This is a genomic window from Enterobacter sp. SA187 (assembly GCF_001888805.2).
GTDB lineage: Bacteria > Pseudomonadota > Gammaproteobacteria > Enterobacterales > Enterobacteriaceae > Enterobacter_D.
Genome location: NZ_CP019113.1, coordinates 1,087,583 through 2,010,328, shown reverse-complemented (window position 1 = coordinate 2,010,328; position 922,746 = coordinate 1,087,583). Strand labels below are relative to the sequence as shown.

The window sequence follows — 922,746 nt, the reverse complement described above, 5'->3', positions numbered from 1 at the left end:
AATGGGTATTGCCGGTGTTCGATGCCGTGGGGTTAGCGGTCTTCGTGGGGATTGGCGTGAATAAGGCGTTTCTGGCCGGAACCGGGCCGCTGGTGGCGATTTGTATGGGCGTGGTCACCGGCGTGGGCGGCGGTATTATCCGCGATATGCTGGCGCGGGAAATCCCAATGATCCTGCGCACCGAAATCTATGCCACAGCCTGTATTATCGGCGGCATCGTGCATGCGACGGCGTTTTATACTTTCGGCGTACCGCTGGAAACGGCGAGTATGATCGGGATGGTGGTGACGCTCGCCATTCGTCTGGCGGCGATCCGCTGGCATCTGAAACTGCCGACCTTTGCGCTGGATGATAATCCGCGATAAGACATGATATTGCCCGGTGGCGCTTCGCTTACCGGGCCTGGAACTGTCATGATTCGCCCGGTGGCGCTACGCTTACCGGGCCTACAAAATAATGTGATGATGTTTTGCAGGCCGGGCGAGACGGCGTCGCCGCCCGACAACAGAGCAGAGAATTAAATGCTGAAGGACGATCCGCAACCGCAGGTGCTTTTGGCGTTCGGGTTGGTCACGACAAAGCGCGATCCTTCCAGACCTTCGGTATAATCCACCGCGCCGCCCACCAGATATTGCAGGCTCATCGGATCCACCACCAGCGCGACGCCGGATTTTTCAATGGTCATGTCGCCATCGTTAACCTGATCGTCAAAGGTGAAACCGTACTGGAAGCCGCTGCAACCGCCGCCGGTAATGTAGACGCGCAGCTTCAGGTTCGGGTTGTCTTCGTCTGCGATCAGATCTTTTACTTTAATGGCTGCGGCTTCGGTAAACTGCAGCGGCAGGGCTACTTCATCACTCATTTTTTGCTCCCAATGATACGGCGATGCGGGCAAAAATTAACCCGATCTTTAAATTATTATCTAATACCCTGGTGAATCGTTCAAGTATTCTCCCTGAATGCCTGCGCGTGGGTCTTAGCCTCAAGGTCAGCTTCCTGACGCGCCAGCGTACGGGCAAGGATGGTCGAGTATAACGGTTTGCCGCCTAAAAATTGTGCCAGTAGTGTTGCGCCAAGACAGGTAATAATCATTGGCAAAATGAGCTGATAATTATCAGTCATCTCCAGAACCAGCACGATGCCGGTGAGCGGCGCACGCACGGAAGCCGCCAGCAGCGCGCCCATCCCGGCAATAGCGAAGGTGCCCGCCTCCAGATGATAAGCCGGAAACAGCCCGGCGCAGGCCATACCAAACGCCGTGCCTAACAGCGTTCCCAGCGCCAGCATAGGCGCGAATATCCCGCCCGGCGCGCCGGATGAAAAGCACAATAAGGTGGTGATCACCCTGGCAACAAAGATGAACAGCAGCATGCCCACCGCGTAATTTCCGGCGGCGGCAATAGGGATCAGCATAAAGCCGCCCCCGGAAATTTCCGGAACAATCAGCCCCAGCACACCGCACAGCCCGCCGATAATCCCGCCGATCAACACCCATTTTTTAATATTGCCGCCGTGCAGACGGGCGAACATATCCTGCGTGCGCAGCACCAGCGTATTAAACAGCGGCCCGACGCAGCCGAAGACCATGCCGAGCACCAGATACAGCCACAGCGTATTCACCGGCGCATTCGCCAGCTTGCCCACTTCGATCACCGCCCCTTCGCCGTTAAAAATGCGAAACACAATGCTCGACATGATCACGCCGGTAAACACGGCTTTTATGGAAATCAGGTTATAGCGAAACTGCGGGCGCATCTCTTCGAGGATAAACAAAATGCCTGCCAGCGGCGCGTTAAACGCTGCCGACAGCCCCGCCGCCGCACCGGTAGCCAGCAGCGTGTGGCGGGCTTCGGCGCTGCGCATGCGGAAAATATCCAGCACCATGCGCCCGACGTTGCCGCCAAGCTGTACCGTCGGCCCTTCGCGCCCCAGCACCATACCCGCGCCCAGCGTACCCATACCGCCGATGAATTTAACCGGTAATACGCGCCACCAGCGCACCGGGCGAAGCTCCTCCAGCGCGCCCTCGATTTCCGGAATACCCGAGCCGCCCGCCTCCGGCGCGAAGCGTCGCACCAGAAAATAGCCGACCATCGCCAGCAGTGCCGACAGCACAAAGGCCAGCGGCCATACCAGCCAGGCGCGATCCGCCACCTGCGCCAGCGTGCCGATGCGCAGGTTTGACACGCCGTTCACCGCTTTCTCGAACGCCACGCCCACCAGTCCCGCCAGGGTGCCGACCAGCGCCGCCATCAGCAGTATCGCCAGCGGCGTTTTGTCGCGCTGCAACAGACGGCGGATCAGATCGCCGCGCCGCAAACGCACCAGTTGCTGTGTGCGGAAGGAAGAATTTTCTGCTTTCATATTGGCTTAATTAATTCGTCACACAAATGAGTTGGCCTATTTTACCCATGCGCACCGCCATGGTGGCAATAAAAATACCCACAAAAGTGCCCTTTCAATCGGGGGAAACTTTTATAACCTCCGGCGAATACTTTAGAATGGCCCATAAACCCTTTTTCCACGAACCAGGAACTCACTTATGAGTAAGTCTCAAGACCTCTATAGCGCCGCACGTAAACTCATCCCCGGCGGCGTGAACTCGCCGGTACGCGCGTTTACCGGCGTCGGCGGTACGCCGCTGTTTATTGAGCGTGCGGATGGTGCTTACCTGTACGACGCCGACGGCAAAGCCTATGTGGATTATGTCGGCTCCTGGGGACCGATGGTGCTGGGGCATAACCACCCGGCGATCCGTAACGCGGTTATCGAAGCGGCGGAGCGCGGCCTGAGCTTTGGCGCACCGACCGAAATGGAAGTAAAAATGGCGGCGCTGGTAACTGAACTGGTGCCGACCATGGACATGGTGCGGATGGTGAACTCCGGTACCGAAGCCACCATGAGCGCCATCCGCCTGGCGCGCGGCTTCACCGGTCGTGACAAAATCATCAAATTCGAAGGCTGCTACCACGGTCACGCTGACTGCCTGCTGGTAAAAGCCGGCTCCGGCGCGCTGACCCTCGGCCAGCCGAATTCACCGGGCGTACCGGCGGATTTTGCGAAGCATACCCTGACCTGCACCTATAACGATCTGGCGTCTGTGCGTCAGGCGTTCGAGGAGTTCCCGCAGGAGATCGCCTGCATTATCGTGGAGCCTGTCGCGGGCAACATGAACTGCATTCCGCCGCAGCCGGACTTCCTGCCGGGCCTGCGCGCGCTGTGCGATGAGTTTGGCGCGCTGCTGATCATCGACGAAGTGATGACCGGGTTCCGCGTGGCGCTGGCGGGCGCGCAGGCTTACTACGATGTGGTGCCGGATCTGACCTGCCTCGGCAAAATCATCGGCGGCGGCATGCCGGTGGGCGCCTTTGGCGGGCGTCGTGAGGTGATGGATGCGCTGGCCCCGACCGGCCCGGTGTATCAGGCGGGTACGCTGTCCGGCAACCCGATTGCCATGGCGGCAGGCTACGCCTGTTTAACGGAAGTCGCCCAGCCTGGTATCCACGAAACCCTGACCGATCTGACCACCCGCCTGGCGAATGGTCTGCTGGACGCGGCGCAGGAAGCAGGCGTACCGCTGGTGGTGAATCACGTCGGCGGCATGTTCGGGATCTTCTTCACCGATGCCGCCGAAGTGACCTGCTATCAGGATGTGCTGAAGTGCGACGTGGAGCGCTTTAAGCGTTTCTTCCATCTGATGCTGGACGAAGGCGTTTACCTGGCGCCGTCAGCGTTCGAAGCGGGCTTTATGTCGGTGGCGCACAGCGAAGAAGATATCAATAAGACGATTGATGCGGCGCGTAAGGTGTTTGCACAGCTTTAGTTGTTGTTGTGCCCGGCGGCGCTTCGCTTGCCGGGCCTACAGAATCGCAGTACCGTAGGTCGGGTAAGCGTAGCGCCACCCGACAAAACCATCGTCAGGTAAGGCGCTGCCGCCACCCGGCACGTCTCACCGGCTCTGCTTCCTCAGCAAATAAATAAAGTACGGCGCACCGATAAAGGTCGACAGCAGCCCCGCCGGGATCTGGTACGGGAACATGATCATCCTGCCGCACCAGTCCGCAAACACCAGCAGTAATCCCCCCGTTAAGGCAGACATCACCATATGCGGCATTGTACGGCGGAAGCCCATCATGCGCGCAATATGCGGCGCCATCAGGCCGACAAAACTCAGCGGACCGATGGTCATGGTCGCGGCGGCGGTCAGACAGGACGCCAGCAACAGCAGCCCGACGCGCGACGGCGTGAGCGCCACGCCAACCGCGCGGGCTGTTTCACCGCCGAGCGGCAGAATGGTCAGCCAGCGGCGGCACAGCGGTGCGATCGCCAGCAGTACAACGGTCGCTGCCATCGCCCACATCACCTGCGTGGCGGTGGCGCTGTAGGTCGAGCCGGAGATCCACGTCAGGATCTGCGCCATACGCGGATCGCCGCTCGCCTGCAACATCATCAGCAGCATGGTAAAGGCGGTACTGAGCGCCATCCCCGCCAGCAGCATCCGGTGCGGCGAGAATCCCCCGCGCCCGGCGGCCAGCATAATGATCATAAGCGTCACTGCCGCCCCCAGACTGCCCGCCGGCAGCAGCCAGCCAAAGGCGTTGCCCGGCACAAAGAACAGCATCACCACCACGCCGAAGGCCGCGCCGGAGCTGATGCCCAGCACTTCGGGGCTGGCCATCGGGTTACCCGTCAGGCGCTGGATAATGCAGCCCGCCACCGCCAGCATCACGCCCGCCGTCAGCGCCGCCAGAATTCGCGGCGCGCGCCACTGCATCAGTTCATTGAGCAGCGAACCGCTCGCCCAGTGCCACCCTTCTGCATCCCGCCCCAGCGACAGCGCTGCCGCCATACCGAGCAGCAGCACGATGAGGCCCGCCAGCGCAAACCAGGGCACATGCTGACGCTCAGTAAACACGCGATCGCCCCCTTCCATTGAGGGCGCGTTCATACTCTTAAGACGCGGCAGCAGCCACAGCAGCAGCGGCGCACCCACCAGCGCCGTCACCGATCCGGTGGAGATTTCCATCCACACCCGCATCAGCCAGATCACGATTTGATCAGAGAGCCAGAGGATCAGCGCGCCAATCAGCGGGGCTAGCAGCAGCCGCGACAGCAGCCGCCGCGCGCCGAGCATTTTTGCCAGCAGCGGCGCGAACAGGCCGATAAAACCGATGATACCCACCGCGTTCACCAGCAGCGCGCTGAGCACAATCGCCAGCATCAGCGCGCCAAGTCTGGCCAGCGACAGCGCCAGGCCCAGGTTACGCGCCACGCCGTCATCCAGCCCCATCAGCGTCAGCGGACGCAGCAGCAGCAGCGTGAGCAGCGCGCCGCCAAGCAACTGCGGCCACAGGCGTTGCACGACGCTCCAGTCGGTCTGCGTCAGCGTGCCGGTGCTCCACAGGAACATGCTTTGCAGCTGGTCGTGGTGAAAAAGCACCAGCAGCTGATTGATCGCCCCGCAATACAGACTGACCACCAGCCCGGCGAGGATCAGCGTCACCGGCGAGAGGCGTTTTCCCCAGGCGACGCCAAATACCAGCGCGCCCACCATGCAGGCCCCGGCCAGCGCGGCAAACTGCGAGGTCATCACCCCCGGCATCGCCCACAGCGTGGTGATGGTGATCCCCAACTGCGCGCCGGTAGCGACGCCCAGCGTCGTCGGCTCCGCCAGCGGATTACGCAGCACCTGCTGGAACAGTACGCCCACCAGTCCCAGTCCTGCGCCCACCAGCAATGAAATCGCCAGCCGCGGCAGCAGGCTGTAATGGAACAGCATCTGCTCAATGGAATTACTATCCGGTTGCCAGACACCCTGCTGCCACTGCGCACGGGGCAGCGCCACGTTGAGGTTATTCCACGTCAGGCCAAGGCCGACGATAAACAGCACGGCAAGCAGCGCCGCCGGGAAAGGCGCGATACGACGGCTCATGCCTGGCCTCCCATCACCTTATCCAGCACGCGGACAAAGTGCATTGCCGACAGGGTGGCGCCGTAGAACCACACCGCAGGCGCACGATAAAAGCGTCCGGCGCGCACAAAAGGCATCGACTGCCATAGCGGGGTCGCCATCAGCGCCTGCATATCCCGCTCGTTACCGTGATCGAAACAGAGCACATCCACATCTTTAAATTCGCCCAGCCGGTCGATACCCACCGCCGTACTGCCCCAGAAGGTGGTTTCCCCCTGCCAGGCATTAGGAATACCAAAGGCGTCAAGCGGCTCCTGGAACAGGCAGTTCGGGCAGAACACCAGCATATGGCGCGCATCCAGCAGCGTGACCATCAGTAATGGCCTGTCGCCACGCTTCGCAAAGCGCGGTTTCATCGAATCGATAAAAGCATCGAATTCATTGAGATGCGCCCGCGCGGCTGGCTCCCGGCCAATCAGCTGCGCCATTTCCTGGAGCGACTGACGCGCCATGGTGAGCGGCTTTTTGCCGTCGCTGAAGGTGAATCCACGGCCAGGGGCGATACGCGCCAGCACATCCGCCGACGGGCCATAGCCGGCAGACCAGACCATATACGAGGGTTTCATCTGGGTGAGCAGTTCGAGATTCGGCTCGGTGCGCAGGCCAATGTCGATCACCGAGTCGGGCAGCGCCGGTTCGTTGACCCATAGGTTGTAGTTGGGCACATCGGCAACGCCATAGGGGGTGATGCCGAGCGCCAGCAGCAGTTCCACCGGCAGCCATTCCAGGGCGACGATGCGATGCGGATCGACAGCCGCCGCGCGGGCGCTGCCCATTTTCAGCAGCAGCGGCGACAGGGCCATCGCCGTCAGCAGGCGGCGACGGCTAAAGAGGTTTACGTCAGTCATCAGAGAACAAAGCTCACCGGTGCAGCCCCTGTCGGGTGAGGCAGAATGCCCATCGGGATACCGTAGATTTTTTCCAGCGTATCGGCGCGCATCAGCGATTCCGGCGTGCCTTCGGCGATCTTCTCCCCGCCGCGCAGCGCCACCAGAAAATCGCAGTAACGCGCCGCCATATTAATATCGTGCAGCACGGCGATCACCGTCAGGCCGCGCTGCTGGCTGAGGCGGTGTACCAGCGCCAGCACATCCACCTGATGGGCGATGTCGAGCGCCGAGGTCGGTTCGTCGAGCAGCAGGCAGCGGCTGTCCTGCGCTACCAGCATGGCGATCCACGCCCGCTGACGCTCGCCGCCGGAGAGGCTGTCCACCAGACGGTGCGCCAGCGGTTTTAATCCCACCAGCGCAATGGCTTCGTCGACTTTTTCCCTGTCGGCGACACCAAAACGCCCCAGCGCGCCATGCCAGGGATAACGCCCTATCGCCACCAGTTCGCGCACCGTCATGCCTTCCGCCTGCGGCAACTGCTGCGGCAGATAGGCCACTTTGCGGGCAAAGGCTTTGCTGTTCCAGCTGTCCAGCGGTTGTCCGTCCAGCAAAATATCGCCGTCCGACGGCGGCTGGTGGCGGCCAAGCATTTTCAGCAGGGTGGATTTACCGGAACCGTTATGACCAATAAGACCGGTCACTTTGCCCACCGGGAAGGTTAACGACAGCGGGTGCAGCAGCGTGCGGCCAGGCACCCGGAAGGCGACATCGGTAAGACGAAACGTGGTATCGGGATGGGAGTTGTTTTCCTGCATAGCGCCAACTTGTAAAAAGGGCACGGCAAGCCGTGCCCAAAAGGAGATTAGAAGCGGAAGGTTGCGGTACCGACAATCTGGCGTTCCGCGCCCCAGTAACAGGCGTGATCGCGGTAGCAGCTGGAGACGTATTCGCGGTCAAACAGGTTGTTGACGTTCACGCCAATGGACGACCCCGGCAGGCCAAAGCGCGCCAGATCGTATTTCACCATCGCATCAGCCACCGTGTAGCTCGCTACGTTAAAGGTCTGGTTTGTCTTCGGACCGCTGCCGTAGAAACTGGTGGTGTTGCCAACATAACGCGCGCCTGCGCCAACGGTCAGGCCGCTGAGCGCCGTTTCATGGAAGGTGTAGTCTGCCCACAGCGAAGCCATGTTGCGTGGGATTTCCGCCGGACGTTTGCCTTCAAACAGGGTGTCGTGGGTGTATTCCGCATCGGTAAAGGTGTAGGACGCCGTGATATCGATATTTTGCGTCGCTGCGGCTTTCGCTTCTAACTCGAAACCACGCGAGCGGATCTCGCCGCCCTGCACGCTGAAGGCGGTATTTGCCGGATCCGCCGTCAGGTTTTTGTCCTTGGTCAGCTGATAAACCGCCGCCGTCACCGTCACCGGCAGATCTTTAGGCACGTATTTCACGCCCGCTTCATACTGCTTGCCGCGGGACGGATCGAATGGTTTACCGCCCTGGGTCGAACCGGAAATCGGCTCGAAGGATTCGCTGTAGCTGATGTAAGGCGCAATGCCGTTATCAAACACATAGTTCAGGCCACCACGCCAGGTGAACTGCTCATCGTTGATTTCAGCCAGCGTACCGGAAGAGCGGGTAAAGGTGGAGGTCTTCGCAAAGTCGTAGCGACCGCCTAAGGTCAGGATCCATTTGTTCCATTCCGCCTGATCCTGCACGTACAGGCCCGTCTGTTCCTGACGGTTGATCACCGCATACGGGAAGTTGATATTGACGTTCGCATTGCCGTACTGCGGGTTGGTCATGCTGATCGGATTGGCGGTGCCATAATCCGCATCAATATCGTTACGCATCCGCAGGTAATCGACACCGGTCAGCAGAGTATGATCAACCGCGCCGGTGGCGAAATCAGACTGCAGCTGCGTATCCACGGTGAAGGAGTTCAGATCTTCATCGGAGCGCACAAAGGCGCGATTGATTTGCGCCGGTGCCTGATAGCCGTTGCCGTATGTCGAGGTATAAAGCGTATGGACACGGGTGTAACGCAGGTTCTGACGCACCGTGAAGGTATCGTCAAAGCCATGGGCAAAACTGTAGCCAATCAGCTGCTGACGACGGGACAGGCGGTTATCTTTCTCACCTTCGTTGAAGTCGGTCGGCAGCTTGTGCGCGTTACCGGCGGCATCGTAATACGGCACCACCGTCCCTTCACGCGGCAACCAGCCATAGTAGCCTGCATCCGGATCGCTCTGGAAATTGCTCAGCAAGGTGAAGTCGGTTTTGTCATCCGGACGCCAGCTGAAGGCAGGCGCAACGGCATAACGTGTGGATTTAATATTCTCCTGCTGCGCGTTCTGGCTACGGCCCAGACCGGTTAAGCGGTAAGAGAATTCGCCGTTATCATCAATGGCATCGCTGAAATCAAATCCCGTCTGCCACAGGTTGTGGGTGCCCATTTTGAACTGCACTTCTTTCAGCGGTTCCGTCGTCGGGCGTTTAGTCACCATACTGACCACGCCGCCCGGATGGCTTTTGCCGTACAGCACAGAAACCGGGCCGCGCAGCAATTCCACACGCTCAAGGAAATAGGGATCGATGGACGCTTCAGAGTAGTTATCACCCTGCAGCTTCATGCCGTCGAGATACTGGTTGGTGTTCACCGTCGTGGAAGTGGTGAAACCACGGATAGACACCACATCAAAAGTGGTGGAGCTGCCGCGCGTGGCGAATACGCCCGGCGTATAGCTCAGCGCGTCTTTTACCGTGCCGGGTTGTTTAAGATCCATCTCTTCACGCGTTACCACCGAAATCGACTGCGGCGTCTTTTCAATCGGCGTATCGGTTTTGGTTGCTGTTGCCGTGTGTTTGGCAGCAATTGTCGCCGCCGGGCCCCACGCGCTTTCCTGCGGGGCGGCGGAGGTGGTGACAGTAATAGTGTCTTCAGCTGCATGGGCATAAAAAGACATGCCGCTGATTGCGGTAGCGACCACGACTGCGATTTTACGCAGTGAAGAATTGACCGGCAGAGCCGTTTCAGGACGCGCCATTGTGTGTCTCTCTGGAATGGGATGAATGATAACGTAAACGATAATTATTATTATGACCGCAGCATATTATGCGAGCATCCGGCTTGAAAGCAAGGGATATGCGGCCCTACAAGAATTGAGGGTTTAAGAAATAATCAGATGATCAGAAAGGGTAAAAAAGATGTGCCCGAATGTTTAATAACCCATGCAAAGTTCACATTTCAGCGATAGTAAACCTCAAAAGTCGCCGCCGCGTTGACATGCCCGCCTTTGACGGTGCCGGTTTTGATATAGCGCGCTTTTAGCGGGATAGTGACCGACTGCCCGGCGCTGGTTTGTGACACCGCCGTATACTCCTGGTCAAACTGCAACACCGCATTATTACTGTTCAGGATCTGGATACCCACACCCTGAGCGGCCCCTTCTTCTGCCGCAATATTCAGGATATTGCCGTTTGTCACGCCAGTCGAACCTGCGGTAGTGAAGCGGTAATCGATTTTTCTTCCGGCGTCGCAGTTATCAATCTGGAGCTTAAACCTGTCATCGGATACCACCCTTGAGACATTATTTGTAAACTCACTCGCATTAATCTCCTCTAAAGGCACGGTGATGTTTTTTTCCACCAGATTACAGGTCGTGTGCTGCACTTCAACGAGGCTGGAGCTGTAGCTCAGGTAGCCGACGACGGTGTTATCGTACTTCCATTCGGCATTAAATTTACCGATGTACACCATCCCCGAACTCACCGGCCCGGTCACGACAAACTGCGCCGCGCCGTTGAGCGTTAAGGTGTAATAGCCATTCTCTTTGATAACAGGCGACATATCTCTGTGCCAGGGCCTGACGATATCGTCGGCTTCGAATGTTGGCGTAGTCGCGTTTGTCCAGGCGGCGCGAAAGCCGATACCCGGCACATTGGTTTGATAGACGCCCTGCAGGGGATTGTCCGCCCGCTCGTCAGTTGCGTTGACATTGGTATAACCCTGCCAGATGTCCGCAACGGCAGTACATTCAACTCTGATCGTATAGCTGGACTGACGCTCGCTATAAATGATCGTACCAGGTTCAGCATCGCTGTTGACGATTAATGTCGGCGGCGCGAATCCAATCCTTGCAGCAGGTTTTCTGTCAAGAATGGTGCACGACGCCCGCGCGGCCGTACTCAATAACGCCGAACCGATCAGCAGCAACCCAAGACCGCAGCGCCCTGCCATTAACAACATTTTATTTTTCATCTCAACGTCCTGTTTATTCGCAGCTGACGGTTCTCATCAGAAACCTGGCATCCATTTTTTTCGGCACGGTGATCCTGCCTGCGCAGCGCGTCTCCGGCGTATCGCCCCATTGCACGGTGAACGCTTGCGTACCCTTTAATCCCGTCACGTAGACCTCACCGCCATCACCCACAATCGCCGTCATGCCTTCGATACTGAACACCGCGCCGAATGGCACTACGCCCTCACGGTGCGTCAGGGTTAACAGCGCGCGTTTACCCGAGCGGGCGGAAAAATCGGCTGCCAGAACGGCCCCTTTTGTCGGAATGGCTTCGACCGCGGCATCCTGAATATCAATATCATCCCGCCCCTGCGTGTTCACCGTAATGGTATTGCGCCGGTAAGGGGTCAGCGTGGGAACGATGGCGTTGCCCCAGGCGTCGGTATAAATGCCCTGTGAACTCTGCACTTTCACATGATCGCCATCGGTAATATGCACCACGGCAAAAGCGTCCTGCACCGTACGCCCCAGGGTTACGCCATGGGAATGCGCCACCACTGAACCCTGTGCGCTATATCCCCACTGTTTACTGTTTTTCTGGTAGCTGTAGTTGGTGCTGAAATCGCCCATAGAGGCGCGATAGCGGGAGGAGAGATAAGCGCCATTGCCAGCCTGGTCGCTGGTGTAGGTCTGCTGGAGGTTATAGGTCAAGTTATTGTCTTCCAGCAACGAGCCGTTAAGACCCACCTGGTGCGACGCGGGGCCATTTTTCGCCCTGTTTAGACTGTAAGTGGCCCAGGCTTCCGGCAAAAAGCGTGACAGCGGAATATTCAGTGACAGAGCGAGTTGCCGGTCGTCACGGGTCGTGGGCGTTTTGGTCAGGCTGTAATTCACTGACCAGTTCGCCCCGTGCCAGCTGCTGCTGTAGCCAAAGCTGACGCTGCGCTCGCGCCCCGCCATTCCCCAGTAGTTTTGCTGCCAGGTGTTAGCATAGACGGAACCCCATCCCCGTAGTGACTGGGAAAGATTGAGTTGCAAGCGGCTGCGTCTGTTGTAGACGTTGCGATAGCTGTACATATCGCTGCTGTCATAGCCGCCATTGCGCTGATCCAGGGCTTCCTGAAAAGTGTAGAAGCCAGACGTGGAATAGCGGTAGCTGGCCAGCGTCAGCGTAGTATCGGTTGCCGGAAAGTCTTTCGCGTACTGCGCACGCCATGACTGCCCCTTCTTATCGCCACGTTCATCTGTAAAAGAAGTGTGTGCCTGCGTCAGATCCAGCGACAGGGAGCCCAGACGGCGCAAATCGGCTCCCACACCAACCAAACCGGCGCGATACATAGAGGCGCCAAGTACGCCGCCGTAAACCGTTGTGCCGAATGGCAGACCATAAATCACCGTCGCCTGACCAAAGCCCGGCTCTGCGCCATGATTAACATCGCGGTATTTACCCGCTGAAAGGCTGTATTTCAGCGCGCCTTCACGCTGCATGATGGGAACGGACGAACTGGCCTGGATAAAGCTTCGCTGTGTACCATCGGCTTCCTCAACCGTCACTTCGAGATCGGCGCCTGCCGTCACCTGCGTGAGATCGCGCAGCTCAAAAGGCCCTGCCGAGACGTTGGTCTGATAAATGATGTAACCATTTTGCTTAACGGTCACCTTCGCGTCGCTGTTAGCGATACCCCGAACTACCGGGGCAAATCCCTGTAATCCGCCTGGCAACATAGCGGTGTCCGTTTCCAGGGTTACGCCTGTCATCTGCACGCTGTCGAACAGCTCGCCGTTAGTCGAGGTCTGTCCGGCGCGAAACTGGCCGCGTAAGCGTTTAATATCGCGCTCAAGGGTGCTGCTGATGGACTGCCAGCCAGTGTCACTCGCCCAGCTACTGGTATTACGTACGCGCCAGGGCCCCATGTTCAGACCGGAGTTCAGGCTTGCCCAGTTTGCCACGCTGCTGGTGGATTCAGATTGCTGACGCGCGCCAGAAACATAATAACTGGACCAGATTGCGGGCATACCGTCATCCCAGTTTGCCGGATTAGTTTCGCCTGAGATCCGCGTATTGCGATACATCTGGGGGATATGCAGTTGCAACACCTGGGTGTCCGGACTGAAATCATAACGTGCCCCAGGAATGTACTCACTGATGTCGCCTACCGTCGCATTATCCGCAAGCTCATGTAATGCCGGAACGGTATCGACCTTTACGCCCAGTTCAGCCAGTTCGGCTTTGGTAAATTGCGGAATGAGTTGTTTATTGTCTTTCGACAGGAGGTAATTGAGGTTTCTTTTATCAAGGCGATCCTCATTCCAGACGATAGACGTCAGATACTGGCCAGGCGTCAAGCCGTTATTACGCAGCCAGGCTTCAATAGCCCCGGTATTTTCCAGGGGTGTCTCTGTTTCCAGTGCGCCGAGGTTGAAATAGTCTTCAGCATACACGGCGCTGGTCACCGTTGATATTGCCAGTGCCAGCGCGCTCAGCCCAAAAATCCGGCCATTACGCCAGGAAGACATAAACGCCACCCACGATAAATTCACAGCCAGGTTATAACGCTTGCTGACGCGGTTCGGTCTCGGCGCCAAAATCGTTGATCGCGGTCCACATCACTGACCCCTGCGCCGCCGTCGGCAGGGCAAAAACCTGCTCGCCATAAGGGGCGATCATCATGGATAGCGCGGAAGGGGTATCCTGCTTGCCGAGCGGTTTTACCTCTTTCTGCGCCACCTTAAGCTGGCCCAGGGTAACGTAAAACGGCGTGGGGTTTTTGATCGTCAACTGATTATTGCGGCGGCTGAACTGTAACGACTGCCATGCCGTTTTCGCGGCGGCATCGCTTAATGCCGATGGGCGATAAAACAGTTTGATTTTCGTCTTGATCGCAAATTGCAGAGTATTTTTATCGCGCAGTTCTTCAGGCACAGAAGACACCGATTTGATATTTGCCATAAACAAGGATTCGCGATCCTGGGGTAAATGTGTTTTATCGCCGGTATAGACGACATGCAGCAGCGTTTGACGATTTTCATCGAGCTTGTAAATGGGCGGCGTGATGACAAAGGGCGCTTTGCTGTCATCAATATTGCTGACCCAGCTATGCACCAGATAACGCTTAGCATCATCTTTATTTTTTAACGTGACCTGGACTTCAGCCTGGTCTGAGGGATAAATAATTCGCGTTCCGCCAATGACGACGCCCGCCTGCGCCAGGGTAGCGCCCAGCAGAAAGAAGATCCCGAGTATGGCATTATAAATTCGCATTTCCTTCATTCCATTGAAAATACTGGCCCGCCCTGGGCCAGTTTATCTTGATAAATTAACGATAAACCAGGGTGTATGTAGCTTGCGCGGAATAATCACCCGCAGTCGGTAAATCCGCACCAACCTGAATAACTTCAGCGGTGTAGTTAAATACGACGTCCATCCCCTGCACATTTTGTTTTGCGGCAGAGGGTGGTTCTGTCCCGTCAAATTTAATAAAGGTGTTACTGCTGTATTCCGGGTACATGCGGATCCCTACATTATTGGCAACACCGGTGGTTCCCAGAACTTCATCGTCATAACCTGCGATGCGATCGCCGGAGAACTTGATGTTAATAAAAGAGATGCTGGTATCGCAGTTGCGTACGGTAATCTTAAAAGGCTGGCTATCACCCACTTTTTTATCCTCGCCAAATGAAGTTTGCGTCAGGTTCCTGAACGTCACAATGCCGTTAGTGACTGCGCCGTTCACGTTAACGTTGCAACTGTCGGCGACGATTTTCCCGTTAAAGCTAATAGTACCGGTATCGGTCGCCTGAACTGGCGAAACGGAGGTAGTAAACAGCGCGCCAGCAAGCAGTGGCAGAAAATATTTTTTATACATAACGTGTTCCTTACATATGTCTATAAAAAAATTTACATCACAAAAATGATAAACCGGGGAGTTAATATTTTAACCAACCATAAGAATGAGCTTATGAAGTGAAAAGATATCCATATACACCTCACGTTCATTCGATCTTATTTACTAATATTACCTTCACCTGAAAGTTAACGCAACCACCAGGAATTTCCTGAAGCCAGCAAATATTTAAGACCCTGACAAGGAAGACTCATATTAAAAATGCTTTTGATTAGTCTTATACAAGATTTAATTAATTATTAAATTTTATTCCATATATTCACCAGAAAAATAGTAATGTCCCACTACACCCGGGATCAGAGAGTTAATACATGAAAGCTATGGTTGAATGAATATAACTCCCGTTTAATCACCGGGATTGTGACGTCATAAGGAAGTGGCATACATTAGGAAATGGAAAGCATGACCGGGAGGAATAAGCAGGGAACAATCTTAAAAAAAACGCCCCAGAGCGACGTTAATCGACTCTGAGGCGGTGATACAGGCGGGTAACGCTTAGTTACCGCCGAACATATCCTTGATCCAGCCCGCTACGCCGTCGCTTTTTTCTTCCTGCTGCGGCGGTTGTTGTTGCTGTTGCTGAGGCTGCTGTTGCGGCTGCTGCGGCGCAGACTGATCGAACGGATTATTCGACTGCTGCAACGCCTGGCTCTGCTGGCACAGGCTGTCCGGGTTGGTGGTCCACACCGGGATAGTACGGGAACTTCCGCCAGCGCACATGAAGTTGCCTGCGTCATCAATGCCCATATCGACGATGTCTTCCGGCGCGGTCAGCTCCAGCGGGAACGGCGACTGGTTCGCCAGATAGCGCTGATAGATGGCCATCGCCCCGCTCGCCCCGTAGAGTTTGGTCGGCTGGTTATTGTCGCGGCCTACCCAGGTGATGGTCACTTCACGCCCGTCGATCCCGGCAAACCAGGTGTCGACGTTATTGTTGGTGGTGCCGGTTTTACCCGCCAGATGCAGACCCGGATATTTCGCGCCAAGCTGACGCCCGGTGCCGCGCTGGATCACCTGCTGCATGGTCCACAGCGTCATATAGGCCGCCTGAGCAGGCACTGCGCGCTCCGCCTGCGGGAAGCTCTGGTAGAGCACCGTACCGTCTTCCGCAATCACCGAACGCAGCGAAGAGAGCGTCGCGCGGTTACCGCCGCTGGCGATAGTCTGGAACGCCTGCGCCACTTCCACCGGCGTCAGGTTCAGCGCCCCTAACAGCATGGATGGCACCGCATGCAGCTGATCTTTCGGCGCGCCCAGTTTCAGCCAGGTATCGGTGACCGCCGGCAGGCCAAGCGCCATCCCGAGGTTTACCGTCGGCACGTTCATTGAACGGGTCAGCGCATCCACCAGCAGCACCTGGCCGCTGAAGCGTTTGTCATCGTTCTGCGGCGACCACACCTGGCCATTTGGCTGGCGCAGGGAGATAGGCGCATCGGCGATCACCGTATTCAGACGGTACTGATTCGGCTGGCTCAGCGCGGTCAGATAGGTCGCCGGTTTCGCCAGCGAGCCAATGGAACGACGTGCCTGCATCGCACGGTTATAACCGGCGAACTGCGGCGTCGCTCCGCCGACCATGGCGCGCACTTCGCCGCTGAAGCGGTCGACCACCACCATCGCGGTTTCCAGATCGCTCAGCTTACGCTGCTTGATCAGCGCCGGAATACCTTCCACCGCCGCTTTCTCGGCGGCGTCCTGCGCCACCGAGTCAAAGGTGGTGAAGATCTTCACGCCGGAGAGATCTTTCACTTTATCGCCCAGCTTCGCCTGCAACTCCTGACGCACCATCTGCATAAAGGCAGGCTGCGGGGAAATAACGCCGCCGCGCGGCTGCACGCCCAGCGGACGGGCGCTCAGCATGTCGTAAAGCTCCTGATCGATAACCTGCTGCTGTTGCAGCAGACGCAGGACCAGGTTACGACGCTCCAGCGCCAGTTTCGGGTTACGCCACGGGTTATAAATGGACGCGCCTTTTACCATGCCCACCAGCAGCGCCTGCTGGTCAAGGCTCAGCTCTTCCACCGGACGCCCGAAGTAGTACAGGCTCGCCAGCGGGAAGCCGCGGATCTCGTTGTCGCCGCTCTGACCGAGGTACACCTCGTTCATATAGAGCTCAAGGATACGGTCTTTGCTGTAGCGCGCATCCATGATCAGCGCCATATAAGCTTCGTTCGCTTTACGGCCATACGAGCGTTCGCTGGAGAGGAACAGGTTTTTCACCAGCTGCTGGGTAAGCGTACTCGCCCCCTGCACCGTGCGCCCTGCCGTCAGGTTCGCCAGCACCGCACGCCCGATGGAGTAGAAGCTGATACCGTCATGCTCATAGAAATGGCGGTCTTCGGTCGCCAGCAGGGTATCCACCAGCAGATCCGGGAAACCACTGCGCGGCACAAACAGGCGCTGCTCGCCGTTCGGCGAGGAGAGCATGGTGATCAGCCGCGGATCGAGACGGAAGAAACCGAACTGGCGGTTGTTCTCCATGTTCTCAATGGTTTCCAGACGGTCGCCGCTGAAGGTCAGACGCGCGCGCACCTGCCCCTCTTTGCTGTCCGGGAAATCGAACGGACGGCGGATCATCTCGATGCTGTTAGCCTGCACGGTAAACTCGCCGGGGCGGGTCATCGCCGTCACCTTGCGGTACTGCGTGGCTTCCAGCAGCTTCACCATCTCGTTTTTGCTGACCGCCATGTCCGGCTCAAGGTTAACCATGCGGCCATACACGGCGGCAGGCAATTGCCAGACTTTGCCGTCAATGCGGCTGCGGATCTTCTGGTCGAGATACAGGCCGTATATCGCCAGCAGTACAAGAATAACAATGCCGATTTTTACCAGCAGCCAGAACCAGCCGCGTTTGCCGCGAGGTTTTTTGCCTTTGCCTTTACCTTTAGTCCGGCGCGGCATCGGTTCGTCGTCCTCATCATCATAATCATCCGCGTCTTCATCTCTGAGTCGACGACGGCTTACTTTTTCTTTTACCGGACGCGCAGGTCGGCCTTTGCGTCCAATAGGTTCGCGGTCATTCCCCGCCATGTTTACTCTCCGCTACATTTTTCAGGCGCAAGGCCCGATCCTCATTGCTTCCGCAAAATGGCGGAAGAAGAAATCTCTCAAAGTTCATTGCACTCGTGCCGGATGGCGCTGACGCTTATCCGGCCTACAGGATGTGATTATGCCTGTGAATACTTTTTAGTACGCCGGGTGGGCGCTGCCGTTGCCGGGTCATCCGGCCAGACATGTTTGGGATAGCGCCCTTTCATCTCTTTCTGCACTTCACGGTACGCGCCCTGCCAGAACGCGCTGAGATCGCGCGTGATCTGTAAGGGACGGCGGGCGGGAGACAGCAGCTCCAGCACCAGCGGCACGCGCCCGTCGGCAATGGCGGGCGTGGTCGCCTCGCCAAACATCTCCTGCATCCGCACCGCCAGCACCGGGTCGTTATCCTCGTGATAACGAATGGCTATCCGGCTTTCCGTCGGCACAGTGTAATGCGACGGCAGCGCACTATCCAGCCGTTGACGCATCGGCCAGCTCAGCAAATTTTCCAGCGCCCGGCACACATCCAGCGCTTTCAGGGCGCGCAGGGAGTGAACGCCCTGCATGCCGGGAAGTAACCATAGCTCAAGCGTTGCCAAAAGCGAGTCATCATCCACGGCGGGCCATGCCGTTTCCGGCAGCCATTTTGCAGCGCAGTGCAGACGCAATCGCAGTTGCTGCGCTTCCGGCGTCCAGTTCAGCACCTGCAAGCCCTTCTCGCGGATGCCGTTGAGCATCGCCAGATGCAGCTCTTCTTCCGACGGTTTCGCCAGCGGCCTGACGTTTAATGTTAGCTGTCCAATCTGACTGCGGCGAAAGGCTTTCAGCGTGCCCTGCACGTCATCCCATTCCACCGTATCAGACTGGCGTAATAATTCCGGGTGCGCGGTGACCAGCGCATTAATGTCCAGCGCCAGCGCCTGCAAAATGCGCGCGTCCGGCGTATGGCTGCCCTGCAACAGCAAGGGCGCGATCAGCCACTCATGACGCCCCAGCGCATCGTCGCTGTCGAGCATCACGCCCATGCCATTCGCCAACTGGTAGCGTCCTTCCTGCCCGCGACGGCGGGCGATACGGTCAGCAAAACCACAGGCCAGCAGACCGGGGAGCAGATCGCTGTCCTCCGCGCCTGCCCGCGCGTTGAGGCGTTTAATCAACTGCTGGCTGCGGCGCTGCCAGTGCGGCTGACTGCGTGAGAAGGCGACGCTTAAATCGCTATTCCCGCCACGCGGCGGCTCTTCAAGAATGGCGACCAGTTTCGCGGCGGTGGCGATCTTATCCGGCGTGTTCGCGGCGATAAGCATCGCCCCGTGACGCGGATCGGTGCCGAGCTGCGCGATTTTCTGCCCGCGCGGGGTCAGGCGATCGTCCGCCAGCGCCTGGAGCTGCGTCAGTAATGTTCTTGCTGCGGCCAGATTCGCGGCGGGCGGCGCATCCAGAAAACACAGCTGCGCCGGATCCGGGCATCCCCATTGCAGCAACTCCAGCAGCAGACCGGAGAGATCGCTTTGCAGGATCTCCGCCTCGCTCTGCCCGGCGGCGCGTTCCGCCTGATCTTTTGCCAGCAGATGCACGCAGATCCCCGCCTCCAGTCGCCCGGCGCGGCCTGCGCGCTGGGTCATCGACGCCTGGCTGATACGCTGGGTCACCAGCCGCGTCAGCCCGGTACGGGGATCGAAACGCGCCACCCGCTCCTGGGCGCTGTCCACCACTAAGCGAATGCCTTCGATGGTCAGACTGGTTTCCGCAATGTTGGTCGCCAGCACCACTTTGCGCAGCCCCTCCGGTGCGGGAAGAATGGCTTTACGCTGTTCGGCCAGCGGCAGCGCGCCGTATAACGGACAGAGCTGGACATCCGCACCCACGCGCGAGGCGAGGTGTTCCTGCACGCGCTGGATCTCGCCGACGCCCGGCAGAAACAGCAGCAGCGAGCCGCGCTCCGCCCGCAGCAGTTCGGCGGTGGCAATGGCGATAGCTTCATCGGTACGCTGATGCGCGGGCAGCGGCTGGTAGCGCCGTTCCACGGGAAACGCGCGGCCTTCGGACGCAATCACCGGCGCATCGGGCAGTAGCCCGCGCAGCCGTTCGTTATCCAGCGTCGCCGACATAATCAATAATTTGAGATCGTCCCGCAGCCCTTGTTGCACATCCAGCAGCAGCGCCAGCGCCAGATCTGCCTGTACGCTGCGTTCGTGGAATTCATCGAGGATCACCAGCCCCACGCCGGTCAGTTCCGGATCCTGCTGGATCATGCGCGTGAGGATCCCTTCAGTGACCACTTCGAGGCGGGTCTGCGGCCCGACGCAGGTTTCGGCACGCATTCGGTAGCCGACGGTGTCGCCGGGCTTTTCATTCAGGCTTTCCGCCAGCCGCTGCGCGACGTTACGCGCCGCCAGTCGGCGCGGCTCAAGGAGTAAAATGCGGCCTGCAATCTCGCCCTGTTGCAGAATTTGCAACGGCAGCCAGGTGGATTTCCCGGCCCCGGTGGGCGCATTAAGCAGCACGCAGGAGGCGCTTTTCAGCGCGGCAAGCAATTCAGGCAGTACGGCGGCAACCGGCAAAGAGGACACGCAGGGCTCCAGTGGGTTAACTTTCATTTCATCGGCGTGCATTGTAGCATCGCCGTAAATCATTACCGAGTATCCCTTATGCCAGATACCAGACGGCTGTTTTTCGGCCTTGAACTGCCCGCTGACGTACAGCAGCAGGTGATCCACTGGCGCGCCGCGCACTTTGCTCCGGACGCCGGTCGCCCGATCGCGGCGGCTAATCTGCACCTGACGCTGGCGTTTTTAGGCGATGTGAGCGCTGACAAACAGCGGGCGTTGTGCGAGCTGGCCGGGCGTATCCGCCAGCCAGGCTTTACGCTGACGCTCGATGATGCCGGACAGTGGCTGCGCTCGCGGGTCGTCTGGCTCGGTACCCGTCAGCCGCCGCGGGGCCTGCTGCAACTGGCGAGTATGCTGCGCGCGCAGGCCGCCCGCAGTGGATGCTATCAAAGCCCGCAGCCGTTTCACCCGCACGTTACGCTGCTGCGCGACGCCAGCCATGCGGTCACTATACCGCCGCCGGGCTTTCGCTGGTCGTTTCCGGTGAATGAATTTGTGCTGTATGAATCGCAGTTTATTAAGGGACGTACGCGTTACACGGCGCTCAGCCGCTGGACGCTCAGCCAAAAGGAATGACCTATGCAGTTTTCTCCGCCGCTTCAGTCCGCCACCCTGATCCAGCGTTATAAACGCTTTCTGGCGGATGTGGTGACGCCCACAGGTGAAACCCTGACCCTGCACTGCCCGAATACCGGCGCGATGACCGGTTGCGCGACGCCTGGCGACACCGTCTGGTATTCCACTTCAGAAAATACTAAACGGAAATATGCACACACCTGGGAATTAACTCAAACGCAAGCGGGCGCGTGGATTTGCGTCAATACTTTGCGCGCCAATATGTTAGTGAAAGAGGCATTAATGGCAGATCGTTTGCCAACACTAACGGGCTATAGCACTTTGAAAAGTGAAGTGAAATATGGTTCTGAGCAGAGCCGTATTGATTTCATGTTACAGGCAGAAGACCGCCGCAACTGCTATATTGAAGTGAAATCAGTCACGCTGGCCGATAAGGCGCAGGGCTATTTCCCCGATGCGGTCACGCTGCGGGGGCAGAAGCATCTGCGTGAGTTGATGAGCGTGGCGGCCGCAGGGGATCGGGCAGTGCTGTTGTTTGCCGTGCTGCATTCAGCCATTGACCGATTTTCACCGGCTCGCCACATTGATCCTAAATACGCACAGCTTCTCAGTGAAGCGCAGCGGCAGGGGGTAGAAATTCTGATTTATAAAGCGGAACTTTCTGCCGAAATTATGAGTCTGACAATGCCGCTATCTGCCGAATTTTAAAGGTATAGTGGCTGAGTAAATAGTGTGCTGGCCTACGTGCGCAAATACGCTTTTCCTCACAGGGTTGTCAAGTGTAACGTTTAGATAATTGCTATCCTGAAAAGCATCTGCTATTTATAGCGGCCTGATTTTTCCCCAACACGGGGATCGATAGTGCGTGTTAAGGAGAAACAACATGCAAGAAGGGCAAAACCGTAAAACATCGTCCCTGAGTATTCTCGCCATCGCTGGGGTGGAGCCATACCAGGAGAAGCCGGGCGAAGAGTATATGAACGAAGCCCAGCTCACGCATTTCAAACGCATTCTGGAAGCGTGGCGTAATCAACTTAGGGACGAAGTCGATCGCACTGTCACACATATGCAGGACGAAGCCGCTAACTTCCCTGATCCGGTAGACCGTGCCGCACAGGAAGAAGAGTTCAGCCTTGAACTGCGTAACCGTGACCGCGAACGTAAACTGATCAAAAAGATCGAGAAAACGCTTAAGAAAGTGGAAGACGAAGACTTCGGCTTCTGCGAGTCCTGCGGTGTTGAAATCGGCATTCGCCGCCTGGAAGCCCGTCCTACGGCTGACCTGTGCATCGACTGCAAAACACTGGCAGAAATCCGCGAAAAACAAATGGCGGGTTAACCTGCGGCGCTTTCGTAATGTTCTCTCAGGCGGGAGTCTCTCCCGCCCTCTTAGCTTTACCCAACCATGCCTGACGCTGATTATATCGGGCGCTTTGCGCCATCCCCTTCTGGTGAACTCCATTTCGGTTCGCTGATCGCCGCCCTTGGCAGCTATTTACAGGCGCGCGCCCATGCCGGTCGCTGGCTGGTACGTATCGAAGATATTGATCCCCCGCGTGAAGTCCCCGGCGCCGCTAACACTATTCTGCGCCAGCTCGAACACTATGGTTTGCACTGGGATGGCGACGTGCTGTGGCAGTCCCGGCGTCATGACGCCTACCGCGACATTCTGCAACAGCTGCACCAACAAGAGCGCTGCTATTACTGCACCTGCACCAGGGCGCGTATTCAGAGCATTGGCGGCGTCTATGACGGCTACTGCCGGACGCGGGGCAATGGCCCGGAAAACGCTGCGCTGCGGCTTATTCAGCATCAACCGGTGACCCGTTTTCACGATCGGCTGCGCGGCGAGATCGTCGCCGATGCGGCGCTGGCGCATGAAGATTTTATTATTCATCGCCGTGATGGGTTATTTGCATATAATCTGGCGGTGGTGGTGGACGATCATTTCCAGGGCGTGACGGAAATTGTGCGCGGCGCGGATTTGATTGAACCGACGGTACGCCAGATTTCGCTCTATCAACTGCTTGGCTGGGCGGTGCCGGAGTATATCCACCTGCCGCTGGCGCTCAATGCCGCCGGCGATAAGCTGTCGAAGCAGAATCACGCTCCGGCGCTGCCGCAGGGGGACCCGCGCCCCATACTTATCAGCGCGTTAGCGTTTTTAAATCAGGATGTAACAGAAGAATGGCAGGATCTGTCCGTGGACGCCCTGCTACAACGAGCGGTGCAAAACTGGTCCCTGTCACGGGTGCCGGAGCAAGCCTGCGTGAATCCGGCATTCTCAAATGCCCCACGCTGAGCTATGATAAGCCGCAATTTTTTTGTCCAGAAGACTGACACAACCGAGGTGCACTATTTTTACCCGAGTCGCTAATTTTTGCCGCAAGGTGCTAAGCCGCGAGGAGAGCATGGCCGAAGACGTCGCCATCGCCGAACCAAAGATGACGGTTATCCCGCGTGAGCAGCACACGATTTCCCGCAAAGATATCAGTGAAAATGCCCTCAAGGTCCTCTATCGCCTGAATAAAGCCGGCTATGAGTCATACCTGGTCGGCGGCGGGGTGCGTGACCTGTTGCTGGGCAAAAAGCCAAAAGATTTCGACGTCACCACCAACGCCACGCCGGATCAGGTGCGTAAGCTGTTCCGCAACTGCCGTCTGGTCGGTCGTCGTTTTCGTCTTGCGCACGTGATGTTTGGCCCGGAGATTATCGAGGTCGCCACTTTCCGCGGGCATCATGAAGAGCAGGCTGCCGATCGCACCACTTCCCAGCGTGGCCAGAATGGCATGCTGCTGCGCGATAACATTTTCGGCTCCATCGAAGATGATGCGCAGCGCCGCGATTTCACCATCAACAGCCTCTATTACAGCGTCGCCGATTTTACCGTGCGCGATTATGTGGGCGGGATGCGCGATCTGGAAGACGGCGTGATCCGTCTGATCGGCAATCCGGAAACCCGCTATCGGGAAGATCCGGTGCGTATGCTGCGCGCGGTGCGCTTTGCCGCCAAACTGCATATGCGTATCAGCGACGAAACCGCCGAGCCGATCCCGCGCCTGGCGACGCTCATCAACGACGTGCCGCCGGCGCGCCTGTTTGAAGAGTCCCTCAAGCTTTTGCAGGCGGGCTACGGTTACGAAACCTATAAGCTGCTGCGCGAATACAGCCTTTTCCAGCCGCTGTTCCCGACCATTACCCGCTACTTTACCGAGAGCGGCGATACGCCGATGGAACGCATCATCGATCAGGTGCTGAAGAATACCGATAACCGCATTCATAACGATATGCGCGTCAATCCAGCCTTCCTGTTCGCCGCCATGCTGTGGTATCCGCAGCTGGAAACCGCGCAGCGCATCGCCCAGGAAAGCGGGCTGACCTATCACGACGCCTTTGCGCTGGCGATGAACGATGTGCTCGACGAAGCCTGCCGCACGCTGGCTATTCCGAAACGCATTACCACGCTGGTGCGCGATATCTGGCAGCTACAGCTGCGCATGTCCCGTCGTCAGGGTAAACGCGCCTGGAAGCTGATGGAGCATCCGAAATTCCGCGCCGCCTACGATTTGATGGCGCTGCGTGCCGAAGCGGAAAACAACCACGAACTGCAACGTCTGACGCAGTGGTGGGGTGAATTCCAGGTATCCGCGCCACCGGCGCAAAAAGGCATGCTCGACGTGCTGGACGACGAACCGCAGGAACGTCGCCGTCACCGCCGTCCGCGCAAACGCGCGCCGCGCCGCGAAGGCAGCGCATGACGCTGGCGTATATCGCTATCGGCAGCAATCTGGCCTCACCTCTTGAGCAGGTGAACGCGGCCATCACGGCGCTGGGAGAGATCCCGCACAGCCAGATTGTTGCGCTTTCACCGTTTTACCGCACGCCGCCCCTTGGCCCGCAGGATCAACCCGATTACCTGAACGCCGCCGTCGCGCTTGAAACCACGCTTGATGCCGAAGCCCTGCTCGATCATACCCAGCGTATTGAGCTGGCGCAGGGTCGGGTACGCAAAGCCGAGCGCTGGGGGCCGCGCACCCTCGATCTGGACATCATGCTGTTTGGCGATGAGGTGATTAACACGTCCCGCCTGACGGTTCCCCATTACGACATGCATAACCGTGGCTTTATGCTGTGGCCGCTGTTTGAAATTGCCCCGGAAGCGCTCTTCCCGGACGGCACGCCCCTCGCCTGCGTACTGACGCAGTGCGGCGCGCCAAAACCCGCCCTCTGGTAAATCTCCCCTTGCTTTCGCCTGGCGAAAGCCTGGCTAAAATCATTGTTCGCATCAATGTTACTGATAGAATGCCGGAAGTCTGAAGGCTCCATCAGGAAACGTTATGAAACCAACCACCATCTCCTCGCTACTGAAATGTAAAGAGGAAAAAAAGCGCTTCGCCACCATCACTGCCTATGATTTCAGCTTCGCCAAACTCTTTGCCGAAGAAGGGATCAACGTCATGCTGGTGGGTGATTCGTTAGGGATGACGGTACAAGGACATGATTCCACGCTGCCGGTAACGGTAGAAGATATTGCCTACCACACGCGCGCCGTTCGCCGTGGCGCGCCGCATTGCCTGCTGCTCGCCGACCTGCCGTTTATGGCGTACGCCACGCCTGAACAGGCGTTTGCCAGTTCCGCAGAAGTGATGCGCGCCGGGGCCAACATGGTCAAAATTGAAGGTGGACGCTGGCTGGCGGAGACGGTAAAAATGTTGACCGACCGCGCGGTGCCGGTGTGCGGTCATCTGGGCTTAACCCCGCAGTCGGTGAATATTTTCGGCGGCTATAAAGTGCAGGGCCGGGGCGATGCCGCGCAAACGCTGTTTGACGATGCGCTGGCGTTAGAAGCCGCAGGCGCGCAACTGCTGGTGCTGGAGTGCGTGCCGGTTGAACTGGCGAAACGCATTACCGACGCGCTGCGCATTCCGGTCATCGGTATTGGCGCGGGCAATGTTACCGACGGGCAGATCCTGGTGATGCACGACGCCTTTGGCATTACCGGCGGACATATTCCAAAATTTGCTAAAAACTTCCTCACCGGTACCGGCGATATGCGCGCTGCGGTGCGTCAGTACGTGGAAGAGGTGGAAGCGGGAGTTTATCCCGGCGAAGAGCACAGTTTCCATTAAGGAGTCTTATTGTGTTGATTATCGAAACCCTGCCGCTGCTGCGCCAGCATATCCGCCGTCTGCGTCAGGAAGGTAAACGCATTGCGCTGGTCCCCACTATGGGTAACCTGCACGACGGCCATATGAAGCTGGTGGATGAAGCGCGAAACGCCGCCGATGTGGTGGTGGCGAGCATTTTTGTCAATCCGATGCAGTTTGACCGTGCCGACGATCTGGCGCGTTATCCGCGTACCCTGCAGGACGACTGTGAAAAGCTGAACAAGCGTAAAGTGGACATTGTGTTCGCCCCTGCGCCGGATCAGATTTACCCGCAGGGCACGGAGTCGCAAACCTGGGTGGAAGTGCCGGGCCTGTCGGCGATGCTGGAAGGCGCGAGCCGTCCGGGGCATTTCCGTGGCGTTGCCACTATCGTCAGCAAACTCTTTAACCTGGTGCAGCCGGATGTCGCCTGCTTCGGGGAAAAGGATTATCAGCAGCTGGCGGTGATCCGCAAAATGGTCGCTGACATGGGTTATGACATTGAGATCATCGGCGTGCCGACGGTACGCGCGAAAGATGGACTCGCGCTGAGTTCCCGCAACGGCTATCTCACCAGCGATCAGCGCAAAATCGCGCCGGGTCTGAGCAAGGTGATGAACGCGATGGCGGAAAAACTGCTCGCGGGCGATAACGACATCCATGAGATCGTTGCCGTGGCGGAGCAGGAGCTGAATAACAGCGGTTTTCGCGCCGATGATATTCAGATCCGGGATGCCGATACGCTGCTGGAGGTTTCCCCCGCCAGTAAACGTGCGGTGATCCTGATGGCCGCCTGGCTTGGTCAGGCCCGCCTGATCGATAATAAAGTCGTGGAATTACCTCGCTAGTGCAGGTAAAACCCCCTATCAAACACAGCAACGAAGGTTAACTTTATGATCCGCACTATGCTGCAAGGCAAGCTCCACCGCGTCAAAGTGACGCAGGCTGACCTGCATTACGAAGGCTCCTGCGCCATCGACCAGGATTTCCTTGAGGCGGCTGGTATTCTGGAATACGAAGCCATTGATATTTACAACGTGACTAACGGTAAGCGCTTTTCCACCTATGCGATTGCCGGTGAGCGCGGTTCACGCATCATTTCCGTGAATGGCGCTGCGGCGCACTGCGCGGATGTGGGCGACATTCTGATCATCGCCAGCTACGTCACCATGCCTGATGAGCAGGCGCGCAGCTGGCAGCCGAAAGTGGCCTATTTTGACGGCGACAACGAGATGAAACGCACCGCGAAAGCCGTGCCGGTGCAGGTTGCCTGAGTTAACCCTGTGGCCGGTTAACAATTAACCGCGCCATGGTCTCCAGAGGATCCGTTCTTAGAATATAGAGTCGTTTTAATAAGAACGGATTATCCCCCGGTTTTACCTTTCCCTTCACCGTCGTCACCGCCAGATGAAAGCCCGCGTCCTGGGCCGCTTTCACCGCCTTGCTGTCATAGCCGCCAAACGGGTAGGACAGATACAGGGCATGGGGATTAAACTGCGCCAGCGCGCGGCGGGAGCGCTCAAAATCGAACAATACCACGTGGTAGCTGCGGCTCAGTAAAATGGGATGGCGGCTATTATCCACCCGGTGCAGAAAATGCGTGTGCGACTGGAAATCAAACACATCGCGGATCTGCTGCATTTCTGAAATGCTCATAAACTGTAGCGATTTCGGATCCCACTTTTCTGGCTTACGCTTGATGCGCGAGGTGATGGTAAAGGAGGTGGCTTTAAAACCGTACTGCTTAAGGATCGGGTACGCATAGCGGCTCACCGACTTGAGGCCGTCGTCAAAGGTGATCACCACCGCCCGCGCCGGCAGGTTCATCCGGTTGTGCACGTAGCCTTCCAGCTGAGACATGGTCAGCGTGGTGTATCCCTGATCGCGCAACCACGTCATCTGGTTACTGAAGGCGCGAACGGACGTAGTGGTGGAGGTATGCCGGAAACGGGTATTTTCCTCGTCACGCAGAATGTGGTGATAGGTCAGGATCGGCAGCCCTTCATCCTGCTGGGCGTCCAGCGCGCTGACGTACGCCAGCCGGTTGCCAATGCGGATCTGATACCAGGTCTGGTTCAGACCGTCTTTCAGCTTGCCGATTACCGGATAGCGCAGGTTTTCCACCAGCATGCCAAAGGGCGCGCTGCCGGTGTTGGGGCCGTTATAGACCGGCGTCGGTTTCCAGGTGATCAGGTTCTGATTGCTGAGCGGCTTGTTCAGATCGCCAAGGCTGTCCTCGACCCGCTGTTTTCCCTGCACCGCTTCCAGATGCTGTTTATCAATAAAGCCAGTGCCAAACCCGAAGCGGAATTCGTAATAGTCGGCGGCTGTGGGCGCTACGGCGATGATCTGTCCGGCATTCAGATGCCCGACGGTAATGACTTCATTGCCCACCTGCGCCCAGACGGCGGCATCTTCGGTGGTTTGCATATAACGTTCGGTGGCGGTCGGCTGGCCCAACAGGCTGGCGGAAGCGCTGCCGGAGAGCAGAATCAGCAGAGTAAAAGCGAAACGGATCAGCATGGCTTAACTGTGGTGAGGAAATTCTGCGCGCATTGTAACAAAAGCATTCGTAATACCAATGGATTTCAGCGCCCCCTCTCCGTTAAGAGAGGGGGAACCGGTTAGCTGCGCAGACCGCGCCCGCGCTGTATCAGATACCAGCACAAGGCATAAAACGCCACGATAAACACCACCAGCACGGCAATGGTAGTGATGAGCGGCACATCACTGATGCCGAGGAAACCGAAGCGGAAACCGCTGATCATGTAGACGATCGGGTTTAAGTGCGACAGCGCCTGCCAGAACGGCGGCAGCAGCGTCAGGGAGTAGAACACCCCGCCAAGGTAGGTCAGCGGCGTCAGCACAAAGGTCGGGATCAGGCTGATGTCATCAAAGGTCTTGGCGAATACGGCGTTAAGCAGTCCGGCGAGCGAGAACAGCACCGCCGTCAGCAGCAGCGTCAGGCCGACGAACAGCCAGGAGTGCACCTGGAAGGGCACGAAGAACAGCGAAATCGCCGTCACCAGCACGCCGACGCACAGCCCACGCGCCACGCCGCCGCCCACATAGCCGACAATAATCACATGCGTCGGCACCGGCGCGACCAGCAGTTCTTCAATATTGCGCTGGAACTTGGCGCTGAAGAACGACGAGGCGACGTTGGCGTAAGCATTGGTGATCACCGCCATCATGATTAGACCCGGCACGATAAACTGCATGTAGGTAAAGCCGTGCATTTCGCCAATGCGCGAGCCGATCAGGTTACCGAAGATGATGAAATAGAGCGTCATGGTGATGACCGGCGGCACCAGCGTCTGGATCCAGATACGCATAAAACGCTGAATTTCTTTATGCCAGATGCTTTTCAGCGCGACCCAATAAAGCTGCATCATGCCTGGTCTCCTGTTTTTTCGTTTACCAGCGTGACAAACAGCTCTTCAAGACGGTTCGCTTTGTTACGCATACTTAATACCTGAATACCCTGCGCGCTCAGCTGGCTGAACACGCTATTGATGCCCTGCTCGCGCAGCACTTCGACCTCCAGCGTCGAGGTGTCCACCAGACGATACTGATAGCCTTCCAGCTTCGGCAACGGGCTTTTCGTCGCCAGATCGAGAATAAAGGTTTCGGATTTGAGCTTCGCCAGCAGGGATTTCATGGAGGTGTTTTCCACCAGTTGCCCGTGCTGAATAATGCCGATATTACGGCACAGCATCTCCGCTTCTTCCAGATAGTGGGTGGTCAGAATGATGGTGGTGCCTTTGTCATTCAGATCCTTCAGAAAGCCCCACATGGAGCGACGCAGTTCGATGTCAACGCCCGCGGTCGGCTCGTCAAGGATTAGCAGTTTAGGTTCATGCATCAGGGCGCGGGCAATCATCAGACGACGCTTCATGCCGCCGGAGAGCATACGCGCACGTTCGCCGCGTTTTTCCCACAAATCCAGCTGCTTTAAGTATTTTTCGCTGCGCGCTACCGCTTCGGCACGCTCAACGCCATAGTAACCGGCCTGGTTCACCACAATCTGCTGCACGGTTTCAAACGGGTTAAAGTTGAACTCCTGCGGCACCAGACCGAGCTGGCGTTTGGCGTTGACGACATCTTTTTCAAGGTCGTAACCAAAGACGCTGACCCGTCCGGAAGATTTATTTACCAGCGAACTGATAATGCCGATGGTGGTTGACTTACCGGCGCCGTTTGGCCCGAGTAGCGCATAGAAATCCCCTGCTTCTACTTGTAAATCAATACCCCGCAGCGCCTGAACGCCGCCCGGGTAGGTTTTTTTAAGCTGCTCAAGCTCCAGTGCAATGGTCATGACTGCTTTCTTACCTTTTTTCTTACACTCTATGTGTGGTTTAAAAAAAAATGGAGTTGACCTATATTAGCTCAACGCTATTACTTGGTTACAGGTCGTTAACCTCAATGAAAGACATAGATACACTCATTAGTAACAATGCACTATGGTCAAAAATGCTGGTCGAAGAGGATCCGGGATTTTTTGAGACATTAGCACAGGCACAGAAACCGCGCTTTTTATGGATTGGCTGTTCAGACAGCCGCGTTCCGGCTGAGCGCCTGACCGGTCTTGAACCCGGTGAGTTATTTGTTCACCGAAACGTTGCCAACCTGGTGATCCACACCGATCTGAACTGCCTGTCGGTCGTCCAGTACGCGGTGGATGTGCTGGAAGTTGAGCACATCATCATCTGCGGTCACTACGGCTGCGGCGGTGTGCAGGCGGCGGTGGAAAACCCGGAACTGGGCCTGATCAACAACTGGCTGCTGCACATCCGTGACATCTGGTTTAAACATAGCGCACTGCTTAACGAAATGCCGGAAGAGCGTCGTCTGGATACCCTGTGTGAGCTGAACGTGATGGAGCAGGTGTATAACCTGGGCCACTCAACCATCATGCAGTCAGCGTGGAAGCGCGGCCAGAACGTGACCATTCACGGCTGGGCGTACGGTATTCACGACGGTCTGCTGCGCGATCTGGAAGTAACCGCCACCAACCGCGACACGCTGGAATCGCGTTACCGCCAGGGGCTGTCCAACATTAGCCAGAAGCACATTAATCACAAATAAGATTCGTTATGTTTTTATGCCGGGTGGCGGCTTCGCCTTACCCGGCCTACGTAACGACGAACTGACATGTAGGCCCGGTAAGCGTAGCGCCACCGGGCTTTTTTACGCTTACTCGTCCTGCATCACCACTTTGCCGATGTACGGCAGATGACGATAGCGCTGGGCGTAATCAATGCCGTAACCCACCACGAACTCATCCGGGATCGAGAAACCGACAAATTCCACCGGCACCGTCACTTCACGGCGGGACGGTTTATCCAGCAGGGTACAAATCGCCAGGGATTTTGGCTCGCGCAGGCTCAGGATCTCGCGCACTTTCGACAGCGTGTTGCCGGAGTCGATAATGTCTTCGACGATCAGCACGTCTTTACCGCGGATATCTTCATCCAGGTCTTTGAGAATTTTTACGTCGCGCGTGGTGGACATGCCGCTGCCGTAGCTGGAGGCGGTCATAAAATCGACTTCATGAGGCACCTGCACTTCACGACACAGATCCGCCATAAACATAAACGAGCCGCGTAACAGGCCCACCAGCACCATCTCGCTGCCGCTGTCCTTATAGTGCTCAGTGATTTGACGACCCAGTTCGGTAATGCGCGCTTTGATCTCGGCTTCCGGGATCATCACTTCAACAGTATGTTTCATTTCTCTAACCGTATGATTTAAAAAACAATCACTCAATGCGGATAGCGTATCGTCCGGCATCAATTCATAAGCGCGTCAGTATACCAGTAAATGCCCCCGGCCGGGGGACGAGATAATAAAAGCCAGAATTGTGATGACTGTCACACTTGTTAAATCCTATAATTAATTGCTTCCAAAATATTAACAAAATGAGATGAGTGTCTTTTATGGCAGAAAATAAACCGCATCCGTCACGCACACTCGTGACGATCACCGCGCTGTTCGCCGCTTTCTGCGGACTATACCTGCTTATCGGGGGCGCCTGGCTGGTCGCGATTGGCGGCTCCTGGTACTACCCTGTCGCCGGGCTGGTGATGCTCGCCGTCACCTGGCTGCTGTGGCGCAGCAAGCGCTCAGCGCTGTGGGTCTACGCCGCGCTGTTACTGGGTACGATGATTTGGGGCGTATGGGAAGTCGGCTTTGACTTCTGGGCCTTAACCCCACGCAGCGATATTCTGGTCTTCTTCGGTATCTGGCTGATCCTGCCGTTCGTCTGGCGTCGTCTGCTGGTGCCTTCCCGCGGCGCAGTAGCGGCGCTGGTTGTGGCGCTGCTGGTTAGCGGCGCGATGCTGACCTGGGCAGGCTTTAACGATCCGCAGGAAGTGAACGGCACCCTGAGCGCCGACGCCACGCCGGCAGAGCCGATTTCCCAGGTGGCCGACGCCGACTGGCCAGCCTATGGCCGTAATCAGGAAGGCCAGCGTTACTCCCCGCTGAAGCAGATCAACGTCGATAACGTTAAGGATCTGAAAGAAGCCTGGGTGTTCCGCACCGGCGATCTGAAACAGCCTAACGATCCGGGTGAATTGACCAACGAAGTGACGCCGATTAAAGTCGGCAACATGCTTTATCTCTGCACCGCGCACCAGCGTCTGTTTGCGCTGGACGCAGCGACCGGTAAAGAGAAGTGGCACTTTGATCCGCAGCTGAATACTAATACCTCGTTCCAGCACGTTACCTGCCGTGGTGTTTCTTACCACGAAGCGCGCGCCGACAATGCCAGCCCGGAAGTGATCGCAGACTGTCCGCGCCGCATCATGTTACCGGTGAACGATGGCCGTCTGTTCGCCATCAACGCCGATAACGGTAAGCTGTGCGAAACCTTTGCCAACAAAGGTATTCTGAACCTGCAAACCAACATGCCGGATACCACGCCGGGTCTGTACGAACCGACTTCGCCGCCGATCATTACCGATAAAACTATCGTGATTGCCGGTTCCGTCACCGATAACTTCTCCACCCGCGAAACGTCCGGCGTGATCCGTGGTTTTGATGTGAACACCGGTAAACTGCTGTGGGCCTTCGATCCGGGCGCGAAAGATCCGAACGCTATCCCGTCTGACGAACATAGCTTCACCTTTAACTCGCCGAACTCCTGGGCCCCGGCGGCCTATGACGCCAAGCTGGATCTGGTCTATCTGCCGATGGGCGTGAGCACCCCGGACATCTGGGGCGGCAACCGTACGCCGGAGCAGGAGCGTTATGCCAGTTCCGTGCTGGCGCTGAACGCCACCACCGGTAAACTGGCCTGGAGCTATCAGACCGTTCACCACGATCTGTGGGATATGGATTTACCGGCCCAGCCGACGCTGGCGGATATTACCGTTAACGGTAAAACCGTACCGGTGATCTACGCGCCGGCGAAAACCGGTAACATCTTCGTGCTGGATCGTCGTAATGGCGAGCCGGTTGTCCCGGCACCGGAAAAACCGGTTCCGCAGGGCGCGGCGAAAGGCGATTACGTTACCAAAACCCAGCCGTTCTCTGAGCTGAGCTTCCGTCCGAAGAAAGATCTGACCGGTGCGGATATGTGGGGCGCGACCATGTTTGACCAGCTGGTCTGTCGCGTTATGTTCCATCAGCTGCGCTATGAAGGCATCTTCACCCCGCCGTCCGAGCAGGGCACGCTGGTGTTCCCGGGTAACCTCGGTATGTTCGAGTGGGGCGGTATTTCCGTCGATCCGAACCGTCAGGTGGCGATTGCTAACCCGATGGCGCTGCCGTTTGTTTCCAAACTGATGCCGCGCGGTCCGGGCAATCCGATGGAACAGCCGAAAGACGCGAAAGGCAGCGGTACCGAAGCCGGGATCCAGCCGCAGTACGGCGTGCCGTATGGCGTGACGCTGAACCCGTTCCTGTCGCCGTTTGGTCTGCCGTGTAAACAGCCTGCCTGGGGTTATATCTCCGCGCTGGATCTGAAAACCAACGACGTAGTGTGGAAAAAACGTATTGGTACGCCGCAGGACAGCCTGCCGTTCCCGATGCCGATCCCGGTGCCGTTCAATATGGGTATGCCGATGCTGGGCGGTCCGATTTCCACCGCCGGTAACGTGCTGTTTATCGCCGCTACCGCCGATAACTACCTGCGCGCTTACAACATGAGCAACGGTGAGAAACTGTGGCAGGGCCGTCTGCCGGCGGGTGGTCAGGCGACGCCGATGACCTATGAAGTGAATGGCAAACAGTATGTAGTCATTTCCGCCGGTGGTCACGGTTCGTTTGGCACCAAAATGGGCGACTATATTGTGGCCTATGCGCTGCCGGATGAGGCGAAGTAATAGTAAAAAATGCCCGGTTCGCTAAGCGTTCCGGGCAGCCCTGTTAAGCATACCGGGTGAGGCGACGCCGCCACCCGGTTTTTTTATACCGTAAACCCAAGCATCATCCCCGTATCTTCATGCTCGAGCAGATGACAGTGCGCCATATAGGCCTGCGCTTTCGGAGCGTCATAGTCAAACTTCACCAGCACTTCGCTGCGCGCGCCAAATACGTTGACGATATCTTTCCAGCCTGCGCGATGCGCCGCGGGCGGCTTGCCGTTCTCTGACAGAATGCGGAACTGCGTGCCGTGGATATGGAACGGATGCAGCATCATGTCCCCCTCCCCGGAAATCACCCAGCGCTCGTACTGCCCTTTGGTCGCGGCAAAGGCCGGGGTGTTCATGTCGAAGGCTTTACCGTTAATCATATTGCCATGGCGGAAATCAACGCCCTGCCCGCCATGGTTCATGCCGCCGTGATCCATACTGCCGTGATCCATCCCGCCATGACTCATGTGCCCCGCCATGCCGGTCATCGCCTGATCGCCATATTTTTTCTGTAGCGCCTGCATTCCCATCATGTCGAGCATTGGATCCATCGACAGCTGGAGCGTGCGCTGCGTCAGGCCATCCAGCGGCGGCAGCGATGGCATGGTCGCGAGGGTATCAGGCAGCTCGCCGGACGCCACAACGGTCAGCGGCTGAATATGCAGCACCGGCTGCGGCTTGTCGAAAGGCGCAACCGCCATGCCCATCTGGCTGACCGGCAGGGTGATCAGGTCGAAGTCTTTCCCGTCGCGGGTCTCCACCAGCACTTCAAAACGCTCCCCCGGCAGCATCGGCAGCTCGGCAACTTTCACCGGCTCCGCCAGCAGGCCGCCATCGCTGGCAATCACATAGAGCGGGCGCTTGTCGCTGGTGGCGAAGTTAAGCGAGCGGGCGTTGCAGCCGTTCAGCAGACGCAGGCGCAGCAAGCCGCGCGGGGCGGCATGCCGGGGATAGATCGCACCATTGGCGAGCAGCGTATCGCCAAACCAGCCGACCGCCGCGCTCATGATGTCCAGCTGATAGTCGATCTGCCCGTCGGCGTTAAAACGCTTGTCCTGTACGATCACCGGAACGTCATCAATACCCCACTGTTGCGGCAGACGCAGCATGCGGCTCTCGTCATCTTCGATCAGCACCAGCCCGGCCAGCCCCATCGCCACCTGATGACCGGTTTTTGCGTGCTGATGAGGATGGAACCAGCAGGTGGCCGCGCGCTGGCTGGGGGTAAAGCTGACGGTACGCTGGCCGCCGGGCTTGATAATGCCCTGCGGTCCGCCATCCACCTCGCCCGGCACTTCCAGGCCATGCCAGTGAACCGTCGTTTCTTCCGCCAGCCGGTTGTTGATCTCAATGGTCACCGCCTTACCCTGGCGCAGTTTGATCGCCGGACCTAGCAGATTACCGTTATAGCCCCAGGTGGCGGCGTTTTTCCCGGCGAAGGCGGTGGTGCCAGCCTGCGCCCGTAACTGAATGCGGCTCTGCGCGTCCGGCGTCAGCAGCGCCGGGATTGGCAGAGCTTGCGGCGCGGCGGCAAAGGCCGCTTTCGTCCATCCCGGTAGCGCGCTCATCGCGCCCAGCGCAGCGGAGTATTTTATAAAATCACGACGTTGCATCTTTATTCCCTTTTTAAAGCCTGGCGAGCTTTTGAGCATAAACCCTGCCCTTGCGGTAAGGTCAAGCGAACCTCTAATAATAAAGATCGTCGCCCTGCCCCCAAGTATGCTAACGTTAAATTTCCTCGATGTTCCGGTAGAAATAATGAAGACGTTTTTCAGAACAATTACGTTCGCCAGCCTGCTGGCTGTATCAGCAAATAGTTATGCACTCAGTGAGTCAGAAGCCGAAGACATGGCCGATTTAACGGCGGTGTTTGTATTCCTGAAAAACGACTGTGGCTACCAGAATTTACCGAACGGTCAGATCCGTCGCGCGCTGGTGTTTTTCGCCCAGCAGAATCAGTGGGATCTGAGCAACTACGAGAGCTTTGACATGAAAGCGCTGGGGGAAGACAGCTACCGCGACCTCAGCGGCATTGGCATCGCCACGGATAAAAAATGCAAAGCGCTGGCGCGTGATTCCCTGAGCCTGCTTGCCTACGTGAAATAACCCTTCCTCTGCCCCTTCTGCGGGGCAGGGATTTATAGCCGTGCATCCCCGTCACTAGTTAGCTATCATGTTACGCCCGTTTTATATGGGTGTTAACGAAGGAGCGAGCAATGACTGATAGCAAACTGTGGCACGAAACGCTGCATGACCAGTTCGGGCAGTACTTCGCCGTGGACAAGGTGCTGTACCACGAAAAAACCGATCATCAGGATCTGATTATCTTTGAAAACGCCGCATTCGGGCGCGTAATGGCGCTGGATGGCGTGGTGCAAACCACCGAGCGGGATGAGTTCATTTATCATGAAATGATGACCCACGTACCGCTGCTGGCGCACGGTCATGCGAAGCATGTGCTGATCATCGGCGGCGGCGACGGCGCGATGCTGCGCGAAGTGAGCCGTCATAAGAGTATCGAAACCATCACCATGGTGGAGATCGACGCGGGCGTCGTGTCATTCTGCCGCCAGTATTTGCCGAATCATAATGCCGGGGCTTATGACGATCCGCGCTTTACGCTGGTGATTGACGACGGCGTCAATTTTGTTAACCAGACCGCGCAAACCTTTGATGTGATCATCTCTGACTGCACCGATCCCATCGGGCCTGGCGAAAGTCTGTTTACCTCGGCATTTTACGAAGGCTGCAAGCGTTGCCTGAATCCTGGCGGTATTTTCGTCGCGCAAAACGGCGTGAGCTTTTTGCAGCAGGATGAAGCCATCGACAGTCACCGTAAACTCAGCCATTACTTTGACGATGTGAGTTTTTATCAGGCCGCCATTCCCACCTATTACGGTGGTGTGATGACCTTCGCCTGGGCGACGGACAACGGCGCGCTGCGTCATCTTTCTACCGGCATTATTCAGGCGCGTTTCCACAGCGCAAACCTGACGTGTCGTTATTACAATCCGGCAGTACACACGGCGGCGTTCGCGTTACCACAATATTTGCACGATGCACTGTTTGCGCAGTGATCCTAAGGGGGTGATAAAAATTGAAAAAGCTTAAACTACATGGCTTTAATAACCTGACCAAAAGCCTGAGTTTTTGTATTTACGATATCTGTTATGCCAATACGGCTGAAGAGCGCGATGGTTATATCGCCTATATCGATGAACTCTATAACGCCAATCGACTGACGGAGATCCTGACGGAAACCTGTTCGATTATTGGCGCGAATATCCTGAATATCGCCCGTCAGGATTATGAGCCGCAGGGCGCCAGCGTGACGATCCTCGTCAGCGAAGAGCCCGTTGAACCGCATCTGATCGACAACACTGAACATCCTGGCCCGCTGCCGGAAACCGTGGTAGCTCACCTCGACAAGAGCCATATCTGCGTTCACACCTACCCGGAAAGCCATCCGGAGGGCGGACTGTGCACCTTCCGCGCGGATATTGAAGTCTCGACCTGTGGGGTGATTTCACCGCTGAAAGCCCTGAATTATTTAATCCACCAGCTTGAGTCCGATATTGTGACCGTTGACTATCGCGTGCGCGGCTTTACCCGCGACGTGTCGGGTAAAAAACACTTTATCGATCATGAAATCAATTCGATTCAGAACTTCCTGTCCGATGACATGAAAGCGCTGTATGACATGGTGGATGTAAACGTTTATCAGGAAAATATCTTCCACACCAAGATGTTGCTGAAAGAATTCGACCTGAAACACTATATGTTCCACACCCGCCCGGAAGATCTCACCGCCGACGAGCGTAAAGTGATCACCGAAGCGCTGTGGAAAGAGATGCGCGAAATCTATTACGGCCGCAATATTCCCGCCGTGTAAGACCGGTTTACGGAGCAGGGACGCTCCGTGATGATTATTTCTGCTGCAGGAATTCGCGGTACGCTTTTACCACCTGCAGGAAATCCTCAACGCCGCACAGCGACAGGCTCTCCTCGTCGTAGTAATTCATCCCCTCCTCCATCTCGTCGCCGGAAAACTCCAGCTGGTTGGCGCGCACGATGATCTCTTCGCCGTCCATCCACAGGGTGTATTCGTGTCCGACGCGCTGCCACTGACGCTCGCTGCCTTTCACTGTCCGCGCCGCCGCTTCCACTTCATCAAGCAGGGCGAGGTTCTCTTTCACTTCTTCATTAAACCAGTGACCGACCACCTCGTGGCCCATCGACATGCGTACCTTCACCACGCCGGTGATATCACGCAAAAATTCGTAATCCATGATGCATTCCTCTGATCCAGCAATGGGGTAATTATCGCAGCAGCGGGAAAGAAAAACAGCGGGACGGGCGGAGGATATAGAAATAAAAAGGGTGAGCGCGGATCACCGCCCTCACCCTTGTTTTCTCACCAGTGGAGAATGCTCACTTATACGGCAGTCTGGAAGATCACCGCGTCAGCTTTTTCGGTGTACTGACCGAGTTTGTCGAAGTTCAGATAGCGATAGGTGTCTACCGCGGTCTTATCGACCTGCGCCATATAGGTCTGGTACTCCTCCGGCGTCGGCAGTTTGCCGAGCAGGGAAGAGACCGCCGCCAGCTCTGCGGACGCCAGGAACACGTTCGCGCCGGTGCCCAGACGGTTCGGGAAGTTACGCGTCGAAGTGGACACTACCGTTGAGCCGTCTGCCACACGCGCCTGGTTACCCATGCACAGTGAACAGCCCGGGATCTCAACGCGCGCGCCACTCTTACCAAACACGCTGTAGTAGCCCTCTTCGGTGAGCTGCGCGGCATCCATACGGGTTGGCGGCGCGACCCACAGACGGGTCGGCAGCTGGCCTTTATGGTTGTCCAGCAGCTTACCGGCCGCGCGGAAGTGACCGATGTTGGTCATGCACGAACCGATAAACACTTCGTCAATCTTCTCACCCGCCACGTCAGACAGCAGACGCGCATCATCCGGATCGTTCGGTGCACACAGGATCGGCTCTTTGATATCTGCCAGATCGATGTCGATCACTGCCGCGTATTCGGCGTCAGCATCGGCTTCCATCAGCTGCGGATCCGCCAGCCATTTTTCCATGCCCTGAATACGACGCTCCAGCGTACGGCGGTCGCCGTAGCCTTCCGCAATCATCCACTTCAGCAGGACGATGTTGGAGGTCAGGTATTCTTCAATCGGCGCTTTATCAAGCTTGATAGTACAGCCCGCCGCAGAACGTTCCGCTGACGCATCCGCCAGTTCAAACGCCTGCTCTACTTTCAGCTCCGGCAGCCCTTCGATTTCCAGGATGCGACCAGAGAAGATGTTTTTCTTCCCTTTCTTCTCAACGGTCAGCAGACCCTGGCGAATGGCATACAGCGGGATGGCGTGCACCAGATCGCGCAGGGTGATACCCGGCTGCATCTGGCCTTTAAAGCGCACCAGCACAGATTCCGGCATATCCAGCGGCATCACGCCGGTCGCGGCGGCGAAGGCCACCAGACCAGAGCCTGCCGGGAAGGAGATGCCAATCGGGAAACGGGTATGGGAGTCACCGCCGGTACCCACGGTATCCGGCAGCAGCATACGGTTCAGCCATGAGTGGATGATGCCGTCGCCCGGACGCAGCGAGACGCCGCCGCGGTTCATAATAAAGTCCGGCAGCGTGTGGTGTGTGGTGACGTCCACTGGCTTCGGATAGGCCGCGGTGTGGCAGAAGGACTGCATCACCAGATCGGCAGAGAAGCCCAGACAGGCCAGGTCTTTCAGTTCATCACGGGTCATCGGCCCGGTGGTGTCCTGCGAGCCCACCGAGGTCATTTTCGGTTCGCAGTATTCGCCAGGGCGAACGCCCTTCACGCCACAGGCGCGGCCCACCATTTTCTGCGCCAGTGAGAAACCTTTATCGCTCGCCGCAACCGGCTTAGCAATACGGAAGACTTCACTGTGCGGCAGACCCAGCGCTTCACGCGCTTTGGTGGTCAGGCCACGGCCGATGATCAGCGGGATGCGGCCACCGGCGCGCACTTCGTCGATCAGCACGTCGGTTTTCAGTTCAAAGTTCGCCAGCAGTTCGCCAGTTTCGTGGTTACGCACTTCGCCTTTGAACGGGTAGACGTCAATCACGTCGCCCATGTTCAGCGCGTTCACGTCCACTTCAATCGGCAGCGCGCCGGCATCTTCCATGGTGTTGAAGAAGATTGGCGCGATTTTGCCGCCCAGCACCAGACCGCCGCCGCGCTTGTTCGGCACGTTCGGAATGTCGTCGCCCATAAACCAGAGTACGGAGTTGGTGGCGGATTTACGGGATGAACCGGTACCGACCACGTCGCCCACGTAGGCCAGCGGGAAGCCTTTTTTGTTCAGCTCTTCGATCTGTTTGATCGGGCCAACGCTACCCGGCTGATCCGGCACAATGCCTTCACGGGCGTTTTTCAGCATCGCCAGCGCGTGCAGCGGAATATCCGGGCGCGACCAGGCATCCGGCGCCGGAGAGAGATCGTCGGTGTTGGTTTCGCCGGTCACTTTAAAGACGGTGACGGTAATTTTTTCAGCCAGCGGTGGACGGCTCAGGAACCATTCTGCCTCGGCCCAGGAGTGCATCACCTGCTGTGCGTAAGCGTTGCCCGCTTTGGCTTTCTCTTCCACGTCGTAGAAGTTGTCGAACATCAGCAGCGTGTGGGACAGCGCTTTGGCGGCACCCGGCGCCAGCTTAGCATCGTCCAGCGCGTCAATCAGCGGATGGATGTTGTAACCACCCTGCATGGTGCCCAGCAGTTCAATGGCTTTTTCCGGAGTGACCAGCGGAGAGGCGGTTTCGCCTTTGGCGACGGCTGCAAGGAAACCGGCTTTAACGTAGGCGGCTTCATCAACGCCCGGCGGGACACGGTTGGCTAACAGATCTAACAGGAATTCTTCTTCGCCCACTGGCGGGGACTTCAGCAGCTCGACCAGCGCAGCCATTTGCGTGGCATCTAAGGGTTTTGGTGCAATCCCTTCAGCGGCACGTTCAGCTACGTGCTTACGGTATTCTTCTAGCACGACGGTTCTCCTCGCTCTCATTGTCATAGTGCGGCCGGCAGTTTCTTCACGCTCCTGTGAGACAGCAGTTTGTAGGGTAAAAGCCCGGTACCGCGACGGGCAGCATAGCAGGATTTAAAGGGGGTGTTAATCTGTTTACAAAAAAGCAACATTAAAAATTAGCTGAATCGTTACGGGCGATACACCTCTCTTTCACAGGGCTTCTCCGGCAGACGAAAATACCTTTTTATCCCCCACGGCTGACTCTGCAAAAGGGCTTATCCCTACGCTTTGCAATGTTTACTAACACTCTTGTTGTCCGGTTATGGACGGGGCACGGTGCGATGCCTGTTTTAATCAAAAAATAAACAATCAGCGCTTTATACTCGCGGGCATTTACCGCCATCTGGCCTGTGTTTTATTCGCGTGTATCCCACCGGATACCGGGAGAACCTCATGAAGTTGCCATTCAAACCTCAGATCCTGATGCTGCTGTGCAGCGCCGGGGTTTTAGCCGCCTCGGGCGTGCTCTATGTCAAAAGCAGGACGCCGGAAACACCGCCGCCTGCCGTTGTCGCCCAGCCGGTTACGCCCGCCCCGCCGCCCGCCCCGCCGGTCGCCACCTCAACCTTTACCACGGCGCAAATCGATCAGTGGGTGGCACCAATCGCGCTCTACCCGGACGCGCTGCTCTCGCAGGTGCTGATGGCCGCCACCTACCCCGCAAACGTCGTGCAGGCGGCGCAGTGGTCGCAGGATAATCCCACGCTCCAGGGCGACGCGGCGATCCAGGCGGTGATTAACCAGCCCTGGGATCCGAGCGTCAGATCGCTGGTGGCCTTTCCGTCGCTGATGGCATTGATGGGGGAAAACCCACAGTGGGTGCAAAACCTCGGCGATGCCTTTCTGGCGCAGCCGAAAGAGGTAATGGATTCAGTGCAGAAGCTGCGCGCGCTGGCGCAGCAGACGGGCGCGCTCACCTCCACGCCGCAGCAGAAAGTCAGCACCGTACCGGCGAAAAGCAGTACCGCGCCGCAATCCGCGTCCGGCAGCACTACCGTGGTGAGTACGCCAGCCCCGACGGTGATCAAAATCGAACCCGCCGATCCGGAGGTGGTGTATGTCCCGAGCTATAACCCGACCGTAGTGTACGGCAGCTGGCCGACGCCCGCCTATCCGCCGGTGTATCTGCCGCCGCCTCCCGGCCAGCAGTTCACCGACAGCCTGGTGCGGGGCTTAGGTTTCAGTCTCGGCGTCGCCACCACTTATGCGCTGTTCAGCGATATTGACTGGGATGACGATCATTACCATCGCGGCTACGACCATAACGGCGATAACATCAATATCAACGTCAATAACTTCAACCGCATTTCCGGCGGCAGGCTGGTCACCAGAAATGACACTGTGGTGTGGCAGCACAATCCCGTCTTCCGTAATAACCTGCCCTCCCGCGATGCGCAGCGTCAGACGGCAGCAAAGCAGTTAAACCAGATCGCGCAGCGCAATAATTATCGCGGTTACGATACTCCCACCACTACCGCCCGTCGCGAGGCGGCAAAAACTCAGTTCAATCAGTCCACGACGCAGCAGAAACGCGAGGCGATACAGGCCCGCCGGGACAATCCCACCGCGCAGCAGCAACAGCGCCGCGATGCCATCAAAGCCCGCCACGATAACCCGACGCCGCAACAGCAACAGCGGCGGGAAAAGCTGCAGCAGCGCCAGAGCGCTTCCCGCGCCACGGCGTTGAGCGGCAATGACAGCCGTTCACCGTCCTGGCAGGCGCAGCGTCAGCGCGGCGAACAGAGCCGCCAGCGTCTGAACCGCGAACAGCGCAGCTCGTTACGTGAACATGCGGCCGAACGCCGTGAACTTAACCGTCGTTAATCAGGCAGGGATCATGAAACTACAGAAAATTATCGCCGGATTGCTGCTGCTGTTACCGGTGATGGGTCAGGCGCAGCAGGCGTTCAGCACGCCGGAGCAGGCCGCCAGTACGCTAGTCAGCGCCATCCAGGATCAAAATGACAGCGTGCTGACGCAACTGCTCGGCGATGACTGGCAGCAGATCCTGCCGCCGGACGGGGCAGATGCGCAAGCCGTGGCGCGTTTTCTGCGCGACTGGCAGATAAGCCATCAGATTGATGAGCAGAACGGCGTGGCGCACCTGAGTGTCGGGCGCAGTCAGTGGCAGCTCCCCATCCCGATGGTGAAAACCGCCGCGGGCTGGCAGTTTGATACCGCACGCGCCGCCGACGAAATCCTCACCCGTACCCTCGGGCGCAATGAGCTGTCAGCTATTAACGCGCTCCAGGCTTATTTGGACGCGCAGCGGGATTACTTCGCCCTTAACCACCATTACGCGCAGAAGCTTATCAGCAGCGAGGGTAAAAAAGATGGCCTCTACTGGCCGGTGTCACCGGGGGAAGCGCACAGCCCGCTTGGCCCGGCGTTCAGCCCGACCGCGCCCGGCGAGGGTTATCACGGCTATCGTTTCCGGCTGCTGACGGGTAAGGGGCAAGGTAATGATGCGCCTGCCGCGCTGCTGGCGTGGCCGCTGGACTACGGCAAAACCGGCGTCGCCACCTTTGTGGTTGACGGTCAGGATCGGGTATATCAGCGGGATTTCGGCGCGCAGACGGCGCAGCAGATTGCGGGGATAACGCAGTTTACGCCGGACGAGCAGTGGCAACCGGTGCAGCCCTGAAGGTAAAACGCGGGCATAAAAAAAGCGGCTATTAAGCCGCTTTAATGTCCGGTCCTGTTTGCCCGGCGGCGCAAGCTTGCCGGGCCTACATCTTTTAAATTTGCAGGCCGGGTAAGGCGAAGCCGCCACCCGGCAACACAAACTCAGACGCTTATTTCTTTTTCGCTTTCGGGTTCGGCAGGTCGGTGATGCTACCTTCGAACACTTCAGCAGCCAGGCCCACGGACTCATGCAGAGTCGGGTGCGCATGGATAGTCAGCGCCAGATCTTCCGCGTCACAGCCCATTTCGATAGCCAGACCGATTTCGCCCAACAGCTCGCCGCCGTTAGTACCGACAATAGCGCCACCGATCACACGGTGAGTCTCTTTGTCGAAAATCAGTTTGGTCATACCGTCTGCGCAGTCGGACGCGATAGCACGGCCAGAAGCAGCCCACGGGAAGGTGGCGGTTTCGTAGCTGATGCCTTTCTCTTTCGCTTCTTTCTCGGTCAGACCAACCCAGGCAACTTCCGGCTCGGTGTACGCGATGGACGGGATCACTTTCGGATCGAAGTAGTGCTTCATGCCGGCGATAACTTCAGCGGCAACGTGACCTTCGTGAACGCCTTTGTGCGCCAGCATCGGCTGACCGACGATATCGCCGATAGCGAAGATGTGCGGTACGTTGGTACGCAGCTGTTTGTCGACACGGATAAAGCCACGGTCGTCCACTTCCACGCCAGCTTTGCCTGCGTCGAGGTTTTTACCGTTCGGCACACGGCCGATAGCCACCAGCACGGCGTCATAACGCTGCGCTTCAGCAGGGGCTTTTTTGCCTTCCATGGAAACGTAAATACCGTCTTCTTTAGCTTCAACGGCAGTCACTTTGGTTTCCAGCATCAGGTTGAATTTCTTGCTGATACGCTTGGTGAAGACTTTAACGATATCTTTGTCAGCCGCCGGGATCACCTGGTCGAACATTTCAACCACGTCGATCTCTGAACCCAGCGCATGGTACACGGTGCCCATTTCCAGACCAATGATACCGCCACCCATAACCAGCAGGCGCTTAGGTACTTCTTTCAGCTCCAGAGCGTCGGTGGAATCCCATACGCGCGGATCTTCATGCGGAATGAACGGTAGTTCGATCGGACGGGAACCCGCCGCGATGATCGCGTTGTCGAAGTTGATTACGGTTTTGCCGTTTTCGCCTTCCACTTCCAGGGTGTTAGCCCCGGTGAATTTACCCAGACCGTTCACCACTTTTACTTTACGGCCTTTCGCCATACCGGCCAGACCGCCAGTCAGTTGGGTGATGACTTTTTCTTTCCAGGTACGAATCTTGTCGATATCGGTTTTCGGTTCGCCGAAGACGATACCGTGCTCAGCCAGCGCTTTGGCTTCTTCGATAACTTTAGCAACATGCAGCAGCGCTTTAGAAGGGATACAGCCGACGTTCAGACAAACACCGCCGAGGGTGTTGTAACGTTCAACAATGACGGTTTCCAGACCTAAATCAGCGCAACGGAAGGCAGCAGAGTAACCTGCCGGGCCTGCCCCAAGTACCACGACCTGAGTTTTGATTTCAGTACTCATCATGACCTCTTATTGATTTCCGGCAGTCCAGGGGACGTATCGCCCTTCTTCGCCGGGACGTTCTATCCGCCCGCATAGTACAAAATTGTTAACAATTTTGAAACAACAAACGGTAAACGAGTTGTCCTTTGTCCCAATAACCCCAGTAACATAATGAGATTACCAGAAAAAAGCCGACCGTCAGGCCGGCTTTCTTATTTACATCACCAGACGGCGAATATCAGACAGCATGTTATTGATGATAGTGATGAAACGCGCACCATCAGCACCGTCGATCACGCGGTGGTCGAAGGACAGAGAGATCGGCATCATCAGACGCGGCACGAACTCTTTACCATTCCAGACCGGCTCCATCGCGGATTTGGACACACCGAGGATAGCCACTTCCGGCGCGTTAACGATCGGCGCGAAGTGCGTAGTACCCAGGCCACCGATGCTGGAGATGGTGAAGCAACCGCCCTGCATTTCGCCAGCCGTCAGCTTACCGTCACGTGCTTTTTTGGAGATCACGGTCAGTTCACGGGACAGCTCGGTGATGCTCTTCTTGTTCACGTCTTTGAACACCGGAACCACCAGGCCATTCGGGGTATCAACAGCCACACCGATGTTGATGTATTTCTTCAGCGTCAGACGCTGCGCGTCTTCAGACAGGGAGCTGTTGAAGCGAGGCATCTGCTCGAGCGCTGCGGCAACGGCTTTCATGATGAAGACAACCGGGGTGAATTTCACGTCCAGTTTGCGCTTCTCAGCTTCGGCGTTCTGCTGCTTACGGAAGGCTTCCAGATCGGTGATGTCGGTTTTGTCGAAGTGCGTAACGTGCGGGATCATCACCCAGTTACGGCTCAGGTTAGCACCAGAGATTTTCTGGATACGGCCCAGTTCAACTTCTTCCACTTCACCAAACTTGCTGAAGTCCACTTTCGGCCATGGCAGCATGCCCGGCAGACCGCCGCCGGTAGCAGCAGCAGGTGCCGCTTCAGCGCGTTTAACCGCGTCTTTCACGTAAGCCTGAACGTCTTCGCGCAGGATACGGCCTTTACGACCTGTACCTTTCACTTTCGCCAGGTTCACACCGAATTCGCGCGCCAGGCGGCGGATCAGCGGGGTCGCGTGGACGTAAGCGTCGTTTTCAGCAAACTCAGATTTGCCTTCCGCTTTCGCCGGTGCAGCGGCGGCCGGTGCTTTCGCCGCCGGTGCTGGTGCTGCTTCCTGTTTGGCCGCAGCCGGAGCCGCAGCCGGGGCTGCGCCTTCCACTTCGAAGACCATGATCAGGGAGCCGGTAGACACTTTGTCGCCGGTGCTGATTTTGATCTCTTTCACGGTGCCCGCGAACGGTGCCGGAACTTCCATGGAGGCTTTGTCGCCTTCCACGGTGATCAGTGACTGCTCAGCGGCAACTTTGTCGCCCACTTTCACCATCACTTCGGTCACTTCAACTTCGTCACCGCCGATGTCCGGTACGTTGACGTCTTTCGCGCCCGCCGCTGCTGCCGGAGCAGAAGCCGCTTCTTCTTTAACCTGCGGTTTCGCGTCGCTGGCAGCCGGAGCGGCGCCTTCCACTTCGAAGACCATGATCAGGGAGCCGGTGGACACTTTGTCACCGGTGCTGATTTTGATCTCTTTCACGGTGCCCGCGAACGGAGCCGGGACTTCCATGGAGGCTTTGTCGCCTTCCACGGTGATCAGCGACTGCTCAGCAGCCACTTTGTCGCCGACTTTAACCATGATCTCGGTGACTTCAACTTCGTCGCCGCCGATATCCGGTACGTTGACGTCTTTGGCAGCCGCCGCAGCCGGTGCAGAGGCTGCTGCCGGTGCTGCTTCTTTCTTCTCTTCTGCTTTCGCAGGTGCTGCATCAGCAGCACCGTCAGCGGAATCGAAAATCATGATCAGTTTGCCAGTCTCGGTTTTGTCGCCAACAGAGACTTTGATCTCTTTAACAACGCCAGCCTGAGGTGACGGGACTTCCATAGAAGCTTTGTCGCCTTCTACGGTGATCAGCGACTGTTCAGCTTCAACTTTGTCGCCCACTTTGACCAGGATCTCGGTGATTTCAACTTCATCAGCCCCGATGTCCGGTACATTGATTTCGATAGCCATTCTTCTTTTACCTCTTACGCCAGACGCGGGTTAACTTTATCTGCATCGATGTTGAATTTGGTAATTGCTTCTGCAACTACTTTCTTGTCGATGTCGCCACGTTTAGCCAGTTCGCCCAGTGCTGCCACAACCACATAAGAAGCATCAACTTCGAAGTGGTGACGCAGGTTTTCACGGCTGTCAGAGCGACCGAAGCCATCAGTACCCAGTACGCGGTAATCGCTTGCCGGGATGAAGTTACGGATCTGCTCAGCGAACAGTTTCATATAGTCAGTTGATGCCACTGCCGGTGCGTCGCTCAGAACCTGTGCAACGTACGGTACGCGCGGCTCGTCGGTCGGGTGCAGCATGTTCCAGCGCTCACAATCCTGGCCATCGCGCGCCAGTTCGGTGAAGGAGGTCACGCTGAACACGTCAGAACCGATACCGTAGTCTTTCGCCAGGATCTGCGCTGCTTCACGTACGTGACGCAGGATAGAACCGGAGCCCAGCAGCTGAACTTTACCTTTCGCGCCTTCGACAGTTTCGAGTTTGTAGATACCTTTACGGATCCCTTCCTCGGCGCCTTCCGGCATCGCTGGCATGTGATAGTTTTCGTTCAGCGTGGTGATGTAGTAGTACACGTTCTCTTGCGCTTCACCGTACATACGATGCAGACCGTCATGCATGATGACAGCAACTTCGTAGGCGTAAGCCGGATCGTAAGAGATACAGTTCGGGATGGTCAGCGACTGAATGTGGCTGTGACCATCTTCGTGCTGCAGACCTTCGCCGTTAAGCGTAGTACGACCAGAAGTCCCGCCAATCAGGAAGCCACGAGCTTGCTGATCGCCTGCTGCCCAGCACAGGTCGCCGATACGCTGGAAACCGAACATGGAGTAGTAGATGTAGAACGGGATCATCGGCAGATCGTTGGTGCTGTAAGAGGTCGCAGCGGCCAGCCAGGAAGAACCTGCGCCCAGCTCGTTGATACCTTCCTGCAGGATCTGACCTTTCTCGTCCTCTTTATAGTAAGCAACCTGCTCACGGTCCTGCGGGGTATACTGCTGGCCGTTCGGGCTGTAAATACCAATCTGACGGAACAGACCTTCCATACCGAAAGTACGCGCTTCGTCGGCGATGATCGGTACGAGGCGATCTTTGATCGACTTGTTCTTCAGCATCACGTTCAGGGCACGCACGAAGGCGATAGTGGTGGAGATCTCTTTGTTCTGCTCTTCCAGCAGCTGGTTGAAGTCAGCCAGGGTCGGCAGCTCAAGCTTCTCAGAGAATTTCGGCTGACGAGACGGCAGGTAGCCGTTCAGCTTCTGACGCTGGGCGTGCAGGTAGGTGTGCTCTTCAGAACCTTCCGGGAAGGTAATGTAGGACAGCTTCTCAACCTGCTCATCGGTCACCGGCACATTGAAACGATCACGGATGTAACGTACACCGTCCATGTTCATTTTCTTCACCTGGTGGGCGATGTTTTTACCTTCAGCGGTGTCGCCCATGCCGTAACCTTTGATGGTATGGGCCAGGATAACAGTCGCTTTGCCTTTGGTTTCCTGCGCTTTCTTGAATGCAGCGTAGACTTTCTTCGGATCGTGGCCACCACGGTTCAGTGCCCAGATCTCATCGTCAGACCAGTCGGCAACCAGCGCGGCAGTTTCCGGGTATTTACCGAAGAAGTGCTCACGAACGTACGCGCCGTTTTTGGATTTGAAGGTCTGATAGTCGCCGTCAACGGTTTCGTTCATCAGCTGGATCAGTTTACCGCTGGTGTCTTTACGCAGCAGCTCATCCCAACGACCGCCCCACATCACCTTGATTACGTTCCAGCCAGCGCCTTCGAAGATGCCTTCCAGTTCGTTGATGATTTTGCCGTTACCGGTTACCGGGCCGTCCAGACGTTGCAGGTTACAGTTGATAACGAAGACCAGGTTATCCAGTTTTTCACGGGTCGCGATGGTGATCGCGCCTTTGGATTCCGGCTCATCCATCTCGCCGTCGCCAAGGAAGGCGTAAACGGTTTGCTGGGAAGTATCTTTCAGACCACGGTGTTCCAGATATTTCAGGAATTTAGCCTGGTAGATCGCACCAATCGGACCCAGACCCATAGAGACGGTCGGGAACTGCCAGAATTCCGGCATCAGTTTCGGGTGCGGGTAGGAAGACAGGCCATTGCCGTGAACTTCCTGACGGAAGTTGTTCATCTGCTCTTCAGTCAGACGACCTTCCAGGAATGCGCGAGCGTAAACGCCCGGAGAGATGTGGCCCTGGAAGTACACCAGATCGCCACCGTCTTTCTCGCTGCGTGCGCGGAAGAAGTGGTTGAAGCAAACTTCATACACAGTCGCAGAAGACTGGAAAGACGCCATGTGGCCGCCCAGCTCGAGGTCTTTTTTAGACGCACGCAGCACGGTCATGATGGCGTTCCAGCGGATAGCAGAACGAATGCGACGTTCCAGCTCCAGATTACCCGGGTATTCCGGCTCATCTTCAACGGCAATAGTATTTACATAGTTGCGAGCGTTTGAACCAGCTGCCACGTTAACGCCGCCTTTGCGGGCCTGAGACAGTAACTGGTCAATCAGATACTGAGCGCGCTCAACACCTTCTTCACGGATGACCGATTCGATCGCCTGTTGCCAGTCGCGAGTTTCGATCGGATCCACGTCATTGATTAAACGATCTGACATGGGTTTTTCCTTATCTATCTAATTTTCGTTGATTAATCTGGAACCTGTCCCATTGTATTTTCGGCAGAAAACACAATAAGACAGGTTCTGCGTTTAGTTGCCGCGCTCTAAATTATGGCGCTTAATCCTTTCTTTGCTGTAGGCGGCGCATGGAGCGTTCACGACGGCTCTGCTCACGGCTGCGGTCCAGCAATATTTCCTCAATAAACGCCAGATGCCGGTGAGACGCTTCACGCGCCTGCTCCGGCTCTCTGGCGATAATCGCCTCAAAAATTCTGGAGCGATGGTTGCTTACCAGCGGGAGCATTTCCCGGCGGGCATACAGCAATTCAAAATTCTGACGAACGTTCTGCGCCATCATTGGTTCCATGCAGCGTAGCAAATGCAGCAAAACCACATTGTGCGCCGCTTCGGTGACGGCAATCTGATACAGGACGACGGCATCGGCTTCGGCATCGAGATCCCCGGATTCCTGCGCGCGCTCGATCGCCTGATGCAGCTCGCGGATGCGCGCGCGATCGTCGTCGGTGCCACGCAAGGCCGCGTAATAGGCGGCAATGCCTTCAAGCGCGTGGCGCGTCTCAAGGAGGTCAAACTGGGATTCGGGGTGATCGGACAAAAGCTCTACCAGCGGATCGCTGAAGCTCTGCCACAGGTTACTCTGGACAAAGGTACCACCGCCCTGGCGACGCAGTAGCAGGCCCTTGGCTTCAAGGCGTTGGATCGCCTCGCGCAGCGAAGGACGGGAAACGTCGAACTGTTTAGCCAGCTCACGTTCCGGAGGAAGTTTTTCACCGGGGCGCAATGTCCCTTCAAGGATCAAAAACTCCAGTTGCTGCTCTATCACATCGGATAATTTAGGTTGGCGGATTTTACTGTAGGCCATTGTTCCCTGTCCTAAGCCGTTTTCCCGGAGTGCCATTTAACCGGAGTCAATTGGTCTGACCAATTTCATGTTCTTGACGCTAAAGTAACAAAGTATTCACCTTCTGTCCATACAGGTTTTGATTGAAATCAGGGAACCACGCACATTTTAACAACATTACAGAAATAACGTTTCAGAAATGTAACTTCGCACAAATGAGCCCGCTACTCATAAAGAGGCATATTTAACTTATGTGAAACGCCTGACCGGTAAAGTGAACCGATTCAGTCGCACGAAAAACGAGTAAATACCCATTTCTGGAGTGGAATTATGCATTTGGGGTAATGAAGAGGAGGAATGGCTACCATTTACAATTGGTTTCTTTTTATTCAGTCGTCATGCGCCCCTAATAAAGCAGGTGCATTCGCATGCGCTTACCACTATTCTGATGCAGACGAAAGACTCAGCGCCATATTTAAGAAAGACCTTTCGTAAACATATAAATACAACAAATGGAATTTCATCCGTACACGCACACAACAGCGTACTAATAATAACCACACACGAGGTTTCATGATGGAAGGTCAACAGCACGGTGAACTGCTGAAGCGCGGGCTTAAAAACCGCCACATTCAGCTTATTGCGCTGGGTGGAGCTATCGGGACTGGCCTGTTTCTGGGCAGCGCGTCAGTCATCCAGTCCGCCGGGCCGGGAATTATTCTCGGCTATGCGATTGCAGGTTTTATCGCTTTTCTGATCATGCGCCAGTTGGGCGAGATGGTGGTTGAAGAGCCGGTAGCCGGTTCGTTCAGCCATTTTGCCTATAAATACTGGGGCGGTTTCGCGGGCTTCGCGTCCGGCTGGAACTACTGGGTGCTGTACGTACTGGTCGCCATGGCGGAACTGACCGCCGTCGGTAAATACATCCAATTCTGGTGGCCGGAGATCCCGACCTGGGCGTCGGCCGCCGTGTTCTTCGTGGTGATCAACGCTATCAACCTCACCAACGTAAAAGTGTTTGGCGAGATGGAGTTCTGGTTTGCCATTATCAAAGTGATCGCGGTCGTGGCGATGATCCTGTTCGGCGGCTGGCTGCTGTTCAGCGACAGCGCCGGCCCGCAGGCCACCGTGCGCAACCTCTGGGAACAGGGCGGATTCCTGCCTAACGGCTTTACCGGGCTGGTGATGATGATGGCGATCATCATGTTCTCCTTCGGCGGGCTGGAGCTGGTGGGCATTACCGCCGCCGAAGCCGATAACCCGCAGGTCAGCATCCCGAAAGCCACCAACCAGGTGATCTACCGCATTCTGATCTTCTATGTGGGCTCGCTGGCGGTGCTGCTGTCACTGCTGCCGTGGACGCGCGTGACCGCCGACACCAGCCCCTTCGTGTTGATCTTCCATGAGCTGGGCGACACCTTCGTGGCTAACGCCCTGAACATTGTAGTGCTGACCGCCGCGCTGTCGGTGTACAACAGCTGCGTGTACTGCAACAGCCGTATGCTGTTCGGTCTGGCGCAACAGGGCAACGCGCCGAAAGTGCTGGCGAAAGTGGATAAACGCGGCGTGCCGGTGGGCACCATCCTCATCTCTGCGCTCTTTACCGCGCTGTGCGTGCTGATCAACTACCTGGCACCGGGCGAAGCCTTCGGCCTGCTGATGGCGCTGGTGGTTTCGGCCCTGGTGATCAACTGGGCGATGATAAGCCTGGCGCACATGAAGTTCCGCCGCGCGAAAGATTTGCAGGGTGTGAAAACCCGCTTCCCGGCCCTGTTCTATCCGCTGGGTAACTGGATCTGCCTGCTCTTTATGGCGGCAGTGCTGGTGATTATGGCGATGACCCCGGGCATGGCGATCTCCGTCTGGCTGATCCCGGTGTGGATGCTCATCCTTGCCGTCGGTTACTTCTTCAAACAGAAGAACCTCAAAACCGCAAAAGCCCATTAATCTTGTTGCTTTCCCCCCTCTCCTTCGGGCGAGGGGGACCCGCCCCTGTTACCTGGTTCACACTTTCCCCTGCATAGCCATTTTGTCCATCTCTTTAACTTAAACCTGCTACGCAAAAAAGTCATAGCGTGCGAATAATTCTCTCCATATCTCAACGGGAGAATTGTCGATGGACAACGCTAAACTGTCAGTCAAAGAAAAGATCGGCTACGGAATGGGAGACGCCGGATGTAATATTATCTTTGGCGCTATCATGTTGTTTGTGAATTATTTCTATACGGACATATTTGGTCTGGCTCCGGCGCTGGTGGGCGTATTACTGCTTTCCATCCGCGTAATTGACGCCGTAACCGACCCGATTATGGGCGCGCTGGCAGACAGAACGAAGAGCAAATATGGGCGATTTCGTCCATGGCTGTTATGGATCGCCGTGCCTTACGCGGTGTTCAGCGTGCTGATGTTTACCACGCCGGACTGGACATATAACAGCAAGGTTATCTATGCGTTTGTCACCTACTTCCTGCTGTCGCTGACCTATACCGCCATCAACATTCCTTACTGCTCGCTGGGCAGCGTGATCACCAACGATCCAAAAGAGCGCGTCGCCTGTCAGTCTTACCGTTTTGTGATGGTGGGGATCGCCACCCTGCTGTTGTCGCTGACGCTGCTGCCGATGGCGGAGTGGTTTGGCGGCGAAGATAAAGCCAAAGGCTACCAGATGGCGATGACGGTGCTGGCGTTTATCGGCATGTGCATGTTCCTCTACTGCTTTGCGACGGTACGCGAGCGCGTCAAACCCGCCGTCCCGACCAATGACGATCTGAAAAAAGACTTCAAAGACGTCTGGAAAAACGACCAGTGGGTACGCATTCTGCTGCTCACCCTGTGCAATGTCTGCCCGGGCTTCATCCGCATGGCGGCCACCATGTACTACGTCACCTGGGTCATGGGACAAAGCACCCATTTCGCCACCCTGTTTATCAGCCTCGGCGTGGTGGGCATGATGATTGGCAGTATGCTGGCGAAAGTGCTGACCGACCGCTGGTGTAAATTGCAGGTCTTCTTCTGGACCAACATTGTGCTGGCGATTTTCTCCGGCGGCTTTTACTTCCTGGATCCGCAGGCGACGACGCTTATCGTGATGCTCTATTTCCTGCTTAACGTTATTCATCAAATCCCCTCCCCGCTGCACTGGTCGCTGATGGCGGACGTGGATGACTACGGCGAGTGGAAAACCGGTAAACGCATCACCGGCATCAGCTTCTCCGGCAACCTGTTCTTCCTGAAAGTGGGTCTGGCGGTTGCCGGGGCGATGGTCGGCTTCCTGCTCTCCTGGTATGGTTACGACGCGGGTGCGAAAGCGCAAAGCGCAAGCGCCATTAACGGTATCGTACTGCTGTTCAGCGTCATTCCGGGCGTGGGCTATTTGATCACCGCGGGCGTGGTACGCCTGTTGAAAGTCGACCGTGAAACCATGAAACAGATCCAGAGCGATCTGGAGAAACGTCGCACTAATTATCGCGAGCTGAATGAGACTGCTTCCCATCAGCCGGTTAAACCATAAGGAAAGCCTGATGAACCCGTGGCCCAATCCCTTTATCGAACAACGCGCCGATCCCTTTATTCTGCGCCACGACAACGCCTACTATTTTGTCGCCTCAGTGCCGGAATACGATCGGCTGGAGATCCGCCGCGCCGCCACTATCGAAGGATTGCGCGATGCGCCTGCCAGCGTGGTCTGGCGTAAACCCGCCAGCGGCCCGATGAGCCAGCTTATCTGGGCGCCGGAGCTGCATCATCTTAACGGCAAGTGGTATCTCTATTTTGCCGCCACGCACACCCACGATCTGGATGCGCTGAATATGTTCCAGCACCGTATGTTTGTGCTGGAGTGCGCCGACACCGATCCGCTGACCGGTCGCTGGACGGAAAAAGGGCAGATCAAAACACAGTTCGACTCTTTCTGCCTGGATGCCACTACCTTTAAGCATCAGGGTAAACAGTGGTACCTGTGGGCGCAAAAAGATCCGGCCATTGAAGGCAACTCAAACCTGTACCTGGCAGAGCTGGAAAATCCCTGGACGATTAAGGGTCAGCCGGTGATGTTAAGCAAACCCGAATTTGACTGGGAGTGCCGGGGCTTTAAGGTCAATGAAGGCCCGGCGGTGCTGTTCCATGGCGATCGGTTATTTATCAGCTATTCCGCCAGCGCCACCGATGAAAATTACTGCCTGGGCCTGCTGTGGATCGCTATTGACGCCGACCCGCAGCAGCCGGAAAACTGGCATAAATCCCCGCAGCCGGTCTTTGTGACCAGCTATGAGAATCGCCAGTACGGGCCGGGTCACAACAGCTTTACGCAAACGCCGGACGGCCAGGACGTGCTGGTTTACCACGCGCGCAACTACACCGAGATCGAAGGCGATCCGCTGTACGATCCGAACCGTCATACGCGGCTGAAAGTGATCCACTGGAAAGAGGACGGGATGCCGGACTTTGGGGTGCCACCGGCGGATAACAATTAAGAAGATTGCCCGGCGGCGCTTCGCTTGCCGGGCCTACATATGCTTGTAAGCGCAGGATCTGTAGGCCGGATAAGCGCAGGATATGTAGGCCGGGTAAGCGCAGGATCTTGTAGGCCGGGTAAGCACAGCGCCACCCGGCATCGTCTCAAAAATTACACCAGCGTCCCGTAAATCGTCAGCAGCGCCACCACAACCACCACCACAAAGGACGTTTTCTTCGCCATTGAAACCGCCACTTTTGGCGTTTCAACGCGGTCCAGATGCGGCTCACGCGCCAGCGAATACTGCGCCAGCCGTGTCAACACCTGATACTGCGACGTATGACGATCGTAAAGTGACGCAAACCAGGCCGGAAGCGCCTTTTCACCGTGACCAATCAGCGCATACACCACGCCCACCAGCCGTACCGGGATCCAGTCCAGCACATGCAGAATGGCATCAATCCCGGACTGATGGCGCTGCGGCGGCGTCATATAACGTGCCAGCCACGACTGCCAGGCGCGTAAAAACGCATAGCCTACCAGCGTCACCGGTCCCCATGTCCCGCCGACGATAAACCAGAACAGCGGCGCGAGGTAAAAGCGGAAGTTAATCCACAACAGCGCATTTTGCAGCTCGCGTAAAAACTCACGCTCATCGCAGTCCGGCGGCACGCCGTGGATCATCGTCAGTTCACTGGCCATTGCGCCGCGCGCATGGGCATCATCCCGCGCTGCGGCCTTCAGATAAGCATGGTAGTGCAGCCGTACTTTGCCCGCGCCGATACACAACAGCCCGAGCAGGATCCACACCACCAGCAGCGGCACGTTGTAAAACAGGCCATAAAGCGCGCGTAACACGAGAAAGGTCGCCAGCATCGCCAGCGCGGTCATACCCAGCGTATGGAACATCGAAAAATGGCGGATGCGGCGGAACAGCACTTCAAGGCGGTGATCAAGCTGCCAGTGCTCGCCGAGTTTAAACAGGCGCTCGGCAATCAGAACTAACAGCATAGTAAACAACGTCATGTCATCTCCTTATCTGACGAGGGGGTGACCAGAGCACGAAATGTCGCCCAGTCAAAAGCCGGGCCGGGATCGGTTTTACGCTCAGGTGCGATATCGCTGTGCCCGGTTATATTGTCAGCAATTGCCGGATAAAGCCCGATCAATGTTTGCGTCACCGCGGCTAACTGCTGATATTGCGCCGGGGTGTAGGGCGTGGTGTCCGTTCCCTCAAGCTCTATGCCGATGGAAAAATCATTGCACCGCTGGCGGCCCGCATAACAAGACACACCCGCATGCCAGGCGCGTTTATCGAAAGGAACGTACTGCACGATTTCGCCATCACGACGGATCAGGCAATGTGCTGACACGCGCAGATGGGCAATCTCAGCGAAGAAGGGATCGGCTTGCGGATCCAGCGTACCGGTGAACAGCGCATCAATCCACGGCCCGCCAAATTGTCCGGGCGGCAGGCTTATATTATGCACAACCAGTAACGAGGGGGTCTCATCGTCCGGGCGGCAGTCATGGTGCGGCGAAGGCACATGGCGAGCATCCACCAACCAGCCCTTGTTTAACAGCATGCAGGATCTCCTAAGATATGGTGCTGATACACGGTTCAGAGTAGCATGTTTCAATCTTTTGATTCGTTACCCTTTTTGGAGTTTATCATGCCGCCTCGCCGCTATAACCCCGACCATCGACGTGACGCGCTTTTAGAACGTATTAACCTCGACATTCCTGCCGCTGTGGCGCGCGCGCTGCAGGAAGATCTCGGTGGAGAGGTGGATGCGAACAATGATATTACCGCCCAATTATTGCCCGCAGACGACCGCGCACACGCCGTGGTGATCACCCGCGAAGACGGTATTTTCTGCGGCAAACGCTGGGTGGAAGAAGTCTTTATTCAGCTGGCTGGCGATGATGTCGCCCTGACGTGGCATGTCGCCGATGGCGATGCCATCACCGCGAATCAAACGCTGTTTGAACTCGACGGCCCGTCCCGCGTGCTGCTGACCGGCGAGCGTACGGCGCTGAACTTTGTGCAAACGCTCTCCGGCGTCGCCAGCGTGGTCAGCCGCTACGTCGCGCTGCTGGCGGGCACCAAAACGCAGCTGCTGGATACGCGCAAAACCCTGCCGGGGCTGCGTACCGCGCTGAAATATGCCGTGCTGTGCGGCGGCGGGGCGAATCATCGCCTCGGGCTGTCGGATGCCTTCCTGATCAAAGAGAACCACATTATCGCCGCGGGCAGCGTCCGTCAGGCAGTGGAAAAAGCCTTCTGGCTGCACCCCGACGTGCCGGTGGAAGTGGAAGTGGAAACCCTGGATGAGCTGGATGATGCGCTGAAAGCCGGGGCCGACATCATCATGCTCGACAACTTCGACACTGACCAAATGCGCGAAGCGGTGAAGCGCGCCAGCGGCCAGGCGCGGCTGGAAGTGTCCGGCAATGTCACCGCAGAAACGATCCGCGAATTTGCCGACACCGGCGTGGATTACATTTCCGTGGGCGCGCTGACCAAGCATGTGCAGGCGCTGGATCTGTCGATGCGTTTTCGCTGATAGCGTGCGTTGCCCGGCGGGAGTCGTCGGGCAATTTTTCGTAGCCGCTCGCAATAATCGTGCTGAATATTGCAACACGCGTAAAATCTTCTGAAGCCGCCTTCGCGGATACGTTTTATCCCCTCGCACCGCCCCGCCGTTACTGCCAGAGTCGCTCCAGGTCAACAAGGAGCACATTATGGACACGCAAAAAGGATTTACCTTAATTGAGCTAATGGTGGTTATCGGCATTATTTCCATCCTCAGCGCCATCAGCATTCCCGCCTATCAGAACTACCTGCGCAAAGCGGCGCTGACGGACATGCTGCAAACCTTCATCCCCTACCGGACAGCCATTGAACTGTGCGCCCTCGATCATGGCGGCGTGGCGGTCTGCGATGCGGGCAGCAACGGCATTCCGTCGCCCACCACCACCCGCTATGTCTCCGCCATGAGCGTGGTGAAAGGCGTCGTGGCGCTTACCGGACAGGAAAGCCTGACCGGGCTTGGCGTTACCCTCACGCCACAGTGGAATAACAGCAATGGCATGACGGGCTGGGATCGGCTGTGCACGGTGCAGGACGATGGCGCGCTGAAACAGGCCTGTGAAGAGGTGTTTCGCTTCAGCGGTCAACAGGAGGCGAAATGAAACAGGAACAGTTGATCGCGTTATGTCAGCGTCATAACGCCCTGCTGCTGGAGAGTAACGATCGGCGCATCGCTATCGCGGTTATAAACGAGCCGTCTGACGATCTGATGGCTGCGCTGCGCTTTGCTACCCAAAAGCGTATCGACATTGAGTGCTGGACGGCAGAGGAGATGGAAAAACACCGGCAGCGTCTCTCTGCGCCGCAGCTATCTGTTGTGACGCAGGACAGCGCCACCACAACGGCGTTTCTCGATCATACCCTGCAACAGGCGCTGACGCTGCGGGCATCGGATATTCACTTTGAGCCGGGCGAGGCTGATTTTCGAATTCGTCTGCGGGTGGACGGCGTACTGCACACCTTGCCGCCGGTGGCGCCAGCCATGGCGAAAACCCTGGTGGCGCGTCTTAAGGTACTGGGCAATCTTGACATTGCCGAGCGCCGCCTGCCGCAGGACGGGCAGTTTACCGTAACACTCAACGGTAAAGCCATTTCGTTTCGCATTGCCACCCTGCCCTGCCGCTACGGTGAAAAAGTTGTTCTGCGTCTGCTGCATCAGGTCAATCAGACGCTGGAGCTGACGCAACTGGGCATGCTGCCGGAACAGCTGGCGCAGTTTCAGACCGCGCTCAGCAAACCCCAGGGCCTGCTGCTGGTGACCGGGCCTACCGGCAGCGGTAAAACGGTGACGCTCTACAGCGCCTTACAGTCGCGTAACAGCGATGAGGTGAATATTTGCAGCGTGGAAGATCCTGTTGAAATCCCGCTGGCGGGACTTAATCAGACGCAAATCAATCCACGTGCGGGCCTGAGCTTTCAGAGCGTACTGCGCGCGCTGCTGCGTCAGGATCCGGATATCGTCATGGTTGGTGAGATCCGCGATGGCGAAACGGCGGAAATCGCTATTAAAGCCTCGCAGACCGGGCATCTGGTGCTGTCGACGCTGCACACCAACTCCACCAGCGAAACCCTGACGCGCATCCAGCAAATGGGCGTTGCGCCATGGATGCTCGCCTCGGCGCTTTCGCTGGTGGTGGCGCAACGGCTGGTGCGCAAACTCTGCCCGCACTGCCGGTCAAAAATCCAGAGCGACACGCTGATCCCGCCAGCGCTGTGGCCGCGCCCGTTACCACGATGGCAGTCCACTGGCTGCGACCAGTGCTATCACGGTTTTTACGGCAGGATCGCGCTGTTTGAGGTGCTGCCGGTAAACAAGCCGCTGCGGCATGCCATCGCCGCGGGGGATACGGCCAGCGACATTCATCGCAAAGCGCGGCAGGCCGGAATGACCACGCTGTTCGAGAGCGGCTGTCTGGCCGTCGAGCGCGGACTGACCACGCAGGAAGAGCTGCTGCGCGTACTGGGTATTCCCCATGCCGACTAATACCCTGTGGCAGTGGCGCGGGCTGGATCAGGCGGGACATCCACGCGAGGGGCTGCTGTGGGGTGAGGACCGGGTCAGCGTGGCGATGGCCTTACAGCACCGCGCTGTGCACCTCTTACAGCTTAAACGCTGTCCGGTGCATGCGCGCGCCTGGCGGGGAACGCACAGCGAGGAGGTGATCCGCCAGCTGGCGACCCTGTTGCAGGCGGGGCTGGCGTTGCCGGATGGGTTACGGCTTTTAGCCGGACAGCATCCGCGCCCCCAGTGGCAGGCGCTGCTGCAACACCTGGCGGAGGAGCTGGAACAGGGCACGCCGTTTTCGGCGGCGATCCAGCAGTGGCCGCAGGCCTTTCCCCCGCTGTATGTTGCCCTGATCCACACCGGTGAACTGACGGGTAAACTCGATAGCTGTTGTTTTGAACTGGCGGCCCGGCAAAAGGCGCAGCGGCTGCTGGCGGCGAAGGTTAAAAAGGCACTGCGCTATCCGCTGATCGTCTTATCGCTGGCGGTGCTGATTGTGCTGGCAATGGTTTACCTGGTGCTGCCGGAGTTCGCCGCCATCTACCGCACCTTTAACGCGCCGCTGCCGGCGTTAACGCGCGGCGTGATGGCGCTGGCGGACGGTATACACCAGTGGGGCGCGGCGGTGCTGGTACTGTTTATCGCGCTGATTCTTACCCTGTATAAGCTGCGTAAAAAGCCGCGCTGGTTGCGCTATCGTCAGCGCCTGTTGCTGCGGTGTCCGGTGGTGGGCGCACTCCTGCGCGGGCAAAAGCTCAGCCAGATTTTTACCGTGCTGATGCTTACGCAAAACGCCGGTATCGCCTTTTTGCAGGGGCTGGAGAGTGTGGAAAATACGCTGCCCTGCCCGTACTGGCGTGACCTGCTGCATCAGGCGCATCATGAGATCACCCATGGCGCACCTATCTGGCAGGCGCTGAAGAACAGCGGTGAATTTACCCCGCTCTGCGTACAGCTGGTCAGAACCGGCGAAGCGTCGGGGGCGCTGGATACCATGCTCGGCGATCTGGCGCGCTATCACAGCGAAAAGACGCAGCAGCTGGCGGATAACCTGGCCGCACTGCTGGAGCCGATCATGCTGATAGTGACGGGGTTAATTATTGGTACGCTGGTGGTGGCCATGTATCTGCCGGTGTTTCATCTGGGGGATGCAATGAGCGGAATGGGATAGATAAGGCTGGCGCAGCGAACCGCGCCAGCAAAGGCATCAGAGACTGTTGAACACGCGGTTCTCTTGCTCCGCCACGCGGATGAAGGTGGTGCGTTTGGTCAGCTCTTTCAGACGGGACGCGCCCACATAGGTGCAGGCAGAACGCAGACCGCCGAGGATATCGCGGGCGGTATTTTCAACCGGGCCACGCAGCGGCAGCTTCACGGTTTTACCTTCGGCTGCACGGTAACCCGCTACGCCGCCGACATGACGATTCATGGCGGATTCAGAGCTCATGCCGTAGAACAGCATGAATTTGTCACCGTCTTCTTCAACAACGGTACCGCCGCTTTCATCGTGTCCCGCCAGCATACCGCCGAGCATCACGAAATCTGCGCCGCCGCCGAAAGCTTTCGCCACATCGCCCGGTACGGTGCAGCCGCCATCGCTGACGATTTGCCCGCCCAGACCGTGCGCCGCATCGGCACATTCGATCACTGCGGAAAGTTGCGGGTAGCCAACGCCGGTTTTCACTCGGGTGGTACACACGGAGCCGGGGCCAATGCCTACTTTGACAATATCCGCGCCGCAAAGGATCAGCTCTTCACACATTTCGCCGGTCACCACGTTGCCCGCGCAGATGGTTTTATTGGGCCAGGCTTCACGCGCTTTGGTCACAAACTGCGAGAAGTGTTCGGAGTAACCATTTGCCACGTCAATGCAAATAAAGTTCAGGGCCGGATTCAGGGCAAGGATCTGGCGGGTTTTGTCGAAATCCGCATCAGAAGTGCCGGTGGACACCATCACGTGTTTTAACACCGCGTCGGATTCACGCGCAACGAACGCCTGCCAGTCGGCTACGGAATAGTGTTTATGTACTGCCGTCAGGATGTCGAATGAAGCCAGTGCTTTTGCCATCGCGAAGGTGCCGACGGTATCCATATTGGCGGCAATAATCGGCACCCCTGACCAGGCCATACCTGAATGCTTAAAGGTGAATTCGCGTCCCAGTTCAACGTCGGAACGGCTTTTGAGGGTAGAACGTTTAGGGCGGATAAGGACGTCTTTGAAACCTAACTTCAAATCTTCTTCGATACGCATGTAGGGGTCCTGGGGTTAATGGCGATAAAAGCATACTGTCAAACACACAACTCCAGTGACGCTATCATACGCACTAAATAGGTCTGCGCAAGACTGCGAAATTCTCTTTTTTTACGCTACAATCCTATAAATTTACCTGGAAAACGGCTCAGTTTCGCCGCATCTGACGCCCCGTTTTCTGTACGAATTATAACCGATTGATTTACGAAACAAATAAATTGACCGGTCGTCGTCTGGCTGACCATTTTGGGATTTTGTTTTATGGGGTATACGGTCGCCTTAACCGGGGGTATTGGCAGTGGCAAAACCACTGTCGCAAACGCTTTCTCCCGCTGTGGGGTTAACGTAGTAGACGCTGATGTTATCGCCCGCCAGGTGGTGGAACCGGGTACGCCCGCGCTGGCTGCCATCGGCGAGCACTTCGGCGATACGGTGATTAACGCAGACGGGACGTTAAATCGTCGCGTGCTGCGCGAACGCATTTTTTCCTCCCCGGCAGAAAAAGCCTGGCTTAACGCCTTACTGCATCCTTTAATTCATCAGGAAACCCAGCGCCAGATTGCCCAGGCGACATCCCCTTATGTCTTATGGGTCGTTCCGTTACTGGTGGAAAACCAGTTACATACCAAAGCCGATCGGGTGCTGGTGGTGGACGTCTCGCCTGAAATACAACTCTCTCGCACCATGCAGCGCGATGGCGTAACACGCGAACATGCCGAACATATACTCGCCGCGCAGGCGACGCGGGAAGCTCGCCTGGCCATCGCTGACGATATTATTGACAATAATGGCGCACCAGATGCCGTGGCATCGGATGTTGCCCGCCTGCATGCCGCGTACCTTAGCTACGCCGCCCGGGCCGTTTCACAGGAAAAAGCGTAATGCACACCCATGTCCTCTTTGAACATCCGCTTAATGAAAAAATGCGCACCTGGTTGCGCATTGAATTTTTGGTCCAGCAGCTGTCATGCCGTTTACCCATCGCTGATTCCACCGACGCGCTGCATTTTTTCCGTAATATCGGCGACCTGCTGGATGTGTTCGAACGCGGGGAAGTACGCACAGAATTGTTAAAAGAGCTGGAGCGCCAGCAGCGTAAACTTAAAGCCTGGGTCGAAGTGCCGGGCGTGGATCAGGAGCGGATCGCCGCTCTCAGCGATCAGCTCAGACAGTGCAGCACGACGCTGATGTCGGCCCCGCGCATCGGCCAGTTATTGCGTGAAGATAAACTCATTGGCCTGGTTCGCCAGCGTCTGAGCATTCCCGGCGGCTGCTGTAGCTTTGATTTGCCGACGCTGCACCTGTGGCTGCATTTACCCCAGGCGCAACGGGATGAGCAGGTCAGCGTCTGGCTTAACAGCCTGCAGCCCCTGACCCAGACGTTAACCCTGATCCTCGAATTAGTGCGTAATTCCGCGCCATTCCGTAAGCAGACCAGCCTGCATGGTTTTTACCAGGATAACGGCGAGGATGCCGATTTACTGCGTCTGCAACTTGCGCTGTCGGATGCGCTCTATCCGCAAATTTCCGGCCATAAAAGCCGCTTCGCCATTCGCTTCCTGCCGCTGGACAGTGAAAATGGCGTGATCCCTGAGCGTCTGGATTTTGAACTGGCCTGCTGTTAAGGAACTGATATGTCTGAAGTTATGATCGTAAACTGCCCGACCTGCGGGAAAAAAGTTGTCTGGGGCGACGTCAGCCCGTTTCGCCCGTTTTGTTCTAAACGCTGCCAGCTGATCGATCTCGGCGAGTGGGCCGCAGAAGAAAAACGCATCCCGAGCTCCGGCGAGCTTAATGACAGCGACGACTGGAGCGAAGAGAAGCCCTAAAGTTCCTGGTGTAACCGGGTGACGATAGGCGCGTTCGCGGGCGGGAAATCGTCCGCATTCAGCGCCTGCTGCGCTATCCAGCCGCCCGGTTGACCTTCCCTGCCCCAGGGTTCGCCTTCCCAGCTTTCCACCAGATAGAACCACAGCGTAATATGCAGTTCCGGGTAGCTGTACTCCAGCCGCTCGTACAGCTGCGCGCTGGTGACGACAATCCCCACCTCTTCTTCCAGCTCGCGCACCAGCGCCTGCTCCGGGGTTTCACCCGCTTCGATTTTGCCGCCGGGAAACTCTTTTTTGTTTGCCATATGCGCGTCGGCAGCGCGCTGGGTAATAAAGATTTCACCCTGCGCATTGCGGATGATGCCGGCAGAAATATGCAGTACTTTCATTCATTTCGCTCCATAAAAAAGGCGCAGATATCTGCGCCTTTTGTGGTGGTCGTGACAGGATCAGTTCAGACGGCCATGACACTGTTTGAATTTCTTACCGGAACCGCACGGGCAGGGATCGTTACGACCCACTTTGCGTTCGCCGGTCTGTGCGGCCAGCGCTTCTGCGGCTTCAGCTTCGTCGGTCTGGTGGCTGAGCTGTTGCATCTGCGCCAGACGTTCAGCTTCCTGACGACGCTGCTGCTCCATCTCTTCCACTTCTTCCGGTTCGCGCACCTGCACCTTGCTCAGGGTGCTGATCACTTCGTACTTCAGGGATTCGAGCATCGCCGCGAACATGGCGAAGGATTCACGCTTGTATTCCTGCTTCGGATCTTTCTGCGCATAACCGCGCAGGTGAATACCCTGACGCAGATAATCCATGGCCGCAAGGTGCTCTTTCCACAGGGAATCCAGCGTTTGCAGCATCACGCCTTTTTCGAAGTGGCGCATCATCTCCGCGCCCACGATCTCTTCTTTGCGTTTGTAGACTTCAACCGCCTGAGTCAGAATACGCTCGCGCAGGGTTTCTTCGTGCAGCTCTGGCTCTTTATCCAGCCACTCGGCAATCGGCAGTTCCAGATCGAAATCGTTTTTCAGACGTTCCTGCAGACCAGGGATGTCCCACATTTCTTCCAGCGACTGCGGCGGAATGTGCGCATCGATGGTTGCCTTGAAGACATCTTCGCGGATGCTGTTGATGGTTTCGCTTACGTCGGACACGTCCAGCAGTTCGTTACGCTGGGTGTAAATCGCACGACGCTGATCGTTCGCCACATCATCATATTCCAGCAGCTGCTTACGAATATCGAAGTTACGGCTTTCCACTTTACGCTGAGCGTTGGCAATAGCTTTGGTCACCCACGGGTGTTCGATAGCTTCGCCCGGCTTCATACCCAGTTTACGCATCATGCCCGACACACGGTCAGAGGCAAAAATACGCATCAGCGCATCTTCCATCGACAGGTAGAAGCGTGAAGAACCTGCATCGCCCTGACGACCAGAACGGCCACGCAGCTGGTTATCGATACGACGGGATTCGTGACGTTCGGTACCGATGATGTGCAGACCGCCGGACGCCAGCACGGCATCGTGACGCGCCTGCCAGTCGGCTTTAATCTGCGCGATCTGCTCCGGGGTTGGATCTTCAAGTTCAGCAAGCTCTGCCTGCCAGCTACCGCCCAGCACGATATCCGTACCACGACCCGCCATGTTGGTGGCGATGGTCACCGCTGACGGATAACCCGCCTGTGCGACGATGGCCGCTTCGTTGGCGTGGAACTTGGCGTTCAGCACGTTGTGCTTGATACCCGCTTTTTCCAGTTCCTGAGACACCACTTCTGATTTCTCAATGGAGATAGTACCCACCAGCACCGGCTGGCCTTTGGCGGTACGCTCTTTAATATCTTCGATAATGGCCTGAATTTTTTCCGCTTCGGTCATGTAGACCAGATCCGGCATATCTTTACGGATCATCGGACGGTTGGTCGGCACCACCACCGTATCCAGCTTATAGATAGAGCTGAATTCGAAGGCTTCGGTGTCCGCGGTACCGGTCATACCGGCCAGTTTTTCATACAGGCGGAAATAGTTCTGGAAGGTGATGGACGCCAGCGTCTGGTTCTCGTTCTGGATTTGCACGCCTTCTTTGGCTTCAACCGCCTGGTGCAGACCATCAGACCAGCGACGGCCCTGCATGGTACGCCCGGTGTGCTCATCAACGATGATGACTTCGCCGTCTTTCACGATGTAGTCAACGTCACGGGTAAAGAGCACGTGCGCACGCAGCGCAGCGGTAACGTGGTGCATCAGCATGATGTTGGCCGGAGAGTACAGTGACTCGCCCTCTTCCATAATGCCTTCTTTGACCAGCAGCTCTTCCACCAGCACCAGACCGCGCTCGGTGATGTTCACCTGGCGGGATTTTTCGTCCACCGAGAAGTGACCTTCACCCTGGAAGGTGTCGGAGTCTTCTTTTTCCTGACGGATCAGGTTAGGAATGATTTTGTTGACGCGCATGTACATTTCAGAGCTGTCTTCAGCCGGGCCGGAAATGATCAGCGGCGTACGGGCTTCATCGATAAGGATGGAGTCCACCTCATCCACCAGCGCGTAGTGAAGCTTACGCTGCACTCGCTCTTCAGGGCTGAAGGCCATATTATCGCGCAGGTAGTCAAAGCCGTATTCGTTGTTGGTACCGTAGGTGATGTCAGCGGCATAAGCTTCGCGCTTCGCCGGAGCGGGCATATTAGGCAGGTTGATGCCCACCGTCAGGCCGAGGAACTCAAACAGTGGACGGTTGTTTTCGGCGTCACGCTGCGCCAGATAGTCGTTGACGGTAACCACGTGCACGCCTTTACCGCTCAGGGCGTTCAGGTAAGCGGGCAGGGTTGCGGTCAGAGTTTTACCTTCACCGGTACGCATCTCGGCGATGCAGCGTTCGTTCAGCACCATGCCGCCCAGCAGCTGTACGTCAAAGTGACGCATACCGAACACGCGTTTACTGGCTTCGCGCACCACCGCAAAGGCTTCCGGGATCAGGCTTTCAACGGTTTCGCCCTTTTCCAGACGCGCACGGAATTCACCGGTTTTCGCTTTCAGCTCATCGTCGGTGAGCTTTTCCATCGCCGGTTCCATGCTGTTAATGACACCCACCACTTTACGCATACGGCGCAGGGTACGGTCGTTACGACTACCAAAAACTTTTGTTAATAATTTGATTAGCATAATAAAAATCTCAAACGCCCCGCTTCGCGGAGTCTAATAAAAAGGAAAACACCAGAAAAGATCAGCTGAGGCGTTGAGGTCCGGCGCGGATCCCCTGCACCTGGCTCAGCCAGGCAGAGACGTTAAACGCCGTCGGGGAGAACGATGAGGCAGTGATGTACTGACGAACAATGACCGGAGGTTTTCTCTCCAGCGTCAGTAAGGCATTGAGCGTATCCAGCAGCGCGCGGTGGTGCGCCTCGCCAGGCAATGGCGCTTCCGCGACGGACAGCGTCTGCGGCGCCATAGCAAAAGAGAGATGGCGGATAACCGTGCGGATCGCGTGCTGATGCCAGTAATCCACGGTAAAACTGGGTCGGCGGTTTGCTTCCAGCAGCGCAAGGCTGGTGAAGTTAACCGGAGTGATGCGATCGTGATTACTGGCAGCGGTTCTGGCGGGTTGCGCGGCGTCAGCGTTGTTATTGAGCGTGGGGAGGCCGAGACTCGCCGCGACCATCCCTAACAAGAGATGCGGCCAGAAGTAGCGTCTGCCAAATTGTCGCCAGCGCGTCAGTAATCCGCTCACTTACCTCACCTGAATGATGCAAACCTGCACAGGTTTATTTGTGTATTCGTTTTTGTGCGCCCAAATATTACCACTAATGGCGTGACAGGACAGCAGTAATGAAGGCGTGGAAGAGGTAAAACTGCTTAAGAAAACACCGAACGCACCAGGAAAAATGCTGAAAACCGTAAGAGGAGTAACGGGCGGGCAGAAGAAGCGGAATACCGTGATTTAAAAACAAAAACGGCTGACACCCCTGACCGGAGAGAGTGCCAGGTTTGCCAGCCGAATTTTAATAATGGTATGGACTGTTACGCCAGAACCATTGTCGGTGCTTTGAACGCCAGCGGCATTTCTGCCTCGTCCTGGAACGTAACATATTCCCAGGCTTCCTGTTTTGCCAGGACTGCCTGCAACAGTTTGTTGTTCAGTGCGTGACCGGATTTGTACGCGGTAAATGCGCCGATGATATTGTGACCACACATAAACAGGTCGCCAATCGCATCCAGCATTTTGTGACGTACGAATTCGTCTTCAAAACGCAGACCGTCTTCGTTCAGTACGCGATAATCGTCAACGACGATGGCACAATCGAAACTACCGCCCAGGCACAAACCACGGGATTGCAGATATTCGATATCACGCATGAAGCCGAAAGTACGCGCACGGCTGATCTGACGCATGAACGCATCGGCAGAGAAGTTCATTGCATAGCGCTGGTTGCTGGAGTCAATCGCCGGATGGTTGAAGTCGATGGTAAAGTCCAACGAGAAACCATTGTACGGTTTAAATTCAGCCCATTTATCGCCATCTTCAACGCGAACTGTCTCTTTAATGCGAACGAATTTCTTCGCGCAGTTAAGCTCTTCGATACCAGCATCAAGTAGCAGGTAAACGAACGGCGCGGCACTACCGTCCATGATCGGGATTTCTGGCGCGTCGACTTCAATCATGATGTTGTCGATACCCAGACCCGCCAGAGCGGCGTTAAGGTGCTCTACGGTAGAAATTCGTACGTCATGCTCATTGACCAGGCAAGTACAGAGCATGGTATCACGCACAGATTTGGCATCAGCCGGGAAATCTACCGGTGGATTCAAGTCGGTGCGACGATAGATGACCCCGGTGTTTGCCGGCGCAGGGCGTAGCGTCAGTGTGACTTTCTTGCCGGTATGTAAACCGACGCCAGTCGCCTGAACGATACGTTTAAGAGTCCTTTGTTTGATCATCGTATTATCTCGCCTAATTACCTATCCAACCAGATTGTACTACACAACCGGTGGGCCAGTTTAGCACAAAGAGCGGAGATGCCCAACTTCCAGCCAATTCTTAATCAGCCTGTTTACGCAAAAATGCCGGGATATCCAGATAATCCGGCTCTTTGGTGGTCTGCGGCGTATTGTCGTTAACCACTTTTGCTGCCGGTTTTTGTTCCTGCGTCAACGGCGCCATGCCGTGCTGCTGGTAACGATCCAGGGCCGGTTGCTGCGTCTGCTTGTTGGTCACCAGCGTAATTTCCGGACGTTTGTCCATGCCGATACCGGTCGCCACCACAGTCACGCGCAGTTCGTCGTTCATTTCCGGATCCAGCGACGTACCAATTACCACGGTCGCGTTATCGGAAGCGAAGGCACGAATGGTGTTACCCACGGTTTCGAACTCATCCAGACGCAGGTCGAAGCCGGCGGTGATGTTAACCAGCACGCCGCGCGCACCGGACAGATCGATATCTTCCAGCAGTGGGGAGGAGATCGCCATTTCTGCCGCTTCTTCCGCACGGTCTTCACCGCTGGCTACGCCGGAGCCCATCATCGCATAGCCCATTTCGGACATTACGGTGCGCACGTCAGCAAAGTCGACGTTCATCAGGCCCGGACGGGTGATCAGCTCAGCGATACCCTGCACTGCGCCTTTTAACACGTCATTCGCCGCGCCAAACGCATCCAGCAGGGAGATACCGCGCCCCAGCACTTTCAGCAGTTTGTCGTTAGGAATGGTGATCAGCGAATCCACATGCTTGGACAGCTCAGTGATACCCTGCTCCGCAAACGCCATACGCTTCTTGCCTTCGAAATTGAAAGGCTTGGTCACGACAGCAACGGTCAGAATACCCAAATCTTTTGCTACTTCAGCGACGACTGGCGCTGCACCGGTACCGGTACCGCCGCCCATGCCCGCTGCGATAAACACCATGTCTGCGCCATCCAGCGCCGCACGCAGTGCTTCACGATCTTCTTCTGCCGCATTGCGACCGACTTCCGGGTTAGCGCCTGCTCCCAGACCTTTGGTGATGCCGCCGCCAATCTGAATGGTTTGACCCACCGCAGTTTTACGCAACGCCTGAGCGTCAGTATTCACCGCGAAGAATTCCACACCTTCGATGCGTTCGCGCACCATGTGTTCGACGGCGTTACCGCCGCCACCACCGACGCCGATGACTTTAATCACCGCGTCGTTGGTCAGTTCCATAGGTTCAAACATAATTTCTCTCCGTTTTGTGCCTGTCGCCTGAGACCGCTAATATTCTCCGGTCTCTGAAAAATTAAAACTCTTTTCGCAGCCAGCTGTTGAGTCGTTTGATCCACGAGCCGACTGACACACGTTTTTCCACTTCTGCTTCACCACTCAAATGGGACTCTTTCCCGTAGTGAAGCAACCCAACCGCCGTGGAATAATACGGCTCCTGGGCGTAATCCGTAAGTCCGGTAATATTGAGCGGCGCACCAATACGCACCTGCGTATGGAACACTCGCTGTGCGCAGGCGGCTAAGCCTTCAATCTGCGCGGCACCGCCTGTTAACACAATCCCCGCCGCCAGATGATGTTTCACACCCTGCTGACGAAGCTGCTCCTGCAACTGTAAAATCTCTTCGTTTACCAGATTGAGCAGTTCGGTATACCGCGGCTCAATCACTTCCGCCAGCGTCTGACGCTGGAGGCTGCGCGGCGGACGACCGCCCACGCTCGGTACTTCTACGCTCTCGTCTTTACCGACGATAGAGCCGAGTGCGCAGCCATGGCGCACTTTGATGGCTTCGGCATCGCTCGGCGGCGTACCGAAGGCATAGGCGATATCGCTGGTGACGACGTTCCCCGCATAAGGGATCACTTTTGTGTGACGTAACGCCCCACCGGTATAGACGGCAATATCCATTGTACCACCGCCGACGTCTACAACGCAGACACCCAGCTCACGTTCGTCTTCTGTCAGCACAGAATAACTGGACGCCAGTCCGGCAAAGATCAGTTGGTCAACTTTCAGGCCACAACGTTCAACGGCTTTGACAATGTTTTTCGCCATATCGTTGTGACATGTGATCAAGTGCACTTTTGCCTGCATACGCACGCCCGACAGACCCACCGGGTTCTTGATCCCTTCCTGGTAATCAATGGCGTACTCCTGCGGAATTACATGCAGGACGCGATGCTCATCGCGCACACGCACGGATTTGGCGGTATGCACCACGTTTTCAACGTCTTCCTGCGTCACTTCTTCTTCTGAAATCGGCACCATACCAATTTCATTCTGGCAGCTGATGTGTTTACCTGAAAGCGCCAGATACACTGACGAAATCTGGCAGTCTGCCATTAATTCGGCCTGGTCAATGGCGCGCTGTACGCATTTAACCACGGACTCCAGGTCATTAACCCCACCTTTATCCATACCACGGGACGGGCAGCTGCCCACGCCAATGATATTGATCATACCGTCGGGCAGAACTTCCCCTACTAAAGCGGCGACCTTCGCGGTGCCAATCTCCAGTCCAACTACCAGTTTTCTGTCCGTCGCCTTGATCATTGTTGCTCTGCCTGTGCCTGATTCTGTTGCTGATTAGGATCCTCAATGGGAGCCGGTTTCCATCCGACCGCCGCGCCTGAGTCATAGCGCAAGTCAACGTAGCTAATCTCTTTGCCATCGGTCTGCGCCTGCTGCAAAAGCACCGGGTACAGTTCAACAAAGCGGGACAGGCGTTTCATCGTATCGCCCCGCCCAAGATTGAGCTTAATATCGTTGTTCAACGTTAATTGCCAGGAGCGCCGCGCGGTCATGGCCGCCTCTTTCAACGTGAACTTATCCTTAGCCAGCTCTTTACCCATATCACGGTAGCCCTGCAAAACTTCGTTTTCGCTGCCTTCGGGACCGTACAGCAGAGGTAATCCCTCTTTACTGACGCGATCCGCAGGTACGCTGAACGAATTGCCGTCGGCATCCACCATGTGCTGATCATTCCACCGCGCTATAGGCACATATTCAACCAGATGAATCTTCAATTCATCGGGCCATTGCTTACGAACGCTCGCCTGTTTGATCCACGGCAGGCGCTCGATCTGGCTCTGAATGATGTTGACGTCCTGCGTCATAAAGGTGCCGGGCGATCCCAGCGCCAGTATGGACTGACGAATATCATCATTACGCGTGTAATGCCGTTCGCCCGTGACTACCAGTCTGGAAAGGGGTAAACGTTGCGCGTCATCCATCCAGCCCAGCACCATCCAGCCGCTCACCAGCACGGTACACACTACCGTAAGCAGGAAAATAATCCCTGCCAGACGCGTTCCATTATTCCGTCGTGAGGAGCTAACGTCTTCCTCACTCTGGTTGCGCGTGTTCAGTGCCGCCTGCGACATATCAGTCCGCCAATGCCAAAATTCTTACAACCAGCTGCGAGAAGCTCATTCCCGCCTGGCGCGCCGCCATCGGCACCAGACTATGGCTGGTCATGCCCGGCGAGGTATTCGCTTCCAGGAGATAAAACTGGCCATCGCTGTCCTGCATGGCGTCAATGCGACCCCAGCCCTGACAGCCTAACGCGGTCCATGCTTTTTGCACCAGATCGCGTAAATGCGATTCATCGCCTGCTTCTAAACCGGAAGGACAGAAATATTGTGTCTCATCAGAGAGATACTTCGCCTCATAATCATAGAAGGTTCCAGCGGGTTGGATGCGAATTGACGGTAAAATTTCTTCACCGAGCACGGCCAGCGTAAATTCCGGGCCACTGAGCCATTTTTCAATAAGAACATCTTCATCATGTTGAAAAGCCATTGTCAATGCATCCTGTAATGCACTGGCTTCGGTGACTTTTGACATGCCCACGCTGGAGCCCTCGCGGCTCGGCTTCACAATCAGCGGTAAGCCCAGCGCGGAAATCTGTGCCGTAACGGCGTCATCAAGACCCGCTTCGAAGGCCTTACGGGTTAGCGCCACCCAGGGCGCGACCGGTAAACCCGCGCCCTGCCACAACAATTTGCTGCGCAGTTTGTCCATGGAGATCGCCGACGCCATCACGCCGCTGCCGGTATAAGGCAGCCCGATCAGCTCCAGCAATCCCTGTAACGTGCCATCTTCTCCCCCGCGACCGTGCAGGGCAATAAACACTTTCTGATAGCCGAGCGCTTTTAACTGCGTGACATCGGTATCGCGCGGATCAACAGGATGGGCATCAACGCCCCCTTCGCGCAGACCGGCCAGCACTGCCGCGCCGGAATTCAGCGATACGTCACGTTCCGCAGAGGTTCCGCCAAAGAGGACGGCAACTTTCTCAGCCATGATGTTCTTCCTCCTGGGTTTGCGGTTTCAGTTTACTTTCAGCAAGGCTGCGGGCAATTTTGCCGATATTGCCTGCGCCCTGCACCAGAATCAGATCGTTGCCGGTTAATACCGGCGCCAGCATCGCCGCCACCTGCGCGTGATCCGGCACAAGGATCGGGTCGATTTTACCGCGACCACGAATGGTACGGCAAAGCGAACGGCTGTCTGCGCCCGGGATCGGCGTTTCGCCGGCGGAATACACATCCAGCATCAGCAGGGTATCCACCTGCGTCAGCACGTTGGCGAAATCGTCATACAGATCGCGGGTACGGGTATAGCGGTGCGGCTGGAAGATCATGATCAGATTTTTTTCCGGCCAGCCCGCGCGCGCCGCTTTGATCGTGGCGTCCACTTCCGTCGGGTGATGACCGTAATCATCAACCAGCATCGCGGTGCCTGCTTTCCCGTTCACCGTTTCTAACGGGAATTCACCGAGGAAATCGAAACGACGGCCGGTGCCCTGGAAACTTTCCAGCGCGCGCAGGATCGCCGCATCGTCGATACCCTCTTCTGTAGCGACCGCTACCGCCGCCGCTGCGTTCAGTGCGTTATGGCGACCCGGCGCGTTCAGCGTTACGTGCAGCGCAGGCTTGTCCTGACGCAGCAGCGTAAAGTGACCCTGCGGCCCGGTCTGGCGATAATTTTCGATGCGTACATCCGCATCATCGCTGAAGCCATAAGTGGTCGTCTGACGTCCCACACGCGGCAGCAGTTCACGGATCACGCCATCGTCCACGCACATCACCGCACGGCCATAAAACGGCAGGTTGTGCAGAAAATTAATGAACGTCTGCTTTAAATTTTCGAAGTCGCCCTGGTAGGTATCCATATGATCGGCTTCGATATTGGTGACAATCGCCACCATCGGCTGCAAATGCAGGAAAGAGGCATCGCTCTCATCCGCCTCGGCGATGAGATAACGGCTGTGACCCAGACGCGCATGCACGCCCGCCGCTTTCACCAGACCGCCGTTAACGAAGGTCGGATCCAGCCCTGCTTCCGCATAAATACTGGCCACCATCGCCGTGGTGGTGGTTTTACCGTGCGTACCGGCGATGGCGATACCGTGACGAAAACGCATTAACTCCGCCAGCATTTCAGCGCGGCGGATCACCGGAATGCGCGCTTCATGAGCGGCGACGATCTCCGGGTTATCCGCGGTAATGGCGCTCGACACCACCACCACGCTGGCATCCAGCACGTTTTCCGGACGGTGATTGAAATAAATGGTCGCGCCGAGGGAAGACAACTGCTGCGTCACCGGATTGGGCGCCAGATCGGAGCCGCTGATCTGATAGCCTTCGTTGGCCAGCACTTCAGCGATACCGCCCATACCGGCACCGCCAATGCCAACAAAGTGAATGTGCCGGACGCGACGCATCTCGGGCACGATAGAACGCAGTTTCGCCAGTTGTTGTGTATTCATTCTCTAAACGCCATCGACTTCAAAAATTCGTGCGACGCAAAAGGCGTCGCGATCTTTATGCCTGTGCTGCAAGGCATACTGCTCTGGCAACCCGATCGGTTGCATCCGGTATGGCGGCGGCACGTGCGCGCTCTGCCATCATTAATAATGTTCTGCGATCCCAGCCCGCCAGCGTCTCTGCCACGGCATCGACGGTAAACTGCGGCTGTTCGAGGATCTTTGCCGCGCTCGCTTTTTCAAGCGGCAGGGCATTCCAGTACTGCTGCCGATCTTTGTGCTGGAAGGGTACAAACAACGCCGGTAAACCGGCGGCGGCAATTTCGCTTACGGTCAACGCGCCGGAACGGCAGACCACGACATCGGCCCAGGCGTAAGCGGCGGCCATGTCGTCAATAAATTCGGTCACTTTGTGCTGCGGTTGACCGTTTTCCGCATACGCCTGTTCGACGGTCTGCTGCGCGCCTTTGCCGCTCTGATGCCAGATGGTGACGCGGTCAGCGAGCTTCGCGGCGACCTGCGGCATGGTCTGGTTCAGAATGCGCGCGCCCTGGGAGCCGCCCACCACCAGCACGCGCACCGGCCCTTCACGGCCTGCAAGGCGATCCTGCGGCAGCGGCAGCGCCAGGACATCAGTACGCACCGGGTTGCCGACCACCTCTGCATTGGCAAAGGCACCGGGAAACGCCTGCATCACCGTTCTGGCGATTTTCGCCAGCCACTTGTTGGTCAGGCCAGCGATGCCGTTCTGCTCATGCAGCACCACGGGAATGCCCAGCGACCACGCCGCCAGCCCACCAGGGCCTGACACATAACCGCCCATCCCCAGCACCACGTCCGGGCGAAAGCGCTTCATGATTGCGCGCGCCTGACGCCAGGCGTTGAAAATTCGCAGCGGCGCCAGCAGCAGGGCTTTCACGCCTTTCCCGCGCAGGCCGGAAATACGGATAAAATCGATCTCAATGCCGTGTTTCGGCACTAAATCCGCTTCCATTCGGTCGGCGGTGCCCAGCCAGCGAACCTGCCAGCCCTCAGCCATTAAATGATGCGCAACCGCCAGCCCGGGGAACACGTGTCCACCGGTACCGCCAGCCATCACCATTAATCGCTTCGCCTGAACACTCATCGAACACCTCGTGTAAACGCCTGGGCTTTTTCCAGACGAGTTTCATAATCAATACGTAACAGCAGCATGATCGCCGTCGACATAATCAACAGACTGGAACCACCGTAACTGATCAGCGGTAGCGTCAGACCCTTGGTTGGCAGCATACCCGCCGCCGCACCGACGTTAACCAGCGCCTGGAAGCTAAACCAGACGCCGATCGAACAGGCCAGAAAGCCGGAAAAACGCTGATCGATCTCCAGCGCCTTGCGACCGATGGACATGGCGCGGAAAGCGACGAAGAATACCATCAAAAGCGCCAGTACCACACCGATATAACCCAGTTCCTCACCAATAATGGCGAAGATAAAGTCAGTATGCGCTTCGGGCAGATATTCCAGTTTCTGTACCGAATTCCCCAGCCCCTGCCCCCACAATTCGCCGCGACCAAACGCCATCAGCGACTGCGTAAGCTGGTAACCGCTGCCGAACGGATCGTCCCACGGACGCCAGAAAGAGGTCACGCGGCGGATACGATAGGGTTCGGCGAGGATCAGCAGCACCACCGCGGAGATGCCCATGCCGATAATGGCGATGAACTGCCACAGCTTGGCGCCCGCCAGAAACAGCATCGCCAGCGTGGTGACAAAGAGCACCACCACCGTACCGAGGTCAGGCTGCGCCAGCAGTAACACCGCCAGCACGAGGATCACGCCCATCGGTTTTAAGAAGCCGCGCAGGTTATTTCGCACCTCATCAACCTTACGCACCAGGTAGTTCGCCAGATAGCAGAACAGCGATAGCTTGGTAAATTCCGCGGGCTGGAAACGCATCAGCCCTAAATCGATCCAGCGCGATGCCCCGTTGATCGAGCTGCCCACCACCAGAACCAGCAGCAGCATGATAATGGCGAGGATCAGCATCGCCGAGCTGTAGCGCTGCCAGAAGGTCATCGGCAGACGCAGGGTGATCACCGCCAGACAAAACGCGAGGAACAGGTACAGCGCGTCACGTTTGGCGAAGAAGAACGGATCGTTAGTCAGGCGCTGGCCGACCGGCATCGACGCCGAGGTCACCATGATAAAACCTACCGCACCCAGGCCAAGCGTCAGCCACAGCAGCATGCGGTCATACATGATCAGACTGTCGGTGTCTTTCTCACGGGATCCCATGACCCAGCCACGAAGTGCCGAGCCAGCCCAGCCAAGGATACCCATCCCCGGCAGGCGCGGCAGTCGAAGGCGCGGTAGCGATAAACGCATCAGCCTAACTCCCTCGCCAGACGGGTAAAGAGATCGCCCCGTTGTTCGAAATTCTTAAACTGATCGAGACTGGCGCAGGCGGGCGACAGCAACACCATGTCCCCGGCTTTTACCTGCGGCGCGATCAGGCGCATCGCCTGTTCCATGGTTTCCGTTTGCACGGCAATGTCCGGACGCAGCGCGGCAAGTTCAGCGCCGTCGCGGCCAAAGCAGTACAGGCGAACACGATCGCCGGTCAGATAACGCGCCAGCGGCGAGAAATCGGCGGATTTGCCGTCGCCGCCGAGCAGTAAATGTAAGGTGCCGTCCACCTGCAGGCCGTTCAGCGCCGCTTCGGTGCTGCCGACGTTGGTGGCTTTGGAGTCGTTGATCCAGCGCACGCCGTTATGCTCAAGGGCCAGCTGGAAACGGTGCGCGAGACCGGTGAAGGTGGTTAGCGCTTTCAGGCTGCTGGCGCGCGGTATACCGGCGGCATCCGCCAGCGCCAGCGCCGCCAGCGCATTGGTGTAGTTATGCTGCCCCGTAAGCTTCATCTCTTTTACGTTCAGCACCTTTTCGCCCTTCACGCGCAGCCAGGTTTCCCCCTGCTGGCGGTTCAGGTGATAGTCGCCCACATCCACGCCGAAGCTGATGCAGCGTTCATCAGCGCCGCGCACCGGCATGGTCAGCGCATCATCGGCATTCACCACGCAGACTTTGGCGTTTTCATAGACGCGCAATTTCGCCGCACGATACTGCTGGAGGCCAAACGGATAGCGATCCATATGATCTTCAGTGACGTTCAGGATCGTCGCCGCCACGCTGCGCAGGCTGGTGGTAGTTTCCAGCTGGAAGCTCGACAGTTCCAGTACATACAGTTCACAGGCGCTGTCCAGCAGCATCAGCGCAGGCAGGCCGATATTGCCGCCGACGCCAACGTTCATACCCGCAGCTTTCGCCATTTCGCCCACCAGGGTGGTGACGGTGCTTTTTCCGTTTGAACCGGTAATGGCGACGATCGGTGCCTGGGCTTCACGGCAAAACAGTTCGATGTCGCCGATAATCTCCACGCCTTCATCGGCGGCGGCGCTGAGGGACGGATGCGCCAGCGCCATACCCGGACTGGCGACAATCAGATCGGCGGCCAGCAGCCAGTCGTCATTCAGACTACCAAGATGGCGCTCCACCGTTTCCGGCAGCTTGTCCAGCCCCGGCGGCGCAACGCGCGTGTCCATTACCCGCGGGTTAACGCCGCGCGCAAGGAAAAAGTCCACGCAGGACAGGCCGGTTAAACCTAACCCGATGATGACGACTTTTTTGCCCTGGTAATCTGCCATGATTAACGCACCTTCAGCGTTGCCAGTCCGATGAGGACCAGCATCAGCGAAATAATCCAGAAGCGCACAATCACGCGCGGCTCCGGCCAGCCTTTCAGTTCGTAATGGTGATGGATCGGCGCCATGCGGAAGATCCGCTGGCCGCGCAGTTTAAACGAGCCGACCTGGAGGATCACCGACAGGGTTTCCACCACAAAGACGCCGCCCATGATCACCAGCAGGAATTCCTGACGCAGCAGCACGGCGATAATGCCCAGCGCGCCGCCCAGCGCCAGCGAGCCGACGTCGCCCATAAAGACCTGCGCCGGATAGGTGTTGAACCATAAGAAACCGAGTCCTGCGCCGACGATGGCCGTACAGACGATCACCAGTTCACCCGCATGACGCAGGTAAGGGATGTGCAGATAGTTGGCGAAATTCATGTTACCGGACGCCCAGGCCACCAGCGCAAAGCCCCCGGCGACAAACACCGTCGGCATAATGGCAAGGCCATCCAGACCGTCAGTCAGGTTGACCGCGTTGCCGGTACCGACAATCACGAAGTAGGCCAGCAGCACGTAGAACAGCCCCAGCTGCGGCATCACGTCCTTAAAGAACGGCACTACCAGCTGCGTGGCTGGCGTATCGTTACCGGCGAGATAGAGCGCGAACGCCACGCCCAGCGCGATCACCGACATCCAGAAATACTTCCAGCGGGCAATCAGCCCTTTGGTGTCTTTACGCACCACTTTGCGGTAATCATCCACAAAGCCGATGATGCCGTAGCCGACCAGCACCACCAGTACGCACCAGACGTAAGGGTTGGAGGGATAGGCCCACAGCAGGACGGAAATGACAATCGCGGTCAGGATCATGATCCCGCCCATGGTTGGCGTACCGCGTTTACTGAAGTGCGATTCCGGACCGTCGTTACGGACGACCTGGCCAAAAGCGAGTTTTTGCAGACGGGCAATCATGCGCGGGCCCATCCACAGCGAGATGAACAGCGCGGTCAGCAGGCTGACAATGGCGCGAAACGTCAGATAAGAAAAGACGTTAAAGCCAGAATAATATTTGACCAGATGCTCGGCCAGCCACACTAACATGTCCCGTTCTCCTGTAATGCGTGTACTACCTCTTCCATGGCAGCACTACGTGAACCTTTCACCAGAATGGTGATAATTTGATGTTCTGCGATCAGCGCTTTCAGACGCGTCACGACGGCAGACTTATCGTTAAAATGCTCGCCCACACCGCTGGCGTCGCTAAGGGTTTTACTTGCTGTGCCTACGCTCAGTACCCGATCCAGGCCTGCGGCTTTCGCGGCGGCGCCGACCTGCGCATGACATTCTTCGCTTTCTGCGCCCAGTTCCGCCATATCGCCCACCACCATCACGCGGTAGCCCGGCATTTCAGACAGCACCTGCGCGGCGGCGGTCATGGAACCGACGTTGGCGTTATAGGAGTCATCCAGCAGCAGCTGGTTTTCCCCCAGCGCAATCGGGAACAAACGCCCCGGTACGGCTTTCAGCTGCGCCAGCCCGGTTTTCACCGCGTCCAGGGTTGCGCCCACTGCCATAGACAATGCCGTCGCGGCCAGCGCGTTAGCGATGTTATGACGGCCAGGCAGCGGCAGCAGCACCTCGACATTGCCGGTCGGCGTTTGCAGGGTGAATTCCGTGCCGTGGGAGGTCACATGGATATTGGTGGCGGTAAAATCGCTGTTGGCGGCATTCGGGGAAAAACGCCAGGTTTTACGATCGCCAATCACGCTCTGCCAGTTAAGCCAGTCGTTATTATCCGCGTTCATGATCGCTATGCCGTTTTGCGGCAGGCCGGTGAAGATCTCACCTTTAGCCTTCGCCACCCCGGCCAGCGATCCGAAACCTTCCAGATGTGCCGCCGCGAGGTTGTTCACCAGCGCCGCTTCCGGGCGGGTCAGACTCACGGTCCAGGCGATTTCGCCCTGGTGGTTGGCACCCAGTTCGATCACCGCAAATTCATGCTCCGGCGTCAGACGCAGCAATGTCATCGGCACGCCGATGTCATTATTTAGGTTGCCGGCGGTATAAAGTGTGTTTCCGCACTGGCTGAGGATCGCCGCGGTCATCTCTTTGACCGAGGTTTTGCCGGAGGAACCGGTCAGCGCCACGACGCGCGTCGGCACCTGCTGACGCACCCAGGCCGCCAGTTCGCCAAAGGCTAAACGGGTGTCTTTCACCAGCAGCTGCGGTAAATCGCACTCCACTTTGCGGCTGACCAGCAGCGCGCCCGCGCCGCCTTCTTTAGCGGTCGCGGCAAAATCGTGAGCGTCGAAACGTTCGCCTTTCAGGGCCACAAACAGGCAGCCGGGCGTCAGTTTACGCGTATCGGTCGTCACCGCATCGATAGTCAGATCCGAACCGATCAGTTCGCCTTTCAGGATCCCGGCAAGCTGGCTTAAATTCACGCTGATCATGCGACCACTCCCAGCAGACGAGCGGCGGTCACGCGATCCGAGTAATCCAGACGGTTGGTGCCGATAATCTGATAATCTTCATGTCCTTTGCCCGCCAGCAGCACCACGTCATTCTCTTTGGCCTGCATAATGGCGTTGGTCACTGCTTCCGCACGGCCTTCCACTACGCGGGCATGGCCTGCGTCCAGCATACCGGCCAGAATATCGTTGATAATGGCGCGCGGCTCTTCGGTACGCGGGTTGTCGTCGGTCACTACGGCGATGTCGGCGAACTCTTCGGCAATGGCCCCCATGAGTGGACGTTTACCTTTATCGCGATCGCCGCCGCAGCCAAACACGCACCATAGTTTGCCGGTGCAGTGCAGGCGCGCCGCCTGTAAGGCTTTTTCCAGCGCATCCGGTGTGTGCGCGTAATCCACCACCACCGTCGGTTTACCCGGCGCGCTGAACACTTCCATACGGCCGCAAACCGGTTGCAGGCGCGCGGCGGTTTTCAGCAGATCGCTTAACGGGAAATCCAGCGCCAGCAGGGTGGCCAGCGCCAGCAGTAAATTGCTGACGTTAAAGGCGCCCATCAGACGGCTCTCGATCTCGCCTTCGCCCCAGGAGGAGTCAAAACGGATGGTCGCGCCGCTGTCGTGATAGTTGACGTCGGTCGCTTTTAACCAGCGACCATGGCAGTCCGGGTTGATGTGATCTTCCATCGAAACGGCAACCGCGTCCGGCAGTTTTGCCAGCCAGCGGCGGCCCACTTCATCATCGGCGTTCACAATGGCTTCGCCATAATGATGCGCGGAAAACAGCAGCCATTTTGCCGCTTCGTAGTTTTCCATATCACCATGATAATCAAGGTGATCGCGGCTTAAATTGGTAAAGACACTGGCGCGGAATTTGAGCGCCGCCACGCGGTGCTGGATCAGACCGTGGGAAGAGACTTCCATTGCCGCCAGGGTCGCGCCCTGCTCTGCCAGTCCGGCAATCACATGCTGCACATCAACGGCGGAGCCGGTGGTGTTTTCAGTAGGAATAACGTTGCCCAGTAAACCGTTACCGACGGTGCCCATCACGGCGCTGGTTTCGCCGAGCAGCTGGCCCCACTGCGCAATAAGCTGCGTGGTGGTGGTTTTGCCATTGGTGCCGGTCACGCCAATCAGGCGTAAACGATCTGACGGCTCATTGTAAAAACGGCCCGCCAGCGCAGAGAGGCGCTCGTTAAGCTGGCTCAGGTAGATGACCGGCACGCCGTGCATCTCGCGGATCTCACCGTCGGTGGCTTCACCCTGCGCTTCGGCGATGATGGCGGCAACACCCTGGGCAATCGCCTGCGGGATATAACGACGCCCGTCCGTCTGATGACCAACAACGGCCACAAAGAGATCGCCCGACGCCGCCACGCGGCTGTCGAGTGTCATTTCCCGAAGTGCTCTCGCAGGCAGTGCTGGTACCCACGGAGCGAGTAGGTCGCGCAAATTACGATCTGCCACCTGTTGCCTCGCCTTGATTAATCACAAATTCACTTTTCTCGCCCGTCGCCAGCGCATCCGGTTCGATGTTCATGGTGCGCAGAACGCCGCCCATGATGGCACCGAACACCGGCGCGGAAACGGCGCCACCGTAATATTTACCCGCCTGCGGATCGTTAATCACCACCACCAGCGCGAAACGCGGCTGACTGGCGGGCGCAACGCCTGCGGTGTAAGCAATGTATTTATTGATGTATTTTCCGTCCGGGCCGACCTTTTTCGCTGTACCGGTTTTGATGGCAATGCGATAGCCTTTGATCGCCGCTTTCACGCCGCCGCCGCCAGGCAGCGCCACGCTTTCCATCATGTGCACCACGGTACGCACAATGGATTCCGGGAAGATACGTTCGCCCGGCACCGGGGGATCAACTTTGGTGATCGACAGCGGGCGATAAACGCCATAGCTGCCGATCGTTGCGTAGACTCGCGCTAACTGTAACGGCGTTACCATTAGCCCGTAGCCGAAAGAGAAGGTGGCCCTCTCTATGTCAGACCACCGTTGTTTTTGAGGATATAAGCCACTGCGTTCTCCGACCAACCCCAAATTGGTCGCTTTTCCCAGCCCAAAGTGCGAGTAAGTTTCTACCAGCGCTGAGGACGGCATCGCTAACGCCAGCTTTGAAACACCGACGTTACTCGACTTCTGCAATACCCCGGTGAGGGTTAATTCACTGTAACGCGCCACGTCTTTGATTTCGTGACCGTTGATCCGGTAAGGCACGGTGTTGAGCACCGTATTTTCCCGCACCACGCCGCGCTGTAGCGCCGTCATCACCACCATGGGTTTGACGGTCGAACCGGGTTCGAAGACGTCGGTGATGGTACGGTTACGCATGACATCTTTCTGCGTGCCGGTGAGGTTATTCGGGTTATAGGAGGGGCTGTTCGCCATCGCCAGCACTTCGCCGGTGTTCACATCCACCAGCACCGCGCTGCCTGATTCCGCTTTGTTAAAGGCGACGGCGTTGTTCAGTTCTCGGTACACCAGCGCCTGTAGGCGCTCGTCAATACTCAGCGCCAGGTTGTGCGCCGCCTGGCTGTCGGTGGAAGAGATGTCTTCGATCACGCGACCGTAGCGGTCTTTACGCACGATGCGCTCCCCCGGCTGACCGGTGAGCCATTTATCAAAGCTTTTCTCGACGCCTTCAATGCCCTGGCTGTCAACGTTGGTAAAGCCGATGAGGTGAGCGGTAACTTCGCCTGAAGGGTAGTAACGGCGAGACTCTTCACGTAAGTGAATGCCGGGCAGTTTGAGTTTTTTGATGTAATCGCCCAGATCCGGGTTAACCTGGCGCGCCAGATAGATAAAGCGCCCTTTCGGGTTGGCATTGACGCGCGCCGCAAGCTGATCCAGCGGCATATTCAGCGCGTCGGAAAGGGCTTTCCAGCGGTTATCCAGCGAAATGCCGCCTGCGTCATGCAGCTCTTTCGGATCGGCCCAGATCGCTTTTACCGGCACGCTTACCGCCAGCGGGCGGCCAGAGCGATCGGTGATCATACCGCGCGAGGTGGACACTTCCTGCACGCGCAGCGAGCGTAAGTCGCCCTGCCGCACCAGCATATCCGGGTTGATGATCTGCAACCATGCTACGCGACCCAGCAAAAATGCCAGCGCCAGTAGAATGCAACCGCAAAGCAACGCAAAACGCCAACTAATAAAGTTGGCCTGTTCTTCCTGGCGTTTCGGTTTTAGCGCCTTCGCCGCTGCTTTCATGCGTCGGGTAAGTCCTTATTTTTGTACGACAATATTTTCTTGCGAAGGATCGACATGCTGCATTTGCAGCTTCTCGGTGGCGATCCGCTCAACCCGGCTGTGATCGCCGAGCGCGTTCTCTTCAAGGATCAGGTTGCGCCATTCGATGTCCAGCGCATCGCGCTCCACCACCAGCTGTTCGCGCTGGGCGGTAAGTAAGCGCGTGTGGTGCGCGGTAGTGACCACCGTCACCGCTGTGGCAATGATGCAAATGAACAGACAGAGTGGCAGTTTCCCAAATCGCAAAAGATCGTCGCCGATCACGCCAGGCAAGGCATGGCGCTCGTTGCTTCCTAACGATTCTTTAACCTTGCTGAAGGTCTCTGTCACTCTGCTGATCATGCGTTAGTCCTCTCTGCGATGCGCAGAACTGAACTACGGGCGCGTGGGTTCTCTGCCACTTCTTCATCGCCCGGCATCAACTTGCCTAATGCCCGCAGATAACGGCCACCCAGCTTGCTGAGTTGTGCTTCCGTCATCGGTAATCCCGCCGGAACCTGCGGACCACGGCTGTTTTCACGCATAAAGCGCTTCACAATGCGGTCTTCAAGGGAGTGGAAACTGATGATGGAAAGCCGACCTCCCGGGGCCAGCACGTTGAGCGAGTTTTTTAGCGCCAGCTCAATTTCTTCCAGTTCACTGTTAACCCAGATGCGCACCGCCTGGAAGGTACGGGTCGCGGGGTGTTTGAACTTATCTTTAATCGGCGTGGCCGCAGCGACCACTTCCGCCAGTTCTTTGGTGCGGGTCATCGGATCGAGACGATTACGCTCGACAATGGCGCGCGCAATACGTTTTGCGAAACGCTCTTCGCCGAAGGTTTTCAGCACCCAGGCGATGTCAGCTTCGTCCGCGTTTTGCAGCCATTCGGCGGCAGACTGGCCGCGCGTTGGATCCATACGCATATCCAGCGGGCCATCGCGCATAAAGGAAAAGCCGCGCTCAGGATCGTCAAGTTGCGGAGAAGAAACGCCCAGATCGAGGAGAATGCCGTTGATTTTGCCGGTCAGCCCGCGCTCAGCAACGTAATCTGCCAGCGCCGAGAAAGGCCCGTGCACAATAGAAAAGCGGGGATCATCAATGGTATTAGCAATGGCAATGGCTTCTGGATCGCGATCGATAGCCAGTAAGCGACCTTCCACTCCCAACTGAGAGAGGATCAAACGTGAATGTCCACCGCGGCCAAAGGTGCCGTCAATGTAAATGCCGTCCGGCTGGATGTTAAGGCCGTTAACCGCTTCATCCAGCAGAACCGTAGTATGTTTAAAATTATCCATCATCGTTATAGAGACAAATCCTGCAATCGATCTGAAAGCTGTTCAGCACCAGATTGCTCAGCGTCGATATCTTCCCTGACCTGTTGATACCAGGTCGTTTCATCCCACAGTTCAAATTTATTAAACTGCCCGACCAGCATCACTTCTTTGTTTAGTCCGGCGTGCTGCCGTAAAACGGGCGGTATCAGTAAACGGCCCGCGCTGTCCATCTGACATTCACTGGCATGGCCCAGCAGTAAACGCTGCACGCGTCGCTCCAGCGGGTTCATGCTCGACAGACGCGATAATTTTTGCTCAATAATTTCCCATTCCGGGAGAGGATAAAGCAGCAGACAGGCGTGGTGGATGTCGATGGTGCAAACCAGTTGACCAGAAGCGTGCCCGACCAGATATTCCCGATGACGGGTAGGCACAGCGAGCCGGCCTTTACTGTCGAGATTAACTAATGTTGCTCCACGGAACATGCCAGTTTCACCTCACCATGACCCTTTTCACCACTTTATCCCACAAATCTCCACTGGAGGAGTTTACGGAGCGGAGGAAAAGCTTGTCAAGCCAGCACTGACGCTAAGCGATTTAAAAGCCAGCCAGCATCAGACAGCGATCGGCACCGGGGAAATTTTGCCCTACCTGCACTGCGAATTAACGTCATGAATATTTGTAAGAAAATAAACCGAATTTCTTCATGAGCGCTCCCTCACACTTCTTAGCAGTGCTGAAATATAAAGTGTCAGTTTGCGACGCGGGCGGCATTTTAAGCCATATTGCATTCAGATGACAGCGCCCGTTAAAGCTGCGCATGCCGCGGCTGCGCGGCCATAAGCGCAATTTATAAAAGCCGCCGGGAAAAGTGATGGTTAATTCGGCAAATCAGATGAGGATGTAACAAAACAATTCAAAATATACGAATGCTTACTTCTTATAATGATGAAAAACAGGCCACAGATAATTAATCGCCTTCGTTATTAACGCCCCTGGATTTTTTAAGGATTAATCTGATTCTTAAGCAGGCGTGATAATTTAAAACCAGCAGAAAAGAAAAAGGCAGCTATGGCTGCCTTTCGGGTGGAACTCAAATACGGTTAAGTATGCCGCGGCGGTACAGATTACGCCGGATACGGCTCAGGCCTGGCTTCGGTTTGCGCGGTTCATCGAGGCTTGCCAGGACGATCTCCAGCACGCGCTCCGCCACATCACGGTGACGCTGCGCGACGGCCAGCACCGGGCATTGCAGGAAGTCCAGCAGTTCGTGGTCGCCAAAGGTGGCAATAGCCAGATTCGATGGCAGCTTGCCATCGCGTCGCAGCGTGACGTCCATTACGCCCTGCAACAGCGCAAAAGAGGTGGTGAACAGCGCCTGCGGCATCGGGTGTGTTTCCAGCCACTTTTCGAATAGCTGCGCGGCGGCTTCCCGTTCATAACTGTTCGCGTAGAGATACTGCACTTCGCGCGGATCGTCTTTCCAGGCGGTGCGGAATCCCTGCTCGCGCAGGAAGCTTACCGACAGCTCCGGCAGCGCGCCTAAATACAGAACCGTTTCAGCGGGGAAGGTGCGCAATTCGGCGGCCAGCATTTCGGCGTCGTCCTGATCGGCACCGACCACGCTGGTGAAGTGCTCACGATCCAGCGCGCGATCGAGGGCGACGATGGGGAACGCGTCATTAGCCCAGCGCTGATAAAATGGATGCTCTGGCGGTAACGAGGTGGAGACGATAATGGCATCCACCTGTCGTTGCAGCAGATGTTCAATGCAGCGCATTTCGTTATCCGGCTGATCTTCCGAGCAGGCAATCAGTAACTGATAGCCGCGTTGCCGCGCCTGGCGCTCCAGATAGTTTGCAATCCGCGTATAACTGGTGTTCTCCAGATCGGGAATAACCAGTCCAATCGATCGCGTACGTCCTGCACGCAGCCCGGCCGCTACCGCATTCGGATGGTAGTTATGCTCACGGACCACGGCCATGACTTTTTCAACGGTTTTATCGCTGACACGATACTGCTTTGCTTTACCGTTGATGACATAGCTGGCTGTGGTACGTGAGACGCCGGCTAGCCGGGCGATTTCATCCAGTTTCACAATTGCCTCTCAAGAAAAAAAGATACTCCATAACCTTTTTGAGGATATAGGTTAAATTCCATAACATCTAAACGCAGAATAGTCACTGCGGCAACCGCTTTCGCGCATGCTTTCAATTGAATTCGCAAAAAAAAGCCCGACAGGGAGTGTCGGGCCGGGATTTAGGCTGGCGCTATCGTCTTAACGCATGATCTTATCGCCGCGCGACAGACCCACCACGCCGGAGCGTGCCACTTCGACAATTTTGGCGACATCGCGGATCGTCGCCAGAAAAGCGTCCAGCTTATCGCTGGTGCCGGCAAGCTGAACCGTGTAAATCGACGGCGTCACGTCGATGATCTGTCCACGGAAGATTTCGGCGTTGCGCTTCACTTCTTCACGCCCGTATCCGCTAGCCTGGATTTTCACCAGCATGATCTCACGCTCAACGTGCGCCCCCTGCCCCAGTTCATTGACGCGCAGCACGTCCACCAGCTTGTGCAGCTGCTTTTCGATCTGCTCAAGCACTTTCGCATCGCCCACCGTCTGAATGGTCATGCGCGAAAGCGTGGGATCGTCAGTGGGCGCTACGGTCAGGCTTTCAATGTTATAGCCGCGCTGGGAAAACAGACCGATCACGCGGGACAAGGCCCCGGACTCGTTTTCCAGTAACACAGATAATATCCGGCGCATAATCAGGTCCTCTCCGTTTTGCTTAACCACATCTCATCCATGCCGCCGCCGCGAATATGCATCGGATAAACGTGTTCACTGCCATCCACGCAGACATCGACAAACACCAGACGATTGTTGCGTACCTGCGCAAGGGCTTCTGCCAGCTGACTTTCCAGTTCGGCAGGATGGGTAATGCGCATGCCCACATGCCCGTAGGCTTCCGCCAGACGCACAAAATCAGGCAGGGAGTTCATATAGGACTGGGAGTGGCGGCCGGAATAGATCATGTCCTGCCACTGCTTCACCATACCCAGATAACCGTTATTCAGGTTGAGCACCAGCACCGGCAGCTCGTATTGCAACGCGGTGGAGAGTTCCTGAATGTTCATCTGGATGCTGCCGTCACCGGTTACGCAGATCACCGTTTCCTCCGGCAGCGCCATTTTTACGCCCAGCGCCGCGGGCAGGCCGAAGCCCATGGTGCCGAGGCCGCCGGAGTTGATCCAGCGACGCGGCTTATCAAAGGGATAATAGAGCGCGGCAAACATCTGATGCTGACCGACATCGGAAGTCACATAGGCGTCGCCCTGGGTTAAGCGCCAGATGGTTTCGATCACCGCCTGCGGCTTAATGCTTTCACTGCTGGTGTCATATTTCAGACACTGCCGGGCGCGCCACTGGTCGATCTTAAGCCACCAGTCGCGGATATCGTCCAGCGGCTGACTGGAGGTTTCCTGTCCCAGCAGTTCCAGCATCTGCTCCAGCACCTGACGCGCATCGCCGACAATAGGCACATCCGCCGCCACGGTTTTTGAAATGGACGTGGGATCGATGTCGATATGCAGCACGGAGGCATTCGGACAGTACTTCATCAGATTATTGGTGGTGCGATCGTCGAAACGCACGCCAACGGCGAAGATCACATCGGAATGGTGCATCGTCATGTTGGCTTCGTAAGTGCCGTGCATCCCGAGCATGCCGAGCGCCTGACGGTGCGTGGCCGGAAACGCCCCCAGCCCCATTAATGATGACGCCACCGGCAGATTGAGTTTTTCAATAAGCTCGCGCAGCTGTGCTTCGCAGCCCGCGTTCACCGCTCCACCGCCGACGTAAACCACCGGATTTTTCGCCGCGATCAGCGTTTGCAGCGCGCGTTTGATCTGGCCTTTATGACCCTGGGTGGTTGGATTATAAGAACGCATGCTGACCGACTCGGGCCATACATAAGGGAATTTGTTCGCCGGGTTCATAATGTCTTTCGGCAAATCGACCACCACCGGGCCGGGACGGCCGCTCGCCGCCAGCCAGAAGGCCTTTTTCAGCACGCCGGGAATGTCTTCTGTCTGTTTGACGAGGAAACTGTGTTTCACCACCGGGCGGGAGATGCCCACCATGTCGCACTCCTGGAAGGCATCGTAGCCAATCAGCGAGGTCGCCACCTGGCCGGAGAGCACTACCAGCGGAATAGAGTCCATATACGCGGTAGCGATACCGGTAATGGCGTTGGTGGCGCCCGGTCCTGAAGTCACCAGCACGACGCCGACTTCACCGGTCGCGCGTGCCAGCCCGTCTGCCATATGCACCGCCGCCTGCTCATGGCGCACCAGCACATGATCGATGCCCCCTACCGTATGTAAGGCGTCATATATATCAAGGACGGCGCCTCCGGGATAACCGAATACTTGCTTTACGCCCTGATCGATAAGCGATCGGACGACCATCTCGGCTCCAGACAACATCTCCATGGTTTGCCTCCAGGCGTTATTTTGTTATTTGAGGATCACCTTAACCGCTCAAAATCAGGCAGGCAATTGGCAAAGGTTTAGCCCGACAGTCATCAGGAAGAAGAAATAAGAGGTCGGCGAAGCTCAGAAAGAAGAATACACCATGATAAGTAAAGACGATGACCAATCGTCACGGTAAAAGGGAATGAGACAGGTAATCATGCATTTTTAACGTCGCGCGAAGGCTGACGTTAAAAATGCATTAGTAGAAAATATTGCATTATAAATGATTAACAGAATAAATAAGACGCTGCGCGTCTGTTAAGATTTAACGACGGCAGACGGAAACCAGCAACTCCTCCATCCATTGATGGCCCTTATCGCGCCCTGCCGCTTCGTGCCAGGAAAGGAAACAGGTGCGGCTATTCAATTTCAGCGGTAACGGCAGAATTTGTAATTCTAATTTCTCGGCATATTCATCCGCTAACCAGCGCGGCGCAATAGCGACCAGATGCGTTTGCGATACGACATTCAGAACGCTAATTAATGCCATGCCCTGATAAGCGATACAGCGCTGTTTTTCCGGCGTGTCATACCATGCCTGGCTAAAAGAGGCATAACGATCCAGCGCCACCACCGCGTGCTCTTCATTATAAACATCGCTTTCCCGTAATGGACCCGTCAGGCGCGGATGTTTTTTACTGGCCACCAGCACCATTTCATCTTTAAACAGAGGAATACAGGAAAACTCCGGACGACGAAATTCTTCATAACCAATCACAAACTCAATCTCCTGATAACGCAGTTGATGTTCAGTATTGTGATTGAGGGAAGATTTAAAGACTAAATGAATATTGGGGGCCATTTCTTCGACGCGATTATAAATCACCGACGTCAGATAATTATCCAGCGGACTACAGACGCATAAATTAAATACCCGTGCGCTGTTAATCGGCTCGAAACCCGCTCCCGGCAGTTCATTCTGAATAAGCTGCAACGCCTGGCGAACAGATCCGTACAGCTGGAAAGCACGCGCAGTGGGCTGGATGCCGCGGCCATAGCGGACAAACAGCTCATCATCGAACATCACTTTCAGACGGGCGACCGCGTTGCTGACGGCGGGTTGCGACATCTGTAAATGCATCGCGGCGCGGGTGATGTTTTGCTCCTGCATCACCACATCAAATACCGTCAGTAAATTAAGGTCGACCATTCGCAGCTTGGGTTTCGTCGCTTCGGATGGATTAATATTGGTAATGTTTTCTTCTGGCATATTGAACTCCACTGTCACGCCAACCTCCCTTTACTTATGCAGTAATAATTTCGTGAAATATTATTTACCATGCATATGAAACAAGCAAAAGAAGATTTTTACAAAATAGGAATATATAAAGATCTCTTGATGAGTAAAGCGATTAAATTTGGTAATCAATGCGGCGGATTAGTGATCAACACATTCACCGTATAACTTGACGCAAATAAAAACATAAACACCATGAATATACATAATCACTTTTATTTAATCGCCATTTCAGTTTCTCTTAACTCAAAACAATAAAGCACCAGAGAATTAACATGATAAGTACAATACTTAACAATATATTCCTGAGACAAAACCAGTATCTGAAACAAGTAATGGAAAATCATAGCGATACAGACAGGAAAATCGTCATTGCGGCTTGCGAACAAAAATAAGCAGTCATGTGTATTTGTCACAAAATGCAAGCGCGTCATTTTTTGAAAAAGGATGTCACTGCCTTTGCTGTCAGATACAGCACAATTACCTCATCACGCCATACGGCTGACGCGCTTAAAAAAGTGCATTTCCGGGATCGGGGGTTGACATCAGATTACGTATCCAGTACCACTAGAAGCATATTGTATTCATCTGGAGCATGACACATGATTCGCCACGTTCGTTTCGCCGGTCTACTACTACTAAACGCATCTTCCTTGCGCGGTGGACTGGTGGGCGACACGCAGAATTAAGTCATCTCCCGGTAGAATAACGAACCCGCGCTATTGCGCGGGTTTTTTTATGCTCGTAGCAAAGCGCCCTCAGACAGAAAAGGACCTAAACCATGAGCCAGCAACAAGTCATTATTTTCGATACGACCTTACGTGACGGTGAACAGGCATTACAGGCAAGCCTGAGCGTGAAAGAAAAACTGCAAATCGCGCTGGCGCTGGAACGTATGGGTGTTGACGTCATGGAAGTCGGGTTCCCTGTCTCCTCCCCTGGCGATTTTGAATCCGTGCAGACCATCGCCCGTCAGGTTAAAAACAGCCGCGTCTGTGCTTTAGCGCGCTGTGTGGAGAAAGATATTGATGTGGCGGCGGAGTCGCTGAAAGTCGCGGAAGCCTTCCGTATTCACACCTTTATTGCCACCTCCCCGATGCACATCGCCACCAAACTGCGCAGTACGCTGGATGAAGTGATTGAGCGCGCGGTCTACATGGTCAAACGCGCCCGTAACTATACCGACGATGTGGAGTTCTCCTGTGAAGACGCAGGCCGCACGCCGATTGAAGACCTGGCGCGCGTGGTCGAAGCGGCGATCAACGCCGGGGCCAGAACCATTAATATTCCTGATACCGTCGGCTACACCATGCCGTTCGAATTCGCCAGTATCATTAGCGGCCTGTATGAGCGCGTGCCGAACATTGATAAAGCCATTATATCTGTGCATACCCATGACGATCTGGGGCTGGCCGTCGGCAACGCCATGGCCGCCGTTAACGCCGGCGCGCGTCAGGTCGAAGGTGCGATGAACGGTATCGGCGAGCGTGCCGGTAACTGCTCGCTGGAAGAAGTGATCATGGCGATCAAAGTACGCCAGGACATCATGAAGGTGCACACCCGTATCAACCATCAGGAAATCTGGCGCACCAGCCAGATGGTCAGCCAGATCTGCAACATGCCGATCCCGGCCAACAAAGCGATTGTCGGCACCGGCGCTTTCGCCCACTCCTCCGGTATTCACCAGGACGGCGTACTGAAAAACCGCTCCAACTACGAAATCATGACCCCGGAATCCATCGGTCTGAACCAGGTGCAGCTGAACCTGACCTCCCGCTCTGGCCGCGCCGCTGTGAAACACCGCATGGACGAGATGGGTTATAAAGAAAGCGACTACAACCTGGACAACCTGTACGACGCCTTCCTGAAGCTGGCGGATAAAAAAGGCCAGGTCTTTGATTACGATCTGGAAGCCTTAGCCTTCATTAATAAGCAGCAGGAAGAGCCGGAGCATTTCCGTCTGGATTACTTCAGCGTGCAGTCAGGCTCTAACGACATCGCCACCGCCTCCGTGAAGCTGGCATGCGGTGATGACGTGAAAGCCGAAGCCGCCAACGGCAACGGCCCGGTCGACGCCGTATACCAGGCGATCAACCGCATCACCGACTACAACATTGAGCTGGTGAAATACCAGTTAACCGCCAAAGGCCACGGCAAAGACGCGCTGGGCCAGGTGGACATCGTGGCGAACTATAACGGGCGTCGCTTCCATGGCGTGGGTCTGGCCACCGATATCGTGGAATCCTCCGCCAAAGCCATGGTGCACGTGCTGAACAATATCTGGCGTGCTAACGAAGTCGAAAAAGAACTGCAACGCAAAGCTATTAAAGAAAACAATCAGGAAACCGTGTAATGTCTAAAAATTATCATATTGCAGTTTTGCCGGGCGACGGCATTGGCCCGGAAGTGATGGCGCAAGCCCTGAAAGTACTGGACGCGATCCGTAACCGTTTTGACATGCGTATTTCCACCAGCCACTACGATGTGGGTGGTATCGCCATTGACCGCCACGGCAACCCGCTGCCGCAGGCCACCGTTGAAGGCTGCGAACAGGCCGATGCGGTGCTGTTCGGCTCCGTCGGCGGCCCGAAATGGGAAAAGCTGCCGCCCGATCAGCAGCCCGAGCGCGGCGCGCTGCTGCCGCTGCGTAAACACTTTAAGCTGTTCAGCAACCTGCGTCCGGCGAAGCTGTACCAGGGGCTGGAAGCCTTTTGCCCGCTGCGTGCCGATATCGCCGCGAACGGCTTCGACATTCTGTGCGTGCGGGAACTGACCGGCGGTATCTACTTTGGTCAGCCGAAGGGCCGCGAAGGCAGCGGTCAGCACGAAAAAGCGTTCGACACCGAGGTGTATCACCGTTTTGAGATCGAACGCATCGCGCGTATCGCCTTTGAATCGGCGCGTAAACGCCGCCACAAAGTGACCTCCATCGATAAAGCGAACGTATTACAGTCGTCGATCCTGTGGCGCGAAATCGTGAACGAAATCGCGCAGGAATACCCGGACGTTGAGCTGGCGCATATGTATATCGACAACGCCACTATGCAGCTGATTAAAGATCCGTCGCAGTTTGACGTGCTGCTGTGCTCCAACCTGTTCGGCGACATCCTGTCTGACGAATGCGCGATGATCACCGGTTCCATGGGTATGCTGCCGTCCGCCAGCCTGAACGAGCAGGGCTTTGGTCTGTACGAACCCGCCGGCGGCTCCGCGCCGGATATCGCCGGGAAAAATATCGCCAACCCGATCGCGCAGATCCTGTCGCTGGCGCTGCTGCTGCGCTACAGCCTGGACGCGAACGAGGCCGCCACGGCCATTGAAGTCGCCATTAACCGCGCGCTGGAAGAAGGCGTGCGTACCGGTGACCTGGCCCACGGCGGCGCGGCCGTCAGTACTGATGAAATGGGCGACATTATTGCCCGTTATGTTTCCGAAGGGGTGTGATCATGGCTAAGAGCTTGTATGAAAAATTGTTTGATGCGCACGTCGTCTATGAAGCGCCAGACGAAACCCCGTTGCTGTATATCGACCGCCATCTGGTGCACGAAGTGACCTCGCCGCAGGCGTTTGATGGCCTGCGCGCCCACAAGCGCCCGGTACGTCAGCCGGGTAAAACCTTCGCCACCATGGATCACAACGTCTCGACGCAGACCAAAGACATCAACGCCTCCGGCGAAATGGCGCGCATCCAGATGCAGGAGCTGATCAAGAACTGTAACGAATTCGGCGTCGAACTTTACGATCTGAACCACCCGTATCAGGGGATCGTGCACGTGATGGGGCCGGAACAGGGCATCACCCTGCCGGGCATGACCATCGTCTGCGGCGACTCCCACACCGCCACCCACGGCGCATTTGGCGCGCTGGCGTTCGGCATCGGCACGTCGGAAGTGGAACACGTGCTGGCGACGCAGACCCTGAAACAGGGCCGCGCGAAAACCATGAAGATTGAAGTCACCGGCCAGGCAGCGCCGGGGATCACCGCGAAAGACATCGTGCTGGCGATCATCGGCAAAACCGGCAGCGCCGGCGGTACCGGCTATGTGGTGGAGTTTTGCGGCGACGCGATCCGCGCCCTGAGCATGGAAGGCCGCATGACGCTGTGCAACATGGCGATTGAGATGGGCGCGAAAGCGGGCCTGGTCGCGCCGGATGAAACCACCTTCAACTATGTGAAAGGCCGTCTGCACGCGCCGAAAGACCACGATTTTGACGAGGCGGTGGCGTACTGGTCCACCCTCAAAAGCGACGAAGATGCAGAGTTTGACAGCGTGGTGACGCTGCGCGCCGAAGAGATCGCCCCGCAGGTGACCTGGGGCACCAACCCCGGCCAGGTGATCTCGGTGAACGATATTATTCCCGATCCGGCTTCTTTTGCCGATCCGGTCGAACGCGCCTCCGCGGAAAAAGCGCTGGCCTACATGGGCCTGAAACCGGGCGTGCCGCTGACCGAGGTGGCTATCGATAAAGTATTTATCGGCTCCTGCACCAACTCGCGTATTGAAGATCTGCGCGCGGCGGCTGACATCGCCCGCGGGCGCAAAGTCGCGCCGGGCGTACAGGCGCTGGTGGTGCCGGGTTCCGGGCCGGTGAAAGCTCAGGCGGAAGCGGAAGGGCTGGACAAGATTTTCATCGAAGCCGGTTTTGAATGGCGTCTGCCGGGCTGCTCCATGTGTCTGGCAATGAACAATGACCGCCTGAACCCCGGCGAGCGTTGCGCCTCCACCAGCAACCGTAACTTTGAAGGACGTCAGGGCCGCGGCGGACGCACGCACCTGCTGAGCCCGGCCATGGCAGCGGCTGCCGCCGTCACCGGTCACTTCGCTGATATTCGCAACCTGAAATAAGGACACCATCATGGCAGAGAAATTTATTCAACATACCGGCCTGGTGGTTCCGCTGGATGCCGCCAACGTCGATACCGACGCGATCATCCCGAAGCAGTTTTTGCAGAAAGTGACCCGTACCGGTTTTGGCGCGCATCTGTTTAATGACTGGCGTTTCCTGGACGACAAAGGCCAGCAGCCGGATCCGGACTTCGTGCTTAATTTCCCGATCTACAAAGGCGCGTCCATTTTGCTGGCGCGGGAAAACTTTGGCTGCGGTTCATCCCGCGAGCACGCCCCCTGGGCGCTGACCGATTACGGTTTCAAAGTGGTGATCGCTCCGAGCTTCGCCGACATTTTCTACGGCAACAGCTTCAACAACCAGTTGCTGCCGGTGAAGCTGAGCGACGCCGAAGTGGATGAACTGTTTGAACTGGTGAAGTCCAATCCGGGGATCCGCTTTGAAGTGGATCTGGAAGCGCAGGAGGTGAAGGCCGGGGATAAAACCTACCGCTTTAACATCGACGCCTTCCGCCGCCACTGTATGCTGAACGGGCTGGACAGTATCGGCCTGACCTTGCAGCACGACGACGCCATCGCGTCTTACGAAGCAAAACAACCGGCGTTTATGCGCTAAGCCCGTTGCCGGATGGCGCTTCGCTTATCCGGCCTACAATGTCACTCGTAGGCCGGGTAAGGCGTAGCCACCATCCGGCACATACCACCACATCTTGTAGGCCGGATAAAGCGCAGCCGCCATCCGGCACATACCACCAGACCTTGTAGGCCGGGTAAGGCGCAGCCGCCATCCGGCACATACCACCACATCTTGTAGGCCGGGTAAGGCGCAGCCGCCACCCGGCACATACCACGCATCTACACGTCCTTCACCCGGCTGGTGATGCCAAGCGTGACCAGCGAAATCCCGGCAATCACCCAGTACACCACCCCGTGACCGTAACTTTGCGCCAGCGCGCCCTGGATCACCCCGGCTAAAATCACGCCGGTGGAGATACTGTTGGTGAACAGCGTGGTCGCCGATCCTGCCCGGCCCGGCATCAGATCCTGGAACCACAGCATGCCGATCCCGGCGACAATGCCAATAAAAATGGCGTTAAACAGTTGCAGGATGAGCAGCGCCACATGGCTGTGGAAGAAAATCAGGCCGATATAAAACAGCACGCCCGCCGCCACCGCGAGAGTCATCATGCGGCGTTTGCCGAAGCGCTTAACGTAGAAGCCTGCGAGGATCATCGCCGGGATTTCCAGCCCTGCCGCCGTACCCATCAGGATCCCCGCCAGCTTATCCGGCAGCCCCAGATCGGCACTGATCCACAGCGGCATATCGATGATGTACATGGTGTTGCAGGTCCACATCAGCGTGGAGGCGATAAACAGCAGACGCACGTTTTTGTCGCCCCAGCCGCTGACGCGGGTGACCGGCACATCGGCCGCCTGCTCCACCCTCGCCACCGACGGCAGGATCAGCGCAATCAGCGCCAGGCTGATGGCGAAGATCCCGGCGGCGATGCAGAACATGGCGGTGAAGCCGTAATTCAGCGCGATCATAAAGGCCAGCGGCGGGCCGATCACCCACGCCAGCGACAGCTGCGCACGCATCACCGAGCTGAACATCACCACTTCACGCGCCGAGTTATCGGCATATTCCCGCGCAAGGGCAAACAGCTGCGGCATGGCGGTATTGGCGATAGAGGCCAGCAGCACGCCGCAGGTAATGAGCGTCAGATAGTGGCGGTTGAAGGCAAACAAAAGCGCATTGCCGATGGCCATGGCGCAACAGAGCATGATCAGTTTGCGGCGATCGCCCCGGCTGTCGGATCGTTTCGCCAGCCACAGGCTCACCAGGATCCCGGCGATGGCGTTGACGGTATAAAACAGGCCCACCCAGAAGGGTTGCGCGCCCACCTCACGGCTGAGAAACAGACTGAGCGTCGGCGCCTGCAATGCGCCGGCGATCCCCATCATAAAGGCAACGATCATAAACGCGGCATAGACCCCGTTCAGACGTCTGCCCATCGTCATAAGCCACAGCATAATTCGTCCTTTTGCGCGCGCAAACAATGAAAAAAGCCAGCAGATGATACCTGCTGGCGTGGCGATAAGCACCAATACTCAGTCACACATGGTGGAAGCGAATGCTGTAGCAGCCCTCCCCGCTTCCATCGACGTTCAGTATTGGCTTAATATAGGGATTAATAAATTGATGAGTTTTCGTCAGGAGTTCCCCTTTTATGTCGTCGGGCCGTCTGCAACAACAATTCATCCGCCTGTGGCAGTGTTGCGACGGCGCTTCCAGGGAAACCACGCTGAGCGAACTGGCGGAACTGCTGAGCTGTTCGCGCCGCCATATGCGTACCCTGCTCAACACCATGCAGGCGCGCGGCTGGCTGACATGGGAAGCGGAAGCCGGACGGGGTAAGCGCTCACGTCTCACCTTCCTTTATACCGGGCTGGCGTTGCAACAGCAGCGGGCAGAAGATCTGCTGGAGCAGGATCGTATCGATCAGCTGGTGCAGCTGGTGGGCGACAAAACCGCCGTGCGCCAGATGCTGGTGTCGCATCTGGGGCGCAGTTTTCGCCAGGGCCGCCATATTTTGCGTGTGCTCTATTACCGCCCGCTGCGCAACCTGCTGCCCGGCACGGCGTTAAGACGCTCTGAAACCCATATCGCCCGCCAGATCTTCAGCGCCCTGACGCGGGTAAATGAGGAAAACGGGGAACTGGAAGCGGATATCGCCCATCACTGGCAACAGCTTTCGCCGCTGCACTGGCGATTTTATCTGCGGCCCGGCATTCATTTTCACCACGGCCGCGAACTGGAGATGCGCGACGTCATCACCTCCCTTGAGCGTATCAACGCCTTTCCGCTCTATTCGCACATCACGCAGATCGTCTCTCCCACGCCCTGGACGCTGGACATTCACCTCTCTGAGCCGGACAGCTGGTTGCCCTGGCTGCTGGGCCATGTGCAGTCGATGATCCTGCCCTATGAATGGGAGTCGATGAGCAACTTCGCCAGCCTGCCGGTCGGCACCGGCCCCTATGCCGTCACCCGTAACAACAGCAGCCAGCTGAAGATCCAGGCTTTTGACGACTACTTTGGCTTTCGCGCGCTGATTGATGAGGTGAACGTCTGGGTGCTGCCGGAAGTGAACGACGATCCCAGCGGCGGCCTGACGCTGGAAGGCCCCGGCGAGGGCGAAAAAGCCATTGAGAGCCGTCTTGAAGAGGGCTGCTACTACCTGCTGTTCGATGCCCGTACGCCAAAGGGCAACAATGCGGCGGTGCGGGACTGGATCAGCCATGTGCTCTCCCCTGCTAGCCTGCTGTATCACGGCGACGAGCACTATCAGCGCTTCTGGTTTCCGGCATATGGCCTGCTGCCGCGCTGGCATCACGCGCGACCCGGCGGTAGCGAGATCGAAAAACCCGCCGGTCTGGAATCCCTCACCCTTACCTACTACCGGGAACATCAGGAGCACAAAGTCATCGCCCGCTCAATGATCGCCCTGCTGGCACAGCACCATGTGCGGCTGGAGATCCAGGAGGTGGAGTACGAGGAGTGGCACAGCGGCGAGGTGACAAGCGATATCTGGCTGAACAGCGCCAACTTCACGCTGCCGCTCGATTTTTCGCTGTTCACGCATTTATACGAAGTGCCGCTACTCCAGCGGTGCATTCCCCGCGACTGGCAGCAGGATGCCGCGCACTGGCGCGCAGGCGAAATGAATCTGGCGAACTGGTGCCAGCAGCTGATGGCGAACCGCGCGATAGTGCCGCTGATCCATCACTGGCTGACCATCAACGGTCAGCGCAGTATGCGCGGCCTGCGCATGAATACGCTGGGGTGGTTTGACTTTAAATCGGCGTGGTTTGCGCCGCCGGAGCCATAAAGGAAAAGTCGGTGGGCCCTGTGCCCACCGAACGACCAGCTTACTTAGTCATCTGCTCGGCTGATTTCAGATGCTGCTCAACGACCGGCGTATGTGCGTCAGCCAGCGCCTTCACATCCGGATCTTTGATCATCTTCGCATCGCTTTGCAGTTTCGTCAGCACCATCTTGTGGTCTTTAGTACCGGCGTTTTCCATATACATTTTGTCAAAGTCATCACCGCTCGCTTTTTCCAGCTTCGCTGCCATAGCCTTATGCTCAGCGTCCGGCTCCGTCGGCAGCGTTACACCTTTTTGCTGGGCGACCGTCTGGACTTTGGTCAGAGCTGCACCATGATCGTCGACCATCTTCTGCGCGAAGGCTTTCACGTCGCTGCTTTGCGCTTTGCTCAGCGCAATCTTGGCGGCGGCGATTTCATTGATATTGGCCTGCGCCATATCCTTCACCGCTTTTTCGTCCCCGGAACTGAGCTTAGCGCCCGATGCGGTCTGGCTGGTGGCGTCACTCGTTGCAGTGCTGGATTGTGTCTGGGCTTGCACGCCGAGCGTGGTGAACATCGCAGCCACTGCCGATACGGCCAGCAGTCCTTTCAAGGTTTTGCTCTTTTGCATGTGATTCTCCAGATGGTCATCGGTAAGGTAAATATGAGGTAATTATCTGCACGCAGTATCCTGCGTAAATAACAACGGCACTATTCAGTATAGTTGAACGCTCAGAGACAGCAGTTTTAGTTAGAGATCTTACAAAGGGCAGCAGGAAATGGCGGGCGTGAAGGTATGGGAAGGATGCAGCGTGCCCGGCGGCGCAGGCTTGCCGGGCCTACAGGTGGCACCCGGCAAGATGTTGCGGCTGGCTACGCTTCTGTCCCTTTCACCCAGCGCGGCGCTTTCATTATGTCGGTGAAATACCATACCAGTTCACACAGCAGCCCGGTCAGGGTTTTCTCCATATCCGACGGCAGCGACTGGCTGTTCAACAGGCGTGTTAAGGTCAGGCAGTATTCACACAGCAGATCAGATTCCGGTTCGAAACACGGCGGTTCCGCAGGCGGGGTATCCACCGTGAGTTGCGGGATCAGATGCGGTGGAATAACGTCATTCAGTGTGGGTTGTAGCAGCATCAGGCAGGCGTTCAGACGCCCGCACATCGCGAGGCGCAGCGCCGGATCGTCGCTTTCGATCAGCGCTTCAGCAAAATGCTCGCAGTGATCCGCCAGCACGGTGAAATCCGTGTCTGCGGTAAAGGGAACGGTAAGTAACAGGTGAGTCTGGTTGAGGGTCGTAGCCATAAGGGCAGCCTCCGGTATGTGAATGTATATTCCACCACCGAAGAGACCAATCTTACGGGTGGCGGACTGAACGGAGTTGGTCTTACCGGCCATACCGACACCGGCGCGCCTTGCGGCGCCCCCGTCCAGCCCACCATTGAGATGTAGCCAAACGCACGACATAAGAAAGACGCTTACGCGTCATATGTCGCAGGTATGATATGCAGGAGACCAATCCCGGCACCTGATTTTGCAGGTGCGGGAAGATGCTACTGTCAGACGCGATCAACGGCAAGCGGATTTGGCAGTACGGTTTGCGGCGCGCCTCGCAAAGACGTTTAAAACCTGCTCTTAACTATAGGTGGCAATTCCAGGAGCATGTGGTTCGATGTTAAATCAGTACAGCGGGAGTAATATGCACCAGCGTATAGCGTTTGCTATACGTTAAGAGTAAAATTTGTATATCACTTGCTATACAACGGAGCCAACATGAAATCAGATGTCCAGCTCAATATCAGGGCTAAAGAAGCGCAGAGAGCACTTATCGATACTGCCGCCAGTATTCTTCATAAATCACGGACTGATTTTATACTTGAGACAGCCTGTCAGGCCGCTGAAAACGTCATCCTTGATCGTCGAATGTACAATCTCAATGATGAGCAGTATGCCGAATTTATCACTATGCTGGACGCCCCGGTTACCGCTAATCCGGCGCTGGATACACTGCTGGCGAGAAAACCGCAGTGGGAAAAGTAACAGCTCCGCAACCGCTTAACTCTTCACATATTCTTTCTGAGTTTCATTGTGGGGAAGCAGTACTGGATGAATGGATCAGGCACCGGGGATTAAAAAATCACTCCACCGGTGCGGCCAGAACATTTGTGGTATGCAGGGGAAAGACGTCACAGGTGGTTGGATTTTACTCCCTGGCTACCGGCAGCGTGACTCACGCCATTGCACCCGGCAGTTTACGACGAAACATGCCTGAGCCTATTCCTGTCATTATCCTGGCACGTCTTGCAGTCGATGCGAGTTACCACGGCAAAGGTCTGGGCGCGGATTTACTTCATGATGCCGTTTTACGCATTTATCGTGTGGCTGAGAATATAGGTGTGCGCGCAATTATGGTTCATGCCCTCTCTGACGCGGCGAAAAACTTCTACCTGCATCATGGCTTTGTAGTTTCGAATACGCAGGAAAATACACTTTTCCTACGCTTACCCGAAATCCTGTAGGCCAGCACAAGCCCCTGCGCCAGATTTGCTCAGCTCCGCAACAGTAAATCATCAGCAACGTACAGCGTGTTTCTGCGCGGGCCTCGCCCCCAACCATCCCTCATTGCTGCCCGGCAACAAAATCATTACACTAGCGCCGTGCTCAACGGGGTGCTGCGCGGAACGCGTGTGCTGAGAAAATACCCGTCGAACCTGATCCGGATAACGCCGGCGAAGGGATTTGAGGCTACCGCTCAAGTCCTTTGCCACTCTCTTTTATTGAGGTGCAAAGTGTTAAAAAAATGTCTGCCGTTCCTGCTGCTGATTGCCGCGCCCGCCTTTGCCAAACCCGTTCTTACCGTTTACACCTACGACTCCTTTGCCGCTGACTGGGGCCCTGGCCCGAAAGTCAAAAAGGCCTTTGAAGCGGACTGCAACTGCGAGCTGAAGCTGGTGGCGCTGGAAGATGGCGTCTCGCTGCTCAACCGTCTGCGCATGGAAGGCAAAAACAGCAAAGCCGACGTGGTGCTGGGGCTGGATAACAACCTGCTGGAAGCGGCCACGCAAACTAAACTGTTTGCGAAAAGCGGCATCCCGAATGATGCAGTGAACGTGCCGGGCGGCTGGAAAAACGACACCTTCGTACCGTTCGATTACGGCTATTTCGCCTTTGTCTATGACAAAAACAAACTGAAAAACCCGCCGAAAAGCCTGAAAGAACTGGTGGAAAGCGACCAGAAATGGCGTGTGATCTACCAGGATCCGCGCACCAGCACGCCAGGCCTCGGCCTGCTGCTGTGGATGCAAAAAGTCTATGGCGATAAGACGCCGGACGCCTGGCAAAAACTCGCCGCGAAAACCGTCACCGTCACCAAAGGCTGGAGCGAGGCTTACGGCCTGTTCCTGAAAGGTGAAAGCGACCTGGTGCTGAGCTACACCACCTCCCCGGCGTATCACGCCATTGAAGAGAAGAAAGACAACTACGCCGCCGCGGGCTTCAGCGAAGGTCACTATTTGCAGGTGGAAGTTGCCGCCCGCACCGCCGCCAGCAAGCAGCCGGAACTGGCGAAGAAGTTCCTGAAATTTATGGTGACCCCGGCGTTCCAGAACACTATCGCCACCGGCAACTGGATGTATCCGGTGACCAGCGTGGCGCTGCCCGCGGGCTTTGACCAGCTGGTGAAACCGGCCACCACGCTGGAATACTCCCCGCAGGATGTCGCCGCGAAGCGTGCCGACTGGATCAGTGCATGGCAACGCGCCGTCAGCCGTTAATTCCCGGCTGGCTGCTGCCCGGTGCCGCCGCGGCCACACTGATGGTGGCGGTGGCGCTGGCGGCCTTTTTTGCGCTGTGGCTGAATGCGCCGGTAACGGACGTCGCCGCGCTGTGGCAGGACAGTTACCTGTGGCACGTGGTGCGCTTCTCGTTCTGGCAGGCGTTTTTATCCGCCCTGCTGTCGGTGGCTCCGGCGATTTCCCTGGCCCGCGCGCTGTATCGCCGTCGCTTTCCGGGGCGGCAAATGCTGTTGCGCCTGTGCGCCATGACGCTGATTTTGCCGGTGCTGGTGGCGGTGTTCGGCATTCTCAGCGTCTATGGCCGTCAGGGCTGGCTGGCGCAGATTTTCGGATCGCACTGGACGTTTTCGCCTTATGGCCTGCAGGGGATCCTGCTGGCCCACGTCTTCTTTAACCTGCCGATGGCGACCCGCCTGCTGTTACAGGCGCTGGAGCAGATCCCCGGCGAGCAGCGCCAGCTTGCCGCCCAGCTCGGGATGCGCGGCTGGGCGTTTTTCCGCTTTGTGGAATGGCCCTGGCTGCGGCGGCAAATCCCGCCGGTGGCCGCGCTGATCTTTATGCTCTGCTTCGCCAGCTTTGCCACCGTGCTGTCGCTGGGCGGTGGACCACAGGCCACCACCATTGAGCTGGCGATTTATCAGGCGCTGAGTTACGACTTTGAACCAGGCCGCGCGGCGTTGCTGGCGCTGGTGCAGATGATCTGCTGTCTCGGGCTGGTGCTGTTAAGCCAGCGGCTGAGCAAAGCCATTGCCGTCGGCACAAATCACCTCACCGGCTGGCGCGATCCGCAGGACAGTCTGTTGCGCCGCCTCGCCGATGGCACGCTGATTGTGCTGGCCCTGTTGCTGTTGCTGCCGCCGCTGATTGCCGTGATGGTCGAAGGCCTGAATCGCAGCCTGCTGGACGTGCTGGCGCAGCCGGTGCTGTGGCAGGCGACCTGGACCTCGCTGCGCATCGCACTGTGCGCCGGGGTGCTGTGTGTGATCCTGACCATGATGCTGCTGTGGAGCAGCCGCGAACTGCGCGCCCGCCAGCAACCCTTCGCCGGGCAGGCGCTGGAGCTGTCCGGCATGTTGATCCTCGCAATGCCCGGCATCGTGCTGGCGACCGGCTTCTTTTTACTGCTTAACAACGCCACCGGCCTGCCGGACTCTGCCGACGGCATTGTGATTTTTACTAACGCGCTGATGGCCATCCCCTACGCGCTGAAAGTGCTGGAAAACCCGATGCGCGATGTCGCCGCCCGTTATACGCTGCTGTGCCAGTCTCTCGGCATGGCAGGGCTGCAACGGCTGCGCGTGGTGGAGCTGCGCGCGCTGAAACGTCCGCTGGCGCAGGCGCTGGCGTTTGCCTGTGTGCTGTCGATCGGCGATTTTGGCGTCGTGGCGCTGTTCGGCAATGACGATTTCCGCACGCTGCCGTTTTACCTTTATCAGCAAATAGGCTCTTATCGCAGCCAGGACGGGGCCGTAACGGCGCTGCTGCTGCTGGCGCTGTGCTTTATCCTGTTCACCGTGATTGAAAAACTTCCGGGTCGCCATGCTAAAACTGACTGATACCACCTGGCTTTACCATCACCTGCCCATGCGCTTTACGCTGAATATCGAGCGGGGTGAACAGGTGGCGATCCTCGGGCCGAGCGGCGCGGGGAAAAGCACGCTGCTGAATCTGATCGCCGGGTTTTTACAGCCGGACAGCGGCTCGATCATGCTGGAAAACGAGGATCACACGCGTACGCCACCGTCGAGCCGCCCGGTGTCGATGCTGTTCCAGGAAAACAATTTGTTCACCCATCTGACGGTGCGGCAGAACATTGGTCTGGGGCTGCATCCCGGCTTAAAACTTAACGACACCCAGCGCGCCACTCTCGCGGTCATTGCCGCGCAGATGGGGCTGGGATCGCTGCTCGATCGTCTGCCAGATCAGCTCTCCGGCGGGCAACGTCAGCGCGTGGCGCTGGCGCGCTGTCTGGTACGCGAACAGCCGGTATTGCTGCTTGATGAGCCGTTTTCCGCCCTGGATCCGGCGCTGCGTCAGGAGATGCTGGCGCTGGTTAACGAGGTGTGTCAGCGCCAGAACCTGACGCTGCTGATGGTGTCGCACAGTGTGGAAGATGCGCTGCGCATCGCCCCGCGCTCGCTGGTGATCGCCGACGGGCGCATTGCCTGGGACGGCAGCACCCAGGCGCTGGTGAGCGGGCAGTCGCCCGCCTCGGCATTACTGGGGATCGCCGCACCGTAACTCTGCCATGAGCCACGACGCAACATTTTTTATTCATAAGTGAAGAATTAACTCCATTTTATTTAAAAAACTGGAGTTAAAAATTCATTGCGTGATCGCCTTCATGCTTTTCTTCCGCGCCCTTTTCCATAATGCCGCCGCCGCACTTGTGGAGCCAAACACTCAGGAGGAAAAATGATAAAGGGATTTAACGCCAGCGCGGCACTCGACAGGCTGGCTTACTGGGCAGGCAGAATGGCGGCGCAGCGCCATCTCACGGCGATCAGGGAAGGATTTATTTTTCTGATGCCGCTGATCATAGCCGCCTCGTTTTTTGTACTCATCAATAATGTGGTACTGAATGAAAAAGCCGGGCTGATGGGACTGCTCGGTATAAAAGCCGACTGGCTTGTTCCCGCCAGAGAAATTGGTATACGCATTTACAATGGCACGCTCAATATTCTGACGCTACTCGCAACAGCGATGATAGCGTGGCGCATGGCGCTCGCGCGTGAACAGGCGGGAGCTATTCATGCGGTCTTCGCGCTGGCCTGTCTGGTGATCTTTTTCCCCCTTGAGCAGACGTTGCAGATGGCGGATCAAATCGTTCGGGTTCCCGGCCTTATCGCCGCCAGCGAAACCGCCGCCAGCGGCCTGTTTGTCGGCATTATCATCGCCCTGATAAGCAGCGAACTGTTGACGCTGGCGCAGCGCAGTCGCTATCTGGCGATCCGCATGCCTGACAGCGTTCCACCCGCTGTAGCCAGCTCTTTTAACGTTATTCTTCCCATGTTGTTGCTGCTCACCCTGTTTGGCCTGCTGGCAGTGTTAATTGAAGTATGTTTCGGCACTAACCTGCACCATCTGGTGAACGAGGTTGTGCAGGCGCCGCTGCAAAACGCATTACAAAGTCTGCATGGCGTGCTCGGCCTGCTGTTCAGCATGAATATGCTGTGGTTTTTCGGCATCCATGGCGTATCGATCATGATGCCGATCACCGAGCCAACGCTGCTGGTGGCGATCCAGGAAAACGCCGCCGCGCTTCAGCAGGGCGCTGTTCCGCCACACATTGTCACCAAACCTTTTATTGACGCTTTCGGATATATGGGCGGCGGCGGGCAGACCATCGGATTGGTTATCGCCATGCTCATCGCCTCGCGCCGGGAAGATCACCGGACCATCACCCGGCTTTCCGGCGTGCCGTCGTTGTTCAACATCAATGAGCCGATGATTTTTGGCATCCCGCTTATCTTTAATCCGCTGCTGCTGGTGCCCTTTATTCTGACGCCGCTCCTGAGCGTCGGCATCGCCTGGTTCGCCACCGCGCTTGAGCTGATCGATAAAACCACCGTGCTGATCCCCTGGACCACGCCGCCAGTGCTCTCCGCATTTCTCGCCACGGGCGGGGACTGGCGCGCCGCGCTGCTGGCCCTGCTGTTGCTGATACTTTCGGTGTTGATCTATCTGCCTTTCGTGCTGGCGCTGAATCGCCAGAAACAAGCGGAACAAGGAGCATAACGGATGAAAATTGTCTGTCTGCCGCTGGATGCCCGCCCCTATAACTACGATTTTCTACAGTCGCTGGCGGCGATGGATAGCCAGCTGACGCTAGTGATGCCGCCGCGTGATTTGCTCGGTTTCCGCAAAACACCCGCCCACTTTGCCGCGCTCACCGCGTTTATCGAGGCGCATATGGCTGGTGCCGATGCGCTGATCCTGTCGCTGGATATGCTGATTTACGGCGGCCTGCTGCCTGCGCGTACGCATCATTTAACGCCAGAGGCGCTGCACGCGCGCCTTGACTGGCTGCGTCAGCTCCATCAGCGTTATCCGGCAGTAGAAATCTCCGCCTCCTCGCTGATCCTGCGTACCCCCGCCTATGATTCCGCCGAAGAAGAGCCGGATTATTATGCGCACTGTGGCCGGGCCATCTGGCAGTACGGCATTTACCGCGACCGCGACGCACAGGGTCTGCTGACGGCGGAAGAACAGCTGGAGTATCAGCGTCTGGCGGCAGAGCTGGACAGCGCAGCAAGAACGGATTTCGAACAGCGTCGGCAGCACAATATCGCCGTCACGCAGGCCGCGTTGGAGCTGGTTACTGATGGTGTGCTGGCGTGTCTGCTGATCCCACAGGATGACGCCTCGCCCTTTGGCTATACCGCCATGGATCAGCGCCAGCTTTACCGGGCTATCGCCGCGAATCGCCTGCAGGATCGCGTCTGGCTGCACCCCGGCACCGACGAATCAGGTTGTACCTTACTGACCCGGGCCTGGCTTACACGGCAACCAACGCGGCTGAAATTTGCGGTCTGCTGGTCGAATCAGGCTTTTCGGCAATTTGTGCCTGAGTATGAAGATCGACCTTTTGAAGAGAGCCTGCTCTCCCACAGCCGCGCCTGCGGTATTGCCCTTTGTGATGATCCGGCAAATGCGGACGCGCTGCTGGGCATCAACGGCTGCGGCGGGGTGATGCAGGAGGGCTGGATGCAGCAGAACAATAAAGCGCTCTCTTATTACCGTAACCGCAGCCTTACCGCCTTTTGCGACACGCTGGCTTCATGGATTGGTGGCAAACCGGTCGGCATTGCCGATGTCGCTTTCAGCAACGGCGGCGAGCGGGAGTTAATTGAAATGCTGGATCACCATCGCCTGCTGGATCGCCTCAGCGCCTATGCAGGCTGGAACACTGCCTGTAATACGCTGGGCACCGTACTGGCCGCCCTCGCCTTCGCCTGTCGCGGCGACCGCCCGCAGCAGGCACGCAATTTTATGCTGGAACGTCTGGTGTCGGACTGGGCTTATCAGAGCGAAGTGCGATTTGCGGTACAGGAAACCGTGCTGCCTGCGCTGGGCGCCAGCTATGCGCAGTTCGGCAAACACGAAGCGGCTATTCTGGCGACTATTGCCACGCGCGTTAAACAATGCTGGCAGCAGACGCTGCACAACAGTTTTTCTGGCCAGCAGCTCGTCATCGACGAGGTTCGCGCGCCCTTCAAACGGATGAGCGGCCTGGCTTTTACCGTCTCTTTAAAACCCCCATCATCGCCCAGCCGTGATTAAAGGATGTTTATGTCGATCAGTGCGTTAATTAAAATGCATCACAACCAACTCACCCGCACCGAGCAGCGGCTGGCGGATTATATTCTGGCCCATCAGCAGCAGGTGATCATGCGCAATATCGCGAGCCTTGCCAGCGCAACGCAGCTGGGCGAAGCGACGATCGTGCGCTTTTGCCGCAAGATTGGCCTGGCAGGTTTTGCGGCGCTGAAAAGAGAACTGACCGCAGAACAGCTCCAGTCGCTACAACCGCTGCCTCAAAGCGACAGTCCCGCCGAACAGCCCTCATTACTGGACGTGGCGCGTCGGCTGCATCAGCTTAATCAGGCATCGCTGGACGAAACCCTGGCGCTGCAAAGCAACGCTACCCTGGAGCAGGCGGCGACTTTGCTGCTCGGTGCCAGCCAGATCAATGTGTACGGTATCGGCATGTCGGGCATCAGCGCGCTGGAGGCAAAGTATCGCTTTATGCGCATCGGCATGCGAATTGACGCGCATACGGATAACCATACGATGCTGCTGAATTCTGCGCTGGTGGGCAAGCAGGATCTGGTAATAGGCATCAGCCATACCGGAGAAACGCGCGATCTGGTCGATGCTTTTCAGAACGCAAAGCAGAATGGCGCTAGCACGCTGGCAATCACCCGCTATTTGCATTCACCTTTAACGTCCTTTGCTGATGTCACGTTATTAACTGGAGGGTCGCAGAATCGCTATGAAAGCGATGCGTCTATGATCAAAGCATCGCAAACCTGGCTTATTGATTTGCTGTTTAATATGGCGATCTTTATTAATCAGGGACGATCGATTGATAATTTACTGGAAGTGATGAAGCGGATAGAAAAAAACGGGCCGCCTGAGCGACCCGTTTCTTAACAACAACGATTACAGCAGTGCTTTTGCCTGGCTTACCACATTGTCGACCGTGAAGCCGAACTCTTCAAACAGCTGCTCTGCCGGGGCAGATTCGCCGAAGGTGGTCATGCCGACGATAGCGCCGTTCAGGCCAACGTATTTGTACCAGTAGTCAGCGATACCCGCTTCCACCGCCACGCGCGCGGAGACGGCTTTCGGCAGTACGGATTCGCGGTAAGAGGCATCCTGTTTGTCGAACGCATCGGTAGACGGCATGGAGACCACGCGGGCTTTGATGCCTTCGGCAGTCAGTTTTTCCCATGCGCCTACAGCCAGCTCCACTTCGGAACCGGTGGCGATGAAGATCACCTGCGGCTGGCCGTCGCTGTCTTTCAGTACATAACCGCCACGGGCGATGTCTGCCAGCTGCTGCTCAGTACGATCCTGCTGCGCCAGATTCTGACGGGAGAGGATCAGCGCGGTCGGGCCGTCGTGACGCTCTACACCGTATTTCCAGGCTACCGCGGATTCAACCTGATCGCACGGACGCCAGGTGCTCATGTTCGGGGTGACGCGCAGGGAAGCGATCTGCTCAACCGGCTGGTGCGTCGGGCCGTCTTCGCCCAGACCGATGGAGTCGTGGGTGTAAACCATCACCTGACGCTGTTTCATCAGCGCTGCCATACGCACCGCGTTACGGGCGTATTCCACAAACATCAGGAAGGTGGAGGTGTACGGCACGAAACCGCCGTGCAGGGCGATACCGTTGGCAATGGCGGTCATACCGAATTCGCGCACGCCGTAATGGATGTAGTTACCTGCGGCGTCTTCGTTAATCGCTTTCGAGCCGGACCAGATGGTCAGGTTGCTTGGCGCAAGGTCAGCAGAACCGCCAAGGAATTCCGGCAGCCACGGGCCGAAGGCTTCAATCGCATTCTGGGACGCTTTACGGCTGGCGATTTTCGCCGGGTTTGCCTGCAGTTTGGCAATGAATTCATTCGCTTTCGCGGCGAAATCTTCCGGCATTTCACCTTTCATACGGCGGGTGAATTCTGCCGCTTCCTGCGGGAAAGCTTTCGCGTAGGCAGCAAACTTCTCGTTCCAGGCGTTTTCTTTCGCCGCGCCCATTTCTTTCGCGTCCCACTGCGCATAGATGTCAGACGGGATTTCAAAAGCCGCGTGTTTCCAGCCCAGCTGTTCGCGGGTCAGTGCCACTTCAGCATCGCCCAGCGGCGCGCCGTGGGAGTCGTGAGTACCGGCTTTGTTCGGGGAACCGAAACCGATGATGGTTTTGCACATCAGCAGGGATGGTTTGTCGGTTACGGATTTAGCTTCTTCGATGGCGCGTTTGATCGCGTCAGCATCGTGACCGTCCACACCACGCACCACGTGCCAGCCGTAGGCTTCAAAACGTGCTGCGGTGTCGTCGGTGAACCAGCCTTCTACGTGGCCGTCGATAGAGATGCCGTTGTCATCATAGAACGCCACCAGCTTGCCGAGGCCGAGGGTACCGGCAAGGGAGCACACTTCGTGGGAGATGCCTTCCATCATGCAGCCGTCGCCCATGAAGGCGTAGGTGTAGTGGTCGACGATGTCATGGCCCGGGCGGTTAAACTGCGCCGCGAGGGTTTTCTCAGCGATAGCCATACCTACTGCGTTAGCAATGCCCTGACCCAGCGGGCCGGTTGTGGTTTCCACACCGGCGGTGTAGCCCACTTCCGGGTGACCCGGGGTCTTGGAGTGCAGCTGACGGAAGTTTTTCAACTCTTCAATCGGCAGATCGTAGCCGGTGAGGTGCAGCAGGCTGTAAATCAGCATGGAGCCGTGGCCGTTGGACAGCACGAAGCGGTCGCGGTCAGCCCAGGACGGGTTCTGGGGATTATGGTTCAGGAAATCGCGCCACAGGACTTCGGCGATGTCTGCCATGCCCATGGGGGCGCCCGGGTGACCGGACTTGGCTTTCTGTACTGCGTCCATGCTCAGCGCACGAATAGCGTTGGCAAGCTCTTTACGTGAGGACATTTTGACTCCAGATCGGACTGTTAAAGGCCATGCCCTGGCGACTTGACTACAGCGCGGAATGGGCTACGCCGGAAAAAAGTGACAACAATGTAACCCAAGCGGCAACTCATGTACATGGAGCATCCTTTTGCCGCTTCAGAAATCTCTGGATCATGCTCGCAAGTTGCGCAAACGCTCGCCGCCATCCCGTTCTATTCTTTATACTCAGCGCACCAGCCCGCTTCGTTCAGGCGCGGCGACTAACAAAATATGCATTAATTATTGCGGAAGATAAGACATGAAGATTCGCACAGCATTGCTTGCTCTGGGTGTGGCAACGGCGTTGACCGGCTGCCAGAACATGGATTCTAACGGCCTGATGAGCTCCGGCGCGGAAGCGTTCCAGGCCTACTCATTAAGCGATCAGCAGGTAATTGCGTTAAGCGATGAAGCCTGTAAAGAGATGGACAGCAAAGCGACGATCTCCCCGGCCAGCAGCGCTTACAGCCAGCGTCTGGCGAAAATCGCCAACGCGCTGGGCGACAACATCAACGGCCAGGCCGTGAACTACAAGGTCTATGAGACGAAAGATGTGAACGCCTTTGCGATGGCGAACGGCTGCATCCGCGTATACAGCGGCCTGATGGATATGATGAACGACAACGAAGTGGAAGCGGTGATCGGCCATGAAATGGGTCACGTGGCGCTTGGTCATGTGAAGCGCGGCATGCAGGTGGCGCTGGGTACCAACGCGGTGCGCGTGGCGGCGGCGTCTGCCGGTGGCGTAGTGGGTAGTCTGTCGCAGTCGCAGCTTGGCGATCTGGGTGAAAAACTGGTCAATTCCCAGTTCTCGCAACGCCAGGAATCCGAAGCGGATGACTACTCTTACGATCTGTTGCGCAAACGCGGCATCAGCCCGGCCGGTCTGGCAACCAGCTTTGAGAAGCTCTCTAAACTGGAAGCAGGCCGTCAAAGTTCAATGTTTGACGACCATCCGGCGTCCGAAGCGCGTGCGCAGCATATTCGTGATCGCATGGCGGCAGACGGCATCAAATAAATCTGTTCGGGCGTAATTGGCGAAGCCAGTCTGGGTCAGGCCAGCGCGCAGCCACCGGAGCGTACACCTGGTACGTGAGGATGGCGAGCACTGCCCTGGCCCATAATGGCGAGTAAAATAGCCCGATTACTCGCCTTTCTTGGCGGCCTGGATATACAGCATTTCCAGTGCCAGCGTCGCGGCGGCCAGCGCCGTGATCTCAGACTGATCGTAAGCCGGTGCTACTTCCACCACGTCCATACCCACGATATTCAGATCTTTCAGGCCGCGCACCAGTTTAATGGCGCGATCGGAGGTCAGCCCGCCAATGACCGGCGTGCCGGTGCCCGGTGCGAACGCCGGATCCAGACAGTCGATATCAAAGCTCAGATAAACCGGCATGTCGCCCACAATCTGTTTCACCTGGGCGAGAATGTCGTCCACGCTGCGATCGTTCACCTGGCAGGCATCCAGCACGGTAAAGCCGTTGTCTTTGTCGAACTCGGTACGGATACCGATCTGCACGGAGTGGTGCGGATCGATCAGGCCTTCTTTCGGCGCGGTGTAGAACATGGTGCCGTGGTCGAACTCGCAACCGTTCGCGTAGGTGTCGGTGTGGGCATCGAAATGCACCAGCGCCATTTTGCCGAAGTGTTTCGCATGGGCGCGCAGCAGCGGCAGCGTGACGAAGTGGTCGCCGCCGAAGGAGAGCATACGCTTACCGGCCGCCAGCAGTTTTTCCGCATGGGCCTGTAATTTTTCGCTCATTTCGCGCGCATCGCCGAAGGCATACACCAGATCGCCGCAGTCGACGACATTCAGGCGCTCGCGCATGTCGAAGTTCCACGGGAAACGGTTGTGTTCCCAGGCGAGGTTGGTGGACACCTGACGGATTGCGCCCGGCCCATGACGGCTACCGGCACGGCCGGAGGTCGCCATATCAAAAGGTACACCGGTGATCACCCAGTCAGCATCACTGTCATACGGCTGGAAATTCATCGGAAGGCGTAAAAAACCAAAGGCGTTAGATACCAGAGAGTTATCGTACTGATGACCTAAGGTGCTCATGTCTGTGACCTCTTTCGTAAAGTCGATATAAAAAAAATCCCCTCCGCGTCGTTAAACCCGACGAGAAAGGGATTAGGGGCGAAGCGGGAGTCGATTACTCGTCTTCCAGGTAGGTATACCCGTACAGTCCGGCTTCAAATTCTTCGAGGAACTGCTGTTGCAGATCCGTATCCAGATCGGTTTGTTTCACCTGATCGCGGAAATGCGTTAACAGCGTTTTCGGATCCAGCTGCACATATTCCAGCATATCGGCCACGGTATCGCCTTCGTCAGACAGCTCGACTTCCACGCTGCCATCCGGGAAGACAAACACGTCCACCGCTTCGGTGTCACCGAACAGGTTATGCATGTTGCCGAGAATTTCCTGATACGCGCCCACCATAAAGAAGCCCAGCGGCGGCGGGTTTTCCGGATCGTACTGCGGCATCGGCATGGTGGTGGCAATACCGTCGCCATCCACATAGTGATCGATAGCGCCATCCGAGTCACAGGTAATATCCAGCAGCACCGCGCGACGTTCCGGCACCTGGTTCAGCCCTTCCAGCGGCATCACCGGGAACAGCTGATCGATACCCCAGGCATCCGGCATCGACTGGAACAGCGAGAAGTTGACGTAAATTTTATCCGCCATACGTTCCTGCAGCTCATCGATAATCGGGCGATGGGCGCGATTGCTCGGATCCAGCTGCTTCTGCACTTCGTGGCACATGCTCAGGTAGAGCTGTTCCGCCCAGGCGCGATCCTGCAGGGAGTAAGCGCCGGAGGAGTAGCCGACGTGAATGTCGTGCAGATCCATTTGGCTGTCGTGCAGCCATTCGCGCAGGGAGCGACGGGTACCCGGCTGGTGCATTTCGCCCCAGGTTTCCCACATACTTTGCAGCGCGCGCGGTGCGTCTTCGGACGGCGCGGTCGGCTCGGTGTATTCGTTACGCTCCACGCCGATGATGTTGGACACCAGCACGGTATGGTGCGCGGTCACGGCGCGGCCAGACTCGGTGATCACCGTCGGATGCGGCAGGCCGTGCTCTTCGCAGGCATCGCCAATCGCCCAGATAATGTTGTTGGCGTATTCGTTCAGGCCGTAGTTAACGGAGCAGTCGGACTGCGAGCGCGTGCCTTCATAGTCCACGCCCAGGCCGCCGCCCACGTCGAAGCACTGGATGTTCACGCCCAGCTTATGCAGCTCAACGTAGAAACGGGCGGATTCACGCACGCCGTTGGCGATATCGCGAATATTCGCCATCTGCGAGCCGAGGTGGAAGTGCAGCAGCTGGATGCTGTCCAGACGACCGCGTTCACGCAGAATTTCCACCAGTTGCAGCACCTGGGTGGCAGCCAGGCCGAATTTGGATTTTTCACCGCCGGAGGACTGCCATTTACCGGAGCCCTGCGACGCCAGACGCGCACGCACGCCAAGGCGCGGGATGACGTTCAGACGTTCGGCTTCGTCCAGCACGATGGCGATCTCGGACATCTTCTCGATCACCAGATAGACCTTGTGGCCCATCTTTTCGCCGATCAGCGCCAGGCGGATGTATTCACGGTCTTTATAACCGTTACAGACGATCACGCTGCGGGTCATGCCGGCATGGGCCAGCACCGCCATCAGTTCCGCTTTGGAACCGGCTTCCAGACCCAGGGGTTCACCGGAGTGGATCAGGGACTCAATAACGCGACGATGCTGGTTCACCTTAATCGGGTAGACCAGGAAGTAGTCGCCATTGTAGCCATAGGATTCGCGCGCACGTTTAAAGGCGGCGTTGATTGAACGCAGACGGTGCTGCAGGATCTGCGGGAAGCAGAACAGTGCAGGCAGACGCTGCCCCTGCGCTTCACGCGCTTTTACCAGTTCAGCAAGATCAACGCGCGCTTGCGGTACGTCAGGATCCGGGCAAACGCTGATATGCCCCAGTTCGTTGACGTCGTAATAGTTATTGCCCCACCAGGCAATATTATAGGTGCGCAGCATTTTGCTGGCTTCCTGGGAGCTCATGGCTACCTCCTGCATGGAACGTAGTACACCCTGTTCGCCTGCTGACGAAGGGGATGGCGAAGACATGTCGTCAGACATAGCGAACCTCAAACATAGTTGAAAGTGTATACCCTGTGAAATTCGGCTTACCGCAAGTCGGAATTACCCTTGCCGCACGAAAGACCGTGGATATAAAACAGTTGACTACTATCGCAGCGTAACACAGCGATAACAACCCATAAACAGGCGGAGTGGCCAGCAGACTATGCTGGTACGCCGACTGCGCGACCGGTTTCTTGTTCATATCATTTTAAAACACGTATCCGAACCAGATTATGACGGTTCAGCGAAACCACGAGAAAACCCCTGATCAACAGGAGCGCCCTTGTTCAGGTATTACAGGGCCTTACCGGCTCTGGAGTCCTGAGAAGCGCCGAGATGGGTTAAACATCGGCAGGATTGCAATGAAGATATGCAGGTAGCGGGAGTAAGATGCCCGGCCGGACGGCATGGCAGATCTAGCGGTAAACAACGGTTCATTATCTGGTATCACCTCCACGCCAACCGGGGTCTGGTCAGCGATAAGCCCAAGCGAATTTAACTGCTCAACCCGGCTGGAAGTGGCGACACGAAACGTTGTCGTGCGCTTTTTTATACCCTGGCGCAAAGCGCCGCAAGGGATAAGCCGCGTGCGGCGTTTTATACCGTCAAAGGGGGCAAAAAGCAAAATAAAAAAGCAGGCTTTGCAGGCATATAAGTAAAATTCGCCGTTGGGCTGTTATGAAGAATGCGACGAATCTCAAAAAAGGCTGGAAATGGGCTCAAGAATTGACCTAAAATAGCCGTCCAGATGTTAATCCATCTATACAGATTAACACTTAGACTTCCTGTGTCATTAACCTGCATGCCGCATCGACGGCCCCGGCACAGAGTTTGAGCTTATACCATTACCCCAGGGTGACTTAGAACATGGCAAAACACCTTTTTACATCAGAGTCTGTCTCAGAAGGACATCCTGATAAAATCGCTGACCAGATTTCCGATGCCGTACTGGACGCGATCCTCGAACAGGATCCAAAAGCGCGCGTCGCCTGCGAAACTTATGTGAAAACCGGGATGGTTCTGGTGGGTGGCGAAATCACCACCAGCGCATGGGTCGACATCGAAGAAATCACCCGTAAAACCGTGCGTGACATCGGTTATGTCCATTCTGACATGGGCTTTGACGCCAATTCCTGCGCCGTACTGAGCGCGATTGGTAAACAGTCTCCGGACATCAACCAGGGCGTTGACCGTGCCGATCCGCTGGAACAGGGCGCGGGCGACCAGGGCCTGATGTTTGGTTACGCGACCAACGAAACCGACGTGCTGATGCCAGCGCCAATCACCTACGCTCACCGTCTGGTGCAGCGTCAGGCAGAAGTGCGTAAAAACGGCACCCTGCCATGGCTGCGTCCGGATGCGAAAAGCCAGGTGACCTTCCAGTATGACAACGGCAAAATTGTCGGTATCGATGCCGTGGTACTTTCCACGCAGCATGCTGAAGATATCGATCAGAAAGCCCTGCAGGAAGGCGTGATGGAAGAGATCATCAAGCCGGTTCTGCCGCAGGAGTGGCTGAACGAATCCACTAAATTCTTCATCAACCCGACCGGCCGTTTTGTTATCGGCGGCCCGATGGGCGACTGCGGCCTGACCGGTCGTAAGATCATCGTTGATACTTACGGCGGCATGGCGCGTCACGGCGGCGGCGCTTTCTCCGGTAAAGATCCATCGAAAGTGGACCGCTCTGCGGCCTACGCGGCGCGTTACGTTGCGAAAAACATCGTGGCGGCGGGTCTGGCGGATCGCTGTGAAATCCAGGTCTCCTACGCGATTGGCGTGGCTGAACCGACTTCCATCATGGTGGAAACCTTCGGCACCGAGAAAATCGCTACCGAACAGCTGACCCTGCTGGTGCGCGAGTTCTTCGACCTGCGTCCGTACGGCCTGATCCAGATGCTGGATCTGCTGCACCCGATCTACAAAGAAACCGCGGCATACGGTCACTTTGGTCGCGAACATTTCCCGTGGGAAAAAACCGACAAAGCTGCCGTGCTGCGTGACGCTGCCGGCCTGAAATAATCTGCTGACAGTCGCGTAATAAAGGCCAGCCCTGTGCTGGCCTTTTGCTTTTTTACGCTTTTTCCTGGCCCATCCGCCTGCCGAGCGGTCTATACTTTATGTGCCCCAGTTCGTCTTTTTCTGAAAGCGATTACATCACCGTTGACCTGCCATCCCCTGCCCTGTTGCGTTTTTTCAGCCATTTTTAACCTCCTGTTACATCATGCTTCGGTTTAATCTGAATGTACTTTCACATGGGATTTGCAAAACTATAATAATCTATTGATAAATTTAATTAATTTAACAATTAGTCTTGCAGGCGGGGTGTAACCGATTACACTAGCGTGATTTACATCACACAAAACAATAGCTTGCTCACCTAACCTTTACGTCGATAAATGTGTGACTTAACCGGAGGCGATATGCCTGATAATAAAAAAAAGGGGCGTTCTAACAAGGCAATGACGTTTTTTGTCTGTTTCCTCGCCGCACTGGCCGGACTGCTGTTTGGCCTTGATATTGGTGTGATCGCAGGGGCCCTGCCCTTCATTACCGATGAGTTTAAAATTAGCCCGCACACGCAGGAATGGGTGGTGAGTTCCATGATGTTCGGTGCCGCCGTGGGCGCTGTGGGTAGCGGCTGGCTGTCTTTCCGTCTCGGGCGTAAAAAGAGCCTGATGATCGGTGCGGTGCTGTTTGTGATCGGTTCGCTGTTCTCAGCCGCCGCGCCAAACGTCGAAGTACTGATCCTCTCGCGCGTGCTGCTCGGCCTTGCGGTCGGCGTGGCCTCTTATACCGCTCCGCTGTACCTGTCTGAAATCGCACCAGAAAAAATTCGCGGCAGCATGATCTCAATGTACCAGTTGATGATCACTATCGGTATTCTCGGCGCTTATCTGTCTGACACTGCATTCAGCTACAGCGGCGCATGGCGCTGGATGCTGGGCGTGATCATCATACCGGCCGTGCTGCTGCTGATTGGCGTGTTCTTCCTGCCGGACAGCCCGCGCTGGTATGCCGCGAAACGCCGCTTCCATGATGCCGAACGCGTGCTGCTGCGTCTGCGCGATACCAGCGCCGAAGCGAAAAACGAACTGGATGAGATCCGTGAAAGCCTGCAGGTTAAGCAGAGCGGCTGGGCGCTGTTTAAAGAGAACAGCAACTTCCGCCGCGCCGTGTTCCTCGGCATTCTGTTACAGGTGATGCAACAGTTCACCGGTATGAACGTAATCATGTATTACGCGCCGAAAATCTTTGAACTGGCGGGTTATTCCAATACCACCGAGCAGATGTGGGGCACCGTTATTGTGGGTGTGACCAACGTGCTGGCGACCTTTATCGCCATCGGTCTGGTGGATCGCTGGGGCCGTAAACCGACGCTGACGCTGGGCTTCCTGGTGATGGCGGTCGGCATGGGCGTACTGGGTACCATGATGCATGTGGGTATTGATACCCCGACCGAACAGTATGTGGCTGTCGGTATGCTGCTGATGTTCATTGTTGGTTTTGCGATGAGTGCCGGCCCGCTGATCTGGGTACTGTGTTCTGAGATCCAGCCGCTGAAAGGCCGCGATTTCGGTATCACCTGCTCTACCGCCACCAACTGGATCGCCAACATGATCGTCGGTGCGACCTTCCTGACCATGCTCAACACGCTGGGCAACGCCAACACCTTCTGGGTATACGCGGGCCTGAACCTGTTCTTCATCGTGCTGACCCTCTGGCTGGTGCCGGAAACCAAGCATGTGTCGCTGGAGCATATCGAGCGCAACCTGATGAAGGGCCGCAAACTCCGCGAGATTGGCTCTCACGACTGATTGTTCGCCTCAGGGCGTTGCCACCCGGCAACGCCCTTCTTGCACTTCTTTTTTCACCGCACTATTCTCTGCCGTTATGAAAACCACCCGCCTTCCTATCGCCATTCAACAGGCCGTTATGCGCAGCCTGCGCGACAACCTCGCCCTCGCGAATCAGAAACTCAACCGCGCCTATCCGGAACCGGCGCTGGTGTATCAGCAGCGGGGAACTGCCGCCGGCACCGCCTGGCTGGAAAGCTATGAGATCCGCCTGAACGCGGTGCTGCTGATGGAAAATCAGCAGGCCTTTATCGACGAGGTGGTGCCCCATGAGCTGGCGCATCTGCTGGTGTGGAAGCACTTTGGCCGCGTGCCGCCGCACGGCAAAGAGTGGAAATGGATGATGGAAAGCGTGCTCGGCGTTCCGGCGCGCCGTACTCATCAGTTTGAACTGGCGTCCGTGCGCCGCAATACCTTCCCTTACCGCTGCCCCTGCCAGCAGCATCAGCTGACCGTGCGCCGCCACAACAAGATCCTGCGCGGCCAAGCCGTGTATCGCTGCGTGCACTGCGGCGAGCCGCTGGTGGCGGAGGCCTGATTTTCGGAACTTTTATGCTCTGACTGATTGCATCTGACAACCGCTTTCGCTAGGGTGCGGACACACTCAGATATGGAGCAGGCTATGTCCCGCAAACTTGCTTTCGCTGCCCTTTTACTGGCTGGCAGCCTTTCCTTTCCCGGTATTGCCGGGGGTATCAACAATTTCTCGCAGGCGAAAGCGGCCAGCGTCAAAGTGAACGCCGATGCGCCCGGCGATTTTTACTGCGGCTGCAAAATTACCTGGCAGGGTAAAAAAGGCGTCGTCGATCTGGCGTCCTGCGGCTATAAAGTGCGTAAAAACGAAAACCGCGCCAGCCGTATCGAATGGGAGCATGTGGTGCCCGCCTGGCAGTTCGGCCATCAGCGCCAGTGCTGGCAGGACGGCGGCCGCAAAAATTGCAGCAAAGATCCGGTCTATCGCCAGATGGAAAGCGATATGCATAACCTGCAACCTTCCGTAGGCGAAGTGAACGGCGATCGCGGCAACTTCATGTACAGCCAGTGGAACGGCGGCGAAGGCCAGTACGGTCAGTGCCCGATGAAAGTCGATTTCAAAGCGAAGCTGGCAGAGCCGCCTGCCCGTGCCAGAGGCGCTATCGCGCGTACGTATTTCTACATGCGTGACCAGTATCAGCTCTCTTTGTCCCGTCAGCAGACGCAGCTTTTCACCGCGTGGGATAAACTCTATCCGGTGGCCAGTTGGGAGTGTGAGCGCGACCGCCGTATCGCCGCCGTGCAGGGGCATCACAACCCTTACGTGCTGCGCGCTTGTCAGGCACAAAAGAGCTAACTTACACTGGCGCGTATTATTGAGCGATTAAACGGAAGTACTAGCATGCGTAAACCCCGCATTTATCACCCGGGATCTTTAACTGTCGGTCAGCAGGTGGCGCTGAACGATGACGCCGCCAACCATGTGGGGCGCGTACTGCGTATGACCGCTGGTCAGCAGGTTCAGTTGTTTGACGGCAGCAATCAGGTTTTTGACGCCGAAATCCTCCGTGCGGATAAAAAAAGCGTCGAGGTCAGCGTTCTGTCCGGGGAAACCGACGATCGTGAATCGCCGCTGCATATTCATCTGGGCCAGGTGATGTCCCGCGGCGAAAAAATGGAATTCACCATCCAGAAATCGATCGAACTGGGGGTAAGCCTCATTACGCCACTTTTTTCTGAGCGCTGCGGCGTTAAACTGGATGCTGAACGCCTGAACAAGAAGATCCAGCAGTGGCAGAAAATCGCCATCGCTGCCTGTGAACAGTGTGGTCGCAATGTGGTACCGGAAATCCGTCCGGCGATGGATCTGGAAGCCTGGTGCGCCGAGCCTGACGACGGCATTAAGCTGAATTTGCATCCGCGCGCCAGCGCCAGCATCAACACGCTGCCGTTGCCGGTGAGCCGTATTCGCCTGCTGATCGGCCCGGAAGGCGGTTTATCTGCCGATGAAATCGCCATGACCGCACGCTATCAGTTTACTGATATTCTGTTGGGACCACGTGTTTTGCGCACTGAAACGACCGCGCTCACCGCAATTACTGCACTGCAAGTACGCTTCGGCGATTTGGGGTAACGGAGAAAAAGAATGATTAAGCTCGGCATCGTGATGGATCCCATCGCAGACATTAACATCAAGAAAGATTCCAGCTTCGCTATGCTGCTGGAAGCGCAACGTCGCGGCTACGAGCTGCACTATATGGAAATGGCCGATCTTTACCTGACCAACGGTGAAGCCCGCGCCCGCACGCGTCTGCTCTCCGTCGAGCAAAACTACGATAAATGGTACGAATTCGGCAGCGAGCAGGATATTGACCTCGCCTCGCTTAACGTCGTGCTGATGCGTAAAGATCCGCCGTTTGATACCGAATTTATCTACGCCACTTATATCCTTGAGCGCGCCGAAGAAAAAGGCACGCTGATCGTCAACAAGCCGCAGAGCCTGCGCGACTGTAACGAGAAGCTGTTCACCGCCTGGTTTGCCGATCTGACCCCGGAAACCCTGGTCACCCGCAACAAGGCGCAGCTGAAAGCGTTCTGGGAAAAGCATCACGACATCATTTTAAAACCGCTGGATGGCATGGGCGGCACCTCGATTTTCCGCGTGAAAGAAGGCGATCCGAACCTGCCGGTGATCGCTGAAACCCTGACTGAGCTGGGCAGCCGCTACTGCATGGCGCAAAACTATCTGCCCGCCATCAAAGACGGCGACAAGCGCGTGCTGGTGGTGGATGGCGAACCTGTGCCTTACTGCCTGGCGCGTATTCCGCAGGGCGGCGAAACCCGTGGCAATCTGGCCGCCGGTGGCCGTGGCGAACCGCGTCCGCTCAGCGACAGCGACTGGGATATCGCCCGCCGCGTCGCCCCGACGCTGAAAGCCAAAGGGCTGATTTTTGTTGGTCTCGACATCATTGGTGACCGTCTGACCGAAATCAACGTCACCAGCCCGACCTGCATTCGTGAAATCGAAGCCGTCTTCCCGATCTCCATCACCGGGATGCTGATGGACGCCATCGAAAAGCGTCTTGGTCAGTAATCCGCTCTGACGATCCGGCGGGAGGGAACCCGCCAGTGTCTGACTAGTGACAGCACGCTGCTTTCCCCGCATACTGGACGCTTGCTGCTTTTTTGAACCGGAAACAGAACCTTGACAATGAATTTACAGCATCACTTTCTGATTGCCATGCCTGCTCTCCAGGATCCCATCTTCCGTCGTGCTGTTGTCTACATTTGCGAGTACAACGATGAAGGTGCAATGGGGATCATCATCAATAAGCCGCTGGAAAACCTCAAGGTTGAGGGTGTGCTTGAGAAACTTAAAATTCAGCCTGAGTCGCGCAACCCGGCGATCCGCCTGGATAAACCAGTATTCCTCGGCGGCCCGCTGGCGGAAGATCGCGGCTTTATTCTGCATACGCCGCCCGCCAAATTCGCCTCCAGCATCCGCATTTCCGATAACACGGTGATCACCACCTCCCGGGACGTGCTGGAAACCTTAGGCACCGATGACCAGCCGACGGACGTGCTGGTGGCGCTGGGCTACGCCTCCTGGGAGAAAGGCCAGCTGGAGCAGGAGATCCTCGACAACGCCTGGCTGACCGCCCCGGCCGATCAGAATATCCTCTTTAAAACGCCGATTGCCGACCGCTGGCGCGAGGCGGCAAAACTTATCGGCATTGATATTTCAACCATGCCTGGCGTGGCGGGGCATGCCTGATGAGCGGCACCTTACTGGCGTTTGATTTCGGTACCAAAAGCATCGGCGTGGCCATCGGCCAGCGTATCACCGGCACCGCCCGGCCACTGACTGCCATCAAAGCGCAGGACGGCACGCCGGACTGGAAGCTGATTGAAAAGCTGCTCAAAGAGTGGCAGCCGGATGCAGTGGTGGTGGGTCTGCCGTTAAATATGGACGGCACCGAACAGCCGCTGACCGCCCGCGCGCGCAATTTTGCCAATAAGATCCACGGCCGTTTCGGCGTGAAGATCCAGTTACACGATGAGCGTCTGAGTACCGTGGAAGCCCGTTCAGGGCTGTTTGAACACGGCGGCTTTCGCTCGCTCACCAAAGGCAACGTCGATTCTGCTTCGGCGGTGATCATCCTCGAAAGCTATTTCGAACAACATCTTTGATCCCCCCTTCCCCGTCACGCATGAGCGCTGTCGGGGACGATTCCCTCGATCGTCCTCACACTTTACGGCCCTGCTTTTTGCATTTTCGATAGTGTATCTATAAAAGAAACAGTGTAGCCCGATTTGGCGCTCACTCTTTTTGCGTTAGCTGGATACAGAGCTGGTTTAGCGCGTCCAGCCGGGCGGTGACTTGTTTGTCGTCAGGCTGCCACATCCCGGCAAACGCCAGCGCCGCCGAGTGAAAACCGAGCGGGCGGGCCATTGAGACTTCGCCGTCATCGTGATGCCAGATCACGCGTCCGAGCGCGCGCTGTTGCGCCACATGCGGACCGAGCTGCTGCCACTGTTCCGGAGAAAAACGCGCTATCAGCGCCTCGTCGCTTTCCGCCGCCAGCAGCGACATGCCGATGACGGATTGCCAAGCGGGCAGCATATGAAAACCCGCCAGCGCCTGGCTGCCCTGTCTGTCGGGACTCGAGTGATAGATATAAATCACCTGATCCTCCCAGAGCACGCCCAGCGCCACCACGATGTCTTTCGGGGCATGGCGCTCCAGCAACGGCAGCGCCTGGGAAAAGAGCGCTGAACCGCGGATGGCCTGCGCCGCCAGCGCGTGAATGCCGGGACCGGGGAGATAACGCCGCTGTTCGTCCTGCATCGTCAGGCCAATGGACGCCATGGTCATCAGCAGACGGTTAACGCGGGTGGTATTGATGCCCATCAGGCGCGCCAGTTCGCGACAACCTATGGCCCGGCCGCTGGAGACGAGGTATTGCAGACAGCGAATGCCGTCAATCAGGCTTTGATTCGGTTGAGACGACATGAGCGGCACCCATTCCATTTTTGCGTTCTGAACGTCGATTTTACCGCCAGTACAGAAGGAAACAAGATAATGAAAATCTTTCCCCAGCGCGATGCGAGAACCTTCCCTACGGTGCAGCTGAAAACCGACCTGCTGGTGGCCGGCGGCGGGCTTGCCGGACTCTGCGCGGCGCTGGCCGCCGCGCGCGACGGCTTGCAGGTGGTGCTGATCCAGGACAGGCCGGTGCTGGGAGGCAATGCCTCCAGCGAAGTACGGCTGTGGGCTAACGGCGCGACCTCGCATATGGGCAACAATAACCGCTGGTCGCGGGAAGGCGGCATCATGGGCGAGATCCTCGAAGAGAACCTCTGGCGCAACAAAGAGGGTAACCCGGTGATGTTCGACCTGGTGCTGCTGGATCTGGCGAAAAGCCAGCCGGGGCTGACGCTGCTGCTTAATACTGCGGTGTTTGAAGTGGAGGCGTATCAGCAGTGTATTCATCAGGTCAAAGCCTTTAACCCGATCAATGAAACCTTTTATGAGGTGGCCGCCAGCCAGTTTTGCGATGCCACCGGCGATGGCGTGCTCGGCTATCTGGCGGGCGCGGAGTACCGCGAAGGCGCGGAAGATATGGCGGAGCTGGGCGAAAAAATGGCCCCCGGCGATAACTTTGGCCACAAGCTCGGCCACTCGATCTATTTCTATACCAAACAGACTGACGGCCCGGTGCAGTTTGTTCCGCCCTCTTTCGCGCTGCCTGACATTACCGCTATCCCGCGCTATAAGCGGCTGACCTCGACGCTGAACGGCTGCGATCTGTGGTGGCTGGAATGGGGCGGACGGCTCGACACCGTGCACGAAAGCGAAGCCATCAAATGGGAATTGTGGAAAATCGTCTGGGGCGTCTGGGATCATATTAAAAACTCCGGCCAGTTCCCTGAAGCAGTCAACATGACCATTGAGTGGGTGGGTGCGATCCCCGGCAAGCGCGAAAGCCGCCGGTTTGTGGGCGACCATCTGCTGTGCCAGCAGGACATTATTGAGCAGCGTGACCACTACGACGCCGTGGCCTACGGCGGCTGGTCGATTGATTTGCATCCGGCTGACGGGGTGTACAGCACGCACGACGGCTGCCGACAATTTCACAGTAAAGGCACCTATACCATTCCTTATCGCAGCCTTTACAGCCGCTCGCTGGATAACCTGTTCTTAACCGGACGCCTGATTTCCGCCACCCACGTCGCCTTTGGCAGCGCCCGGGTGATGTGCACCTGCGGCTTGCTGGGGGAAGTGGTAGGCCGCGCCGCCGCGCTGTGCCACCAGCAGGGCTTCACCCCGCGCCAGCTCGCCGGGCGCGACAATATTGGCGCGCTCCAGCAGCATTTGCAGGCCACCGGCTGTTATATCCCGCGCCAGCAGTTGATCGACCCGGCGGCAGGCGCCAGCGTGAGCGCCAGCAGTGAATATCCGCTCAGCCAGTTGCCACCCAACGGCGCCTGGCAGTCGCTCTCTGCCAGCATGGCGCTGCTGCTGCCGATCAAAGCCGGGGCGTCGCTGCCGGAACTCACCTTTACCCTGCGCGCCGGTCAGCGCCGGACGGTGAACGTAACGCTGATGGGCAGCGCCCGCTCCGGCAACTTTACGCCGGAACTGCATTATGACCAGTGCGTGCTGCATGTCGCCGGTGAAGGCGAGCACCGCTGCGCCTTCCGCTGGCAGAGCGATCGCGATGAGTATGTTTTCGTCGCCTTTGAGGCGCAGGACGACGTGGAGATCGCCCTTACCGACACGGCACTGCCGGGCATAATGACGGTCTTTAACAGCCTGAATGCCCGCGTCGCGAAGCAAACCCGCCAGGTCGCCGACGGCGATTACGGCGTCGATGAGTTCGACTTCTGGCTACCGCGCCGCCGTCCACATCAGGTGATGCCCGCCCTGCGACTGGATCCGCCGCTGCGCTGTTTCAGCCCGGATAACCTGCTTAACGGGCGGCTGCGCCCGGAACAGTACAGCAACGGCTGGGTGCCCGACGCGCAGGATCCTGCGCCCCAGGTGACCTGGCAGTGGCCCGCGCCGCATACTTTCCGGCATCTGACATTGGTGCAGGATCATGACTTTGATAACGCTATGGAAACGGTGCAGATGGGCCATCATCAGGCCGTGACGCCGCACTGCATCACCCATTATCGTCTGTGGGCCGATGAGCGGTTGCTTGCCGAGGTGCGCAACAATCACCGCTCCGTCTGCGAACACCATTTTGAGACGCCGCAAACCGCCACGCGCATCCGTCTGGAGATCGTCGCCACCGCCGGGGCGCTGCCCGCCGTTTACTCCCTGAACGTGCGCTGATCTTTAAAGCCTGCCCTGCGCCACCCGCTGCTGGTGGCTTTGGGCGAAGGTCAGCATGCCTGCCTGCTGCCCGGTCTGCATCATGCCGGGCAACTGGTGGGTTTTCCCCTCGCGAATAAGATTCGCCACCGCCGGGGTGTTCACCAGCAGTTCAAACAGCGCCACCCTGCCCCCCTGCCTGTCAGCCTCCAGCTTTTGCGCCAGTACCGCCTGTAAACTGCCCGCCAGCTGGCTGCGTACAGGATCTTTTTCCTGCGCCGGAAAGGTGTCCACCAGCCGCTCTATCGCCTGCGCCGCGCCACGGGTATGCAGGGTTGCCAGCACCAGATGCCCGGTCTCCGCCGCCGTCAGCGCCAGCCGGATGGTTTCGCTATCGCGCAGCTCGCCAAGCAAAATCACATCGGGATCTTCCCGCAGTGCTGCCCTTAAGCCGTCGGCAAACGAGGCGCAGTGCGGGCCGATTTCCCGCTGCTGGATCAGACATTGCGCACTCTGGTGCACGAACTCCACCGGATCCTCCAGCGTCAGAATATGGCCGTGCAGCGAATGATTAAGCGCATTGACCATCGCCGCAAGCGTGGTGGATTTGCCGCTGCCGGTCGCCCCGGTCACCAGGATCAGACCGTTTTCCCGCGCCAGTAGCGTGCTCAGCAGCGGCGGCGTTTCCAGCGCCGCCAGCGTCGGGCAGCGATCCGGCAGCAGGCGCAACGCCAGCGAGATGCCGCGATGGTGGCGAAAGGCGCTGGCGCGCAGGCGATGCTGATTGAGCGAAACGGCAAAATCCACCTGCCGCCGGGTGCGCCACTCGTCACGCTGCCGCTCGTCGAGCGTGGCCTGCAACAGGGCATCGGGATCCGGCGGCGGAAAAGGCGCGGCCTCCAGCCTGCCCTGTCGTCGCCAGCGCGGCGGCCCGTCACTGCACAGGTGTAGATCCGAGACGTTATGCTTTACACTAAGGGCCACGATCTCTTCCATATCCATAAAGCCTCCTGGAAACATGAACGATATAGCGCATAACCTGGCACAGGTTCGGGATAAAATCTCAGCGGCGGCAACGCGTTGCGGCCGTGCTTCAGAAGAAGTTACGCTGCTTGCAGTGAGCAAAACAAAACCTGCGAGCGCAGTCGCAGATGCGGTCGCTGCGGGTCAGCGCGCATTTGGCGAAAATTACGTTCAGGAAGGCGTCGACAAGATCCGCTACTTTCAGGAGACGGGCGTCGCCGGGCTGGAGTGGCACTTTATCGGCCCGTTGCAGTCCAACAAAAGCCGTCTGGTGGCGGAGCATTTTGACTGGTGTCATACCGTGGATCGTCTGCGTATCGCCAGCCGTCTGAGCGAGCAGCGCCCGGCGACCCTCGCGCCGCTTAACATCCTGATCCAGATAAACATTAGTGACGAAGCGAGCAAGTCCGGCATCGCCCTGAACGAACTGGATGCGCTGGCGGCGCAGGTGGCGGAATTGCCCGGCGTGCGCCTGCGCGGGCTGATGGCGATCCCCGCGCCTGTGTCAGATTATGAAAGGCAGTTTGCGGTGGCACGGCAAATGGCTGTAGCATTTGACGCGCTCAAAGCGCGTTATCCCACCGTCGACACCCTTTCACTGGGAATGTCGGACGATATGGACGCCGCCATTGCGGCAGGCAGCACTATGGTGCGCATCGGAACCGCTATCTTTGGTGCGCGCGATTACACAAAAAATAAGGAAAACTGAGGAACGCCATGAAGACGTTGACTTTCCTGCTCTCGACGGTCATTGAACTCTATACGATGATCCTGTTGCTGCGCATCTGGATGCAGTGTGCCCGCGTGGATTTTTACAATCCACTGTCGCAGTTTATCGTTAAAGTGACCCAGCCGGTGGTGGGGCCGCTGCGTCGGGTGATCCCGGCGATGGGGCCGATTGACAGCGCCTCGCTGCTGGTTGCGTTTCTGCTCTGCGTGCTGAAAGCCATTGTGCTGTTTATGGTGGTGACCTTCCAGCCGATTATCTGGATCGCCGCCGTACTGATCCTGCTTAAAACCATTGGCCTGCTGATTTTCTGGGTGCTGCTGGCGATGGCGATCATGAGCTGGGTAAGCCAGGGCCGCAGCCCGGTGGAGTTCGTGCTGATGCAGCTGACCGATCCGCTGTTACGCCCAATCCGCCGCCTGCTGCCGTCGATGGGCGGTATTGATTTCTCGCCGATGATCCTCGTGCTGCTGCTGTACGTGCTCAATATGGGTATCGCAGAGCTGTTGCAGTCGACCGGCGATATGCTGCTGCCAGGGCTGTGGATGGCGCTGTGAGTGCAGTCTGCGCCTGTGAAGACGGGCTGGTTTTACGGCTGTATATTCAGCCGAAAGCCAGCCGGGATGCGATTGTCGGGCTGCATGGCGACGAAGTGAAAGTCGCCATCACCGCCCCGCCGGTGGACGGCCAGGCCAATGCGCATCTGGTAAAATATCTCGCCAAACAGTTCCGCGTCGCCAAAAGCCAGGTGGTGATTGAAAAAGGCGAACTTGGCCGCCATAAGCAGGTTAAAATTATTCATCCGCAAACTATCCCGACTGACGTCGCGGCATTACTCAATTAGGATCCACTATGCAAAAAGTTGTCCTCGCTACCGGTAACGCCGGTAAAGTGCGCGAGCTTGCCTCGCTGTTGAATGATTTCGGCCTCGACGTGGTGGCGCAAACGGAACTGGGCGTCGATTCCGTGGAAGAGACCGGCCTGACCTTTATCGAAAATGCGATCATCAAAGCGCGCCATGCGGCGAAAGTGACGGGTTTACCGGCGCTGGCCGACGACTCCGGTCTGGCGGTCGACGTGCTGGGCGGCGCGCCGGGGATCTACTCCGCGCGTTTCTCCGGCGTTGATGCTACCGATCAGCAGAATCTCGAAAAACTGCTCGAAGAATTACAGGACGTGCCGGACGATAAACGTCAGGCGCAGTTCCACTGTGTGCTGGTGTATATGCGCCACGCTGACGATCCGACGCCGCTGGTATGCCACGGCAGCTGGCAGGGGGTTATTACCCGCGAGCAGGCCGGAAACGGCGGCTTTGGCTACGATCCGATTTTCTTTGTCCCTTCGCTGGGCAAAACCGCTGCGGAACTGACCCGCGAAGAAAAGAGCGCCATTTCCCATCGTGGGCAGGCGCTGAAACTGTTACTGGAAGCAATGCGTAATGGCTAATTTGCCACCCCTGAGTCTTTATATTCATATTCCCTGGTGCGTGCAGAAATGCCCGTACTGCGATTTTAACTCCCATGCGTTAAAGGGCGAAGTGCCCCATGACGACTATGTGGCGCATCTGTTGAGCGATCTGGACGCCGATGCCGCCTATGCCCAGGGACGTGAAGTAAAGACCATTTTTATCGGTGGCGGTACGCCGAGCCTGCTTTCCGGTCCGGCGATGCAAACCCTGCTCGACGGCGTGCGGGCGCGTCTTAACCTCGCCGCTGACGCTGAAATTACCATGGAAGCCAACCCCGGCACGGTGGAAGCGGATCGCTTCGTTGAGTATCAGCGGGCAGGCGTTAACCGTATCTCTATTGGCGTGCAAAGCTTCAGCGATAAGAAGCTGCGCCGTCTGGGGCGTATTCACGGGCCGGACGAAGCAAAACGGGCGGCGCATCTGGCCGCCGGGCTGGGGCTGCGCAGTTTTAACCTCGATCTGATGCACGGTCTGCCGAATCAGTCTCTTGAAGAAGCGCTGGATGATTTGCGCCAGGCGATTGCCCTGAACCCGCCGCATCTTTCCTGGTATCAGCTGACCATTGAGCCGGGCACGCTGTTTGGCTCGCGTCCGCCGGTGCTGCCGGATGATGATTCGCTGTGGGATATTTTTGAGCAGGGCGACAAACTACTGACCGCCGCAGGCTATGTGCAGTATGAAACCTCAGCCTATGCGAAGCCAGGCTATCAGTGCCAGCATAACCTTAACTACTGGCGCTTCGGCGATTATCTGGGCATTGGCTGCGGCGCGCACGGCAAAGTCACCTTCCCGGACGGGCGGATTTTGCGTACCGCCAAAACGCGCCATCCGCGCGGCTATATGCAGGGGACATACCTTGATAAGCAGCATGATGTCGCGGCAGAGGACAAACCTTTCGAGTTCTTTATGAACCGCTTCCGCCTGCTGGAAGCGGCGCCGCGCGCGGAGTTTACGCGCTACACCGGGCTTGATGAAGCGGTGATCCGCCCGCAAATCGATAAGGCCATTGCCCTTGGCTATCTTACCGAGTCGGCAGCCTGCTGGCAGATCACCGAACAGGGTAAGCTGTTCCTCAATTCGCTGCTGGAGCTGTTTCTGGCTGAATAGCCCCTCTCCCCCGGGAGAGGGAGAAGGGAAAGACTGCCTGCTTATTTAAATCCTTTTGCTTCTTTAATCAGCTCGTAGGCTTTCTGGATCTCCTGCGCTTTTTGCTTCGCCATCTCCATCATTTCCGGCGGCAGCCCTTTGGCGACCAGCTTGTCCGGATGGTGCTCGCTCATCAGCTTACGGTAAGCGCGCTTGACGGTGGTGGCGTCGGCGTCAGGTTTCACCCCCAGCACATTGCAGGCGTCTTCCAGCGTCGGTCCGCGCTGCGCCTGTTGCCATTCGCCGCCGGACTGCTGCTGATAGCCATCGCCGAAGTGCGCCCCGCCCTGCATCATGCGTAAGAACTGGTCGAACTGCATACGGGAGATGCCCAGCTCTTCGGCGATCACATACAGCACTTCACGTTCGTTGGGATGCAGCGAGCCGTCCGCAAAAGCGGCCTGGATCTGAATTTCCAGAAACATCCGTATCAGATCGAAGCGTCCAAAACAGATGCTGCGGAACTGACGCATTTTTTCGCGCAGCGGATAGTTATCCGCCTTGCCGACGCGAAACGCCTGCTGCGCGGCGGCACGCGAGTCGCCATGCAGATTCATACGATCCATAAACAGGGTTGCCACCTGAATATCGGCCTGCGTCACATGGCCTTTGGATTTGGTTAAATGGCCCATCACCTCAAAGGTGGTGGCGAAAAAGAGCGACTGACGTTCACGCTGATTAGCAAACCACGCCATTTTACGGCTGCGTGCCTTGTCAAACATATGCCCGATCAATAGCCCGAGGAGCACGCCCCAGAAGCCCCCGCCCATCATTAAGGCGATGGCGACACCAATCACTTTTCCCCAATACTGCATATACTCCCCAAATCGTCATGCCGTCGGCTAAAATTTGCATTATCATACCCGTCATTCTATGCCGTGCACAGGCACAGCCTTCTTTAGCAGGCTCGATCACGGGCAGGATTAACACTAGCGCTGCGAAGGTGAGTAAGTTAGTCTCTGACTGTTTGCAAGCCGTAAAGCCACTGATGACGGAACAACAAATACAACGTATGAATAAACGTATTCCCACCCTTCTGGCCACCATGATTGCCTCTGCTCTGTACAGCCAGTACGGACAGGCGGCCGATCTTGCCTCGCAGTGTATGCTGGGCGTACCGAGCTATAACCGCCCTCTGGTGACAGGGGATACTAATAAACTGCCCGTCACCATTAACGCGGACCATGCGAAAGGCAATTACCCGGACGATGCCGTGTTTACCGGCAAGGTTGATGTCCAGCAGGGTAACAGCCGTTTGCAGGCCGACGAGATGCAGCTGCATCAGCAGGTGGCGGAAGGCCAGGCCGATCCCGTGCGCACCGTCGACGCTCTGGGTAACGTACATTACGACGATAACCAGGTCATTCTGAAAGGTCCGAAAGCCTGGGCGAATCTGAATACCAAAGATACTAACGTCTGGGAAGGCGATTATCAGATGGTGGGACGTCAGGGTCGTGGTACTGCCGACCTGATGAAACAGCGCGGTGAAAACCGCTATACCATTCTGGATAACGGTACCTTCACCTCCTGTCTGCCGGGTTCAAATACCTGGAGCGTGGTGGGTTCGGAAGTGATCCATGACCGGGAAGAACAGGTGGCGGAAATCTGGAACGCGCGCTTTAAGCTCGGGCCGGTGCCGGTGTTCTACAGCCCCTATTTGCAGTTGCCGATTGGCGACAAACGCCGCTCAGGTTTCCTGATCCCGAACGCCAAATACAGCACCACGAACTATTTTGAGTTCTACCTGCCGTACTACTGGAACATCGCGCCGAACTTCGATGCCACCATTACCCCGCACTATATTCACAAGCGTGGCAATATTCAGTGGGAAAACGAATTCCGTTATCTGACCCAGGCGGGCGCAGGTCTGGTGGAGTTTGACTATCTGCCGTCTGATAAAGTTTATCAGGACGAGAACCCGACCGAGAGCGATCGTCACCGCTGGTTGTTCTACTGGCAGCATGGCGGCGTGCTGGATGAGGTATGGCGTTTTAACGTTAACTATACCAAAGTCAGCGATCCAACCTATTTCAACGACTTTACCACCAAATACGGTTCCAGCACCGACGGTTACGCCACGCAGATTTTCAGCGTGGGCTACGGTATTGAAAACTTCAATGCCACGCTGTCGACCAAGCAGTTCCAGGTGTTTGATACCCAGAGCGGCGACTCCTATTCCGCTGAGCCGCAGCTGGATATGAACTTCTACCAGAATGACGTGGGTCCCTTTGATACCCGCGTCTATGCTCAGGCTGTGCATTTTGTTAACGCGAATGAAATTATGCCGGAGGCTACGCGTTTACATCTTGAACCCACCATCAATTTGCCACTATCAAACGAGTGGGGCAGCCTGAACACCGAAGCTAAGGTCATGGCGACCCATTACCAGCAAACGAATATTGACGACTATAACAATGCCACCAAAGCTGGCCTTGAAAGCTCAGTAAGTCGCGTGCTGCCGCAGTTTAAAGTTGACGGCAAAATGGTTTTCGAGCGCGACATGAACTGGGCGGAAAACTTTACCCAGACGCTGGAGCCGCGCGCGCAGTATCTGTACGTGCCTTATCGTGACCAGAGCGGCATTAAAAACTATGACTCGTCGCTGCTGCAGTCTGACTACAGCGGCCTGTTCCGCGATCGCACTTACGGCGGTCTTGACCGTATCGCCTCTGCTAATCAGGTGACTACCGGTATCACATCGCGCATTTATGATGACGAATCGGTTGAACGTTTTAACGTTTCTGTTGGTCAAATCTACTATTTCTCAGAGTCCCGTACCGGGGATGACAATATTAACTGGGAAAAAGATAACAACACCGGTTCGCTGGTCTGGGCAGGCGATACCTACTGGCGCATGTCTGACCGCTGGGGTCTGCGCGGCGGGGTGCAGTACGATACGCGCCTTGATAACGTAGCCACCAGCAGCGCGACAGTAGAATACCGTCGCGACGAAGACCGTATGGTACAGCTGAGCTATCGCTACGCCAGCCCGGAGTATATCCAGGCGGCGCTGCCAAATTATGATGTCACCTCTGATCAATACAAAGATGGCATCTCGCAGGTAGGCGGCGCGGCAAGCTGGCCGATCGTCGACCGCTGGTCGATTGTCGGCGCGTACTATTTTGATACCAACACCAGCAAACCGGCGGATCAGATGGTCGGTCTGCAATATAACTCCTGCTGCTACGCTATCCGCGTTGGGTATGAACGTAAGCTGAACGGCTGGGATCCACAAAGTAACCAGAGTAAGTACGATAAAGTTATCGGCTTTAACATCGAACTGCGCGGCCTGAGTTCTAACTACGGTCTGGGTACCCAGCAGATGCTGCGTTCGAACATTCTGCCTTATCGTTCTACTTTGTAATGTCGTTGATTTGCAACGTAATCCGCATTGCGGTTAATGGAAATGGAAAAAGTATGAAGAACTGGAAAACGCTGCTGCTCGGTCTCGCTATGGTTGCGAACACCGGTTTCGCTGCGCCGCAGGTTGTCGATAAAGTCGCTGCCGTCGTCAATAATGGCGTGGTGTTAGAAAGTGACGTTGATGGTTTGATGCAGTCCGTGAAACTCAACGCCGGTCAGGCGGGCCAGCAATTGCCGGATGACAACACGCTGCGTCACCAAATTCTTGAGCGGCTGATCATGGATCAGATCATCCTGCAGATGGGCACCAAAATGGGTGTCAAGGTCACTGACGAGCAGCTCGATCAGGCGATCGCTAACATCGCTAAACAGAACAACATGACGCTGGATCAGATGCGCAGCCGTCTGGCTTACGATGGCGTTAATTACAGCACCTACCGTAACCAGATCCGTAAAGAGATGCTGATCTCCGAAGTGCGCAACGGCGAAGTGCGCCGCCGCGTCACTATTCTGCCGCAAGAGGTGGAATCTCTGGCACAGCAGGTGGGCAATCAGAACGATGCCAGCACTGAGCTTAACCTGAGCCACATCCTCATTCCTCTGCCGGAAAACCCAACTTCCGATCAGGTGAACGAAGCGGAAAGCCAGGCGCGCTCTATTGTTGAGCAGGCGCGTGCCGGTGATGACTTCGGTAAGCTGGCGATCACTTACTCTGCCGACCAGCAGGCGCTGAAAGGCGGCGAAATGGGCTGGGGCCGTATTCAGGAGCTGCCGTCTATCTTTGCCCAGGCGCTGAGCACGGCGAAGAAAGGCGACGTGATCGGTCCGGTACGTTCCGGCGTGGGCTTCCATATTCTGAAAGTGAACGATCTGCGTGGTCAGAGCCAGAGCATTTCCGTGACCGAAGTACACGCACGTCACATCCTGCTTAAGCCGTCGCCGATCATGACCGACGACCAGGCGCGTGTGAAGATCGAGCAGATCGCAGCCGACATCAAGAGTGGCAAAACCACCTTTGCTAATGCGGCGAAAGAGTTCTCTCAGGATCCGGGCTCTGCGAATCAGGGCGGCGATCTGGGCTGGGCTGCGCCAGACATTTTCGATCCGGCATTCCGCGATGCGCTGACTAAGCTCAACAAAGGCCAGATCAGCGGACCGGTGCACTCCTCCTTCGGCTGGCACCTGATTGAACTGCTGGACACCCGTAACGTCGACAAGACCGATGCGGCGCAGAAAGATCGCGCGTACCGCATGCTGATGAACCGTAAAATGTCCGAAGAAGGCGCAGCCTGGATGCAGGAACAACGCGCCAGCGCTTACGTGAAAATCCTGAGCAACTAATGAACGTTCAGCGTGTCGTTATCACTCCCGGCGAACCCGCCGGGATTGGCCCCGACCTCGTCGTTCAGCTCGCCCAGCGCGACTGGCCGATGGAACTGGTGGTCTGCGCCGACGCAGCACTTCTCACAGACCGGGCCGCCCAGCTCGGTCTGTCGCTTTCGCTGCTTCCCTGGCAACCTGAAAATCCCCCGCAGCCGCAACGCGCCGGTACCTTAACGCTGTTACCCGTGGCGCTGCGCGAGCCCGTGGTGGCAGGACAGCTGTCAGTGGCGAACGGTGCCTATGTGGTGGAAACCCTGGCACGCGCCTGCGACGGCTGCCTGAACGGTGAATTTGCCGCGCTGGTGACCGGGCCGGTACACAAGGGCGTGATTAACGACGCCGGCGTGCCCTTCACCGGTCATACCGAATTCTTTGAAGAACGCGCGCAGGCCAGCAAAGTGGTGATGATGCTGGCGACGGAAGAACTACGCGTGGCGCTGGCGACGACGCATCTGCCCATTAAAGCCGTAGCAGACGCGATTACCCCGGCCCTGCTGCGCGATGTGATCACCATCCTGCATCACGATCTGCGCACTAAATTTGGCATCGGTGAACCGCACGTGCTGGTCTGCGGCCTGAACCCGCACGCCGGGGAAGGCGGGCATATGGGTACGGAAGAGATCGATACCATCATTCCGGTGCTCAATGAACTGCGCGCGCAGGGGATGAATCTCAGCGGTCCGTTACCCGCCGACACGCTGTTCCAGCCTAAATATCTCGATCGCGCCGATGCGGTGCTGGCGATGTACCACGATCAGGGCCTGCCTGTGCTAAAATACCAGGGCTTTGGCCGCGGGGTAAATATTACGCTCGGCCTGCCCTTTATTCGCACCTCGGTTGACCACGGTACTGCCCTTGAACTGGCGGGCCACGGGAAAGCCGATGTCGGCAGTTTTATTACGGCGCTTAATCTCGCCATCAAAATGATTATTAATACTCAATGAATACGAGAGTCCATCAGGGCCATCTTGCCCGCAAACGCTTCGGGCAAAACTTCCTCAACGATCAGTTTGTGATCGACAGTATCGTTTCGGCGATCAACCCTAAACCCGGTCAGGCGATGGTCGAAATCGGCCCGGGCCTTGGCGCCCTGACCGAGCCGGTTGGCGAGCGCATGGATAAAATGACCGTGATCGAGCTGGATCGCGATCTGGCGGCCCGCCTGCAAACGCATCCGTTTTTGGCCCCTAAGCTGACGATTTATCAGCAGGATGCCATGACAATGAACTTCGAAGAGCTGTCCACGACCCTCGGCCAGCCTTTGCGCGTGTTTGGCAACCTGCCGTATAACATCTCCACGCCGTTAATGTTCCACCTGTTTAGCTATACTGGTGCCATTGCCGACATGCATTTTATGCTGCAAAAAGAGGTGGTGAATCGCCTGGTTGCAGGACCAAACAGTAAAGCGTATGGTCGTTTAAGCGTGATGGCGCAATATTATTGCCAGGTGATCCCGGTGCTTGAAGTGCCGCCGACGGCCTTTACGCCAGCGCCAAAAGTGGATTCCGCGGTCGTCAGACTGGTACCGCACGCCACGCCGCCGTATCCGGTAAAAGAGGTTCGCGTACTGAGTCGTATCACGACCGAAGCATTCAACCAGCGTCGTAAAACGATTCGTAACAGCCTCGGTAATTTGTTCAGCGTCGAGGTTCTCGCCTCGCTTGGTATTGATCCTGGCGCCCGCGCAGAGAACATCTCTGTGGCGCAATACTGCCAGCTGGCGAATTACCTTATTGATAATACGCCGCCGAAGGAGAGTTAAGTCATGAGCAATTCGCCCCGCGTATGTGTTCAGGTACAGAGCGTTTATATTGAGTCTCAGTCAGCACCGGAGCTTGAACGTTATGTCTTTGCGTACACCGTAACCATACGAAATCTGGGGCGGACGCCTGTGCAGGTGCTCGGGCGCTACTGGCTTATCACCAACGGCAACGGCCGTGAAACCGAAGTCCAGGGCGAAGGTATCGTCGGCGTGCAGCCGCATATCGACGCCGGCGACGAATATCAGTACACCAGCGGCGCAGTCCTTGAAACGCCGCTGGGCACCATGCAGGGTCATTATGAAATGATCGATGCCCAGGGGAATGCTTTCCGCATTGCCATTCCGGTTTTCCGACTCGCCGTCCCTACACTTATTCATTAATCACATGTCAACATATCTGATTGGCGACGTTCACGGTTGCTACGATGAACTGATCGCATTATTAAAGCAGGTGCAGTTTGATCCGCAGATGGACACGCTGTGGCTAACGGGCGACCTGGTGGCGCGGGGTCCGGCGTCGCTGGACGTGCTGCGCTTTGTGAAATCGCTTGGCGACAGCGTGCGCATGGTGCTGGGCAATCACGACCTGCATCTGCTGGGCGTGTATGCGGGCATCAGCCGTAACAAGCCGAAAGATCGTATTACGCCGCTGCTGGAAGCGCCGGACGCCGACGAGCTAATCAACTGGCTGCGCCGTCAGCCGCTGTTGCAGGTGGATGAAGAGAAAAAACTGGTGATGGCCCACGCAGGTATTACACCGCAGTGGGATCTGGAAACCGCCATCGCCTGCGCCAGAGACGTCGAATCCGTGCTGGCCAGCGACACTTACCCGTTATTCCTCGACGCCATGTATGGCGATATGCCGAACAACTGGTCGCCGGAACTGGCCGGGCTGGCGCGTTTACGCTTTATCAGCAACGCCTTTACCCGCATGCGCTTCTGCTTCCCGAACGGGCAACTGGATATGTACTGTAAAGACGTGCCGGAGAATGCCCCTGCCCCGCTGAAACCCTGGTTTGCGATTCCGGGACCGGTGGCGGAAGAGTACAGCATCGCTTTTGGTCACTGGGCATCGCTGGAAGGAAAAGGCACGCCGGAAGGCATTTATGCGCTGGATACCGGCTGCTGCTGGGGCGGCGTGCTGACCTGTCTGCGCTGGGAAGATAAAACCTGGTTTGCGCAGCATTCGAATCGCCAGCTGGATCTGGGCGAAGACGAAGCGGCGTCATTCTGAGGGATGTCCGCCCACACCGGTCAGGCGTGGGCGGAACAGAGCATTACCGGCGGTCTAAAATCTCAAAACAATAGCTGTGCGAATTCTGCGCATCGGCATCGTGAAACTCGCTGAACACCGATTCCCAGTCATCCGGCTCGTAGTCAGGGAAATGGGTATCCCCTTCCACTTCTGCATCAATATGGGTCAGATACAGGCGCTGCGCTTTCGGCAGGAACTGCTCGTAAACCCGACCGCCGCCGATCACCATAATCTCTTCCGCGTCGCCGCAGGCGGCAATCGCCTCATCCACAGAAGAGACCCACTGCACGCGATCGTCAGTCCCCGGATTGCTGCTGATGACGATATTTTTACGTCCCGGCAGCGGGCGTCCGATGGACTCCCAGGTCAGGCGGCCCATCACCACAGGTTTATTTAAGGTATTGCGTTTAAACCAGGCGAGATCGGCAGGCAAGTTCCACGGCATGGCGTTTTCCATGCCGATAACGCGATCTACCGCTAACGCCGCAATCAGACTGATCATTGAATGTATCCCGGTGCAAAAAATTGTCGCCACTATACGTAAAGCGCATTCTCACGTCGACTGGCGACAGGGTAAAGAATGATAAAATTTTTCATTCTGCTGACGGCTTCACTGCCGGTTCATCCCGCGGATCGCCGGTGTGTTTGCCCTCTTCCGTGCCCTGCCAGCCGTGGCGCTGAATAAGCGACAGATGCGCACGATCCTCAGTGATGATTTCACTCAGCATCGCGCTGGTACGTTTGTACACCGCCGCACGGGACTGGGTGTCATTATCCACCTGCGCCATTTCTTCCACCATCTGCGCATTATAACGACGGAACAGATCGGCACGCTCGCGCGCCTCGTACTGACCCAGCCCCAACCCTTCCAGCGCCATACGTCCAAGTCTGAGCGCTCCTTCGAAGGTTTCACGCTCAGGCCTTTCGACACCAGCCTGGCGAAGACGAATAAAGTGATCAACGTCGCGGGCGCGGGCGATAATTGTCAGGTGCGGGAAATGTTCTTTCACCAGCTCCGTCAGTTGCAGGTTGGTTTTCGGATCGTCGATGGCGTTGATAAAGACTTCCGCCTTCGCCGCGCCAGCGGACTCCAGCAGATCCACCCGCGTGGCGTCGCCGTAAAATACCTTCATGCCAAACTTGCGCAGCGTTTCGATATGGTCAGGATCGTGATCCAGTACCACCATTTTCACGCCGCTGGAGAGCAGCAAACGACCGGCGATCTGCCCGAAGCGTCCAAACCCGGCGACGATCACCCGCGGCTGTTCTTCATCAATTTCATCCGCCTCGCGCGGCTGGCCGACAGCGGCATTTTCCAGACGCGTCAGCAGCACCAGCAGGATCGGCGTGGCGGCCATCGACAGCGCCACCGCCAGGGTCAGCGCCTTCGCCCATTCGGGATCCAGCACGTTCGCCGTCTGCGCCGCGCCAAAGATCACAAAGGCAAACTCACTCCCCTGCCCCAGTAGCACGGCGAACCAGCGGCGCTGTTTTCCCGGCACCTTCAGCGGACGGGCAATCAGCCACAGCACCAGGGTTTTGATCACCAGGAAACCCAGCAGCAGAACGGCGATGCGCAGCGGATGCGTCACCAGCGTCCCGAAATCAATGGACATGCCGACGCCGATGAAAAACAGCCCTAACAGCAGTCCCTTGAAAGGTTCGATGTCGCTTTCCAGCGCATGACGATACTCGGAGCTTGCCAGCAATACCCCGGCTAAAAACGCGCCCATTGCCATCGACAAACCGGCTTCTTCCAGCAGCAGACCGAAGCCAAACACCAGGAACAGCGCCACGGCGCTGAATACTTCCCGCAGGCCGGATCGCGCCACAAAACGCAGCGCCGGTCGCGCCACATAACGGCCAATCAATACCACCAGCGCCAGCGCGCCCACCACTTTCAGCGCCGAAAGTGAAAAACTGCCGAGCGTCATGGCTTCACCGCTGGCGGCCATCAGCGGGATCATCGCCACCAGCGGAATGGCGGCAATATCCTGGAACAGCAGCACGGCAAAGGCGCTGCGGCCCATTTGCGAGACCATCAGGTTGCGCTCGTTCATTGCCTGCATGGCAATGGCGGTAGAAGACAGTCCCAGCGTCAGGCCGATCAGCACCGCCACCTGCCAGCGCAGGCCCAGCGCCATACAAAACGCGCCAAGCAGCAGACCGCAGGCCAGCATTTGCAGCGCGCCGCCGCCAAATACCGAAGCGCGCAATTTCCATAGCCGCTGCGGATCCAGCTCAAGGCCGATGACGAACAGCATCAGCACCACGCCGATTTCTGCGAAATGTAAAATCGACTGCGCATCCGTCACCAGTCTCAAACCCCACGGGCCGATGATGCAGCCCGCAATCAGATAACCCAGAACGGATCCGAGGCCGAGGCGCACAGCGACCGGCACGATAAGCGCGGCGGATCCCAGATAGATCAGCGCCTGAATGAGCGTATGGCTATCCATGATGTGTCTCCTGCCAGTCAGTCAGACGTTGTTTATAGTGGCGCGCCTGCGCCTGAAGGGTTTCGTCGTCGTCAACGAAGGTATTGTGCATGGCAAAAGGCGGCAGCCATTGCAGGCCACAATAGATCGCGGTGGACTGCAACGGCTGCGAGAGCACATCGAAGCCCGGATGGGCACCGAGTTCGAAATGGTGTTTGCCGCCGCCAGTGGTCACTGCCCACAGCAGCTGTTTACCGTGCAGCGCGTGACCGCCCTCGCCGTAGGCCCAGCCGTGGGAGAGCACTTTGTCCATCCACAGTTTCAACAGCGGCGGTACGCTGTACCACTGCATCGGATGCTGCCAGACGATGAGATCGGCGCGTTCCACCGCCGCCTGTTCGGCAGAGATGTCGATATTAAAGTCGGGGTAAAGTTCGTATAAAGAGCGGATTTCCACGCCGTCGAGCGTCTCTGCCTGCTCAATCATCCGTTTATTCGCATGGGAATGCCGCGGATAGGGATGGGCATAAATAATAAGGATCATGAGTAACCTGTCTGCACCGTGCTTATATTTGCCCTGAGTGTAGACAGTTAATGGTTGCGCTTACAGCGAAAACTTATAAGCCGTTTACAAAACAACGCCCCGTTACCGGCAGGTAACAGGGCGTCTTTATCAGGCTGGTGCAGATTAGTTATCCAGCTCGCTCATGCCTTTCAGCTGGTCACGGTTAATCTGCTCGGTCTGACCGGTTTTGGCGTTTTTATAGGAGACCATGCCGGTGTCATTATCGACTTCCGGTTTACCGTCGGTGACGATGGTGCTGCCGTCGGTGGTTTTTACTTCCTGGTTTGATGAGCAACCGGCAACGGTCATCATGGTTGTCGCTGCAAAAAGTGAAGCCAGTAAAAGTTTATGTCGCATGGTGTTCTCCCCGCGTTTTCAGTGAATTTTTGTTCCGGATAATTTAACTGTAGATGAAACAACTGCGAGCGGGAGAAAACACAGAACACTCTGAATGGGTTACGAAATAACAACAGTGAAACAGACAGGCAGAAACAAGCGAAGCGTCACCCGGCAACATGCGTTTACCGGGTGACGGGGTGACAATTTACTTACCGATCTGCGCGTGCATTTCCTGCACCGAAATCACTTTCTCGGTGGCATCAGCATTCAGCGCCATCGCGGTGGCGAAGCCGCCGTTCAGGGTGGTGTCGTAATGCACTTTATATTGCAGCGCGCTGCGGCGAATGAGTTTGGAATCTTCAATCGCCTGACGGCCTGCGGTGGTGTTGATGATGTAGGTGTATTCGCCATTCTTGATACGATCCTGAATGTGCGGACGACCTTCATGCACCTTGTTCACCAGACGCGGGTTGATACCGGCTTCACCCAGCACAATTGCGGTGCCGTGGGTGGCATCCAGCTCGAAGCCCTGCTTGAGCAGTTTGGCCGCCAGATCCACCACGCGCTCTTTATCGCCTTCACGCACCGACAGCAGTGCGCGACCGGTTTTCTTCATGGTCGAGTTGCTGCCCAGCTGCGCTTTGGCAAAGGCTTCCGCAAAGGTACGGCCCACGCCCATCACTTCACCGGTAGAGCGCATTTCCGGCCCTAACAGCGGGTCAACGCCCGGGAACTTGTTGAACGGCAGCACCACTTCTTTCACCGAGTAGTACGGCGGGATGATCTCTTTGGTCACGCCCTGCTCGGCCAGCGATTTTCCTGCCATCACGCGTGCTGCCACTTTCGCCAGCGGCACGCCGGTGGCTTTGGAGACGAACGGCACGGTACGCGCCGCACGTGGGTTCACTTCAATCAGGTAGACTTCGTTGTCTTTCACCGCAAACTGCACGTTCATCAGGCCGCGCACCTGCAGTTCGAAGGCCAGCTTCTGCACCTGCTGACGCATCACGTCCTGAATTTCCTGACTCAGCGTGTAGGCTGGCAGAGAGCAGGCGGAGTCACCGGAATGTACGCCAGCCTGTTCGATGTGCTCCATGATGCCGCCAATCAGCACCATTTCGCCGTCGCAGATGGCGTCAACGTCCACTTCCACCGCATCATCCAGGAAGCGATCCAGCAGTACCGGCGCATCGTTGGAGACGCTGACGGCAGTCATAAAGTAGCGACGCAGATCCACTTCGTCATAAACGATTTCCATCGCGCGGCCGCCGAGCACGTAGGACGGGCGCACCACCAGCGGGTAGCCAATCTCTTTCGCTTTCTCGACCGCCATTTCGATGGCCGTCACGGTCGCATTCGCCGGTTGCTTCAGCTTCAGACGATCCACCGCCTGCTGGAAACGTTCGCGGTCTTCGGCGCGGTCGATGGCATCCGGGCTGGTGCCGATAACCGGTACGCCTGCGGCTTCAAGCGCACGCGCCAGTTTCAGCGGCGTCTGGCCGCCGTACTGGACGATCACGCCTTTCGGCTTCTCGATACGCACGATTTCCAGCACGTCTTCCAGCGTTACCGGCTCAAAGTACAGACGGTCGGAGGTGTCGTAATCGGTGGAGACGGTTTCCGGGTTACAGTTCACCATGATGGTTTCGTAACCGTCTTCACGCAGCGCCAGCGAGGCGTGCACGCAGCAGTAGTCAAACTCAATGCCCTGGCCGATACGGTTCGGACCGCCGCCCAGCACCATGATTTTGTCGCGATCCGGGTTCGGGTTCGATTCGCACTCTTCTTCATAGGTGGAGTACATGTAAGCGGTATCGGTGGCGAATTCCGCCGCGCAGGTATCCACACGCTTATATACCGGGTGCAGATTGTACTGCTCACGCAGTTTGCGCACTTCGGATTCGCGCACGCCTGCCAGGGTTGCCAGACGCGCATCGGCAAAGCCTTTACGCTTCAGGGTACGCAGGAAATCCGCGTCGAGGCCGTTAATGCCCACTTCCGCGACTTTCTCTTCCAGACGCACCAGCTCTTCAATCTGTACCAGGAACCAGCGGTCAATATTGGTCAGGTTGAACACGCCATCAACGGACAGCCCGGCGCGGAAGGCGTCGGCGATATACCAGATACGCTCGGCGCCCGCGTCTTTCAGCTCGCGGCGGATTTTGGTCAGCGCTTCCGGATCGTCAAGGCTCACTTTCGGGTCAAAGCCAGTTGCGCCCACTTCCAGACCGCGCAGCGCCTTTTGCAGCGACTCCTGCTGGGTGCGGCCAATCGCCATTACTTCGCCCACAGATTTCATTTGCGTGGTCAGGCGGTCGTTAGCGCCGACGAATTTTTCGAAGTTAAAGCGTGGGATCTTGGTGACCACATAGTCGATGGACGGCTCGAACGAGGCCGGAGTACGGCCACCGGTGATGTCGTTCATCAGTTCGTCCAGCGTGTAACCTACCGCCAGTTTCGCCGCCACTTTAGCAATCGGGAAGCCGGTGGCTTTCGAGGCCAGCGCCGAAGAGCGGGAAACGCGCGGGTTCATTTCGATAACAATCAGGCGACCGTTTTTCGGATTCACCGAGAACTGGACGTTAGAGCCGCCGGTTTCGACGCCGATTTCACGCAGCACCGCCATCGAGGCGTTACGCATGATTTGATACTCTTTGTCGGTCAGGGTCTGCGCTGGCGCAACGGTGATGGAGTCGCCGGTGTGGATGCCCATGGCGTCGAAGTTTTCGATAGAGCAGACGATGATGCAGTTGTCGTTCTTATCGCGCACCACTTCCATTTCGTACTCTTTCCAGCCAATCAGCGATTCATCGATCAGCAGCTCTTTGGTTGGCGAAAGGTCGAGGCCGCGGGAACAGATTTCTTCAAACTCTTCGCGGTTATAAGCGATACCGCCGCCGGTGCCGCCCATGGTAAAGGACGGACGGATAATGCACGGATAACCCACGTCAGCGGCAACCGCCAGCGCTTCTTCCATATTATGCGCAATACCGGAGCGGGCGGTGTCGAGGCCGATTTTCTTCATGGCGATGTCGAAACGGCGGCGGTCTTCGGCTTTATCAATGGCGTCGGCGGTCGCGCCAATCATGGTCACGCCGAATTCTTCCAGCACGCCCTGGCGTTCCAGCTCCAGCGCGCAGTTCAGCGCCGTCTGGCCGCCCATGGTCGGCAGTACGGCGTCCGGGCGCTCTTTTTCGATGATTTTGCGTACCACTTCCCAGTGGATCGGCTCGATATAGGTCGCGTCGGCCATTTCCGGGTCGGTCATGATGGTGGCCGGGTTAGAGTTCACCAGAATAACGCGGTAACCCTCTTCACGCAGCGCTTTACACGCCTGCGCGCCGGAATAGTCGAACTCACAGGCCTGGCCGATAACAATCGGGCCAGCGCCAAGGATCAGGATGCTTTTTATATCTGTACGTTTTGGCATGGCTTTTATGGCTCCTGATTATTTGGCGACAGAACGGTAAGTCTTGATCAGTTCAATAAAGTGGTCGAACAGCGGCGCGGCATCGTGCGGGCCAGGGCTGGCTTCCGGGTGCCCCTGGAAGCTGAACGCCGGTTTATCGTTACGATGGATGCCCTGCAGGGTGCCGTCGAACAGCGACTTGTGGGTCACGCGCAGCGTTGACGGCATGGTGGACTCGTCCACCGCAAAACCGTGGTTCTGGGCGGTGATCATCACCACGTTGTTTTCAACGTCTTTCACCGGGTGGTTGCCGCCGTGGTGACCAAATTTCATCTTCACGGTTTTGGCACCGCTGGCCAGCGCCAGCAGCTGATGGCCGAGACAGATGCCGAACACCGGAATATCGGTATCGAGGAAGGTTTTAATCGCCTCGATGGCGTAATCGCACGGTGCCGGGTCGCCGGGGCCGTTGGAGAGGAAAATGCCGTCCGGGTTCATTTTCAGCACCTCTTCTGCCGGGGTTTGCGCCGGGACAACCGTCAGACGGCAGCCGCGATCCACCAGCATGCGCAGGATGTTGCGCTTCGCGCCGTAGTCGTAGGCCACCACATGGAACGGCAGCTCGCTTTCCGCGCGGGCTTCAGGCAGCTCGCCTTCAAGCGTCCAGCTCCCCTGCGTCCAGCTGTAGCTCTCCTGAGTGGACACGACTTTCGCCAGGTCCATACCGTTAAGGCCGGGGAAAGCTTTCGCTTTTTCCAGCGCCAGCGCCGCGTCCGGGTTATCACCGGCGATGATGCAGCCGTTTTGCGCCCCTTTCTCACGCAGCAGACGCGTCAGCTTACGGGTATCGATATCGGCAATCGCCACGATGTTATGGCGTTTCAGGTAAGAGGAGAGATCTTCCTGATTGCGGTAGTTGCTGGCAATCAGCGGCAGGTCACGGATGACGAGGCCTTGCGCATGTACCTGAGAGGATTCTTCGTCAGCAGCATTGGTGCCGACATTACCGATATGAGGATAAGTAAGAGTAACGATTTGGCGGGAGTAGGAAGGATCAGTGAGGATTTCTTGATAACCGGTCATTGAAGTATTGAAAACGACTTCCCCAACCGCCGAACCTGTTGCCCCTATGGCCCGACCGTAAAACTGGGTTCCGTCTTCCAGAACCAATAGCGCTGACTTAATCAAAACACCCTCCAGAGAATATTCACTCACTTTATTTGCATATTAATTCATAATGAGCCCGTGAATCAATGCAAATTTGCTTACCCGCGAATTTTCGGCAAACGGCGGCATTCTAGAGACAGGTGAGACAAAAGTCTACCCGTTCGACCATTTTTATTTATGTTTTTGCGTCTCTGACAAACCACAGAAGGCAAAGGCAGTGAAAAGATCAGCTATATCAGGCAGGAAAACGCTTGCGCGGTTAGAAAACTGGAATATTTGTCTGGCACCCTGCAAAACCGGACCAGATGGTCAAAATTTACATTACAGAAACAAATAAACCGAAGAAGATTGCAACTTTTAGAGGTTTAATAGAAAAATATCAATGAAGAGCAAAAATAAAGGGGCAATAAAATATTGCCCCATGTAATCAATTAATTATGATTACCACAACCACATCACGAGAGGTAATAAAGGCTATAAACTGTTGAGATCCAGCACATCACGCATATCAAAAAGACCGTTTCGCTTAGATTTGAGCCACAACGCCGAGCGAACCGCACCATTGGCAAAGGTCATCCGGCTGGAGGCTTTGTGCGTAATTTCAATGCGCTCGCCAATATCGGCAAACATCGCCGTATGTTCACCCACGATGTCGCCTGCGCGCACGGTGGCAAAACCGATGCTGCCCGGCACGCGTTCACCGGTGTACCCTTCACGGCTGTACACCGCGCACTCCTTCAGATCTTTATCCATCGCCTGCGCAATGGCTTCACCCATCGCCAGCGCCGTGCCTGACGGCGCATCCACTTTATGGCGGTGATGCGCTTCGATAATTTCGATGTCGGTATAATCGCCCATCACTTTTGCCGCTTTCTCCAGCAGCTTGAGCATCACATTCACGCCAACGCTGAAGTTCGCCGCAAAGACAATGGCGATGTCCTGCGCGGCCTCGCTGATGGCCGCTTTGCCCGCGTCGTCAAAGCCGGTGGTGCCTATCACCATGCCTTTGCCGTACTCGCGGCAGAAGGCCAGATGCGCCAGGGTGCCTTCCGGGCGGGTAAAATCGATAAAGACATCAAAATCGTCTTTCACGGCCTCAAGATCGCTCTGCACGGTAACGCCGGTTGTGCCCGCGCCCGCCAGTTCACCCGCATCGCTGCCGAGCAGCGACGATCCGTCGCGCTCAAGGGCCGCGCCGAGCGCCACGCCTTCCATTGCCAGTGCCGCCTGGATCAGCTGGCGACCCATACGGCCACCGGCTCCCGCGATGGCCACGCGGATGTTTGCCTCTTGCATAGTTGTACTCTTTTGTTAATGAAATGCTGAAAAAACGTTTTCAGAGTAACCAGCCCCGCGCGGGGCGACCAGCCAAAAACGTCGATATTAGAATTTAATGATATACGCCGAAAAATATCAGTAAAAGGCATGATGATCAGCGAAAGCCGCAGGACTCCCTGACCACCAGCGCGGGCGGTAAAATAATGCGCTGGGGCGGCTCATTATTGCCCTGAATGCGACTGTACAGCAGCTCCCCGGCTTTACGGCCAATCTCTTTCGCCGCCACCGATACGGTGGTGAGCGCGGGCTGCACCAGCGCGGCTTCAGTAATATCGTCAAAGCCCACCAGCGCAAAGTCACGCCCCACTTCGCGGCCCATTTTTCGCAGCGCCTGCATCACGCCGAGGGCCACAATATCCTGATAGCAGACCGCTGCGGTGATCTGCGGGTACTGCGTCAGCAGCGCCTGCGCCACGCGCGCGCCATCGCTCTGGCTGGCCTGCGAGGTCACCAGCCAGGCCGGTTCCGGCGAAATGCCCTTCTCAAGCAGCGTGCTGGTAAAACCGCCGATGCGCTGCGCCCGGGTGCCGGAGCTGGCGCTGCCGCCGATAAAGGCGATATGCCGGTGCCCGAGGCTGAGCAGGTGGCGGGTCGCCATTTGCGTGCCAAGAAAATTATCGGTGCCGACAAAATCAAACTGCGGATCGCTTGCCGGTCGCACCACCATGATCGCCGGAATGTTACGGCGCTTAAGGGCGTCAAAGAATGACGACGGCGTTTCCCGTGCGGCGCACAGCACCATGCCGCAGGCGTTATTGCGCATCAGGGAATCGACAAATTTTTGCTGCCGCTCGCCGGACTCCTCGCTGTTCGCCAGAAACAGCAGCAGATCGTGGCGCTCCATTTCGTGACTTAAGCCTGCGGTCATTTCGCCATAAAAGGGATTGGTGATGTCGTGCAGCAGCAGTCCGACCTGATTACTGCTGCGGTTACGCAGGTTGGCCGCCGTCTGGTTATAGACATAGCCGGACTCATCCAGCGCTTTCAGCACCCGCTGCCGCGTGGACGGGGAAATACGCCCGCGGTTACGCAGCACCATTGACACGGTCGCCGTTGATACCCCTGCCCTTGCCGCCACCTGCGCCAGCGTGATCGTCGCCATTGCCTGCTCCTCATCCTGTGAAGGTTAATCGAATAACCATAGCAGAGGCTTTTGTCCGGTGATAGCCCTCACATTCCTGGCGGTAACCGGTGTCTTAATGTGGATTCTGCCGGGTTAATCGCGTTAACCAGCCTTCATTTTTAAAGTTAATCGATTAACCTGATTAAAAACCACCCGCGCAGCAGGCACGGATGTCATTTATGGGGAGGGGTTATGTCACTACGCAGCATCACATCTGAACGCTTGATCCTGCTGGATCAGCCGTGGCGCGATCGCGCGACCATTCTGGATCAGCTTTGCCAGCGCCTGTATGACGAAGGCAAAGTCAGCGATAAGGCGGCGTTTCTGGAGGCGGTCTGGCAGCGGGAGACGCTGTCGGAAACCGGCTTTGAACAGGGCGTTGCCATTCCTCACGGCAAATCTGCCGTGGTCGCCCGCCCCGCCTTTGCGGTGGCGCGCGTTACGCAGCCGGTGCGCGACTGGCCCACCATGGACGGTGAAGATCAGGTGGAGCTGATCTTTTTGCTGGCGGTGCCCTTCGGCGATGACGCCGGACATCTGCGCCTGCTCTCCACCCTCAGCCTGTCGCTGATGGATGAGCAGCGGGTGGCGGCGCTGAAAGCGGCGGCCACAGTGGAGGATTTTCTTACGCTGCTGGATGACACCAACGCTTCCCGCGCCAGCACGCCGGTGACTGCCGGCGGGCAAAGCCTGATTGTTATCACCTCCTGCCCGGCGGGCATCGCACATACCTATATGGCGGCGGAAGCGCTGGAAAAAGCGGGCGCGGCGCGGGGCATTCAGGTGTGGAGCGAAAAACAGGGTGCCAACGGTACCGAGGATGAAGTCACGGACGCGCAGATCGCCGCTGCCGCCGGAGTGATTTTCGCCGCCACCCTGCCGCCAAAAGGCAAAGCGCGTTTTAACGGCAAGCCCTATATCGCCACTTCAGTGTCAGAACCGCTGAAAGACGCGGACGGCCTGATCGACCGTCTGCTGCGCCAGCCGGACGGCATTGTCAGCGCTGACGGCGACAGCAGCGAGTCGCGCACGCGGGAGAAATCCTTTCTCGCCCGTCTGTATCAGGGAATATCCAGCGGTATTTCATACATGATCCCGGTGATCGTCGCCGCAGGGCTGATGATCGGCGTCGGCCAGTTAACCGCCAGCCTGCTGGGGGTGACGGATATCGGCAGCGCCAGCTATGCAAAGAGCGATAGCACCGCGCTGGTGCTCTGCCATTTCCTGACGCAATACGGCAACATGATCATGAAGTTTATGTATCCGGTCTTCGCCGCGTACATGGCCTACAGCATCGCCGACCGCCCCGGTCTGGTGCCGGGTTTTATCGGCGGCGCCTTTGCCGGTGGCCTGCATTACACTTTCTGGTCGGTGAGCGGCGGCATTCCGTCGGGCTTTCTCGGCGCGCTGATCCTCGGCATGATCGCCGGTTTCCTTGCGGACTATCTGAATACCCATATCCGCCTGCACAAACATTTACAGGCGATGAAGCCCATGCTGATCGTGCCCGGCCTCTCTGCGCTGGCGATTTTCTTTATCAACTACAGCTTTGTCGATCCGGTATTTGGCGGCATTAACCAGTGGTTGCAGCAGATGATCGTGGCGCACGGCAGCGGCAGCACATTGATGCTGGCGGCGATCATCGCCTCCCTCACCGCCTTTGATCTCGGCGGGCCGGTCAACAAATCCGCCGGAGCGATCGCCATCGGCCTTGCCGCCGACCATATCTATCCCCTTACCGCCCGTGTGCTGGGGATCGTGATCCCGCCCATCGGCATCGGGCTGGCGACGCTGATCGACCGCATGATCGTTCGCCAGCGCGTGTTTGATGAAAACCAGCGCATCACCGGCACCACCTCATTGATCCTGGGTTTCCTTGCCATCGGCGAAGGGGCGATCCCCTTCATGCTGAAAAATCCGCTGATCACCATTTCCATCAATATCACCGGCGCGGTGATCGGCGCGCTGACGGCCATCACCCTGGGATCGGTGCAGTGGTATCCGCTGCCCGCCATCTGGGGCTGGCCGCTGGTGCAGAACCTGCCCGCCTACCTGTGCGGCATGGCGGCGGGCATTAGCTTTATCGCCCTGGCCAACGTCTTCGTGCGCTACGCGCTGATCCGCGCCGGCAAAATGCATATTGAACAGCTGAGATAAAACGATGAAAAAAGAGGTTTATGTGGTGGCGCACTGCCACTGGGATGCGGAGTGGTATTTCACCTGCGAGGACTCCCATATTCTGCTGATAGAGAATATGGATTATCTGATCGACCTGCTGGAGCGCGATCCAACATTCCCCTCCTTCACCTTTGACGGGCTGGCGGTGGTGCTGGACGAATATTTACAGGTGCGCCCGGAAAACGCCCCGCGGCTGGAGGCGCTCATCAGCCAGCGGCGGCTGTTCGTCGGCCCCTGGTATACGCAGTGTGATTCCCTGCTGATCCGCACCGAATCCCTGATCCGCAATTTGCAGTACGGCATCGCCACGGCGCAGCGCTTTGGTCACAGTATGAACGTCGGCTATCTGCCGGATATTTTCGGCCAGCATGCGTATTTATCGGCGATTTTCGGCGATCTGGGGATCGACTACGCGGTATTGCAGCGCGGCGTGTATACCGATCAGCTTAACGGCGATCTGAATTTCCTCTGGCGCGCGCCGAATCAGAAAACATTGCCTGCCTGTTGCCTCTATTTCGGCTACGGGCCGGGGAAATTTTTATCCACCGAGGCGGATTATGTAGAGCACCGGCTGCTGCCGATCCTCGACCGTTTAACCGATCTTAACCGCAGCACCGACAAACTGCTGCTGCCAGCCGGTGGCGATCAGGTGCTGGCGAACGCGCAGTTCCCACAGACGGTGAAGGCGCTGAATGAACTGGACACGCCCTATCACTTTCATATGACCGATTACGAAAGTTATCTGCGTGACGCCTGGGCGGGCGCGCCGTTCAGTAACGTTATTGACGGTGAACTGGTGGCCTGTCAGAAATCGCGTATCCACCGTACCTGCCACTCCACGCGCTACGACATCAAACGCCAGACCTGGCAGACGGAGCATCTTCTGCTCGATCAGCTGGAGCCGCTGATGGCGGTTGCCTCGCACCTCGGCGTGACGTACCCGCAGCCGGTTATCGACAGCATGTGGAAAACGCTGTTCGCCGCACACGCGCACAATGGCATTGAGGCCACCAACGCCGATGCGGTGAATCAGAACATTAAAAACCGGTTGATCAGCGTCGAGCGCTCGGCGCTGAGCCTGCTTAACGTGCTGAAGAAGAAAATCAGCTATCAGATCGCCCGCCAGCAGGCGGATGAGCGTCTGCTGGTGGTGTTTAACTGCGACATCAGTCCGCTGTCCCCGCTTGCCCGCGCGGTGATCTTCACCCAACAACCCGATTTTACCCTGACGCAGAACGGCGTGGCGGTGGAGAGCACCCTGCTGCAACAGCAAAAACTCTCCGGCGGCCAGGTGGTGATCGTCACCGCCGCGGGCGAAAAACTCGAACCGGTGGCCGACTACTACCGCAGTGAGATCCTCTTTCGCCCGCCGTCGCTGCCGGGCCTCGGCTATCAGACGTTACGGGTGGAGGAGCAGCAATCCTGTGCCCGTCTGGTGCGGCGCGACCTGCCGGTAATTGAAAACGCCCGCTACCGTATCAGCCTCGCCTCCGGCGTGCTGACGCTGGAGAACAAACAGACCGGCCAGCGCGTGGAAGATTTCTTAACCTTTGTCGATTGCGGTGATGACGGCGATGAATTCGACTTCGCGCCGCTGGCGGACGAGCAGCCGCTCACCTGCCGGGAATTCCACGTTGTGACCTGTGAAAGCAGCGCGCAGGTGTCGCGCCTGACGCTGCGATCCTCCCTCATGCTGCCCGCGAATATGGCGGAACGGCAGACAGGGATCGCCCGCCAGAAAATGGCCATCGCCACTACGCTTGAGCTGCGCGACGGCGAAGGTTTTGTGCGCGTGCATCATCAGCTGATCAACGCCGCCACCGAGCACCGCCTGCGGGTACACCTGAAAACGCCGGTGGAACAGCCCAACTATTCCTTTGCCGATCAGGGCTTCAGTATTATTCGCCGCGAGACGGTGAACCCTTACGTTGCACAGTGGCGCGAGCTGGGCTTTGTGGAAAAACCGATGCCCATCTACACGCTGGAAAACGTGGTTTATCTGCAGGATGAACAGCACTGTTTCGGCGTGATAACCAAAGGCATCAAAGAGTACGAGGTGCTGCCGGGGAGCGATACCCTGGCGCTGACGCTGTTCCGCAGCGTTGGCCTGCTCGGTAAAGACGATACCCTGTGGCGGCCTGGCCGGGCGTCCGGCATCAATAACAAAGTCGTCGAAACGCCGGACGCGCAGATGTTGCAGGAAATGGCATTCGACTATGCGCTGCTGCTGGATGGCCCGCAGGATGCGGCGGCGATTTTCAGCGCCTGCAGGGATTACCGCGAGCATTACCTCACCTATCAGGTGCAAAAACTTAATACCTTTGAGGAGCGCCTGGAGCGCTTCACGCTGCCCATTGCCCCGTACGGCCTGCCGCCAGAGTCACAGCTAATCGCCTGCGGCAATCCGCGCTTGTTCCTCAGCATGTGCCGCCCCGGTACGCGCGACGGTGAAATCCTGGTGCGGCTGTTTAACCCCATGCCGCAGCCGGAACGCTGTCCGCTTATCGTCCCACCGGGCAGCCGGATTTATCAGTTGTCGTTAAACGAAGCCCGGCGCACGGCACTGCGCGATGACGCGCTAATCGCCCCCGGCGATTACCTGACGCTGGCAATTGTTACAGGAGATCTGCAATGACTGGCTCAACCTATGAGAAGTCCCCGGAAGTGTACGTGCACGGCTATGACCACCAGGCGTGGTCCGGCTGGAATTCAATCGCCGAAGTGCTGAACGCACGCGCTCAGCCGGGCAGCGTGCTGGTGATCGATTGCTATCCCGGCGTGCGATTGCGCGAGCTGGAAGAAAGGATGCTGCCCGCGCTCGGGGCCACGCGGGTGATTAACGTTGAGCACGCCCGCCGGGATGCGCAGGACCTGCATCATCTGCTGGCGCGCCATCTTACGGACGACCGGGTGTTCGGCGTGCTCTCCTGCCACCAGCTTGTGGAGTTCTTTGATGAGGACAAACTCCGGGCGCTGCGCCAGCAGGTGAGCGAGGCCAGCGACGGGCTGACGGTGATCTATGGCCCGGGCGCGGCGCTGGTGCATCCGGGCGATGTGCTGGTGTACGCCGATCTGCCGCGCTGGGAAATTCAGCAGCGGATGCGCAGCGGCGAACTGAGTAACTGGGGCGTGGATAACGCCGATGAGGATATTCTGCGCCGCTACAAGCGCGCCTTTTTTATCGAATGGCGGGTGTTTGACCGCCACAAAACGCCGCTGCTCAAACGTGCCGATTATCTGCTCGACACTACCGCTGGCGATACGCCTGCGCTCATCAGCGGCGAGGCGCTTCGCGCCGGGCTGGCGCAAACCGTGCAACAACCGTTTCGCGTGATGCCCTTTTTCGACCCTGGCGTGTGGGGCGGCCAGTGGATGAAACAGCAATTCGATCTCGATCCCACAAAACCAAACTATGCCTGGTGTTTTGACTGCGTGCCCGAGGAAAACAGCCTGTTGCTACGGTTTGGCGATGTGCGGATCGAGATCCCCGCTCAGGATCTGGTGCTGCTGCAACCCCGCGCGCTGTTAGGTGAGAAAGTCCACGCCCGTTTTGGCGCGGAGTTCCCGATCCGTTTTGATTTTCTCGACACCATCGGCGGCCAGAATCTGAGCCTGCAGGTGCATCCGCTGACGGAATACATTCAACAGCAGTTTGGTATGCATTACACCCAGGATGAGAGTTACTACATTCTGGACGCGACGCCGGAGGCGGTGGTGTATCTCGGCACCAAAACCGGCATCGATCCGCAGGCGATGCTGGAGGATCTGCACGCCGCCAGCCGGGGAGAAAAGCGCTTTGACGACGGCCGCTTTGTGAATCAGATCCCGGCGCGCAAGCACGATCACTTCCTGATCCCGGCGGGCACGGTGCACTGCTCCGGCGCGGGAACCATGGTACTGGAGGTCAGCGCCACGCCCTACATTTTCACCTTCAAGCTATGGGACTGGGATCGCGTGGGGATGGACGGCCTGCCGCGCCCGGTGCATCTCCATCACGGCGCACAGGTGATTGACTGGCAGCGCGATACCGCGTGGGTGCACGACAATCTGGTAAACCGCATTGAGACGGTCGCCGAAGGCGAAAGCTGGCGCGAAGAGCGTACCGGGCTGCATGAACGGGAATTTATCGAAACCCGCCGCCACTGGTTTACCGCGCCGGTCATGCATCACACAGAGGGCGGCGTTAACGTGCTCAATCTGGTGGAGGGCACAGAAGCGCTGGTTGACAGCCCGGACGGGGCCTTTGCGCCCTTCGTGGTGCATTATGCCGAAACCTTCATTATTCCCGCCGCCGTGGGCGAGTACCGCATTTCGCCCTGCGGCGACGGGCAACAATGCGCCACGCTCAAAGCCTGGGTAAGGGGGTAAAGATGATCAACGTGATTATTGCCACGCACGGTCCGCTGGCGGAGGCGCTGCTTATCAGCAGCCGTATGGTGTACGGCGAGCTGCCTCAGGTTTCCAGCGTTACGCTCAGCGAGCAGGCGGGTATTGACGGCTTTAAGCGTGATTTCGCCCGCGAGCTGGCCCGCGCAAGTGAGAACGCCGACGGCGTGCTGGTGCTGTGCGATCTGCAAAGCGGCACGCCGTGGAATGTCGCCTGCCAGTATGCCTTCTCCCCGCAGACCACGCCGCCGGTGGCGGTACTGGCCGGGGTGAATTTTCCCATGCTGCTGCAAAGCGATGAGATCGGCGATTTTACCGATGTCCACCGTGCGGCGGATCGATTGCTGGCGCTGACGTTGCCGACGCTCGTCAAAGCCGTCCCTGTTACTGATGAACCATCCGATGATTTTTAAAGGAGCCTGCTATGAGTCTTTCTTTTGTGCGTATTGACGATCGCGTCATTCACGGGCAGCTCGTCACGCGCTGGGCCAAAGAGCTGCCCTGCGATGGCATTATCGCCATTGATGATGCCGTCGCGGCCGATCCGCTGCTTTCGTCGGTGATGAAAGGCGCGGTTCAGGACATCAAGGTGTGGCTGTTCGATACCGCCACGGCGATTGAAAAACTGCCGAAGGTCATCGCCAGTGAAAAGCAGTATTTCGTGATCGGTAAATCGCCGGTCACGCTGCAACGCCTGGCGCAGGCCGGGATCAACCTGCAAAACGCCAACGGCAAAATCAACGTCGGGCCGATGAGCGCCCGCGCGGATACCACTACCATCGGCCCAAACCAGTCGGTTAACGCCGAAGAGATTGCCGCCTTTGACTGGCTGGCCGCGCACGGGCATCTGATTGAGTTTCGTCTGGTGCCGGATGCCAACAGCTACCGCTGGCAGGACGCGCGGCAGAAACTGAAATAAGGGGGTTGTATGTTTATCGACGCGATACTGATTGGCCTGCTGTGCTACCTGGGCGCGCTGAGCAGCCCCTGGCTGCTGGGCTTAACCGGCGGCTGGTATCTGATCACCCGGCCGCTGGTATCCGGGATGCTGGTGGGGCTGATCCTGGGGGACATGAAAACCGGGATTATCATCGGCGTGGCGGTGCAGGCGGTATATATCGCCATGGTGACGCCGGGCGGCTCGATGCCCGCCGATCTGAATTTTGTGGCTTATCCGGCGATTGCGCTCGGCATTCTTTCCGGGCAGGGGCCGGAAGTGGCGGTGGCGCTGGCGGCGACCATCGGCATCGCCGGAACCATTTTGTTTAACGCCATGATGGTGCTGAATTCGTTCTGGAATCACCGGGCGGATGTGGCGCTGGAGCGCGGCGACGAGCGTGGTCTGTGGCTTAACAGCGCCATCTGGCCGCAGGCGACCAACTTTGTTTTACGCTTCGTGCCGACTTTTATTGCCGTCTACTTCGGTGCGCAGTACATCAGCGCCTTTATGGACAGCCTGCCGAAAGTGGTGCTTTCCAGCATGAACGTGCTGGGCGGCATTCTGCCTGCGGTGGGGATCGCCATTCTGCTTAAGCAGATCATCAAAAACTACAGCATGCTGATCTACTTTCTGGTCGGCTTCGTCTGCATCGTCTTTTTAAAACTCAATATGGTCGCGCTGGTGATCGTCGGCGCGCTGCTGGCGCTGATCCACTACAACTACAAACCGGAACCCGCGCAGCCTGTGGCGACCGCGCCGGTCGATGATGAGGATGAATTCTGATGGACAATCGCACCCTTACCCGAACCGATCTGCGCCGCTGCTGGCGGGCGTGGATGATGCACAATCTGTCATCCATGAGTTTTGAGCGTCTGGAATCCTTCGGCTTCTGCCTGAGTATGCTGCCGGTGGCGAAAAAGCTTTATCCGGATGCCGCCGAACGCCAGGAAATGCTGCGCCGTCATGCGTCTTTTTATAACACCGAGCCGCAGCTAGGAGCCATTGTGAACGGCATGGTGCTGGGGCTGGAGGAGAAAAAAGCTAACGGCGAACCCATTGACGGTGACATGATCAACACGCTGAAGGTGGGTCTGATGGGGCCGGTGGCGGGCATTGGCGATTCGATGATCCCCGGGATGCTGATCCCGATCCTGCTCAGTATCGGCATGGCGCTGGCGGCGGGCGGCAGCGCCCTCGGGCCGCTGTTTTATGCCGTCGCCTGGCTGGCGATCATCATTCCCGGTTCATGGTTCCTGTTTCTGAAAGGCTACAAAATGGGATCCGGCTCGGTGGAGATGCTGGTGAGCAGTAAATCTACCCGCCTGCGGGAAGCGCTGTCGCTGCTGGGTGTCTTCGTGATGGGCGGCGTGGCGGCAAGCTACGTTAAGCTCGGCACCGGGCTTGAGTTTATCACTAAGGACGGGGTGAATATTCATGTGCAGCAGATGCTGGACGGTATTTTCCCGCAACTTTTGCCGCTCGTCGTGGTGCTCGGCACCTGGTACCTGATGGCGAAACGCGGCGTGTCGCCGGTCAAAGCGATGCTGCTGTTGCTGGCGCTTGCCGCCGCAGGCGTCGTGAGCGGGGTATTCGCGGGATAAGGTTTGCCGGGTGACGCCAGCTCACCCGGCCGGGGTTTTATCAAGGATGAAAATCCAGCCACCGATCTGCGGCTTTATCGGGGCGGGAGATAAACTGGAAGCGCGCCGGATCGTCAATAAACTGCTGATAGAGCGGCGCGGCAGTAATGCCGAATTCGCTGTAGCGTCGGGGGGTGATCGCCTGTAAGCGCCCCGGCGCGTAGTGCGGATTATGCTGCCAGATAATCTGTTTTTCCTGTAACAGCGGATACCACGCCAGCCCTTTGTGCGCCCGCACGGCGTCGTACTCGAAGCCGTATTCCCGATCGCACCATGCGCCGAAGGTTAAGGGTTCATCCGGGCTGGCGGAGATGGTGGCGTGTCCCCAGCCTGGCGGCACCAGCACTTTTTCGCCGGGACCGGCGATCACCGCGAAGCAGCGCCCCGGATCGTCAGCCACATACTCCTGCATATAGATAATCGCCCTGCCCTGCCAGATCTCGTACAGCTCCGGCGGCGACCAGCCGCTGTGCTGGCTGATGCGGTGTACGTGCCCCTGGCTGCGTACCGGCTCGTCGCCCAGTTGCCCGGCGGCATAGGTTACCACGCCGAACAGCAGCATGCGTTTTTTCAGCTCGTCGCGATCCTGAATGCGCGCCACATCCATCGCAATGGCGTACACCTCATTCGGGCCGCGACAGTATGGATCGCGCAGCGAAGCGCGGATCTGATCGAGCGTGCGGATCTCCGCCAGCGGGCCGATGACCTCTCCGCCATAGCTGAACCCCAGCGGCTGACGATGGACAGTCATATCCAGACCGCAATCAAAAGGTTGCTCAGCCATGGCGCACCTCGCTTTCTTCGGTGATGCGCAGCGCAAAACCGCTGCTGAGCGCGGCGTAATCGTGTCCGGCGCTGCACGGCCAGACCGCCAGCGCCGAGAGGGTTTCGTTGCCGGTATTGATCAGACGATGGGCGGTAAAACCGGGAATGATGTGTACGGATCCAGGCATGACCTTCTCCAGCCGCGCCTCCCCCTGTTCATTTTGCAGCAGTAGTAAGCCGCTGCCGCGCAGCCCGAAATAGACTTCGCCCTGCTCGCGGCGCTGGTGAAAATGACCCCGCGTCATGAAGTATTCATCGCCTACTTTGCCGGGGTAGAGGTGAGTGACGCCAACGTAAAGCGCCCCGTCGGCGGTCGGGGAGTCAAACATCTCCACGTCATAGACGCACTGGTGTGGATCGCATTGATGGAAGGCGAGCGTATCGGCGAATACGCCCTCCAGCTGGTGAAGGCAGGTCGATTTACGGATGCGCGAGCCATTGGCTAATGCGCCGCTGGCCCATGCCACCTGCGGCGGCAGAGCTAAAGAAGGTTTCATGGTTATCTCCGGCCCGAGGAGAACAACCCAATAACAGTAACAGGTTAATCGATTAACTTAATGTGAAGGCTGCGCATTTTGATGCAGGGATCACAGGGGCGTTAAATAAAAATGCCAGCGGGTTTTCACCGGCTGGCATTGGCGTTTTATGCGTAACCTCTGCGTTAGTGAACTTCTTTCACGTCGACCCGCAGCTCTTTCGGCACTTCAAAAACGATATTCTCTTCACGGCCTTCCAGCGGAATGGCTTCGCCGCCGCCCAGCGCCTGTAAGCGTTTGATGACGTTCTGCACCAGAATATCCGGCGCGGAAGCGCCTGCGGTGACGCCCACACAGGCGGCGCTGGCGACCCAGGCCTCCTGAATGTCGTCGGCATCGTCAATGAGGTACGCCGCTTTACCCATGCGCTGTGCCAGCTCTGCCAGACGGTTGGAGTTGGAGGAGTTTTTCGACCCCACCACCAGCACCACGTCCGCCTGCTCCGCCAGGGCGCGCACCGCTTCCTGCCGGTTAGTGGTGGCGTAACAGATATCGTCTTTGCGCGGCCCGACGATTTTCGGGAAACGCACGCGCAGGGCGTCGATCACCTCAGAGGTATCGTCCACCGAGAGCGTGGTCTGGGTCATAAACGACAGTTTGCTTTCGTCTTTGACGTTCAGCGTGAAGACGTCGTCCGGGGATTCCACCAGGTACATGCCGCCTTTCGGGTTGCTGTACTGGCCCATGGTGCCTTCCACTTCCGGATGGCCCGCGTGACCAATCAGAATGGACTCTTCGCCGCGGCGGCTGGCGCGCGCCACTTCCATATGCACTTTAGTGACCAGCGGGCAGGTGGCGTCAAAGACGGTCAGATCGCGGCTTTTCGCTTCGTTACGTACCGCCTGCGAAACGCCGTGCGCCGAGAAAATCAGGATCGCGCCGTCCGGCACTTCGCTGATCTGCTCGATAAAAATCGCCCCGCGCTCGCGCAGGCTGTCCACCACGTAACGGTTATGCACCACTTCATGACGCACATAAATCGGCGCGCCGTAAATCGCCAGCGCGTTTTCAACAATGCTGATAGCGCGGTCTACGCCAGCGCAGAAACCGCGCGGGTTAGCCAACAGGATCTGCATGTTATGCCTCCAGTACCGGATCGACTTCCAGCACTTCAATATCAAAATGGACGGTCTGGTTCGCCAGCGGATGGTTGAAATCAACGGTAATGGATTCGCCGTTAATTTCGCGGATCACGCCGGGCATTTCGCTGCCATCCATTGCGGTAAATAACATGATTGCGCCGATTTCCGGCTCGCCCGCGTCCATAAACTCACGACGGGAGAAATACTGGATCAGATCGGGGCTGACGACCCCGAAAGCCGCATCCGGCTCCAGCGAGAAGGCTTTTTTATCGCCCGCTTTCAGCCCCAGCAGATGCTGTTCCAGCCCTTCGGAGAGCGACCCGTCGCCCAGACGAAACAGCGCGGGTTTGCCGTTGTTACGGGTGGATTCCGCAGTGGAGCCATCTTCAAGCTTTAAGGTGAAGTGCACCAGTACTGCGCTGTTGCTCTGTATCGATTCAGACATGCAGGTTGCTCTATTTAAATTTTGTTGCCCGGTGGCGCTTCGCTTACCGGGCCTACAGGGATCGTAGGCCGGTGCAAGCGTAGCGCCGCCCGGCGATTGGTTATGCGAGTTTTTTCGCGCGGGAAGGCAAAAATCCTTCCAGCACGATCAGCGCCGCGCCAATGCAAATGGCCGTATCGGCCAGATTAAAGGTCGCGAAATGCCAGTTGCCGACGTAGAAATCGATCATGTCGACCACAAAACCGTGCCACAAACGGTCGAACAGATTACCCAGCGCGCCGCCAATGATCAGCGCATAGGCGATGTTGTTCAGCTTCTGTGACGCCTTTGCGCGATACATCATGACCATGAGGATCACGCAAATGCCAAGGGCGATACCGGCAAAGAACCAGCGCTGCCAGCCGCCGCTGTCGGCGAGGAAACTGAACGCCGCGCCATAGTTACGCGCATAATGCAGATTAAGCGACGGGAACAGCGATACCGTATCCCCCAGAGCAAAGTTCTGGAGGATCAGGAATTTACTGCCCAAATCGATAATCAGCACGACCACTACCAGCCACAACCAGCGCAGCCCTGTTGAAAAGATCGGTTTACTCATCAGGCGAACTTACGTTTTTCGCCGTCACCGGCGATGTTGCTGACACAGCGTCCGCAGATATCTGCGTGTTCCGCCACCTTGCCGACGTCGGTCGTGTAATGCCAGCAACGCGGGCATTTTTCGCCTTCGGCTTTGCTGAGCGACACTTTCAGTCCCTTGAGCAGTTCGCTCTGTTGGGCGTCGTCGGACGCGGTTGCATAATCGGCAACCGCGGCCCCGGAGGTCAACAGGACAAATCGTAATTCATCGCCCAGCGCCGTCAGTTTAGCCGCCAGTTCAGGTTCTGCGTACAGGGTGACTGCCGCTTCCAGCGAACCGCCGACTTTTTTATCAGCACGCGCCTGCTCGATCACCTTGTTCACTTCGCCGCGCACTTTCAGCAGCTCGCTCCAGAACGCGTCGTTCATGGCTTCGGTTTCCGCCAGACCAAACAGGCCCTGGTACCATTCGCCGGTGAAGACGTATTTTTCGCGATCGCCCGGCAGGTAGCCCCAGATTTCATCGGCGGTGAAGGACATGATCGGCGCCATCCAGCGCACCAGCGCTTCGGCAATGTGGTACAGCGCGGTCTGGCAGCTGCGACGGGCCACACTGTCCGCTTTCGCGGTGTACTGGCGATCTTTGATGATGTCGAGGTAGAACGAGCCCATTTCAACGGAGCAGAAGCGCATCAGGCGCTGTACCACTTCGTGGAAATCGTAAGACTCATACGCTTTAACAATATCGTCCTGCGCCGCCTGCGCGCAGCCTACCGCCCAGCGATCCAGCACCACCATCTCTTCCGGTTTCACCATGTCGGTGGCCGGATTGAACCCGTTCAGGTTCGCCAGCAGGAAGCGCGCGGTGTTACGGATACGACGATAGCTGTCGGCAGCGCGTTTGAGGATCTCGTCAGACACCGCCATTTCGCCGGTGTAATCGGTAGACGCCACCCACAGACGCAGAATATCCGCGCCGAGTTTGTTCATCACATCCTGCGGGCTGACAGTATTGCCGATAGATTTGGACATCTTACGGCCCTGACCATCAACGGTGAAACCGTGGGTCAGTACCTGGCGATACGGCGCTTTGCCTTTCATGGCGGTGGAGATCATCAGAGAGGACATGAACCAGCCGCGATGCTGGTCGGAGCCTTCCAGATACATATCCGCCGCGTGACCGGCAAACTCCGGACGCACATCCACAACGGAGGAGTGCGTGGATCCGGAATCGAACCACACGTCCAGCGTATCCGGCACTTTCACGTAGTTGTCAGCGTCATCGCCCATGATCTCTTTCGCATCGAGATCCCACCAGGCCTGGATGCCGTCAACTTCAACACGTTTCGCCACTTCTTCCATCAGTTCCAGGGTGCGCGGGTGCAGCTCTTCGGTATCTTTATGCACGAACAGCGACATCGGCACGCCCCAGGTACGCTGGCGGGAGATACACCAGTCAGGACGGTTTGCGACCATGGATTCGATACGCGCCTGGCCCCAGTCCGGGATCCACTGCACGCCTTTGATCTCAGACAGCGACTGCGTGCGCAGGCCTTTTTGATCCATGCTGATAAACCACTGCGGGGTGGCACGGAAGATGATCGGCGTTTTATGACGCCAGCAGCACGGATAGCTGTGCTGCATTTTTTCGACGTGCAGCAGCGCGCCTTTTTCACGCAGCAGCTCAACGATGGTGTCGTTGGCTTTGAAAACGTTCAGGCCGTCCAGCGTCGGGTAAGTGCCCGCCAGATAGGTGCCGTCCGGGCCAACCGGGTTGGCGATTTCCAGACCGTATTTCTGGCTGATGGTGTAGTCGTCAGGACCGTGGCCGCCAGCGGTATGTACCGCGCCGGTACCCGCATCGAGGGTGACGTGATCGCCAAGAATAGCCGGCACGTCAAAGCCCATAAACGGATGGGCAAAACGCAGCTGCTCAAGTTCTGCGCCGTTCACGGTGCCCAGTACGCTGTAATCGGCCACGCCGATGCGTTTCATCACGCTCTCGACCAGATCTTTGGCGAGGATCAGCGCCTGGCCGTCAATCTGCACCAGCGCGTAATCAAACTCCGGCGACAGGGAGATCGCGCGGTTAGCAGGCAGCGTCCACGGGGTGGTGGTCCAGATCACCAGCGAGATCGGGCCAGCTACGCCTGGCAGGCCGAATTTGGCTTTTACCGCGTCCTGATCGACAGCCTGGAAGGCCACGTCAATGGACGGAGAAGTTTTGTCGTAATACTCCACTTCCGCTTCTGCCAGCGCAGAGCGGCAGTCAACGCACCAGTGTACCGGTTTTGCGCCTTTTAACAGGTGGCCGTTACCGATGATTTTACCCAGCGCGCGGATGATGTTGGCTTCGGTTTTGAAGTCCATGGTCAGGTACGGGTGCGACCAGTCGCCCAGCACGCCCAGACGGATAAAGTCTTCACGCTGACCGTTAACCTGGCTTGCGGCGTATTCGCGGCACTTGGCGCGGAATTCTGCGGCGGTGAACTTCTCGCCCGGCTTACCGAATTCCTGCTCCACTTTCAGCTCGATCGGCAGACCGTGGCAGTCCCAGCCCGGAACATAAGGCGAATCATAGCCCGCGAGTCCTTTGGACTTCACGATAATGTCTTTCAGAATCTTGTTAACCGAGTGACCAATATGAATGCTGCCATTCGCATAGGGAGGGCCATCATGCAGAATGAAGGTTTTTTTGCCTTTTTTCGCCGCACGGATGATGCCGTACAGATCATCATCGGTCCAGCGCGCCAGCATTCCCGGCTCGCGTTTGGCGAGATCGCCACGCATCGGGAACCCTGTTTCCGGCAAATTCAGGGTAGATTTATAGTCACTCATCAGATTCTCAGTTCCGTATTTAAAACGTATGTTGGCGTTACGCCGGGTTTTGTAGCCCTAAAAACTCGCGGGCGGTTAATTCATCTCGCGCAATTTGCGCTTTGAGTTCATCCAGCGAGGCAAATCGCTGCTCACTGCGAATTTTTTTCCGCAGTATGACATCTATATGGCGTCCGTAGAGGTCCATTACAACGTCTAACAGATGCACTTCCAGTTGTTGGCGCACGCCCGCCACCGTGGGGCGCGTACCGATATTGGCCACGCCCGGCAGGGGTTTATCGCCCAACCCCGTTACTTCAACGGCATATACCCCTTTAACCGGGGAGACCTGGCGGCGCAGCGGGATATTCGCCGTCGGGAAGCCGATGGTGCGGCCCAGCGCATCGCCATGCACCACGCGCCCGGAAATTGTAAAAGGATGGCCTAACAGGCTTTCCGCCAGCGCGATGTCATCGTTCGCCAGCGCCTGACGCACCGCCGTGCTGCTGACGCGTACACCATCCTGACAGAAGGTTTGCGTGCTGGTGACGTCAAAACCATACTCCAGCCCGGCCTTCTGTAATAACAAGAAATCGCCCTGACGACCAGCGCCATAGCGGAAATCATCCCCCACGGCGAGGAACTGCACGCCGAGGCGGTCGACCAGCAAATCACTGACGAAGTTTTGCGCCGTCAGCGCGGCAAAGCGCCTGTCGAAGCGCACGCACAGCACGTAATCCACGCCGCATTCGGCCAGATAACGCAGCTTGTCACGCAGGCGCGTCAGGCGGGCGGGCGCTTTATCGCCCGCGAACAGCTCCAGCGGCTGCGGCTCAAAAATCATCACCACAACCGGTAAACCACGTGCGCGGCCTTCTTCACGCAGCCCCTCGATCAGGGCCTGATGACCACGATGCACGCCGTCGAAATTACCAATAGTCAGCACACACCCGCGCGGGGCCTGGCTGAGATTATGTATGCCGCGTATCAGCTTCATGTCTGGCTCAAAAACGGGGAAATCGGCAGAGTATACCTTGTACAGCGTTCAAGGTTAACCGGCGATTGGCCTTCGTAAACAGAAAGCTGTGTTGATTTCATTGTGCTTATGTCAGGCCTGCGAAAAAACTGCCCCTTGCCTGTGATTTTTATGGCGGAAAAGCTGTATCTACGCGCGGCTTGCTGGTAGAATCCTGCGCCATCACACGTAACGAGTGTCGCTACGCAGCGGCGCTTATTTGCACAAATCCATTGACAAAAGAAGGCTAAGAGGGCATATTCCTCGGCCTTTGAATTGTCCACATAGATCATATTTGGGAGTTGGACCTTGGCTAATATCAAATCAGCTAAGAAGCGCGCCGTTCAGTCTGAAAAGGCACGCAAGCACAACGCAAGCCGTCGCTCTATGATGCGTACTTTCATCAAGAAAGTATACGCAGCGATTGAAGCTGGCGACAAAGCAGCTGCGCAGAAAGCATTTAACGAAATGCAACCGATCGTGGATCGTCAGGCCGCTAAAGGTCTGATCCACAAAAACAAAGCAGCGCGTCATAAGGCTAACCTGACCGCGCAGATCAACAAACTGGCTTAATCGCCCGCTTGTTGTACTTTGTTGAAGAAACCCGCTCAGGCGGGTTTTTTTACGTCTGCGGTAAAGTAAAGAGCGTCGAGTAGTCCCGGTTACAGATACGCTGCACGGCAGGATGCTGGATCATGCGCTCGGCAAAAATCGCGTGATACTCCTCCATGATGTTCTCCACCCGCCCTATCTCAATCATGCGCTCGTCGGCATAGAAGTCCTGGGCGTAAAGCGTCGGGGCGACAAAAATAGCGTTATGCGCCGCGCCAAAGGCTTTCATCAGCGCCGCATCATCAAACTCCCCCAGGATTTCCACCTCCAGCCCCTGAGAACTAAACCAGTTGAGCAGCTTACGCCCGAGCATCGAGCGACGGCCGGGAATTAATAACCGGCGTTCTTCAAGGCAGCCTGGAAAAGGCCTGGCAGGCGGCGGGTTAAGACACCAGAAGCTGACGCCGCACTCGCCAATCTTCACCGAGAACAGCCCCGCTTCCTGCGTGGAATCGATCGGGCAGTCCGAGATGATCATATCCAGCTTGTGCTGGCTGAGCTGCTCCAGCAGCATTTCATGGGTGGATTCAAAACAGCGCAGATGAATTTGCTCATCTTCCACCACCGCCGCGTCCAGTACGCCGCTGACCAGCCGTTTCGACAGCGCATCCGCCACGCCCACATCAAACAGCAGGTTAGACTCTTTACGGTAGTTAACGATATCAAGCATTTCCTGGCTGAGGGTGAACATCTTATCGGCGTAGCGGAAAACCAGTTCCCCCAGCTCGCTGGGTTCAAGGCCACGGCCTTTACGCTTAAACAGCTTGCCCTGTAAACGATCTTCCAGCGCCTTGATCTGGCCGGTGATGGTCTGCGGTGTCAGGTGCAGCACCTCGGCCGCCCCGACCACCGAACCCTGCTGATAGACCTGCCAGAAGTAGTACAGATGGTTGTAGTTAATATGCGCCATAACCTTCTCCTGCCCGTGACAGCGCAGGCTGCTCAGGGCAGCCTGCATTTGTCAGTTATACGGGCTTTAACCGCGAGCGCAGCAGGACGTAGCCCACCACGGCGGAGACCAACGACCCGAGCAGGATCCCCAGCTTCGCCAGACCCACCAGCTCCGGCTCCAGCTCGGCAAAGGCCAGCGTGGTGATAAAGATAGACATGGTGAAGCCAATCCCGCACAGCACGCCCACGGCCATAATCTGGTTGAACGCCGTGCCGTGCGGCAGTTTCGCCAGCTTCAGGCGCAGCGCAAGCCAGGTAAAGAGGGTAATACCGAGCGGCTTACCGATAAACAGACCGGCAATAATACCCAGCGGCAGCATGGAGGCCAGGCTGGTCGGCGTGATCCCCTGAAGCGAAACGCCCGCATTGGCAAAGGCAAACAGCGGCAGGATCAGCCAGCTCACCCAGGGGCTCAGCACGTGCTCCAGATTTTTTGCCGGTGAGACGCCGTCTTTTTCCTTCAGCGGGATAAAGAAGCCGATGATCACCCCGGCGATAGTCGCGTGCACGCCGGACTTCAGCACCGCCGTCCACAGCACCAGTCCCACGAGAATATAAATCCCCGTCCGCCGCACGTTCAGGGCATTGAGCAGCGCCAGCACCACTATCGCCGCGGCCGCCACGCCCAGCGACAGCATCGACAGCTGGCTGGTGTAGAACAGTGCGATGATCAGGATCGCGCCCAGGTCATCGATAATCGCCAGCGCCATCAGGAAAATCTTCAGCGCCACCGGAATGCGGTTCCCCAGTAACGCCAGCACGCCCAGGGCAAAGGCAATATCGGTGGCGGTAGGGATCGCCCAGCCGTGACGGGCAATGGGATCGTGAACGTTAAACAGCAGGTAGATAAGCGCTGGAAGGACCATACCGCCTAAAGCGGCGATGACCGGAAAAGCGGCCTGCTGGCGCGTCGCCAGCGATCCCTGCACCAGTTCGCTTTTCACTTCCAGGCCAATGGCCAGGAAGAAGACGGCCATCAGGGCGTCATTGATCCACAGCAGCATATCTTTATGGATCTCAAGGGATCCAACGGTTAACTCCACCGGGATGCTGAGAAAATCACGATACAGGCCGCTGGTCGCGTCGAGGTTCGCCATAATCATCGCCAGCAGGGCAGCAACGATCAGCGTAACGCCACCAGAGGCGTCGCTGTTAATAAAACGATGTAAGACCTTCATTATTCTTTTCTCTCCGACAACGAAGCACATGTGGGGCCATCTTAAAGAGAATGAAGGTTCGATAAAAGCAGATTATCACTGACTAATAACTCAGTTTTCCCGAGTATTGAAGCAATAAAAAAACCGATACCCGGTAAAAGGTATCGGTTTTGTGCAAAGACAGCCGTCTTCGGATTAACGGGTCAGATCGTCAAAGAACTTTTTCACGCCGTCGAAGAAGCTTTTGGAGCGCGGGCTGTTGTGTTCGCCCGTCGGCCCACCAAAGCTGTCCTGCAGATCTTTCAGCAGCTGTTTCTGCTTCTCGTTCAGGCCCACCGGGGTTTCCACCACCACGCGGCATAACAGGTCGCCCTGCGCGCCGCCGCGCACGGATTTCACGCCCTTGCCGCGCATACGGAACAGTTTACCGGTCTGCGTTTCATGAGGCACTTTCAGCTTCACGCGGCCATCCAGCGTCGGCACTTCGATTTCGCCGCCAAGCGCTGCCATCGCAAAGTTGATCGGCACTTCGCAGTACAGGTTATTGCCTTCACGTTCGAAGATCGGGTGCTGTTTCACCTGCACCTGAACGTACAGATCCCCTGCCGGTGCGCCGTGCTCCCCTGCTTCACCTTCGCCGGACAAACGGATACGGTCGCCGGTATCAACACCCGCCGGGATTTTAACCGACAGGGTTTTGCTCTTCTCTACGCGGCCATGACCGTGACATTTGTTGCACGGATCTTTAATGATCGAACCGCGGCCCTGACAGTGCGGACACGCCTGCTGCACGGCAAAGAAGCCCTGGCGCATTTGTACCTGACCGGAACCATGACAAGTCGGACAGGTCTGCGGTTGCGTCCCCACTTTCGCGCCGCTGCCGTGGCAAACGTCACACTCTTCCAGCGTCGGAATGCGGATCTCTTTGGTAACGCCACGCACGGCTTCTTCGAGCGTCAGCTCCATGTTGTAACGTAAGTCAGCCCCACGCGACGCCCGTTGACGCCCGCGACCACCACCGAAAATATCGCCAAACACGTCGCCGAAAATATCGCTGAAGTCGGCTCCGCCGCCGCCAAAACCACCGCCGCCACCCATGCCGCCCTGTTCAAACGCAGCATGGCCGTACTGGTCGTAAGCGGCACGTTTCTGGGCATCAGTGAGGACTTCGTAGGCTTCTTTAATTTCTTTGAATTTGGCTTCGGCCTCTTTATCGCCCTGGTTGCGGTCCGGGTGAAATTTCATGGCCAGGCGTTTGTACGCCTTTTTGATTTCACGCTCTTCCGCTGATTTGGAAACGCCTAAAATCTCGTAATAATCTTGCTTTGCCATCTTTTTTTTCTGCCCCTCACATGCGTGCACGGGCGGAGAGGAAACCTCTTCGCCCGTGCCAGTATTTACCCGTTCAAAGGGCGATTATTTTTTGTCTTTAACTTCTTCGAACTCAGCGTCGACAACGTCGTCATCTTTGCCATGGTTCGCAGAAGCGTCAGCACCGCCCGCCTGCTGCTGTGCATGCTGCTGCTGAGCGATTTCCATCAGCTTCTGAGAAGCCTGGGCCAGCGCCTGCATTTTCGCTTCGATGTCGGCTTTATCTTCGCCTTTCAGAGAAGTTTCCAGCGCGCTCAGCGCAGACTCGATAGCGGTTTTGTCGTCAGCCGGCAGCTGATCGCCTGCTTCTTCAACCTGCTTACGGGTGCTGTGCAGCAGATGGTCGCCCTGGTTGCGGGTCTGTACCAGCTCTTCGAACTTACGGTCAGATTCCGCGTTCGCTTCAGCATCGCGCACCATTTTCTGGATTTCTTCTTCGTTCAGACCAGAAGACGCCTTGATGGTGATTTTCTGCTCTTTGCCGCTGTTTTTGTCTTTCGCGGAAACGTGCAGGATACCGTCGGCATCGATGTCGAAGGTCACTTCGATCTGCGGCATACCGCGCGGCGCCGGGTTGATACCGTCGAGGTTGAACTGACCCAGTGATTTGTTATCAGAAGCGCGTTTACGCTCACCCTGAATCACGTGGATAGTTACCGCAGACTGGTTATCTTCCGCCGTCGAGAACACCTGGCTGTGCTTGGTCGGGATAGTGGTGTTCTTGCTGATCAGCGGAGTCATCACGCCGCCCATGGTTTCGATACCCAGCGACAGCGGGGTAACGTCCAGCAGCAGAACGTCTTTCACTTCACCGGTCAGCACGCCGCCCTGAACCGCGGCACCGATTGCCACTGCTTCGTCCGGGTTAACGTCTTTACGCGGCTCTTTGCCGAAGAACTCAGCCACTTTCTTCTGAACCATTGGCATACGCGTCTGACCACCGACCAGAATAACGTCGTTGATGTCAGAAACAGACAGGCCAGCGTCCTGCAGCGCCACTTTCAGCGGCTCGATGGAACGGTTTACCAGGTCTTCGACCAGGCTTTCCAGTTTCGCGCGAGTCACTTTGATGTTCATGTGTTTCGGACCGGTGGCGTCTGCGGTGATGTACGGCAGATTCACGTCGGTCTGCTGTGCGGAAGACAGCTCGATTTTCGCTTTTTCTGCCGCTTCTTTCAGACGCTGCATAGCCAGCGGGTCATTGCGCAGGTCGATGCCCTGGTCTTTCTTAAATTCTTCAACGAGGTAGTTGATCATACGGCTGTCAAAGTCTTCACCACCGAGGTGAGTATCACCGTTGGTTGCCAGAACTTCGAAGGTTTTTTCGCCGTCAACTTCGTCGATTTCGATAATGGAGATATCGAAAGTACCGCCGCCCAGGTCATAAACCGCGATAGTACGGTTGCCCACTTCTTTGTCGAGGCCGTAAGCCAGCGCCGCAGCGGTCGGTTCGTTGATGATACGTTTTACTTCCAGGCCTGCGATACGGCCGGCGTCTTTGGTCGCCTGACGCTGCGCATCGTTAAAGTAAGCCGGAACAGTGATAACCGCTTCAGTTACTGGTTCGCCCAGATAATCTTCCGCCGTTTTCTTCATTTTTTTCAGCACTTCAGCAGAGATCTGCGGCGGTGCGGTTTTGGTGCCTTTCACATCAAGCCAGGCATCGCCGTTATCGGCAGCAATGATTTTGTACGGCATGATGGACACGTCACGCTGAACTTCTTCGTCCTGGAAGCGGCGACCGATCAGGCGTTTAATCGCAAAAAGGGTATTTTGCGGGTTTGTCACGGCCTGACGTTTAGCCGGCTGACCAACGAGAGTTTCACCGTCCTGAGTATAAGCAATGATAGAAGGCGTGGTGCGATCGCCCTCGGCGTTCTCCAGCACACGTGCAGTGGTGCCGTCCATAATCGCTACACAAGAGTTGGTTGTACCCAGGTCGATACCAATAATTTTACCCATCTAAACGTCTCCACTAAAAATTCGTCATCATGTGGTTGTGGATCTGTAATAAGGGCAAATGAATGGCTTTCAACTGCCCCCTGAGTGTTTTTTTCAGATCCACTCACTTCGGTTGACTACAAGATGGGGTCGTAAAGGAAGGCATCAAGGGGGGCGGCTAAAAAATTTTTTAATTTCACCCTGTTCAGATCATAGACACCGTGACCGCCGCTCATTATGATGCCGCGCCCCGCCTCCTCTATCCCTGGCGTGGGCTTTTACTTTCACCATTTTAATGATGATTTTTTCCTTGAGGACTTATGGGCGACACTAAGTTGGCTAATCCGGCACCGCTGGGCTTAATGGGCTTCGGCATGACCACTATTCTGCTCAACCTGCACAATATTGGTATGTTCCCGCTGGATGGCGTGATCCTGGCGATGGGTATTTTCTACGGCGGTATCGCGCAGATTTTTGCAGGTCTGCTGGAATTTAAAAAAGGCAATACCTTTGGTTTAACCGCCTTTACCTCTTACGGCTCTTTCTGGCTGACGCTGGTCGCCATTCTGCTGCTGCCGAAAATGGGTCTGGCGGCTGCGGCTGACGGCCATTTCCTCGGCGTGTATCTGGGCATCTGGGGCGTGTTCACCCTGTTTATGTTCTTCGGTACGCTGAAAGGCCCGCGCATGCTGCAGTTCGTATTCCTGAGCCTGACCGTGCTGTTTGCCCTGCTGTGCGCCGGTCACCTGGCGGACAACGAAAGCATTGTGCATATTGCTGGCTGGATTGGCCTGGTCTGCGGCGCAAGCGCCATTTACCTGGCGATGGGTGAAGTCCTGAACGAACAATTTGGCCGCACCGTGCTGCCAATTGGTGAAAAGCGCTAATCTCCCTGCTTATTAAAATGCAGAGCCTGGCTCTGCATTTTTTTTGCCCTCGCGCCGCGTCATTGTCCTGCCGCGCAAAAATGCGGTATTTTCATCAGCTCTTTCTTTTTAACAAGGACTGCCGATGATGCGGTTATCTCCCCTTCCGTTGGGGTTACTCTCTCTGGGGCTGATAGCGACAGCACCGGCGCGGGCGATCCCCATGCCACCCGCTCCCGCCGTCACCAATGTTGAATGGCTACCCGGCAGCACCGTGCGCATGGGCGATACCATTAACGCTATTTTTCGCGTCTCGCTGGCGAGCGGCGATGCCAATGATATGTGGATGAATATCGACTGCCGCACGCAGCAAAAAACGTTGCTGTTTATGGACGTGCAGGCAAAATCCCGCCCCTCTCTGCGCGTCTATAGCATGAATTCCATTTCCCGTTATACGCCGGGCACTCCCTTTGAACCTGATGCTGACAGCCTGTTCGCCACCAAAACCGAGCTGGACGTGTGCCAGAAAAATGTGCCGGAACCGCGCTGGGCAGGGCTATCCTCCGCCGACGACCAGGCTGATCGCCTGTATGTGGATGTGAACAACAGTCAGCGTGAAGAGCGGATGCTGAAAGTGCGGCTCGCCACCGATTACGCGCGCATTTACCGTGACGAAAAGTATGCCGCGCCTTACTCAATGAAAATTGACGAGATGATGCTTAACTGCGAAACCGGCGAGGGCATGGCGCTTAACCACTTTGCGCTGGATAAGCAGTTTGTTACCGACAGCCAGACGCCCATCGCGGCGAAATTCACCCCGCTCGCCCCGCCGCTGGCAAAAGTGGCGAAAACCCTGTGCGGCGTAAAAGATCTGCATGAGTTTACCGGCAGCGGCCCGCTGGTGGCGCGGGAGAAAACCCCTGCGGAAAACCAACTGACGCCGCCGGATTTCCCGCAGAACGAACCTGGCCCCATCCAGCGTTATCCGCTGGGCAAACAGGCCGCTGAGGGTATCAGCCAGGCGATGACCCGCCCCGATCAGCATCCCGCCTTCACCCGCCTGACCTACACCCAGCACTGGGCCGATGACGTCAATGAAACCTCCGTCACCCGCATCGACGTGCTGCCGGATGGCTCCACCCTGGCGCTGGATACGCTGACGCTGGGCAATGTGACCTTTTATTCGCAGTATCAGCGGCTGTTTAATATCGTCAACATCCGGGAATGGGATTCGATGAATCCTGCGCCGCTGGTCGGGCAGACGCTGGACAGCAGCTTCAGCCTGCCGCCGCAGCCGGGCGGTGAATACCGCTGGCAGACCCTGCTTGCCGACGGCAAAAGCGCCGGGAAAGAGAAAACGAAAAGCCAGCTGTGCCGGGCAGAAGAGGAGTGGCAATCAGCCTCCGCGCTCAGTAAGCGTTTCAGCGGACGTTATCTGGAACTGAGCTGCACCGACGATCGCGGCGATGGCAAAGCGATGAGCAGCGATTACGCGTGGATAGAAGATCTGCGGGTATTTATCCGCATCGGCTATCAGGAAGACGGGAAGAAAAAACGCTTCACGTTCTCAGACGTCACCATCCTGCGCTGAGCGTAAAACAAAAATGCAGAGCCAGGCTCTGCATTTTTTTTACATCTGCTGAAGCGGCTGCTCCGCGACCGTATCGTCATGATACAGATCCTGGCGCAGCCAGACGCCCAGCCCTAACCCCACCAGCGACAGCGCCAGCACGTACCACGCGGGCGCCATTGGCGAGACGCCCATCAGCATGGTGACGGCAATCGGCGTCAGGCCGCCAAAAATGGCGTAAGAGACGTTATAGGAGAAGGAGATGCCGGTAAAACGCACTTCCGCCGGGAAAGCCCGCACCATCACATAAGGCACCGCCCCCACTACGCCGACGCACAGCCCCACCAGGCCATAGAGCGCGAAGAGATATTGCGGATGCGCCCCCGCCAGGTGGTAAAACAGCCAGCTTGAGCAGGCCAGCAGCAGGCTGCCGGTAATAAAGGTTTTGCTCGCCCCAAAGCGATCCGCCGCCAGCCCCGCCAGCAGACAGCCGATGCACAGCATAATGGTGGCGATACTGTTGGCCTGTAAGGTGAGCGCAGGCGCAAGACCATACTGTTTTTGCAGCCAGACGGGGGACATCAGGATCACCACCACGATCCCCGCCGACAGCAGCCAGGTCAGCAGCATGGATACCACCACCGCTTTCCGGTGCCTGACCACCACGGCCTTCACCGGCAACTCCTGGGCCAGCGCTTTACGCTGCTGCATCTCGAGGAAAATGGGCGTCTCCTGCAACCAGCGGCGCAGATACATGGCAATCAGACCAAACACGCCCCCCAGCAGGAACGGAATACGCCAGCCGTAATCGTGCACCGCCTGTGGCGTCAGGCTGGTGTTAACCAGCGTCGCCACCACCGAGCCCAGCAGGATCCCCACGGTCAGCCCGGCGGTCAGCGTGCCGCAGGCGATACCGATACGGTTGCCCGGCACATGCTCGGCAACAAAAACCCAGGCCCCCGGCACTTCACCGCCAATCGCCGCCCCCTGCAACAGGCGCATCAGCAGCAGCAACAGCGGCGCGGCGATACCAATGGAGGCATAGGTCGGCAGCAGACCCATCGCCAGCGTCGGGATCGCCATCAGCAGGATGCTCAGGGTGAACATCTTTTTGCGCCCCACCAGATCGCCAAAGTGCGCCATGATGATGCCGCCCAGCGGACGCGCCAGGTAACCGGCGGCGAAAATACCGAAGGTCTGCACCTGGCGCAGCCATTCCGGTATATCCGCAGGGAAAAACAGCTCGCCGACAACGGCGGCAAAGAAGACGAAGATGATGAAGTCATAAAACTCCAGCGCCCCGCCAAGGGCAGCGAGGGAGAGCGTTTTGACATCCTGACGATTCAGAGGGCGTGTGTAATGTGACATAACCGACCATTGTGCAGAGGTGAATTGACGTTATTTTCGATACAGCATGTAAAGTAAAAATTACTATATCGTAAATAATTCAGCACGCCACAGGCAGCTCAGGTTATGTCACAAAAGGCTTATTTTTGGCCGTTTATTTCGCGTATTGCGCTTTTAGGACGAAATGCTGCTACCACTTCCGGATGTGTCTCCACATAGGGACCATCCAGCAGCTGTACACAATACGGTACACTGGCAAAAATACCGTGCACCAGCGGGCTGCCATCGGCGGCTTTCACGCCTTCCAGGGTTTCCTGAATGGATTTCGGCTGGCCGGGAAGGTTAAGGATCAGCGCCTGTTTACGGATCACCCCCACCTGGCGGGAAAGGATCGCCGTGGGCACATAGTGCAGGCTGATCTGGCGCATCTGTTCGCCAAAGCCAGGCATTTCACGATCGGCGACCGCCAGCGTGGCGTCCGGCGTGACGTCACGACGCGCCGGGCCGGTGCCGCCGGTGGTCAGCACCAGGTGACAGCTCATCTCATCCACCAGCTCGCACAGCGTCTGCTCGATGATGGCCTGCTCATCGGGGATCAGCCGGGTTTCCAGCGTAAAGGGGGTTTTGAGGGCGCGCGTCAGCCAGCTTTCCAGCGCGGGCAACCCTTTGTCTTCATAGACACCGCTTGATGCGCGGTCTGAAATTGACACTAAGCCAATGCGTAAAGTATCCATCGTCATTCCGTTTTTAGTCATTCACTATCACGGAATAATACACGTCGGGGAAAAGGACAGACAGGGGGGAAGCGGATAAGCGTGACCGGAGGCCCGGCCACGCTTCGGGGATTACAGCAGATCGCCGATCATTTTTTCCAGTTTTTCCTGGTCGACCGCAAACTTACGGATACCATCCGCCAGTTTGTCTACCGCCATCGGATCCTGGTTGTGCTGCCACAGGAACTCGGATTCGGTGATACGTGCCGGACGCGCTTTCACTTCACCGCTGAAGGAGAGTTTACGCTCGATGGTGCCTTCGCTTTCCGCCAGCTCTTTCAGCAGCGCCGGGGCGATGGTCAGACGATCGCAACCCGCCAGCTCAACGATTTCGCCAACGTTACGGAAGCTTGCGCCCATGACCACGGTTTCATAGCCGTGCTGTTTGTAGTACTCGTAGATTTCCGTTACGGAAACCACGCCCGGATCTTCAGCCGGAGCGTACTCTTTCTTATCGGTATTCGCTTTGTACCAGTCGAGAATACGGCCGACGAACGGGGAAATCAGGAACACGCCCGCTTCTGCACAGGCACGGGCCTGCGCGAAGGAGAACAGCAGCGTCAGGTTACAGTTGATGCCTTCTTTTTCCAGCTGTTCAGCGGCACGAATACCCTGCCAGGTGGAAGCCAGTTTGATCAGGATACGGTCGTTGCTGATGCCCGCATCGTTATACAGTTTGATCAGGCGCTTAGCTTTGGCGATAGACGCTTCGGTATCGTAGGACAGACGCGCATCCACTTCGGTGGAGATACGGCCCGGGATCAGTTTCAGAATTTCCAGACCGATATTGACGGCCAGTTTGTCCGAGGCATCAACAATCTGCTGCGCGCGATCGCTGCTCTGGCTTTTCGCCCAGGTGACAGCGTCGTCAATCAGTTTGCGGTATTCAGGGATCTGGGCTGCGTTAAGGATCAGAGAAGGGTTGGTTGTGGCATCCTGCGGCTGATACAGCTTCATTGCCGCGATGTCTCCAGTGTCGGCCACCACGGTGGTGAACTGACGAAGGGAGGTCAATTTATCCGTCATAATAGTGTTTCTCTTTAAACAGCTTGTTAGGGGGATGTAACCGGTCTGCCCAGATAATATCACGCCACTCTGTCAGCGCAACCGCAGTCAATTGGCAAGCGCAGAGTATGATAAACTCGCGGTTCGACAGCGCCGCGCGCGGTAAGCGGGCGTGGCCTAACGGCATGAACAAGAGGAATGTGAATGCCTGATTTCTTTTTATTCATCAATGAAATACTGTGGGGATCGGTGATGATCTACCTGCTGTTGGGTGCAGGGATCTGGTTCACCTTTCGCAGCGGTTTTATCCAGTTTCGCTATATCCGTCTCTTCGCACGCAGCCTTATTACCAGCGTCAGGCCGCAGCCCGGCGGGCTCTCCTCCTTTCAGGCGTTATGCGTCAGCCTTGCCGCCCGTTTTGGCAACGGCAACCTTGCCGGCGTGGCGCTGGCGGTCACCGCTGGCGGACCGGGGGCGGTGTTCTGGATGTGGGTTTCTGCGCTGATCGGCATGGCGACCGCCTTTGCCGAATGCTCCCTCTCCCAGCTGTATAAAGAGCGCGACCAGAACCAGCAGTTTCGCGGCGGTCCGGCGTGGTATCTCGCCAGAGGGCTGGGAATGCGCTGGCTGGGCGTGCTGTTTTCCGTTTTGCTGTTGATCGCCTACGGTCTGATCTTCAACACCATGCAGGCGAACGCCGTTGCCGGTGCCGTTCACTTTGCTTTTGCGATGCCGGGCGGCATGGCGGGCCTTGTGCTGGCGCTGCTCAGTTTGTTGTTTATTCTGCGCGGGATGCACGGCGTGGCGCGGCTGATGCAATGGGTGGTGCCGGTGATGGCGGTGCTGTGGGTGGGCGCCAGCCTGCTGATTACGCTGTGGCATGCCGACCAGCTTCCGCACATCATCATGCTGATTGTGAAAAGCGCCTTTGGCTGGGAGGAAGCCGCCGCCGGGACGCTGGGCTATACCTTAAGCCAGGCGATCACCAGCGGTTTTCAGCGCGGAATGCTCTCCAACGAGGCCGGGCTTGGCTCAACGCCCAACGTCGCCGCGGCGGCAGTCTCCTGGCCGCCTCACCCGGCGGCGCAGGGTATCGTGCAGATGATTGGCGTGGTGATCGACACCATTGTGGTCAGTACGGCCAGCGCCATGATTATCCTGCTGGCGGATGAATATGCCACCCGACCTGCCAGCGATGGCATTCAGCTGATGCAGCACGCGCTGGTGTCGCTGACCGGCAACTGGGGAGCGGGTTTTGTCGCTTTTGTCATTCTGCTTTTCGCCCTGACTTCCATTGTGGTGAACTATCTCTACGCCGAGAACAACCTCGTATTCCTGCGGCTGCATAACAAAAGGAACGTCTGGCTGCTGCGCGCCACGACCCTGACGATGGTGATGGCAGGCTCGCTGGTGAGTCTGCCGGTGGTCTGGCAGATCGCCGATGTGGTGATGGCGTTAATGGCGCTGATCAACCTGATGGCGCTGCTGCTGCTCTCGCCGGTGGTAACCATTATCGCCGGTGATTATCTGCGCCAGCGTAAGCTGGGTATCAGGCCGGTGTTCGATCCTAAGCGCTACCCGGAAATCGAACGCCAGCTGGCGCCCGGCGCCTGGGACGAGGTGCCGCGCGAGTAACGGCGGCAATCGCAACAATCGATCAATCAGGGTGATTTTTTTGCTACAGTCACCCAAAATTTCCCGCAAGGACTGGATATGCTGATTCTGATTTCACCGGCAAAAACGCTGGATTACCAAAGCCCGCTGGCGACAACCCGCTATACGCAGCCGGAGTTACTGGATCATTCCCAGCGTCTGATTGACGTTGCGCGTAAGCTCTCCGCGCCGCAAATCAAAGCGCTGATGGGCATCAGCGATAAGCTTGCCGATCTCAACGCCACCCGCTTTCACGACTGGCAGCCGGACTTCACGCCGGACAATGCCCGCCAGGCGATCCTCGCCTTTAAAGGCGATGTCTATACCGGCTTACAGGCGGAAACCTTCAGCGAGGAGGATTTCGATTTTGCCCAGCAGCATCTGCGTATGCTCTCCGGGTTATACGGCGTGCTGCGTCCGCTGGATCTGATGCAGCCCTATCGCCTGGAAATGGGCATTCGTCTTGAGAACCCGCAGGGCAGCGATCTCTATCAATTCTGGGGCGAAACCATCACCCAAAAACTGAACCAGGCGCTGGCGGCGCAGGGCGATCAGGTGATCGTGAACCTCGCCTCGGATGAGTATTTCCGCGCGGTAAAACCGAAACTGCTCGACGGCGAGATCATCAAGTCGGTATTCCTGGATGAGAAGAACGGTAAGTTCAAGGTGATCAGCTTCTACGCCAAAAAAGCGCGTGGGCTGATGAGCCGCTACATTATTCAAAATCGCCTGAAGACCCCGGCGCAGCTGAAGGATTTTGCGGTGGATGGCTATGCGTTTGATGAAGAAATGTCAGGGAAAGGTGAGTTAGTCTTTAAACGCCGGGAGCAGTAATCGCCCTCCGTTAATGCCCTTGTTGCCCGGTGGCGCTCTGCTTACCAGGCCTACAAAACAACGCGCCAGCCATACGTAGGCCCGGTAAGCGTCAGCGCCACCGGGCATAACCAGCCCAACCATATGTAGGCCCGGCAAGCTTGCGCCGCCGGGCAACGTCATCACATTACGCTCTTGCCATCATCAGCTTGCGCAGCGCCGCGAAATCCGCCGGCAGGGTATGGGACAGCAGCGGTAAATCGGCGCGCGCCGCCAGCTCCTGCGGCAGTTCCAGCGGTTCGCCGAGGATCGCTTCCACGCTCTCTTTGAATTTCGCCGGATGCGCCGTGCCGAGGAACAGACCGTATTCCCCCGGATGCAGCTGATCGCGCAGCGCGCGGTAGGCTATCGCCGCATGCGGTTCAGAAAGATAGCCCTTCTCTTTCAGCTCGCGCATGGTGGATTTGGTGGTTTCGTCATCCACTGCCGCATAGCCCAGCTCGTTAAGACGCCAGATTTTACGGCGGAACAGCTCTTCCACACGCGGCCAGTTATTTGGCTGGCTCACGTCCATGGCGTTGGACAGCGTTGCCTGCGTCGCTTTCGGCGACCATTCGCCGCCCTGCAAAAAGCGCGGGACGGTGTCATTGGCGTTAGTAGCCGCGATAAAACGCTTCACCGGCAGGCCGAGGGATTTTGCCAGCAGCCCGGCGGTCAGATCGCCAAAGTTACCGCTTGGCACCGAGATCACCAGCTGGTTACGGGCTTCCTGCGGCAACTGGGCGACGGCTTCGAAGTAATAGCAGATCTGCGCCAGCAGACGGCTGATGTTAATGGAGTTGGCGGAGTTAAGCCCCAGCGCCCCTTTCAGTTCTTCATCGTCAAAGGCCTGCTTTACCAGCGCCTGACAGGCATCGAAATCTCCGTCAATGGCGACGGTTTCAATATTGCCGCCCAGGGTGCAGAACAATTTTTCCTGCAACGGGCTGATTTTGCCCTGCGGGTAGAGGATCACCACGCGCACGTTTTCGAGGCCGTAAAACGCATGGGCCACTGCCGCGCCGGTGTCGCCGGAGGTGGCGGTCAGGATGGTCACCGGCTTGTCGCCGCTGATGTGCGTCAGCATCTGCGCCATAAAGCGGCCGCCGAAGTCTTTAAAGGCCAGCGTCGGGCCGTGGAACAGCTCCAGACAGCCGATATCCTCTTCCACCAGGCTCACCGGCGCCGGGAAGGCGAAGGCGGCGCGCACGCGGGCTTCGAGGATCTCCTCCGGGATCTCATCGCCAATAAAGGCGGCGAGGATTTTGCTGCTGCGGGTGACGAAATCCATCTCCAGCATGGCGTCGATGTCGGTCAGGCTGAATTCCGGCAGATCGTGCGGGAAAAACAGCCCCTGGTTTTTACCTAACCCCTGCGTGATTGCCTGGGCAAAACTGACCTGCTCGTTGTGATCTTTAAGATTGTAGAGTTTCATTAGTTATCCCAGTACGCGTGCGCCAGCCGTATCCAGCCGACAAATATGGACAAAACCTTCGTTGTTTTGCAGATAATGCTGGCTGAGCCAGTCTGCCACGCGCTGCGCGGTGGCCGGGTTATCGCACACCGCAAACATCGTCGGCCCGGATCCGGAGATCCCGCAGGCCAGCGCCCCCATCTCTGCCGCCGCCTGACGGGCATCGTTAAAGCCAGGCAGGAGTTTGGTGCGATAAGGTTCAGCGATGACATCTTTCATTAATTTCGCCGCCAGCGCAGGCTGCTGCGTATGGCAGGCGTGGATAAATCCCGCCAGATAGCGACCGTGCGCAATACAATCCTGACGGCGGTACTGCGCGGGCAGGATGGCGCGCGCTTCGGCAGTGGAGACTTTAATGCCCGGATAGGCCATCACCCACAGCCACTCTTCAAAGCCTGGCACGTCCTGACTGATGATGCCGTTTTCTTCCAGCATCAGCTGCAGGCCGCCCAGGAAGCAGGGCGCGACGTTATCGTAGTGAATACTGCCGGAAATACGGCCTTCCAGCTCGCCCATCAGCGCCAGCAGGCGGGCATCGCTGAGCGGTTTGCCGCAGAATTCATTCATCGCCATCAGGCCGGCCACCACTGAGCAGGCGCTGGAGCCGAGGCCGGAGCCAATCGGCATATTTTTTTCCAGCGTCATCGCCACCGGAATGGTTTTGCCGATCTCCTGGCAAAAACGTTCCCAGCACTGATAGACGATGTTTTCACGCGGTTCGGCAGGCAGCTTGCTGACGAAGCGCCCCTGGTTGGTCAGCGAGAATTCCCCCGCCGCCTCGACGCTGACGCAGTCGCCCAGCAGCTCGCCGTTGACCGGCGATACCGCCGCGCCAAGAACATCAAACCCCACGCTCACGTTGCCAATGGAGGCCGGGGCATACACTTTCACCATGTTAAACTCCTAACTTCCATGACAGGGTGCGCAGCAGATCGGCGAACACGCCCGCCGCCGTCACATCGTTACCCGCACCGTAACCGCGCAGCACCAGCGGCAGCGGTTGATAATAGTGGCTGTAGAAAGCCAGCGCATTTTCGCCGTTTTTCACTTTATACAGCGGATCGTTGCCGTCCACTTCGGCGATCTTCACCCGGCAGACGCCGTCTTCTTCAATGTTGCCCACGTAGCGCAGCACGTTTCCGGCATCCCGCGCTTTCGCAACGCGGGCGGCGAAGGCATCGTCCAGTTCCGGCAGACGGGCCATAAAGCTCTCCACGTCGCCGCTGGCGTCGAAGCTTTCCGGCAGCACCGGTTCGATCACAATGTCAGACAGCTCCAGCTCGCGTCCGGTTTCGCGCGCCAGGATGAGCAGCTTACGCGCCACGTCCATACCCGACAGATCGTCACGCGGATCCGGTTCGGTATAGCCCATTTCACGGGCGACGCGGGTGGCTTTCGACAGCGACACGCCTTCATCGAGCTTACCGAAGATAAAGGACAATGACCCGGAGAGAATGCCGGAGAAACGCTGTAGTTCATCACCGGCGTTAAGCAGGTTTTGCAGGTTTTCAATCACCGGCAGACCCGCGCCGACGTTGGTGTCGTAGAGGAATTTACGACGCGATTTGCTGGCGGCGTTGCGCAGCTCGTGGTAGTAGGCCATCGACGAGGTGTTGGCTTTTTTGTTCGGCGTCACCACGTGGAAACCTTCCCGCAGGAAATCAGCGTACTGATCGGCCACTGCCTGGTTTGAGGTACAGTCGACGATCACCGGGTTCAGCAGGTGGTACTCTTTCACCAGACGGATCAAACGGCCAAGGTTAAACGGCTCTTTCGCTTCCGCAAGCTCAGCCTGCCACTTTTCCAGATCCAGACCGTGCACGTTGGTGAGCAGCGCTTTTGAATTCGCCACGCCGCAGACGCGCAGATCGATATGCTTGCTCTTGAGCCAGCCCTGCTGACGCTTCAGCTGCTCCAGCAGCGCCCCGCCGACGCCACCGACGCCGACCACAAAGACTTCGATCACCTGATCGGTGTTAAACAGCATCTGGTGCGTGACGCGCACGCCGGTGGTGGCATCGTCATTGCTGACCACCACGGAAATGGAGCGCTCGGAAGAGCCCTGGGCAATGGCGACAATATTAATGTTCGCCCGTGCCAGCGCAGCAAAGAACTTCGCCGAAATGCCGCGCAGGGTACGCATGCCGTCGCCAACCACGGAGATGATCGCCAGCCGCTCCATGACCGCCAGCGGTTCGAGCAGGCCTTCTTTCAGCTCCAGATAGAACTCTTCGCCCATGGCGCGCTGGGCGCGGGCGCAGTCCGCCTGAGGTACGCAGAAGCTGATGCTGTATTCGGAGGAGGACTGGGTGATCAGCACTACCGAAATACCGGCGCGGGACATGGTGGCGAACACACGGGCCGCCATGCCGACCATGCCTTTCATGCCGGGGCCGGAGACGCTGAACATCGCCATATTGTTGAGGTTAGAGATGCCTTTTACCGGCAGTCCGTCTTCATTGGAACTGGCGCCAATCAGCGTGCCGGGGGCCTGCGGATTACCGGTATTTTTAATCAGGCACGGGATCTGGAACTGGGCGATCGGCGTAATGGTGCGCGGGTGTAACACTTTCGCGCCGAAGTATGACAGCTCCATCGCCTCCTGATAGGACATGGATTTCAGCAGGCGGGCGTCCGGCACCTGGCGCGGATCGCAGGTATAGACCCCGTCGACATCGGTCCAGATTTCACAACAGTCGGCGCGCAAACAGGCGGCTAGTACCGCGGCGGAATAGTCAGAGCCGTTGCGCCCCAGCACCACCAGCTCGCCTTTTTCATTACCGGCGGTAAAGCCCGCCATCAGCACCATATGATCCGCGGGAATGCGGCTGGCGGCGATACGCCGCGTGGATTCGGTGATGTCGACGGTGGATTCAAGGTAATGGCCGACCGCCAGCAGTTTTTCCACCGGATCGATAACCGTCACTTTATGACCGCGCGCTTCCAGCAATCCAGCCATAATGGCGATAGAGAGCTTTTCACCCCGACAGATGATCGAGGCATTGATGCTGTCCGGGCACTGACCAAGCAGGCTGATGCCGTGCAGTACATGTTTGATCTGGGCGAATTCCTGATCCACAACGCCTTTCAGGCGGGTGAGAGGGAAATCTGGCTGGAGGTCGGAAAGACCCTGAAGAAGTTCGGCAAAAATGCGCTCTGCGTCGCTGATATTAGGTACGGCATCCTGACCGCTGATGGTTTTTTCAATCATCGCCACCAGGTGATTGGTGATTTTAGCCGGGGCAGACAGCACGGTGGCGACCTGCCCCTGCCTGGCATTGCTTTCCAGGATGTCGGCAACACGCAGAAAACGTTCTGCATTTGCCACTGATGTACCGCCGAACTTCAAGACTCGCATGGAATTACCCCTTGATCTTTAGCCGAAAAAAAAGCCCGCACTGTTGAGGTGCGGGCTTTTTCCTGTGTTTCCTGTGCGCGTCAGCCCGCCCCGTTACCTGTTGTAATGGTGGTTGTCGTAATAATGGTGACGGTGCTGATGCGTTTCATGGATGTTGTGTGCTCTGTAATTATTATCTGTCTGTGTTGTATGCCTATATTGGTTAAAGTATCTGCCCTGCCAAGTCAATTTATTTTTAATTTTACGACTTTTCCACTGGCGGGCCGCTCACGCTGTTTGTGCGCAGATTTTGCTGAAAATTCGCCACAGTGTGGCAAGCAGGCAGTCGATCTGACTGCCATAAAGGAATATCTCAAACTTTTAACCGGCGAGCTTTTTTTCGATATCATGCAGCAAACGGTGCAGCATTGCCGTGTCGCGCTGCTCAAAAAGACCAATACGCTGTTCCAGCCAGTCGACCATCTTGGTGTCGTCGTCGACACCCAGTTTTTCCAGTAACGCCCGCGCGCGTATACGCAGAGCGCGTAACTGGTTCTCGTCACTGATAACGTCGGGCGTGGCGGCCGTTTGTTGCATTAAAGTTGTTAACTGATAGCAATAGACCATCACGGCCTGCCCCAGATTGAGCGACGGATAATCGGCCACCATAGGCGCGCCGGTTAACACATCTGCCAGCGCCAGCTCGTCATTGGTCAAGCCAGAATCTTCACGGCCAAACACCAGCGCGGCGTGATGAAGCCACTGGCTTTTCTCCTGCATCAGCGGCACCAGTTCGGCAGGCGTGGCGTAGTAATGGAATTTTGACCGGCTGCGGGCGGTGGTCGCGACGGTAAACTGCACATCGTGCAGGGCCGCTTCAAGCGTTGGATAAACCGTAGCATTATCAAGCACATCGCCGGATCCGTGCGCCACTCTCCGCGCCCCTTCCTCCAGATGCGCGCGGCTGTCCACAATGCGCAAATCAGTAAAGCCCATGGTCTTCATGGCGCGTGCCGCCGCACCGACATTTTCCGCGCGGGCGGGTGAAACTAATATGATGGATACCTGCATGTGGGACTCTCTTTTAATACGCCTGGCCTTCTGCAAGACCACTTTCGTCAAGATATTACGCGATGCAAATTTACATTTTTGCAACAGAAATCACTGAAATCAGCGTCCGGTATGCTTAAAAAGAACTACACTGTTGCATAGATTGACTACCTGATTTTATGTTAACAGAAGCAGTGCAGGCTCCTGTTTATGCTGGCTAATTATGCCATAAATGCTTATCTCTTTTCGGATTCACAACACTTATTAATTTACTGTTGCAACTGGTTGGTTTATTGATAGATTGTGAAAGCGGCTCATATAAAGCTACGAATATTTCATCAAAGTGTTAACGTGCTACAATTGAACTTGATATATGTCAACGAAGCGTAGTTTTATTGGGTGTCTGGCACCTCTTAGCCTGTTATGTTGCTGTTAAAATGGTTAGGATGACAGCCGTTTTTGACACTGTCGGGTCCAAAGGGAAAGTAACCACGACCAAGCTAATGATGTTGTTGACGTTGATGGTAAGTGCATCAAGAACGCAATTACGTACTTTAGTCATGTTACGCCGTGCATGTTAATTTGCGACATGTATCAGGCAGGTCAGGGACTTTTGTACTTCCTGTTTCGATTTAGTTGGCAATTTAGGTAGCAAACATGCAGACCCCGCAAATTCTTATTGTTGAAGACGAGTTGGTAACACGCAACACGTTGAAGAGCATTTTCGAAGCAGAAGGCTACGATGTCTTTGAAGCGACTGATGGCGCTGAGATGCATCAGATCCTCTCCGAAAATGACATTAATCTGGTGATCATGGACATCAACCTGCCTGGTAAAAACGGGCTGTTGCTGGCACGTGAGCTGCGCGAGCAGGCGAACGTCGCCCTGATGTTTCTGACCGGTCGTGATAACGAAGTGGATAAAATCCTCGGCCTCGAAATCGGCGCTGACGATTACATCACCAAACCGTTTAACCCGCGTGAGCTGACCATCCGTGCACGCAACCTGCTGTCCCGTACGATGAATCTGAGCGCGATCAGCGAAGAGCGTCGCACCGTTGACAGCTACAAGTTCAACGGCTGGGAGCTGGATATCAACAGCCGCTCGCTGATCAGCCCTAACGGTGAGCAGTACAAGCTGCCGCGTAGCGAATTCCGCGCCATGCTGCACTTCTGCGAAAATCCGGGCAAGATCCAGTCCCGCGCCGATCTGCTGAAGAAGATGACCGGCCGCGAGCTGAAACCGCATGACCGTACCGTTGACGTGACCATTCGTCGCATTCGTAAGCATTTCGAATCAACGCCGGACACGCCGGAAATTATCGCCACCATCCACGGTGAAGGTTACCGTTTCTGCGGCGATTTAGCGGAATAAGAATAAAAACGGCGCATGATGCGCCGTTTTTCTTTTCTCCATCCGGACCCGTTTCCACGGCATCCGTGCAGCCTGCTATTTACCCCACGGCATAATCGGCACGGCACTGATGGCGTTTTTCGGCGAGCCTTCCACAACTTTATCCGAGTACGTCAGGTAAGCCAGCGTGTTGCGCTTCGCGTCGTAGAAACGCACCACCTGCAATTTCTTGAACACCAGCGAGGTGCGTTTCTGGAACACCACATCGCCCTGCGCCTTACCGGTTTTCACCTTTTCGCTCAGCTCAATCGGCCCGACCTGCTGGCAGGAAATCGCCGCGTCTGAGGTATCTTCCGCCAGCCCCAGACCGCCTTTGATACCGCCCGTTTTTGCGCGGCTCAGATAACAGGTGACGTTTTTCACATCGGGATCGTCAAAGGCTTCCACTATGATCTTGTGATCCGGGCCAAACATTTTAAATACCGTATCTACAGAGCCAATTTGTTCAGCCTGAACCGACTGTCCGGCAGCGCACAGGAACAGGCACAGCAGCAAACGCTTGTATTTCATATTGTTACCATTGATAAAAATTACGTTGAGTGATTATTGTCCGTTACAGAAGAAAATAGCTATAAATCACTGAATTACGAAAAATCAGAATAAATTCAACCATGAAAAGCATTTATGCGCAAAAAAAACACTGAATGCTAAAAGAACGAAAAATGCTATTATCCGCTACCTTAGTATCAGGCACCCGCTAAATAAGGATGAGGACACAATATGGATCAGGCTGGGATTATTCGCGAACTGCTTGTCTGGCTGGAGGGGCATCTGGATCAATCCCTCGCTCTGGATAATGTGGCGGCGAAAGCAGGCTATTCCAAGTGGCATTTGCAAAGGATGTTCAAGGATGTGACAGGTCATGCGATAGGTGCCTATATTCGCGCACGCCGGTTATCCAAGGCGGCGGTGGCGCTGCGTTTAACAGCACGTCCGATTCTGGACATCGCCCTGCAATACCGTTTTGACTCGCAGCAAACCTTCACCCGCGCGTTCAAAAAGCAATTTAATCTGACGCCAGCACTATACCGCCGCGCCCCGGACTGGAGCGCCTACGGCATCCGCCCTCCGCTGCGTCTGGGCGAATTCCATATGCCCGAGTATCAGTTTGTTACGCTGCCGACGATGGACCTGGTGGGCACCACCCAGAGCTATACCTGCTCGCTGGAGGAGATTTCGCGCTTCCGTAACGACATGCGTATTCAGTTCTGGCGGGAATTCTTAGGCAACTCGCCGCAGTTGCCAGCCGAACTGTACGGCCTGCATGAAACGCGTCCGGGCAGCGAAAAGGATGACGAGCAGGAGGTGTTCTACACCACCGCCGTGACGCCGGAAATGGCGAACGGTCACCTGCAAAATGCCCATCCGGTGACGCTGGAAGGCGGTGAATACGTGATGTTCACTTATGAAGGGCCGGGCAATGAGTTACAGGAATTTATCCTGACCATCTACGGCACCTGTATGCCGATGCTGGATCTCACCCGCCGCAAGGGGCTGGATATAGAGCGCTTCTTCCCACAGGATGAGGCCCGGAATCAGGAGCGGCCGATTGAACTGCGCTGCGAATACCTGATCCCGGTGCGTCGTTAACGCTGTAGCTCATCCAGTGCCGGAGCATCCAGATGCGAGACGTCTCCGGCCGTTTCCACCACCCAGCCGGAAGCCAGCCACGCGCTTTCCTGGTAATCGATACGCGAAATAGAGCAGTTGCGCAGACGCAGGCGGCGTTCAGCCCAGGCTGGCAGCCCCAGAATGGTGCTCACCAGACAGCCCAGCGCCATACCATGGCTCACCAGCAGCGGACGGCTGCCTTTCGGCAGATCCAGACAGGCTGCCAGCGCCGCATGCATACGTTCGCTCAGCTCCTGCATGGACTCGCCATCCGGAATGCGCCCCTCTGCGGTGCCGTTGACCATCTGACGACGCCAGCCCTCTTCTTCTTCCGTCAGGGAATCGATATGGCGGCTTTCCAGCACGCCCATATCCAGCTCACGCAGACGGGCGTCAAAAATAATGTCGCAGCCGCAGGCATCGGCGATAATTTCCGCCGTGCGACGCGTGCGCCCTAAATCACTGGCGATGATATGGGTGATACCGAGCGTTTTCGCCCGTTCGCCCACCTGCCATGCCTGATGCTCACCTTTTGCCGTCAACGGACTGTCTGACTGCCCTTGAATACGACGCTCGGCGTTCCACTGCGTTTCACCGTGGCGAACAAGGTATACCTGTAACATGCGTTTTTTCCATTATACTGCGGGGCAAATTTATAAATCTGAGTGATATTGATTATGTACCATGTTGTCTCAGCTACCAGCAATCCAGCGAAAATTAAGGCTATTCTGCACGCATTTCACGAGATTTTCGGCGAAGGATCCTGCCATATGGAGTCTGTCGCCGTCGAGAGCGGCGTGCCGGAACAGCCGTTCGGCAGCGCAGAAACGCGGGCTGGCGCACGTAATCGTGTCGAAAACGCCCGCCGTGAAAGGCCGCAGGCGGATTTCTGGGTGGCGATAGAAGCGGGAATTGACGATGACAGCACCTTCAGCTGGGTGGTGATTGAAAGCCGCGATCAGCGCGGAGAAGCGCGTTCCGCCACCCTGCCGCTGCCTGCCGTCATTCTTGAGCATGTACGCGCCGGGGAAGCGCTTGGCCCGGTGATGTCGCAGTTCACCGGCATTGATGAGATTGGACGTAAAGAAGGGGCAATTGGCGTGTTCACCGCCGGAAAGCTGACGCGTACCAGCGTCTACCATCAGGCGGTGATCCTGGCGTTAAGTCCGTTTCACAACGACGTTTATCGCTGATCTTTAAGCAGCGCCTTTTCGAGCCATTCACGCAGCTCGGCGGGCGCCGCCTTCAGGCTGTTCGAGCCGCGGGTGATGGTCGCAATGCCGGTCCCCAGCTCATTTTTCAGTTCGCGCTGGCTCATTTCGCCGCGCAACAGTTCTTCAATGATCCGTACCCGCGTCCCCAGGGCTTCGCGCTCGTCCGGCGTCAGCATCAAATTGAGCAACGGAAGATGCAAATCCTGTTCGCAGGATTGTGTAAGCAGCTCAACGAAGCGCAACCATTCCTGGTGACGCTGTTCGGCAACGGCTGCTGAATAAGGAGATTGCTGCGTCATGTCATACCGCCATACTCATCAACGAGTACAGCAGCATAACACAAACCCGGCAGATCAGTAACGACGCCCCCATTCCGTCGCCGTGAGCAGCGTCGGTTTACCGCCCATGAAGTACTGATAATAGGCGTCATAGGCCAGCACGTTTTTCACATACCCACGCGTTTCCGAGAACGGAATGCTCTCGACAAAAGCGATGGCGTCAATGCGTCCACCGCTGTTGCCAAGCCAGGTGCGCACCCGACCGGGACCGGCATTGTAAGCCGCCGAGGCGAAGATACGGTTATTGCCAAACTGCTGATACACGTACTGCAAATAGCTGGTGCCGATGTTGATATTGGTTTCCGGATCCAGCAGCTGGCCCGGCGAGCTGTAGCCCGGAATATTAAACATCTTCACCGTATGCGTCGCGGTGCCCGGCATGATCTGCATCAGCCCGCTGGCGCCGACCGGCGAGCGCACTTTCGGGTTCCAGGCGCTCTCCTGGCGTGAAATGGCCATGGCGTAGCTCTGGGAAATATCTTTGCCGCTGGTATAACGCTCAAAGAGATCTTTATACGCCAGCGGGAAACGCTCCTCCAGCTGATCCCACAGCTTACCGGCGATAGTCGCCTGCACGCTCAGATCCCACCACTGACGTTCAAAGGCATAGCGCGCCAGCTGCGCCTGCTGTTGCGTGGTGCGGCTGGTGACCAGATTGGCCCACTCGCTGCGGGCGGTGTTATCCAGACCCCAGTACATCAGTTCGCGCACGCGTGCCATTTCCGGGCCCTGTACCAGCGTCGGATCGATATTGCCGGGCGCTTTATCCACTTTCAGTGGATAGTCTTCCCCCAGACGCTGCGCCGCCACCATCGGATAGAAACCGCGCTGCTGCATCAGGGATCGCAGAATGGTGTTCGCTTCTTCTTCACGGCCACGCTCCAGCAGCAGATCCGCCTGCCAGTAGCGCCACTCGTCTTTCTCTTTGGCATCCATCGGCAGACGGGCGAGCCAGGTATTCAGCCCGCGGCGATCCCCCTGCCCTAAGGCGATACGCACCCGGCGCTCCACCAGCGACGTGGACTGGGTACGCATAATGGCATCGTCACGCCAGCGCGCCTGCTCGTCGGTGACATCGTTGCCCATCAGTCGCCAGGCGATAATATCGCGCAGCGCCTGGGTTTGATCTTCATTAAGCTGCTGGGCCTGCACCAGCGACGGCAGCATCAGGCGCGCATTTTCCACATCCTGACGCGCCACGCTGGCGAAGGCTTCTTCCGCCATCTGGCGGGTAAAATCGGTGGCCCCGGTGGTGCGGGCGAAGGTCAGCACGCTGTTGGGATCGTTCGCCAGCGTCACAATCGCCGTCGAAATGGTCTGGTATTCCGCGGGCATCTGATTCGCCAGCACCGTCACCAGTTGGGTATTCCCGGCTTTCATTGCCAGGCGGATACGTTCCAGATAGGCCAGCGGATCCTGAGTGCCGGAGGCGCGCCAGGCGCCGAACAGTTTGTCACAGGCGTTAGGCTGGCTTTTGCCCGTCAGCCAGAGTTCTTTTGCGCCCTGCCAGGCTTCGCTGGCCTGGCCGGTATTCCATTTGGCGTAGTAATAGTTACATTGCGCTTCGGTGGTGCCCGGCTTTTGCGGGCTGAACGCCAGCAGGCCGCGCCAGTCTTCACGCCGCGCCAGCTCGTTCACAAAACGGTTTTGCAGGCTACGCGCGGGCGGCAGCGTTGGGTTTGACTGAATAAAATTGCTGACCTTGATCGCCGGCTGGTTCATCAGATCGTCAGTAATCTGGCGGTATTCCAGGTAAGGGTAGAGGGGATAATCGGTGAGGGTCGGCATCAGCTGCGCCACCACGTCCATTTGTTTGCTATCCCACGCCTGCTTGATTTGCGCATAACGGTTACGCTGATCGTCCAGCGAATCGGCGCGTGCCGTGTGGCTGAGGGTCAGTAAACAGCTGCCCACCACCAGCATCTGCCAGACGACGTGTTTTGCTTTCTGCACAGGCTTTTCCTCTTATAAATAAAACGCTTCACCGCATCATGCGCGCGAATACTTTATGCTAACCAGGCATCCCCTATCGCGCCACGCCCCGGACACTTTTTTACCTTTTCGGTGTGATTTAACACTCTCGCCCGGGCCTGCTGGGATTGCGCCGTGAAAACCGCTACACTGCGCAGTTAAAGACCATTCACATCCCGATAAAAGAGGCGAAGTCCAACGTGGCTCAATTCGTTTATACCATGCATCGTGTCGGCAAAGTGGTTCCGCCGAAACGTCATATCCTGAAAAATATCTCGCTGAGTTTCTTCCCGGGCGCAAAAATTGGCGTGCTGGGTCTCAACGGTGCCGGTAAGTCCACCCTGCTGCGCATTATGGCCGGCATCGATACCGACATCGAAGGTGAAGCCCGTCCGCAGCCTGGCCTGAAAATTGGTTATCTGCCGCAGGAGCCGAAACTCAATCCTGAACATACCGTGCGCGAGTCCGTTGAAGAAGCGGTCGCCGAAGTGGTTAACGCCCTGAAAGGCCTGGACGAAGTGTACGCGAAGTACGCCGAGCCGGACGCCGACTTCGATAAGCTGGCGGCGCAACAGGGTAAATTTGAAGAAATTATCCAGGCGCATGACGGCCACAACCTGAACGTGCAGCTGGAACGCGCCGCCGATGCGCTGCGTCTGCCGGACTGGGATGCCAAAATCGAAAAACTGTCCGGTGGTGAACGCCGCCGCGTCGCGCTGTGCCGTCTGCTGCTGGAAAAGCCGGACATGCTGCTGCTCGACGAACCGACGAACCACCTGGATGCGGAATCCGTCGCCTGGCTGGAACGCTTCCTGCACGACTTCGAAGGCACCGTGGTGGCGATCACCCACGACCGTTACTTCCTTGATAACGTTGCGGGCTGGATCCTGGAGCTTGACCGCGGTGAAGGTATTCCGTGGGAAGGTAACTACTCCTCCTGGCTGGAGCAGAAAGATCAGCGTCTGGCGCAGGAAGCTTCTCAGGAAGCGGCGCGTCGTAAGTCGATTGAGAAAGAGCTGGAGTGGGTTCGTCAGGGCGCGAAAGGCCGCCAGTCGAAAGGTAAGGCGCGTCTGGCACGCTTTGAAGAACTTAACAGCACCGAATACCAGAAACGTAACGAAACCAACGAACTCTTTATTCCACCTGGACCGCGTCTGGGCGATAAAGTCGTTGAGGTTACCAACCTGAGCAAATCCTACGGCGATCGTCAGCTGATCGACGGCCTGAGCTTCTCGGTGCCGAAAGGCGCGATCGTCGGCATCATCGGCCCGAACGGCGCGGGTAAATCCACGCTGTTCCGCATGCTGTCCGGTCAGGAGCAGCCAGACGGCGGCACCATCGAGCTGGGTGAAACCGTGAAGCTGGCGTCCGTTGACCAGTTCCGCGACGCGATGGATAACAGCAAAACCGTGTGGGAAGAAGTGTCCGGCGGGCTGGATATCATGCGTATCGGCAACACCGAGATGCCAAGCCGCGCCTACGTTGGCCGCTTTAACTTTAAAGGGATTGATCAGGGTAAACGCGTGGGCGAACTGTCCGGCGGTGAGCGTGGTCGTCTGCACCTGGCGAAGCTGTTGCAGGTTGGCGGCAACATGCTGCTGCTCGATGAACCGACCAACGACCTGGATATCGAAACCCTGCGCGCGCTGGAAAACGCCCTGCTGGAGTTCCCGGGCTGCGCGATGGTGATCTCGCACGACCGCTGGTTCCTTGACCGTATCGCCACCCACATTCTGGATTACCAGGATGAGGGCAAAGTGGAATTCTTCGAAGGTAACTTTACCGAATACGAAGAGTACAAGAAACGCACTCTCGGCGCGGACGCGCTGGAGCCGAAGCGTATCAAGTACAAGCGTATTTCGAAGTAATGCCGGTGCCCCTTTCCCGTCGGGAAAGGGGCATTTATTTAGCCCTGCTCGCCCATCAGCTGCTTCACCAGATCCACACAGCGCAGGAAACGCGCGTCGTAGTCCGCCTCTTCCACATGCACAAAATCGATATTGTTTTGCTTCAGCAGCGACACCAGTAACGCCTGAAACTCTTTTCTGTCCACCGAGCTGCCGAGGCTGCGCAGACCATCAGAAACCCAGGGGGTGTTGTTTTCCAGCAGGATCACCAGGTCAAAACGGTACTCGTCGATCAACGCCTGCACAAACGGATGCTCGCGCCCCTCGTACTTTTTACAGAACGCCTGGGTGCTGACAAAATCCGTATCCACAAAGGCCACTTTGTTCGCGTATTTCACTGCGAAATCAATGTACTGCGCGTGGCCCAGCGCGATCTTGTCATAGTCCGAATACTGCAACGCCATCTCGTCGCCGCCCAGATGCGAGAACACATAATCGCGGCCATATTCCCAGGCGCTGGTGGTGTTAAAGATGTTGGCGAGCTTGTTGATAAGCGTGGATTTGCCGCTCGACTCGCCACCAAGAATGGCGACGGTACGCACAAAGAAAGGTTTCACTTCGGTGGGGATGTAATCCCAGTAGCGGAACGGGTTCTCACGGATCTGCGCGCCGCTGATGTTCATAAAGGTACGTTCCGGATCGATAAGGATCGTTTCCGTTCCCAGATGTTCCAGATACTGCGGCGCATCCAGCGCTTCGGAGGTGTAGATCCGGTTCGGCTCGATGCCCTTCTCTTCCATAAAGGCTTTCATGCCCCGGCTCCAAACGTCCCAGCCGTGCGGATACGGCTCCATGCCCTCTTCATTGAAAGCATGGATATGAATGTTCTTCTGGTATTTGAAGGTCTGCAACAGCCAGCGCAGGCGATCCGGCACGGTGGGCTGCTGTGACATGGCGCTGTCTTCAAAAAGCGCGCGGTCACGGGTGTCGTCATAGCCCATGATGATATGCAGTTCGTCCACCTGGCTACAGGCACGCTGGATCAGATAGATATGCCCGGTATGCAGCGGATAAAACTTGCCGAACACCACGCCGACGGATTTACGGCGGCGCGGGAATTCCAGCCCTAAAAAGCGGTGCAGTGCTTCCAGCTTCTGCGCGCTCGGGCTTTTGATTTTGGCATTGAGCAACTGGCTGAGGTAGCCCTTGGTCATGCCGCTGGCATCCGCCACCTGCTGCAGGGTGCAGCCTTTCTGGCGGATCGCGGTCTTCAGGTAATCAAATGACGACATAGGTGCCTCCTGCATCAGTGCGGTTAGTTTCCGCTTAATAAATCATTATAAGTCGTCAAAAACAGATAGCGCATCAGAAAGCTTCTTGACACCAAAGACTTGCATCCCGGCAGGCGGCTTTTTCGGCACGTTGGCCGCAGGCACGATGGCGCGTTTGAAGCCATGTTTGGCTGCCTCCGAGATACGCTCCTGCCCGCTCGGCACCGGGCGGATCTCGCCCGCCAGCCCCACTTCGCCGAACACCACCAGATCGTCCGGCAGCGGGCGGTCGCGCAGGCTGGAGACCATCGCCAGCAGCAGCGCCAGGTCCGCGCTGGTTTCGGTGACTTTTACGCCGCCGACCACGTTAACGAACACGTCCTGATCCGACATTTGCAGGCCGCCGTGACGGTGCAGCACCGCCAGCAAAATCGCCAGACGGTTTTGCTCAAGACCAACGGCCACGCGGCGCGGGTTAGCCATCATCGACTGATCCACCAGCGCCTGAATTTCCACCAGCAGCGGGCGCGTGCCTTCCCATACCACCATTACCGAACTGCCGGCAGTAACTTCATCGCCACGGCTTAAGAAGATGGCGGACGGGTTGCTCACTTCGCGCAGGCCCTGCTCGGTCATGGCGAACACGCCGAGTTCGTTAACCGCGCCGAAGCGGTTTTTATGGCTGCGCAGCGTGCGGAAGCGGGAATCGGCATCGCCGTCCAGCAGCACCGAACAGTCGATGCAGTGCTCCAGCACTTTTGGCCCGGCCAGCGAGCCGTCTTTGGTGACGTGGCCGACCATCACAATGGCCACGCCGCGCGTTTTGGCGTAGCGCGTCAGATAGGCCGCCCCTTCGCGCACCTGCGCCACGCTGCCCGGCGACGATTGAATATCCGCCATATGCATCACCTGGATGGAGTCGATGACCATCAGCTTCGGCTGCTCTTCATCGGCGATAGTGCAGATGTCTTCAATGCTGGTTTCAGACAGCATATTGAGATTCGCCGTCGGCAGGCCCAGACGGTGCGCGCGCATCGCCACCTGTTGCAGCGACTCTTCCCCGGTGACGTACAGAGTTTTCATCTGCTCGGACAGCTTGCACAGCGTTTGCAGCAGCAGCGTGGACTTGCCCGCGCCGGGGTTGCCGCCGATAAGTATTGCGCTGCCCGGCACCACGCCGCCGCCCAGCACACGGTCAAATTCTTTAAAGCCGGTGGAAAAGCGCGGCAATTCCTCAAGGCTGATCTCGGAGAGCTTCTGCACTTTCGAGCCGCCCGCATTACCGGCATAGCCGCTCAGGCGCTCGTTACGGGCAACCACGGGCGATGCCGCCACACGCACTTCGGTGATGGTGTTCCAGGCATGACAGGCGCTGCACTGCCCCTGCCAGCGCGGATAATCGGCACCACATTCATTACATACAAATGCGCGTTTCGGAGCTTTTGCCACTTTTACCTCGTTATTTCTGATTCATGCTGCCCGACAGGATGCAGAACACGCCCATCAGGTCAGCGTGACGGATCGTCACTTCTGTCTTTTCGTTCACTTTTGGCTTGGCGTGATAGGCAATGCCCAGCCCTGCCGCTTTAATCATCGGCAGATCGTTTGCGCCATCGCCAATGGCCACGGTCTGCTCAAAGGGCACGTCATATTTTTCCGCCAGACGTTTCAGCGTTTTCGCTTTGTACTGCGCATCCACGATGTCGCCCAGCACATGGCCGGTGAGCCTGCCGTCCATGATTTCCAGTTCGTTGGCGACCACCGCCGTCAGGTGCAGCTTGTCGCGCAGGTAATCGGCGAAGAAGGTGAAACCGCCGGAGGCAATGGCGACTTTCCAGTCCAGTGACTGTAACTTCAGCACCAGTTGCGTGAGGCCCGGCATCAGCGGTAAATCATCGCGCACCTGGCGCAGGATATTGGCGTCGGCCCCTTTTAAGGTCGCCACGCGGCTGCGCAGGCTTTCGGTGAAATCCAGTTCGCCGCGCATGGCGCGTTCGGTGACTTCCGCCACCATTTCGCCGGTGCCCGCCAGTTTGGCAATCTCATCAATGCATTCGATCTGGATGGCGGTGGAGTCCATGTCCATCACCAGTAATCCTGGCGTTTTCAGGTGCGGGATCTTGCCGAGCGGCGCGACGTCCAGCCCGGCATCGTGCGCCAGACGGGTGGCGCGCGGCGTCAGCGAGCCTGCCAGGCGGATCACCTGGTACTCATCCACGCCCCAGGCCGCCACAATCACCATGGCTGCGCCCAGCTTACGCTGATACTCCGTCAGGCGCGCTTTATTCAGATCGCGACCGTAAAGCAGCCAGCCGCTGCGACCGGCATGATAATCCAGCGGCATCACCTCATCGCCACTTAACGAGAGCGGCAATCCAGGCCACTGAGAAACCTCTTCAGGCAGATCGCACCAGGTCAGACTGTTAAGCATTAATGCTCCTGTTTACACGTTCGCGTCGGAAATTGTCTTTACCCTGAATAATTCGGGTTGCAGGAAGGCGGCGACGCAGTGAGTCCCCGGGAGCTTACATAAGTAAGTGACCGGGGTGAACGAGGAAAGCCAACACACCTGCAACCTGAAGTATGACGGGTATAAGGAAAATAACGCATGAGGCTACCCTGTAACCATCGCTTCTGGCAACAGCTTCATGTGGAATTGTGCAGTGCTGCCGGGCCCGGAGAGAGGGTACCCGGCAGGGCTTTTACCGATACGCTACGCCTCCAGTTCCTGCATGCCCGCCTGCGTTCGCACCCAGCGCGGGGCTTTCATGATGTCCGTGAAATACCACACCAGTTCACAGAGCAGCCCGGTGAGGGTTTTTTCCATGTCCGGCGGCAGCGACTGGCTGTTGAGCACGCGCGTTAACGTAAGACAGTATTCACATAACAGGTCAGATTCCGGTTCGAAACGGGGCGGTTCCGCAGGCGGCGTATCCACCGTGAGCGCCGCAACCAGATGTGGCGGTATCACCTCATTCAGCGTGGGCTGGAGCAGCATCAGGCAGGCATTGAGCCGTCCGCACATGGCGAGGCGCAGCGCCGGATCGTCGCTTTCAATCAGCGCTTCGGCGAAGTGCTCGCAATGATCCGCCAGCACGGTGAAATCGGTGTCAGCAGTAAAAGGAACGGTAAGTAACGGGTACAACTGATCGGGGATGGTAGCCATAAGGCAGTCTCCTGTAACGGTTTAATATTCCGCCAGCGGAGAGGCTAATCCCACGGGTGGCGGAACCGGACGAGGTTAGCCTTACCGGTGTTACAGGAAACCGGCGCGTCTTGCGACGCCCTCGCCCGGCCCACCATTGAGGTGTAGCCGAACGCACGACATAAAAATTATGTCGCCTGTAACAATTCGTGGAGGCTAATCCCGGCACCTGATTTTGCAGGTGCGGGAAGATGCTACTGCCGGAGTCGGTTAACGGCAAGCGGATTTAGCTGTACGGTTTGCGTAGCGGCTCGCAAAGGTGTTTGAAAGATGGGCTGATGTCTGTACGACCCGTAGAATATCCTGGGATCGGTAATGGTCTGGCACCTGGTTCAAGGACGGCTTTGTGGCAGGAGCGGGCGAGCTAACTGAGTTATTGTTTAAAGACACGGTCCTATCAAAAAATATAGACATGCCGATTCAATACGAGCAGATAACTCTAGCTACAAGAGGTAAGTAAAGTAAGGTGGCGACTGCCAAAATATTAGAATACAATGGATCGATATAAATAATAGTAGCTCTACCTAGTTTAGGAGAAAAACTTGGAAAAGCATGTTAATATTCCTATTCCTTCAGAGAACATTGAAGGTAGATTATTGCCTATCTATCAAGGACAGGTTCTTTTCATTCTTGGAGCTAACGGCGCTGGCAAGTCATCACTAATTTATCACGTACTAAAAAACCTAGGAGATTATAATAATATCGTATTGATATCTGCACATAGGCAAATTTGGTTTGACACATCGGTTATTGATATGTCGAATTCGGAGTTTGCTTCTACTTTAGAATATCTTCAAAGCAATGTAAGATATTCAAACACTTCTCGTTGGAAAGTCGATGATGCAAGACAAAGCAAACTTCCTGTCATTAGATTAAAAAAAGCAATTAATAGAAGAAATAGAGATGTTGCCGATAAAGTAGACGCAAGAGACATAGATGGAGCGCTGAAGGTTAGTGTGTCACCTAAAGAAATAATTAATTCAGTTTTAATATCATCAGGAATGCCTATCACTATAGAACACGATGATGAAGATAATATTACAGCAGTGAATTCAAAATATAATCCGCCAGCAATTTACTCTATATCTCAATTATCTGATGGTGAGAAAAATGCCATAACTATATCCGCTGATGTTATATCAGCATTGCCAGGTACTCTTTTTATTATTGATGAGCCTGAAAGGCATTTACATAGGTCTGTTTCATCTCCCTTGCTATCAGAACTGATAGCAATCAGGCCTGATTGCTTTTTCATTGTTTCAACACACGACATAGGCCTTGCTTCAGATATGGATAATTCACAAATCCTTTTGGTAAAGTCGTGTAAATATACTTCTGAAATCGCAACCTCGTGGGAAACGGAACTTATAAGAGATCCCGGTTCAATTCCTGATCACATAAAAAAAGATATTATCGGTGCAAAAGAGAAAGTTATTTTCATAGAGGGAATAAACTCAAGTCTTGATATAGGACTTTATAAATCAGTTTTTCCTGATGTTTCGTTAATCCCGAAGGAGGGGTGTGAAGATGTAGCTATTTCGGTCAGAGGCATCAGAGGTAATGATAAGCTAGGATGGGTTAATGCATTTGGTTTGGTTGACAATGATAATAAGAAAGCAGAAGAAATTGATAGCTTAAAAAGTGATTTTATCTTTACTCTTAAATATCACTCTATTGAATCAATATTCTATCACCCTGTAATGATAGAGTTCTTTATAAAAAAGTACGGTGATATTTTTGAAATTGATGATTCAGTTATGAATGATATTAAGAAAGATATTCTTACCGTATTAATTGATTCTTCAAAAAAGAAGGATTTATGTAGCCTTGCGGTTAATAAATCAGTAAGATGGATGTTTAATCAGTTAATACCAAGTCATAGAGCCGGCTTCGAAAATAAAACCGTATCAATCAATGCTGGAGATATTTATAACAATGAGCTATCGATTTATGAAGATGCTCTTGAACGAAAAGACGTTAGTTTCTTGATAGAAAGATATTCAATTAGGCGAACTGGTATGATAGATAAAATTATTCGCAGGCTTAACTGTCCAAACCGTGCATTTTATGAAACTAAAATTATGACCTTAGTGAGAGATAACCAAGAGGCCAAGCGTTTTGTTATAGAATGTTTGGATGGATTAACAGAATCTGTATATTCTTGAAAAAAATACCTCATATTAATAAACATTCCGGATAACAGGCCTTGTTCAAATCGGTCTGTTATCTCTTTAATTTTTCTTGATGTGCATTAATGTTAGAAAGTAGCACTAAATATAATGGCCGCCCTCGCCCGCAGCGGAACTTTAAATCAGGTTACGTGTCCGATTCTTGCCTGGAAACGGACATTACAAGTATCAAATCCCGTCAATAACTTAGTGAAAATCTCAAATAAGAGTGAAGCTATCATGGGGATGCTAATAGGTAATTTCAATCCATATACATTAATATGTCAAAAAAAAGATAAAATAAAGAACCCACATGAAATAAAGCAATATTTATATACGATGGTGTTTAATTTAAAATTCATCCGCCTTACTTATTTTTTATGATTTTCACTCCACTTTTTATACCATCTTAAAGCAGTGCGATATGATATCCTCATTATATAAGCAACTGCCAACGGACTGGCTTTTGCATCATATAACATGAACATTCCTTTCGTACCTTCTGGGCTAAATGTGCCATTGTTCTTGGTGTTTTTCGGATGGCCGGGCTGTACAGCATCCATAACTTCATGCGGAATTCTTCTGATTATTTCATTCGTAGCATCTATAGTAACGTTCAACTTATTAATTTGGTCGTTAACTTTTTTCTTTAATCTCTTAATTTCTTTAAGATATGTTTGCTCGGCGGCATTAAATGCCAAAGCGTCGAAAGATAGTTCAAAGCAAAATGATTTATCCATCATTTTTTCTTCTATATTTTTTCTAAGATTCTGTATGTGCTGGACAGCTGAGTAATTATATTGTGCTATTTTATGTCCGTTAGGAAGATCCTGCTCACCAAGATTAGCGTATGCTCCAACATCTATCGTTATTCTGTGGATCTCATGGCCTATAGTATTACGGTAGTCAATCATTTCTATCAATTGTAAGCTTTCTTCTTGTGTTATGACTCCTTCCGAAAGGAGTAATTCATGTGCTTCTTTAAAGCTAATTTTCTTTTGGTCATTTGCTGTAGATTGCGTACTGTCAATAATTTTTCTTAACCTTTTTGTGACGTTAACAGAACTGCTAATAAAATCTTTCAGGTTTTCCACATAGAAAAGCACCAAGACCATTTCTAGTGCCCGAAGTTTAAGTACATCTGCTTCTAATGCGGTTACGGTACGACCATGTGGGCGATGTCTTTCCATTCCTGAAAACTCCCGACTCAACCATCTGTATGATAATGATCAGCTTCGCAGCTTGAATAATCTGCCGCTTCAAGTCAACCATAATGGATGAGCTATAGTATGAAGTCTTTTGGCATCCAGTTAAGTAAATGTCTGTTCCTCGCTCATGGCGGACCATCAACTCAGTTAGCTCGTCTGTTTCACGCCCGAAGCGGACGTTAATCAGTAGAAGAAGGTTCATACTCCCAGTCAGATGGGGCGCTGTAAATATTACCATCGTCGTCCATTACCCGAGCGTTGAGGCGCCCAGCGATATCTAACATCTTTCTGTATAGCTGCGTGTCTGGCCATTTGGTGTAGATATTGCCATCGCTCCAGTCAAGCCATGCCTCATCGTGCGATGAAGCACCTGACCACAAAGCATGATAGTCGCCATTTTTAAGGTTTATCGTTAATTCGCTGTCGCTATCGATAAGGGAAAGCCACTCCTCAGGCGTTATTTGGGCTTCTTCATTATCCGCCCAAAAATCAGCTCGTGTTATATGGAACTCTACGCCCATGATCTCTCCACTAATTATTTAAACATTGTTTTTGCTTAACGGCTTCGCTTACAAATTAACACAGGCACTTGTTTTTAAGCGGATTACACCTGATGATTATATCCGCTTCTCGCTCATCCCGGACAACATTTAAGCAATCCCCCTCACCTTGCCCTCCTCCCAACCCCATGCAACAATCGTAACGACCTTTGTCATTACACAAGGGTTTATCATGGGTAGCATCACCCGGTGCATCGACCATGCATTCAAAGCGCGGACCGTTATGCCGCAGCGGAAGCGTAAAATTTTCAACAGGTAGACTATGGCTCGCGCAAAATTAAAATTCCGGCTGCATCGCGCCGTGATTGTCCTGATCTGTCTCGCCCTTCTGGTGGCGCTGATGCAGGGGGCCAGCTGGTTCAGCCAGAGCCACCAGCGGGCGCGCAATCCGCAGCTGGAGGAGCTGGCCCGCACGCTGGCGCGTCAGGTGACGCTGAATCTCGCGCCGCTGATGCGCAGTGAAACGCCGGACGAAAAACGTATCGGCCAGATCCTGCGTCAGTTAACCGACGAAAGCCGCATTCTGGATGCGGGCGTCTATGACGAACAGGGCGATCTGGTGGTCCGCGCGGGCGAAAGCGTCGATGTACGCGACCGGCTGGCGCTGGATGGCAAAAAAGCGGGCGGCTATTTTAACCAGCAAATTGTCGAACCGGTGCCGGGTAAAAATGGCCCGCTGGGCTATCTGCGCCTGACGCTGGATACCCATACGCTGGCGACCGAAGCGAAACAGGTGGATAACACCACCAATATTTTACGCCTGATGCTGCTGCTCTCCCTCGCCATCGGCGTGGTGCTGACCCGCACCCTGTTGCAGGGTAAACGCACCCGCTGGCAGCAATCCCCCTTCCTGCTGACGGCCAGCAAGTCGGTGCCGGAAGAAGAAGAGCGTGATAAAAAGGAACCCTGACGGGACACCGTATAAAGGAGACTGGCTATGTCCACCCTGCGTTTATTGATTTCTGACTCTTACGATCCCTGGTTTAACCTGGCGGTGGAAGAGTGCATTTTCCGCCAGATGCCCGCCACCCAGCGCGTGCTGTTCCTGTGGCGCAATGCGGATACCGTGGTCATTGGCCGGGCGCAGAATCCGTGGAAAGAGTGTAATACCCGGCGTATGGAAGAGGATCATGTGCGCCTTGCCCGTCGCAGCAGCGGCGGCGGCGCGGTGTTTCACGATCTGGGTAATACCTGCTTTACCTTTATGGCGGGTAAGCCGGAATACGATAAAAGCATTTCCACGGCCATCGTTTTAAACGCGCTGCGATCCCTTGGCGCGACGGCGGAAGCCTCCGGGCGTAACGATCTGGTGGTGAAAACCCCGGACGGCGACCGTAAAGTGTCCGGCTCCGCCTACCGGGAGACGCCGGATCGTGGTTTTCATCACGGCACGCTGCTGCTGAATGCCGATCTCAGCCGTCTGGCGAATTACCTGAACCCGGACAAGAAAAAGCTTCAGGCGAAAGGCATTACCTCGGTGCGCGGGCGGGTGGCGAACCTTGTCGATCTGCTGCCCGGCATCACCCATGAGGCGATCTGCGAAGCTGTCACCCGCGCCTTTTTTGAGCACTACGGTGAAAGCGTGGACGCGGAGATCATCTCTCCGGACAAGACGCCGGATCTGCCGAACTTCGCGGAAACCTTTGCCCGCCAGAGCAGTTGGGAATGGAACTTTGGCCAGGCCCCGGCCTTCAGCCATTTGCTGGACGAGCGCTTTACCTGGGGCGGCGTGGAGCTGCATTTCGACGTGGAAAAAGGCCATATCACCCGCACGCAGGTGTTCACCGACAGCCTGAACCCCGCGCCGTTAGAGGCGCTGGCGACACGTTTGCAGGGCTGTCTGTATCGCGCCGATCGGCTGCAACAGGTGTGTGAGATGTTGATTGCGGACTATCCTGAGCAGGAAAAAGAACTGCGGGAGTTGTCGGCGTGGATTGCCGGGGCAGTGCGCTAATAAAAAGCCCGCTTGCGATACGCTTAGCGGGCCTGGTAAACCGTAGGCCGGGTCAGGCGAAGCCGCCACCCGGCACAACAGATCTTACTCTTTATCGCCCAGCAGAACGGATTCCAGCGCGATTTTGATCATGTCGTTGAAGGTGGTCTGACGCTCAGCGGCAGTGGTCTGCTCGTGCGTACGGATATGGTCGGACACGGTGCAGATGGTCAGCGCTTTCGCACCGAATTCCGCCGCCACGCCGTAGATACCCGCGGCTTCCATTTCCACGCCCAGAATGCCGTATTTTTCCATCACGTCGAACATGGACGGATCCGGGGTGTAGAACAGATCGGCGGAGAAGATGTTACCAACGCGCGCATCAACACCCAGCGCTTTAGCCGCGTCAACCGCGTTACGCACCATGTCGAAGTCCGCGATGGCCGCGAAGTCGTGATCTTTAAAACGCAGACGGTTCACTTTGGAATCGGTGCAGGCACCCATACCAATTACCACGTCACGCAGTTTTACGTCGGCACGTACCGCACCGCAGGAGCCGACGCGGATGATTTTCTTCACGCCGAAATCGGTGATCAGCTCTTTGGTGTAAATGGAGCAGGACGGGATACCCATGCCGTGACCCATTACGGAAATTTTGCGGCCTTTATAAGTACCGGTGTAGCCCAGCATGCCGCGCACGTTATTCACTTCACGCGCGTCTTCCAGGAAGGTTTCCGCGATGTGCTTGGCACGCAGCGGATCGCCCGGCATCAGCACAACGTCAGCGAAATCACCCATTTCTGCATTAATGTGTGGGGTAGCCATCTTTCATTCCTTTTTAAAATTTTGCCGGGTGGCGGCTGCGCCTTACCCGGCCTACATAACTACAAACGCTTCCTCGTAGGCCGGATAAGCGTAGCGCCATCCGGCAACGGGTATCAGAACATGGCTTTGCCATATTCCATATCGGACGTGCCAAAGTATTTCGCCAGCGTCTGACCGATGTCCGCGAAGGTCTCACGGTGACCGAGCGAGCCCGGTTTCACTTTCGGGCCGTAGATCAGTACCGGAATGTGTTCGCGGGTGTGATCGGTGCCTTTCCAGGTCGGATCGCAGCCGTGGTCAGCGGTGAAGATAATAATGTCATCTTCGCCCACCAGCTCCAGCAGTTCCGGCATACGGCGGTCGAACAGCTCAAGACCACCGGCATAGCCTGCCACGTCGCGGCGATGGCCCCAGGAAGAGTCAAAATCGACAAAGTTGGTAAACACGATAGTGTTGTCCCCTGCCTCTTTCATCTCTTTAACGGTGGCGTCAAACAGCGCATCCAGACCGGTCGCTTTCACTTTTTTGGTGATGCCGACGTTGGCATAAATATCCGCGATTTTACCCACGGAAACCACCTGGCCGTTCTTCTCTTCAACCAGCTTTTTCAGGATGGTTGGCGCCGGTGGCTCTACCGCCAGGTCGTGACGGTTACCGGTACGCTGGAAGTTGCCCGGCTTGTCGCCGATAAACGGACGTGCGATCACGCGGCCAATGTTGTAGCCGCCTTCGGTCAGCTCTTCACGGGCGATTTCGCACAGCTCATACAGCTTATCCAGGCCAAAGGTCTCTTCGTGACAGGCGATCTGGAACACTGAGTCGGCAGAGGTATAGAAAATCGGTTTCCCGGTTTTCATATGCTCTTCGCCGAGCTGGTCGAGGATCACCGTACCGGAGGAGTGGCAGTTACCGAGGTAACCCGGCAGGTTTGCGCGTTCCACCAGCTTGTCGAGCAGCTCCTGCGGGAAGCTGTTGGTCTCGTTGCTGAAATAGCCCCAGTCGAACAGCACAGGCACACCGGCGATTTCCCAGTGTCCCGACGGCGTGTCTTTCCCGGAGGAGAGTTCATGCGCCCAGGCATACGCGCCGATCACTTCCGCGTTGCCGTCCAGACCCGCCGCAATCTTGCCGGTGGAACCTTCGTGGGCTTTCGCCAGACCCAGACGGGTCAGGTTAGGCAGATTAAGCGGACCCTGACGACCCTGGTCAGCTTCACCTTTTGCGCAGGCTTCTGCGATGTGGCCAAGTGTGTCTGAACCTACGTCGCCAAAGCGCTCCGCATCTTCAGTCGCACCGATGCCGAATGAGTCCAGCACCATTATAAATGCACGTTTCATAGTTTCTCCGTACCTTGCGCGCTGTAAAAAAGCGATCAGATCAGTATACCCGAACTCTTCCTGTAACGGGAAGCTCGCCGGGCGGTTATTCAGTAATTCTGCGATATACCACCGGGGTTTCCGCCGGTGCGCGGTCATCGATGCGGATAGCGGCTTTCACCGCGCGGGCCGCTTCCTGCCAGCTGTTTTCGTCTCTGGCATGAATGACCGCCAGCGGACGCTGACCGTCCACGCTGTCGCCCAGTCGGGCCATATCGGTAAAGCCGACGCTGTAATCAATGGCGTCAGAGGCCTGACGGCGACCGCCGCCCATCGATACCACCGCCATGCCGAGGGCGCGGGTGTCCATGTCTGACACGAAGCCTTCGTTATCAGCATAAACCGCTTTGGTCAGCGTTGCCGTCGGCAGGTACTTGTCGTAGTTTTCAACAAAATCGGTCGGGCCTTTCTGGGCTGCAACCATACGACCAAAGATTTCCGCCGCTTTGCCGTTGTCGAGCACGTTTTGCAGCATGGCACGGGCGCTGGCGTCATCTTTCGCCAGCTTGCCGGAAATGAGCATTTCCACGCACAGCGCGGTGGTCACTTCCAGCAGGCGCGGGTTGCGGTATTCGCCGGTGAGGAACTGCACGGCTTCGCGCACTTCCACGGCATTACCGGCGCTGGAGGCCAGCACCTGATTCATGTCCGTCAGCAGCGCAGTGGTGCGAACGCCCGCACCGTTCGCCACGCCAACAATCGCCTGCGCCAGTTCCGCAGAGAGTTCGTAGGTTGGCATAAAGGCGCCGCTGCCGACCTTCACGTCCATCACCAGCGCATCCAGACCTTCCGCCAGTTTTTTGGCGAGGATCGAGGCGGTGATCAGCGGGATGGAGTCCACCGTGGCGGTAATGTCACGGGTGGCATAAAAACGTTTATCCGCCGGTGCCAGCGAGCTGGTCTGGCCGATGATTGCCACGCCCACGTCTTTGATGATCTCGCGGAAGCGTTGATCGTTCGGGAAAATATCGAAGCCCGGAATGGCTTCCAGCTTGTCGAGGGTGCCGCCGGTATGCCCCAGGCCGCGCCCGGAAATCATCGGAATGTATCCGCCGCAGGCGGCGACCATCGGCCCCAGCATCAGCGAGGTGACATCGCCCACGCCGCCGGTGGAGTGTTTATCTACAATCGGGCCGTTAAGGTTGAGGCTTTTCCACTCCAGCACGCTGCCGGAATCACGCATCGCCATGGTGAGCGAGACGCGCTCTTCAATCGCCATGTCATGGAAGAAAATGGTCATTGCCAGCGCCGCAATCTGGCCTTCGGAAACGGTATTGTCACGAATGCCGTTAATAAAAAAGCGGATCTCTTCATCGCTTAATGCGATGCCGTCACGTTTTTTGCGGATAATTTCTTGAGCGAGAAACAAGGGAACCCCCTGAGGAAAAAGAGTCGAAGGCCAGTCTGTAGGCCGGGTAAGCAACGCGCCACCCGGCGTTACGATGACATGCCGGGTGGCGGTGATGCCTTACCCGGCCTGTGGTCTGGCAAATAACTACTTAATACGCGCTTGCGCTTTTACCGTCGCCGTGGCCCAGCGCTTTCAGCAGGCTTGCCAGCAGGCTGGACGCGCCGAAACGGTAGTGACGGGAATCAGCCCAGTCAGCGCCAAACAGCTCGTCGGCGATAGCCAGAAACTGCGCGGCATCTTCAGCCGTACGCACGCCGCCCGCCGGTTTGAAGCCAACGGTTTTTTCCACGCCCATATCACGGATCACTTCCATCATAATGCGCGCGCTTTCCGGCGTGGCATTGACCGGCACTTTACCGGTGGAGGTTTTGATAAAGTCAGCGCCCGCTTTGATGGCGATTTCAGACGCTTTACGGATCAGGGCTTCTTCTTTCAGCTCACCGGTTTCGATGATCACTTTCAGCAGCACGTTCGCTGCGGCACAGGCGTCTTTACAGGCTTTCACCAGGTCAAAACCGACCTGCTCGTTACCGGCGATCAGCGCGCGGTACGGGAAAACCACGTCCACTTCATCCGCACCATAGGCGATGGCGGCGCGGGTTTCGGCCAGCGCGATCTCAATGTCATCGTTACCGTGCGGGAAGTTGGTCACGGTGGCGATGCGCACGTCAGGCGTGCCCTGCTCGTTCAGCGTCTTACGCGCAATCGGGATAAAGCGCGGATAGATGCAAACCGCGGCGGTGTTGCCAACCGGGGTTTTCGCCTGGTGACACAGGGCGATCACTTTCGCATCGGTGTCATCGTCGTTCAGGGTGGTCAGATCCATCAGTTTCAACGCGCGCAGGCTGCTTGCGGTTAAATCAGTCATAACATTCTCCGGTTAACATTTATTCCGGCGGGTGTGTGAGTATTCTAACATTCACCCGCCACGACACTTCGACATTCATCACAGTTAATGAAAACGACATTCACATTTGCATAACTGATATGAGATTCAGATCAACTTTTTCAGCACCAGGGCCAGGGTTTTTCCGCTGCGCACCCATCAGGATCAAAAGACGTGCATCCGGCATTTCTTACACTGCCCGCCTCACTCAAGGAACCCGAGGAAAGCCCATGCCCGCGTCTGCGCCCCAAACGATGCTGCAACGTTGCCAGCAAATTGTGACAAGCCCTGTACTCTCATCCGCACAAAAGCGACATTTTCTGGCGCTGGAGGCGGAAAACGCTCTGCCTTATCCCGCCTTACCCCAGGCCGCGCGTGCGGCGCTGGATGACGGCGTGATATGCGATATGTTCGAGGGCAACGCGCCTTACAAACCGCGCTATGTGCTGCCCGATTACGCGAAATTTCTGGCGCAGGGTTCGGAATGGCTGAAGCTGGAACCGGCAAAAGATTTCGACGATGCGCTGTCGATGCTCACCATTCTTTATCACCATGTGCCGTCGGTCACTTCGATGCCGGTGTTCCTCGGCCACCTTGATGCCCTGCTGCAACCTTATGTTAGAATTCTAACACAAGACGAAATCGATAGTCGCATAAAACGTTTCTGGCGCTATCTGGATCGCACCCTGCCGGATGCCTTTATGCATGCCAATATCGGCCCGCAGGATACGCCGGTCACCCGCGCCATTTTACGCGCTGACGCAGAGTTAAAGCAGGTTTCGCCGAATCTGACCTTTATTTATGATCCTGAAATTACCCCCGAGTCACTGCTGCTGAAGGTGGCGGAAAACATCTGTGAGTGCAGTAAACCGCATATTTCCAACGGCCCGGTAAATGATAGAATTTTCACAAAAGGCGGCTACGGCGTTGTCAGCTGTTACAACTCGCTGCCGCTGGCGGGGGGCGGCAGCACGCTGGTCAGGCTAAACCTGAAGGCCGTTGCCGAACGCAGCGCGTCAGTGGACGACTTTTTTAATCGCACGCTGGCGCACTACTGCGCACAGCAGATCGCCATTATTGATGCGCGCTGCGACTTCCTTTATCAGCAGTCCCGTTTCTTTGAGCATAGCTTCCTGGTAAAAGAGGGGCTGATCGATCCACAACGTTTTGTGCCGATGTTCGGCATCTACGGCCTTGCGGAAGCGGTGAACACCCTGAGTGAGAAAAGCGGTAGCGCGGGCCGCTACGGGCAGGACGAGGCGGCGAATCAACTGGCTTACCGCATCAGCGAACATCTGGCGGATTTTGTCGCCCGCACGCCGGTGAAGCACGGCTGGCAGCAGCGCGCCATGCTGCATGCGCAGTCCGGCATCAGCAGCGATACCCTCACCACGCCGGGGGCGCGCCTGCCGTACGGCGAAGAGCCGGATCCCATCACCCATTTGCAGACCGTCGCGCCGCATCATGCCTGGTACGCGGCGGGCATCAGCGACATTTTAACCCTCGACGAAACCATCAAACGCAACCCGCAGGCGGTGATGCAACTCTGTCTCGGGGCTTTCAGCCTCGGGATGCGGGAGTTCACTGCCAACGTCAGCGGCAACGACCTGGTGCGCGTTACCGGCTATATGGTGCGACTGTCGGATCTGGAAAAATTCCGCGCGGAAGGATCGCGCACCAATACCACCTGGCTGGGTGAAGAAGCCGCGCGCAATACGCGCATGCTGGAACGTCAACCCCGCGTGGTCAGCCATGAACAGCAGATGCGCTTTAGTCAGTAAGCTGATCCCTTTCTCCTGCGTCGACGGGCCGGGCAGCCGGCTGGCGCTGTTTTTACAGGGCTGCTCCATGCGCTGTAAAAACTGCCATAACCCCTGGACCATGGGGCGCTGCAACCACTGCGGCGACTGCGTGCCGCACTGCCCACATCAGGCGCTGTCGATAATTAACGGGCAGGTGACATGGTATGAAGCCGTCTGTCAGCAGTGCGACACCTGCTTACGGCGCTGCCCGCAACGGGCGACGCCGATGGCGCAGCGCATGAGCGTGGCGGAGGTTATCGCGCAGATCAAAAAAGTGCGCGCATTTATCGGCGGTATTACCGTCAGCGGCGGCGAGGCCACCACGCAACTGCCCTTTTTACTGCAACTCTTTGCGGCCATAAAAGCCGATCCCGCGCTGTCAACGCTGAGCTGTCTGGTGGACAGCAACGGTCTGCTGAGTGAAACCGGCTGGCAAAAACTGCTGCCGTTATTTGACGGGGCGATGATCGATCTGAAAGCCTGGGACAACGACATTCACCGCCAGTTGACCGGGCGGGACAACGCGCGGGTGAAAGAGAGCATCCGCTGGCTGGCGGCGCGCGGCAAACTGGCCGAGCTACGGCTGCTGGCGATCCCGGGCCACAGCGATTACCTGCAACACATTACAGAACTGAGCAATTTTATTGTCAGCCTCGGCGACGTCAGCGTGCGCCTGAACGCCTTTCATGCCCACGGCGTTTATGGCGAGGCGGCACAATGGCACAGCGCCACCCCGGTGGATGTGGAACCGCTGGCGGCGGCGCTGCGGGAAAGGGGCGTGGAGAAGATTATTCTGCCTGCGCTTTATCTGTAAAAAACAGACGGCGGGTGTTGGCAAATATCGTTTCGGCGATCGCTTCCGGTGCTTCCGGGCGCAGTTCGCACAAAGACTCAAACACCTGCGCCACCCGCTCCGGGCGGTTGGGCTGGCCCTGAAAACCGTTCAGCGGCATATCCGGCGCGTCGGTTTCCAGCAGCAGCGCCGATAACGGCAGACGCGCCATCACGTCGCGGGTTTTACTGGCGCGTGGATAAGTGATGGTGCCGCCGACGCCGATGTAATAGCCCAGCTCAATAAACCGTTGCGCCTGTTGCAGGCTACCGGCAAAACCGTGTACCACGCCGGTACGCGGCAGCGCGTGGCGCTTCAGGTGCATCGCCAGCTTATCGTGGGTGCGCCTGGAGTGCAGGATCACCGGAAAAGCATAGCGTTTCGCCAGCGCCAGCTGGGCGTCCAGGATCTGTTCCTGACGATCAAACTGCGGGTTGTCACGATACAAATCAAGGCCGATTTCGCCGATGGCGATCAGCCGTGGATCAGGGGCGGCAAGGTGCGCCTCCAGCTGTTGCAGGCAGCGATCGGTATGCTGCTCAATAACAATGGGATGCAGGCCGAGCGCGGCATAAAGCGCCTCGTGCTCGCGGGCCAGCCTCAGCACGCGGTCAAAATTCGCCGCTTCCGTTGAGGGCACGATAATGGCCTCCACGCCTGCTCCGGCGGCACGGGCAATGCTGGCGCTTTCATCGCCGGTGAAGGGCGGAAAATCAAAGTGGCAGTGGGTGTCGATAAAACGCAATGTCACGCCGTCCCCTCACTGTTAAAGCTGGTGTCATCGTTAGCCTGAGGCGCATCCACCAGCGGTGTGGTAATGGCATCGTTGGCGACCGCGGCGGGCGGCACCACGACGGTAGGCGGTACGGTGACGGCTGGCGGCGTCACAATGCGCGGGGCATGGCGCAACAGCGGCGGCGTTTCCGCCAGCAGTTTGCCGACCGTTGCCAGGAAGTAGCGTCCACAAAGACGACCCAGTTTGTAGTCGTCCCGCAGCGCAGGCAGACGGCTGCCCAGCGCCATGCTTTTCAGCAGTCGTGGCGGGTAGATCTCAAAGATGCGCAGTTTTCCCGGCGGCTTTTCGATGAACTGCTGAATGGCGCGATAGCTGGTTTCATGATGCTGCACCAGCGCCATCAGCGGTTGCAGGCTGCTGTCGCCCAGCCAGCGCTCCATACGCTTAAACCATTGCGGGGTGTAATACATCTGCGATGGCACGGTGCGGATCACCACAATCGTCTGCGCCCCCCGATTCGCCGCTTCCTGCACCGGGATCGCATCGCTGATGCCGCCATCCAGATAGTTAATGCCTTCCAGCATCACGCCGGGACGGTAAAAGCCGGGAATGGCGCTCGACGCGCGGATCAGATCCAGCCAGGTCTGGCTGGTGGGCGAAAAGTAGCCGGGCGTGAAGTCATCGCCGCGACAGGCGCACATGTAAAAGGATTTTCCGCTGTCGAACAGCCGGGCGGCGGTGTCCATGGCGAGCGGCATCTGGCTGGCGGTGGATTCAATCAGCCAGTCGAGATCGATAAGATTCCCGCCGCGCACGAAGCGCACCGGGTTAAAAAATTCCCGCGAGGTGGTGTAGCGCATAATGACTTTTCGCGCATAGCCAGGCTGGTTACACAGATACGCCGAGAGGTTTTGCGCCCCGGCGGAGGTGCCGAAGTACAGGTCAAAGGGGTTGAAATTTGCGCGCATGAATTCGTCCAGCACGCCTGCTGTGAAAATGCCCCGTTGACCGCCGCCTTCACACACCAGCGCGAGTCGACCCGGGCGAAATGGACGTAACGCTAACGGTGCAATATTGCCGAGCGTTACCGGAATTCGCTGTCCCACCCTGTCACCCTGTTAAATTATTGTGTCTTACAAAGTAGCGCAATTTTAACGCCTCTGAAACAACGAAAGCCAGTCACGAGGACTGGCTTTGCGATGTATCGGGGTATGTCAAACTGCTATGGACGTCTGCGGCCCATGAACAGGCTGACCAGGAACAGAATGATACCAACAACAAATACGATTTTTGCTGCACCCGCTGCGGTACCTGCTAAACCACCGAAGCCCAGGGCGGCGGCGATTAACGCGATAACCAGAAATATAATGCCCCAACGAAACATATGACTCTCCTTTACCATAATTAATGTCGACCGCTGCTCGTGAGCGCTCAGGCTACTCACTGCGATTTTTTTCGGTATCCTGCCTGCAAGACCCGGCATTAACCGGGCAATGCATTACTTCGCTTTAAGGTCGTTCTTCACACTTTTCACACCATCGACCGCTTTGGCGATACTTTCCGCACGATCAATTTGTGCCTGGGAATCCACCGTACCGCTCAGCTGTACCACGCCATCCGTGGTTTCAACTTTCACTTTACGTGATGGGACGATGTCATCAGCCAACAGTTTGGCTTTCACTTCGCTGGTGGTCGCAGTATCGCCTGCGTACCCTTTAACGGATTCGGATTTGCCATCACGAACGTGGAGTTTGTCGCTTACAGAAGCTACGCCCTCAACCTGTTTGGCAACCTTAACCGCTTCTTCAGCCTGGGCCTGACTTTCGACGAAACCGCTCAGCGTTACGACCGCTTTATCCGTTTCCACCGAAATATCTGTACTCTTGATGCTCTCATGATCCACCAGTGCCGCTTTTACCTTGGCGGTAATGGCGCTGTCATCCATGAAGTTACCGACTTTATTCATAGAGCTATCGATTTTTTGCCCTGCGTCGCTTGCGGTGGATTGCGCTTTATCGGTGGCGCTGGTTTCTGCCAGTGCAGAACCGCTTGCCAGCACGGAACCCAGCATCACTGCCAGCAGAGTTTTAGAAATCTTCAGTCTTGTCATAGTCATCGATTTATTCCTTTCAGTTTGCCCGCACCGGGGCGTCAAGCGGCCCTACTGGCTGCTTCGTTGCTGTGGTGAAGCTCACCAAATGCAGATTTCAATGGCATCGGTCACATAATCATGATGTCCCGTGGCGCACTGGCCTGCTCCAGTTATTAATATTATGGTTATCCGTTAAGCCAGGATGAAAGGTCAGTATTCACGCATTGAACAGTGCTTTCAGCCACCCCTTCGGTAACCACTTTGTTAAATATAGCTAACAAAATTAAAAGCGCTTGCGCGAAAGACTAAAAAATAAGCAACAAACTGAAAAAGCGGGGTAATTAAGAACATTCCGCAAGAGGCTAATAAGACAGGGAAAGTCATTGAGCGCGGCGGCTGCCGCGCTCTGAGGGGCCGGGATTAGTGTTCGCGTGTTTTACGGAACTGAACGTCAGGATAACGTTCCTGCGTCAGGTTGAGGTTAACCATGGTCGGGGCGATATACGTCAGGTTGTCGCCGCCGTCCAGCGCCAGCTGGATTTCGTTCTTCCGTTTGAATTCTTCAAACTTCTTAACGTCAGTGCTTTCAACCCAGCGCGCCGTGGCGACGTTTACGGATTCGTAGATCGCCTCCACGTTGTACTCACTCTTCAGACGGGCAACCACCACGTCAAACTGCAGCACACCCACCGCGCCCACGATCAGATCGTTGTTGGAGATCGGACGGAACACCTGCACCGCCCCTTCTTCAGAGAGCTGCACCAGCCCTTTCAGCAGCTGTTTCTGCTTCAGCGGATCGCGCAGGCGAATACGGCGGAACAGTTCAGGGGCAAAGTTCGGGATACCGGTGAACTTCATCATTTCGCCCTGGGTGAAGGTATCGCCAATCTGGATGGTGCCATGGTTATGCAGACCGATGATGTCGCCGGGGAAGGCTTCTTCAACGTGCGAACGGTCGCCCGCCATAAAGGTCAGCGCATCGGAGATCACCACATCTTTACCGGTACGCACCTGGCGCAGCTTCATGCCTTTTTCATATTTACCGGACACCACGCGCATAAAGGCGACGCGGTCGCGGTGCTTCGGATCCATGTTGGCCTGAATTTTAAACACGAAGCCGGAGAACTTCTCTTCCTTCGCTTCCACGGTGCGGGTATCGGTTTTACGCCACATCGGCGCAGGCGCCCAGTCCACCAGACCGTCGAGCATATGGTCTACGCCGAAGTTACCCAGCGCGGTACCGAAGAACACCGGGGTGATTTCACCGGCGAGGAACAGATCCTGATCGAATTCGTTGGATGCGCCCTGCACCAGCTCCAGCTCGTCACGCAGCTGTTGCGCCAGGTCTTCGCCCACGGCGCTGTCCAGCTCCGGGTTGTTCAGCCCTTTAACAATGCGCACGTCCTGAATGGTGTGGCCTTTACCGGTCTGATACAGATAGGTTTCATCTTTATAAAGGTGGTAGACGCCTTTAAACAGCTTGCCGCAGCCAATCGGCCAGGTGATGGGCGCGCAGCCAATCTTCAGCTCGTTTTCCACTTCATCCAGCAGCTCCATCGGATCGCGGATGTCACGGTCAAGTTTGTTCATAAAGGTGAGGATCGGCGTATCGCGCAGACGGGTCACTTCCATCAGCTTACGGGTACGATCTTCAACGCCTTTTGCCGCATCGATTACCATCAGGCAGCAGTCCACCGCCGTCAGCGTGCGGTAGGTATCTTCGGAGAAGTCTTCGTGGCCGGGGGTATCCAGCAGGTTCACCAGGCAGTCGTGATACGGGAACTGCATCACGGAGGTGGTGATCGAGATCCCACGCTGCTTTTCCATTTCCATCCAGTCAGATTTCGCGTGCTGATTCGAGCCACGGCCTTTTACCGTACCGGCGGTCTGGATCGCCTGTCCGAACAGCAGCACCTTTTCGGTGATGGTGGTTTTACCGGCGTCCGGGTGAGAAATAATGGCAAACGTGCGGCGCTTCGCCACCTCTTGTAAATAAGGAGACAACGTCATAATGATATTCTTCTTAGTCAATGCGCGGCGCAAAGCCACGCAGCATGAAATTCAAATTGCGGCTATTTTACCCATCAATAGAGGACAGACAATCAATGTTTACACAGCAGCTGCTCCAGTTCGCCAAGGGAGGTCACGGTCCAGGTGGGAGTCACACCGTCCGGTAATGCGCGCTGATGGGCGTTAAGCCAGCAGGTGGACAATCCGGCGTTCATGCCGCCCAGAATGTCCGACTCGGCGGTATCCCCCACCATTAATACCCGCTCACACGCCGGGTTACCCGCCTGCGCCAGCGCATAATCAAAAATCTTCGGATGCGGCTTCGCCACGCCGATCTGCTCAGAAATCACCAGCAGATCGAAATAGTCCCGCAGTCCGGTACGCTCAAGGCGGATTTCCTGCAAAGCGGTAAAGCCATTGGTGATAATGCCCAGCTTCGCTTTACCTTTCAGCGATTTCAGCAGGGATAGCGCACCCGGCAGCGGGGTGCAGATCTCCGCCATCGCGTTAAGAAAGGCGTCATTCAGATCCCCCGCCGGAACATTAAGCTTCGCCGCCCATCCTTCAAAACGCTGGTGCTGAAGCTGTAAGGCAGAAATCGCGCCGTTCTGGTATTCCACCCATAGCGGTTTATTAACGGCCTGATAGTCCTGGAAATCGTCAGCGGTAAAGGTCACGCTATAGTCAAGAAACATCCGCTGTAAGCCGCCGAACGAATCAAAGGTAAACAGCGTTTCGTCGGCGTCAAAGAAAATCCAGTCCCAGTTCATTACATCACCTTACGTCTTGTTAAATCGGCAACGCCATAATGATTGCGTCTTCGCGGCCTGTTGCCGTCGGGTAGTAGTTACGCCGGACGGTGGCTTCGTTGAAGCCCAGGCTTTCATACAGCGCGATGGCGGCGGCGTTTGAAGCGCGCACTTCCAGCCACAGCGTCAGCACATCGCGTTTTTCCAGCTCGGCAATCAGATGCTGAAGCAGCATTTTGCCCAGCCCCTGGCGCTGAAAAGCGGGATCGACCGCAATGTTAAACAGCGTGGCTTCGTCGAGCACCACCTGCGTAATGGCAAATGCGACCATAGTGTCGCCCGCCATCAGCCGGAAATTGAGATAGCGATCGCCCTGATTGCTGGCGAAGGTTTTTTCACTCCACGGAAAGGCGTGCGCGCGGGTTTCGATCTGAAAAGCCGCTGCCAAATCAGTCGTGGTGAGGGAAGAAATCGTGTTCATGTTCGCAGATTTGTTGCCATAGGGCGGCGCGAGCCGCAGGGTTAACCCGTAATTCATCGAAGAGCGGGGACGTTACCTTCACGCCTTCAAGCGCCACGGTTTCGTCAGCGCCCAGCAGCCAGCAGTTACAGCGGCTGCCCGGTGGCAACATCGCGATCCGTTCCGGCGTAATTTGTAAAACCTGGTCGGGCGAGAGGGTAAGCGCCCGCAGCACGTCGCTGATAAGCGGTTCGGTTAACGCCGGCAGCGCAGAGGACACCATCACCAGACGAATGTGCGCCGGCAGCGAAATCGCAATTTCGCCCTGCAACGCCGCGGGCCTGCGCAAAGCCCACTGGGTAATGCCCAGCTGCTGTAGTTGCCAGTCGCGTCGGGATGTCATAGCGGATCACTCCTGTCTGTCAGGCGCGCAAATATAGCAAATTCGTCGTATCTGCGCCAACAAACTACTATAATCGCCGCCTGAGTTTAATGAGGAGTGTTTAATGTCTGCGTTTACCCCGGCAAGTGAAGTCTTGCTGCGCCACAGTGATGATTTCGAAGAGAGCCGTATTCTGTTTGCCGGAGATATGCAGGATGACCTGCCTGCTCGCCTGGAGACGGCGGCAAGCCGTGCGCACACCCAGCAGTTCCATCACTGGCAGGTGCTGAGCCGTCAGATGGAAGATCGCGTGCGTTTCAGCCTCGTCGCCGACGCCTCTGACGTGGCGGACAGCGATACCCTGATCTACTACTGGCCGAAAAACAAGCCGGAAGCCCAGTTCCAGCTGATGAACATTTTGTCGCTGCTGCCGGTGGGCACCGATATTTTCGTGATTGGCGAAAACCGCAGCGGCGTGCGTAGCGCCGAGCAAATGCTGGAAGCATACTGCCCGCTGACCAAAGTCGACAGCGCCCGTCGCTGTGGCCTGTATCATGGTCGCCTGGAAAAACAGCCCGCTTTCGATGCCGAAAGCTTCTGGGATGAATACCCGCTGGACGCGTTGACCATCAAGACCTTACCGGGCGTGTTCAGCCGCGACGGTCTGGATGTCGGCAGTAAACTGTTGCTCTCCACCCTGACGCCGCACACCAAAGGTAAAGTGCTGGACGTGGGCTGTGGCGCAGGCGTGTTATCCGTGGCGCTGGCCAGCCATTCGCCAAAAGTGCGTCTGAGTCTGTGTGATGTAAGCGCTGCTGCGGTGGAAGCCAGCCGCGCGACACTGGCGGCAAACGCTATTGAAGGCGAGGTGTTCGCCAGTAACGTCTTCTCGGAAGTGACCGGGCGTTATGACATGATCATCTCTAACCCGCCGTTCCATGATGGTTTGCAGACCAGCCTTGAAGCCGCGCAGACCCTGATCCGCGGCGCGGTGCGTCATCTGAACAGCGGCGGCGAGCTGCGTATTGTCGCCAACGCCTTCCTGCCTTATCCGCAGGCGCTGGACGAAACCTTTGGCTTCCACGAAGTGATCGCGCAAACCGGTCGTTTTAAAGTTTACCGCACGGTGATGACCCGCCAGGCAAAACGCTAATTGCCAAAGTGCCGTTTTTTGCAGCAAATGAAGAAACGGCACGCAATTAACTGTTGACGAAAATCCTAAAACATCTAGAATGCGCCTCCGTGGTTACGATACTTCAAGAGTATCGATGGTATGCGAAGGTGGCGGAATTGGTAGACGCGCTAGCTTCAGGTGTTAGTGTCCTTAGGATGTGGGGGTTCGAGTCCCCCCCTCGCACCATAAATCACATGATATTGCTCGCACTGGGCGAAGGTGGCGGAATTGGTAGACGCGCTAGCTTCAGGTGTTAGTGTCCTCAGGATGTGGGGGTTCGAGTCCCCCCCCTCGCACCAACGAGGCAATATCAAAAAATAAGATAACAGTGCGAAGGTGGCGGAATTGGTAGACGCGCTAGCTTCAGGTGTTAGTGTCCTCAGGATGTGGGGGTTCGAGTCCCCCCCCTCGCACCAATTATCTTTTTTTCTTCTGTTTCTTCCCGCTGTCCTTCCTGCTTACATCATCCGCTTGAGATTCATCAGCAGCATCATCATCCCGCTGACCAGCGCTATGCCTGACGGCAACAGCACGAAGTGCCGTAACTGCTTGTGATAAAGCATCACTGGCGTCAGTACCAGCCCCAGCACGATCAATACCCGCCATGCATTAAGAGAAAGATCGGCATACGCCAGTCCGGACACAATAATACCCGGCAATAAAAGACCCCATCCACTTCCCAGCGCCCGCTGCAACATGCTTTCGCCTCTCACACTGATAATGATAACCAATATCATATGATAAGTTTTCTCATTTGTCAGCGGGTATAATGAGGATTGCATGAACTTTACGCATCGCCTGATGACATACATTCACTAAGGTGATAAATTGCTCACCCAGAAAAAGCAGATAACAATTTTATAATATTTTCGCGATTAACTATTCCCCGCGTTATTTTTCGTTTTGGCAACCATTACATTTTAAATTGCAGATTAATAACGACTTTAAGTTTAAAGATGACAGCACACTCATGGCATTCCCTTTGTAACAAGAAATACCGTTTATCCCTGCGTTTGTTCTTGTTTCTCAATGCAGCTTCGGCGCTTTTTTCCTTTCTGCTTCCGCTCTATAACGCGCGGTCGCTGACGGTCCCGCTGTGTCTGCTGTTTACTATCAGCGTGACGCTGCTGGCGTGGCACTGGCGCTTTCCGGCAAAGAAATTAAATGTGTCGCCGATCTCAGTTTTATTTGGCGCATTATGGGCGTGGCATGTCGCCATTAAATTTTCGCTGCTTGCCGATCCCGGCTCGCCTTATCTGCTGATTGCGTTAATTAGCGTGTTATTTATCGGCTCCATAGCTTTTTCCAATAATATCATCGCATTCACGTTGCACTCGTTGCCGGTATTTTTATGCTGCCTGTGGTTTAGCGAGGGTGAGAACATGGTGCGGATGATATTTTCCTTCGCCCTGCCGATGGCAGGTATTGCTATTCAGAACGTGATCCAGTCGCGCAATGATAAGTTTGCCCTTGATTTGATGTGTCGGTTGCTGGAAGAAAGAGAGACGCTGAATGATTTAAGCATGCTCGATCCGCTTACCGGCCTGTACAACCGTCGCGGTCTGCAAAACAAAATAGATAACCTGCTGGCGCTGGATAGCGGCGTTCGCTATGTACTGCTGCTTGATATCGACCATTTCAAAGCCTACAACGATCACTATGGTCATATGATGGGTGACCAGGCGCTGATCCGTGTGTCGGCGGCTATCCGCGATGCCGTGCGCTCGCGGGATATTGTCGCCCGTTTCGGCGGCGAAGAATTTATGATCCTGTTAAGTAATGTTGATCTGGAGCGGGCGCGCATGGCCGCCGAGCGCATTCGCCAGCAGGTTTACGATCTGAAAATTCCGCACATGTTTAATGAAAGCGTGGCGACCAACGTGACGGTCAGCATCGGCATCGCGCCGTTAACGGACACCAATATTGAAGCGGCGCTGGATCAGGCGGATAAGGCGCTTTATGAAGCCAAGCACCTGGGCCGCAACAATATCCTGTTCAGCGGTGAGCTAAAAGTCGCCTGAAGCGCGATCGCCCTCCACTTTCCGGACAAAGATCTTGCGATCGGTTTTATCTATAGTTAGGATTGGCAATCATTATCATTTAGATTCCATTTCAGTTGCGCACTATGGCCTATCGCTTCGCTCCGATCACTGAAGATGCTGTCTGGCGTATCCCGCTTCGTCCTGAAACGGTATCGCTGGCCGATGCCCTGCGTGATGCGTTTGCCACGCACCGTGCGCACTTCCTGGATGTGATAAAACTTGATGAGGCTTATCCTCACCAGGCCATGACGCTGGCCGAATGGTCACAGTCGTCAACGCTTCAGTCGTTGCAGGCTATCTATGCCGATCACATCTACCGTAATCAGCCAACGCAACTGCGGGAAAATAAGCCGCTGCTGTCGTTATGGGCGCAGTGGTATCTGGGCCTGATGGTGCCGCCGCTGCTGCTGGCGCTGTTAACCCAGAAAACCGCGCCGGATGTTTCTCCGGAACATTTTCACGTTGAGTTCCATGAAACCGGACGTGCCGCCTGCTTCTGGATGGATGTGCATGCGGATCACGTCACCACCCGTCTTTCCGACCAGCAACGTATTGAGCGGCTGATTGTCCGGGCGATGATGCCGGTGGTGCAGGCGCTGGAGTCGACCGGCGACATCAACGGCAAGCTTATCTGGAGCAACACCGGTTATCTGATCAACTGGTATCTCAACGAGATGAAACCCCTGCTCGGCGAGGAGCGCGTCGCGGCGCTGCGTCAGTTCTGCTTCTTTGAGAAACAGCTTTCTGATGGTCAGGATAATCCGTTATGGCGCACCGTGGTGCTGCGTGATGGGTTACTGGTGCGCCGCACCTGCTGCCAGCGCTACCGTCTGCCGGACGTGCAGCAGTGCGGTGATTGCACGCTGAAATAAAAAAGGGGCTTTCGCCCCTTCAGATTTCCTTGCCGGGTGGCGCTTCGCTTACCCGGCCTGCAAAAACCATCCTCTTTTACGCCACCTGTTGACGCTCTTCCTCTGCACGCAATGCCTCTTCGGCTTCCTGCGCCAGCAACTGCTTCTCATACACTTTAAAGAACGGGTAATAGATGATGGCGGACACCACGGCCAGCACTACCACGAGGATCGCCGCACGGAAATCCCAGCCCAGCCCCCATGCCGCACCGATTGGCGCAGGCGCAGTCCAGGGCACCACGGAAATCACCCGGCCAATCAGATCCATTTTCATGGCGGCCCAGGCGATCACCGCATTCACCATAGGCGCAAGCAGGAACGGAATGAAGAATACCGGGTTCATGACGATAGGCGTGCCGAAGATCACCGGCTCGTTAATGTTAAAGAAGCTCGGCACCACGCTCAGTTTACCTATCGAACGCAGGTGCACTGAACGGCTGCGCAAATAGCACAGCACCAGCCCCATGGTGGCCCCGGAGCCGCCGATCACAATAAAGAAGGTCCAGAAAGCTTCCATAAAGATATGCGGCAAGGGCGCGCCCTGCGCCAGCGCGCTCTGGTTCATGCCAAGGTTAGTCAGCCAGAACATTTGCAGCATTCCGGAGACGATAGCCGCGCCATGGATCCCGGCAAACCACAGCAGATGCCCAATCAGCACCGCCAGCAGAATAGCCGGCAGTGAATCCGCCGCCGAGACCAGGGGTTTAAACAGCGACATGATGGCCTGCGGGATCAACATATCGAATTGCGACTGGATAAACAGGCTCAGCGGGTACAGCGTTACCACCACCACCAGCACCGGGATCAGCAGGTCGAATGAGTTTTTGATCATCGGCGGCACCTGATCCGGCAGGCGGATACCAATGTTATGCGCCTTCAGAAAACGCATCATCTCCACGCAATAGATGGCGACGAGGATCGCCGTAAAGATGCCGGTGCCTCCCAGACTGTCTACCGGCATCGCGCCTTTGGTTTTCGGGGCGGCTACCAGCAGGAATGCCATCAGCGACAGCATGGCGCACATGAAGGGATCAAGCTGATGCGATTTCACGTAGTGCTTGCCGAGGTTATAGGCGATTGCCGCACAGATGTAGATCGACATGATGCCCATGGTCATATCAAAGGGCGTCAGGATCTGCCCTTCGAACTGTTTGGCCATATCCAGCCAGGCGCGGGCAAAGCCTAATGTGGTATCCGGTGAAAACGGCGGATAGGCAAAGACCAGTAAAAACGAGCCGACGATCATAAAGGGCATGGCGGAAATAAAGCCATCACGGATCGCCATCACATGACGCTGGGAAGAAATTCGCCCGGCAATCGGGCTGACGTAATTTTCAACGAAGCGGAAAATCAGATTAAACGCAGCATGGTTATCAGACATAGCAGCTCTCCTGTCAGGCGAACAAGTTAAACGCAGCAGCGGTAAACAGCGAGCTGTGCGGCAATCCATTATGCGGGTTTACAACCATGCCGGGCTCAGGACCAGCATTAAAGCTCAGTAGGATACGTTTCATAGACGGCTCTTTTTATCTGAGACAGAGGAAGGGTAAAACGAGTATTAATCTCCGCCACGGACACTGCAACCGGTTACTGTAACCGGTTTCCGTGATTGTGAAGAGGATCGAGAAATCCGGCAGATCCGTTTGTGATTAATTAATATTTACAGCACACGAAGGCTTATGCCAGATTACTGCCAGTCGTTCCCAGGAGATAACAATGAGTCTGCATTCTGTGCGGGAGTTTTTTGCAAGCCAGGCCCCCGATATTGAAATTATTGAACTAAGTCAGAGTACTGCAACAGTGGCACTGGCCGCAGCGGCGCACAATGTTGAACCCGGACAAATTGCCAAAACGCTGTCGTTGAAAGTAAAAGATGAAGTGATCCTGATCGTGGCGAAAGGCGACGCCAGGCTGGATAACAAAAAGCTGAAATCCACCTTTGGCGCGAAAGCGCGCATGCTGAGCAGCGATGAAGTGGTGCTCACCACCGGGCATCCGGTTGGCGGCGTCTGCCCTTTCGGGCTGGAGAACCCGCTGGCTGTCTACTGCGATGTATCCCTTAAGCAGTATCAGGAAGTGCTGCCTGCCGCAGGCGCTACCCACAGCGCCGTGCGTATTTCACCGTCGCGCATGGCGCAACTTACGTCTGCCACCTGGGTGGATGTCTGTGAATAAAAGACTGCGCCAGAGTCTCGTCTGGCGCAGCTGTGCAGATTGATAGCAAAATTCACGCAACCATATGGACCGCAGGCGGTTTTCGGTCAATCGAGATGTGCATCAGAATATCCGCCGCGTCCAGCAGTCCCGCATCCGAATGCACGCCCAGCTTGGTCATGGCGTTAAACTTGTGCGCGCGCACGGTTTTAATATTACGCGACAAATAGTGCGCGATCTCCGGCATCGAATACCCATAGGTCATGTAGTGCAGGATCGCGCGCTCCGTCGGACTCAGCCCATTATTTTTGCTGACGTACCAGTCGTTTATCACGTTTTGATTAAGCCGATGCGTATTGTTGAGCAGTATCGAAAGCTGCTCCTGTAACAGCCCAATCGCCAGCGTTTTGCTGATGATGCCATGCAGACTGGAAGGGGAAAGCAAACTCATCAGACGCACTTCGGTATCGTCCTGCGCCAGCACAATTCGCTGAGCGGACGGATACCCCTTTGCAAGTTTTAGCAGACTCTTCAGGCAGTCAATACGCTCTGCCCGCAGTCCGGAAAGTGAAAATATGACAGAAAAAAAAGGCATCTTCAGCGCGGCCGCTTCAAACGATGGGTAATCTTTAAAAAAATGGAGCTTATACATACTCAAGGCTGAGGTGCTGAAAAGATGTGACAGCCCGATCTCACTCATTACACAACTTTCGATGACAGCAACATGCCGCTTTGCACATTTCTTTTCCATTCCGTTTGCTCTCCGTAGGCTGAAGCCAGATTCAGCTCTCTCATTCCCTGTGCACTGTTAATCCATGCGTACATTTCAGCATTGCTGCGCAGTGAAAGGCGGCGCATGGCGCTATTCTTTTGCGCACTCACGGTCTTATTACTCTTCTTGAGCAACATGGCGACCTGATTAATGCCCCAACCTTTTCCGATAAGCCGTAATACCCGGCGTTCAGACAGCGTCAGCAGTGCTGATTTTTCCTCTTCTTCGTCAAATTCACCTGGCTCCGGGGACAGCAGGCTTTGGCTGATCCGTTCGGCGCTGATGCTGCCTGCGCGAATGGCGTTCACCACGACCTCAATGGGATCAACCTGAGACAGTAAGGTACTTTCCGGGCGCAGCAGCATTTCTACCGCCAGCGGGTATAACGGACGCGGGACAATAAAAATCCAGTGAATATCAAGATACTGAGTCAATAACTTGTAGTACTGTTCGCAGAGATTTTTTGGATGACGAATGTCCCCTGACAAATCGGCAACCACTAAATCTGCGCGCCGCAATTGCAGTAACGTAAGCTCTTCTAATGCGCGGCAATACGAGAGTTCATATTCGGGAAAATGGTGGGCAATAATATTGCCAAGGCCATTTTGTATGATAGGTGCTTTACTAATAACGATTCCGAACTTACAACTTCCTGTAACCATAATTTATCCGTCTCCTTTTTTAAGTACAGAAACTCAGGAGAAAACATACGCTTTTAATAAGCGCTGATTTCATCCTTAACTTTTCTGACACTTTTCCCTGGATACTAACCGTAGCGTGCCACCTGGCACGTCTGTTCCTTCTGGAGAGATTAACCATGAGATTATTACATCCTGCTCTCACCGCGCTAATATCGCATAAATTGTGAAAAATAAATAACCAGGGTGATGGTTAAAAAATACAAAAAAAATTAAGTAAAAATTAAATTATTCATTTAGTGAATATAAAAACGGTCAGGAGTAGCCGTCAGGCCCCGTCCGCACTGCATCCGGTAAAAGATAAGAATTCTCAAAGATAATGAATAAATATTGATCTGCCCCCTGACCGGGCCATGGACGCTTCGTGCTAAAAATAGATTTTCCGCCTGGCCTTCAGGCGTTTTGGCGTTGACTACCAGGGCACGACATGCAAGCAGAGCAGGCGTCACAGCGGACCATCACGCGATTATGTATTCAGTGCGGTCTTTTTCTATTACAGCACGGTGCCGAAAGCGCGCTGGTAGAAGAATTATCCACGCGGCTTGGGCTGGCGCTGGGGATGGACAGCGTAGAAAGTTCGATTTCAGCCAATGCTATCGTGCTGACGACAATTAAAGACGGTGAATGTCTCACCTCGACGCGCAAGAACAGCGATCGCGGGATCAACATGCATGTGGTGACCGAGGTACAGCATATTGTCATCATGGCCGAGCATAAACTGCTCGATTATCGGGACGTTGAAAAGCGCTTCAATCACGTCAAGCCGCTGCGTTATCCGCGCTGGCTGATGGTGCTGATGGTCGGCCTCTCCTGCGCCTGCTTTTGCAGACTTAATAAAGGCGGATGGGACGGCGCGGTGGTGACGTTCTTCGCCAGCAGCATCGCCATGTACGTCCGCCTGACGCTGGCGCAGCGGCATATGCATCCGCAGATCAATTTCTGCATTACCGCTTTTGTGGCGACCACGGTCGCAGGTTTATTGCTGATGCTGCCCACTTTCGCGCTTACCTCAACGGTATCAATGGCCGCCAGCGTGTTGTTGCTGGTGCCGGGCTTTCCGCTGATCAACGCCGTGGCGGATATGTTCAAAGGGCATATTAATACCGGACTGGCGCGCTGGGCGATCGCCAGCCTGCTGACCCTCGCCACCTGCGTGGGCGTGGTGATGGCAATGACAGTTTGGGGGCTGCGCGGATGGGCATAATCGATTTTCTGCTGGCGCTGATGCAGGACATGGCGCTGTCGGCCATTCCCGCCGTCGGTTTTGCCATGGTGTTCAACGTTCCGCACCGCGCCCTGCCCTGGTGCGCGCTACTGGGGGCGATTGGTCACGGGTCGCGCATGACCATGGTCACCGCGGGCTTCAATATCGAATGGTCCACCTTTATGGCGTCGATGTTGGTTGGGGCCATTGGCATCCGCTGGTCGCGCTGGTATCTGGCGCACCCGAAAGTCTTTACCGTGGCGGCGGTGATCCCGATGTTTCCGGGCATTTCGGCCTATACCGCGATGATCTCAGCGGTAAAAATTGGCCATCTGGGCTACAGCGAGGATCTGATGATCCTGCTGCTGACCAATTTCCTCAAGGCCACTTCCATCGTAGCCGCCCTGTCGATTGGCCTGTCGGTGCCCGGGCTGTGGATCTACCGCAAGCGCCCGCGCGTTTGAAATTTGTTTTCTGCCGCTGCCGTGGTGATAATCCCCCTTTGCGTTTTGGCCTATAAGGAGTGAGCGTGGAGCACCATGGCAGTAATCCCTCAGAGAAAAGTGACGAAGCCAGTCTGAAAGATAAAATCTTTCACAGCGCCATTACGCTGTTTGCGGAATACGGGCTAAACGGCGCGCGCATGGAGCAGATCGCGGAAAAAGCGGGCACCACCAAACGCATGGTGGTCTATCACTTCAAAACCAAAGAAAACCTGTACTTACGCGTGCTTGAACACGTCTATACGGAAATTCGCGCCAGTGAAAAACGGCTGAACCTTGCCGGTATGCCGCCGGTGGAAGCGATGGTACAGCTTGTTGAAAGCACCTTTGATTATCATGCCGCCCATCCGGATTTTATTCGCATCATCTGCATGGAAAACATGCAGCGGGGGCGCTTCATGCAAGAGTCTGCGGTGCTGCGCACGGTAAACCGCAGCGCGCTGGATCTGCTGGAAGATATTTTGCAGCGCGGGCAGCGCAAACAGCTCTTTAATAAAACGGTCACTGCACGCGACGTCCACCGCCTGATGAGCAGCTTCAGTTTTCACTTCGTGGCCAACAGTTATACCTTCACCCTGCTGTTTGAAGACGGGGCCGACAGCGCCGCCCAGGAAGCGCATTATCGCGCGATGGCGGTGCAGGTGGTGCTGCGTTATCTGTGCCCCTGACATGTCGCAAACAAATAACTTGCAATTAAATCGTGCACTATCTATATTCATCTCATGAAGACGAAGACCGCTCCATCCAGCCGCGTACTGGAACTTGATAACCAGCTCTGTTTTGCGCTCTATTCTGCGAATCTGGCGCTCAACAAAGTGTACCGGCAACTGCTGGCGCCCTTGCAGCTGACCTACCCGCAGTATCTGGTGATGCTGGTGTTATGGGAACGGGATGATGTTACGGTATCGGAGATAGGCGAGCGCCTGTTTCTGGATTCCGCCACGCTGACGCCGCTGCTTAAGCGTCTGGAGAGCGCCGGGCTGATTAGCCGTCAGCGCTCCCGCCAGGATGAGCGGCAGGTGGTGGTCACGCTGAGCGACAGCGGCCGGGCGTTGCAGGAACAGGCGCGGGATATTCCTGAACAGGTAGGCTGCGCCGCCGCCTGCGATACCGCCACGCTGACGTCGCTCAAGCTGGAGCTGGAAAAGTTACGCGAAAACTTACACCGCGCATAATGACTCATTCAGAGTGATTATGCTCGCAGATAAATAGCACGCTATTTTATAGCATACAAAAGGAACACATTATGTCTCTCGAAAAAGTGATCTATACCGCTGTTGCCAAAGCTACCGGTGGCCGTGACGGCCGCGCAACCTCTTCTGACGGCGTACTTGATGTGAAACTGGGCGTGCCGAAAGAGATGGGCGGCGCAGGCGGTGATGCCACTAACCCGGAACAGCTGTTTGCAGCGGGCTACTCTGCCTGTTTCCTCGGCGCGATGAAATTTGTCAGCGCACGCGACAAAATCACCATGCCTAAAGACGCGTTCATTGAAGGCGAAGTGGGTATCGGGCCGCTGCCGACCGGTTTTGGTATCGAAGCCAAACTGAACATCCACCTGCCGGGTATGGATGCCAGCGAAGCGAAAAAACTGGTAGATGCAGCACACATCGTTTGCCCTTACTCCAACGCAACGCGCGGCAACATCGACGTTACGCTGAACATTATTTCCTGATTTATTACCCTCACCAGGGGGCTTTTCGGGAGGACAAGACGGCTGCCCGCTTGCGCAGCCGCCTCCTTTATCCTGTTGATTAGTCAACACTTAAGGCCGGGGAAACCCGGCTTTCTTTTCTGCACTGCTTTCCGGGCAGCGCTCTGTGCTACTATGTGCACATATCAGTTGCGGATCCCTTCGCAATGTCTGTACCAGTCAGTTTGAGATAGCACAATGTCCTCCAGAATCCTGTCCACGAACGTCATCGGCATCGATGATTTTACGCGCCAGCACGCCACCGTTCTGGCGCAAGCGCCGCACGGCACGGTGGCCGTGTTTGCCAATAATGCACCGGCTTTTTACGCGCTCACCCCTGCGCGGCTGGCGCAGTTGCTGGAACTGGAAGCCCGTCTGGAACGCCCGGCCAGCGATGTGGCGCTGGACGCACAGTTTTATGAAGAACCTGCGGCCGCGCCGGTGAGCGTGCCGATAGGGAAATTTGCCATGTATCCCGCCTGGCAGCCCGACGCGGATTTTCAGCGTCAGGCAGCGCTGTGGGGTATCGGCCTGACGCAGCCGGTTACGCCGGAAGAACTGGCGTCATTCGTGGCCTACTGGCAGGCGGAAGGCAAAGTCTTCCACCATATCCAGTGGCAGCAAAAGCTGGCGCGCAGCGTTCAGATGAGCCGCGCCAGCCAGGGCGCATCGCTCAGGCGTGATGTGAACACGGTGAGCGAGCCTGATAATCAAATTCCACCCGGTTTCAGAGGATGATGATGAAAAACGTCGGCGAACTGATGAAACGTCTGCAAAAGATGATGCCAGAGCACGTTAAACCCGCGTTTAAAACGGGCGAAGAGCTGCTGGCGTGGCAAAAAGAGCAAGGTGAGATCCGCGCCGCTGCCCTTGCGCGTGAAAACCGCGCCATGAAAATGCAGCGCACCTTTAACCGCTCCGGCATCCGTCCTTTACACCAGAACTGCTCGTTCGATAACTATAAAGTCGAGAACGAAGGCCAGATGAACGCCCTTGCCAAAGCGCGTCAGTACGTGGAAGCCTTCGACGGCAACATCGCCAGCTTTATCTTTTCCGGCAAGCCTGGCACCGGTAAAAATCACCTCGCGGCGGCTATCTGCAACGAACTGCTGCTGCGCGGCAAATCGGTGCTCATTATTACCGTGGCGGATATTATGTCGGCGATGAAAGACACCTTCAATAATCGCCAGATCAGCGAGGAGCAGTTGCTCAACGATCTGAGCAATGTCGATCTGCTGGTGATCGACGAGATCGGCATGCAGTCCGAATCGCGCTACGAAAAAGTGATCATCAATCAGATCGTCGATCGTCGCTCCTCCTCCAAACGCCCGACCGGGATGCTGACCAACAGCAATATGGACGAAATGACCAAACTGCTCGGTGAGCGCGTGATGGACAGGATGCGTCTGGGCAACAGCCTGTGGGTGATATTCAACTGGGAAAGCTACCGCAGCCGCGTCACCGGAAAAGAGTATTGAGAGCAATCTGAACCCGTAATGCGCGTCGGCCCTGTAATAATGGGCCGATCCTGCCCGTCAGGGCATTACCCAAGAGTACGCCAGATGAAATTAGCCCAACGTATGCTTTGCTGCGCCCTTGTCGGCAGCGCCCTTCTCTCCACCGCCGCCAACGCCGCCTCCTGGCAGGAATCCCTCTCCAGCGCTGCCACGCAGCTCAGCCAGAACAATGACTCACAGCAGGGCGGCCTGTCGCTCTCGTCACTGGGCGGCTTACTTAACGGCGGCAACCAGGCGTTAAGCGCCGACAACATGAACAATGCCGCAGGCATTTTGCAGTATTGCGCCAAAAACAAGCTGGCCTCGGTCACCAATGCGGAAAACGTGAAAAATCAGGTGATGGAAAAACTGGGCCTGAGTACGCCCGCCGCGCAGCAGCAGGATACCAACTATCTTGATGGCCTCCAGGGACTGCTTAACACCAAAGAGGGTGAACAACTCAGCCTGAGTAATATCGGCAACTCCCCGCTGGCGGAGAAAGTCAAAACCAAAGCCTGCGATATCGTACTGAAACAGGGGATAGGCTTCCTGTCCTGAGGGGCGTAAACGTCGCGTTCATGACAGACGCGACGTCGCCTGCCGCTTTCCATCTTTGCCCGCCATTATTCCCGCCTCATTTAAAGATGCGACGCTCTTCAAATAGTCACACATCTAAACCAAATCTGAATCACTGCACGATTTAATGACACTAGAATTGCAGCAGTATGACATCCCATTTACATTGTATCGCTCAAAAATAACAGCAATGGCCAGCCGCGCGACTGGCGACTGATGAGGACAGGCTGTGTCGGAATTACTTTCCCTTGCCCTTTTTCTTGCTTCCGTGGTGATTTACGCCTGGAAAGCAGGCCGCAATACATGGTGGTTTACCGCCACGCTGATTGTGCTCGGCCTTTTTGTGGTTCTTAATATCACCCTCTACGCCAGCGATTACTTTACCGGTGACGGTATCAACGATGCGGTGCTCTACACGCTGACCAACAGCCTGACCGGCGCGGGCGTCAGTAAGTACATATTGCCCGGCGCGGGCCTGATCCTCGCGCTGATTGCGGTGTTCAGCGCCCTCGGCTGGATTTTGCGCCGTCGCCGCCATATGCCCTTTCATTTTGGCTACAGCCTGCTGGCGCTGATGCTGGCGCTCGGCTCGGTGGATGCCAGCCCGGCGTTTCATCAGATCACCGAGCTGGTTAAATCCCAGTCGCGGGAAAGCTCGCCGGACTTCGACACCTGGTATAAAGTGCCCGCCAAAAGCATTCCGGATCCCAAACTCAACCTCGTCTATATCTACGGCGAGAGTCTTGAGCGCACTTATTTCGATAACGCCGCCTTCCCGGATCTGACGCCGGAGCTGGGGGCAATCAAAAATAACAGCATCGATTTTACCCATACCGCGCAGCTGCCCGGCACCGATTACACCATTGCCGGTATGGTGGCCTCCCAGTGCGGCATTCCGCTGTTCGCGCCTTTTGAAGGCAACGCCTCTGCGTCCATGTCGAGCTTCTTCCCGCAGAATTTGTGTCTGGGGGATATCCTGAAAAACTCCGGCTATGAAAACCATTTCGTGCAGGGCGCGAATCTGCGTTTCGCCGGTAAAGACGTGTTCCTGAAATCCCACGGTTTCGATCATCTGGTGGGTGCGGAAGAGTTGAAAAGCCAGGTTGCCGATCCTGCTTACCGTAATGACTGGGGTTTTTACGACGACACCGTGCTGGATGAGGTGTGGAAAAAGTACGAAGAACTGTCCAAAAGCGGCAAACGTTTTTCGCTGTTCACCCTGACGGTGGACACCCATCATCCTGACGGTTTTATCTCGCGGACCTGCGATCGTAAACGCTATGAGATGGACGGCAAACTCAACCAGTCGTTCAGCGCGGTCACCTGTAGCCAGCAGCATATTGCGGCGCTGATCCAGAAAATCCAGGCCTCGCCCTGGTACAAGGACACGGTGATTGTGGTCTCGTCCGATCATCTGGCGATGAATAACACCGCCTGGAAATACCTCAGCAAGCAGGATCGCAACAACCTGTTCTTTGTGCTGCGTGGCGATAAACCGCAGCAGGACGTGTCCGGCCTCAAGCGCAACACCATGGATAACGGCGCGACTGTGCTGGATATTCTCGGCGGCGATAACTTTATCGGCCTCGGGCGCAGCAGCCTTTCCGGCCAGTCGCTGTCGGAATCCTTCCTGAATATGAAAGAGAAGGTGCTGTCCTGGAAGCCGGACATCATCCGGCTGTGGAACTTCCCGAAAGAGATGAAGGATTTCACCGTCGATACCGACAAAAAGATGATCGCCTTTTCCGGCAGCCATTTCCGTCTGCCGCTGCTGTTGCGTGTTTCCGATCAGCGCGTCGAGCCGCTGCCGGAGAGCGAATACTCCGCCCCGCTGCGCTTCCAGCTGGCGGATTTCGCGCCGCGGGATAATTTCGTGTGGGTCGATCAGTGCTACAAGATGGCGCAGCTGTGGGCGCCGCAGCTGGCGCTGTCCACTGACTGGTGCGTCTCCCAGGGACAGCTGGGCGGCGAGCAGCGCGTACAGCGCGTTGACCGCGCACAGTGGCAAGGCAAAACGGCCTTCAAAGAGACCATGATCGACACCCTGCGCTATAAGGCGAACGTCGATAAATTAAAAGTGGTGGATAACGATATTCGCTACAAAGCCGACAGCTTTGTGTTTAACGTCGCCGGCGCGCCGGAGGAAGTGAAGCAGTTCAGCGGTATTTCGCGTCCGGAATCCTGGGGACGCTGGTCGAACGCTCAGCTTGGTAAGGCGGTGAAAATCGAATACAAGGCGCCGTTGCCCGCGGAGTTTGATCTGGTGATCACCGCCAAAGCCTTTGGCCCGAACGCCGATCGCCCTATCCCGGTGCGCGTCGGTAACAGCGAACAGACGCTGACCCTCGGTCACGATCTTTCCACCACCACGCTGCGCTTCAGTAATCCGGCGCACAGCAATACGCTGGAGATCGTCCCGCCGGATCCGCAGTCGACCAACGAAGGCAATATTCTCGGTCATTCACCGCGTCAGCTGGGTATCGGGATGGTGGAAATTAAAGTGGTGAAAGTCGGCGGGTAAATTTGGATGTGCCCGGCGGCGCGAAGCTTACCGGGCCTACAATCAGCAAACCATCTGAACGTTAATGCCCGGCGGCGCGAAGCTTGCCGGGCCTACAATCAGCAAACCATTTGAACGTTAATGCCCGGCGGCGCAGGCTTGCCGGGCCTACAGAGGCAATCCTGTAGGCCCGGTAAGCGCAGCGCCACCGGGCATTTAAAGTTTAAAACGTTTCCCAGTTCTCATCTGTCGTTGCGACTTTACGCGTCAACACCGTCGGCGCCATGGTCTGCACCGGGGTGATACCTGCTGAAGCCGGGCGTGCGACGCGACGGGTGCGGAACACCGCAACGGCCTGCGTCAGACGGCTCGCCTGCTCTTCCAGGGCAGCAGCGGCAGCGGCGGATTCTTCCACCAGCGAGGCGTTCTGCTGCGTCACACGATCCATTTCCGCCACCGCCAGACCTACCTGGTCGATACCGCGGCTCTGCTCATCAGAGGCAGAGGCGATTTCGCCCATAATGTCGGTCACACGGGTTACCGCGCTGACGATCTCATCCATGGTTTCACCGGCGCTTTCCACCAGCGTGGAGCCGATTTCAACGCGACCCACAGAGTCTTCGATCAGGCTCTTAATTTCACGCGCCGCCTGCGCACTACGCTGGGCGAGGTTACGCACTTCACCGGCCACCACCGCAAAACCACGGCCCTGTTCACCGGCACGCGCCGCTTCCACCGCGGCGTTCAGCGCCAGGATGTTGGTCTGGAAGGCAATGCCGTCGATCACGCTGATAATGTCAGCAATTTTCTGCGAACTGCCGGCGATGTCGCGCATGGTCTGCACCACGTTATCCACCACCTTGCCGCCCTTCTGCGCGGTTTCTGACGCGCTGAGCGCCAGATGGCTCGCCTGACGGGCGTTTTCGGCGTTCTGCTTCACGGTAGCGGTCAGCTCTTCCATGCTGGCGGCAGTCTCTTCCAGGGAAGCGGCCTGCTGTTCAGTACGGGAGGAGAGATCGTTATTACCGGCGGAGATTTCGCTGGCGCCGCTGTAAATCGCGTCCGCGCCGCTGCGCACGTCGCCCACGGTACGTACCAGCTCGCTCTGCATGTGGCGCAGGCTGTCTGCCAGCTGCCCCATCTCGTTAGTGCCGTGTACGTTGATATCCTGTTCCAGATCGCCGCCCGCAATGTGACGGATGCTTTCCACCAGACGTTGCAGCGGAGCAATCAGCACGTTTTTAATGCCGAACCACACGGCAATAATCACCGCCAGCACCACGGTCAGCACGCTGATAATGATCCACACCGCCATGCTGTAGGAGCTGTCGTTATCGGCGACCGCCACGTCATACAGATGGTCGTTCTGCTCCAGATACTGCACATACTGCTTCTCAAAGCCATCCTGATAACCCTGGGTTGGCTGATCGAAGAACTCGGTGATTTTGCCTGCGCCCAGTAACTGGATCAGCTCGGCCAGCGCACCGTGATAGATGTCGTAGTTACGCTTCACTTCGGCGGCTGCGGCTTCGCTCTGGCGAGGATCGCGCGGCAGCGCCTGATACTCGTTCCAGCGCACTTCCGCCTGCTTCAGAGAAGCGGTCGCAATCTGCATCAGTTCCGCCACGGTCGCGCCGCTGCCGATGTTATTCTGATCCATCATGTAGCGGATCCCGGCACGGTTGAGCGTGTTACGGGTCTGCAACAGCGCCACCCAGCTACCGTTCAGCGTGGACTGCTGAGCGCGAATGGTTTGCAGAACGGTGAAGTTTTCTTTGTCATGCTTGAGGGCGTTAAAGAAGAGACCACCGGAGGTTAATTGTAAAAGGCCAAATAAACACAGTACCAGCAGTAAACTGGTCACAATTTTGATACGGTTTAACATGTTTTTCATTCCTTTGGACGAATAACACTTTGTCGGCCTGGATAGGAAAAACTTTACGGTAAATCGCATAAGCGGTAGTCGATGAGTGTGTAGCCCCCTTCCATGCAGTCGTCTAATTCAGCACGTTATCCCGATAATTTTCATTAAGTTACGATGTAACAACAATTATCACATTATGGTTTTTCATCCTAAAAACCATGCATATAATGTGATTTTTTCGGGAGAACCCCATGATTGATCGCGATTACGACCATTTGACGACCTTGCTACATCTTTTTTTTGAACGGGAAGATATTCGCCAGAAGCTCAACATTATCGACCAGTATGATATCTCTGGCTGGGAAATCTGGATGCAGATTGAATTTGCTAACCTGCTGGTTTCTACCGGGCATGAGTGGTGGCGTGAACAGACGTTGGGGTGTGATTTACGTAAAAATCCGGTACGCAATAGTCTGCGCACCGATTTTCTGCTGCGAAAAAAAGGCTGGGCACTGGATACTTATATCGCGCTGGAAGTAAAACAGAACCGTGATCCCACAAGTTGTGTGAAAAATATGATTCGGGATTTGGAAAAGAGCGCGCGTATTAAACGTTCTGAAATCGATCTGCGCAGCTTCTGGACATTGGGCATTACTACGTTGATTGATCGCGAACGGCTCGACCAACTCATTGATCGTTACCTTAACGATAAGTATTACCAGACAAAATCACGTGACAGACACGTACTGCTGCAACCTATCGATAACACGCCATACTGCTTTATCGTTATTTAAAGTGCTTCCGTAGAAGCGTCTGCTGCCATACGCTTCTACGAAACGTAAATTTTCACGTGATCGCAATCACACATTTTCCGGCGCTCACAGCGGCAATTAACCGCTTACTCCTCACGCCGACCACTCACCCCCCATTAACTACCGCTTAGCCAGATTACGCCCGTTTTTTGCGCACTCTTTGTCATGATCTGCCCGGCAAGCTGTCTCTTCAACTCACTACTTACACATTGACCTTTTCGGTCTTAAAGCCAGGTCTGATATGGATAATAAAAAGCTACTTAAGCACTTACCCTGGGCGATACTGGGGATCCTCGGTGCATTCTGTCTGGCGGTCGTCGCCTTACGACGGGGTGAAAGCGTAAGCGCCCTGTGGATCGTCGTCGCTTCTGTTTCGGTTTACCTCGTGGCGTACCGCTACTACAGCCTCTACATCGCCCAGAAGGTGATGAAACTTGACCCGACGCGCGCCACGCCCGCGGTCATTAACAACGACGGCCTGAACTATGTGCCGACCAACCGTAACGTGCTGTTCGGGCACCACTTTGCCGCCATCGCCGGGGCAGGCCCGCTGGTCGGCCCGGTGCTCGCCGCGCAAATGGGCTATCTGCCCGGCACCCTGTGGCTGCTGGCGGGCGTGGTGCTGGCCGGTGCGGTACAGGACTTTATGGTGCTGTTCATCTCCTCCCGCCGTAACGGCGCGTCTCTGGGCGAGATGATCAAAGAAGAAATGGGCCCGGTACCCGGCACCATTGCGCTGTTCGGCTGCTTCCTGATCATGATCATCATCCTCGCCGTGCTGGCGCTGATCGTGGTGAAAGCGCTGGCGGAATCGCCGTGGGGCGTCTTTACCGTCTGCTCAACGGTGCCTATCGCGCTCTTTATGGGCATTTACATGCGCTTCCTGCGTCCGGGTCGCGTGGGTGAAGTGTCGGTGATCGGTATCCTGCTGTTGGTGGCGTCGATTTATTTCGGCGGTGTGATTGCGCACGATCCGTACTGGGGCCCGGCGCTGACCTTTAAAGACACCACCATCACCTTTACGCTGATTGGCTACGCCTTTATCTCGGCGCTGCTGCCGGTATGGCTGATCCTCGCGCCGCGTGACTATCTGGCGACCTTCCTGAAAATCGGCGTCATCGTCGGTCTGGCTATCGGTATCGTGATCCTTAATCCGGAACTGAAAATGCCTGCCATGACCCAGTACATCGACGGTACCGGTCCGCTGTGGAAAGGCGCGCTCTTCCCGTTCCTGTTTATCACCATCGCCTGTGGCGCGGTATCCGGCTTCCATGCACTGATCGCCTCCGGCACCACGCCGAAGCTGCTGGCCTGTGAAACCGACGCGCGCTTTATCGGTTATGGCGCAATGCTGATGGAATCCTTCGTCGCCATCATGGCGCTGGTGGCGGCGTCCATTATCGAGCCGGGCCTGTACTTTGCCATGAACACCCCGCCTGCCGGTCTGGGCATCGTGATGCCAAACCTGCATGAGCTGGGTGGTGAAAACGGCCCGCTGATCATGGCGCAGCTGAAAGACGTCACCGCGCATGCGGCGGCCACCGTCAGCTCCTGGGGCTTTGTGATTTCCCCTGAGCAGATCCTGCAAACCGCGAAAGACATCGGCGAGCCATCCGTGCTCAACCGTGCCGGTGGCGCGCCGACGCTGGCGGTGGGGATCGCGCATGTGTTCCACAAGATCCTGCCGTGGGCTGATATGGGCTTCTGGTACCACTTCGGCATTCTGTTTGAGGCGCTGTTCATTCTGACCGCGCTGGATGCGGGTACACGTTCCGGCCGCTTTATGTTGCAGGATCTTCTGGGTAACTTCGTGCCTTTCCTGAAGAAAACCGATTCACTGGTGGCCGGTATTATCGGCACGGCGGGCTGCGTGGGACTGTGGGGCTACCTGCTGTATCAGGGCGTGGTCGATCCATTGGGCGGCGTGAAGAGCCTGTGGCCGCTGTTCGGTATCTCCAACCAGATGCTGGCTGCCGTGGCGCTGGTGCTGGGTACGGTGGTATTGGTGAAAATGCAGCGCACTAAATACATCTGGGTGACGATGGTTCCGGCGGTGTGGCTGCTGATCTGCACCACCTGGGCGCTCGGCCTGAAGCTGTTCAGCGACAATCCGCAGATGGAAGGCTTCTTCTACATGGCCAGCCAGTACAAAGCGCGTATTGCCGCCGGCGGCGAGCTGACCGCGCAGGAAGTGGCGAACATGAACCACATCGTGGTGAACAACTACACCAACGCAGGCCTGAGCATTCTGTTCCTGGTGGTGGTGTACAGCATCATTTTCTACGGCTTCAAAACCTGGATGAAAGCCCGTAACAGCACGGTACGCACGGATAAAGAAACGCCGTACGTGCCAGTGCCGGAAGGCGGCGTGAAAACCTCCTCGCATCACTAAGTAGCCTGGCGGGTGGCGCTGCGCTGACCCGCCCTACAAAATACTTCAGGTCCGGCATGCGTAGCGCCGCCGGGCTTTTTCTTATCGGGATGGAAAATGTTTGGTAACTTAGGCGAAGCAAAAAAGTATCTCGGCCAGGCCGCGCGTATGCTGATTGGTATTCCTGATTACGACAACTACGTCGAACACATGAAAACCAATCACCCGGACAAGCCCTGTATGACCTATAACGAGTTCTTCCGTGAACGTCAGGAAGCACGCTATGGCAGCGGCGGAAGCAGCTGCTGTTAAGAAGGAAACCTCATGACCCCGATTGCCGTCACCCTTCTCACCGGTTTTCTTGGCGCAGGAAAAACCACCCTGCTGCGCCATATCCTCAATGAACAGCACGGTTATAAAATTGCCGTCATTGAAAATGAGTTCGGGGAAGTCTCCGTCGATACTCAGCTGATCGGCGATCGCGCCACGCAGATCAAAACCCTGACCAACGGCTGTATCTGCTGTAGTCGTTCTAATGAATTACAGGACGCGCTGCTGGATCTGCTCGACAGCCTCGACAAAGGCGACATCGAATTTGACCGTCTGGTGATCGAATGCACCGGCATGGCCGATCCCGGTCCGATTATTCAGACCTTCTTCAATCATGAAATTATCTGCCAGCGCTACCTGCTGGACGGCGTGATCGCGCTGGTGGACGCGGTGCATGCCGATGAGCAGATGAACCAGTTCACCCTGGCCCAGTCGCAGGTGGGCTATGCCGACCGCATTCTGCTCACCAAAACCGATATTGCTGGCGAGGCCGAACCGCTGCGCGAACGGCTGGCGCGCATCAATGCCCGCGCGCCTGTCTACACCGTGATCCACGGTGAAACCGATCTGGCGCTGCTGTTTAACACTCATGGCTTTATGCTGGAAGAAACCATCGTACCGGCAAAGCCGCGCTTCCATTTTATGAGCGATAAGCAGAACGATATAGCCTCTATTGTGGTGGAGATGGATTACCCGGTGGATATCAGCGAGGTGTCGCGGGTGATGGAAAATCTGCTGCTGAGCTTCGCGGAAAAGCTGCTGCGCTACAAAGGGATGCTGTGGATCGACGGCGAACCGAATCGCCTGCTGTTCCAGGGCGTGCAGCGCCTGTACAGCGCCGACTGGGACCGTCCGTGGGGCGACGAGCCACCGCACAGCCAGCTGGTGTTTATCGGGGTACAGTTGCCGGAAGAGGAGATCAGAGCGGCGTTTATGGGGCTGAAGAAATAATCCAGGCCGGATAAGGCGCAGCCGCCATCCGGCATAACGTTAATCCTGATAACACTCCACCAGAAACTTCATCATTTCGGTGGCATCTTTACTGTGATAAAAACGCACCATTCGGGCGTTAAATTCCAGCGCACGGGCAGCCGGGATGCTGATAGGGTTGAAGCCGTGCAGCATCAGCCAGCCATTCATCATATGACGACTGGTGCGTTTATTACCGTCAAAGAAAAATTGAAAATAAGCGCCAAAAAGGAACATGGCCAGCGCGCCTTCAAAAGGCGGCAGGGTTTTGATCTGGCGGGCACCCTCTGAAAATATCCGGTTAAGTTCCGGAGCGCCGGCTTCCGTTGCGGGCGGAAAATGCGTACCCAGTTCCCCCAGGTGAACGCGGGCCTGATAATGCACCTCATCCCCTTCACCCCGGAAAACGCCCCATTCCAGCGCTTCGTTACGGGCAATAATACTGTGTAGCAGCGTGAAGGTTTTTTTATCGAGATCAAACCGCCCGGTCTGCACCAGCTCAATCAGCTTTTTGCTGCTGTCAGCAAGGTTTAACACCTGCTCGGTATCACTAACTTTATGGCCGCCGACGGTAACGCCATCCAGCAGGGTTTTAACTTCAACATAGGTATAGGGGTTATTTTCCAGCTGTGCCGCGTCCCACACAAAACCTGCCATATGGGTTTTAAAGGTAAATAACGCCACGCGGGTACCCACGTTTTTAACCTCCGGGATCACGCTTGCGTCCCAGGTCAGCCCCAGCAGTTCAGTCGACATCGCTCTTTCCCGTATCATTCTTGATGCTGGTTATTATTTCACAGTTTTAGCACATCGCTAATATGACGTTTGAATCTGGGGAATAAGAGGCTTAAAGCGGAAGGAGGTTGGCCCTCCCCTGCGGGAGGGCCATGATGCTAATCAGTAATTACTTACTCACCACCACCAGCTTCTGGTTCACAAATTCCTTGATCCCCAGATCCGACAGCTCGCGGCCAAAGCCGGAGCGCTTGACGCCGCCGAACGGCAACTCCGGCGCAGTATCGGTCAGCGAGTTGATGTAAACCATCCCGGTTTCGATACGCGAGGCGAGGCCTTTGGCCCGCTCGATGTTCTGGCTGAAGATCGCGCCGCCCAGACCGTAGTGGGAATCGTTCGCCAGCTTCACCGCTTCATCATCATTTTTCACCACATAGATCTGCGCCACCGGGCCGAAGAACTCTTCAAAGTACGCCGGGTTATCACGGGTAATGTTGGTGAGAATGGTCGGTTCAAAGAAGTTACCTTTGTGGTCGACTGGCTTACCGCCATAGTGCAGCGTCGCGCCATTTTTCACCGCCTCGGCCACCTGTTTGGTCAGGGTTTCGACAGCATCTTTCGAGGATAGCGGGCCAAGGGTAGTGCTTTCATCCAGCGGATCGCCCATCTTCACCTGACGGAACGCCTCGGTGTATTTTTCAAGGAACTTATCCGCCACCGCCTCATGGATGATAAAGCGTTTCGCCGCGGTACAGACCTGCCCGGCGTTCTGCAACCGCGCCATGACACCCACTTTCACCGCTTTTTCCATATCGGCGTCGTCGAGCACCACGAACACGTCGTTACCGCCCAGCTCCAGCGTCGATTTTTTCAGTTTCTTCGCCGCCTGCGCAGCGACGATGCCACCGGCTTTTTCTGAACCGGTCAGCGCCACGCCCTGCACACGGTCATCGGCGATAATGTTTGATACCTGATCGGATGAAATAAACAGGTTGGTGTACGCCCCTTCCGGCGCGCCCGCTTCACGCACCAGATGCGCAAAGGCTTCGGCACAGTGCGGCACAATGCTCGCATGTTTTACCAGCACCGGGTTACCGGCGGCTAGGTTTGGGGCCAGCACACGCATCAGCTGATAATAAGGGAAGTTCCACGGCTCCACCGCCAGCAGTACGCCAATCGGGTGATGCTCAACCCAGGCGTCGCCCAGATCGGAGTCATATTTCACCGGCGCAAGGAAGGCTTTGGCGTTATCCGCGTAATAGCGGGCGATTTTCGCGCACAGCGCCACTTCGCCACGGCTCTGTTCAATCAGCTTACCCATGTCCTGGGTGGCAATTTTTGCCAGTTCTTCCTGCTGCTCTTCCATCAGATCGGCCAGGCGGTGCAGGATCGGCAGCCGCTGATCAATATCCCCTTTCGCCCAGTCGGAGTGGTAAAGCGCATCGGCTTTTTGCAGCGCGCTTTCGACGTCGGCATCGCTGTGGGGCGGATACTCTTTTACAAGCTCGTTGGTAAAAGGATTCATTGTCTGGTACGCCATATCAAATACCTCCTGATGGGCAGTAAAAAATGCTATCTGGGTTATTAATGGTAGACGTAACGACTGCGATTAAGCGTAAAGTTTCGTATAAACCTATGATTTTTCATTTCTGTATGGCGTTTTACGTGGCTTACCTTCTACCTTTATTACTTTGAAAAAAGGCAGAAAACAGAGGAGGCATCATGTCGCAATCAGCGGTTCGGGGAATGGATCACATCGGGATCACCGTCCCGGATATAGAACAGGCGACAGCCTTTTTCTGCGCCGCGCTGGGGGCAGAAGTGATATACACCTCCGTCGCGCCAGGGGATGAGGTCGATCAGGAGGCGCAGCAGAAAACGCTGCGTTTAACGCCCGGCACGCAGGTGAAAGCGGTGCGCATGCTGAAACTGCATCACGGTCCCGGCATTGAGCTGTTTGAAATGCACGGCGACGATCAACGGGAGCCGCCCAGGGCGAATGACTATGGTCTGCAACATTTTGCCGTGTATGTGGATGACATCGAGGCGGCCATTAAAAGCTTTGAACAGGCGGGGGGCGCAATGTTCACCGGGCCGAAAGCGCTGAGCTTTCCCCCCGAGCGCGGCGACGGCAACGCCTTTTGCTATGGCCGTACGCCCTGGGGCGGCATTATCGAAATGATCACCCGCCCCTCGCCGATGCCCTATGAACAGCACACTGCGCTTCGCCGCTGGCAGCCCTGAGTCAGTAGGCGCTATCGAGCTTCTCTTCACGCAGCCACGGATGGCTTCGCAGATAAGCATAAACTGCTGGTCCCGGCACCAGCGGCTCATATCCGTAAATATCATCAAGTGTTTTCAGGGTTTCCCGGAGTAACGGCGTCCGGCAGGACTGACGCACGGTTTCGGATCCCGTCCAGATTTCATACTGTAACTGGGCAATGATCCATAACGTAGGCCGCCACCAGTCATAGGCGAAGTTAACCTGTTTGATCACCGAGTGCGCGGCCTGACGCTGCGCCAGCATTGAAAAAAAGTTAAGTATGTTATCGAGGTGAAGGCGGGCAGCACGATCCACATCCGCCAGTTCTTTATCAGACGCTGTAGCCAGCTCTGGCCGGAATTGCGTGTAAATCTGCCGTGCTTTTTCAGGAAAAGGCAAACGCCCGACCGGGAATAGTCGGCTCGTTAAAAACATGCCGTAAGGCTTATGTCTTACGGCAATTAACAGGCATAAAAACGCGTCGTTTTTGACGGCCTGAAAACTGTCCGAGGTAAAGGTATTGAACAGTTCAAATACGCTTCGTTCGATGCTATCGATATTGCTGCGGCGTGTTTGTTCAATCTGCAATACCAGTGTGGTGACCAGCCCGGCAAAAGCCAGCGCACTGACCAGCACATTAAAAATATTATAAAAACTGATGGTCGGCTCGCCGATGCTGTAGCGTGAAAACAGTAGCGACATCGGAAAAATCATCACCCAGCACAACAGGATGACGCTGGCGATTAGCAGGACTCTTTTTTTCATCTTTTAAACTCTCCGTTTCATAAAAAGACGATACCTGTAATGCCGCGTTTTTTCAGCACGATTTTATTTCGACAGAAATGTGAGAGAATTTAATCTGTTGGATACGGTCAGGAGATCTATTCTTAAACCATGGATAAACTCGCTGAACTTAAACGCGCCAAGCGTCTGGCGCTGTCGCTACTGCTGATTGCAGCGGCGACTTTTGTGACGACCCTGTTTCTGCCGCCCTCGATCTGGGTCAGCGGCGTAAAGGCGGTTGCCGAAGCGGCGATGGTTGGCGCGCTGGCGGACTGGTTCGCGGTGGTGGCGCTGTTTCGCCGCGTCCCGCTACCGTTCATTTCCCGCCATACGGCGATCATCCCGCGCAATAAAGACCGCATCGGCGAAAATCTCGGGGTTTTCGTGCAGGAAAAATTTCTCGATACCCAGTCGCTTATTGATCTGATCCGGCGTCACGAACCGGCCCTGATCATCGGTAACTGGTTCAGTAAACCGGAAAATGCCGCGCGCATTGGGCAGAACCTTTTGCAGGTGATGAGCGGCTTTCTCGATTTGACTGATGACTCGCGCATTCAGCAGTTGCTCAAACGCGCAGTACATAAGGCCATCGATAAGGTGGATCTCAGCGGCACCTCCGCGCTGGTACTGGAAAGCCTGACCAAAAACAATCGTCATCAGGCGCTGCTGGACGCGCTTATTGCGCAGCTGGTCACGCTGTTAGGCCGCGAGAGCACCCGTACCTTTATCGCCGCGCAGATCGTGCGCTGGCTCAAAACCGAACATCCGAACAAAGCGCGGCTGCTACCGACGGAATGGCTCGGCGAGCACAGCGCCGAACTGGTCACCAGCGCGGTGAATTCCCTGCTGGCAGACATCAGCGCCGATCAGGCGCACCAGATCCGCCTTGCCTTTGATCGTGCCACGGTACGGCTGATCGAGCGGCTGAAAACGGATCCGGAAATGGCGGCAAAAGCCGAAAGCACCAAAACCTATCTGAAAGAGGATGAGGCCTTTAACCGCTATCTGGGGGAACTGTGGGGCGATCTGCGCGGCTGGCTGAAAGCGGATATGCAAAGTGACGACTCCCGCGTTAAACAGCGCATCACCGAAGCCGGGCTGTGGTTTGGCGAAACCCTTGTCGCCGACAGCGCCCTGCGCGCGTCGCTCAATCAGCACCTGGAGCAGGCCGCGCGCAGCGTTGCGCCGGAGTTCGCCCGCTTCCTCACCGGGCATATCAGCGACACGGTAAAAAGCTGGGACGCGAAAGATATGTCGCAGCAGATCGAACTGAACATCGGCAAGGACTTGCAGTTTATCCGCGTCAACGGCACGCTGGTCGGCGGCACTATCGGGCTGATTTTATTCCTGCTGTCACAGCTTCCGGCGCTGTTTTCACGCTTCTCTTTCAGCCTGTAACGCGCCTTGTCACACTCCGGCCTGCGGCGGATCAATTACGTAGCGGGTCGCCTCAAAGCGATTGAGGATCAGGTGCACCAGAAAAACCATGGTCAGAGTAACCAGCAGTGAGACGGTTACCGACGCAATGCGGTACACGTCGCTGAACACCAGATCCTGATTCGGATGCATGTTCTGTCCGAACATAATGCCGAGGGTGGTGACGCTGGCAAAGCCCACGCCCGCTCCGACTTTTTCCATGGTGTGCAGGCGCGCGCCGAAGGCCATGCCGAGGCCAATCAGCGGCATCATCAATAACATATGGCTGCTGTGATCGTAGAGCACCAGCTGCACCACCATCACATACATACAGCCCAGCACCACGCCGACGATACGCCACAGCGAACTTAACACCGCGCCGCGATAATGCATCGGGAAGAGTGACAAAATCCCCGCCATCAGCGCCGACAGCGAATCGCTCAGATTACAGACCTGGAAGACGATAAAAATCATCGTCGCCACCGTGCCGGACAACAGCGATTCGTGCCGCACGCGGGCGGCGTTTTTCTCGATCAGCGGCGGGCGCGTGCGCGGTTCGACATCCGGGATCAGGTAGTGCAGCACCGCGCTCAGGCATACCGCCATCACGCTGGCCTCCATGTTGGAGAACAGCAGCACATGCCAGTCGTTGGTGGGGTAGCTCATAAAATTGAGCATTACGCTCTGGCAAACCACGCCCATGGAGCCGAACAGGAACAGCGGCCCCTGGCTCATAAAGCGAAAACGGATCACGTACAGGCCAAACACCACCAGCGTCATGATCACCGGCCACTGCGACAGATAGCCGATGATCAGTACCATTTCGATGCAGTTGATCGCCGCACTCAAAATAAACTGCTTGGCCACGTGCCGGTTAAACATCGGCACCAGCGCCATCAGCATCAGCGGATAAACCACGAAAAAGACGCCGTACTGGGTGTTGTAAAAGCTTGAGATGCTGAGCGCGATCACCCCCGCCACCGCAATACGCATCGTCTGACGCAGATCGTTGGCAGTAAAGACGATCTTGTCGTGCGGCGTGAAAACGCGGGTCAGCGTGTTGTTAATAGACATAATGCAACAGGCTGACTAAATGGATTTGCAGCCCGGAGAAGAAGCGGGCGAACGGACCTTCGCTGTTATACAGCTGCACGGTGGCGCGCGCGCCGGTCGGCAGCCGCTGATCCAGCGGCTCATCCAGCGCGACGTGAATGCGCATACGCTGGGCATCGCGCACCCAGCGGTTAGAGGACTCCGGCGCAGACAGCTCGCCATTCACCGCTTCCTGCCCCGCCAGTACCCCCGCGTCGCGGCTGGTAACGTGCGCATGAAACACCTGGCCCGGCAGCGCGTCAAACACCACCGCCGCGTCAGATCCGGGATGCGTATGGCGCAGGCTCTTTTCCCGGAAATCGGCGATGATATCCGTCTGCTCGCTGACCAGCGCCAGCGCTGCGGATCCGGCAGCGGCGTTCCAGCCGGGGCTTAATTGCAGGTTACTCACCATGCCGTCCGCTTCGGCGCGCACTTTGGTCCACGCCAGATCCAGCTCTGCCTGGGTCAGCGCGTTGCGGTATTTTTGCAGCGTCACGTTGCGGCTGTCGTCCTTTTCGCCGCGCTCAATCATCAGCTCGCTGATGTTCGCCCGCAGCGCATTCACTGACTGTTCGCTGCTCTGCCAGGCGGTACGCACTTTATCCAGATCCTGTTGCGACACATTCTGCATGGCGCTTAAACGCTGATAACGGTTATAAGTAACTTTATCGTTTTGCGCGGTCAGCGTGGCGGTTTTCAGGCTCGCCTGGGCTGCGGCAATTTTCGCGTCCAGCTGTTGATTGGTGAGACGCGCCTGTTGCAGGGCAATTTGCGCGGCTTCCACTTTGTTGATGAATGGCGTGGGATCCAGCTCAAACAGCAGATCGCCCTTCTTTACCGGGCTGTTGTTATGCACGTGCACCTGCGCGACATAGCCCGCCACGCGCGAAGATACTGGCGTCACCACCCGCATCACGGTGGCATCCGGCGTCAGCGGGATCCAGATATCCGCGACAATAAAATAGACAAACATCAGCAGGAAAGAGGCAATACTCACCCTTACCCAGCGGGCAAATTTTTGTTCAGGCGTCATCATCATTATATCTTCGTGGTTACTGTGCAGACGGGCAGCCGGCTAAGCTAATGGTTATCAGGGGAAGGATCAAGAAAGCGGCAACAAGAGAGCATGGAATGCGAAAAAGTGATCGTGATCACATAAAGACGTTAAAAAAAGGCCCGGTCAGCGCTCGCCGCCGGGCTATGTCATCAGCATACATCGTCGCGTTTAAGTCCCACATCACGCAGCTGGGCTTCGCTCATCTGGCTGAGTATGCGCTGCGTCCTTGCCCGAAGACGCCACTGCTTAAACGCCCGCCAGATCAGAACAAAGCCGATAAAAGGCCGTTTGGGTCGGTTTTCAAAGAATTCCATGATTGCTCTCCTCGCCGGAACAGAGCCTTATCATGGGGAAATACCGGCCAGCAATACAGATGCACAAAATGCTTTTCTTAACCATACAGATCCGCTAAAACAGCAGTTGAATGGCATTTTTGCCGCTGCTCTGTACTGGTCTTGCGATCTGTACGGGTCTGATAAAGGATACAGCATGACGCGTTACCAACATCTGGCCAATCTGCTGGCCGAACGCATTGAGCAGGGGTTATACCGCAGCGGCGAAAAACTGCCTTCCGTGCGCGCTCTGAGCCAGGAGCACGGCGTCAGCATCAGCACCGTACAGGAAGCCTATCGGGTGCTGGAAAATCTTCAATTGATCGTGCCGCAGCCGCGCTCGGGCTATTTTGTGGCTCCCCGCAAAGTACAGCCGCCGGTACCGGCGATGTCCCGCCCGGTACAGCGTCCGGTCGAGATCACCCAGTGGGACGAAGTGCTGACGCTGCTGGACGCGCGAAGCGATCCCGCCATCACCTCCTTTGGCGGCGGCGCGCCGGACATAGCCCAGGCCACCCTGAAACCGCTGTGGCGTGAGATGAGCCGCGTGGTGCAGCACCATAAGCACGATGCGTTCAGCTACGATGACCTGGCGGGGCGGCGTGAACTGCGCGAGCAGATCGCCCGGCTGATGCTCGACAACGGCGCGGTGCTGAGCGCCGACGAAATCATCATCACCAGCGGCTGTCACAGCGCCATGGCCATTGCGCTGCTGGCGGTGTGTAAACCGGGAGACATTGTGGCGGTGGAGTCGCCGTCATTTCACGGCACCATGCAGATGCTGCGCGGGCTGGGTATCAAAGCCATTGAAATCCCGACCGATCCTGATACCGGCATCAGCGTGGAAGCGCTGGAGCTGGCGTTTGAACAGTGGCCGATCAAAGGCGTCATTCTGGTGCCCAACTGCAATAATCCGCTGGGCTTTGTCATGCCCGACGCGCGCAAACGGGCGATGCTCACCCTGGCGCAGCGGCACGATATTGTGATTTTTGAAGATGATGTCTACGGCGAACTGGCTTTTGATTACCCGCGTCCGCGCACGCTGAAGTCTTTTGATATTGATGGGCGCGTACTGCTATGCAGTTCCTTTACCAAAACTATCGCCCCCGGCCTGCGCATTGGCTGGATCGCACCGGGACGCTATCACGATCGCGTATTGCATATGAAATACGCCGCCAGCGGCACCAATGTGCCCACCACACAGATGGCGATGACGGCTTTTATCCGCGACGGGCATTATCATCGTCACCTTCGCCGTATGCGGCAGTCCTATCAACATAATATGGACACCTTTACCTGCTGGGTGCGCCAGTATTTTCCCTGTGAAATCTGCGTCACGCGCCCGAAAGGCGGCTTTATGCTGTGGATCGAACTCCCCGAGACGGTCGACATGGTATGCGTGGCAAAACAGCTGAGCCGGCTGAAGATCCAGATCGCCCCCGGCTCGCTGTTTTCCGCCTCCGGCAAATACCGCAACTGCCTGCGCATCAACTGCGCCCTGCCCACCGACGAGCGTCACCGCCAGGCGCTTAAGCAGCTCGGCGAAGCGGTGCAGATTGCGCTGGAGGCGTGAGGCGTGAAACCTTTTGTCGGGTGGCGCTGCGCTTACCCGACCTACAGGGGAAGGCATTGCTGTAGGCCCGGCAAGCCTGCGCCGCCGGGCATGGCGGGATTATTCGTCGAAGTACCAGTAGCCCTGATTAACCAGCGCGGTCAGTTCGGCGACGAACGCCGGATTGTTCAGCGCATCGCCCAGCTCGTTTTGCCCCACCAGCGTGAAGCGGCAGAGCGCATCGGTGGCGACGGGATCCACGGTGTCCAGCGGCTCGCTGTTGACGAAGAACCGCCCGCCGATATTCAGCACCCGCAGCCCACTCAGGCGAGAAAGCACTTCGCCGCCCTGTAAGGCGTCGAGGATCTCGTCTTCCGCATAGGGCGGCTCGGCAGGCGCGATGTCCAGCTCGTGGCGCGGCGTGGTGGCAAAGCGACCAAACCAGTTCCGGAAATCTTCCGGCTGGTTGATCATGTCGATCATCATCCCGCGCAGACGCGCCAGCTCGTACTCTTCCACCCGGCCCGGATGCTCGCGGCAGGTCAGATCCGGATCGCTGTAATGCTCGCCGCCCAGATCGTTTTCCAGCGCATAATCGGCGAAGCTGCTGATCAGATCGCGGCCGTTCGGCCCGCGGAAGCCCACGGAATAGTTGAGCGCCGTTTCATGGGTGAAGCCATCGTGCGGGAAGCCCGGCGGAATGTAGAGGATGTCCCCCGGCGCCAGATCTTCATCAATGATCGGTTCAAAAGGATCAACATGCAGCAGCGCCGGATGCGGACAGAACTGACGCATCGGCAGCTTGTCGCCCACGCGCCAGCGGCGGCTGCCCATCCCCTGAATGATAAACACATCGTACTGATCGATATGCGGCCCCACGCCGCCGCCCGGCACGGAGAAGGAGATCATCAGATCGTCCAGCCGCCAGTCCGGCAGCACGCGGAACGGGCGCACCAGTTCAGCAGAAGGCGCATGCCAGTGATTCACCGCCTGCGCCAGCAACGACCAGCCGGTTTCGCCCAGCCCGTCGAAATCCTCAAACGGCCCGTTGCTGGCCTGCCACTGACCATTCTTGTGGCTGACGAGGCGGCTGTCCACCTCCGGCTCCATCGCCAGGCCCGCCAGTTCATCCGGGGTGATGGGATCGACAAAATTCGGCAACGCGTTTTTCAGTACAACGGGTTGTTTCTGCCAGTATTTTTCAAGAAATTCCGGCCAGTTAAGATTCAGTTGGTACGCCATACGATCCTGCCTGCGAGAAGATAAACGGCCCTGATTATAAAGAGGGCGCAGGCCTGGCCGCCTTGTCATGGGTCAAGGGTTGGCGTGGCGCTGCCCGATGCGCATGGCGCTGTACAGCGAACACAGCTCAAGCAGGCTTTTGGTGCCGGTGCGTTTCATCAGGCCATTGCGCTGCACGCTGACGGTGGTCGGGCTGACGCCGCGGATTTGGGCGATCTCCTCCAGCGAATGCCCGCGCAGTAACAAGCGCATGATCTGCTGCTCGGCGGCAGTAAATTTAAAGGGCGCGGCACGGTAGCCCGCGCGCTGATTTTGCTCCGCCAGCAGGAGCATGATGGTCAGCGCCTGGCGTAGCTCCTCCACGCCGAGGTTTTCCGCCAGACTCAGTTTTATCAGTCCGGGAAACAGACGGTTTATCGCGTCGAAATGGCGCTCGTCAGTAATGAAAATAGCGTGGTGAACGGGCGGGTGGGAAAAATACAGGGCGTAGATCTCCACAATATCCATGCCGGAGGTGACATAGATGCACGACGGACTGGCACGGTTCCCCCCGCCCCGCTCCTGGTACAGTTGATTAAGGATTTTCTCTATTCCGTAAATGTAGAAACGATCTTTTCCGTAGACGGTCATATTCGGGCTCCAGAGGTAATATTGTTATTGGCCTTCTGCATGGAAGACTTTTTTTGAATTTTGTGCAGGCCATCGGCGTGATGTTCCTGCTTGTTTAAGCTTTGTTTAAGTTAGCGTGGGATGACATTTTGCTGTCTCTATACCAGTAATATTATGCCTCCAGCCATGACACGCTATTTTCAAATGCGAAATAACTTATTATCCAGGAATAAATTTATTGTCAAACATGACCTCTACTGTAAACCACGTTCATTCGGCTCGTAAAAATAGACGACCAGCAAGTTATCACATTGATATTATTGAATATAAATCACCAGGAATATCTTTACAAATGCCATGTTAATTAATTTAGGCGCATTTTTAATACTCTGATCGCAGTCTCAAAACGCCATTTCATTTTGTGCAAAAGTCTATTCCACAAAATCAAAATAACCTCAAACTGCTGACTGGCAGAGAACATCTTATACCTGTGGACTACTAAAAATAGGGGATCCTATGTTGCGCTCATTGTTATTATTAACTGTACCTTTCGTGAGTATTGCGGCTCAGGCAGTGACCTTTGATTATCGTCACGAAATGAACGACAGCGGCGGGAATAATCATAAAGATCGTCTGGCGGTATCACACCGTTTTGCCAATGGTTTTGGCTTATCGCTGGAAGGGAAATGGAAAGGTTCCCAGGATAAAGACAAAGCCTTTGACGAAACCGTCAGTAATGGCACCGAGGTAGTGGCGAGCTACGTTCATAAAATTAATAAAACCTTTCAGATAGAACCGGGCTTTTCACTGGATACCGGCTCGTCATCCAACAATTACCGCCCGTATCTGCGTGGCAAAGCCAATCTCACCGATGACGTCAGCGCGTCATTGCGCTACCGGCCTTACTTCAAGCGTAACTCCGGCAATATCGGCTCGCAGAAAGACACCTCAGAGAACGGCTACAACCTGACCAGCGTACTGTCATGGAAATTCCTGAAAGACTATCAGCTGGATTATGAGCTGGATTATAAAAAAGCGAATTCCGCAGGCGTGGTGCTGGCAGATAACGATAGCCACGACTGGACGCACGATTTTAAGCTGACCTACAAATGGGATAAGAACTGGTCCCCTTATATGGCGATTGGTAATGTTTCCGGCAGCAAGTTTACCGATGAAAGACAAACCCGTTACCGCGTCGGCGTGAAATATTCTTTCTGATGACATCCGGGCAGCAGCATAAAAATAAAACCCTTATTTGACTGAGAGGCAAATAATGAAAATTTCAGGATTAGCACTGGCGATAAGTTGTCTGAGTCTGTTCTCTGCTCACGCCATGGCGCAGGAGAGCGAACGCCTGAACAGCGTTAAAACGTTCGCGGACACCGTCTTTGATAAGGCGGGGGATAATTACGGGCACAACGTGCCGCTGCTGGCAAACGGCGTCGATCCGCGCACCGGCAAACAGATGGAGTGGATCTTCCCGGACGGCAAAAAAGCCGTGCTGTCGAACTTCTCTGCCCAGCAGAACCTGATGCGCGTGCTGGTCGGCCTGAGCAATCTCACCGGCGACGCAAAATATAAACAGCGTGCCGAAGACAATGTGCGCTACTACTTCGACCATTATCAGGATGCCAGCGGCCTGCTGTTATGGGGCGGCCACCGTTTTGTGGATCTGAAAACGCTCCAGCCGGAAGGCCCGAGCGAAAAAGAGATGGTTCATGAGCTGAAAAACGCTTACCCCTATTACGATCTGATGTTTGCCGTGGATAAACCCGCCACCACGCGCTTTATCAAAGCGTTCTGGAATGCGCATGTTAACGACTGGAAAACGCTGGAAACCAGCCGCCACGGGGAATACGGCAAAGCGATGGGCAAGCTCTGGGAGAACGATTTTGAGCAACAGCCGCCGTTTTTCGCCACCAAAGGGCTGAGCTTCCTGAATGCCGGAAACGATCTGATCTACTCCGCCTCGCTGCTCTATCAGTACGATCATGATGAAGGGGCGCTGCGCTGGGCGAAGCGTCTGGCGGAACAGTATGTGTTACCGCGCGATAAAAAGACCGGCCTGGGCGTTTATCAGTTCACGCAGCCGCTCAAACGCGCGGAAACCACCGACGACACGGACACTAACTCGAAATACGGCGACCGCGCCCGGCGCCAGTTCGGGCCTGAGCTGGGTGCCGACGCGCTGGAAGGCAACATGATGCTGAAAGGCCGCACCAGCACGCTTTACTCCGAGAACGCGCTGATGCAGCTGGCGCTGGCAAAATCCCTCGGTAAGGATGGCGACGACATCAAAAAATGGACGCTCGACGGCCTGAAAGCCTTCGCCACTCATGCCTATGACGCACAGACCAACACCTTCCGTCCGATGCTGGCGAATGGCACGGATCTGTCGGGCTATGAGTTAAAACGTGACGGTTACTACGGCAAAAAAGGCAGCATCCTGAAGCCCTACCCGGCGGGCAACGAGTTTCTGCTCACCTATGCCAGGGCCTGGACGCTGGAGCCGGATCCGGCGATGTGGATAGTGGCGCGCGGCATTGCGCAGGGCCAGGGGCTGGGGGACATCGGCGCGCCAGGCGGCACGGACACTAATCTGAACCTGAACACCGATAACAACGAGCCGTACGCCATTTTCGCGCTTATCGATCTGTGGCAGTCCACCGGCAATAAAGACTATCTGACGCTGGCGGACCGCGTGGCGACCAACATCCTGAATACCCGTCGTCTGAACGGCTTCTTCGTCGACGACCCGCAGGCAGAGTTCGCCAGCATCGACCATATCGCGCCTTATGCGCTACTGGCGCTGGAAGCCGCCTTCCGTAATCAGCCCGACGCGGTGGCTCCTTTCCTTAACGGCGCTGGCTTCACCGAGGGCGCATATCTGCTGGCGGACGGCACGGTGCGCTACTCCACCCGCGACGATGAGCTGTTCAAACTCAAACCGGGCGAACAGTTAAAACCGAACGGCAAAAAATAACCCAACGCCCCCGTCCCGCGACGGGGGTTGCCGTTTAACGCGCGCCGCTACCGATACGCTGCCCCAGTTCGCGGGCGGCGGTCAGATAATCCTCCGGACGCGGCAACTGCGAGGGCAGCATCCACTCCGCCGCCCAGAACTGCGCGCCGCAGTAACCAAAAATACCGTGCTCCAGCTGCGTTTTCATCGCCTCAAAGTAGTTGTGCCGCTGATAGACGTCCTCCGTCGCCGCCCCCAGCCCCACCAGCCAGACGTTCAGCCGACCGAGTTTTTTCAGCAGCTTGCCGTCGGGCGACTCTTCGTAGGCCCAGCCATTTGTAAACACGCGATCGATCCAGCCCTTCATCATGCCGGGCATTGACCACCAGTAAATCGGGAACACCAGCACCAGATTGTCGGCGGCGTCGATGCGCTGCTGCTCCCGGCGCACGTCGTCAGGCACCGCACGCTGGCCGCTGAACGCCTGATAATCCACCTCCTGATACGCTGGCGCGAAGTTCTCCTGATGTAAGTCGGCAATCTCCACGCAATGCGCCCTGTCGGCGCTGGTGATGCCGTCGGCAATATGGTTCGCCACGCTGCGGGTGAGCGAGGTGAGAGACGGGTGAGAGGTGACGATCAGAGTTTGCATAGGTTTTCCTCATTGCTTCTGCCGGGGAACTCTTTTACTCTTGAATCTGAAGTTACCTTTAGTAACTTACTAATGGTAACTTAGCGATGGATGATGCCGTTGTCAACAGGAGGCCCGACGATGACGCAAAAGCGCATGAGCAAAGAAGACCGTTTTGAGCAATTACTGGAGGCGGCCTGGAAACTTATTGGTCAGGAGGGCACCGAATCCCTGACGCCCGGCAGGCTGGCGGAGTTTGCCGGCGTGACCAAGCCACTGGTGTACAACCATTTCGGCTCCCGCACCGGGCTGTTTATTGCGCTGTACCGGGACTTTGAAGCGCGCCAGGCGCAGATCTTTACCCAGTCGATTTCCCGCAGCGGCCCGACGTTGCACGACAAAGCCAGCGCCATCGCCCTGGCGTACATCAACTGCGTGCTGACCCAGGGCATTGAGATCCCTGAGGTGCTGGCCGCGCTGAGCGCATCGCCCGAAATGGAGGTGTTTAAGCTGGAATACGCGCGGGATTTCGTGCACCTGTGCCGCGACCTTCTGCTGCCCTTCTCTCCTGATAAGGCGCTGCCTGATGCCGGTTTATGGGCGATTTTTGGTGCTGCCGAGGGGCTGAGCTATGCAGCGAAGACCGGGGAACTGGATGCGGAGGCGGCGGTTGAGGAGTTGATGGAGGTGATTATGGGGGTTGTGGGGCGGGGGTAAAGACGTACGGAGGTTTAACCGGACTTGCTCTTTACCAGAGCAAGGATCTGCGTTTTGTCAGCACCAGAGAGCGTAGCCCAATGAAGTGTGAGTTCTGCTAACTCATCATCTGCCATGTAGAAATATGCGAGGGGAACCTCCAGCGCGGCGGCAAGCTGCTGCGCCGTTTCGATACTGGCCTGATGCACGCCCTTCTCATAACGATTGATGCGGGTACTCGCCACAAACTCATCTATCCCGGCACGTATGCCAAGACTTTTTTGTGATAGCCCTTTCGCGAGACGCGCTGCCTTGAGGCGCTGGCAAAAGATGTCGGAGTAATTGCTGGTAATTTTCATGGCTACGATAGTCGTAGTTTTACCAGCCGGCAGATACTACGAGAAACGTAGTATTGATTTCAGTTCAGGCAGTTAGCTGGTCTGGCGCAAAGGCTGTGATTTTCAGAAATTCAATATTGCGTAGCGCCTTCCATACACCTCACAGCCTTTGCACTCTATTTCATAAAAATCTCGGTCGATCCGCATAACTACGAAATTCGTAGTTTTAGGTTTAGACTCCATACTACGAATAACGTAGCATTTATGCGGTAACGGTTTTACTTACATGACACGTCAGGAGGGATTATGACAACAGGTTGGCATTCGGCAGATATCATCGCAGGCTTACGTAAAAAAGGAACGTCACTGGCAGCGCTGTCGCGCGCTTCGGGATTGAGTTCCTCCACGCTGGCGAATGCGCTTACGCGTCCGTGGCCTAAAGGGGAGCATTTGATTGCGGAGGCGCTGGGGGTGGATCCGAGCGTGATATGGCCCGAAAGATATGTGGGGAAGGATGGGAAGAAGGTGGACAGGCGGGGGTTGATGAGAGGAGTTGGTGATAAGGGAAAGAGTGAAGCATAGTGGGTCTGAGGTAAGAGCATTAAAGCCGCCGGTGGCGGCTTTGAGTGGTACGAAGGCGGGATTTTCCTTTATTTAATTTATTTAATATTAATGGATTATGAGATTTTATTTTGAGAGCTTGCCCCAAAACGAGGCATAAAATTGAATACTGCATGGAAGATCAGAAAATTGCGTGATTATTTTCCAGGACCGAAACGGATTTCAGAATGCGGCTTCTCCCGGCATTGCGCCAGCCGAGATGCTAAATTTCTCAAATGCAGCTCCAGCTTGTGGCCATTCGGGTCAAGAATTTAGAAAGATTTCCCTTCGCTTTTGTTGTCTTTATAGAATGTCACTCCCGCCTGTTCCAGCTTATATGAGAACGGCTCAAAATCCTTTGGCGTGACGTTGAGTGCGTAATGTGTGTCGTCGCTTTCCTGCGGGGCCACGTAGTTACGGGATACGTCATAAGAAAGACAGATCCAAAGGTCACTACAGGTAAGGTATGCGTCGGTATCCCACTCAGCATCTAGCTGCAACCCTAACAAATCGCGCCAGAAGCTCAGGCTGCCCTGCAAATTACTGGCGGCAAGCGTTAAGTGGTTCAGAGATTGAAGCATAGGGATACCTATATGTTTAATCGTTAACTATTGCAGCAGCAATCCAAAGAAGTGGCATAATAAGGTGGCATTTATTCTCTTAAGCCATATTGTAGAAAGGATTGAATGAATATAATTACGTTTACTCGTGATGAATGCCGATGCATTCTCTCCATTCCGAACCTTTAACCATACGCATATACTCTAACTGCGCAGGCTGGAACTATAACTAATATTCATGGTCAAGAAAATTATATTTAAGTTGTTAAACATGCCTGTATTATCCATTAAATCCCCAAGAATAAATTACTATTTCACCATCCATTAAATATAGCATACCTAAAGAACCTCAACAAAGATATTAAAAAATAACCAATTTATATTTAATTATTAAGAAGAGCAAATGATAACTCTGTTTTTATTTTTTCTTTACCAATGGGTTTTAATCCATTCAATACTTTTTCATAAAAAGCTTTAGACTCATCTGAACTTATAATAATCAGAACAAATTCTTTAACCGCGCAATATAAATCATCGTAGTCCACACCTGAAGGCGTGTAATAACCATGAGCCAATAGCATTTTATTTCTCAAAGAGTTTAGCTTCCATATTTTTTTGCTCAATTCATTATCTTTCCTTCTGGAAAAGTATTCCTTAATCAACTCACCAACACCATGTATTTCATTAACATCACCTTTGAAAGACAATCCACCATAATCATTTACTTCAATTACATTATTATCCAAATAGTGGTAAATTAATGCTGTTTCCACAGCCCTCTGCAAATAAAGATAAGCAATACAATATTCATTCCTATTCTTATTAAATAAAGATAAATTCAAGAATAATGCCACGTAAAAAATTAATGCATCAATATTATTGGCTTTAACCATTACTAGGTAATTTTCAATGCACTTTACTATATCAAACAAATCAGGGCAGTTTTTATAAGCATCACACAATGCGGCATTTAAACGATTGGATATTGTCGCGTTTCTTAATGACCTATACAGATCTTTTTCCATCTCATTGTAACGACAGATACCAATAGATGTTTTATACAATGAAAAAATAACAATGTTATAATCAATGTATGGTTTTAGATTCTTTTCAATATTCGGAATTGAAGAATAATATAGACTTATATTTTTTTGAATCTCTCGGGTATTGTATATGACTGATTCAATATCTTTGGATTCAAGATAATCAATAAATGATGCAGCCAACGGATTCTGCTCCTTTGTCTGAATATTATCTTCCTCGTAAAAATCCAAATTATAGTCTGAACCCCCATTAAGATAACTTAATAACAAACACAACCCATTTAAATCATTTTTATTTAATGGTGAAAAACCAACATAAATTTTAGGTGATATTAAATAACTAGCTATCTTATTATATACATCTTTATCTCCATTAATTATGATGAAATCAACTACTTTTGATTTGAGATCCTCCTCGAGGATCTCAAAAACATCAGAGTCATTATAAAATCTATTGAGGTTAACACATAACATTTCCATAGAATTCATTCATCCAAAGACTCGAACTCACTAGCCTCTTCAACTAACTCTGGAGAAATATCATTTAAACCAAACACATCTAATTCAAGGTTTAAAGCACTTCTAAGATCATTTTGGACATTTATAATATCTTTTTTAACATAATCATCCACTAAAAAATCAAATTTACTAGTAATTTGATCTTTAGAGATAATTCCGTCCTTATAATCTTTCATTTCTCTTTTCTTTTTAATTTCTTCTTCTTGTAATAGATTTCGTAACTCATTATCTATTGAATTATCTATTGGATAATTAGTTTTAAATACCTTTGTCTTATTTTTACGATATGAAGCCATATACTTGTTAAGACAAGAATAAGATAAATTCCTTAATTCTTCATTAAAAGAATTTAAAAGTTTATCGTTATCGGTATTAATTACAGAAGCTGATAATCGTTCACGTACTTTTTTATTAGAAAGCATTGATAAAATTAAATATGATATACCGTTGCGCACTTCATTAGTAGGATTAATTCTATTTGAAAGAAAAATAAAATTTTGGCAAAAACTTTTCCTGAAGTCAATAAGCTCATCAACTTTATTATCAAGTTCATCAATCAATTGAAAGAAGAAATTATTTGAAAATTCTTTTGTTAAACCAACTCTATTTCCTATTTTTAATATGTCACTCCAGACCAAAAATATTGCTCGTTGGAAAATTGCATGGTTTAAAAAGGTAAAACACTGTTCTTTCTTACAGTTTTTAACATCTTCTTCAAATAGTCTTAGATTATGTCTAGCATCTCTATATCTTTCAGTATCTGGAATTGGCATATATTCCAGTAAATTTTCCATAACAGGTTTAAATGCAATTCCACCATGAGAGTCTGTTTCGGACTTATCCCTTAATCGAGCTATCTCTTTAATAAAACAATCATTTGCAGGCTTAAAGAGATTACTTTCGAAAAATAATCTTTCTAATAGTGGAACAACATTTTTCAAAATTTGAGATAAAATATGTTTCTTTTGTGACAACGAAAACCTATCCCATGAAACCTTTGGAAATTCTAGATGGTCATCATTTTCAGATGGATGAACGATATATTTAATTTCATCAAAACCTATAAAGTACTCATTTACAAATTTATTTTTACCGAATGTTTCAGCCAACGCTTTTTCTATTACACCAATACTAGTCAGATAGTAACTACGATTAATTTCTGTTGAGAGTTTCTTCTTCTTTTGATTCCATTCAATTTGTGCAAGTCCCTCAATACCTCTTTTAGATAAGACAAAGGAACAAAAACTTCGACAGATTAGGCTCCCCATATTGCCTTCTGAAAGCAAGATATTAAAATGCCCGCCGACCTGCTCAGCATTTTTATTGACGTCGACAAATAACTGTCTAAATATCTCTGGAACTTTTGGTATCACATGTTTAGTCTGTTCTACAGACTGAGCCACCTCTAAAGTCGAGTCAGGTGAAAATAATATACATACAGGTACAGCCATTTCACTCAACGAGTCTCCATTTTCAGCATAAACTTCCTGAAGAGCTTTTAAGCGGTGCTGACCATCTATGACTATTAGTTTTATCCCTCGTTCAATCCCATTGGATAGATTAATTTCAATTTGAGTAGGTTCTCTTGCTACGTTAATTGAGTTGTTCTTATCCGCTAAGGACGGCGTGATTGTATAATTTCGATCCTCTAAATGAGTAAGCTTGAATAAGCCATCCCATTTCCTAAGATAACCTTCACGCCCCCCTATAGATATTTTATCAATTTGCTGCTGGCTATAATATTCTTCCATTGTATTTTTTGATACTGGGATTGCGGCAACAAGTAAAGGTGGAAAAAATATTGTCCTTGACTTAGAGTCGTTGTTTGTAAGATAAGGTTTAATTTCAGTTTCTACTCTAACCAAATCTAAATCCCGCTGTAACAGTTGATCAAAGTCTATTTTATCCCCAGGCTTAATTTCCCTAGCAAAAGTCAATTGATGTAATTCACTGGCCTTCATTGAAGTTAAAAAATACTCAATTGGAAAACTATTTATTGTAGAAAAACGTCCAAAAGAACCTGTTTTTTTGAAGAAATATATATCTTCCTGATTAAAAATGCCGAATGCATCATTAGTAGACATTTTGACCTCGATTCAAATTTGCAATAGTCACGCTACCGCCCAAGGGTTAGTGGCCATCCCCAGACCTAAGCTAGAATTAATGAATGTTCACTACATGTAATACAAAAAAATATAATTATCAACATTATAGGTGACATCATTGCGAGGGATCACGCAAAAATCATCATTTTTACAAAAAAATAAAAGAGGTAATTTATGGTTAATCACAAAATCCACCCTGAGTGGCTGACGCTGGACGAGGCCGCAGAAGTCATCCGACAGCACGATATCACTTTGCTGCCTGTCGACCAGATCCGCCATGCCCTGCACGGCGATCTGCCACTCTCAGTCTACTTCCCTTCGCCCGTACTTCTTAAATCACTCAATCCACCTTGCCGCTTTGCCTGCCGGAGCAATAAATCTCTCTTTCCACCTTCGTAGTGCATCAAACCCGGCAACTGCAAAGCGATGGTAAACATGTCGCCGGCAGACGCGACGCGACTCTGCTACTGACCACCAGCTACCTGTGGAATTTGCCGTTAATCGGCCTTGAGCGCCTACTGCTCCACCAGCATCTGAAGAAAATGTTGAATCGCCTTTGCCCCGATGCAACCAGATTAACATTGTGGTCAGCGATAAGAATGACAGCTACTACTAACTCTGCTGCCGCAAATCGTTGTGAGGGCTTTTACTGGAACTGCTCGCCACGCAAAACAATCTTCAGAAAGAGCTGCGTCTGCTGATTGGCCAACTCCATGGTAATGGCCCCAATGACCTTAATTCCCGGCTCAGTCTGTCCGACTGCTCCCTGTAGGACACGCTACCTCCTTACGCACTGTTCGTCATCCGCCATACCCAGCTGGAGGCTTTTTTGGATCACTATCAACCAGAATCAAAAGAGCGGATCACTTCCACGCTTTCCCGTTTTCTATGGCTGGACTGCAAGCACAACCCGCAACTGAAAGATGAAATGCTGGAGCATTCCTACAAATTGCTGAACATTTTTGAATGCTGGGCACGTGAGGATGGTATGCACCTGCCGCTGAGCCCCGAAGCGCTGAATACCGCGCTCCAGCGCGGCGCACCGCCGTAACGCAATCAACTAATCCTTTCAACTATCAACTCTCACTAACCCAGATAAGGATTTTTACTGCTTGGCAGGGACGCTGCTTCTTCGATAACCACACCCATCGTGTTGATGTGAGCGAATCTGGACATAGAAGGAATGATTATGAATAGCGGCAAATTTTTACGCTTACGCCTGGTGGAAGACAAAATCGGCTTCGGTAAATCATGGATTTATCGGCAAATCCAGCTGCAACAGTTTCCGCCGTCCATCCGACTCAACAGCCGCCACGTCGCCTAGCTGGAAAGCAAGGTGGATGCCTGGATCCACCAGCGCATCCGGCTTACCCGTGATGTCTGAATACCTGAGGAAGATTATGTGCGCCTCACACCTGCTGAATCGCTGGCTTCACGGTGCCAGCACTACCGGAAAAGAGGAAATGGTCCAGGTCAGCCTAGAGCAAATCCAGCCGTTTCGCCTCAATCCCCGCGTCATCCGCAACCCCGGCTATGAGGCACTGAAAGCGTTATTTCACACCCGTGGGCTGGATAACCCGCCGGTATTGACCCGTCGTCCCGGTGATGAAAAGTATATGCTCGCCAGCGGTGGGAATACGCGCCTCGCCATCCTCAATGAACTGTGGCAGGAGACGCAGGATGAACGTTACCACCGCGTCTGCTGGCCGTTTCGTCCGCGGCCCGAAACGCTGTCAACGCAGCAGGGCAAATTCCAGTGCCTGCTCGACCATCTGGAGGAAAGCGATCTGCATAACGGATTGATGTTTATCGAACGGGCGGAAGGTATTCTGCATCTGCGCGATCTTTACCACGAGGCAGGCATTGGATGCCTGACGCAATTGACGCTAGCGGAGCAACTCACCCGCGATGGCTATCCCGTCAGCCTGTCGCAAATCAGCCGGATACTACAGACCGTAGACTGGCTGCTGCCCTGCATTCCCAACGCGCTGTACAGTGGTCTTATCCATAAGGTTATCGACCGCCTGCTGGCGCTACGCAGCGCGGCGGAATAGGCTTGGACCAAACTGATGGCGCTGGGATGCCAATTTGCCGACCTGTTCAGCACCGCGCTCGCCGCCTGGCCTTATGACGCCAGCCGCGATGACGGTTTGGGTGATACGGGTGGTGGTGGCTATCCAGTGTGTAAGAAATGGTGGTCCGATGATGATGCGGGGCTGAAAAATCGACTACTGAAGCAGGTCGATACGACGCTCTGGCAGCGGCTGCAAAACTGGAGCAGTCGAAAGAGGAATATGAAGAAGTGGTACTACGCTCAATGGTGAGCCCACGCAATATGCAGGTGTCGCAGGATGGGCGAGTGTACAACGGGTTTGGCGGGAATGCGGGAGATAACTTGAATGCATCGCAAGCATTAAGTGGTTGGGGAGTATCGCCGGAATGTCGGTTTCCAGCCTCGCTTTTTCCCTGCTTTCGACAGCGTGCGCCAGGCGTTGCCGATGCTGCAGGCATTCCTTGGAATGGCCCTTGTGATTTGTATTCCTGTGACTCTGCTGTTCTCTGCGTGGGAATTAAAAACCGTGGTTACGCTGAGCTTCGTGCAATTCGCCCTGTTCTTGCTTACCTTCTGGTGGGAGCTGGCCGGTTGGTTGGATAGCTGGCTGATGGAGATGATTTATAGCGAGAGCTTCGCATTTCTACCTGTACGGCTTACAGAACACTTCTGATGATTTGATCGTGATGGGAACCATGTTTGTGGTGCTGCCTGCGTACTGGCTTGGGGCGCTGACATGGGCGGGGGTGAGAGTTGTCGTGGCTGTGACCCGGGTCATCTCTGCGGGAAGTAAAGATGTTAAGAACGGTGCCAAGCAAGTAGAGAGGATGATGCCAAGGTAAAAGTCTATGGTAATACATGTATATAGTAACAAAGTCAGTCACCTACTATAAAAAAGAATTATTTACGTTAAAAAAATTCAAAAATGCCTGTTGATTACGTAAAATATTACGTAATCATTTTCTTATATTTTAAAGGGACATAACAATGCAGCCTTTTGACGCAGATTATTGTTACTCATTCCCTGCTGTGCGTGGGATTCAGGCAGGTCGCCCATTTTATATCGCTACCTGCCCTATGCGAATCATACCTAAGATCTTCAACTTCGATGAGAATGAAGTCCCACCAGAGCTACGGGCTCAGCGTATCCTAAATAAGTCTCGAATCCCCGAGATGGTGAGATATCTTCTTGAAAATCCGAAAGACTATGTTTTTTCAGCCTTAACCGCATCAATAGCAATTGATGTCCAATTTGATGAGTTTCCTGGCTCAAATAACCTCGGAATGTTACGCGTCCCGATGGAAGCACAGATACTCATAAACGATGGACAACATCGTCGAAAGGCCATTGAAAACGCGCTGGAAGAACGTCCAGAATTAGGACAGGATAATATCCCTGTGCTCTTTTTTGTCGACGAAGGATTAAAACGTAGTCAGCAAATGTTCGCAGACTTGAACAAATACGCGATCCGTCCAAGTCCTTCATTATCAACGTTGTATGATCACCGCGACATCAGTTCTAATCTTGCACGTTATCTAGCGATGTCAGTTGAACCATTTATAGGGCTTACAGAGTTAGAAAAATCTAGCATCAGTACGCTCTCAAACAAGCTGTTTACCTTAAGCAGTATCAAACAGGCGACACGAGCGCTGCTAGGTAAAGATCCCAAAGATGGCAGTCTTGAAGAGAATACAAATATTGCTACGCAGTATTGGCAGGCGATCGCTCAGGTTATGCCAGACTGGCAACTTGCTGCCAGAAAAGAAGTTTCACCTGCACAGTTGAGACAAGATTATGTACACGCGCATGGTATTGGCCTTCAGGCATTAGGAATGTTGGGCCGCTCACTCCTGACTGAAGAACCAGAACACTGGCAGCTGAGAATCGCTGTGCTCAAGACTTTTGACTGGCGAAAAAGCAACCCAGAATTGATTAAGCGAGCAATGCAGCATGGTAAACTGAGCAAGACTAGCGTATCGATTCAGTTAACCTGTAATGCGCTAAAAACCGCGCTCTCAATCCCCCTCACTCCTGAAGAACAGGAGCTTGAAGCTCAAATGGTTGTCTCATGAGTAAATTAGTTCAGGCCTACGATTTGGCCGAATACGAAGATTTTATTAATCAGGAACAGTTCGCTGGACGCCCTCTGGCCGAATATGTTGCTGAGGTTCAAAGAATTTATTGTGCGGATAAGCGTCCGTGGGTAATTGGCTACAGCGGCGGGAAAGATTCTTCCGCTGTGATCACGCTGGTGTATCTGGCCTTGCTCGGCCTGCCTCCGGAAATGCGCAGCAAAGATGTTTTTTTGGTGTCATCCGATACGCTGGTTGAAACACCGGTGGTGGTTGATCTGATAAAAAAAACCATGTTGCAGATAGAGGCTGGAGCTAAACGAAATGGCCTTCCTATCACTCAGCATGCGGTTACGCCAAAAACCAATGAAACCTTCTGGGTAAATCTGCTTGGGAAAGGTTATCCAGCGCCAACCCGTAGTTTTCGCTGGTGTACCGAGCGTATGAAAATCAATCCGGTGAGCGACTTTATTAAAGATAAGGTCAGCCAGTTTGATGAAGTGATTGTTGTCCTTGGCTCACGTAGTAGCGAGAGTGCCTCCCGTGCGCAGGTCATAGCAAAGCACAAAATTGATGGCTCACGCCTGGCCCGACATACTACGCTGGCAAATGCGTTTATCTATACCCCTATTGATACCTGGGATGTAGAAGACGTCTGGAAGCTGTTGCGCGGCGCGTTCCGTTATGCCCCTGAAGATATCGACGAATGGGAAAGCCCGTGGGGCGGAAACAACCGTCCGCTGTGGACGCTGTATATGGACTCTTCCGCACAGGGTGAATGTCCACTGGTGATCGATGAAAGCACCCCTTCCTGTGGTAACTCCCGCTTTGGCTGCTGGACCTGTACCGTAGTCACCAAAGATAAAGCGATGGAGAGCCTGATTAAGAATGGCGAAGAGTGGATGTCTCCGCTGCTGAAATATCGCGATCTACTGGCGTTTACCACCGACCCAGTAAATAAAGATACGTTTCGTAACTATAAGCGTCGTACTGGCAAGGTCAGTTATCAGTATGCCAAAGATGGCGAAGAAATTAGTGCCGAACGTAAGCATGTTCCCGGCCCTTACTGGCTGAAGTATCGCCAGCAGTGGCTGAAAACACTGCTGGAGATTGAGCGTGATTTGAATGCCCAGGGCCATACCATTACGCTAATTACCCAGCCGGAGCTGCACGCTATCCGTCAGGAATGGCTGAAAGATCCTAATGAACCAGACTGGTATGACACATTACCCGGTATTTACCATGACGTTTATCAGCGGGATCTGGACTGGATAGTTGATGATCAATCACGCTTTGACGCCAGCGATGCAGATTTATTGGTGCAGATAGCTCAGGGGTTTGACGTTGCCCCCGAAATGGTCATGAAGCTAATTGAACTGGAAGTATCAATGGAAGGGCTAAGCCGTCGCCAAGGGATTTTTGACAAGCTAGGTACAATTCTAAAACAGGATTGGGGCAGTCTCGAAAAGATCCAGCAGCAACAGGCAGCGCTACAAAAACGTAACGACCGGGATATTCATCAGGAAGAAGTCACCAGGCTGGAAGCTGAACTTCAGGTTCTACAGCGCAGAATTGTCGATTCAAGCGAATCCTCTGTTTTAGTCGAGGAGGAAAACGAACGTGCTCATTAAACAACTAGTATTACATAATTTTCGGGTATTTAACGGTACTCACACCATTGATCTGGCTCCAAGAAAGCGCCCACATGAAGTGAATCATCGCCCTATTGTGCTGTTTGGTGGTTTAAACGGTGCGGGAAAAACGTCGATTCTGTCGGCGATCCGTCTGGCGTTGTATGGTCGGCTGGCATTTGGACTTGCGACTCAGCAACAGGAATATATTGAACAGCTTAGCTCGTTAATTCACAGCGGCGCGTACTATAGTGAGCAACCTGAAGAAGCGGCTGTTGAATTGACCTTTACCTACAATAAAGGCGGCCATGAAGCGGAGTTTACCGTTACGCGAGCATGGAAAAAGGGGAAGAAAGACCGCCTTTCTTTGCAACAGGATGGGGTGCCACTCAGTGAGCTGGATTACGATCAGTGCCAGGGGTTTCTTAATGAATTAATTCCGCATGGCATTGCCGATCTGTTCTTTTTTGATGGCGAGAAAATTGCGGAGCTGGCGGAAGATGAATCCGGCAATATTCTTCGCACTGCCGTGCGTCGTTTATTAGGCCTGGATCTAATTTCTAAACTACGCAATGACTTAATGATTTTTGTTAAGCGTCAGCAATCCAATCAGTTAGTAGGATCTCAACAACAGCAGATTGCAGAGCTTGAAAAACAAAGTAAAGAATTAGCCTGCCAGACAGAAGAATTACTGGAAAGCGCCGATTTTGCCAAATCGCGGATTGAGTTTCTGTCTAAAGATATAATCCGCTATGAAGGTTTATTGAATGCACAGGGCGGCGCATTTGCTCAGACTAAAGCGCAAGAAAAACAGAAAGTTGATACTTTGCTGAAAGATAAGGAGCGTCTGGAAAAAGCACTGCGGCAGGAATGTGATGGGTCGCTACCTTATGCGCTAGCCCCGAAGACATTAGCTCGTTTGCTGGGGAAAATTGCTGATGAAACTCAGATTAAGCAAACTCAGAGTTTTGAAAAAGAGCTGGAACAGTTTTTAGCTCAGCTTAAAAACGATATCGCATTGCGTTCTAGTACCACCAGTAAAATTGCTACGGAAGCGATTACCGATAATTTGAAAGAGTATATGGCAACCAAGCCTAAAGGCGATTTGTTGTTTGATATCTCTGAACGTGAAGCCGGTATGCTCCAGCAGTCGATTGAACAAGACAGCAAAAAGGCATGGCAACGTTTCGATCTTTACCGTACCCAGTTATCAGAGATTGAACAGCAATTAGAACAAGCTGCCGCCAACATTGCCCGCGCCCCAGAAGATGACCAGTTAATGGATCTCTTTGAGAAGCTACGCGAACTGGATAAACAACGTGAAAAACAGCGGCAAAAATATCTTTCATTGTTGGAAGACGCTAAAAAGGTTAAGCAACAGCAACTGGAATGCGTACGTCAGGTACAAAAAATGCATGATGTTGCCCGCAGTCAGCATGGCTTCAGTAGCGCCTTTAAAAACGCGCAGGAAACGATTAATTTACTCGACCGATACAGTGATGTATTAACACAGGCAAGAGTGAAAACACTGTCAGCGAATTTCGAAAGCGCCTATCGCAAATTAGCCCGTAAAGAAGATTTGCAACTTAGCGCGCATATTAACCCGGAAACGTTTGACGTGGAGCTGATTAATGAACAGGGTTCCGTCATAAACCGTAAGCTACTTTCTGCTGGTGAAAAGCAGATTTATGCAATTGCGATTCTTGAGGCTTTGGCAAAAACCTCAGGCCGTGATTTACCGGTGATTATCGATACTCCATTAGGGCGTCTGGATTCCCAACATAGAGATAAGTTGATTAATCACTATTTCCCGTTTGCCAGCCATCAGGTAGTGCTACTGTCTACCGATACGGAAGTGGATGAGCGTTATTTTGTCGATCAGTTACGTGATGATATTTCGCATGCTTATGAGATTGTGTTTAATGCACATTCAAAATCATCTACGCTTAAACCTGGTTATTTTTGGGAATTAACTAAGGAGGCTATCTGATGCTCCCGAATCGAATGGTGCTTAGTCGTCAAACTGAAGACCAGCTTAAAAAGTTAAAGGGATACACTGGGATTACGCCCAATGTCGCGGCTCGACTGGCATTTTTCCGCTCGGTGGAGAGTGAGTTTCGTTATTCGCCTGAGCGGGATAGTAAGAAGCTGGATGGCTCTCTGGTGCTGGATAAAATAACGTGGCTGGGGGAAACATTGCAGACTACAGAATTGGTATTGAAGATGCTTTATCCTAAGCTCGACCAAAAATTGATAATTAAAGCATGGGCAGCACATGTTGAGGATGGAATCGCTTCAGTTAGAAACCATCGAAATTTAAGAGACTTGTTAATTTCATTGTAATGATAACTATTATGCCAGTGCGTTATGCACTGGCTATTAAGGAAATAAAATGGAAATTACTTTCGATCAGATCAAAGAACTAACAGAAATAGTTACCACCAAAGATTGGGTAGATTACGTGACCTCCATAGGGAGTTTAATTAGCTCCGTGGCAATAATACTTTTAACCTGTTATATTTTTTTTAAAACACCTAATCAAACTGCTCGTAGCAAAGTTTATGAAAAAGAAGTAGATCTATTATATAAAGCCTTCGATTGTTTTTGCTTATTTTCCGATGCTGTGGAGTTATATGCTTCGAACAAACATAGAAAGTATAAAACATTGAGCGATCCTAGTAGTAAACCATTAGATGGAAGCTTTAGTGATAAAGAAAAACAGTCCTCTGAAAAGGTTTACCCTGCTTTTAAAGAACAAAACATGGCTTCCAGCCTCTTACATTCAATAGGCGCTTTTGAACCTAAAAAATGTGTAGATAGTTATAAGGAAAAAACCGTAGAACTAAGGAAGCTTATAATAGATTTTGAAACAAGCGATGAAAATCCCAATACTGAAAAATGCAAGGAGATTTCTGATAAAATTGGGAAAATAAGAAACGAATTAGATACGATAAAAAACTGTTTCTTCAATAAAATACGAGATTTCAAGGACGAGATAAAAAAACAAATTTAATAAAATGGGGGAGACCCCATTTTATATTAACTTTATAAATCAAAGAAATTTTTATCTATTTCATAAATTTCATATGTACTTACCTTTGCAACCCCCATGCCATTTTGGACCAAATATTCACATAACTGTCCACCATCAACAAGAGTGATATTCATGCCTTGTGCTTTTTCTGCACTATTAATTGCCTGTTCGGTAAAGCATGAAGATGAAAAAAATACCCCTTTGTGTGCTCCTTTTTGGTTCATCGAGCCAATAAACTCTCTAATTTCACTAGATGGTACTTTTTTATTATTATACCTTTTAGCTTGGATATATATTTTTTCTAAGCCTAATTTATCTTCATTAATAATGCCATCTATGCCCTCATCCCCAGCGCCACCAACTACCTTACCTGCCTCAGACTCGTGCCACCCATAACCCATTTTTAATAGAAGTGTAACTACAAGGCTCTCAAAGAAAGCTGGATCCGAAGAATTAATAGCATCAAGCAATTGCTCTTTTATGGTTTTAATATGTTCAATATACTTCCCATGAATTATCTCTTCTGGTAGCTGATCTTTTGTTACCTTTTCAGTTTTAAGAGGGCTAGCATTTGATACGTGTCCCTGCCATAAATTGTATAGTGGCTTTGATTGCCCTACAGATTTAACCTCAATAAATATTTTCCGTGGTGATGCACTTGGGAAATCAACTCCATAACAATGCTTTCGAATTTCACCACGAACTACAGATACTGGATCTTTTGCACCAAATGAGTAATATTCTTTATTTATGATGAAATCATAAATATCTTTATGTGATAAAGGTTTTCCATGCTCCTTTAATACATTTACGATAGCTTCAATAATTGTCATTTAGCTAACTCCCAAAATGCCCGATCACGCATCTTCTTAACCCGCTTATCCCCATCCACATACAGGCTAAAATGCTTCTCAAGCTGCCGAATCTTTCCCATTAAAGACTCCTGCTCACCTTTATCATCGACGTTAAATACCGCCTTAATATCCGCATTCCTAATCTCGGAAACACGATGGATCACCCAAGTTAAGATATATGAGGCATAGTTATTTTCACCAGTCTTAAAGTGGGTTATCTCCTGAGTTGACAGGATCGCACCAACGCCATACTCACGGCCCTCTTTAAGGATCTTCCGGAGGCTGGAAAAATCCTGACGCATAAAGTTATCGGCTTCGTCCACCAGAATCATTTTGGTGAGCTGACGATAATCTCCCCGCACGACTGGTTTACCGCGCTTTTGCATCTGCGCGTAAAACAGATCCAGCGTGAGCGCGACTACCAGGTTTTGCACTTCTGGCGGGTAACCAGCCAGTTCGATCACGGTGACGCCGTCAATCAATTCGTACAAGCTGGTCATCTTCTCCGGGATAGTCTCGAATATCTTGTAACGCGCCAGTTTTGAAAGAGCTGCGTAAAGTGAATCTTCTTCAACCTTTTCCTGATTGAGGAAACGTTGCCATACATCTTCAATCGTCGGCGCAGTCCTTGACCATGTTGTCGGATCTTCAGGTGAAATCCCCGCTGCTTCGTAGCATTCTAAAATCAGATTTTCTAATTTGAGCTGCTGCTTATGGCCCAGCCCATAGGCTTTAGCCATCGTTTCCGATAGTCCACCTGCAGTATGGATTGGTAGCATTGGCGTGTCGCCAAACAGAGATAAGGGGTTGTAAGGCAGCTTAAATAACTTGTACTTTTTAGCACCCGTGGCATCAAGAAAAGCCTCATCCACATAATCGGATTTGTAGTCGAAGATCAGCAAACCAATAGGTTTACCATCAACGTTACAAGACTGATTACGCATCAACTGTGTGACCAGCGATTTAGTAAACTGGGTTTTACCGGTGCCCATTGTTCCAATAATGCCGGTATTGGTATTCATGAACTTGGCGGTGTTGGTTGGCTCCCAATGTAATGGGCTCTGGCGCGCAGCATCATGACCAAACAGGATCTGTAATGGAGTATCGCTAATATCTGGTGTCACCACCGGTACAGCAGGCTGTAACGACTCCGACTCAGGTTCCGAAATGGACTGTGCAGCAGACGGCGTTGTGACTTCTACCACGACTTCGGGTTGTGACGGACTGGCATCACACGCTGGCTTAAGCCGGTATTTTTCCGGCACCCGGTAACGTTCCGCCAACGGTGGTTCATCCCCTTGCGCAGCAATCAACGAAGGCAGCAGTGAATAAGGGATTTCGATCTGTAAGATATTCTCCGCTGTCTCTTTATAGGAGAGATCGAAACAGGTTGCGCTGTCTACATGCGCCACGACGAAGCCGTCCGCATAGTCGGCCAACTCACCTAACTGATAGTCGCCCGTTAACCACCATTCCCGTCGTTCCAGCAAGGGAGTCAATTTTTCGCTGTCCAGTACGCCATACAGGCGCAGTTTCTCCACCTGCATCAGCACCTGACGAATAAAGAGCGCCCGGTACAATTGTGATGCCAGCGTTTGTGGTTCCAGAATGTCCTGCTGTAAATAACGTTTGAGCTCACGAGCCTGTTGGCCTGCATAGCTGTAATCAGGACGCGCCCCGGTTTTAACTTCCAGCGGCAACAGATAGAGGCGGTTTTCTTTGAAACCAACAAAGAGCACATCATCAGAGATAGCACCTTTACGATAACCCTGTAAATTTCTCGATAAATCGCTCTCTTTCATTTTCAGGCCGACATTGCCGGAAACGCGGATCATTTCGGCCACCGATAATGGTATCCAGCAAATATCGGACTGGTGCAGCATGGATTGCACAAATTTGTACGCGCCTATAATACCGTGTTTCTCTTTCCGCTCCCTTTCACTGGAGCGCAGCATTTTCAGCAACCATTCGCCATTAAAGGCGTTAAATTCAGCCAGCAAATGCTGACTGTCAACAGCAGGTTGCCCTGACTGGTTTCCGGTCTGAAGCAACCGCAGGAACAAATCAACCTGCTTCGTGACGGTGACGGCATCGTAGCCTGCACAACTGGTGTATTGGTCAGAATAGTGGATGAGCACTACATCTTTCTGACTAGTGAAAAAGTCGAGGGTGACTTTAGGATCAATGATGGTGGTCCAGAGCGCACTATTGTAGGAGTAATTGAGCAGCTGTTTAAAATTGCCACTCACAGCCAGGCCGATCCCTTGTCCATGATACTGGCTGTTGCTTTGACGTGCGGGCTGCCACAGGCAGCCGATTAGTCGGGCAAGACGCAGGGCGTAGTAGGATTCAGTATCCACATTACGCAGGCCAAATGCGGTAAAGTAGGCATCCCCCTGAATCTCAGCCCCCTCTCCGGCGATAAGCCCATGACATAATACCCCACTGGACGCATCTTCAATGCGGATTTGGCGGCAATCGACCGGTGCCGTGTTGGTGAAAAAAGCCAGGTGCGCATAGGCCAATTTCTCACTTTCTGATGGCAGGACAAACTTGCTAAACGTTAATCGGCTGCGCAGCAAGTCAATCAGCATATCAGCTTCCGCCCGCCATGCGCCGCTGTTTAGATCAAGATCGTTTTTAAGCTGTTCATAGCTGCTACTTTCGGCAAAGTGATCGAACATATTGGGTAGCAAGCGTTCGTCGTAACAGTTCACATGCACCGAAATAGCGTGCTCTTTTTCCTGTTTAAAATATTCCACTAACCCTAAAAATAGCTCTTTAGCATTTCCCTGATTAATGGCATTGATAACTAAAGCATCGTTTCCGGCGTTCTGGAACAATCGAGCGTAGGCGTCAGTGAATTCATTGAGTTTGTCTTTTACCAGACGCTTAACGTAGTCATGACTAACCTGGCGCTGGGGGACGACATCAATCCAGAAGCGGTTTTCCTCTACTGGCTGTAGTTGCGCATATTCATGCTCACTGTGGTAAACAAACGGCATTAAGCCAGACACCATCAGGCGATCAAGAGTAATCGCCGGTAGTGTGGCAAATGAAGCCGAATCGTGCTGTTCCGTCTCCGCAACGATAGTTTCTGCCAATTGTAAATGGTAGGCCAGTACTAGTGGATGTAGCGGAGAGAGGCGCTCATGGCTATCATTGCGGCAGACCCCCAGATGCAGAAGACGTTTCTCCTGTGCTATCAGCGCTCTGCTCAGACCGATTTGCTGTAGTGCCTGTTCAAACGTACTAACAATGTTACTAACCAGCGTGCGGTACTCCGTTGACCACGACACCAAACTCGCCAGGGTGCTATGACGTTGATAGTAGGCAAATAACTGCTCATAGGCGTTATGGAGATCGGGGTAACTGGCAAGAAGTTCATCCAGCGCAAACTCGCTATTGTCACTTCCCGTACCCAGCAGACGTTGCTCAATTAATGAGGCTTCCAGTATCAACAGCTGCTGGCGTACACCGACGACCTTGTGTTCAGTATTATCAAGAATGATGCGCCCTTTTAGTCGGTTCCAGGTTGCATTGCCCTCTTCTTTGAACAACTTATTGAAACGACTTTGGTCAAAAAGCAGCGGCAGCGTTAGCCCTTCTTCTGCTCCCGGCCCCTCGATGTTAAACGACAGACGGGAATCACCGGAAACGATCGCAAACTGAACTAGGTCACTTTGATTTGCCAGCGTCTCAAAATCCACCTGAGCATAATGCTGGCAGTCGATGTCTTCGCTCTCGTCATCCAACATACAGGTTAGGTTGCCAGACTCGGCAATACGCAGCGTGTTATCTTCTAGTTGCAGGGTTATTTGGTCTTTACCTGGCTCAACGCGGTAGCAGTGCTGAATATCGTTTAGCCAGAATTGCCCCTGCTCGACCAACAACAGGCGAAATTTATACTCTTCGGCTGAATTATTACGGTTGGTCAATTCGAGACTAAAAAAGCAGGGATGCCCGTCAAAAGGCACCGACGCCATAATGCGGGAAGTCTTGCCGCCTGCCCGACTGGTGCGCCAGAAAGGTGCATTCTTTAACTGGCGATTATGGGCAATCTTTATCTGGTTATCCTGAAGATCATTACCCTGAAAACTGAACTCCAGCTCAGCCTTTGATTGTCCTGGCTGTACCTGCACCAGCAGGCTGATGTCACGTTTTCCTGCTTTACTGGCGCTTTTCGCCCGTTGCCAAATCTCGCCGTTTTCGACGGAAACGTTCTCCAGCACCAGTTTTTGTTCATTATTCTGTTCTTTCTCTTTCCTATAATCGGAGAAATCGAGCTCACGCCAGTCATCTTTGTCGTAAAAATGCTCCTGAATGAATTTTGTACTAAACTCAGGCAGCACATTCTCCAGCTGCCCACCGTAGCGTTCAACACTGTCTTCAATCTGGCGATATAATTTCCGGTTTTCATTCAGTCGAGTGCGTAGCTGCTTCTGGCTATAGTTCAGAAGTTCATCATCTTTAAAAAGATGAAGCTCGGAGAAATCCAGATTACCATCATCCAGCAAGCGATACAGCGACGAGAAACCAAATACGGTCGCGCCTTCATCCAGTACCGTCGCCAGTTGATCCTCCAGCAAACAGCGGGTCAATTCAGCACGCTTATTATCAGATGTAATGAGTTTTTCAAGCTGATGGCTAAAGGTTTGCGGGTACCAGATTGCATCTGGAGCAGCCACATCTTTCGTACTATTAATCAATGTATCGAGCATACTGTTATGTATGATCAACAGTGCTGTTTGGGAAAAAGCTCCACTGCGGCCTGCAACCACATCTCGCAGATGGGAAATATAATTTTCCGTGAATGCAGGAGCGTCAGCGCCATGCAAGACAGGAATCAGCATCACACTATCGCAAGAGACATATGCCAGGTGTTGTCCCGGCTCAGACTCAAGTTGATTTTCGCCTGCAAGATCGATAAAAGCTTGCCAAAGTTTTAAAGCATTACCAGGATCGGGACATTTGAACTGGTAACGTTCACCTGCCTGGATAATGCCGCCAACCCATTCAATAAAGGTTTCCGCCAGATAAGTTTCATACTGTTTTACGGACATATACGGCATCTCCACTATCACTCATTCGCTCTACATTTCCCATGCGTTCATAAAACGCCACCAGCGTTTGCGCCGACTGGTTATCCAGATAAAAACCGCGCTGTTCAAAACCGCGCAACAGTTCATGTAGGCGGAGTTTGTCATTTTTACCAACCGTAAGGTTAGTCAGTAATAATAAACGGTCCTGATTTAAAACTAACACTTTACCTGCTCGACCTCTTACCTGAATGAAGTCAATGCATATTTCATTTTCTAATTCATTAACGTATTTTCGGTTTACTGTTGCACGATCAGACTTTTTACCCTGAAATTGCTCAATGGCGACAGTAATTAGTTGCTTGAAAGCATGCTCCAGACTGGTAGCAGGTTCACGAAGCTCAAGACCGCGATCCTCGATAAAATCATGTAAATAGTTATTTAGATGATGTAATACTTGTGAAGAAGACTCTGAATTATTCAGACTATCTTGATAAATTTGCCAAAGAGGACGTTTTTTCTCCCCTTTTCCCCACTGCAAAATTTCTAGTGCAGAAAGTACTGGAAAAAGCTTTTCACTCTGGCTAGCAAATAACTTATATCCATATCGTTTAACTTTTTCTCGTTCAGAGCTGGCTTTTTCACTGTCCAGAATGAAAAATAAAGACTTGCTCTGTGGCTCGCCATCTTGCCAACTGTCCAAATTAAGTGCTAATTGAGCACACCAGCTAAAAGCGTACAAACGCAGTGTATTAGTTAATTCTTGTAAGAGATACTGCGGGTGCTCCGCCAGAAACTCCAGGTCAGCCTGAAAGCATAATGCCATATAAGGGAGATAAGGTTGCTCTTCGGCAAATGGACCTTTCCCGAGCAGTTTTATTTTTTCATTGAGTTTATTCAAGATTTGTTGCTCAATGAAATTTAGTTTGTCCTCAATCGGGTAAGTAAGACTGAAATTGCCCATTAAATTAGAGAACAATGTTCCAAGGCGTTTATCAGCCGTTGAACCTGCGATCAGTTTTTCACCAGAAAATTGAGCGTGAAACAATAAAAATAGCGGCGAAACACGGAAGATATCCTGGCTGGAAAAGTACATCCGCTCAAGCACCGACCAAAATTCTGGCTCATCAAGCAGTGTTTGTAAGTGACTTTTACAATCATCACGAAATTGATCTGGATCGTAGGCTTCTATTTTACGTTTTAGCGCATAGCTAAGCACTAACCCAGTAACAAATTGCCAATTGATTTCATTGTTCTTGTTGCGAACAGGCAAGTAGCTATCTACCTGATTATTACCAACTTTTAAAGTTGATGCGATAGGGTACACCATACTATCCCTCCATACCGCTAATGGTGATCATGTCGTCATCGGCTTTAGCGCGGAAAACTCGCGATCGGCTAGCGTAAAATTTAATTTCGCGGCTAGATTTAGCCTGATCTGTAATAAGTTCAACAAGCTCATCAAGCAATACTATCGCATTTTTATCATATTTATTCGGCCGATAGCCATTGTTCAATTTATGCAATAACTCAAAAAGATTGAGTCCAATATGAACAGGCGGCAGCGAGGTTTCACCTACTTTGAGATAAACATCAAAGCCAGTTGAATGTGCCGTATGTTTATTACGTAGAGCGTCCCAATCTGGTTTTACTTCTACCGGCGCGGTTATTTTAACTCCACCAAACTCTCCCAGAAAGAACTCCTCTTTCTGCATATTTAATTCTGGAGCTTTACGATTAGCATATCGTTGAATACCAGCAATAAGTTCAAAAGCGTAAAAACGATTAAGTGTCTTTTTCTGTTCTGGATTTGCCGTGTAATTTTTATGCTGATGCCATATCTCTGAATAGCGTTCAAAGAGGGTTTCGTTAAAGAATCTTGAGAATCTCTTATGATAATTATTTCCTAATGACTCATGCTGAAGTAACCAAAAAAGCCGAATCAAGGAAGCAGCATCTCCAGGCTTGGCATAATGGCGATCGAATTTAATATGTAAACTCTCAAGTGCGGACAAAAATTCATCTAAGTCGGCATCAACTAGTCTAAGCTCATAGCGTAAAATGAACTGATCAAGTTCATATGTATGCAAGCGCGCAGGATCAAAATCAGAAACCTTTCTAATAAGATCATTTTCTTCACCAGTGAAGAGGTTATCAAACAAATAACCAGTCCCCGTAAGTAAATGATGCAAAAAGTCCAGCAATGTTCTTGTCGTGACAAACTGATCCTTAATTAACCGGGCTTTAAACAGCTGTGTTATTAATACATCCTGAACACCTGGCATGCTAAGTAGCCTAAAATTTGCCACCTCTTTCAGATCGGGATTAGTTTGCTCATCACGGCTTAAAATAAATTGAAATAAATTGCCATCATCATCACAAGTAAGATTGTTTATCAAACTTTTGATAAATGGTGAATAATTTCCGCTTTCATCAAACTGGAATTTTGGATAATGTTCAAAGTCAAAAAAAGAACAATTACCGTTACGGTAAGGTCTGCTTGCGTGCTGTTGAACTGATAAAAATAAATCAATCGCTGACCTAAGTGCTGTGTGCTTCTCATCGCCTTCTCGGGCAAAATTAGCAAGCATGCCAGTATTGATACCAATTAGTAACGGCAGTGATTGTTGATCGTGCTCGCTAAAAAGCTCATTCAATGCTTCGATAGCCGATTGTCGGGGAGAAAAGCTATGTGTGGCATCAAGATGAAATCTAAATTTGCGCTGATAGCGTGGATCAGCCTTACACCGAGTTAAAATTTCTGACTTGCCATCCCCGCTACTGCCGCATAAAAAAATGATTTCGCCAGGTTTCGCAACATCCAGATGACGTTGCAATTCAGATTCAATTTCTTGCTTTACAAACAGTTGGTCTTTTAACTGATCATACTCATCTCTTTCTCGTTGAGTCACCGTAGTCACTGAAAACGAAGAAGACTTCGCCAGTACACCCAACGCTTTACGTAATGTGATTGCGCTCATAACCGCATGGTCTCTGAGGAAAAATAATAACCATTTTATATAAATGAGTACGCTATCTCTACTACCTTTCTAAGTTCTGAATGTATTTGGCGTCTCATAACCCGAAAATGATGAAGATATGAATGCTATATTTTGACTTAACTGCACACACATTGAAGTTCAGCTCTAAATACTGATGTGCCCAAAATTAGATGAATTGTACAATTCATAGCCCATCAAATATGGGTGGGAGAGATGATAAAAAAGTGATAACTGCTGGAATTTTGCACAAAAAAAGCCGCCCTTAGGCGACTTAATTAGCATTCCGATGGTGCCGAAGGCCGGACTCGAACCGGCACGTATTTCTACGGTTGATTTTGAATCAACTGCGTCTACCGATTTCGCCACTCCGGCACGGAAAGGTATGCGGAAAACGTTGAGGATTATACCCTTACCGGCCACCTTCGCAACCTCAATTGTCCGTAGCGTGCGCTAAGTGCCGAAAATTTCGCCTTAGCCCTGCCCGTCTCCCATCCGCCCGGCAGCATGGTGACTCCCTTGCTATACTCTGCATCATCTCAAAACAAGGAGTCACGATGCTCGTGCTGTGGAACACCCTGATTGTGCTGACGACCGTCGCCGCAATGGAGATCGTGGCGACGCTGGCGCATAAATACATCATGCATGGATGGGGATGGGGCTGGCATCTTTCACACCATGAACCGCGCACCGGCTGGTTTGAAGTCAACGATCTCTATGCCGTGGTGTTCGCCGTGCTGGCGATAGCGCTGATCGCTGTCGGCACGTCCGGCGTCTGGCCGCTCCAGTGGATCGGCGCAGGCATGACGCTCTACGGCGCCATTTATTTTATGGTGCATGACGGGCTGGTGCATCAGCGCTGGCCGTTTCGCTATATTCCTCGCCGCGGCTACCTGAAACGTCTCTATATGGCGCATCGCCTGCATCATGCGGTGCGTGGCAAAGAGGACTGCGTCTCCTTCGGCTTTCTCTATGCGCCGCCGGTCTCAAAGCTCCAGGCGATCCTGCGCAGCCGTAACGGCAGACCGCCGCAGGGCGAGAAGGCTATACCGCGCGATCGTCATGCCGCGGACGCTGCCACAGCGCAGAAGAACGCGGCGACGTCGACGCGGCGCGAGAGCTGACCGCCTGCGCTGCGCCCTTGAGCAGCAGCGCGATTTTCTCCCCCTTGCTGGTGCCCTGCCGCCGATCCCAGGCGCGGGGGCCGGCAGCTTTCACCTTTACGCCAATCTCCCGGTACACCCCATGGGCCGAGGCGATCGCCCAGGCGGAACGCAGCGGCAAACCGGCGAGGCCCGCGCGTGCCGAGGCGTAGTAAGGTTCGGCGGCGTCCACCAGCCGCGCCGCCAGCCGCGCCAGCTTCTCACGGTTCGCGGGATCGGCGAGCTGTTCGCGTTCGATGCCCTCCTCCGCCAGCCACTGCGCCGGTAAGTAACAGCGCCCGGCTTCAGCATCCTCCACAATATCCCGCGCGATGTTGGTCAGCTGAAAGGCCAGCCCCAGATCGCAGGCGCGATCCAGCACCGCCTCGTTGCGCACGCCCATCACCCGCGCCATCATCAGCCCCACCACGCCCGCCACGTGATAGCAGTAGCGTAGCGTATCCCCGAACGTCTCATAGTGGGTGTCGCGCACGTCCATGGCGAAGCCTTCCAGATGATCGAACGCCAGCTGTGGCGGAATAGCGTGGCGTGTCGCCACTTCCTGAAAGGCGGCGAAAGCAGGCTCCTGCATCGGTGCGCCCGCGTACGCCCGCTCCGTCTCGGTTCTCAGCATCGCCAGCCGCTGCGTGCCGCTGCCGGTAACGGCAGAGGCATCCCGAAAGCCCAGTACCTGGCCGTCGATCACATCGTCGCAGTAGCGGCACCAGGCGTAGAGCATCAGGGCGCTGCGGCGGGTCGGCGCGTCAAACAGCTTTGCGGCGGTATTGAAGCTTTTCGATCCGGCCGCCATGGTATCGGTAGCGTGTTCCATCAGCGTGCTGTTCATGGTGCCAGCGCCTCCAGCATCAGCCCTGCGGTGGCTTTCGCCGAGCCAATCACGCCGGGAATGCCCGCGCCCGGATGAGTGCCCGCGCCCACAAGGTAGAGGTTGGGAATGCGGCTGTCGCGGTTGTGCGGGCGGAACCAGGCGCTCTGGCGCAGGATGGGTTCGACGGAGAAGGCCGAGCCATGATGCGCGCCAAGCTGGTCGCGGAAATCAAAGGGCGTGAACATGCGCTGCGTCACCAGCTGGTCGCGCAGGCCGGGCATGTAGTGCTGCTCCAGATAGGCGAAGATGCGGTCGCGCAGGCGCGGCCCTTCCACATTCCAGTCGAGATCGGCAGTGCCGAGGTGCGGCACCGGCGCCAGCACGTAATAGCTGCCGCAGCCGGGCGGCGCCAGAGAAGGATCGGTGACGCAGGGGGCATGCAGGTAGAGCGAGAAATCTTCCGACAGGGCGTCGCGGTTAAAAATATCGTCAATCAGCGCCTTATAGCGTGGCCCGAAGCAGACGGTGTGGTGCGCCAGCTGGCTGTGGTGATGGTTAAGACCAAAATAGAGCACGAACAGCGAGTTGCTCATGCGCTTGCGCTTCAGCGACGCGGCGCGGGACGCACCCACCGGATGATGGCCGAGCAGTTTTTCGTAGGTGTGCACCACATCGGCGTTGGAGGCGACTGCCGCCACCTCAATGCGCCGCCCGTCTGCCAGCTGCACCGCGCCGATCTCGTTGCCGCGGGCTTCCAGCCGGGTGACTTCGGCGTTCAGCTCCAGCGTGCCGCCGAGATCCTCAAACAGCCGCACCAGTCCCTGCACCAGCGCGCCGGTGCCGCCGCGGGCGAACCACACGCCCCATTCGCGCTCCAGCGCATGGATCAGCGTGTAGATGGATGAGGTGGCGAAGGGGTTGCCGCCCACCAGCAGGGAGTGGAAGGAGAACGCCTCGCGCAGCCGCTCATCTTCGATAAACGATGACACCATGCCGTAAACGCTGCGCCACGCCTGCAAACGCGCCAGCTGCGGACCGGCGCGCACCATATCGCGGAACGACAGAAAAGGCACAGTGCCGAGCTTCAGATAGCCCTCTTTAAATACCGCCTGCGAGTACGCCAGAAAGCGGCGATAGCCTTCAACGTCGCGGGGGTTAAAGCGGCGGATCTGCTCTTCCAGCCGCGCCTGATCGTTGTCATAGTCAAAGACCTGGCCCGTCTCCCAGCAGAGGCGGTAAAAGGGCGTCACCGGCAGCAGATCGACATAGTCGGCCATGCGCTTGCCCGCCAGCGTGAACAGCTCTTCAATGGCGGTGGGATCGGTGATCACCGTCGGACCTGCGTCAAAAGTAAAACCCTGATCCTGATAAACATAGGCGCGGCCGCCGGGCTTGTCGCGCTGCTCCAGCAGCTGCGTGGGAATGCCTGCCGCCTGCAGGCGGATCGCTAAGGCCAGGCCGCCGAAACCAGCGCCTATTACTACTGTTTTATTCATCACTGAACGCTCGCAGCCGGGGAGTGTGTTTGAGTACGGCCTGCAGGGCTTCGCCCACCGGTACCGGTGGTTTGCCCGTCAGGATCCGCGCTTTGTCGGCCAGGGTAAGCTGACCGGCGTAAAAGCGGGCGATAAGCCCTGGGTTAAGTCGGTAAAAACGCTGCATCACCTGCCAGCGTCGGTCAGGTCGTCCGGCAAGAAACAGCATACGATTGAGCACGCGGAAGAAACGCTGGCGACGCCACTGCTGCTGCGCGTAGTCCCGCGTCAGGGCGAAGAGCGCGCCGGACGACAGGTCGCGCTGGGCAGCGATCAGATCCGCCAGCGCCGCCGCCTGCGGCAGGGAGTAGCCGGTGGTGGAGTGGAACAGCCCGGCGCGCAGGCCGCTACAGGGCTGGCCCGCCTTCTGCCGCCAGAACGCGCGACAGTCTCCCGCCAGGGTGATCGGCAGGTTGCCCTGCTCTTCCCGCTCCAGCGTCTCCAGCGCCCAGCCCTGCGCCGCCGCGTAATCGACGATATGCTGGCGCGCCTGATCGTCGCCAAGCGTGGCGCGATCGATGTAATGGGTATCTTCAATCAGCAGGCTGTCGGCGGAGAGCGGCAGCGTATAGACAAAGCGATAGCCCGCCGATTGATCCACGGTGGCGTCCATCAGCAGCGGGCGCGTCAGCCCGTGCGGCTGGCTGAGCCGCCACTCCTGCCCGAGAAACGCCTGTGCGCCAATAGTCAGATGTTCGCCCGGCTGATAGCCGCGCCCGTCGATCACCGCACCGGCGTGAAGCTCCGTGCTGTCCGCCAGCGTCACCGTCCGGGGCGTCAGCGCGCTGACCGGCGTCTGCCTTCGCAGGCTATCCCCCAGCGCCTGCGCCATCTCAAGTGCGAAGCGCTCAGAGGTGATGCTCAGATAGCCGCCGTCGAACCGGCGGGTCAGCGCCGGAAAGCGCACGTCATAGCCGGGCCAGCGGTGCGCCACCAGCGGTGCTATCCAGGCGTGCTGCGTCGGGGTGAGATCCTCGTGATGAAATGACCAGGTATGATTGCCGCCCGGCTCTGCACCGGCCTCCAGCAGCAGCACTTTGAGCTGCGGCTGACGCTGGCGCAGCCGCCAGGCGATCAGCCCGTTGGCCAGCCCGCCGCCGACGAGGATCAGATCGTACTGCGTCATGCGCAGGCCGCCAGGATCGGGTGGCGGCTGTTGAGCGCCTGTTCCACTATTTCCGCCGCGCTGGTCGCGCCGCCAGCACCGGCAAGCTGCGTCTGCATCAGGCGTAGCTGCTGACGGTAGCGGGCGTCGTTGAGCAGCGCGTTCAGGTTTTTCGCCAGCGCGCCTGCGGTGGTAAAGCGTGAAGCGCGGCGGCCAATGCCGCTGTAAACCACGCGCGCGGCAACGCCCGGCTGGTCGAACGCCAGCGGGATAGTTAGGATCGGCGTGGCGCTCTCTATCGCGTCCATCACCGTATTGAGTCCGCCGTGGGTGATCACCGCCTGCGCCTGGCGCAGCACGGCAGGCTGATCGGCAAAATCAGTCACCTCCGCGCCGTAGCGCCGCAGTCGCGCTTCCTGCGCCTCATTCAGGCCGCCGCAGTGGGCGATAAGCAGCCGGACGTTCAGCTGGCGGCAGGCGCGGGCGATGGTGCGGAACAGCCTGTAGCGGTGCCCCTGAAGGGTGCCCAGCGAGGCGAATATCAGCGGCTGCGCGGAAGTCTGTACCTCCTCCGGCGCGGCGTGGCTGTGGCGCAGCGGCCCGACGGCGTGAAAGTGCGCGGGCAGCTGGCGACGGGGAAAATCAAAAGCAGGCAGCGTCTGGCTGATCTGCGCCAGCGGCGACAGACAGTCGTGCAGCGATCGCCGCTCGCCAAGGCCAAAGGCGCGCGCATGGCGTGCGATCACCTCGCTGTGGCGGCGCATCAGCCAGTCATAGATGCGCTCGCTGGTGGCATAAAGTTTCTGGCTGCGTGGACCGGTGGCGTAGTTAAAGGGCATCACCGGCAGCGGCAGATGCGGCTCACGGTTTACCGGCAAGGCGCAGGCGACCGAGACGAACGGCAGGCCCAGAGCTTCGGCGACCAGCCCGCCCGCCGCCTCCATCTGATCGACGATCAGCCCGTCGATACCCGCCTGTTGCAGCGCGGCGGGCAGCTCACGGCAGAGCATGTCGCTGGTTTTCGCCATGTCTTCAATCAGCCGAAAAATACCCGGTCCTGACGGGTGCGCCGTTAACGCCAGGGTGCGCGCCAGGCTGCCGGGGGGATGGCTGCGTTCGCCAAGGGGATAAAAACCGATGCGCGCGTCGTCAAGCAGCGTGCGCGCTTCCGCCTGCTGCATAAAGGTGACGCGATGGCCGCGGGCGATTAACGCCTGCGCCAGCGCTTCCAGCGCGCGCACGTGACTGTAGAGCGGTGGCGCGATAACCGCGTAATGGCTCATTCCTCATCCCCGACGCGCACCAGTCTGGCCTGCCGCAGCGCGCTCAGGCTGGCGCTGCCGGTACAGAAACAGGCGACCCGCAGCTGATCGATGATGATCTGAAAATGGGCGATCACCGCGTCGCCGGAGGCAGTGGCGCAGCCGAGCACCCCTGCGGCCTGGCCTGCGAGGGTCGCGCCCAGCGCGATGGCGCGCGCAACGTCGATGCCGTCGCTGACGCCGCCGGAGGCGATAAGCGGCATCTGCGGCAGCGCCTGATGCAGATCGCGCAATGCGCGAGCGGTGGGGATGCCCCAGTCGGCAAAGGCCATCGCCACGGCGCGGTCATGCGGCGTCGCGGCGCGTTCGCCCTCCACCGCTGCCCAGCTGGTGCCGCCGGAACCGGCGACGTCCAGCATCGCCACCCCCGCATCAGCCAGCTGGCGGGCCACCGGCACGGAAATCCCTGCGCCGACCTCTTTCACCACCACCGGCACCGGCAGCGCTTTCACCGTGCGGGCGATCGCCGCCAGCACGCCGCGCCAGTCGCGGTCGCCGCCGCCCTGCAAGGCTTCCTGTAAGGGGTTGAGATGAATAATCAGCGCGTCCGCCTCGATCATATCCACCGCGCGGCGGGCGTAATCGATGCCATGGTGGGCGGCAATCTGCGCCGCGCCCAGGTTCGCCAGCAGCGGAATATCCGGCGCGGCACGGCGCAGTTCGCGCGTCAGCCCCCAGTTATCTTCGCTTTCCAGCGCCACACGCTGGGAGCCGACGCCCATCGCCAGCCCGAGCGCCTGCGCCGCTTCCGCCAGATGGCGGTTAATTTCCCTGGCGCGGCTGGCGCCGCCGGTCATCGAGCTTATCAGCAGCGGCGCACGCAGCGTTCTGCCGAACAGCGTGGTGCTTAAATCGATGGCGTCCAGATCCAGCTCCGGCATCGCACAGTGTTCAAAACGCCAGTCGGCAAAACCGGTGCCGCGCTTTTTCAGCGCCCGCGCCGGATCCAGCACGATATCCAGATGATCGTTTTTGCGTTGAGTCAGTTCCCTGTCCTTCATTGCCGCTCCAGTCGATGTGGCGTCCTGAGATAAAACGTGTTAGCCGAACAGCGCCATCTGTTTGTCGAACCAGGCGTGCATAAAGCGCCGCGTGGAGACACCGCGCTGACAGGCGCTGGTGAGATGTTCATCCGCGCTGCGCAGATGATCGCGCAGCCGCTGATGCACCGCTTCCGCGCCGAGCATCGCCACCAGCGTCGATTTGCCGTGATCTTTATTCACATCTTTGCCGGTGCCGTTCAGGCCGTCGGCCAGATCGTCCAGCAACTGGAACGCCTGCCCCAGATCCTGCGCAAAGCAGCGCAACCGCTGACGCGCCTGCGGCGGGGCATCGGCGACGATCGCCGCCATTTGCAGCGTGGCGTCGAACAGACGGCTGGTTTTCAGTTCATTGGCGAGCAGGATCGCTTCGGCGCTGCGCGTCCCGGCACCCTCGTGCAGATCGAGATACTGCCCCTGTACCAGTCCCTGTAACCCGACGGCGGTGGAGAGTTCCGCCACCGCCAGGGTTTTGCAGGCAGGCGACAGCGACTGGGCTTCCGCCACCACGCCAAAGGCGCGGCTGAGCAGCGCCACGGCGGCGAGGATAGCGACGTTTTCGCCATACTGGCGGTGGATCGTCGGGCGGCCGCGACGCAGCAGCGCATTGTCCATACAGGGGATATCGTCGAGCATCAGCGACGCGGCGTGCACCATCTCCACCGCGCAGGCGAGATCGAGCAGGCCTGGCTGATCGGCATGACAGCCGAGGTCGCGCGCTGCCAGCACCAGCAGCAACGGGCGTACCCGTTTGCCCGCCACCAGCGTGCCTTCGCGCATCGCCGTATAGACCAGATCCTGCTGCTGGCCCGCAGGCAACAGCTGATCGAGGCGGATTTGCAGCGCCTCGCGCAGCGCCTGTAACTCATCTTCATGGTTCAGGCAGTTATCGGCGTTAACCTTCATCGTTACGGTCATGGTTCCTCGTCGTGGCGGTATGATGCGAATGGCGCATGTGACGGCTGCCATCGAGCCGTCATAATCTGACCAGGAACTTTTGCAGCCTGAACAGCCGCTTGCCTGTTTATTTGCATCCTGCTTTGTCTGAAAAGCGTAGCGCACTCTACAGATATTTGCTTTTACGCAACGCCTTCATCACAACTATTTACCTTGCTTTAACAATGAGCGACTACGCCAGCAGTTCCCGCAGCAGCGCCATCACCTGATCCACCTCCGCAGCGGACAGCGCGCCGTCTTTGGCGAAGCGCACCCGTCCGCTCTTATCCAGTACCACCACGGCGGAACCGCCCGGTTGCAGTTGCCAGGCGCGGAGTACCGAGCCGCGATCGTCCACCACAAACTGCGCCGCCGGGGTTTCCCGTTTGCTCTCCTCCAGACTGCGCCGCACGAACAGCGCGCTGCCGGGAATGGCGTCATCGGTATTGACGATGGTGGTGACCGCAAACCGGCTGGCGGGCAGCCCGGCTTTGCCGATAGCGTCGATCAGCGCGGCGTTCTGATCTTTGGCGGAGAGTCGCCCTGCCATATGCAGCACCACGCCCACTTTTCCACCGAGGCGCGCGCTGTTCCACACCTGATAGCGGATCGCCTCCTGCTGAAGCTGCAACTCGCCGCGATCTGCCACCCCCACCGGCGGCACACGTTCCCCTTCCACAAAGTTATGGGCTGAGGCGAAAAAAGGCAGCCCGCCCGTCAGCAACACTATCGCCGCGCGTAAGGTCATTAGGTTCTCCGGTCACTGTTCATCAGCATGAAGTATAAGACGACTTAGCTGAATGCCCTCTTCCGCTAAGTCGCCCCTTACGGAATGCTCTACACTTCTTTCTAATCAATGCCAACCGAAGGAAATTGTGATGAGCATCATAAAAAGTTACGCCGCCCCTGAGGCCGGTGCCGATCTGGAACTACATGAATTTGATGCGGGTGAACTGCTGCCGGCTGACGTTGAAGTTCAGGTTGATTACTGCGGTATCTGCCACTCTGATTTATCCATGATCGATAACGAGTGGGGCATGTCGCAGTACCCGCTGGTTGCCGGTCATGAAGTGATTGGCCGCGTGGTGGCCCTTGGCCGCGATGCGCAGGACAAGGGTCTGAAAGTGGGCCAGCGCGTGGGTATTGGCTGGACGGCGCGCAGCTGCGGGCACTGCGATGCCTGTATCAGCGGCAACCAGATCAACTGTCTGGAAGGCGCGGTGCCGACCATTTTAAACCGTGGCGGTTTTGCCGATAAAATTCGCGCCGACTGGCAATGGGTGATCCCGCTGCCGGACAGCATTGATATTGAAACCGCAGGCCCGCTGCTGTGCGGCGGTATCACGGTATTCAAACCGCTGCTGATGCACCATGTCACCGCTACCAGCCGCGTCGGCGTGATCGGTATCGGCGGTCTGGGCCATATCGCCATTAAACTGCTGCGCGCCATGGGCTGCGAAGTGACGGCGTTCAGCTCCAACCCGGCGAAAGAAGCAGAAGTGCGCGGCTTTGGCGCAGATAAAGTGGTGAACAGCCGCGATCCGGAAGCCCTGAAAGCGCTGGCCGGTCAGTTTGATCTGATCATCAATACCGTTAACGTCGATCTGGAATGGCAGCCGTACTTTGAAGCCCTGGCCTATGGCGGCAACTTCCACACCGTTGGCGCGGTGCTGAAACCGCTGCCGGTGCCGGCGTTTACGCTGATTGGCGGCGACCGCAGCATCTCCGGCTCTGCCACAGGTACGCCGTACGAACTGCGTAAGCTGATGAAATTTGCCGGTCGTGCGCAGGTGGCACCGACCACCGAGCTGTTCCCGATGTCAAAAATTAATGAAGCGCTGCAACATGTGCGTGACGGCAAAGCCCGTTATCGCGTGGTGTTAAAAGCGGATTTTTAAAGGGTAAAACGCCCGGCGGCGCGTAGCTTGCCGGGCCTGCGTATTCAGACCTTCTTCAGAGCAGCAAAGACTTCAGCCACTGCGACCGCGCCCGGATCGGTCACCCCTTCCAGGTTTTCGCGGTTGACGTAAGACGAGCGTCCCGCCCCCGCTTTTTGCATCGATGCGGTAGCTTCTGCGCCCTTTTTCGCCGCACTAATGGCTGCCATCAGATCGTGATCGCGCAGCGCTTCCAGCGCCGGTTGCAGCGCGTCAATCAGCGTGCGGTCGCCCAGATCGGCACCACCATAATGCTTCATCTGCTTCAGCCCTTTTAACAGTGCTTCCGGCAGCGGTTGCCCGTCGTGGATCGCCTGTCCGGCGGCGGTGAAAAAGATCGACATCAGCACGCCGCTGGAGCCGCCCATCACCGTCGCCAGGCGTTCGCCCACCAGTTGCAGCAGCTGCGCGGTGTTGTTAAGCGGCAGCTTGCCGTCCGCCAGCAGTTGCGCCACATCCCGCGCCCCTTCGGCAAAGGTCGAGCCGGTATCGCCGTCGCCCACTTTGGCGTCCAGTGCGTTCAGGCGGTTCTCAAGGTTAATCAGCGTGTCGGTGGCGGTTTTCACCAGCGCCTTCACCTGCGGGTTATCAGAGGGCTGAATTTCCAGGCTGTCGTGAATGGCGTTGTGGCTGACGGTGCGCATCGGCGCGAAGGCCACCGGTTTCTGCCAGCCGACGGTCTCGACATCAGCGCACAGCGCCTGTTCAAAGGTGTCATTCAGACGCAGCAGCGACAGCGAGAACCCTTTCATATCCAGCGAGCTGACCAGCGGCGCGGGGCCGACCAGATAGGCGATTTGATCTTTTAATGCCGAGTGCGCCAGCTCTTTGGTGAGCAGCGCCATTTCCAGCGCGGAGACGCCGCCGAGGTTGTTGATCAGCACCGCCACGCGGTCATTGCCCGCCTTCTCTTTTAACGGGCCAACCAGGGTATCAATAAGTTTTTTGCTGTTGTGCGAGTCCACCGTGGTGGCACCGGGTTCGCCATGAATGCCGAGACCCAGCTCCACCTGACCGCGCTGAATGCGGTTCTCTTCTTCGCCATCGCTGCCCGGCAGGTTGCAGGTTTCCATCGCCAGTCCGAGGCTCCAGACGTTGTCACAGGCCTGCTGCGCCAGGTCGCGCACTTCGCTGAGGGATTTGCCCTGTTCAGCGGCGAAACCCGCCACTTTATGTACCAGCGCCGTACCGGCGATGCCGCGCGGCTGTTTGTTGTCCGGCAGCGCGATGTCATCGGCGACGATCACCATTTCCACTTTCAGGCCGTAGCGCTTGGCTTTTTCCGCCGCGAGGCCGAAGTTCAGGCGGTCGCCGGTGTAGTTTTTGACAATAAGCAGACAGCCGCGATCGCCGGTGACTGCGACAATGGCGTTCAGTACCGCATCCACGCTTGGCGAGGCAAAGACATCGCCGCAAACGGCGGCGGTGAGCATCCCTTTGCCGACAAAGCCCGCATGGGCCGGTTCGTGGCCGGAGCCCCCGCCGGAGATCACCGCCACACGGCTTTTACTCCAGTCGCTGCGGGCGACCACACGGATGGCAGGATCAATATCAAGGCGGACAAGGTTGGCGTGAGGGGCGGAGATGACAAGGCCTTCAATGGCGTCGTTGACCAGCTGCTTGCGGTCATTAAAGAAAAATCTGGACATAACTACCTGATAATTTAGTTAACCGTATGCATAGCATAGTCTGCGTAGCAGAGAACGTCGCAAAGTACAGAATTATCGGGGGGGAAATGTCCCCTCTCCAGGGTGGAGAGGGGATGACTTATCAGGAACGCCGCAGCATCAGCCACAGACTGATGGCAAAGAATGAGGCGCTGGGCAGCAGCGCGCCGATAATCGGCGGGATGCCGTACACCAGGGTCAGCGGGCCGAAGATCTGATCCAGTACATAGAACACGAAGCCGAAGCTGATACCGGTCACCACACGCACGCCCATCGGCACGCTGCGCAGCGGGCCAAAGATAAACGACAGCGCCATCAGCATCATCACCGCCACCGACAGCGGCTGGAAGATCTTGCTCCACATGTTCAGTTCATAGCGCCCGGAATCCTGGCCGCTGGACTTGAGGTATTTCACATAATCCCGCAGGCCGGTGATCGACAGCGCATCCGGATCCAACGCCACCACGCCCAGCTTGTCCGGCGTCAGGTTAGTTTTCCAGGTGCCGCTCACCGTCTGCGAGCCGGTAACCTGTTTCGGATCGCTCAGATTAGATTCATCCACCTGCGATAAACGCCACACTTTGGCATTGGGATCGAAAGTGGCGGAAGCCGCGTAACGCACCGACTGCAAACGACGCTGATCGTTAAAGCCATAGATGCTGACGCCGCCAAGGGAGGCATCGCCGGTGACGCGCTCAATATAAACAAAGTTGTTGCCGTCTTTCGCCCATAAGCCCTGCTGGGTGGAAAGCAGCGAGCCGCCGTAAAGCTGCTGCGCGCGGTAGTTACGCGCCATCTGCTCGCCCTGCGGGGCGACCCATTCGCCGATGGCCATGGTCAGCAGCACCAGCGGGATAGCGGTTTTCATCACTGACAGCGCCACCTGCATGCGGGTGAAGCCAGAGGCCTGCATCACCACCAGCTCGCTGCGCTGCGCCAGCATCCCCAGCCCCAGCAGCGCGCCTAACAACGCCGCCATCGGGAAGAAGATCTGAATATCTTTCGGGATACTGAGCACGGTATACATGCCCGCGCCCAGCGCGTCATAGCTGCCCTGCCCGGCGCGCTTGAGCTGGTCGACAAATTTGATAATGGCGGAAAGCGACACCAGCATGAACAGTGTCATCATGATGGTGGTGAAAATGGTTTTACCGATATAGCGGTCGAGTACGCGAAATGCCTGCATTATACCGCTCCTTTACGCGTGAAACGGGCGCGCAGACGGCGCATCGGCACCGTGTCCCAAAGGTTCAGACCAATCGCCAGCGCCAGATACAGCAGGTTGACGGCCCACATCCAGATCAGCGGATCGATTCGCCCTTTCGCCGCGTTCGACTTCAGCGAGGTTTGCAGCAGGAAGAACACCAGATAGAGCAGCATGGCGGGCAGCATCGACAACACGCGGCCCTGACGCGGGTTAACCACTGACAGCGGCACCACCATCAGCGCCATCATAAAGACGGTGAAGATCAGCGTTAAGCGCCAGTGCAGCTCGGCGTTGGCACGTTTGTTATCGGTGTTGAGCAGCGTACGCATGTCCATCTGCTCGGTATCGTCCGGATCCAGCGCCACGGCCTGATGGCCGATAATCGCCTGATAGTCCTGGAAGTCGGTGATACGGAAGTCGCGCAGCATCGCCGTGCCTTCAAAGCGCGTGCCCTTATTAAGCGTCACTACCTGCGAGCCATCTTTTTTCTGCGACAGCTCGCCGGAATCCGCCACCACCACTGACGGGCGGGCATTGCCTTTCGGGCGGATCTGCGCAAGGAAGACGTCGTTAAAGCGGCTGCCGTCCACGCTTTCAATAAAGAGTACGGAGTTGCCGTCGGTGGCTTGCTGGAACTGGCCCTGCGCCAGCGCCGCCATGCCAGGGTTGGCTTTGGCTTCCGCCAGCACCTCATCCTGATGACGCGCCGACCACGGCCCGGCCCACATGACGTTAACCGCCGCCACGATACCGGTCAGCAGCGCGAGGATCATCGCGGCTTTCACCAGCACGGCCTTGCCCAGGCCGCAGGCATGCATCACCGTAATTTCGCTGTCGGTGTAGAGTTTACCCAACGTCATTAACAGCCCGAGGAACAGGCTGAGCGGCAGGATCAGCTGCGCCATTTCAGGCACGCCTAAGCCCAGTAAAGAGAGCACCAGGTTTGTCGGGATCTCACCGTCCACCGCCGCGCCGAGGATCCTGACCAGCTTCTGACAGAAGAAAATCAGAAGCAGGATGAATAGGATCGCCAACTGGCTTTTGAGCGTCTCCCGCACCAAATATCTTATGATTATCACTTTAAATACGCCCGTAAAAACCCGTTTTTTGCAGGAAAATCGCTTGTTTCATGGCTTAAACGTCATTTATTCTCTTGAGTCGTTGAAATCATCGCTAAGATAACAAAACTCAGCGGATTCGCGGTTTAGAATAAGTTCTGACGTGTTGAACCGTAATAACGTTAAGATTAACACGAAGTCACCGCAACAGCGGACATGAGTTACGAAAGCTTGCAATTCTATCCGTAGCCATGGCTGTTGTCTTTAAGATTCAGGAGCGTAGTGCATGGAGTTCAGTGTAAAAAGCGGTAGCCCGGAGAAACAGCGGAGTGCCTGCATCGTTGTTGGCGTATTTGAACCACGCCGACTTTCTCCCATCGCCGAACAACTCGATAAAATAAGCGATGGCTATATCAGCGCGCTGCTGCGTCGCGGCGAACTGGAAGGCAAACCGGGACAAACGTTATTGCTTCACCACGTTCCTAATGTGCTTTCCGAACGTATTCTGCTCATCGGCTGTGGCAAAGAGCGTGAGCTGGATGAGCGTCAGTATAAGCAGGTTATTCAGAAAACGATAAATACCCTGAATGATACCGGCTCCATGGAAGCGGTCTGCTTCCTGACCGAACTGCACGTTAAAGGCCGCAATACGTACTGGAAAGTACGCCAGGCGGTGGAGACGGCAAAAGAGACGCTGTACAGCTTCGATCAGCTGAAAACCACAAAAAGCGAGCCGCGCCGTCCACTGCGTAAAATGGTGTTCAACGTGCCGACCCGCCGTGAACTGACCAGCGGCGAACGCGCTATTCAGCACGGTCTGGCGATTGCCGCCGGTATTAAAGCGGCGAAAGATCTCGGCAATATGCCGCCAAACATCTGTAATGCCGGTTATCTGGCTTCCCAGGCGCGCCAGCTGGCGGACTCCTTCAGCCAGAACGTCGTCACCCGCGTGATCGGCGAGCAGCAGATGCGCGAGCTGGGTATGCACTCCTATTTGGCGGTCGGTCAGGGTTCGCAGAATGAATCCCTGATGTCCGTTATCGAATACAAAGGCAGCAGCGACGAAGACGCGCGTCCGATTGTGCTGGTGGGTAAAGGCCTGACCTTTGACTCCGGCGGTATCTCCATCAAACCTGCCGAAGGCATGGACGAGATGAAGTACGACATGTGCGGCGCGGCGGCGGTGTACGGCGTCATGCGGATGGTGGCGGAACTCCAGCTGCCGATTAACGTCGTGGGCGTGCTGGCGGGCTGTGAAAACATGCCTGGCGGGCGCGCTTATCGTCCGGGTGATGTACTGACCACCATGTCCGGTCAGACGGTGGAAGTCCTGAATACCGACGCCGAAGGCCGTCTGGTGCTGTGCGACGTGCTGACCTACGTTGAACGTTTTGATCCGGAAGCGGTGATCGACGTGGCGACCCTCACCGGCGCCTGTGTCATCGCGCTGGGTCATCACATCACCGGTCTGTTATCGAACCACAATCCGCTGGCGCACGAACTGATCAGCGCCTCCGAACAGGCGGGCGACCGCGCGTGGCGTCTGCCGATGGCCGATGAGTTCCAGGAACAGCTGGAATCTAATTTTGCCGATATGGCGAATATTGGCGGCCGTCCTGGCGGCGCTATCACCGCGGGCTGCTTCCTGGCGCGCTTCACCCGTAAATATAACTGGGCGCACCTGGATATCGCCGGCACCGCATGGCGCTCCGGCAAAGCTAAAGGCGCGACCGGTCGTCCGGTGGCGCTGCTGTCGCAGTTCCTGCTCAATCGCGCGGGTTTTAACGGCGACGAGTGATGTAAAGTGCCGGGTGGCGGCTTCGCCTTACCCGGCCTACACGCCACTCAACCGTAGGCCGGGTAAGCGTGCGCCACCCGGCTTCACATTTAAATCCATCAAAGAAGCCCCATATCATGAAAAACGCGACGTTCTACCTTCTGGACAATGACGACACCACAGATGGCCTCAGCGCCGTTGAACAACTGGTGTGTGAAATTGCCGCGGAACGTTGGCGCAACGGCAAGCGCGTGCTGATCGCCTGCGAGGATGAGCAACAGGCGATCCGTCTTGACGAGGCCCTGTGGGCGCGTCCGGCGGAGAGTTTTGTGCCGCATAATCTGGCGGGTGAAGGACCACGGGGCGGCGCGCCGGTGGAGATCGCCTGGCCGCAAAAACGCAACAGCAGCCCGCGCGATCTGTTAATCGCTTTACGCGTTAACTTTGCAGATTTTGCCACCGCTTTCACAGAAGTGGTAGACTTCGTCCCCTACGAAGAAACTTTGAAACAACTGGCTCGCGAGCGCTATAAAGCCTATCGCCTGGCTGGTTTTAACCTGAATACGGCAACCTGGAAATAATGGAAAAGACATATAACCCACAAGATATCGAACAGCCGCTTTACGAGCACTGGGAGCAGCAGGGCTATTTCAAACCGAATGGCGATGAAAGCCAGGAAAGCTTCTGCATCATGATCCCGCCGCCGAACGTCACCGGCAGTTTGCATATGGGTCACGCCTTCCAGCAAACCATCATGGATACCCTGATCCGCTACCAGCGTATGCAGGGCAAAAATACCCTGTGGCAGGTGGGTACCGACCACGCCGGTATCGCCACGCAGATGGTGGTTGAGCGCAAAATTGCCGCCGAAGAAGGTAAAACCCGCCACGATTACGGCCGCGACGCCTTTATCGACAAAATCTGGCAGTGGAAAGCGGAATCCGGCGGCACCATTACCCGTCAGATGCGCCGCCTCGGTAACTCCGTGGACTGGGAGCGCGAGCGCTTCACCATGGACGAAGGCCTGTCCAACGCCGTAAAAGAAGTCTTCGTGCGCCTGTATAAAGAAGATCTGATTTACCGCGGTAAGCGCCTGGTGAACTGGGATCCGAAACTGCGCACCGCGATTTCCGATCTGGAAGTGGAAAACCGCGAGTCGAAAGGCTCCATGTGGCACATCCGCTATCCGCTGGCTGACGGCGCGAAAACCGCCGACGGCAAAGATTACCTGGTGGTCGCCACTACCCGTCCGGAAACCCTGCTGGGCGATACCGGCGTGGCGGTTAACCCGGAGGATCCGCGTTATAAAGATCTGATCGGCAAATTCGTCATGCTGCCGCTGGTGGATCGTCGCATCCCGATCGTCGGCGATGAGCACGCGGACATGACCAAAGGCACCGGCTGCGTGAAGATCACCCCGGCGCACGATTTTAACGACTACGAAGTGGGTCGTCGTCACCAGCTGCCGATGATCAACATTCTGACCTTTGACGGCGACATCCGTGACGTGGCCGAAGTGTATGACACCAAAGGCAACGAATCCGACGTTTACTCAGGCGCGATCCCGGCGCAGTTCCAGAAGCTGGAACGTTTTGCTGCCCGTAAAGCGGTAGTGGCGGCGGTTGACGCCCTCGGCCTGCTGGAAGAGATCAAACCGCACGACCTGACCGTGCCTTACGGCGACCGTGGCGGCGTGGTGATCGAGCCGATGCTGACCGACCAGTGGTATGTCCGTGCGGACGTGCTGGCGAAACCGGCGGTGGAAGCAGTAGAAAACGGCGATATCCAGTTTGTGCCGAAGCAGTACGAAAACATGTACTTCTCCTGGATGCGCGACATTCAGGACTGGTGTATCTCCCGCCAGCTGTGGTGGGGTCACCGTATTCCGGCATGGTACGACAACGACGGCAACGTCTACGTTGGCCGCAGCGAAGAAGAAGTGCGCAGCGAAAACAACCTCTCTGCGAACGTTGCCCTGCGCCAGGACGAAGACGTGCTGGACACCTGGTTCTCCTCCGCGCTCTGGACCTTCTCCACCCTCGGCTGGCCGGAAAACACTGACGCGCTGCGCCAGTTCCACCCGACCTCGGTGATGGTGTCCGGCTTCGACATTATCTTCTTCTGGATCGCGCGCATGATCATGATGACCATGCACTTCATCAAAGATGAAAACGGCAAGCCGCAGGTACCGTTTAAAACCGTCTACATGACCGGTCTTATCCGCGATGACGAAGGCCAGAAGATGTCCAAATCCAAGGGTAACGTCATTGACCCGCTGGATATGGTGGACGGCATCTCCCTGCCGGATCTGCTGGAAAAACGCACCGGCAACATGATGCAGCCGCAGCTGGCGGAAAAAATCGCCAAGCGTACCGAGAAACAGTTCCCGGACGGCATCGAGCCGCACGGTACCGACGCCCTGCGTTTCACCCTGGCGGCGCTGGCCTCGACCGGCCGCGACATCAACTGGGACATGAAGCGCCTGGAAGGTTACCGTAACTTCTGTAACAAACTGTGGAACGCCAGCCGCTTTGTGCTGATGAACACCGAAGATCAGGATTGTGGCTTCAATGGCGGCGAACTGACGCTGTCGCTGGCGGATCGCTGGATCCTCGCCGAGTTCAACCGTACGGTGAAAGCCTACCGTGAAGCGCTGGACAGCTACCGCTTTGATATTGCCGCGGGCATTCTGTACGAGTTCACCTGGAACCAGTTCTGCGACTGGTATCTGGAGCTGACCAAGCCGGTAATGAACGGCGGTTCCGAAGCGGAACTGCGCGGCACGCGTAATACGCTGGTGACGGTGCTGGAAGGTCTGCTGCGTCTGGCGCACCCGATTATTCCGTTCATCACCGAAACCATCTGGCAGCGCGTGAAAGTGCTGAAAGGCATTACCGCCGACACCATCATGCTGCAACCCTTCCCGCAGTTTGACGCGGCGCTGGCAGACGACGCGGCGCTGGCGGATACCGAGTGGCTGAAACAGGCGATCGTCGCGGTGCGTAATATTCGCGCTGAGATGAACCTCTCCCCTGCCAAACCGCTGGCGCTGCTGCTGCGCGGTTGCAGCGATGAGGTTATCCGTCGCGTGACGGAAAACCGCAGCTTCCTGCAAACCCTGGCGCGTCTGGAGAGCATTACCGTGCTGCCTGCCGACGACAAAGGGCCGGTATCGGTCACCAAAATCGTTGACGGCGCTGAGCTGCTGATCCCAATGGCCGGTCTGGTGGACAAAGCCGCTGAGCTGGAGCGTCTGGCGAAAGAAGTGGCGAAGATCGAGCAGGAAATCGCGAAAATCGAAAGCAAACTGGGTAACGAAGGTTTTGTGGCGCGCGCGCCGGAAGCCGTGGTTGCCAAAGAGCGCGAGCGTCTGGACGGATTCGCCCAGGCCAAAGCGAAGCTGATTGAGCAGCAGGGCGTGATCGCCGCGCTGTAAGCGGTTCATCGTGAATAAAAAACCGGGCCGCTGCGCCCGGTTTTTTTATGCCTTTTATTGCGTGGCGTTGCGGATGCTTTCCAGCCGCTCCTGCATCGCCGGATGCGTGCTGAGCCAGTCCGGGATCGCCCACTTGTCGTCATCCTTGCCCTGCTCGCCCAGCGCGGTGAAAATTTGCAGCATCGCGCTTAACGGTCGTCCCTGGCGCTGCATTTCCGCCAGCGCAAAGCGATCCGCTTCGCTCTCCATACTGCGTGAGAAGCGCATCTCGTTCACCAGCACCGCTGACTGCAACAGGGTATCGCCGATGCCGCTGACGTCGCCCATCACCCACATCAGGGTGATGGAGATCAGCGACGAGCGCACCACCATCTGCATGGAGTGCCGGTAACGGTAATGGCCGATCTCATGCAGCATCACGGCGGCCAGCGCATCGTCGCTTTTCGCCAGCCGCACCAGCTGGTCGCTGAGCATCATGGTGCCATCCGGCAGCATTAACGCATTCGCCCCGAGCGGGAAATGCATGATGCGCAGGCGCAGGCCCGTCTGATCGCGCATATCCTGCGGGATCACCGTCCGGAACAGCGTCTGCAACTGCTGCTGGCGCGCAGTACTCAGTTTGCTCTCCGTCAGCCCCTGCTCTTCCAGATAAGCGGCGCTGTAGCGGCCAAGCTGCTGCTCAATGCTCACCGGTAATTGATGGGCGATAACGCCGCTCAGCCACGGCAGCAGCACCCAGACGTAAAATACCCCCACCAGCACGGTGGCGAGCAGCATCGCCACCACGCCGCGTTTGTGCTGCTCTAAGCGGTGGACCAGCCCCGGACGCCGGTGGCGGAAATACCACTGGCGAAACGCCTTATCGTCACCCGGCGCAAAACGGCCGCCGTCGGCAAAGGTGAGCGACAACGGAATATCTCCCAGCGCCTCTGACACGGTCAGCGCCGCCAGCGGGTACGTCTCGTCGCCGCTATCCCGGTGCAGCGTCACCGCCCCGTCATGCAACGTCAGACGGGCCGCCTCACGGGCAGCCCGACCGGGATACTGATAAAAGCCGCTGAGATCACAGCCCGACATTGATATCCAGCGCCTGCACCAGCTCTTCCGTCACGGCAGCGGGAGCCTGTTCACCGTGGGCGCGTACGGTCAGCAGATCCAGATCCCCTTCCACCTCCAGCGTTTGCAGCAGGTAACGCGCATGACGCACATGAGCAAACGGCGAGGCAATGCCTAAAGAGAAGATAACGATCAGCGCATTGGTGAACAGCAGGCCGAGGTAGGAGGTGAATTTCATGCTGGAGTGCAGACGCAGCGCGCCGCCGTTCAGCGTGGTCTGATTTGCCACGTAATTACGGTGCGCCACAATCAGCCAGGCCGCCGCCATCATGCCACCCGCCAGCGCCACCACATAAGCCAGAATAATCAGGCCTATATTGCTGAGCACCATCATGGCGATCGCATCTTCAGAACCACCGTAGACGCTCGCCTGCATAATGGAGTAAAACATTTTGGCGAAGATCAGCCCAAGAATAATCAGCACCGGCACCACAAAGAGCGCGGCTTTAAAGGCCATTTTGACAAAGGCGTCTTTATTCATGTCGCCTTTGAACGCGGCATCGCCAAAGAAAAGGTTGTTCACGTAGAGGTCGTAAGTCAGCGCGGAATTAATCCCCTGAATGAGGATCGCGCCCGGCACAAAAATCACCACCATCAGCAGAATACCCAGCATCGGGTTGGTGAAAAAATTCACCAGCGACACGATAACAATCAGCGCCGCGAAAGCCAGCAGCGGGAAGCCGAGGAATACCCAGTAGGCGCGACCAACGCGGCAGAGGTAGTTAAAACGCACGCCGCGGTAGCTGGACATAATGGCATTGAAGCGCCAGCTGCGGATAATAATCCACGGCAGTAACGCAATAAACGCCAGCATGATCACCATTCCCAGCACTTCACTTGCCATGAAACAAAGGTAGAAAATAACGATGCCAACAAAGGCGATGATACGACCGACCAGAATTTGCATCGGACGGGCATGATAATCAAAGCGATCGCCCGCCAGCTCGGTATTGCCATAAAAATAACGGTAGGTTCTGACTTTCGCCCAGGCGGAATATATGCCAAGGGTAATAACAGACAAGAAGATATTCACCAGCCATATTGTAAAATAGTTACCGCCATCCCCGTGAAACTTGATTTGATGACGCTGTGTTTTAGTTAAGGAATCCATACTTTTTCGTCCTGAAATGAATGATTAAAACCCTTATTACAAGGGGGAATTAACGTCACGCAGCACAATGTACTGCGCTGAACTTCATTGCCGTATACCGGCAATAAAATGGAAAAGTGTTAATGCAGGCTTTTATTTTTCATCCCGCGAGGTCTGTTTTATAGTGGGGGCTTGTCCAAAGACTTTTACTGTCCCACGTTTCCAGGTTATCCCATGCAGAATAATGCACTCAGTATGACAGGCGAATTACGGCTTCGCCCTCTCCAGGAAAATGATAATCCGGCCATTGCCCGCGTGATCCGCGAGGTTTCGGCTGAATTCGGACTCACGGCGGATAAAGGCTACACCGTGGCCGATCCGAATCTGGACGCGTTGTTCCAGCTCTACAGCCAGCCACGCCATGCTTACTGGGTGGTGGAGCAGGACGGCCAGGTAATGGGCGGCGGTGGTATCGCGCCGCTGACCTGTAGCGATCCGGACATTTGCGAACTGCAAAAAATGTATTTCCTGCCGGGCATTCGCGGTAAAGGCCTGGCGCGCCAGCTCGCCCTTTCTGCCCTGGATTTCGCCCGTGAGCAGGGTTTTACCCGCTGCTACCTCGAAACCACGGCCTTCCTTAAAGACGCCATTGCGCTCTATGAGCGCCTGGGCTTTGCGCATATCGACGCGCCGCTGGGCTGCACCGGGCACGTGGACTGCGAAGTCCGCATGCTGAAAGCGTTGTAATACTCGTTAACAGGCCCTCCCTTTTCGGGAGGGCCACCAGAGAGGCGTTATTGCGCCATCATAAAACGCACAATACCCGCGGCTTTATCAGCCGGTAGCGCCAGCACATTGCTCCACATCTCTTCCACCATATCGCAGGTCAGCTTCTCTTTGCCCACGCCCTTCTGCGGCTCAGACAAGATGGCCACATCATCGCCATATTTTTTCACCAGCGTGGCGGCAACGGCCTGAAGATCCTGCTGGGCGCGTTCACGCTCCTGCGGCGTCGCAGTGTGTTTGCCCGCGCCGTATGCCGAACGCATCATATCGGCGTCCACGGTGGCGCGGTAGGTCAGCATCTCTTTGGACAGTACACGCATCGGATTGATACCGCCTTTCACGTTCGGGAACAGGAAGCGGTAGCAGTCATCGTCACTCACCTTCTGGATCGCCGCCGTCTGCTCCATATTCACTTTCATATAGCGCACCACCTGATCGTCCGGCGCCGATTGCAGACGCGAGATCTGGATCTGCAAAATTTCCGGCTGGATGACGTCGATGATTTGTTGCTCCGTTTTGCCCTCTTTCTGCATAGCCAGCGCGCGGCCACGCAGCTTCGACCAGTACTCCGGCTCCTGCTCTTTTAGCACTGTAAAGGAGGGAAATTGCGCCATCGCGGCGTCAAACTTCTGCTCCTCGGTGAGTCCGGATTGCGAGGGACGGGAACCGATAAAAAAACCGACGGCAGTGGCGACAACAAGTACGACGATAAGGGATATGACGATCCGTGACAGTTTCATCCTGACTCTCTGTATAGGTTGTTAAAAAGTTATAGTGAAAAAAAGGAGAGGTATGTTACGCAACATCGGATTCGGTCGCACCTGCCAGAAATTGGTGCATTTGAGGGCGTTTTGGTGGGAATGCCTGCGGGAAAGGTGGTACGGCAGCAGGCGCTGCCGCACTTTTACTTAGTGGCGAACGCCGTCGTCGTCTTCGTCCAGCAGATCTTCATCGTCGTCGCCTTCTTCGCCGTTAGGATCCTCGTAGTAGGTGCCCCAGCCGTCGTATTCAACGTCGAATTTTTCTGCCAGCGTCATCAGTTGCTCAACCTGCGCATCAATCAGCTCTGCCTTGAGTGCGGATTCGCTGAGGATGTCACAGCAGATCACCACTTCGCCTTCTTCCACTTCCAGCTCTTCCGGCTCGGTGACTTCATAACCCAGTTTGAACGCCTCGACCGCCACTTTCTCCAGCGTTTCGAAATCGTCAGCGGAAAGGTGGTGCTCGATGGTGTACAGCGCGTCAGGATCGCTGCCGTCTTCCAGCAGTTCTTCAATAATCAAACGCGTTTCTTCGCGTTGCTCTTCCAGTTGCTCCGGGTTTGCCATGGATCGTTCCTCATAATGTGCGGCAGATACTCTTATTTTCACACACCGCTGACAATGCCTCCACTCCTGACCGAAAAGATTTGTTAAACAGGGTTGCAAATGAATATTTACACATATAAAGTGAATTTTAATTCAATAAGTGGCCTAAGCCATGTGAGGGAAATATGTCTGCATTATTCCGGAAGCACTTTCTTAAACTGCTCGATTTTACACCCGCTGAAATCCACACCCTGCTGGCGCTCGCCGCGCAACTGAAAGCCGATAAGAAAAAAGGTAAAGAAGTACAGCAGCTTACTGGTAAAAACATCGCGCTCATCTTCGAAAAAGACTCAACCCGCACCCGATGCTCTTTCGAAGTTGCCGCATTTGACCAGGGAGCACGCGTCACCTATCTCGGCCCTGCCGGTAGTCAAATTGGGCATAAAGAATCAATTAAGGATACCGCCCGCGTGCTGGGACGCATGTACGACGGCATTCAGTACCGGGGTTTCGGGCAGGAAGTTGTTGAAACGCTGGCAGAATATGCTGGCGTGCCGGTATGGAACGGCCTGACCAACGAATTCCACCCGACGCAATTGCTGGCGGATCTGCTCACCATGCAGGAGCATCTGCCGGGCAAAGCCTTTAATGAGATGACGCTGGTATATGCCGGTGATGCGCGTAACAACATGGGCAACTCGATGCTGGAAGCCGCCGCGCTGGTCGGGCTGGATCTGCGTCTGGTCGCACCCAAAGCCTGCTGGCCGGACGCGAGCCTGGTGGCCGAGTGCACGGCGCTGGCGGTGAAAAACGGCGGCAATATCACGCTGACGGAAGATGTCGCCGCGGGCGTGAAAGGCGCTGACTTTATCTATACCGACGTCTGGGTATCGATGGGCGAAGCCAAAGAGAAGTGGGCGGAGCGCATTGCACTACTGCGCGGCTACCAGGTGAACCGCCAGATGCTGACGCTGACCGGCAATTCGCAGGTGAAATTCCTGCACTGCCTGCCCGCGTTTCATGACGATCAGACCACGCTCGGCAAGCAGATGGCGGAGACCTATGGCCTTCGTGGCGGCATGGAAGTCACCGACGAGGTGTTTGAATCGGCAAACAGCGTGGTGTTTGATCAGGCGGAAAACCGTATGCACACCATTAAAGCGGTGATGGTGGCGACCCTGGCGGAGTGATGTATCGCCCGGCGGCGCAAGCTTGCCGGGCCTACGGTTAACATCGATGTTGAAGATGTTGTAGGCCGGGTCAGGCGCAGCCGCCACCCGGCAATACCATTACGCCACCAGCAGTTTCACCACCACTTTACGCACCGGCGCGGCCTCGCCTACGGCGCACAGCGGTTTATGCACTTCCCCCGGATAGAACACCACAAAATCCCCTTCGCTCAGCACCACCGTTTTTTCCTGCTCGCCTGCCGGTAAAAACGCGATGTCCTTATCCGCCAGCCAGTCGGTATCCGGCGTACCGTTCGGCAGGGTGCTGAAGGTCATTCCTTCCTGCCCCTTCAGCACGATCTGAATATCCAGATAGCGCGCGTGATACTCGGCGCGGCGCTCGGCGAACGGCTGCGTCATATCGTCAGACACCAGATAAAACAGGCGCGAGCCATCAATATCATGCTTCCCGGTCGGGGTTGCGTCCGTAACGTGCTGCTTAACGTAGTCGATAGCCTGTGCCAGTTCCTGCGGCAGCCAGGACTGAAGATTATGGATGTTGCCAACGATCATGATGAACCCCTCATATAAAACACTGTTTCATTTTTATGTGTTATACGAAAAATCCTTTTGCTGCACCACCTCTAAATGGAAAAGATTTGCGATAACGCATGTTTATCTGCAAGCCTGTTACCAGACTGTTAACGATGCGTCCGGGCGTATGCAGTAATACTGCATAACTTTTTGCGCCGGCTTTGCACCTTGCTCTGCAACCTGCTGAAAATAATGTAATTATCAAAAAAACCACTTACTGCTCACATTTTGCCGTACGGCATATTCAGGCACACCATTTCATATTTATTTTTTAATTCGACTTAATGCCGCAATAATTTATTAGCCATTTTGCATATTCATGCGAACATCTTTATTTTATCCATAAATTTCAGCATGATAGATAAAATATAATTAATGAGTCAATGTACAAAACATTAACAACTAAAAATAATGACAGCAATTAATGCGTAGCAATGCACCGCTTTAAAATAGCCATTTGAGTATTCTCTGATGCCCGTCATGCAATAAGAAATAAACCTCAACAGTGCCGGTTTCACGTGAGCAATATCACATTATTAATAGCGACAGCCATTAGTATTACCGCCGAATTCACCTGAATACGAAGGGTTATGAAAATAGTCTTTTCATAACGCTGGCCCCTTTATTTCTAAAAAAGTGCAAGGAATAAATATGGAAAAGCATTATGTCGGTTCTGAAATTGGCCAATTGCGTAGCGTGATGTTGCATCGCCCCAATCTTAGCCTGAAAAGACTGACGCCATCGAATTGCCAGGAGTTGTTATTTGATGACGTGTTATCGGTTGAGCGTGCAGGCGAGGAGCACGATATTTTTGCCACTACGCTGCGCGATCAGGGCGTGGAAGTGTTACTGCTCACCGATCTGCTCACCCAGACGCTGGACGTCCCGGACGCCAAAGGCTGGCTGTTGCAAACCCAGGTGTCGGATTACCGCCTCGGGCCTGCCTTTGCCGCCGACGTGCGCGGCTGGCTGGCGGATATGCCGCATCGCGAACTGGCGCGGCGTTTAAGCGGCGGCCTGACCTACGGCGAAATACCGGCCTTTATTAAAAATATGGTGGTGGATACCCATTCAGCGAATGACTTTATTATGAAGCCGCTGCCTAACCATTTATTTACCCGCGATACCTCCTGCTGGATCTATAACGGCGTGTCTATTAACCCGATGGCGAAACCGGCGCGTCAGCGGGAAACCAATAATCTGCGCGCCATTTATCGCTGGCATCCACAGTTTGCCGACGGCGATTTTATTAAATACTTCGGCGATGAAAATATTAATTATGACCATGCCACCATCGAAGGCGGTGACGTATTAGTCATTGGCCGCGGCGCGGTATTAATCGGTATGTCGGAACGCACCACGCCGCAGGGGGTGGAATTCCTCGCCAGCGCCCTGTTTAAACATCGCCAGGCCGAGCGGGTGATCGCCGTGGAACTGCCGAAGCACCGCTCCTGTATGCACCTCGATACCGTGATGACCCATATAGACGTCGATACCTTCTCCGTCTACCCGGAAGTGGTGCGCAAAGACGCCCAGTGCTGGACGCTGACCCCGGACGGACGCGGCGGCATCAGCCGTTTACAGGAGCCTGGCCTGTTGCCTGCACTGGAAAAAGCCCTGGGCGTGACGCAGATCCGCCTGATCACCACCGGCGGCGACGCCTTTGAAGCGGAACGCGAACAGTGGAACGACGCCAACAATGTGTTAACCCTGCGCCCCGGCGTGGTGGTGGGCTATGAGCGCAACATCTGGACCAACGAAAAATACGATAAGGCAGGCATCACCGTGCTGCCAATCCCCGGCGACGAACTGGGCCGCGGTCGCGGCGGCGCGCGTTGCATGAGCTGCCCGCTTGAACGCGACGGCATTTAAGGAGACGCCCATGCAACTGAAACCCACTCTCGTCGTCGCCCTCGGCGGCAATGCGCTGTTAAAACGCGGCGAGCCGCTGGAAGCCGATATTCAGCGCAAAAATATTCTGCTCGCGGCGCAGACCATCGCCCGGCTGACTCACGACTGGCGCGTGGTGCTGGTGCACGGCAACGGGCCGCAGGTGGGCCTGCTGGCGCTGCAAAACAGCGCCTATGACAAGGTCACGCCCTACCCGCTGGATGTGCTGGGCGCGGAAAGCCAGGGAATGATTGGCTACATGCTGCAACAGGCGCTGAAAAACCTGCTGCCGCAGCGGGAGATCAGCGTGCTGCTCACGCAGGTGGAAGTGGACGCCGCCGATCCGGCCTTCCGCCAGCCGACCAAATACATCGGCCCGGTGTATGACGAAGCCCAGGCCGCCGCACTGAAAGCGGAAAAAGACTGGACCTTCAAAGCCGACGGGAATTATTTCCGCCGCGTGGTGCCCTCGCCGCAGCCCCGGCGCATCGTCGAGCGCGATGCCATTAACGCGCTGATCGGCCGTGACCATCTGGTGATCTGCAACGGCGGCGGCGGCGTGCCGGTGGTGGAGAAAGCCGACGGCTACCACGGCATCGAGGCGGTGATCGACAAAGATCTCTCCGCGGCTCTGCTGGCGCGGCAGATCGAAGCCGATGCGCTGCTGATCCTCACCGATGCCGATGCGGTCTATGTCGGCTGGGGCACGCCAGCCCAGCGCCCGCTCACCCAGGTCACGCCAGAACAGCTTAACGGAATGACCTTTGATGCCGGATCCATGGGGCCGAAAGTCGCCGCCTGTTGCCGTTTTGTCGACGAGTGCCACGGCATCGCCGGGATAGGCGCGCTGACGGACGGCCCGGCGATCCTCGCCGGTGAGAAAGGTACGTTGATCCGGCATTAAGCCTTCATACCCTTTTGCCGGATGGCGGCTGCGCCTTATCCGGCCTACGGCCTGTAGGCCGGATAAGGCGCAGCCGCCATCAGGCGTTAAAAACTGAATAAGGAAATACTTATGTCCCACTCCCTGAAAAACCGCAATTTCCTCAAGCTGCTGGATTACACCCCGGCGGAGATCCAGTCGCTGATCGATCTGGCCATCGAACTGAAAGCCGCCAAAAAAGCCGGACGTGAACAGCCAACCCTGACCGGGAAAAACATTGCGCTGATTTTTGAAAAAACCTCCACCCGCACCCGCTGCGCCTTTGAAGTGGCGGCCTTCGATCAGGGCGCGCAGGTCACCTATATCGGCCCGTCCGGTTCGCAGATCGGCCACAAAGAGTCGATGAAAGACACCGCCCGCGTGCTGGGACGCATGTATGACGGCATTGAATACCGCGGCTACGGCCAGGCCATTGTCGAAGAACTGGGCGAATTCGCGGGCGTGCCGGTATGGAACGGCCTGACCAACGAATTTCACCCCACGCAGATCCTCGCCGACCTGATGACCATGCTGGAACATGCGCCGGGCAAGACCCTGCCGGAACTGCGCTTCGCCTATCTGGGTGATGCACGTAACAACATGGGCAATGACCTGATGGTGGGCGCAGCGAAAATGGGCATGGACATCCGTCTGGTCGCGCCCCGCGCCTTCTGGCCGGAAGAGGCGCTGGTGGCGCAGTGCCGCGCTATCGCCCGCGAAACCGGCGCGCGCATCATGCTGACGGAGGACGTCGAAGAAGGCGTCAACGGCGTTGATTTTCTCTACACCGACGTCTGGGTGTCGATGGGCGAACCGAAAGAAGCCTGGGCCGAGCGCGTCAGCCTGATGAAACCTTACCAGGTCAACAGCGCCGTCGTGAAAGCCACCGGTAACCCGAACGTCAAATTTATGCACTGCCTGCCCGCGTTCCATAACGAGCACACCACCATGGGCCGGGAAATCGAAATCGCCTACGGGCTGAAGGGGCTGGAAGTCACCGAAGAGGTGTTTGAGTCGGCGAACTCCATCGTTTTCGACGAAGCAGAAAACAGAATGCACACCATTAAAGCGGTCATGGTGGCGACACTCGGCGAGTAATTATCCGGGCGCGCCGGTGAGCTGGCGCGCCCGCACAGGGAGATCACCCCATGGGCAAGTTCAAATTTCCTTCCGCTTACACCATTTTATTTATCCTCATCGCGCTGGTCGCCGCCCTGAGCTGGATCGTCCCCGCCGGGCAGTATCAGATGATGATGAACGAGACCCTCGGCAAAGAAGTGCCGGTGGCCGGCACCTACGCGCAGGTCGCCGCCCATCCGCAGGGGCTGGTTGCCGTGCTGATGGCCCCCATCGGCGGGCTGTACGATCCCGTCACCGGCCAGGCGGGCGCGATAGACGTGGCGCTCTTTATTCTGATCATCGGCGGCTTTCTGGGGATCGTCACCAAAACCGGGGCGATCGATGCCGGGATCGCCCGCGTCACCCTGAAACTGCACGGCCACGAAGAGTGGATGATCCCGATCCTGATGGGCCTGTTCGCTGCGGGCGGCACCATCTACGGCATGGCGGAAGAGTCGCTGCCGTTTTACACCCTGCTGGTGCCGGTGATGCTGGCGGCGCGTTTTGATCCGGTGGTGGCTGCTTCAACCATTCTGCTTGGCGCGGGGATCGGCACGCTCGGATCCACCATCAATCCCTTTGCCACGGTGATCGCCGCCAACGCCGCCGGGATCCCCTTTACCAACGGCATCTTACTGCGCGTGCTGTTGCTGGCGGTAGGCTGGCTGATCTGCGTGGCCTGGGTGATGCGTTATGCCCGTAAAGTGCGCCAGGATCCGGCCAGCTCCATCGTGGCGGATAAGCTTGACGAAAACCGCGCGCATTTTCTTGGCGATAAGCCGCAGGAGATGCTGGAATTCACCCCGGTGCGCAAACTTATCCTCGTGATCTTCGCCCTCGCCTTCGCGGTAATGATCTACGGCGTGGCGGTGCTCGGCTGGTGGATGGCGGAGATCTCGGCGGTGTTTCTGGCGGCGGCGATTATCGTCGGGCTGATTGCCCGCATGAGCGAAGAGGAGCTGACCTCCACCTTTATCAACGGCGCGCGGGATCTGCTCGGCGTGGCGTTGATCATCGGCATCGCGCGCGGCATCGTGGTGATCATGGATAAAGGCATGATCACCCATACCATTCTGCACAGCGCCGAAGGGATGGTGAGCGGGCTGTCCACCGTCGCCTTTATCAATGTCATGTACTGGCTGGAAGTGGTGCTCTCTTTCCTGGTGCCGTCGTCCTCGGGTCTGGCGGTGCTGACCATGCCGATCATGGCGCCGCTGGCGGATTTCGCTAACGTCAATCGCGATCTGGTGGTCACGGCCTACCAGTCCGCCTCCGGCATTGTGAATCTGATCACACCCACCTCTGCCGTTGTGATGGGCGGCCTGGCCATTGCGCGCGTACCTTATGTGCGTTACCTGAAGTGGGTTGCGCCCTTGCTGTTGATCCTGACGGTGGTGATCACCGTTGTGTTAAGTCTTGGCGCCCTGCTCTAGTTTTCGCCGGATGGCGCGCGCCACCGGGCATTTTGGCAACTAACTGGAATAAAACGATGAAGGAATACGCAGAATGCACCGCCAGAGAGCAACTTCAGCTCGCTGTCTGCCAGCGTCTTATTGTGGAGAAAAGCTATTTATCGCAGGAGGCGATCCGCCGCGATTTACAGCTGCATGGTTTTGACAGCATCAGTCAGTCCACCGTTTCGCGGCTGTTAAAGCTGCTGGGCGTGATAAAAATACGCAACGCGAAAGGACAAAAGATTTATTCCGTGAATCCACAGTTACGCCCGGCACCCGATGCCGCGCGATCCGTGTCGGAAATGGTGGTCAGCGTTGAGCACAATAGTGAGTTTATCCTTATCCATACCGCCGCCGGATACGGGCGCGCCGTCGCCAGGATACTGGATTATCATGCGATCCCGGACATTCTCGGCGTGGTGGCGAGCAGCAACATTGTCTGGGTCGCGCCACGGGATGTCTCGCGTACCGCACTGGTGCATAAACGCGTTAATTATCTGTTAAGAATGCATTGATATGCAAAATAACCGTTTGCCTTATACAAATCGTGCATTGAATCACTTGATCCACAAAAGCAGCTGAGTATAATGCCGGGCAATTTGCCGGGAGGAAAGCATGGTCAACTGCGTACGACATCGCGTCTTACCGCGTCTGAAAACAGACGCAGGCCTGCCGTTTTTCTTCCCGTTGCTCACGATATTCACAGCCCCTCTTATTGAGGGGCTTTTTTTTGCGCAGGCGTCAGGAGAGAACGATGGCTAATCCGCTCTATCAAAAACATATCATTTCCATAAATGATCTCAGTCGCGAAGAACTGGAACTGGTGCTGGCAACCGCCGCCAGACTGAAGGCCACGCCGCAACCGGAGCTGCTTAAGCACAAAGTGATCGCCAGCTGCTTTTTTGAGGCCTCCACGCGCACCCGCCTCTCTTTTGAAACCTCCATGCACCGCTTAGGGGCCAGCGTGGTCGGCTTCTCCGATAGCAGCAACACCTCGCTGGGTAAAAAAGGCGAAACGCTGGCAGACACCATTTCGGTGATCAGCACCTATGTCGATGCGATTGTCATGCGTCACCCGCAGGAGGGCGCGGCGCGGCTGGCGACGGAGTTTTCCGGCGGCATTCCGGTACTGAATGCCGGGGATGGCTCGAACCAGCATCCGACCCAGACCCTGCTCGACTTGTTTACCATTCAGGAAACCCAGGGCCGCCTGGAAAATCTGAATATCGCGATGGTCGGCGATCTGAAATATGGCCGCACCGTGCACTCGCTGGCGCAGGCGCTGGCGAAATTCAGCGGCAACCGCTTCCTGTTTATCGCGCCTGCAGCACTTGCGATGCCGCAGTACATTCTGGATATGCTCGACGAAAAGGGCATTGCGTGGAGCGTGCATGACAGCATCGACGAGGTGATGCCGGAAGTGGACATTCTCTATATGACCCGCGTGCAGAAAGAGCGCCTGGATCCGTCGGAATACGCCAACGTGAAGGCGCAGTTTGTACTGCGCGCCAGCGACTTAACGCATGCGCGCGCCAATATGAAAGTGCTGCACCCGCTGCCGCGCGTGGATGAGATCCACACCGATGTCGATAAAACCCCGCACGCCTGGTACTTCCAGCAGGCCGGTAACGGCATCTTTGCCCGCCAGGCGCTGCTGGCGCTGGTTCTTAATCGCGATTTGGTTCTGTAAGGAGCACTGAGATGACACACGATAATAAACTCCAGGTCGAAGCCATCAAACGCGGCACCGTGATTGACCATATCCCGGCGCAGGTGGGCTTTAAGCTGCTGACGCTGTTCAAGCTGACCGAAACCGATCAGCGCATCACCATCGGCCTGAATTTGCCGTCAGGCGAAATGGGGCGCAAAGATCTGATCAAAATCGAGAACACTTTTCTTACCGATGAGCAGGTGGATCAGCTCTCTTTATATGCGCCGGACGCGACGGTAAACCGCATTGATGAGTATGAAGTGGTGGGAAAATCGCGCCCGAAACTGCCGGAGCGCATCGACGCCGTGCTGGTGTGCCCGAATAGTAACTGCATCAGCCATGCCGAACCGGTTTTCTCCAGTTTTGCAGTGAAAAAACGCGCCAGCGACATCGCGCTCAAATGCAAATACTGTGAAAAAGAGTTTTCCCATTATGTGGTGCTGGCCAGCTAATTGAGGTTGGTAATGGGTTCTGCGCTGCCTATAATGGCGCGGAACCCCTTATTTTCGCTGTTATTCAGGAGAAATCATGACTAAAACCATCGCGACGGAAAATGCACCAGCAGCCATTGGTCCTTATGTTCAGGGTGTTGATCTGGGCAGTATGATCATCACTTCCGGGCAGATCCCGGTGGATCCGAAAACCGGCACCGTGCCGGACGACGTTTCCGCTCAGGCGCGTCAGTCGCTGGAAAACGTGAAAGCTATCGTTGAAGCAGCGGGCCTGAAAGTGGGCGACATCGTGAAAACGACGGTGTTTGTGAAAGATCTGAACGATTTCGCCACCGTTAACGCCACCTATGAAGCATTTTTCACCGAGCATAACGCCACCTTCCCGGCACGCTCCTGCGTGGAAGTGGCGCGTCTGCCGAAAGATGTGAAGATTGAAATCGAAGCGATTGCGGTACGCCGTTAAAGCATCGTTGCCCGGCGACGCTGCGCTTGCCGGGCCTACGTCTAACCTGTAGGCCGGGTAAGCGTAGCGCCACCCGGCAAACAGGTTAAAGCACAACTCCCCCCTCACTGCCACCCGTACCGGCGGCTGTAAAATCCTTTCACCAGCTGCGTCAACGCCATATACCCCAGCAAAATCCCCGCCAGCCACGGGAAGTACGCCAGCGGCAGCGCCTGGAGTTGCAGATAGCTTGCCAGCGGCGAGAACGGCAGCCCGATGCCCAATACCATCACTACCGCCGTCATCATCAGCAGCGGCCAGGCGGCGCGACTCTGGAAGAAGGGCACGCGGCGGGTGCGGATCATATGCACAATCAGCGTCTGGGACAGCAGCCCCACCACAAACCAGCCGGACTGGAACAGCGTCTGCGCTTCCGGCACGTTGGCGTGGAACACCCACCACATCACACAGAACGTCAGAATGTCGAAGATCGAACTGATCGGCCCAAAGAACAGCATAAAGCGCCCCAGATCGGCGGGGTTCCACCGCTGTGGCTTCTGGATCTGCTCATCGTCAACGTTATCAAAGGGGATCGCCACCTGTGACACATCGTACAGCAGGTTCTGGATCAGTAAGTGCAGCGGCAGCATGGGTAAAAACGGCAGAAACGCGCTCGCCACCAGCACGCTGAACACGTTGCCGAAGTTAGAACTGGCGGTCATTTTGATGTACTTGAGCATATTGGCAAAAGTACGACGCCCCTCGATCACGCCAGCTTCCAGCACCATCAGGCTCTTTTCCAGCAGAATGATGTCGGCGGCTTCGCGGGCGATATCCACCGCACCGTCCACGGAAATGCCAATGTCCGCTGCCCGCAGCGCCGGGGCATCGTTGATGCCGTCGCCCATAAAGCCCACCACATGCCCTTCACGTTTTAGCAGCGTGACGATGCGCTCTTTGTGCATCGGCGTCAGACGGGCGAACAGCGTGGTGCGCTGCGCCAGCGCCGCCAGCTCGTCATCGCTTAACCCTTCGATATCGCTGCCGGTGACCACCTCGCCCGCGTTCAGCCCGACGTCGTGGCACACTTTCGCCGCCACCAGCTCGCTGTCGCCGGTAAGGATTTTCACCGTGATGCCGCTGGCGTGTAGCGCTTTCAGCGCCGGTGCGGTGCTCTCTTTCGGCGGATCGAGAAACGCGATATAGCCTTCGAGGATCAGGTCTGACTCATCGGCACGCTGATAATCCCCCTGCCGCGCCGCGAGGTATTTACTCGCCACTGCCACCACACGCAGCCCCTGACGGTTGAGCGTCTGGGTAACGCGCTCGATGCGGCGCAGCATAGCCTGATCCAGCGCTGTCACCTCGCCGTTATGCCGCACATGGCTACAGACGCTGAGCATCTCCTGCAACGCCCCTTTGCAAATCAGTAGCGGCGCATCCGGCGTTTCCGCCACCACCACCGACATGCGGCGGCGCTCAAAATCAAAAGGGATCTCGTCGATTTTTTGCCAGCGCGTGGAAAGCTCCCGCGCACTGTCTTCGTCCACCCCTTCCAGCACCGCCACGTCCAGCAAGTTTTTCAGACCGGTCTGGTAATGGCTGTTCAGCCACGCGGTGTGAAGTACGTGCTTACTAACTTTTCCGGCGATGTCCGTGTGGTTCTCCAGCACGATTTTGTCCTGGGTCAGGGTGCCGGTTTTATCGGTGCACAGGATGTCCATCGCGCCGAAGTTCTGGATGGCGTCCAGATGTTTCACGATCACTTTCTGTTTAGACAGTTTCACCGCGCCGCGTGCCAGCGTCGAGGTGACGATCATCGGCAGCATTTCCGGGGTTAAGCCCACCGCCACCGACAGCGCAAACAGCGCCGCTTCCCACCAGTCGCCTTTGGTGTAGCCGTTAATCAACAGCACCAGCGGCGCCATGACGAGCATAAAACGGATCAGCAGCATACTGACGCGGCTGATGCCTTTCTGGAACGCATTCGGCTCGGTGGGCTGTTCGCTGACGCGCCCGGCCAGCTGACCAAACCAGGTGTTGCCGCCGGTGGCGATGACCATCGCCTGCGCCGTGCCGCTCACCACGTTAGTGCCCATAAAGCACAGGGTGTCGCACTCCAGCGCATTGGTTTGCGCGGCATTACGTGTGACGGCGAGTTTCTCCACCGGCAGCGATTCGCCGGTCAGCGAGGCCTGCGCCACGAACAGATCCCGGGCCTGTATCACGCGCAAATCGGCAGGGATCATATCCCCCGCCGCCAGCCGGACAATATCCCCCGGCACCAGTTCTTCCAGCGGCAGTTCGCACCAGGCGCTTTCGCCTTTGTCGTTGATCACCCGCAGCACGGTGGCAGTGTTGCTGACCATCGCTTTCAGCGCGTCGGCGGCGCGGGTGGATCGCGCTTCCTGGATAAAATTGAGCAGCGTGGCGATCGCCACCATCAGGCCGATCACCCCCGCGGCAAACATATCTTCGGTGGCGTAAGAGATCACGCCGAGCAGCGTCAGCAATAAATTGAACGGGTTGCGATAGCACAGCCACAGGTGCACCCACCAGGGCGATGGCGCCTGCGCCGGAATGCGGTTTTCGCCGTGCTTGTCGCGGCTGGCCGTGACTTCCTGCGGGTTAAGCCCTTCAGGATGGCTGCCGAAGCTGCGCCACAGTTGAGATTCGTCCATCGCCGCCACGTTGAGGCAGTGAGCGCTGAGCGAAGCCGGGATCGGGGTTACGCCTGCGGTAGTGGCATCCGGCAGCGGGCTGCGGTCAACCAGACGGCGTGGTAAATGGCGGCTGAGCGCAAAGAAGCGCTGCCGGATAAAATTTTTCAGCATAAAAAGTCCCTCTGCGCCCGCAGGCGCAAATGTTATTTTGCAGGGACGTAAAACGTCGCTGCCCTACGCGTCCGGCAAGGCAGCGAAAACAGGCTTACCGGAACGCGGGAAAACTCCCGTCGGGGAGAGGGGTGGGATCAGGATCCATGTTGCCTCCGGTAAAAGTGATAAGGTGAAGTTGCGGCGCATAATAACGCCCGGCAACTAAACCGGACGTAAACCAGACGTTGTGCATTGTATTTTGTCGCAGAATCATTAGGCTGATACCGACCTCAAAGGAAAGGACGCATGCAAAACCGACTGACAATCAAAGACATCGCCCGCTTAAGCGGCGTGGGTAAATCCACCGTTTCGCGCGTGCTCAATAATGAGAGCGGCGTCAGCGTCCAGACCCGTGAGCGCGTGGAAGCCGTCATGCAACAGCATGGCTTCTCCCCGTCCCGCTCGGCGCGGGCAATGCGCGGCCAGAGCGATAACATCGTGGCGATCATCGTCACGCGCCTGGATTCGCTGTCGGAAAACCTTGCGGTACAGACCATGCTGCCAGCGTTTTACGCCCAGGGTTACGATCCGATCATGATGGAAAGTCAGTTCTCTCCGGCGCTGGTGGAAGAGCATCTTGGCATGTTACGTCGCCGCAATATCGACGGCGTGGTGCTGTTCGGCTTTACTGGCCTCACGGAAACCCTGCTTGCGCCCTGGCAGTCTTCGCTGGTGCTGATGGCGCGGGACGCCAGCGGCTTCGCCTCCGTCTGTTATGACGATGAACGGGCGATCCAGATGCTGCTGGAAAAGCTCTACGCCCAGGGGCACCGGCATATCAGCTATCTCGGCGTGCCTGCCAGCGACACCACCACCGGCCAGCGCCGCCACGACGCCTATCTGCATTTCTGCGCACAGCATCAGATGCAGCCCGTCGCCGTGCTGCCGGGCCTGGCGATGAAACAGGGTTATGAGCACGTCGCCCGCGTCTTAACGCCGGACACTACTGCGCTGGTCTGCGCCACTGATACTCTGGCGCTCGGCGCGAGTAAGTACTTACAGGAGCAGCGCATCACCGCCCTGCAACTGGCCAGCGTCGGCAATACGCCGCTGATGAAATTCCTGCATCCGGAAATCGTCACCGTCGATCCCGGCTACGCTGAAGCGGGCCGTATGGCCGCCACCCAGCTGATCGATCAGATCACCGGCCGCGCCGAACCGCGCACCATTATCGTCCCCGCCCGCCTCGGTTAATCTATGCTTGTATGATTTAGTGTGATCCTTAACCGATTTCGGGAACGTTCCCTTTTCGCTTTTGCCGATCCGCAGATACTCTTTCAGCTGTTCCCTACGCATAATTCCAAAACCTCTGTGAGGCTTCACGATGAGCAAAAAAGTAGATCAAGCTGACATCGATAAATTAATCGAGCTGGTTGGCGGACGGGATAACATCGCCACCGTCAGCCACTGTATTACCCGCCTGCGCTTTGTGCTTGATAACCCGGCGAAAGCCGATCCGAAAGCCATTGAAAAACTGAAAATGGTGAAGGGCTGCTTTACCAACGCCGGACAGTTCCAGGTGGTGATCGGCCCCGATGTCGGCGACTACTACAAAGTCCTGCTCGCCACTACCGGTCAGGCTCATGCGGATAAAGAGCACGCCAAACGGGTGGCGCGCCAGAATATGAAATGGTACGAGCAGCTGATCTCGCACTTTGCGGAGATCTTCTTCCCGCTGCTGCCAGCGCTGATCAGCGGCGGTTTGATTCTGGGCTTCCGTAACGTTATCGGCGATCTGCCGATGAGCAACGGACAGACGCTGGCGCAAATGTCCCCGGCGCTGAAAACCATTTATGACTTCTTGTGGCTGATTGGCGAGGCGATCTTCTTCTACCTGCCGGTGGGGATCTGCTGGTCGGCGGTGAAGAAAATGGGCGGCACGCCGATCCTCGGTATCGTGCTCGGCATTACGCTGGTTTCGCCGCAGTTAATGAACGCTTACTTACTGGGCCAGCAGGTGCCGGAAGCCTGGAACTTTGGCCTGTTCAGCATTGATAAAGTAGGTTACCAGGCGCAGGTCATCCCGGCGCTGCTGGCGGGTCTGGCGCTTGGCTATATTGAATTGCAGCTGAAGCGTATCGTCCCCGCCTACCTCTATCTGGTGGTGGTGCCGGTCTGCTCGCTGCTCCTCGCAGTGTTCCTTGCCCATGCCTTTATCGGCCCCTTTGGTCGTCTGATCGGCGACGGCGTGGCCTTTGCCATGCGCCATCTGATGACCGGCAGCTTCGCCCCGATAGGCGCGGCGCTGTTTGGCTTCCTCTATGCGCCGCTGGTGATCACCGGGGTGCACCAGACCACGCTCGCTATTGATATGCAGATGATCCAGAGCATGGGCGGCACACCAATGTGGCCGCTGATTGCCCTGTCGAACATCGCTCAGGCGTCCGCCGTGGTGGGGATCATCATCGTCAGCCGCAAAGAGAATGAACGTGAGATTTCGGTGCCTGCCGCTATCTCCGCTTTCCTCGGCGTGACCGAACCGGCAATGTACGGTATCAACCTGAAATACCGCTTCCCGATGCTGTGCGCGATGATTGGCTCCTGCCTCGCCGCGCTGCTGTGCGGATTATACGGCGTGATGGCGAACGGCATCGGCGTCGGCGGTCTGCCGGGTATTCTTTCTATCCAGACCGGTTACTGGCAGGTCTACGGCATCGCCATGGTTATCGCCATTGTCGTGCCATTAGTGCTCACGACCTTTATGTACCAGCGCAAAGCCCGCCAGGGATCGCTACAGATTGTTTGATGCTTCGGGGGCGCGACGGCGCCCCTTTTTACGATCGGGACGACACGATGAATACACTTCCCCACTGGTGGCAGACCGGCGCTATCTACCAGATTTACCCCAAAAGCTTCCAGGACACCACCGGCAGCGGACGCGGCGACTTACGCGGCGTAACACACCGCCTCGACTATCTGAAAATCCTCGGCGTCGACGCCATCTGGCTGACGCCGTTTTATATCTCGCCGCAGGTGGATAACGGCTACGACGTGGCGAACTATACCGCCATCGATCCGGGATACGGCACGCTGGACGATTTTGACGAGATGGTGACCCAGGCCCATGCGCGCGGCATCCGCATCGTACTGGATATGGTGTTAAACCATACCTCCACGCAGCACGCCTGGTTTCGCCATGCGCAGGATCCCGCCAGTCCGTACCGCGAATTTTATATCTGGCGCGACGGCTCGCCCCTGACGCCGCCAAACAACTGGCGCTCGAAATTCGGCGGCAGCGCCTGGCGCTGGCATGCGGAGAGCGGGCAGTACTATCTGCACCTCTTCGCTCCGGAGCAGGCGGATCTGAACTGGGAAAGTCCGCAGGTGCGCGCCGAGCTGAAAAAGGTGTGTGAATTCTGGGCCGATCGCGGCGTCGACGGGCTGCGTCTTGATGTGGTGAATCTGATTTCCAAAGATCAGGATTTTCCGCCGGATGAGCTGGGGGACGGGCGTCGTTTTTACACCGACGGGCCGCGCGCCCATGAATATTTGCAGGAGATGAGCCGCGACGTTTTCCGCCCGCGCGGACTGATGACGGTGGGCGAAATGTCCTCCACCACCCTCGATCACTGTCGGCAGTATGCCGCCCAGGATGGCCGCGAGCTGTCGATGACCTTTAACTTCCATCATCTGAAAGTGGACTACCCCGGCGGCGAGAAATGGACGCTGGCGGCCCCGGATTTCGTGGCGCTGAAGACGCTGTTCCGCTACTGGCAGCAGGGGATGCATCAGGTGGCATGGAACGCGCTGTTCTGGTGTAACCACGATCAGCCGCGCATCGTGTCGCGCTTCGGGGATGAAGGGGAATACCGCGTCACCTCGGCGAAAATGCTCGCCATGGTGCTGCACGGTATGCAGGGCACGCCCTATATCTATCAGGGCGAAGAGATCGGCATGACCAACCCGCACTTTACGCGTATTACCGATTACCGCGACGTGGAAAGCCACAATATGTTTGCCGAACGCCGCGCCGCCGGTCAGGACGCCGATCAGCTGCTGGCGATCCTCGCCTCCAAATCCCGCGATAACAGCCGCACGCCGATGCAGTGGGATGCCTCTCCCCATGCCGGGTTCACCCGGGGCGAGCCGTGGATCGCCCTGTGCGAGAACTATCCGCAGGTGAACGTGGAGGCGGCGCTGCGCGATGCGGACTCGGTGTTTTATACCTATCAGGCGCTGATTGCGCTGCGCAAACGCGAGCCGGTGCTGACCTGGGGAGATTATGAGGATCTGCTGCCTGCGCATCCTTTCGTGTGGTGTTATCGCCGCCAGTGGCAGGGGCAGACGCTGCTGGTGGTGGCGAATCTGAGCGGGGAGAATCAGGCATGGGAGCCGGAGGAGATGGCGGGCGACTGGCGGGTGGTGATGAGTAATTATGCGGAGGTGGCGCAGGCCCCTGCGAAGGCGGTGTTAAGGCCGTATGAGGCGGTGTGGTGGAGGCAGGGGGAGGCTTAGTTTTAGATGAGGGCAGGTGGAATGTTCCGTTTGGTTTTGGGGGATGTTCGGTGCGGTGGAATGTTCCGTTCACTTTGCGTTCCGTGTCAGGCGTGACGCCGCTGACGGTGAACGTGCTAAGGGGGCCACCGCGGCCCCCTTAGCAATCCCTGCGGCCCCGCAAAGAAACCGGTGCTGCGCACTGCGCTCACCTCCCGCCCGTCTGCCTGCGGTCGGCTCGATTCGGCCTCCTGCCTCATATCGCCTCTGGCCGCCATCCATGGCGGCCAGCCCTTGTCATCCGGCCTCCGGCTCGCCGGTTTCAGCGGGGACTCAACCCCTCGCGTTAATTACGATGAGGGTTTGTTACGACTGAGTGGCTTTATGTTTGTCGGAACTTACTGGAACCAAAGCCGTTCGTCGGAGCGAAAAAGAGCGCAATAAACCACGAAACGCTCCATCAGAATTTACATTCCCCGCAACGCCCGCCATCTGTACGGTCATGTTTTTACCTTGTCCTGCATCAATAAAATCGCAAACTTGTTTGATGCAAATCACTATATATAGGACTTAAAATCCCGCCCCGACCCAATATGTTGTATTAATTGTCTAATATTGCAACAACCACACCGCTGGTTTATCCCTCAGATTTGTGGATAAAAAAGACCGTGCGCGAGGAAAAACCTGCTGGCACAGACGTATGCCCGCTGTGAATATTATTCCGCTTTTGTGGATAACCTGTTTCTAAATGGAGAGATCATGACACCGCATGTGATGAAACGAGATGGCTGTAAAGTGCCTTTCAACTCAGAGCGCATTCAGGAAGCAATTTTGCGTGCAGCTAAAGCAGCGGGAGTCGATGACGCAGATTATTGCGCCACCGTCGCAGAGGTCGTGGGACAGCAGATGAAGGGCCGCAGTCAGGTGGATATCAATGAAATTCAGACTGCGGTAGAAAACCAGCTGATGTCCGGCCCGTACAAGCAGCTGGCGCGCGCCTATATTGAATATCGCCATGACCGGGATATTGAGCGTGAAAAACGTGGCCGCCTCAATCAGGAGATCCGCGGTCTGGTGGAGCAAACCAACTCCGCGCTGCTTAACGAAAACGCCAATAAAGACAGCAAAGTGATCCCCACCCAGCGCGACCTGCTGGCGGGCATCGTCGCCAAACACTACGCCCGTCAGCATCTGCTGCCGCGTGACGTGGTGCTGGCGCACGAGCGTGGCGATATTCACTACCACGATCTCGACTACTCGCCCTTCTTCCCGATGTTCAACTGTATGCTCATCGATCTGAAAGGCATGCTGACCCACGGTTTTAAAATGGGCAACGCGGAGATTGAACCGCCAAAATCTATTTCCACCGCCACGGCGGTGACCGCGCAGATCATCGCCCAGGTCGCCAGCCATATTTACGGCGGCACCACCATTAACCGCATCGACGAAGTGCTGGCGCCTTTTGTCACCGCCAGCTTCAAAAAACACCGCAAAACGGCGGAAGAGTGGCACATCCCGGATGCGGACGGCTACGCCCATTCCCGTACCGAAAAAGAGTGCTACGACGCTTTCCAGTCGCTGGAATACGAAGTGAATACGCTGCACACCGCCAACGGCCAGACGCCGTTCGTCACCTTTGGCTTTGGCCTCGGCACCAGCTGGGAATCGCGGCTGATCCAGCAGTCGATCCTGCGTAACCGCATCGCGGGACTGGGCAAAAATCGTAAAACCGCCGTGTTCCCGAAACTGGTGTTCGCCATCCGCGACGGCCTGAACCACAAGCCTGGCGATGCCAACTACGATATCAAACAGCTGGCGCTGGAATGCGCGAGCAAGCGCATGTACCCGGACATTCTCAATTACGATCAGGTGGTGAAAGTCACCGGCTCGTTCAAAACCCCGATGGGCTGCCGCAGCTTCCTCGGCGTCTGGGAAGATGAAAACGGCGAGCAGATCCACGACGGGCGTAACAACCTCGGCGTGATCAGCCTGAACTTGCCGCGCATCGCGCTGGAAGCGAAAGGCGACGAAGCCACATTCTGGAAACTGCTGGACGCCCGCCTGCAGCTGGCGCGGAAAGCGCTGATGACCCGTATCGCCCGTCTGGAGGGCGTGAAAGCCCGCGTCGCGCCCATTCTCTATATGGAAGGGGCCTGCGGCGTGCGTCTGAAGGCGGACGATGAGGTGTCGGAAATTTTCAAAAACGGGCGCGCGTCCATTTCGCTGGGCTATATCGGCATCCATGAAACCATTAATGCGCTGGCGGGCGGCGAACACATGTACGACAGCGAGACGCTGCGCGCGAAAGGCATTGCCATTGTCGAACGTCTGCGTCAGGCAGTGGATCAGTGGAAAGAAGAGACCGGCTACGGCTTCAGCCTCTACAGCACGCCGAGCGAAAACCTGTGCGATCGTTTCTGCCGTCTGGATACCGCCGAGTTCGGCGTGGTGCCGGGCGTCACCGACAAAGGTTATTACACCAACAGTTTCCACCTCGACGTGGAGAAGAAGGTGAACCCGTACGACAAAATCGATTTCGAAGCCCCCTATCCGCCGCTGGCAAATGGCGGTTTCATCTGTTACGGCGAATACCCGAACATTCAGCACAACCTGAAAGCGCTGGAAGACGTATGGGATTACAGCTATCAGCATGTGCCCTATTACGGCACCAACACGCCGATTGATGAGTGCTACGAGTGCGGCTTTACCGGCGAGTTCGAATGCACCAGCAAAGGCTTCACCTGTCCGAAATGCGGCAACCACGACGCCGCGCGGGTGTCGGTGACCCGCCGCGTATGCGGTTATCTGGGCAGCCCGGATGCGCGTCCGTTTAACGCCGGTAAGCAGGAAGAAGTGAAGCGCCGCGTGAAGCATTTAGGAAACGGGCAGATCGGTTGAGTCTGTGTCCTTCAACGCCACCCGGCTGTCACTGTAGGCCGGGTAAGCGAAGCGCCACCCGGCAAGGTTATGCATTATGAATTTTCATCAATATTACCCCGTCGATATCGTGAACGGCCCCGGAACGCGCTGCACGCTGTTTGTTTCCGGATGCGTGCATGAGTGCCCTGGCTGCTATAACAAAAGCACCTGGCGGCTCAATTCGGGGCAGCCGTTTACCCGTGAAATGGCCGATCAAATTATCAGTGATTTGAACGATACGCGGATCAAACGCCAGGGGATCTCCCTGTCCGGCGGCGATCCGCTGCATCCGCAAAACGTGCCGGAGATCCTGGCGCTGGTGCAGCGCATTCGTGCCGAATGCCCCGGCAAGGATATCTGGGTGTGGACGGGTTATAAGCTTGAGGAGTTAACTGCCGCGCAAATGGCGGTGGTGGAGCTGATTAACGTGCTGGTGGACGGGAAGTTTGTGCAGGATCTGAAAGATCCGTCGCTGATCTGGCGCGGGAGTAGCAACCAGGTGGTGCATTATTTGCGGTAATTGGGCTTGTTTGTCGGGTGGCGCTGCGCTTACCCGACCTACAATAATAAGAATGCCGCCTGCTGGCGGCATTCTTAATTAACGGGCAACCACAAAACGTTTGTCGTCGTCCATAAAGGCTTTATCGCCCGCCGGTGCGAGGATGGCGCCAAAATTCATCTGTCCACGCAGTTTCCAGCTGGCCGGGATATTCCAGGCCTGCTGCACATCTGCGTCAACCAGCGGGTTATAGTGCTGAAGGTTCGCGCCAATGCCCTTCTCTGCCAGCGCCAGCCATACCGCGTACTGAGCAATACCGGTGCTGTGTTCTGACCAGATCGGGAAGTTATCGGCATAAGCTGCAAACTGCTCCTGCAGACGGGTAACCACGTCCTGATCTTCGAAGAAGAGTACCGAACCCGCGGCGGCGGCGAAGCCGTCCAGCTTGTCGGAAGTGGCGTGGAAGCTCTCTGCAGGAACAATTTTTCTTAACTGTTCACGCACAATCTCCCAGAATTTATTGTGTTCGTTGCCGAGCAGGATCAGCGCGCGGGAACTCTGCGAGTTGAATGCCGAAGGCGCCTGACGAATGGCTTCCTGAATGGTGGCAATCACTTCATCTTCTGATACCGGCAGGTCCTTGCCCAGTGCATAGATGGTTCTGCGTTGCGTCGCGAGCGAAATAAAGTTGTCTGACATACGTTCTCCTGAATGTTTTTCACTTCAAATTCTGTCGGCTGTTCTTACAGAGTAAGCCTGACGGCGCAATCATGAAAGTAGAACAATTTGTCCTTATCCTTCAAAAAAACAGAACGACCGCACGTTGATTATTTTGTATTAAATTATTTCGCTGCCCCGCCGATAACCTTTTTGTCACCTTTATCCCTTGCAGATGCTGCGCACTCTTCCCGAAAAGAGCGCACCGCGTCCTGCGCCCTATTGCATTTTCGACCCGGAGATGATGATGAACGGTATTGAAAAAATCACCGCGACAAATACGCACGGTGAATCGCTTTTATCTAATCAGGATAATAACCCGACTGTCTGGAATAACAGTAAATCCACAGACGTTAATACTGACAAATCGCCGCTGGACGCCGAAGAAAGCGCCACGAAGATTACGCTGTCTTCGCAGACGCCGGAAGAAATCAAGAAGCAGCAAGAGCTTAAGAAACAGGAAATTAAGAAAACGGATTATACGCTGGAGATGTCCGGCATCCCGCTGTACGGCGGCCGGCTGGTATCCGTAACCAAATATCCTGATGGCTCAGAGCAAATCGTCGATGCCATTACCGGGCAGGAAATACTGCCGCAGGATCTTCCACCGAAAAGATAAATAACCTCACGGGGAAACTTGTAAAAATAAAAATACCCGCTAGCGCAGGCATTAATATAAATATTTTACCTTAATTAAAACCGGCTCACACATTCCATGGCGACGGTTTTAAATTCGGTAAAATCTTTGCAGGCGCATAAGCGGGTCAGCGCGCGTTCCCGCAGGAAGGTGACAAAAATATCGTAGATGGCCATCGCTTCTTCATATTCGCTTTTGCTGATCGCCAGCAGGAAAACAATATGCGCGACTTCATCCCCCCACTGGATGCCTTCCGGCGCCAGCACGGTATAGACCACGGTTTTTTTCGCCAGCAGTCCCAGCGCGTGGGGCAGCGCGATGCCGTCGCCGAGCATGGTGCTGACGATGGCCTCACGCTCCACCACCGAATCAACAAACTCCCCATCGACAAAGCCCTCCTCATGCAGCTGGCTGCACAGCATCGCAAACAGCGTCTGCTGATCGACCGAGCGATCGATAATGCGGAAATGGCTGGCATCGAAATACTTCTCCAGCATCCAGGGACGCGTGCGATCCACCAGCACCAGTTTGCCGATCTGCTCTAACTGGTAATCCGTGGGGAAAGGCGCGATGGTGACCACCGGCTTGTCTTTTTCGCTGATGCGCGCGGTGGCGATAACAAAGTCCTCGCTGATGCTGTCGCGCTGTTCGTAATCCCGTAGCGTCACCGTGCTGGTGACCTCGATCTGCGGATATTTGCGTTGCAGCACCGCTTCGATCATCCGCGCCATGGCGTTACCGGCATCGCACACCAGCAGCACGCGCGGTTGCCGCTGATAGCCGATATTGTAATGGCGCTCCAGCCCGACGCCGATATGCAGCACCAGGAAGCCGATTTCATTTTCGCTGATCGTCCAGGGCGTGTATTTGCCCCAGCCCGACACCGCCGCGAGGGTCATGTCCCACGCCATCGGATAGTGCTGTTTGATGTTATCCAGCAGCGGATTGGGGATCATGATCTGGTAGCGCACGCGGGTGATCATGGTCTTAATGTGCGTCAGCAGATCCGCATGCAGCTGGGCATCGTTTTGCAGATTGTAGTTGTAGTGGGTATTGATAAAGCCAAGGATATAGTTGACCAGCGCTTCGTCGTCATCGGCATTGATAGCGCTCGGCGCGATCTCCTGCACCTGTCGCCCGGCGATGTGCACCCGCAGCCACGCTTCTTCCGACGGGGCGAGCGGTTTCTGCGCCAGCTGTTGCAGGGTGGCGGCGATCTCCCGCGCGGCGAGGTGGACATTTTCATCGCCATCGTCCGCCGTGAATTCCGGCAGCGGATAGCCTTCGCTGATGCGCCGCACCGCCACCGCGCAGTAGAGGCGGATAAACAGCTCGCCCTCATCCGTCAGGCGAATATGATGGCGGGTGAAGCACTGATGCAGCAGCCTCTCAAGCTGTTCCGGCACGCCGCGGTTCAGCGCCTCCTCGGTTAACAGCGGGCTGTGGGCGTCCTGCTGCGCCAGCTCCCACAGCAGATCCGTCAGACAGGCGCGGATCGCCATTTCGCTGCCGAACAGCTTCATGCCGTGACGCGGGCGCGTTTCCAGCGTCAGATGGTAGCGCTGTAGCCAGTCACGCACCTCCGCCATATCGCTTTGCAGCGTCGCCCGGCTGACAAACCATTCATCAGCTAAATCTTCCAGCTTGAGGGAGAAGGCCGACGTTAAAAAACGCACCACCAGATAGTGCACCCGCTCCTGCCCGCTGCGCGGAATACGCAGCGCGCGCGGGCGATCCGTTTGCAGGGAGTGAAAGCGGGTGGCGTCGTCGATTTTCAGCTGATAGCCGTTGCCGCGGCTGAGGATAAACTGCGCGCCGTGGCTGGCGAGCAGCGCATTCAGCGCGGTGATATCGGCCCGCACGGTACGCGTGGACACCGACAGCCGCTGCGCCAGCTCGTCCTGCGGCAGCGTCTCGTTTTGCAGCATGTCGAACAGCTGCGCTAAACGTTGGTTCGGAAATCGCACGTCGGTGTCCTCTGGTTACGGCAGTAGCGCCCGGGTCATCGCCAGCAGCTGGCGCACGTCTTCCGGGCGGGTATTACCGCTTACTTTATCAATAATGGAACTATAAATATGAGGAATGATTTTCGGTACACCGGCGTCCAGCGCGATGCGCAGGATCTCACTGTAATTCTCCAGATCGATACCGCCGGTCGGCTCCAGCCAGAAGTCATGGCGGGCGCAGGCTTCCGCCACCGTCTGATACTCATCACGGCAGTCCAGCCCGCCCATCGGGAAATATTTGATCGAGCTGCCGCCCATGTCTTTTAACAGCGCGATGGCGGTCTCCACCGGCACGATGCCCGCCGGTGCGCCGGAACTCAGCGGCCCGGTGGAGATCTTCACCTGCCCCGGCGTGCCGGTGGGGGAAACCAGACCGTTAACCACGGTTTCCGACTGGCCGAGCAGCGCGCGGCTCGCGCCCACGCCGGTAAAGACCTGGTTGACGTGCTGCGGCTGTACCTCGCGGGAAATGGCGCTGACCATCGCCGATTGATTGGGATCGCCTGCCCCCAGGCCGACGGAGAGCGCGTTATTAATCAGCGCGGCATACTCGCGCATGTCCGCCACGGCGCTCGCCACGTCCGGATAATTCTTCGACAGCACGCCCACCAGCACATGGCCTTCGGCGGCGTCGTAAATTTCACGGGCATTCTCTTTCGAGCCTGCCAGCACGTTCAGGCAGACACGGTCGCGGTAGAAATTGGGCGTCAGGGTCATGCGGTTTGCTCCTTGTTCAGCACGTCGGCAATACGGCGAATAATAATGTCCAGCTGGTCGGCGCTGACGCTGCGCACGTCCGCTTCGATAATGCCTTCGTTGGCTTTATAGCCACGGAAATAGATGGCGTACTCGCCCTGTTTCAACGCATTAACCAGCTCGCCGGTGGCGATACCGGTGACGGCTTCATCAAATTTGATCTCTGCCCGCGCGATGTCGCGCCCGGCGCTGTCCCACACCACGCGCGCGGTGACGCCGTCCAGCGTATTCAGTCCGTCAATGAATGGCGTCATTTTTGCCACCATTTCTGCGCCGCTCTCTTTCTGCGCGGAGAGGTAGTGTTCGATGGCGCAGGTCAGGCCAAGAATGCCCTCTTTGCCCACTTTCATGGCGCGCCCGATGCCCGCTGTCTGGCGTTTCACCCACTCAACATACTGCTGTTTGCCGATCACCAGGCCGCTGGTCGGCCCTTCGATAGCTTTCGCCCCGCTGTAGATCACAAGATCAGCCCCGGCGCGGTAGTAGCACTGCAAATCTTCTTCGGCGGCGGCATCGACGATCAGCGGCAGATTGTGTTTACGCGCCACCACCGCCGCCTGTTCGACGTTGAGCATGCTTTTCTGCACGCAGTGGTGCGATTTGATGTACATGATCGCCGCCGTGCGCGGGGTGATGGCTGCCGCCAGCTGCGCCGCCGAGCACTCGTTCGCGTAACCGGCTTCAACGACTTTACCGCCGCCCAGCGCCACCATGGTGCCGACCGGCGCGCCAAAGTTGACGTTATGCCCGCGCGGCAGCACGATTTCGTTGTTTTCGATCGGCGTGCTGTGCAGGTTTTCCAGCAGCCAGTCGCTGTCTTTGACCAGCACCGCCGCCACCGACTGCGCAATGCCTGCCGAAGCGCAGGAGACGACGGTCGCACCTTCCACTTCCAGCAGTTTTGCGATGTAGTCCCCGGTTTTGGTCACCAGATCTTTCATCTCAAAATAGTGGTTCATGCCGGTTAGCACCGCCTCGACCACTTCCGGGCGCGGGGTGGAGACGCCAAGCGCGGTCATGCGCCCGGAGGCGTTAATCACCTGTTTGAGCGCGTATTTTTCATAAATCGAAGACATGTTCTTCACTCCCTTGTGGTGTCATATAACCTTTACCTGCACGGATCGCCGCCAGCGGCACCAGCACGCTGTCGGCATGCAGGCTGTCGTTTTCTGCGTCGGTGAACAGCACCGGCTGGTGCCGCCAGTCGAAAATCGTCAGATCGGCGTCAAAGCCCACCGCCAGGCGACCTTTGCGTTTCAGCCGCAGGCCGTCGGCGGCGCTGGCGGTCACGCATTCGATCACCTGCGGCAGCGACATGCCGATGGCGAGAAATTTCGACATTACCCGCGCCAGCGAAAACACCGGGCCGTTAATGCGGTTGCGGCAGTAGATATCCGAGCTGATGGTATGCGGCAGAATGCCGAGGCTGATGGCCTGCTTCGCCACCTCAAAACTGAAGCTGGCGCTGCCGTGGCCGACATCAAGGCGCACGCCGCGGCGCAGGGCGTCGATCATCGAGGCGCGCAACTCGCCCGCAGGCGTCAGGATGCGGTTCGGCTTGCCGTTGTAGCAGTGGGTGATGATGTCGCCTGACGTCAGCCGTGCGGCGATGTCGTCGAGGTTCGGCGGGTTGTTGCCGATGTGCACCATCAGCGGCAGATCGCCGTTCTCTTTCTGAAAGGTTCGGGCGCGCTCCAGCGGCGCGATGCCGTTATCGCCCACCACACTGCCGCTCATGCGCGCTTTCAGCCCGACGATAAAGTCCGGGTGGCGTTTTACCGCCGCCCGTACCGCCTCGCCGTCGATATTCGCCATGTCCGCCAGTTCGTTCTGGGCGATCAGCCCGACGCGGGAGATATTGAGCAGCGCGTAAACCTCCGTCACCGCGCTGCGCGTCAGGGCATAGAAATCGTCCACGTCGTTCGCGCCGGTGCTGCCCGCGTCCACCACCGTGGTGACGCCGGTGGCGATGCCGATGCTGTCCGGCTCGTCGCGGTAGATGGGTGAACGGCTGTAGCAGTGAACGTGAGAGTCGATCCAGCCCGCGCTGACGTAGTGCTCACCGTTCAGATCGAGGATTTTCGCGGCCGGCGCGTCGATCTCGCCAATCGCCGCGATCTGCCCGTCCTGCACGGCGATATCGACGATAGTGTCGTCCACCAGCCGCGCGCGGCGCAGGAGTAAATCATACATGCGCATCTCCTTGAGTTTGATTACAGCGCGACCGGGAAGAGGGAGCCGAGGATCATCGCGCCGAGGATCGCCCCGCCGGTGATCGGCTTCTGCCAGATGTAGAACAGCAGCGCGCCAATCAGCGAGCCAATGCCAATCGGGATCGAGGCGGTCATTGCGCTGAGAATAATCAGCGGCCCGAGGAAACGTCCGGAAGCGTTACCCGCGCCCATCATCACGTCCGCCCCGTAGGTGGAGTCGCTCTGATTGATGGTGAATTTACGCGCCAGGATGATCAGGTAACCGATCGCCAGGCCTATCAGCAGGCCGGTAACCAGTGATGCGCCAAAGTTCGCCACCGGGAAGACAAAGCCCGCGCCTAACAGCAGCGCCGGGACGCCCAGGCCAACGCCGGTCTGGATCGCGCCGCCGATGTCGAGAATACCCACCAGCGAGCCTTCAATGATGCGCGCGAACAGGAAGCTCGCGCCGAACGCCGCCACCGCGCCGTAGACGCCGGTGTCCATGCCTGCCCGCAGCATCGACACAAAAGCCACTTCGTTAAACGCGCCGATGCCGTAGAGGTAATACATGTGTGTCCCGGCAAAGACGCCGGAGGAGAGCAGGCCAACGAAGATCGGGAATGACCAGTCGGCGTACCAAAAACCTTTATTCTGTTCCATGTCAGGCTCCTGTTATTTGCCGCTTACCGCGTTGTGGATCAGATCCAGCCAGTTCGGCACGGTGAGGTGGAAGGATTCGATCATTTTCATGTCGAAGCCGCGGAAGAAGGCGCTCAGTACGAACAGCGCAACGATGGCGCTCATCATCACTTTGGTGACGCGGTTCCAGCCGCTCTCTTCCACGCCCTTGCCAATCAGAATGCCCAGCACCAGACCCGGTACGGCGTTACCCATGATCAGCTGCGCCGCGCCGCCGAAAATGGTCGCCCAGAAGCCGGACTTTTTACCGGCATCAATGGCCGCCAGCCAGAAGATCACCGGCATGACGGTGTTCACCAGCAGGTTCGCCGCCGGCACCAGCACTTTTACCGCCGTCACCTGTAAGGCCGCCGGTACCGCCGAGGCGGTGGAGTTGAGGAAGGCGACGACGATCATGCCGATCACGCCGCAGGCAATGGCCATCTTTTTCGGATCGTGCAGCGTCTCGCCGACGTTGCGGTTTTTGATCATCAGCGCCGCCGCGCCCCAGTTCGGGATGATGCGATGATCGACGTCCTGGGTGAAGGATCCCGCCGCTACGGACGAGGCCCAGGCGTTGAAGAAAAAGCCCAGTCCAAAGGAGAAGTGCGACGCCGGATCCCCTTCACAGGAGTTCAGCTCGCCTAAGGTACGAAACGCCCCCATTCCCTGGGTGGTTGGCGCGTGAAACATGCGTGCAGCCCCGGCTCCCACACCCACGCCGACCAGGCCGCCGATGATGAGAGATTTTATTAAAATTATCAGGAACATAGTTAAACCCTATGGTGAAAATCAGGTGTGCGTGACGAATGCCACTTTATCGAGATTAATGGCGGTCACGTTGACGGTAACGTCCAGCTCCACGCTGAACGTGCGTCGCTCCCGGCGCAGAAAGAAAAACAGAAATGCTTCTTTGCGCACCGCTTCACGCGCATGAACAACCTGCACATCCTGTGGCTCAATACGCAGTAAAATATGCGGCGATGCCTTCATCACCGCGCCCTGAACCTGGTTCAGGGCATCCGCAAAGGCGCGCGATTTCGACTCGCCTTTGCCGTTAACTCTCACCGTGGTGGTGAAATGCTCTTTCATACTCATGCGCCGTGCTTTTTCTGCCACGCCAGCACCAGGCGCTCGCCTAACTCTTCTTTATCCATAAAGCCGAAGCCGAGCACGTTGCAGCCTTCGTTGATGGCGGTGACGCCCTCATCCACAGAACGCATGCCGTATTTGGCTTTGTAGCCATATTTGGTCTGCGCGGTGATCGCCCCTGCGCCGCCGCTGCCGCAGAATGAAATGCCAAAGGTGGCGTTTTCCGCTTTCATGACGTCGCCCAGCTTCATGTCTGCCGCCACGCCCGGCACCACCACGGCGCGTCCACCCGCTTTTTCCACACCGGCTGCCACTTTCTGACCTTTGCCCAGGCGATCGCCAATCACTACGGTAATCTGTTCCATCTTTTGCTCCTTACAGGTTGTCTTTCGCCACTTCGAAGTGCACCGACAGCAGCCAGGCCTCTTCTTCGGGAAGGTTGCCAAACGCCGCCACGATTTCACGGGCAAGTGACATTGAATCTTCTGAGATCTCGTCAAACAGGCTGGCATCGACCTCCGGCAGTGGTTCGCCGGTTATCGAACGGTGCGCCATGGCACGGACGTGCGAGGTCAGCATCTGTTCCTGTACCGCGTTGGGGATAATGTTGTGGCGGGCCAGCAGGCTGTAGACCTGCGTTAACATGGTGTCCGCCAGACGCCCCGCGTCGTTGTTTACCGCTCCGTTATTCACTCGTCTTACCCCGTTAATGTCTCCGGGTTAAAACTAACGGCGCAGGTTAAGAGTTTGTAGCGAGTTGTTTTCCACTTCGAAGTGGAAAGGTCAGTGGCGGCAGTGATCTGTTCCACAGAAAAAGCGGCAGAGAAGATTTTTGGCTGGAATAGTGTGAGTTTCATCACGGTATAACGCCGTGTTCCGCGCGGCGTCCGGCATAAAAGAAAATGCCGATCTGTGAGATATACGGGGTTTTTGTGGCAAGTATTAGAAAGGCTTATGGGCGGATGTAGCTGATGTCGGGTGGCGCTTCGCTTACCCGACCTGCAGGTGCAGGCCGGGTAAATACGCTTAACGGAATTTTTTGTGGTACGTATTGCGGGTGGTTTTTATTTCTTCGGCGGCGGCCTGCGCTTCTTTGACCTTGCCTTCGTTTGCCAGCTTCATCGCGCCGTCAATCTGGCTCACCAGAATATCAAAACCGTGGCGGTACTCTTTCATTTCCGGGCTGTCTGCCGCTTTATCTTCCATTTTCGGCGGCGTTTCTTTCTGCGCATCCAGCGCGGCGGTGCGCATTTTCGTTAACGCGTCTTTCATTTCATCGGCGTTATCGGTTTTCTGCACCACTTTCAGGTTTTCATTCAGCGTATCCATATCATCGCCCAGATCGGCAAGCGCCGCCTGACCTACAAAGAGGGATGATATGGCCAGTAACGCCAGCATGTTTTTACGCATTGCTCACTTCCTTTTTGTTTTTATTGATAATTACTGACCGGCGATTTTCATCTCCGGTAACAGCACTGAACCACACTGAATATTGCTGCGTGTTTCAATATCGTCACCAATGGTAACGATGTTGCGCCACATGTCCTTAAGGTTGCCCGCAATGGTAATTTCGCTTACCGGATACTGGATTTCGCCGTTTTCCACCCAGAAGCCCGCCGCGCCGCGGGAGTAATCGCCGGTAATGCCGCTTACGCCCTGGCCCATCAGCTCGGTCACCACCAGCCCGGTGCCCATCTCTTTCAGCAGTTGCTCAAAGCTGAGGCCGCGACCGTCGATGCGCCAGTTGTGAATGCCGCCCGCGTGACCGGTGCTTTTCAGCCCCAGCTTGCGCGCGGAATAGTTGGTCAGCAGCCACTGGGTCAGAATGCCGTCTTTGATAATTTCGCGGCGCTCTGTGCGTACGCCTTCGCTGTCGAACGGCGTCGAGGCAAGGCCTTTAAGCAGATGCGGCTGCTCGTTGATGGTCAGCCATTCCGGCAGGATCTGTTTGCCGAGGTAGTCCAGCAGGAAGGTGGATTTGCGGTATACCGCGCCGCCGGCGATGGCACCGACCAGATGACCAAACAGCCCGGTCGCCACTTCATTGGCAAAAATTACCGGCGCTTTCATGGTGGAGAGTTTGCGCGGCGACAGGCGGGACAGCGTGCGTTTCGCACATTCCGCGCCGACCCATTCCGGGGATTGCAGATCGTCTAACGCGCGCCCGATGGTATAGGCGTAATCGCGCTCCATATCGCCATTTTCTTCGGCAATCACGCTGCTGGAGAGGGAATGGCGGCTGGAGCAGTAGCTTTGCAGCATGCCGTGGCTGTTGCCGAATACGCGGATACCGTAGTGGCTGTTGAAGCTGCCGCCTTCGGTGTTGGTGATGCGCTTATCAACGGCGAGGGAGGCCTGTTCAGCGCGCGCGGCAAAGGCAATCGCCTCGTCCGGGGTGATCTCTGCCGGGTGGAAGAGGTCTAAATCCGGCGCGTCAAAGGCCAGCAGCTCTTTATCCGCCACGCCCGCGTAAGGATCCGGCGAGGTGTAGCGCGCAATGTCCAGCGCCGCCTGCACGGTGCGCGCGATGGCGTCCGGGCTCAGGTCGGTGGAGGAGGCGCTGCCTTTGCGATTCTGATGGTAAACGGTGATGCCCAGCGCACCATCGCTGTTAAATTCAACGTTCTCCACCTCACCGTAACGGGTGCTCACGCCAATGCCGGTCGTCTTCGATACTGACACTTCCGCGCCATCCGATTTGCCAGCGGCTAAACTCAGTGCGGTGGAGACGGCTTCTTCCAGCGCTTTGCGTTGCTCTGCAACTTGTGTGATTACTTTCATCGCCAATGCCATAATGTAAGGGGAGTTTCAAAGAAGTCTAACAGAGAACCCATTCTCAGTGTGCTCCCAGGGTGTTAGTATTAGCCTCTTTTTTAAGGAGCCTGAGATGACCAAGCAGCCCGAAGACTGGCTCGACGACGAGCCCGGTGATGAGATCGATGATGAAGATGATGAGATCATCTGGGTCAGTAAAAGTGAAATTAAGCGTGATGCCGAAGAATTAAAACGCCTCGGCGCGGAGATGGTTGAGCTGGGCAAAAATGCCCTCGACAAAATTCCGCTGGATGACGATCTGCGCGCCGCCATTGAACTGGCGCAGCGTATCAAGAAAGAAGGCCGCCGCCGCCAGATGCAGTTGATCGGCAAAATGCTGCGTCAGCGCGATGTGGATCCGATCCGCCAGGCGCTGGATAAGCTGAAAAACCGCCACAACCAGCAGGTTGCGTTTTTCCATAAGCTGGAACACATCCGCGACCGTCTGATTGAAGAAGGCGATGATGCGGTGCCGGACGTGCTGAACCTGTGGCCGCATGCCGACCGTCAGCAGCTGCGCTCGCTGATCCGCAATGCGAAAAAAGAGAAAGAAGGGAATAAAGCGCCGAAGTCTGCGCGTCTGATTTTCCAGTACCTGCGCGAGCTGGCGGAAGCCGACGCGGAGTAAGCACCGGTTAACATTTTGCCGGGTGGCGGCTTGCGCCTTACCCGGCCTACGGTTCCCGGTTTGATGGTTTTGTAGGCCCGGTAAGCGAAGCGCCACCGGGCGCTGTATTACACCGGCTCGGAAGCCGCCGCCGCTTTCTTCGCTAACCCGTCCAGCAGCTTCTGATGAATACCACCAAAACCGCCGTTGCTCATCACCAGAATGTGATCGCCAGGCTGCGCGGTTTTCACCACCATCTCCGCCAGGGTATCCACATCCGCATGCCAGTGCGCAGGCTGAATGCAGGCTTCCGCCACTTCGGCCACCTGCCATGGAATATGCTGCGGCTGAAGCAGGAACACTTCATCGGCGCGTCCCAGCGACGGCGCTAAATCATCTTTGCAGATACCCATTTTCATGGTGTTTGAGCGCGGCTCCAGCACGGCGAGAATGCGCGCGGTGCCGCCCACTTTCCCGCGCAGCGCGGCCAGGGTGGCAAGGATCGCCGTCGGGTGATGGGCGAAATCGTCATACACCGTCACACCGTTGGCTTCGCCGCGCAACTCCAGACGGCGGCGGGCGTTGATGAACGATCCCAGCGCATTAGCCGCATCCGCAGGCGCAACGCCCACATGACGCGCCGCGGCGATCGCCATCAGGCCGTTATGCATGTTGTGCTCGCCCACCAGATCCCACTTCACGCGGCCCACGCTTTCGCCGTCGAGCCACACTTCCCATTCGGAAGCATCGGTGGTCAGCTTTTTCGCCTGCCAGTGTCCCTGCTCGCCCACCTGCTCCTGCTCGCTCCAGCAGCCCATCGCCATCGTCTGCTTCAGATTGATGTCGTTTTCCGGCCAGATGATTTTGCCCTGCCCCGGCACGATGCGCACCAGGTGGTGGAACTGCTTCTGGATCGCTTTCAGATCGTCGAAGATATCCGCATGATCGAACTCAAGATTGTTGAGGATCAGGGTGCGCGGGCAGTAGTGCACGAATTTGGAACGCTTGTCGAAGAAGGCGCAGTCATATTCGTCGGCTTCGATGACGAAGAACGGGCTTTCACCCAGACGCGCGGAAACCTCAAAATTGCCCGGCACGCCGCCGATCACAAAGCCAGGTTTATAGCCGCAGACTTCGAGGATCCAGGTCGCCATACCGGCGGTGGTGGTTTTACCGTGTGTACCGGCCACCGCCAGCACCCAGCGGTCGCGCAGCACGAAATCGTGCAGCCACTGCGGGCCGGACATATAAGGAATGTTCTTTTCCAGCACCGCTTCCACACACGGATTGCCGCGGGTCATGGCGTTGCCGATGATCACCAGATCCGGCGCGTTATCGAGCTGCGATGGATCGTAACCCTGAATTAAATCAATCCCTTGTTCTGATAAAAGCGTGCTCATTGGCGGATACACATTGGCGTCCGAACCCGTTACCTCATGGCCCAGGGAACGGGCCAGCATTGCCAGGCCGCCCATAAAGGTGCCACAAATCCCCAATATATGAATGCGCATACGTCGTTATCCTTCTTTAATCTGGCGCACATTTTACCCACATGTCCGCGGTCAGATAAATGCATTTCAGGATATTCCGTAGTTTGCTGGCGCGATTCACCTGTGCGCAATCTTTTGAAACTTTGTTAAGATTGTTGCAGTCGCTTTACTCCACATAGAATGTAGGGAAGTGTTATGAAAACGTTAGGTGAATTTATCGTTGAAAAGCAGCATGAGTTTTCACATGCCACGGGTGAGCTCACGTCACTGTTGTCGGCGATAAAACTGGGGGCCAAAATCATCCACCGGGATATTAACAAAGCCGGTCTGGTTGATATTCTGGGCGCCAGTGGTGCCGAAAACGTCCAGGGAGAGGTGCAGCAAAAACTCGACCTGTTCGCCAATGAAAAACTGAAATCTGCACTGAAAGCACGCGACATCGTGGCGGGCATTGCCTCTGAAGAAGAAGACGAAATCGTGGTTTTCGAAGGGTGCGAGCATGCGAAGTACGTGGTGCTGATGGATCCGCTGGACGGCTCTTCCAACATCGACGTTAACGTTTCTGTCGGGACCATCTTCTCTATCTATCGCCGCGTCACGCCGGTCGGCACGCCGGTAACGGAAGAAGACTTCCTGCAACCGGGTAACAAGCAGGTTGCCGCCGGTTATGTGGTGTATGGCTCCTCCACCATGCTGGTGTACACCACCGGCTGCGGCGTACATGCCTTCACTTACGATCCGTCTCTGGGCGTCTTCTGCCTGTGCCAGGAGCGTATGCGCTTCCCGGAAAAGGGTTACACCTACTCCATTAACGAAGGCAACTACATTAAATTCCCGCAGGGCGTGAAGAAGTATCTGAAGTTCTGCCAGGAAGAAGATCAGGCCACCCATCGCCCGTATACCTCGCGCTATATCGGTTCGCTGGTGGCGGATTTCCACCGTAACCTGCTGAAAGGCGGCATCTACCTTTACCCGAGCACCGCAAGCCACCCGGAAGGGAAGCTGCGTCTGCTGTATGAAGGTAACCCGATGGCGTTCCTGGCAGAGCAGGCTGGCGGTAAAGCGAGCGACGGTAAAGAGCGTATTCTGGACATCGTGCCGGAAAGCCTGCACCAGCGCCGCCCGTTCTTCGTCGGCAACGAGCATATGGTGAATGACGTAGAGCGCTTTATGCGTGAGTATCCGGACGCGTAATTTTTAGATTGTTGATACGGTTCGCCGGGTGGCGCTGACGCTTACCCGGCCTACTCATTAGTGTGCCGGGCAATTCAGCCTCTTAGCCCGCCATCTGCAATCTGAACGATGCCATCGCTTCCATCAGTTCACGCGACTGCTCTTCCAGCGAGCGGGTCGCGGCGGAGGATTGCTGCACCAGCGCGGAGTTCTGCTGCGCCGTCTCGTCCATCTGATTGACCGCAATATTCACCTGTTCAATCCCGCGGCTCTGCTCGTGCGAGGCGCTGGCGATTTCACGCAGCAGTTTGGTCATACGCATCACTTCACCGGCGATTTCATCCATGGTTTCCCCGGCCTGGATCGCCAGATCGTTGCCTTCGCTGACGTGCGCTTTGGAATCGCTGATCAGGGTGCGGATCTCTTTCGCGGCATCGGCGCTGCGACCGGCAAGATTACGCACTTCTGCGGCGACCACCGCAAAACCGCGCCCCTGCTCCCCTGCCCGCGCGGCTTCCACCGAGGCGTTCAGCGCAAGGATATTGGTCTGGAAGGCAATGCCGTCAATGACGCTGAGGATGTCGGCGATACGGTTGGCACTGCCGGCGATATCGCTCATTTTTTCAATCACGTAGCAGACCATTTCGCTGCCGCGATCGGCGGTATCCGAGACGGTTTTCGCCAGCTGGTGCGCCTGTTCGGCGTTGTCCGCGTTTTGTTTCACCGTGGCGGTGATCTCTTCCATGCTCGCCGCCGTCTGCTCAAGGGAGCTGGCGGTGGATTCGGTGCGCTGCGCCAGATCCATATTGCCGGCGGTCAGCTCGCGGCTGCCGGTATCAATTTGCGCGCTGGCATCGCGCACGCGGGTGACCGATCCCACCAGGGAATGGCGCATCTCATCAATGGCGGCGATCAGGCGGTTGAACTCCTTGCTGGCGGGCGCGGCGCTGACCGGCGTGAGATCGCCTGCGGCCACCTGCTCCAGTTGACGGATTGACGCATCCAGCGGTTTTAACAGCATATGACGCAGCACCAGCCACGCCAGCACGATGACGCCCGCCGTCAACAGCGCGGCAATGACGATAAACACCATGACGCGGTTTTTACTGCTTTGCACCGCCTTCACTTCCGCCTGACCGCGGGTTTCGCCCCATTTCAGGAATGCCTGCATGTCGTTATCAAACTGACGCGACACCGGAATCAGCTTGTTTTCCAGCAGATCGTAATAGCCGTCGGGGCTTTGCTCGTTCAGCGCTTTCTGCATCGGCACGATGCCCTGGCTATTGTAGTCGGCATAGCTTTTCGCCAGACGATCCAGCAGCGGTTTACCGGCTTCGTCATCCACGCCCGCATCGATTACCGCCTGCAGGCCTTTCTGCGCCTGCGCGATTTCGCTGTTGATCCCTTTGACGGATTTCCCGGCATCGTCCAGCAGCCCGACTTCCATCATGCGTACAGCCTGACCGGCCTCGTTGCGGGCGCGTAAAATCAGGTTATATCCTTCATTCAGACGCGCCATCTGCTCACCCTGAAGGTGATTGATGCGTTGCAGAGAGGAGGAACTTTGCGTGAGGGCGTAAATCCCGATGCCGCTGACCAGCAGCAGGAGTAATGTCATAACGGCCAGTAAAGACAGCAAGCCGGTGCGAATCGATAGCGTTTTTAGCATGATGATGATTCCGGTAGCAGGGATACTTCGTGGCGCAAACAGAGCGTAATTTTGAGTTATCGGCTGCCACCGGAAAATCTTTAACGTTTTTTAACCAATTCAGTGCGTTATGGCTTTGTTGCCGCCGTGCTGATACGTGTTACCGGCGAGCTCTGGCGATTCTCCCAAAGGACGGTCAGGCCGCGCTGTAACGCGATAAAAATAAACAGCAGGATGCCGATGGCGATCTTCGTCCACCAGGAGCTGAGCGTGCCGTCAAAGTTGATATAGGTCTGGATCAGCCCCTGAATGGCCACGCCGAACAGCGTCCCCAGTACCGTGCCGACGCCGCCGCTTAACAGCGTGCCGCCAATCACCACCGACGCGATGGCGTCCAGCTCCACGCCGACCCCTGCCAGCGCATAGCCTGCCTGGGTGTAAACCGAGAAGACAATACCTGCGAGGGTTGCAAGACCGGTAGAGAGCATATAAATACGAATAGTGGTACTGCGCGTGGACACCCCCATCAGATTCGCCGAGGTGGCGCTGCCGCCGATGGCGTACACCTGATTGCCAAAGCGCGTGCGGTGCGCGAGGAAAATGCCGATCACCACCACGCCGAGCATCAGCAGCCCCATGGCGCTGAGCCGCCCGCCGCCGGGGATTTTCCACGCCAGGCTTGAAAGCGTGTCGTACACCGGGTGGTTAATGGGAATGGATTCTTCAGACACCAGATAGCTGACGCCGCGCAGAAAGAACATTCCCGCCAGGGTGATAATAAAGGCCGGGATTTTAAGCCCGTCGATTAAAAGCCCCATAAAAGCGCCAAAGGCGCAGCCCATCGCCAGCACCAGCGGGAAGGCCACCAGCGGCGAGATGCCCCAGAAGCCGATCGCTTTGGCAAGGAAGACGCCGGTAAAGGCGATCACCGAACCGACCGACAGATCGATACCGCCGGAGAGGATCACAAAGGTCATGCCGACGGCGATAATGCCGAGAAAGGCGTTATCCGTCAGGATGTTGCAGATCACCCGCGTGGAGGCAAAGCCGGGAAATTGCGTCAGGCAATACAGATAGCCGAGCACGAACACGCCAAGCGTGATCATCAGCGGTAAGTTACGTTTGATCATGACCACGGCTCCGTTTAATGAAGGAAATAAAGCGCGGCGACTGGACAATCAGCACGCACAGCACCACGACGGCTTTCACCACCTGGTTGAGTTCAGCCGGGAAGCCGGAGAGCAGGATGCCGGTATTCATCCCCTGGATGATCAGCGCCCCCACCACCGACAGCAGCAGATTAAAGCGTCCGCCCATCAGCGACGCGCCGCCGATCACTACCGCCAGAATAGCGTCCAGCTCCAGCCACAGCCCGGCGTTATTCGCATCGGCCCCGCGAATATCGGCGGTGACGATAATACCGGCAATGGCCGCGCACAGGCCGCTCAGCACGTAGGTCAGCATCACCACCATACGGGTATTCACGCCAGCGTTTTTCGCCGCGCGGATGTTGATCCCCACCGCTTCGATAAACATGCCGAGCGCCGTTTTACGGGTGAACAGCCAGAACAGGATAAGCGTTAACAGCGCAATCATCACCGGCGTCGGAAACAGCAGCAGCGAGCCGCTGCCAAGCCACGACAGGCTGGGCGCGTCAAAAGTGACGATCTGCCCGGAGGTGATGAGCTGCGCCACGCCGCGTCCGGCGACCATCAGGATCAGCGTGGCGACAAAGGGCTGGATCTTTAAGATTGCCACCAGCACGCCATTCCACAATCCCGCCAGCACGCCGGATCCCAGCGCAGCCAGTATCACCACCGGCAGGCTGTGTCCGGCGACGGTCATTGAGGCCGCCGTCGCGCCAGCGATGGCCATCACCGCGCCGACGGAAAGATCGATGCCGCCGGTGGCGATCACCAGCGTCATACCAATCGCCAGCAGCGCAACGGGCGCGGCGCGGTTAAGAATGTCGATCGGGCTGCCGAACAGGCGGCCATCCTGCAAAATCACCTGATAAAAGTGCGGCGCGACCAGGCTGTCGACCACCAGCACCAGTAACAGCGCAATAATTTGCGGCGTCCCCACCGGCCAGCTGAAGCGGCGTTTAGGTTCCCCCGCGCGGGGCAGAGATTGAGGCATCACATGCTTCTCCTTAGGCCGCAATGGCGTTCATGATCGCCGGCACGGTAAGTTCCGCCAGCGGGATCTCCGCGATCTGTTTGCGATCGCGCATGATGATCACCCGATCGGCATAGCCGACCAGTTCTTCCAGTTCGGAGGAGATGACCAGCAGCGCCAGGCCGTCGGCGCAGAGGGTTTCGATAAGGCGGATGATCTCGGCGTGGGCCCCCACGTCAATGCCGCGCGTCGGTTCGTCGAGGATGAGGAACTGCGGCCGCGTCAGCAGCCAGCGGGAGAGCAGCACTTTTTGCTGATTGCCGCCGGAGAGAAATTCAATCGGCTGCTCTGCACTCGGTGTGCGGATCCCCAGCTGGCGAATAAAGCGCGCCGCGATCTCGTTCTGCTCTTTGCGCGGGATCGGCCGCAGCCAGCCGCGCTGGGCCTGTAGCGCCAGAATGATATTCTCCCGCACCGAGGCGGCGGCGATAATGCCGTCGGTTTTGCGGTCTTCAGGGCAAAAACCGATGCCGAGGCAGGAAGCCTGATGCGGCGAGCGCAGCGTTTGCGGTTTGCCCTTGATCAGCGCGGTGCCCTGATCGGCGGGTTTGATACCGAAGATCACCTCGGCGGTTTCGGTGCGTCCGGAGCCTAACAGTCCCGCCAGGCCAACGATCTCACCCGGGCGAACCTCCAGATCGAAGGGAGCAATAACGCCTTTTTTACCAAAGTCTTTGAATGCGGCGACCGGTCTGTCGCTGAGCAGCGTGCGCCCGGCGCGTTGCAGCGCGTTGTTATCCAGCTCGCGGCCAAGCATCATTTTGACCAGCTCGATTTGCGGCAGCTCGCGCGTTTCTTTGCAGCCGACAAAGCTGCCGTTGCGCAGTACGGTGATGCGGTCGCTGACCTCATACACCTGATCGAGAAAGTGAGTGACAAAAACCAGGCTCACGCCCTGGTCGCGCAACTGACGCATCAGGGTAAACAGCATCTCCACTTCCTGGGTATCCAGGCTGGCGGTAGGTTCATCAAGGATCAGCACTTTTGCCGAGAGATCGATGGCGCGGCAAATGGCGACGATCTGCTGCATCGCCACGGAAAACCGGTTCAGCGGTTCACGCACGTCGAGGGAGAAGCCGTAGGACTCCATCAGTGCGGTGGCGCGTTTTTCCATCTCTTTACGGCGCAAAAAACCGAATCGCCGGGGTTCGCGGCCAATAAACAGGTTATCCGCCACCGACATGTTCGGCAGCAGGTTCACTTCCTGATAAACGGTGCCGATCCCCAGTTGCTGGGCATGGGCGGTATTTTTGGGCGCGATGCGTTCGCCTTCCAGATAAATAGCGCCGCGATCGGCGTGATAGACCCCGGTCAGCGCCTTAATCAGCGTCGATTTTCCCGCGCCGTTTTCACCGAGCAGCGCCATGATTTCGCCGCGCCTGAGGCTGAAATCGACGTTATCCAGCGCCTTCACGCCGGGGAAGAATTTGCTTAAGCCCTCTGTCCGGAGGATTTCCTGGTGTTGTTCTGTGGTCATGGTTCCCCCTGCGTCAAACCGGATGGCGCTACGCTTACCGGCCTGTAAAAGCACGTCTCAGGTCAGTAAGCGCAGCGTCACCCGGCAGGTTAAAGGCTTAGTAGCCCATGTTTTTCTTCTTCTCTAACTCTTCTTTCGCGGTATCCGGCAGGTAGAGCGTCGATTTGGTGATGGTGACTTTTTCCGGCTGCGTGCCGTCTTTTTTGAATTTTTCCAGCGCATCGAAGGCCGGGCCGGCCATGTTCGGCGTCAGCTCAACGCTGGCGTTGGCTTCGCCGTCGATCATCGCTTTATAAATATCCGGCACGCCGTCGATGGAGCCGGTCAGAATGTCTTTGCCCGGTTTGAGGCCCGCTTCTTTGATCGCCTGGATCGCGCCGATCGCCATGTCGTCGTTATGGGCGTAAACCATGCAGATATTTTTGCCGTTGTTTTCCGCCTTGATGAAGCTTTCCATGACCTCTTTCCCTTTACTGCGGGTGAAGTCGCCGGACTGGGAACGGATGATTTTGATATTCGACGTTTTGCTGATCGCCTCGGCGAAACCTTTCTTACGGTCGATGGCTACGCTTGCGCCAACGGTGCCCTGCAACTCCACGACGTTACACTGTTTGTCGCCGACGGTTTTCGCCAGCCATTCGCCGATCAAGCGGCCTTCCAGTACGTTGTCGGCGGTCACTGTGGTCATGTAGAGCGACTTATCTTTCACATCAATATTACGGTCAAGCAGGAAGACCGGGATCTCCGCCTCTTTCGCTTCTTTCAGGACCGGCTCCCAGCCTGTCGCCACCACAGGCGCGATAAAGATCGCATCCACGCCCTGGGCAATAAAGGAACGAACGGCTTTGATCTGGTTCTCCTGTTTTTGCTGACCATCGGCAATTTTCAGGGTAATTCCACGCTTTTCCGCTTCGCTTTTCGCAACGCTGGTTTCTGCGGCGCGCCAGCCGGATTCAGATCCGACCTGCGAAAAACCGACGGTTAAGGGTGCGGCCATCGCCATAGACGACATGGCTGCCGAAACTGCTGTGACAAGAAGTAAGCGCTTCCACATAGGGACATCCTCGTAGGGTTATTGTTGGCTATAACTTCACCTGCCCGGACACTATAGACAACCAGAGATGTAACAGAATGCGTTACATCACACTTCAGAAAAGTGAACGAAAGGTTAACAACCAGATGAGATCCAGCGCGCGAAAAGTGATGTTTTAACAGACCTATGACATACCTGGCATTTGCGGAATTTTTGCGTTTTACGGTGTCGCAAATCGCGCTGTGTAAACGCTTCCACAAATTTATTCAGTATGCAGCTAACTTTATGGACAATCCGCGCGTCAGATTGCTCCTGAATCCGTTATCAACAGACGACACGGCTGAAAACAGCCAGAGACTTTCCCAGGGAGTTAGCTATAATACCCGGCACTTGTTTGCACACATTTTAAAGGAAACAAACATGAGCTTATTGAACGTACCTGCCGGCAAAGATCTGCCAGAAGACATCTACGTTGTTATCGAGATCCCGGCCAATGCCGATCCGATCAAATACGAAATCGACAAAGACACCGGCGCGCTTTTTGTTGACCGCTTCATGTCGACTGCAATGTTCTATCCGTGCAACTACGGCTACATCAACAACACCCTGTCTCTGGACGGCGACCCGGTAGACGTGCTGGTACCGACGCCGTACCCGTTACAGCCAGGCTCTGTTGTACGCTGCCGTCCGGTTGGCGTGCTGAAAATGACCGACGAAGCGGGCGAAGACGCCAAGCTGGTTGCGGTTCCGCACACTAAACTGAGCAAAGAATACGATCACATCAAAGATGTGAACGACCTGCCGGAACTGCTGAAAGCGCAGATCACTCACTTCTTCGAGCACTACAAAGATCTCGAAAAAGGCAAATGGGTGAAAGTGGACGGCTGGGACAACGCCGAAGCGGCTAAAGCTGAAATCGTGGCCTCTTTCGAGCGCGCAGCGAAGAAATAATTCCGTATAGCGGGTTTATTTAAAGTATTACTATCAACGGACCCGCCAACAGCAGGGTCCGTTTTTTTATTCATTAACTAAATATATCAGTATTGCTGTATCCCGGATTTTGGGGATAATCTGAGCTAAATGGAGTTGGCTTTGAACAGTTATTTGCATTTCGTCCTGTTTTTTACAGGGCTGATCCTCTTCCTGCGCACCGCAGGACAGCAAAAAGGCTGGCGTCGGGCAACGATGGTCGGTTCGCTCATTTATCTGCTGCTTAATATTTTATATTTCGGCTGTAATTATTTTACCGGCGCCGGCATTAACCGCGCCGCCGTTTATACGCTGACGGATAACCTGACCGGCGCCGGGATCGCCCAGTATCTGTTACCCGCCGCAGGACTGGCCGCCTGTATGATCGTCAGTATGCTGTTACTGGGCTGGTTGTTTATGCGCGCCACCGGTCATGCCGGGCACAAAGGCCTGATGTGTGTGGCGATGCTATTAATAGTGGCGGCAATCAGCCTGATGCCTGCCACCGGCCAGCTTGCGGATATTGCTTATTCCCGGTACCGTAAAGCTAATTCTGACTTTCCTGAATATTTAATTAAACCAGCCACGAAGATAAATAATCCCGCTTATAACCTGGTGTATATTTATGCGGAAAGTCTTGAGCGGACCTTGTTTGACGAAAATAAATTCCCACGGCTGGTTCCCGATTTAAATCTTATCAGAAAATCTTCATTAGATTTTTCTGACACCAGGCAATTACCGGGGACAGATTTTACCATTGGCGGTATTGTCGCCTCGCAGTGCGGTATTCCCTTCTTCTCCCCTATGGATCGTAATTTCTCTGATAACCTGCGCAGTTTTTTTCCCTCGCTGATATGTCTTGGCGATATTCTTAAAAACTCAGGTTATGACAATTACTTTTATCAGGGCGCGGATCTGCGTTTTGCCAGTAAAGCGGCGTTTTTTAACACGCATGGCTTTCAGCATGTCGACGGATTGCAGGAGCAAAAAGACGCGCTGCCGGATAAGACGTACCTCAATGACTGGGGTCTGCACGATGACACCACTCTTAATGCGGTCTGGGAGAAATACCAGACGCTTACCGCGCAAAATAAGCCTTTCGCGCTCTTTGCTTTAACCGTGGATACGCATCCGCCGGTGGGATCCATTGCGAAAAGCTGTCAGCAAAAACGCTGGCAGGAGGGCAAAGACGAGGCGTTCAACGCCGTGCTGTGCAGCCAGGAAAATATCGCCACGCTGATTAATAAGATCAAAGCGTCGCCTGGCTTTAAAAATACGCTGATCGTGGTGTCCTCCGATCATCTGGCGATGGAGCCCATCGGCGGTCAGATTGCGCAAAAACAACCGCAGCGGGAAAATTTGTTTTTTATTCTGCGCGGCGATCGTTCACAGACGAAGGTTATTTCCCGGCCACGTAATACGATGGATAACGGGGCCACCGTGCTGGAATTACTCGGCGGCGATAACGCCATCGGGCTTGGCCGCAGTACCCTTTCACGTCCCTCCCTGTCCGCCACCTATACATCCCTTGAAACGCGTCTGCTGGACTGGGAGCCGGATATTATTCGTTTATGGTCGGGCGATCCGCAAAAGATTGACCAGTTAGTGATTAATCAGCAGAGCGGCAGCCTGTCGCTGGGCGATTTTAACTACACCCTGCCGGTGCTCTTCAAGGTAACGGAAGACAGCGTGCAGCCCTATCTTCCGGGCACCTATAACGCGCCGCTGAGTAAATACCTTGCCCATTTCGGGGCAGAGGATCGCTTTGTGTGGATCGATAAGTGCTTTCGCATTGCCCGCCTGGGGAAGCCTGAGCTGGCGACCGCACGGGAACTCTGCTTAGCGGAAGGCACGCTGGAGTCGGCGGTGAGCGTGCGGAGAATCCCGACGCCGGTTTATCAGACCAGAGTGGCATTTCCGCAGCACGACGATGATCGCGTGGACATTCATCAGCGGGTGAAAAGCCTTAATCAGACGCCAGACAGTGTGCGTTATCCGGCGGATCGCATCATGTTCGACATTGAAGGGTTCCCCCAACAGGTGAAGGCGGTGCGGGGGATTTCGTGGCAGGAGGACTGGGGACGCTGGTCGAATGCCAATATCGACCCGGCGGTAACCGTGGTTTATAAACGTCCCTTGCCGGACGCCTTTGACCTTACCCTGGTAGCCAAAGCCTCTGCCGCTAACATCGGGAAAAAGATTCTTGTGCGCGCCGGACAAGAAGAACATAGCCTGGTATTTGGTAGTGAAATTTCCACCCGAACGGTACGCTTTTCCGCGACCGGCGGTCCGACTGAACTGATCATCACGCCGCCCGACAGCGAGCCTGTTGATGAGGAAGGCCGTGGCGTCACGCTGGCAGAAACTCTTCAGCGCAGGCTGGGGATAGGGCTGGTGGAGCTGAAAATCACCCCTGCGCCTTAGTCAATCCACAAAAAACAACGCCACCCGAAGGTGGCGTTGTATTAATACCGGTCCCGATCCAGCCAGTTTCCCGTTTCAATCCAGGTGCGCCCGTCGACCGGACGCTGGTACACGTACATCCATGCACTGCCGTACGGTGTCTGGATCAACTGACGTTTATACTCACCGCCTGCGGTGCGTAATGCATCCAGTTCGGCAAGGGTCGCCGAATCGATACGATAGACTTCCCCCTGCACATGGCCCGCACCGGGCACCGCGCCAGGGTAGTGACCCAGACTGTACAGTCGAAAATCTTCAACATTATGATCGCCCAGCCACTGAGCGTTGGTCATCCAGTGGCTGTTGCCTTGCTTGCGTCGTAAACTGCCGTAGACAAATATTCGCATTGCTAAAACTCAAACTGATAGAGCAAATCAAGTGCCTGATCTATGCCAGACACCGCTTCGAGATAAAGCTTAGGCATCAGGCGATAGCGCAGCGTGAGCGTTGCCAGAGAATCAAAAATACCCACTCCATACTTCACCTGCAGACCCGGCAGTACATAGCCGCTGACCACCACCTGGGAGGAGTCCCCCACCCCGGCAGTATCCAGTGCCAGATTGCTGACGCCGAACGTCTCGCCGATTTTACCCACAACCTGCCCACTTTGTGCAACCCCCAGGCCAACAAGGGCCGAGGTCATCGCCGCGCTGTCGCTCTGATCGCTGTCGAGCGGCTGTCCGCGTAGTAAATAGGAGAGCGCTTCCTGCTGCGACATCGCCGGGTCGGAGAAGATCTCCGCCTTAGGTTCATCGGCGGTACCTGTCACCCGTACGCCTGCGATAACGTCGTTTTCGGTGGCCTCGGGGTTACGGATCGCTTCAATGTTAAGTAAAGGTTGATCCGGTGGGCCCGAGAACAATAACTCACCTTTGCGCACAATCAAATCCTGACCGTAGGCATGGAAGCGTCCTTCAGGGATATTTATTTGCCCGTTCAGGCCAAGCCCTTGATTATCCTGCGCAACTTTTAAATCGCCGTTCAGACGCGCTTTCAGGCCAAAGGCGTCCATACGCACGTTATTGCCCACATGCACGATCAGGTTACTGTTGATCGGGATGCTGGCGGACTGCGGTTTCTCCGGCTCCAGGTTGGCATTGAGCATCACTTCGTCGCTGGATACGCCGACCGCGCTCTCCGGCACGTCGTGCACCACGATGCGCGCCCACGGAATATCAATGCTGCCGTCGAGGGTGAACAGATCCGGCGTGGCGACAAACACCACGTCCGGCGAGGCATCCAGGCGGATCATCGGCGGTACGGTGATGCGTACTTTGCTGCCTTTGGCGGCAACCCGCGCGCGCCAGTTATCCAGCTGGCTCCAGTCCGCATCGCCGCTGAGGTTGATCTGCCCCTGCTGGGTGCGCACGACGCCCTGCAATGTGGAGCGCTGGCCGTTGAAGTTCATCGCCAGCTGGCTCGGCTGCATGTCGAACGGCATAAAGTTGCCGTCGATATCCACGCCGTTCAGCTGCATCTGCCCGAAGAGCTGCGGGCTTTGCGCATCCCCGGCCAGACGCAGGTTGGCGCTCAGCGTGCCCGCCGCTTTTTCGCCGCGCGAGAAGATGGCGTTGACCATGCCGATAGAGAAGTTGCGGATATTAACGTTGCCGCCCAGATTACGCCGCCCCTGCGGATCGGTGATCTGCACCTGGCCATCAAACTGACCGTTATTGGTCAGCCGCATCATCCAGCCGAGATCGGCGCGGTTATCCCGCAGCCGCGCGTTAAGGTTAAGCGTGTCGAAGGCCACCAGCAGCGGCGCGTCGTTGATGGTTTGCGTCACGCGCACGTTGCGCCCGGAGAGGGTCACTTCCCCCTGCGGCAGGCCCTCTTTCGTTGTATCCCAGCTGACGTCGGCTTTGCCGCTGAAAATGCCGCTGGCCTGGGTGGCGTCCGGCATAAAGGGTTTTACCATCGCCAGATCGAAGCGGTTAAGGTTCACCACCGCGCGCCCTTCGGCCCCGGCATCGATAGTTTGCGGTACGCACAGTTCTGCATTCGGGTTAGTCCAGCAGTGCGGCCCGATGCTGATCTTCTGCTCGCTGTTACGGTAATCCAGCGCAATCGCCCGGTTGAGGGACCAGGGGCCGACCGGGGTGGCGAAGCGGGTGTCGCTCAGATTGCCTTTCCAGCGCTGGGTGGCGCGGTCAAAGCTGCCCGCCAGTTTAAGCTGGCCGGATACCGGCTCGCCCTGCACACGCAGTTGCAGCTCGTGCTGTTTTTCGCTGCCTTTTGCATCCAGCTGTACCAGGCTCAGGTTAACGCCCGGCTGCGCAATGCGCTCGGCGCGCACGTTGAGGTGACCGGCGATCTGATCGGTGGATTTCACATCGCCATCCACACGCACGCTGGCGACCGACAGCTCCTGCCAGCGCAGCGCACGGGCGGTAATATCCGCCAGCACCTGCGGCGCATCGACGGTGCCGCGCACTTTCACCAGGCCTTTCGCCGTGCCGCCCAGACCCGGCAGCGCGTTATCCAGCCCCGGCGCGTTTATCACCGCATCAAGGTTAAGATCTTTAACGCCCAGCTCGCCTTTGACGTCGGCGCTGTTCGGCCCCAGTTGCAGATGCAGACCTGGGATCACCCATTGCAGATAGCTGTTCCCTTTCAGGGAGCCTTCCACATTCACTTTGTTTTGTTTAACGTTGCCGGTGATCTTCAGCTGCGGGACATCCATCTGCCAGCTGCCGCCGTACAGGCTACCGCGGGTTTTGATCGCGCCGTTCAGTTTTGACGGCCAGTCCGGGAATTCTTTGGCGGTATTGATGCCGTTGAGCGTCAGATCGCCGCGCCAGCTGATCGCCTGCTGCCAGTCGAGCAGCGCTTTCAGCTCGGTTTTCCCCTCCAGCGCCGCGACGGTCAGCTTGTCGAGATTGATCTGCTGCTCATTGCCCTTCGCATCCAGCAGGATGGTGGCGGGCGGTACGCTCTGCCCTTTGACCGCCGTGCGGAACGACAGGGTGTAATCGGTCATTTTGCCGCTGAGCTTCAGCTTCAGATCGTCGGCCTGATACTGCCGCTCGCCGGTAAAGGGCCAGTACAGCTGTTCGCTCACCACTTCCAGATTCAGGGGCAGACCCGCTTCGGCGAGCTGAGTTTGCGCGCGCAGTACCATATCCACCGGACCGGAAAGATTGATGCCGACATCGAGGGTTTCACGCAGCGCGCCGCCGACCTTGAGCTTCACTTTTTCGCCTTTCAGCGGATCGACGTTCAGCGTGCTGTTCAGCGTCAGATCCACCGGCCAGTTATTGCTGAGCTGCGCCGTACCGGTGGCGTTCACCGTGCCCTGGTTCGAGTCGATATCCAGCGCATCAAGCGCCATGTTGCCGTCCTGCGTGCTGACTTTCAGCAGCATGGTGCGCACCAGAATATCGGTATCGCCGGTCAGACGCAGGGATTCGCCGCGAAACTCCTCGATATTGAGATTCAGCGGCAGGTGCACATCGGTCATCTCCGGTAGCACCGGCTTTGAGAACAGATCTTTCAGGGTTTCACCCAGCGGCTTTTCGTCCGGGTGAGGGTTATTGATCTTCGGATCCACCACTTCTTCCTGCGCCACCTCCGCCACTTTCGGCAGCGCGATCAGCAGGCCCTGCAAATTCGTTGGCTTCAGCGTCAGGTTTTTCTCCTGCCAGTTCAGCCCGCTGGTGAATTCGATCACCGACACGGTGGTGTCGTCGATTTTAATGTTGATGTTATTGAGCGCCACGCGGCTTAAGGTGATGGCGTAAGGCGTGGAGAGATCCAGCGGGCCGGTATCCTCTTCTTCCACCTGTTCCGACTTCGGCATTTTCTTGCTGTCTATCGCCACGTTGATGTCTTTCAGCGACAGATCGTTAACGCACAGGCTGAAGTCACGCAGGCAGCCGAGCTTTACCGCCAGATGAATATCCCCGGCGTTAACCGCCACGCCAGGCTGGGTGTAGCTAAGATTTTTCAGATGCAGATCGCGCCAGCCGCCGGTGACCTGGCCAATTTCCAGCCCTGGCACCCAGCGATTCGCCGCTTTAAACAGCGTATGCAGGCCGGTAGTGGTGCCCACCAGAAAGGCGACGGTGCCCAGCAGCAGCAGGATGAAGATCAGTACGCCGAGGCTTATTTTCTTCCACAAACTCATAATTCAGGCCCCAGACCGATGTAAAACTGTAATCCGTGTTCGTCTTTGTCGCCGATGGGCACGGCGAGATCGAGCTTAATGGGGCCGACCGGCGACTGCCAGCGTACGCCGACGCCCGCGCCGGTTTTGAAATCGCTGCGGCGAATGTCGCTCACCGCTTCGCCGCTGTCGATGAAGGTCGCGCCCCACCATTTCCCGGTGACGTTGTACTGGTACTCCAGCGAGCCGGTCGCCAGTTTCGACGCCCCTTTCAGCTTGCCGTCGTCATCCTTCGGCGAAATGGATTTGTATTTATAACCGCGGATGCTGCGATCGCCCCCGGCGAAGAAGCGCAGATCCGGCGGCACTTTGTCGAAATCGCCGGTCTCGATCCAGCCGAGGTTGCCGCGCGCCACAAAGCGATGGCGATCGGCAAGGGTACGGATCCAGACGTTCTGCGCCTGCAACACCGAGAAATCGACGTCCGAGCCCCATGCGGTGTTGGAGTAATCAATGGAGTAGCGCTGGGAGTCGCCCCAGGTCGGCATCAGGCCGCCGCGCGAGCGGGTACGGCTGATCATCACGCCCGGATAGAGCAGCATGGTAGTGTTGGTAACGTTGCCCTGGGTAAAGTGATCGAGACTCCAGCGCAGGTTAATGGCGCGCTGCCAGCCGCTGGAGAGATCCCAGTAGCGGGACACCGCCAGCGTGGTGGAATCCGCTTCCGTATCGTTCAGATCGGTGCGCTTAAGGCCGCCCTGCACCAGGTAATACTGCTCCAGCGGATTTTTCAGCAGCGGTACTTTGTAGCTGAAATCCAGTTGCTGTTCCGGGGCGGAAATACTGGCGTTGGTGATCAGGCTGTGGCCGTAAGAGTTCATCCACGGCTTTTTCCACGACGCCTTCACCCGCGGCCCGACGTCGGTGGAGTAACCCACGCCGGTTTCAATGGTGTTTTCCGTTCGCGGCGATACCACGCCATGCAGCGGCAGCACTTTGGTTTTGCGCGACTTTTCAAATTCCGGCGCGACGATCACCGAGTTAAACCAGCCGGTGGCGGACAGACGCCGGTTCAGCTCTGCCAGGTCTTTGGTCTGGTAGTAATCGCCCTCCTTAAAGGGCACCAGATTTTGCAGGTACTCATCGCGAATTTGCGAGCCTTCGAAAGTCACTTCACCAAAGCGGTAGCGCGTGCCGCTGTCGTAATCAATATCCCAGAACGCCTGATGGCGATCGAGGGCGACGCCCAGCTGGCTTTTATTAAACTTGCTGTCGAAATAGCCTTTGCGCAGGGCAACGTTGGTGAGGGATTTTTTAAAGCTGTCGTAATCGTGATGATTCAGTACGGTGCCGGTAGCCGGACGGGTTTTCAGCAGGTCGAGATAGTCATGATCGGTGCGGGCGCCGCCGCGCAGGATCACATCCGTACCGCCGATACGCACCGGTTCGCCCGGCGATACGCGGGCGATCAGCACCTGGCGGCCTTTGGCCGGCGGCGGGCGCAGATCAAATTCAATGGTCGGCTCGTAGTAGCCAAGCGCTTTCAGACCGTCACGGATGGCGTCATCCACGCGAGCGCGAAAGCGGCGATCGGGGGTGACCTCATCGCTTTCAATCGTCGACAGCTGTGCGCGGACGTTTTTTTGTAGCGCGCCTGATAACCCCTCTACCTGCAAACGGACGTTTGCCGCAAAGGCGTGACCGCTTGCCAGCAGTAAAGTGGCAATACCTATAAGACGGATCTGTGGCACGTTCTCTCCTGAATATCCTTGTCCTGGCCCTGGAAGGAAACCAAAATGCCGCTCCCGGCTTAACAATAATTCAACAATGCGGGTTGAAAAACAGACGACAACCTCAATATTTCTTATGTTTAAATTTAGCCGTATTTAAAGCACTTATTGTGTTAAAAGACGAGCGCCGTTACAACCCTAACCACAATTCCCTTTCCCCGGAGGCCACACCGTGAGTCTATTTGATAAAAAACACCTTGTTACTCAGTCGGATGCACTGCCGGGCCGTAACACGCCGATGCCGGTTGCCAGTCTGCATGCGGTCAATGAACACTCGATGACGCATGTCCCGGACGGGATGGACGTCGCATTTTTCGCCATGGGCTGCTTCTGGGGCGTTGAACGTTTGTTCTGGGTTTTACCCGGCGTTTACAGCACCGCCGCAGGCTATATGGGCGGTTACACGCCGAACCCGACCTACCGCGAAGTGTGCAGCGGTCAGACCGGCCATGCCGAAGCCGTGCGCGTGGTCTACGATCCGAACGTTATCAGCTATGAACAGCTGTTGCAGGTGTTCTGGGAAAATCACGATCCCGCTCAGGGGATGCGTCAGGGCAATGACCACGGCACCCAGTACCGCTCGGCGATTTACCCCCTGACGCCGGAACAGGACGCCGCGGCGAAAGCCAGCCTTGAGCGTTTCCAGGCCGCCATGCGCGCAGCGGGGGATGACCGTACGGTCACCACCGAAATCAAGACCGCCGGGCCGTTTTACTATGCGGAAGATGACCATCAGCAGTATCTGCATAAAAACCCGTACGGCTACTGCGGTATCGGTGGTATCGGCGTCTGTCTGCCACCGCAGGGCACGGCGTAATCGTCTCCCCTCACCCCGGCCCTCTCCCGGCGGGAGAGGGAGATCGAGCCAGTCCCCTCTCCTGGCGGGAGATCGAGAACGAGCCAGTCCCCTCTCCTGACGGGAGATCGAGAACGAGCCAGTCCCTCTCCCTGGGGAGAGGGTTAGGGTGAGGGGAAGGCCTGCGCTGCATGGCGGGTCGCCTGGCTGACCGTCCCGAACTCCACCAGCCGCCCCGGTAGCAGCAGATTAAACACCGGGGCCTGCGGGCGGTTAAGCCGCGTCTGTAACATATGCACCGCCTCCACGCCCAGCTCACGGCAGGGCACCGCAATACCGGTCACGCTGCCGTCCAGTTGCCCTTCCACATCCGTGCTGATAAGCGACACATCCTGCGGTACCCGCAGCCCGCGCTGCGCCAGCATCCGCTGAATACCCGCCGTCATATCGGCGCTGCCGCACAGCAGCGCCTGCGGCCACTGATCCGCAGGCCGGGCGTCGAACCACTGCGCCAGCCGTTGGGCGGCCTCGTCGCCGCCAAAGCCTTCCGTCACCAGCAGATCCGTTGCCGCCTCAAAGGCCACATGAAAATGACGGTACGCCTCCAGGATGCCTTCCAGCCGCACAGACAGGGTTTCGCGCCGCAGGGTGGTGATGGTGAGAATGCGCCGGTGCCCGTGGGCCAGCAGATGCCGCGCGGCGTTAAAACCGATGGCGCGGTGATCCGGCGACACCGCGTCGAGGCGGCTTTCACGGTTACTGGCGTTGATCAGCACACAGGGTTTACCGAGCGTCTGCGCCAGCCGGTGAACCGCCGGATCGTCGATGCCGATAATGATCAGCGCGCTGATATTTTTGTGGCCCGCTTTTGCCAGAAAGCGCGCCAGATCGGCGTCCTGCTCCTCCAGGCTGCAATAGCTCAGGTGAACATCATGGGCGGCGGTGGCCCCGGCAATACCGCGCGTCACCGCATGATAAAAGGGATCGCCACCCATGCTGAAAGTGCGTGCCGGGGCGAAGACGGCAATGTCGTTGATCAGCAGACGGCCGCATGCCAGCGCATCGAGCACGCCAAGCCGCCGCGCGCAGCTGACAATCGTCTCACGCGCTTTCGCGCTGGTGGCGGCTTTGCCGCTTAATACCCGCGAGACGGTGCTGACGGAGTAGCCCGTCTGTGCGGCAATGGCGTCCATTTTCAGCTTTCCTGCCATAGTGTGATCCTGCTCGCAATCAATACCTGCAAATTTTTGCAGCGCCAGTATGATGATTTTAAAACCCTTTTTCAGAGTGCCGCGCAGTTTCCTCGCCTCCCTGCGAGCATTCTCACAAATTGTGTTTGTCGCCGGTTTGCCGCGTCTCTATTTTCCCGTTATTCCCACTGATCCCCAAAGGTGAGCAATGAAAAAGGTTCGTTTTGGCATTATCGGCATCGGCAATATCGGCACGGTGCACGCCCGCTATCTGCTGGCCGGAAAAATCGGCGACGCCTGCCTTGCCGCCGTCTGCGATAATAATTCTGCGAAACATGCGGCGATACGCGCGCTGGTGGGCGAGGCCGTGCCGCTGTTTGATGACGCCCGGGCGATGCTGCAAAGCGGGCTTATCGACGCGGTGATCGTCGCCACGCCGCACTACGATCATCCCCGGCTGTCGATGCTGGCGATGCGCCAGGGTATCCATACGCTGTGCGAGAAACCGGCGGGCGTCTACACCGCTCAGGTGCGGGAGATGAACGCCTGCGCGCGCGAGTGCGATGTGGTGTTCGGCATCATGTACAACCAGCGCCCGACGCCGCTTTATCAGAAAGTGAAGGACCTGATTGTCAGCGGCGAGCTGGGAGAAATTCGCCGCTCGACCTGGATCATCACCAACTGGTATCGCTCGCAGAGTTACTACAACTCCGGCGGCTGGCGGGCGACGTGGAAAGGTGAAGGCGGCGGCGTGCTGCTGAATCAGGATCCGCATCAGCTCGATCTCTGGCAGTGGCTGGTGGGCATGCCGGTACGCCTGCGGGCGTTCTGTCACTTCGGCAAGCGCCGGCAGATTGAAGTGGAAGATGAGGTCACCGCCTACGCCGAATACGCCAACGGCGCAACGGGCGTGTTTATTACCAGCGTCGCCGAAACGCCGGGGACTAATCGCCTGGAGATCGCAGGCGATCGCGGCAAAGTTGTGGTGGAAGACGGCGCTTTACGCTTCTGGCGTCTGCGCGAATCCGAACCGGACTTCAATGCCCGCTGGCAGCACGGTTTTGGCGAGCCGGAATGCTGGCAAGTCACCCTCCCCGTCGCCGCGCCGTGCAGCGATCATCAGGTTATTACCGCCAACTTCACCGCCGCTATTCTGCGCGGCGAGCCGCTGATCGCGCCAGGCTGCGAAGGCATCCACGGCCTGACGCTCTCTAACGCCATGCACCTCTCCACCTGGACGGACGACTGGGTTGAACTGCCGCTGGACGAAGCGCGCTATCTGCAACTGTTACAGGAGCGCATCGCGCAATCGGCAGAGAAAAACGTTGAAAACCGCACCCTGGACGCTTCCGGTACCTGGTGATTGCCAAAGGACACAAAGATGAACAAACAGGATGGAATGCATTATGCCCCGACGGGCAAACCGCAGCCGGTAGTGGGCAGCGGGGAATTTGTTTTTGCCGCCGTGGCGCTCGATCACGGGCATATTTACGGTATGTGCAACGGTCTGACGGAGGCGGGCGCGACCCTGAAATGGGTTTATGATGCGGACGCGGCCAGGGTGGAAAAATTCCTCGAACAGTATCCGCAGGCGCAGGCGGCCGCCTCGCTGGAGGTTATTCTGCGCGATCCCGGGGTGAAGCTGGTGGCGGCAGCGGCGGTTCCGTCGGAACGCTGCCCGCTGGGGCTTAAGGTAATGGCCGCCGGAAAAGATTATTTCACCGACAAAGCGCCGCTTATCAGCCTGGAACAGCTGGCGGACGCGAAGGCGATGGTGGCGAAAACCGGGCGCAAATACGCGGTCTACTACAGCGAGCGGCTGCATGTGGAAAGCGCGGTCTTTGCCGGACAACTGGTGGCGCAGGGGGCGATTGGTCGGGTGATCCAGACGCTCGGCACTGGGCCGCACCGCGAAGGCCACGGCCGCCCGGACTGGTTCTACGATCGCCGCTATTATGGCGGTATTCTCTGCGACATCGGCAGCCATCAGATCGAACAGTTTCTGTTTTATACCGGCAACCAGGACGCGCGCATCCTGGCAAGCCAGGTGCGCAATGTTAACCATCCGCAGTATCCCACCTTTGAAGATTTTGGCGATGCCATGCTGGCGGGGGAGAACGGCGCGAGCGGCTATTTCCGCTGTGACTGGTTCACGCCGGACGGGCTGTCCACCTGGGGCGACGGCCGCCTGACGCTGCTCGGCACCGAAGGTTATATCGAGATCCGCAAATACATCGACCTGTCGCGCGGCGAGCAGGACGTGGTCTATCTGGTGAATCAGGCGGGCGAATTCCGTTATCCCGTCGCCGGAAAAATTGGCTTCCCCTATTTTGGCGCGCTGATACTCGACTGTCTGCACCGCACCGAAAACGCCATGACCCAGGCTCACGCGTTCAAAGCGGCAGAGCTGTGCGTGCGGGCGCAAATGCTGGCAAACGCCCGTCAGCCGGAGGCGTAAATGGACAGGCTTAACGTCGCCATCATTGGCGCGGGGGCGATCCATGGCTGCCACGTGGCGGCGCTGCAACATACGCCCGGGGTGAGCCTGCACGCGCTGGTGGACATCGACGCGGAAAAAGGCGCGGCGCTGGCCCGCCGCTACGGCTGCCGTTTTTATCAGGATTATCGCGAGATGCTCACGGACATGAACATCGACGCGGTGCATATCTGTACCCCGCACCATCTGCACCGGGAGATGATCATCGCGGCGCTTGCCGCCGGAAAGCAGGTGTTCAGCGAAAAGCCGGTCGGCCTGTCGCTGGCAGAGGTGGCGCAGATCCGGGAAGCGGCTGCCGGTGCTAAGGGCGTGCTCGGCCTGTGCTTTCAGAATCGCTATAACCCCACCAGCCAGGCGATCCGGGCGCAGCTGGCGGATGGCGGCATCGGCCAGCTGCGGGGCATGAAGGCCAGCCTGACGTGGTCGCGCGGCGGTGATTACTACAGGCCTGGCGGCTGGCGCGGACGCTTTGCCACCGAGGGCGGCAGCCTGCTGATCAATCAGGCGATTCACACCCTCGATCTGATGCAGTGGTTCGCGGGCGGCGTGACGCGGGTAAAAGGCGTGGTCGACAGCACCTTATTAAGCGGGGTGATCGAGACAGAAGACAGCGCGATGGCGACGCTGGAATTTAGCGGCGGGGCGTATGGCGTGTTCCATGCCACCACCTGCTACTCAGCAGATGCCGCGCTTTCCCTTGAAATTGACGGCGAACGGGGACGCTTACGGCTGGAGGAAAATCAGCTCTGGCGCATTACCGACAATGTTCGCACGCTGCTGGCGCAGGATACCCCGCCAGACGGCGAAGCCAGAAACTACTGGGGCGATGGCCACCGGCGGGCGATCCAGCAGTTTTATGCCACCGTGCGCGATCCCACACGGCCTGTGCATATCTCCCTTGAGGATGCCGCCTGCGCGCAGGCGATAGTCGAGGCGATCTACCGCTCCTCGCAGATCCGGCAATGGATAAGCCTGGCGCAATGAAGGCGGTGTATTACTGACCAAGCCCGTTCTGGCAACCCAACGCTGCCTTAGGCTATACTACCCCCTGAAATTGCGGGTCAACCTTCCACGGCCCGCTTTTACTTAGCTTTACCACATAGATTTTCAACCTTCCCCCTTTCGAGGATCTGGCCTATGGCTGGATAAGATATGTTAAACAGTATTTTACTAATACTCTGTCTGATCGCTGTGAGTGCGTTTTTCTCGCTGTCGGAGATTTCGCTCGCGGCGTCCCGTAAAATTAAACTTAAGCTGCTGGCCGATGAGGGCAATATCAATGCCATGCGCATCCTGAAAATGCAGGAAACGCCGGGTATGTTCTTTACGGTGGTGCAAATCGGCCTTAACGCGGTCGCCATTCTCGGCGGTATCGTGGGCGATGCGGCATTCTCCCCGGCCTTCTACAGCGTGCTGATCAACTTCATGTCACCGGAGCTGGCGGATCAGCTGAGCTTTATGATCTCCTTCACCCTTGTTACCAGTATGTTCATCCTGTTTGCGGATCTCACTCCGAAACGCATCGGTATGATTGCGCCAGAAGCGGTGGCTTTGCGCATCATCAACCCGATGCGCTTCTGCCTGTTTATCTTCACCCCACTGGTGTGGTTCTTTAATGGCCTGGCAAACGTGATTTTCCGCATTTTCAAACTGCCGATGGTGCGCAAAGACGACATCACCTCCGACGATATTTATGCGGTGGTGGAAGCGGGCGCGCTGGCGGGCGTACTGCGTAAGCAGGAGCACGAGCTTATCGAGAACGTTTTTGAACTGGAATCCCGTACCGTGCCGTCGTCAATGACCTCGCGCGAGAACATCATCTGGTTCGATTTGCATGAAGATGAGCAGAGCCTGAAGAATAAAGTGGCGCAGCATCCGCACTCCAAATTCCTCGTCTGTAATGAAGATATTGACCATATCATCGGCTATGTGGATTCCAAGGATCTGCTGAACCGTGTAATTGGCAACCAGAGCCTGACGCTGGTGAACGGCGTGCAGATCCGCAACACCCTGATCGTGCCGGATACGCTGACGCTTTCGGAAGCGCTGGAAAGTTTCAAAGCGGCGGGTGAAGACTTCGCGGTGATCATGAATGAATACGCGCTGGTGGTGGGCATTATCACGCTGAACGATGTGATGACCACGCTGATGGGCGATCTGGTGGGCCAGGGTCAGGAAGAGCAGATCGTGGCGCGCGATGAAAACTCATGGCTGATTGACGGCGGTACGCCGATTGACGACGTGATGCGCGTACTGGATATCGACGAGTTCCCGCAGTCCGGCAACTATGAAACCATCGGCGGTTTTATGATGTTCATGCTGCGTAAAATCCCGAAACGCACCGACTCGGTGAAATTCAACGGCTTTAAGTTCGAAGTGGTGGATATTGATAACTTCCGCATCGATCAGCTGCTGGTGACGCGTATCGACAGCAAGCCAACGGTGCTGGTGCCGAAAATGCCGGATGGCAGTGAGAAAGGCGCGGCGTAACTTTTACCTGAGCCAGAAACATCAACGGCCCCTTCAGGGGCCGTTTGCATTTTCGTTATTTAAACGACTGCATAGCACATCGATTACGCCAAATCAGACTGCAAACGCAGTACCTGGCGGTTAACTTCAGACATTACGGAGTAATGCTGTTTGTCTTTTACTTTCGGCAGCAGGATCTTACCCTTATCAAACTCGAAAGCCCCGACGTCCTTGATGTACAACCGTCCACGAAACAGGATTTTTACGTATTTTGCTACCTGAAGCGGGTTGTAACGTTGGAAAATTTTCATTGTTGTCTCTCTTCTGCTGAGTCTACGCCCTTGCGGTACCACAATCGGACCGACTGTTATGAACGCAAATTTTGTTGCCCAATGACTATAGATCACAAACCACCTGTTACCCAGTTTGCAGCAGGTTATTTACCGTTTCATGACAATTAATCAGAATATTCTTTTCCATGCTTAATCAGAGGCAGTATAAGTCGTCGTTTTTTTACAGATGTGTGCGTTACGCCGCAAAGTGGCACCGGGATTGCGGGAAAACACCCTTGATCGCACTTATGATTAAAAATGTTAAGACCAAGTGGTCGGATCACCTGCAAACAATAATACAGAAGGAAACCTCATGACCCTACGCACCCTGCTGGCAGCCACCTGCCTGCTCCTGCCATTGATGGCCTCTGCCCATCGCTTTGAGAACAATCAGCGCGTTCCGCCGGTCGGCATCGCCGACAGAGGGGAGCTGATCCTCAGTAATAATGAGTTTAGCTACAAAAAATGGAACAGCGCGCAGCTGCCTGGAAAAGTGCGGGTGGTGCAACATATTGCCGGTCGTTCGTCAGCAAAAGAGAAAAATGCCGCGCTGATCGAAGCGATCAAATCAGCGAATTTGCCCCACGACCGTTACCAGACCACCACCATCATTAATACCGATGATGCCATTCCCGGTTCGGCGATGTTTGTGCGCAGCAGCATTGAGAGCAATAAAAAGCTCTATCCCTGGTCACAGTTTATCGTCGACAGCGACGGGGTGGCGCGTAAAGCCTGGCAACTGGATGAAGAAAGCTCTGCGGTGGCGGTGCTGGATAAAGACGGACGGGTCCAGTGGGCGAAAGATGGCGCGCTGACGCCAGAAGAAGCGCAGCAGGTAGTCGCCCTGCTGCGCCAGTTACTCAGTAAATAGAAACCCGGAAGCCGGGGTTGAGGAAGGATTCACGCGGCGTATAGTCGAGGGGTTTACCCTGCCAGTCGTGAACGTGCGCCCCGGCGGCGGCGGCAACCGCATGGCCCGCCGCCGTATCCCAGACGTTGGTCGGCCCAAAGCGCGGATAAAGCTGCGCCTGCCCTTCTGCCACCAGGCAGAATTTCAACGACGAGCCAATGGAAGTAGTCTGGTGCTCGCCCAGCTGTTGCAGGTACTCTTTCAGCTCATCATCACTGTGCGAGCGGCTGATCACCACCAGCGGCGGACGGGCATCGCGCACCTGAATTGGCTTGCGGATGCCGCTCTCTTCTTTCCAGGCTTTGCCGTCGGCGGCGCTGTACATCACGTTAAGCACCGGCGCGTAGACCACGCCGAGCACCGGCTTGCCGTTTTCGATCAGCGCAATGTTCACCGTGAACTCGCCGTTGCGTTTGATAAATTCTTTGGTGCCGTCCAGCGGATCCACCAGCCAGTAGCGCTGCCAGTGCTGACGAATTTCCCAGGACGGCGGATCCTCTTCCGAGAGCACAGGAATATCCGGCGTTAATGCCACCAGCCCCTGCACAATAATTTGATGAGCGGCAATGTCTGCCGCCGTTACGGGTGAGTCATCGGTTTTACTGGTGACGTCCATCGGCTGATGGCCGTCGTACACCTGCATAATCGCATCCCCTGCCTCGCGGGCAAGCTGACAAATTGCATCTAACATCGTCCACCTCTTTTTTATTTCAGTGGGTTAACTCGTTGTTTTACTTATATCGCATCATAAAGGGATCCGCCATCTGTGATAGTGATTCCGGTTTCCATGGCAACTTTTATGGCAAGATTCACAATTCTGTAAGCAACAAAATGTAAATACATTCTCTTTTGTGGCTTAGATCTTAAAAAGGACATCTCTGATGATTAAGTTTAGCGCAACGCTCCTGGCCACGCTGATCGCCGCCAGCGTGCAGGCCGCAACGGTGGATCTCCGTATTATGGAAACCACTGATTTGCATAGCAATATGATGGACTTCGATTACTACAAAGATAGCGCGACAGAAAAGTTCGGCCTGGTGCGTACCGCCAGTCTGATCAACGCCGCCCGCAGTGAAGCCACTAACAGCGTGCTGGTGGATAACGGCGACCTGATCCAGGGCAGCCCGCTCGGCGATTATGTCGCCAGCCACGGACTGAAAAAAGGCGAAGTGCACCCGGTTTATAAGGCGTTAAATACGCTGGATTATGCGGTGGGCAACCTCGGCAACCACGAATTTAACTACGGTCTCGATTTTCTGCACAATGCGCTGGCAGGGGCGAAATTCCCGTACGTTAACGCCAATATCATCGACGTTAAGACCAAAAAACCGCTGTTCACCCCTTACCTTATTAAAGAAACCACGGTTAAGGATAAAGACGGTAAAGATCATACGCTGCGTATCGGTTATATCGGCTTCGTGCCGCCGCAGATCATGACCTGGGATAAAGCCAATCTCGACGGTAAAGTGACGGTCAACGATATCACCGAAACCGCGCGCCGTTATGTGCCTGAGATGCGTGAAAAAGGCGCGGATCTGGTGGTGGTGGTCGCCCACTCCGGCCTGTCTGCCGATCCGTATCAGGCGATGGCGGAAAACTCCGTGTACTACTTAAGCCAGGTGCCGGGCGTGGATACCATTCTGTTCGGCCACGCTCATGCGGTCTTCCCGTCAAAAGACTTCGCCGGTATTAAGGGCGCGGACGTGGAGAACGGCAAGCTAAACGGCGTGCCGTCGGTGATGCCGGGCATGTGGGGCGATCATCTGGGCGTGGTGGATCTGACGCTGAGCAATGACAGCGGGAAATGGCAGGTCACGCAGTCGAAAGCGGAAGCGCGTCCGATTTACGACGCGGTGGCGAAAAAATCGCTGGCCGCTGAAGACAGCAAACTGGTGGACGTGCTGAAGCATGACCACGACGCGACGCGGGAGTTTGTCAGCAAGCCGATCGGCAAATCCGCCGATAACATGTACAGCTATCTGGCGCTGGTGCAGGACGATCCGACGGTGCAGGTGGTGAACAACGCGCAAAAAGCCTACGTTGAGCATTTTATTCAGGGCGATCCGGATCTGGCGAAACTGCCGGTGCTGTCTGCCGCCGCGCCGTTCAAAGTGGGTGGTCGTAAAAACGATCCGGCGAGCTTTGTTGAGGTGGAAAAAGGCCAGCTCACCTTCCGTAACGCCGCCGATCTCTATCTGTACCCGAACACCCTGGTGGTGGTGAAAGTCAGCGGTAGCGAACTGAAAGAGTGGCTGGAGTGCTCCGCCGGGCAGTTTAATCAGATCGATGTGAACAGCAGCAAACCGCAGTCGCTGATCAACTGGGACGGTTTCCGCACCTATAACTTCGATGTCATCGACGGCGTGAAGTATCAGATCGATATCACGCAGCCCGCGCGTTACGACGGTGAATGCCAGAGCGTGAACCCGAAAGCGGAGCGTATTAAGGATCTGACCTTCAACGGCAAAGCTGTCGATCCGGCGGCCACTTTCCTCGTCGCCACCAATAACTACCGCGCTTACGGCGGCAAATTTGCCGGTACCGGCGACAGCCATATCGCGTTCGCGTCGCCGGATGAAAACCGCGCCGTGCTGGCGAAGTGGATCGGCGACGAGTCGGCGCGCGCGGGTGAGATCCACCCGGCGGCGGATAATAACTGGCGTCTGGCCCCTATCCACAGTAAAACGCCGCTCGATATTCGCTTTGAGACCTCGCCGTCGGAAAAAGCGGCGGCCTTTATCAAAGAGAAAGCGCAGTATCCGATGAAAAATACCGGCACCGACGACATCGGTTTCGCAATTTATCAGCTGGATTTAGGCGGAAAATAAGCCACGCCGCACATCAACCGACACAACGCCCGGCGGCGCAGGCTTGCCGGGCCTACATGTTCACCGTCCCCCAGGCCGGGTTAGGCGCAGCCGACACCCGGCATATATCGCACCGCCACCCGGCACTTTACGCAGCACGCTCGTCGCGAAGCGCCAGCACCTGCGGCAGATTCAGCTCGATCCAGTCCGCCAGATCGGCCACTTTCTCGCTCACCTGCTCGCCCAGCGGCGTCAGGCTGTACTCCACATGGGGCGGCACCACCGGATAGGACACCCGATTGATAAAGCCGTCCTGCTCCAGCCATTGCAGGCTTTGCGACAGCATTTTCTCGCTGACGCCCCCCATCTTGCGGCGTAGTTCGCTGAAACGGTGCGTGCCGTCGCGCAGCGCCACCAGGATCAACACTCCCCAGCGACTGGTGACATGTTTAAGCACATCCCGGGATGGACACTGCTCGGCGAATAAATTGCCGTCGCGCAGCTGCTCGCTGAGCGTGGCAGGACGTTCAATTTTCTTCATACTAACCTTTTTGTACGTACTTACTAAAAGTGAGTCAGGGTGATAGTGTCTCATAACACAACCCAGAGACGAAGGAGTTTTCCATGATTGCCATTACCGGAGCCACCGGCCAGCTTGGTCAGTTAGCTGTCGCCGCCCTGCAAAAAACCGTTCCCGCCAGCCAGATCGTCGCCATTGTGCGTAACCCCGCGAAAGCCGACGCGCTGGCGCAACAGGGCGTCGTGGTGCGTCAGGCGGATTACGGCGACGAAGCGGCATTAACCCGCGCGCTTGAAGGCGTTGAGAAACTGCTGCTCATCTCCTCCAGCGAAGTGGGCCAGCGCACTGCCCAGCATCGCAATGTGATCAACGCAGCCAAAGCCGCAGGCGTCGGTTTTATCGCCTATACCAGCCTGCTGCATGCCGATACCTCACCGCTCGGCCTCGCCGCAGAACATATCGAAACGGAGAAACTGCTCGCCGCCTCCGGCATTCCTTACGCCCTGCTGCGTAACGGCTGGTACAGTGAAAACTACCTCGCCAGCGCCCCGCCTGCGCTGGAGCATGGCGTGTTTATCGGCGCGGCGGGCGACGGCAAAATCGCCTCGGCCACCCGGGAAGACTACGCCGCTGCCGCCGCAAAAGTGGTCAGTGAAGACGGCCATGCCGGTAAGGTGTATGAGCTGGCGGGCGATCAGGCCTGGACGCTCAGCGAACTGGCGGCGGAACTGTCTGCGCAGAGCGGTAAAAACGTCGTTTATCAGAACCTCAGCGAGGCTGATTTTGCCGCCGCCCTGCGCGGTGTCGGCCTGCCGGACGCCTTCGCCAGCCTGCTGGCGGACTCCGACACCGGCGCGTCAAAAGGCGGTCTGTTTGATGACAGCCATACGCTCAGCAAACTGATTGGTCGCCCGACCACGCCGCTTGCCGACAGCATTAAAGCCATCCTGTAACTGTTACAAACTGGTTAATTTTTGTAGCATGCCGCCGGGTCATCCTTAATAATGAAGGCATGACCCAGGCGGAGAGTGAATGTGCAAGGCGTACCGGAACAGTTCAGCGATGAGAAAGACCGCGCCCGTTTTCGGCACCTGCCGCAGTTGCCGGGCGTCGAGCTGTATCAGGCGCATATCTCCCGCTACGCCTTTGAGCCGCACACCCACGAAGCCTTCGGTATTGGCGCCATAGAAGCCGGTGCCGAGCGTTTTCGCTATCGCGGCGCGCAGCACGTCGCCCCGGTGAACTCCGTCGTCACCATGAATCCTGATGAACTGCACACCGGCGAAGCGGAAACCGCTGACGGCTGGCGCTATCGCATGATTTATCTGGAGCCTGACTTGCTGGAGCAGGTCACCGGCATCCGCCACTGGTGGTTTGCTGACGCCTCCCGTCACGATCCGCTGCGTTCGCGGCAGATTTGCGCCCTGATCCATGCCCTGTGGCATAGCGACGACACGCTGGCGCAGCAGGGTTATCTGCTCGATTTGATCGACGCTTTTCAGCCGCTGGCCCGTCATGCGCCGGTCAGTGCCGAAGGGGCGCACCGTTTTGAGCGCGTACGGGAGTACCTGCATGATAACTATATGCAGCCGCTGACCCTCGACGAACTGGCGCGCGTGGCGTCCCTCAGCCCGTACCATTTCCAGCGTCAGTTTAAAGCCCATTATCACGTCACCCCGCACCAGATGCTGATGGCGATCCGCCTGTGGCGGGCAAAGAATTTCCTTACCCACGGCCTGCCCGCCGCCGATGTCGCCGCCCTGACCGGGCTGACCGATCAGTCGCACCTGACCCGCGCCTTTACCCGCCGTTATGGCATCACGCCGGTACGCTACCAGAAGCAGGTCGCCCGCCGCTGATGCGCAACCTCATACAATATTCTTTCTCTGCCCTGCCCTACACTGCCGATCAACATGAATAATATGGATGGCAGGATGATTAGTGGTGTGCTGTACGCCCTGGCCGCAGGGTTAATGTGGGGACTGATTTTTGTCGGGCCGCTGCTGGTGCCGGATTATCCGGCGATTTTGCAGTCGACCGGACGTTATCTGGCGCTCGGGCTTATCGCCGTGCCGCTGGCCTGGCTGGGGCGCGTACGTCTGCGTCAGTTAAGCCGTCATGACTGGTTGATCGCCCTGGCGCTGACCCTGTCGGGCAACCTGGTTTATTACGTTTGTCTCGCCAGCGCTATTCAGCGTACCGGCGCGCCCGTCTCAACGATGATCATCGGCACGCTGCCGGTGGTGCTGCCGGTGCTGGCGAATCTGCTCTACAGCAAGCGTGACGGCAAGCTGCCGTGGCTGCGCCTTGCGCCCGCGCTGCTGTGCATCGCCGCAGGGCTGGTGTGTGTGAATATCGCCGAACTGCGGCACGGGCTGCCGAATTTCAGCGGGTGGCGCTATGGTTCGGGGATCGCGCTGGCGCTGGTGTCGGTGGCGTGCTGGGCGTGGTATGCACTGCGTAACGCCCGCTGGCTGCGGGAAAATCCCACGCGTCATCCGATGATGTGGGCAACGGCGCAGGGCCTGGTGACGCTACCGGTGTCGCTGGTGGGCTATATTGCGGCCTGTGTGTGGTTACAGGCGGATCAGCCGGGATTTGCGCTGCCGTTTGGTCCACGCCCGCTGGTATTTATTGGCCTGATGACCGCCATTGCCATTTTGTGTTCATGGGTGGGGGCGCTGTGCTGGAACCTGGCCAGCCAGAAATTGCCGACGGTGATCCTTGGACCGTTGATCGTCTTCGAAACGCTGGCGGGCTTGCTGTATACCTTTTTGCTGCGCCAGAGCGTGCCGCCGCTGTTGACGGTGTCGGGGATTGCGCTGCTGGTGCTGGGGGTGGTGATCGCGGTACGGGTAAAACGAGTGGTGAACGGATGATAGTGCCGGGTGGCGGCTACGCCTGACCCGGCCTACATGATGATGAACATGTAGGACATGTAGGCCCGGCAAGCATGCGCCGCCGGGCAGGAGTTCCACCATCCAGGCCCGGCAAGCCTGCGCCGCCGGGCATCAGGCTTAGAAGGTTTCCCAGTTCGCGTCTGTAGTCGCGGCAACCGGCTTCATTTTCACCGCCGCCGGACGCGCGTTTGCTACGGCAGCCGGGGCGCGACGTTTCACTTTGAACACCGCCACGGTATCGTTAAGCAGGGAGGCCTGCTCTTCCAGCGCCGCTGCCGCCGCCGCGGATTCTTCCACCAGCGAGGCGTTCTGCTGCGTCACGCGATCCATCTCCGCCACCGCCTGACCCACCTGGTCGATACCACGGCTCTGTTCGTCGGACGCCGAGGCGATTTCGCCCATGATATCGGTCACACGCGTTACGGCGCTGACGATTTCCGCCATGGTTTCACCGGCTTCATGCACCAGTGCCGAACCTGCATCCACTCGGCTGCCGGAATCGTCGATCAGCGCTTTGATCTCTTTGGCAGCCTGCGCGCTGCGGCTTGCCAGGGTGCGAACTTCACCGGCTACCACCGCAAAGCCACGACCCTGCTCACCGGCACGGGCGGCTTCCACCGCGGCGTTCAGCGCCAGAATATTGGTCTGGAAAGCAATGCCGTCGATCACATTGGTGATCTGCGCGATTTTGCTGGAGCTGTTGGCGATTTCATCCATGGTACGCACCACACCGTCGACCACTGCGCCGCCTTTCTGCGCGGTTTCCGAGGCGGTTTTCGCCAGCTGCGTCGCCTGACGGGCGTTATCGGCGTTCTGCTTCACGGTAGCGGTCAGCTGTTCCATACTGGCAGCGGTTTCTTCCAGCGAAGCGGCCTGCTGCTCGGTACGGGAGGAGAGATCGTTGCTGCCTGCGGAGATCTCACCTGCGCCGGTAAAGATAGTGTCCGCGCCATCGCGCACCACGCTGACGGTGGTCGCCAGCGCCTGCTGCATTTCACGTACGTTTGACGCCAGCAGCGCCATTTCGTTTTTGCCTTCCGCATCGATTTCATGGGTCAGATCGCCCGCCGCGATGTGGCGGATGTGAGCCATTACTTCATGTAACGGCTTCAGCAGCACGCGCTGCATGGCGATCCAGCTGGCGACGATCACCGCCACCACCAGCAACATAATGGCGCTGAGGATCCACATGATGCGCACATAATCATTTTCGTTATCGATGACGCCCTTGTTGGCCAGCTCAGCCTGCGCAGCACGCCATTCGCGGTAGACGCTCTGCATGGCGACCTGTTTGCTTTCCGCGCCCTGCCTGAACATGGCTTCCAGATCGCCCGCCGCCAGCAGGCGGTTCATTTCGGTCAGGGTGGTGGAATAGATGCCGTACTGCTTTTCCAGCTCGGGCGGCAGACGAGGATCCATACCCGGCGTTTCCGGCAGCGCGTCGTAGATTTCATAATGCTTCTGCGCATCGGCCAGCAGGTTTTTCGCGGTTTTCACCAGCTCACCCAGCTCGCCGCCGTTGATCTGGCTGGCGGTGCTGCTTTGCAGACGTAACATCCCGCGGTTAAGCGTCACGCGGGCCTGGTTCAGGCTGATCCAGGCATCGGTAAATTCCGCCACGTTCTGGCTGGAGACCTGGGAAACATTAAAATTCTGTTTGTCATTGTTGAGCGCATTGATAAACACACCCGCAGCAATCAGTTGCATCGCGCCGAGCACGAAAAGCACCATTATTAACAGGGTTATTACTTTTACACGTTTAAACATCGGGAACCTTTTATCGGATGCAGGATTTTTATGTGACGGGTCTATATCGGCAGGTTTTAACGCATGTTTAACGAAGATATTGCACACTCGATACCAAATCTTCACTTTAACAAGTAGTTTCAATACGTTATAAGCAGGAATTTTTTGTGACACAGCGCACAAAAATGGGCAAATTAATCCCGTCACTCATAAGGGGTATAGCCTCGGCTTAAAGATGCATTTAAAATGCATCTTATATTCTGACTAACGAGGTAACTGTTATGGCCTTTCGCGATCAACCTTTAGGTGAGCTGGCGCTGTCCATTCCCCGCGCTTCTGCCCTGTTCCGTCAATACGATATGGACTACTGCTGTGGGGGTAAGCAGACGCTGGCACGTGCCGCGGCTCGTAAGGAGCTGGATGTGGCGGTGATTGAAGCGCAGCTGGCGAAACTGGCCGAACAGCCGGTGGAGAAAGACTGGCGCGTGGAGCCGCTTCCTCACATCATCGACCACATCATTGTGCGCTACCACGATCGCCACCGCGAACAGTTGCCGGAGCTGATCCTGCAGGCCACCAAAGTCGAGCGCGTCCATGCCGATAAACCCAACGTGCCGCGCGGCCTGACCAAATACCTGACCATGCTGCATCAGGAGCTTTCCAGTCATATGATGAAAGAGGAGCAGATCCTCTTCCCGATGATCAAACAGGGCATGGGCAGCCACGCCGCTGGGCCGATTAACGTCATGGAGAGCGAACATGATGAAGCGGGGGAACTGCTGGAGGTGATCAAACACACCACCAATAACGTGACGCCGCCGCCGGAAGCCTGCACCACCTGGAAAGCGATGTATAACGGCATTAATGAACTGATTGACGATCTGATGGAGCACATCAGCCTGGAAAATAATGTGCTGTTTCCGCGGGCGTTAAGCGGGGAGTAACGACGTTGCCCGGTGGCGCTACGCTTACCGGGCCTACGTGAACGGGATTATTGTCCAGGCCGGATAAGCGCAGCGCCATCCGGCATTACAGGTGACTAGCGGCGCATACGTGCCATACGCTTTTTACCCACTAAGAACCAGAACACACCCAGCACGATAAACCACAGCGGCGTGACGATCAGCGCCTGACGGGTATCTTCTTCCAGCGTCAGCAGAACCAGCACGAAGACGAAAAACGCCATACATACCCAGCACATCAGCTTGCCGAGCGGCATCTTATAAATCGACTTCTCATGCAGGTGCGGACGCTGTTTGCGGTAGACCAGATACGAGCAAAGAATAATGGTCCACACAAACATGAACAGGATCGCCGACACCGTGGTGATCATAGTGAAGGCAGAGATCACGCTCGGATTAACATACAGCATCACCACACCGCCCAGCAGGCAGATGCAAGAGAAGGTCAGGCCCGTTGCCGGTACCGCGCGTTTTGACAACTTACCGAAGCTTTTCGGCGCGGCCCCGTCCTGCGCCAGGCCGAACAACATACGGCTGGTGGAGAACACGCCGCTGTTTGCCGACGAGGCGGCCGAAGTCAGCACCACAAAGTTGATAATGCTTGCTGCCGCCGGTAAGCCGACCAGCACGAACAGCTCAACGAACGGGCTCTTTTCCGCCACTACCGAGCTCCACGGCGTCACCGACATAATAATAATCAGCGCGAACACGTAGAACATGATGATACGGATCGGAATGGAGTTAATGGCGCGCGGCAGGGATTTTTCCGGATCCTTCGTTTCTGCGGCCGTCGTACCGACCAGTTCAATCCCTACAAAGGCAAACACCGCGATCTGGAAACCGGCAAAGAAACCGCTGATGCCTTTCGGGAACCAGCCGCCGTCATTCCACAGATGCGCGAAAGAGGCCTGTACGCCACTCGGTGAGGTGAATTCGGTCAGCACCATCACCAGACCCACCACGACCAGGCCGACAATGGCGACAATCTTGATCATCGCGAACCAGAATTCCATTTCGCCGAACATCTTCACCGTCGCGAGGTTGAGGCTCAGCAACAGCAGGATCACCGCCAGCGAAGCCACCCAGTCCGATAAGTTGGGGAACCAGAACTGTGCATAAGAGGTGATCGCCACCACGTCGGCCATGCCGGTAACCACCCAGCAAAACCAGTAGGTCCAGCCGGTAAAGTAACCCGCCCACGGCCCCAGCAAATCGGCGGCGAAATCGCTGAACGACTTATATTCCAGATTTGACAGCAGCAGTTCGCCCATCGCGCGCATCACGAAAAACAGCATAAAGCCGATGATCATATAGACAAATATGATCGACGGGCCGGCCAGACTGATGGTTTTACCTGAGCCCATAAACAGGCCGGTGCCGATAGCGCCGCCGATGGCGATAAGCTGGATGTGACGGTTGGTGAGATTGCGCCGTAGCGATTGCTCCGCCGGAGCCTGCTGGTCAGCGGCGACCTTCGTTTGATCTACCATGTATTTATTCCTGTACCTGTCTGCGTTGTTGAGGCTCTTCTGGCCTTTCATAGTGTCACGTGCGTGACAATGCCTTGGTTTTTTGACTCATCGATAGTAGGTAAGAATCGGAGGGATGAATACTGTGTTTTGAATGAGATGTTAAATTTATGTTTAAACTGAGTGTTATATCACTTCGTCTGTGCGAATCAGGTCACAAAAATACACGCAACAAATGCATTTGCAACATTAAATATCGACTCTGAGCTAAAGAACGGCATATGTGCGGAGAGAAAATACCCTCTCCCGGTTACGGGAGAGGGCTACTTTGCGGGAAATTACAGGATTTCCAGTAATTCCACTTCAAAGACCAGGGTGCTGAACGGAGGAATAGACGCGCCTGCGCCACGCTCGCCATACGCCAGGTTCTGCGGAATGGTCAGTTCCCACTTCGAGCCAACCGGCATCAGGGTCAGCGCTTCGATCCAGCCTGGGATCACGCCGTTAACCGGGAATTCAGCCGGTTCGCCACGGGCGACAGAGCTGTCGAACACGGTGCCGTCGATCAGTTTACCGGTGTAGTGCACGCGCACGCGGTCAGTACGTGCCGGGATCGGACCTTCGCCCTGAGTCAGTACACGGAACTGCAGACCGGATTCGGTGCTGTTCACGCCGTCTTTCTCACGATTTTCGTCCAGGTATTTCACGCCTTCAGACGCCATCGCTTCAAAGCGCTCGCGACGGACTGCGTCAGCGCGTTCATGGATTTCACGCAGGGCACGGTGAACGACATCGACCGGTACCGCCGGCTGTTTGCCTGCCAGCGCGTCAGCTATGCCCGCTACCAGCGCTTCCGGTAACAGCCCCTGCAGGCCAGACTCGCTCAGTTGCTGCCCTACCTGCAGGCCAATGCCGTAGCTTGCCTGCGCTTCGATAGTGTCAAAAGTCGGGGTTGTCATGGGTTTTCCTTTCATCGCATTTAAAGTAGCGGGCAGCATAACAGTCAGGCTGCGACGGGTAAAACTTTGTCGCGGGGATTGATGACAAATCGCAGGGAAAAAGAAACAATGGTGGCGGTAAGATTTTTCCCGAACTGAGGTCACGAAAGCGTGCTTTACTACGCTCATCAGGCAGTTAGCAAACTATACTCAGTGACACAGGATACTAACGACGCGGAGCAGGAGGAAAGCCATGCCCGGGCGATTTGAACTAAAACCAACCCTGGCGAGGATCTGGCACGCGCCGGACAACGTGCGCATCATGGATCCGCTGCCGCCGGGCCATCGCCGTGGCATTATTTTCGCCGCTGCGCTGATCGTTATCGGGTTCCTGCTGCCGGGTACCGACGACAGCGACGTGTCGTCCTCCACCCGCGATGCGCAACTTGATCTCCAGTCGCAGTCACAGCCTCAGTCGCAACAGACTGCGCAGCCCGAACAGCCGCCGCTGGTCTCGTCGCCGCAAAACGACGGCCAGGTGGCGCCTATTGCGCCAGAGCCGATCCAGGAGCAAGAACAGGAACAGCCGCCGACCACGCAGAACAGCGCGCCGTTGCAGGAGCCGACCGGCATTGAGCAGCAGTGGCGCACCTATCGCGTCGAACCGGGTAAAACGCTGGCGCAGCTGTTCCGCGACCATAATCTGCCGCCGACGGATGTCTATGCGATGGCGCAGGTTGAAGGCAATGGTAAGCCGCTCAGCAACCTGCAAACGGGGCAGATTGTGAAAATCCGCCAGAACGCCAACGGCGTGGTCACAGGGCTGACCATCGAAGCCAGCGGCGATCAGCAGGTGCTGTTTACCCGCCAGACGGACGGCAGCTTTATCCGCGCGCGTTAATTATTAATGTGTTGAACAGAGAGGGAACGTCAGGCGTTCCCCTTTTTTACTTTATTCACCCACCAGATGCCGGAGCACACCAGCACCAGCGCCAGCGCATATTTCCATTCCAGGATGTTTTCGCCGAGGAAAATCGCCGACAACACCGCGCCCGACACCGGTATCAGGAAGTTAAAGGGCGCGATCATGCCCACGCGGTTATATTTCAGCAGAATACTCCACAGCGCAAAGGCGACGGAAGAGAGCAGCGTCAGATAGCCCAGAATGGCCACCGAGGCGAAGCCGTGCAGGGTGAGCGAGCCGCCCGTGAGATAGCCCCCCACCACCAGCGCCAGACCGCCCATCCCCAGCTGATAGCCGGTCATCACCGTCGGATCCACCGTTTGCGAAATGCGCTTGCCGTACAGCGTGGCGGCCGAGAGAATAAACGCCGCCAGCACCACCGAGCCGTCGCCCATCAGCGTGAAGCTGAAATCCATGCCGCTGTTGAAGTTAACCACCATCACCCCGGCAAAGCCCAGCACGCAGCCGAGCGTTTTGTTGTAGCTCAGTTTGTCGTTCTGGTAGATGAAATGCGCCAGTAGCACGCTGAAGAAAGTGCCGGTGGCGTTCATGATCGAGCCTTTAACGCCGGTGGTGAACGCAAGCCCAATATAAAAGAAGATGTACTGCAATGACGTTTGCGTCAGGCCAAGCACGGCGAGCTGCCCATACTGGCGACCGCTCAGACGGGCGATGGGTTTACGCTGCATCATGGCGAACAGCAGCAGTAACAGCCCGGCAAACAGGAAGCGATAACCGGCAAAGACAATTTTTGACGGGATATCGTCGGTGGCGATCTGAAAAATCTCGTAGCCGCTTTTGATCGCCGGATAGGCGCTGCCCCAGAGCAGGCAGCAGAACGCTGCGCCCATATAGACGACGTTTTTGCGGGCAAACAGAGGCGGCTGGTGGCTTGTGTCCATTCCTTCACCAAAAAATAAAATAATGTTTTATTTTTCTATTATCGCGAAAAGGTTAAGCAATAGCCAGTCAGTACAGGATCAGAATAGTAGAAGGCAGAAAAGCAAAACGCCGGCACAAGGCCGGCGTTTCGTTGTTATCAAAACGTGGGTTGCAGATTACTCAGCAACAACGTTGATGATAACTTTAGCGAACACTTCGCTGTGAACCTGGAAGCTCACTTCGTGCTCACCAGTGGTACGCAGAACGCCGTTCGGTAAACGAACTTCGCTCTTAGCCACGTCAACGCCAGCTGCAGTTACAGCGTCAGCGATGTCGCGAGTACCGATGGAACCGAACAGTTTACCTTCGTCGCCTGCTTTAGACGCAACGGTAACGGTGCCCAGTGCGTTGATTTTCTCAGCGCGAGCTTCAGCAGCGGACAGAACGTCAGCCAGTTTGGCTTCCAGTTCAGCACGGCGTGCTTCGAAGAATTCAACGTTTTTCTTGGTAGCAGGAACAGCTTTACCCTGCGGTACCAGGAAGTTACGAGCGTAACCCGCTTTAACGTTAACCTGATCACCCAGGCTACCCAGGTTTGCTACTTTATCAAGCAGAATAACTTGCATTACCTTATCCTCTCAAAGTCGTATTAATGGACCGTGACCGATTACTGATGACGATCAGTGTACGGCAGCAGGGACAGGTAGCGTGCGCGTTTGATAGCGCGAGCCAGCTGACGCTGATATTTTGCACGGGTACCGGTGATACGGCTTGGGACAATCTTACCGCTTTCGGTGATGTAGTTTTTCAGCGTTGCGATATCTTTATAGTCGATCTCTTGAACGCCTTCCGCGGTGAAACGGCAGAACTTGCGACGACGGAAATAACGTGCCATTTGGCTAGTCTCCAGAATCTATCAAATCAATCTGCTCGGCATGCAGTACCATTTTCGTCAGTCCGTTCTTTGCCTTATGGCAACTAATGAACCCCTGAACGGTGACTGCGCTACCGACCGTTATACTGTGAGTAATGGCCTGGTTCTCGTGCCCGCTGATTATTACAGGCATCTGGCACCACGCCTGCCGGTGGAAACCGGCTTCCTCCTGCACAGAACGATGCTCAAGCACGAACTGGCAATGAGGTATTCCTGATGGACTGACCTTTCGAAGGGGCATCCTGCACACGGTGCCGGATAACACCAGACGGTTGGTCATCAGAAATTACTCTTCAGAATCCCCAGCATCATCAGCATCTGCGGTTTCGTTTGCGAAATCATCGCGACGCTCACGGCGCTCGTCTTTCGCTTTAACCATCGGAGATGCTTCAGTAACAGCGTTTTTGGTACGCATAACCATGCTGCGGATAACGGCATCGTTGAAGCGGAAGTTAGTTTCCAGCTCATCGATCGCTTCCTGCGGCGCTTCAACGTTCATCAGAACGTAGTGGGCTTTGTGCAGTTTGTTGATCGGATAAGCCAGCTGACGGCGGCCCCAGTCTTCCAGACGGTGGATCGTACCTTCTGCTGCAGTGATTGCACCAGTGTAACGCTCGATCATGCCCGGAACCTGTTCGCTCTGGTCAGGATGGACCATAAAAACGATTTCGTAATGACGCATCGAATTGCTCCTTACGGATTATTCAGCCTCCTGTCAGGGTCAGCCGCGGCCCATGGAAGCAAGGAACGTGTTTGAAAGGCGGCTGAAAAATTGACGCGTAATCATACTTGCGACGCCCACCGAACTCAAGCTAATTGCACAAATAATTCGCACACCGCGTAAAACGGGTCTACGCGGTGATCACCGCTGCCCGTAATAGGCGTCCGGCCCGTGCTTGCGCAGGAAATGCTTCTCCAGCAGGTGGTCGTCGATGGGCTTTAAATGCGGATTAATACCGTAGGCAATCCACGCCATGCGCGCGACCTCTTCCATTACCACCGCGTTATGCACCGCGTCAGCGGCGTCTTTTCCCCAGGCAAAGGGGCCGTGCTGATACACCACTATCCCCGGCGTATGCAGCGGATCGGCGTCGCCCAAAGTTTCAATAATCACCCTGCCGGTATTGAGTTCGTACTCTTCCCGTACTTCCTGTTCGGTTAACGCGCGGGTGCAGAGAATATCTCCGGCAAAGTAATCCGCGTGGGTAGTGCCCAACGCCGGGATCGCCCGTCCTGCCTGCGCCCAGGCGGTGGCATGGGTTGAGTGAGTATGCACCACGCCGCCGAGGGCAGAATAACGGCGGTACAGCGCCAGATGCGTGGCGGTGTCTGAGGAAGGATGAAGAGATCCGTGCAACACCCTGCCGCTGAGATCGACAATGACTATATCGTCAGGCGTCATGGTTTCATACGCCACGCCGCTCGGTTTGATCGCCACCCAGCCGCGTTCGCGGTCAATGGCGCTGACGTTGCCCCAGGTAAAAGTCACCAGCCCGTAGCGCGGCAACGCCATGTTAGCGTCGTACACCTGCTGTCTGAGTCGTTCCATTATACCGCCTCCTGTAAACCGGCCCGCGCCATGCGCTCACGTACCCAGTCCCGCGCCCTGATCACGTCGGCTGCCGGATCCGCGGCCGTTTCGCTCCACATCTCAATCAGGTACGGCCCGCAGTAGCCGCTCTGCCTGAGGGTGGCGAAGCAGCGTTCAAAATCCACAATCCCTTCGCCAAAGGGCACGTTCTTAAACTCACCCGGGCGGGTATCTTTAACGTGTACCGCGACGATATGTCCGCTCCCGGCCTGGAGTTCCATCTGTACGTCGTTATCCCATGCGGACAGGTTGCCGATGTCGGGGTAGAGCTGGAACCAGGGGTTATTCAGGTAATGGGCGTAGCCCAGCGCTTTGCTGATGGAGTTCATCAACGGGTAGTCCATGATCTCCATCGCCAGCGTCACCTGGGCGCGGCTCGCCATGACCACGCTCTCTTTTAGTCCGTCACGAAAGCGGCGGCGCGTTTCGTCACTGCCCTGCTGGTAATAGACGTCGTAGCCCGCCAGCTGGATCACGCGGATGCCGACGTCCTGCGCGAACTGGATGGCTTTACGCATGATCGCAAGCCCCTGCTGACGCACGTGGTCATCTTCACTGCCAAGGGGAAAGCGGCGGTGCGCGCTCAGGCACATGGACGGCACCCGCACGCCGGTTTCGGCAATGGCATTGACCAGCGCCAGCCGTTGCTCACGGCTCCAGTCAAGGCGCGAAAGCCGGGCGTCGGTTTCATCCACGGACATTTCCACAAAATCAAAACCCAGCGTTCTGGCAAGCTGCAAACGTTCAGCCCAGCACTCCCCGGCGGGGAGCGCTTTTTCATAGATGCCGAGCGGCACCTGTTTCGACAACATAGCCGCTCCTTAGCCCCACAGCTGTGCGATGGTGCGTTTGAACTGGCGGGCGGCTTCCACCGGCGAGGCGGCATCGCGGATGCTGCGCCCGGCAATAAAGACATGGATGGGAATGCCCTGGAACAGCGGCAGATCCTCCAGCGCCAGCCCGCCGGTGACCGTCACCTTAAAGCCCATCTCCGCCAGCCGTCTGATGGCGGCAATGTCCGACTCGCCCCAGGCCACGCCCGCCGCCTGCGCATCCCGGCTGCGGTGATACACCACCTGCCTGATACCGGCATCGCGCCAGCCCTGCGCCTGCTCCCAGGTCCAGTAACCGGTCAGCTCAATTTGCACGTCGCCGTTAAACTCCTGCGCCACGTCCAGCGCGCCTCTGGCGGTGTTCAGATCTGCGCAACAGATCACCGTCACCCAGTCGGCATTCGCCTCGAAACACATGCGGGAGAGGATTTTCCCGGCGTCAGCGATTTTGGCGTCCGCCAGCACGATTTTGTGCGGATAGAGCGCCTTGAGATCGCGCACGGCGCGCACGCCTTCGCCAACGCACAGGATGGTGCCGACCTCAATAATGTCCACCTCTTCAGCAATCAGACGGGTGGTTTCATAGGCGTGGGAGAGCGTCTGGTTATCCAGCGCCACCTGCAACATAGGTAATGCCATAGTAAGTCCCTCTTAAACGGCCGCCGCATCAGCGGCATCAATGAGATCCAGCACGTCCTGCGCAGTGCGACAGGCCCGTAAGCGGTCGAAATTGGCTTCATCTTCAAACAGGTTGACGATCTGCATGATGCCCACCTCCTGATGAATGTTGGCGTCCACCGCCGCCATGGTGATGAGGATATCCACCGGATCGTTATCCTCATGGTTAAACACCAGCGGGGTTTTCAGCGTCACCAGCGAAAACCCGGTGCGCCTGACGCCCTCTTCCGGGCGGCCATGGGGCATAGCAAGGCCGGGCGCGATGACAAAATACGGGCCGAACTGCGCCACGCCGTCGAGAATGGCCTGGTAATAGCGTGGTTCCACCACGTCAGCGGCCACCAGCAGATCGACGCCGATTTTCACCGCTTCCTGCCAGCTGCTGGCCTCGGCCTGCAAACGAATGGACTTATTTTCCGCCAGCGAATCACGTAATTTCATGGCGCGTCCTTACTTCAGATCCTGAGGAAAGTGCGCGGCTATCACTTCCATCAGCTTTGGCCCGAAATCAGCGGGCGACAGCATATTGCGCACGCCGACCACGTATTTGTTGCCGCTGACGCTGATTTCACCGGCAATATGGGTGGAGGCGATAATCACGTCCGCCCCGCCCAGCTCGCTTTTGTATTCGCCCACGGCGCAGCTGTTCACGCTGTGGTCCACGCCCTGTTGCGTCAGGAACTGATCCACTTTCATTTTCATGATCATGGAACTGCCCTGCCCGTTACCACATACCGCCAGAATTCGTACAGTCATCGCTCTACTCCTTTTATTGGGCAGAAGGTTCTGCCAGAGGGTGTTCTGCATCTTCTTCCGCACGCAGCGCCCGTCCTGCAAAGAACATGTACGCCAGCGCAATCAGGATAATGACGCCCATAAACCACAGGCCGAGGGTGAAGCCCTGCATCATCGGCGGCGCCAGAATCGACCAGTCCGCCATGCCCATCCATGCATTCATGCCGGTGAGTTTTACCGCCCATACGCAGCCAAAGATTTCGATCATGCCCATCACCAGGCAAATTTTGAGCGCCGCCCGCCAGCCGCCGAAGTGGTTGGCGAAGACGCCGATAGTGGCGTTAGAGAAGAACATCGGGATAAAACCAGGGATGATCAGAATAGAGGAGCCGCACACCAGCAGGATACCCACCGCAATCAGCTGGCCGACGGTGCCCCACATAAAGCCCCACACCACCGCATTGGGCGCGAAGCTGTAGATGGCCGCGCAGTCGATCGCCAGCACAGCGCCGGGGATCAGCCGCTGGGAGATGCCGTTGAACGCTTCGGAGAGTTCGGCGACGAACATCCTTACGCCCTGCACGATAATGAAAATCGCCACCGCGAACTGAAAACCCGTTTGCAGGATATAAATAGTCCAGTGGATTTTACCGGCCATCGCCTGCACCACATCCAGCCCGAAGGAGAGCAGGATCGCGCCGAAGAACAGCGTCATGACGATGGCGGTGGAAACGATGTTGTCGTGGAAAATGTTCAGCCAGCCGGGCAGTTTAAGATCTTCCACGCTCTCCTCTTTTTTGCCGAGGTAAGGGGCGAGCTTGTACGCCAGCCAGGAGGCAAACTGTTGCTGATGGCCGATGGAAAAGCCGCAGTTGTCGGTCACCTGCTGCGTGGGCTTGTACATCATGTTGGAGGTGATCCCCCAGTACAACGACACCAGCACCGCCGTGCAGATAACGGTGGTCCACATCGGGTAGCCGAGGATAAAGAAGAACACGGCGATCAGCCCGGCCTGCTGAAACATAATGTGGCCGGTGAGCATAATGGTGCGAATGCCGGTCACGCGGCGGAACAGCACATATAAAATGTTTAACGCCAGCGCCAGCAACACCGCATATCCCACCCAGCTGTAGGCGTCTCCCATGCGTTCAATGGTGGCCATCATTGAGGCGTAGGTGTCCGAGATAGCCCCATTAATGCCGTACACCTCCGACATTTTTGCCACCACCGGTTTAAAGGTGCTGGTGAGAATGCCGGATCCCGCCTGTAAGAGCATGAAGCCGATAATGGTTTTTATCGTGCCTTTGACGATCACGCTGACGCTTTTACGCAGCAGGATGTACCCCAGGCAGGTGACGATACCCAACAGCAACGGGGCGTTGGTCATGACCTGGTTAAAGAAAACGGTAAAGACGCTGTAGAGGATCTCCATAACTCTCTCCGGAGGGTAAAGGGCACCGGGCATCGGTACCGGGTGTGCGCACACTCTAACAATCAAAAATAATCACAAAAAGATTGCATTTGATTATTTGTGATGCGCCGCGCAATTTATTTCCTCATACCAAGAGTGGCTATTCGTCATGGCAAAAAATTAATATCATTTACAGAGAGATATAAAAAACAGATCTGCTCTTCCACGATATAAACCGCGCAAAACCTGAACGCGCCTCGCACAATTTCTGCAAACCACCTCGTTGCATTGCTGAAAAAAGCGTGACAACATAAATCACAATAAATCATTTTATGATTACATTTGACATAAAAAGCGAGGAGTACAGAATGAGCAAAGTGGAAAGCATCAGCCGCGAATCATGGATCCTCAGCACTTTTCCGGAATGGGGAAGCTGGCTGAATGAAGAAATCGAGCAGGAGCAGGTGGCGCCGGGCACCTTTGCCATGTGGTGGCTCGGCTGCACCGGCATCTGGCTGAAGTCAGAGGGCGGCACAAACGTCTGCGTGGATTTCTGGTGCGGTACCGGCAAACAAAGCCACGGCAATCCGCTGATGAAAACCGGCCACCAGATGCAGCGTATGGCGGGGGTGAAAAAGCTACAGCCGAATCTGCGCACCACGCCTTTCGTGCTCGATCCTTTCGCCATCCGCGAGATCGACGCGGTGCTCGCCACCCACGATCATAACGATCATATCGATGTAAACGTGGCGGCGGCGGTCATGCAAAACTGTCCGCAGACGGTGCCCTTTATCGGGCCGCAGACCTGCGTCGATCTGTGGGTTAGCTGGGGGGTGCCGCACGAGCGCTGCATCGTGGTGAAACCAGGCGACGTGGTGAAGATAAAAGATATTGAGATCCATGCCCTTGACGCTTTTGATCGCACGGCATTGATCACCCTGCCCGCGGATCAGCAAGCCGCCGGGATCCTGCCGGACGGCATGGATGAACGCGCGGTGAACTACCTGTTTAAAACGCCGGGCGGCTCGCTCTATCACAGCGGGGATTCGCACTACTCGAACTATTATGCGAAGCATGGCAACGACCATCAGATCGACGTGGCTCTCGGCTCGTACGGCGAAAACCCGCGCGGCATCACCGACAAAATGACCAGCGTGGATCTGCTGCGCATGGCGGAAGCGCTGAACGCCAAAGTGGTGATCCCCTTTCATCACGACATCTGGTCGAATTTCCAGGCGGATCCGCAGGAGCTGCGCGTGCTGTGGGAGATGAAAAAGGATCGCCTGCAATATGGCTTCAAACCCTTCATCTGGCAGGTGGGCGGTAAATTTACCTGGCCGCTGGATAAAGACAAATTTGAATATCACTACCCGCGCGGCTTTGACGACTGCTTTACCATTGAGCCTGATTTACCGTTCAAATCCTTCCTGTGATCGCCACAGGTTTCGCGTCCGGCGGCCTGTGCTGCCGGGCCGGCATTTTTTTATTAACGCTTAGTAATCGCAGGCTATTTCAAATATCATCTAAAAAAATCATCACCAATCGGAATAGCTCATGACAGAAGCGCAACGACATCAAATTCTGCTGGAACTACTGGCGCAGACGGGTTTTATCACCGTCGAGCAGGTGATGGCGCGGCTGGATGTCTCCCCTGCCACCGCGCGCCGGGACATCAACAAGCTCGACGAGAGCGGCAAGCTGAAAAAGGTGCGCAACGGTGCCGAGGCCATCAGCCAGCAGCGCCCGCGCTGGACGCCGATGAACATTCATCAGGCGCAAAATCTTGATGAGAAAGTACGTATCGCCAAAGCCGCGTCGCAACTGGTCAATCCGGGGGAGAGCGTGGTGATCAACTGTGGCTCCACCGCTTTTTTACTGGGCCGCGAAATGTGCGGCAAGCCGGTGCAAATCATTACTAATTACCTGCCGCTGGCGAATTACCTGATCGATCAGGAGCACGAAAGCGTGGTGATCATGGGCGGGCAGTACAACAAAAGCCAGGCCATCACCCTCAGTCCCCAGGGCAGTGAAAACAGCCTCTATGCCGGACACTGGATGTTCACCAGCGGAAAAGGCCTGGCCGCCGACGGGCTGTACAAAACGGATATGCTGACCGCCATGGCGGAGCAGAAAATGCTGAACGTGGTCGGAAAGCTGGTGGTGCTGGTGGACAGCAGCAAAGTGGGCGAACGTGCCGGGATGCTGTTCAGCCGCGCCGATCAAATCGACATGGTGATCACCGGCAAACAGGCCAACCCTGACATCATCAGACAGCTTGAGAGCCAGGGCGTGCAGGTGATGTGCGTTTAAAGGTGCGCGCGGAAGAAATCGACGGTAGCGTCCAGCGCAACGGGCGTAATGCGATGTTTCACCCCTGCTTCCCATACGCAGGTTAGCTGCTGATCCAGCCCGGCCTGCGTCAGCGCCTGCTGTAATCGCCAGGTTTCGACTGCCGGAACGACGTCGTCCTCCTCGCCGTGCCACAGCAGCAGGGGCCGGTCTGCCAGACGGGGTAAATGCCGGGAAACTTCCCAGTCGGTAAGCGGCGCTACGGCCTGTTGCAGATCCGCAGGCGGGAACAGCGTGCGGGCAAGGGTCGTAAAATAGCCGGATCCCATCAGGCTGGCGACGCATTTCACTTCCGGATGCCGCGTCATGATGCCCAGCGCCGTCATGCCGCCCATCGACGCGCCGCCCACCGCCAGCCGGGCATCCTTAATCAGCCCGGCGTCGTAAAGCGCCCTTTGCAGCGGGTCAAACTCCCGTAAATTGCTGTGCAGGATCTGCCAGAACTGTCCGAGCCGCGCCGTGGCGTCGCCGTTAAAGCGCGCGCCGTGATCCCGCGCGTCCGGCATCACCACCCTTATGCCCGCCTGCGCCAGCGCGACGGCAAAATAGCTGTACACCAGTTTCGATGAGCTAAAGCCGTGGTAAAACACCACCGTCGGCAGCGGCTGAGCGCGCTGTCCGGCAGGCGTGGCGTGAAGGGTTTCAATGCCGGCAAACTGCCGCGTTTCCAGTTCAATCATCAGGCTCTCCTGCTTTATTTTGCCGATATGCCACGCAGGGTGACGTCACACAAACCACGATCGACGATGTTTTGCCATAATGGTGAGACGTCCATTACGCTTTCGGGTGATTTTTAGTCAAAAATCACGTTTCAGATAACATTTCGGGAACATTCCCCCAAAGGGAAATTCACGAGGAACTACACTATGCCAATCAGGAAACGAGAAACAACAATGAGCCGGTTCGCCCCTGTTGTACTGGCATTATTACTGAGCGGCTGTAGCGCATTACAGGGTACACCGCAGCCCCCGCCTCCGGCGAAGAGTGAGCCGCAGGAGATCAGCCGCAATCAGACTGAAGGTTTACAGCGTTTAGGCACCATCAGCGTGATGGTTAAAGGCTCTCCGATGGATGCGGAGGCGGAAATCAAAGCCAAAGCCGCCGCAGCTAAAGCGGATTATTACGTCATTCTTCTCAATGACGATACTGTTTTTACCGGCCAGTGGTATTCACAGGCCATTTTGTATCGTCAGTAACGGCGCATTGTTTTTTAAGGTTGATTTACACTGCTTTGCACCTTTAGACGTATTCCTGTGCACAATAAATTCGATGCTTCGGCAAGGGAGAGGATTTATACGCGATGGATTGCCCTGCCATGACTCAGGGTAACGTTAAATGGAGCTGACAAATGAAACGATCGCTTGCCTTAACCACGCTGCTGCTCTCACTGGGTTTAGTGAGCACAACGGCGCAGTCCGCCGAATTCGCCAGTGCCGATTGCGTCACCGGGCTTAATGAAATCGGCCTGATCTCAGTAAATAATGTTTATGGCAGTGCACAGGATGTGGAACGGGTCATCGCCTTTAAGGCGGATGAGCAGGGCGCGTCCTGGTATCGCATTATTGCGATGCAGGAGGATCGACGGGCCGATAACTGGCGCGTGCAGGCCATACTTTATGCCTAGCTCTCCGAAGCCACCTTTAATGGTGGCTTTTCTTTTTGTTGGTTTTTAATTACCCTACTGTTACTAAGTCAATAATTTCTTGTTACTTTTTGTTACATAGATTCACTAAATATTAGCGCGTAGCTGCCGTTGAACGACGCACACCTTTCGATCAATGGATATTTTATGAACGCGTCTTTTCGCCATGCCGGTCTGGGCACCAGGCTTTCTCTGATGACAGGCGTGAGCGTTGCTGTGCTTTTCCTGTTGTTCACCTTCCTGATGAGTCGTAACGCCAGCCAACAGCTCGAAACCCTCGCCGTTGAAGATCTTCACAGTCAGTCCACCGGTGTAGTGGATATGGTCGAGATGTTCAATACCAGCCTCAGTGAAGAAGTTGAGAGCTACACGCGTTTATTCACCAGTTTTATTCCGCAGCCGATCAGCGTGGATACCACGCAAACCCGTACTATTCAGGGCATAACGGTGCCGCTGCTAAAAGGCGGCGAAATTGAGCTGCACGAAAATAATGCCGTACCGGACGATTTTCTGAACCGTACCGGCGCTATTGCGACGCTGTTCGTGCGCAGCGGCGATGATTTCGTGCGCGTGGCGACCTCGCTGCGTAAAGAAAACGGCGATCGCGCCATCGGCACGAAGCTGGACAGCGCCAGCCCGGCGCTGGCTCCCGTCATGCGCGGCGAGGCCTATCGCGGCCTGGCATTGCTGTTCGGCAAACGCTATATCACCCAGTATCAGCCGGTAAAAGACGCCAGCGGCAATATCATCGCCATTCTCTTCGTCGGCGTGGATATCAGCCGTTCCTGGGGCATCATGCGCGATAAGATCCTGCAACGTCGTCTCGGCGAGAGCGGACATTTCTACGTGCTGGATCGCAACGCCGGTAAAAATTATGGCAATTACCTGTTCCATCCGCGTGAAGAAGGCAAGCGCCCGCAGTGGGATGACGCCACGCAGAAAGCGCTGCTCGGCAGTGAGTCCGGCACGCTGGCGCGCACCGACGCTGATGGCCGTACGCGGATGATGTCGTGGATCGCCCTGCCCGGCTGGAACTGGACGATTGTCGGAGAAGTGGACAAAGCCGTGCTGCTGCGCGATGTGAACACCATGCGCAATCAGTTCCTGATCGCCGGAGTGGTGATCTCGCTGCTGTTTGCCGCGCTCTTTGTGGTGATCATCCGCCGCTGGCTGACCCGCCCGCTGCGGGATGTTATTCAGCTGGCGCAGCACTATGCCTCGGGTGATTTACGCGCCACGCTGGCAGTGAAAAGCAAGGATGAAGTGGGCCAGCTGATCGAGGCCATTAACGGCATCGGTCACGGTCTGCAAAACATGGTGCATCAGGTACGCGAAGCCGCAGGTGAGATTAATCAGGGCACCACCACCCTGGCTGCCGACAGCGGAGAGATCACCGAGCAGATCAACAAGCAGGCCAGCAGCGTGGAAGAAACCTCCGCCAGCATGGAACAGCTGGCGGCCACGGTACAGCAAACCGCGGAAAACATGGATCAGACCCAGCGTCTGGTGCATGACACCTCCGGCGCTGTACAGCAGGGCGGCCAGACCGTCAGCCGCGCGGTGGCGACCATGAATGATATTCGTGACGCCTCCCAGCGTATCGCCGCCATTACTCAGGTCATTGAATCCATTGCCTTCCAGACCAACATTCTGGCGCTGAACGCCGCCGTGGAAGCGGCGCGGGCAGGCGAGCATGGCAAAGGGTTCGCCGTGGTGGCGCAGGAAGTGCGGGCGCTGGCGGCGCGCAGTGCGCAGGCGGTGAAAGAGATCGAGGAGCTGATCGCCGATACGCTGGCGAAAGTGTCGGAAGGCCACGCCCTGTCGGAACAGACGCAGAAGGCGATGTCGGCGATCATCGATCATATGGGCAACATTAATCAGCTGGTGACCGAGATTAACCACGCCTCACGTGAACAGTCTGCCGGTATCGGCCAGGTGAATCTGGCGATGACGCACATTGGCGAAGCCACGCACATCACCGCCGATCGTGCATCACGCAGTGAAGATATTGCCCGCACGCTGCGGGAAAAAGGCAGCCATCTGAGTCAGCTGGTCAGCCTGTTCCGCCTTTAACCCACGCCGCCCGTGGCGCGCGACAGCAGGTGATTCTGCACCTGCTCGTTTATCAGCGCGCCGCCACGGGTATCCAGCATCATCTGACACCAGGCCTGCGCCAGCGGCGGCGATGCGTGGCGCAGCATCTGCGCCCCGGCCGCCAGCCGGTAAAGCTGTTGCGCGATCTCCCGGGCCCGGGCTTCCTGAGGTTTGCGCAGCAGCCGCTGCAACTGCCGCCAGGCGCGGTCGTAATGCCGATCCTGGCCCTTCACCTCGCCGAACGCCTGCGTCAGCAGATCCATTACGCCATGCTGTTTTGCAAGCACGCGCAGCACGTCCAGACACATGATATTCCCGGAACCTTCCCAGATGCTGTTGACCGGCATTTCGCGGTACAGGCGCGGCAGTTCACTCTCCTCGCAATAACCAATGCCGCCAAGCACTTCCATCGCTTCCGCCACAAAAGGAATACCTGCCTTACAGACGGCGAATTTCGCCACCGGCGTGAACAGTCGCGCCCACAGCGCCGCCTCGGGATCGGTGCGGTGATCCAGCGCGCCCGCCAGATGGAACAGAAACGCGGTCTGCCCTTCCAGCTGTAACGCCATCCGGCTGAGCACGTCACGCATCAGCGGCTGCTCGACCAGATTTTTGCCGAACGCCTGGCGCTGGTGCGCATGATAGAGCGCCACGGAAAAGGCGCGGCGCATCAGGCCGTGGCTGCCCAGCGCGCAGTCAACGCGCGTCAGTCCGCCCATCTTGAGTATCTGCCGTACGCCGTCCCCCTCCTCGCCCAGCAGCCAGCCGCAGGCGTCATGGAATTCCACTTCGCTGCTGGCGTTCGAGCGGTTGCCGAGCTTGTCTTTCAGCCGCTCAAGGCGTACGCCGTTGCGCGTGCCGTCCGGCAGAAAACGCGGCACGAAGAAGCAGGACAGACCGCCGCTGGCCTGCGCCAGCACCAGATGCGCATCACTTTGCGGCACCGAGAAAAACCATTTATGGCCCACCAGCCGGTAAACATCACCGCTTTTTTCCGCCCGCGTGGTATTGCTCAGCACGTCGGATCCGCCCTGCTTTTCCGTCATTCCCATGCCGATCAACAGGCCGCGTTTTTGCGCGCCGGGTAAGACATGCGGATCGTAGCGATCGCTTAACAGCGGTTTTAACCAGTCGCGAAACGGCGCGGGCAGCGTCTGTTGCAGCAGCGGCGTGGCGGCAAAGGTCATGGTTACCGGGCAAAGGGTGCCCGCCTCCACCTGCGCATGCAGCACAAAGCGCGCCGCGCGGGCGACGAACGATCCCGCCCGCGCCTCATCTTCCCACGCCAGATTATGTACCCGGTTGGCGCACAGCCCCTGCATCAGCAGGTGCCAGGCCGGGTGGCAACGTACATCGTCCAGACGCTCGCCGGTGGCGTCATAGCGCAGCAGTTCGGGTGGGTTAACGTTAGCTAAACGCCCCAGTTCAAGAGACTCCGCCGTGCCCAGTTGTTGACCGATACTTGCCAGCAGCTCGGTGTCCCAGCCCGCGCCTTCACGGGCCACGGCGTCACGCAGCGAGGCGTCTGAAAGAAAAAGATTGCTGTTATTGAGCGGCAACGGCTGATTAAAAACGGTGTGGGTTTGCCAGCGCATTCTGTGTCCCTCCTTCATTGGCATCGCCGGTAAGTATGGATAGCGGTAAGGTTTTTGGTCCGGAGCTTTATCACAAAAGCGCCATCCGCCCCCACAGACGCCGCCCGACCGCCCGGATCTCTTCTTTATCAGAAGCCCTTTCAGTTGCCGTATCTGAACTATGATTGATTTGCAACTGCTGTGGGGAACGTGACCATTGCACATCAATTCTGTGCTCACTGATGAGCTATACGGGGTAATTGTATGTCGTCCAGGACCTTTACGAAGAGTTGGGGGGCCGAATACACAGAGGCCAATGGCGTGCGTTTTCGTCTGTGGGCTTCCGGTCACCCGAGGGTAATGCTCCGGCTTGCCGGGGAAGACAAAGAAATGAACGCGGTGGGCGACGGCTGGTTTGAACTGACGGTGCCGGGCGTCGCGCCGGGCGCGGAATACCAGTATGTGCTGCCTGACGGCATGGCGGTGCCGGATCCCGCCTCCCGCGCGCAAAAAGCCGATGTGAACGGCCCGTCGCTGGTCGTCGATCCGGCACACTATGCCTGGCAGAACACCGACTGGCAGGGCCGGGCATGGGAAGAAAGCGTGGTGTACGAAATGCACATCGGCACCTTTACGCCGGAGGGCACTTTCCGCGCCGCCATCGACAAACTGCCGTACCTCGCGCAAACCGGCATCACCATGATCGAAGTGCTGCCCGTCTCGCAGTTTGGCGGCAACCGCGGCTGGGGCTATGACGGCGTGCTGCTGTACGCCCCCCATGCGGCCTATGGTTCGCCGGACGATTTCAAGGCCTTTATCGACGCCGCCCACGGCCACGGGCTGTCGGTGGTGCTGGATATTGTGCTTAACCATTTCGGGCCGGAAGGCAACTATCTGCCGCTGCTGTCGCCGGAGTTCTTCCATAAAGAGCGCCATACGCCCTGGGGCGCAGGCATCGCCTATGATGTGGACGCTGCCCGCCGCTATATGCTGGAAGCGCCGCTCTACTGGCTGGAAGAGTACAACCTCGACGGCCTGCGCTTTGACGCCATCGATCAGATCGAAGATACCTCAGAGAAACATCTGCTGATTGAGATCGCCGAACGCATCCGCAAGCGCATCACCGATCGGCCAGTGCATCTGACCACGGAAGACTGCCGTAACGTCACCTTCCTGCATCCGCGCGAAAAAGACGGTTCGGTGCCGCTGTTTACCGGCGAATGGAACGATGATTTCCACAATGCCGTGCACGTCTTCGCCACCGGCGAAACCCACGCCTATTACCAGGATTTTGCCCGCGAGCCGGAAAAGCTGGTGGCGCGTACGCTGGCGGAAGGCTTTGCCTATCAGGGTGAAGTTTCGGTGCAGTCCGGCGAGCCGCGCGGCGTGAAAAGTACCGACCAGCCGCCGACCGCCTTTGTGGATTTCATCCAGAATCATGACCAGACCGGCAACCGCGCCCAGGGCGACCGTCTGATTTCCCTGGCGGGCGCAGAGCGCACCCGCGTGCTGCTGGCGATGCTGCTGTTATCGCCGCATATCCCGCTGCTGTTTATGGGGGAAGAGTACGGCGAAACCAGGCCGTTCCTGTTCTTCACCGATTTCCATGGCGATCTGGCGAAAGCGGTGCGGGAAGGCCGCGCGAAAGAGTTTGAAGGCCATGCGGGTCATGAAGGCGAAAGCGTGCCGGATCCTAATGCGGAGCAGACCTTTGCCCGTTCAAAACTTGACTGGCAGAAGCTGGACACGCCGGAAGGCGAGGAGTGGCTGGCCTTTACCCAGGCGCTGCTGGATGTGCGTAAGCAGTATATTGTCCCGCTGCTGGCAACGGCGGGCGGCAACAGCGGTAAGGTGGTGGAGACGGCTGAAGGTTATCTCGCCGTCAGCTGGCGCTTCCCGCAGGGTACGCTCTCCATGGCGCTCAATATCAGCGACCGGCACCAGCCGCTGCCGGATCAACCCGGCGAGACCATCTATGTCTGGCGCTCCCCGGCGGCGGATCTGCCGCCTGATTCCATTATTGTCCGTCTTGCCCCGGGAGATGTATCGTGAGTATCCCAACCTCGACTTACCGTATTCAGTTCCGCAACGGCATGACCTTTGATCGTGCCGCCGCGCTGGTGCCCTACCTGAAACGGCTCGGCATCAGCCATCTCTATGCTTCACCGGTGTTTACCGCCACCAGCGGCTCAACCCACGGCTACGACGTGACCGACGCCAACGAAATCGATCCGACCATTGGCGGGCGCGAAGGCTTTGACCGCATGGCGCAGGCGCTGAAAGCCGCCGGTCTGGGTTTGATCCTCGATATCGTGCCGAACCATATGGCCGCCTCGCTGGAAAATCCCTGGTGGCGCGATGTGATCGAACATGGCGAAGACAGCCGTTACGCGCGGCATTTCGATATCGACTGGTCGCGCCGCCTGACCCTGCCGTTCCTCGGCGATACCTTTGAAGCGGTGCTGGCGAACGATGAGATCAGCGTCAAGCCCGATCCAAAAACCGGCCGTCCGGCGCTGGCCTATTTCGACAACTTTTACCCGCTGACGCCCGCCAGCTGGCAGGGGCGCGAAGCGGAGGTGCTGGCGCTGACCGACAAGGCTGACATCGCCGCGCTGCACGATCAGCAGCCGTGGCGGTTAATGTCCTGGCGCGATGCGCCGCGCGATCTCTCCTACCGCCGCTTCTTTGAGATCACCGGGCTGGCCGGGGTGCGCGTGGAAGACGACACCGTATTTGATGATACCCACCGGCTGATCCTCGAACTGGTGCATTCCGGCGCGGTGGACGGACTGCGGGTGGATCATGTGGATGGCCTTGCGGATCCGCAGGCCTATCTGGCGCGGCTGCGTGAGACCGCCGGACCGGAGTGCTACATCACCGTCGAAAAAATCCTCGGCAAGGGCGAGCACATTCCGGAAGACTGGCCGATCTCCGGCACCACCGGCTATGAGTTTATTGCCGCACTCTCGGACGTGCTGGTGGATGACGATAAGCTGGACGCGCTGCGCCAGGCCTACGACGAGGCGGTCGGCAAACCGGTGGACATGAAAGCCGAGCTGCGCGCCGCCAAGCTGCTGATGGCGGATCGCAATTTCGAAGGGGAATTCACCACCCTGCTGCGCCTGGCGATGGAGATCGCCGCCACGCAAAACCGCACGCTGGATGAAAGCCTGGTGCGCGCCGCCCTGCGCGAACTGCTGGTGGCCTTCCCGGTTTACCGTACCTATGGCACCGCCAGCGGCCTGCCGCAGGCCAGCCAGCAACTGCTGCAAAAAGTGGTTGCGCGGGTAAAAAACAGCGATTACGCCCCGGATACCGAAGCGCTTGATTTCGTGGCGGGCATTCTTGCCAGCGCTGATCCGGCTGCCGCCACTTTCCGCACCCGTTTCCAGCAGCTTACCGGGCCGCTGATGGCAAAATCGGTGGAAGACACGCTGTTCTTCCGTCAGCACCTGGATCTGGCCCTTAACGAAGTGGGCGCTGAACCGTTACCGCGCGTCTTCTCCCTCGACCGTTTCCACGCCGAGATGAAAACCCGTCTTGAACGGCAGCCGGATGCGCTGTCGGGCACCTCAACCCATGACACCAAACGCGGTGAGGATGCCCGCGCACGGCTCTATACCCTCACCGAAGCGCCGGAGGAATGGGCGGCGCACGTGGCACGCTGGCATCAGATGAACGACAGCAAAGTCACCGTGCTGTTCGATGGCCCGACGCCAAAACCGGAACTCGCCTGGATGCTGTATCAGGCGCTGGCGGGCGTCTGGCCGGTGACGCTGACGCCCCAGGACACCGCCGGTTTAGCGGCGCTGGAAGAACGCTTTATTCCGTTTGTGGAAAAGGCGCTGCGTGAAGCGAAGCTGCGCACTGACTGGGCCGACAGCAACGACGTCTATGAAACCGTGGTGCTCGACTATGCCCGTCATCTGCTCTCCCCGGACAACCAGGCTTTCCTGGAAGATTTTTACCAGACGCTGCAACCCTTTGTCCGCGCGGGCCTGGTCAACAGTCTGACCCAGACGGTGATCAAGCTTACCGCTCCCGGCGTGCCGGATATTTATCAGGGCAGCGAAACCCTCAACTTCAGCCTTGTGGATCCAGATAACCGCCGCGAGCCGGACTTTGCCGCTCTTGAGCAGCATCTGTTCAGCGATGACGAGCCTGTGCCGACGTCAGAAGCGGACTGGATGAGCGGCGCGCTCAAGCAACAGGTGATCACCCATGTGCTGCATTATCGCCAGCGTAAACCCGATCTGTTCCGCCGTGGCGACTATGTGCCGCTGGCGGCAAAAGGCGATAACGCCGATCACCTGATCGCCTTCGCCCGTCAGCAGGGTAATGATGCGCTGATCGTCATCGCGCCGCGACTGGTGCTGCCAATGCAGCAGGCGAGCGACGCGCTGACTGCCCCGCAACGATGGCCACAGACGGCGGTCAACCTGCCTGCGGCCCTGGCTAACCGTCGTTATCGCGATCTTCTTACCGGAGAAGAAGTGGCGCTTACCGACCAGATCCACCTTGAAAATGTCGATTGCTGTTCGTCTGTCATATACGTAACCATATGATATAAGAGGGAATAAATGTCTAACAATAATAGCTTTGAAATTCTGGCGGGAACCAGCGAATGTCTTGGCGCCAATTTTGATGGCGAGGGTGTCAACTTTGCGCTTTTCTCTGCACACGCAGAACGGGTTGAACTCTGTCTGTTTGATCAGGACGGGAAAACCGAGATCGCCCGCCTGGATCTGCCGGAATATACCCATGAAATCTGGCACGGTTACGTGCCTGGTCTGCAACCCGGCGCGCTCTACGGCTATCGCGTTTATGGTCCCTACGATCCGGAAAACGGCCATCGTTTTAACCCCAACAAGCTGCTGCTCGATCCCTATGCCCGTGAGCTGGCGGGGGACATCGAGTGGAATGACGCGCATTTCGCCTACGAGCTGCTGCACGAAGATAAAGATCTGACCTTTGATACCCAGGACAGCGCGCCCTTTACGCCAAAATGCCGCGTCATCGATCCCAATGAATTCGACTGGAAAGATGAAAACCGTCCAAACATTCCGTGGTCGCAAACGGTGCTCTATGAAACCCATGTGAAGGGCTTTACGCAGCTCAATTCCGCCATTCCGGAAGAACTGCGCGGTACCTATGAAGGCATGGGCCATCCGGCGACGGTGGAGTACATCAAGAGCCTGGGCGTGACCTCGGTGGAACTGCTGCCGGTGCACTGGTTCCCGGACGATCAGCATCTGCTGGATAAGGGGCTGAAGAACTTCTGGGGCTATAACACCCTCGGTTTCTTCGCGCCGGCTTCGCGCTATTTCGGCCCTAACGGCATTCAGGGTTTCCGCGACATGGTGCGCGCGTACCACGATGCGGGCATCGAAGTGATCCTCGACGTGGTGTACAACCATACGGCAGAGGGTAATGAACTCGGCCCGACGCTCTCCTTTAAGGGCATCGACAACTTCTCTTACTACCGCACCATGCCGGATCAGCATCGTTATTACATCAACGATACCGGCACCGGCAACACCGTCAACACCTCGCATCCGCGCGTATTGCAGATGATCATGGATTCCCTGCGTTACTGGGCAGAATCGATGCATATCGACGGTTTTCGCTTCGACTTAGGCACCATTCTCGGTCGTGAACCGGAAGGTTTTGACCAGCGCGGCGGCTTCTTTGATGCCATTATGCAGGATCCGGTGCTGTCGAAACTGAAGCTGATCGGCGAGCCCTGGGATATCGGACCGGGCGGCTATCAGGTGGGCGGCTTCCCGCCGGGCTGGGCGGAATGGAACGATAAATACCGCGATACGGTGCGTGAATACTGGAAAGGCGTCAATGTCTCCACCGACTTTGCCGCGCGTCTGTTAGGCTCCGGCGATATTTACGATCTGCGCGGCCGCCGTCCGTGGTCGAGCGTCAACTTTATCACCGCCCACGACGGCTTCACGCTGAACGATCTGGTGTCCTATAACGAGAAGCACAACGACGATAACGGCGAAGACAATAACGACGGCCATAACGATAACCGCTCCTATAACTATGGCGCGGAAGGCCCGACGGACGACGAAGGCATCAACAACGTGCGTGAACGGCAGAAGCGTAACTTCCTCACCACGCTGTTCCTGTCCCACGGTTCGCCAATGCTGCTGGCAGGGGATGAGTTTGGCCGCAGTCAGATGGGTAACAATAACGGCTACTGCCAGGACAGCGAGATTTCCTGGGTTCACTGGGATAACCTGCCGGAAAGCAGTGAGGCGCTGCGCGAGTTCACCCGTCATCTGATCAAAATGCGCGCGAAGCAGCCGCTGTTGCGCCGTGAAAGCTGGCGCGACGGCACGGAGATCAAGTGGTTCAACGCCGGTGGCGGCTATCAGCAGCCGGAGCAGTGGGATGAAGGCTCGACGCTGGGCGTTTCACTGACCCGCCACGATTTGCATGATGAAGAAGGCCTGTGGCACGAAGTGCTGGTGCTGTTTAACCCGTTCGAAGGTAACGTGCCCTTCCTGATCCCGCAGTCCACGGATGAGGGCTGGATGCTGGAGCTGACCACGTCCGATACCGCCAAACGCGGGCTGATCATTACCAAAGAGAAGGAATTCGAACTGGAAGGCCGCAGTATCGCGCTGTTCAGAAGGCCGTAAGCCGTTTTACAGCCAGAAAAAAGGGCCATCATCTGATGGCCCTTTTTATTGTTCGCAGACAGTTAACCGCGCTGGCGTACCGCTTCGAACAGGCAGATGCCGGTCGCCACCGACACGTTCAGCGAGGAGACGCTGCCCGCCATCGGGATGCTGATCAGCTCATCGCAATGCTCGCGGGTCAGACGGCGCATACCTTCGCCCTCCGCGCCCATCACCAGCGCCATCGCGCCGGTCATTTTGCTCTGGAACAGGGTGTGGTCCGCTTCGCCCGCCGTGCCGACGATCCAGATATTCTCTTCCTGCAATACGCGCATGGTGCGCGCCAGGTTGGTGACGCGGATCAGCGGCACGTTTTCTGCTGCGCCACAGGCGACTTTTTTCGCCGTCGCGTTCAGCTGCGCAGAGCGGTCTTTCGGCACGATCACCGCATGGACGCCCGCCGCATCGGCGCTGCGCAGGCAGGCCCCGAGGTTGTGCGGATCGGTGACGCCATCAAGGATCAGGAAGAATGGCTTATCCAGGCTTGCGATCAGATCCGGCAGATCGTTTTCCTGATACTGACGACCCGGCTTCACGCGCGCAATGATCCCCTGGTGTACCGCGCCTTCGCTTTTCTCGTCCAGAAACTGACGGGAGGCCACCTGAACCGGAACGCCCTGCGCTTCCAGCGCATGGATCAGCGGCATCAGGCGCTTATCTTCGCGTCCTTTCAGAATAAAAACTTCCTGAAAGCGCTCAGGGGCGCGTTCCAGCAGTGCCTGCACCGCGTGGATGCCATAAATCATTTCACTCATGAAGGGTACTCAGTAGAGGTTAAAAGGGTGTTTCCCGCCCATTATAACCCACGACGCCCCCGGACGTCCTTCCCCGTTACGCATTCACCGCCGCAGGAAGCCGGTTTTTTTCTGCGGGATGCGCAGGCAGTATCGCCGACAGCAGCCAGCGCGTGTAGTCATGCTGCGGATGGGCAAAAAGCTGCGCGCTGGTCGCCTCTTCCACCAGTTGTCCGCGATACATCACGCCAACCCGATCCGCCACGTGACGCACCACATTGAGATCGTGAGAGATAAACAGGTAGGCGAGGCCATAGTCGCGCTGCAAATCCATCAGCAGATTCAGCACCTGTGACTGAATGGAAACGTCCAGCGCCGACACCGGTTCATCGCAGATGATCAGCTTCGGACGCAGGATCAGCGCCCGCGCGATGCCGATACGCTGGCGCTGTCCGCCTGAAAACGCCTGCGGATAACGTCCGGCATCCTGCGCCCGCAGACCGACCTGTTCCAGCATCGCCGCCACCGCTTTTTTACGACGCTGCGCATCGCGTTCGCCGTGAATGATCAATGGTTCCTCAATGCTGTAGCCAATGGTGCGCTTTGGATCGAGCGTGGAGAGCGGATCCTGGAAGATCATCTGAATGTCTTTGCGCACGCTGCGCCATCCGGCGGCGCTGAGATCCAGCAGCGACTGGCCGTTGAAATCCACCCGCCCGCCGGAGGCCGGGGTTAAACCGAGAAGAGTGCGCCCGATGGTGCTTTTACCGCTGCCGGATTCGCCGACCAGCGCGTAGGTTTCCCCGGCATGGATGTTAAAACTGACGTCCTGCACCGCCTGCACGCTGTGCCCGCGGCGGGTAAAGGTTTTGGACAGATGCTGTACGTTCAGCAACGGCTTATTCATGGCATGACTCCCGTTTCTTCTGCGCGCCAGCAGCGCACCTGATGACCGTGACCGCCGAGCGGGCGCAGCTGCGGCGGCTGTGCGCGACAGGTGGCGGTCGCCAGCGGACAGCGATCGGCAAAGGTACAGCCGCCCGGCAGCGCATCCAGCGCCGGGACGCTGCCGCGGATCTCCTCCAGCCGCGTCTTCGGCGTGTGGGACAGCGAGGGCCGCGCCGCCAGCAGCGCGCGGGTATAGGGATGGCGGGGATTTTCGAACAGCGTCATCACGTCCGTTTCCTCCACCACCTGCCCGGCGTAGAGCACCACCACGCGCTGACACAGCCGCGCCACCACGCTCAGGTCGTGGGTAATAAAGATGATCCCCATTCCGCTCTGCTGTTTGATGTCGTCCAGCAGTTGCAGGATTTGCGCCTGGATAGTGGCGTCCAGCGCGGTGGTCGGCTCATCGGCAATCAGCAGCGACGGAGCACTGGCGATCGCCATGGCGATCATCACCCGCTGGCGCATGCCGCCGGAAAGCTCATGGGGCCAGGCGTTGACGCAGCGGGCGGCATCAGCAATGCCCACCTGCTCCAGCAGGCGCAGCCGTTTTTGCTGGCGCTGCGCCCGGTTTAACGCGGTATGCAGCTTCAGGCTTTCTTCAATCTGAAAGCCGATAGTCAGCACCGGGTTCAGGCTGGAGAGCGGATCCTGGAAAATCATCGCCATCTCGCCGCCGCAGCGCCGACGACGTGCCGTTGCCGGGAGCGTGTCGAGGCGTTGACCGCCGAGGGCGATTTCACCTTCAGTGCGGCTGGTGCGCGGGGACAATAGCCCCATCAGCGCCTGCGCGGTGACGCTTTTCCCGCAACCGGATTCACCGATGATGCCCAGCGTTTCATGATGATGAACGGTAAAGGAGACGCCGCGCACCGGGGCCACCACGCCCTGCGGCGTGGCGAAATTCACCCGCAAATCTTTGACGCTTAACAGCGGCGGCGGATTAACCATGTTGCTCCCCTTTTTTCAGCAGGCGCAGGACACGCTGCGGCAGCGGTTTCAGCCCCGGCTCGGCGCTGTCGCGCAGGTCGTCGCCGATAATATTCAGCGCGAGGATCAGCAGCACAATGGCGATGCCGGGAAAAAAGGTCATCCACCAGGCGGTAAAGATCACTGCTTTTCCCTCCAGCAGCAGATTGCCGAGGCTGGGCGTGGGCGCAGGCACGCCGGATCCTAAAAAGCTCAGCGCGGCCTCGGTCAGAATAGCCACTGAGAACACCCAGGTGACCTGCACAATCAGCGGCGACAGCACGTTCGGCAGCAGATGTAGCCAGATAATGCGCGCCGGGGAGGCTCCCTGCGCGCGCAGGGCTTCAATGAAATTTTTCTCTTTGATAACCAGCGCTGCGCCGCGGATCACCCGCGCAATGGACGGCACGTATACCAGCGACAGCGCCAGCACAACGTTAGCGATGTTCGGCCCCAGCACGCCGACAATAGCGATAGCCAGCAGCAACGACGGAAAGGCGAACAGCCCGTCGCAGACGCGCATCAGAATGCGATCCACCGGGCGATACCAGGCGCAGAGCAGCCCGGTCAGCATGCCGATCGCCCCGGCTATTACCGCCACCGCCGCCCCGACGGAAAACGATACCCGCACCGCCAGCGCCACGCGCACAAACAGATCGCGGCCAAAGTTATCGGTGCCAAACCAGTGCGCCGCGCCGGGGGCCTTCAGGCGGCTGAGCGGATCGATAGCATAAGGATCGTAAGGGCTGAAAAAGGTGCCGCACACCGAGAGCAGCACAATGCCCGCCAGCACGCCGCACCATAGCCAGAGTTTGTTTCGCGTCATGCGCTTTCACTCCCCTCGACGGACAGGCGTGGATCGACCATATAGCTGAGCACGTCCACCGCCAGATTAATCAGCACGTAACAGACGGTGATCAGCAGCACCACGCCCTGGATCACCGTGAAATCCCGCCGCTCGATGGAGTCCACCACCAGCGAGCCGACGCCGGGAATGCCGAATACGCTTTCGATGACGATGGTGCCGGTGACCAGCGAGGCGAAGGATTCCCCGCAGATGGTCAGCACCGGGATCAGGGCGTTTTTCAGCGTATGGCGCAGCAGCACCATGCGCTCGGGCACGCCTTTGGCGCGGGCGGTATGAATAAAATTCTCCTGCAGCACGTCGAGCATTACCGCGCGGGTCATGCGTGAGATCAGCGCGGCAATACGAAAACCGAGCGCAATGGCGGGCAGCGTCAGATACCAGAGATTTTGCAGACCGTTTTCGTTGGTGGAGCGATAGCCCACCACCGGAAACCAGCGCAGCTGCACGGCGAAAAAGAAGATCAGGAACAGGCCGAGCAGAAAGCCCGGTACCGACATGCCGAAGGTAGCCAGCGCGCGAATGATCCGGTCGGCCATGCCGCCATGCTGCCAGGCGCTGATCGCCCCGCTCCCCAGCCCCAGCACCAGCGCAATCAGCTGCGCGTACAGTGCAAGGGCCAGCGTCGGGGTGAGATGCTGTAAAAACAGCTCGCTGACGCTGGCATTGAGAAACAGCGAGTGGCCCAGATCGCCGGACAACACCGCCCCCGCCCAGCGCACAAATTGCATCAGCAGCGGCTGATCCAGCCCCATCTGCTGGCGCAGCGCGGCAATGTCCTGCGGGCTGGCGTCATTGCCGAGGATCACCAGCACCGGATCGCCCGGCGCAAGATGCACCAGGCAAAACACCACCAGCGATACCACCAGCAGCACGGGCAGCAGCGCCATCAGCCGGTGAAACAAGAACCACTTCATAGACGTCTCCGGTTACGGCGTGACGGTAACATTCCACAGCACCGGCCCAATCAGATCATGGTAGCCGTGCACGTTTTTCTTCAGGGCGACCGGCTCAGGCGTGGTATGACCAAGCACGATAACCGGCAGATACTGCCAGGTCAGCACGTTCAGTTTATCCACCAGTGGCCGCGCTTCTTTCAGCGATGCCGCCTGCTTGATGCCATCAAGCGCCGCATCGATTTCCTGACTGTTGCTCAGACCCGGAAACTTCGCCCGGGAGTCGAGGAAGGGATACTGGTGCAGCACCTGACGCATGGAGAACTCCAGCGCACACAGATCGAAGTTCTTCGGATCCTGACGGCGTTGCAGTACCGTCGGCCAGTCGTAGACGTCCAGCCGGGATTTGACGCCGATCTGTTTCAGCACCTGCTGGGCGACAATCGCCAGGTTATACAGCTCTGCATACTCTTTGGTGGCGATAATCACCACTTCTTCGCCCTTATAACCGGATTCTTTAACCAGTTTGCGAGCCTCCTCGAGTTTATGCTGGTTCCAGAATGGCTTGCCCGCCTCGCTGTACCAGTCCACCTGATTCGGGAATCCCAGCGACGGATCTTCTTTAAAGAAACGCGGATCGCTGTAGCCCGCCAGCAGCGTCTGGTGCACGTCGAGCGCGAGGTTAAACGCCTGTCTAAGCTTTAGGTCAGCGAACGGCCCTTGCTGTTTGTTGAACAGATAGGTGATCAGCGAACCGCCGCTTTCGGGCCGCGCCAGGCTCAGATCCGGCGCGTTGGTAAGGGCATCGATATTGTCTTTCGGCAGGTTAAACACAATGTCGTATTCGCCGGTCATCGCTCCGGCCAGCCGCGTGGATTCATCGGTGATATAGCGGAACCAGATGTCTTTTACGTTGGCTGGCTTAGCGCCGGAAAGTCCGCTGGACGGCTCTTTGCGCGACACAAAGCCGTCATAGCGCGTCAGATGTAAATACTCGCCCTGTTTAAACTCCGCGAGTTTGTATGGCCCGGTACCGATAAGCTCGGTGACCGGTTTTTTGCTGCTGTTGGCCTGGTCGATCAGGCGTTTGGGCATGATGGCGGCGATGTTTTTCACGTCCGCCAGCACGTTAAGGGCGATTAGCGAAGGCTCCGGCAGCGTGAGGCGCACGGTTTTGTCGTCCACCTTGCTGAACTGCGCCCCCGGCAGGTTAGCTTTACCCTGCGTCGATACCGCCAGCCAGCGCGTCATGGAAGCCACCACGTCATCGGCGGTGAGCGGCTGACCATCGTGGAACTTCACGTCGTCGCGCAGCACGAAGGTGTAGGTTTTGCGATCGTCACTCAGCGTATAGGACGCCACCAGATCCGGCACCGGCTCAAACTTATCGTTGATGGTGAACAGCTCTTCAAAGATATGGCGATCCACATCAGAGGTGGCGTTATTGGTGGTGAGATACGGATCGAGAGTGCCGGGCCGGTTACCATAGGCGATGTTCAGCGTCGCATTACGGTTCACGGCTTCGGCCAGTGCGCTTCCCCAGGGTAAAGCCGCCGCCAGCAGCAGTGCGGCGGCAGAGAATGTCATTTTCATTGTTTTTCTGGCTCCGGTGGCGATCAGGCCGCGTTTGAGGTGGTAGGTCGTCCGGCAAATTCATCCTTCGCCGCCTGAAGCAGCGCAGGCTCGGTGAGCAGCCGCAGCCCGGCGCGCGCCAGCACCAGCGCCCCGGTGATTAAGGCTTCGTACCCTTTTTCAGAGTTGGCGGCTTCGCGGAAGGCGACCGTGTGGCCGATCAAATCGTCCGGGCCAATCTTGATGGACGGATGCGCAGTGGGCACTGCATGGCTGATGTCGCCGACGTCCGTCGATCCTTTGCCCTCTTTGGCGCTGAGATCGACCGGTTCGCCCACTGCCGTGAACTCTTCAAGAAACAGGTTATTCAGCGTGTCATTGATGTTGAAATCCCGCGGGCCGACCTGATGTTCAATTTTTACCGTCGCGCCGGTCGCCAGCGCAGCGCCCTCGGCAATCGCCCGGATGCGTGGCTCCAGCGCTTCAACGGCCTCACGGCTTTCCGCGCGGATATAAAAATGCGCCGAGGCGTATTCAGGGATCACGTTCGGCGCCTGGCCGCCATTAGTGATGATGCCATGGACGCGCACGCCGTCCGGCAGTTGCTGGCGCAGCACGCTGATGCCGTTATAGAGCAGCACCAGCGCGTCCAGCGCGTTGACCCCTTTGTGCGGCGAGCTGCCCGCATGGGAGGGTTTTCCATAAAAGTGGAAGTAGAGATGGTTATTGGCAAGGAACGGCCCGGTCAGACGCGTTCTGCCACCCGGATGCACCATCATCGCCGCGTCTACATCCCGCAGGAATCCGTGCTCAACAAAGCGGGCTTTCACGTTGCCATTCGGTCCACCTTTACCCCGCAGCCCGCCCTCTTCCGCAGGCGTGCCCAGCACCACGACTTTGCCGCCGGTTTTATCCAGCGTCTGGCTCAGGGCAATGGCGGCGGCGATGCTGGAAACGCCGATGATGTTATGTCCACAGGCGTGGCCGATATCGATCAGCGCATCAAATTCGGCGAGATAAGCAATGGTCGGCCCTGGCCTGCCGCTCTCTTTTACCGCATAGAAGGCGGTTTCGTGACCGGCGACGTTGGCCGTGACGGTAAAGCCATTTTTCGCCAGCAGCGCCGTCAGCAGGCCGCTGGCGTAATATTCATTGTTACCGGTTTCCGGGTGCGCATGAATATCTTTTGAGATGGCGATGTACTCGTCGCGGTGTTGATTAAGGCTCTGTTCCAGTCGTGCGGTTAACTCGCTAATGCTCATTGCTTCCACCTTTTTGTGATGTCGGTTGATGAAGGGGTTAACTCAGATGACGCTTTGCCTCCTGACGGACGCGATGCAGAACGTGATGCTTGATTTCGCCGTAGCGCGGGTGTTCCACCAGGGATTCAATGTCGCGCTCGCGACCGAAGGGACTGACAATTTCTTCCACGATCTTGCCGGGTTTTGCCGACATGATCAGGATGCGATCGGCGAGGAACAGCGCTTCTTCCACGTCGTGGGTGACAAACAGCAGCGTGGTGTCCGTTTCCAGCCAGGCGTTGCGCAGCAATTCCTGCATCATCAGGCGCGTCTGGGCGTCAAGCGCGCCAAACGGCTCGTCAAGCAGCAGCACTTCCGGTTCCGGCAGCCAGGCGCGCGCCAGCGCCACGCGCTGTTTCATGCCGCCCGACAACTGCCAGGGGGCGTGATGTTCAAAGCCTTTCAGCCCGACGCGGGCCAGCCAGTCCAGCGCCTTCGCGTTCACGTCGTCTTTGCGGTGGCTGCCGAGGCGCGGGCCAAAGGTGACGTTATCCAGCACCGACAGCCAGGGGAACAGATTCGGCTGCTGGAAAATCATCCCGCGGGAAGGCCCGGGCTTGCGTACCGGCTCGCCGCCGCTCAGAACCCGCCCGCGGTCAGGCCGGGTAAAGCCGGCCACAAGATTAAGAATGGTGGATTTGCCGCAGCCCGACGGCCCCAACAGCACCACAAATTCGCCCTTCGCAAGCGACAGGGAGACGTCTTCCAGCACGGTAAAGGGATGCGGTTTCGCCGCAAATTGCAGGGACACCTGCTCCAGCGCAATCTGTATAGTCATTATTCTTTTCCTGCCCAGGGCACAAACACGCGTTGCAGGCCGAGGATAAGTAAATCAAGGAGATAGCCAATGCCGCCGAGCAGCAGGATGCCCAGCATGACGATATCGGTGCGTAAGTAAGAGCTGGCGTTGATCACCATCCAGCCCAGACCAGAGCTGGCGGCGACCATTTCGGCGGCGATCAGCGACGTCCAGCCAATGCCAATCGACAGCCTGACGGTGGTAAACAGATCCGGCAGCGCGTCCGGCAACACCACGCGCAGGAAAATTTGTTGTCGGGAAGCGCCGAGGGTCTGCGCCACGCGAATGCGCGAGCGACCAATGCGCTCCACCGCCGCGCTGGCCCCCACCACCACGCTGAGGAAGGTGGCGATGAAAATCAGAAAGAATTTCGAGCTTTCACCGATGCCGAGCCATACCACCGCCAGCGGGATCAGCGCGATTTTCGGCAGCGGACGCAGAAACTGCACGAAGGGGTTAAGCACTGCCGCCAGCCCGTCGGACAGGCCCATCAACAGGCCGAGCGGAATACCGATCACAATCGCCACCGCAAAGGCGCTGAGCGCCCGCGCGAGACTGACGACGATATGCTGCCAGAGCGGAACCTGCCGGTAACCGTCAGCGAGCAGCTCTTCCGTGGTCAGACCGATGTCCGTCAGCGACGGCAGCAGCAGCGGATCCACCCATTGCCGGGTCGCCGCCACCTGCCAGAGGATAAAAAAGATCGCCACCGACAGCACGCTGATGGCGATGTGCTGACTTACTCTCATTTTGCGTTCACCGCCGCATCGCGAAGGTAACGGGAGTTGATGGCCGCGTCCCAGTTCGCGGGGATGTCACGCTTGCGGATCTCGCCAATTCCGGCGAGGAAGTTTGAGGTTTTGGTCAGCGCTTTGCCGATGCCGCTGTCGGTGCTGTGCGTACCGTCGCCCAGCCAGGCGGCGGTGCCCTGTTCGCTCAGCGTCGGGTATTCCAGACCGCCCAGCGTATTGGCGGCGGTGGTCACAGGCGCGCCCACTTCTTTCGCCACGATGGCGGCGGCACGTTCAGGATCTTTTTTGAACTCATTGACCTTTTCCTGATGCACGCGCAGGAAGGCGCTGACCACCTCCGGGTACTGTTCGGCAAAGGCTTTACGCACCACATAGTTGTTGTAGATCAGGTAGCCCGCCTGTTGCAGATCTTTGGTGGCGAACACCTGGTGCCCGCCAGCTGACTCCAGCTCCTGGGCGAAGGGCGCCCAGACGTAGCCCGCGTCAATATCGCCCCGCTTCCATGCGGCAACCATTTCCGCCGGACGCAATGGCAACAGGGTAATTTTACTGCGGTCGAGTTTGTTGACGCTGATCGCCGCCTCCAGCGCATATTGCGCGGTGGAGTTTGGCGGATAGCCCACACGTTTGCCTTCAATATCATTAATGCGGGTGATGCCCTCTTTGCCGATTAAGCGTTCGTAGCTGGCGATCACGCCGGACACGCCGATTATTTCCACCGGTAATTTACGCACAATACCCGCCGTCGCCGGGCTGGAGCCAAAATTGGCAATATCAATAGCATTACTGGCGAAATAGGTTAATGCATCGGCTCCGGAAGCAAATTGCACCCATTTCACTTTGCTGTTTAACGCTTTATCAAGCGAACCATCGGCTTTTGCCAGCATTAATACCTGCGAACCGCCGCTATAAGCAATACGGACTTCTTCCGGCGTGGCGGCAAAAGAAATCTGCGACCATAAGCTACCCGCTGCCAGTAATAAGCAGAGACTTTTTTTCATTTTATTATCCTGTGAGGAAATTAATTATTTAGCGCCCGACCAGTATATTCAGCCGGCGTTGATTTATTTATACGGATTATTGCTAAGCATTTATTCACAACAGGAATGGCGATAATCCTGCCAGAGGGCGGAACAGCGCTCCGCCAGCGCCTGCGCCGGATCGACGGCGTGGGAAAGAAAGGGGGAGTCAATGGCCTTCAGGGCGACCGGCACTTCGGTGCAGGCGAGGATTAATTGCTGCGCCCCGCGTTCAACCAGCGCCTGCGCCTGGCGCGCCAGTAACTCGCCGCCTTCACGCAGCGCACCGCGTTTAACCGCGTAGCAGCCCGGTACAAACAGCTTTTCCAGCTCATGAGTGTCGGGCAGCACCGGCGTGATGCCCAGACGGCGCAGCCCCTGCTGATACCAGCCTGCGTCGAGCGTGCCTTTGGTGGCGATCACCCCAACGCGCGTGGCGTGCTCAGGGCGGATCTGCGTGAGGGTGGCCTCAACGATATGCACCAGCGGCGCGGCGCTTGCCGCCTGCAACGCCGCAAACCAGTGATGGGCGGTGTTACAGGGGATGGCGATGTGGCTCGCCCCTGCGGCGTTTAACGTTTTGATACCGTTGAGCAACTGTGGCAAGGGCGACGGGCCTGTGCCCGCCAGCGCCTGTTGCCGGTCGGCGATCTGCGGCACGTTCCACGCCAGCACCGGGATCTGCTGCTGATCGCGCTGCGCAGGCGTGGCCTCCAGCAGCTTTGCCATAAAATCCACCGTCGCCAGCGGCCCCATGCCGCCCAGCACGCCGAGCAGGAAGGGTGTCATTTTTCCAGCACCTGACGATAACCAAACAGACCCGCCGAACCGCCGGTGTGGATAAAGACCACGTTTTCGTCCTGACGGAAATGACCGTTGCGGATCAGATCCACCAGCCCGGCAAAGCCTTTCCCGGAATAGACCGGATCCAGCAGAATGCCTTCGTGACGTGCCAGCAGGCGCAGCGCTTCTGTCATGCCGTCAGTAGGTAAACCGTAGCCGTCGCCCACGTAATCGCTGTTGGCAACCACCCGGTTACGCGGCAGCTCGCCCGCCACACCCAGCAGCGCAAGGGTGCGGGAGGCCAGGTTCCATACGTTCTCTTCCTGCTTCTCTTTCGGCGCGCGCACGCTGATGCCGAGCACGGGCACATGGCTATTGGTCGCAGTAAACCCGGCGACAAGGCCCGCCTGGGTGCCGGTGCTGCCGGTGGCGTGCACCACGTGATCGATGCGTAAGCGTAATTGGGAGGACTGGTAAAGCAGCTCTTCGGCACAGGCCACGTAGCCCAGCGCGCCTATGGGGTTAGAGCCGCCGCCGGGGATGACATAAGGGTTAAAGCCCTGTTCGCGCAGCGTGGCGGCATAGTCGTCCATCGCCTGCTGCATGTCGGTGCCGCCCGGCAGATGGGCGACTATCTCGCCGCCGAGCAGTTCATCAAGCAAAACGTTACCGGATCGCTGGTAATCTTCGCCGAAATCGGTGACGCGCTTTTCGAGCAGCACTTTCGCCTGTAAGCCTAATTTTGCCGCGCCGGCAATAGTCTGACGCACGTGATTCGACTGGGTTGCGCCCTGGGTAATAATCACATCGGCGTTTTTTTGCAGCGCGTCGGCGAGCAAAAATTCCAGTTTGCGGGTTTTATTTCCCCCGGTGGCAAGTCCGGTGGCGTCATCGCGCTTGATCCATATTTTCGGTCCGCCCAGTAATTTACTCAGATTATCTAAAGGTTCGAGCGGCGTGGGGAAATGACCTAACGAGAGGCGCGGAAAACGGGCCAGATGCATAGTAGCTCCTTGAGAATTTGCTCATCAGCAAAATAATAATTATTGAGCTACTCTACACCGCCGGGCTTTGAGCCTAATGACAAATAATAAATATCTATTGCTGAAAATTAACTAACCGCGAAAATAAAAAAAAGCCCCTTATTATAAGAGGCTTTTATTTATTGTGCAGAGGCTGCGTTATTCAGCGACTTTCTTTTTCGCTGCGCGCTTGGCTTTGGTCGCCGCTGCGATTTTTTGCGTTTTCGCAGAAGGCGCCTTTGGCTTTTTCTCTTTCTTCGCTTTCGGCTGCGCGCTGTCCGGGTTTTTGGCTTTGGCTTTTGATTTGCCTTTTTCGCCACGGAATGCGCTATCCGGCTCGAAGTTCACTTTTTTGCCCACCTGACGACGACGGCTGACGTTACGTCCCGGCGCGCCTTTTTTGGCTTTTTCGCGTTCGGTTTTGCCGACGTTACGCGGCGCGCGTTCGCTGGAAATCAGCGTGAAGTCGATTTTACGCTCGTCCATGCTGACCGCTTCCACACGTACTTCCACGCGGTCGCCCAGGCGATAGGTCTGGCCGCCGGATTCGCCGATCAGACGCTGACCAACCTGGTCGAAACGGTAGTAGTCGTTGTCGAGGGACGACACGTGCACCAGACCGTCGATGAACAGCTCGTTCAGACGCACGAAGAAACCAAAGCCGGTGACGCTGGCAATCACCCCGGAGAAGGTGTTGCCCACCTGATCCTGCATAAAGTCGCACTTCAGCCAGTCGGCGACGTCACGCGTGGCTTCATCGGCGCGACGTTCGGCCATAGAACAGTGCTGACCGAGTTGCAGCATCGCTTCCACGCTGTAGTGCCAGCCGCCGGTTTCGGTGCTGTCGCCTTCGTGCCCCTGCTCTTTCGCCAGCAGGTATTTGATGGCGCGGTGCAGCGAGAGGTCAGGATAACGACGGATCGGCGAGGTAAAGTGCGCATACTGTTGCAGCGCCAGACCAAAGTGACCGCGGTTTTCCGGATCGTAAATCGCCTGTTTCATGGAGCGCAGCAGCATGGTTTGCAGCATTTCATGATCGGGACGATCGGCGATGGATTCCAGCAGCGCCGCGTAATCGCCCGGCTCCGGCTTACTGCCGCCCGGCAGCTCCAGGCCCAGCTCAGCCAGTACCGAGCGGAAGGAGGTGATGGCTTCGTTAGTCGGACGATCGTGAATACGGAACAGCGCCGGTTCTTTCGCTTTCTCGACAAAACGCGCCGCCGAGATGTTGGCGAGGATCATGCACTCTTCGATCAGCTTGTGGGCGTCGTTACGCTCAGTCAGCTCGATGCGCTCAATACGGCGTTCCGCGTTGAAGATGAACTTGGCTTCTTCGCTCTCGAAAGAGATGCCGCCACGCTCTTCGCGCGCCTGGTTCAGGGTTTTGTAGAGGTTGTGCAGCTCTTCGATGTGTTTGACCAGCGGAGCGTACTGCTGACGCAGCTCCTGATCGCCTTCCAGCATATGCCAGACCTTGGTGTAGGTCAGACGCGCGTGGGAGCTCATCACCGCTTCATAGAATTTGTAGCCGGTTAAGCGCCCTTTGGTGGAGATGGTCATCTCGCAGACCATACAGAGGCGGTCAACCTGCGGGTTGAGCGAGCACAGGCCGTTGGAGAGCACTTCCGGCAGCATAGGCACCACCTGCGACGGGAAGTAGACCGAGGTGCCGCGGTTGTGCGCTTCGTCGTCCAGCGCGGTGCCAGGGCGCACGTAGTAGCTGACGTCGGCAATGGCCACCCAAAGACGCCAGCCGCCACCGCGTTTTTTCTCGCAGTAAACCGCATCGTCGAAGTCACGGGCGTCTTCGCCGTCGATGGTGACCAGCGGCAGGTTACGCAGGTCAACGCGGCCTGATTTCGCCGCTTCCGGCACCTGTTCGCTGAGGCTGGCGATCTCGTCTTCCACCGCTTTCGGCCAGACGTAAGGGATTTCGTGGGTGCGCAGCGCCATGTCGACAGCCATGCTGGTGCCCATGTTATCGCCCAGCACTTCAACAATTTTACCAATGGCTTTGGTGCGGCGGGTCGGACGCTGGGTGAGTTCAACCACCACCACGAAGCCCATGCGCGCGCCCATGACTTCTTCCGGCGGCACAAGGATGTCGAAGCTCAGGCGGCTGTCATCCGGCACCACAAAGCCCACACCGGCATCGGTGAAGTAGCGGCCGACGATCTGCCCGGTACGCGGCTCCAGCACGCGCACAATACGCGCTTCGCGGCGACCTTTACGGTCAGCGCCGAGCGGCTGCGCCAGCACGATATCGCCGTGCATGCACATTTTCATCTGTTCAGAAGAGAGATAGAGATCGTCTTTACGGCCTTCCACGCGCAGGAAGCCGAAGCCGTCGCGGTGACCGATTACCTTGCCTTTCAGCAGGTCGAGGCGCTCCGGCAGCGCATAGCACTGGCGGCGGGTGAAGACCAGTTGCCCGTCGCGCTCCATGGCGCGCAGGCGACGACGCAGCCCTTCAAGCTGTTCTTCGCCTTCGATATTGAGTTCAACCGCCAGTTCTTCGCGGTTAGCGGGTTTTTCGCGTTTGGATAAGTGATCGAGAATGAATTCACGACTGGGAATAGGGTTGGCGTACTTTTCAGCTTCGCGGTCCTGGAAAGGATCTTGTGACATTGCGGTTCCTCCGTTGTCAGCTCTGGCGGAAAAGTCTGTCATTCCACCAGCAATAATTTATAAAGCGGTTGATTCTCTTCAACCAGGTCTGCCAGCGTGTAGCTGTCCAGCTCCTTAAGAAAGCTCTGCACGGCCTGGGAAAGGGCCTTTTTCAGGCGGCAGGCGGGCGTGATATGACAAAATGCGCTGCTGCAATTGACCAGCGTCAGCGGCTCCAGTTCACGCACTACATCACCTATACATATAGCACGGGCTGGCTTACCCAGCCGGATCCCGCCGTTTTTGCCCCTGACGGCCGTGACGTAGCCTGCCCGGCTCAGCTGGTTGATGATTTTGACCATGTGATTACGGGACACACCGTACACTTCTGTCACTTCAGAAATACTGGTCATTCGTCCTTCCGGCAGCGACGCCATATAGATTAAGGCTCGCAATCCGTAATCGGTGAAACTCGTTAACTGCACATCAACCTCAGGAAATAAGAAAAAACGCGGGACACCCGTGGTGTATTGACACTATTGATGATAAACCAGCCACCTGTCAGGCTGCTAATTTATTTAGAAATGAACGGTGATGGGAAGAAGTAATAAGGGCAAAACAAGGGGCGCTGTGATGGCGCCCCTGGCGTGATTATGCGTCGAACGGATCGCGCAGGATCATGGTTTCAGAACGGTCAGGACCGGTAGAGATAATATCGATCGGTACGCCCGTTAATTCTTCGATACGCTGAATGTAGTTCAGCGCAGCCTGCGGCAGGCCGCTACGCTCTTTCACGCCGAAGGTGGTTTCTGACCAGCCCGGCATGGTTTCGTAGATCGGCTCGATGCCTTCCCAGTCGTCGGCAGCCATCGGCGTGGTGGTCACTTCGCGGCCATCCGGCATACGGTATGCCACACAGATTTTCACTTCTTTCAGGCCATCCAACACGTCCAGCTTGGTCAGGCAGAAGCCAGACAGGGAGTTGATCTGCACCGCACGGCGCACGGCAACCGCATCCAGCCAGCCGGTACGACGGCGACGGCCGGTGGTAGCGCCGAACTCGTTACCCTGTTTGCACAGGAACTCGCCGATGTCGTCAAACAGCTCCGTCGGGAACGGACCTGCGCCAACGCGGGTGGAGTAAGCTTTGATGATGCCAAGCACGTAATCCACATAGCGCGGACCAATACCGGAACCTGTCGCCACGCCACCGGCGGTGGTGTTGGAGGAGGTAACGTACGGATAGGTACCGTGGTCGATATCCAGCAGCGTACCCTGCGCGCCTTCGAACATGATGAAATCACCACGTTTACGCGCCTGGTCGAGCAGATCGGAGACGTCCACCACCATGGAAGTGAGGATGTCGGCAACCGCCATCACATCGTCCAGCACTTTCTGGTAGTCAACAGCGTCAACTTTGTAGAAGTTAACCAGCTGGAAGTTATGGTATTCCAGCACTTCTTTGAGTTTGGTAGCGAAGGTGTCTTTGTCGAACAGGTCGCCAACGCGCAGACCGCGACGGGCTACTTTATCTTCATAGGCCGGACCGATGCCACGACCGGTGGTGCCGATCGCTTTCGCGCCGCGCGCTTTTTCACGCGCTACGTCCAGCGCCACATGATAATCGAGGATCAGCGGGCAGGCTTCAGACAGCAGCAGACGCTCGCGAACCGGGATACCGCGGTCTTCCAGTTCTTTCATCTCTTTCATTAACGCAGCAGGAGACAGCACCACGCCGTTACCAATGATGCTGGTGACGTTATCGCGGAGAATACCTGATGGAATAAGATGGAGAACGGTTTTTTCACCGTTGATTACGAGAGTATGGCCTGCGTTGTGACCGCCCTGGTAGCGTACAACAAATTTAGCCCGTTCAGTCAGGAGATCGACGATCTTCCCTTTACCTTCGTCACCCCATTGGGTGCCCAGTACGACGACGTTGTTACCCATTTTTCAAAATCACCGTTTGCTTAAAAAAGGATTCTACCATCGCTTTTTCTGATAATCAGCACTTTTTGTCGCCTAATTTCGGCAAACCGGCGTGCTTTGTCTTCAGCCAATCGTTTTCCTCAACATGTAGTAGACAACGACGCCAGCAACCACTAGACCGCCGCCAAAACGCCGTAAAATGTTATCAGGAAGCTGAATGAGCGCGCCGATCATACGTCGCCATGCACGAGGATAAAGCATCGGCCCGAGGCCTTCCAGCACCAGAACGAGGGCCAGCGCCAGCCAGATGGTGGTGTTCATTTATAAATGTCCCTGAATGAGAAAACCACCGGCTCCTGAGGAACACGGTGGTTTTTAGCAGATTAAACAGCCTGACCGGGGTTAGCGTACGGCGTTGCCCGGCGTCTTCATGTAGCGGAAGAAATCGCTGTCCGGGCTGAGCACCATAACGTCCTGGTTGCTCTGGAAGCTGTTCTCGTAAGCACGCAGGCTACGGATGAAGGCGTAGAAGTCAGGATCCTGGCTAAAGGCGTCGGCAAAGAGTTTAGCCGCTTCGGCATCACCTTCACCACGCAGGATACGACCTTCACGCTCCGCTTCCGCCAGCGTTTTAGTCACTTCGTAATCGGAGGCCGCGCGCAGCTTCTCGGCTTCTTCCTGGCCCTGTGAACGGTGGCGACGGGCAACCGCTTCACGCTCAGCGCGCATACGGTTGTAAATCGCTTCCGACACTTCGTTCGGCAGGTTGATCTGCTTGATACGCACGTCGACCACTTCAATACCTAAGGCCGCCATACTGTTCGGGTTCACCACCGGCACTTTACCGTTGGTTTCCGCCGTAACGCGTTTCGCGGCTTTCGCGATTTCGTCATCGGCAGCAGGCGTGGCCACTTCATCCTCGGTGCCGGCAGAACCGGAGTTCAGGGCATCGCGCACTTCCAGCGTCAGACGACCGCGGGAGTCAGTCACGATGTCTTTCACATCAAGACGGCCGATTTCAGAACGCAGACGGTCAGAGAACTTACGTTTCAGCAGCACTTCCGCCTGAGAGACATCGCCACCACCGGTTGCCAGGTAGTAACGGCTGAAGTCGCTGATGCGCCACTTGATGTAAGAGTCGACAATCAGGTCTTTCTTCTCTTTAGTCACAAAGCGGTCAGCCTGGTTATCCATCGTCTGGATACGGGCGTCGAGCATTTTCACGGCTTCGATAAACGGCAGTTTGAAATGCAGACCCGGCTCAAAGACCAGCGGTTTGTTTTCATCGTCACGGAGGACTTTACCGAAACGCATGGTAATGCCGCGCTCGCCTTCTTTCACCACGAAAATAGACGTATAGAGCACGACCAGCACGATAATAATTACCGCAATAATAGACTTACGCATCGTTATTCCCCCTGACGCTGTGAGTCGTTACGCTGCGCGTTGGCACGGCGTTGGTCCATAATGTCACCCTGGCTGGCAGTCGGTGCGGTGCTGGCATTGCTGCCGGAGTTTGAGGCAGGCGGCAGGCGCAACAGATTGTTGGCACCGCTGGTCTCATTTTTTGCTCCGCTGGCGTTACCGCCCTTCAGCATTTGGTCCAGTGGAAGCACCATCAGGTTGCCGCCTTTATCGTTAACCAGCACTTTGCGGGTGTGGCTCAGCACTTTTTCCATGCTTTCGATATACAGACGTTCACGGGTAATTTCCGGTGCGGCTTTATATTCCGGCAGAAGTTTGGCAAAACGCGCCACTTCACCCTGGGCTTCCAGGATGGTCTGCGTGCGGTATGCGCGGGCTTCTTCAAGAATACGCTGGGCCTGACCGTTGGCACGAGGCTGTACTTCGTTCGCGTAAGCTTCCGCTTCACGGATAGATTGCTGTTCGTTTTCACGCGCGGCAATCGCATCATCAAAGGCGGCCTGTACGGCTTCCGGCGGACGCGCGGCCTGGAAGTTGACGTCCAGCAGGGTGATACCCATGTTGTACGGACGAATGGTCTCTTCCAGTTCACGTTGGGTATCGCTACGAATAACGGTACGGCCTTCGGTGAGGATACGGTCCATGGTGTATTTGCCGATCACGCCACGCAGGGCGCTGTCGGTGGCCTGACGCAGGCTGTCGTCTGCGCTGGTCACGCTAAACAGATAGTGCTGCGGATCGGTCACGCGGTACTGCACGTTCATTTCCACGCGCACTACGTTTTCGTCGGACGTCAGCATCACGCCGGAAGCCGCCAGTTCACGCACGGATTCCACGTTTACCGCCGTCACGTTATCAATAAACGTCGGCTTCCAGTTAAGACCCGGCTCCACCAGATGGCTGAATTTACCGAAACGGGTGACCACACCGCGCTCGGCTTCTTTAATGGTATAGAAACCGCTGGCAGCCCAGATAATGACGGCGGCCGCAGCGACGATACCGACCACACGTCCTCCCATATGACTGCGAGGGCCTGGCGCGGAACTTCCGCCGCCTGAACCGGTACCTTTACCGCCGCCCAGACCGCCAAGCTTTTTGCTCAGCTTACGGAAAATATCATCTAAATCAGGCGGCCCCTGTTCGCGACCGCCTTTATTTCCCCCAGAGTTACCGTCGGGCTTATTGCTGCTCCCCCACGGGTCGCGGTCTTGTCCGTTATTACCGGGCTGATTCCACGCCATGTTTGTGCTCCATATTTGTTATGCGGTGATATCCCCAGAGGGGAAATGTCTTCAGGTGATACGCCGGTTAGACCACGTAGTCCACCAATGCCGGTTCTTGTTTACAGAGTCGACGCCAGTCAATAATCGGCATGCGTATCTGCATACCCACGCTGCCGTCTTCCTCCATCCACTCTTTTTCTATCGCCTGAAGCTGGTGAAACCGGCTTCGCAAACGCCCTTCTTCGGGAGGCAGACGCAACGTGTGCTGCGCGACTTCTCCGGAAAGCCGTTCGGTTAACGCCTGGAATAACAGTGGTACACCGACGCCGGTCTGGGCTGAAAGCCAGACCCGAATCGGTTTATTTTCATCGTCACGATCGATACGCGGCTCGAAGCTGTCGAGCATATCGATTTTATTCATGACCATCAGCGTGGGGATTTCGTGCGCGTCGATTTCTTCGAGCACCGTATCCACCGCGGCGATATTTTCCTGCAAGCGGACATCCGCTGCGTCGACAACGTGCAACAGCAGCGTGGCCTGACGGGTTTCCTGCAACGTGGCTTTAAACGCGGCCACCAGGTCATGTGGCAAATGGCGGATAAACCCTACGGTATCCGCAAGCACGGTTTCGCCCACGTCCGCCACGTCGATACGGCGCAGCGTCGGATCCAGGGTCGCAAACAGCTGGTCTGCGGCGTAAACCTGGGCCTCGGTGATCTGGTTAAACAGCGTCGATTTGCCGGCGTTGGTGTATCCCACTAAGGATACGGTCGGAATATCGGCTTTCTGACGGGAGCGACGTCCCTGCTCACGCTGCTTTTCAACTTTTTCAAGCCGCGAGAGGATCTGCATAATACGATTGCGCAGTAAACGACGGTCGGTCTCGAGCTGGGTTTCCCCCGGACCACGCAAACCAATCCCGCCTTTCTGTCGCTCAAGGTGGGTCCAGCCACGCACCAGACGCGTAGCCATATGGCGCAGCTGCGCCAGCTCAACCTGCAACTTACCTTCATGGGTACGTGCACGTTGGGCAAAAATGTCTAAAATCAAGCCGGTGCGGTCAATAACACGACATTCGCATAACCGTTCAAGATTACGTTCCTGAGCAGGGGTCAGCGCATGATCAAAAAGTACGACCGATGCCCCTGTTGCCTTAACGGCTTCCGCTATTTCAACTGCCTTACCTTCACCAACAAAATACTTTGGGTGCGGTGCTTTACGGCTACCGGTAACCACCTGCATTGCTTCGACACCAGCTGAAGAGACCAGGGATTCAAACTCCTGGAGATCTTCCATATCTTTGTCTTGCGAAAAATAGATGTGTACCAGAACCGCCTGCTCACCGGCGTCATAACGGTCAAACAAGCGTAAACCCTCTTAAAATACCAGCGGGGAACTCAGATAATCTGGCTCCCCGGCATGGATTAACAACAACTAACCTTACTCGGCGTCGTCGCTGTCTTGTTGCGTCGCAGAGGACCCCTGCGCGTTACTGCCATGATGATAGTTACTGGAGCCGCCGGTCGTGTTGTTGCTGTGATGAGAAACCGGACGAGACGGGACAACAGTAGAAATTGCGTGCTTATAGACCATCTGGCTGACCGTGTTTTTCAACAGGATCACGAACTGATCGAAAGACTCAATTTGACCTTGCAGCTTGATACCATTCACCAAATAAATAGAAACCGGAACACGTTCACGACGCAGTGCGTTCAAAAACGGGTCTTGTAATGATTGCCCCTTAGCCATTCTATCTTTTCCTTATATGCTTGTTTTGTACTTAGAACCCGGAGGCCCTGAAAACTGCGTAAAATTTTGCGCACGATACGATGTAATTGTACACATTCAGTTTGCGTTAGCACCAACTACCTGTAATACCGCATCTCTTGCCTGTTCGGGCGATTCGCTGTCTAACCAGTGAACCCCGTCCCAGCTACGCAGCCAGGTGATCTGACGCTTCGCTAACTGCCTCGTGGCGCAAACTCCTCGATAAACCATTTCATCATATGAAATCTCGCCTTCAAGGTAAGACCACATCTGGCGGTATCCCACACAACGAATGGAAGGCATGTCCGTATGCAAATCTCCACGGGCAAAAAGCGCCCGCACTTCTGCTTCAAAACCTGAAGCCAACATCTGATGAAAACGCTGCTCAATTCGCTGATGGAGCAGTTCACGGCTCGCCGGGGCGATGGCGAACTGATGCACCTGATACGGCAGAGCCTCTCCTGACGTTTGCGTCAGTTCCGTTAAAGTTTTACCCGAAATGAAAAAAACTTCCAGTGCCCGGGAAAGCCTTTGCGGATCATTTGGATGAATTCGCGCACCGGCCACCGGATCTATCTCCAGCAGTTGCCTGTGCAGTGCGTCCCATCCCAGCTCGGCCGCCTGTTGTTCAATTTTAGCTCTTACCGCCGGATCCGCTGACGGCAAGGGAGATAACCCTTCCAGCAGCGCCTTAAAATAGAGCATGGTGCCGCCCACCAGTAACGGAATACGCCCGGCGGCGGTGATCTCTGCCATATGCGCCAGGGCATCGCGGCGAAAATCAGCCGCAGAATAGGCCTGCGCCGGGTCGAGAATATCCAGCAACCGGTGCGGCGCCGCGCGTAATTCGTCGGCATCCGGCTTTGCGGTGCCGATATCCATTCCCTGATAAATAAGGGCAGAATCGACGCTTATCAACTCTACTGGCAAAACTTTACGCAACTCAATGGCTAACGCCGTTTTGCCGGAGGCTGTTGGCCCCATTAAAAAAATTGCCTTAGGCAGGCTCGCCATACTCTGGTCAGTCATGTCTCAGGGCGTTCATCGCCGAATGTAAATCAACAGGTTGAACCAGGCCACCCGGCGGGGTTTTCACCAGCTGCGGGCAAAGACGTTCGACATCGGCGATCACCGTGATGGCCTGAGCCACACTCCACTGCGGGTGGACGCTCTCAAGCTTACGGGCAATCCACTGGGCGGTGTTCGCCGCGTCTAACGTTGTTTGCTGCGCCAGGTAGCCTATCAGTTCAGGAATCAAGATTTGTAAATTTTGTTGGCGTAAGGGTAAAGGCACGGCGCGAATGGTCACATGATGGGCATCGGACATAAATTCGATGCCCATGTCGGCCAGCATTGCCTGTGCACGTTGCAGCGCCGCGCGCTCGTCAGCGCTGACTTTCAGGCGAACCGGGATCAAGAGCGGCTGTGCGCAGGCCGCTGTATTACCCGGCGTCAGCTGTGCCTGTTTGTACCAGCGCTCCGCCACCGGCAACGCCAGCAGGAATAACGCCCCGTCGCGCTCCAGCAGGGCGCAATCCTGGCCGATAATCGTCAGCACGCGGCCAAAGCTCTGGCTGTGCGCGTCAACGGCGGAGGGTGTGGGTTCGGGGGCTGGCGCGCTACGCTCAACGGCGGGCGTCTCCAGCAACTGGCGATATAACGCCCCCTGCTGTTTCTGATAGCCCGGCTGGGCGTTCGGCCAGCCTGCGCCACCGCTGCTTTGCCCGCCACCCTGTCCAGCGCGCGGCGCGGCCGCCGGTGCGGTATAACGCTCCGGCGCAGGCTCGCGGGCGACCGCCGGGCTGGCGAACTGGTTTTTACCCGCCGCGATGCGGTTTTCCGGCATACTGCGCGGTTCCGGCGCGTCGGCCAGCGGTAGCGCCGTATCCAGCCGTTGTTGCAGGACGCTCAATACGCCCTGATAGATAAAATCATGTACCAGCCGCGACTGGTGGAAACGCACTTCATGCTTGGCCGGATGGACGTTGACGTCCACCTGATGCGGATCGATCTCGAGATAGAGCACAAACGCCGGTTGCTGATCGGCGCCGAGTTTATCCTCACAGGCCTGGCGGATCGCATGATTGATCAGGCGATCGCGCATCATACGACCATTGACGTAGCAGTACTGGATCTCGGCGAAGGCGGAGGTGGTGGACTGCGGATCCGCCACCCAGCCGCGCATCCCCAGATCGCCGTGCTGCCATTCGATTTGCAGCGCCTGTTCGATAAAAGGCACGCCGCAGATCGCGCCGAGACGGCGTTCTTTCTGTCCGCCTGGTGGGACGGCACGATACTGTCGCACCATCTTCCCGTTGTGGTTCAGGTTGATGGTGACGTCAAAACGCGCCAGCGCGATACGGCGGATCACCTCATCGATATGTCCGAATTCGGTCTTCTCGGTACGCATAAATTTGCGGCGGGCGGGGGTGTTATAAAAGAGATCCAGCACTTCCAGCGTCGTCCCCACCGGATGCGCGGCGGGTTTGACCGTTACGTCCATGTCGCGCCCTTCGGCGTAAGCCTGCCAGGCTTCGGGCTGATCTGCTGTGCGCGAGGTCAGCGTCAGGCGGGATACCGAGCTGATGCTGGCCAGCGCCTCGCCGCGAAAGCCAAGGCTGATAATGGCTTCCAGATCGTCGAGGGAGGCGATTTTACTGGTGGCATGACGCGCCAGCGCCAGCGCCAGCTCATCCTTTTTGATGCCGCAGCCGTTATCGCGGATGCGGATAAGCTTCGCGCCACCGCGTTCGATATCAATGTCAATGCGGGTCGCCCCGGCATCAAGGCTGTTTTCCACCAGCTCTTTCACAACCGACGCAGGACGTTCCACCACTTCGCCTGCGGCGATCTGGTTCGCAAGCTGTGGCGGCAAAACCTGAATCGGCATGAAATCTCCTTAGTTAAAGAACGCGCCGCCCGAGGAAGCGGCACTCGCCGTCTGGCCGGCACCGCCCTGCGGGGCCGACTGGATCGGATGCGCCTGGAAGTACTGGCGCAAACCGTTATAAATGGCTTCCGCCAGCTGCTGCTGATAGTCATCGCTGCCCAGCAGGCGCTCTTCGCTGTTGTTACTGATAAAGCCCGTTTCCACCAGCACCGATGGAATATCCGGCGAGCGCAGCACGCCGAGGCTGGCATGTTCCGGGCGGCGTTTATGCAGCGAACCAATGCGCTGTAGCTGGCCGAGCATATTCACGGCGACATCATACCCGACACGCTGGGAATGACCGAACTGCAAATCCAGCACCGCCTGGCTCAGGTAGGGATCGGACTGGCTGTTCGCCAGCACATCCCCTGCCCCGCCCAGCAGTTCGGACTGCTTCTCATGCTGCTCCAGCCAGCTGGCCATTTCGCTGTTGGCGCGACGGTTAGACAGCACCCATACGGACGCGCCGGTGGCGTCACGGTTCGGCGCGGCATCCGCATGGATCGACACCAGGAAGTTCGCGTTCTGTTTACGCGCCACGTCGGAGCGGCCCATCACCGAAATAAAGTAATCGCCGTCGCGGGTGAGCACGCCTTTAAACATCGGATCGTCATTAAGCAACGCGCGCAGTTTGCGGGCAATCGCCATGGTGACGTTTTTCTCACGCGTCCCGCCGGGGCCGATAGCGCCCGGATCCTGGCCGCCGTGTCCGGCATCAATGGCGATGATCACTTTGTCACCGGACGCGCTGCGCGAGCGCATGGCCGGGCGGGTCACCGTATTACTGCTGGTCACGCTCGTTACGCGGTCGTTTTCATTTTTAAAAGGATTGCGGGCAGGCTCTGCCGGACGCGGCGCAATAGCGGGCGCAACGGCTGGCGTCTCGACGCGCTTCACCACAACCGGCGGCGGAGGCGGAGGGGGCGGTGGTGCATCGGCATTAATGGTAAAGACCACGGTATAGCTGGCGCCGTTTTGCTGCTTCACCGCACGGGTTTTACCGTTCTGCGTCAGGTCGACCACCAGGCGCAGGGACTGATTATCTTTCGGCGTACCAGAGCGGATAGCCTTCACCAGGTTATTACCGCTAAATTGCAGCGGCAACCCCTGGATCACGCCGGTCTGTTTGATGTCCAGCGCCACGCTGCGTTTGCTGTCCTGGGAAAAGGCGTATTCCGGATCGCCCATAAAGCTCAGGGTGATGCGCGCCTGATCATTGCCATTGGACACCTGAATATCGGATAAGGTTGCTGCTCCTGCCTGGGTACAGGCCAGCAGCAGTATTGTCGCGAACCAGCTTTTAACGCGATTGATCATCCCGCCATTCCTACAGTTAACCGGCCAGTCGCGCCAGTAACGAATTACCCGATGAGGAAACGGCAGAAATGCACGCCTCACGCCCTTGTGCCTGGTATGACATATGGATTTCGATATCCGGTTCAGGCAGCACGCCCGCGCCTTGTTGCGGCCATTCGACAAGGCAGATTGCGTCGCGGCCAAAGTAGTCGCGGATACCCATAAATTCCAGTTCTTCCGGATCGGCGAGCCGGTACAGGTCAAAGTGATAGACCATCAGTTTGTCGAGGGTATAAGGCTCGACCAGCGTATAGGTCGGGCTTTTCACGTTGCCGTTATGCCCGAGCGCCTGCAAAAAGCCCCGGCTGAACGTGGTCTTACCCGCCCCCAGATCGCCATACAGATAGATGACCGTCGCGCCATCGCAGGCCTGCGCCACGCGCTGGCCAAGATCTAAGGTTGCTTCTTCGTCAGGTAAAGGGATCACTCGATTAATCATGGTTTACGTCAATCACATCCGGGTTAACTACACGCCGAAGCGTGGAAAAAAGATCGGTCGCTAACATGCCGCGCGTGCCATAACGCGCCGCGAGCCTGTCGGCAGCGGCGCCATGTGCTACGCAGCCTGCACAGGCGGCATCGTACAGGGAGAATTTTTGCCCTGCGAGCGCGCCAATAATACCAGAGAGCACATCGCCCATGCCGCCGCTGCCCATCCCGGCATTTCCGGCATCAATGATGCCCGTCTCGCCGTTCTCGCAGGCGATAACCGTGCCCGCGCCTTTCAGCACCACAACACCCCCATAACGTTTTACCAGACGTCGGGCTGAAAGTAAGCGATCACTTTCAATTTCTGCAACGCTACAGTTCAGTAGCCGTGCAGCTTCGCCGGGGTGCGGCGTCAGGATGCGATTGTGACGTTTATCGGGATTGATTGCCAGAAGGTTCAGTGCGTCAGCGTCCCACAGCATGGGTTTGCGAAAATTCTCAATTTTACGCAGGGCGTCTTTGCCCCACGCCTGTTGCCCGAGACCCGGCCCCACGACCACCACGTCCGCCCATTCGAGGCTTTCATCCAGGCTTTGCGCCGTGAGTTCATGCACCATCAGTTCCGGGCGGGCGGTGATGATAGGGCCGATATTTTCGCTGCGCGTCAGTACGCGAACCAGCCCTGCGCCAGTACGCAGCGCGGCTTCCCCGGTCATACGGATAGCCCCCGCCGTACCGTGATCGCCGCCGACGATAACCAGCCGTCCGTTATCGCCTTTATGCGAGGTCGGCCGCCTGGGGGGTAACCAGTCTGCCAGCTGTGTGGCATCAAAACGGGTTATATGAGTTTCCTGACCCGCCAGCCAGCTTTCCAGTCCCAGCGCATGATGATGCAGCTGCCCTACCACATCGCGCGCCTTACCGGTCAGCAGGCCAGGCTTAAGCGCGATAAAAGTCAGGGTATGCGCGGCATTGATCACCGCGCCAGGCGTCGCGCCCGTTTGTGCCAGCAGGCCAGACGGGATATCCAGCGCCAGCACCGGCGCGGGATGTTGATTCGCATGTTCGATAAGCGCGGCGATGTGCTCCCGCGGGGCGTCGGTCAGCCCGGTACCCAGCAGGCCATCGATAATCAGTTCCACACCTTCCGGCCAGGCCAGCGTCGGCGCATGAATGGCGCCCCCGGCATCAAGCCAGGCCTCACGCGCGGCATGAGCCTCCTCCGGCAAGGGTTTATCGCTCTCCTGCGCCAGCAGCGTCACCTCAATGCCCGCAGCGGCGGCCAGACGCGCCACCACATAGCCATCGCCGCCGTTGTTACCGTGGCCGCAGAGGATCAGCCAGTGCTGCGCCCCGGGGTAATGTTCCCGCGCGACAGTAAAGGCCGCCTGACCAGCGCGCTGCATCAGTTCATACAGCGTGATGCCGAGGCTGTCGGCCGCCTCCTGTTCCGCGCGTTTGAGTTCATCCGCAGGCCAGATGGAGTGTGGTATACTTGCGGGGTTTTTCTTCAATGTATGGTCCGTCATGTCACAGCCCCTCGATCTCAATCAGTTAGCGCAAAACATTAAACAGTGGGGCACTGAACTGGGCTTTCAGCAGGTCGGTATCACCGACACCGATCTCACCGCCGCCGAACCCAAACTGCAGGCATGGCTGGATAAGCAATATCACGGCGAAATGGACTGGATGGCGCGTCACGGTATGATGCGCGCCCGTCCGCATGAGCTTTTACCCGGTACGCTGCGCGTGATCAGCGTGCGCATGAATTACCTGCCCGCTAACGCCGCCTTCGCCAGCACGCTGAAAAACCCGTCGCTGGGCTATGTCAGTCGCTATGCGCTGGGCCGCGATTACCATAAGTTATTGCGTAACCGCTTAAAAAAGCTCGGTGAAAAGATCCAGGAACAGTGCGCATCGTTGAATTTTAGACCCTTTGTGGATTCTGCGCCCATTCTTGAACGCCCGCTGGCGGAAAAAGCCGGGCTTGGCTGGACAGGTAAGCACTCACTTATTCTTAATCGCGAAGCCGGTTCGTTTTTCTTCCTTGGCGAGCTGCTGATCGATTTGCCGCTGCCGGTTGATCAGCCGGTGGAAGAAGGCTGCGGTAAATGCGTGGCCTGCATGACCATCTGTCCGACCGGCGCGATTGTCGAGCCCTATACCGTCGACGCGCGCCGCTGTATCTCTTACCTGACGATTGAGCTGGAAGGCGCGATCCCGGAAGAATTTCGCCCCTTGATGGGCAACCGCATCTACGGCTGCGACGACTGTCAGTTGATCTGCCCGTGGAACCGCTACTCGCAACTGACGGACGAAGAGGACTTCAGCCCGCGCAAAGCGCTGCACGCGCCTGAGCTTATTACGCTGTTCGGCTGGAGCGAAGCCCACTTCCTGAAAGTCACCGAAGGATCGGCGATCCGCCGTATCGGTCATTTACGCTGGCTGAGAAATATCGCCGTCGCGCTGGGGAACGCGCCCTGGGATGAAGCTAACATTCGCGCGCTGGAACAGCGCAGAGGTGAGCACCCACTTCTTGATGAGCACATAGAATGGGCGATTGCGCAGCAAATTGATAAGCGGAATGCCTGTGTTGTCGAGGTGCAATTACCGCAGAAATTGCGGCTGGTGCGGGTAATCGAAAAAGGGCTGAAACGCGACGCCTGACCTTTCCACAGCTTGTGCATAAAAATAAAAAAACATTGCTAATCAAGGCGGAGAAGTTCGTCAAGGGACAGGATTAACATTTTGAAATGAAATTTTTGTGAAACATATCAGGCAGTTATCATAAATTCATTCACATCCTGAATCATTTACCGGGACAGGCAGAAATAACAAACCTGTGGATAAGTCTGTTCACAAGAATATGTCAAAGAGGAAACAAATCGTCTGCGGCAAGGGATCCCGCTGTGGATAATTTATTCAGAGAAGAAATTTGGAGCGGGAAACGAGACTCGAACTCGCGACCCCGACCTTGGCAAGGTCGTGCTCTACCAACTGAGCTATTCCCGCTTGGGTGGTGCGTGGCTGTAAAAAGCCAATCAAATTTTGGAGCGGGAAACGAGACTCGAACTCGCGACCCCGACCTTGGCAAGGTCGTGCTCTACCAACTGAGCTATTCCCGCATATTCGTCGTCTTTCAGGCTGCCTGGTTGCAACATGAAATCCTTGAATCTGGATACTGCGCGGCTTTAAAAGCCATTTCAAATTTTGGAGCGGGAAACGAGACTCGAACTCGCGACCCCGACCTTGGCAAGGTCGTGCTCTACCAACTGAGCTATTCCCGCTCTGCGTAACTTTGCAATTTCTGCATCGGTACGGGAGGCGCATTATACGAGAATTCATTTTAGCTGCAAGCCCTGAAACTGAAAAATTTAAATTTTTTGTTCAAGTGCTGCTTTAATCGGCAAGATGATTATTTTCCCATCAAAATCCGCATTATGGCCCCTCGCCTGCGAAAGACAGGGGCCAAAAAAAAGTTACAGCTTGATGAAATGCTCGCGGTAATAGGCCAGTTCCGCGACCGATTCGCGGATATCATCCAGCGCCTGATGCGTGTTTTGCTTTTTCAGGCCGGCCAGCACCTCCGGCTTCCAGCGCTTAGCCAGCTCTTTCAGGGTGCTGACGTCCAGATAGCGGTAATGGAAATACGCTTCCAGCTCCGGCATGTATTTAAACAGGAAACGGCGATCCTGGCCGATACTGTTACCGCAAATCGGCGATGTGCCTGCCGGCACCCACTGTTTCAGGAACTCAATCGTCGCCAGCTCTGCGGCGCGATCGTCCTGGGTGCTGGCCTTCACGCGATCCACCAGACCACTGCCGGTATGGGTACGCACGTTCCAGTCATCCATCAGCGCCAGCTGTTCATCTGACTGGTGCACGGCGATAACCGGGCCTTCTGCCAGAATGTTCAGGTTCGCATCGGTGACCAGCGTCGCGATTTCGATGATTCGATCGCGCTCTGGATCGAGGCCGGTCATTTCCAGATCGATCCAAATGAGGTTGTTTTCATTTGCACTCATGCTATTTTCCACCCTTCTCGCATAACCAGCCACATCTGGTTAACTAGTATAAAATAGCGTGTATCATAGAGGTTTTGCCCATCAGGGGCGACCAGGAGTCAGCACGATTGAGTAAAAATAAACTCTCCAAAGGCCAGCAGCGCCGCGTCAACGCCAATCACCAGCGGCGGCTAAAAACGTCTGTGGAGAAACCGGACCTTGACGACAACCTGTTTGGCGAAGCGGCTGAAGGCATCGTAATCAGCCGTTTTGGCATGCATGCCGACGTGGAATCCGCAGACGGTGAAACCCACCGCTGTAACATTCGTCGCACGATTCGTTCGCTGGTCACTGGCGACCGCGTTGTCTGGCGTCCGGGTAAAGCCGCCGCGGAAGGCGTTAACGTGAAAGGGATCGTCGAGGCGGTGCATGAGCGCACTTCCGTTCTGACGCGCCCGGACTTTTACGACGGGGTAAAACCCATCGCGGCGAACATCAATCAGATTGTCATCGTCTCGGCTATCCTGCCGGAGCTGTCGCTTAACATCATCGACCGCTACCTGGTGGCATGCGAAACCCTGGACGTTGAACCCATCATCGTGCTGAATAAAATCGACCTGCTGGATGCAGAAGGCATGGCGTTTGTGAATGAGCAGATGGATATCTATCGCCACATTGGTTATCGCGTACTGATGGTGTCCAGCTACACCCAGGACGGCCTGAAACCGCTGGAAGAGGCGCTGACCGATCGTATCAGCATCTTTGCCGGGCAGTCTGGCGTGGGCAAATCCAGCCTGCTGAATTCGCTGTTAGGCCTGCCGACGGAGATCCTCGTTAACGACGTCTCTGATAACTCCGGTCTTGGTCAGCACACCACCACCGCCTCACGCCTGTACCATTTCCCGCACGGCGGCGACGTTATTGACTCTCCTGGCGTACGTGAGTTCGGTCTGTGGCATCTGGAGCCTGAGCAGGTTACCCGGGGCTTTATCGACTTCCACGATTATTTAGGCCACTGCAAATATCGCGACTGCAAGCACGATACCGATCCGGGATGCGCTATCCGCGAGGCGGTTGAGCAAGGTAAAATCGCCGAATCACGCTTCGAAAATTATCATCGCATTCTGGAAAGCATGTCGCAGGTAAAAACGCGTAAAAACTTTTCTGATACCGATAGCTGACATTTAAGCTAAGCATCGCCAGAATTGTCACCCTTTTAAAAGATCCGCCGGTAATACGCGGATCGGGAACGGTAAAAAATATTAGCCTGGAGGCTACCTTGTTAGACTCATTTAAACTTTCGCTTCAATACATTCTGCCTAAACTGTGGCTGACTCGCCTCGCGGGCTGGGGCGCAAGAAAACGCGCAGGCTGGCTGACCAAACTGGTTATCGATCTGTTCGTCAAATACTACAAGGTCGATATGAACGAGGCGCAAAAGCCGGATACCGCCAGCTATCGCACCTTTAACGACTTCTTTGTCCGCCCGCTGCGTGATGAAGTGCGTCCGCTCAATACCGATCCGAACGTGCTGGTGATGCCTGCCGACGGCGTGATCAGCCAACTGGGCAGCATCGAAAACGACAAACTGTTGCAGGCAAAAGGCCATAACTACAGCCTTGAAGCGCTGCTGGCCGGGAATTACCTGATGGCGGATCTGTTCCGCAACGGCTCCTTTGTCACCACTTACCTGTCGCCGCGCGACTATCACCGCGTCCATATGCCGTGTAACGGTATTCTGCGTGAGATGATCTACGTGCCGGGCGATCTTTTCTCGGTCAACCACCTGACCGCGCGCAATGTGCCAAACTTATTTGCCCGTAACGAGCGCGTGATCTGCCTGTTTGATACCGAGTTCGGCCCGATGGCGCAGATCCTGGTCGGCGCGACTATCGTTGGCAGCATCGAAACCGTCTGGGCGGGCACCGTCACACCGCCGCGCGAAGGCATCATCAAACGCTGGACCTGGCCCGCGGGTGAAAGCGATGGCGCTGTCGCCCTGCTGAAAGGCCAGGAAATGGGCCGCTTTAAGCTTGGCTCTACGGTGATTAACCTGTTCGCGCCGGGCAAAGTGGAACTGGTTGAACAGCTGCAAAGCCTGTCGGTAACCAAAATCGGCGAACCGCTGGCGGTCTCCACCGAGGCCATTGTGATGCCGGAGCCGACCCCGCTGCCGCAGGAAGAGATCGACGCCGAGCACGACGCCAACCCGCTGGTGGACGACAAGAAAGACCCTGTCTGATTTTAAAAGGTAACTGATGTGCGCCTGATTATCGCTTTTCTGATGGCCTGGTGCCTCAGTCTCAGTATGGGGGCGTCCGCTGCGACGGCCCCCGACGCTAAACAAATCGCGCAGGAACTGGAGCAGGCTAAAGGGGCGAAAAACGCCCCGGATCAGGCCGAAACCGTTGAGGTGCTCCAGGCCGCGCTGAACGCGCTCGACGAGCGTAACGGCTCGCTTGAGCGCGCAAAGCAGTATCAGCAGGTCATTGACGACTTCGCCAAAACCTCCCAGACCTTACGCGCACAGCTGAACAGTATGCGCGACGAGCCGCGCGCCATTCCCACCGACCTGAGTTCTGACGCCCTCAATCAGGAAATTTTGCAGGTCAGCAGCCAGCTGCTGGATAAGACGCGCCTGGCGCAGCAGGAGCAGGAGCGCGCCCGTGAAATCAGCGATTCCTTAAGCCAGCTGCCGCAGCAGCAAACCGATGCCCGCCGCCAGCTCAATGAGGTGGAACGCCGCGCCGGTACGCCAGCCGGTACCACCGCGCTGGCCCAGGCGCAGCTGCTCAGTGCTCAGGCGGAATCTGCCAGGCTGAAAGCGCTGGTGGATGAACTGGAGCTGGCGCAACTGTCCGCCAACAACCGCCAGGAACTGGCGCGTATGCGCTCCGAGCTGGCGCAAAAGCAGGCGGCGCAGCTGGATACTTACTTACAGGCGCTGCGTAATCAGCTCAACAGCCAGCGGCAGCGTGAAGCCGAGCAGGCGCTGGAAAGCACCGAAATGCTGGCGGAAAACAGCGCCAACCTGCCGGTCGGCATTGTCGATCAGTTTAAAATCAACCGCGAACTCTCCCAGGCGCTCAACCAGCAGGCGCAGCGGATGGATCTGGTCGCCTCTCAGCAACGACAGGCCACCGGTCAGACGTTACAGGTACGCCAGGCGCTCAATACCCTGCGCGAGCAGTCCCAGTGGCTGGGGGCATCCAACATGCTTGGCGAAGCGCTGCGTGCGCAGGTCGCCCGTCTGCCGGAAATGCCGAAACCACAGCAGCTGGACACCGAAATGGCGCAGCTGCGCGTGCACCGTATGCGCTATGAAGATCTGCTGAACAAGCAGCCGCAACTGCGGCAGATCCGTCAGGTCGATGGTCAGCCGCTGACCCGCGAACAAAGCCGTATTCTTGACGCCCAACTGCGTACTCAGCGCGAGCTGCTGACTTCGCTGTTGCAGGGCGGCGACACGCTGATCCTTGAACTCACCAAGCTCAAGGTGTCGCACACGCAGCTGGAAGACGCGCTGAAAGAGGTGAACGAGGCGACGCACCGTTACCTGTTCTGGACCTCGGACGTCAGCCCTATCAATCTCAGCTGGCCGATCGATATCGTGCAGGATCTGCGCCGTCTGATCTCGCTGGATACCTTCAGCCAGCTGGGCAAGGCCACGCTGATGATGCTGACCACCAAAGAAACGCTGCTGCCGCTGTTTGCCGCCCTGTTCCTTGTCGGCTTCAGCCTGTACTCGCGTAAGCACTTTACCCGCTTTCTGGAGCGTTCGTCCGCCCGCGTCGGCAAGGTGACTCAGGATCACTTCTGGCTGACGCTGCGCACGGTATTCTGGTCGATTCTGGTGGCCTCGCCGCTGCCGGTGCTGTGGGCTACCCTGGGTTATGGTTTGCGTGAGGCCTGGCCGTATCCGCTGGCGGTGGCGATTGGCGATGGCGTCACCGCGACCGTGCCGATGCTGTGGGCGGTGATGATTTGCGCCACCTTTGCCCGCCCCAACGGTCTGTTTGTCGCGCATTTTGCGTGGCCGCGGGCGCGTGTGGCGCGCGGTATGCGCAACTATTTGCTGTGTATTGGCCTGATCGTGCCGCTGATTATGGCGCTGATCATGTTCGATAATCTTAATGACCGTGAGTTCTCCGGCTCCCTCGGACGACTGTGCTTTATGCTGATTTGCGGCGCGCTGGCGATGGTCACCCTGAGCCTGAAACGCGCCGGGATCCCGTTGTATGTCGACAAAACCGGCAGCAGTGACAACATGGGCAACCATCTGCTGTGGAACCTGCTGCTGAGCGCCCCGCTGGTGGCGATGCTGGCGGCTATGGTCGGTTATCTGGCGACAGCGCAGGCACTGCTGGCGCGGCTGGAGACCTCGGTGGCCATCTGGTTCCTGCTGCTGGTGGTGTATCACATCATTCGCCGCTGGATGCTGATCCAGCGTCGTCGGCTGGCCTTTGATCGCGCTAAACACCGCCGCGCCGAGATCCTCGCCCAGCGTGCCCGGGGTGAAGAAGATCCGCATCACACCACCAGCACCGAAGGCCTGGTGGAAGTGGACGAGAGCGAAGTGGATCTGGATACCATCAGTACCCAGTCGCTGCGCCTGGTGCGCTCCATCCTGATGCTGATCGCCCTGCTGTCGGTGATTGTGCTGTGGTCGGAAATCCACTCCGCGTTTGGCTTCCTGGAGAATATTTCCCTGTGGGATGTGACCTCCACCGTGCAGGGCGTGGAAAGTCTGGAGCCGATTACCCTTGGCGCGGTGCTGATCGCGATTCTGGTGTTTATCATCACCACGCAGCTGGTGCGTAACCTCCCTGCCCTGCTGGAGCTGGCGCTGTTGCAGCACCTCGATCTGACGCCGGGCACCGGCTACGCCATTACCACCATCACCAAATATCTGCTGATGCTGTTTGGCGGTCTGGTGGGCTTCTCGATGATTGGTATTGAGTGGTCAAAATTGCAGTGGCTGGTGGCCGCGCTCGGTGTCGGGCTCGGGTTTGGTTTGCAGGAGATTTTCGCCAACTTCATCTCGGGCCTGATCATTCTGTTCGAAAAACCCATCCGCATCGGCGATACCGTAACGATCCGCGATCTGACCGGCAGCATCACCAAAATCAATACCCGCGCCACGACGATCAGCGACTGGGATCGCAAAGAGATCATCGTGCCGAACAAGGCGTTTATCACCGAGCAGTTCATCAACTGGTCGCTGTCGGATTCGGTAACCCGTGTGGTGCTGACGGTGCCTGCTCCGGCGGATGCCAATAGTGAGGAAGTGACGCAGTTGCTATATACCGCCGCGGAACGCTGCTCGCTGGTGATCGATAACCCGCCGCCCGAAGTGTTCCTGGTGGATTTACAGCAGGGCATTCAGCTGTTTGAACTGCGTATTTACGCTGCGGAGATGGGACACCGGATGCCGCTGCGCCATGAGATCCATCAGTTGATCCTGGCGGGCTTCCGTGAACACGGTATTGATATGCCGTTCCCGCCATTCCAGATGCGTCTGGAAACCCTGGGCGGTAAAGCAACAAACAGAACGCTGACCTCTGCCGGACGTGGCCGCCCGGCGGGAAGTTTGTAATCCCCTCACCCCGGCTCTCTTTTCAGAAAGAGGGCCGGGACCGTTAAGCCTTACGCTCTGTCGACGGTAAAGGCGATCACTTCACTTAAGTTTTCCGCGCCCAGTGCCAGCATGATCAGGCGGTCAACGCCCAGCGCCACGCCGGAGCAATCCGGCATTCCTACTTTCAGCGCTTCCAGCAGATTCACATCAATGGGCTGCTGCGGCAGGCCGCGGGCGGCGCGCTTGCGGTTATCCTGCTCAAAGCGTTGCTGCTGTTCACGGGCGTCGGTCAGCTCGTGGAAACCATTCGCCAGCTCAAGCCCTTTGAAATAGACCTCAAAGCGTTCCGCCACGCGGTGATCTTCAGTGCTGATTTGCGCCAGCGCAGCCTGGCTTGCCGGGAAGTGATAGACAAAGGCCGGGCGATCTTTACCAATGTGCGGCTCGACGCCCATGGTAAACAGCAATTGCAGCAGCGTGTCGCGATCGTCTTCCGTGTCCGCAATATTGCTCAGATCCAGCTTCGCCGCCGCGTCGCGCAGCTGTTGCTTATCGGCAGAGAGCGGATCGATTTCAAGATGGCGCTGGAAAGCCTGCTGATAAGACAGGGATTCTGCTGCCGGGCACTCAAGGACCTGTTGCAGCAGATCGTCCACTTCATTCATCAGGCGGTACATGTCGTAATGCGGACGATACCATTCCAGCATGGTGAATTCCGGATTGTGGTGACGCCCCATCTCTTCATTGCGGAAGCTGCGACACAGCTGGAACACCGGACCGCAGCCCGCCACCAGCAGACGCTTCATATGGTATTCCGGGCTGGTCATCAGATAGAGGTTCATCCCCTGAGAATGGCCGGGGCCTACAAAACGGGTTTCGAACGGGAACAGATGAATATCCGTCACCGTCGCCTGACTCATGCAGGGCGTTTCCACCTCCAGTACACCGCGGTCGGCAAAGAAACGGCGGATCTCCGCAATCTTCGCGGCGCGTTTCAATAAATTGGGGATGGACGCGCTCGGCTGCCAGGTTGCCGTCTCGCTCATGGTAATTCTCCGTATGCTGATAAGGGCACGAAGTCTACCCGTAACCCGCCAGAGAGACAAATTTTGCACAGTAATTTATTGCCCGCGGCGGACAAATAAGACAAAGGGCCGGATCCATCAAACAGAGTGATAAATCACGCGGAAGATCGGCAAAAAAATCGAACGCATCAAATTTCCCTTCCTCCCGCAAGGTTATACTGCCTCCCCATAATGGAGCAGTGGACATGCTTTTGCGACGCCTGTTAAGGGCGACGCGGAATAACTAAAACCTGGAGGAATGTCGTGCAAACCTTTCAAGCCGATCTTGCCGTAATTGGCGCAGGTGGTGCGGGATTACGTGCCGCGATAGCCGCGGCGCAAGCGAATCCCAACGCTAAAATCGCCCTGATCTCAAAAGTGTACCCCATGCGCAGCCATACCGTGGCCGCCGAAGGGGGGTCTGCCGCCGTCGCGCAGGATCATGACAGCTTCGATTACCATTTTCACGACACCGTCGCCGGTGGAGACTGGCTTTGCGAGCAGGATGTGGTGGATTATTTCGTGCACCATTGCCCGACCGAAATGATCCAGCTTGAACAGTGGGGCTGCCCGTGGAGCCGCCGCCCGGATGGTTCCGTCAACGTGCGGCGCTTCGGCGGCATGAAGATTGAGCGCACCTGGTTTGCCGCCGACAAAACCGGCTTCCACATGCTGCACACCCTCTTCCAGACCTCGTTGCAGTTTCCGCAGATCCAGCGCTTTGACGAGCATTTTGTCCTCGATGTACTGGTGGATGACGGCGCGGTGCGCGGCCTTGTCGCCATGAATATGATGGAAGGGTCGCTGGTGCAGATCCGCGCCAATGCGGTGATCATGGCCACCGGCGGTGCCGGGCGCGTGTACCGCTTCAACACTAACGGCGGCATCGTCACCGGCGACGGCATGGGCATTGCGCTGAACCACGGCGTGGCGCTGCGCGACATGGAGTTTGTACAGTACCACCCGACCGGCCTGCCGGGTTCCGGCATTCTGATGACCGAAGGCTGCCGTGGCGAAGGCGGTATCCTGGTGAATAAAGATGGTTACCGTTATCTGCAGGATTACGGCATGGGCCCGGAAACGCCCCTCGGCGAGCCGAAAAACAAATATATGGAGCTGGGGCCGCGCGATAAAGTCTCCCAGGCCTTCTGGCATGAGTGGCGCAAGGGCAACACCATTTCGACGCCACGCGGCGACGTGATCCATCTGGATCTCCGCCATCTGGGTGAGAAAAAGCTGCTCGAACGTCTGCCGTTTATCTGTGAGCTTGCCAAAGCGTATGTCGGCGTCGATCCGGTGAAAGATCCGATCCCGGTACGCCCGACCGCGCACTACACCATGGGCGGCATCGAAACCGATCAAAACTGCGAAACCCGCATCAAAGGCCTGTTCGCGGTGGGCGAATGCTCCTCTGTCGGGCTGCACGGCGCGAACCGTCTTGGCTCGAACTCGCTGGCCGAACTGGTGGTCTTTGGCCGCCTCGCCGGTGAAAAAGCCATGGAACATGCCATGGGCGCACATCAGCCTGACGATAAGGCGCTGAACGCCCAGGCCGGTGATGTGGAACAGCGCCTGAAAGATCTCGTTAACCAGGAAGGCAGTGAAAACTGGGCGCATCTGCGCGACGAAATGGGCATGGCGATGGAAGAAGGCTGCGGCATCTACCGTACGCCGGAACTGATGCAGAAAACCATCGATAAGCTGGCGGAGTTGCAGGAGCGCTTCAAACGCGTGCGCATCACCGACACCTCCAGTGTGTTAAATACCGATCTGCTGTATACCCTTGAGCTGAAGCATGGCCTGAACGTGGCGGAGTGTATGGCGCACTCGGCGATGGCGCGTAAAGAGTCGCGCGGCGCGCATCAGCGTCTGGACGAAGGCTGCACCGAACGCGATGACGTCAACTTCCTCAAACATACGCTCGCTTATCGCGATGCTGACGGCACGACGCGTCTGGAATACAGCGACGTGAAGATCACCACGCTGCCGCCGGCGAAACGCATGTACGGCGGCGAAGCGGAAGCAGCCGAGAAGAAGGAGAAGGCGAATGGCTGAGCTACAAACCCTGAAAATCGAGGTGGTGCGCTATAACCCGGAAGTGGACAGCGCCCCTCACAGCGCGTTTTACGAGGTGCCCTTTGATGAGCAAACCTCGCTGCTGGACGCGCTGGGCTATATCAAGGATAACCTCGCGCCGGATCTCAGCTACCGCTGGTCGTGCCGCATGGCGATTTGCGGCTCCTGCGGCATGATGGTCAACAAGGTGCCAAAGCTGGCCTGTAAAACCTTCCTGCGCGAATACGAACAAGGCATGAAGGTGGAGGCGCTGGCGAACTTCCCGATTGAACGCGATCTGGTGGTCGATATGACGCACTTTATCGAGAGCCTGGAAGCCATTAAACCCTACATTATCGGCAATCCGCGTACACCGGATCAGGGGCCGAACACCCAGACGCCGGCGCAGATGGCGAAATACCATCAGTTCTCCGGCTGCATCAACTGCGGTCTGTGCTACGCCGCTTGTCCGCAGTTTGGACTGAACCCGGAATTTATCGGCCCGGCAGCGATCACCCTGGCGCACCGGTATAACGAAGACAGCCGCGATCGCGGCAAGAAAGAGCGTATGGCGCAGCTTAACAGCCAGAACGGCGTCTGGAGCTGTACGTTTGTGGGCTACTGCTCTGTCGTTTGTCCGAAGCACGTCGATCCGGCGGCGGCCATTCAGCAGGGGAAAGTGGAAAGTTCGAAAGACTTTCTTATCGCCACCCTGAAACCACGCTAAGGAGCGCATGATGACAACGAAACGTAAACCTTACGTGCGGCCGGTGCCGTCAAACTGGTGGAAAAACCTGCCGTTTTATCGCTTTTATATGCTGCGCGAAGGCACGGCAATCACTACCGTGTGGTTCAGCATCGTGCTGATTTATGGCCTGTTTGCGCTGAAGCATGGCGCAGAAAGTTGGGCGGGATTTGTGGGCTTCCTGCAAAACCCGGTGGTGGTGATCCTTAACCTCATCACGCTGGCGGGGGCGTTGCTGCACACCAAAACCTGGTTTGAGTTGGCACCGAAAGCCGCGAATATCATCGTCAAAGACGAGAAAATGGGACCGCAGCCGATCATCAAAGGGCTGTGGGTTGTCACGGCGCTGGTGACGCTGGTGGTGCTGTTTGTCGCCCTGTACTGGTAAGGAGGCCAGAATGATTAATCCAAATCCACAACGCTCTGACGAACCTGTTTTCTGGGGGCTGTTTGGCGCAGGCGGCATGTGGGGCGCGTTCTTTGCGCCGGTCATCGTGCTGCTGATCGGCGTGCTGCTGCCGCTGGGGTTGTATCCCGGCGACGCGCTCAGCTTCGAGCGGGTGCTGGCCTTTGCCCAAAGCCTCATCGGACGCGCCTTTATCTTCCTGATGATTGTGCTGCCGCTGTGGTGCGGCCTGCACCGCATCCATCACCTGATGCACGACCTGAAGATCCACGTGCCAAACGGTAAATGGGTGTTCTACGGCCTTGCCGCGATCCTGAGCGTGGTGACGCTGGTCGGGGTAATTTTCCTTTAAGTACAGTGCCGGGTCTGATGTTGCAGACCCGGTCACGCTTCGCAACGGCAAGCCGGGCAAAATTCCAGTGACGCTTTACACTTATCTGTAAATCCTGGAAGGAAAATACCATGCGTATATTGCCTGTCGTTGCCGTCGTTTCCGCCGCGCTTCTGATGGTGGCCTGCCAGTCTCCCACTCCTCCTCCCGGCGTAACCGTCGTGGAAAATTTTAATACCACGCGCTATCTCGGTACCTGGTATGAAATCGCCCGTCTGGATCACCGTTTTGAGCGCGGGCTGGATAACGTCACCGCCACCTACAGCCTGCGGGAAGACGGCGGGCTGAACGTTATTAACAAAGGCTATAACCCGTCGCGGGGTATGTGGCAATCGACGGATGGCCGGGCTTACTTTACGGGATCTAAAAACCGTGCGGCGCTGAAGGTGTCGTTTTTCGGCCCTTTTTACGGCGGCTATAACGTCATTGCGCTCGACAAAGATTATCGCCATGCGCTGGTCTGCGGGCCGGATCGCGATTACCTGTGGATCCTGTCCCGCACCCGCACTATTCCGGATAACGTGAAACAGGATCTGGTGAACACCGCAAAACAACAGGGCTTTGCGGTGGAGAAACTCATCTGGGTGGCGCAAAACCGTTAATGGGTGCTGAGTTTTAACCCGATGATCCCGGCGACAATCAGCACCAGGCTGATGATGCGCGCCGGGCTTGTGGATTCACCCAGCAATATCATGCCGGTAATGGACGCGCCGACCGCGCCAATTCCCGTCCAGATCGCATACGCGGTGCCGACCGGCAGCGTTTTCATCGCCCACGACAGCATAACAATACTGACGATCATGGCGCTGACGGTGATGATACTGGGCGTGAGACGGGTGAAACCATGGGTGTATTTCAGGCCGATGGCCCAGACAACTTCAAGTAAACCCGCAATAAGTAAAACGAACCAGGACATAGTTGGCTCCTGAGATGGGGCCGTCCCCGTTGAAGATGGCGCTTACAGGTCGTCCTGCAAGGCTTATGTAGAAGCGTATTCTTACCGCCAGACTTTACTATTTCAACTTTTTTATTTATCCAAAATTTTAACGGCTTAAAGCAAGAAATAGGCGCAGTTCGCAGCGGAGTTCCGTCATTTATCTTTTTTGTCTTCCCACTATGATGGTGTACTTTCAGATAAATGAAAGCCGTCACCCATTCTGACTGCGAAACCAAACATGTTCAAAATTTTATTGATTGACCGTTGTTGCTTCACCCGCTTCGGGCTTGAGAGCTGGCTCAATCAAAGTGAGATCTTTCCGGGACCGGTGCTGGTAACCGGGCTGAACAATTTAATGCTGGCCAAAGAACATGCCGCCCAGTGGCAGCCGGATCTGGTGATTGCCGATCTCTATGGTTTTGCGAGTGAATTACATCACGTGCAGCAATTAGCCTCGTTATTACACATCTGTAGCCAAAGCCCGTTGCTGTTATTATCGTCCGGGCATGATGCGCAGATGGAAAGCTATTGCCAGCAGTTCCCGCTCTGGGGTCGATTAGATAAGTCTGTACCGCTTGACGCACTTGCTCGCAGCATTAACGGGGCGCTGTGCTCACGGCCGACAGAAGATGTGAATCAGACGGTGACACCGCTGCTGACGCGGCAGGAAGAGAAAGTATTATCACTGTGGATGGACGGCACTAATAACCATTGTATCGCTCACCGGCTCGGTATTAATGGCAAAACGGTTTATACCTATAAACGAAATATCCGCATGAAGCTGGGCATGGGGAATCGTTTTACGCCGTTTTTGTCACTGCCGGAAAGCGGAAGCAACGGTACGGCAGAGGCCGTACCGTATGCTGCTGTTACTGCTGAGCTTTAGTGGCTGCACCAGAGATCGCGCTGCCGCCATCAGAAATATCTTCGCCTACGCCACGCGTGGTGTTACACGCGGTCAACACAGAAGAAAGAACCAGTACCGAAAAGATCGCAGCAATTGTTTTCTTAACCATAATATATTCCTTTTATAGCCAGTGTTATTTGTGTATAGCCTGTTAAGCATAGACAAAATTCCGGGCTATGGAGAAAAAGGCGATATTTTAGGAAGATTTGAAGTCAGCGGCCTGGCATTGCGCCACGCCGCTGAAGATAAGGCAGGAATTACTTAACGCGGGAAACGTATTCGCCAGAGCGGGTGTCCACTTTGATGACTTCGCCGGTCTGTACGAACAGCGGCACTTTAACCACGGCGCCCGTGCTCAGTTTGGCAGGTTTACCACCGGTACCGGCGGTATCGCCTTTCAGGCCTGGATCGGTTTCCACGATTTCCAGTTCAACGAAGTTCGGCGGAGTTACCGCGATCGGCTGACCGTTCCACAGGGTCACGATGCATTCAGCCTGATCCAGCAGCCATTTGGCGCTGTCGCCGATAGCTTTAGCGTCCGCAGACAGCTGTTCGAAGGTTTCGTTGTTCATGAAGTGCCAGAACTCACCGTCGTTGTACAGGTAAGTCAGGTTCATATCGATAACGTCAGCGCCTTCAGCGGAATCGGTGGATTTGAAGGTTTTCTCAACGCGAGTACCGGTCAGCAGACGGCGCAGCTTAACGCGTGCGAACGCCTGACCTTTACCCGGCTTAACGAATTCACTGGATTCCACCGCGTAAGGTTCGCCTTCGAACATGATTTTAAGACCGGCACGAAAATCGTTGCTATAGTAAGTCGCCATAAGGCCCTCTGAAATATTGTTAACTGGTATTAGCCAAAAAATGGCACACATTGTAACCCTAAACACCCCTTCCAGAGAAGAATGGTTATTGCAACTTGCCGATGTAATAACCGATCCTGATGAACTTCTGCAGCTTTTAAATATAGACGCCAGCGCAGAGCTGCTCGCGGGACGCGAAGCCCGTCGGCTGTTCGCCCTGCGCGTCCCCCGCGCATTTGCGGCGCGCATGGAAAAAGGCAACCCGAACGATCCGCTGTTGCGTCAGGTACTTACCGCGCAGGAAGAGTTTATCGCCGCCCCCGGCTTTACCACCGATCCGCTCGAAGAACAGCACAGCGTGGTGCCGGGATTGCTGCATAAATACCGTAACCGGGCGCTGCTGCTTGTTAAGGGCGGCTGCGCGGTAAATTGCCGCTATTGCTTCCGCCGCCACTTCCCGTACGCCGATAATCAGGGCAATAAGCGCAACTGGCAGGCCGCGCTCGATTATATTGCGCTGCATCCGGAGCTGGATGAGATCATTTTTTCCGGTGGCGATCCGCTGATGGCGAAAGATCATGAGCTGGACTGGCTGATCGGCGAGCTGGAGGCGATCCCGCATATTAAGCGTCTGCGCATTCACAGCCGCCTGCCGGTAGTGATCCCGGCGCGCATTACCGATACGCTGGCGGCCCGCCTGGCGCGATCCTCATTGCAGATCCTGCTGGTGAACCATATCAACCATGCCCGGGAAATTGACGACGCTTTCCGCGCGGCCATGACGCAGCTGCGGCAGGCGGGCGTCACGCTGCTTAATCAGAGCGTGCTGCTGCGCGGCGTGAACGACAACGCGCAGACGCTGGCGGATCTCAGCAATGCCCTGTTTGATGCGGGTGTGATGCCCTATTACCTGCACGTACTGGATAAAGTCCAGGGCGCGGCGCATTTTATGGTGAGCGACGAGGACGCGCGTCAGATCGTGCGTGAATTGCTGACCCTGGTATCCGGCTATATGGTGCCGCGCCTGGCGCGTGAAATCGGCGGCGAGCCGAGTAAAACACCGCTGGATCTGCAATTGCGCCAGCAATAAGCCTTCTTTAAGAGTCCGCATTCGGACTCTTTTTACCCCTCATCTCCCCTTATACTGCCCCGCGTTTTCTTGCCAAATCTGTGCCCTTCATCCGGTATATTGCCGCCCCTCATGGAGAATATAAATGCCCTTAACTATTCATGGACTGAACGCTGGCGTTATTCGTCATGACAATGATTTTGCTGCGCTGGCCCTGAAAATTAAACACGAGGCGAATAATGACAGCCTGCTGTTTCTTCCGCTGTTACCCCTGAAAGATCTGCTGCTGTGTCTTGAATATCATCTTCCCGTGAAAAGCGTACCCGATGACGCTGGCAGCACGCTGCACAGCAACGCGCCGGCGCTGGTCGAAGATGAACTGAGAAATGCGGATGTGCGCCTGCGGGTGGAAGGCGTTACGCTACTTGATGATACAGGCAACAGCCTGACGATAGCCTTCACCCTGAATACGGGCGAGACGCTGACCCTGAATATTGCGGATACGCAAATCCCGGCGCTGGTGAAACTGATTATTCATGCAATGAACAATGCCGGGCTACGAGCGCTGGTGGAAAGCGTGTCTTCTGTGCTGGATTTCCTGCCGCTGTATGACGTTGACAGCCGGGATAACGCGCAGCTGGAATACGACGCTTATCAGCATCCTGAGTGGAAATACCGCCTGTTCACCCATCATCTGGTCGTGATCTATCAGTATAAAAATACCGCAGGAGAAATACATACCAGCGGCTCGGTCATTAAAACGCGATCCCCTTCCGCGTCACAAGAAACCCAGGGCATCGTTAAACGTCTGCTGCGTTTCAGCAATCGCCTGCGCAAGCTGGATCACACACCCTGCAAGGTATTTGTCAGAACACTGGCGGCGGGAAATAAGGTCACGCTGACACAGGCGCAGTGCCTGCATGCGGTGCATAATCTGCGGTTACATGTGGAGAAATCGGCGGCCTGAAAACAGTGAACCCCGGAGCGGGGTTCATCTTAGAAGATGCCGGCGATCAGTTCGGGCACTTATACACCTGACCGCTCATTTCGCTGGCGGTCGGCACGAAGCTCGACATAAATCCCTGGGTCGGGCTGCTGACGTTGAAAATCACGTTGCCGCCCATTTTTGCCGCTTCGTTACGCAGGGCATTTGCCGCGCCGCGCATTGAGCCACCCTCTTCGCCATGCTGACCCGACAACCAGTTGCTTTGCGTACCGGTTGCGGTGCCCAGTAAACGACACTGCTCACTCGGTTTTTCTTCAACAAAACGAACGCTTTGCCCACCAGCGGTCAGATCGTTGCTGGCGCTACAACCCGCCAGCAGCAACGCTGCACCGACAATCCCTGCACCGACGTAAACGCGCATGTTATTCCTCGTGTAATAGCTGGACAACGTTGTCCGTGTCTGAACCTTATACTAAAAAGATGACCAAAAGAAAAACCCCCAGGCATTTCTGTCCGGGGGTTTGTCGGTCATATCACGTCAGAAGCTGTATTTTACGCCAATCATGCCGCCGTAGCTGTCATAGCTGTTATCGCCGGTAGCCATTGCCAGGCTGCCCCACGCCTTCAGTCCCGGCGTAATATTGCCGGACAGGCCCATCTTCATTTCATAGCGGTCAGCTGGCGTATCATCGTCATAGCGGGTGTTATCAATTTCCAGGCTGTTATCCGCCGTGCCGTGCCACCAGTTGATTTCCATAAAGGGCTGCACCACCTGCTGCGGGCTTTGCCGCCACAGACGCACCCCAAGGCGACTGGTTACGCCGTCGGCATCGTAGCCGCTGACGGACATACCCGCGCCGTCGCTGTGGCTGTCAGCATCGTAGGCGCTGTAAATGATCTGCGCCTGTGGTTGCAGGATCACCTGGCTTTGCTGCGCGGCATTTTCCGACAGCACAACGCCATAACCCGCTTCCAGCGAACCGCTCCAGACGCTGGAGTCGTACTCATCATCACCAACGCCGGACTGCCTGCTGCTGACGCTGTTATCGTACCAGCCGTACTGCAGCCAGCTGTCGACATAGAAGTGCTCCGGCTGTTTCACGTCGCTCAGCCATGTCCCATAGAGGCCAACGCTGTAACCTTCCACGCTCGCGTCCATGTTAAAGCGCGTTTTTCCTGCGCCATCGCTGACGCGATAGTATTTATCACTGTCTGCATCGCTGCGCTGCCAGCTGCCCATCACGCCAAAACGTATATCATCGCTGCCGTTGCTGGTCAGGCGTACGAGATCGCCGCCCAGCTGGACGCGAACGCTTTCCTGATCGACATCGAACTGGCCGCCAGCGCTGTTGTGGCTGGACTGGCCGCCGGTAATGCGTCCCCAGAGCGCAGGCGCGCCTTCACCACCCGGCTGTTGTCCATCATAGCGATCGTGGTATGTCTGGATCATCATATCGACTGCCGCCGTCTGGTTCGCCAGATAACCGGCCACTTCCGGGCGGATCATCGACCCATTGTCATCACCATTGTCTGGTGAAGGGGCGGGATCCGGATCTGGTGTCGGATCGGGGGTGGGATCAGGATTGGGGGTTGGCTCGGGCGTGGGTTCGGGCTCCGGCGTCGGCTCAGGATCCGGCGCTGGTTCAGGATTTGCCTCATCGCTTACCAGATACCAGTCGGTATCGGCGGTATTCTGCTCCAGACGATAAATATACTGCCCGGCGCTCATGGTGTGAGTTTGCCCCGCCAGTTCAAAGGCATCTTCCGACGTGTTGCCGCGCACATCCACCACTTTAATACCGTCGCCGGTGGTCAACGCCGCATCGCTGTCGCTGCCGGTATTGGTAAACAGCAGATCGGTTTTCGCGCTGCCCATTTCGACGTTATCGACAATCAGCATATCGCTCTGCGAATTCGCGCCACCTTCGTTGAGCACCACATCCATGGCGATGGTGCCGCCATTGGAGACATACGTACTGTTACCGGCAACCCCGGCGTCAGTGCTGCTGCTGATAACGAGCGTATCCCCCGCTTTATCATTAGCGCTCATATCAATGGTGCCGCTGTTGGTAAAGGTGCTGAGGCCCAGCAGTTGCGCCTGCATAATGCCGTCGTTGCTGGTGCTGTTAACGCTGTAACCCGTGGCATATTCCTTTGAGGTGTTGGTGCTGGTGATGTCGCTGTCTGCCACGCTGTCGAGCACGATTGTGCCGGTGTTGTTAAATACCCCGTTGCCGCCAAAACTGGACACCGCCACGGCTTTGGTATCGCGTGTACCGTCGCCGTCAGTATCCTGCCAATTGCGTAAATGCAGGTTGCCGCTGTTATTCAGGGTGACGTCATCGCCGCTGAGGGTCAGATTACCAGTGAGCGTGCCCTTGTTGTTGACCGTCACCGTCGGCGCGGTAATAACCATCGCGCTGTCATTCATCGCGCCGAGCGTGGCGGTGTCGTCGATGCTCATCGTCACGGCCTTCTGGCTGGTGGCGCTGACGCCCGTGGCATCCGCTCCCCAACCGCCGCTGGTCTGGGTATTGCCCCCAAGATTAATAACAATATCGCCGCTATTTTCACTGAATGCGTTAATACCCTGCGCCCCTTCCCCGGAAGCGGTTAATTGCAGATCTAAGGTGTCAATGGTAATACCGCTATTACCGTCGTTGAGAACATCGTTATAGACTTGGGCCTGAATACCTTTTGCCCCCGTTCCCTGCGCAGTAATTACCCCTGAACTGTTAATTGCCACATTATTATTTTGACCTTCCGCTGCATAAGCGGACATACCGATTGCATTAAAGCCCTGCACATTGATGTTGGCCAGCACATCCAAAGCTATATTTGTGTTAGCTGGCTCTGAAGCGAATGCCCCTAATGCCTCGGCTTTTATGCCAATACTATTGCCCGCAGACGCGTCGCCAACATTAATGAATAAATCCGGAGAGTCAATATCTACCGTCAAAGACTGATAGCCGTAGGCAGTAATACCGATGCTACCAGTACCCGTCAGCGTAATATCAGAAGCAGTATTATCAATGTGTAACTCCGCAATTTTATCATCAGCGATGTCAATACCTGCCGCATAATCGTTATCACTGGTAATATTCATTACGCTATCGTTAACATTCACTATAGCGCCACCGCCATCGTCGCCCCCAGTGTAGATACCTATTTGGGTTTCATCTAATTCAATATTCGCCGAGTCAACATTCATAATAAGTATTCCGGGTTCTTCGGAATCGGGAACGTTCCGGCCGAAATAGATACCTATATTGTTATTGTCGACGTCGGTGTCGACGCGGCTATCATAAGTCACACTCCCTGAAATTTTCATTTCAGCCGATCCGCCACCATTGTAATATTCATAAATGTTGCCGTTATTACCGCTGGTATAATCGTAAAGCGCATTCGCGTGCGCCGTGCTGCCCAACGCCAGCGCGACGCACATGGCGAGATAATTCGTTTTCATTGCATCCCTTCTCCTGAATATATTTGCGAGTGGTATAAATAAGCAAACGCATATTATTAGCTGCAAAAGGTTATTAGCATGAAGGATGCGTATATTAACATAAAATGTTATAGACAATATGAATCATTTCAGAATATATGAATTTACCGTAGCACTCACTTTAATTTAAGAACATCCTTAAAATAATGAGTTAGCACATTCATTTTGTTGGCATTTCTGTGTTTGTCAAAATATGTTCCTGGAATTATGGGTTCATCTGTTAATAATCACAAATCCAATATTATAATAATGATATATATTTAGAGAAGTTATACGCCGCGCAAAGAAAAACCCCCGGACATTGCTGCCCGGGGGTTTTCTTATTTCTGCGGGATGCAGAACAACATGATTACATCATGCCGCCCATACCACCCATGCCGCCCATACCGCCAGCAGCGCCTAAATCAGGGCCATCGGCTTTCGGCAGGTCGGTCACCATGCACTCGGTGGTGATCATCAGACCGGCAACAGAGGCCGCGTACTGCAGAGCAGAACGGGTCACTTTAGTCGGATCCAGGATACCCATGTCGATCATGTTGCCGTATTCTTCGGTTGCTGCGTTGTAACCGTAGTTACCGTCGCCGCCTTTAACAGTGTTAGCCACAACTGACGGCTCTTCGCCGCAGTTCAGCACGATCTGACGCAGCGGTGCTTCCATTGCGCGCAGCGCAACTTTGATACCGACGTTCTGATCTTCGTTCTGGCCACGCAGTTCGCTCAGTTTAGAAGCAACACGGATCAGCGCAACGCCACCGCCTGCAACCACACCTTCTTCAACCGCAGCACGGGTTGCGTGCAGGGCATCTTCTACCCGGGCTTTCTTCTCTTTCATTTCAACTTCGGTAGCAGCACCGACTTTGATAACCGCAACGCCGCCAGCCAGTTTCGCTACGCGCTCCTGCAGTTTTTCACGATCGTAGTCAGAGGTCGCTTCTTCGATCTGCTGACGGATCTGAGAAACACGGCCCTGAATGCTCGCTTCTTCACCCACGCCATCGATGATGGTGGTGGTGTCTTTGTTGATCACAACGCGTTTAGCCTGACCCAGGTCTTCCAGGGTGGCTTTTTCCAGCTCCATACCGATCTCTTCAGAGATCACGGTACCGCCGGTCAGGATAGCGATATCCTGCAGCATAGCTTTACGACGGTCGCCGAAGCCCGGTGCTTTAACCGCAGCGACTTTCACGATGCCGCGCATGGTGTTAACCACCAGGGTCGCCAGCGCTTCGCCTTCCACATCTTCAGCGATGATCAGCAGTGGTTTACCGGCTTTCGCAACGGCTTCCAGTACTGGCAGCATTTCGCGGATGTTAGAGATTTTTTTATCAGCCAGCAGGATGAACGGGCTTTCCAGTTCGATGGAGCCAGTTTCCGGCTTGTTGATGAAATACGGGGACAGGTAGCCACGGTCGAACTGCATACCTTCTACCACGTCCAGTTCGTCCTGCAGGCCGGTGCCTTCTTCAACGGTGATAACGCCTTCTTTACCCACTTTCTCCATGGCTTCCGCGATCAGTTTACCCACGGTTTCATCGGAGTTAGCGGAGATGGTACCAACCTGAGCAATGGCACGGGAATCAGAGCAAGGTACAGACAGGGCTTTCAGTTCTTCAACCGCAGCGATAACCGCTTTGTCGATGCCGCGTTTCAGATCCATCGGGTTCATGCCAGCCGCTACAGCTTTCAGGCCTTCGGTGATGATGGACTGTGCCAGTACGGTTGCAGTGGTGGTACCGTCGCCTGCCGCGTCGTTCGCTTTAGAGGCAACTTCTTTCACCATCTGCGCGCCCATGTTTTCGAACTTGTCTTCCAGCTCGATTTCACGTGCTACAGAAACACCATCTTTAGTAATGGTCGGTGCACCGAAAGATTTATCCAGAACAACGTTACGGCCTTTCGGGCCAAGGGTAACTTTCACTGCGTCTGCCAGTACGTTTACGCCGCGCAGCATTTTCACACGAGCGTCGTTACCGAATTTTACGTCTTTAGCTGCCATTTTCTTCTTTCCCTTAAATTCGTAGGTTCAGTTCGCGGGTGGGTTACGCTTCAACAATTGCCAGAATGTCGCTTTCGGACATGATCAGCACTTCTTGATCGTCAATCTTTTCAGATTTCACACCGTAGCCATCGTTGAAAATGACGATGTCACCAACTTTAACGTCCAGTGGCTGCACGCTACCGTTTTCCAGGATGCGGCCTTTACCGACAGCGATGATTTCGCCACGAGTCGATTTACCAGCAGCGCTTCCGGTCAGTACGATGCCGCCCGCAGACTTGGACTCAACTTCTTTACGCTTGACGATGACACGGTCATGCAACGGACGAATACTCATTGATAGCTCTCCTTTGAGAAAGTCAGTATCGGTTATGGATGACGCCGGCCTAAAGGTGGTTCCCGGCTGGTGACGTCAGAGATGGGGGTGCTTGATCAAGCCTTCAAGGGGCAAAAAGAAAAAAATTTTCTTAAGGGCGATAAAAAGTTGCCTGAAACAACGTCCTGCCAGAAGTGGGGAGGGAACACGCGGCGCTGATAAGGCCTGCTTATGCTACTATCGCCGCTCTTTGATGGCGGCAGGACAGGGTAATGAGCGGATTAAAACAGGAATTGGGATTAGCGCAAGGGGTGGGCTTACTCTCTACTTCATTATTAGGCACCGGCGTGTTTGCCGTTCCTGCGCTGGCGGCGCTGGTAGCAGGCGATAATAGCCTGTGGGCCTGGCCTGCGCTGATCGTGCTGGTGTTTCCCATCGCCATTGTTTTTGCCCTGCTTGGCCGACATTTTCCCAGCGCAGGCGGCGTGGCGCATTTTGTCGCCCTGGCCTTTGGCCCCCGGCTGGCGCGCGTCACCGGCTGGCTATTTTTGTCGGTGATCCCGGTGGGATTACCCGCCGCGCTGCACATCGCCACCGGTTTTGGGCAGTCGCTGTTCGGCTGGCACGACAGCCAGTTATTGCTGGCGGAGCTGGGCACCCTCGCCATCATCTGGTGGATTGGCTCCCGGGGCGCGCGCTCCAGCGCCAACCTGCAAACCCTGGTGGCGATTTTGATCGTCGCCCTGATTGTAGCGATCTGGATCTATGGCGATATTACCCTCGCGGCCATTCCCTTCCCGGCGCTGCCGGAGGTGGATACCCCGCAGCTGTTCGCCGCGCTGTCGGTGATGTTCTGGTGCTTCGTCGGGCTTGAGGCTTTTGCGCATCTGGCGTCAGAATTCAAACAGCCGGAGCGCGATTTTCCCCGCGCGCTGATGATTGGCCTGCTGCTGGCGGGAACCGTATACTGGGCCTGTACCGTGCTGGTGCTGCATTTTAATGCCTACAGCGCCGATCGCGCCGCCGCGACTTCATTGCCGGGCATCGTCGTGCAGCTGTTTGGCGTGAAAGCCCTGTGGATCGCCTGCGTCATTGGTTATCTGGCCTGCTTTGCCAGTCTGAACATTTATATCCAGAGCTTCGCGCGGCTGGTGTGGTCGCAGGCGCAGCACCTGCCGGACAGCTATCTGGCGCGCCTTTCGAAAAACCACATTCCGCGTAACGCCCTCAGCGCGGTGATCGGCTGCTGCATGCTGAGCACGCTGGGTATCTATCTGCTGGATATCAATCTGGATGCGCTGATTGTCTATGCCAACGGCATTTTCATCATGATCTATCTGCTGTGTATGCTGGCGGGATGTCGGCTGCTGACCGGGCGTTATCGTGCGCTGGCGGCGCTTGGCGGGGTGCTCTGTTTACTGCTGCTGGCGATGGTCGGCTGGAAGAGCCTTTACGCCATCATCATGCTGGCGGCGCTGTGGCTGTTTTTACCCAAACGGCGCGTGGATTAAACATGCCGGGCGGCGCTGTGCTTGCCCGGCCTACAATTGCTGGAACGGGTAATTTGTAGGCCCGGTAAGCGCAGCGCCACCGGGCAAAAGTAATTATTGATCGTCTTTATGTTCGAGGCGGTCACGCTGATCGTCTTTACGCTGGTATTCGCCATCAAAGGTCTGCCCGCCCTGGGTACCGGCGCTGAAACCGCCCCCCGGCATACGGGAAAAACGCAGATGCGGCATCAGGCGCAGGGTCAGCAGTTTCTGTACCGGCGGCAACAGCAGCAACAAACCGAGGAAATCGGTAAAGAAGCCCGGCAACAGCAGCAACAGCCCGGCGATGATCAGCGACACGCTCTTGATCATTTCTGCTGCCGGACTTTCACCCGCCGCCATTTTCTGCTGCATCAGCAGTAAATTCTTGAAGCCCTGGTTACGCACCAGCGACATCCCGACCACGGAACTGAAGATCACCAGCACCAGCGTTAACAGGACGCCTAAGACCTGGGCGACCTGAATGAAAATCGAAATCTCAATGTAAACATATAAAAATACGGCAATTAACGGTATCCAGCGCACTGGCTTCTCCTGTGTAAACCGCGGCTTTCGCGCCACGGTCAGTGTAATTTTGCGACACGCATGATCCTGTAATGGAGGCTTCATGCCAGAATTCAATCGGAATGCGCGACTATTTTTTGGCAATGATTGATCCGGTGATGTATTTCACAAATCAATAAAAGTACCGTATCAGCTAAGATAATAAGTGATCCAGGTTACGGCAATTCGCTATGATCAGCATATGATCCCGGTTACGTGGCTGATTAAGGAAATAATCGTCGGTCAGTAATCACACATAACCACAGATCTCCTGTGTGTTTGGTGCATTCATTCGTAGCTTTAATTTAAGAAGGTTCACATGTTAAACAACATTCGTATCGAAGAAGATTTGTTGGGCACAAGGGAAGTACCAGCGGATGCCTATTATGGCGTCCACACTCTGAGAGCGATTGAAAACTTTTACATTAGTAACAGCAAAATCAGTGACATCCCTGAGTTTGTGCGCGGCATGGTGATGGTTAAGAAAGCGGCAGCAATGGCCAACAAGGAGTTGCAGACCATCCCGAAGAACGTGGCTAATGTCATTATCGCCGCATGTGATGAAGTCCTGAATAACGGCAAATGCATGGATCAGTTCCCGGTTGACGTTTATCAGGGCGGCGCGGGCACTTCCGTCAACATGAACACCAACGAAGTGCTGGCGAACATCGGCCTTGAGCTGATGGGCCACCAGAAAGGTGAGTACCAGTACCTCAACCCGAACGATCACGTTAACAAATGCCAGTCCACCAACGACGCCTATCCGACCGGCTTCCGTATCGCGGTATACGCTTCGATCGAAAAACTGATCGATGCCATCCACCAGCTCGGCGAAGGCTTCCAGAATAAAGCCGTTGAGTTCCAGGACGTACTGAAAATGGGCCGCACCCAGTTGCAGGACGCGGTGCCGATGACGCTGGGCCAGGAGTTCCATGCCTTTAACGTGCTGCTGAACGAAGAGACCAAAAACCTGCGTCGTACTGCGGAACTGCTGCTGGAAGTGAACCTCGGCGCAACCGCCATCGGCACCCGTCTGAACACCCCGGACGGCTACCAGCAGCTGGCGGTGCAGAAGCTGGCGGAAGTCAGTAACCTGCCGGTCGTCCCGGCGGAAGATCTCATCGAAGCCACCTCCGACTGCGGCGCTTACGTAATGGTGCACAGCTCGCTGAAACGTCTGGCGGTGAAACTCTCCAAAATCTGTAATGACCTGCGTCTGCTCTCCTCCGGGCCGCGTGCAGGTCTGAACGAGATCAACCTGCCGGAACTGCAGGCAGGCTCCTCGATCATGCCAGCCAAAGTGAACCCGGTGGTGCCGGAAGTGGTAAACCAGGTATGCTTCAAGGTGATCGGTAACGACACCACCGTGACCATGGCTTCCGAAGCGGGTCAGTTGCAGCTGAACGTGATGGAGCCGGTGATTGGCCAGGCGATGTTTGAATCCATCCACATCCTGACCAACGCCTGTTACAACCTTCTGGAAAAATGCATCAACGGCATTACCGCTAACCGCGCCGTCTGCGAAAGCTACGTTTACAACTCCATCGGCATCGTCACTTATCTCAATCCGTTTATCGGCCACCACAATGGTGATATTGTTGGTAAGATCTGTGCGGAGACCGGTAAGAGCGTACGGGAAGTGGTGCTGGAGCGCGGTCTGCTGACTGAAGCAGAACTGGATGACATCTTCTCGCCGCATAACCTGATGCATCCGGTCTATAAGGCCAAACGCTACACCGATGAAAGCGAGCAGTAATTGTTCGCCACGCAAACAAAGGCACGTCAGATGACGTGCCTTTTTGCTTTTTAAGAGTTACTAAAATACAACAATCTAATATCAACTTGTTAATAAACAAGGCAGGCAACTATGTTTGGTGCAGAACTTGTTATCGTCCTTCTGGCGATTTATTTAGGGGCAAGACTTGGCGGGATCGGCATTGGGCTGGCCGGAGGATTGGGCGTACTCGTATTGACGCTCTTTTTTCAAATCCCGCCTGGCGCGATCCCCTTTGACGTTATCGAAATCATCATGGCGGTTATCGCCGCCATCGCCGCGATGCAGGTCGCAGGCGGCATGGATTACCTGGTCAGCCTCGCCGAAAAAATGCTGCGTCGGCATCCCAAATACATCACCTTTTTAGCGCCGCTGGTCACCTGGTTTATGACCATTCTGGCGGGCACCGGGCACACCGCCTTCTCCACGCTGCCGGTGATCACCGAAGTGGCGAAAGAACAGGGCATCCGCCCGTCCCGCCCATTATCCATCGCCGTGGTCGCCTCGCAGATCGCCATCACCGCCTCGCCGATTTCCGCCGCCGTGGTGTTCTTTGCCGGCATCCTTGAACCGCTGGGCGTCAGCTATCTGACCCTGCTGGCGATTTGTATTCCCACCACGCTGGTTGCGGTGATGCTTACCGCCGTGGTGTGTAACTTCCTCGGCAGCGAGCTGAAAGACGATCCGGTGTATCAGGAGCGACTGGCGAAAGGCGAAGTCAGCCTGCGCGGCAGCCAGGTGTTTAACATCAAACCTCATGCGAAGCGTTCGCTGATGCTGTTTTTAATCGGCATCGTCGCGGTTATGGTTTACGCCACCGCCATCAGCCCGACGGTAGGGCTTATCGCCAACCCGGTGCTGCCGCGTAACGAAGCCATTGTGGTGTTTATGCTGACCATCGCCACGCTCATCTGCCTGACCTGTAAAATTGATACCGGCGAGATCCTCAACGCCAGCACCTTTAAATCCGGCATGAGCGCCTGCGTCTGCGTACTGGGCGTGGCCTGGCTGGGCGACACTTTCGTGAAGCATCATATTGAAGATATTCAGACGGTGGCGGGCGATCTGCTGCATAACTACCCGTGGATGCTGGCGGTGGTGCTGTTCTTTGCCGCCACGCTGCTCTACTCCCAGGCGGCGACCACCAAAGCGCTGATGCCTGCCGCCCTGCTGCTGGGCGTCAGCCCGCTGACCGCCATTGCATCTTTCGCGGCGGTATCGGCGCTCTTTGTGCTGCCGACTTATCCGACGCTGCTGGCAGCGGTGGAAATGGACGACACCGGCTCCACCCGTATCGGCAAATATGTCTTTAACCATGCCTTTTTGATCCCCGGCGTTATTGCCATCACGCTGTGCGTGATCCTCGGCTTTATCGTCGGCGGCATCCTGTTGTAAATCTCGTTAAAAACGGGCCGTCCCGCGGCCCGTTGCATGAATCCCCGCCCGTCACCTGCTATAGTGCCTGTTTTCGCCGAGTCGAGATTGACGATGAACACGCCTGACGCTGTTGTTGTACTCTGTACCGCCCCGGATGAAGCCACTGCCCAGGATCTGGCAGCCAAAGTCCTGGCGGATAAACTCGCCGCCTGTGTCACCCTGTTGCCGGGCGCGACCTCGCTCTATTACTGGGAAGGGAAACTGGAGCAGGAATATGAAGTGCAGATGCTGCTGAAAAGCGATCTCGCGCATCAGGAGGCGCTGCTCGCCTGCCTGAAATCGCACCACCCTTACCAGACCCCTGAATTACTGGTTTTACCGGTTACACACGGAGATAGTGATTACCTCTCATGGCTCAACGCTTCCTTACGCTGATCCTGCTGCTGTGCAGCACATCGGCCTTCGCCGGGCTGTTTGACGCCCCGGGCCGTTCCAGTTTTGTGCCTGCCGACCAGGCCTTTGCCTTTGATTTTCAGCAAAACCAGCACGACCTGACGCTGCACTGGCAGGTGAAAGAGGGCTACTACCTCTATCGCCAGCAGATCAAAATCACCCCTGCCGGTGCGGAGATCGCTCCGCCGCAACTGCCTGCGGGCGAGATGCACGAAGATGAGTTCTTCGGTAAAAGCGAAGTGTATCGCCAGCGCCTGGATGTGCCGGTGACGGTGAATGCCGCGGGTAAAAATGCCACGCTCACCGTGACTTACCAGGGCTGCGCCGAGGCCGGGCTGTGCTATCCGCCGGAAACCAAAACGGTGCCGCTGACGGAAATAGCTGCCGCAACGCCTGCATCGCCGCTCCCAGCGAGCCAGCCTGCCGCCGCCGGTGAACTGCCCTTTTCCGCCCTCTGGGCGCTGTTGATCGGCATCGGCATCGCCTTTACCCCCTGCGTACTGCCCATGTATCCGCTGATTTCCGGCATCGTGCTCGGAGGCAAACAGCGCCTTCGCACAGGCCGCGCCCTGCTGCTGGCGTTCATTTATGTGCAGGGCATGGCGCTGACCTACACCGCGCTGGGCCTGGTCGTCGCTGCCGCCGGGCTGCAGTTTCAGGCGGCGCTGCAACACCCCTACGTGCTGATCGGGCTGGCGATCCTCTTTACCCTGCTGGCGCTGTCGATGTTCGGCCTGTTTTCCTTACAGCTGCCTTCCGCGCTGCAAACACGCTTAACGCTGTGGAGCAACCGCCAGCAGGGCGGCTCACCCGGCGGCGTCTTCGTGATGGGGGCCATTGCCGGGCTGATTTGCTCCCCCTGCACCACCGCGCCGCTCAGTGCCATCCTGCTGTACATCGCCCAGAGTGGCAACCTCTGGCTCGGTGGCGGCACGCTCTATCTGTACGCACTGGGCATGGGCCTGCCGCTGATACTGATCACCGTCTTTGGCAACCGCCTGCTGCCGAAAAGCGGGCCATGGATGGAGCAGGTTAAAATCGCCTTTGGCTTTGTGATCCTCGCTCTGCCGGTGTTTTTGCTGGAGCGTGTCCTGGGCGATACCTGGGGGCTGCGGCTGTGGTCGATGCTGGGCGTCGCCTTTTTCTGCTGGGCGTTTATCACCAGCCTTACGGCAAAAGCGGCGTGGGTGCGCATCGTGCAGGTTGTTCTGCTGGGCGGCGCGCTGATCTGCGCGAAGCCGTTGCAGGACTGGGCCTTTGGCGTAAGCGCCGCGCAGAACCTGCCGCACCTTAACTTTACGCCAGTGGCGGATCTGGATGCGCTGCATCAGGCGCTGGCGCAGGCGAAGGGCAAACCAGTCATGCTCGATCTGTACGCCGACTGGTGCGTGGCCTGTAAAGAGTTTGAAAAGTACACCTTCAGCGATCCGCATGTTCAGGAAGCGCTGAAAGATACCGTACTGTTGCAGGCCAACGTGACGGCGAACACCGCGGCAGATGCTGCTTTATTAAAGTCGCTGCATGTTCCCGGTCTGCCCACGATCCTGTTCTTTGATGCGCAGGGCAACGAACAATCCGCCTTACGGGTGGCGGGTTTTATGGATGCTGCGGCCTTCGCTGAGCATTTGCGCAATCGCCAGCCGTAAACGACACTGTGAATGGGAAAAACGGTTCAATAACGCAGGAGGACACCGTGCAACGCGAAGATGTTTTGGGGAACACTCTGCAATTACTTGAACTTAAAGGGATTGCTGATACCACGCCAGAGATGATCGCCGAACGTATCAATTATCCGCTGGATGAATTTTTACGCTTCTGGCCCGATAAAGACGCGCTGATTTATGATGCGCTGCGTTATCTGAGCACGCAGGTCGATACCTGGCGCAGGCAACTGCTGCTGAACGACGACCTCAGCCTCGAGCAAAAATTGCTGGCCCGCTATGGCGCGCTGAGCGAATGCGTCGCGAATCACCGCTATCCCGGCTGCCTGTTTATCGCCGCCTGTACCTTTTACCCGGATCCGGCGCACCCGATCCATCAACTGGCGGCGCAGCAAAAAAGCGCGGCCTATGAGTTCTCGCACGATCTGCTGCGAAAGATCGGCATTGAAGATGCGCCTATGGTCGCCAAACAAATGGAGCTGGTGCTGGAAGGCTGTCTCAGCCGGATGCTGGTTAACCGCAGCCAGACGGATGTCGACACCGCCCAGCGCCTGGCCGAAGATATTCTGCGTTTCGCCCAGTGCCGTCAGGGCGGCGCGCTGACCTGATCTCAGTGCAGCAAACCCGCCCAGGCTGACAGCAACAGACAGAGCGCCATCGCCCGCTGAAAGCCGCGCAGCGCCGCCGGAGTGCGGAAAATCCGGTTAACCGCATTGCCGGACAACGCCCAGGCGCTCAGGCAGATCACCGAAATCAGCAAAAACAACAGCGATAACAGGGTGATGTTCCGCAGCGGATGCGCCCCGTGCGGCGCAAACAGGCTCACCACCGCCAGCGCCATCATCCAGGTCTTGGGATTGATCAACTGTAACAGCGCCGCCGATCTGGCGCTGAAGGGCCGCTGCGCCTCGTCAAACTGCGCCGCCGGGGCGCGAAACAATTGCCAGCTCATCCAGCTTAGCCATAGCGCCCCCATCCAGCTCATCACCGTACGCACCAGCGGATAATCCCGCAGCACCTCCCCCGCGCCCGCGCCGGAGACAAAGACAATCAGGCTCGCCGCCAGACAGGCCCCCGCCACGGCAGGCAGCGTGGCTTTGACGCCAAACCGCTGGCTGCTGGCCAGAATGAGGATATTGGTCGGGCCGGGCGTGATGGACGCCACAAAGGCAAACAGCATAAACGGCAGATACGCAGACAACAGATTCACAGGCAGGGCTCCTTATAAGTGATGCCCTGACTGTGGCGTTATTTTGCGCGCGGGTCTGGAAGATTTGTGCACAGCCTGCGGTAATGCGCCGGTGACAGCCGGTAGGCACGCTGGAACCAGCGCCCGAGATGGCTCTGATCGGCAAAACCGAGCGCCGCCGCCACGCTGGCGGGCTGCTCCCCCTGCGCCAGCATCGCCCGCGCCTTCGCCAGCCGCAGCTGGATCAGCCAGGCGTGGGGCGACAGATGAAACTCCCGTTTAAAACAGCGCGTCAGCGTGAAGCGATCGGTGCCGGTTTCCCGCGCCAGATCGTCAAGGCCGATATTCTCCCCGACAAAAGCATACAGATAATCCCGCGCGCGATGGGCAATGGCCGCGCTCTGCACCTGCTCCGGCAGCCGTTTGCGCCACTGGCAGTGCTGTGTCAGCTGGCTTAACAGATTGTCCATGGTGCTGTGTTGCAGAATGCGCATCTCATCGCTGTGCAGCGCGGTAAACGTCTGCGCGATGGCCCGCACGAGCGCCGGTTCACGGGCAATGGTGCGGTTAAAATGCAGCGAATAGCTCGAAGGCACGGCGTCATACAGCCCGCGCAGGGTATCGGCGAGCCAGCGTTCATCCAGATAAAAAGTCAGATAGGTAAAGCCCCCCGCCACCGGCGCGTCGCCGTCGTGGATCTCGCCAGGCTCCAGTAAAAAGGCATCCCCCGGTGTACTGCGATGCCGTTCGCGGCGGCAGTGAAACTGCTGCGTGCCGGTCAGCGTCATTCCCACCAGATAGCTGTCATGCCAGTGCGGATCGTAGGCGTGCCCTTCAAAGTGCGCGCGGATCGTTTCTATGCCGGTTTCGTCGTGCTGCCGCAGCTCCAGCCAGTCTTGTGCCATATGTCCTCCCGGATCTCCGAGTGTAGCATTCACAGCCGCGTGGGGAATGTCTGGAAGATTTGTGCAGCCAGGCGAAAAATGGCTGAGATTGCAGCAAACTGCCGTAAAGTTAAGCAAATAAATGCGATTTCCGGAAATAAGGTTGACGCCGTAAAGCGATTAAGGTTTAATGCGCCCCGTTGCCCGGATAGCTCAGTCGGTAGAGCAGGGGATTGAAAATCCCCGTGTCCTTGGTTCGATTCCGAGTCCGGGCACCACTATTCAGAAAAACCCGCTTATGGCGGGTTTTTTGCTTTCTGGCATCCCATTTAATCGCTTCTATTTATTGCGTAGCGTTAAGCTCTCAATCAAATCCCCTAACGTCACCATTAACATCATGGGATCAATCTGCTGGCTTGCACTGGCTCAGGGTAGTGATCATTTTTTTTGCTCCCACGGGGCGGCAGTTTGCATGGTTTTTCGAAGCGACACATTCTGGGAAGGGATCTGACCCATCCGCATGATAAATTTCTGACAGGAATCAGGATCGATCATGATAATGCGCTGATCGATCAGCGCTTCTCCAGCGGCACGACCGATCATCTCTCCTTCGGCGGGCTTAATGCGCAAAGTCAGTGGTTCGTATTTAACTGACATAATGCGTTTCGCTGACATGATGTTGTCCTCCGGCATGCTTTCAGGTCAGTAATAATATCGTATGCAAAATACCAATGTTGTGACAGGGTTTATCTGTTCAACTCTGCTTGCCCGGCGGCGCAGGCTTGCCGGGCCTACATGATCCCGGCAAGCTTTTACAGCAGGCTACGCTTACACACCTTTTACCCAGCGCGGCGCTTTCATCATGTCGGCGAAATACCACACCAGTTCACACAGCAATCCTGTAAGAGTTTTCTCCATATCCGGCGGCAGCGACTGGCTGTTCAGTACGCGCGTTAAGGTCAGGCAGTATTCACAAAGCAGGTCGGATTCCGGTTCGAAACGCGGCGGTTCCGCAGGCGGGGTATCAACCGTGAGCGCCGGAATAAGATGCGGCGGGATGGCATCATTGAGCGTGGGTTGCAGCAGCGTCAGACAGGCATTGAGTCGCCCGCACATGGCGAGGCGCAGCGCCGTATCATCGCTTTCAATCAGCGCTTCGGCGAAGTGCTCGCAGTGATCCGCCAGCACGGTGAAATCTGTATCTGCGGTGAAGGGAACGGTAAGTAAGTTATTGGACTGCTCTATATAGGTAGCCATAAGGGTAGACTCCAACGAGGTTTTATAACCCACCACGTAAGAGACCAATCTTATGGGTGGTGGGACTGAACGGAGTTGGTCTTACCGGTCTCGTTGGCTACCGGCGCACCTTGCGGCGCCCCCGTTCAGCCCACCATTGAGATGTAGCAGAACGCACGACATAAAAATCAATGTCGCCAACGAGTTAACATCAGGAGACCAATCCCGGCACCTGATTTTGCAGGTGCGGGAAGATGCTACTGCCAGACGCGATTAACGGCAAGCGGAAACAGTAGCGCGATTTGCGGCGCGCCTCGCAAAGACGGTCCAAAAACTGTCGTACCCTTTCGGCGATGTTAACAATGCCTTCTGCGCACTCTGCTGGCGTTACTGGTGACAGTTTATCTGCGAGTATGTTGAACACCTCATGCCCGAAAGTTATACTTTGTATAAACAAATGGGGAGTTCGCGATGAGCATTGCAATCAAAAAATGGGGAAACAGTAATGGCGTTATCCTTCCCGCCCTGCTTCTCAGGCAACTGGGTGTCAGCGCTGGTCAGTCTCTGGATGCAGAAGTCCGGGACGGCGCGCTTATTCTGACGCCAGTACGTCAACGCTATACGCTTGAAGAACTGGTCGCACAGTGCGATGCCAGCGCACCAGCAACCAGCGAAGAAGAAATATGGGGTAAGGATGCGCCAGTGGGGAATGAAATATGGTAAAGCGTAAGCAGGGATGGCAGCGCGGCGATATAGTCATGGTTGATTTTAATCCTGCTGTTGGCAGCGAACAGCGGGAACCACGTCCGGCATTGATTCTTACGAAAAAACTGTTTAACGATTTGGGCATGGCGTTCGTCGCACCGGTTACTCAGGGCGGTAATTATGCCCGTCATGCCGGGTTTACCGTTTCGCTTTCCGGCTCTGGCAGTAAAACGCAGGGGGTGGTTCTTCTCAATCAGGCCCGGATGATTGATCTCAACGCCCGCGACGCCCGGTTTGTTGAAGTCCTGGACGAAGCCGTTGTTAACGATGTTCTGCTCAGATTCTCCACCCTCGTCGAAGCAGATTAAGCCGCTCACCCGCACCCCACCTTTCTCCCCAGCAGTTCCGGCCACAGCGCCGCCCAGTTTCCACCGTGATCCATTCCGGGGATCACCGCCACCTGCGTACAGCGCGGGCCGGTCGCCTGACGGAAACGTCCGGCCACGGCGGGCGGTACGGTACTGTCATTTGCGCCGCTGTAGTGGATCTGCGGCAGGTTTTTCAGGACCGGGGCAACATCAATGGCGCTCTGCGCATCCGGCATCGCGGTGACATGATGCAGTGCATTCACATAAGCCACATCCAGATTGCCCGCCACCGTGCGCAGCGCGATGACGTCCTGCCTGCGGGCCGCCAGCAGCGCGGCGATATTGCCGCCGCCGGAATAGCCCACCAGCTCAAACTCCGCCTGCGGATATTGCGCCTTCACCTGGCTTAACGCCGCGTTCATCGCCGCCACGACCGCGGCGGAAAAACGCTGATCCGTCCATACCCGCGGCTGACAGGCGGCGGGCAGCGGCGGGCCGATAAACTGACAAGGGCGCGCCAGATACAGCACGTTCGCCGACGGATCCGCCGCCGCCAGTTGCAGGCCCACCGGGTTACGCGGCGTCGAATCGTCAGACGGGCGCGTGCGGCTGACCCAGGCAAAACCATCCCCTTCGATATATACCCGCAGACGCGTAACCGGCGGCGTGATGCGCTGCCAGCCGCGCACAGTAATCCAGTCCGTGACGAATTCTCGCGCCGTCAGCTGGCGTTTTTTCGCAAGTGTGCTAGCAGTCTCGCGGGGATCCGAGGTAGTACAGCCGCTTAACAATAAAACGAAGCTAATCAATAACACAGCTTTAAAATACCCACGATTTATTACCATTTCCTGGCTCCACGCGAGAGAGGTTTAAGTTAAATATTAAAGTACGCCTTAATTCCGCCGATAAATCATTAAGCACCGCTTATTGTTTTGTTAGCCATTAAGTGGGTGTTCTGCGCCGGAGACAAATTCAGATTAGTCTGAACAGTGTTACTACCCGCACATACTTTTTACAAACAGCGCGACATCGCAATGGTACATCATGAATAAATTACGTATCTGCCAGCAAGGATCTTTGCTGGTTGCTTTAACCTCCGCGCAAGGACTGCTGGCACCACACGCACTCGCTATATCGAGTGATTACACCATTAATACCCCACAGTCCGATGTGCAGATCGCCAACGCTTACGATCGGGTCATTATTACCGATCAGGGTTCTGCCACCGCTCCCCCCAGCGGCTCCGCGCTTCATGTCATGCAGGGTATATCCGTTAATACGCTGAATAACGACGGTAGCATCAGCGCTGATAATGCGAATATGTATACGCAGTCTAACGGTATCTGGAATGAAGGCACTATCGGCACCCTGAATAACACCGGCACCATTACCTATACAGGTAATAATAACGCTGGTAATAATGCTGCGGTCTACAATACGGGTGAGATCGGTACCTTTAATAACGAGGGTACAATTAAGAGTGCCTATATAGGGATCCGCAATGACGGCCTTATTAACACGCTGACTAATAACAGTAAAATTAGCGGCTCCCTTGTCGGGTTATATAACCGGAATAATGCCGCTATTAACAATAACGCAGGCAGCGTGATCATTAACAACGGTCTGATCAGCGGTGCCTACGGGATCTACAGTTACAATTATCTGAATAACACCAGCACCCTGAATCTGGTAAACAACGGCACTATTACCGGCACAACCTATGCAATTCATGCCTCCGGTAATAATGGCTCCGCCATGGTGCTGGCCAACAGCGGCACGATCAAAGGCACGTTACGCTCCGATAACGGCGCGTCGCTGGAAATTATCGGCGGTAGTAATAATAACGTGGGCGTACTGACCGGCACCAACGGCATCGGTAAGATCCAGAGCGCCAGCGATGTCTTCTTCCGCTCCGGCTCGCTGCTGCTGAATGATAACATCAACACGCCAGGCACTGTGGTGAACGACGCAGCCAGTCTGCAGGTGAACACCCCGCTGAATATCACTGGTAATTACCATCAGAATGCCACTGGCGCGCTGATCCTTGGCGTGGCTGATAATGCGATCGCGACCGGCGATAAAGCTGCCGACACCAGCTATGGCCGTCTGGTTGTCAGCGGCGCGGCTACCGTTGATGCTGGCTCCAGCGTCTCCCTCGCGCGTACCGGCAACACCTATCAGTTTGCGGCGGGTCAGCGTTATGTGGTGATCGACGCGAACAGCGCTAACACAAACTACAACGCCGGGACACTGAACTATAAAGCCGCAGGCTATGACGGCCTCGTGACAGGTTCCACCGTCACCGATAATACGAACAGTGCGCTGGTGGTAACCCTGGAAAAACCACCGGTCGTGGTTACACCGCCTGAAGTAAGCGTGCCTGTCGAGACGCCGGTGGTGGTCACGCCGCCTGTGGTCATCACCCCGGTGGAAACAACGCCTGTTGTCACGACACCCGCCGAAAAACCGCCGGTCGTTACCGTGCCGGAAGTGACCACCCCGGTCGTCACTACCCCGGTATTGCCGCCTGTGGTGGTGACTCCGCCGGTGACTGCTCCTGCTGAACCGCAGCCTGCTGAGCCAGTACGGGCAACCACGCCTAACGCCACGGCGTCGCTGGGTGGTCTGGCGAATTACTCCGGTATCTCTCCGCAGCTGCTTGAGCTTTACAACGCCTCGCTGGCCATTGACGGCGAGCAGGAAGCGAACCGCGTCGGCGAACGTCTGTCCACCGGGCAGAGCATCAGCGCCAGCACGGCAACCGGCGTGGCGAACTCCACGGCGATGTCGGTGGTGGGCAATCATATGGATACCGTGCGTAATCCGCAGACGGCGGGCGCCAGCGGGGTATCCACCGGTGATGACTACAGCAACTGGATCGTCTGGGGCCAGCCGTTCGGCGGTTATGCCCGTCAGGACACCACCGACGACGTCAGCGGCTACAGCGCGAAATTCGGCGGCCTGATCCTCGGTGCCGATCGCGCGCTGGGCGACGACTGGCGCGTGGGTGCAGCGATGAACTACAGCAACACCTCGGTGCACGGCAAAAACAACCTGAGCGGCAACACCTCAACCGCTGACAACTACGGCGTGATTGGTTATGCGGCTTACACCGGCAATCCGTGGTTCCTGAATCTGTCTGCGGCAGTGAACCGTCAGAACTATGACTCGGTGCGTCGTGCTGATTTCACCGGCTTCTCCGGCACGGCGAAGGGCAAATTCAACGGTCAATCCGTCACGCTGCAAAGCGAATTCGGTTATCCGCTGACGTTGCCTGCGCAGGTCGTGGTCACGCCGCTGGCTGCACTGGCTTACAGCTATCAGCATGTTGATGGCTATAAGGAAAGCGGTGGCAACGGCATGGCGCTGGACGTTGATGCCTCGCACTCCCAGTCCGTAATCAGCGATATCGGCGTCCGCGTGCAGAAAACCGTGGATACCCCGCTGGGCGCGCTGACGCCGTTTGCGCAGATCTCCTGGATCCACCAGTACGATAACCGTCGCATGAGCAATAATGCGTCCTACGTGGCCGATACCCTGGGCGAAACCCAGTTCACCACCAAAGGCGCGTCGCCGGTGAAAGATATGGCGGGACTGGCAGTGGGCACCACGCTGTACAGCGCCAATGATCTGACCATCGACGCCCGTTACGATGTTCAGGCCAGCGATACTTACCAGGCGCACACCTTCAGCCTGCGTTTAAACAAATCGTTCTGATTTAATTCCACGGGGCCGGTAACGGCCCCTGTTATTTTCAGGTTGTCTCCGCGGCCGTTCCGGTCAATAGTTAAGGTTTTCATCCGGATGAAAACCCATGCCATCCTCTCTGTTAAAAGTCGCAGCCCTGCTGCTGGCGCTGATTGTTGTCTACACCGGTATTTACGCTGGCGATAAAATTACCTGGCTGATGGAAGTCACGCCGGTGCTGATCCTCATTCCCCTGCTGTGGGCCACCCACGCGCGCTATCCCCTCACCCCCTTGCTGTATACGCTGATTTTTTTCCACGCCATTATTCTGATGGTCGGCGGTATGTATACCTACGCGAAAGTGCCGATTGGCTTTGATGTGCAGGCGTGGCTCGGGCTTGACCGCAACCCCTATGACAAACTCGGCCACTTTTTCCAGGGGCTGGTGCCGGCGCTGGCAGCGCGGGAGATCCTGGTGCGCGGTGCCTTTGTGCGCGGGCGGAAAATGCTCGGCTTTGTGGTGTGCTGTATTGCGCTGGCGATCAGCGCCATGTATGAGCTGATCGAGTGGTGGGCGGCACTGGCGATGGGCCAGGGCGCGGACGATTTCCTCGGCACCCAGGGCGATCCCTGGGATACCCAGTCAGACATGTTCTGCGCGCTGCTGGGTGCGCTGACCACGGTGCTGCTGCTGGCGCGTTACCATCAGCGGCAGTTATCCCGTTACCTTAACGCGGCCTAACCTCTATACTCTGGTCATCATTTCCCGACGGGCATTTATGATGACTCCAGCACTGACCCGCTCATGGCGGCTCCCCGGCGCGATAACCTGCACCCTTATCGCGCTGGCGGCTCTTCTGCTGTTGCACCACCACTGGGGCGCTTTTTTGCAGTGGTGCCTGAGCACGCAGATCACGCTGCACCGTTATCTGGTGATGTATCTGCTGCAACTCAATAATCATCAGCTGAGCGGCGGCCTGTGGCTGCTGGTCGGCGCGTTCTTTTACGGCGTGCTGCACGCCATCGGGCCGGGGCACGGCAAATTTATCGTTACCACCTGGCTCGGCACTAATCAGGAAAGCCCGCTGGCGGCGCGGCTGATCCCGTTTTTCGGTAGCCTGTTGCAGGGCGTCAGCGCCATTGCCTTTGTCTTTATCCTCGCCGTTGGCTTTAACCTGGCGTCGGGGGATCTGAGCCAAAGCCGCTGGTACGTCGAAAAAAGCAGCGCGCTGCTGATCGGCGGCTTCGGCTGCTATGTGATCTATCAGGCCGCCAGAAGCCTCCCCACGCGCGGACTGCGTATCCATCGCATGAAACCGCTTCACACAGGACACGCGCCGGACTGCGGCTGTGGTCATCATCATGGCGTGGGCTTAGCCACCAGCGGCGACTGGAAAACGCGCGCGGGCGTGATGCTCTCTATCGGCGCGCGCCCGTGCAGCGGGGCGATCATGATTTTGCTGTTTTCGAATGCGCTGGGCATGGTCAGCTGGGGCATGGCAGCGGTGATGACCATGTCGCTCGGCACCGGTCTTTCGATCATCGGCCTGTCGCTGGCGGTACGCTATGCCCGCAACCGTACGGCGGCGCTGTTTGGCGGGCAGCGCCAGACATGGATTGTTCCGGCGCTGAAAATCGCCGGGGGGATGGCGATAATCCTCTTTGCCTCAGTGCTGTTTTTAACGGTAATACCGGTGAGCGCGAACGGGGATTTTATTGCGGCGGGATGTTAACCCTCTCCCATGGGGAGAGGGCCGGGGTGAGGGGAAGATTACTCGTCAATACGCGGGTGCTGCTGCACCAGACGGGTACGCTTCTCCTGCAGTTCAGCGATCTCCTGATCAATATCTTCGATTTTCTGCTCGATATTGTCGTGATGCTCACGCAGGATCTCACGGGCTTCCTGAATGTCCGACGCCGCCGGGGTTGCGCCGCGCAGCGGGCGGTTCGCCGTCTCTTTCATGGTAATACCGGTAATCAAACCAATCACCGCCACCACCATCAGGTAATAGGCAGGCATCATCAGGTTCTCTGAGCTTTCCACCAGCCAGGCGGCCAGGGTTGGCGTCAGACCGGCAATCAGCACCGAGATATTAAAGGCGCTCGCCAGCGCGCTGAAACGGATATGCGTCGGGAACATCGCCGGTAAGGAGGAGGCCATCACGCCGGTGAAGCAGTTCAGGATCACCGCCAGCATCAGCAGCCCGGCAAAAATCAGGCCGATGATATTACTGTTGATCATAATGAACGCCGGAATAGCCAGCGAGAACAGCGCCACGCTGCCCAGAATGATAAACGGGCGGCGGCCAAAACGGTCGCTCAGCAGGCCCATCACCGGCTGCACAAACAGCATCCCGATCATGATGGCGATGATAATCAGTACGCCATGATCTTCGGAATAGTGCAGGTTATGGGACAGGTAGCTTGGCATGTAGGTCAGCAACATGTAATAGGTCACGTTGGTGGAGATCACCAGACCAATACAGGTCAGCAGGCTGCGCCAGTGTTTGGTGGCAATCTCTTTGAACGAGACTTTCGGCCCGTCCTGCAACCCTTCGCGATCGCCCTGCTCCAGCTTATCCACATGCTGCTGGAACGCCGGGGTCTCTTCCAGCGCATGACGCAGATAAAGACCAATCAGACCCAGCGGCAGCGCCAGGAAGAACGGCAGACGCCAGCCCCAGTCAAGGAAGTTCTCTTCACCGACGACGGTGGAAATCAGCACCACCACGCCCGCGCCCAGCACGAAACCGGCAATGGAGCCGAAATCCAGCCAGCTGCCCATAAAGCCGCGCTTACGGTCAGGAGAGTACTCCGCCACGAAGATTGACGCCCCGGTGTATTCGCCGCCAACCGAGAACCCCTGCGCCATTTTACACAGCAACAGCAGGATCGGCGCCCAGATGCCTATAGAGGCATAAGAGGGGATCAGACCAATACAGAAGGTACTGACGGACATGATGACAATCGTCATGGCGAGTATTTTCTGACGGCCATACTTATCGCCTAACATGCCGAAGAACAATCCGCCCAACGGACGAATAAGGAAAGGTACAGAGAAGGTCGCCAGCGCAGCGATCATCTGCACGCTGGGGTTAGCATCCGGGAAGAAGACCTTACCGAGCGCATAAGCAACAAATCCATAAACACCGAAATCAAACCACTCCATCGCATTACCGAGCGATGCGGCGGTGATTGCTTTGCGAAGTTTCCCATCATCAATAATGGTCACATCGCGCAGCGTGATTGGCTTTACTTTTTTCCTTTTTAACATTCTTTATCCTCATGGACTTTGCCCTGAACGCACAGCCGACGGAAGCGTAAAAACTCTCGTCATTACACTACACAGTTAATGGTTGCCGGGTGATTGCGTTCTTTAATATCAAGCGTAGCAGGTTTGGTTACGTAAGCTGGTTAAAGTCTGGACAGCCAAACCTGTTGACGCCTGTTCGGGCAGTTAATGACCTCTTTACCCTAACAGGGTTTAAAACCGTGATCAACTTCACACATATTTACCCACCGCTGACAAAACCCTCATTTTTATGGGAATAAGGTGATCCTCAAACGAATCGCTAACCCGGTCAAAAACACCTTATTTTTACAACTCATTTACAGGCTTTTTAATATCTGGAGCCTTTAAGAAACTTTACGTGAAATATGTGATCCAGATAACTAAAACACTGTTTCGTTTTCATTGAATCAATATTCCGATGACTGCATCATAGCGCCAGGCACACTTAAAGAGGAAAGCACTGGCGGCACCTGTCGGCATATAACGCGATCCCCGCGATGAGATAAACGCAACTCATCAGCGAACTATCTGATTGATTTTATTAATTTTACATTTTTTAGCTTTTATCGCGCGCATGGCGCGGTGAAGCGTGAGGATCTTCAATGAAAATCAAGGCCACGATCGAACGCATCCCCGGCGGGATGATGCTGGTTCCCCTGCTTCTTGGGGCAATTCTAAATACCCTGGCACCGGATACCGGCGCTTATTTTGGTTCCTTCACGAAAGGAATGATCACCGGTACGGTGCCTATTCTGGCAGTGTGGTTCTTTTGTATTGGCGCCTCCATTGATTTACGCGCTACCGGCACGGTACTGCGTAAATCCGGTACGCTGGTGATCACTAAAATTGCCGTGGCATGGATAGTGGCAATGATTGCCGCCACCTTTATTCCGGAAACCGGAATTCAGGCGGGCTTCTTTGCCGGGCTGTCGGTGCTGGCTATTGTCTCTGCCATGGATATGACCAACGGCGGCCTGTACGCCAGCCTGATGAACCAGTACGGCACCAAAGAAGAGTCTGGCGCCTTCGTTCTGATGTCGCTGGAATCCGGCCCGCTGATGACCATGGTGATCCTCGGATCCGCCGGTCTGGCCTCCTTCGAACCGCATCACTTTATCGGCGCGGTCCTGCCGTTCCTGATTGGTTTTGCGCTGGGCAACCTTGATCACGATTTCCGCGCATTCTTCAGCAAAGCGACGCCGGTGCTGATCCCGTTCTTCGGTTTCGCGCTGGGGAATACCATCAACCTGAATGTGATCTTGAATACCGGTCTGCTGGGGATCTTCCTGGGCGTGGCGGTCATCATCATTACCGGTATCCCGCTGATCCTGGCGGACCGCTGGATTGGCGGTGGTAACGGTACGGCGGGCGTGGCAGCGTCATCGGCGGCAGGCGCGGCGGTGGCAAACCCGGTGATTATCGCGCAGATTAACCCGGCCTTCGAACCGGTAGCCGCATCAGCTACGGCGCTGGTGGCAGCCAGTGTGATTGTGACGGCGATTCTGGTGCCCATCATTACCGCGCTCTATGCGAAGCGCTATGGCAACCCGCAACAATCGCCTGCGGCGGTTGAACAAGAGAAAGCGACAGAGTCGCTGCATCACTGACAGACTATTTCCCCTCTCGCCTGGCGGGAGGGGAATTACACGCCCTCGCTAAAGACTTCCTCCACCAGCGCCGTCGCCAGACGCGTCGCAGAACAGAGCCGCGGCATACCCAGCGCCACCGTTTGCCAGCTTTGCGTCACTGACCAGCACACCGGATGACGATCGACATCGCACCAGTCCCCCAACCAGCCCAGCAGATCTTTATTATCCATCAGGCCCGGCGTGGCGGGTGTGGTTAACCATTGATGATAGAAATGGCGGGTGGCCGGTGACGCCCCTATCCCCTGCGCCATAAAATCGGCGGCCATAATGCGCAGATTGTCTTTCAACAGGCTGGACACTTCCGGCCGGGTTAAGCGGCAGGCATCGCCAAACGCGCCCCAGCGCAGCTCTTCCAGCGCGATAAAACAGCGTCCGGCCAGCGACCAGCCATCGTATTTCCCGGCGCGCCAGCGGGTAAAAATCTGCTCGCTGTGCAGTCCGGCCTGCACCATCAGCCCGCGCTGGGTCAGGGCTTTCTCTTTCGAGGCGGCGCGCAGACTGAAATGCGCCAGCATATCGTCATACTGTTTTTGCAGCGCGGCAGACAGCCCGGGGCGACGTTCACTGTTCTGCTGCAACATCGTCAGGCGCTGCGTGATACGCGCCAGCGCCAGCTGACCCGGATCGAACATGCTGGCGAGTTTTTCCACCAGCCCGAGACGCAGCGCATCGTTTTCATGATACATGCCGGACATCGCCCACGGACGCAGCTGCGTCTGGGTCATTATCTCCTGCGTCAGCCGTTCGCGAAACGCCTGTTGCTGGGGCACGATTTGCGTCTGCCGGGGGGCATCAATGCCCTGCACCAGATCGACAATAAATTTTGGCTGGATGCACTCCAGCGTCTGCCCGGGTCCGTCGAGAAGTCGGTTTTTCATGGTTGATCTGCCGCAAACAGGGTTTGAATATCATCGCGCAGCAACCGGGCATCTTCGTGGATCCAGTTGGCAGTGGTGATGCATTGCCGGAGATGCTGACGCAGCGCCGCCGCCGTCGATTCATTCTGCTGACGAATCGCCAGGCTGTCACGCAGGCTTTCCTGTAACCCCGACAAACTGTGCGAAAACTCGGCGAAAAAGGTCGCCATCCCCGCCGTTACGGACACATCAACCTGCGCCGCCAGCGCCTTACGGATCTGCGCGCAAAAATGCGCGACGTGATTAATCAGGTTCTGGTGCAGCGAGGTCACGTCGATAACGTAACGGGTACGGGTGACGACATAATCATTCCAGCCCCAGCCCGGATTGTTCAGCCAGCGCGACATGCTGTCCCGCACGCCGCTGACGCGCGACTGCCCGGCAGGAATATCTTCGGCGGCGATGGCATCCACAAACAGTTGCCGCGTATTGAAGTTCAGCGTGCTGGCCTGAAACGCCGGTAAGCTGATGCGCGCGCGAAAACCGGCGTGGCTCAGCTCTTCCTTTATACGGGTTTCAATCGGGCGCATCGCATCCTGTAACGACCGGGTCAGGGTGTACTCCAGCTGATCGAAACGCTGCGCCAGTTCCCGGCTGATGCGATCCTGCGCGCCCAGCAAAATCACCTCGCAGGCGGAGCGGATTTTACTCAGCGCCACCTGCGCCTGGCTTTCATCCTCCAGCACCAGTTTACCGACGCCAAACTCCTCGTCAGCGTTAATAAGCGTGGCCTCTTCCGGTCGCTCGCTGTGGGTAAAATAGTGGTCGATCTCGCTGATAATGGTCGCCTGCTCGCCATTGATAAAGCGATCGGCGGCAGCCAGCGCATCTTCCACTTCATGATTCACTTCGTCGCTGACCCGCTCCTGGCAGGCGTGCAGCAGACGGGTATCCTCTTCCAGCCGGGCGATATTCTGCTCCAGATTTTCCAGCGCCACCGTCAGCCCCTGATAGCGAAAATCCAGATACTCGCGGGCGCTCTGGGCATAATTGAGCAGTTTGTGCGAAGCGGATCGCAGCGCATACAGCGAGGCATTGGCATGGGCGGCGTGCAGCAGTTTCTGGATCGGCTGCTCAAACAGCGAGTCTTCCCACAGCAATTCGGCGGCATGCTGAATATGCGCGCTGTCATCCAGATCGGTCAGCCGCCAGCGGCGGCCCAGGGCGGCTTCGGCAAAGTCCTGCACCCAGCGCTGTTCTTCAGGATCGGGCAGTTTACCGCTACGCAGCAGCTCGTGCCGGGCACGGTTTGCCAGATAACCCCACATGGAGGAGACCGGGAAAATCTGCGTCGGCGTGATATGCCCTTTCATTAAAGTACCGGCGATCAGCGTGCGCACCTGATCGGCATCGTCACTGTTGCGATCCTTCTGGTCGAACTTATTCACCAGCGCAAACAGCGGCACCGACTTGCCGACGGCGGCAATCGCCTCGCGGACTTCTTCATCGGAAATCGACTTCAACTGGGTGTAATCCATCACCGCCAGTACCGCCGAGGCGCGCGCCAGCTGCTCTTTCAGCATCTGCTGCAAATGCGGCTGGCCGGCTTCATTCGGCCCGGGGGTATCAAGCAGCGTCAACTGCCCCATGTTTTTTTCCAGCCCGGCGAGATGCACAAACTCCACCTCAATAACCGGAATATGCTCCAGCGCCGTATAAGAAGAAAACGGGAAATCGACGTCCAGCGCTTTCGACAGGCGCACCAGATCGTTGAGGCTTTTCAGGCAGTGAAAGATCGGCTGCGCGCCCAGATAGTGCTTATCAAAAGCATCGCCCTGACGAATACGATCCAGCAGCGTCTGCATGTCCTTATCAATTTCCAGCTTCTGCGCCAGTTTCTCGCGATCGAAGCCAAACAGTCGCATCTGCAACTGTTGGGTCAGGGTATCGATAGGGCCGACGTGGGAAAAATGCAGCACCGGCTCTTTTTGCCCCGGCGTATGACGGATCAGGGTTGGCAGCGCGGTCATCGGACGGTTGCGGTTAGGCAGCACTTCCGTGCCGACGATGGCGTTAATGGTGGTGGATTTCCCCGCCTTCATGGTACCGACGATAGCGAGCACCATCTCCAGACGGGTAATTTTGCGTAGTTCGTTACTCAGCGTCGCCTGCTGGGCGTCAATTCCACGCGCGCTGAAATGCAAAGGATGAACATTGGAGGCGTTGTTTATATCGGTAATCAACGCATCATCAAGCTTTGCTACCGGCATCGTTTGTAATGAATGAAGATTATGCAGGGAAAGCTGCAACAACCTTTCGGCTTCCTGGCTCAATTCAAATATTGTCTGTGTGTGCATGATAAAAGTCTTTCCTTAACGCAAATTTTTATAACTTTTATTTAGCCGAGCGGTTTGTTTAATGTAGTGTCGGCTTTTTTAATTACGCGTGGAAAAATATCTGAAAAAAGATAACTACCTGACGTGACTCAATAAAAAATTCTAAATTATGATGCAGTTCAGCGAGTTACTTTGCTCATGTCAGAAACAAAAGCAACAGCGCGTAGACTAATTTTAAGAGTTACCAGGATATATCTTCATTTATTTACCCACCCAAATTGAGAGGTAAGTCGCCGACTTCGGCAGGAGACAGAGCTGGTGCCGAGAGCTGCTTTTTAATAACACTGGATGCGTGATCTCACCATATATGAATTGGTTCAGAGTGGCAATTTCCACCGAAAAATATTGAAAATTAGCGCTCATTCATGCATCAGAATACCTCACCTGTTAAGCATGGCTTAACTGCCTGACAGGGTGTGTCACGTCGATCACTTTTAGTGAAAAAAGAATAGCACCGACAACAGTAAGGATTTGGTGTACAATCTTCGACCTTTTTGGCAGCCTGCCATTTTTCGGTGGACGGACTTCCACCCCCATTAGCCTTTTATTGAGGAATGATTATGCAACTCCCCCACTGCCCGAAATGCAATTCTGAATACACTTACGAAGACAACGGCATGTACATCTGCCCGGAATGCGCGAACGAGTGGAACGACGCCAGCGCGTCGGAAGACAGCGACACGCTGATCGTCAAAGATGCCAATGGCAATCTGCTGGCCGACGGCGACAGCGTGACGGTCGTTAAGGATCTGAAAGTGAAAGGCAGCTCTTCAATGCTGAAAATCGGCACCAAAGTGAAGAACATCCGCCTGGTGGAAGGCGATCATAATATCGACTGCAAAATCGACGGCTTTGGCCCGATGAAGCTGAAATCCGAATTTGTGAAAAAGAACTGATCGTCCGGGTGGGCACATAACGTTCCCGCCCCTGCCTTTCCCCTGCCAGCTTCACTATTCCGTCATCTCTGCTTAACGCAAACGTCATACTTCCTTGCCACTCTGGCTCTCATCTTCACTATGGAGCCCTCCATGCATTCCATGACCACCATGAATAATAACGTGCAGGACGCGCAGCACAGTTTTCGTCGTCTGTTAAAAGCCATGAGCGAGCCGGGGGTAATTGTTGCCCTGCACCAGTTAAAACACGGCTGGCAGCCACTCAATCTGGCGACCTCCAGCGTACTGCTGACGCTGGCCGATAAAAACATGCCGGTGTGGCTGTCGAATCCGCTGCATAACGATTTTGTGATCCAGAATCTGCGCCTGCACACCCGCGCAGCGCTGGTGAATGAGCCACATTTCGCCACCCTTGCGCTGGCCGATGATACGCTCAGCGCCGCCGAACTGGACGCCCTTTTCGCTGCCGCCGCCGCGCAGCCTGGCCCTGTCACGCTGATCGTGCAGGTTTCCGGCTTAAGCGGTGGTCGTATGCTGCGCCTGACCGGGCCTGGTATTCATGAGGAGCGCATGATCGCGCCGCAACTGCCGCACTGCATCGTTCATGCTCTTGCCGACCGCCTGCACGCCTTCCCGCTGGGCATTGATCTGCTGCTCACCCACGGCGAACGTCTGCTGGCGCTGCCGCGTGATACGCATATTGAGATGTATTAATCAGTCAGGAATGCACTGCAAATGGCCGTGATGCACGCCGCGCTGGGAGATGATTTCGTCGGCGTAGTGCTGAATATCGTGCAGATTGCCTTTGAGGATCGCCACTTCCAGACAGTCGTCATGGCTGACGTGAACGTGCAGCGTCGACACCGACAGATCGTGGTGCTGATGCTGGGCCGCCACCAGCCGCGATGACAGCTCGCGGGTTTCATGTTCATAGACATAGCTCAGCACCGCATAGCCGTGCTGATCGGCCTCTGTCGCCGCTTCTTCCGCCAGCGATTGCCGCACAATATCCCGCAGGGCTTCTGAACGGCTCTGGTAGCCGCGTTTATCGCTCAGACGATCGAGCGTTGCCAGTAAATCATCATCAATGGTGATGGTGATGCGCTGCATACAATTCCCTTCTGTTAGCGTACCGGAAAAGCGGGCAATACCGCCTGCTGTAAGGCGATCCCGGCAGGCGTTGCAAAGCACAGCTGCGCATCCACCGGGCGGGTTTCGATAATGTGGCCGTTGTCCATCACCATCACCCGCTGACAGAAGCGCTTCACCAGCCGCAGATCGTGGGTAATAAACAGAAAGCCGATATTCAGCTGCGCCTGGAGCTGCTTCAGCAGCGCCACGATGTGCGCCTGGAGTACCAGATCGAGGTTGGACACCGCCTCGTCCAGCACCAGTAATTTCGGCCGTACCGCCAGCGCGCGCGCCAGGCATACGCGCTGTAGTTGCCCGCCGCTGAGCTGCGACGGCAGTTTGCTCATGAACGCATCGTCCAGTTCCACGCTGGTGAGCGTCGTAAGAATACGCTCCTGCTGTTCCGCTGCCGACAGGCTGGTCAGGTGGCGCAGCGGTTCGGCAATAATTTCCGCTACGGTTTTACGTGGATTCACCGCGCTCAGCGCGTCCTGGAACACCATCTGCACATCCTGGCGAAAGCGCTGTGCGTCGGCGCGCGCCAGGCGGTGAATATTCTGCCCCTGATAGCGCACCTCGCCGCGCTGCGGTTTTTCCAGCCCGGCGATCAGCCGCGCCAGCGTGCTTTTACCGCAGCCGCTGCGTCCGAGCAGCGCCAGGGTTTCGCCCGCGCGGATGTCAAAAGAAATGTCTTCCAGCACGGCTTTTTGCTGCCCGCGCCGGAACAACCCTGACGAGGTGTAGCCGTGGGAAACCTGGTGGATGGCGATCAGCGTCATTGCGGCAACGCCTCGCCATACAGCGCCAGATGCGCGCTCACCAGCCGCCGTGAAAGCGGATGCTGCGGGCGATAAAAGAGATCGTCCACCGTGCCCTGCTCCACAATCCGCCCCTGCTCCATCACCGCCACCTCATCGGCCAGCCGCGCCACCACGCCCATATCGTGCGTCACCAGCAGCATTCCCGGCGCGCGGGTTTTCATGACATCCGCCAGCACATCGAGGATACGCGCCTGCGCCACCGCGTCGAGATCGGTGGTCGGCTCATCGGCAAACATAAAGGGCGCATCGCCGAGCAGCGCCAGCGCGATCATCACCCGCTGCAACATGCCGCCGCTCATCTCAAAGGGATAAAGTGACAGTACGCGCGCGGCCTGCTCCAGCCCGACATCCGCCAGCCGTGCCAGCAGCAGGGCATCGCTGCCGTTTTTACCCAGCGCCTGACAGGTTTCCCTGGCGTGATCGCGGATGGTGCGCAGCGGATTAAAGGCGCTGCGCGGGTTTTGCATCACGCAGGATACCCGCCTGCCGCGCAGTTCATGGGCCGCCGCCACTCTGCCGTCGAGCAACACCTGCCCGCCGGTGCGCCGCACGCCCGGCGGCAGTTCGCCCAGCGCGCCGTTGCAGGTCAGCGATTTGCCGCAGCCGCTGTTACCCACCAGCGCCAGTACGCGCCCCCGGCGCAGGGTCAGCGAGACGTTATCCACCAGGCACGTACCGGCAGCATAAAAGGAAAACCCGTCGAGGGTCAGCGTGTTCATGAATGGCTCTCCTGCAAAGCCCTGCCGGGATCGAGGTGGTCGCGCAGCGCGTCGCCCACCAGGTTAAAACTCATCACGCTGATAAACAGCGCCAGCCCCGGCCAGAACATTTGCAGCGGCTGCGTCCAGATATACTGTCGCGCGTCGTTGATCATGATCCCCCACTCCGGCGTCGGGGCGGTGACGCCCAGCCCGAGAAAAGACATCCCCGCGATATGCAGCATCATGTGGCCGGTATCCAGCGTGGCGAGGATCAGCAGCGACGGCAGCACCGCGCCGCTGATGTGCTCAATAAAAATCCGCACCCGGCTGGCCCCGGCGAGACGCGCGGCCAGCACAAACTCCCGCTGGCGCAGCGACAGCACCATGCTGCGCACCATGCGCGCGTACCAGGCCCAGTGCGACAGGGCGATGGCGATGATCACGTTGGTGATGCCGGTGCCGAGGATCGCCACGAGGAAAAACGACAGGATCGAGGTGGGAAAGGTCATAAACAGATCGGCGACGCGCATGACCAGCTGATCGGTGCGCCCGCCGAGCAACCCTGCCGCGCCGCCCGCGATCATACCGATGGTCAGCACCAGCAGCAGACAGAGCAGCACTGCGCCAAGGGAGATACGCGTGGCCGCCAGCAGACGGCTGAAGATATCGCGTCCCAGGTGATCGGTGCCCAGCCAGTGCTGGCTGTCCGGCGCTGACAGGCGCTCCGGCAGATTAAGAGCCAGCGGATCGAACGGCAGCCACCACTGGCTGGTCAGCGCCACCATAAACAGCAGAGCGATGATCAAAAGCGCCATGCGCACCGGCCAGCGGGCAAGAAAAACCGTGTTCATGCGTGCTGTCCCTCGTGGCTGCGCACGCGCGGATCCAGCGCGGCGCTGATCATATCCACCAGCAGATTGCCGATCACAAAGACGGTCACCATCAGCAGGGTAAAGCACTGGATCACCGGATAGTCGCGGTTAAAAATGGCGGAGACGGCGTAACGGCCGACGCCCGGCCAGGCGAAAATACTTTCGACGATCAGCGTGCCGCCGATCAGCTCGCCGATGTGCATTCCCAGCGCGGTGACCAGCGGAACGGCAGCGTTTTTCAGCACATGGTGGCGCTCGGTTTGCGCCGCCGTTAAGCCCCGCAGCCGCGCCCATGTCACATGCCGCTGCCCTGCCACTTCCAGCATACTGGTGCGCAGCAGACGGGCGTTGATCGAAAGGGACATAAAGGCAATGGAAACCGCCGGCAGGATCATGTAGCGCCAGCCGCCGTAACCCATCGCCGGCAGCCAGTTCAGCTTCACGGAAAAGAGCATCACCAGCAGAAACGCCAGCCAGAAATTGGGCATTGAGACGCCGAGGAAAGCGATCACGCGCACGATATGATCCGGCAGGCGGTTGGGATAACGCGCCGCCCAGACGCCGAGCGGCACGGAGATCGCCAGGATCAGCACCAGCGCCAGTCCCGCCAGTTGCAGGGTGGCGGGCAGAAAATGCAGCAGATCGTCGAGCACCGGACGCCCTGTGGCATAAGAGACGCCGAAATCCAGCCGCGCGGCGCGCATCAGCCAGTGCCAGTACTGCACCGGCAGCGGCGCGTTAAGCCCGAGCATCTCCCGCGTGGCGGCCAGCACCTCCGCCGTCGGCGGCACGCCGGAAAGGCGTAAATAGTCCATCGCCGGATCGCCGACGCCCAGATGCAGCATCAAAAACACCAGCAGCGACGCGGCGAGCAGGATCGGGATCAGCAGCAGCAAACGACGTAGTGCCCAGTTCAGCATCATGGCTGCGCCACCGGATTGAGCTGTTCGAAGGGGATCTCTGACGCCATCGGCGCGAAGGGGATGGCTCCCAGTTCAGGCCGCGATACCGCCATCACCGAGACATAGCTGAGCGGCAGATAGACCGCTTCCTGATGCAGCCGGGTGAGGATGTCTTTATATAAGGCCTGGCGGGCGGTTTCATCCTGCTGCGTCAGCACCTGGCCGATTTCCTGGTCGATGAGCGCCTTATCCGGCAACCCCAGCTGCGCCTGGTAATCCGCATGGGATGGCACGCGCATGGAACTGATAAAGGCGTGGGGATCGTAAGGCGCGCCCCAGGTGCGGTTGAAAATCATGCCGAAGCGACCGTCCCGCTGGCGGGCGTAGATACTGCTCTCTTCTTCGCCGATAAGCTGAATATCGACGCCGATTTTGCGCAAATCTGCCTGAATAATCTCCGCCATCGCCTTGCTCTCGGCATCGGTACCGGTAAAGGCCAGTTCAATGCGCAGCGGCTGGCCGTTTTTCTCGCGGATAGCGTTACCGGCAGGCAGCACCCAGCCAGCTTTTTCGAGCAGGGCGCGGGCCTGCGCCGGATCGTAGCCGCGCGGTTTAAGCCCGATATTCGCATAGGGCACCGACGGGGCGAACAGCGTGTCCGCCAGCTGCTGCGTGTCGTAGAGCGCGGCGGCGATCATGGTTTTTTTATCCACCGCATAATTAAGGGCTTCGCGCACCGCCAGCTCATTGGTGGGGGCAAGCCGGGTATTGAGCGCCAGCATCACCGTTTCTACCGGCGCGGAAAGTTGCGTGTGGTACGCCGGGTTCTGGCTAAAGCGCGCGAAGGTATCGAGGGGTAGCAGCCCTTCGCTGCCGTACAGCAGATCCACCTCCCCGGTTTCAAAGGCAATGGCGCGGCTGGTGGGATCGGGGATCACATTAACCCTCACCCTGCCGATCGCCGGTTGTTTTCCCCAGTAATGCGGGTTGCGCACGAAGACATCATCCTGATTCAGGCGCGACGAGTGCAACATCCACGGCCCGGTGCCGACCGGCGCTTTAATGCCGTTTTTCGTGCCGCCATCGACAAACTGCGACGGGGCGATAAAGCGGAACGGCCGCGGCAGCGCCAGCTCCTGTAAAAACGGGTAGTAGGCGCTTTTCAGCGTAATTTGCAGCTTTTGCGGACCGAGCGCTTTGACATCGGTGATTTGGTTCACCAGTTCCAGCCAGCTATGGCGGGCGCGGTTAGCCAGCACGGCGCGGAAATTCGCCGCGGCGGCGTCGGCGTTGAAAGGTTCGCCATTGGAAAAAGTGACCTTTTCGCGCAGGGTGAAGATCCAGGTTTTCCCGTCGGCGGAGTGCGTCCAGCCGGTAGCCAGCCACGGCTCCACCCTGCCGCCCGCCGCGTATTTCACCAGCGGTTCATACACCATGCTCTGCGCAAACATCTGGTTGGGGGTGTAAAGATGCGGGTTGAGCGGGCCAACGTTGACCGGCCAGGCGGTGGTGAGCGTCGTCGGGTCAGTCTGTGAGAAGGCGACAGCGGAAAAACAGAGCAGTACGCCAGTGATGATCGAGCGGAGTGTGAACACGACAGGGAACCTGTGCAGGAAAAGTATGATGATTATAAGAATTGATCACACTGAAATGTTGATGTGGCGCAAGTGAGGGGCGATTGCGCCGGGTGGCGCTGCGCTTACCCGGCCTACAGCTCTTCCCCGACGTTCGACACGTCAAATCTGACGACGGCGCGCTTTTCGTCAGGGTTTTCACTTCCTTCCTGCTCCGCATCCCGCAGAAATACCCACATAAAGAATATGGCATGCAAACTGCATAACGGGGGCAAGTGCGCGTATGCGCGAATTGAAAACTGGAGTGAGACCGATGAAAAAAGTCGTCACGGTATGCCCCTATTGCGCCTCGGGTTGCAAAATCAACCTTGTGGTTGATAACGGGAAAATCGTCCGGGCGGAAGCGGCGCAGGGGAAGACCAATCAGGGTACCCTGTGTCTTAAAGGCTATTACGGCTGGGATTTTATTAACGATACCCAGATCCTGACCCCGCGCCTGAAAACCCCGATGATCCGTCGCCAGCGCGGCGGCAAACTGGAAGCGGTATCCTGGAGTGAAGCGCTGGACTACGTCGCCAGCCGACTTTCCGCCATCAAAGAGAAGTACGGCCCGGATGCCATCCAGACCACAGGTTCATCACGCGGCACCGGCAATGAAACCAACTATGTGATGCAAAAATTCGCGCGCGCCGTTATTGGCACCAATAACGTTGATTGCTGCGCACGTGTCTGACACGGCCCATCGGTTGCAGGTCTGCACCAGTCGGTCGGTAATGGCGCAATGAGCAATGCCATCACAGAAATTGATAACACGGATTTGGTCTTTATTTTTGGCTATAACCCGGCGGATTCCCACCCTATCGTCGCCAATCATGTGATCCGCGCGAAAAAGAACGGGGCGAAAATTATCGTCTGCGATCCGCGCAAAATTGAAACCGCGCGCATTGCGGATATGCATATTGCACTGAAAAACGGCTCGAATATCGCGCTGCTAAACGCCATCGGGCACGTCATTATCAGCGAAGATCTCTACGATCATGCTTTCGTGGCCGCGCGTACGCAGGATTTTGACGAGTATAAAAAGATTGTTGCAGGCTATCCGCCGGAGTCGGTGGAAGCGATCACCGGCGTCAGCGCCGAGGAGATCCGCACCTGCGCACGACTGTATGCCGGGGCGAAAAGCGCGGCGATCCTGTGGGGCATGGGCGTCACCCAGTTCTATCAGGGCGTGGAAACCGTGCGCTCCCTGACCAGCCTGGCGATGCTGACCGGTAACCTCGGCAAGCCACACGCGGGCGTTAACCCGGTGCGTGGGCAGAATAACGTGCAGGGCGCGTGCGATATGGGCGCGCTGCCGGACACGTATCCTGGCTATCAATATGTGCACGTGCCGGAAAACCGCGAGAAATTTGCCAAAGCCTGGGGCGTGGCCAGTCTGCCGGCGCACACTGGTTATCGCATCAGCGAGCTGCCGCACCGGGCGGCTCATGGCGAAGTGCGCGCGGCCTACATCATGGGGGAAGATCCACTGCAAACCGACGCCGAGCTGTCGGCGGTGCGTAAAGGCTTTGAAGATCTGGAGCTGGTGATCGTCCAGGACATCTTTATGACCAAAACCGCAGCGGCGGCAGATGTCATTCTGCCGTCAACGTCCTGGGGGGAACATGAAGGGGTGTATTCCGCGGCTGACCGTGGCTTCCAGCGCTTCTTCAAAGCCGTGGAGCCGCAGTGGGACCTGAAAACGGACTGGCAGATCATCAGCGAGATCGCCACCCGTATGGGCTATCCGATGCACTACAACAACACCCAGGAGATCTGGGATGAGCTGCGTCATCTGTGCCCGGACTTCTATGGCGCCACCTATGAAAAAATGGGCGAGCTGGGTTATATCCAGTGGCCATGCCGCGATACGTCGGACGCGGATCAGGGGACCTCATACCTGTTCAAAGAGAAGTTTGAAACCGATACCGGGCTGGCGAAGTTCTACACCTGCGATTGGGTGCCGCCCATCGACAAACTGACCGACGAGTACCCGCTGGTGCTATCGACGGTGCGGGAAGTGGGCCACTACTCCTGTCGTTCGATGACCGGCAACTGTGCGGCGCTGGCGGCGCTGGCGGATGAACCTGGCTATGCGCAGATCAACACCGCCGACGCGGCGCGTCTGGGCATTGAAGATGAAGCGCTGATCTGGGTGAACTCCCGCAAAGGCCGCATCATCACCCGCGCGCAGGTCAGCGATCGCCCGAATAAAGGCGCGATTTACATGACCTACCAGTGGTGGATTGGCGCCTGTAACGAGCTGGTGACGGAGAACTTAAGCCCGATAACCAAAACGCCGGAGTACAAGTACTGCGCCGTTAACGTTGAGCGGATTGCCGACCAGCGTGCCGCGGAACAGTATGTGATCGCCGAGTACGATAAGTTAAAAGCCAGTCTGCGCGAAAGCGCGATGGGTTAACGAGAGAGGGGTATTGCCCTGTGGCGCTTCGCTTACCGGGCCTACATGTTACGCCGTAGGCCCGGCAAGCTCGCGCCGCCGGGCATCTTTTAAGCAAATCAGGAATTCGCGGTTTTATCGAATTTGCCCAGCACCTCGCGCTCGTAAGCCAGCGCTTTTTTACGGTCAAATTTGTGTTCCCACTTGGCGATCACCAGCACCGCCAGCGCATTCCCCACCACGTTCAGCGCCGTACGCGCCATGTCGAGGATACGGTCAACACCGGCGATAAAGGCCAGACCTTCCAGCGGGATCCCCACGCTGCCCAGCGTCGCCAGCAGCACCACAAAGGAGACGCCCGGCACGCCAGCGATACCTTTGGAGGTGACCATCAGCGTCAGCACCAGAATGATCTCCTGCCCCAGCGACAGCTCAATGCCGTACAGCTGTGCGATGAAAATCGCCGCGATGCTCTGATACAGCGTCGAGCCATCAAGGTTAAAGGAGTAGCCGGTCGGCACGACGAAGCTGGTGATCGACGCCGGTGCGCCATAGGCTTCCATCTTCTCAATGATACGCGGTAGCACGCTTTCGGAGCTGGCGGTGGAATAGGCGAGGATCAATTCCTCTTTCAGGATGCGGATCAGCGTCCAGATGCTCAGCTTGCACAGACGCGCCACCGCGCCCAGCACCACCAGCGCAAAGAAGACAATCGCGGCATACACCAGGATCACCAGCTTGGCGAGCGGCCACAGGGAGGCGAAACCAAAGTTCGCCACCGTCACCGAGATCAGCGCGAACACGCCCACCGGCGCATAACGCATCACCATATGGGTGACTTTAAACATGGTTTCGGAAATGGAGCGGAAGACCGTCACCAGCGGCTCACGGTGTGCGGAAGGCAGCGATGACAGCCCAAGGCCAAACAGCACCGAGAAGAAGATGATCGGCAGCATATCGCCCTTCGCCATCGACGACACGATATTGGTTGGCACCAGCGACAGTATGGTGCCCATCAGGCCATGGGCATGGCTCTGCACTTCCGCCGTTGTACTCTGGTATTTCGAAATATCCACCGTTGCCAGCTGCGACATATCAATGCCCGCGCCCGGCTGGAATACATTCGCCAGTGTGATGCCAAGAATAATGGCCACTGTAGTGATCACTTCGAAATAAAGAATGGTTTTCGCGCCAATGCGGCCCAGCTGTTTCGCATCGCCCACGCCAGCAATTCCCACAATCAGGGTGGAAATCACAATAGGGACAACGATCATTTTGATCAGATGAATAAAGATATCGCCTGCCGGAGACAGGAGATTCGCAATCAGCCATTCGCGGCTGTCGCTTTGGTAATGCAGGTAACTACCCAGAAGAATACCCAGCACCAGAGCCAGCAAAATTTGCCAGGCCAGGCTGACTTTCACATTTTTCATAACGAGTGACATCCTTAGTGAAGCGCTATTCCCTGCTGTGCATGAAGACTGCCAGCAAGGGGGATGGTTAGCGTTTCTTACAAAAGCGGGGGTTTTTAACGCGCATTATCAGTACCATTTGCGTGGTATCCCGTGCAACCCTTTAAGTTCAGGGACTTTCGCTGATTTCTCACTTAAAAAGCGCATTTTATAGCATTTATCATGCATAACTATTTGTTATAGATGAATTTTTAATTGCCATAAAAGCAATAGTTCTTAGCGTAAATTATTTCCCTTCTAAGCATCATCTGCTGCATTTTCATACACTCAAGCATTGCGTGATCTGTCGCCCAAAAAGTAAACAAAGCTCCCAAAGCCCCTACAATTAACGTTTGTGTGACATATTATTAACATCCTACAAGGAGAACAAAAGCCATGAGCCAAATCCACAAACACCCTATTCCCGCCCAGATCGCGGAAAAATGCCTGATTAATGCCGAACAGTACCAGGCGAAATACCAGCAATCTATCACCGATCCTGACGCTTTCTGGGGTGAGGAAGGCAAAATTCTCGACTGGATCACGCCTTATCAGAAGGTGAAAAACACCTCCTTTGCGCCGGGGAATGTTTCAATTAAATGGTATGAAGATGGACAGCTCAACCTGGCGGCTAACTGCCTGGACAGGCATCTGGCTGAGCGTGGCGATCAAACGGCAATCATCTGGGAAGGCGACGACGCCAGCCAGAGCAAACATATCTCTTACCGCGATCTGCACGGCGAAGTGTGCCGCTTTGCCAATGTCCTGCTGACGCTGGGCATTAAGAAAGGCGACGTGGTAGCTATCTATATGCCGATGGTGCCGGAAGCGGCGGTGGCGATGCTGGCCTGCGCGCGTATTGGCGCGGTGCATTCGGTTATTTTTGGCGGTTTCTCGCCGGAAGCGGTCGCCGGGCGTATTGTGGACTCCAGCTCACGGCTGGTGATCACTGCCGACGAAGGCGTACGTGCCGGGCGCAGTATTCCGCTGAAGAAGAACGTCGACGACGCGTTAAAAAACCCGGCGGTGACGACGATTGAAAACGTCGTGGTGTTTAAACGCACCGGCGGCGCTATCGACTGGCAGGAAGGCCGCGATCTGTGGTGGCACGATGTGATGGCGACCGCCAGCAGCGACCACCAGCCGGAAGCGATGAACGCCGAAGATCCGCTGTTTATCCTTTATACCTCCGGCTCCACCGGTAAACCGAAAGGCGTGCTGCACACCACTGGCGGTTATCTGGTGTATGCCGCGACCACCTTCAAATACGTCTTCGATTACCATCCCGGCGACATCTACTGGTGTACCGCCGACGTGGGCTGGGTGACTGGCCACAGCTATCTGCTGTATGGCCCGCTGGCCTGCGGCGCGACTACCCTGATGTTTGAAGGCGTGCCGAACTGGCCGACGCCAGCGCGTATGGCGCAGGTGGTGGACAAGCATCAGGTCAATATTCTCTATACCGCGCCAACAGCGATCCGCGCCCTGATGGCGGAAGGCGATAAGGCGATTGACGGCACCAGCCGCGCCTCGCTGCGGATTCTGGGATCGGTGGGCGAACCCATTAACCCGGAAGCCTGGGAGTGGTACTGGAAAAAAATCGGCAACGAAAAGTGCCCGGTGATGGACACCTGGTGGCAGACGGAAACCGGCGGCTTCATGATCACGCCGTTGCCGGGCGCCATCGAGCTGAAAGCCGGTTCCGCCAGCCTGCCGTTCTTCGGCGTACAACCGGCGCTGGTGGATAACGAAGGCAATCCGCTGGAAGGCGCCACCGAAGGCAACCTGGCGATTGTCGATTCATGGCCAGGCCAGGCGCGCACGCTGTTTGGCGATCATGAGCGCTTCGAACAAACCTACTTCTCCACCTTCAAGAATATGTATTTCAGCGGCGACGGCGCGCGCCGTGACGAAGACGGTTACTACTGGATCACCGGGCGCGTGGACGATGTACTGAACGTCTCCGGCCACCGTCTGGGGACGGCGGAAATCGAGTCGGCGCTGGTCTCGCACCCGAAAATCGCCGAAGCGGCGGTGGTGGGTATTCCGCACAATATTAAAGGCCAGGCGATTTACGCTTATGTCACGCTGAACCACGGCGAAGAGCCGTCGCCGGAACTGTATACCGAGGTGCGCAACTGGGTGCGGAAAGAGATCGGCCCGCTGGCGACGCCGGATATTCTGCACTGGACCGATTCGCTGCCCAAAACCCGTTCCGGCAAAATCATGCGCCGCATTCTGCGCAAAATCGCCGCCGGTGACACCAGTAACCTGGGAGATACTTCAACGCTTGCCGATCCTGGCGTAGTGGAAAAACTGCTGGAAGAAAAACAAGGCATTACGATGCCGTCATAACCATAAATGCCCGGTGGCGCGCTGCTTATCGGGCCAATAAATCCTACCCCTACCCCTCCTTTGACCGGGAGGGAAAATATAAAAACCATCCCGAAGGATTTCGCGTTGCAGGAAGGCGGCAAGCGAGCACATCCCCAGGAGCATAGTTAACTATGTGACTGGGTGTGGGCGAGCGCGGCCAACGCACCTGCGGCGCGAAAGACACAGGGAGCCTCTGGAGATTTCGTGATGAATGAACTCATTTATCAACGGATAGAACATAACGCGCATTTCAGGGAGCTGGTCGAAAAAAGGCAACGGTTTGCCATCATTTTGTCGCTGATCGTGCTGGCGATTTATGTCTGCTTTATTCTGCTTATCGCCTTCGCGCCTGGCTGGCTGGGTACGCCGCTCTATCCCGGCACCAGCGTCACGCGCGGCATTCCTGTTGGCGTCGGCGTGATCCTGGTTTCGTTCGTGTTAACCGGCGTTTACGTCTGGCGGGCGAACGGTGAGTTTGACCGTCTGAACAATGCCGTGATCCGCGAGGTAAACGCACCATGAAGAGATTACTGACGGCGGCTGCCGCCATACTCCCTTTCTCCGCGAACGCGGCAGATGCCCTGACCGGCGCGGTGCAGCGCCAGCCGACCAACTGGCAGGCGATCATCATGTTCGTGGTGTTCGTCGCCTTTACGCTTGGCATCACGTACTGGGCGTCAAAACGTACCCGCACCCGCAGCGATTACTACACGGCGGGCGGTAATATTACCGGTCTGCAAAACGGCCTGGCGATCGCCGGGGATTACATGTCGGCGGCGTCCTTTCTGGGGATTTCCGCGCTGGTGTTCACCTCCGGCTACGATGGCCTGATTTACTCGCTGGGTTTCCTGGTGGGCTGGCCGATCATTCTGTTTTTGATCGCCGAGCGTCTGCGTAATCTCGGACGCTACACCTTTGCCGATGTGGCGTCGTATCGTCTGAAACAGGGTCCGATCCGTATTCTCTCCGCCTGCGGCTCGCTGGTGGTGGTGGCGCTCTATCTGATCGCGCAGATGGTGGGCGCGGGCAAACTGATCCAGCTGCTGTTTGGCCTGAACTATCACATCGCCGTGGTGCTGGTGGGCGTGCTGATGGTGATGTACGTGCTGTTCGGCGGCATGCTGGCCACCACCTGGGTGCAGATCATCAAAGCCGTGCTGCTGCTGTTCGGCGCCAGCTTTATGGCCTTTATGGTGATGCGTCACGTCGGTTTCAGCTTCAATAACCTGTTTACCGAAGCCATGGCGGTGCACCCGAAAGGCACGGCGATCATGAGTCCGGGCGGGCTGGTAAAAGATCCGATCTCTGCGTTGTCGCTGGGGCTGGGGCTGATGTTTGGTACCGCGGGGCTGCCGCATATTCTGATGCGCTTCTTTACCGTCAGCGATGCCCGTGAAGCGCGGAAAAGCGTGTTCTACGCCACCGGCTTTATGGGTTACTTCTACATCCTGACCTTTATTATCGGCTTCGGCGCGATCATGCTGGTGGGCGCGAATCCGGCGTTTAAAGATGCCACCGGCGCGCTGATTGGCGGCAATAACATGGCGGCGGTGCATCTTGCCAACGCGGTGGGCGGCAACCTGTTCCTCGGCTTTATCTCGGCGGTGGCCTTCGCGACTATCCTCGCGGTGGTGGCGGGCTTAACCCTGGCGGGCGCATCGGCGGTATCGCACGATCTGTACGCCAACGTGTTCCGTAAAGGGGCCACCGAGCGCGACGAGCTGCGGGTGTCAAAAATCACCGTGCTGGTACTGGGCGTGATCGCCATCCTGCTGGGTATTCTGTTTGAGAATCAGAACATTGCCTTCATGGTGGGTCTGGCGTTCTCGATTGCGGCAAGCTGTAACTTCCCGATCATTCTGCTGTCGATGTACTGGTCGAAGCTGACCACCCGTGGCGCGATGATCGGCGGCTGGCTGGGGCTGATTACCGCCGTGGTGCTGATGGTGCTTGGCCCGACAATCTGGGTGCAGATCCTCGGCCACGCCAGCGCCATCTTCCCGTATGAGTACCCGGCGCTGTTCTCCATTGCGGTGGCCTTTATTGGTATCTGGGTATTCTCGGCAACCGACAATACCGCGGAAGGGAAACTGGAACGCGAGAAGTTCCGCGCCCAGTTTATCCGTTCGCAAACCGGTATCGGCATCGATCAGGGCCGCGCGCATTAATCTGTTTTACCCCCGGCCTGCGGGCCGGGGTTGTGTTTCATCGTGAGCAACATCACGTCCTGCGTGCGACAAAAGTCGATCCGCGTCACAGCCTCCCGGCGCGTTTTGTAAGCCCCGTCACAGTTTGCGCCACTCCATCTTCCTGACCTTATTTTGCACTCTGCGCCGTCACGACAATGCCCTTCCCGCTTTTTATGCTGATGGAAGCCCTGGCTTACGCGTTAAGCCAATAATTTCATTAAGTAATTAATCGAGGATGGTATGAAAAAATATGCCCTTGTCGGCACGGGCGGGCGTGCCGGGATGTACATTGCGGCCATCGGCGGTCAGTGGAAAGAGACGGCCACCCTGGTCGCCTTCTGCGATACCAACCACACGCGTATGCACTACGCCAATCAGTTGCTGAAAAACGAAGGGGCTGCGCCAGCGTCCACCTGGCACGCCTCGCAGTTTGAGGAGATGATCCGCGAGACGCGCCCGGACGTGATTATCGTCACCACCGTCGATCGTACCCATGATGATTATATTGTGCGCGCCCTGTACGCCGGGTGTGATGTGATCACCGAAAAACCGATGACCATCGACGAGCAGCGGGCGCTGCGCATCCTCGATGCCATTGAAGAGACGGGCCGTCAGGTGCGTGTGACCTTTAACTACCGCTATGCGCCGCATCACAGCAAAGTGCGCGAGCTGCTGATGAACGGCACCATTGGCGAGGTGAACTCGGTACACTTTGAATGGCTGCTGAACACCGAACACGGCGCGGATTATTTTCGTCGCTGGCACCGGGAAAAGCGCAACAGCGGCGGCCTGCTGGTACACAAATCCACCCACCATTTCGACCTGATGAACTTCTGGCTGGGGAGCTATCCGCAGCGCGTCTATGCCGAAGGCAGCCTGCGCTTTTATGGTAAAGAGAACGCCGAGCGACGCGGTATCACGCAGTTTTATCCCCGCGCCCACGGCTACGCCGCCGCTAAAGAGGATCCCTTTGCCCTGCACATGGAGGACAATCCCCAGCTGAAAGCGCTGTATCTGGATGCCGAGCACGAAGATAACTATTTTCGCGATCAGAGCGTGTTCAGCGACGGCATCACCATTGAAGACACCATGTCGGTGCTGGTGAAATACCAGAATCAGGTGCAGCTAACCTATTCCCTGAACGCCTATCTGCCATGGGAGGGGCTGAACGTGGTGTTTAACGGCAGTGAAGGCCGTCTGGAGATGAAGCTTGTGGAGAAATCTTACGTCAACGCCGGTGGCGATCGCGCCAGCGAAGGGAGCCTGGAAGGCTGCGACATCACGGTGTTCCCGATGTTTGCCGCGCCCTGGAAAGCTGAATTCGCCATCGGTGAAGGCGGACACGGCGGCGGAGATAACGCCATGCTGGCGGATTTATTCGGCCCCGCCACGCACGATCCGCTGCAGCGTGCCGCCGATCACCGCGCCGGTGCGATGTCGATCCTTACCGGTATCGCCGGGAATATCTCCATGCAGCAACAACGCCCGGTGAATTTTAAAGAGTTTGAACTGGTGTCACGCCTGACAAAGTAGTGCTTTAGCCCCCTCACCCACAGGTTGAGGGGGACATATCCTACTTATTCTCAATCAGCAGCGCTTCCAGCAGGTCCAGATCGTGCAGCAGTTTTTGCAGCGTTTCGTTGCTGATCTGCCGCGTGGCGCGCAGATGATACAGCTCTGCCCGCTCGGAACGCAGCGCCGCAAGGCGGAAGCGGCGTTCGAGATTTTCTTCCTGCATGGAGCTTTCGACGTTATTACGCCCGTCAGCGCGGCGACGCAGATTACCGATCACCCGCGAACTGACTTCTGTCAGCAGCTGATCGTCAATGTTCTCCTCGGCGTTGGCCGCCAGGCGCTCTTCCATTTTCTGAATGGCGACAATGGCCACGTCAGCGGTTTTCGCCCGCGCCAGCCGCTCTTCTTTCGCCTGTTGAGCGTGGTCGGCGATCTCCATATGTTGCAGCAGCATAGGTAAAACCACCACGGCGACAAACAGCGAGAAGAGGATCACCCCGGCAGCCAGGAAGACCAGTTCATAACGCGCCGGGAAGTGTTCCCCGCCCGGTAACAGCAGCGGAATAGAGAGTACACCGGCGAGGGTGATCGCCCCGCGCACGCCCGCAAAAGTGGAGATCAGCAGTTCGCGCGTGCTCCACATCCCAAATTCCATCGGGCTTTTGGTGAGGAAGCGCTGGCTGAATTTCTGCATCGTCCACAGCCAGCCGAAACGCACCAGCATCAGCGCGGCATAAATCAGAATGATGTCGGTAAACAGCATCCAGGTTTCGACGTTAGGATCGGCTTCCGCCGCCACCAGCGAGGTTTCCAGAATGCCCGGCAGTTGCAGACCCAGCAGCAGGAACACCATGCCGTTAAAGACGAATTCCAGCATCGACCAGGTGCTGTTGGCGCGCAGACGCATGGCCAGAGGCGCGGAGCGCATCACGCCGGAACGGGTGATAGTCATCCCGGCCGCCACCGCTGCCAGAATGCCGGACACACCGATGTGTTCTGCGATCAGATAAGAGGCGAACGGCAGCAGGAACAGCAGCACGATTTGCGTGGCTGGTTCATCCCCGCCCCAGCGGCTGAGAAAACGCAGCGAGCGGCCATACAGCCAGCTGACCACGAAGCCGGCGAGCAGACCGCCAATCGCCACCTTGAGGAATTCCACGGTCGCGCCGCCGACAGTGAAGACCATGGTGCCCATCGCCACCGCGACGGCAAACTTCAGGGCCACCAGGCCTGAGGCGTCGTTCATCAGCGCCTCGCCCTGCAGGATGCCCATAATTTTTTTCGGGATGCGCCCTTCGCCAACAATGCCGGACAACGCCACGGCATCGGTCGGCGACAGCACCGCTGCCAGCGCGAACGCCGGGATCAGCGGAATACCGGGCACCACCCAGTAAATCAGATAGCCGATGCCGACCACGGTGACCAGCACCAGCGCCAGCGCAAGGCCAAATATTTCACGCCCGTGCTCCAGAAACTCGCGCGTTGGGGTTTTCCAGCCATCCGCGAACAGCAGCGGCGGGATAAACAGCACCAGAAAGAGTTCCGGATCGAACTCCACATGCAGACCAAAAGTGGGTAAGGCCAGCATAGCGCCGATGGCAATCTGCATCAGCGGCAGGGGGATCTGGAAGGGCAGGACACGGGTGACGACACCCGAGAGTGAGACCACAAGGGTCATGATGAGTATGGTGAAGAAAATTTCCATGCGTTCCCTGTTTGCGATGATTCTTTATAATCGATGACGAGGCATCATGCCTTTCATAATAGAACATGCAGCTTAACGCAATGGAAACAGGATGTGCCTTAAAAAGTAAAAAGGGCGGCAAGCGCCACCCTTTTTTTCGAGCCGGATCGGAAAATTAAATCGCCCAGCCGCCCGCGTAGAAGGCCACCAGCGCCACCGCGATCACCACGGTACCGATGTTCAGACGACGCCATTCACCCGAGACTACACGGCCAATAACCAGCGAGGCGAAGCCGATCATGATGCCGGTAACGATGTTGCAGGTCAGCACGATGAATACGGCGGTGATAAGGCCCGCCATCGCATCCACGAAATCGGCAAAATCGATTTTCGACACGTTGCTCAGCATCAACAGGCCCACGTACATCAGCGCAGGGGCGGTGGCGTAAGCCGGAACCAGATAGGAGAGCGGAGAGAGGAACAGGATCAGCAGGAACAGCACGCCAACGGTGATCGCCGTCAGACCGGTTTTACCGCCTGCTGCCGTACCCGCCGCCGATTCGATATACACCGCCGCCGGTGCTGCGCCCACCAGGCCTGAGAAGACGCTGCTCAGGGAGTCGGTGGTCAGCGCTTTGCCGCCATCGATAATCTGACCGTTTTTATCCAGCAGGTTAGCCTGACCGGCCACCGCACGAATGGTGCCTGTCGCATCAAACACGGCGGTCATCACCAGCGCCAGTACGCTCGGCAGCACGATCGGGTTCAGCGCGCCCATAATGTCCAGGCTGCCGATCAGCGAATTGCCGTGTTCGTCGCTCAGGGACGGCATGGCAAAAATGCCGGAGAAGTGCACCGCCGGATCAAAAATCAGCCCGACAACAGACACGCCGATAATGGTCAGCAGAATGCCGCCCGGCACTTTCAGTTTTTCCAGACCGATAATCACAGCGAGGCCAATCAGCGACATGATCACCGGGAAGCTGGCGAAATGGCCCAGCGCTACCGGCAACCCGTCGATGGGGTTTTTCACCACCAGACCCACGCCGTTCGCGGCAATGAGCAGCAGGAACAGGCCGATACCGATGCCGGTGCCATGCGCCACGCCCTGCGGCAGATTGCGCAGGATCCAGCTACGGATGCCGGTGGCGGAAATCACGGTGAACAGCACGCCCATCAGGAAGACCGCGCCCAGAGCGACAGGTACGCTGATTTGCTGGCCGAGCACCAGGCTGAAAGCGGTAAAAGCGGTCAGCGAGATGGCGCAGCCAATCGCCAGCGGCAGATTAGCCCACAGTCCCATCACAATAGAGCCCAGACCGGCAACCAGACAGGTGGCGACAAACACCGCCGCCGGCGGGAAGCCCGCTTTGCCCAGCATGCCTGGCACCACGATCACGGAGTAAACCATGGCCAGGAAGGTGGTAAGACCGGCTACGATCTCCTGACGGACAGTGCTGCCACGTGCAGAAATTTTAAATAAAGCGTCAAGCGAACCGCCGGTACGCGCTGAAGGCGTAGACATAGAAAACATCCCCTGAGAATTTTTATATTCGCTGGTTTGCGTGGCGGACAATCCACTGCCAGATTAAACGTCATCTCCATGTGCTACGTTGCGGCAAAGCAGTGCCACAAAAAGCAAACGTTTAACTCCGCGCAAACAAAACGGCTGTTGAAAAAGGCAAACGATTATCCAGCCATCCACAGGGGTATTTCAACTTAACTTTGTCGCTTTTTATGAAATTTCGCTCAGGACGACGAAGAAAGCAGCAGGGGATGCGCAAACGTTGTCGTAAATGCGCAACCCTGTAACAATTTTATCGCCTTCTAACGTGATTTTATTCCCCAGGCAACTCGAACGGACCGCCCTTTTCAATAGCACGCAGCCAGGCCGGACGCATCTCGACGCGTTTCTTCCATGCCTGCAAATTGGGCAGGTGATCAACGCCGCCGCGAGCCAGCAGGGCAAACACCGGGAAGCTCATCTGAATATCCGCCATGCTGGGGGACTCCCCGGTAAACCAGGGCTGGCTGCCGAGCTCCGCTTCTATATAGCGGGCGTGCGTTTCGATCTGTTTATTGAGATAGCCTTTTTGCACCCCCTGCCCCAGCGCTTTACCGAGGGTGCGAAAACCCAGCGGCACCGGCGGCTTGCCCAGGCTGCTGAATACCAGCTTCATCAGTAACGGCGGCATCAGCGAGCCTTCGGCATAATGCAGCCAGAAACGGTACTGCAGGCGCTGGTCGGCATCGGTGGGTTTCAGGGTGCCCTGCGGATCATAGTTTTCCTGGAGGTATTCGAGGATGGCCCCGGACTCTGCAATAATGCGCCCGTCATCTTCCAGCACCGGCGATTTTCCCAGCGGGTGCACTTTTTTCAGCGCTTCAGGGGCCATCATGGTTTTTTCGCGCTGATAACGCACGATCTCATAGGGCACGCCAAGCTCTTCCAGCGCCCACAGCACACGCTGTGAACGGGACTTATTAAGATGATGCACTTTAAGCATGATTTACTCCGTTAACCAGGTAAGTACTTACTATAGAAAATTGTGCATCATGCGCGAAAAATTTCGGTGATAATTCCCCGGTTGCCGCTGGCAAAGCTGCCCTGCTGACTTACACTAAAAGTGTCGATACAAACCGGACCCTCCAGCGTTTTTAGTTACACCGAGGGGTATTGATGTCGGGGGAGACCCTCCCACAAACCCGTGGGATAGAGCGAAAGACAAAAGACCGGGAAACAAACTAAAGCGCCGTAACGGCGCTTTAGTTTTTTGTGGCGAATATTAATCATCTTCCAGCAGTCGCGCGCCGGTGCCCTGCTCGCCCAGCCGGTCGCCGGGATTACGCAGCGGGCAGTCGCTGCGTGACAAACAGCCGCAGCCGATACAGCCGTCCAGCTCATCGCGTAATGCTTCCAGCGTATGGATACGCCGATCCAGTTCCACACGCCACTGGGAAGATAGCTCTTTCCACTCTTTAGGGCTGAGCGTGTGCCCTTCCGGCAACACACCAAACGCCTCGCCAATGGTTGCAAGGGGAATGCCGATACGCTGCGCGATTTTGATGATCGCCACATAACGCAGCACATCACGGGTATAACGCCGCTGATTACCGCTGTTACGCACACTTTTAATCAGACCTTTGGCTTCATAAAAGTGCAATGCCGATACCGCCACGCCGCTACGTTTCGCCACTTCGCCGGGGGTGAGCAGCGCTTTAATACGCGGTAATTTCTTTTCCATAAATCGCTTTACCTCAAGTTAACTTGAGGAATTATACTCGCCCGCAGACAAAACGACAGCGGCAGAACTGACAAAGAGGCTAGTATGTCCCATCAGCAAATTATTCAGACACTGATTGAATGGATTGATGAACATATCGACCAACCTATGAACATTGATGTGGTCGCCAGAAAGTCCGGTTATTCGAAATGGTATTTACAGAGAATGTTCCGCGCGGTGATGCATCAGACGTTGGGGGATTACATCCGACAGCGCCGGTTACTGCTGGCGGCAGAAGCGCTGCGCACCACGCGGCGGCCCATTTTTGATATCGCCATGGACCTGGGCTATGTATCGCAGCAAACCTTTTCGCGTGTATTTCGCCGCGAATTCGACAGAACGCCCAGCGATTACCGTCATCAGATGTAAACCCCTATGAGCGCTTATCCCGTCAGGCGTCTGTTGAGACTACCGGGACAAGCGCTTAGTCGTGCTGCTGCGCCCAGTGAATAAAATCCTGCGGCGATAATGCCTTCGCAAAGTGCCAGCCCTGGCAGAACTGCACGCCGCGCTTTAGCAGCCAGGTGACCTGCTCCGCCGTTTCCACGCCTTCCGCAATGATCTTCAGACGCAGGCTGTGCGCCATCTCAATAATATGTTCAGCGATCAAATGGCTGGTGCTGTTAGTCGTCAGAGTATCGATAAAAGATTTGTCGATTTTCAGAATATCGACATTGAGGGAATATAAATTATGCAGGTTGGAATAGCCGGTACCGAAATCATCAATTGCCACTTCATAACCCGCATGACGGAACGCCTGAATAACCGGCGTGGTTTTCGGCACATCAATAAAGCCGCGCTCGGTCACTTCGATCTTAATTTGTTCAGCCCGCACCGCGTAATGTGTTGCCTTATCAGAAATAAGGGCAATCAGGCGTGACGAATGGAAATCCGAGGCGGATAAGTTAATTGAAATATAGAGGTGCGGGTTGGCGGCGAGGAAATGCCCCAGATCGGTAAACACCTCTTCAACCACATAATCGGTGACGCGTTCAATCAACCCTTCTTTTTCAGCCAGCGGTATAAACTCCACCGGGCTCATCACCGGACCATTAAACCCAGGCCAGCGCAGCAGGGCTTCTGCGCCCACGCATTTACCGGTTTTGATATCGATAATGGGTTGATAATGCAGCCTGAGTTGACGCTTTAGCAGCGCCCGATGCAGCAAACGCCGCGGGGAGTTAAATTCATGCCGGGTACGTGAGACTATCAGTAGAAGGAGAATACTGCCGATCAGCGCCAGCGGGACCAACAGCATGGCCTGATGATACAGGAAACCATAATAGCGGGTGCTGGACGTCGAGACGATCATCGAAACAGGTCGCTTGTCGGAATGGGCAATGGTATAGAAACGATTATCTGTCCGGAAGTTTAATTTCTCATTTTGTACATGTTCAGACAATATTTTAACGTTAGCGCCAGGACTGACTGAAAAGAAGGTTTTACTGATATTGTCATAAACGCCATACGTTAATGTACGATCGTCTGATGCCACTTCACTGTAAAAAAGTGGATTTACCACTACCGCATAATTACCGCGCCGCATATACACCATCTTATATCCGGAATAAAATGGCGTATCGCGATAGTAATAAATTGAAACGTCAGGATTACGTTTATAATCAGCAGCAGGAATAATATAAGGTTGAGGCAAAGTAATACTGGTGGAGCATAAAAAATGATCGCCCTGGGTATAGATGAGATCCGCCAGATAAAGCCGCCCGCGAATAATATTAAGCATATTTTGCCGATGCAACGGCGAACAGAGCGGGCCGCTGAATTTCAGGGCTTCGTCATAGGCAATATCTGCCTGACGGATCACCAGCTCGGTTTTATCCAGCGCGAGTTGCGCAAATGCATTGAGCTGCGCGCTGGTTTCTTTTACCGCGCGGATGTGTGCAAACCATAGCGCCAGCATCACAGGCAGTATAACTACCATGATGATCCCGACGATCCTCAGCACCTTGCGAAGTGCGCTATGATTCATTTCCGCCTAATATCCCTGCAAAATGTGTGCCTGTAATAACGACAGGATGCTTTGATTAACAGGTGATTACGTTGCATGAATCATAAGACATTAGCAACTGACTTTTTTCATAAGAAACCTAATATCTGCTTATGACGATAATATTCGTCCGTAAGGCAAACTAAAAGTGTTCCCCCTGTTTATATTAAGGAAAATAAATATCCAGTTCGTCGTCAAGGTTTAAGATAACTCAACAGGGGATCGCTGATTAACGCAAATTGCAGGCCGATAAAAATGATAACCGGCAGATGTTTATTTTTTAAACTGCAAAAGTGAATGGTGTGCAAAGAATACGCATAATAAAAAAATAATGTTGTTACCCTTCTGTTTCTAAAAGAGGCATATAGCCGTGGCCTGAAAGGCGCTAACAAAGCGGCTGACGCCCCCTTTATGGATATGAAACTGAGCAAAATTGACGCAGATCACTGGCGAATAAAAGAGCAAATGTGATATAGTTCACAAAAATTGTGAAAATGAAATCACGTTTCATTGGTTATCAGAGGAAGGGTTGATGGCTACCATTACCACCGGCGTGGTATTGCTACGCTGGCAGTTATTGAGCGCGGTGCTGATGTTTCTTGCCAGCACATTAAACATTCGCTTTCGCAAGTCTGATTATATCGGTCTTGCGGTGATCAGCAGCGGGCTGGGCGTGATCGCCGCCTGCTGGTTCGCCACCGGTTTGCTCGGCATTACGCTGATTGATGTGGCGGCGATCTGGAATAATATTAAAGACGTAATGATTGAAGCCTCCAGTCACACGCCACCTGAATGGCCGGTGGTCATCACCTGATGGCGTCGCACCAAAACAAAAGCCCCGTCAATGCGGGGCTTTTTGCGTACTGATGGTCAGGATCAGAACGGGATGTCGTCGTCAAAATCCATCGGCGGTTCGTTAGACTGCGCCGGTGCTGAAGACGGTTGCTGCGGGCGAGACTGCGCGCCGCCGCTGAACTGATTGCCGCCGCCCTGCGGTTGCTGAGGCTGACCCCAGCCGCCCTGCTGCTGGCCGCCGCCTGCCGGTGCGCCGCCACCCTGACGTCCACCCAGCATCTGCATTACGCCGCCAATCTGCGGAACGTTGATTTCAGTGGTGTAGCGTTCCTGACCGCTCTGATCGGTCCACTTACGGGTACGCAGGGAACCTTCGATATACACCTGGGAGCCTTTACGCAGATATTCACCGGCGATTTCCGCCAGTTTGCCAAACAGCACAACGCGGTGCCATTCAGTCTGCTCTTTAGTCTCACCGGTGTTTTTATCACGCCAGGATTCGGAGGTCGCCAGCGTAATGTTGGCGACTGCGCCACCACTCGGCATGTAGCGTACTTCCGGGTCCTGGCCCAGATTACCGACGAGAATCACCTTGTTTACGCCTCTGCTGGCCATGGTCGTGTCTCCTGAATACGTTTCTTAATAGTGTAAACGCGCGATTGTAGCATTACAAACCGCGCGATTGATACCTTGCGAGGCGGATTCCAGTAAACCGCGCCGTCGCGACATTGTTGCAAGACTCACTGGAAGGCGCATCATAACACTGTATATCCATTCAGGTTAAATTGTGTCATAATTAATCGTTTCAGTTCAGACCGCCGGGCGTGTTCTATGCTTACCGAAATGGATGCATAACGCTATGGCAGCCGAATCTCTACCGGGAAAGGTGAATGGATAAGATAGAAGTACGGGGCGCGCGTACCCATAATCTCAAGAACATCAACATCGTCATCCCACGCGACAAGCTGATTGTCGTGACCGGGCTTTCGGGTTCAGGCAAATCCTCGCTGGCTTTTGACACCCTTTATGCCGAAGGGCAGCGTCGTTACGTCGAATCGCTCTCTGCCTATGCGCGGCAGTTCCTGTCCCTCATGGAAAAGCCAGATGTCGATCATATTGAAGGGCTGTCGCCGGCAATCTCCATTGAGCAGAAGTCGACGTCGCACAACCCACGTTCCACGGTCGGGACCATTACCGAAATTCATGACTATCTGCGTCTGCTGTTTGCCCGCGTGGGCGAAGCGCGCTGCCCGGATCATAACGTTCCGCTGGCCGCGCAAACGGTCAGTCAGATGGTCGATAACGTGCTCTCGCAGCCTGAAGGCAAGCGGCTGATGCTGCTGGCGCCTATCATCAAAGATCGTAAGGGCGAGCACACCAAAACGCTGGAAAACCTGGCCAGCCAGGGTTATATCCGCGCCCGTATCGACGGCGAAGTCTGCGATCTTTCCGATCCGCCGACGCTTGAGCTGCAAAAGAAACACACCATTGAGGTGGTCATCGACCGCTTTAAAGTGCGCGACGATCTGACGCAGCGCCTTGCGGAATCCTTTGAAACCGCGCTGGATCTCTCCGGCGGAACGGCGATCGTGGCCGATATGGACGACGCCAAAGCGGGCGAACTGCTGTTCTCCGCAAACTTCGCCTGCCCGATTTGCGGCTACAGCATGAATGAGCTGGAACCGCGTATGTTCTCGTTCAACAACCCGGCGGGCGCCTGTCCGACCTGCGACGGGCTGGGCGTACAACAGTATTTCGATCCGGATCGGGTGATCCAGAATCCGGAGCTGTCGCTGGCGGGCGGCGCGATCCGCGGCTGGGATCGCCGAAACTTCTATTATTTCCAGATGCTGCGCTCCCTTGCCGAACACTACAAGTTCGACGTGGAAGCGCCGTGGGCCAGCCTGAGCGCTAACGTACATAAAGTGGTGCTGTTCGGATCCGGCAAAGAGAACGTCGAATTTAAGTACATGAACGATCGCGGCGATACTTCCGTGCGACGCCATCCGTTTGAAGGCGTGCTGCACAATATGGAGCGCCGTTATAAAGAGACGGAATCCAGCGCGGTACGTGAAGAGCTGGCGAAGTTCATCAGCAACCGCTCGTGCACCACCTGTGACGGAACGCGTCTGCGTCGTGAAGCGCGCCACGTGTTTGTGGAAGACACGCCGCTGCCGACCATTTCCGACATGAGCATCGGCCATGCGATGGATTTCTTCACCAATCTGAAACTTTCCGGCCAGCGTGCAAAAATCGCTGAAAAAGTGCTGAAAGAGATTGGCGATCGTCTGAAATTCCTCGTGAACGTTGGGCTGAACTACCTGACGCTGTCCCGTTCGGCAGAGACCCTGTCCGGCGGCGAAGCGCAGCGTATCCGTCTGGCGAGCCAGATCGGTGCTGGTGTGGTGGGCGTGATGTACGTGCTGGATGAGCCGTCTATCGGTCTGCATCAGCGCGATAACGAACGTCTGCTCGGCACGCTGATCCATCTGCGTAACCTCGGCAACACGGTGATTGTGGTGGAGCATGATGAAGATGCGATCCGCGCCGCAGATCACGTTATCGATATCGGCCCGGGCGCAGGCGTTCATGGCGGTCAGGTAGTGGCTGAAGGTACGCTTGAAGACATCATGGCGGTGCCGGAATCGCTGACCGGGCAGTTTATGAGCGGCGTACGTAAGATTGAGATCCCGAAAGCGCGTGTGCCTGCGGATCCGGAAAAAGTGCTTAAGCTGACCGGCGCGCGCGGCAACAACCTGAAGGATGTCACCCTGACGCTGCCGGTAGGCCTGTTTACCTGCATCACCGGCGTGTCCGGCTCGGGTAAATCGACGCTGATCAACGATACGCTGTTCCCGATCGCCCAGCGCCAGCTCAACGGCGCAACCATCGCCGAGCCTGCGCCCTATCGTGACGTTCAGGGTCTGGAACATTTCGATAAAGTTATCGATATCGACCAGAGCCCGATTGGCCGTACGCCGCGCTCTAACCCGGCGACCTACACCGGCGTGTTTACGCCCGTGCGCGAGCTGTTTGCCGGTGTTCCGGAGTCGCGTTCACGCGGCTATACGCCGGGCCGTTTCAGCTTTAACGTGCGCGGCGGGCGTTGCGAAGCCTGTCAGGGCGATGGCGTGATCAAAGTCGAAATGCACTTCCTGCCGGACATTTATGTGCCGTGCGACCAGTGCAAAGGCAAGCGCTATAACCGTGAAACGCTGGAGATCAAATACAAAGGCAAGACGATCCATGAAGTGCTGGATATGACCATCGAAGAAGCGCGCGAGTTCTTTGATGCCGTACCATCACTGGCGCGTAAACTGCAAACGCTGATGGACGTTGGCCTGACCTATATTCGTCTTGGACAATCCGCCACCACGCTGTCCGGCGGTGAAGCACAGCGCGTGAAGCTGGCGCGTGAGCTGTCGAAACGCGGTACCGGTCAGACGTTGTATATCCTTGATGAACCGACGACCGGCCTGCACTTCGCGGACATTCAGCAACTGCTGGAAGTGCTGCACCAGTTACGCGATCAGGGTAATACCATCGTGGTGATTGAGCATAACCTGGACGTGATCAAAACCGCAGACTGGATCGTCGATCTGGGGCCGGAAGGCGGCAGCGGCGGCGGGGAAATCCTCGTCTCCGGCACGCCGGAAACCGTTGCCGGGTGCGAAGCCTCGCACACGGCGCGCTTCCTCAAACCGATGCTGAAGTAATCAGACGGAAAGTTGCTGCCTGACGGCGTCGGGCAGCGCACTGACCACCAGCTGATACGAGGCGTCTACCAGATAGTAAATCTGCGAATCCGGCAGCGATCCATCGAGAAATACCGTGCTCCAGTGCGCTTTGTTCAGACGCGCGCTGGGGCGCACATCGCTGTGTTCATTACGCAATAATTCCGCCAGCTCCGGGCTGGTTTTCAGCGTGACCGCCGGACGGCCATCCGTTTCGTGCACCATTGCAAACAGCACATCCGCCACTTTAATCTGCGTCGCTTTCCAGTCGCTGTGTACGCTCTGTTCCGCTCCCGCCTTGCCCATGCAATAGGGCAGTAATTCTGCATTGGTCATTGGGGTTCCCCTGTTGTTGGCACCTCTGGTGCAGCTCCCTGTCGAAAATAAATCTTTCTAAGTGTGCAGCATGAGTGCGTTTTCAGCCAGGTTTCCGCCAGCAGAGATTAAAAAAACGGCAATCCTGCGACTGCCGTTGGGGATCAGTATTCGGAATTGACGATCACTTCTTCACCGAACATGCCCGCCTGCGGCAGCGGTTTGTAAGTGGAGTTGGAGGCACGCAGTACGCGGATACCGCGCGCGCCAGTTTCCTGCGCGGCGCGAATATCGTTATCGGAGTCGCCGTAGAACACTTTGATTTGCTTACCCCGTAACCACTGTGTTTTGGTGTTCTGACCTGGCTTGTCTCCCGCAAAAATCACCGGATTCATGCTGGCGGCCGGAATAAGGAAGTCATCCTGCAGGGTTTTGGTGACGGTTTCCGTTTTGGTTTCGCTGCGGCCGGTGATGAAGAAAATAGAGTCCCCGCGCTTCACATGCATGGCGATCAACGCGCGGGCCACCTCTTTCGGAATGCTGAATTCATCCCAGCCGTTGTTCATCTTTTCCCAGAACGCCGGATTTTTCAGATAGTCTTCGCTGTCCGGCGACCAGGTTTTCTTGCCGCGCCAGAAGCCGGGGCTGGAAAAAAGCACGGTGTCATCAATATCAAAACCCACGGCCATCGGCGGACGTCCCAGCAGACTGTTTTCGATTTGCGCCACGGATACCCAGTGCACCGGTGCCTGTTGCGCCAGTTGTGCGACATTAGTACCGGGATTAAGGGGCGAAGGCGACGAGGCGTGAGCGGTAACGGGGCCATTAAGCGTGAACAGCAAACTAAAGGCGCTGAGGATAAGTGTGATTTTGCGCATATTTTTCCCTGCATTATCAGCCCGCAATCATTGCAACCTGCGCGGACGATCAAAAATTTACCCGACCTTAACGTCACGGGCAGGTGAAAGGAAGAATATTCTTAAAAAAGAGGCGGGAAACAGAAGACGGATCGCATTCTGCTCTCCCGCCCGGCCGCATGACACCGGGAGAGAGAGCAGTAAGCAAGTACTTACATTACAGCGGCAAAGGCCTGTGCCACACGCTGTACGTTGCCAGCATTCAGCCCGGCGACGCACATGCGTCCGCTGGCGATAAGGTAAACGCCAAACTCATCGCGCAGGCGATCCACCTGGGCGCTGCTCAGCCCGGTATAGCTGAACATCCCGCGCTGTTTGAGCAGATAATCAAAGTTCTGATCCGGCACCGCATCCTTCAGGACATCAACCAGCGCCTGACGCATCGCCAGGATGCGCAGGCGCATGGCTTCCACTTCCGCCAGCCAGCTGGCTTTCAGGGCGTCGTCGCCCAGCACCGTCGCCACCAGCTGCGCGCCAAAGGCTGGCGGGCTGGAGTAGTTACGACGTACGGTGGCTTTCAGCTGACCCAGCACGCGGGCGGCAGCGTCGGCATCTTCACAGACCACCGACAGACCGCCGACACGCTCGCCGTACAGTGAGAAAATCTTCGAGAAGGAGTTGCTGACCAGCGCCGGTAGCCCTGCGCTGGCAATGGCGCGGATGGCGTAGGCATCCTCTTCCATACCCGCGCCAAAGCCCTGATAGGCGATGTCGAGGAACGGGATCAGGTTGCGCGCTTTCAGCACTTCAACGACTGCATCCCATTGAGCGTTAGTCAGGTCTGCGCCGGTCGGGTTGTGGCAGCATGGATGCAGCAGCACGATGCTTTGCGCCGGCAGCGTGTTCAGTTTTTCGAGTAACGCTTCCGCGCGCACGCCGTTAGTGGCGGCATCAAACCACGGGTAGGTATCGACGTTAAAACCTGCGCCTTCAAAAATGGCGACGTGGTTTTCCCATGTCGGATCGCTGACCCAAACGCCGGAGTCCGGGAAGTAGCGTTTGAGGAAATCGGCACCGATTTTCAACGCCCCTGAGCCGCCCAGTGTCTGGATGGTGGCGACGCGCTGCGCGTTTAATACCGGGTGATCCGCCCCGAACAGCAGCGGCGCGATGGTATGGCGATAGCCGTTTAAGCCTTCCATCGGCAGATAAAGCGAGGCACCGTGCGGCCGGGCATTCAGGCGCGCCCGCGCTTCCGTAATCGCCTGGAGCTGGGGAATAGCACCGTCTTCGTTGTAATACAGCCCGATGCTGAGATTAACTTTGTCGCTACGGGGATCTTCTTTAAAACGTTCCATCAGCGAAAGGATGGGGTCGCCAGCATAGGCGTCAACTTTCTGAAACACGGGGTGGTTCTCCAGGTTTACGGTGCGGATAACCACAATAAACCGGAAGCGCGGGAAGATCGAGAGGGATGTGAATGGAAGGTTATCAGCAGGCCCCACGCAGGGGACCTGCAAAATACGATCAGTCGAGGTATTTCATCGCCACCCGCGAGGTCAGTCGCGTGATAAGTTCGTAAGCGCTCACTTTTGTGAATTCGGCGATACGCTCGACCGGCAGACCATCGCCCCACAGGGTCACGCGATCGCCCGCTTTTTCCTGCGCGTCCGGCCCGAGATCGACACAAATCATGTCCATCGCCACCCGGCCAACTATCGGTACTTCCCGGCCATTCACCAGCACCGGCGTACCGGACGGGGCTGCCCGCGGGTAGCCATCGCCGTAGCCCATCGCCACCACGCCCAGGCGGGTGTCGCGCTCGCTGATCCAGGTGCCGCCATAGCCGACCGGCTCGCCCGCTTTGTGTTCACGCACGGCGATCAGGTTTGAGGTCAGGGACATGACCGGCAGAAAGCCGAAGTCCGGACCCCAGGGTTTATGATCCAACGGAGAGACGCCGTAAAGGATAATGCCAGGACGTACCCAGTCAAAATGCGCCTGCGGCCACAGCAGGATGCCGCCGGAGGCCGCGATGGAACGCTGTCCGGGTTTGCCGTCGCAAAAGGTATTGAAAATATCGAGTTGCTGCTCGGTGGCGCCGCATTCCGGTTCATCGGCGCGGGCAAAATGGCTGACGATATTTACCGGCTGACGCACGTTTTTACAGGCGCAGAGGCGTTGATAAAAGGCGCTGGCGTCTTCAGGGCGCACGCCGAGGCGGTGCATGCCGGTGTCGAGCTTCATCCAGACGGTGACCGGCTCGCTAAGTTCGGCGTTTTCCAGCGCCGTCAGCTGCTCGTTATTGTGGACGGCGGTATGCAAATGTTCTGCGGCAATGGTCGGCAGGTCGTCGGCGGCGAAGAAGCCTTCCAGCAGTAAAATTGGTTGGGTGATGCCTCCCGCGCGCAGGCGCAGGGCTTCTTCGAGACGGGCGACGCCAAAGGCGTCGGCATCGGGGAGCGTTCGCGCGGTCTCAAGAAGACCGTGTCCGTAAGCGTTCGCTTTCACGACTGCCACCAGGCGACTGGCAGGAGCCAGTTCGCGCAGGCGTTGCAGGTTGTGACGCAGAGCGCGGCGGTTAATGACTACAGTTGCCGCTTGCATTGTTATTCCTTCATTAATGAGTACCGGATCTGACGTTTTAAAACCGACCAGATCCCTTATTCGTCGTCGTATTGTGGACCCGCATAGTTATCAAAGCGCGACCACTGACCGTTAAAGGTCAGACGTACCGTACCGATCGGGCCGTTACGCTGTTTACCGAGGATGATTTCCGCGATGCCTTTCAGATCGCTGTTTTCGTGATAAACCTCGTCACGGTAGATAAACATGATCAGGTCGGCATCCTGCTCGATGGAGCCGGATTCACGCAGGTCGGAGTTTACCGGACGTTTATCGGCGCGCTGTTCCAGCGAGCGGTTGAGCTGCGAGAGCGCCACCACCGGCACCTGTAATTCTTTCGCCAGCGCTTTCAGCGAGCGGGAGATCTCGGCGATCTCCAGCGTACGGTTATCAGAAAGAGAAGGAACGCGCATCAATTGCAGGTAGTCGATCATGATCAGACTCAGCCCGCCGTGCTCGCGGAAAATACGGCGCGCGCGGGAGCGGACTTCTGTCGGCGTCAGGCCAGAGGAGTCGTCGATATACATGTTGCGCTTTTCCAGCAGAATGCCCATGGTGCCGGAGATACGCGCCCAGTCTTCATCATCAAGCTGGCCGGTACGAATACGGGTCTGGTCGACGCGGGACAGAGACGCCAGCATACGCATCATGATCTGTTCGGCGGGCATCTCGAGACTGAAGATTAAGACCGGTTTATCCTGCAACATGGCCGCGTTTTCGCAGAGGTTCATCGCAAAAGTGGTCTTACCCATCGACGGACGCGCTGCCACGATAATCAAATCCGAACGCTGTAAGCCCGCGGTCTTTTTATTCAGATCCTGATAGCCGGTATCCACACCCGTCACGCCGTCATGAGGCTGCTGGAAAAGCTGCTCAATACGCGCCACGGTGGACTCAAGGATCTGATCGATACTCTTCGGGCCTTCGTCTTTATTGGCACGATTTTCAGCGATCTGGAAAACGCGGGATTCGGCCAGATCGAGCAGATCTTCGCTGCTGCGGCCCTGCGGATCGAAACCGGCGGTGGCAATCTCATTCGCCACCGAAATCATTTCACGCACTACCGCGCGTTCACGCACGATGTCAGCATATGCGCTAATGTTCGCCGCGCTTGGCGTATTTTTTGACAGCTCTGCCAGATACGCAAAGCCGCCCACGCTGTCGAGTTGCCCCTGTTGCTCCAGCGATTCCGCGAGCGTGATCAGGTCGATGGGTTTACTCATCTCCTGCAGGCGGTGCATCTCAGTGAAGATGTGGCGGTGCGGGCGGGTATAGAAATCTTCCGCCACTACGCGCTCGGCCACATCGTCCCAGCGTTCGTTATCCAGCATTAAACCGCCCAACACCGACTGTTCCGCTTCAATCGAGTGCGGGGGGACTTTCATCCCTTCGACCTTGAAGTCGCGAGGTTCAGGCTGTTTGTTGAAGGGTTTATTTCCTGCCATAGTGAATGGAGTTACCGAGATGATGATTGGGTCGAAAGATTACCACAGAGTTCAGGAGGAAGCATGGCAACAAGAATTGAATTTCACAAGCATGGTGGCCCTGAGGTACTGAAAGCGGTGGAGTTCACCCCCACCGATCCGGCGGAAAATGAAGTCCAGGTTGAGAACAAAGCCATTGGTATCAATTATATTGATACCTATATTCGCAGCGGGCTTTATCCACCGCCTTCCCTGCCGAGCGGCCTGGGAACGGAAGCCGCGGGCGTGGTCAGCAAAGTGGGTAAAGGCGTAACCCATATCAAAGCCGGTGACCGGGTGGTATACGCCCAGTCGGCGCTCGGGGCTTACAGCTCAGTGCATAACGTGCCTGCCGATAAAGCAGCGATTTTGCCTAACGCCATCTCCTTCGAACAGGCTGCCGCCTCCTTCCTGAAAGGCCTGACGGTGTTTTATCTGCTGCGTAAAACCTACGAAATTAAACCCGACGAACCCTTTTTATTCCATGCCGCCGCCGGGGGCGTGGGGCTGATTGCCTGCCAGTGGTCGAAGGCGCTGGGCGGTAAGCTGATCGGCACCGTGGGTAGCGCGCAAAAAGCGCAGCGCGCGTTACAGGCCGGTGCCTGGCAGGTGATCAATTATCGTGAAGAGAGCATTGTTGAGCGGGTAAAAGAGATCACCGGCGGCAAGAAGGTGCGCGTGGTCTATGACTCGGTGGGGAAAGATACCTGGGAAGCCTCGCTGGACTGCCTGCAACGCCACGGGCTGATGGTGAGCTTCGGTAATGCTTCCGGGCCGGTGACCGGCGTCAATCTGGGGATTCTCAACCAGAAAGGCTCGCTGTTTGCCACCCGCCCTTCCCTGCAAGGCTACATCACCAATCGCGAGGAGCTGGAAGAAGCCAGCAATGAACTGTTCTCGCTGATCGCCAGCGGCGTGATCAAAGTGGATGTGGCGGAAGATCAGAAGTTTGCGCTGGCGGATGCGCAACGGGCGCATGAGGTACTGGAAAGCCGCGCCACTCAGGGGTCAAGTTTACTGATCCCTTAAAAGAATTAGGGCCTCCCTGAGGAGGCCCATTCTTTTTTTAGTTCGGCTGTTTGTAGGGGACAGCACGATGAATTCGTTAACCGCGCCATAGTGCCAGATCCGATAAGTAAATCCTATGCGGTTTCAGCGAACTCACCTCTGAAAAGTACGAGGTTGTGATCAACCACGCATAACCTTAGTAACGCCAGCGGTTATTGCGCTGATAATGTGGGATTTTTGGCGTTTTTATCGCCCGTATCACCCACACAATCGCCACCGCCAGCAGCAGCCAGGGCAGCAGTTTAATCATCAGCGCGAACAGCCCGCCAACAAACATTAACGCGGTGGCGGCCACCAGCGCGGCAATAATGCCGAGCAGGGAAATTCCGGTCACCATTAGCATGACAAAAAATCCAATGACAAAAAGTAGTTCCAGCATGGCTCTCTCCCGAAAGACGTTTCTTTCATTCTTGTCTCAGGTATTACAAGATCCGTGCCAAAGTTAACCTGCTGAAATAAAACGAAAACGCCCCGCGGATTAACGCGAGGCGTGGTGAATCTGACCAAATTCTGGCGAAGTTTTTAACGCTTATCCGCCACCAGCGCCAGCGCCTGTTCCACTACGCGAATATCTGCGCCTGCTTTATGCGCATTTTCACTCAGATGGCGACGCCACTGACGCGCGCCGGGAATGCCCTGGAACAGCCCGAGCATATGACGGGTAATGTGCCCCAGATAGGCCCCTTTGCTCAGTTCACGCTCAATGTACGGATACATGGCGCGCACCACGGCAACCGGATCGGCATCCGCGCGGTCACGACCAAAGATCTCGCGGTCCACGGCGGTGAGGATCCCCGGATTCTGGTACGCCTCGCGGCCTACCATCACGCCATCCATGTGTTCCAGATGCGCTTTCGCTTCCGCCAGTGATTTGATGCCGCCGTTAATCGACATTGTCAGCTGCGGGAAATCGCGCTTCAGCTGGTATACGCGCGGGTAATCCAGCGGCGGGATCTCGCGGTTCTCTTTCGGGCTCAAACCTGACAGCCATGCTTTACGGGCGTGGATAATAAAGGTGTCGCATTCGCCCTTACCGGAGACGGTGCTGATGAAATCACACAGGAATTCATAGCTGTCCTGATCGTCAATGCCGATACGGGTTTTTACTGTGACCGGGATCGACACTACGTCGCGCATCGCTTTTACGCAGTCAGCCACCAGTTGGGCGTTGCCCATCAGACAGGCGCCGAACATGCCATTTTGTACGCGGTCGGACGGACAGCCAACGTTGAGGTTGATTTCATCGTAGCCCCGTTCTTCCGCCAGTCTGGCGCACTGCGCCAGCTGCTGCGGATCGCTGCCGCCCAGCTGTAAGGCGACCGGATGCTCTTCCTCGCTGTACGCCAGATAATCGCCCTTGCCGTGAATAATGGCGCCGGTGGTGACCATTTCGGTGTAGAGCAGCATATCGCGGGACAGCAGACGCAAAAAGTAGCGGCAATGCCTGTCCGTCCAGTCGAGCATCGGCGCGATGGAGAAGCGGGAGGAAGCGAATTGGGTGGACGGAGTTACGGGTGCCATAGCGTACATTTTTGCATCAATATGAAAAAGGGGCGCTACTATAACACACTCATTTCCGGGGTACACATTAGCAGACCGGAGGCGATGCGCCCCCGGTCCGCTTTAACTCAGAAGGTCAGGCTCAGCTGTGCGCCTGCGCCCCAGGTTTCGTTTTCGCCCACGATACCGGTCAGGTCAAGACGCGCGCGTTCAAAGGCCGTGAAGCCCAGACCGCCGGTAAAGACGTTGCTATCGTTATCTTTCACGTCTGCACGGTAACCGGCACGCACCGCCATCCAGTCTAACGGACGGACTTCAGCGCCGACGCCCACATACTGCGAGTTTTCTTCGCTCTTGAAGCCTTTGGTTTCCGTCAGATCGCCATCGGCGGTTACCGTCACCAGATCGTTATGCCATGCCACACCCGCTGTCACCACCGGGCTGATCTGGTAGGTGTCTTTGTAATTTCTCACCTCACCGGTACGGCCGTTACGCACGTTGATATCTTTGGTGTCGATGTCGCGGGAGATCAGGTTCTGCCCGCTCACGCCTACGGTCCAGTTTTCGCCGAAATCTGCCGCAATACCGGCATCGACGTTAAAACCATTGTCGTCGGTACGATAACGGCTGCTTTTGAAATCGTCGCTGTCGTAATCGTAAATGGAGGTGGTGTAGTTATAGACCCAGGTTTTCTGGAATTTCGGCGTTACGCCGATAGAAACCGGAACTTCACCCACCTGGAACTGACGGGCAACAGCGATACCGTAATCCGAGACGATAGCCGCGCGCCCGGAGGCGGTGGAGTTCAGATTTTCGGTGATTTCATCAGAGCCGTTTGGCGACAGCGCGGCATTAAGCGCTTCACCGACGGCCACCAGCCTGCTGTTCTGGATGCTGCGCAGGTAAGTAATATCCTGCTGATCAATGTTCGAACTGACGCGGGCATGCGCATGGGCTTTAGTTACGAAGGCCACCGACAGCACGTCGTTAGGAATACTAACGGCAATGCCAGCGCCGGCACTTGCGCGCGCGGTTTTACCATCAAGGAATTCCAGCTCATCCGCCAGATCCTTAGCGGCGCTCTGGAATTGCCCGATAGTGCCCAGCGGGTTAGCAATAATTTGCGCTGCGGTAAGGTTATCGACAACGTCGCTGTAGCGGTCGACTTTGTCATTAATTTCGTCAATCTCATCCTGAAGATTGTCTTTGTCGGTGATTTGCGCGCCCACGGCTGGCAGGATCACAGTCACGCTGTCATCCGGCTTTGCTTTGGCCAGCAAGGCCGGGTTAATGAGTGCGCCGCTGCCATAGCTCGCGGAAGCAACACCCGTACCACCCATTGCGTCGCCACGCGCTTCTGCCCAGGTATTGGCCGCTGACGCCTGATTTGCCACAAAAAAGGAGACAGCGAGAGTAACCATTGAATATTTGAATGTTTTTTTCACAGTTTGCTCTTCTTTGAATAATTGAACATCTTACCCCGACAGTTATCGCCCGAACGGGGATGAACTATTGCTGTGAACAACGATGTTAAATACGGCTAATTCAATTTAAAGGATGTTTTAACGCTGATGGTCTTATTCACTGCTTTCCCGTTCCGGTGACGGGCCTATTAATTTATAGAAGACGAAATTAATTTCGTGAAGGTTTTCCATCATGGGGGCCGAAAAACTGCGGAGGATGGTCTATCCAGCGATCGTCCCGCGTGGCGGCATAGTCGGGATTGAGCGGGTAATAAATGCGGTTATTTCTTTTATTCGCCTCCCCCACGACCAACAGGCGTACTTCTTCCATGGTGTTATTGATAAAGGTATGGCAAACGCCGGTTCCGGCAGGAAATCCAACGCTGTCGCCCGGTTCCAGTTTCCATAAATAGCCGTTAATCCACGCCTCCGGATTCCCTTCCAGCACATAAATAAACTCCTCCTCATCGCTTTCCGCGTGCGGATACGATGTGCGTCGGCCCGGAGGTAGACGTTCGTGATGGATACCCAGCCGCGTAAGCCCGAGTTTTCGGGCAAGAGGCGCGCCAACAGAAAAACGTTCATCGCTGTCCGGGTAGCCTGATTCGTCGGGACCTTCGAGATCCCGCCAGTGCCGAATACAGTCGGGCTTTTTCATGTCCTTTCTCCTTCATAAATAATGCTTCAGATATAGCACACCTGCGTGCGGATCTCGGCGTTTAAGGCAGAACATGATAAAGTGGATGTTTTCGCACCCGGCCACCAGAGGATGCCCATGGATAAGACCACTTCGCAGGAGATGTTAGCGCAGGCTGAAAAGCTCTGCGTGCAACGCAATGTGCGCCTGACTCCACAGCGCCTGGAAGTATTACGGCTATTAAGCCTGCAGGAAGGGGCGATCAGCGCTTACGATCTGCTGGATTTATTACGGGTATCTGAGCCACAGGCGAAGCCGCCCACGGTGTATCGTGCGCTGGACTTCCTGCTGGAGCAGGGCTTTGTGCATAAAGTTGAGTCCACCAACAGCTATGTGCTGTGTCATCTTTTTGATAATCCGGCCCATACGTCGGCAATGTTTATCTGCGATCGTTGCGGAGCCGTCAAAGAAGAAGCGGCGGAAGGTGTGGAAGATATTATGCATGGTCTGGCCGCGCGAATGGGTTTTGCGCTACGCCATAATGTCATTGAAGCGCATGGTTTATGTGCGGCATGTTCAGAAGTGGAAGCCTGTCGTCATCAGGGTGCCTGTCAGCACGATCACAGCATTCAGGTGAAGAAAAAACCGCGTTAGAAATAAGGTGGGAATGTAGAGAGAGGTTGGTACATCCTTGTACCTTTCGGGCAGGGTAGCTGTAACGCTAATTGCCGCAGAAGTCCGTGATTACCAGCGGTAATCGTGACGGGTTTCCCAGTCACCAACTTCTTTCTCAGCCTGGTCTTTCTGGTAGCCGTAACGCTCCTGAATTTTACCAACCAGCTGGTCGCGTTTACCTTCGATGACAGTCATATCATCGTCGGTTAATTTACCCCACTGTTCTTTCGCTTTACCTTTGAACTGTTTCCAGTTACCGCCGACTTCGTCTTTATTCATAATGATATCCTCATCGTTCGGTTTGAATAAAAATATATTCAGTATCCATCAGTTCGTTCGATTTCTGCTGAACGTGATAATTATTGTAGTTAAGGAGATGTCGAAGCGGAGATTATTCGGAATATTTAACCATCAACGCAATAAAGCGCCAGTGAACTTATGAGAACCAGGTGCCGTGCTGCCAGTGCTGACGCCAGATCCACGCCAGCGTAATCCCACGCAGCGCCAGGAAGACGGTTAACGACAGCCATAAACCATGATTACCGAGCAGCGGTACGCTGAGCAGCGTCAGGGCAAAACCGGCGGCGGCGATGGCCATACTGTTACGCATTTCCGTCCCGCGGGTAGCACCGATAAACATGCCGTCGAGCAGATAACACCATACCCCCACGATCGGTAAAATCACCTGCCAGCCAAGGTAGTGCCCGGCAAGCCGTTGCAGATCCGGCAGGGAGGTCAGCAGCGAAATAATCTGCTCACCGGCCAGCGCGTACACCATCGCAAACGCCAGCGCCACTATCCCCGACTGCCGACAGGCCGCCTGCCAGACGCTGAGCAACTGGCTGCCATCGCGCGCGCCATAGGCCTGCCCGGAATGGGCCTCAACTGCATAGGCAAAACCATCCAGGGCGTAGGCGGTAAAAGTCAGCAGCGTCATCAGCACGGCGTTCACCGCCACGATGTCGCCACCCAGACGCGCGCCCATCACGGTAATGGAACCAAAGCACAGCTGAAGCAGCAGCGAGCGCAGCATGATGTCGCGGTTAAGCGCCAGCAGCCGCCTTATATTGCCGCGCCAGGCGGTCTTCAGCATCGCCAGGCTGATCCCCCGGCGACGCAACCCGCGTTGTACCATCAGCAGGCCGACCACAAAAGTGGCGTATTCCGCAATGACGGTGGCGAGCGCAGCGCCCTGCACGTTCATGTGCAGCCCCATCACCAGCCATAAATCGAGGGCAATATTCAGCACGTTGCCCACCACCAGCAGCACCACAGGCGCGCGGGCATACTGGATACCCAGCAGCCAGCCGAGCAGCACCAGGTTCGCCAGCGACGCCGGGGCGCTCAGCCAGCGGATCTCCAGAAAACGCCGCGCCTGCTCCAGCACCGCGTCGTTGCCGCCCACAATGTGCAGTGTGAGATTAATCAGCGGGGTCTGACAGAGGATGATGGCGAAACCGGCGATCAACGCCAGCAGCAGTGGTTGCACCAGCGCCCGCGCAAGGGCATGGGGATCTTTTGCGCCAAAGGCCTGGGCGGTAAAACCGGTGGTACTCATGCGCAGAAAAAGCAGCAGCATAAACAGGAAGCTGGTGGCCATGGCGCCAACCGCCACGCCGCCCAGATACACCGGGCTGTCGAGATGACCAATGACTGCGGTATCCACCAGCCCCAACAGCGGCACGGTGATATTGGAAAAAATCATCGGCAGCGCAAGACGCCACAACGCTTTGTCGGAAGTCGTCAGAAAGGCCACGTTGAATTACCAGAAGGGAAACGGACGCGCGGCGGCAATCATGATGTTGCCGCCGCGTGGAAAGAAGAGATTAAAGCCACTCACCGTTGCGGATCACGCCGACGGCCAGCCCTTCGATGGTGAAACTCTGCTCGCGCAGGTCAACCACGATAGGAGAAAACTCGCTGTTTTCCGGCAGCAGTTGCACGGTATTACCCTGACGCTTCAGGCGCTTAACGGTCACTTCATCGTCAATACGCGCGACCACGACCTGGCCGTTGCGGGCTTCCTGGGTTTTGTGCACCGCCAGCAGATCGCCGTCCATAATGCCGATATCTTTCATCGACATGCCGCTAACGCGCAGCAGGAAGTCTGCATTCGGTTTAAAGAGATTGGGATCGACCTGATAATGGCCTTCAATGTGCTGCTGCGCCAGCAGCGGTTCACCTGCCGCGACACGCCCGACCAGCGGCAGTCCGTCAACATCTTCAAGCAGTAAACGAATACCGCGGGACGCGCCGGAAACGATCTCCAGCACGCCTTTGCGCGCCAGCGCTTTCAGGTGTTCCTCAGCCGCGTTCGGGGAACGGAACCCCAAGCGCTGCGCGATCTCCGCACGCGTCGGCGGCATGCCTGTCTGGCTGATGTGATCCCGAATGAGATCAAACACCTCTTGCTGCCTGGCCGTTAAAGCTTTCATACCGCCCCCTGGTTGCATATACAGTTATGCTGTGAGTATATACAGGCAAAGTGAAATTTGGAATCGAATTTTGAGCAAAACAGCGGAGTTTGTCGATTTATGCGAGCATTATCGATAATGCGACCACAACAGCATGCCCCAGGTGGCGAGCGCCAGCAGGATGGACATCAGCACCGCCGCCGAGCCCATATCCTTTGCGCGCCCGGAAAGTTCATGAAAATCCGTGCCGATACGGTCCACCACCGCTTCAATCGCGCTGTTCAGAATTTCCACTATCATTACCAGCGCTACCGAGCCGATCAGCAGCACGCGCGTGATAGCGTCCACATCCAGCCAGCAGGCAATGGCAATCGCCAGGATCACCGCTACCGCTTCCTGACGAAACGCCGCTTCGTTGATCCAGGCGGCGCGAACGCCTTTCCAGGAGTACCCTGCTGCTTTTATGATGCGAGTAAACCCAGTGGTATTATTGGCCATCAAAAGAACCTTTTTATGTAATTAGCGTCAATGTCTATGCAAGCAGACCTTGGTACAACAGAATTTACGCGCGCTTTCTGATATTCTTGCGGCGCAACAGGATTATTAACCAGAGGCTTCACATCGTATATGTCCGGCTGGCCACGAATTTACTACAAATTACTTAATTTACCATTAGGCGCGTTGGTAAAAAGCAAGCCCATTCCGGCAGAACCTGCCCAGGAACTGGGACTTGATACCTCACGCCCTATTATGTACGTCTTACCGTACAACTCGAAGGCAGATTTACTGACCCTGCGCGCGCAGTGTCTGGCAAACGATCTGCCCGATCCGCTGGAGCCACTCGAAATCGACGGCACGCTGCTGCCGCGCTATATCTTTATTCACAGCGGACCCCGCGTGTTCACCTGGTACACGCCGAAGGAAGAGTCGATCAAGCTGTTCCATGATTACCTCGATCTGCACCGCAACCACCCCGATCTGGACGTGCAAATGGTGCCGGTGTCGGTGATGTTTGGCCGCTCGCCGGGTCGTGAGAAAGGCGAGGTCAACCCGCCGCTGCGTATGCTTAACGGCGTACAGAAATTCTTTGCTATCTCCTGGCTGGGACGCGACAGCTTTGTGCGCTTCTCGCCGCCGGTTTCGCTGCGCCGCATGGCCACCGAACATGGCACTGACAAAATTATCGCCCAGAAACTGGCGCGTGTCGCGCGGATGCATTTTGCCCGCCAGCGTCTGGCCGCGGTCGGCCCGCGCCTGCCTGCGCGTCAGGATCTGTTCAATAAATTGCTGGCCTCAAAAGCCATTGCCCGCGCGGTGGAAGACGAAGCGCGCAGCAAAAAGATCTCCCATGAAAAGGCACAGCAAAATGCCGTCGCCCTGATGGAAGAGATTGCGGCGAACTTCTCCTATGAAATGATCCGCGTCTCTGACCGCATTCTGAGCTTTACCTGGAACCGGCTGTATCAGGGGATCAACGTCCACAACGCCGAGCGCGTGCGTCAGTTGGCCCACGACGGTCACGAGATCGTCTATGTGCCCTGCCACCGCAGCCACATGGATTATCTGCTGCTCTCCTACGTGCTTTACCACCAGGGGCTGGTGCCGCCGCATATCGCCGCCGGTATTAACCTAAACTTCTGGCCCGCCGGGCCGATTTTCCGCCGCCTTGGCGCGTTCTTTATCCGTCGTACCTTTAAGGGCAACAAACTCTATTCGACGGTGTTCCGTGAGTATCTCGGCGAGCTGTTCAGCCGGGGTTATTCGGTGGAGTACTTTGTGGAAGGCGGTCGTTCCCGTACCGGGCGTCTGCTCGATCCGAAGACCGGCACCCTGTCGATGACCCTTCAGGCGATGTTACGCGGCGGCACCCGTCCTATTACGTTAGTGCCGATTTACATCGGCTACGAGCACGTGATGGAAGTGGGTACTTACGCCAAAGAGCTGCGCGGCGCGACCAAAGAGAAAGAGAACCTGATGCAGATGGTGCGTGGCTTAAGCAAGCTGCGTAATCTGGGCCAGGGTTATGTGAACTTTGGCGAACCGATCCCGCTGAATGCGTATCTTAATCAGCATGTGCCGGAGTGGCGCGAAGCGATCGATCCTATTGAAGCGGTGCGCCCGGCGTGGCTGACGCCGACGGTGAATACCATCGCCGCCGAGCTGATGGTGCGTATTAACAACGCCGGTGCGGCGAACGCCATGAACCTGTGTTCGACGGCGCTGCTGGCGTCACGCCAGCGTTCGCTGACCCGCGAACAGCTGACCGAGCAGCTGGATTGTTATCTGGATCTGCTGCGCAATGCGCCTTATTCAGAAGACGCCACCGTGCCGGCCAGCACCGCGTCAGGGCTTATCGATCACGCGCTGCAAATGAACAAGTTTGAAGTCGAGAAAGATACCATCGGCGACATCATCATTCTGCCGCGCGAGCAGGCGGTGCTGATGACCTACTACCGTAACAACATCGCGCATATGCTGGTTCTGCCTTCCCTGATGGCGGCCATCATTACCCAGCATCGCCATATCTCCCGCGAGGAGATGCTGCGTCATGTTGAAGCGCTGTATCCGATGCTGAAAGCCGAGCTGTTCCTGCGCTGGGAAAAAGAGGCGTTAGGAGAGGTACTGGATACCCTGACCACCGAACTGCTGCGCCAGGGGCTGATCATTGATAAAGACGATCGTCTGCATATCAATCCGTCACGCTCCCGCACGCTGCAACTGCTGGCGGCCGGCGCCCGTGAAACGCTGCAACGCTATGCCATTACCTTCTGGCTGCTGAGCGCGAACCCGTCCATCAACCGCAGTACGCTGGAAAAAGAGAGCCGCACGCTGGCGCAGCGTCTGTCGGTGCTACACGGTATTAACGCGCCGGAGTTCTTCGATAAGGCGGTGTTCAGTACGCTGGTGCTGACGCTGCGTGACGAGGGCTATATCAGCGATACGGGGGATGCGGATCCGGCGAAAACCTTGCAGGTTTATCAGCTGCTCGCCGATCTGGTGACCTCTGATGTGCGCTTAACGATTGAGAGCGCAACCAGTCAGACGGACGCGGTATAACGTAATGCCCGGCGGCGCTTGCTTGCCGGGCCTACAAACACGCACAGAATCACAGGCCAGGTAAGGCGTCACCGCCTCCCGGCCTTTTTTATTTACAGCAGATAACTCACCGCCAGCCCTAAAAACAGCGCCAGACCCACGTAGTTATTGTTCATAAAGGCTTTAAAGCAGGCCTCGCGTTCGCGGTTCACCACCAGCCACTGCTGATAGATAAAGAGCGCACCAGCTACTGCTATCGACGCATAGTAAGGCCAGCCCAGCCCGTTCAGCCAGCCGACGGCGGTCATCAGCGCCAGCACTATTACCTGCAACAGGCCGACGATCAGTTTGTCGTGACGCCCGAACAGAATGGCCGTCGATTTGACGCCGATTTTCAGATCGTCATCGCGGTCAACCATCGCATAGAGCGTGTCATAGGCCACTGCCCATAAGACGTTGGCGACAAACATCAGCCAGCAGCTCAGTGGTAAGGACTCACTTACTGCCGCAAACGCCATGGGTATGGACCAGCCAAAGGCCGCACCTAATACCACCTGCGGTAAATGGGTGTAGCGCTTCATGAACGGATACACCCAGGCCAGCGCCAGCGCCGCCACCGAGAGCGCAATGGTCATCAGGTTCAGGGTCAGCACCAGCACAAAGGCCAGCAGCACCAGCACCACAAACAGCGTGCGCGCCTCTTTTTCCGTTACCGCGCCGCTGGGCATAGGACGGTTCGCCGTGCGCTTAACGTGCCCGTCGATTTTACGGTCGGCATAATCGTTCACCACGCAGCCCGCCGCGCGCATCAGCCAGACGCCCGCGACAAATACCGCCAGGATCCACAGCGGCGGTACGCCCGGCGTGGCGACCCATAACGCCCACAGCGTGGGCCATAACAGTAACAGCGCGCCGATGGGTTTATCGGTGCGCATCAAGCGGTGAAAGGCCAGCAGCTTATCCTGAGTGAGACTCCACTCCATTTTATCTTCCTCTTAGTACAACGGCGATGCCGGCAAAAACAGTTCCGTCAGCAGTAACGGCTTCCCGCCCAGACGCAGACGGGAGCGGCGTCCCCACAGCGTATCCTCACGCCCAATTTCAATAAAGTCACGGGTAAGCGTAGACGAGGTAAAGAGATAACGTCCGAGCGGCGTGTTGCCCAGCTTTTGCAGCGCCAGCTCCGGCCCGCTGAGGGTGGATTCAGGCACCACCGTGCGCCCGGCAAGCCAGGGTTCGCCATCAGCGCAGAGTAAAATTTCGCGCAGCCAGTAACGTGATTCCGCAGGCAGCAGCGGCAGCTCCTCAGGGATCTCATCCGGCGCGACAAAGGCTTCACGGATCAGCGTCACGCTCACCTGTTTGCCCTGCTGCTCAAAACGTTTGGTCATGGAATCTTCCAGCAACAGCCAGTCGAGCAGTTGCGGATCCAGCGCGGGGATTGCGTCAAAGTAGCGCAGCGCACGCAGTTGCGTTAGCGCAGGGTGTGACATGCCTTACTCTCCGGTACAAAACGTAAAAGTATTGTATCGCAGAACCGGCACAGACGGGCGGGCAAAGTTCATGTCCTTTGCAAAAGCGTAACAGATACGCAACAGCGTGCGCGGGGCGCAAAAAAAGGTGCGCCCGTTAAGGCGCACCAAACAGCAAAATCAGCATTGCGGGGTGAATTACCCCTTGCCTTTTACACTGCTGATAAAGGTTGAACGGGCAGTTTTTGATCCCAGGCTTTCTGCTTCGTTGAGCAATTTCAGGGCTTTGTCGATCTCACCTTTGGCGACGGCCTGACGAATACCCTGGTTAAAGTAGTTTTCGGTTTCGTTCAGCACCGGCTCTTTCTTCACTGCCGGAACAGGTGCCGGGGCCGGCGCAGCAACAGGTGCTGCCGGTGCGCTATAGGCGGTAGCCGGAGCCGCAGTATTGCCCACCGTCACCGGATCCGGGCCGGAGGAGCCAAACAGCGGGCCGACCAGCACGCTGGAGCCGCTGTTGGTTTTCACTTTCAGCGTCAGCTTGCCATCGGTGACGTGGCGCGCCAGCGGATCGGGAATATCCGGGATCGCGTTACCCGCGCCTTTGGCATAGGCTTTCGCCGGGTTGATCAGTTTGGTGGTCTTTTGCAAATCCTGATCGCGGGTAAAGGCCAGCACGTAGATTTTTTGCTGACCCAGCGCAGGCGTCAGGCGGATCACGCCTTCCAGCCGATCGGCGCTCATCACGCCCGGCTCCTGATAGGTGAAATAGTCGCTCGGGAAGAAGGCGGATGGCGTCATGTTCTGATCGAGGATTAAAACGTTCGGCGCAAAGACCTGCGTTTGTTTATCCACTTCGCTGGTCAGCGTCAGCGTAAGTTCACCGATATTGGCCGGCACGCTCCAGGCGATCACCGGGCCGCTGATCCCCGGCACGTTAATGGTTTGTCCGCCGGTCGCCACCGTGGTGGTCTGGGCTTTGGACTGGTTAACCGGCGTCCAGGTCAGTTTTTGCAGCTCCGCCGCCGGAATAGCCGGGGCGCTGCTGGTGTTTTGCGGAACAAAGTTGACGTCCGCCAGCGCGGAAAGCGGGCATGCCGCCAGCAGGCTGGCGCTCAGACAGAATGCGACGAGACTTTTTTTCATTTTCATTGTTTTCACCTCTGAATTCACAGGTGCCACGGTTGCCAGGCAATAGCGCGCGTCACCCAAAGGGTTGAGGGGCTTACGCCCCTCTTTTGGTCATTACGTCAGGTTAACGGGGGATTACCACCAGATTTCCATCTGCGCGCCGAAGGTCACTTCGTCGTTGTCGCCACGGCTGAAGGTACGGGCGGAGGTATCGTTGTACGCTAAACCACTGGTATAACCGGCAGCGGTATCCGCGTTGGTGTTAGCGTAACCCCATTTCTCATCCCACTTCGCATAGGTAGCGAATACGCGGATAGCCGGGCGGGACCAGATGCTGTCGCCAGCCTGCCATTGTTGCGCGAGGGTGATTTTGTACTGGTTGTTGGTGTCGTCGGTACGCTGTGATTTCACGTTGTCGTAGCCCACTTCCAGCAGGGTGCTCATGATCGGCGTCCATTTGAACATCGGGCGCACGCCCACGGTCCACCAGCGGGTGCCGTTGTTGTCATCACGGTCGATATCCTGATACATACCGACGTACATCAGATCCCAGCGATCGGCCAGGGTGATCGCACCATGATCCAGCAAGCGGATCATGCTGCCATCGTTATTGATGCTGCCGCCTTCCGGACGGCCTTTGCCGTTGGAGGTCATTGAGTCGGTGGCGTACTGCACCACAAACTTGTTAAAGCCTTTCATCATGCTCTGGGTATGTTCAGCGGTGAACATCCAGCCATCTTTCGAGCCGCCCTGACGCAGCGTGTAGTTGTCCGGCAGGTTGGTGTGACCGTAGTCAACGCCCAGCTCCAGTACGCCGTCGGTGTTAGTTTCCAGACCTGCTAAACGCACGTCGAACACGTCGTTCGGCACGTCATTGTTATAGGTTCTTTCACCGGTCACCGGATCGCGTTCAGCCGCTGCGGATGAACCACCGGATTCCGTAGAACGGGTTGCTGCGAAGGAGAGTTTACCGATACCAACGTCAATGTTTTCCAGACCTGCGCCCGGACCGGAAATATCCCAGTAGTAGAAGTCGATCATGTGCACATCATGACGCTGATAGAAACGCTTACCAGCCCAGATGTTCGCGCCTGGCAGGGAGTCGATCAGGTTTTTACCCACGACGTTAAATTCACGGATCGCCGGGGTATTGTCGTTTTCCCAGTCGTTCAGCTGTGAAGAGTTATAGGCAATGTTGGAGTCGAAGTAGAAGCTCTTATCGCCCTCTTTCCACACTTCCTGGCCTAGTTTAACTTCAGCGTACGTATCACATTCGTTACCGAGACGGTATTTGGACTGTGCGCCAGTTGCCTGGAAGCACTGTTGCGGGCCGCCGCTACCGGTCCAGCCGATACCAGAACGGGCATAACCTTTGAAGTCGACCGCGCCAGCGTGAGCAGACAGAATGCCTGCTGTAACGGCGATAGCCAGTGGAAGTTTGCGCAGAGTAATCATCGTTCTATCTCCTGAGAGCATTGCTTTTCTTTTTACACTTCATCATTCAGGTTGCCTCTTTGTTGGCTACGTTCATTCACCCCAGTCACGTACTTATGTACGCTCCCGGGGATTCATTCTCTTGCCGCCTCGATGCACCCTGAATGATTTTGTGTAAGTTATGGGAATGCTTAAACGCCTGGCTCTTTGTGCAACCGACGACAAGCGGTGCCATCTTCACGGAACAGATGGCAACGCTCCGGCGGCAAGCCGATAGCGAATGTGGCACCCTCTTCTACCAACACCACGTCAGCCTGGCGGTAGACCAGGTTTTGACGGATGGCGGGGATCTGAATATGAATTTGCGTTTCGTGGCCCAGCTGTTCGACGACCTGCACCGTGCCTTCCAGCGTGACATCGGCGATATCGCTGGGCAGCAGGTGTTCCGGGCGAATGCCGAGCGACATATTGGCGCCGACCTGCACGTCGCTGCTCTCCACCGGCAGCCACACTTGCTGGCGGTTCGGCAGCTCCACCTGCACCTGATCGATCGCCGTTGCGGTCACTTTCACCGGCAGGAAGTTCATCTTCGGTGAACCGATAAAGCCCGCCACAAAGCGGTCTGCCGGGTAGTGATACAGCTCCAGCGGTTTGCCGACCTGCGCCACGCGCCCGGCGTCCAGCACCACGATTTTGTCGGCCAGCGTCATCGCTTCGACCTGATCGTGGGTCACGTAAATCATCGTGCGTCCCAGCCGCTTGTGCAGGCGGGAGATCTCGATACGCATCTGCACGCGCAGCGCGGCGTCGAGGTTGGACAGCGGTTCATCCAGCAGGAAGACGCGCGGCTCGGCCACCAGCGTACGGCCAATGGCGACACGCTGACGCTGACCGCCGGAGAGCGCCTTCGGCTTACGATCCAACAGATGCCCCAGTTGCAGCACTTCCGCCACCTGGGTAACCCGCTGGTTAATCATCTCTTTTTTGGCGCCCGCCAGCTTCAGACCAAAGGACATGTTCTCCGCCACCGACAGGTGCGGGTAGAGCGCATACGACTGGAACACCATGCCGACGCCGCGCTCGGCGGGCGGGATGTCATTCATGCGGGTATCGCCAATCAGTAAATCCCCGCTGGTGATCGTTTCCAGCCCGGCAATCATGCGCAGCAGTGTCGATTTACCGCAGCCCGACGGCCCGACAAACACCACAAACTCGCCTTCATTAATGTCGAGGTTGATGTCTTTCGAAACGACTACGTCGCCCCAGGCTTTCGTTACCTTGCGCAAGTGCACGCTCGCCATGCCCTTCTCCCTTTGTTACTACGCTGAAACCTTCAAGATGCGGGGACTATGCGGGATTGATTGCGCGGGTGGATCCTCCACCCTTCGCTTTTTTATGGGGGAGGAGACGGGAGGATGAGGCGACCGGCTCTGCCCCCACAAGTTCCGTGCATCGGCGAAATTCGTGATGGCGATTGCAAAAATGGCGGTGTTTTTGTGTGCGCTGCCCCGCATAACTGGGTTTTATGCAAAGCAGATCACACAAAGGAGGGGTGGGGCGTAGGGCGCAGGAGGATGAGAAGCGCTTGCCAAACCAGGAGACTAAGACCCGTTAAGCCACCTCTGTGTACCTGTGTTCGACATCGTGAGAGCACATCACCAAAAAGGACGGGATTTATGAAAATCAAAACTGGCGCAGGCATTCTGGCATTATCCGCGATCGCGACGATGATGCTGACCGCACCGGCTCTCGCCAAAATTGAAGAAGGTAAGCTGGTTATCTGGATCAACGGCGATAAAGGCTATAACGGCCTGGCCGAAGTGGGTAAAAAATTCGAGAAAGACACTGGCATCAAAGTGACCGTTGAACACCCGGATAAACTGGAAGAGAAATACCCACAGGTGGCGGCCACCGGTGATGGCCCGGACATTATTTTCTGGGCGCACGACCGCTTTGGCGGCTACGCGCAGTCTGGCCTGCTGGCGGAAATTTCCCCGGACAAAGCCTTCCAGGACAAACTCTTCCCGTTCACCTGGGATGCGGTACGTTACAACGGCAAGATCATCGCCTACCCGATTTCTGTTGAAGCCCTCTCCCTGATTTACAACAAAGATCTCGTCCCTAACCCGCCAAAAACCTGGGAAGAGATCCCGGCGCTGGATAAAGAGCTGAAGGCGAAAGGTAAGAGCGCGCTGATGTTCAACCTTCAGGAGCCGTACTTCACCTGGCCGCTGATCGCCGCCGACGGTGGGTATGCGTACAAGTATGAAAACGGCAAGTATGACGTGAAAGATGTCGGCGTCGACAGCGCGGGCGCGAAAGCGGGTCTGACCTTCCTGGTGGATCTGATCAAAAACAAACACATGAACGCGGATACCGATTACTCCATCGCCGAAGCCGCCTTTAACAAAGGCGATACCGCGATGACCATCAACGGGCCGTGGGCATGGGCAAACATCGACAAGAGCAAAGTGAACTACGGCGTGACCATGCTGCCGACCTTCAAAGGCAAAGCCTCTAAGCCGTTCGTTGGCGTACTGAGCGCAGGCATTAACGCCGCCAGCCCGAACAAAGAACTGGCGAAAGAGTTCCTGGAAAACTACCTGCTGACGGACGATGGCCTGGCGGAAGTGAACAAAGACAAGCCGTTAGGCGCGGTGGCCCTGAAATCCTATCAGGATCAGTTAGCGAAGGATCCGCGCATTGCCGCCACCATGGCAAACGCGCAGACCGGTGAAATCATGCCGAACGTGCCGCAGATGTCGGCCTTCTGGTATGCCGTACGCACCGCAGTGATCAACGCTGCCAGCGGTCGCCAGACCGTTGACGCCGCGCTGAAAGATGCACAGGCCCGTGTAACTAAGTAAGTAATAAATGTAGGCCTGATAAGCGCAGCGCCATCAGTCGCAGTTGCCGGATGGCGACGCCACGCGTCTTATCCGGCCTACAGGTTTTCACAGTGGTAGAGGATGAATCCCCATGGATGTCGTTAGAAAGAGTCATTGGTGGCAAAGCGAGACCGTAAAATGGGCAACCATCGCCCTGCTCGGCCTGCTGGTGGCCTGGCTTGTGGTTTTGATGTACGCCCAGGGGGAGTACCTGTTTGCCATCATGACGCTGATTTTAAGCTCTGCTGGCCTGTATATTTTCGCGAACCGCAAAACCTATGCCTGGCGCTATGTTTATCCTGGCGTGGCGGGTATGGGGCTGTTCGTATTGTTCCCGCTGGTCTGTACCATCGCCATCGCCTTCACCAACTACAGCAGCACCAACCAGCTCACCCAGGAGCGGGCGCAAGAGGTGCTGATGGATCGCGTTTATCAGGCCGGAAAGTCATTTAATTTTGGACTTTACCCGGCGGGTAATGACTGGATCCTGGCACTGACCGACGGTGAAAGCGGCAAAAATTATGTCTCAGACGCCTTCAGGTTCGGCGGCGAGCAGACGCTGAAGCTGAAAGAAGCCCCCGCCCTGCCGGAAGGCGAACGCGGCAATCTGCGCGTGATCACCCAGAACCGTCAGGCGCTGAACCAGCTGACCGCTGTGCTGCCCGACGACAGCAAAGTCATCATGAGTTCACTGCGCCAGTTCTCCGGCACCCGTCCGCTGTATACGCGCGGCGATGACGGCGCGCTGACCAATAATCAGAGCGGCGTGGTGTATCGCCCGAACAATGACATCGGTTATTTCCAGGCCGTTAACGCTGACGGCAACTGGGGCGACGAAAAACTCAGCCCCGGCTATACCGTGACCATCGGCTGGAAGAACTTTATGCGCGTCTTTACCGACGAAGGCATTCAGCAACCCTTCTTCGCCATTTTCGTCTGGACGGTGATTTTCTCACTCCTGACGGTGGTACTGACCGTAGCGGTCGGCATGGTACTGGCCTGCCTGGTGCAGTGGGAATCCCTCAAAGGCAAAGCGCTGTATCGCGTGCTGCTGATCCTGCCCTACGCCGTACCGTCGTTCATCTCGATCCTGATCTTCAAAGGCCTGTTCAACCAGAGCTTCGGGGAGATCAATATGATGCTGAGCGGGCTGTTTGGCATCCGTCCGGCCTGGTTCAGCGATCCGACAACCGCGCGGGCGATGATCGTGATCGTCAATACCTGGCTCGGCTACCCCTACATGATGATCCTCTGCATGGGCCTGCTGAAAGCGATCCCGGACGATCTTTATGAGGCTTCGGCGATGGACGGTGCAAGCCCTTTGCAGAACTTCTTTAAGATCACCTTCCCGCTGCTGATCAAGCCGCTGACGCCGCTGATGATCGCCAGCTTTGCCTTTAACTTTAACAACTTCGTGCTGATCCAGCTGTTAACCAATGGCGGGCCGGACCGGCTCGGCACCACCACGCCTGCGGGCTATACCGATTTGCTGGTCAGCTATACCTATCGCATCGCCTTTGAAGGCGGCGGCGGGCAGGACTTTGGCCTGGCGGCGGCTATCGCCACGCTGATTTTCCTGCTGGTGGGGGCGCTTGCCATCATCAACCTGAAAGCCACACGCATGAAATTTGACTAAGGAGGGCACTGTAAATGGCTATGGTACAACCCAAATCACAAAAGCTGCGCCTTCTGCTCACGCACCTCGGGCTGCTAATTTTTATCGCCGCGATCATGTTCCCGCTACTGATGGTCATCGCGATTTCGCTGCGTCCGGGCAACTTCGCCACCGGCAGCCTGATCCCGGATCAGATTTCCTGGGAGCACTGGAAACTGGCGCTCGGCTTCAGCATTGAGCACGCCGATGGTCGCGTAACGCCGCCGCCGTTCCCGGTGCTGTTATGGCTGTGGAACTCGATCAAAATCGCGGCCATCACCGCCATCGGCATTGTGGCGCTGTCCACCACCTGCGCCTACGCTTTTGCCCGTATGCGTTTTCCGGGCAAAGCCACGCTGCTGAAAAGTATGCTGATTTTCCAGATGTTCCCGGCTGTGCTGTCGCTGGTGGCGCTTTATGCCCTCTTCGACCGCCTCGGGCAGTACATTCCGTTTATCGGGCTGAACACCCACGGCGGGGTGATCTTCGCCTATCTGGGCGGCATCGCGCTGCATGTGTGGACGATTAAAGGCTATTTTGAAACCATTGATGGTTCGCTGGAAGAAGCGGCGTCGCTGGATGGCGCAACGCCATGGCAGGCGTTCCGTCTGGTGTTGTTGCCGCTCTCTGTGCCTATTCTGGCGGTGGTGTTTATTCTGTCGTTTATCGCCGCTATTACCGAAGTTCCGGTCGCCTCGCTGTTGCTGCGTGATGTTAACAGCTACACGCTGGCGGTCGGTATGCAGCAGTATCTCAACCCGCAAAACTACCTGTGGGGCGACTTTGCCGCTGCGGCTGTACTTTCTGCAATCCCCATCACCGTGGTGTTCCTGCTGGCACAACGCTGGCTGGTGAATGGCCTGACGGCGGGCGGGGTGAAAGGCTGAGTTTCATCGTGATATGCCACTGTTATCCTCAACTTGTATTGTTGCGTTACTTTTGATTGTCAGGCGGCCCGCAGGCCGCCTTTTTTTATTCGCGCTTGAGCCGTTTCGAGTTACACAGCCATAACGTCAGGACCAGCAGCAGGATCGCCGCGGAGTAGATCAGCACGTCCATCGGCGATTTATGATCGACGATGATCAGCCGCACGATGGCGGTAATGCCGATATAGATAAAATAGCGCAGCGGAAAGTGATAACCGGACTGAAAGTATTTCACGATCAGCGCGATAAATTCGAAGTAGAGAAAATAAACCACCAGCCCTTCTACCAGCTCATATTTGCTGGTGCGCTCCGGCGCAAAAAGCACATCTGCCAGATGCAGCGTCTCTTTGCCAAGAAAGACCACCAAGATCAGGCCAAGGCTGAGCAGACCTAAACTGAGCACAGTCTGCAAAATGGTGGAGATGAACTCAACGCGGGGACGACTTAGCGATGTCATACAGCACCTCATTACAGTGACGAGCTTACTGTATAGCGCAGAAATGTGATCTGGATCTACATTCTTTACTTATGCTTTCTAAGTGAAAGCACGGCGGCGGATCATCATGGCGAGAAAGTCAGTCCAATAACGTAAAATAGATCCCCTTGCGGTTGAGAGGAAATACACAGGATGGCAGGGAAAAAACCGACGATCACCGATGTAGCGAAGCTGGCAGAGGTTTCTGCGGCGACCGTATCGATGGCGCTCTCGGGGAAAGGCCGTATCTCAAAATGGACGACGGAGCGGATCAACAAGGCTATTGATGAACTGGGTTACGTCAGAAATAACAATGCCGCCACGCTTAAAAGCGGTAAAACGGGGCTTATTGCCGTACTGGTTCACGGTCTGGGCCAGGCCTTTAATGTGGATGCCCTGAAAGGGATCACCAGCTGTATTGATGAACACAAAAAAGTCTCTTTCATCATGATTTTCGAAACCCAGGCCGAACTGGAAAACCGCATTAATATCGCGCTGAACTATAACGTTGACGGCTTTTTGATCGTCAGTGAACGCGACAATAATGAGCGTACCCTTGCCCGTCTGAATGCCCGTAATATTCCCTGTCTGTTTATCGCCTCCTCGGGGGTCGCGGAACAACCTCAACAGATAGGGCTTAACGCCCACTATGCCGGAAATATCGCCACCCGCTATTTGATTAATGTCGGGCATATGCATATCGCCTTTATCGGCGGACATCCCAAATCGCTAGATCGCGCAGAGAAACTGGCCGGGTACTTTGCGGCGTTAAAAGAACATAATCTTGAGGAAGATACTTCGCTGATTATTGCGGACAGCAACGCTGGCGCATTAGCAGACAGAATGGCGGCACTATTTTCCCGTTCTCCCTGGGTCACCGCGATGATTTGCTATGATGCGGCCACCACGCAGGAAGTGATTTCCGCGATAAAAATGCGTGGACGGGGCATCGGAAAAGACAGCTATATCAATCGTGATATCGCCATTATTTGCCTCGAAAACGTCAGTGACACCGAATTTTTCTCGCCGTCTATTACCTGTATCGACACTTCAGCGACGCAGATGGGATGGAACGCCGCCAGGCTGTTACTTTGTCATATGGATGACGATAAACAACCACTGCAGGGCGAAGCATTCCATCCGGCATTAATTATCAGGGATTCGGCTTAACCTCCGCAGCCCGCATGCAAATTTACCAGCCACCCGTTCAGCCACTCTGCGGAAGCACGTTCAGGGGAATGACGATGGTGATGCGCCAGCCAGACTTCGGCGGCGCGCCCTGGTTCGGCAACGACAAAAGAAAATTCATCTTTATTAGTAGCCGCCCCCCACTCGCCTTCGCGGTTAAGCGCAATTACGGACATGCTGCCGCAGGCGCCACGGCGGGCAAGCAGCTTTGCGGTATGCTGGTTGAGCGCTCTGTCGCAGGCTTCCTGCGGGGAGTACTGCTCCATCAGCCGGACGATTTCCCATGAAAGGCAGCCTTTCATAATATCCTCGCCGACGCCGGTTGCCGCCGCCGCGCCCGTTGCGCTATCGGCGTAGCACCCGGAGCCAATAATCGGTGAATCCCCCATGCGCCCCGGTTTTTTCATAAATAATCCCGAGGTCGACACGCCAGCGCAAACCGACCCGCCAGGCGCGCGTCCCAGAATGCACACCGTATCGTGACCATCGTAGGCTTCCAGCGGTAGCGGGCCGGGCGAAGCCTGTAGCGCGGCGCGCCATTTCTGCTGCGCCAGCGAATAAGTGTTATCCCGCGTCTCCATTCCCTGCCCGACCGCGACATGGAAAGCCCCCGTCCCGCAGAGCACGTTATTGCGTTGCAGGCCGCTAAGATAATGCGCGGCCATAATGGGATTTTTAAGATCGCGTACCGCCGCCACCGCGCCATAGCTTAGCGTATCGCCATCCATAAAGGCTGCATCCAGCTCGACCTCACCGTTTTCTGCCGGTAAACCACCGTAGCCGACGGAATGCAGCCTGGGATTGTCTTCAACCTTACGGACCGCATGCAGAACAGCGTTCTTCACATCACTTATCTCTGCCGCTTCAGCCAGCCCTTCCAGCGCCATGCGCCAGGTAGCAATTAACGTGTTGCCCATTCCAGCGTTTCCTTACGCAGTTGTGAGGCGGCCTCTTCATCAAGGATGAGAGTGAAGTTGGGATGATTACGCAGAAAGGATGCCGGGCAGGACTCATTGATCGGCTCCTCAAGCAGACGGCGAACGGCGTCGGCTTTGCTGGTACCGCTGACGATCAACAACGGCCTGTCGGCAGCCATAATTTCCCTGAAGCCCAGCGTGAACATGTGAGTCGGCGCTTGTTCGCGCGTAATGTTGTAGAGCTTCATGGTGCTTTCAACCGTCGATGCCTTATGTTCAGCGCAGAACGCGCTGGCATCGAAGGGCGTGCCCGGCTCGCAGGCGCCAATGTGCCCGTTGGTGCCCAGCCCCATTAACTGAATATCCCGCGGATAGGTGTCGAGAATGTGTTTATAACGCAGAATTTCATAGTCCTTATTAAGGGTACCTGCATTAAACATGTCGAAGTATTTGGGCTTTTGCGTCAACTGGTTATACAGACGTTCAAACATAAAGGTATGAACGGTATACACATCACGCTGGTTACCGACATACTCATCAATATTCAGGAAAACGGTATTTGAAATATCAATGTCGCCAGCATTAATCGCCTTCACCAGCAATTTAAAAAGTCCGGCAGGTGTCGCGCCGGTGGTCAGCGAGATCACCGGGCTGGATTTTTGGCGAAGAGTATTGGCAATAATGTCAAACGCACAAGCCGACATCGCGTTATAATCTTTTACCAGATGGATTTGCATGATTGCTCCTTTAAAGTAATTTCCTGACTGCGTTACGAATAGTATCGACGGTGGTGCCGTAAACAATTTGCACGTTTCCGTCATCAACCGGCACATAACCTAATGCGCCCGTTGCCTGAATAATGTGTTCATCGACCAGCGAAATATCATGAATGCTTACCCTCAGGCGGCTATAGCAACAATCGACGCTGATAATATTCTTGTTTCCGCCTAAGCCCCGGATTATCGCTAACGCTTTTAGTTTTAGCGGATCGTTTGATATGTCATCCTGTTGCTGATTGATCCCCAGAATATCGATCGTCTGTTCATAGTCGCTGCCCCGGCCCGGCGTTTTTAAATCAAAATGCACGATCCAGAAGCGGAACAGCGTATAACCTGCAAGACTAAAGACGATGCCAATCAACATGTTTATCCAGAATGTCGATTCCGGGCGCAGGAAGCCATAGAGTACCAGCCCAATAATATTGGCTTCGGTGCCGCCTAAATTACTCTGGAAGAGATAACAGAACATCCAGCTTAAGCCGTTAATGACGGAATAGATCAGATACCAGACCGGTGAAACGAAAAGAAAGGTGAATTCCAGAGGTTCAGTCACACCGGCGATAATGGAGGTAAAAGCGCCGGTCACCAGTAACGGCTTGATCTTGTTACGCTGCTCTGGCCTCGCCGTCTGGTACATGGCCAGCGCCATCATCGGCAGGGTGAACATGGTTATCGGGATCTGCCCACCGCGCAGGAATTTAACGATGTCCGCCAGCGTCATATTGACCGGTAGGGTGTTGGTTTTCAGGTATTCCGCAAAAATCGCTCTTGCGCCTTCCACCGTGTGCCCGTCAGGAAAAATAGCGATACCGGAAACCATCGTATCCCTGATGACCGTATTCCAGATTTGATGCAGTCCTGTGGGCAGGAGTAATCGCTCTCCCAGACCATAGATAAAGGGCGCAAAAACACCCGCGCTGGAGATGCCCATTGCCGCATGGTTTATCACTTTGGAAAGCATCAACCATAAAAAAGGAAAGCACTGACCAAAGGCCACGAAAAACATAATATTGGCGAGGGGGACGAACCTGACGCCGCCGAAAAAAGCCAGCGCCACCGGGAATTTTATCTGATGAACACGATTATGAATTATTGCGGAGAGCAGACCGGTAATAATACCGCCTACCACGCCCGTGTTGACTGTTTCAATACCCAGCGTGGTCGTCAGCGCGCTTTTCGTAAACATCTCGTTGACCGCAGGATTGACTGTAATCAGCACATGCATACCCATCAGCAAAGCCATATAACCACATAGCGCGCCCAGCGCCGCATATTCTTTCTCTGCTTTCGCAAGCGTAAAGGCCAGCGTAACTGCAAATAATAAGGGCAAATTATCCATTATTACCGCGCCCACAGTATTAAGCAGATTAGCGACATACTGAAATACGACAGAATTTAAAAACGGCAGCAATTCACGTAGTTTTTCATGCCAGAGAAACAACGAGGCGACGCCCAGCAACAATGAAGCAAAAGACAGAAGCGCAACGGGAGTAATAAAAGCGCGGGATAACATCTGAAAGAAATGAATGGTTTGTTTTTTCATAGAAAAGCCCACCAACCCTGTGGATACGTTAACAATGAATGACATCATGTTTATCAATTAACTCCATGAACGCCACTTATGCTAAATGATTAAACGTTTAATCATTGTGAACATAATCACGTAAATCACAAAAGCAGGATTTCTTTTAAAGTTACAGAGAAATGCCCTCTCCCGGTCGGGAGAGGGACAATTTAAGGGGGGAATCAGCGGAAGTTAATGGAGCGATCGCTGGTCATATCATACAGCTGGAATTTACGGCCCAGCATCTGACCACCGTCACGCGTCAGCGGTGTCCAGCCGATGCCGGCGCGGCTGCGGGTCGGGCCGGTCGAGAACAGATCCAGCGGTATCGAGACATAGACGCCTTTGGTGAAGTCGCCTTCGCCGTACTCTTCAGGCGACACGTTGGTGATGGTGGCATAGGTGCCCACCACGACGCCGCTGTCGAAGTGTTTCGCCACTTCCAGGGTGCCGCCCTTATCGCCTGCCAGATACTGCCCGACGCTGGCCTTGATCAGCACATCCTGCGCGAACGGCGGCGTCCAGTAGGCGGTGAGATGGCCGGTTTTCACGCTGTAATCGGTGAATTTCATCATCTCTTTCGGACCGCGCCAGTCACGCTGCTTCACGTAGTTGGCATCAATGCCGAACGCCCAGTTGCTGTCCACCGGACGCCACAGCACTTCGGCGCCTGCGCCGCCGTACATGGTTTCCAGATAGCCGCCGTACACCTGGCCGTAGAAGCCGTTGCCGAGATACTGGAAGTAGTTGGCCTGCATGTTGTTAACGTAGTAGTCGTTTTCAACATAATCACGCACATGGGTACGCACGCGCGGCAGCAGCGAATCCTTCGGCGGGTTGGTGTAGTTGAATTTGTCGTAGTTGTTGGCGATGTTGCCGAACAGACTGCCGGTGGTCAGCAGGTGGTCGGTCAGCCACAGATCGGCAGTCGCCATCACGCCCAGCTGGTACATGTAGAAGCTTTCCGGGCCGCCCACGGACTGGTTGAGTACCGGATCGATATGAAAATCGAAACGGGATTTTTCGATATACCAGCCCTGCTCGGTGGTGTCCGGCACCTCCGGCTCAACACGTTTTTGCACCAGTTCGGTTTCATGTCCCAGCGGCTCGCCCTGTAAATGGCGTTGCAGGCTGGCGACGTCGGTTTCAGTGGTCACCTGCGGCATGTTCAGACGATTTTCCGTCACGCGGATGGTGCGAATGCCGTCCGGCAAATCGTTCATGATGATGCGGTTGGCGCGCTCGATCCCTTCCTGCGAGTCGCGGTATTTCACCTGCTCGCCGGTAACGTACAGGGTATCGTCTTTCACCTGAATCTGCGGATCCGCAAGGCCCGCGTTATATTTCAGCAGCGTCAGCTGATTCGCCACCACAGAATGTTGCAGGATGGCGTCCTGCGGCTGCGGCTGGTATTGCGGACGGGCGTTATCGTTATAGCTTGGGCGCAAATCGTTAAAGTTATTACGCAGCGTGACGCCAAACATGAAGGTGTTGCCGCGCTCATAGCTCACGTTGACGTCGGCCCAGTCGGTGACGCGATAAATCGCCCCGACGTTGAAGTTGCTGCGTTGCGGCAGTTTGCCCGCGAAGTCCTGCTCGTAGTTGTTACCTTCATATTCCAGCTTCAGGCGCAGCGGTTGCCACGGCGTCTGGTACTCTACGCCGCCGAACAGCGAAGTCGGTCCGTGGAACATCTGGCTGGCATCCACCGAGCCGGCCTGATTGTAGCTGTTATCGCGTACGCAATATTTATTGCTGTAGGTACAGAGCGGGTTTTTGATGTTGCCCGAGGTGCCAAGATAGCCCCAGCCGAGGCCGAGCGAGAAATCAAAGGGTCCCCAGGCTTTGTTCGCCACGATGTATTCGGCGTCAAACAGGCCGGTACCGCCGATATCGCGCGCGCCCACCGCCACCTGCGGCAGCCAGTAGCCCTCTTCCCACAGGCGCAGTTTTAAATCGAAGGCTTTATCTTTGTAAGTCTGGTCGCCGGAAAACGCATCCACGCTGCTGTACTGACGGGTACGCACGTCGGTGTAGCGCAGAGTGGTTTCCAGCCACGGGAAAAGCTGCACCGAGCCAGAATAGTAGCGGTACTGATCGTTATCGCGATAGTTGAGGCTGATCTCGCCTTCACGCGCCATGCGCGCCGTGGGCGTCTGTAACAGGCCAACGCCGCCAAAATCGGACTGCGACGGGCCAATGGGGGCCGGATAGGTTTCTGCATGGCACGCCGCGTTCACCCCCAGCGCCAGCAGACTGTAGAGATAGATTTTTTTCATTAATCCGGGATCCGATGCGTGAGGGAGTAAAGAATATCGGCGTTAATTTCTTCGTACTGGCTGCTCCAGATCGAGTCGGCAAAGCCGACCAGGATCACGCTGCCCGGCATCGGCTCAACATGCCGCCGGTTCCAGTACGCCACAGGCACATTCTCGGTTCGCCCGTCGGGATAAATCACCCACGCATAGCTACGTTCCGCGCCGCTGAGCAGGCTCATGTCATCAAGATAGCCCGCCACATCGCGCCCGGGCTGAAAGGGCTTCTTACCGGGGCTGCTGATAAGCCCCGCGACCATCACCGTAGCAGGCTGTGGCCCCACCCACAGTGTGTACTCACCTTCCAGCGGACGGTTGGCCGTAGGTTCGACGCGTACCCGATCCGGATCGAGCGGCACCAGCTGACGTCCGGTCACTTTCACCGCCTGCAACTGACGGCGCACGCTGTTGATTGCGGCGGCATCGTCGCCCTCTTCTTCACTCGCCAGCGCGCCAAGACGCGCCAGCAGCGCCTGATGACGCTGTTCGGCAATCACCGTGGCTTTGCCTTCGCTGATCACCGCGCCCGGCCACCAGCTGTTTGCCAGCCGGGGCTGCCCGACTAAATCAATCAGAAAAGGGGCATCGGTTAATGTTTTCGGCTGTGTGCTGTCCGGGGAATAAACCTTGATAGTGCCCGCAGCAAAGGCCAGCGGAGGCATCAGGGTTAAAAGTAACGATGTGATAAGTGCCTTCATTTTTCTTTTGCAGCCTTAATCAACATAGTGTTGATGGGGAAATAATCAGCGCCCAGATACTGGGTTGACTGCCTGATTTGCCCTTCACTGTCTATCCAGAAACGGTTAGTCCATGTTTTTTGATCGGTGGTCACTTCTTCTTCCAGCACGCGGACGTCGGTGACATCGCTGCCAAGCGCGAGGGTGTCGGTGCCCGCCCAGCGGAAGGTCGATTGCGCGGTGGCGTAACGCACCTGGCCGTGTTCCGTCCAGCCCATCGTCCGCGTCCAGCTTGCGCCGTCCCGCACCTGATTGGGTTTGGTCAGCGGATCGGCGGCGAGATTGTTCACCTCGATAAGGTTATCCTGGCCGATCAGGGTCTTAACGATGCGCCCATGCTGAGTCACGATAGTGGCCTGATCCTGCGTCACCCATTTCAGCTGGCCGTTTTCTGAGAACGCCAGCACCACAAATAACTGCGGTCCGCCGTTGAGCTGCATGTACTGGCTCGCGTAGGGCATGTCCGCGATGTCTTCATCCGTGAGATGGACGCCAGGGGTGCCGAACATGCTATCCCACAGCGCGCTTCCCAGTCCTTTGGTCGTGCCGGAGCACGCCTGAAGCAACAGACAAAGCAGAACAATTCCGGCTCGCTTCACAACAATTCTCCAGGGTCAAAATAACCACACCGAAGTGTGGTTATGGTTAATGTACCCCCGATTACTGGGTACTTGTGGTCGTTGTAGTGGTGGTTCCGGTATTGGATCCATCACCACCGCCGGTCGCTGCGAGCGCGACACCCACCGCAGAACTCACGGTGCTGACGCTTGTCGCAGACGAGCTGCCCGCCGATACCGACGTTGCAGCCGACCCTGCAGCTTCACCGACTTGCACCGGTGCCGCAAACGCAGACGTCGCCGCCAGCGCTGAAATGGCAAAAATGCCATACAGGACTTTACGCATATCAATTTCCCTTCATTGAATGAATGGATTTTTTACCCGAGAGAGACTCAGGCGCGATCGAGTATACACAACTAAGGCAGGCGAATTACGTAGCAGGGAAATAGCCACAGGGTTTTAAGATAATTGGACAATGGCCTGCGGTCAAACCGCTTCACTTAATTTTAATATATTTAAAATCAAAAGGATAAAATAGAGGTACTGATGATTTTAGCTGCGTATTATCCTAAAATAACCCTCAGGTAATAACAGGTCATTCTGGATTTTCAGATTAAACTCAATACAGGAATTTGCGGCAAGGCACAGACAACGGGAATTATCCGATAAGAAAAGCCGATACTAATATCGGCTTTTAGTATAGATAGAAATTTTTAAATAGCCCGGCGACGCTACGCCTGCACGGGCCTGCAATGCCTTATTTACGCCAGGACTTGTAGCGGTTGATCAGGCCATTGGTTGAGCTGTCGTGGCTGCTGATTTCTTTTTCATCGCCCAGCTCCGGCAGGATGCGGTTCGCCAGCTGCTTACCAAGCTCTACGCCCCACTGGTCAAAGGTGAAGATGTTAAGGATCGCGCCCTGGGTGAAGATTTTGTGCTCATAGAGCGCAATCAGCGCACCCAGGCTTGCCGGCGTGATTTCACGCAGCAGAATGGAGTTGGTCGGGCGGTTGCCTTCGAACACTTTAAACGGCACCACGTGCTCCAGCGTCTTCGGATCTTTACCCTGGTCGGCATATTCCTGCTCAACCACGTCACGGGATTTACCAAACGCCAGCGCTTCGGTCTGGGCGAAGAAGTTAGACAGCAGCTTCGGATGGTGATCGGACAGCGGGTTATGGGTGATCGCCGGGGCGATGAAATCGCACGGCACCATTTTGGTTCCCTGGTGGATCAGCTGATAGAACGCGTGCTGACCGTTGGTGCCCGGCTCACCCCAGATGATCGGGCCAGTCTGGTAGTCCACCGGATTACCGTTACGGTCAACATACTTACCGTTGGATTCCATGTTGCCCTGCTGGAAGTACGCGGCAAAACGGTGCATGTACTGGTCGTACGGCAGGATCGCTTCGGTTTCAGCGCCGAAGAAGTTGTTGTACCAGATGCCGATCAGCGCCAGCAGGACCGGCAGGTTTTGCTCCGGCGCGGTGGTGGAGAAGTGCTTATCCATCGCGTGCGCGCCGGACAGCAGTTCCACAAAGTTGTCAAAGCCAACGGACAGGATGATCGACAGACCAATCGCTGACCACAGGGAGTAACGGCCGCCCACCCAGTCCCAGAACTCGAACATATTGGCGGTATCAATACCAAATTCGCCTACTGCTTTCGCATTGGTGGAGAGCGCGGCGAAGTGTTTCGCAACGTGCTGCTGATCGCCGGCGGTTTTCAGGAACCATTCGCGCGCGCTCAGGGCGTTGGTCATGGTTTCCTGGGTGGTGAAGGTTTTGGACGCCACGAGGAACAGCGTGCTTTCCGGGTTCACTTTCTTCAGCACTTCCGCGATGTGGGTGCCATCGACGTTAGAGACAAAGTGCATGTTGAGGTGGTTTTTGTACGGGCGCAGCGCTTCGGTCACCATGAACGGGCCGAGGTCGGAGCCGCCGATACCGATGTTCACCACGTCGGTGATCGGCTTGCCGGTGTAGCCTTTCCAGCTACCGGAAATGATCGCTTCCGAGAAGGCTTTCATTTTTTCCAGCACTGCGTTTACTTCCGGCATCACATCTTTGCCGTCAACAAGAATTGGCGTATTGCTGCGGTTACGCAGCGCGACGTGCAGCACCGCGCGATCTTCCGTGCGGTTGATCTTCTCACCGGAGAACATGGATTTGATGGCGCCGGCCAGATCGGTTTCTTTGGCCAGATCCTGCAACAGGGAGAGCGTTTCTTCAGTGATGCGGTTTTTGGAGAAATCCACCAGCATCTGATCGTTAAAGGTGGCGGAGAACTTCGCGAAACGATCGCTGTCCTGCGCGAAGAGCTCGGCGATGGTCACATCTTTCATCGCCTCATAGTGTTTTTGCAGTGCCTGCCAGGCAGAAGTTTGCTTCGGGTTAATGTTTTTCATGGCAATACTCTTCTGATTTGAGAATGTTAACTGCGGTCGATTGTAGCGCCTGCGCACAAAAATTGTGATGGTTTTTGTGTAATGGGGATCGTCGCGTTAAGAGGAAGGCCCGCGCAAAGTATAGCCGTTATAAGTTAATTTCCTGGGCGGCTGGATAACATGAATAATCCGCATAATCCCGGCGTTGACACTGCCCGCCGCACCTTTTATTTATAAATACGGTATTTGCGCCAGCACCGGTTTTCGATATGCCCTTGTGCCATGGTCGCTTTTTCTCTCCCTGACACGAGGTCGTTATGACAGAAGCTGTATCCCCGCTCATCGTCGCCAAATTCGGCGGCACCAGCGTTGCCGATTTTGATGCCATGAACCGCAGCGCCGATGTGGTGCTCTCTGACGACAGCGTGCGCCTGGTGGTGCTCTCAGCGTCAGCGGGCGTCACCAACCTGCTGGTGGCGCTGGCAGAGGGGCTTGAAGCCACTGAGCGCTTCGTGAAGCTGGACGCCATTCGCAAAATCCAGTTCGACATTCTGGAGCGTATGCGCAATCCGAACGTCATCCGCGAGGAAATCGACCGCCTGCTGGAAAACATCACCACGCTGGCGGAAGCGGCGTCGCTGGCTACCTCTACCGCGCTGACCGATGAACTGGTCAGCCATGGCGAATTAATGTCCACCCTGCTGTTCGTGGAGATCCTGCGTGAGCGCAACGTCGACGCCCGCTGGTTTGACGTGCGTAAAATCATGCGCACCAGTGACCGCTTTGGTCGTGCCGAGCCGGACGTCGCCGCGCTGGCCGAGCTGGCGAAACAACAGCTTGCGCCGCGTCTGGAAGAAGGCCTGGTGATCACCCAGGGCTTTATCGGCAGCGAATCCAAAGGCCGTACCACCACGCTTGGTCGCGGCGGCAGCGATTACACGGCGGCACTGCTGGCAGAAGCGCTGCACGCCACCCGCGTCGACATCTGGACTGACGTACCAGGGATTTACACCACCGATCCGCGCGTGGTGCCGTCGGCAAAACGCATCGACGAAATCGCCTTTGAAGAAGCCGCCGAGATGGCGACGTTCGGCGCGAAAGTGCTGCACCCGGCAACCTTACTGCCCGCCGTGCGCAGCGATATACCGGTGTTTGTCGGTTCAAGCAAAGATCCGCAGGCAGGCGGCACGCTGGTATGCAATGAAACGCAAAACCCGCCGCTGTTCCGCGCGCTGGCGCTGCGTCGTAAGCAGACGCTGGTCACCCTGCACAGCCTGAACATGCTGCACTCCCGCGGTTTCCTGGCGGAGGTATTCGGCATTCTCGCCCGTCACAATATTTCCGTGGACTTGATCACCACCTCCGAAGTCAGCGTGGCGCTGACGCTGGACACCACCGGCTCCACCTCCACCGGCGATACGCTGCTGACGCAGTCACTGCTGATGGAGCTGTCTGCCCTGTGCCGCGTGGAAGTGGAAGAAAATCTCGCGCTGGTAGCGCTGATCGGCAACGATCTGTCGAAAGCCTGCGGCGTGGGCAAAGAGGTGTTTGGCGTGCTGGAGCCGTTCAATATCCGCATGATTTGCTATGGCGCATCCAGCCATAACCTGTGCTTCCTGGTGCCGGGCGGCGAGGCTGAGCAGGTCGTGCAGAAACTGCATCACAATTTGTTTGAGTAAGAGTGCTGCTGTCGTTTATCACGCCTTGCTGCCGGGTTTTTACCCGGCATTTTTTTGTGCGACGAAGGTTACTGCATGGATCGCGTTCATCACGTACACTCGTGGCACTTTCCCCAGGAGATCGTCACCATGGCTATTGCAAGACTGACACAACAAGATATGACGGAAAGTGAACAGCGCGAGCTGAAAACACTGCTCGACCGCGCACGCATATCACACGGGCGTCTGCTCACCAATTCTGAAACCAATCATGTGAAAAAAGAGTACATCGATAAACTGATGGCGGAGCGTGAAGCGGCGGCCAAAAAGGCGCGACAGGCGAAGAAGCAAAAAGCCTATAAACCGGACGCGGAGGCGACCTATTCCTGGTCTGCCAATACCTCCACGCGCGGCAAGCGTTAGGGTTTAGCGCCCTTTTTTCTTACGACCCGGCTGCACGAAGCGTTTGCCGGCAGGTTTCGCCCGGCTTTTGTCGTCGGGCTTCGCGGCTTTAGCCGCAGGCGCTTTCGCGGACTGGGTCTTCGGTTTGGCTTTTCCTTTCGGCTTTGCTTCCGAACTGGAATTTTCAATCAGCTTAAACAGGCCAATCAGCTCATCGTCCGTCAGATCGCGCCACTCCCCCTGCGGTAAGCCGCTGAGACTGACGTTCATGATGCGCGTGCGCTCCAGCTTCGTCACTTCATAACCGAAATGTTCGCACATGCGGCGGATCTGACGGTTCAGCCCCTGAACCAGCGTAATACGGAAGGTAAAGGGCGCTTCCTTTTTGACTTTGCACTTTTTGGTTACCGTACCGAGGATCGGCACGCCTGCGCCCATGCCGCGAATAAACTCATCGGTAACCAGTTTGTTGACCGTCACCAGATACTCTTTTTCGTGATCGTTACCGGCGCGCAGGATTTTATTCACCAGATCGCCGTGGTTGGTGAGGAAAATCAGCCCCTGCGAGTCTTTATCCAGACGCCCGATGGGGAAAACGCGCTTACTGTGGTTCACGAAATCCACAATGTTGTCTTTTTCGCTGTCTTCCGTGGTGCTGACGATACCCACGGGTTTGTTCAGCGCGATAAACACCAAATCTTCCGCTTCCCGCGGCTCAATCAACTGACCGTTAACTTTTACCACATCGCCGGGAGAGACCTGGTCGCCAATAGCGGCGCGTTTGCCGTTAATAAAGACGTTTCCCTGCTCGATGTAACGGTCAGCCTCGCGACGCGAGCAGATCCCGCTTTCGCTAATGTATTTGTTTAATCGGGTTGATGAGTCTGGCAGCATAAATTCTCCTGTAAAAGCGGAATATACCTTACCTGCCGCGTCAGAAAAAATGGCTTTGTGAGGTCACAGGTTTCTCGTTAGCAGAGCAATGCTTGAAAAATAAGCGCTGCGCCCCCACAATGTACCCACAACTTTGTGGAGAATAGATTTATGCAAACCAGCATTAAAATGCGTATTTCTGAGGAGCTGAAAAATGAAGCGAGTCAGGTATTACGCGACTGTGGACTTACGGTAAGCAGCGCCGTTCGCCTTTTCCTTGAACAGGTGGTCAGCCATCAGGGCATCCCGTTTGAGGTTAAGCGACCTTCTGCCAGAATGAAAATCGCGTTGCAGGAAGCAACGGAGATCGAAACGAAAGCAAGTCATCGCTTTACGTCGATGGACGATATGCTCAAGGGACTGAACGACGATGAATCACAAGAGAAGTAAACTCCCTCGCCGGGTGGAATATACCCGCACTTTTGCAAAGTCCTGGGCACGTTACAACAAAGCTGGCCGACGTAATATGCATGATGTTGCAGACGTGATGTCACTCATTTTCTGTCAGACCACATTGCCTGCTGAATATCTGGATCATGAACTGAACGGGGCGGAATGGGCAGGCGCCAGAGAGTTACATATCGGGGGTGATTTCCTGCTGGTTTACCGGCTTGATGACACCCAAAACCTGGTCACCTTTATCGATCTCGGTACGCACAGTGAACTCTTTGGCTGAGCAGGACAGCATGGCTATCCGGCACAGAGAAAATATTAATACTCGTCGCGCTCGTCGTCTTCATCCGGTTGTTCCATCACGCTGTAGGCCACCGCGCAGAAAAGCGAATTCAGACGTTTCATGTCGCCTAACAGCCCCAGATGCAGCGAACTGGTTTCGATACTCTGCACGTTTTGCTGATGCAGCCGATCAACGTGCGCATGAGAGTAGCGCCGGTTGAGGATGCGGAAACGGTGTTTGCGGCGGCGCAGGCGGCGGGCGCTGGGCACATCGCCGGAAAAGAATACCGACATCGCCAGTTGCAGGTTGCTGAGCAACTGCTCCAGCAGCGCGTCCAGTTCGTTTAAGCCTTCCAGCGAAAACGCCCGCCGTGCGGAGAGGGATTTATCAGCGATTTCGCTACCCATCCGCTCGACAATGTCTGACGCCTGTTCGAGGTTAAGGGACATTTCAATAATTTCCGCCCAGCGGCGGGACTCCTCTTCCGCCAGTTCATCCTTCGGCATACGCGCCAGATAGAGTTTGATGGCGGTGTAAAGCACGTTGATGTCATCCGCCGTTTTACGCAGCTCTTTTTCCTGACGCGGCTCGCCGTGCATCACCTTTTTGAAATCCACCAGCATCTGCTCCATGGCGTCGCCCATGCGCAGCGTTTCGCGCGCGGCATTGGACAGCGCCAGCGCGGGGGTGTCCAGCGCACTGGTATCCAGATGCTTCGGTTTTAAGCGCGCATCCAGCTCCGGCTCATCACGAATAATACGCTTACAGAAATTCGCCATCGGCCCGACAAAAGGCACCATCACCAGGCAGCGGATCAGGTTGTAGAAAACGTGGAAATAGATCACCAGCTCGGACTCCGGCAGCGGCAGCCGGTCCATGGCATCAGCCAGCAGATGCACAAACGGCAGGATCGCCAGGCTGCCCACCAGCTTAAACAGCAGGCTGCCCATCGCCACCCGGCGGGCGGCGGCATTAGCAGCGCTGTTATTGAGTACCGCAAGCAGGCCGGAGCCGAGGTTTGCGCCAATGACCAGACAGAGCGCGACCGGGAAAGCGATCACCCCCGCCGCCGTCAGCGTGGCGGTCAGCAGCACCGCCGCCAGACTGGAATAGGTGATCACTGCAAACATTGCGCCTATCAGCGCATCCAGCATCAGATCGCCCGTCAGCGAGGCAAAAATCACTTTTACACCGTTGGCCTGGGTGATGGGCGTCACCGCCTGTACGATCAGCTCCAGCGCCAGCAGAATAAGCCCGAGGCCAATACCCACGCGCCCCATCTGTCCGGCGCGCGTCTGTTTGCGGCCAAGGAAGAAAATCACGCCGATAAATATCAGCAGCGGCGACAGCCATGAAAGATCAAAGGTCAGCACGCGCGCCATCAGCGCCGTACCGACATCCGCGCCCAGCACAATCACCAGCGCCGGGGCCAGCGCCACCAGATCCTGGGCGACGAAAGAGGTCACCAGCAGAGTGGTGGCGTTACTGCTCTGTACCAGCGCGGTGACGCCAATCCCCGCGCAGAAGGCGAGCGGTTTCTTTTCCACGCTGCGGCTGAGTACGGTACGCAGCCGCGCGCCGAACACGCGCATGACGCCGGTGCGCACGATATGGGTTCCCCAGACCAGCAGGGCGACAGCGGATAACAGGTGTAACAGCGTTAACACGGAATGGTTGCCTCCTGAGTATTGTTGGTTTCCTTTCTCCTCCTCTTCTCCCGTGGGGAAAGGTGAGTTCACTCAGGTAAGTATAAGGTCTTAAATGTAATAAAGTGCCAAGGCACCCGGAAGGTGCCTTGTTTATTATTAACCAAATATGACAGGGTTAATCCGCGTCGTAACCCAGATGCGGGGCCAGCCAGCGCTCCACTTCCGTTACCGTCATCCCTTTGCGCAGGGCGTAGTCTTCCACCTGGTCGCGCTGGATCTGCGCCACGGCAAAGTATTTGCTGTCAGGATGGCTGAAGTACCAGCCCGATACCGACGCGCCCGGCCACATGGCGAAGGATTCCGTCAGCTTCATACCGGTGTGGGTTTCCACGTCCAACAGTTGCCAGATGGTACCTTTTTCGGTGTGCTCCGGGCAGGCCGGATACCCCGGTGCCGGGCGGATCCCCTGGTAGTTCTCGCGGATCAGCTCCTCGTTGCTGAGGTTCTCGTTCGGCGCGTAGCCCCAGTACACTTTGCGCACCCGCTCGTGCAGGTATTCGGCAAAGGCTTCCGCCAGACGGTCGGCGACGGCCTTGACCATGATTTTGTTGTAATCATCGTGCTGCGCGTCGTAGGCCTCGGCCAGCGCGTCTTCCTCGAGGCCACCGGTCACCGCGAAGGCGCCGATATAATCCGCTTTACCGCTGAGTTTCGGGGCGACGAAATCAGCGAGGCAGTAGTTGGCAAAGCCGATCTTCTCGGTCTGCTGACGCAGATGGTGCGCCACGGTCAGCACCTGCGTGCGGGACTCGTCACGGTAAATTTCCACGTCATCGCCCACCCGGTTCGCCGGGAACAGCCCGACCACGCCGCGCGGATTGAGCGATTTTTCGGCGCTCAGTTTATCCAGCAGGTCGTTGGCGTCTTTAAACAGGCGCTGCGCCTCTTCCCCCACCACCTCATCTTCGAGAATGCGCGGGTATTTTCCGGCCAGCGACCAGGTCATAAAGAACGGCGTCCAGTCGATGTAGTTACGCAGTGTCTCAATGCTGGCGCTGACTTCCTGTACGCCGGGACGATGCACTACTGGCGGGGTATAGCTCTCCCAGTCGAAAGCCAGATCGTTTTCCCGCGCCGCCTGTAACGTCACCGGTGGGGTACGCGGTTTTTTACGCCCATGCTGAATGCGTACGGTTTCGTACTCTTTGCGGGTACGGGCGACAAAATCGTCGTGCTGATCGTCGGACAGCAGCGCAGACACCACGCCCACGGTGCGCGAGGCGTTTTGCACGTAGACCGTCGGGCCGCTGTAGTTCTGCTCGATCTTCACCGCGGTGTGCGCTTTGGAGGTGGTGGCGCCGCCAATCAGCAGCGGAATGGTAAAGCCCTGGCGCTCCATCTCTTTCGCCACGTTGACCATTTCGTCCAGCGACGGCGTGATCAGGCCGGACAGACCAATCAGATCGGCATTCACTTCACGGGCGGTTTTGAGGATCTTCTCTGCCGGTACCATCACGCCCAGATCGACAATCTCATAGTTATTACACTGCAACACCACGCCGACGATATTTTTGCCGATGTCGTGTACGTCGCCCTTCACGGTGGCGATCACCATTTTGCCGTTGGTTTTGCCTTTCTCTTTGCTGGCTTCGATGTACGGCTCCAGCCAGGCCACCGCCTGTTTCATGACGCGGGCGGATTTCACCACCTGCGGCAGGAACATTTTCCCTTCGCCAAACAGATCGCCAACCACGTTCATGCCGTCCATCAGCGGACCTTCAATCACCTGGATGGGGCGTTCGGCCTGCTGGCGGGCTTCTTCGGTATCCGCCTCGATAAACTCCGTGATGCCCTTGACCAGCGAGTATTCGAGACGTTTACGCACGTCCCAGCTGCGCCACTCGGCCTGCTGCGCGTTCGCGCCGTCGTCGGCTTTGCTGCCGCGGTATTTTTCCGCCAGATCCAGCAGACGCTCAGTGCCGTCGTCGCGGCGGTTAAGCACCACGTCTTCCACCGCGTCGCGCAGTTCAGCGGGCAGATCGTCATAAATCGCCAGCTGTCCGGCGTTAACGATGCCCATGTCCATGCCGTTGCGGATGGCGTAATAGAGGAATACGGCGTGAATGGCTTCACGCACCGGATCGTTGCCACGGAAGGAGAAGGAGACGTTCGACACGCCGCCGGAAATCATCGCGTGCGGCAGTTCGCGTTTAATGTCTTCGCAGGCGCCGATAAAGTCCTGCGCGTAGTTGTTGTGCTCTTCGATGCCGGTGGCGACGGCGAAGATATTCGGGTCAAAAATGATGTCTTCCGGCGGGAAACCCACCTCTTCGGTAAGAATTTTGTAGGCCCGGCGGCAGATTTCGATTTTACGCGCGCGGGTGTCGGCCTGGCCGACTTCATCGAACGCCATCACCACCATCGCCGCGCCGTAGCGCCGCACCAGTTTCGCATGATGAATAAAGGCCTCGACGCCCTCTTTCATGGAGATGGAGTTAACGATGCCTTTGCCCTGAATGCATTTCAGGCCTTTTTCGATCACCTCCCATTTGGAGGAGTCGATCATGATCGGCACGCGGGCGATGTCCGGCTCGCCGGCGATCAGGTTAAGGAAACGCACCATCGCCGCTTCGGCGTCGAGCATCCCCTCATCCATATTAATGTCGATAATTTGCGCGCCGCTCTCCACCTGTTGCAGGGCAACTTCCAGCGCTTCGTTATATTTTTCTTCTTTGATCAGGCGCTTGAATTTGGCAGAGCCGGTGACGTTGGTACGCTCGCCGACGTTCACAAACAGGCTGTCGGCACCGATGTTCAGCGGCTCCAGCCCGGCAAGGCGACAGGCTACCGGCAACTCCGGTATGGCGCGCGGCGCTAATCCCGCCACCGCGCGATCCATGGCGGCAATGTGTTCCGGGGTGGTGCCGCAGCAGCCGCCGACGATATTCAGAAAGCCCGCTTCGGCCCATTCACGGATCTGCGTGGCCATGGTGTCGGCGTCGAGATCGTATTCGCCGAAGGCATTCGGCAGCCCGGCGTTCGGGTGAGCGGTGACGTAGCACTCCGCGATGCGCGACAGCTCCTGCACGTACTGACGCAGTTCATCCGGGCCAAGCGCACAGTTGAGGCCGAAGGTGAGCGCATCGGCGTGGCGCAGCGAGTTATAGAAGGCTTCGGTGGTCTGCCCGGACAGCGTGCGCCCGGAGGCGTCGGTAATGGTGCCGGAAATCATGATCGGCAGCTCAATGCCCAGCGCGTCGAATTCGGCTTTCACCGCGAAAATCGCTGCTTTGGCGTTCAGGGTGTCGAACACGGTTTCGATGAGGATCAGGTCGCTGCCGCCCTCCACCAGCGCATGGGTCGATTCCCGGTAGGCCTCGACAAGCTGATCGAAAGTGATGTTACGGAACGCCGGATCGTTGACGTTCGGCGAAATAGACGCCGTGCGGTTGGTCGGGCCGAGCACGCCCGCCACATAGCGGGGCCTGTCAGGCGTGCGGGCTGTCCATTCATCGGCACAGGCGCGGGCCAGTTTCGCCGCCTCGCGGTTGATCTCCGCCGACAGGGATTCCATCTGGTAATCCGCCATGGCGATTGTCGTGGAGTTAAAGGTGTTGGTTTCAATGATGTCCGCGCCCGCCTCAAAATAGGCGTTGTGGATGGCGGTGATCACCTCCGGTTTGCTCAGCACCAGCAGGTCATTGTTACCTTTCAGATCGCAGGGCCAGTCGGCGAAACGTTCGCCGCGGAAATCCTGCTCACTCAGACGATAGCCCTGGATCATGGTGCCCATGCCCCCGTCCAGAACCAGAATGCGTTTTTTTAACTGCTGATGCAGTTGCTCAACTTTGCTGCTCACGAGTGCTCCTGACGACGCTCAACCAGGCCAGAAAGGCCAGCAGACCATACTGGCACAATCCCCTGTGGCGGAAAAGAGAACAGCGCTGAACATGAGACATGTTCATAACCACTCCTCCGATCAGTAAGAGGATGGTTGCAATATAATCAAATAAAACGAAAATGATTTCCACGATACAGAAAAGGAGTCAGCTATGGTTGCCACTGTTCCCGCCAAACGCGGAAGAAAACCCGCCCCCGCCGCTGCACAACAGGCCACCGGCCAGGTGCAGTCGCTGACGCGCGGCCTGAAGTTGCTGGAGTGGATCGCTGAATCCCACGGCAGCGTGGCGCTGACCGAGCTGGCGCAGCAGGCTGGCCTGCCGAACTCCACGACGCACCGCCTGCTGACCACCATGCAGCAGCTGGGCTTTGTGCGTCAGGTGGGTGAGCTGGGGCACTGGGCTGTAGGCGCACACGCGTTCGTTATCGGCAGCAGTTTTTTGCAAAGCCGTAATCTGCTGGCGATTGTGCATCCCATTCTGCGCAAGCTGATGGAAGACTCCGGCGAGACGGTGAATCTGGCGGTGCTCGACCAGAGCGATCATCAGGCAATTATTATCGATCAGGTACAGTGCACGCAGTTAATGCGCATGTCAGCGCCGATCGGCGGTAAGCTGCCGATGCATGCGTCCGGCGCGGGGAAAGCCTTTCTGGCGCAGCTTTCTGAAGAGCAGGTCACCGGGCTGCTGCATCGCCAGGGGCTGCATGCATATACTCATGCGACCCTGGTGTCGCCGCTGCATCTGAAAGAAGATCTGGCCCAGACGCGCAAGCGCGGTTACTCCCTGGATGATGAAGAGCACGCACTCGGCCTGCGCTGTGTGGCGGCCTGTATTTATGATGAGCATCGCGAACCTTTTGCGGCGATCTCCATTTCCGGGCCGATTTCGCGCATTACCGATGACCGCGTGACGGAGCTGGGCGCGCTGGTGATCAAAGCGGCGAAAGAAGTGACGCTGGCGTACGGCGGCACACGGTAATGTGGTGTTGCAACCAAGAGATGCCGGGTGGCGGCTACGCCTTACCCGGCCTACAAATACCACAATTGCATAATACCCGGCCTGTCACCCCGCCCCGTAACGCTGGCTGAAACGCTGGCGACGGCGGTAGGCGTAAACGTCTTCTATATAGCCCTGCCGAATGCGTTCCTGTAACCCGCGCCAGTACTCCGCGCGAAAGAGATCGGCGTGCAATTCTTCAAACAGCACCCGGCAGCGCGGATCGGCGCACAGCCAGTGGCGGAACTCCTCCGGGAATACGTCCCCCGGCGCCACGCTGTACCATGGCTCAGCGCTCATCTCATCTTCCGGATAACGGGCGGGCGGAATGTCGCGGAAATTCACCTCCGTCATATAGCAAATTTCATCGTAGTCATAGAACACCACCCGCCCGTGGCGCGTTACGCCGAAGTTTTTAAACAGCATATCGCCGGGGAAAATATTGGCGGCGGCCAGCTGGCGGATGGCGTTACCGTACTCTTCGATGGCGTCGTGCAACGCCTGACCGTCCACCTGCTCCAGCCAGATATTCAGCGGCACCATGCGCCGTTCAATATAGAGATGACTGATGGCGATATTATCCCCCTGGTCGGTGATTTTGCCCGGCGCTTCCTCCATCAGCAGCGTCATCAGCGCCGGAGCGATCCGCCGCTTCTCCAGCACAAAATTTTCAAACTCCTGGGTGTCGGCCATGCGTCCGACGCGATCGTGCTCCTTGACCAGCTGGTAGCAGGCGCGCACATGGGCGGCGTCCATCTCCTTTTGCGGCGCGAAGCGATCTTTAATGACCTTAAACACCCGATCGAATCCCGGCAGGGTGAACACCAGCATCACCATGCCGCGAATGCCAGGCGCTTCAACAAACTGCTCGTCGCTGTCAGCGATATAGTGCAGATATTCCCGATAGCTTTCGGTTTTGCCATGTTTCTGGCAGCCAATCGCCATATACAGCTCAGCGGTGGTTTTACCGGGCAGGATCTCCCGCAGCCATTCCACCAGCGCGCCGGGAAAAGGGGCGTAAACCATAAAGTAGGAGCGGGCGAAGCCAAAGACGATGCTGGCTTCGGCGCTGGTGGTCAGGCAGGTATCAACGAACAGCCGGTGATCGTCCGCGCGGTGGATCGGCAGTAAAAAGGGCACGGTGGCGTCAGGCAGGATCAGCTTTCCCACCAGCCACGCGGCCTTGTTGCGATAAAACAGTTCGTTGGCGATCTGCAAACGCGCCTGACGTAACCGCGCTTCACCGAAATTTTCCAGCAGATGCGCCACGATATAACCCACATCACGCGCCTGATCCTGCCACGGCAGCCGCAGGGGTAGATCTTCCAGCACGTTATGGAGCAGCGCGTGCCAGCCGTAATACGGCGTAAAGTCTTTCGCCAGCGGCCGCGGCGTAACGTGCAGGCGCTGCGCGGGCTGTGAGCTGAACACAAACAGCCGTTCGGGCGTCAGCTGACGGTGACTGAACAGGCGGCAGTAGACAGAATTAAAGAAGCTTTCGGCGATTTCGAAACGCGGATAATCAGGCAGCAAGGCGGTGTACTGCTCTTTGACGCGCAGCAGAAATCCGGCGCTGAGCGTCTGGTTATCGGTAATGCAGCGTAACTGCTCGACCACCAGCCCGACGTGATGATCGTAGAGATGGATACGGCTTTTCATCGCCTGTTGCACGGCGTGCCAGTCCGCCTGCTCAAAGCGCTGCTGCGCGCCGGAGGTGACCTCCAGGAAGCGCCCATACTGCGCGTCAAAACCCTGGAGAATGGTCTGGGCGATTAACAGTTCCAGGTCACGGGACATCTTTTGCCCTCGTCCGAAATTGGGATTGCCGGATGGCGCTTCGCTTATCCGGCCTGCACAACGACAGGATCCGCAGGCCCGGTAAGCCTCGCGCCACCGGGCTACAGGACGTCAGAACTGCTGTTCTTCCGTCGAACCGGTCAGCGCGGTAACGGAGGAGGTGCCGCCCTGAATAATGGTCGTCACCTTGTCGAAGTAACCGGTACCCACTTCCTGCTGATGAGACACAAAGGTGTAACCCTCTTTCGCAGCGGCGAATTCCGGCTGCTGGACCTTTTCAACATAATGCTTCATGCCCTCGCCCTGCGCGTAAGCATGGGCCAGGTCGAACATGTTGAACCACATGCTGTGGATGCCGGCGAGGGTGATGAACTGGTATTTGTAGCCCATCTCCGCCAGCTGCTGCTGGAAGCTGGCGATGGTGGTGTCGTCGAGATTTTTCTGCCAGTTGAACGACGGCGAGCAGTTATAGGCCAGCAGTTTGCCGGGGAAGCGGGCGTGAATGGCGTCGGCAAAACGCTTCGCCTGCTCCAGATCCGGCGTCGAAGTTTCGCACCACACCAGATCGGCATAAGGGGCGTAAGCAAGGCCGCGGCTGATCGCCTGTTCAATACCTGCCCGTGTGCGGTAAAAGCCTTCGCTGGTGCGTTCACCGGTAATAAATTCACGGTCATATTCATCGCAATCGGAGGTGATGAGATCGGCCGCGTCAGCATCGGTACGGGCGATGAGCAACGTCGGGACGCCCATCACGTCAGCCGCCAGACGCGCCGCTACCAGTTTCTGAATGGCTTCCTGCGTCGGCACCAGCACTTTGCCGCCCATATGGCCGCATTTTTTCACCGAGGCGAGCTGATCTTCAAAATGCACGGCCGCCGCGCCCGCAGCGATCATCGACTTCATCAGTTCGAACGCGTTAAGCACGCCGCCGAAACCGGCTTCGGCATCAGCAACGATCGGCAGGAAGTAATCCACATAGCGCGGATCCCCCGGTTCGATGCCTGCCGCCCACTGGATCTGATCCGCGCGGCGAAAGGTATTGTTGATCCGATCCACCACCGCGGGTACGGAGTTCGCCGGATAGAGGGATTGATCCGGATACATGCTGGACGCGAGGTTAGCATCGGCCGCCACCTGCCAGCCGGAGAGATAAATCGCTTCGATCCCCGCCTTCGCCTGTTGCAATGCCTGACCGCCGGTCAGCGCGCCGAGACTGTTGATATAGCCTTTTTTCGACTCGCCGTGCAGTAGTCGCCACATTCTGGCGGCTCCCAGCTGAGCGAGCGTGCACTCCGGATTCACCGAGCCGCGCAGCTTCACCACTTCATCGGCGCTGTACGGGCGACGGATGCCCTCCCAGCGCGGGTTAGTCCATTCTTGTTGTAGTTGTTCGATTTGTTGGGTACGGGTTTTCATCGCAGATGCTCCATTTTTATTATGTGGGGATCACGCCAGCAGGCGGTAGCCCGGCAGAGTCAGGAAGTCGATCAGCTCGTCGGAGGTGGTGATTTGCTCCATCAGGCGCGCGGCATCGCTGAAGCGCCCGCTGCTGAACCGGTGTTCACCCAGTTCTTCCTGGATCACCTGCATCTCTTCCGCCAGCATGCGGCGGAACAGCGCTTTGGTGACGGGCGTGCCGTCACTGAGCGATTTTTCGTGATGGATCCACTGCCAGATTGAGGTGCGCGAGATTTCTGCCGTTGCAGCGTCTTCCATCAGGCCATAAATCGGCACGCAGCCATTGCCGGAGATCCAGGCTTCGATGTACTGCACCGCCACGCGGATATTGGCGCGCATGCCCTCTTCGGTACGCTCGCCGTCACAGGGGGCCAGCAGTTCGTCGGCGGTAACAGGCGCATCTTCGTCGCGGGTGACGTGCAGTTGGTTGGGGTTATCGCCCAGCGCATGGTTGAAGATGTCCATCACCGTATCAGCCAGACCGGGATGCGCGATCCAGGTGCCGTCGTGACCGTTTTTAGCTTCCAGCTCTTTGTCGGCTTTGACTTTGTTCAGCACCCACTCATTGCGTTCACGATCTTTACTCGGAATGAACGCGGCCATGCCGCCCATCGCAAAGGCGCCGCGACGGTGACAGGTTTTAATCAGCAGACGCGAGTAGGCATTAAGGAATGGCTTATTCATCGTCACCTGCTGACGATCCGGCAGCACACGATCCGGATAGTTCTTCAGCGTTTTGATATAGCTGAAGATGTAATCCCAGCGGCCACAGTTCAGGCCGACGATATGATCGCGCAGCGCGTGCAGGATCTCGTCCATCTGGAAAACCGCGGGCAGGGTTTCAATCAGCAGCGTGGCTTTAATGGTGCCGCGCGGCAGGTTGAAGCGATCTTCGGCATAGCTGAATACCTCGCTCCACCATGCGGCTTCCTGCCAGGCCTGGGTTTTCGGCAGATAGAAATAGGGGCCGCTGCCTTTGGCGAGCAGGTTTTTATGGTTGTGGAAGAAGTAGAGCGCGAAGTCGAACAGGCTGCCGGGGATCGGCTCACCGCGCCAGGTAACGTGTTTTTCCGGCAGATGAAGACCGCGCACACGGCAAAACAGCACCGCAGGATCGGGTTTCAGCTGATAGATTTTCCCGCTTTCATTGGTGTAACTGATGGTGCCGTTAACCGCGTCACGCAGGTTGATCTGGCCTTCGATCACTTTTTGCCAGTTGGGCGCCAGCGAGTCCTCAAAGTCCGCCATGAAGACATTCACATTGGCGTTGAGGGCGTTAATCACCATTTTGCGCTCGACCGGCCCGGTGATCTCAACGCGTCTGTTACGTAAATCCGCCGGGATGCCGCGGATCTTCCAGTCGCTTTCACGAATGGAAGCAGTTTCCGAAATAAAATCGGGCAGCGTACCGTTATCTATTTTCAGCTGCTGTTGCAGCCTTGCTGCCAGCAGGGCGTTGCGTTTGGGCGTAAAGCGCGCCACCAGTTCACTGAGAAACTCCACCGCTTCGGGCGTCAGGATCTGCTGCTCCTGCCCGCTATGCGGTTGACTGAAGGCCAGTTCTTCAGTCGTGGTTGCCTGTTGTGTCATGCCATGGCTCCTCGTTGTTGATCCAGAATGATCCTCATCGCTGATGAAATTCAGACTGTGCAGTTTTCGTTCAGCAGGTTTAAGATTACTCAACGAAAACACAAAATCAAAAACAATTTCCATTTTTTAATTAATAATATATTAACCAATTGATAACAAACAGATTAAAATTTAATCGTGCCGGGAAGTGTTTTTCAGAAATAAAAAAAGCACCCGCAGGTGCTTTAAGAGGAGCTGAAACGCTTAATCCAGCGTGGGGTTCATATGGCGCAGATCGAACGGCGTGATCTGGTAAACGTAGTAGTTGAGCCAGTTGGTGAACAGCAAATTACCGTGGCTGCGCCAGCTGGCGCGCGGCACATGCTGCGGATCGTTGCCCGGAAAATAGTTGTACGGCACGTCGGGGTTCAGCCCGGCTTCCACGTCGCGGAAATACTCGCCGGCAAGCGTATCAGCATCGTATTCAGGATGTCCGGTAACGAAAGCAATACGTTTGTCTTTACTGCCGAACAGATAGGCGTCGCCATTGGCGGTTTCAGCGAAGATCTCCAGATCGGTATAGTCACGGATCAGCGCCGCCGGGAAGTCGGCAAAGCGGGAGTGCGGCGCCAGAAAGACATCATCAAAACCACGGGTGAGCAAGGCATGGGGTTGGGTGATATGGTGTTCATACACGCCAGAGAGTTTGTCTTTGCGGGTCTGCTTGGGAATGCCATAGAGGATATTGAGCGCCGCCTGCACTGCCCAACAGACAAACAGCGTTGAAGTAACATGATCTTTGGCCCATTCCAGCACCTGTTTGATCTGCGGCCAGTAGGCAACGTCATTAAACTCCACCAGGCCCAGCGGCGCGCCGGTGACGATCAGGCCATCGAAGTTATCATTACAGATATCTTCGAAGTTACAGTAAAAGTTGTTCAGATGTTCCGCTGGCGTATTGCGGGATTCGCGGGAATCAATGCGCAGCAGCTGAATATCCACCTGTAGCGGGGAGTTCGACAGCAATCGCAGGAACTGGTTTTCCGTTTCGATTTTCTTTGGCATCAGATTGAGGATCAGCACCTTCAGCGGGCGGATCTCCTGACCTGTTGCACGGGATGTCGTCATGACGAAGACGTTTTCATCACGTAAGAAATTGACGGCTGGCAGCTCGTCCTGTACCCGAATCGGCATAACCTTAAATCCTCAAAGCATACGTATAAACGTTTAGACATCCAGACAGCTGACAATAACCAGGAATGGCAGAAATGTCGAGCCTGCATATGCCAGTTGAGAAATTTTCAGGTAGCGTTTGGAATAAGCGTCTGGCGATCAGCCGTATTTTTGCTGATGGGCTTTTTTGCGTCGCAGATAGTCTTCGTCAGCGCGCAGGTTATCCCAGTATTTTTTGAAGATGGTCGCGGCTTCGGCTTTTATGGGGTCGTTCTGGCGCGGCAGAACGTTTTTATCTTCATCGTATTTTCTTCCGCCGGGGTGATTAGCGTAGCGTCTGGCGCGGGTATAGCCCATCTGAATAAATTTGCGGGCCATATCCATGCCGACAAAATCGTCCTGCTGACGGTACTCCTCGAACTTTTCCATGATTTGCTGCGCAGACAACGCGGCTATTTCAGGGGTTTTAAAGCGCCAGAGCGGGAGGATCTCACTTTTATAAGGCTCGACAAGCAATACGCCCTGCTCGCCGCGGCCAACCTGGTACAGCTCCGGATGCGCGCGGAAATCGATGCTGTTGAAATCCTGTTGGTAGTTGAAAGGCGGGTTAGGCAAAAAACGTCCTCCGGATGAATGGCACAGGACTATTTTAGACGAGATTGATGAAATGCGTGGGCAGGATCAGGAAGGATAAAAACGCAAAAAGGCCATCCGTGAGGATGGCCTTCTGCTTTATTTGATGCCTGGCAGTTCCCTACTCTCGCATGGGGAGACCCCACACTACCATCGGCGCTACGGCGTTTCACTTCTGAGTTCGGCATGGGGTCAGGTGGGACCGCCGCGCTAGTGCCGCCAGGCAAATTCTGTCTGTCTAACGCCTTAAGGCATTAAACATTAATCTGTATCAGCTGAAAATCTCTCAAATCACGCCAAAACATCTTCGGCGTTGTAAGGTTAAGCCTCACGGTTCATTAGTACCGGTTAGCTCAACGCATCGCTGCGCTTACACACCCGGCCTATCAACGTCGTCGTCTTCAACGTTCCTTCAGGACTCTCAAGGAGTCAGGGAGAACTCATCTCGGGGCAAGTTTCGTGCTTAGATGCTTTCAGCACTTATCTCTTCCGCATTTAGCTACCGGGCAATGCCATTGGCATGACAACCCGAACACCAGTGATGCGTCCACTCCGGTCCTCTCGTACTAGGAGCAGCCCCCCTCAATTCTCCAGCGCCCACGGCAGATAGGGACCGAACTGTCTCACGACGTTCTAAACCCAGCTCGCGTACCACTTTAAATGGCGAACAGCCATACCCTTGGGACCTACTTCAGCCCCAGGATGTGATGAGCCGACATCGAGGTGCCAAACACCGCCGTCGATATGAACTCTTGGGCGGTATCAGCCTGTTATCCCCGGAGTACCTTTTATCCGTTGAGCGATGGCCCTTCCATTCAGAACCACCGGATCACTATGACCTGCTTTCGCACCTGCTCGCGCCGTCACGCTCGCAGTCAAGCTAGCTTATGCCATTGCACTAACCTCCTGATGTCCGACCAGGATTAGCTAACCTTCGTGCTCCTCCGTTACGCTTTAGGAGGAGACCGCCCCAGTCAAACTACCCACCAGACACTGTCCGCAACCCGGATTACGGGTCCACGTTAGAACACCAGCCATTAAAGGGTGGTATTTCAAGGATGGCTCCACGCAGACTGGCGTCCACGCTTCAAAGCCTCCCACCTATCCTACACATCAAGGACCAGTGTTCAGTGTCAAGCTATAGTAAAGGTTCACGGGGTCTTTCCGTCTTGCCGCGGGTACACTGCATCTTCACAGCGATTTCAATTTCACTGAGTCTCGGGTGGAGACAGCCTGGCCATCATTACGCCATTCGTGCAGGTCGGAACTTACCCGACAAGGAATTTCGCTACCTTAGGACCGTTATAGTTACGGCCGCCGTTTACCGGGGCTTCGATCAAGAGCTTCGCGTTGCCGCTAACCCCATCAATTAACCTTCCGGCACCGGGCAGGCGTCACACCGTATACGTCCACTTTCGTGTTTGCACAGTGCTGTGTTTTTAATAAACAGTTGCAGCCAGCTGGTATCTTCGACTGGTTTCAGCTCCGCGAGCAAGTCGCTTCACCTACGCACCAGCGTGCCTTCTCCCGAAGTTACGGCACCATTTTGCCTAGTTCCTTCACCCGAGTTCTCTCAAGCGCCTTGGTATTCTCTACCTGACCACCTGTGTCGGTTTGGGGTACGATTCTGTGTTACCTGATGCTTAGAGGCTTTTCCTGGAAGCAGGGCATTTGTCACTTCAGCACCGTAGTGCCTCGTCGTCACGCCTCAGTGTTAAAGTGAACCGGATTTACCTGGAACACACACCTACACGCTTAAACCGGGACAACCGTCGCCCGGCCAACATAGCCTTCTCCGTCCCCCCTTCGCAGTAACACCGAGTACAGGAATATTAACCTGTTTCCCATCGACTACGCCTTTCGGCCTCGCCTTAGGGGTCGACTCACCCTGCCCCGATTAACGTTGGACAGGAACCCTTGGTCTTCCGGCGAGCGGGTTTTTCACCCGCTTTATCGTTACTTATGTCAGCATTCGCACTTCTGATACCTCCAGCAGACCTCACAGTCCACCTTCAACGGCTTACAGAACGCTCCCCTACCCAACAACACATAGTGTCGCTGCCGCAGCTTCGGTGCATGGTTTAGCCCCGTTACATCTTCCGCGCAGGCCGACTCGACCAGTGAGCTATTACGCTTTCTTTAAATGATGGCTGCTTCTAAGCCAACATCCTGGCTGTCTGTGCCTTCCCACATCGTTTCCCACTTAACCATGACTTTGGGACCTTAGCTGGCGGTCTGGGTTGTTTCCCTCTTCACGACGGACGTTAGCACCCGCCGTGTGTCTCCCGTGATAACATTCTTCGGTATTCGCAGTTTGCATCGGGTTGGTAAGTCGGGATGACCCCCTAGCCGAAACAGTGCTCTACCCCCGAAGATGAATTCACGAGGCGCTACCTAAATAGCTTTCGGGGAGAACCAGCTATCTCCCGGTTTGATTGGCCTTTCACCCCCAGCCACAAGTCATCCGCTAATTTTTCAACATTAGTCGGTTCGGTCCTCCAGTTAGTGTTACCCAACCTTCAACCTGCCCATGGCTAGATCACCGGGTTTCGGGTCTATACCCTGCAACTTAACGCCCAGTTAAGACTCGGTTTCCCTTCGGCTCCCCTATACGGTTAACCTTGCTACAGAATATAAGTCGCTGACCCATTATACAAAAGGTACGCAGTCACCCCATAAAAGAGGCTCCCACTGCTTGTACGTACACGGTTTCAGGTTCTGTTTCACTCCCCTCGCCGGGGTTCTTTTCGCCTTTCCCTCACGGTACTGGTTCACTATCGGTCAGTCAGGAGTATTTAGCCTTGGAGGATGGTCCCCCCATATTCAGACAGGATACCACGTGTCCCGCCCTACTCTTCGAACTCACAACATGTGCATTTTTGTGTACGGGAGTATCACCCTGTACCCTGCGACTTTCCAGACGCTTCCACTAACACACATGCTGATTCAGGTTCTGGGCTCCTCCCCGTTCGCTCGCCGCTACTGGGGGAATCTCGGTTGATTTCTTTTCCTCGGGGTACTTAGATGTTTCAGTTCCCCCGGTTCGCCTCATGCCACTATGTATTCATGACATGATAGTGCAACGGATTGCACTGGGTTTCCCCATTCGGGTATCGCCGGTTATAACGGTTCATATCACCTTACCGGCGCTTATCGCAGATTAGCACGCCCTTCATCGCCTCTGACTGCCAGGGCATCCACCGTGTACGCTTAGTCGCTTAACCTCACAACCCGAAGATGTTTCACTTCTGATTGCAAAAATTTGAGAGACTCGAACACACCGTTTTTCTTTTCTTATTACGGAGAAAAGAAACAGCGTGTCGTTTCAATTTTCAGCTTGATCCAGATTTTTAAAGAGCAAAACTTCGCAGCGCACCTTTTCAGGTACACTCTGAAGTTTTCTTGTTTTCAGCAGTAAAGGATGGTGGAGCTATGCGGGATCGAACCGCAGACCTCCTGCGTGCAAGGCAGGCGCTCTCCCAGCTGAGCTATAACCCCATCGTATGCAAATCTCGTTACCGGTATTCTTTCTGAGACAGGGCGTTTTGCAACGCAGTATCAGGAGGAATTTGGTAGGCCTGAGTGGACTTGAACCACCGACCTCACCCTTATCAGGGGTGCGCTCTAACCACCTGAGCTACAAGCCTGCAGAGATTTCTTACTGCTTTATTTTCTATCAGACAATCTGTGTGGACACTGCAAGGCAGGTTCTTTCAGGTAAGGAGGTGATCCAACCGCAGGTTCCCCTACGGTTACCTTGTTACGACTTCACCCCAGTCATGAATCACAAAGTGGTAAGCGCCCTCCCGAAGGTTAAGCTACCTACTTCTTTTGCAACCCACTCCCATGGTGTGACGGGCGGTGTGTACAAGGCCCGGGAACGTATTCACCGTGGCATTCTGATCCACGATTACTAGCGATTCCGACTTCACGGAGTCGAGTTGCAGACTCCGATCCGGACTACGACATACTTTATGAGGTCCGCTTGCTCTCGCGAGGTCGCTTCTCTTTGTATATGCCATTGTAGCACGTGTGTAGCCCTACTCGTAAGGGCCATGATGACTTGACGTCATCCCCACCTTCCTCCAGTTTATCACTGGCAGTCTCCTTTGAGTTCCCGGCCGAACCGCTGGCAACAAAGGATAAGGGTTGCGCTCGTTGCGGGACTTAACCCAACATTTCACAACACGAGCTGACGACAGCCATGCAGCACCTGTCTCACGGTTCCCGAAGGCACTAAGGCATCTCTGCCAAATTCCGTGGATGTCAAGAGTAGGTAAGGTTCTTCGCGTTGCATCGAATTAAACCACATGCTCCACCGCTTGTGCGGGCCCCCGTCAATTCATTTGAGTTTTAACCTTGCGGCCGTACTCCCCAGGCGGTCGACTTAACGCGTTAGCTCCGGAAGCCACGCCTCAAGGGCACAACCTCCAAGTCGACATCGTTTACAGCGTGGACTACCAGGGTATCTAATCCTGTTTGCTCCCCACGCTTTCGCACCTGAGCGTCAGTCTTTGTCCAGGGGGCCGCCTTCGCCACCGGTATTCCTCCAGATCTCTACGCATTTCACCGCTACACCTGGAATTCTACCCCCCTCTACAAGACTCAAGCCTGCCAGTTTCGGATGCAGTTCCCAGGTTGAGCCCGGGGATTTCACATCCGACTTGACAGACCGCCTGCGTGCGCTTTACGCCCAGTAATTCCGATTAACGCTTGCACCCTCCGTATTACCGCGGCTGCTGGCACGGAGTTAGCCGGTGCTTCTTCTGCGGGTAACGTCAATTGCTGAGGTTATTAACCTCAACACCTTCCTCCCCGCTGAAAGTACTTTACAACCCGAAGGCCTTCTTCATACACGCGGCATGGCTGCATCAGGCTTGCGCCCATTGTGCAATATTCCCCACTGCTGCCTCCCGTAGGAGTCTGGACCGTGTCTCAGTTCCAGTGTGGCTGGTCATCCTCTCAGACCAGCTAGGGATCGTCGCCTAGGTGAGCCGTTACCCCACCTACTAGCTAATCCCATCTGGGCACATCTGATGGCAAGAGGCCCGAAGGTCCCCCTCTTTGGTCTTGCGACATTATGCGGTATTAGCTACCGTTTCCAGTAGTTATCCCCCTCCATCAGGCAGTTTCCCAGACATTACTCACCCGTCCGCCGCTCGTCACCCGAGAGCAAGCTCTCTGTGCTACCGCTCGACTTGCATGTGTTAGGCCTGCCGCCAGCGTTCAATCTGAGCCATGATCAAACTCTTCAATTTAAGTTTGATGCTCGTGAATTAAACTTCGTAATGAATTACGTATGTTCACTCCAGAGACTTGGTATTCATTTAGCGTCTTTCGACGTTTAAGAATCCATGTCCTTGAGTGCCCACACAGATTGTCTGATAAATTGTTAAAGAGCAGTTGCGACGCGCTTTGGCGCTCTGTCGCGAGGTGGCGTATATTACGCTTTCCTCTTTCAGAGTCAACCCTCAATTTCAGGATTTTTTCTCTTCAACCGAACCGGCTGTTTGTGTGAAGTGATTCACATCCGCCGTGTCGATGGAGGCGCATTATAGGGAGTTCTGAAGGCACCGCAATACCTAAATGACAGAAAAATGACTGACTGCTGCATTCCACAGCAAAACCCCGCCTTATACCCATTTACGCACAGAGTTATCCACAAAGCGGTGAAACGCTAAAAATTCGCGAGCGTTGCGCAAACGTTTTCGTTACAATGCCCGCGCTAAAACAAGGATGCCCCGTCTGGGGCGTTAGCTGAATTTTAGGAAGAAAGAAAACCGAAAATTCAGCTAACGCTCTCTGTAATGTCCAAATCCTGGGGATTTAATACCATGCAACAACGTCGTCCAGTCCGCCGCGCTCTGCTCAGTGTTTCTGACAAAGCGGGTATCATCGAATTTGCACAGGCCCTCTCCTCGCGTGGCGTGGAGCTGCTATCCACCGGCGGTACCGCACGCCTGCTGGCAGAGAAAGGCCTGCCGGTCACCGAAGTATCCGACTACACCGGCTTCCCGGAAATGATGGATGGACGCGTCAAAACGCTGCACCCGAAAGTGCACGGCGGTATTCTGGGTCGTCGCGGACAAGATGATGAAATCATGGCGCAGCACGACATCTCTCCAATCGATATGGTTGTTGTGAACCTTTACCCGTTCGCCGCCACCGTCGCACGCGAGGGCTGCACGCTGGAAGACGCGGTAGAGAACATTGATATTGGCGGCCCGACCATGGTGCGCTCTGCTGCCAAGAACCATAAAGACGTGGCTATCGTGGTTAAGAGCAGCGACTATCACGCCATTATTAATGAGATGGATGCTAACGACGGCTCTCTGACCCTTGCTACCCGTTTTGACCTCGCCATTAAAGCCTTCGAACACACTGCCGCCTACGACAGCATGATCGCCAACTACTTCGGCAGCCTGGTCCCTGCTTATCACGGCGACAGCAAAGATCCTGCTGGCCGCTTCCCGCGCACCCTGAATCTGAACTTCATTAAGAAGCAGGATATGCGCTACGGTGAGAACAGCCACCAGCAGGCCGCCTTCTATATAGAAGAAGAAATTAAAGAAGCCTCGGTTGCCACTGCCACTCAGGTACAGGGCAAGGCACTCTCTTATAACAACATCGCCGATACCGATGCTGCGCTGGAATGTGTGAAAGAGTTCAGCGAACCGGCCTGTGTGATCGTTAAACATGCTAACCCGTGCGGCGTGGCGGTCAGCGATTCGATCCTCGACGCTTACGATCGTGCGTATAAAACCGACCCGACCTCCGCGTTCGGCGGCATCATCGCCTTTAACCGCGAGCTGGATGCGGAAACGGCGCAGGCCATTATTTCCCGCCAGTTTGTTGAAGTGATCATCGCCCCGTCAGCCACTGAAGAAGCGCTGAAAATTACCGCCGCCAAACAGAACGTGCGCGTGCTGGTTTGCGGCGAATGGTCTGCCCGCGTCGCAGGTCTGGATTTCAAACGTGTGAATGGCGGTCTGCTGGTACAGGATCGCGATCTGGGCATGGTGAGCGAAGCAGAGTTGCGCGTGGTCAGCAAACGCCAGCCGAGCGAGCAGGAACTGCGTGACGCGCTGTTCTGCTGGAAAGTCGCCAAGTTCGTTAAGTCCAACGCCATTGTCTATGCCAGAGAGAATATGACCATCGGCATTGGCGCGGGTCAGATGAGCCGCGTGTACTCCGCGAAAATCGCCGGTATTAAAGCAGGTGATGAAGGACTGGAAGTGAAAGGCTCCGCGATGGCCTCTGACGCCTTCTTCCCGTTCCGCGATGGTATTGATGCCGCTGCGGCCGTAGGCGTAAGCTGCGTGATCCAGCCTGGCGGTTCCATTCGTGATGATGAAGTGATTGCGGCGGCCGACGAACACGGTATCGCCATGATCTTCACCGACATGCGCCACTTCCGCCACTAATCCCGGAGCAGATAATGAAAGTATTAGTTATTGGTAATGGCGGACGCGAGCACGCGCTGGCGTGGAAAGCCGCCCAATCACCTTTAGTAGAAACCGTTTTTGTCGCACCGGGTAACGCCGGTACGGCGCTGGAGCCGATGCTGCAAAACGTGGCGATTGGCGCGACCGATATTCCGGCGCTGTTGAATTTTGCCCAAAGCGAGCACATTGACCTGACCATCGTTGGCCCGGAAGCCCCGCTGGTACTGGGCGTGGTCGATGCTTTTCGCGCGGCCGGCCTGACCATCTTTGGTCCGACGCAGGGCGCCGCCCAGCTGGAAGGTTCCAAAGCTTTCACCAAAGACTTCCTCGCCCGTCACCACATTCCGACGGCGGAATACCAGAACTTTACCGAGGTTGAGCCTGCGCTGGCGTATCTGCGCGAGAAAGGCGCGCCGATTGTTATCAAAGCGGACGGTCTGGCGGCAGGTAAAGGAGTGATTGTCGCCATGACGCTGGAAGAAGCGGAAGCCGCGGTTCAGGATATGCTGGCTGGCAACGCCTTTGGCGACGCGGGGCACCGTATCGTGATTGAAGAGTTTCTGGATGGCGAAGAAGCCAGCTTTATCGTGATGGTGGATGGCGAACACGTGTTGCCGATGGCCACCAGCCAGGATCACAAGCGCGTTGGCGATGCCGATACCGGGCCGAATACCGGCGGTATGGGCGCTTACTCGCCGGCCCCGGTAGTGACTGATGAAGTTCACCAGCGCACTATGGATCGCGTGATCTGGCCAACGGTGCGCGGTATGGCAGCGGAAGGCAATACCTACACCGGCTTCCTGTACGCCGGTCTGATGATCGACAAGCAGGGCAACCCGAAAGTAATCGAGTTTAACTGCCGCTTTGGCGATCCGGAAACCCAGCCGATCATGCTGCGCATGAAGTCCGATCTGGTCGAACTGTGCCTGGCGGCCTGTGAAGGCAAACTGGATGAGAAAACCTCGGAGTGGGACGAACGCGCATCGCTGGGCGTGGTGATCGCCGCAGGCGGTTATCCGGGTGATTATCGTACCGGTGATGTGATCCACGGCCTGCCGCTGGAAGAAGTAGGCGGTAAGGTGTTCCATGCGGGCACAACGCTTGCGGACGACGACCGTGTGCTGACTAACGGCGGCCGCGTGCTGTGCGCCACGGCGCTGGGACATACGGTGGCGGAAGCGCAGAAAAACGCTTATACGCTGATGGCAGATATTCACTGGGACGGCAGCTTCAGCCGCCGGGATATTGGTTATCGCGCGATTGCCCGCGAGCAGGGGAAGTAATTTCCCCCTCACCCTAATCCTCTCCCGCAGGGAGAGGAAACAGATCGCCCTCTCTTTCAGGAGAGGGTTTACTCAGAAATTCTTTTCCTGCGGCTGCCAGGTACAGTAATCCTCATTCGCCACCAGCAGCAGCTGTGCGCCTTCCGGCGCTTCCAGCCATGCGACGCTCACTTCCGCCGAAGAATGGCGCTGACGCCGTTCTATATGGCTTAACGCCTGCTCATCGAATTCCGGTTTAACTGTCTGCCCTTCGCAGGTACTGACGCTGTGGTCGGCATGCCAGCGCCCCTGACGCAGTATCACCTGCCCCTGGCGCAGCGCATCGCTGGTCTGGCGGATCTGATCGGCACGATAGCGGTACAGCGCGATCTGGTCGCTGGAAAGCTGTTGCTTCTGACCGTTCACTTCCCGCTGCATAAAACTGAGTTCGCCGTGGTCATCAAAACGCACGCGAATATGTTCCGGCTGTTTGCCGTAGATAGTAAGTTCGATAAGGGCAAGGGTATCGCCCTGCCAGCGGTATTCGCTGGTTGAGGTATCTCCGCTTCGCCACGGGCTGAAGGCAGAGAGAATATGGACGTCGTCATCGACATCTTTACGCCACAGGCGTACGGCACCCTGATCGCCTGCGTAACCGCTGGCGGTAAAGGGCGGCGGTGACGAGTCATGGCTACAGGCTGTCAGCAATAATGCGCCAGCCAGCGCCAGCGGACGGCACCAGAATGACAAAAGGGGCGAAAACGCCCCCTCGTTAAAACTGTTCGCTGCCACGCGGTCTTACTTAACGGCGTCTTTCAGTGCTTTACCAGAAACAAATGCCGGCACGTTAGCTGCGGCGATTTTGATTTCTTTACCGGTCTGCGGGTTGCGGCCAGTACGCTCAGCGCGGTGGTTCACTTTGAAGGTACCGAAACCAACCAGTTGTACAGCATCGCCTTCTTTCAGAGACTCAGTAATAGCAGCCAGGGTGGATTCCAGAGCAGCTTTCGCCTGCACTTTAGACAGATCAGCCTTGTCCGCAATTACATCAATCAGTTGAGTCTTGTTCATAAGTTATCCTTACAATGTGTTTATCGCTTGCTAAGCATCGAGTGCGACGGAAATGCCAAAAAAGCGCCCTCCTGCATACACGCACCGATAGCCACTTTTTTTCGCCCCCCAAATGTAGACCAGACGGGGGGCTAATGGGAAGCCTTGCAGTATGACAAATCAGGCGTTAAATCACGTTTTCTTGTCTCATTGCTGCAAATTTATACCGATATTGCTTTCCCCCGCCTCGCGCAGGTCCGCGCGCAGACCTTTGATCAGCTCAAGGTCGCGCTCTTCGCAGTCGGCCAGCAGGCGGAAAATCTCCCACTGAATGTCCCATTCCTGCTCGACAGCCGGGTTAAGTTTTAGCTCTTCATCGGTCATTTCCCGACCTGCCTGGGTCATTTCCAGCATCGCTACCGTGGTGATGGAGGTTTTGCTGACTTCAATAGCATGCTCCAGCGTATCGCCGCTTAACAGCGAATGCAGCATTTCACTCAATGCCACACAGGCATCGATAGCCGGATAAACGCCATACATATCGTAATCGTCCGCCGACGGGATCGCTTCCTCCAGCTTTTCCAGCTGGCTGTCGAAATTGATCTTCGCGTCTTTAACGGTCAGCGTTTCCCAGACGAGATCGACCATACGGCGATAGAGTTGTGCATCGCCAAAGCCGGTTTGCTGGCAGAACATGGCGTAGTTCGGGTACATGCGCTCGCAAAGGCAGGCCATGAAAGTGACGTGCTGCCAGCTTTCCAGCTTCTCCAGCCGCAGGTGAATCGGGTTTTGTAACATGATGAATTCTCAATATCGGAAATTAGCCGCAGTGTACCTGAATCAGGGGTGAATTTCCTGCCAGCGCACAAAGGCCGGACGACGCGAGGCAACGGCATCCGCCCAGCGCGTCGGCTCCGGTAAACGGTAGCCTTTGGTACAGCGCTGCACCCAGGCCAGCGCAGTGTCCTGACTGACCCGATGGCCGGTGGCGATAAACAGCGGGTTACAGCGCGCTTTGCTGCGCCATACCCACGCCAGATCCTCACCCTTATCACGCAGCGGCGCCAGCGCGCCTGGCTCGTCAGACAGCGGCTCAAACTTACCGCACAGGCGTTTTTTCGCCACGCCGATGGTCGGCACATCCACCAGCAGACCAAAATGACTGGCCACGCCCAGACGACGTGGATGCGAAATGCCATGCCCGTCGACGAACAGCAGATCGGGTTTTTGCGACAGCATATCCCACGCCGCCAGCAGCGCAGGATATTCACGAAACGAGAGGAAACCAGGAATATAGGGCATGGTAGTGGCGATACGCGCGATCTGATATTCAACCAGTTCAAGTTCCGGATACGTCAGCAGTACCATCGCCGCGCGTGTTACTTCTCCGCCCTGCTCAAATCCCACATCTGCCCCGCCGATCAGTCTCGGCGGATCGGTAATAAAACGATCTTCCCGGCATACCGAGGAAGCCAGTTCCAGTTGTTGTGCGCGTAATGACGCCAGATCCATACCTGCTCCTTATTGATGATAGGGCTGTGAAAGACGGTGTACCGCCTCCACAAAAGCACCTGCATGCTCCGGAGGAACATCCTGATGGATACCGTGACCGAGGTTAAACACGTGGCCTTCCCCCTGACCAAAGCCAGCCAGGATAGTCGCCACTTCCTCTTCAATGCGTGCAGGCTGTGCATAAAGCATGGACGGGTCCATGTTGCCCTGCAACGCGACTTTATGACCGACGCGACGACGCGCATCGGCAATATCGATAGTCCAGTCGAGACCCAGCGCATCGCAGCCGGTTTCCGCCATCGCTTCCAGCCACTGACCGCCGCCTTTGGTAAAGAGCGTTACCGGCACGCGGCGGCCTTCGTTTTCACGCAGCAGGCCATCGACAATTTTATGCATGTAATAGAGAGAGAATTGCTGATAATCGCGCCCGGTCAGCACGCCGCCCCAGGTATCGAAAATCATCACCGACTGCGCGCCCGCGCGGATCTGCGCGTTGAGATAGAGCGTGACGCTTTTCGCCAGCTTATCGAGCAGCGCATGCAAGGTCAGCGGCTCGGCGTACATCATTTTTTTGATCAGCGTAAAGGCTTTGCTGCTGCCGCCTTCCACCATGTAGGTCGCCAGCGTCCACGGGCTGCCGGAGAAGCCAATCAGCGGCACTTCGCCTTTCAGTTCGCGGCGGATGGTGCGCACCGCGTTCATCACGTAACCCAGTTCATCTTCCGGATCCGGCACCGGCAGTTTTTCGACGTCGGCTTTACAGGTGATGGGCGAGGTAAAACGCGGGCCTTCGCCGGCTTCAAAGTAGAGGCCCAGACCCATCGCATCGGGGATGGTCAGAATGTCCGAAAAAAGGATCGCCGCATCAAGCGGGAAACGGCGCAGCGGTTGCAGGGTGACTTCGCACGCCAGCTCCGCATTTTTACACAGCGACATAAAGTCACCGGCTTGCGCGCGGGTGGCTTTGTACTCCGGCAAGTAGCGGCCAGCCTGTCTCATCATCCATACCGGGGTGACATCCACCGGCAGGCGCTGGAGCGCGCGCAGGTAACGATCGTTTTTCAGTTCGGTCATTTTGCAGTTCCTCAATGCGTCAGACCGTCATTGTAACATGTCACTCATACTCTGCCCGACACAAAGCCACGGTGTCCTCGATCAAACGGCGCGCGACTGTGCCTGGCGGCGGTAACAACGGCAGCGCATCATAGCGATACCAGCCTGCATCCAGCAGTTCGTTAGGGTCGATGTTGATTTCACCGCTGTCATACTCGGCCATAAAGGCGGTCATCAGCGATTGCGGGAACGGCCAGGGTTGCGAGGTAACGTAGCGCAGATTTTTCACGCGGATGGCGCTCTCTTCCATGACTTCGCGGGCCACCGCCTGCTCCAGCGTTTCGCCCACTTCGACAAACCCGGCCAAAACGGTATAGATGCCGTTACGGTGGCGCGTGTGCTGGGCCAGCAGGATTTTGTCTTCCCGGCGGATGGCGACAATGATGCACGGCGCGATTTGCGGGTAATAACGTTCACGACAGTTGCCGCACAGCATCGCCCACTCGCTTTTACTGGTGTGCATGGTGTGCCCGCAGTAACCGCAAAACTGGTGCGAGCGGTAAAACTCCGCCAGTTGCACGCCGCGCCCGGCGAGCTGGAACAGCCCGACATCCTGATCCATTAATTGCCGCACGGATGACATATCCTGACGACGATTCTGACGCACCAGCCACACCGGCTCGCCCTGCCATTCGCCGATGGTTAAACCGCGCTGACCCACAAGATCAAAATTTCCTGCCTCGCCATGTGGTAATTCTCCAGCGGGCAGCCATAATTTTTGTTCATGGCTGACAATCCACCAGCCCTGATCGGTTAATTCGATGACACGTTCCATAATCTGTTGCACTACCTTAGCGACACTGGCATGTTGGTAACATCATTTTTACAAATTTTGGGTAAGTATTTTTTAATCTTAATATTACGGAGTTGATCATGCTAAACCAGCTACAAAGCCTGACAGAGCGAGTGGGAGGAAGTAATAAACTTGTCGACCATTGGTTACATGTCCGTAAGCATCTGCTTGTTGCTTATTACGATCTGGTCGGCATTAAACCTGGCAGAGAATCCTTTACAGAACTCGATGAAAAAGCGCTGGATGATTTTTGCCATAGCCTGGTCGATTATCTTTCCGCTGGTCATTTTAGTATTTATGAACGCATTATCAGCGAAATGGAAGGGACCAGCCCACTTTTCGCCGCCACGCAGATCTATCCTCTGCTGGAAGCGAACACGCAGCAGATCATGAATTATTATGATTCCAGCCTGGAAAATGCCATTGATGACAGCAACTGCATTGAATTCCAGCATGCGCTGTCCGGCATTGGCGAAGCGCTGGCGCAACGCTTTACCCTTGAAGATCAATTGATCGTTCTGGCGTTCGACTTCAACCTTTCTGAAAGCGCCAACGACGAGGCAGTAACCAATAACGAGAGAGATATGGCTCGTCCTGCTTGAGTTCTGCGGCAGTAACACGTAATTTATTTTAGCTTTCCCGTATAACGGGAAATTATTTCTTGTCGGAGTGCCGCGTACGACAGTACCGGCTGAGACCGTTAATTCGGGATCCGCGGAACCTGATCAGGTTAGTACCTGCGAAGGGAACAAGAGTTCATCTGCATGGCATCGCTGCATCCGGCGATCGCCCTCTTGCTTCATCCGTCATTCTGACAAGCCACGTCCTTACTTTTATGGAATGAGCTATGTCTGCCACTAAACCAACACGTCGCCAGCAACGCGAACACGCCCAGCGCTTTATCGATACTCTGGAAGGTACTGTCTTCCCCGGCTCCCGACGCATCTATATTCAGGGTTCACAGCCGGACATTCGCGTGCCCATGCGTGAAATTCAGCTCAGCCCGACGCCAGTCGGCGGCACTAAAGACGCGCCACGTTTTGAAGAAAACGAAGCGATCCCGGTGTATGACACCTCCGGTCCGTACGGCGATCCCGCCATTACTATTAACGTCCGGCAGGGGCTGACCAGGCTGCGAAGCCCGTGGATTGCAGCGCGTGGCGCGACGGCAGGCCAGTGCGTGACCCAGTTGCACTATGCCCGCCAGGGGATTGTCACGCCGGAGATGGAATTTATCGCCATCCGTGAAAACATGGGCCGCGAGCGCATTCGCGCTGATGTCCTGCGCCAGCAGCATACTGGCGAAGGCTTTGGCGCGCGCCTGCCGGAAAACATCACCCCTGAATTTGTACGTGATGAAGTGGCCGCCGGGCGCGCCATTATTCCCGCCAACATCAACCACCCCGAATCCGAGCCGATGATCATTGGCCGCAACTTCCTGGTAAAAGTAAACGCCAATATTGGTAATTCGGCGGTCAGCTCCTCCATCGAAGAGGAAGTGGAAAAGCTGGTGTGGGCCACGCGTTGGGGGGCTGACACCGTGATGGATCTCTCCACCGGCCGTAATATTCATGAAACCCGCGAATGGATCCTGCGCAACAGCCCGGTCCCCATCGGCACGGTGCCGGTTTATCAAGCGCTGGAGAAGGTCAACGGCATTGCGGAAAACTTAAGCTGGGAAGTATTCCGCGAAACGCTGCTGGAGCAGGCGGAACAGGGCGTCGATTACTTCACTATTCACGCCGGTGTGCTGCTGCGTTATGTGCCGATGACGGCAAAACGTCTGACGGGTATCGTTTCCCGTGGCGGCTCGATCATGGCGAAATGGTGCCTGTCCCATCATCAGGAAAATTTCCTTTACGAACGTTTCCGCGACATCTGCGAAATCTGCGCGGCCTATGACGTCTCCCTGTCGCTGGGGGACGGCCTGCGTCCCGGCTCCATTCAGGACGCTAACGACGAAGCGCAGTTTGCGGAACTGCACACCCTTGGCGAGCTGACGAAAATCGCCTGGGAGTACGACGTGCAGGTGATGATTGAAGGCCCCGGCCATGTGCCGATGCATATGATCCGCCGCAATATGACCGAACAGCTGGAGCACTGCCACGAAGCGCCTTTCTACACCCTCGGCCCGCTGACCACCGATATTGCGCCGGGCTACGACCATTTCACCTCCGGCATTGGCGCGGCGATGATCGGCTGGTTTGGCTGCGCGATGCTCTGTTACGTAACGCCAAAAGAGCACCTCGGCCTGCCGAACAAAGAGGACGTCAAACAGGGATTAATCACCTATAAGATCGCCGCTCACGCCGCCGATTTAGCCAAAGGCCATCCTGGGGCGCAGATCCGCGATAACGCCATGTCCAAAGCGCGCTTTGAATTCCGCTGGGAAGATCAGTTTAACCTCGCGCTCGATCCCTTCACCGCCCGCGCTTATCACGATGAGACGCTGCCGCAGGAGTCCGGCAAAGTGGCGCACTTCTGTTCGATGTGCGGCCCGAAATTCTGCTCGATGAAGATCAGCCAGGAAGTGCGCGACTTTGCGGCAAAGCAGGCGGTTGACGCCGGCATGGCAGATAAATCGAACGACTTCCGCGCCCGGGGCGGCGAAATCTATCTCCGGCAGGAGGAGGCGTAATGTACCAGCCTGATTTTCCGCCGGTACCCTTCCGGCTCGGACTTTATCCCGTGGTGGACAGCGTGACCTGGATCGAGCGTCTGCTCGGCGCCGGGGTGCGCACTCTGCAACTGCGCATCAAGGATAAGCGCGATGAGGAGGTGGAAGCCGATGTTATCGCCGCTATCGCCCTTGGCCGCCGCTATCAGGCGCGGCTGTTCATTAACGATTACTGGCGGCTGGCGATCAAACATGGCGCTTACGGCGTGCACCTTGGGCAGGAGGATTTACAGGACACCGATTTGGCGGCGATCCGCGCGGCAGGTTTACGCCTTGGCGTATCGACCCATGACGATATGGAAATCGACGTCGCGCTGGCGGCAAAACCGTCCTATATCGCCCTCGGCCATGTCTTCCCGACGCAAACCAAACAGATGCCTTCTGCCCCGCAGGGGCTGGCACAGCTGGCGCAGCATATCGCCCGGCTGAAAGATTATCCGACGGTCGCCATCGGCGGTATCAGCACTGAACGCGCGCCTGCGGTACTGGCGACCGGCGTGGGCAGCATCGCGGTGGTCAGCGCCATCACCGCTGCCGATGACTGGCAGGCGGCAACCCGGCAGTTGCTGGATCTGGCGGGGGTGGGCGATGAATGACAATGATTTCATGCGCTACAGCCGCCAGATCCTGCTGGAAGACATCGCCATTGACGGGCAGCAAAAATTGCTTGCCAGCCGGGTGCTGATTGTCGGGCTTGGCGGGCTCGGCTCTCCGGCGGCGCTGTATCTGGCGGCGGCAGGCGTGGGAACGCTGGCGCTCGCCGATGACGACGCGGTGCACCTCAGTAATCTGCAACGGCAGATCCTCTTCACCACAGAGGATATTAATCGCCCAAAATCACAGGCCGCGGCGCAGCGCTTACAGCAGCTCAATCCGGACACTGAACTGATCGCCCTGAATCAGCGTTTAGCGGGCGATGCGCTGCATCAGGAAGTGGCCCGTGCCGATGTGGTGCTGGATTGTAGTGATAACATGACCACCCGTCAGGCGATTAATGCCGCCTGCGTGGCGAACAATACGCCGCTCGTCAGCGCAAGCGCGGTGGGCTTTGGCGGGCAGTTGATGGTGCTGACGCCGCCCTGGACGCAGGGCTGCTATCGCTGCCTGTGGCCGGATGACGTTGAGCCTGAACGCAACTGCCGCACTGCTGGCGTCATCGGGCCGGTGGTGGGCGTGATGGGCAGCCTGCAGGCGCTGGAAGCCATCAAGCTGTTAACCGGCATAACGCCTGCGCAAGGTGAACTGCGGCTGTTCGATGCCCGCAGCCATCACTGGCGCACCATCACCCTTCAGCGGGCGGCAAACTGCCCGGCGTGCGGAGGTCTGCATGCGCATTCTGTTTAATGATGAGCCGATGCAGTGCGCCGACGCGCTGACCGTCAGCGCCCTGCTGACGCAGCTTAATCAGCTGACGCCTGGCATGGCGCTGGCGCTCAATCAGCACATCCTTCCCCGGGATCGCTGGGATCAACAACTGTTGCAGGACGGCGATCGGATCCTGCTTTTTCAGGTCATCGCCGGAGGCTGATATGTTACGCATTGCTGATAAAACCTTTACTTCGCACCTTTTTACCGGGACGGGGAAATTCGCCTCACCCGCGCTGATGATGAACGCGATACGCGCCTCCGGTAGCCAGCTGGTCACCCTGGCGATGAAGCGCGTCGATTTGCGCCAGCGCAGCGATGACCTGCTGGCGCCGTTGCTGGAGGCCGGGGTGACGCTGTTGCCTAATACTTCCGGGGCAAAGAATGCCGAAGAAGCCGTGTTTGCCGCACAGCTGGCAAGGGAGGCGCTCGGCACAAACTGGCTGAAGCTGGAGATCCACCCGGATCCGCGTTGGCTATTGCCCGATCCCATCGAAACCCTGAAAGCCGCGGAGATTCTGGTAAAGCAGGGCTTTATCGTGCTGCCCTATTGCAGCGCCGATCCGGTGTTATGCAAACGGCTGGAGGAAGCGGGCTGCGCGGCGGTAATGCCGCTGGGCGCGCCTATCGGCTCCAATCAGGGGCTGGAAACCCGCGCGATGCTGGAAATCATCATCGCTCAGGCTGGCGTGCCCGTGGTGGTGGATGCCGGGATAGGCGCCCCCAGCCATGCGGCACAGGCGCTGGAAATGGGCGCGGATGCGGTGCTGGTGAATACCGCCATTGCCGTGGCTGACGATCCGGTGAAAATGGCTCATGCATTCCGCCTCGCCGTTGAAGCCGGCGTGCTGGCGCGTGAAGCGGTGCCGGGCGCCCGGCACTCCTTCGCACAGGCCACCAGCCCGCTGACCGGTTTTCTGGAGGCGCAGCCATGAATACCTTCACTGACCGCTGGCGGCAGCTGGACTGGGATGACATCCGCCTGCGTATTCACAGTAAAACCGCCCGGGACGTCGAACGGGCGCTCAGCGCCACGCAGCTCACCCGCGAGGATATGATGGCGCTGCTCTCCCCCGCCGCCAGCGCGTTTCTGGAGCCGCTGGCGCAACGTTCGCAGCAACTGACCCGCCAGCGTTTTGGCAACACGGTCAGTTTCTACGTGCCGCTGTATCTGTCAAACCTCTGTGCTAACGACTGCACTTACTGCGGCTTTTCGATGAGCAACCGCATTAAGCGCAAGACACTCGACGACGATGAGATCGCCCGCGAGTGCGCCGCCATCCGTCAGATGGGCTTTGAACACATTTTGCTGGTGACCGGCGAGCATGAAAAGAAAACCGGTATGGACTATTTCCGCCAGCAGATCCCGGCGATTCGCCGCCAGTTCGCCTCGCTGCATATGGAAGTGCAGCCGCTGTCGCAGGCGGAGTATGCGGAGCTGAAAGCGCTCGGCCTCGACGGTGTGATGGTGTATCAGGAGACTTATCATGAAGGGGTTTACGCCAGGCACCATCTGAAAGGCAAAAAGCAGGACTTCTTCTGGCGGCTGGAGACCCCGGACCGGCTGGGCCGCGCGGGTATCGATAAAATCGGGCTTGGCGCATTGATCGGTTTGTCGGATGACTGGCGGGTGGACTGCTTTATGGTGGCGGAGCATCTGCTGTGGCTGCAAAAACAGTACTGGCAGAGCCGCTATTCCATCTCTTTCCCGCGACTGCGCCCCTGCACCGGCGGTATTGAACCCGCCTCCATCATGGACGAACGCCAACTGGTACAAACCCTGTGCGCGTTTCGCCTGTTCGCGCCGGAGGTGGAACTGTCGCTGTCAACGCGGGAATCGCCCTGGTTCCGCGATAACGTGATCCCGCTGGCGGTGAACAACGTGAGTGCGTTTTCGAAAACGCAGCCCGGCGGCTATGCTGACGACCACCCGGAACTGGAGCAGTTCGCGCCCCATGACGGGCGTCGCCCGCAAGAGGTGGCAAGCGCGCTGATGCGTCGTGGTTTACAACCCGTATGGAAAGACTGGGACAGCTGGCTGGGGCGCAATTTGTAACCGGTTTCACCTTAAGCGGGTTTCTTTGTGATGCCCGACACACAATCACTGCAAAGCGGTTGTTGATCCCCGGGGGTGGGATAATTATCAGTTATCCCATCTACATCGAGGCTAACTATGAAAAACATCGTTTTATGCTGTGCTGCCGGTATGTCCACCAGCATGTTGGTTCAACGTATGAAAGATGCGGCGCAGAAAAAAGGCGTCGAGGTGACCATCAAAGCCGTTCCGGTGGCGGAGTTTAAGGACAATATCGCAACCGCCGATATTGTCCTGCTGGGACCCCAGGTGAAATATGAACTGGCCAAGCTTCAGGCGCAGGCTGAGCCGCTGGGCAAAAAGGTCGCCGTTATCGATATGATGGATTACGGCATGATGAAAGGTGATGTCGTACTGGAAAAAGCCCTTAAGCTGCTGGAGTGATCGCATGGAAGATTTGGAAACTATCATCATGGAATTGCTGGTTAACGCGGGCGCAGCACGCAGCGAAGCGTTAACGGCGCTACAGCTGGCGCGTCAGGGGGATTTTGCAGGCGCTGAGGCCGCGATGACGGAGTCGCGGGAATACGTTAAGCATGCCCATAAAATCCAGACGCAGCTGATAGGTCTTGATGAAGGTGAAGGCAAATTGCCGGTGAATCTGATCACCGTGCATTCGCAGGATCATCTGATGAACGCCATGGTGATTCAGGATCTGGCCGGCGATATGATTGAACTGTATCGCCGTTTACCGCCTTTGAATTGATTGCTGTCTGAAGAGCAAAAAAAAACCCGCCGAAGCGGGTTTTTTATTATCGGGCTGTTAACGATTACTCGTTGTCAGAACCGCCCAGGCCTGCGTTCAGCAGTTCTGCCAGGCTGGCAGACGCGTCTTCAGCAGTCACCTGCGGTGCAGCCGGGAGTTCACCCGCAGCACGACGGCGCATACGATCCTGATGGTACGCGTAACCGGTACCAGCCGGGATCAGACGACCCACGATAACGTTCTCTTTCAGACCGCGCAGTTCGTCGCGTTTGCCCGCAACGGCTGCTTCGGTAAGCACACGAGTGGTCTCCTGGAACGATGCCGCGGAGATGAAGGACTCGGTTGCCAGAGACGCTTTGGTGATACCCAGCAGATCGCGAGCATAGGTCGCTGCGATTTTGCCGTTCGCTTCCAGTTCGCGGTTAGCGATCTTGACGCGAGAGTATTCAGCCTGCTCACCTTCGAGGAAGTCAGAGCTTCCTGCGTTCTCGATGGTGGCTTTACGCAGCATCTGACGCACGATAACTTCGATGTGCTTATCGTTGATCTTAACGCCCTGCAGACGGTAAACGTCCTGTACTTCGTTGGTGATATAACGCGTAACGGCGTGAACACCACGAAGACGCAGAATGTCGTGCGGCGCTTCCGGACCATCCGAAACCACATCACCACGTTCTACACGTTCACCTTCAAACACGTTGAGCTGACGCCATTTCGGTATCATCTCTTCGTACGGCTCGCTGCCATCAACCGGGGTGATAACCAGACGACGTTTCCCTTTGGTTTCTTTACCGAAGGAAATGATGCCGCTGATTTCAGCCAGGATTGCCGGCTCTTTCGGACGACGTGCTTCGAACAGGTCAGCAACACGCGGCAGACCACCGGTGATGTCTTTAGTACCGCCGGATTCCATCGGAATACGCGCCAGGGTGTCACCACCGCTGATCTGTACGCCGTCTTCCAGCTGCACAATCGCTTTACCTGGCAGGAAGTACTGAGCTGGCATATCGGTACCAGGGATCAGAACATCGTTACCGTTGGCATCAACGATTTTCAGCGCCGGACGCAGATCTTTACCGCCCGCGGTACGTTCTGCAGAATCCAGAACCACCAGCGAAGACAGACCGGTCAGTTCGTCGGTCTGACGAGTAATCGTCTGGCCGTCGATCATATCGGTGAAGCGGATATAACCCGCTACTTCGGTGATAACCGGCATGGTGTGCGGATCCCAGTTTGCTACGGTTTCGCCGCCTGCAACCTGCTCGCCATCACCCTTCGCCATGACCGCACCGTAAGGCACTTTATAGCTTTCTTTGGTACGACCGAATTCGTCGATCAGTTTCAGCTCGGTGTTACGGGAGGTCACCACCAGTTTACCGCTGGAGTTCACAACCGATTTCGCGTTGCTGAGACGGATGCTACCTTTGTTTTTCACTTGGATGCTGGATTCAGCAGCCGCACGAGATGCCGCACCACCGATGTGGAACGTACGCATCGTCAGCTGTGTACCCGGCTCACCGATGGACTGTGCCGCGATAACGCCGATTGCTTCACCTTTGTTGATGATGTGGCCACGCGCCAGGTCACGACCATAGCAGTGTGCACATACACCAAAGTCGGTGTCACAGGATACAACGGAACGCACTTTCACGCTGTCTACGGAGTTCGCTTCCAGCAGGTCACACCATTGCTCATGCAGCAGCGTGTTGCGTGGAACCAGAATGTCCGCGGTACCTGGTTTCAGTACGTCTTCAGCGGTCACACGACCCAGAACGCGATCGCGCAGCGGCTCTTTAACATCACCACCCTCGATAACCGGGGTCATGGTGATACCTTCGAGGGTGCCACAATCGTCTTCGGTAACCACCAGATCCTGCGCAACGTCAACCAGACGACGCGTCAGATAACCGGAGTTCGCGGTTTTCAGTGCGGTATCCGCCAGACCTTTACGCGCACCGTGCGTGGAGATGAAGTACTGGAGTACGTTCAGACCTTCACGGAAGTTCGCGGTGATCGGCGTTTCGATGATGGAGCCATCCGGCTTCGCCATCAGACCACGCATACCTGCCAGCTGACGAATCTGTGCCGCAGAACCACGCGCACCGGAGTCGGCCATCATGTAAATGCTGTTGAAGGAAACCTGCTGCTCTTCGACGCCGTCACGGTTAATAACGGTTTCGGTTTGCAGGTTGTCCATCATCGCTTTAGATACACGATCGTTCGCCGCAGCCCAGATATCGATAACTTTGTTATAGCGTTCGCCCGCAGTTACCAGACCAGACTGGAACTGTTCCTGAATTTCAGCAACTTCCGCTTCCGCTTCGCTGATGATTTCAGTTTTCTTCTCAGGGATCACCATATCGTCGATACCAACGGATGCACCTGAACGCGCTGCATAAGCAAAGCCGGTGTACATCGTCTGGTCAGCAAAGATAACGGTCGGTTTCAGGCCCAGAATGCGGTAACAGGTGTTCAGCATTTTGGAGATCGCTTTCTTGCCCAGCGCCTGGTTGACGATGGAGAAAGGCAGACCTTTCGGTACGATCATCCACAGGATCGCACGACCAATGGTCGTATCAATCAGGCTGGTTTTCGCAACGAATTCGCCCTGTGCATCTTTTTCATACTCGGTGATACGCACTTTTACACGCGCATGCAGAGAGGCCAGGCCAGCGCGATAAATACGCTCAGCTTCTTTCGGGCCAGTCAGCACCATGCCTTCGCCTTTGGCGTTAACACAGTCACGGGTCATGTAGTACAGACCCAGTACAACGTCCTGAGACGGAACGATGATTGGTTCGCCGTTCGCCGGAGACAGAATGTTGTTGGTAGACATCATCAGCGCACGCGCTTCCAGCTGAGCTTCAAGCGTCAGCGGAACGTGTACTGCCATCTGGTCACCATCGAAGTCGGCGTTATAAGCCGCACAAACCAGCGGGTGCAGCTGGATTGCTTTACCTTCGATCAGTACCGGTTCAAATGCCTGGATACCCAAACGGTGCAGTGTTGGTGCACGGTTCAGCAGTACCGGGTGTTCGCGGATAACTTCGTCCAGGATATCCCAAACGACAGCTTCTTCACGCTCAACCATTTTCTTGGCGGCTTTGATGGTGGTAGCAAGACCACGCAGTTCCAGCTTGCCGTAGATGAACGGTTTGAACAGCTCCAGCGCCATTTTCTTCGGCAGACCGCACTGATGCAGACGCAGGTATGGACCTACGGTGATAACAGAACGACCGGAGTAGTCAACACGCTTACCGAGCAGGTTCTGACGGAAACGACCCTGTTTACCTTTGATCATATCGGCCAAAGATTTCAGAGGACGCTTGTTAGAACCGGTGATCGCACGACCGCGACGACCGTTATCCAGCAGGGCATCTACTGCTTCCTGCAGCATACGTTTTTCGTTACGTACAATGATGTCCGGCGCAGCCAGATCCAGCAGACGTTTCAGACGGTTGTTACGGTTGATAACGCGACGATACAGATCGTTCAGATCCGACGTTGCGAAACGACCACCATCCAGCGGTACCAGCGGACGCAGATCTGGCGGCAGAACCGGCAGAACGGTCAGGATCATCCACTCTGGCTTGTTGCCAGACATCACGAATGCTTCCAGCAGTTTGATACGCTTGGTCAGCTTTTTACGCTTGGTTTCGGAGTTAGTTTCGTTCAGCTCTTCACGCAGCTGCTCGCACTCTTTCTCCAGATCCATGCTTTTCAGCAGGGCCTGGATCGCTTCCGCACCCATTTTCGCGTCGAATTCGTCACCGAACTCTTCCAGCGCGTCCAGATACTGTTCTTCGGTCAGGATCTGGTTACGTTCCAGATTGGTCATACCGCCTTCGATAACCACATAGGATTCGAAGTACAGAACACGTTCGATATCGCGCAGCGGCATATCCAGCAGCAGGCCGATACGGGACGGCAGAGATTTCAGGAACCAGATGTGCGCAGTCGGAGAGGCCAGTTCGATGTGGCCCATGCGCTCACGGCGCACTTTGGTCTGGGTCACTTCAACGCCGCACTTCTCACAGATCACACCACGGTGTTTCAGGCGCTTGTACTTACCGCACAGGCACTCATAGTCTTTTACTGGCCCGAAAATACGCGCACAGAAAAGGCCGTCACGCTCAGGTTTGAACGTACGGTAGTTGATGGTTTCCGGCTTCTTAACTTCACCGAAAGACCATGAACGGATCATGTCTGGCGAGGCCAGCGCAATTTTGATCGCATCAAACTCTTCGGTTTTAGTCTGCGCTTTCAGAAACTTTAATAAATCTTTCACGGATTTGCTCCCGTCGGAGTTAGCACAATCTGGCGCCGGGAGTGACCCCGGCACCAGTGACCTGTTTGAGCGAGAGTTACTCGTCTTCCAGTTCGATGTTGATACCCAGCGAACGGATCTCTTTCAACAGTACGTTGAAGGATTCCGGCATGCCCGGTTCCATCTGATGGTTACCGTCCACGATGTTTTTATACATCTTGGTACGACCATTAACGTCATCAGACTTAACGGTGAGCATTTCCTGCAGGGTGTATGCCGCGCCATATGCTTCCAGCGCCCACACTTCCATCTCCCCGAAGCGCTGACCACCGAACTGCGCCTTACCACCCAGCGGCTGCTGAGTAACCAGGCTGTAAGAACCGGTAGAACGCGCATGCATTTTGTCATCAACCAGGTGGTTCAGTTTCAGCATGTACATATAGCCGACGGTAACCTGGCGCTCGAATTGCTCACCAGTACGGCCGTCGAACAGGGTAATCTGACCGGAAGTCGGCAGGCCACCCAGCTGTAACAGTTCCTTGATTTCAGACTCTTTCGCACCGTCGAATACCGGCGTTGCGATCGGCATACCTTTACGCAGGTTCTCAGCCAGACGCAGAACTTCTTCATCAGTGAAGGTGTTCAGGTCAACTTTCTGACGAACGTCGGAGCCCAGATCGTAAGCACGCTGGATGAATTCGCGCAGTTTCGCGACTTCCTGCTGCTGTTTCAGCATGGCGTTGATCTTATCGCCGATACCTTTAGCAGCCATACCCAGGTGAGTTTCCAGGATCTGACCGATGTTCATACGAGACGGTACGCCCAGCGGGTTCAGTACGATGTCTACCGGCGTGCCGTTTTCATCGTAAGGCATATCTTCGATCGGGTTGATCTTAGAGATAACACCCTTGTTACCGTGACGACCCGCCATTTTGTCACCAGGCTGGATCTGACGTTTAACGGCCAGATACACTTTAACGATTTTCAGCACGCCCGGTGCCAGGTCATCGCCCTGAGTGATTTTGCGACGTTTCGCTTCGAGTTTTTTCTCGAACTCGTGCTTCAGTTCGTCATACTGCTCAGCCAGCTGTTCCAGCTGATTTTGTTTGCTTTCGTCGGTCAGACCGAGTTCCAGCCAGCGGTCGCGCGGCAGTTTGTCGAGCTTCTCAGCTTCAACGCCACCGGAAACCAGCACGGCATGGATACGGCTGAACAGGCCAGCTTCGAGGATCTGCAATTCTTCAGACAGGTCTTTTTTCGCCTGCTTCAGCTGCATCTCTTCGATTTCCAGCGCACGTTTGTCTTTTTCCACGCCATCGCGGGTAAAGACCTGAACGTCGATAACGGTACCGGAAACGCCGTTCGGCACACGCAGAGAAGAGTCTTTAACGTCAGACGCTTTCTCACCGAAGATCGCACGCAGCAGTTTTTCTTCCGGCGTCAGCTGGGTTTCACCTTTCGGCGTCACCTTGCCCACCAGAATGTCGCCGCCGGTCACTTCTGCACCGATGTAAACGATACCGGATTCATCCAGTTTGGAGAGCGCTGCTTCACCCACGTTCGGGATGTCGGCGGTGATCTCTTCCGGCCCCAGCTTGGTGTCACGGGACACACATGCCAGTTCCTGAATATGGATGGTAGTGAAACGATCTTCCTGAACCACACGCTCGGAGACAAGGATGGAGTCTTCGAAGTTATAACCATTCCACGGCATGAAGGCTACGCGCATGTTCTGACCGAGCGCCAGTTCACCGAGGTCGGTGGACGGACCGTCTGCCAGCACGTCGCCGCGCTCAATTGGCTCACCCAGAGATACGCAAGGCATCTGGTTGATGCAGGTGTTCTGGTTAGAACGGGTGTATTTGGTCAGGTTATAAATGTCGATACCTGCTTCGCCCGGGTACATCTCGTCTTCGTTAACTTTGATAACGATACGGGAAGCATCCACGTACTGAACAGTACCGCCACGCTTAGCAACAGCAGTAACACCGGAGTCAACGGCAACAGCACGTTCCATACCAGTACCAACCAGCGGCTTATCAGCGCGCAGAGTCGGAACGGCCTGACGTTGCATGTTCGCACCCATCAATGCACGGTTGGCGTCATCGTGTTCCAGGAACGGGATCAGGGACGCACCGACGGAAACCACCTGCTGGGTGGAAACGTCCATGTAGTCAACCTGGTCGTTGCTGAACAAGCTGGATTCGCCTTTGCTACGGCAGGTAACGAGATCGTCAACAAAGCGACCTTCTTCATCCAGGTTGGTGTTCGCCTGAGCGATAACGTAGTTACCTTCTTCGATAGCAGAAAGGTAATGGATCTCGTCAGTCACCACGCCGTCAGTCACTTTACGATACGGAGTCTCAAGGAAGCCGTATTCGTTAGTCTGTGCATAAACGGACAGGGAGTTGATCAGACCGATGTTCGGACCTTCAGGCGTTTCGATTGGACATACGCGACCGTAGTGAGTCGGGTGTACGTCTCGAACTTCAAAGCCTGCGCGCTCACGGGTCAGACCGCCCGGGCCGAGTGCGGAGATACGACGCTTGTGCGTGATCTCAGACAGCGGGTTGTTCTGGTCCATAAACTGAGACAGCTGGCTGGAACCGAAGAACTCTTTCACTGCTGCGGAAATCGGCTTGGCGTTGATCATATCCTGAGGCATCAGGGTATCCAGATCGCCCAGAGACAGACGCTCTTTCACCGCACGCTCTACACGTACCAGACCAACGCGGAACTGGTTTTCCGCCATTTCGCCAACGGAACGGATACGACGGTTGCCGAGGTGGTCGATATCGTCCACTTCGCCTTTACCGTTACGGATACCGATGAGCTTCTTCATCACTTCAATGATGTCGTCTTTGCTCAGGATACCGGAACCTTCGATTTCGTCGCGCAGCAAAGAACGGTTGAACTTCATACGACCAACCGCAGACAGATCATAGCGGTCTTCGGAGAAGAACAGGTTCTCGAACAGGCTTTCAGCCGCTTCGCGCGTCGGTGGTTCACCTGGGCGCATCATGCGGTAGATTTCAACCAGCGCGCTCAGACGATCGTTGGTTGGGTCGACACGGATAGTCTCAGAAATGTAAGCGCCGTGATCCAGGTCGTTGGTAAACAGCGTTTCGATACGCTTATGACCGGCCTGGCTCAGCTTCGCCAGCAGATCCAGAGAGAGTTCCATGTTTGCTGCGCAAATCAGCTCGCCAGTAGACTCATCAACGTAGTCTTTAGCGGCAACTTTGCCTGCAATGTACTCAACCGGGACTTCAATCAGTTTGATATCGTCTTTTTCCAGCTGGCGAATGTGACGCGCGGTAATACGACGCGCTTTTTCCACATACACTTTGCCGTTAGCTTCGATGTCGAAGGAGGCGGTTTCACCACGAAGGCGTTCCGGCACCAGTTCCATCTGCAGCTTGTTATCACGAATTTCAAAGACGACTTTTTCAAAGAACAGGTCAAGGATCTGCTCAGTGGTGTAATTCAGTGCACGCAGGATGATAGTCGCTGGCAGTTTGCGGCGACGGTCAATACGTACGAACAGGTTGTCTTTCGGATCGAACTCGAAGTCCAGCCATGAACCGCGGTAAGGAATGATACGCGCGTTATACAGCACTTTACCTGAAGAGTGAGTTTTACCTTTGTCGCTGTCAAAGAATACGCCAGGACTACGGTGAAGCTGAGACACGATAACGCGCTCAGTACCGTTAATAACAAAGGTACCGTTGTCGGTCATGAGCGGAATTTCGCCCATGTAAACTTCTTGCTCTTTGATGTCTTTAACGGTGCCTTCCGGCGCTTCGCGCTCGTAGATCACCAGACGCAGTTTCACACGCAGCGGTGCCGAGTAGGTCACGCCACGGATCTGGCATTCTTTTACATCAAAGACAGGCTCGCCAAGACGGTAACTGACGTATTGCAGTTCCGAGTTGCCGCTGTAGCTCGTGATCGGGAACACGGAACGGAATGCTGCTTCCAGACCGTACTGCCCTTCAGGATCTTGCTCGATAAACTTCTGGAACGAGTCAAGCTGGATAGAAAGGAGATATGGAATGTCCAGCACTTGCGGACGTTTTCCAAAATCCTTACGAATACGTTTTTTCTCGGTATAGGAGTAAACCATTAGGGTTCCTCAGCTCGCTGACAAGTCGACCCATCTGCCCGACGAAAGGGACAGTTTGTGCAACACTATTTTGTTGACCGGAAAGTGGGGCACTTTCCGCAATGCTTGTTGCTATCACGCTTAAACCATTTCGTTGCGATTTACACAAAGCGCGAGCCTTGTCGCAATATATTAAGTCGTCGATAGAAACAAGCATTGTGAGGGGAAGCCAGTAGTTAAACAGTGTGAAACACTACCGACACCCTACAGCGCAAAAAGGCTGGTGACCAAAAAGTCACCAGCCATCAGCCTGATTTCTCAGGCTGCAACCGGAAGGGTTGGCTTATTTAACTTCAACTTCAGCGCCAGCTTCTTCCAGAGATTTTTTCAGAGCTTCAGCGTCATCTTTGCTCACGCCTTCTTTCAGAGAGGCCGGAGCAGATTCTACCAGGTCTTTAGCTTCTTTCAGACCCAGGCCAGTTGCGCCACGTACTGCTTTGATCACAGCAACTTTGTTAGCGCCAACAGCTTTCAGAATAACGTCGAATTCAGTTTTCTCTTCAGCAGCTTCAGCCGGGCCAGCAGCAACAGCTACAGCGGCAGCAGCAGAAACACCGAATTTTTCTTCCATTGCAGAGATCAGTTCTACAACGTCCATTACGGACATAGCGGATACTGCTTCAATGATTTGATCTTTAGTGATAGACATTTAAATTGTTCCTGAATATCAGAATAAGTTTATACGTAAGCAAATGCTTTACAAAGATAACTGCGATTAAGCAGCTTCTTTGGCATCGCGTACAGCAGCCAGAGTACGAACCAGTTTGCCAGCCGAAGCTTCTTTCATGGTTGCCATCAGGCGTGCAATTGCTTCTTCGTAAGTCGGCAGAGTTGCCAGGCGATCGATCTGCGACGCCGGAATCAACTCACCTTCAAAGGCAGCGGCTTTGACCTCAAATTTTGCATTCGCTTTCGCGAATTCTTTGAACAGACGAGCAGCAGCGCCCGGGTGTTCCATAGAATATGCAATCAGGGTCGGACCAACGAACGCGTCTTTCAGGCACTCGAACTGAGTACCTTCAACAACACGGCGCAGCAGGGTGTTACGAACAACACGCATGTATACGCCGGCTTCGCGACCTGCTTTACGCAGTTCGGTCATTTTATCTACGGTAACGCCACGGGAATCCGCAACAACCGCAGACAGCGCGCCTTTGGCTACTTCGCTGACTTCAGCAACAATCGCTTGTTTGTCTTGAAGATTTAAAGCCATTAGCTTTGCTCCTGGATGTTTGCCAGGGCTTATGCCCTGGAACTCACTTCACTCTTCTCAAAGAAAAGAGCGTCTTAATACGGTGAGCAGAAACAAGCCAAAGATACTTATAAAATGTCTTCAGGTTCTGTCACCGTCTACGCAGGGAATTAAGTTTCTTGCGAAACACCTGCGGTCTTGGACGGAGGCCTGGATTAGGCCAGGCTCCAACCGAAAATCTTTTCGTGGGCGAAGATTGTAGACAAATCCACCGCCCACGTAAAGGCGAATATTAGTTCGCCACCGCAGTCAGACCAGACTGGTCAACTGCAACACCTGCACCCATGGTGGTGGAGATGCTAACTTTCTTGATGTACACGCCTTTCGCCTGAGTCGGTTTTGCTTTTTTCAGCGCAACCAGCAGAGATTCCAGGTTTTCTTTCAGTTTGTCAGCGTCAAAGTCCACTTTACCGATGGTGGTGTGGATGATGCCGTTTTTGTCGTTACGGTAACGAACCTGACCCGCTTTAGCGTTCTTAACCGCTTCAGCAACGTTCGGCGTTACAGTACCAACTTTCGGGTTTGGCATCAGGCCACGCGGACCCAGAACCTGGCCCAGCTGGCCAACAACGCGCATTGCATCCGGGGAAGCAATAACAACGTCAAAGTTCATTTCGCCTTTCTTGATCTGTTCTGCCAGATCTTCCATACCTACCAGCTCAGCGCCAGCAGCTTTAGCTGCTTCAGCGTTCGGGCCCTGGGTAAATACAGCTACGCGAACTGAACGGCCAGTACCGTGCGGCAGTACAGTTGCACCACGTACGTTCTGGTCAGATTTACGAGCATCGATGCCGAGGTTAACAGCAACGTCAACGCTTTCGTTGAATTTAGCGGTGGCCAGCTCTTTCAGCAGAGCGATGGCTTCGTTGATGTCGTACTGTTTGGTCGCATCAACTTTCTCACGGATCACGCGCATGCGCTTGGTCAGTTTAGCCATTTCTTAATCCTCCACTACCAGGCCCATGGAACGCGCGGTACCTTCGATGGAGCGAGTCATCGCTTCAACGTCTGCACCAGTCATGTCCGCGGCTTTAGTCTGCGCGATTTCCTGCAGCTGAGCGCGGGAGATCTTGCCCACTTTGTCTTTGTTCGGCTTGCCGGAACCAGACTTGATACCAGCCGCTTTCTTCAGCAGAACTGCTGCCGGAGGCGTTTTGGTAACGAAAGTGAAAGAACGGTCAGCGTAAACGGTAATAACAACCGGGATCGGCAGACCTTTCTCCATGGAATCAGTTTTCGCGTTAAACGCTTTACAGAATTCCATGATGTTAACACCCTGTTGACCCAGAGCCGGACCTACTGGCGGACTCGGGTTTGCCATGCCAGCTGCAACCTGCAGCTTGACGTAGGCCTGGACTTTCTTAGCCATTGCAATTTCCTCGTGTGGGTATAGCGCCTTAAAAAGGCTCCCCGTGATTAATACTGTGTCTTACGGGTACATGACCCGTAAAAACAAAAGGCGCGAAATTGTATGTCAATTTCGCGCCCTGTGCAACGATTTAATCGCCGCTTTTTTGGTCGGCAGGTTAGGCCTTCTCTACCTGTGCAAAATCCAGTTCTACCGGCGTTGCACGGCCAAAGATGGAAACAGATACCTTAAGACGGGACTTCTCGTAGTCCACTTCTTCAACCACACCGTTAAAGTCTGCAAACGGACCATCGCTAACGCGAACCATTTCACCCGGCTCGAACAGCGTTTTCGGACGTGGCTTGTCGCCAACTTGCTGCAGACGATTCATGATGGCATCGACTTCTTTGTCGCTGATCGGCGCCGGACGATCGGACGTCCCACCGATAAAGCCCATCACGCGCGGTACGCTGCGCACCAGGTGCCAGCTCGCATCGTTCATGACCATTTGAACCAGAACGTAACCCGGGAAGAATTTGCGCTCGCTCTTACGACGTTGGCCACCACGGATTTCGACCACTTCTTCGGTCGGCACCATGACTTCGCCAAACAACTCTTCCATATTGTGTAATTTGATATGCTCACGCAGCGACGTAGCTACGCGGCCTTCAAAACCGGAAAACGCCTGAACGACGTACCAGCGCTTTTTAGGGGCTTCAGACATCTCAGAACCTCAGGCCAGTGATAAAGGATACCAGGCGAACCAGAATACCATCCAGTCCCCACAGGATCAGTGACATAACAGCAGTAACTGCTGCCACAATCAGCGTGGTGTGCAATGTTTCCTGGCGAGTTGGCCAAATCACTTTACGGACTTCGGTTCTCGCTTCACGGGCAAAAGCAACGGTCGCTTTACCCTTCGTCGTCAACAGCGCGACACCACCCGCTGCAGCAATTAAAATAACGACTGCCAGCGCGCGTAACGGCAGCATCATGTCACGATAAAGGTAGTTGCCAACGATAGCCACGATCAGCAGCGCAGCAACAACAACCCACTTCATCGCTTCCAGGCCGCGCCCGCTCCCTTGAGCTTCGGTATTCGCACTCATAAACCAACCTGTCACAAGAATTCAGACAAACATTTTTGCCCCGCCATAGCGAGGCAACCAAACCGAAATGCTCTATTGCGCTTCGGACTTAACGCCCTCTACAGAGCCTGTCTCAGCAATGATTATGACGTATAAAATCACTGATGAGCCAGGTTCTGGTTCGAAAGCGTACAAAAAGGGCATCAAATGATGCCCTTTTAATGCGCATTGCGTCAAATGTTATCAGCGATTAGCCAAGAACTTTAGCAACAACGCCTGCGCCAACGGTACGGCCGCCTTCACGGATTGCGAAACGCAGACCGTCGTCCATCGCGATCGGGTGGATCAGGGTAACAACCATTTTGATGTTGTCGCCCGGCATTACCATCTCTACGCCTTCCGGCAGTTCGATGGTGCCAGTCACGTCAGTTGTACGGAAGTAGAACTGCGGACGGTAGCCTTTGAAGAACGGAGTATGACGGCCGCCTTCATCTTTGGACAGGATGTAAACTTCAGATTCGAATTTGGTGTGCGGCTTGATGGAACCCGGCTTAGCCAGTACCTGACCACGTTCGATTTCTTCACGTTTGATACCACGCAGCAGAACACCAACGTTCTCACCAGCACGGCCTTCGTCCAGCAGTTTGCGGAACATTTCAACGCCAGTACAGGTTGATTTCGCAGTATCTTTGATACCAACGATTTCAACTTCTTCGCCCACTTTAACGATACCGCGCTCTACACGACCGGTTACTACAGTACCACGGCCGGAGATGGAGAATACGTCTTCGATAGGCAGCAGGAACGGCTTGTCAATCGCACGCTCTGGTTCCGGGATGTAAGAATCCAGGTAGCCAGCCAGTTCGATGATTTTCTCTTCCCACTGTGCTTCGCCTTCCAGCGCTTTCAGTGCAGAACCACGTACGATCGGGGTGTCGTCGCCCGGGAAATCGTACTGAGACAGCAGTTCACGAACTTCCATCTCTACCAGTTCCAGCAGCTCTTCGTCATCAACCATGTCGCATTTGTTCAGGAACACGATGATGAACGGAACGCCTACCTGGCGACCCAGCAGGATGTGCTCACGGGTCTGCGGCATCGGGCCGTCAGTCGCAGCAACAACCAGGATTGCGCCATCCATCTGAGCAGCACCGGTGATCATGTTTTTAACATAGTCGGCGTGGCCCGGGCAGTCTACGTGTGCGTAGTGGCGAGTCGGGGTGTCGTATTCAACGTGAGAAGTGTTGATGGTGATACCACGAGCTTTTTCTTCCGGCGCGTTATCGATCTGGTCGAATGCACGAGCAGAACCACCGTAGGTTTTAGCCAGAACGGTAGTGATTGCAGCGGTCAGTGTAGTTTTGCCATGGTCAACGTGGCCGATAGTACCGACGTTAACGTGCGGTTTTGTACGTTCAAACTTTTCTTTAGACATCGATTGTCCCTCTAAGACACGGATAAATCGGTGATATCACCACATCAACCAGGCGATATGCCTGAAATGTTGAATATTTAAGCTTACACAGAGAGAAACGGGAAGGAGAAGTGAAGTGGTGCTGATACCCAGAGTCGAACTGGGGACCTCACCCTTACCAAGGGTGCGCTCTACCAACTGAGCCATATCAGCACGTCTGGAGCGGGCAGCGGGAATCGAACCCGCATCATCAGCTTGGAAGGCTGAGGTAATAGCCATTATACGATGCCCGCATCCTGAAACTCGGCTACCCAGTTCTTTCTGTGACAAAAAAAGAGACATGTCTCTTTTTCGCTTGAGCCGGTTAGTCTTTCAACCAGCCCAGACAGTTTTTACGCTGCCAGAAAGTGGTGGTGGGGGAAGGATTCGAACCTTCGAAGTCTGTGACGGCAGATTTACAGTCTGCTCCCTTTGGCCGCTCGGGAACCCCACCGGACTTGATGGTGCCGACTACCGGAATCGAACTGGTGACCTACTGATTACAAGTCAGTTGCTCTACCTACTGAGCTAAGTCGGCATCAAGTAGCGCGCATTCTAGGTAGACCTGCGCCTGCATGCAACAAAAAAATCGCAGAAAACGTTCTATCGCTCACATTTTGTGCGCCAGCATGGAAAAATGCTGTAATTTCATGCAGAGCAGAACAATTATTCAGCAAGTTAGGGGTAGGTGAGGTGAAAAGGCCGCGCATAAACCGATCATCCTCGCCAGCCTGAAGAAGGCTATGTGCGCCGCGCGCTATCTTATTACCTGTGCGAAGGTTGTACTTCTCTTTTATAGCGCAATCTCACCTGATTCCTGCTTTCGTGATGCTCGCCTTTGAATCCGCCCGTCGAGGTGATTTTTTCTTATTATTCCTTTTCATCTGGTGTTACCCTCCTGCGTATTGTCCAAATTTAACTTACATGCAGCGTGCCATTGTCGCGGTCTGAATATTCGGTGTCTCACTGAACAGCAGTGATTGAGCGGGAAATGAGCATGGCAGGCAGACATATGCTTATGAGTAAAAAAGAGCAATCGTTAATGACGCCTTACCTTGAGTTTAACCGCAGCCAGTGGGCTGCCCTTCGTGATTCAGTGCCGATGACCCTGACAGAAGGTGAAATCGCGCGGTTAAAAGGCATCAACGAAGACCTTTCTCTGGAAGAAGTTGCAGAGATTTATCTGCCGTTGTCACGTTTACTCAATTTCTACATCAGTTCGAATCTGCGTCGTCAGGCCGTACTGGAGCAGTTTCTGGGCACTAACGGGGAACGCATACCCTACATCATTAGTATTGCCGGCAGCGTAGCCGTGGGTAAAAGCACCACTGCACGTGTGCTTCAGGCGTTGTTAAGCCGCTGGCCTGAACATCGCCGCGTTGAGCTGATTACCACCGATGGCTTCCTCCACCCTAATGAAGTGTTGAAAGAACGCGGGTTGATGAAGAAGAAGGGTTTCCCTCTTTCTTATGATATGCACCGGCTGGTGAAATTTGTCTCGGATCTCAAATCAGGCGTACCCAACGTCACCGCGCCCGTATATTCACACCTCATCTATGACGTGATCCCGGACGGTGATAAGACGGTAACCCAGCCGGATATTCTTATTCTCGAAGGTTTGAATGTGCTGCAAAGCGGTATGGATTATCCACACGATCCACATCATGTATTTGTATCTGACTTCGTCGACTTCTCTATTTATGTTGATGCGCCGGAAGATTTATTACAGACCTGGTATATCAACCGCTTCCTGAAATTCCGTGAAGGGGCTTTTAGTAACCCGGATTCTTATTTCCATAACTATGCCAAACTATCGACGGAAGAAGCGGTCAATATTGCCACCTCCCTGTGGAAAGAGATTAACGGGTTGAATTTAAAAGAAAACATACTACCCACCCGTGAGCGCGCCAGTCTGATTATGACCAAGAGCGCCAATCACGCCGTAGAGCAGGTCCGTTTACGTAAATAAACAAAAAGGAGAGCATTATGCTCTCCTTTTTTTATCCGGCACTTCTTAATGATATTTCGCCACCGACCCATGGCTTGGTAATACCATCCTGCTCAAGTAATAATGCCCCCTGAGCGTCGATACCGCGGGAAATACCGTAAATCTCTTTGTCGCCGATAATTAGCTTCACCGGCCGGTTAATAAAGTTATCCAGCTTTTTCCAGCGCATCAGGTACGGGCTTAAACCTTCCTGTTCAAACAGGTGTAGTGCGGCACGTAGTTCGCTAATGAGGCGTACTGCCAGCTGATTGCGATCCACGGCGATCCCGGCCTCCTGGAGGTTGATCCAGCCCTGATTCACAATGTCAGCTTCAACGTTGCGCATGGCGAGGTTAATACCCGCCCCTATAACTATCTGTGCGGCATCCCCCGTTTTTCCGGTCAGTTCCACCAGAATACCTGCGAGCTTTCTGTCCTGAAGGTATAAATCGTTGGGCCATTTTACACGCACCTCTTCAGCACCCAGCGCCTGTAATACCTCTGCCATGACAATACCGATAACCAGACTCAGCCCCATAGCGGCAGCCGGGCCCTGTTCCAGACGCCAGTACATGGAAAGATACAGATTGGCGCCGAAAGGTGAAAACCACTTCCGTCCGCGTCTGCCGCGTCCGGCCTGCTGATATTCCGCCACACAGGCATCACCAGAATGTAATTGATCCATGCGATCCATCAGATACTGGTTCGTTGAGTCTATTACCGGAAGAACGGCAATATTCCCCTCATTAAACTGCCCGCTGATAAATGCGTCATCCAGCAACTGGATTGGCTCTGGCAGACTGTAACCTTTACCAGGCACGGTAAAGACATCTACGCCCCAGTCACGCAAAGTCTGGACATGCTTATTAATCGCCGCCCTGCTCATGCCAAGATGTTCACCCAGCTGTTCGCCAGAATGAAATTCGCCATCTGCCAGAATGGAGATCAGAGTTAATGGAATGGTATTGTCCTTCACGCGATAATCTCCACTGCATTTACTTCACCCGTCTGGCCGATAAATCGCACTTCCGGCTCCAGCCAGACACTAAATTTATTACCGACCTGCTGGCGAACATGGTGGGCGAGTTTTACCACATCGTCACTGGTGGCGTCGCCAGTATTAATCAGCACCAGAGCTTGCTGACGGTGCACAGCCGCGCCGCCCAGCGTCGTTCCTTTTAAATCACACTGATCGATAAGCCAGCCAGCGGCCAGCTTCACGCTGCCATCAGCCTGAGGATAGTGCGGGGCGGCAGGAAACTGCGCCAGCAATGCCTGGGCTTGCTCAGCGGTGATAACCGGGTTCTTGAAAAAGCTGCCTGCGTTACCATTCACTTTTGGATCCGGAAGCTTTGTCATGCGCATGTGGCACACCGAATTAAATACATCCAGAGGCGTGACTCTCTGCGGATCAAGGCGCGTTAAATCGCCATAGGTCAGTACAGGCTGCCATGTTTTTGACAGGCGGAAACCAACGGCAACGATGGCATAACGATCCTGATACTGGTGTTTGAAAGCACTGTCGCGATAGCCGAATTGACACTCTGCAGCGCTCAGACGCAGCCTTTTACCGGACTCGAGCTCAAGACAGTCGACATACTCACAAACCCGCTGGAGTTCAATCCCGTATGCGCCAATGTTCTGAATAGGAGATGAACCGACACAGCCGGGGATCAGCGCAAGGTTTTCAAGCCCGGGCATACCGTTATCCAGCGTGTACTGGACAAACTTATGCCAGTTTTCCCCTGCCCCGACGTGCAGATGCCATGCATCTGATCGTTCCACCGCCTCGATGCCCATAATACGGTTCACAATGACGGTGCCGGCAAAGTCTTCCAGGAAAAGAACATTACTACCTTCTCCCAGTAGCAGAACCGGACGCTGATTTTTTACCGCTTCCTGCCAGGCAGAGAGTAACTGTTGCTCATTCTCTGCACGAACAATGCGTGCGGCCTGACGCGCTATACCAAATGTATTCCAGGGCTTAAGGGAGTGATTCATAGACGCTATCCAGAGACAAAAACACGGCTAGTTTACCGTATATATGGCGGGATCGCTTGTGGTTAGTCGTGTGGAGGATGGCGTCAGGGAGATCGCCAAACGCAAAAAGGCCATCCGTGAGAATGGCCTTCTGCTTTGTTTGATGCCTGGCAGTTCCCTACTCTCGCATGGGGAGACCCCACACTACCATCGGCGCTACGGCGTTTCACTTCTGAGTTCGGCATGGGGTCAGGTGGGACCGCCGCGCTAGTGCCGCCAGGCAAATTCTGTCTGTCTAACGCCTTAAGGCATTAAACACTAATCTGTATCAGCTGAAAATCTCTCAAATCCGCCAAAACATCTTCGGCGTTGTAAGGTTAAGCCTCACGGTTCATTAGTACCGGTTAGCTCAACGCATCGCTGCGCTTACACACCCGGCCTATCAACGTCGTCGTCTTCAACGTTCCTTCAGGACTCTCAAGGAGTCAGGGAGAACTCATCTCGGGGCAAGTTTCGTGCTTAGATGCTTTCAGCACTTATCTCTTCCGCATTTAGCTACCGGGCAATGCCATTGGCATGACAACCCGAACACCAGTGATGCGTCCACTCCGGTCCTCTCGTACTAGGAGCAGCCCCCCTCAATTCTCCAGCGCCCACGGCAGATAGGGACCGAACTGTCTCACGACGTTCTAAACCCAGCTCGCGTACCACTTTAAATGGCGAACAGCCATACCCTTGGGACCTACTTCAGCCCCAGGATGTGATGAGCCGACATCGAGGTGCCAAACACCGCCGTCGATATGAACTCTTGGGCGGTATCAGCCTGTTATCCCCGGAGTACCTTTTATCCGTTGAGCGATGGCCCTTCCATTCAGAACCACCGGATCACTATGACCTGCTTTCGCACCTGCTCGCGCCGTCACGCTCGCAGTCAAGCTAGCTTATGCCATTGCACTAACCTCCTGATGTCCGACCAGGATTAGCTAACCTTCGTGCTCCTCCGTTACGCTTTAGGAGGAGACCGCCCCAGTCAAACTACCCACCAGACACTGTCCGCAACCCGGATTACGGGCCCACGTTAGAACACCAGCCATTAAAGGGTGGTATTTCAAGGATGGCTCCACGCAGACTGGCGTCCACGCTTCAAAGCCTCCCACCTATCCTACACATCAAGGACCAGTGTTCAGTGTCAAGCTATAGTAAAGGTTCACGGGGTCTTTCCGTCTTGCCGCGGGTACACTGCATCTTCACAGCGATTTCAATTTCACTGAGTCTCGGGTGGAGACAGCCTGGCCATCATTACGCCATTCGTGCAGGTCGGAACTTACCCGACAAGGAATTTCGCTACCTTAGGACCGTTATAGTTACGGCCGCCGTTTACCGGGGCTTCGATCAAGAGCTTCGCGTTGCCGCTAACCCCATCAATTAACCTTCCGGCACCGGGCAGGCGTCACACCGTATACGTCCACTTTCGTGTTTGCACAGTGCTGTGTTTTTAATAAACAGTTGCAGCCAGCTGGTATCTTCGACTGGTTTCAGCTCCGTGAGCAAGTCACTTCACCTACGCACCAGCGTGCCTTCTCCCGAAGTTACGGCACCATTTTGCCTAGTTCCTTCACCCGAGTTCTCTCAAGCGCCTTGGTATTCTCTACCTGACCACCTGTGTCGGTTTGGGGTACGATTCTGTGTTACCTGATGCTTAGAGGCTTTTCCTGGAAGCAGGGCATTTGTCACTTCAGCACCGTAGTGCCTCGTCATCACGCCTCAGTGTTAAAGTGAACCGGATTTACCTGGAACACACACCTACACGCTTAAACCGGGACAACCGTCGCCCGGCCAACATAGCCTTCTCCGTCCCCCCTTCGCAGTAACACCGAGTACAGGAATATTAACCTGTTTCCCATCGACTACGCCTTTCGGCCTCGCCTTAGGGGTCGACTCACCCTGCCCCGATTAACGTTGGACAGGAACCCTTGGTCTTCCGGCGAGCGGGTTTTTCACCCGCTTTATCGTTACTTATGTCAGCATTCGCACTTCTGATACCTCCAGCAGACCTCACAGTCCACCTTCAACGGCTTACAGAACGCTCCCCTACCCAACAACACATAGTGTCGCTGCCGCAGCTTCGGTGCATGGTTTAGCCCCGTTACATCTTCCGCGCAGGCCGACTCGACCAGTGAGCTATTACGCTTTCTTTAAATGATGGCTGCTTCTAAGCCAACATCCTGGCTGTCTGTGCCTTCCCACATCGTTTCCCACTTAACCATGACTTTGGGACCTTAGCTGGCGGTCTGGGTTGTTTCCCTCTTCACGACGGACGTTAGCACCCGCCGTGTGTCTCCCGTGATAACATTCTTCGGTATTCGCAGTTTGCATCGGGTTGGTAAGTCGGGATGACCCCCTAGCCGAAACAGTGCTCTACCCCCGAAGATGAATTCACGAGGCGCTACCTAAATAGCTTTCGGGGAGAACCAGCTATCTCCCGGTTTGATTGGCCTTTCACCCCCAGCCACAAGTCATCCGCTAATTTTTCAACATTAGTCGGTTCGGTCCTCCAGTTAGTGTTACCCAACCTTCAACCTGCCCATGGCTAGATCACCGGGTTTCGGGTCTATACCCTGCAACTTAACGCCCAGTTAAGACTCGGTTTCCCTTCGGCTCCCCTATACGGTTAACCTTGCTACAGAATATAAGTCGCTGACCCATTATACAAAAGGTACGCAGTCACCCCATAAAGAGGCTCCCACTGCTTGTACGTACACGGTTTCAGGTTCTGTTTCACTCCCCTCGCCGGGGTTCTTTTCGCCTTTCCCTCACGGTACTGGTTCACTATCGGTCAGTCAGGAGTATTTAGCCTTGGAGGATGGTCCCCCCATATTCAGACAGGATACCACGTGTCCCGCCCTACTCTTCGAACTCACAACATATGCATTTTTGTGTACGGGAGTATCACCCTGTACCCTGCGACTTTCCAGACGCTTCCACTAACACACATGCTGATTCAGGTTCTGGGCTCCTCCCCGTTCGCTCGCCGCTACTGGGGGAATCTCGGTTGATTTCTTTTCCTCGGGGTACTTAGATGTTTCAGTTCCCCCGGTTCGCCTCATGCCACTATGTATTCATGACATGATAGTGCAACGGATTGCACTGGGTTTCCCCATTCGGGTATCGCCGGTTATAACGGTTCATATCACCTTACCGGCGCTTATCGCAGATTAGCACGCCCTTCATCGCCTCTGACTGCCAGGGCATCCACCGTGTACGCTTAGTCGCTTAACCTCACAACCCGAAGATGTTTCACTTCTGATTGCAAAAATTTGAGAGACTCGAACACGCCATTTTTCTTTTCTTGTTACGGAGAAAAGAAACAGCGTGTCGTTTCAATTTTCAGCTTGATCCAGATTTTTAAAGAGCAAATATCTCAAACGAGACTCGGAAGTCTGTTTTGAGATACTGATTGGTTGTGCCTTTCACTCACACCCAGCAAGTGGCGTCCCCTAGGGGATTCGAACCCCTGTTGCCGCCGTGAAAGGGCGGAGTCCTAACCGCTAGACGAAGGGGACACGAGGTGTCACGACTTCGCAGCCGTCTTGCTCATTACGTTCATCAGACAATCTGTGTGAGCACTGCAAGGCAGGTTCTTTCAGGTAAGGAGGTGATCCAACCGCAGGTTCCCCTACGGTTACCTTGTTACGACTTCACCCCAGTCATGAATCACAAAGTGGTAAGCGCCCTCCCGAAGGTTAAGCTACCTACTTCTTTTGCAACCCACTCCCATGGTGTGACGGGCGGTGTGTACAAGGCCCGGGAACGTATTCACCGTGGCATTCTGATCCACGATTACTAGCGATTCCGACTTCACGGAGTCGAGTTGCAGACTCCGATCCGGACTACGACATACTTTATGAGGTCCGCTTGCTCTCGCGAGGTCGCTTCTCTTTGTATATGCCATTGTAGCACGTGTGTAGCCCTACTCGTAAGGGCCATGATGACTTGACGTCATCCCCACCTTCCTCCAGTTTATCACTGGCAGTCTCCTTTGAGTTCCCGGCCGGACCGCTGGCAACAAAGGATAAGGGTTGCGCTCGTTGCGGGACTTAACCCAACATTTCACAACACGAGCTGACGACAGCCATGCAGCACCTGTCTCAGAGTTCCCGAAGGCACCAAAGCATCTCTGCTAAGTTCTCTGGATGTCAAGAGTAGGTAAGGTTCTTCGCGTTGCATCGAATTAAACCACATGCTCCACCGCTTGTGCGGGCCCCCGTCAATTCATTTGAGTTTTAACCTTGCGGCCGTACTCCCCAGGCGGTCGACTTAACGCGTTAGCTCCGGAAGCCACGCCTCAAGGGCACAACCTCCAAGTCGACATCGTTTACAGCGTGGACTACCAGGGTATCTAATCCTGTTTGCTCCCCACGCTTTCGCACCTGAGCGTCAGTCTTTGTCCAGGGGGCCGCCTTCGCCACCGGTATTCCTCCAGATCTCTACGCATTTCACCGCTACACCTGGAATTCTACCCCCCTCTACAAGACTCAAGCCTGCCAGTTTCGGATGCAGTTCCCAGGTTGAGCCCGGGGATTTCACATCCGACTTGACAGACCGCCTGCGTGCGCTTTACGCCCAGTAATTCCGATTAACGCTTGCACCCTCCGTATTACCGCGGCTGCTGGCACGGAGTTAGCCGGTGCTTCTTCTGCGGGTAACGTCAATTGCTGTGGTTATTAACCACAACACCTTCCTCCCCGCTGAAAGTACTTTACAACCCGAAGGCCTTCTTCATACACGCGGCATGGCTGCATCAGGCTTGCGCCCATTGTGCAATATTCCCCACTGCTGCCTCCCGTAGGAGTCTGGACCGTGTCTCAGTTCCAGTGTGGCTGGTCATCCTCTCAGACCAGCTAGGGATCGTCGCCTAGGTGAGCCGTTACCCCACCTACTAGCTAATCCCATCTGGGCACATCTGATGGCAAGAGGCCCGAAGGTCCCCCTCTTTGGTCTTGCGACATTATGCGGTATTAGCTACCGTTTCCAGTAGTTATCCCCCTCCATCAGGCAGTTTCCCAGACATTACTCACCCGTCCGCCGCTCGTCACCCGAGAGCAAGCTCTCTGTGCTACCGCTCGACTTGCATGTGTTAGGCCTGCCGCCAGCGTTCAATCTGAGCCATGATCAAACTCTTCAATTTAAGTTTGATGCTCGTGAATTAAACTTCGTAATGAATTACGTATGTTCACTCCAGAGACTTGGTATTCATTTAGCGTCTTTCGACGTTTAAGAATCCATGTCCTTGAGTGCCCACACAGATTGTCTGATAAATTGTTAAAGAGCAGTTGCGACGCGCTTTGGCGCTGTGTCGCGAGGTCCCGTATAATACGTTTTCCTCATTCAGAGTCAAGCGATTATTTTGCTTTTCTCTGCCGGTCATTCCCGGAGGAAGACCTTCTGACCCGGTGGCCTGTAAGCCGTTGTTCCGTGTCAGTGGTGGCGCATTATAGGGAGTTATTCCGGGCTGACAAGTCTAAAATGCAAAAAACTTTTTAACCGCTCAATTTCCAGGCGTTACGCCTGATTTAACGACGATTTGTGGGTTAAATGAGCGATATCACGGGCGAAAGCGGCGACATTATCCCAGTCGGTATACACCACTTCTTTACTGGTATCCGTTTCACCGCCCGTCATTTTCATAATCAGACGGATCATGACGCGATCAAGCCAGCCATAACGCGGATAACGAAGCGCCCCCGCAAACACGGCACACTGGTCTGGCTGCCATGGCGAGTTAAGCAGGAACTTGCGGGTATAGCTGTTGGTCTGCGGCGTACGCTTCTCCGGCTTACGCGCCACCAGGTTCACCGAGAAGAAAGCACCCGGTCGCGCGTTCAGCTCCTGCAGGTGCTTTTTAACGAAGCGGTCCACTGCCGGATGAAAATGTCCGTAGCGAATTGATGCCCCAATCACGACACGATGATATTCAGCCCAGTTAATCGCATCGGCGCGATTCAGATTCACCACATCCGCATGCACGCCAAGCTCATTAAGCTGGGATGCTATAAAAGAGGCAATTTCACGCGTTTGCCCGTCCCGGGTGGAGAACAATATTAACGTTTTCACAAAAGCTTCCTTATTCACGCCAGAACGTTGGGGTGAAGAGCACCAACAACGTAAAGACTTCAAGACGACCAAACAGCATGTTGGCGATGAGTACCCACTTGGCGATGGGATTCATACTGGCAAAGTTATCAGCCACCACGCCCAGCCCCGGGCCGAGGTTATTCAGCGTTGCCACCACGGAGGCAAAAGCAGAGAAATCGTCCACGCCGGTAGCAATGATGGCCAGCATACTGACGATAAACACCAGCGCATATGCGGAGAAGAACCCCCATACCGCTTCCAGAATACGTTCCGGTAACGCTCGGTTCCCCAGCTTGATGCTGTAAACCGCATTCGGGTGGACCAGACGCTTCAGTTCACGGTTGCCCTGCTTAAACAGTAGCAGGATACGGATCACTTTCAGCCCGCCCCCCGTTGACCCGGCGCAGCCGCCAATAAAAGCCGAACAGAGTAACAGCACCGGCAGGAACAGCGGCCAGCGCGCAATGCTGTCGGTAGTAAATCCGGCGGTCGTCGCCATCGACACCACCTGGAAAAAAGCCTGGTTAAGGGTGGTGACCGCCGAGTCGTACACATCGTGGAACCACAGCACCAGCGTACAGATGAACACCAGCGTCAGTTGCACGCCGATAAACATCCTGAATTCCGGATCGCGCGAGTACACTTTCAGGTTGCGACCGCTTAATAAAGAGAAGTGCAGGCCATAGTTACAGCCGGAGATCAGCAGGAAAATAGCGATAATGGTGTTAATGGTCGGACTGTCGAAGTAACCCACGCTGGCGTCATGGGTGGAGAAACCGCCAATGGCGATGGTGGCGAAACTATGGCTGATAGCATCAAAAGCGGGCATCCCGGCAAACCATAACGCCAGCGCACAGGCCACCGTCAGCAGGACATAGATAAGCCACAGGGTTTTCGCCGTTTCGGCAATACGCGGGCGCATTTTGTTATCTTTCAGCGGGCCGGGCATTTCCGCGCGATAGAGCTGCATCCCCCCGACCCCGAGGATAGGCAGAATGGCCACCGCCAGCACGATGATCCCCATACCGCCGAACCATTGCAGCATCTGCCGGTAGAACAGGATGGCATGCGGTAGCGTGTCCAGCCCCACCAGCGTCGTCGCCCCGGTGGTGGTTAAACCGGAGAAAGATTCAAAAAACGCATCGGTGACCGTCAGGTTTGGGCGTTCAGAGAAAATAAAGGGCAATGCCCCCACGCTGCCCAGCACCGTCCAGAACAGCACGACGATCAGAAAGCCTTCCCGGGATTTCAGTTCGCCCTTCTGGCGGCGGTTGGGCCACCACAGCAGCGAACCAATCGCCAGCGCCACAAAAAAGGTTTGTGTAAATGCGCGCCCCGCACCGTCACGGTAAAGGAGAGCGACCAGTCCGGGCAGGATCATGGTCCCGGAAAATAAAATGACCAGCAGTCCAACAATTCGGGTTATGGCACGGAAATGCATCTCTGCCGCGTCCTTAGGTAGTAAGAAATGAGGTGGGGATTATTCTTCAATCGCCAGTAATTGCAATGAACCACGGCTAAAATCCGCCAGCTTTGCCGAAAATTCATCCAGTCTGCTGTGCGGAAGCGCTACCCGCAGGTGCACCAGATCCTGATACTGACTGTCGACGATCTTTCCTTCGAACTGTAAAAGCAGCGACTCAATACCCGCCAGCTGGGCGTAATCACAGCTCAAAGTATATGCGGTTAATGGCATTTTGCGGATGGAGGTAAGCTGATTCAGCGCACGCTGCACCCCGCCGCCATAGGCTTTTACCAGCCCGCCCGTCCCTAATAAAACACCGCCATAGTAGCGCACCACCACGGCGGTGATTTCGCCGACGCCGCTGCCCATCAGCTGCGCCAGCATCGGTTTGCCGGCCGTGCCCGACGGTTCACCGTCATCCGAGAAACCCAGTTGCTGCGAATCGTCCGGCGCGCCAGCCACCCAGGCGACACAATGGTGCCGTGCATCCGGGTGGGCCGATCGTACCGACTCAACAAAGGCTTTTGCCGCCTCCACGCCATCGGTATGCGCCAGCAGCGTGATAAAGCGGCTCTTTTTGATCTCTTCCGTAACGGTAACCGGCTCTGCCGGTATCGGCCAGCTTTCCATTACGCCAGCTTCAGATCCCGCGTCATGTTTTCCACGCCGTTTTCATGGATCACCACGTTATCTTCAATGCGGATGCCGCCGAACGGTTTAAGCGCGTCAATTTTCTGCCAGTTGAAGTGCTTGCTGAACGCCCCTTCACGCCACGGTGCCAGCAGAGACTCAATAAAGTAAATCCCTGGCTCAATGGTCACCACCATGCGCGGCTGCATCACGCGCGTACAGCGCAGATAAGGATATTTCGACGGCGCAGCCATGTGCGTACCCGTGTCATCCTGCATAAATCCGGCGACGTCGTGCACCTGCAGCCCCAGCGGGTGACCAATACCGTGCGGCATAAACGGCCCCGTCAGATCGTTTTCCACCATCGCCTCTTCGCTCATATCGGTGACGATCTGATGACGGCGCAGCAGTTTCGCGATGCGCTGATGGAACTGGATGTGGTACTCCACATAATTGACGCCCGCTTTCATGGTGCCGATCAGCGCCAGCTGTTCTTCATTAACGTCTTTGATGAGCTGGGCAAAATCGGTATCGCTGTTCGCAGCCCAGGTACGGGTAAGATCCGCGGCATAACCGTTGTATTCTGCGCCAGCATCCAACAGGAAACTGCGCATTTCAGACGGCGCACGGTGATCCAGCTTCGTATAGTGCAGCACAGACGCGTGTTCATTCAGCGCCACAATATTGCCATAGGGCACATCGATATCACGATGCCCGGTGGCGGTCAGATAGGCGAGGTTAATATCGAACTCACTCATCCCGGACTGGAAGGCTTCATGGGCGGCGCGATGGCCCATCACGGCGGTCTTCTGCGCTTCACGCATACAGGCCAGCTCATAGTCGGTTTTATAAGCGCGATAATAATGCAGGTAGTCGATCACCCCTTTCGGGTTGATATGTTCCGCTTTGATCTCAAGCGCGGCAGCACGTTCCGTGACCGGCCCGATATAGGCGATATTGCCCCGCGCCGCAGGCAGCTGGCTGCCGATATCGTCGGCTTTCGGCAGCGCGATAATGTCGATTTCTTCGGTCCAGAAGGACACCGGCAGCGGTTCCACGTTGTGCCAGTAATCCACCGGCAGATAGAACCACAGTTTCGGTTTATTCACCCCATCCACCAGCAACCAGCAGTTAGGCACCTGCGTAACCGGCACCCACGCCTTGAACTGCGGGTTGACCTTAAACGGATAAGCATGGTCGTCAAGGAAGACATTCATCAGCTCGCCGGAGTGGATGAGCAGCGCATCCAGCTTAAAGCGGGCCAGAACATCGCGGGTGCGTTCCTGTAACGTAACAATATGATTTTTATAGAGTGCGGCCAGTGATTCCATGATATTCCCTTCGCTAGTTTTAGCCTGAATTGTTCGCATCTTAGCACAGGAGCGAAAGGCTGCGTGATTTCCGCTAAGCGTGATCGGCGCTGCAACTTTTTAAAGAGTCATTTGCAATTTATTAACATAAAAACCACACTCCGTCTCATCTGGTAAGACCAGTAATGATGCTGGATTCAGGAGACTGACATGCTCTACAAAGGCGATACCCTGTACCTCGACTGGCTGGAAGACGGCATTGCCGAACTGGTGTTCAGCGCGCCAGGCTCAGTCAACAAGCTCGACACGGCAACCGTAGCCAGCCTCGGCGAGGCGCTCGGCGTGGTGGAAAAACAAGCGGATTTAAAAGGGCTGCTGCTGCGTTCAGACAAAGCGGCCTTTATTGTCGGCGCCGACATCACCGAATTCCTTTCCCTGTTCCAGGTGCCGCAGGAACAGCTCAGCCAGTGGCTGCATTTCGCCAACAGCGTATTTAACCGTCTGGAAGATTTGCCGGTGCCGACCATTTCGGCCGTGAACGGTTACGCCCTCGGCGGCGGCTGTGAATGCGTGCTGGCGACCGATTACCGTCTCGCCACCCCGGAGCTGCGCATTGGCCTGCCCGAAACCAAACTGGGCATCATGCCGGGCTTTGGCGGTTCAGTGCGTATGCCGCGCCTGCTGGGCGCAGACAGCGCGCTGGAAATTATTGCCGCCGGTAAAGACGTGGATGCCGCACAGGCACTGAAAATTGGCCTGGTGGATGGCATCGTGAAGCCGGAAAAACTCCGCGACGGCGCGGTGGCGATCCTGCGTCAGGCCATTAATGGCGATCTGGACTGGAAAGCCAAACGCCAGCCGAAGCTCGAACCGCTTAAATTAAGCAAAATTGAAGCCGCCATGAGTTTCTCCATCGCCAAAGCCATGGTGATGCAGACCGCCGGAAAACATTATCCGGCCCCCCTCACGGCAGTAAAAACCATCGAGGCCGCGGCGAAATATGGCCGCGAAGAAGCGCTGAAGCTGGAAAACCAGAGCTTCGTACCGCTGGCCCACACTAACGAAGCCCGCGCGCTGGTCGGCATCTTCCTTAACGACCAGTACGTCAAAGGCCAGGCCAAAAAACTCACCAAAGACACGGACGCCCCGCAACAGGCCGCTGTACTGGGCGCAGGCATCATGGGCGGCGGCATCGCTTACCAGTCCGCCTGGAAAGGCGTGCCGGTGATCATGAAAGATATCAACGACAAATCCCTCACCCTCGGCATGAACGAAGCCGCGAAGCTGCTGAATAAACAGCTTGAGCGCGGAAAAATTGACGGCCTGAAGCTGGCCGGGGTGATCGGGACTATCCACCCGACGCTGGATTACGCCGGCTTTGAGCGCGTTGATGTGGTTGTCGAAGCGGTGGTGGAAAACCCGAAGGTGAAAAAAGCGGTGCTCACCGAAACGGAAAGCCGCGTGCGTCCGGATACGGTACTGGCGTCCAACACTTCCACCATTCCGATTAGCGAACTGGCCAGCGTGCTGCAACGCCCGGAAAACTTCTGCGGGATGCACTTCTTTAACCCGGTGCACCGTATGCCGCTGGTGGAGATCATTCGCGGCGAGAAAACCGCCGACAGCACCATCGCCAAAGTGGTGGCCTGGGCGAGCAAAATGGGCAAAACCCCGATTGTGGTTAACGACTGCCCGGGCTTTTTCGTCAACCGCGTGCTGTTCCCCTACTTTGCCGGTTTCAGCCAGTTACTGCGCGACGGCGCGGACTTCCGCAAAATCGACAAAGTGATGGAAAAACAGTTCGGATGGCCGATGGGCCCGGCGTACCTGCTGGATGTCGTCGGTATTGATACCGCCCACCACGCTCAGGCAGTGATGGCAGAAGGCTTCCCGCAGCGTATGCAGAAAGATTACCGTGATGCTATCGACGCGCTGTTTGACGCCGGTCGTTTCGGGCAGAAAAACGGTCAGGGCTTCTGGCGTTATAAAGAAGACAGCAAAGGCAAGCCGAAGAAAGAAGAAGACAGCGCAGTGGATGAACTGCTGGCGGGCGTCAGTCAGCCGAAGCGTGATTTCTCCGATGAAGAAATTATCGCCCGCATGATGATACCGATGGTTAACGAAGTGGTGCGTTGTCTGGAAGAAAGCATTATCGCCAGCCCCGCCGAAGCGGATATGGCGCTGGTGTACGGCCTTGGCTTCCCGCCGTTCCATGGCGGCGCATTCCGCTGGCTGGACACCCAGGGCAGCGCAAAATATCTCGATATGGCCCAGCAGTACCAGCATCTCGGCCCGCTCTATCAGGTGCCGGAAGGACTGCATGAAAAAGCGCGCCATAACGAACCCTATTATCCCCTGGCTGAGCCTGCTCGCCCGGTGATTGAAACACACACGGCTTAAGGAGTGACGATGGAACAGGTAGTCATTGTTGATGCGATCCGTACCCCGATGGGCCGTTCAAAAGGGGGCGCATTCCGCCATGTGCGGGCGGAAGATCTCTCCGCCCATTTGATGCGCAGCCTGCTGTCGCGTAATGCGCAGCTGGAAGCCGCCGCGCTTGACGATATTTACTGGGGCTGCGTTCAGCAGACGCTGGAGCAGGGTTTTAACATCGCCCGTAACGCCGCGCTGCTGGCGGAGATCCCGCATTCGGTACCGGCGAACACCGTCAACCGCCTGTGCGGTTCGTCAATGCAGGCGCTGCACGACGCTGCGCGTATGATCATGACCGGCGATGCGCAGGCCTGTCTGATTGGCGGCGTTGAGCACATGGGCCATGTGCCGATGAATCACGGCGTCGATTTCCACCCAGGCCTCAGCCGTAACGTGGCGAAAGCAGCGGGCATGATGGGCTTAACCGCTGAAATGCTGGCCCGTATGCATGGCATCAGCCGTGAAATGCAGGATCAGTTTGCCGCCCGCTCTCACGCCCGTGCCTGGGCGGCCACGCAGTCCGGCGCATTTAAAAATGAAATCATCCCGACCGGCGGCCACGATGCGGACGGCGTGCTGAAACAGTTTAATTACGACGAAGTGATCCGCCCGGAAACCACGGTGGAGGCGCTTTCCACTCTCCGACCGGCTTTTGATCCGGCGAACGGTACGGTTACGGCGGGCACCTCTTCCGCCCTGTCCGACGGCGCTGCCGCCATGCTGCTGATGAGCGAAAGCCGCGCCCGCGAGCTGGGCCTGAAACCCCGTGCCCGTATTCGTTCCATGGCGGTGGTTGGCTGCGATCCGTCGATTATGGGTTACGGCCCGGTACCGGCGTCAAAACTGGCGCTGAAAAAAGCCGGGCTGACTGCCAGCGATATCGATCTGTTTGAGATGAACGAAGCCTTTGCCGCACAGATCCTGCCGTGCATTAAAGATCTGGGGCTGATGGAGCAGATCGACGAGAAGATCAACCTCAACGGCGGCGCGATCGCGCTGGGGCATCCGCTGGGCTGTTCCGGAGCGCGTATCAGCACTACGCTGCTGAATCTGATGGAACGCAAAGACGCGCAGTTCGGTCTGGCCACCATGTGTATCGGTTTAGGTCAGGGCATCGCGACAGTATTTGAGCGAGTCTGAGTAAAGTAAAAACGTTTTAGTTGCCGTTTTTCCCGCCTGTCAGGGGCGGGTTTTTTATTGGTAATTTCCCGTTACTTTTACCCTCTCCCTGGGGAGAGGGCCGGAGTGAGGGAAAAAAATCAAATAAACGCGAACGCATCGCCAAACAGACGGTCTTCACGCGCGCCGCGTTCGTTACAGAACAGGTCGCGGGCGATTTTCGCCATCTCGAAGCGTCCGGCGATATAAATATCGTGTCCCGCCAGCGTACCGTGATCCTGCAACACCGCCGTTAACACCGTGCCGCTGCGCCCGCGCCAGTTCTCTTCCGGCTGCTCAACCACCGCTTCAATACGCAGATTCGGGTGATTCACCGATAACGCTTCCAGCTCGGCCAGATCGTAAAGGTGCTTCTCTTCGCGCCCGCCCCAGTACAGGGTGATATCGCGGTTGGCGTTGCGCGAAAGCGACGTCAGCAGAATGGAACGCACGTAGGAGAAGCCGGTGCCGCCGGCGATCAAAATCAGCGGGCGCTCTTCGTCATCGCGCAGCCAGGCGTCGCCGTGAGGCATATCAATCAGGATCTCATTTTCTTTGAGGATGCGATCCATCACCGCCATGGCATAGAGGTTGAGTTCAGATGCGCCGATGTGCAGTTCAATAAACTCACGCTCATCAGGCGTGGAGGCCATCGAAAAGGGGCGTTTGTCGCGCTCGTCCATCACGACCATCAGATACTGTCCCGCGCGGAAGGAAAAGTCTGCTTCCGGCACTAAACGGACGCGATATACCGTATCGGTAATAGCATCTACCGAGGTCACTTTACAGCTTAAGGTTGTCATGCGCTCCCTCTGTCGGGTCTGTTCTCGTCATTAAAGATGGCCAGTTCATCCCAGATGGCGTCGACACGCGCCGTCACCGCAGGATCCTTAACAATCGGTCGTCCCCATTCACGCTGGGTTTCGCCGGGCCATTTGTTGGTGGCATCCAGGCCCATTTTTGAACCAAGACCGGAAACCGGTGAGGCAAAGTCCAGATAATCTATCGGCGTGTTCTCTACCAGCACCGTATCCCTGGCCGGGTCCATACGGGTGGTGATCGCCCAAATCACATCGTTCCAGTCGCGGGCATTGACGTCGTCATCGCACACGATCACAAACTTGGTGTACATAAACTGGCGCAGGAATGACCACACGCCCATCATCACGCGCTTGGCATGTCCGGCATACTGCTTTTTAATCGTTACTACCGCCAGGCGATAGGAACAGCCTTCCGGCGGCAGATAAAAATCGACGATCTCCGGGAACTGCTTTTGCAGGATCGGTACGAACACTTCGTTCAGCGCCACGCCCAGCACCGCCGGTTCATCCGGCGGACGGCCGGTATAAGTGGAATGATAAATCGCATCGTCACGCTGCGTAATGTGCGTCACCGTGAAGACTGGGAAATTATCCACTTCGTTATAATAGCCCGTATGGTCGCCATACGGCCCTTCCGGCGCCATTTCGCCCGCTTCAATATAGCCTTCAAGGACGATTTCCGCGCTGGCGGGCACTTCCAGATCGCTGGAAATACACTTCACCACTTCCGTTTTCGTCCCGCGCAGCAGACCCGCAAAGGCATATTCAGACAGCGTGTCCGGCACCGGGGTTACGGCACCCAAAATCGTCGCCGGGTCAGCGCCCAACGCCACTGCCACCGGGAAGCGCTCGCCGGGACGGGCGTTGCACCACTCCTGGTAATCCAGCGCGCCGCCGCGATGCGACAGCCAGCGCATGATGAGTTTATTCTTGCCGATTAACTGCTGGCGATAGATGCCGAGGTTCTGCCGCTCTTTGTGCGGACCACGGGTGACCGTCAGCCCCCAGGTGATCAGCGGCGCGGCGTCATCCGGCCAGCACTGCATGATAGGGATTTTCGTCAGATCGACGGCATCGCCCTGCACCACTTTTTGCTGGCAGGGCGCGCCACGCAGACGTTTCGTCGGCATGTTGAGCACCTGCTTAAACTGCGGCAGCTTATCGAACAGATCGCGAAACCCTTTCGGCGGCTCCGGCTCCTTTAAAAAGGCCAGCAGCTTGCCAACTTCACGCAGCGCCGTGACATCTTCCTGCCCCATACCTAACGCCACGCGGCGCGGTGTGCCAAATAAATTGCACAGCACGGGCATGGAGTAACCTTTGGGATTTTCGAATAACAGCGCCGGGCCACCGGCACGCAGGGTGCGGTCGGCTATCTCGGTAATCTCCAGATGGGGGTCAACCGGAAACGTGATGCGTTTGAGTTCGCCCTGCTGTTCGAGCAGCGCCATAAAGTCGCGTAGGTCGTGGTATTTCATGCAGTTAATCATGGCCTCTCTGTAAGCGGATTATTATACGGCGAACGCCCGCGTGATGCTGTAATTTTGTTAAATAAGCGTAAAACTCACTGCAAACGCGTCGCCCGCACCCGATATAATCAACAACGCGATTGTGGTATCCTTGCGCCCGAACACAAGGGAAGGATGATGATGCAAGCCTGGTATTTATTGTATTGCAAACGGGGACAGCTTCAGCGCGCTCAGGAACACCTTGAACGCCAGGCCGTCAACTGTCTGACGCCGATGATCGAGCTGGAAAAAATGGTGCGCGGTAAACGTACCCGCGTCAATGAACCGCTTTTCCCTAATTATCTGTTCGTCCAGTTTGATCCGGAAATCATTCATACCACGACCATCAGCGCCACGCGCGGCGTCAGCCATTTTGTGCGTTTTGGCGCCAGCCCGGCGACGGTGCCGCCCACGGTCATTGAACAACTCTCCACCTGTCAGCCGGAAGGGATCACCGATCCCGATACGCCATACGCGGGCGACAATGTGGTGATCACCGAAGGCGCTTTTACCGGCCTGCAGGCCATCTTTACCGAGCCGGATGGCGAAGCGCGCTCGATGCTGCTGCTCAACTTCCTCAACAAGCAAGTGCTGCAAAGCGTGAAGAACACTGAGTTCCGCAAAGCCGATCCGGCTTAAAACGTCACGCCAAACAGCTGCTTTACGTTCGCATCCGTGGCATTGCTCACCGCCTCTGCCGTTTCACCGCGCAGGGCCGCAATGCGCTCAACTATATGTCCCAGATACGCAGGCTCATTGCGTCGCGAGGCGGGTTTGGGTTTGAGATCGCGCGGCAGCAGATAAGGCGCGTCCGTCTCCACCAGCAGCCGGTCAGCCGGGATACGCGGCACCACGGCGCACAGCTCCGCGCCACGACGCTCATCACATACCCAGCCGGTGATGCCCAGATATAACCCTTTCGCCAGACATTCCTCCGCCTCGGCCTGCGATCCGGTAAAACAGTGCAGCACCGCGCCCGGCAGCTTATCCAGCCACGGCGTCAGCAGCGCCAGAAAACGTTCATGGGCATCGCGACAGTGTAAAAATACCGGCATCGACAGCTCTGCGGCAATCGCCAGCTGTGCGGAAAAAGCCGCTTCCTGATCGGCTGCCGGGGAAAAATTGCGGTTAAAATCCAGGCCGCATTCGCCAATCGCCACCACTTCCGGCTGACGGGCCAGCGCGAAAACCGCGTCTGCGGTGTTTGCATCCCACTGGCTGCTGTCATGGGGATGCACGCCCGCCGTAGACCAGCAATGCGCATGACGCTGAGCCAGCCGCTGTGCCTGCTCGCTGTCATGCAGACTGGTGCCGGTCAGCAGCATGCCTTTAACGCCCGCGGCGAAAGCCCGCGCCACCACCTCATCGCTGTCTGTAGCGAACTGCGAACTGGTCAGGTTGACCCCAATATCAAACATGCCGTCCTCCATATGACAACCGCCCTTTCGGGCGGCCATTGATTACTCTTTTGTGCTTTCGCTGTCGTCTTCGTCGCTTTCGTCGCTGCGGAAACGCCGCTTGCCGACGTAGAACCGCGAGAAAAATACGCCGATTTCAAACAGGCAATACATCGGGATCGCCAGCAGCGTCTGCGAGAAAACATCCGGCGGCGTCAGCAGCATCCCGACCACAAACGCCCCCACTAATACATAAGGGCGTTTCTTGCGCAGTTCTTCCGGCGTGGTCACGCCCATCCAGCAGATAAGCACAATAGCCACCGGCACTTCAAAGGACACGCCAAAGGCCATAAACAACGCCATGACGAAATCAAGGTAGCTGGCAATATCTGTTGAAACCTGCACGCCAACGGGCGCGGTATGCGTCAGGAAGCCAAACGCCAGCGGGAAGACCACGAAATAGGCGAACGCCATCCCGATGTAAAACAGCAGCGAACTGGAAACCAGCAGCGGGATCACCAGACGGCGTTCATGCCGGTACAGCGCCGGCGCCACAAATGCCCACACCTGATAGAGAATAACCGGCGCAGAGAGGATCAGCGACACCATAAAAGTCAGCTTGATCGGCGTAAAGAACGGCGATGCCACATCGGTGGCGATCATAGTGGCGCCTTCCGGCATCTGCTTGATCAGCGGGGCCGACACCAGTTGATAAATGTCATTGGCAAAATAGACCAGCGCCAGAAAAATCAGCAGCACGGCGATAATGCTGTTCAGCAGACGCTTACGCAGTTCAATCAGATGCGAGATCAGCGGTTGGGTATCTTCTACAGCCATGTTTAAGATTTACCACTCGTTGAAGGGGTTGAATCGGAAGCAGGCGCTGCCTGTACGGGGCTTTTCACGACAGCGGCATCGTTCGGCCGGACAGCGTTGTCTTCAGGCTCCGTCGACGGCTTCTGTTCCGGCGCGCTGGCCTGATTTTCTGCCGTGGCTGGCGTAATGCCTTCATGCTGCGCTTCGTTATCTTTTACCAGCGGATTATGGATGGTATGCGCGACATCGCTCTCTTTCTCCGGATCGTTAGCGCTGTAGGAGCGCTTCATCGATTCCGCCGCTTCACGCAGTTCATCCATGGAGGCTTTCAGTTCCGGCGTCAGATTATCCAGACTGGCTTTTTCAACTTTCTTCAGGCTGTCCTGAAATTCCTGAAGCTTAAGCTCCTGGGCAAGTTCATTTTGTACGGTAGAGGCAAGGGAGCGCAGCGCGCGTACCCAGCCTGCCACCGTTTTAACCGCCACTGGCAGACGTTGCGGCCCCAGAACAATGAGGCCGATAACGAAAACCAGAACTAATTCACCAAAGCCAATATCGAACACGAATTACACCTGCTCTTTATCGTGACGCTTCGCGTCTTCTTTCTTCACATCATCCGGCTTTTCAGCAATGGATTTCGCCGTAAAATCCGCGTCTTCTGCCGGTTTTGCATGTTTGTCATCATCGCTCATGGCTTTTTTGAAGCCTTTGATCGATGCGCCTAAATCTGAACCAATCGAACCGAGTTTTTTAGTGCCGAACAGCAGCACAACGATGACGGCGATGATAAGTAACTGCCAAATACTGATACCACCCATACCTTATCCCCAGTGATAAATGATGAATAAACCGGGCCACAGTATACGTTAAGCGGCCCGTTGTGAACGATCAAATTGCGCGCGTCTTACGCCAGCCAATCAGCCAGATGACCAGCCCGCCCGCCATCAGCCAGGCCGGGGCCGACTGCCAATCAGGGCGGTTAATCAGCAATAATGTACCACTGAGTATCAACGTTGCCCCAATGCCGAACAAATAGCGCGATTGCCCCTGACGCATATGGTTAACGTGCAGATCACGGGAGATTTGCTCCACGCTGTGCTGCAACTGCTTACTCTGGCGCAGATTGTTGTAAATCAGCTCCGGCAGTTCCGGCATTTTTTCCACCCAGAACGGCGCTTTTTCTTTCAGCGAACGGATCAGCGCCGGAATGCCCACCTGATCTTTGATCCAGGATTCAAGGAAAGGTTTCGCGGTTTTCCATAAATCGAGCTGCGGATAGAGCTGACGGCCAACCCCTTCCACATACAGCAGCGTCTTTTGCAGCAGCACCAGCTGCGGTTGCACTTCCATATTGAAGCGGCGCGCGGTATTGAACAGATTCAGCAGCACGTGACCAAAGGAGATCTCCGCCAGCGGCTTCTCGAAGATAGGCTCGCAGACGGTGCGGATAGCGAACTCGAACTCTTCCACGTTGGTGTCCGGCGGTACCCAGCCTGAATCCACATGCAATTCCGCCACTTTACGGTAGTCGCGGTTAAAGAAGGCGATAAAGTTCTCGGCCAGATAGCGCTTGTCTTCTTTGTTCAGCGAACCCACGATGCCGCAGTCGATCCCGATATACTGCGGATCTTCCGGATGTTCATAGCTGACAAAAATATTGCCCGGATGCATATCCGCATGGAAGAAGCTGTCGCGGAACACCTGAGTAAAGAACACCTGTACGCCACGCTCTGCCAGCAACTTCAGATTGGTGCCGTTTTTCTCCAGCGCCGCCACGTCGTTGATGGGGATGCCGTAAATACGCTCCATCACCAGCATGTCCTGGCTGCAATAGTCGGAGTAAATTTCCGGCACGTAGAGCATCGGGCTGTCTTCGAAATTGCGGCGCAGCTGGATGGCGTTAGCGGCTTCGCGCAGTAAATTCAGCTCGTCGATCAGCGTTTTTTCGTATTCATGCACCACTTCCAGCGGACGCAAACGGCGACCATCCGGCAGCAAGCGCGGCACCCAGCGGGCAAGGCGGTAGATAAGGCGCATATCGGCTTTGATGACCGGCAAAATGTCCGGGCGGATCACTTTGATGACCACCTCTTTGCCGTTCTCTTTCAGCCGGGCGGTATGCACCTGCGCAATAGACGCCGACGCCAGCGGCTTGATGTCAAAATCATCAAACCAGGTTTCAACAGGAATACCGCCCATCGCTTTTTCGATTTGTCGCTTAGCCAGCGCGCCATCGAAAGGCGCCACGCGGTCCTGCAACATGGCAAGCTGGTCGGCAATGACCGGCGGGAAAAGGTCGCGGCGGGTGGACAGCATCTGTCCGAATTTAATCCATACCGGGCCCAGTTCCTGTAATGCCAGACGCAGGCGATGGCCTAATTCCTTGTCTTTGTGGCGATTTGGCATCCAGAACAGCGTGCGGCGCCAGAGGCGAAGCGGCATGGTAAGACGCATTCTGGGGATGAGCTCATCAAGCCCGTAACTCAAAAAAGTTTGGATGATGAAGTAAAGGCGCCGAATTTCACCAGGCGTCATTTGCCCTCCAGTTTTTCCAGACGGTGGGTTAACGCGTCAACCGAACGCGCGATAGCTGCGGTTTCTTCTGCGAACCAGGCCACTTCCAGCGCGCCGGGTGCCATACGCCACTCCTCGGTCAGGGTTTCAGCGACATACTGCTGCTGGCGCTGAAAATTCTTGCGTACAAAGGCCGTGCCGCCGCGCAGCGCCTGGCTGATGCCTTCAGCGGCAATATCACCGGTCCAGGGCGCTAACAGCTCCGCCGCGTCAAACTCGGCCAGATCCATTAATGCCCCGAAGTTTTGCACCACCTGCAAATCGCCCTGCACTTCCAGCTCGCCGCTACGGATAAGCGAGGTGAGCTGTTTACGATCGCGCAGGGTCGGCAGGACGCGCAGTCGGGTAATGACCGTACAGTCTGCTTCGCCCTCCCACTCGCCCAGCACATCAAGCTGACGCTCGCTGAACGCCAGCACCAGCGGCGTGGAAAGCTCTTTGACGACAATACGCAGCACCTTGCCCTGTAAGCGCTGGCGTGCAGGTTTCAGGGCCTGAGGACGGTATAAAAACGTATTAAGCACACGCTCTATCCCGGCGGTCATTAAAGGCTTAAAGGGCATGGCAGACTCCTGTCAGAACTTATAACCACGATGCAGGGCAACGATACCGGCGGTCAGATTGTAGTAATCGACATTTTCAAAGCCCGCGTCCTGCATCATCGCCTTCAGCGTATCCTGATTGGGATGCATACGAATGGATTCTGCCAGATAACGATAGCTACCGGCGTCGCTGGCAACCAGTTCGCCGATGCGCGGCAGAATATGGAACGAGTAGGCGTCATAGGCTTTACTCAGCGGCTCGATAACCGGTTTGGAGAATTCCAGCACCAGCAGACGACCGCCCGGCTTCAGCACGCGGAACATTGAACGCAGCGCTTTCTCTTTATCGGTCACGTTACGCAGACCAAAGGAGATAGTAATGCAGTCAAAGGTGTTATCCGGGAACGGCAGCGCTTCGGCATTCGCCTGTACATATTCAACGTTGCCGATGACGCCAATATTACGCAGCTTGTCGCGGCCCACTTTCAGCATCGAGTCGTTAATATCTGCCAGCACCACTTGCCCGGTTTCACCCACCAGACGCGAGAATTTCGCCGTCAGATCACCGGTGCCGCCTGCCAGATCGAGCACTTTCTGCCCACGGCGCACGCCGCTGCAATCGATCGTAAAACGCTTCCATAAACGATGGATGCCAAAGGACATCAGATCGTTCATGACATCGTATTTTGCCGCCACGGAATGAAATACGTGCGCCACCATGTCAGCTTTCTGCGTTTTGGCGACGGTCTGATAACCAAAGTGGGTCGTGTCCTGTGAAGTTTCTTGTCGATCTTCCGCCATCTCAGTGCCTGCTTATCAAGAAATTGTTCGTGAAGTGTAACAGATTGGGCGCAATTGCCCTATGTTTCAACCGCCTTGCGATACGCGCTCCGGGCTGTCATTCACCGCGGCTCGCGTAGCTAATTCATTGTCTTCCTGAGATTCTTCAGCGTCCGGCTCACCGGCACGCAAACGAAACTCCTCGTCCTGGGCGGTGGCCTGTTCAACCAAATCCGGATTAATCTCGCGTTTGACCTCCACCCCCAGCCCGCGAAACGCCTCGGCCTGCGCCAGCAGATTGCCGCGCCCGGAGGTGAGTTTTTTCATCGCCTGGCGGTAGTTATCCTGCGCTTTATCCAGCCCCTGGCCGATGGACGACATATCATCCACAAACAGGCGCATTTTGTCGTACAGGCGGCTGGCGCGGTCGGCGATCTGCTGGGCGTTGCGGCTTTGATGCTCGTAGCGCCAGAGATTAGCAATGGTGCGCAGCGCCACCAGCAGGGTGGTGGGGCTGACCAGCATGATATTGTTTTTCAATGCTTCGTTGATCAGCTCCGGCTGCCGATCCAGCGCCAGCAAAAACGCCGGTTCGACGGGGATAAACATCAGCACGTAATCCAGCGAACGCAGCCCCGGCAATTGCTGATAATCCTTGCGGCCCAGCAGACGAATGTGGCTGCGCACCGAGGCGAGGTGCTCCTGCAACGCGGTTTCGCGGGTATAGTCTTCTTCGGCGTTAAAATAGCGCTCGTAGGCCACCAGCGTCATTTTGGCGTCAATCACCACGTCTTTACCCTGCGGCAGACGGACAATCACATCCGGCTGCATACGCGCCCGCGCGTCGGTCTCGATACTGACCTGGGTTTCGTACTCATAACCGTGCCGCAAGCCGGACGCCTCCAGCACACGGGTTAACACCACTTCGCCCCAGTTGCCCTGGGTTTTGTTATCGCCCTTGAGGGCGCGGGTGAGGTTCACCGCTTCCTGCGCCATCTGCGCGTTCAGTTGCTGGAGATTGCGGATCTCGTGCGCCAGCGTGTGCCGCTCGCGCGCCTCCTGCCCAAAGCTGTCCTGTACCTGACGACGAAAACCGTCCAGCTGTTCGCGCAGCGGCGTCAGTAAACTGCCGAGGCTCTGGCGGTTCTGCTCATCCACCCGGCGGTTGCTCTGTTCAAAAATGCGGTTGGCGAGGTTTTCGAACTGCTCGCTGAGGCGCTGTTCACTGTTGATCATCTGGCGGATTTTGTCTTCCGCATGCAGTTGGGTGGATTCAAGACGGGTGGTGACTTCGCGCAGATCGGCTTCCAGCGAGGTATTAATTTCCCGCAGGCTGCGCAGTTCGTTATTCAGCAGTTCGCACTCGTTGCGCCAGTGCTGGTTCTGCGCCAGCTGTTGTCTGGCCGCGCTTAATTCGATGTCCAGTTCCCGGCGATCTTCGAGCAGATCGGCCCGCAGCTGATCGGCGCGCGATTTCATGGCCAGCCATCCCAGCATGACGCCGCCCAGCAGCGCTGCCGCCACGCTTAACAGTATTGAAATATCCACATCTTCCCCTGCAAAAATCACTGTCCGGTGCAAAGTAAGATTGTGCTGTACAGATGTCCACCTGGGAAGGGATTTCCTGCGAGGCGCTACGCAAAAAGAAAGGGCCGAATGGATCGGCCCTGGAAATGGAGGTAAAAAACGCGAACTACAGCAGGCGACGCGCCGCTTCCACAACGATTTTCACCGCGTGACTTTCGGTCTGCTTCATGGTTTCCGCGTTCGGGATCTCCTGCTGGGTGCGGTTAACGATCACGCCCGCCACCATACCGGCGCGCAGGCCCTGGCTTGAACACATGGTCAGCAGCGTGGCGGATTCCATTTCGTAGTTCATTACGCCCATGGACTGCCACTCTTCCATGGAACCTTTGTAGCGTTTTACCACGCGGCCAGAGAAGGTGTCATAACGTTCCTGACCCGGATAGAAGGTGTCAGAAGAGGCGGTCACGCCGATGTGCGTGGTGGCGCCGACGGACTTCGCCGCCTCGACCAGCGCCGTGGTGCAGGCAAAATCAGCGACGGCCGGGTATTCCATCGGCGCAAAGTGCAGGCTGGCGCCGTCAAGGCGTACAGAGGCGGTGGTCACCAGCACGTCGCCGACGTTAATGTGCGGCTGGATCGCCCCGGTGGTGCCGACGCGCAGGAAAGTACGAATGCCCAGCTGCGCCAGCTCTTCCACGGCGATAGAGGTGGACGGGCCGCCGATACCGGTGGAGCACACGATCACCGGCTTGCCGTCCAGTTCAGCGCGCCAGGAGGTGAATTCGCGGTGCGATGCCAGCTTAACCGGCTTATCCATCAGCGCGGCGATCTTTTCCACTCGCTCCGGGTCGCCAGGGACGATGGCAAGCGTAGCCCCTTGTAAATCGTTTTTAGTGAGGCCGAGGTGAAAAACATCAGACTGTGACATAGGTGACTCCTCTGTAGATCGGTTTGTCAGAAGTAGCAAAAAGGTACTTTACAGAAGCTGCACGTTAAATTTCGTGACAACCATCACCGCCAATAAAATTGTTTGCAGTGGTTTTCCATAAAATAGTGATATACATCACATTAACATGTTCGTCAGCCGGGCACTCCTCAAAAGATAGCCGCTTTCATGAGCGCTGTATTTTAGACGGCTGACTATAGTTATTTATTGCGCTACTTTTTTGCACCACTACAAGGGTACGGAGATCGCCATGACCACTGACAAACAACCCGGCTTTGCCCCTGCTGCTTCGCCCCATGCCTCCACCGCCATCACGACTGCTGACGACGGTATTGTAGCGGGTCTGACGTCCATCCCCTCGCGGGGAGACAATATGCCTGCCTACCACGCCCGTCCGGCAGAGGCTGCCGGCGCGCTGCCGGTGGTGATTGTCATCCAGGAAATTTTTGGCGTGCATGAGCACATCCGCGATCTCTGCCGTCGCCTGGCGAAGGAAGGCTATCTTGCCGTGGCGCCGGAGCTCTATTTCCGTCAGGGGGATCCGAATGCGTATGACGATATTCCGACCCTGTTCAGCGAACTGGTTTCAAAGGTGCCGGACGCGCAGGTGCTGGCGGATCTGGATCACGTCGCCAACTGGGCTGCGCGCAACGGCGGCGATCCGCACCGCCTGCTGGCGACCGGTTTTTGCTGGGGCGGCCGCATCGCCTGGCTGTATGCCGCGCACAATCCGCAGCTGAAAGCGGCGGTGGCGTGGTACGGCAAACTGGTGGGGGATAAAACCATGAACTCGCCGTCGCATCCGGTGGATATTGCCACCGAACTCACCGCCCCGGTGCTTGGTCTTTACGGCGCGCAGGACTCCAGTATTCCGCAGGACACTGTCGATACCATGCGCCAGGCGCTGCGGGCGGCTAACGCCACGGCGGAAATCGTGGTTTATCCCGATGCCGGGCATGCCTTTAACGCCGATTATCGCCCGAGCTACCACGCCGAATCCGCGCAGGATGGCTGGCAGCGCATGCTGACCTGGTTTGCACGCTACGGCGCGAAAAAAAGCTGAAACTGCACCTCGTCGCCCGTTCACAAAAGGGCGGCGAGTTGTTAATCAGCTCACAGTTATGCATCGTTCGCGCGGTGGATGTTTGACTTTCAGTACGTTCTGCGACGATATAAAAGGCTAAGGCGTGTTACTACGTTACGTAGGCAAGACCTGAAGCCTTCCCTCTCTGCACAGTGGGGGAAGGCTTCAGGTTTTTTTTTGCGCCAAATAAATGAGGCCTGATATGAACCACTTACAGACAGCTCTGGATATCATCGCCCACATTGGGGGCGCAGAAAACATTGCCCATATTGAGCACTGCTCCACACGGTTACGGCTCAGCCTGCACGATAACGCCAGAGTGGATCAGCCCGCGCTGGAAAGCATTCCCGGCGTGTTAGGCATACGGGTCAACGTACAGTGTCAGGTGATCATCGGCCACGACGTCGTGCAGGTTTACGATGCGGTAAGATCGCTTGTGGGCGCGCCGCAACAGGCCACACCGTCCGCAACCGATAAAGTCAGCCGTGGCGCAAAGATAGTGGATTTTGTGATCAGCGTTTTTCAGCCGCTGGTGCCGGCCATTGCGGGCGGCGGCGTGCTCAAGTCGCTGCTGCTGTTGCTGGATCTGATGGGCTGGCTGACGCGGGACTCATCCACCTATAAAGTGCTGGATAACATCGGTTCCGCACCGCTCTATTTCCTGCCCATTCTCGTCGCCATCACCACCGCCATGAAGCTGAAAGTTAACGTGCTGGTGGCGGTGTCGGCGGTATCGGTGATGGTGCTGCCCGCCATGTCGAAGCAGCTGGCAGAAGGCGCGACCTTTTTATCGCTTGATTTACAGAACGTTGCCTATGCCTCGCAGGTATTCCCGGCGATTTTATGCGTGCTGTTTTATGCGCAGACGGAAAAAATCTTCAACCGCTACTCCCCCGGCGCGCTGCGTATTTTTCTCTCGCCGATGCTGTCGCTGCTGGTCACTGTCCCCGTTACGCTGCTGATTTTAGGCCCGCTGGGTTACGAACTGGGGGCCGGACTGGCAACGGTGATCTTATGGCTCTACGGCAAACTGGGATTCGTGGCGACGGGCCTGCTGGCAGCGGCGTTACCCTTTATGGTGGCCGCCGGAATGCACAAACCCATGCTGCCTTACGCCGTGGCGTCGATGAGCCAGTTCGGGCGCGAAATGCTCTACCTGCCCGCGTCGCTGGCGCATAACATCGCCGAATCCGGCGCCTGTTTTGCCATTGCCCTGAAGAGCAAAGACAGGGCGCTGAAATCCACGGCGATTTCCGCCGGGATTTCCGCCCTGTTCGGCATTACGGAACCCGCGCTTTACGGCGTCACGCTGCTGCATAAAAAAGCGCTCTATAGCGTGATTGCCGGTAGCGTGATTGGCGGCGCCTTTATCGGCTGGATGGCGATTGAAGCCTTCGCGCTGGTCGGCCCCGGCCTTGCCAGCATCTCCATGTTCGTCTCACCAACCAATCCCATGAATATTCTCTGGGCCTTTGCCGGTGGCGGCCTGTCCTTCGCCATTGCCTTTTTCGCCGCCCTGCTGCTGTGGCGGGATAAAACGCCGCAGGCCGCTGAACGTCAGCTGGATTTCGCGCCGCCGGTGGAGGGGAAAATCATCCCGCTGGAGCGCGTTGCGGACGATGTCTTCTCAAAGCGCATCATGGGCGACGGCATCGCCATCATCCCTTCGCAGGGCATACTGCGTGCGCCTGCCAGCGGCACCATCATGAACGTTTTTGACACGGGCCATGCGGTCAGTCTGCTGACCGATGACGGCGTGGAGCTGATTTTTCATATCGGTATCGACACCATCAAACTGAACGGTCAGGGCTTTCACCCGCAGGTGAGCGAAGGCCAGCACGTCAGCACCGGCGATGTTCTGGTCCGTTTTGATCTTGATGACATCGTGGCGGCCGGATTCGATCCGGTGGTGATGATGATCGTCACCAACAGCGAACGCTTTGCCATTGCCCCCGCCGCGCGCGGGGCGCAATCCACTCATCCTCACATCATCATGACGTTAAAGGAGTCCGTGTAATGGATAAATATTCTGGCTTTCCGCAGGGTTTTTTATGGGGCGGTGCCATTGCCGCGAATCAGGCGGAAGGCGCGTGGAATGTTGACGGCAAAGGGCCATCCGTGGCCGACGCCATCACCTGGAAACCGAATCTTTCCCTGAAAAGCTATGATGGTCACCTGGCGCTGAGCGATGAAAACGTCAGCGATGCCTTAACCGGCCAAAACGACGCGCTCTACCCGAAACGGCGCGGCATCGACTTTTACCACCGCTATAAAGGCGACATTGCGCTGTTCGCCGAGATGGGCTTTAAGGTGCTGCGCGTGTCCATTGCCTGGTCGCGCATTTTCCCCACCGGTGAAGACGCTGAGCCGAACGAGGCGGGCCTGCAATTTTACGACGATCTGTTCCGCGAGCTGCGCCACTACAACATTGAACCGCTGGTGACGCTTTCGCATTATGAAATGCCGCTGGCGCTGAGCGAAAAATATAACGGCTGGGTGCACCGCAACGTGCTGGACGCCTTTGTGCGCTTCTCAAATGTCTGTTTCGACCGCTATAAAGATGTGGTGCGTTACTGGCTGACGTTTAACGAAATCGACAGCATCCATCGCCATCCGTTTACCACTGCGGGGATCCGCGAAGATAAAAGCGCGCCGGGCAAGGCGAAGCAGGATATTTATCAGGGGCTGCATCACCAGTTTGTCGCCTCGGCGCTGGTGACCCGCGACTGCCATGCCAAAATCCCCGGCAGCCAGGTGGGTTGTATGCTCACCAAACTGACCACGTATCCCTACAGCTGCCGCCCGGAGGATGTGGAAGCGACGCTGAAGAAAAACCTCGAAAACTACTTCTATGCCGATGTGCAGGTGTCTGGCGAATACCCGCCGCTGATTTTGCGCGACCTCGAACGCCGCGACATTCATATCGCTATGCAGCCGGAGGATAAGGCGATCCTCAAAGCCCATACCGTGGATTTCGTGTCGTTCAGCTATTACATGTCTCTTACTGAAAGCACCCAGCCAGACGTCGAGCGCACGCCGGGCAACACCATTCTTGGCGTGAAGAACCCACATCTTCCGGCGTCCGAGTGGGGCTGGCAGATCGATCCCGTGGGGCTGAAAATCTCGCTGCTGGAGCTTTACGACCGCTATAAAAAACCGCTGTTTATCGTTGAAAACGGCCTGGGCGCGAAAGACGTGGTGGAAAATGGCGAAATCCATGACAGCTACCGTATCGACTATTTCCGCGCCCACTTTGCGCAAACGCTGGCGGCGATTAACGAAGGCGTGGAGGTGATGGGCTTCACCACCTGGGGGCCGATTGACATCATCAGCGCCGGGACGTCGCAAATGTCTAAGCGCTATGGCTTTATCTATGTCGATCAGGATGATGAAGGTAATGGCTCGCTGGAACGTCTGCGTAAAGACTCGTTCTGGTGGTATAAGAAAGTGATCGCCAGCAACGGGGCCGACCTCGACTAACGGCTGTAAAGCCGCAGGAATTGACCGTGATAACAGTAAAAAAGTCGCTGAATAACAGTATGCTGCTGGTCGACTATGACCAGCAGGAGATGATCCTGTTCGGTAAGGGCATCGGGTTTGGCAGCAAACCCGGCGAGCTTATCGACATTGCGCAGGTGGAAAAGATCTTCCTGCCGCTGGCGGATCTGAAATCCCGGCACTTTTTATCGCTGACGGACACCATTCCTGCGGCTTTTTTTGAGCTTACCCACGACATCATCACGCAGATCCAGCAGGCGTATGTGGAAAAGCTCAACGCCGTGCTGTTCTTTACCCTCGCCGAGCACCTGTGGTTTGCCGTAGAACGCTGCCGTAAAGATCAGCCGTTTTTTAACAAGCTCAGCTGGGAAGTGAAGCGGTATTATCAGAAAGAGTATCTGTTAGGCCAGCAGGCGATGCAGCAGGTGAACGCCCGCTTTGCCGTCACGCTGCCGGATGATGAGGCGGTGAATATCGCTTTTCATATTATCAACGCGACGGGCAGTAGCGATCAGGCCAGCGCCCACCAGCAGGTGGAACTGGTCAACCGCATCGCGGAGATCGTGCGCTATAAGCTCAATAAAAATCTCGACATCAACTCGGTAAACTACAACCGTTTTATTACCCACCTGCGCTACTTTGCCGAGCGGCTGATTGCCGGCAACGTCACTGCCAGTGACACCGACGATTTCTATCAGGAACTGCTGCGCCATCGCCCGGACGCCATGAACGTCGCCTGGGCGATCCGCGACTATGTGCAGGAAAAATATCAGCTCACACTGCCAAAGGATGAGCTGACCTGGCTGAGTATTCACATCAGCCGGTTAATGGAAGCCCCCTGACAGCTAGAAATCCCCCGGCGCGCATTGCAGGCAGGTCAGCCCTTCGGCCCGCCAGAAATCCACCACCGCCTGGCGGTCATCGATCACCAGCCAGGGCTGATAACCATCCTCGCGAATGCGCTGCAACAGGCGCTTTTTTACCACTTCATCAGCAAGATGATCTTCATCGTCCGGCCGCAGATAGAGCGCATCAAACGGGATACTGTGCTGCTCCAGCCATGTCTGCGTGTAGTGCTGATAACTGGCCGGGCGTCCGCTGCAAATAACGATTTTTTGCTGCTGAGCGCTGAGGATGCCAACAAGACGGGCTACCGCCACCCCTGGCAGCGCCTGGGCCATATGTTCAAAAAACGGCAGCCACTGCTTCTCTTCGCCCAGTACCCACTGACGCACAGCTTCTGCATCAAATTCGGCGAGTGTGCCGTCAATATCGACAATCACGCACTCTTCATACGACATAACGTTCCTCCAGCGGGACAATTTCCCATTCGCCAGCCCGCAGGCCTGGCATGATCCACATCGGTACAACATTCCCCATACGTTCGCCGTATGGCGTGCCGGTGGCATACAGATTAATGACCCGGAAGATCCCGGAATGCGCCACCAGCAGCGGCGTCTCGTGGGCGGTAAGCAGAAGGTTCAGCGCGCTGGTGACGCGATCGCAAAATGCCTGCCATGATTCGCCGTGCGGCGGCGTCTGTTCATAGGGCGGTTGCGAGGCAATGGGCATCCCTTCCAGGTCACCCCAGTCCCGCTCCCGCAGATCGTCGACCAGGGTCAGGGGCTGGCCCGGCAGCGCCAGTTCAGCGGTACGACGAGCGCGCAGCAACGGGCTGACGGCAATGCAACTCCAGCGCTGGCGCATCAGCAGCGCCGAGGCGGCACGCGCCTGTTCTTCGCCGCGCGCGGTCAGCGGCACATCGCTGCGCCCCCCGATCCGCTGTGCAAGATTAAGCGGTGTCTCGCCGTGGCGCACCAGCACAAACGGCTTACAGATTAATGACATACTTCCCTCTCAATGGTGCTGTCGGTGATGATGGTGCAGCCCAGCGCCTGCTGCCAGCGCGACACATCGTCCAGAGGCGTAAACAGCGGAGCCAGCGCATGACAGCCGAGCATCATCACCAGACGTTGCAGACAGCGCCGCGTCGGGTGGACGTTCCAGCGGCAAAAGTCCACCTCGCCGCTCTGCCACTGCTGGCGGGCGCGCGGGTTCATGTGGCCGGTAAAAAGGGTGCGATGATAAAAATCCGGCTGCGCGCGTAATGCCCCGGCCATGCCGGTTTGTCCGTCAGGATCGGCGGCGAGGATCAGCGGCGCGGTCACGGAAAACGGCGGCAGTTGCTGGCGCAGCGCGCGTAAGCCTGCCTGCACGCCGGTCTGTAAACTGCCGTCATCGTACTCTGCCATCGCCGTCAGCATCGCCCGGCAGTCGTCGTCCAGCGTCATCGCCAGCCGTCCAGCCTGCGCTTCAAGCAGCGCGATTTCCACTGCGCGACCTGACGGCGGCACCGGGCATAAAGTCGGCTGACGCAGATACGCGGCAACGTGCGCGCGCTGCTGCGATTGCGGGGTGTCATACAATCCGTAAGAGGCATCCACCAGCGCAATCTCTGCGCGCGGCGGGGGATCGAAGCGAAACAGCGCCGACTCCATACTGATATCGCCGCTGTAAAACAGACCGCCCGGTACATCGAAATGAAACCAGACGCCGCCATAGGCATGGCCGCAACTGCCGGTAGTCACGGTAAGATCGCCAAGCCGGAACTGACCACGTACCGCAATCACCTGAACAGAGCGGTGCGCGGGCAGCGATCGGGCCGTCACCGCGCTACAGTAAACCGGAACGTGCGGCGGCAGATGGCACAGCCCGGCGATATGATCAATGTGATCGTGACTCAGCAATACCGCATCCAGATTATCCGGCACCGCCCAGTCGTCGCTCTCTGTATCAAGCGCCCCGCCCGCATCCAGCAAAATGCGCTGCGACGGCGTGCTGAGTAAAATGGCGGCGGGCGCTTTCTGGTTAAGTCCGCTGATGATCTCGATGCGAAAGTTCACGCGGCCTCCAGACGCCAGCCCTGATGCAGCCGCACCGCCACCGCCTGCTGTACATCCAGCGGCGAATGGTGAAACGCGCTCAGCTGCTGACCGTCCGCCAGACGCAGCGCCAGCAGATAACGCTCGCCCTGATAAATGCAGCTCTCCACTTCAGCATGCAGGCCGTCCTGCGCCACTTCGACATGCTCGGGGCGCACCAGCACCTGCTGACACAGCCCCGCGGCCCCGGCGCTTAATGCCCGGTGCAATTCGCCGCCGTTAAGCTGGCGGTCATCAGCCTGCGCCCTGACGTCCAGCACGCTGCCTTTGCCGATAAAACGCGCCACCCAGGCGCTGTGCGGATGCTGATACAGCCCCTGCGGCGTGCCCCACTGCATCAGCTCCCCTTTATGCATCACCGCGATATGGCTTGCCAGCGCCATCGCTTCGGCCTGATCGTGCGTCACATAGACAAAGGTCGCGCCGGTACGGCGATGAAATTCACGGAACGTCTGCTCCATGGTGGCGCGCAGATGCCGGTCGAGGTTAGCCAGCGGCTCATCAAGCAGCACCACCTGCGGCTCCGACACCAGACAGCGCGCCAGCGCCACCCGTTGCCGCTGCCCGCCGCTTAACGCCTGCGGGGAACGGTCGGCGTACGCGCCCAGCTCCACCACCTCCAGCGCCGCCATCACCTGTTTCTGTCGCGCCGCGCCCTGCACTTTTTTCAGCTTTAACGGATAGCCCACGTTTTCCGCCACCGTCATGTGCGGCCACAGGGCATAGGACTGAAACACCATCCCCATGTTGCGCACCTCCGGCGGCAGATGGATTTTTTCATCCGCCAGCAGGCGATCGCCGAGCCATAACCGCCCGTGGCTCAGATGCTCAAGCCCGGCCAGAATACGCAGCGTCGTGGTTTTGCCGCAGCCGCTCGGCCCGAGCAACGCCGTAAACGCCCCCTGCGGAATGGTGAGGTGCAGATCGCGAACCACGGTCTGTTCGCCGAAGGTTTTGCCAAGCCCCTCCAGTTTCAGTTCTGCCACGGGATAACTCCTTTGGGAAGATAGCGACCCAGGCCGCTTAATAACAACATCACACAGGTCACCAGCGCCACCACCAGCACCGACACCGCCGACGCCAGCACTTTATTGCCGCTCTCATCGAGGTTGAAAATCACCACGCCGATGGTCTCCTTGCCTGCGCTCCACAGCAGCGCCGAAACGGTGAGTTCATTCACGGCGGTGAGAAAGACCAGCAGCGCGCCGGCAAAGGCGGCCGGGGCCAGCAACGGCAGCACAATATGGCGCAGACGCTGGGAAAAATTCGCGCCGGCGAGGCTGGCGGCCTCCTCCATCGCCGGATCCAGTTGCAGCATGCTGTTATGCACCGGTTTCAGGCAGACGGTGAGAAAGCGCGCCAGATAGGCGATGAAGATGATCATCAGCGTACCGCTGAGGCTGACGTTAAGCAGCGGCAGCGGGCGCGAGAACAGCAGGATAATGGCGATCGCCAGCACCACGCCCGGCAGGGTGTAGGGAATATCGATGGCGTTTTGCAGCCAGCGCAGCGGGCGACTGGCGTAGCGCACCAGCAGCCAGGCCAGCGGCAGGGCGATCAGCATCAGCAGCAGCGCGGCGGAAACCGACAGCACCATACTGTTGGTGAGCGCGCGCCAGGTGGCGCTCTGGTTATCGAACATCGCATGCCAGGCGGCGAACGTCAGGGTTTGGCTATTGAGCGGTACGCCGAGAGTCGGCACCAGTGAGGTGGCGATCAGCGCCAGCAGCGGCAGCAGCAAAATGGCGAACAGCACCACCGCCAGCAGCGATTCCGTCGCCAGCCGCCATTTACCCAGCTGGAAATCCAGCGACCGCCCCGCCATGCCGATCAACGGCAGCGCGTGGCGTCGCTGCATCACGCCCTGTAAGGACACAATGCCAATCGCCAGCACGCCCATCAGCACCGACAGCGCCGCCACGTCACTGAGCATTGACGGGCCGAAGCTGGAGAGCGTCTGGTAAATCTGGATCGGCAGTACGAAATACGAGATGGGAATACCGAGCATCGCCGGAATGCCGAAGTTGCCGAGCGCGGAAACAAAGGCAATCGCCGCCCCCGCCCACAGCGCGGTGCGGCACAGCGGTAGCACAATATCGACGAACACGCGCCACAGCGACGCGCCGTTCAGCCGTGCGGCCTCGATCTGCTCTTTGGGCAGACACTGCAACTGGGTGCGCAGCGCCAGAAAGACCAGAGGCGCATGCTGGATCCCCAGCAGCAGGGCGATACCTTCGGCGGAATAGAGCGGATTCGGGCTGCCGAACGACGGCGCAAGGCCAATGCTGTTCAGCAGAATGCTGCCGGGGCCAAAGAGTTGCAGCCAGCTGAGCGCCGTCACCTGCGGCGGGATCATCATCGGCAGCATAAACAGGAACACCCACATCTGTTTCAGGCGGATGTTGGTCAGCGCCAGACAAAAGGCGAACAGACTGCCCAGCAGCAACGACAACAGCGTGCCAAGCCCGCTGGTATAGAGGCTGTTATAGAGCGCCGTCCAGGTCGATGGATTGCTCAGCACGCGGCCTAAACTGCTGTTGCTGCCCTGCTGCCAGTCCAGCAGCGCGGCCATTAACAGACGCAGGCTGGGCAACAGGCTCAGCAGCGCCACAATGCACAGCAATAACCACAGCAGCCCTTTCGGCGGGCCGCTGCTGGTCGGTTGACGAAGGGTCATGATGCTCATCGGTTATTTGCTGCCAAACAGATCGCTGAAGCGTTTTTTGTTCGGCTCCGCGTCGGCCAGCGCTCTGGCGGCATCGAACGGCATCAGTTTGATGCTGTCGCGCGGCGGGAAACCGGCGGGTACCGGCAGGCGGGCGTCCGCAGGCAGATAGCCCTGTTGCAGCACCAGTCGCTGCCCCGCGTCGGAGAGAACGAAATCAATAAAGGCGTGCGCCGCCTGCGGATTTTTGGCGCTCTTCATCACCGCCACCGGCTCGGTGACCATGCTGACGCCTTCCGACGGGAAGACGAAATCAATAGGCGCGCCTTTTGCTTTCTCGCGGATCGCCATGTAATCCACCAGCACGCCGTAGGCTTTGTTGCCGGAGGTGATGGCGCTCATCACCGCCCCGTTACCGCTCTGCGGCATCGCGCCGTTGGCTTTCAGTTTTTCGTAATAGGCCCAGCCCAGCTGCGGGGTGTTCATCAATGCGGCCATATGGATTTGCGCCGCGCCGGAGTAAAGCGGGCTGGGCAGCGTGGTCATATTTTTCAGCTCCGGCTTCAGCAGATCCTGCCAGGATGAGGGTTTGACTGGCGCTTTGGTGTGATAAGCGATGCCGGTAGTGATGAGTTTGGTGCCGTAGTAAAAGCCCGCTTTATCATACAGCTGCGCGTCATAGCGACTGGCTTCCGGGGAGTGATAGGCCGCCAGCAAATCCTGCTGCTTTAGGGATTCCATGGTTACACTGTCAGCGATGAGCAGCACATCCGGCGCGTCGCCGCCTGCCGCCATCTCCGCCTGTAAGCGCGCGGTCAGTTTGGTGGTTCCGTCGCGGATCCATTTCACTTCAATATCCGGGTGCGCTTTCTCAAACGCATTGACCGTCATTTGCGCGTCTTCACTCGGCTGGCTGGTGTAGAGCGTGAGCGTGCTTTTTGCCAGTGCCTGTCCGCTCAGTGTTGCCAGTACAACGGCCGCCAGCGCTAATTTTTTACTCATTTCCGTTTCCCCTCGGTTTTCGTTGTGATGATTAAAACAGGCCAATCTGACAAAAATATGACCATCTCCTTTCGTAGTAATATTTTCATATTGGCGCGGTAACCTTGTGGGAAATCGTATTGAAGGAAAGTGAGATGACTCCAGAAATCCGCCGGACTGCCATCGTTGAACTGGTCACCGGGCGCGGCGAAATCAGCATTGAACAGCTGGCCCACTACTTTGGCGTATCGCTGCAAACGGTACGCAGCGATTTGCGCACGCTCACCTCGCAGGGTTTGCTGCTGCGCCGTCACGGTGTGGTCGCCCCTTTCGCGCGCGAAAATATTGGTTATCAGCAGCGGGAGATTGTGAATATTAGCGGTAAGCGCTGGATCGGCGAGCGCACTGCGCAACTGCTGAGCCGCTGGCAAAGCTGTTTTCTTGGCACCGGCACAACGGTGGAAATGGTGGCCCATGCGCTGCCCGCTGATTCCCGTCTGGCGGTGTTCACCAATAATCTGCACGCCGCGTTGCCGCTCAGTCAGCGGGAACAGTGCGCGCTGACAATTGCCGGGGGGCGAATTCGTAAGCGTGATTTAGATGTGATTGGCGGCGATGCGCTGGCCTTTTTTAGCCGCTACCGGGTGGATATGGGCGTGGTATCCGTTGGCGGACTCAGTGACGCGGGGGAGCTGTTCGATTTTAACGATGATGAGGTGGCCGCGCGTCATGCGCTGGTGGCGAGCGCGGCGTTAACCGTGCTGGTGGTGGACAGCAGTAAGTTTGGCCGCACCGCCGTCTGCCAGAACGGCACCCTGTCAGACTTCGATTTTGTGGTCAGCGACCGACCGCCGACGCCGCGGCAATCGGCGCTCATTACTCAGGGCGCAACGCAATGGCTGTGCCGCGAATAACCCCTTCCCCTGGCGGGAAAGGGGACTTTCTTAGCGTTTCATCTGCGAAAGAATATTACTGCACTGGTTTTCCTGACCTTCCGACGGGGAGATCAGCGCCAGCAGCGCAGCGGCTGGCGTCACCAGCGTGGCCAGCGCGGCGGCGACCGCACCACGGGCGATCAGCGGACCAGCCTTCACGCCCGCCTGCGGATCTTTGAACGAGCCGCGCACGTACAGCGGCGATCGCAGCGTGACGATACGTATGCCCTTACTTTCCGGATTGATGGTCAGATCCAGCTGTTCAGACGCCATGCTGGCGGTGCCGGTAACGTTGATAATGGCGTTTTCCGTATCGAAGGCGAAAATACTCGGGCGCGCCACGCCGTTAACCAGATCCATGTTCGCCGCCGCACAGTTCACCCGCACTTCGTCGTCGCCAAAGATCTGCCCGACAATAAAGTTACCGACGTTCAGCCCGAGAATTTCCATCAGGTTACGGCTGATGACGCCGTCGTTCATCAGCAGCTTGAGATTACCGTTGCTGGTGCCGAGCAGCGCGGCGATGGAGTTGCCGGTGCCGCGGAATTCCGCGTCGCCGTTCATCTCGCCAATGGTTTTCTGCATCAGCTCCACATCCGGCATCAGCTCTTTCAGCTTCAGACGACGCGCCTGAATATCCGCCCGCCCCTGCATCGGCTTTTTATCGCCTTCCAGGTGGATATTGGAATTGATGGTGCCGCCCGCCATGCCGAACTTCAGCGGCTGCAAACGCAGATCGGCGTTTTTAAGGATGATATGCGTGGAAAGATCGCTCAATGGCAGCGAACTGCCGTGCTCAATGCGACGCCCTTTGAAGCGCACATCGGCGTCCATCACGTCCCACTTGTCGGTTTCGAAGCGGTCATAGGGCAGCACTTTGCCCGCCGGCTGGTTAGTTTTCTCGCCTTTTTTCTCTTCCGAGCGTTTTGACTGCTCTGCGCCTTTACCGGTATCAACCCCGATCAGCGGCCCCAGATCCGCCAGACGCAGCTGGCGGGATTCCAGATCGCCTTCCAGTTTCGGACGCGGTTTGCCGGTGGTGTAAGTCAGCGAGCCGTGAATGTCGCTGTCGCCGATGCGACCATTAAAGTTGCGATAATCGTAAACCGAGGTTTTTTCAGCGTCGATTTTTGCCACCAGACGGCCGTCGGTTTCAAACGGCGGGGTGTCCGGCAGCAGGACGCCGGTGAGATCGTACAGCTCGCCCAGGGAATCCCCGGCGAATTTCAGTTTCAGATCGACGCCGCCCATTTTCATCGGATCGCTCACCGTACCGACAAAAGCCACGCGGGTATTGCCGGAACGGAAATCCGCCTGCACCGGGAACGGCGTGCCTTCGCTTTTCAGCGCCAGCATACCGCCGATCTTACCGCTGCCGGTCAGCGGCTGTCCGTTGTAGCGTCCTTTGGCCTTCAGGCCGAACACGTAGTCGCCGACTTTGGCGTTTTTGTCTTTATCCGATCCGGTGACTTCACTGAAAGGCAGCGGTTTGCCCAGCGGATCGACAAGGATCTCAATGTCCGCGCGGCTGACCTTATCGTCAATATCAATGCGGCCACGATCGAAAAGAATGTTGTCCAGCTGGAATGACCACGACGATGGCTGCGCGTTTTCATCTTTTGGCTTGTCGTCGCTGGCAAGATTGAAGGTCCAGTTATTGTTTTTTTCCGAAAGGCGGATCAGCCTCGCGTCCGGCTGCTGGAATTTGATCCACGGCAGGTAAACGGTCTTGGTGAGCAGCGCCAGCGGCGCGAGCGTCGCTTCAACGCGCGGCAAATGCACCATGGTGACAGCAGGAATATCAGGAGGGTTGCCGAGTACCACGTCTTCCGCGTGCACATGCGGCCAGGGGATCCAGCTGCGCCAGCCGGTTTCCTGTTTCTGGCGCTCCCACACCACGCCAAGATCGCCGCGAATGGCAAAGGGACGGTTCAGCTCGGTTGAGACTTTTTCGTTAATGGTGGGCTTGAGCCGGTTCCAGTCAAATGTCGCAATGACGATGATCGCAATGACGATCAACAATACGAGGGTTCCAATGACGGCGGTTATAATTTTGCCTGTTTTAGTCATTCCTGCTTCCTTCCTGTCTTTTCCTGCCTCTTTTAAAGATAGCTGAGGCTGACAAAAAGGGCAGAATGACTGCGTAATCAGCGGGATATTACCGCCAGCATCACAGGGCCAGGATCACACGATGCAGATTTTCCAGTGGAACCGGACGGGAGAGGAAATAGCCCTGCGCCGCTGCCGCAGGGGAGGCCTGTACGTCGCGCCACTCTTCCAGCGTTTCAATACCTTCCACGATCACGCCCTGACAATAGTGGTTCATCAGTTGCAGCAACTGCGTGAACAGATTGCGGCCTTCCGGGGTCTGACGCAGCATGATGAACAGATCGCGGGCGACTTTAATGTAGTCGTAACGCACTTCGCTCAGCGCCGAGAAGTTGGCCATGCCGGTGCCGAAATCATCCAGCCACAGCGGGCAAATCTCACAGATTGCCGCAAAGGAGACGTCATCCGGCAGGCGGATATGCTCCACCAGCTCGAAACGCAGCCACGGCAGCGTGTTAATCAGATCGATCAACGATTCATGCTGGCGCATCGCCAGCAGCGTCGGCCCGTCGACGTTCACCGATGCCAGAATGCCGTGCCGCATAAAAAAATCATGCTGACGGGCGAGCAGCGTGATCTGCTCCTCCACCACGTCAACACGCTGACGCACCGCCACTTCCGCGAAGTAACGATCGGGCGCAATGCGTTGTGTGGGATCGGATGGATGCGTGACGATGGTCAGGACCTCAATCGCCATCAGATGGCCATCGGTTTTGTAGATCGGCTGATAAGTATAAGCACGTTCGCACTGCAACCAGTACCGTCGCTCCTGCAAGCTTTCAATGCTCGCCTCCGGAATGTTTAGCCGCTGGATAACCTGCTTTAACTTCATTATCAGTCTGTCCTGTTGATTGAGTGAGTGGCCTGTCGGAACTCGTCCTTGAGTTATCGGCGGGGAGGGACAGAACTTTATGTTCACTTAAAAGGCAATATGGAAAATCAGGCAGCAGAATCTGCACGTTATACGCGCCAGCTCAAAAAATTTATGGAACGTTGTTTTAATATGATTGACCATGAAACACCCGCAACGCAAACTACTGTCCATCACTCCGATTCAGGTTACGACTATGTCCAGGAAAATTGCCGTCATTGGCGAATGCATGATTGAACTGTCACAAAAAGGCTCCGAAGTTAACCGTGGCTTTGGTGGCGATACCTTAAATACTTCGGTTTATATCGCCCGCCAGGTCGCTCCGGAAGCGCTGACGGTGCACTACGTTACCGCCCTCGGCACGGACAATTTCAGCCAGCAGATGCTGGACGCCTGGCAGAGTGAAAAGGTGGATACGGATCTGACGCAGCGCATGGAAAACCGCCTGCCGGGTCTTTATTACATCGAAACCGACAGCACCGGCGAACGCACCTTCTATTACTGGCGTAACGAAGCGGCGGCAAAATTCTGGCTGGAAAGCGAACAGTCTGCCGCCATCTGCGAAGAGCTGGCAACCTTTGATTACCTGTATCTGAGCGGTATCAGCCTTGCCATCTTAAGCCCGGCCAGCCGTGACAAACTGCTGTCGTTGCTGCGTGAATGCCGCGCCAACGGCGGTAAAGTGATTTTCGATAACAACTATCGTCCGCGCCTGTGGGCCAGCAAAGAAGAGACGCAGCAGGTGTACCAGCAGATGCTGGAGTGCACCGACATCGCCTTCCTGACGCTGGATGATGAAGACGCCCTGTGGGGACAGCAGCCGGTTGAAGACGTCATCGCCCGTACCCATGCGGCGGGTGTGACGGAAGTGGTGGTGAAACGAGGTGCAGAGTCCTGCCTGGTGTCGGTCGCCGGAGAAGCGGTGATTGATGTACCGGCGGTGAAACTGCCAAAAGAGAAAGTGATTGATACCACCGCGGCGGGCGATTCGTTCAGCGCAGGCTATCTGGCGGTGCGTCTGACGGGCGGCGATGCGGAAGCTGCCGCCAGACGCGGGCATCTGACGGCCAGTACGGTGATCCAGTATCGCGGCGCGATTATTCCGCGCGAGGCGATGCCGCAGTAAAAATAAATCCCCTCTCCCCTGGGGAGAGGGTTATTTCTAACGCTGGGCCGGCGGAATATCCGACACGTCCTGATGCGTATCGTCATTCACCGGGACAGGCGCATGGGTGGCGGGAGACATAATGTTTTCCCAGGTGGCCTGCAAATCCTTCATATTGACCTCCTGCTCACCCTTAGGTTGCAGCAGTATCAATGCCATTTCCTGTGATAACTGCTGGCGCAGATCCTGATTCAGCATTTCCAGCGTCAGGCTGTTCAGGAAATCCTGACGCAGCTTCTGATACTGTTCCGGCGCGATATCCACCACCTGATTTTGCAGCGAACGCATACGCTGGCTGATCAGCACATCGGTATCGGTGCGGGCATAGGTCGCGAACAGTTTTTGCAGCTCCAGATTCTTCTGCGCCACCAGCGCGTTGAACTCTTCCTGCGCCAGGCCGTTATCGCGCACTTTCGCCAGCTCCCGGGCGATAGCGCCAAGATTGCTGTTCAGCTTGTCATTCGGGGATTCGACGTTGATCGCGCACTGGGCGCGCTGGAACAGTACCCGGCAGTCAAAGCCGAGGCCAATGTCTTTAGCGTTGTTTTTGCTGAGCGTCTGCTGCACATGCCAGAACAAGGCTTCGCGGGCTAGATCGGCGCGCCAGTAGCGTAACAGCACGGCGGATTCGCGGATTGGCTGCCAGGCGGTGTCCCACATAATGGAGAGTCGATCCTGGCGCACCGCGTCGCTCATAATGCTTACGGATTCACGCGGTAACGGCGATAAGGTCGGCACCGGCGCCGGGGTACTGCGCTTGCCCTTCAGCTCGCCGAAGGTTTTGTTGATTTGTTCGGAAACGGCGCGGCTGTCGATATTGCCCACCACGATCAGCGTCATGGCATCCGGGGTGTACCACTTCTGGTAGAACGACTTCACCTGTTCGGTATCCACCGGCTGCCTGAGCGGGTCGGCGGGATCGTGGCCCAGCAAAGACGAGCCCTTCAGACGGTAACGCCACCAGCTGTCTTTCGTATCCTGCGGCCAGGTCGCCACCATGTCCTGGCTGGCGAGAGCGTGGTTTACGGTTTCCGGGGTGATGGTGAGTTTGCCTGCGGTATCTGCCAGATAAGCCAGCGACTCTTTCAGCAGATCGTTACGGTTATTCGGCAGGCTCAGGTTAAACATCGTGTATTCGTAAGAAACTATCGCGGGCGGTAGCGGGCGTTTGGGATCGATGCCCTGCTGCCATAGCGAACGCGCCTGGGCAGGCTCAAGGCCGCCGCTGTGCGTCAGCGCAATACGGGGAATAAAATGGCTGAAGCCGCTCTGCTGGGTGCTTTCAGTAAGGGAGCCGGTATTAATTAACAGGCGAATTTCGATACGATCGCTGGGGCGCTGGGGCGTGGACAACACCTGCCACTGAAAACCGTTTGCCAGCGTTCCCTGTTGCCAGGCCGGGTCGGGCTGGAGCGCATCTGCCTGCACATGACTGGCGGCAACCATCATCAGCACGCCGCCAGTGAAGAGTCGAATTTTTGTGCCCTGCATGTGAACCCCTGATCAACATTCCTGGTTAAATGACCGCCTCATTGCCGGGCAGTCTAAGAGATGACGACTAAACACTTCGTGTTAGACAGCGTAAAAAGCGAAACGTCACGCCGGGAAGTGAAATTTTGGGTAATTATGCGCAGGAGCCCGCCGCCCCACAAGGGACGACGGGTCTAAGTGGCGAAATTATGAGGAGATTTTTTGCGATTTGCCGTCCGGCGCACGCTTATTGAGCACATCCGTCAGCTGTTTTTCATCAAGCTGTTTAACCCATTTTGCCACCACCACAGTGGCCACGCCGTTACCCACCAGGTTGGTCAGCGCACGGGCTTCAGACATAAAGCGGTCGATGCCGAGGATCAACGCCAGCCCGGCTACCGGTAAATGCCCGACCGCCGAAATGGTTGCCGCCAGCACGATAAAGCCGCTGCCCGTGACTCCCGCCGCGCCTTTCGACGACAGCAGCAGCACCACCAGCAGGGTGATCTGATGGAAAATATCCATATGGCTGTTCGTCGCCTGGGCGATAAATACCGCCGCCATGGTCAGATAAATAGAGGTGCCGTCGAGGTTAAAGGAATAGCCCGTCGGGATAACCAGCCCCACCACCGACTTTTTGCAGCCCAGCTTTTCCATTTTATCCAGCATACGCGGCAGCACCGATTCTGACGACGAGGTGCCGAGCACGATCAGCAGTTCTTCGCGGATATAACGGATAAATTTGAAAATGCTGAAGCCCGTGGCGCGGGCAATAGAGCCGAGCACCACCACCACAAACAGGATACAGGTGATATAGAAGCAGGCGATGAGCTGGCCCAGCTGCACCAGCGTACCGACCCCGTATTTACCGATGGTAAAGGCCATCGCGCCAAAGGCGCCAATGGGGGCCAGACGCATGATCATATTGATGATGCCGAAAATGACCTGCGAGAAGCTTTCGATCACGTTGAAAATCAGCTGGCCTTTGTGGCCCAGACGGTGCAGCGCAAAACCAAACAGCACTGCGAACAGCAGCACCTGGAGGATATTGCCGCTGGCGAACGCGCCTATAACGCTGCCGGGAATAATATCAAGAAGGAAGGGGATGATGCCCTGCTGCTGCGCCTGTTCGGCATAGACCGCCACCGCTTTAGCATCAAGGGACGCCGGATCGACGTTCATGCCCGCGCCAGGCTGTACCACGTTAACGATAATCAGGCCAATAATCAGCGCCACTGTGCTGACGATTTCGAAGTACAGCAGCGCCACCGCGCCGGTACGGCCAACCGCCTTCATGCTTTCCATGCCAGCGATGCCGGTGACCACCGTACAGAAGATGACGGGGGCGATGATCATTTTAATCAGTTTTACGAAGGCATCGCCAAAGGGCTTCATTTGCGCGCCGATTTCCGGATAAAAATGGCCGAGCAAAATACCGATGGCGATGGCGGTCAGGACCTGAAAATAGAGGCTTTTAAACAGTGAGGTTTTCATAGGGTGTCCTTGAAGTAAAAACCACAGGCCTTGTAGGGTTTAGGTTTGCCTGCGGCTTTAAAATAACACCCGATAAACATGACAGAAATAAACTTACTTCAAATTTGAAACAATAATGTTAAGAAATTTGAGCTGACTCGCACAAGTGTAAAACAGACTATTCTTTTTCATCTTCCGGCGAGGCGGAAAAATAGCGCGCCTCAAAGGCGTCCGGCGGCATGGCGCGGGCGAATAAAAATCCCTGCGCCATGGTCACGCCAGCGGCGGCAAGCCACTCGCGCTGAGCGTCGGTTTCCACGCCTTCGGCAATGATCTCCAGATCCAGGCTGTTCGCCATATGGATAATCGCCGACACCATACTGTTATCGTCCGGCAGCCCTTCCACAAAGGTTTTATCCACCTTCAACAGATCCACCGGCAACGATTTCATATGGTGCAGCTGACGCAGGCCCGCGTAGCCCATCCCAAAATCATCCAGCGCGATACGCACTCCGGCGTTACGCAGCGGGCGTAAAATCCCCACCGCCGTCTGCGGATCGTCGATACGGCGGCTTTCGGTCACTTCCAGGATGAGCGTACCCGGCGCAATACGATAGCGGCTTAACAGCGCCAGCAGATCCGGCACCATCGCGTGATGCATCAGTTGCAGCGCCGAAAGGTTCACCGACAGCGGCAGCATAATACCGCGCCCCTGCCAGGCCGCCAGCTGGCGACAGGCCGCTTCCAGCACCCGGTAACCGACAGTCACCATCAGACCGGTATTTTCGATATGCTCGATAAGCCCTTCCGGCAGCGTCCAGCTGCCGTCCGGCTGGCGCACGCGCAGCAGCGCTTCCGCCCCCAGCAGGGTACCGGTCGCCAGATTTACCTGCGGTTGCAGCCAGATGGTGTACTGGTGATTATCCAGTGCGGTAAGAATCGCTTTATGCGCCGATCCAGCGACCGGATAGCGCGCGTCGTCGTGATGCGGCAAGGCCAGCTGCTGATGGCGGTTATAGCTGCGCACCAGCATGCCGATTTCATCATCATGGTGATGACGCGGCAGCGCCAGTTGATGCCCTGGCAACTCATGCTGGGGCAGATCGTTAAGTTCACGAGCGATACGGCGCAGCGGATGAACGATCAGACGGTTAATACACCAGGTGATAGCCACGGTGATCATCAGCGTAAGCAGTAAGTAAGCCGTCACAAACGTCGACAGCGCGCTCATTACGAACTTATACATGCGGTACGAATCCGCCTGTAGCACCAGATACGCCAGCGGCTGGGGATTCGCCGGGCGTTGCAGGGAATAAATAGGCAGGGAAATCTGTACCGGCAGTTCAAACAAACGGGTAATGGTCACCGGCACCGGGCGTTCAGGAATAAAGCGCATGCGCAGCGCCTGGAACTGGTTGGGCAGCACTACGTCGGCACGGCTGACCACGCCCGCAGGCTGAATGCCTTTCAGGATGGTTTCCGCGTCAACAATATCGCCTTTCAGAATGGCGGATGAGAGTGGCTCGCGCACCGAGCGGGCAATGCTTTCCAGCTGCGTGGCTGTGTTATAGCGGTTTTGCTGCACAAAATGAAAGAGCAAAATGACGCAAAAAATGAACACAAACAGCATAGAGACGGCTGACACCATCGCCATTTGTTTTATGGTTAATGAACGGCTGACGCGCAAATTGTTTCTCCGGAATACCCTTAACACGAAAAGTAACCTGCTGTTACCTTACCGCCGCCAGAGTATACCCTATAGCGGCATCATTAAGAGACTGTCCGGGGGATATAAGATAATTCTAGATTCCCGTTACCAGTCAGCGTAAGGCATCAGCGGTTGCGGCGGCATATCCATATCGCCCTGCCAGCCCGCATCGGAGTAGCGAACAAAGATCATCCCGTGACTGGGGGTATAATCTTTCGCCTGCTGAATATCAATACCTGCGCCTATTGACCATTTCGATGAAATACGGCGTTCCACCAGCGCATGGGCCGTATACCCGAAGCCCTGGCTGCTGCCGCCTTCGCTACCCTCATCGCGGGCATCCTGCCGGAATTCTGCCGGGATGAGATTTAAGCGCGGATAACTGGCCTGCGCTTTGGTGCGTGAGTGGGACCATGAGCCTGAGCCGCCCAGCTCCCATGACCAGTTTTCCGTGCGTTTGCGCCAGGTCACCGGCACCGCAAAAGAGACGTACTCCTGCGGGCTGTAATAACCGCCCTGACCCAGCGTATAACCGCTCAGATCTTTGTCGTAATGCCAGATCATATTGTTCAGGCCGACGGTCATGCGCTCATTGTCTTTATTGATAAGCTTGTAGTAATAGCCCGTCATCCAGCGCACGCGCCAGTTATCCTCGACGTTTTTGCCGTTCAGAGTGTCCGCATTCAGACTCGCCCACACGCCGTGGGCTTCGCCGCGATCGTAACTCATACTGACGCCACCGCCGCTGGCCCGCACGCCGCCCCAGGTTTTCCCGGTGCCGCCCCGGTTATTATCTTCATCGTCCGGATCGTATTGATAACCTCTGGCGTCCTTCTGTCCGCCAAAGGCCAGCAATGAGCTGGAGATCGGGCGGCGATGCAGGTTCAGGGTATAACCGACTGGCCCCAGATCGCTGCTGTAACTCAGCCCGCCCACCACATCAACGACATTAAACCCCATCGGCGTGGTGCCGATGTCCATGTCCCAGGTGTCATTACGCCAGCCAACCGCGACGCTTACGCCCCTGTCGCTCTGTTTTTTATCGATATTGTCACAGCCCAACTCGCCGCAGGTACCCCAGTTAGGATCATACAGGCCGTCGCTGTTCTTGCTGAAAGAACCGGCATCCATATCGATGACATCGGTGCGGAAGAACATGCGTCCGTCGGCTAACGGCGCGTCGGCCTGCAACATAGTGGTGTGCATTTTCAGATCGGAATAACCGCCCGTCCCGTCTGAGCGGCCATAATCATGATCCAGGGTGACGTTCACGTCCTGCTGGCGATACAGCTCTGCCGCATCGCTGCGCACCCCGCGCTTAAGCCAGTCATCTTTTTCATCGCTGCGCGTCAGACGGGTAAAGGTGTCGTTATCCTGCGGACGTGCCGCGGCGATCCCGGCGGCGACCATCGCATCTTTATAACCTTCCAGCGCCTGCTGCGGTTCACCCGTCGCCTGCGAAAGCCGGGCGGCATCACGTAGTACCAGCGCGCTGTCCTGCGACGGCGGCTGGGATTTTGCCTGGGGCACCAGTCTGGCGAAGGTCTGCTGCGCCTCACGAGTATTCCCCAGTCGCGCCTCAACCAGCGCCATACGCCGCTCGGTATTCATGGATAATGGCTGCGTGGCTGACGGGGAAATTTTCGCCAGCTGCGCGCGGGCTTCCATCGGGTTTTGCTGCGCCACGGCCACTTCCGCCAGGCTCAGACGGGCATCCAGATTATCCGGCTCTTTTGCCAGCACAGCGTTATATAAGGCGCTGGCGGCAGGGTAATCGCCGCGCTGTTGCGCCCAGTCGGCCAGGGTTAAATCAATGGGCGTGGACGCGGGCTGCGACTTCAGCAGATCTATCGCTGCCGGTTCATTGCCGCTGTCGCGCAGCTGATTAGCGCGGGCCAGCAGTTGATTCCGTTGCAGGCGATCCGCCAGCTCCTGAATATTGGGCGTCCACTGGCTTTTCGGCAGCGTGTTGAGATGCGCCAGCGCCGCCATGCCCTGATCTTCATTGCCGGAGAGATACAGGCCATAAGCGTAAACCTGTTCGGCGTCGTTCGGTTTTTTCGCCGCCAGATCGCGCATCTGCGCATCGCCCTGGGCGCGCTGCCCGGCGTTACGCAAATCGCTCGCCAGCCGGTAGGTGATCCACACGCTGCCCGGATCCAGCGCCAGGCGCTGACGCTGCACCTCAGCGGCCTGCGCCCAGTCGCTGCGGTTTTCCAGAGTTTCGGCCTGCTGCGCCAGACGGTCGCCCGTCATGCTGCGTTCAATGTCGTCAATGCTGCGCCGCTGGCGGGCATTCAGCGTCTGAATAAAGGCCTCAGCGCGCTCGGGCGACTGCGCCCGGTAAAGGTTCGCCAGCCCGCGTACCGCGTTACTGTTCTCGCTGTCCATCCGCAGCGCCTGCTGATAGTAGCGCTCGGCGCTGTCAGTCTCTTTTCTTGCCAGCGCAGCATCGCCCAGCCCCAGCACCGCGTAGCTGTCAGTGTTATCCACCTGCTGCGCCTGTTGATAAAAACGCGTCGCCTGGGCCGGATTATTCGCTTTCAGCGCCGCGTCCCCCTGCTGGATCAGCAGCCAGTAGCGGTTGGTCTGCAACAGACTGTCCCATTTACTGCGGTTGCTGCTTTGCGGCGCCAGCGCAATGGCTTTTTCCAGCTGCTCTACCGCGCGGGCGCGATCGCCTTTCTGGGAGTATGCCTGACCCAGCGCGCCAGTGGCTTCGCCGTCGCTCGCGTCGGCGCTGACCGCCTGTTGCAGAGCGGCAATGGCGTTGCCACCCTGCCCGGCATCCACCGCCGCCAGCCCCTGAGCACGGGCGCGAAACGCCGGATCCGCCAGCTTCTGCTGCTGTTCGGCCAGCTGTTGACGCGCCATATCGACGTTATCGCCCTCGCTGAACTGCGCCAGAAAACGTTGCAGCGCCTGTACGCTGGCGTCGCTGACGGGCAGATCTTTGATTTGCTGATACCAGATAGCGGCGGCGGCATTGCGGCTGGTGCCGGATTTCGCCATTTGCTGAAGTACCGCATAGCCTTCATCCGGGCGATTGCTGGCAAACAGCAATTGCGCGAGGGCGTTTTGCAGCTCGCCATCTCCCGGACGCCGCGCGTTAAGCGCTTTTAACTGATTGATGGCTTCATTGCGCCGGGCGGGGACTTTCGCTACCAGCACCCAGTATTCCCGCGCAATATCGCCGGTGGGCGGATGGCCGTTAAACAGCTTATCGTAAGCAGCCAGCGCCTCCTGGGTATGGCCGGTGGTGCCCTGCAAACGCGCTTCCTGCAACGCCTGTCGCCCTTCCGGGCTGGAGAGCGTCATGATATTGCGGGAATCGCGCAGCGCGCCGGAGTCCGGCGCCAGTTCCTGTAGCCTGTCGAGCTGTTTTTGCGCGCCCGCGGTGTCGCCCTGGCGCAGCAAATAACGGAAGCGCGCGGCGATAACGTCCGGGTTTGCCGGATCGATCAGCTCCAGCCGGTAGAGCGACTGGCGCACCAGATCTTCCCGTTTTGTCGCCTCCCCCAGTTGCACCTGTTCCAGCAGTTGCTGTTGCGCATCCGGCGCGGCATGCACAAGCGGCATCGCCGAGAAGCCGAGCGATAAGGCGATAAAACGTAGCGTTAACCTGCGCATGACGGACCCCGGTATCGCAATTTATTCATGGTCGCCATCAAGACGACGACGGCTGATGATGCGCAGCAGACGCCACAGCACCCAGGCCAGCAACACGACGCTCACTGCCGCCAGCACCGCCAGCAGGATCGGATGGTTTGAGAGCGCATACCAGATGCGTTCAAACCACGGCAGATGACCCACATAATAGATATCACCCACCCGCAGGCCGTTCACGCCCGATTCGCGGATCACCGTCACCGAGCCGTACATGGCGGCGCGCTTGCCGCTGTCGTTCATCGCCTCGTTCAGCAGGCTGTAGCCGCGCGGGCTGTCCGCCAGCAGGGCCACCACGCTGCGCTGATCGTTATAGGGCGACTGGAAGCCGACGATCGCCGCCATCGGGCCGCTGGAGCTGACGGCAGTCTGCGTGTCGGCCTGGCGGTCATTGACGTCCGGCACAATGGCCGGGAAGTCTGTCTGGCGCTGCGGCGTTTTCACCCAGCTTTGCGTGGCCTGCACCAGCAAGTCGATACGTTCATCGTTTTTCAGTTTTTCCGGTAAGGTGCCGATGATCAGGATATCGGCATCTTTATTCGCCAGCTGATTACCATCGTTGGTCAGGGTGACGTTCACCGCCGGGAAACCGGTTTGCGCTCCGATGCCGCCCATGGAATCCAGCAGCGTGGTGAGCTGAGCCGCCGTTGGCTGCGCGGGCAGCACCACCAGAGTATCAGAGAGATCCGCCATCCGGCTGAACGGGAAGCCCGCATTGGCAAAGGCGCGCAGATCCGGCATGGCGATAAAGTGATAATACTTCGAGAAATCAATGGTGGAGTCGTCGCCGATCACCACACGGTTTTGCACCGGCTGGAAGGTGATACAGTTTTCGATCGTACCGCCCGGCATCGGGTTCATGTACTGGAAGTCGAAGCGCAGCTGGTTCAGCGCGCCCAGTTTCAGCGCCGGAATAGACACTTCAGTTTTACCATCCAGCAGACCCTGTAGCACCGGCAGCCGCAGCAGCAGACGGTTAGTATCCTGGCTGCTGGTCAGACTGAAGGATTGCAGGAACTGGTTGTTCAGGCTGATATCCATGCGCGAGTTATCTTTCGTCGGTGGCGCGGTGTAACGGTAATTGAGGTTCATATCAATGCCGCTGCTGCGCAACAGATAAAGATCCGGCGGCAGATTCATCGCCACGTTGATGGAGGCGGGCTGTAAGCCGGTGGCCTGCAACTGCTCCTCATAGGTTTTCAGCTCGCTAAAGGTGATTGCCCGGTCGGTACGCACCCAGTTAGGCGCATCGTAAGGTTTACGCGCCAGCAGCGGTTTCACCTCGTCCACCACCACGCGGTCGCCACGGAACAGCAGGTTGCCCTGGGCAATGCCCTTCGCCGCCTGCAGGATGTCTTTGTCATCGCGCCCGAACACCACCAGCACTTTCATGAACGGGTTAGTCGGGTGGTTCATCATCATCACGGTCGGCGCGGTCACCGGCGGCACATCACGCAGGAATGCCGGACGTTTGTCGTTGGTGGCGAAGACAATGGCATTGCTGTCCGGCAGCGCGTCATAAGAGACCGGGAACTGCTGGCCGCGCCAGCCGGTGCGGGTGCCGAACCATGATGCGACAATACTCGCCGCCTGTTGCTGCGCCAGCGCCGGGACGCCAGCGAAGACCATCGGCAGGTTCAGCGGACGGTTGTCGCGCGGATCGAAGAAGGGCACCGGGAAAGAGGACAAGTCATTTTTCAGCGTCAGCTTCTGGTAGGTCATCGCCAGTGAACTGTTGCGGCCGATATCCATCCACAGGGTGCTGCTGGCCGGGTTTTCACACACATCGCGGTAATGGCCGACAAACTCCAGCCGCACACGGTTAAAATCGGTGATATAGAGCGGATCGACGGCGACCTGCGCCTGCGTCTTTTTACCCAGCTGTTCTTTGGTGACCGGCAAAACGCCCATCAGCTCATCATTCAGATAGACCTTCAGCTGCGACTGCACGGGCAGCAATGACGGCGATGGCGTGTATTCCAGATTCAGCACCGCTTTCGACACCACTTCGTCGCTGCGCATTCCGAATTCAATGCCGCCGTCCGGATTGACGCCGCGCAGGATCATGCTGCCCGGCGGCGGCGCGATCTGCGCAAAAGTCAGGGTAACGTCGCGGGTTGGCGCATTATCGGCGACAATCGGCGCATTTGCCCCGTTTACGCCCGGCATGACCTGACCCACCGGGGTGGTCTGTGCTTCGACCGGCGTCACGGGCATCATGGATTCCGGCTGCGTCGGCGCCGGCGTGGCGGCCCCTTGTGTTGCAGGCGTTACCGTCGGCACCACGGGCGCAGCCGTAGCCGCCGGACTGGCAGGCGCCGCCATCGTCATTGCATAGGGGTATGCACTTAATCCCATTACCACTGCGCACATCCAGGAAAGTTTTCTTTTCATCGCATTATCATCATTGTTGAGCCAGTCACGAACCCGGTTGCTGTACTACCACGTCCCGCTCGGGGCGGCGCGGAACGAACGACACAAGCCAGGAAACCAGTGAAGTGAGGGACCGGAAAATCATTTTTACGGACGAAGGTGCAAATTCTGCAAGGTGGCGATAGCCACGGAAACCCAGCTTGAGAATATCCATCAAACTTTCCAGCGGTTTATCTTCCGGGAAGCTGTCCTGCCAGAGTGCCCAGGTATCGGCGCGGGCAAAGGTACACTGTACAAAATCAATATGTTGACGGGTGGTCAACGGCATCAGTTGCAGACCGATTTCATTACCGGAAACGCGCGCCACCTGCGCCGGGAAGACATACTCCTGCTGGCCGCGTTTGAGCAGCAGGTTCACCTTCTGCCCTTCCAGCACCTGCGCCTGGCCGTTAATTTTGATGCCCAGCCCGCCGTCAGAGAAGTCGTGTACGGTACAGGAGAACATATGGCCATCTTCACGGGCGATGGCCGCTGGCATCGAGATTTCCACGCGATGAGCGCGGCGTAACTGTTTACTTTCCACCGACACCGCCACCGCGCCGCCGAGCACGATCAGGTTGTAGAACACCCAGGCGATACTGACGAATACGGTAAGAATTTCATTCTCCGGCCCATAGAAATAGCGCCAGACGCCCACCAGGATACCGAGGATATTCAGCAGCACGAGGAAAATGTAGGGCCGGGAAATGACCCAGTCGACGTACTCCTCCTCCACCAGCCCACCTTTGGCGGTGACGTTAAATTTACCTTTATGCGGCGCAAACAGCGCCACCATGGTCGGCGGGGCGATATACCAGGCCAGCACCGTTTCGTAAATTTCACTCCAGAACGAGTGGCGATATTTGCCCTGGATTTTGGAGTTGGTCAGGCTGGCGTGGATCATATGCGGCACCACAAAGAGCGCGATCATCAGCGCCGGGGCGTAAATGATATAGGCGTGGAGCAACAGGAACGCCAGCGGCGCGGTGAGGAACACCAGCCGCGGAATACCGGATAAGAAGTGGAACATGGCGTTCACATAACAGAGCCGTTGCGGGAGCTTCAGCCCCTTGCCCAACAGCGGGTTATCGAGGCGGAAGATCTGCACCATGCCGCGCGCCCAGCGGATGCGCTGTCCGATATGCGCCGAGAGGCTTTCCGTCGCCAGGCCCGCCGCCTGCGGAATACGCATATAGGCCGAGCTGTAGCCGAGACGGTGTAAACGCAGAGAAGTGTGCGCATCTTCCGTCACCGTCTCCACTGCGATGCCGCCAATCTGATCGAGCGGCCCGCGACGGATCACCGCACAGGAACCGCAGAAAAAGGTCGCGTCCCACATGTCGTTGCCGTCCTGCACCAGACCGTAAAACAGCGTGCCTTCGTTAGGGGTTTTACGGAAGCGGCCAAGGTTGCGCTCAAAGGGATCCGGCGAGAAAAAGTGGTGCGGCGTCTGCATCATCGCCAGCTCTTTCTCTTTCAGGAACCAGCCCATGGTCATCTGCAAAAACGAGCGCGTGGGCACGTGGTCGCAGTCGAAAATCGATACAAACTCGCCCTTCGCATATTTCAGGGCGTTGTTGATGTTCCCGGCTTTGGCGTGCTCATGGGTGGTACGGGCGATGTATTTCACCCCTACGGTCTCGGCAAACTGGCGGAAGGTTTCACGCCCGCCGTCATCGAGGATCCAGATAGTCAGCTTATCCTTCGGCCAGTCGATGCCCAGCGAGGCATAAATGGTGTTTTTCACCACGTTCAAATCTTCGTTGTAGGTCGGGACGAAAATATCAACGGTCGGCCACAGAGACATATCCTTCGGCAGCGGCACCGGCTGACGATTGAGCGGCCACACCACCTGGAAATAGCCGAGCACCAGCACCACCCAGGCGTAGGTTTCGGCAATCAGTAGGATCAGGCCGCAGACCAGGCTGACCGGATCGTTCCAGTTGAGCGTGGAGGTATAACGCCACCAGATGTAGCGACAGGAAACGGTCAGCGACAATACGATAAGCATCAGCGCCGAGAAGCGTCCGGGGATACGCCGCACCATCATTGCCACGGCCCACAGCAGAACCAGGAAGATGAACTGCGACATCGGGTTAAACGGCTGGGTGATGCACAGCAGCGCCAGAATGGCGGAAAAGGCCACGATCACACCAAGAATAATGCGCCGCAGACGCGGATGCAGGTGCGCCAGTTCTTTCTGATTATCCAGATGGCTGGTCCGGGCGCTGAAGCGCTGCGGCAGCGCGTCGAGCCACGCATGGTAGCGGGCCATTAATTGCGAGAAGCCTGCGCGACGGCGTTTGCGCGGCGCGCCTGCCGTTGCCTGTTCGGGCGTAACCATCAGCCACAGGGTTTGCAGCAGGTAACGCGCCGGATCGAGCGGGCGCGGCCGTTCGGCGCGAATATGCGGGTAAAGCTCGCGGTGGCGTTCGCGGATCGACTGCCAGCGCGGATTTTCCAGCGGCAGAAAAAGCCAGGCCAGGATCGCCCACAGGCAGCCCAGGGCGGCGCTGAACGCTGGCGCGCCGTGGCTGCGATAAAGCTGGTAGCGCGCGCCGAGGCGTTCGCTAACCGGGGGGATCAAAAACCAGGTGGAAAGACGGCTCATGCGTCACTCCCGCTGGCAGGTTGCGCGGCGTGCAGCAGACACCAGTTCGCCAGCGTCATGATCTCTTCGGCGGCCAGCGAGTCGCTGCGGTACTCTCCCAGCGGCTGTTTCGCCGCCAGACATTCGGCCATCGCCTCGTCGCGGTGAATAACCGTCGGCAACAGGTGGCGCTGGGTTTGCAGCCATACCTGATACAGATCGTCCTGCAACTGGCTGCCGATACGCAGATCGTTAAGCAGAATGTGCGTCCCCGCCGGCAACGCCTGCTGATGTAAACGCACGTGGCAATTGGTATCCGGCCTGACGAGGGTCAGCACCCGATCGCACTGTTCGAGGATCAGGCGCGTCAGCGGCGTCTGACCATGGGGCAGATCCACGAGGATCCACTGATAATGGCTTTGCGCTTTCAGGCTTTGCAGGATCGGCCCGATGCCGCTTAACGCGTCATGCAGCAGGTGCGCGTTTTCCGCCTCGCCTGCGGTGAGCTGGCCGAAGGGCAGCAGATCCAGTTGCGAGGTGTAACGTTGCCCGGCGTCGCGCCAGTCCTGCCCGTCCAGCAACGCGCGCGCCCAGCCTGCGGGCTGGGTAAAGTCGACGTTAAATGACAGGCGCAGCAGATTATCCGGGCAGGCATCAACGATCAGCACCGCTTCGCCAAGCATGTGCAGTGACCAGCCCAGCGCAGCGGTGACGGAGGTCGTACCCACGCCGCCGCGTATGCCCTGTAATCCCAGAATGGCCATTCCGGCTTCCTTATGGCAGTTGGGAGAATTCAGCGAGCAATGGCCAGCGTTTAATCGCTGCCGCCAATTGTTCCCGTTGAGAAATGTCGGTGTAATCTATTTCAGGCAATGAAAACACCCGACTGAGTGCCAGAAAATCATTCTGCCAGGTATAGTTCAGGCTTGAATCTTTCGAATTAGCGGTTTCATTATTATTCATTTTTTATCCTATCGTTTTGAATAAAAAACTGCTGGAAAGAATTTATCCACTTGCCCGGCGAAAAAAATGTGTTTACATGCTAAATCTGATGCTCTTTAATTTCAATGTTAGGTTTATTTCTTTGCTTTCGCTAGTAAACTGAGATAACTGACGATCTGCAACAAGAGGGACGCGATGGACCCCATATTTTCTATTGGCATTCACTCCTTGTGGGACGAATTGCGCCATATGCCTGCCGGAGGGGTCTGGTGGATCAACGCTGACCGCGACGACGATGCGGTAAGGCTGGTTAATCAGACCGTTGCCGCGCAGCCCGGTGCCAGCAAGGTTGCGGTGATCAGCATGGGCAAGGAGCCGAAGAATATCATCAAACTGGACGAGCATCACGGTCCGGAAAAAATTAGGCTGTTTTTCATGCCGGATAAAGAAAATAGTCTATACTCGCTTGCCCCTGATTTACTCTGTTCGGTCGATCCTCATCACCATTTATTTATCCTGCTGTGTGCCAGTAATGCCTGGCAGAATATATCCAATGATAAATTACGTGTATGGCTTGAGAATATTCATAGGTGGTCGAAATACCACAATTGTACGCTGCTGATCGTTAACCCCGGGAACAATAATGATAAACTGTTCTCCTTTCTGACGACGGAATATCGCTCATTATATGGCCTCGCCAGTTTGCGCAGCCAGCAGGATATTCATCTGTATGACGTTGCCTTCTGGTGTAACGAAAAAGGCGTCAGCGCGCGCCAGCAGCTTATTCTGGAGCCACGCGGCGACGGCTGGCAATTAGCCCGCCAGGAAGAACCCACCGTACAGCCGCGCAGCGACGAAAAACGCATTTTAAGTAATGTCGCCCTGCTGGAAGGCGCGCCGCCGCTCTCGGAATACTGGACGCTGTTCGATAATAACGAAGCGCTGTTTGAAGAAGCGCGTACCACCCAGGCCGCGACGGTCATTTTCTCGCTCACGCAAAATAATCAGATTGAAAACCTCGCGCGGCAGATCCACTCGCTGCGCCGCCAGCGCGGCAGCGCGTTGAAAATCATCGTGCGTGAAAACACCGCCAGCCTGCGCGCCACCGATGAACGCCTGTTATTAGGCTGCGGCGCGAATATGGTGATCCCGTGGAATGCGCCCCTGTCACGCTGTCTGACGCTGATTGAAAGCGTGCAGGGCCAGCAATTTAACCGCCACGTGCCGGAGGAGATCGCCACGCTCCTGACCATGACGCAGCCGCTGAAGCTGCGCGGTTTCCAGACGTGGGATATTTTCTGCGATGCCGTCGGCAATATGATGCAGAACACATTACTGCCGCCGGATGGCAAAGGCGTGCTGGTGGCGCTGCGTCCGGTGCCGGGGATCCGCGTCGAGCAGGCGCTGACGCTGTGCCGCCCGAACCGCGTCGGGGACATTATGACCATCGGCGATAACCGGCTGGTGCTGTTTTTATCCTTCTGCCGGGTCAACGATCTCGATACCGCGCTCAACCATATTTTCCCGCTGCCCATCGCCGATATTTTTTCTAACCGCATGGTGTGGTTTGAGGATAACCAGATTTCCGCGGAACTGGTGAACATGCGCACGCTGCAACCGGAGAAGTGGTCACGCCCGCTGCCGGTGACCGACGGCCCGAATCCGATCCTGAATGCGGAGCACGACGGCCGCAGCTGGCGGCGTATTCCTCAACCTCTCCGCCTGCTCAGTGAGACGACGGAGCGCTCATCATGATGACTCTCAGCGATATTATTCAGTTAGTGGTGCTGTGCGCGCTGATTTTCTTTCCGCTGGGTTACGCCGCGCGGCATTCGTCGCGCCGCATCAGAACCGTACTCCGGCTAATGTTTGTTAAGCCGAAATATGTCAAACCCGCCGGAACGTTACGCCGGGCATCCACCGTCAAAGCAGACCGAAAACATGACTAATCAATCTTATACTCCCTCTGCGCCGTCGCCGCTGTGGCAATACTGGCGCGGGCTTTCTGGCTGGAACTTCTATTTTTTAGTGAAGTTCGGCCTGTTATGGGCGGGCTATCTTAATTTCCATGCGCTGCAAAATCTGGTGTTTATGGCGTTTTTGCTGATGCCGCTGCCAAAACGCAAACTGCATCGACTGCGCCACTGGATCGCCATTCCTATCGGCTTTGCGCTGTTCTGGCACGATACCTGGCTGCCGGGTCCGCAAAGTATGATGAGCCAGGGCAGCCAGGTGGCGGGATTCAGCGCCGATTATCTGCTGGACCTGGTCACGCGTTTTATCAACTGGCAGATGCTTGGCGCGATCTTTGTACTGCTGGTGGCATGGTTGTTCCTGGCGCAGTGGATCCGCGTGACGGTATTTGTGGTGGCCATCATGATCTGGCTGAACCTGATCACCCTCACCGGCCCGGCGTTTTCCCTGTGGCCTGCGGGTCAGCCGACCACCACGGTCACCACCACCGGCGGCAATGCGGCGGCGACGGTCGCCAACGCAGGCAACAAGCCGGTCGTCGACGGTATGCCCGCCCAGACAGCGCCACCGACTACAGCGAATCTTGATGCCTGGCTGAACAGTTTTTATCAGGCTGAGGAGAAGCGTAAAACGCCGTTCCCCGCCTCGCTGCCCGCCGATGCCCAGCCGTTTGAGCTGCTGGTGATCAACATCTGTTCCCTCTCCTGGGCGGATGTGGAAGCCGCCGGACTGATGTCGCATCCGCTGTGGTCGCACTTCGATATTCAGTTTAAGCACTTTAACTCCGCCACCTCTTACAGCGGCCCGGCGGCCATCCGTTTGCTGCGCGCCAGCTGTGGTCAGCCGTCGCATAAAAATCTTTATCAGCAGGCGGGTAACGAGTGCTATCTGTTCGATAACCTGGCGAAACTGGGCTTCTCATCGCAGTTTATGCTCGATCATAACGGCGTGTTTGGCGGCTTCCTGAAAGAAGTGCGCGAAAACGGCGGCATGCAGGCGCCGCTGATGAATCAGGCCGGACTGCCGACCGCGCTGCTGTCGTTCGACGGTTCGCCGGTATATGACGATACGGCAGTGCTTAACCGCTGGATGGAGTCTGAAGAAGGTAAAAACAATCAGCGCACCGCCACTTACTTCAACCTGCTGCCGCTGCATGATGGCAACCATTTCCCTGGCGTCAGTAAAACCGCTGACTATAAAGTGCGCGCCCAGAAACTCTTTGATGAACTGGATGCGTTTTTCACTCAGCTGGAAAAATCAGGTCGTAAGGTGATGGTGGTGATGGCCCCGGAACACGGCGGCGCATTGCAGGGGGATAAAATGCAGGTCTCCGGTCTGCGCGACATCCCGAGCCCGTCGATCACCAACGTGCCGGTCGGCATTAAGTTCTTCGGTATGAAAGCCCCGCATCAGGGCGCTCCGTTGATCATCGATCAGCCGAGCAGCTTCCTCGCGATATCTGAACTGGTCGTTCGTGCGGTGGACGGCAAACTGTTCGTGGAAGACAGCGTGAACTGGGATCAACTGACCAGCAACCTGCCGCAGACAGCGCCGGTATCGGAAAACTCGAACGCGATTGTGATCCAGTATCAGGATAAGCCGTACGTACGGCTGAACGGCGGGGACTGGGTACCGTATCCGCAGTGATAAGAATTCCCTTCACCCCGTGCCGGTGAAAACCGGACGGGGTGAGGGGAGAAATCACTCCTGCTCTGCCAGCCACACCAGCATTTTCAGGCTTGCCGAATAGTAATCTTCCTGCGCGTCGATCTGCGGTTCGCCGTGCTTCACCCCAAGCGCTAAATCCCGCACGGCCAGTAAGCCGCCGCTCATATTATAGGGCGCGGTTTCGTTGGTCATGACGTTCACCCAGGCCGGGTTTTTATCGCCGCTGAACTGCCCGAACCAGTTGCGCCACGGCGTTAGCAGCGGGCTTTGCGGGTTCTGCCAGGCCACATACAGCGGAATGCGGATCGCATCGTAGCTCATGCGCGGCGGCCATTTGCTGGCAGGCTGCATTTTGCCGTCGGCATGCAGTGTGACCCAGTCAACCGGCAGCTTCGACTCCCCCCAGGCCATTTTCGCGGTCAGCGTGTTCGCATCGCGGATCAGCTCACGCCAGACGACGAGATGGCTACGCTCAGCGAACGCCTGCCATGCCGGGAAAATAAAATAGGACGGATTCAGGGTCACATCGCTATTGTGGTTAAAGCCCTGCGCGCCAGGCAGCATCACGCGATAGCCCGCGAAATTAATCACCGTATGCGCGACAATGGCCTTAGTGATGGCATCCGACGCCGCGGTATAGCGCGCATCGTGCCAGCGCGCGTCAGCCTTCAGCAGCGCCCAGGCGATCAAGGCATCGCCATCAGAGGCGTTGTTTTTATCCGCAAGGGGATCAGGCTCTACCGGGTTATAGCGCCAGTAGAACAGGCCGTTTTCCTTGTTCTTCAGCGTCTTGTTCGTCCAGGCCCAGATCTTGTCAAAGCTGGCGCGGTCATTGCTGGCGACCGCCATCAGCATCGCGTAGCCCTGGCCTTCGGTATGAGAAACGTTGTTATTGCCGGTATCGACAATACGTCCGTCCGGCATCAGAAACCGGGATTTATAGGTGTCCCAGGCAGGGCCTGCCTGGGCGCATACGGTAAATAACAGACTCACCGTCATGACTATCGCGGTAGATACGCGCTTGACCATAGTTCAACTCATTGTGGGTTGTGATAACGGAACAGAACGTCTGACAGTGAATTCAGTCGTTCGCGTTGCAACGCAACATGCGCCTCGCCGCCCTGGCCCTGAAGCCAGCTGGCGTAAAGACCTTCAAGTATTGCACAAAAAGCATGGCACCAGCGCGTTTGCTGCTCCTCGTGGCGGGAGATCGGCATCGCCTGATGGCGCAGCGTCAGGCCGGTGTCGCTGGCCTCAATATCGATAAATCCCCAGCCAAAATGACGCAGCTGCGCATTGATATGCGCCTCCAGTTCGCCGACGGTTTCAGCGGGCGGCAACGGGAACTGCGCCGCCAGGGTTTCGCCCATCTGCCGCAGGAACGGCTGGCTCTCCACCTGCCCGACATTACGCACCATACCGTCGATCATAATGGTCAGCAGATCAAACCAGCCCGGCGGCGTTTGTTGCTGCTGAAACCAGCCGATCAGCGGCGCGTGTTGACTGTTCACTGTCATGGTTATTTGTCTCCTAACAAATAGCGGAAATAGAGTCCGGCGGTGCTTTCGTTATAGTTGCCGAAGGTGTCATAGCCGACTTTCCCGCCGACGGTCATGCTTTTATTCACGTTGTAATCCACGCCCGCGCGCATGGTGTAGCCGATGCCGCTTTCCGATCCGCCTTTATAGCGATAATCACGCGCGTAGCCCAGGTCATAAAGCTCTTTCATCAGCCCCTGCGCCCCGGCATCGGTCGGGAAGTAGTCGCTGCTGTCCTGGGTATAGGACTGATAGCCTACAGATCCGCCAAGGCTGAGCTTCCAGTTGTTGATTTTCTGGCTAAAATCAACCGGTAAAGAGACGCTGACGTAGTTCTGCGGGCTGAAATAGCCGCCCTGCCCGTAGGTGTAGTAGCTGAGGTTTTTCGAGAAATCCATCCAGCTGACGTTCAGGCCGGTTTGTAGCTGGCGGTAATCGTCGTGGAACGGACGCAGATACACCCCGGCGCTGGCGTTCATGCTGGTGTTGCTGGCCACGTTTTCGCCGAGATAACTGTAACCGCCGCCGCCGACATAAAAGCCCGCGTCGCCGTCATCATAGCCAAGCTGTACGTTACCGCCGTTTTTCGTCACCCGCCCCCAGGTTTTACCCGAATAGGCGTCTTTCATGCCGACATAGGAGAGCAGGCTGTCGGTGACCGCGCGGCGTTCGCCTTTGATGATCAGCGTCAGATAATCGGTCAGCTTCGGCGACCACTGTACGCCGCCCACCAGCGTACTGAGATCCTGGCCCAGCGGCGTGGTGCCAATATCCAGTCGGTAACTTTCGCCGCTCAGCGCCATCGCCAGCTCGACGCCGCTCGCTTTCTGCGAGTCGGTAGAGGAGGTTATCTTGTTATCCAGGCTGGATTTGAAGTTCGATACGCTGAGCGCCTTCAGGCGACCGGATTCATTAAGGCTGTTCAGATTGGCAAGGCCAGTGTCGGTCAGCGGGGAGAGATTTTCCGCATTGTAGCCCTGCAAATCGGCGAAGGCTGCCGCCGTCGGATCGACGGAGTTCTGCGCATTCTCAATGGATGAGGAGATATTGCTGATGGCATTATCAATAGGGTTAGTGCCATAGCGCCGCCAGGTGTCGCCCGAGGCGCTGCCTGCGCTCAGGGTGATTGGCGTGGCGGTGAACTCAAAGCGCGACTCGCCAAAGGGCGAGCTGGACCAGGTTAACGGCGCTTTGGCTTCGGTCAGCTTGCTGGTGCCGGATTCGCCATCGCGTCCACGCACTTCCACGCCGCCCTGCATCCACATGCCGGTTTTCTGCTCCATGCTCTGCATCATGTCATCCACCTGACGCAGCGTACGCGCCTGGGCGGTTTCCACAGGCAGATCGGTGCGGGTGGTGCCCGGCAGCGTACTGCCAGGTTCACCTGCCACCTGCGCTACCTGCCACGGCAGCGTCTGGCCGTAAACCGATGCGGACGCCGTCTGCCCCGCGGAGGTACTGGTGCGCACGAAGGGGTTATCCGCCACCAGCACGCCGCCAATGGTCGGCGTCGCCGCGCCGTTTGACGCATCCAGGCCCACCAGCTTGCCGCGCGCGCTGCGCAGATAAGTCATGGCCTGCTGATGGTTGCCCTTCGCCTCTTCCAGACGGGCCAGCAGCAACATCCGGTCGGCAGAGTTATCCGCCCGCAGACCGCGGGCCAGCGAGTCGGCTTTTTCGACATTATTTTCCGCCAGCGCCACGTCAATCGCACCGACGCGCGCATCCTGGCTGTCGGTGTCGCGGGTCATCAGGTAGTCATAGACCACCCCGGCCTCTTTGTTCATTTTGCCGGTCTGGTAGAGACGGCCCATGGCGAACATCAGATCGGTATTCTGCGGATCGCTTTGCAGGGCGCGCATCAGCTTGTCATAGGCCGCCGCATAGTTACCCTGCTCGCGCAGCGCATCGGCTTCATTGATGACATAACCGGTGCGTAAGCCTGCCAGTTGCGTCGGCGTGCTGCGCGCCTGAATCTCCGGACGGGCCAGGAAACTCTGGGCTTCGCTGTTCAGGCCCGCCTTGTTCAGCACGGCGATCTGATCGGCATAATCCCCGGCGTTGCCCTGCACCCCCGCGCGCATGTTTTCCCGCACCAGCGCTACCGCGCCAGTCAGATCGCCGCTTTGCGCCAGCAGACGCGCCAGTTTACCCGCATCCACCGGGCTTTCAGGCGGCGTGGCGGTCAGGGTTTTCAGCGTGTTGGCGGCGGCAAGAGTATTACCCTGCGCCAGATAGCGCCCGGCGGTCGCCATTTGCAGGTTGTAGTTCACCCGTTTCGCCAGATCGCGCATCTGCCCGTTCTGACTGGCCGGAGAAATACGCGACAACAGCGTTTGCGCCTGTTGCCAGGCACCGTTTTCACTGGCAAACAGCGCCGCCGCATACAGCGAACTGGCTCCCGCGCCAGGGCGAGAGGCCGGGGCGATCACCGAGCTGGCTTCGCTGTCATTGCCGTTTTTTTGCAGCAGGCGCGCTAAATCGAGACGCAGCCAGGGATCGTCCGGCAGACGGGCGACGCCCTGTTGCAGCACGGCAATCGCCTGGCTGGTGTTACCGCTCGCCGCCAGCTGTTGCGCCTGACGACGGATCGGATCGCCCGGCAAGCCGGTGACCACGCGCGGTTGCAGTTTCGCCTGTAAACCGGCGGGCAGCGTGCGTAATACGGTCTGCGCTTCTTCAGCTTTATTCTGATCGCGCAGCACGTAATAGAGGTTTTCCCGCGCGGCGGCATTCTGAGGCTGATCGTTCAGCACCTCGCGCAGCGTCTGCTCCGCCTGCGGATAATCTTTGTTGTGACGCAACACATCGGCGCGGAACAGCTTCGCCGCCGTGCCGCGCTCGCCGCTTTGCTGCGCCAGCGGCGCGGATAACGCCAGCGCCTGGCTGACGTTGCCCTCTTTCAGCGCCTGCTGCGCCTGGGCCAGTTGACCATAGAAGGCGGCATCTTCAGCCTGAGCTTTACGTTCGGCAGAGGCCTCGCCCCCCTGGCTGGCCGCGCGGCTAAGATATTGCGCCGCGGCCTGATAGTCGCCGGAACGCTGGGCGATATACCCCAGCCCCGCCAGCGCATCCGCGTCTTCCGGGTTGGTTTGCAGCACCTGCTCAAACTGGCGGCGGGCATCGCTGGTGTTGCCGCTGTTCAGCGCGTTATAGCCCTCGCCTTTCGCCGCGCCGCCGATGCTTTTGCGGTAATACGCCTGTACGTCGCTGTCCTTCGGATGGCGTTGCAGGTAGTTATCGTAAAACTGTTCATCCCCTGCCTGCGGCCCCAGCCACAGCAGCGCCTGACGCAGGCCATCGTCCGCCTCTTTGTTGCCGCTCGCCATCTGCTCAAGCTGCATGATGCCGTCGCGGCGCGTCTCTTCGCGCCACGTCAGCATTTTGCCCAGCGCCACGCGGGCGGCGTTATCCTGCGGGTTTTGCGCCACGAATCGCTGGATCTCACTGAGCGCCTGCGGATACATGGCTTTGTCGCTTCCCATGGTCAGATAGTATTCCGGGGCGAGACTGGGCGGCGGCGTATCGCCGTTAAACAGGCTGCGCCAGGTGGCGAGCGCGGCGGGAATATTGCCGCTGCGCGCCTGCTGGCGGGCCAGCGTCAGTTGTCCCTGCGGCACCTGCGACAGCTGTTTGGCGTTATCCAGCGCCTGTAGCCCGCTGTCGTCCGGCGATACGGCCGCCAGCCGGGCGCGCCACTGCGCGGCCGCTTTCAGATCGCCGCCCTGCTGCGCCCACAGCGCCATCAGGTACAGCGCCTGGGTGTTATTGGCATCCACCATCAACACTTTCTTCAGCGATTCGTTCGCCAGATCGTCGTGAGACTTTTCATGCCAGTAATTGGCCTGGTCGAATAAGGCCTTCAGCACCGCGTCATTGGGCGCGGCCTGCGCTATCCCCGCCGTTGCCAGCGCCAGTACGCCCGAAACACAGAGGGTGGATAACGTGCGGGCGGTTTTTATGGTCATTATTTTCACTCGTTGTCCCCAGGATTCAGACGTTTACGCGCGCGTCTTTTTAGCAGCGCGTACAGCGCGAGGCCGATCACCACGCTAAAGCACAGGCCAAGCACCGCCAGCAGGCCGGAGTGCTGGTTGGCATACCAGATCACCAGCAGGTGCAGCGGCATTTCACCGCGCGGATACTGCGGGCCAACGCGGAAACTGCGCACGCCGTTTTCATTGGTAATGATCGCGGCATCGCCGCGGATCCCGGCGTTGATGCGGGCGGAGGCCAGATCGCCGTGCAGACGGGCAAGCTGCTCGTCATTGCTGCCCAGCGCCGTCACCACTGTGCGTTCACTGTTCCAGGGCGAACGGAAGCTGACAAAGCCGCGCCAGGATTCGTTCGAGGAGAAGTAACGATCGGCTTCCACGATCTCGGCGTTCCAGTCGCCCGCCATCCAGCGCTGGATTTTTTCCCACTGCGTCGGCTCGCGGACGCTGAGCTGATTGTCATGGGCGACAAAGGGCGAGGACTTCAGCAGTTCAGCATTGAAGTCATGCTGACTAAGGCCGGTCACCGCCAGCACGTCGCGATCGCGCAGCAGTTGCAGATTAGTACCCGCCGTCGGCATCCCCAGTACCACGCGGTTCTGGCTCAGCGCCGTACCGGTGGCGTTACCGGAACGGGCGGCCATGTCCAGCAGCGTCGCCACCTGGGTTTCGGTCGGATTTTCCGGCAGCAGCAGCACCGTCTCGGCGTAGTCCGCCAGTCGCGTGAACGGGAAAGATGCGCCCACGAAATAAGAGAGATTCGGCAACAGCGCGAAGTGGCGCGTGTGGCTCAAATCGATCCAGGAGTCATCGTCGATGCGGCTCTTGATGTTGTTGTTCAGCAGCACGCTGCACGGCGCGCTGGCCTTCGGCACGATATTGAAATAGAGCGACAACTGGTTATCGCCATAAATCATGTACGGCTCCAGCGGCATGTCGAACTGTTCCTGACGCGCATCGCCGCCAATCTTATGCCACAGGGTTTCCAGCGCGCCCTGCTTGTTAACCGGCAGGTTGTGCAGGAAAGTGTCATTCAGCGTCATACTCAGCCACGAGCGCTCTTCATCGATCCAGTTTTCCGACGGGAAACGGTAGCCGATGCGCAGCGGAATGGTTTCGCCATCCCACAGGAACAGATCCGGCGCGGCGCGGAAGGCGACGCGCAGGGCGTCATGCCAGATACCGTTAACGGTCAGGCTCTGATCTTTACGGATCAGCTCTGACAGCTTCACCGGACGATCGGTAGGGATCCAGCGCGGCGCGTCGTAAGCTTTGCTCTGCGGGATCGTCTGGGGTTCCACCGGCAGGCTGGCGGTTTGCAGATCAAAATTGCCGCGCGTCAGACGCCAGGCCGCCGCACGCAGCGCGGCGTCGTCTTTCCCCACCACCAGCAGCAGCTTGTAGGTCGGATTCGCCGGATTATCGATAATGGTCAGGGTCGGCTGAGCCGACTGCGGCAGCGAAACGCCGCCGATCTGCTCACCGGGATGCCCTATCAGAATGCCGTTCTGTTCCGGCAGGCGATCGCGTTGCGCGGCAAAAGAGACGCCGCGATAGTCCGCCTGAATACCCATCCACGATGACACCAGCGCCGCCGCGCTGATGGTATCTGCCGTCAGCTTCGCCGGGAACGCAAAAGTGATAGTGGCGGGCGTCATCTGCATGTTGTCGAAGAATGGACGCGGGAAGTGGCTCAGATCCGATCCAATATCCAGCGGCTGCCCTTCGAGGTTAAACGCCGAGTCAGGCAGGATGGTGACGCGGTATTTATCCGTCAGATCCCGCTGGCACATCATGGCGTCGCCATCATTAATTTTGAAACTGATGGTATTGCTGGAGACCATCAGCGCCGCCGGAACATCCAGCTGAAAGCGCGAGACATCGGATTCCGCCGCGCCCAGCGGCACCGTGCCCAGCGGCTGGCCGTTAAGCATCAGCTGCATGGTGGCGTTGCGGGTCGCCATGGCGGGTGAGACTTTCAGGTTCAGCGACAGCTGGGCGTTAGTCATAACCTGACCGACCGGCAGGGTGAAGTTCACCCCGCCCTGCAACTGGCCGCCGCTCAGTACGATGCCCTGCGGCTGGCCCATTTGCGCCACGGAAAGGGAAGTCACCACCGTCGGCACAAAGGCCGGGGGCGCAGCCGGGGCAGTATCCACCACAGGCGCGGGGAAATCCGACGGCAGCAGAGTGTCCGGCAGCGTTTCTTCCGCGTAAAGCGGCGTGATAAAGAGTGCGCTGACGATAATCGCCAGCCGGGTTAAACGTTTCATAGGCTGCCGTCCTCCGGTGAGGCGTTGAGGAGAGCACGCTGACGCCGGTTTTCACGGCGCGTTTTCCACGTCAGCCAGAACAGGTCGAACACACAGCGCATGATGGTGAGCATCGAGCGGAACGGGTTGTCCTGCGGCTTCGGCGGGTTGATCCACGCATCAGCGCGGGACAGCACCACCCGTACCAGTTCACGGCGACGTGAGAGCGGAATATCTTCCGCAAACTTCAGGCGAATAAATTCACCGTCCACGCCCATGGTGGTCACCGGAATGCTGATGGCACCGGACTGTAATAACAGCTCCACTTCTTCGATTTCATCATTTAAATGGCGTTCATCCGGCGCGACGATACGGCAGCCGCCCATCGACAGATCGAGGGTTTCGCTGCGCGACGAGATACCGCTGGCGTAATGGATCAATACCGGGATCTTCACATCGATACGGATGGTTTTCCGCGTCTGACGGGTTTCCCGCGCCACGGCAATAGCCGCCAGCAGGAAGATCAGGCTGTAGAGTCCCCAGAACACGTTGAGAGCGATAACCTTAGGATCGACGCCAAAATGGTCATGGGCGAAAGCGCGCACCAGGCCCCAGATCACCGCAATGGCGAGCAGGATCGCCACCACCAGATGCGGGCGCACGACCCGGAAATCAAAGTAGCCGACGTTCAGCAGCGCGCCTTTATCGGTAACGTTAAACTTGCCGCGTTTCGGAAACAGCATGGTGACCGCCGTCGGCAGTACCAGATGGAAGGCCAGCACCAGGTCATAAATTTCGCCCCAGAAGCTGTAGCGGTGACGACCGTTCATCCGCGAGTTGAGATAAATCGCGAGGAACAGGTGCGGCAGCGCATAGGCAAAAACCAGGCTTGCGGAGGAGTAAATGATGTTGAGGTTAAACAGCAGATACGCCAGCGGCGCGGTCAGAAACGCAATGCGCGGCAGGGCGAACTGGTAATACATCATCGCGCTGAGATAACACAGACGTTGCTGAATGGTCAGGCCGCGGCCGAACAGCGGGTTATCGACACGGAAGATCTGCGTCATGCCACGCGCCCAGCGGGTGCGCTGAATAACGTGCAGCACCAGACGCTCGGTCGCCAGCCCCGCCGCCAGTGGAATATCCAGAAAAGCGGATTTCCAGCCCAGACGCTGCATTTTCAGCGCGGTATGCGCATCCTCGGTGACGGTTTCCACAGCGAAGCCGCCAATCTCTTCCAGCGCGCTACGGCGGATCACCGCACAGGAGCCGCAGAAAAAGGTGGCGTTCCAGTTATCGTTACCCTGCTGGATCGGGCCGTAGAACAGCTGGCCTTCGTTAGGAATATTGCGGCCGACGGAAAGGTTACGCTCGAAGGGATCCGGCGAATAGAAATAGTGCGGCGTCTGTACCAGCGCCAGTTTCGGATCCGTGAGAAAACCGCCCACCGTCGCCTGCAGGAAAATACGCGTTGCCACGTGGTCGCAGTCGAAGACGGTGATCAGCTCGCCGTGGGTCAGTTTCATGGCGTGGTTCAGGTTGCCCGCTTTCGCGTGCGAGTGCTCATTACGCGTGATATAGCCGACGCCGACATCGGCGGCAAAGACCGCGAATTCACGGCGCTTGCCATCATCCAGAATATAAATTTTCATTTTATCTTTCGGATAATCAATGCACTGCGCCGCCAGCACGGTGTCGCGCACCACGTCGAGGGATTCGTTATAGGTCGGGATATAAACGTCAACGGTCGGCCACTGGTTCATATCCTCCGGCAAGGGCACAATTTCGCGCTTCAGCGGCCAGATGGTCTGCAAATAGTTCAGCAGCAGCATGATCCAGATATAGACTTCCGCCAGAAATAATCCCATGCCGAGGATCGTCTCAATCTCGGAATTAAAATGGAGGGTTTGCGTGACGCGGAAATACATATAGCGGGTCGACATTAATATCGACATCACCACCATGATCACCGAAATGCTACGTTTTTTAGAAAAGCCCATCAGGAATAAAATCCCGATGCTGATCAATCCAAAAATATACTGTTTCTGGCTGTCCATGGGCGTAATGACGACCAGCACGGCAGCAGGCGCCAGTGCCAGCACCAGCAAATAAAACAGGAACTTTTTCATAAATCGCTCTGTGGAGAATTAGAAACCAGACATCTTCGGAAGGTTATGAACGGTGCCATCGCCAACTTTCACATCAAGGATATTGGCGATCTTTTTGGCAATCAGCTCAATATCAAAGGCCGCGGCGGAGGCCGGGCTGAAATCGAAGACGGACTGTTGCGAGGCGTTCGCTTCCCCGACGCTCTCATCGCGATGCACGATACCAATCAGGCGCTCACCCAGCCGCTGCTCCATAAAGGCCGTCACGTCGCGGCTGATTTGCCGACGGTTGTCGCTCTGGTTCAGCAGAATGTAATGCCCCGCTTTGCGGTTCAGCACATCGCCGGTAAGACGGTGGTTTTCCACCTGCGGTAATAACGAGAGAGACGCCGTGTCCGCCAGCAGGGTCACCAGATGCAGATCCGCAAGGCGTGACAGCGCTTTTAATGCCGGTGAGGGGCCGGGCGGGAAATCGGCGATAATGATCAGACCCGGATAATTAAGCAGGGTGTTCAGCCCGCGGGTCAGAAAATGCTCGTCGTGCGTCAGGCGATCTTCAAAGGCTTCGCGCTGGGCTTCGGTGGCGTCACCGTAAGGCAGCACGAACATGTTGCTGCCTGCCGATAATACAAACTGGCTCCAGTCAGGCAACTCTGCCGCGCGGGCAACAAAACCGCGGCCATCGGCAAGGGGCACGCCAAAATGCAGGCGCAGCGCGTTCTGCACGTCAAAATCCAGCGCCAGCACTTTGCTTCCCGCCCGTGCCAGCGCGTAAGCAAGGTTCGCGGTCATGGTTGTTTTTCCGACACCGCCCTTGGGCGAACAGACACAGATCAACGGCATGAAGCGATCCTTTCTAACAGCGATTTCAGGGGCTGGTTCTTTTCTGCGGCCGGTTTCGTCTCTGTGACCTTTGGCGCAAACAGCTGCGCAAAATTCACCGGTGCGGCGGCAGGCGCAGGGGTAACTGACCGCAGCGGCGCAGGCGCGATGGCGACAGGCTCGGGCGCAGACGGCGGAGCCGCAGGCGTGATGGCTGGCGCAGGCGCGGCCTCGGGTTGCGGCGGGACAGACAGCTGTGAGGCCACGTCCTGGAAAAGGGAGGTCGTCACGGGCGCTGACTCAGGTGACGCGTGAGTCATAGCGTCAGCAGGCGGCGTGGTTGGGTTTACTGCGAAGATTTCAGGATTAACCGCCTGGGGAATAGCAGCAGAAACGTGTCCACCCATCGCCAGCGTCGATTCTTCAGTAGCGGGCGACAGCTGATTAATAATCGCCCAGTTCCCCTGCTCGCTACCCTGATTCTGGGAAGACAAATCCTTAAAATCGAGATGCTGAGTGCGAGTCTTATCCTTAAACCTCTGCAAATCATCATAATGGTTCATAGTTATACTCATGATTTACAAATAAAAAATATTACAATCAACCTTTAATGCTTCTTAAAAGCATTTCACTGATAAGGTGGCGTAATTAATAATAACGTGCGGGTATAATAACAGGGTGAAGCGTTAAGCTAATTTAGTGGGTGATTTTATAGGGCGTTTTTAACCCACCACTTAACGGCAGCAAATATATAAATTTTGCCCGCCAGGATGCTATCTTTTTTTGATGTCGGAATAAGTAAAGTCTTATACTTTCATGAATAACCACATTATTAGTGCAAAGTATTATCTTATCCTAAATAGTCAGTCTTTTGCATTAGTCAGGTGGTTCAAAAGAGGATTTTAAGCAGCCAGTACGGGTGCTTAAATTGCCGGGCGGCGGTTACGCCTGACCCGGCCTGGAAAATCGGTGCTGCCCCGGTCCCGGCAGGCATGGGCCGCCGGGCAGGGTTAATCAACCGTGAACAATCGGCTTTTCGCCATTCTCGTCCTGGTCCACCGCGAAGCAGGCAACCAGCTGGCCGCCGTACTCTTTCAGCTGCGGCTGCAACTGGGTGCAGGGACCGAAGCGACGAACACAACGGGCGTTAAAGGCACAGCCCGGCGGCGGATTCAGCGGGCTTGGCAGCTCGCCGGTCAGCTTGATACGTTCGCGGCGGTCGTCCGGGTTCAGGCGCGGCGTGGCAGAGAGCAGCGCCTGGGTATACGGATGACGCGGGTTGGAGAAAATCTGCTCTTTGGTGCCTTTCTCCACGCAGCGACCGAGGTACATCACCATCACTTCATCGGCGATGTGTTCCACCACGGACAGATCGTGAGAGATAAACACGTAAGACAGCCCCAGATCCTGCTGCAAATCCATCATCAGGTTCAGCACCTGCGCGCGCACGGACACGTCGAGCGCCGACACCGGTTCATCGGCGATCACCACGTCCGGATCGAGCATCAGCCCGCGGGCAATGGCGATACGCTGACGCTGGCCGCCGGAAAACATATGCGGGTAGCGATCGTAGTGTTCGGTTTTCAGGCCGACTTTCGCCATCATCGCCAGCGCTTTTTCACGGCGCTGTTCTTTGCTCAGCGTGGTGTTGATTTGCAGCGGCTCTTCCAGGATCTGGCCCACTTTTTTACGTGGGTTCAGGGAACCGTACGGGTTCTGGAAGACGATCTGGATCTTCTGGCGACGCAGCTTTTCGGCGCTCATATCAGGCTTGAGCAGATCCTGCCCCTGATAGTAAAGCTCGCCGCCGGTCGGCACTTCGATCATGGTCAGCAGACGACCGAGCGTGGATTTTCCACAGCCGGATTCGCCCACCACCGCCAGCGTTTTACCGCGCTCCAGCGAAAAAGAGACGCCGTCCAGCGCTTTCACCAGGCGTTCCGGGGCAAACAGCCCTTTCTTCACCGGGTAGTGTTTTTTCAGGTCGATAGCCTGCAACAGTGGCTGTTGCAGGGTGGCCTCATGCGTACTCATAATTCGGCCTCCCGGCATCATCGAGTGGGTAGTGACATTTAGACTGACGGCCATCGCTCAGCGTATTCAGCGCAGGCTCGTCCACGCGGCAGCGATCGGTGGCATAGGGGCAGCGCGGGTTCAGCAGACAGCCGTTCGGACGGTCATATTTACCCGGCACCACGCCCGGCAGCGAGGCCAGACGCGCTTTGTCCTGCGCAAACTCAGGCAGCGCGCGCAGCAACGCCTGGGTGTACGGATGACGCGGCGCGCGGAAAATATCCGTGGCCTTGCCGGTTTCCACCACCTGACCGGCATACATCACAATAATTTTATGGGCCGCTTCTGCCACCAGCGCCAGATCGTGGGTGATGAGGATCAGCGCCATGTTCTCCCTTTGCTGAAGCTCCAGCAAAAGTTCGATGATCTGCGCCTGGATAGTCACATCCAGCGCGGTGGTCGGTTCATCGGCGATCAGCAGCTTCGGACGACAGGCGATGGCCATCGCAATCATCACGCGCTGGCTCATCCCGCCGGAGAGCTGGTGAGGGTAAACGTCCAGCCGCGAGGCCGGATCGGGAATACCCACCTGGTTTAACAGGTCGATGGCACGCTGGCGGCGGGTTTTCTTGTTGCCGCCCTGATGCACCTTAATGGCTTCCATAATCTGGAAACCCACCGTGTAGCACGGGTTAAGGCTGGTCATCGGATCCTGGAAAATCATCGCCACTTCCGCGCCCACCAGACTGCGGCGCTCTTTTTCAGAGATGCGCTTTAAGTCCTGGCCGTTGAATTCCAGCTTGTCGGCCATTACGCGGCCCGGGAAATCAATCAGTCCCATGATCGCCAGCGAGCTGACGGATTTACCGGAACCGGATTCACCAACGATGCCAACCACTTCACCCTGCTCAACGCTGTAGCTTACGCGGTCTACGGCACGGAACGGTGTCCCTTCGTCGCCGAAGTGCACCGATAATTTATCTATATTTAATAACGCCATTTCGTAGCCCTTTACTGCTTGAGTTTGGGGTCGAGCGCATCACGCAAGCCGTCACCCATCAGGTTAAATGCCAGCACCGTCAGCAGGATCGCCAGACCCGGGAAGGTCACGACCCACCAGGCGCTTTGTGCGAACTGCAACACGTCAGACAGCATGGTGCCCCACTCCGGTGTTGGCGGTTGCGCACCCATGCCAAGGAAGCCAAGGGCGGCCATATCGAGAATGGCGTTAGAGAAGCCGAGCGACGCCTGAACGATCAGCGGCGCTAGGCAGTTAGGGAAGATATTCACGAACATCTGGCGCATCGCACCGGCACCGGCCACGCGGGAGGCGGTGACGTAATCGCGGTTCACTTCCACCATTACCGCGGCGCGGGTTAAGCGCACGTAATGGGGCAGCGCCACGAAGGTGAGCGCCAGCGAGGCGTTGACGATGGACGGGCCAAAGACCGCCACCAGCACCAGCGCGAGCAGCAGGCTCGGCAGCGCCAGCATGATGTCCACCACGCGCATAATGATGTTATCCACCAGGCCGCCGAAATACCCGGCGATAAGCCCGAGGATAATCCCGGACACCAGCGACAGCACCACCACCAGGCAGCCGACCAGCAGCGACAGGCGCGCGCCGTACATCAGACGCGACATCACGTCGCGGCCTACGTCATCGGTGCCGAGCAGATGCGCCCAGCTACCGCCTTCCTGCCAGACCGGCGGCGCGAGCAGCGAGTCACGGAACTGGTCGGCCGGGTTATAAGGCGCGATCCAGTTGGCGAAGATGGCAATAATCAGCACCACGATGATATACACCAGGCCGACTACCGCCCCTTTGTTGCGTTTAAAATAGTGCCAGAACTCCTGCATCGGGGTCATCGGCACCGGTGCGGACACCGCTTTATTTTCAGTTACTTGTGACATGATGGCCCCTTACTTCTTATGACGAATACGCGGGTTCACCACGCCGTAAAGCAGATCGACCAGCAGGTTGACGAGGATAATCATCGTCGCCACCAGCAGCACGCCGCCCTGCACCACCGGGTAATCGCGGCGTTGCAGCGCGTCGATCAACCAGCGTCCCAGTCCCGGCCAGGAGAAAATCGTCTCCGTCAGGATAGCGCCCGCCAGCATGGTGCCCACCTGTAAGCCGATCACCGTGACCACCGGCAGCATCGCATTACGCAGGGCATGCACCACGATCACGCGCATCCGGGTCAGGCCTTTCGCGCGGGCGGTACGGATGTAGTCTTCACCCAGCACTTCCAGCATTGATGAGCGGGTCATACGCACGATCACCGCCAGCGGAATAGTGCCGAGCACCACCGCAGGCAGGATCATATGCGCCAGCGCATCAATGAAGTTGCCCTCTTCACCCCAGATGGCGGTGTCGATCAGCATAAAGCCGGTCAGCGGGTTAGTATCATCAAGGAAAACCATGTCACTGACGCGCCCGGATACCGGCGTCAGGTTGAGTTGCACCGACACCAGCATGATCAGCATCATGCCCCACCAGAAGATTGGCATGGAGTAACCGGCCAGCGCGACGCTGACGGCGGTGTGGTCAAAGATGGAACCGCGTTTAACGGCGGCGAGAACGCCCACCGGAATACCCACGGCAACAGCAAATATCATGGCGCAGACACCGAGTTCCAGCGTCGCTTTAAAACGCGGCACAAACTCGTCCCACACCGGGAGACGGCTCTTAAGCGAAACCCCTAAATCTCCATGCAACACGCCCCATACATAGTTGACGTACTGCTGCCACAGCGGCTTGTTCAGGCCAAGCTCGGCCAGCAACTGCGCGTGACGCTCAGGGGAGATACCACGCTCACCCGCCATGATCATGACCGGGTCGCCCGGGATCATATGGACAAAGGCAAAGGTGAGAAGGGTGATACCGATAAACGTAGGGATGACAAGCCCCAGACGTCGGAGGATGAACTGCAACATAACCCGGATTCTCTGTAGTGACAGCGTCAAAGACGTGTCTGTATTGCTCACAAATCTTATCCTGCGCGGATACCGCTCAGGTAAAGCATTATGCCGGATGGCGCTGCGCTTATCCGGCCTACGGGTGTAGGCCTGGTCAAGCGTAGCGCCGCCGGGCATGGGGTGCGTGCGCACCCCCTGGGTTTTAATTATTCAACTGACACGTTTTCGAAGTGGTGTTTGCCCAGTGGATCAACCACATAGCCTTTCACTTCTTTACGCACTGGCTCGTACACGGTGGAGTGCGCGATGATCAGCGCCGGAGCCTGGTCGTGCATCACTACCTGAGCCTGTTTGTACAGTTCAATACGTTTGTTGTGATCGTCAGTCGCACGTGCCGGCTGGATCAGATCTTCAAACGGCTTGTAGCACCAGCGAGAGTAGTTGGAACCTTGTTTCGCCGCGTCGCAGCTGAACAGGGTGGCGAAGAAGTTGTCCGGATCCCCATTGTCCCCGGTCCAGCCCATCATCACCGCCTGGTGTTCGCCCGCCTTCGCACGCTTCAGGTACTCGCCCCACTCGTAGGTCACGATTTTGGCCTGAACGCCGATTTTCGCCCAGTCAGACTGGATCATCTCAGCCATACGGCGTGCGTTCGGGTTGTAAGGACGCTGTACCGGCATCGCCCACAGTTCAACGGTGAAACCTTTATCCTGACCGGCTTCTTTCAGCAGCGCTTTCGCTTTCTCAACGTCGTAGGTGTAATCCTTAACGTCGTCGTTATAACCCCACATGGTTGGCGGGATCAGGTTTTTCGCGGCAGTACCGGCGCCCTGATAAACGGCTTTGATGATCGCTTCTTTGTTCACTGCATAGGTCAGCGCCTGGCGAACTTTCACGTCATCAAACGGCTTTTTCTCGGTGTTGAAAGAGAGGTAGCCCACGTTCAGACCGGCCTGCTCCATCAGGTTGATTTTGGTGTCTTTCTTCATGCGTGCAATGTCAGCCGGGTTCGGGAACGGCATAACCTGACACTCATTTTTCTGCAGTTTTGCATAACGTACAGACGCGTCCGGGGTGATAGAGAACACCAGACGGTCGATCTGCGGTTTAGTACCCCAGAAGCCTTCGAAGGCTTTGTACAGAATGCGGGAGTCTTTCTGGTACTGCTGCAGCTGGAACGGACCGGTACCGATTGGGTTCAGGTCAATTTTCTCCGGCGTACCGGCTTTCAGCATGTTGTCAGCGTACTCTTTAGACAGGATAGAAGCGAAGTCCATGGCAAGGTCAGCCAGGAACGGGGCTTCCGGACGCGCCAGTACGAACTGTACGGTTTTGTCGTCCACTTTTTTCACTTCGCTAATCAGGTCTGGCAGGCCCATACCTTCGAAGTATTCATAGCTGCCGCCGGACACTTTATGGTACGGGTTTTCAGCGTTTTTCTGGCGATCAAAAGAGAACACCACGTCGTCGGCGTTGAATTCACGCGTCGGTTTGAAATCTTTGTTGTCCTGCCACTTCACACCGCTACGCAGGTGGAAGGTATAAACTTTACCGTCTTCGCTGACTTCCCACTTTTCAGCGAGGCCCGGGATCACTTCGGTGGTACCAATTTTGAATTCAACCAGACGGTTGTAGATTGGCACTGAGCTTGCGTCGTAAGTGGTACCAGAGGTAAAGAGCTGTGGGTTAAAGCCTTCCGGCGAGCCTTCTGAACAATAAACCAGGGTCTTGGCCTGTACGCTTGCTGCGACGGTCATGGCCACCAGGCTAAGACCAAGCTTCAGCATCCCTGACTTCTTCAAGGAAATACTCATTATTCTGCTCCAATGTGATATGTGTTGTTTACCCGTTGCAAAGGGTATATCCGACAGGCCTTTATTTATTTTTTACCGGTCTGGTCGGTTGTGCCCGGAGGCTATATGAGAGATGGGGAATCCTTTCACAAGGTTGACTGAGTTGCAGTGCAGATTCTCCGTGAAATGCCCCTCATGCCCTACAATCTGTCAACAGAATGTCAAAACGTCAATACAGGTAACCGGGATTTACAACGACGGTGAGAATTGGCAAACAAAGATTAAAAAAAGTGCACGCCCCTGTTTTCAGCAGGGAAAATTGTGCTACTGGTCGGATGCCAGAATAAACCGCTGCTTTTAAGTCTCACATCAGTGATTAACATTTACCCAGTTTATGAAAAATTTCTGACGGAATGATGAATATCTGAGCGATTAATACCGCGAACGTTAAAACGCACAGGTGAAAATGCTGAGCTTATCCATAAGCAACGCGAAAAAAGATTCAAACATATATAAAAAAATACGATGGAATATCTGGCAAATGCAGAGAATTATGAGCGATATCGACGCGTGATTTAAAAGTGTTATTTCCGCCGGGTGGCGCTCCGCTTACCCGGCCTACAGGAGCGGCGGAAAATGCAAAAAACCCGTCGTGTTTCCACGACGGGTTTTTAAATTTGGTCGGTGATAGAGGATTACTCGCCACGCTGTGGCTCGCCCTTCGGGTCGTTGCTGCGCAACGCTGTCTCGCTTCGCTCGGCGCGAACCTCCTCCCCCGGAGCTTCTCATCCTCCCGAACCACAGATAGCAAAAAGCCCAACCAGAAGGTTGGGCTTTTTAAATTTGGTCGGTGATAGAGGATTCGAACCTCCGACCCCTTCGTCCCGAACGAAGTGCGCTACCAGGCTGCGCCAATCACCGAATGCGGGGCGCATCTTACTGCCGGGCACCGCAACCGTCAATCCCTTAACGTAAAAAAGCCTTTCGACTGGCGATAAACTCGCCAGTCAGTTTACTTACCCGCCGATGCCTTTGTATCCGGGATGTGGCACCAGTTATTGTTCTCGTTGATACCACCATTTGGCGAGGTATATCCCAGGCAGCCCATGATGGTGTCATACAGCTCAACATGGCGGCGCGGCACTTTCATATCGGCCTGCTGCTTGAGGTGCGCGAACATTTTGGCTTTCTCCGGATTCTCCAGATACTTATCAGACATCCACACCATCATCGGCACGCGGAACTGCTCAGGCGGGGCCATTTTACGCGGCGTCCCGTGCAGATGTTCTTTCTCGTTGATCGACTCGCCATGGTCGGCGGCATAGAACACAATCGCTTTCTTATCGCGCAGCTGATCGATGACGCTATCAATAAAGTAATCGACATAGGTCACGGAGTTATCAAAGGAATTAATCATCTCCGCTTTGGTGCACTTGTCGTCCACGCTCTGACACTCCGGCGTCCACTGGGCAAAGCTGCGCGGATAACGCTGGGTGTAGTTAAAGTGCGAGCCTTTCGTGTGGAAGATCATCAAATGCTTGCCGTCAGGGCTGTTTTTCAGCGACGCTTTCATTTCATCCAGCAACAACGCGTCATCGACGTTCTTACCGCGGTTACGCGGCTCAGCGCCAATCTGCTCACGGTAGGAGATGTTATCCGCCATGGTATTGCTGTAAAACCACATTTCGCTCTGCATGGCGTACAGGTCGCTGGAGAAGCCGAGCTGTTTCAGCACCGCAAAAACGTTCTGCTCTTTCAGCGTACGCTGTGGGTTTTCATCCGCCCCGCCCTCGCGCACAAACATGCAGCGCAGGGACAGCTTAGTGGCGGTATCGCAGGAGTAACCCCGGAAGGCGACAAGATTTTTCTCCGCCGCCAGCTTCGGCGTGGTGTTGCGCTCATAGCCGAGCAGGCCCATATGATCCCAGCGGGTCGTTTCACCGATGATAAAGACCACATAAGTGTCATCGAGATCTTTCGGCGCAACGTAAGTGTATTTGGTCGCCGGGTTGATCAGCGATTTGTTATCAGAAGACTCATCCACCTGCGCCCAGGCGTACAGCCCTAACGCGGACAGCCAGTTAGACGGCAGATAAGAGTTAGCCACCACGCCGCCATAGCTTGGCATATCAACGCCGGTCGCGCGCTCTACGCTCTTTTGCTGCACTTCCAGCAGACGGATCGGCCCCCAGACCATCAAACCGGCCAGCACGACGATGGCCGCGCTACGGATGCGCAGGCCCGGCGTACGCAGCTGGCGCAGCAGCGTGAGGCGGCTGCTGTTGCTCCAGATAAAGATCAGCGGCAGCGTGCTCACGCATACCAGCCAGATCACAAACTGCATGCCCACCACTTCTTTCGACAGGTCAATGTCCGTCGTCATCACCGAGGCAACAATGCCGTAGCCGATGACCACGTTCAGGAAAGTCATGTAATAGCTGGCGCCTGCGGAAAACAGCACCACCAGCGTCGACAGCACGCGCCAGGCACGCCGTCCAAACAGAGAGAGAAGTCGAAGTAAAAAGAACGTGACTAATACCGTACCCGCCACTTCAACAATCGCAGCGAGGCCTTTCCAGATGGTAAATTCTTGCGCATATCCATCAAAGCGACGAATAAAAACAGCGGCGTTCATAAACAGACCGATGTACAACGCCAGCAAAAAACTCAGCCGTTGTTGCGTCATCGTTTTGATATATTTCATTCAAAGCACCCTGGGAGAAGGGAATAGAGAGCACCCGTGCGCAGACGATATATCTGCATATAGGCTTATCAAACGCATAAGAAGTTGATTCGATAACTTCGTGAAGCGCGGGGTAGTAGACCACAGGGGTGGAAAAAAGTGTCACCGGGAATGTGATCTGACTAAACATTTACAAAAATAATAGGTAATACGGCAGAGCTTACCGTATTACCCCTGATTCAGGAAGGGAGAAGGTTGAAGATTGCGAAGCGCCACGCAGAGCGTGGCGCAGGTCACTTAATGGTGAGTCAGCGGCTGTGAGTTGGTGAAGTATTCACGCTGCGGCTGACGAATGGTGGTGGAAAGCGCCAGGGAGAGGATCAGCAGGGCGAAGATGACGCAGAAGGTCACATAGAAGCCGCCAAACAGCGAGGCGATAATCGAGCCGCAGATGCTGCCAATACCAAAGCCCAGATAAATGACGCCGTAGTTTTTCGCCAGATTGTTCAGGCCAAAAAATTCGCTGACCAGCGACGGGAAGACCGTGATGGTACCGCCGAAGTTAAAGGCCACACAGGCGATAGCCGCGAAGAAGCTCACTTCGTTAAGCGGGGCGAACAGCAGTCCCGCCATACCAATCAGCGACACCACCTGACCGAGCGTAATCACGCGGATGCGGGACATTTTATCGGAGAGGATACCGAGCACCAGACGGCCTGTCAGGTTAGCAATGGAAATCACAGTCACCGCATTGGCGGCGGTCGCCACATCCAGATGCACCATGCCCTGAGCGATATCTTTCGCCACGCCGATAACATACAGACCGCTCATACAGGCAGTGAGGAACATCACGGCCAGCATCCAGTATTGCGGTTTACGCATCGACTGCGCCAGGGTGAAATCATTCTCCACCACGCCATTGACCATGGTCGCTTTCTGCTGCGGCGCGTCTTTCATCAGCATCGCGCCGGAAACGATCATCACCAGCACCATCGCGCCCCAGATCATAAAGGTCTTTTCCAGGCCGACGGTAGCCAGCAGATGGCTGTCGATAAATTTAAAGCCGAGGCTGCCCAGGCCATAAGAACCGATGGAGAAAGCGGAAATCAGCCCCTTACGCTCCGGGAAGAACTTCACGCAGTTGGAGAGCGTCAGCAGGTAGCCCGCGCCATCGGCAAGGCCGACCAGCACGCCCGCGCTCAGCCACAGCATCAGCAGGCTGTTGGCGTGCGCCGTCAGGAAAAAGCCGAGGCCCAGCAGAATACCGGATGCGATAGTCACACGTTTAACGCCGAAACGTTCCTGTAATTTCCCGGCTACCGAGGAAGAGAGCGCCAGCCCGAGGCTGAGCAGGCCGAAGGAGAACGCCACCTGGCTTACTGGCTCATCCAGTTTTTCCGCCAGCGCGCTGTTAAACAGACTCCAGGTATAAACCGATCCAAGGGCAAATTGCGTAATGATGGTACCGACCAGCGTCAGCCAGCGGGTCCGATTCAATGAGGATGTATTCATGGCAGTCTTCCTGCGTAAGCAAAAGGGAAATTCTCTGCCGTTAACCATAACGAAGCGCCGTTGATGCCGGATCGAAAACGGCATGAAATGCAGTGAGGACGGAATGAAATGCCTTGTAACGGGAATGAATGACAGCGGGAAAAGTCTCATCAGCAAAAAATACAGTGTAAGTTAGTACACACTATCTCTGCGAAGCTGATGATTGTTGTATAAAAAATGTAATTAATTTGTTTTAAATGCTAATTAAAAGCGCGCGCTGACGCCCATGCTGTAAAGATAGTTTTGACCGATGTCCGTATTTTCAGACTGCGACAATGAAGCATAGGCTGCAAAATGGGGATTGAGCAGCATATCCGCGCCGAGGGTCACGTCCATCCAGTTACCGTCCTGGCTGGAGGCCGATAAACGATTGAGGCCGGACTGGGTTTTCCAGATATTTTCGCCAAACTGCTGGTTGTAGCTGATTTGCGCCCACGGGCGGAGATCCCCGTGACGACTGTCCACGCGCCAGCCCACTGAGCTGACGCTGGCATGCCACAGCGGATCGGTGAATTGCAGGTTTGCCGGGCCATCGCCAAATTCATTATGCATTGATGAGGCAGAGCTGTCGTAATGCCAGACGGCCACCGGGCCGGTGGTGACATTATTCACCAGCGGAATATTCCAGCCGAGGCTCATGGTGCTGGTGGCGTCCAGCGGCGTATCATCCGGCAAATTCCAGGACAGGCCAGGCGTATTTTGCGTCGAGCGGATCCGCCCTTCGAGAATATCGTCATAACGCGGTTGGTGATCGCTGTCCCATGTATAGCGATCCGCCATATTACTTTGCGGGTCGCTAACGATATATTCTTGTTGCCACGCCTGCGCCGTCTGACAAAAAAACAGGCACACAGGCACGAGCGCCAGGCGGCAGCCACTGTTATTTTTTATCTTCATCAATGCGACTCCAGAAAAGAGCCAAAACCGGCAGTATCGTTATCATTTTGTGCGGATAAAACCCTGTATTAACTATTGTCTCTTTAAGAGACACGTCAAGCCAGCGGGATAATTTTCTTTTGGGATCTACCGCAACAATGGAAAGGAGAAAGACATGCAACGATGTGGTTGGGTCAGTCAGGATCCGCTGTATATCGACTACCACGACAAAGAGTGGGGCGTGGCGCAGTCCAGTAACCAGAAGCTGTTTGAGATGATCTGTCTCGAAGGCCAGCAGGCGGGTTTATCCTGGATCACAGTGCTGAAGAAACGGGAAAATTATCGCCGCTGTTTTTATAACTTCGATCCTGTACGCGTGGCGGCGATGCAGGGTGACGACGTAGAAAGGCTGTTGCAGGACGCCGGTATTATCCGCCATCGGGGAAAAATTCAGGCGATTATTGGCAACGCCAGGGCCTATCTGGCGATGCAGCAACAGGGGGAAGACTTTGCAGATTTTGTCTGGTCTTTTGTTGATCATCAGGTCAGGATGACCCAGGCCGCCACCCTTGCGGAGATCCCCACGTCGACACCGGAATCGGATGCCCTGTCAAAAGCGCTGAAAAAACGCGGCTTCAAGTTTGTCGGCACCACCATCTGTTACTCCTTTATGCAGGCCTGCGGTCTGGTGAATGACCATGTTACCCAGTGCTTTTGTCATCCCGGAGGCAGCGATGATCCACGAATGGTATGATAATGACCCGTCAGCGCTGCTGGCGCTGTGGCTGGAAAGCACCACCTTTGCCCATCCTTTTATCGACGCGCGTTACTGGCAGGAGAGTAAAAGCCTGGTGCGCGATGCCTATTTACCCGCCGCCAGAACCTGGGTGTGGGAAGAACAGGGTCGCCTTGAGGGATTCGTCAGCGTGATGGACAGCCGCTTTGTCGGTGCGCTCTTTGTGCGTCCTGACGCGATCGGCAAGGGGATCGGACGCGCGCTGCTTGAGCATGTCAAACAGCGCTATGCCGATCTCAGTCTTGAGGTGTATCAGAAGAATGAGCGGGCAGTGAATTTCTACCATGCGCTGGGCTTTCGTATCGAAGACAGCGCCTGGCAGGAGGAGACTCACCACCCGACGTGGATCATGCGCTGGCAGGCGGCTCAAACGCCGTCAGCCTGAGCTCAGGGCCGGTGTATTTTTCCACCCATGCCAGCGCCGTGTTCCCGGCGCAGCCGTTGCCCAGCCGCGAGCTGGGGAGATCTTTGGTCAGCACGTTAACCGCACCGTTTTTGCAGATCCCCCCGGCCGCCGGATCCAGATCCGGCCAGCCGCCCTCATGAATGCAGATCACCCCCGGACGGATCCCCTCGGTCACCACTGCGCCCGCCAGCACCTGCCCACGACCGTTCCACACGCGCACCAGGTCGCCATCACGAATACCCCGCGCCTGCGCATCCTGCGGATGCAGCGTGATGGGTTCACGCCCCGCCACCGCGTACTGCTCGCGCAGCGCGGAATAGCTTAACTGGCTGTGCAGACGGTGCGCCGGATGCGCGGACAGCACCTGCAACTGCTGCGGCTCCGCATTGCCGTGCCATTCGTCAGGCGCCAGCCAGGTCGCGTGCCCCGGACAGTCGGCATAGTTAAATGACGCGATACGCTGCGAATAGATTTCAATTTTGCCGCTGTCGGTTTTCAGCGGGTTCGCCGCCGGATCGGCACGGAAGGCCGCAAAACGCACAAACTTCGCGTTCTCCTCGCTTTCCGGCATCTCAATAAGCTGATTGGCCTGCCAGAATTCTGCGAACGGCGGTAACGTCACGCCCTGACTGGCGCCGCGCGCGCTGGCGATGTCATAGAAGGTTTCCAGCCATTGCAGATCGCTTTTGCCTTCGGTAAACCGCGCCCGCCCGCCCTGCTCCCAGCGCTCGCTGAGATCGGCAAACACCTCAAAATCATCCCGCGCTTCATCACGTGGGGCGACCACCTGCTTCATCGGCACCAGATGCTGATTGCTGTAATCGCCGGTCATGGTCAGATCGTTACGTTCAAAAGAGGTGGTGGCTGGCAGCACAATGTCGGCATGCTTGGCCGCCGCCGTCCAGTAGCATTCAGAGATCACCACCAGCTCCGGTTTTTGCCAGGCGCGGATCAGCCGGTTGGTGTCCTGATGATGAGTAAAGTTTGCGCCGCCCGCCCACCAGACAAATTTAATATCCGGGAAATGACGATCCATGCCGTTGTGCTGGTACGCGCCGCCGGGGTTTTCCAGCGCTTCCACAATGCGCGCCACCGGGATTTTATCCACCGCGTCCACGCCGCCCTGAACGCTGCCCTGCATGGAGCCGAGCACCGCCGCGCGGCGCGTCGGATTGCCGCCGTTGGCAAAGTGATAGGACAAACCAAAGCCGCCGCCCGGCAGACCGATCTGCCCCAGCATGGCGGCAAGCGTCACCAGCATCCAGTGTTTCTGCTCGCCATATTGCTGGCGCTGCATGCCCCAGCCGGACATCAGCATAGTGGTATTTTTATGGAACACTTCCGCCAGTTCGCGGATTTTAGGCGCATCAATACCGCAAATTTCCGCGGCCCATTCTGCGGTTTTCGCCACGCCATCGCTGGCGCCGGTTAAATAATCGCGGAAGATGTCGTAACCGGTGGTGCAGCGGGCAAGGAATTCATCATCCTGCCAGCCGTTTTCCACCAGCGTGTGGGCGATGCCGAGCATCAACGCCACATCGGTGCCCATATGCGGTGCCAGCCATTCGGCACTGTCGCCGAGGAAGTCGACGGTTTCCGATCGCATCGGATCGATGCAGATCACCCGCTTGCCGCTCTGGCGCAGCTGATCGAAATAAGGGATCCCCTGTTCGTCCGAGGCGTTCCAGGCAATTTTTAAAGTGTTAAGCGGGTTGGCGCTCCACAACACCACCACATCAGAATGCTCCAGCACCAGCGGCCAGCTGGTCTGCTGCTGATAAACCTCATTGCCGCCCACCACGTAGGGCATGATCGCCTGCGCCGCGCCGGTGGAATAATCCCCAAGATGGCCGGTATAGCCCCCCGCCAGGCTCATATAACGCTGCAACAGCGTCGCCGCTTTGTGCAGCACGCCGTTGGAGCGCCAGCCGTAAGATCCGGCGAATATCGACGACGGGCCATAGCTTTCACGAATACGGACGTGCTGGGCATGGATCAGATCCAGGGCTTCATCCCAGCTGACGCGGACAAACTCATCCTGACCGCGCACGCCGGTCGGTTTTTCCGGTGACGTCAGGAAGCCTTTGCGCACCATCGGGAAACGCACGCGGCTGTTGCTGTGCACCTGATCGCGCACGGCGGTTTGTAACGAATTGGGATGGGCGGTCGGCAGGGCACCGCGCGATGACAGGACGTTTTCGCCGTCGGTTTCTACCAGCATCGGCCCCCAGTGGGCTGCCGTGAGAATGGTTTTTGTGGATGAGTGTGCCAAAACGTATGCTCCCTGATGTCTGATGCAGGTGTGTCGGTCGCTCATGCGCCGCTCAATGTTATTTACAAAATTCAGAATCTTTCCGGAAGTTTCTAACGATCATCAGGTCATAATCAACCGCGATTATCGCTGTGCATAGAATTAAAAATTATTAAGGAAATTCGATGAAGAAAAATGTCCTTCTCATTGTGGCTGCGGTTTGCGGCGCACTGGCTGTTTCAGGCTGCACCACCAACCCTTACACCGGTGAGCGCGAAGCCGGTAAATCAGGCATTGGCGCAGGCATTGGATCGCTGGTCGGCGCGGGCGTCGGCGTACTCTCCTCCTCGAAAAAAGACCGCGGCAAAGGGGCGCTGATTGGCGCGGCGGCCGGTGCAGCCCTCGGCGGCGGCGCGGGCTATTACATGGACGTGCAGGAAGCGAAACTGCGGGACAAAATGCAGGGAACGGGCGTTAGCGTGACGCGAAATGGCGATAACATCGTGCTGAACATGCCGAACAACGTGACCTTCGACAGCAGCAGCGCAACCCTGAAACCGGCAGGTGCCAATACCCTGACCGGCGTGGCGATGGTACTGAAAGAGTACCCAAAAACCGCGGTTAACGTGGTGGGTTACACCGACAGCACCGGCGGCAAGGATCTGAACATGCGTCTGTCGCAGCAGCGTGCCGATGCGGTTGCCAGCGCGCTGATCACCCAGGGCGTGGAAGCGAACCGTCTGCGTACTACCGGCGCAGGCCCGGCGAACCCGATTGCCAGCAACAGCACGGAAGAAGGCAAAGCGCAGAACCGTCGCGTGGAAATTACCCTGAGTCCGTTGCAGTAATCCCTCTGTTTACCCCCTCGCCTGCAGGCGAGGGGTATTCCGCGTAAAATATGTTAATCTCCGCAAAGTTACCCCAGGAGACGGACATGAACGCAAAGGCAGCGCGCCCGACAATCAGCGACGTCGCGAAAGCGGCAAAAACGGGTAAAACCAGCATTTCACGTTATCTGAACGGTGAAAAGCATCTGCTTTCAGAGGCTCTGCTGGCCCGCATCGAAAACGCCATTGCCGAACTTAATTACCGTCCCAGCCTGATGGCCCGCGGCCTGAAACGCGGCCGTACGCGGCTGATTGGCCTCATCATCGCCGATATTACCAATCCCTATTCCGTGAACGTGCTGAGCGGTATCGAAGCTGCCTGCCGTGAGAAAGGCTTTACGCCGCTGGTGTGTAATACCAATAACGCCCTCGATCAGGAGCTGCACTATCTGGATTTGCTGCGCAGTTATCAGGTGGAGGGGATCGTGGTGAATGCCGTGGGAATGCGCGAAGAGGGGCTGAACCGCCTGCAACAATCGTCGCTGCCCATGGTGCTTATCGACCGTAAAATTCCGGACTTCGCCTGCGATGTGGTCGGGCTGGATAACATCCAGGCCGCCACCACCGCCACCGAACATCTGGTGGAGCAGGGATTTGAAGCGCTGCTGTTTCTTAGTGAACCTCTCGGCACGGTGAATACCCGCCGTGAGCGTCTGAACGCCTTTCATGCCACCCTCGCCCGCTATCCCGGCGTCATTGCGGAAGATGCTGAAGTTGTGCTGCATGAAGCCGGGCAAATCGACAACAGGCTGCGCCAGTTTCATACCCGTCACCGGGGCATGCGCAAAGCGGTGATCTCTGCCAACGGCGCATTAACGCTCCAGGTTGCCCGCTCGCTGAAGCGCATTGGCCTACACTGGGGCAGCGACATCGGTCTGCTCGGTTTTGACGAACTGGAGTGGGCAGAGCTTGCGGGCGTCGGCATCACCACCCTCAAACAGCCTACCTGGCAGATTGGCTACGCCGCCGTCGAGCAGGTGGTGCGCCGCATCGACGGCACCGACAATACCGTGCATGAACAGGTCTTCTCCGGCGAACTTATCGTTCGCGGCTCCACCGCCCGCTGATTCCCCTTCGTGATGACGATCATGCTTTGGCGATCCTGACCTTTCATTTGGAACCGGTTCCATCTAGCTTAAACAGAAGCCAACAGGCATTTGTTCGGGAGCCGGGAAATGAAAAGAAAAATTATCGTCGTCACTGCCGCTTACGGCCACGACCGTATTCAGTCGCTGGGCGGTCAGGCTGCCGTGCTGCCGTTTATTGCGGCGGCAGGCGCAGACGGCGTGGAGATCCGCCGCGAATTGTTCACGCCTGATGAACTGAACGCCCTGCCTGCCCTGGCCGCCGACATCGAATCCCATAACCTGCTGGCCTGCTACTCCGCGCCGGAGCCGCTGTGTCTGTTTGACGGCACGCTGAACCCCGAACTGCCCGCTCTGCTTCAGGAAGCGCGCACCTTAAACGCCCTGTGGCTGAAAGTCTCTCTCGGGCATTTCCAGCACAAATCCGCGCTGGAGTTGCTGCGCGGCTGGCTGGCGGACAGCGGCATGACGCTGGTGGTGGAAAACGATCAGACCGATTGCGGCCAGCTTGCGCCGATGCAGCGTTTTAAAGCCGCCTGCCGGGTGCTGGATCTGCCGGTCACCCTGACCTTCGATATGGCGAACTGGTTGTGGGTCGGCGAATCGCCGGAAGAAGCGGCCCGCCAGCTGGCCCCCGCCGTCAGCTATATCCATGTGAAAGCCGCTATCGCGCATCATTACCATTATCGCGCCATTGCGCCGGATCAGGCCGACGGCCGCTGGGCGGAACTGCTGAATCAGCTTCCCGCCGACGTGCCGCGCGGCATTGAGTTTCCACTGGAAGGCCGCGATCTGACCGCCGTCACGCGCCGCTATGTCAATTTATTACGTGAGGAGTAACGCCATGCATCATGCGCTGGATGTCATCACCATCGGCGAAGCCATGGCCATGTTTGTCGCCACCGAAACCGGCGACCTGGCCCGGGCGGAGCACTTTTTTAAACGCATCGCGGGCGCTGAGCTGAACGTCGCCACCGGCCTTGCGCGCCTCGGCATGAAAGTCGCCTGGGTCAGCCGCGTCGGCGATGACAGCTTCGGGCAGTTCGTGCTGAATTCGCTGGAAAAAGAGGGCATCGGCACCGGCGGCGTCACTATTGACGGGCGGTACGCAACGGGTTTTCAGCTGAAATCTAAGGTTGAAAATGGAACCGATCCCATCGTGGAGTATTTCCGCAAGAACTCGGCGGCGAGCCATTTGTCGCTGGCAGATTTCGACGAAGGCATGTTCACCAGCGCGCGCCATCTGCATCTGAGCGGCGTGGCGGCGGCCTTGTCGTCTGATGCGTATGCCCTGCTGGATCATGCGGCGGGCGTGATGAAAGCGCGCGGCAAAACGATCTCTTTCGATCCTAATCTGCGGCCAGTGCTGTGGAAGAGCGAAGCCGAGATGGTCGAGAAACTCAATCACCTCGCGTTCCAGGCCGACTGGGTGCTGCCGGGGCTGAAAGAGGGCGTCATCCTTACCGGCCAGCAACACCCGGAAGGCATCGCCGATTTCTATCTGTCACGTGGTGTGAAAATCGTGGTGATCAAAGCCGGCTCTGACGGCGCGTGGTTCAAAACCGCCGACGGCGAGCAGGGGGCGGTGGCGGCGATTAAAGTGGATAACGTGGTGGATACCGTGGGCGCAGGCGATGGCTTTGCGGTCGGCCTGGTCAGCGCGCTGCTGGAAGGCCGCTCACTTAAACAGGCTATCGATCGGGGAAATAAAATCGGCTCACTGGCCATTCAGGTGCAGGGAGACAGCGAAGGATTGCCAACGCGGGCACAGCTTAACGAGGGGTAAAGCGCCCCTCTTTATCATATTTGAACCTCAGTACCCTACAATGCCAGAGGCAACCCTATGAAAAGTCCGACTAATGCAACAAAACGCTGGCTGTACATTATGCCGATTGTGTTTATCACATACAGCCTGGCTTATCTGGATCGCGCCAACTTTAGCTTCGCTTCCGCGGCAGGCATCAATGACGATCTTGGCATCACTAAAGGCGTCTCATCGCTGCTGGGCGCACTGTTTTTCCTCGGCTACTTCTTCTTTCAGATCCCCGGCGCAATGTACGCTGAACGCCGCAGCGTGCGGAAATTGATCTTTATTTGTCTGATCTTATGGGGCGCCTGCGCCTCGCTCACCGGCGTGGTAAATAATATTCCGGCGCTGGCGGCGATCCGCTTTATTCTTGGCGTGGTGGAAGCGGCGGTGATGCCCGCGATGCTGATTTATATCAGCAACTGGTTTACTAAATCAGAACGCTCGCGCGCCAATACCTTCCTTATTCTGGGTAACCCGGTCACGGTGTTGTGGATGTCGGTGGTGTCCGGCTACCTGATCCAGTCTTTCGGCTGGCGCGAAATGTTCATTATTGAAGGCGTACCGGCAGTGCTCTGGGCATTCTGCTGGTGGGTGCTGGTCAGGGATAAACCGTCGCAGGTGTCATGGCTGGCGGCAGAGGAAAAAGCCGCGTTGCAGGCGCAGCTGGAGCAGGAACAACAGGGTATTAAAGCGGTGCGTAATTACGGCGAAGCCTTCCGTTCGCGCAACGTGATCCTGCTGTGTATGCAGTATTTTGCCTGGAGTATCGGCGTGTACGGCTTTGTGCTGTGGCTGCCGTCCATTATTCACAGCGGCGGTGAAAATCTCGGTATGGTGGCGGTCGGCTGGCTCTCCTCGGTGCCTTATCTGGCGGCGACCATTGCGATGATCCTCGCCTCATGGGCGTCGGACAAAATGCAAAACCGTAAACTCTTTGTCTGGCCGCTGCTGTTGATCGCCGCCTTTGCCTTTATCGGCTCCTGGGCCGTAGGGGCGAACCATTTCTGGGTTTCCTATACGCTGCTGGTGATTGCCGGGGCGGCGATGTATGCGCCTTACGGCCCTTTCTTCGCCATTATCCCGGAAATGTTGCCGCGTAATGTCGCGGGTGGCGCGATGGCGCTGATCAACAGTATGGGCGCGCTTGGCTCTTTCTTTGGCTCCTGGTTCGTGGGTTATCTCAACGGATCGACAGGCAGCCCGGCGGCATCGTACATCTTTATGGGGGTGGCGCTTTTTGTCTCGGTATGGCTTACTCTGATTGTTAAGCCTGCTAATAATCAACAGATTCCGGCGGGCGCGCGCCACGCATGATGCGCCTGACGACCCGCTATTACTGATTTGGGAGAACCGCATGAAGCCGTCCATTATTCTGTACAAAGCCATGCCTGATGATCTACAAAAACGTCTGGAAGACCATTTCACCGTCACCAGGGTGCCGAATCTGCATCCGGAGACGGTGCAACAACATGCAGAGGCATTTGCCAGTGCGGAAGGTTTGCTGGGTTCAAGCGAGAAAGTCGACGCCGCGCTGCTGGAGAAAATGCCGAAGCTACGCGCCACGTCGACCATCTCGGTAGGCTATGACAACTTCGATGTGGATGCGTTAAACGATCGTAAGATCCTGCTGATGCATACGCCTACCGTGCTGACCGAAACCGTGGCCGATACCATGATGGCGCTGGTGCTGAGCACAGCCCGTCGGGTGGTGGAAGTGGCGGAGCGCGTAAAAGCAGGCGAATGGACAAAAAACATCGGGCCGGACTGGTTTGGCATCGACGTGCACCATAAAACGCTGGGCATCGTCGGCATGGGCCGCATCGGTCTGGCACTGGCGCAGCGCGCGCACTTTGGTTTCGGCATGCCGATCCTCTATAACGCCCGCCGTCATCATACGGAAGCGGAAGAGCGCTTTGGCGCGCGTTACTGTGAACTGGATGCCCTGCTGGAAGAAGCCGATTTTGTCTGCCTGGTGCTGCCGCTAACGGATGAGACGCACCATATGATCGGCGCGGATCAGTTTGCCCGCATGAAATCCTCGGCGATCTTTATCAACGCCGGTCGTGGCCCGGTGGTGGACGAGAAAGCGCTGATTGCAGCGCTGAAGAACGGCGAGATCCATGCTGCGGGTCTGGACGTTTTCGAACAGGAGCCGCTGCCGGCAGATTCGGAACTGCTGTCGCTGCCGAACGTGGTCGCCCTGCCGCATATCGGTTCCGCCACCTTTGAAACGCGTTACAACATGGCCGCCTGCGCGGTGGATAATCTGATCGACGCGCTCAATGGCAAAGTAGAGAAAAACTGTGTGAATCCGCAGATCGCGAAATAGCCGGAAGCCAGAAAAGAAAAAACCCCGCATGGCGGGGTTTTTTTTAGAAAGCGTGCTTTAAACGGAAGCGATTACAGGCTTACAACGTTACCAGCAGACGGGCCTTTAGCGCCGCTTTCGATGGTGAAGGACACTTTCTGGCCTTCATCAAGGGATTTGTAGCCATCGTTCTGGATAGCAGAGAAGTGTACGAACACATCTTTAGAGCCATCGTCAGGAGTGATGAAGCCGAAGCCTTTGTCAGAGTTGAACCATTTTACCAGACCAGTCATTTTACCAGACATAGAGATTACCTTTTTAATTAAGTTTGCCTTCCGGCGCTACGGCGTGCTTTACAGATTTTAAGCGATAAAGGAAAGCTCTCAACGAAGGGTATCTATGGATAACTCCTGGAGGGACTGCTTTATAAAGTGCTTTAGGTCTGTACGTCAAACCGGGGAGCATTAACGCATTATCCCGGAGGCTTAGCAAGACTTATTTCAGCCGTCCACAAGGCCAGGGCCTCAGCGAAGCGGCGGATCCCCCCGCTTTTTGGCGGGGGGACGAAACGCTTATTGCGTCGCGTTAACGGCAGCGGTCCAGGCTTGTGTAAACGCCTGATGCTGCGACGCCAGCGGCCCAATCAGCGAGTTATACTGGCTGGCCTGCTGGGAAGTCGGGAACTGGATCCCGTTAGCAACAAAGCTCACCTGTGTGTCCTGCTGGGCAATAAAATCACCCACCTGAACCAGTTGCTGCGTAAAGATTTGTGCAGCCGGGATCAGCGGTTGCAGCGCGTTTGACGGCGCGGTAACCACTTTTTGATAAGCCTGGTCATAAACCGGCTTCAAATCATCGGCCTGTTTCAGCGCGGCACGAGAAGAATCCGCCTGCATTTTTGCATTCTGCAACTGCTGGCTCAGCACGCCTAACGACCCGTTTGCCTGACGCAGCGGTTCGCGCTGGGTCATGTAATCCTGCGGCACGCGAATGGCATTCACGCTGTCTACAACCGGACGCAGACCCGCGTCCATCGCCTGATTCACCTGCTGGGAATAACCATAAAGAATGGCGTAATCCGATACAAAGGGACCAAACTGTTTTTTCTGATCCGCGGTCAGGGTAGGCAAACGCTCACCGCTGCGCATCACTGTATTTTGCAGAAAATCGATAAACGCCTTGCGCTGATCGCCTTCTTTATCAAAACACCCACTCAGGCTAACCACCATTAATAACGCCGCAAGAGGCGCAAACCAGCGAGAGCAGGACTTTCCTGTCGCCATTTTATTACTCCTTTCACCCAAAAAAGCGCACACCGGCACACACGTGCCCGACGCTGACAAGGATAGTCCAGGTCGGCTTTGCAAGATACCCTTTCCTGACATTCTTGTCAGGGAAAGCCCCGCATCGGAATTGCTCTGCGGCCCCCGCTACGCTTAGTGCGTACCGGCAATGCTTAGTATTTTTTTTGCTGATCATTTACAAAAGTCTACAGCTAAAAACCAGGGCTTAATGATCAAGGCATTAAAGAGAGCCTGGACAAGAAAAAAGGTATTTTTAGTATATAAAGGTCCATTACCTGACAATTAATCACTCTCGCAACCATCCAGAATAATATTTACCGACTACTCTTAAATGGCTCGTTGTCGTTTACGATCACGCCTTGTGATTTATGAGGAGTTCTCAATGGAATATAAAGATCCTATGTTTGAACTGCTTAGCAGTCTGGAACAAATTGTCTTTAAACACGATGTATCGCAACAAACTATCACGTTGAATCAAAAACCTAATCCTTTCAGTGAGTTTGAGCAGCTGCGTAAAGGTACCGGTCTGAAAAACGATGATTTTGCCCGGGTAATGGGTGTGAGCGTGGCGATGGTTCATGAATGGGAGTCTAAAAGGGTAAAACCCTCCCCGACTGAACTGAAGTTGCTGCGCCTGCTCCAGGCCAACCCAAGATTAAGTAAGCAATTGATGGAATAATTTTTTGTACTTTGTACCTGAGGTGTTCCTGAAAGTTTAAACCCGCCAAATGGCGGGTTTTATGTTTTGTGCCGGGTGGCGCTACGCTTACCCGGCCTACAAAATAAATGTAGGTCCGGCAAGCCTGCGCCGCCGGGCAATGAGACTTACTGCAACAGCGAAATATCCGCGACCTGCAGGAACAGCTCACGCAGCTTCGCCAGCAGCGTCAGGCGGTTGATACGCACCTGCGCGTCTTCGGCATTCACCATCACGCTTTCAAAGAACTCATCCACCGGCTCGCGCAGCGAGGCCAGCTCGATCAACGCGTCCTGATAACGGCCTTCAGCGAAGACCGGCTGCAGCTTATCGCGCATCACCGCCACCTGCATGGCAAGGCGGATTTCCGCATCGTCTTTCAGCACCGAGGCGTGAACGTTATCGTTCAGCGGCTCGCTGGATTTCGCCAGGATGTTGGAGACACGTTTGTTGGCTGCCGCCAGCGCCGCCGCTTCGGAGAGCGTACGGAAGTGGGACACCGCCTTCATACGCGCATCGAAATCAGCCGGACGGGTCGGACGACGCGCCAGCACCGCCTGAATGGTATCCACGCTGTAGCCTTCATCCTGATACCAGGCGCGGAAACGACCCAGCATAAAGTCGATGACGTCGTCAGTAACGTTAGCGTTAGTCAGCTTATCGCCATACAGACGCACGGCTTCTTCGGTGAGGGTTTGCAGATCGAGAGAAAGGTTTTTCTCGACGATAATACGCAGCACGCCCAGCGCGGCACGACGCAGCGCAAACGGATCTTTGTCGCCTTTCGGATGCTGACCGATACCAAAGATACCCGCCAGGGTGTCCATTTTATCGGCAATCGCGACGGCGCAGGCCACCGGGTTGGACGGCAGCGCATCACCGGCAAAGCGCGGCTGATACTGCTCTTTCAGGGCCACGGCAACGTCTTCCGCTTCGCCATCGAAACGTGCGTAGTGCATGCCCATCACGCCCTGGGTGTCGGTGAACTCAAACACCATGTTGGTCATCAGGTCGCACTTGGAGAGCAGACCGGCACGTTCAGCATGGCTGACATCCGCGCCAATCTGACCGGCGATCCAGCCCGCCAGCGCGGTGATGCGGTCAGTTTTGTCGCGCAGCGTGCCGAGCTGTTGCTGGAACAGTACGGTTTGCAGACGCGGCAGATTATCTTCCAGGCGCTTTTTACGGTCGGTATTAAAGAAGAATTCCGCATCCGCCAGACGCGGACGCACCACTTTCTCGTTACCGGAAATAATTTGCTGCGGATCGCTGGACTCGATGTTCGCCACAAAGATGAAGTTCGGCAGCAGTTTGCCGTCCGCCGCGTAAACCGGGAAGTATTTCTGGTCACCCTTCATGGTGTACACCAGCGCTTCGGACGGTACGGCGAGGAATTTCTCTTCGAATTTCGCGGTCAGCACCACCGGCCATTCCACCAGCGAGGCCACTTCTTCCAGCAGGCTTTCGCTGAGATCGGCAATGCCGCCAATCTTACGCGCCGCTTCTTCAGCGTCCGCTTTAATTTTGGCTTTACGGGCTTCGTAATCCGCCATCACTTTGCCGCGCTCCAGCAGGATCTGCGGATACTGATCGGCATTGTCGATGGTGAATTCCGGCTCGCCCATAAAGCGGTGGCCGCGGATCACGCGATCGGAGGTGATACCGAGGATCGTCGCCGGGATCACTTCATCCCCCAGCAGCAGAGTCAGGGTATGAACCGGACGCACGAAGTGTACGTCGCTTGCGCCCCAGCGCATCAGTTTCGGGATCGGCAGTTTAGCAAGGGAGGTCGCAATCATGTTCGGCAGCAGCGTCTGCACGCTTTCGCCTTTCACATGGGCACGATAAAGCAGCCATTCGCCTTTATCGGTGGTCAGACGCTCCGCCTGATCAACGGTGATGCCGCAGCCGCGCGCCCAGCCTTCAGCCGCTTTGCTCGGTTTACCTTCCGCATCAAAGGCCTGAGCAATCGCCGGGCCACGTTTTTCAACTTCACGATCCGGCTGCGCCGCCGCGAGGCTGGCGATTTTCAGCGCCAGACGGCGCGGGGCGGCGAACCACTCCACGTTACCGTGGGCGATGCCCGCGGCATCCAGTTCCGCCGTCACGTTCGCAGCAAAGGATTCCGCCAGGCTGCGCAGGGCTTTTGGTGGCAGCTCTTCAGTGCCGAGTTCCACGAGAAAAGTTTTTTCAGACATGGCCGCCTCTTATTTATTTCGGTTGCACATCGGGAAGCCAAGGGCTTCACGGGACGCGTAATAAGCCTCTGCAACGGCTTTGGTCAGCGTGCGAATACGCAAAATGTAACGCTGACGTTCAGTCACGGAGATGGCTTTGCGCGCATCCAGCAAGTTAAAGCTGTGGGCGGCCTTCAGAATGCGCTCGTAAGCAGGCAGCGGCAGCGGGGTTTCCAGCGCCAGCAGCTGCTGCGCTTCTTTTTCATACTGCTCGAAGCAGGTGAAAAGGAAATCGACGTCAGCGTATTCGAAGTTATAAGTGGACTGTTCCACTTCGTTCTGATGGAACACGTCGCCGTAGGTGGTTTTACCCAGCGGGCCGTCGCTCCAGACCAGGTCGTAAACGCTGTCCACGCCCTGAATGTACATGGCCAGACGTTCCAGGCCGTAGGTGATCTCACCGGTAACCGGTTTGCATTCCAGACCGCCCACCTGCTGGAAGTAAGTGAACTGCGTCACTTCCATGCCGTTCAGCCACACTTCCCAGCCCAGACCCCAGGCGCCCAGCGTCGGGTTTTCCCAGTTATCTTCGACGAAGCGAATGTCATGGATGGTCGGATCCATACCCAGTTCTTTCAGGGAACCGAGGTACAGCTCCTGGATATTGTCCGGAGACGGCTTAATGACCACCTGAAACTGGTAGTAATGCTGTAAGCGGTTCGGGTTTTCGCCATAGCGACCATCGGTCGGACGGCGGGAAGGCTGCACATAGGCGGTCGCCATAGGCTCTGGCCCCAGCGCGCGCAGGCAGGTCATCGGGTGTGAGGTGCCGGCGCCCACTTCCATGTCCAATGGTTGAACAATGGTGCAGCCCTGGCGAGCCCAGTAATCCTGTAAGGTCAGGATCAGGCCCTGGAAGGTCCTGGTATCAAACTTTTGCATAATATTTCGTGCTGGATACGGTGGATTTAAGGAAGTCGCCAGTATACCCGTTGACCGCAAGATATACAGTACGAAACGGGGTTGTTTAGGGAAAATTGGGTTTGTGGCGTGGCCTTAGCGCATGGAAAGGTGCAAAAACTGACCGTCGGGATCGAAAGCGCAAACAAAACGTTCTTCACGGGGCGTATAGCCGCGCACTTCATAACTCGCCTGAAATTGTACAAAGCCGGTGACTGCAATATTCTGCGCCCCGGTATTATAGCGGTGAGCGGCGTTCTCTTTGCACAGTTGCTCCATGGACAACGAGCGGGCCGGGCTGACCTTCGCCTGCTGCGCTTTTTGTACGCTCTGCCCGTCAGGGCTGCTACAGCCGGTCAGTAAGAGTAATAATGCTGGAAATACATACTTCATCATCATTTTTATCGCCGCCATGTTATCTGGCTATTATTTTTAATAAGAGGGAGCAGGCTGATTGCGCTGTTAAATATATTGCAAACACAGCATGGCAGGTACAAGCGCAAGCCGGGAAACTCGGAATTATCCAGTGAGAACACGCTGGCAATCGCGAGTCAGAGCCTGTTTAAGACGGAAATCGGGGAACGAATGCAGTCAAAAATTAACTGGATAGACAATCTGCGGGGCATCGCCTGCCTGATGGTCGTGATGATCCACACCACCAGCTGGTATATCACCAACGCGCAGAGCGTCAGCCCACTGTACTGGGATATGGCCAATATCCTCAATTCCGCGTCGCGGGTCAGCGTACCGCTGTTTTTTATGATTTCAGGCTATCTGTTCTTTGGTGAACGCAGCGCGCAGCCGCGCCATTTTTTGCGCATCGGCCTCTGCCTGCTGTTCTACAGTCTGGTGGCGTTTCTCTATATTACGTTTTTTACCTCGATAAACGGCGAGCTGTCGCTGAGAAACCTGCTGCAAAAGCCGGTGTTTTATCACCTGTGGTTTTTCTTCGCCATCATTGTGATTTACCTGCTGTCGCCGCTGATCCAGGTGAAAAGCGTGAGCGGCAAAATGCTGCTGGCGCTGACCGTGGTGATTGGCGTAGTCGCCAACCCTAATACCCTGTCGCTGAAAACCGGCGGCGTGGAATGGCTGCCGGTGAATCTGTACATCAACGGCGATACCTTTTACTACGTGCTGTACGGCATTCTCGGGCGCGCCCTCGGCATGATGGATACGCAGCGCAAATATGTGAGCGGGCTGTGCGCGGCGCTGTTTATTGCCGCAGTGTTTGTCATTTCGCGCGGCACGCTGCATGAACTGCGCTGGCGCGGTAATTTCGCCGATACCTGGTATCACTATTGCGGCCCGATGGTGTTTATCTGCGCCATCAGCCTGCTTACGCTGGTGAAAAACACGCTCAATACCCGCGTTCTGCCGGGTCTGGGGCTGATCTCGCGGCATTCATTAGGCATTTACGGCTTTCACGCGCTGATTATTCATGCGTTACGCACGCGCGGGGTGGAGATAAAAAGCTCGCCGCTGCTGGATATGCTGTGGATCTTCGCCGCCGCGCTGGTATGCAGTTTAGCGCTGTCGATGCTGTTGCAGCGCCTCGATAGCCGTCGCTTTGTCAGCTGATGGCCCGCTGGCGGGCGCGGTGCAGCTGCCGCGGAGAGGAAAATCCCGCGGCCTGCGACGCGTGTTCGACACCGCGCCCCTGCACCAGCCACTGCTCCGCCACCGCCAGCCGCAGCTGTTCCAGGTAGTCGCGCACGCTGATGCCCAGATGTTGCTGGAACAGCCGCGTCAGGTGACGCGGGCTGACGTGCGCACAGGCGGCAATGTCCACCAGCGACCAGGCTTTTTCAGGTGCATTCGTTAACGCATCCTGCGCCCGGTGGATCGCCGGATGCAGATGATTACGATAGCGCAACCAGGGCGACAGCTGTGGATCGTCCCCCGAGCGGCGAAACCACACCACCATCTCCCGCGCCACGGCCAGCGCCGTTTCCGGCCCGCACAGGCGGTTAATCAGGTGCAGGGTTAAATCAATCCCCGAGGTGATACCGGCGCTGGTCCAGATGCCGCGATCTTCAATAAAAATGCGGTTCTCTTTCACCTGCGCCGTCGGCGCGGCGGCCTTCAGCCGGGCGATCACATCGTGGTGTGTGGTGCAGGTGATCCCCTGCATCAGCCCGGCTTTCGCCGCCAGCAGGGAGCCGGAACAGACGCACATCAGGGTGATGTTCTGGCTGTGGATCAGCGGCTGCTGGCGCATCAACCAGTGACAAACACGGTCGGCCTGCGGTGTGGCGAAATAGCGTGAGGAGTCTGACACGCCGGGAAGCACCAGCAGACTGCCATCCGGCAGCGTGTCGGGCAGCGGCGCGATATTGCCCATGGTCACGCCGACAGAGGTCGGCACCTCGGCGTCCGGCCCGATGAAATGCAGGCGGAACGCATTGCCCGCCAGCGCAAAGGTTTCTGCCGGGCCGGTCATATCCAGCGCCAGCACCCCCGGCAGCATCACGAACCAGACATCCACACTCATGCAAGCGACTCCAGCGTTTGGGTTACGGTTTTAATGGCGGCAAAGCGATCCACCAGCACGGTTTCCGTGCGGTGACGCAGCGTTGCGCTGTCCAGCGTAATGCCATTATGCGTCATCGGGAAGGTTAACGTCGCTTCGCTGACAAAGGTCACGCGGTAGCCCAGATCCGCCGCCACCAGACGGAGCATTGCCTCCTGAAATGCAGGCAACTACTCCTCCTCCTGCCAGAAATCTTTTTGCGGGAAGGATTGTTGGGTATCGATATTGATAAGCGCGGTACGGGTCATTTCAGGACGCCTTGTGCAGTGGGTGTACTGCCATTCTGACAAGGCGTCCTGCGTTTGCTAATACCAGAAAAGGACATCATCAGGCCGTTCGCGGACGGCCTGCTTTCACGACATCAACGGCAGAAGCTGCTGGTAGATGCGGCGGAAGGTTTCCCGGCGCGGTGCGTAATGCGCGTGGCGCGCGGCATCCGGCAGATGCGCCTGCTCCAGCGGCAACGGCGGCAGCAGATCGGACAGCGCCCGATCCGGGTTAAGGGCGATCTGCGCCAGCCTTGCCGCGCCGAGCGCCGGACCGACATCGCCGCCGGTGCGGTAATCCAGCTGCTGACCGCTGATATCCGCCAGCATCTGCCGCCAGTAAGGGCTGCGCGCTCCGCCGCCAATCAGCGTGACGCTTTGCGGCGTGATGCCACAGGCATGCACCACATCCATGCCGTCCGCCAGCGCGTAGCCGACGCCTTCCAGCACAGCGCGCGCCAGTTCGTTCTGCCCGTGCTGATGGGTCAGACCAAAAAAGACGCCTTTCGCCTGCGGGTTGTTATGCGGCGTGCGCTCGCCGGAGAGATACGGCAGAAACCAGAGGTCACCGGCGTTCTTATCCGCCTGCTGCGCGGCGTTAATCAGTTCCGCCACCGAGGACAGGCCGGTCAGCTTCGCCGCCCAGTCGAGACAGGAGGCGGCGCTCAGCATCACGGACATTAAATGCCAGCGTTCCGGCAGCGCGTGGCAGAAACTGTGCACGGCGCTTTCCGGTTTACTCAGAAAGCCATCGCTGACGGCAAAATAGACGCCGGAGGTGCCGAGGGAGAGCATCGCCTGGCCCGCATCGATCATGCCAACGCCCACGGCACCGGCGGCGTTATCGCCTCCGCCAGCCACCACCGGCACGGCGGGTAATCCCCAGGCCTGCGCCACCTCAGGCAACAGACTGCCGGTAATGGCGCTGCCTTCAAACAGCGCGGGCATCTGGTCGCGGGTCAGTCCGCAGGCTGCCAGCAGGGTATCGCTCCAGTCACGCTTCGCGACGTCCAGCCACAGGGTGCCTGCCGCATCGGACATATCGCTGGCGTACTCGCCGGTCATGCGCAGACGCAGGTAATCTTTAGGCAGTAATACTTTCGCCACGCGGGCGAACACGTCCGGTTCGTGACGCTTCACCCACAGCAGTTTTGGCGCGGTAAAACCGGGCATCATCAGATTGCCGGTAATGGCGCGCGAGTCCGGCACCTGGGCTTCAAGCAGCGCGCACTCTTCACCGCAGCGGCCATCGTTCCATAAAATCGCCGGACGCAGGATAACGTCCTGTTTATCAAGCAGGGTGGCGCCGTGCATCTGCCCGGCGATCCCCACGGCTTTTACCTGGGCCAGCGGATGCTGTGCGCCGAGGCCTTTGATTGCGCGATCCGTCGCCAGCCACCACTGTTCGGGATCCTGCTCGGACCAGAGTGGATGCGGGCGTGAAACCGTCAGCGACTCGGTGTAAGAGGCAAGCACGTTACCCTGCTCGCCCAGCAGGATCGCTTTTACGCCCGAGGTGCCGAGGTCGATACCGATGTACATAATGACTGCTCCTGTACAGGCTGTGATCGGAGCGCCACGACGGACGTGGCGCTCAGGGTTTGCTAACCAAACAGATAACGGTTAACGAGATTTTCCAGCAGTTCCTGATGGCCGCTCTGGTGCTGCGGCGCCAGGTTTTGTTGCTCAGCGTGCTTCGCCAGTTCCGCCAGCGACAGCTGTCCTTTCAGGATCTGTTGACCCAGCTCACCGTTCCAGCCTGCGTAACGCTTCGCCACGCGCTTATCCAGTTCGCCGCTTTCAATCATGCGCGCCGCCACTTTCAGCGCCAGCGCCATGGTGTCCATCGCGCCAATATGACCGTAGAACAGATCGTATTTGTCGGTGCTCTGGCGGCGGATTTTGGCGTCAAAGTTCAGACCACCGGTGGTAAAACCGCCCGCTTTGACGATTTCATACATCACCAGCGCGTTCTCTTCAACGCTGTTCGGGAACTGGTCGGTATCCCAGCCCAGCTGTGGATCGCCACGGTTAGCATCCACAGAGCCAAAGATGCCCAGCGCGATGGCGGAGGCGATCTCGTGGTGGAAGGTGTGCCCCGCCAGAGTGGCGTGGTTGGCTTCGATATTCACTTTGATCTCTTTTTCCAGACCGAACTGCTTGAGGAAGCCGTAGACCGTGGCGACGTCGTAATCGTACTGGTGCTTGGTTGGCTCCTGCGGTTTTGGCTCAATCAGCAGAGTGCCCTGGAAGCCGATTTTGTGTTTGTGCTCCACCACCATCTGCATGAAGCGGCCAATTTGCTCGCGCTCCTGGCGCAGATCGGTATTCAGCAGGGTTTCGTAGCCTTCGCGACCACCCCACAGCACATAGTTTTCACCGCCCAGTTGATGGGTAGCGTTCATTGCCGTCACCACCTGCGTGGCCGCCCAGCTGAACACTTCCGGATCCGGGTTGGTGGCCGCGCCCGCGCCGTAGCGAGGATTAGTAAAGCAGTTTGCCGTGCCCCACAGCAGCTTCACGCCGCTCTCCTGCTGTTTTTGCGCCAGCACGTCGGTCATTTTCGCAAAATTGTTCAGATACTCTTTCAGCGATGCGCCTTCCGGCGAGACGTCGACATCATGGAAGCAGTAGTAAGGCACATTCAGTTTGTGGAAAAACTCAAAGGCCACATCGGCTTTACGTTTTGCCAGCTCAAGCGCATCGCCCGCCTGCTGCCAGGGGCGTTCAAAGGCTCCCACGCCAAACATATCAGAGCCGTTCCAGCAGAAGGTGTGCCAGTAACAGGCGGCGAAACGCAGATGATCTTCCATGCGCTTGCCCAGAACCAGCTCGTCCGGATTGTAGTGGCGGAAGGCTAACGGATTGGTGGATTGGGTACCTTCGTAGCGTACACGTTCAAGTTGGTCGAAATAGGCTTGCATAATCAGCTCCATAATCAATGTATGCGGCGAGTGTTCGTTGCTGCGTTAATACTGGATCCTCTCAGCGCCTGGCTCAATTACGTTATTTCACACTGCTATTGAGATAATGCACAAACGTGCGCTGGCTCCCAAAATAAATGTCTACAGGTTACCTTGCGGCGCGCCTTCCAATTTTCTGCAAAATCTAATACCCGGGAAGATTAAAATCAGATCGCGGTCATAAATTAGCAAATAAACCAAATATCGTAACGCCAGGATAAAAATCAGTAATTGCCAGGTTTTGATTCCGCGTTAAGAATTTGCTGCGTCTGGATCCTGCATGTTTCTTTTATCTCAGGCCCTATAACCCTACAAAAAGGTATTACTATTATGAAGATAAAGAACCTTTGCCTTACAGTCTGCGCTTCCCTGCTGCTCGCCACCTTTGCCGGGCAGGCGAAAGAGATTAAAATCGGTATGGCCATTGATGACCTGCGTCTGGAGCGCTGGCAGAAAGATCGCGATATTTTTGTTAAAAAAGCCGAATCCTTAGGTGCCGAAGTATTTGTGCAGTCTGCGAATGGCAACGAAGAAACCCAGATGTCGCAGATTGAAAATATGATCAACCGCGGCGTTGATGTGCTGGTTATTATTCCTTACAACGGTCAGGTATTAAGTAACGTCGTAAAAGAAGCGAAGCAGGAAGGCATAAAAGTATTAGCCTACGATCGCATGATTAATAATGCTGACATCGATTTCTATATTTCCTTTGATAATGAAAAAGTCGGCGAACTTCAGGCGCAAAGCCTGGTAGAAAAAGTGCCCCAGGGCAATTATTTCCTGATGGGCGGCTCACCGGTGGATAATAACGCCAAGCTCTTCCGCGCCGGTCAGATGAAAGTATTAAAACCCTATATCGACAGCGGAAAAATTAAAATTGTCGGCGATCAGTGGGCTGACGGCTGGCTGCCGGAAAACGCGCTCAAAATCATGGAAAACGCGCTGACCGCCAACAATAACAAAATTGATGCGGTAGTCGCCTCGAACGACGCCACGGCGGGCGGCGCGATCCAGGCGCTGAGTGCGCAGGGTCTGGCGGGTAAAGTGGCGATTTCAGGCCAGGATGCGGATCTCGCCGGGGTCAAACGCATTATCAACGGCAGCCAGACGATGACCGTCTATAAGCCGATCACCCAACTGGCGAACACCGCTGCGGAGATCGCTGTCGAACTGGGTAACGGCAAAACGCCTAAGGCTGATGCCACGCTGAACAACGGACTGAAAGATGTGCCCGCCCGCCTGCTGACGCCAATCGAAGTGAATAAAGACAATATCGACGCCACTGTCATCAAAGACGGATTCCATCAAAAGAGCCAGCTGTAATCTTTGTGCGCTTCCCCGTCCGGTACGGGGAAGCGTTTCAAATACTGTTATCCTTGGCCTTATGCGGAGCGGGTATGCCTTATTTACTTGAGATGAAAAACATTACCAAGGCCTTTGGCGCAGTGAAAGCCGTGGATAATGTCAGCCTGCAACTGAACGCCGGAGAAGTATTGTCCCTGTGCGGCGAGAATGGTTCCGGTAAATCCACCCTGATGAAAGTGCTGTGCGGGATTTATCCCTTTGGCAGCTATGACGGCGACATCGTTTTTGCGGGCGAAACGATCGAGGCCAGCCATATTCGCGATACAGAGCGCAAAGGCATCGCCATTATTCATCAGGAACTGGCGCTGGTGAAACACCTCACCGTGCTGGAAAATATCTTCCTCGGTGCCGAAATCACCCATCACGGGGTGATGGATTACGACACTATGACGCTGCGCTGCCAGAAATTACTGGCGCAGGTCAGCCTCGCCATTTCTCCCGATACCCGTGTGGGCGACCTGGGTCTCGGGCAGCAGCAACTGGTGGAGATCGCCAAGGCGCTGAACAAGCAGGTGCGCCTGTTGATCCTCGACGAGCCTACTGCCTCGCTGACGGAGCAGGAAACCGCGGTGCTGCTTGATATTATTCGCGATCTGCAACACCACGGCATCGCCTGCATCTATATCTCGCACAAGCTGAATGAAGTGAAAGCCATTTCAGACGTTATCTGCGTGATCCGCGACGGGCAGCATATCGGCACCCGCGAGGCTGCCGGAATGAGTGAGGATGACATTATCACCATGATGGTCGGTCGCGAACTGACCGCCCTTTACCCGAATGAACCCCATACTACCGGCGACGAGATCCTGCGCGTCGAGCATCTGACCGCCTGGCATCCGGTCAACCGGCATATTAAGCGCGTCAACGACGTCTCCTTTTCCCTTAAGCGCGGCGAGATTTTAGGCATCGCCGGGCTGGTCGGCGCCGGGCGTACCGAAGCGGTCCAGTGCCTGTTTGGCGTCTGGCCGGGGCGTCATGAAGGACGGGTATTTATTGATGGTCAGCCGGTGCAGATCCGTAACTGTCAGGAAGCCATTCGCCACGGCATTGCGATGGTGCCGGAAGACCGCAAAAAAGACGGCATCGTGCCGGTGATGGCGGTGGGTAAAAATATCACCCTCGCCGCGCTGGATCAGTTTTCCGGCCCGCTCACCAGCCTCGACGATGCCGCCGAGCAGCAATGTATTTTGCAGTCACTGGCACGGCTGAAGGTGAAAACCTCCTCGCCGGAGCTGGCGATTGGCCGCCTGAGCGGCGGCAATCAGCAGAAGGCGATTCTGGCGCGCTGTCTGCTGCTCAACCCGCGCATTTTGATCCTCGATGAACCCACGCGCGGCATTGATATTGGCGCGAAATACGAGATCTACAAACTTATCAATCAGCTTGTGCAACAGGGCATCGCCGTCATTGTCATTTCATCGGAGCTTCCGGAAGTGCTGGGCCTCAGCGATCGGGTGCTGGTCATGCACGAAGGCAGGCTTAAGGCCAATCTCATCAATCATCATCTGACCCAGGAACAGGTTATGGAAGCGGCGCTGAGGAGCGAACATCATGTCGAAAACCAACCCATCTGAACTCAAGGTGTCCGCGCCGCAGCCTGTTACCTTCGGCGGACTGAAATCACTGAATTTGCAGGTATTCGTGATGATTGCCGCGATAGTGGTGATCATGCTGTTTTTCACCTGGATGACCGACGGCTCGTACCTGAGCGCGCGTAATGTCTCCAACCTGCTGCGCCAGACGGCGATCACCGGCATTCTGGCGGTGGGCATGGTGTTTGTGATTATTTCCGCGGAGATCGATCTCTCGGTCGGCTCGATGATGGGGCTGCTGGGCGGCGTGGCGGCCATTTTCGACGTCTGGCTGGGCTGGCCGCTGCCGCTGACCATTGTGGTAACGCTGGTGCTGGGCCTGCTGCTCGGTACCTGGAACGGCTGGTGGGTGGCGTACCGTAAAGTGCCGTCGTTTATCGTCACCCTCGCCGGGATGCTCGCCTTTCGCGGCGTGCTGATCGGCATCACCAACGGTACCACCGTGTCGCCCACCAGCGCTGCCATGTCGCAGATTGGTCAAAGCTATCTGCCGGACGTCGTCGGCTTTGGCGTCGGCGCGCTGGGGCTGGTTGCTTTCACGCTATGGCAGTGGCGCGGACGGATGCGCCGCCAGGCGCTGGGACTTAGCGCTGGCGCGTCGTCTTCAGTCGTGGGCCGCCAGGCGCTGATTGCAGTGATCGTGCTGGGGGCCATCTGGCTGCTGAACGATTACCGTGGCGTGCCGACGCCGGTGCTGATCCTCACCTTCCTGCTGCTCGCCGGAATGTTTATGGCGACACGCACCGCCTTTGGCCGCCGCATCTATGCCATCGGCGGCAACATCGAGGCGGCGCGCCTTTCCGGTATTAACGTGGAGCGCACTAAGCTGGCGGTGTTCGCCATCAACGGCCTGATGGTGGCTATCGCCGGTTTGATCCTGAGTTCACGACTGGGGGCCGGTTCGCCTTCAGCGGGCAACATCGCAGAGCTTGATGCCATCGCTGCCTGTGTGATCGGCGGCACCAGCCTGGCTGGCGGTATTGGCAGCGTGGCGGGTGCGGTGATGGGGGCGTTCATTATGGCGTCACTGGATAATGGTATGAGCATGATGGACGTGCCGACGTTCTGGCAGTACATCGTGAAAGGGGCGATTTTGTTGCTGGCGGTATGGATGGATTCCGCCACCAAACGTCGCGCATAAGGTAATGAAATCTCAGGGATGATCACACTGCCGGAGGAAATTTTTCCGGCAGTGTGCTGAATGTGGTAAGCAGACGTAGTGTTCTACTGAATAAGAGACCAACATGTTTGAAAAGCGCCACCGCATTACGTTGTTATTCAATGCCAATAAAGCCTATGACCGCCAGGTTGTCGAAGGCGTGGGTGAATATTTGCAGGCGTCGCAGTCCGAGTGGGATATTTTTATTGAGGAAGATTTTCGCACCCGTATCGACAATATCCGCGAATGGCTGGGGGATGGCGTTATCGCTGACTACGATGACGACGAGATCCAGCGGTTGCTGGCCGGGGTTAATGTGCCCATCGTCGGCGTGGGCGGTTCGTACCATCGGGCGGATAACTATCCGCCGGTGCATTACATCGCCACCGATAATCATGCGCTGGTTGAAAGCGCCTTTTTGCATTTAAAAGAGAAAGGCGTACAGCGTTTCGCCTTTTACGGCCTGCCCGCCTCCAGCGGCAAGCGCTGGGCGGTGGAGCGGGAGTATGCGTTCTGCCAGCTGGTGGCGCAGGAGAAATATCGCGGCGTGGTGTATCAGGGGCTGGAAACCGCGCCGGAGAACTGGCAGCACGCGCAAAACCGACTGGCCGACTGGCTGCAAACCCTGCCGCCGCAGACCGGCATTATCGCCGTCACCGACGCGCGCGCCCGCCATGTCTTGCAGGTGTGCGAGCATCTGCATATTCCTGTGCCGGAAAAACTGTGCGTGATCGGTATTGATAACGAAGAGCTGACGCGTTATCTGTCGCGCGTGGCACTCTCGTCAGTGGCGCAGGGAACACGGCAAATGGGCTATCAGGCAGCGAAACTACTGCACCGTCTGCTGGATAATGAGCCATTGCCGTTACAGCGATTGCTGGTGCCGCCGGTGCGCGTGGTGGAGCGGCGTTCGACGGATTACCGATCGCTGAGCGATCCCGCGGTGATCCAGGCCATGCACTATATCCGCAATCACGCCTGCAAAGGGATCAAGGTGGATCAGGTGTTGGACGCGGTCGGCATTTCCCGATCGAATCTGGAAAAGCGCTTTAAAGAGGAAGTCGGTGAAACCATTCACGCGGTGATCCACGCTGAAAAACTGGAGAAAGCCCGCAGCCTGCTGATTTCCACCTCGCTGTCCATTAACGAGATCTCACAGATGTGCGGTTATCCGTCGTTGCAGTATTTCTATTCGGTATTCAGGAAGGAGTACGACACCACGCCGAAAGATTACCGGGACCGGTACAGTGAAGTGATGATGTAGCCGTTATTGCCTGACGAAAAAAAACGCCTTCCGGCTGGAAGGCGTTTTCGTTTACATGTGGGCGGCAATCAGTCGCTGATTGTCCTGATACATGGCAAACAGATAGTTGTTGTAGCGCTTGCCCTGCGTGGAATAGCCTTTGAGCTTATGGATCATATTGCTCGCCGTCACTTCCTGGTCCGCTTTGCGCAGCTGCGCGCGGGACTTACGGAACGACTTATACGCCGGGTGCGTATTCAGGTTAACCACGTAGGCGTTCACTGACTCTTTCACCGAAGCAAACTGGGAGTAGCCTTTCACCTTGCCGGGCGCGTTCGTACAGTGACCTTTCATGCACTTCATGCCGAACAGGTTATTGTTGCTACGCGCCAGCTTAGAGGTTCCCCAGCCGCTTTCTGCTGCGGCCATGGTCGCCACCATGCTGTCCGGAATGATGTCGACGCGATCCAGCAGCGTATTCCACGGAATACGGCGGGTATTGCCCGACCAGTTCACTTTATAGCGTTTGGCAATATCCTTCAGGCGCGCGCGCTCGGCCGACGACCACTGGCTTTCGTACTGTTTTGACATCAACCAGTTACGTTCAGCGGCGATCGTTGCGTTTTGACTCGTAATATAAGGCATGACCGTCCGGAGAAACGCTTTTTTTCTTGGTGTCCCGGAAGGGTATTTTCGCAAATCAGGAAGTGAACTACTCTTTGCACTATTGCGAGAATACTCTTGTTTACTGCTAGCCTGCTTCTTACTTATCTGTTTGGTTATCGGGGTTTTATGACTCGCTGTTTTTTCGTGCGTCTTGGCAAGCACCTCACCGGAAAATACCAGGGTGAGAAACATTAGAATCGTTACCCCATATCGTCGTATGGGAGTCGTTATCATCAGGTCTCCAGGTCGGATTGTTGCATTCCAACACCTTATTTGATTCACAATTTTGAGAGCGGAATCTCAAATCATATCAAAAATACCCTTTTATTGACACACAATGAATAAGCGATTTCCGAATGCGTGTCATCAGCTAATCCGTTTCAGCGTATAAATTATGCACGAAATGCAGCGTTTATCGCAAATTGTTGCCGTTTTTTGAAGCAGATCACTCACCCTTTCGCCTCACCCCTGCGTAAGCGCTCATCGGGATGAGTTACCCGCCAGCCTCTTCTGGCACACTGGGCAAAAATCATCCGACAGGAACCCCGAATGAAACGTTCAGCCCTCCTATTATTGCTGCTGCCCACGGTGGCCTGGTCAGACTGGACATCCCCCGGTTTCCCCGCCTTTAGCGATGCCGGATCGGGGGTTTATCGCAGCGACGCGCCGCTGAAAAAAGGCGCTTATCCGTTAACCCTGAAGCTTGATCAACAGTGCTGGCAGCCAGTCGATACGCCAAGACTCAACCAAATGCTCTCTTTGCAGCCCTGTTCCGGTACGCCGCCGCAGTGGCGTGTGTTCCGCGATGGCGATTATCAGCTGCAACTGGATACCCGTTCCGGTACGCCAACATTGATGCTGACGGTGAAGAGCGCGCCGCAGACCAGCGCCGCAGCGGTAACGCGCCAGTGTCCGAAATGGGACGGCAAACCCCTTACCCTGGACGTCAGTAAAACCTTTGCCGAAGGCAGCGTGGTGCGCGATTTCTACAGTCAGCAAACCGCCACGGTCAAACAGGGAAAAATCACCCTGCTGCCCGATGCGAACAGTGACGGTCTGCTGCTGCTTGAGCGCGCGGAAACCGACGCCACCGCGCCCTTCGACTGGCATAACGCCACCGTCTATTTTGTGCTGACCGATCGTTTCGTAAACGGCGATCCGGCCAATGACAACAGCTATGGCCGCCACAAAGACGGCATGGAAGAGATCGGCACTTTTCATGGCGGCGATCTGAAAGGGCTGACGCAAAAGCTGGATTACCTCTCGCAGCTCGGCGTCAATGCGCTGTGGATCAGCGCGCCCTTCGAGCAGATCCACGGCTGGGTGGGCGGCGGCACCAAAGGCGATTTCCCGCATTACGCCTATCATGGCTATTACATCCAGGACTGGACGATGCTTGATGCCAACATGGGCAGCGAAGCGGATCTGCGCACGCTGGTGGATGAAGCGCACCAGCGCGGCATCCGCATCCTGTTTGACGTGGTGGTAAACCATACCGGTTACGCGACCCTGGCCGATATGCAGCAGTATCAGTTCGGCGCGCTCTATGTGCAGGGCGAGGAGCGTAAAAAAGTGCTCGGCGAGCGCTGGACAGACTGGAAGCCCGCCGCCGGACAGAACTGGCACAGCTTTAATGATTACATCAACTTCAGCGATAAAAACGCCTGGCAAAACTGGTGGGGCAAAGCCTGGGTGCGCACCGATATTGGCGATTACGATAATCCCGGCTTCGACGATCTCACCATGTCGCTGGCGTTTTTACCGGATCTGAAAACCGAGTCGACCACTCCCTCCGGACTGCCAGTGTTTTATCAGCACAAGCCGGATACCCGCGCGAAAGCTATCGACGGCTTCACGCCGCGTGATTACCTCACCCGCTGGCTGAGCGACTGGGTGCGGGAGTACGGCATTGACGGTTTCCGTGTCGATACCGCCAAGCATGTGGATATGGCCACCTTACAGCAGTTGAAAACCCAGGCGACTCAAGCGCTGGCAGAGTGGAAGCAGGCCAACCCGCAGAAAAAACGCGATGACGCGCCTTTCTGGATGACCGGCGAAGCCTGGGGCCACGGCGTCATGGAGAGCAGCTATTACCGTCATGGATTCGATGCGATGATCAATTTTGATTATCAGGAGCAGGCGGCGAAAGCGGCGGATTGCTTCGCCAGCATCGATCTGACGTGGCAGCAGATGGCCGACAAGCTACAGCGTTTTAACGTGCTGAGTTATTTGTCATCCCACGATACGCGGCTGTTCCGCGAAGCGGATCAGCGGGCGGCTGAACTGCTGTTGCTGACGCCCGGCGCGGTGCAGATTTTTTACGGCGACGAGTCCGGACGACCGTTCGGACCCACCGGCTCGGATCCGCTCCAGGGCACGCGTTCGGATATGAACTGGCAGGATGTGACCGGCAGCGCTGCGCCGCGTGTCGCCCACTGGCAGCGGCTGGGGCAGTTCCGCGCCCGCCATCCGGCTATCGGCATGGGTAAGCAAACCACGCTTTCCATGCCGCAGGGCTATGGTTTTACCCGTGAAGCGGGCGACGATAAAGTGATGGTGGTGTGGGCGGGGCAGCAGTAACCGTGTGATTGATCCCTCTGCACAGGCGGAGGGATTATTTCGCTTTCGATTTTGCCAGCATCGCTTTGATACTGGCCAGGTTCGCCTGGCCTTTGTGCATCCGCTCTTCGGCGCTGACCACTTTGCGCTCCTGCTCCCAGATCACATCGTCCTGCGGCAGTTCGAGCAGAAAACGGCTCGGCTCCGGGCGCACCAGTTCGCCGTACTGACGACGCTCTTTGCACAGCGTGAAGGTCAGCTCCTTTTGCGCGCGGGTGATGCCAACATAGGCCAGGCGGCGCTCTTCTTCGATATTGTCTTCATCAATGCTGCTCTGGTGCGGCAGGAAGCCTTCTTCCATTCCCACCATAAACACGTACGGAAACTCCAGACCTTTCGAGGCGTGCAGCGTCATCAGCTGCACCTGGTCGGACTCTTCATCGCTTTCGCCGCGCTCCATCATGTCGCGCAGGGTAAAGCGCGTCACCACCTGCGTCAGGGTCATCGGCTCATCAATATCGCTACCTTCGAGCATTTCCGTCATCCAGCTGAACAGCGTGTTGACGTTTTTCATGCGCATTTCAGCGGCTTTCGGGCTGGGTGAGGTTTCATACAGCCAGGATTCATAGTTGATGCCGTGGATCAGATCGCGCACCGCCGCGATGGGATCGCGCTCGGACAGGCGCTGCACTTCACCCAGCCAGTGGGTAAAGCGGGTCAGCGATTCATACCCGCGCCCGGTCAGCGTCTGGGTCAGGCCCATGTCGAAGCTGGCGGCGAACAGGCTTTTGTTGCGCGTGTTGGCCCACTCGCCCAGCTTCTGGAGGGTAGCAGAGCCAATTTCCCGCTTCGGCGTGTTCACAATGCGCAGGAAAGCGCTGTCGTCGTCGGTATTGGTCAGCACGCGCAGATAAGCGAGCAGATCTTTGATTTCCGGACGTGAGAAAAACGACGTGCCGCCGGAGATGCGGTACGGAATGCGGTTCTGCATAAGGAATTTTTCGAACACGCGGGACTGATGATTACCGCGATAGAGAATGGCGTAATCTTTGTACTGCGTTTTCTGGATGAAGTGATGTGCAATCAGCTCGCCGGTGACGCGCTCCGCTTCGTGATCTTCATTATTGGCCGTCAGCACTTTCAGCTCGGTGCCGTAGCCCAGTTCGGAGAACAGCCGCTTTTCAAACACGTGCGGGTTATTGGCGATAAGGATGTTCGCCGCTTTCAGAATGCGTCCGGATGAGCGGTAATTCTGCTCCAGCTTGATCACCTGTAAAGCGGGGAAATCCTGGCTTAACAGCACCAGGTTTTGCGGCCGCGCCCCGCGCCAGGAGTAGATCGACTGGTCATCATCCCCCACCACGGTAAAGCGCGCGCGGCTGCCTACCAGTAGTTTTACCAGCTCGTACTGGCTGGTGTTGGTGTCCTGATATTCATCCACCAGCAGATAGCGGATCTTGTTCTGCCAGCGCTCGCGAACCTCTTCATTGCGCTGCAGCAGCAGCGTCGGCAGCAGGATCAGATCGTCAAAATCGAGCACGTTACAGGCTTTCATGTGCGCGTCGTACAGGCCGTAGCAGTGGGCGAAGATACGATCCCGCTCGCCTTTCGCCTGAGCCGCTGCCTGCGCGGGCGTGCAAAGATCGTTTTTCCAGTTAGAGATCGTCGAGATCAGCTGTTGCAGCACCACTTTATCGTCATCGATCAGCCCCTCGGTCAGATCTTTGAGCAGCGCCACCTGGTCGGTGTCGTCAAACAGGGAAAAGTTGGACTTCATGCCGAGCGCCGCGAATTCCCGCTTGATGATATCCAGCCCCAGCGTATGGAAGGTGGAGATCATCAGGCCGCGCGCCTCTTTACGTCCCAGCGTCTGCCCGACACGCTCTTTCATTTCCCGCGCGGCTTTATTGGTAAAGGTTACCGCCGCGATGTGTCGCGCCTGATAACCGCAGCCACGGATCAGGTGCGCGATCTTATTGGTGATCACACGGGTTTTGCCGGAGCCGGCCCCCGCCAGCACCAGACAGGGTCCGGTGACAAATTCGACGGCTTGTTGTTGTCCGGGGTTCAAACGCATAAGAAAATCACTCAATGAAAGGCAGGAGGGGATAAAAACGCGTGGTAGTATAGCGAGCGTAAACTATCTGACTCAAGGCACGATCATGGCAAAAACAGCGGCAGCAATGCATATCCTTGTTAAAGAAGAGAAACTGGCGTTAGATCTTCTGGAACAGATCAAAAACGGCGGCGATTTCGAGAAGCTGGCGAAAAAACACTCTACCTGCCCGTCAGGTAAAAAAGGCGGTCATTTAGGTGAATTCCGTCAGGGCCAGATGGTTCCGGCCTTCGATAAAGTGGTGTTCTCCTGCCCGGTGCTGGAGCCAACCGGCCCGCTGCACACCCAGTTCGGCTACCACATCATTAAAGTGCTGTACCGCAACTGATAAAAAGCCCGGTGGCGCTGACGCTTACCGGGCCTACATTTAGTGCTTAATAAAGCCCGGTGGCGCTGGCGCTTACCGGGCCTACAGTAACGCTATAGGGTGTTATTAACCGGCGACGGCAATACGCTTCATATCCGTCATATAACCGCGCAGTTTCTTACCGACCGCCTCAATGGCGTGGCTGCGGATCGCTTCGTTCACGTCGCGTAACTGGGCGTTATCCACCGCAGTCCCTTCAATCGCCTTGCCCAGATCGCCCGGTTGCAGCGTGGTCATAAACTCTTTCAGCAGCGGCACGCAGGCATAAGAGAACAGGTAGTTACCGTACTCGGCGGTATCGGAGATCACCACGTTCATTTCATACAGACGCTTACGGGCGATGGTGTTAGCGATCAGCGGCAGCTCGTGCAGCGATTCGTAGTACGCGGATTCTTCGATGATGCCGGAATCCACCATGGTTTCGAACGCCAGCTCAACGCCCGCTTTCACCATCGCGATCATCAGCACGCCTTTGTCGAAGTATTCCTGCTCGGCGATTTTGCCTTCAAACTGCGGCGCAGTTTCAAAGGCGGTTTTACCGGTCTCTTCGCGCCAGGTCAGCAGTTTCTTATCGTCTTCGGCCCAGTCAGCCATCATGCCGGAGGAGAATTCACCGGAGATGATGTCATCCATATGTTTTTTGAACAGCGGCGCCATAATGGTTTTCAGCTGTTCAGACAGCGCATACGCACGCACTTTCGCCGGGTTGGACAGGCGATCCATCATCAGGGTGATACCGCCCTGCTTCAGTGCTTCGGTGATGGTTTCCCAGCCGAACTGGATCAGTTTTTCTGCGTATGCCGGGTCGGTGCCCTCTTCCACCAGCTTGTCAAAGCACAGCAGAGAGCCAGCCTGCAACATACCGCACAGAATGGTCTGCTCGCCCATCAGGTCAGATTTCACTTCCGCCACGAAAGAGGATTCCAGCACGCCCGCACGGTGACCGCCGGTTGCTGCGGCCCAGGCTTTAGCAATCGCCATGCCTTCGCCTTTCGGATCGTTTTCCGGGTGCACGGCGATCAGCGTCGGTACGCCGAAACCACGTTTGTACTCTTCGCGCACTTCCGTACCCGGACATTTCGGCGCCACCATCACCACGGTAATGTCTTTACGGATCTGCTCGCCCACTTCCACGATGTTGAAGCCGTGGGAATAGCCCAGCGCAGCGCCGTCTTTCATCAGCGGCTGTACGGAACGCACCACGTCGGAGTGCTGTTTGTCCGGCGTCAGGTTAACCACCAGATCCGCCTGCGGTATCAGCTCTTCGTAAGTACCGACTTTAAAGCCGTTTTCGGTCGCTTTACGCCACGAGGCGCGTTTTTCAGCAATGGCTTCGGCACGCAGCGCGTAGGAGATATCCAGACCGGAGTCACGCATGTTCAGGCCCTGGTTCAGACCCTGCGCGCCACAACCGACGATGACCACTTTTTTACCCTGGAGGAAGCTTGCGCCGTCAGCGAATTCATCGCGGCCCATAAAGCGACATTTGCCCAGTTGCGCCAGCTGCTGGCGCAGGTTCAGTGTATTGAAGTAGTTAGCCATGGTCGATCCTCGTGATGTTGTGTCGTACTTATTATTCGGTTCGCGTTATTGCGAGAATGAACCCACTATATGACAGGAAATGCGTTGCTGAAATTGATATATTAACAACGTCACGTTGCATAATTCGCAACGTAAAAATCTGGAGCTGACCCGATGGATTTACGCGATCTGAAAATCTTCCTGCATCTGGCGGAAAGCCGTCATTTTGGCCGCAGCGCGCGCGCCATGCACGTCAGTCCTTCCACCCTTTCCCGGCAGATCCAGCGTCTGGAGGAAGACCTGGGGCAGCCGCTGTTTGTGCGCGATAACCGCACCGTGACGCTGACCGAAGCGGGGGAAGAGCTGCGTACCTTCGCGCAGCATACGCTGTTGCAGTATCAGCAGTTGCGCCACACCATCGATCAGCAGGGGCCATCGCTGTCCGGCGAGCTTAAGCTGTTTTGTTCGGTAACGGCGGCCTACAGCCATCTGCCGCCGATCCTCGACCGTTTTCGCGCCGAACACCCGTCCGTGGAAATCAAGCTGACCACCGGCGATGCCGCCGACGCGATGGACAAAGTGGTCACCGGCGAGGCGGATCTGGCGATTGCGGGCAAACCGGAAACGCTGCCCGGCGCGGTGGCCTTTTCAATGCTGGAAAATCTGGCGGTGGTGCTGATCGCCCCGGCGCTGCCCTGCCCGGTGCGCAATCAGGTGTCCGTTGCCGAGCCGGACTGGTCGACGGTGCCTTTTATCATGCCCGATCAGGGACCGGTGCGTCGTCGTATTGAACTGTGGTTCCGTCGGCAAAAAATCAGTAATCCGTCGATTTACGCCACGGTGGGCGGGCATGAGGCGATGGTATCGATGGTGGCGCTGGGCTGCGGCGTGGCGCTGATCCCGGAGGTGGTGCTGGAAAACAGCCCGGAGCCGGTGCGTAACCGCGTGATGATCCTGGAGCGCAGCGATGAGAGAACGCCGTTCGAGCTGGGCGTGTGCGCACAAAAAAAGCGGCTGCATGAGCCGCTGGTGAATGCGTTCTGGTCTATTTTGCCGGGCGCATAGATTTTGCCGGATGGCGGCGCGGGCACCTTATCCGGCCTGCGATTTACTGTCTGGCGCGTGGGTTTCGCCGGATGGCGGCGCAAGGGCCTTATCCGGCCTACGTTTTCTGCGATTTACCGTTTTACACCCCTGTAGGCCTGATAAGCGCAGCGCCATCAGGCACCTCGACACATTAGCCCGCGAGGAAAAACCGAAACGCCGGGTTGTGGGTTTCGTCGTGACACTCGTAACCCAGTTCGTTCAGGCGCGTTTCGAAATCGGGTTCATGCTCGCCCAGCTCAAAGGCCGCCAGCACGCGGCCATAGTCGGTGCCGTGGCTGCGGTAGTGGAACAGCGAGATGTTCCAGTACGTCCCCAGCGTGTGCAGGAATTTCAGCAGCGCGCCGGGGGATTCCGGGAACTCAAAGCTGTAAAGCCGTTCCTTAAGCGGTTTCGACGGGCGACCGCCGACCATATAGCGCACGTGCAGTTTCGCCATCTCATCGTCAGACAGATCCACCACGCTGTAACCGCCGTCATTCAGCAGCGCGAGAATTTCTTTGCGCTCCTCCAGCCCACGGCTTAAGCGCACGCCGACAAAAATACAGGCATCTTTGGCATCGGCAAACCGGTAGTTGAACTCCGTTACCGCACGTCCGCCCAGCAGCTGGCAGAATTTCAGGAAGCTGCCCTTGGTTTCCGGGATGGTCACCGCCAGCAGGGCTTCACGCTGTTCCCCCAGCTCGCAACGTTCGGAAACGTAACGCAAACCGTGGAAATTGACGTTCGCGCCGGACAGCACATGCGCCAGACGTTCACCGCGAATATGGTGCTGCGCGATGTATTTTTTCATCCCCGCCAGCGCCAGCGCGCCGGACGGCTCTGCCACCGCACGTACATCTTCGAACAGATCTTTCATCGCCGCGCAAATGGCATCGCTGTCGACGGTGATGATGTCATCCAGATATTCCTGACACAGGCGGAAGGTTTCATCGCCGATACGTTTGACGGCCACGCCTTCGGCGAACAACCCGACGCGCGGTAAATCAACCGGATGCCCGGCGTCCAGCGCGGCTTTCAGGCACGCGGAATCTTCCGCTTCAACGGCAATCACTTTGATTTGCGGCATCAGTTGTTTGATCAGCACCGCCACACCCGCCGCCAGCCCGCCGCCGCCGACCGGCACAAAGACGCGGTCGATATGCGCGTCCTGCTGTAGCAGCTCCAGCGCCAGCGTGCCCTGACCGGCGATGACCATCGGGTGATCAAACGGCGGCACCCAGGTAAAACCCTGCTGCTGTGACAGTTCGATAGCCCGGGCTTTCGCCTCGTCAAAATTCGCGCCGTGCAGCAACACTTCGCCGCCGAACGCCCGTACCGCGTCGACTTTGATGTCGGCGGTGGCGACGGGCATCACGATCAGCGCTTTCACACCGAGACGCGAAGACGAAAAGGCCACGCCCTGAGCGTGATTTCCTGCAGAGGCCGTGATCACCCCCTGCGCTTTTTGCGCTTCCGTCAGCCCGGCCATCATGGCGTATGCGCCGCGCAGCTTGAAGCTGTGCACCGGCTGGCGATCTTCGCGCTTCACCAGAATGACGTTATCCAGCCGCGAAGAGAGCTTTTCCATTTTTTGCAGCGGCGTGACCTGCGCCGCTTCATAGACAGGTGCGCGCAGCACCGCCCGGAGATACTCCGCCCCGTCAGGGGCGGCAGACAGCGGTTGGGCTTCGGCCATAATCAGCCTCCCAGTTTCGATTTATCGCGCACTGCGCCTTTATCTGCACTGGTCGCGAGGCTGGCGTAGGCACGCAGCGCGAAAGAAACCTGACGCTCACGGGCTTTTGGCGTCCAGGCAGCAGCACCGCGCGCTTCCTGTGCTTCACGACGGGCCGCCAGTTCCTGATCGCTCACCTGCAACTGGATCCCACGGTTCGGAATATCAATGGCGATGATGTCGCCATCTTCGATCAGCGCAATATTGCCGCCGCTGGCCGCTTCCGGGGAGACGTGGCCGATGGAAAGACCGGAGGTGCCGCCGGAGAAACGGCCATCGGTGAGCAGCGCGCAGGCTTTGCCCAGACCCATGGATTTCAGGAAGCTGGTCGGATAGAGCATTTCCTGCATACCCGGCCCGCCTTTCGGCCCTTCGTAGCGGATCACGACCACATCACCCGCCACCACTTTACCGCCAAGAATAGCTTCTACCGCATCGTCCTGGCTTTCGTAGACTTTGGCCGGGCCGGTAAAGGTCAGGTTGCTGTCGTCCACCCCTGCGGTTTTCACGATACAGCCGTTTTCCGCGAAGTTGCCGTACAGCACCGCCAGGCCACCTTCCAGGCTGTAGGCGTGTTCAATAGAACGAATGCAGCCGTTGGCGCGATCGTTATCCAGCGTATCCCAGCGGCAATTCTGCGAGAAGGCTTTGGTGGTGCGGATGCCTGCCGGACCGGCGCGGAACATCTCTTTCACCGAGTCGTCCTGGGTGACCATCACGTCGTACTGCTCAATGGTTTGCGCCAGCGTCAGACCGAGGACGTTTTTCACGTCGCGCTGCATCAGCCCGGCGCGATCCAGCTCGCCCAGAATACCGATCACCCCGCCTGCACGGTGGACGTCTTCCATATGATATTTCTGCGTGCTGGGGGCAACCTTGCACAGCTGCGGAACATGACGCGACAGTTTGTCGATGTCGGTCATGGTGAAGTCAATTTCCGCTTCCTGCGCCGCCGCCAGCAGGTGCAGAACGGTATTGGTAGAGCCGCCCATAGCGATATCCAGCGTCATGGCGTTTTCGAACGCGGCTTTGCTGGCGATATTGCGCGGCAGCGCGGTTTCATCGTCCTGCTCATAATAGCGTTTGGTCAGTTCAACAATGCGTTTACCGGCGTTGAGGAACAGCTGTTCGCGATCGGCATGGGTCGCCAGCAGGGAACCGTTACCCGGCTGCGACAGACCGAGCGCTTCGGTCAGGCAGTTCATGGAGTTGGCGGTAAACATGCCGGAACAGGAGCCGCAGGTCGGACAGGCGGAGCGCTCGACCTGCTCGCTCTGCTCGTCGGAAACTTTCGGGTCTGCGCCCTGGATCATGGCATCCACCAGATCCAGTTTGATGATCTGATTGGAGAGTTTGGTTTTACCGGCTTCCATCGGGCCGCCGGAAACAAAAATCACCGGAATGTTCAGACGTAATGCCGCCATCAGCATGCCGGGGGTGATTTTGTCGCAGTTGGAAATACAGACCATGGCGTCGGCGCAGTGGGCGTTGACCATATATTCCACGGAGTCGGCGATCAGTTCACGTGATGGCAGTGAATAAAGCATGCCCCCGTGCCCCATGGCGATACCATCATCTACCGCGATGGTATTGAACTCTTTGGCGACGCCGCCTGAGGCCTCAATCTGCTCTGCGACCAGTTTACCCAGGTCGCGCAGATGAACGTGGCCCGGCACGAACTGCGTAAACGAGTTGACCACGGCAATAATCGGCTTGCCGAAATCGTCGTCGGTCATGCCGGTCGCGCGCCATAATGCGCGGGCGCCGGCCATATTACGGCCATGGGTGGTGGTGGCGGAACGGTACTTAGGCATGCTTTATTTACTCCCGTCTGTCAGGTATTCAGGGCGGTACGTGCCGCCCTGTCATTATGCTTATGAATTAACTTGATCCAGCCAGCCCCATTTATCTTCGGTTTCACCGGTAAAGAGGCCAAAGAATGCTTGCTGAATACGGGTGGTGACCGGACCGCGACGGCCTTCGCCCACCTGGATTTTGTCGACGCTGCGTACTGGCGTGATCTCGGCGGCGGTGCCGGACATAAACACTTCGTCAGCCAGGTAGAGGGATTCGCGGGACAGCACCTGCTCGCGCACTTCGATACCCAGATCCAGCGCCAGTTTGATGATCGCATCGCGGGTAATGCCCGGCAGCGCGGAAGAGGTGAATGGCGGGGTAAACAGAATGCCATCCTTCACTTCAAACAGGTTTTCGCCAGCGCCTTCGGAGATATAGCCGTTCACATCCAGCGCGATCCCTTCCTGATAACCGTGACGACGGGCTTCGCTGCCCACCAGCAGGGAAGAAAGATAGTTACCACCAGCTTTTGCCGCAGTCGGGATGGTGTTCGGCGCTACGCGGTTCCAGGAAGAGACCATCGCGTCAATGCCCTGCTCCAGCGCTTCTGCGCCAAGGTATGCGCCCCACGGGAAGGCCGCGATGATCACATCGGTGCTGTACCCTTCCGGCGGGTTAACGCCCATGCCGACATCGCCAACAAAGACCAGCGGACGGATATAGGCGCTGGTCAGGTTGTTTTTGCGGATCACCGCGCGGCAGGCTTCCATCAGTTCATCAACGCTTTGAGAGACCGGGAAACGATAAATTTTGGCTGAATCACGCAGACGCTGCATGTGTTCACGATGGCGGAACACCACTGGCCCTTTGTGCGAGTCGTAGCAACGGATGCCTTCGAAGACGGAAGTACCGTAGTGCAACGCGTGGGACATGACGTGAACCTTCGCGTCCTCCCAACGAATCATCTCGCCATTGGACCAAATGTAATCAGCTTTTTTCGTCGTCATTTTCTTTCCTATTGCGCTCAGGCGCTTATTTGTTGTGATGTCGTTGTACGTTGCTGGAGCTCGACGCGAGCTACGTCCACCAGTTTGCTTAGCTGGCTAAACAGTAATTCGACAGACCTCGGGCTGGCAACGGTCAATTCAATATTTATGTTCTGCGGATCGGCGGCGGTTTCCATGTTCATCGCACAAATCTGGAAGCCACGATGACGCACTACGCGTAAAACGCGCTCTAATGTTTCCGGATTAAAGCGGGCCTGCACGGCAAGTTGATGTTGCATCATGATAATTTCTCCAGCATTTGTGAGTTACTGGCGCCGGGCGGCACCAGAGGCCAGACGTTTTCCAGTTCGTCGATTGAGACATGAAGCAGATAAGGCCCTTCGCTTGCGAGCAGGGTGTCGATCGCCGCTTCAACCTGGTCTTTACGGGTGATGTGCTGGCCGGGGATGCCAAAGGCGCGGGCCAGCATGAGGAAATCGGGGTTATCGGTCAGAGTGGTTTCGCTGTAACGCTCCTGGAAAAACAGCTGCTGCCACTGGCGAACCATGCCTAAGCGCTGGTTATCGAGTAAGACAATCTTCAGCGGCAACTGTTTGCGTTTTACGGTGCCCAGCTCCTGAACATTCATCATGAAGGAGCCGTCACCGGAGATACAGATCACCGTATCATCCGGACGGGCGATTTGCGCCCCGACCGCCGCCGGCAGGCCAAAGCCCATGGTTCCCAGCCCGCTGGAGGTAATAAAGTTCTCCGGGCGGCTGTAGGTCATATGTTGCGCAGACCACATCTGGTGCTGGCCTACATCCGTGGTCACCACGCTCTCTTTTGGCTTACGATCGGACAACTGCTTTAACAGCAGCGGCGCGTAAATCGCCTCGCCAGGATGGTCGTAACGCCAGGCGTGTTCGCGGCGCAGATCAGCGGTGTACTCACGCCATTCGGTGATATTCAGGGGCTGCTGTAAGGCGTTCAGCAAGGCGGTTAAATCCCCCTGCAGGGCAACATGCGCCTGACGCAGCTTGTTCATTTCCGCCGGATCGATGTCCATATGAATGACGCTGGCGTGTGGGGCAAAGGTGTTCAGCTTGCCGGTCACGCGATCATCAAAGCGCGCGCCCACGGCGATCAGCAGATCGCACTCCTGCACCGCCAGGTTCGCCGCTTTGGTGCCGTGCATTCCCAGCATGCCGAGATACCACGGATAATCCGCCTCAACCGCGCCCAGGCCTTTCAGCGTGCAGGCAACCGGAATTTGAGTAGCCGTAGCAAAGTCACGCAGCGCGGGAACCGCCTGCGCCATACCCACGCCACCGCCGACGTAGAGCATTGGTTTTTTTGCCTGCGCCAGCATCTGCCGCGCCTGCTCCACGTCGTCCTGCGGGAAGGTTTCTTCTGCTTCAACGGTAGAGAAATGCGGCTCAAGATGACCGGAGGCCAGCTGGATGTCTTTGGGGATGTCGATCAATACCGGGCCGGGGCGACCCGAGCTGGCAACCTGGAAAGCTTCTGCCATTACGCGCGGCAGCTCATCCAGCGACTGCACCAGAAAGCTGTGTTTGGTGCAGGCCAGCGATAAGCCAATCACATCCACTTCCTGAAACGCATCGGTACCAATAAACGGGGCAGCAACCTGGCCGGTGATGGCGACAACGGGAACGGAATCGAGTAAGGCATCGGCGAGGCCGGTGATCAGATTAGTCGCGCCAGGGCCGGAGGTGGCGATACAGACGCCGGTTTTACCGGTGGCGCGCGCGTAACCGATGGCCGCCATCGCCGCGCCCTGCTCGTGACGGCACAACAGGTGTTCCACGCCGCCGTCATACAATGCATCGTAAACCGGCATAATTGCGCCACCCGGATAACCGAAGACGGTTTCAACTCCTTGTGCCCGCAAAGCATGTACTACCCACTGTGCTCCATTCATAGTTACTTCCCCGTCGTAAATCGTGAGGAACAGAATTTTATGCTACTACTCATTCTTTGCTCCTCGTGGATGTTTTAAAGTCATAAAAAAACCCCCGGACCTTTCGGTGCGGGGGTCTTAGTTCGTTAAGGCTTGATTTCTAAGCCTTTCCTCGTCCAAGTGCAGCCCCGCACGGTGGGATAATAATCACCACCACGCTAATCACGACCAGGCTAATCACTCGTAGAAGGGCTGTCATTTTATATACTTTCTGGCTTCTTGTTCGAAGGAATACCTAAAGAGTTATCACAGACAGCGCGTAAAAGACAAGATTTATTTATATGCTAATTTTTCAGCCTGCCGAAGATTTTAAAAAAAGCCATTGTTTTATATAGCGAAATCATCATGTGAGAATAATTCAATTTGTCGCGTCATCATCTTCCCTTCTGGCTCGCATAGCGATATATGCGAGGCGCGTTCCAGCGTGAAAGTGCAAAAACGGTAACGAATAAAAATGTGCTGAATGCGCCGCGCAGGATACGGTTTTGCCAGGTGCCGCAACAAATTGCTCCGGACATAATCACCTCTCAAGGAGGGATCATGTCATTGTCAGTTATCTACACACGCGCAGCATTAGGGGTGACGGCACCGCTGATTACGGTGGAAGTGCATCTCAGCAATGGGCTTCCCGGCCTGACGATGGTGGGGCTGCCGGAAACCACGGTGAAGGAGGCGCGCGATCGGGTACGCAGCGCAATCATTAACAGTGGTTATCAGTTCCCCGCACGGAAGATCACTATTAACCTTGCGCCCGCCGATCTGCCCAAGGAAGGCGGACGATATGATTTACCTATCGCTGTCGCGCTTCTGGCGGCTTCTGAGCAGCTTACGACCGCTATGCTGAGCCAGTATGAGTTTGTAGGAGAACTGGCGCTTACAGGCGCGCTGCGTGGCGTTCCCGGCGCAATTTCCGCCGCGATGGAGGCTATCAAAGCGGGCAGGAAGATTATTGTCGCTGCTGATAACGAAGCTGAAGTGAGCTTACTCGGCTCATCAGATTGCCTGGTTGCCGGACATTTACTGGAGGTTTGTGCTTTTCTGGAAGGGAAAACTACTCTCCGCCATCCTGAACAGACCATTAATGACGAATTCCCGACAGAGAGCGATCTCAGCGACGTCATCGGTCAGGATCAGGGGAAGCGTGCGCTGGAAGTGACAGCTGCGGGCGGTCATAATTTGCTGCTGATTGGCCCGCCTGGTACAGGCAAAACCATGCTCGCCAGCCGCCTTACCGGGATCCTGCCGCCGCTCAATAATCAAGAAGCCCTGGAAAGCGCGGCTATTCTGAGCCTGGTCAATGCTGCGGTCCTTAAAAAACACTGGCGGCGCAGGCCTTTCCGCTCCCCCCATCACAGCGCGTCATTAACAGCGATGGTGGGCGGCGGGACGATCCCTGCTCCGGGCGAGATCTCGCTTGCTCATAACGGCATTTTATTTCTCGATGAATTACCGGAGTTTGAGCGCCGGGTACTGGATGCACTGCGGGAGCCGGTTGAATCCGGTCAGATTCATATTTCGCGCACGCGGGCCAAAGTGACCTATCCCGCCAGCTTTCAACTCATAGCTGCGATGAATCCCAGCCCGACCGGTCATTATCAGGGGAACCATAACCGCTCAACGCCGGAGCAGACGCTGCGTTATTTGGGCAAATTGTCGGGGCCTTTTCTTGATCGTTTTGACCTGTCGCTGGAGATCCCGCTACCGCCGCCCGGCGTGCTGAGCCAGGCAAGCGGTCAGGGCGAACGCAGCGAAAGCGTGCGTGCCAGAGTGGTGAGCGCGCGTGAACGTCAGTACGCTCGCCAGCAGAAGCTGAACAGCCGCCTGGAAAGTGGTGAAATGCGGGAATATTGCCAGTTGAGCGCCGGGGATGCGCACTGGCTGGAAGAGACGCTTACGCTGCTGGGGCTGTCGGTACGGGCATGGCAGCGCCTGTTAAAGGTAGCGCGTACGCTCGCGGATCTTGAGGAGCAGAAAAGTATTCAGCGGCGGCATTTACAGGAAGCGCTAAGCTATCGCGCCATTGACCGGTTACTTATCCATTTACAAAAGATGCTGGGTTAGCGATAGAAATAAAAAAGGGGCTTTACGCCCCTTTTCTTTAATCTTCAGACTCAGTGTAGTCTTCTGTGCCTTCAACCTGCGGTTTACCGCCGGAGAGCGTATGGAAACGCTTAGGACGCTTAATACGTGTCATGTATTTACTCCAGACACGTTCTGCTTCCGTTACCGGCTCGCGCTGACCGCGGCATACGGCAACAAACTGAACTTCTTCTTCAGTTGCAGGCTCACGCTTGCCGAGATCCAGTTCATTGAAGGCGTATCCGTGGCGCTCCAGCAACTGGGCTTCTTTGATGGTGAAGTCACCATGACGCGAGAACCCACGTGGATAGTATTTATTGTCGAAAAAACGATTCGTCGTCGTAAAGCTTTCCGCCATCCTGCACGCTCCTAATTCTTTGGCCGAGCTATTTATGGCGCGGAGTATTAGTTACGCTTGACAGAGTGTAAAACAAAACATTTAAATCATAACGACAAATAAATTTGTGGAGAAAGCTGTGGATACGGAATTGTTAAAAACTTTCCTGGAAGTCAGCAGGACTCGACACTTTGGTCGCGCTGCGGAAGCGCTGTACTTGACGCAATCGGCGGTCAGTTTTCGGATCCGTCAGTTAGAGAACCAGCTCGGTGTGAATCTTTTCACCCGTCATCGCAACAACATACGGCTGACGCCAGCCGGGGAAAAGCTGTTGCCTTATGCAGAAACGTTAATGAGTACGTGGCAGGCGGCACGCAAGGAGGTAGCGCATACCTCACGTCACAATGAGCTGTCCATCGGCGCCAGTGCGTCGTTATGGGAGTGTATGCTCAACGGCTGGTTAAGCCGCCTGTATCAGTCACAGAAGAATTTGCAGTTTGAAGCGCGGATCGCGCAACGGCAGTCGCTGGTGAAACAGTTACACGAAAGACAACTGGATCTGCTCATCACCACAGAAGCGCCCAAGATGGATGAATTCAGCAGTCAGTTGCTGGGGCACTTCACGCTTGCGCTCTACTGTGCAGCGGCAGGTAAGACGAAATCCAGCCTGAATTATCTGCGCCTGGAATGGGGGCCTGATTTTCAGCAGCATGAGGCAGGGCTTATTAACAGCGATGATATTCCGCTGTTAACGACCAGCTCCGCTGAGATCGCCCGTCAGCAACTGGCCGCGCTTGAGGGATACACCTGGCTGCCGGTGTCGTGGGCAAATAACAAGGCGGATCTGCATACCGTCACTGATAGTCTGACGCTTTCACGACCGCTGTATGCCATCTGGTTACAGAACAGCGATAAGCAGAGTCATATCAAGGATCTGCTTAAAATCAACGTACTGGAGTAAGAAAACATGCGCAGGGACGCCATGTTTTTATCGTCAGCAGGGAAAAAATCAAAGATGGGATAAATTGCAGACAAAAAAAATCCTTTGCCGAAGCAAAGGATAATTTTCTGGCAGGGGCGGAGAGACTCGAACTCCCAACACCCGGTTTTGGAGACCGGTGCTCTACCAATTGAACTACGCCCCTAATTAGGGTGGCGGAACGGACGGGACTCGAACCCGCGACCCCCTGCGTGACAGGCAGGTATTCTAACCGACTGAACTACCGCTCCACCGAATTTCTTTACAACCACCGGTTGTCACCCCGGTTTACTGCTTAATTTGATGCCTGGCAGTTCCCTACTCTCGCATGGGGAGACCCCACACTACCATCGGCGCTACGGCGTTTCACTTCTGAGTTCGGCATGGGGTCAGGTGGGACCGCCGCGCTAGTGCCGCCAGGCAAATTCTGTCTGTCTAACGCCCTGCGGCATTAAACATTAATCTGTATCAGCTGAAAATCTCTCAAATCACGCCAAAACATCTTCGGCGTTGTAAGGTTAAGCCTCACGGTTCATTAGTACCGGTTAGCTCAACGCATCGCTGCGCTTACACACCCGGCCTATCAACGTCGTCGTCTTCAACGTTCCTTCAGGACCCTTAAAGGGTCAGGGAGAACTCATCTCGGGGCAAGTTTCGTGCTTAGATGCTTTCAGCACTTATCTCTTCCGCATTTAGCTACCGGGCAATGCCATTGGCATGACAACCCGAACACCAGTGATGCGTCCACTCCGGTCCTCTCGTACTAGGAGCAGCCCCCCTCAATTCTCCAGCGCCCACGGCAGATAGGGACCGAACTGTCTCACGACGTTCTAAACCCAGCTCGCGTACCACTTTAAATGGCGAACAGCCATACCCTTGGGACCTACTTCAGCCCCAGGATGTGATGAGCCGACATCGAGGTGCCAAACACCGCCGTCGATATGAACTCTTGGGCGGTATCAGCCTGTTATCCCCGGAGTACCTTTTATCCGTTGAGCGATGGCCCTTCCATTCAGAACCACCGGATCACTATGACCTGCTTTCGCACCTGCTCGCGCCGTCACGCTCGCAGTCAAGCTAGCTTATGCCATTGCACTAACCTCCTGATGTCCGACCAGGATTAGCTAACCTTCGTGCTCCTCCGTTACGCTTTAGGAGGAGACCGCCCCAGTCAAACTACCCACCAGACACTGTCCGCAACCCGGATTACGGGTCCACGTTAGAACACCAGCCATTAAAGGGTGGTATTTCAAGGATGGCTCCACGCAGACTGGCGTCCACGCTTCAAAGCCTCCCACCTATCCTACACATCAAGGACCAGTGTTCAGTGTCAAGCTATAGTAAAGGTTCACGGGGTCTTTCCGTCTTGCCGCGGGTACACTGCATCTTCACAGCGATTTCAATTTCACTGAGTCTCGGGTGGAGACAGCCTGGCCATCATTACGCCATTCGTGCAGGTCGGAACTTACCCGACAAGGAATTTCGCTACCTTAGGACCGTTATAGTTACGGCCGCCGTTTACCGGGGCTTCGATCAAGAGCTTCGCGTTGCCGCTAACCCCATCAATTAACCTTCCGGCACCGGGCAGGCGTCACACCGTATACGTCCACTTTCGTGTTTGCACAGTGCTGTGTTTTTAATAAACAGTTGCAGCCAGCTGGTATCTTCGACTGGTTTCAGCTCCGCGAGCAAGTCGCTTCACCTACGCACCAGCGTGCCTTCTCCCGAAGTTACGGCACCATTTTGCCTAGTTCCTTCACCCGAGTTCTCTCAAGCGCCTTGGTATTCTCTACCTGACCACCTGTGTCGGTTTGGGGTACGATTCTGTGTTACCTGATGCTTAGAGGCTTTTCCTGGAAGCAGGGCATTTGTCACTTCAGCACCGTAGTGCCTCGTCGTCACGCCTCAGTGTTAAAGTGAACCGGATTTACCTGGAACACACACCTACACGCTTAAACCGGGACAACCGTCGCCCGGCCAACATAGCCTTCTCCGTCCCCCCTTCGCAGTAACACCGAGTACAGGAATATTAACCTGTTTCCCATCGACTACGCCTTTCGGCCTCGCCTTAGGGGTCGACTCACCCTGCCCCGATTAACGTTGGACAGGAACCCTTGGTCTTCCGGCGAGCGGGTTTTTCACCCGCTTTATCGTTACTTATGTCAGCATTCGCACTTCTGATACCTCCAGCAGACCTCACAGTCCACCTTCAACGGCTTACAGAACGCTCCCCTACCCAACAACACATAGTGTCGCTGCCGCAGCTTCGGTGCATGGTTTAGCCCCGTTACATCTTCCGCGCAGGCCGACTCGACCAGTGAGCTATTACGCTTTCTTTAAATGATGGCTGCTTCTAAGCCAACATCCTGGCTGTCTGTGCCTTCCCACATCGTTTCCCACTTAACCATGACTTTGGGACCTTAGCTGGCGGTCTGGGTTGTTTCCCTCTTCACGACGGACGTTAGCACCCGCCGTGTGTCTCCCGTGATAACATTCTTCGGTATTCGCAGTTTGCATCGGGTTGGTAAGTCGGGATGACCCCCTAGCCGAAACAGTGCTCTACCCCCGAAGATGAATTCACGAGGCGCTACCTAAATAGCTTTCGGGGAGAACCAGCTATCTCCCGGTTTGATTGGCCTTTCACCCCCAGCCACAAGTCATCCGCTAATTTTTCAACATTAGTCGGTTCGGTCCTCCAGTTAGTGTTACCCAACCTTCAACCTGCCCATGGCTAGATCACCGGGTTTCGGGTCTATACCCTGCAACTTAACGCCCAGTTAAGACTCGGTTTCCCTTCGGCTCCCCTATACGGTTAACCTTGCTACAGAATATAAGTCGCTGACCCATTATACAAAAGGTACGCAGTCACCCCATAAAGAGGCTCCCACTGCTTGTACGTACACGGTTTCAGGTTCTGTTTCACTCCCCTCGCCGGGGTTCTTTTCGCCTTTCCCTCACGGTACTGGTTCACTATCGGTCAGTCAGGAGTATTTAGCCTTGGAGGATGGTCCCCCCATATTCAGACAGGATACCACGTGTCCCGCCCTACTCTTCGAACTCACAACATGTGCATTTTTGTGTACGGGAGTATCACCCTGTACCCTGCGACTTTCCAGACGCTTCCACTAACACACATGCTGATTCAGGTTCTGGGCTCCTCCCCGTTCGCTCGCCGCTACTGGGGGAATCTCGGTTGATTTCTTTTCCTCGGGGTACTTAGATGTTTCAGTTCCCCCGGTTCGCCTCATGCCACTATGTATTCATGACATGATAGTGCAACGGATTGCACTGGGTTTCCCCATTCGGGTATCGCCGGTTATAACGGTTCATATCACCTTACCGGCGCTTATCGCAGATTAGCACGCCCTTCATCGCCTCTGACTGCCAGGGCATCCACCGTGTACGCTTAGTCGCTTAACCTCACAACCCGAAGATGTTTCACTTCTGATTGCGAAAATTTGAGAGACTCGAACACGCCATTTTTCTTTTCTTATTACGGAGAAAAGAAACAGCGTGTCGTTTCAATTTTCAGCTTGATCCAGATTTTTAAAGAGCAAAACTTCGCAGCGCACCTTTTCAGGTACACTCTGAAGTTTTCTTGTTGAGCAGAGTATGGTGGAGCTATGCGGGATCGAACCGCAGACCTCCTGCGTGCAAGGCAGGCGCTCTCCCAGCTGAGCTATAGCCCCATACAGATGTAGTCAAACCTCAACCCTAATTCGTTTCCGATCGAGGCGTGGTTAAGTTTAAGCATACTCATGTATGCGAACTTTGCCACCACAAAGTACGGAGCGAATTTGGTAGGCCTGAGTGGACTTGAACCACCGACCTCACCCTTATCAGGGGTGCGCTCTAACCACCTGAGCTACAAGCCTGTAGAGGTTTTACTGCTCATTTTTCATCAGACAATCTGTGTGGACACTGCAAGGCAGGTTCTTTCAGGTAAGGAGGTGATCCAACCGCAGGTTCCCCTACGGTTACCTTGTTACGACTTCACCCCAGTCATGAATCACAAAGTGGTAAGCGCCCTCCCGAAGGTTAAGCTACCTACTTCTTTTGCAACCCACTCCCATGGTGTGACGGGCGGTGTGTACAAGGCCCGGGAACGTATTCACCGTGGCATTCTGATCCACGATTACTAGCGATTCCGACTTCACGGAGTCGAGTTGCAGACTCCGATCCGGACTACGACATACTTTATGAGGTCCGCTTGCTCTCGCGAGGTCGCTTCTCTTTGTATATGCCATTGTAGCACGTGTGTAGCCCTACTCGTAAGGGCCATGATGACTTGACGTCATCCCCACCTTCCTCCAGTTTATCACTGGCAGTCTCCTTTGAGTTCCCGGCCGGACCGCTGGCAACAAAGGATAAGGGTTGCGCTCGTTGCGGGACTTAACCCAACATTTCACAACACGAGCTGACGACAGCCATGCAGCACCTGTCTCAGAGTTCCCGAAGGCACCAAAGCATCTCTGCTAAGTTCTCTGGATGTCAAGAGTAGGTAAGGTTCTTCGCGTTGCATCGAATTAAACCACATGCTCCACCGCTTGTGCGGGCCCCCGTCAATTCATTTGAGTTTTAACCTTGCGGCCGTACTCCCCAGGCGGTCGACTTAACGCGTTAGCTCCGGAAGCCACGCCTCAAGGGCACAACCTCCAAGTCGACATCGTTTACAGCGTGGACTACCAGGGTATCTAATCCTGTTTGCTCCCCACGCTTTCGCACCTGAGCGTCAGTCTTTGTCCAGGGGGCCGCCTTCGCCACCGGTATTCCTCCAGATCTCTACGCATTTCACCGCTACACCTGGAATTCTACCCCCCTCTACAAGACTCAAGCCTGCCAGTTTCGGATGCAGTTCCCAGGTTGAGCCCGGGGATTTCACATCCGACTTGACAGACCGCCTGCGTGCGCTTTACGCCCAGTAATTCCGATTAACGCTTGCACCCTCCGTATTACCGCGGCTGCTGGCACGGAGTTAGCCGGTGCTTCTTCTGCGGGTAACGTCAATTGCTGTGGTTATTAACCACAACACCTTCCTCCCCGCTGAAAGTACTTTACAACCCGAAGGCCTTCTTCATACACGCGGCATGGCTGCATCAGGCTTGCGCCCATTGTGCAATATTCCCCACTGCTGCCTCCCGTAGGAGTCTGGACCGTGTCTCAGTTCCAGTGTGGCTGGTCATCCTCTCAGACCAGCTAGGGATCGTCGCCTAGGTGAGCCGTTACCCCACCTACTAGCTAATCCCATCTGGGCACATCTGATGGCAAGAGGCCCGAAGGTCCCCCTCTTTGGTCTTGCGACGTTATGCGGTATTAGCTACCGTTTCCAGTAGTTATCCCCCTCCATCAGGCAGTTTCCCAGACATTACTCACCCGTCCGCCGCTCGTCACCCGAGAGCAAGCTCTCTGTGCTACCGCTCGACTTGCATGTGTTAGGCCTGCCGCCAGCGTTCAATCTGAGCCATGATCAAACTCTTCAATTTAAGTTTGATGCTCGTGAATTAAACTTCGTAATGAATTACGTATGTTCACTCCAGAGACTTGGTATTCATTTAGCGTCCGAAGACGTTTAAGAATCCATGTCCTTGAGTGCCCACACAGATTGTCTGATAAATTGTTAAAGAGCAGTTGCGACGCGCTTTGGCGCTGTGTCGCGAGGTCCCGTATAATACGTTTTCCTCATTCAGAGTCAAGCGATTATTTTGCTTTTCTCTGCCGGTCATTCCCGGAAGAAGACCTTCTGACCCGGTGGCCTGTAAGCCGTTGTTCCGTGTCAGTGGTGGCGCATTATAGGGAGTTATTCCGGGCTGACAACCCCTAAATTCAAAAAATTTATCAACCGTCTCTTTTTTGCTCAAAAACGTCCTGAACCGCCAGTTTTTCGAGCATTTTGAAGCCATAGCGCTGCAAAACGGGCAGTAATTGTACGGCTTCAGGCGTGGCCTCCATACAGAACGCGATATTTTCATCCGCCGATTTCGCATCAGGCGCGTCATGCTCTAATAGCCATACCGTGCGACGCGCAATGGCCGCACCGGAATCCACCAGCCGGGTGCCGTCAGGTAAAACCTGTAGCAGCTCCTCGCGCAGCAGGGGGAAATGCGTACAGCCTAACACCACGGTATCCGGCGGTTCCGGCATCCGCAGCCACGGGCGCAGAATGCGCTTCAGGTTTTCAAGCGGAACAGGTTTACCGTGCAGCTTGGCTTCCGCCAGCTCAACCAGCTCTGATGAACCCAGCATTTCGATATGGCATTCATTCGCGAAACGCTGGATGAGTTCATGCGTATAAGGACGCTTTACCGTGCCGCGCGTTGCCAGTAAGCCGACGATGCCGTTAGCCGTCAGTCGCGCCGCAGGTTTGATGGCGGGAACCACTCCCACAACCGGGAACTGGAATTTTTCGCGCAGAGCAGGAAGGGAAACGGTGCTGGCGGTGTTGCAGGCAATGATGGCCATTGCCAGGGGATAGCGCGCCTGAACAGCAGTGACAATGTTCAGCACCCGCTCCACGATAAAGGCTTCGCTTTTTTCCCCGTAAGGGAAAGCCACATTATCGAAGGCATAAATGTAATGCAGATCCGGCAGCAGTTGCCGGATCTCATCATAGACCGATAACCCACCGACGCCGGAGTCAAACACCAGCACGGTAGGTTTGAGGTCAGAAGGTGTAGCTGCCAGACAAGTTGTATTCTCGTCCTGCAGTTTGGTAGCCATAAGCTGTCTCGTAATCTTTATCGAACAGGTTAGCTATTTTACCACGAACTGTAAGATGAGAGGTGACAGGATATGACGCTGTGACATCCACGGTGCTGTAACTCGGCAGCCTTTGCTGCACGTTATTGTACTCCGAGGTATTGTTGTCATAACGCTTGCCAAAATATTGCCAGGAAACGTCCATACCTACGTCAAACATCGTCCAGTCGAGCTGATACTTCGCCTGCTGCCGGGAACGGCGCGCCAGCACTTCATCGTTTTCATCATTACGCGGATCGACATATTGCAGCGTCACGCGATGGTTGAAAATGCCGGTATCGAAACTCCCCGTCCATTCCACGCCTTTAATGGTGGCAGAGTTAATATTGTCGTACGCGCCGGCAAAGGTCACCGGATCGGAATAGTAGGTGATCAGATTGCTGATTTCGTAGCGATAGGCCGACAGGCGCCAGTCCAGCGGCCCGGTCAGACCTTCAAGCCCCGCCTCCCACTGTTTTGACTCTTCCGGCTTCAGATTCGGGTTGGAATCAATACCGAAACGGGTTGAGCCGAACTGCTGCCCCAGCGACGGCGCAAGGAACCCTGTACCGTAGGAAAGGGTTAAGCGGTAATCCTCAACAAACTCCCAGCCTGCGGCGGTCTGCCAGGTACCGTGCCAGCCAAATTGCTCATCATGATCTTCACGACCAGAGGCTTCCAGCGTCACGTCGCCAAACTGCTGCTGCCCGGTAAGATACAGACCGGTATCATCGCGCTTATAGGTATCTGACGTTGCGGTATCGGAAGACGTCAGGCGTTGCTGCTGCCAGTCGACGCCGCCGCTCACCGAGCCATGGCCGACGATAAGGTTATTACCCCATTGCAGATTACGCTGCTCCAGACGGTCCAGCGAAGAGCCGTCCTGATAACGGCCATAAATGCTGCTGTAGTTGTAATCTTTGATTTTCTGATAGCTGGCAATGAGCTGCGAAGAGTAAATGCCGGAGTGATATTCCAGACCGGTATCCCAGGTCTGGTTATAAAGCTGATTTTCATCGGCGCTGTAAGCTGGCATGAACGGCGGGCTGCCAAGATCGTAATCGACGTTATTGGCATAGCTATGGCCACGGAAGAAGCCATTGAAGTTGTCGTTAAACTTATGCTCGACGCTGCCCCAGAACGTTTTGTTGTGGTAGCCGTCGCGGTCATTGTCGTGATCCCAGCTGGAGCCAGGCTGCACATTAAAGCCACGGGTGCTTTCGTAAGAACCTGCCAGCGTCGCCAGGGTATCGCCGAAACGCTGACGCAGCGCGCCATCGTACTGCTGATAGCCTTTCGAGCCTACGCTGGCGGTAATTTTCGACTGTTCTTCATCGCTTCGGGTAATGACGTTAATCACGCCGCCCATCGCGCCGGAACCATAAATCGCCGAACGCGGACCGCGAATGTATTCGATACGCTGCACCAGGGACACCGGGATTTGGTTGAGATCGGGATTATTGGTGATGCCTGGTCGCCCCATCGGGATACCATCCACCAGCACCAGCACCTGTCGCCCTTCGGTACCGCGAACGTACAGCGTGGAGTTTTGTTTCATCCCGCCGTTCTGCGCAATATCCACGCCCGGTAAACGACGCATCACATCATTGAGGGTTTTTGCCTGCCAGCGGTCAATCTCTTCACGGGTCACAACATCCGTAGGTGCCAGTACCGTGCCAACGGGCTGCTGAAAACGATTTGCGGTGACGACAACGTTGTCCGGGTTGCTATCCTGCGCCCAGCCAGAAAATGCCGTGACGGAGAGCGCCGTCAGCAGCGAAGTTTTTTTAATCATTGTTAAAGCATCCACAATATAAGAAGGATGCCGCAGGCCCCATCGATAGCACGCGATGATGTGAACCAAATGCGACGTTAACCGGCAGGTCTTCGGGCTCGAAAGTACAACAGATGATGACTTCCCACCTTACGGCAGTGTCTGCTTTCGCTATCACCCTTAACTTCTTACCGCTGCGCGTCAGCTCCAGATTTGCACTGGATTCCCTTTTAACTCAGGAGACCGGAAAGCGGATGCTACATTTAGTTACATATAGATGTCCAGACTGCTAATTAAGAAATCCGAAAACCGCAGGGCTGGACAATACGCACACAATCCCTACAATCCCCGCGTAATTCAATCTTACTCAGGACGCACCATGACCCCAGAACACCTCCCAACAGAACAGTACGACGCGCAACTGGCCGAAAAAGTCGTCCGACTGCAAAGTATGATGACGCCTTTTGCCGCGCCGGTTCCGGAGGTGTTCCGTTCCCCGGTCAGCCATTACCGTATGCGTGCCGAATTCCGCATCTGGCATGACGGTGACGACCTGTATCACATCATCTTCGACCAGCAGACGAAAAACCGTATTCGCGTCGACAGCTTCCCGGCGGCCAGCGAGCTGATTAACCAGCTGATGCGCGCCATGATGGAGGGCGTACGCCACTCCCCGGTTTTGCGTCATAAGCTGTTCCAGATCGATTACCTCACCACCCTCAGCAATCAGGCCGTGGTATCGCTGCTGTACCATAAGAAGCTGGATGATGCCTGGCGCGAACAGGCCGAAGCCCTGCGCGATGCGCTGCGGGCGCAGAACCTGAACGTGCACATTATTGGTCGCGCCACGAAAACCAAAATCGCGCTGGATCAGGATTATATCGACGAGCGACTGCCGGTCGCCGGCAAAGAGATGATCTATCGTCAGGTAGAGAACAGCTTCACGCAGCCTAACGCGGCCATGAACATTCAGATGCTGGAATGGGCGCTGAACGCCACAAAAAATTCGACGGGGGATTTGCTGGAGCTGTACTGCGGAAACGGCAACTTCTCGCTGGCGCTGGCGCGCAACTTCGATCGGGTACTGGCGACGGAAATCGCCAAGCCGTCAGTGGCGGCAGCACAATACAATATTGCCGCTAACCACATTGATAATGTGCAGATTATCCGCATGGCGGCAGAAGAGTTTACCCAGGCGATGAACGGCGTGCGGGAATTTAACCGGCTGCAGGGGATCGATCTGAAAAGCTATCAGTGCGAGACGATTTTCGTTGATCCTCCGCGTAGCGGGCTGGACAGCGAAACCGAGAAGATGGTGCAGGCGTACCCGCGTATTCTGTACATTTCCTGTAACCCGGAAACCTTATGCAGGAACCTGGAGACGCTGAGCCAGACGCACAATATTGAACGTCTGGCCCTGTTCGATCAGTTCCCGTACACGCACCATATGGAGTGCGGCGTACTGTTGACCCGTAAGTAAGCGGCTTATTCCGGCAGTTCATGCCTGCGGTTACGCAGGCGATAACCGATCCAGAATACCAGCGCCACGGAGAGCACCGCAGGCACGAAGTTAGAGCCGATAGCCGGATACTCTGCGCGCACCACGGCGCTGTAAAGCAGCACGCCAAGGATGAAACACGCCGCCGCCAGACCGGGTAAACCCACCGGCATGGTACGGTTCTGATAACGCTGATGCAGACAGTACACCGTCAGCACCAGCGCAATAATCGGGAAGATGGAAAACGGCACAACAGAACTGAAAATGGCGGTAAAGGTGCCATTGATGGACAGGCCAGCGATCAGCGCCAGCAGCAATGTACCTTTATCTTGAACTGTCTGTTTCATTACTCATCCTTCACTCATCGGGTTGTTGCGAAATTTTCTCTTGTTCACGGCGATACCAGTAATACGCGCCTTTGGAAATCATCCGCAGCTGTAAAACCAGTCGCTCTTCTAATTGCCGACGTTGTTCCACGCCAATATCTAATGCTTCAGCGCCTGCGTTAAAGACGATAGTGACCATCGCTTCGGCCTGCGCTTCGGTGAACGCCCGCGGCATATGGTTTTCGAGTTCGAGATAATCGGCAAGTTCCGCAATAAAGTGCTGAATTTCACGCGCCACCGCGGCACGAAACGCCGCCGACGTGCCGGAGCGTTCCCGCAGCAGTAGACGAAAAGCATTAGGGTTATTGCCGATAAATTCCATAAAGGTGGACACCGACGTGCGGATCACGCTGCCGCCTTTGGCGATACGCTGACGCGCCTGGCGCATCAGCTGGCGCAGCATCAGCCCGCTTTCATCCACCATGGTCAGGCCGAGTTCATCCACATCGCGGAAATGGCGATAAAAAGAGGTCGGCGCAATACCCGCCTCGCGCGCCACTTCGCGCAGGCTGAGGCTGGCAAAACTACGCTCAGCGCTTAATTGACTAAATGCCGCTTCTACCAGCGAACGCCGGGTGCGTTCTTTTTGTTGCGCTCTAACGCCCATCACGATGTCTGAATCCTTCCAAAGGCCCGATGGCACTATACCAGACAATAAAACTAATCGGTTTACATTGCTTTGTGAATGATTGTTTACGGGCAGTTTGTGCTTTGGCTTCGCAAAAAAGCACAACGATAATTGGGTTAAAGCGGGGCAAATGTTATCATTGTGTTTATTTTGTGTATAAAAACAGGTGAGTAATACCATGTCACATTCCTGGGATTACGATGCAATAGTGATAGGCTCCGGCCCAGGCGGCGAAGGCGCGGCAATGGGTCTGGTTAAACAGGGAGCACGGGTCGCGGTTATCGAACGCTACCACAACGTGGGCGGCGGCTGTACGCACTGGGGCACCATCCCTTCCAAGGCGCTTCGCCATGCCGTCAGCCGTATCATTGAATTCAACCAGAACCCGCTGTACAGCGACCATTCCCGCCTTCTTCGTTCCTCCTTTGCCGACATCCTCAATCATGCCGACAGCGTGATTAACCAGCAGACCCGCATGCGTCAGGGCTTCTATGAACGCAATCATTGCGAGATCCTGCAGGGCAACGCGCATTTTGTCGACGATCATACGCTGGCGCTGGAGTGCCCGGACGGCACAGTGGAAACGCTGACCGCCGAAAAATTCGTCATTGCCTGCGGCTCGCGCCCGTACCATCCGGCAGACGTCGATTTTGCGCATCCACGCGTGTACGACAGCGACTCGATCCTCAGCCTTCAGCATGAACCGCGCCATGTGATCATCTATGGCGCCGGGGTAATCGGCTGCGAATACGCGTCGATCTTCCGGGGAATGGAGGTCAAAGTTGATCTGATCAACACCCGTGATCGTCTGCTGGCGTTCCTCGATCAGGAGATGTCAGATGCCCTCTCCTATCACTTCTGGAATAACGGCGTGGTTATTCGCCACAATGAAGAATACGAGCGCATCGAAGGCACGGATGATGGGGTGATTATGCACCTTAAATCCGGCAAAAAGCTTAAAGCGGATTGCCTGCTCTACGCGAACGGCCGCACCGGTAACGTGGACTCGCTGGCGCTGGAAAACATCGGTTTACAGGCGGATGGACGTGGCCTGCTGAAAGTGAACAGCATGTACCAGACGGCGCTGCCGCACGTGTATGCCGTCGGCGATGTGATTGGCTACCCGAGCCTGGCGTCTGCCGCTTACGATCAGGGCCGTATCGCCGCGCAGGCGATGGTAAAAGGCGAAGCCAGCGCGCATCTGGTGGAAGACATTCCTACCGGCATCTACACCATTCCGGAGATCAGCTCGGTCGGGAAAACCGAACAGCAGCTCACCGCCATGAAAGTGCCTTACGAAGTGGGGCGTGCGCAGTTTAAACACCTGGCGCGCGCGCAGATCGTCGGCATGAGCGTCGGCACGCTGAAAATTCTGTTCCACCGCGAGACCAAAGAAATTCTGGGGATCCACTGCTTTGGCGAACGCGCCGCCGAAATTATTCACATCGGCCAGGCGATCATGGAGCAGAAAGGTGGCGGTAACACTATTGAGTACTTTGTTAACACCACCTTTAACTACCCGACCATGGCGGAAGCCTATCGGGTAGCGGCGCTGAACGGCTTAAACCGCCTGTTTTAACAGGCGGTCAAAGTGGCCATCCATAGTGGTACGGATGGCCTCTGCCAGTTGCTCATAGCGGCTGCGCAGCGGTGAGCCAGGGCGGTAGACCAGGCCAATGGTACGACGCGGTTCCGGCTTAATGCACGGCAGATAGATGACGCCGTCGCGCTTGCGCTCTGGCGGTACAGAGAGCGCAGGCAGCAACGTAATACCACTTCCCGCCGCCACCATATTACGCAGCGTTTCCAGACTGGTGGCACGGAAGTGCGTATCTTCGTCGGCCCCGGCTTCGAAGCAAAAGCCCATCGCCTGATCGCGCAGGCAGTGCCCGTCTTCCAGCATCAGCAGTTTTTCGCCTGCGAGATCGCCCATCGGTACGCGATCGCGGTTCGCCCACGGGTGATCCTCATAGATCGCCAGCATCATCGGCTCGTCAAAGAGCGGCACTTCAATAAAGGCTTCACTCTCTTTTACCAGCGCCAGGATCGCGCAATCAAGCTTACCGCTGTCCAGTTGCGTCAGCAGCTGATGCGTCTGGGCTTCGTGCAGATACATTTCCAGTTTCGGGAAGGTCTGGTGCAACAGCGGGATAATCTGCGGCAGCAGATACGGCCCCACGGTCGGGATCAGGCCGATATGCAGCGGGCCGGACATGGTTTCGCCCTGCTGGCTGGCCATCTCTTTAAGCACTTTTACCTCACGCAGCACAGTGCGCGCCTGATCCACCAGCAGCAGACCGGACTGGGTAAAGAGTACTTTGCGGCTGGTGCGCTCCAGAAGCATGACGCCAAGCTCATCTTCCAGTTTACGGATCTGGCCGCTCAGCGTAGGCTGGCTGACATGGCAGGCATCTGCCGCGCGGCGAAAGTGGCGGTGTTCAGCTAACGCAACCAGGTATTCAAGATCGCGAATATTCATTCTTCATCCTCCGACGCCATGATAGTCCATGGCGATAGATAGAATAGCAATGAACGATTATCCCTATCAAGCACTCTGTACAATAATTAGCAACAGAAACGAGGCGGCATCTCAAAAATCCCTTGAAGCCACTCGCCTCGTTTTGAAAATACTAAAGCCAACGTGAACTATTTAGCGGACCATGGGTCCGCTTTTTTTTGCAGCAAATAATGAGTCCTTTACTTATAAATCTACGGATAATCCGTAAAACCCGCCTCTAATTATAAATTAGATAAATATTATCCCGCCAATATATATATTTAGTTTAAGTTAAAACGTTATTCTCTTGAAATATATTTATGCCTGCATAAAAATGCCGCCGTAGTTTTTTCAATAACTGATGGAATAGTGAACGATGAAATTGAATATGATGACGCGATATTTTATCGCGGCAGGTCTATTGGCCTGCGCCGGAAACGCCTTTGCGCTGGAAGCATGGAGCGGTCAGGAAGGCGGCGATACTATTGAAGTGATTTTTGACAGTAAAGTGTATACCAACCGCTGGTATGTTAACGCTGATAATTGCCCGAAAGATGCATCCGCAGATAACTGGGAAAATCCATGGACTTATGTCCGCGATGCCACGCCCGCAGAAATAAACGAATATGGCAATCCGACCACCTGCGACGCTGGCGGTATCACGCCGGTCAATTACGACGCATTCAGCGCCGAAAAGAATTACGTCACGGGCGATATTGTCAGCTATGGCGATGTGAATTATCAGGCGAAAAGCGCGGTTCCGGCATATTCCTTTACGCCAGGCGAAGATAATCCATGGCAATTATATACCCCAGTTCCGGTGTGGAGTTCTACTCAGGTATATAACAAAGGCGATGTCGCGCAACTTGACGGCCAGTCCTATGAAGCGCTGTTTTACACCGTGGGAGATAATCCCTCGAATCCCGCTAACCAGAACCCGACCGGTACTAATGGCCGTCCATGGAAGCCATTAGGCCCGACCGTCGAATATAGCGAAGCAGAACTGAGCGCCGCGCCACAATATAGCGCCACTGCGCTTTATGAAGCGGGTACGCTGGTACAGTTCCAGGGCCAGCCCTATGTATCGCAGGCGAAAGTGAAAGCCGTATCGCCGGTTGATGAAAACCCCTGGGCGATCTACACCGACTGGACCGGCACTAAAGAGCGTGTAGGTACGCCGAAAAATCCGTGGCCCGCTCACGTTTACGCCCCCTATGTCGATTTCACCCTGAATTCCATTCCGGATCTGGCGAAGCTGGCGAAAGAGCAAAACATTACCCATTACACCATGGCGTTTGTGGTGGCGAAAAGCGGCGAGCAGTGTATCCCGACCTGGGGCACCGCCTACAGCATGCAGGACTACGCCCAGTACAGCAAAATCAAAGCGCTGCGTGAAGCAGGCGGCGATGTGATGGTGTCTATTGGCGGCGCGAACAACTCCCCGCTGGCGGCAGCCTGTAAGAACGACGCCGATCTGCAAAAACACTATTACGACATCGTGGATAACCTGAACCTCAACGTGCTGGACTTCGACATTGAAGGCACCTGGGTCGCCGATCACGAATCCATCCAGCGTCGTAACCGTGTGGTGAAAGCCACCCAGGATCAATGGAAAAAAGAGGGCCGTAAAGTCGGCGTCTGGTATACCCTGCCGATCCTGCCGACCGGTCTGACGCCGGACGGTGTCTACGTGCTGGAAAATGCGCGTGATGCAGGCGTGGAACTGGCAGGCATCAACGTGATGACCATGGACTACGGCAACTCAATTTGTCAGTCCGACGGCACCGAAGGCCAGAACATTCACGGCACCTGCGCCACCTCCGCCATCGACAACCTGTTTAATCAGCTGAAGAAAATCTGGCCGGCGAAATCTGATAAAGAGATCAACGCCATGATGGGCACCACGCCAATGATTGGCTACAACGACGTGCAGGGCGAAGTGTTCTATCTGTCGGATGCCCAAAAAGTCATGAAGGATGCTACTGACCGTAAGCTCGGTATGATTGGTATCTGGTCAATGGCGCGCGACAAGCCAGGCGTACCGGGTCAGGTTTCTCCGGAACATAGCGGCATGACGCCATCGCAGGCACCCGAGTACGCTTACAGTAAGGTATTCGCGCCTTTCACCAGCGTCTCTGACGAGCTGGCTGACGGCGTACACTCTTTTGAAGCTGTCACCACGGCAAGCCAGCGTAGCGTTGAAATCAACCTCACTACCGCCGCGCAGAAGAGCCGTAAATTTGTCGCTTTCCACAATGCAGGTGAAGGCGATAAATACATGGGTCATACCCAGAATGGTTCGGTGTACTACGGCAGTAAACGCGTCAGCGGCAACGACACTATCGTCACGCTGCATTACTACTACGCACCAAAAGTGGGCGATGTCATTACCCTGGTGGAAGATGTAAAAGGTGAAGTGACTGTACTGAAGAAATTCACCATTACAGAAGAGATGATTAAGCTCAAATAACCCGCTGTGCTAAAACCAGAACCCCGCCGGTGGCGGGGTTCTTTTTTGTTCAGCCCAGGCGTTGTCGGGCATCGGCAATCGCCTGCGCTACCTGCGCCGGAGAGACGCCGCCTTTCGCCGCACGTTTATCGAGGCAGGATTGCAGTGACAGGATCGGATAGACATCCTCGCCAATTACGCTGCTGAATTTCTGTAAATCCGCCAGCGGCAGATCTTCCAGTGGTTTACCCTGGGCAATGGCTTCCACTACCGCTTCGCCGACAATATGGTGCGCCTCACGGAAGGGAACGCCTTTGGCGACCAGATAATCCGCCAGCTCGGTGGCATTCGCGTAACCCTGCTGCGCCGCTTCCTGGCAGCGTGGACGTTTCACCTGAATACCGTCCAGCACCAGAGTTGCCATGTGCAGGCAGTCCAGCCAGGTATCCAGCGCGTCGAACAGCCCTTCTTTGTCTTCCTGCATATCTTTGTTATACGCCAGCGGCAGACCTTTCAGGGTCATCATCATGCCGGTCAGCGCGCCCTGTACACGCCCGCATTTACCGCGGATCAGCTCCAGCGCATCCGGGTTTTTCTTCTGCGGCATTAAGGAGGAGCCGGACGTCACGCGATCGGACAACTCCACAAAACCTGCTTCACCGGTGTTGAAGAAGATCAGATCTTCGGCGAAACGCGACAGATGCACCATGCCGATGGACGCGTCAGACAGCAACTCCAGCACGTGGTCACGATCCGATACGCTGTCGAGGCTGTTACGGGTCGCCGACGCAAAGCCCAGCCAGCCCGCCAGCTGTTCACGGTCGATTTCATAAGCTGTACCCGCCAGCGCGCCGCAGCCTAACGGACTGACGTCCAGACGCTTTAGCGCATCCTGCAGGCGGCTTTCATCACGGGCGAGCATCTCGACATAAGCCAGACACCAGTGGGCAAAGGTCACCGGTTGCGCACGTTGCAGGTGCGTATAACCCGGCATCACCGCATCCTGATTCGCCTGCGCGGTTTCCACCAGCGCAGACTGTAACTGGCGATTCGCGCCAAGCAGTTCACTCACCTGCTCTTTACACCACAGTTTCAGATCAGTGGCCACCTGGTCGTTACGGCTACGCCCGGTATGCAATTTTTTGCCCAGCGCGCCCACTTTGTCGATGAGTCTGCCTTCCACCCAGCTGTGAATATCTTCGGCGTCGCTGGTAAGAATTTGCTGCGGATCGAGACGCACTTCCTCCAGCAGAATAGTGAGCGCATCTTCCAGCTGTTGCTGTTCCTGCGCCGTCAGCACGCCTACCGTTACTAGCGCCTTAGACCAGGCCACAGAGCCAACAATATCCTGCTCCGCCAGGCGATAGTCAAAGCGCAAAGAGTCGTTGAACTGTTTGAACCGTTGATCCGCTGCCTGAGTAAAACGCCCGCCCCAAAGTGCCATAACATTCTTCCTTTCTTTATGAATTCTGCCGGATGGCGCTACGCTTATCCGGCCTACGGTCTGTAGGCCCGGCAAGCAACGCGCCGCCGGGCATTAAATCTTACGCCAGCGATGTATGAAATCTTACGCCAGAATACGGGTGCCAATCGGCGTGCCGTTAAACAGCGCCGGAAGTTGTTCCGCATGACGCCATGACGCGATGTCCACCGGACGGCCCAGCGTGCGGGCGGCATCCAGCGCGGCGTTCACCTTCACGATCATGCCATCGGTAATAATTCCCTGGTCGATCAGCTGCTCAGCTTTCGCCGCCGTCATTTCGGCAATGCGCTGACCTTTACCGTCAAGAATGCCGCTGACGTCAGACAGCAGGATCAAATCCGCGCCCAGGGTCGCTGCCAGCGCCGTGGCCGCCTGGTCGGCGTTGACGTTCATTAACTGCCCGTCGTCGGTCACGCCAATGGAGCTGACCACCGGCAGGAAACCGCCGTCCAGCAGAGTGTTGATAAGCTTTGGCGAGCCAGGTTTTGCATGGCCGACGTGACCCAGTTCTTCGTCGAGCTGCGTCACGCTCACGCTGTCGCCATCGCCCAGATACAGACCAACGGAGGCGATATGATGTTTCTTCGCCCATGCCAGCAGCGTTTTGTTGGCGGTCCCCGCCAGCGCGCCGGTGATGATGTCGATCTGATCGGCTGGCGTGACGCGCAGGCCGTTTTTCTTGGTCACCGGCAGGTTAAGCTGCTTCATCAGCTCATCCACCACGCAGCCGCCGCCGTGCACGATAACCAGCGGGCGCTGATGAGACTCACGATAATTGACCAGCGCCGTAAACAGGCGCTCCAGCGCTTCTTCGCTATCCAGCAGTACGCCACCCAGCTTGATAATTAATGGATTCATCATTGCACCCTTAAATAAGAGACTGCGTTTCAGCATAGCCGAAACGAATGTTTGCACACTGCACCGCCTGCGCCGCCGCACCTTTCAACAGGTTATCTTCGGTCGCCACCACAATGAGATGCTGATCCGACACCGCGAAACCAATATCGCAGAAGGGTAAACCGACTACGTTTTTCAGCGCCGGAACGCCTTTGTCATACAGACGCACCAGCGGTTTATCCGCATACGCCTGCTGGAAAGCTTGCGCGATCTGCGCGCTGTCGACGCCCGGTTTCAGGCGGCAGGTAATAGTTTCCAGAATGCCGCGCGGGAAGTTGCCCAGGTGCGGGGTAAAGATCACCTCTGCGCCCAGATGGGTGGTGATTTCCGGGTGATGGCGGTGATTAAACACGCCATAGGGTTGCAGGCTCACTTCACAGAAACTGTTGGAGATAGCGGCTTTGCGCCCGGCGCCGCTGACGCCGCTGGTGGCGTTGATCACCGGCCATTGGGAAAGATCCAGCAGCCCGGCGTCGATCAACGGCTTCAGCGACAGCTGCGCCGCCGTCGGGTAGCAGCCCGGCACGGCGATCAGATTCGCCTCTTTCAGTTTATCGGCGTTCCACTCCGCCAGGCCATAGACCGCTTTTTCCAGCAGATCCGGATGCTGATGGGTGAAGCCATAATATTTTTCATAGAACCCGGCATCGTTAACGCGGAACGCCCCGGAGAGGTCGAACACCACGCAGCCCGCCGCCAGAAATTGCGGCGCGAGGTCATGGCTGACTTCATGGGCGGTTGCCAGAAACACCACGTCCACGCCGTCGGTAAATTCGCTGATGTCGGACATCGGCTGTAAAGGCAGATCGACAATGCCTTTCAGCTGCGGATGCAAATCGGAGATGCGCTTTCCCGCATCATTGCTTTGCGCTGACACGGTCAAAGCGGTTATGTTCATATGAGGGTGGCGATTCACGTAGCTTACAAGCTCAGCGCCCGCATAACCGCTAGCGCCCACAATCAGCGTATTCAACATCGGGTTCCTTTACGATCAACGTTATTGTATTTTTATTCACATTTACTGCATGAATATTGATACTATCACGACCTAAGGTGTGTCAACAATGAAAATGAATCTACCGCCATTTATCGAGATTTACCGCGCTCTGATAGCCACACCGTCTATCAGCGCAACGGAAGAAGCGCTGGATCAGAGTAATGCGGCTTTAATCAATCTGCTGGGCGGCTGGTTTGGCGATCTCGGGTTTAAAGTGGACATCCAGCCGGTTCCCGGCACGCGCAATAAATTCAATATGCTCGCCAGCGCGGGCCAGGGATCGGGCGGTTTACTGCTTACCGGACATACCGATACCGTGCCGTTTGACGATGGTCGCTGGACGCGGGATCCCTTTACCCTCACCGAGCATGACAACAAACTTTACGGCCTCGGCACTGCCGATATGAAAGGCTTTTTTGCCTTCATTCTTGATGCGCTGCGTGACGTGGATGTGACGCAACTTAAAAAGCCGCTCTACGTACTGGCCACCGCCGATGAAGAGACCAGCATGGCGGGCGCGCGCTATTTCGCCGAACACGCCGAAATCCGCCCGGACTGCGCCATTATCGGCGAACCGACATCCCTGCAACCGGTACGCGCCCACAAAGGGCACATCTCGAATGCCATCCGCATTCTTGGTCAGTCCGGCCACTCCAGCGATCCGGCGCGCGGCGTTAACGCCATCGAACTGATGCATGAATCCATCGGTCATATTCTGCAACTGCGCGACACGCTGAAAGAACGCTATCACTTTGACGCCTTCACCGTACCTTATCCGACGCTGAACCTCGGCCACATTCACGGCGGCGACGCGGCGAACCGAATCTGCGCCTGTTGTGAACTGCATATGGATATTCGCCCGCTGCCGGGCATGACGCTTAACGATCTGGAAGGGCTGCTTAATGAAGCGCTGGCGCCGGTGAGCGAACGCTGGCCGGGTCGCGTCAATATCGCCGAGCTGCACCCGCCGATCCCCGGCTACGAGTGCCCGCCGGATCACCAGCTGGTCGAGGTGGTGGAAAAACTGCTCGGCACGCAAACGGAAGTGGTGAACTACTGCACCGAAGCGCCCTTTATTCAGACCCTGTGCCCGACGCTGGTGTTAGGCCCCGGCTCAATTAATCAGGCGCACCAGCCGGATGAATATCTGGAAACGCGCTTTATTAAGCCGACCCGGGAGCTGATCACCCAGGTGGTGCATCACTTCTGCTGGCATTAATTCTTCCCCCTCGCCTCCCGGTGAGGGGTGATTTTTGTCACATCTCCATAAGCTTTACTTATCTGCAACTGCGCCTGTTAACTTTCATAAATTGCCGTCATTTATTCGTTTGCTGAACCGTTTTCGCAGCAATTGACGCACGGGGTTTTACGTGGCTTTATAAAAGACGGTGTCTTATTTCCCTGCAGTCCTGATACGTGACCAGGGTTATAACAAAATAAAATGAGATGGGGTGTCTGGGTTAACATGAACGAACAATATTCCGCTTTGCGTAGTAATGTCAGTATGCTCGGCAAGCTGCTGGGAGATACCATCAAGGACGCGCTGGGAGAGAACATTCTCGACCGTGTCGAAACGATCCGTAAGCTCTCAAAATCCTCACGTGCAGGTAACGAAGCCGACCGCCAGGCGCTGCTCACCACCTTGCAGAACCTGTCCAACGATGAGCTGTTACCGGTGGCTCGCGCCTTCAGCCAGTTCCTGAATCTGGCTAATACCGCCGAGCAATACCACAGCATATCGCCAAAAGGCGAAGGGGCCAGCAATCCGGAAATTATCGCCCGCACCCTCAGAAAGCTGAAAGACCAGCCCGATCTCAACGAAGACACCATTAAAAAAGCCGTGGAATCCCTGTCGCTGGAGCTGGTGCTGACCGCCCACCCGACAGAAATCACCCGTCGCACGCTGATCCACAAAATGGTGGAAGTGAATAACTGCTTAAAGCAGCTTGATAACAAAGACATTGCCGATTACGAGCGTAACCAGCTGATGCGCCGCCTGCGCCAGCTGATTGCCCAGTCCTGGCATACGGACGAAATCCGTAAACATCGCCCAAGCCCGGTGGACGAAGCCAAATGGGGCTTTGCCGTGGTGGAAAACAGCCTGTGGGAAGGCGTCCCGAATTACCTGCGCGAGCTGAACGAACAGCTGGAAGAAAATCTTGGCTACAAGCTGCCGGTGGATTTTGTCCCGGTGCGTTTCACTTCCTGGATGGGGGGCGATCGCGACGGCAACCCGAACGTCACGGCGGAGATCACCCGCCACGTCCTGCTGCTGAGCCGCTGGAAAGCCACCGATCTGTTCCTGAAAGATATTCAGGTGCTGATCTCTGAACTGTCGATGGTGGAGTGTACCGACGAACTGCGTGAAATGGTCGGCAGCGAAGGCGCGCAGGAGCCGTACCGCTATCTGCTGAAAGGGCTGCGCAGCCAGTTGATGGCGACTCAGGCCTGGCTGGAAGCCCGTCTGAAAGGCCAGCGCCTGCCAAAACCGGCAGGTCTGCTGTCCAATAACGAACAGCTGTGGGATCCGCTGTACGCCTGCTATAAATCGTTGCAGGCCTGCGGCATGTCGATCATCGCTAACGGCGAACTGCTCGATACCCTACGCCGCGTCAAATGCTTTGGCGTACCGCTGGTGCGTATTGATGTGCGTCAGGAAAGCACCCGCCATACCGAAGCGCTGGGCGAACTGACCCGCTACCTCGGTATCGGTGATTACGAAAGCTGGTCAGAGGCCGATAAACAGGCGTTCCTGATCCGCGAACTCAATTCCAAACGTCCGCTGCTGCCGCGCAACTGGGAGCCAAGCGATGACACCCGTGAAGTATTTAACACCTGCAAAGCGATCGTCGATGCGCCGCAAGGATCCGTTGCCGCCTATGTGATCTCGATGGCGAAAACGCCGTCTGACGTGCTGGCCGTGCATTTGCTGCTCAAAGAAGCGGGTATCGGCTTTGCTCTGCCGGTCGCGCCGCTGTTTGAAACCCTCGACGACCTCAACAACGCCAATGACGTCATGACCCAGTTGCTGAATATCGACTGGTATCGCGGCTTCATTCAGGGCAAACAGATGGTGATGATTGGCTATTCCGACTCCGCGAAAGATGCGGGCGTGATGGCGGCCTCCTGGGCGCAATATCAGGCACAGGACGCGCTGATCAAAACCTGCGAAAAAGCGGGCATCGCGCTGACGCTGTTCCACGGACGCGGCGGCTCCATTGGTCGCGGCGGCGCACCGGCGCACGCGGCATTGCTTTCTCAACCGCCGGGCAGCCTGAAAGGCGGACTACGCGTGACCGAACAGGGGGAGATGATCCGCTTTAAGTACGGCCTGCCGGATATCACCATCAGCAGCCTGTCGCTCTACACTGGCGCAATCCTCGAAGCCAACCTGCTGCCGCCGCCGGAGCCGAAAGACGCCTGGTGCCACATTATGGACGAGCTGTCTGACATCTCCTGCGACATGTACCGTGGCTATGTGCGCGAAAACGAAAGCTTTGTGCCCTATTTCCGTTCGGCGACGCCGGAGCAGGAACTCGGCAAACTGCCGCTGGGCTCACGTCCGGCCAAACGTCGCCCGACCGGCGGCGTCGAATCGCTGCGCGCCATTCCGTGGATTTTTGCCTGGACGCAAAACCGCTTAATGCTGCCCGCCTGGCTGGGCGCAGGCGCGGCGCTGCAAAAAGTGGTGGAAGACGGTAAGCAGAGCGAACTGGAAGCCATGTGTCGCGACTGGCCGTTCTTCTCTACCCGTCTGGGGATGCTGGAAATGGTGTTCTCCAAAGCTGATTTGTGGCTGGCGGAATACTACGATCAGCGTCTGGTGAAACCGGAACTGTGGGCGCTGGGCAGCGAACTGCGCGACCAACTGGAAGCGGACATCAAAGTGGTGCTGGATATCGCCAACGACTCGCACCTGATGGCCGACCTGCCGTGGATCGCCGAGTCCATCCAGTTACGTAACATCTATACCGACCCGCTCAACGTTCTCCAGGCCGAACTGCTGCACCGTTCGCGTCAGGCGGAAGAAGAAGGTAAAGAAGCAGATCCGTGCGTGGAACAGGCCTTAATGGTCACCATCGCCGGTGTGGCTGCCGGTATGCGTAACACCGGCTAATCTGCACGGCCTCCCCCGCCCGGTGACGCAACGTTCACCGGGCGATCTCCGGGAAAAACATGTCATACGACCTCAGCCATCACCTTACCCGATTCGCCGAAGACGCCGCCCTGTTGCAGCGCGTCTGGTTTGCTCGCGGCGCAGGGCCGGTTCCGGCAGGGGCATTACAGACGGATTTTCCGCGGCTGGAAATCGTGCTCGAGGGCGAAATAACAGACGGTAGTGAACCCGCTGTCATGGCGGAAAACGACGTGCTCTTTATCCCCACCGGTCACTGGAATGCGCCGCAGTGCCGCCAGCCCGCCACTCTGCTTAACATCCACTTTGAGAAACAGTATTTAGTTTTCAGCGTGCAACGCCGGGACGGCGTCCATCTGCACAATCTGTGTCACGCCCAGGTGGCGCGGCGCGGCCCGCGTACCGGCTCTTTATTATTGCAGACGCTCAGTGAATTACAGATGCAGCCGCACGAGCAGCGCACCGCCCGTCTCACGGTAAGAAGCCTGCTCAGCCACTGCGCCGATCTGCTGGGCAGCCAGATCCAGACCGCCTCCCGCAGCCAGGCGCTGTTTGAAGCCATACGCCATTATATCGACGAAAATTATGCCGCGCCGCTGACCCGTGAGTCCGTGGCGCAGGCGTTCTATATTTCCCCGAACTACCTCTCCCATCTGTTTGCCAATACCGGGGCGACAGGATTTAACGCTTATCTGAACCAGATCCGGCTGGAACATGCACGCATGTTGCTGAAAAATTACGATCTGAAAATAAACGAAGTGGCCCACGCCTGCGGCTTTGTTGACAGTAACTATTTCTGCCGCCTGTTCCGCAAAGCCACCGAGCGCACCCCGTCCGAATACCGCCGCCAGTATCACAGCCAGCTGACCAAAACGAACCTGTGAGCCAGCTCGCATTTCTGACCGCAGCTTACATTTGTCCAGTGTTTGGCAGATTTGACAGATAGCGGCCTGTCGGCCCCGGCTTTTATGCTGATCGCCATCGCAACTTCAGAAAGCTGACGAGGTAAAGCATGGAACTCTATCTGGACACGGCCAACGTTGCCGAAGTCGAACGCCTGGCGCGCATTTATCCGCTGGCGGGCGTGACCACCAACCCGAGCATAATCGCCGCCGGTAAACAGCCGCTGCGGGAGGTGTTACCGCGTCTGCAACAGGCTATCGGGCCTGACGGCACGCTGTTCGCGCAGGTGATGAGCCGCACGGCGGACGGCATGGTGGCAGATGCCCGACAGCTGAATGACATCCTGCCGGGCATCATTGTCAAAGTGCCGGTGACTGCCGAAGGGCTGGCGGCCATCAAAATGTTAAAAAAAGAAGGCATCGTGACGCTGGGAACGGCGGTGTACAGCCCGGCGCAGGGTCTGCTGGCGGCGCTCGCGGGGGCAAAATACGTCGCGCCCTACGTCAACCGCGTGGATGCGCAGGGCGGCGACGGTATCCGTATGGTGCAGGAGCTGCAACGTCTGCTCGAACTTCATACGCCGGACAGCATGGTGCTGGCAGCCAGCTTTAAGACCCCGCGCCAGGCGCTCGACTGTCTGCTGACCGGATGTCAGGCGATTACGCTACCCTTAGAGGTAGCGCAACAAATACTCGGTACGCCGGCAGTAGAGGCGGCGATCGAGAAATTCGAGCACGACTGGCAAACCGCCTTTGGCACGTTAACGCTGTAAAAGGAGTCAACTATGGACCACATTATTCAATCGCCGGGCAAATACATTCAGGGGGCAGATGTGCTCACCCGTCTGGGAGACTATCTGAAACCGCTGGCGGAAAGCTGGCTGGTGGTCGGTGACAAATTCGTTTTAGGTTTCGCGCAGGAGACGCTGCAAAAAAGTTTTGATGATGCCGACCTGAGCGCCGATATCGTGCCCTTTGGCGGCGAATGTTCGCAAACGGAAATCGACCGTCTGCGCGCGCTGGCTGAAGAGGCAGACTGCACGGCGGTGCTGGGCATTGGCGGCGGTAAAACCCTGGATACCGCCAAAGCGCTGGCCCACTACATGCACCTGCCGGTGGCGATCGCGCCGACCATCGCCTCAACCGATGCGCCGTGCAGCGCGCTGTCGGTGATCTATACCGACTCCGGTGAATTCGAACGTTACCTGATGCTGCCGAAAAACCCGGATCTGGTGATTGTCGATACCAAAGTGGTGGCGGGCGCGCCTGCGCGTCTGCTGGCCGCCGGGATCGGCGATGCGCTGGCCACCTGGTTTGAAGCGCGCGCCTGCGCCCGCAGCGGGGCCACCACCATGGCGGGCGGACAGTGCACCCAGGCGGCGCTTGCGCTGGCCGAGCTGTGCTACAACACGCTGCTGGAACAGGGTGAAAAAGCCATGCTGGCGGCGGAGCAGCATGTGGTGACCGCCGCGCTGGAGCGCATCGTGGAAGCCAATACCTATCTCAGCGGCGTCGGCTTTGAAAGCGGCGGACTGGCGGCGGCGCATGCCATTCATAATGGTCTGACGGCGATCCCGGACGCGCACCATTACTATCACGGCGAAAAAGTGGCCTTCGGTACACTGACGCAGCTGGTGTTAGAAAACGCGTCGGTGGAGGAGATCGAAACCGTGGCGTCGCTGTGTCACAGCGTCGGCCTGCCGATCACCCTCGCCCAGCTGGATATTAAAGCCGATATTCCGGCGAAATTGCGCCAGGTGGCGCAAGCGGCCTGCGCGGAAGGGGAAACTATTCACAATATGCCGGGCGGCGCCACGCCTGATGAGGTGTACGCGGCGCTGATCGTCGCCGATCAGTATGGTCAGCGTTTCCTGGAAGAGTGGGAATAAACCGGTTGCCGGGCAGTCATGCCCGGCGTTTTTGGTTACAGCGACGGGCGCACGCCCAGCGTATGACAAATGGCATAGCTCATCTCGGCGCGGTTCAGCGTATAGAAGTGGAAATCCTTCACCCCTTCGCGGCTTAAAATCTTCACCATGTCCATGGCGATATTCGCGCCCACCAGCTTACGGGTTTCGGGGTCATCATCCAGACCGTTAAACATCTGCGACATCCATGCCGGAATACGCACGTTGGTCATGTCGGCGAATTTTTTAGCCTGTTTAAAGTTCGAGACCGGCAGAATGCCCGGAATGATTTCCACGTCGATGCCGGTCGAGGCGCAGCGGTCGCGGAATCGCAGATAGCTTTCCACGTCGAAGAAAAACTGCGTGATGGCACGGTTAGCGCCAGCGTCGATTTTGCGTTTCAGGTTCAGCAGATCCGCCTGCGCGCTCTTCGCTTCCGGGTGCACTTCCGGATAGGCGGCAACGGAAATATCAAAATCAGCAACCTCTTTTAACAGCGCGACCAGGTCGGTGGCGTACATATCCGGTTTACCGCCGCCCGGCGGCAGATCGCCGCGCAGCGCCACGATATGACGGATACCGTTGTTCCAGTAATCCCGGGCGATGCTGCGCAGTTCGTCACGGCTGGCGTCAATACAGGTGAGATGCGGGGCCGCTTCCAGACCGGTTTTATCTTTGATGCCTTTAATAATGCTGTGCGTACGGTCGCGCTCGCCGGAGTTTGCGCCATAAGTCACGGAGACAAATTTCGGCTTCAGGCTGCTCAGGCGATCGATGGAGTGCCATAAAGTCTGTTCCATTTCACTGGTGCGCGGCGGGAAAAACTCAAAAGAGACATTAATCTGCCCCTGCACTTCTGCCAGGCTCTGATTCAGGGCTTCCCGCTGGTTGGCGTGAAAAAAGCTCATACCTTACCTCATCAATCGCGTGTCGTTGTTTATTGTAATGTGAACTTCTATACGTTTAGACGTCCAGATGTAAAAATGACGGAAAAGCGATATGGCGTCAACAGAATTATCGTGAAACTGTGTGAGGATTGTTCAGGGAAGATGAAAAAGATTCAGGATGGAAAGCCCCCTCACTCTGGCAGTGAGGGGGATAAAAACTACAGCAGTTGCGCCAGGCGATTGATGTCTGACTGGATCGCCCCGGCGGTCACATCGCGTCCCGCGCCAGGCCCGCGGATCACCAGCGGATTATCGCGATACCAGCGGCTTTCGATGGCAAACACGTTATCGCACGGCAGCAGGGCCGCCAGCGGATGTTCAGGGCGTACCGCTTCCACGCCGACGCGCGCTTTTCCGTTAGCGTTGAAACGCGCCACGTAACGCAGCACGAGGCCCATTTCCCGCGCCGCTTCCAGCCGCTGCACCATCTGGTCGTTCAGCTCATCGCCGTTCTCAAAGAAGTGATCCACCGACCCCTCTTCACAGCCGTTCGGCACCAGCGACTCCACGCGCACCTGATCCGGTTCGATGTCATAACCCGCTTCACGGGCAAGGATCACCAGCTTGCGCATCACGTCTTTACCGGAGAGATCGACGCGCGGATCCGGCTCGGTCAGCCCCTGCTGCCAGGCCTGATCCACCAGCTCGGTAAAGGGTACGGTGCCGTCAAATTGCAGGAACAGCCAGGAGAGCGTGCCGGAGAAAATACCGCTGATAGCGAGAATGGCATCGCCGCTGTCGATCAGATCGCGCACGGTATGGTTCACGGGTAAGCCCGCGCCCACGGTGGCGTTATACAGCCAGTGACGGCCGGTTTTTTCGAAGGCGTCATGGATCTGGCGGTATTTGTGACTGTCGCTCGCTCCGGCCAGTTTATTGGCGCTGATAACGTGAAAACCGTGGCTGGCGAAGTCCAGATACTGATCGGCCAGCTGTTCGCTGGCAGTCACATCCAGCACCACTAAATCATCATAGGGATGGGCGCGCATCCACAGGAACAGCGACTCCTCATCCTGTTCGACCGCTTCATCGTTAAAGAACGCCAGCGCGCGGCTGGCATCCAGCCCCTCATAGCTCAGCAGGCTGCGGCGGCTGTCCACCACGCCCGCCAGCACAAATTCAAAACCGGTCCGCGCCGACAGCGCGCCCTGTTCACGGGCGAACAGCTCCAGCCAGCGCGAGCCGATATTGCCCTTGCCGAACAGCATCAGACCGATACGTTTTTCCGCGCGGAACAGCGACTGGTGCAGCCCCTGGATCAGGCTCTCCGTCGGCCCGGCGCGCAGCACGGCCACCAGGCTGATGCTGTCGTCGGACTGCCAGATAAACTCTACCGGCTGACCCTTTAATTGCTGCCAGAAACGATGGCTGTGCAGCGGATTACGGCAGACGCCCGCCCCGACCAGCGCCACCAGCGCCAGCCCCTGACGCAGGCGCAGTTCACCGGTCAGCCCGGCGTCCTGCAACAGCTTCAGCGCGCTGTCGACCACTTCCGAGGTGTAGCAAAGTTGCAGCAGGTTGCGATCGTTATGAATGCCGACCGCCAGCGGACGCAGCTGCGCGCGCTTGAGGATCAGATCCACCTCTTTATGGGCCAGCGCGAAATCCTGACTGGCGGGCACCTGGAACTCAATCAGGCAGACGTCATCATGACTGGTGACAATACGCGCCCCGGTGCCGGATGCCAGCACGCGCTCAATGCGCGTGGAGCCCTGCTCCGGGTTGTAGCTGCAACGCAGTTGCAGATCGATGTCGCTGGCGGAAACCGGTTGTAAGGTACGGGCGTGCAGCACCGGCGCGGCCAGACGCGCCAGTTCGCTGGCTTCATCAAGGCGCAGCAGCGGCAGCAGGCAGGCATCTTTTACTTTACGCGGGTCGGCGCTGTACACCCCGGCCACGTCGCTCCAGATGGTCACGCGGGACACGCCGCCCAGCGCGCCGATTTGCGTCGCCGAGTAGTCGGAACCGTTACGGCCCAGCAGCACGGTTTCCCCCGCATCGTTGCGGCAGATAAAGCCCGTCACCACGGTACGTTTATTGGGATGCTGCGCCAGCAGTTGCTGCAACAGCGGATAGGATAAGCCTTCATTGACCTGCGGTTGCGGGCCGCGCTCGGCGCGCAGGAAGTCGCGCGCATCCAGCCAGGCGGATTCCATACCCTGTAAATTGAGCACCGCAGACATCAGGCGCGCCGACCAGATCTCACCGTGCCCCACCACTTCCGCATACACCGCGTCGGTGATGCCGCTGTCAAGCAGCGCCGCCAGTCGCTCCAGATCGTGAATAAACGCCTGGGTGAGCGTGTCGGCCATATCCGCAGGCAGCAGACCGCCGATCAGATCGCTTTGATAGCGACGCAGCGCCTGTTGAACCTGATGCGCAGAGAGCCTGTCGGTCTGGCTTAACTTCAGCCAGCTGATCAACTGGTTGGTGGTGCTGCCCGCCGCCGAGACGACCATCATGTCGCCAGGCTGCGAATATTCCGCCATGATACCCGCCACACGCAGGTAACATTTCACGTCAGCCAGACTACTCCCACCAAACTTATGCAGTTGACGACCTTTCGCCCCTGCCTGCGCAATCACACTCATGTTTACCCCTTGTTTGCTGCCCGGAAGCCATTTTCCAGGTCGGCAATTAAATCTTCGCCATCTTCGATGCCGGTGGAAATACGCAGCAACGTCTCGGAAATACCCGCCGCGGCGCGCGCTTCTGGCGCCATGCCTGCGTGTGTCATGGTGGCGGCGTGGGAGATCAAACTTTCAACTCCCCCTAACGACTCCGCCAGCGTAAACAGTGACAGCCCGCTTAAGAAACGACGTAATGTTTGTTCATCGCCATCCAGTTCAAAACTGAGCATGGCGCCAAATCCTTTTTGCTGACGGGCAGCAATCTCGTGGCCCTGATTTTCCGGCAACGACGGGTGATACAGTTTTTTCACCAGCGGCTGTGTTTTAAGGAAATCCACAATCCCCTGGGCATTGCGTTGCGCCACTTCCATGCGCGGCGACAACGTACGCAGCCCGCGCAGCAGCAGATAGCTGTCAAAGGCGCTGCCGGTGACGCCGATATTATTCGCCCACCATGCCAGTTCAGTGACAGTCGCCTCGTCTTTGGCGATCACCACCCCTGCGACCACGTCAGAATGGCCATTCAGATATTTAGTGCATGAATGTAAAACCAGATCGGCACCCAGCGCCAGCGGGTTCTGCAATGCCGGGCTTAAGAAGGTGTTATCCACCACGCTGACGGCCCCGGCTTCACGCGCAAGCTGACAGATTTTCGCAATATCCACAACGCGCAACAATGGGTTGCTCGGACTTTCCACCAGCACCAGTTTCGGTTTTTCGGCCAGCGCCGATTTTAATGCCTGCTCGTCGCCCTGATCGACAAATAAAACGCGATAACAGCCGCGTTTTGCCAGACTGTCGAACAGGCGGTAGCTGCCGCCGTAGCAATCGTGCGGCGCGACCAGCAGATCGCCGGGCTTCAGAAAGACAGTGGTCACCAGGTGGATCGCCGACATGCCGGTATTGGTCATCACCGCGCCCGCGCCGCCTTCCAGTTCCGCCAGCGCGCGCTGCACCACATCCCGCGTCGGGTTACCGCGACGGGAGTAGTCATGGGCTCGCGGTTCGTTAAAGCCGGTGAAGTTATAGGTACTGGAGAGATGAATCGGCGGGACAACGCAACCGTACTGCTCGTCATCATTCAATCCGCTACGCACTGCGATGGTGGCCTGTTTACGCGTCATGTGAAGGCTTCCTGGCTTAAGGGATGAAAAGTCAGCCATCAGAATAGCATTGTGAATATGGACGTCAATACATCTGGACATCTAAACTTCTTTGCGTATAGATTGAGCAAATGCATAATAGCCGTTAAAATTATATGCGTTAGCGCATATCCGCCGATTCGATACTCCGTGTCACGGTGTCGTCTCTACGGTAAACTACGCGAGATTACGGTGCGGTACCTGCGTTTGATCAGGTTTCGACCTTTTACTAATGACTGAGAGGATTAAAGGTATCTCATGGCTGAATGGAGCGGCGAATATATCAGCCCATACGCTGAGCACGGTAAGAAGAGTGAACAAGTAAAGAAAATTACGGTTTCCATTCCTCTGAAGGTGTTAAAAATCCTCACCGATGAACGTACTCGTCGTCAGGTGAACAACCTGCGTCACGCCACTAACAGTGAACTGCTGTGTGAAGCGTTCCTGCATGCCTTTACCGGTCAGCCTTTGCCGAACGATGAAGACCTGCGTAAAGAGCGCAGCGATGAGATCCCGGAAGCGGCGAAGATCATCATGCGTGAACTGGGCATCGACCCGGATACGTGGGAATACTAAGCAATAAAAAAGGGCAGAAGATATTCTGCCCTTTTGTTTTGGCCCGAATTTCAGGCATAAAAAAACCGCCCGCAGGCGGTTCTTTCTGGCAGCCAATACTTATTTGCTGCTGCCTGGCAGGCTGAAGCGCTTGTTGAAGCGGTCAACACGGCCACCGGTAGCAACGTCACGCTGCTTGCCAGTATAGAACGGGTGGCATTTGCTGCACACGTCCAGGTTCAGATCGTGACCCACGGTAGAACGGGTTTTGATCACATTACCGCAAGAACAGTTTGCAGTAATTTCAACATAATTCGGGTGAATACCTTTTTTCATGGGAGAAACCTCAGTTTAAGGCCGCGTCGCTCTTCCAGCCCTAACGCCAGACACCACGCGATGTTTAAAGTAGTTACGTTCTCTTTGACGTGATCAAAACACATCAAAGGCGGCGAATCATACAGAAAATAACCAGCGCATGCAAACTGATCCGCGCCTTCTCTTTCTAATGTGTATACTAACCCGCCAGTTTTCAAGCCAGGATGATTCGATGCCCGTCGCTCACGTAGCCCTGCCCGTCCCGCTGCCCCGTACGTTTGACTACCGCCTGCCGGAAGGCGTCGCCGTCAACGCGGGCTGTCGCGTGCGCGTGCCCTTTGGTAAACAGGAGCGGGTCGGCATTGTGGTGTCCGTCAGCGAGACAAGCGAACTGCCGCTGGATGAGCTGAAAAGCGTCGTCGAGGTGCTGGATAACGATCCCGTGTTCTCCCCGTCTGTATGGCGATTACTGCTGTGGGCCGCTGATTATTACCATCATCCGCTCGGAGATGTGCTGTTTCACGCTTTGCCGGTTTTGCTGCGGCAGGGCAAGCCCGCCAGCGTTGCGCCTCTGTGGTTCTGGTTCGCCACCGAACAGGGCCAGGCGGTAGACATCAACAGTCTGAAACGCTCGCCAAAACAGCAGCAGGCGCTGGCGGCGCTGCGCCAGGGAAAAATCTGGCGGCATCAGGTGCAGGATCTGGAATTTAACGATGCGGCCCTGCAGGCGTTGCGCGCCAAAGGCCTGTGCGATCTCAACAGCGAAGCCCCGGCGCTGACCGACTGGCGGGAAAATTACGCCGTACCCGGCGAGCGGCTGCGTCTGAATACCGAGCAGGCTACCGCCGTGGGCGCCATCCACAGCGAATCTGACACCTTTTCCACCTGGCTGCTGGCGGGCGTCACCGGCTCCGGTAAAACCGAAGTCTATTTAAGCGTGCTGGAAAATGTTCTCGCTAAGGGAAAACAGGCGCTGGTGATGGTGCCGGAAATCGGCCTGACGCCGCAGACCATTGCCCGCTTTCGCGAACGTTTTATCGCGCCGGTGGAAGTGCTGCACTCCGGCCTTAACGACAGCGAACGCCTGAGCGCCTGGCTGAAAGCGAAAAACGGCGAAGCGGCGATTGTTATCGGCACGCGTTCGTCGCTGTTCACTCCGTTCAAAAATCTCGGCGTGATTGTTATCGACGAGGAGCACGACAGCTCCTATAAACAGCAGGAAGGCTGGCGTTATCATGCCCGCGACCTGGCAGTCTACCGCGCCCACAGCGAGCAAATCCCGATTATTTTAGGCTCGGCCACCCCGGCGCTGGAAACATTACATAATGTACGGCAGCGCAAATACCGTATGCTGCGCCTGACGCGCCGGGCCGGTAATGCGCGCCCGGCCACGCAGCATGTGCTGGATTTAAAAGGCCAGCCGCTACAGGCAGGACTGGCTCCGGCGCTGATCGCCCGTATCCGCCAGCATGTGCAGGCGGATAATCAGGTGATCCTGTTCCTGAACCGCCGTGGCTTTGCGCCTGCGCTGCTGTGCCATGATTGCGGCTGGACGGCGGAGTGCCCGCGCTGCGATCACTACTACACCCTGCACCAGGCGCAGCGCCATTTGCGCTGCCACCACTGCGACAGCCAGCGCCCGGTGCCGCGCCAGTGTCCGTCCTGCGGCTCCACGCATATGGTGCCGGTGGGTCTGGGCACCGAGCAGTTAGAGCAGGCTCTAGCCCCCTTCTTTCCCGGCGTGCCCCTGTCGCGTATCGACCGCGATACCACCAGCCGAAAAGGCGCGCTGGAGCAGCAGCTGGCGGAAGTGCATCGCGGCGGCGCGCGGATTTTAATCGGCACGCAGATGCTGGCGAAAGGCCACCATTTCCCGGACGTGACGCTGGTGGCCTTGCTGGACGTTGACGGCGCGCTGTTTTCCGCCGATTTTCGCGCCGCCGAGCGCTTCGCCCAGCTCTATACCCAGGTTTCAGGCCGTGCCGGTCGCGCCGGCAAGCAGGGCGAAGTGGTGCTGCAAACGCACCATCCGGAACATCCTTTATTACAGACGCTGCTGCATAAAGGCTACGACGCCTTTGCGGATCAGGCGCTGGCCGAGCGGCATACGCTGCAATTGCCGCCGTGGACCAGCCATGTGATTATTCGTGCCGAAGATCATAACAACGAGCAGGCGCCGGTTTTCCTGCAACAGCTGCGCAATCTGTTGCACGCCAGCCCGCTGCTGGACAACAACACCTGGATTTTAGGGCCGGTGCCCGCCCTTGCGCCAAAGCGCGGCGGTCGCTACCGCTGGCAACTGCTGTTGCAGCATCCGTCACGCGTTCGCCTGCAACATCTTATCAGCGGCGCGCTGGTGCTCATCAATACCCTTCCGGAAGCGCGCAAGGTGAAGTGGGTGCTGGATGTCGATCCTATCGAAGGTTAAGGTTGCGAGGCGGATCGTATAATTCAACATCCGTCACACTTTTCATGAAAATACTGTAACCGGAACGGGTAACTATCTGATAAAAATGTGTCTGATGTCAGACACAGAGGATGTGGCTGCGCCTGCGTCTGGATGCGAGGAGAAAGAGGTGAAGGCTAAGAAAGAGGTTGCTGCCGCGACCATGAAAGACGTTGCCGAGAAAGCGAAAGTCTCTACGGCAACGGTGTCCCGCGCGTTAATGAACCCGGATAAAGTCTCGCAGTCGACCCGCAACCGGGTGGAACAGGCGGCCCTTGAAGTGGGCTATTATCCGCAGGCGATGGGGCGCAACGTGAAGCGCAATGAATCGCGCACTATCCTGGTGATCGTGCCGGACATCTGCGATCCATTTTTTAGCGAAATCATCCGCGGTATTGAAGTCACAGCGGCGGAACAGGGTTATCTGGTGCTGATCGGCGACTGCGCCCATCAGAATCAACAGGAAAAAACCTTTATCGACCTGATCATTACCAAGCAGATCGACGGTATGCTGCTGCTCGGCTCGCGCCTGCCGTTTGACGCCAGCATCGAAGAACAGCGTAATTTACCGCCGATGGTGATGGCGAACGAATTCGCCCCTGAACTGGAATTGCCTACCGTGCACATCGATAACCTGACGGCCGCTTTTAATGCCGTTAATTATCTGCGCGAACAGGGCCATCAGTTGATCGGCTGTATCGCCGGGCCGGAGGAGATGCCACTGTGCCATTATCGGCTACAGGGCTATGTGCAGGCGCTGCGCCGCACCGGGATCACCGTTGATCCGCACTATATTGCCCGCGGCAATTTTACCTTTGACGCAGGCAGCGCGGCGATGGAGCAACTGCTGGCGCTACCGAAGCCGCCGACCGCCGTATTCTGTCACAGCGATGTGATGGCGCTGGGCGCGTTATCCTGTGCGAAACGTCATGGCCTGAAAATTCCTGACGATCTGTCTATTATTGGTTTCGACAATATCTCGCTCTCCCAGTTTTGCGATCCGCCGCTGACCACAGTGTCGCAACCGCGCTTCAAAATCGGACGTGAAGCGATGCTGCTTTTACTGGATCAGCTTCACGGGCAAAACGTCAGCAGCGGTTCGCGGCTGCTGGACTGCGAGTTAATCATCCGTGGGACGACACAAGCCGTTACCTGAAGTAATAGGCTTTAAGACTCCCGCTTCTGGTCAAAGCCCCGTCGCTTAAGTAACATGACGGGCTGACAAACGAATAAATACAGCGAAACGATAGTGGCACAACGAGATTATGTACGCCGCAGCCAGTCGGCTCCTTCGCGGCGAAAAAAGAGCACGTCAAAGAAAAAACAACGTAGCCCGTCTGTTGTATCGCCCGCCATGGTTGCCATTGCGGCCGCTGTGCTGGTGGCGTTTATCGGTGGTCTGTACTTTATTACGCACCATAAAAAAGAAGATGCAGAGACGCTGCAAAATCAGAAGGTTGCAGGGAACGGACTGCCGCCAAAACCGGAAGAGCGCTGGCGCTATATCAAAGAGCTGGAAAGCCGTCAGCCTGGCGTACGCGCGCCGACAGAGCCGTCTGCCGGTGGCGAGGTGATGAACCCGAGCCAGCTGACGGACGAGCAGCGCCAGTTGCTGGAGCAGATGCAGGCGGATATGCGTCAGCAGCCGACTCAGCTTAATGAAGTGCCCTGGAACGAACAGACGGCGGAACAGCGTCAGCAAACCCTGCAACGCCAGCGTCAGGCGCAGCAGCAGGTTCAGCTACGCCAGCAGCAACAGCAACAGCAGACATACACGCAGCCGGTGCAGCAGCCGAGAACGCAGCCCCGGGTAACGGAACAGCCGTATCAGCAACCGCGCACGGTGCAAACCGCGCCCGCGCAGACTAAGCCGGTACAGCAGCAGCCGAAGCAGACCGCTTCCCAGCAGCCTTATCAGGATCTGCTGCAAACGCCTGCGCATACCGATGCCGCGCCGCCAAAACAGCAGGCCGCGCCGATCACGCGTGAGCCGGAAGCGCCGAAGAAAACGGCAGAGAAAAAAGATGAGCGTCGCTGGATGGTGCAGTGCGGTTCCTTTAAAGGCACAGAGCAGGCGGAAACCGTGCGCGCGCAGCTGGCGTTTGAAGGCTTCGACTCCCGCATCACCACCAATAACGGCTGGAATCGCGTGGTCATCGGGCCGATCAAAGGCAAAGATAATACCGACGGCACTCTTAACCGCCTGAAGATGGCGGGCCACTCAAACTGTATTCGTCTCGCCTCCGGGGGTTGAAACCCCCAAAATCCCCCCCATCTATAATTGCATTCAGCCCCGTACACTGTGCGGGGCTTCTAATCCGTTTATGCAACAAGGGGTCTGCTCGTGACAACAATCGTAAGTGTACGCCGTAACGGCCAGGTGGTAATTGCTGGCGACGGCCAGGCCACGCTGGGCAACACCGTAATGAAAGGCAACGTGAAAAAAGTGCGTCGTCTGTACAACGACAAAGTAATCGCCGGTTTTGCAGGCGGTACTGCCGATGCCTTCACGCTGTTTGAACTGTTTGAACGCAAGCTGGAAATGCACCAGGGTCATCTGGTGAAAGCCGCCGTTGAGCTGGCAAAAGACTGGCGCACCGACCGCATGCTGCGCAAGCTTGAGGCTTTGCTGGCCGTGGCGGATGAAAATGCGTCGCTGATCATCACCGGTAATGGCGATGTGGTGCAGCCGGAAAACGATCTGATCGCTATCGGATCCGGTGGGCCGTACGCCCAGGCCGCCGCCCGCGCACTGCTGGAAAATACCGACCTCAGCGCGCGCGACATTGCTGAGAAGGCGTTGGGCATTGCAGGCGATATCTGCATCTACACCAACCACTTCCATACCATCGAAGAATTGTCCTCTAAGGCGTAAGGATCTCTAATGTCTGAAATGACCCCACGCGAAATTGTCAGCGAACTGAATAAACACATCATTGGTCAGGATAACGCCAAGCGTTCCGTGGCCATTGCCCTGCGTAACCGCTGGCGTCGTATGCAGCTCGACGAAGAGCTGCGCCATGAAGTTACCCCGAAAAATATTCTGATGATTGGCCCGACCGGCGTCGGTAAAACCGAAATCGCCCGTCGTCTGGCGAAGCTGGCGAACGCGCCTTTCATCAAAGTGGAAGCGACCAAATTCACCGAAGTGGGCTATGTGGGTAAAGAAGTGGATTCTATCATCCGCGATCTGACCGATGCCGCTATCAAGATGGTGCGCAGCAACTCCATTGAAAAACACCGCTACCGCGCGGAAGAAATGGCGGAAGAGCGCATTCTGGACGTGCTGATCCCACCGGCGAAAAACAACTGGGGCCAGCCTGAACAGCAGCAGGAGCCGTCCGCCGCGCGCCAGTCCTTCCGCAAAAAGCTGCGTGAAGGCGAGCTGGACGACAAAGAGATCGAAATCAATCTCTCTGCCGCACCGATGGGCGTTGAAATCATGGCCCCTCCGGGCATGGAAGAGATGACTAGCCAGTTGCAGTCCATGTTCCAGAACCTGGGCGGGCAGAAGCAGAAACCGCGTAAGCTGAAAATCAAAGAAGCGATGAAGCTGCTGATTGAAGAAGAAGCGGCGAAGCTGGTGAACCCGGAAGAGCTGAAGCAGGACGCCATTGATGCTGTTGAGCAGCACGGCATCGTGTTTATCGATGAGATCGATAAAATCTGTAAGCGCGGCGAATCCAACGGCCCGGACGTTTCCCGCGAAGGCGTGCAGCGCGATCTGCTGCCGCTGGTGGAAGGCTGTACCGTCTCCACGAAACACGGCATGGTGAAGACTGACCACATTCTGTTTATCGCCTCTGGCGCGTTCCAGGTGGCGAAGCCGTCGGATCTGATCCCGGAACTGCAGGGTCGTCTGCCGATCCGCGTGGAACTCCAGGCGCTGACCACGGAAGATTTCGAACGTATCCTGACTGAGCCAAACGCGTCCGTTACCGTGCAGTACAAAGCGCTGATGGCCACCGAAGGCGTGAACATCGACTTCACCGAAGATGGTATCAAGCGCATCGCGCAGGCCGCCTGGCAGGTGAACGAAACCACGGAAAACATCGGTGCCCGCCGTCTGCATACTGTGCTGGAGCGTCTGATGGAAGATATCTCCTATGACGCCAGCGATCGCAATGGTGAATCCATCACTATTGATGCGGCTTATGTGAGCAAACACCTGGATGAGCTGGTTGCAGATGAAGATTTGAGCCGTTTTATCTTATAATCGCGCGCACTGCACTTTCATCACTGTTGATGGGGCTGAATAGCCCCATTTTTATTGGCTAAAAACTATGACTGACTCGCGCCCTTTAAGCCGCACCCAGGCCTGGCTGGAAAGCCTGCGTCCGAAAACTCTTCCTCTGGCCTTCGCCGCGATTGTGGTCGGCACAACGCTGGCCTGGTGGCAGGGGCATTTTGATCCCCTCGTCGCCGTGCTGGCGCTGATCACCGCCGGTCTGCTGCAAATCCTCTCCAATCTGGCGAACGATTACGGCGATGCGGTAAAAGGCAGCGATAAGCCCGACCGTATCGGGCCGCTGCGTGGTATGCAAAAGGGCGCGATCACCCAGGCGCAGATGAAGCGGGCGCTGATCGTAACAGTTATCCTGAGCGCGCTGTCCGGACTGGCGCTGGTCGCCGTGGCCTACCAGACGCTGGCGGATTTTGTCGGCTTCCTGGTGCTGGGCGGGCTGTCGATTATCGCCGCCATCACCTATACCGTCGGGCGTCGTCCCTATGGCTACATTGGGCTGGGCGATATTTCCGTGCTGCTGTTCTTTGGCTGGCTGAGCGTGATGGGAAGCTGGTATTTACAGGCGCACACGCTGATCCCGGCGCTGTTCCTGCCTGCCACGGCCTGCGGCCTGCTGTCCACCGCGGTGCTGAACATCAATAATCTGCGCGATATTAACAGCGATCGTACCAACGGTAAGGACACGCTGGTGGTGCGTCTGGGGCCGGTGAATGCCCGCCGTTATCACGCCTGCCTGCTGGCGGGCGCGTGGCTGTGCTTCGCCCTGTTCAACCTGATTTCACTGCAAAGTCTGTGGGGCTGGCTGTTCGTGCTCGCCACGCCCGTGCTGGTAAAACAGGCGCGCTATGTACTGCGTGAAACCGAAGCGAGCGCGATGCCGCCGATGCTTGAACGCACCGTAAAAGCCGCGCTTTTAACTAACCTGTTGTTTGTAGTCGGTATAGTGCTAAGTCAGCTGGCGGTTTAACTGACAAATATCAATTAACAATTGATGATTTTGCCAACAACGCGTTATGCACGATATACTGACAACTCTCGCGGCAACTGAACGTAAATCCTATGAAATATGATACTTCTGAGCTTTGTGACATCTACCAGGAAGATGTCAACGTCGTGGAACCGCTGTTCTCCAACTTTGGTGGACGGTCGTCTTTTGGCGGACAAATCATCACGGTCAAATGTTTCGAGGACAACGGGTTGCTCTATGATCTGCTCGAACAGAATGGTCGTGGACGCGTTTTGCTGATCGATGGCGGCGGTTCGGTACGTCGTGCATTAATTGATGCAGAACTGGGACGCCTGGCCCTGCAAAACGAATGGGAAGGCATTGTGGTCTATGGCGCAGTACGCCAGGTAGACGATCTCGAAGAGCTGGACATCGGCATTCAGGCCATTGCCGCTATTCCGGTAGGCGCAACCGCAGAAGGGATTGGCGAAAGCGACATCCGCGTTAATTTTGGCGGCGTGACTTTCTTCTCCGGCGACCATCTCTACGCCGATAACACCGGCATTATCCTTTCCGAAGATCCCCTGGATATCGAGTAAATAAAAAAGGCCATCGTTACGACCGATGGCCTTTAATTTCAGGTGTTATCATTCGTCTCATAGTAAACGATACGTAATTCATATTTCCCATCGGATGATGTAGTAAAGACACTCATGATGGCATTATCATCGTAATAATTATCTATAAAGTTCTCGAGTTGTTCTAACCTCACATCAATTTCAGGTTTTGGGATCTCTTTAAAAATAAGCTCGCTTTTTTGAAGACCATTTACTTCCTGTGCATGCACAATAAAGTACCATTTATCTGTTACGCGTGGTGCTTTCTTTAATGGTTCTGGCGTCAATAAGAGATAGCGAAAGTAATCCTGTTGTGTATATTCTTCATCTGAAAATACTCTTGTCATTGAATAGCAATAAAAAAGTGCAAGTGATACTATGAAAAAAACAGCTAATATCAACCTGAGTTTTTTCATCAGAAAATCTCTCTTATCCACTCTGGGTTTGCCACAGGCTTTATTGTATTCATAAATGCTGGTAAGTGTCCCGGATAAGGCTGATGCTTTACTTTCTTATCTATAGGATCCGGGAAAATGAGAGGAAGTACACTTTTGTTTTTAAATTCCCCCACGGGGCCATAGTAGTCCCAGATACGATAAGCTTTCTCTTTAGGGCAAATATCAAGCAATGGAGTGTAATCCGTACAATCTACAGCCTGATAGAAACCAAAAAGATTTGAGACCAGGTCCTCAGCGCTAAAACCGCTATCTGTTACCAGAACATAGGGCCAAAAATCTTGTAAGGTTTCAAATTGGCGGGAAGTACCCATGAATATCGATAGCGCCACTCCTTTCAAATCGCGATCATTCAATCCTCTGCGTACTAAAAATCGTCTATATATACCCGTGACAGCATTTATACCATAGATGCTTTTTTTCATATCCTGATAATAGTTGACTTCAAAGTATTGATTATTACCACCACGTGGCATTGCCATTTGATGCCAGAGTCTTTCTGCACCAGAGGGGTTTGCATGTCCTAAATCAATCCAACCTAAGTTTTCTGTATAGATTAACCCCGACCTAATTTCCCTCGTAATATATCGATCCATATTATCAATAATGTCAGCTCTCTTTGTCATTTCACATTCCTTGAGAAATTAAAGAGTTCATACTACTACTTTAGAAATAAAAAAAGCATCCAAAGGATGCTTTTTTTAGTGAAGATAAATCAGACTTCTTCCATGCGGCCTAATAAAGCCTGCAGACGATCCTGCCAGCCGGACTGCTGTTCTCTCAGTTCGTGGTTCTCACGCTCCAGCTGCTCGCGGGAGTGCTGTGCGGACTGCATTTCCTGTGACAGCGAGTTGTTCTTTTCTTTCAGCTCTTCGATTTCCATCTGCAGCAGGGTGATGGTATCAATCGCCTGCTGTACTTTCGCTTCCAGCTTCTCAAACACTTCTAATGACATAGTCATACCTCTCCTGAATTCCGATTTGCAAGGCGACGCCCGTTTCAACGCGCACTCTATCCCCCCGATTGTATGGAGCGACCACGCGCCTGTCCAGCGACAACCCTTGTAGATCGCGCTTTGCAACACTTTTAAGCATATACCTGGTGCGTTTGGCGAAACTACCCCTAAATTGTTAACGCATTCGTTAATGAAATGATTCAGCTCACTTTTCGAGCTGCTGTTAAAACGCGCTTTATAGCGCGAAAACGCTCATTTTATTGACGGAGTACACACATTTTGATTTCGATATTTCTCGTTTTTGCTCGTTAACGATAAATTAACACCGTGTCTACAGGGCATCGTGACTGTCATTGAGTCGCGCTAACAATAACCATTACACTCTTCAGGATCCGATTATGAGTCAAACATCAACCTTGAAAGGCCAGTGCATCGCCGAATTTCTCGGAACCGGGTTGTTGATTTTCTTCGGTGTCGGATGTGTCGCAGCGCTGAAAGTGGCAGGCGCCACTTTTGGACAGTGGGAAATCAGTATTATCTGGGGTCTGGGCGTGGCGATGGCCATCTACCTGACCGCAGGGGTTTCCGGGGCACATCTTAATCCGGCGGTAACCATTGCGTTATGGCGATTTGCCTGTTTCGACGGGCGTAAAGTTGTACCATTTATCGTTTCTCAATTTGCCGGCGCGTTTTGCGCAGCGGCGATCGTTTACGGGCTTTATTACAATCTTTTCATCGACTTTGAGCAATCGCATCAGATGGTGCGCGGTAGCGTCGAAAGTCTGGATCTGGCAGGTATCTTCTCAACTTATCCGAATCCGCATATCAATTTTGTGCAGGCCTTCGCGGTTGAAATGGTGATTACCGCTATTCTGATGGGCGTGATCATGGCGCTGGGCGACGATGGCAACGGCATTCCGCGCGGCCCGCTGGCTCCGCTGTTAATCGGCCTGCTCATCGCGGTGATTGGGGCATCCATGGGGCCGCTGACCGGCTTTGCGATGAACCCGGCGCGTGATCTTGGTCCTAAAACCTTCGCCTGGCTTGCCGGCTGGGGTGACGTTGCCTTCACCGGCGGCAAAGATATTCCTTACTTCCTGGTGCCGCTGTTTGGGCCGATCGTGGGCGCGTCTCTGGGTGCGTTTGGCTATCGTAAGCTGATTGGCCGCCACCTGCCCTGCGATACCTGCGTAGTGGAAGATGAGAAGGCTCCGGCCAGCGCCACTGCACAACAAAAAGCTTCGCTGTAATGTGACTACGGGACAAAATTATGACTGACAAAAAATATATCGTTGCGGTTGACCAGGGAACCACCAGCTCCCGTGCCGTTGTAATGGATCACGACGCCAATATCATCAGTGTCGCGCAGCGCGAATTCGAACAAATTTATCCAAAGCCAGGCTGGGTTGAACATGACCCGATGGAAATCTGGGCGAGCCAGAGTTCAACGCTGGTGGAAGTGCTGGCGAAAGCTGACATCAACGCCGATCAGGTGGCCGCCATTGGTATCACCAACCAGCGCGAAACCGCTATCGTATGGGATAAAGAGACCGGCAAGCCGATTTACAACGCCATCGTCTGGCAGTGCCGTCGTACTTCCGACATCTGTGAGCATTTAAAACGTGATGGCCTGGAAGATTACGTGCGTAAAACCACCGGTCTGGTGATCGACCCGTACTTCTCCGGGACCAAAGTGAAGTGGATCCTTGACCACGTGGAAGGCTCCCGCGAGCGTGCTAAGCGCGGCGAACTGCTGTTCGGCACCGTCGATACCTGGCTTATCTGGAAAATGACCCAGGGGCGCGTGCACGTTACGGATTACACCAACGCCTCCCGTACCATGCTGTTCAACATCCACACGCTGGAATGGGACGCCAAAATGCTGGAAGTGCTGGATATTCCGCGGGAAATGCTGCCGGAAGTCCGCAAATCTTCAGAAGTGTACGGCCAGACCAACGTCGGCGGTAAAGGCGGCACCCGTATTCCTATCGCCGGTATCGCCGGTGACCAGCAGGCGGCGCTGTTCGGCCAGTTGTGCGTTAAAGAAGGGATGGCGAAAAACACCTACGGCACCGGCTGCTTTATGCTGATGAACACAGGCGAAAAAGCGGTGGCGTCCGAGCACGGTCTACTGACCACCATCGCCTGCGGTCCGCACGGCGAAGTGAACTATGCGCTGGAAGGCGCAGTGTTTATGGCAGGTGCATCCATCCAGTGGCTGCGTGATGAAGTGAAGCTGATCAGCGATGCTTTCGATTCCGAATACTTCGCCACCAAAGTGAAGGATACCAACGGCGTGTACGTCGTGCCGGCCTTTACCGGTCTGGGCGCGCCTTACTGGGACCCTTATGCCCGCGGCGCGATCTTCGGCCTGACCCGTGGCGTGAACTCTAACCACATCATCCGTGCGACGCTGGAATCCATCGCCTATCAGACCCGTGATGTGCTGGAAGCGATGCAGGCCGACTCCGGTATTCGTCTGCACGCCCTGCGCGTGGACGGCGGCGCGGTGGCTAACAACTTCCTGATGCAGTTCCAGTCCGATATTCTCGGCACCCGCGTGGAACGTCCTGAAGTGCGTGAAGTGACGGCGCTGGGCGCAGCTTATCTGGCGGGCCTGGCAGTGGGCTTCTGGCAGAATCTGGATGAGCTACAGGAAAAAGCGGTCATTGAGCGTGAATTCCGTCCGGGCATCGAAACCACTGAACGTAACTATCGCTACAGCGGCTGGAAGAAAGCGGTGAAACGCGCCATGGCGTGGGAAGAGCGCGACGAGTAATTTTCCCCTCACCCTAACCCTCTCCCCATGGGAGAGGGGATTATTCGGTGCCCCGTTCCTGCCCTTCCCCTCTCCCTCAGGGAGAGGGCCGGGGTGAGGGTGGTATCTCCTCTCTCTGTGTTAAACTTCAGGCAATTTCTTTCTTAAACGAGTCTGTAATGAAACGAGAACTTGCCATCGAATTTTCCCGCGTAACGGAAGCTGCCGCGCTGGCGGGCTATAAGTGGCTGGGCCGCGGCGACAAAAACGTTGCCGATGGCGCAGCGGTACACGCCATGCGCATCATGCTTAATCAGGTCAATATCGACGGCACCATCGTGATTGGCGAAGGTGAAATCGACGAAGCGCCGATGCTCTACATCGGTGAAAAAGTCGGTACCGGCAACGGCGATGCGGTGGATATCGCCGTGGATCCTATCGAAGGTACCCGCATGACGGCGATGGGCCAGGCCAATGCGCTGGCGGTGCTGGCAGTGGGCGATAAAGGCACCTTCCTGAACGCGCCTGACATGTATATGGAAAAACTCATTGTCGGGCCCGGCGCGAAAGGCGCCATCGATCTCAACCTGCCGCTGGAACAAAACCTGCGTAACGTCGCTGCTGCGCTGCAAAAACCGCTTTCTGAACTGACGGTCACCATTCTGGCGAAACCGCGCCACGACGGCGTGATCGCGGAAATGCAAAAGCTCGGCGTGCGCGTGTTCGCCATTCCGGATGGCGATGTCGCCGCATCCATTCTCACCTGTATGCCTGACAGCGAAGTGGACGTGCTGTACGGCATCGGCGGTGCGCCGGAGGGCGTGGTGTCAGCCGCGGTGATCCGCGCGCTGGACGGCGACATGCAGGGCCGTCTGCTGGCACGTCACACCGTCAAAGGCGACAGCGAGGAAAATCGTCGCATCGGCGAGCAGGAGCTGGCGCGCTGCAAAGCGATGGGCATTGAGGCAGGCACCGTGCTTCAGCTGGATGATATGGCGCGTAACGACAACGTGATTTTCTCGGCCACCGGCATCACCAAAGGCGATCTGCTGGACGGCATCACCCGTAAAGGCAATATGGCGACCACCGAAACGCTGCTGATCCGTGGCAAATCGCGCACCATTCGCCGCATTAAATCCATTCATTATCTGGATCGTAAAGACGTGGACGTACAGCGACATATTCTCTGAAATCATTTGATCAAATGAGCTTTCCGGCCCCTGCGGGCTGGAAATGTCAGGGTTGAGAAACGAAGATAAGGCATCGCATCAGAACAGGAGATAATCATGGCGGATTGGGTAACAGGAAAAGTCGTAAAGGTTGAATTCTGGACCGATGCGCTCTTTAGTCTCACCGTTCATGCCCCCGTTAATCCCTTCACTGCCGGTCAGTTTGCCAAGCTGGGACTGGAGATTGACGGCGAGCGCGTACAGCGCGCCTACTCTTATGTCAATGCCCCTTCCGATCCCGATCTGGAATTCTATCTGGTCACGGTGCCGGACGGTAAGCTCAGCCCACGGCTGGCGGCGCTGAAACCCGGTGATGAAGTGCTCATCGTGGCCGAAGCCGCCGGTTTCTTTGTGCTTGATGAAGTGCCGGACTGCGACACTCTGTGGATGCTGGCGACGGGTACGGCGATTGGGCCTTATCTGTCGATGTTGCAGGAAGGCAAAGGGCTGGAGCGCTTTAAAAACCTGGTGCTGGTGCACGCTGCGCGTTACGCCGCGGATCTCAGCTATCTGCCGCTAATGCTGGAGCTGCAAAAGCGCTACGAAGGAAAACTGCATATACAGACGGTAGTCAGCCGTGAAACGGTTTCCGGCTCGCTGCACGGGCGCGTACCGGCGCTGATTGAAAGCGGAGAACTGGAAAAAGCCGTGGGACTGCCGATGGATACCGCGACCAGCCACGTGATGCTGTGCGGTAATCCGCAGATGGTGCGTGATACCCAGCAGTTACTGAAAGATACCCGGCAGATGACCAAACATTTGCGTCGCCGTCCGGGTCATATGACCGCTGAGCATTACTGGTAATTAACGGAACTTCACGTCCAGCGTGTCTTTGCCGAACTTATTTTCGCCCTGGGTGCCCACAAACGCGCCCAGGTCGATCAAGAGCATTACCATGATCAGCGTCGGAATGAAGCGTCCGACCGCCCAGACCCAGACGCCGCCCAGCACCGCCCAGTTCCCGGCCAGTAAGATCCACGCTACCACCATCAGTAACGCCCACAGGCCGGATTTATTGCGATCGTGCAGCCGCTTGACGGTTACGCATGCCGTCGGCCATATCAGGCACACCAGCGCAAAAGCGGCCATTTGCAGATCCATCAGTCCTTTACCGGCGAGCGTAAACAGCAACACCATGGCCAGCGCCCAGAGCGCGATCCAGATCCAGAAGTCACGACGCCCAATACGTCCTTTAAATGAGAATAACCACTGCTGTATGGTCATGTAAGGTTCCTTATAATCGTAATGCCGCGTAGTTTACCCTGATCAGCGCCGTTTTTGACAAGCGGGACGGTTATCGTTTTAATCGGCAACACATTGCACAGAGGACGATGTTGATGAAGATACGGGATTTACGGGTTTGCCTGTTGCTTTCCCTGCTGCTGACCAGCCTGGCAGGCCGCGCCGTGGACGCGCCGCTGGCGGCAACGGCCCCTTACCTGGTGACGGGCGCGCCCACCTTTGATCTCTCTATCAGCGCGTTCCGGGAAAAATTTAATACCGCCAACCCAGGGCTTACGCTGAACGAGTTTCGCGCTATAGATTCGCGTACCGATCGCGCCAGCCTGACGCGGGCCGCCAGCAAGATTAACGATAATCTCTATGCCTCAACCGCGCTGGAGCGCGGCACGCTGAAGATCAAATCGATGCAGATCACCTGGCTGCCGATCCGCGGGCCGGATCAGAAAGCCTCGAAGGCGAAAGCGCAGGAATATATGGCCGCCGTCCTGCGCGTTTTCACTCCCACGTTGACCAGCGCGCAAAGTCTGCAAAAGCTGCAAAAAATTCTCGCTGGCGGTAAAGGCAAAGTTTATTTCGCCGAAACCGAGGGCGCATTGCGTTATGTAGTGGCAGATAACGGCGAAAAGGGGCTGACCTTCGCTGTTGAACCGATTAAGCTGACGCTATCTGAGACACCTGAAGGCAACAATAAATGACAAAAAGCAAAGCCTTTGAGGGGATGAATCTCTATACTGTTCACAGACCATGCTGTCCTGAACGGCAGCCATATTCCTTGATTCGCTTAACGCGTGGAGAATGAAAATGCGACATCCTTTAGTGATGGGTAACTGGAAACTGAACGGCAACCGCCACATGGTAAATGAGCTGATTGCTAACCTGCGTACCGAACTGGCTGGCGTATCTGGCTGTGGCGTTGCTATCGCGCCGCCGGACCTGTACCTGGATCTGGCGAAACGTGCCGCAGACGGTAGCCACATCATCCTCGGCGCGCAGAACGTCGACGTTAACCTGTCTGGCGCATTCACCGGTGAAACCTCCGCAGAAATGCTGAAAGACATCGGCGCAAAATACATCATCATCGGTCACTCTGAGCGTCGTACTTACCACGCGGAATCCGATGAGTTCATCGCTAAAAAATTCGCTGTGCTGAAAGAACAGGGTCTGATCCCGGTGCTGTGCATCGGTGAAACCGAAGCGGAAAACGAAGCGGGTAAAACCGAAGAAGTGTGCGCACGTCAGATCGACGCGGTGCTGAAAACTCAGGGCGCGGCCGCCTTTGAAGGCGCAGTGATTGCCTACGAACCGGTCTGGGCTATCGGTACCGGCAAATCCGCTACCCCTGCGCAGGCGCAGGCAGTACACAAATTCATCCGCGACCACATCGCGAAAGTGGATGCGAACGTGGCTGAGCAGGTCATCATCCAGTACGGCGGTTCTGTAAACGCCGGTAACGCAGCTGAACTGTTCGCCCAGCCGGACATCGACGGCGCGCTGGTTGGCGGTGCTTCCCTGAAAGCTGACGCCTTCGCGGTGATCGTGAAAGCGGCAGAAGCGGCTAAACAAGCGTAAAAAACCTTTGCGGCGGGTGGCGCTTCGCTAACCCGCCCTGCGGTTCTCCAGGCCCGGTAAGCGCCAGCGCCACCGGGCTTTTTTACAGCCGTCCCAGAATACTGAACCACAGATAATCCAGCGGCAGCAGCACCAGATAGGTTGCCACCGCCAGCGCCAGACAGAGCAGCATTCCCGCCCGCGCCGGCACTTTGCCCAGCGCCATCGCCACCACGATAGGCGATGCCTGATACGGCAGCAGCGGCGTCGAATACCCCAGCACCTGAATCATGATCACCGACAGCAGCGGAAAGCCCGTCGCATCGGCGAAACTCTGCGCCAGCGTGGTGTACAACGCCGGTACGCCGTTGGCGGTCATAATAAAGTTTAACGCCGTGGTGATGCCGGTCAGGGCAAGAAAACTGGTGAAGGGATTATCGGGATCGAGCGGCATCACGTGCAGCAGCGCGCCGCCTACGGCGCTGCCAATGCCGGTCTGAGTCACGGTGATCGCAAGCCCTAAAATGCCCGCCACATAAATACAGGTGCGCATATTCACGCCGCTGGCAAACTCGTCGCCGGTGATGAAACCCACGCGCGGCAACAGGGTGACGCATGCCGCCGCCAGCCCGGTCCACGCCGGACCGATACCGTGCCAGCTCTCGCTCACCCACATGATCAGCACCACCGCCAGCAGCCAGGCGAGTCGTTTTTCCTCCCGGCTCATCGGCCCGGCGGGAGCCAGCTCGCGCGGCGCATGTGGTTTACCGGGAAACAGCCAGCATATCAGCCCGATCAGCACCAGGCCTTTCAGAATGCCGAGCACCGGCGTATGCAGCAGCAGGTAGGGCAGATAGTTAAGATGAATGCCGTAAGAGCCTTCCGCCGCCCCGCTCATCACCAGATTCGGCACGTTAGCAGGCAGAATGGTCGCCGACAGCTGAAAAGTGCCGAAGCCCACCGCCAGCGCCAGCCCGTACCAGGCGCGCGTGCCGTCGTTGATCCCGGCCCGCGCCGCCATTGCCGCGACAATCGGCATCAATAGCGCTATACGCCCCATGTTCGACGGCATGACAAATGCCAGCGCATAGCTCAGCAGTACCACGCTGCCGACCATCAACGGCCAGGAGTCGGTGAGCCTCGCCGACAGCGCCCTCGCCGCCCGGTCTGCCAGCCCGGTTTTGCGGATCGCCACGCCGAGCACAAATCCGCTGAATACCAGCCAGAAGGCTGAAGAAGCGAAGCCGCCGAAAATGACGTCCGGCGGGGCGATTTTTGCCACCATCGCCGCCGCAAAAAACAACAGCGCGGTAATAAACTCCGGCAGCAGTGACGTTGCCCAGAGCACGATGGTGACGCCAACAATCAGCGACGGAAGGAACAGCGGATGTGAAAACCAGAGCGACATACCTGTCTCCTGACGATATTTTCAGCAAGTCTACGGCGACAACTCCGCCCCGTAAACGCTAATTATTCGCAGGTTATTTGAGGATCGCACACTCATGATCCTGGATTTCCTCGGCGGAGGCGCGGTTAAGCAGCAGCAGATTGCGGCTGGTCGCCAGCAGAACAAAGGCACCATCCGCCTGTTTTACCATTGCCAGCGCATAGCGGCCCATATGCTCGCGCGCGTCCGGCACTTCTTCGGCCAGCATTAAAAACGGGCTGCGCTTCACCAGTTCGTTTTCAGTGACGCGACGGGCCAGATAGTCATGCCCGCGCAGCCCGCCGGGGAACGGCAGCCAGCGGCTGCTGATCGCGGCGCTGTGTTCATCAAGCGCGGCGCGGACATCGGGCCGCAGGCAGGAGATATGAATATGGAAATGATTTTGCGTGCGTCCGCTGCGGGAATTAATGGTCAGCGATACCGCCTCATCAGGCACAGGCGCGCCCCGGCGTTCGCTCATAAAACGTCGCGCGCTCCACGCCTGCCAGAAAAAGTTCGGCGTTTGCGGCTCCAGCAGCAGCGGGCTTTCCGTGCCGTTGATTTTATAGGTTGGCATCAACAGGTACTGCAACGGGCCATTACGATCTTTGAACACCACGTACCCACTTTTGGGGTTAACCTCGGCGCAGGGTTGCTGATGGGGAAGACACTGTTCGAAAACAATCTGCCGCAGCGCATTCGGATTACCGGACTGAAGCCACAGCCAGACGCCCGCAACGGCGGCGAGGAGAAGAATAATCAGCAGGATGAAGATAGAGAGAAGTCGTTTCATTTTACGTTCCGGAAAAAACTTTTACCGGAAGGGTAACGCAAAATAATGACCAAATAAAAACGCTGCCCGACTCACTCGTGTCGCCGGGCAGCAGAGGATAATTAACGCTTACTGATCTGGTCGAAAGTACCGCCGTTAGAGAAGTGCTCTTTCTGGGCTTTCGTCCAGCCGCCGAACTCTTCATCAATGGTGAACAGTTTCAGTTTCGGGAAGGCGCCTTCGTATTTTTTCGCCACTTCCGCGTTACGCGGGCGGTAGAAGTTTTTCGCCGCGATCTCCTGACCTTCCGGTGAGTAGAGATACTTCAGATAGGCTTCGGCCACGGTTTTGGTGTCTTTCTTCTCGACCACTTTGTCGACCACGGAAACGGTCGGCTCGGCCAGAATGGATTCGCTCGGCGTGACGATCTCAAACTTGTCTTTGCCCAGTTCGTTGGTCGCCAGCAGCGCTTCGTTTTCCCAGGCAATCAGCACATCGCCAATACCGCGTTCCACGAAGGTATTGGTCGCGCCGCGTGCGCCGGAATCCAGCACTTCAACGTTTTTAAACAGCGACTTCACGAAGTCCTGCGCTTTAGCCTGATCGTTGTTGTTGTGATGCAGGGCGTAGCCCCAGGCCGCCAGATAGTTCCAGCGTGCGCCGCCGGAGCTTTTCGGGTTCGGCGTGATCACAGAGACGCCCGGTTTGATCAGATCATTCCAGTCGTGGATTTGTTTCGGGTTGCCTTTACGCACCAGGAAGACGATGGTGGAGGTGTACGGCGCGGAGTTATCCGGCAGGCGTTTGATCCAGTTTTTGTCGATACGGCCACGTTCGGCAATCGCATCCACGTCATAGGCCAGCGCCAGCGTCACCACATCGGCCTCAATGCCGTTGATAACTGAGGTTGCCTGTTTGCCCGAGCCGCCGTGCGACTGGCGGATCACGACGTTATCGCCGGTTTCCTGTTTCCAGTGAGCACTGAACGCTTTGTTGTACTGATCGTACAACTCACGCGTTGGATCGTAAGACACGTTTAATAACTGAATATCCTTCGCCAGAACACTGCCGGATGCCAGCAGTAAAGTTAATCCCACGCCCCATTTGTTCATTGCTCACTCTCATATGCTGTTGTGTTGTGATGAAAGCAGCGTGCCAGAAAGCGAACCAATGATTAAAGAATAAAAAAAGATTGGCTATAACAGTGAGGAATAAGAAAAGCATCCCCCTCCGGGCGGAGAGGGATGAGAAGGCATTAATAGAGTTTTTTGGCACAGTCCAGCCAGTCGCCTTTGAACGGACGCTTCATGTTCTCGATAGCGTCGATGATGTCGTGGTGCACCATTTTTTCGTTCTGAATACCGACGCAACGACCACCGTGGCCCTGCAGCAGCAATTCAATGGCGTAAGCGCCCATGCGGGAAGCGAGAATACGGTCGTAAGGCACCGGCGAACCGCCACGCTGGATGTGGCCCAGTACGGTGGCGCGGGTTTCACGCTGCGTTTCTTCTTCGATGTATTTCGCCAGCTCGTCGATGTCGCAGATGTGCTCGGTGATGGCAACGATGGCGTGTTTTTTACCTTTCGCGATACCGGCTTTGATCTCGTTAACCAGATCTTCGCGGCTGAACTCCACTTCCGGCAGTACGATAAACTCACAACCGCCCGCGATAGCCGCAGCCAGCGTCAGGTCGCCGCAGTAACGGCCCATCACTTCAACAATGGAGATACGCTGGTGAGAGGAAGAGGTGTCGCGCAGACGGTCAATGGCTTCAACAACCGTGTGCAGCGCGGTGAAGTAACCGATGGTGTAGTCAGTACCCGCCACGTCGTTATCGATGGTGCCTGGCAGACCGATGCACGGGAAGCCCATTTCAGTCAGACGCTTCGCACCCATGTATGAGCCGTCGCCGCCGATGACCACCAGCGCGTCGATACCGCGTTTTTTCATGTTTTCGATAGCCACAGCGCGGATATGCTCTTCGCGGAATTCCGGGAAGCGTGCGGAGCCAAGGAAAGTACCGCCACGGTTGATCATGTCGGACACGCTGTAACGGTCGAGCTGCACCATACGATCTTCGTAAAGACCTAAGTAACCGTCATAAATACCACAAACTTCCAGGCCTTCCGTTAATGCCGCGCGAACCACGCCGCGAATTGCAGCGTTCATGCCCGGCGCATCACCGCCACTTGTCAACACACCGATTTTCTTAATCATGACTACCTCTGAACTTTGGAATGCAAAATGAATTCTGTTGCCCGAAGCGACTCCCCCGAAGGAGTGAACAACGATGTTGCGAATAGTATATCAATATCTCTGTGCTGAATTGATTCAGGTCAGGCGAAATGGCGCTAATTTCTGTACAAAAAAGTGGCCTGACTCACTCTTTTACAACCGATCACAAAGCATTGATTGACGTACCCTTTTCCTGAGGTACTACCGAACAAGGATCCTGATGGATGATGACATCCGACCCCGGAAAGCGTTGCAGGATCGCCTGCTCAACCTGTTCAGCCACCAGATGCGCCTGAACAAGGGGAAGATTGTCATCCATTTCCAAATGAATCTGTATAAAGCGGGTCGGCCCTGACTGCCGCGTGCGAAGGTCGTGCGCGCCGCTGACTCCAGGCCAGCGAGTGACGATTTCGAATATTTCCTGACGTTCGATGTCAGGTAACGCGCGATCCAATAATGACTGAACCGCCTCATAACCCATACGTAGCGCGCTGTACAATATATAAACACCAATACCTAATGCAAATAACGCATCGGCACGGTGCCAGCCATACCAGGACAGGCCAAGGGCGATGAGAATCGCGCCATTCATCATAACATCAGACTGATAATGAAGCATATCCGCCCTTACCGCCTGGCTTTGGGTTTTTCTTACTACCCAGCGCTGGAAGGTTACAAGGATGACTGTGCTTATCAGGGCAATCACAGTGACAACCACCCCGATCCCCGGCGCATTGAGCGGTTCCGGGCGCGCCAGATGTTGTATCCCGGTCAAAAACAGGAACAGCGCCGAGCCGGAAATAAACATACTTTGCGCCAGCGCCGCCAGCGATTCCGCCTTGCCGTGACCAAATGTGTGTTCGTCATCCGCAGGCTGTAAAGAGTAACGCACCACCAGCAGGTTGGTGAGCGAGGCGGCAATATCCACCAGAGAATCCACCAGCGCCGCCAGAATGCTGACCGACCCGGTGTACCACCATGCGACGATTTTGATCAGCAGTAACGCGCTTGCGAGGATCGTCGCCGCAATCGCCGCCCGGCTGACCAGCCGTCCATAAGATTGATTCATAGAGACTCCTGCCAGAACACAGGAACCAGTATAACGGATGAAAAAAGCCTCATTGTGATGAAAAGGCACATCGAAGGGTGTGAAATTGCAGATTTAAAGGATCCCGGTGGCAAATTGCGGGCAAAAAAAACCCCCACATCATGTGGGGGAAGACAGGGATGGTGTCTATGGCAAGGAAAACAGGGTGTTACTGGTTACTACCGGTACTGCTGCTACTCGATAACTTCAACGATGAACTTTGCTGCATTTGCGCGACGTCGCGCAGTTGTTTCATTCGCTGATCGTGTTTCTTATGTAAAACCGCTTGCTGCTCCGGCGTTAGCAGGTGGTACATCTGGTTGCGAACCCTGGCCATTTCGACCTGGCGAACAACCTGTTCTTGTGCCATTTTTTCTGCCTGAGCGCGCACAGCGCTTTCATCAAATTTTTGTGCGGTGACAAGGTTGTGCATTGTCTCCACGTCGCTCACGTTGACAGGGGGTTGGTCGTGCCGTGCCCGCTGCATGAGATCGCGTAACTGCTGTCGCTGATGTTCGGTTAAACTAATACCGTCAAACATGTGGCTCTGGCTGCTACGCTGAGTAAGTCCATCTGCTGGATGCCAGTTATCGCCTGTTACGTCTCCAGTTGCCTGGCTGACTGCACTGAATGCCAGGCTTGAGGCCATGACGGCAGCGGTAACATTGCGCATCACTTACTCCCAAAATCTTTTGTTTCGCGATTCAACGAGAGCCAGTGTACGGTTCAGGCTGAAAACTAGCGTCAGGGGGTGTAAAACAACGTAAAGTCATGGATTAGCGCGCCTTGATGACGTAATTTCTGCCTCGGAGGTATTTAAACAATGAATAAAATCCTGTTAGTTGATGATGACCGAGAGCTTACATCCCTGTTAAAGGAACTGCTCGACATGGAAGGCTTTGACGTGTTGGTTGCCCATGATGGGGAACAAGCGCTCGACCTCCTTGACGACAGTATCGATTTACTTTTGCTCGACGTGATGATGCCGAAGAAAAACGGTATTGATACACTTAAAGAGCTTCGCCAGACACACCAGACGCCCGTTATTATGTTGACTGCACGCGGCAGCGAACTGGATCGCGTACTTGGCCTTGAGCTGGGCGCGGACGATTATCTGCCTAAACCCTTCAACGACCGTGAGCTGGTTGCGCGCATCCGCGCCATCCTGCGCCGTTCACACTGGAGCGAGCAGCAGCAAAACAGCGATAACGGTTCCCCTACTTTAGAAGTCGACGCCTTAAGCCTCAATCCAGGCCGTCAGGAAGCCAGCTTTGATGGACAGTCGCTGGAACTTACCGGCACCGAATTCACGCTGCTTTATCTGCTGGCGCAGCATCTGGGCCAGGTCGTTTCCCGTGAACATCTGAGCCAGGAAGTGCTGGGTAAGCGCTTAACGCCGTTCGATCGCGCCATCGATATGCACATTTCCAACCTGCGCCGTAAATTGCCGGAACGCAAAGACGGACATCCGTGGTTTAAAACCCTGCGTGGTCGCGGCTATCTGATGGTTTCTGCTTCATGATTGGAAGTTTGACTGCGCGCATCTTTGCCATTTTCTGGTTAACGCTGGCACTGGTGCTGATGCTGGTACTGATGGTGCCGAAGCTGGACTCCCGTCAGATGACGGAGTTGCTCGACAGCGAACAGCGCCAGGGCGTGATGATCGAACAGCATGTCGAAGCGGAACTGGCCAATGATCCGCCGAACGACCTGATGTGGTGGCGCAGATTATTCCGCGCGATCGACAAATGGGCGCCGCCGGGTCAACGCCTGCTGCTGGTGACCAGCGAAGGGCGCGTGATTGGCGCAGAACGCAGCGAAATGCAGATCATTCGTAACTTCATCGGGCAGGCGGATAACTCCGACCACCCGCAGAAGAAAAAGTACGGTCGGGTAGAGCTGGTAGGGCCATTTTCCATCAGGGATGGGGAAGATAATTACCAGCTCTATCTCATTCGTCCGGCCAGCAGCTCGCAGTCAGACTTTATTAACCTGCTTTTTGACCGCCCGTTATTACTGCTGATTGTCACCATGCTGGTCAGTTCGCCATTGCTGTTATGGCTGGCGTGGAGTCTCGCCAAACCGGCGCGTAAGCTGAAAAATGCTGCCGATGAAGTGGCGCAGGGTAACCTGCGTCAGCATCCGGAACTGGAAGCGGGGCCGCAGGAATTCCTCGCCGCCGGGGCCAGCTTTAACCAGATGGTGACGGCCCTGGAACGCATGATGACCTCGCAGCAACGCCTGCTTTCTGATATTTCGCATGAACTGCGCACCCCGCTGACGCGTCTGCAACTGGGCACCGCCCTGCTGCGCCGTCGCAGTGGTGAAAGCAAAGAGCTGGAGCGCATCGAAACCGAAGCGCAGCGGCTCGACAGCATGATCAACGACCTGCTGGTGATGTCGCGCAATCAGCAGAAAAACGCGCTGGTCAGCGAAACCATGAAAGCGAATCAGCTGTGGAGCGAGGTGCTGGACAACGCCGCCTTTGAAGCCGAACAGATGGGCAAGACGTTGACGGTGACCTTCCCGCCAGGGCCATGGCCGCTGTACGGCAACCCGAACGCGCTGGAAAGCGCGCTGGAAAACATCGTGCGTAATGCGCTGCGTTATTCACACACGCAGATTGAAGTGGGATTTGCGGTGGATAAAGACGGCATCACCATTCACGTGGATGATGACGGTCCGGGCGTCAGCCCGGCAGATCGCGAGCAGATTTTTCGGCCGTTCTACCGCACCGACGAGGCCCGCGATCGCGAGTCCGGCGGCACAGGGCTGGGCCTGGCGATTGTGGAAACCGCCATCCAGCAGCACCGCGGCTGGGTGAAAGCCGACGACAGCCCGTTAGGCGGCCTGCGCCTGACCCTCTGGCTGCCGTTGTATAGCAAGCGAGCCTGATGTAGCGCCCTCTCCTTCACCGGGAGAGGGCAACGCCGGTTACCCGCGCAACCGCCGCGAACTGTCTTCGATTTTGCCGCTAATCCGCCGTTTCTGCATGGTTCTTGCCCAGCTCACCGACAGCCCTGCCGCTGACAGCAGGCGATGATACTGCTCATCGTCGAACGGCGTATGCCAGGCAATGACACCCGCCTCATGGACGCTGATCTCGCTGCAACGGGATACCAGCTCCAGCGGCGCATCGCTGAACACCTTCCCGCCCGCCACGATACGGTACAGCCAGCCGGTGTGACCGCGATCCTGCATCAGCGTCGCCATATTGGGAATGCCGAAGTGGAAATTGAGCTTAAAGCACGGCGAGCGCGGCTGCGTCACCTGGATCAGCGCCTCGCCCCAGCGGAAAATATCGCCGATATACACGTTCTTCTCCGTCAGCCCGACGGTCGACAGATTCTCGCCAAAGGCCGGGGCGACAAAGAGCGCCGCCTGGTCCGGGAAATCCCGCGCCCATTGGGCGTAATGTTCCCGCGGATAGTGGCATAACGCACGGTCGGGGCCGCCGTGGATCTTTTTCTCCGCCTGCTGGTCATCTTTCAGGCCGCGTTCCGTAAGCGTCAGTTCGCCATCCACCTGCACTTTCGCAATGGCGCTCGGGCGGCTGCCCGGATAATCGCGCACCTTGCCGGAAAATACCTCCATCGGATATTGCATATCGTCTCCCTTTGTCATAATTCCACTGCGCTTCAGGCTGGCCGGAAACGCCGCCAAATACAATATTTTTGCGGCATCAGCGCGCAAAAAAAGTACACCACTGGCGTGAAATGCTGCAAGCCGTGCTATCACTTAGCTAACTTCTGAAACGCCATTTCACATTCAAGGAGTCAACAACATGTCCAGTGATGCACGCTTTACGGGCGTCTGGTGCCCGTCCATTACGCCGATGGAAACCGACGGCAAGATAGATTTTAACGGCCTGCGCCAGCATCTCGCCCGCCTGACCGACGCCAGAATCGACGTGATTCTGCTGATGGGCAGCATCGGCGAATTCGCTTCCTTTACGCTGGAAGAGCGGCTGTCGCTGATCCGCGAAGCACGGGCCATGTCGTCGCTGCCGATGGTGGCAAACGTCTCCTCCACTTGCGTGAGCGATATACTGCGTATGGCGCAGGCGTCCTTTGACGCGGGCTACGACGCGGTGATGATCCTGCCGCCCTACTACTACGGACAGACATCTGCGCAGCTGCTCAGCTACTACCGCGCGCTCGGGCAGCAGCTGACCGGCAAATGGTTCGCCTATAACTTTCCGGCGCGTACCGGCTGTGATCTGACGCCGGAGCTTATCGCCACGCTGGTGGCAGAATTCCCTGACTTCGCCGGGATCAAAGACACCGTGGACTGCCAGTCGCACACCCGCAATATGATCCTCGCCACCCGGGCGGTACGGGAGGATTTTGCCGTACTCTCCGGCTACGACGAGTATTTTATTCCCAACAAGCTGGCAGGCGGCGCCGGGGTGATTTCCGGGCTGAATAACATTGTGCCGGAGCTGTTCGTCCGCGCGCGTGAAGCCTTCGCCCGGGGCGATCTGCAAACTTTACAGCAGGTTCAGCAGGAGATTGGCAAGCTGTCGGCGATTTACGCCATCGGCGATGATTTTGTCACCACCATTAAAACCGTGGTGGCGCGCAAATTTGGTTATTGCGGAACGACATCGCGTAACGCGGGCGGCACGCTGAACGTCGCGCAGACGCGTGCCATCGACGAGGTTTTCGGCCTGTAGCGGGCAAAAAAAAGCCCCCGTCGGCTTACCGACAGGGGCTGGACAGATTCACCAGAAGGTGAGCAGGACTTATTTTTTAGCCGCGAAACGTGCCGCTGCTTCGTCCCAGTTAACCACTTCCCAGAACGCCTTGATGTAATCCGGGCGTTTGTTCTGATATTTCAGGTAGTAAGCGTGTTCCCACACGTCCAGACCCAGGATCGGGAAGCCGGATGCGCCAGAAATTGCTTCACCCATCAGCGGGCTGTCCTGGTTTGCAGTAGAGACTACAGCCAGTTTGTCGCCTTTCAGTACCAGCCACGCCCAGCCGGAGCCGAAACGGGTGGCAGCCGCTTTCTCGAACTCTTCTTTGAATTTCTCAACAGAGCCGAAATCACGTTCGATAGCCGCTTTCAGGTCGCCCTGCAGGGTGGTACCGGTTTTCAGGCCTTTCCAGAACAGGCTGTGGTTAGCGTGACCGCCCGCGTTGTTACGCAGTACGGTTTTTTTGTCTGCCGGCAGCTGATCCAGTTTGGTGATCAGCTCTTCAACCGGCAGGTTAGCGAATTCAGGCAGACTTTCCAGCGCTGCGTTAGCGTTGTTTACGTAGGTCTGGTGGTGTTTGGTGTGATGGATTTCCATCGTCTGCTTATCGAAATGCGGTTCTAAAGCGTCGTATGCGTATGGCAGGGATGGCAGTGTATAACTCATATTCATCTCCATTATTGTCGGGCGGCTGAAGTGTTAACGCCGCGTAAGCAGTTGGTTCATTATAGTTAATTAACTGGTATTGAAAATGTTTATCAATGCCGTAGTTTCTGTGTGGTTATAACTTTTCGTTATGACACTGTCAATTTTGGCGCTAAGCGTTGCCGCCACTGGCTTGGCGTCGCGCCCGTTTCACGGGTAAACACCACCGAGAAATAGTTGCTGTCTTCGAAGCCGCAGCACATGGCGATTTCGCCGATTAACAGTTCCGTATGTTGCAGCAAATACTGCGCGTGGCAGATGCGCAGCTGGCGCAGATAGTTGTTGATGGTCATGCCGGTCTGGGTGCGGAATTGCTGCCGCAGCGCGCGTTCGCTGCACTGGTTTTGCTCGCAGAACGTCTCCAGCGCAAAGGCCCGGTTCAGGCTGCCTGCCAGCGCCGTGATGAGCCTGTCGAGCAGCGCCTCGCTGGCGGTAGCCGACAGGTTATCCGTGGCGTAGCGATGCCGTTTAAGCGTCAGGATCAGCTGCGCGAACAGCGCCTCCGCCAGCGGGTTCGCCAGCTCGTCCGTTCTGGCGCTCTCCTGCTCCAGCTGGGTGATCACCTGCCGCGCCTGCGTCATGCCGGTGCTGCCAAGCCGCCAGTAGGGCGACTGCTCACGGCCCTGTAGCCCCGGAATATGCGCCGCCCAGTCCAGCGCCAGCGTCAGGCGCTCCGGGCAGTAGATAATATTTTGCAGCACCAGGTCGTTCACCGAGGCGTAAGAGTGGCGATCTTCGGCGCGGATATAGAACAGATCGCCGCGGGTGATGCGGTAAGGCCGGTCGTTCAGAATGTGCAGCCCGTTGCCGCGCCACACCAGCACCAGTTCATTAAACTCGTGGGAATGCTCCGCAAAGACGTTTTGCGGGTAGCGATCCGCCACCGCCACCGCCTGTCCGGTACGGGCAAAAAAATCGGCTTTGCGAAGAATTAACTGGCCTGCCACAAGGTCACCTCAACAGCGATTAACCTTTCATTATTAGCTGTTTTCTGGCGAAAATACGGTGATAAATCTCTCGTTACGCGCAGCTACTGTAAAAGCGTGTCGCGCCCCTGGCGGATATCGCGCGGCGACCAGTCGAACTCCCGGCGAAAAAGCGTTGAAAAGTGGTTACTGTCGCCGAAACCGCAGCGAAAAGCGATGTCAGTGACGCTATGGTCGCTGTGGCGCAATAAATGTCGCGCTTTGATCAGCCGCAGGCGATTCAGATAGCGCTGCGGCGTCATACCGGTGTACTGCTTGAGCTGACGGTGCAGGGTGCGCAGCGACAGCGAGAACTGATCCGCCAGCGACTCCCAGCACACCTCTTCCGCAAAATGATCTTCCAGCCACGACATCAACTGATTCAGGCGCGCATCGTTATTCGCCGCCCCTTCCATCTGGCTGCTGCGACGCAACAGCACCAGCAACTGCATAAAGAGGATCTCACGGTTCGCCAGCGCCGCCGTATCCTTGCCCTCATCCGCCGTTTCCATCTGCCCGACAATCTGGCGGATCTGTTGCAATACGCCCTGATTCACGCGCCAGTGAGACGGATAGTGCCCGTCCTGCTCCTGCGGCAGTAACTGGTTTAAGCCGGATAAGAACTGGAACGCGTCCGGGGAGCGGTACAGCACATTGGTCAGGCACAGATTATCGGTGTGCTCATAGAGATGCCGGTCATGATCGCGTACAAAGCACACGGTGCCGCCGCTGATGGTGTAGGGCTGACCATTGAAGACGTGAATACCGGTGCCGTGCTCGACGATCACAATCTCATGAAAATCATGATGATGTTCCGGGAATGCCGCCTGGGGCAGCCGGGGTTCAATAGCAACAGGCGTATAACCTGATGGAAAAAAGTCCACGCTGTGTAATACGGTCATAGCAACCCCTGTCGATGAGAAACGTTCTCAATATAGTAATTAACGCCCTCTGTTCTCACCTTGAATTTTTGACAGCAAAGCGCGCAAAGCCTGTCGATTTTTCAAGAAACTGTCGGAAAGTTCAGGAAATGCGGCGGCGGTCACAGCGGCTGAAAAACCGCTGATAAGTGGAAATTGTGAACTCTCTCACGTTCATCTTTGGTTTCTTGCCAGCGGCGGTTTGGGCCTGTCACTGGCAAGAAGGTGATCCTGCTGGCCCTTTTTTAGACTGGCGGCAATGACTCACCAGAGGATCGCTCCATGACTTTTCGCCATTGCGTCGCAGTCGATTTAGGCGCATCAAGCGGGCGCGTAATGCTCGCCCGCTTCGACGTTGAGCCGCGTACCCTTACGCTTCGCGAAATTCATCGCTTCAGTAACTGTCTGCAAAAAATTGACGGCACCGAGTGCTGGGATATCGACAGCCTGGAAGCGGAAATCCGCTGCGGGCTGGATAAAGTCCGTCAGCAGGGCATCGCCATCGACAGCATCGGCATAGATACCTGGGGCGTGGATTACGTGCTGATTGATGCGCAGGGCGAGCGTGTCGGTCTGCCGGTTTCCTACCGCGACAGCCGCACCGATGGCGTAATGGCGCGGGCGTTAGCGCAGCCCGGTAAAACCGATATTTATCGTCGCAGCGGCATTCAGTTTTTACCCTTCAACACGCTCTATCAGTTTAAAGCGTTAAGCGAACAGCAGCCGGAACTGATGGCGCGCGTCGCCCATGCGCTGCTCATCCCCGACTATTTCAGCTTCCGGCTGACCGGCCAGCTCAACTGGGAATACACCAACGCCACCACCACGCAGCTGGTAAACATTCACACCGACAGCTGGGACGAGACGCTGCTCGACTGGGCGGGCGTACCCGCCGCCTGGCTTGGCACCCCCACCCATCCCGGCAATGTGATCGGTCACTGGGCTGACGTGCCGGTGGTTGCCGTCGCCAGCCATGACACCGCCAGCGCGGTGATCGCCGCGCCGCTGGCCGGCAAAGACGCCGCGTATTTATCCTCCGGCACCTGGTCGCTGATGGGCTTTGAAAGCAAAACGCCCTACACCAGCGATGAGGCGCTTGCCGCTAACATCACCAACGAAGGGGGCGCGGAAGGCCGCTATCGTGTGCTGAAAAACATCATGGGCCTGTGGCTGCTGCAACGGGTGCTGAAAGAGCAGAACGTGCAGGATTTGGCGGATCTGATCGCCCGCACCGCCGCCCTGCCCGCCTGCCGTTTCGTCATCAACCCGAACGACGCGCGCTTTATTAATCCGGAAAACATGAGCCGCGAATTGCAGGCCGCCTGCCGGGAAAACGGCCAGCCCGTACCGCACACCGCCGCTGAACTGGCGCGCTGCATTTTTGACAGCCTGGCGCTGCTGTATGCCGATGTGCTGCACGAACTGGCGCAGCTTCGCGGTAAAGCCTTCAGCCAGCTGCATATCGTGGGCGGCGGCTGCCAGAACCAGTTGCTCAACCAGCTGTGCGCCGATGCCTGCGGCATCACCGTGGTGGCTGGCCCCGTTGAGGCCTCAACGCTCGGCAACATCGGCGTGCAGTTAATGACGCTGGACGAGCTGAACAATGTCGACGCTTTCCGTGAGGTGGTGGCGTCCAGTTACGCCCTCACCACTTACACCCCTCATCCTGATAATGAAATTGCTCGCTATGTTGCGCAGTTTCAGCAAAAACGACCAACAAAGGAGCTTTGCGCATGACCACTCAACTTGAACAGGCCTGGGAACTGGCAAAACAGCGCTTCGCCGCGGTGGGCATTGATGTCGAGGCGGCGCTGAGCCAGCTCGATCGCCTGCCGGTGTCCATGCACTGCTGGCAGGGCGATGACGTCGCCGGGTTTGAAAACCCGCTGGGCGGCCTGACGGGCGGCATTCAGGCGACCGGTAACTATCCGGGCAAGGCGCGCAACGCAACAGAGTTACGGGCCGATCTGGAGCAGGCGCTGAGCCTCATTCCAGGGCCGAAGCGCCTGAACCTGCACGCCATTTATCTGGAATCCGACGAGCCGGTAGCGCGCGATGCCATCAAACCTGAACACTTTAAAAACTGGGTGAGCTGGGCGAAAGAGAACCAGCTGGGCCTGGATTTCAACCCGTCGTGTTTCTCGCATCCGCTTTCCGCCGATGGCTTTACCCTGTCCCACGCTAACGATGAGATCCGCCAGTTCTGGATCGACCACGTGAAAGCTTGCCGTCGCGTGTCGGCGTATTTCGGCGAGCAACTGGGCACGCCGTCGGTGATGAACATCTGGATCCCGGACGGCATGAAAGATGTCACCGTTGACCGCCTCGCGCCGCGTGAGCGTCTGGTCGCCGCGCTGGACGAGGCGCTGAGCGAGAAGCTGAGCCTGGCGCATCACATTGATGCAGTGGAGAGCAAGCTGTTCGGCATCGGTGCCGAGAGCTACACCGTCGGCTCTAACGAGTTTTACATGGGTTATGCCACCAGCCGCCAGACGGCGCTGTGCCTGGACGCCGGTCACTTCCACCCGACCGAAGTGATCTCCGACAAAATCTCCGCTGCCATGCTCTACGTGCCGCGCCTGTTGCTGCACGTCAGCCGCCCGGTGCGCTGGGACAGCGACCACGTGGTGCTGCTGGACGACGAAACCCAGGCCATCGCCAGCGAGATCGTCCGTCATAACCTGTTTGACCGCGTACATATTGGCCTCGATTTCTTCGATGCCTCCATCAACCGTATCGCCGCCTGGGTGATCGGCACCCGCAACATGAAAAAAGCCCTGCTGCGCGCCCTGCTGGAGCCGACCGACGAACTGCGTCGCCTGGAAGCGAGCGGTGATTACACCGCGCGTCTGGCGCTGCTGGAAGAGCAGAAATCGCTGCCGTGGCAGGCGGTATGGGAAATGTATTGTCAGCGCAACGACACGCCGGTCGGCAGCCAGTGGCTCGACAGCGTGCGGGCGTATGAGAAAACCGTGTTGGCCGAACGCCAGTAAATACACCGCCCGGCGGCGCTTCGCTTGCCGGGCCTACGCATGACATGTAGGCCGGGTAAGCGTAGCGCCACCCGGCATTGAGATAAATGTAGGCCGGGTAAGCGCAGCGCCACCCGGCGTTTTCAAAGGAACCACAAGACTATGCAGAACATCACTAACGCCTGGTTTGTCCAGGGGATGATCAAAGCCACCTCCGACGCCTGGCTGAAAGGCTGGGACGAGCGTAACGGCGGCAACCTGACGCTGCGCCTGGATGAGGCAGACATCACCTCTTTCGCCGCAGATTTCCATAAAGAGCCGCGCTACATCGCCCTGAGCCAACCGATGCCGCTGCTGGCTAACACGCCCTTTATCGTCACCGGCTCCGGTAAATTCTTCCGTAACGTGCAGCTCGATCCCACCGCCAACCTCGGCATCGTCAAGGTGGACAGCGACGGCGCGGGCTACCACATTCTCTGGGGGCTGACCGACGATGCCGTACCGACATCAGAGCTGCCCGCGCATTTCCGCTCACACTGTGAACGCATCAAAGCGACCCATGGCCGCGATCGCGTGATCATGCACTGCCACGCCACCAACCTCATCGCCCTGACCTACGTGCTGGAAAACGACTCTGACCTTATCACCCGCAAACTGTGGGAAGGCAGCACCGAATGCCTGGTGGTGTTCCCGGACGGCGTCGGCATTCTGCCGTGGATGGTGCCCGGCACCGATGAAATCGGTCAGGCCACCGCCGATGCAATGGCGAAACATTCGCTGGTGCTGTGGCCGTTCCACGGCGTCTTTGGTAGTGGCCCGACGCTGGATGAAGCCTTTGGCCTGATTGACACCGCCGAAAAATCCGCTGAAGTGCTGGTGAAGGTGTACTCGATGGGCGGCATGAAACAGACCATCACCCGGGAGGAATTAATCGCCCTCGGCAAACGCTTTGGCGTGACGCCGGTGCAGTCCGCTTTAGATTTGTACAAATAACAACATCGCGCCCCGCTCACGAAGACGGGGCGAATACCACCTGCCATCCCTACAAAAACTAACTCGTGGAGTACAAGCAATGAAAATTAAAGCAAGCTTAATCCTCACCGTTGCTGCGCTGGCGTTGTCCGGTTCCGCATTAGCAGAAGTCAAAATCGCCCTGGTGGCAAAATCATTAGGTAATGGTTTTTTTGAAGCAGCGAACGTCGGCGCGCAGGAAGCCGCCAAAGAGTTAGGTGATGTAAAAGTCATTTATACCGGCCCCACCACCACTACCGCCGAAGCGCAGATCGAAGTGCTGAACGGCTTGATCGCCCAGGGGGTGGATGCGATCGCCATCTCCGCCAACGATCCGGACGCCGTGGTGCCGGTGCTGAAAAAAGCGATGCAGCGTGGTATCAAAGTCGTCTCCTGGGACTCCGGCGTGGCGAAAGCCGGCCGCCAGATCCATCTGAATCCCTCGAACAATGCGCTGATCGGCGAAACCAACGTCAAGCTCGCCGCCGAAGCGCTGAAGGCGCTGAACGTCGAAAAAGGCGATGTGGCGATCTTAAGCGCCACGCCGACCTCTGCGAACCAGAACACCTGGATTGCGGAAATGAAAAAGGTGCTGCCGAAGTATCCGTCCGTCAATCTGGTGACCACCGCCTATGGCGACGATCTGTCTGACAAGAGCTATCGCGAAGCGGTGGGCCTGCTGAAAACATATCCGGATCTGAAAGTGATCGTTTCGCCGTCGTCGGTCGGCATAGTAGCAGCCGCGCAGGCGGTGAAGGATCAGGGCAAAATTGGCAAAGTGTACGTGACCGGTCTCGGCCTGCCGTCTGAAATGGCGGGGGCGGTGAAATCCGGCGCGACCAAAAGTTTCGCCATCTGGAACCCGATCGATCTGGGCTATGCCGCCACTTACCTGGCGGATGACTTAGTGAAAGGCAGCGCCACCAAAACCGAGGCCAGCATGGGCAAACTCGGCAAAGTGAAACTGGATGCGGACGGCAGCGGCGCGATGGCTGAGCCGTTCGTCTACGATGCCAGCAATATTGATAAGTTCTCCAAAATTTTCTGATCCGTTTTCTGACATACGGCGGGTGGCGCTGCGCTTACCCGCCCTACAAGAAATCTCGTTATGCGGAGAACTATCATGACGGCATCCACCCCTCTGCTGTCGCTCAAGGGCATCACCAAGGTTTTCCCTGGCGTGCGTGCTCTTGAGAACGTGCAGCTCGATCTCTGGCCCGGCAAAGTCACCGCCCTTATCGGTGAAAACGGCGCGGGCAAATCAACGCTGGTCAAAGTGATGACCGGCATCTATCAGCCGGAAGAAGGCGAAATCCTCTATAAAGCCATTCCCATTAACCTGCCGGGGCCGGAAGCGGCGCACAAAGTCGGCATTACCGCCATCCATCAGGAAACCGTGCTGTTCGATGAACTGTCGGTGACGGAGAACATTTTTGTCGGACAGTATCTGTATAAAGGCTTTCTGAAGAAGCTGGACTGGCCCGCCATGCACCAGAAAGCGCAGGCCATTCTGACCCGTCTGGAAGTGCAGATCGATCCGCACGCGACGCTGAAAACCCTGAGTATCGCCCAGCGCCATATGGTTGCCATCGCCCGGGCACTCTCCTTTGACGCCCAGGTGGTGATCCTCGACGAACCCACCGCGGCCCTGTCGCAGCACGAAATTCTGGAGTTTTACCAGATCGTTGAGCGCCTGAAGCAGGAAGGCAAAGCGATCATGTTTATCTCGCACAAGTTCGATGAAATCTTCGAGCTGGCGGATCACTACACCATTTTGCGCGACGGGGTGTACGTCGGCTCCGGCGCGATGAGCGACATCACTGAAGAGCGCATGGTGGCGATGATGGTGGGCCGCGCCATCACCCAGACCTACCCGAAAATAGCCTGCGAGCCGGGCGATACGGTGCTGGAAGTGAAAGATCTCTGCCATCCCACGGAATTCGCGCACATCAATTTCTCCCTGCGCAAAGGGGAAATTCTTGGCTTTTACGGGCTGGTGGGGGCGGGGCGTACTGAACTGATGCAGGCGCTGTCCGGCGTCTCGCGGCCGTCGTCCGGCGAGATTGTGCTGAACGGAAAAAGGGTAGAGTTCCACCAGCCCGCCGATGCCATTAACGCCGGTATCGTCTGCGTGCCGGAAGAGCGCCAGAAACAGGGGGCGATCATCGAGCTGCCCATCGCCCAGAACATCAGCCTGCCGCAGCTCGGCAAGCTTAACCCCAACGGCGTACTGAACGACGCCAGGGAGTGGGCGCTGGCGGATGAGTACGCCCGACGCCTGCAAGTGAAGGCCTTCAGCTGGAAACAGCCGGTGGAAACCCTCTCCGGCGGCAATCAGCAGAAAGTGGTGATTGGCAAATGGCTCGCCACCCATCCGGACGTGATCATCCTCGACGAACCCACCAAAGGCATTGATATCGGCTCGAAAGCCGCCGTACACCAGTTTATGTCCGAACTGGTCGGGCAAGGGCTGGCAGTGATCATGGTGTCGTCTGAACTGCCGGAAGTGATGGGCATGGCCGACCGCATCATCGTCATGCATGAGGGGCTGATGGTCGCGGAATACCGCGCGGGCGAAGCCACGGCGGAAACCATTGTCAGCGCCGCCAGCGGCGCGGCGCAGGAGGCGGCATAATGTGGCAACAACTGCTTAAAAATCGCGAAGCCTTGCTGGCGTCGGTGATTGTGCTGATGGTGATCGCCATTGGCAGCCGCGCGCCGTCGTTCGTCGCCCCGGGTAACCTGGTCGAGATCTTTAACGACACCTCTATTTTAATCATCCTCGCGCTCGGCCAGATGATGGTGCTGCTCACCAAAGGCATTGATTTGTCGATGGCAGCTAACCTGGCGCTGACCGGCATGATCGTCGCCCTGCTCAATTTCCACTATCCGGCGATCCCCGTCTGGGCGTTACTGCTGCTGGCCACCGCGCTCGGGCTGGTGATGGGCATCATCAACGGCCTGCTGGTGTGGAAAATGGGCATCCCGGCGATTGTGGTGACCCTGGGCACCATGAGCATCTACCGCGGCATTATTTTTCTGCTCTCCGACGGCGGCTGGATCAACTCTCACCAGATGAGCAGTGATTTTCTCGGCCTGCCGCGCGCTGCCGTGCTGGGGCTGCCGCTGCTGAGCTGGTGCGCCATCGCCGCGCTGTTGCTGGTGGGCTACTTCCTGCGCTACAGCCGCACCGGACGCGCGCTCTACACCGCAGGCGGCAACGCCACCGCCGCGTATTACACCGGCATCAACGCCGGAAAAATGCAGTTCGTCAGCTTCTGCTTATCCGGAGCGCTGGCCGGTTTCTGCGGTTACCTGTGGATCTCCCGCTTCGCCGTGGCCTATGTGGATGTGGCGAACGGCTTTGAACTCCAGGTGGTCGCCGCCTGCGTCATTGGCGGCGTCAGCACCATGGGCGGTACCGGGCGCGTGCTCGGCTGTCTGTTCGGCGCGCTGTTTCTGGGCGTCATCAATAATGCGCTGCCGGTGATCGGCATTTCGCCCTTCTGGCAGATGGCGATTTCCGGGACGGTGATCGTCATTGCGGTGCTGCTGAACGAGCGCGGCAATAAACGTAAAGGGCGGCTGATCCTGCGCGATGCCGCGCTGGCGCGTCAGAAAATGGCGGTGAAATCATGAGCAAAATTATGACCACTGAAGAGATGAACACCTCACCCGCCGCCACGCCATGGCTGAAACGCCTGCTGTGCTGGGAGGGCTTTTTACTGGCGGTGACGGCGGCGGTGTTTATCGCCAATGCGCTCGCGTCGCCCTATTTCCTCGACATCTGGAACCTGTCGGACGCCACCTTCAACTTCACGGAAAAAGCGATCATCGTGCTGCCGATGGCGATGCTGATCATCGCCCGTGAAATTGACCTGTCCGTCGCCTCGACCATCGCCCTCAGTTCCACGGTGATGGGGTTCTGCGCCCAGGCGGGCGTCGATACGCCGCTGCTGGTCTGCGTCGGGCTGGGCGTCGGCCTGCTGTGCGGGCTGTTCAACGGCGTGCTGGTGACGCGCTTTAATTTGTCCTCCATCGTCATCACCATCGGCACCATGAGCCTCTACCGCGGCATTACCTACATTCTGCTCGGCGATCAGGCGCTGAATGCGTATCCGGAAAGCTTTGCCTGGTTTGGTCAGGGCTACGTGTGGGGGGCGTTGTCCTTTGAGTTTGCCCTGTTCATCGTGCTGGCGGGCGTGTTTGCCTTTGTGCTGCACCGTACCAACTTTGGCCGCCGCACTTATGCCATCGGCAATAACCCGACCGGCGCGTGGTATTCCGGCATCAATGTGAAGCGTCACAACCTGGTGCTGTTTGCGCTGGTGGGCCTGATGGCGGGGCTGGCCTCGGTGCTGCTCACCTCGCGCCTCGGCAGTACGCGCCCGACCATTGCTACCGGCTGGGAGCTGGCGGTGGTGACCATGGCGGTGCTGGGCGGCATCAATATTCTCGGCGGCTCCGGCAGCATGGTCGGCGTGATCATCGCCGCCTTCCTGATGGGATTAGTCACCTTTGGCCTCAGCCTGCTTAACGTGCCGGGCATCGTGGTGTCGATCATCATAGGCGCGATGCTGATTGTGGTGATTTCCCTGCCGATTATTACGCGACGGATTATGCAGCGAAGACGAATTTAACGGCCGGGTGGCACTGCGTTTACCCGGCCTACGATGTAGGCCAGTACAAGCGCCGCGCCGCCGGGCATAAAAAATCACAGCAAGATAAGGAGATTTATCATGAGCTTTATGTTGGCACTTCCCAAAATCAGCCTGCATGGCGCGGGGGCAATCGGCGACATGGTTAACCTGGTCGCGGGCAAAAAGTGGGGCAAGGCGCTGATCGTCACCGACGGGCAACTGGTGAAGCTGGGCCTGCTGGATAGTCTGTTCAGCGCGCTGGATGCGCACCAGATGTCTTATCATCTTTTTGACGCGGTCTTCCCGAACCCGACCGAAGCGCTGGTGCAGAAAGGTTACGCCGTGTATCAGGATGCCGAATGCGATTACCTGATCGCCTTCGGCGGCGGTAGCCCGATCGATACCGCGAAAGCGATAAAAATCCTTACCGCCAATCCTGGCCCGTCCACCGCCTATTCCGGCGTGGGCAAAGTGGTGAACGCCGGGGTGCCGCTGGTCGCCATAAATACCACCGCGGGCACCGCCGCTGAGATGACCAGCAACGCGGTGATTATCGACGCCGAACGTCAGGTCAAAGAGGTGATTATTGATGCCAACATTATTCCCGATATTGCCGTTGATGATGCCAGCGTGATGCTGGAAATCCCGGCCTCCGTCACCGCAGCGACCGGCATGGATGCGCTGACCCACGCGGTGGAAGCCTATGTGTCCCTTGGCGCGCACCCGCTCACCGATGCCAACGCGCTGGAGGCTATCCGCCTCATCGCCCAATGGCTGCCGAAAGCGGTGGATGACGGTCATAACCTGGAGGCCCGCGAACAGATGGCCTTCGGTCAGTACCTGGCGGGCATGGCCTTTAACAGCGCCGGTCTGGGACTGGTGCACGCGCTGGCCCATCAGCCGGGTGCCACACATAACCTGCCGCACGGCGTCTGTAATGCCATTCTGCTGCCGATCATTGAAAACTTTAACCGCCCCAACGCCGTGGCGCGTTTTGCCCGCGTGGCGCAGGCAATGGGCGTCGATACGCGCGGCATGAGCGTTGAAGCCGCCAGCGAAGAAGCCATTATCGCCATTCGCGCGCTGAGCGCCCGCGTCGGCATTCCGTCCGGCTTCAGCCAGTTGGGCGTCACCAAAGACGACATTGAAGGCTGGCTGGATAAAGCCCTCGCCGATCCCTGCGCCCCGTGCAACCCGCGCGCCGCCAGCCGCGAAGAAGTGCGCGAGCTGTATCTGGAGGCGTTATGATCCGCAAAGCCTTTGTGATGCAGGTTAATCCTGATGCCCACGACGAGTACGAACGCCGCCATAATCCCATCTGGCCGGAGCTGGAATCGGTGCTGAAAGATCATGGCGCGCACCATTACGCGATCTATCTCGATAAAGCCCGCAACCTGCTGTTCGCCACCGTCGAGATCGAATCCGAAGAGCGCTGGAATGCCGTCGCCAGCACGGACGTATGCCAGCGCTGGTGGGAATATATGTCCGCCGTTATGCCGTCAAACCCGGACCACAGCCCGGTCAGTAGCGAGCTGAAAGAGGTGTTTTATCTGGAGTGATAGATAACGCCCGGCAGCGCTTGCCGGGCGTGTTAATAAATCTGTCAGACAGTGTTTAAAGGCGTTTTGATAATTCCCTTCTCGCCAGCTCAGCGATAAAACCGCTACGGCTGGTGTAGTCTTTATTATTTACGACATAAGCATCTATTCTTCTTAACAAATTTTGCGGCAAAGTAATATTTAATTTCACCGATTTGCCATCGTATTTAGAGGTATCAATATCCACGATCCCCCACATGCCGCCCTGGCAGTCTTCATCATCTTTATGATCGTTCATCGTACGTGCTACAGGTACGTCTTTTCCTTTCTCACTCCGGTAGTCCAGATACGCATCAATAGCTGCATGAGCATCAGCGATCGCATCATCAATGGTATCACCTGCGAAATAGCATCCAGCCAGATCGGGCACAAAACCAGAAAAAGCGCCGCTTTCGGTCTGATGTAAATAAACTGGATATTTCATGGTTTTTCCTCATTCAGAAGTGACGTGCGCCAACACGCCTTTGGCACTTATTTTTCGCCTAATTGCTTCAAAATCTTATGTAACGTACCGGCAGCTAAATCCTTATTTGGATGGGGAACCACTATCGGCTCAGGCTCACCTTCCTTTTCAAAAATGTGATGCGAACCTCTGGTGCGGACATGCTCCCAACCTGCCTTTTTCAGCTTCTTCATGACTTCAGCGCTCGTCATACATTCCTCAACGTCCCTGTAAGCTTTAGTGGTTATTATACCCACCACTTTTAAAATCGGTCAATTAAATGGTGGGTATGGTGGTTACTGAATGTGAGGTTCTGTGCGAAAATTTATTCCACTACCCATCTCCCCCGTCTCCACATTAATATGAAAATGACATGCCGGGCTGCCGTGCAGGTATTTATCGATCACCGCAAAAAGGCTGCCGAAACGTAGCCGGAAAATATCTTCAACCGCGCTGTGTTGATTGACCTTTAGGGCGACAGGAGATAAACGGGTCGCCAGCGCGCCCGTTAGCAGCTGGTACTGGTGCAAACGGTCGGTGGGAATATCCTGTAAGGCCAGCTCATCCGCATTGCGTAAACGGTAGAAATCCACCGCCAGATCGAAACCGTTCCAGCGGGCAAAATCCTGCCGTTTCATGCCTGCTTTTTGTGCCAGCGCCTGCGCTTTTTGCCGTGCCTTTTCCCAGGCCGCGCCGCTTTTTTTACCATCGTATTCGCCTTGATTGAGCTGGCTTGCGATCAGCATCTCCTCGCCGTTTAGCGAAAACAGCAGCTGGCGCAGATCCTCCGGCCACTCTTCCGGCAGAAAACGCAGGCGGGTGAGTTCAGTGATATGCCAGTTAGTGAAGGCGTAGTAGCTGTCGGCCTGCAAAATGGCGCGGTTCCACAGATGGGGCGAGTGCACGGCGTTAAGATGATCCCACTCCTGCTGATAGTGCTCAAACAGTTCATCAAAACGCGGAACGTCCTTAAGGATCACCGTCTGCACGTCGATCTCCAGCGGGCTGGTAAAGTTAAGGATTTTATAGGCCGGAACGTAGGCCGCCAGCGACGGCGCCTGAATGTTGAACAACAGGCTGCCATCGGCATAACGGCGCACGCCGGTATCGTTAAAATGCATATGACCGCCAACGTGCACGCCAATGCCGGTTTTTGCCAGCGCGTGGCTGGTGTCCTCGCGCGGCGCGCGGGCCAGCTGGAATTTTCCCTCGCCAAAAATATCAGCAAGATCCGCAGCCGCGCCGTTATCGAATTCCACCATCGGAAAATGGCTGAAGGTGACCAGCGTTTTGTTGAGCGCTCTGGCACGCTGCGCAACATCCGCCATCCAGGCGACGGTCTGCTGTTTGTGCGTCAGCATGCTGTTGTAGCCCGCCTCGCCGGAACCCAAAAACTGCGGTTTATCCGCGCGGGCGTCGGCGGCGGGCAGATAGACGTTGGCGTCCACCGCCAGCAACCACAAACCCGGCACCGGCTCCACCAGATAACTGCTGTCGGCGACGGTAAAGCAGGGGCCGTAACCGGGCTTTTTGTAGATCCCACCCGTTCCCTGGGCGCAGATTTCATACTGCCGCTGGCTGAAATCGCTGGCCCGCTGCGCCGCCTGGTAGCTGTAATTTTCCACGCCGTAACCGGAGTACGGCGTTTCCCAGTACAGATCCTCTGGCGATGGATTGATGCCGAACGGCCCCATCGCCGTCATGATCGCCTGATAACCGCTGTGGACCATCTCCTCGCTGCAAATCGTCGGCAGTCCGGCGTCGGTTTTGATCCGCGCTGTCGCGCCCTGGTAACCCTGACACTCTTTTGCGCCACGGCTGAAGATACGCTGGGTTTTGCCGCCCTCCCCCAGAAAATCCTCCTCACCGCCTGGCGTGGTAAAGGGGCGGTTCGGATCGTGGTTGCCGGGGGTGGCGAAAAAGCGCATGCCATACTTTTGCTCGTATTCATGCAGCAGTTTTACCAGCCCGCGCACATGGTAAGGCTGGCCGTCATCGCTGAAATCCCCCGGCAGCGCCACCCATTTGATGCCCTGCTTTCCGGCATCGTCCAGCGCGGCGCGCAGCGCAAAATAGTTCTCATTGAACAGCCGGGTGGAGGTGAGTTGCGCATACATGGAACGAATAATAGCGGGCTTGCCGCTTTTGCTGTTCGGCAGGCCGGTAAAGGCCTGGTCCGCAAACTCGCCGTACACGTCGTGAAAGTGAATATCGGGCATAAAGGCGACGCGGTACTGATATTTCTCTGCCGCTGGTGATGCGCCGCTGGCAATCAGCAGCAGGGGTACGGCCATCCTGATTAGCCTTTTCATTTGTCCTCCCGATAAAAATCAAGACGCCAGCTGACAGGCGTGCCGGGCGGTACGCTGCCATCGCCGGGCTGCGCCGGGGTTTCTGCGAGGGTGATTTTTTGCCAGTCGCCTGCCGCGTCAGGCGCGCTATCCGGCAGCGGCCGCAGGCCCGGATTCCAGCCGCGTAACACCAGCGCCTCGCCGCGCTGCGCTTTTTTCAGCGTGCTGAAGTGCAGAGCGCTGCCCCAGGTAAGCAGGCTGTAATGGGCGGGAAAGCGGATGCCGTGGGGATTGGTGCGAAAACGTGACCAGCCCGAATCCAGATAGCCGCTGGCCGGGGTGCGCCAGTGCTCCACCGTGCGCCAGAATTCGTCACTCTGCCCCTGCGCCATCGGCAGCACGGCAAAATTAAAGCGCAGCATTCCCTGAATTTGTGAGTCCGGCGACGGCAGCACCATGCCCGACGCGCGCCCTGGCCGCCAGGGGAGATCCGGCAGGCCAAGCCAGCCGACGCTGCGAAACAGCGTGAGGGCGATAACGCCGGTCTGCTCCGCCGGGAGTTCATATTCCCGTAGCCCTGCCGTCACCACCGCCAGCCCGCGGGTTTCATGGTGCAGCATCACCAGGCTTTGCACTGGCCACAGCGACGCGGGCGCTTCGGTCCAGTTTTCCGCCTGCCAGCGTTGCAGCGCGGCGGGCCGGTTTTCCCGTTCGATCAGGCCAAAGGGCTGATCGGCAAAATGAAATGCCTGTGCAATGCCCACCGGGATTTCCACCTGTAAGCGGTGATCGCGCAGGGTGTTGTTAACCTCAACGTTGACGTCAAGCCAGGGGGCGTCATGGGGCAGCGAGACCGTCATCGTCACCGCCAGCGTGGCGTTGCACTGCTGCGCCGCGCGTGATGCGGCATCGGCAGGCGCCGGGATCTGCCAGCGCAGCGTCAGGGTATCGTTCAGCGCCCCGCGCTCGCCGTGCGCCTCCTGCAAACAGCCGTCGCTGGTGACGCGCCAGTCCTGCGAGGGCGGCGAATAGTTGTAGTTATCCCCCGCGTCGCCGCCGTCCACCAGCCGCAGCACCTGCGGGTAACGCTGTTGGCTGCGTTTATCGATAAGCGTCAGCTGGTCACCGTCGATCTCCAGCCGCAGCCAGGGGTTTTCCAGCGCGCTGATGGTTTCACCAGCGTGATCAAAGCCCGCGGGCTGCCCCTCCTGTAAATAGAGCGTGCGATAGCCGCAGGCGGGTAACGCCTGTGCCGCCAGCACAATCTCGCATTTACGATACCAGGTGGTGGAGGTGCTGTTCGCCAGTTCCTGCACGATGATCGACATGTCCTGTGGGGTGTCCCGCAGCAGTTGCCAGCGGCAGACGGTGCCGTCTTCTTCCACGATGCGAAAATCCGCATGAGGGGTGTACAAGGTCAGCGTGACCTGCGCATCCCGGACGTGGGGCAGCGGATTAAAGAGGATGATTTTTTTGCCATCCTGCCGGGCAGTGATCCCTTCGGCGAGCATTTTCATATTCAGATCAAACAGCTGCTGCGCGCTTTCCAGCCCGTCCGTTAACCGCGCTTTCACCATGCTGTTGACGCGATCGGCATTACAGCCGCCGATGCTGTCATGGGCATGGGATTTCATCGCCTCGCGCCAGATCGTCTCCAGCGCCTGCTGTGGATACGGCAGCCCAAGCTGTCTGGTCACCGCCAGCAGCGGCTCCAGCGTCTGGCTGACGAACTGCTCCAGCCGGGCGTTGAGCAACTTGATGTCCATGCGCGTGGAAAAAATACCACGATGGATACGCATATATTTCGGGCTGAGCAGTTCGCCCCGGAATTCGGGCAGCGGTTTTTCACCGTCACGCAGCGCGGCAAAAAAATCGCTGAAGCTGCTGCGAATAAAGCGGTACTCCTGCTGGCAGTCGTTGAGCCGATCCAGCATCGCCGGGACGGCGTATTCAAAAGGCGACTGATCGTTACCGTTCGGCAGCAACAGCGCGTCGGTGAGCGAAAAACGCGCCTGTTTTTCGAGGATGGCGGGCAGCACGCGTCCGGCCTGTTCTACGTCGTCCGGCAGCCATTTGGCGCAGCCGTAACCCCACGGCAGCACCGCCGTGGTGACGCGACTGCCGCCCTGCGCCACCCAACTGAATTCGCTGCTGGCGACATCGTGCTCGCACCAGCCGCGCCAGATCACCGCCGCGTCGATGGCGAATTCCCGCAGAAACAGCGGCAACTGCGCGCTCTGGCCGAAAGAGTCCGGCACGTAGCCCACCGGCATAGCACTGCAACCCCACGCTTCGCAGTCGGCGTTGCCCAGCAGCAGATTACGCGTGATGGACTCCGCGCCCACCACCAGAAAATCCGTCTGCGTGTACCACGGGCCGATGAGAATACGTCCCTGGCGGATCAGCGCCTGTAGCCGGTCGCGCTGTTCGGGGGCGACGCGCAGATAGTCCTCCAGCACCACCGTTTGCCCGTCCAGCACAAAGGGGCCGAGGGTGGTGTCCTGCTCCAGGCGGTTCAGCAAATCATGCATAAAGTAATAGAGCACCATGCGCGAGTCGTTCTCGGTGAAATACCATTCGCGATCCCAGTGGGTGTGCTGAATTAAATGTACGGTCTTCATCAGGCGTACCTTCTCCTTATAGATGGGACGGCCTCAGCGACCGGCTTTAAATTTCGGCGCGGCGGCGACGGGTTTATTTTCCGGTTCGTTTTCACTGCGAAAGACCAGCAACGAGCCGACGGCGATAATGGCCGAGCCGGTGGCAATCGACAGCACGTATACCGGCCAGTGACTCACCGCCAGCCAGCCATAAAAGCCGGAGATCGGCGCATGGTTGACCGCCCCCAGCCCGACGGCCATCGCCGCGCTGGTGGCGGAGCCGAGCACGTTAATGATGATGATTTTGGGATTGGCGAGCGCAAAGGGGATCGCGCCTTCGGAAACGCCGATCAGCCCCATCAGCGTTGAAGCTTTTCCGGCCTCGCGCAGGGACGCCGGGAAGCGCTTCGCCCACAGCAGCGTGGCGACGCCAAGGCCAATGGGCGGTACGATAATCGCCACCTGGGCTGCGGTATTGGGATCGTAAATGCCCGAGGCCAGCAGCGCCATCGCCGTGGTTACCGCCGCTTTGTTGACCGGCCCACCGAGATCGAAGCCGACCATGCCGCCCACCACCGCCGCGAGGATAATTTTGTTCGCGCCGGACATCGCCAGCAGCCAGTTTTCCATGCCGTGATTAAGCGCCGCCAGCGGCGTGCCGATGATAAACGCCATCACTAAACAGGTGAGCAGCGTGCCGCCCACCGGCAGGATAAATATCGGCCCGGCGGACGCTAAAGCTTTGGGTAAACGCACCCAGGTGGTCAGGGCGCGCACGATGTAGCCTGCGACAAAACCCGCCGCCAGCGCCCCCAGAAAGCCGGTGCCCAGATTACTGGCGAGCAGGCCGCCGACCATGCCGGGAGCCAGCCCCGGCTTATTGGCAATCGCAAAACTGATGTAGCCCGCCACCACCGGCAGCATCAGCGATAACGCCATGCCGCCAAAGCCGTCAAACTTATGCAGCAGTTGCACCACCACGCTTGCCGCCTCGCCATGGCTGGCATCCCAGATATTATCAATGCCGTACATAGACGCGCCGATACGTGCGATGCCCATGATCACCGCTCCGGCGATGACAAACGGCAGCATCCAGGAGACGCCGGTCATAATGGCGTTTTTGATTTCCGTGCCCGCCGACGGGCCGCTTCCTCCGTTGAACTTAGCCATTGGCGTGCTCCTGCTCCAGCGCTTCAAATACCGCATCGCCAAACTTGATCGGATCGGAGACGCTGCACTCCAGCTTGATCATGCCGTCGAAGCGTTCTTTGCCGCTGATGGCGACATCGGCGGCGATGATCACGCCATCCGCCCGCGCCAGGTCGTCTGCGGTGATGTCATTTTCAATTCCCAGGCTGCCCTGGGTTTCGACTTTGATTTCATGGCCGCGCTGACGCCCGGTAAGCTCCAGCGCTTCTGCTGCCATATAGGTATGAGCGATGCCTGTCGGACAGGCGGCGACGCAAACAATAAACATAGAAACTCCTTACAGGGTCGGATTCAGGCAATAAAAAAAGCACAATGGCGAAGGCGCGCATTGTGCTTTGCGGGGAAACCATTAACCGGAACGCGGCGTCGTCTGACGCGCCGCTGGCGTGATGACAGGCCATCAGCTGGCGCAGGCTGGAAATACGGAACAGGAAGGCCAGCTCGTCGCGTTTACGGCTGTGCAGACGGGTGGCGTATCCGGCGTGATATAAAACTTTTATTAACGGCGCGGCGGGACGATAAAGTGACGGGCAGAGTTTTCCGGCGCTGGACCATAATTGCGCCCAGCCGACGGCGGTATTTTCATCCAGCGCGTCATGAATAATCGCATCGTCTTTTTCAAGGGAAGGAACAGAAGTAAACCAGCAAATTTTACTCAGCCACGCACGAACAGCGCTATCGCAAAATAGCCCTGTTAACATGCATTGAAATAGCCGCTGAATATTAATCACTGACATCTGCCTCCGTTAAAATATCAGCGGAGTATAGGTCAGCGAATTAAACGCGAATGTGATTCTTCACACAGTCCACGGCGTTAAATTCCGTTTTTAACGCCGTGCATTCGCTCATCGCTCAGCGACGCTGCCCGCCATGCGGCCAAACATCGGTTTGCCGGTCAGCGTAAAGGCGGAGAGGAGCGTCACCACCAGCACGATGCTGCCGAGGATCAGATAGGTGTCCTGGAAGCCAATACGGTCATACATATTTCCCGCAAAAGCCGACAGGAAAATCGCCGCCATCTGTTTGGCAAAGTTAAAGCCAATCAGATAGATGGTGGCGGACAGGCGAGTGTCGAACACGCCGGTGATGTATTTAAATGCGCCAACCAACAGGAACGGCACTTCCAGCGCGTGCAGCATTTTCAGCGCCACCACTTCCACCACGGTGGTGGCGAAGGCCGAGCCGATAATACGCGTGGTCATGATCGCCCCGGCAATCAGCAGGGTATTTTTCGCGCCGATGCGGTTAATGATCCACGGCGAGCAGAACATGATGATGGCGTTGCACATTTCCCCGGCGGTGGTCGCAAAACCGAAGGCCTGGGTGCCCGCCTGCGGCGTGGCGAAGAAAGACTTAAAGAAGGTGGCAAACTGCTGGTCGAACACGTCATACACGCAGGCGACGCCAATCACATAGAGGATAAACATCCACATTTTGCGCTGGCGGAACAGGCTGAAGACCATTTTCGCGCTGATTTGCGGCTGGTTGGCCCCCAGCGCATTCATCACCTGCGCGGTCTGGTTTTGCTGCGGTCGGGCGATAAGCAGTAACAGCATCAGCATCAGGGCCGCCGCCGAACCCATCCAGAATACCCATTCCGGATTGACGCTGAACAGCATCCCCGCCGTCGAGGCGCACAGGCCCCAGCCGAGACAGCCGAACATTCGCGCTTTGCCATACTCAAAATGGCTGTTACGGCTGACGCGCTCCACATAGGCTTCGATCGCCCCGGACCCTGCCGAGAAGACAAAGCCGATGTAGATCCCGCCGCTCAGCGCCCCCAGCCAGATATTGGTTTTCAGCAGCGGCGCGAAGACGTAGAGGAAAAAGGGGGCGAATAAAAACAGCAGTACCGAGATCACCCACAGCAAGTTTTTCTTCAGGCCGAGCTTATCGGAGATCACCCCCAGCACCGGCTGAAAAGCGATGGCAAACAGCGAGACGCAGGAGAAGACGATGCCGGTTTCTGTTTTGGTCAGGCCGATAATGTCGGACAACCAGATGGGCAAAAACGGAAAGCAGGTCGCCATAATGAAAAAGTAGAGGAAGACGAACAGGCCAAAAATCCAGAAATTAGGGTTGTTTTTATGGGTACAGTCGGTGGTCTTCATGTTAATCCCTCAGCTACGGGCCGCGTGGCGGCCCTGCATGATCATACGCGTTCGAAACCAATCAGAATGGCGCTTTCCGGATCCAGCACCGGTAAGGCCAGCCCCGCCACCTTCAGCCATTCGCCGCTGACGGTTTGCTCTGTTGTCATCCACGCCGGGAGTTTGCGCATGGTATGGCCGCCCGCCCCGGTCAGCTGAATATTGGGATCGTCCAGCAGCCTGATGCGATAACGCGCGCCGCTATCCAGACCCGGCACCCGCAACGGCATCATCAGGCTGTAATCCGGCATCGCCAGCTGGCTGACCAGGAACAGCCCTTGCTGCTGATCCTGACTGACCACGCCCACCACCTGAGTCGTGGCATCCGGCATATCCACCCGCCACTGGTTGCCGGAATGAATGAGCCCCCGCCACTGCTTATAGAGCGCGGCGTAATGGCGATAGCCTGCGCGTTCCTCTTCACCGGCGCTCACCGGATCCAGCTCCAGCCCCATGTGCCCGAACAGCGCCGTCAGACCGCGAAAAGCAATGCTGTGCTGGCGGAAGGTAGCATGACAGTGACGATTGCCGATGTGCGCACCCATCACTTCCGGCGGGAAGAAGTAGCTCATGCCGCGCTGAATAGTATTACGCTCCAGCGCATCGTTGTTGTCGGAGGGCCAGAAACGGTGGCAGCGGGTCAGCACTTCATAATCAATACGCCCACCACCGGAGGCGCAGGACTCAAATTCCACGTGCGGGAAGCGACTGCGCAGGGCATCGAACAGTCGATAATACTGGCGGGTTTGCGCATCGGCGGCGGCTTTGCCCTGATGCGCAGGCTGCACCAGCTCGCGGTTCATGTCCCACTTCACATAGTCGATATCATGCTCGCCCAGCAGCCAGCTCATGCGTTCCAGCAGGTAATCAAAAGCTTCCGCAATGTTCAGATTCAGCACCAGCTGATGGCGGCCAGTGGCCTGCGGGTAGCCAGGCATTGCCAGTACCCACTCCGGATGGGCACGATAGAGATCGGCATTGGGGTTGATCATTTCCGGCTCGATCCAGATGCCGAACTCCATGCCGAGATTTTTGACATGGTCGATAACCGGCTTCAGACCATCGGGGTATTTTTGCTCGTCGAGATACCAGTCCCCCAGCGCCGCGCGGTCGTCATTGCGGCCTTTGAACCAGCCATCATCAATAATAAACCGCTCAACGCCAAGCGCCGCCGCTTCGTCCGCCATCTGCATGATATAGGCCGGGGAGTGGTTGAAATAGATGCCTTCCCAGGTGTTGAGGTGCACCGGACGCGGCTTCTCCTGCGGAAAGCGGATCAGCTCCCCGCGCAGGAAATGATGATATTGCTGGCTCATACCATTCAGCCCGGCCGCTGAATAGCTGGCGTACAACCACGGCGTCCACAGGGTATCGCCTTCGGCGAGCGCCATTTCTCCCGGCAGATAGAGCGCCTCCGCCTGCAAATAGCGACGGCCGTCAGTTTTCACTTCGCAGCGCATACGGTGGTTGCCGCTCCAGCCGAGATGCGCGCCCCACACCTCGCCCTGCATTTCGCTGAAGGCCTGGCTGCCGGCAATCAGCGCCGGGAAATGTTCGTGAGAACTGCGCCCGCGGCGGCTTTCCAGCACAAAGCTGTCGTGCGTCAGCGTGACGCGGTGCGGCTGAAATTCGCGGATCCAGCGGCCATGGAACGCCATCACCTCCTGCGCATGCCCGGCTACCGGCAATGTCACCGCCAGGCGATCCACCTGCCAGTTTCCCGCGCGGTTATTGGTCAGCCCGTGGCGAATTTTCAGCACGCCGCTGGCCGACAGGGCAATTTCGCTGCGCAGTTGCAGACCCGCCTGCGCGTCTTCGCTGGTGATGATCAGCGTCTGGTTATGCTGCTCCACCTGAGTAGTGGTAAACACCGGGGAACCGTCGAGGCCGTTGCGGTGGCCTTCAATGCCCGGCGAACCAAAAAGGCCATGGCCCGGCTCCGCCATCAGCGTGATCGGAGCGTCGACGTCCAGTTTTCCATTGGCGACAGGACGTTCAAGACTGGCTGCGTCCTGCGGCGAAAAGTCGGCAAGATGCGTGCCCCAGTAAAGAATTTCGGCGAACGGACGGGTTTTGATTACCACATCCACGGTGGCGCTTTGCAGGCGTAAAATCGACTTTTCCATGCATCATCTCCTGAGTATTGATGATGTCATCGTTGATCCGAAACGTTTCGGATGCCAACCAAAACGATTCGGATTTGTGATCGGCGTGGGAATTTACCGTAAAGAAAGGTGAGTCAGGCGGTGACGCCCGGACGGAATTCCGGCTGCCACAGTACCTGTAATGTGGCGAGATCGTCACCGGCAATCAGCCGCCGTACCATTCCGGCGATCTGACGGCCCACGCCCTGACGGGTGGACTGGATCACCGCCGCCACGTCCAGGTCGACAATGCTGTCGGCGGGCAGCCCGTCGTAGACGATCAGCGCGACGCGGTTGTCGCCCGTCAAGCGTCCGGCCTGCGCCAGCGCCATCGCCGCGCCGTCGCCGTGGGTGTTGCAGTCGGTGATAATGGCAGTGGGCGGCTGCGGCAGCGCCAGCAGTTCGCGCGTGGCGTTATAGCCTGCCCGGCGCGACGGCGGCATGACGCGCAGCCATTCACGGGAGAGGCCGCTTTCATTGAGCGCGTTGAGATAGCCGTTTCGCCGCTGGGTGATAAAAGCCTGGGTGTTGTTTTCCCCCAGCAGCGCAATACGCTGGTGACCCTGGTCAATCAGATGGCGGGTGGCGCGCCAGGTACCGGCATGATTATCGAAATCAAACCAGGCGTAAGGCTCGGAGAGCTGGCTGCGGCCCAGCGCCAGAAAAGGGAAACGCGCCGCCTGCAACTGCTCCAGACGCGGGTCGTTATCCAGCGTGTGGGCGACAATCAGCGCGTCCACGCGGCGACTCTGCACCATGCGCATATAGCTGTGCTTGTCCGCCAGATCGTCATCGGCAATCAGCAGCAGGTCGATTTCATGCTGCGCCAGTTCATGGCTGATCTCCCCCACCATATCCATGAAAACACTGTTATTAAGCGGTACGGGATGCACCGGAAATACCAGCCCGACGGCGTCGATTTTGCCCATTTTCAGGCGGCGGGCGAAGGTATTGGGACGATACCCCCGGCGCTGCGCTTCAGCCTCCACGCGGGCGCGCGTTTCCTGCGAAACATCGTCATAACCGTTCAGGGCGCGGCTGACGGTAGTTACCGACAGGCCCAGTTCTTTGGCGATAGCTTTTAACGACATAATTTTCCGTGTCAGAGGCTGAAGAATGCCGCTAGTGTCCCGCAACCTTATCAGGCCGTCCAGCCTCAAAATAAGCGCAAAAAAATGCCTGCGGGTGAAGGCAGGCATTTTCTGGCTTACGACAACTCAGAAATAGTATTTGAAGCGCACGCGCGCGCCGTAACGATCGTCGTCGTTATTGCTGCTGTTATCCACCGTGTCGCTGTCGAGAATGGAGTAGTAGGTCCCCAGATAGATATTAAAGTTCTTCATATTCATCACGTTCGGGATCTGATAAGAAGCAAAAATGGTGTGAATATCGTAAGTGCCTTCATCAAGGACGAAGTTGTCATCGTCGCCGATCACGCCGTCATAATCGGTGATTTTGTTATGGGCATAGACATAACCCAGCTCGAAGCGTTTCCACAGGGCGTTGATCCCGGCGCTGAAGTCCTGTTCATCCGTGGCGTCCATGTAGGCGCTGGTCAGGTTCACCACCACGCCGTTTTCCGGATCGGTTTTCAGCCCGTCCCAGGCCATACGCAGACCATAACCGGTGCGGTCAGACTGATCGACAAATTCACCCTGGCTATTAGTGTAACCGTAGGCGTTATTCACCACGTTGGTTTCCACGGCTGCCGCAAAGGTAAGTTCATCCTGCGACCAGGCAATCACCGGGCGCAGATAGGCGACGTTTTTCTGCTGTTCCATTTCACGGCCATGATAGAGCCTGCCGTCACCATCATCGTTATACAGCGAGGTGCCATCTTCCAGCAGCGTGTTCAGCTCGAAATACCAGTTGTCGATCTGCTTGCTCATCATAAAGCTACCGCCCGCATCGGAACGTCCGCGACCCTCTTTCATCATATAGATGTAGCCGCTGGTGTCGTCGTAGAGGTCGTTGGCGGTATTACCGGAATGCTCAACAAAGGTATCCTGATTGAGCGGGAACATGTCGAAGGCTTCGAAGCGCCCGACCTTCACTTTCCAGTCATTTTCCTGACCAAAGAAGAAAACGGCGTCATCAAGATCCATGGAGCCGGTCATGTCTGCCAGCGGCTGGGCGGAGAAACCGGCGAAATAGCCGTTATCCATTTTCCGCATGCCGTCAAAACCCACCAGAATACGGCCATTCAGGTCCCATTGTTCATTGGTGGGATCGTTGACGTTGGCATTGGTCATCGCCACCAGGCCATGTTTACTTTCGGCATCCATGTTGAATTCCACGTCGCCGTAAACTTTGATATCGCCATAGCCGGACAGCACCAGGTTCGGCGTGGCGGCATTGTTTTTCAGATCCTCCGCCGGTTGTTGGCCGTTTACCGGCGTGTTGCCCTGCGCCGCTTTAAGTTCGTTAATTTCCGCCGCCTGCTGCGTTTTTAATTGCTGCACCTGGCTTTCTGCCGCCGCCGCGCGGTTTTCCGCTGCCGCCAGACGTTCTTCAAGCTGCTGTAAACGCGCTTCAATACTGCTGGTGCTGGTTTTTGCCCAGCCCGAACCCGCAACCATACTTAACCCTATCGCCACTGCCAGGAGTGTTTTCTTCATTATTTGCATTCCTTGAAATAAAGTAGAGTTCGGTGTTGCTGTAATAAGCAACGCCGTGAGGTAATGGATATTTGCGATGAATAATATTTTTTATTTATTGATTAAAACGAAGCATAGAATTAATGAATATACTTACCACTATTCCTGTTCCGTAATATTATCAATACAGGCGCGAAAAATAGTATGCCCGCACCATGCTGATGTAAACGCTTACAATATAAGGATCGTGAGCGGGATAACATAAGCCGTAAAATTGCAATACTGCCCGGCGATAACTCATATGACAGCTAAATAAATACTAAGTTATTTATCAGACTGCTCCGGCAATTATTTATTTTTAATATGGTCGGGCTAATTAAAGGAAGCAGTAACTATTCGGGAAATTAATAATCTCTGTGATCAGCGAACGGATAAATAAACTGTGCCCCTTCCCGCAAATTTACCTTTTTGCTGCATGAAATATGTCATGCCCGGCGGACATATCTCCGCTCAGCGCCCTGCCCGCGGCCCCTTACAATCAGGTGAACGAGATCAACGGAGTGAAAAGATGGCGCACCTCACCGCAGACTGCATCAACCTCAACATCAGCGGCAACAGCGCCTATTCGGTGCTGAAAGCGCTGGCGGATATGGCCGAAAAACAGGGAGTTATCACCGATCGCAACGCCTTTTTACAAACCCTGCTGCTGCGCGAAAAAATGCACTCCACGGGCTTTGGCGCGGGCATTGCAGTGCCGCACGGCAAAAGCGCCTGCGTCACGCGGCCTTTCGTGCTCTTTGCCCGCAAAGCGCAGGGCGTCGACTGGCAGGCCAGCGATGACGAACCCGTAAACTGCTGGATTTGCCTCGGCGTGCCGCAGGCTGGGGAAGAGGATCAGGTGAAAATGATCGGCACCCTGTGCCGCAAACTCATTCACGCGGATTTTATCGCACAGCTCAAACAGGGCGACAGCAGCCAGATCCTCACGCTGCTTAATCAGACCCTGGGTGAATAAGGAGCCTTCCATGGAGACATCGTTACGCCTGGTGGCGATCACCAACTGCCCTGCCGGGATTGCGCACACATACATGGTGGCGGAAGCGCTGGAGCAGAAAGCCCGCGCCCTTGGCCACAGTATGCAGGTGGAGACCCAGGGTGCCAGCGGCGTGGAAAACCGTCTCAGCGATGAGGCTATTCGCGCGGCGGATTACGTCATTATTGCCACCGGACGCGGCCTGAGCGCCGACGATCGTGCGCGCTTCGCGGGCAAGCGGGTGTACCAGATCCCTATCTCGCAGGCGCTCAAAAATATCGACCAGATCTTTACCGACTTACCGGCGCAATCGCAGCTTTTCGAAGCGGATAGCAGCGTGAAGCTTGGCAAACAGGAGGTGCAGCAGGGCAGCGTGATGAGCCACCTGATGGCGGGTGTTTCTGCCGCGCTGCCCTTTGTGATCGGCGGCGGTATTCTGGTCGCCATCGCTAATATGCTGGTGCAGATGGGGCTGCCCTATACCGATATGGCGAAAGGCGCACCCTCTTTTACCTGGGTGGTGGAATCCATCGGCTATCTGGGCTTTACCTTTATGATCCCGGTGATGGGGGCCTATATCGCCGCCTCTATCGCCGACAAACCCGCCTTCGCCCCCGCGTTTCTGGTCTGCTATCTGGCGAATGATAAAGGCCTGCTGGGCACGCAGTCCGGCGCGGGTTTTCTCGGCGCGGTGGTGCTGGGGCTGGCGATAGGCTATTTCGTACTGTGGTTCCGCAAAGTTAAGCTCGGCAAGGCGTTACAGCCGCTGCTCGGCTCAATGCTTATCCCTTTCATCACGCTGCTGGTTTTCGGCGTGCTGACCTATTACGTGGTCGGCCCGGTGATGTCCGACATCATGGGCGGCCTGCTGCATTTCCTGAATACCATTCCGCCGTCGATGAAGCTTGGCGCGGCCTTTCTGGTGGGCGCGATGCTGGCGTTCGACATGGGCGGGCCGATCAACAAAACCGCGTGGTTCTTCTGCTTTTCGCTGCTGGAAAAACACATTTATGACTGGTACGCCATAGTCGGCGTGGTGGCGCTGATGCCGCCCGTCGCGGCGGGCATTGCCACTTATCTCGCGCCAAAACTGTTTACCACGCAGGAAAAAGCCGCCGCCAGTAGCGCCATCGTGGTGGGCGCCACCGTCGCCACCGAACCGGCCATTCCCTATGCGCTGGCCGCGCCGCTGCCGATGATTACTGCCAATACGATCTCCGGCGGCATTACCGGCATGCTGGTGATCGGCTTCGGGCTGCAACGCCTCGCGCCGGGGCTGGGGGTGTTTGATCCGCTGATTGGCCTGATGTCTCCGGCGGGCTCCTTTTACCTGGTGCTGGGATGCGGGTTGATGCTGAATATCGTGCTGATCATTTTATTGAAAGGATTGTGGCTGAAACGTAAAGCCGCGCGACAGGAGGTTGCCCGTGAACACTGAATTACTGAAAAACCTGTGCGAAGCCAGCGCCGTCAGCGGCGATGAGCAGGAAGTGCGGCAGCTACTGATCGCCGCGCTGACGCCCCACGTCGATGACATCGCCTTTGACGGGCTGGGCAGCCTGATCGCCCGCAAAGGCACGCGCGGCCCGAAAGTGGCGGTGGTCGGCCATATGGATGAAGTCGGTTTTATGGTGACCCATATCAGCGAGCAGGGATTTATCCGCTTCGACACTATCGGCAGCTGGTGGAGCCAGTCGATGCTCAATCATCGCGTCACCATCCGCACCCGCCACGGCGAGAAAATCCCCGGCGTGATCGGCTCCGTCGCCCCCCACGCGCTCTCTGAAAAACAGAAGCAGCAGCCGCTGACCTTTGACGAGATGTTCATTGATATCGGAGCGGCAAGCGGCAATGAGGTAAAAAGCCGCGGCATCGCCATTGGCGATTTTATCTGCCCGGAGGCGAATTTCGCCCGCTGGGGCGAGGACAAAATCGTCGGCAAAGCGCTGGATAACCGCGCGGGCTGCGCGCTGATGGCGGAACTGCTGGCCTGCGTGAATAACCCGGACATCACGCTGTACGGCGTCGGCAGCGTCGAAGAAGAGGTTGGCCTGCGCGGGGCGCAAACCTCGGCAGAATGCATCAAACCGGATGTGGTGATCGTTCTGGATACCGCCGTGGCGGGAGATGTGCCGGGGATCGACAGCATCAAATACCCGCTGCGGCTGGGGGATGGCCCGGCGATGATGCTGTTCGATAAGCGCTATTTTCCGAACCAGAAACTGGTGCAGGCAGTAAAAGCGAGCGCGATGCGCAGCAATACGCCGCTTCAGTGCTGCACCATGAAAACCGGAGCGACGGACGGCGGACGCTATAACGTGATGGGCGGCGGGCGGCCCGTGGTGGCGCTCTGTCTGCCGACGCGCTATCTGCATGCCACCAGCGGCATGATATCCGCGCGGGATTACGCCGCCACCCTGACGCTGGTGCGCGATCTGCTGTTATCGCTGAATGCCGAAACCGTCCGCGCGCTGGCGGATTTTCACTGAGAACGCCTGATGCTCAACGAACGCCAGCTTGCCGTGCTGGAACATCTGGAAAACCAGCCGCTGACGCTGGCGGAACTGGCGCGGCGGGCAGGCGTGTCGACGCGTACGCTGTTACGCGATGTGGATTACCTTAATCTGACGCTCAGCGGCCGGGCGCGCCTCGTCACCACCGGTAACGCCACCTGGCAGCTGGAAATTTTCGATCGCGCCAGCTATTTCCGGCTGTTGCAGCGCCACGACAACGACGATCGTCTGCTGGCGGTGCTGCTGCTTAACGCCTGTACCACCCGCCGCCAGCTGGCGGAGGCGCTTAACCTGCCGGAAACCTGGATCGGCGATAAGCTGGCGCGTCTGAAACAGCGCTGTGAAAAGCGCTTTACCATCGCCGCACGTCCCGGCGCGGGCTATTTTATTGCGGAGCCGGAAATGAAGCGGGTGCTAATTCTCGCCAGCCTGCTGAAAAAAGATCCCGCTCTGCTGGCGCTGCATGGCCGCTTTTCCACTGCGGGCGACGCGGTGGCGCTGGCGGCGTACCCTGATATTCCCCGCGATTATCTCTCCGGCATAATTCTGGCGGTGTATGCCCTGCGCCACCGGCTCGACGCCCCGCCGCCCGTCGGCGTCAGCGATGCGCTCGCCGCCTCTGTCAACGCTATGGGCCTGTCGCTGCATCTGCCTGCGCTGCAAACCCTGACAGCTATTCTGGATACGCTGCAATCCCGCGCCAGTAAACTCACTCCGCAGCGCATTGCAGCATTGCTGGAGCAGGTGCGCGATAACCATCCGCCCGCCATTATCGACGCCACGCTGATTGACAATCTTACCGGGCATTTAATTCGCTGCGCCGCCACGCCGGTGTGGTTGACGGAAAGCCGCCAGAGCAGCCTTAACACGCTCAAAGCCGCCTGGCCCGCCGCCTTTGATATGAGCATCCGCTTTATCGCCCTGCTACGCGAACAGCTGGACGTGACGGTGTTCGACAGCGATCTTATCGGCCTCTATTTTGCCTGTAGCCTGGAGCGCAACCAGACCGAACGCCAGCCACTGGTCCTGTTATCCGATCAGAACGCCATCGCCACCATCAACAAGATGGCCATCGAGCGCGAGGTGCTGAACTGCCGGGTGGTGATCGCCCGCAGCCTGAGTGAAGCAGACGAGTTGCTGCACAGCCTGTCGCCGGTGTGCATTATCAACAACAGCCATTTTCGCCCTGACGACAGCTTCAAAAACTGTCTGACCCTCAAAAACATGATCGGGCCTGCGGGGATCGCGCAAATAAAAGACGTGGTGGAAACGGCGTTCATCCGCCAGAACCTCAACCGGCTGTTTCCGTCGCAGGGCAGTTTTCATTATGTGAATACGCCGTCGCAAAGCTGGAGCGCGATCATGCAGGCGGTATGCGGGCGACTCAGGGCGGCGGCGCGCATAAGCGAAGATGAAGCGGTGCGGCTGTGTGAACGTGAGCAGGAGGGCGAGAATTTGATCGTCAATCAGCTTGCCGTTCCCCACTGCTGGAGCGAGCATCGGGCGGCTTTTTGCGGCTATTTTATTACGCTGGCCCATCCGGTCATCATTAATCACGAGCCGGTGGCGCATATGCTGATTGCCTGTGCGAGCGCAACGGCGCGACAGGAGCTGAAAATTTTTAGTTTTCTGGCAAGCGTGATGCATCGTTATCCGGCACAGCGGATCGCGGCATTAGCGGGTTATGAGGAGTTTATGGCGTTGATGCAGGCGTAATACGGGGCGGGAAGCCCGTCCCCGCTCAGCAGAGCAGGGACAGCAGCTTTGGGACTTATTTATTCAGTTCGGCGGTCATGTGGATCTGGTTACCGGTGTAAGCTTCGGTAATTTTGTAAGACGATGCGCCAGCCTGTTGCGCTTTAGCCGCGATTTGCGCTTCTGCACCGGACAGCGTGGTGGCGGTGGCGGTCACTGACTGGGCAGCGAAAGCACCGAAAGAAGCGGTAAGAGCGGCAACTGCAACTAAAGTTTTGATGTTTTTCATGATGACTATCCTTCAGGTTAATTTGTTGGGATAAGGCGTCTCGCCTTGATGTGATAAATACTAGACCTGTTTATCCCCAACGAATAGCGGAAGGATTTGCCGATAAACTTCAAAATTTTTGACGTTCTTTTCAGAGGCCTTTCAGGCGCTGCGGATGGGTGTAAATCGTCGCCCTGCCCGGCTTGCAAAATCCCACCAGCGTCAGATTGCAGCGCTCCGCGACCTCAACCGCCAGCGTGGTCGCCGCGGAGACGGCAAAGAGGATCTCAATGCCGCACATGGCGGATTTCTGCACCATTTCATAGCTGGCACGACTGGAAACCAGCGCCGCGCCTGGCCGCCAGGCTTCACCTTCCTGCGCCCGACGCCCGAGCAGTTTGTCCAGCGCCACATGCCGCCCCACATCTTCATGCCCGCCCGCCAGTTCCCCGGACGGCAGCAGCCAGGCCGCCGCATGGGTACAGCCGGTCAGTTTGCCCACCGGCTGGAAATCGGTGAGATGGCGCAGGGCGTCATCCAGCAGGGCAAGATCAAAGGTCTGGGTAAAGGGCAGCGGCGCGACCGGCTTGCCGATGTCATTGAGCTGCTCCACGCCGCACACGCCGCAGCCGGTGCGCCCGGCCAGCGCCCGACGACGCTCCTTCAGCCCCATAAAGCGGCGGCTGGAGAGTTCGATTTGCACTTCCAGACCGTTGCAGACCGGCACCACGTCCATGCCGTAGATCTCGTTCGGCGCCTCAATAATCCCTTCCGATAACGAAAAGCCGAGGGCGAACAGCGGCAGATCTTTGGGCGAGGCCATCATCACCACGTGGGAGATGCCATTATATACCAGCGCGACGGGCACCTCTTCTGCCAGCACGTCGGGCTGTGAATGATGCAAATCCTCACGCTTCCACAGCGCGACGGATCGGGATCCGATGAGAGCAGTCACATTTTCCTCTTAATTTACGGCACAAATTGTTCACTAATTGTTAACCAAGCCGGAACAGGCCTAATTACAATGTGGTATTCTTCCGGTAATCCCCGCCTCAAAACAGGGGATCCCGTAATTCTGAACCTTTGCGGCGCCTGCCGCAAAGTATAAGTACGTGAGTAAATGTCGAAATAACGAAGGAGTGACCATGCAGGTCAGCAGAAGGCAGTTCTTTAAGATCTGCGCTGGCGGTATGGCAGGCACGACGGCAGCAGCGCTGGGCTTTGCCCCTGGCGTAGCGCTGGCGGAAACGCGGCAGTATAAACTGTTGCGCACCCGCGAAACCCGAAACACCTGCACATATTGCTCTGTCGGCTGTGGGCTGTTGATGTACAGCCTCGGCGACGGCGCGAAAAACGCGAAAGCTTCCATTTTCCATATCGAAGGCGACCCGGATCATCCGGTAAACCGCGGCGCACTGTGCCCGAAAGGCGCAGGTCTGGTGGACTTTATCCACTCCGAATCGCGCCTGAAATATCCGGAATATCGCGCACCAGGTTCTGATAAATGGCAGCGTATCAGCTGGGAAGAGGCGTTTGATCGCATCGCTAAGCTGATGAAAGAAGATCGTGATGCCAACTATATTGCGAAAAACGCAGAAGGCACCACCGTCAACCGTTGGCTCTCGACCGGTATGCTTTGCGCATCCGCCGCCAGCAACGAAACCGGCTATTTATCCCAGAAATTTACCCGCGCACTCGGCATGTTAGCCGTCGATAACCAGGCGCGTGTCTGACACGGACCAACGGTAGCAAGTCTTGCTCCAACATTTGGTCGCGGTGCGATGACCAACCACTGGGTCGACATGAAGAACGCCAACCTCATCGTGGTGATGGGTGGAAATGCGGCAGAAGCGCATCCGGTGGGATTCCGCTGGGCGATGGAAGCCAAAATCCATAACGGCGCGAAGCTGATTGTGATTGATCCGCGCTTTACGCGCACGGCCTCGGTCGCCGATTTCTATGCACCGATCCGCCCCGGTACTGACATCGCCTTCCTGTCAGGCGTGATCCTGTACCTGCTGAACAACGAAAAATACAACCGCGAATATACCGAAGCCTATACCAACGCCAGCCTGATCGTGCGTGAAGATTTCGGCTTCGACGATGGCCTGTTTACCGGTTATGACCCGGAAAAACGCCAGTACGACCGCGCGACCTGGAACTACGAGCTGGATGAACGCGGCTTTGCGAAACGCGACACCACGCTGACGCATCCGCGCTGCGTATGGAACATGATGAAAAAACACGTCTCCCGCTACACGCCGGACGTGGTTGAAAACATCTGCGGTACGCCAAAAGCCGACTTCCTGAAAGTCTGCGAATACATTGCGGAAACCAGCGCGCACGATAAGACCGCCTCCTTCCTGTATGCCCTCGGCTGGACGCAACACTCCGTCGGCGCGCAGAACATCCGTACGATGGCGATGATCCAGCTGCTGCTCGGCAACATGGGGATGGCAGGCGGCGGCGTTAACGCTCTGCGCGGTCACTCCAACATTCAGGGTCTGACCGACCTCGGCTTGTTGACGCAAAGCCTGCCGGGTTACATGACGCTGCCGAATGATAAACAAGCCGATCTGCAAACTTATCTGGCGGGTAACACCACCAAACCGCTGCTGGAAAATCAGGTCAACTACTGGAGCAACTACCCGAAATTCTTCGTCTCGCTGATGAAGGCCTTCTATGGCGACAAAGCGACGGCAGAGAACAACTGGGGCTTTGACTGGTTGCCGAAGTGGGATAAAGGCTACGACGTTCTGCAATATTTCGAGATGATGAACGAGGGCAAGGTCAACGGCTATCTTTGCCAGGGCTTTAACCCGGTCGCCTCTTTCCCTAATAAAAACAAAGTGATCGCGTCGCTGTCGAAACTGAAATTCCTGGTGACTATCGATCCGCTGAACACCGAAACCTCTACTTTCTGGCAGAACCACGGTGAGCAGAACGATGTGGATCCGTCCACCATTCAGACCGAAGTGTTCCGTCTGCCGTCCACCTGCTTCGCGGAAGAAAACGGCTCTATCGTTAACTCCGGTCGCTGGCTGCAATGGCACTGGAAAGGCGCGGACGCCCCCGGCGAAGCGTTGAATGACGGCGAGATCCTGGCGGGTATTTTCATGCGTCTGCGCAAGATGTACGCCGCAGAAGGCGGGGCGAATCCGGAACAGGTGCTGAACATGTCCTGGAACTACCTGACGCCGGAAAACCCGTCGGCGGAAGAAGTGGCCATGGAAAGCAACGGCAAAGCGCTGGCGGATATTATCGATCCGGTCACCGGCGATGTGCTGGCGAAAAAAGGCAACCAGTTGAGTTCCTTTGCGCACCTGCGTGACGATGGCACCACCTCCAGCGGCTGCTGGATCTTCGCCGGTAGCTGGACGCCGGATGGCAACCAGATGGCGCGCCGCGATAACGCCGATCCATCGGGCCTCGGCAATACGCTGGGCTGGGCATGGGCGTGGCCGCTGAACCGCCGCATCCTGTATAACCGCGCCTCCGCGGACCCGCAGGGTAAACCCTGGGATCCGAAACGCCAGCTGTTGTCTTATGCCAACGGCAAGTGGGTCGGGGCCGATATTCCGGACTACAACACCGCGCCGCCGGGCAGCGATGTGGGCCCGTTTATCATGTTGCAGGAAGGTGTGGGCCGTCTGTTCGCGATGGACAAAATGGCCGAAGGTCCGTTCCCGGAACACTACGAGCCGTTTGAAACGCCGCTGGGCACTAACCCGTTGCACCCGAAAGTGATTTCTAACCCGGCCGCCCGTATCTTTAAAGGCGACGCGGATGCGTTAGGAAAAGCGGATAAGTTCCCGTATGTCGGCACCACGTACCGTCTGACCGAGCATTTCCACTACTGGACCAAGCACGCATTGCTGAATGCCATTGCGCAGCCGGAGCAGTTCGTGGAGATCGGCGAGAAACTGGCGGGCAAGCTGGGCATCGCCCAGGGCGATACCGTGCGCGTCTCTTCTAACCGTGGCTATATCAAAGCCAAAGCGGTGGTGACGAAACGTATTCGTACCCTGAACGTGAACGGTCAGCAGGTCGACACCATCGGCATCCCGATCCACTGGGGTTATCAGGGCGTGGCGAAGAAAGGCTTTATCGCCAACACGCTGACGCCGTTTGTCGGTGATGCAAACACGCAAACGCCGGAGTTTAAGGCGTTCCTGGTGAACGTGGAAAAGGTGTAACGGAGACGACTTATGGCTTATCAATCGCAAGATATTATCCGTCGTTCCGCGACCAACGGTTTCACCCCTGCGCCTCAGGCGCGGGATCACCAGCTTGAAGTGGCGAAGCTCATCGACGTGACCACCTGCATCGGCTGTAAAGCCTGTCAGGTGGCCTGTTCGGAGTGGAACGACATCCGTGATGAAGTGGGACACAACGTCGGGGTGTATGACAACCCGGCGGATCTGACCGCTAAATCCTGGACGGTGATGCGCTTCTCGGAAGTGGAGCAAAACGACAAACTGGAGTGGCTGATCCGTAAGGACGGCTGCATGCACTGCGCCGATCCTGGCTGTCTGAAAGCCTGCCCGTCTGAAGGGGCGATCATTCAGTACGCCAACGGCATCGTCGATTTCCAGTCGGAACAGTGTATCGGCTGCGGCTACTGCATTGCAGGCTGTCCGTTTGACGTACCGCGCATGAACCCGGAAGACAATCGCGTCTACAAATGCACCCTGTGCGTGGACCGCGTGACTGTCGGCCAGGAGCCGGCATGCGTGAAAACCTGCCCGACCGGGGCTATCCACTTTGGTTCTAAAGAGGATATGAAAAACCTGGCGGGCGAGCGTGTGGCCGAGCTGAAAACGCGCGGCTACGACAATGCAGGCCTGTACGATCCGGCAGGCGTTGGCGGTACGCACGTGATGTACGTTCTGCACCACGCTGATAAACCGAATCTTTACCATGGCCTGCCGGAGAACCCGGAAATCAGCGCCACGGTGAAATTCTGGAAAGGCATCTGGAAACCGCTCGCGGCTGTCGGCTTTGCGGCAACCTTCGCGGCCAGCATCTTCCACTACGTCGGTGTCGGTCCGAACCGCGCAGAGGAAGAGGATGACAACCTGCATGAAGAGAAAGACGAGGTGCGCAAATGAGAAAACGTGACACCATCGTGCGCTACACCGCGCCGGAACGCATTAACCACTGGGTCACCGCCTTCTGCTTCGTGCTGGCGTCGGTGAGCGGGCTGGGCTTTTTCTTCCCGTCCTTTAACTGGCTGATGCATATTCTCGGTACGCCGCAGCTGGCGCGCATCCTGCACCCCTTCGTGGGTGTGGTGATGTTTGCCTCTTTTATCATCATGTTTTTCCGCTACTGGCATCATAACCTTATCAATCGCGACGATATTTTCTGGGCGAAGAACATTCGCAAGATCATCGTTAACGACGAGGTGGGCGATACCGGGCGTTATAATTTCGGCCAGAAATGCGTGTTCTGGGCGGCAATTATTTTGCTGGTGCTGCTGCTGGTTAGCGGGGTGATTATCTGGCGTCCGTACTTCGCGCCGGTCTTCTCCATTCCGGTGATCCGATTTGCCTTAATGCTGCATTCATTTGCCGCAGTAGGGTTAATTGTGGTTATCATGGTGCATATCTACGCCGCCCTATGGGTTAAAGGCACCATAACCGCGATGGTGGAAGGCTGGGTAACCAGCACGTGGGCAAAGAAACATCACCCGCGCTGGTACCGTGAAGTCCGCCAGAAAGAGGATAAGTCACCTGAATGAGTATTCGCATAATCCCGCAAGATGAGCTGGAAAAAAGCGAGAAACGCGCGGCGGATATGATCCCGCCGCTGCTTTTCCCCAGGCTCAAAAATCTCTATAACCGCCGTGCTGAGCGGCTGCGTCAACTGGCGGAAAGCAATCCGCTTGGCGATTATCTGCGCTTTGCCGCGCTGATCGCCCACGCGCAGGAAGTGGTGTTGTACGACCATCCGTTACAGATGGATCTTACCGCCCGCATCAAAGAAGCCAACGACCAGGGCAAGCCGCCGCTGGATATTCATGTCCTGCCGCGCGATACGCACTGGCATAAGCTGCTGCATTCGCTGATCGCCGAACTGAAACCGGAGATGAGCGGTACGGCGCTGGCGGTGATAGAGAATCTGGAAAAAGCCTCGTCCCAGGAGCTTGAGGCGATGGCCAGCGCGCTCTTTGCGACGGATTTTGCCTCCGTCAGCAGCGATAAAGCGCCCTTTATCTGGGCAGCGTTATCACTGTACTGGGCGCAGATGGCCAGCCTGATCCCCGGCAAAGCCCGCGCGGAATATGGCGAACAGCGCCAGTTCTGCCCGGTGTGCGGCTCGATCCCGGTTTCCAGCATGGTACATATCGGCACCACCCAGGGGCTGCGTTATCTGCACTGCAACCTGTGTGAAACCGAGTGGCATGTGGTGCGCGTGAAGTGCAGCAACTGCGAGCAAACGCGCGATCTGCATTACTGGTCGCTGGACAGCGAGCAGTCGGCCATCAAAACCGAAACCTGCGGGGATTGCGGTACTTACCTGAAAATTCTGTATCAGGAAAAAGACCCGAACGTCGAACCGGTGGCAGACGATCTGGCCTCGCTGGTGCTGGACGCGCGCATGGAGCAGGAAGGCTTTGCCCGCAGCTCCATCAACCCGTTCCTGTTCCCGGGTGAAGGTGAGTAAATAGCCGTAGTTATAAAAGCCCGCCCTGTGCGGGCTTTTTTATTGCGTTCGCGCTGCTTTGCGAGGCGCTTTCAGAAATCGTGATCACACTTTTACATCCCTTACGCATCCGGCTATAACGCTGTGGATTGGGAGCGTGGCGTGGTGGATTTTCCATGCGATCGTTCCGGTTTAAGACCCGGAGTGCTATCTTGTGTTAATAGATAACACAGGAGGAAAAAATGCCCAGAACAACCAGCATAACGATTGGGGACCATTTAGATCGTTTTATTAGCGAGATGATTGAAAGCGGGCGTTATGGTTCAACAAGCGAAGTCGTGCGTTCCGCGTTACGTTTGCTGGAAGAACAGGAGTTACACAATGGTAAGTTACGCGAAGCGCTGGAAAAGGGACTTAACAGTGGGGAAAGCCCGTTAACTTTGCAGGAAATTGCGACAAGGAAAAAACGCAGCTTAAATGTATAAACTCTCCAGGCTGGCCGCCGAGGATTTTGGTGCGATTTATGAATATTCCTGGCGTCAATTTGGCCCATTGCAGGCAGATAAATACACCGCTGAACTGGATACGTTTCTAATGCTACTCGCTCAAAACCCTTTGATGGGGCGCGAGATAAATATTATTGAAGATGTTCGTCGCTACGATCACGGTCAGCACGCCATTTTTTATCAGATGCAGAATGACGGGATTTTTATTGCCCGCATTCTGCATCAACAAATGGACCCTTTAAAGCATCTGAAATGAGCCCTACTCTTCTTCGTTACCGCCCTCTTCCAGCGGTCCGAAGGGTTTGGCGGGCAGCACGATATAGATGCCTTCAAAAATCGCGCCCGCTTTATCGTCGCCAAAGAGCTCGACCTGGAGCTGAACGCGGGATTTACGACCACGGGCCAGGCGGTCCAGATCGCCGCTGAGCGAGCCTAAATCCGCAACCGCGCTCGGGCGTCCGCTGATCGGCTGGCTGTAACGAATATGCGCATCCGCCAGAATAATGGTGCCGCCCAGATGACGCTCGCGCAGCATCAGCCAGATCAGCCCCCAGCCGGTGAGCGTGGCAAGTGAGAACAGACTGCCTGCAAACAGCGTGTTATGCGGGTTCTGATTGCCCGTCTCCGGCATGGTGGTAATAAATTTTTGCCCGGTGTACTGCTGGATGCGCACGCCCATTTTTTCACTGAGCGGAATATGCTGATACCAGGCCTGCTGCAACTGCCCGCACCAGTCGCCGCGATGCAGAATATCATCGAGCGAAGCGACGGGTTTCACCATCAAAAAATGGCGCAGCGGCGTGGTCTGCGGCGCGGTGATCTCGCCTTCGTTCACAAAGCCGAGCTTGGCGAAAAACTCCACGGCGTCTTCCCGCGCGCTACAGGTGACGCGCTTTACGCCCTCCTGCCGGGCCACGGATTCCAGCGTCATCGCCATCAGCGTGCCAAGGCCTTTGTCCTGCACGCTGGGATGTACCGCCATAAAGCGGATCGAGGCTTCATTGTCGGCATTGATATACAGTCGCCCGACGGCCACCAGCTTGCCGTCTTCGTCCATCACCATCTGGTGATGCGCCATCGCATCCCAGGCATCGCGCTCGGAGCCGCGCGGCTGGCGCAGCGGCTTACGCAGCATTTCCCAGCGAAAGGCGTAGTAACGTTCTAATTCTTCTTCTGTCTGCGGTACGCGTAGGTGGTACATAGCGGTATTCTCTCTTGTTGACCGGGGCAACACCGCAAGCTGACTCATACCTGGAGCCAGAACGTTACGGGGCCGTCATTCACCAGCGAAACCTGCATATCGGCAGCGAATCGTCCGGTTTGCGTCACCATATCGAGGCTGCGGCAACGCGACACGAAATAGTCATACAGCGCTTCGGCACGCTCAGGTTCAGCGCCTTTTGAGAACCCCGGACGCATGCCGCGGCTGGTATCGGCCGCGAGGGTGAACTGCGACACCACCAGCACGCTGCCGCCAGCCTGTTTAACGTTGAGGTTCATCTTGCCGTCAGCGTCGCTGAACACACGATAGCCGAGCACCCGTTCGCACAGGCGGTCGGCTTTTTGCTCGTCGTCATCCTTTTCGACACCTAATAACACCAAAAGTCCCGGGCCGATTTCACCCGTCACTTCATCCTCCACGCTGACGCTGGCGCGGCTAACACGTTGAATCAATGCAATCATGGTTGGTCTGCTTGTGCTTCTTCTGCGGCTTCTTTGAGTTTGCGGTATTCCCCGAGAGTGACAGTTATTTCCGCGCCAAGCAAGACGATACACCACGTCCAGTACACCCAGAGGAATAAAATCGGCACCACTGCCAGCACGCCGTAAATCAGCTGATAAGAGGGGAACATGGTGATGTAGAGGGCAAAAGCTTTTTTGCCCAGCTCAAATAACAGAGCGGCGACCAGCGCGCCGACAAGGGCATCGCGGTTCGGTACGCGCGTGGTCGGCACGATGCTGTACAGCAGCCAGAACGACAGCCAGGAGAGGATCAGCGGGAAAATCCGCAGCACGTCGTCAATCACGCTGTCGAGATCGCTCACCCAGCGCAGGGAGAGCAGATAGGAACTGATAGCCAGGCTCGCGCCCGCCAGCAGCGGCCCCAGCGTCAGGATCATCCAGTACACCGCGAAGGAGTAAACCTTCGGCCGTACCCGTTTACTGCGCCAGATGACATTAAGCGCGCTGTCAATGGCATACATTAACAGTAAAGAGGTGACGATCAGCCCGCATGCCCCCACCGCCGTCATTTTGCTGGAGTTAGCGACAAACTGTTCGATATAACGCTGGATCACATCGCCGGTGGCGGGCATGAAGTTGGCAAAAACAAAATGCCGCAACTGGATACTGACGTCATTGAACATGGGAAAGGCGGCGAAAAGCGCGAAAATCACCGCCACCAGCGGCACCAGCGAGAGCAGGGACACATAGGCGAGATTCCCCGCCAGCGTCGTCATATTGTCTTCATCAATACGCTGCCAGAGCAATTTGAGCCAGGCCACCACCGGTCGGGTATGATGCCTGGCTTTATGATGAACGGTTTTTAACATAACTGCTTCGCAAAATAGGTCGGGAGAGTGTCTTTACCGGTCACCAGAATGGAGGTGATCCCCAGCTGGTTAGCGCCTTCTATATTATCGGCGTTATCGTCAAAAAAGACCGTATCGGCGGCGCTAAATCCTTCGGCCTGTAACACCGCCTGATAAATTCGTGCTTCGGGTTTACGCATCCCCATATCCTGGGACAGGTAAATATGATCGGCGGCAGCTTTAATTTCCGGATATTCCTCCGGCCAGAAAGTCGTGTGCAGACGATTGGTGTTGGACAGCACCACCACGCGGTGCCCCTGGGCGCGCAGTTTATGCATGATGTCGATCACCTCCGGGCGCAGCGCAACAAACACCGCCTGCCAGCCGTGGGAAAATTGCTCGTAGCTGAGGGGGAGATCCATTTCCCGGCACAGCGCTTCGGCAAAGGCTTCATCGGTGATCTCCCCGCGCTCATGCTGATGGAAAGCCTCGCCCATGGTGAAGCTCTGCTTGAGCGTCGCCAGCGGCACCCGGCTGAAATCGCTCCATGCGCCCAGCACCCGATTGAAGTCAATATCGACAATCACATTACCTAAATCAAAGATATAGAGCATTTCCCTCTCCTTATCAGCCGTGGAAGGATAACTGTAGCGGGAAATGATGAGGGTGAACAGTCGGGCAGTGCGGGATCGATATATCAGGCAAGTTAACTGTGTTTTCGTGCATTGCGCCGGGTGGCGGCTTCGCCTTACCCGGCCTACAGCATCGATGATACTCGTAGGCCCGGCAAGCCTGCGCCGCCGGGCAGAGAAGAAACGAATTATTGCATCTTTAAAACGGCAGTCGCGTACTGCCGCGCGGCACGATCTCAAATCCCGCGTCGACGATATCGCCCTGCCAGCTGCGGTCGGCGCTCATACGCAGCATCATTTCCGCGGTGCGGGCGGCAATAATGCTGGCGTTGAGGTTCACGCTGGAAAGGGTCACCGGCGACAGCCAGGCGCTGGAGGGGAAATCCCCGTAGCCAAGAATACTCAGCTTTTCGGGTACGGCGATGCCGCGGCTTTGCGCTTCCATCAGCAGCGCGGTGGCAATGGCATCGCTGGTACAAAAAATGCCGTCCAGCCCGCGCGTTTTCACCAGCGTCGGGATAAGGATTTCCCGGCTGGCCTGCCAGATATTTTCCGCACGGGGAATATCCACCAGCAGGGCGCTTTTCCCCTGCTCTTCCAGCGCGCGGCTGAAACCGGCGTAGCGAATTCGCGCCCGAATATCATCCTCAAAGCGGGTGGTGAAATACGCCAGCTCCTGACAGCCGGAATCCAGCAGAAAACGTGCCGCCGCATAGCCAATTTCGGTGTGATTATTGCCGACCTGCGCCGGGAACGCGCCGCCGTCCACCTGCCACATCTGCACCACCGGCACGCCGCTGTTGCGCAGCATCTTCAGCGTTGACGGTTTATGGTCTGCCCCGGCAATGGCGATCACCGCCGGGGACCATTGCAGAATCGAGCGGATCTGTTCTTCTTCTTTATCAAGGCTGTGATCGTGGGAGGCGATGGACAGCTGAAACCCCTGCGCGCTCACCGTCGATTCAATGCGCTGCACCACGTGGCTGAAAAAACTGTTCGCCAGCGACGGCAGCACAATCGCCATATTGCTGCTCTGTCCGCCGGTAAACTGGCTGGCGATTTTGTTGTGCACGTAGCCCAGGCTGTCGATAGCCGACTGAATTTTTTTGCCGGTTTTTTCCGACACGCGATCGGGCTGGCGGATATAAAGCGAAACCGTGGAGGGCGAGACGCCAGCCTTCCCGGCGACATCATCAAGTTTTACGATTTGGCGTGATCTCTGGCGCATTCCACTCCCGTCTTCTTATTTCGCGTTAACAGCCGCATCAGCAGCAACGCCCCGGCCCAGACAGCCGTAAGCCACCAGACGAAACTGTCAGGGATCCCCGTTTCCGCGGCAAGACCGAGCGGGGATAAGGTCATAAATATGCTGATTAAAACGGCCATCATGATAACACTTGCCGGGATGGCATAACGCCATTTTTCCATTGGTATTCTGGCGGGCGCCGCCTCCGGCTCCTCCCAGCGCGCAGGCCACAGATATCCCATCAGCAACAGGATCGCCAGTTCAATAACGAACAGCAGTCCCATCACGTGGATATAGTGCAGCGGAATAAATTTTTGCACCCCGCTGAAGGTATAGATCGCATAAACAACAATATGAAAAATCAGCACTGTTTTTGCCGCTCGCGCCGGTACGTTGCGCGTTAAAAATCCCGCCAGCACCAGAGTGATGATCGGGATGTTATAAAAGCCGGTAAAGCGGCGCATCAAATCAAAGATGCCGTTCGGCGTATGCAGCAGCAACGGGGCCAGCACAATAGACACCAGCGAAAACGCCAGCGAGGCGATTTTCCCCACCCGCACCAGTTTTGCCTCGTCCTGACAGCCGGTGAGGGGGCCATAGAGATCGATAACAAACAGCGTGGCGCTGGCGTTAATAATCGAATTGAAATGGCTGATCACCGTGCCGAAAATGGCGGCGGTGAACATGCCCGTCAGCCACCATGGCAGCAGCGCTTTGACCAGCGCCGGATACGCATAATCCGCATTGCTGAACACCGGGCCAAACAGATTGAAGGCGATCAGCCCCGGCAGCACCATCACCAGCGGCACCAGCAGTTTGATACTGCCCGCCAGCAGCACCCCCTTCTGACTTTCGGCCAGTGACGACGCGCCCAGCGTGCGCTGAATGATCATCTGATTAGTACACCAGTAGAACATATTGGCGCACAGCATCCCGGTAAATACCGTACTAAACGGCACGGACGCGGTTTCACTGCCGATGGCGTTCAGCTGCGCCGGATGGTTCAGCAGGCGCGTTGCCCCGCTGATAAAAGCGCCGTCGCCCAGCGCGAACAGCCCCAGTACGGGGATCAGCAGCGCGGCGATCAGCAAAATCACACCGCTGATAGTGTCGGAGATGGCCACCGCTTTCAGGCCGCCCAGGGTGGCGTACAGCCCGCCAATTGCCCCCATCGCCAGTGCCAGCAGGCCAATGGCGCTCCAGGCGGGCAGATGAAAGAATGACTGAAAATCAAAGATTTCGTTCATGGTGAGCGCCCCCAGATAGAGGCTGCACGGGTTCGCCATCACCGCATAGCCCACCAGCAGCATAATGCTCACCATCCGCCGGGTCGTCTGATCAAAGCGCGTTTCCAGAAATTGCGGCAGCGTGGTCAGTCCGCGACGCAAAAAGCGCGGCAGAAAAAACAGCGCCATGATGATGGTCGCCACGGCAGCGGTGCTTTCCCAGGCCATGCCGCTGATATCAAAGCGATACGCATTGCCGTTCAGCCCCACCAGTTGCTCCGCCGACAAATTAGACAGCAGCAGCGATCCGGCAATGAAATACCCCGACAACCCCCGCCCGGCGAGAAAAAAGCCGTCCACACCCGCTTCTGAAATGCCTTTGGTTTTGCGGTATGAGTATAGCGCTACGAAAATTAAGAAAAGTAAAAACGACGCGACAGAAAATAGCATCTGCATAACACCACCCTCCCTGAGCATGCGGTTCCATTACTATTCCACAGCCTTTCCCCGACAGATAACGACAACAGACGGGAAATTTGAGCTGGCCTGTCAAAAACCATACTCACGGCAAGGGAATTGCGGGGGCTATCACAAAACAGGGCTAAGCCATCTTGAATATCGTAGCGCTACGATATTACCGTATAAATAAACCTACACCGGAGTACTTACATGATGTTCAACACAGATCGCTTACCACGCCGTGAGATCGGTGAACTCCGCAGCCAGCGCTGGTACGCCCCCGATACCATCCGGGCGTTTGCCCACCGCCAGCGCACACAACAAATGGGATTTGGCCGGGACGAGTTTCTCGGTAAGCCGGTCATCGGCATTATCAATACCTGGAGCGACATGAGCGCCTGCCATGCGCATTTACGCGAGCGGGCTGAAGCCGTGAAGCGCGGCGTCTGGGCGGCGGGCGGTTTTCCGGTGGAGCTGCCTGCGCTGTCGATGGGCGAAGTGATGGTGAAACCCACCACCATGCTGTACCGCAATTTCCTGGCGATGGAAACGGAAGAGCTGCTGCGCCAGCATCCGATCGACGGCGTGGTGCTGCTCGGCGGCTGCGATAAATCCACCCCCGCGCTGCTGATGGGCGCGCTGTCGATGGATTTGCCGCTGATCTTCTGCCCCGCCGGGCCGATGACCACCGGCAAATGGCGCGGCCAGACCACAGGCGCGGGAACGCACACCAAAAAATACTGGGATCAGCTGCGCCTCGGCGCCATTACGCAGCATGACTGGGTGGAGCTGGAAGGGGCGATGACGCGCTCCATCGGCACCTGCAACACCATGGGCACCGCGTCAACCATGACCTCCATTGCCGATGCCATGGGTTTTACGCTGCCGGGTGCCAGTTCCATTCCGGCGGCGGACAGCCGTCATCCGCAAATGGCGGCGCAGTGCGGCCAGGCCATTGTCGATATGGTGTGGTACGACCATAAACCGTCCCACTGGCTGACGAAAAAGAATTTCCTGAACGGCATCGTCACCTATATGGCGCTGGGCGGCTCCACCAATGCGGCGATCCACCTCATTGCCATGGCGAACCGTGCCGCTATTCCGCTGACGCTCGCCGATATGGAAGCCATCGCCCGCCGGGTGCCGGTGCTCGCCAACCTGTTCCCGTCGGGAAAATACCTGATGGAGGATTTTTTCTTCGCGGGCGGCCTGCTGGCGCAGCTGAAAAAGCTCACCGGTTTCTTGCATCTGGATGCGCGGGGCGTCACCAACCGGCCGGTCAGCGCGTGGATCGAACAGGCGCACTGCTATGACGACGACGTGATCCGCGATCTGCAAAATCCGGTCATTCCGCTGTCACAGGGCTGCGCACTGACGGTGCTGCGCGGCAATTTATGCCCGGATGGCGCGGTGATGAAATCCTCCGCCGCCAGCCCGCAGCTGCGCAAACACACCGGTCCTGCGCTGGTGTTCGACAGCCATCAGGCGCTGTCGGATCAGATTGACGACCCCGATCTGGCGGTCACTAAAGATACGGTGATTATCCTGCGCAATGCCGGGCCGGTGGGCGCGCCGGGCATGCCCGAGTGGGGCAACCTGCCGATCCCCAAAAAACTGCTACGCGAGGGCGTGACCGACATGGTGCGTATTTCCGATGCGCGGATGTCCGGCACCCATTACGGCACCTGCATTCTGCACGTCGCGCCGGAAGCGGCGGTCGGCGGGCCGCTGGCACTGGTGCAAACCGGCGATCGGGTGACGCTCGATATTGAGGCGGGCACGCTCAATATGCTGGTGGACGACGACGAAATAGCCCGCCGCCGCGCGGCACTTACCCCGCAGCACACTGTTTTTGCGCGCTCCTGGGCGGCGCTATACCAACAGCACGTTACCCAGGCGAATGAAGGCTGCGATTTTGATTTTCTGCAATCCGGCGGCGATGTCCCTGAACCGCCCATTTTTTAAGGAACCCTGATGAACCCTTTTAAACACGCCCTGCTTTCAGGCCAGCGCCTGCTCGGCACCTGGATGATGACCGGCAGCGATACCGTCGCCGAAGCAATGGCGACGGTCGGATTCGATTTTCTGGTGCTGGATCAGGAACATGTCGCCGTCGATACGCTGGACGCCATACGCATTGATCGGGCGATCCGCAGCATCAGCGCCACCACCACGCCGCTTTACCGCCTCGCGGGAAACGAGGTGGTGCTTATTAAACGCGCGCTCGACGGCAGCGCGATGTCGCTGATGATCCCTTTTATCAACACCGCGGAAGAGGCGCAGCAGGCGGTGGTCGCCGCTTATTACCCACCGTATGGCAAACGCGGCTTTGCCGCCATGCACCGCGCCTCTGGTTGGGGCGGGAATGCGCAGTTTGTGCAGGAGGCGCGGGACGAACTGTGCCTGATCCTGCAACTGGAGACGCCGGAAGCCATCGCCAGTATCGATGCCATCGCTCAGGTGGACGGCATTACCGGCTTCTTTATCGGGCCGGGCGATTTGTCAGCGGCGATGGGGCAGCCGGGCAACCCGTCGCACCCGGAGGTGCAGCTGATGATCAAGCGCGGGCTGGAGGTCTGTCAGCGCCTCGGCAAACCCTGCGGCATCGTCGGTGGCAATCCGCAACTGGTGAATAAGTACCAGCAGATGGGCTTTAACTTTGTGGCGCTGGCCTCGGACATGAGCTTTATGCTGGCGCGCGCGAAAGAGCAGCTGGCGGCCATTCGCGGAGAACAGCTCACCATTCGCGGCGGGGAGGTGTACTGATGACCCGGCTTATTGAAGGTAAATACGGCGATATGCATATCGCCGTCGCGCCGGAGTTGGGCGGTGCGCTTGCCTGGCTGCGCTGGCGCGGGCACAACATTCTGCGCCCTCTCGATCCGCGGGGCGCACAGCGCGCCAATATGTGCGGCAGTTATCCGCTGATCCCCTGGTCGAACCGCATTGCCGACGGGCGCTTCGCCTTTGACGGCCAGCCTTTTCAGGTGACGCGCAACGTGCCGGATAATCCGCACGCGCTGCACGGCATCGGCTGGCAGCAAATCTGGGAGGTGATCTACGCGAGTGAAACGCAGATTGATCTTGCGTTTACCTGCCCGGCCTCTGTCCGCTGGCCATGGCCGTGGCGGGCCAGCCAGCGTTTTGCACTGACCGAAAATGACCTCAGCGTGTCGCTGACGTATCACAACCTCGCGGATCAGGCTGTGCCCGCCGGGCTGGGCTTTCACCCGTTTTTTGCCGACGCCGCCCGCAGCGAGGTCATGTTTCACGCCGCCCACGTCTGGCTGAACGATGAAAACAGCCTGCCGGATGAGGAAGTCGCCGTGCCGCCCGCGTGGGACTACACGCGCTTTAAAACGCCGCTCGCCGGCTCGGTAGACAACTGTTTTACCGACTGGAACGGCGAAGCGATCGTGTGCTGGCCGCAGCGCGGCATCCGCGCCACCTTGCACAGCAACACGCCGAATCTGGTGTTTTTTATTCCCGGCGACGGGCGCAACGTGGTGGCGATGGAACCCGTCAGCCATATCAACGACGCCATTAACCGCTTCCCGGCAGGCAGCAACGTCCAGGCAATGGATCGCATCGCGCCCGGCGGCGAGCTGTCGCTCAGCATGACAATAAGGATGTCAGACGATGGAACAACCCCGCGTACTCTTTGACTATCACGGCGAGCTGCCGGAATGCCCGACCTGGGATGCCGACCGCCAGACGCTCTACTGGACCGATATTTTGCGCCAGGAAATTCATCACTATCAGCCGCACAGCGGCAAGCACGGCGTGATGCACTTTGCCGAAGAAGTGGGCTGCTTTGCCCTGCGCAAGCGCGGCGGTCTGATCGTCGCCATGCGTTCTGCCATCTGGCTGACCGATGGCGAAGGCAGGCTGACGCAGAAAGTGTGCGATAACCCGAATAACCCCCAGCTGGCGCGCTTTAATGATGGCGGCACCGACGGCCAGGGACGCTTTTATGCCGGAACCTACTGGGGGCCGCGGGATTACAACGGCGCGCTGCTGTGCCGTGTAGACGCCGACCTGAAAACCACGGTGTTACAGTCCGACATTCTGGGCGCGAACGGGCTGGCGTTTTCCCCGGATGGCCGGTGGATGTACACCAGCGACACGCCGAATCATGTGATTTATCGCACACCGCTGGATGCGCACGGCCAGCCCGGTCAGCGGCAGATCTGGAAAACCTTCCCGCGCGGCAATGGCAGACCGGACGGCGCGGCCATCGACGCTGAAGGCTGCTACTGGAGCGCGCTGTTTGACGGCTGGCGTATTGCGCGCTTTTCACCGCAGGGCGAGGTGCTGGCGGAAATCCGGCTGCCGGTGCGCTGCCCGACCATGGTCTGCTTCGGCGGCAGTGACATGAAAACCTTATTTATTACCACCACCCGGGAAAATATGTCCGCAGAAGAAATTAACGCTCACCCGCTGTCAGGTGCGATATTTTCCCTGCGCGTTACTGTCCCCGGCATTCAGAAATTAAAATTTAACGAGAACTGAAAAAAATGAAAACCATTGGTTTTATCGGGCTTGGCCTGATGGGCGAAGCCATGTCCAAAAATATTGTCACCAAATTTACCGGTACGGTTCTGGTCTTCGATATTAATCAGGACGCCATTAACCGGCTGGTATTACAGGGCGCGCAGGCGGCTATTTCCGTGGCGGATATTGCGCAGCGTGCCGACGTTATTATCAGCATGGTGCCCCGCTCTGAACATGTGCGCGATATTTATCAGCAAATGCTGCCGTATTTACATGACGGGCAAATCACCATTGATATGTCGACTATCGATCCCTCCGTGTCGGTAGCCATTTCCCGCCAGGTGAATCATACCGGCGCAATCATGCTCGACGCGCCGGTGGTGAAATCGGTGCCTGCCGCGCAGAAGGGCGAGCTGGGTATTTATATCGGCGGTGATAAAGCAGCATGGGAAAAGGTGTCGCCGATCCTCGCGATGATGGGTAATCACCAGATCCATATGGGCGGGAATGGCCGCGGCCTGGTGATGAAAATCGTGCATAACCTGCTGGTGGCGGGCATTCAGAACAGCGTCAATGAGATGCTGACCGTGGCGGATCATTACGGCATCGATAAAGCGGATTTTCATAAAGCCATCTCGTTTGGCGGCGCCACCAACTGGTATCTCGACAGCAAAATTAACAGCCTGATCGCCGAAGATTTCCGCACCGCCTTCTCTCTGCAAAATATGGCCAAAGACGTCAACATCATGAAATCGCTGCTGACAGAAGCCGGGTTATTTCTGCCGGGCGTGAATGTGGTGAAAAACGTGTATGACCAGGGAATGGAAAACGGCCTGGGTGGCGAAGATTTTTCTGCCACCTGGAAAGTCGTTAAGCACAGCGCCAGAAAATAATTGAGGAATAAGATTATGCACAGCGAAATCAACGTCATTTATAAAAGTCTGCACAATAAAGTCGTGGCCATTACCGGCGGCGCCAGCGGCATTGGCGAAGAATATGTCCGCGCCTTTGTGAATCAGGGCGCGCGGGTGGCCTTTCTGGATTATGACGCCCGGGCCGGTGAGAAACTGGCTGCGGAAATGGGATGTCTGTTTTTATTTTGCGACGTCACGGATATTAATCAGCTTAAAGCCTGTTTTACGCAGATTATCGAACAGCTGGGCGATATTGATATTCTGATTAATAACGCAGGCAGCGACGATCACCATACTATTGATGATCTGACGGAAGACTATTTTAATAACCGTATTAACGTCAATATGCGTCACCACCTGTTCGCCATTCAGGCGGTTATTCCCGGCATGGCGCGCAAAGGCAGCGGCAGCATTATCAATATGGGCTCGATTAACTGGATGCGCGGGCGTCCGGGACGGGTGTGCTATTCCCTGTCGAAAGCGGCGATTCACGGCTTTACCCGCACGCTGGCGCAGGAGCTGGGGCCGCGTGGGATCCGGGTGAACAGCCTGGTGCCGGGGGCGATCCGCACTGCCAAACAGGACGCGATGTGGGCGAAACTCGATCCGGCGGCGGTAAATCAGTTTATCGAACTCCAGGCGCTGAAATTCCGTCTCGACGGCACGCACTGCGCGCGGCTGGCGCTGTTTCTGGCGTCCGATGAATCCTGCGGCTGCACCGGGCAGGACTTTATCGTCGATGCGGGCTTGTCGCTGAATTAAGGAGCGGATATGGACTTCTTTAGCTTGTTCACACCTGATGGCGTGATGCTGGAAACCGGCGCGGTGCTGATTGTGGTGGCGGTGATGTTTCTTTACACCTTCGTCGGGATTTGCGCGGGGTTTGGCGGCGGGCTGACCGCCATGCCGCTGATCACCATGGTGCTGCCGTTAAAAATGGCGGCGCCGATGTCGGTGATGGTCGGCACGGCGACGGCGCTGTACGCCACCTGGCTGTCGCGCAAGGAAACCGACTGGAAATCGGCGCTGGTGTTGATTGTGTTCTCTCTGGCGGGGATCCCGGTGGGGCTGTATGCGCTGTCGTTTCTGCCCGATCACATTATGAAGATTGGACTCGGCGCTTTTATCATTCTCTATTCGTTCTACAGCCTGTTTATTCCGCGTCTGCCGGTGTACGACAAACGCTGGATTGCCGCCCCTATGGGCGCCATCGCCGGAGCGCTGGGGGCGGCCTTTTCCACCAACGGGCCGCCGGTAGTGATGTACGGGATGCTGCGTAATCTGGCCCCCGCCGCCTTTCGCGGTACGCTGAACGCCTTTTTTACGGCGAACAATATCGCGATTATTGGCGGGCTGGCCACCAGCGGTATTCTGACCATTTCCACCGTCAAGCTGGTGATTTTCTGTATTCCGACCATGATCCTCGGCTCGCTGGTCGGCCAGTACGTTCACAAGCGGATTTCGGTGAAAGTGTTTCGCCTGATGGTGTTTTTGCTGCTGATTGCCTCAGGGGCGATGCTGATAAAAGGGGCAACCGGGATCTCTGCCGCAAGCGCCCTGCTTCCGGCGTTTGGGCTGCTGGCGGTTCTGCAACTGGCATTTGGGCGGAAAGTCGCGGCGATACGCGCGGCGGAGGAGGCGCGGTAGTATTTTTGCGTTATATGCCGGGTGGCGGCTTCGCCTTACCCGGCCTACAAAATCAGTGATACCGTAGGCCCGGCAAGCATGCGCCGCCGGGCGATACGTGGCGGCTTCGCCTTACCCGGCCAACAAACCTACGAATCGGTGATACCGTAGGCCCGGCAAGCGTGCGCCGCCGGGCGATGCCCGCTCGTTACATCTCATCGTCCGGCGAGGCGAGGATCAGCTCGATTTGCTTGTTTTTCATCAGGCTGTGCAGCGCCTGCGGCGGGGCTTTGTCGGTAAAGAGTGCCGTGGCCTGGGTGACGTTGCCAATTTCCACGGCGGCGGAGGCGGTGAATTTGGTGTGATCCACCGCCACCAGGATTTGCCGGGAGTGGGCCATCATGGTGCGGGCGACGCTGGCTTCATTGACGTCAAACTCCAGCAGCGTGCCGTCGTTTTCAATCGCGCCGAGGCTTGTGATCAGGTAGTCGGCGCGAAACCCTTCCACAAAGGATACCGCGTGCGGCCCGATAATACCGCTGTTATGCGGCCGCAGCGTGCCGCCGGGCACCATCACTTCAAAGCGGGTATTTTTGTAGAGAATATGCGCCACCCGCAGGCTGTTGGTGATGATGCGCAGGTGGTTGTGATTGAGCAGCGCCCGCGCGATATGTTCCACCGTGGTGCCAATGGTAATGAAAATGGTCGACCCGTCGGGGATATAGTCGGCAATGGCTTCGGCGATGGCTTTTTTCTCAGCGGTCAGCGAGATTTCCCGCTCTTCAAAGGCCGTGTTAACCACGCTCGACGCGCGGCCTGCGCCGCCGTGATGACGGGTGATCAGACCCTGCTCGCTGAGCTTGCGAATATCGCGCCGCACCGTCTGCGTGGAGACATCCAGCAGTTGCGCCAGTTCATCAATGTTCATGTAACCGCGTTCAGCGATCAACGCCAGCAGTTGATCGTGGCGCGGGTTGCCGGTCAGCTCGGTGGCACTCATGCGTTTCCCTCGTAACCTCATCGTTAATGGGTCATTTTATACATAAAGTGACAAAAAAGACCGGACTTGATCACAATCAGGGATGCCGTCCCGTCCGCCGGGGCGGGTGCATTTGAGCGCCGCCACGCCGCTGGCGAAGCGGACGGCATCATTGATGGGCTGCTGTTGCGCCAGGCTGAACGCCAGCGCGCCGTGAAAGACATCGCCCGCACCGGTGGTATCCGCCACATCCACGCAAAAACCCGGTTGATGATGATGTTCAGCGCCGGTCATAAAATGACAGCCCTGCGCCCCGCTGGTGACATAAACCTGCCCGTCAGTGACGGTGCGGGCGTACTCCAGCCCGGCCAGCGGATCATCAAGACCGGAGAACCGCCGCAGGCCCGGCGCGGAAAAGACGGCGTGATCGCTGAGCGCCACCAGGTCGTCAATTTTTTGCGGCGTTACGTCGCCATCCAGCAGGGTTGTTACCCCGGCCTGTTTTGCCAGCGTGAAGGCGCGTTTCGCCCCGTCATGCCAGCGTACATCCGCCAGCACCAGGTCCCATTGTGAAAAATCCAGCGCATCCAGCCAGTCGGCGTCAGGCGGCAGATCCGGGCCGGGATAGTTAATGATGATCCGCTCGCCCTGCGCATCCACCAGCACGGCAGATTGCGAGGAGCTGGCATTTTTGACGCGCCGACAAAAGCGGGTGTTTACCCCCAGGGACTCCAGTTCCGCGAGAAGCTTGTCGCCAGTATCGTCATCGCCGGTGCGGCCGATAAAGTCCACCTGCGCCCCCAGTTTTGCCGCCGCCACTGCCGCCGTAGCCGCCGGGCCGCCGCCCACTTCCCGATAGTGATGCGCCACATATTTGCCCCCCTCCGTGGGTAACGCTTCCACATTGTAGATCCGGTCCATCACGGTTATTCCGACGCAGACGATACGCACCATGGTCATTCCTTAAACGAGTAACGATGCCGTCATTTTAATTTGCCGGATTGTTAAAAAAGTGACGGCTGTCAATTTTTTGACCATAAATTACAAATACGATCAAAAACAGACACAAAAGAGCACGACGAGAGACATAATCTGACAACCAGTAACGACGGGAGAGTGAAATGGCCAGCATTGCGTTTATTGGATTAGGGCAGATGGGCGCGCCGATGGCGACGAACCTGCTGAAGAAAGGACATCACGTCTGGGCGTTTGACGTGAACCCGGCGTCGATGGAGGGCGTGATCCGCGAAGGCGCGGTAGGGTGCAGCTCTCCGGCCCAGGCGGCGGAGTTTGCCGAGTTCGTCATCACCATGCTGCCAAACGGCGATCTGGTACGTCAGGTGCTGTTCGGCGATGGCGGCGTCTGCGAAACCCTCTCCACGCGCGCGCTGGTGATTGACATGTCCACCATTCACCCGTTGCAGACCGATGCCCTGATCCGCGAGATGCAGGCAAAAGGATTTCAGATGATGGATGCACCGGTGGGACGCACCTCCGATCACGCAGTAGCCGGTACGCTGCTGTTACTTGCAGGCGGCACGGCTGAGCAGGTGGAGCGCGCCAGCCCGGTGCTGCTGGCGATGGGCAGTGAGCTTATCAACGCGGGCGGCCCCGGCATGGGCATTCGCGTGAAGCTTATCAACAACTACATGAGCATCGCCCTTAACGCCCTCTCCGCTGAAGCCGCGGTGTTGTGCGAGGCGCTGGGCCTGTCGTTTGACGTGGCGCTGCAGGTGATGAGCGGCACCCCGGCAGGCAAAGGGCATTTCACCACCTCGTGGCCGAACAAGGTGCTGAAAGGGGATCTTTCCCCGGCCTTTATGATCGACCTCGCCCATAAGGATCTGGGGATCGCCCTGGACGTGGCGAATCAACTGCATGTGCCGATGCCGCTCGGCGCGGCGTCGCGGGAAGTTTATAACCTGGCGCGCGCCGCCGGACGCGGGCGTCAGGACTGGACGGCCATCCTGGAGCAGGCCCGCATCAGCGCCGGCCTCGCCCCTCTCGTATCCCAGTAATGCTGTAAAAGGACCGATGTATGACGACTTACACGCTTAAAGATATTACCCGCCCTTCCGGCGGCTTTGCGATGCTGGCGGTTGACCAGCGTGAAGCGATGCGCCTGATGTTCGCGGCAGCCGGTGCGCCACAGCCGGTGGCTGACCATGTGCTGACGGATTTTAAAGTCAACGCCGCCCGAACCCTGTCCCCCTTCGCCTCGGCGATCCTCGTCGATCAGCAATTCTGTTACCGCCAGGTGGTGGAGCAGAAAGCGATCGCCCCATCCTGCGGGATGATCGTCGCCGCCGATGCGTTTATTCCCGGCAACGGTATCCCGGTGGACAGCGTGATCATCGATAAAGCGGTCGATCCGCAGGCGGTGAAACGCGACGGCGCAAAAGCGCTGAAACTGCTGGTGCTGTGGCGCAGTGATGAGGACGCCGATCAGCGTCTGGCGATGGTGCGGGAATTTAATCAGCTGTGCCATGCAAACGGCCTGGTCAGCATTATTGAGCCGGTGGTTCGCCCGCCGCGCCGTGGCGATAAATTCGATCGCGAGCAGGCGATTATTGATGCGGCGAAAGAGCTGGGCGACAGCGGCGCCGATCTCTACAAGGTGGAAATGCCGCTGTGCGGTAAAGGCGATACGCAGACGCTGCTCGCCGCGTCCCAGCGGCTGAACGATCACATCGCCATGCCGTGGGTGATCCTCTCCTCCGGCGTCGATGAAAAACTCTTCCCCCGCGCCGTGCGCGTGGCGATGAGCGCGGGCGCGTCCGGTTTTCTGGCGGGTCGCGCGGTGTGGTCGTCGGTGGTGGGCCTGCCGGACACCGAACTGATGCTGCGGGATGTCGCCGCGCCTAAGCTGCAACGCTTAGGGGACATTGTTGACGAAATGATGGCGAAGCGCTGAGGAGGAACAGATGAAATGGTTTAACACGCTGAGCCACAACCGCTGGCTGGAACAGGAAACCGACCGCATTTTCGACTTCGGTAAAAAGGCCGTGGTGCCGACCGGTTTCGGCTGGCTGGGCAATACCGGTCAGGTCAAAACGGATGTGGGCACCCACCTGTGGATCACCGCCCGCATGTTGCATGTGTATGCCGTGGCCGCCGGAATGGGCCGCCCCGGTGCGTATGAGCTGGTGGATCACGGTATTAACGCGCTGAACGGCGCACTGCGCGATAAGCAGTACGGTGGCTGGTATGCCTGCGTCAATGATGAAGGGGTGATCGATGCTTCCAAGCAGGGTTATCAGCATTTCTTTGTGCTGCTGGGCGCGGCGAGCGCGGTAACCACCGGGCATCCTGGCGCGCGTCCGTTACTGGATGACGCCATTGCGGTGATCGAGCGTTATTTCTGGAGCGAAGCGGAGCAAATGTGCCTTGAGTCATGGGACGAGGCCTTCAGCAAAACCGAAGATTACCGCGGCGGCAACGCCAATATGCACGCGGTGGAAGCCTTTCTGATTGTTTATGACGTCACCCATGACCGCAAATGGCTCGACCGTGCGCTGCGCATCGCCTCAGTGATTATTCATGATGTCGCCAGAAAGAGTGATTACCGCGTCAACGAGCATTTCGACAACCAGTGGAACCCGATCCGCGATTACAACAAAGACAATCCCGCCCACCGTTTCCGCGCCTACGGCGGCACGCCCGGCCACTGGATCGAATGGGGCCGTCTGATGCTGCATCTGCGCGCCGCGCTGGAAGCCCGCTTTGAAATGCCGCCCGAGTGGTTACTGGAAGACGCGAAAGGCCTGTTTCACGCCACCATCCGCGACGCCTGGGCGCCCGATGGCGCGGACGGTTTTGTCTATTCCGTCGACTGGGACGGCACGCCGATTGTGCGCGAGCGCGTGCGCTGGCCGATCGTCGAAGCTATGGGCACCGCTTACGCCCTGTGGAGCGTCACGGGCGACGCGCAGTATGAAGCCTGGTATCAGAAATGGTGGGATTACTGCATGAAATATCTCATCGACTATGAAAACGGCTCGTGGTGGCAGGAGCTGGATACGGATAACAAAGTCACCACCAAAGTGTGGGACGGCAAGCAGGACATTTATCACCTGCTGCATTGTCTGGTGATCCCCCGCCTGCCGCTGGCGCCGGGTCTGGGCCCCGCCGTCGCCGCCGGGCTTCTGGATTGCAACGCTAAATAAACAATAAAACTTACAGAGGTCATTATGCGTACCCTACACCCTGACTTATCCGCTCTGGCGCTGACCACCAGCGCTGGCGGCTTTACCTTAACCTACCAGCAGCGCCTGATCCTGCGTCATACGCCGGACGCCGCCTGTTTATGGACAGGCGCTGGCACGGCGGATATTGAGATGTTCCGCGGCAACTTCAGCATTCAGGATCGGCTGAATGAAAAAATCGCCCTGACGGACGCCACCGTACAGGCCCATGACGCCGGCTGGACGGTGCGCTTCGGCCGCGGCGATGCGGTGAGCGCGACGCTGAAAATTGGCGTCGATGACGCAGGCCGTCTGCTGCTGACGCTGCAAAACGATGACGCGGCCCATAACCGTATCTGGCTGCGGCTGGCGGCCAATCCTGAGGATCATATTTACGGCTGCGGCGAGCAGTTTTCGTATTTCGATCTGCGCGGCAAACCCTTCCCGCTATGGACCAGCGAGCAGGGCGTGGGCCGCAATAAGCAGACGCTGGTCACCTGGCAGGCAGACTGCAAAGAGAATGCGGGCGGCGATTATTACTGGACCTTCTTTCCGCAGCCGACCTTTGTCAGTACGCAAAAGTATTACTGCCACGTGGACAACAGCTGCTATATGAATTTCGATTTCAGCGCGCCGGACTATCACGAACTGGCGATCTGGGAAAATCAGGCCACGCTGCGTTTCGAATGCGCGCCCACCTACATTCAGCTGCTGGAAAAACTCACCGCGCTGCTGGGCCGTCAGCCGGAGTTGCCGGACTGGGTGTATGACGGCGTGACGCTCGGCATTCAGGGCGGCACAGACGTGTGCCAGCAAAAGCTCGATACCATGCGCAACGGCGGCGTGAAGGTGAACGGCATCTGGGCGCAGGACTGGTCCGGCATCCGCATGACCTCCTTTGGCAAGCGCGTGATGTGGAACTGGAAATGGGACAGCAATAACTATCCGCAGCTGGATTCCCGCCTCGCGCAGTGGAAGGAAGAAGGCGTGCAGTTCCTCTCCTATATCAATCCCTATGTTGCCAGCGACCGCGAGCTGTGCGCAGAGGCGGCGCGCCTCGGCTATCTGGCGAAAGATAAAGACGGCAATGATTATCTGGTGGAGTTCGGTGAGTTTTACGGCGGCGTGGTGGATCTGACGAATCCGGCCGCGTACGACTGGTTCAAAAATATCATCAAACAGAACATGATCGCGCTGGGCTGCGGCGGCTGGATGGCCGACTTCGGCGAATACCTGCCCACCGACACCGTGCTGCATAACGGCGTCAGCGCAGAGATCATGCATAACGCCTGGCCTGCGCTGTGGGCGAAGTGCAACTACGAGGCGTTGCAGGAGACCGGCAAGCTCGGCGAGATCCTGTTCTTTATGCGCGCGGGCGGCACCGGCAGCCAGAAATATTCCGTGATGATGTGGGCCGGAGATCAGAACGTCGACTGGAGTCTGGACGACGGGCTGGCGTCGGTAGTGCCTGCGGCGCTGTCGCTGGCGATGACCGGCCACGGGCTGCATCACAGCGATATCGGCGGTTACACCACCCTGTTCGACATGAAACGCACTAAAGAGCTGCTGCTGCGCTGGTGCGATTTCAGCGCCTTCACGCCGATGATGCGCACCCACGAGGGCAATCGTCCCGGCGATAACTGGCAGTTTGACGGCGACGCGGAAACCATCGCCCACTTCGCCCGCATGACCACCGTCTTCACCACCCTGAAGCCTTACATCAAAGCCGCCGTGGCGCAGAACGCGAAAAGCGGCCTGCCGGTGATGCGTCCGTTGTTCCTGCACTACGAAGACGACGCCCGTTGCTATGAGCTGAAGTATCAGTATCTGTTCGGCCGCGATCTGCTGGTCGCGCCGGTACATGAACAGGGGCGCGAGGACTGGACGCTGTATCTGCCGCCGGATGCGTGGATCAACCTGTGGACCGGGGAAAGCTGTGCCGGGGGCGATATTACCGTGGACGCGCCATTGGGCAAGCCGCCGGTATTTTATCGCGCCGACAGTGAGTGGGCGGCGCTGTTCAGCTCCTTACGCACAATCTGAATGGCATCCAGCGAGGAACGATCATGAGTCAGTCCAGCGATCCGGCAACCCTGAAGTTGCCGTTCAAAGAGAAGCTCGCCTATGGCATGGGCGATCTCGGCTCCAATATCCTGCTGGATATTGGCACGCTCTATTTACTGAAGTTCTATACGGATGTGCTCGGTCTGCCGGGGACTTACGGCGGCATTATCTTTTTGATCGCCAAGTTCTTTACCGCCTTCACCGATATGGGCACCGGCATCATGCTGGATTCACGGCGTAACATCGGGCCGAAGGGCAAGTTCCGCCCGTTCGTACTCTATGCCGCGTTTCCGGTGACGCTGCTGGCGATCGCCAACTTTGTCGGCACGCCTTTTGAGATCACCGGCAAGACGGTGATGGCGACGGTGCTGTTTATGCTGTACGGCCTGTTCTTCAGCATGATGAACTGCTCCTACGGCGCGATGGTACCGGCGATCACCAAAAACCCGGATGAGCGCGCGTCGCTGGCGGCCTGGCGTCAGGGTGGCGCGACGCTCGGCCTGCTGCTCTGTACCGTAGGCTTTGTGCCGGTAATGAACCTGGTGGAGGATAATCAGCAGCTGGGGTATATCTTCGCGGCAACGCTGTTTTCGGTGTTCGGCCTGCTGTTTATGTGGCTGTGCTATCGCGGCGTGACCGAGCGTTATGTGGACGCGCAACCGGCGAACGCCGCGCAAAAACCGGGGCTGTTGCAGTCGTTCCGCGCCATCGCCGGTAACCGTCCGCTGTTTATTTTGTGTATCGCCAACCTGTGCACCCTCGGCGCCTTTAACGTCAAACTCGCCATTCAGGTCTATTACACCCAGTACGTGTTAAACGATCCGATTTTGCTGTCGTATATGGGCTTTTTCAGCATGGGCTGCATCTTCTTCGGCGTGTTTTTGATGCCCGGCGCGGTCAGGCGTTTCGGCAAGAAAAAGGTCTATATCGGCGGGCTGCTGATTTGGGTGGCGGGCGATGTGCTGAACTACTTCTTCGGCGGCGGTTCGGTGAGCTTTGTGGCGTTTTCCTGCCTGGCGTTTTTCGGCTCGGCCTTTGTGAACAGCCTGAACTGGGCGCTGGTGTCCGACACCGTGGAATACGGCGAATGGCGCACCGGCGTGCGATCGGAAGGGACGGTGTACACCGGTTTTACCTTCTTCCGCAAAGTGTCCCAGGCGCTGGCGGGCTTTTTCCCCGGCCTGATGCTGACGCAAATCGGCTATATCCCTAACGTCGTGCAGTCGGCAGAGACGCAGGAAGGCCTGCGCCAGCTGATCTTTATCTGGCCCTGCGCGCTGGCGGTGGTGACGATTATCGCCATGGGTCTGTTCTATAACCTCAACGAGAAAATGTATGTGCGTATCGTTGCCGAAATAGAAACCCGTAAGCGGATGGCGTAATGCAACAGACAATGACGCCCTGCGGGGCGTCATGAGGAACGATTATGACAACCCATGATCCGTTAACCCTGAAACTGAGTCTGCGTGAAAAAGTCGCCTACGGAATGGGCGACTTCGGCTCAAATTTGATGTTGTGTATCGGCACCCTCTATTTACTCAAGTTTTATACCGATGAGTTAGGGATGCCAGCGTTTTACGGCGGGATCATCTTCCTGGTGGCGAAGTTCTTTACCGCCTTCACCGATATGCTGACCGGCGTACTGCTGGATCAGCGGCGCAACATCGGCGAAAAAGGGAAGTTCAGACCCTTTATTCTGTATGCCTCTTTCCCGGTGGCGCTGGTCGCCAGCGCGCAGTTTATGGCGAACGACTTTACCCTGACGGTAAAAACCGCCATTGCTACCGGGCTGTTTATGCTGTTCGGGCTGTGCTACAGCCTGATGAACTGTTCATACGGCGCGATGGTACCGGCGATCACCAAAAATCCGCAGGAGCGCGCGCATCTGGCGGCGTGGCGTCAGGGCGGCGCGACGGTCGGGCTATTGCTGTGTACCGTAGGCTTTATGCCGATCCAGGCGCTGTTTACCGGCAGGCCGGCGCTTGGCTATCAGGTGGCGGCGTTGGTGTTTGTCACCGGCGGTCTGTTCTGTATGTGGTGGTGCTACAGCGGCGTGAAAGAGCGCTATGTGGAGGTCACGCCCGATCACCATAAACCGGGCATTCTTAATTCATTCTGCGCGATTTTCCGTAATCCGCCGCTGCTGGTGCTGTGCATCGCCAACCTGTGCACGCTGGCGGCCTTCAATATCAAACTCGCCATTCAGGTGTATTACACCCAGTACGTGCTGAACGATATTCATCTGCTGTCATGGATGGGATTTTTCAGTATGGGCTGCATTCTGGTCGGCGTGTTTCTGGTGCCCGGCGCGGTTAAGCGCTTCGGCAAAAAGCAGGTCTATCTTGGCGGCCTGATGCTGTGGGCGGTGGGCGATGTGCTGAATTTCGTCTGGGGCAGCAGCTCGTTGCTGTTTGTGCTCTTCTCCTGCATGGCCTTTTTCGGCACGGCCTTTGTCAACAGCCTGAACTGGGCGCTGGTGCCGGATACGGTGGATTACGGCGAGTGGAAAACCGGCATCCGCGCCGAAGGATCGGTTTACACCGGTTATACCTTTTCGCGCAAAATCTCCGCCGCGCTGGCAGGTTTCCTGCCGGGCATCATGCTGACGCAGATCGGTTATATTCCCAATGCCATACAGAGCGCCGGTACGCTGCTCGGCCTGCGACAGCTGATCTTCCTCTGGCCCTGCGCGCTGGCGATCGTCGCGGCACTGACGATGGGATTGTTTTATAAGCTTAATGAGCAACGCTTCGCGATGATTATTGCGGAGATCGGGGCGCGAAAAAAGCAGGGTACGCACGCTGTACCCTTCGCAAAAGGGGAAACTCCAGCGATAAAGGTATAGAAAGGAAATAAAAAAGCCCCGTCTTCGCAGGCGGGGCTTCGTTTTCAGTACGAAATCGGCTTACGCGTCTTTCGGACCACGCATCGCGCGTTTACGGTCGTTCTCGGTCAGGTGACGTTTACGGATACGGATAGAGGTTGGGGTAACTTCTACCAGTTCGTCGTCATCGATGAACTCCAGCGCCTGCTCCAGCGACATTTTGATCGGCGGAACCAGAACCGTGGCTTCATCAGTACCGGAAGCACGCATGTTGGTCAGCTTCTTACCGGTCAGACAGTTTACTGTCAGATCGTTAGAACGGCTGTGGATACCGATGATCTGGCCTTCGTACACTTCTGCACCGTGACCCAGGAACAGCTTACCGCGATCCTGCAAGCTGAACAGCGCAAACGCGACTGCTTTACCCTGGCCGTTGGAGATCAGCACGCCGTTGTTACGCTGGCCGATTTCGCCCGGCTTAACATCGTCGTAGTGGCTGAAGGTGGAGTACAGCAGACCGGTACCGGAGGTCATGGTCATGAACTCGGTACGGAAGCCGATCAGGCCACGTGCCGGGATCAGGTAATCCAGACGAATACGGCCTTTGCCGTCAGGGATCATGTCTTTGACATCGCCCTTACGCTCGCCCATTGCCTGCATTACCGCGCCCTGGTGCTGTTCTTCGATGTCCAGCGTCACGTTTTCGAACGGCTCCTGCATACGGCCATCGATCATACGGTTGATAACTTTCGGACGGGAAACCGCCAGCTCAAAGCCTTCACGACGCATGTTTTCGATAAGTACGGACAGGTGCAGTTCACCACGACCGGATACACGGAACGCGTCCGCATCTTCGGTTTCTTCAACGCGCAGCGCCACGTTGTGCACAAGCTCTTTGTTCAGGCGGTCAAGGATCTGACGGGAGGTAACGAATTTACCTTCTTTGCCACAGAACGGAGAGGTGTTGACGTTAAAGAACATGGTAACGGTCGGTTCATCAACAGACAGAGCCGGCAGCGCTTCGACATTCTGCGGATCGCAGATGGTGTCGGAGATGTTCAGTTCGCCCAGACCAGTGATCGCGATGATGTCGCCCGCTTCAGCTTCAGTGGATTCGATACGTTCCAGACCGAGGTGGCCCAGCACTTTACCCACTTTACCGTTACGCGTTTTACCTTCGCTGTCGATGATGGTCACTTGCTGGTTCGGTTTCACCTTGCCGCGTTTGATGCGGCCGATGCCGATAACACCAACATAGTTGTTGTAATCCAGCTGGGAGATCTGCATCTGCAGCGGACCATCAAGGTCAACGTTCGGCGCAGGTACATGGTCAACAATCGCCTGGTACAGCGGGGTCATGTCTTCCGCCATATCAGTGTGATCGTTACCGGCGATGCCCATCAGTGCAGATGCATAGATGATAGGGAAATCGAGCTGCTCGTCAGTCGCGTCGAGGTTAACGAACAGGTCGAATACCTGATCGACAACCCAGTCCGGACGCGCGCCAGGACGGTCAACTTTATTAATAACAACAATCGGCTTCAGGCCGTGTGCAAACGCTTTTTTGGTAACAAAGCGAGTCTGCGGCATTGGGCCATCCATTGCGTCAACCACCAGCAGCACGGAGTCTACCATGGACATAACACGTTCAACTTCACCACCGAAGTCGGCGTGACCCGGGGTATCAACGATGTTGATACGGTAGTCATTCCATTTAATAGCGGTGTTTTTAGCGAGGATGGTAATCCCACGCTCTTTCTCCAAATCGTTGGAGTCCATCACGCGTTCGGTCGTTTCAGCACGCTCGCTGAAAGTACCGGATTGCTGCAGGAGCTTGTCAACCAGGGTAGTTTTACCGTGGTCAACGTGAGCAATGATGGCGATGTTACGCAAATTTTCGATCACAACTTTGCCTCAGGCATTAGAAATAGCGCGTTATTGTACACGTATTAATCGCAGTACAGAACAGGATCACAAAGAACCTTTACAAACAATACGGAAAGTAAGGCTTTGTGATCGCTTTCACGGCGCAGTAAAGGGGTGCCTTAACGAAAATTGCACCAATATAGTGCTTGTGGTTCACAATCAAGCACTATACTGGTGCAATGTTTCCATTCTGGTGCAGCCCTTTTGCACTATGACGTGCATGATAACGCCTTTTGGGGGTGTTTTTAAAGTTGGCACAGATTTCGCTTTATATCCTGCAGAGCAACAATGCCGTTTATGAGCAGTGTTTTCTGACCTCGTTACCACGACGACAATGACAAAATCCGGGAGAGTTAAGTATGTCCGCTGAACACGTTTTGACGATGCTGAATGAACATGAAGTGAAGTTTGTCGATTTGCGCTTCACCGATACCAAAGGTAAAGAACAGCACGTCACTATCCCGTCCCATCAGGTTAATGCCGAATTCTTCGAAGAAGGCAAAATGTTTGATGGCTCCTCGATTGGTGGCTGGAAAGGTATCAACGAATCCGACATGGTGTTGATGCCTGACGCGACTACCGCTGTCATTGACCCGTTCTACGAAGAAACTACGCTGATCATCCGCTGCGACATCCTGGAACCCGGCACCCTGCAGGGCTATGACCGTGACCCGCGTTCTATCGCGAAACGCGCTGAAGAGTACCTGCGTTCTACTGGCATCGCCGACACCGTACTGTTCGGGCCAGAACCAGAATTCTTCCTGTTCGACGATATCCGTTTCGGCAGCTCCATCTCCGGTTCTCACGTTGCTATCGATGATATCGAAGGCGCATGGAACACCGGCACCAAATACGAAGGCGGTAACAAAGGTCACCGTCCGGCAGTAAAAGGCGGTTACTTCCCGGTTCCACCGGTCGATTCTTCACAGGATCTGCGTTCCACCATGTGTCTGGTGATGGAAGAGATGGGTCTGGTTGTTGAAGCTCATCACCACGAAGTGGCAACTGCGGGTCAGAACGAAGTGGCAACCCGCTTCAACACCATGACCAAAAAAGCCGACGAAATTCAGATCTACAAATATGTTGTGCACAACGTGGCGCACCGCTTCGGTAAAACCGCGACCTTTATGCCGAAACCGATGTTCGGTGATAACGGTTCCGGTATGCACTGCCATATGTCCCTGTCCAAGAACGGCACCAACCTGTTCTCTGGCGACAAATATGCCGGTCTGTCTGAGCAGGCGCTGTTCTACATCGGCGGCGTAATCAAACACGCTAAAGCGATCAACGCCCTGGCGAACCCGACCACCAACTCTTACAAGCGTCTGGTCCCGGGTTACGAAGCGCCGGTTATGCTGGCTTACTCTGCCCGTAACCGTTCTGCCTCTATCCGTATTCCGGTGGTTGCTTCTCCGAAAGCGCGTCGTATCGAAGTACGCTTCCCGGATCCGGCGGCTAACCCGTACCTGTGCTTCGCTGCACTGCTGATGGCTGGCCTTGACGGTATCAAGAACAAGATCCACCCGGGCGAAGCGATGGACAAAAACCTGTATGACCTGCCGCCGGAAGAAGCCGCAGAGATCCCACAGGTTGCAGGCTCTCTGGAAGAAGCACTGAATGCGCTGGACGCAGACCGTGAGTTCCTGACAGCTGGCGGCGTATTCACTGACGACGCGATCGATGCTTACATCGCTCTGCGTACCGAAGAAAACGACCGTGTGCGCATGACGCCGCACCCGGTTGAGTTTGAACTGTATTACAGCGTTTAATTATTAAGACTCGGTGAATTTCTTGTCGCAGCTGTGTTGGCTGCGACAAGACAGACGCCTGAGGTTTTTTGTTGCCGTGGAACTTTAGCCCATCTCAGGATGGGCTTTTTTCTCCACGCCCGGCATATATTTGCGAACAATTCACCGACTTACACTTATAATGCACTGTATTGGTGCACACTAAGGAGACTGCTGAATGGCAACAGGCGTGGTGCCCGATGCTGGGCAGATCCTCAATTCTCTGATCAACAGTATTTTGCTGGTTGATGATGACCTGGCAATTCACTATGCGAACCCGGCGGCGCAACAGTTGCTGGCCCAAAGTTCACGCAAGCTGTTTGGCACACCGTTACCCGAACTACTGAGTTATTTTTCGCTGAATATTGGCCTGATGCAGGAAAGTTTGCAGGCCGGACAAGGCTTTACCGATAACGAAGTGACGCTGGTGATCGATGGCCGCTCACATATTCTTTCCCTGACCGCGCAACGTCTGCCGGAGGGCCTGATCCTGCTGGAGATGGCGCCCATGGATAATCAGCGTCGCCTGAGTCAGGAGCAGTTACAGCACGCTCAGCAGATCGCCGCCCGCGACCTGGTGCGTGGCCTGGCCCATGAAATTAAAAATCCGCTCGGCGGTTTGCGCGGCGCGGCGCAGTTGCTCAGCAAAGCGCTGCCCGACCCGGCGCTGATGGAATACACCAAAGTCATTATTGAACAGGCTGACCGGCTGCGAAATCTGGTGGACCGTCTGTTAGGCCCGCAGCAGCCGGGAATGCACGTCACGGAAAGTATTCATAAGGTGGCGGAGCGCGTGGTGAAGCTGGTATCGATGGAGCTGCCGGAAAACGTCACCCTGGTGCGCGATTACGATCCCAGCCTGCCCGAATTACCGCACGATCCCGACCAGATCGAACAGGTTTTACTGAATATTGTGCGCAATGCTCTGCAGGCGCTTGGCCCGGAGGGCGGCGAGATTGTGCTGCGTACCCGCACGGCCTTCCAGCTGACGCTGCACGGCGTGCGCTATCGCCTGGCCGCACGCATTGATATTGAAGATAACGGGCCGGGTATCCCGTCGCATTTGCAGGACACGCTGTTTTATCCGATGGTCAGTGGTCGCGAAGGCGGTACCGGGCTTGGGCTGTCCATTGCCCGCAATTTAATCGATCAGCACTCCGGCAAAATTGAATTCACCAGTTGGCCAGGACATACCGAATTCTCGGTGTTCCTGCCTATTCGGAAGTAGAGGTATTTATGCAGCGAGGGATAGTCTGGATCGTTGATGACGATAGCTCCATCCGCTGGGTGCTGGAACGCGCGCTCACCGGGGCTGGCTTGAGTTGTACGACCTTTGAAAGTGGCAACGAGGTGCTTGACGCGCTGACCACCAAAACCCCGGATGTTCTGTTGTCGGATATTCGTATGCCAGGGATGGATGGCCTCGCCCTGCTTAAACAGATCAAACAACGACATCCAATGCTTCCGGTCATCATAATGACGGCACACTCCGATCTGGATGCGGCGGTCAGCGCCTATCAGCAAGGGGCCTTTGATTATCTGCCGAAACCCTTTGATATTGATGAGGCCGTTGCGCTGGTTGAACGTGCGATCAGCCATTATCAGGAGCAGCAGCAGCCGCGTAACGTGCAGGTATTTGGCCCGACGACGGATATTATTGGCGAAGCCCCGGCGATGCAGGATGTGTTCCGCATTATTGGCCGTCTGTCGCGCTCATCCATCAGCGTGCTGATTAACGGCGAGTCCGGAACCGGTAAAGAGCTGGTGGCGCATGCCCTGCATCGCCACAGCCCGCGCGTGAAAGCGCCGTTTATCGCGCTTAATATGGCGGCCATCCCCAAGGATTTGATTGAATCTGAACTCTTTGGTCATGAAAAAGGGGCCTTTACCGGGGCGAATACGATCCGTCAGGGGCGCTTTGAACAGGCCGATGGCGGCACGTTATTTCTGGATGAGATCGGCGATATGCCGCTGGATGTGCAGACCCGCTTACTGCGCGTGCTGGCGGACGGACAGTTTTACCGCGTCGGCGGCTTTGCGCCGGTAAAAGTGGACGTGCGTATTATTGCCGCCACGCACCAGAATCTGGAGCTGCGCGTGCAGGAGGGAAAATTCCGTGAGGATTTATTCCATCGCCTGAACGTGATCCGCGTGCATCTGCCGCCGCTGCGCGAACGCCGGGAAGATATTCCGCGTCTGGCGCGCCACTTCTTACAGGTCGCCGCTCGCGAACTGGGCGTGGAAGCCAAGCAACTGCACCCGGAAACGGAAGCGGCGCTGACACGTGTGGCCTGGCCGGGTAACGTGCGCCAGTTAGAAAACACCTGCCGCTGGCTGACGGTAATGGCGGCCGGTCAGGAAGTGCTGATTCAGGATCTGCCGGGGGAGCTGTTCGAAACCACTATTCCGGACAGCCCGTCGCAAACGCTGCCCGATAACTGGGCGACGCTGCTGGCGCAATGGGCCGATCGCGCGCTGCGTTCCGGTCATCAAAACCTGCTTTCGGAAGCGCAGCCGGAGATGGAGCGTACGCTGCTTACCACGGCGTTACGCCATACGCAGGGGCATAAACAGGAAGCCGCCCGCCTGCTCGGCTGGGGCCGTAATACCCTGACGCGCAAGCTGAAAGAGCTGGGAATGGAATGATTTTCGGGATGAATGTAAAGATGGATTCATAGCCGCAAATTGCTGCTATTTTGAGCTTTACTGTTCCGATGAGTTGAGTATGATCAGGCGCGTTCACGCGGGAGAGAGATCATGCTGGAGTCATTAATTCATTTTGTATCGAGCGGCGCAGACGTCGCCACTGCAGCCAGCCAGACGCCCCATACGGCAATCGCGGCTGTCCTGTGCGCGGCGCTGGTCGGGCTGTTCAGTTAAATCGTATCCCCTCCTGGCGAGGGGATACGCTTATATGACGCGCGAGAACTGCTGCATCCGCGCTTTCTGGCGCAGATAAGCATCGAAGCACATGCAGATGTTGCGGATCAACAGACGGCCTTTTGGCGTCACCTGAATACCCTTCTCATCCACCTCCACCAGCCCGTCTTTCGCCAGCGGCGCAAGCAGTTTTAAATCCTCAGCAAAATAGTCCTGGAAATCCACATTCCATGCGCGTTCGACCGCGGCGTATTCCAGGCGGAAATTGCAGATCAGCGCTTTGATGACATCGCGGCGGATACAGTCGTCGCGGGTGAGCGCGATGCCGCGCCACAGGGCGTTGCCGGTCTCATCCACCTGTTGATAATAGCGTTTCAGCTCTTTCTGGTTCTGCGCGTAGCTGTCGCCAATCATGCTGATGGCCGAGACGCCAAAGCCAAGCAGATCGGTATCGCCCTGGGTGGTGTAACCCTGGAAGTTGCGGTGCAGCACGCCTTCACGCTGGGCCACGGCCAGCTCGTCATCCGGGCGGGCAAAGTGATCCATACCAATAAATTGATAGCCTGAATCCATCAGCGAGGAAATCGTCTCCTGCAGAATATCCAGTTTCTGCTGCGCGGTCGGCAGATCGGCATCTTTGATTTTGCGCTGGGCGGCAAAGAGAGACGGTAGATGCGCGTAGTTGAACACGCTCAGGCGATCCGGGCTGAGCTCCGCCACGCGTTTGAGCGTGAAGGCAAAGCTTTCCGGCGTCTGCTTCGGCAGGCCATAAATCAGATCGATATTGGTCGAGGTAAAGCCGATGTCACGCGCGCGTTTGATCAGCGCAAAGATAAATTCTTCATCCTGCTCACGGTTCACCAGGCGCTGAACTTCTTTGTTGAAGTCCTGCACGCCCATGCTCAGGCGGTTAAAGCCTTCGTGGCGCAGGTGGTCGAGCACATCAAGTTCGATTTCCCGCGGATCAACTTCAATCGAGATTTCCGCATCCGCATTAAAACTGAACTGCGAACGCAAAATTTGCATCAGGCGGCTGATCTGGGCTTTATTAAGATAGGTTGGCGTCCCGCCGCCCCAGTGCAGCTGGCTGACCTGACGGCCGGCGAACAGCGGCGCGCGGTGCAGGATCTCCTGCTCCAGCGCATCAAGATATTGATCGGCTTTATGCTGCTGGCGGGTGACGATTTTATTGCAGCCACAGAAGTAGCAGAGCTTGTGGCAGAACGGAATATGCACATACAGCGACAGCGGGCGCTCCGGGTAACGGGCAACAGCCTCCAGAAACTGCGGTTCGCCGTAAGATTCGGCAAACTCCAGCGCGGTCGGGTATGACGTATAACGCGGCCCGGAATAGTTATATTTCTGGATCAGGGCCAGATCCCAGTCGATTAACTGCGAAGACATGCTTACTCCTTCCGGTAATGCCGTCGGCGAGTCCGGCGGCCTGGACTGATCCCCTGGCGGGTCATCAGCCGGTTGCGCAGCCTTTTTTGCTGCTGCGACAACCGTCGTAGTTTAACGAATAACCACGCCAGATAACATATAACCGGAAGGGTTATTAGCAGGACGGGTAAGCCCATGCAGTAACCGTTAGTTGCCACCCTTAAGCAGGCGCATCATATCTTCTTTTTTGTCTTCCTCTTCTTCGTCGTCTTCATCGTCGTAAGAAAGACCCAGCTGCTGCATCAGCTCATCAATTCTGTCCAGCTTAGCATCCACCCATGCCTGATCTTCACTGCTCAGGGTTTCGCCATCTTCAAGACGTTCCAGCAGCGCATCCAGGCGCTCATCCGTTTCCAGCATATCCAGTTCAGCCTGCGGTGAAAGCATAGGTTTCTCGCTCTTAGGTTTTTGCTGACGCGCTACCGGGGCGGCGGTTTTGCTGACGCCTAACGGTACCGGGGTTTTACTGCCAATACGGGGATCTTTCTGCTTGTTCTGACCGCGGGAGCCGGAGGCGCTGTCGCCGCCTGACGCACGGCTGCCCGCCGCATTGCCGCTGTGTTTCTTCTGGCGCTTGCGATCGCGAGATTCCTGGTTGATTTCATCGCGGGTTTTACGACGCGTTTTTGCGGGGCCATTGCCACGCGGAGCCGACGAAGGTTTATTCATAATGTTTGGTCTTGAGCCGTTTTTATTCAGTATAGAATTGCGGCGGAATCTAGCAGAAAGCAAGCAAAGAAAAAAGGCGACAGAGTAAACTGTCGCCTTTTTTCTTGTCCCACCACCCGAAACGGGCTGAACCATCCGTGTTTGCTTGCAACCTGCCCTGTCTGTCCTTTAGCGGTAAACCGTCCCTGATTAAATCCCTGTCCCTGTAAAAACGTCTCCAGACGTTTATCATCCCTTAAAATCCCGGTCTTCGCCTCCTGGCGCTCCAGACCCCTTATCCTTAAGTCTGCATCCTGTGGCGTCCTCGCCTTTGCACACTACTTTACCTTTTTGACGAAAACTCACAAGTATGTAACACGCGTTACGCCATGCTTTAGGAAAATTCCATACTGGCAGGTCTTTAATTAACAATAGGTTAGACAAAGGTCACCCTGCAACTATTCTTAAATGTCCCATAAAAGCCGTGGCTAATGTCTTACAAAACGAATGGCTATTTTGAGCCGATGGCGAGAAAACCAGCCTTTTCCCGGCGTTCAGGTATAATCCCCCAAAGCTTTATTTATGGAGACGACCGCTTTGACTAAATTGAATTATCATCAGACGCATTTTGTGATCAGTGCGCCTGATATTCGCCACTTGCCTGCCGATACCGGAATTGAAGTGGCCTTTGCGGGCCGTTCCAACGCAGGCAAATCAAGCGCGCTGAATACCCTGACTAACCAGAAGAGCCTGGCGCGTACGTCCAAAACCCCGGGACGCACCCAGCTTATCAACCTCTTTGAAGTTGCCGATGGCAAGCGCCTGGTCGACTTACCGGGTTATGGCTACGCCGAAGTGCCGGAAGAGATGAAAATCAAATGGCAGCGCGCGCTGGGCGAATACCTGGAAAAACGCCAGTGTTTGCAGGGCGTGGTCATCCTGATGGATATTCGCCATCCGTTGAAGGATCTTGATCAGCAAATGATCCTGTGGGCCGTGGAAAGTGATATTCAGGTGCTGGTATTGCTGACCAAAGCCGACAAACTGGCGAGCGGCGCGCGTAAAGCGCAGGTGAAGATGGTGCGTGACGCGGTACTGGCCTTTAACGGCGATGTGCAGGTAGAAGCCTTCTCTTCCCTGAAAAAGATTGGCGTTGATAAGCTGAGTGAAAAGCTGGATACCTGGTTTAACGGCGTACCGACGGCAGAAGAAAACGCAGAATAAGAACGGGCGCGGCAGGCTGCTGCGCTGTGTTTTTTACCGCTTTGCACAATAAAAAACGCCCCAGTCATTACTGACTGGGGCGGCTAAAATATTCAGCCAAATCCGATTACGTGAAGTAAAAGGTCTGAAAGATAGAACATCTTACCTCTGTACCCTACGTCTTTAACTCTACTCTTTTTTCAGACGGACACAAAGTGCTTTTTGTAATTTTTTTTCATTCTTTACATAGCGAATTCTAATGATTGTCACAAAACGTGCGGCGTTATGTTGCTTACTTACATAAACACCGCGTTATTCATTGAACCCTTAGTGCGCCTGATCCCAGTTTTCACCGCTCCCGACTTCCACCAGCAACGGCACGTCCAGCCTGGTGCTGTTTTCCATCAGTTCATGGATCTTTTTAGATACCGCTTCGACGTCATCTTTATGCACTTCGAACACCAGTTCATCGTGAACCTGCATAATCATCCGCACACGCGGTTTTTCCGTTTCTAACCACTGGTCAACGGCAATCATCGCGCGCTTGATGATGTCAGCTGCGGTGCCCTGCATAGGGGCGTTGATCGCTGCGCGTTCCGCCCCGGCACGACGTGCGCCGTTGCTGGATTTGATGTCCGGCAAATAGAGGCGACGGCCGTCAAGCGTTTCCACGTAGCCCTGCTCTTTAGCCTGCGCGCGGGTACGTTCCATATATTCCTGCACGCCCGGGTAGCGCTCAAAATAGAGGTCCATATACTTTTGCGACTCGCGGCGCGGGATATTGAGCTGGCGCGACAAGCCAAAGGCGCTCATCCCGTAGATCAACCCGAAGTTAATGGCTTTGGCGCTGCGGCGCTGTTCATTGGATACGCTTTCCAGCGGCATGCCGAACACTTCTGCCGCCGTGGCGCGGTGAATATCTTTTCCTTCCGCAAAGGCGGACAGCAGGCCTTTATCGCGCGACAGATGCGCCATGATGCGCAGTTCGATTTGCGAGTAGTCCGCAGAGACAATCACGTAATCTTCCGGCGCGATAAACGCCTGACGGATACGTCGCCCTTCCTCATTGCGCACCGGGATGTTTTGCAGGTTGGGATCGGTGGATGACAGTCTGCCTGTCGCGGTCACCGCCTGATGATAAGAGGTATGCACGCGGCCAGTTTTGGGATTGATCATCAGCGGCAGCTTGTCGGTGTAGGTCGATTTCAGCTTCGACAACCCGCGATGCTCAAGAATGATTTTCGGCAGTGGATAATCCAGCGCCAGCTCTTCCAGCACCTCTTCGGAGGTGGACGGCGCGCCGCCCGGCGTTTTCTTCAGCGGTTTAATGCCCTGTTTTTCGAACAGGATGGTCTGCAACTGCTTGGTTGATGCCAGGTTAAACGGCTCGCCTGCGATGTCGTGGGCGATTTTTTCCAGTTCTGCCAGGCGCAGCGTGATTTCGCCGGAGTGCTTGTGCAGCACGGCCGGATCGATTTTAACGCCGTTGCGCTCAATGCGTGACAGCACCGGCACCAGCGGCATCTCGATATTGTTGAAAATATTCAGCGGGCCGGCGTGCTGTTGCAGCTTTGGCCACATTTTCAGATGCAGTTGCAGTGTGACGTCGGCGTCTTCTGCCGCGTAACGACCCGCCTGCTCCAGATCGATCTGATTGAAGGTCAGCTGGTTTTTACCTTTACCGGCAATCTGCTCAAAGGTGATGGTGGTATGTTTGAGCCAGCGATCGGCAAGGGTGTCCATATCGTGTCGCCCGACCACGCTGTCCAGAATGTATGACTCCAGCATGGTGTCAAACGCGATGCCGCGCAGCTCAATACCGTAATTTTGCAGGATGCCGCGGTCGAACTTCAGGTTTTGCCCGACCTTCAGCACTTTTTCATCTTCCAGCAGCGGCGTAAGCAATTCCAGCGCTCGTTCACGGGAAATCTGTTCAGGCGCATCCAGATAGTCATGGGCAACGGGAATATAGATCGCAACGCCAGGCTCCACCGCAAAAGAGAGGCCCACCAGATTGGCGCTGACGTTATCCAGGCTGTCGGTTTCGGTATCAAAAGCCAGCACCGGGGCTTTTTGCAGGCGCGGGATCCAGGTCTTTAATGTCTCTTCGTCCAGAATGGTCAGGTAATTATCAGAGGAGAGCACGGTCGCGGGCTCGTCATCTTCCTCCACGACAATTGTGGCTTCAAAGGGACGGGCCGCAGATTTAGCGGCTTTCGTCTGCAACCATTTACCGGCTTCAAGATCGACCGTCCAGCGTTTGAATTCATACTTCCGGAACATCTCCATCAGCTCGTCAACGGCCGGTGCCTTTACCTCAAGCTTGTCGCAGGTCAGCTCCAGCTCAACATCCGTTTTGATGGTGGCCAGCTGATAAGAGAGGTAGGCCACTTCTTTGTTTTGTTCCAGCTTCGCCGCCATGGTTTTCGCCCCACGGAACGACAGACCGGCAATTTTTTCCGGCTCGGCATAGAGCGCATCCAGCCCACCCAGCCCCTGTAGCAGCGCCTGCGCGGTTTTCTCGCCCACGCCGGGTACGCCTGGGATGTTATCCGAGGAATCGCCCATCAGGGCGAGGAAGTCGATAATAAGTTCCGGCGGTACGCCGTATTTACTGATCACCTCTTCCGGACCGAGAATGGTGTTCGACATGGTGTTGATCAGGGTGATGCCTGGCGTGACCAGCTGCGCCATATCTTTGTCACCGGTACTGATCAGCACCGGGCGGCCCATTTTTTCGGCTTCACGCGCCAGGGTGCCGATCACGTCATCGGCTTCAACGCCAGACACCGCCATTAACGGCAGGCCCATGGCTTTTACCATCGCATGCAGCGGTTCGATTTGCGCGCGCAGATCGTCCGGCATCGGCGGTCGGTGAGATTTGTAGTGTTCAAATAACTCGTCGCGGAAGGTCTTGCCTTTGGCATCAAACACCACAGCAGCATGCGTCGGCTGGTACTGAAGGATCAGGCTTCTGAGCATATTCAGCACACCGTACATCGCACCGGTAGGTTCACCGGCGCTGTTGGTCAGCGGCGGGAACGCATGGTAAGCGCGATAAAGGTAAGACGAGCCGTCAACAAGGATAAGTGGGTTTTCTGGGATCTGAACCATGATGTCCGTGCCTGTTTATTAAATTATGGTTAAAGGATGCCACAGACCGGCGCAAACTTCAGTTTTTCGCCGAATTTGCAGTAAAAGATTTCTCGATCTCCGGGATCGCTCGCATCTTCATTCTGTGGATAACTTTGTGAGTTATTTCGATAGCACTGGATAATTGTGCTTTACTGACGATCGGGATTTTAAAAATATCCTTTACATTCAGATAAATAAAAGCATTAGAATGATCGTTATTGCGGATCGATGACAATTTACTCCATGTGGATATAAGCGTTTGGTCTGAATGCGCGATCGGTAAGCAGGCGTTGAAATAGGATGGGGTGGACGTGAAGCGCAGGGCCAGCAGGAAAAGCACAACGCCGATCGATGACCGGCGTTGTAGAAACTTATTTCAGCGAAACGAGGTGCTTAACGGTATCAGCATATTGCTGGACAAAAACGTCCATATTGCTGGTATCCATACCCTGCGGGTTAAGCTGATATTTGCCGTTAACAAACATGGCCGGTACGCCCTGCAGTTGCAGATCGGCTGCGGCTTTCTCCTGCTGTGCAACCAGCGATTTCACGACGAAGCTGTTTAACGCCGCATCGTAATCTTCACCCTTAACGCCGGCATCGACAAACACTTTACGAATGTCAGCAACGTTCTGCACCGTCTGGGTTTTCTGTACCGCTTCGAACATAGGGGCCGTGATCTTATCTTCCACGCCCAGCGCCATCGCCACTGCCCATGCTTGTGTCAAATCCTTGCCCAGCGGGCCGAGGAATTCCACATGGTATTTGGTCATTTTGGTGCCTTCCGGCAGCGTTTTCTTCACCGCGTCAGAGATGTGCCAGACGCGTTCAAAATCGTAGCAGTGCGGGCAGTAGAATGAGAAAAACTCAAGAACCTGAGGTTCTCCGGCTACAGGTTTATCAAGCGTGATGTACTGTTTGCCGTCGGTGAACTGCGCAGCGGAAGCGCTGAATGCCAGAATCATACCTGCCAGCGCCAGCCAAATCTTCTTCATGTTAATGCTCTCCTGGATGTTTGACGTTAATACATAGGTGTTAATTGCAAAGGCGGCTCGCGAAGAACCTTAACCTGCTCAATGAAAGTCAGGGTTTGCTGATGCCAGTAATCTTCCCCGGTCAGCCACGGAAAGTTTCTGGGAAACGCCGGATCGCCCCAGCGTCTGATAAGCCACGCCAGGTAATAGACCTGCCGCATGGCGCGTAACGGTTCGATGAGAGCCAGTTCGTCCGTATTAAACTCACTGAACTCCTCATAGGCTTCAATGATCATTTCCAGCTGCATGCGCTGCTCGGCTTTATCGCCGTTAAGCAGCATCCAGAGATCCTGAATGGCCGGGCCGTTGCGCGCATCATCTAAATCGACAAACAGCGGGCCGTCCCGCCACAGGATATTGCCTGCGTGACAATCGCCATGCAGACGCAGCCGGGTAAAGCGGTTATACCATTGCCCTGTGACTTCGTTGATCAGAGTGTCAGTGGCGCGCAGAAAAGCATCTTTAAGCCCGGACGGGATCAGCGCGGCGTTTTCAAAAACGGCGCGGGGCTCAAGCAGGTATTCATTAACGCCGATGTCAGGACGGAAGGCGAAACAGGTTTTGCGCCCGGTCTGGTGCAGACGCCCCAGATAGCGGCCAACCCACTCCATTTGATCAAGGCTGTCGGATTCAAACTGACGGCCACCGAGACTGGGAAAAACGGCGTAGTAAAAACCCTGATGGGTGAGCAGCGTCTGCCCGTTAAACGAAAGGGGGGCGGCGACAGGAACCTCATCGCTCAACAACTCTTCTGCAAACTGATGCTCTTCGCGGATCTGATCCGCTGACCAGCGTTGCGGACGATAAAATTTGACCACATAGCGGCGACGGTCTTCATCCTGGAACTGATAGACACGGTTTTCATAACTGTTAAGCGGGGTGAGACCAGAATCAACCCGGATCCCCTGCGCAAACAGCGCATCCATGATGGTATCCGGGTGTAGCGTCTGGAAAGTAAAAGCGTTGTCGGTCATCCCAAGTTCCGGAAATTACTGCGAATGACTCAGAATATCATTTTGTGGCCATTTCGGTGGCGCCGCTTACAAGCTTTTACTCTTTAATTACGCCACGGGCGCGCAGCAGGGCGGTTTTAAAATCCTCTTCGTAGTCTTTCTGAATACCCGGGATCGCCGCATCTTTCGCGGAGTCACGCATTTTCAGGTGATAGATCAGAATATCATCAGAAAGGTCTGCCAGTTCGCCTTCATAACCTGACTCCTGCGCCAGTTTCTGCAAAAATTGCATCAGGTTAAGTTCCGGCTCTTTTTGCCAGGCAGGCTGGAGGAGTTCGATGACTTCGTTCAGGCGTTTACATTTCATGCTCAGTGCTCCTTATTTTGATAGAGACACGTTAGCAGGGTCAAACCCACAATAAAAGAGGCGATATTAGTGTATCAGTCTGGAGCCATCACCGGCGTTGTGCTGGCTGGCGGTAAAGCCACGCGCATGGGTGGAAAAGATAAAGGCTTACTGGAGCTTAACGGTCAGCCATTATGGCGGCACGTCGCTGAAAAGCTGGCTGCGCAGGTGGACGCGGTGGTTATCAGCGCCAACAGAAATCTGGCCGTATATCAGGCGAGCGGCTATCCGGTTATTCAGGACTCTCTGGCCGGTTTTCCCGGCCCGCTGGCGGGCATGCTGGCGGTTATGCAGCAGGTGAACAGCGAGTGGTTCCTGTTTTGCCCGTGTGATACGCCTGCAATTCCCGTGGATCTGGCGGCGCGGCTGCGGGCCGGTCTTAATGGCGCGCCTGCCGCGTGGGTGTCCGATGGCGAGCGCGATCATCCGGCTATTACTTTGATGCACCGTCAGCTTGCACCTTTCCTGACAGAATATCTGGCATCCGGCGAACGTCGCGTTATGGTGGCTTTGCGCCAGGCAGGAGGAAAGGCGGTGGATTGCAGCGACATTAAATCCGCTTTTATTAACGTTAATACGCCAGAGGATCTGGCTGGCAGACAGGAGCATCAATGATACCTTTGCTGGCGATTGCCGCCTGGAGCGGTACGGGTAAAACAACGCTGCTTAAGGCGCTGATCCCTGAACTCTGTGCCAGAGGGATACGCCCGGGGATCATCAAGCATACGCATCATAATATGGATGTCGATAAACCCGGTAAGGACAGCTATGAATTGCGAAAGGCGGGCGCAGCGCAAACGCTGGTCGCCAGCCAGCAACGCTGGGCGCTGATGACTGAAACGCCGGAGGAGCCTGCGCTGGATCTGGCGTATCTTGCCAGCCGTATGGACAGCAGTAAGCTTGATATTATTCTGGTGGAAGGTTTTAAGCATGAACCAACGGCAAAGATTGTGCTTTTTCGCAGCGCTGCCGGTCATGATGTGAGTGAACTGGTACTGGATGAACACACGATAGCCGTTGCCAGCGATATTGCCTTAAAGGTGAACGTGCCGACGCTGGATCTGAATGATGTTAACGCAATAGCAGATTTTATAATGCGCTGGATGAAGAGCTGAGAAAGTTCTTTTTTTCATTTTCAGCGCGCAACGCAAAAAGGCCATCCGTGAGGATGGCCTTTCGCTTGTTTGATGCCTGGCAGTTCCCTACTCTCGCATGGGGAGACCCCACACTACCATCGGCGCTACGGCGTTTCACTTCTGAGTTCGGCATGGGGTCAGGTGGGACCGCCGCGCTAGTGCCGCCAGGCAAATTCTGTTCGTCTAACGCCTTAAGGCATTAAACATTAATCTGTATCAGCTGAAAATCTCTCAAATCCGCCAAAACATCTTCGGCGTTGTAAGGTTAAGCCTCACGGTTCATTAGTACCGGTTAGCTCAACGCATCGCTGCGCTTACACACCCGGCCTATCAACGTCGTCGTCTTCAACGTTCCTTCAGGACCCTTAAAGGGTCAGGGAGAACTCATCTCGGGGCAAGTTTCGTGCTTAGATGCTTTCAGCACTTATCTCTTCCGCATTTAGCTACCGGGCAATGCCATTGGCATGACAACCCGAACACCAGTGATGCGTCCACTCCGGTCCTCTCGTACTAGGAGCAGCCCCCCTCAATTCTCCAGCGCCCACGGCAGATAGGGACCGAACTGTCTCACGACGTTCTAAACCCAGCTCGCGTACCACTTTAAATGGCGAACAGCCATACCCTTGGGACCTACTTCAGCCCCAGGATGTGATGAGCCGACATCGAGGTGCCAAACACCGCCGTCGATATGAACTCTTGGGCGGTATCAGCCTGTTATCCCCGGAGTACCTTTTATCCGTTGAGCGATGGCCCTTCCATTCAGAACCACCGGATCACTATGACCTGCTTTCGCACCTGCTCGCGCCGTCACGCTCGCAGTCAAGCTAGCTTATGCCATTGCACTAACCTCCTGATGTCCGACCAGGATTAGCTAACCTTCGTGCTCCTCCGTTACGCTTTAGGAGGAGACCGCCCCAGTCAAACTACCCACCAGACACTGTCCGCAACCCGGATTACGGGTCCACGTTAGAACACCAGCCATTAAAGGGTGGTATTTCAAGGATGGCTCCACGCAGACTGGCGTCCACGCTTCAAAGCCTCCCACCTATCCTACACATCAAGGACCAGTGTTCAGTGTCAAGCTATAGTAAAGGTTCACGGGGTCTTTCCGTCTTGCCGCGGGTACACTGCATCTTCACAGCGATTTCAATTTCACTGAGTCTCGGGTGGAGACAGCCTGGCCATCATTACGCCATTCGTGCAGGTCGGAACTTACCCGACAAGGAATTTCGCTACCTTAGGACCGTTATAGTTACGGCCGCCGTTTACCGGGGCTTCGATCAAGAGCTTCGCGTTGCCGCTAACCCCATCAATTAACCTTCCGGCACCGGGCAGGCGTCACACCGTATACGTCCACTTTCGTGTTTGCACAGTGCTGTGTTTTTAATAAACAGTTGCAGCCAGCTGGTATCTTCGACTGGTTTCAGCTCCGCGAGCAAGTCGCTTCACCTACGCACCAGCGTGCCTTCTCCCGAAGTTACGGCACCATTTTGCCTAGTTCCTTCACCCGAGTTCTCTCAAGCGCCTTGGTATTCTCTACCTGACCACCTGTGTCGGTTTGGGGTACGATTCTGTGTTACCTGATGCTTAGAGGCTTTTCCTGGAAGCAGGGCATTTGTCACTTCAGCACCGTAGTGCCTCGTCGTCACGCCTCAGTGTTAAAGTGAACCGGATTTACCTGGAACACACACCTACACGCTTAAACCGGGACAACCGTCGCCCGGCCAACATAGCCTTCTCCGTCCCCCCTTCGCAGTAACACCGAGTACAGGAATATTAACCTGTTTCCCATCGACTACGCCTTTCGGCCTCGCCTTAGGGGTCGACTCACCCTGCCCCGATTAACGTTGGACAGGAACCCTTGGTCTTCCGGCGAGCGGGTTTTTCACCCGCTTTATCGTTACTTATGTCAGCATTCGCACTTCTGATACCTCCAGCAGACCTCACAGTCCACCTTCAACGGCTTACAGAACGCTCCCCTACCCAACAACACATAGTGTCGCTGCCGCAGCTTCGGTGCATGGTTTAGCCCCGTTACATCTTCCGCGCAGGCCGACTCGACCAGTGAGCTATTACGCTTTCTTTAAATGATGGCTGCTTCTAAGCCAACATCCTGGCTGTCTGTGCCTTCCCACATCGTTTCCCACTTAACCATGACTTTGGGACCTTAGCTGGCGGTCTGGGTTGTTTCCCTCTTCACGACGGACGTTAGCACCCGCCGTGTGTCTCCCGTGATAACATTCTTCGGTATTCGCAGTTTGCATCGGGTTGGTAAGTCGGGATGACCCCCTAGCCGAAACAGTGCTCTACCCCCGAAGATGAATTCACGAGGCGCTACCTAAATAGCTTTCGGGGAGAACCAGCTATCTCCCGGTTTGATTGGCCTTTCACCCCCAGCCACAAGTCATCCGCTAATTTTTCAACATTAGTCGGTTCGGTCCTCCAGTTAGTGTTACCCAACCTTCAACCTGCCCATGGCTAGATCACCGGGTTTCGGGTCTATACCCTGCAACTTAACGCCCAGTTAAGACTCGGTTTCCCTTCGGCTCCCCTATACGGTTAACCTTGCTACAGAATATAAGTCGCTGACCCATTATACAAAAGGTACGCAGTCACCCCATAAAGAGGCTCCCACTGCTTGTACGTACACGGTTTCAGGTTCTGTTTCACTCCCCTCGCCGGGGTTCTTTTCGCCTTTCCCTCACGGTACTGGTTCACTATCGGTCAGTCAGGAGTATTTAGCCTTGGAGGATGGTCCCCCCATATTCAGACAGGATACCACGTGTCCCGCCCTACTCTTCGAACTCACAACATATGCATTTTTGTGTACGGGAGTATCACCCTGTACCCTGCGACTTTCCAGACGCTTCCACTAACACACATGCTGATTCAGGTTCTGGGCTCCTCCCCGTTCGCTCGCCGCTACTGGGGGAATCTCGGTTGATTTCTTTTCCTCGGGGTACTTAGATGTTTCAGTTCCCCCGGTTCGCCTCATGCCACTATGTATTCATGACATGATAGTGCAACGGATTGCACTGGGTTTCCCCATTCGGGTATCGCCGGTTATAACGGTTCATATCACCTTACCGGCGCTTATCGCAGATTAGCACGCCCTTCATCGCCTCTGACTGCCAGGGCATCCACCGTGTACGCTTAGTCGCTTAACCTCACAACCCGAAGATGTTTCACTTCTGATTGCAAAAATTTGAGAGACTCGAACACGCCATTTTTCTTTTCTTGTTACGGAGAAAAGAAACAGCGTGTCGTTTCAATTTTCAGCTTGATCCAGATTTTTAAAGAGCAAATATCTCAAACGAGACTCGGAAGTCTGTTTTGAGATATAAAGGCCGGTGACTTTCACTCACAAACCAGCAAGTGGCGTCCCCTAGGGGATTCGAACCCCTGTTACCGCCGTGAAAGGGCGGTGTCCTGGGCCTCTAGACGAAGGGGACACTGAAGTCTCAATCGCAAGACGCCTTGCTTTTTACTTTTCATCAGACAATCTGTGTGGACACTGCAAGGCAGGTTCTTTCAGGTAAGGAGGTGATCCAACCGCAGGTTCCCCTACGGTTACCTTGTTACGACTTCACCCCAGTCATGAATCACAAAGTGGTAAGCGCCCTCCCGAAGGTTAAGCTACCTACTTCTTTTGCAACCCACTCCCATGGTGTGACGGGCGGTGTGTACAAGGCCCGGGAACGTATTCACCGTGGCATTCTGATCCACGATTACTAGCGATTCCGACTTCACGGAGTCGAGTTGCAGACTCCGATCCGGACTACGACATACTTTATGAGGTCCGCTTGCTCTCGCGAGGTCGCTTCTCTTTGTATATGCCATTGTAGCACGTGTGTAGCCCTACTCGTAAGGGCCATGATGACTTGACGTCATCCCCACCTTCCTCCAGTTTATCACTGGCAGTCTCCTTTGAGTTCCCGACCGAATCGCTGGCAACAAAGGATAAGGGTTGCGCTCGTTGCGGGACTTAACCCAACATTTCACAACACGAGCTGACGACAGCCATGCAGCACCTGTCTCAGAGTTCCCGAAGGCACCAAAGCATCTCTGCTAAGTTCTCTGGATGTCAAGAGTAGGTAAGGTTCTTCGCGTTGCATCGAATTAAACCACATGCTCCACCGCTTGTGCGGGCCCCCGTCAATTCATTTGAGTTTTAACCTTGCGGCCGTACTCCCCAGGCGGTCGACTTAACGCGTTAGCTCCGGAAGCCACGCCTCAAGGGCACAACCTCCAAGTCGACATCGTTTACAGCGTGGACTACCAGGGTATCTAATCCTGTTTGCTCCCCACGCTTTCGCACCTGAGCGTCAGTCTTTGTCCAGGGGGCCGCCTTCGCCACCGGTATTCCTCCAGATCTCTACGCATTTCACCGCTACACCTGGAATTCTACCCCCCTCTACAAGACTCAAGCCTGCCAGTTTCGGATGCAGTTCCCAGGTTGAGCCCGGGGATTTCACATCCGACTTGACAGACCGCCTGCGTGCGCTTTACGCCCAGTAATTCCGATTAACGCTTGCACCCTCCGTATTACCGCGGCTGCTGGCACGGAGTTAGCCGGTGCTTCTTCTGCGGGTAACGTCAATTGCTGAGGTTATTAACCACAACACCTTCCTCCCCGCTGAAAGTACTTTACAACCCGAAGGCCTTCTTCATACACGCGGCATGGCTGCATCAGGCTTGCGCCCATTGTGCAATATTCCCCACTGCTGCCTCCCGTAGGAGTCTGGACCGTGTCTCAGTTCCAGTGTGGCTGGTCATCCTCTCAGACCAGCTAGGGATCGTCGCCTAGGTGAGCCGTTACCCCACCTACTAGCTAATCCCATCTGGGCACATCTGATGGCAAGAGGCCCGAAGGTCCCCCTCTTTGGTCTTGCGACGTTATGCGGTATTAGCTACCGTTTCCAGTAGTTATCCCCCTCCATCAGGCAGTTTCCCAGACATTACTCACCCGTCCGCCACTCGTCACCCGAGAGCAAGCTCTCTGTGCTACCGTTCGACTTGCATGTGTTAGGCCTGCCGCCAGCGTTCAATCTGAGCCATGATCAAACTCTTCAATTTAAGTTTGATGCTCGTGAATTAAACTTCGTAATGAATTACGTATGTTCACTCCAGAGACTTGGTATTCATTTAGCGTCTTTCGACGTTTAAGAATCCATGTCCTTGAGTGCCCACACAGATTGTCTGATAAATTGTTAAAGAGCAGTTGCGACGCGCTTTAGCGCTGTGTCGCGAGGTCCCGTATAATACGTTTTCCTCATTCAGAGTCAAGCGATTATTTTGCTTTTCTCTGCCGGTCATTCCCGGAGGAAGACCTTCTGACCCGGTGGCCTGTAAGCCGTTGTTCCGTGTCAGTGGAGGCGCATTATAGGGAGTTATTCCGGGCTGACAACCCCTAATTTCAAAAAACTTTTCAAGCGCGTTTTTTTTCATCAAAGCGTTGTAAAAAGCATCATCATTTGGCGAATTTGCTCTTTTTATCATCGACATCCCCCGGCAGATGGCATACTAGAACGTAAAAATGAGAAAAAGGAATGCGACGAATGCCTTTAAGCGCACAACAGTTAGCGGCACAAAAGAACCTTTCTTATGTACTGGCTGAAAAACTGGCCCAACGGATCTTAACCGGTGAGTATGCGCCCGGAAGCATCCTGCCTGCAGAGATGGAATTAGGCGAAGCGTTCGGCGTGAGCCGTACCGCCGTAAGAGAAGCAGTAAAGACCCTGACTGCAAAAGGCATGGTGCTGCCGCGTCCTCGCATAGGTACACGCGTGATGCCGAAAAGCAGCTGGAACTTCCTTGATAAAGAACTGCTCTCCTGGTGGATGACCGAAGAGAACTTTCAGGAAGTCATTCAGCACTTCCTGGTTCTGCGCAGCACCCTTGAACCTCAGGCATGCCAGCTCGCAGCCCTTCTTGGCAGCGCAGAGCAAAAAGCGCATTTGAATACGCTGATGGATGAGATGGTGCAATTAAAGAAGCATTTCCAGCGCGAGCGCTGGATAGAAGTGGATATGGCCTGGCATGAACATATCTACGCGATGAGCGGCAATCCCTTCCTCACCTCTTTCGCTGCCCTCTTTCATTCGGTGTACCACACCTACTTCACCTCTATTACACAAAATGAAGTGGTAAAGCTCGAAAATCATCAGGCGATTGTGGATGCCATTCAGGAAAGCGACGCTCAGGGTGCCTATGAGGCCTGCCAGCTATTGTTGAACGCTCCCCACCCGGCTAAATAACAGGAATTCGCATGACAGAGAAAAAAGCGCGCAGTATGGCGGGCCTGCCGTGGATCGCGGCAATGGCTTTCTTTATGCAGGCGCTGGATGCGACCATTTTGAACACGGCACTGCCGGCGATAGCCCAGAGCCTGAACCGTTCCCCATTGGCGATGCAGTCGGCGATTATCAGTTACACCCTGACGGTCGCTATGCTGATCCCGGCGAGCGGCTGGCTGGCGGACCGCTTCGGCACACGCCGTGTCTTTATGCTGGCCGTTTCGCTGTTCACCCTCGGTTCGCTGGCCTGCGCGCTGTCGAGTTCACTCGGTATGCTGGTCATCTTCCGGGTAGTGCAGGGGATCGGAGGCGCAATGATGATGCCGGTGGCGCGTCTGGCGCTGCTGCGTGCATATCCGCGCAGTGAACTGCTGCCGGTGCTGAACTTCGTGACCATGCCTGGTCTGATAGGCCCGATCCTCGGCCCGGTACTGGGCGGCGTGATGGTGACCTGGGCGAGCTGGCACTGGATATTCCTGATCAACATTCCCATCGGTATCGCCGGGCTGTTTTATGCCCGTAAATATATGCCGAACTTCACGACGCCACGCCGGGGCTTCGATATGCGGGGCTTTTTTCTGTTCGGCCTGAGCCTGGTGCTGTTTTCCTGCGGCATGGAGCTGTTTGGCGAGAAGATTGTCGCCAGCTGGATCGCCCTGTCGGTGATCGTCACCGGCCTTTTACTTCTGCTGGCTTATATCCGTCACGCCCGCCGACACCCGACGCCGCTGATTGCGCTGCCGATGTTTAAGACGCGTACCTTTTCCGTCGGCATCGCCGGTAATCTGGCGTCCCGCCTTGGAACCGGATGCGTGCCCTTTTTAATGCCGCTGATGTTACAGGTCGGCTTTGGCTATCCGGCGCTGATCGCGGGCTGCATTATGGCCCCCACCGCCATGGGTTCTATTCTGGCGAAATCCGCGGTGACTCAGGTTCTGCGCCGCTTTGGTTATCGTAATACGCTGGTTGGCATTACAGTGATTATCGGCGTGATGATCGCCCAGTTCGCGCTGCAATCCCCCTCCATGCCGCTGTGGATGCTGATCCTGCCGCTGTTTGTGCTGGGGATGGCGATGTCCACGCAGTTTACCGCCATGAATACCATTACCCTTGCCGATCTGAATGATGAGAACGCCAGCAGCGGTAACAGCATGCTGGCCGTGACGCAGCAGTTATCCATCAGTCTGGGGGTGGCGGTCAGCGCGGCGGTGCTGCGCTTTTATGAAGGGTTTGAGAACGCGAATACCGTGGAGCAGTTTCACTACACCTTTATTACCATGGGGGTAGTCACGCTGATATCCGCTTCCGTCTTTATGCTGTTAAAAGCCAAAGACGGTCGTAACCTGATTAAAGAGCGGCACAAAGCTTAGGCGGAGCCGCGTTCCATTAACACCGGCGTCAGTTGCAGACGCTGCTGGACCAGGGTGGGATCGGTGATGCGATGCAGTAACACATCGATAGCCAGCTCACCCAGTTCATCTTTCGGCTGATGGATGGTGGTCAGCGGGGGCGTCATGTAACGCGCCAGCTCAATATCATCGTAGCCAACAATCGCCATATCCTGCGGCACCTTCAGTCCGGCCTGATATAACGCCTGGTACGCGCCAAAGGCCATGGCGTCGTTACCGATAAACACCGCCTGCGGACGCGCTTTTTGCGCCAGCAGGATCTGCATTGCCTCATAGCCGCCGCCAAACTCAAAGTTACCGACGATCTCATCGCCTTCACGAATTTCGAGGCCTGCGCGTGCCATGGCTTCGCGATACCCCTCCAGACGTAAACGCGCCGGGGTTTTATCCAGCGGCCCGGTAATGCAGGCGATACGGGTATGGCCTTTATCAATCAGGTGCTGCGTTGCCATATCACCGCCCAGCAGCGAGTTATCCTGAATGAGATCGCTGTAACCATCGAACGGCGCCCAGTCCATCATCACCGTCGGAATGGACGGGTAGCGCTGCATGATTTCCTGCGAGGGCTGATGGGTTTCGGTGCACAGCAACAGTAAGCCATCGACGCGCTTTTGCATCAGCGTCTCCAGATTACTGTTCATGCGCTGTTCATCGCCTTCGGTATTACACAGCACCAGGCTGTAGCCACGCTCAAAGCAGCTGCGCTCGACGCCGCGCACCAGCTCGGAATAGAAAGGGTTGGTACTGGCGGTGATCAGCATGCCGATAGTACGGGTCTGGTTGATCTTAAGGCTGCGCGCCAGCGCCGAAGGGGCGTAGTTCAGGCTTTTGATCGCCGCGTCCACTTTCGCGGTGATCGCCTCGCTGACGAACCGGTCTTTATTAATGACGTGCGAGACGGTGGAGGTGGACACGCCCGCCAGTCGGGCAACATCTTTCATGGTTGCCATGAGAGGTTACCCCTGCTGCGCCAGAAAATCGTCGATCTCACTGCGCCACGGCACGGAAGGCTGCGCCCCTTTACGCGTTACCGCGATGGCCGCCGCCGCATGGGCGAAACGGATCGCCTGCTCAAGCGGCTTGTTTTCCAGCAGCGCGGTCATCAGCGCGCCGTTAAAGGTGTCACCGGCAGCGATAGTATCAATGGCTTTCACTTTAAAGCCCGGAATGCGCTGGCCTTCGCCGTTAACGCTGGCCCACACGCCGCGGCTGCCAAGCGTAATGATGACGGTTTCGATGCCTTTGCTATGCAGCGCCTGCGCGGCGCGCGCGGCATCGTCATCCGTTTCCACTTTAATGCCGGTCAGTTTTTCCGCTTCGGTTTCGTTTGGCGTGATCACATCCACCAGCGCCAGCAGCTCGTCAGACAGCTCCCGTGCCGGAGCCGGGTTGAGCGCCACGCGCGTGCGGTTCTGGTGAGCGATTTTTGCCGCCGCCAGCACGCTTTCCACCGGCGACTCCAGCTGCATCAGCAGCGCGGATGCCGCGGCGATACGATCGCGCTGCGCTTCAACCAGCGCCACAGAGAGCGCAGCGTTAGCGCCAGCATGAATACCGATGACATTCTCCCCTTCACCGTTCACAAAAATCAGCGCCACGCCGGTGGATTCACCAGTGATGACGCTGACCGGCGTAACATCAATGTTGTCGCTCGCCAGCTGTGTACGGACCCGTTCGCCAGTGTCGTCGTCGCCCGTGCAGGCGATAAACGCAATATCTGCGCCGCTGCGTCCGGCAGCAACCGCCTGGTTGGCGCCTTTACCGCCAAAAGCGACCTGGTACTGGCTGCCGGTGACGGTTTCACCCGGTGTCGGGAAGGATTCAAGGTTGAGAATGTGATCGGCATTAATACTGCCAAGGACGATGAGTTTACCTGCCATGTTCATAGTTTCATCCTGTAAATGCGCCGCCCTGAGCGGCGCGTGCCCTGCTTTTCTTATGTTCTTTTTCCTGCCGCCACACGCGGCGGCAGGACAATCACATTACTGTTTGATAACCAGTTTCAGATCAACCGGGTATTTCGCCTGTACTTTCTCGCCTTTGATCACTTTGTCAGCGGTTTCAACACCTTTCGCGCCGATTTGCTCCGGTAACTGGGCGATGGTCGCCGCCAGTTTGCCGTCGTTTACCGCTTTTTCACCGTCTGGCGTACCGTCAAAACCCACCACCATTACGTCAGTTTTACCGGCGGTTTGCAGTGCGCGCAGTGCGCCCAGCGCCATTTCATCGTTCTGCGCGAACACCGCTTTCACGTCCGGGTGCGCAGTCAGCAGGTTCTGCATAACGTTCAGGCCTTTGGTGCGGTCAAAGTCAGCCGGCTGGCTGGCCAGCACGTCGAATTTGTGGGCCGCAACGGCCTGCTGGAAGCCTTCGCCACGCTCACGCGCCGCGGAAGTACCGGCGATACCCTGCAGTTCGATCACTTTTGCGCCTTCACCGGCTTTTTTAGCGATGTAGTCGCCAGCGATTTTGCCGCCCAGCACGTTATCAGAAGCGATGTGGCTGACCACCTCGCCTTTGGCGGCCATACGGTCGAGGGTGATCACCGGGATTTTCGCCTCGTTTGCCATCTTCACGGCATTACCTACCGCGTCAGAATCGGTCGGGTTGATCAACAGCAGTTTGGTGCCACGTACGGTTAAATCCTGAACGTTCGCCAGCTCTTTCGCCGGGTTGTTCTGGGAATCCAGCACCACCAGGTTGTAGCCCAGTTTATCGGCTTCTTTTTGTGCGCCGTCTTTCAGGGAAACGAAGAACGGGTTGTTCAGGGTGGAGACCACCAGCGCGATGGTGTCTTTCGCCATCACATTCGCGCTTACGGTCGCACTCAGTGCTACAGCAGAAACCAGGGTAGCCAGTTTTTTCATGTTCATATTCAGATGTCCTGTAATGTCATTGATTACTGTTTTTTGTTGTCTACCAGGACCGCCAGCAAAATCACCACTGCTTTAACGATCATCTGGTAATAGGAGGAAACACCTAGCAAATTCAGGCCATTATTGAGGAAGCCCAGAATCAATGCGCCGATAAGCGTGCCGACAATCCGGCCTTTACCGCCCGCAAGGCTCGTTCCCCCCAGCACCACCGCCGCGATGGCATCCAGCTCGTAGCCGGTGCCCGCCGTCGGTTGGGCGGAGGAGAGACGCGCAACTTCAATAATGCCCGCCAGAGAAGCCAGAAGGCCGCTCAGCGAATACACGATAATCTTGATTTTATTCACACTGATGCCGGACAGACGCGTTGCCGCTTCGTTACCGCCCAGCGCATAGATATACCGACCAAGACGGGTGTGATGCAACACATACCATGCGGCAAGGAAGACAAACCCCATGATCCACACCGGCGCCGGGATCCCCAGCGGACGACCGATACCGAACCAGCCAAACAGATCGGCGTTTTCCGTAAAGCCCGTATTCATGGGACTGCCGTTGGTATAAACCATGGTCGCGCCGCGCAGCAGCAGCATCATCACCAGCGTGGCGATAAAAGCCTGCACGCGGCCTTTCGCGACGATCGCCCCGGTCATGGCCCCGATAGCCGCGCCTAATGCCAGCGCCGCCGCTACAGCCACCAGCGCATTCACTTCCATCCCCACCAGCGAGGCAGCCACTGCGCCGGTCAGCGCCAGTAACGAACCGACGGACAGGTCGATCCCGGAAGTAAGAATGACCAGCGTCATCCCCACCGCCATAATGGCGTTAACCGACGTCTGTTGCAGGATATTGAACAGGTTATTAACGGTAAAAAAGTTCGGGCTAAGGGTGGAGACAATCGCAATCAGCACCAGCAGGGCAATCAGCGATTTTTGTTCCATCAGCCACGCTTTGTTGAAATAGCGGCGGGTAGAAACGGTTTGGGTACTCATTGCCTGGACTCCTGCGTATCGCGATTTAGCTTGCCGACGGCGGCCGCCATCAGCACTTCCTGGGTGGCCTGTTCGCGGGTGAATTCTCCGCCCAGATGCCCTTCATGCATCACCATGATGCGGTCACTCATGCCGATGACTTCCGGCATTTCCGACGACACCAGAATGATGCTCAACCCTTCAGCCTTAAACTGATTGATTAACTGATAAATTTCTTTCTTAGCCCCCACGTCCACACCGCGCGTGGGTTCGTCCAGAATCAGCACTTTCGGACGCGTCATCAGCCCGCGGGCGATGGCGACCTTTTGCTGGTTCCCGCCGGAAAGCAGGCCAATCGGCTGCTCCATTGACGGCGTTTTGACGTTAAACAGACGGACGAAATCTCCCACCGCCTGCTGTTCATCTTTATGCTTCAGGCGACCACCGGCGTGACTGAAATAGCGCAGCGCGGTAAGCGACATGTTTTCTTTAACCGACATGCCCAGCACCAGCCCGTCGCGCTTGCGATCTTCGGAGATATACACGATGCCGTTCGCCAGGCCATCCTGCGGTGAGCGGGTGACCACTTCATGGCCATCGAGGGTGACATAACCGCTGGTGCGCGGCAGCGCGCCGTACAGCACTTTCATCAGTTCAGTACGTCCGGCGCCCATCAGCCCCGCCACGCCTAAGATCTCGCCTTTGCGCAGCACGAAGGAGACGTTATCAACGCCCGGCCCGCACACGGCATCCACTTTCAGGCGCACATCGCCGGGGGCTTTATCAAGATGCGGGTACTGCTCTTCCAGCTTACGTCCCACCATCATTTCAATCAGCGTATCTTCACTCAGCGTCGACACATCCCGCTCGGCGATAAACTGCCCGTCGCGGAATACCGTCACGTCATCGCAGATTTCGAAGATCTCTTTCATGCGGTGGGAAATATAAACAATGCCGCGCCCCTGGGATTTCAGCTCGCGAATGACGCGGAACAGGGAGTCGGTTTCGGTATCAGTCAGCGCATCGGTCGGCTCATCCATAATGATGACTTTCGACTCAAAGCTCAGCACTTTGGCGATTTCCACCATTTGCTGATCGCCAATCGACAGATCGCCCACCAGCCGGTCGCTTTTAAAGCGCAGGTTGAGTTTCGCGAGCAGGACGTTGGCTTCGGCATACATCTTTTTCCAGTCGATCTTGCCGAAGCGATTAACGAACTCGCGGCCTAAAAAGATGTTTTCCGCAATGGTGAGCTGCGGGATCAGGTTCAGTTCCTGATGAATGATGCCGATCCCGGCTTCCTGGGAAGATTTAGGACCGGTAAAGGTGGTTTCCTGGCCGAGCCACAGCAGTGAACCTGCATCACGCTGATAAATGCCGGTTAAGACTTTCATCATCGTGGATTTACCCGCGCCGTTTTCGCCCACCAGCGCCATAACGCGGCCGGGATAAACGTTAAGCGCAGCGCCGGACAGGGCTTTTACGCCGGGGAACGCTTTATCGATCCCCTTCAGTTGCAGTAATGCGTCCATGGCAGCCTCAGAATGTGACGCCAGCGCAGAGAATGATATTCGCATACGGGGAACACTCCCCGCTGCGAATCACCGCCTGACTGTCTGCGGTTTGTTGTTTAAACGTTTCGTGTGAAACATAACGAACGTCTATGGTGTTTCCCTGGTGTTGTTGCAGTTGCTCTATGTGGCGGAGCAACGTTTCGTGGAGTTGCGGATTATGATCTTTAATTTCCGTCGCGAGAATGGCCGCCTCAACCTGCATTTCCGTCGTCACGACCTCCAGCACCTGCATAAAGGAGGGCACGCCCTGAGTCAGCGCCATATCAATGCGCTGCGTGCTATGGGGCACCGGCAATCCGGCATCGCACACGACCAGCGTATCAGTATGTCCAAGACGGGAAATTACCGACGAAATGTCAGAATTCAGTACAGACCCTTTCTTCATATTTATCTCCACTAGCGAAACGTTTCGCTAAAGTGAGTTTATGCTGAAGGGTGTGCAGAAAACCATCACGACGTAACGGAATTGTGATCGCCGTCGAAACGTTTCGCTAAGTCAAATGGAGAAGGATAATGCCAGGCAATATGCCGGGTGGCGCTGCGCTTACCCGGCCTACGGTCTGTAGGCCCGTGCAAGCGAAGCGCCGCCGGGCGGAGGCGTTCAGAGATTAAATCTCAACCTGCGTTCCCAGTTCAATCACCCGGTTAGGCGGGATTTCAAACTGATCGGGTGCACGCAGTGCGTTACGTTGCAGTAACAAAAACAGCTTGCCGCGAAGACGCAGATACCACGGGCGTTTGCCGAGGATCAGCGACTCATGGGACATAAAGAACGAGGTTTCCATCATCCGGCAGCTCAGGCCTTCCAGCCCGCAGCGGTGGAACACCTCTTCCACGTTGGGAATTTCACGCCAGCCGTAGCTGGCCACCACGCGCCAGAAAGTCGGTGACAGCTGCTCGATCTGCACGCGACGGACGTTATGCACATAAGGCGCATCTTCCGTGCGCAGCGTCAGCAGGATCACACGCTCATGCAGCACTTTGTTGTGTTTGAGATTATGCAGCATGGCAAAGGGGATGACGTTCAGCGCACGGGACATATACACGGCGGTGCCTGGCACGCGCACCGGCGGCGATTTCTCAAGCGAAGCGATCATCGCTTCCAGGGAATTGCCGTGCTCGTGCATGCGGCGCAGCAGACGGAACCGCTCGCTTTTCCAGGTGGTCATGATGATAAACATCACCATGCCGAGACTCAACGGCAGCCAGCCGCCGGAGAGCAGTTTATCGAGGTTCGCCGAGAACAGCGGCACATCAATACACAGGAAGGCGACCAGCAGGAAGCCCACCAGCAATTTGTTCCAGTGCCAGTTTTTTCGCGCCACGGTCGCCGACAAAATAGTGGTCAGCACCATGGTGCCGGTCACCGCAATGCCGTAGGCCGCCGCCAGGTTGCTGGAATGCTCGAAGCTGACGATAACAATCACCACCGCGCAATAGAGCAGCCAGTTCACGAACGGAATGTAGATCTGCCCGGATTCCATTTCCGAGGTATGAATGATGCGCATCGGCGACAAATAGCCCAGGCGCACCGCCTGGCGGGTCAGGGAGAAGACGCCGGAGATCACCGCCTGCGAAGCGATAACCGTCGCCAGGGTGGCGATAATCAGCATAGGTATTAACGCCCATTCAGGCGCTAACAGGAAAAACGGGTTCTTGATTGCTTCCGGCGTTTTCAGTAACAGCGCGCCCTGCCCGAAATAGTTCAGCACCAGCGACGGCAGCACCAGACTGAACCAGGCCACCCGGATCGGCAGCTTGCCGAAGTGACCCATATCCGCGTACAGCGCTTCCACGCCGGTAATCGACAGCACCACCGCGCCGAGCGCCACAAAAGAGACGGCTTTATATTCAAGGAAGAAATGCACCGCCCATGCCGGATTCAGCGCCTGCAACACTTCAGGGTTGCCAATAATCCCGCGCAGTCCGAGCACCGCCAGAATCAAAAACCACGCCAGCATGATCGGCGCAAAGAGTTTGCCCACCAGCCCGGTACCGTGCTTCTGGATCATAAACAGCAGCGTCAGGACGATGATCGACAGCGGCACCACCCAGGTTTCCAGTGACGGTGCGACGATCTCCAGCCCCTCGATCGCGGACATCACCGAAATCGCTGGTGTGATCACCACTTCACCATAGAAGAAGCTGCCGCCAATCAATCCCATGATCACCAGCACCGAGGTCATACGGGCCGAGGTGTTACGCCCGGCCAGCGACATCAGCGTCAGGATCCCACCTTCACCGGCGTTATCGGCGCGCATTACAAAGGACAGATATTTAACGGATACGACCAGGATCAGCAGCCAGAAAATGAGCGATAAAAAGCCGAACACGGCATCGCGCTCAACGCCAAAGCCAAACTGACCAGACAAACATTCACGGAGGGTATAAAGCGGGCTGGTACCGATATCACCGTACACCACGCCGATGGCTGCGAGCGTTATCGCAGGCAACGATTGCTTATTATCTGTGCTCATAGACTAATCTTTTGTTTGAATGCCAACTGTGTGCTTAGTCCCTTGGCCCACAAAAGCGCACAGTATGCACGATTCTTTGCCAAATCGTACCCCTAAATGCGGCCGGGTTATCCTGCCTCAATGAAAATGAACCGGTACTTCAGTCTATTACAAGCCCCTGTTGAAACGTTTATACTCGCAGCTCTGCGCCTGAAACCCGGCGAAAGGAAGTAAATGAATTATGGCTCACCCACACTTATTAGCTGAAAGAATTTCCCGTCTCAGTGCTGCACTGGAAAAAGGGCTTTTTGAGCGCAGCCACGCGATCCGCTTATGCCTGCTGGCGGCGCTCAGCGGCGAGAGCGTCTTTCTGCTCGGCCCACCGGGAATAGCCAAAAGCCTTATCGCCCGGCGGCTGAAGTTCGCCTTCCGCCATGCCCGGGCTTTTGAGTATCTGATGACGCGCTTTTCCACACCGGAAGAGGTTTTCGGCCCGCTGTCGATCCAGGCATTAAAAGATGAAGGGCGTTATGAACGTCTTACCACTGGCTACTTACCGGAAGCGGAAATTGTCTTTTTAGATGAGATCTGGAAGGCCGGTCCGGCGATCCTCAACACGTTGCTGACGGCCATCAATGAACGTCGTTTCCGCAACGGCGCTACGGAAGAAAAAATCCCCATGCGTCTGCTGGTGGCGGCGTCCAACGAACTGCCGGAAGCGGACAGCAGCCTCGAAGCGCTGTACGACCGTATGCTGATCCGCCTGTGGCTGGATAAAGTGCAGGACAAGGGGAATTTCCGCGCCATGCTGGTGAGCCAGCAGGATGAAAACGACAATCCGGTTGCCGATGCCCTGCAGATCAGCGACGAAGAGTATCAGCAGTGGCAGCAGGACATTGGAAAAATTGCCCTGCCCGATGCCGTCTTTGAACTGATCTTCCAGCTGCGCCAGCAGCTGGATAGTCTGCCGAACGCCCCTTATGTTTCCGATCGCCGCTGGAAAAAAGCCATTCGCCTGTTACAGGCCAGCGCCTTTTTCTCCGGACGCGATGTCGTCGCGCCGATCGATCTGATCCTGCTCAAAGACTGCCTGTGGCATGACGCGGATAGCATGAATCTGCTTACACAACAAATAGATATTTTGATGACCGTTCACGCATGGCAGCAACAGGCGATGCTGACGAAACTGGCGGCCATCGGGCAGCGCCGTCTTCAGCTGCAACAGCAGCAAAGCGATAAAACGGCGCTACGGGTTCTGCGTCAGAGCGGCATGTTCAGCCGCCGCCCGCACTATGAACTGCCGCCGGAACTTACCGACGCGACCCTGACGCTGCTTCTTCAGCAGCCGCTGAAACTGCATGATATGCAGGTGATCCATCTGACCATTGAGCGGGCCGCGCTTGAGCAGTGGCTGGCGAAAGGCGGGGAGATCCGCGGCAAACTTAACGGCATTGGTTTTGCACAGTTGCTGAACCTGGAAGTCGACAGCACATTACATCTGATAGTGCGCGACGTCAGCCTGCAGGGATCGCGCCTTGCCCTGCCGGGCAGCGCGCAGGAAAACGTGCCGGATGAGATCACTCACCAGCTGGAAGCGCTGGAAAATGAATGGCACCAGCAGCATACGCGCTTCAGTGAACAGCAAAAATGCCTGTTTATTCACAGCGACTGGGCGGGTCGTATTGAAGGCAGCCTGCAGGACGTTGGCGCGCAGATCAAACAGGCGCGTCAATGCTGACGCTGGATACCCTCAATGTGATGCTGGCGGTTAGCGAAGAGGGGATGATTGAAGAGTTGATCGTCGCCCTGCTGGCCTCTCCGCAGCTGGCGGTTTTTTTTGAGAAATTCCCCCGTCTGCGCCATGCCATCACCGAGGATATTCCCCGCTGGCGGGAGGCATTAAAGGGACGGCTGAAAGACACCCGCGTACCGCCGGAGTTGACGGAAGAAGTGATCAGCTATCAGCAAAGCCAGCTGCTCTCCACCACGCAGTTGACCATTCAGCTGCCACAGATCCTCAGCCTGCTGGAAAAAGTCCACTCCCCCTATGCCGCCCAGGCAAAACAGCTGGTAGCGGATAACGCCACCTTTACCCCCGCCCTGCACACGCTGTTTTTGCAGCGCTGGCGCTTAAGCCTGGTGGTGCAGACCACGGCGCTCAACCAGCAATTACTGGAAGAAGAGCGCGAGCAGTTGCTCAGTGAAGTGCAGGAGCGTATGACGCTGAGCGGGCAGCTGGATCCGGTGCTGGTGGAAAACGACAATGCGGCCGGGCGGCTGTGGGATATGAGCGCCGGACAGCTTAAGCGCGGCGACTATCAGCTCATAATAAAATACGGGGATTTTCTGGCCGCGCAGCCTGAACTGAAAAAGCTGGCGGAACAGCTGGGGCGATCGCGTGAGGCGAAGTCCGTACCACGCAACGATGCGCCGATGGAAACCTTCCGCACGCTGGTGCGCGAGCCGTCTTCGGTGCCCGAACAGGTTGATGGCCTGCAACAGAGCGATGATATTTTACGTTTGCTGCCACCGGAGCTGGCCACGCTGGGCATCAGCGAGCTGGAGTATGAGTTTTATCGTCGCCTGGTGGAGAAACAACTGCTGACCTATCGCTTACAGGGCGAAGCCTGGCGGGAGAAGATCACCGAGCGGCCGGTGGTGCATCAGGATTTTGACGAGCAGCCGCGCGGGCCTTTTATCGTCTGCGTCGATACGTCCGGATCAATGGGCGGTTTTAATGAGCAGTGTGCGAAAGCGTTTTGCCTCGCGCTGATGCGCGTGGCGCTGGCGGATCGACGCCGCTGTTTTATCATGCTGTTTTCCAGCGAAGTGGTGCGCTATGAGCTGTCGGGCAGGGAAGGCATTGAGCAGGCGATCCGCTTTTTGAGCCAGCGTTTTCGCGGCGGCACCGATCTCGCCAGCTGTTTTCGCGCCATCATCGAGCGGATGCAGGGCGGCGAGTGGTTCGATGCGGATGCAGTGGTGATCTCCGATTTTATCGCCCAGCGCCTGCCGGACGAGGTGATCGGCAAAATTAATGAACTGCAGCGCGTCCATCAGCATCGCTTTCATGCGGTGGCGATGTCCGCCCACGGCAAGCCCGGCATTTTGCGCATTTTCGATCATATCTGGCGCTTTGATACCGGGATGCGCAGCCGCCTGCTGCGACGCTGGCGGCGCTGAATCAGAGCAGGGATGAGACGCTGTCGCGTACCTGCGCAGGCCATACGCCGCACTGTACCTGGCCAATGTGCGGCAGTTGCAGCAGCAACATGGTCAGACGTGACTGGCCAATGCCGCCGCCGATAGTCTGCGGCATTTGCCCTTCCAGCAGCGCGCGGTGCCACTCCAGCGCCAGACGATCTTCATCGCCGGTCAGCTTCAGCTGGCGTTTAAGGGTTTCGGCGTCAACGCGGATGCCCATGGAGGAGAGCTCCAGCGCATCTTCCAGCACCGGGTTCCACACCAGGATGTCACCGTTCAGACCGGCAAAACCGGCTTCGGTGCGGGTCGTCCAGTCATCATAATCCGGGGCGCGCACGTCGTGACGTTTGCCGTCGCTCAGGTCGCCGCCGATACCGATCAGGAACACCGCGCCCAGCTCTTTCGCAATGGCCCGCTCGCGGCCCTTGGCGTCGAGACCAGGGAAGCGGGTCAGCAGCTCTTCGCTGTGCACAAAGTGGATCTGCTCTGGCAGGAACGGTGCCTGACCAAACTCCGCGCTCACTGCCGCTTCTGTCGCTTTAATGCCTGACCAGATCGCCGAGACGGTCGCTTTCAGCGTGCCCAGATGGCGCTCGCCGTCACCGAGGACGCGCTCCCAGTCCCACTGATCGACATAGACCGAGTGGATCGGCGTAAGACGATCTTCGTCCGGGCGCAGGGCTTTCATGTGCGTGTAAAGCCCTTCCCCCGCGCTGAAGTCGTGTTGTCCCAGCGTCTGCCGTTTCCACTTCGCCAGTGAGTGCACCACTTCAAAGCGCGCGTCTGGCAGGGTTTTCACATTCACCTGTACCGCCTTTTCGCAACCAGACAGGTTGTCCTGCGTGCCATCCCCCACGCGGCTGAGGATCGGAGCCTGAACTTCGATCAGGCCCAGTTTTTCCTCCAGCTGGCGGGAGAAGTGAGCTTTAACGAAACTGATCTGGCGTTGTTTTGCGATGTAAGCGGTTTTCATTATTGAACTCCTGTGTCCTGTTGCCATTGATTAAGCAACAAAACGAGAGCGATATTCAATAATCAACAGATAAAAAGCCCGGTTCACTTTTGATTCCATAAAATATGGCGTTAAACTGGACTGAATCATTAATCTACATAAGAAAAACCTATGGAAAATTATCAGATCGATAATCTGGATCGCGGCATCCTTGAGGCGCTGATGGCAAATGCGCGCACGGCTTATGCCGAACTCGCCAAGCAGTTTGGCGTCAGCCCCGGCACCATTCACGTTCGCGTGGAGAAGATGAAACAGGCGGGCATCATTACCGGCGCGCGTATCGATGTCTGCCCTAAACAACTCGGCTACGACGTCTGCTGCTTTATCGGCATCATTCTCAAAAGCGCCAAAGATTACCCCTCGGCCCTGGCGAGGCTGGAGAGTCTGGAAGAAGTGACCGAAGCGTATTACACCACCGGGCACTACAGCATCTTTATTAAGGTGATGTGCAAATCGATCGACGCGCTGCAACAGGTACTTATCAACAAGATCCAAACAATTGATGAAATTCAGTCCACCGAAACGCTGATCTCGCTGCAGAACCCGATCATGCGCACCATCCGCCCGTGATCCTCTGAAATAATCACCCTGTTTTCCACAGGTAGATCCCAGCTCATTCACAGCGTACAATATGCCACGCTTAATTGAGGACGGACGATCATGGCAGATATTACGCTTATCAGTGGCAGCACCCTGGGCGGAGCAGAGTACGTGGCGGAGCACCTGGCTGAAAAGCTGGACGAGGCGGGGTACAGCACCAGCACCCTTCACGGCCCGCTGCTTGAGGATCTGCCGGTAGAAGGCGTGTGGCTGCTGGTTTCCAGTACCCATGGCGCAGGCGATCTGCCGGATAACATTCTTCCTTTATATGAAGAACTGAAAGAACAGCAGCCGGATCTGTCTCAGGTACGCTTTGGGGCGATCGGGATCGGCAGTCGTGAATACGACACCTTCTGCGGGGCGATCGACAAGCTGGAAAGCGAAATGCGGGCTTGCGGGGCAAAACAGATCGGCGAAACGCTGCGGATCAACATCCTCGATCATGATATTCCCGAGGATCCGGCAGAAATCTGGCTGGGATCCTGGGTTAATTTACTCAATATTGTGTAAAGATCGTGCGATCAGTTGTGTATAAGTCTGGTTAAAAGCTTGGATCAACCGGTATTTATCCACTGTATAAGGTTTGACGAGTTTTTGGGCTGTGCATAACCCTTCATTTTGATCCCAGCTTATACTGAGTGGGATCACCGATCATTCACAGGTAACGATCCTTTCTAATGTATTGATCTTCAAAGCCGGATCCGGGTTATCCACAGAGAGGCACGATCCTAATAAGAGATCATAGTAAAAAAGATCTCTAAAAGAAAAAGATCTCTTAATAACAGTCAGGATCCCGACTCTTTCTCGATGGGCTAAAGTTGAGTAGAATCCACGGCCCGGCACCAATCCACTTTCTAACCGCTCAGGCGAGGCAAACCACCATGTTTTATCCGGATCCTTTCGACGTCATCATCATTGGCGGGGGTCATGCAGGCACTGAGGCCGCAATGGCCGCTGCGCGTATGGGTCAGCAGACCCTGCTTTTGACACACAATATCGACACCCTGGGACAGATGTCGTGCAACCCGGCAATCGGCGGTATTGGGAAAGGACACCTGGTAAAAGAAGTGGATGCGCTGGGCGGACTGATGGCAAAGGCCATCGATCAGGCAGGCATTCAGTTTAGGATACTAAACGCGAGCAAGGGCCCGGCCGTTCGCGCCACCCGTGCTCAGGCAGACCGCGTGCTTTACCGTCAGGCAGTGCGCACGGCCCTTGAGAATCAGCCGAACCTGATGATCTTCCAGCAGGCGGTTGAGGATCTGATCGTCGAAAACGATCGTGTCGTCGGTGCCGTGACGCAAATGGGCCTGAAGTTCCGTGCTAAATCTGTCGTACTGACGGTCGGCACCTTCCTCGACGGTAAAATTCATATCGGCATGGATAACTACAGCGGTGGTCGCGCAGGCGATCCGCCGTCGATTTCCCTTTCCCGCCGTCTGCGCGAGCTGCCGCTGCGCGTCAGCCGCCTGAAAACCGGGACGCCGCCGCGTATTGACGCGCGAACTATTGATTTCAGCGTGCTGGCGGAACAGCACGGCGACACGCCGCTGCCGGTCTTTTCGTTCATGGGCAATGTGGATCAACATCCGCGCCAGGTGCCGTGCTATATCACCTACACTAACGAAAAAACCCACGACGTGATCCGCAATAACCTCGATCGCAGCCCGATGTATGCCGGCGTGATCGAAGGGATCGGCCCGCGTTACTGCCCGTCGATCGAAGACAAAGTGATGCGCTTTGCGGATCGTAACCAGCATCAGATCTTCCTTGAGCCGGAAGGCCTGACCTCTAACGAAATTTACCCGAACGGCATCTCCACCAGCCTGCCGTTCGATGTACAGATGCAGATCGTCCGATCCATGCAGGGCATGGAAAACGCGAAGATCGTCCGTCCGGGCTATGCGATCGAGTATGACTTCTTCGATCCGCGTGACCTGAAACCGACGCTGGAAAGCAAATTTATCGCTGGCCTGTTCTTTGCCGGTCAGATCAACGGCACCACCGGTTACGAAGAAGCGGCCGCGCAGGGTCTGCTGGCCGGTCTGAACGCTGCCCGCTTCTCTGCCGAAAAAGAGGGCTGGGCGCCGGGCCGTTCCGAGGCTTATCTGGGCGTGCTGGTGGACGACCTGTGCACCCTGGGCACCAAAGAGCCGTACCGCATGTTCACCTCCCGCGCGGAATACCGTCTGATGCTGCGTGAAGACAACGCGGATATCCGTTTAACCGCGGCGGGTCGTGAGCTGGGCCTGGTGGACGACGAACGCTGGGCGCGCTTTAACGAGAAACTGGAAAATATCGAGCGTGAACGCCAGCGCCTGAAAGATATCTGGCTGCACCCGCAGTCTGAAAAGATTGACGAAGTGAATACGAAGCTGAGCGCGCCGCTGTCCCGCGAGGCGAACGGTGAAGATCTGCTGCGTCGACCGGAAATGACCTATCGCGAGATGGTGCAGCTGTCGCCGTTTGCGCCGGGACTCAGCGATGCGCAGGCCGCCGAGCAGGTCGAGATCCAGGTGAAATACGAAGGCTATATTGCGCGCCAGCAGGACGAGATCGACAAACAGCAGCGTAACGAGAACACCGTGCTGCCTGCGACCCTGGACTACCGCCAGGTGAGCGGTCTGTCCAACGAAGTGATCGCCAAGCTTAACGATCACAAACCGTCATCCATCGGTCAGGCATCGCGTATCTCCGGTATCACTCCTGCGGCGATCTCCATTCTGCTGGTGTGGCTGAAAAAGCAGGGTATGCTGCGCCGTAGCGCTTAATTCAACTTTACCCGCCCGGTAGCGCTAGCTTACCGGGCCTACAGAACCCGTAAGGCGGATTAGCGAAGCGCCACCCGCCGTTAAGTATCTAAACAGGTAATCACCGTGCTCAACAAACTCTCTCGTCTGCTGGATGAAGCCGATATTTCGCTCACCGATCACCAGAAAAACCAGCTGGTGGCCTATGTCGATATGCTGCACAAATGGAACAAAGCGTACAATCTGACCTCGGTACGCGATCCGAACGAGATGCTGATCCGTCATATTCTGGACAGCGTGGTGGTTGCGCCGCACCTGGCGGGGTCGCGCTTTATCGACGTGGGTACCGGGCCAGGGCTGCCGGGGATCCCGCTGTCAATCGTCTTACCTGACGCGCACTTCACGCTGCTGGACAGCCTCGGCAAGCGGGTGCGTTTTCTGCGCCAGGTGCAGCACGAGCTTCGCCTGACTAACATCACGCCGGTGCAGAGCCGCGTTGAGGATTTCCCGGCGGAGCCGCCGTTTGACGGAGTGATCAGCCGTGCCTTTGCTTCCCTGAACGATATGGTGAGCTGGTGTCATCACCTGCCGGGGCAGGGGGGGCGTTTCTATGCGCTGAAGGGCCAGTTGCCTGATGATGAAATCGAAAAACTACCGGCAGACTTTGCGGTGGAATCGGTGATCAAATTGCGCGTTCCGCAACTGGACGGCGAACGTCATCTGGTGATGATTAAACCAAACAATATTTAATTTTTATCAAAAAATGTTAATTCCGTACTGTAGTGAATGTGTTAAAAATCAGCACGCAGAAACGGAATAAATCCCGTTAGGCTTAACCTTATTTTTACTGGGATTTTTCTGTTTGTTAACCTGGCATTTTTTGTTAACCGGCAAAATAATCAACCAGGGAAGTATATGTCTGCTAAAAATCAGTAATGCTTAACGTTTAGCGATGTTAAAAATTTATTAAGAATGTCAATAAAAGGTTTTTGTTGTATATGAAGCTGTTTTGGAAATAGTCGCAGTTATTCATCTTGAATATCAGAAAGATGGTGACTGTGATTATTATGCTTCAATGAAAGACGCTTAAACGCAAATGCGCAATTTGTGATCTGGTGCACGCTTTAGCATCAGGCTTTTCGCGCGATTGGCAATCCTGTTCGATGGTTCACACTTTACAAAAAAGTGGAAAAATAGCCCTCGAGAAATTTATTTAAACATTTATTCACCTTTTCGCTACTTATTGTTTGAAATCACGAGGCCGCACCGTATAATTTGCTCGCTTTTTGATGCTTGACTCTGAGCCTTAAAGAACGTTTTATACGACACGCGACATACCTCGTTGGGGGCAGGAGTAAAAAACGTGATGTCTTTGTCGCTCTTGAGTCGAAACGTTGCTCGTAAGCTTCTGTTCATTCAGTTCCTGGCAGTGATAGCAAGCGCATTGCTATTTTGCCTTAAAGACCCCTTCTGGGGCGTCTCCGCAGTATGCGGTGGGCTGGCAGTGGTACTGCCAAATATGTTGTTTATGATTTTTGCCTGGCGTCATCAGGCGCATACACCTGCTAAAGGCCGCATGGCCTGGTCCTTCGCCTTCGGGGAAGTGTTCAAGGTGTTGGCGACCTTTACCCTACTGGTGGTGGCGCTGGCGGTTTTGAAGGCGGTCTTTTTGCCGCTGATCGTCACGTGGGTTTCGGTGCTGGTTGTACAGATACTGGCACCCGCTGTAATTAACAACAAAGGGTAAGAGGCATCATGTCTGCAGGAGAAATCTCAACACCGCAGGAGTACATAGGCCACCATCTGAATAACCTTCAGATTGACCTGCGTACCTTTTCGCTGGTGGATCCGCATAACCCCCCAGCCACTTTCTGGACGCTTAACATCGACTCCATGTTCTTCTCGGTGCTTCTGGGTCTGTTGTTCCTCGTGATGTTCCGTAGCGTTGCCAAAAAAGCAACCAGCGGCGTTCCGGGAAAATTCCAGACGGCGATCGAGCTGGTCATTGGCTTCGTCAACGGCAGCGTGAAAGACATGTACCACGGCAAGAGCAAACTGATTGCTCCGCTGGCCCTGACGATTTTCGTCTGGGTATTCCTGATGAACCTGATGGATTTGCTGCCTATCGACCTGCTGCCGTATATCGGCGAGCATGTATTCGGCCTGCCGGCTCTGCGTGTGGTTCCGTCCGCTGACGTGAACATCACCCTGTCGATGGCGCTGGGCGTATTTATCCTCATTCTGTTCTACAGCATCAAAATGAAAGGCATTGGCGGCTTCACCAAAGAGCTGACCTTACAGCCGTTCAACCACTGGGCATTTATTCCTGTCAACTTAATCCTTGAAGGGGTAAGCCTGCTGTCTAAACCGGTATCACTCGGTCTGCGACTGTTCGGCAACATGTATGCCGGTGAGTTGATCTTCATTCTGATTGCAGGACTTCTGCCATGGTGGTCACAGTGGATCCTGAATGTGCCATGGGCCATTTTCCACATCCTGATCATTACGCTGCAAGCCTTCATTTTCATGGTTCTGACGATTGTCTATCTGTCGATGGCATCTGAAGAGCATTGATTTTACCAACACTACTACGTTCTAACTGAAACAAACTGGAGACTGTCATGGAAAACCTGAATATGGATCTGCTGTACATGGCTGCCGCTGTGATGATGGGTCTGGCGGCAATCGGTGCTGCGATCGGTATCGGCATCCTCGGGGGCAAATTCCTGGAAGGCGCAGCGCGTCAACCGGATCTGATCCCTCTGCTGCGTACTCAGTTCTTTATCGTTATGGGTCTGGTGGATGCTATCCCGATGATCGCTGTAGGTCTGGGTCTGTACGTGATGTTTGCTGTCGCGTAGTAAGCGTTGCTTGATTAAGCAATTTTTAGAACGTTAACCAGATAAGAGGCATTGTGCTGTGAATCTTAACGCAACAATCCTCGGCCAGGCCATCGCGTTTGTCCTGTTCGTTCTGTTCTGCATGAAGTATGTATGGCCGCCGTTGATCGCTGCCATTGAGAAACGTCAAAAAGAAATTGCTGACGGCCTCGCTTCTGCAGAACGAGCTAAAAAGGATTTGGACCTTGCACAGGCCAATGCGACCGACCAGCTGAAAAAGGCGAAAGCGGAAGCCCAGGTAATCATTGAGCAGGCGAACAAACGTCGCGCTCAGATCCTGGACGAAGCCAAAACCGAAGCAGAACAGGAACGTACCAAAATCGTTGCACAGGCTCAGGCAGAAATTGATGCTGAGCGTAAACGTGCTCGTGAGGAACTGCGTAAGCAAGTTGCTATCCTGGCTGTTGCTGGCGCCGAGAAGATCATCGAACGTTCCGTGGATGAAGCTGCTAACAGCGACATCGTGGACAAACTTGTCGCTGAACTGTAAGGAGGGAGGGGCTGATGTCTGAATTTGTTACGGTAGCTCGCCCCTACGCCAAAGCAGCTTTTGACTTTGCTGTCGAAACCCAAAGTGTCGATCGCTGGCAGAACATGCTGGCGTTTGCCGCAGAGGTAACGAAAAACGAACATATGGCGGAGATGCTTTCAGGTGCACTGGCACCGGAAACTCTCGCCGCGTCGTTCATCGCCGTTTGCGGCGAGCAACTTGATACCAACGGCCAGAACCTGATCAAGGTAATGGCTGAGAATGGTCGTCTGAGAGTGCTCCCGGATGTTCTTGAGCAGTTTGAGCACTTACGTGCCCTTAGTGAAGCTACCGCTGAAGTTGAAGTAACCTCGGCGACCGAACTGAGTGAAGAACAGCTTGCGAAGATTACCGCCGCGATGGAAAAACGTCTGTCACGCAAAGTTAAGCTGAATTGCAATATCGATAAGTCTGTAATGGCGGGCGTAATCATCCAGTCGGGTGATATGGTCATTGATGGCAGCGTACGCGGCCGTCTACAACGCCTCGCAGACGTCTTGCAGTCTTAAGGGGACTGGAGCATGCAACTGAATTCCACCGAAATCAGCGAACTGATCAAGCAGCGCATTGCTCAGTTCAGTGTTGTGAGCGAAGCTCATAACGAAGGTACTATTGTTTCTGTAAGTGACGGTGTTATCCGCATTCACGGCCTGGCCGATTGTATGCAGGGTGAAATGATCTCCCTGCCGGGTAACCGTTACGCTATCGCACTGAACCTGGAGCGCGACTCCGTAGGTGCTGTTGTGATGGGTCCGTATGCTGACCTCGCCGAAGGCATGAAGGTTAAATGTACTGGCCGTATTCTTGAAGTACCGGTAGGCCGTGGCCTGCTGGGCCGCGTGGTGAACACCCTGGGTGCGCCAATCGACGGTAAAGGTCCGGTTGATAACGATGGCTTCTCGCCAATCGAAGTTATCGCACCGGGCGTAATCGATCGTCAGTCCGTCGATCAGCCGGTACAGACCGGTTACAAATCCGTTGATGCCATGATCCCAATCGGTCGTGGTCAGCGTGAGCTGATCATCGGCGACCGTCAGACCGGTAAAACCGCGATGGCTATCGATGCGATCATCAACCAGCGTGACTCCGGCATCAAATGCGTATACGTGGCAATCGGCCAGAAAGCGTCCACCATCTCTAACGTGGTGCGTAAACTGGAAGAGCACGGCGCGCTGTCCAACACTATCGTTGTGGTGGCTACCGCTTCTGAATCCGCTGCGCTGCAATACCTGGCTCCGTATGCCGGTTGCGCCATGGGCGAATACTTCCGTGACCGCGGTGAAGATGCGCTGATCGTTTATGATGACCTGTCCAAACAGGCTGTTGCATACCGTCAGGTTTCCCTGCTGCTGCGCCGTCCGCCAGGACGTGAAGCATTCCCGGGCGACGTGTTTTATCTCCACTCCCGTCTGCTGGAGCGCGCATCCCGCGTAAACGCGGAATACGTTGAGAACTTCACCAAAGGTGAAGTGAAAGGTAAAACTGGCTCCCTGACCGCGCTGCCGATCATTGAAACCCAGGCGGGTGACGTTTCTGCGTTCGTTCCGACCAACGTAATTTCTATTACCGATGGTCAGATCTTCCTGGAAACCAACCTGTTTAACTCCGGTATTCGTCCGGCGGTTAACCCGGGTATCTCCGTATCCCGTGTTGGTGGTGCTGCTCAGACCAAGATCATCAAGAAACTGTCCGGTGGTATTCGTACCGCGCTGGCACAGTATCGTGAACTGGCTGCGTTCTCTCAGTTCGCATCCGATCTGGATGAAGCTACCCGTAAACAGCTGAGCCATGGTCAGAAAGTGACCGAGCTGCTGAAACAGAAACAGTATGCCCCAATGTCTGTTGCACAACAGGGCCTGGTGCTGTTCGCGGCTGAACGCGGTTACCTCGAAGATGTGGAACTGGCGAAAATCGGTAGCTTCGAAGCCGCTCTGCTGGCTTACGTTGACCGTGACCACGCTCCGCTGATGCAAGAGATCAACCAGTCCGGTGGCTATAACGACGAAATCGAAGGCAAGCTGAAAGGCATCCTCGATTCCTTCAAAGCAACCCAGTCCTGGTAACGTCTGGCGGTCTGTCCTAGGGCAGACCGCAAGGCATTGAGGAGAAGCTCATGGCCGGCGCAAAAGAGATACGTAGTAAGATCGCAAGCGTCCAGAACACGCAGAAGATCACTAAAGCGATGGAGATGGTCGCCGCTTCCAAAATGCGTAAATCGCAGGACAGAATGGCGGCCAGCCGTCCTTATGCAGATACCATGCGCAAAGTGATTGGTCACCTTGCGAACGGCAATCTGGAATATAAGCACCCTTACCTGGAAGAACGCGACGTTAAGCGCGTGGGCTACCTGGTGGTGTCGACCGACCGTGGTCTGTGCGGTGGCTTGAACATTAACCTGTTCAAAAAACTGCTGGCGGAAATGAAAGTATGGTCCGATAAAGGCGTTCAGAGCGATATCGCGATGATCGGCTCTAAAGGCGTTTCTTTCTTCAATTCCGTGGGGGGCAATATTGTCGCCCAGGTGACCGGTATGGGTGATAACCCGTCCCTGTCCGAACTGATCGGCCCGGTAAAAGTGATGTTGCAGGCCTACGATGAAGGCCGTCTGGACAGGCTGTACATTGTCAGCAACAAATTTATTAACACCATGTCTCAGGTTCCGACCCTCACTCAGCTGCTGCCGTTACCGGCATCAGAAGACGGTGAGCTGAAGCAGAAAGCCTGGGATTACCTGTATGAACCCGATCCGAAACCGCTGCTGGATACCCTGCTGCGTCGTTACGTTGAGTCGCAGGTTTATCAGGGCGTGGTAGAAAACCTGGCCAGCGAGCAGGCCGCACGTATGGTGGCGATGAAAGCCGCGACCGACAATGGCGGCAGCCTGATTAAAGAGCTGCAGTTGGTATACAACAAAGCTCGTCAGGCCAGCATTACTCAGGAACTCACCGAAATCGTCGGTGGTGCATCCGCGGTATAACCAGGTTAATTCGTAGAGGATTCAAGATGGCTACTGGAAAAATTGTCCAGGTAATCGGCGCCGTGGTTGACGTCGAATTCCCTCAGGATGCCGTACCGCGTGTGTACGATGCTCTTGAGGTACAAAATGGTAACGAGAGCCTGGTGCTGGAAGTTCAGCAGCAGCTCGGTGGTGGTATCGTGCGTACTATCGCCATGGGTTCTTCTGACGGTCTGCGTCGTGGTCTGGAAGTAAAAGACCTTGAGCACCCGATTGAAGTACCGGTAGGTAAAGCAACACTGGGTCGTATCATGAACGTGCTCGGTCAGCCGATCGACATGAAAGGCGACATCGGTGAAGAAGAGCGTTGGGCGATCCACCGCGCGGCACCAAGCTACGAAGAACTGTCCAGCTCTCAGGAACTGCTGGAAACCGGCATCAAGGTTATCGACCTGATGTGTCCGTTCGCTAAGGGCGGTAAAGTCGGTCTGTTCGGCGGTGCGGGTGTGGGTAAAACCGTAAACATGATGGAGCTGATCCGTAACATCGCGATCGAGCACTCCGGCTATTCCGTGTTTGCAGGCGTGGGTGAGCGTACTCGTGAGGGTAACGACTTCTACCACGAAATGACTGACTCCAACGTTCTGGACAAAGTATCCCTGGTTTACGGTCAGATGAACGAGCCGCCGGGAAACCGTCTGCGCGTTGCGCTGACCGGCCTGACCATGGCTGAGAAATTCCGTGACGAAGGTCGTGACGTTCTGCTGTTCGTCGATAACATTTATCGTTATACCCTGGCCGGTACGGAAGTATCCGCACTGCTGGGCCGTATGCCTTCTGCGGTAGGCTATCAGCCGACCCTGGCAGAAGAGATGGGTGTGTTGCAGGAACGTATCACCTCCACCAAAACCGGTTCTATCACCTCCGTTCAGGCGGTATACGTACCTGCGGATGACCTGACTGACCCGTCGCCAGCCACCACCTTTGCGCACTTAGACGCAACCGTGGTACTGAGCCGTCAGATCGCGTCTCTGGGTATCTATCCGGCCGTTGACCCGCTGGATTCCACCAGCCGTCAGCTGGATCCGCTGGTGGTTGGTCAGGAACACTACGACACCGCGCGTGGCGTACAGTCCCTGCTGCAACGTTACCAGGAACTGAAAGACATCATCGCCATCCTGGGTATGGATGAACTGTCTGAAGAAGACAAACTGGTGGTAGCTCGCGCACGTAAGATCCAGCGCTTCCTGTCCCAGCCGTTCTTCGTGGCAGAAGTATTTACCGGTTCTCCGGGCAAATACGTCTCCCTGAAAGACACCATCCGTGGCTTTAAAGGCATCATGGAAGGCGAATACGATCACCTGCCGGAGCAGGCGTTCTACATGGTTGGTTCCATCGACGAAGCCGTGGAAAAAGCCAAAAAACTTTAACGCCTTAATCGGAGGGTGATATGGCAATGACTTACCACCTGGACGTCGTCAGCGCAGAGCAACAAATGTTCTCCGGGCTGGTCGAAAAAATCCAGGTAACGGGCAGTGAAGGTGAACTGGGTATTTTCCCGGGTCACGCCCCGCTGCTCACCGCCATTAAGCCTGGTATGATCCGCATCGTTAAACAGTTCGGTCACGAAGAGTTTATCTACCTGTCCGGCGGCATTATTGAAGTGCAGCCTGGCAGCGTGACCGTTCTCGCTGATACTGCTATTCGTGGCCAGGATCTCGACGAAGCGCGAGCTCTGGAAGCGAAACGTAAAGCAGAAGAGCACATTAAGAGCTCTCATGGCGACGTGGATTACGCTCAGGCGTCTGCGGAGCTGGCCAAAGCGATCGCGAAACTGCGTGTTATCGAGTTGACCAAAAAAGCGATGTAACACCGGCTTGAAAAGCACAAAGCCAGTCTGGTTGCCAGGCTGGCTTTTTTTATGCTTCCACGAGAATGGGTTGATAAATGAAATGGTGTTTCTTATTTTTTGTGATTAACATCACAAAAATATTGATCGGTGAAAATTTGAGGTGTAGACTTATTTTTGTGAAGTAAGTCACATAAACGAATTCAACCGCCGGGAAAACATCATGAAACTGATTAACAAAATTATCGCTTTCTTCAACAACATGAACGTTTCTTTTGGTACTTTTAATCTGTAATCACGTAGTGCCGCCAATTAAAACGACAACCGCTGGTGGCGTGAACAGACATCAATAAAGGTCGCCCGAGGCGGCCTTTATGCTTTTAATAATTCAGTCAAAATATCCCCCGTTCGTACGGCTTCGCGCCCCGCTTAACTCCTCTATACTCACCTTTGCTGCTGTCAGCCTGGCTACGTTTTCTTTATTCATTCTGCGAAAAAATAAGTAAAACATCGGCATAACAACTTTACAGCCCGTGATATGTTCATTTTTTACGGTAAATGGCATCATGACGGCCGGAAAACGGGGCGCAGAAGGGGATTATTACCGGTCTGCTGGCATTTAATCTGCGACCCAATTCACGGCGAAAAAAATGTAGTATTTTCAATGTGAAAAAGTAAAAATTCACCCTCAAATTACAGTCAGGACGCGTATGTTGAACAGTGCTATGAGTGTGGTCATCCTTGCCGCTGGTAAAGGGACCCGCATGTATTCCGATCTTCCCAAAGTGCTGCACACCCTTGCAGGGAAAGCGATGGTCCAGCATGTCATTGATGCCGCGAATGAACTGGGCGCCAGCCGCGTTCATCTGGTTTACGGGCATGGCGGCGATTTGCTGAAGCAGACATTGCGCGACGATAAGCTGAACTGGGTGCTACAGGCTGAACAACTGGGCACCGGCCACGCTATGCAGATGGCTGCGCCGAACTTTGCTGATAACGAAGATATTTTGATGCTCTACGGCGATGTGCCGCTGATTTCGGTCGCCACTCTGCAACGCCTGCGTGACGCCAAACCGCAGAACGGCATTGGTTTACTGACGGTAAATCTCAGCGATCCAACCGGCTATGGCCGTATCACCCGCGAGAACGGTAAAGTGACCGGGATCGTAGAGCACAAAGATGCCACCGATGAGCAGCGTCAGATCCAGGAAATCAATACCGGCATTCTGATCGCCAATGGCGCAGACATGAAGCGCTGGCTGGCGAAACTGACCAACAACAATGCGCAGGGTGAATACTACATCACCGATATTATCTCGCTGGCTTATCACGAAGGGCGTGAAATTGCCGCCGTCCACCCGGAAAGGCTGAGCGAAGTGGAAGGCGTGAACAACCGCCTGCAGCTGTCCCGTCTGGAGCGCGTCTATCAGGCTGAGCAGGCTGAAAAGCTGCTGCTGGCAGGGGTTATGCTGCGCGATCCGGCGCGTTTCGATTTACGCGGCTCCCTGACCCACGGGCGCGATGTGGAAATCGATACTAACGTCATTCTCGAAGGTAACGTCACCCTGGGGCATCGCGTGAAGATCGGCGCAGGCTGCGTGATCAAAAACAGCGTGATTGGCGATGACTGCGAAATCAGTCCTTACAGCGTGGTGGAAGATGCTGAACTGGCCGCCGCCTGCACCATCGGCCCGTTTGCGCGTCTGCGTCCGGGTGCCGAGCTGCTGGAAGGCGCGCACGTCGGCAACTTCGTGGAAATGAAAAAAGCGCGTCTGGGTAAAGGCTCGAAAGCGGGTCATCTCACCTACCTGGGCGATGCGGAAATTGGCGATAACGTGAACATCGGCGCGGGCACAATCACCTGCAACTACGATGGCGCCAATAAGCATAAAACCATTATTGGCGATGACGTGTTTGTCGGCTCCGATACGCAGCTGGTGGCGCCGGTAACGGTAGCCAGTGGCGCAAGCATCGGCGCGGGCACCACGGTAACGAATGACATCGCGGAAAATGAACTGGTCATCAGCCGGGTACGTCAGACCCATATCAAGGGCTGGAAACGTCCGGTGAAGAAGAAGTAACAATGTGGCGGGTGGTGCTTCGCTAACCCGCCCTACGGTTTTCTGCCGGATAAACGTTAGTGCCATCCGGCAAAAAGGGATGAGGAGATAAACATATATCTCCCGCCCACCAGCAGTAACCATAAAAATAACCCCACTCTCTACAAGGCTCGGGGCGCCCGATACGGGCAAAACAGGTCGGCGACAACGCATCATTATCAGGAAATTAACTATGTGTGGAATTGTTGGCGCAGTCGCGCAGCGTGATATTGCTGAAATCCTTCTCGAAGGCTTACGTCGTCTGGAATATCGTGGTTATGACTCTGCGGGACTGGCCGTCGTCGATAACGAAGGGCACATGACCCGTCTGCGTCGTCTGGGTAAAGTTCAGATGCTGTCTCAGGCTGCGGAAGAACATCCGCTCCATGGCGGTACGGGGATCGCACATACACGCTGGGCAACCCACGGTGAACCTTCGGAAGGGAATGCGCACCCGCATGTGTCCGAACACATTGTGGTGGTCCATAACGGTATTATTGAGAACCATGAGCCGCTGCGTGAAGTATTGCAGGCACGTGGCTACGTCTTTGCCTCCGAAACCGATACCGAAGTGATTGCTCACCTCGTTCACTGGGAGCTGGAGCAGGGCGGCACGCTGCGTGACGCCGTGTTACGTGCCATCCCTCAGCTGCGCGGTGCCTACGGTACGGTGATCATGGATACCCGTCATCCGGATACTCTGCTGGCCGCCCGTTCCGGCAGCCCGCTGGTCATTGGCCTCGGCATGGGCGAAAACTTCATCGCTTCCGATCAGTTAGCTCTGCTGCCGGTCACCCGTCGCTTTATCTATCTGGAAGAAGGCGATATCGCTGAAGTTACGCGCCGCAGCGTGACCGTATTCGATAAGTCTGGCCATGAAGTTACGCGCCCGGACATCGAATCTAATCTGCAATACGACGCGGGCGATAAAGGTATCTATCGCCACTACATGCAAAAAGAGATTTATGAGCAGCCGAACGCCATCAAAAACACTCTGACCGGGCGTATCAGCCACGGCGAAGTGGATTTAAGCGAGCTGGGCGCGAATGCCAATGACATGCTGTCACAGGTTGAGCATATCCAGATCGTAGCCTGCGGCACCTCGTACAACTCCGGTATGGTGTCACGCTACTGGTTTGAATCCCTGGCGGGCGTGCCCTGTGACGTGGAGATCGCCTCTGAGTTCCGCTATCGCAAATCCGCGGTGCGTCGCAACAGCCTGATGATCACCCTGTCCCAGTCCGGTGAAACGGCAGATACCTTGGCCGCGCTGCGCTTGTCGAAAGAGCTGGGTTACCTCGGTTCGCTGGCGATCTGTAACGTGCCGGGCTCCTCGCTGGTGCGTGAATCCGATCTGGCGATGATGACCAACGCCGGGACTGAAATCGGTGTGGCTTCCACCAAAGCCTTCACCACCCAGTTAACGGTGCTGCTGATGCTGGTGGCGAAGTTAAGCCGTCTGAAAGGCATGGACGCGTCCATTGAGCATGACATTGTGCATGGTCTGCAGGCGCTGCCGAGCCGTATCGAGCAGATGCTGTCGCAGGACAAACGCATCGAAGCACTGGCAGAAGATTTCTCCGACAAGCATCACGCGCTGTTCCTTGGCCGTGGCGATCAGTATCCGATCGCGCTGGAAGGCGCGCTGAAGCTTAAAGAGATCTCCTATATCCATGCTGAAGCCTATGCGGCGGGCGAGCTGAAACACGGCCCGCTGGCGCTGATTGACGCCGATATGCCGGTCATCGTGGTGGCACCGAACAACGAACTGCTGGAAAAACTGAAATCCAACATTGAAGAAGTGCGCGCCCGTGGCGGCCAGCTGTACGTCTTCGCCGATCGTGATGCCGGTTTCAACAGCAGTGACAACATGCACATTATCGAAATGCCGCATGTGGAAGAGGTGATCGCACCGATTTTCTATACCGTGCCGCTGCAGTTACTGGCCTATCACGTTGCGCTGATCAAAGGCACCGACGTTGACCAGCCGCGTAACCTGGCAAAATCCGTTACGGTTGAGTAAATAAATCAAAGCCCCGTCTGCAAAGGCGGGGCTTTTACTGTCTGCGCTGTTCTGTTTTTATACACATTTGCGGCACCCTTCTTTATGACAAACTGTCATCTTCAGCTACTTTTAATCCTGTAATAAAAATAAAATCACGCTGTCATGCTCTGTTCATAAATCTTATAATTATTTGATTATAATGATTTTATTTTGGCTATCCCACCAGCAGCCCCGACTGTCATAAAACTGTCATATTTCATACATTTTACTGTCACCTGTTTGTCCTATTTTGCATACCGGAGCTACTCAAACAACGATTTACGAAATCTTGCAGGAGTCATTATGAAAGCCATGCGTACCACTGTCGCCACTGTTGTCGCTGCGACCTTATCTCTGAGCGCTTTTGCTGTTAACGCAGCAGCAAGCCTGACTGGCGCGGGTGCAACCTTCCCGGCGCCGGTGTATGCCAAATGGGCTGATACTTACCAGAAAGCCACCGGTAGCAAAGTAAACTACCAGGGTATCGGCTCCTCCGGCGGCGTGAAGCAAATTACCGCTAACACCGTTGATTTCGGCGCGTCTGATGCTCCGCTGTCTGATGAAAAACTGGCTCAGGAAGGCCTCTTCCAGTTCCCTACCGTGATCGGTGGCGTGGTGCTGGCGGTTAACCTGCAGGGCGTGAAATCCGGCGAACTGGTGCTGGACGGCAAAACCCTGGGTGATATTTACCTCGGCAAAATCAAAAAATGGGATGACGCCGCGATTGCGAAACTCAACCCAGGCCTGAAACTGCCTTCGCAGAACATCGCCGTTGTGCGTCGCGCTGATGGTTCCGGCACCTCTTTCGTGTTCACCAGCTACCTGGCGAAAGTGAACGAAGAGTGGAAATCTAAAATTGGTTCAGGCTCTACCGTAAACTGGCCGACCGGTCTGGGCGGTAAAGGCAACGACGGCATCGCCGCGTTCGTTCAGCGTCTGCCAGGCTCTATCGGTTACGTTGAATACGCCTACGCTAAACAGAACAACCTGGCTTACACCAAACTGGTGTCTGCGGATGGCAAACCGGTATCCCCGACCGAAGAAAGCTTCTCTAACGCCGCCAAAGGCGTGGACTGGAGCAAAACCTTCGCTCAGGACCTGACTAACCAGAAAGGCGATGACGCGTGGCCGATCACCTCCACCACCTTCATTCTGATCCACAAAGAGCAGAAGAAACCTGAGCAGGGCGCAGAAGTGCTGAAGTTCTTTGACTGGGCTTATAAAGATGGCGCTAAACAGGCGAATGACCTGGATTACGCTACCCTGCCGGACAACGTGGTTGAGCAGATCCGTGCGGCATGGAAAACCAACGTGAAAGACAGCAGCGGTAAAGCGCTGTACTAAGCAAAGTAGTTAATGATGGCGGATGGCGCTTTCGCTTATCCGCCCTACAAAAATCCGCTAACATGCTTTTTTTGTAGGCCCGGTAAGCGGCGACGCCACCGGGCATCGTTCAAAACAGAGTTCAACTAAAAGAGTGACCTATGGCTGCAACTAAGCCCGCTTTTAACCCACCGGGTAAACAAGGCGACATGATCTTCAGCGCACTGGTAAAACTGGCTGCGCTGATTGTGCTATTGCTGCTGGGCGGCATTATTGTGTCGCTTATTTTCTCCTCCTGGCCAAGCATCCAGAAGTTTGGTTTCTCTTTCCTGTGGACCAAAGACTGGGACGCGCCTAACGATATTTACGGGGCGTTAGTGCCAATTTACGGCACGCTGGTAACCTCATTTATCGCGCTGCTGATCGCCGTTCCGGTGAGTTTCGGCATTGCCCTGTTTCTGACTGAACTGGCGCCTGGCTGGCTGCGTCGCCCGCTCGGTATCGCCATTGAACTGCTGGCGGCTATCCCCAGTATCGTTTACGGCATGTGGGGGCTGTTCATCTTCGCGCCCTTGTTTGCGAAATATTTCCAGGAGCCGGTCGGCAACGTACTGTCGAACATTCCGTTTGTGGGCGCGCTCTTCTCCGGCCCGGCATTCGGTATCGGTATTCTGGCAGCCGGGGTGATCCTCGCCATCATGATCATTCCGTACATCGCCTCCGTAATGCGCGACGTGTTCGAACAAACGCCGGTGATGATGAAAGAATCGGCATACGGCATCGGCTGCACCACCTGGGAAGTGATCTGGCGCATTGTTCTGCCGTTCACCAAAAATGGGGTCATCGGCGGCGTGATGCTTGGCCTTGGCCGCGCGCTGGGTGAAACCATGGCGGTGACTTTTATCATCGGCAACACCTACCAGCTCGACAGCGCCTCGCTGTATATGCCTGGCAACAGCATTACCTCTGCGCTGGCAAACGAATTTGCGGAAGCCGAATCCGGCCTGCACGTTTCGGCGCTGATGGAGCTGGGGCTGATCCTCTTTGTGATCACCTTTATCGTGCTGGCGATTTCTAAGGTCATGATCATGCGCCTGGCGAAAAACGAGGGGGCACGATAATGGCGACGCTCGAAATGCAAAACACCACGGCTCTGGCGGAATCACGTCGTAAAATGCAGGCCCGTCGTCGTCTCAAGAACCGTATCGCGCTGACGCTCTCGATGGCGACCATGGCGTTCGGTCTGTTCTGGCTGGTCTGGATCCTGTTTTCCACGGTGACGCGCGGTATCGATGGCATGTCGCTGGCGTTATTCACCGAAATGACGCCGCCGCCTAATACGGCGGGTGGGGGCCTGGCAAACGCCCTGGCGGGCAGCGGCCTGTTAATTTTCTGGGCCACCGCAATCGGGACGCCGCTGGGCATTATGGCCGGTATTTATCTGGCGGAGTATGGCCGCAAATCCTGGCTGTCAGAAGTGATCCGTTTCATTAACGATATTCTGCTCTCTGCGCCGTCGATTGTGGTTGGTCTGTTCGTTTACACCATTGTGGTGGCGCAGATGGAGCACTTCTCTGGCTGGGCAGGCGTGATCGCGCTGGCGCTGTTGCAGGTGCCGATTGTCATCCGTACCACGGAGAACATGCTGAAACTGGTGCCGGACAGCCTGCGTGAAGCGGCTTATGCGCTGGGCACGCCTAAGTGGAAGATGATCTCTTCCATTACGTTAAAAGCCTCTGTTTCCGGCATCCTGACCGGCATCCTGCTGGCCGTTGCGCGTATCGCCGGTGAAACCGCGCCGCTGCTGTTTACCGCGCTCTCCAACCAGTTCTGGAGCACGGACATGATGCAGCCTATCGCCAACCTACCGGTGACAATTTTCAAATTTGCCATGAGTCCGTTTGCCGAGTGGCAGGAACTGGCCTGGGCAGGCGTGCTGATTATCACCCTGTGCGTACTGTTGCTGAACATTCTGGCGCGCGTGATCTTCGCGAAGAAGAAACACGGTTAATATTTTGCGGCGGGGCCATGGGCCGCGCCGAATGAGGAAAGAGTAAAATGAGTATGGTTGAGACTGCATCCGGTAAGATCCAGGTTCGTGATTTGAACTTCTATTACGGGAAATTCCATGCCCTGAAAAATATCAGTCTGGATATTGCCAAAAACCAGGTGACGGCGTTTATCGGCCCGTCAGGCTGTGGCAAATCCACCCTGCTGCGTACTTTTAACAAAATGTACTCGCTCTACCCGGAGCAGCGTGCAGAAGGCGAAATCCTGCTGGATGGCGACAATATTCTCACCAATACCCAGGACATCGCGCTGCTGCGCGCCAAAGTCGGTATGGTCTTCCAGAAGCCGACGCCGTTCCCGATGTCGATTTACGACAACATCGCCTTCGGCGTACGCCTGTTTGAAAAGCTCTCCCGCACCGACATGGACGAGCGCGTCCAGTGGGCGCTGACCAAGGCCGCGTTATGGAATGAAACCAAAGATAAACTGCACCAGAGCGGTTATTCACTCTCCGGTGGTCAGCAGCAGCGTTTATGTATCGCCCGCGGCATCGCCATTCGCCCGGAAGTGCTGCTGCTGGATGAGCCCTGCTCAGCGCTGGATCCTATATCCACAGGCCGCATTGAAGAGCTGATCACCGAGTTAAAACAGGATTACACCGTGGTTATCGTGACCCACAACATGCAGCAGGCTGCGCGTTGCTCCGATCACACGGCGTTTATGTACCTTGGCGAGCTTATTGAGTTCAGCAACACCGACGATCTGTTTACCAAGCCGGCTAAGAAACAAACTGAAGATTACATCACGGGTCGCTACGGCTGATTCAGGAGCACGCTATGGATAACCTTAACCTCAATAAACACATTTCCGGCCAGTTCAACGCCGAGCTGGAAAGTATTCGCACTCAGGTCATGACCATGGGTGGAATGGTGGAGCAGCAGCTCTCTGACGCTATCACCGCCATGCACAATCAGGACAGCGAGCTGGCCAAGCGCGTTGTGGCAGGCGACCAGCAGGTCAATATGATGGAAGTCGCAATCGATGAAGCCTGTGTGCGCATCATCGCCAAGCGTCAGCCTACCGCCAGCGACCTGCGTCTGGTAATGGCGATCATCAAAACCATCGCCGAGCTTGAGCGTATTGGCGATGTGGCCGACAAAATTTGCCGTACGGCGCTGGAGAAATTCTCTCAGCAACACCAGCCGCTGCTGGTGAGCCTGGAGTCCCTTGGCCGCCACACGGTGCAGATGCTGCATGATGTGCTGGATGCGTTCGCGCGCATGGATCTCGATGAAGCGATCCGTATTTATCGCGAAGACAAGAAAGTGGATCAGGAATATGAAGGCATTGTGCGCCAGTTGATGACCTACATGATGGAAGATCCGCGCACGATCCCAAGCGTACTGACAGCGCTGTTCTGCGCGCGCTCCATCGAGCGTATCGGCGACCGTTGCCAGAACATTTGCGAATACATTTTCTACTTCGTGAAAGGTCAGGATTTCCGTCACGTGGGCGGCGACGAGCTGGACAAACTGCTCGCCGGCAGCGATCCGAAAGAGTGATCTTTTAAGGCCGGATATCCGGCCTTAATTTCAGAACCTGTAGGCCGGATAAGCGTCAGCGCCATCCGGCATTTTTTAGCGGGTAATATCCCACCCGCGCGCCTTCCACAATTCCGGCAGCTGCGCCAGATCGGTAAAGGTCGTCACCTTCGGGTGGTCAAGGGGCTTATTATGCGGATCGGCGCAGAAGTAGAACACTTCCATGCCCGCCGCGATGCCCGCCTGCGCCCCGGCCGAGGAATCATCCACCAGAATACATTTCGTCGGATCGACGTTCATTGCTTTCGCGGCGTGGTACATCAGCGCCGGATCGGGTTTCCAGCGCTGAATATCGTAGCCGCTGAACAATAAATCCGGGAAATGGTGCAGCATTCCCAGCTTACCCAGCGAATGATTCATTTTGCTTACCGGCCCGTTGGACACCACACACATCGGTACGGTCATCGCGTCCAGCAACGCATTTGCACCCGCAATGACTTCAAGTTCGCTGTCGAACAGACGTGCGACCTCGGCGCGGTAGACAGGTTCGAGATCGGCTTTCGCCAGATCCACGCCGTTTTCGGCGTTAACGATGTCGATAATCTCGTAGAGTTTCACGCCCTTAAAGCGTTTAAATACCTCCTCAAGATCAAGCGTAATGCCAAATTCCCGGAACATATGGACATAAGCCCGGGAACAAATCACTTCACTGTCGACCAGCGTGCCGTCACAGTCGAAAAATACCGCGTCAATTTGGGACATGCCGTTTCCTGTTTTAATGCAATTTTAACGATTACGTGATGCAGATTACGCCGCGCAATCGTTGCCGTATAAGCAAAATCAATGAAAAAAAATGGGTGATACCCATCACCATTGTCGCATTTTGGTATAGGATAGCGACGGATTTTTCCCTCCCATGTTTGGAAATTGATAATGAGCCAACAACACACCACCCAGCCATCAGGCCAGGGGTTGCTCGACCGCGTGTTTAAACTGCGTGAACACGGCACAACGGCACGCACCGAAGTCATCGCCGGGTTCACCACCTTCCTGACGATGGTCTATATCGTTTTTGTTAACCCGCAAATCCTGGGCGCCGCTGGCATGGATACCAGCGCGGTGTTTGTGACCACCTGTCTTATCGCCGCGCTTGGCAGCATTCTGATGGGCGTGTTCGCTAACCTGCCGGTGGCGCTGGCACCGGCAATGGGTCTGAACGCTTTCTTTGCATTTGTGGTGGTGGGCGCCATGGGGCTGCCGTGGCAAATCGGCATGGGCGCGATCTTCTGGGGCGCGATTGGCCTGCTGTTGCTGACCATTTTCCGCGTACGTTACTGGATGATTGCCAATATCCCGGTCAGCCTGCGCGTGGGTATCACCAGCGGCATCGGTTTATTCATCGGCATGATGGGTCTGAAAAACGCCGGTGTGATCGTGGCGAACCCGGAAACCCTCGTCACCATTGGTAATCTGTCGTCGCACAGCGTACTGCTGGGCGTGCTGGGCTTCTTTATCATCGCTATTCTGGCCTCGCGTAATATTCACGCGGCCGTGCTGGTTTCCATTGTGGTCACCACACTGCTGGGCTGGATGCTGGGCGATGTGCATTACGGTGGTATCGTTTCTGCGCCGCCGAGCGTGACCAGTGTGGTCGGTCATGTGGATTTAGCCGGTTCCTTTAATCTGGGCCTCGCGGGCGTGATCTTCTCGTTCATGCTGGTGAACCTGTTCGACTCCTCCGGTACGCTGATTGGCGTGACGGATAAAGCGGGCCTGGCGGATGAAAAAGGTAAATTCCCGCGCATGAAGCAGGCGCTGTTTGTGGATAGCGTGTCGTCTGTGGCAGGCTCATTCATCGGCACCTCCTCCGTGACCGCGTACATTGAATCCTCGTCCGGCGTGTCCGTGGGTGGCCGCACCGGTCTGACCGCGGTAGTGGTAGGTGTGCTGTTCCTGCTGGTGATCTTCCTGTCGCCGCTGGCGGGCATGGTGCCGCCGTATGCCGCCGCAGGCGCGCTGATTTACGTGGGCGTGCTGATGACGTCAAGCCTGGCGCGGGTGAAGTGGGATGATCTGACCGAAGCGGTACCGGCCTTTATCACTGCCGTGATGATGCCGTTCAGCTTCTCGATCACCGAAGGCATCGCGCTGGGCTTTATCTCTTACTGCGTGATGAAAATCGGTACCGGCCGTCTGCGCGAACTCAGCCCATGCGTGGTTGTCGTGGCGCTGCTGTTTGTGCTGAAGATTGCCTTTATCGACGCGCATTAATCCTTGCTCCCTCATCCTGGCAAAATAGCCGGGGTGAGGGCAGACCTTCTCTCAGGCAGGCAAACTGCTGAACCGCATCAGGCGCGCCGCAGGGGCATTCGCCCGCTGTTGAATATCCGGCAGGCTGCTCCAGCCGCTTTTACTGTCAAATGCCCAGATCCGCAGCGTTTCCATCGCCGGTGAGACGGCTACCGACCAGATCAGCACATCCTCCGCATCACACAAGGCTTCCACCGGTGCCGCCAGCGCCGCCCGCAGACGACCTGAGCCCGGCAGCAACTGTAACAGCTCCGGCGAGTCCTGCGTCTGGCTGGCCATCTTTAACACGCTCTGACGCAGCGTGATAAGCTGCGTCTGGGCTTCATTGGGATCGTTCTGGTTACCGATCCACAGCTTTTCATTGTTAGTGAAGATCTGCCGTTCCTGCGCATGGGGGCTGTGCAGACCGCGCGTCGTCCGCTGTAACTCCATATCCAGCCCACAAATACCATCGGTGGTGATCGCCACGCCAACCATATTCCCGGCGTAGGCGAGGGAAAAATGCGGTAACTGCATATCAAAAAATACCGGACGGCCGTTCGGCTGGATGACGATGTCCGGCAGTTCGCTGATGCCGTAAAGCATAAACATCAGTTCAGCGAGTAACGCCCGGGAGGCAAGAAAGCGGTGGCGCTGATGTTCAGGTAATTGACGTGCGGCGTGGTGGCAGGCAGAAGGCAGCCTCGTTGAGGTGAGATGACCGTCGGTCAGGATCCCTCTTGCAAAGTGTGTTGCCATTTTTCGCTCCGTGATAATGGTCTGAAGGATCAGACAACGAGGATAGCTAATGGCCTGTATTGTGCGCAGGTTTGATTAAGGAAAAAAGAGGATTTGAACCGCCGTGCCGGAATTTTACATTTCCTTTAACAGCAGGCCCTGAAAACGAAAAAACCCGCCAGAGGCGGGTTTTAAAATGCTTTGCTTAGAACGGAGAAGCTTACAGGCTTACAACGTTACCAGCTGCCGGGCCTTTAGCGCCGCTTTCGATGGTGAAGGACACTTTCTGACCTTCGTCCAGAGATTTGTAGCCATCGTTCTGGATAGCAGAGAAGTGTACGAACACGTCTTTAGAGCCATCGTCAGGAGTGATGAAGCCGAAACCTTTATCAGCGTTGAACCATTTTACCAGACCAGTCATTTTAGCAGACATAGAAATTACCTTTGATATTGAATTAGTGCCTTTCGGCGCGATGGTGTGCTTGACAGAATTTTTGAAGCGATTAAGAGAAGCTCACGACGAAGGGTATCTTTGGATAACTTCTGGAGGACTACTTTACTAACTGCTTTAAAGGTCTGTGCGTCAAACCAATGAGTCTATTAACGCACAGATCCTTAGTGAGTAGCAATGTTTATTTTAAAGAGATCACTTACCGATGCAGAAACTGGAGAAGATCCGGCCCAGCAGATCGTCGGACGTGAACTCGCCGGTGATCTCGCTTAACGCCAGCTGCGCCAGCCGCAGCTCTTCCGCCAGCAGTTCGCCAGCCCATGCGCCGAGCAGTTGCGCCTTACCCTGTTGCAGATGGTCAGCCGCCAGTTCCAGCGCCTGTAAATGACGACGACGCGCCATAAAGCCGCCTTCCATACGCGTATCAAAGCCCATGCTGGCTTTAAGATGGTGGCGCAGTACATCCACACCCTCGCCGGTGCGCGCGGAGAGGCGCACAAGTGAGTGACCATTCACATCACTGATGCCCAGCGTCTCGCCGGTGATGTCTGCTTTGTTACGCACCACGGTAATAGGTAACTTTGCCGGCAGCCGGGCGATAAAATCGGGCCAGATTTCTGCCGGATCAACTGCGCTGGTGGTGGTGCCGTCCACCATAAACAATACCCGGTCAGCCTGTTCGATCTCCTGCCAGGCGCGCTCGATACCAATACGCTCGACTTCATCGCTGGCTTCGCGCAGACCGGCAGTATCAATGATATGCAGCGGCATCCCGTCGATATGAATATGCTCGCGCAGCACATCACGCGTGGTACCGGCGATATCGGTGACAATCGCCGCCTCACGCCCGGCCAGCGCGTTCAGCAGGCTGGATTTACCGGCATTCGGACGGCCTGCGATCACCACTTTCATCCCTTCCCGCAGCAGGCTGCCCTGACGCGCTTCAGCGCGAACGGCATCCAGATCGCCAATCACCTCGTTAAGCTGCGCTTCGATTTTACCGTCAGAGAGAAAATCAATTTCTTCGTCCGGAAAGTCGATGGCCGCTTCAACGTAAATGCGTAAGTGAGTGAGTGCTTCCACCAGATGATTCACGCGGGCGGAAAACGCGCCCTGCAACGAGTTCAGCGCCGAGCGTGCGGCCTGTTCTGAGCTGGCGTCGATGAGATCGGCAATGGCCTCGGCCTGGGCCAGATCCAGCTTATCGTTGAGGAAGGCGCGTTCAGAGAACTCGCCAGGCCGCGCAATACGCACGCCGGGGATCTTCAGGATGCGTTTTAACAGCAGATCGAGAATAACCGGTCCGCCGTGCCCCTGGAGTTCCAGCACGTCTTCCCCGGTAAAGGAGTTGGGGCCGGGGAACCACAGCGCGATCCCCTGATCCAGCGCGCTGCCATCAACATCCTGAAACGGCAGGTAATCGGCGTAACGCGGCTTCGGCAGCTTGCCCAGTACAACGTCAGCCACTTCCCGCGCTTTAAGGCCAGAGATGCGCAGAATGCCCACGCCACCGCGTCCAGGGGGGGTGGCCTGCGCAACGATAGTGTCGTTATGGCTCATGATTTATCTCTTTAAAACCAATAAAAAAGGCGGTCAATCGACCGCCCTGTCAGAACTTTTCTGTTTGCCGGGTGGCGCTTTGCTTACCCGGCAAACATGACGTCAGGAGCTTTTCTTCTCGCGGCTATGCAGGCCACGTTTCTCCAGACCACGGTAAATCATCTGTTGTTGCAGAATGGTCACCAGGTTGCTGACGATATAGTACAGCACCAGACCAGACGGGAACCACAGGAAGAACACCGTAAAGATGACCGGCATAAAGGTCATGATTTTCTGCTGCATCGGATCGGTAACGGTCGTCGGCGACATCTTCTGAATGAAGAACATGGTCACGCCCATCAGGATCGGCAGAATGTAGTACGGGTCTTGTGCGGACAGGTCATGGATCCACAGCGCGAACGGCGCATGACGCAGTTCAATGGAGCCCATCAGCATGTAGTACAGCGCCAGGAAGATTGGCATCTGGATAAGCAGCGGGAAGCAGCCGCCCAGCGGGTTAACCTTCTCTGCTTTGTACAGCGCCATCATTTCCTGGCTCTGACGTTGCTTGTCATCACCCAGACGCTCACGCATGGCCTGAATTTTAGGCTGCAGCATACGCATCTTCGCCATGGAGGTGTACTGCGCTTTGGTCAGCGGGTACATGATGCCACGAACGATAAAGGTAATAACGATGATGGAGAAGCCCCAGTTACCCAGGAAGCTATGGATCCATTTCAGCAGTTTGAACAGCGGCTGAGAGATGAACCACAACCAGCCGTAATCCACGGTCAGATCAAGGTGCGGCGCAACAGCAGCCATTTTGTCCTGAATTTCCGGACCCACCCACAGGGTGCTGCTCAGCGCACCGGTTTGACCCGGCTGAACCAGAACCGGCGCAGACTTATAGCCGATAGCGGCAACGCCATTGCCCAGGTTGTTGGTGTAGAAATTGTTTGCCACGTCGTTACGCGGAACCCACGCGGTTGCGAAGTACTGTTGCAGCATCGCAACCCAGCCGCCGTTTGCGGTGACGTTCAGGTTTTCGTTGTCGGCAATAGTATCGAATTTATATTTTTCGTACTTCTCATCTGGCGTGGAGTACGCCGCGCCACGGAAGGTATGCAGCGCAAAGTTGCTGCTTCCGGTGTCACGATGAGCCGGCAGATTGATGGATTGCTTCAGCTGGCCGAAGGTTGCCACTTCCAGCGGTTTCGCGCTGCTGTTCTGCACGTTGTAGCCAACGTTCACCGCATACTCACCGCGTTTCAGCGTAAAGGTTTTGGTGAAGGTGTTGCCTGCCGCGTCGGTATAGGTCATTGGGATCGCCAGTTCGTTCTGGCCATCCGCCAGCACAAAGGCGTCACTGGTGACGTTATACAGCGGACGTGCGCCGTTAGCCGGATTATCCGGGCCATCACGACCTGTCAGGCCGCTTTGTGCCTGATAGATGAACTCCGGGGTGGTTTCCAGCAACTGGAACGGCTCAGAAGAACCCAGTTCTTTCGGATAACCTAACAGCTGCGCTTGTTCAACATCACCACCACGGGTGTTGATGGTAAGAGACAGCACATCGGTCTTAACGGTAATCAGTTTTCCCTGGCCACTGGCTGGTACGCCCTGGTCTGCGGCGCTACCCGCTGCGGTGGTCGTAGTCTGCGTGGTCTGCTGCGCCTGAGGCTGAGGATTTTTATCCTGCTCCCAGGCTTGCCAGATCATGAAAGACACGAACAACAAAGCGATGACAAGAAGATTGCGTTGCGAATCCATCGTTAGTGTTCTCTGGTATTAAAAGGTCCTGGCGGGACGGGGTCGTCGCCACCCGGGTGTAAAGGGTGGCATTTTAATACGCGTTTCACCGTCAACCAACTGCCTTTTATCACTCCAAACCTGCGCAATGCCTCAATTCCGTAGGCCGAACAGGTTGGAGTGAAACGGCAATGTGGCCCGAGTAGCGGACTAATCAGGCGTTGATAAACCCTAATAAGGGCTATCAGGAGCCTTGAGCCAGGCGACAGTGGCGGCGCCATAATTTTTCCAACGCTTCCGAGAGAGCACGGTTATCGAGGTCAGCAACCCCCTTTTTCGCCACCACCACGAAATCCATTGCTGGGAGTTCATGCTGACGTAAACGGAAGCTTTCGCGCGTCAGGCGTTTGATCCTGTTGCGTTCATGCGCACGTTTAACATTTTTCTTGGCGACGGTAAGACCGATACGGGGATGCCCCAGCGAATTCAGGCGGCCGAGGATGGTGATTTGCGGCGTGCCAGCCCGTTGTGGCTGCTGGAAGACGAATGTGAAATGATTGGGAGTTAACAAGCGTAACTCCCTGGGAAATGCGAGCTTAACCACGCAGGGTTAGCTTTATTACTTGGAAACGGTCAGACGAGCACGGCCTTTAGCACGACGACGTGCCAGAACCTGACGACCATTTTTAGTAGCCATACGAGCGCGGAAGCCGTGAGAGCGGTTGCGCTTCAGTACAGACGGTTGAAAAGTGCGTTTCATGGCGATTTCTACCTAAACTTGAATGATTTCACTGACTTTTGCGCCTGCTCGTTTGGCAAGGCCAACTGCGTACGCTTCAGTGTTGGTGAATAAAGAGGCCGGATTGTAATAATTGTACACTCCGGAGTCAATTCTCTTTCCTTATATCCCGCGTATTTTCGCATGATTCTGTCTGTAAAATGAACAGCCTTAAACGACAAAAATCATACGCTGCGCGCCGGGTGGAGGATTATACGGGCTGGCGACGAAAGCGCAAGGATCCTCAAGGATCTTCCTGAGATCAATTAAGCAAAATTTTGGCGTTGCTCAGCATATTTTCCAATATGCAGGCTAAATCCTGCCGCACCCTGCCAGGATCGTTTACACTTACCCGGTTCGGATCGACCTGTGGATAAATGGTGAAGAATCTGTGAGAAACACAAGATCTCTTCGGCTGTTTACGTTATGATCCGCGGTCCCGATCGCGATCCTCGATCGTAAAAAGGGACAAATCGCAAATAGCGGTTCGCACGTCACCCTTCAGGGGTCTTTCAGAGACCTTTTCGACGTGTGTCAACAATCATGAATATTCAGCCTTTGTCATTTTATCGACTTTGTTCGAGTGGAGTCCGCCGTGTCACTTTCGCTTTGGCAGCAGTGTCTTGCCCGATTGCAGGATGAGTTACCAGCCACAGAATTTAGTATGTGGATCCGCCCATTGCAGGCGGAACTGAGTGATAACACGCTGGCTTTGTATGCGCCAAACCGTTTTGTGCTCGATTGGGTAAGGGATAAATACCTTAATAACATCAACGGGCTGCTCAATGATTTCTGCGGTACTGATGTCCCCCAGCTGCGTTTTGAAGTGGGAACCAAACCGGTCACGCAGACCGTCAGGGAGACGGTGAACGTCGCCGCGCCCGCGCAGGTGGCGGCGGTGCATACCCCGCGCCCCGCGCCCGCACGCTCAGGCTGGGATAACGTCCCGGCTCCCGCGGAGCCAACCTATCGCTCCAACGTTAACGTCAAACACACCTTTGATAACTTCGTTGAGGGTAAATCCAACCAGCTGGCCCGCGCTGCGGCCCGTCAGGTGGCGGATAACCCAGGCGGCGCGTATAACCCGCTCTTCCTTTATGGGGGAACAGGTCTGGGTAAAACGCACCTGCTGCACGCGGTAGGCAACGGCATCGTGGCGCGTAAGCCGAACGCCAAAGTGGTGTATATGCACTCCGAGCGTTTTGTTCAGGACATGGTAAAAGCCCTGCAAAACAACGCGATCGAAGAGTTTAAACGCTACTACCGCTCCGTTGACGCCCTGCTGATCGATGACATCCAGTTCTTTGCTAATAAAGAACGATCCCAGGAAGAGTTTTTCCACACCTTCAACGCTTTGCTGGAAGGTAATCAACAGATCATTCTCACCTCGGATCGTTATCCCAAAGAGATCAACGGTGTCGAGGATCGTCTGAAATCCCGCTTCGGCTGGGGGTTGACCGTCGCGATCGAACCGCCGGAATTAGAAACCCGTGTGGCGATCCTGATGAAGAAGGCCGACGAAAACGATATTCGTCTGCCGGGTGAAGTGGCGTTCTTTATCGCCAAGCGTCTGCGCTCAAACGTACGTGAGCTGGAAGGCGCGCTGAACCGCGTCATTGCCAACGCCAACTTTACCGGTCGCGCCATTACTATTGATTTCGTGCGGGAAGCCCTGCGCGATCTGCTGGCGTTACAGGAAAAACTGGTCACCATCGACAACATTCAGAAAACGGTGGCGGAGTATTACAAAATTAAAGTGGCGGATTTGCTGTCCAAACGCCGCTCCCGCTCGGTAGCGCGTCCACGCCAGATGGCGATGGCGCTGGCGAAAGAGCTCACCAACCACAGCCTGCCGGAAATCGGCGATGCCTTTGGTGGCCGCGACCACACTACCGTGCTGCATGCCTGCCGTAAGATCGAGCAGTTGCGTGAAGAAAGTCATGATATCAAAGAAGACTTTTCCAATTTAATCAGAACATTATCTTCGTGATGCGATGAAAGTGACGCTATGAAATTTACCGTTGAACGTGAACATTTACTCAAGCCGCTCCAGCAGGTCAGCGGCCCGCTGGGTGGTCGTCCTACGCTGCCTATTCTGGGTAACCTGTTGTTGCAGGTTGCTGACGGCGCATTGTCGCTGACCGGTACCGATCTGGAAATGGAAATGGTGGCCCGCGTCGCGCTGCTGCAGCCGCACGAACCCGGTGCGACCACCGTTCCGGCGCGCAAATTCTTTGATATTTGCCGTGGCCTGCCGGAAGGCGCCGAGATCGCCGTACAGCTGGAGGGCGACCGTATGCTGGTACGCTCCGGGCGCAGCCGTTTCTCGCTGTCGACCCTGCCGGCGGCAGACTTCCCGAATCTGGACGACTGGCAGAGCGAAGTGGAATTCACCCTGCCGCAGGCGACCATGAAGCGCCTGATCGAAGCGACCCAGTTTTCCATGGCGCATCAGGACGTGCGTTATTACTTAAACGGTATGCTGTTTGAAACCGAAGGCGAAGAGCTGCGCACCGTGGCGACTGATGGTCACCGCCTGGCAGTCTGTTCCATGCCGGTCGGGCAGTCGCTGCCCAACCATTCGGTGATCGTGCCGCGTAAAGGCGTGATCGAGCTGATGCGTATGCTGGACGGCGGTGATTCGCCGCTGCGCATCCAAATCGGCAGCAACAATATTCGCGCACACGTCGGCGATTTTATCTTCACATCCAAGCTGGTTGATGGCCGTTTCCCGGATTATCGCCGCGTATTGCCGAAGAACCCGGACAAGCATCTTGAAGCAGGCTGCGACATCCTGAAGCAGGCCTTTGCCCGCGCGGCGATCCTCTCCAACGAGAAATTCCGCGGTGTACGTCTTTATGTGAGCCAGAACCAGATCAAAATCACCGCCAATAACCCTGAGCAGGAAGAGGCGGAAGAGATCCTCGACGTCACTTACGGCGGCACGGATATGGAAATCGGCTTTAACGTCAGTTACGTGCTGGATGTGCTGAACGCGCTGAAGTGCGAAAACGTCCGCATTATGCTGACGGATTCGGTTTCCAGCGTGCAGATTGAAGATGCAGCCAGCCAAAGCGCGGCCTACGTTGTCATGCCAATGAGATTGTAATGTCGCTCACCCGCTTGTTGATCCGCGACTTTCGCAACATCGAGAGCGCGGATCTCGCTTTATCCCCCGGCTTTAACTTCCTGGTTGGCGCGAACGGCAGCGGCAAAACCAGCGTGCTGGAGGCGATCTACACCCTCGGTCATGGCCGGGCGTTTCGCAGTCTGCAAATTGGCCGCGTCATTCGCCATGAGCAGGAGTCGTTTATTCTGCACGGGCGTCTGCAGGGCGAGGAGCGCGAAACCTTAATCGGCCTGACCAAAGACAAGCTCGGCGATAGCACAGTGCGTATCGACGGCACCGACGGCCACAAAGTCGCTGAGCTGGCGCTGCTGATGCCGATGCAACTGATTACGCCCGAGGGGTTTACTTTACTCAACGGCGGCCCCAAATACAGAAGAGCATTCATCGACTGGGGATGCTTTCACAATGAAGCCGGATTCTTTAACGCCTGGAGCAACCTGAAGCGTCTGCTGAAACAACGCAACGCCGCGCTGCGCCAGGTGAGTCACTATGCGCAGTTGCGCCCGTGGGATAAGGAGTTGATCCCGCTGGCGGAACAAATCAGTCAATGGCGCGCCGAATACAGCGCCGCCATCGCTGAAGATATGGCGGATACCTGCAAACAGTTTCTACCCGAATTCACCCTGAGCTTCTCTTTCCAGCGCGGCTGGGAAAAAGAGACCGACTATGGCGAGGTGCTGGAGCGTAGCTTCGAGCGCGATCGCATGCTGACCTACACCGCGCACGGCCCGCACAAGGCGGATTTCCGCATTCGTGCCGACGGCGCGCCGGTGGAAGATACGCTCTCACGCGGGCAGTTAAAACTGCTGATGTGTGCGTTGCGTCTGGCGCAGGGCGAGTTCTTAACCCGTGAAAGCGGGCGACGCTGTTTATACCTGATAGATGATTTTGCCTCAGAGCTTGATGACGCACGGCGCGGACTGCTTGCCAGCCGCTTAAAAGCCACGCAGTCACAGGTCTTTGTCAGCGCCATCAGCGCTGAACACGTTCTGGACATGTCGGACAAAAATTCGAAGATGTTCACCGTGGAAAAGGGTAAAATAACGGATTAACCCAAGACTAAATGAGCGAGAAACGTTGATGTCGAATTCTTATGACTCCTCCAGTATCAAAGTCCTCAAAGGGCTGGATGCGGTGCGTAAGCGCCCGGGTATGTATATCGGCGATACGGATGACGGCACCGGCCTGCACCATATGGTATTCGAGGTTGTGGATAACGCTATCGACGAAGCGCTCGCGGGTCACTGTAAAGATATTGTGGTGACGATCCACGCCGATAACTCTGTCTCCGTAACGGACGATGGCCGTGGCATCCCGACCGGTATTCACCCGGAAGAGGGCGTGTCGGCGGCGGAAGTTATCATGACCGTACTGCACGCAGGCGGTAAATTTGATGATAACTCCTATAAAGTGTCCGGTGGTCTGCACGGTGTGGGCGTATCAGTGGTTAACGCCCTGTCGCAAAAACTGGAGCTGCTGATCCGTCGTGAAGGCAAAATCCACCAGCAGACTTACGTGCACGGCGTGCCGCAGGCACCGCTGGCCGTCACCGGTGAAACCGACGCTACCGGTACGCAGGTGCGTTTCTGGCCGAGCCATGAAACCTTCACCAACGTCGTTGAATTTGAATATGACATCCTGGCCAAGCGTCTGCGCGAGCTGTCGTTCCTGAACTCCGGCGTCTCCATTCGCCTGATCGACAAGCGTGACGGTAAAGAAGACCACTTCCATTATGAAGGCGGCATCAAGGCGTTTGTTGAATACCTCAACAAAAACAAAACGCCGATCCACCCTAATGTCTTCTATTTCTCCACCGAAAAAGATGGTATCGGCGTTGAAGTGGCATTGCAGTGGAACGATGGTTTCCAGGAAAACATCTACTGCTTTACTAACAACATCCCGCAGCGGGATGGCGGTACGCACCTGGCTGGCTTCCGTGCGGCAATGACCCGTACCCTGAACGCCTACATGGACAAAGAAGGCTACAGCAAAAAAGCGAAAGTCAGCGCCACCGGCGACGATGCGCGTGAAGGCCTGATTGCTGTGGTATCGGTGAAAGTGCCGGATCCGAAATTCTCCTCCCAGACCAAAGACAAACTGGTTTCTTCCGAGGTGAAATCGGCGGTTGAGCAGCAGATGAACGAACTGCTGTCAGAATACCTGCTGGAAAACCCGAACGACGCGAAAATCGTCGTCGGTAAAATCATTGATGCGGCGCGCGCCCGTGAGGCTGCCCGTCGCGCCCGTGAAATGACCCGTCGTAAAGGCGCGCTGGATCTGGCCGGTCTGCCGGGCAAACTGGCGGATTGCCAGGAGCGCGACCCGGCTCACTCCGAACTGTACCTGGTGGAAGGGGACTCTGCGGGCGGCTCTGCCAAGCAGGGACGTAACCGTAAGAACCAGGCGATCCTGCCGCTGAAGGGTAAAATCCTTAACGTTGAGAAAGCGCGTTTCGACAAGATGCTCGCCTCGCAGGAAGTGGCAACGCTTATCACCGCTCTCGGCTGCGGCATTGGCCGTGACGAGTACAACCCGGACAAACTGCGCTATCACAGCATCATCATCATGACCGATGCGGACGTCGATGGCTCGCACATCCGTACGCTGCTGTTGACCTTCTTCTACCGTCAGATGCCGGAAATCGTTGAGCGCGGCCACGTCTACATTGCGCAGCCGCCGCTGTACAAAGTGAAGAAAGGCAAGCAGGAACAGTACATCAAAGACGACGAAGCGATGGATCAGTATCAGATCGCTATCGCTCTCGACGGCGCCACGCTGCACACCAACGCCAGCGCTCCGGCTCTGGCTGGCGAGCCGCTGGAAAAACTGGTGGCTGAATTCAACGGCGCGCAGAAAATGATTGGCCGCATGGAGCGTCGCTACCCGCGCGCGCTGCTGAAAGAGCTGATCTATCAGCCGACGCTGACGGAAGACGATCTCACCGACGAAGCGAAAGTGACGGGCTGGGTGACGCAGCTTATCAACACGCTCAATGAAAACGAAATGCACGGCAGCACCTGGAACGTCGCGGTGCGCGAGAACGCCGAGCTGAAACTGTTCGAGCCGGTCGTGCGCGTACGTACTCACGGTGTGGATACCGATTATCCGCTGGAGCAGGAGTTCATTGTCGGTGGCGAATACCGCCGTCTGTGCGCGCTGGGTGAGAAACTGCGCGGTCTGATCGAAGAAGACGCCTTTATCGAGCGTGGCGAACGTCGCCAGCCGGTGGCCAGCTTCGAGCAGGCGCTGGACTGGCTGGTGAAAGAGTCCCGTCGTGGTCTGTCTATCCAGCGTTATAAAGGGCTGGGCGAGATGAACCCGGAGCAGCTGTGGGAAACCACCATGGATCCGGACAGCCGCCGTATGCTGCGCGTCACGGTGAAAGATGCTATTGCCGCCGATCAGCTGTTCACGACCTTAATGGGCGACGCCGTTGAACCGCGCCGCGCCTTTATCGAAGAGAACGCCCTGAAAGCCGCGAACATCGATATCTAAGCCGTTTGTCCCAGGTGGCGCGTTGCTTACCGGGGCTACAGCAGCATCAGGCCCGGTAAGCGTCAGCGCCACCGGGCTTTTTTTTGGCCGCAAAAGGAGGATCCTCTCCCCGGACTCCATCCCCCTTTCTTACCGTGTTTTTTCGGCAGAATCGCGTTAGCATGCGTTAAGACTCATTTACTGCGGGGAACTCATGGCTATCAAACTCATTGCAATCGACATGGACGGTACATTGCTGCTGCCGGACCATACCATTTCACCTGCGGTTAAAAATGCCATTGCCGCGGCGCGTGAAAAGGGCGTTAACGTTGTGCTGACCACCGGGCGTCCTTATGCCGGGGTACACAACTACCTGAGAGAGCTGCACATGGATAAGCCGGGTGATTACTGCATCACCTACAACGGCGCGCTGGTGCAGAAAGCGAGCGATGGCAGCACAGTGGCGCAGACCACCCTGAGCTACGACGATTACCGCTATCTGGAACAGCTGTCCCGCGAAGTGGGCTCACACTTCCACGCGCTGGATCGCAATACGCTCTACACCGCCAACCGTGACATCAGCTACTACACGGTGCACGAATCCTACGTGGCCACCATCCCGCTGGTGTTCTGCGAAGCGGAAAAAATGGACCCGGCGATCCAGTTGCTGAAAGTGATGATGATCGACGAGCCGGCCATTCTGGATAAAGCCATTGCGCGTATTCCGGCAGAAGTGAAAGAGAAATACACCGTGCTGAAAAGTGCGCCGTACTTCCTCGAAATCCTCGATAAACGCGTCAATAAAGGCACCGGTGTGAAATCGCTGGCCGATACGCTGGGCATTACGCCTGACGAGATCATGACCCTCGGCGATCAGGAAAACGACATCGCGATGATCGAATACGCCGGTCTTGGCGTGGCAATGGATAACGCCATTGATTCGGTGAAAGAGGTCGCGGATTTCGTCACCAAATCCAATCTGGAAGACGGCGTCGCTTACGCTATCGAAAAATTCGTCCTGAACTGATCGGCCTGAAGACGCAAAACGACATGAAACAGATCACCTTTGCCGCACAACACCATCAGCTGACCAATACCCGGACCTGGACGCCGGACAGCCAGTGGCTGGTCTACGACGTGCGGCCTTCGGGCGCCTCTTTTACCGGGCGCACCATTGAGCGCGTCAATATACACACCGGTGCGGTTGAGGTGATTTATACCGCCCCTGAGGGGGCGCATGTCGGCGTGGTGACGGTGCATCCGGCGGCGGAAAAATATGTCTTTATCCATGGGCCGGAAAACCCCGACGCAGAGTGGCAGTACGATTTTCACCACCGGCGCGGCGTGGTGACGCATGCGGGTAACACCCAAAATCTGGACGCGATGGACATCACCGCGCCCTTCACCCCGGGCGCGCTGCGCGGCGGCAGCCATGTTCACGTTTATAGCCCGAACGGTGAGTACGTCAGCTTTACCTATAACGATCATGTCATACATACGCTCTCCCCGGCGCTGGATTTGCGCAACGTTGGCGTGGCAGCGCCCTTTGGTCCGGTGGAACCGCCGCGCACGCATCCGCGGGAATACTGCGGCAGCCACTGGTGCGTGCTGGTCAGTAAAACAACCGCCACACCGCAGCCCGGCAGCGATGACATCAACCGGGCTTATGAAGAAGGCTGGGTGGGGAACGACGCGCTGGCGTTTATCGGCGATACGCTGTCCCTTCGCGGGGAGAAGGTGCCGGAGCTGTTTATCGTCACCTTGCCGCGCACAGAGGCGGCCTGGAAGCAGGCGGGCGATCGACCTTTAGCCGGAACGCCCGATACGCTGCCCGCGCCGCCCGCAGGCGTACTGCAAAAACGTCTGACCTTTACTCATGAACGGGCTTTCCCGGGACTGGTGAACACTCCGCGCCACTGGGTGCGCAGCAATCCGCAGGCAACTTCCATTGCGTTTCTGATGCGTGATGAGCGGGGTATTGTTCAGTTATGGCTGATATCGCCGGAGGGCGGGGAACCGCGCCAGCTGACGCACAATGCCAGTGATATTCAGTCGGCGTTTAACTGGCATCCGGCAGGTAATGCGCTGGGCTTTGTGCTGGAAAACCGCATCGCGATGTGCGACGCGCAATGCGGCGACATCACTTTTTTGACTACCGATCACGAAAATATCCCGGCCGCAGACGCGGTGGTCTTTTCGCCGGACGGGCGGCATATCGCCTGGATGGAGGAGACGCAGGGATACCGTCAACTGTGGTTAACGGCCACCGGATTGTAAATCAGGGCGCGACGGCGGGCGGGATCACCGAATTGGTCGCCAGATTCGCCTGCTCGCTTTTCTCGACGCGCGAGCGAAGTGAATTATCTTTGCGGAATAAATCCCAGGGCAGCAGCAGCGTATCCATCACCGCCGTAAAAGGCATATCCAGCGCCACCAGCGATTTCATGCCGATGCTGGTGTCATCGTCGCCGAGCATTTTTGTGCTGGCGCTGGTGCCGGGGTAAAGCCCCTCTTTGCCGCCGGTATGGGACATCACGCTGGAGCAACCGCCGATCGACATCATCCCGCTTACGACAGCCAGTATTAGAAGAATGTTTTTCATAACGATTTGATCATAGTGAGTGGCCGTACACGCTTATAGCGATCCTGAACGTAAAAGAGTAGTGATGGAGCGCCACACTGTGGCGGTCATCGCAATTTAACAATTTATGCTGTAACCCAGTCTATGCAATGACTGCGAAAGTGCAAAAAAAAGTCAGATAAACACCCTTGAAAAGAAAATGACTGCACCCATTTTAGGTAATGTCCCGGAAAGAACACGCCTGCGGGGTGTTCGGGGGCCGACAAGCCTGTCCATGGTGGAAGGCTGAAAATTCTCGCTGATTTCAGGAGCTTATTTATGCGTAACTTCGATCTTTCTCCGCTTTACCGTTCTGCTATTGGTTTCGATCGCCTGTTCAACCTGTTAGAAAATAATCAGACCCAAAGCAACGGCGGTTACCCTCCGTATAACGTTGAACTGGTTGACGAAAATCACTACCGCATCGCCATTGCCGTCGCCGGCTTTGCAGAAAGCGAGCTGGAGATCACCGCTCAGGACAATATGCTGGTGGTGAAAGGCGCTCATGCCGCTGAGCAAAAAGAGCGTACTTATCTCTATCAGGGCATCGCCGAACGCAATTTCGAGCGTAAATTCCAGTTAGCCGAAAATATCCACGTACGTGGCGCTAACCTGGTTAACGGCCTGCTGTATATCGATCTGGAACGTGTCATTCCGGAAGCGAACAAACCGCGCCGTATCGAAATCAACTAATTGCCAGGGCACGCCCGGGCGTGCCCGAATCACCTTGCTCGCCGTCAGGGAGCAAATGCCTGTCTTCATACAGGCAGATATTTACTCGCTTCTCAGAAGGAGAAAACCATGCGTAACTACGATTTATCCCCACTTCTGCGTCAATGGATCGGTTTTGACAAACTGGCTAATGCGCTGCAAAACACGGCTGAAGGGCAGTCTTTCCCGCCGTACAACATCGAAAAAAGCGACGATAACCACTACCGCATCACGCTGGCGCTGGCCGGTTTCCGTCAGGACGATTTAGAGATCCAGCTTGAAGGTCAGCGTCTGACCATTAAAGGCACGCCGGAAAAACCGGCCAGCGAGCCGAAATGGCTGCATCAGGGTCTGGTCATCCAGCCGTTCAGCCTGGGCTTCACCCTGGCCGAACATATGGAAGTGGCTAACGCGACCTTCAACAACGGCCTGTTGCACATCGATCTGACCCGCAACGTGCCGGAAGCCATCGCGCCGCAGCGTATCGCCATCAGCGAACGCCCTGCGCTGAACAGCTAAGTCTTTATCACCTCTGATCTTCTGGCCGGGCCAGCGCCATGCTGACCCGGCCTGCTTGTTTCTGCTTACTCCCTTTTGTGCGCCACCACCCATACAGCCGCGCTGCGCTCTGCGAAAATCCCTGTAAATAATAGTGTTATTCACAAGGATCCCTTTATGAGTGAGATAGCGTTAACGGTCAGTATTCTGGCGCTGGTTGCTGTCGTGGGTTTGTGGATCGGCAATATCAAAATCCGCGGTGTGGGCTTTGGTATTGGCGGCGTGCTGTTTGGCGGCATTATCGTCGGGCACTTCGTCGATCAGGCCGGGATTGGCCTCAGCAGCGACATGCTGCACGTGATGCAGGAGTTCGGCCTGATCCTGTTCGTTTACACCATCGGCATTCAGGTCGGGCCGGGTTTTTTCGCCTCGCTGCGCGTATCAGGATTACGCCTCAATCTGTTCGCCGTGCTGATCGTCATTATGGGCGGGCTGGTCACCACGCTGCTGCATAAACTCTTTGCTATCCCTTTACCCGTAGTGCTGGGGATTTTCTCCGGCGCGGTCACCAACACCCCTGCGCTGGGAGCGGGGCAGCAAATTCTGCGTGATTTAGGCACGCCGGGGGATGTCGTCGATCAGATGGGTATGAGCTATGCGATGGCCTATCCATTCGGCATCTGCGGCATTCTGCTGACCATGTGGCTGATGCGGCGGCTGTTCCGCGTCAATATCGACCAGGAAGCGCAGCAGCACGAGCACAGCGCCGGGAACGGCCATCCGCAGCTTAAAACCATTAATATCCGCGTGGAAAATCCGAACCTGAACCGCATGGCGATCCAGGATGTGCCGGTGCTCAACAGCGACAGGATCATCTGCTCCCGCCTGAAACGCGATGACACCCTGATGGTGCCGTCGCCGTCCACAATCATCAGGCACGGCGATCTGCTGCATCTGGTGGGTCAGGAAGCGGATCTGCGCAGCGCGCTGGTGGTCATCGGTCAGGAGGTGGATACCTCGCTGTCCACACGCGGCACCGATCTGCACGTCGAGCGCGTGGTGGTGACCAACGAAAAAGTGCTCGGCAAAAAAATCCGCGATCTGCACCTTAAACAGCGCTACGACGTGGTGATCTCGCGCCTTAATCGCGCCGGGGTGGAGCTGGTGGCGAGCAGCCACGCCAGCCTGCAATTTGGCGATATTCTCAACCTGGTGGGGCGGCAAGCGTCTATTGACGCGGTGGCCGCCGAAGTGGGAAACGCGCAGCAAAAACTCCAGCAGGTGCAGATGCTGCCGGTGTTTATCGGCATCGGGCTTGGCGTATTGTTAGGCTCTCTGCCGCTGTATGTGCCGGGATTTCCGGTGGCGTTAAAGCTTGGGCTGGCAGGCGGACCGCTGATTATGGCGCTCATTCTCGGGCGAATCGGCAGTATCGGTAAGCTGTACTGGTTTATGCCGCCCGGCGCCAACCTCGCGCTGCGCGAACTGGGTATTGTGCTCTTTCTGGCGGTGGTCGGCTTAAAATCCGGCGGCGATTTTATCGACACGCTGATCAATGGCGACGGCCTTAACTGGATGGGCTACGGCATCCTTATTACCGCCGTGCCGCTGATCGCCGTCGGCCTGCTGGCGCGTATCTTCACCAAAATGAACTACCTGACGCTGTGCGGCATGCTGGCCGGTTCAATGACCGATCCCCCGGCGCTGGCCTTCGCCAGTGGTCTGCACGCCACCAGCGGCGCGGCGGCGCTCTCCTATGCCACCGTCTACCCGCTGGTGATGTTTCTGCGCATCATCACCCCGCAGCTGCTGGCGGTACTGTTCTGGGGGATAGGTTAAGCGTCAGCGGCCACGCCGCAGGTGGTAATCCACCTGATAATCGCTGGCATTGCGGTACATGATGGAATAATTAAGAAACACGCCGCTGTCGCTGTAGGACAGCGACGTGATCCGCAATAACGGCGTATCGCGAGCTACCTTCAGTAGTCTCGACATCTCCCCGTCCGCCAGCACCGGCGTCAGGCTCTCATAATTCCCGCTAATATCTATCCCGCAGTTTTTTTCGATGTAGTCGAATTTCGATCCCTCCAGATGCACCAGCGCCAGGTCGTGAAACAGCTTCACCGGCATATAGCTGTCTTCCAGCAGCAACGGCGCGCCATCCACATAGCGTAACCGGCGTGAATAGTAGATGCGTTCATTGATTTGCAGACGTAGCTGACTGGCAATCGCGGGTGGGGCGGGCATCACTTCGAATTCAAGCACCTCGCTCATCACGCTGCGCCCCTGCGCTTTCATAATTTCGCAAAAGCCGGTGAGATTGCGGGTTTCGTGGTGCACATCTTTTTTCAGCAGACGGGTGCCGCTGCCGTGCCGCCGTTCAATCAGCCCCTGTTCGACAAGTACAGCCAGCGCTCTGCGCATGGTCATGCGCGACACGCCATACTCCTGCGCCAGCGTTTTCTCGCCGGGCAGCACGCTTCCCGTCTGCATCTCTTTTTCATTCAGCCGGGCACGTAATGTTTCCGCCAGCGATTTATAGATCACTTTTAGACCTCTTTTTTGTCATTTTCATTCCCTGCCCGTCAGTCACCAGGCGTCCCTGTTCTGCTATCACTACCGCATTATTTATGACATGTCTGCTTATTTCCGAAAATATAGACAGGTGCACCGAAATAAAATCCTGTGCAGCATCACAAAATAATTATTTATTAAATAAGCGCCGTGTCTGCCCTGCTTTATGATTATTGCAGTTATCCATTATCAGCCCTTCCGGAAGTTATATGCAATATTTATAAGGATTATGAAAATGCTGAGTCAAATACAACGCTTTGGTGGCGCTATGTTCACCCCGGTATTGCTATTTCCATTTGCAGGGATCGTCGTCGGTTTAGCAATATTATTGCAGAATCCGCTTTTTGTAGGCGAAGCATTAACATCGCCTGATTCACTCTTTGCACAAGTGATTAATATCATTGAAGAAGGTGGCTGGACAGTATTCAGAAATATGCCGTTGGTTTTTGCTGTGGGATTACCTGTTGGCCTCGCAAATAAAGCGCAGGCGCGGGCGTGTTTAGCCGTACTGATTAGCTTTATGACATGGAATTATTTTATTAATGCCATGGGTGTAGCCTGGGGCGCTTTTTTCGGCGTTGACTTTAGTATTGATGCTGTTGCCGGAAGCGGTTTAACCACTATTGCCGGAATTAAAACGCTGGATACCAGTATTATTGGCGGAATTGTCATTGCCGGTATTGTAACGGCGATACATAACCGCTATTTCGATAAACCCATGCCAGTATTTTTAGGTGTTTTTCAGGGCACCTCTTTCGTGGTTATCCTGGCGTTTTTAATGATGCTGCCCTGCGCATGGTTAACACTCTGGGGCTGGCCGAAAGTGCAGTTTGGGATTGAATCATTGCAGGCTTTTTTACGCAGCGCCGGGGCGGCGGGCGTCTGGGTGTATACCTTCCTGGAACGCATTCTGATCCCAACCGGATTACACCATTTTATTTACGGCCCCTTTATGTTCGGCCCGGCGGCGGTAGAAGGCGGTATTCAGGTGTACTGGGCCAACCATTTGCTGGAATTCAGCCAGACCACTACGCCGCTGAAAACGCTCTTTCCGGAAGGCGGATTCGGCTTATTCGGTAATTCAAAGGTGTTCGCCTCGCCTGGGATTGCGCTGGCGATCTACTACACCGCCGCCGTACATAATCGCAAAAAAATCGCCGGTCTGCTGATCCCGGCAGTATTAACGGCGGTGCTGGTGGGCATCACCGAACCCCTGGAATTCACTTTTCTGTTTATCTCGCCGGTGCTTTTCGCCATCCATGCGGTGCTGGCGGCGACCATGGCGACGTTGATGTATATGGGCGGCGTGGTGGGAAACCTGGGCGGCGGCTTCCTTGACACCATGCTGCCCCAGAACTGGATCCCGATGTTTAACAATCATGCCCCGATGATATTCACGCAGCTCGGCATCGGGTTGAGTTTTACCGCGATCTACTTTGTGGTGTTTCGCACGCTGATTTTGCGCTTCAACCTGAAAACGCCGGGACGCGACGACGCGGAAATTAAGCTGTACAGCAAAGCGGATTACAAAGCGTTGCAGGCGCAAACCCCGACGGCAGAGAAAAATCCGGCCGCGGCTTACCTCGCGGCCCTCGGCGGCGCGGGCAATATTGCAACGCTTAACAACTGCGCCACGCGTCTGCGCATCACGCTGGTCGACATGGCGAAAACGCACAGCGACGACGTTTTCAAAGCCCTCGGCGCGCACGGCGTGGTGCGCAGCGGCAACGGTATTCAGGTGATCATCGGTCTGCACGTTCCCCAGTTGCGCGATCAGCTGGAAAGCCTGATGAGAGTCCCTTTATCAAACCAACCTTCCCCCATGACAGAGGTCATATCATGAAAAAATTCTCGGTTGTTATTGCCGGCGGCGGCAGCACCTTTACGCCAGGTATCGTGTTGATGTTACTCGCTAATCAACATCGCCTGCCGTTACGGGCGCTGAAGTTTTATGACAACGACGGCGCGCGGCAGGAGGTGATTGCCGAAGCCTGCAAAATCATTCTGCGCGAGCAAGCCCCGGACATCGATTTTTGCTACACCACCGATCCGCAAACCGCGTTCAGCGACGTCGATTTTGTGATGGCGCATATCCGCGTGGGCAAATACCCGATGCGCGAAAAAGACGAGAAGATCCCGCTGCGCCACGGCGTGGTCGGTCAGGAAACCTGCGGGCCGGGCGGTATTGCCTACGGAATGCGCTCCATTGGCGGCGTGCTGGAGCTGGTGGATTATATGCAGACCTGGTCGCCGGACGCCTGGATGCTGAACTACTCCAATCCGGCGGCGATTGTCGCGGAAGCCACGCGGCGGCTGCGCCCGACGGCGAAAATCCTTAACATTTGCGATATGCCGATTGGCATCGAAGGACGCATGGCCCAAATCCTCGGCCTACAAGACCGCAAACAGATGATCACCCGCTATTACGGGCTGAACCACTTCGGCTGGTGGCATGGGATAGAGGACCTGGACGGTAACGATTTAATGCCCGCGCTGCGCCAGTACGTGTCTGAACACGGGTATATTCCTCCGTCAAATGACGAGCATACGGAAGCGAGCTGGAACGACACCTTCGCCAAAGCGAAGGACGTGCAGGCGCTGGATCCGGCTACGCTGCCCAACACCTATCTGAAATATTATCTCTTCCCGGATTATGTCGTCGCGCACGCTAACCCCGGGCGCACACGGGCAAACGAGGTGATGGATCACCGTGAAAAGCACGTGTTCAGCGCCTGTCGCGCCATTATTGAGGCCGGGCATTCCGCAGCCGGGGAGCTGGAAATTGACGAACACGCCTCTTATATCGTCGACCTGGCCGCCGCCATCGCCTTTAACACCCAAGAGCGCATGCTGCTGATCGTGCCGAACAACGGCGCTATCGCCAATTTCGATGCCGACGCGATGGTGGAGATCCCCTGTCTGGTGGGCAAAAACGGTCCGGAGCCGCTGACGGTCGGCACTATCCCGCATTTCCAGAAAGGGCTGATGAGCCAGCAGGTGGCGGTGGAAAAACTGGTGGTCGATGCCTGGGAGCAGGGGTCATATCTGAAACTGTGGCAGGCCATCACGCTCTCAAAAACTGTACCGAGCGCCTCTGTCGCCAGAGCGATCCTTGATGACTTAATCGAAGCCAATAAAGACTACTGGCCGCGATTAAGTTGATCCTGCCGGGCCGGTATTGTTCTGATGCCGGCCCGACTGCGCAAGCGCCTGCGATGGCGCATAGCCAAAGCGCTGCTTAAACGCCTTACTGAAGTGAAAAGAATCAAAGAAATTAAGCATATCCGCCACCCTGCTGACGCTGTTTCCCTGCTGTTTTAACAGCGACAGCGCCAGATCCAGACGCGCATGCAGTGCGTACTCTTTTGGCGTTTTGCCGGTATAACGCAGAAACAGGCGGCGCAGATAAGGCGCGCTGCACTGCATGCGCTGCGCCATTTCATTCACCGTCCAGCGCTGTTGCGGCGCCGCATGCAGAGCGGTGATCAGTTTTTCAAATTGCACTTGCTGTGCGTCTTTGGTGCCCTTTTCGGCGATCAGACAAATCCACTGATATATCATCTTGGTCAGAAATGCCACCGCCAGATTATTTTTCATTGCATCGCCACTGCGTGTTAATAAAGCGACTTCATTAAGCTCGTGATTAAATAGCTCGCCATTACAGATAACGCCTTGCTGTAATAATGGTATTTCCATTAAGGTGGTGGGAATAAACTCCATCCAGTATTGCTCCCACAGCAATCCCGCACAGTGATAAGATTTTATATCCGTCGGTTTTAAAAATATAACGCAATTGCCGTTAAGAATAATTTCAGCGTCGTCGCGCAAAATGATTTTTCCGCAGCCCTGCAACGTATAAACCGCCACCCATGAATTGGCGATCAACGGCTTTTTCTTATCGCGCGGCCAGTAAACGCGGTAGCTTTCATCGGCGAGGGTATGCCATAAGGCGATCAGTGAAATACCGCTGGAGATCACACTTTCATCAAGAACCAACGGAATATTGTACGTGGGTTCGTTTTTTACATGCGAGTTTTGCAATTTTCCATTCATTTTAAATTCCCGCCGCAGAATGATGTCCACAACCTGAACGTACCAGAAAATAAATCGCTCGGGGATCTGAAGTTTGTATTTTAAGAAATCTGACTGCCTGACCCGGCTCGCCGGGACATAATGAAAATAAGGCTACGAGATGAATACGCTACAAATTCTGAGCTTTGTCGGTTTTACGCTACTGGTCGCAGTAATAACCTGGTGGAAGGTTCGCAAAACCGACACCGGCTCGCAACAGGGTTATTTTCTTGCCGGGCGATCGCTGAAAGCGCCGGTGATCGCCGCGTCGCTGATGCTGACCAATCTCTCCACCGAACAGCTGGTAGGCCTGTCCGGGCAGGCATACCGGAGCGGCATGTCGGTGATGGGCTGGGAAGTGACTTCCGCCGTGACCCTAATCTTCCTCGCGCTGATATTCCTCCCGCGTTATTTGCAGCGCGGCATTGCCACCATTCCCGATTTTCTGGAAGAGCGCTACGATAAAACGACGCGCATTATTATCGATTTCTGTTTTCTGATTGCTACCGGCGTCTGCTTCCTGCCGGTCGTGCTCTATTCCGGCGCACTGGCGCTGAACAGTCTGTTTCATGTCGGCGACTCGCTGGGTATTTCGCAGGGTGCGGCAATCTGGCTGCTGGTTATTTTACTTGGGCTGGCGGGTATTGTTTATGCGGTGATCGGCGGGCTGCGCGCGATGGCGGTTGCCGATTCGATAAACGGTATTGGTCTGGTCATTGGCGGTCTGCTGGTGCCTGTTTTTGGCCTGATGGCGATGGGGCACGGCAGTTTTCTGCGTGGCGTTGAACAGCTCACCACCCTTCATGCAGAAAAGTTAAACTCGATAGGCGGGGCGTCCGATCCGCTGCCGATTGGCGCGGCATTCACTGGCCTCATCCTGGTGAACACCTTTTACTGGTGTACCAATCAGGGCATTGTGCAGCGCACGCTGGCGTCGAAAAGTCTCGCCGAAGGGCAAAAAGGCGCGCTGTTAACGGCGGTGCTGAAAATGCTCGATCCGCTGGTGCTGGTATTGCCGGGCCTCATCGCTTTTCACCTCTATCAGGATTTACCTAAAGCAGATCTGGCCTATCCGACACTGGTGAACAATGTGCTTCCCGTACCGCTGGTGGGATTCTTTGGCGCCGTTTTATTCGGCGCGGTGATCAGCACCTTTAATGGCTTTTTAAACAGCGCCAGCACCTTATTCAGTATGGGAATTTATCGCCGGATCATTAATCAGGACGCCACGCCTGAGCGGTTAGTGCATATCGGGCGAAAATTCGGACTCGTTATCGCCATTATTTCCGTGCTGGTCGCACCCTGGATCGCCCATGCGCCGGAAGGCTTATACAGCTGGATGAAGCAGCTCAACGGCATCTATAACGTCCCGCTGGTGACGATCATCATTATGGGCTTTTTCTTTCCGCGTATTCCGGCGCTGGCCGCGAAGGTGGCGATGGGGCTGGGGATCGTCAGCTATATCACCATCAACTATCTGGTGAAGTTTGATTTCCACTTCCTGTATGTCCTCGCCTGTACGTTCTGCATCAACGTGGTGGTGATGCTGGTCATCGGCATCATTAAACCGCGCGCCACGCCATTTCAGTTTCAGGACGCCTTCGCGGTGGATATGCAGCCGTGGAAAAACGCCCGGATTGCCTCCGTCGGCATACTGTTCGCGATGATCGGCGTCTATTCCGGCCTCGCGCAGTTTGGCGGCTATCACACCCAGTGGCTGATGATCATCAGCTATGCCATTACCGCCGCCGTGGTTATCTGGTTGATTTACAGCACGATGACAACGGCTAAAGGTGCCTCTGGCGCTAAGGATAACGCATGAACCGCCCCAACTTTTTGTTCATTATGACCGATACCCAGGCCACCAATATGGTGGGCTGCTACAGCGGCAAGCCATTGAATACGAATAATATTGATCGGCTGGCAGAGGAGGGGATCCGCTTTAACTCAGCCTATACCTGTGCGCCCGTCTGTACGCCCGCCCGTGCCGGTCTGTTTACCGGCATCTATTCCAGCCAGTCCGGGCCGTGGACCAACAACCTCGCGCCGGGCAACAACATCGCCACCATGGGACGCTACTTTAAAGAGGCGGGCTACCACACCTGCTACATCGGCAAATGGCATCTCGACGGACACGACTATTTCGGCACCGGCATCTGCCCGCCGGAATGGGATGCAGACTACTGGTACGACGGCGCAAATTATCTGGCGGAACTGACTGACCAGCAGATCGGCCTGTGGCGCAACGGGCTGAACAGTATTGAGGATCTGCGGGCGAACGGTATCGATGAAACCTTTACCTGGGCGCACCGTATCAGCCATCGTGCCGTCGATTTTTTACGCCAGCCTGTGCGTGACGAGCAGCCGTTCCTGCTGGTGGTTTCCTATGACGAGCCGCACCATCCCTTTACCTGTCCGGTTGAGTATCTGGAAAAGTATCAGGACTTTTATTACGAGCTGGGCGACAAGGCGCATGACACGCTGGAAGACAAACCTGAACATCACCGCCTCTGGGCGCAGGCCATGCCGTCGCCAGTGGGAAGCGATGGCCGCTATCATCATCCGCTCTATTTTGCCTGTAATGATTTTGTCGACGACCAGATTGGCCGGGTGATCGATGCGCTCACCCCACAGCAGCGGCAAAATACCTGGGTGATTTATACCTCCGATCACGGCGAGATGATGGGCGCACATCAGCTCATCAGCAAAGGGGCGGCGATGTATGACGACATCACCCGCATCCCGCTGATTATGCGCCCGCCGCAGGGTACGCCGCACCATGTCGATACGCCGGTCAGCCATATTGATGTGCTGCCGACCATGATGGCGCTGGCGGGAATAAACAAGCCCGCCATTCTGCCCGGCGAAAACATCCTCAACGGCCTATCTGAGCGTGGCGTGATGGTGGAGTTCAACCGCTATGAAATTGAACATGACAGCTTTGGTGGCTTTATTCCGGTGCGCTGTTGGGTGACCGATCGCTACAAACTGGTGATCAATTTATTTACCAGCGATGAGCTGTATGACAGAGCGAATGACGCCAGTGAAAGGGTGAATCTGATTAACGATCCGCGCTATGCCGCTGTCCGCAATCAGCTGCATGATGCGCTGCTCGAATACATGGACACCATCCGCGATCCGTTCCGCACATATCAGTGGCGACAACGCCCGTGGCGACAGGATGCATCGCCGCGCTGGATGGGCGCCTTCCGTCCGCGTCCGGACGATGGCCATTCGCCGGTGGTGCGCGATTACGACACCGGTTTGCCAACCCAGGGCGTGAAGGTGGAAGAGAAAAAGCAGAAGTTCTGACGGGTTATTGCCGGGTGGCGCATACGCTTACCCGGCCTACAAAGTTATACCGTAGGCCGGATAAGGCGTTTACGCCGCCATCCGGCACCTTTAATAGTGCCCTACAGCCTGCACCTCAGCTAGAATTGGCGTTCATCCGTTTAATCAGGGAAGGAGCCGTTATGAAAATTTCCCGCCTCGGCGAAGCGCCGGATTACCGCTTCTCGCTGGCCAATGAGCGTACCTTTCTGGCCTGGATCCGTACCGCGCTCGGGTTTTTAGCGGCGGGCGTCGGGCTTGACCAGCTCGCGCCGGATTTTGCCACGCCGCTGATCCGCGAACTGCTGGCGCTGCTGTTGTGCCTGTTCGCAGGCGGGCTGGCGATTTATGGATACCTGCGCTGGCTGCGCAATGAGAAGGCGATGCGGCTGAAAGAAGATCTGCCCTATACCCGTACGCTGCTGGTAATCAGCCTCATTCTGACGCTTGTCGCCGCCGTGGTGATGGTGCTGGTGTTTTATGCCGGATAGCCGCAAAGCTCGTCGCCAGCAGGATCCCGGCCTGCAGCCGGAGCGCACGTCCCTTGCCTGGTTTCGCACGCTGTTGGGCTACGGCGCGCTGATTGCGCTGGCCATCAGACATCACTGGTATGAATCAGGGATAACCTTCTGGATCTCGCTGGCGGTGCTGGCGCTCACCGGGCTGATCCTCTGGCGTTACACCCGCAGGCGTAACCTGATGGATGTCAGCCACAGCGACTTTGTGCAACCGGCGGCGTTACGGGATAAATTCTTCATTGCGCTGGCGGTGCTGGCGCTTTCCCTGCTGTTCGCGAGCGCGCATATCCGCCAGGTATTGTTAGTGATCGCAGAATAGTTGTAGCCTGCCTGTGCTCACCCCTTTACCACACCATTTCATGCAGGGTTTATCGTGACTAAAACCGTGATCGCCAGCGCATTACTCTTTGTTGCCAGCGCCGCTTATGCCGCGCCGCCGCTGACGGCTGCCCGTTACGCCGCACAGCTGGGGCCGGGTATGGAGGTGGACTGGGCGCGTACTGAACGCGGCATCCGTGAATTCGACCCGCTGGTGGTCAGAGATTTTGCGGCGCTGGGTATTCATCACGTGCGTATTCGCGTGGCGCAGAACATGACCGAGGCGCGGCTGGTGCACCTGCGTAAACTGGTGGAGGCGTGCGAGCAGTACGGCGTTATCCCGATCATCGCGTATCAGGCCGACGGCCTGAAGGCCGATCCGCTGAAAAACGAGGCGGCGTTAGTGGCGTGGTGGAGTCGGGTGGCGCGCTATTTTGGTACTGACCATCCGCTGCTTGGCTTTGATCTGATCGATGAACCGGCGGAAAAGCTCAATCGCGATCAGGCGGCGCTGAGCCGGATTTATGACCGACTGATCAAAACCCTGCATGGCATCGACCCCCGGCGCATGATTTTTGTCGCGCCGCGCCTGCGGTCAGCGCCGGAAGCGCTGACTGAGCTGAAGCTGCCGCCGCACAGCCAGAATTACGTGCTGGCGCAGTGGCATATGCCGGGCGCAGGGCCGCAAAAAAATAACGGTAAATACTCACCGACGCCTGCCGGGAAAGCCGCCATTCACGCGCACATCAATGCGGTGCTGCGCTGGCAGCAGAAAACCGGGCACGTCAGCTGGGTGGGAAGCTGGGCGGTGGGTGAAGCCAGTAAAAGCGCGCCGACGGCCGCACAGCTCGCCTTCGCCACCTTTACGGCCTGCGAGCTGAAGCGGGCCAACATTCCTTATGCAATCAATGCCGACGCCCGGTTTTACGACGGGGAAGAGGGCGCGTGGCGTCCTGACCCCGCGCCGCTGTTAAAAACGATGATCGCCCCGGCGTGTGACGCTAAACCGCCGTTTCATGATGGGCAAAGCGCGACGCCAGCGGCAGCCAGCACAACAGGATCAGCAGCCCCATCAGCGTCATCAGCATCCCGAGGCTAGCCTGCCCGTTCTGCGGCAGCATGGCGGACAGCCAGGCCAGCACGCCGGAGCCAATATTTTGCAGGCCGCCCACCAGCGCTCCCGCCGTGCCCGCCAGAAACGGAAACGGCTCCATCGCGCCGCTGGTGGCAAGCGGGAACAGCATCCCCGCGCCGAAGAAAAACAGCGCCGCCGGGATCAGCAGCGTCCAGACGTTCATCACGCCAAACCAGCCGGGGATCCACATCATCAGCCCGGCGAGCAGACAGCTTGCCACCGCCTGCCACATCAGCGTGGAAAAGCGTTTGTTCTGCCGCCCGGCAAACCATGCGCCGAAAAACGCCGCCGGGATCGGCAGAATAAACAGAATGCTCACCACCATACTGCTGAGGCCCAGACCCGCGCCGAGCAGCACGCCGGAACAGGCTTCAAATACCGCGATCCCCGCAAGGCCGCCAATCAGCATCAGCAGATAACAGGTAAATGACCCGTTGCCGAACAGCGTTTTGTAGCTGGCGATAAGCCGGGTGCGCGGCGCGTCCACCGGACGGGTTTCCGGCATCCAGCGCGCCATGCTCAGGGTAACGCCGATGCACAGCAGCAGTAAAAAGCCGAAGCATGCCCGCCAGTCCCACAGCGTATTAAGCAGACCGCCAATCAACGGCGCCAGCAGCGGGCTGACCAGAATGCCCATGTTCAGCAGACTGTTCGCCTGGCGAAGCTGCGAACCGGCATAAAGATCGCGCGGCAGGGTGCGCGCCATCACGCCGCCGACGCCGGTACCCATGCCCTGTAGAGCGCTGGCAATAATCAGCACCGTCAGGCTGGGGGCGGCGATCGCCATTACCGTGGCGAGCATAAAAATGGACATCCCGGCGAGGATCACCGGACGGCGGCCCACCCGGTCGGCAAGCGGGCCATAAAAAAGTTGTGAGACGCCGTAGGTCAGCAGGTAGGCCGCCATGACGCTCTGCACCGCGCCTTCCCGCACGTTAAACGCCAGCGCCATATCCGCAATCGCCGGTATATAGATGGTCTGCGCCATCTGGCCGACCGCCACTAACAACACCAGCATCATTAACAAATTAACGTTTCTGTCCCGTTTCATGTCGCGTAATACTTTATCAGATTGAGAAAAAGGAGAATAAAAGCCTGGTCAGGCCGCTGAATGCGAGAGGAATCTACCACAGCGCCCGGCGGAAGCAATCATGCATGGCGTGAATGAAAGAAGGATGACAGCGGGAAAATGTAAAGAATTTGTGGCAACAAATATTGCCAGTTTAACTCAGGCGAGACGCAGTAAAATGGCCCCCAGCGCGATGCCGCAGGCGGCAGCGATACGCATCCCGGAAACTTTCTCTTTGAGCAGCACAAAGGCGATGAGCGCGCCAAACAAAATCGAGGTTTCCCGCAGCGCGGCGACCACCGCCAGCGGAGCCTGGGTCATCGCCCACAGCGCCAGACCGTAAGAGCCCATGGTGCCGAGGCCGCCAAAAATCCCTTTTTTCCAGTTTGTACGCAGGTAGCGCGACGCCTCCCGGCGGCGGGCGATCATCGCCCAGACCAGCAGGCAGGCGCCGTTCATGAAAAAGGTCCACAGCGTATAGCCAAGCGCGGTGCCGGATAAGCGCACGCCGGTGCCGTCCACCAGCGTGTAACCGGCAATAAAACAGGCGTTGATCAGCGCCAGCGCAATGCCTTTGCGCGAACTGGCGCGACCGTTAAACGCCATGCCAAGTATGGCAAGGCAGATCACCGCGATGCCGACCCAGGCCATCGTCGACAGATGCTCGCCCAGCGCCAGTACGCTTACCAGCGCCACCAGCAGCGGGGCAGTGCCGCGCATCAGTGGGTAGGTCTGGCTCATATCGGAAACCTGATAGGTTTTCGCCACCAGCACGGTGTACACCACCTGTAACACGCAGGAAAGGGCGAGATAGGGCGCGCTGGCCCATGCCGGTTGCGGTGAGAAGGGCAGCAGCACTAAGGCGATGAGCGCCGCCGATCCGCTGACGCTGATCGCCGAAAAAAGTTTATCACTTCCCGCCTTAACAATGGCGTTCCAGCTGGCATGTAACAGCGCGGCAAACAGCAAAATCAGGAAAACGGAGAGTGTCATAACAGGGGCGACCGGAGGAAATGTAATAAAAATGTAACACATATTGCGCGGGATGCCAGCAGGCTGTGGTTGAAGCAGAAGGTGAAAGAGGGGCGGTTGCCCGCCCCTCTTCGGTGCGGCTTGAACCTGAATTACCGGAGTAATTTCAGGATGGCATCAAGCAGTTGCAACAACGCAACAATGAGTTTCAGGATCAGAACTACCATATCCACTCCGCTCATACGCTTCTCCTTATGGCGTAAGGAGTACGTCCGGCTGGCTTACCTTTCCGCTGCCTGTCACCAGCCGTTTTTCACACGCTGTCGCTCCGTTGGCCTGGGGGCAGGCATGGCGAAACGAGGTTGTGTGTGTTGGCGTATCACAGTGTGCACTCCCGGGGTTAAGGCACTGACGGCACCACCCGTTTCAGCCAGGACTCATTCGCGCCCGACAAACTAGCAGCCCCGTATCGCACACTCTGAAAACATAACCAGTATAGAAAAAGACTGTATGCATGAACAGTATTTTTTGGACGAAATGCGATCTTTGACCGATACTCATATTGCGCAAAATTGCGCCTGTTGCCGATTCAACATATACTGTGAGAGTTGACGTAGCACAGTGTGTTCTGCGGCCCACCACT

The 922,746-nt window shown here is 56.3% G+C and carries 795 protein-coding genes, 21 tRNA genes, 12 rRNA genes, 1 other RNA gene, 5 pseudogenes, 3 riboswitches and 2 other annotated features (1 of these 839 running past the window's edge); of the genes and pseudogenes, 361 read left to right on the top strand and 473 right to left on the bottom strand.

Translation table 11 applies throughout. The features are described from left to right. Nucleotides 1–365, top strand: partial view of a TRIC cation channel family protein gene (locus BMF08_RS09560; protein ID WP_072570696.1) — the 3' portion only. The gene continues 259 nt to the left of window position 1, outside the view; only the last 365 of its 624 coding nucleotides appear in the window; its start codon lies beyond the left edge, outside the window; it ends in the stop codon at nt 363–365. A 152-nt stretch (nt 366–517) separates the two neighbouring features. On the opposite strand, the gene erpA is transcribed toward BMF08_RS09560, so the two are convergent. Beyond that, on the bottom strand, nt 518–862 hold the full coding sequence (gene erpA, locus BMF08_RS09555) for an iron-sulfur cluster insertion protein ErpA (RefSeq protein ID WP_072570694.1): 345 nt from the start codon (nt 860–862) through the stop codon (nt 518–520). A gap of 80 nt (nt 863–942) precedes the next feature. Further along, nucleotides 943–2,364, bottom strand: a complete 1,422-nt coding sequence (gene clcA / locus BMF08_RS09550; protein ID WP_072570692.1) for a H(+)/Cl(-) exchange transporter ClcA — start codon at nt 2,362–2,364, stop codon at nt 943–945. A 178-nt stretch (nt 2,365–2,542) separates the two neighbouring features. Between clcA and hemL the strand changes: the two genes are divergently transcribed. Further along, nucleotides 2,543–3,823 carry a glutamate-1-semialdehyde 2,1-aminomutase gene (hemL, locus tag BMF08_RS09545; protein ID WP_072570690.1) on the top strand — a complete coding sequence of 427 codons (1,281 nt, stop codon included), beginning with the start codon at nt 2,543–2,545 and terminating at the stop codon, nt 3,821–3,823. Between the two features lie 126 nt (nt 3,824–3,949). On the opposite strand, the gene fhuB is transcribed toward hemL, so the two are convergent. The 10 genes from fhuB to hrpB form a co-directional block, all read right to left on the bottom strand. Continuing rightward, a complete protein-coding gene (gene fhuB, locus BMF08_RS09540) occupies nt 3,950–5,932 on the bottom strand; it encodes a Fe(3+)-hydroxamate ABC transporter permease FhuB (protein WP_072570689.1) in 1,983 nt (660 codons plus the stop codon). Further along, a complete protein-coding gene (gene fhuD, locus BMF08_RS09535) occupies nt 5,929–6,819 on the bottom strand; it encodes a Fe(3+)-hydroxamate ABC transporter substrate-binding protein FhuD (protein ID WP_072570687.1) in 891 nt (296 codons plus the stop codon). Before fhuD ends, fhuB begins: the two co-directional genes overlap by 4 nt. Continuing rightward, complete coding sequence (gene fhuC, locus BMF08_RS09530) at nt 6,819–7,616, bottom strand: Fe3+-hydroxamate ABC transporter ATP-binding protein FhuC (RefSeq protein ID WP_072570686.1); 798 nt, start codon at nt 7,614–7,616, stop codon at nt 6,819–6,821. Before fhuC ends, fhuD begins: the two co-directional genes overlap by 1 nt. Before the next feature lie 47 nt (nt 7,617–7,663). Further along, nucleotides 7,664–9,850 (bottom strand): ferrichrome porin FhuA, encoded by a 2,187-nt coding sequence (gene fhuA, locus BMF08_RS09525; protein WP_072570685.1) that lies wholly within the window; start codon nt 9,848–9,850, stop codon nt 7,664–7,666. A gap of 200 nt (nt 9,851–10,050) precedes the next feature. After that, nucleotides 10,051–11,064, bottom strand: a complete 1,014-nt coding sequence (locus BMF08_RS09515; protein ID WP_099458814.1) for a fimbrial protein — start codon at nt 11,062–11,064, stop codon at nt 10,051–10,053. A gap of 13 nt (nt 11,065–11,077) precedes the next feature. Beyond that, entirely contained in the window at nt 11,078–13,561 is a 2,484-nt protein-coding gene (locus tag BMF08_RS09510; protein WP_072570833.1) for a fimbria/pilus outer membrane usher protein, read from the bottom strand. Between the two features lie 31 nt (nt 13,562–13,592). Then, the gene (locus BMF08_RS09505; RefSeq protein ID WP_199775953.1) at nt 13,593–14,306 is read right to left on the bottom strand and encodes a fimbrial biogenesis chaperone; all 714 of its coding nucleotides are present in this window, start codon (nt 14,304–14,306) and stop codon (nt 13,593–13,595) included. A gap of 55 nt (nt 14,307–14,361) precedes the next feature. Beyond that, the gene (locus BMF08_RS09500; RefSeq protein WP_072570683.1) at nt 14,362–14,910 is read right to left on the bottom strand and encodes a fimbrial protein; all 549 of its coding nucleotides are present in this window, start codon (nt 14,908–14,910) and stop codon (nt 14,362–14,364) included. Nucleotides 14,911–15,444: 534 nt separating this feature from the next. Next, nucleotides 15,445–17,979 (bottom strand): bifunctional glycosyl transferase/transpeptidase, encoded by a 2,535-nt coding sequence (gene mrcB / locus BMF08_RS09495; protein WP_072570682.1) that lies wholly within the window; start codon nt 17,977–17,979, stop codon nt 15,445–15,447. Between the two features lie 137 nt (nt 17,980–18,116). Beyond that, on the bottom strand, nt 18,117–20,552 hold the full coding sequence (gene hrpB / locus BMF08_RS09490) for an ATP-dependent helicase HrpB (RefSeq protein ID WP_072570829.1): 2,436 nt from the start codon (nt 20,550–20,552) through the stop codon (nt 18,117–18,119). A 78-nt stretch (nt 20,553–20,630) separates the two neighbouring features. Between hrpB and thpR the strand changes: the two genes are divergently transcribed. From thpR to panD, 9 genes are all read left to right on the top strand, one after another. Then, complete coding sequence (gene thpR / locus BMF08_RS09485; RefSeq protein WP_072570680.1) at nt 20,631–21,167, top strand: RNA 2',3'-cyclic phosphodiesterase; 537 nt, start codon at nt 20,631–20,633, stop codon at nt 21,165–21,167. A 3-nt stretch (nt 21,168–21,170) separates the two neighbouring features. Beyond that, a complete protein-coding gene (sfsA, locus tag BMF08_RS09480; protein ID WP_072570679.1) occupies nt 21,171–21,875 on the top strand; it encodes a DNA/RNA nuclease SfsA in 705 nt (234 codons plus the stop codon). Between the two features lie 175 nt (nt 21,876–22,050). Further along, the gene (dksA, locus tag BMF08_RS09475) at nt 22,051–22,506 is read left to right on the top strand and encodes an RNA polymerase-binding protein DksA (protein WP_072570677.1); all 456 of its coding nucleotides are present in this window, start codon (nt 22,051–22,053) and stop codon (nt 22,504–22,506) included. Nucleotides 22,507–22,572: 66 nt separating this feature from the next. Then, nucleotides 22,573–23,469, top strand: a complete 897-nt coding sequence (gene gluQRS / locus BMF08_RS09470; protein WP_072570676.1) for a tRNA glutamyl-Q(34) synthetase GluQRS — start codon at nt 22,573–22,575, stop codon at nt 23,467–23,469. Nucleotides 23,470–23,524: 55 nt separating this feature from the next. Further along, a complete protein-coding gene (gene pcnB / locus BMF08_RS09465) occupies nt 23,525–24,925 on the top strand; it encodes a polynucleotide adenylyltransferase PcnB (RefSeq protein ID WP_099458817.1) in 1,401 nt (466 codons plus the stop codon). Continuing rightward, a complete protein-coding gene (gene folK, locus BMF08_RS09460) occupies nt 24,922–25,401 on the top strand; it encodes a 2-amino-4-hydroxy-6-hydroxymethyldihydropteridine diphosphokinase (protein ID WP_072570674.1) in 480 nt (159 codons plus the stop codon). The genes pcnB and folK overlap by 4 nt, the downstream gene beginning before the upstream one ends. Before the next feature lie 103 nt (nt 25,402–25,504). Next, on the top strand, nt 25,505–26,296 hold the full coding sequence (panB, locus tag BMF08_RS09455; protein ID WP_072570672.1) for a 3-methyl-2-oxobutanoate hydroxymethyltransferase: 792 nt from the start codon (nt 25,505–25,507) through the stop codon (nt 26,294–26,296). Between the two features lie 11 nt (nt 26,297–26,307). Next, nucleotides 26,308–27,162: a pantoate--beta-alanine ligase gene (gene panC, locus BMF08_RS09450; protein WP_072570670.1), complete on the top strand. Its 855-nt coding sequence runs from the start codon at nt 26,308–26,310 to the stop codon at nt 27,160–27,162. Nucleotides 27,163–27,207: 45 nt separating this feature from the next. Beyond that, entirely contained in the window at nt 27,208–27,588 is a 381-nt protein-coding gene (gene panD / locus BMF08_RS09445) for an aspartate 1-decarboxylase (protein ID WP_039078406.1), read from the top strand. A gap of 1 nt (nt 27,589) precedes the next feature. Here panD and BMF08_RS09440 read toward each other — a convergent pair whose 3' ends face one another. The 3 genes from BMF08_RS09440 to BMF08_RS09430 all read right to left on the bottom strand — a co-directional run bounded on the left by BMF08_RS09440 (nt 27,590) and on the right by BMF08_RS09430 (nt 30,632). Beyond that, the gene (locus BMF08_RS09440; protein WP_072570668.1) at nt 27,590–28,837 is read right to left on the bottom strand and encodes a polysaccharide deacetylase family protein; all 1,248 of its coding nucleotides are present in this window, start codon (nt 28,835–28,837) and stop codon (nt 27,590–27,592) included. Nucleotides 28,838–28,938: 101 nt separating this feature from the next. Next, nucleotides 28,939–29,709 carry an ABC transporter permease gene (locus tag BMF08_RS09435; RefSeq protein WP_072570667.1) on the bottom strand — a complete coding sequence of 257 codons (771 nt, stop codon included), beginning with the start codon at nt 29,707–29,709 and terminating at the stop codon, nt 28,939–28,941. Beyond that, on the bottom strand, nt 29,706–30,632 hold the full coding sequence (locus tag BMF08_RS09430; protein WP_072570665.1) for an ABC transporter ATP-binding protein: 927 nt from the start codon (nt 30,630–30,632) through the stop codon (nt 29,706–29,708). Before BMF08_RS09430 ends, BMF08_RS09435 begins: the two co-directional genes overlap by 4 nt. A 107-nt stretch (nt 30,633–30,739) precedes the next feature. Between BMF08_RS09430 and can the strand changes: the two genes are divergently transcribed. Beyond that, nucleotides 30,740–31,402: a carbonate dehydratase gene (can, locus tag BMF08_RS09425; RefSeq protein WP_072570664.1), complete on the top strand. Its 663-nt coding sequence runs from the start codon at nt 30,740–30,742 to the stop codon at nt 31,400–31,402. Between the two features lie 108 nt (nt 31,403–31,510). Here the strand turns inward: can and hpt are convergent, their stop codons facing one another. Next, nucleotides 31,511–32,047: a hypoxanthine phosphoribosyltransferase gene (hpt, locus tag BMF08_RS09420; RefSeq protein ID WP_072570662.1), complete on the bottom strand. Its 537-nt coding sequence runs from the start codon at nt 32,045–32,047 to the stop codon at nt 31,511–31,513. Nucleotides 32,048–32,253: 206 nt separating this feature from the next. On the opposite strand from hpt, the gene BMF08_RS09415 reads away from it, so the two are divergent. Then, nucleotides 32,254–34,644, top strand: a complete 2,391-nt coding sequence (locus tag BMF08_RS09415) for a glucose/quinate/shikimate family membrane-bound PQQ-dependent dehydrogenase (RefSeq protein WP_072570660.1) — start codon at nt 32,254–32,256, stop codon at nt 34,642–34,644. Between the two features lie 83 nt (nt 34,645–34,727). On the opposite strand, the gene cueO is transcribed toward BMF08_RS09415, so the two are convergent. Continuing rightward, the gene (gene cueO / locus BMF08_RS09410; RefSeq protein WP_072570659.1) at nt 34,728–36,287 is read right to left on the bottom strand and encodes a multicopper oxidase CueO; all 1,560 of its coding nucleotides are present in this window, start codon (nt 36,285–36,287) and stop codon (nt 34,728–34,730) included. 145 nt (nt 36,288–36,432) lie between these two features. On the opposite strand from cueO, the gene BMF08_RS09405 reads away from it, so the two are divergent. From BMF08_RS09405 to speD, 3 genes are all read left to right on the top strand, one after another. Continuing rightward, a complete protein-coding gene (locus tag BMF08_RS09405; RefSeq protein ID WP_083580984.1) occupies nt 36,433–36,780 on the top strand; it encodes a YacC family pilotin-like protein in 348 nt (115 codons plus the stop codon). A gap of 110 nt (nt 36,781–36,890) precedes the next feature. Beyond that, nucleotides 36,891–37,751, top strand: a complete 861-nt coding sequence (gene speE, locus BMF08_RS09400; RefSeq protein WP_072570655.1) for a polyamine aminopropyltransferase — start codon at nt 36,891–36,893, stop codon at nt 37,749–37,751. Between the two features lie 20 nt (nt 37,752–37,771). After that, nucleotides 37,772–38,566 (top strand): adenosylmethionine decarboxylase, encoded by a 795-nt coding sequence (speD, locus tag BMF08_RS09395; RefSeq protein ID WP_072570653.1) that lies wholly within the window; start codon nt 37,772–37,774, stop codon nt 38,564–38,566. Nucleotides 38,567–38,600: 34 nt separating this feature from the next. Here the strand turns inward: speD and yacL are convergent, their stop codons facing one another. Both yacL and acnB read right to left on the bottom strand, forming a co-directional pair. Further along, the gene (yacL, locus tag BMF08_RS09390) at nt 38,601–38,963 is read right to left on the bottom strand and encodes a protein YacL (RefSeq protein WP_072570651.1); all 363 of its coding nucleotides are present in this window, start codon (nt 38,961–38,963) and stop codon (nt 38,601–38,603) included. 146 nt (nt 38,964–39,109) lie between these two features. Further along, on the bottom strand, nt 39,110–41,707 hold the full coding sequence (gene acnB, locus BMF08_RS09385; RefSeq protein ID WP_099458813.1) for a bifunctional aconitate hydratase 2/2-methylisocitrate dehydratase: 2,598 nt from the start codon (nt 41,705–41,707) through the stop codon (nt 39,110–39,112). A 435-nt stretch (nt 41,708–42,142) separates the two neighbouring features. On the opposite strand from acnB, the gene BMF08_RS09375 reads away from it, so the two are divergent. Continuing rightward, nucleotides 42,143–43,573 (top strand): DUF3300 domain-containing protein, encoded by a 1,431-nt coding sequence (locus BMF08_RS09375; RefSeq protein ID WP_072570650.1) that lies wholly within the window; start codon nt 42,143–42,145, stop codon nt 43,571–43,573. 13 nt (nt 43,574–43,586) lie between these two features. Further along, nucleotides 43,587–44,393 (top strand): DUF2950 family protein, encoded by an 807-nt coding sequence (locus BMF08_RS09370; RefSeq protein ID WP_072570648.1) that lies wholly within the window; start codon nt 43,587–43,589, stop codon nt 44,391–44,393. Nucleotides 44,394–44,544: 151 nt separating this feature from the next. On the opposite strand, the gene lpdA is transcribed toward BMF08_RS09370, so the two are convergent. From lpdA to pdhR, 4 genes are all read right to left on the bottom strand, one after another. Next, entirely contained in the window at nt 44,545–45,969 is a 1,425-nt protein-coding gene (gene lpdA / locus BMF08_RS09365; protein WP_072570823.1) for a dihydrolipoyl dehydrogenase, read from the bottom strand. A gap of 198 nt (nt 45,970–46,167) precedes the next feature. After that, the gene (gene aceF, locus BMF08_RS09360) at nt 46,168–48,069 is read right to left on the bottom strand and encodes a pyruvate dehydrogenase complex dihydrolipoyllysine-residue acetyltransferase (RefSeq protein WP_072570646.1); all 1,902 of its coding nucleotides are present in this window, start codon (nt 48,067–48,069) and stop codon (nt 46,168–46,170) included. Between the two features lie 14 nt (nt 48,070–48,083). Then, the gene (gene aceE, locus BMF08_RS09355; RefSeq protein ID WP_072570645.1) at nt 48,084–50,747 is read right to left on the bottom strand and encodes a pyruvate dehydrogenase (acetyl-transferring), homodimeric type; all 2,664 of its coding nucleotides are present in this window, start codon (nt 50,745–50,747) and stop codon (nt 48,084–48,086) included. Nucleotides 50,748–50,868: 121 nt separating this feature from the next. Beyond that, nucleotides 50,869–51,633 (bottom strand): pyruvate dehydrogenase complex transcriptional repressor PdhR, encoded by a 765-nt coding sequence (pdhR, locus tag BMF08_RS09350; RefSeq protein WP_072570643.1) that lies wholly within the window; start codon nt 51,631–51,633, stop codon nt 50,869–50,871. Between the two features lie 552 nt (nt 51,634–52,185). Between pdhR and aroP the strand changes: the two genes are divergently transcribed. The 3 genes from aroP to BMF08_RS09330 all read left to right on the top strand — a co-directional run bounded on the left by aroP (nt 52,186) and on the right by BMF08_RS09330 (nt 56,084). Next, on the top strand, nt 52,186–53,559 hold the full coding sequence (gene aroP, locus BMF08_RS09340; RefSeq protein ID WP_099458811.1) for an aromatic amino acid transporter AroP: 1,374 nt from the start codon (nt 52,186–52,188) through the stop codon (nt 53,557–53,559). Nucleotides 53,560–53,728: 169 nt separating this feature from the next. Beyond that, complete coding sequence (locus tag BMF08_RS09335; RefSeq protein WP_072570638.1) at nt 53,729–55,123, top strand: glycoside-pentoside-hexuronide (GPH):cation symporter; 1,395 nt, start codon at nt 53,729–53,731, stop codon at nt 55,121–55,123. A 10-nt stretch (nt 55,124–55,133) separates the two neighbouring features. Next, the gene (locus tag BMF08_RS09330) at nt 55,134–56,084 is read left to right on the top strand and encodes a glycoside hydrolase family 43 protein (RefSeq protein ID WP_072570636.1); all 951 of its coding nucleotides are present in this window, start codon (nt 55,134–55,136) and stop codon (nt 56,082–56,084) included. A 152-nt stretch (nt 56,085–56,236) separates the two neighbouring features. On the opposite strand, the gene ampE is transcribed toward BMF08_RS09330, so the two are convergent. Together ampE and ampD are read right to left on the bottom strand one after the other, a co-directional pair. Then, nucleotides 56,237–57,091: a beta-lactamase regulator AmpE gene (ampE, locus tag BMF08_RS09325; protein ID WP_072570635.1), complete on the bottom strand. Its 855-nt coding sequence runs from the start codon at nt 57,089–57,091 to the stop codon at nt 56,237–56,239. After that, a complete protein-coding gene (ampD, locus tag BMF08_RS09320) occupies nt 57,088–57,651 on the bottom strand; it encodes a 1,6-anhydro-N-acetylmuramyl-L-alanine amidase AmpD (protein WP_072570633.1) in 564 nt (187 codons plus the stop codon). The genes ampE and ampD overlap by 4 nt, the downstream gene beginning before the upstream one ends. Before the next feature lie 87 nt (nt 57,652–57,738). Here ampD and nadC point away from each other — a divergent pair, with 87 nt between their 5' ends. The 4 genes from nadC to hofC all read left to right on the top strand — a co-directional run bounded on the left by nadC (nt 57,739) and on the right by hofC (nt 61,834). Further along, nucleotides 57,739–58,632 carry a carboxylating nicotinate-nucleotide diphosphorylase gene (gene nadC / locus BMF08_RS09315; RefSeq protein ID WP_072570821.1) on the top strand — a complete coding sequence of 298 codons (894 nt, stop codon included), beginning with the start codon at nt 57,739–57,741 and terminating at the stop codon, nt 58,630–58,632. Nucleotides 58,633–58,810: 178 nt separating this feature from the next. Continuing rightward, complete coding sequence (gene ppdD, locus BMF08_RS09305; RefSeq protein ID WP_072570632.1) at nt 58,811–59,260, top strand: prepilin peptidase-dependent pilin; 450 nt, start codon at nt 58,811–58,813, stop codon at nt 59,258–59,260. Then, nucleotides 59,257–60,642, top strand: coding sequence for a type II secretion system protein GspE (gene gspE, locus BMF08_RS09300; protein WP_072570630.1), 1,386 nt, complete (start codon nt 59,257–59,259; stop codon nt 60,640–60,642). Before ppdD ends, gspE begins: the two co-directional genes overlap by 4 nt. Continuing rightward, nucleotides 60,632–61,834, top strand: a complete 1,203-nt coding sequence (gene hofC / locus BMF08_RS09295) for a protein transport protein HofC (protein WP_072570628.1) — start codon at nt 60,632–60,634, stop codon at nt 61,832–61,834. Before gspE ends, hofC begins: the two co-directional genes overlap by 11 nt. 36 nt (nt 61,835–61,870) lie before the next feature. Here the strand turns inward: hofC and BMF08_RS09290 are convergent, their stop codons facing one another. Beyond that, nucleotides 61,871–62,914 carry a GMP reductase gene (locus BMF08_RS09290; protein ID WP_072570627.1) on the bottom strand — a complete coding sequence of 348 codons (1,044 nt, stop codon included), beginning with the start codon at nt 62,912–62,914 and terminating at the stop codon, nt 61,871–61,873. Between the two features lie 261 nt (nt 62,915–63,175). Here BMF08_RS09290 and coaE point away from each other — a divergent pair, with 261 nt between their 5' ends. From coaE to yacG, 3 genes are read left to right on the top strand one after another with little or no spacing between them, the layout of a single operon-like run. Beyond that, complete coding sequence (gene coaE, locus BMF08_RS09285; protein ID WP_072570625.1) at nt 63,176–63,796, top strand: dephospho-CoA kinase; 621 nt, start codon at nt 63,176–63,178, stop codon at nt 63,794–63,796. Next, the gene (zapD, locus tag BMF08_RS09280) at nt 63,796–64,539 is read left to right on the top strand and encodes a cell division protein ZapD (RefSeq protein ID WP_072570624.1); all 744 of its coding nucleotides are present in this window, start codon (nt 63,796–63,798) and stop codon (nt 64,537–64,539) included. Before coaE ends, zapD begins: the two co-directional genes overlap by 1 nt. A gap of 9 nt (nt 64,540–64,548) precedes the next feature. Beyond that, nucleotides 64,549–64,743, top strand: coding sequence for a DNA gyrase inhibitor YacG (gene yacG, locus BMF08_RS09275; RefSeq protein ID WP_072570622.1), 195 nt, complete (start codon nt 64,549–64,551; stop codon nt 64,741–64,743). Here the strand turns inward: yacG and mutT are convergent. The 23 genes from mutT to leuO all read right to left on the bottom strand — a co-directional run bounded on the left by mutT (nt 64,740) and on the right by leuO (nt 91,859). Further along, nucleotides 64,740–65,132, bottom strand: coding sequence for an 8-oxo-dGTP diphosphatase MutT (gene mutT / locus BMF08_RS09270; RefSeq protein WP_072570620.1), 393 nt, complete (start codon nt 65,130–65,132; stop codon nt 64,740–64,742). The two genes, yacG and mutT, sit on opposite strands and share 4 nt — an antisense overlap. A gap of 60 nt (nt 65,133–65,192) precedes the next feature. Then, nucleotides 65,193–67,898 (bottom strand): preprotein translocase subunit SecA, encoded by a 2,706-nt coding sequence (gene secA / locus BMF08_RS09265; protein ID WP_072570618.1) that lies wholly within the window; start codon nt 67,896–67,898, stop codon nt 65,193–65,195. 61 nt (nt 67,899–67,959) lie between these two features. Further along, on the bottom strand, nt 67,960–68,463 hold the full coding sequence (secM, locus tag BMF08_RS09260) for a secA translation cis-regulator SecM (RefSeq protein ID WP_072570616.1): 504 nt from the start codon (nt 68,461–68,463) through the stop codon (nt 67,960–67,962). A gap of 290 nt (nt 68,464–68,753) precedes the next feature. Further along, entirely contained in the window at nt 68,754–69,671 is a 918-nt protein-coding gene (lpxC, locus tag BMF08_RS09255; protein ID WP_072570614.1) for a UDP-3-O-acyl-N-acetylglucosamine deacetylase, read from the bottom strand. 100 nt (nt 69,672–69,771) lie between these two features. Next, the gene (gene ftsZ, locus BMF08_RS09250) at nt 69,772–70,923 is read right to left on the bottom strand and encodes a cell division protein FtsZ (protein ID WP_072570612.1); all 1,152 of its coding nucleotides are present in this window, start codon (nt 70,921–70,923) and stop codon (nt 69,772–69,774) included. 61 nt (nt 70,924–70,984) lie between these two features. After that, a complete protein-coding gene (gene ftsA / locus BMF08_RS09245) occupies nt 70,985–72,241 on the bottom strand; it encodes a cell division protein FtsA (RefSeq protein WP_072570610.1) in 1,257 nt (418 codons plus the stop codon). Continuing rightward, nucleotides 72,238–73,071, bottom strand: coding sequence for a cell division protein FtsQ (ftsQ, locus tag BMF08_RS09240; RefSeq protein ID WP_072570608.1), 834 nt, complete (start codon nt 73,069–73,071; stop codon nt 72,238–72,240). The genes ftsA and ftsQ overlap by 4 nt, the downstream gene beginning before the upstream one ends. A gap of 1 nt (nt 73,072) precedes the next feature. Beyond that, nucleotides 73,073–73,993, bottom strand: coding sequence for a D-alanine--D-alanine ligase (locus BMF08_RS09235; protein ID WP_072570607.1), 921 nt, complete (start codon nt 73,991–73,993; stop codon nt 73,073–73,075). After that, nucleotides 73,986–75,461: a UDP-N-acetylmuramate--L-alanine ligase gene (murC, locus tag BMF08_RS09230; RefSeq protein ID WP_072570605.1), complete on the bottom strand. Its 1,476-nt coding sequence runs from the start codon at nt 75,459–75,461 to the stop codon at nt 73,986–73,988. The genes BMF08_RS09235 and murC overlap by 8 nt, the downstream gene beginning before the upstream one ends. Nucleotides 75,462–75,516: 55 nt before the next feature. Beyond that, on the bottom strand, nt 75,517–76,584 hold the full coding sequence (murG, locus tag BMF08_RS09225; protein WP_072570603.1) for an undecaprenyldiphospho-muramoylpentapeptide beta-N-acetylglucosaminyltransferase: 1,068 nt from the start codon (nt 76,582–76,584) through the stop codon (nt 75,517–75,519). Next, entirely contained in the window at nt 76,581–77,825 is a 1,245-nt protein-coding gene (gene ftsW, locus BMF08_RS09220) for a cell division protein FtsW (RefSeq protein WP_072570602.1), read from the bottom strand. The genes murG and ftsW overlap by 4 nt, the downstream gene beginning before the upstream one ends. Continuing rightward, nucleotides 77,825–79,141 (bottom strand): UDP-N-acetylmuramoyl-L-alanine--D-glutamate ligase, encoded by a 1,317-nt coding sequence (gene murD, locus BMF08_RS09215; protein ID WP_072570600.1) that lies wholly within the window; start codon nt 79,139–79,141, stop codon nt 77,825–77,827. Before murD ends, ftsW begins: the two co-directional genes overlap by 1 nt. Before the next feature lie 2 nt (nt 79,142–79,143). After that, nucleotides 79,144–80,226 (bottom strand): phospho-N-acetylmuramoyl-pentapeptide-transferase, encoded by a 1,083-nt coding sequence (gene mraY / locus BMF08_RS09210; protein ID WP_072570598.1) that lies wholly within the window; start codon nt 80,224–80,226, stop codon nt 79,144–79,146. Beyond that, nucleotides 80,220–81,578 carry a UDP-N-acetylmuramoyl-tripeptide--D-alanyl-D-alanine ligase gene (murF, locus tag BMF08_RS09205; RefSeq protein ID WP_072570596.1) on the bottom strand — a complete coding sequence of 453 codons (1,359 nt, stop codon included), beginning with the start codon at nt 81,576–81,578 and terminating at the stop codon, nt 80,220–80,222. The genes mraY and murF overlap by 7 nt, the downstream gene beginning before the upstream one ends. After that, the gene (gene murE, locus BMF08_RS09200; RefSeq protein ID WP_072570594.1) at nt 81,575–83,062 is read right to left on the bottom strand and encodes a UDP-N-acetylmuramoyl-L-alanyl-D-glutamate--2,6-diaminopimelate ligase; all 1,488 of its coding nucleotides are present in this window, start codon (nt 83,060–83,062) and stop codon (nt 81,575–81,577) included. Before murE ends, murF begins: the two co-directional genes overlap by 4 nt. Continuing rightward, the gene (gene ftsI / locus BMF08_RS09195; RefSeq protein ID WP_072570592.1) at nt 83,049–84,815 is read right to left on the bottom strand and encodes a peptidoglycan glycosyltransferase FtsI; all 1,767 of its coding nucleotides are present in this window, start codon (nt 84,813–84,815) and stop codon (nt 83,049–83,051) included. Before ftsI ends, murE begins: the two co-directional genes overlap by 14 nt. A gap of 15 nt (nt 84,816–84,830) precedes the next feature. Further along, the gene (gene ftsL / locus BMF08_RS09190; protein ID WP_072570590.1) at nt 84,831–85,196 is read right to left on the bottom strand and encodes a cell division protein FtsL; all 366 of its coding nucleotides are present in this window, start codon (nt 85,194–85,196) and stop codon (nt 84,831–84,833) included. Continuing rightward, nucleotides 85,193–86,134 (bottom strand): 16S rRNA (cytosine(1402)-N(4))-methyltransferase RsmH, encoded by a 942-nt coding sequence (gene rsmH, locus BMF08_RS09185; RefSeq protein WP_072570588.1) that lies wholly within the window; start codon nt 86,132–86,134, stop codon nt 85,193–85,195. The genes ftsL and rsmH overlap by 4 nt, the downstream gene beginning before the upstream one ends. A gap of 2 nt (nt 86,135–86,136) precedes the next feature. Then, a complete protein-coding gene (mraZ, locus tag BMF08_RS09180; RefSeq protein WP_072570586.1) occupies nt 86,137–86,595 on the bottom strand; it encodes a division/cell wall cluster transcriptional repressor MraZ in 459 nt (152 codons plus the stop codon). Nucleotides 86,596–87,203: 608 nt separating this feature from the next. After that, nucleotides 87,204–88,208, bottom strand: coding sequence for a catabolite repressor/activator (cra, locus tag BMF08_RS09175; protein WP_072570584.1), 1,005 nt, complete (start codon nt 88,206–88,208; stop codon nt 87,204–87,206). A 180-nt stretch (nt 88,209–88,388) separates the two neighbouring features. Continuing rightward, nucleotides 88,389–88,880, bottom strand: a complete 492-nt coding sequence (gene ilvN, locus BMF08_RS09170; RefSeq protein ID WP_072570582.1) for an acetolactate synthase small subunit — start codon at nt 88,878–88,880, stop codon at nt 88,389–88,391. A 2-nt stretch (nt 88,881–88,882) separates the two neighbouring features. Next, nucleotides 88,883–90,607: an acetolactate synthase 3 large subunit gene (gene ilvI / locus BMF08_RS09165; RefSeq protein WP_072570581.1), complete on the bottom strand. Its 1,725-nt coding sequence runs from the start codon at nt 90,605–90,607 to the stop codon at nt 88,883–88,885. Between the two features lie 307 nt (nt 90,608–90,914). After that, nucleotides 90,915–91,859: a transcriptional regulator LeuO gene (gene leuO / locus BMF08_RS09160; protein WP_072570580.1), complete on the bottom strand. Its 945-nt coding sequence runs from the start codon at nt 91,857–91,859 to the stop codon at nt 90,915–90,917. A gap of 629 nt (nt 91,860–92,488) precedes the next feature. Here leuO and leuL point away from each other — a divergent pair. The 5 genes from leuL (at nt 92,489) to leuD (ending at nt 97,349) form a co-directional block, all read left to right on the top strand. Then, the gene (gene leuL / locus BMF08_RS21465; protein ID WP_099458810.1) at nt 92,489–92,575 is read left to right on the top strand and encodes a leu operon leader peptide; all 87 of its coding nucleotides are present in this window, start codon (nt 92,489–92,491) and stop codon (nt 92,573–92,575) included. 92 nt (nt 92,576–92,667) lie between these two features. Next, nucleotides 92,668–94,239: a 2-isopropylmalate synthase gene (gene leuA / locus BMF08_RS09150; protein ID WP_072570578.1), complete on the top strand. Its 1,572-nt coding sequence runs from the start codon at nt 92,668–92,670 to the stop codon at nt 94,237–94,239. Then, nucleotides 94,239–95,330, top strand: coding sequence for a 3-isopropylmalate dehydrogenase (gene leuB, locus BMF08_RS09145; RefSeq protein WP_072570576.1), 1,092 nt, complete (start codon nt 94,239–94,241; stop codon nt 95,328–95,330). Before leuA ends, leuB begins: the two co-directional genes overlap by 1 nt. 2 nt (nt 95,331–95,332) lie before the next feature. Beyond that, nucleotides 95,333–96,733: a 3-isopropylmalate dehydratase large subunit gene (gene leuC / locus BMF08_RS09140; RefSeq protein ID WP_072570575.1), complete on the top strand. Its 1,401-nt coding sequence runs from the start codon at nt 95,333–95,335 to the stop codon at nt 96,731–96,733. Between the two features lie 10 nt (nt 96,734–96,743). Then, complete coding sequence (gene leuD / locus BMF08_RS09135; RefSeq protein WP_072570573.1) at nt 96,744–97,349, top strand: 3-isopropylmalate dehydratase small subunit; 606 nt, start codon at nt 96,744–96,746, stop codon at nt 97,347–97,349. A gap of 239 nt (nt 97,350–97,588) precedes the next feature. Here leuD and BMF08_RS09130 read toward each other — a convergent pair whose 3' ends face one another. Continuing rightward, nucleotides 97,589–98,767 (bottom strand): sugar efflux transporter, encoded by a 1,179-nt coding sequence (locus BMF08_RS09130; protein ID WP_072570571.1) that lies wholly within the window; start codon nt 98,765–98,767, stop codon nt 97,589–97,591. A 197-nt stretch (nt 98,768–98,964) separates the two neighbouring features. Between BMF08_RS09130 and sgrR the strand changes: the two genes are divergently transcribed. Beyond that, nucleotides 98,965–100,626: an HTH-type transcriptional regulator SgrR gene (gene sgrR, locus BMF08_RS09125; RefSeq protein ID WP_072570569.1), complete on the top strand. Its 1,662-nt coding sequence runs from the start codon at nt 98,965–98,967 to the stop codon at nt 100,624–100,626. A gap of 40 nt (nt 100,627–100,666) precedes the next feature. Here sgrR and BMF08_RS09120 read toward each other — a convergent pair whose 3' ends face one another. Further along, nucleotides 100,667–101,236, bottom strand: a complete 570-nt coding sequence (locus BMF08_RS09120) for a DUF4142 domain-containing protein (RefSeq protein ID WP_072570567.1) — start codon at nt 101,234–101,236, stop codon at nt 100,667–100,669. Nucleotides 101,237–101,478: 242 nt separating this feature from the next. Further along, a complete protein-coding gene (locus BMF08_RS09115) occupies nt 101,479–101,913 on the bottom strand; it encodes a hypothetical protein (RefSeq protein WP_072570566.1) in 435 nt (144 codons plus the stop codon). 447 nt (nt 101,914–102,360) lie between these two features. On the opposite strand from BMF08_RS09115, the gene BMF08_RS09110 reads away from it, so the two are divergent. From BMF08_RS09110 to BMF08_RS09075, 8 genes are all read left to right on the top strand, one after another. Next, nucleotides 102,361–102,648 carry a type II toxin-antitoxin system TacA family antitoxin gene (locus BMF08_RS09110; RefSeq protein WP_199775952.1) on the top strand — a complete coding sequence of 96 codons (288 nt, stop codon included), beginning with the start codon at nt 102,361–102,363 and terminating at the stop codon, nt 102,646–102,648. Continuing rightward, a complete protein-coding gene (locus BMF08_RS09105) occupies nt 102,636–103,127 on the top strand; it encodes a GNAT family N-acetyltransferase (protein ID WP_072570563.1) in 492 nt (163 codons plus the stop codon). The genes BMF08_RS09110 and BMF08_RS09105 overlap by 13 nt, the downstream gene beginning before the upstream one ends. Before the next feature lie 136 nt (nt 103,128–103,263). Beyond that, nucleotides 103,264–103,364: riboswitch (TPP riboswitch) on the top strand. A 33-nt stretch (nt 103,365–103,397) separates the two neighbouring features. Then, a complete protein-coding gene (gene thiB / locus BMF08_RS09100; RefSeq protein WP_072570561.1) occupies nt 103,398–104,381 on the top strand; it encodes a thiamine ABC transporter substrate binding subunit in 984 nt (327 codons plus the stop codon). After that, nucleotides 104,357–105,958, top strand: coding sequence for a thiamine/thiamine pyrophosphate ABC transporter permease ThiP (gene thiP, locus BMF08_RS09095; RefSeq protein WP_072570560.1), 1,602 nt, complete (start codon nt 104,357–104,359; stop codon nt 105,956–105,958). Before thiB ends, thiP begins: the two co-directional genes overlap by 25 nt. After that, on the top strand, nt 105,942–106,643 hold the full coding sequence (thiQ, locus tag BMF08_RS09090; protein WP_072570558.1) for a thiamine ABC transporter ATP-binding protein ThiQ: 702 nt from the start codon (nt 105,942–105,944) through the stop codon (nt 106,641–106,643). Before thiP ends, thiQ begins: the two co-directional genes overlap by 17 nt. Nucleotides 106,644–106,817: 174 nt before the next feature. After that, nucleotides 106,818–108,140: a PTS sugar transporter subunit IIC gene (locus BMF08_RS09085; protein WP_072570556.1), complete on the top strand. Its 1,323-nt coding sequence runs from the start codon at nt 106,818–106,820 to the stop codon at nt 108,138–108,140. A gap of 3 nt (nt 108,141–108,143) precedes the next feature. Continuing rightward, nucleotides 108,144–109,685: a DUF4127 family protein gene (locus BMF08_RS09080; protein ID WP_072570555.1), complete on the top strand. Its 1,542-nt coding sequence runs from the start codon at nt 108,144–108,146 to the stop codon at nt 109,683–109,685. A 9-nt stretch (nt 109,686–109,694) separates the two neighbouring features. After that, nucleotides 109,695–110,558: a MurR/RpiR family transcriptional regulator gene (locus tag BMF08_RS09075; protein ID WP_158684883.1), complete on the top strand. Its 864-nt coding sequence runs from the start codon at nt 109,695–109,697 to the stop codon at nt 110,556–110,558. 9 nt (nt 110,559–110,567) lie between these two features. Here the strand turns inward: BMF08_RS09075 and tkt are convergent, their stop codons facing one another. Then, nucleotides 110,568–112,559, bottom strand: a complete 1,992-nt coding sequence (gene tkt, locus BMF08_RS09070; protein WP_072570551.1) for a transketolase — start codon at nt 112,557–112,559, stop codon at nt 110,568–110,570. 277 nt (nt 112,560–112,836) lie between these two features. Here tkt and BMF08_RS09065 point away from each other — a divergent pair, with 277 nt between their 5' ends. After that, nucleotides 112,837–113,595, top strand: a complete 759-nt coding sequence (locus BMF08_RS09065; RefSeq protein ID WP_072570549.1) for a M48 family metallopeptidase — start codon at nt 112,837–112,839, stop codon at nt 113,593–113,595. Between the two features lie 126 nt (nt 113,596–113,721). On the opposite strand, the gene speB is transcribed toward BMF08_RS09065, so the two are convergent. The 4 genes from speB to BMF08_RS21455 form a co-directional block, all read right to left on the bottom strand. Next, a complete protein-coding gene (speB, locus tag BMF08_RS09060) occupies nt 113,722–114,642 on the bottom strand; it encodes an agmatinase (protein WP_072570548.1) in 921 nt (306 codons plus the stop codon). 94 nt (nt 114,643–114,736) lie between these two features. Beyond that, nucleotides 114,737–116,713 carry a biosynthetic arginine decarboxylase gene (gene speA / locus BMF08_RS09055; RefSeq protein WP_072570546.1) on the bottom strand — a complete coding sequence of 659 codons (1,977 nt, stop codon included), beginning with the start codon at nt 116,711–116,713 and terminating at the stop codon, nt 114,737–114,739. Then, on the bottom strand, nt 116,706–116,918 hold the full coding sequence (gene yqgB, locus BMF08_RS21460; protein ID WP_158684882.1) for an acid stress response protein YqgB: 213 nt from the start codon (nt 116,916–116,918) through the stop codon (nt 116,706–116,708). The genes speA and yqgB overlap by 8 nt, the downstream gene beginning before the upstream one ends. Nucleotides 116,919–117,010: 92 nt before the next feature. After that, nucleotides 117,011–117,154 (bottom strand): hypothetical protein, encoded by a 144-nt coding sequence (locus tag BMF08_RS21455; RefSeq protein WP_442778374.1) that lies wholly within the window; start codon nt 117,152–117,154, stop codon nt 117,011–117,013. A gap of 429 nt (nt 117,155–117,583) precedes the next feature. On the opposite strand from BMF08_RS21455, the gene metK reads away from it, so the two are divergent. The 8 genes from metK (at nt 117,584) to ruvX (ending at nt 124,737) form a co-directional block, all read left to right on the top strand. Then, complete coding sequence (gene metK, locus BMF08_RS09040) at nt 117,584–118,738, top strand: methionine adenosyltransferase (protein WP_072570542.1); 1,155 nt, start codon at nt 117,584–117,586, stop codon at nt 118,736–118,738. A gap of 401 nt (nt 118,739–119,139) precedes the next feature. Next, nucleotides 119,140–120,534, top strand: a complete 1,395-nt coding sequence (locus BMF08_RS09035; protein ID WP_072570541.1) for a sugar porter family MFS transporter — start codon at nt 119,140–119,142, stop codon at nt 120,532–120,534. A 76-nt stretch (nt 120,535–120,610) separates the two neighbouring features. Beyond that, a complete protein-coding gene (locus tag BMF08_RS09030; RefSeq protein WP_072570539.1) occupies nt 120,611–121,111 on the top strand; it encodes a SprT family zinc-dependent metalloprotease in 501 nt (166 codons plus the stop codon). A gap of 84 nt (nt 121,112–121,195) precedes the next feature. Further along, a complete protein-coding gene (gene endA / locus BMF08_RS09025) occupies nt 121,196–121,903 on the top strand; it encodes a deoxyribonuclease I (RefSeq protein ID WP_072570537.1) in 708 nt (235 codons plus the stop codon). Nucleotides 121,904–121,948: 45 nt separating this feature from the next. After that, nucleotides 121,949–122,680, top strand: a complete 732-nt coding sequence (gene rsmE, locus BMF08_RS09020) for a 16S rRNA (uracil(1498)-N(3))-methyltransferase (RefSeq protein ID WP_072570535.1) — start codon at nt 121,949–121,951, stop codon at nt 122,678–122,680. Nucleotides 122,681–122,692: 12 nt separating this feature from the next. Further along, nucleotides 122,693–123,640 carry a glutathione synthase gene (gene gshB / locus BMF08_RS09015; RefSeq protein WP_072570533.1) on the top strand — a complete coding sequence of 316 codons (948 nt, stop codon included), beginning with the start codon at nt 122,693–122,695 and terminating at the stop codon, nt 123,638–123,640. A gap of 117 nt (nt 123,641–123,757) precedes the next feature. Beyond that, nucleotides 123,758–124,321: a YqgE/AlgH family protein gene (locus BMF08_RS09010; RefSeq protein WP_072570532.1), complete on the top strand. Its 564-nt coding sequence runs from the start codon at nt 123,758–123,760 to the stop codon at nt 124,319–124,321. Then, on the top strand, nt 124,321–124,737 hold the full coding sequence (ruvX, locus tag BMF08_RS09005; RefSeq protein WP_072570530.1) for a Holliday junction resolvase RuvX: 417 nt from the start codon (nt 124,321–124,323) through the stop codon (nt 124,735–124,737). Before BMF08_RS09010 ends, ruvX begins: the two co-directional genes overlap by 1 nt. Before the next feature lie 130 nt (nt 124,738–124,867). Here the strand turns inward: ruvX and BMF08_RS09000 are convergent, their stop codons facing one another. Beyond that, complete coding sequence (locus BMF08_RS09000) at nt 124,868–125,560, bottom strand: IclR family transcriptional regulator domain-containing protein (RefSeq protein WP_072570820.1); 693 nt, start codon at nt 125,558–125,560, stop codon at nt 124,868–124,870. Between the two features lie 69 nt (nt 125,561–125,629). Between BMF08_RS09000 and BMF08_RS08995 the strand changes: the two genes are divergently transcribed. Then, complete coding sequence (locus BMF08_RS08995) at nt 125,630–127,888, top strand: FAD-dependent oxidoreductase (RefSeq protein ID WP_072570528.1); 2,259 nt, start codon at nt 125,630–125,632, stop codon at nt 127,886–127,888. 3 nt (nt 127,889–127,891) lie between these two features. Here the strand turns inward: BMF08_RS08995 and BMF08_RS08990 are convergent, their stop codons facing one another. Continuing rightward, nucleotides 127,892–128,869, bottom strand: coding sequence for a type IV pilus twitching motility protein PilT (locus tag BMF08_RS08990; RefSeq protein ID WP_072570526.1), 978 nt, complete (start codon nt 128,867–128,869; stop codon nt 127,892–127,894). Between the two features lie 16 nt (nt 128,870–128,885). Between BMF08_RS08990 and BMF08_RS08985 the strand changes: the two genes are divergently transcribed. The 5 genes from BMF08_RS08985 to hemW are packed head-to-tail and all read left to right on the top strand — an operon-like array spanning nt 128,886 to nt 132,192. Beyond that, nucleotides 128,886–129,599, top strand: coding sequence for a YggS family pyridoxal phosphate-dependent enzyme (locus BMF08_RS08985; RefSeq protein ID WP_072570524.1), 714 nt, complete (start codon nt 128,886–128,888; stop codon nt 129,597–129,599). A gap of 8 nt (nt 129,600–129,607) precedes the next feature. Further along, nucleotides 129,608–130,174 (top strand): YggT family protein, encoded by a 567-nt coding sequence (locus tag BMF08_RS08980; protein ID WP_072570523.1) that lies wholly within the window; start codon nt 129,608–129,610, stop codon nt 130,172–130,174. Further along, entirely contained in the window at nt 130,171–130,461 is a 291-nt protein-coding gene (yggU, locus tag BMF08_RS08975) for a DUF167 family protein YggU (RefSeq protein ID WP_072570521.1), read from the top strand. The genes BMF08_RS08980 and yggU overlap by 4 nt, the downstream gene beginning before the upstream one ends. Nucleotides 130,462–130,469: 8 nt before the next feature. Then, nucleotides 130,470–131,063, top strand: a complete 594-nt coding sequence (locus tag BMF08_RS08970; RefSeq protein ID WP_072570519.1) for an XTP/dITP diphosphatase — start codon at nt 130,470–130,472, stop codon at nt 131,061–131,063. Further along, nucleotides 131,056–132,192 carry a radical SAM family heme chaperone HemW gene (gene hemW, locus BMF08_RS08965; protein ID WP_072570517.1) on the top strand — a complete coding sequence of 379 codons (1,137 nt, stop codon included), beginning with the start codon at nt 131,056–131,058 and terminating at the stop codon, nt 132,190–132,192. The genes BMF08_RS08970 and hemW overlap by 8 nt, the downstream gene beginning before the upstream one ends. Nucleotides 132,193–132,233: 41 nt before the next feature. Here hemW and djlA read toward each other — a convergent pair whose 3' ends face one another. Continuing rightward, nucleotides 132,234–133,046, bottom strand: a complete 813-nt coding sequence (gene djlA / locus BMF08_RS08960; protein ID WP_072570516.1) for a co-chaperone DjlA — start codon at nt 133,044–133,046, stop codon at nt 132,234–132,236. 197 nt (nt 133,047–133,243) lie between these two features. Between djlA and lptD the strand changes: the two genes are divergently transcribed. From lptD to apaH, 6 genes are read left to right on the top strand one after another with little or no spacing between them, the layout of a single operon-like run. After that, a complete protein-coding gene (gene lptD, locus BMF08_RS08955; RefSeq protein ID WP_072570514.1) occupies nt 133,244–135,595 on the top strand; it encodes an LPS assembly protein LptD in 2,352 nt (783 codons plus the stop codon). A gap of 53 nt (nt 135,596–135,648) precedes the next feature. Next, on the top strand, nt 135,649–136,935 hold the full coding sequence (gene surA, locus BMF08_RS08950; protein ID WP_072570513.1) for a peptidylprolyl isomerase SurA: 1,287 nt from the start codon (nt 135,649–135,651) through the stop codon (nt 136,933–136,935). Further along, entirely contained in the window at nt 136,935–137,921 is a 987-nt protein-coding gene (gene pdxA, locus BMF08_RS08945) for a 4-hydroxythreonine-4-phosphate dehydrogenase PdxA (protein WP_072570511.1), read from the top strand. The genes surA and pdxA overlap by 1 nt, the downstream gene beginning before the upstream one ends. Continuing rightward, entirely contained in the window at nt 137,918–138,739 is an 822-nt protein-coding gene (rsmA, locus tag BMF08_RS08940) for a 16S rRNA (adenine(1518)-N(6)/adenine(1519)-N(6))-dimethyltransferase RsmA (protein WP_072570510.1), read from the top strand. The genes pdxA and rsmA overlap by 4 nt, the downstream gene beginning before the upstream one ends. Before the next feature lie 3 nt (nt 138,740–138,742). Then, a complete protein-coding gene (gene apaG / locus BMF08_RS08935) occupies nt 138,743–139,120 on the top strand; it encodes a Co2+/Mg2+ efflux protein ApaG (protein WP_072570508.1) in 378 nt (125 codons plus the stop codon). Nucleotides 139,121–139,124: 4 nt separating this feature from the next. Further along, nucleotides 139,125–139,973, top strand: a complete 849-nt coding sequence (gene apaH / locus BMF08_RS08930) for a bis(5'-nucleosyl)-tetraphosphatase (symmetrical) ApaH (RefSeq protein ID WP_072570506.1) — start codon at nt 139,125–139,127, stop codon at nt 139,971–139,973. 43 nt (nt 139,974–140,016) lie between these two features. Here apaH and folA read toward each other — a convergent pair whose 3' ends face one another. The 8 genes from folA to BMF08_RS08890 form a co-directional block, all read right to left on the bottom strand. Further along, nucleotides 140,017–140,496 carry a type 3 dihydrofolate reductase gene (folA, locus tag BMF08_RS08925; protein WP_072570504.1) on the bottom strand — a complete coding sequence of 160 codons (480 nt, stop codon included), beginning with the start codon at nt 140,494–140,496 and terminating at the stop codon, nt 140,017–140,019. A gap of 91 nt (nt 140,497–140,587) precedes the next feature. Continuing rightward, the gene (gene kefC, locus BMF08_RS08920; RefSeq protein ID WP_072570503.1) at nt 140,588–142,453 is read right to left on the bottom strand and encodes a glutathione-regulated potassium-efflux system protein KefC; all 1,866 of its coding nucleotides are present in this window, start codon (nt 142,451–142,453) and stop codon (nt 140,588–140,590) included. Then, a complete protein-coding gene (gene kefF, locus BMF08_RS08915; RefSeq protein ID WP_072570502.1) occupies nt 142,446–142,976 on the bottom strand; it encodes a glutathione-regulated potassium-efflux system oxidoreductase KefF in 531 nt (176 codons plus the stop codon). Before kefF ends, kefC begins: the two co-directional genes overlap by 8 nt. A gap of 144 nt (nt 142,977–143,120) precedes the next feature. Next, nucleotides 143,121–143,354: a YgdI/YgdR family lipoprotein gene (locus BMF08_RS08910; protein ID WP_072570501.1), complete on the bottom strand. Its 234-nt coding sequence runs from the start codon at nt 143,352–143,354 to the stop codon at nt 143,121–143,123. 187 nt (nt 143,355–143,541) lie between these two features. Then, nucleotides 143,542–146,766 carry a carbamoyl-phosphate synthase large subunit gene (gene carB, locus BMF08_RS08905; protein WP_072570500.1) on the bottom strand — a complete coding sequence of 1,075 codons (3,225 nt, stop codon included), beginning with the start codon at nt 146,764–146,766 and terminating at the stop codon, nt 143,542–143,544. A gap of 18 nt (nt 146,767–146,784) precedes the next feature. Further along, entirely contained in the window at nt 146,785–147,933 is a 1,149-nt protein-coding gene (carA, locus tag BMF08_RS08900; RefSeq protein WP_072570498.1) for a glutamine-hydrolyzing carbamoyl-phosphate synthase small subunit, read from the bottom strand. Between the two features lie 453 nt (nt 147,934–148,386). Further along, nucleotides 148,387–149,208: a 4-hydroxy-tetrahydrodipicolinate reductase gene (gene dapB, locus BMF08_RS08895; protein WP_072570497.1), complete on the bottom strand. Its 822-nt coding sequence runs from the start codon at nt 149,206–149,208 to the stop codon at nt 148,387–148,389. Between the two features lie 136 nt (nt 149,209–149,344). Beyond that, on the bottom strand, nt 149,345–150,352 hold the full coding sequence (locus BMF08_RS08890; protein WP_072570495.1) for a LacI family DNA-binding transcriptional regulator: 1,008 nt from the start codon (nt 150,350–150,352) through the stop codon (nt 149,345–149,347). 213 nt (nt 150,353–150,565) lie between these two features. Between BMF08_RS08890 and BMF08_RS08885 the strand changes: the two genes are divergently transcribed. Genes BMF08_RS08885 through BMF08_RS08855 form a run of 7 tightly spaced genes read left to right on the top strand, consistent with a single transcriptional unit; the run spans nt 150,566 to nt 159,478 of the window. Continuing rightward, on the top strand, nt 150,566–152,530 hold the full coding sequence (locus BMF08_RS08885) for a fructose-specific PTS transporter subunit EIIC (protein ID WP_072570493.1): 1,965 nt from the start codon (nt 150,566–150,568) through the stop codon (nt 152,528–152,530). Nucleotides 152,531–152,534: 4 nt separating this feature from the next. Further along, nucleotides 152,535–155,186: a glycoside hydrolase family 38 C-terminal domain-containing protein gene (locus tag BMF08_RS08880; protein ID WP_072570491.1), complete on the top strand. Its 2,652-nt coding sequence runs from the start codon at nt 152,535–152,537 to the stop codon at nt 155,184–155,186. Continuing rightward, complete coding sequence (locus tag BMF08_RS08875; protein ID WP_072570489.1) at nt 155,183–156,919, top strand: class I mannose-6-phosphate isomerase; 1,737 nt, start codon at nt 155,183–155,185, stop codon at nt 156,917–156,919. The genes BMF08_RS08880 and BMF08_RS08875 overlap by 4 nt, the downstream gene beginning before the upstream one ends. A gap of 2 nt (nt 156,920–156,921) precedes the next feature. Beyond that, the gene (locus tag BMF08_RS08870) at nt 156,922–157,350 is read left to right on the top strand and encodes a PTS sugar transporter subunit IIA (RefSeq protein ID WP_072570488.1); all 429 of its coding nucleotides are present in this window, start codon (nt 156,922–156,924) and stop codon (nt 157,348–157,350) included. An 11-nt stretch (nt 157,351–157,361) separates the two neighbouring features. After that, complete coding sequence (locus tag BMF08_RS08865; protein ID WP_072570487.1) at nt 157,362–157,856, top strand: PTS system mannose/fructose/N-acetylgalactosamine-transporter subunit IIB; 495 nt, start codon at nt 157,362–157,364, stop codon at nt 157,854–157,856. A 9-nt stretch (nt 157,857–157,865) separates the two neighbouring features. After that, nucleotides 157,866–158,660 (top strand): PTS mannose/fructose/sorbose/N-acetylgalactosamine transporter subunit IIC, encoded by a 795-nt coding sequence (locus BMF08_RS08860; protein WP_072570486.1) that lies wholly within the window; start codon nt 157,866–157,868, stop codon nt 158,658–158,660. Next, nucleotides 158,660–159,478, top strand: a complete 819-nt coding sequence (locus tag BMF08_RS08855) for a PTS system mannose/fructose/sorbose family transporter subunit IID (protein ID WP_072570485.1) — start codon at nt 158,660–158,662, stop codon at nt 159,476–159,478. Before BMF08_RS08860 ends, BMF08_RS08855 begins: the two co-directional genes overlap by 1 nt. A gap of 40 nt (nt 159,479–159,518) precedes the next feature. Here the strand turns inward: BMF08_RS08855 and BMF08_RS08850 are convergent, their stop codons facing one another. From BMF08_RS08850 to BMF08_RS21340, 8 genes and pseudogenes are all read right to left on the bottom strand, one after another. Then, nucleotides 159,519–160,301 carry a glucose-6-phosphate isomerase family protein gene (locus tag BMF08_RS08850; RefSeq protein ID WP_072570484.1) on the bottom strand — a complete coding sequence of 261 codons (783 nt, stop codon included), beginning with the start codon at nt 160,299–160,301 and terminating at the stop codon, nt 159,519–159,521. Beyond that, entirely contained in the window at nt 160,294–160,839 is a 546-nt protein-coding gene (locus tag BMF08_RS08845; RefSeq protein ID WP_072570483.1) for a glucose-6-phosphate isomerase family protein, read from the bottom strand. The genes BMF08_RS08850 and BMF08_RS08845 overlap by 8 nt, the downstream gene beginning before the upstream one ends. A 164-nt stretch (nt 160,840–161,003) precedes the next feature. Next, nucleotides 161,004–161,954, bottom strand: coding sequence for a 4-hydroxy-3-methylbut-2-enyl diphosphate reductase (gene ispH / locus BMF08_RS08840; protein WP_072570482.1), 951 nt, complete (start codon nt 161,952–161,954; stop codon nt 161,004–161,006). Between the two features lies 1 nt (nt 161,955). Further along, nucleotides 161,956–162,405 carry an FKBP-type peptidyl-prolyl cis-trans isomerase gene (gene fkpB, locus BMF08_RS08835; RefSeq protein ID WP_072570481.1) on the bottom strand — a complete coding sequence of 150 codons (450 nt, stop codon included), beginning with the start codon at nt 162,403–162,405 and terminating at the stop codon, nt 161,956–161,958. Nucleotides 162,406–162,505: 100 nt separating this feature from the next. Further along, the gene (gene lspA, locus BMF08_RS08830; protein WP_072570480.1) at nt 162,506–163,003 is read right to left on the bottom strand and encodes a signal peptidase II; all 498 of its coding nucleotides are present in this window, start codon (nt 163,001–163,003) and stop codon (nt 162,506–162,508) included. Continuing rightward, complete coding sequence (ileS, locus tag BMF08_RS08825) at nt 163,003–165,819, bottom strand: isoleucine--tRNA ligase (RefSeq protein ID WP_072570479.1); 2,817 nt, start codon at nt 165,817–165,819, stop codon at nt 163,003–163,005. The genes lspA and ileS overlap by 1 nt, the downstream gene beginning before the upstream one ends. A 37-nt stretch (nt 165,820–165,856) precedes the next feature. Beyond that, nucleotides 165,857–166,795 carry a bifunctional riboflavin kinase/FAD synthetase gene (ribF, locus tag BMF08_RS08820; protein ID WP_072570478.1) on the bottom strand — a complete coding sequence of 313 codons (939 nt, stop codon included), beginning with the start codon at nt 166,793–166,795 and terminating at the stop codon, nt 165,857–165,859. Nucleotides 166,796–166,802: 7 nt separating this feature from the next. Beyond that, nucleotides 166,803–167,015, bottom strand: a pseudogene (locus tag BMF08_RS21340) (DUF2575 domain-containing protein); the annotation flags it as partial. Between the two features lie 107 nt (nt 167,016–167,122). On the opposite strand from BMF08_RS21340, the gene rpsT reads away from it, so the two are divergent. After that, complete coding sequence (gene rpsT, locus BMF08_RS08810) at nt 167,123–167,386, top strand: 30S ribosomal protein S20 (protein WP_002887965.1); 264 nt, start codon at nt 167,123–167,125, stop codon at nt 167,384–167,386. A 49-nt stretch (nt 167,387–167,435) separates the two neighbouring features. Here rpsT and nhaR read toward each other — a convergent pair whose 3' ends face one another. From nhaR to dnaK, 4 genes are all read right to left on the bottom strand, one after another. Further along, a complete protein-coding gene (gene nhaR, locus BMF08_RS08805; protein WP_072570477.1) occupies nt 167,436–168,335 on the bottom strand; it encodes a transcriptional activator NhaR in 900 nt (299 codons plus the stop codon). Nucleotides 168,336–168,390: 55 nt separating this feature from the next. Next, nucleotides 168,391–169,554, bottom strand: a complete 1,164-nt coding sequence (nhaA, locus tag BMF08_RS08800; protein WP_072570476.1) for a Na+/H+ antiporter NhaA — start codon at nt 169,552–169,554, stop codon at nt 168,391–168,393. 174 nt (nt 169,555–169,728) lie between these two features. Beyond that, nucleotides 169,729–170,865, bottom strand: a complete 1,137-nt coding sequence (gene dnaJ, locus BMF08_RS08795; protein WP_072570475.1) for a molecular chaperone DnaJ — start codon at nt 170,863–170,865, stop codon at nt 169,729–169,731. 84 nt (nt 170,866–170,949) lie between these two features. Continuing rightward, nucleotides 170,950–172,866 carry a molecular chaperone DnaK gene (gene dnaK, locus BMF08_RS08790; protein WP_072570474.1) on the bottom strand — a complete coding sequence of 639 codons (1,917 nt, stop codon included), beginning with the start codon at nt 172,864–172,866 and terminating at the stop codon, nt 170,950–170,952. A 299-nt stretch (nt 172,867–173,165) separates the two neighbouring features. Between dnaK and satP the strand changes: the two genes are divergently transcribed. Further along, the gene (satP, locus tag BMF08_RS08785; RefSeq protein WP_072570473.1) at nt 173,166–173,732 is read left to right on the top strand and encodes an acetate uptake transporter; all 567 of its coding nucleotides are present in this window, start codon (nt 173,166–173,168) and stop codon (nt 173,730–173,732) included. A 124-nt stretch (nt 173,733–173,856) separates the two neighbouring features. Then, a complete protein-coding gene (locus BMF08_RS08780; protein WP_072570472.1) occupies nt 173,857–175,302 on the top strand; it encodes a hypothetical protein in 1,446 nt (481 codons plus the stop codon). 39 nt (nt 175,303–175,341) lie between these two features. Here the strand turns inward: BMF08_RS08780 and BMF08_RS08775 are convergent, their stop codons facing one another. The 3 genes from BMF08_RS08775 to tal form a co-directional block, all read right to left on the bottom strand. After that, complete coding sequence (locus BMF08_RS08775) at nt 175,342–176,649, bottom strand: MFS transporter (RefSeq protein WP_072570471.1); 1,308 nt, start codon at nt 176,647–176,649, stop codon at nt 175,342–175,344. 119 nt (nt 176,650–176,768) lie between these two features. After that, nucleotides 176,769–177,362, bottom strand: coding sequence for a molybdopterin adenylyltransferase (gene mog / locus BMF08_RS08770; RefSeq protein ID WP_072570470.1), 594 nt, complete (start codon nt 177,360–177,362; stop codon nt 176,769–176,771). A 111-nt stretch (nt 177,363–177,473) separates the two neighbouring features. Continuing rightward, nucleotides 177,474–178,427: a transaldolase gene (tal, locus tag BMF08_RS08765; protein WP_072570469.1), complete on the bottom strand. Its 954-nt coding sequence runs from the start codon at nt 178,425–178,427 to the stop codon at nt 177,474–177,476. 183 nt (nt 178,428–178,610) lie between these two features. On the opposite strand from tal, the gene BMF08_RS08760 reads away from it, so the two are divergent. Both BMF08_RS08760 and yaaA read left to right on the top strand, forming a co-directional pair. Continuing rightward, the gene (locus BMF08_RS08760; protein WP_072570468.1) at nt 178,611–180,041 is read left to right on the top strand and encodes an alanine/glycine:cation symporter family protein; all 1,431 of its coding nucleotides are present in this window, start codon (nt 178,611–178,613) and stop codon (nt 180,039–180,041) included. Nucleotides 180,042–180,119: 78 nt separating this feature from the next. Beyond that, a complete protein-coding gene (yaaA, locus tag BMF08_RS08755) occupies nt 180,120–180,893 on the top strand; it encodes a peroxide stress protein YaaA (RefSeq protein ID WP_072570467.1) in 774 nt (257 codons plus the stop codon). Between the two features lie 166 nt (nt 180,894–181,059). Here yaaA and thrC read toward each other — a convergent pair whose 3' ends face one another. The 6 genes from thrC to yjjY all read right to left on the bottom strand — a co-directional run bounded on the left by thrC (nt 181,060) and on the right by yjjY (nt 187,334). Further along, the gene (gene thrC, locus BMF08_RS08750) at nt 181,060–182,346 is read right to left on the bottom strand and encodes a threonine synthase (RefSeq protein WP_072570466.1); all 1,287 of its coding nucleotides are present in this window, start codon (nt 182,344–182,346) and stop codon (nt 181,060–181,062) included. A 3-nt stretch (nt 182,347–182,349) separates the two neighbouring features. Continuing rightward, a complete protein-coding gene (gene thrB / locus BMF08_RS08745) occupies nt 182,350–183,279 on the bottom strand; it encodes a homoserine kinase (protein WP_072570465.1) in 930 nt (309 codons plus the stop codon). Between the two features lies 1 nt (nt 183,280). Then, on the bottom strand, nt 183,281–185,743 hold the full coding sequence (gene thrA, locus BMF08_RS08740) for a bifunctional aspartate kinase/homoserine dehydrogenase I (RefSeq protein WP_072570464.1): 2,463 nt from the start codon (nt 185,741–185,743) through the stop codon (nt 183,281–183,283). Nucleotides 185,744–185,767: 24 nt separating this feature from the next. Then, nucleotides 185,768–185,885, bottom strand: a sequence feature (Thr leader region). After that, complete coding sequence (gene thrL / locus BMF08_RS08735) at nt 185,824–185,892, bottom strand: thr operon leader peptide (RefSeq protein ID WP_072570818.1); 69 nt, start codon at nt 185,890–185,892, stop codon at nt 185,824–185,826. It overlaps the preceding feature by 62 nt. Before the next feature lie 211 nt (nt 185,893–186,103). Further along, nucleotides 186,104–186,793 (bottom strand): tRNA/rRNA methyltransferase, encoded by a 690-nt coding sequence (locus BMF08_RS08730; RefSeq protein WP_072570463.1) that lies wholly within the window; start codon nt 186,791–186,793, stop codon nt 186,104–186,106. A 400-nt stretch (nt 186,794–187,193) separates the two neighbouring features. After that, complete coding sequence (yjjY, locus tag BMF08_RS08725) at nt 187,194–187,334, bottom strand: protein YjjY (protein WP_088220722.1); 141 nt, start codon at nt 187,332–187,334, stop codon at nt 187,194–187,196. A gap of 95 nt (nt 187,335–187,429) precedes the next feature. Here yjjY and arcA (BMF08_RS08720) point away from each other — a divergent pair, with 95 nt between their 5' ends. Next, nucleotides 187,430–188,146, top strand: a complete 717-nt coding sequence (gene arcA, locus BMF08_RS08720) for a two-component system response regulator ArcA (RefSeq protein ID WP_072570462.1) — start codon at nt 187,430–187,432, stop codon at nt 188,144–188,146. Nucleotides 188,147–188,221: 75 nt separating this feature from the next. Here arcA (BMF08_RS08720) and creA read toward each other — a convergent pair whose 3' ends face one another. Further along, on the bottom strand, nt 188,222–188,695 hold the full coding sequence (gene creA, locus BMF08_RS08715) for a protein CreA (protein ID WP_072570461.1): 474 nt from the start codon (nt 188,693–188,695) through the stop codon (nt 188,222–188,224). Between the two features lie 210 nt (nt 188,696–188,905). Here creA and robA point away from each other — a divergent pair, with 210 nt between their 5' ends. Next, nucleotides 188,906–189,775 (top strand): MDR efflux pump AcrAB transcriptional activator RobA, encoded by an 870-nt coding sequence (gene robA / locus BMF08_RS08710; protein ID WP_072570460.1) that lies wholly within the window; start codon nt 188,906–188,908, stop codon nt 189,773–189,775. On the opposite strand, the gene gpmB is transcribed toward robA, so the two are convergent. Next, the gene (gene gpmB / locus BMF08_RS08705; protein WP_072570459.1) at nt 189,772–190,419 is read right to left on the bottom strand and encodes a 2,3-diphosphoglycerate-dependent phosphoglycerate mutase GpmB; all 648 of its coding nucleotides are present in this window, start codon (nt 190,417–190,419) and stop codon (nt 189,772–189,774) included. The two genes, robA and gpmB, sit on opposite strands and share 4 nt — an antisense overlap. A 54-nt stretch (nt 190,420–190,473) precedes the next feature. On the opposite strand from gpmB, the gene yjjX reads away from it, so the two are divergent. Next, nucleotides 190,474–190,989, top strand: coding sequence for an inosine/xanthosine triphosphatase (gene yjjX, locus BMF08_RS08700; RefSeq protein ID WP_072570458.1), 516 nt, complete (start codon nt 190,474–190,476; stop codon nt 190,987–190,989). Here the strand turns inward: yjjX and trpR are convergent. Continuing rightward, nucleotides 190,980–191,309, bottom strand: coding sequence for a trp operon repressor (gene trpR / locus BMF08_RS08695; RefSeq protein WP_072570457.1), 330 nt, complete (start codon nt 191,307–191,309; stop codon nt 190,980–190,982). The genes yjjX and trpR overlap by 10 nt on opposite strands. 54 nt (nt 191,310–191,363) lie before the next feature. After that, nucleotides 191,364–193,301 carry a murein transglycosylase gene (sltY, locus tag BMF08_RS08690; protein ID WP_072570456.1) on the bottom strand — a complete coding sequence of 646 codons (1,938 nt, stop codon included), beginning with the start codon at nt 193,299–193,301 and terminating at the stop codon, nt 191,364–191,366. Nucleotides 193,302–193,519: 218 nt separating this feature from the next. Here sltY and ettA point away from each other — a divergent pair, with 218 nt between their 5' ends. Further along, nucleotides 193,520–195,187 carry an energy-dependent translational throttle protein EttA gene (ettA, locus tag BMF08_RS08680; protein WP_072570455.1) on the top strand — a complete coding sequence of 556 codons (1,668 nt, stop codon included), beginning with the start codon at nt 193,520–193,522 and terminating at the stop codon, nt 195,185–195,187. A 38-nt stretch (nt 195,188–195,225) separates the two neighbouring features. Here ettA and nadR read toward each other — a convergent pair whose 3' ends face one another. The 4 genes from nadR to BMF08_RS08660 form a co-directional block, all read right to left on the bottom strand. Next, nucleotides 195,226–196,458, bottom strand: a complete 1,233-nt coding sequence (gene nadR / locus BMF08_RS08675) for a multifunctional transcriptional regulator/nicotinamide-nucleotide adenylyltransferase/ribosylnicotinamide kinase NadR (protein WP_072570454.1) — start codon at nt 196,456–196,458, stop codon at nt 195,226–195,228. 45 nt (nt 196,459–196,503) lie between these two features. Next, complete coding sequence (gene radA / locus BMF08_RS08670; RefSeq protein WP_072570453.1) at nt 196,504–197,886, bottom strand: DNA repair protein RadA; 1,383 nt, start codon at nt 197,884–197,886, stop codon at nt 196,504–196,506. Between the two features lie 10 nt (nt 197,887–197,896). Then, nucleotides 197,897–198,868 carry a phosphoserine phosphatase gene (gene serB / locus BMF08_RS08665; protein WP_072570452.1) on the bottom strand — a complete coding sequence of 324 codons (972 nt, stop codon included), beginning with the start codon at nt 198,866–198,868 and terminating at the stop codon, nt 197,897–197,899. A gap of 282 nt (nt 198,869–199,150) precedes the next feature. Continuing rightward, nucleotides 199,151–199,603 carry a hypothetical protein gene (locus tag BMF08_RS08660; RefSeq protein ID WP_072570451.1) on the bottom strand — a complete coding sequence of 151 codons (453 nt, stop codon included), beginning with the start codon at nt 199,601–199,603 and terminating at the stop codon, nt 199,151–199,153. Between the two features lie 581 nt (nt 199,604–200,184). Between BMF08_RS08660 and BMF08_RS08655 the strand changes: the two genes are divergently transcribed. Continuing rightward, nucleotides 200,185–201,807 (top strand): AAA family ATPase, encoded by a 1,623-nt coding sequence (locus BMF08_RS08655; RefSeq protein WP_083580981.1) that lies wholly within the window; start codon nt 200,185–200,187, stop codon nt 201,805–201,807. Nucleotides 201,808–202,181: 374 nt separating this feature from the next. On the opposite strand, the gene BMF08_RS08650 is transcribed toward BMF08_RS08655, so the two are convergent. Both BMF08_RS08650 and BMF08_RS08645 read right to left on the bottom strand, forming a co-directional pair. Next, a complete protein-coding gene (locus BMF08_RS08650) occupies nt 202,182–203,000 on the bottom strand; it encodes a hypothetical protein (protein WP_072570449.1) in 819 nt (272 codons plus the stop codon). A gap of 197 nt (nt 203,001–203,197) precedes the next feature. Beyond that, entirely contained in the window at nt 203,198–203,539 is a 342-nt protein-coding gene (locus BMF08_RS08645) for a hypothetical protein (RefSeq protein WP_072570448.1), read from the bottom strand. A 301-nt stretch (nt 203,540–203,840) separates the two neighbouring features. On the opposite strand from BMF08_RS08645, the gene BMF08_RS21145 reads away from it, so the two are divergent. Together BMF08_RS21145 and lplA are read left to right on the top strand one after the other, a co-directional pair. Next, nucleotides 203,841–204,488, top strand: a complete 648-nt coding sequence (locus BMF08_RS21145) for a YtjB family periplasmic protein (protein ID WP_072570447.1) — start codon at nt 203,841–203,843, stop codon at nt 204,486–204,488. A 27-nt stretch (nt 204,489–204,515) separates the two neighbouring features. Then, entirely contained in the window at nt 204,516–205,532 is a 1,017-nt protein-coding gene (lplA, locus tag BMF08_RS21140; protein WP_072570446.1) for a lipoate--protein ligase LplA, read from the top strand. Between the two features lie 84 nt (nt 205,533–205,616). Here the strand turns inward: lplA and deoD are convergent, their stop codons facing one another. From deoD to deoC, 4 genes are all read right to left on the bottom strand, one after another. After that, a complete protein-coding gene (gene deoD / locus BMF08_RS08635; protein ID WP_072570445.1) occupies nt 205,617–206,336 on the bottom strand; it encodes a purine-nucleoside phosphorylase in 720 nt (239 codons plus the stop codon). Between the two features lie 113 nt (nt 206,337–206,449). After that, the gene (gene deoB, locus BMF08_RS08630; RefSeq protein WP_072570444.1) at nt 206,450–207,673 is read right to left on the bottom strand and encodes a phosphopentomutase; all 1,224 of its coding nucleotides are present in this window, start codon (nt 207,671–207,673) and stop codon (nt 206,450–206,452) included. 85 nt (nt 207,674–207,758) lie between these two features. Continuing rightward, complete coding sequence (deoA, locus tag BMF08_RS08625; protein WP_099458809.1) at nt 207,759–209,081, bottom strand: thymidine phosphorylase; 1,323 nt, start codon at nt 209,079–209,081, stop codon at nt 207,759–207,761. 130 nt (nt 209,082–209,211) lie between these two features. Next, the gene (gene deoC, locus BMF08_RS08620; protein ID WP_072570442.1) at nt 209,212–209,991 is read right to left on the bottom strand and encodes a deoxyribose-phosphate aldolase; all 780 of its coding nucleotides are present in this window, start codon (nt 209,989–209,991) and stop codon (nt 209,212–209,214) included. A gap of 248 nt (nt 209,992–210,239) precedes the next feature. On the opposite strand from deoC, the gene BMF08_RS08615 reads away from it, so the two are divergent. Both BMF08_RS08615 and BMF08_RS08610 read left to right on the top strand, forming a co-directional pair. Continuing rightward, nucleotides 210,240–211,790, top strand: coding sequence for a YjjI family glycine radical enzyme (locus tag BMF08_RS08615; protein WP_072570441.1), 1,551 nt, complete (start codon nt 210,240–210,242; stop codon nt 211,788–211,790). Continuing rightward, nucleotides 211,762–212,625 (top strand): YjjW family glycine radical enzyme activase, encoded by an 864-nt coding sequence (locus BMF08_RS08610; RefSeq protein WP_072570440.1) that lies wholly within the window; start codon nt 211,762–211,764, stop codon nt 212,623–212,625. Before BMF08_RS08615 ends, BMF08_RS08610 begins: the two co-directional genes overlap by 29 nt. Here the strand turns inward: BMF08_RS08610 and BMF08_RS08605 are convergent. The 8 genes from BMF08_RS08605 to BMF08_RS08570 all read right to left on the bottom strand — a co-directional run bounded on the left by BMF08_RS08605 (nt 212,600) and on the right by BMF08_RS08570 (nt 219,093). Next, nucleotides 212,600–213,394, bottom strand: coding sequence for a TatD family hydrolase (locus BMF08_RS08605; protein WP_072570439.1), 795 nt, complete (start codon nt 213,392–213,394; stop codon nt 212,600–212,602). The genes BMF08_RS08610 and BMF08_RS08605 overlap by 26 nt on opposite strands. Then, a complete protein-coding gene (locus tag BMF08_RS08600; RefSeq protein WP_072570438.1) occupies nt 213,391–214,485 on the bottom strand; it encodes a patatin-like phospholipase family protein in 1,095 nt (364 codons plus the stop codon). The genes BMF08_RS08605 and BMF08_RS08600 overlap by 4 nt, the downstream gene beginning before the upstream one ends. Before the next feature lie 116 nt (nt 214,486–214,601). Beyond that, a complete protein-coding gene (locus BMF08_RS08595; RefSeq protein WP_002437547.1) occupies nt 214,602–214,763 on the bottom strand; it encodes a DUF1328 domain-containing protein in 162 nt (53 codons plus the stop codon). Between the two features lie 114 nt (nt 214,764–214,877). Next, nucleotides 214,878–215,495, bottom strand: a complete 618-nt coding sequence (gene osmY / locus BMF08_RS08590; protein WP_072570437.1) for a molecular chaperone OsmY — start codon at nt 215,493–215,495, stop codon at nt 214,878–214,880. Nucleotides 215,496–215,891: 396 nt separating this feature from the next. Next, nucleotides 215,892–217,481, bottom strand: coding sequence for a peptide chain release factor 3 (gene prfC, locus BMF08_RS08585; protein ID WP_072570436.1), 1,590 nt, complete (start codon nt 217,479–217,481; stop codon nt 215,892–215,894). 92 nt (nt 217,482–217,573) lie between these two features. Beyond that, nucleotides 217,574–218,251 carry a pyrimidine 5'-nucleotidase gene (gene yjjG / locus BMF08_RS08580; RefSeq protein WP_072570435.1) on the bottom strand — a complete coding sequence of 226 codons (678 nt, stop codon included), beginning with the start codon at nt 218,249–218,251 and terminating at the stop codon, nt 217,574–217,576. Between the two features lie 19 nt (nt 218,252–218,270). Continuing rightward, nucleotides 218,271–218,711 carry a ribosomal protein S18-alanine N-acetyltransferase gene (rimI, locus tag BMF08_RS08575; RefSeq protein ID WP_072570434.1) on the bottom strand — a complete coding sequence of 147 codons (441 nt, stop codon included), beginning with the start codon at nt 218,709–218,711 and terminating at the stop codon, nt 218,271–218,273. After that, nucleotides 218,680–219,093, bottom strand: a complete 414-nt coding sequence (locus BMF08_RS08570; RefSeq protein ID WP_072570433.1) for a DNA polymerase III subunit psi — start codon at nt 219,091–219,093, stop codon at nt 218,680–218,682. The genes rimI and BMF08_RS08570 overlap by 32 nt, the downstream gene beginning before the upstream one ends. 103 nt (nt 219,094–219,196) lie before the next feature. Between BMF08_RS08570 and rsmC the strand changes: the two genes are divergently transcribed. The 4 genes from rsmC (at nt 219,197) to BMF08_RS08550 (ending at nt 220,662) form a co-directional block, all read left to right on the top strand. Further along, entirely contained in the window at nt 219,197–220,225 is a 1,029-nt protein-coding gene (gene rsmC / locus BMF08_RS08565; protein ID WP_072570432.1) for a 16S rRNA (guanine(1207)-N(2))-methyltransferase RsmC, read from the top strand. A gap of 122 nt (nt 220,226–220,347) precedes the next feature. Further along, nucleotides 220,348–220,432, top strand: a tRNA-Leu gene (locus tag BMF08_RS08560). A gap of 27 nt (nt 220,433–220,459) precedes the next feature. Further along, a tRNA-Leu gene (locus BMF08_RS08555) sits at nt 220,460–220,545 on the top strand. Nucleotides 220,546–220,576: 31 nt separating this feature from the next. Then, nucleotides 220,577–220,662 (top strand) — tRNA-Leu (locus BMF08_RS08550). Between the two features lie 42 nt (nt 220,663–220,704). Here the strand turns inward: BMF08_RS08550 and BMF08_RS08545 are convergent. Continuing rightward, nucleotides 220,705–220,983 (bottom strand): DUF1435 domain-containing protein, encoded by a 279-nt coding sequence (locus BMF08_RS08545; protein ID WP_083580985.1) that lies wholly within the window; start codon nt 220,981–220,983, stop codon nt 220,705–220,707. A gap of 219 nt (nt 220,984–221,202) precedes the next feature. Here BMF08_RS08545 and BMF08_RS08540 point away from each other — a divergent pair, with 219 nt between their 5' ends. Both BMF08_RS08540 and fhuF read left to right on the top strand, forming a co-directional pair. After that, a complete protein-coding gene (locus BMF08_RS08540) occupies nt 221,203–222,267 on the top strand; it encodes a GGDEF domain-containing protein (protein WP_072570430.1) in 1,065 nt (354 codons plus the stop codon). Nucleotides 222,268–222,371: 104 nt separating this feature from the next. After that, nucleotides 222,372–223,160: a siderophore-iron reductase FhuF gene (gene fhuF / locus BMF08_RS08535; RefSeq protein WP_072570429.1), complete on the top strand. Its 789-nt coding sequence runs from the start codon at nt 222,372–222,374 to the stop codon at nt 223,158–223,160. A 76-nt stretch (nt 223,161–223,236) separates the two neighbouring features. Here fhuF and BMF08_RS08530 read toward each other — a convergent pair whose 3' ends face one another. Next, nucleotides 223,237–224,580, bottom strand: a complete 1,344-nt coding sequence (locus BMF08_RS08530; RefSeq protein WP_072570428.1) for a PTS sugar transporter subunit IIC — start codon at nt 224,578–224,580, stop codon at nt 223,237–223,239. A gap of 335 nt (nt 224,581–224,915) precedes the next feature. On the opposite strand from BMF08_RS08530, the gene BMF08_RS08525 reads away from it, so the two are divergent. After that, on the top strand, nt 224,916–225,374 hold the full coding sequence (locus BMF08_RS08525) for a YbaK/EbsC family protein (RefSeq protein ID WP_072570427.1): 459 nt from the start codon (nt 224,916–224,918) through the stop codon (nt 225,372–225,374). 52 nt (nt 225,375–225,426) lie between these two features. On the opposite strand, the gene bglJ is transcribed toward BMF08_RS08525, so the two are convergent. Further along, a complete protein-coding gene (bglJ, locus tag BMF08_RS08520) occupies nt 225,427–226,053 on the bottom strand; it encodes a DNA-binding transcriptional activator BglJ (protein ID WP_072570426.1) in 627 nt (208 codons plus the stop codon). Continuing rightward, entirely contained in the window at nt 226,053–226,787 is a 735-nt protein-coding gene (locus BMF08_RS08515) for a helix-turn-helix transcriptional regulator (protein WP_072570425.1), read from the bottom strand. Before BMF08_RS08515 ends, bglJ begins: the two co-directional genes overlap by 1 nt. Nucleotides 226,788–227,250: 463 nt before the next feature. On the opposite strand from BMF08_RS08515, the gene BMF08_RS08510 reads away from it, so the two are divergent. The 9 genes from BMF08_RS08510 to opgB (BMF08_RS08470) all read left to right on the top strand — a co-directional run bounded on the left by BMF08_RS08510 (nt 227,251) and on the right by opgB (BMF08_RS08470) (nt 234,816). Continuing rightward, the gene (locus tag BMF08_RS08510) at nt 227,251–228,027 is read left to right on the top strand and encodes a threonine/serine ThrE exporter family protein (RefSeq protein WP_072570424.1); all 777 of its coding nucleotides are present in this window, start codon (nt 227,251–227,253) and stop codon (nt 228,025–228,027) included. Continuing rightward, nucleotides 228,018–228,491 carry a threonine/serine exporter gene (locus tag BMF08_RS08505; RefSeq protein WP_072570423.1) on the top strand — a complete coding sequence of 158 codons (474 nt, stop codon included), beginning with the start codon at nt 228,018–228,020 and terminating at the stop codon, nt 228,489–228,491. Before BMF08_RS08510 ends, BMF08_RS08505 begins: the two co-directional genes overlap by 10 nt. A 65-nt stretch (nt 228,492–228,556) precedes the next feature. Further along, nucleotides 228,557–229,198 (top strand): TetR family transcriptional regulator, encoded by a 642-nt coding sequence (locus BMF08_RS08500; protein WP_072570422.1) that lies wholly within the window; start codon nt 228,557–228,559, stop codon nt 229,196–229,198. Nucleotides 229,199–229,252: 54 nt separating this feature from the next. Beyond that, entirely contained in the window at nt 229,253–229,705 is a 453-nt protein-coding gene (locus tag BMF08_RS08495) for a MarR family winged helix-turn-helix transcriptional regulator (protein ID WP_072570421.1), read from the top strand. 71 nt (nt 229,706–229,776) lie between these two features. Next, nucleotides 229,777–230,205 carry an organic hydroperoxide resistance protein gene (locus BMF08_RS08490; protein WP_072570420.1) on the top strand — a complete coding sequence of 143 codons (429 nt, stop codon included), beginning with the start codon at nt 229,777–229,779 and terminating at the stop codon, nt 230,203–230,205. Nucleotides 230,206–230,421: 216 nt separating this feature from the next. Then, on the top strand, nt 230,422–230,961 hold the full coding sequence (dnaT, locus tag BMF08_RS08485; protein WP_072570419.1) for a primosomal protein DnaT: 540 nt from the start codon (nt 230,422–230,424) through the stop codon (nt 230,959–230,961). A 2-nt stretch (nt 230,962–230,963) separates the two neighbouring features. Next, on the top strand, nt 230,964–231,701 hold the full coding sequence (gene dnaC, locus BMF08_RS08480; protein ID WP_072570418.1) for a DNA replication protein DnaC: 738 nt from the start codon (nt 230,964–230,966) through the stop codon (nt 231,699–231,701). An 84-nt stretch (nt 231,702–231,785) separates the two neighbouring features. Beyond that, entirely contained in the window at nt 231,786–232,277 is a 492-nt protein-coding gene (locus tag BMF08_RS08475; protein WP_072570417.1) for a DUF2501 domain-containing protein, read from the top strand. 247 nt (nt 232,278–232,524) lie between these two features. Continuing rightward, entirely contained in the window at nt 232,525–234,816 is a 2,292-nt protein-coding gene (opgB, locus tag BMF08_RS08470) for a phosphatidylglycerol--membrane-oligosaccharide glycerophosphotransferase (protein WP_072570416.1), read from the top strand. A gap of 202 nt (nt 234,817–235,018) precedes the next feature. Here opgB (BMF08_RS08470) and tsr read toward each other — a convergent pair whose 3' ends face one another. After that, on the bottom strand, nt 235,019–236,680 hold the full coding sequence (gene tsr, locus BMF08_RS08465; RefSeq protein WP_072570415.1) for a methyl-accepting chemotaxis protein: 1,662 nt from the start codon (nt 236,678–236,680) through the stop codon (nt 235,019–235,021). A 230-nt stretch (nt 236,681–236,910) separates the two neighbouring features. Between tsr and BMF08_RS08460 the strand changes: the two genes are divergently transcribed. From BMF08_RS08460 to yjiA, 4 genes are all read left to right on the top strand, one after another. After that, nucleotides 236,911–237,453: a hypothetical protein gene (locus BMF08_RS08460; RefSeq protein ID WP_072570414.1), complete on the top strand. Its 543-nt coding sequence runs from the start codon at nt 236,911–236,913 to the stop codon at nt 237,451–237,453. A 259-nt stretch (nt 237,454–237,712) separates the two neighbouring features. Next, nucleotides 237,713–239,863: a carbon starvation CstA family protein gene (locus BMF08_RS08455; protein ID WP_072570413.1), complete on the top strand. Its 2,151-nt coding sequence runs from the start codon at nt 237,713–237,715 to the stop codon at nt 239,861–239,863. Nucleotides 239,864–239,959: 96 nt separating this feature from the next. Further along, complete coding sequence (locus BMF08_RS08450) at nt 239,960–240,154, top strand: YbdD/YjiX family protein (RefSeq protein WP_072570412.1); 195 nt, start codon at nt 239,960–239,962, stop codon at nt 240,152–240,154. 12 nt (nt 240,155–240,166) lie between these two features. Further along, a complete protein-coding gene (gene yjiA / locus BMF08_RS08445; RefSeq protein ID WP_072570411.1) occupies nt 240,167–241,123 on the top strand; it encodes a GTPase in 957 nt (318 codons plus the stop codon). 39 nt (nt 241,124–241,162) lie between these two features. On the opposite strand, the gene BMF08_RS08440 is transcribed toward yjiA, so the two are convergent. Continuing rightward, entirely contained in the window at nt 241,163–241,897 is a 735-nt protein-coding gene (locus BMF08_RS08440) for a Fic family protein (protein ID WP_072570410.1), read from the bottom strand. Between the two features lie 148 nt (nt 241,898–242,045). Then, nucleotides 242,046–243,416: an NAD-dependent succinate-semialdehyde dehydrogenase gene (locus BMF08_RS08435; RefSeq protein ID WP_072570409.1), complete on the bottom strand. Its 1,371-nt coding sequence runs from the start codon at nt 243,414–243,416 to the stop codon at nt 242,046–242,048. A gap of 182 nt (nt 243,417–243,598) precedes the next feature. Between BMF08_RS08435 and BMF08_RS08430 the strand changes: the two genes are divergently transcribed. Next, nucleotides 243,599–244,120, top strand: a complete 522-nt coding sequence (locus BMF08_RS08430; protein ID WP_072570408.1) for a VOC family protein — start codon at nt 243,599–243,601, stop codon at nt 244,118–244,120. 1 nt (nt 244,121) lies between these two features. Here BMF08_RS08430 and BMF08_RS08425 read toward each other — a convergent pair whose 3' ends face one another. Next, nucleotides 244,122–244,904: a hypothetical protein gene (locus BMF08_RS08425; protein ID WP_234007219.1), complete on the bottom strand. Its 783-nt coding sequence runs from the start codon at nt 244,902–244,904 to the stop codon at nt 244,122–244,124. Between the two features lie 129 nt (nt 244,905–245,033). Between BMF08_RS08425 and BMF08_RS08420 the strand changes: the two genes are divergently transcribed. Then, nucleotides 245,034–246,320: a DUF445 domain-containing protein gene (locus tag BMF08_RS08420; RefSeq protein ID WP_072570407.1), complete on the top strand. Its 1,287-nt coding sequence runs from the start codon at nt 245,034–245,036 to the stop codon at nt 246,318–246,320. Between the two features lie 9 nt (nt 246,321–246,329). Here the strand turns inward: BMF08_RS08420 and BMF08_RS08415 are convergent, their stop codons facing one another. The 3 genes from BMF08_RS08415 to BMF08_RS08405 form a co-directional block, all read right to left on the bottom strand. Beyond that, nucleotides 246,330–247,412 (bottom strand): DUF2955 domain-containing protein, encoded by a 1,083-nt coding sequence (locus tag BMF08_RS08415; RefSeq protein ID WP_072570406.1) that lies wholly within the window; start codon nt 247,410–247,412, stop codon nt 246,330–246,332. After that, nucleotides 247,402–248,469: an HlyD family secretion protein gene (locus BMF08_RS08410; protein ID WP_072570815.1), complete on the bottom strand. Its 1,068-nt coding sequence runs from the start codon at nt 248,467–248,469 to the stop codon at nt 247,402–247,404. Before BMF08_RS08410 ends, BMF08_RS08415 begins: the two co-directional genes overlap by 11 nt. A 170-nt stretch (nt 248,470–248,639) precedes the next feature. After that, entirely contained in the window at nt 248,640–248,804 is a 165-nt protein-coding gene (locus BMF08_RS08405; RefSeq protein WP_072570405.1) for a DUF1127 domain-containing protein, read from the bottom strand. Between the two features lie 175 nt (nt 248,805–248,979). Between BMF08_RS08405 and BMF08_RS08400 the strand changes: the two genes are divergently transcribed. Next, on the top strand, nt 248,980–250,395 hold the full coding sequence (locus BMF08_RS08400) for an aminotransferase-like domain-containing protein (protein ID WP_072570404.1): 1,416 nt from the start codon (nt 248,980–248,982) through the stop codon (nt 250,393–250,395). A gap of 99 nt (nt 250,396–250,494) precedes the next feature. Here the strand turns inward: BMF08_RS08400 and BMF08_RS08395 are convergent, their stop codons facing one another. Both BMF08_RS08395 and BMF08_RS08390 read right to left on the bottom strand, forming a co-directional pair. Beyond that, nucleotides 250,495–251,616, bottom strand: coding sequence for a ribosomal protein uL16 3-hydroxylase (locus tag BMF08_RS08395; protein ID WP_072570403.1), 1,122 nt, complete (start codon nt 251,614–251,616; stop codon nt 250,495–250,497). Between the two features lie 72 nt (nt 251,617–251,688). Continuing rightward, nucleotides 251,689–252,246 (bottom strand): helix-turn-helix transcriptional regulator, encoded by a 558-nt coding sequence (locus tag BMF08_RS08390; RefSeq protein ID WP_072570402.1) that lies wholly within the window; start codon nt 252,244–252,246, stop codon nt 251,689–251,691. A 495-nt stretch (nt 252,247–252,741) separates the two neighbouring features. Between BMF08_RS08390 and BMF08_RS08385 the strand changes: the two genes are divergently transcribed. Together BMF08_RS08385 and BMF08_RS08380 are read left to right on the top strand one after the other, a co-directional pair. Beyond that, on the top strand, nt 252,742–253,443 hold the full coding sequence (locus tag BMF08_RS08385; protein ID WP_072570401.1) for an oligogalacturonate-specific porin KdgM family protein: 702 nt from the start codon (nt 252,742–252,744) through the stop codon (nt 253,441–253,443). A 55-nt stretch (nt 253,444–253,498) separates the two neighbouring features. Then, complete coding sequence (locus BMF08_RS08380; RefSeq protein WP_072570400.1) at nt 253,499–255,208, top strand: pectate lyase; 1,710 nt, start codon at nt 253,499–253,501, stop codon at nt 255,206–255,208. Between the two features lie 34 nt (nt 255,209–255,242). On the opposite strand, the gene BMF08_RS08375 is transcribed toward BMF08_RS08380, so the two are convergent. After that, nucleotides 255,243–255,839, bottom strand: coding sequence for an NAD(P)H-dependent oxidoreductase (locus tag BMF08_RS08375; RefSeq protein WP_072570399.1), 597 nt, complete (start codon nt 255,837–255,839; stop codon nt 255,243–255,245). Between the two features lie 120 nt (nt 255,840–255,959). Here BMF08_RS08375 and BMF08_RS08370 point away from each other — a divergent pair, with 120 nt between their 5' ends. After that, nucleotides 255,960–256,535, top strand: a complete 576-nt coding sequence (locus BMF08_RS08370; RefSeq protein ID WP_099458808.1) for a TetR/AcrR family transcriptional regulator — start codon at nt 255,960–255,962, stop codon at nt 256,533–256,535. Nucleotides 256,536–256,549: 14 nt separating this feature from the next. Here the strand turns inward: BMF08_RS08370 and BMF08_RS08365 are convergent, their stop codons facing one another. Next, the gene (locus BMF08_RS08365) at nt 256,550–256,873 is read right to left on the bottom strand and encodes a helix-turn-helix domain-containing protein (RefSeq protein ID WP_072570397.1); all 324 of its coding nucleotides are present in this window, start codon (nt 256,871–256,873) and stop codon (nt 256,550–256,552) included. A gap of 285 nt (nt 256,874–257,158) precedes the next feature. Here BMF08_RS08365 and BMF08_RS08360 point away from each other — a divergent pair, with 285 nt between their 5' ends. Beyond that, the gene (locus BMF08_RS08360) at nt 257,159–257,434 is read left to right on the top strand and encodes a helix-turn-helix domain-containing protein (RefSeq protein WP_072570396.1); all 276 of its coding nucleotides are present in this window, start codon (nt 257,159–257,161) and stop codon (nt 257,432–257,434) included. Nucleotides 257,435–257,610: 176 nt separating this feature from the next. Here BMF08_RS08360 and BMF08_RS08355 read toward each other — a convergent pair. From BMF08_RS08355 to BMF08_RS08345, 3 genes and pseudogenes are all read right to left on the bottom strand, one after another. Then, a pseudogene (locus tag BMF08_RS08355) lies at nt 257,611–258,033 on the bottom strand (VOC family protein). Between the two features lie 362 nt (nt 258,034–258,395). After that, on the bottom strand, nt 258,396–259,535 hold the full coding sequence (locus BMF08_RS08350; protein ID WP_072570395.1) for a hypothetical protein: 1,140 nt from the start codon (nt 259,533–259,535) through the stop codon (nt 258,396–258,398). Nucleotides 259,536–259,540: 5 nt separating this feature from the next. Continuing rightward, complete coding sequence (locus tag BMF08_RS08345) at nt 259,541–261,658, bottom strand: DNA sulfur modification protein DndB (RefSeq protein WP_072570394.1); 2,118 nt, start codon at nt 261,656–261,658, stop codon at nt 259,541–259,543. A gap of 850 nt (nt 261,659–262,508) precedes the next feature. Here BMF08_RS08345 and BMF08_RS21335 point away from each other — a divergent pair. The 8 genes and pseudogenes from BMF08_RS21335 (at nt 262,509) to BMF08_RS08300 (ending at nt 270,449) form a co-directional block, all read left to right on the top strand. Next, entirely contained in the window at nt 262,509–262,730 is a 222-nt protein-coding gene (locus BMF08_RS21335; RefSeq protein WP_234007218.1) for a hypothetical protein, read from the top strand. Between the two features lie 138 nt (nt 262,731–262,868). After that, nucleotides 262,869–263,003, top strand: a complete 135-nt coding sequence (locus BMF08_RS08335; RefSeq protein WP_072570393.1) for an AlpA family phage regulatory protein — start codon at nt 262,869–262,871, stop codon at nt 263,001–263,003. A 76-nt stretch (nt 263,004–263,079) separates the two neighbouring features. Then, nucleotides 263,080–264,574 (top strand): annotated as a pseudogene (locus BMF08_RS21330) (ParB family protein). 145 nt (nt 264,575–264,719) lie between these two features. Beyond that, nucleotides 264,720–265,805 (top strand): DNA sulfur modification protein DndB, encoded by a 1,086-nt coding sequence (gene dndB / locus BMF08_RS08320; RefSeq protein WP_072570392.1) that lies wholly within the window; start codon nt 264,720–264,722, stop codon nt 265,803–265,805. After that, nucleotides 265,802–267,436: a DNA phosphorothioation system sulfurtransferase DndC gene (gene dndC, locus BMF08_RS08315; RefSeq protein WP_072570391.1), complete on the top strand. Its 1,635-nt coding sequence runs from the start codon at nt 265,802–265,804 to the stop codon at nt 267,434–267,436. Before dndB ends, dndC begins: the two co-directional genes overlap by 4 nt. After that, nucleotides 267,426–269,426, top strand: coding sequence for a DNA sulfur modification protein DndD (dndD, locus tag BMF08_RS08310; RefSeq protein WP_072570390.1), 2,001 nt, complete (start codon nt 267,426–267,428; stop codon nt 269,424–269,426). The genes dndC and dndD overlap by 11 nt, the downstream gene beginning before the upstream one ends. After that, entirely contained in the window at nt 269,426–269,779 is a 354-nt protein-coding gene (gene dndE, locus BMF08_RS08305; protein ID WP_072570389.1) for a DNA sulfur modification protein DndE, read from the top strand. The genes dndD and dndE overlap by 1 nt, the downstream gene beginning before the upstream one ends. 49 nt (nt 269,780–269,828) lie before the next feature. After that, nucleotides 269,829–270,449, top strand: coding sequence for a hypothetical protein (locus BMF08_RS08300; RefSeq protein ID WP_072570388.1), 621 nt, complete (start codon nt 269,829–269,831; stop codon nt 270,447–270,449). A 32-nt stretch (nt 270,450–270,481) separates the two neighbouring features. Here the strand turns inward: BMF08_RS08300 and BMF08_RS08295 are convergent, their stop codons facing one another. The 5 genes from BMF08_RS08295 to BMF08_RS08275 form a co-directional block, all read right to left on the bottom strand. Beyond that, nucleotides 270,482–271,303 carry a restriction endonuclease gene (locus BMF08_RS08295; protein ID WP_072570387.1) on the bottom strand — a complete coding sequence of 274 codons (822 nt, stop codon included), beginning with the start codon at nt 271,301–271,303 and terminating at the stop codon, nt 270,482–270,484. Continuing rightward, a complete protein-coding gene (gene dptH / locus BMF08_RS08290) occupies nt 271,300–276,387 on the bottom strand; it encodes a DNA phosphorothioation-dependent restriction protein DptH (RefSeq protein ID WP_072570386.1) in 5,088 nt (1,695 codons plus the stop codon). The genes BMF08_RS08295 and dptH overlap by 4 nt, the downstream gene beginning before the upstream one ends. Then, nucleotides 276,368–277,690 (bottom strand): DNA phosphorothioation-dependent restriction protein DptG, encoded by a 1,323-nt coding sequence (dptG, locus tag BMF08_RS08285; protein WP_072570813.1) that lies wholly within the window; start codon nt 277,688–277,690, stop codon nt 276,368–276,370. Before dptG ends, dptH begins: the two co-directional genes overlap by 20 nt. A gap of 4 nt (nt 277,691–277,694) precedes the next feature. Next, the gene (gene dptF, locus BMF08_RS08280; protein WP_072570385.1) at nt 277,695–279,344 is read right to left on the bottom strand and encodes a DNA phosphorothioation-dependent restriction protein DptF; all 1,650 of its coding nucleotides are present in this window, start codon (nt 279,342–279,344) and stop codon (nt 277,695–277,697) included. A gap of 308 nt (nt 279,345–279,652) precedes the next feature. After that, nucleotides 279,653–279,737 (bottom strand) — tRNA-Leu (locus tag BMF08_RS08275). A gap of 182 nt (nt 279,738–279,919) precedes the next feature. On the opposite strand from BMF08_RS08275, the gene BMF08_RS08270 reads away from it, so the two are divergent. Further along, nucleotides 279,920–280,486: a sterol desaturase family protein gene (locus BMF08_RS08270; RefSeq protein ID WP_072570384.1), complete on the top strand. Its 567-nt coding sequence runs from the start codon at nt 279,920–279,922 to the stop codon at nt 280,484–280,486. On the opposite strand, the gene crtB is transcribed toward BMF08_RS08270, so the two are convergent. The 7 genes from crtB to BMF08_RS08235 form a co-directional block, all read right to left on the bottom strand. Beyond that, nucleotides 280,407–281,351: a 15-cis-phytoene synthase CrtB gene (crtB, locus tag BMF08_RS08265; RefSeq protein ID WP_072570383.1), complete on the bottom strand. Its 945-nt coding sequence runs from the start codon at nt 281,349–281,351 to the stop codon at nt 280,407–280,409. The two genes, BMF08_RS08270 and crtB, sit on opposite strands and share 80 nt — an antisense overlap. After that, nucleotides 281,348–282,829: a phytoene desaturase gene (locus BMF08_RS08260; RefSeq protein WP_072570382.1), complete on the bottom strand. Its 1,482-nt coding sequence runs from the start codon at nt 282,827–282,829 to the stop codon at nt 281,348–281,350. Before BMF08_RS08260 ends, crtB begins: the two co-directional genes overlap by 4 nt. Beyond that, nucleotides 282,822–283,994, bottom strand: a complete 1,173-nt coding sequence (crtY, locus tag BMF08_RS08255) for a lycopene beta-cyclase CrtY (protein ID WP_072570381.1) — start codon at nt 283,992–283,994, stop codon at nt 282,822–282,824. The genes BMF08_RS08260 and crtY overlap by 8 nt, the downstream gene beginning before the upstream one ends. Beyond that, nucleotides 283,991–285,256, bottom strand: a complete 1,266-nt coding sequence (locus BMF08_RS08250) for a glycosyltransferase (RefSeq protein ID WP_072570380.1) — start codon at nt 285,254–285,256, stop codon at nt 283,991–283,993. Before BMF08_RS08250 ends, crtY begins: the two co-directional genes overlap by 4 nt. Continuing rightward, a complete protein-coding gene (gene fni / locus BMF08_RS08245; RefSeq protein WP_072570379.1) occupies nt 285,253–286,296 on the bottom strand; it encodes a type 2 isopentenyl-diphosphate Delta-isomerase in 1,044 nt (347 codons plus the stop codon). The genes BMF08_RS08250 and fni overlap by 4 nt, the downstream gene beginning before the upstream one ends. 39 nt (nt 286,297–286,335) lie before the next feature. Beyond that, nucleotides 286,336–287,241: a polyprenyl synthetase family protein gene (locus BMF08_RS08240; RefSeq protein ID WP_072570811.1), complete on the bottom strand. Its 906-nt coding sequence runs from the start codon at nt 287,239–287,241 to the stop codon at nt 286,336–286,338. 223 nt (nt 287,242–287,464) lie between these two features. Further along, entirely contained in the window at nt 287,465–288,019 is a 555-nt protein-coding gene (locus BMF08_RS08235) for a YtfJ family protein (RefSeq protein ID WP_072570378.1), read from the bottom strand. Nucleotides 288,020–288,149: 130 nt separating this feature from the next. Here BMF08_RS08235 and ahr point away from each other — a divergent pair, with 130 nt between their 5' ends. Continuing rightward, the gene (gene ahr / locus BMF08_RS08230) at nt 288,150–289,169 is read left to right on the top strand and encodes an NADPH-dependent aldehyde reductase Ahr (protein WP_072570377.1); all 1,020 of its coding nucleotides are present in this window, start codon (nt 288,150–288,152) and stop codon (nt 289,167–289,169) included. A gap of 44 nt (nt 289,170–289,213) precedes the next feature. Here the strand turns inward: ahr and BMF08_RS08225 are convergent, their stop codons facing one another. From BMF08_RS08225 to BMF08_RS21325, 4 genes are all read right to left on the bottom strand, one after another. Next, nucleotides 289,214–290,857: a dihydroxyacetone kinase subunit DhaK gene (locus BMF08_RS08225; protein ID WP_072570376.1), complete on the bottom strand. Its 1,644-nt coding sequence runs from the start codon at nt 290,855–290,857 to the stop codon at nt 289,214–289,216. Between the two features lie 121 nt (nt 290,858–290,978). Beyond that, nucleotides 290,979–292,061 carry an LPS export ABC transporter permease LptG gene (gene lptG, locus BMF08_RS08220; RefSeq protein WP_072570375.1) on the bottom strand — a complete coding sequence of 361 codons (1,083 nt, stop codon included), beginning with the start codon at nt 292,059–292,061 and terminating at the stop codon, nt 290,979–290,981. After that, a complete protein-coding gene (gene lptF / locus BMF08_RS08215) occupies nt 292,061–293,161 on the bottom strand; it encodes an LPS export ABC transporter permease LptF (RefSeq protein WP_072570374.1) in 1,101 nt (366 codons plus the stop codon). Before lptF ends, lptG begins: the two co-directional genes overlap by 1 nt. A 62-nt stretch (nt 293,162–293,223) precedes the next feature. Next, a complete protein-coding gene (locus tag BMF08_RS21325) occupies nt 293,224–293,274 on the bottom strand; it encodes a hypothetical protein (RefSeq protein ID WP_212817365.1) in 51 nt (16 codons plus the stop codon). A 152-nt stretch (nt 293,275–293,426) separates the two neighbouring features. Between BMF08_RS21325 and pepA the strand changes: the two genes are divergently transcribed. The 3 genes from pepA (at nt 293,427) to BMF08_RS08195 (ending at nt 298,353) form a co-directional block, all read left to right on the top strand. Further along, nucleotides 293,427–294,938: a leucyl aminopeptidase gene (pepA, locus tag BMF08_RS08205; protein WP_072570373.1), complete on the top strand. Its 1,512-nt coding sequence runs from the start codon at nt 293,427–293,429 to the stop codon at nt 294,936–294,938. A gap of 116 nt (nt 294,939–295,054) precedes the next feature. Further along, nucleotides 295,055–295,498: a DNA polymerase III subunit chi gene (holC, locus tag BMF08_RS08200; protein ID WP_072570372.1), complete on the top strand. Its 444-nt coding sequence runs from the start codon at nt 295,055–295,057 to the stop codon at nt 295,496–295,498. Beyond that, on the top strand, nt 295,498–298,353 hold the full coding sequence (locus BMF08_RS08195; RefSeq protein WP_072570371.1) for a valine--tRNA ligase: 2,856 nt from the start codon (nt 295,498–295,500) through the stop codon (nt 298,351–298,353). The genes holC and BMF08_RS08195 overlap by 1 nt, the downstream gene beginning before the upstream one ends. 54 nt (nt 298,354–298,407) lie before the next feature. Here BMF08_RS08195 and BMF08_RS08190 read toward each other — a convergent pair whose 3' ends face one another. Together BMF08_RS08190 and BMF08_RS08185 are read right to left on the bottom strand one after the other, a co-directional pair. Next, nucleotides 298,408–299,430, bottom strand: a complete 1,023-nt coding sequence (locus BMF08_RS08190; protein WP_072570370.1) for a M48 family metallopeptidase — start codon at nt 299,428–299,430, stop codon at nt 298,408–298,410. After that, on the bottom strand, nt 299,417–300,580 hold the full coding sequence (locus BMF08_RS08185; RefSeq protein WP_072570369.1) for a YjgN family protein: 1,164 nt from the start codon (nt 300,578–300,580) through the stop codon (nt 299,417–299,419). Before BMF08_RS08185 ends, BMF08_RS08190 begins: the two co-directional genes overlap by 14 nt. A gap of 213 nt (nt 300,581–300,793) precedes the next feature. Here BMF08_RS08185 and BMF08_RS08180 point away from each other — a divergent pair, with 213 nt between their 5' ends. Beyond that, complete coding sequence (locus tag BMF08_RS08180; protein ID WP_072570368.1) at nt 300,794–301,306, top strand: GNAT family N-acetyltransferase; 513 nt, start codon at nt 300,794–300,796, stop codon at nt 301,304–301,306. Nucleotides 301,307–301,353: 47 nt separating this feature from the next. On the opposite strand, the gene BMF08_RS08175 is transcribed toward BMF08_RS08180, so the two are convergent. Both BMF08_RS08175 and rraB read right to left on the bottom strand, forming a co-directional pair. Further along, nucleotides 301,354–302,085: a topoisomerase II gene (locus BMF08_RS08175; RefSeq protein WP_321988526.1), complete on the bottom strand. Its 732-nt coding sequence runs from the start codon at nt 302,083–302,085 to the stop codon at nt 301,354–301,356. A gap of 168 nt (nt 302,086–302,253) precedes the next feature. Continuing rightward, complete coding sequence (gene rraB / locus BMF08_RS08170; protein WP_072570367.1) at nt 302,254–302,673, bottom strand: ribonuclease E inhibitor RraB; 420 nt, start codon at nt 302,671–302,673, stop codon at nt 302,254–302,256. A gap of 99 nt (nt 302,674–302,772) precedes the next feature. Here rraB and argL point away from each other — a divergent pair, with 99 nt between their 5' ends. After that, nucleotides 302,773–302,928: a putative translational regulatory protein ArgL gene (argL, locus tag BMF08_RS21450; RefSeq protein ID WP_412176336.1), complete on the top strand. Its 156-nt coding sequence runs from the start codon at nt 302,773–302,775 to the stop codon at nt 302,926–302,928. Beyond that, on the top strand, nt 302,871–303,842 hold the full coding sequence (gene argF, locus BMF08_RS08165; protein ID WP_442778382.1) for an ornithine carbamoyltransferase: 972 nt from the start codon (nt 302,871–302,873) through the stop codon (nt 303,840–303,842). Before argL ends, argF (BMF08_RS08165) begins: the two co-directional genes overlap by 58 nt. A 99-nt stretch (nt 303,843–303,941) precedes the next feature. On the opposite strand, the gene BMF08_RS08160 is transcribed toward argF (BMF08_RS08165), so the two are convergent. Further along, nucleotides 303,942–304,394, bottom strand: coding sequence for a YhcH/YjgK/YiaL family protein (locus tag BMF08_RS08160; protein ID WP_072570365.1), 453 nt, complete (start codon nt 304,392–304,394; stop codon nt 303,942–303,944). Nucleotides 304,395–305,066: 672 nt separating this feature from the next. Here BMF08_RS08160 and arcA (BMF08_RS08155) point away from each other — a divergent pair. The 9 genes and pseudogenes from arcA (BMF08_RS08155) (at nt 305,067) to ridA (ending at nt 312,426) form a co-directional block, all read left to right on the top strand. Then, nucleotides 305,067–306,287, top strand: a complete 1,221-nt coding sequence (gene arcA, locus BMF08_RS08155) for an arginine deiminase (protein ID WP_072570364.1) — start codon at nt 305,067–305,069, stop codon at nt 306,285–306,287. Between the two features lie 10 nt (nt 306,288–306,297). Next, complete coding sequence (arcC, locus tag BMF08_RS08150; protein WP_072570363.1) at nt 306,298–307,209, top strand: carbamate kinase; 912 nt, start codon at nt 306,298–306,300, stop codon at nt 307,207–307,209. A 111-nt stretch (nt 307,210–307,320) separates the two neighbouring features. Further along, entirely contained in the window at nt 307,321–308,325 is a 1,005-nt protein-coding gene (argF, locus tag BMF08_RS08145; protein WP_072570362.1) for an ornithine carbamoyltransferase, read from the top strand. Between the two features lie 50 nt (nt 308,326–308,375). Beyond that, nucleotides 308,376–309,779, top strand: a complete 1,404-nt coding sequence (locus BMF08_RS08140) for a YfcC family protein (protein WP_072570361.1) — start codon at nt 308,376–308,378, stop codon at nt 309,777–309,779. A gap of 56 nt (nt 309,780–309,835) precedes the next feature. After that, on the top strand, nt 309,836–310,315 hold the full coding sequence (locus BMF08_RS08135; RefSeq protein WP_072570360.1) for an arginine repressor: 480 nt from the start codon (nt 309,836–309,838) through the stop codon (nt 310,313–310,315). Between the two features lie 100 nt (nt 310,316–310,415). Next, a pseudogene (gene pyrL, locus BMF08_RS08130) lies at nt 310,416–310,549 on the top strand (pyr operon leader peptide); the annotation flags it as partial. Nucleotides 310,550–310,554: 5 nt separating this feature from the next. Then, complete coding sequence (gene pyrB / locus BMF08_RS08125) at nt 310,555–311,490, top strand: aspartate carbamoyltransferase (protein WP_072570358.1); 936 nt, start codon at nt 310,555–310,557, stop codon at nt 311,488–311,490. An 11-nt stretch (nt 311,491–311,501) separates the two neighbouring features. Continuing rightward, nucleotides 311,502–311,963 carry an aspartate carbamoyltransferase regulatory subunit gene (pyrI, locus tag BMF08_RS08120; RefSeq protein WP_072570357.1) on the top strand — a complete coding sequence of 154 codons (462 nt, stop codon included), beginning with the start codon at nt 311,502–311,504 and terminating at the stop codon, nt 311,961–311,963. Between the two features lie 76 nt (nt 311,964–312,039). Beyond that, entirely contained in the window at nt 312,040–312,426 is a 387-nt protein-coding gene (gene ridA, locus BMF08_RS08115) for a 2-iminobutanoate/2-iminopropanoate deaminase (protein ID WP_072570356.1), read from the top strand. 104 nt (nt 312,427–312,530) lie between these two features. Here the strand turns inward: ridA and mgtA are convergent, their stop codons facing one another. Continuing rightward, complete coding sequence (gene mgtA / locus BMF08_RS08110; protein WP_072570355.1) at nt 312,531–315,239, bottom strand: magnesium-translocating P-type ATPase; 2,709 nt, start codon at nt 315,237–315,239, stop codon at nt 312,531–312,533. A gap of 288 nt (nt 315,240–315,527) precedes the next feature. Between mgtA and treR the strand changes: the two genes are divergently transcribed. The 5 genes from treR to nrdG all read left to right on the top strand — a co-directional run bounded on the left by treR (nt 315,528) and on the right by nrdG (nt 323,154). Then, a complete protein-coding gene (gene treR / locus BMF08_RS08105; RefSeq protein ID WP_072570354.1) occupies nt 315,528–316,475 on the top strand; it encodes a trehalose operon repressor TreR in 948 nt (315 codons plus the stop codon). Between the two features lie 130 nt (nt 316,476–316,605). Further along, nucleotides 316,606–318,027: a PTS trehalose transporter subunit IIBC gene (gene treB / locus BMF08_RS08100; protein ID WP_072570353.1), complete on the top strand. Its 1,422-nt coding sequence runs from the start codon at nt 316,606–316,608 to the stop codon at nt 318,025–318,027. Between the two features lie 47 nt (nt 318,028–318,074). After that, nucleotides 318,075–319,736, top strand: coding sequence for an alpha,alpha-phosphotrehalase (gene treC, locus BMF08_RS08095; protein WP_072570808.1), 1,662 nt, complete (start codon nt 318,075–318,077; stop codon nt 319,734–319,736). Nucleotides 319,737–320,474: 738 nt separating this feature from the next. Next, nucleotides 320,475–322,613: an anaerobic ribonucleoside-triphosphate reductase gene (gene nrdD, locus BMF08_RS08090; RefSeq protein WP_072570352.1), complete on the top strand. Its 2,139-nt coding sequence runs from the start codon at nt 320,475–320,477 to the stop codon at nt 322,611–322,613. A 76-nt stretch (nt 322,614–322,689) separates the two neighbouring features. Further along, on the top strand, nt 322,690–323,154 hold the full coding sequence (nrdG, locus tag BMF08_RS08085) for an anaerobic ribonucleoside-triphosphate reductase-activating protein (protein ID WP_072570351.1): 465 nt from the start codon (nt 322,690–322,692) through the stop codon (nt 323,152–323,154). Between the two features lie 78 nt (nt 323,155–323,232). On the opposite strand, the gene BMF08_RS08080 is transcribed toward nrdG, so the two are convergent. Then, nucleotides 323,233–323,832: a nitroreductase family protein gene (locus BMF08_RS08080; RefSeq protein ID WP_072570350.1), complete on the bottom strand. Its 600-nt coding sequence runs from the start codon at nt 323,830–323,832 to the stop codon at nt 323,233–323,235. A gap of 187 nt (nt 323,833–324,019) precedes the next feature. Between BMF08_RS08080 and BMF08_RS08075 the strand changes: the two genes are divergently transcribed. After that, nucleotides 324,020–324,469 (top strand): hypothetical protein, encoded by a 450-nt coding sequence (locus BMF08_RS08075; protein WP_158684881.1) that lies wholly within the window; start codon nt 324,020–324,022, stop codon nt 324,467–324,469. Between the two features lie 74 nt (nt 324,470–324,543). On the opposite strand, the gene BMF08_RS08070 is transcribed toward BMF08_RS08075, so the two are convergent. From BMF08_RS08070 to pmbA, 11 genes are all read right to left on the bottom strand, one after another. Next, complete coding sequence (locus tag BMF08_RS08070) at nt 324,544–326,454, bottom strand: BglG family transcription antiterminator (RefSeq protein ID WP_072570348.1); 1,911 nt, start codon at nt 326,452–326,454, stop codon at nt 324,544–324,546. A 15-nt stretch (nt 326,455–326,469) separates the two neighbouring features. Further along, entirely contained in the window at nt 326,470–327,210 is a 741-nt protein-coding gene (gene dagF / locus BMF08_RS08065) for a 2-dehydro-3-deoxy-phosphogluconate aldolase (protein WP_072570347.1), read from the bottom strand. Then, complete coding sequence (locus BMF08_RS08060) at nt 327,207–328,325, bottom strand: DgaE family pyridoxal phosphate-dependent ammonia lyase (protein ID WP_072570346.1); 1,119 nt, start codon at nt 328,323–328,325, stop codon at nt 327,207–327,209. The genes dagF and BMF08_RS08060 overlap by 4 nt, the downstream gene beginning before the upstream one ends. After that, nucleotides 328,309–329,442, bottom strand: a complete 1,134-nt coding sequence (locus BMF08_RS08055; protein WP_072570345.1) for an amidohydrolase/deacetylase family metallohydrolase — start codon at nt 329,440–329,442, stop codon at nt 328,309–328,311. The genes BMF08_RS08060 and BMF08_RS08055 overlap by 17 nt, the downstream gene beginning before the upstream one ends. Nucleotides 329,443–329,462: 20 nt before the next feature. Beyond that, on the bottom strand, nt 329,463–330,104 hold the full coding sequence (locus tag BMF08_RS08050) for a DUF4310 family protein (protein WP_072570344.1): 642 nt from the start codon (nt 330,102–330,104) through the stop codon (nt 329,463–329,465). Nucleotides 330,105–330,116: 12 nt separating this feature from the next. Further along, entirely contained in the window at nt 330,117–330,893 is a 777-nt protein-coding gene (locus BMF08_RS08045) for a DUF4311 domain-containing protein (protein ID WP_072570343.1), read from the bottom strand. Nucleotides 330,894–330,914: 21 nt separating this feature from the next. Continuing rightward, nucleotides 330,915–331,214, bottom strand: a complete 300-nt coding sequence (locus BMF08_RS08040; RefSeq protein WP_072570342.1) for a DUF4312 family protein — start codon at nt 331,212–331,214, stop codon at nt 330,915–330,917. Between the two features lie 2 nt (nt 331,215–331,216). Beyond that, nucleotides 331,217–331,579 (bottom strand): SFCGS family glycine-rich protein, encoded by a 363-nt coding sequence (locus BMF08_RS08035; RefSeq protein ID WP_072570341.1) that lies wholly within the window; start codon nt 331,577–331,579, stop codon nt 331,217–331,219. A gap of 10 nt (nt 331,580–331,589) precedes the next feature. Next, entirely contained in the window at nt 331,590–331,907 is a 318-nt protein-coding gene (locus BMF08_RS08030) for a glycine dehydrogenase (protein WP_072570340.1), read from the bottom strand. Between the two features lie 333 nt (nt 331,908–332,240). Continuing rightward, the gene (gene cybC / locus BMF08_RS08025) at nt 332,241–332,624 is read right to left on the bottom strand and encodes a cytochrome b562 (RefSeq protein ID WP_072570339.1); all 384 of its coding nucleotides are present in this window, start codon (nt 332,622–332,624) and stop codon (nt 332,241–332,243) included. A 30-nt stretch (nt 332,625–332,654) separates the two neighbouring features. Beyond that, nucleotides 332,655–334,007, bottom strand: a complete 1,353-nt coding sequence (gene pmbA, locus BMF08_RS08020; RefSeq protein WP_072570338.1) for a metalloprotease PmbA — start codon at nt 334,005–334,007, stop codon at nt 332,655–332,657. A 94-nt stretch (nt 334,008–334,101) separates the two neighbouring features. Here pmbA and yjgA point away from each other — a divergent pair, with 94 nt between their 5' ends. After that, the gene (yjgA, locus tag BMF08_RS08015) at nt 334,102–334,656 is read left to right on the top strand and encodes a ribosome biogenesis factor YjgA (protein ID WP_072570337.1); all 555 of its coding nucleotides are present in this window, start codon (nt 334,102–334,104) and stop codon (nt 334,654–334,656) included. A 107-nt stretch (nt 334,657–334,763) separates the two neighbouring features. On the opposite strand, the gene mpl is transcribed toward yjgA, so the two are convergent. Further along, nucleotides 334,764–336,146 carry a UDP-N-acetylmuramate:L-alanyl-gamma-D-glutamyl-meso-diaminopimelate ligase gene (gene mpl, locus BMF08_RS08010; RefSeq protein WP_072570336.1) on the bottom strand — a complete coding sequence of 461 codons (1,383 nt, stop codon included), beginning with the start codon at nt 336,144–336,146 and terminating at the stop codon, nt 334,764–334,766. Between the two features lie 174 nt (nt 336,147–336,320). Here mpl and fbp point away from each other — a divergent pair, with 174 nt between their 5' ends. Then, nucleotides 336,321–337,319, top strand: coding sequence for a class 1 fructose-bisphosphatase (fbp, locus tag BMF08_RS08005; protein WP_072570335.1), 999 nt, complete (start codon nt 336,321–336,323; stop codon nt 337,317–337,319). Between the two features lie 82 nt (nt 337,320–337,401). On the opposite strand, the gene BMF08_RS08000 is transcribed toward fbp, so the two are convergent. The 5 genes from BMF08_RS08000 to ytfQ all read right to left on the bottom strand — a co-directional run bounded on the left by BMF08_RS08000 (nt 337,402) and on the right by ytfQ (nt 343,655). Beyond that, nucleotides 337,402–338,967, bottom strand: a complete 1,566-nt coding sequence (locus BMF08_RS08000) for a methyl-accepting chemotaxis protein (RefSeq protein WP_072570334.1) — start codon at nt 338,965–338,967, stop codon at nt 337,402–337,404. Nucleotides 338,968–339,074: 107 nt separating this feature from the next. After that, on the bottom strand, nt 339,075–340,076 hold the full coding sequence (yjfF, locus tag BMF08_RS07995; RefSeq protein WP_072570333.1) for a galactofuranose ABC transporter, permease protein YjfF: 1,002 nt from the start codon (nt 340,074–340,076) through the stop codon (nt 339,075–339,077). Then, nucleotides 340,063–341,088, bottom strand: a complete 1,026-nt coding sequence (gene ytfT / locus BMF08_RS07990; RefSeq protein WP_099458807.1) for a galactofuranose ABC transporter, ATP-binding protein YtfT — start codon at nt 341,086–341,088, stop codon at nt 340,063–340,065. The genes yjfF and ytfT overlap by 14 nt, the downstream gene beginning before the upstream one ends. Nucleotides 341,089–341,098: 10 nt before the next feature. Beyond that, nucleotides 341,099–342,601 carry a galactofuranose ABC transporter, ATP-binding protein YtfR gene (gene ytfR, locus BMF08_RS07985; protein WP_072570331.1) on the bottom strand — a complete coding sequence of 501 codons (1,503 nt, stop codon included), beginning with the start codon at nt 342,599–342,601 and terminating at the stop codon, nt 341,099–341,101. A 97-nt stretch (nt 342,602–342,698) separates the two neighbouring features. Then, complete coding sequence (ytfQ, locus tag BMF08_RS07980; protein ID WP_072570330.1) at nt 342,699–343,655, bottom strand: galactofuranose ABC transporter, galactofuranose-binding protein YtfQ; 957 nt, start codon at nt 343,653–343,655, stop codon at nt 342,699–342,701. A gap of 399 nt (nt 343,656–344,054) precedes the next feature. Between ytfQ and ppa the strand changes: the two genes are divergently transcribed. Then, nucleotides 344,055–344,585 carry an inorganic diphosphatase gene (gene ppa / locus BMF08_RS07975; protein WP_072570329.1) on the top strand — a complete coding sequence of 177 codons (531 nt, stop codon included), beginning with the start codon at nt 344,055–344,057 and terminating at the stop codon, nt 344,583–344,585. Between the two features lie 141 nt (nt 344,586–344,726). Beyond that, a complete protein-coding gene (gene opgB / locus BMF08_RS07970; protein ID WP_158684880.1) occupies nt 344,727–347,027 on the top strand; it encodes a phosphatidylglycerol--membrane-oligosaccharide glycerophosphotransferase in 2,301 nt (766 codons plus the stop codon). A gap of 41 nt (nt 347,028–347,068) precedes the next feature. Here the strand turns inward: opgB (BMF08_RS07970) and BMF08_RS07965 are convergent, their stop codons facing one another. Genes BMF08_RS07965 through tamA form a run of 3 tightly spaced genes read right to left on the bottom strand, consistent with a single transcriptional unit; the run spans nt 347,069 to nt 352,922 of the window. Then, nucleotides 347,069–347,413 carry a gamma-glutamylcyclotransferase family protein gene (locus BMF08_RS07965; protein ID WP_072570327.1) on the bottom strand — a complete coding sequence of 115 codons (345 nt, stop codon included), beginning with the start codon at nt 347,411–347,413 and terminating at the stop codon, nt 347,069–347,071. A gap of 2 nt (nt 347,414–347,415) precedes the next feature. Continuing rightward, a complete protein-coding gene (tamB, locus tag BMF08_RS07960; protein ID WP_072570326.1) occupies nt 347,416–351,192 on the bottom strand; it encodes an autotransporter assembly complex protein TamB in 3,777 nt (1,258 codons plus the stop codon). Continuing rightward, nucleotides 351,189–352,922 carry an autotransporter assembly complex protein TamA gene (gene tamA, locus BMF08_RS07955; protein WP_072570325.1) on the bottom strand — a complete coding sequence of 578 codons (1,734 nt, stop codon included), beginning with the start codon at nt 352,920–352,922 and terminating at the stop codon, nt 351,189–351,191. The genes tamB and tamA overlap by 4 nt, the downstream gene beginning before the upstream one ends. A gap of 211 nt (nt 352,923–353,133) precedes the next feature. Here tamA and msrA point away from each other — a divergent pair, with 211 nt between their 5' ends. Continuing rightward, entirely contained in the window at nt 353,134–353,778 is a 645-nt protein-coding gene (gene msrA, locus BMF08_RS07950) for a peptide-methionine (S)-S-oxide reductase MsrA (protein ID WP_072570324.1), read from the top strand. 143 nt (nt 353,779–353,921) lie between these two features. On the opposite strand, the gene BMF08_RS07945 is transcribed toward msrA, so the two are convergent. Next, on the bottom strand, nt 353,922–354,968 hold the full coding sequence (locus BMF08_RS07945) for a LacI family DNA-binding transcriptional regulator (RefSeq protein WP_072570323.1): 1,047 nt from the start codon (nt 354,966–354,968) through the stop codon (nt 353,922–353,924). Nucleotides 354,969–355,155: 187 nt separating this feature from the next. Here BMF08_RS07945 and BMF08_RS07940 point away from each other — a divergent pair, with 187 nt between their 5' ends. The 4 genes from BMF08_RS07940 to BMF08_RS07925 all read left to right on the top strand — a co-directional run bounded on the left by BMF08_RS07940 (nt 355,156) and on the right by BMF08_RS07925 (nt 359,934). Next, nucleotides 355,156–356,310 (top strand): Gfo/Idh/MocA family protein, encoded by a 1,155-nt coding sequence (locus BMF08_RS07940; protein ID WP_072570322.1) that lies wholly within the window; start codon nt 355,156–355,158, stop codon nt 356,308–356,310. A gap of 18 nt (nt 356,311–356,328) precedes the next feature. Further along, the gene (locus BMF08_RS07935; RefSeq protein WP_072570321.1) at nt 356,329–357,405 is read left to right on the top strand and encodes a Gfo/Idh/MocA family protein; all 1,077 of its coding nucleotides are present in this window, start codon (nt 356,329–356,331) and stop codon (nt 357,403–357,405) included. Beyond that, nucleotides 357,406–358,428, top strand: coding sequence for a Gfo/Idh/MocA family protein (locus BMF08_RS07930; protein ID WP_072570320.1), 1,023 nt, complete (start codon nt 357,406–357,408; stop codon nt 358,426–358,428). A 168-nt stretch (nt 358,429–358,596) separates the two neighbouring features. Next, nucleotides 358,597–359,934 (top strand): hemolysin family protein, encoded by a 1,338-nt coding sequence (locus BMF08_RS07925; protein WP_072570319.1) that lies wholly within the window; start codon nt 358,597–358,599, stop codon nt 359,932–359,934. An 83-nt stretch (nt 359,935–360,017) separates the two neighbouring features. On the opposite strand, the gene BMF08_RS07920 is transcribed toward BMF08_RS07925, so the two are convergent. Continuing rightward, nucleotides 360,018–360,224, bottom strand: coding sequence for a DUF1107 domain-containing protein (locus BMF08_RS07920; RefSeq protein WP_072570318.1), 207 nt, complete (start codon nt 360,222–360,224; stop codon nt 360,018–360,020). Nucleotides 360,225–360,558: 334 nt separating this feature from the next. On the opposite strand from BMF08_RS07920, the gene BMF08_RS07915 reads away from it, so the two are divergent. Beyond that, nucleotides 360,559–361,116, top strand: a complete 558-nt coding sequence (locus BMF08_RS07915) for a YtfJ family protein (protein WP_072570317.1) — start codon at nt 360,559–360,561, stop codon at nt 361,114–361,116. Here BMF08_RS07915 and cysQ read toward each other — a convergent pair. Beyond that, the gene (gene cysQ, locus BMF08_RS07910; RefSeq protein ID WP_072570316.1) at nt 361,106–361,846 is read right to left on the bottom strand and encodes a 3'(2'),5'-bisphosphate nucleotidase CysQ; all 741 of its coding nucleotides are present in this window, start codon (nt 361,844–361,846) and stop codon (nt 361,106–361,108) included. The genes BMF08_RS07915 and cysQ overlap by 11 nt on opposite strands. Nucleotides 361,847–362,036: 190 nt before the next feature. Here cysQ and BMF08_RS07905 point away from each other — a divergent pair, with 190 nt between their 5' ends. Further along, nucleotides 362,037–363,983, top strand: coding sequence for a bifunctional 2',3'-cyclic-nucleotide 2'-phosphodiesterase/3'-nucleotidase (locus tag BMF08_RS07905; protein ID WP_072570315.1), 1,947 nt, complete (start codon nt 362,037–362,039; stop codon nt 363,981–363,983). A gap of 127 nt (nt 363,984–364,110) precedes the next feature. Here BMF08_RS07905 and BMF08_RS07900 read toward each other — a convergent pair whose 3' ends face one another. Continuing rightward, on the bottom strand, nt 364,111–364,503 hold the full coding sequence (locus tag BMF08_RS07900; RefSeq protein ID WP_072570314.1) for a winged helix-turn-helix transcriptional regulator: 393 nt from the start codon (nt 364,501–364,503) through the stop codon (nt 364,111–364,113). Between the two features lie 83 nt (nt 364,504–364,586). Between BMF08_RS07900 and BMF08_RS07895 the strand changes: the two genes are divergently transcribed. From BMF08_RS07895 to BMF08_RS07885, 3 genes are all read left to right on the top strand, one after another. Next, nucleotides 364,587–365,435, top strand: a complete 849-nt coding sequence (locus BMF08_RS07895; protein ID WP_072570313.1) for an SDR family oxidoreductase — start codon at nt 364,587–364,589, stop codon at nt 365,433–365,435. Nucleotides 365,436–365,516: 81 nt separating this feature from the next. Continuing rightward, nucleotides 365,517–366,341: an AraC family transcriptional regulator gene (locus tag BMF08_RS07890; RefSeq protein WP_072570806.1), complete on the top strand. Its 825-nt coding sequence runs from the start codon at nt 365,517–365,519 to the stop codon at nt 366,339–366,341. Nucleotides 366,342–366,416: 75 nt separating this feature from the next. Continuing rightward, nucleotides 366,417–367,361 (top strand): DMT family transporter, encoded by a 945-nt coding sequence (locus BMF08_RS07885; protein WP_072570312.1) that lies wholly within the window; start codon nt 366,417–366,419, stop codon nt 367,359–367,361. Between the two features lie 138 nt (nt 367,362–367,499). Here the strand turns inward: BMF08_RS07885 and BMF08_RS07880 are convergent, their stop codons facing one another. Next, nucleotides 367,500–369,149 carry a methyl-accepting chemotaxis protein gene (locus tag BMF08_RS07880; protein WP_072570311.1) on the bottom strand — a complete coding sequence of 550 codons (1,650 nt, stop codon included), beginning with the start codon at nt 369,147–369,149 and terminating at the stop codon, nt 367,500–367,502. A 260-nt stretch (nt 369,150–369,409) separates the two neighbouring features. Here BMF08_RS07880 and ytfE point away from each other — a divergent pair, with 260 nt between their 5' ends. Then, the gene (gene ytfE / locus BMF08_RS07875; RefSeq protein WP_072570310.1) at nt 369,410–370,072 is read left to right on the top strand and encodes an iron-sulfur cluster repair protein YtfE; all 663 of its coding nucleotides are present in this window, start codon (nt 369,410–369,412) and stop codon (nt 370,070–370,072) included. Nucleotides 370,073–370,167: 95 nt separating this feature from the next. On the opposite strand, the gene cycA is transcribed toward ytfE, so the two are convergent. Next, complete coding sequence (gene cycA / locus BMF08_RS07870) at nt 370,168–371,580, bottom strand: D-serine/D-alanine/glycine transporter (protein WP_072570309.1); 1,413 nt, start codon at nt 371,578–371,580, stop codon at nt 370,168–370,170. Nucleotides 371,581–371,897: 317 nt separating this feature from the next. Next, nucleotides 371,898–372,518 carry an FKBP-type peptidyl-prolyl cis-trans isomerase gene (gene fklB, locus BMF08_RS07865; RefSeq protein WP_199775950.1) on the bottom strand — a complete coding sequence of 207 codons (621 nt, stop codon included), beginning with the start codon at nt 372,516–372,518 and terminating at the stop codon, nt 371,898–371,900. Between the two features lie 232 nt (nt 372,519–372,750). Between fklB and BMF08_RS07860 the strand changes: the two genes are divergently transcribed. Continuing rightward, a complete protein-coding gene (locus BMF08_RS07860; RefSeq protein ID WP_072570307.1) occupies nt 372,751–373,398 on the top strand; it encodes a LysM-like peptidoglycan-binding domain-containing protein in 648 nt (215 codons plus the stop codon). Between the two features lie 29 nt (nt 373,399–373,427). Here the strand turns inward: BMF08_RS07860 and BMF08_RS07855 are convergent, their stop codons facing one another. The 11 genes from BMF08_RS07855 to ulaA all read right to left on the bottom strand — a co-directional run bounded on the left by BMF08_RS07855 (nt 373,428) and on the right by ulaA (nt 380,546). Further along, a complete protein-coding gene (locus BMF08_RS07855) occupies nt 373,428–374,363 on the bottom strand; it encodes a DMT family transporter (protein ID WP_072570306.1) in 936 nt (311 codons plus the stop codon). Between the two features lie 156 nt (nt 374,364–374,519). Further along, nucleotides 374,520–374,969 (bottom strand): 50S ribosomal protein L9, encoded by a 450-nt coding sequence (gene rplI, locus BMF08_RS07850; RefSeq protein WP_072570305.1) that lies wholly within the window; start codon nt 374,967–374,969, stop codon nt 374,520–374,522. A 41-nt stretch (nt 374,970–375,010) separates the two neighbouring features. After that, the gene (gene rpsR / locus BMF08_RS07845) at nt 375,011–375,238 is read right to left on the bottom strand and encodes a 30S ribosomal protein S18 (RefSeq protein WP_000135199.1); all 228 of its coding nucleotides are present in this window, start codon (nt 375,236–375,238) and stop codon (nt 375,011–375,013) included. 4 nt (nt 375,239–375,242) lie between these two features. Beyond that, nucleotides 375,243–375,557, bottom strand: a complete 315-nt coding sequence (priB, locus tag BMF08_RS07840) for a primosomal replication protein N (protein WP_072570304.1) — start codon at nt 375,555–375,557, stop codon at nt 375,243–375,245. 6 nt (nt 375,558–375,563) lie between these two features. Next, complete coding sequence (gene rpsF, locus BMF08_RS07835) at nt 375,564–375,959, bottom strand: 30S ribosomal protein S6 (protein WP_072570303.1); 396 nt, start codon at nt 375,957–375,959, stop codon at nt 375,564–375,566. 180 nt (nt 375,960–376,139) lie between these two features. After that, nucleotides 376,140–376,826: an L-ribulose-5-phosphate 4-epimerase gene (locus BMF08_RS07830; RefSeq protein WP_072570302.1), complete on the bottom strand. Its 687-nt coding sequence runs from the start codon at nt 376,824–376,826 to the stop codon at nt 376,140–376,142. Beyond that, entirely contained in the window at nt 376,826–377,680 is an 855-nt protein-coding gene (locus BMF08_RS07825) for an L-ribulose-5-phosphate 3-epimerase (protein WP_072570301.1), read from the bottom strand. The genes BMF08_RS07830 and BMF08_RS07825 overlap by 1 nt, the downstream gene beginning before the upstream one ends. Before the next feature lie 9 nt (nt 377,681–377,689). After that, complete coding sequence (locus BMF08_RS07820) at nt 377,690–378,340, bottom strand: 3-keto-L-gulonate-6-phosphate decarboxylase UlaD (RefSeq protein ID WP_072570300.1); 651 nt, start codon at nt 378,338–378,340, stop codon at nt 377,690–377,692. 12 nt (nt 378,341–378,352) lie between these two features. Next, nucleotides 378,353–378,820 carry a PTS ascorbate transporter subunit IIA gene (ulaC, locus tag BMF08_RS07815; RefSeq protein ID WP_072570299.1) on the bottom strand — a complete coding sequence of 156 codons (468 nt, stop codon included), beginning with the start codon at nt 378,818–378,820 and terminating at the stop codon, nt 378,353–378,355. A gap of 9 nt (nt 378,821–378,829) precedes the next feature. Beyond that, nucleotides 378,830–379,135 (bottom strand): PTS ascorbate transporter subunit IIB, encoded by a 306-nt coding sequence (gene ulaB / locus BMF08_RS07810; protein WP_072570298.1) that lies wholly within the window; start codon nt 379,133–379,135, stop codon nt 378,830–378,832. A 13-nt stretch (nt 379,136–379,148) separates the two neighbouring features. Then, on the bottom strand, nt 379,149–380,546 hold the full coding sequence (gene ulaA, locus BMF08_RS07805; RefSeq protein WP_072570297.1) for a PTS ascorbate transporter subunit IIC: 1,398 nt from the start codon (nt 380,544–380,546) through the stop codon (nt 379,149–379,151). Nucleotides 380,547–380,893: 347 nt separating this feature from the next. On the opposite strand from ulaA, the gene ulaG reads away from it, so the two are divergent. Together ulaG and ulaR are read left to right on the top strand one after the other, a co-directional pair. Further along, on the top strand, nt 380,894–381,958 hold the full coding sequence (gene ulaG / locus BMF08_RS07800; protein ID WP_072570296.1) for an L-ascorbate 6-phosphate lactonase: 1,065 nt from the start codon (nt 380,894–380,896) through the stop codon (nt 381,956–381,958). 121 nt (nt 381,959–382,079) lie between these two features. After that, on the top strand, nt 382,080–382,835 hold the full coding sequence (gene ulaR / locus BMF08_RS07795) for an HTH-type transcriptional regulator UlaR (RefSeq protein WP_072570295.1): 756 nt from the start codon (nt 382,080–382,082) through the stop codon (nt 382,833–382,835). Here the strand turns inward: ulaR and yjfP are convergent. Beyond that, on the bottom strand, nt 382,832–383,554 hold the full coding sequence (gene yjfP, locus BMF08_RS07790; protein WP_072570294.1) for an esterase: 723 nt from the start codon (nt 383,552–383,554) through the stop codon (nt 382,832–382,834). The two genes, ulaR and yjfP, sit on opposite strands and share 4 nt — an antisense overlap. Before the next feature lie 186 nt (nt 383,555–383,740). Between yjfP and bsmA the strand changes: the two genes are divergently transcribed. From bsmA to BMF08_RS07775, 3 genes are all read left to right on the top strand, one after another. Further along, nucleotides 383,741–384,070 (top strand): biofilm peroxide resistance protein BsmA, encoded by a 330-nt coding sequence (gene bsmA, locus BMF08_RS07785; protein WP_072570293.1) that lies wholly within the window; start codon nt 383,741–383,743, stop codon nt 384,068–384,070. 152 nt (nt 384,071–384,222) lie between these two features. Beyond that, entirely contained in the window at nt 384,223–384,498 is a 276-nt protein-coding gene (gene yjfN / locus BMF08_RS07780) for a DUF1471 family protease activator YjfN (RefSeq protein WP_072570292.1), read from the top strand. Between the two features lie 165 nt (nt 384,499–384,663). Beyond that, complete coding sequence (locus BMF08_RS07775) at nt 384,664–386,589, top strand: methyl-accepting chemotaxis protein (protein ID WP_072570291.1); 1,926 nt, start codon at nt 384,664–384,666, stop codon at nt 386,587–386,589. Here the strand turns inward: BMF08_RS07775 and BMF08_RS07770 are convergent. Further along, a complete protein-coding gene (locus BMF08_RS07770; protein WP_072570290.1) occupies nt 386,586–388,205 on the bottom strand; it encodes an isovaleryl-CoA dehydrogenase in 1,620 nt (539 codons plus the stop codon). The two genes, BMF08_RS07775 and BMF08_RS07770, sit on opposite strands and share 4 nt — an antisense overlap. 243 nt (nt 388,206–388,448) lie before the next feature. Between BMF08_RS07770 and treZ the strand changes: the two genes are divergently transcribed. From treZ to glgX, 3 genes are read left to right on the top strand one after another with little or no spacing between them, the layout of a single operon-like run. Next, nucleotides 388,449–390,236 carry a malto-oligosyltrehalose trehalohydrolase gene (gene treZ / locus BMF08_RS07765; RefSeq protein ID WP_072570289.1) on the top strand — a complete coding sequence of 596 codons (1,788 nt, stop codon included), beginning with the start codon at nt 388,449–388,451 and terminating at the stop codon, nt 390,234–390,236. Beyond that, nucleotides 390,233–392,752 carry a malto-oligosyltrehalose synthase gene (gene treY, locus BMF08_RS07760; RefSeq protein ID WP_072570288.1) on the top strand — a complete coding sequence of 840 codons (2,520 nt, stop codon included), beginning with the start codon at nt 390,233–390,235 and terminating at the stop codon, nt 392,750–392,752. Before treZ ends, treY begins: the two co-directional genes overlap by 4 nt. A gap of 15 nt (nt 392,753–392,767) precedes the next feature. After that, nucleotides 392,768–394,843, top strand: coding sequence for a glycogen debranching protein GlgX (gene glgX / locus BMF08_RS07755; protein ID WP_072570287.1), 2,076 nt, complete (start codon nt 392,768–392,770; stop codon nt 394,841–394,843). A 62-nt stretch (nt 394,844–394,905) separates the two neighbouring features. Here the strand turns inward: glgX and rlmB are convergent, their stop codons facing one another. The 25 genes from rlmB to nnr all read right to left on the bottom strand — a co-directional run bounded on the left by rlmB (nt 394,906) and on the right by nnr (nt 421,737). Further along, nucleotides 394,906–395,637: a 23S rRNA (guanosine(2251)-2'-O)-methyltransferase RlmB gene (rlmB, locus tag BMF08_RS07750; RefSeq protein WP_072570286.1), complete on the bottom strand. Its 732-nt coding sequence runs from the start codon at nt 395,635–395,637 to the stop codon at nt 394,906–394,908. Between the two features lie 76 nt (nt 395,638–395,713). Then, nucleotides 395,714–396,523 (bottom strand): ABC transporter ATP-binding protein, encoded by an 810-nt coding sequence (locus BMF08_RS07745; RefSeq protein WP_072570285.1) that lies wholly within the window; start codon nt 396,521–396,523, stop codon nt 395,714–395,716. Next, nucleotides 396,520–397,515: an ABC transporter ATP-binding protein gene (locus BMF08_RS07740; RefSeq protein WP_072570284.1), complete on the bottom strand. Its 996-nt coding sequence runs from the start codon at nt 397,513–397,515 to the stop codon at nt 396,520–396,522. The genes BMF08_RS07745 and BMF08_RS07740 overlap by 4 nt, the downstream gene beginning before the upstream one ends. Further along, nucleotides 397,508–398,359: an ABC transporter permease gene (locus BMF08_RS07735; RefSeq protein WP_072570283.1), complete on the bottom strand. Its 852-nt coding sequence runs from the start codon at nt 398,357–398,359 to the stop codon at nt 397,508–397,510. Before BMF08_RS07735 ends, BMF08_RS07740 begins: the two co-directional genes overlap by 8 nt. After that, entirely contained in the window at nt 398,356–399,315 is a 960-nt protein-coding gene (locus tag BMF08_RS07730; RefSeq protein WP_072570282.1) for an ABC transporter permease, read from the bottom strand. Before BMF08_RS07730 ends, BMF08_RS07735 begins: the two co-directional genes overlap by 4 nt. Before the next feature lie 12 nt (nt 399,316–399,327). Beyond that, nucleotides 399,328–400,887: an ABC transporter substrate-binding protein gene (locus BMF08_RS07725; protein WP_072570281.1), complete on the bottom strand. Its 1,560-nt coding sequence runs from the start codon at nt 400,885–400,887 to the stop codon at nt 399,328–399,330. A gap of 23 nt (nt 400,888–400,910) precedes the next feature. Further along, nucleotides 400,911–402,128 carry a M20 family metallopeptidase gene (locus tag BMF08_RS07720; protein WP_072570280.1) on the bottom strand — a complete coding sequence of 406 codons (1,218 nt, stop codon included), beginning with the start codon at nt 402,126–402,128 and terminating at the stop codon, nt 400,911–400,913. 37 nt (nt 402,129–402,165) lie between these two features. Continuing rightward, on the bottom strand, nt 402,166–402,945 hold the full coding sequence (locus BMF08_RS07715; protein WP_072570279.1) for an ABC transporter ATP-binding protein: 780 nt from the start codon (nt 402,943–402,945) through the stop codon (nt 402,166–402,168). Continuing rightward, the gene (locus BMF08_RS07710; protein WP_072570278.1) at nt 402,945–403,715 is read right to left on the bottom strand and encodes an ABC transporter permease; all 771 of its coding nucleotides are present in this window, start codon (nt 403,713–403,715) and stop codon (nt 402,945–402,947) included. The genes BMF08_RS07715 and BMF08_RS07710 overlap by 1 nt, the downstream gene beginning before the upstream one ends. Further along, nucleotides 403,712–404,719, bottom strand: a complete 1,008-nt coding sequence (locus BMF08_RS07705; protein WP_083580979.1) for a taurine ABC transporter substrate-binding protein — start codon at nt 404,717–404,719, stop codon at nt 403,712–403,714. The genes BMF08_RS07710 and BMF08_RS07705 overlap by 4 nt, the downstream gene beginning before the upstream one ends. Before the next feature lie 90 nt (nt 404,720–404,809). After that, on the bottom strand, nt 404,810–405,526 hold the full coding sequence (locus BMF08_RS07700; RefSeq protein WP_072570277.1) for an aspartate/glutamate racemase family protein: 717 nt from the start codon (nt 405,524–405,526) through the stop codon (nt 404,810–404,812). Further along, the gene (locus BMF08_RS07695) at nt 405,523–406,524 is read right to left on the bottom strand and encodes a D-cysteine desulfhydrase (RefSeq protein WP_072570276.1); all 1,002 of its coding nucleotides are present in this window, start codon (nt 406,522–406,524) and stop codon (nt 405,523–405,525) included. The genes BMF08_RS07700 and BMF08_RS07695 overlap by 4 nt, the downstream gene beginning before the upstream one ends. Nucleotides 406,525–406,701: 177 nt before the next feature. Continuing rightward, nucleotides 406,702–409,170 (bottom strand): ribonuclease R, encoded by a 2,469-nt coding sequence (rnr, locus tag BMF08_RS07690; protein WP_072570275.1) that lies wholly within the window; start codon nt 409,168–409,170, stop codon nt 406,702–406,704. Between the two features lie 38 nt (nt 409,171–409,208). After that, nucleotides 409,209–409,634, bottom strand: coding sequence for a nitric oxide-sensing transcriptional repressor NsrR (gene nsrR / locus BMF08_RS07685; RefSeq protein WP_072570274.1), 426 nt, complete (start codon nt 409,632–409,634; stop codon nt 409,209–409,211). A 166-nt stretch (nt 409,635–409,800) separates the two neighbouring features. Beyond that, complete coding sequence (locus BMF08_RS07680; RefSeq protein ID WP_072570273.1) at nt 409,801–411,099, bottom strand: adenylosuccinate synthase; 1,299 nt, start codon at nt 411,097–411,099, stop codon at nt 409,801–409,803. 102 nt (nt 411,100–411,201) lie between these two features. Continuing rightward, nucleotides 411,202–411,399 (bottom strand): DUF2065 domain-containing protein, encoded by a 198-nt coding sequence (locus BMF08_RS07675; protein ID WP_072570272.1) that lies wholly within the window; start codon nt 411,397–411,399, stop codon nt 411,202–411,204. 81 nt (nt 411,400–411,480) lie between these two features. Further along, on the bottom strand, nt 411,481–412,485 hold the full coding sequence (hflC, locus tag BMF08_RS07670) for a protease modulator HflC (protein WP_072570271.1): 1,005 nt from the start codon (nt 412,483–412,485) through the stop codon (nt 411,481–411,483). 2 nt (nt 412,486–412,487) lie between these two features. Next, nucleotides 412,488–413,744, bottom strand: coding sequence for an FtsH protease activity modulator HflK (gene hflK, locus BMF08_RS07665; protein ID WP_072570270.1), 1,257 nt, complete (start codon nt 413,742–413,744; stop codon nt 412,488–412,490). A gap of 67 nt (nt 413,745–413,811) precedes the next feature. After that, on the bottom strand, nt 413,812–415,092 hold the full coding sequence (hflX, locus tag BMF08_RS07660) for a ribosome rescue GTPase HflX (RefSeq protein WP_072570269.1): 1,281 nt from the start codon (nt 415,090–415,092) through the stop codon (nt 413,812–413,814). 75 nt (nt 415,093–415,167) lie between these two features. Beyond that, on the bottom strand, nt 415,168–415,476 hold the full coding sequence (gene hfq, locus BMF08_RS07655) for an RNA chaperone Hfq (protein ID WP_072570268.1): 309 nt from the start codon (nt 415,474–415,476) through the stop codon (nt 415,168–415,170). A 96-nt stretch (nt 415,477–415,572) separates the two neighbouring features. After that, entirely contained in the window at nt 415,573–416,523 is a 951-nt protein-coding gene (gene miaA, locus BMF08_RS07650) for a tRNA (adenosine(37)-N6)-dimethylallyltransferase MiaA (RefSeq protein WP_072570267.1), read from the bottom strand. Further along, nucleotides 416,516–418,384 (bottom strand): DNA mismatch repair endonuclease MutL, encoded by a 1,869-nt coding sequence (gene mutL / locus BMF08_RS07645; RefSeq protein WP_072570266.1) that lies wholly within the window; start codon nt 418,382–418,384, stop codon nt 416,516–416,518. The genes miaA and mutL overlap by 8 nt, the downstream gene beginning before the upstream one ends. 9 nt (nt 418,385–418,393) lie before the next feature. Further along, nucleotides 418,394–419,740: an N-acetylmuramoyl-L-alanine amidase AmiB gene (gene amiB / locus BMF08_RS07640; protein WP_072570265.1), complete on the bottom strand. Its 1,347-nt coding sequence runs from the start codon at nt 419,738–419,740 to the stop codon at nt 418,394–418,396. A 16-nt stretch (nt 419,741–419,756) separates the two neighbouring features. Continuing rightward, nucleotides 419,757–420,218 carry a tRNA (adenosine(37)-N6)-threonylcarbamoyltransferase complex ATPase subunit type 1 TsaE gene (gene tsaE, locus BMF08_RS07635; protein ID WP_072570264.1) on the bottom strand — a complete coding sequence of 154 codons (462 nt, stop codon included), beginning with the start codon at nt 420,216–420,218 and terminating at the stop codon, nt 419,757–419,759. Next, nucleotides 420,211–421,737 carry a bifunctional ADP-dependent NAD(P)H-hydrate dehydratase/NAD(P)H-hydrate epimerase gene (nnr, locus tag BMF08_RS07630; RefSeq protein ID WP_072570263.1) on the bottom strand — a complete coding sequence of 509 codons (1,527 nt, stop codon included), beginning with the start codon at nt 421,735–421,737 and terminating at the stop codon, nt 420,211–420,213. The genes tsaE and nnr overlap by 8 nt, the downstream gene beginning before the upstream one ends. On the opposite strand from nnr, the gene queG reads away from it, so the two are divergent. Continuing rightward, the gene (queG, locus tag BMF08_RS07625; protein ID WP_072570262.1) at nt 421,736–422,875 is read left to right on the top strand and encodes a tRNA epoxyqueuosine(34) reductase QueG; all 1,140 of its coding nucleotides are present in this window, start codon (nt 421,736–421,738) and stop codon (nt 422,873–422,875) included. The genes nnr and queG overlap by 2 nt on opposite strands. A 269-nt stretch (nt 422,876–423,144) precedes the next feature. Here the strand turns inward: queG and BMF08_RS07620 are convergent. The 4 genes from BMF08_RS07620 to orn all read right to left on the bottom strand — a co-directional run bounded on the left by BMF08_RS07620 (nt 423,145) and on the right by orn (nt 424,233). After that, nucleotides 423,145–423,220 (bottom strand) — tRNA-Gly (locus BMF08_RS07620). Nucleotides 423,221–423,257: 37 nt separating this feature from the next. Beyond that, nucleotides 423,258–423,333 (bottom strand) — tRNA-Gly (locus tag BMF08_RS07615). Nucleotides 423,334–423,419: 86 nt separating this feature from the next. After that, nucleotides 423,420–423,495: transfer RNA gene (locus tag BMF08_RS07610), tRNA-Gly, on the bottom strand. 192 nt (nt 423,496–423,687) lie between these two features. Then, the gene (gene orn, locus BMF08_RS07605; RefSeq protein WP_072570261.1) at nt 423,688–424,233 is read right to left on the bottom strand and encodes an oligoribonuclease; all 546 of its coding nucleotides are present in this window, start codon (nt 424,231–424,233) and stop codon (nt 423,688–423,690) included. 107 nt (nt 424,234–424,340) lie between these two features. Between orn and rsgA the strand changes: the two genes are divergently transcribed. From rsgA to mscM, 3 genes are all read left to right on the top strand, one after another. Continuing rightward, nucleotides 424,341–425,393 carry a small ribosomal subunit biogenesis GTPase RsgA gene (gene rsgA / locus BMF08_RS07600; RefSeq protein ID WP_072570260.1) on the top strand — a complete coding sequence of 351 codons (1,053 nt, stop codon included), beginning with the start codon at nt 424,341–424,343 and terminating at the stop codon, nt 425,391–425,393. Nucleotides 425,394–425,491: 98 nt separating this feature from the next. After that, complete coding sequence (gene asd, locus BMF08_RS07595) at nt 425,492–426,454, top strand: archaetidylserine decarboxylase (protein ID WP_072570259.1); 963 nt, start codon at nt 425,492–425,494, stop codon at nt 426,452–426,454. A gap of 18 nt (nt 426,455–426,472) precedes the next feature. Beyond that, nucleotides 426,473–429,808, top strand: a complete 3,336-nt coding sequence (mscM, locus tag BMF08_RS07590; protein WP_072570258.1) for a miniconductance mechanosensitive channel MscM — start codon at nt 426,473–426,475, stop codon at nt 429,806–429,808. A 50-nt stretch (nt 429,809–429,858) separates the two neighbouring features. On the opposite strand, the gene epmA is transcribed toward mscM, so the two are convergent. Further along, nucleotides 429,859–430,836 (bottom strand): elongation factor P--(R)-beta-lysine ligase, encoded by a 978-nt coding sequence (epmA, locus tag BMF08_RS07585; RefSeq protein WP_072570257.1) that lies wholly within the window; start codon nt 430,834–430,836, stop codon nt 429,859–429,861. Nucleotides 430,837–431,118: 282 nt separating this feature from the next. Here epmA and frdA point away from each other — a divergent pair, with 282 nt between their 5' ends. The 5 genes from frdA (at nt 431,119) to BMF08_RS07560 (ending at nt 435,053) form a co-directional block, all read left to right on the top strand. Continuing rightward, on the top strand, nt 431,119–432,909 hold the full coding sequence (frdA, locus tag BMF08_RS07580; RefSeq protein WP_072570256.1) for a fumarate reductase (quinol) flavoprotein subunit: 1,791 nt from the start codon (nt 431,119–431,121) through the stop codon (nt 432,907–432,909). Further along, entirely contained in the window at nt 432,902–433,636 is a 735-nt protein-coding gene (locus BMF08_RS07575) for a succinate dehydrogenase/fumarate reductase iron-sulfur subunit (protein WP_072570255.1), read from the top strand. Before frdA ends, BMF08_RS07575 begins: the two co-directional genes overlap by 8 nt. 10 nt (nt 433,637–433,646) lie before the next feature. After that, nucleotides 433,647–434,042 carry a fumarate reductase subunit FrdC gene (gene frdC, locus BMF08_RS07570; protein ID WP_072570254.1) on the top strand — a complete coding sequence of 132 codons (396 nt, stop codon included), beginning with the start codon at nt 433,647–433,649 and terminating at the stop codon, nt 434,040–434,042. Between the two features lie 10 nt (nt 434,043–434,052). After that, the gene (gene frdD, locus BMF08_RS07565; RefSeq protein ID WP_072570253.1) at nt 434,053–434,412 is read left to right on the top strand and encodes a fumarate reductase subunit FrdD; all 360 of its coding nucleotides are present in this window, start codon (nt 434,053–434,055) and stop codon (nt 434,410–434,412) included. A 110-nt stretch (nt 434,413–434,522) separates the two neighbouring features. Beyond that, nucleotides 434,523–435,053 carry a lipocalin family protein gene (locus BMF08_RS07560; RefSeq protein WP_072570252.1) on the top strand — a complete coding sequence of 177 codons (531 nt, stop codon included), beginning with the start codon at nt 434,523–434,525 and terminating at the stop codon, nt 435,051–435,053. On the opposite strand, the gene sugE is transcribed toward BMF08_RS07560, so the two are convergent. Beyond that, a complete protein-coding gene (gene sugE, locus BMF08_RS07555) occupies nt 435,050–435,367 on the bottom strand; it encodes a quaternary ammonium compound efflux SMR transporter SugE (RefSeq protein WP_072570251.1) in 318 nt (105 codons plus the stop codon). The genes BMF08_RS07560 and sugE overlap by 4 nt on opposite strands. A gap of 259 nt (nt 435,368–435,626) precedes the next feature. On the opposite strand from sugE, the gene BMF08_RS07550 reads away from it, so the two are divergent. Beyond that, nucleotides 435,627–436,274, top strand: a complete 648-nt coding sequence (locus BMF08_RS07550; protein ID WP_072570250.1) for a helix-turn-helix transcriptional regulator — start codon at nt 435,627–435,629, stop codon at nt 436,272–436,274. Here the strand turns inward: BMF08_RS07550 and ecnB are convergent. Together ecnB and efp are read right to left on the bottom strand one after the other, a co-directional pair. Beyond that, a complete protein-coding gene (gene ecnB, locus BMF08_RS07545) occupies nt 436,258–436,404 on the bottom strand; it encodes a lipoprotein toxin entericidin B (protein ID WP_039055654.1) in 147 nt (48 codons plus the stop codon). The genes BMF08_RS07550 and ecnB overlap by 17 nt on opposite strands. A 148-nt stretch (nt 436,405–436,552) precedes the next feature. Beyond that, nucleotides 436,553–437,119 carry an elongation factor P gene (gene efp, locus BMF08_RS07540; protein WP_072570249.1) on the bottom strand — a complete coding sequence of 189 codons (567 nt, stop codon included), beginning with the start codon at nt 437,117–437,119 and terminating at the stop codon, nt 436,553–436,555. 40 nt (nt 437,120–437,159) lie between these two features. Here efp and epmB point away from each other — a divergent pair, with 40 nt between their 5' ends. Continuing rightward, a complete protein-coding gene (gene epmB / locus BMF08_RS07535) occupies nt 437,160–438,188 on the top strand; it encodes an EF-P beta-lysylation protein EpmB (RefSeq protein ID WP_072570248.1) in 1,029 nt (342 codons plus the stop codon). Between the two features lie 124 nt (nt 438,189–438,312). After that, nucleotides 438,313–439,134 carry a YjeJ family protein gene (yjeJ, locus tag BMF08_RS07530; RefSeq protein ID WP_072570247.1) on the top strand — a complete coding sequence of 274 codons (822 nt, stop codon included), beginning with the start codon at nt 438,313–438,315 and terminating at the stop codon, nt 439,132–439,134. A 46-nt stretch (nt 439,135–439,180) separates the two neighbouring features. On the opposite strand, the gene BMF08_RS07525 is transcribed toward yjeJ, so the two are convergent. The 4 genes from BMF08_RS07525 to BMF08_RS07510 all read right to left on the bottom strand — a co-directional run bounded on the left by BMF08_RS07525 (nt 439,181) and on the right by BMF08_RS07510 (nt 444,951). Beyond that, nucleotides 439,181–439,534, bottom strand: a complete 354-nt coding sequence (locus tag BMF08_RS07525; protein ID WP_072570246.1) for a DUF4156 domain-containing protein — start codon at nt 439,532–439,534, stop codon at nt 439,181–439,183. A gap of 117 nt (nt 439,535–439,651) precedes the next feature. Continuing rightward, nucleotides 439,652–442,579 (bottom strand): autotransporter family protein, encoded by a 2,928-nt coding sequence (locus BMF08_RS07520; protein WP_072570245.1) that lies wholly within the window; start codon nt 442,577–442,579, stop codon nt 439,652–439,654. Nucleotides 442,580–442,967: 388 nt separating this feature from the next. Continuing rightward, nucleotides 442,968–444,614, bottom strand: a complete 1,647-nt coding sequence (gene groL, locus BMF08_RS07515; RefSeq protein ID WP_072570244.1) for a chaperonin GroEL — start codon at nt 444,612–444,614, stop codon at nt 442,968–442,970. 43 nt (nt 444,615–444,657) lie between these two features. Next, nucleotides 444,658–444,951 (bottom strand): co-chaperone GroES, encoded by a 294-nt coding sequence (locus tag BMF08_RS07510; RefSeq protein ID WP_072570243.1) that lies wholly within the window; start codon nt 444,949–444,951, stop codon nt 444,658–444,660. A gap of 251 nt (nt 444,952–445,202) precedes the next feature. Here BMF08_RS07510 and yjeH point away from each other — a divergent pair, with 251 nt between their 5' ends. Beyond that, complete coding sequence (gene yjeH / locus BMF08_RS07505) at nt 445,203–446,441, top strand: L-methionine/branched-chain amino acid transporter (RefSeq protein WP_072570242.1); 1,239 nt, start codon at nt 445,203–445,205, stop codon at nt 446,439–446,441. Between the two features lie 93 nt (nt 446,442–446,534). Here the strand turns inward: yjeH and BMF08_RS07500 are convergent, their stop codons facing one another. Continuing rightward, nucleotides 446,535–447,005, bottom strand: coding sequence for an FxsA family protein (locus tag BMF08_RS07500; protein ID WP_072570241.1), 471 nt, complete (start codon nt 447,003–447,005; stop codon nt 446,535–446,537). 337 nt (nt 447,006–447,342) lie between these two features. On the opposite strand from BMF08_RS07500, the gene aspA reads away from it, so the two are divergent. From aspA to BMF08_RS07475, 5 genes are all read left to right on the top strand, one after another. Then, nucleotides 447,343–448,779 carry an aspartate ammonia-lyase gene (gene aspA, locus BMF08_RS07495; protein ID WP_072570240.1) on the top strand — a complete coding sequence of 479 codons (1,437 nt, stop codon included), beginning with the start codon at nt 447,343–447,345 and terminating at the stop codon, nt 448,777–448,779. 111 nt (nt 448,780–448,890) lie between these two features. Continuing rightward, nucleotides 448,891–450,192, top strand: a complete 1,302-nt coding sequence (locus tag BMF08_RS07490) for an anaerobic C4-dicarboxylate transporter (RefSeq protein WP_072570239.1) — start codon at nt 448,891–448,893, stop codon at nt 450,190–450,192. 93 nt (nt 450,193–450,285) lie between these two features. Next, nucleotides 450,286–450,609, top strand: coding sequence for a divalent cation tolerance protein CutA (gene cutA / locus BMF08_RS07485; protein ID WP_072570238.1), 324 nt, complete (start codon nt 450,286–450,288; stop codon nt 450,607–450,609). Beyond that, nucleotides 450,585–452,273, top strand: coding sequence for a protein-disulfide reductase DsbD (locus tag BMF08_RS07480; RefSeq protein WP_072570237.1), 1,689 nt, complete (start codon nt 450,585–450,587; stop codon nt 452,271–452,273). Before cutA ends, BMF08_RS07480 begins: the two co-directional genes overlap by 25 nt. A gap of 47 nt (nt 452,274–452,320) precedes the next feature. Next, nucleotides 452,321–452,896, top strand: coding sequence for a transcriptional regulator (locus BMF08_RS07475; RefSeq protein ID WP_072570236.1), 576 nt, complete (start codon nt 452,321–452,323; stop codon nt 452,894–452,896). A 2-nt stretch (nt 452,897–452,898) separates the two neighbouring features. Here BMF08_RS07475 and BMF08_RS07470 read toward each other — a convergent pair whose 3' ends face one another. Both BMF08_RS07470 and BMF08_RS07465 read right to left on the bottom strand, forming a co-directional pair. Continuing rightward, nucleotides 452,899–453,498 carry a LysE family translocator gene (locus tag BMF08_RS07470; protein WP_072570235.1) on the bottom strand — a complete coding sequence of 200 codons (600 nt, stop codon included), beginning with the start codon at nt 453,496–453,498 and terminating at the stop codon, nt 452,899–452,901. 38 nt (nt 453,499–453,536) lie between these two features. Beyond that, entirely contained in the window at nt 453,537–454,382 is an 846-nt protein-coding gene (locus BMF08_RS07465; protein ID WP_072570234.1) for an AraC family transcriptional regulator, read from the bottom strand. 181 nt (nt 454,383–454,563) lie between these two features. On the opposite strand from BMF08_RS07465, the gene BMF08_RS07460 reads away from it, so the two are divergent. Continuing rightward, nucleotides 454,564–454,639: transfer RNA gene (locus BMF08_RS07460), tRNA-Phe, on the top strand. A 160-nt stretch (nt 454,640–454,799) separates the two neighbouring features. On the opposite strand, the gene BMF08_RS07455 is transcribed toward BMF08_RS07460, so the two are convergent. Next, nucleotides 454,800–455,036 carry a hypothetical protein gene (locus tag BMF08_RS07455; protein ID WP_072570233.1) on the bottom strand — a complete coding sequence of 79 codons (237 nt, stop codon included), beginning with the start codon at nt 455,034–455,036 and terminating at the stop codon, nt 454,800–454,802. A 153-nt stretch (nt 455,037–455,189) separates the two neighbouring features. Next, on the bottom strand, nt 455,190–455,618 hold the full coding sequence (locus BMF08_RS07450) for a hypothetical protein (protein ID WP_072570232.1): 429 nt from the start codon (nt 455,616–455,618) through the stop codon (nt 455,190–455,192). A gap of 450 nt (nt 455,619–456,068) precedes the next feature. Here BMF08_RS07450 and BMF08_RS07445 point away from each other — a divergent pair, with 450 nt between their 5' ends. Further along, the gene (locus tag BMF08_RS07445) at nt 456,069–456,320 is read left to right on the top strand and encodes an AbrB/MazE/SpoVT family DNA-binding domain-containing protein (protein WP_072570231.1); all 252 of its coding nucleotides are present in this window, start codon (nt 456,069–456,071) and stop codon (nt 456,318–456,320) included. Next, nucleotides 456,314–456,670 (top strand): type II toxin-antitoxin system ChpB family toxin, encoded by a 357-nt coding sequence (locus BMF08_RS07440; RefSeq protein ID WP_072570230.1) that lies wholly within the window; start codon nt 456,314–456,316, stop codon nt 456,668–456,670. The genes BMF08_RS07445 and BMF08_RS07440 overlap by 7 nt, the downstream gene beginning before the upstream one ends. Before the next feature lie 5 nt (nt 456,671–456,675). Here BMF08_RS07440 and BMF08_RS07435 read toward each other — a convergent pair whose 3' ends face one another. Then, on the bottom strand, nt 456,676–457,515 hold the full coding sequence (locus BMF08_RS07435) for an alpha/beta fold hydrolase (RefSeq protein WP_072570229.1): 840 nt from the start codon (nt 457,513–457,515) through the stop codon (nt 456,676–456,678). 199 nt (nt 457,516–457,714) lie between these two features. On the opposite strand from BMF08_RS07435, the gene BMF08_RS07430 reads away from it, so the two are divergent. The 3 genes from BMF08_RS07430 to BMF08_RS07420 all read left to right on the top strand — a co-directional run bounded on the left by BMF08_RS07430 (nt 457,715) and on the right by BMF08_RS07420 (nt 462,090). Next, entirely contained in the window at nt 457,715–460,387 is a 2,673-nt protein-coding gene (locus tag BMF08_RS07430; protein WP_072570228.1) for an autotransporter family protein, read from the top strand. Nucleotides 460,388–460,484: 97 nt separating this feature from the next. Beyond that, nucleotides 460,485–461,099, top strand: a complete 615-nt coding sequence (locus BMF08_RS07425; protein ID WP_072570227.1) for a DUF2238 domain-containing protein — start codon at nt 460,485–460,487, stop codon at nt 461,097–461,099. Nucleotides 461,100–461,136: 37 nt separating this feature from the next. Then, nucleotides 461,137–462,090: a nickel/cobalt transporter gene (locus BMF08_RS07420; RefSeq protein ID WP_072570226.1), complete on the top strand. Its 954-nt coding sequence runs from the start codon at nt 461,137–461,139 to the stop codon at nt 462,088–462,090. Between the two features lie 38 nt (nt 462,091–462,128). On the opposite strand, the gene proP is transcribed toward BMF08_RS07420, so the two are convergent. After that, nucleotides 462,129–463,631: a glycine betaine/L-proline transporter ProP gene (gene proP, locus BMF08_RS07415; RefSeq protein WP_072570225.1), complete on the bottom strand. Its 1,503-nt coding sequence runs from the start codon at nt 463,629–463,631 to the stop codon at nt 462,129–462,131. 620 nt (nt 463,632–464,251) lie between these two features. Between proP and kdgT the strand changes: the two genes are divergently transcribed. After that, nucleotides 464,252–465,256: a 2-keto-3-deoxygluconate transporter gene (gene kdgT, locus BMF08_RS07410; RefSeq protein ID WP_072570224.1), complete on the top strand. Its 1,005-nt coding sequence runs from the start codon at nt 464,252–464,254 to the stop codon at nt 465,254–465,256. Between the two features lie 35 nt (nt 465,257–465,291). Here kdgT and BMF08_RS07405 read toward each other — a convergent pair whose 3' ends face one another. Together BMF08_RS07405 and crfC are read right to left on the bottom strand one after the other, a co-directional pair. Beyond that, nucleotides 465,292–466,176: a diguanylate cyclase regulator RdcB family protein gene (locus BMF08_RS07405; RefSeq protein WP_072570223.1), complete on the bottom strand. Its 885-nt coding sequence runs from the start codon at nt 466,174–466,176 to the stop codon at nt 465,292–465,294. Further along, nucleotides 466,173–468,512, bottom strand: a complete 2,340-nt coding sequence (gene crfC, locus BMF08_RS07400) for a clamp-binding protein CrfC (protein ID WP_072570222.1) — start codon at nt 468,510–468,512, stop codon at nt 466,173–466,175. Before crfC ends, BMF08_RS07405 begins: the two co-directional genes overlap by 4 nt. 599 nt (nt 468,513–469,111) lie before the next feature. Between crfC and BMF08_RS07395 the strand changes: the two genes are divergently transcribed. Both BMF08_RS07395 and phnH read left to right on the top strand, forming a co-directional pair. Next, the gene (locus BMF08_RS07395; protein WP_072570221.1) at nt 469,112–469,447 is read left to right on the top strand and encodes a zinc ribbon domain-containing protein YjdM; all 336 of its coding nucleotides are present in this window, start codon (nt 469,112–469,114) and stop codon (nt 469,445–469,447) included. Nucleotides 469,448–469,579: 132 nt separating this feature from the next. Next, nucleotides 469,580–470,161 carry a phosphonate C-P lyase system protein PhnH gene (gene phnH, locus BMF08_RS07390; RefSeq protein WP_072570220.1) on the top strand — a complete coding sequence of 194 codons (582 nt, stop codon included), beginning with the start codon at nt 469,580–469,582 and terminating at the stop codon, nt 470,159–470,161. On the opposite strand, the gene nikR is transcribed toward phnH, so the two are convergent. The 6 genes from nikR to nikA are packed head-to-tail and all read right to left on the bottom strand — an operon-like array spanning nt 470,162 to nt 475,469. Further along, a complete protein-coding gene (gene nikR / locus BMF08_RS07385; RefSeq protein WP_072570219.1) occupies nt 470,162–470,557 on the bottom strand; it encodes a nickel-responsive transcriptional regulator NikR in 396 nt (131 codons plus the stop codon). 14 nt (nt 470,558–470,571) lie between these two features. Further along, nucleotides 470,572–471,357: a nickel import ATP-binding protein NikE gene (gene nikE, locus BMF08_RS07380; protein WP_072570218.1), complete on the bottom strand. Its 786-nt coding sequence runs from the start codon at nt 471,355–471,357 to the stop codon at nt 470,572–470,574. Continuing rightward, entirely contained in the window at nt 471,354–472,118 is a 765-nt protein-coding gene (gene nikD / locus BMF08_RS07375) for a nickel import ATP-binding protein NikD (protein ID WP_072570217.1), read from the bottom strand. Before nikD ends, nikE begins: the two co-directional genes overlap by 4 nt. Further along, nucleotides 472,115–472,951: a nickel ABC transporter permease subunit NikC gene (nikC, locus tag BMF08_RS07370; protein WP_072570216.1), complete on the bottom strand. Its 837-nt coding sequence runs from the start codon at nt 472,949–472,951 to the stop codon at nt 472,115–472,117. Before nikC ends, nikD begins: the two co-directional genes overlap by 4 nt. Next, nucleotides 472,948–473,892: a nickel ABC transporter permease subunit NikB gene (gene nikB, locus BMF08_RS07365; RefSeq protein ID WP_072570802.1), complete on the bottom strand. Its 945-nt coding sequence runs from the start codon at nt 473,890–473,892 to the stop codon at nt 472,948–472,950. The genes nikC and nikB overlap by 4 nt, the downstream gene beginning before the upstream one ends. After that, entirely contained in the window at nt 473,892–475,469 is a 1,578-nt protein-coding gene (gene nikA / locus BMF08_RS07360; RefSeq protein ID WP_083580977.1) for a nickel ABC transporter substrate-binding protein, read from the bottom strand. The genes nikB and nikA overlap by 1 nt, the downstream gene beginning before the upstream one ends. A gap of 292 nt (nt 475,470–475,761) precedes the next feature. Here nikA and fdhF point away from each other — a divergent pair, with 292 nt between their 5' ends. Then, entirely contained in the window at nt 475,762–477,909 is a 2,148-nt protein-coding gene (fdhF, locus tag BMF08_RS07355; RefSeq protein ID WP_083580976.1) for a formate dehydrogenase subunit alpha, read from the top strand. 98 nt (nt 477,910–478,007) lie between these two features. Here the strand turns inward: fdhF and gltP are convergent, their stop codons facing one another. Then, complete coding sequence (gene gltP / locus BMF08_RS07350) at nt 478,008–479,321, bottom strand: glutamate/aspartate:proton symporter GltP (RefSeq protein ID WP_072570213.1); 1,314 nt, start codon at nt 479,319–479,321, stop codon at nt 478,008–478,010. 414 nt (nt 479,322–479,735) lie between these two features. Here gltP and acs point away from each other — a divergent pair, with 414 nt between their 5' ends. From acs to BMF08_RS07325, 4 genes are all read left to right on the top strand, one after another. Further along, entirely contained in the window at nt 479,736–481,694 is a 1,959-nt protein-coding gene (acs, locus tag BMF08_RS07345) for an acetate--CoA ligase (protein ID WP_072570212.1), read from the top strand. 228 nt (nt 481,695–481,922) lie between these two features. Next, nucleotides 481,923–482,237, top strand: a complete 315-nt coding sequence (locus tag BMF08_RS07335) for a DUF485 domain-containing protein (RefSeq protein ID WP_072570211.1) — start codon at nt 481,923–481,925, stop codon at nt 482,235–482,237. Next, nucleotides 482,234–483,883, top strand: coding sequence for a cation/acetate symporter ActP (gene actP / locus BMF08_RS07330; RefSeq protein ID WP_072570210.1), 1,650 nt, complete (start codon nt 482,234–482,236; stop codon nt 483,881–483,883). The genes BMF08_RS07335 and actP overlap by 4 nt, the downstream gene beginning before the upstream one ends. Nucleotides 483,884–484,144: 261 nt before the next feature. Next, a complete protein-coding gene (locus BMF08_RS07325) occupies nt 484,145–485,437 on the top strand; it encodes a Gfo/Idh/MocA family protein (RefSeq protein WP_072570209.1) in 1,293 nt (430 codons plus the stop codon). Nucleotides 485,438–485,477: 40 nt separating this feature from the next. Here BMF08_RS07325 and BMF08_RS07320 read toward each other — a convergent pair whose 3' ends face one another. The 4 genes from BMF08_RS07320 to soxR form a co-directional block, all read right to left on the bottom strand. Next, nucleotides 485,478–487,124: a Na+/H+ antiporter gene (locus BMF08_RS07320; RefSeq protein WP_072570208.1), complete on the bottom strand. Its 1,647-nt coding sequence runs from the start codon at nt 487,122–487,124 to the stop codon at nt 485,478–485,480. A 154-nt stretch (nt 487,125–487,278) separates the two neighbouring features. Further along, nucleotides 487,279–488,628, bottom strand: a complete 1,350-nt coding sequence (gene ghxP, locus BMF08_RS07315) for a guanine/hypoxanthine transporter GhxP (RefSeq protein ID WP_072570207.1) — start codon at nt 488,626–488,628, stop codon at nt 487,279–487,281. 313 nt (nt 488,629–488,941) lie between these two features. Continuing rightward, nucleotides 488,942–489,610, bottom strand: coding sequence for a glutathione S-transferase family protein (locus BMF08_RS07310; protein WP_072570206.1), 669 nt, complete (start codon nt 489,608–489,610; stop codon nt 488,942–488,944). 279 nt (nt 489,611–489,889) lie between these two features. Next, the gene (soxR, locus tag BMF08_RS07305; protein WP_072570205.1) at nt 489,890–490,348 is read right to left on the bottom strand and encodes a redox-sensitive transcriptional activator SoxR; all 459 of its coding nucleotides are present in this window, start codon (nt 490,346–490,348) and stop codon (nt 489,890–489,892) included. Nucleotides 490,349–490,432: 84 nt separating this feature from the next. Here soxR and soxS point away from each other — a divergent pair, with 84 nt between their 5' ends. After that, nucleotides 490,433–490,756: a superoxide response transcriptional regulator SoxS gene (gene soxS, locus BMF08_RS07300; RefSeq protein WP_072570204.1), complete on the top strand. Its 324-nt coding sequence runs from the start codon at nt 490,433–490,435 to the stop codon at nt 490,754–490,756. Between the two features lie 55 nt (nt 490,757–490,811). On the opposite strand, the gene BMF08_RS07295 is transcribed toward soxS, so the two are convergent. Then, the gene (locus BMF08_RS07295; RefSeq protein ID WP_072570203.1) at nt 490,812–492,374 is read right to left on the bottom strand and encodes an EAL domain-containing protein; all 1,563 of its coding nucleotides are present in this window, start codon (nt 492,372–492,374) and stop codon (nt 490,812–490,814) included. A 550-nt stretch (nt 492,375–492,924) separates the two neighbouring features. Between BMF08_RS07295 and BMF08_RS07290 the strand changes: the two genes are divergently transcribed. Next, nucleotides 492,925–493,206: a YjcB family protein gene (locus BMF08_RS07290; RefSeq protein ID WP_072570202.1), complete on the top strand. Its 282-nt coding sequence runs from the start codon at nt 492,925–492,927 to the stop codon at nt 493,204–493,206. A 62-nt stretch (nt 493,207–493,268) separates the two neighbouring features. Here the strand turns inward: BMF08_RS07290 and ssb1 are convergent, their stop codons facing one another. Next, nucleotides 493,269–493,802 (bottom strand): single-stranded DNA-binding protein SSB1, encoded by a 534-nt coding sequence (gene ssb1, locus BMF08_RS07285; protein ID WP_072570201.1) that lies wholly within the window; start codon nt 493,800–493,802, stop codon nt 493,269–493,271. A 275-nt stretch (nt 493,803–494,077) separates the two neighbouring features. Here ssb1 and uvrA point away from each other — a divergent pair, with 275 nt between their 5' ends. Further along, on the top strand, nt 494,078–496,903 hold the full coding sequence (gene uvrA / locus BMF08_RS07275; protein WP_072570200.1) for an excinuclease ABC subunit UvrA: 2,826 nt from the start codon (nt 494,078–494,080) through the stop codon (nt 496,901–496,903). On the opposite strand, the gene BMF08_RS07270 is transcribed toward uvrA, so the two are convergent. From BMF08_RS07270 to dnaB, 5 genes are all read right to left on the bottom strand, one after another. Beyond that, nucleotides 496,904–497,257 carry an MmcQ/YjbR family DNA-binding protein gene (locus BMF08_RS07270; protein ID WP_072570199.1) on the bottom strand — a complete coding sequence of 118 codons (354 nt, stop codon included), beginning with the start codon at nt 497,255–497,257 and terminating at the stop codon, nt 496,904–496,906. It abuts the gene before it with no gap. A 143-nt stretch (nt 497,258–497,400) separates the two neighbouring features. Continuing rightward, entirely contained in the window at nt 497,401–498,114 is a 714-nt protein-coding gene (gene aphA, locus BMF08_RS07265) for an acid phosphatase AphA (protein WP_072570198.1), read from the bottom strand. A gap of 191 nt (nt 498,115–498,305) precedes the next feature. After that, nucleotides 498,306–499,499 (bottom strand): aromatic amino acid transaminase, encoded by a 1,194-nt coding sequence (gene tyrB, locus BMF08_RS07260; protein WP_072570197.1) that lies wholly within the window; start codon nt 499,497–499,499, stop codon nt 498,306–498,308. A 121-nt stretch (nt 499,500–499,620) separates the two neighbouring features. Continuing rightward, entirely contained in the window at nt 499,621–500,700 is a 1,080-nt protein-coding gene (gene alr / locus BMF08_RS07255) for an alanine racemase (RefSeq protein WP_072570196.1), read from the bottom strand. A 56-nt stretch (nt 500,701–500,756) separates the two neighbouring features. Then, nucleotides 500,757–502,163 (bottom strand): replicative DNA helicase, encoded by a 1,407-nt coding sequence (dnaB, locus tag BMF08_RS07250; RefSeq protein ID WP_072570195.1) that lies wholly within the window; start codon nt 502,161–502,163, stop codon nt 500,757–500,759. Nucleotides 502,164–502,226: 63 nt separating this feature from the next. Between dnaB and BMF08_RS07245 the strand changes: the two genes are divergently transcribed. Further along, entirely contained in the window at nt 502,227–503,210 is a 984-nt protein-coding gene (locus BMF08_RS07245; protein WP_072570194.1) for a quinone oxidoreductase, read from the top strand. A gap of 175 nt (nt 503,211–503,385) precedes the next feature. On the opposite strand, the gene pspG is transcribed toward BMF08_RS07245, so the two are convergent. The 4 genes from pspG to BMF08_RS07225 all read right to left on the bottom strand — a co-directional run bounded on the left by pspG (nt 503,386) and on the right by BMF08_RS07225 (nt 506,870). Next, complete coding sequence (gene pspG / locus BMF08_RS07240) at nt 503,386–503,628, bottom strand: envelope stress response protein PspG (protein WP_072570193.1); 243 nt, start codon at nt 503,626–503,628, stop codon at nt 503,386–503,388. 143 nt (nt 503,629–503,771) lie between these two features. Beyond that, nucleotides 503,772–504,770, bottom strand: coding sequence for a tRNA dihydrouridine(20/20a) synthase DusA (dusA, locus tag BMF08_RS07235; protein WP_072570798.1), 999 nt, complete (start codon nt 504,768–504,770; stop codon nt 503,772–503,774). A 107-nt stretch (nt 504,771–504,877) separates the two neighbouring features. Beyond that, the gene (locus BMF08_RS07230; RefSeq protein WP_412175855.1) at nt 504,878–506,170 is read right to left on the bottom strand and encodes a conjugal transfer protein TraF; all 1,293 of its coding nucleotides are present in this window, start codon (nt 506,168–506,170) and stop codon (nt 504,878–504,880) included. A gap of 211 nt (nt 506,171–506,381) precedes the next feature. Then, complete coding sequence (locus BMF08_RS07225; RefSeq protein ID WP_072570191.1) at nt 506,382–506,870, bottom strand: cupin domain-containing protein; 489 nt, start codon at nt 506,868–506,870, stop codon at nt 506,382–506,384. Nucleotides 506,871–506,987: 117 nt separating this feature from the next. Here BMF08_RS07225 and zur point away from each other — a divergent pair, with 117 nt between their 5' ends. After that, on the top strand, nt 506,988–507,503 hold the full coding sequence (zur, locus tag BMF08_RS07220; protein ID WP_072570190.1) for a zinc uptake transcriptional repressor Zur: 516 nt from the start codon (nt 506,988–506,990) through the stop codon (nt 507,501–507,503). Between the two features lie 90 nt (nt 507,504–507,593). Here the strand turns inward: zur and BMF08_RS07215 are convergent, their stop codons facing one another. The 4 genes from BMF08_RS07215 to BMF08_RS07200 form a co-directional block, all read right to left on the bottom strand. Continuing rightward, nucleotides 507,594–507,803 (bottom strand): CsbD family protein, encoded by a 210-nt coding sequence (locus BMF08_RS07215; protein ID WP_072570189.1) that lies wholly within the window; start codon nt 507,801–507,803, stop codon nt 507,594–507,596. Nucleotides 507,804–507,960: 157 nt separating this feature from the next. Then, the gene (gene dinF / locus BMF08_RS07210; RefSeq protein ID WP_072570188.1) at nt 507,961–509,280 is read right to left on the bottom strand and encodes an MATE family efflux transporter DinF; all 1,320 of its coding nucleotides are present in this window, start codon (nt 509,278–509,280) and stop codon (nt 507,961–507,963) included. 70 nt (nt 509,281–509,350) lie between these two features. Continuing rightward, complete coding sequence (gene lexA / locus BMF08_RS07205) at nt 509,351–509,959, bottom strand: transcriptional repressor LexA (RefSeq protein WP_072570187.1); 609 nt, start codon at nt 509,957–509,959, stop codon at nt 509,351–509,353. A gap of 108 nt (nt 509,960–510,067) precedes the next feature. Further along, nucleotides 510,068–510,436, bottom strand: a complete 369-nt coding sequence (locus tag BMF08_RS07200) for a diacylglycerol kinase (protein WP_072570186.1) — start codon at nt 510,434–510,436, stop codon at nt 510,068–510,070. A 129-nt stretch (nt 510,437–510,565) separates the two neighbouring features. Between BMF08_RS07200 and plsB the strand changes: the two genes are divergently transcribed. Beyond that, complete coding sequence (plsB, locus tag BMF08_RS07195; RefSeq protein ID WP_072570185.1) at nt 510,566–512,995, top strand: glycerol-3-phosphate 1-O-acyltransferase PlsB; 2,430 nt, start codon at nt 510,566–510,568, stop codon at nt 512,993–512,995. Between the two features lie 92 nt (nt 512,996–513,087). On the opposite strand, the gene ubiA is transcribed toward plsB, so the two are convergent. The 5 genes from ubiA to malK form a co-directional block, all read right to left on the bottom strand. Beyond that, nucleotides 513,088–513,957 (bottom strand): 4-hydroxybenzoate octaprenyltransferase, encoded by an 870-nt coding sequence (gene ubiA, locus BMF08_RS07190; protein WP_072570184.1) that lies wholly within the window; start codon nt 513,955–513,957, stop codon nt 513,088–513,090. Between the two features lie 12 nt (nt 513,958–513,969). Beyond that, nucleotides 513,970–514,467, bottom strand: coding sequence for a chorismate lyase (ubiC, locus tag BMF08_RS07185; protein ID WP_072570183.1), 498 nt, complete (start codon nt 514,465–514,467; stop codon nt 513,970–513,972). 177 nt (nt 514,468–514,644) lie between these two features. Beyond that, nucleotides 514,645–515,598 carry a maltose operon protein MalM gene (gene malM / locus BMF08_RS07180; RefSeq protein WP_072570182.1) on the bottom strand — a complete coding sequence of 318 codons (954 nt, stop codon included), beginning with the start codon at nt 515,596–515,598 and terminating at the stop codon, nt 514,645–514,647. Nucleotides 515,599–515,712: 114 nt separating this feature from the next. Further along, nucleotides 515,713–517,053 carry a maltoporin gene (locus BMF08_RS07175; protein WP_072570181.1) on the bottom strand — a complete coding sequence of 447 codons (1,341 nt, stop codon included), beginning with the start codon at nt 517,051–517,053 and terminating at the stop codon, nt 515,713–515,715. A 149-nt stretch (nt 517,054–517,202) separates the two neighbouring features. Further along, nucleotides 517,203–518,312: a maltose/maltodextrin ABC transporter ATP-binding protein MalK gene (malK, locus tag BMF08_RS07170; protein ID WP_072570180.1), complete on the bottom strand. Its 1,110-nt coding sequence runs from the start codon at nt 518,310–518,312 to the stop codon at nt 517,203–517,205. Nucleotides 518,313–518,687: 375 nt separating this feature from the next. Here malK and malE point away from each other — a divergent pair, with 375 nt between their 5' ends. The 3 genes from malE to malG all read left to right on the top strand — a co-directional run bounded on the left by malE (nt 518,688) and on the right by malG (nt 522,440). Next, the gene (gene malE, locus BMF08_RS07160) at nt 518,688–519,878 is read left to right on the top strand and encodes a maltose/maltodextrin ABC transporter substrate-binding protein MalE (protein WP_072570178.1); all 1,191 of its coding nucleotides are present in this window, start codon (nt 518,688–518,690) and stop codon (nt 519,876–519,878) included. 112 nt (nt 519,879–519,990) lie between these two features. After that, on the top strand, nt 519,991–521,535 hold the full coding sequence (gene malF, locus BMF08_RS07155; RefSeq protein WP_072570177.1) for a maltose ABC transporter permease MalF: 1,545 nt from the start codon (nt 519,991–519,993) through the stop codon (nt 521,533–521,535). Between the two features lie 14 nt (nt 521,536–521,549). After that, nucleotides 521,550–522,440, top strand: coding sequence for a maltose ABC transporter permease MalG (malG, locus tag BMF08_RS07150; RefSeq protein WP_072570176.1), 891 nt, complete (start codon nt 521,550–521,552; stop codon nt 522,438–522,440). 85 nt (nt 522,441–522,525) lie between these two features. Here the strand turns inward: malG and psiE are convergent, their stop codons facing one another. Continuing rightward, nucleotides 522,526–522,936, bottom strand: coding sequence for a phosphate-starvation-inducible protein PsiE (psiE, locus tag BMF08_RS07145; RefSeq protein WP_072570175.1), 411 nt, complete (start codon nt 522,934–522,936; stop codon nt 522,526–522,528). Between the two features lie 171 nt (nt 522,937–523,107). Between psiE and BMF08_RS07140 the strand changes: the two genes are divergently transcribed. Beyond that, entirely contained in the window at nt 523,108–524,124 is a 1,017-nt protein-coding gene (locus BMF08_RS07140; RefSeq protein ID WP_072570174.1) for a LacI family DNA-binding transcriptional regulator, read from the top strand. Here BMF08_RS07140 and BMF08_RS07135 read toward each other — a convergent pair. From BMF08_RS07135 to pgi, 8 genes are all read right to left on the bottom strand, one after another. Then, on the bottom strand, nt 524,121–525,059 hold the full coding sequence (locus BMF08_RS07135) for an isoaspartyl peptidase/L-asparaginase (RefSeq protein ID WP_072570173.1): 939 nt from the start codon (nt 525,057–525,059) through the stop codon (nt 524,121–524,123). The genes BMF08_RS07140 and BMF08_RS07135 overlap by 4 nt on opposite strands. After that, on the bottom strand, nt 525,044–525,796 hold the full coding sequence (locus BMF08_RS07130) for a glucosamine-6-phosphate deaminase (RefSeq protein ID WP_072570172.1): 753 nt from the start codon (nt 525,794–525,796) through the stop codon (nt 525,044–525,046). The genes BMF08_RS07135 and BMF08_RS07130 overlap by 16 nt, the downstream gene beginning before the upstream one ends. A gap of 10 nt (nt 525,797–525,806) precedes the next feature. Further along, a complete protein-coding gene (locus tag BMF08_RS07125; RefSeq protein WP_072570797.1) occupies nt 525,807–527,381 on the bottom strand; it encodes a PTS transporter subunit EIIC in 1,575 nt (524 codons plus the stop codon). Nucleotides 527,382–527,584: 203 nt separating this feature from the next. Continuing rightward, complete coding sequence (locus tag BMF08_RS07120) at nt 527,585–529,681, bottom strand: YjbH domain-containing protein (RefSeq protein WP_072570171.1); 2,097 nt, start codon at nt 529,679–529,681, stop codon at nt 527,585–527,587. After that, complete coding sequence (locus BMF08_RS07115) at nt 529,681–530,415, bottom strand: capsule biosynthesis GfcC D2 domain-containing protein (RefSeq protein ID WP_072570170.1); 735 nt, start codon at nt 530,413–530,415, stop codon at nt 529,681–529,683. The genes BMF08_RS07120 and BMF08_RS07115 overlap by 1 nt, the downstream gene beginning before the upstream one ends. Then, complete coding sequence (locus BMF08_RS07110) at nt 530,412–531,053, bottom strand: YjbF family lipoprotein (protein ID WP_072570169.1); 642 nt, start codon at nt 531,051–531,053, stop codon at nt 530,412–530,414. The genes BMF08_RS07115 and BMF08_RS07110 overlap by 4 nt, the downstream gene beginning before the upstream one ends. A gap of 61 nt (nt 531,054–531,114) precedes the next feature. After that, a complete protein-coding gene (gene yjbE, locus BMF08_RS07105) occupies nt 531,115–531,357 on the bottom strand; it encodes an exopolysaccharide production protein YjbE (RefSeq protein ID WP_072570168.1) in 243 nt (80 codons plus the stop codon). 412 nt (nt 531,358–531,769) lie between these two features. Continuing rightward, nucleotides 531,770–533,419 (bottom strand): glucose-6-phosphate isomerase, encoded by a 1,650-nt coding sequence (pgi, locus tag BMF08_RS07100; protein ID WP_072570167.1) that lies wholly within the window; start codon nt 533,417–533,419, stop codon nt 531,770–531,772. 296 nt (nt 533,420–533,715) lie between these two features. Between pgi and lysC the strand changes: the two genes are divergently transcribed. Further along, nucleotides 533,716–535,077, top strand: coding sequence for a lysine-sensitive aspartokinase 3 (lysC, locus tag BMF08_RS07095; protein WP_072570166.1), 1,362 nt, complete (start codon nt 533,716–533,718; stop codon nt 535,075–535,077). A 129-nt stretch (nt 535,078–535,206) separates the two neighbouring features. After that, nucleotides 535,207–535,479 (top strand): DUF3811 domain-containing protein, encoded by a 273-nt coding sequence (locus BMF08_RS07090; protein ID WP_072570165.1) that lies wholly within the window; start codon nt 535,207–535,209, stop codon nt 535,477–535,479. A gap of 3 nt (nt 535,480–535,482) precedes the next feature. Here BMF08_RS07090 and rluF read toward each other — a convergent pair whose 3' ends face one another. Next, nucleotides 535,483–536,352, bottom strand: coding sequence for a 23S rRNA pseudouridine(2604) synthase RluF (gene rluF / locus BMF08_RS07085; RefSeq protein WP_072570164.1), 870 nt, complete (start codon nt 536,350–536,352; stop codon nt 535,483–535,485). A gap of 150 nt (nt 536,353–536,502) precedes the next feature. Here rluF and BMF08_RS07080 point away from each other — a divergent pair, with 150 nt between their 5' ends. Together BMF08_RS07080 and BMF08_RS07075 are read left to right on the top strand one after the other, a co-directional pair. Beyond that, on the top strand, nt 536,503–536,781 hold the full coding sequence (locus BMF08_RS07080) for a type II toxin-antitoxin system RelB/DinJ family antitoxin (RefSeq protein WP_072570163.1): 279 nt from the start codon (nt 536,503–536,505) through the stop codon (nt 536,779–536,781). Continuing rightward, nucleotides 536,762–537,067: a type II toxin-antitoxin system YafQ family toxin gene (locus BMF08_RS07075; RefSeq protein WP_072570162.1), complete on the top strand. Its 306-nt coding sequence runs from the start codon at nt 536,762–536,764 to the stop codon at nt 537,065–537,067. The genes BMF08_RS07080 and BMF08_RS07075 overlap by 20 nt, the downstream gene beginning before the upstream one ends. Nucleotides 537,068–537,102: 35 nt before the next feature. Here BMF08_RS07075 and BMF08_RS07070 read toward each other — a convergent pair whose 3' ends face one another. Next, nucleotides 537,103–538,734, bottom strand: coding sequence for a Na/Pi cotransporter family protein (locus tag BMF08_RS07070; RefSeq protein ID WP_072570161.1), 1,632 nt, complete (start codon nt 538,732–538,734; stop codon nt 537,103–537,105). A gap of 157 nt (nt 538,735–538,891) precedes the next feature. Further along, entirely contained in the window at nt 538,892–542,575 is a 3,684-nt protein-coding gene (gene metH, locus BMF08_RS07065) for a methionine synthase (RefSeq protein ID WP_072570160.1), read from the bottom strand. 193 nt (nt 542,576–542,768) lie between these two features. Between metH and iclR the strand changes: the two genes are divergently transcribed. Then, nucleotides 542,769–543,596, top strand: a complete 828-nt coding sequence (gene iclR, locus BMF08_RS07060; protein WP_072570159.1) for a glyoxylate bypass operon transcriptional repressor IclR — start codon at nt 542,769–542,771, stop codon at nt 543,594–543,596. Between the two features lie 84 nt (nt 543,597–543,680). Here iclR and aceK read toward each other — a convergent pair whose 3' ends face one another. From aceK to BMF08_RS07010, 10 genes are all read right to left on the bottom strand, one after another. After that, nucleotides 543,681–545,411 (bottom strand): bifunctional isocitrate dehydrogenase kinase/phosphatase, encoded by a 1,731-nt coding sequence (gene aceK / locus BMF08_RS07055; RefSeq protein ID WP_072570158.1) that lies wholly within the window; start codon nt 545,409–545,411, stop codon nt 543,681–543,683. A 111-nt stretch (nt 545,412–545,522) separates the two neighbouring features. Next, complete coding sequence (gene aceA, locus BMF08_RS07050; RefSeq protein WP_072570157.1) at nt 545,523–546,827, bottom strand: isocitrate lyase; 1,305 nt, start codon at nt 546,825–546,827, stop codon at nt 545,523–545,525. Between the two features lie 30 nt (nt 546,828–546,857). Beyond that, nucleotides 546,858–548,459: a malate synthase A gene (gene aceB / locus BMF08_RS07045; protein ID WP_072570156.1), complete on the bottom strand. Its 1,602-nt coding sequence runs from the start codon at nt 548,457–548,459 to the stop codon at nt 546,858–546,860. Between the two features lie 243 nt (nt 548,460–548,702). Beyond that, on the bottom strand, nt 548,703–549,632 hold the full coding sequence (gene metA, locus BMF08_RS07040) for a homoserine O-acetyltransferase MetA (protein ID WP_072570155.1): 930 nt from the start codon (nt 549,630–549,632) through the stop codon (nt 548,703–548,705). A gap of 138 nt (nt 549,633–549,770) precedes the next feature. After that, nucleotides 549,771–550,226 carry a DUF4385 domain-containing protein gene (locus tag BMF08_RS07035; protein ID WP_072570154.1) on the bottom strand — a complete coding sequence of 152 codons (456 nt, stop codon included), beginning with the start codon at nt 550,224–550,226 and terminating at the stop codon, nt 549,771–549,773. A 126-nt stretch (nt 550,227–550,352) separates the two neighbouring features. Beyond that, nucleotides 550,353–550,468 (bottom strand): 5S ribosomal RNA (rrf, locus tag BMF08_RS07030). A 93-nt stretch (nt 550,469–550,561) separates the two neighbouring features. Beyond that, nucleotides 550,562–553,468 (bottom strand): 23S ribosomal RNA (locus tag BMF08_RS07025). Nucleotides 553,469–553,666: 198 nt separating this feature from the next. Next, nucleotides 553,667–553,742, bottom strand: a tRNA-Ala gene (locus BMF08_RS07020). 72 nt (nt 553,743–553,814) lie between these two features. Then, nucleotides 553,815–553,891 (bottom strand) — tRNA-Ile (locus BMF08_RS07015). 71 nt (nt 553,892–553,962) lie between these two features. Next, a 16S ribosomal RNA gene (locus tag BMF08_RS07010) occupies nt 553,963–555,502 on the bottom strand. The 16S, 23S and 5S rRNA genes sit together here with 2 tRNA genes alongside, the layout of an rRNA operon. Before the next feature lie 576 nt (nt 555,503–556,078). Between BMF08_RS07010 and purH the strand changes: the two genes are divergently transcribed. Continuing rightward, complete coding sequence (gene purH, locus BMF08_RS07005; protein ID WP_072571614.1) at nt 556,079–557,668, top strand: bifunctional phosphoribosylaminoimidazolecarboxamide formyltransferase/IMP cyclohydrolase; 1,590 nt, start codon at nt 556,079–556,081, stop codon at nt 557,666–557,668. Between the two features lie 14 nt (nt 557,669–557,682). After that, nucleotides 557,683–558,972 carry a phosphoribosylamine--glycine ligase gene (gene purD / locus BMF08_RS07000; RefSeq protein ID WP_072571594.1) on the top strand — a complete coding sequence of 430 codons (1,290 nt, stop codon included), beginning with the start codon at nt 557,683–557,685 and terminating at the stop codon, nt 558,970–558,972. 72 nt (nt 558,973–559,044) lie between these two features. On the opposite strand, the gene BMF08_RS06995 is transcribed toward purD, so the two are convergent. The 6 genes from BMF08_RS06995 to nudC form a co-directional block, all read right to left on the bottom strand. Continuing rightward, nucleotides 559,045–559,743: a DUF1481 domain-containing protein gene (locus tag BMF08_RS06995; RefSeq protein WP_072571595.1), complete on the bottom strand. Its 699-nt coding sequence runs from the start codon at nt 559,741–559,743 to the stop codon at nt 559,045–559,047. Nucleotides 559,744–559,749: 6 nt separating this feature from the next. After that, nucleotides 559,750–560,022: a nucleoid-associated protein HU-alpha gene (hupA, locus tag BMF08_RS06990; protein ID WP_002445246.1), complete on the bottom strand. Its 273-nt coding sequence runs from the start codon at nt 560,020–560,022 to the stop codon at nt 559,750–559,752. Between the two features lie 186 nt (nt 560,023–560,208). After that, nucleotides 560,209–560,799 carry a YjaG family protein gene (locus BMF08_RS06985; protein WP_072571596.1) on the bottom strand — a complete coding sequence of 197 codons (591 nt, stop codon included), beginning with the start codon at nt 560,797–560,799 and terminating at the stop codon, nt 560,209–560,211. Between the two features lie 42 nt (nt 560,800–560,841). Then, entirely contained in the window at nt 560,842–561,513 is a 672-nt protein-coding gene (nfi, locus tag BMF08_RS06980) for a deoxyribonuclease V (protein ID WP_072571597.1), read from the bottom strand. Nucleotides 561,514–561,522: 9 nt separating this feature from the next. Further along, nucleotides 561,523–562,587, bottom strand: a complete 1,065-nt coding sequence (gene hemE / locus BMF08_RS06975; protein ID WP_072571598.1) for a uroporphyrinogen decarboxylase — start codon at nt 562,585–562,587, stop codon at nt 561,523–561,525. Nucleotides 562,588–562,627: 40 nt separating this feature from the next. Next, complete coding sequence (nudC, locus tag BMF08_RS06970; RefSeq protein WP_072571599.1) at nt 562,628–563,401, bottom strand: NAD(+) diphosphatase; 774 nt, start codon at nt 563,399–563,401, stop codon at nt 562,628–562,630. Between the two features lie 98 nt (nt 563,402–563,499). Here nudC and BMF08_RS06965 point away from each other — a divergent pair, with 98 nt between their 5' ends. From BMF08_RS06965 to BMF08_RS06925, 9 genes are all read left to right on the top strand, one after another. Next, the gene (locus BMF08_RS06965) at nt 563,500–564,021 is read left to right on the top strand and encodes an Rsd/AlgQ family anti-sigma factor (RefSeq protein ID WP_072571600.1); all 522 of its coding nucleotides are present in this window, start codon (nt 563,500–563,502) and stop codon (nt 564,019–564,021) included. Between the two features lie 53 nt (nt 564,022–564,074). Then, nucleotides 564,075–564,184: riboswitch (TPP riboswitch) on the top strand. Between the two features lie 82 nt (nt 564,185–564,266). Beyond that, nucleotides 564,267–566,057, top strand: coding sequence for a phosphomethylpyrimidine synthase ThiC (thiC, locus tag BMF08_RS06960; protein ID WP_072571601.1), 1,791 nt, complete (start codon nt 564,267–564,269; stop codon nt 566,055–566,057). After that, on the top strand, nt 566,057–566,692 hold the full coding sequence (thiE, locus tag BMF08_RS06955; protein ID WP_072571602.1) for a thiamine phosphate synthase: 636 nt from the start codon (nt 566,057–566,059) through the stop codon (nt 566,690–566,692). Before thiC ends, thiE begins: the two co-directional genes overlap by 1 nt. Then, entirely contained in the window at nt 566,685–567,440 is a 756-nt protein-coding gene (thiF, locus tag BMF08_RS06950; RefSeq protein ID WP_072571603.1) for a thiazole biosynthesis adenylyltransferase ThiF, read from the top strand. Before thiE ends, thiF begins: the two co-directional genes overlap by 8 nt. Beyond that, nucleotides 567,424–567,624: a sulfur carrier protein ThiS gene (gene thiS / locus BMF08_RS06945; RefSeq protein WP_072571604.1), complete on the top strand. Its 201-nt coding sequence runs from the start codon at nt 567,424–567,426 to the stop codon at nt 567,622–567,624. Before thiF ends, thiS begins: the two co-directional genes overlap by 17 nt. A 1-nt stretch (nt 567,625) precedes the next feature. After that, nucleotides 567,626–568,396: a thiazole synthase gene (thiG, locus tag BMF08_RS06940; RefSeq protein WP_072571605.1), complete on the top strand. Its 771-nt coding sequence runs from the start codon at nt 567,626–567,628 to the stop codon at nt 568,394–568,396. Then, on the top strand, nt 568,393–569,517 hold the full coding sequence (gene thiH, locus BMF08_RS06935) for a 2-iminoacetate synthase ThiH (protein ID WP_072571606.1): 1,125 nt from the start codon (nt 568,393–568,395) through the stop codon (nt 569,515–569,517). The genes thiG and thiH overlap by 4 nt, the downstream gene beginning before the upstream one ends. A gap of 117 nt (nt 569,518–569,634) precedes the next feature. Further along, nucleotides 569,635–569,940 (top strand): PTS sugar transporter subunit IIB, encoded by a 306-nt coding sequence (locus BMF08_RS06930; RefSeq protein WP_072571607.1) that lies wholly within the window; start codon nt 569,635–569,637, stop codon nt 569,938–569,940. 4 nt (nt 569,941–569,944) lie between these two features. Then, a complete protein-coding gene (locus BMF08_RS06925) occupies nt 569,945–570,262 on the top strand; it encodes a PTS lactose/cellobiose transporter subunit IIA (protein WP_072571608.1) in 318 nt (105 codons plus the stop codon). 64 nt (nt 570,263–570,326) lie between these two features. Here BMF08_RS06925 and rpoC read toward each other — a convergent pair whose 3' ends face one another. The 13 genes from rpoC to BMF08_RS06855 all read right to left on the bottom strand — a co-directional run bounded on the left by rpoC (nt 570,327) and on the right by BMF08_RS06855 (nt 584,373). Further along, the gene (rpoC, locus tag BMF08_RS06920) at nt 570,327–574,550 is read right to left on the bottom strand and encodes a DNA-directed RNA polymerase subunit beta' (RefSeq protein ID WP_072571609.1); all 4,224 of its coding nucleotides are present in this window, start codon (nt 574,548–574,550) and stop codon (nt 570,327–570,329) included. Between the two features lie 76 nt (nt 574,551–574,626). Continuing rightward, the gene (rpoB, locus tag BMF08_RS06915) at nt 574,627–578,655 is read right to left on the bottom strand and encodes a DNA-directed RNA polymerase subunit beta (RefSeq protein WP_072571610.1); all 4,029 of its coding nucleotides are present in this window, start codon (nt 578,653–578,655) and stop codon (nt 574,627–574,629) included. Between the two features lie 322 nt (nt 578,656–578,977). Continuing rightward, on the bottom strand, nt 578,978–579,343 hold the full coding sequence (gene rplL / locus BMF08_RS06910; RefSeq protein ID WP_072571611.1) for a 50S ribosomal protein L7/L12: 366 nt from the start codon (nt 579,341–579,343) through the stop codon (nt 578,978–578,980). Between the two features lie 66 nt (nt 579,344–579,409). Next, nucleotides 579,410–579,907: a 50S ribosomal protein L10 gene (rplJ, locus tag BMF08_RS06905; protein WP_002438625.1), complete on the bottom strand. Its 498-nt coding sequence runs from the start codon at nt 579,905–579,907 to the stop codon at nt 579,410–579,412. Nucleotides 579,908–580,178: 271 nt separating this feature from the next. Then, the gene (gene rplA, locus BMF08_RS06895) at nt 580,179–580,883 is read right to left on the bottom strand and encodes a 50S ribosomal protein L1 (RefSeq protein WP_072571612.1); all 705 of its coding nucleotides are present in this window, start codon (nt 580,881–580,883) and stop codon (nt 580,179–580,181) included. 3 nt (nt 580,884–580,886) lie between these two features. After that, complete coding sequence (rplK, locus tag BMF08_RS06890) at nt 580,887–581,315, bottom strand: 50S ribosomal protein L11 (RefSeq protein ID WP_031522773.1); 429 nt, start codon at nt 581,313–581,315, stop codon at nt 580,887–580,889. A gap of 157 nt (nt 581,316–581,472) precedes the next feature. Further along, nucleotides 581,473–582,018, bottom strand: a complete 546-nt coding sequence (gene nusG / locus BMF08_RS06885) for a transcription termination/antitermination protein NusG (RefSeq protein WP_002438628.1) — start codon at nt 582,016–582,018, stop codon at nt 581,473–581,475. A 1-nt stretch (nt 582,019) separates the two neighbouring features. After that, a complete protein-coding gene (gene secE, locus BMF08_RS06880) occupies nt 582,020–582,403 on the bottom strand; it encodes a preprotein translocase subunit SecE (protein WP_072571613.1) in 384 nt (127 codons plus the stop codon). 229 nt (nt 582,404–582,632) lie between these two features. Then, nucleotides 582,633–583,817: an elongation factor Tu gene (gene tuf / locus BMF08_RS06875; protein ID WP_105310573.1), complete on the bottom strand. Its 1,185-nt coding sequence runs from the start codon at nt 583,815–583,817 to the stop codon at nt 582,633–582,635. Nucleotides 583,818–583,933: 116 nt separating this feature from the next. After that, nucleotides 583,934–584,009: transfer RNA gene (locus BMF08_RS06870), tRNA-Thr, on the bottom strand. Between the two features lie 5 nt (nt 584,010–584,014). Then, nucleotides 584,015–584,089 (bottom strand) — tRNA-Gly (locus BMF08_RS06865). Nucleotides 584,090–584,204: 115 nt separating this feature from the next. Then, nucleotides 584,205–584,289: transfer RNA gene (locus BMF08_RS06860), tRNA-Tyr, on the bottom strand. An 8-nt stretch (nt 584,290–584,297) separates the two neighbouring features. Then, nucleotides 584,298–584,373 (bottom strand) — tRNA-Thr (locus BMF08_RS06855). A 480-nt stretch (nt 584,374–584,853) separates the two neighbouring features. On the opposite strand from BMF08_RS06855, the gene coaA reads away from it, so the two are divergent. Further along, nucleotides 584,854–585,804, top strand: coding sequence for a type I pantothenate kinase (coaA, locus tag BMF08_RS06850; RefSeq protein WP_099458838.1), 951 nt, complete (start codon nt 584,854–584,856; stop codon nt 585,802–585,804). Between the two features lie 31 nt (nt 585,805–585,835). Here the strand turns inward: coaA and birA are convergent, their stop codons facing one another. The 10 genes from birA to pepQ all read right to left on the bottom strand — a co-directional run bounded on the left by birA (nt 585,836) and on the right by pepQ (nt 597,363). Continuing rightward, nucleotides 585,836–586,798, bottom strand: coding sequence for a bifunctional biotin--[acetyl-CoA-carboxylase] ligase/biotin operon repressor BirA (gene birA / locus BMF08_RS06845; RefSeq protein WP_072571616.1), 963 nt, complete (start codon nt 586,796–586,798; stop codon nt 585,836–585,838). Beyond that, nucleotides 586,795–587,823, bottom strand: coding sequence for a UDP-N-acetylmuramate dehydrogenase (gene murB, locus BMF08_RS06840; RefSeq protein WP_072571615.1), 1,029 nt, complete (start codon nt 587,821–587,823; stop codon nt 586,795–586,797). The genes birA and murB overlap by 4 nt, the downstream gene beginning before the upstream one ends. A 144-nt stretch (nt 587,824–587,967) precedes the next feature. Continuing rightward, nucleotides 587,968–588,083, bottom strand: a 5S ribosomal RNA gene (rrf, locus tag BMF08_RS06835). Between the two features lie 92 nt (nt 588,084–588,175). Next, a 23S ribosomal RNA gene (locus BMF08_RS06830) occupies nt 588,176–591,081 on the bottom strand. Between the two features lie 209 nt (nt 591,082–591,290). Beyond that, nucleotides 591,291–591,365: transfer RNA gene (locus BMF08_RS06825), tRNA-Glu, on the bottom strand. An 85-nt stretch (nt 591,366–591,450) separates the two neighbouring features. Beyond that, nucleotides 591,451–592,990, bottom strand: a 16S ribosomal RNA gene (locus BMF08_RS06820). A 374-nt stretch (nt 592,991–593,364) separates the two neighbouring features. Next, on the bottom strand, nt 593,365–593,916 hold the full coding sequence (gene hemG / locus BMF08_RS06815; protein ID WP_072571511.1) for a menaquinone-dependent protoporphyrinogen IX dehydrogenase: 552 nt from the start codon (nt 593,914–593,916) through the stop codon (nt 593,365–593,367). A gap of 10 nt (nt 593,917–593,926) precedes the next feature. Next, nucleotides 593,927–595,378, bottom strand: coding sequence for a Trk system potassium transporter TrkH (gene trkH, locus BMF08_RS06810; protein WP_072571510.1), 1,452 nt, complete (start codon nt 595,376–595,378; stop codon nt 593,927–593,929). A gap of 39 nt (nt 595,379–595,417) precedes the next feature. Then, nucleotides 595,418–596,032 (bottom strand): IMPACT family protein, encoded by a 615-nt coding sequence (locus tag BMF08_RS06805; RefSeq protein WP_072571509.1) that lies wholly within the window; start codon nt 596,030–596,032, stop codon nt 595,418–595,420. Continuing rightward, nucleotides 596,032–597,363 carry a Xaa-Pro dipeptidase gene (gene pepQ, locus BMF08_RS06800; protein ID WP_072571508.1) on the bottom strand — a complete coding sequence of 444 codons (1,332 nt, stop codon included), beginning with the start codon at nt 597,361–597,363 and terminating at the stop codon, nt 596,032–596,034. Before pepQ ends, BMF08_RS06805 begins: the two co-directional genes overlap by 1 nt. Before the next feature lie 189 nt (nt 597,364–597,552). Between pepQ and fadB the strand changes: the two genes are divergently transcribed. Continuing rightward, nucleotides 597,553–599,742: a fatty acid oxidation complex subunit alpha FadB gene (fadB, locus tag BMF08_RS06790; protein ID WP_072571507.1), complete on the top strand. Its 2,190-nt coding sequence runs from the start codon at nt 597,553–597,555 to the stop codon at nt 599,740–599,742. Between the two features lie 9 nt (nt 599,743–599,751). Further along, complete coding sequence (gene fadA / locus BMF08_RS06785; RefSeq protein WP_072571506.1) at nt 599,752–600,915, top strand: acetyl-CoA C-acyltransferase FadA; 1,164 nt, start codon at nt 599,752–599,754, stop codon at nt 600,913–600,915. A gap of 119 nt (nt 600,916–601,034) precedes the next feature. Here the strand turns inward: fadA and fre are convergent, their stop codons facing one another. After that, nucleotides 601,035–601,736: an NAD(P)H-flavin reductase gene (gene fre / locus BMF08_RS06780; protein WP_072571505.1), complete on the bottom strand. Its 702-nt coding sequence runs from the start codon at nt 601,734–601,736 to the stop codon at nt 601,035–601,037. Next, on the bottom strand, nt 601,733–603,232 hold the full coding sequence (ubiD, locus tag BMF08_RS06775) for a 4-hydroxy-3-polyprenylbenzoate decarboxylase (RefSeq protein ID WP_199775949.1): 1,500 nt from the start codon (nt 603,230–603,232) through the stop codon (nt 601,733–601,735). The genes fre and ubiD overlap by 4 nt, the downstream gene beginning before the upstream one ends. 171 nt (nt 603,233–603,403) lie before the next feature. Between ubiD and rfaH the strand changes: the two genes are divergently transcribed. Beyond that, nucleotides 603,404–603,901 carry a transcription/translation regulatory transformer protein RfaH gene (gene rfaH, locus BMF08_RS06770; protein ID WP_072571516.1) on the top strand — a complete coding sequence of 166 codons (498 nt, stop codon included), beginning with the start codon at nt 603,404–603,406 and terminating at the stop codon, nt 603,899–603,901. Here rfaH and tatD read toward each other — a convergent pair. The 9 genes from tatD to udp all read right to left on the bottom strand — a co-directional run bounded on the left by tatD (nt 603,898) and on the right by udp (nt 611,826). Next, nucleotides 603,898–604,680: a 3'-5' ssDNA/RNA exonuclease TatD gene (gene tatD, locus BMF08_RS06765; RefSeq protein WP_072571503.1), complete on the bottom strand. Its 783-nt coding sequence runs from the start codon at nt 604,678–604,680 to the stop codon at nt 603,898–603,900. The two genes, rfaH and tatD, sit on opposite strands and share 4 nt — an antisense overlap. 42 nt (nt 604,681–604,722) lie before the next feature. Beyond that, entirely contained in the window at nt 604,723–605,496 is a 774-nt protein-coding gene (gene tatC, locus BMF08_RS06760; RefSeq protein ID WP_072571502.1) for a Sec-independent protein translocase subunit TatC, read from the bottom strand. 2 nt (nt 605,497–605,498) lie between these two features. Then, nucleotides 605,499–606,038, bottom strand: a complete 540-nt coding sequence (gene tatB, locus BMF08_RS06755) for a Sec-independent protein translocase protein TatB (RefSeq protein ID WP_072571501.1) — start codon at nt 606,036–606,038, stop codon at nt 605,499–605,501. A gap of 3 nt (nt 606,039–606,041) precedes the next feature. Continuing rightward, nucleotides 606,042–606,293 carry a Sec-independent protein translocase subunit TatA gene (tatA, locus tag BMF08_RS06750; protein ID WP_072571500.1) on the bottom strand — a complete coding sequence of 84 codons (252 nt, stop codon included), beginning with the start codon at nt 606,291–606,293 and terminating at the stop codon, nt 606,042–606,044. Nucleotides 606,294–606,363: 70 nt separating this feature from the next. Beyond that, the gene (ubiB, locus tag BMF08_RS06745; RefSeq protein WP_072571499.1) at nt 606,364–608,010 is read right to left on the bottom strand and encodes a ubiquinone biosynthesis regulatory protein kinase UbiB; all 1,647 of its coding nucleotides are present in this window, start codon (nt 608,008–608,010) and stop codon (nt 606,364–606,366) included. Further along, nucleotides 608,007–608,612, bottom strand: a complete 606-nt coding sequence (gene ubiJ, locus BMF08_RS06740) for a ubiquinone biosynthesis protein UbiJ (protein WP_072571498.1) — start codon at nt 608,610–608,612, stop codon at nt 608,007–608,009. Before ubiJ ends, ubiB begins: the two co-directional genes overlap by 4 nt. A 12-nt stretch (nt 608,613–608,624) precedes the next feature. Beyond that, entirely contained in the window at nt 608,625–609,392 is a 768-nt protein-coding gene (gene ubiE / locus BMF08_RS06735; protein ID WP_072571497.1) for a bifunctional demethylmenaquinone methyltransferase/2-methoxy-6-polyprenyl-1,4-benzoquinol methylase UbiE, read from the bottom strand. Nucleotides 609,393–609,458: 66 nt separating this feature from the next. Continuing rightward, nucleotides 609,459–610,919, bottom strand: a complete 1,461-nt coding sequence (gene rmuC, locus BMF08_RS06730) for a DNA recombination protein RmuC (protein ID WP_072571496.1) — start codon at nt 610,917–610,919, stop codon at nt 609,459–609,461. Between the two features lie 145 nt (nt 610,920–611,064). Then, entirely contained in the window at nt 611,065–611,826 is a 762-nt protein-coding gene (udp, locus tag BMF08_RS06725; RefSeq protein ID WP_072571495.1) for a uridine phosphorylase, read from the bottom strand. Nucleotides 611,827–612,094: 268 nt separating this feature from the next. Between udp and BMF08_RS06720 the strand changes: the two genes are divergently transcribed. The 4 genes from BMF08_RS06720 (at nt 612,095) to BMF08_RS06705 (ending at nt 617,268) form a co-directional block, all read left to right on the top strand. Then, nucleotides 612,095–612,907, top strand: a complete 813-nt coding sequence (locus BMF08_RS06720) for a dienelactone hydrolase family protein (RefSeq protein ID WP_072571494.1) — start codon at nt 612,095–612,097, stop codon at nt 612,905–612,907. Nucleotides 612,908–613,130: 223 nt separating this feature from the next. Further along, on the top strand, nt 613,131–614,945 hold the full coding sequence (locus BMF08_RS06715) for a beta-glucoside-specific PTS transporter subunit IIABC (protein ID WP_072571493.1): 1,815 nt from the start codon (nt 613,131–613,133) through the stop codon (nt 614,943–614,945). Continuing rightward, the gene (locus BMF08_RS06710) at nt 614,945–616,408 is read left to right on the top strand and encodes a glycoside hydrolase family 1 protein (protein ID WP_072571492.1); all 1,464 of its coding nucleotides are present in this window, start codon (nt 614,945–614,947) and stop codon (nt 616,406–616,408) included. Before BMF08_RS06715 ends, BMF08_RS06710 begins: the two co-directional genes overlap by 1 nt. A gap of 26 nt (nt 616,409–616,434) precedes the next feature. Next, nucleotides 616,435–617,268: a PRD domain-containing protein gene (locus BMF08_RS06705; RefSeq protein WP_072571491.1), complete on the top strand. Its 834-nt coding sequence runs from the start codon at nt 616,435–616,437 to the stop codon at nt 617,266–617,268. Nucleotides 617,269–617,271: 3 nt separating this feature from the next. On the opposite strand, the gene BMF08_RS06700 is transcribed toward BMF08_RS06705, so the two are convergent. From BMF08_RS06700 to BMF08_RS06675, 6 genes are read right to left on the bottom strand one after another with little or no spacing between them, the layout of a single operon-like run. Continuing rightward, nucleotides 617,272–617,727 carry a phosphatase domain-containing protein gene (locus BMF08_RS06700; protein ID WP_072571490.1) on the bottom strand — a complete coding sequence of 152 codons (456 nt, stop codon included), beginning with the start codon at nt 617,725–617,727 and terminating at the stop codon, nt 617,272–617,274. Continuing rightward, nucleotides 617,717–618,274, bottom strand: coding sequence for a histidine phosphatase family protein (locus BMF08_RS06695; protein ID WP_072571489.1), 558 nt, complete (start codon nt 618,272–618,274; stop codon nt 617,717–617,719). Before BMF08_RS06695 ends, BMF08_RS06700 begins: the two co-directional genes overlap by 11 nt. Beyond that, a complete protein-coding gene (locus BMF08_RS06690) occupies nt 618,265–619,329 on the bottom strand; it encodes an MBL fold metallo-hydrolase (protein WP_072571488.1) in 1,065 nt (354 codons plus the stop codon). Before BMF08_RS06690 ends, BMF08_RS06695 begins: the two co-directional genes overlap by 10 nt. Then, on the bottom strand, nt 619,326–620,354 hold the full coding sequence (locus BMF08_RS06685) for an ABC transporter ATP-binding protein (protein ID WP_072571487.1): 1,029 nt from the start codon (nt 620,352–620,354) through the stop codon (nt 619,326–619,328). Before BMF08_RS06685 ends, BMF08_RS06690 begins: the two co-directional genes overlap by 4 nt. Continuing rightward, on the bottom strand, nt 620,342–622,045 hold the full coding sequence (locus BMF08_RS06680; protein WP_072571515.1) for an ABC transporter permease: 1,704 nt from the start codon (nt 622,043–622,045) through the stop codon (nt 620,342–620,344). The genes BMF08_RS06685 and BMF08_RS06680 overlap by 13 nt, the downstream gene beginning before the upstream one ends. A 12-nt stretch (nt 622,046–622,057) precedes the next feature. Beyond that, entirely contained in the window at nt 622,058–623,035 is a 978-nt protein-coding gene (locus BMF08_RS06675; protein ID WP_072571486.1) for an ABC transporter substrate-binding protein, read from the bottom strand. A 134-nt stretch (nt 623,036–623,169) separates the two neighbouring features. On the opposite strand from BMF08_RS06675, the gene BMF08_RS06670 reads away from it, so the two are divergent. After that, the gene (locus BMF08_RS06670) at nt 623,170–623,928 is read left to right on the top strand and encodes a DeoR/GlpR family DNA-binding transcription regulator (RefSeq protein WP_072571485.1); all 759 of its coding nucleotides are present in this window, start codon (nt 623,170–623,172) and stop codon (nt 623,926–623,928) included. A gap of 30 nt (nt 623,929–623,958) precedes the next feature. Here the strand turns inward: BMF08_RS06670 and BMF08_RS06665 are convergent, their stop codons facing one another. Both BMF08_RS06665 and pdeH read right to left on the bottom strand, forming a co-directional pair. Further along, entirely contained in the window at nt 623,959–626,019 is a 2,061-nt protein-coding gene (locus BMF08_RS06665; protein WP_072571484.1) for an AsmA family protein, read from the bottom strand. 100 nt (nt 626,020–626,119) lie between these two features. Further along, a complete protein-coding gene (gene pdeH / locus BMF08_RS06660) occupies nt 626,120–626,890 on the bottom strand; it encodes a cyclic-guanylate-specific phosphodiesterase (protein ID WP_072571483.1) in 771 nt (256 codons plus the stop codon). Between the two features lie 235 nt (nt 626,891–627,125). Between pdeH and BMF08_RS06655 the strand changes: the two genes are divergently transcribed. Continuing rightward, entirely contained in the window at nt 627,126–628,055 is a 930-nt protein-coding gene (locus BMF08_RS06655) for a sugar kinase (protein ID WP_072571482.1), read from the top strand. Between the two features lie 36 nt (nt 628,056–628,091). Here BMF08_RS06655 and BMF08_RS06650 read toward each other — a convergent pair whose 3' ends face one another. The 8 genes from BMF08_RS06650 to bcsR form a co-directional block, all read right to left on the bottom strand. Further along, nucleotides 628,092–629,585 carry a M16 family metallopeptidase gene (locus tag BMF08_RS06650; RefSeq protein ID WP_072571481.1) on the bottom strand — a complete coding sequence of 498 codons (1,494 nt, stop codon included), beginning with the start codon at nt 629,583–629,585 and terminating at the stop codon, nt 628,092–628,094. Between the two features lie 186 nt (nt 629,586–629,771). After that, nucleotides 629,772–631,058: a dicarboxylate/amino acid:cation symporter gene (locus BMF08_RS06645; protein WP_072571480.1), complete on the bottom strand. Its 1,287-nt coding sequence runs from the start codon at nt 631,056–631,058 to the stop codon at nt 629,772–629,774. Between the two features lie 157 nt (nt 631,059–631,215). Next, complete coding sequence (locus BMF08_RS06640) at nt 631,216–632,724, bottom strand: EAL domain-containing protein (protein WP_083580995.1); 1,509 nt, start codon at nt 632,722–632,724, stop codon at nt 631,216–631,218. Between the two features lie 126 nt (nt 632,725–632,850). Beyond that, a complete protein-coding gene (gene bcsC / locus BMF08_RS06635; protein WP_072571479.1) occupies nt 632,851–636,375 on the bottom strand; it encodes a cellulose synthase complex outer membrane protein BcsC in 3,525 nt (1,174 codons plus the stop codon). A 21-nt stretch (nt 636,376–636,396) separates the two neighbouring features. After that, a complete protein-coding gene (bcsB, locus tag BMF08_RS06630; protein ID WP_072571478.1) occupies nt 636,397–638,805 on the bottom strand; it encodes a cellulose biosynthesis cyclic di-GMP-binding regulatory protein BcsB in 2,409 nt (802 codons plus the stop codon). Nucleotides 638,806–638,830: 25 nt separating this feature from the next. Next, a complete protein-coding gene (bcsA, locus tag BMF08_RS06625) occupies nt 638,831–641,434 on the bottom strand; it encodes a UDP-forming cellulose synthase catalytic subunit (protein ID WP_072571477.1) in 2,604 nt (867 codons plus the stop codon). Then, nucleotides 641,431–642,177, bottom strand: a complete 747-nt coding sequence (bcsQ, locus tag BMF08_RS06620) for a cellulose biosynthesis protein BcsQ (protein WP_072571476.1) — start codon at nt 642,175–642,177, stop codon at nt 641,431–641,433. The genes bcsA (BMF08_RS06625) and bcsQ (BMF08_RS06620) overlap by 4 nt, the downstream gene beginning before the upstream one ends. Before the next feature lie 10 nt (nt 642,178–642,187). After that, nucleotides 642,188–642,376, bottom strand: coding sequence for a cellulose biosynthesis protein BcsR (gene bcsR / locus BMF08_RS06615; protein ID WP_072571475.1), 189 nt, complete (start codon nt 642,374–642,376; stop codon nt 642,188–642,190). Nucleotides 642,377–642,550: 174 nt separating this feature from the next. Between bcsR and bcsE the strand changes: the two genes are divergently transcribed. From bcsE to bcsG, 3 genes are read left to right on the top strand one after another with little or no spacing between them, the layout of a single operon-like run. Next, on the top strand, nt 642,551–644,110 hold the full coding sequence (gene bcsE, locus BMF08_RS06610; RefSeq protein ID WP_072571474.1) for a cellulose biosynthesis c-di-GMP-binding protein BcsE: 1,560 nt from the start codon (nt 642,551–642,553) through the stop codon (nt 644,108–644,110). After that, the gene (bcsF, locus tag BMF08_RS06605) at nt 644,107–644,304 is read left to right on the top strand and encodes a cellulose biosynthesis protein BcsF (protein WP_072571473.1); all 198 of its coding nucleotides are present in this window, start codon (nt 644,107–644,109) and stop codon (nt 644,302–644,304) included. Before bcsE ends, bcsF begins: the two co-directional genes overlap by 4 nt. Next, entirely contained in the window at nt 644,297–645,976 is a 1,680-nt protein-coding gene (gene bcsG, locus BMF08_RS06600; RefSeq protein WP_072571472.1) for a cellulose biosynthesis protein BcsG, read from the top strand. Before bcsF ends, bcsG begins: the two co-directional genes overlap by 8 nt. Before the next feature lie 54 nt (nt 645,977–646,030). Here bcsG and BMF08_RS06595 read toward each other — a convergent pair whose 3' ends face one another. From BMF08_RS06595 to BMF08_RS06505, 17 genes are all read right to left on the bottom strand, one after another. Further along, nucleotides 646,031–647,026: a glycosyl hydrolase family 8 gene (locus tag BMF08_RS06595; RefSeq protein ID WP_072571471.1), complete on the bottom strand. Its 996-nt coding sequence runs from the start codon at nt 647,024–647,026 to the stop codon at nt 646,031–646,033. An 8-nt stretch (nt 647,027–647,034) separates the two neighbouring features. Next, complete coding sequence (bcsD, locus tag BMF08_RS06590) at nt 647,035–647,514, bottom strand: cellulose biosynthesis protein BcsD (protein WP_072571470.1); 480 nt, start codon at nt 647,512–647,514, stop codon at nt 647,035–647,037. Between the two features lie 2 nt (nt 647,515–647,516). Then, nucleotides 647,517–651,503 (bottom strand): cellulose biosynthesis protein BcsC, encoded by a 3,987-nt coding sequence (locus BMF08_RS06585; protein WP_072571513.1) that lies wholly within the window; start codon nt 651,501–651,503, stop codon nt 647,517–647,519. Between the two features lie 5 nt (nt 651,504–651,508). After that, nucleotides 651,509–653,803, bottom strand: coding sequence for a cellulose biosynthesis cyclic di-GMP-binding regulatory protein BcsB (gene bcsB, locus BMF08_RS06580; protein WP_072571469.1), 2,295 nt, complete (start codon nt 653,801–653,803; stop codon nt 651,509–651,511). Then, a complete protein-coding gene (gene bcsA, locus BMF08_RS06575) occupies nt 653,800–655,911 on the bottom strand; it encodes a UDP-forming cellulose synthase catalytic subunit (RefSeq protein WP_072571468.1) in 2,112 nt (703 codons plus the stop codon). Before bcsA (BMF08_RS06575) ends, bcsB (BMF08_RS06580) begins: the two co-directional genes overlap by 4 nt. A gap of 18 nt (nt 655,912–655,929) precedes the next feature. Then, complete coding sequence (bcsQ, locus tag BMF08_RS06570) at nt 655,930–656,733, bottom strand: cellulose biosynthesis protein BcsQ (RefSeq protein WP_072571467.1); 804 nt, start codon at nt 656,731–656,733, stop codon at nt 655,930–655,932. Further along, nucleotides 656,724–657,275 carry a cellulose biosynthesis protein BcsO gene (bcsO, locus tag BMF08_RS06565; protein ID WP_072571466.1) on the bottom strand — a complete coding sequence of 184 codons (552 nt, stop codon included), beginning with the start codon at nt 657,273–657,275 and terminating at the stop codon, nt 656,724–656,726. The genes bcsQ (BMF08_RS06570) and bcsO overlap by 10 nt, the downstream gene beginning before the upstream one ends. 451 nt (nt 657,276–657,726) lie before the next feature. Beyond that, a complete protein-coding gene (dppF, locus tag BMF08_RS06560; RefSeq protein ID WP_072571465.1) occupies nt 657,727–658,746 on the bottom strand; it encodes a dipeptide ABC transporter ATP-binding subunit DppF in 1,020 nt (339 codons plus the stop codon). Beyond that, entirely contained in the window at nt 658,733–659,725 is a 993-nt protein-coding gene (gene dppD, locus BMF08_RS06555) for a dipeptide ABC transporter ATP-binding protein (RefSeq protein ID WP_072571464.1), read from the bottom strand. The genes dppF and dppD overlap by 14 nt, the downstream gene beginning before the upstream one ends. Before the next feature lie 11 nt (nt 659,726–659,736). Beyond that, a complete protein-coding gene (dppC, locus tag BMF08_RS06550) occupies nt 659,737–660,639 on the bottom strand; it encodes a dipeptide ABC transporter permease DppC (RefSeq protein ID WP_072571463.1) in 903 nt (300 codons plus the stop codon). A 9-nt stretch (nt 660,640–660,648) separates the two neighbouring features. Further along, complete coding sequence (dppB, locus tag BMF08_RS06545; protein WP_072571462.1) at nt 660,649–661,668, bottom strand: dipeptide ABC transporter permease DppB; 1,020 nt, start codon at nt 661,666–661,668, stop codon at nt 660,649–660,651. Nucleotides 661,669–661,856: 188 nt separating this feature from the next. Next, complete coding sequence (gene dppA / locus BMF08_RS06540; RefSeq protein WP_072571461.1) at nt 661,857–663,464, bottom strand: dipeptide ABC transporter periplasmic-binding protein DppA; 1,608 nt, start codon at nt 663,462–663,464, stop codon at nt 661,857–661,859. A gap of 657 nt (nt 663,465–664,121) precedes the next feature. Continuing rightward, nucleotides 664,122–664,253, bottom strand: a non-coding RNA gene (locus tag BMF08_RS06530) — RtT sRNA. Between the two features lie 34 nt (nt 664,254–664,287). Beyond that, nucleotides 664,288–664,364, bottom strand: a tRNA-Pro gene (locus tag BMF08_RS06525). A 91-nt stretch (nt 664,365–664,455) separates the two neighbouring features. Further along, on the bottom strand, nt 664,456–666,147 hold the full coding sequence (eptB, locus tag BMF08_RS06520; RefSeq protein WP_072571460.1) for a kdo(2)-lipid A phosphoethanolamine 7''-transferase: 1,692 nt from the start codon (nt 666,145–666,147) through the stop codon (nt 664,456–664,458). Between the two features lie 276 nt (nt 666,148–666,423). After that, entirely contained in the window at nt 666,424–667,638 is a 1,215-nt protein-coding gene (locus tag BMF08_RS06515) for an L-lactate MFS transporter (protein ID WP_072571459.1), read from the bottom strand. Nucleotides 667,639–667,881: 243 nt separating this feature from the next. Next, on the bottom strand, nt 667,882–668,574 hold the full coding sequence (locus BMF08_RS06505) for an autotransporter domain-containing protein (protein ID WP_072571458.1): 693 nt from the start codon (nt 668,572–668,574) through the stop codon (nt 667,882–667,884). Nucleotides 668,575–668,728: 154 nt separating this feature from the next. Between BMF08_RS06505 and tag the strand changes: the two genes are divergently transcribed. Continuing rightward, a complete protein-coding gene (tag, locus tag BMF08_RS06500) occupies nt 668,729–669,307 on the top strand; it encodes a DNA-3-methyladenine glycosylase I (RefSeq protein WP_072571457.1) in 579 nt (192 codons plus the stop codon). Continuing rightward, the gene (locus tag BMF08_RS06495; protein ID WP_072571456.1) at nt 669,288–669,734 is read left to right on the top strand and encodes an N-acetyltransferase; all 447 of its coding nucleotides are present in this window, start codon (nt 669,288–669,290) and stop codon (nt 669,732–669,734) included. The genes tag and BMF08_RS06495 overlap by 20 nt, the downstream gene beginning before the upstream one ends. Here the strand turns inward: BMF08_RS06495 and BMF08_RS06490 are convergent. Beyond that, nucleotides 669,697–672,072, bottom strand: coding sequence for a molybdopterin guanine dinucleotide-containing S/N-oxide reductase (locus BMF08_RS06490; RefSeq protein WP_072571455.1), 2,376 nt, complete (start codon nt 672,070–672,072; stop codon nt 669,697–669,699). The two genes, BMF08_RS06495 and BMF08_RS06490, sit on opposite strands and share 38 nt — an antisense overlap. Nucleotides 672,073–672,191: 119 nt before the next feature. Between BMF08_RS06490 and BMF08_RS06485 the strand changes: the two genes are divergently transcribed. The 6 genes from BMF08_RS06485 (at nt 672,192) to ghrB (ending at nt 678,117) form a co-directional block, all read left to right on the top strand. After that, on the top strand, nt 672,192–672,854 hold the full coding sequence (locus BMF08_RS06485) for an OmpA family lipoprotein (RefSeq protein ID WP_072571454.1): 663 nt from the start codon (nt 672,192–672,194) through the stop codon (nt 672,852–672,854). Nucleotides 672,855–672,940: 86 nt separating this feature from the next. Continuing rightward, entirely contained in the window at nt 672,941–673,960 is a 1,020-nt protein-coding gene (locus BMF08_RS06480; protein ID WP_072571453.1) for a LacI family DNA-binding transcriptional regulator, read from the top strand. A gap of 108 nt (nt 673,961–674,068) precedes the next feature. Next, nucleotides 674,069–674,818 (top strand): sugar phosphate isomerase/epimerase family protein, encoded by a 750-nt coding sequence (locus BMF08_RS06475; RefSeq protein ID WP_072571452.1) that lies wholly within the window; start codon nt 674,069–674,071, stop codon nt 674,816–674,818. A 4-nt stretch (nt 674,819–674,822) separates the two neighbouring features. Continuing rightward, complete coding sequence (locus tag BMF08_RS06470) at nt 674,823–675,764, top strand: sugar kinase (protein ID WP_072571451.1); 942 nt, start codon at nt 674,823–674,825, stop codon at nt 675,762–675,764. Nucleotides 675,765–675,821: 57 nt separating this feature from the next. Next, a complete protein-coding gene (locus tag BMF08_RS06465; protein ID WP_072571450.1) occupies nt 675,822–677,102 on the top strand; it encodes an MFS transporter in 1,281 nt (426 codons plus the stop codon). 40 nt (nt 677,103–677,142) lie between these two features. Further along, the gene (ghrB, locus tag BMF08_RS06460; RefSeq protein WP_072571449.1) at nt 677,143–678,117 is read left to right on the top strand and encodes a glyoxylate/hydroxypyruvate reductase GhrB; all 975 of its coding nucleotides are present in this window, start codon (nt 677,143–677,145) and stop codon (nt 678,115–678,117) included. 71 nt (nt 678,118–678,188) lie between these two features. On the opposite strand, the gene cspE (BMF08_RS06455) is transcribed toward ghrB, so the two are convergent. Together cspE (BMF08_RS06455) and BMF08_RS06450 are read right to left on the bottom strand one after the other, a co-directional pair. After that, a complete protein-coding gene (cspE, locus tag BMF08_RS06455; protein WP_072571448.1) occupies nt 678,189–678,401 on the bottom strand; it encodes a transcription antiterminator/RNA stability regulator CspE in 213 nt (70 codons plus the stop codon). A 267-nt stretch (nt 678,402–678,668) separates the two neighbouring features. Continuing rightward, the gene (locus BMF08_RS06450; protein ID WP_072571447.1) at nt 678,669–679,379 is read right to left on the bottom strand and encodes a DUF3053 domain-containing protein; all 711 of its coding nucleotides are present in this window, start codon (nt 679,377–679,379) and stop codon (nt 678,669–678,671) included. 403 nt (nt 679,380–679,782) lie between these two features. Here BMF08_RS06450 and BMF08_RS06445 point away from each other — a divergent pair, with 403 nt between their 5' ends. Beyond that, the gene (locus tag BMF08_RS06445) at nt 679,783–680,079 is read left to right on the top strand and encodes an HTH-type transcriptional regulator (protein ID WP_072571446.1); all 297 of its coding nucleotides are present in this window, start codon (nt 679,783–679,785) and stop codon (nt 680,077–680,079) included. A 146-nt stretch (nt 680,080–680,225) separates the two neighbouring features. Here BMF08_RS06445 and glyS read toward each other — a convergent pair whose 3' ends face one another. From glyS to BMF08_RS06430, 3 genes are all read right to left on the bottom strand, one after another. Continuing rightward, on the bottom strand, nt 680,226–682,295 hold the full coding sequence (glyS, locus tag BMF08_RS06440; protein ID WP_072571445.1) for a glycine--tRNA ligase subunit beta: 2,070 nt from the start codon (nt 682,293–682,295) through the stop codon (nt 680,226–680,228). Nucleotides 682,296–682,304: 9 nt separating this feature from the next. Next, a complete protein-coding gene (glyQ, locus tag BMF08_RS06435; RefSeq protein ID WP_072571444.1) occupies nt 682,305–683,216 on the bottom strand; it encodes a glycine--tRNA ligase subunit alpha in 912 nt (303 codons plus the stop codon). A gap of 114 nt (nt 683,217–683,330) precedes the next feature. Beyond that, entirely contained in the window at nt 683,331–683,633 is a 303-nt protein-coding gene (locus tag BMF08_RS06430) for a YsaB family lipoprotein (RefSeq protein WP_072571443.1), read from the bottom strand. 186 nt (nt 683,634–683,819) lie between these two features. On the opposite strand from BMF08_RS06430, the gene BMF08_RS06425 reads away from it, so the two are divergent. Beyond that, complete coding sequence (locus BMF08_RS06425; protein WP_072571442.1) at nt 683,820–684,815, top strand: acyltransferase; 996 nt, start codon at nt 683,820–683,822, stop codon at nt 684,813–684,815. Here BMF08_RS06425 and BMF08_RS06420 read toward each other — a convergent pair. The 4 genes and pseudogenes from BMF08_RS06420 to xylA form a co-directional block, all read right to left on the bottom strand. Beyond that, the gene (locus tag BMF08_RS06420; RefSeq protein ID WP_072571441.1) at nt 684,808–685,728 is read right to left on the bottom strand and encodes a GlxA family transcriptional regulator; all 921 of its coding nucleotides are present in this window, start codon (nt 685,726–685,728) and stop codon (nt 684,808–684,810) included. The genes BMF08_RS06425 and BMF08_RS06420 overlap by 8 nt on opposite strands. Then, nucleotides 685,725–685,904: pseudogene (locus BMF08_RS21445) on the bottom strand (hydrolase); the annotation flags it as partial. The gene BMF08_RS06420 and the pseudogene BMF08_RS21445, both read right to left, overlap by 4 nt. 216 nt (nt 685,905–686,120) lie before the next feature. Further along, entirely contained in the window at nt 686,121–687,575 is a 1,455-nt protein-coding gene (gene xylB / locus BMF08_RS06410; protein WP_072571440.1) for a xylulokinase, read from the bottom strand. A gap of 62 nt (nt 687,576–687,637) precedes the next feature. After that, entirely contained in the window at nt 687,638–688,957 is a 1,320-nt protein-coding gene (gene xylA, locus BMF08_RS06405; RefSeq protein WP_099458832.1) for a xylose isomerase, read from the bottom strand. 369 nt (nt 688,958–689,326) lie between these two features. On the opposite strand from xylA, the gene xylF reads away from it, so the two are divergent. The 4 genes from xylF to xylR all read left to right on the top strand — a co-directional run bounded on the left by xylF (nt 689,327) and on the right by xylR (nt 694,376). Continuing rightward, the gene (gene xylF, locus BMF08_RS06395; protein WP_072571438.1) at nt 689,327–690,319 is read left to right on the top strand and encodes a D-xylose ABC transporter substrate-binding protein; all 993 of its coding nucleotides are present in this window, start codon (nt 689,327–689,329) and stop codon (nt 690,317–690,319) included. Between the two features lie 74 nt (nt 690,320–690,393). Further along, nucleotides 690,394–691,935 (top strand): xylose ABC transporter ATP-binding protein, encoded by a 1,542-nt coding sequence (locus tag BMF08_RS06390; protein ID WP_072571437.1) that lies wholly within the window; start codon nt 690,394–690,396, stop codon nt 691,933–691,935. Further along, complete coding sequence (xylH, locus tag BMF08_RS06385; protein WP_072571436.1) at nt 691,913–693,094, top strand: xylose ABC transporter permease XylH; 1,182 nt, start codon at nt 691,913–691,915, stop codon at nt 693,092–693,094. Before BMF08_RS06390 ends, xylH begins: the two co-directional genes overlap by 23 nt. 103 nt (nt 693,095–693,197) lie before the next feature. Beyond that, entirely contained in the window at nt 693,198–694,376 is a 1,179-nt protein-coding gene (gene xylR / locus BMF08_RS06380; protein ID WP_072571435.1) for a D-xylose utilization transcriptional activator XylR, read from the top strand. Nucleotides 694,377–694,427: 51 nt separating this feature from the next. Here the strand turns inward: xylR and BMF08_RS06375 are convergent, their stop codons facing one another. Then, on the bottom strand, nt 694,428–695,255 hold the full coding sequence (locus tag BMF08_RS06375) for a protein bax (RefSeq protein ID WP_072571434.1): 828 nt from the start codon (nt 695,253–695,255) through the stop codon (nt 694,428–694,430). A gap of 315 nt (nt 695,256–695,570) precedes the next feature. Here BMF08_RS06375 and BMF08_RS06365 point away from each other — a divergent pair, with 315 nt between their 5' ends. Beyond that, nucleotides 695,571–697,601 (top strand): alpha-amylase, encoded by a 2,031-nt coding sequence (locus BMF08_RS06365; RefSeq protein WP_072571433.1) that lies wholly within the window; start codon nt 695,571–695,573, stop codon nt 697,599–697,601. A gap of 34 nt (nt 697,602–697,635) precedes the next feature. Here the strand turns inward: BMF08_RS06365 and rep are convergent, their stop codons facing one another. After that, on the bottom strand, nt 697,636–699,657 hold the full coding sequence (gene rep, locus BMF08_RS06360) for a DNA helicase Rep (RefSeq protein WP_072571432.1): 2,022 nt from the start codon (nt 699,655–699,657) through the stop codon (nt 697,636–697,638). An 85-nt stretch (nt 699,658–699,742) separates the two neighbouring features. On the opposite strand from rep, the gene ppiC reads away from it, so the two are divergent. Then, nucleotides 699,743–700,024, top strand: a complete 282-nt coding sequence (gene ppiC, locus BMF08_RS06355; protein WP_024555327.1) for a peptidylprolyl isomerase PpiC — start codon at nt 699,743–699,745, stop codon at nt 700,022–700,024. A gap of 105 nt (nt 700,025–700,129) precedes the next feature. On the opposite strand, the gene ilvC is transcribed toward ppiC, so the two are convergent. Beyond that, a complete protein-coding gene (ilvC, locus tag BMF08_RS06350) occupies nt 700,130–701,605 on the bottom strand; it encodes a ketol-acid reductoisomerase (protein WP_072571431.1) in 1,476 nt (491 codons plus the stop codon). Between the two features lie 153 nt (nt 701,606–701,758). Here ilvC and ilvY point away from each other — a divergent pair, with 153 nt between their 5' ends. Continuing rightward, nucleotides 701,759–702,649, top strand: a complete 891-nt coding sequence (ilvY, locus tag BMF08_RS06345; protein WP_072571430.1) for an HTH-type transcriptional activator IlvY — start codon at nt 701,759–701,761, stop codon at nt 702,647–702,649. Between the two features lie 172 nt (nt 702,650–702,821). Here the strand turns inward: ilvY and ilvA are convergent, their stop codons facing one another. The 6 genes from ilvA to ilvL form a co-directional block, all read right to left on the bottom strand. Beyond that, on the bottom strand, nt 702,822–704,366 hold the full coding sequence (gene ilvA, locus BMF08_RS06340) for a threonine ammonia-lyase, biosynthetic (RefSeq protein ID WP_072571429.1): 1,545 nt from the start codon (nt 704,364–704,366) through the stop codon (nt 702,822–702,824). A gap of 2 nt (nt 704,367–704,368) precedes the next feature. After that, nucleotides 704,369–706,219 carry a dihydroxy-acid dehydratase gene (gene ilvD / locus BMF08_RS06335; protein ID WP_072571428.1) on the bottom strand — a complete coding sequence of 617 codons (1,851 nt, stop codon included), beginning with the start codon at nt 706,217–706,219 and terminating at the stop codon, nt 704,369–704,371. Between the two features lie 60 nt (nt 706,220–706,279). Next, nucleotides 706,280–707,209: a branched-chain amino acid transaminase gene (locus tag BMF08_RS06330; RefSeq protein WP_072571427.1), complete on the bottom strand. Its 930-nt coding sequence runs from the start codon at nt 707,207–707,209 to the stop codon at nt 706,280–706,282. A gap of 17 nt (nt 707,210–707,226) precedes the next feature. Next, nucleotides 707,227–707,490, bottom strand: coding sequence for an acetolactate synthase 2 small subunit (gene ilvM, locus BMF08_RS06325; protein ID WP_072571426.1), 264 nt, complete (start codon nt 707,488–707,490; stop codon nt 707,227–707,229). After that, nucleotides 707,487–709,133: an acetolactate synthase 2 catalytic subunit gene (gene ilvG / locus BMF08_RS06320; protein WP_072571425.1), complete on the bottom strand. Its 1,647-nt coding sequence runs from the start codon at nt 709,131–709,133 to the stop codon at nt 707,487–707,489. Before ilvG ends, ilvM begins: the two co-directional genes overlap by 4 nt. 139 nt (nt 709,134–709,272) lie before the next feature. Beyond that, complete coding sequence (ilvL, locus tag BMF08_RS06315) at nt 709,273–709,371, bottom strand: ilv operon leader peptide (RefSeq protein ID WP_001311244.1); 99 nt, start codon at nt 709,369–709,371, stop codon at nt 709,273–709,275. A gap of 341 nt (nt 709,372–709,712) precedes the next feature. On the opposite strand from ilvL, the gene BMF08_RS06310 reads away from it, so the two are divergent. Further along, nucleotides 709,713–711,233, top strand: coding sequence for a YifB family Mg chelatase-like AAA ATPase (locus BMF08_RS06310; protein ID WP_072571424.1), 1,521 nt, complete (start codon nt 709,713–709,715; stop codon nt 711,231–711,233). A 37-nt stretch (nt 711,234–711,270) separates the two neighbouring features. On the opposite strand, the gene BMF08_RS06305 is transcribed toward BMF08_RS06310, so the two are convergent. Continuing rightward, nucleotides 711,271–711,609, bottom strand: a complete 339-nt coding sequence (locus tag BMF08_RS06305) for a DUF413 domain-containing protein (protein WP_072571423.1) — start codon at nt 711,607–711,609, stop codon at nt 711,271–711,273. Between the two features lie 106 nt (nt 711,610–711,715). Between BMF08_RS06305 and hdfR the strand changes: the two genes are divergently transcribed. Further along, on the top strand, nt 711,716–712,549 hold the full coding sequence (hdfR, locus tag BMF08_RS06300) for an HTH-type transcriptional regulator HdfR (RefSeq protein ID WP_105310575.1): 834 nt from the start codon (nt 711,716–711,718) through the stop codon (nt 712,547–712,549). A 108-nt stretch (nt 712,550–712,657) separates the two neighbouring features. On the opposite strand, the gene BMF08_RS06295 is transcribed toward hdfR, so the two are convergent. The 9 genes from BMF08_RS06295 to btuB form a co-directional block, all read right to left on the bottom strand. Beyond that, a tRNA-Trp gene (locus BMF08_RS06295) sits at nt 712,658–712,733 on the bottom strand. An 8-nt stretch (nt 712,734–712,741) separates the two neighbouring features. Then, nucleotides 712,742–712,818 (bottom strand) — tRNA-Asp (locus tag BMF08_RS06290). A gap of 54 nt (nt 712,819–712,872) precedes the next feature. After that, nucleotides 712,873–712,988: ribosomal RNA gene (rrf, locus tag BMF08_RS06285) — 5S ribosomal RNA — on the bottom strand. A gap of 93 nt (nt 712,989–713,081) precedes the next feature. Beyond that, nucleotides 713,082–715,987, bottom strand: a 23S ribosomal RNA gene (locus BMF08_RS06280). A 193-nt stretch (nt 715,988–716,180) separates the two neighbouring features. Further along, nucleotides 716,181–716,256: transfer RNA gene (locus BMF08_RS06275), tRNA-Ala, on the bottom strand. 109 nt (nt 716,257–716,365) lie between these two features. Beyond that, nucleotides 716,366–716,442 (bottom strand) — tRNA-Ile (locus BMF08_RS06270). A gap of 68 nt (nt 716,443–716,510) precedes the next feature. Then, nucleotides 716,511–718,050: ribosomal RNA gene (locus tag BMF08_RS06265) — 16S ribosomal RNA — on the bottom strand. A gap of 352 nt (nt 718,051–718,402) precedes the next feature. Further along, complete coding sequence (murI, locus tag BMF08_RS06260) at nt 718,403–719,284, bottom strand: glutamate racemase (protein WP_072571304.1); 882 nt, start codon at nt 719,282–719,284, stop codon at nt 718,403–718,405. Continuing rightward, nucleotides 719,229–721,097 (bottom strand): TonB-dependent vitamin B12 receptor BtuB, encoded by a 1,869-nt coding sequence (gene btuB, locus BMF08_RS06255; RefSeq protein ID WP_072571305.1) that lies wholly within the window; start codon nt 721,095–721,097, stop codon nt 719,229–719,231. The genes murI and btuB overlap by 56 nt, the downstream gene beginning before the upstream one ends. 66 nt (nt 721,098–721,163) lie before the next feature. Next, nucleotides 721,164–721,339: riboswitch (cobalamin riboswitch) on the bottom strand. 116 nt (nt 721,340–721,455) lie between these two features. Between btuB and trmA the strand changes: the two genes are divergently transcribed. Next, nucleotides 721,456–722,556: a tRNA (uridine(54)-C5)-methyltransferase TrmA gene (gene trmA / locus BMF08_RS06250; protein ID WP_072571306.1), complete on the top strand. Its 1,101-nt coding sequence runs from the start codon at nt 721,456–721,458 to the stop codon at nt 722,554–722,556. Nucleotides 722,557–722,561: 5 nt separating this feature from the next. Here trmA and BMF08_RS06245 read toward each other — a convergent pair whose 3' ends face one another. Next, complete coding sequence (locus BMF08_RS06245; RefSeq protein WP_072571307.1) at nt 722,562–722,921, bottom strand: YijD family membrane protein; 360 nt, start codon at nt 722,919–722,921, stop codon at nt 722,562–722,564. Between the two features lie 10 nt (nt 722,922–722,931). Then, the gene (gene fabR, locus BMF08_RS06240; RefSeq protein ID WP_072571308.1) at nt 722,932–723,567 is read right to left on the bottom strand and encodes an HTH-type transcriptional repressor FabR; all 636 of its coding nucleotides are present in this window, start codon (nt 723,565–723,567) and stop codon (nt 722,932–722,934) included. A gap of 199 nt (nt 723,568–723,766) precedes the next feature. Here fabR and sthA point away from each other — a divergent pair, with 199 nt between their 5' ends. Next, nucleotides 723,767–725,167: a Si-specific NAD(P)(+) transhydrogenase gene (gene sthA / locus BMF08_RS06235; protein WP_072571309.1), complete on the top strand. Its 1,401-nt coding sequence runs from the start codon at nt 723,767–723,769 to the stop codon at nt 725,165–725,167. Here sthA and oxyR read toward each other — a convergent pair. Then, the gene (gene oxyR, locus BMF08_RS06230; protein ID WP_072571310.1) at nt 725,150–726,067 is read right to left on the bottom strand and encodes a DNA-binding transcriptional regulator OxyR; all 918 of its coding nucleotides are present in this window, start codon (nt 726,065–726,067) and stop codon (nt 725,150–725,152) included. The genes sthA and oxyR overlap by 18 nt on opposite strands. Before the next feature lie 394 nt (nt 726,068–726,461). Here oxyR and BMF08_RS06225 point away from each other — a divergent pair, with 394 nt between their 5' ends. Beyond that, on the top strand, nt 726,462–728,555 hold the full coding sequence (locus BMF08_RS06225; protein WP_072571311.1) for a glycosyl hydrolase family 18 protein: 2,094 nt from the start codon (nt 726,462–726,464) through the stop codon (nt 728,553–728,555). A 49-nt stretch (nt 728,556–728,604) separates the two neighbouring features. Here the strand turns inward: BMF08_RS06225 and argH are convergent, their stop codons facing one another. From argH to argC, 3 genes are all read right to left on the bottom strand, one after another. Continuing rightward, nucleotides 728,605–729,978 (bottom strand): argininosuccinate lyase, encoded by a 1,374-nt coding sequence (argH, locus tag BMF08_RS06220; RefSeq protein ID WP_072571312.1) that lies wholly within the window; start codon nt 729,976–729,978, stop codon nt 728,605–728,607. Between the two features lie 123 nt (nt 729,979–730,101). Continuing rightward, complete coding sequence (gene argB, locus BMF08_RS06210; RefSeq protein WP_099458830.1) at nt 730,102–730,878, bottom strand: acetylglutamate kinase; 777 nt, start codon at nt 730,876–730,878, stop codon at nt 730,102–730,104. A gap of 7 nt (nt 730,879–730,885) precedes the next feature. Then, nucleotides 730,886–731,890: an N-acetyl-gamma-glutamyl-phosphate reductase gene (gene argC / locus BMF08_RS06205; RefSeq protein ID WP_072571314.1), complete on the bottom strand. Its 1,005-nt coding sequence runs from the start codon at nt 731,888–731,890 to the stop codon at nt 730,886–730,888. An 88-nt stretch (nt 731,891–731,978) separates the two neighbouring features. Between argC and argE the strand changes: the two genes are divergently transcribed. From argE to gldA, 5 genes are all read left to right on the top strand, one after another. Next, nucleotides 731,979–733,130 carry an acetylornithine deacetylase gene (argE, locus tag BMF08_RS06200; protein ID WP_072571315.1) on the top strand — a complete coding sequence of 384 codons (1,152 nt, stop codon included), beginning with the start codon at nt 731,979–731,981 and terminating at the stop codon, nt 733,128–733,130. Between the two features lie 246 nt (nt 733,131–733,376). Next, nucleotides 733,377–736,028 carry a phosphoenolpyruvate carboxylase gene (gene ppc / locus BMF08_RS06195; RefSeq protein ID WP_072571316.1) on the top strand — a complete coding sequence of 884 codons (2,652 nt, stop codon included), beginning with the start codon at nt 733,377–733,379 and terminating at the stop codon, nt 736,026–736,028. A 59-nt stretch (nt 736,029–736,087) separates the two neighbouring features. Beyond that, a complete protein-coding gene (locus BMF08_RS06190) occupies nt 736,088–736,930 on the top strand; it encodes a helix-turn-helix transcriptional regulator (RefSeq protein ID WP_072571317.1) in 843 nt (280 codons plus the stop codon). Nucleotides 736,931–737,058: 128 nt separating this feature from the next. Further along, nucleotides 737,059–737,721: a fructose-6-phosphate aldolase gene (fsa, locus tag BMF08_RS06185; RefSeq protein ID WP_072571318.1), complete on the top strand. Its 663-nt coding sequence runs from the start codon at nt 737,059–737,061 to the stop codon at nt 737,719–737,721. Nucleotides 737,722–737,733: 12 nt separating this feature from the next. Beyond that, entirely contained in the window at nt 737,734–738,837 is a 1,104-nt protein-coding gene (gene gldA, locus BMF08_RS06180; RefSeq protein ID WP_072571319.1) for a bifunctional L-1,2-propanediol dehydrogenase/glycerol dehydrogenase, read from the top strand. 35 nt (nt 738,838–738,872) lie between these two features. Here the strand turns inward: gldA and metF are convergent, their stop codons facing one another. The 3 genes from metF to metB form a co-directional block, all read right to left on the bottom strand. Next, complete coding sequence (gene metF / locus BMF08_RS06175; RefSeq protein WP_072571320.1) at nt 738,873–739,763, bottom strand: methylenetetrahydrofolate reductase; 891 nt, start codon at nt 739,761–739,763, stop codon at nt 738,873–738,875. Between the two features lie 197 nt (nt 739,764–739,960). After that, nucleotides 739,961–742,393 (bottom strand): bifunctional aspartate kinase/homoserine dehydrogenase II, encoded by a 2,433-nt coding sequence (locus BMF08_RS06170; RefSeq protein WP_072571321.1) that lies wholly within the window; start codon nt 742,391–742,393, stop codon nt 739,961–739,963. A 2-nt stretch (nt 742,394–742,395) separates the two neighbouring features. Further along, nucleotides 742,396–743,556 (bottom strand): cystathionine gamma-synthase, encoded by a 1,161-nt coding sequence (gene metB / locus BMF08_RS06165; protein WP_072571322.1) that lies wholly within the window; start codon nt 743,554–743,556, stop codon nt 742,396–742,398. 276 nt (nt 743,557–743,832) lie between these two features. On the opposite strand from metB, the gene metJ reads away from it, so the two are divergent. Then, nucleotides 743,833–744,150, top strand: a complete 318-nt coding sequence (metJ, locus tag BMF08_RS06160; RefSeq protein ID WP_072571323.1) for a met regulon transcriptional regulator MetJ — start codon at nt 743,833–743,835, stop codon at nt 744,148–744,150. 99 nt (nt 744,151–744,249) lie between these two features. Here the strand turns inward: metJ and rpmE are convergent, their stop codons facing one another. Next, complete coding sequence (gene rpmE, locus BMF08_RS06155) at nt 744,250–744,465, bottom strand: 50S ribosomal protein L31 (protein ID WP_072571324.1); 216 nt, start codon at nt 744,463–744,465, stop codon at nt 744,250–744,252. A gap of 211 nt (nt 744,466–744,676) precedes the next feature. On the opposite strand from rpmE, the gene priA reads away from it, so the two are divergent. From priA to rraA, 7 genes are all read left to right on the top strand, one after another. Continuing rightward, on the top strand, nt 744,677–746,872 hold the full coding sequence (priA, locus tag BMF08_RS06150; protein WP_072571325.1) for a primosomal protein N': 2,196 nt from the start codon (nt 744,677–744,679) through the stop codon (nt 746,870–746,872). Nucleotides 746,873–747,020: 148 nt separating this feature from the next. After that, nucleotides 747,021–748,046 carry a DNA-binding transcriptional regulator CytR gene (cytR, locus tag BMF08_RS06145; RefSeq protein ID WP_072571326.1) on the top strand — a complete coding sequence of 342 codons (1,026 nt, stop codon included), beginning with the start codon at nt 747,021–747,023 and terminating at the stop codon, nt 748,044–748,046. 93 nt (nt 748,047–748,139) lie between these two features. After that, nucleotides 748,140–749,144 (top strand): cell division protein FtsN, encoded by a 1,005-nt coding sequence (gene ftsN / locus BMF08_RS06140; RefSeq protein ID WP_072571327.1) that lies wholly within the window; start codon nt 748,140–748,142, stop codon nt 749,142–749,144. Nucleotides 749,145–749,234: 90 nt separating this feature from the next. Beyond that, entirely contained in the window at nt 749,235–749,765 is a 531-nt protein-coding gene (hslV, locus tag BMF08_RS06135) for an ATP-dependent protease subunit HslV (protein ID WP_072571328.1), read from the top strand. Between the two features lie 9 nt (nt 749,766–749,774). Continuing rightward, nucleotides 749,775–751,106: an HslU--HslV peptidase ATPase subunit gene (hslU, locus tag BMF08_RS06130; protein ID WP_072571329.1), complete on the top strand. Its 1,332-nt coding sequence runs from the start codon at nt 749,775–749,777 to the stop codon at nt 751,104–751,106. 67 nt (nt 751,107–751,173) lie between these two features. Continuing rightward, nucleotides 751,174–752,103, top strand: coding sequence for a 1,4-dihydroxy-2-naphthoate polyprenyltransferase (gene menA, locus BMF08_RS06125; RefSeq protein ID WP_072571330.1), 930 nt, complete (start codon nt 751,174–751,176; stop codon nt 752,101–752,103). Nucleotides 752,104–752,195: 92 nt separating this feature from the next. Further along, entirely contained in the window at nt 752,196–752,681 is a 486-nt protein-coding gene (gene rraA / locus BMF08_RS06120; RefSeq protein WP_072571331.1) for a ribonuclease E activity regulator RraA, read from the top strand. 38 nt (nt 752,682–752,719) lie between these two features. Here the strand turns inward: rraA and BMF08_RS06115 are convergent, their stop codons facing one another. The 3 genes from BMF08_RS06115 to zapB all read right to left on the bottom strand — a co-directional run bounded on the left by BMF08_RS06115 (nt 752,720) and on the right by zapB (nt 754,115). Then, entirely contained in the window at nt 752,720–753,115 is a 396-nt protein-coding gene (locus tag BMF08_RS06115; protein WP_072571332.1) for a hypothetical protein, read from the bottom strand. Next, nucleotides 753,115–753,780, bottom strand: a complete 666-nt coding sequence (locus tag BMF08_RS06110) for a hypothetical protein (protein ID WP_072571333.1) — start codon at nt 753,778–753,780, stop codon at nt 753,115–753,117. The genes BMF08_RS06115 and BMF08_RS06110 overlap by 1 nt, the downstream gene beginning before the upstream one ends. An 89-nt stretch (nt 753,781–753,869) precedes the next feature. Beyond that, nucleotides 753,870–754,115, bottom strand: a complete 246-nt coding sequence (gene zapB, locus BMF08_RS06105) for a septal ring assembly protein ZapB (protein ID WP_088222135.1) — start codon at nt 754,113–754,115, stop codon at nt 753,870–753,872. A gap of 392 nt (nt 754,116–754,507) precedes the next feature. Between zapB and BMF08_RS06100 the strand changes: the two genes are divergently transcribed. The 4 genes from BMF08_RS06100 (at nt 754,508) to fpr (ending at nt 758,900) form a co-directional block, all read left to right on the top strand. Beyond that, nucleotides 754,508–755,359: an MIP/aquaporin family protein gene (locus BMF08_RS06100; protein WP_072571335.1), complete on the top strand. Its 852-nt coding sequence runs from the start codon at nt 754,508–754,510 to the stop codon at nt 755,357–755,359. 20 nt (nt 755,360–755,379) lie between these two features. Continuing rightward, complete coding sequence (gene glpK / locus BMF08_RS06095; protein ID WP_072571336.1) at nt 755,380–756,888, top strand: glycerol kinase GlpK; 1,509 nt, start codon at nt 755,380–755,382, stop codon at nt 756,886–756,888. A gap of 158 nt (nt 756,889–757,046) precedes the next feature. Then, nucleotides 757,047–758,057 (top strand): class II fructose-bisphosphatase, encoded by a 1,011-nt coding sequence (glpX, locus tag BMF08_RS06090; RefSeq protein ID WP_072571337.1) that lies wholly within the window; start codon nt 757,047–757,049, stop codon nt 758,055–758,057. Between the two features lie 96 nt (nt 758,058–758,153). After that, the gene (gene fpr, locus BMF08_RS06085) at nt 758,154–758,900 is read left to right on the top strand and encodes a ferredoxin--NADP(+) reductase (protein WP_072571338.1); all 747 of its coding nucleotides are present in this window, start codon (nt 758,154–758,156) and stop codon (nt 758,898–758,900) included. Here fpr and BMF08_RS06080 read toward each other — a convergent pair whose 3' ends face one another. Continuing rightward, nucleotides 758,901–759,320 (bottom strand): DUF805 domain-containing protein, encoded by a 420-nt coding sequence (locus BMF08_RS06080; RefSeq protein ID WP_072571339.1) that lies wholly within the window; start codon nt 759,318–759,320, stop codon nt 758,901–758,903. It abuts the gene before it with no gap. A 113-nt stretch (nt 759,321–759,433) separates the two neighbouring features. On the opposite strand from BMF08_RS06080, the gene BMF08_RS06075 reads away from it, so the two are divergent. Beyond that, nucleotides 759,434–760,033, top strand: coding sequence for a DUF1454 family protein (locus BMF08_RS06075; protein ID WP_072571340.1), 600 nt, complete (start codon nt 759,434–759,436; stop codon nt 760,031–760,033). A gap of 106 nt (nt 760,034–760,139) precedes the next feature. Further along, nucleotides 760,140–760,907 (top strand): triose-phosphate isomerase, encoded by a 768-nt coding sequence (gene tpiA / locus BMF08_RS06070; RefSeq protein WP_072571341.1) that lies wholly within the window; start codon nt 760,140–760,142, stop codon nt 760,905–760,907. 82 nt (nt 760,908–760,989) lie between these two features. On the opposite strand, the gene BMF08_RS06065 is transcribed toward tpiA, so the two are convergent. The 6 genes from BMF08_RS06065 to cpxP form a co-directional block, all read right to left on the bottom strand. Continuing rightward, nucleotides 760,990–762,294, bottom strand: coding sequence for an SLC13 family permease (locus BMF08_RS06065; RefSeq protein ID WP_072571342.1), 1,305 nt, complete (start codon nt 762,292–762,294; stop codon nt 760,990–760,992). 73 nt (nt 762,295–762,367) lie between these two features. Further along, nucleotides 762,368–763,105 (bottom strand): CDP-diacylglycerol diphosphatase, encoded by a 738-nt coding sequence (locus tag BMF08_RS06060; RefSeq protein WP_072571343.1) that lies wholly within the window; start codon nt 763,103–763,105, stop codon nt 762,368–762,370. Nucleotides 763,106–763,206: 101 nt separating this feature from the next. Next, the gene (gene sbp / locus BMF08_RS06055) at nt 763,207–764,196 is read right to left on the bottom strand and encodes a sulfate/thiosulfate ABC transporter substrate-binding protein Sbp (RefSeq protein WP_072571344.1); all 990 of its coding nucleotides are present in this window, start codon (nt 764,194–764,196) and stop codon (nt 763,207–763,209) included. Between the two features lie 143 nt (nt 764,197–764,339). Beyond that, nucleotides 764,340–765,302: a 6-phosphofructokinase gene (pfkA, locus tag BMF08_RS06050; RefSeq protein ID WP_072571345.1), complete on the bottom strand. Its 963-nt coding sequence runs from the start codon at nt 765,300–765,302 to the stop codon at nt 764,340–764,342. A 181-nt stretch (nt 765,303–765,483) separates the two neighbouring features. Next, nucleotides 765,484–766,389 (bottom strand): CDF family cation-efflux transporter FieF, encoded by a 906-nt coding sequence (gene fieF, locus BMF08_RS06045; RefSeq protein ID WP_072571346.1) that lies wholly within the window; start codon nt 766,387–766,389, stop codon nt 765,484–765,486. Between the two features lie 187 nt (nt 766,390–766,576). Next, entirely contained in the window at nt 766,577–767,080 is a 504-nt protein-coding gene (gene cpxP, locus BMF08_RS06040; protein ID WP_072571347.1) for a cell-envelope stress modulator CpxP, read from the bottom strand. Nucleotides 767,081–767,230: 150 nt separating this feature from the next. Here cpxP and cpxR point away from each other — a divergent pair, with 150 nt between their 5' ends. After that, a complete protein-coding gene (gene cpxR, locus BMF08_RS06035) occupies nt 767,231–767,929 on the top strand; it encodes an envelope stress response regulator transcription factor CpxR (RefSeq protein WP_072571348.1) in 699 nt (232 codons plus the stop codon). Continuing rightward, nucleotides 767,926–769,302 (top strand): envelope stress sensor histidine kinase CpxA, encoded by a 1,377-nt coding sequence (gene cpxA, locus BMF08_RS06030; RefSeq protein WP_072571349.1) that lies wholly within the window; start codon nt 767,926–767,928, stop codon nt 769,300–769,302. The genes cpxR and cpxA overlap by 4 nt, the downstream gene beginning before the upstream one ends. Before the next feature lie 39 nt (nt 769,303–769,341). On the opposite strand, the gene yiiM is transcribed toward cpxA, so the two are convergent. Then, nucleotides 769,342–770,013, bottom strand: coding sequence for a 6-hydroxyaminopurine reductase (yiiM, locus tag BMF08_RS06025; RefSeq protein ID WP_072571350.1), 672 nt, complete (start codon nt 770,011–770,013; stop codon nt 769,342–769,344). 178 nt (nt 770,014–770,191) lie between these two features. Here yiiM and BMF08_RS06020 point away from each other — a divergent pair, with 178 nt between their 5' ends. Beyond that, nucleotides 770,192–771,082, top strand: a complete 891-nt coding sequence (locus BMF08_RS06020; protein ID WP_072571351.1) for a dihydrodipicolinate synthase family protein — start codon at nt 770,192–770,194, stop codon at nt 771,080–771,082. A gap of 69 nt (nt 771,083–771,151) precedes the next feature. On the opposite strand, the gene sodA is transcribed toward BMF08_RS06020, so the two are convergent. The 3 genes from sodA to rhaS (BMF08_RS06005) all read right to left on the bottom strand — a co-directional run bounded on the left by sodA (nt 771,152) and on the right by rhaS (BMF08_RS06005) (nt 773,678). Continuing rightward, complete coding sequence (gene sodA / locus BMF08_RS06015) at nt 771,152–771,772, bottom strand: superoxide dismutase [Mn] (RefSeq protein WP_072571352.1); 621 nt, start codon at nt 771,770–771,772, stop codon at nt 771,152–771,154. A gap of 128 nt (nt 771,773–771,900) precedes the next feature. Continuing rightward, nucleotides 771,901–772,758: an HTH-type transcriptional activator RhaR gene (gene rhaR, locus BMF08_RS06010; RefSeq protein WP_072571353.1), complete on the bottom strand. Its 858-nt coding sequence runs from the start codon at nt 772,756–772,758 to the stop codon at nt 771,901–771,903. A gap of 83 nt (nt 772,759–772,841) precedes the next feature. Next, nucleotides 772,842–773,678 (bottom strand): HTH-type transcriptional activator RhaS, encoded by an 837-nt coding sequence (gene rhaS, locus BMF08_RS06005; RefSeq protein WP_072571354.1) that lies wholly within the window; start codon nt 773,676–773,678, stop codon nt 772,842–772,844. 300 nt (nt 773,679–773,978) lie between these two features. Between rhaS (BMF08_RS06005) and rhaB the strand changes: the two genes are divergently transcribed. The 9 genes from rhaB (at nt 773,979) to rhaM (ending at nt 783,878) form a co-directional block, all read left to right on the top strand. After that, complete coding sequence (gene rhaB / locus BMF08_RS05995; protein WP_072571355.1) at nt 773,979–775,433, top strand: rhamnulokinase; 1,455 nt, start codon at nt 773,979–773,981, stop codon at nt 775,431–775,433. Next, a complete protein-coding gene (locus BMF08_RS05990; RefSeq protein ID WP_072571356.1) occupies nt 775,430–776,689 on the top strand; it encodes an L-rhamnose isomerase in 1,260 nt (419 codons plus the stop codon). The genes rhaB and BMF08_RS05990 overlap by 4 nt, the downstream gene beginning before the upstream one ends. Before the next feature lie 141 nt (nt 776,690–776,830). Then, nucleotides 776,831–777,661 carry a rhamnulose-1-phosphate aldolase gene (rhaD, locus tag BMF08_RS05985; RefSeq protein ID WP_072571357.1) on the top strand — a complete coding sequence of 277 codons (831 nt, stop codon included), beginning with the start codon at nt 776,831–776,833 and terminating at the stop codon, nt 777,659–777,661. Between the two features lie 79 nt (nt 777,662–777,740). Further along, nucleotides 777,741–778,727: a rhamnose ABC transporter substrate-binding protein gene (gene rhaS, locus BMF08_RS05980; RefSeq protein ID WP_072571358.1), complete on the top strand. Its 987-nt coding sequence runs from the start codon at nt 777,741–777,743 to the stop codon at nt 778,725–778,727. Between the two features lie 75 nt (nt 778,728–778,802). Further along, the gene (locus BMF08_RS05975; protein WP_072571359.1) at nt 778,803–780,314 is read left to right on the top strand and encodes a sugar ABC transporter ATP-binding protein; all 1,512 of its coding nucleotides are present in this window, start codon (nt 778,803–778,805) and stop codon (nt 780,312–780,314) included. After that, nucleotides 780,314–781,318 (top strand): ABC transporter permease, encoded by a 1,005-nt coding sequence (locus BMF08_RS05970; RefSeq protein ID WP_072571360.1) that lies wholly within the window; start codon nt 780,314–780,316, stop codon nt 781,316–781,318. Before BMF08_RS05975 ends, BMF08_RS05970 begins: the two co-directional genes overlap by 1 nt. Further along, nucleotides 781,315–782,319 (top strand): ABC transporter permease, encoded by a 1,005-nt coding sequence (locus BMF08_RS05965; RefSeq protein WP_072571361.1) that lies wholly within the window; start codon nt 781,315–781,317, stop codon nt 782,317–782,319. Before BMF08_RS05970 ends, BMF08_RS05965 begins: the two co-directional genes overlap by 4 nt. A 99-nt stretch (nt 782,320–782,418) precedes the next feature. Then, entirely contained in the window at nt 782,419–783,567 is a 1,149-nt protein-coding gene (fucO, locus tag BMF08_RS05960) for a lactaldehyde reductase (protein WP_072571362.1), read from the top strand. Next, nucleotides 783,564–783,878, top strand: coding sequence for an L-rhamnose mutarotase (gene rhaM / locus BMF08_RS05955; RefSeq protein ID WP_072571363.1), 315 nt, complete (start codon nt 783,564–783,566; stop codon nt 783,876–783,878). Before fucO ends, rhaM begins: the two co-directional genes overlap by 4 nt. Before the next feature lie 55 nt (nt 783,879–783,933). On the opposite strand, the gene BMF08_RS05950 is transcribed toward rhaM, so the two are convergent. The 11 genes from BMF08_RS05950 to BMF08_RS05905 form a co-directional block, all read right to left on the bottom strand. Next, nucleotides 783,934–784,341 carry a type II toxin-antitoxin system HicB family antitoxin gene (locus BMF08_RS05950; protein ID WP_072571364.1) on the bottom strand — a complete coding sequence of 136 codons (408 nt, stop codon included), beginning with the start codon at nt 784,339–784,341 and terminating at the stop codon, nt 783,934–783,936. A 47-nt stretch (nt 784,342–784,388) separates the two neighbouring features. Next, nucleotides 784,389–784,571, bottom strand: a complete 183-nt coding sequence (locus tag BMF08_RS05945; protein WP_072571365.1) for a type II toxin-antitoxin system HicA family toxin — start codon at nt 784,569–784,571, stop codon at nt 784,389–784,391. A gap of 84 nt (nt 784,572–784,655) precedes the next feature. Then, entirely contained in the window at nt 784,656–786,653 is a 1,998-nt protein-coding gene (locus BMF08_RS05940) for a metallophosphoesterase family protein (protein ID WP_234007216.1), read from the bottom strand. 14 nt (nt 786,654–786,667) lie between these two features. Further along, entirely contained in the window at nt 786,668–789,271 is a 2,604-nt protein-coding gene (locus tag BMF08_RS05935; RefSeq protein WP_072571367.1) for a glycoside hydrolase family 38 C-terminal domain-containing protein, read from the bottom strand. A 33-nt stretch (nt 789,272–789,304) separates the two neighbouring features. Then, nucleotides 789,305–790,420, bottom strand: a complete 1,116-nt coding sequence (locus BMF08_RS05930; RefSeq protein WP_072571368.1) for a PTS fructose transporter subunit IIC — start codon at nt 790,418–790,420, stop codon at nt 789,305–789,307. Continuing rightward, entirely contained in the window at nt 790,413–790,727 is a 315-nt protein-coding gene (locus tag BMF08_RS05925) for a PTS fructose transporter subunit IIB (protein WP_072571369.1), read from the bottom strand. The genes BMF08_RS05930 and BMF08_RS05925 overlap by 8 nt, the downstream gene beginning before the upstream one ends. Next, nucleotides 790,630–791,196 (bottom strand): hypothetical protein, encoded by a 567-nt coding sequence (locus tag BMF08_RS21235; protein ID WP_072571370.1) that lies wholly within the window; start codon nt 791,194–791,196, stop codon nt 790,630–790,632. The genes BMF08_RS05925 and BMF08_RS21235 overlap by 98 nt, the downstream gene beginning before the upstream one ends. 108 nt (nt 791,197–791,304) lie before the next feature. After that, nucleotides 791,305–792,570 (bottom strand): MFS transporter, encoded by a 1,266-nt coding sequence (locus tag BMF08_RS05920; RefSeq protein WP_072571371.1) that lies wholly within the window; start codon nt 792,568–792,570, stop codon nt 791,305–791,307. Between the two features lie 41 nt (nt 792,571–792,611). Next, complete coding sequence (locus tag BMF08_RS05915) at nt 792,612–794,735, bottom strand: alpha-galactosidase (protein WP_072571372.1); 2,124 nt, start codon at nt 794,733–794,735, stop codon at nt 792,612–792,614. A 113-nt stretch (nt 794,736–794,848) separates the two neighbouring features. Continuing rightward, nucleotides 794,849–795,844, bottom strand: a complete 996-nt coding sequence (locus tag BMF08_RS05910) for a LacI family DNA-binding transcriptional regulator (RefSeq protein ID WP_072571373.1) — start codon at nt 795,842–795,844, stop codon at nt 794,849–794,851. 126 nt (nt 795,845–795,970) lie between these two features. Next, the gene (locus tag BMF08_RS05905; RefSeq protein ID WP_072571374.1) at nt 795,971–797,371 is read right to left on the bottom strand and encodes a carbohydrate porin; all 1,401 of its coding nucleotides are present in this window, start codon (nt 797,369–797,371) and stop codon (nt 795,971–795,973) included. Nucleotides 797,372–797,918: 547 nt separating this feature from the next. On the opposite strand from BMF08_RS05905, the gene BMF08_RS05900 reads away from it, so the two are divergent. The 4 genes from BMF08_RS05900 to BMF08_RS05885 are packed head-to-tail and all read left to right on the top strand — an operon-like array spanning nt 797,919 to nt 802,612. Continuing rightward, a complete protein-coding gene (locus BMF08_RS05900; protein ID WP_072571375.1) occupies nt 797,919–798,365 on the top strand; it encodes a PTS fructose transporter subunit IIA in 447 nt (148 codons plus the stop codon). Between the two features lie 10 nt (nt 798,366–798,375). Then, nucleotides 798,376–799,821, top strand: coding sequence for a PTS fructose-like transporter subunit IIBC (locus BMF08_RS05895; protein WP_072571376.1), 1,446 nt, complete (start codon nt 798,376–798,378; stop codon nt 799,819–799,821). Then, nucleotides 799,811–800,872, top strand: a complete 1,062-nt coding sequence (locus tag BMF08_RS05890) for an aminopeptidase (protein ID WP_072571377.1) — start codon at nt 799,811–799,813, stop codon at nt 800,870–800,872. The genes BMF08_RS05895 and BMF08_RS05890 overlap by 11 nt, the downstream gene beginning before the upstream one ends. A gap of 9 nt (nt 800,873–800,881) precedes the next feature. Further along, the gene (locus tag BMF08_RS05885) at nt 800,882–802,612 is read left to right on the top strand and encodes a putative frv operon regulatory protein (RefSeq protein ID WP_072571378.1); all 1,731 of its coding nucleotides are present in this window, start codon (nt 800,882–800,884) and stop codon (nt 802,610–802,612) included. A 55-nt stretch (nt 802,613–802,667) separates the two neighbouring features. Here BMF08_RS05885 and BMF08_RS05880 read toward each other — a convergent pair whose 3' ends face one another. Together BMF08_RS05880 and fdhD are read right to left on the bottom strand one after the other, a co-directional pair. After that, complete coding sequence (locus BMF08_RS05880) at nt 802,668–802,880, bottom strand: YdgH/BhsA/McbA-like domain containing protein (RefSeq protein ID WP_072571379.1); 213 nt, start codon at nt 802,878–802,880, stop codon at nt 802,668–802,670. 130 nt (nt 802,881–803,010) lie between these two features. Continuing rightward, nucleotides 803,011–803,814, bottom strand: a complete 804-nt coding sequence (gene fdhD, locus BMF08_RS05875) for a formate dehydrogenase accessory sulfurtransferase FdhD (protein WP_072571380.1) — start codon at nt 803,812–803,814, stop codon at nt 803,011–803,013. Nucleotides 803,815–804,004: 190 nt separating this feature from the next. Here fdhD and fdnG point away from each other — a divergent pair, with 190 nt between their 5' ends. The 6 genes from fdnG to BMF08_RS05845 all read left to right on the top strand — a co-directional run bounded on the left by fdnG (nt 804,005) and on the right by BMF08_RS05845 (nt 810,269). Then, on the top strand, nt 804,005–807,055 hold the full coding sequence (gene fdnG, locus BMF08_RS05870; protein ID WP_105310574.1) for a formate dehydrogenase-N subunit alpha: 3,051 nt from the start codon (nt 804,005–804,007) through the stop codon (nt 807,053–807,055). Between the two features lie 12 nt (nt 807,056–807,067). After that, a complete protein-coding gene (fdxH, locus tag BMF08_RS05865; protein ID WP_072571383.1) occupies nt 807,068–807,970 on the top strand; it encodes a formate dehydrogenase subunit beta in 903 nt (300 codons plus the stop codon). Beyond that, the gene (gene fdoI / locus BMF08_RS05860; RefSeq protein ID WP_072571384.1) at nt 807,967–808,602 is read left to right on the top strand and encodes a formate dehydrogenase cytochrome b556 subunit; all 636 of its coding nucleotides are present in this window, start codon (nt 807,967–807,969) and stop codon (nt 808,600–808,602) included. The genes fdxH and fdoI overlap by 4 nt, the downstream gene beginning before the upstream one ends. Further along, a complete protein-coding gene (fdhE, locus tag BMF08_RS05855) occupies nt 808,599–809,528 on the top strand; it encodes a formate dehydrogenase accessory protein FdhE (RefSeq protein WP_072571385.1) in 930 nt (309 codons plus the stop codon). The genes fdoI and fdhE overlap by 4 nt, the downstream gene beginning before the upstream one ends. Nucleotides 809,529–809,749: 221 nt before the next feature. Then, complete coding sequence (locus BMF08_RS05850; RefSeq protein WP_072571386.1) at nt 809,750–809,992, top strand: type II toxin-antitoxin system ParD family antitoxin; 243 nt, start codon at nt 809,750–809,752, stop codon at nt 809,990–809,992. Beyond that, nucleotides 809,985–810,269, top strand: coding sequence for a type II toxin-antitoxin system RelE/ParE family toxin (locus BMF08_RS05845; RefSeq protein WP_072571387.1), 285 nt, complete (start codon nt 809,985–809,987; stop codon nt 810,267–810,269). The genes BMF08_RS05850 and BMF08_RS05845 overlap by 8 nt, the downstream gene beginning before the upstream one ends. Before the next feature lie 3 nt (nt 810,270–810,272). Here BMF08_RS05845 and fabY read toward each other — a convergent pair whose 3' ends face one another. The 6 genes from fabY to BMF08_RS05815 all read right to left on the bottom strand — a co-directional run bounded on the left by fabY (nt 810,273) and on the right by BMF08_RS05815 (nt 816,104). Then, nucleotides 810,273–811,214 carry a fatty acid biosynthesis protein FabY gene (fabY, locus tag BMF08_RS05840; RefSeq protein ID WP_072571388.1) on the bottom strand — a complete coding sequence of 314 codons (942 nt, stop codon included), beginning with the start codon at nt 811,212–811,214 and terminating at the stop codon, nt 810,273–810,275. Between the two features lie 44 nt (nt 811,215–811,258). Then, nucleotides 811,259–811,696 carry a D-aminoacyl-tRNA deacylase gene (dtd, locus tag BMF08_RS05835; RefSeq protein WP_072571389.1) on the bottom strand — a complete coding sequence of 146 codons (438 nt, stop codon included), beginning with the start codon at nt 811,694–811,696 and terminating at the stop codon, nt 811,259–811,261. Then, nucleotides 811,693–812,565, bottom strand: coding sequence for a virulence factor BrkB family protein (locus BMF08_RS05830; RefSeq protein WP_072571390.1), 873 nt, complete (start codon nt 812,563–812,565; stop codon nt 811,693–811,695). The genes dtd and BMF08_RS05830 overlap by 4 nt, the downstream gene beginning before the upstream one ends. Next, a complete protein-coding gene (yihX, locus tag BMF08_RS05825; protein WP_072571391.1) occupies nt 812,559–813,158 on the bottom strand; it encodes a glucose-1-phosphatase in 600 nt (199 codons plus the stop codon). Before yihX ends, BMF08_RS05830 begins: the two co-directional genes overlap by 7 nt. Nucleotides 813,159–813,375: 217 nt before the next feature. Then, nucleotides 813,376–814,404, bottom strand: a complete 1,029-nt coding sequence (locus BMF08_RS05820; protein WP_072571392.1) for a LacI family DNA-binding transcriptional regulator — start codon at nt 814,402–814,404, stop codon at nt 813,376–813,378. After that, nucleotides 814,377–816,104: a solute:sodium symporter family transporter gene (locus BMF08_RS05815; protein WP_072571393.1), complete on the bottom strand. Its 1,728-nt coding sequence runs from the start codon at nt 816,102–816,104 to the stop codon at nt 814,377–814,379. The genes BMF08_RS05820 and BMF08_RS05815 overlap by 28 nt, the downstream gene beginning before the upstream one ends. 213 nt (nt 816,105–816,317) lie before the next feature. On the opposite strand from BMF08_RS05815, the gene araD reads away from it, so the two are divergent. From araD to BMF08_RS05780, 7 genes are read left to right on the top strand one after another with little or no spacing between them, the layout of a single operon-like run. Continuing rightward, nucleotides 816,318–818,072 (top strand): L-arabinonate dehydratase, encoded by a 1,755-nt coding sequence (araD, locus tag BMF08_RS05810; protein WP_234007215.1) that lies wholly within the window; start codon nt 816,318–816,320, stop codon nt 818,070–818,072. A gap of 9 nt (nt 818,073–818,081) precedes the next feature. After that, nucleotides 818,082–818,873, top strand: a complete 792-nt coding sequence (locus BMF08_RS05805) for an HpcH/HpaI aldolase family protein (RefSeq protein WP_072571394.1) — start codon at nt 818,082–818,084, stop codon at nt 818,871–818,873. Next, the gene (locus BMF08_RS05800; RefSeq protein WP_072571395.1) at nt 818,873–819,772 is read left to right on the top strand and encodes an aldose 1-epimerase; all 900 of its coding nucleotides are present in this window, start codon (nt 818,873–818,875) and stop codon (nt 819,770–819,772) included. The genes BMF08_RS05805 and BMF08_RS05800 overlap by 1 nt, the downstream gene beginning before the upstream one ends. After that, on the top strand, nt 819,747–820,619 hold the full coding sequence (locus tag BMF08_RS05795; RefSeq protein ID WP_072571396.1) for an SMP-30/gluconolactonase/LRE family protein: 873 nt from the start codon (nt 819,747–819,749) through the stop codon (nt 820,617–820,619). Before BMF08_RS05800 ends, BMF08_RS05795 begins: the two co-directional genes overlap by 26 nt. Before the next feature lie 5 nt (nt 820,620–820,624). Then, nucleotides 820,625–821,494: an NAD(P)-dependent oxidoreductase gene (locus BMF08_RS05790; protein ID WP_072571397.1), complete on the top strand. Its 870-nt coding sequence runs from the start codon at nt 820,625–820,627 to the stop codon at nt 821,492–821,494. Nucleotides 821,495–821,509: 15 nt separating this feature from the next. Then, the gene (locus BMF08_RS05785; protein ID WP_072571398.1) at nt 821,510–822,277 is read left to right on the top strand and encodes an SDR family NAD(P)-dependent oxidoreductase; all 768 of its coding nucleotides are present in this window, start codon (nt 821,510–821,512) and stop codon (nt 822,275–822,277) included. 9 nt (nt 822,278–822,286) lie between these two features. Further along, entirely contained in the window at nt 822,287–823,162 is an 876-nt protein-coding gene (locus tag BMF08_RS05780; RefSeq protein ID WP_072571399.1) for a sulfite exporter TauE/SafE family protein, read from the top strand. A gap of 187 nt (nt 823,163–823,349) precedes the next feature. Here the strand turns inward: BMF08_RS05780 and BMF08_RS05775 are convergent, their stop codons facing one another. Beyond that, complete coding sequence (locus BMF08_RS05775; protein ID WP_072571400.1) at nt 823,350–824,141, bottom strand: DeoR/GlpR family DNA-binding transcription regulator; 792 nt, start codon at nt 824,139–824,141, stop codon at nt 823,350–823,352. Between the two features lie 36 nt (nt 824,142–824,177). Next, nucleotides 824,178–825,074: a sugar kinase gene (locus tag BMF08_RS05770; RefSeq protein WP_072571401.1), complete on the bottom strand. Its 897-nt coding sequence runs from the start codon at nt 825,072–825,074 to the stop codon at nt 824,178–824,180. Between the two features lie 167 nt (nt 825,075–825,241). Here BMF08_RS05770 and yihU point away from each other — a divergent pair, with 167 nt between their 5' ends. The 6 genes from yihU to BMF08_RS05740 are packed head-to-tail and all read left to right on the top strand — an operon-like array spanning nt 825,242 to nt 833,213. Then, nucleotides 825,242–826,138, top strand: a complete 897-nt coding sequence (gene yihU / locus BMF08_RS05765) for a sulfolactaldehyde 3-reductase (protein WP_072571402.1) — start codon at nt 825,242–825,244, stop codon at nt 826,136–826,138. A gap of 20 nt (nt 826,139–826,158) precedes the next feature. Next, the gene (gene yihT, locus BMF08_RS05760) at nt 826,159–827,034 is read left to right on the top strand and encodes a sulfofructosephosphate aldolase (protein WP_072571403.1); all 876 of its coding nucleotides are present in this window, start codon (nt 826,159–826,161) and stop codon (nt 827,032–827,034) included. A gap of 10 nt (nt 827,035–827,044) precedes the next feature. Next, complete coding sequence (gene yihS, locus BMF08_RS05755; RefSeq protein ID WP_072571404.1) at nt 827,045–828,286, top strand: sulfoquinovose isomerase; 1,242 nt, start codon at nt 827,045–827,047, stop codon at nt 828,284–828,286. 24 nt (nt 828,287–828,310) lie between these two features. Further along, nucleotides 828,311–830,347 (top strand): alpha-glucosidase, encoded by a 2,037-nt coding sequence (locus tag BMF08_RS05750; protein WP_072571405.1) that lies wholly within the window; start codon nt 828,311–828,313, stop codon nt 830,345–830,347. A 23-nt stretch (nt 830,348–830,370) separates the two neighbouring features. Further along, on the top strand, nt 830,371–831,750 hold the full coding sequence (locus BMF08_RS05745; RefSeq protein WP_072571406.1) for an MFS transporter: 1,380 nt from the start codon (nt 830,371–830,373) through the stop codon (nt 831,748–831,750). A gap of 44 nt (nt 831,751–831,794) precedes the next feature. After that, nucleotides 831,795–833,213: an MFS transporter gene (locus BMF08_RS05740; protein WP_072571407.1), complete on the top strand. Its 1,419-nt coding sequence runs from the start codon at nt 831,795–831,797 to the stop codon at nt 833,211–833,213. 60 nt (nt 833,214–833,273) lie between these two features. Here the strand turns inward: BMF08_RS05740 and typA are convergent, their stop codons facing one another. Beyond that, a complete protein-coding gene (gene typA, locus BMF08_RS05735) occupies nt 833,274–835,097 on the bottom strand; it encodes a ribosome-dependent GTPase TypA (RefSeq protein ID WP_072571408.1) in 1,824 nt (607 codons plus the stop codon). A 380-nt stretch (nt 835,098–835,477) separates the two neighbouring features. On the opposite strand from typA, the gene glnA reads away from it, so the two are divergent. The 4 genes from glnA to BMF08_RS21135 all read left to right on the top strand — a co-directional run bounded on the left by glnA (nt 835,478) and on the right by BMF08_RS21135 (nt 839,785). Continuing rightward, a complete protein-coding gene (gene glnA, locus BMF08_RS05725) occupies nt 835,478–836,887 on the top strand; it encodes a glutamate--ammonia ligase (protein ID WP_072571409.1) in 1,410 nt (469 codons plus the stop codon). A gap of 196 nt (nt 836,888–837,083) precedes the next feature. Continuing rightward, entirely contained in the window at nt 837,084–838,133 is a 1,050-nt protein-coding gene (glnL, locus tag BMF08_RS05720; RefSeq protein ID WP_072571410.1) for a nitrogen regulation protein NR(II), read from the top strand. 8 nt (nt 838,134–838,141) lie between these two features. Continuing rightward, nucleotides 838,142–839,551, top strand: coding sequence for a nitrogen regulation protein NR(I) (gene glnG / locus BMF08_RS05715; RefSeq protein ID WP_072571411.1), 1,410 nt, complete (start codon nt 838,142–838,144; stop codon nt 839,549–839,551). 111 nt (nt 839,552–839,662) lie between these two features. Next, nucleotides 839,663–839,785, top strand: coding sequence for a YshB family small membrane protein (locus tag BMF08_RS21135; RefSeq protein WP_158684879.1), 123 nt, complete (start codon nt 839,663–839,665; stop codon nt 839,783–839,785). A 30-nt stretch (nt 839,786–839,815) separates the two neighbouring features. Here BMF08_RS21135 and hemN read toward each other — a convergent pair whose 3' ends face one another. Both hemN and yihI read right to left on the bottom strand, forming a co-directional pair. Further along, a complete protein-coding gene (hemN, locus tag BMF08_RS05710; RefSeq protein WP_072571412.1) occupies nt 839,816–841,189 on the bottom strand; it encodes an oxygen-independent coproporphyrinogen III oxidase in 1,374 nt (457 codons plus the stop codon). A gap of 186 nt (nt 841,190–841,375) precedes the next feature. Further along, nucleotides 841,376–841,897: a Der GTPase-activating protein YihI gene (gene yihI, locus BMF08_RS05705; protein WP_072571413.1), complete on the bottom strand. Its 522-nt coding sequence runs from the start codon at nt 841,895–841,897 to the stop codon at nt 841,376–841,378. 576 nt (nt 841,898–842,473) lie between these two features. Between yihI and yihA the strand changes: the two genes are divergently transcribed. Then, nucleotides 842,474–843,100 (top strand): ribosome biogenesis GTP-binding protein YihA/YsxC, encoded by a 627-nt coding sequence (yihA, locus tag BMF08_RS05700; RefSeq protein ID WP_072571421.1) that lies wholly within the window; start codon nt 842,474–842,476, stop codon nt 843,098–843,100. Between the two features lie 92 nt (nt 843,101–843,192). On the opposite strand, the gene BMF08_RS21440 is transcribed toward yihA, so the two are convergent. The 5 genes from BMF08_RS21440 to BMF08_RS05680 form a co-directional block, all read right to left on the bottom strand. Continuing rightward, complete coding sequence (locus BMF08_RS21440; protein WP_071892919.1) at nt 843,193–843,240, bottom strand: spot 42 RNA, inhibition of DNA synthesis; 48 nt, start codon at nt 843,238–843,240, stop codon at nt 843,193–843,195. 166 nt (nt 843,241–843,406) lie between these two features. Beyond that, nucleotides 843,407–846,193, bottom strand: a complete 2,787-nt coding sequence (gene polA, locus BMF08_RS05695; RefSeq protein ID WP_072571415.1) for a DNA polymerase I — start codon at nt 846,191–846,193, stop codon at nt 843,407–843,409. 392 nt (nt 846,194–846,585) lie between these two features. Further along, entirely contained in the window at nt 846,586–847,209 is a 624-nt protein-coding gene (gene dsbA / locus BMF08_RS05690; RefSeq protein WP_072571416.1) for a thiol:disulfide interchange protein DsbA, read from the bottom strand. Between the two features lie 26 nt (nt 847,210–847,235). Next, nucleotides 847,236–848,222 carry a serine/threonine protein kinase gene (locus BMF08_RS05685; protein WP_072571417.1) on the bottom strand — a complete coding sequence of 329 codons (987 nt, stop codon included), beginning with the start codon at nt 848,220–848,222 and terminating at the stop codon, nt 847,236–847,238. Between the two features lie 76 nt (nt 848,223–848,298). Then, nucleotides 848,299–848,568, bottom strand: a complete 270-nt coding sequence (locus BMF08_RS05680; protein ID WP_023479302.1) for a YihD family protein — start codon at nt 848,566–848,568, stop codon at nt 848,299–848,301. A 126-nt stretch (nt 848,569–848,694) separates the two neighbouring features. On the opposite strand from BMF08_RS05680, the gene mobA reads away from it, so the two are divergent. After that, complete coding sequence (mobA, locus tag BMF08_RS05675) at nt 848,695–849,222, top strand: molybdenum cofactor guanylyltransferase MobA (protein ID WP_234007224.1); 528 nt, start codon at nt 848,695–848,697, stop codon at nt 849,220–849,222. Then, nucleotides 849,219–849,722, top strand: coding sequence for a molybdopterin-guanine dinucleotide biosynthesis protein MobB (gene mobB, locus BMF08_RS05670; protein ID WP_072571419.1), 504 nt, complete (start codon nt 849,219–849,221; stop codon nt 849,720–849,722). Before mobA ends, mobB begins: the two co-directional genes overlap by 4 nt. Before the next feature lie 74 nt (nt 849,723–849,796). On the opposite strand, the gene rrf (BMF08_RS05665) is transcribed toward mobB, so the two are convergent. The 5 genes from rrf (BMF08_RS05665) to BMF08_RS21130 form a co-directional block, all read right to left on the bottom strand. Then, a 5S ribosomal RNA gene (gene rrf, locus BMF08_RS05665) occupies nt 849,797–849,912 on the bottom strand. A gap of 92 nt (nt 849,913–850,004) precedes the next feature. Further along, nucleotides 850,005–852,910, bottom strand: a 23S ribosomal RNA gene (locus BMF08_RS05660). A gap of 209 nt (nt 852,911–853,119) precedes the next feature. Beyond that, nucleotides 853,120–853,195, bottom strand: a tRNA-Glu gene (locus tag BMF08_RS05655). A gap of 84 nt (nt 853,196–853,279) precedes the next feature. Beyond that, a 16S ribosomal RNA gene (locus BMF08_RS05650) occupies nt 853,280–854,819 on the bottom strand. 69 nt (nt 854,820–854,888) lie between these two features. Beyond that, entirely contained in the window at nt 854,889–855,242 is a 354-nt protein-coding gene (locus BMF08_RS21130) for a hypothetical protein (RefSeq protein ID WP_083580987.1), read from the bottom strand. 59 nt (nt 855,243–855,301) lie between these two features. Here BMF08_RS21130 and BMF08_RS05645 point away from each other — a divergent pair, with 59 nt between their 5' ends. Beyond that, a complete protein-coding gene (locus BMF08_RS05645) occupies nt 855,302–856,000 on the top strand; it encodes a FadR/GntR family transcriptional regulator (RefSeq protein ID WP_072570840.1) in 699 nt (232 codons plus the stop codon). An 11-nt stretch (nt 856,001–856,011) separates the two neighbouring features. Further along, complete coding sequence (gene mdtD / locus BMF08_RS05640) at nt 856,012–857,409, top strand: multidrug transporter subunit MdtD (protein ID WP_072570842.1); 1,398 nt, start codon at nt 856,012–856,014, stop codon at nt 857,407–857,409. Here the strand turns inward: mdtD and rbsR are convergent. The 7 genes from rbsR to kup form a co-directional block, all read right to left on the bottom strand. Beyond that, entirely contained in the window at nt 857,406–858,398 is a 993-nt protein-coding gene (gene rbsR / locus BMF08_RS05635; protein WP_072570844.1) for a ribose operon transcriptional repressor RbsR, read from the bottom strand. The two genes, mdtD and rbsR, sit on opposite strands and share 4 nt — an antisense overlap. Before the next feature lie 6 nt (nt 858,399–858,404). Continuing rightward, the gene (gene rbsK, locus BMF08_RS05630; RefSeq protein WP_072570845.1) at nt 858,405–859,334 is read right to left on the bottom strand and encodes a ribokinase; all 930 of its coding nucleotides are present in this window, start codon (nt 859,332–859,334) and stop codon (nt 858,405–858,407) included. Between the two features lie 96 nt (nt 859,335–859,430). After that, the gene (gene rbsB, locus BMF08_RS05625) at nt 859,431–860,321 is read right to left on the bottom strand and encodes a ribose ABC transporter substrate-binding protein RbsB (protein WP_072570847.1); all 891 of its coding nucleotides are present in this window, start codon (nt 860,319–860,321) and stop codon (nt 859,431–859,433) included. Nucleotides 860,322–860,347: 26 nt separating this feature from the next. Beyond that, on the bottom strand, nt 860,348–861,313 hold the full coding sequence (rbsC, locus tag BMF08_RS05620) for a ribose ABC transporter permease (RefSeq protein WP_072570849.1): 966 nt from the start codon (nt 861,311–861,313) through the stop codon (nt 860,348–860,350). Continuing rightward, nucleotides 861,310–862,824, bottom strand: a complete 1,515-nt coding sequence (rbsA, locus tag BMF08_RS05615; RefSeq protein ID WP_072570851.1) for a ribose ABC transporter ATP-binding protein RbsA — start codon at nt 862,822–862,824, stop codon at nt 861,310–861,312. The genes rbsC and rbsA overlap by 4 nt, the downstream gene beginning before the upstream one ends. 7 nt (nt 862,825–862,831) lie before the next feature. Beyond that, on the bottom strand, nt 862,832–863,251 hold the full coding sequence (rbsD, locus tag BMF08_RS05610) for a D-ribose pyranase (RefSeq protein WP_072570852.1): 420 nt from the start codon (nt 863,249–863,251) through the stop codon (nt 862,832–862,834). Nucleotides 863,252–863,474: 223 nt separating this feature from the next. Further along, entirely contained in the window at nt 863,475–865,343 is a 1,869-nt protein-coding gene (kup, locus tag BMF08_RS05605) for a low affinity potassium transporter Kup (protein WP_072570854.1), read from the bottom strand. 220 nt (nt 865,344–865,563) lie between these two features. Between kup and ravA the strand changes: the two genes are divergently transcribed. Further along, nucleotides 865,564–867,060 (top strand): ATPase RavA, encoded by a 1,497-nt coding sequence (gene ravA, locus BMF08_RS05600; RefSeq protein ID WP_072570856.1) that lies wholly within the window; start codon nt 865,564–865,566, stop codon nt 867,058–867,060. After that, nucleotides 867,054–868,505 carry an ATPase RavA stimulator ViaA gene (viaA, locus tag BMF08_RS05595; RefSeq protein ID WP_072570858.1) on the top strand — a complete coding sequence of 484 codons (1,452 nt, stop codon included), beginning with the start codon at nt 867,054–867,056 and terminating at the stop codon, nt 868,503–868,505. The genes ravA and viaA overlap by 7 nt, the downstream gene beginning before the upstream one ends. A gap of 1 nt (nt 868,506) precedes the next feature. Here viaA and asnA read toward each other — a convergent pair whose 3' ends face one another. After that, the gene (gene asnA / locus BMF08_RS05590; RefSeq protein WP_072570860.1) at nt 868,507–869,499 is read right to left on the bottom strand and encodes an aspartate--ammonia ligase; all 993 of its coding nucleotides are present in this window, start codon (nt 869,497–869,499) and stop codon (nt 868,507–868,509) included. Between the two features lie 150 nt (nt 869,500–869,649). On the opposite strand from asnA, the gene asnC reads away from it, so the two are divergent. From asnC to phoU, 20 genes are all read left to right on the top strand, one after another. Then, nucleotides 869,650–870,108, top strand: a complete 459-nt coding sequence (gene asnC, locus BMF08_RS05585) for a transcriptional regulator AsnC (protein ID WP_072570862.1) — start codon at nt 869,650–869,652, stop codon at nt 870,106–870,108. Between the two features lie 90 nt (nt 870,109–870,198). Beyond that, a complete protein-coding gene (mioC, locus tag BMF08_RS05580) occupies nt 870,199–870,648 on the top strand; it encodes an FMN-binding protein MioC (protein ID WP_072570864.1) in 450 nt (149 codons plus the stop codon). A 371-nt stretch (nt 870,649–871,019) separates the two neighbouring features. Then, nucleotides 871,020–872,909, top strand: a complete 1,890-nt coding sequence (mnmG, locus tag BMF08_RS05575) for a tRNA uridine-5-carboxymethylaminomethyl(34) synthesis enzyme MnmG (RefSeq protein ID WP_072570865.1) — start codon at nt 871,020–871,022, stop codon at nt 872,907–872,909. Between the two features lie 105 nt (nt 872,910–873,014). Then, complete coding sequence (gene rsmG / locus BMF08_RS05570) at nt 873,015–873,638, top strand: 16S rRNA (guanine(527)-N(7))-methyltransferase RsmG (RefSeq protein WP_072570867.1); 624 nt, start codon at nt 873,015–873,017, stop codon at nt 873,636–873,638. 616 nt (nt 873,639–874,254) lie between these two features. Beyond that, nucleotides 874,255–874,635 carry a F0F1 ATP synthase subunit I gene (gene atpI / locus BMF08_RS05565; RefSeq protein WP_072570869.1) on the top strand — a complete coding sequence of 127 codons (381 nt, stop codon included), beginning with the start codon at nt 874,255–874,257 and terminating at the stop codon, nt 874,633–874,635. Between the two features lie 8 nt (nt 874,636–874,643). Continuing rightward, nucleotides 874,644–875,462 carry a F0F1 ATP synthase subunit A gene (atpB, locus tag BMF08_RS05560; RefSeq protein WP_072570870.1) on the top strand — a complete coding sequence of 273 codons (819 nt, stop codon included), beginning with the start codon at nt 874,644–874,646 and terminating at the stop codon, nt 875,460–875,462. A 47-nt stretch (nt 875,463–875,509) separates the two neighbouring features. Continuing rightward, nucleotides 875,510–875,749 (top strand): F0F1 ATP synthase subunit C, encoded by a 240-nt coding sequence (atpE, locus tag BMF08_RS05555; RefSeq protein ID WP_000429386.1) that lies wholly within the window; start codon nt 875,510–875,512, stop codon nt 875,747–875,749. A 58-nt stretch (nt 875,750–875,807) separates the two neighbouring features. Continuing rightward, complete coding sequence (atpF, locus tag BMF08_RS05550; protein ID WP_072570872.1) at nt 875,808–876,278, top strand: F0F1 ATP synthase subunit B; 471 nt, start codon at nt 875,808–875,810, stop codon at nt 876,276–876,278. Between the two features lie 14 nt (nt 876,279–876,292). Further along, nucleotides 876,293–876,826, top strand: coding sequence for a F0F1 ATP synthase subunit delta (gene atpH, locus BMF08_RS05545; protein WP_072570874.1), 534 nt, complete (start codon nt 876,293–876,295; stop codon nt 876,824–876,826). Nucleotides 876,827–876,838: 12 nt separating this feature from the next. Continuing rightward, the gene (gene atpA / locus BMF08_RS05540) at nt 876,839–878,380 is read left to right on the top strand and encodes a F0F1 ATP synthase subunit alpha (protein ID WP_072570876.1); all 1,542 of its coding nucleotides are present in this window, start codon (nt 876,839–876,841) and stop codon (nt 878,378–878,380) included. 50 nt (nt 878,381–878,430) lie between these two features. Beyond that, nucleotides 878,431–879,294 carry a F0F1 ATP synthase subunit gamma gene (gene atpG / locus BMF08_RS05535; protein WP_072570878.1) on the top strand — a complete coding sequence of 288 codons (864 nt, stop codon included), beginning with the start codon at nt 878,431–878,433 and terminating at the stop codon, nt 879,292–879,294. A 26-nt stretch (nt 879,295–879,320) separates the two neighbouring features. After that, complete coding sequence (gene atpD, locus BMF08_RS05530; RefSeq protein WP_006177559.1) at nt 879,321–880,703, top strand: F0F1 ATP synthase subunit beta; 1,383 nt, start codon at nt 879,321–879,323, stop codon at nt 880,701–880,703. A 20-nt stretch (nt 880,704–880,723) separates the two neighbouring features. Further along, the gene (locus BMF08_RS05525) at nt 880,724–881,143 is read left to right on the top strand and encodes a F0F1 ATP synthase subunit epsilon (protein ID WP_032615508.1); all 420 of its coding nucleotides are present in this window, start codon (nt 880,724–880,726) and stop codon (nt 881,141–881,143) included. Between the two features lie 689 nt (nt 881,144–881,832). Further along, nucleotides 881,833–883,203: a bifunctional UDP-N-acetylglucosamine diphosphorylase/glucosamine-1-phosphate N-acetyltransferase GlmU gene (gene glmU / locus BMF08_RS05520; protein ID WP_072570879.1), complete on the top strand. Its 1,371-nt coding sequence runs from the start codon at nt 881,833–881,835 to the stop codon at nt 883,201–883,203. A 211-nt stretch (nt 883,204–883,414) separates the two neighbouring features. Further along, nucleotides 883,415–885,244, top strand: coding sequence for a glutamine--fructose-6-phosphate transaminase (isomerizing) (glmS, locus tag BMF08_RS05515; protein WP_072570881.1), 1,830 nt, complete (start codon nt 883,415–883,417; stop codon nt 885,242–885,244). Nucleotides 885,245–885,568: 324 nt separating this feature from the next. Further along, on the top strand, nt 885,569–886,609 hold the full coding sequence (pstS, locus tag BMF08_RS05510) for a phosphate ABC transporter substrate-binding protein PstS (protein ID WP_072570882.1): 1,041 nt from the start codon (nt 885,569–885,571) through the stop codon (nt 886,607–886,609). Between the two features lie 140 nt (nt 886,610–886,749). Beyond that, a complete protein-coding gene (pstC, locus tag BMF08_RS05505) occupies nt 886,750–887,709 on the top strand; it encodes a phosphate ABC transporter permease PstC (RefSeq protein ID WP_072570884.1) in 960 nt (319 codons plus the stop codon). Next, a complete protein-coding gene (gene pstA, locus BMF08_RS05500; protein ID WP_072570886.1) occupies nt 887,709–888,599 on the top strand; it encodes a phosphate ABC transporter permease PstA in 891 nt (296 codons plus the stop codon). The genes pstC and pstA overlap by 1 nt, the downstream gene beginning before the upstream one ends. Nucleotides 888,600–888,646: 47 nt before the next feature. Further along, on the top strand, nt 888,647–889,420 hold the full coding sequence (pstB, locus tag BMF08_RS05495) for a phosphate ABC transporter ATP-binding protein PstB (protein WP_072570888.1): 774 nt from the start codon (nt 888,647–888,649) through the stop codon (nt 889,418–889,420). Between the two features lie 14 nt (nt 889,421–889,434). Continuing rightward, complete coding sequence (phoU, locus tag BMF08_RS05490) at nt 889,435–890,160, top strand: phosphate signaling complex protein PhoU (RefSeq protein ID WP_072570890.1); 726 nt, start codon at nt 889,435–889,437, stop codon at nt 890,158–890,160. A 75-nt stretch (nt 890,161–890,235) separates the two neighbouring features. Here phoU and yieH read toward each other — a convergent pair whose 3' ends face one another. Further along, nucleotides 890,236–890,901, bottom strand: coding sequence for a 6-phosphogluconate phosphatase (gene yieH, locus BMF08_RS05485; protein WP_072570892.1), 666 nt, complete (start codon nt 890,899–890,901; stop codon nt 890,236–890,238). A gap of 171 nt (nt 890,902–891,072) precedes the next feature. On the opposite strand from yieH, the gene BMF08_RS05480 reads away from it, so the two are divergent. Beyond that, nucleotides 891,073–892,410, top strand: a complete 1,338-nt coding sequence (locus BMF08_RS05480) for an NCS2 family permease (RefSeq protein WP_158684878.1) — start codon at nt 891,073–891,075, stop codon at nt 892,408–892,410. Nucleotides 892,411–892,461: 51 nt separating this feature from the next. Here the strand turns inward: BMF08_RS05480 and BMF08_RS05475 are convergent, their stop codons facing one another. The 7 genes from BMF08_RS05475 to rpmH all read right to left on the bottom strand — a co-directional run bounded on the left by BMF08_RS05475 (nt 892,462) and on the right by rpmH (nt 897,665). Continuing rightward, a complete protein-coding gene (locus tag BMF08_RS05475) occupies nt 892,462–893,187 on the bottom strand; it encodes a 4'-phosphopantetheinyl transferase family protein (protein ID WP_072570893.1) in 726 nt (241 codons plus the stop codon). A gap of 199 nt (nt 893,188–893,386) precedes the next feature. Beyond that, on the bottom strand, nt 893,387–893,599 hold the full coding sequence (cspE, locus tag BMF08_RS05470; protein ID WP_003860775.1) for a transcription antiterminator/RNA stability regulator CspE: 213 nt from the start codon (nt 893,597–893,599) through the stop codon (nt 893,387–893,389). A 213-nt stretch (nt 893,600–893,812) separates the two neighbouring features. After that, the gene (mnmE, locus tag BMF08_RS05465) at nt 893,813–895,177 is read right to left on the bottom strand and encodes a tRNA uridine-5-carboxymethylaminomethyl(34) synthesis GTPase MnmE (protein WP_072570895.1); all 1,365 of its coding nucleotides are present in this window, start codon (nt 895,175–895,177) and stop codon (nt 893,813–893,815) included. 102 nt (nt 895,178–895,279) lie between these two features. Further along, the gene (gene yidC, locus BMF08_RS05460) at nt 895,280–896,926 is read right to left on the bottom strand and encodes a membrane protein insertase YidC (RefSeq protein ID WP_072570896.1); all 1,647 of its coding nucleotides are present in this window, start codon (nt 896,924–896,926) and stop codon (nt 895,280–895,282) included. 2 nt (nt 896,927–896,928) lie between these two features. Continuing rightward, nucleotides 896,929–897,186, bottom strand: coding sequence for a membrane protein insertion efficiency factor YidD (yidD, locus tag BMF08_RS05455; protein ID WP_072570898.1), 258 nt, complete (start codon nt 897,184–897,186; stop codon nt 896,929–896,931). After that, a complete protein-coding gene (rnpA, locus tag BMF08_RS05450; RefSeq protein WP_072570900.1) occupies nt 897,150–897,509 on the bottom strand; it encodes a ribonuclease P protein component in 360 nt (119 codons plus the stop codon). The genes yidD and rnpA overlap by 37 nt, the downstream gene beginning before the upstream one ends. Before the next feature lie 15 nt (nt 897,510–897,524). Then, nucleotides 897,525–897,665 (bottom strand): 50S ribosomal protein L34, encoded by a 141-nt coding sequence (gene rpmH, locus BMF08_RS05445; RefSeq protein WP_000831330.1) that lies wholly within the window; start codon nt 897,663–897,665, stop codon nt 897,525–897,527. Nucleotides 897,666–898,278: 613 nt separating this feature from the next. Here rpmH and dnaA point away from each other — a divergent pair. From dnaA to BMF08_RS05410, 6 genes are all read left to right on the top strand, one after another. After that, the gene (gene dnaA / locus BMF08_RS05435) at nt 898,279–899,673 is read left to right on the top strand and encodes a chromosomal replication initiator protein DnaA (RefSeq protein WP_072570902.1); all 1,395 of its coding nucleotides are present in this window, start codon (nt 898,279–898,281) and stop codon (nt 899,671–899,673) included. An 18-nt stretch (nt 899,674–899,691) separates the two neighbouring features. Continuing rightward, on the top strand, nt 899,692–900,792 hold the full coding sequence (gene dnaN, locus BMF08_RS05430; RefSeq protein WP_072570903.1) for a DNA polymerase III subunit beta: 1,101 nt from the start codon (nt 899,692–899,694) through the stop codon (nt 900,790–900,792). Next, on the top strand, nt 900,792–901,865 hold the full coding sequence (gene recF / locus BMF08_RS05425; RefSeq protein WP_072570905.1) for a DNA replication/repair protein RecF: 1,074 nt from the start codon (nt 900,792–900,794) through the stop codon (nt 901,863–901,865). Before dnaN ends, recF begins: the two co-directional genes overlap by 1 nt. 28 nt (nt 901,866–901,893) lie before the next feature. Further along, the gene (gene gyrB / locus BMF08_RS05420) at nt 901,894–904,308 is read left to right on the top strand and encodes a DNA topoisomerase (ATP-hydrolyzing) subunit B (protein WP_072570907.1); all 2,415 of its coding nucleotides are present in this window, start codon (nt 901,894–901,896) and stop codon (nt 904,306–904,308) included. 193 nt (nt 904,309–904,501) lie between these two features. Further along, entirely contained in the window at nt 904,502–905,314 is an 813-nt protein-coding gene (gene yidA, locus BMF08_RS05415; protein ID WP_072570908.1) for a sugar-phosphatase, read from the top strand. Nucleotides 905,315–905,337: 23 nt separating this feature from the next. Further along, nucleotides 905,338–906,564 (top strand): DUF3748 domain-containing protein, encoded by a 1,227-nt coding sequence (locus BMF08_RS05410; protein ID WP_072570910.1) that lies wholly within the window; start codon nt 905,338–905,340, stop codon nt 906,562–906,564. A 1-nt stretch (nt 906,565) separates the two neighbouring features. On the opposite strand, the gene BMF08_RS05405 is transcribed toward BMF08_RS05410, so the two are convergent. Then, complete coding sequence (locus BMF08_RS05405) at nt 906,566–906,889, bottom strand: YceK/YidQ family lipoprotein (RefSeq protein ID WP_072570912.1); 324 nt, start codon at nt 906,887–906,889, stop codon at nt 906,566–906,568. Between the two features lie 233 nt (nt 906,890–907,122). Next, nucleotides 907,123–907,193, top strand: a sequence feature (ROSE (Repression Of Heat Shock gene Expression) occurs in the 5'-region of heat shock genes and acts as an RNA thermometer to modulate expression.). Here BMF08_RS05405 and ibpA point away from each other — a divergent pair. The 3 genes from ibpA to BMF08_RS05390 all read left to right on the top strand — a co-directional run bounded on the left by ibpA (nt 907,187) and on the right by BMF08_RS05390 (nt 909,955). After that, nucleotides 907,187–907,600 (top strand): small heat shock chaperone IbpA, encoded by a 414-nt coding sequence (gene ibpA / locus BMF08_RS05400; protein WP_072570914.1) that lies wholly within the window; start codon nt 907,187–907,189, stop codon nt 907,598–907,600. Its footprint overlaps the feature before it by 7 nt. A 108-nt stretch (nt 907,601–907,708) precedes the next feature. Beyond that, complete coding sequence (ibpB, locus tag BMF08_RS05395; RefSeq protein WP_072570916.1) at nt 907,709–908,137, top strand: small heat shock chaperone IbpB; 429 nt, start codon at nt 907,709–907,711, stop codon at nt 908,135–908,137. A 156-nt stretch (nt 908,138–908,293) separates the two neighbouring features. Beyond that, nucleotides 908,294–909,955, top strand: a complete 1,662-nt coding sequence (locus tag BMF08_RS05390) for a putative transporter (RefSeq protein ID WP_072570917.1) — start codon at nt 908,294–908,296, stop codon at nt 909,953–909,955. A gap of 3 nt (nt 909,956–909,958) precedes the next feature. Here BMF08_RS05390 and BMF08_RS05385 read toward each other — a convergent pair whose 3' ends face one another. Beyond that, a complete protein-coding gene (locus tag BMF08_RS05385) occupies nt 909,959–910,663 on the bottom strand; it encodes a GntR family transcriptional regulator (protein WP_072570919.1) in 705 nt (234 codons plus the stop codon). A 262-nt stretch (nt 910,664–910,925) separates the two neighbouring features. Between BMF08_RS05385 and BMF08_RS05380 the strand changes: the two genes are divergently transcribed. Both BMF08_RS05380 and BMF08_RS05375 read left to right on the top strand, forming a co-directional pair. After that, nucleotides 910,926–912,533, top strand: coding sequence for an alpha-glucoside-specific PTS transporter subunit IIBC (locus BMF08_RS05380; protein WP_072570921.1), 1,608 nt, complete (start codon nt 910,926–910,928; stop codon nt 912,531–912,533). Next, on the top strand, nt 912,530–913,852 hold the full coding sequence (locus BMF08_RS05375) for a 6-phospho-alpha-glucosidase (protein ID WP_072570923.1): 1,323 nt from the start codon (nt 912,530–912,532) through the stop codon (nt 913,850–913,852). The genes BMF08_RS05380 and BMF08_RS05375 overlap by 4 nt, the downstream gene beginning before the upstream one ends. On the opposite strand, the gene BMF08_RS05370 is transcribed toward BMF08_RS05375, so the two are convergent. Continuing rightward, complete coding sequence (locus BMF08_RS05370) at nt 913,844–914,743, bottom strand: helix-turn-helix transcriptional regulator (protein WP_072571289.1); 900 nt, start codon at nt 914,741–914,743, stop codon at nt 913,844–913,846. The two genes, BMF08_RS05375 and BMF08_RS05370, sit on opposite strands and share 9 nt — an antisense overlap. Nucleotides 914,744–914,882: 139 nt before the next feature. Here BMF08_RS05370 and BMF08_RS05365 point away from each other — a divergent pair, with 139 nt between their 5' ends. The 5 genes from BMF08_RS05365 to BMF08_RS05345 all read left to right on the top strand — a co-directional run bounded on the left by BMF08_RS05365 (nt 914,883) and on the right by BMF08_RS05345 (nt 920,026). Next, a complete protein-coding gene (locus BMF08_RS05365; protein WP_072570925.1) occupies nt 914,883–916,583 on the top strand; it encodes a solute:sodium symporter family transporter in 1,701 nt (566 codons plus the stop codon). Further along, a complete protein-coding gene (locus BMF08_RS05360; RefSeq protein WP_072570926.1) occupies nt 916,580–918,073 on the top strand; it encodes a sulfatase-like hydrolase/transferase in 1,494 nt (497 codons plus the stop codon). The genes BMF08_RS05365 and BMF08_RS05360 overlap by 4 nt, the downstream gene beginning before the upstream one ends. Nucleotides 918,074–918,234: 161 nt before the next feature. Further along, on the top strand, nt 918,235–918,582 hold the full coding sequence (locus tag BMF08_RS05355) for a YidH family protein (RefSeq protein ID WP_072570928.1): 348 nt from the start codon (nt 918,235–918,237) through the stop codon (nt 918,580–918,582). Next, nucleotides 918,572–918,928, top strand: a complete 357-nt coding sequence (locus BMF08_RS05350; protein ID WP_072570930.1) for a DUF202 domain-containing protein — start codon at nt 918,572–918,574, stop codon at nt 918,926–918,928. The genes BMF08_RS05355 and BMF08_RS05350 overlap by 11 nt, the downstream gene beginning before the upstream one ends. A gap of 54 nt (nt 918,929–918,982) precedes the next feature. Beyond that, nucleotides 918,983–920,026 (top strand): cellulase family glycosylhydrolase, encoded by a 1,044-nt coding sequence (locus BMF08_RS05345; protein WP_072570931.1) that lies wholly within the window; start codon nt 918,983–918,985, stop codon nt 920,024–920,026. Here the strand turns inward: BMF08_RS05345 and emrD are convergent. The 3 genes from emrD to tisB all read right to left on the bottom strand — a co-directional run bounded on the left by emrD (nt 919,929) and on the right by tisB (nt 922,345). Then, nucleotides 919,929–921,113 (bottom strand): multidrug efflux MFS transporter EmrD, encoded by a 1,185-nt coding sequence (gene emrD, locus BMF08_RS05340; protein WP_072570933.1) that lies wholly within the window; start codon nt 921,111–921,113, stop codon nt 919,929–919,931. The genes BMF08_RS05345 and emrD overlap by 98 nt on opposite strands. 177 nt (nt 921,114–921,290) lie before the next feature. Beyond that, on the bottom strand, nt 921,291–922,124 hold the full coding sequence (locus BMF08_RS05335; protein WP_072571290.1) for a DMT family transporter: 834 nt from the start codon (nt 922,122–922,124) through the stop codon (nt 921,291–921,293). Nucleotides 922,125–922,255: 131 nt separating this feature from the next. Then, the gene (gene tisB / locus BMF08_RS05330; protein WP_072570935.1) at nt 922,256–922,345 is read right to left on the bottom strand and encodes a type I toxin-antitoxin system toxin TisB; all 90 of its coding nucleotides are present in this window, start codon (nt 922,343–922,345) and stop codon (nt 922,256–922,258) included. Between the last annotated feature and the right edge of the window lie 401 nt (nt 922,346–922,746).

Excerpts from the sequence above, each read along its gene's own strand:
- erpA (WP_072570694.1), bottom strand. The coding sequence starts at position 862 with ATGAGTGATGAAGTAGCCCTGCCGCTGCAGTTTACCGAAGCCGCAGCC.
- clcA (WP_072570692.1), bottom strand. The coding sequence starts at position 2,364 with ATGAAAGCAGAAAATTCTTCCTTCCGCACACAGCAACTGGTGCGTTTG.
- hemL (WP_072570690.1), top strand. The coding sequence starts at position 2,543 with ATGAGTAAGTCTCAAGACCTCTATAGCGCCGCACGTAAACTCATCCCC.
- fhuB (WP_072570689.1), bottom strand. The coding sequence starts at position 5,932 with ATGAGCCGTCGTATCGCGCCTTTCCCGGCGGCGCTGCTTGCCGTGCTG.
- fhuD (WP_072570687.1), bottom strand. The coding sequence starts at position 6,819 with ATGACTGACGTAAACCTCTTTAGCCGTCGCCGCCTGCTGACGGCGATG.
- fhuC (WP_072570686.1), bottom strand. The coding sequence starts at position 7,616 with ATGCAGGAAAACAACTCCCATCCCGATACCACGTTTCGTCTTACCGAT.
- fhuA (WP_072570685.1), bottom strand. The coding sequence starts at position 9,850 with ATGGCGCGTCCTGAAACGGCTCTGCCGGTCAATTCTTCACTGCGTAAA.
- BMF08_RS09515 (WP_099458814.1), bottom strand. The coding sequence starts at position 11,064 with ATGAAAAATAAAATGTTGTTAATGGCAGGGCGCTGCGGTCTTGGGTTG.
- BMF08_RS09510 (WP_072570833.1), bottom strand. The coding sequence starts at position 13,561 with ATGTCTTCCTGGCGTAATGGCCGGATTTTTGGGCTGAGCGCGCTGGCA.
- BMF08_RS09505 (WP_199775953.1), bottom strand. The coding sequence starts at position 14,306 with ATGCGAATTTATAATGCCATACTCGGGATCTTCTTTCTGCTGGGCGCT.
- BMF08_RS09500 (WP_072570683.1), bottom strand. The coding sequence starts at position 14,910 with ATGTATAAAAAATATTTTCTGCCACTGCTTGCTGGCGCGCTGTTTACT.
- mrcB (WP_072570682.1), bottom strand. The coding sequence starts at position 17,979 with ATGGCGGGGAATGACCGCGAACCTATTGGACGCAAAGGCCGACCTGCG.
- thpR (WP_072570680.1), top strand. The coding sequence starts at position 20,631 with ATGCCAGATACCAGACGGCTGTTTTTCGGCCTTGAACTGCCCGCTGAC.
- sfsA (WP_072570679.1), top strand. The coding sequence starts at position 21,171 with ATGCAGTTTTCTCCGCCGCTTCAGTCCGCCACCCTGATCCAGCGTTAT.
- dksA (WP_072570677.1), top strand. The coding sequence starts at position 22,051 with ATGCAAGAAGGGCAAAACCGTAAAACATCGTCCCTGAGTATTCTCGCC.
- gluQRS (WP_072570676.1), top strand. The coding sequence starts at position 22,573 with ATGCCTGACGCTGATTATATCGGGCGCTTTGCGCCATCCCCTTCTGGT.
- folK (WP_072570674.1), top strand. The coding sequence starts at position 24,922 with ATGACGCTGGCGTATATCGCTATCGGCAGCAATCTGGCCTCACCTCTT.
- panB (WP_072570672.1), top strand. The coding sequence starts at position 25,505 with ATGAAACCAACCACCATCTCCTCGCTACTGAAATGTAAAGAGGAAAAA.
- panD (WP_039078406.1), top strand. The coding sequence starts at position 27,208 with ATGATCCGCACTATGCTGCAAGGCAAGCTCCACCGCGTCAAAGTGACG.
- BMF08_RS09440 (WP_072570668.1), bottom strand. The coding sequence starts at position 28,837 with ATGCTGATCCGTTTCGCTTTTACTCTGCTGATTCTGCTCTCCGGCAGC.
- BMF08_RS09435 (WP_072570667.1), bottom strand. The coding sequence starts at position 29,709 with ATGATGCAGCTTTATTGGGTCGCGCTGAAAAGCATCTGGCATAAAGAA.
- BMF08_RS09430 (WP_072570665.1), bottom strand. The coding sequence starts at position 30,632 with ATGACCATTGCACTGGAGCTTGAGCAGCTTAAAAAAACCTACCCGGGC.
- can (WP_072570664.1), top strand. The coding sequence starts at position 30,740 with ATGAAAGACATAGATACACTCATTAGTAACAATGCACTATGGTCAAAA.
- hpt (WP_072570662.1), bottom strand. The coding sequence starts at position 32,047 with ATGAAACATACTGTTGAAGTGATGATCCCGGAAGCCGAGATCAAAGCG.
- BMF08_RS09415 (WP_072570660.1), top strand. The coding sequence starts at position 32,254 with ATGGCAGAAAATAAACCGCATCCGTCACGCACACTCGTGACGATCACC.
- cueO (WP_072570659.1), bottom strand. The coding sequence starts at position 36,287 with ATGCAACGTCGTGATTTTATAAAATACTCCGCTGCGCTGGGCGCGATG.
- BMF08_RS09405 (WP_083580984.1), top strand. The coding sequence starts at position 36,433 with ATGAAGACGTTTTTCAGAACAATTACGTTCGCCAGCCTGCTGGCTGTA.
- speE (WP_072570655.1), top strand. The coding sequence starts at position 36,891 with ATGACTGATAGCAAACTGTGGCACGAAACGCTGCATGACCAGTTCGGG.
- yacL (WP_072570651.1), bottom strand. The coding sequence starts at position 38,963 with ATGGATTACGAATTTTTGCGTGATATCACCGGCGTGGTGAAGGTACGC.
- BMF08_RS09375 (WP_072570650.1), top strand. The coding sequence starts at position 42,143 with ATGAAGTTGCCATTCAAACCTCAGATCCTGATGCTGCTGTGCAGCGCC.
- BMF08_RS09370 (WP_072570648.1), top strand. The coding sequence starts at position 43,587 with ATGAAACTACAGAAAATTATCGCCGGATTGCTGCTGCTGTTACCGGTG.
- lpdA (WP_072570823.1), bottom strand. The coding sequence starts at position 45,969 with ATGAGTACTGAAATCAAAACTCAGGTCGTGGTACTTGGGGCAGGCCCG.
- aceF (WP_072570646.1), bottom strand. The coding sequence starts at position 48,069 with ATGGCTATCGAAATCAATGTACCGGACATCGGGGCTGATGAAGTTGAA.
- aceE (WP_072570645.1), bottom strand. The coding sequence starts at position 50,747 with ATGTCAGATCGTTTAATCAATGACGTGGATCCGATCGAAACTCGCGAC.
- pdhR (WP_072570643.1), bottom strand. The coding sequence starts at position 51,633 with ATGGCCTACAGTAAAATCCGCCAACCTAAATTATCCGATGTGATAGAG.
- aroP (WP_099458811.1), top strand. The coding sequence starts at position 52,186 with ATGATGGAAGGTCAACAGCACGGTGAACTGCTGAAGCGCGGGCTTAAA.
- BMF08_RS09335 (WP_072570638.1), top strand. The coding sequence starts at position 53,729 with ATGGACAACGCTAAACTGTCAGTCAAAGAAAAGATCGGCTACGGAATG.
- BMF08_RS09330 (WP_072570636.1), top strand. The coding sequence starts at position 55,134 with ATGAACCCGTGGCCCAATCCCTTTATCGAACAACGCGCCGATCCCTTT.
- ampE (WP_072570635.1), bottom strand. The coding sequence starts at position 57,091 with ATGACGTTGTTTACTATGCTGTTAGTTCTGATTGCCGAGCGCCTGTTT.
- ampD (WP_072570633.1), bottom strand. The coding sequence starts at position 57,651 with ATGCTGTTAAACAAGGGCTGGTTGGTGGATGCTCGCCATGTGCCTTCG.
- nadC (WP_072570821.1), top strand. The coding sequence starts at position 57,739 with ATGCCGCCTCGCCGCTATAACCCCGACCATCGACGTGACGCGCTTTTA.
- ppdD (WP_072570632.1), top strand. The coding sequence starts at position 58,811 with ATGGACACGCAAAAAGGATTTACCTTAATTGAGCTAATGGTGGTTATC.
- gspE (WP_072570630.1), top strand. The coding sequence starts at position 59,257 with ATGAAACAGGAACAGTTGATCGCGTTATGTCAGCGTCATAACGCCCTG.
- hofC (WP_072570628.1), top strand. The coding sequence starts at position 60,632 with ATGCCGACTAATACCCTGTGGCAGTGGCGCGGGCTGGATCAGGCGGGA.
- BMF08_RS09290 (WP_072570627.1), bottom strand. The coding sequence starts at position 62,914 with ATGCGTATCGAAGAAGATTTGAAGTTAGGTTTCAAAGACGTCCTTATC.
- coaE (WP_072570625.1), top strand. The coding sequence starts at position 63,176 with ATGGGGTATACGGTCGCCTTAACCGGGGGTATTGGCAGTGGCAAAACC.
- zapD (WP_072570624.1), top strand. The coding sequence starts at position 63,796 with ATGCACACCCATGTCCTCTTTGAACATCCGCTTAATGAAAAAATGCGC.
- yacG (WP_072570622.1), top strand. The coding sequence starts at position 64,549 with ATGTCTGAAGTTATGATCGTAAACTGCCCGACCTGCGGGAAAAAAGTT.
- mutT (WP_072570620.1), bottom strand. The coding sequence starts at position 65,132 with ATGAAAGTACTGCATATTTCTGCCGGCATCATCCGCAATGCGCAGGGT.
- secA (WP_072570618.1), bottom strand. The coding sequence starts at position 67,898 with ATGCTAATCAAATTATTAACAAAAGTTTTTGGTAGTCGTAACGACCGT.
- lpxC (WP_072570614.1), bottom strand. The coding sequence starts at position 69,671 with ATGATCAAACAAAGGACTCTTAAACGTATCGTTCAGGCGACTGGCGTC.
- ftsZ (WP_072570612.1), bottom strand. The coding sequence starts at position 70,923 with ATGTTTGAACCTATGGAACTGACCAACGACGCGGTGATTAAAGTCATC.
- ftsA (WP_072570610.1), bottom strand. The coding sequence starts at position 72,241 with ATGATCAAGGCGACGGACAGAAAACTGGTAGTTGGACTGGAGATTGGC.
- ftsQ (WP_072570608.1), bottom strand. The coding sequence starts at position 73,071 with ATGTCGCAGGCGGCACTGAACACGCGCAACCAGAGTGAGGAAGACGTT.
- BMF08_RS09235 (WP_072570607.1), bottom strand. The coding sequence starts at position 73,993 with ATGGCTGAGAAAGTTGCCGTCCTCTTTGGCGGAACCTCTGCGGAACGT.
- murC (WP_072570605.1), bottom strand. The coding sequence starts at position 75,461 with ATGAATACACAACAACTGGCGAAACTGCGTTCTATCGTGCCCGAGATG.
- murG (WP_072570603.1), bottom strand. The coding sequence starts at position 76,584 with ATGAGTGTTCAGGCGAAGCGATTAATGGTGATGGCTGGCGGTACCGGT.
- ftsW (WP_072570602.1), bottom strand. The coding sequence starts at position 77,825 with ATGCGTTTATCGCTACCGCGCCTTCGACTGCCGCGCCTGCCGGGGATG.
- murD (WP_072570600.1), bottom strand. The coding sequence starts at position 79,141 with ATGGCAGATTACCAGGGCAAAAAAGTCGTCATCATCGGGTTAGGTTTA.
- mraY (WP_072570598.1), bottom strand. The coding sequence starts at position 80,226 with ATGTTAGTGTGGCTGGCCGAGCATCTGGTCAAATATTATTCTGGCTTT.
- murF (WP_072570596.1), bottom strand. The coding sequence starts at position 81,578 with ATGATCAGCGTGAATTTAAGCCAGCTTGCCGGGATCCTGAAAGGCGAA.
- ftsI (WP_072570592.1), bottom strand. The coding sequence starts at position 84,815 with ATGAAAGCAGCGGCGAAGGCGCTAAAACCGAAACGCCAGGAAGAACAG.
- ftsL (WP_072570590.1), bottom strand. The coding sequence starts at position 85,196 with ATGATCAGCAGAGTGACAGAGACCTTCAGCAAGGTTAAAGAATCGTTA.
- rsmH (WP_072570588.1), bottom strand. The coding sequence starts at position 86,134 with ATGATGGATAATTTTAAACATACTACGGTTCTGCTGGATGAAGCGGTT.
- mraZ (WP_072570586.1), bottom strand. The coding sequence starts at position 86,595 with ATGTTCCGTGGAGCAACATTAGTTAATCTCGACAGTAAAGGCCGGCTC.
- ilvN (WP_072570582.1), bottom strand. The coding sequence starts at position 88,880 with ATGCGCCGGATATTATCTGTGTTACTGGAAAACGAGTCCGGGGCCTTG.
- ilvI (WP_072570581.1), bottom strand. The coding sequence starts at position 90,607 with ATGGAGATGTTGTCTGGAGCCGAGATGGTCGTCCGATCGCTTATCGAT.
- leuO (WP_072570580.1), bottom strand. The coding sequence starts at position 91,859 with ATGCCAGAAGAAAACATTACCAATATTAATCCATCCGAAGCGACGAAA.
- leuL (WP_099458810.1), top strand. The coding sequence starts at position 92,489 with ATGATTCGCCACGTTCGTTTCGCCGGTCTACTACTACTAAACGCATCT.
- leuA (WP_072570578.1), top strand. The coding sequence starts at position 92,668 with ATGAGCCAGCAACAAGTCATTATTTTCGATACGACCTTACGTGACGGT.
- leuB (WP_072570576.1), top strand. The coding sequence starts at position 94,239 with ATGTCTAAAAATTATCATATTGCAGTTTTGCCGGGCGACGGCATTGGC.
- leuC (WP_072570575.1), top strand. The coding sequence starts at position 95,333 with ATGGCTAAGAGCTTGTATGAAAAATTGTTTGATGCGCACGTCGTCTAT.
- leuD (WP_072570573.1), top strand. The coding sequence starts at position 96,744 with ATGGCAGAGAAATTTATTCAACATACCGGCCTGGTGGTTCCGCTGGAT.
- BMF08_RS09130 (WP_072570571.1), bottom strand. The coding sequence starts at position 98,767 with ATGCTGTGGCTTATGACGATGGGCAGACGTCTGAACGGGGTCTATGCC.
- sgrR (WP_072570569.1), top strand. The coding sequence starts at position 98,965 with ATGTCGTCGGGCCGTCTGCAACAACAATTCATCCGCCTGTGGCAGTGT.
- BMF08_RS09120 (WP_072570567.1), bottom strand. The coding sequence starts at position 101,236 with ATGCAAAAGAGCAAAACCTTGAAAGGACTGCTGGCCGTATCGGCAGTG.
- BMF08_RS09115 (WP_072570566.1), bottom strand. The coding sequence starts at position 101,913 with ATGGCTACGACCCTCAACCAGACTCACCTGTTACTTACCGTTCCCTTT.
- thiP (WP_072570560.1), top strand. The coding sequence starts at position 104,357 with ATGGCAACGCGCCGTCAGCCGTTAATTCCCGGCTGGCTGCTGCCCGGT.
- thiQ (WP_072570558.1), top strand. The coding sequence starts at position 105,942 with ATGCTAAAACTGACTGATACCACCTGGCTTTACCATCACCTGCCCATG.
- BMF08_RS09085 (WP_072570556.1), top strand. The coding sequence starts at position 106,818 with ATGATAAAGGGATTTAACGCCAGCGCGGCACTCGACAGGCTGGCTTAC.
- BMF08_RS09080 (WP_072570555.1), top strand. The coding sequence starts at position 108,144 with ATGAAAATTGTCTGTCTGCCGCTGGATGCCCGCCCCTATAACTACGAT.
- BMF08_RS09075 (WP_158684883.1), top strand. The coding sequence starts at position 109,695 with ATGTCGATCAGTGCGTTAATTAAAATGCATCACAACCAACTCACCCGC.
- tkt (WP_072570551.1), bottom strand. The coding sequence starts at position 112,559 with ATGTCCTCACGTAAAGAGCTTGCCAACGCTATTCGTGCGCTGAGCATG.
- BMF08_RS09065 (WP_072570549.1), top strand. The coding sequence starts at position 112,837 with ATGAAGATTCGCACAGCATTGCTTGCTCTGGGTGTGGCAACGGCGTTG.
- speB (WP_072570548.1), bottom strand. The coding sequence starts at position 114,642 with ATGAGCACCTTAGGTCATCAGTACGATAACTCTCTGGTATCTAACGCC.
- speA (WP_072570546.1), bottom strand. The coding sequence starts at position 116,713 with ATGTCTGACGACATGTCTTCGCCATCCCCTTCGTCAGCAGGCGAACAG.
- yqgB (WP_158684882.1), bottom strand. The coding sequence starts at position 116,918 with ATGAACAAGAAACCGGTCGCGCAGTCGGCGTACCAGCATAGTCTGCTG.
- BMF08_RS21455 (WP_442778374.1), bottom strand. The coding sequence starts at position 117,154 with ATGAACCGTTGTTTACCGCTAGATCTGCCATGCCGTCCGGCCGGGCAT.
- metK (WP_072570542.1), top strand. The coding sequence starts at position 117,584 with ATGGCAAAACACCTTTTTACATCAGAGTCTGTCTCAGAAGGACATCCT.
- BMF08_RS09035 (WP_072570541.1), top strand. The coding sequence starts at position 119,140 with ATGCCTGATAATAAAAAAAAGGGGCGTTCTAACAAGGCAATGACGTTT.
- BMF08_RS09030 (WP_072570539.1), top strand. The coding sequence starts at position 120,611 with ATGAAAACCACCCGCCTTCCTATCGCCATTCAACAGGCCGTTATGCGC.
- endA (WP_072570537.1), top strand. The coding sequence starts at position 121,196 with ATGTCCCGCAAACTTGCTTTCGCTGCCCTTTTACTGGCTGGCAGCCTT.
- rsmE (WP_072570535.1), top strand. The coding sequence starts at position 121,949 with ATGCGTAAACCCCGCATTTATCACCCGGGATCTTTAACTGTCGGTCAG.
- gshB (WP_072570533.1), top strand. The coding sequence starts at position 122,693 with ATGATTAAGCTCGGCATCGTGATGGATCCCATCGCAGACATTAACATC.
- BMF08_RS09010 (WP_072570532.1), top strand. The coding sequence starts at position 123,758 with ATGAATTTACAGCATCACTTTCTGATTGCCATGCCTGCTCTCCAGGAT.
- ruvX (WP_072570530.1), top strand. The coding sequence starts at position 124,321 with ATGAGCGGCACCTTACTGGCGTTTGATTTCGGTACCAAAAGCATCGGC.
- BMF08_RS09000 (WP_072570820.1), bottom strand. The coding sequence starts at position 125,560 with ATGTCGTCTCAACCGAATCAAAGCCTGATTGACGGCATTCGCTGTCTG.
- BMF08_RS08995 (WP_072570528.1), top strand. The coding sequence starts at position 125,630 with ATGAAAATCTTTCCCCAGCGCGATGCGAGAACCTTCCCTACGGTGCAG.
- BMF08_RS08990 (WP_072570526.1), bottom strand. The coding sequence starts at position 128,869 with ATGGATATGGAAGAGATCGTGGCCCTTAGTGTAAAGCATAACGTCTCG.
- BMF08_RS08985 (WP_072570524.1), top strand. The coding sequence starts at position 128,886 with ATGAACGATATAGCGCATAACCTGGCACAGGTTCGGGATAAAATCTCA.
- BMF08_RS08980 (WP_072570523.1), top strand. The coding sequence starts at position 129,608 with ATGAAGACGTTGACTTTCCTGCTCTCGACGGTCATTGAACTCTATACG.
- BMF08_RS08970 (WP_072570519.1), top strand. The coding sequence starts at position 130,470 with ATGCAAAAAGTTGTCCTCGCTACCGGTAACGCCGGTAAAGTGCGCGAG.
- hemW (WP_072570517.1), top strand. The coding sequence starts at position 131,056 with ATGGCTAATTTGCCACCCCTGAGTCTTTATATTCATATTCCCTGGTGC.
- djlA (WP_072570516.1), bottom strand. The coding sequence starts at position 133,046 with ATGCAGTATTGGGGAAAAGTGATTGGTGTCGCCATCGCCTTAATGATG.
- lptD (WP_072570514.1), top strand. The coding sequence starts at position 133,244 with ATGAATAAACGTATTCCCACCCTTCTGGCCACCATGATTGCCTCTGCT.
- surA (WP_072570513.1), top strand. The coding sequence starts at position 135,649 with ATGAAGAACTGGAAAACGCTGCTGCTCGGTCTCGCTATGGTTGCGAAC.
- pdxA (WP_072570511.1), top strand. The coding sequence starts at position 136,935 with ATGAACGTTCAGCGTGTCGTTATCACTCCCGGCGAACCCGCCGGGATT.
- rsmA (WP_072570510.1), top strand. The coding sequence starts at position 137,918 with ATGAATACGAGAGTCCATCAGGGCCATCTTGCCCGCAAACGCTTCGGG.
- apaG (WP_072570508.1), top strand. The coding sequence starts at position 138,743 with ATGAGCAATTCGCCCCGCGTATGTGTTCAGGTACAGAGCGTTTATATT.
- apaH (WP_072570506.1), top strand. The coding sequence starts at position 139,125 with ATGTCAACATATCTGATTGGCGACGTTCACGGTTGCTACGATGAACTG.
- folA (WP_072570504.1), bottom strand. The coding sequence starts at position 140,496 with ATGATCAGTCTGATTGCGGCGTTAGCGGTAGATCGCGTTATCGGCATG.
- kefC (WP_072570503.1), bottom strand. The coding sequence starts at position 142,453 with ATGGATAGCCATACGCTCATTCAGGCGCTGATCTATCTGGGATCCGCC.
- kefF (WP_072570502.1), bottom strand. The coding sequence starts at position 142,976 with ATGATCCTTATTATTTATGCCCATCCCTATCCGCGGCATTCCCATGCG.
- BMF08_RS08910 (WP_072570501.1), bottom strand. The coding sequence starts at position 143,354 with ATGCGACATAAACTTTTACTGGCTTCACTTTTTGCAGCGACAACCATG.
- carB (WP_072570500.1), bottom strand. The coding sequence starts at position 146,766 with ATGCCAAAACGTACAGATATAAAAAGCATCCTGATCCTTGGCGCTGGC.
- dapB (WP_072570497.1), bottom strand. The coding sequence starts at position 149,208 with ATGCAAGAGGCAAACATCCGCGTGGCCATCGCGGGAGCCGGTGGCCGT.
- BMF08_RS08890 (WP_072570495.1), bottom strand. The coding sequence starts at position 150,352 with ATGGCGACGATCACGCTGGCGCAGGTGGCGGCAAGGGCAGGGGTATCA.
- BMF08_RS08885 (WP_072570493.1), top strand. The coding sequence starts at position 150,566 with ATGTCACTACGCAGCATCACATCTGAACGCTTGATCCTGCTGGATCAG.
- BMF08_RS08880 (WP_072570491.1), top strand. The coding sequence starts at position 152,535 with ATGAAAAAAGAGGTTTATGTGGTGGCGCACTGCCACTGGGATGCGGAG.
- BMF08_RS08875 (WP_072570489.1), top strand. The coding sequence starts at position 155,183 with ATGACTGGCTCAACCTATGAGAAGTCCCCGGAAGTGTACGTGCACGGC.
- BMF08_RS08870 (WP_072570488.1), top strand. The coding sequence starts at position 156,922 with ATGATCAACGTGATTATTGCCACGCACGGTCCGCTGGCGGAGGCGCTG.
- BMF08_RS08865 (WP_072570487.1), top strand. The coding sequence starts at position 157,362 with ATGAGTCTTTCTTTTGTGCGTATTGACGATCGCGTCATTCACGGGCAG.
- BMF08_RS08860 (WP_072570486.1), top strand. The coding sequence starts at position 157,866 with ATGTTTATCGACGCGATACTGATTGGCCTGCTGTGCTACCTGGGCGCG.
- BMF08_RS08855 (WP_072570485.1), top strand. The coding sequence starts at position 158,660 with ATGGACAATCGCACCCTTACCCGAACCGATCTGCGCCGCTGCTGGCGG.
- BMF08_RS08850 (WP_072570484.1), bottom strand. The coding sequence starts at position 160,301 with ATGGCTGAGCAACCTTTTGATTGCGGTCTGGATATGACTGTCCATCGT.
- BMF08_RS08845 (WP_072570483.1), bottom strand. The coding sequence starts at position 160,839 with ATGAAACCTTCTTTAGCTCTGCCGCCGCAGGTGGCATGGGCCAGCGGC.
- ispH (WP_072570482.1), bottom strand. The coding sequence starts at position 161,954 with ATGCAGATCCTGTTGGCTAACCCGCGCGGTTTCTGCGCTGGCGTAGAC.
- fkpB (WP_072570481.1), bottom strand. The coding sequence starts at position 162,405 with ATGTCTGAATCGATACAGAGCAACAGCGCAGTACTGGTGCACTTCACC.
- lspA (WP_072570480.1), bottom strand. The coding sequence starts at position 163,003 with ATGAGTAAACCGATCTTTTCAACAGGGCTGCGCTGGTTGTGGCTGGTA.
- ileS (WP_072570479.1), bottom strand. The coding sequence starts at position 165,819 with ATGAGTGACTATAAATCTACCCTGAATTTGCCGGAAACAGGGTTCCCG.
- ribF (WP_072570478.1), bottom strand. The coding sequence starts at position 166,795 with ATGAAGCTGATACGCGGCATACATAATCTCAGCCAGGCCCCGCGCGGG.
- nhaR (WP_072570477.1), bottom strand. The coding sequence starts at position 168,335 with ATGGCGCATATTAACTACAACCATCTGTACTACTTCTGGCAGGTCTAT.
- nhaA (WP_072570476.1), bottom strand. The coding sequence starts at position 169,554 with ATGAAGGTCTTACATCGTTTTATTAACAGCGACGCCTCTGGTGGCGTT.
- dnaJ (WP_072570475.1), bottom strand. The coding sequence starts at position 170,865 with ATGGCAAAGCAAGATTATTACGAGATTTTAGGCGTTTCCAAATCAGCG.
- dnaK (WP_072570474.1), bottom strand. The coding sequence starts at position 172,866 with ATGGGTAAAATTATTGGTATCGACCTGGGTACAACCAACTCTTGTGTA.
- satP (WP_072570473.1), top strand. The coding sequence starts at position 173,166 with ATGGGCGACACTAAGTTGGCTAATCCGGCACCGCTGGGCTTAATGGGC.
- BMF08_RS08780 (WP_072570472.1), top strand. The coding sequence starts at position 173,857 with ATGATGCGGTTATCTCCCCTTCCGTTGGGGTTACTCTCTCTGGGGCTG.
- BMF08_RS08775 (WP_072570471.1), bottom strand. The coding sequence starts at position 176,649 with ATGTCACATTACACACGCCCTCTGAATCGTCAGGATGTCAAAACGCTC.
- mog (WP_072570470.1), bottom strand. The coding sequence starts at position 177,362 with ATGGATACTTTACGCATTGGCTTAGTGTCAATTTCAGACCGCGCATCA.
- tal (WP_072570469.1), bottom strand. The coding sequence starts at position 178,427 with ATGACGGATAAATTGACCTCCCTTCGTCAGTTCACCACCGTGGTGGCC.
- BMF08_RS08760 (WP_072570468.1), top strand. The coding sequence starts at position 178,611 with ATGCCTGATTTCTTTTTATTCATCAATGAAATACTGTGGGGATCGGTG.
- yaaA (WP_072570467.1), top strand. The coding sequence starts at position 180,120 with ATGCTGATTCTGATTTCACCGGCAAAAACGCTGGATTACCAAAGCCCG.
- thrC (WP_072570466.1), bottom strand. The coding sequence starts at position 182,346 with ATGAAACTCTACAATCTTAAAGATCACAACGAGCAGGTCAGTTTTGCC.
- thrB (WP_072570465.1), bottom strand. The coding sequence starts at position 183,279 with ATGGTGAAAGTGTATGCCCCGGCCTCCATTGGCAACGTGAGCGTGGGG.
- thrA (WP_072570464.1), bottom strand. The coding sequence starts at position 185,743 with ATGCGAGTCTTGAAGTTCGGCGGTACATCAGTGGCAAATGCAGAACGT.
- BMF08_RS08730 (WP_072570463.1), bottom strand. The coding sequence starts at position 186,793 with ATGCAGGTATCCATCATATTAGTTTCACCCGCCCGCGCGGAAAATGTC.
- yjjY (WP_088220722.1), bottom strand. The coding sequence starts at position 187,334 with ATGACTAAAGTACGTAATTGCGTTCTTGATGCACTTACCATCAACGTC.
- arcA (WP_072570462.1), top strand. The coding sequence starts at position 187,430 with ATGCAGACCCCGCAAATTCTTATTGTTGAAGACGAGTTGGTAACACGC.
- creA (WP_072570461.1), bottom strand. The coding sequence starts at position 188,695 with ATGAAATACAAGCGTTTGCTGCTGTGCCTGTTCCTGTGCGCTGCCGGA.
- robA (WP_072570460.1), top strand. The coding sequence starts at position 188,906 with ATGGATCAGGCTGGGATTATTCGCGAACTGCTTGTCTGGCTGGAGGGG.
- gpmB (WP_072570459.1), bottom strand. The coding sequence starts at position 190,419 with ATGTTACAGGTATACCTTGTTCGCCACGGTGAAACGCAGTGGAACGCC.
- yjjX (WP_072570458.1), top strand. The coding sequence starts at position 190,474 with ATGTACCATGTTGTCTCAGCTACCAGCAATCCAGCGAAAATTAAGGCT.
- trpR (WP_072570457.1), bottom strand. The coding sequence starts at position 191,309 with ATGACGCAGCAATCTCCTTATTCAGCAGCCGTTGCCGAACAGCGTCAC.
- nadR (WP_072570454.1), bottom strand. The coding sequence starts at position 196,458 with ATGTCGTCATTTGATTACCTGAAGACCGCGATCCGCCAGAAAGGCTGC.
- serB (WP_072570452.1), bottom strand. The coding sequence starts at position 198,868 with ATGCTTAACAGTCTGACCTGGTGCGATCTGCCTGAAGAGGTTTCTCAG.
- BMF08_RS08660 (WP_072570451.1), bottom strand. The coding sequence starts at position 199,603 with ATGGCTACCATCCCCGATCAGTTGTACCCGTTACTTACCGTTCCTTTT.
- BMF08_RS08650 (WP_072570449.1), bottom strand. The coding sequence starts at position 203,000 with ATGGAAAGACATCGCCCACATGGTCGTACCGTAACCGCATTAGAAGCA.
- BMF08_RS08645 (WP_072570448.1), bottom strand. The coding sequence starts at position 203,539 with ATGGGCGTAGAGTTCCATATAACACGAGCTGATTTTTGGGCGGATAAT.
- BMF08_RS21145 (WP_072570447.1), top strand. The coding sequence starts at position 203,841 with ATGGCTCGCGCAAAATTAAAATTCCGGCTGCATCGCGCCGTGATTGTC.
- lplA (WP_072570446.1), top strand. The coding sequence starts at position 204,516 with ATGTCCACCCTGCGTTTATTGATTTCTGACTCTTACGATCCCTGGTTT.
- deoD (WP_072570445.1), bottom strand. The coding sequence starts at position 206,336 with ATGGCTACCCCACACATTAATGCAGAAATGGGTGATTTCGCTGACGTT.
- deoB (WP_072570444.1), bottom strand. The coding sequence starts at position 207,673 with ATGAAACGTGCATTTATAATGGTGCTGGACTCATTCGGCATCGGTGCG.
- deoC (WP_072570442.1), bottom strand. The coding sequence starts at position 209,991 with ATGACTGATTTAACCGCAAGCAGCCTGCGCGCGTTGAAACTGATGGAT.
- BMF08_RS08615 (WP_072570441.1), top strand. The coding sequence starts at position 210,240 with ATGCCCGCGTCTGCGCCCCAAACGATGCTGCAACGTTGCCAGCAAATT.
- BMF08_RS08610 (WP_072570440.1), top strand. The coding sequence starts at position 211,762 with ATGAACAGCAGATGCGCTTTAGTCAGTAAGCTGATCCCTTTCTCCTGC.
- BMF08_RS08595 (WP_002437547.1), bottom strand. The coding sequence starts at position 214,763 with ATGTTTCGTTGGGGCATTATATTTCTGGTTATCGCGTTAATCGCCGCC.
- osmY (WP_072570437.1), bottom strand. The coding sequence starts at position 215,495 with ATGACTATGACAAGACTGAAGATTTCTAAAACTCTGCTGGCAGTGATG.
- prfC (WP_072570436.1), bottom strand. The coding sequence starts at position 217,481 with ATGACGTTGTCTCCTTATTTACAAGAGGTGGCGAAGCGCCGCACGTTT.
- yjjG (WP_072570435.1), bottom strand. The coding sequence starts at position 218,251 with ATGAACTGGGACTGGATTTTCTTTGACGCCGACGAAACGCTGTTTACC.
- rimI (WP_072570434.1), bottom strand. The coding sequence starts at position 218,711 with ATGAACACGATTTCTTCCCTCACCACGACTGATTTGGCAGCGGCTTTT.
- BMF08_RS08570 (WP_072570433.1), bottom strand. The coding sequence starts at position 219,093 with ATGACATCCCGACGCGACTGGCAACTACAGCAGCTGGGCATTACCCAG.
- rsmC (WP_072570432.1), top strand. The coding sequence starts at position 219,197 with ATGTCTGCGTTTACCCCGGCAAGTGAAGTCTTGCTGCGCCACAGTGAT.
- BMF08_RS08545 (WP_083580985.1), bottom strand. The coding sequence starts at position 220,983 with ATGATATTGGTTATCATTATCAGTGTGAGAGGCGAAAGCATGTTGCAG.
- BMF08_RS08540 (WP_072570430.1), top strand. The coding sequence starts at position 221,203 with ATGACAGCACACTCATGGCATTCCCTTTGTAACAAGAAATACCGTTTA.
- fhuF (WP_072570429.1), top strand. The coding sequence starts at position 222,372 with ATGGCCTATCGCTTCGCTCCGATCACTGAAGATGCTGTCTGGCGTATC.
- BMF08_RS08530 (WP_072570428.1), bottom strand. The coding sequence starts at position 224,580 with ATGTCTGATAACCATGCTGCGTTTAATCTGATTTTCCGCTTCGTTGAA.
- BMF08_RS08525 (WP_072570427.1), top strand. The coding sequence starts at position 224,916 with ATGAGTCTGCATTCTGTGCGGGAGTTTTTTGCAAGCCAGGCCCCCGAT.
- bglJ (WP_072570426.1), bottom strand. The coding sequence starts at position 226,053 with ATGAGTGAGATCGGGCTGTCACATCTTTTCAGCACCTCAGCCTTGAGT.
- BMF08_RS08515 (WP_072570425.1), bottom strand. The coding sequence starts at position 226,787 with ATGGTTACAGGAAGTTGTAAGTTCGGAATCGTTATTAGTAAAGCACCT.
- BMF08_RS08510 (WP_072570424.1), top strand. The coding sequence starts at position 227,251 with ATGCAAGCAGAGCAGGCGTCACAGCGGACCATCACGCGATTATGTATT.
- BMF08_RS08505 (WP_072570423.1), top strand. The coding sequence starts at position 228,018 with ATGGGCATAATCGATTTTCTGCTGGCGCTGATGCAGGACATGGCGCTG.
- BMF08_RS08495 (WP_072570421.1), top strand. The coding sequence starts at position 229,253 with ATGAAGACGAAGACCGCTCCATCCAGCCGCGTACTGGAACTTGATAAC.
- BMF08_RS08490 (WP_072570420.1), top strand. The coding sequence starts at position 229,777 with ATGTCTCTCGAAAAAGTGATCTATACCGCTGTTGCCAAAGCTACCGGT.
- dnaT (WP_072570419.1), top strand. The coding sequence starts at position 230,422 with ATGTCCTCCAGAATCCTGTCCACGAACGTCATCGGCATCGATGATTTT.
- dnaC (WP_072570418.1), top strand. The coding sequence starts at position 230,964 with ATGAAAAACGTCGGCGAACTGATGAAACGTCTGCAAAAGATGATGCCA.
- BMF08_RS08475 (WP_072570417.1), top strand. The coding sequence starts at position 231,786 with ATGAAATTAGCCCAACGTATGCTTTGCTGCGCCCTTGTCGGCAGCGCC.
- tsr (WP_072570415.1), bottom strand. The coding sequence starts at position 236,680 with ATGTTAAACCGTATCAAAATTGTGACCAGTTTACTGCTGGTACTGTGT.
- BMF08_RS08460 (WP_072570414.1), top strand. The coding sequence starts at position 236,911 with ATGATTGATCGCGATTACGACCATTTGACGACCTTGCTACATCTTTTT.
- BMF08_RS08455 (WP_072570413.1), top strand. The coding sequence starts at position 237,713 with ATGGATAATAAAAAGCTACTTAAGCACTTACCCTGGGCGATACTGGGG.
- BMF08_RS08450 (WP_072570412.1), top strand. The coding sequence starts at position 239,960 with ATGTTTGGTAACTTAGGCGAAGCAAAAAAGTATCTCGGCCAGGCCGCG.
- yjiA (WP_072570411.1), top strand. The coding sequence starts at position 240,167 with ATGACCCCGATTGCCGTCACCCTTCTCACCGGTTTTCTTGGCGCAGGA.
- BMF08_RS08440 (WP_072570410.1), bottom strand. The coding sequence starts at position 241,897 with ATGTCGACTGAACTGCTGGGGCTGACCTGGGACGCAAGCGTGATCCCG.
- BMF08_RS08435 (WP_072570409.1), bottom strand. The coding sequence starts at position 243,416 with ATGGCGTACCAGACAATGAATCCTTTTACCAACGAGCTTGTAAAAGAG.
- BMF08_RS08430 (WP_072570408.1), top strand. The coding sequence starts at position 243,599 with ATGTCGCAATCAGCGGTTCGGGGAATGGATCACATCGGGATCACCGTC.
- BMF08_RS08425 (WP_234007219.1), bottom strand. The coding sequence starts at position 244,904 with ATGAAAAAAAGAGTCCTGCTAATCGCCAGCGTCATCCTGTTGTGCTGG.
- BMF08_RS08420 (WP_072570407.1), top strand. The coding sequence starts at position 245,034 with ATGGATAAACTCGCTGAACTTAAACGCGCCAAGCGTCTGGCGCTGTCG.
- BMF08_RS08415 (WP_072570406.1), bottom strand. The coding sequence starts at position 247,412 with ATGTCTATTAACAACACGCTGACCCGCGTTTTCACGCCGCACGACAAG.
- BMF08_RS08410 (WP_072570815.1), bottom strand. The coding sequence starts at position 248,469 with ATGATGACGCCTGAACAAAAATTTGCCCGCTGGGTAAGGGTGAGTATT.
- BMF08_RS08405 (WP_072570405.1), bottom strand. The coding sequence starts at position 248,804 with ATGGAATTCTTTGAAAACCGACCCAAACGGCCTTTTATCGGCTTTGTT.
- BMF08_RS08400 (WP_072570404.1), top strand. The coding sequence starts at position 248,980 with ATGACGCGTTACCAACATCTGGCCAATCTGCTGGCCGAACGCATTGAG.
- BMF08_RS08395 (WP_072570403.1), bottom strand. The coding sequence starts at position 251,616 with ATGGCGTACCAACTGAATCTTAACTGGCCGGAATTTCTTGAAAAATAC.
- BMF08_RS08390 (WP_072570402.1), bottom strand. The coding sequence starts at position 252,246 with ATGACCGTCTACGGAAAAGATCGTTTCTACATTTACGGAATAGAGAAA.
- BMF08_RS08385 (WP_072570401.1), top strand. The coding sequence starts at position 252,742 with ATGTTGCGCTCATTGTTATTATTAACTGTACCTTTCGTGAGTATTGCG.
- BMF08_RS08380 (WP_072570400.1), top strand. The coding sequence starts at position 253,499 with ATGAAAATTTCAGGATTAGCACTGGCGATAAGTTGTCTGAGTCTGTTC.
- BMF08_RS08375 (WP_072570399.1), bottom strand. The coding sequence starts at position 255,839 with ATGCAAACTCTGATCGTCACCTCTCACCCGTCTCTCACCTCGCTCACC.
- BMF08_RS08370 (WP_099458808.1), top strand. The coding sequence starts at position 255,960 with ATGACGCAAAAGCGCATGAGCAAAGAAGACCGTTTTGAGCAATTACTG.
- BMF08_RS08365 (WP_072570397.1), bottom strand. The coding sequence starts at position 256,873 with ATGAAAATTACCAGCAATTACTCCGACATCTTTTGCCAGCGCCTCAAG.
- BMF08_RS08360 (WP_072570396.1), top strand. The coding sequence starts at position 257,159 with ATGACAACAGGTTGGCATTCGGCAGATATCATCGCAGGCTTACGTAAA.
- BMF08_RS08350 (WP_072570395.1), bottom strand. The coding sequence starts at position 259,535 with ATGGAAATGTTATGTGTTAACCTCAATAGATTTTATAATGACTCTGAT.
- BMF08_RS08345 (WP_072570394.1), bottom strand. The coding sequence starts at position 261,658 with ATGTCTACTAATGATGCATTCGGCATTTTTAATCAGGAAGATATATAT.
- BMF08_RS08335 (WP_072570393.1), top strand. The coding sequence starts at position 262,869 with ATGAATAGCGGCAAATTTTTACGCTTACGCCTGGTGGAAGACAAAATC.
- dndB (WP_072570392.1), top strand. The coding sequence starts at position 264,720 with ATGCAGCCTTTTGACGCAGATTATTGTTACTCATTCCCTGCTGTGCGT.
- dndC (WP_072570391.1), top strand. The coding sequence starts at position 265,802 with ATGAGTAAATTAGTTCAGGCCTACGATTTGGCCGAATACGAAGATTTT.
- dndE (WP_072570389.1), top strand. The coding sequence starts at position 269,426 with ATGCTCCCGAATCGAATGGTGCTTAGTCGTCAAACTGAAGACCAGCTT.
- BMF08_RS08300 (WP_072570388.1), top strand. The coding sequence starts at position 269,829 with ATGGAAATTACTTTCGATCAGATCAAAGAACTAACAGAAATAGTTACC.
- BMF08_RS08295 (WP_072570387.1), bottom strand. The coding sequence starts at position 271,303 with ATGACAATTATTGAAGCTATCGTAAATGTATTAAAGGAGCATGGAAAA.
- dptH (WP_072570386.1), bottom strand. The coding sequence starts at position 276,387 with ATGTCCGTAAAACAGTATGAAACTTATCTGGCGGAAACCTTTATTGAA.
- dptF (WP_072570385.1), bottom strand. The coding sequence starts at position 279,344 with ATGAGCGCAATCACATTACGTAAAGCGTTGGGTGTACTGGCGAAGTCT.
- BMF08_RS08270 (WP_072570384.1), top strand. The coding sequence starts at position 279,920 with ATGCTCGTGCTGTGGAACACCCTGATTGTGCTGACGACCGTCGCCGCA.
- crtB (WP_072570383.1), bottom strand. The coding sequence starts at position 281,351 with ATGAACAGCACGCTGATGGAACACGCTACCGATACCATGGCGGCCGGA.
- BMF08_RS08260 (WP_072570382.1), bottom strand. The coding sequence starts at position 282,829 with ATGAATAAAACAGTAGTAATAGGCGCTGGTTTCGGCGGCCTGGCCTTA.
- crtY (WP_072570381.1), bottom strand. The coding sequence starts at position 283,994 with ATGACGCAGTACGATCTGATCCTCGTCGGCGGCGGGCTGGCCAACGGG.
- BMF08_RS08250 (WP_072570380.1), bottom strand. The coding sequence starts at position 285,256 with ATGAGCCATTACGCGGTTATCGCGCCACCGCTCTACAGTCACGTGCGC.
- fni (WP_072570379.1), bottom strand. The coding sequence starts at position 286,296 with ATGAAGGACAGGGAACTGACTCAACGCAAAAACGATCATCTGGATATC.
- BMF08_RS08240 (WP_072570811.1), bottom strand. The coding sequence starts at position 287,241 with ATGAAGGTTAACGCCGATAACTGCCTGAACCATGAAGATGAGTTACAG.
- BMF08_RS08235 (WP_072570378.1), bottom strand. The coding sequence starts at position 288,019 with ATGACCTTACGCGCGGCGATAGTGTTGCTGACGGGCGGGCTGCCTTTT.
- ahr (WP_072570377.1), top strand. The coding sequence starts at position 288,150 with ATGAGCATCATAAAAAGTTACGCCGCCCCTGAGGCCGGTGCCGATCTG.
- BMF08_RS08225 (WP_072570376.1), bottom strand. The coding sequence starts at position 290,857 with ATGTCCAGATTTTTCTTTAATGACCGCAAGCAGCTGGTCAACGACGCC.
- lptG (WP_072570375.1), bottom strand. The coding sequence starts at position 292,061 with ATGCAGGCATTTCGCGTACTCGACCGCTATATCGGTAAAACCATTTTC.
- pepA (WP_072570373.1), top strand. The coding sequence starts at position 293,427 with ATGGAGTTCAGTGTAAAAAGCGGTAGCCCGGAGAAACAGCGGAGTGCC.
- holC (WP_072570372.1), top strand. The coding sequence starts at position 295,055 with ATGAAAAACGCGACGTTCTACCTTCTGGACAATGACGACACCACAGAT.
- BMF08_RS08195 (WP_072570371.1), top strand. The coding sequence starts at position 295,498 with ATGGAAAAGACATATAACCCACAAGATATCGAACAGCCGCTTTACGAG.
- BMF08_RS08190 (WP_072570370.1), bottom strand. The coding sequence starts at position 299,430 with ATGTCGGGCTGTGATCTCAGCGGCTTTTATCAGTATCCCGGTCGGGCT.
- BMF08_RS08185 (WP_072570369.1), bottom strand. The coding sequence starts at position 300,580 with ATGGATTCCTTAACTAAAACACAGCGTCATCAAATCAAGTTTCACGGG.
- BMF08_RS08180 (WP_072570368.1), top strand. The coding sequence starts at position 300,794 with ATGCAGAATAATGCACTCAGTATGACAGGCGAATTACGGCTTCGCCCT.
- BMF08_RS08175 (WP_321988526.1), bottom strand. The coding sequence starts at position 302,085 with ATGAAACTGTCACGGATCGTCATATCCCTTATCGTCGTACTTGTTGTC.
- rraB (WP_072570367.1), bottom strand. The coding sequence starts at position 302,673 with ATGGCAAACCCGGAGCAACTGGAAGAGCAACGCGAAGAAACGCGTTTG.
- argL (WP_412176336.1), top strand. The coding sequence starts at position 302,773 with ATGAATATTTACACATATAAAGTGAATTTTAATTCAATAAGTGGCCTA.
- BMF08_RS08160 (WP_072570365.1), bottom strand. The coding sequence starts at position 304,394 with ATGATCGTTGGCAACATCCATAATCTTCAGTCCTGGCTGCCGCAGGAA.
- arcA (WP_072570364.1), top strand. The coding sequence starts at position 305,067 with ATGGAAAAGCATTATGTCGGTTCTGAAATTGGCCAATTGCGTAGCGTG.
- arcC (WP_072570363.1), top strand. The coding sequence starts at position 306,298 with ATGCAACTGAAACCCACTCTCGTCGTCGCCCTCGGCGGCAATGCGCTG.
- argF (WP_072570362.1), top strand. The coding sequence starts at position 307,321 with ATGTCCCACTCCCTGAAAAACCGCAATTTCCTCAAGCTGCTGGATTAC.
- BMF08_RS08140 (WP_072570361.1), top strand. The coding sequence starts at position 308,376 with ATGGGCAAGTTCAAATTTCCTTCCGCTTACACCATTTTATTTATCCTC.
- BMF08_RS08135 (WP_072570360.1), top strand. The coding sequence starts at position 309,836 with ATGAAGGAATACGCAGAATGCACCGCCAGAGAGCAACTTCAGCTCGCT.
- pyrB (WP_072570358.1), top strand. The coding sequence starts at position 310,555 with ATGGCTAATCCGCTCTATCAAAAACATATCATTTCCATAAATGATCTC.
- pyrI (WP_072570357.1), top strand. The coding sequence starts at position 311,502 with ATGACACACGATAATAAACTCCAGGTCGAAGCCATCAAACGCGGCACC.
- ridA (WP_072570356.1), top strand. The coding sequence starts at position 312,040 with ATGACTAAAACCATCGCGACGGAAAATGCACCAGCAGCCATTGGTCCT.
- mgtA (WP_072570355.1), bottom strand. The coding sequence starts at position 315,239 with ATGCTGAAAAATTTTATCCGGCAGCGCTTCTTTGCGCTCAGCCGCCAT.
- treR (WP_072570354.1), top strand. The coding sequence starts at position 315,528 with ATGCAAAACCGACTGACAATCAAAGACATCGCCCGCTTAAGCGGCGTG.
- treB (WP_072570353.1), top strand. The coding sequence starts at position 316,606 with ATGAGCAAAAAAGTAGATCAAGCTGACATCGATAAATTAATCGAGCTG.
- treC (WP_072570808.1), top strand. The coding sequence starts at position 318,075 with ATGAATACACTTCCCCACTGGTGGCAGACCGGCGCTATCTACCAGATT.
- nrdD (WP_072570352.1), top strand. The coding sequence starts at position 320,475 with ATGACACCGCATGTGATGAAACGAGATGGCTGTAAAGTGCCTTTCAAC.
- nrdG (WP_072570351.1), top strand. The coding sequence starts at position 322,690 with ATGAATTTTCATCAATATTACCCCGTCGATATCGTGAACGGCCCCGGA.
- BMF08_RS08080 (WP_072570350.1), bottom strand. The coding sequence starts at position 323,832 with ATGTCAGACAACTTTATTTCGCTCGCGACGCAACGCAGAACCATCTAT.
- dagF (WP_072570347.1), bottom strand. The coding sequence starts at position 327,210 with ATGACCCTGACGCCCAATTTCTACCGCGACCGTGTCTGCCTGAACGTG.
- BMF08_RS08060 (WP_072570346.1), bottom strand. The coding sequence starts at position 328,325 with ATGTCTTCGATTTATGAAAAATACGCGCTCAAACAGGTGATTAACGCC.
- BMF08_RS08055 (WP_072570345.1), bottom strand. The coding sequence starts at position 329,442 with ATGTATGATTTACTCCTGCGCCGCGCGCGGCTGGTGGACGACACTATC.
- BMF08_RS08050 (WP_072570344.1), bottom strand. The coding sequence starts at position 330,104 with ATGGAACAGAATAAAGGTTTTTGGTACGCCGACTGGTCATTCCCGATC.
- BMF08_RS08045 (WP_072570343.1), bottom strand. The coding sequence starts at position 330,893 with ATGTTCCTGATAATTTTAATAAAATCTCTCATCATCGGCGGCCTGGTC.
- BMF08_RS08040 (WP_072570342.1), bottom strand. The coding sequence starts at position 331,214 with ATGAAAGAGCATTTCACCACCACGGTGAGAGTTAACGGCAAAGGCGAG.
- BMF08_RS08035 (WP_072570341.1), bottom strand. The coding sequence starts at position 331,579 with ATGGAACAGATTACCGTAGTGATTGGCGATCGCCTGGGCAAAGGTCAG.
- cybC (WP_072570339.1), bottom strand. The coding sequence starts at position 332,624 with ATGCGTAAAAACATGCTGGCGTTACTGGCCATATCATCCCTCTTTGTA.
- pmbA (WP_072570338.1), bottom strand. The coding sequence starts at position 334,007 with ATGGCATTGGCGATGAAAGTAATCACACAAGTTGCAGAGCAACGCAAA.
- yjgA (WP_072570337.1), top strand. The coding sequence starts at position 334,102 with ATGACCAAGCAGCCCGAAGACTGGCTCGACGACGAGCCCGGTGATGAG.
- mpl (WP_072570336.1), bottom strand. The coding sequence starts at position 336,146 with ATGCGCATTCATATATTGGGGATTTGTGGCACCTTTATGGGCGGCCTG.
- fbp (WP_072570335.1), top strand. The coding sequence starts at position 336,321 with ATGAAAACGTTAGGTGAATTTATCGTTGAAAAGCAGCATGAGTTTTCA.
- BMF08_RS08000 (WP_072570334.1), bottom strand. The coding sequence starts at position 338,967 with ATGCTAAAAACGCTATCGATTCGCACCGGCTTGCTGTCTTTACTGGCC.
- yjfF (WP_072570333.1), bottom strand. The coding sequence starts at position 340,076 with ATGATCAAACGTAACTTACCGCTGATGATCACGCTTGGCGTGTTCGTG.
- ytfR (WP_072570331.1), bottom strand. The coding sequence starts at position 342,601 with ATGACCACAGAACAACACCAGGAAATCCTCCGGACAGAGGGCTTAAGC.
- ytfQ (WP_072570330.1), bottom strand. The coding sequence starts at position 343,655 with ATGTGGAAGCGCTTACTTCTTGTCACAGCAGTTTCGGCAGCCATGTCG.
- ppa (WP_072570329.1), top strand. The coding sequence starts at position 344,055 with ATGAGCTTATTGAACGTACCTGCCGGCAAAGATCTGCCAGAAGACATC.
- BMF08_RS07965 (WP_072570327.1), bottom strand. The coding sequence starts at position 347,413 with ATGCGAATATTTGTCTACGGCAGTTTACGACGCAAGCAAGGCAACAGC.
- tamB (WP_072570326.1), bottom strand. The coding sequence starts at position 351,192 with ATGAGTTTGTGGAAGAAAATAAGCCTCGGCGTACTGATCTTCATCCTG.
- BMF08_RS07945 (WP_072570323.1), bottom strand. The coding sequence starts at position 354,968 with ATGGCAGGAAAGCTGAAAATGGACGCCATTGCCGCACAGACGGGCTAC.
- BMF08_RS07940 (WP_072570322.1), top strand. The coding sequence starts at position 355,156 with ATGAAAAAGGTTCGTTTTGGCATTATCGGCATCGGCAATATCGGCACG.
- BMF08_RS07935 (WP_072570321.1), top strand. The coding sequence starts at position 356,329 with ATGAACAAACAGGATGGAATGCATTATGCCCCGACGGGCAAACCGCAG.
- BMF08_RS07930 (WP_072570320.1), top strand. The coding sequence starts at position 357,406 with ATGGACAGGCTTAACGTCGCCATCATTGGCGCGGGGGCGATCCATGGC.
- BMF08_RS07925 (WP_072570319.1), top strand. The coding sequence starts at position 358,597 with ATGTTAAACAGTATTTTACTAATACTCTGTCTGATCGCTGTGAGTGCG.
- BMF08_RS07920 (WP_072570318.1), bottom strand. The coding sequence starts at position 360,224 with ATGAAAATTTTCCAACGTTACAACCCGCTTCAGGTAGCAAAATACGTA.
- BMF08_RS07915 (WP_072570317.1), top strand. The coding sequence starts at position 360,559 with ATGACCCTACGCACCCTGCTGGCAGCCACCTGCCTGCTCCTGCCATTG.
- cysQ (WP_072570316.1), bottom strand. The coding sequence starts at position 361,846 with ATGTTAGATGCAATTTGTCAGCTTGCCCGCGAGGCAGGGGATGCGATT.
- BMF08_RS07905 (WP_072570315.1), top strand. The coding sequence starts at position 362,037 with ATGATTAAGTTTAGCGCAACGCTCCTGGCCACGCTGATCGCCGCCAGC.
- BMF08_RS07900 (WP_072570314.1), bottom strand. The coding sequence starts at position 364,503 with ATGAAGAAAATTGAACGTCCTGCCACGCTCAGCGAGCAGCTGCGCGAC.
- BMF08_RS07895 (WP_072570313.1), top strand. The coding sequence starts at position 364,587 with ATGATTGCCATTACCGGAGCCACCGGCCAGCTTGGTCAGTTAGCTGTC.
- BMF08_RS07885 (WP_072570312.1), top strand. The coding sequence starts at position 366,417 with ATGATTAGTGGTGTGCTGTACGCCCTGGCCGCAGGGTTAATGTGGGGA.
- BMF08_RS07880 (WP_072570311.1), bottom strand. The coding sequence starts at position 369,149 with ATGTTTAAACGTGTAAAAGTAATAACCCTGTTAATAATGGTGCTTTTC.
- ytfE (WP_072570310.1), top strand. The coding sequence starts at position 369,410 with ATGGCCTTTCGCGATCAACCTTTAGGTGAGCTGGCGCTGTCCATTCCC.
- cycA (WP_072570309.1), bottom strand. The coding sequence starts at position 371,580 with ATGGTAGATCAAACGAAGGTCGCCGCTGACCAGCAGGCTCCGGCGGAG.
- fklB (WP_199775950.1), bottom strand. The coding sequence starts at position 372,518 with ATGACAACCCCGACTTTTGACACTATCGAAGCGCAGGCAAGCTACGGC.
- BMF08_RS07860 (WP_072570307.1), top strand. The coding sequence starts at position 372,751 with ATGCCCGGGCGATTTGAACTAAAACCAACCCTGGCGAGGATCTGGCAC.
- BMF08_RS07855 (WP_072570306.1), bottom strand. The coding sequence starts at position 374,363 with ATGGACACAAGCCACCAGCCGCCTCTGTTTGCCCGCAAAAACGTCGTC.
- rplI (WP_072570305.1), bottom strand. The coding sequence starts at position 374,969 with ATGCAAGTTATTCTGCTTGATAAAGTAGCAAACCTGGGTAGCCTGGGT.
- rpsR (WP_000135199.1), bottom strand. The coding sequence starts at position 375,238 with ATGGCACGTTATTTCCGTCGTCGCAAGTTCTGCCGTTTCACCGCGGAA.
- priB (WP_072570304.1), bottom strand. The coding sequence starts at position 375,557 with ATGACCAACCGTCTGGTGTTATCCGGCACCGTGTGCAGGATGCCCCTT.
- rpsF (WP_072570303.1), bottom strand. The coding sequence starts at position 375,959 with ATGCGTCATTACGAAATCGTTTTTATGGTCCATCCTGACCAGAGCGAA.
- BMF08_RS07830 (WP_072570302.1), bottom strand. The coding sequence starts at position 376,826 with ATGGAACGACTCAGACAGCAGGTGTACGACGCTAACATGGCGTTGCCG.
- BMF08_RS07825 (WP_072570301.1), bottom strand. The coding sequence starts at position 377,680 with ATGTTGTCGAAACAGGTGCCGCTCGGCATCTATGAAAAAGCGCTCCCC.
- BMF08_RS07820 (WP_072570300.1), bottom strand. The coding sequence starts at position 378,340 with ATGGCATTACCTATGTTGCAGGTGGCGCTGGATAACCAGACGCTCTCC.
- ulaC (WP_072570299.1), bottom strand. The coding sequence starts at position 378,820 with ATGAAATTACGTGATTCGCTGGCGGAAAATAAGTCCATTCGTTTGCAG.
- ulaB (WP_072570298.1), bottom strand. The coding sequence starts at position 379,135 with ATGACTGTACGAATTCTGGCGGTATGTGGTAACGGGCAGGGCAGTTCC.
- ulaA (WP_072570297.1), bottom strand. The coding sequence starts at position 380,546 with ATGGAGATCCTCTACAGCGTCTTTACCGTTTTCTTTAACCAGGTCATG.
- ulaG (WP_072570296.1), top strand. The coding sequence starts at position 380,894 with ATGAGCAAAGTGGAAAGCATCAGCCGCGAATCATGGATCCTCAGCACT.
- ulaR (WP_072570295.1), top strand. The coding sequence starts at position 382,080 with ATGACAGAAGCGCAACGACATCAAATTCTGCTGGAACTACTGGCGCAG.
- yjfP (WP_072570294.1), bottom strand. The coding sequence starts at position 383,554 with ATGATTGAACTGGAAACGCGGCAGTTTGCCGGCATTGAAACCCTTCAC.
- bsmA (WP_072570293.1), top strand. The coding sequence starts at position 383,741 with ATGCCAATCAGGAAACGAGAAACAACAATGAGCCGGTTCGCCCCTGTT.
- yjfN (WP_072570292.1), top strand. The coding sequence starts at position 384,223 with ATGAAACGATCGCTTGCCTTAACCACGCTGCTGCTCTCACTGGGTTTA.
- BMF08_RS07775 (WP_072570291.1), top strand. The coding sequence starts at position 384,664 with ATGAACGCGTCTTTTCGCCATGCCGGTCTGGGCACCAGGCTTTCTCTG.
- BMF08_RS07770 (WP_072570290.1), bottom strand. The coding sequence starts at position 388,205 with ATGCGCTGGCAAACCCACACCGTTTTTAATCAGCCGTTGCCGCTCAAT.
- treZ (WP_072570289.1), top strand. The coding sequence starts at position 388,449 with ATGTCGTCCAGGACCTTTACGAAGAGTTGGGGGGCCGAATACACAGAG.
- glgX (WP_072570287.1), top strand. The coding sequence starts at position 392,768 with ATGTCTAACAATAATAGCTTTGAAATTCTGGCGGGAACCAGCGAATGT.
- rlmB (WP_072570286.1), bottom strand. The coding sequence starts at position 395,637 with ATGAGTGAAATGATTTATGGCATCCACGCGGTGCAGGCACTGCTGGAA.
- BMF08_RS07745 (WP_072570285.1), bottom strand. The coding sequence starts at position 396,523 with ATGAATAAGCCGTTGCTGAACGTACAGCATCTGTCCAAAACCTTTACC.
- BMF08_RS07740 (WP_072570284.1), bottom strand. The coding sequence starts at position 397,515 with ATGGTTAATCCGCCGCCGCTGTTAAGCGTCAAAGATTTGCGGGTGAAT.
- BMF08_RS07735 (WP_072570283.1), bottom strand. The coding sequence starts at position 398,359 with ATGACGCGAAACAAACTCTGGCTATGGTGCGGCGTGCTGGCGGGCATT.
- BMF08_RS07730 (WP_072570282.1), bottom strand. The coding sequence starts at position 399,315 with ATGAAGTGGTTCTTGTTTCACCGGCTGATGGCGCTGCTGCCCGTGCTG.
- BMF08_RS07725 (WP_072570281.1), bottom strand. The coding sequence starts at position 400,887 with ATGAAAATGACATTCTCTGCCGCCGCACTGCTGCTGGCGGCGGCTTTA.
- BMF08_RS07720 (WP_072570280.1), bottom strand. The coding sequence starts at position 402,128 with ATGAGCATTAGCGAGTTAACCGCACGACTGGAACAGAGCCTTAATCAA.
- BMF08_RS07715 (WP_072570279.1), bottom strand. The coding sequence starts at position 402,945 with ATGACTATACAGATTGCGCTGGAGCAGGTGTCCCTGCAATTTGCGGCG.
- BMF08_RS07710 (WP_072570278.1), bottom strand. The coding sequence starts at position 403,715 with ATGAGAGTAAGTCAGCACATCGCCATCAGCGTGCTGTCGGTGGCGATC.
- BMF08_RS07705 (WP_083580979.1), bottom strand. The coding sequence starts at position 404,719 with ATGAAAAAAAGTCTCTGCTTATTACTGGCAGCGGGTAGCTTATGGTCG.
- BMF08_RS07700 (WP_072570277.1), bottom strand. The coding sequence starts at position 405,526 with ATGACACCCTTCCTGCTCGGCGTGCTGGGCGGCATGGGGCCGCTGGCG.
- BMF08_RS07695 (WP_072570276.1), bottom strand. The coding sequence starts at position 406,524 with ATGCATCTGGCCCGTTTTCCGCGCCTCTCGTTAGGTCATTTCCCCACG.
- rnr (WP_072570275.1), bottom strand. The coding sequence starts at position 409,170 with ATGTCACAAGATCCTTTCCAGGACCGCGAAGCTGAAAAGTACGCCAAC.
- BMF08_RS07680 (WP_072570273.1), bottom strand. The coding sequence starts at position 411,099 with ATGGGTAACAACGTCGTCGTACTGGGCACCCAATGGGGTGACGAAGGT.
- BMF08_RS07675 (WP_072570272.1), bottom strand. The coding sequence starts at position 411,399 with ATGAACACCACCATCTGGCTGGCGCTGGCCCTCGTTCTGGTGCTGGAA.
- hflC (WP_072570271.1), bottom strand. The coding sequence starts at position 412,485 with ATGCGTAAGTCTATTATTGCGGTAATTATTATCGTGCTGGTCGTGCTC.
- hflK (WP_072570270.1), bottom strand. The coding sequence starts at position 413,744 with ATGGCGTGGAATCAGCCCGGTAATAACGGACAAGACCGCGACCCGTGG.
- hfq (WP_072570268.1), bottom strand. The coding sequence starts at position 415,476 with ATGGCTAAGGGGCAATCATTACAAGACCCGTTTTTGAACGCACTGCGT.
- miaA (WP_072570267.1), bottom strand. The coding sequence starts at position 416,523 with ATGACTGACCAGAGTATGGCGAGCCTGCCTAAGGCAATTTTTTTAATG.
- mutL (WP_072570266.1), bottom strand. The coding sequence starts at position 418,384 with ATGCCGATTCAGGTTTTGCCGCCACAGCTTGCGAACCAGATCGCCGCA.
- amiB (WP_072570265.1), bottom strand. The coding sequence starts at position 419,740 with ATGATCAATCGCGTTAAAAGCTGGTTCGCGACAATACTGCTGCTGGCC.
- tsaE (WP_072570264.1), bottom strand. The coding sequence starts at position 420,218 with ATGATTAATCGAGTGATCCCTTTACCTGACGAAGAAGCAACCTTAGAT.
- queG (WP_072570262.1), top strand. The coding sequence starts at position 421,736 with ATGTCACAGCCCCTCGATCTCAATCAGTTAGCGCAAAACATTAAACAG.
- nnr (WP_072570263.1), bottom strand. The coding sequence starts at position 421,737 with ATGACGGACCATACATTGAAGAAAAACCCCGCAAGTATACCACACTCC.
- orn (WP_072570261.1), bottom strand. The coding sequence starts at position 424,233 with ATGAGTGCAAATGAAAACAACCTCATTTGGATCGATCTGGAAATGACC.
- epmA (WP_072570257.1), bottom strand. The coding sequence starts at position 430,836 with ATGAGCGAGACGGCAACCTGGCAGCCGAGCGCGTCCATCCCCAATTTA.
- BMF08_RS07575 (WP_072570255.1), top strand. The coding sequence starts at position 432,902 with ATGGCTGAGCTACAAACCCTGAAAATCGAGGTGGTGCGCTATAACCCG.
- frdC (WP_072570254.1), top strand. The coding sequence starts at position 433,647 with ATGACAACGAAACGTAAACCTTACGTGCGGCCGGTGCCGTCAAACTGG.
- frdD (WP_072570253.1), top strand. The coding sequence starts at position 434,053 with ATGATTAATCCAAATCCACAACGCTCTGACGAACCTGTTTTCTGGGGG.
- BMF08_RS07560 (WP_072570252.1), top strand. The coding sequence starts at position 434,523 with ATGCGTATATTGCCTGTCGTTGCCGTCGTTTCCGCCGCGCTTCTGATG.
- sugE (WP_072570251.1), bottom strand. The coding sequence starts at position 435,367 with ATGTCCTGGTTCGTTTTACTTATTGCGGGTTTACTTGAAGTTGTCTGG.
- BMF08_RS07550 (WP_072570250.1), top strand. The coding sequence starts at position 435,627 with ATGTTCAAAATTTTATTGATTGACCGTTGTTGCTTCACCCGCTTCGGG.
- ecnB (WP_039055654.1), bottom strand. The coding sequence starts at position 436,404 with ATGGTTAAGAAAACAATTGCTGCGATCTTTTCGGTACTGGTTCTTTCT.
- efp (WP_072570249.1), bottom strand. The coding sequence starts at position 437,119 with ATGGCGACTTACTATAGCAACGATTTTCGTGCCGGTCTTAAAATCATG.
- epmB (WP_072570248.1), top strand. The coding sequence starts at position 437,160 with ATGGCACACATTGTAACCCTAAACACCCCTTCCAGAGAAGAATGGTTA.
- yjeJ (WP_072570247.1), top strand. The coding sequence starts at position 438,313 with ATGCCCTTAACTATTCATGGACTGAACGCTGGCGTTATTCGTCATGAC.
- BMF08_RS07525 (WP_072570246.1), bottom strand. The coding sequence starts at position 439,534 with ATGCGCGTTTACGTCGGTGCAGGGATTGTCGGTGCAGCGTTGCTGCTG.
- BMF08_RS07520 (WP_072570245.1), bottom strand. The coding sequence starts at position 442,579 with ATGAAAACGAATTATCTCGCCATGTGCGTCGCGCTGGCGTTGGGCAGC.
- groL (WP_072570244.1), bottom strand. The coding sequence starts at position 444,614 with ATGGCAGCTAAAGACGTAAAATTCGGTAACGACGCTCGTGTGAAAATG.
- BMF08_RS07510 (WP_072570243.1), bottom strand. The coding sequence starts at position 444,951 with ATGAGTATTCGTCCGTTGCATGACCGTGTCATCGTCAAGCGTAAAGAA.
- yjeH (WP_072570242.1), top strand. The coding sequence starts at position 445,203 with ATGAGCGGATTAAAACAGGAATTGGGATTAGCGCAAGGGGTGGGCTTA.
- aspA (WP_072570240.1), top strand. The coding sequence starts at position 447,343 with ATGTTAAACAACATTCGTATCGAAGAAGATTTGTTGGGCACAAGGGAA.
- BMF08_RS07490 (WP_072570239.1), top strand. The coding sequence starts at position 448,891 with ATGTTTGGTGCAGAACTTGTTATCGTCCTTCTGGCGATTTATTTAGGG.
- cutA (WP_072570238.1), top strand. The coding sequence starts at position 450,286 with ATGAACACGCCTGACGCTGTTGTTGTACTCTGTACCGCCCCGGATGAA.
- BMF08_RS07480 (WP_072570237.1), top strand. The coding sequence starts at position 450,585 with ATGGCTCAACGCTTCCTTACGCTGATCCTGCTGCTGTGCAGCACATCG.
- BMF08_RS07465 (WP_072570234.1), bottom strand. The coding sequence starts at position 454,382 with ATGGCACAAGACTGGCTGGAGCTGCGGCAGCACGACGAAACCGGCATA.
- BMF08_RS07455 (WP_072570233.1), bottom strand. The coding sequence starts at position 455,036 with ATGTCAGCGAAACGCATTATGTCAGTTAAATACGAACCACTGACTTTG.
- BMF08_RS07450 (WP_072570232.1), bottom strand. The coding sequence starts at position 455,618 with ATGGCTACCTATATAGAGCAGTCCAATAACTTACTTACCGTTCCCTTC.
- BMF08_RS07445 (WP_072570231.1), top strand. The coding sequence starts at position 456,069 with ATGAGCATTGCAATCAAAAAATGGGGAAACAGTAATGGCGTTATCCTT.
- BMF08_RS07440 (WP_072570230.1), top strand. The coding sequence starts at position 456,314 with ATGGTAAAGCGTAAGCAGGGATGGCAGCGCGGCGATATAGTCATGGTT.
- BMF08_RS07435 (WP_072570229.1), bottom strand. The coding sequence starts at position 457,515 with ATGGTAATAAATCGTGGGTATTTTAAAGCTGTGTTATTGATTAGCTTC.
- BMF08_RS07430 (WP_072570228.1), top strand. The coding sequence starts at position 457,715 with ATGAATAAATTACGTATCTGCCAGCAAGGATCTTTGCTGGTTGCTTTA.
- BMF08_RS07425 (WP_072570227.1), top strand. The coding sequence starts at position 460,485 with ATGCCATCCTCTCTGTTAAAAGTCGCAGCCCTGCTGCTGGCGCTGATT.
- BMF08_RS07420 (WP_072570226.1), top strand. The coding sequence starts at position 461,137 with ATGATGACTCCAGCACTGACCCGCTCATGGCGGCTCCCCGGCGCGATA.
- proP (WP_072570225.1), bottom strand. The coding sequence starts at position 463,631 with ATGTTAAAAAGGAAAAAAGTAAAGCCAATCACGCTGCGCGATGTGACC.
- kdgT (WP_072570224.1), top strand. The coding sequence starts at position 464,252 with ATGAAAATCAAGGCCACGATCGAACGCATCCCCGGCGGGATGATGCTG.
- BMF08_RS07405 (WP_072570223.1), bottom strand. The coding sequence starts at position 466,176 with ATGAAAAACCGACTTCTCGACGGACCCGGGCAGACGCTGGAGTGCATC.
- crfC (WP_072570222.1), bottom strand. The coding sequence starts at position 468,512 with ATGCACACACAGACAATATTTGAATTGAGCCAGGAAGCCGAAAGGTTG.
- BMF08_RS07395 (WP_072570221.1), top strand. The coding sequence starts at position 469,112 with ATGCAACTCCCCCACTGCCCGAAATGCAATTCTGAATACACTTACGAA.
- phnH (WP_072570220.1), top strand. The coding sequence starts at position 469,580 with ATGCATTCCATGACCACCATGAATAATAACGTGCAGGACGCGCAGCAC.
- nikR (WP_072570219.1), bottom strand. The coding sequence starts at position 470,557 with ATGCAGCGCATCACCATCACCATTGATGATGATTTACTGGCAACGCTC.
- nikE (WP_072570218.1), bottom strand. The coding sequence starts at position 471,357 with ATGACGCTGATCGCCATCCACCAGGTTTCCCACGGCTACACCTCGTCA.
- nikD (WP_072570217.1), bottom strand. The coding sequence starts at position 472,118 with ATGAACACGCTGACCCTCGACGGGTTTTCCTTTTATGCTGCCGGTACG.
- nikC (WP_072570216.1), bottom strand. The coding sequence starts at position 472,951 with ATGAACACGGTTTTTCTTGCCCGCTGGCCGGTGCGCATGGCGCTTTTG.
- nikB (WP_072570802.1), bottom strand. The coding sequence starts at position 473,892 with ATGCTGAACTGGGCACTACGTCGTTTGCTGCTGCTGATCCCGATCCTG.
- gltP (WP_072570213.1), bottom strand. The coding sequence starts at position 479,321 with ATGAAAAATGTGAAAGTCAGCCTGGCCTGGCAAATTTTGCTGGCTCTG.
- acs (WP_072570212.1), top strand. The coding sequence starts at position 479,736 with ATGAGCCAAATCCACAAACACCCTATTCCCGCCCAGATCGCGGAAAAA.
- BMF08_RS07335 (WP_072570211.1), top strand. The coding sequence starts at position 481,923 with ATGAATGAACTCATTTATCAACGGATAGAACATAACGCGCATTTCAGG.
- actP (WP_072570210.1), top strand. The coding sequence starts at position 482,234 with ATGAAGAGATTACTGACGGCGGCTGCCGCCATACTCCCTTTCTCCGCG.
- BMF08_RS07325 (WP_072570209.1), top strand. The coding sequence starts at position 484,145 with ATGAAAAAATATGCCCTTGTCGGCACGGGCGGGCGTGCCGGGATGTAC.
- BMF08_RS07320 (WP_072570208.1), bottom strand. The coding sequence starts at position 487,124 with ATGGAAATTTTCTTCACCATACTCATCATGACCCTTGTGGTCTCACTC.
- ghxP (WP_072570207.1), bottom strand. The coding sequence starts at position 488,628 with ATGTCTACGCCTTCAGCGCGTACCGGCGGTTCGCTTGACGCTTTATTT.
- BMF08_RS07310 (WP_072570206.1), bottom strand. The coding sequence starts at position 489,610 with ATGCTTAAAGTGCATCATCTTAATAAGTCCCGTTCACAGCGTGTGCTG.
- soxR (WP_072570205.1), bottom strand. The coding sequence starts at position 490,348 with ATGGAAAAGAAATTACCGCGTATTAAAGCGCTGCTCACCCCCGGCGAA.
- soxS (WP_072570204.1), top strand. The coding sequence starts at position 490,433 with ATGTCCCATCAGCAAATTATTCAGACACTGATTGAATGGATTGATGAA.
- BMF08_RS07295 (WP_072570203.1), bottom strand. The coding sequence starts at position 492,374 with ATGAATCATAGCGCACTTCGCAAGGTGCTGAGGATCGTCGGGATCATC.
- BMF08_RS07290 (WP_072570202.1), top strand. The coding sequence starts at position 492,925 with ATGGCTACCATTACCACCGGCGTGGTATTGCTACGCTGGCAGTTATTG.
- ssb1 (WP_072570201.1), bottom strand. The coding sequence starts at position 493,802 with ATGGCCAGCAGAGGCGTAAACAAGGTGATTCTCGTCGGTAATCTGGGC.
- uvrA (WP_072570200.1), top strand. The coding sequence starts at position 494,078 with ATGGATAAGATAGAAGTACGGGGCGCGCGTACCCATAATCTCAAGAAC.
- BMF08_RS07270 (WP_072570199.1), bottom strand. The coding sequence starts at position 497,257 with ATGACCAATGCAGAATTACTGCCCTATTGCATGGGCAAGGCGGGAGCG.
- aphA (WP_072570198.1), bottom strand. The coding sequence starts at position 498,114 with ATGCGCAAAATCACACTTATCCTCAGCGCCTTTAGTTTGCTGTTCACG.
- alr (WP_072570196.1), bottom strand. The coding sequence starts at position 500,700 with ATGCAAGCGGCAACTGTAGTCATTAACCGCCGCGCTCTGCGTCACAAC.
- dnaB (WP_072570195.1), bottom strand. The coding sequence starts at position 502,163 with ATGGCAGGAAATAAACCCTTCAACAAACAGCCTGAACCTCGCGACTTC.
- BMF08_RS07245 (WP_072570194.1), top strand. The coding sequence starts at position 502,227 with ATGGCAACAAGAATTGAATTTCACAAGCATGGTGGCCCTGAGGTACTG.
- pspG (WP_072570193.1), bottom strand. The coding sequence starts at position 503,628 with ATGCTGGAACTACTTTTTGTCATTGGATTTTTTGTCATGCTAATGGTG.
- dusA (WP_072570798.1), bottom strand. The coding sequence starts at position 504,770 with ATGGCACCCGTAACTCCGTCCACCCAATTCGCTTCCTCCCGCTTCTCC.
- BMF08_RS07230 (WP_412175855.1), bottom strand. The coding sequence starts at position 506,170 with ATGGTTACTCTCGCTGTCTCCTTTTTTGTGGCAAATCAGGCGTCAGCG.
- BMF08_RS07225 (WP_072570191.1), bottom strand. The coding sequence starts at position 506,870 with ATGAAAAAGCCCGACTGTATTCGGCACTGGCGGGATCTCGAAGGTCCC.
- zur (WP_072570190.1), top strand. The coding sequence starts at position 506,988 with ATGGATAAGACCACTTCGCAGGAGATGTTAGCGCAGGCTGAAAAGCTC.
- BMF08_RS07215 (WP_072570189.1), bottom strand. The coding sequence starts at position 507,803 with ATGAATAAAGACGAAGTCGGCGGTAACTGGAAACAGTTCAAAGGTAAA.
- lexA (WP_072570187.1), bottom strand. The coding sequence starts at position 509,959 with ATGAAAGCTTTAACGGCCAGGCAGCAAGAGGTGTTTGATCTCATTCGG.
- BMF08_RS07200 (WP_072570186.1), bottom strand. The coding sequence starts at position 510,436 with ATGGCCAATAATACCACTGGGTTTACTCGCATCATAAAAGCAGCAGGG.
- plsB (WP_072570185.1), top strand. The coding sequence starts at position 510,566 with ATGTCCGGCTGGCCACGAATTTACTACAAATTACTTAATTTACCATTA.
- ubiA (WP_072570184.1), bottom strand. The coding sequence starts at position 513,957 with ATGGAGTGGAGTCTCACTCAGGATAAGCTGCTGGCCTTTCACCGCTTG.
- ubiC (WP_072570183.1), bottom strand. The coding sequence starts at position 514,467 with ATGTCACACCCTGCGCTAACGCAACTGCGTGCGCTGCGCTACTTTGAC.
- malM (WP_072570182.1), bottom strand. The coding sequence starts at position 515,598 with ATGAAAATGAAAAAAAGTCTCGTCGCATTCTGTCTGAGCGCCAGCCTG.
- BMF08_RS07175 (WP_072570181.1), bottom strand. The coding sequence starts at position 517,053 with ATGCTCTCAGGAGATAGAACGATGATTACTCTGCGCAAACTTCCACTG.
- malK (WP_072570180.1), bottom strand. The coding sequence starts at position 518,312 with ATGGCGAGCGTGCACTTGCGCAAGGTAACGAAAGCCTGGGGCGACGTA.
- malE (WP_072570178.1), top strand. The coding sequence starts at position 518,688 with ATGAAAATCAAAACTGGCGCAGGCATTCTGGCATTATCCGCGATCGCG.
- malF (WP_072570177.1), top strand. The coding sequence starts at position 519,991 with ATGGATGTCGTTAGAAAGAGTCATTGGTGGCAAAGCGAGACCGTAAAA.
- malG (WP_072570176.1), top strand. The coding sequence starts at position 521,550 with ATGGCTATGGTACAACCCAAATCACAAAAGCTGCGCCTTCTGCTCACG.
- psiE (WP_072570175.1), bottom strand. The coding sequence starts at position 522,936 with ATGACATCGCTAAGTCGTCCCCGCGTTGAGTTCATCTCCACCATTTTG.
- BMF08_RS07140 (WP_072570174.1), top strand. The coding sequence starts at position 523,108 with ATGGCAGGGAAAAAACCGACGATCACCGATGTAGCGAAGCTGGCAGAG.
- BMF08_RS07135 (WP_072570173.1), bottom strand. The coding sequence starts at position 525,059 with ATGGGCAACACGTTAATTGCTACCTGGCGCATGGCGCTGGAAGGGCTG.
- BMF08_RS07130 (WP_072570172.1), bottom strand. The coding sequence starts at position 525,796 with ATGCAAATCCATCTGGTAAAAGATTATAACGCGATGTCGGCTTGTGCG.
- BMF08_RS07125 (WP_072570797.1), bottom strand. The coding sequence starts at position 527,381 with ATGAAAAAACAAACCATTCATTTCTTTCAGATGTTATCCCGCGCTTTT.
- BMF08_RS07120 (WP_072570171.1), bottom strand. The coding sequence starts at position 529,681 with ATGAAAAAAATCTATCTCTACAGTCTGCTGGCGCTGGGGGTGAACGCG.
- BMF08_RS07115 (WP_072570170.1), bottom strand. The coding sequence starts at position 530,415 with ATGAAGGCACTTATCACATCGTTACTTTTAACCCTGATGCCTCCGCTG.
- yjbE (WP_072570168.1), bottom strand. The coding sequence starts at position 531,357 with ATGCGTAAAGTCCTGTATGGCATTTTTGCCATTTCAGCGCTGGCGGCG.
- pgi (WP_072570167.1), bottom strand. The coding sequence starts at position 533,419 with ATGAAAAACATTAACCCGAAGCAAACTTCTGCCTGGCAGGCACTGCAA.
- lysC (WP_072570166.1), top strand. The coding sequence starts at position 533,716 with ATGACAGAAGCTGTATCCCCGCTCATCGTCGCCAAATTCGGCGGCACC.
- BMF08_RS07090 (WP_072570165.1), top strand. The coding sequence starts at position 535,207 with ATGGCTATTGCAAGACTGACACAACAAGATATGACGGAAAGTGAACAG.
- rluF (WP_072570164.1), bottom strand. The coding sequence starts at position 536,352 with ATGCTGCCAGACTCATCAACCCGATTAAACAAATACATTAGCGAAAGC.
- BMF08_RS07080 (WP_072570163.1), top strand. The coding sequence starts at position 536,503 with ATGCAAACCAGCATTAAAATGCGTATTTCTGAGGAGCTGAAAAATGAA.
- BMF08_RS07075 (WP_072570162.1), top strand. The coding sequence starts at position 536,762 with ATGAATCACAAGAGAAGTAAACTCCCTCGCCGGGTGGAATATACCCGC.
- iclR (WP_072570159.1), top strand. The coding sequence starts at position 542,769 with ATGGTTGCCACTGTTCCCGCCAAACGCGGAAGAAAACCCGCCCCCGCC.
- aceK (WP_072570158.1), bottom strand. The coding sequence starts at position 545,411 with ATGTCCCGTGACCTGGAACTGTTAATCGCCCAGACCATTCTCCAGGGT.
- aceA (WP_072570157.1), bottom strand. The coding sequence starts at position 546,827 with ATGAAAACCCGTACCCAACAAATCGAACAACTACAACAAGAATGGACT.
- aceB (WP_072570156.1), bottom strand. The coding sequence starts at position 548,459 with ATGACACAACAGGCAACCACGACTGAAGAACTGGCCTTCAGTCAACCG.
- metA (WP_072570155.1), bottom strand. The coding sequence starts at position 549,632 with ATGCCGATTCGGGTACAGGACGAGCTGCCAGCCGTCAATTTCTTACGT.
- purH (WP_072571614.1), top strand. The coding sequence starts at position 556,079 with ATGCAACAACGTCGTCCAGTCCGCCGCGCTCTGCTCAGTGTTTCTGAC.
- purD (WP_072571594.1), top strand. The coding sequence starts at position 557,683 with ATGAAAGTATTAGTTATTGGTAATGGCGGACGCGAGCACGCGCTGGCG.
- hupA (WP_002445246.1), bottom strand. The coding sequence starts at position 560,022 with ATGAACAAGACTCAACTGATTGATGTAATTGCGGACAAGGCTGATCTG.
- BMF08_RS06985 (WP_072571596.1), bottom strand. The coding sequence starts at position 560,799 with ATGTTACAAAACCCGATTCACCTGCGGCTGGAGAAGCTGGAAAGCTGG.
- nfi (WP_072571597.1), bottom strand. The coding sequence starts at position 561,513 with ATGGATCTGGCGTCATTACGCGCACAACAACTGGAACTGGCTTCCTCG.
- hemE (WP_072571598.1), bottom strand. The coding sequence starts at position 562,587 with ATGACCGAACTGAAAAACGATCGTTACCTGCGCGCGCTCCAGCGCCTG.
- nudC (WP_072571599.1), bottom strand. The coding sequence starts at position 563,401 with ATGGAACGTGTCATCGAATTAACCGATCAGGGCTGGTGGATTGTCAGC.
- BMF08_RS06965 (WP_072571600.1), top strand. The coding sequence starts at position 563,500 with ATGCTAAACCAGCTACAAAGCCTGACAGAGCGAGTGGGAGGAAGTAAT.
- thiC (WP_072571601.1), top strand. The coding sequence starts at position 564,267 with ATGTCTGCCACTAAACCAACACGTCGCCAGCAACGCGAACACGCCCAG.
- thiE (WP_072571602.1), top strand. The coding sequence starts at position 566,057 with ATGTACCAGCCTGATTTTCCGCCGGTACCCTTCCGGCTCGGACTTTAT.
- thiF (WP_072571603.1), top strand. The coding sequence starts at position 566,685 with ATGAATGACAATGATTTCATGCGCTACAGCCGCCAGATCCTGCTGGAA.
- thiS (WP_072571604.1), top strand. The coding sequence starts at position 567,424 with ATGCGCATTCTGTTTAATGATGAGCCGATGCAGTGCGCCGACGCGCTG.
- thiG (WP_072571605.1), top strand. The coding sequence starts at position 567,626 with ATGTTACGCATTGCTGATAAAACCTTTACTTCGCACCTTTTTACCGGG.
- thiH (WP_072571606.1), top strand. The coding sequence starts at position 568,393 with ATGAATACCTTCACTGACCGCTGGCGGCAGCTGGACTGGGATGACATC.
- BMF08_RS06930 (WP_072571607.1), top strand. The coding sequence starts at position 569,635 with ATGAAAAACATCGTTTTATGCTGTGCTGCCGGTATGTCCACCAGCATG.
- BMF08_RS06925 (WP_072571608.1), top strand. The coding sequence starts at position 569,945 with ATGGAAGATTTGGAAACTATCATCATGGAATTGCTGGTTAACGCGGGC.
- rpoB (WP_072571610.1), bottom strand. The coding sequence starts at position 578,655 with ATGGTTTACTCCTATACCGAGAAAAAACGTATTCGTAAGGATTTTGGA.
- rplL (WP_072571611.1), bottom strand. The coding sequence starts at position 579,343 with ATGTCTATCACTAAAGATCAAATCATTGAAGCAGTATCCGCTATGTCC.
- rplJ (WP_002438625.1), bottom strand. The coding sequence starts at position 579,907 with ATGGCTTTAAATCTTCAAGACAAACAAGCGATTGTTGCTGAAGTCAGC.
- rplA (WP_072571612.1), bottom strand. The coding sequence starts at position 580,883 with ATGGCTAAACTGACCAAGCGCATGCGCGTGATCCGTGAGAAAGTTGAT.
- rplK (WP_031522773.1), bottom strand. The coding sequence starts at position 581,315 with ATGGCTAAGAAAGTCCAGGCCTACGTCAAGCTGCAGGTTGCAGCTGGC.
- nusG (WP_002438628.1), bottom strand. The coding sequence starts at position 582,018 with ATGTCTGAAGCCCCTAAAAAGCGCTGGTACGTCGTTCAGGCGTTTTCC.
- secE (WP_072571613.1), bottom strand. The coding sequence starts at position 582,403 with ATGAGTGCGAATACCGAAGCTCAAGGGAGCGGGCGCGGCCTGGAAGCG.
- tuf (WP_105310573.1), bottom strand. The coding sequence starts at position 583,817 with ATGTCTAAAGAAAAGTTTGAACGTACAAAACCGCACGTTAACGTCGGT.
- coaA (WP_099458838.1), top strand. The coding sequence starts at position 584,854 with ATGAGTAAAAAAGAGCAATCGTTAATGACGCCTTACCTTGAGTTTAAC.
- murB (WP_072571615.1), bottom strand. The coding sequence starts at position 587,823 with ATGAATCACTCCCTTAAGCCCTGGAATACATTTGGTATAGCGCGTCAG.
- trkH (WP_072571510.1), bottom strand. The coding sequence starts at position 595,378 with ATGCATTTCCGTGCCATAACCCGAATTGTTGGACTGCTGGTCATTTTA.
- BMF08_RS06805 (WP_072571509.1), bottom strand. The coding sequence starts at position 596,032 with ATGGAAAGCTGGCCGATACCGGCAGAGCCGGTTACCGTTACGGAAGAG.
- pepQ (WP_072571508.1), bottom strand. The coding sequence starts at position 597,363 with ATGGAATCACTGGCCGCACTCTATAAAAATCATATTGTTACGTTACAG.
- fadB (WP_072571507.1), top strand. The coding sequence starts at position 597,553 with ATGCTCTACAAAGGCGATACCCTGTACCTCGACTGGCTGGAAGACGGC.
- fadA (WP_072571506.1), top strand. The coding sequence starts at position 599,752 with ATGGAACAGGTAGTCATTGTTGATGCGATCCGTACCCCGATGGGCCGT.
- fre (WP_072571505.1), bottom strand. The coding sequence starts at position 601,736 with ATGACAACCTTAAGCTGTAAAGTGACCTCGGTAGATGCTATTACCGAT.
- ubiD (WP_199775949.1), bottom strand. The coding sequence starts at position 603,232 with ATGAAATACCACGACCTACGCGACTTTATGGCGCTGCTCGAACAGCAG.
- rfaH (WP_072571516.1), top strand. The coding sequence starts at position 603,404 with ATGCAAGCCTGGTATTTATTGTATTGCAAACGGGGACAGCTTCAGCGC.
- tatD (WP_072571503.1), bottom strand. The coding sequence starts at position 604,680 with ATGTTTGATATTGGGGTCAACCTGACCAGTTCGCAGTTCGCTACAGAC.
- tatC (WP_072571502.1), bottom strand. The coding sequence starts at position 605,496 with ATGGCTGTAGAAGATACCCAACCGCTGATCTCGCATCTGATTGAACTG.
- tatA (WP_072571500.1), bottom strand. The coding sequence starts at position 606,293 with ATGGGTGGTATCAGTATTTGGCAGTTACTTATCATCGCCGTCATCGTT.
- ubiB (WP_072571499.1), bottom strand. The coding sequence starts at position 608,010 with ATGACGCCTGGTGAAATTCGGCGCCTTTACTTCATCATCCAAACTTTT.
- ubiJ (WP_072571498.1), bottom strand. The coding sequence starts at position 608,612 with ATGCCCTTTAAGCCTTTAATGACCGCCGGGATAGAGCGTGTGCTTAAT.
- ubiE (WP_072571497.1), bottom strand. The coding sequence starts at position 609,392 with ATGGCGGAAGATCGACAAGAAACTTCACAGGACACGACCCACTTTGGT.
- udp (WP_072571495.1), bottom strand. The coding sequence starts at position 611,826 with ATGTCACAGTCTGATGTTTTTCACCTCGGCCTCACTAAAAACGATTTA.
- BMF08_RS06720 (WP_072571494.1), top strand. The coding sequence starts at position 612,095 with ATGACCACTGACAAACAACCCGGCTTTGCCCCTGCTGCTTCGCCCCAT.
- BMF08_RS06715 (WP_072571493.1), top strand. The coding sequence starts at position 613,131 with ATGAACCACTTACAGACAGCTCTGGATATCATCGCCCACATTGGGGGC.
- BMF08_RS06710 (WP_072571492.1), top strand. The coding sequence starts at position 614,945 with ATGGATAAATATTCTGGCTTTCCGCAGGGTTTTTTATGGGGCGGTGCC.
- BMF08_RS06700 (WP_072571490.1), bottom strand. The coding sequence starts at position 617,727 with ATGTCGTATGAAGAGTGCGTGATTGTCGATATTGACGGCACACTCGCC.
- BMF08_RS06695 (WP_072571489.1), bottom strand. The coding sequence starts at position 618,274 with ATGTCATTAATCTGTAAGCCGTTTGTGCTGGTGCGCCACGGCGAGACA.
- BMF08_RS06680 (WP_072571515.1), bottom strand. The coding sequence starts at position 622,045 with ATGACCCTTCGTCAACCGACCAGCAGCGGCCCGCCGAAAGGGCTGCTG.
- BMF08_RS06675 (WP_072571486.1), bottom strand. The coding sequence starts at position 623,035 with ATGAGTAAAAAATTAGCGCTGGCGGCCGTTGTACTGGCAACACTGAGC.
- BMF08_RS06670 (WP_072571485.1), top strand. The coding sequence starts at position 623,170 with ATGACTCCAGAAATCCGCCGGACTGCCATCGTTGAACTGGTCACCGGG.
- BMF08_RS06665 (WP_072571484.1), bottom strand. The coding sequence starts at position 626,019 with ATGACTAAAACAGGCAAAATTATAACCGCCGTCATTGGAACCCTCGTA.
- pdeH (WP_072571483.1), bottom strand. The coding sequence starts at position 626,890 with ATGAAGTTAAAGCAGGTTATCCAGCGGCTAAACATTCCGGAGGCGAGC.
- BMF08_RS06655 (WP_072571482.1), top strand. The coding sequence starts at position 627,126 with ATGTCCAGGAAAATTGCCGTCATTGGCGAATGCATGATTGAACTGTCA.
- BMF08_RS06650 (WP_072571481.1), bottom strand. The coding sequence starts at position 629,585 with ATGCAGGGCACAAAAATTCGACTCTTCACTGGCGGCGTGCTGATGATG.
- BMF08_RS06645 (WP_072571480.1), bottom strand. The coding sequence starts at position 631,058 with ATGAAAACCTCACTGTTTAAAAGCCTCTATTTTCAGGTCCTGACCGCC.
- bcsC (WP_072571479.1), bottom strand. The coding sequence starts at position 636,375 with ATGCGCAGGTTAACGCTACGTTTTATCGCCTTATCGCTCGGCTTCTCG.
- bcsB (WP_072571478.1), bottom strand. The coding sequence starts at position 638,805 with ATGAAAAGAAAACTTTCCTGGATGTGCGCAGTGGTAATGGGATTAAGT.
- bcsA (WP_072571477.1), bottom strand. The coding sequence starts at position 641,434 with ATGAGCCGTCTTTCCACCTGGTTTTTGATCCCCCCGGTTAGCGAACGC.
- bcsQ (WP_072571476.1), bottom strand. The coding sequence starts at position 642,177 with ATGGCCATTCTGGGATTACAGGGCATACGCGGCGGCGTGGGTACGACC.
- bcsR (WP_072571475.1), bottom strand. The coding sequence starts at position 642,376 with ATGAATAATAATGAAACCGCTAATTCGAAAGATTCAAGCCTGAACTAT.
- bcsE (WP_072571474.1), top strand. The coding sequence starts at position 642,551 with ATGGACCCCATATTTTCTATTGGCATTCACTCCTTGTGGGACGAATTG.
- bcsF (WP_072571473.1), top strand. The coding sequence starts at position 644,107 with ATGATGACTCTCAGCGATATTATTCAGTTAGTGGTGCTGTGCGCGCTG.
- bcsG (WP_072571472.1), top strand. The coding sequence starts at position 644,297 with ATGACTAATCAATCTTATACTCCCTCTGCGCCGTCGCCGCTGTGGCAA.
- BMF08_RS06595 (WP_072571471.1), bottom strand. The coding sequence starts at position 647,026 with ATGGTCAAGCGCGTATCTACCGCGATAGTCATGACGGTGAGTCTGTTA.
- bcsD (WP_072571470.1), bottom strand. The coding sequence starts at position 647,514 with ATGACAGTGAACAGTCAACACGCGCCGCTGATCGGCTGGTTTCAGCAG.
- BMF08_RS06585 (WP_072571513.1), bottom strand. The coding sequence starts at position 651,503 with ATGACCATAAAAACCGCCCGCACGTTATCCACCCTCTGTGTTTCGGGC.
- bcsB (WP_072571469.1), bottom strand. The coding sequence starts at position 653,803 with ATGAAACGTTTAACCCGGCTGGCGATTATCGTCAGCGCACTCTTTATC.
- bcsA (WP_072571468.1), bottom strand. The coding sequence starts at position 655,911 with ATGAAAAAGTTCCTGTTTTATTTGCTGGTGCTGGCACTGGCGCCTGCT.
- bcsQ (WP_072571467.1), bottom strand. The coding sequence starts at position 656,733 with ATGCCGTTGATCTGTGTCTGTTCGCCCAAGGGCGGTGTCGGAAAAACA.
- bcsO (WP_072571466.1), bottom strand. The coding sequence starts at position 657,275 with ATGAACCATTATGATGATTTGCAGAGGTTTAAGGATAAGACTCGCACT.
- dppF (WP_072571465.1), bottom strand. The coding sequence starts at position 658,746 with ATGAGTACGCATGAGGCCACCCTGCAACAGCCACTGTTGCAGGCTATC.
- dppD (WP_072571464.1), bottom strand. The coding sequence starts at position 659,725 with ATGGCGTTATTAAATATAGATAAATTATCGGTGCACTTCGGCGACGAA.
- dppC (WP_072571463.1), bottom strand. The coding sequence starts at position 660,639 with ATGTCACAAGTAACTGAAAATAAAGCGGTGTCCGCACCGGTGCCGATG.
- dppB (WP_072571462.1), bottom strand. The coding sequence starts at position 661,668 with ATGTTGCAGTTCATCCTCCGACGTCTGGGGCTTGTCATCCCTACGTTT.
- dppA (WP_072571461.1), bottom strand. The coding sequence starts at position 663,464 with ATGAGTATTTCCTTGAAGAAGTCAGGGATGCTGAAGCTTGGTCTTAGC.
- eptB (WP_072571460.1), bottom strand. The coding sequence starts at position 666,147 with ATGAAATATATCAAAACGATGACGCAACAACGGCTGAGTTTTTTGCTG.
- BMF08_RS06515 (WP_072571459.1), bottom strand. The coding sequence starts at position 667,638 with ATGAATACATCCTCATTGAATCGGACCCGCTGGCTGACGCTGGTCGGT.
- BMF08_RS06505 (WP_072571458.1), bottom strand. The coding sequence starts at position 668,574 with ATGAAGATAAAAAATAACAGTGGCTGCCGCCTGGCGCTCGTGCCTGTG.
- tag (WP_072571457.1), top strand. The coding sequence starts at position 668,729 with ATGCAACGATGTGGTTGGGTCAGTCAGGATCCGCTGTATATCGACTAC.
- BMF08_RS06495 (WP_072571456.1), top strand. The coding sequence starts at position 669,288 with ATGATCCACGAATGGTATGATAATGACCCGTCAGCGCTGCTGGCGCTG.
- BMF08_RS06490 (WP_072571455.1), bottom strand. The coding sequence starts at position 672,072 with ATGAGCGACCGACACACCTGCATCAGACATCAGGGAGCATACGTTTTG.
- BMF08_RS06485 (WP_072571454.1), top strand. The coding sequence starts at position 672,192 with ATGAAGAAAAATGTCCTTCTCATTGTGGCTGCGGTTTGCGGCGCACTG.
- BMF08_RS06480 (WP_072571453.1), top strand. The coding sequence starts at position 672,941 with ATGAACGCAAAGGCAGCGCGCCCGACAATCAGCGACGTCGCGAAAGCG.
- BMF08_RS06475 (WP_072571452.1), top strand. The coding sequence starts at position 674,069 with ATGAAAAGAAAAATTATCGTCGTCACTGCCGCTTACGGCCACGACCGT.
- BMF08_RS06470 (WP_072571451.1), top strand. The coding sequence starts at position 674,823 with ATGCATCATGCGCTGGATGTCATCACCATCGGCGAAGCCATGGCCATG.
- BMF08_RS06465 (WP_072571450.1), top strand. The coding sequence starts at position 675,822 with ATGAAAAGTCCGACTAATGCAACAAAACGCTGGCTGTACATTATGCCG.
- ghrB (WP_072571449.1), top strand. The coding sequence starts at position 677,143 with ATGAAGCCGTCCATTATTCTGTACAAAGCCATGCCTGATGATCTACAA.
- cspE (WP_072571448.1), bottom strand. The coding sequence starts at position 678,401 with ATGTCTGGTAAAATGACTGGTCTGGTAAAATGGTTCAACTCTGACAAA.
- BMF08_RS06450 (WP_072571447.1), bottom strand. The coding sequence starts at position 679,379 with ATGGCGACAGGAAAGTCCTGCTCTCGCTGGTTTGCGCCTCTTGCGGCG.
- BMF08_RS06445 (WP_072571446.1), top strand. The coding sequence starts at position 679,783 with ATGGAATATAAAGATCCTATGTTTGAACTGCTTAGCAGTCTGGAACAA.
- glyS (WP_072571445.1), bottom strand. The coding sequence starts at position 682,295 with ATGTCTGAAAAAACTTTTCTCGTGGAACTCGGCACTGAAGAGCTGCCA.
- glyQ (WP_072571444.1), bottom strand. The coding sequence starts at position 683,216 with ATGCAAAAGTTTGATACCAGGACCTTCCAGGGCCTGATCCTGACCTTA.
- BMF08_RS06430 (WP_072571443.1), bottom strand. The coding sequence starts at position 683,633 with ATGATGATGAAGTATGTATTTCCAGCATTATTACTCTTACTGACCGGC.
- BMF08_RS06425 (WP_072571442.1), top strand. The coding sequence starts at position 683,820 with ATGCAGTCAAAAATTAACTGGATAGACAATCTGCGGGGCATCGCCTGC.
- BMF08_RS06420 (WP_072571441.1), bottom strand. The coding sequence starts at position 685,728 with ATGAGTGTGGATGTCTGGTTCGTGATGCTGCCGGGGGTGCTGGCGCTG.
- xylB (WP_072571440.1), bottom strand. The coding sequence starts at position 687,575 with ATGTACATCGGTATCGACCTCGGCACCTCGGGCGTAAAAGCGATCCTG.
- xylA (WP_099458832.1), bottom strand. The coding sequence starts at position 688,957 with ATGCAAGCCTATTTCGACCAACTTGAACGTGTACGCTACGAAGGTACC.
- xylF (WP_072571438.1), top strand. The coding sequence starts at position 689,327 with ATGAAGATAAAGAACCTTTGCCTTACAGTCTGCGCTTCCCTGCTGCTC.
- BMF08_RS06390 (WP_072571437.1), top strand. The coding sequence starts at position 690,394 with ATGCCTTATTTACTTGAGATGAAAAACATTACCAAGGCCTTTGGCGCA.
- xylH (WP_072571436.1), top strand. The coding sequence starts at position 691,913 with ATGTCGAAAACCAACCCATCTGAACTCAAGGTGTCCGCGCCGCAGCCT.
- xylR (WP_072571435.1), top strand. The coding sequence starts at position 693,198 with ATGTTTGAAAAGCGCCACCGCATTACGTTGTTATTCAATGCCAATAAA.
- BMF08_RS06375 (WP_072571434.1), bottom strand. The coding sequence starts at position 695,255 with ATGATAACGACTCCCATACGACGATATGGGGTAACGATTCTAATGTTT.
- BMF08_RS06365 (WP_072571433.1), top strand. The coding sequence starts at position 695,571 with ATGAAACGTTCAGCCCTCCTATTATTGCTGCTGCCCACGGTGGCCTGG.
- rep (WP_072571432.1), bottom strand. The coding sequence starts at position 699,657 with ATGCGTTTGAACCCCGGACAACAACAAGCCGTCGAATTTGTCACCGGA.
- ppiC (WP_024555327.1), top strand. The coding sequence starts at position 699,743 with ATGGCAAAAACAGCGGCAGCAATGCATATCCTTGTTAAAGAAGAGAAA.
- ilvC (WP_072571431.1), bottom strand. The coding sequence starts at position 701,605 with ATGGCTAACTACTTCAATACACTGAACCTGCGCCAGCAGCTGGCGCAA.
- ilvY (WP_072571430.1), top strand. The coding sequence starts at position 701,759 with ATGGATTTACGCGATCTGAAAATCTTCCTGCATCTGGCGGAAAGCCGT.
- ilvA (WP_072571429.1), bottom strand. The coding sequence starts at position 704,366 with ATGGCCGAAGCCCAACCGCTGTCTGCCGCCCCTGACGGGGCGGAGTAT.
- ilvD (WP_072571428.1), bottom strand. The coding sequence starts at position 706,219 with ATGCCTAAGTACCGTTCCGCCACCACCACCCATGGCCGTAATATGGCC.
- BMF08_RS06330 (WP_072571427.1), bottom strand. The coding sequence starts at position 707,209 with ATGACGACGAAAAAAGCTGATTACATTTGGTCCAATGGCGAGATGATT.
- ilvM (WP_072571426.1), bottom strand. The coding sequence starts at position 707,490 with ATGATGCAACATCAACTTGCCGTGCAGGCCCGCTTTAATCCGGAAACA.
- ilvG (WP_072571425.1), bottom strand. The coding sequence starts at position 709,133 with ATGAATGGAGCACAGTGGGTAGTACATGCTTTGCGGGCACAAGGAGTT.
- ilvL (WP_001311244.1), bottom strand. The coding sequence starts at position 709,371 with ATGACAGCCCTTCTACGAGTGATTAGCCTGGTCGTGATTAGCGTGGTG.
- BMF08_RS06310 (WP_072571424.1), top strand. The coding sequence starts at position 709,713 with ATGTCATTGTCAGTTATCTACACACGCGCAGCATTAGGGGTGACGGCA.
- BMF08_RS06305 (WP_072571423.1), bottom strand. The coding sequence starts at position 711,609 with ATGGCGGAAAGCTTTACGACGACGAATCGTTTTTTCGACAATAAATAC.
- murI (WP_072571304.1), bottom strand. The coding sequence starts at position 719,284 with ATGGCTACCAAACTGCAGGACGAGAATACAACTTGTCTGGCAGCTACA.
- btuB (WP_072571305.1), bottom strand. The coding sequence starts at position 721,097 with ATGATTAAAAAAACTTCGCTGCTGACGGCGCTCTCCGTCACGGCATTT.
- trmA (WP_072571306.1), top strand. The coding sequence starts at position 721,456 with ATGACCCCAGAACACCTCCCAACAGAACAGTACGACGCGCAACTGGCC.
- BMF08_RS06245 (WP_072571307.1), bottom strand. The coding sequence starts at position 722,921 with ATGAAACAGACAGTTCAAGATAAAGGTACATTGCTGCTGGCGCTGATC.
- fabR (WP_072571308.1), bottom strand. The coding sequence starts at position 723,567 with ATGGGCGTTAGAGCGCAACAAAAAGAACGCACCCGGCGTTCGCTGGTA.
- sthA (WP_072571309.1), top strand. The coding sequence starts at position 723,767 with ATGTCACATTCCTGGGATTACGATGCAATAGTGATAGGCTCCGGCCCA.
- oxyR (WP_072571310.1), bottom strand. The coding sequence starts at position 726,067 with ATGAATATTCGCGATCTTGAATACCTGGTTGCGTTAGCTGAACACCGC.
- BMF08_RS06225 (WP_072571311.1), top strand. The coding sequence starts at position 726,462 with ATGAAATTGAATATGATGACGCGATATTTTATCGCGGCAGGTCTATTG.
- argH (WP_072571312.1), bottom strand. The coding sequence starts at position 729,978 with ATGGCACTTTGGGGCGGGCGTTTTACTCAGGCAGCGGATCAACGGTTC.
- argB (WP_099458830.1), bottom strand. The coding sequence starts at position 730,878 with ATGATGAATCCATTAATTATCAAGCTGGGTGGCGTACTGCTGGATAGC.
- argC (WP_072571314.1), bottom strand. The coding sequence starts at position 731,890 with ATGTTGAATACGCTGATTGTGGGCGCTAGCGGTTATGCGGGCGCTGAG.
- argE (WP_072571315.1), top strand. The coding sequence starts at position 731,979 with ATGAAAATGAATCTACCGCCATTTATCGAGATTTACCGCGCTCTGATA.
- ppc (WP_072571316.1), top strand. The coding sequence starts at position 733,377 with ATGAACGAACAATATTCCGCTTTGCGTAGTAATGTCAGTATGCTCGGC.
- BMF08_RS06190 (WP_072571317.1), top strand. The coding sequence starts at position 736,088 with ATGTCATACGACCTCAGCCATCACCTTACCCGATTCGCCGAAGACGCC.
- fsa (WP_072571318.1), top strand. The coding sequence starts at position 737,059 with ATGGAACTCTATCTGGACACGGCCAACGTTGCCGAAGTCGAACGCCTG.
- gldA (WP_072571319.1), top strand. The coding sequence starts at position 737,734 with ATGGACCACATTATTCAATCGCCGGGCAAATACATTCAGGGGGCAGAT.
- metF (WP_072571320.1), bottom strand. The coding sequence starts at position 739,763 with ATGAGCTTTTTTCACGCCAACCAGCGGGAAGCCCTGAATCAGAGCCTG.
- BMF08_RS06170 (WP_072571321.1), bottom strand. The coding sequence starts at position 742,393 with ATGAGTGTGATTGCGCAGGCAGGGGCGAAAGGTCGTCAACTGCATAAG.
- metB (WP_072571322.1), bottom strand. The coding sequence starts at position 743,556 with ATGACGCGTAAACAGGCCACCATCGCAGTGCGTAGCGGATTGAATGAT.
- metJ (WP_072571323.1), top strand. The coding sequence starts at position 743,833 with ATGGCTGAATGGAGCGGCGAATATATCAGCCCATACGCTGAGCACGGT.
- rpmE (WP_072571324.1), bottom strand. The coding sequence starts at position 744,465 with ATGAAAAAAGGTATTCACCCGAATTATGTTGAAATTACTGCAAACTGT.
- priA (WP_072571325.1), top strand. The coding sequence starts at position 744,677 with ATGCCCGTCGCTCACGTAGCCCTGCCCGTCCCGCTGCCCCGTACGTTT.
- hslU (WP_072571329.1), top strand. The coding sequence starts at position 749,775 with ATGTCTGAAATGACCCCACGCGAAATTGTCAGCGAACTGAATAAACAC.
- menA (WP_072571330.1), top strand. The coding sequence starts at position 751,174 with ATGACTGACTCGCGCCCTTTAAGCCGCACCCAGGCCTGGCTGGAAAGC.
- rraA (WP_072571331.1), top strand. The coding sequence starts at position 752,196 with ATGAAATATGATACTTCTGAGCTTTGTGACATCTACCAGGAAGATGTC.
- BMF08_RS06115 (WP_072571332.1), bottom strand. The coding sequence starts at position 753,115 with ATGAAAAAACTCAGGTTGATATTAGCTGTTTTTTTCATAGTATCACTT.
- BMF08_RS06110 (WP_072571333.1), bottom strand. The coding sequence starts at position 753,780 with ATGACAAAGAGAGCTGACATTATTGATAATATGGATCGATATATTACG.
- zapB (WP_088222135.1), bottom strand. The coding sequence starts at position 754,115 with ATGACTATGTCATTAGAAGTGTTTGAGAAGCTGGAAGCGAAAGTACAG.
- BMF08_RS06100 (WP_072571335.1), top strand. The coding sequence starts at position 754,508 with ATGAGTCAAACATCAACCTTGAAAGGCCAGTGCATCGCCGAATTTCTC.
- glpK (WP_072571336.1), top strand. The coding sequence starts at position 755,380 with ATGACTGACAAAAAATATATCGTTGCGGTTGACCAGGGAACCACCAGC.
- glpX (WP_072571337.1), top strand. The coding sequence starts at position 757,047 with ATGAAACGAGAACTTGCCATCGAATTTTCCCGCGTAACGGAAGCTGCC.
- fpr (WP_072571338.1), top strand. The coding sequence starts at position 758,154 with ATGGCGGATTGGGTAACAGGAAAAGTCGTAAAGGTTGAATTCTGGACC.
- BMF08_RS06080 (WP_072571339.1), bottom strand. The coding sequence starts at position 759,320 with ATGACCATACAGCAGTGGTTATTCTCATTTAAAGGACGTATTGGGCGT.
- BMF08_RS06075 (WP_072571340.1), top strand. The coding sequence starts at position 759,434 with ATGAAGATACGGGATTTACGGGTTTGCCTGTTGCTTTCCCTGCTGCTG.
- tpiA (WP_072571341.1), top strand. The coding sequence starts at position 760,140 with ATGCGACATCCTTTAGTGATGGGTAACTGGAAACTGAACGGCAACCGC.
- BMF08_RS06065 (WP_072571342.1), bottom strand. The coding sequence starts at position 762,294 with ATGTCGCTCTGGTTTTCACATCCGCTGTTCCTTCCGTCGCTGATTGTT.
- BMF08_RS06060 (WP_072571343.1), bottom strand. The coding sequence starts at position 763,105 with ATGAAACGACTTCTCTCTATCTTCATCCTGCTGATTATTCTTCTCCTC.
- sbp (WP_072571344.1), bottom strand. The coding sequence starts at position 764,196 with ATGAACAAATGGGGCGTGGGATTAACTTTACTGCTGGCATCCGGCAGT.
- pfkA (WP_072571345.1), bottom strand. The coding sequence starts at position 765,302 with ATGATTAAGAAAATCGGTGTGTTGACAAGTGGCGGTGATGCGCCGGGC.
- fieF (WP_072571346.1), bottom strand. The coding sequence starts at position 766,389 with ATGAATCAATCTTATGGACGGCTGGTCAGCCGGGCGGCGATTGCGGCG.
- cpxP (WP_072571347.1), bottom strand. The coding sequence starts at position 767,080 with ATGCGCAATGTTACCGCTGCCGTCATGGCCTCAAGCCTGGCATTCAGT.
- cpxR (WP_072571348.1), top strand. The coding sequence starts at position 767,231 with ATGAATAAAATCCTGTTAGTTGATGATGACCGAGAGCTTACATCCCTG.
- cpxA (WP_072571349.1), top strand. The coding sequence starts at position 767,926 with ATGATTGGAAGTTTGACTGCGCGCATCTTTGCCATTTTCTGGTTAACG.
- yiiM (WP_072571350.1), bottom strand. The coding sequence starts at position 770,013 with ATGCAATATCCGATGGAGGTATTTTCCGGCAAGGTGCGCGATTATCCG.
- BMF08_RS06020 (WP_072571351.1), top strand. The coding sequence starts at position 770,192 with ATGTCCAGTGATGCACGCTTTACGGGCGTCTGGTGCCCGTCCATTACG.
- sodA (WP_072571352.1), bottom strand. The coding sequence starts at position 771,772 with ATGAGTTATACACTGCCATCCCTGCCATACGCATACGACGCTTTAGAA.
- rhaS (WP_072571354.1), bottom strand. The coding sequence starts at position 773,678 with ATGACCGTATTACACAGCGTGGACTTTTTTCCATCAGGTTATACGCCT.
- rhaB (WP_072571355.1), top strand. The coding sequence starts at position 773,979 with ATGACTTTTCGCCATTGCGTCGCAGTCGATTTAGGCGCATCAAGCGGG.
- BMF08_RS05990 (WP_072571356.1), top strand. The coding sequence starts at position 775,430 with ATGACCACTCAACTTGAACAGGCCTGGGAACTGGCAAAACAGCGCTTC.
- rhaD (WP_072571357.1), top strand. The coding sequence starts at position 776,831 with ATGCAGAACATCACTAACGCCTGGTTTGTCCAGGGGATGATCAAAGCC.
- rhaS (WP_072571358.1), top strand. The coding sequence starts at position 777,741 with ATGAAAATTAAAGCAAGCTTAATCCTCACCGTTGCTGCGCTGGCGTTG.
- BMF08_RS05975 (WP_072571359.1), top strand. The coding sequence starts at position 778,803 with ATGACGGCATCCACCCCTCTGCTGTCGCTCAAGGGCATCACCAAGGTT.
- BMF08_RS05970 (WP_072571360.1), top strand. The coding sequence starts at position 780,314 with ATGTGGCAACAACTGCTTAAAAATCGCGAAGCCTTGCTGGCGTCGGTG.
- BMF08_RS05965 (WP_072571361.1), top strand. The coding sequence starts at position 781,315 with ATGAGCAAAATTATGACCACTGAAGAGATGAACACCTCACCCGCCGCC.
- fucO (WP_072571362.1), top strand. The coding sequence starts at position 782,419 with ATGAGCTTTATGTTGGCACTTCCCAAAATCAGCCTGCATGGCGCGGGG.
- rhaM (WP_072571363.1), top strand. The coding sequence starts at position 783,564 with ATGATCCGCAAAGCCTTTGTGATGCAGGTTAATCCTGATGCCCACGAC.
- BMF08_RS05950 (WP_072571364.1), bottom strand. The coding sequence starts at position 784,341 with ATGAAATATCCAGTTTATTTACATCAGACCGAAAGCGGCGCTTTTTCT.
- BMF08_RS05945 (WP_072571365.1), bottom strand. The coding sequence starts at position 784,571 with ATGACGAGCGCTGAAGTCATGAAGAAGCTGAAAAAGGCAGGTTGGGAG.
- BMF08_RS05940 (WP_234007216.1), bottom strand. The coding sequence starts at position 786,653 with ATGGCCGTACCCCTGCTGCTGATTGCCAGCGGCGCATCACCAGCGGCA.
- BMF08_RS05935 (WP_072571367.1), bottom strand. The coding sequence starts at position 789,271 with ATGAAGACCGTACATTTAATTCAGCACACCCACTGGGATCGCGAATGG.
- BMF08_RS05930 (WP_072571368.1), bottom strand. The coding sequence starts at position 790,420 with ATGGCTAAGTTCAACGGAGGAAGCGGCCCGTCGGCGGGCACGGAAATC.
- BMF08_RS05925 (WP_072571369.1), bottom strand. The coding sequence starts at position 790,727 with ATGTTTATTGTTTGCGTCGCCGCCTGTCCGACAGGCATCGCTCATACC.
- BMF08_RS21235 (WP_072571370.1), bottom strand. The coding sequence starts at position 791,196 with ATGTCAGTGATTAATATTCAGCGGCTATTTCAATGCATGTTAACAGGG.
- BMF08_RS05920 (WP_072571371.1), bottom strand. The coding sequence starts at position 792,570 with ATGAAGACCACCGACTGTACCCATAAAAACAACCCTAATTTCTGGATT.
- BMF08_RS05915 (WP_072571372.1), bottom strand. The coding sequence starts at position 794,735 with ATGGAAAAGTCGATTTTACGCCTGCAAAGCGCCACCGTGGATGTGGTA.
- BMF08_RS05910 (WP_072571373.1), bottom strand. The coding sequence starts at position 795,844 with ATGTCGTTAAAAGCTATCGCCAAAGAACTGGGCCTGTCGGTAACTACC.
- BMF08_RS05905 (WP_072571374.1), bottom strand. The coding sequence starts at position 797,371 with ATGAAGAAAACACTCCTGGCAGTGGCGATAGGGTTAAGTATGGTTGCG.
- BMF08_RS05900 (WP_072571375.1), top strand. The coding sequence starts at position 797,919 with ATGGCGCACCTCACCGCAGACTGCATCAACCTCAACATCAGCGGCAAC.
- BMF08_RS05895 (WP_072571376.1), top strand. The coding sequence starts at position 798,376 with ATGGAGACATCGTTACGCCTGGTGGCGATCACCAACTGCCCTGCCGGG.
- BMF08_RS05885 (WP_072571378.1), top strand. The coding sequence starts at position 800,882 with ATGCTCAACGAACGCCAGCTTGCCGTGCTGGAACATCTGGAAAACCAG.
- BMF08_RS05880 (WP_072571379.1), bottom strand. The coding sequence starts at position 802,880 with ATGAAAAACATCAAAACTTTAGTTGCAGTTGCCGCTCTTACCGCTTCT.
- fdxH (WP_072571383.1), top strand. The coding sequence starts at position 807,068 with ATGGCTTATCAATCGCAAGATATTATCCGTCGTTCCGCGACCAACGGT.
- fdoI (WP_072571384.1), top strand. The coding sequence starts at position 807,967 with ATGAGAAAACGTGACACCATCGTGCGCTACACCGCGCCGGAACGCATT.
- fdhE (WP_072571385.1), top strand. The coding sequence starts at position 808,599 with ATGAGTATTCGCATAATCCCGCAAGATGAGCTGGAAAAAAGCGAGAAA.
- BMF08_RS05850 (WP_072571386.1), top strand. The coding sequence starts at position 809,750 with ATGCCCAGAACAACCAGCATAACGATTGGGGACCATTTAGATCGTTTT.
- BMF08_RS05845 (WP_072571387.1), top strand. The coding sequence starts at position 809,985 with ATGTATAAACTCTCCAGGCTGGCCGCCGAGGATTTTGGTGCGATTTAT.
- fabY (WP_072571388.1), bottom strand. The coding sequence starts at position 811,214 with ATGTACCACCTACGCGTACCGCAGACAGAAGAAGAATTAGAACGTTAC.
- dtd (WP_072571389.1), bottom strand. The coding sequence starts at position 811,696 with ATGATTGCATTGATTCAACGTGTTAGCCGCGCCAGCGTCAGCGTGGAG.
- BMF08_RS05830 (WP_072571390.1), bottom strand. The coding sequence starts at position 812,565 with ATGTTAAAAACCGTTCATCATAAAGCCAGGCATCATACCCGACCGGTG.
- yihX (WP_072571391.1), bottom strand. The coding sequence starts at position 813,158 with ATGCTCTATATCTTTGATTTAGGTAATGTGATTGTCGATATTGACTTC.
- BMF08_RS05820 (WP_072571392.1), bottom strand. The coding sequence starts at position 814,404 with ATGCGCCAGAGATCACGCCAAATCGTAAAACTTGATGATGTCGCCGGG.
- BMF08_RS05815 (WP_072571393.1), bottom strand. The coding sequence starts at position 816,104 with ATGCAGATGCTATTTTCTGTCGCGTCGTTTTTACTTTTCTTAATTTTC.
- araD (WP_234007215.1), top strand. The coding sequence starts at position 816,318 with ATGATGTTCAACACAGATCGCTTACCACGCCGTGAGATCGGTGAACTC.
- BMF08_RS05805 (WP_072571394.1), top strand. The coding sequence starts at position 818,082 with ATGAACCCTTTTAAACACGCCCTGCTTTCAGGCCAGCGCCTGCTCGGC.
- BMF08_RS05800 (WP_072571395.1), top strand. The coding sequence starts at position 818,873 with ATGACCCGGCTTATTGAAGGTAAATACGGCGATATGCATATCGCCGTC.
- BMF08_RS05795 (WP_072571396.1), top strand. The coding sequence starts at position 819,747 with ATGGAACAACCCCGCGTACTCTTTGACTATCACGGCGAGCTGCCGGAA.
- BMF08_RS05790 (WP_072571397.1), top strand. The coding sequence starts at position 820,625 with ATGAAAACCATTGGTTTTATCGGGCTTGGCCTGATGGGCGAAGCCATG.
- BMF08_RS05785 (WP_072571398.1), top strand. The coding sequence starts at position 821,510 with ATGCACAGCGAAATCAACGTCATTTATAAAAGTCTGCACAATAAAGTC.
- BMF08_RS05780 (WP_072571399.1), top strand. The coding sequence starts at position 822,287 with ATGGACTTCTTTAGCTTGTTCACACCTGATGGCGTGATGCTGGAAACC.
- BMF08_RS05775 (WP_072571400.1), bottom strand. The coding sequence starts at position 824,141 with ATGAGTGCCACCGAGCTGACCGGCAACCCGCGCCACGATCAACTGCTG.
- BMF08_RS05770 (WP_072571401.1), bottom strand. The coding sequence starts at position 825,074 with ATGGTGCGTATCGTCTGCGTCGGAATAACCGTGATGGACCGGATCTAC.
- yihU (WP_072571402.1), top strand. The coding sequence starts at position 825,242 with ATGGCCAGCATTGCGTTTATTGGATTAGGGCAGATGGGCGCGCCGATG.
- yihT (WP_072571403.1), top strand. The coding sequence starts at position 826,159 with ATGACGACTTACACGCTTAAAGATATTACCCGCCCTTCCGGCGGCTTT.
- yihS (WP_072571404.1), top strand. The coding sequence starts at position 827,045 with ATGAAATGGTTTAACACGCTGAGCCACAACCGCTGGCTGGAACAGGAA.
- BMF08_RS05750 (WP_072571405.1), top strand. The coding sequence starts at position 828,311 with ATGCGTACCCTACACCCTGACTTATCCGCTCTGGCGCTGACCACCAGC.
- BMF08_RS05745 (WP_072571406.1), top strand. The coding sequence starts at position 830,371 with ATGAGTCAGTCCAGCGATCCGGCAACCCTGAAGTTGCCGTTCAAAGAG.
- BMF08_RS05740 (WP_072571407.1), top strand. The coding sequence starts at position 831,795 with ATGACAACCCATGATCCGTTAACCCTGAAACTGAGTCTGCGTGAAAAA.
- glnA (WP_072571409.1), top strand. The coding sequence starts at position 835,478 with ATGTCCGCTGAACACGTTTTGACGATGCTGAATGAACATGAAGTGAAG.
- glnL (WP_072571410.1), top strand. The coding sequence starts at position 837,084 with ATGGCAACAGGCGTGGTGCCCGATGCTGGGCAGATCCTCAATTCTCTG.
- glnG (WP_072571411.1), top strand. The coding sequence starts at position 838,142 with ATGCAGCGAGGGATAGTCTGGATCGTTGATGACGATAGCTCCATCCGC.
- BMF08_RS21135 (WP_158684879.1), top strand. The coding sequence starts at position 839,663 with ATGCTGGAGTCATTAATTCATTTTGTATCGAGCGGCGCAGACGTCGCC.
- hemN (WP_072571412.1), bottom strand. The coding sequence starts at position 841,189 with ATGTCTTCGCAGTTAATCGACTGGGATCTGGCCCTGATCCAGAAATAT.
- yihI (WP_072571413.1), bottom strand. The coding sequence starts at position 841,897 with ATGAATAAACCTTCGTCGGCTCCGCGTGGCAATGGCCCCGCAAAAACG.
- polA (WP_072571415.1), bottom strand. The coding sequence starts at position 846,193 with ATGGTTCAGATCCCAGAAAACCCACTTATCCTTGTTGACGGCTCGTCT.
- dsbA (WP_072571416.1), bottom strand. The coding sequence starts at position 847,209 with ATGAAGAAGATTTGGCTGGCGCTGGCAGGTATGATTCTGGCATTCAGC.
- BMF08_RS05685 (WP_072571417.1), bottom strand. The coding sequence starts at position 848,222 with ATGACCGACAACGCTTTTACTTTCCAGACGCTACACCCGGATACCATC.
- BMF08_RS05680 (WP_023479302.1), bottom strand. The coding sequence starts at position 848,568 with ATGAAATGTAAACGCCTGAACGAAGTCATCGAACTCCTCCAGCCTGCC.
- mobA (WP_234007224.1), top strand. The coding sequence starts at position 848,695 with ATGGGTGGAAAAGATAAAGGCTTACTGGAGCTTAACGGTCAGCCATTA.
- mobB (WP_072571419.1), top strand. The coding sequence starts at position 849,219 with ATGATACCTTTGCTGGCGATTGCCGCCTGGAGCGGTACGGGTAAAACA.
- BMF08_RS21130 (WP_083580987.1), bottom strand. The coding sequence starts at position 855,242 with ATGATAAAAAGAGCAAATTCGCCAAATGATGATGCTTTTTACAACGCT.
- BMF08_RS05645 (WP_072570840.1), top strand. The coding sequence starts at position 855,302 with ATGCCTTTAAGCGCACAACAGTTAGCGGCACAAAAGAACCTTTCTTAT.
- mdtD (WP_072570842.1), top strand. The coding sequence starts at position 856,012 with ATGACAGAGAAAAAAGCGCGCAGTATGGCGGGCCTGCCGTGGATCGCG.
- rbsR (WP_072570844.1), bottom strand. The coding sequence starts at position 858,398 with ATGGCAACCATGAAAGATGTTGCCCGACTGGCGGGCGTGTCCACCTCC.
- rbsK (WP_072570845.1), bottom strand. The coding sequence starts at position 859,334 with ATGAACATGGCAGGTAAACTCATCGTCCTTGGCAGTATTAATGCCGAT.
- rbsB (WP_072570847.1), bottom strand. The coding sequence starts at position 860,321 with ATGAACATGAAAAAACTGGCTACCCTGGTTTCTGCTGTAGCACTGAGT.
- rbsC (WP_072570849.1), bottom strand. The coding sequence starts at position 861,313 with ATGAGTACCCAAACCGTTTCTACCCGCCGCTATTTCAACAAAGCGTGG.
- rbsA (WP_072570851.1), bottom strand. The coding sequence starts at position 862,824 with ATGGACGCATTACTGCAACTGAAGGGGATCGATAAAGCGTTCCCCGGC.
- rbsD (WP_072570852.1), bottom strand. The coding sequence starts at position 863,251 with ATGAAGAAAGGGTCTGTACTGAATTCTGACATTTCGTCGGTAATTTCC.
- kup (WP_072570854.1), bottom strand. The coding sequence starts at position 865,343 with ATGAGCACAGATAATAAGCAATCGTTGCCTGCGATAACGCTCGCAGCC.
- ravA (WP_072570856.1), top strand. The coding sequence starts at position 865,564 with ATGGCTCACCCACACTTATTAGCTGAAAGAATTTCCCGTCTCAGTGCT.
- viaA (WP_072570858.1), top strand. The coding sequence starts at position 867,054 with ATGCTGACGCTGGATACCCTCAATGTGATGCTGGCGGTTAGCGAAGAG.
- asnA (WP_072570860.1), bottom strand. The coding sequence starts at position 869,499 with ATGAAAACCGCTTACATCGCAAAACAACGCCAGATCAGTTTCGTTAAA.
- asnC (WP_072570862.1), top strand. The coding sequence starts at position 869,650 with ATGGAAAATTATCAGATCGATAATCTGGATCGCGGCATCCTTGAGGCG.
- mioC (WP_072570864.1), top strand. The coding sequence starts at position 870,199 with ATGGCAGATATTACGCTTATCAGTGGCAGCACCCTGGGCGGAGCAGAG.
- mnmG (WP_072570865.1), top strand. The coding sequence starts at position 871,020 with ATGTTTTATCCGGATCCTTTCGACGTCATCATCATTGGCGGGGGTCAT.
- atpI (WP_072570869.1), top strand. The coding sequence starts at position 874,255 with ATGTCTTTGTCGCTCTTGAGTCGAAACGTTGCTCGTAAGCTTCTGTTC.
- atpB (WP_072570870.1), top strand. The coding sequence starts at position 874,644 with ATGTCTGCAGGAGAAATCTCAACACCGCAGGAGTACATAGGCCACCAT.
- atpE (WP_000429386.1), top strand. The coding sequence starts at position 875,510 with ATGGAAAACCTGAATATGGATCTGCTGTACATGGCTGCCGCTGTGATG.
- atpH (WP_072570874.1), top strand. The coding sequence starts at position 876,293 with ATGTCTGAATTTGTTACGGTAGCTCGCCCCTACGCCAAAGCAGCTTTT.
- atpA (WP_072570876.1), top strand. The coding sequence starts at position 876,839 with ATGCAACTGAATTCCACCGAAATCAGCGAACTGATCAAGCAGCGCATT.
- atpG (WP_072570878.1), top strand. The coding sequence starts at position 878,431 with ATGGCCGGCGCAAAAGAGATACGTAGTAAGATCGCAAGCGTCCAGAAC.
- atpD (WP_006177559.1), top strand. The coding sequence starts at position 879,321 with ATGGCTACTGGAAAAATTGTCCAGGTAATCGGCGCCGTGGTTGACGTC.
- BMF08_RS05525 (WP_032615508.1), top strand. The coding sequence starts at position 880,724 with ATGGCAATGACTTACCACCTGGACGTCGTCAGCGCAGAGCAACAAATG.
- glmU (WP_072570879.1), top strand. The coding sequence starts at position 881,833 with ATGTTGAACAGTGCTATGAGTGTGGTCATCCTTGCCGCTGGTAAAGGG.
- glmS (WP_072570881.1), top strand. The coding sequence starts at position 883,415 with ATGTGTGGAATTGTTGGCGCAGTCGCGCAGCGTGATATTGCTGAAATC.
- pstS (WP_072570882.1), top strand. The coding sequence starts at position 885,569 with ATGAAAGCCATGCGTACCACTGTCGCCACTGTTGTCGCTGCGACCTTA.
- pstC (WP_072570884.1), top strand. The coding sequence starts at position 886,750 with ATGGCTGCAACTAAGCCCGCTTTTAACCCACCGGGTAAACAAGGCGAC.
- pstA (WP_072570886.1), top strand. The coding sequence starts at position 887,709 with ATGGCGACGCTCGAAATGCAAAACACCACGGCTCTGGCGGAATCACGT.
- pstB (WP_072570888.1), top strand. The coding sequence starts at position 888,647 with ATGAGTATGGTTGAGACTGCATCCGGTAAGATCCAGGTTCGTGATTTG.
- phoU (WP_072570890.1), top strand. The coding sequence starts at position 889,435 with ATGGATAACCTTAACCTCAATAAACACATTTCCGGCCAGTTCAACGCC.
- yieH (WP_072570892.1), bottom strand. The coding sequence starts at position 890,901 with ATGTCCCAAATTGACGCGGTATTTTTCGACTGTGACGGCACGCTGGTC.
- BMF08_RS05480 (WP_158684878.1), top strand. The coding sequence starts at position 891,073 with ATGAGCCAACAACACACCACCCAGCCATCAGGCCAGGGGTTGCTCGAC.
- BMF08_RS05475 (WP_072570893.1), bottom strand. The coding sequence starts at position 893,187 with ATGGCAACACACTTTGCAAGAGGGATCCTGACCGACGGTCATCTCACC.
- cspE (WP_003860775.1), bottom strand. The coding sequence starts at position 893,599 with ATGTCTGCTAAAATGACTGGTCTGGTAAAATGGTTCAACGCTGATAAA.
- mnmE (WP_072570895.1), bottom strand. The coding sequence starts at position 895,177 with ATGAGCCATAACGACACTATCGTTGCGCAGGCCACCCCCCCTGGACGC.
- yidC (WP_072570896.1), bottom strand. The coding sequence starts at position 896,926 with ATGGATTCGCAACGCAATCTTCTTGTCATCGCTTTGTTGTTCGTGTCT.
- yidD (WP_072570898.1), bottom strand. The coding sequence starts at position 897,186 with ATGGCGCCGCCACTGTCGCCTGGCTCAAGGCTCCTGATAGCCCTTATT.
- rpmH (WP_000831330.1), bottom strand. The coding sequence starts at position 897,665 with ATGAAACGCACTTTTCAACCGTCTGTACTGAAGCGCAACCGCTCTCAC.
- dnaN (WP_072570903.1), top strand. The coding sequence starts at position 899,692 with ATGAAATTTACCGTTGAACGTGAACATTTACTCAAGCCGCTCCAGCAG.
- recF (WP_072570905.1), top strand. The coding sequence starts at position 900,792 with ATGTCGCTCACCCGCTTGTTGATCCGCGACTTTCGCAACATCGAGAGC.
- gyrB (WP_072570907.1), top strand. The coding sequence starts at position 901,894 with ATGTCGAATTCTTATGACTCCTCCAGTATCAAAGTCCTCAAAGGGCTG.
- yidA (WP_072570908.1), top strand. The coding sequence starts at position 904,502 with ATGGCTATCAAACTCATTGCAATCGACATGGACGGTACATTGCTGCTG.
- BMF08_RS05410 (WP_072570910.1), top strand. The coding sequence starts at position 905,338 with ATGAAACAGATCACCTTTGCCGCACAACACCATCAGCTGACCAATACC.
- BMF08_RS05405 (WP_072570912.1), bottom strand. The coding sequence starts at position 906,889 with ATGAAAAACATTCTTCTAATACTGGCTGTCGTAAGCGGGATGATGTCG.
- ibpA (WP_072570914.1), top strand. The coding sequence starts at position 907,187 with ATGCGTAACTTCGATCTTTCTCCGCTTTACCGTTCTGCTATTGGTTTC.
- ibpB (WP_072570916.1), top strand. The coding sequence starts at position 907,709 with ATGCGTAACTACGATTTATCCCCACTTCTGCGTCAATGGATCGGTTTT.
- BMF08_RS05390 (WP_072570917.1), top strand. The coding sequence starts at position 908,294 with ATGAGTGAGATAGCGTTAACGGTCAGTATTCTGGCGCTGGTTGCTGTC.
- BMF08_RS05380 (WP_072570921.1), top strand. The coding sequence starts at position 910,926 with ATGCTGAGTCAAATACAACGCTTTGGTGGCGCTATGTTCACCCCGGTA.
- BMF08_RS05375 (WP_072570923.1), top strand. The coding sequence starts at position 912,530 with ATGAAAAAATTCTCGGTTGTTATTGCCGGCGGCGGCAGCACCTTTACG.
- BMF08_RS05370 (WP_072571289.1), bottom strand. The coding sequence starts at position 914,743 with ATGAATGGAAAATTGCAAAACTCGCATGTAAAAAACGAACCCACGTAC.
- BMF08_RS05365 (WP_072570925.1), top strand. The coding sequence starts at position 914,883 with ATGAATACGCTACAAATTCTGAGCTTTGTCGGTTTTACGCTACTGGTC.
- BMF08_RS05360 (WP_072570926.1), top strand. The coding sequence starts at position 916,580 with ATGAACCGCCCCAACTTTTTGTTCATTATGACCGATACCCAGGCCACC.
- BMF08_RS05355 (WP_072570928.1), top strand. The coding sequence starts at position 918,235 with ATGAAAATTTCCCGCCTCGGCGAAGCGCCGGATTACCGCTTCTCGCTG.
- BMF08_RS05350 (WP_072570930.1), top strand. The coding sequence starts at position 918,572 with ATGCCGGATAGCCGCAAAGCTCGTCGCCAGCAGGATCCCGGCCTGCAG.
- emrD (WP_072570933.1), bottom strand. The coding sequence starts at position 921,113 with ATGAAACGGGACAGAAACGTTAATTTGTTAATGATGCTGGTGTTGTTA.
- BMF08_RS05335 (WP_072571290.1), bottom strand. The coding sequence starts at position 922,124 with ATGACACTCTCCGTTTTCCTGATTTTGCTGTTTGCCGCGCTGTTACAT.
- tisB (WP_072570935.1), bottom strand. The coding sequence starts at position 922,345 with ATGAGCGGAGTGGATATGGTAGTTCTGATCCTGAAACTCATTGTTGCG.